Raw genomic sequence first — 683,350 nt, 5'->3', positions numbered from 1 at the left:
ATGTTGGCTCGGTAGCTCAGTCGGTAGAGCAGAGGACTGAAAATCCTCGTGTCGGCGGTTCGATTCCGTCCCGAGCCACCATTTTTTTATGCCGACTTAGCTCAATTGGTAGAGCAACTGACTTGTAATCAGTAGGTTGGGGGTTCAAGTCCTCTAGTCGGCATCCTTTAGGGGCATAGTTTAAAGGTAGAACTGAGGTCTCCAAAACCTCCAGTGTGGGTTCGATTCCTACTGCCCCTGTAAAGTATATGGGCCTATAGCTCAGCTGGTTAGAGCGCACGCCTGATAAGCGTGAGGTCGATGGTTCGAGTCCATTTAGGCCCACCATATATATTATTCCGCAGTAGCTCAGTGGTAGAGCTATCGGCTGTTAACCGATCGGTCGTAGGTTCGAGTCCTACCTGCGGAGCCATGGCCCGTTGGTCAAGTGGTTAAGACACCGCCCTTTCACGGCGGTAACACGGGTTCGAATCCCGTACGGGTCATAAAAAAAAGAGTCAGCAATATGCTGACTCTTTTTTTATTGTGCGTTCATTCTCCTTTATCAACTGATTTTCCTGAAATAAATAAAGGGATTTAGGAAAAGCTATGGTATGTATAAAAAGGAGGAGATACAAATGACACGAGTGAGAGACTTGATGAGCACTCATATTGTACAGTGTACACCGTTAGACAATGTATATGAAGCCGCTGTAAAGATGAAAGAAGAATCGATTGGATTGATTCCGGTTGTTGAAAATGAGCAAGTTGTTGGTCTTGTTACGGATCGAGATTTAGTTGTTCGAGGAATTGCTGAAAAACATCCTGGATCTAATAAAATTACAAATGTAATGACAACAAACATTGTTTCAGTTTCTCCAGATGATCCTATTGAAAAGGCTACAGAGTTAATGGCACAGTATCAAATTAGACGATTGCCAGTAGTTGAGAGTGGTCAACTCGTTGGGATGTTAGCACTAGGAGATTTAGCTATAAAAGAATCGGCAGATGATCAAGCGGGATTTGCTTTAAGTGAAATATCAGAGCATACGGAATGAAGTGAGACTTTAATTAGTGGAATACGTTACGTATAAAAATCAGATACATTATTCTAGTATATAGGGTTAAGCTAATATGTTAGCATGATGTATCTGAGCCATTATATAATAAGTATACAGTTAGCAATTTCGACAGTTTATTTAAATTTGTCATTCCTAATTTTAAATAAGAGAAAAAATGATATACTGATAGATATAAGTATTATGAGGGATTTCGAATATAACAATATTTATTATTAATGATGTAATAATGGATTAATATTTCCTATGTAGACAAAAGGGAAGGGGAATTATATGAGGGCTATACAGCGCGATCCAAATTGGAATTTGGTTACAGATACATATATAGAACCAAATAATTTCGCTGAATTATTTTCTTTACTTGTACCTTGTCATCCAAAAGGTGAAGGGAAAGAAAGAACTATATTAGTGTGGAAAGAAAAAGAATTTTATAAAGAAGAAAATTTAGCGGCATTTATCGTATATGGAATGGATAAAGCAAAAAATTTACCACAGTTTCATAAAGATGAAATTCCAACTTTAGTACGTATTCTTCGTTTATGCCAAGAGATTGGCTGGTATGAAGAAGCGAATACTTTTATGGTAAATCAAGGTCTAGCTGAGTTTGTTCACACTTCATTGGAATATGAAACGTGGGATTTTTTGACACAAGCGGTTGCTTTAAACTATTTAATTATTAAATATCGTATTGGTGAATTAACTGATGAGGATGTAGAAATTTGGGATAGAGTTAAATTTAATGAGAAATGTATAACGGACTGTAAACATCTATTATCCCATAAAGAAGTACTAGAATTTACATTCTTTTATATGTGTAAGAGAGCTAAATTCTTATCAAAAGAGCAATTAAATAGTGATATGATGAGTCTAGCAATGTATTGTAATACTTTTGTATATGACTTATATACACATGACTTATTACGAAAATATCGTAAGTGTACAGACTTCCTATCGTACTATGGACCTAGTCAAGCGGTGTTAGCTTGTCAAAGAGCTGTTCTTTCTCAAATTTCAGATCGATTAGATCCACTCAAGACTACTCATGTTGACGATTATTTATATGTAATGAAAGATATGATGGAGCACATGACGATAGGAATAATGGATCGATATGATCATTTCATCGGAAAGCTATTATCGTATGTGCCATTTTTCGAAATGATTCAAGTTCCGCAACATGCGTATTATTGTGAAGAATTATTGTATATTTGTAAGGGCATTGAATATAAAGAAGAAATATTACGCAATTATATATTTATACAATTACATGATTGTTTACCATCATTCTTTAAACTGTTTCTTAAAAATAAGCGTTATGCAACGATTCATGATATTCTGTTCTATTGGTGTGATGATGAACAAAGAATGAGCTTAGAGAAAAAATATAATCTTAGCTTTATTTATGAAAAATATGCTTGCGGATAAAGAGCATTTTCTATATAAATTAAAAAGGATCTCAATTGTGAGATCCTTTTTAATTAGTAAAGCAAGGAGAATGTAATTAAGACGAGAAATAACATTCCATAAAGGAGAAATTGTGCCGTATAGCTTCCTTGTATACCAAAAAAGGTATTTGTTTTTTTGTATAAATTCAATATATATTTTAGCGGATTATCTTTGAAAGATTGATACACAGTGTCTCCTCTTTCTAAGCGTCTTGTTCGTGTTTTTTGTTATTAGGAACATGAATGTATCTAGCTATGAATAATAAAACAGCCATAAAAAATACAGGAAATACGGTAGATAAATAAAAACCATTACTAATAATATTTGCTATTAGGGCACTTAATAGAAAGATGGCATTATAAATATGGGCAATTTTTTGTTTTAGTTGAACTTGAAAAGATTCCATCATAATTTCTAAAGCAACAAAAGCAATGATAATAGATAAAAATACAGTATTTGTATTGTAAATGATTAAACAACAGATTAAACCTAAAAAGGCTAAGTATTCAATTAAGAGAGGTATATTGATATTGCGTGGCATACAATTTACCTAACTAAATATGGCAGTGGGTTTACTGCATTTGTTTTTTCAAAATTCCATTCTCCATTGTGTAATTCAAAATGAAGATGTTGCCCGTATGAATGACCTGTGTTTCCCATATGACCTACTAATTGTCCAGCTTGTACTTGATCACCAGCTTGTACAGTGCGATCTTTCATGTGAGCATAGACTGTTGTATATAATTTCCCATTTATTTGATGGGCGATGAACACAACATTGCCATAGCTAGCTGAATAATATGATTTCACAACTTTACCTGCCGCCGCCGCTTGGATAGAGACATTACCTGGAGCTGCGATATCTATACCATAATGCATTTGTTCCCAGCGCATATCAAAGGTTGAGCTAATTTTTCCTTGTGTAGGGAATTTGAAAACTGCTGGAATGGAAGTAGGTTGAGCTGTTTGAGCTTGTGATTGCGTTTGGTTTTGCACCACATAATGTTTTGCGACATATCCGTATCCTGTGCCAAAACGAATTTTATACCAAGTTCCTACAGTTTCCACTACTTGTAATTGTGTACCATTTTGTAATGAACCAAGTAGTGCACTACTTGTACTAGCGTTGCTACGTACATTAAGTTTAGGTGTTGCAACTGTGTATTTCGTATTATTTTGAACTGTGATGCCTTTCACTAAAGCCTGTGAACCATTAGAAACGAATGCTTTTTGTACATAACCTGTTTTGCCATTATGTAAAATTTTATACCACTCGCCTTGTTCTTCTTCAATGGTAACGAATTTCCCATTTGGTAATACATCTAAAATTGAAGATTCTAAATTAGGTTCAGAACGAACGTTTAATGCATTGGCATTAACGATATATTGATTATTAGATTGAAGTTTGTTTTTTAGTAGAATAGAATCTTTTTGTACGTAACCTACTTTATTATTAACAGATACTTTATACCAACCATTAGTTGTTCCAAGTATGTTCACTTTCGTATTAAAGCGAATTGTATCAATTGATGAGCTATTTGCGTTATCTTTTGTATGTAAGGCTACTTGATCAACTTTTACATATCCAGTTTTCCCATTAGATAATTGTTCAGCGTTGGCTGTTTGTACATTTGTTTCTCCCATAGAAGGAAGTAAAGAAGCAATTGCGACAGTAGTTGCTGTTAAAGCAGTAGCTTTCATATTCATATAATAGAGACCTCCTCTAGTTGTATAGTTGTAATTTTATTATAGTATAAAGATATAATATAGTGGGTTTATTCACATAAATGTAATATGAAATCAATATAAAAATAAATTTTTTGAGGATAATGATTCCTTTTTATCCAATTCATTAGGATAATAATTTCTAAGATAGAATATAAGTATTATATGGCTTCGTTATTTTGTTGACAATTGAGAAAATTAAAACAGTTGATGATGTCTTATTACGGTGTTATACTGACAGTGATAATTTTATAGTTTGCTAGGAGAGCTGGTGTTGCCAGCTGAGAGTAAGACCTTAAGTCTTTGATCCTTTTTATTACCTGATCTAGATTATGCTAGCGTAGGGAAGCACTTCGGACACTAATAATAAGTCCCCGTTTCTTTGCGTATAGAAACGGGGCTTTTTTGTTTAAAAATTTCATATTTAAACCACTAGGGGTGCTTGTTGTGCTGAGAGAGGAATAATCCTTAACCCTTATCACACCTGATCTAGGTAATACTAGCGAAGGGAAGTGGAACAACGAATAAATTATAATTTTATTTGTTGTAACCACTTCTTATTTAGAAGTGGTTTTTTATTTATATACATATACCGGAAGGGGATAGGGAAATGAAATTTTGCGATAGATTATTAGAAACTGTACAACCAGTTTGGGAGATGAGTCATAATCATCCATTTGTTGTAGGTATGGGGGATGGCACGTTAGAAAAAGATAAGTTTCAGTATTACATTATTCAAGATTATTTATATTTGTTAGATTATGCAAAGCTATATGCCATCGGTGTTGTAAAGGCAACGAATCCACAAGTAATGGGGAAATTTGCTGAACAAATTGATGGGATATTAAATGGAGAAATGACAATTCATAAACAATATGCAAAAAGACTTGGGATTTCTATAGAGGAGATAGAGTCTGCAAAACCATCTGCTAAAAATTTAGCTTATACAAATTACATGATGTCTGTATCTCAAAATGGCACACTTGCGGAATTAATAGCAGCACTTCTGCCATGTATGTGGAGCTACTGGGAAATTGGAAAGCGTTTAAATGATATTCCTGGAGCAAGAGATCATGAGTTTTTTGGTGAGTGGATTCAAGGCTATAGTTCTGAAGAATATGGCAACCTTTGTGTTTGGTTAATCGATTTATTAAATGAAATGGCAGTTGGAAAGTCTGAAAAAGAGCTAGATCGATTAGAGGAGATTTTCCTATATTCCAGTCGATTTGAATATTTATTCTGGGATATGTCCTACCGTAAGGAGATGTGGGGATTTGAGGAGCAAGAACATACTACAGTTTCATAATGTTTCTTTTCATTATGATGAGAAACCAATCATCAAGGAATTAAATGCTTCTATACAAGATAAAGAGTTTGTAAGTATTATCGGACCGAGTGGATGCGGGAAAAGTACTTTATTTCGCCTTATTACAGGTTTAGAAGAAGCAAGTACGGGACAGATAGAGCTGACAGAAACAAAGAGCCATCCTGTAGGGTATATGCCCCAAAAAGATATGCTCCTGCCGTGGAGAACGATTATTGAGAATGCTGCCCTGCCGTTAGAGTGCCAAGGTGTACAGAAGAAAGAAGCACAAATAAAAGCGAAGGAACTGCTACATAAATTTGGCTTACAAGGGTACGAGACAAAATATCCGAAAGATTTATCTGGTGGTATGAGACAACGTGTATCCTTTATTCGAACTTTATTAACAGGCGGGGAGATATTGCTGTTAGATGAACCGTTTAGCTCGTTGGATGCTTTAACGAAGGCATCTTTGCAAGAATGGTTGTTTGAACAATGGAAAGAGTGGGAAAAAACAATTTTGTTTATCACTCATGATGTGGAAGAAGCATTGTTTCTTTCTAATCGAATTTTAGTAGTTGAGCAGCGACCGATAACTACTTTAACCGAGAGGATTGTACCGCTTGATTGTAATCGAACAAGAAAAGATTTATATAAGCCTGAAGTGTTAGCGCTTAAAGATGAGCTTCTTAGTATGTTACAAAGGCAGGTACTCGTATGATGAAACGGTTGAAGGAACTATTACCTGCCCTTACACTTTCTAGTATTTTACTTGTCATTTGGGAAGTAGGCGCAAGAATTTTAGATGAAATGTACATTTTACCGTCACCGTCTGCGATTGTAATGAAGATATGGAAACTAAAAGATATATTATTTACGGTTCATTTGCCGGCAACATTATATGTCGTTTTAATAGGTGTGGCAATTTCTATCGTACTTGGGGTAGGGCTAGCGATGTTAATGAACGCGAGTAATTGGATGGAGAGAGCATTTTATCCATTATTAGTGGCTTCACAAACGATTCCTATTACAGCGCTTGCTCCGCTCTTCGTTTTATGGTTTGGATATACGATTTGGAGTAAAGTCGTTGTTACGGTTTTAATTACGTTTTTCCCGATTGCGGTCAATACGTATGATGGACTACGCAGTACGAAAAAAGAATGGGAAGAGCTTTTAGTTACATACGGGGCAACGAAAAAAGATGTTTTTCTTAAATTAAAATTGCCGTCTGCTCTTCCTTATTTTTTCTCAGCTTTAAAAATCGCAGTTCCGCTTAGTGTAATTGGGGCAGCAATTGGCGAATGGCTCGGTGCACAAGCTGGGCTAGGATATTTCAGTAAAAGAATGATGACGCAGTTAGACGGAGCAGGTGTATTTGCACCCATTGTATTGTTATCATTATTAGCTATTTTCTTCGTCATACTTATTTCGATATTAGAAAAGAAATTCATTAGTTGGAGGAAGCATTCATGAAATTATTAAAACGCATCTTTGTATTTACATTATTAGTTGCAATGATTGCTGGATGTTCTAGTAATTCAGCATCAGATAAGAGTAAAAAAGAAAAAGAAAAAGAAATAACGGTCATGCTTGATTGGTACCCAAATGCGGTACACAGCTTTATTTATGCAGCAATTGAAAAAGGCTACTTTAAAGAAGAAGGAGTAAAGGTGAATATTAAATTCCCTTCTAATCCGACTGACCCATTAACGTTAGCTGCTGCAGGAAAAGTAACGGTTGGCTTATATTATCAGCCAGATGTTGTCATGGCAAAAGCAAATGAACAAATTCCAGTGAAATCAATTGGGGCTGTCGTACGTTCACCATTAAACCATGTCGTATCACTGAAATCAGCAGGCATTCAATCGCCAAAAGATTTAGAGGAGAAAACAGTTGGATATTCTGGAACACCTTTAAGTGAGATGTATTTAAAAACGATGGTAAAAGAAGCTGGTGGTAATCCAGATACAGTGAAAGTAGTCGATATTGGCTTTGATTTAGTACCAGCATTAATTACGAAAAAAGTGGATGCGGTAACTGGAGCATACATTAACCATGAAGTACCTGTTATGCGTCATGAAGGCCATGAGCCAGCATACTTTAATCCAGCAGATTACGGTGTACCGAATTATCATGAGCTTGTATTTGTAACAGGTGATAAAACGTTGAAGAAAGATAAAGAAGCGTTGCAAGCCTTCTTACGTGGTACGAAAAAAGGCTATGATTTCATGAAGAAAAATCCAGATGAAGCATTAAATATTTTATTAAATCATCAAGAAAAAGAAAACTTCCCGCTTGTACCAGAAGTTGAAAAAGAAAGTATGAAAATTTTATTAGAGAAGATGGAAACGAAAGATGAGCCATTTTTATCAGATTCAAAAGAATCATGGGAGAAACAAAATAAATGGCTGAAAGATAAAGGAATGACGAAAGAAATCGTTCCGGCCGATGATTTATTCGAAAACATTTTAAAGTAGGCGAATGAATATGAAAAATGAGCTTCATGTAATCTCAAATGGTCACATGTCATTCGAAGAGTTAGTGAATGTAGCGATGCAAATTGAAAGTGAAATTGATTATTTGCATATTCGTGAGCGTGAGAAAAGTACGAAGGAATTGTATGAAGGTGTGGAAAGTCTTTTGAGGAAAGGCTTTCCAGCATCGAAAATAGTGATAAATGACCGAATTGATATTGCTATTTTATTAAACATTCCGCGCGTGCAGCTAGGATATCGAAGCGCAGATGTAAGGTCAGTGAAAGAAAAGTTTTCTTATTTGCATGTCGGTTATTCTGTGCATTCTTTAGAAGAGGCGATCGATGCATTTAAGAATGGGGCGGATTCACTTGTCTATGGTCATGTATTTCCGACAGAGTGTAAAAAAGGTGTGCCAGCGAGAGGGCTTGAAGAAATTTCAGACATTGCAAAGTGTTTATCCATACCGATTATAGCAATTGGAGGAATCACTCCGGAAAACACTGGAGATGTTCTAACTAACGGCGTCAGTGGTATTGCTGTTATGTCTGGGATTATAAGTAGTAGTAACCCGTATAGCAAAGCGAAATCTTATAAGGAATCAATAAGAAAGTGGGCGGAAAAACATGTGTAAGAAGTATGATGTAGCGATAATTGGCGGTGGTGTAATTGGTAGTTCAGTTGCACATTTTCTAGCAGAAAGAGGATATAAAGCAGCGATTGTAGAGAAGCAAAGAATTGCATCTGAAGCCTCGAAAGCAGCTGCTGGTTTACTTGGGGTTCAGGCAGAATGGGATGAATATGATCCGCTATTTGAACTTGCTAGAGAAAGCCGTGCTATATTTCCACAACTTGCAGAAGTTTTACGTGAAAAAACAGGAATCGATATTGGGTATGAAGAGAAAGGCATTTATCGCATTGCTCAAAATGAAGATGAGAAGGAAAGAATTCTTCACATTATGGATTGGCAGCAGAAAACAGGTGAAGAATCTTACTTTTTAACAGGAGATCGTTTACGAGAGAAAGAGCCGTATCTATCTGAGTCAATTATAGGGGCTATATATTATCCAAAAGATGGTCACGTTATTGCACCAGAGCTTACAAAAGCATTCGCACATTCCGCATCATTTTCGGGCGCTGATATATATGAACAGACAGAAGTGTTTGATATTCGTATTGAAAATAATAAAGTGACTGGAATTGTGACAAGCGAAGGTATTATCATTTGCGAGAAAGTGGTTATCGCGGGTGGCTCATGGAGTACGAAGTTACTAAGTTATTTTCACCGCGAATGGGGTACATATCCAGTTAAAGGAGAAGTAGTAGCGGTAAGAAGTAGAAAACCACTTTTAAAGGCGCCTATTTTCCAAGAAAGATTTTACATTGCACCAAAGCGCGGCGGACGTTACGTAATTGGAGCAACGATGAAGCCCCATACGTTTCATAAAACGGTGCAACCAGAAAGTATTACTTCTATATTAGAGCGTGCGTATACAATATTGCCAGCTTTAAAAGAAGCGGAATGGGAAAGTGCATGGGCAGGATTAAGGCCACAATCGCATCATGAAGCTCCTTATATGGGAGAGCATGAAGAAATAAAAGGTTTATATGCTTGTACAGGCCATTATCGAAACGGTATTTTATTAAGCCCTGTTTCTGGTCAGTATATGGCGGATTTAATAGAAGGAAAGCAGGAGAATCACTTGCTAGATTTATTGCTTTCTAAAACAGTTTAGAAAGGGGATGGAAGTTTGAATTTAAAAATTAATGGTAATCAAATTGAAGTGCCAGAGAGTGTGAAAACAGTAGCTGAGCTACTTACACATTTAGAGTTGGAAAACAGAATTGTTGTAGTAGAGCGTAATAAAGATATTTTACAAAAAGATGATCATACAGATACATCTGTTTTTGATGGAGACCAAATTGAGATTGTAACTTTCGTAGGAGGCGGTTGATTATGTTAAACATTGGACCATTTTCATTTCATTCTAGACTTTTATTAGGAACAGGAAAATTCCCTGATTTTGATGTACAGCAAAAGGCAATTGATGTATCTGAGGCTGAGGTTTTAACGTTCGCAGTACGCCGTATGGATATATTCGATGCAAAGCAGCCTAATTTATTAGAGAAACTTGATGTGAAAAAATATAAGTTATTACCGAATACAGCCGGAGCAAAAAATGCTGAAGAAGCTGTTCGTATTGCAAAATTAGCAAAAGCTTCAGGGCTTTGCGACATGATTAAAGTAGAAGTTATTGGTGATGATAGAACGTTATTACCTGATCCAGTAGAAACGTTAAAGGCATCTGAAATGTTACTAGAAGAAGGGTTTATCGTACTTCCGTATACATCTGATGATGTTGTATTAGCACGTAAATTACAAGAACTAGGCGTGCATGCAATTATGCCAGGAGCATCCCCAATCGGTTCAGGGCTTGGTATTGTAAATCCGTTAAATTTAAGCTTCATTATTGAACAAGCGACAGTACCAGTTATCGTTGATGCTGGTATCGGTAGCCCAGCTGATGCAGCATTTGCGATGGAATTAGGAGCGGATGGTGTGTTATTAAATACTGCTGTGTCAGGAGCAAAAGATCCTATTAAAATGGCGCAGGCAATGAAATTAGGTATTGAAGCAGGACGTTTAGGATTTGAGGCAGGTCGTATTGCACGTAAACGTTGTGCAACAGCAAGTAGTCCTTTAGAAGGAATGAGTGTAGTTGAATAATCGATATTCTCGCCAAGAACTATTTTCTCCAATTGGAGAAGAAGGACAACGAAAAATAAGAGAAAAACATGTACTTATTATCGGTGCAGGTGCATTAGGTAGTGCAAATGCAGAGATGTTTGTAAGAGCTGGTGTAGGCACAGTAACGATTGTTGACCGGGATTATGTCGATTGGAGTAATTTACAAAGGCAGCAATTGTACGCAGAGAGTGATGTGGAAAATAATCTTCCGAAGGCTGTAGCGGCAAAGAAACGTCTAGAAGAGATTAATCGTGAAGTAAGAGTAGAAGCTCTCGTTCAAGACGTAACGGCTGAGGAATTAGAAGAACTCGTTACAAACGTTAATGTAATTATTGATGCAACTGATAATTTCGAAACGCGTTTCATTGTAAATGATATAGCGCAAAAACATTCTATTCCATGGATTTACGGAGCATGTGTAGGGAGTTACGGCCTTTCTTACACAATTCTTCCTAGTAAAACGCCATGTTTATCTTGTTTATTACAATCGATTCCGCTTGGCGGGGCGACATGTGATACAGCGGGGATTATATCGCCTGCTGTATCTCTCGTCGTTTCTCATCAAGTAACGGAAGCTCTTAAACTGTTAGTAGAAGATTACGAATCGCTTCGAGATGGACTTGTGTCGTTTGATGTATGGAAGAATGAATATTCATGTATGAATGTGCAAAAGCTTCGTAAGCATAATTGTCCTTCGTGCGGAGAGAATGCATTGTATCCGTATTTAAATAAAGATAATACATCGAAAACAGCAGTGTTATGCGGGAGAAATACAGTTCAAATTAGACCACCTCATAAAGAGGAAATAGATTTTGAACGATATAAAGAGCTGCTGAATGATCGTGTGCATGATTTAAATATAAATCCATATTTATTATCATTTTCTGTGGAAGAAAAGAGATTAGTTGCTTTTAAAGATGGTCGTGTACTTGTACATGGAACGAAAGATATAAGCGAAGCAAAAACAATTTATCATCGCTATTTTGGATAGAAAAGGATGAGTGGGATGAAAGTAAATAAAGCTTTAACAATTGCAGGATCTGATAGTGGCGGCGGTGCCGGCATTCAAGCAGATTTAAAAACATTCCAAGAGCTTGGTGTGTACGGGATGACAGCTATTACAGCAATTACTGCTCAAAACACGCTTGGCGTTCAAGGGGTATATCCAGTTTCGTTAGAAGGTATTACGGAACAGTTGAATTCAATCGGTACGGATTTAACACCAGATGCTGTGAAACTAGGAATGTTATTTAACAGCGAAATTATTCAAATTGTAGCAGAACATATTAATAAATTTGGCTGGAATAATATTGTACTAGATCCTGTTATGATTGCTAAGGGCGGTGCATCATTATTACAACAAGAAGCAGTACAAGCATTAAAAGAATATTTATTACCAGTAGCAACCGTTGTAACACCGAATGTTCCTGAAGCAGAAGTGTTAACTGGGATGGAGATTCATAATGTTGAAGATAGTAAGGAAGCTGCGAAAGTACTGCATGAATTAGGTACGAAATACGTGCTTATGAAGGGTGGACATGCAGAATATCAAGGTAATGAAGTAGTTGATTTACTCTTTGATGGTGAGCAATTTATCGAATTTAGAAGTGAACGAATTCCTTCAAAGCAAACGCACGGAAGTGGGTGCACATTTGCTTCAGCGGTTACTGCAGGACTTGCGAAAGGATACTCCATTGAAGAGGCAGTTCAAGAAGCAAAACGATTTATTAGTATAGCAATTGAAGAGCCATTGAATATTGGAAGTGGTCATGGACCGACGAATCATTTTGCGTATAAGATGAATAATACACGTGTATAAAGACATGAGAAGCCAGTTTGCTAACTGGCTTTTTTTCTGTTTACTTTTTCAAAATACAGGAGTAATATATCAGCCAGAATATATTTTTTGTAATACGCTGAGTCCAATTATATGGAGCGGAGGAACCAATTTGTGCAGTGTCACTAGGGGTGAATCTTTCAATTTTGAAAGTAGGGCTACTCTCAAAGTCCGAATCCGACAGCTAACTTCGTAAGCGTCTTGAGAGAGGACGGTGCCATGATGGATACATCGCTTCATCGATCTGATTAGTATAGGGGAATATCAATCTATGTTTGATTTCTTTTATGCTAAGGAGGATGAGGTACATGGAATTAACACTTATTTGTGTTGGAGAAGAAAGTAAGGTAAATAGTCTAATAGATTTAGTAGCATTTCAACATGAGTTAATTATTTTTACAGCAAATGAAGAGATAGCGGCTGAAGTTAGGAATTGTGGATTTGATTGGACGTATAGTTGTAGTCGGGAGCAGGATTTTACTAGTATTTGTGAGTGTATTAAGAAGGTAATTTTACTAGGTGATGAGCTTCCAATCGTTAGCTTCTTTACAGAACATATTCGCTTTTCTTTTCAAGCACCTATTACTGTTGTTACAAGAAATAAACGATATCCAGCGAGGCTCTATGAAACAATTGGAGCTACACTTGTTGTGTTTACGAATTGTGATAATATTTCTTTTTTATTTTTTGAATAGGGTGGGGGAAAAGAAGATGAAGGTGTTGTTACTAGGAGATATAGCGAATCGTTGGGCGGTATCGGTAGAGCGAGTTCAAGAATTGGTGGTGCTCGATCCTATTTTTCCAAGGCCCTATATCATATTGCCATCGAAAGACGCTTTATATTTAAAAACAGATGTTATCGAATATGAGCAACTACATGCAGAATTGTCACAAGTTTATATTCGCGGGAGAAATTTACGTGCTTTTTTACGAGGAGAATAAATAGGGAGTGAAAAAAGAGCGAATGCGAAGTGCAGCAAGCTATGCACTTCATATCATTCGCTCTTTTTATTTCGTATTTAAAAGATCATTTCTGTGAAAAAGAAAGAAAAGACGAGAAAAGAGATGAAAGAGTATTAATAATACCTGATGTAAGCGTTTAAACAGATAGATATATTCTTATTTTTAGTAATTTGCCTCTTTACAAGTGAAATATAGAGGAGTATATTTACTCTCATAAATCATTCATAAAATTTCCAAAAAAACCTAAAATCGCTGAGTTCCAGAAATGGAGCGGGGGAACCAATTTTGTGCATCGTCACTTGGGGTGAATCTTTCAGTTTTGAAAGTAGGGCTACTCTTTAGGCCCGAATCCGACAGCTAACCTCGTAAGCGTTTAGAGAGGAGGTTTACTTTTTGTTGTTCATTTTTTGAACACTGAGTAGAGCTCAGTGTTCTTTTTTAATATTTTGATGGTAAAATTCTACAAATGGAGTGAGGGATAGTTATGTTAGATGTTGTAATGATCGGGATTTTCGTTGTGTTAGTCGCATCGATGGCAAGTCTTGCAAGTTGGTCAGATAAAGTTGTGAAAGAAGGGAAGCAATCATGATGATTGCCTTATCGGTTATTGTTGCAGCAATTACGTTGTACTTAGTGTATGCATTATTAAATCCGGAAAAGTTTTAATTAGGGGGAGTCATTCATTATGATCTGGGTCGCAGTTGTTATTACAATGCTGTTGTTTATTCTTGTGGCAAAGCCAACGGGAATTTATTTAGAGAAAGCTTTTCAAGGTAGTAAAAAGCTAGATAAAGTATTCGGGCCTTTTGAAAAACTTATTTTTAAAATTACGGGTGTAAAAGAATACAATCAAACGTGGAAACAGTACGCACTATCATTAGTTTTATTAAATGGATTTATGATTGTTGTCGTATATTTCATTTTCAGACTGCAAGGAGTATTGCCATTAAATCCAGCACACATTGAAGGAATGGAGCCTACGCTCGCTTTTAATACAGCAATTAGTTTTATGGCTGATACAAACTTACAGCATTATAGCGGTGAAAATGGTTTATCTTATTTATCACAATTAATTGGAATTACATTTTTAATGTTTGCAGCACCGGCAACGACGTTAGCACTCGTTATGGCATTTATAAGAGGGCTTGCTGGAAAAGAACTTGGTAACTTTTTCGTTGATTTTACGAGAGCATTAACCAGAGTATTTCTTCCTATCGCATGTATTGCAGCACTAGTCTTTGTCGCACTTGGTGTACCACAAACGTTAGAAGGTGCCGTTACGGCACAAACGATTGATGGCGCAAAACAAAGTATTTTACGTGGGCCTGTTGCATCATTCGTAGCTATTAAGGAACTCGGAAATAACGGCGGTGGATTTTTCGGAGCAAACTCTACACATCCTTTCGAAAATCCAGGGCAAATGAGTAATATTTTGCAAATGATGCTTATGATGTTATTGCCAACAGCACTTCCGTTTACGTACGGACGAATGGTAGGCAATAAAAAGCAAGGACGTATTCTTTTCGTTTCACTATTCATAGTGTTTTTACTAGGGTTTATAACGATTATGACATCTGAATTACATGGGAATCCAGCGTTAAATGGAATGGGTATACAGCATGTACAAGGAAGTATGGAAGGAAAAGAAGTACGATTTGGAACGGTATTTTCTTCCCTATACGCAACAGTGACGACAGCAGCTGAAACCGGAGCCGTGAACACGATGCATGATACGTTAACACCAATTGGCGGGTTAGTACCGCTCGTAAATATGATGTTAAATACAGTATACGGCGGCGTTGGAGCAGGCTTTGTGAACATTATTATGTATGCGATTATCGCAGTCTTTATATCTGGATTGATGGTTGGACGGACACCAGAGTTTTTAGGTAAGAAAATTGAAGGTAAGGAAATGAAATTAATTGCGGTAACGATACTATTTCATCCACTGCTTATTTTAGGATTTTCAGCATTAGCTCTTTCAACAAGTTTAGGAACAGATGCTATTTCTCATTCCGGTTTCCACGGTTTAACGCAAGTAGTATATGAATACACATCGTCAGCTGCGAATAATGGATCTGGATTTGAAGGATTAGCGGATAATACACCGTTTTGGAATATTACAACTGGTTTAGTTATGTTTTTAGGGCGCTATTTCAGTTTAATTACGATGCTAGCTGTTGCAGCTTCTTTGAAAGAAAAGACGGTTGTGCCAGAAACAGTCGGAACGTTCCGCACGGATAATAGTTTATTTGGCGGCATTTTCATCGGAACAATTGTAATTGTCGGTGCATTAACATTCTTCCCGATGTTAGTACTCGGCCCAATTGCAGAATTTCTTACATTGAAGTAATGGAGGGTAAATGATGAGACCGGTAGTAGTAAAAGAAAAAACAGTAAATGAGTCACACATACATGCGGTAGAAGATGAGGTTAGACAAGCGAAAACGATGGATCGTGATATCGTGAAACATGCGATGAAACAATCCTTTGCAAAATTGAATCCGAAAGTTATGATAAAGAATCCGATTATGTTCGTTGTAGAAATTGGGTTTGTCATTACGTTCATTTTATCATTTCTTCCAAGTCATTCTAGTAGTGTACCAGGATGGTTTAATATAACAGTTTCTCTCATTCTCTTATTTACAGTTTTATTTGCTAACTTTGCAGAAGCGTTAGCGGAAGGGCGGGGGAAAGCTCAAGCTGATTCTTTAAAACAATCGAAGAAAGATGTGTTCGCAAATGTTGTAAAAGACAATGGAGAGATTGTTCAAGTTTCAGCAACTGATTTGAGAAAAGGTGACGTTGTTATTGTAAAACAAGGAGAAATGATTCCAAGTGATGGGGAAGTTATAAAAGGGTTAGCGTCTGTTGATGAATCTGCGATTACAGGAGAATCAGCTCCTGTTATAAAAGAAGCGGGCGGTGATTTTTGTTCCGTAACAGGTGGTACGATGGTCGTCAGTGATGAGATTACGATTGTTATTACGAGTAATCCTGGTGAATCATTTATTGATAAAATGATTTCGTTAGTAGAAGGCGCTGCTCGTCAAAAAACGCCAAATGAGATTGCTTTAAATACGGTATTAACGAGCTTAACTCTTATTTTCTTAATCGTTGTTGTGACGTTACCGATTTTTACAAACTATTTAGGATTTCAAATTGATACAGCTGTACTTGTTGCGTTGTTAGTTTGTTTAATTCCAACGACAATTGGTGGATTATTATCAGCGATTGGTATTGCTGGGATGGACAGGGTGACAAAGTTTAATGTGTTAGCGATGTCAGGTAAAGCAGTAGAAGCTGCGGGTGATATTAATACGATTATTTTAGATAAAACAGGTACGATTACTTTCGGGAATCGGATGGCACATACACTGATTCCTGTAGGAAATGAAACGATTGAGCAAGTTGGAAGATGGGCTGCGATTAGTTCTGTTTTAGATGAAACACCAGAAGGTCGATCAGTTATCGAATATGTAAAAACGAAGTCTATATCATATAATCGAGAAATTGCAGAACAAGGTGAGTTTGTTCCGTTTAAAGCAGAAACGAGAATGAGTGGTGTCGATTTACAAGACGGAACGAAAGTGAGAAAAGGTGCTGTAGGTAGCGTGATTGAATGGGTTAGGTCACAAGGCGGAACGATTCCGAAAGATGTAAATCAAAAAGCAGATCTCATTTCAAAAGAGGGCGGGACACCACTTGTAGTTGCAGTGGATAATCGTATTTACGGTTTAATCTATTTAAAAGATACAGTAAAACCTGGTATGCGTGAACGTTTTGAACAATTGCGTCAAATGGGGATTAAAACGGTTATGTGTACGGGTGATAATCCATTAACAGCAGCAACCATTGCAAAAGAAGCTGGAGTAGATGAATTTGTTGCTGAGTGTAAGCCAGAAGATAAAATTGCAGTTATTAAAGCAGAGCAAGATAAAGGAAAACTTGTAGCGATGACAGGTGATGGTACAAATGATGCTCCGGCACTAGCGCAAGCTGACGTTGGATTAGCAATGAATAGCGGTACGACAGCTGCGAAAGAAGCAGCGAATATGATTGATTTAGATTCGAACCCGACAAAAATTATTGAGGTTGTAGGAATCGGTAAGCAATTGTTAATGACGCGTGGTGCGTTAACGACGTTTAGTATTGCGAATGATATCGCAAAATATTTTGCAATCATTCCAGCAATGTTTACACTTGCGATTCCGCAAATGGAAGCATTGAACATTATGAAACTAACATCACCACTGTCAGCGATTTTATCAGCATTAATATTTAATGCAGTTATTATTCCGTTACTTATTCCATTGGCGATGAAAGGTATCGCATATAAACCGATGAGTTCGAATGCACTACTTGGCCGAAACTTACTTATTTATGGACTTGGCGGAGTGATTGTACCGTTCATTGGAATTAAAGTAATTGATATAATTGTCGGCTTGTTTATATAAGGAAGAGGGGAAAAAGATGGCGAAGAAACAAAGTATACTATCACCAATCATCCGGATTACTTTTACATTTTTAGTGTTGTGTGGCCTTGTATACCCGCTTATTGTAACTGGTATTGCACAAGCGGTAATGAAGGATAATGCGGATGGAAGTCTAATATATAATGATAAAAATGAAGTGATTGGTTCTAAATTAATTGGTCAAAATTTTACAGACCCACGTTATTTTCATGGGCGTGTTTCTAGTATTGAATATAAGGCAGAAGCATCTGGTTCCAATAACTATGCACCGTCTAATCCAGATTTAGAGAAACGAGTAGAGAAAAGTATTGAGGAATGGAAGAAACAAAACCGGGCTGTTCCAGTGACAGAAGTACCAATCGATTTAGTGACGAATTCAGGTTCAGGATTAGATTCTGATATTAGCCCACAGGCCGCCTCTGTACAGGTGGATCGCATCTCAAAATTAACGAAAATTCCGAAAGAAACGCTAGATCAATTGATTAAGGATCAAACGGAAGGTGCGGCACTTGGTTTATTTGGAGAGAACCGCGTGAACGTCTTAAAATTAAATTTAGAATTACAGAAATTACTGAAATAGTAAAAGTACTACCTCAATCTAACGGATTGAGGTAGCGTTGTTTCAAAAGAAAGGTTGTGAGTGTTTTGTATGCGGATGATTATAAACCAACTTTTCAAAGACGAACGCCAGAGGAATATTTAGAATATATCCGGCAGCAAAATCGCGGGAAGTTAAAGCTGTATGTAGGAGCGGCTCCAGGGGTAGGGAAAAGTTATAAAATGCTCTATGATGCTAGAGAGATGAAAAAGGATGGTACGGATATTGTAATTGGTTTAATTGAAACGTACGGGAGAAAAGAGACAGAAGATGCAATTGCTGATTTAGAACAAGTTCCTTTAAAAGAAATAGATTATAAAGGGAAAGTATTTTATGAACTAGACGTGGAAGGAATTATAAAACGTGCACCGCAAGTTGTTGTCGTGGATGAACTCGCGCATAGTAATATTCCTGGATCTAAAAATAAGAAACGTTATATGGATGTACAGGAATTACTAGAGGCTGGTATATCCGTATTATCAGCGTTTAATATTCAACATTTAGAAAGTGTTCATGATATTGTAGCTCAAATTACGAATGTAAAAGTAAGAGAACGAATTCCAGATTTTATTTTACAAAAAGCAAATGAAATTCAGCTCGTTGATGCAACGCCTGAGGTATTAAGGAAGAGACTAATAGACGGAAAGATATATAAAGAAGAAAAAATTCAGCAAAGCTTACAAAACTTCTTTACACTTAATAATTTAGGAGCGCTTAGGGAATTATCACTTCGAGAAGTTGCAGATGATATGGACGAGAAAATTAGCCAAACAGTAATAGAACCGATTGGTGTAAAAGAAAAAATTCTCGTTTGTGTACAATACAGTTCAACAGCGGAAAAATTAATAAGACGGGGATGGCGCATGGCGGATCGGTTAAACGCTGAATTGTATGTATTAAACGTTGAAAGGGAAAAGATAGATTCTCTTTCAGCAGGGAAAAAGCAAACAATTGAAGAGTGGAAGTCGCTAACGAATCAATTTGATGCGAGTTTTGTTTTAGAAGAGGCCAAAGGAAGAAAGCCAGCGGATGTTATTATTGAAGTCGCGAAAAGACTACAAGTAACGCAAATTTTACTTGGACAATCGGCGAGAACACGTTGGGAAGAAATTCGAAAAGGTTCAATTGTAAATGAAATTATGAGGCAAACGAAGTATATTGATATTCATATCGTTGCGGATCAACGGGTTTAAAATAGAGACCATCTGCAGGTCTCTATTTTGCCTTTTGTGTGGCAGGGAAGCGTAGCATTTTTATCGCATATAAGAGTATGAGTAGAAACATAATTGCACCTAGGAAGAAAATCCAAAAGTAATTTTGATTAAATACAAAAAATCCACCTACAAGTGGCCCTGTTCCCATACCGAGATAGCGCATAAAGTTGTACATACCGATAGCAGTTGCGCGTTCTTGTACGAATTCTTCTGTTAATAAAGTAGTGTGTGTTGGCATAGAAAGTCCCATACTAAAACCGTACAAAGATGTAACGATAATAATGAATAGGATATTGATGCTATATGTGAAAGAGAATAAAGTGACACATATAATATTGAAGAAACTAGTAATGAATAAAGCTTGTTTTGTTGTGAGGTGCTTTTGTAAAAGCTTGAAGCAATAACTTCCTAACATAATAGAAAGGGACATCGGTACAAACATAAGGCCAATTGCACTTGCAGGTAAGTGAAATAAACTCGTTAAAATACTCGGTAAGAAAACGAGGAAACAAAAGTAAATACAAAATTGAATAAAGCCAATAAGAGTAATAGAAAATCCAGTTTTATTTTTTAAGATAAACCAGGGATTCTTTTTTGATCGCGGTTGCTTACTTACAGTTGGTTTTGTTTCTGGAAGTAGTGAAATGTTTATCGTTAATAAGAGAATGCCAAGTATAGATAAAAAGAGAAATACGGATACATGGCCGTTTATACTGCCGAGATAACCACCAATGAGGGGGCCAATCGCAGGTGCAAGAGCAAGTAACATTTGATAAAGGCTCATTGCTTCTCCTCGTTTTTTTCCTTCAAACAAATCACCGATAATCGTTGCTGCGACTACAGGTATAGCCGCTATTCCTACAGCTTGAACAGCTCTAAAGAATAGAAATAAGTAAATATTCGCCGAAAAAGCACATCCGATTGAGCCAATTGTACTAATGATTAAACTAGGGATAAGGACAGATTTTCTTCCTTTTGTATCAATGAAAGGTCCATATATGAGCTGCATAATCGCAAGAACGAATGTGAAAAGGGAAACTGTTACATTTACAAGATAAAGAGAAGTTTGAAAAGAACCTTGAATCATAGGCAAGATAGGCGTGTAAATATTTTGAGCGAAAGAACCGAGTAAGGCACTCATACAGACGACATATAAAATGAAATGTAGTTTGGGTTTTTTCATTATGTTAACCTCCCTGTCATTTAGTTTCCTTGGAAACTAAATTTATTTTAACATGATTTTCTTACTTGTAAATATGAAAAAATGATTTTAAAATGGTATATAGTTAAATTGTTTCTTTGGAAACTTAGGGGGCGAACGGATTGGATTATGCAACGAAACAAATGGAAATACTTTCGGACATTCGTACACTTTTACATAAAAAAGAAGAACACTTGAAAGGGAAAAATGAGAAATTTCTTCGTGAGACAGGTATAAGTGGTATGTCTTTATCTGAGTTACATGTGATCGAGTGTATCGGGAAAAATGGTTTGATGAATGTAACTGCTATTACGACGGAAATGGGAATGACGAAGGGTGCAATCTCTAAAATTTGTACAAAGTTGTTTCAAAAGCAATTCGTTGAGAAGATGCAAATGTTAGATAATCAAAAAGAAATTTTCTTCCGCTTAACGGAAAGCGGAAATGAAATATATAAAGCTCATGATACATTGCATAAACAAGCTGAAGAAAAGTGGCTGTTACTTTTAGATAGATATACGAAAGAAGAGCAAGATTTTATTCAAAGATTTATAAAAGATGTCTCCGATCATTTGGAAATATAATTGGAAGAAAAAACTCCTTCATTTCGAGTCTTTTGAATATAATTTCTAAAAGAACTCATATATAATAGAAACAGATACTTAACATGGTGAATAATTAAAGAGTCAATATATAAAGAGGAGAGAATAACATGCTTGAAAATACGGGGTTAGTATTAGAAGGCGGCGGTATGCGTGGTGTATATACGGGCGGGATATTAGAATACTTTATGGAACAAGATTTATATTTTCCATATGTAATCGGTGTATCAGCTGGTGCTTGTCATGCAGCGTCGTATCTTTCCAGACAAAGAAATAGAAATAAAACAGTAAATATTGATTATGCATCACACCCAAAATACTTATCGTTTAAAAATTTATGGAGAAAACGCCAGTTATTCGATATGGAGTTCATTTTTCATGAGATTCCAGAAAAGCATGTTCCGTTTGACTTTGAAACATACTTTAATAGTCCAGAGCGTTTCCTTGTAGGGACAACAGATTGTGAAACAGGACAGTCTGTTTACTTTGAAAAAGAAGGAACGAATGATGATGCACTAAATTTATTACAAGCATCTAGTTCATTGCCTTTCATTGCACCAGTAGTAAATTACCGTGGTAAGCAATTGTTAGATGGCGGGATTTCAGATCCAATTCCAGTTCGTAAAGCACAGGAAGATGGATTTAAAAAATCAGTCGTAATTTTAACGAGAAATCATGGTTACGCAAAGAAAAAGTCAAAGTTTGGATGGATAGCAGCGAAAGCATATAAAAAATATCCGAATCTTGTGAAGACGATGTTGAATCGTTATGAAGTATATAATGAAACACTGCACTACATTGAAAAAGAAGAACAAGCTGGGAATTTATTTGTTATTCGCCCAGAAGTGCCGCTTCAAGTAGATCGTATGGAAAAAGATACAGCAAAACTACAAAATTTATATGAGCAAGGCTATGAAGATGCAAAGAGACAGTTTGCAGATTTACAGTCGTTTTTACAAAAATAATGATTAGGCTGCGGAAGAATTTCTCTGCAGCCTTTTTTATTATTGGCTTGAATGTCGAATGACGGTTATACACGTTTAGTGTTATGGTATAATATGGATAAAGGTATGTGAAGAGGTGATACATATGGAAAATGTATATAAAGGTCTTAGGCATACTGGATTTACTATGATCTTTATTTTTTGTGGCGTATTTTTATTGCGCTGGTTCATTCATGATGAAATGCTACTAGACCAGCTTATTGGTTTTAGTGTAGGGATGATAATGGTTATTTCGTCAGTGTTCATTCAAAAATATAGTAAAGAAGTACAAGTGAATGAGGAATATTAAAGTTTTCTAATCTTTTTTTAGTAATTTGGGCGTAGAGGAGGCTTTCATATGATTTTTTTATTTGCCGTATATTTTGTGATCATTATGACATTAGTAATTACGTTTCTTCTTTCAAAAAAATCATATAAGAAGCCGATTATTAAATATATACCAACGTTAATATTGCTTATTTTGGCTTTCATTTCTTCTGTTATGTTTATGTTGAATAATGGAATGGGAGAGCTGATGATAGCGGTCGTTTTAGGGATTGCAGCGATAGTGAACGGTCTTCTACTTCTTGCATTGAAAGTAGTTCGTTTGATTATTGCAAAAGGAAAGTAGCGCATCGGAATTCGATGCGCTACTTTTTTATTTACGCTTCTTTTTAATAAATGAAAATGCTAAAGCTGTAATTAAAATACTTCCTTTAATAATATCCTGTGCATAATAAGGGACGTTCATCATGGTGAGACCATTTAATATAATTCCGATTAATACGGAGCCGAGGAATGTCCCGACTATATTTGGTTTCTTGGCGCCGAACATTGCGTAACCGATATAGGCAGCTGCAACTGCATCCATTAATAATGGAGCGCCAGCTGAAACTTGCCCCGTTCCAACGCGGCTACATAGAATAATACCACCAATAGATGCAAGTAAACCGCTAATCATATAAGCATATACACGGTAACGATCAGTAGGAATACCAGCTAGTCTAGCAGCTTCTCGGTTCCCACCTGTCATATAAAAGAAACGACCGTACGTTGTTTTTTCTAAAAATAAATATGCAATCAAAACGACGATAAGCATGATAATGACAGGGACTGGAATTCCTAGCACAGAACCTTGACCGATAAATAAAAAGGATGGAATAAAATGTCCTTTAGCCCCAGACATTCCTTCATAAATAGAAGATCCTTTTGAGAATGTTAAGTGTAGTCCGTTAACGATATACATGATACTTAGTGTAGCAAGTAAATCTGGTAGTTTAATTCGGATAACGAGTAGTGCATTACATAATCCAACTAACAGTCCACAAAGAATAGGGATAAGGAGTGTAACTAATAGCTCTTGCCGATATAAAACGAGACAAGATGCAGCTGCAATTGTCGCTAAACTAGCGGTAGAGCCAACTGATAAATCAAATCCGTCTACAATTAATGTAAAGGTAACGCCAATTGCGAGTAACGTTACGATAGAAATAGAGCGTAAAATATCACTAATATTGTTGTATGTTAAAAAAGAATCATTAACGATAGAGAAAAAAATTGTAACACCTATAATGATAGCAATTGTACTAAATTGATAAAAAAGATGAGTAGGTAAATATAGTTTTTTAGTTTTATGAACGAGATTCAATGGAATAACTCCCTTCAGATAAATGTAAAAGCTGTTCAGGAGATAGTTCGTTCGGTAAGTATTCACCTACAAATTCTCCGTTTGCTAGTATAAGAATGCGATCAGCGATATGTAGCGCTTCATCTTGTTCTCCTGTGAAATAAATTACGGAACTTCCGTTTTCTATAATGTTGCGAATGAATTGAAAAATGTCTTGTTTTGCAGCTATGTCTACACCTTTAGTTGGCTCGTCCAAAAGAAATAGAGTAGGTTTGAATCCATTCCACTTTGCAATAGAGACTTTTTGTTGATTTCCGCCGCTCAGTGAATGGATAAAGGCTTTTGGATTGTTTGGTGAGATGCCGAAAGAAGTAATTGCTGCAGTAGCAGTATTTACTTCGGTTTGTTTTCGTTTCCAACCGGATTGGTGTAAATTTGTGTGACTTATAATGTCTTCTGAAAGAAATACGCCTTGTTTTCTTCTTTCTTCTGGTACAAGTGCAATTTTCGCTTGAATTGCATCTCGCGGTGTTTTTATTGTAATGTTATAACCACCTATTTTTGCGTGATAAATATGACGAGCACCAAATAAAGTCTCAGCAAGTGTTGTTTTTCCACTTCCAATTAATCCATATATCACGACAGTTTCACCTTTCCGTACAGTGAGAGAAAGAGGAGAATGGCCTTTGTGTAATTGAAGTTTTTGTACTTTAAATAATTCTTCTCTTCCGGTTTTTGGTGCTGTATTAATTGGAAGTGTAAGTTGTTTTCCAGTCATTGCTTCCACAATTTGTTGATCCGTAATCTTTGTAATAGCTTCGGAGAGTGCAACTTTACCGTTATGTAATACAGTTACATCATCCGCAAATTTTCGAATCTCTGATAGACGATGAGAAATTAGAATAATGCCAATACCTTTTGATGTTAAATTTTTTAAGAGTTTCCCAAAGGTTTCCACTTCTTTTGGCCCAAGAGAAGAAGTTGGCTCATCTAATAAAAGATAATTTATATTGTTAGATAAAGCTCTTGCGATAAGAAGTAACTGTTTTTCATGTAATGAGCAGTTTGAAACGTCGTCCAAAACATTTAAATCGAGCTGCACAGTTTGTAAGTGTCGTTTCGCGAGTGCGACTAATTTTGATTTTGAGAATATTGCTCGGTTTTGCATTGCTAACTGATCGATTAGTACATTTTCTAAGACAGATAATCCTGAAATAAGTCCGTGATCTACTTCTTGTGTTACGAAAGAAATACCGTGCTTTTTTGCATCACGTGGAGAAGTAAAGGAAACAGTCTGATTATCAATTTTTATATTGCCAGCAACTGGTTGGATTTCACCAGTTGCTATTTTTAATAAAGTACTTTTTCCTGCGCCGTTCATTCCTAGTAATGCGTGCACTTTTCCTTTTTCAATATGAATAGAAACATCTTCTAGAACAGGGGTAGTTACATGATAAGAATGTGTAATGTTTTGAAGAGAGAATGTCATCATTTTTTCTCCTTCTCTAATTTTTTCATCCAAGGAGAATACCCATCTTTTGAATCTCCCCAACCATTTATATGTTTTGATAATTGATCCATTGTTATATTTTCTTTTGGTAAATTATTTTTCTTCACTAAATAAGGTTCTAGCGAATAAATATCTGGCGTTTGTTCACCAGCAATTTTTTTATATAAAAATCGTACTTGAACTTTACCTACTTCAGCTGGATCAGTTGCAGCTGTAGCAGTCCAAGGTGAATTTTCTTTTTGCATGAGTTGTAAATCTTCATTACTTAAGTCAATGCCGTATACTTTTATATCTGTACGACCAGCTTGTTCGAGTGCTTTGACAGCCCCTTTAGCAAATTCATCCCATGAAGCGAAAATAGCTTGTAAATCTCCTTTTTTCGGATATTTTTTTAGTAAAGCTTCTACTTGTGTTTGTGTATCGAGCGGTGTGTTATTACTAGCAGTACCGAATCGTGTAACTTCTTTTATATTTGGATAACGTTTATAAAAAGCATCAATGATAACATTACGACGTTCCATTGGAGCGAATCCACCAACCCATACGACTGCGATATTTCCTTGTCCATTCAAATCTTCCGCTAATGTTTTTAATGATTTCCATGCAAGACTATAGTCATCTTGATCAATAATCGTTACGCCTGGCAAGCGTAGATCATTATCAAACGCTACTACCGGAATATTTGCTTGTAATGCCTTTTCTACTCCAGGTTTCAGCGCTTCAGATCGACCATGATCAATTAATATACCATCCACTTTTGAATTAATAGCAGTATCTAAATTTGCCGCCATTTTTGCTAAATCATTATCAGAATTATAGACTTGTACACTGCCGCCAAATAGTTCTACTTGTTTTTTGACCCCCTCAATATATTGAGAGGAAAAAGTTCCGATAGACATTTGCATAATTAATGCAATTTTTAATGGTTTCTTTATTTGGTTTGGAATTTCTGTTTGTAAATGATTTTCTACTGTTGTAGTTACTTTTTTCACAGTTTGTTGCTTTTGTGAAGAGACAGCATCTTGTTCATTTGTACAAGCAGTTAATGTAAGTAAGAGAACAATGAGTACGATAGAACACAATTTCTTCATAAAAAAATCCCTCCTAAACTAAGAAGAGAGGAGAGGGAGTGAAAATAAAAAACGCCTTTTCATATAGAAAAGACGTCTTATCATATTACTCTTATCTTTCAACACAACGTGTTGTAAGAATTAGCACCGTGCCCATAAATGGGTCGGTTGCCGGGCTTCGTAGGGCTCATCCCTCCACCTGCTCTTGATAAGACATCGAATATTCAACTATTTCGAATTATTCCACAAGTTTGTGGTGTTGTCAAATAATTTTTTATAAAAAAATCCCTCTTAATGAGGGATTTTAATGTGGTAAGAAAATCAATTGATAAGCGAACAAGATTCCGAATACATACACAAGTGGGTGAACAGCACAGAATTTACCTTTTGCCACTTTCATAAGTGGGTATGAAATAAATCCAAGAGCGATACCTGTTGCGATACTTGATGTAAGTGGCATGCTTAGGATTACTAAGAATGCTGGGAATGCTTCATCAAATACATCCCAATCGATGTGGCGAACTGAACCCATCATAAGGCTACCAACGATAATTAATGATGGTGCAGTAATAGCTGATACACCAGAAACGGCACTTACTAATGGCCCGAAGAATGCTGCTAGTGCGAATAGAACAGCTACTGTAACAGTTGTTAAACCAGTACGACCACCAGCTGCAACACCAGCAGATGATTCGATGTAAGCTGTTGATGGTGTTGTTCCGAACATAGAACCGATTGTTGCTGAGAATGAGTCAGATAGAAGAGCTCGTCCAGCTTTTGGAAGTTTTCCGTCTTTCATAAATCCACCTTGTTGAGCTACACCAAGTAATGTACCTGTTGTATCGAATAATGTAACAAGGAAGAATGAAAATACAACGCCGTATAATCCGTAGTTAATTACATCAGATACAGCAGTAATTGGATTTGAAACGATAATTCCTTCTGGTAATCCAGGCATTGATGTAACACCGTTTGAGAATGTTAATTGTCCTGTGAAGAAAGCGATAATACCAGTTAATAGCATCCCGATAAATAGTGCACCATTTACATTTAAAGACATAAGGATGATTGTAATTCCAAGTCCAGCTAATGCTAGTAGTACTGGCGCAGAGTGAAGATCACCAAGTCCAACTAAGTTTGCTTCATTTTTTGTAACGATACCTGTTAAACGTAAACCGATAAAGGCGATGAAAAGACCGATACCAGCAGTAATTGCATGTTTTAAGTTTTCAGGAATTGCTTCCATTAATTTTGTACGGAAAGATGTGAATGATAACAAAATTAAAATCATACCTGCTACGAATACAGCAGAGAATGCAATTGCGAAAGTCATGCCTTCATGAGCTTTTACAACAGAGTAAGAGAAATAAGCATTTAATCCCATACCTGGTGCAATTGCGATTGGTAAGTTTGTAAAGATCGCCATAAATAATGTTCCGACAACAGCAGCGATAATGGTTGCTGTAAATGCTTGTTCAAATGGAACACCTGCATCCCCAAGGATGACAGGGTTTACGACAATGATATATGCCATTGTTAAGAAGGTAATAATACCTGCCATAATTTCAGTTTTAATAGAAGTTTTATGTTTTGAAAGGTTAAACATATAAACATCCTTTCTGTTTACGAATAATTTTCACAACAGTTATATATAATATTCGTTTTTTAACTATTTTGCAATAGTTTTGCATAAAAAGTTTACAACAATTCATATTTTGTGTCTTAAATTCGAATATTAATCGTAAATCGATGTATGAATTTCAGTGTTTATTGTGCGCATATTATAAGGAAAAGGAGTTGAAAGAAGCTATGCCACAGCAAAAAAACTTTGTAACAATGCCAGCGCAACATCAAAATAAACAACCTGGTATTGAATCGTTAATGAATCCTCTACCGCAGTTTGAAGATCCAAACTATAAAGGAAGCGAAAAATTAAAAGGAAAGAATGTATTAATTACAGGAGGGGATAGCGGGATTGGACGAGCTGTTTCCATCGCTTTTGCGAAAGAGGGAGCGAATATTGCGATTGCGTATTTAGATGAAGATGGAGATGCAAATGAGACGAAGCAACGTGTAGAACAAGAAGGTGTAAAGTGTGTGTTGTTACCAGGTGATTTAAGTAATGAACAGCATTGTAAAGATATTGTAGAAGAGACCGTCAAGCAACTAGGTAGTGTAAATGTTTTAGTAAATAATGTCGCGCAGCAATATCCGCAGCAAGGGCTAGAATATATTACAGCAGAACAGTTAGAAAAGACTTTTCGTATTAATATTTTTTCTTATTTTCACGTTACGAAAGCAGCACTTTCTTATTTAAAGCAAGGGGATGTCATTATAAATACGGCGTCTATCGTTGCGTATGAAGGAAATGAAACGTTAATTGATTACTCGGCAACGAAAGGAGCAATCGTTGCTTTTACAAGGTCACTTTCTCAATCGTTAGTGCAAAAAGGGATTCGTGTAAATGGTGTTGCGCCCGGGCCAATTTGGACACCACTTATTCCATCAAGCTTTGATGAGAAGAAGGTTGCTCAGTTCGGGAGCAATGTTCCGATGCAAAGGCCTGGTCAACCGTATGAATTAGCACCAGCATACGTATATTTAGCGTCTGGCGATTCATCCTATGTTACCGGACAAATGATACATGTAAATGGGGGCGTTATTGTAAATGGATAGTTTTCATTTATAAGAGCAAAGTAAAGTTAATTCTACTTATTATAGTGGCGCTAGGGGAGGGATATAGATGAAAAAATTATGTTTCGTCATACTATTATTTTTCATCCTACCGGTTAGTGCCTTTGCTGATACAGATCATCTAATATTAGTGAATCTTACGACAAACCAATTATCTTTTTTTGAAAATGGAAATTATACAAAAACATTCCCCGTAACAAGTGGAAGAGATCGTACACCTACGCCTGAAGGTAATTTTTGTATTATAACTAAATATAAAAATAAAGAATACCATCGGAAAAAAATAGCTGGTGGTGCACCGAATAACCCTCTTGGTACGAGGTGGCTTGGACTAGATAAAAATGAATATGCGATTCACGGGACAAATCGGGAATGGACAATTGGAAGTAGGGAATCAAATGGTTGTATTCGTATGCATGACAGAGATATACAGTGGCTATATGACCGAGTTCAATTACAAACAAAAGTAATCATTTCCCGTTTTCATACGAGCCCCGAATATGAGGCGAATAAGCTTGGCTACCGCGTCGTGAGTTGGAATGGTCGTAAAGTAGAGGAAGAGCAAATTGGCGTGCTTACGTTAGTAGACCGTGCCGATATATATTGGCAAGAACCAAATGGGCAGTTAACGAAAGTGAAAACGGTATTGCCGAATGAAAGATATAAGGTGTATTCAAAACGAAAAGATGGAATATATTATATAGGAAACAATTTGTATATTGTGGATGAAACTGGAGAGAAAATTCGTTACGAGCAAATTCCTTCTTCGGTTTTAAGTAATATATATAAACGAAAATATAATGTTCCGTAATAGGCTACCGTATTATAGACGGTAGCTTATTTCTACTTCGAGTTTAACTGCAACTATTGGATTTTGCTGAATATAATACAGTACAGATAGGGGGCGGTTACATTATGAAAAGCGAATTTGCCTTTAAAGTTTTCTTAGTAACGACCTGTTTATTTATCGTGTATTTGTATTCGTTTCTCGTTTTTTCTTTTTATGTTCCATATGTTGATTTAATATTGTTCTTCGGATTTATTTTGGCGTTTGTGAAAGCAAGAGAAGGTGAGAAGAGTATATATCGGCGCATTACCCTATGCGGGACAGCTATTCTCGTTATTTTGTACTTTTTTATCATGCATGATTTTTGGAGAGGAATGTAAAAAGCATACGAGTACTCGTATGCTTTTTATGTTTAATATTTTGGCTTAAATGTATGACAACAAGTTTCTACACTCGTTGCTACAGAACTTTCTAGCGTCTCGTTTGTTAAAACTGCACTTGTATACGATTCATTTTCAGTTTGACCTGTTTCATCCGCATCTGGCTGAACGATAATCGCACTTGCTTGACAAAAGTTACCTTGTCCCCAAAATGAGCAATTGGAAACAGAGCATCTTACTTCTGGCATAAAACCCCCTCCTTATACATTAGTTTGGGACTTTATGCCCATTTCATGTGTAGAAGGAGTTTCCTTTTCTCGTTATTTTTTCGTTTGTTCAAGCCATTCTTTTAATTTGTCTTTCGGCTGTTCACCGCTAATACGGCTTACTTCTTTGCCATCTTTAAAGTGAATGATTGTTGGAGTTCCTTTAATTTTATATTCATCCCAAGGAGCATCTATTTTTTCAATATCCATTACTTTCATATCAACGTTCAAGTCTTTAGCCATTGGTACTACGACAGGAGATAGCTTTTGACAATGAACACAAGATGTTTGATAAAAGTATACTGTTTCTTCTTTTTTCTCTTTTAAATTCTTTTGAAGATCTGAAAGAGAGATTTTGTTTGTATAGTAGTCAGGACCATCTGTTTTACCATCAGTAGCATTATCAATTTTTTGACTAGTAGCATTTTTTTCTTCCATTTGTGTGACAGCAAAAATTGCCGCAAATAAGGCGATAATAATACCACCAAATATAAGCATTTTTTTCATTGTTTCATCTCCTTATTTGTTTTTTATTACAATAAAACTACATACAGCGATTGTAATAAAGCCGATAAGTGCTAAAAACGGGATTGTAATAAAACCAAACCAGTTTATGAATTCTCCGGTGCAGGGTACACGGCCGCAAGCTGCTCCAGCAGCTGAAAATGCTGGGACTTTTTGAATTGCATAGTGATATAAAGAAATACAAGCACCAATACTTGCAATTGGTAAGGAATAACTTGCGATGCGATAATCTTTCTTTGCTACAGCGATACCAAGCCATAAAACGAATGGATACATAAAAATACGTTGATACCAACAAAGTACACAAGGTTCAAATTTCATGATTTCGGAAAAATAAAGACTTCCTAGTGTAGCGATAAAAGAAGCTCCCCATGCGGTAAGTAAAGCATATTCTTGCTTTTTTTCTCGTCCCATATTTTATACCTCTCTTATAATAGTTACATACTAAATTATAGTATGAAGTGGTATAGAAAAGAAAGAAAAAATATGTTTATCAATAAAAGTTTTATAAGGGGAAACTTTTATTGATATTAACATTTTAAAAAAGCGCTATTCTCATAAAGAGAATAGCGCTATATTTTACATTTGAATTTGCTCTACTTCATCTATATGTGACTTTTGTGATGCATGGTCAATATATTGAAATAGGAGCTGCAATTGTTTATCAACTTCTGGTAGTTCTTTACTGTATTGATAAGCGTGTAAAAAATGTTCAATACGCTTAGAAAATAATTGATCGTTCGTTTGAACCATAAGAACGAGTAATTTATCCCAATTACAGCAATACGTGTAATAGAGAGCTTTATCATAGTCGTTATATGTTTGCACTGTGTACCCTCCTTACTGAGGAGTTATATATAGTGTGTGACAAGCAAGGAGAAATACACTTGAAAGAATTTGTTAAGAAAAAAAGCGAATGAAAAGAAAAAACGAGGAATTTCCTCGTTTTTAAGCTTTCGGCATTGGCGTAGGTGTTGGCTTGCCATAGCCCTCTTTGTATTTATTGTCGATATAGTTACGAATTTCAAGCGTTGATTTTCCTTTTTGTTTCATGGAAGCCGATTCAACTGCGATTTCTAAGCAATTGACACAAGTTGTTGCATGGGAGTCCCAAACAACTTCACCATTCTTTTTCATTTCACGAATAAAGCAGTTTTTATTATTTTTATGTCCCACACTCTCACCGCAACCACAGTAACATGGAATCCAATCTAATAGCTCTGCGTTTTGCCCGGCGACAGTGTAGATATCTTTCATTTGTGGATCAAGCTTGTCTAGGAAGGTAGGAAGTGTGTCTACTCCTTTTGTTTTTTCTTGAATGTCAGCTTGCTGAGTGTGTGATGCGTGGTCATGCTTTTCTTTTGATTCAGATGATTTTTTTTCGTTTGTACTAGTAGCTCCGCAACCAGCAAGAATTAAACTTAGTACTGCAAGTAAAGAAAATACATATTTCTTCATACGCTTGTCCCCTTTACAAATGTATTACTCAAATTGTATCAGAGATTATGGTGTATCGGTTGAAGATTTTTTCGACGGATTTTTGAAGCGCCATCGCACAGAATGGAATAGAAATAAAATTGGGATATAAGCGTATACAATATATAAGCCTGCTTGAGATAGTACTGTATTTAATGTGTTGATACTTTCACGATTTGTGAAAAATAAGGAAGCTGTAAAGACCATGAAAGTAAAAAATGGTAATGTGAATTTAAAAGGAATATGGAATGAACGCTTCATCGTTTGACATGATGACCAAATGGTTAAACAAAGATTTGGCAAAATAATTAAAAACCAAACGAAAATAATAATATATTCAAACCGTTGAATGAAAGGAACTTTAATAATTTTTAACATTGTTAAAGTAGGCCAAATTGTATGATTTAATTGCCCTTCGCTATAATACATAAAAGATACGATGGCTAAAACTACATAAATTAATGTACTAAAAGCAATACCTGTATGAGCCCATCTTTTTAAGGATTTTCCTTTTTCAATAAATGGATAAAAGATTAAGATTGTCTCAAAACCAAGAAACTCTAACGCAGAGTGTTTTGCAGATATAAGCATGTCAAAAGGCGAGTGTGTAAAAACTGGTAAAATATTACTAGGATGTGCATATTTCATTGGATAAATTAAAAAGAATACAACGAAAATAGGAAGAACGACTCCCCAAAAACATATTCCGGTTACAGAGCGGAATCCCCCCTTTATAATATAGCAAGTCACTAATAAAAACATAAAGGTTAGTTTCCATAACTTAATGGTAGGAAAAATCCAAACTTGTATTACTTCCATATATGTACGAAGAACAGTAAGGCAAAATAATAAGCAATATAGGGTGAAAATGATGGAAAAGATAGAACCAATCCATTTTCCAAAGCTCGTTGTATGAATGCTAATTAAATCTCCATCTTTTTCTAACATTTTTAGCATGCAAAACAGTACAATATGAGTTGCCATGCCTGCTATGATTAGAGAAATCCAAGCATCATAACCAGCATTTTTTAAAATTACACGTTGATACCCTAAAATTCCTATTCCAATTTGAAGGGAGTGCAATAAAACAAATGCAAAATATGGAGAGACAGTTTTTGTTTTATTTAGTGTATGCATTGTTTATTTCACCTCACTATTCACCGATTCCAGATTGTACAATGTTAATATCTAAATTTATATCCACAGCTACATTTGGATACATATTTCGGATTTGTTTTATATTCCATTTTCTCGTATGGCTTCTAATTTTATCGCGTACTCCTAAAGGATCAATTCTCTTTTCTTGAAATTGTTTTATTAACTCTTCGCAGTCTTTTTCAACATTTCGTTCAATTTGTTTTTTTATATAAGTGATATTTGTTTTCTTCCTTAAATCAATCCAATTAGGAGAATTTTTAATCAATCCATTTAATTTTAAATGGATTTTTACTTTTGGTATGTCACCAGTTTGATCAATCTCATACTTACTTTTCCCGGCTAAGTTTTGTATGACCACCATACCTTTATGTTTATTCTTTTTTATCGCTGCTTCGTAGCGCCCATTTTTTGTAGGATTAATTAGTAGTTTTGCTAAAACAGAATGTCTTTTATCGGTATACATAACAACTTTATCACCTCTTAAAAAAGCAAGCCCTTTGACAGCGACAGAATGATTATCACCCATTTTAATATAAGGGACATAGGCATCACATACCGAAGAGTAGTAATTATATAAAAAAACATTTAATGCAGTTTGTGGAATGTTCTCATTTCTTATATTTTGCTCGAGTAAATCAGCAATATATAATGATCCATTTTGTTTTCCATAATTTAAAAGTTCTTCAGCTGATCCATCTACAATTGCTAGTTGTACATCACGCCCGATATTTGGATCACGTTGTAAGTTAGTAATAATCTCTCCCATTCCTTGTTCTCCTAAATCTTTTCCAAATAGAACGACACGCATTTGACCCACAACAACATTGTGAGGGGATTTCGCATTTAATCGTGAAGCGATTGTTTCAAGTGAACGAGCAGATGTAGATTGAGTTTCTGGTTTAGACTTTACACCGTGTGTATACTCTGGAAATAAGATCGTTCCTTGGAAGTTTTTGTTTTTTTTTATGTCAAATCCAGCAATATGAATAATACGTTGCGTATCCACTACATACGTTTGTGTACAGCCAGTTTGTAGAACAAAAAAGATTATAATAAGGAACAATAAGAGTTTTTTCATTCATTATCACCATCACGTTTTTGCTTCGCTTTGTTTGGATTATAGCGCCATTTAGATCTTGGTCTAAGGAAAGAAGGCCTTTGTGCAGTTTGACTAAACGGTAAACGGAGAAAACCTTCCGCTGTACCTAAACCACGAAATGGATACAAAGGTAATAAATAAGGTGATCCAAGTGATTTTAATTTAATTAAATGAGCTAAAATAAATACAAACCCGACGATAAGACCTAATCCACCAAATGCACCAGCTAAAAGAATAAGCGGAAATCGTAACAACCGGATAGTAGAAGACATTTTTACAGTCGGCGTTGTGAAAGACGCAAGAGCGGATAAAGCAACTGCAATTAATAAAATTGTACTTGTTAAAGCGGCTTCAACAGATGCTTGTCCAATTACAATCCCGCCAACAATACCAATTGTTTGTCCTACTTTCGTCGGTAAACGTGCTCCCGCTTCACGAAGCAATTCGATTGTAATTTCTAAAAAGAGTGCTTCTAGAATAGGGGGGAAAGGTACGTTCGCTCTCGAGAAAATAATAGGCCCTAGTAAATCAGCAGGAATCATTTGATAGTGATACGTTAAAGCCGCTGTATAAATAGCGGATGAAAAAAGAGAAAACATAGCTCCGAAAAAACGAATAACGCGAAAGAACGATCCAATCATCCAAGGTAAATAATAATCTTCTGGAGAGATGAAAAAATCTAGTAACGTTGTCGGTCCTGATAAAGTATATGGCGAGCCATCTGTTAAAATTAAAACTTGTCCGTTAACCAATGCATATACAGCTCGATCTAATCGTTCTGTAGGTAATAGAACAGGAAACGGTGAATTGCTATTATCACTAATAAATTGCTCAATCATAGTTGCATCAAACGGGACATCAAAGTCAATGTCTTCTAGCCGTTGTATGGCGGTGTTGATAAATTGTTCATTTGTAACACCTTCTATATAAGCAACTGCTACTTTCGTTTGTGACATAGATCCGACGGTAACTTCTTTAAAAATGAGTTGCTCCGTTACAATATTTCGGCGCAATAAGTGTATATTTGTATCAAGGTTTTCAACGAAACCGATTTTAGGTCCAATTACGCTATACTCATTTTCTGTATCGTTATATAATCGTGTTCCTAAAACAGTACTTTCGGCACGAATTAAAGCATATTGATCAGGATTTGAATTGCTTTTTAAGCGTACTAAAATATATCCACCTAATAATTTCTGACGAATATCATCAATAGAGGGAGAGGTAATAATATCTTCAATGGAGACAATATTACATAGGTCAGAAATATTTTGAATATGTTCTGATTCCTTTTTCATAGGAGTTAAAATAAACTGTTTAATAATAAGTGATTCCACGACAGATTTATAATAAAACAAACATAACCTTTCATCTTCAAGTACGTTATAAGAGACAAAATCGCTAGATTCTTTCATGGTCTTTATAAATTCAGGAATAGAACAAATTGTTTTTGTATTAGTATTTTTGCGTTTCTTAGATGATAAACCGAACATTTTCTCACCCCTAACATATATCATTTACTTGTGTTAGTTTTTGGGAAAGACGGGAATTTATACTTGAAAATTGAAAGTTCATAAAGAAAAGGAAGAGCATTGAAAAACTCTTCCTTTTTGGCGTATTAATTTTCTTTTTTTTCTTTCATAGACTTGACTAATTTAATCATTTCAGTTCGTATATCTTCTTTTTTTATATTTAATTTTTCTGCAATCTGTTTTATATCCATTCCGTCTTTTTTCATTTTTAGTACATCGTCAAGAGGAGTATTACTTTTTTGAGAGATGATTGTTAATACTGTGAGCTGACGTAATCCGATATTGTATTCTTTCATCTTTTGTTTTAGTCTGTCTGGTGTAGACTTTTGCATATTTGCTAATTCTTGCAGTAGTGCTTTTTTCGTTTCTTTATTCATATGATGCTTTTTCAACTTACTTGGATCTACACCGAAATGTTTGGCTGTTTTCTCCCAAGATTTATTTTGTTTATAGTAAGCTAAAACGTCTTTTATTTCTTTTTTACTCATTCTTGCAATGTGAGCAGCTTTCCAAATTTCATGTTTGTTATAACCGAGTTTTTCGAGTGACTGCATTTCTTCTTCTGAAATTGGTTTATGATGATGGAATGTTACTTCTTTTGGCGTGGCAGCGTAAGTAGGGAGGATGGTTGCCCCGAATAATAATGCTGCCATAGTCATACTTACTGCAATTTTTTTGTACATATAAATTCCTCCTAGATGGATAATGTGGAAAACTGTATACATATCATTTCCATAAAATGTGAAATACTTGTGAACAAATCAAGTTTTTTTATTCACAATATGAAATGATGTTTTTGAAAGTTTTCCAACATAAAACATTGATTAATAGTAAAAAACTAGGGTATAATCGAAATTGAAAATCAATATCAATAACAAACGTATACATATAGATAAAAATAAGGGAGAGAAAAATATGACTACATATACTTCCATCGCAAATGTGATTAAAGAAAGACGTTCTGTTCGTACATTTACAGATAAAGCAGTAGACAAAGAGTTATTAATTGAACTATTAAACGACGCAACGTGGGCACCGAATCATAAACACCGTGAACCATGGAATTGTAAATTATACATTGGAGAAGGTCGTCAGAAATTAGTGGACGCAGTTTTAAACTCGTTCACAGAAGAAGAAAGAGCGAAACGCGGTAAAATTTTATCAGATCGTTTCTTAAGCACACCTGCACAAATCGTTGTGTATATAAATGAAGATCCTCGTCAAATTCAACGCGACGAAGATTACGCTGCAACATGCGCATTTATGCAAAACTTCCAACTTCTTGCTTGGGAACGTGGATTAGGTTGTGTTTGGAAATCAGGCGGATTAAACTACAATCCATTATTTATAGAAGGACTTGGTCTAACAAGAGGTCAACGCATCGTTGGAATTCTTCACCTTGGCTATTTTGATAAAGCACCAGAAGGAAAAGCTCGTACGCCGATTACGGAGAAGATGGAGATTATTGAAGGTTAATAGATGAGACATTCTCGTTTTTATGAGGATGTCTTTTTATTATGCAATCAATCCTCATGAAAGCTTGTTCTCAATCATACACTTTCTTAAGGGAAAGTGTAAGGAGGGAAAATAATGAGAGCAAGTGACGATAAAGCACTGCAATATGCGATTGCGGAAATTACAGAAATTGCGACTGGATTTGGGCTTGATTTTTATCCGATGCGTTATGAAATATGTCCAGCGGAAATTATTTATACATTTGGTGCATATGGGATGCCGACGAGATTTTCACATTGGAGTTTTGGAAAACAGTTTTTTAGAATGAAATTACAATACGATTTAGGTCTTAGTAAAATATACGAACTCGTTATTAACTCTGATCCATGTTACGCCTTTTTATTAGATACGAACTCGTTAATTCAAAATAAATTAATTGTAGCGCACGTGTTAGCACACTGTGATTTCTTTAAAAATAATATTCGTTTTTCAAATACGAAGCGAGATATGGTAGAAAGTATGTCAGCGACAGCTGAACGGGTGAAAGCGTATGAGCATAAGTACGGGAAGGCAGAAGTAGAAACATTTTTGGATGCCGTACTTGCTATTCAAGAGCATATTGATCCGTCGCTTATGCGTCCGAAACTTGCGTGGAGTATTGATGACTTAGAAGAGGAAGAAGTAGAAAAGAAAAAGGCATCACAATACGATGACCTATGGAATTTAGATGATCGAAATAAAAAGAGGGAACGTCCCAATGTACGTAAAAAGAAGAAAATTCCGCCGCAACCAGAAAAAGACTTACTCCTCTTTATTGAAGAATATAGCCGCGAGCTAGAAGATTGGCAACGAGATATATTAACAATGATGCGTGAGGAAATGTTATATTTCTGGCCGCAACTTGAAACAAAGATCATGAATGAAGGCTGGGCATCATACTGGCATCAACGTATACTTCGCGAAATGGATTTAACATCTGATGAAGCAATCGAATTTGCGAAATTAAATGCAGGTGTCGTTCAGCCATCAAAAACGAGCATTAACCCATACTACCTCGGTATTAAAATGTTTGAAGATATTGAAGAACGCTACAACAATCCGACAGAAGAAATGAAAAGACGAGGCGTCAAACCAGGATCTGGTCGTGACAAAATCTTTGAAGTACGCGAAATCGAATGGGATGTATCGTTCTTAAGAAACTACTTAAATAAAGATCTCGTAATGAGAGAAGATATGTACTTATTCCAGCGCCAAGGAAAAGAATATAAAGTAATAGATAAAGAGTGGGAACATGTGCGTGATCAGCTCGTAAATATGCGAACAAATGGCGGCTTCCCGTACTTAGTAGTAGAAGACGGGGACTACTTAAAGAACGGAGAATTGTACATTAAACATAGTTACGAAGGGATCGAGCTCGATTTAAAATACTTAGAAAAAGTATTGCCATACCTTCATCAATTATGGGGAAGAACGGTGCATATGGAGTCGATTGTGGAGAGTAAGGGCGTTGTATTTTCTTATGATGGGAAGATGGTGCATCGGAAGTATGTGTGATGAAAAGAACGGACATAGAATGCTATGTCTGTTCTTTTTTTGTTTCGAATTTGTGAACAAAAGACATATATATTGAAAATGCTTTTTGCACACTATATTATATACCCATACGGGTATAAGTTTTATTTTTGATACATTGAGAAAATAAATAAGATGGAGGTTTGAAATATGTCTAGAAAAATTGTAGTAGTAGGTGGAGTTGCAGGAGGGGCATCGGTAGCTGCAAGGCTTCGTCGTTTAAGTGAAGAGGATGAAATTATTATGGTGGAGCGTGGTGAATATATTTCATTTGCAAATTGTGGCTTACCATACTACATTGGCGGTGTTATTACAGAAAGACAAAAGTTATTAGTACAAACTGTTGAAAGGATGTCAAAGCGTTTTAATTTAGATATACGTGTATTGAGTGAAGTGGTAAAGATTAATAAAGAAGAGAAAACAATTACGATAAAGAATGTAACTACAAATGAAACATATAACGAGGAATATGATATTTTAATTCTTTCACCAGGGGCAAAACCAATCGTTCCACCTATTCCAGGTATTGAAGAAGCGAAGGCGATGTTTACGTTACGAAATGTACCTGATACAGATCGTATTAAAGCGTATATGGATGAGAAGAAACCACGTCATGCGACGGTTATTGGTGGCGGATTTATTGGAGTGGAAATGGTTGAGAATTTAAGAGAACGTGGGATTGAGGTTACTCTTGTAGAGATGGCAAATCAAGTAATGCCACCAATTGATTATGAAATGGCAGCATATGTACATGAGCATATGAAAAAGCACAATGTTGAGCTTGTTTTTGAAGATGGTGTAGATGCATTAGAAGAGCACGGGACTGTTGTACGTTTAAAAAGTGGTTCAATCATAAAGACAGATATGATTATTTTAGCAATTGGTGTGCAACCAGAGAGTAGTTTAGCGAAGGATGCAGGGTTAGTACTAGGAGTTAGAGGAACGATAAAGGTAGATGAGAATTTTCAAACGTCAGACCCGCACATATATGCAATTGGTGATGCGATTGAAGTGAAAGATTTTGTTACAGAAACAGAGACAATGATTCCTTTAGCGTGGCCAGCTAATCGTCAAGGTCGCATGTTAGCAGATATTATTCATGGCCATACAGATTCTTTATATAAAGGTACGATGGGAACTTCTGTAGCTAAAGTTTTTGATTTAACAGTTGCTGCGACGGGCGTAAATGAGAAAATATTAAAACGCTTAAATATACCCTATGAGGTAGTACATGTACAGGCGAATTCGCATGCGGGATATTATCCGAATGCTACGCCAGTGCTAATAAAATTAATTTTTAATAAAGAAAGCGGAAAAATGTATGGGGCGCAGGCGTTAGGGCGTGACGGTGTAGATAAGCGTATTGATGTTATAGCAACGGCAATGAAGGCAAACTTAACTGTAATCGATTTGCCGGATTTAGAATTATCATATGCCCCGCCATATTCTTCTGCAAAAGACCCAGTAAACATGGTGGGGTATGCAGCAAGTAATATAGTAGATGGTTTCGTGGACACAGTACAATGGCATGAAATAGATCGTATTGTTGAAAATGGTGGATATCTTATTGATGTTCGAGAGCCTAATGAACTCAAACAAGGAATGATGAAAGGTTCTATTCATATCCCCTTAGATGAGTTACGTGATCGCTTGGATGAAGTACCGGTAGATAAAGAAATATATATTACTTGTCAACTTGGTATGAGAGGTTATGTTGCAGCGCGCATGTTAATGGAAAAAGGATATAAGGTAAAGAATGTAGATGGTGGCTTTAAATTGTATGGGACAGTATTACCAGAACGTGTTGTATATTAATATTTTTCATCTTCCATTTTAAAATTTGGTGGAAGATGAAAACCTATATAGTAAGGTTTCACTTCTTGTTTTGTGAACATATAAGATAAATATTAAAAATAGGGGTTTACAAAATACCCTACAGGGTATAATATATTGTCATAAGCTATAAATAGTGACATAATGGTAATGAGGTGATTATAGAATGGAATATAATCAAGATATGAAAAATAGATTAAAACGTATTGAAGGGCAAGTTCGTGGTGTACTTCGTATGATGGAAGAAGGAAAAGATTGCCGAGAGGTTATTACACAGTTAACGGCATCTCGTTCTGCACTAGATCGTACAATTGGACTTGTTGTTGGGACAAATTTAGAGCAATGTTTGCGTGAGCAGTTTGAAAGCGGTAATGGTTCAAATGAAGAGTTAATTAAAGAAGCTGTTCAATTACTTGTAAAAAGCCGATAATCTGTCAGACATAATTGTTGACAGATTTTCAAAAATATTTTAATATACCCCTACAGGTATATGTATATAAATTATGGAGGAGTCGACTATGAGTATAAAAGTGGATATGAATCTAGATTGTAAGGGGTTGGCTTGTCCGATGCCGATTGTAAAGACGAAGAAGGCGATGGAAAGATTGACGTCAGGGCAAGTGATTGAAGTTCAGGCAACAGATAAAGGGTCTACTGTAGATATACAAAGTTGGGCGAATAAAGTAGGTCATCAATATATCGGGACGAAACAAGAAGGTGATGTATTGATGCATTACGTTAGAAAAGCAAATGAGCATGAAATGAATGAAATAGTGAAATATCCTCATACAATTACGAATTTGGAATTGGAAGAGATATTATTAAGTGGTGAAGAGTGTATTGTAGTAGATGTTCGTGAAGCGGCGGAATTCGCTTTTGGTCATATTCCATCGGCTGTTTCCATGCCGTTAGGAGAATTAGACAGTGCAGCGTTAGATCAGACGAAGCAAATTTATGTTGTTTGCCGAACTGGTAACCGTAGTGATGTAGCTTGCCACATGTTGAAAGAGAAAGGTTATGCAAATGTGAAAAATGTCATTCCAGGCATGTTAGAGTGGAAAGGGAATGTGGAAAAATAAAGTGAAACTTTAATCAGTGGGGGTCTTACTGCCCATTAAAGCGGGATAAAATTTTTTAAACAAAAATATACCTATGGGGGTAATGAGATGAATGTTAAAGCATTACAAGCAAAAGATGTTGCAGAGAAAGTTTTATTTGGAGAGTTGTTTATTTTAGATGTTCGTAATGAGGCGGATTATGAAGATTGGAAAATTGAAGGAAAAGAAGTTACTTCAATGAATGTGCCGTACTTTGATTTATTAGAGGGTGTAGATCATATTGTCAGTGAACTACCTAAAGATAAAGATGTTTTAGTAGTATGTGCAAAAGAAGGGTCTTCTATATTTGTAGCAGAGCAATTAACAGAGGCTGGATTAGAAAATATTTATTATTTATCTGGTGGTATGAAGGCTTGGAGTGAATATGTAAAGCCTATAAAAGTGGGAGATTTAAAAGATGGCGGAAGTATGTATCAGTTTAACCGCCTTGGAAAAGGTTGCTTATCATATATGGTGATTTCACACGGTGAAGCAGCAGTTATTGATGCAGTAAGAACAGTTGAAGCGTACGAAGAGTTTGCGAAAGAGCATGGCGTTACGATTACGAATGTAATGGATACACATTTACATGCAGACCATATTTCTGGCGGACGTAAGTTAGCGGAAAAAGTAGATGGTACGTATTGGTTGCCGCCAAAAGATGCGGAGGAAGTTGTGTTCTCATATAAACCACTTGTTGAAGGATCTGTTATTACGGTGGGGGGTACTAAAATTGAAATTGACGCATTATACTCACCTGGGCATACGATTGGAAGTACGTCATTTATTGTAGATGATTCCTATTTATTATCAGGTGATATTTTATTTGTAGATTCAATTGGGCGTCCAGACCTTGCTGGGAAAGCTGAAGATTGGGTAAGTGATTTACGTACTACTTTGTATAGCCGATATAAAGAACTATCTCAAAACTTAGTTGTGTTACCGGCTCATTATTCAAAAATAAGTGAAATGGACGAAAGTGGTATTGTTAGCGCAAAATTAAAAGATTTGTTTGCGTATAATGCAGGGTTAAATATTGAGGATGAGGGAGAGTTTCGTAAAACTGTAACAGAAAACTTACCACCTCAGCCAAATGCATATGAAGAAATTCGTCAAACGAATATGGGTAAAATTCATCCAAGTGTAGATGAAGAGCGTGAAATGGAGATTGGTCCAAATCGTTGTGCAGTTCATGAATAATAAAATAAATAAAAAATGGAGGAATAGATGATGAATGTAAAACAAGTATTAGATGCGAAAGGTTTAGCATGTCCAATGCCGATTGTAAGAACGAAGAAAGCGATGGAAGCATTACAATCAGGAGAAGTGTTAGAAGTACACTTAACAGATAAAGGTGCGATTAAAGATATTCCAGCATGGTCACAAAAAGGCGGTCATGAAGTGTTAAAACACACGGAAGAAGCTGGTGAATTAAAGTTCTGGATCAAGAAAGCATAGCAGTTCAATAATAAACGGAAGATTACATCCTCTGCTTATTATTGAAAGTAAAGAGGATAATCATATATGTCTTATATAGTTATATCTCTAATAGTATTGATGCTAGGAATTTTAGTAAAACGTTACATTCCGGTTTTAAACATTGCATATATTTCGTTAGAACAAGTAAGGGAAATAGAAAGTGTTGTTGTAGATGTACGCAATTACACAGAGAGTCACAGTGATAACACTTCTAGAATTATGTGTATACCGTATGCGTATTTAAAACGATATTATCATGAAATACCAAATAAGCCTTTGCATCTTATTGTTCATAATAAAGTGGATCGGAATTTAAGTGTTCGTTTTTTAAGAAAGAAAGGGTTCCATATTCAAAGCTATAGTATATATTTGGACGGGAAAAAAGAACAGAAGGAGTTTAAATAGTTTTATGGATGTAAAGACAATATTGAATGTAATCTTAATTGTACTCGTATCGTGGCTTATTATTTCTCGCTTCTTACCAGTTAGAGGAGTAAAAAATATTTCAGGAAAAGATTTAAAACGTATGATGGGGCAAAAGAATAAACAATTTATCGATGTTCGCACAGTAGGTGAATATAGAGGAAATCATATGAAAGGATTTCAAAATATCCCGTTAAATGAGTTATCTAGTAAAGCAAGTCAGTTAGATAAAAATAAGGAAGTAATCGTTATTTGTCAGAGCGGGATGAGAAGTAAGCAAGCAGCCAAGGTATTAAAGAAATTAGGATTTCAGCACATTATCAATGTTTCAGGCGGTATGAATGGTTTGTGAGGAGGAAATTTAAAATGAAAGAAATGACAGTAAAAGAATTGGAAGAAAAATTGTTACGTAAAGAAGCAGTAAATATCGTGGACGTACGTGAAGTAGAAGAAGTAGCCGAAGGGAAAATTCCAGAAGCGTGTAATATTCCACTAGGACTATTAGAGTTTCGTATGCATGAGTTGGATAAAAAGAAAGAGTATATTATCGTTTGTCGTTCTGGCGGAAGAAGTGCACGAGCAGTTCAGTTTTTAGAGAGCTACGGTTTTCAAGCAATCAATATGGTAGGTGGTATGTTAGCATGGGAAGGTAAAGTCGTATAGTACAGAGATACATGATTTGAGCCTTTTTATAAATTACAAAATACCCCTATAGGTAATCGGAGGGAGAACAACATGGAACAACAGAAGAAAACAACAATCGTTTTATTTAGCGGAGATTATGATAAAGCAATGGCTGCTTATATTATTGCAAATGGTGCAGCGGCCTACGATCAAGAGGTAACTATTTTTCATACCTTTTGGGGCTTAAATGCTTTAAGGAAAGATGAGCATGTGAAGGTAAAGAAAACGTTCATCGAAAAAGTATTTGGAAAAATGATGCCGCGTGGTGCGGATAAGATGGGATTATCAAAAATGAATTTTGCTGGTATGGGACCAAAGATGATTAAAGGTATTATGAAAAAACATAATGCGATGCCGTTACCAGATTTAATCGATTTGGCGAAAGAACAGGGGATTAAACTTGTCGCTTGTCAAATGACAGTAGATTTATTAGGGTTAAAAGAGGAAGAGATTATGGAAGGGGTAGAGTTTGCAGGAGTAGGAGCATATTTAGCAGATGCTTCAGATGGGAATGTGAACTTATTCATTTAAATCACCTTCTTTTTAGAAGGCGGGGGATATAAGATGAGCTTAGTTGTATTACTTTTTATAATTGGATTTATAGGATCGTTTATATCAGGAATGGTTGGAATTGGCGGTGCGATCATTAATTATCCGATGATCTTATACATTCCGGTATTGCTAGGATTTACTGGCTATACGTCACATGAAGTGAGTGGTATTACAGCGGTGCAAGTATTCTTTGCAACTTTTGCAGGGGCATGGGCCTATCGGAAAAGTAATGATATGGATAAAACGCTAGTTGTATATATGGGAGCTAGTATATTAATAGGAAGTTTTATAGGGAGTTTTGGTGCTAACGTATTAGCGGAGCATACGGTCAATGTTGTTTATGCAGCGTTAGCAACAATAGCTGCTATTATGATGTTCGTACCGAAACGAAATAATGGTGATGAAGTGAAATATAATAAATGGTTAGCAAGTTTGTTAGCATTTATTGTAGGAGGCGCATCAGGTATTATAGGTGCTGGAGGTTCGTTCCTGTTAGTTCCGATTATGCTAGTTATTTTAAAATTGCCGATACGTAAAACGATAGCAACATCTATCGCTATTACGTTTATTTCTTCAGTAGGGATTACGACTGGAAAAGTGATAACTGGACAAGTAGTTGTAATTCCGGCTCTTATTATTGCGATTGCAAGTATCTTTGCTGCGCCACTTGGAGCGCGAGTTGGGAAGAAAATCAATCAAAAAGCACTGCAATATATGTTATCGATTTTGATTGTAGGTACAGCTATTAAGATGTGGATTGATATGATATCGAAATAAAAGGATGGTGCTGCTTGCAGCCCATCCTTTTATTTACGCCCAAATCACTTTCATTAAATTTTTATATTCGTCATTTGCTAATTTATATAGCATTCTCGTATGTTCAAATACAAGTGCTGGATTAAAGTTTGGTTCTGAGAATGCAAGAGATGTTGAAATATCAATTGCATTTTGCTTGTTTAATGTGAATTTTGCAAATCGGTAAGATGTGTTTAATTCATTGATAACGTGCAAAATGTCATTTGTTGCTGTTGCATCCGGTACGTGAGCAACATTGAAGCAGTATATATCTACAGTAGGATGTTCGTTTTGGAAAGCGGCGATAAGTTGAATTTTTGCACCAGCTTCTGTCTCTAATCCTACTGAAAAATGAACAGAACCATCATTTTCATCTATATTTTCTTCCATGAATATATCGTTTGACTTTAAGTAGTCTTTAAAATCTGAGATGTTATGTTTTACTGCAGCTTTCATATGTATGAGCCCCCTGATAATTGGAATAGATTGCTACTATTTATTATAATTTAAAAATATTAAAAAAGATAGTTAGAAAGTTCTGATTTTTAATTGTGAAGCAACAAAAAAGAAGCAGTACTCTACCTCCATAGAGAACTGCTTCTTTTTTATTCATTGTCGTTAGACGATGTTTCTGTGTCTTCATTGCTATTTTTATTTTTTATTTCATTGTTACTTGATTCGCGTTCACTTGAATTTTCAGATTTAGATTCTTTTGTTTTCTCTGTATTTGTTTTCTTCGAATCAGAGTCTGTTTTTGTATATGCAGGTAATCCGAGATGGGCACGAAGATCGTTTGTAACTTTTGCTAATTCTTTTTTATCTGGATTGTAGTAATACGTTCGGCCGCCACCAGCGGATTTGCTACATGTATCGTCACCTTTTTCCATATAGCAGTCGTCACCTTGAACTTGTAATTTCTCGATTTCTGAATCCGATCCGTACTTATAGAATGAAAGCATATCATCAAATGTTAAGTTTGTAACGAATTGCCCGTTAATATCATCGATGATGTTACCAACTTTTGTTACAGAGCCAACGCTTGTTAGTTTGTGTAAAATTGCTTCAATAACGAGCTGTTGACGTTGTCCACGCATTGCATCACTATCGATGTGTCTTGTTCTAGCAAGAGCAAGAGCTTCTTCGCCATTTAACTTTTGAACACCTTTTTCTAGGTGAATTGCCTCTGCATTATCATTGCTATCTTGCTCAGTAAATTCAACTGGTACATCAACTTCAATACCGCCCAAGTCATCGACGATTTTTATAAATGATTTAAAGTTAAATTTCACAAAATAATCGACAGGAACATTCATTAATTTTTCAACTGCATCAATGCTTGCTTGTGGTCCACCATTTTTTCCGTTTTTAGCAGAACCGAATGCATGAGCGTGTGTAATTTTATCTTTTTTCTTTTCTATTGGAATATAAGTATATGTGTCACGTGGGATACTTAATAGTTTAACAGTTTTGCTATCTTTATTAAAAGTTGCAAGCAACAGCGCATCTGTTCTAATAGCTTCACCATATTCTTTTCCTCGGACATCGCTTTCATCAACACCCATTACTAAAACAGAGACATTGTTCGTAATAGGTTTAACGGCTTTATCACGTAAATCAGATTTATCACCGCGCGCTAAATCATGTGCGGCATTTCGAACAGCAGAAGATGCTTTATTTACTAAAAACCAAGTATAACCGCCACCTACTATTAAAAAGAATAGTATAACGCTTATAATAATTTTTATTTTTTTCTTACTTTTTTTCGGTTTACTGCGTGTATTTTCTTGCAAAGATGGGTTTTGCTCCATTTCCTGTACTCCTTCATTTGGATTGAAATACGACACTCATATCCACTTATTATAATGAAATTTAACGAAAAAAAACATTACAAATCATTTACATTTCGTAAAAATTCAATTTATTTATAAAAAGTCAGATTTTATATATTTTATTTTTCAGATGTAGAATAAGTATAAGGTTTTTTAGTAGAAATGAAAATATGTATTATGAGAAAGTAATAGAGAAGTAAGATTTGTTGAAATATAGCCAAGAAGAAAAGAGTAGGTTTACTAGTTTCTTCTATATAATAAAGAAGAATTTGACGGATAAAGGAGAGGACATAATGAATCATACATCATTCCGAGCAATCGTTGTGAACGAAACAGAAAATAAGCAGTTTGTAAGAAACGTTGTCGAGAGAGAAGTAAGTAGTTTACCTGAGGGGGACGTATTAATACAGGTTCATTATTCTTCATTAAATTATAAAGATGCGCTTTCAGCTACTGGTAATAAAGGTGTTACGAGAACATATCCTCATACGCCAGGCATTGATGCAGCAGGGGAAGTTGTGAGTAGTGAAGATGCTACTATTAAGGTAGGAGATCAAGTCATTGTAACGGGATATGATTTAGGGATGAACACTTCTGGTGGTTTCGGAGAATATATTCGCGTGCCGGCATCTTGGATTGTCCCTTTACCAGAGGGAATGTCATTAAAGGAAAGTATGATGTACGGGACAGCGGGTTTTACAGCGGCTTTATCAGTATATAAGCTTATGAGAGCAGGTATAACCCCTAGTATGGGAGATGTTTTAGTAACGGGTGCTACAGGCGGCGTAGGGAGTGTAGCTGTAAGTATTTTAAGTAAATTAGGATTTAACGTAGTAGGAGCGACAGGGAAAATGGAAGAGGAACAGATGCTACTACGTCTAGGAGCGAAAAAAGTGATTCATCGCGCGGAATTGAATGATGAATCAGGAAGACCGATGTTAAAAGGGATATACGCCGGAGTTATCGATACTGTAGGTGGAACTATGTTAGAAACAGCTTTAAAAATAGCGAAGTATGATGGTTGTGTAACGACATGCGGTAATGTGGCAGGCCAGGAATTACAAACAACGGTATATCCGTTTATTTTGCGAGGCATAAGCCTTTTAGGGGTAGATTCTGTGCAATGCCCAGTAGATGTGAGAAGTGATGTGTGGACGCTCTTAGCAAATGAATGGAGAAATAAAGAGTTACAAACGTATACAGAAGAATGTACATTAGAAGAATTAGAGGAGAAGTTTACACTTATATTACAAGGAAAGTTAAAGGGAAGAACTGTTGTAAATATGAAATAAGAAAAGAGACGCTTACATTAGCGTCTCTTTCTTATTATAATGATTGTTTTAAATTGATTTTACCTTGTTCACCTAAAACACCATCGGCAATATTTACAGCGTGATCACCGATACGCTCTAAGTTACTTACCATATCAACGAAGATGATACTTGCATCACCTGAACAGCTACGTTCGTTCAGACGTAATACATGACGTTTACGGAGAACACGTTCCATTTGGTCGATTTTACGCTCTTTTGCAATAACCGTTTGTGCTAGTTCAGTATCGAAGTTTGTTAAAGCTTCAACTGCGTCTTGTAATGTTGAAATTGTTAATTCAAGCATTTCATTTAGTTCAGCTAGTGCTTCATCTGATAGTGAAACGCGATTTGAAATTTGGAAATCTACAAGTTCTACAAGGTTTTCTACATGATCACCGACACGTTCAATATCTCCAACAACACCAGCTAAAACGGAATGTTTTTCAGAATCAGAAGGTGAGAGCGGCTTTTCTGATAGTAAAACTAAATACTCGGTAATTTTTTTATCTAAATTGTTAATAGCTCCTTCTAATTGAGTAGCCATGTTTTCGTGCTTTTTATCTTGTGTATTTAAATATTGATTCGCTTCTTTTAATCCGTGTAATGAAAATTCAGCCATACGCACAATCTCTTTTTGAGCTTCAGTTAAAGCGATAGCTGGAGATTGCTCAATAAAGATTGGATTTAAATGTTGCGGTTTGAAGTTAATAGATGAATCTTCACCACGAATGATTTTTGTTACAATCCATGCTAATACAGCGATGAATGGGAACTGAATAATTGTATTCGTTACGTTAAATGTTCCGTGTGCGAATGCAATTGTCATTTCTGGATTTAAGTTTAATGACGTTTGGAAATACTGGATTAAACTTGTAAATGGTACTAATAAAATTGTAAAGATAATGGTACCAATAATATTAAAGATAACGTGAACTAATGCTGCACGTCTTGCGGCAATTGAAGTACCGATTGCTGCTAATACAGCTGTAATTGTTGTACCGATGTTATCACCGAACAATACAGGAAGAGAAGCTTGTAAATCAATAGCACCTTGACCGAATAGTTCTTGTAAAATACCGATAGTTGCGCTTGAGCTTTGTACAATTAAAGTGAACACTGTACCGACAATAATTCCTAAAATTGGATTGTCACTCATGCTAACCATTAACTCTTGGAATGACTCTAAAGAACGAAGTGGTTTCATACCTGCGCTCATTAATTCTAAACCGAAGAATAACATACCAAAACCGAATACAACTTGACCTACAGAATGTACTTTTTTATTTTTAAAGAAGAATAATAAAATCGCTCCAACTGCCATAACTGGGAGAGCGTATTCTCCGATTTTAATTCCGATAATAAATGCAGTAACTGTCGTTCCGATGTTCGCACCCATAATAACACCGATTGCTTGTCTCAATGTCATAAATCCGGCACTTACAAGTCCGACTGTTAAAGCGGTTGTTCCTGAACTTGATTGGATTAATACAGTAACTAACATACCTGCTAGTACACCCATAAGTGGGTTTGTTGTAAAGCGATCTAAAATATCGCGAAGACGATCTCCAGCAGCTTGTTGCAGTCCATCGCCCATGTATTTAATCCCGAATAAGAAAATACCTAATCCACCAATGAACTGGAAGATCATATCTTGAATATTGTATTCCACGCATTCCACTCCTTAAATTTCATGTACGCTGTAATTATTAACTAAACCTTGAGGCACTGTAAACGGTTTGTCAGTAAAATTTACACTAAATTTACAAAGGGAAGAAAAGTTTACAATTACTTAAATAAATAACTGTATTTTATTGGTTTTCAGCTTATATAAATCTTAATTTTGTAAAGAAATCACACTCTTTAGAATAGTGTTTTCGGTTGAATATGAAGGAAAGCGTCTGCGAGTTCATCGTATATTTTTTGATGAAAGGTAAAAAAATATGTAGGAAAATGCATGTAGTTTTATAACATCAAAAATAAGATAAAAAAAGCCACTGAAATTATCCAGCAGCTTTTTCTCTGTTTTTATCTCCATGCTTTTGTTTCCTTACACTTGTGATGTAAATGAACAGGAAAGCAATAAGGAGTAGAGAGGAATAGCGATATACAGTTGCATAGTTTGTAAAATGTGCAATGAATCCAAATATAATTGCGCCAGCACCAATTCCAAGGTCGAATGCGGAGAAGAATGTAGCGGTTGCGACGCCTCGTCGGTGCGGCGATACTCGGTCAATCATCCATGCTTGCAGTGCAGGTTGAATCGCTCCAAAACCACTTCCGTAACATGCTGCTGCAATAATTAAACTCGGAATGGTAGTTGTATACGACAATAAAATAATACCTACAAACGTAATAATAACTCCTGGAATGATAACGAATGTATGACCTTTCGCATCGTATAACTTTCCAGAAAACGGACGAGTGACAGCGATTGCCAGTGCATTAAATAAGAAGAAGAGGCTAATATCAGCAATTCCGACTTCGGTAGCGAATAATGTAATAAAGCTCCCGATTCCTCCGTACATTAATGTAATACATAATATTAATAATGAAGGAAGTAAAGCTTTGCGCTCAATAAACCCATCGAGGAAGGTACCAGATGTTTGTTTTGGTGGTTGCGGCGATTTTTTGATTTGAAGTAGTTTTGTTAATATTAATGAAACTACTGTACAGGAAAGTGCACATAAAAAAAGAATTGTGAAGTTATATGTTTGCATAAGCCAAAGTCCAATAAGCGGACCGAGCGCCATTGCAATTGTTCCAGAAAGACCGAAATATCCCATGCCTTCACCGCGTCTAGCTTGTGGAATTAAATCTGAAACGACAGTTCCATATGTAGTCGTTGTAATACCAAAACCAGCTCCGTGTAAAATTCGAACGGCAAGTAATAGGAAGACGGTTGAAGCGAAAAGATAACTGCCCATAGCGAGTAAACAAATAGCAGTACCAATCATTAAAATAATTTTTTTGTTGAATTTTTGCAAGGCGTTTCCCGTTAGTGGTCTAACAAAAAGTGCCGCTACGGTAAACATGCCGACAACAAATCCGATATTAGAACTTGTGCCGCCAATTTCTTTCACATAAACAGGTAAAGTAGGAATTAACATTTGAAACCCTAAAAACATACATAAGTTTGCTAGAATTAAAGCAACAAACTCTTTCGTCCATAACGGTTCTCGCTTTACGAGTATTGCTTCTCCCATATATTCATCCCCTATATAAAATTTCTCTGTTCTTTCGAGTATATGTATTGGTCAATGTAACAGTCAAGGAAGGTGCCTTGAAAACGTATAACAATTTTTGCGGTGAAAAAACTGACAAATTTGTGTAAAAGCTACACAACTATGAAAAAAAGTTGTAAAGTATAGATGTATAGACTTGTAGTTGTTATGAATGATAGAAATTGTTTTCTCTTTAAAGAAAGCGGATTCAAAACGTAGTGAATGAGAAGGGGATATATACTTTTTCACTACATATATTTGAAAAGGTTTACAAAACAATGAAGAAAGAGGCGTGTACATATGAGACGATTAGGTATTTCTATTTATCCAGAACATTCAACAGTAGAGAAAGATAAGGAATATTTAACATTAGCAAGTAAATACGGATTTACACGTGTATTCACATGCTTATTGTCTGTAGATGGAGAGAAAGAGAAAATTATAGAAGAGTTTAAAGAAACGATCTCGCATGCAAATGCATTAGGGTTCCAAGTATTAGTTGATATTAGTCCGTCTGTCTTTACACAATTAGGTATTTCATATAATGATTTATCGTTCTTCCATGAGTTAGGAGCGTACGGTATTCGTTTAGATGTTGGATTCTCTGGTTTAGAAGAATCGATTATGACTTACAATCCATACGGCTTAAAAATTGAAATTAATATGAGTAACGGTACGAAATATGTTGATAATATTATGAGCCATAGACCAAATCGTGAAAATTTAATTGGTTGCCATAATTTTTATCCGCATCGTTATTCAGGATTATCATACGATCATTTTATTAAATGCTCGAAACAATTTAAAGATTACGGTATGAGAACGGCTGCTTTTATTTCATCATTTGATGCAACATATGGGCCTTGGCCAGTAACAGAAGGATTATGTACGTTAGAGCAGCATCGTGAATTACCGATGACAACACAGGCGAAGCATTTATTTGCAACAGAATTAATTGATGATGTCATTATTGCGAATGCGTATGCATCAGAAAAAGAATTAGAGGCACTAGGTGCATTAAATAAAGAAAAACAAACTTTTGATATAGAGTTATACGATACGACAACAGAATTAGAAAAAATTATTGTATTAGAGGAACCGCATTTTTATCGCGGAGATGTATCTGAATATATGATTCGTTCGACACAAAGTCGTGTGAAATATAAGAAAGAAGAGTTCAAACCGCATAATACACGCGAAATTAAGCGCGGGGATCTTTTAATTGATAATGAACAGTACGGTCAGTATAAAGGTGAATTGCAAATTGCTTTAAAAGATATGGTGAACACAGGAAAAACAAATGTAGTTGGCCGAATTGTGGAAGAAGAAATTTTCTTATTAGATTATTTACAAGCATGGGATAAATTCGGATTTACATTAAAGAAATAGATAAAATGAAAAAAGGAAAAAACTACTGACCTCAGCAGCTTTTTCCTTTTTATATATAAATTGTGAGAGGAAGAGCTATGACAAAGGTGCATCAGCGATTAGTTTCTATTTTAGAGGAGTTTTTAGAAGAGAAATCGATGTTAAATCGAGCTTTTTTAGCGAGCCGTTTACATGTATCAACGAAGACGATTCAAAAAGATATAAAGTTATTGAATGATATATTGGAAGAAAACGGAGCAAAAATTGAATCGCAAAGAGGGACTGGATACGAACTAGAAATTATACAAACGAAGAAGTTTGAAGAGTTTTGCGTGAATCTATTTCAAAAACAGACGGAAAAGATCCCAACTTCTTATGAAGAAAGGATAGCGTACATTCTGCAACGTATTTTAACGACAGATGGGTATGTGAAGCTTTCGCAGTTAGCAGAGGAGATTTATGTAAGTAAATCGACTGTAAATTTAATTATGAAAGATGTTACAGATATATGTGGTCGCTATAAATTACAAATTGAAAAGAGACCGTATTATGGTATACGTATTGTTGGAGAGGAGTTTCGTATTCGTTCTTGTTTATCACAATATGGTTTACCACGTTATGATCATACTCCGTTTCATGAGCAATTTGAGCAGAGTGATACATATGTATCGTTATCTCATATACCGCTTATCCGTTCGGTTATATTAAAGTATATTGAAGGAGGAACGATATATTTATCAGATATAGAAATTGATAATTTAGTCATTCATATTGCAATTGCATTAAAGCGTTGTGAAGATCAACATTATATGAAAGGACTAAATGCAGAGCAAGCTGAACTTATCATAAAGAAAGAATATACAATTGCGAAAGCGATTTTAGGGGATTTAGAGAAAGCGTTGCACCTTTCATTTCCCGAAGAAGAAGTTTTATATGTAACGATGCATCTATTAAGTACTGCTGTTACAGCGAAAGACCGTTATGAAAATGTAGAAGAATTATTAGGGAAAGATCTATATGCATTTATGCAACATATTCTCTTTAAAGTAGCGGAAGAACGGAATCTTATTTTTTATTATGATGAGGAATTATTATTTGGATTTGGTGTTCATTTAAAAACATTATTAAACCGTTTGAAGTATAAGTTAAATACGAGAAATCCTCTATTGGCAGAAGTGAAAAAGAATTATCCGTATGCTTTTGAAATTGCGGTTCTCGTTGGAGATATAATTGGTGAATATACGGGAGCATCGATTCCGGAAAGTGAAATTGGTTATATTGCGATTCACTTCGGCGGAGCGATGAGTCGTTTACAAGAACAGAATCAAAAGAAAAGATGTTTATTAGTTTGTGCGACTGGTCAAGGAAGCGCCCAGCTATTGAAATATAAAATTCTATCACAGTTCCGAGATAAATTAGAGATTGTAGGGATTACAGGCTATTATCAATTGAAAGTAGAAGATCTCTACAAAGAAAAGATAGATTGTATTATTAGTACGATTCATATACCAAGTGGTTTGCCTGTACCTGTTATAAAAGTAAATTCAATATTTGATGATAAAGAGATTAAGTCAATCGGTCAGCAGTTGTTTACGAATGTGAATACGAGTGTGCAGCAATATATGAAGGAAGATTTGATTTTCTTAAATCATAGCGCTTCTACGAAGGAAGAGGTTATTCAATTTTTATGTGAGAAAGCTGCTGAGAAAAACTATGTACCAGAAAACTTTTATGAATCTGTTATGGAAAGGGAGAGTACATCTCCTACAGCGGTCGGGAATTTAGTTGCGATTCCACATCCAATGCAGTTATTAAGTGAGAAAACATTTTTAATGTTTTGTACACTTAATAAAGCGGTTGACTGGGGAGATAAGAAAGTACAAGTTATTATTTTATTTAGTGTAAAGCGCAATAATAATGAAGATTTACAAAAGCTTTATGATTTTTTATATGATATTATGTCTAATCAAAATACGATAGAGAAATTAGCTCAGGCTGAAGTGGTTGAAGATTTTCAAGAGATATTATTATCGTTATAAGAGAAGTATATAAAAACTTCCGTTACACAACGGAAGTTTTTTATGTTTAATTGTATGCGTTTTCATAATAAGATAACCATATAGAAAAAAGATAGCTTGGGGGAATTTAATATGACTGATATGCAAACTCCATTTGCGTTAATTTTACATGGTGGCAACGCGAGAAGCGCTTCACTTGAAGCAATTGCTTTTGCAAGACAAGGAGATTTTGAGAATGCGGGTGAAAAGATGACACTTGCTAGTGAAGAAATTTCAGCAGCTCATCGTATTCAAACAGACTTAATTCAAGAAGAAGCAAGAGGAAATCATGCAGAAATCAGTTTACTGTTAGTGCATGCACAAGATCATTTAATGAATGCAATTACAGTGAAAGAACTTGCTGAAGAATTTATCACTCTTCATAAACGAATAGAAGAGAAAGTGACAGTATAAGATGTACATTTTATTATGTTGCGCAGCAGGCATGTCAACGAGTATGGTTGTAAGAAAAATGCAAGAAGAGGCAATGAAACAAGGGAAGAATTATAAAATTAAAGCAGTTGATTCAGAACTTGTGAAACTGGAGATAAAAAACGCTGATGTTGTTTTAATCGGACCACAGGTGAAGTATTTGTTTCCAGCGGTACAGTTTCTTGCGAAGTCATACGATATACCGGTTGCAATTATAGAGCAACGAGATTATGGCATGTGTGACGGTTTGAAAGTATTGAAACAAGCAGAACAATTAGTTTTAGCATAATTATATTTTTTTAAATATAAACATTATAATGTTATAACTTTATTTTATTCTTTCATAGTAAGGAAAAAGAGGAGGGGTATTGATGAATGGTTTTATGAGTTTTATGGAACAAAAGATTATGCCAACAACGCAAAAGATTGCAGGACAACGACATTTATTAGCAATTCGAAACGGAGTTATTTCTACATTGCCGTTAACGATTGTCGGATCATTTTTCGTTATCTTTTTAAATTTACCAATTGATGCATATATGGAGTGGATTGCACCGTTTCGCCATATTTTAGATATTCCATTCCGATTTACAGTAGGTTTAATGGCGTTATACGCAGCATTTGGGGTAGGAGCTTCACTCGCGAACTTTTATCAGCTCAATCAGTTAAGTGCAGGGTTGTTATCTGTACTCGCCTTTTTACTAGCATCAGTTGAACCAATTCAAATTACGAAAGCTGTACCAGGTGTTATTGATGCAGGTAGATATATTTCAGTAGGAACATTAAGTGCAACATCTTTATTCGGAGCAATTGTTACAGCCTTAATTGCAGTAGAAATTTATCATTTTATGATTAAGCATAATATCTCGATTAAATTACCAGATAGTGTACCACCAGCAGTTTCAAATTCGTTTGCAGCATTAATTCCAACTTTAGTCGTTATTCTTTTATTCTGGGGTATTCGTTACGGTTTAAAATTTGATGTAAATACAACAATCACATATTTAATCGCACCACTAAAATCAGTATTAGTAGGAAATAATTTATTCGGCGGTTTATTAACAGTATTCTTAATCGTGTTCTTCTGGTCATTCGGTATACATGGCCCTGCGATTTTAGGACCAATCATTCGTCCGATGTGGGATTCAGCAATTCTTGAAAATATGGAAGTATTCACAGCTACAGGAAATGCACATCAATTACCAAACTTATTTACAGAGCAATTTATTCAATGGTTCGTATGGATCGGTGGATCAGGCTCAACGTTAGCTTTAGTTATTATGTTTATGTTCTCTAAATCTAAGTTCCTAAAAGAGTTAGGTAGATTATCATTTGTGCCAGGCTTATTCAATATTAACGAACCAATTATTTTCGGGGCACCAATTGTAATGAACCCAATCTTAATTATTCCATTCGTTATTACACCGTTAGTGACAACGACAGTATCATATTTCGCAGTTGTTTCAGGGATGATTCCGCTAATGATGGCGAAATTGCCATTTACGATGTTAGCACCAATTGCAGCGGTTATTAGTACGGACTGGACAATTATGGCTGGTGTACTTGTACTTGTTAACTTTGTTATCTCATTTGTTATTTACTATCCGTTCTTCAAAATGTATGAGAAACAACAAGTAGCAGGAGAGGAGAAAGAAAAATGCTCGGAGCAATTATCATCTTAATTACATTCGTAGCGGGGCAATGTATTGCGCATTATTCAAAATGGGTACAAAGTAAATCTTTATTCGTTTTACTACTTGTATCAATTTTATTTATCGGTTGTTCAATGGGTGCTTATGTAATGTTAGGATTACAATCACCATACGTAATTATTGTACCAACGATTTTATGTGCAACATGTTTATCTGCAAAATATAGATTTACGAGCATGGCATTAATACAACGTGTGAAGGAGATGCAAAAGCATGGAGCGTAAATTAGGAATTTCACTTTATCCAGAGCATTCAACGAAAGAACAAGATATGGCATACATTTCGGCAGCGGCACGCCACGGTTTTTCAAGAATATTCACATGTCTTTTATCCGTGAATCGTCCGAAAGAAGAAATTGTAGCTGAATTTAAAGAAATTATTAATCATGCAAAAGATAATAATATGGAAGTTATTTTAGATGTAGCTCCGGCGGTATTTGATCAACTTGGTATTAGCTATAGCGATCTATCGTTCTTTGCGGAGTTAGGTGCAGATGGTATCCGTTTAGATTTAGGTTTTGACGGATTAACAGAAGCGAAAATGACGAATAATCCGTACGGCTTAAAAATTGAACTAAACGTAAGTAATGATATTGCATACTTAGAAAATATTCTTTCGCATCAGGCAAATAAACCAGCTTTAATTGGTTGCCATAACTTCTATCCGCAAAAATTCACTGGTCTTCCGTATGATTATTTCATTCGCTGTAGTGAACGTTTTAAAAAACACGGTATTCGCACGGCAGCGTTTATTACGTCACATGCAGCTAACATCGGTCCGTGGGATATTAATGACGGATTATGTACGTTAGAAGAGCATCGTAACTTACCGATTGAAGTACAAGCGAAACATTTATGGGCGACAGGGCTTATTGATGACGTTATTATCGGAAATGCTTATGCGAGTGAAGAAGAGTTAGAGAAACTAGGAAACTTAAATCGTTACATGTTACAGTTAAAGGTAAACTTTGTAGACGAAGCGACGGAAGTAGAGAAGGAAGCGACACTGCAAGAATTACACGTAAGACGCGGCGACATAACAGAATATATGGTACGTTCTACAGAAGTGCGTAAAAAGTATAAAGACTATGATTTCCCAGTGCGCGAAAGTGTATTACAGGAAAGAGGGCAAGTTGTAATTGGAAACAACTCATTTGGTAAGTATAAAGGCGAATTGCAAATTATTCTAAAAGAAATGCCGATAGATGAACGTAAAAATATTGTCGGTACAATTGCAGAAGAAGAATTATTCTTACTAGATTATGTAGGAGCTTGGACGCAGTTTACTTGTGTGGAATAGGGAAGGGCAGGAGAGGATGCTATGACATCCTCTTTTTTCTGTTGAAATAGTAATCTATCGTATATAGAATGCAAAGAGATAGATTTAATTTGGACGGGAGAAAAAGAATATGAGAATCATAAAAAAAGAGCCAGCCTCAACGATGAGACTGACTCTTTTTTACTAACTAGTTTAATACTTTCACTGTAACTGTTTTACGTCCCCAGTTACTAGATGTGCCTTTATCTGGCATTAAAACGTCGATTTTATTTCCTTTAATAGCTCCACCAGTATCACCAGCGATTGCTACTCCGTAACCTTCAACCCATACTTTTGAACCTAATGGAATGACACTTGGGTCAACTGCAATAAGTTTCATGTTTGGATTAGCTGTTAAGTTGTGACCTAAAGCTGATTTTACTTGGTCGCCTGCTTTATAACCATTTTCAAGTGGATCTGCTGTGTAAGCTGTTGCTACAACACGTAGTTCACGAGAAGATGATGGTGCACTTGTTTCAGTTTCTTTTGCAACAGGTTGTTGTGTAGCAGGTTTTTGAGCTTTAGCTGCTTCACGAGCTTTAGTTGCCTCTTGAGCTTTAGCCGCTTCACGAGCTTCAGCTGCTTCTTGAGCTTTAGCTGCTTCACGAGCTTCAGCTGCTTCTTGAGCCTTAGCCGCTTCACGAGCTTTAGCTGCCTCTTGAGCTTTAGCCGCTGCTTGAGCTTCAGCTGCTTCTTGAGCCTTAGCCGCTTCACGAGCTTTAGCTGCTTCTTGAGCCTTAGCTTCTGCTTGAGCTTCAGCTGCTGCCTGAGCCTTAGCTTCTGCCCCGGCTTTAGCTGCTTCACGAGCTTTAGCTGCTTCTTGAGCCTTAGCTTCTGCTTGAGCTTCAGCTGCTTCACGAGCTTTAGTTGCTTCCTCAGCCTTAGCTTGCGTTTCAGCTACTTCACGAGCTTTAGTTGCTTCCACTGCTTTAGCTGTATTTTGAACTTTCGTTGCTTTTTCAACTTTAACTGCTGGTTGAACTTTAACTGGAGCTTTACCTGTTAAATAAGGAACATGAACATAAGCTGTTTTTCCGTTATATTCAAATTGGATCCAATCATTTTCAACTTGGTGTGTTGTTTCAATTACATCATCTTGTTTTAATTTACCAAGAATTTCTGAGTCTGTGTTTGCACCAGCACGTACGTTTAATACGTTTGCTGTTACGTAGTAAGTGTCTTTTGTATAGTCAGCGCTAATGAAAGCTTCTTTACCGCTGTTTAATTTCACTTTTGACCATCCGTTTTCTGTATGTAAAACGTTAACTTTATATCCATCTAATAATTTTCCTACAACTTTTGATTCAGTAGTTGGGTTTTCTCGTACATTTAGTACATCAGTCGTTACGATTGTTTCTGCTTTAGCAGATGTTGTGAAAATCCCAAGACCAAAAACCGCTGCTGTTGCTATACCCATAAATTTTTTCATAATAGCCTCCATTGCATTTGTTTTCGTTGACCTCATTATAGCAACCATTATTTTCTTATTTGCGAAAAACATAAAATTACAAAGGTTTCGTAACGGGTCATTAATATTCTGTAATAATTCCAGTAATATCCTAAAAGCGCTTTCTTTTAGTTTATAGGGGAGGTTAGAGCATCTAATACATAAAAAGGGGAGTATTTCAATTTCTAATAGGTTAATATTGTTTCGTTATTGTTACGTAATTATTTCGTGATCATTACAAAAATGATGTTTTTTTCTATTGAAACAGGAAAGTAGTTATGTAAAAATAACTATTTTAGTTGTGGAGAAATAGAAATGGGGTGAAATTTAATGAAATATCGCTACAATTGTTACAAAATAAGTCGAGGTATGGAAAAAATTACGCCTTGATTTTGGTCTTTCACATATTATTTTTGCAATAATAGGATTCTATAGTAGCTGTAGTACTTTGAAATAGTTAAAGGTATGTATAACGTGAAACATATATAATAGAAGAAACACGATTTAATAGATAAAGTGAAACTTTAATCAGTGTGGGGGTTCTTCATCCCCCACTGATTATTAGTTGAACCAATCGGGCTTTTATGGGCAGTTGATCCCCCACCTAAATTCTTTGCTTTTGCTGAATTTTGAGGTGGGGGTCTTACTGCCCATTAAAGCGGGATAAATAAAAAAACGTAGGAGTGTAAATTCCTACGTTTTTGTTTATTCATATCGTAAACATTCAATTGGATCCAGTTTGGCAGCCTTGTTAGCTGGTAGTAGACCGAATATAATACCGATTAACATGGAGATACCTACTGCAAGAAGTCCAAGTTCTTTTGAGACAACAAGTGGCCATCCGGCAAAGATGGAGACGATCCAAGCGAAGAAGATGCCGAGCATGAATCCGATGAAACCACCTAGTCCTGTTAAAATACAAGATTCAATTAAGAATTGTGTTAATACTTTACCACGCGTTGCACCAAGTGCTTTACGAATACCAATTTCACGTGTACGTTCTGTTACAGATACAAGCATGATGTTCATTACACCGATACCACCAACAAGTAAGGAGATAGCGGCAATACCACCGAATACCATTTTCATCATACCGATAGATTCGTCTAATTGCTTCGTAAATTCACCTAAGTCTTGTGCTTCGAATTTGTGCTCAAATTTAGGAGCTTTCATTTCGTTTAAAACAGAAACGGCTTGTTTTTCTACACTTTTACGTTCTGTTGGAGAGGTCATTGTTAATCTTACAGAGTCATATTCATTTACTCCTGAAATGACAGGCGCGTTTTCAAGTGATGTATAACCTTCAGGCATAGGCATTCCAAAGTCATTTTTCGTTTCGTATACACCGACTATTTTATACGGCTTTCCTTTTATATCTGTATATTGATTTGATTCCCAACCATTACTAAATAATTTGTTGAAAGCTTCTTCATTTAATATAACAGCAGGGATTGCTTGGTTTAATTCACTGTCATTTAATTCACGACCGTGAACTAATTTTATTTTCGAATCTGTCATAAAGGCGCCTGTTCCACCTTTTAAATCAAGATTTACATCTTTTGAACCGGCAGATGCTTTTACTTTCATACTTACGTCTGGATACACATCTTTAACGCCTGGTACAGTTTGCAGACGGTTTAGCATATCGGGTGTGATTTTGGCATTATCTGTTCCATAGTCAGGATTGTTGTAGTAAATAGTTATTTCATTATCTTTTCCTTGGCCTAGTTCTTCCTTAAACTTTGCATTCGTACCATCACCCATTGAAATGATAGTAATAATGGCACTAATACCGATGATAATTCCTAGCATCGTTAAGATGGAACGCATTTTATGGGCAAAGATAGAGGAAAGGGCCATGCGTATATTTTCACTCGTGTTCAAAATTAACCTCTCCAATCTTGGACGATATTTCCGTCACGAATTACAATTTGACGTGCTGCAGCTTCCCCAATTTCACGATCGTGGGTAATCATAATGATTGTTGAGCCTTGTTTGTTTAATTCGTAAAAGAGGTCCATAATTTGTGTACTTGTTTTCGTATCAAGTGCCCCCGTAGGTTCATCGGCTAAAATGAACTTTGGATTATTTACAATTGCACGTGCAACTGCGACACGTTGTTTTTGTCCACCTGATAATTCGTTCGGTAAGTGAGTAGCGCGATCAGCTAAACCTACTTTTGTTAAAGCGGCTAATGAGCGCTCACGTCTTTCTTTTTTATCAACTCCAGCGTAAATAAGAGGTAGCTCTACATTTTGAAGTGCTGTAAGTCTCGGTAATAACATGAAGTTCTGGAATACGAATCCGATCTCTTTATTACGAACGCGTGCAAGTTCTGTTTCAGACATGTTTGAAATGTTTTGACCAGCTAGTTCGTACGTACCTGTCGTTGGTTTATCTAAGCAACCGATAATGTTCATTAATGTTGATTTACCAGAACCAGATGGTCCCATAATAGAAGTAAATTCTCCCTGGTTCAGTGTTACGTCAATGCCGTGCAATATTTGAACGGATTCTGCACCATTTTGGAAAGATTTCGTGATGCCTTTTAAGTTAATCACTGGGCGACAACCTCCATACCATCTTTTAAGTCTTTTTCAGGTTTAGAGATAATTTCCTCTCCTTTTTTCACTCCAGAAACTTTTGCTTCGCTATCAGTCTCGAATTCAACAGTAACCGCTTGTTCTTTCGCTTTACCGTCTTTTACAATGAAGACAACATTTTTGTCACCTTTTTTCACGATGCTGCTTTTCGGAACAATTGTCCCAGTTGCTTCACCAGATTTACTTGTTACGTATACGTGGAAGCCGTTTTGTAATTCTTCACTATTATCTAACGTGACAGTGAATTGATAGTTAGAAACAGTTTTGTTTTCATCCATGCTCTTTAATGGTGTAGAACCGATTTCTGTTACTTTTCCTGTCCAAGTCTTACCAGCGACCGTTTTTGAGGAAACAGTTACTTCTTGCCCAACTTTCATACTAGCAAGCTCATATTCAGAAAGTTGACCTTTTACTTTAAATGGGCCAGCGTGACGAAGTGTAATGCCGCTCATACCTGTTTTTTCATCTGCAGTTTTTACGATGTCATCAATTACGCCATCAGTAGGGCTCGTTACAGAAAGTGTGTTTACTTTCTCTTTTGCCGCTTTAATCATCTCATCAGCTTTTTCAACTTCAAACTTCTTCATTTCAAGTTGTGATTCTAATTGCTGTACTTCAATTTCTGATGCTTTTAATGCTTCAGCAGGAAGGCCTGCATTTTTATCTTTTTGTAATTTTTGTTTCGCTGTATCAATTTGCTTTTGGAACAATGTTACTTCTTTTTGTGCGATTTTCTTTTGCATTTCTGCTTCTGTTACACCTTGTTTCGCAGTAGGGTCATTATATTTAAAAAGGAGCTGACCTTTTTTCACTTCATCACCTTTTTTTACAGCTAATTCATACGTACCTTTTGTTGGATCAAATGAAATTGTTTCGATTCCGTTTGGAATGACTTCACCGCCAAATTTTTGTGCGTTTTCAATTTGTTTTTCTTTTACTTTATATCCGTTATATGCCATTGCTACTTCTGAACCGCCGCCAGCAAATGCAAAATATGATCCAGCTGCAATACCGATTGCTACTACACTAGTAATTAACACTTTATTTTTCTTCTTCATCTATTTATCACCTTTTCGTTCGTTTTAGTATCTACATTAAGTATAGAAGAGGTGAAGAATCTGACAAATCGTTTTAGCTTACAATAACCTTACAGTTTTGTAAGGTATGAATATGTAAATGTAAGGTAGAGGTTGTCCCAGTGTAAGCAAATGAATTGACTCGTTGTTTCTTTCTTACAATAATATTGTATGAAGGAGAGGAGGAAGGAAGATGGAAGCTTATTTTAGTGCGCATCCATTAAAACCGTTTATTCCATACTCAAGGCAACACGCCCTTATATTATTTATTATGTTGGTGGGGATATTTTTTCTGTATCAATACCAAGATGTATTACGTCAAAGTGAGTGGAATATAACAGTTCGATATGCGATTGCATTTTTATTTATAGGGAGTGAAATTGGGCTTCATATGTGGGAATGGAAAGCAGGGATTTTTGAGTTAGCTACTTCATTACCGTTTGAATTATGTACGATTAGTTTATTATTAGCGTCGATTATGATCGTAACGAAAAGTTATCGTATATATGAGATTGTATTTTTTGCGGGAATTATTGGTGCATCACAAGCCATTTTAACACCAAATTTGCAATATGCTTTTCCGCATTTTCGTTTTATTGAATATTTTAGCGCGCATGTATTGCTCATTTGGGCACCACTCTTTATGACTTGGGTGGAAGGCTATAGACCGACCTTGCAATCTATTAAGCGTACGATGATATTTTTAAACATATTGATTCCGCTTGTTTCGTTTGTGAATTACAAAACAGGTGGTAATTATATGTTTTTAGCTCATAAGCCAGAAACAGCTTCATTACTCGATATGTTAGGGCCACATCCTTACTATATTATTTCATTAGAACTCGCAGCGCTTATTGGATGTTTTATTTTATATATGCCATTTGCGAAAAGAGAAAAACAGTTACACAAAGAATCGTTAGGGTCATAACCTAGCGATTTTTTATATATTAAATATTTACAATTCAGAAAATTGAGAATAAAATTAAGGGGTAAATTATAGAGAGAGAAGGGCGAAAATGGTCAAAAAAGTATTTTTGAATGGGATGGAAGTGACGTTTCAATTTCTTATTTCGATTTTGGGTATTATTTGCTTAGGGACATTGCCGAAACTATTTTATGGATTTGAGCTGCATGCATCACAGTACATAAAGAGTTTACAAGAAGTGTTTGTGAATTTAATGGACATCTCCAATTTTAAATATGTGGGAGATAAATTTTTATTTCCGCAGTTGTTCGTCCATTATAAAGAAACAATTGTAATTTTTTTGGCTGCTTTTTTCATTTCATTATTTGTAGCATTTTGTATTGTTTATGTCATTATGAGTAGTTCACCGCGTATACAACATCGCATTAAATCATTTCTTATCCTCCTAGAATCCATTCCAGACATTCTTCTTATTTTAGTATCACAAATTTTAGTTGTATGGTTTTTTAAAAGAACAGGCTTTTTACCTTTTCAAATTGCATCAATTGGAGGCGAATCGATTAGAGGATTACCAATATTTTGTTTGAGTATACCGACTACGATTCTGTTTGTAAAAATGTTAGTGCTTCGTTTTGAAAATGAGTTAGAAAAAGATTATGTACTATTTGCTAAGGCGAAAGGGCTGGATCGTTTTCATATTTTAAACCGTCATGTTTTACGAAATGTGTTGCTTAGTACACTTTTCTTTGCGAAAACGAATATCTTTTTTATGTTATCTAATCTATATATTATAGAATGGATTTTTAATACGGGTGGTATTTTTATGTTTTTGAAATCGTACGAAGGTATTAGGATTGAGGTTTTCATCGTTAGTGTGCTACTTATTTATATTCCGATTTTTATTTTATTTAAATTGTTTCATTACCTCATTCCAGCTACGATGAAGGAGAGGCTATAATATGTGGACGTATATAAAACGCGATAAAAGATTTTGGATAAGCATTGGTTTTCTTCTCCTATTAGTTCTTTTGAGCATCGGAAATACGTTATGGAATGATGGACATATTAGACAAGTTACATTGCAATATGATGCGGATGAAAATCCACAAGTGCCACCGTTTCCACCTTCATTACAATTTTTACTCGGGACAGACCGGAAAGGGTATGACCTGTTACATTTAGTCATTGAGGGCGCGAAGTGGACGATTGGTATATCTATTTTAATTGCGGCACTTAGAATGGTAATAGGTGTGTTTTTCGGTGTCGTACTCGGAACGTATATAAAAAGAGGATTTTCAAAAATTGAGGCTTTCTTTGATAGTTTTACAGTTATTCCGACAGTTATGATTGCGTATTTTTTTCTTCAATCTGCAAATGCATTTGGAAGCGGAGAGGAGACAACAACCTTTTTTGAAAGGGCTTCGTTTCAAGTGTTATTACTTGTACTGCTTGTAATGCCAGTTATTGCACTGTATGTTGCGAAGGAAGTTCGTAAATTGCGAACGGAAGAATTTGTTGATGCCGCGCGCATATTAGGTGGATCGAGAAGACATATTGTTATAAAACATATTTTTCCGCATCTCTATATGCCGTTTATACTCGTATTTCTTCAGCAGTTTACGCAGACTCTTACTATTTTACTGCACTTAGGATTACTTGAAGTGTTCTTTGGTGGGACAGTTCAGTTTTTCGGACCGGTAGAAGAAATAGAATCATACACACATGAATGGTCAGGTTTAATTGGAGTATACTTTAGATCCTTAACGGTGCATCCGTGGATTCCTCTTGTCCCAATTACATTTTTCGGGCTTACTATTTTTTCAGGAAATATGATTGTAAAAAGTATAGAAGAGGCTATGATGAAAGTAAGGTTAGGAGGAGAGATGAAGAAGGACGTTGTAGAAGAGGAACAATCTGCTGTGCAGTCAAAAGAAGAGTTATTTACTTTTAAACATACGATGTGAAAAGAAGCAAGCATGAATTTCATGCTTGCTTCTTTTCTTTATTTTGTAGAAACTTCACCTTCAGCTTCTGCTTGGGGAATATAGTAACCGATTATACCACCGATGATTGCTGGAATAATCCAGCCGATTCCTAAGTTGTAAAAAGGAATGGTGTGCACGATATTAGCGATAAAACTTGGTATCAATTCCACATTATCAAGTGCATGAATACAGCTAATAATGAATGCTGCGATCATTGCTCCGATGTAGACAGAAGGTTTACGTTTCGTATATTTATCAATAAATGATACGAAAATTAAAATGATCGTAATTGGATATAAAATAATTAATACAGGTAATGTAATTTTAATTAATAAACTTAATCCTAAGTTTGAAATTACAAAGCTAAAAAGACAAACGTATAGTACAAGCTTCTTATATGAAACGTTTGTTAGTACTGTTGCAAAATAGTTGGCGAATGCACTTACAACACCAATTGCTGTCGTTAAACAAGCAAAGATAATGGCGATACTTAATAAAACATTACCGCTTGTCCCAAAGAATTGGTACATAATAGTAGCTAATAGTTGACCACCGTTCTCGAATTGACCTAAGTTGCCGTTTGAAGCCCCGATATAACCGAGTAAGAAATAAACAATTGTTAAAAATAGAGCTGCGATGCTTCCGCAAATAATTGTATATTTCGCAATTGATTTCTTCTCTTGTATACCGTTTTGGCGAATTGCATTTACAACAATCGTTGATAATACAAGTGCTCCAATTGCATCTAACGTTAAAAATCCTTCAAGAAATCCTTTGAAAAATGGGATTTCTTTATAGTCACCAACAGGTTCTGTAAACGTTCCTGGTGAAAGAATCGCTTTTGTTGCCATAATTGCAATAATTCCAAGTAAAATTGGCGTTAATATTTTTCCGATATGATCTACTAATTTTGATGGATTTAATGATAAGAAGTAGACAACTGTAAAGAAAATTGCACTAAAGATTAACATAGAGTACCATTGGTCCGGAAAAAGTGGTGCAATCCCAATTTCGTAAGATACAGATCCAGTTCGTGGAATAACAAATAGTGGGCCGATTGAAAGATAAATAATGATAGCGAATATTGCTGCAAATTTTGGATGAACACGGCTTGCTAAAGTGTTAAAACTACCACCGGCAAGAGCAACAGCGACGATAGCTAGTAAAGATAAACCGACGTCTGTAATAATAAATCCTGTAATGGAGACCCACATATTTTCTCCGGAAGAAAGACCGAGAAGGGGCGGGAAAATCATATTACCAGCACCGAAGAAAACTGCGAATAGTAATAAACTAATCGAAAGTATTTGCGCTGGCTTTAAAGTTGTACGCATATAAAGAAAATCCTCCTAATGAGTATTTTTGTCGAAAATTCAAATAATTTGTCGAGTAACTGTTACTATTTTAAAGGTCTGATGACTAGAAAGCAATAGGGAATTTTGAAAAAATTAAAAAATAATGCATTAAATCGAATAAATATACTATTTGTATGTTTAATAAGAAGGATTTAACTTTTAACGTAAAAAAACACATATCCCTAGGATATGTGTTTTAAAAAAATATTTTTTTATCACGTTCTTCTTTTAAAATTTCAACTGCTTCTCGGAAACGTTGTGAATGGACGATTTCACGTTCACGTAAGAAGCGTAGACTATCATTTATATCTGGATCATCGGATAAATTAATGAGCCATTGATATGTTGCTCTTGCTTTTTCTTCGGCTGCAATATCCTCATATAGATCGGCAATTGGATCACCTTTAGCCTGTATATAGGTTGCAGTAAATGGAACACCAGCTGCATTATGGTAATGAAGTGCGCTATCATGGTCAGCATAATGAGGATCAAGTCCAGCAGCTTTCATTTGTTCAGGAGTTGCATCTTTCGTTAGTTTATAAACCATCGTAGCAATCATTTCAAGGTGAGCAAATTCTTCTGTACCAATATCAGTAAGTAGGCCAATGACTTTATCAGGAATTGTATAACGTTGATTTAAGTAACGTAGTGCAGCAGCCAGCTCTCCATCTGCACCGCCGTATTGTTCAATTAATAATTTTGCAAGTGCTGGATTGCAAGTTCCCACTTTAACGGGGTATTGTAATTTCTTTTCATAAATCCACATAGTTTCTCTCCTTTATATTTGCCATGGCCAAGGACCTTTGCTCCATTCCCAAGGGGCATTCGAATAACTGTTTCCAAACTGTTGGAGTGGTCCGTATTTTTCTTCCATCTTTTGTTTTAATACTCTCCGTTTATAGGAAAAGTCATTAAATTGATTAATCGCAGCGGTGTCATCTGGATGTGTATCTAAATAAAGAGTGAGTTCAACTAGTACAAAGTCCAGTTCTTGAAGCTCCAGTAAAAGCTGATAGTATTCTTCTGGTAGCGATTGATTCACGTCAGTAGTCACCGCCCTTTTTTATAAGGATTTTCATAATAGTCATAAAAAACAGGCCATAAAGTCCCTTTTTGTAGTGCTTCTTTTGGTGTGAATTGTGGTAAGTTTGGCGGTTGAAAGCCTAAAAATAAATTAGGAGGAGTAGAATAATATTTTTTTCCAATAGGAGGACAAGGATCGAGAGGGCTATGATAGGGCACGAATGATCTCATATATTTATTCACGAATAAACCTCCTTACATGTTCATTACTACGTATTGTATTCAGACATAATGAGCATTTATGACACATATAAAAAAGTAATAGGTACGGGGGGAATGAATGTGGAGACTGTGAAACAATTCATTGTATTGGAAGTAAAGAACTTAAAGGAAACTCTGTATTTTTATGAAGGGATTTTAGGGATAACACCTAGTTCACAAAGGCCGCAATTAGATATTACAGGGGTTTGGTATGATACCGATTCAACGAGAATTAGTTTTGTGATGAATCGCAGTTTGGGCGGGCGTGAGAAGAGTGTTACGGACTCAGTTGATGTTCTAACATTTTCAATTTCTAACATAGAGAACGTAAAGAAGAGGTTAGTATTTTATAAAATTCCATATACAGAAAAAGAAAGTGAGAAAAGTATTGTAGTACAAGACCCGGATGGATATAAACTTCAAGTAATAGAGAAGGATGAATAGACGGAGGGGATTTAGTGGAGAGAAATTATGAAGAAAGTGCGTTGTTTGAGCATCAATTTTGGCTAAAGGTACTTACTGATCATGCGCAATTTTTACTGGATGCATTAGCTCCGAAGGAAAAAGAGGATATAAAAAAAGCTACTTACTTTGTTGAAACATTTACGAATTTGTTAAATAAAGTTCGGAATGTGAATCTGATAGCATTTTCAAAAGAGGCAGAACAAGCTGCTAAGGAAATTCGGACGTTTAAATTAAAGATTATACAGAAGCAGTTGGAAGGGAAAATTACGATTCATTTTACGCCAACTTTTATTAATCATATGGTAAACGAAGTGGAAGAGTATATAACAGTTTTAGAGTTTTTGAAGAAAGGGGAAGTTCCGCCTGTTTTTCATGAATTGCATTATCATCTCGTTTGGTTAACGGATGCGGCTGGTCATGCGGGTTCTATTTCTGGTGGGCTAGACCTTGTTGAAAAAAGATTAAAAGAGAAAAGCGAAGAATTTACGAAGCATTTTGAACAATTTTACTTAAAGGCAGTTGAGATGACTGGGTATTTACGAACGGAGCTTCATCATTTTCCAGCATTAAAGAAGTTTACAAAAGATGTTTCACTTGAATTGAAATTATTTTCGCATTTTTTACATGAAGTGGAAGAGCTCGAGTTATCGAATGAAGTATTAAGTGTATTATCAGCTAGAATGGCAGATCATATGGCAAGAGAGGAATGTTACTACTTATTAAAACTAGCTCAATCGTCTGGACTTGAAATGCCGAAATGTAATCCGCTTTAAAGAAAAAAGAGGTCAATTTTATTTGGCCTCTTTTTCTGTTTTATTGTCTCTTTTTATTTTTGCTTGTTCAATGCTTGCCTGTAATGTCTCCATAATATTAATGATGTTCGGAGCTGGAGAGATTGTTTCAGTTTTTTCCTGTTGTTCAATTTTATTCTCGATTAATTCGGTAAGGGCTTCTTTATATCCATCTGTATACATTTCTTGTTCAAAAGGATTTGTAAGGTGGTGGATTAAATTAATTGCTGCGGTGAGTTCTTGTTTTTGTATAGGATAATTTTCGTTACTTGGTAAGTTAGGTGTATTTGTTATATCGCGAATTTCATTAGGGTAGTGGATGGTCTGTAACATTAGTCCATCTTCAAAGTTACGGATAATAGCTAAATGTTGTTTTTTTCTAATAGAAATATGAATAAGCCCAAGTTTATTTGTACGTTCAAGAGCTTCTTTTAATAATAAATAGGATTTTTCATGTCCTGGGGTAGGGCCTATAAAATAAGAACGGTCATAAAGAACAGAATCGATTTCGTTATTTTGGATAAAAGATATAATTCGAATGGATCGTGGTTCGTGAGCTTTTTGCAACGCAGCTAATTCTTTTTCATCCATAATAATGTATTTATGAGGTGCATATTCATAAGCTTTTACAATATCTGTATCATCAATTTCTTCATCCGTACAATCAGGAGCAAATTTTTTATATTTAATAGGTGTTAAACATTCTTTATGGAGGCTTAAAAATTTTATATCGCTTTCTTCTACGGCACTGTATAGTTTAATTCCTATATTTAATAGTCCAAGTGAAAGTGCACCTTTCCAGACGGTATGCAAATGAAACATCTCCTTTCGTTCAAAAATGGTTATGTATATTATGAGATAGTAAGAAATTTCCTATACGTGTATTTGTTTTTTATGGAAGGATAATCAGAAGGGGTTGGAATATAAAATATATTGACAAGCCCTCTGAAATATTTTAATGTGAGTGTATAAAATTGTGTATAAAGGGGAGTAACTTAGTACAATAAAGTCGTCATTACAGGGAGAAACCCTCGGCTTTATTGGCAACGTTTCGTTGTTAGTGAGACCTTTACCAGCAATGGTAAAGGCCCCTTTCTGTCTTTTTGAGGACCCTTACCATATTTGGTAGGGTCCTTTTCGTATACAAAGAGAGGAGAAATAAAAATGAAAAAACTTATTAGTAGATTAAGAGTTGTATTCCATGTCCGTCGTTTCGTTCCATTCCTATTTGACTTTTTTACTTCAAAAGAGGTTTCAATAAAGAAGAAAATTTTATCCATTGCTTTTTTAGTTGGGTATGTTGCGATGCCGCTCGATTTAATTCCAGATTTCCTGCCGTTTATCGGTATTTTAGATGATATTGGAATTGTGTTATTCATTTTGAACCGAATTGTCAAAATGGCGCCAGTTCAATTACAAGAAAAGCATAACGTAAACGTAGGATAGGAGTTAAAAAATATGGAGCAAATGATTTTAGATATAATCGAGTTTTTAAAGCAGTTTTCTTATTTTGGAGTTGTGTTAGCATTAACGTTTGAATTTATTCCAGCAGAAGTAGTGTTGCCTATGGTTGGGTATTGGGTATACGAGGGTGATATGAATTTCTGGTTAGCTGTATTAGCAGGGACACTTGGAGGAACGACGGGACCTTTAACGTTATATGCACTCGGTTATTACGGTGGTCGTCCGCTATTAATAAAATACGGAAAATACTTCTTTATTAAAGAAGAACAAATTCAAAAAGCAGATGATTTCTTTGAGAAATATGGACCAGTTGTAGCATTTGTGGGACGCTTTGTACCGGGAGTTCGAACACTTATCTCTGTTCCATGTGGTATGGCAAAAATGAACATATGGAAATTTAGCATATATACATTTGTAGCAATGTTCCCGTTAACGACTTTATATGTCTATTTTGGAATGAAATTAGGTCCGCATTGGGCAAAAGCGGCGGATGTTGTTGGACAATATATGCTACCGATATTACTAGTCGTAGTTATTGTTGTAGGTGGTATATTAATCTATAAATTTATGAAAAAAAGAAATAACACTGAATCTATCTAGTCATTTGAATATTTTTTGAAAATAGATGAATCGTACAGGCAAAAGACTCTGAAGGACATACACATATAGGGAATAAAAAAGAGAGAGGGGAAAACAACTATGTCTTGTGAGTGCTCAGGGGCTGCATTAACTTGTTGTCCAGATAAAAATTATGTACAAGATAAAGTGTGTAGTCCGTGGTCTGCTACTGTAGTTGCAACAGCAATCGATAATGTTCTTTATACAAATAATATTAACCAAAACGTAGTTGGTACTGGTTTTGTTAAATATGATGTTGGACCAGGCCCAATTGCTGTAGAGGTGCTTGATTCAGCTGGTACTGTACTAGATACACAAACATTAAATCCAGGAACGAGTATCGGGTTTACGTATCGTCGTTTCGATATTATACAAGTCGTGTTACCTGCAACACCTGCTGGAACGTATCAGGGAGAATTTTGTATTACAACACGTTATCCACTTTCATAGCAGAATAGGAGAGGATCAAAATGGGAATGAGAAGTTCCAGTTTGTCTTGTTGTTCTAATAAAACACTTGTGCAAGATCAAGTATGTACAGACTGGTCTATTACAGGTGCTGGTACTCAAATTGTATATACGAATAATATTACACAAGAAGTATATGGTTCAGGTTACGTGAAATATGATGTAGGGGCGGCTCCAATTACAGTTGATTTTTTAGTAGGCGCTACGGTAGTTGATACTGTTACTGTTCAACCGCAAAGTAGTGGTACTTTCACTGTACGATATTTTACGACTGTTCGAATTACTACGACAGGCACAACTGTTAATCAAGGAGAGTTTTGTATTACTGTACGTTATCCGATTTCATAAAAAAAAGCATACCATTTCTGGTATGCTTTTTTATGAAATTGGTATTTTAGAAGCGACGTGTAAATTCGCAACAGTACTTACCTTCTAAATATATTGAAGGATTACTTTGTATATTGATAATCCTGACTGATTCTAAGTCTTTTCCTGTGTATGATATTGTATTACCAGGAAACACAGTGAAAACATTAGTCGCTGCTCCAACGATTTGAATTGTAACCGCTTCTGTGCTGCTAGTACTATTGTAAACCGAGACGGTACCTGATATAAGTAGTATTCCATCACTTTGCCAAAGTATCATTGGTTGTGACTTATGTTTGGCAGAGGAAATAATATTATTCGTTATAAGGAAATTTCCTGCAAATTCATTTGTTACTAGTTCGCAATTTGGATTTGAAGGAGAGGGCGGTGGACAGGGATTTGGGCAAATAATAGATAAAGGAGCGAAACAGCCAATATTTTTTTTATTCTTCAATACAACCCCTCCTTTTAAGTAGTCTTTTACTATTATTAAATGTAGAAGCATGGCCGATGTGTTAAAAAAAGAAGGAAATGTTAAAAATTAAGATTGTCTAATAGGCTTAAACCTTAACTTATCATTAGTGTTATAGAAAAGATTATATGTGAATCATCATAGGAAAAGAATGACCAGACTCTTTTAGACAAAAGGTGGTTGTATACAATAGTACGAGGAATGTTGGACTTAACTTCTAATTAACTGTATATTTACAAAAATCTAATGAAATTCATTTGTTATTTAAACTGCATTAATATGTTTTAGATAAAATAGCCCTTGTAATGAATCAATTATTATGAGGAGGATTCACGTGGAAAGAACTGTTTTACGAAAAGTAAAAGGCCTTATTGGATTATTAATGGTTTTTGTATTAGCATTCGTATCATTTCCGTGGAGTACATCAGTCAAAGCGGAAGAGAAGAAGCAAGAAAAGGCACCAAGTGAGAAGAAGATCGTTTTTCCAGTCGTAAGTGATGTACATATTAAAAATAGTGGAACGGATGATACGTTTCGCTGGAAACGAGCAATCGAGCAACTTAATACACTTGCACCTAAACAAGATGCCTTCGTAATTGTGGGAGACTTTACTGATTCAGGATCGGTACAACAATATGATCGTTTCATGCAAGTGTATAATGAAAATGCAAATAAAGATGCCGTGCGAATGAATTCTCTTGGTAACCATGATTATTGGAACGGTTTATCTGTAGAGGGAGCGCAGAAGCGTTTCTTAGAAAAAACAGGTATGAAATCAATTTATTATCATAATGTGGTAAAGGGTTATCACTTCCTTGTTATGTCTCCAGAGGACGGGACAACTCATGGATATTATTCAGACAAGCAAATTAATTGGTTAAAAGAAGAGATGGCAAAGGCGCAAAAAGATGATCCGGAAAAACCGATTTTCGTATTTTTACATCAACATATTAAAGATACAGTATATGGTAGCCAAGAGTGGGGAACGAAAGATAGTGCGAAAATTAATGAGGTATTAAAACAATACCCACAGGTTATTACGTTTTCAGGGCATTCGCATTATCCGTTAGATGATCCAAGATCGATTCATCAAAAAGACTTTACATCAATTGGTACATCTTCTGTAAGTTATATGGAAGTGGAAGGTGGGAAAGTACAAGGAAATATCCCGCCAGGAGCAAGTACATTAAGTCAAGGTTTATTAGTAGAAGTAGATGATAAAGAAGTAACGATTAATCGCCGTGATTTCCATACAAATTCTTGGACAGGCGAACCATGGAAAATCCAGTTGCCATCAAAGAAAGAAACATTTACACATGTAGAAGATCGTGATAAAGAAAAGCCTTACTTTGCAAAAGATGCGAAGTTATCGGTATCAAATGTAACAGAAAATGCAGCAACAGTAACATTCCCTCAAGCATTGGACAACCTTCTTGTTCATTCTTATCGTGTGCAAGCTAAAGATAAGCAAACAGGTGAGATAAAAAATAAATTGTTGGCATTCTCAGAGTTTTATCGTGATCCAGTACCGAAAGAGCTGACATTTACACTTGCAGGTTTAGATGGCGGGAAAACATATACGCTTGAAGTAGTTGCAATCGATTCATTCGGTAATGAGAGTGTACAGCCGTTAACAGCAGAGATCACTACGAAAAAAGATAATATTGATCCGAATGTGAAAGTACCAAAGGCCGATGTTTTTGATGTAAACTTTGCAGATGGTACATTTAAAGACAATTCATCATTTGGTATAAAAGGTGATGTTAAGGGCAATGTGACTATTGAATATGATAAAGCATTGAAAAAGAATGTTATGAAGCTAAATGGAAAAGCAAATACATTTGGATACCTTCCGTTTTCAGCAGCACAAAAAGAAAAAGTAGCAAATACGTTTACGTTAGAAACTGTATTTTCAATGAATGAAATCCGCGGGCAAGGTATTTTACAAAATACAGAGAGCGGCGGAATTGGCTTTGAATCTACAGGAAGTGGATATGTAGAACTATGGGCTCATATTGGCGGTAGCTATAAGCGTGTTGGGGTTCAATTAGCAGCTAACAAAACGTATCATTTAACAGGAACGTATAACGGAAGTGAAGTAGCAATTTACGTAGATGGTAAAAAAGTAAATAGCCAGCCAGCTACAGGGAAAGTGTATCACCCGAACGTACCATTTGCACTTGGTGCTGATCCCGATAGTAATGGAAATGGTGGTATTCCGTTAAATGGACAAATTGCGCTTGCGAAATTATATAGTAAAGCGTTAAATTCTTCAGAAGTATTAGCAGCGTATAATGAGTTTTCTAACCGTACAAAGTTAGAGGAAGTAAATGCGTTATATGAAGAGATTGGAAAAGTAAAAGAAGTGTTAGCTGGTACGTATGAGTTTGGTGATAAGCCAGGTCAATATTCAAAGGAAGCATTTCAAGAATTAGAGAAAAGCTATAATAATACAAAACAAGTGTTTGAAAATGTAGCAAGTACGGGAGAACAAATTGTTCAAGCGTATAATGAATTAAAAACTGCAAATCAAACATTTATACAATCTAAAGTAGTAGAACAACCGAAAACACTGAAAGAAAAATTACAAATGAATATTGAATCTGCAAAAGCAGTAGTGAAAAAAGCGCAAGCTGCAAATGTAACGGACGGTTCAGTGGAATCATTGAGTCAAAAAATTACAGTGGCAGAATCTGTGTTAAAAGATGCGAAAGTAAAAGATACACAAGTAGAAACGATGAATCGTACGATGGAATATGCGATTTCACTCGTTGAAAAAAGCATAAACAAATAAGAGAGAAGAGAAAGAAGCTTATCATGATAGGCTTCTTTTTTGTTATACTAAAAATAGCATAGAATAAAGGAGCGAATAATTTGGAAGAGAAAAAGCTAAAAAGAATTCTTGAATATGTATGGATCGCGGTTGTGCTCCTTGTAGGATATTATTTCTTAAAAGAGAAAAGTATATGGGTTCTATTTTTAATGACGTTTTTATTAGCGGGTTTAGGCACGTTATTTATTAACTTCTTCTTTGATAGTTTAAATGCATGGAAGAAGAAAAAGAAGGGAACGAAGTAAAGGAGGGAATATATGCAAAAGTGGAAGCTCATATATCAGGTGATTATTTTCTTAGTGCTTGTAGGTATTGGAATTATGAAATACGCAACGCCAATAGGAAATTGGGCATCGTTTACAGCTTGCATCGGCATATTTTTCATTTTACAATCGTTAACGAAAAAATATAATAGTACAGAAAGATAGCTCACCGTTTTATTGGCGAGCTATTTTGTTATGCTTTTTTCTGTTCATCGTTTGCTTTTTCAGTAGCTAAATGACTATGTTTTCTAGAGTAGAAGAAATAGAAGCATAAGCCGACTATAAGCCAAGCTATAAAGCTAATCCATGTCGTTTTAGATAAATTAGCCATCAAATATAAACAGCAAAGAATGGCGACAACTGGTAATACAGGTACGAAAGGTGTGCGGAATCCACGTTTTAAGTCAGGGTGTGTTTTTCGTAAAATAAGTACCGCACAGCAAACGAATGTAAAGGCTGTTAACGTACCGATGTTCACTAAATTAGCTAGTAAATGTAAGTCTAAAAGTCCTGCTAATAAAGCGGCAACAACACCAGTAATCCATGTGTTTAATAAAGGGACTTTTACTCTTTTATTTACACGTGCTAATGCTTTTGGAAGTAGGCCATCGCGGCTCATCGCATATGAAACGCGAACTTGTCCATACATAACGACTAAGAGAACGGTTGTCATTCCAGTCATCGCTCCAACAGCAAGTAGTCCTGCAATTGTATCTTCGCCAACGAAATGTAAGGCAAATGCAACTGGATCGGAAACATCTAATTGTGTATACGGAACCATACCTGTTAAAACGAAAGATACAATCATGTATAAAACAGTACAAATAAGAAGGGAACCGATAATGCCAATTGGCAAATCACGCTGTGGTTTTTTCGTTTCTTCTGCCGCGGTTGCGATTGCATCAAAGCCTAAAAAGGCGAAGAATACAGTGGCAGCTCCAGTAATGATACCGTCGTATCCGAATGGAATGAACGGCGTCCAATTTTCAGGTTTTACATATTTTGCACCTGCTACGATAAAGGCGATAATAACAGCTAACTTGATAAGAACCATAATATTATTAATGCGTGCGCTTTCGCGTATACCAAAACTTAAAAGACCCGTAATGAGTAGTAAAATACAAACAGCCGGTAAATCGATAAGACCACCTTTTCCTACGCCAGGGGCCGAGGCGATTATGGCGGGCAGATGGATGTTAAATCCTTGTAGTAAAGATTGTAAATAACCAGACCAACCGACAGCTACTGCTGCGACTGCAAGTAAATATTCGAGCATTAAACACCAGCCGACGATAAAGGCGACGACTTCTCCGACTGTCATGTATGCGTAAGTATACACACTTCCTGAGACTGGAATAGAAGAAGCAAATTCAGCATAACAAAAGGCTACACAAGCACAAGTAAATGCAGCAATAAGGAATGATAGCATAATACCAGGACCAGAATGTTTCGCTGCGACAATACCTGTTAATACAAAGATTCCTGTCCCAATTACGGCGCCGATTCCTAAAAACGTTAAATCAAGTGCAGTTAATGTTCTATTTAACTGCCGTGGTGATTCAGTACTAAGCGCTTTTTTTCGTAATAATGACTTCACTTTGGACTCTCCCCCCCGTTTTTCATTTCCATAACTGCGAATATAGTATGAGCCCACTAGAAAAGAGTATGTAGGTAAATGGAGGTACAGTTATGGTATGTAGTTTTTTAAAATTTCTGGATTAATCTTAATATAATTCAGAATATTTTGTCAAATAAAAATGTGACAAATAAAATGCGGATGAATAGGGGAAACTACTCGCAGGAATGGACGAGGGTTAATAATCTACTTTAGATGGAGAAAACCCACTCATTAAAGTTAAAGTAGGAGAAGATGTTATGTTATTTTATTTTGAACTTGTCGTCATTTTACTTTGTACAAAATTAGCAGGTGATATTAGTGTAAGACTTGGCCAGCCTTCTGTACTTGGTAAATTAATTATCGGAATTATTATCGGTCCAGCTGTACTTGGTATTATAAATAGTTCCGAATTAATCGATGAACTGAGTGAAATTGGTGTTTTACTACTTATGTTTATGGCTGGACTTGAAACAGATTTAGAAGAGTTAAATCGGAATTTGAAATCATCATTTGCAGTAGCGGCTGGTGGAATTATTTTTCCTTTCATCGGTGGTTATGTAACAGGATTGCTGTTTGGATTAATACAATCTCATGCAATTTTCTTAGGTTTATTACTTTGCGCAACGTCAGTTAGTATTACAGTGCAAACGCTAAGAGATTTAGGGAAAATGAATACGAGAGAAAGTACAACGATTTTAGGTGCTGCCGTATTTGACGATGTTATCGTCGTTATTTTATTAGCGTTTGTTATGAGTTTTTTAGGAACGCAAGATGTGAATATAACACTTGTTATCGTAAAGAAAATTATTTTCTTCGTCAGCATAGTTTTTATCGCATGGAAAGTTGTTCCGTGGATTATGAAAATGCTTGTGCCGCTCCGTGTAACTGAGGCATTAATTAGTGCAGCTCTTATTATTTGTTTCTCTTTTTCGTATTACAGTGAAATGATGGGGATTGCAGGTATTATTGGCGCATTTGCAGCTGGAATTGCCATTTCGCAAACAGAATATAAGCACGAAGTAGAACATAAAATTGAACCGATTGCGTATGCGATATTTGTGCCAGTGTTCTTCGTAAGTATCGGAATGGAAATTACATTTCAAGGTATCGGAAGCCAGCTTTGGTTCATTATCATCATGACGCTTATTGCGATTTTCACAAAGTTAATTGGATCAGGTTTAGGAGCAAGGCTAACAGGATTCAACCTGCAATCTTCTATTAGTATCGGTGCAGGGATGGTGTCGCGTGGTGAAGTAGCGCTTATCATCGCAGCGAATGGACTTACGGCGAATTTATTAGCGAAAGAAAATTTCACAGCGATTGTTATTGTTGTTATATTGACGACGATTATTACGCCGCCGCTTTTGAAGAAGTATTTTGTATAGAGAGGAAGAGCTTATCTGATGTGGGTAAGCTTTTTTTTATCCCGCATTAACGGGCAGTAAGACCCCACCTCAAAATTCAGCGGAAACAAAGAAGTTAGGTGGGGAATCAACTGCCCGTAAAAGCCCGATTGGTTCAACTAATAATCAGTGGGGGGGGAACAAAACCCCCACTGATTAAAGTTTCACTTTATTGGAAAAAGCAATAGTCATATAGCGTGAATAGGTTGTACTTATGGTAAAATCTACGTATATGATAAGTCGAGGGGAGAAAATGTGTGAAGATTACGAAGGGAAAGATTATAGGTGTAATTATACTTCTTCTATTGTGCATACCATTTACTGCATGGAAAGAATCAAAAGTGAAAGATTTTCCGGTTTCTATTTTCTCGGAAGAAGCAGATGGTGAGTACAATCAGAAGCTGAAATATACTGCTTTTTTACCTGATGTTGCGATTTGGATGAACGGTTGGGAAAAGAAGTGGACAGAAGGGGAAAGAACTGTTTATCAAAAAGGGAATCGCATTGTAAATGTGTTTCATCCTCCTGGCGATGATGGTTTTTACCTTCTTGAAGCAAGAGAAAATCAGTGAACGCAACCGTAAGAAGTGGAGGTTAAATAGTGAAAGCTTCAACATTACTATTTAAAATTGAAAGTAATATGGATCAATTTTCACCAGCTGAAAAGAAGGTTGCCATGTACATAATGGAGAATGCAGAGATTGTTCCGAACTTAACGACGAAAGAAGTGTCAACGAATGCAGGCGCAAGTGAGGCGAGTGTTGTTCGCTTTTGTAAATCGATTGGGATTGGGAGCTTTAAAGCATTTAAAATCGCGCTCGTTCGTGAATTAACGATTGCTGATTATAATATTAATGATTTTTCAGTGATGAATACGGAAGATGGCCCGTACGACTTGTTTAATAAAGTTACGTATGTGAATAAAGCTGCAATTGAGGCGAGCGTGACGGCGATAGATAAAAAAGAACTTGAAAAAGCTGCAGATCATATTGTAAATGCTGATAAAATTATCTTTTACGGAGTAGGCGGATCAGCTACCCCGGCGATGGACGGAGCTTATAAATTTACAAGGCTCGGATTTACAGCGATGATGCTATCTGATTTTCATATGATGTTGCCGCTTGTGACGAATTTAAAAGAAGGCGATATATTTGTGGCGATTTCAACATCTGGTCGTACGAAAGATGTACTTGAAATGGCGCAATATGCGAAGAGACAAGGTGCAACAGTTATTGCGATTACAAAGCTTGATCAATCATCACCGTTATATAAAGAGGCGGATATTCGCCTTTGTATGCCAGATGTAGAACAAGATCATCGTATTGCAAGTATTGCTTCAAGAATGACGCAATTGAACATGATAGATGCTCTATATGTCATTACCTTTAATCGCATTGGTAATAAAGTACTGGATCAATTTATGGAAACAAGAGAAGAAGCTTTGCGATTACGGAAGCTGAAATGAGAAGATGGGGAAACCCATCTTTTTTTCGTACCGACATAAAGTGAAACTTTAATAAGTGGGGGGCATCCCCACTTATTATTAGTTGAACCAATCGGACTTTTACAGGCAGTTGATCCCCCACCTATCTTCTTTGCTTTCGCTTAATTTGAGGTGGGGGTCTTACTGCCAGTTAAAGTGGGATAAATTCGTCATGAAAAGAAATTAAATTTCATAAAATAATAAAGTAATATTGATTTTAAATTTCTTAAAGTTATAATAAAAGTATGAAATTAAATTTCAAAGTAGGTGGTAATATGTTAGAAAATTTATCGACAGAACATCGTAATGAGAAGACGATGAATTTAGATGAGATGAGCATAAAAGAAGTGTTGCAAAGTATGAATGAAGAAGATCGAACTGTTGCGTTAGCGGTTGAAAATGAAATAGAAGAAATTGAAAAGGTTGTAGGGGCTGTTATTCAGTCTTTTGAAGAAGAGGGCCGATTAATTTACATTGGGGCTGGTACGAGTGGCCGTTTAGGTATTTTGGACGCAGTGGAATGTCCGCCGACATTTGGTACAGATGATAAAATGGTGCAAGGATTTATAGCAGGTGGATTGAAAGCGTTTACTAAAGCGGTAGAAGGTGCAGAAGACCGCGAAGAGTTAGCAGAAGAAGATTTAAAAAGTATTGGATTAAATGAGAAAGATACAGTGATTGGAATTGCAGCAAGTGGTCGAACTCCTTATGTTATTGGCGGCTTGAAGTATGCGAATAGCGTAGGAGCGAGTACAGCTAGTATCTCCTGTAATAAAAATGCTGAAATAAGTAAATATGCAAAACTAAACGTGGAAGTAGAAACAGGTGCAGAAATTTTAACAGGATCAACGCGTTTGAAAGCTGGTACAGCGCAAAAACTAGTACTCAATATGATTTCAACAGCATCTATGATTGGTGTTGGGAAAGTATATAAAAACTTAATGGTAGATGTGCAATCTACAAATGAAAAATTAGTAGAACGATCAAAACGGATTATTGTGGAAGCAACAGGGGTTAGTTATGAAGTAGCAGCGGAGTATTATGAAAAAGCAGAACGTAATGTGAAAGCTGCGATTGTTATGGTGTTATTGCAGTGTGAGTATGGGGAAGCACTGAAGAAATTAAAAGAAGCGAAAGGGTTTGTGAAGAAGGCACTATAAAATAATAGGGAGGGGGATTCTATTATGAAGAAAGAAGAGAGAATGGCCAGAGAAATTTCAGAGCAACTTGGGGGAGTAAAGAATATTCGTGGCATTGCTCATTGTATGACGAGACTACGATTAACGCTTCATGATGAAAGTAAAGTGAATATGGACCTTTTGAAAAAGGTTGAAGGGGTTATGGGCGTTATTGAAGATGAGACGCTTCAAGTCGTTGTTGGACCTGGGACAGTAAATAAAGTAGCAGCTGAAATGGAAGGTTTAACAGGACTGCGAATTGGTGAGGTGGCAGATTATCACCTTGAAGACCTTGGGCAAGAAATGAAGTCAGAGATTAAGAAGAAAAATAATACACCAGTGAAAAACTTTTTAAGAAAAATAGGAAGTATTTTCATTCCGTTAATTCCTGGTCTTGTGGCGTCAGGTATTATAAACGGGGTCGCTAACTTTGCGAAAAACGCAGGTGCTGATCCGAATGCAACGTGGCTACAAATGTTATTACTTATTGGCGGGGGTATCTTTACATTCTTAGGAATTTTAGTCGGCTGGAATACAGCGAAAGAATTTGGCGGGACACCGGTTCTTGGAGCAATTGCTGGTATTTTAATTTTTAATCCAGCGATGGCGAACGTAAAATTATTCGGTGAAGCGCTCGTACCTGGACGGGGCGGATTATTTGCCGTTATTTTTGCAGCATGGCTTATGGTTGTAGTGGAAAGACAAGTTCGAAAAGCAGTGCCAAATGCAGTTGATATTATTATAACGCCGCTTATTACTGTGTTAGTGGTGAGTATCGTAACGATGTTAGCGATTCAGCCGGTAGCAGGTTTCTTATCTGAAGGAATTACAAGCGGCATTAATGGTATTTTAAGTATTGGTGGAGCATTTGCTGGAGCAGTGCTTGCGGGAACATTTTTACCACTCGTTATGGTCGGTTTGCATCATGGTTTAACACCAATTCATATGGAGTTTATTAATCAAACGCACGTAACACCTTTATTACCAGTACTCGCAATGGCTGGAGCTGGGCAAGTAGGAGCAGCGATTGCCATCTATGTGAAAACAAAAAACAAACGACTTCGTAACGTAATTAAAGGTGCATTACCAGTTGGCTTTTTAGGAATTGGCGAACCGTTATTATACGGGGTTACATTACCACTTGGGAAACCGTTTCTTACAGCTTGTTTAGGAGCAGCAGTTGGCGGTGCATTCCAAGCAGTTATGAAAACAGCCGCACTTGGAATTGGCGTATCAGGATTATCATTAATTCCGTTAATTGCTGATAATAAATATTTACTATATTTCCTTGGATTAGTAGTGGCATATACTTTTGGATTCATCTTTACGTACTTCTTCGGATTTAAAGAAGAAATGGCAGAAAACATATAGAGAAAGGGATTCCTTTCTCTTTTTCTATTCATAGAAAGGGAGATTCATATGATCGGAGTTTCAATTTACCTTGCAAAAGAACGAGTAAAGAAGCAAGAAGAGTGGCTAAAAGTAGCGAAGGAAAACGGGTTTTCATCTATTTTTACATCATTGCACATTCCTGAAGATGACCCTGGTACGTATAAAGAGTTAATTCAAATACTTGGGAAACAAGCTCTCAAATATGAAATGGAATTAATGGTCGATGTTTCTCCAAAATCGTTACACCATTTAGGGATGACGTATGAAAATGTGGAGGAGCTATTGGACTGGGGCATTACAGGCTTAAGAATGGACTACGGGATTGCGCCAAAAGAAATCGCACGCGTATCTCACAAGATGAAAGTAGCTTTAAATGCGAGCACGATTACAGATTCATTTTGGAAAGAGTTAATCATAGAACATATAAAGGTAGAGAATGTAGAAGCGTGGCATAATTTTTACCCGCGCCCAGAAACAGGACTAGCAAAATCATTCTTACAAAAACAAAACGAATACTTACATGAGTGCGGAATAAAAACGATGGCATTTATTCCGGGAGATGGTGAAAAACGTGGTCCGCTATGTGAAGGTTTACCAACGTTAGAAAAGCACCGCAATATGCGCCCGCTTGAAGCGTACTTAGAACTTGTACAAGATTGTGGTGTCGATAAGGTGTTAATCGGGGATATAAGCGGAAGTATAGAAAGTGTACAAGAGATAGCGAGTGCGAGTAGAGGAATTATTCCGCTGCGGTATGAGCCATTGATAGAGAAAAGTGAAGTATTAAAAATGGTAGAACAAGTGCATACAAATAGACTAGATCCAGCGCGTGATGTCATTCGTTCTGTAGAATCACGAGAAGAAAATAAAGTCGTGTTACAGCCAATGCATACAATTGCAAGAAAGAAAGGCAGCATTACAATTGATAATGAATTGTACGGTAGATATGCAGGAGAGATGCAAGTTGCTACGCATGATTTGCCTAAAGATGAGAAGGTGAATGTTGTTGGGATGGTTGTAGAAGAGGACTTGTCTTTATTGCCGTATGTTGGCGCTGGAAAAATGTTTCAACTTTTTTGTGCAATAGAGTAAAAGCCTGAATTAGCACTATTCTGTAGGAAAACATTATCCGTAAAAGGGATAATGTTTTTTGTTTTCTTAAAAAAAGTATTTGACGAATGAAATAAAATACCGTATTGTTTTGACTTGTAAATAAAAGTTCACCATAACAAAACAAAAAGGAGAGTTCAAAATGAACCAATATATTGGGAATTTAATTATTCGTATCGTGTTAGGAGTGACATTCTTTGCGCACGGTTTAGCGAAGTTTCAATCAGGTATCGATAACGTAGCAGGATGGTTTACAAGCATCGGCTTACCAGGTGGTCTTGCATACGGCGTAGCAACAGTTGAATTAGTTGGTGGTATATTATTAATTATCGGTTTAGGCGTAAGATATGTAGGATTGTTATTCGCTCTTATTTTAGCTGGAGCTATCGTAAAGGTAAATGGAGCAGCAGGTTTATTAGGAGATGGAAAGAATCCAGGATATGAATTAGATCTTGCATTACTAGCAATGGGTGCATATTTATTCGTTGTCAAAGCAGAAGGGTATGTAGATCGTTTCTTAAAAGAGAAAGTAATGAAAACGAAGTAAACTTATTTATAAATTGTTGACTTGAATCATTATTGTAACTATAATGATTACAGCGTTTGAGTTAAGAATAAAACAATTTAAATATTTTTTTACACAAGATGTAATGTTTTTGGTTACACCTTGTGTAAAAGATAAATAGAACGGGAGGAAGTAATATGCCTAAATCAAATTTAGAAGTGATTCAAAGTACATATGAAGGATCAGCTTCTTCAAATGCAAAACATTTAGCGGAAGCCCTCTCTGAAAAAGTAGAATGGACAGAGGCAGCAGGATTCCCATACGGGGGAACTTATATAGGTGTAGAAGCAATAATGAAAAAGGTGTTTAGCCGATTAGGATCAGAATGGGATGATTATAAAGCGAGTGTAAATATGTACCATGAAGTAAAAGGAAAAGATGTAATTATTGCTGAAGGTGTTTATTCAGGGGTTTATAAAGAAACGGGAAAATCATTTGAAGCAGATTTCGTTCATGTATGGCAACTGGAGGACGGAAAAATCGTAAAATTCAAGCAATATGTGGATAGTTATATTGTACGAGAAGCAATGAAGGTTTAAAATGAAATAAGGAAACAAATGGAATCGACTGTGCGCAGGCGATTCCATTTGTTTATGTGATTATTAGGAGAATGGGGAGTACAGAATATGAAAAAATGGATAATAGGGGCAATTACAATGATTGTAATTGCGATAGGAGCTGTATTCGGTGTTACTAAACTTTTTAATTATATAGAGGAAGAGGAGAAGAGTCTTAAAACACAAAAAGTAATGAGCCAACAGGACAAGAAAGTTGCAGAAGAAAAGCCACAATTTAGTGAGGATGAAATTATTTCTACCATGCATAGGATGGTACATCAAAAAGTGAAATCCTCTGAAAAATGGGGATTTATTGAAATGACAAATAAGGAAATTGTTAGTGCGAAGAAGGCAGTAGAAAGTAATACAAATTTTAAATATAAATCAAAGCTGCTTGCCACTTTAGAGCGCTGGGAGAAAGGGGATTTTTCACAAACGGTTGAGGAGCATAACTTTTTATGGGAAATTCAAGGTGGTGATACTGGAAAGGCAACAGAACGTTTATCGCCAGAAGAAGAAAAGCAGTATGTGAAAGAAATGAAAGGTAAATAAAAACATCGCCACTCGGGTGACGATGTTTTTTCATTAAGAATGCTTTCGCATGAAAGCTCTAGTTGGCTGAATTGCAACCGTTTTGAAATGAGAAAATAAATAACATCCTGTTACAACGATCATTGTTCCTACAATTTGTATCCATGTTAGTTCTTCACCGAGGAAAAGGAATGCTAAAATGGCTGTGAAAATTGGATTGAAGTTTAGAAAAATCCCGGATGTAGTAGCTCCTAATTTTTGTACGCCAATATTCCAAAACACCATGCATAGGACGGTAGAAATAAGTCCTGTATATAAAAGAGATGTTAGGAAAGAAGCATTTATATTTGTAACAGTGAAGCTCCCTATATTAAAGGGTAATAATAAAATAACTCCGAAAATACCAGAGTATAATGTTGCCATAAGTGGTGTCGTTGTTTTTGTTGCCCATTTACTACAAACAGAATAGACTCCCCAAATACAAACAGCCGCAATCATCCATAAATCTCCGCTATTAAAATGTAGTGAAAATAAAAGAGAAAAGTTACCTTTTAATAGGACAAGAATAACTCCAAAGAAGGAAAGAATCATGGATAGAATTTGAAGAGAATTTATTTTTTCTTTTAGAAATAATACTGAAAATAGCGCAATTGAAATCGCATTTAATGTAGAAATAAGTCCTACATTCGTTGCGGATGTTTTTTCTAGTGCTAAAAACTGAAAGATGTTAAAAAGAGCGACCCCTGAAATCCCCATTAATATTAACGGCAGTATTGCCGCACGAGGCGGAATGATTTTCTTTTCTTTAAACCATACCATCGGTAATAAACAAACAATCGCAATCATCCATCTTAAACTTGTAAGTGTCATTGGAGACGCATGATCAACGAGTGACTTTCCAACGACAAAATTTCCCCCCCATAATAAGCTCGTTAGTAATAGTAAAAAGACATAAAAATAAGGCATATTAAAATCCCCTTTGTTATAATCAATGTGAATTGTAAATAATTTTAGCATTTTTCTTCTGTGTGTAATATATTCTTTTGTATAATGAACAAAAGTCGATAAAATATTTTGTTTTATATAGTATTTGCGAAATGATATTCAGTTTTATATAAGTTGTAAGGTGTTTTTTCGAATAATCATCGGTAAGAAAAAGGGGGAATTGTAATGGAGTCGTCAGTTATTAAAGTGTTGGATGATTTGGACGTACAAATTTTAGATATATTGCAGAAGGAGTCACAAGTAAGTAATGCAGAGCTTGCGCGACGCGTTAATTTATCACCAGCTGCGATGCATGCGAGAATAAAAAGATTAGATGGAGAAGGTTTCATTGATAAACAAGTAGCCATTTTAAATCAAGAAAAGCTTGGTTTTGATTTGTTATGCTTCATTTTCATGAGTACGAATATTCATAAATCGGATAAACTTGACGTGTTGGAAAAAGAATTAGAAGCGATGCCGGAAGTGTTAGAATGTCACTGTTTAACAGGAGAGTATGATTATTTATTAAAGGTTGCAAATCGTGATCGTAAAGAGTTAGAGCAGTTTATTCGAAAGCTGAATAAGCTTGGTATTACAAGGATACAGACGAGTTTAGCACTTCGTGAAATTAAATATTCGACGGTATTACCGATACGGAATGAGGAACCAAGCATCGATTAGATTGCTTGGTTTTTTGTTTGTATAAAGTGATTGACGAGGAGAAAGGAGAGATGTATTATTATATAAAATTATGTATTAAAATTCATTAAGGTTTATAAATATTAATATCGGGGGCAAGGGGATAGAATATGAAAATCTTTAATGCAGTTACGAGTGATGTGAAGGAAATTTATAGTCTCATTGAAGCTTATGCAAAAGAGGGAGTGGTTTTACCGCGTTCTCTTTTATCTCTCTATCAATATTTACAATGTTTATATGTTATGAAAGAAGGGGAAGAAATCGTTGGAGTTGCTGGTTTACATGTGTTAGGGGAGGATCTTGCAGAAGTTCGGTCATTAGTCGTGTCGCATACATATGCAGGAAAAGGAATCGGGCGTATGCTAGTGAACCATGTAATAAATGAGGCAGCGAAAATAAAAGTGAGCAGAGTCATTTCTTTAACATATGAAACGGAATTTTTTCAAAAGTGCGGTTTTGATTTTGTGAATAGAGAGGCTTTACCAGAAAAAGTATGGATTGATTGTAGACATTGTCCAAAGGTAGATTATTGTGATGAAGTAGCGATGATTCGGTATGTTGGGTGAAATTTTTAGTGGGAAAAAAGTCCCACTATTATTTACGTAAGAGTGGGACTCTATATTTTAGGAGGAATTAAGAGCTTGAATTCGTTTTTCTTACTGCAAAATTAAAAATGGGATTTTTAAGCTCATAGTTATAAGTAGAACCATCGACAAGCCCTACAACTTTATCACTGTCGTAAAGGTCAAGCATAAATTGTGCCATTTGTTTTGCAGTGTGGAATTTCGGTACAACATTATCGTATTCGAACTCATCAATATCAAATGAACGTTTTGCAAATTCTGTTTCAGTTGCCCCAGGTGCTAAAACCTTTGCTTGCAGTTTTGCACCTTGTTCTTTCAATTCGTGAGATAAACCTTCTGTAAATGCACTTACATAGAATTTCGTAGCGCAATACGTAACAGCATCAGCAACGATTGTGTATCCACCGCCTGATGAAACGTTAATAAGTTGTGTGCCAGCAACCATTGAGTATTCTCGAACGAAAAGGGAAGAGAGTATTGTTAATGCTTCTATATTTACATGTAACATCGTTTCAATTTTATTTAAATTTTGTTCAGCAATTGAGGCGAAATTACCAAAACCAGCGTTGTTAATCCACGTTTCAATTTGAAAGGCTTGCAGGCTTTCATAAAGCTTATAAACATTTTCCGTAATAGATAAATCCGTTCTTCGAATGACAATATCCAATTCTGGATTCATTTCGTTAATTTTTAATTTTAATCCGTCTAATTCTTCTTGTCTTCGAGCTACAAGTATTAAGTTCTTTCCGCGAGATGCAAAGGCTAAAGCTGATTCATAGCCAATTCCAGAACTTGCTCCAGTAATAACAGTGTATTTCATCTAAAATCCCCCTAAGTTCAAATAAATGTATTATGGTTAGAGTGTATTTGTTAGAGTATACTCTAAGTCAAATGTTTTTTTATAAATTTGATAGGATCATAAAATATGTAAAGGTAAGCACGTGGAAGGAGTTAGAGTATGTACACAATTAGTGCGGTAGCTAAATTATTAGGAGTGAGCACACATACACTACGTTATTATGAAAAGGAAAATATATTAATTGCAAATCGCGATACAAATGGGAATCGACTTTATGAAGAGTCACATATAAAGTGGTTGCAGTTTGTCATGAAATTAAAACAAACGCAAATGCCAATAGCGAAAATAAGAGAATACGCTAGGTTATATTTAGAAGGGGAGCATACAACCGAAGCTCGTTTACAGCTCCTAGAAGATCATAGGAAATCTATTCAGATTCAAAGAGAAAACTTAGTCATTACAGAAAAGATGCTGGAGAATAAGATTATTGCATACAAAGCCTCGTTGGAAAATAAAAAGAGCAGCTAGCAAACGCTAACTGCTCTATGAAAGGGATCTCTCCAAGGGGGAGTGGAGAAAATATTATGTTACTAGCAGTATTGACAGATTATTAGGAAATATACAAATCGGATGAAATAAATTTTAAATAAACTTTTGGCATTGACAGTTTTTAAAATATTCATGTACAATACTTATGAATGACATTCAGTCATTTTCTGTGACGGGATGTATTTTACTTAGAAACGGAACAAATATAAATGGTAAATGAGGATGATAGTTGTTTATATAGTAGTGATGAAGGAGTATATTTTTTTTAAAACAAAAATGACTGATAGTCAGTCATGAGAGGTGAGAGGTATGAAGAATAGAGCTTGGTTATATGTCATATTAACATGTATCTTTGAAATTTTTTGGGTGTTTGGTTTTAATACGGCCGATACTTGGTGGCATTGGATTATTATTTTAGGCGTTATCGCTGTTGATTTTCACTTCCTTTCTAAAGCGTGTGAGCATCTTGCAACAGGGACTGTATATGCCATTTTCGCCGGAGCTGGTACGGTAGGTACTTTCTTAATGGATGTATTCCTTTTCGGCGGAAGTTTCAGTATAGGGAAATTATTCTTTATCGTAATGGTTGTAGCTGGCGTTATCGGTTTAAAGCTAGCTGATAATAAGGAAGAAACTGTGGAAGGAGCTGCTTAAAAATGGGTTGGTTTTTCGTATTTTGCGCTGCAATTAGTGAAATAGTCGGTGTGATCGGTCTAAAAATGTATAGTAAAGATAAAACGTTAGCAAATGGAGCACTTTATATAGGCGGGTTTGCTACATCCTTCGCATTCTTGTATACATCTTTCTTATTCTTACAAGTCAGTGTCGCGTATGCGGTTTGGATTGGTATTGGAACAGCAGGTGCCGTTTTATTAAACATGTTCCTGTTTGGTGAGTCGAAAAGTAAAGCACGTATCATTAGTGTGGCTCTTATTGTATGCGGCGTGACAGGATTAAAAGCTCTTTCGTAAAGATATACTGTATCTCCTAACAAGTCGTTAGGAGATTTTTGTTATAAAAAGTACACGATAATTGACAGTACAGCTAGTTATTTTATAAAATGAGTGACAGTCATTCAATACGCGTGTGAAAGGGTTCAGATGATGAATAAAAAAGAGAAAATTGTCTATGCAGCTATTGAAGTGTTTCAGGAAAAAGGCGTTGAAAAAACGAAGATTTCTGATATTGTGAAATTGGCTGGCATTGCACAAGGAACTTTCTATTTATATTTTCCTTCTAAGTTATCTGTTATGCCTGCAATAGCAGAAGTGATGGTTGAGAAGATGATCCTTGCAGTGAAAGAAAAAGTGCAAAACGATGCGCCTTTTTCAAGTAAAGTTACACAAGTAATAGATGCGGTGTTTCACTTCATAGCGGAATATCGTGAAATACAAGCTTTAATGTATGCAGGTCTTGCATCTACAGAACATATAAAAGAATGGGAAGCTGTGTATGAGCCTCTTTATATGTGGCTAAGTGAATTTTTAAGTGGGGCGAAAGAAGCTGGTGAAATTCGTGATTCGGTTCACGCAGAGCGAACAGCGAAGTTATTTATCGCTTTAGTTGAATCCGCAGCGGAACAAGTTTATTTATATGATCATAAAGATGATGAGCAAGTCGAGCTACAAAAGGCAGAAGTACTAGATTTTTTAACACATGCACTACATATAAAGAAGTAGTAAGATGAACCTGTCTGAGAAGGTAGGTTCATTTTTGAGGAAAAATGAATGATAGTCATTCACCTAATACTTATGTATGTGTGGAAGGATAGAGTGAAATTCTAATGAGTGGAGGCATCTCTACTCATAATTAGCCCACAAATAGCAGGATAAAGAAAAAGCTTCTTGGGCATTATTTTTTGAGAGGAGCTTACGGGAAGAGGTGTTAAAAGTGAAGAAACCGATAAAAGAACAAAAGATGGTACTGGTCATTCTTTTGAGTAATATATTTATCGCTTTTTTAGGGATTGGATTAATCATTCCAGTTATGCCGTCCTTTATGAATGACATGCATTTAACAGGAAAGACGATGGGTTACCTCGTTGCAGTGTTTGCAATGGCTCAGCTCATTTCGTCACCTATTACAGGCCGGTGGGTCGATCTTTACGGTAGAAAGAAAATAATCATTATTGGCTTATTTATTTTTGGTGTTTCAGAACTTCTTTTTGGATTAGGAAAAGATGTGTGGATGCTTTATGTGGCACGGGTGTTAGGTGGAATTAGTGCTGCGTTTGTTATGCCTGGTGTTACGGCATATGTTGCTGATATTACCTCTATGCAAGAACGTCCAAAGGCGATGGGATATTTATCTGCAGCAATTAGTACTGGGTTTATTATAGGGCCCGGAATTGGCGGATTTATTGCGGAATACGGTATACGTGTGCCGTTCTTTGTAGCTGCAGCAATTGCTTTTATAGCATGTGTCATTTCGATATTTATTTTAAAAGAGCCGTTAACGAAAGAAGAGCTTGCAGAGATTTCTGCTAACACGAAAGAATCGAGTTTTATTGGTGATTTAAAGAAATCATTACATCCAATGTATGCAATTGCATTTATTATCGTATTTGTACTCGCATTCGGATTATCAGCGTATGAAACTGTTTTTAGTCTGTTCTCTGATCATAAATTTGGATTCACACCGAAAGATATTGCGGCAATTATTACAATTAGTTCGATCTTTGGGGTAGTTGTGCAAGTATTTATGTTTGGTAAATTGGTTGATATATTCGGTGAAAAAGTGTTAATTCAAATATGTTTAATTGTAGGTGCAGTATTAGCGTTTGTTTCAACTGTAGTCTTTAATTATTGGATTGTCCTTCTTGTCACGTGCTTCATTTTCCTAGCATTTGATTTACTTCGTCCTGCTTTAACGACGTTTTTATCAAAAGCAGCTGGAAAAGAGCAAGGATTCGTTGCTGGTATGAACTCGACTTATACGAGTTTAGGAAATATAGCAGGGCCAGCGATGGGTGGCATATTATTTGATATGAATATTCATTATCCATATGCATTTTCAGGAGTTGTTTTAATAGTTGGTCTCGCTATTACATTTATGTGGAGAGAGAAACAGCTAGCTGAAAGTTTTGCGAAGTAATAAAACCCCTTACGACGGTAAGGGGTTTCTTGTTTTATAAACTTAATCCAAACCGTTTTAATTCAATGAAAATCCCCTCTAATTGCTTTCCTTTATCCGTTAATGTGTACTCCACACGAGGAGGAACTTCTGGATATACTTTTCTCGTTATAATGCCTTGAGATTCTAATTCTTTTAGTCGAAGCGATAATGTTTTTGGACTAATCCCGTCCATTGATTTTTGTAAGTCACTAAATCGTAATGTTCCTTCGATAAGAAGATCACGAATGATTAAAAACGTCCATTTTGTACGAATTACGTCAAGGGTTTTAGCGATGGGACAAGGTATGCCAGGTAAACCTTTCGTTAATTCAACTGGATCTATATTGTTCATGGAACTAGCCTCCATAAAATTTTTTTGGGTGAATTTGCTTTATAGTATCACAAAAATATACTTTTGGTAACTATATGAAAAAAATATCACTACTTCCATAAAGGAAGTTAGTATATATACAATAGCAATACGAAATACAAAGGGTTTAGATGAAGAGGAGGTGATTTTCATGTGGGTGAAAAATTTGTTTAGATTTCTTAGTTTGTTTGTTGTTTGTATTGTACTTGTAGCATGCGGCGTGGAAGAAAAAACGGAAGTCCAGTTATTAAAAGAAATGCCAAAGCCAAAAGCGATGACAATTGATCCCTCACTAAGTCAAAAAGAAGCGACAGAAATGGTTCATGCAGCGCAGCGTTTTTATGCATTTTGGGATACAGGTAAAGAGGAGCTTATTCCGCAAACTGTTACTGAAAAATTTTTCGATCATACATTGCCGAAAGGGCGACCACAAGGCACGGAAGGATTAAAGTTTGCAGCGCAAAATTTTCGTAAAGTTGTTCCTAATATACATTGCGAGATTGAAGATTTATTAGTCGTTGGTGATAAAGTAACAGCTCGTCTTTCTTTTACAGGAACGCACAAGGATAAGAAAATCAATTTTTTTGCCATTGATATTTTACATGTGAAAGACGGAAAGATAACGGAGGATTGGCATTTAGAAGATAAACTTACGTTGAAACAACAACTTGAGTTAATAGCTGAGGAATAAAGTGAAACTTTAATCAGTGGGTGGGGGCATCCCCACTGATTATTAGTTGAACCAATCGGGCTTTTACGGGCAGTTAACCCCCACCTAATTTCTTTGCTTTCGCTGAATTTTGAGGTGGGGGTCTTACTGCCCGTTAAGGCGGGATAAAATAGGGGAGAGAAAAGCGATGAAAAATATATTTATTATAAATGGACATGAAAAATATGGTACGAAAGAAGGAAGATTAAATAGAACGTTAGTTGATTATATGGTAACGGTATTAAGTGAGAAGCATCATGTGAAAACAACAACGATTCAAGATGGCTATAGTATTAAAGAAGAACAAGAGAAGTTTTTATGGGCTGATGTTGTGATTTATCAAACGCCGATTTACTGGTTTAGTGTACCTGGGTTATTTAAAACGTATATGGATGAAGTGTATGAATATGGTTTGTTCTTTAAAGGTGCAGATGAATATGGAACTGGTGGTTTATTAAAAGAGAAAGAGTATATGTTTTCTACAACTTGGAACGCACCGGAGAAAGCATTTGGAGATAAGACGAAGTTCTTTGAAGGGGAAAGTTTAGAATCAGCGCTTAGTCACTTACATCGCGTACAAAAGTTTCTTGGCATGAGTCCGTTAAAGAGCTTTGCTTGTTATGATGTGGTGAAGAATCCTACAATTGATACGTATTTAGAGAACTTGAAGAATCATTTAGAAGAAGTCATGCAATAATTACAGCCATCCCCGTATTTAATGCGGGGATGGCTGTATCCATAACTTCGCAAAATTTGCCCAGCCGAATGAATCAATTGTTACGTTCTTTAAAGAAGAAGGATATGTTTTTCTTTTTAAAACGTGATAGTTAAATAAAATGATGTTATCTGCTTGTAAAAATTCTTCGATTTCATACATGAGTTCATAGCGTTTTTCTTTATTTTCCTCTAATAAAAATGTATCAAGTAAACAGTTAATTTGTTTTTCATAGTGCGGGTCCATGAACCGATTTACGAAGCAACTTTTATTTTTAAATACATTTAAGAATGCGAGTTCATGATCGGCAGCAAATACTTCTCCCATAAAAATAATATCGGCATGTGTATCGATAGAACGATCCATATAATCTGAAACGAGAAATGGGTGAAGTTCTACGTGTATTCCTAATTGTTCGCAACGTTCTTTTAGGAAATATGCGTCATTTGCACTATCTTTAAATGCGAAGAAATAAATATGAATCGTTTCGCCGTTATAGGTGCTCTTTTTTAAATACTCTTTCGCTTTTTTTAAAGAGTAGGACCTTTTAGTAGCTTGGCGGCTTCTTTCAGGGAAAAAGCTTGATGCAGCAATTGTCCGTCTACCCTCTATGCTACGAAGTATCGTTTCAACGTCATATAGTTCTCTCCAAGCTTTTCTAAAGTACATGTCGTGATGAGGGCCGGGTTTTGTAAAGTTGAAGCCAGCATAAATACAGCCTATTTCTTCTATTTGTATATCATGCCTTTCATTTTCCTCTTCATTTGGTAGTTCATAATCAGCATCTATTTGTACATGATCAGGAATACCCCAAAATTCAATACGGTCTAATAACGCGCGCTCTTTAAAATAATGGGTGAACGCCTCGAGTATGATATTATCTTCAGAGTAATGAGCAAGTTTGAAAGGTCCAGTACCTATATAATGGTGATTTTGAATACTAGCATCACGCGGCAAAATTGCTAGTTGTATGGAACTTACATAGTGTAAGAAAAATAGATTTGGTTTTGCTAAATGGAATCGAATTTGCAGTGGTGATGGTGTTTCAATTTGAACAATTTCTTCTGTTAACCATTCGAAAGGAGAGTGAACTTGCTTTAATCGTTCAAATGAAAATTGTACATCTTTAGAAGTTAAAACTGTTTCGTTATGAAAATATATATCCTTTCGTAAATAAAAGGTCCACGTCAGCCCGTCTTCACTTAATTCCCACGTATGCGCAATGTGTGGTTCCATTTTTTCAGTAACATCGTTATAAACGACTAACGTGTCAAAAATTTGACTCGTAAGATGGCTCTCTGTAGTTACAGCGACAAAGGCCGGATCTAATGGGAAGATTTTTCTCGATATAGGAATCTTTAATATGTCATACATATCATTTGAAGGTTCGTATCCAAAATGATGATGTAGTTTATTCTCTATCTTTTTTTGAAGTGCAGGAGGTAGCGGTTCTTTTAAAAGAAGAAAAACATCCTTTAATTTTTCTTGCGCTAACAGTTCATCTGTGTAGGATTCAATCGCTTCTATGAAATTATGTATAAATAGGATTTCGGTTTTATTCCCACGGCCACGCCCTGGAGTCCAACGAATTAATTGTTCCTCACTCATTTTCTTTAATAAAATCTTTACGTTTTTCGTACTGCAATATAAAATATCCGCTAATTCTTGTAAGCTATTTCGTATATGTTGTTGATCCTGTGCATGTAGTCTTAGTCGAATGTAATAGTCCATAATTTTCATATATACACTTCCTTCTATTATAAAAGGGGAAACTCTTTAGAATATTCTAACCTTTTTCTTCCTTTTTTTCAAAGTAAAATAAGTAAGCATAAGGAGGGTGAAACAATGGGTTTTTGGAGTATGCATCGAAATATAAAGATTAGAATTATAACTTCGTTTTTAACACGCACGGTGTCCACGATGATTTTTCCATTTATGGCGATTTATTTTTCAATAAAATTAGGTAGTGCAATCGCTGGTGCGTTACTACTTATTAATGTCATAGCTTCGTTAGTAATTGGTTTATACGGTGGATATGTTGGAGATCGACTCGGTCGTAAAAAAGTGATGATTATCGGTCAAAGTATACAAGTCATTTCCATTGCTTGTATGGGAGTTGCTAATTCAGATTATGTAGATTCACCGTGGCTAACATTTGTGTTTATGTTAGTGAATAGTTTAGGATCTGGGCTTATGAACCCTGCGACAGAGGCAATGTTAATTGATGTGAGTACATCTGAAAATCGAAAAGTGATGTACAGCATTAACTATTGGGCAATTAATTTATCCATTGCGATTGGAGCGATATTTGGCGGATTATTATTTGAGAACTATAGATTGCAATTGTTTATCGGATTAACAGTGATTGCAGTTATTACTTTATATGTGATGGCTGTATATATGGAAGAAGTGTATGTAGCACGGAAAACGGTGGAGAAGAAAAATGTATTAAAAGATATGGCGGATAGTTATAAAGTCGTAATGAAAGATAGAGCGTTTTTAATTTTTTGTGCAGCAAGTATATGTACATTATCTTTAGAGTTTCAAGTTAATAATTATTTAGGGGTACGTTTGCAGCAGGAATTTGAAACGGTGCACTTTTTCTTTTGGAATGGTGTTACGTTTGATTTAACAGGTATTCGAATGATGAGCTGGATTTCAGCAGAGAATACAATTTTAGTTGTGTTATGTTCGGCGCTTCTTATTAAAATGTTGAAACGTTTTAACGATTTGAAAATCTTATATGTAGGTTTATTCATTTATACAATTGGCTTTACAATACTCGGAACGAGCAATAGCTTATGGATTTTATTAATTGCAGGGCTTTTCCAAACGGTAGGTGAGATGATGTATGTACCAGTACGTCAATCTATTATGGCAGATATGGTGCCGAATGAGGCAAGAGGTTCATACATGGCGATTAACGGAATGGTCTTTCAAATGGCAAAAATGAACGGGGCATTAGGTGTTATGCTAGGTTCATTTCTTGCATCTTGGGGCATGAGTGCTCTGTACTTTATCGTTGGTATGAGCAGTATTTTATTATTTATGAAGGCGATTGGGAAAGAGAAGTATGAGGAGGAGAGAGAGGTTTCTCAGATTGGGTAAAACTATATAAAAAGCGAACGAACTGGACTCGCTTTTTATATAATTTTTAAAACGGATCAACTTCAGCTAAATTTGGAGTAGTACTAGGCTGTAGTAAAAGATTTTTTAACGTTCCTACTTCAGAAAGAGCTACTAATATGTAGCCACTAATTAGTACAATAAGCCCAATAACGCGTAACGTTTGTAAGCTTACTTCATTATTATTCGTTTCCGTTGGATTTGGGGGCGTTGAAGGTGGATTGTTATTCATGATTAAGGCTCCCATCTTTTTTTATTTATATATGTGTAAAATCATTATTTAACTTATGGATAGGAATCGTATAGTCATTTTCACTATATGAGAAATGCCTATGAAAAGTGATTAGAAATTTGGGGGCAAGAAAAGAGGGTGTCTCAAAAGATTATTGAAAATGAGATTCTTTTTGTTTTTTATACAAATCAAAAGGTTAACCAAAGTAGCTAAACAGCTATTTTGGTTAACCTATAATAACTATCCTAGTATACGCAATGATTCTTCAATAAACGCTGGGATATCTTCAGGTTGTCTACTTGTTACTAGTTGATTTTGGCATACGACAACCTCTTTGTCATGAAAATTTCCGCCGGCATTTTTCAAATCGACCGCAATGGATTTATATCCAGTCACATCGCGTCCTTCAAGTGTTTGTGCAGTGATGAGTAATTGAGGTCCGTGACAAATAGCGAAAACAGGTTTTTTCGTATCCATAAATGCTTTGCTAAAGCGAACAAAACGTTCATCTGCACGAAGTATATCTGGGGAAAATCCGCCTGGTATGAAGAGGGCATCAAAGTTTTCTGGAGAAACATCATCGATACCTTTATCAATTACGACTTCACTTTTTCCTTGTTTACCGTGTACCGTTTTACCTTTTTCCGTTTCAATAGTTGTTAATTCATATCCTTTTTGTTTAAAAGCTTCTGCTGGCTCTGTGTATTCTGTGTCCTCGAAATAATCTGTTATTAAAGTAGCAATTTTTTTACTCATTCTAATCCGCTCCTTATATTATATTATCGGTTCCAGAATCGTCCTTGGGCAATGCCTTCTATAAATGATTCAATTGAAGTATCTGTTAAGTTGTAAACTCCTGCTCCATCCAGTTTCACCTTACTATGGTCTAAAGCATGAGGGTTACTAAGGACATAGGCTATCGGTTTAAAGTGTTTAAAAGTAGTTTCTGCAAATTCTAAAACAGGGGGTTGAATGGCAGATTCGCTACTAAACACTAATACCGCATCAAAAAGTGCAGAGTCTGCTGTTGTATAAGTATCTGTTACTTTAATGGAATCATTGAAATGATGAATTTTATTATCTATGATTCCATAGTTAATTCGGTGTTGTGCAAAAGCTTGAATCCATTCGGACAGAAGGGAGACGCTTGGGTCACCATTCAATAGAATTGCCACATTTTTGGAATCAGCTTTAAAAATAGTTTTGGACATGCTGAGTGCAGGTGATTTTGCATCCGAATTTATTTCGTGATTTTCTTTAGGCAAAGGGGCTCCAATCATGTTAGCGACTTCCTTTGCTAATTGATGATTGACGTGGTTTAAAAGAGCAATTACATTTGCCTTCACCATGTCTGATTTGCACTTCCCAACTTCAAAGCAAAATGCGTCTTTTATGTGCTGCTTTTCAATAGGATTCATACTATTGTAGAAAAGTTTAGCCTGAGAATAAAAGTTAAGGAAGCTTTTACTGCGCCCCCTAATTTTATGTCCATCAATCTTTTCTTGATAATGCTCATATCCGCCCTGTTCGGTTTGGACGGTTGCTGGTTGATTGTTATTTAAGCCATTGGGATGATAGCTTGTTTGACCGCGATGAATCTGCATTTGATGCATACCATCACGTTGATTATTATGAAAAGGACATACAGGCTGATTAATAGGAATTTGGTGGAAATTAGGGCCTCCTAAACGAGATAATTGTGTATCTGTATAGGAGAACAATCTTCCTTGCAGAAGAGGATCATTTGAAAAATCAATACCTGGTACGACATGGCCAGGGTGAAAAGCTACCTGTTCCGTTTCGGCAAAGAAGTTATCAACATTTTTGTTGAGTGTCATTTTACCAACTAGTTTTACAGGAACTTCTTCTTCCGGCCATAGTTTCGTTGGATCTAAAATATCAAAATCAAATGCATGCTCATCTTCTTCCGGAATTAACTGTAATCCAAGCTCCCATTCTGGATAATCGCCTTTTTCAATTGCTTCGTATAAATCTTGACGATGGAAATCAGGATTTTTCCCAGCAATCCTTTGAGCCTCATCCCATACTAATGAATGAACTCCTAGGGTAGGTTTCCAGTGAAACTTTACGAAGTGGGCTTTTCCTTCTTTATTAATAAGTCGAAATGTATGAACTCCAAAACCTTCCATCATTCGTAAACTACGTGGAATTGCGCGATCACTCATCTGCCACATCACCATATGAGTAGACTCGGGATTATGGGCAACAAAATCCCAAAATGTATCATGAGCGCTAGCTCCCTGAGGAATATCATTATGTGGTTCTGGTTTAACAGCATGGACAAAATCAGGGAATTTAATAGCATCTTGGATAAAGAATACTGGCATATTATTACCTACTAAATCATAGTTACCTTCATCTGTATAAAATTTTGTGGCAAATCCGCGCACATCTCTTACTGTGTCATTGGATCCTTTAGAGCCTTGAACGGTTGAGAACCGTACAAATACAGGTGTTTTTTTTGAAGGATTAGTAAGGAAATCTGCTTTTGTATATGCTTCTAAAGATTCATAAAGCTGAAAATGACCATGTGCTCCAACTCCGCGTGCATGAACAATTCTTTCAGGAATTCGTTCATGATCAAAGTGGGTCATTTTCTCGCGAAAGTGGAAATCCTCCATTAAGGTTGGGCCTCTTAAGCCCATCTTTAAAGAGAATTCATCCTCGGCTATTTTTACTCCTTGGTTTGTTGTTAAAGCATGTTTGCGTTGATTATCTGTAACGTGGTCTTCCAATTGCTCCATTTTTTTATTCACAATATAGGCCCCTCCTTTACGCTGTTAATTTAATAGATACCCTTTTTATTAGGACGTAAACATGTATTATCATTTTTGTATGTAAAAATCATAAAACATCGGTTGTGCCGGTGATTCTTATTTAAGGAAGGAAAATAAAAAAGGCAAGGAGATAATTTATTTTCTCCTTGCCTTTTAAGATAAGTCTTTTCGTTAAAACGAGGAAACGCGTTGCTTCGTTTTTGGTACAATAATACATTTGATCCAGAGTAACCCGACAGTCATAATGATAAGGCTATGTAAAAATTGACCTGTAGCAATGAGTATAACAATTGAAAATACAATGAGTTGAATGCTTAGCAATATAAAGATTAAGTGAAGAAATTGATTCATTCGTTTTTCAGTATCAATTGGATATAATGCTACAATAATATTTCCCGAAAAATATTTCCACAGAGAACGGAGTTGCATAGAAATCATATATAGGACGATATATGCGATAGCGCCTTTTGCGTATATGTTTGGTATAAAATATAAGGCGAAGGCACCAATTAATCCTAAGCGGATATATATACCGAAATAATCATTCCCGCGTAAAAATGCGAGTGTATGTAAATAGAAGAAAGTTGCTTGCTTTTTATGTAATAAAGGTTCAATCCAATTTGTAAGCCACTTTCTTTTACTTACTTGCTTATTCAGTTGCGGAACATCGGTGAAAATGCTAGCAAATTGATAAAAACGAACGTTCATTTTTTCTTCTTGTTCAATTATGTAATCCCATGGTATTCGTTTTGTTGGCTGCTTTTTCGTGTATAGAAGCAGGAAAGCAAGTAGTAAGAGCAATCCGCCTAATATGAGAACATGTGCTGAAAAAAATAACATGTAAATAATGAGTGCGTTACAAGTAATACGAATAATGAACCATATGCTTCTTTCATGACTATCACGCCACATCCAATGTATGTATATGTTCCAAGCTTTCGTAATCATTAGAACGATAAAGATTGTACATAAGAAAGGTACTGTTACTTGTAATGATTGCATGGCAAGTGGAACGAGAATAAGGAACATAAATAATAATGGGAAAAGCTGAATGATGTAATTATATAGAAGAGATTTTTTAAAATAAGATGTTAGTTTCTCTTCTAATGCGAGTAAATAGACAGCGTCAGGTTTTTGAATAAATGTACGGATCGGGCATCTCGTTATAATGAATGTAAGTACAATCGTGATAAGTAGTAAAGATATTCCTTTAGAAGGAGATGCTTTTAAAAACTGAGCATAGTAGTATGCGCCAACGCATGAAATAAAGATAAAGCTATATAGTAAACCGTTAATCATACGTGCAAAGTATGTAATGATATTTTGCATATGTTGTTGGAAGCGACTGCTCCATAGCGATTCGATTGACATGTTTTTCACCTCTTTGTTCTATTATATATGTTTTACAAAAGAAAAAACGAGCAAATTGCGTTATGCAACTTGCCCGTTTTTCTTTTCGTTATTTTTTTTCTGATCACGATTCATTAATGGATAGAAGGCAAAGCCGATTACGAATAAACCAATTCCGAGAAGGAATGTTTTTATATCGGCTGCGCCCGTTTTAATAACCCATAGTGCGTAGCAAAGTGCGATCACTGCGACTATCCCATCTGTAATTCTTGCCCGCATTTCATTTTTATACGTTTCACCAGTAGCGACTAGTTTTAACTGGAAGATTGGTGAAACGAGATATGGAATGAGGTAGGCTAGTGTTGACACGGTAATAACGAATGTATAAGCTTCCGCAATTGTTCCTGATAATGTTGAGAATAAGAACACTTGCGACATAATGTTTGTTAATCGTAATGAGTAAATTGGACTTCCTTTTTTATTCGTTTTCGTGAAGAAGGAAGGGAAGAAACCTTCTTTTGCTGCTTGATACGGTACTTCTGAGCTTAATAAAATCCAACCTAAGATGGAACCGAATAGGGAAGTAAGAGCAAGTAATGCCATCAGTTTCCCGCCGCCATGACCCATTGCAGCGTTTAGTGCATCTGCTAATGGACGTTCAGAAGCTTGTAATGTATCAACATGAAGTACACCCATTGTTAAAATTGTAATTCCTAAGTAAATCGCAACGGTAATAAGTAACCCCGCAACTGTTGCACGTTTTACCGTTTTTGGAGAAACAGCACGGTTTGATAGAAGAACCGCTGATTCAATTCCGATAAATGCCCAAAGCGTTGTAAGAGCAGCTAAGTTTACTTGTGAAAGTAGGCCGTGTGATACACCTGATTTATCGATCATCGGTGTGTACCATTGTCCAAACTTAGAAGCTTCGAATGCAAATAACGTAACGACGATGAATAAAAGGAATCCAGTTACTTTCGTTGTTGTTGCTAAGAAGTTTAGCTTTCCAGCTCCACTTACACCGTTCGTTAATATAATATGAGTTCCCCAAAGTAAGATGGAACAAATCGTAAATGTAATTAGTTTTCCGACTTCTACGTTAAAAGAACCGATTGAAAATAGTAGTCGTGTATCTTTCATAATTGGGAAGAAGAGTGATAAATATCCTGCAAATGATGTAATGATGGCAACGTTACTTGCCCAGTTTGCAACCCAATACCCCCATACCATACTGAAACCAGCCATTTTTTTCTTTTTTGGTGTTGAGAATAAAGCATATGCATGACTTTGTGGTCCTGTCGTTAAATCAGGACGACGAATTGCTAAATTACCGAAAACAAGAGCTAGCATTAAAACACCAAACCCTGTTGTTAACCAAGCTAAAGTGACACCGAGAGGGCTTGCTGTTTGTGCTAACGTACTTGGCACCATGAAAATACCAGCGCCAACCATGTTACCGACAACGAAAGCTGTTAGTACCCAAAAGCCCCATTTTTTTTGTTGCATAGAAAATACCTCCAAAGTTAGTATAACCAAGTCAAGCGAGGAGATATGTATGTCTTCCTAAGTCAGGAAGAGAAGTCCCAAACAAAACAAAAAAAGCACGTAATTTGCCGCTACATGCTTTCTATCTTATAAGAAACCCACGACATACCTCTCGATAGCTCTCCACAAACGAAATGTTTCATTTGTGACAGTTCTGCACTTATTAAATAGCAGACCCAGCAAGCGTGCATAGTGGCCACGGGCTTACTTCGGCAATCATTCCTTTCTCATTCCTTCATCAATGCCACTACATCTCCTGAAATGATACTCTTAATGACTGCAACCTCTACCTCACCGAGATACGAATGAGGATTTAAATATTAAATTAACGTATTTAAGAGTAACAAATGAATTTTTATACGTCAATGGATATAGTAATAATCAGATTATAGAGAAGAGTTTGTGATTAAAAGTAAGAGGGATTGTTATGTGATGTTTGAATTTTCGTAATATAATACATGTTATTAGCGCTAGATGATTGAAAAGGGGGATGAAGTATATGTCTGTATGTCATAAAAATTCAGTAATAGGTGTGTTAGATTCGGGAGTTGGGGGATTAACAGTTGCGAGCGAAATTATAAGACAATTGCCTAAAGAGAGCATTTATTATATTGGTGATAATGAGCGTTGTCCGTATGGGCCAAGAAGTGTAGAAGAGGTACAATCTTTCGTATTTGAAATGGTTGAGTTCCTCAAACAGTTTCCGTTAAAAGCTCTAGTTGTAGCATGTAATACTGCTGCAGCTGCTGCATTGACTGTGTTGCAAGAAGTACTGCATATTCCAGTTATTGGCGTTATACATCCGGGAGCAAGAGCGGCAATTAAAGTGACAAAGAAAGGGAAAATCGGAGTAATTGGAACTGTAGGTACGATACAGTCTAATATGTACGAAAAAGCATTACAAGAGCTTGATACATATTTGGAAGTGCATAGTCACGCGTGCCCGACTTTAGCTACAGTTGTAGAAAATCAATTAGAAGATACAGCATATGTAACGCAGCAAGTGAAACAAGCTTTACTGCCATTAACGAAAGAAGATATAGATACGTTAATTCTTGGATGTACGCATTATCCACTTTTAGAGTCTTATATAAAAAAGGAACTAGGAGAGGATGTAACAATTATTAGTTCTGCAGAAGAAACAGCGATAGAGTTAAGCACAATTTTACAACACAAAGGAATTCTGTCTGACAATTTGAATCCGAAGCATCGATTTTTTACAACAGGCTCTGTTTCTTCATTTGAACATATTGCTGAGAGGTGGCTAGGGTATCAAATTTTTGTAGAATGTGTACATTTGCCGATGAAAAATGCGCGTATGTATAATTAGGATGTATTAAATTACTTTTTTAATAAATCAGGTTCGTTTCATAAGAAGGAAAGAATAATCTTTTAATTGAAGTGTTTAAGGGCAGTTCAATTAAAGGGGAGATTGGATTATGGAATTATCAAAGTCTCAATTATTTGCTTTAGAGTACATTTCAAAATATGCAGAGAACGAAAAAGGTGAGGCGAAAGCAACCATTAATCATATATTGAAAATGTCTAATATTACAGATGAAATGTTTGAAGAAGCTGTCATTCATTTAAAATCAAATGCGAGAATTGCTTTACACTTTCATCCAGACAGATTAGATTCGAATATGAAAAATATTGCTGAAGCACTGTTTGAGCAAGGCATATATAAAAGTCAGTTTGAAACATTATTATCTAATGGGAGTGTATCTGCTTATCCGGGTGGTGAGCGTGACCTTTGGGAAAAGAGAATATTTGGAGGCGCATATCAATTGGAAGGGGCAACGAATAATGAACGACCTAAATATGGGGCACTAAATGTAATGTTACATCCAGATGGACCTGCCCCGCGTTTTGGATCATGTTATTTTCTCTTATCTCCAAAAGTTTCTTATCGCTCTACATATACGTATTTAGATTCACATCAAGATCCAAAAGAAAAGGGTACTTATGAAGAGTTTGATATGATTTTAGCTGCTCTTTTGGAAGAGACATTCGTAAGAGATTTTGCAATTGGGGAAGGGAATTTGACTCCAACAAGACTCATTCATCATTTGCTGGCTAACTTGGAAAGGCCGTTTATAGATTTCGCAGACAAAGAGTCAGCTCGTAATCTTAATCATTATATAGAAGCACAGATTCATGGAGATATTTCTCTTAAAGAAGATGTGGAAGCACTTGTTGTAGATCCTTCATTTAAGGGTACGAATGTAGGTAGAACTTTAGAAGAAATTTGTTTGAAGTATTCTATTGATTTGTATTGGCACATGGGTTTTGTACTTATGGTAGATGAAGTTCCGATGGATTTTAGAGGTTCAAAAATGCCATCTTTGGCAAGACGTATTGCACGAAATCATTGTATCGATGCACATATAATTGGCTCTGCTGTGGCGAATTTGAAAAGGAATCCACTATCCTGGAGTGATCGCGGAACGTATGAAGAAGTGCTTCAGGAATTAAAATTATTATGGCATGTTTTAGTTCGATTTGGAAAACCAAATCGGAATGTGAAATAAACACGCTATTGTCTTGGTAAGCATGTATATAAAAAGAAGCTGATCTAAAACTAGATCAGCTTCTACATATAAAATTAAACTAAGTTTAATACTGTTACTTTTTCACGTGTCATAGACTCAAGGCTCTTGCGAATACCTTGTGCGCCCATACCTGAACCTTTTACACCGATGAATGGGAAGTGGTCAGGGCCGCGCTCTGTGCGTCCGTTAATTTGAACAGAACCAGTTTCGATTTTGTTAGCAATTGCAAATGCTTTGTTAATGTCTTTTGTGAAGACACTTGCTTGTAAGCCGAACTCTGATTTGTTAGCAATTTCAATTGCTTGCTCATCTGAAGAAACGCGGATGATTGGAAGGATTGGACCGAATGGCTCTTCCCAAGCAACTTTCATTTCTTCTGTTACGTGGTCTATTAATGTTGGGTAAATTAAGTTACGCTCACGTTTGTTACCGATAACGATCGTAGCACCTTTTTCAACAGCGTCGTCAACTAAACCTTGAACGAAGTCAGCAGACTTGTCATCGATTAATGGAACGATTGTGCTATCTTGTTCTGGAGATCCAACTGATAGTTCCGCTACTTGCGCTTTTAATAAGTCAACAAGCTCGTCTGCTACGTTTTCGTGTACAAGTACACGTTTAATAGCTGTACAACGTTGACCAGAGTAAGAGAATGCACCGCTTACGATATGGTTTGCAGCATCTTGTAAGTCAGCATCTTCACGAACAATACCAGGGTCTTTACCACCAAGTTCTAATACAAGTGGAATCATTGAAGCTTTTTTCGCTAAATGTTTACCTGTGTTTGTACCACCTGTGAACGATACCATATTGATGCCTTCATGTTCTACTAAGTAGTCACCAATTACAGAACCGCGTCCTGTCGCTACGTTTACAAGTCCTTTTGGAAGGCCAGCTTTATGAAGTGCTTCAACCATTTTAATACCACTAATTGCGCCTTGAGTTGCTGGTTTGAAAATAACAGCGTTACCCATAATTAATGCTGGTGCAAGTTTTGCAGCAGATAAGTTTACTGGGTAGTTAAACGGTGCGATTGCTAATACAACACCAAGTGGTGCGCGTTGGATGATCGCAAGTTTAGATTTTGTACCGCCCGGGAAGCTATCGCCCATCATGCTTTCTCCGTGCATATGTAAAGCTTCTTCGATAGTGTAACGAATGAAGTCAGCTGTACGAACAACTTCTTTCTTCGCATCTTTATATCCTTTACCGACTTCTTTCATAATGATATCGGCAATTTCATCTTGCATATTTACGAGCTCATCAGCCCATTTATATAAATATTTTGCGCGATCTTGTAGAGAAGCTTCTGCCCATGATTTTTGAGCTTCCTTTGCAGATGCAATTGCTTCATCTACTTCTCCGCGAGTAATTGCTTGTACTTGTCCAATTACTTCGTGTAAGTATGGAGATGGAATTTCGATTGTTTCTCCTGAAGAGCTTTCTCTCCATTCTCCATTTAAATAAAATTTGTACGTATTGCTAGTTGTCATGATTAGTCCTCCTAAAATAGCAACTTGTAAGAGTGAGTATAAGGTGATTGTAGGGGGTTTGATAACATTTTTCAAATGAAATGTTTGTGAAAACGATTTCTTATTCTTTTTTTATTTTGTATGCCCTTTCTTACAGAACATTCCCTTATTTCAAAATGATGTAGCTTATATTTTCATGCGGTCTGTAAAAAAATAATTGACAGAATACTCAATAAAGTTGTAAGATTATAAATGGAAAATAAATGAAGGGGGTGTGCGTAATGATTGTAATCGTAAATGTAATGGGCTTAGCTCTGTTAAATGGCAGAAAACATTCATATCATTACGCAACCCGTACGGATATATAGGGCATCTTTGTCTTATAAAAAGTGTACGTTGCGTATATCGTAACGTACGCTTTTATGCATTTCTGTGCATATCGTCAAGCGGCGGTATGCTTTTTTTTGTTTACCCCGCATTAACGGGCAGTAAGATCCCCACCTCACAGTTCAGCGAAAGTACAGAAGTTAGGTGGGGATCAACTGCCCGTAAAAGCCCGATTGGTTCAACTAATAATCAGTGGAAAATGCCCCACTGATTAAAGTTTCACTTTATTTTCCTTTCTACGACTACGAAAAAATTGGAAGGTGGAAAAATGTGATGAGATTGTATGGGTTACGAAATGTAAATGTGATGGGTCTGGATAGTGGATAAAGAAATGAGAGGAAAACGAGAACGAGAAGGGAGAGGTTACATTGTTATCAGTATTACTAAAGTTAAAATGGTTTTTTAAAGAGCATTGGAAGAGATATAGTATCGCCATTGGAGCTCTTTTAATTGTAAATATAGTTGAAGTCATTCCCCCGAAAGTGTTAGGGGTTACGATAGATAATATAAAAACAGGGACGTTATCGAACGAAGCTATTATACAGTCTATTCTTATTTTAATAGGGGTTACAATCGTTGGATATGGTCTTACTTTCGTTTGGCAACATCAGTTGTTTGGAGGAGCATTCGTACTGGAGAAGACGATGCGCTCTAAATTTATGGGGCATTTACTTAAAATGACACCGACGTTTTATCAAAAAAATCGTACTGGTGATTTAATGGCGAGAGCGACAAATGATTTAAAAGCAATCGCTATGACGGCTGGTTTCGGTATATTAACGCTCGTGGATTCGAGTTTATATATGCTTACGATTGTCTTTATGATGGGATTTACAATTAGTTGGGAGCTTACATTTGCGGCACTTATACCGCTTCCGATTATGGCGTATGCGATGAATATATATGGAAAGAAATTGCATGAAAGATTTACTGTTGCGCAAGATGCATTCGGTGATATGAACGATAAAGTACTTGAGTCAATCGCTGGTGTACGTGTGATTCGTGCATACGTACAAGAAAATGCAGATCAAGAGAGGTTCCATCATTTAGGAGATGACGTCTACGAAAAAAATATGAAGGTAGCTAGAATTGATGCACTATTTCAGCCAACTGTGAAAATGCTTGTTGGCCTTAGTTATTTAATTGGTTTAGTGTACGGCGCATATCTTGTATTTCAATCAAAGGTAACGCTTGGTGAACTTGTTTCATTTAACGTGTATTTAGGGATGATGATTTGGCCGATGTTTGCAATTGGGGAATTAATTAATGTTATGCAAAGAGGAAACGCTTCGTTAGACCGTGTAAATGAAACGTTAGCGTATGAACCAGATGTAAAGGATCCGAAAAATCCAAAGCTTGTACAAGAGCCGGATTATATTCAGTTTGATGATGTTACCTTTTCATATCCTTCATCAACTGAAACAAATTTAAAGAAGGTTTCGTTTACATTAAAACAAGGAGAAACGCTTGGTGTTGTCGGGAAAACAGGAAGCGGAAAGACGACGCTTGTCCGTCAGCTTCTTCGCCAATATCCGCTTGGAGATGGGGATATTGCAGTCTCTGATGTGACGCTAGATAAAATGACGAATGAAAATGTACTCGGCTGGATTGGATATGTACCTCAGGAACATATTTTGTTCTCAAAAACAGCGAGAGAAAATATTTTATTTGGAAATAGGGAAGCGACAGAAGAAGAACTCGAGAAAGCGATTGAAATCGCGGCGTTTAAAAAGGATTTAGAGTTTTTACCAGAAGGGTTAGAAACGCTCGTTGGAGAGAAAGGTGTTTCTTTATCAGGAGGGCAAAAACAAAGGATTTCGATTGCGCGAGCTGTTATACAAAATCCGGAAATTTTAATTTTAGACGATTCTTTATCAGCTGTTGATGCTCGTACAGAAGCAGCGATCATTGACAATATAAGAACAGAAAGAAGCGGAAAGACGACGATTATTACGACGCACCGTCTATCTGCAGTTCAACATGCGGATTGGATTCTCGTTATGGATGAAGGGCAAGTAATAGAAGAAGGTACGCATGACCAGCTGATTAAGAGTGGAGGCTGGTATGCTGAGCAGTTTGAAAGACAACAAGGAGAAAGTGAAAGTGCGGATAGTGGGGTGAAAATATGAGCGTTTCGAAACGATTGTTTCAATATGCGATGAAAGTGAAAGGTACGATTTTTGCAGCGATGCTAATGTTATTTATTTTCGTTATCGCAGAGCTTGCTGGTCCTTTCGTCGCGAAAACGATGATTGATGATCATATCGTTGGAATAGAGAAGCCTTGGTATGAAACAGAAAAGAGTGAAGAGGCTGTTTCGTATAATGGTGCCTTTTATAAGCGAAGCGATCGCTTCCAGGAAGGTGAGAAAAAAGGAAAAGAAGTACGCGTGATGCAGGTCGGTTTTCAATATTACTTTGTACCAAACAAAGTGAATGTTGAAGGGTCACGTTCTGTAAAAGATGATATGATTACCGTTCAAAATGGTAAGGCGGTGCAAGTATATAAAGCGAAAGCATTAACGAAAGAAGAAGTGTTTGCGTTTTATAAACCAGAAATAAACCGTCTATTATTACTTGGTGGTGGCTATTTCGCTTTATTAGTAGTCGTTTCATTATTTGCATATGGAAAGCAATTTTTCTTACAGAAGGCAGCGAACAAAATTATTCAAATTATGAGGGAAGATGTGTTTTCTCATATTCAAACGTTGCCGATTCGTTATTTCGATCATTTACCAGCAGGGAAAATTGTATCGCGTGTCACGAATGATACGGAAGCCATTCGTGATTTATACGTAACGGTACTTTCGACATTCGTTTCTAGTATCATTTATATTATCGGGATATTTGCGGCATTATTTTTACTCGATGTAAAATTGGCAACGATATGTTTACTTATTATCCCGATATTAATCGTTTGGGCCATTCTTTATAGAAAGTATGCGTCTGTATACAATCATAAAATGCGTTCACGTTTATCTGATATTAACGGAACGGTGAATGAATCCATTCAAGGGATGCCAATTATTCAAGCGTTCCGTCAAGAGCGCGAAACGAAAAAAGAGTTTGATGAATTAAATGGAGATTATTTTAAGTATCAAAATAAAATTTTGAATTTAAATGCAGCAACTTCGCATAACTTAGTAGGTGTATTAAGAAATATCGCTTTTACAGGTGTGATTTGGTATTTCGGTGGTGCTTCATTAAGTGCTTCAGGAGTTATTTCACTAGGGATACTGTATGCGTTCGTTGATTATTTAACACGATTGTTCTCGCCGATTACAAATATGGTAAATCAGCTTGCTAACTTAGAACAATCGCGCGTTGCATCAGAACGTGTTTTTGAATTGTTAGAGGAAAAAGGGGAAGCAGTAGAAGAAGAACGTATGCCTCGCTTACAAGGAAATGTAAAGTTTGATAATGTGTCGTTTTCTTATAATGGAAAAGATGAAGTGTTAAAAAATATTTCTTTTGAAGCGAAACAAGGCGAAACGGTAGCACTTGTCGGTCATACTGGATCAGGAAAAAGTTCCATTATGAATGTACTCTTTCAATTTTATGAGTTTGAAAAAGGGAAGCTTACGATTGACGGCCATGATGTAAAAGAGATGCCGAAACAAGCAACTCGTGAACATATGGGAATCGTACTGCAAGATCCGTTTTTATTTAGCGGAACAGTGGCATCTAATGTTAGCTTAGAGAATGAAAACATTTCAAAAGAGCGCATTATAAAAGCATTGCGTGATGTTGGTGCGGAAAGATTTGCAAACAATATAAATGAAGAAATTACGGAGAAAGGAAGTACACTTTCAACCGGAGAACGTCAGCTTATATCGTTTGCTAGAGCACTTGCATTTGATCCAGCCATTTTAATTTTAGATGAAGCGACGTCTAGCATTGATACAGAGACGGAAGCGATGATTCAACAAGCGTTAGAAGTTGTGAAAAAAGGAAGAACGACATTTATTATTGCTCACCGCCTTTCTACAATTAAAAGCGCAGATCAAATTATTGTACTCGATAGAGGAACAATCTTGGAAAAAGGGTCTCATGATGAACTAATGAAAAAGCGCGGGCGTTATTACGATATGTATAAAACGCAAATGGAAGGAAACCAGAGCGCTTAATAGGTACGGGGGAGAACTTGCGATTTTCGCAAGTTCTTTTTTTAGTGAATCGCGGTAGTTAAATAAGAAGTATTATTTTACCTTTCCTACAATAAATGCTATATTAAAAAATGTTACTTATTTTTTGTATGTAGCGTTATTTTTCCCTTTTGTTTGATTATGAAGAAAAAGGATAAACTAAATAAGAACATTTTCATTGAAAAATTGTTCAAGATTGCATACAATCAATATAGTTTTTAAATTCCTATCAGAATACTTGGAGGATTACCATCATGAAAAAATTATTTTCAGTACTTGCAGTAACTACATTAGCGATCGGGATTGTAGCGGGCTGCGGTAAAGAAGAGAAAAAAGATACAGCTAGTCAAGACGCGTTACAAAAGATAAAACAAAGCGGTGAACTTATAATTGGAACAGAAGGTACATACGCACCGTTCACATTCCATGATTCAAGCAATAAATTAACTGGATTTGACGTTGAACTATCAGAAGAAGTTGCAAAACGTTTAGGTGTAAAACCTGTATTTAAAGAAACACAATGGGATAGCTTACTTGCTGGTTTAGATGCGAAGCGTTTCGACATGGTTGCGAATGAAGTTGGTATTCGTGAAGACCGTCAAAAGAAATATGATTTCTCTAAACCGTACGTTTCATCTTCAGCGGCATTAGTTATTGCGAAGGATAAAGATAAGCCTGCTACATTTGCTGATGTAAAAGGATTAAAAGGAGCACAATCTTTAACAAGTAACTATGCAGATATCGCTAAGAAAAATGGTGCGGAAATTATTGGTGTAGAAGGATTTAGCCAAGCAGCAGAATTATTAAGTTCTGGCCGCGCTGATTTCACAATCAATGATAAATTATCAGTGTTAAACTATTTAGAAACGAAAAAAGATGCAAAAATTAAAATTGTAGATACAGAAAAAGAAGCGTCACAAAGTGGGTTCTTATTCCGTAAAGGTAGCGATAAGCTTGTACAAGAAGTAGATAAAGCGTTAGAAGATATGAAAAAAGATGGTACGTACGACAAAATAGCGAAAAAATGGTTCGGTGAAAATGTATCTAAGTAGTGCATTGGTTTCAGATCGATTGTCTACTTGGATAGATATTATGCAGTCTTCCTTCATGCCTATGCTGAAGGAAGCTGTATTTACGACAATTCCATTAACGCTTATTACATTTATTATCGGGATTATACTTGCGACGTTAACGGCGCTTGCACGTATTTCAGGTAGTCGTATTTTACAATGGATTGCTCGCATCTATGTATCTATCATTCGCGGAACACCACTTCTTGTACAGTTATTTATTATTTTCTATGGTCTTCCAACTCTTAATGTTGAAGTTGAGCCATATACAGCAGCAGTTATTGGATTTTCATTAAATGTCGGTGCATATGCATCTGAAATTATTCGTGCTTCTATCCTTTCTATTCCGAAAGGGCAGTGGGAAGCAGCTTACACAATTGGAATGACATATCCGCAAGCGTTAAAACGTGTTATTTTACCACAAGCAACGCGCGTATCCATTCCGCCGCTGTCGAATACATTTATTAGTTTAGTGAAAGATACTTCGTTAGCATCGTTAATTTTAGTAACAGAAATGTTCCGAAAAGCGCAGGAAATTGCGGCAATGAATTATGAGTTTTTAATTGTTTATTTCGAAGCAGGTCTTATTTATTGGGTTATTTGTTTCTTATTATCAATCGTACAACAGATGTTAGAAAAGCGTTCAGAACGCTACACATTAAAATAATCCTTTTACAAAAGGAGTTTTTGTTTTTATGATTTCAATTCAGCACTTACAAAAAAGTTTCGGAGATAATACCGTACTAAAGCATATAGATTTATCAGTTGAGAAGGGGGAAGTTGTTGTTATTATCGGGCCATCTGGATCTGGTAAAACGACATTCTTACGTTGTCTTAACGTGTTAGAAACGCCGAACGCTGGTAGTATTCGCATCGGTAATAAAGAACTCGACTTCTCTCAAAAAGTAACGAAGAAAGATATTGTCAATCTTCGTACGCAAACAGGTATGGTATTCCAACACCATAACTTATTCCCGCATTTAACAGCACTTCAAAATGTAATGGAAGGGCTCGTTACAGTGAAAAAGATGGGGAAAGAAGAAGCGAAGAAGAAAGCGAACTATTTCCTTGAAAAAGTTGGTTTAGCAGATAAAGTGGATTTATATCCTTTCCAATTATCAGGCGGACAACAACAGCGCGTTGGAATTGCTCGCGCGCTTGCGATGGAGCCGGAAGTGTTACTATTTGATGAGCCGACGTCAGCACTTGATCCTGAACTCGTTCAAGAAGTTCTGAAAGTAATGAAGGAACTTGCTAAAGAAGGTATGACGATGGTAATTGTAACGCACGAAATGCGCTTTGCACATCAAATTGCGAACCGTGTTATCTTCATGGATGGCGGTGTCGTTGTCGAACAAGGTACACCAGAAGAAGTATTTACAAATCCAAAAGAAGAACGTACGAAGAAGTTTTTACAAATGTTGCAATAAAGTGAAACTTTAATCAGTGGGGGTTTTCTTCATCCCCCACTGATTATCAGCCCTCACCAATCGGACTTTAATGGGCAGTTGATCCCCCACCTAACTTCTTCGCTTTCGCTGAATTTTGAGGTGGGGGTCTTACTGCCCCTTAAAGCGGGATAAATGAAGGAAGGTCTCAAGGCATATGCCTTGAGACCTTTTTGCCATATATATTTATTTGTGGAATCCGCCAAGGCTTTGCTCAGCCATTGCAACTAGACGTTTTGTAATTTCGCCACCAACAGAACCGTTAGCACGAGCCGTAGAATCTGCTCCTAATTGTACACCAAATTCTTGAGCGATTTCGTACTTCATTTGGTCGATTGCAGCTGTTGCTCCTGGTACTACTAATTGATTTGAAGAATTTTGGTTTGCCATAGGAATATATCCTCCTTAGAGTTATAAAAATTTTTTTTGGTTGGACTAGCTGGAGTTGAACCAGATTATCGCCCCGTTTGGCGCTAATCCATCGGTAATTAAGTTTGTACTCATAGTATGGATGTTACCTAGAAAGATATACGAAATAATAATTTGTAAATTTTGTAAAAAAATCTTAGTGATTTCGTAAATTATGAAATAAGAGTAATCGTTGTATTTTTTAGAAAGAAGGTAAAACTAAGAGCGATATGAAATATATTTTTCTTTTTGTATCCTGCTATTTTGAGGCAAATGTAAGTAAGAATGGGGCAAGCCGCTCCTATACGTAGCTAGATACAATTATATGGAGGAATCGTGATGGGAATTTGCCCGCTTTGCAACGCATTAGAATCACAAACATATTCTTGTCAAAATTGCCAAGGTATACTCCAAGATTACGGGAAAACTGTAGATTACATAGACGATTATAGTGCGTATATGGATCAAGAATTATTAAGCGAAGTAGATGGTTTAACACATAATAATTCACAAGAGTACTGTAATCATGTTTTTTATTGCGGGATGTGTAATGTGGAAACAGAAGTTGTAGTAAAACTTGTGTAAATAGAAAACTTCCACCTTATGAATGAGGTGGAAGTTTTTGTTTTCGTATTTGTGAGTGAATCATAGGGGATGGGATATGCTCAGTATTTGAGGAAGCCTCTGATTTTATTTGAGACATTTTTTCCTTTGCATCGCGCAAAGAATGTTCAGTTAAGTAGATGGCATATTCGTAAAATAATTGGCGCGTTAGTTCACTCTGTTCTTTTAACTTGGCATCTTGGAATACAGTTCGCCCAGGTTTAGAGTTTGCTTCAAAGAGCCACGGGTTTTCCTGCATGTCTAAACCGATATCAAAACCGATCTCTCCAATGTTTCCAGGTACTTGTTCATCGAGCGCATAACTAATTTGTAAGGCTGTATGTTTTAATTTATTTTCAATTTGAACTTGTTTCGTTGAATCTGGAAAAAGTTCTTGAAGCAATTTTGTATCACCGCCGCTATTTACATGCGTTGTTAAGCTACCTTTGCCAGCAATTTTTGCGACGATTGCACTGACCATCCATTGGCCAAAATGATTTTTGTTTGTATGAATGCGGAAGTCAACAGGTTGCCCGTCGAAGCGAAGTAAGGAAATACCTTGTTGTACGATAAACTTTTTTAAATCATGCCCTTTTAACACATGGTTTAGAAGTGTTTCTAATGATTGATACTTTCTTAGTTTGTTTTCTTCATTTTCGCGATAACGACAGTAATAGCAATTCTCTGCTTGAGAATAAAATAGTTGATGAATATTTCTACCGAAGCTGCCGTGAATTGGTTTCATGTAAATCGATTTATACGTTCCGAGAAATCGTTCAACTTGTTCGAAGTGCTGAAATGTTTCTGTGTTTGGTAATAACGGCATAATGGATTTATCTTTCATAAGAAGTTGGTGCACTTCCCATTTATTAAAAAATCCTGGGTTAAACCATGGAATCGCATAGTCATGCTCTAATTTTCTTTTTGCTCTTACAATTGGTTTATAATTTTCGGCTTTCCGATTTGGTAATCGGTCGTAAATGACATTTGGAAAAGGTACTTTTCTTTTAATCCATTGCCCTTCTTGAAAGAAGTATCCTTCAATTGTTTCATCTTCCCAGTCTATATGTTGCACACCAAAAACGAATACAAATGGTCGCAAAGTGAATGGGGGCGTTAGTAACTCGCCAAGAGAAGTTGAACGGCTTCCTAAAGGATTAGAAGAGTCATCGTTAAAACCAGTTGTAAAAATCCCGATTAACGGTCCGAAAATAATGGTTTCATTTTGAGTGAATGCATGGATGGTAGTGGATTGAGGAAGTAAGAGTTTCTCTGCAATTTGTTTTCCGATAATGATTTCACGAGTAAAGGAATAATGAATCTTCACCTCTTCACTGGCAACATGGCGTATGCCGAAGGAGAGGGATGTAATCGGTGGTGTAATGGAAAAAATATAAGGTAAAGTAATACTATTTGGATGCTCATCTGAAATGTTTAATGTATATATGTGCTCTTTCAAAATGAAATTACCTCCTTTCATTATGGTGTAAAACGACTAAATTTGAGTGGTCCGTGATATATTTTCTCGGCTAATGAATCACTATGACGAATGTAATGTTCGTACGGGGGAATCGTGTTGACATACATAAGCCAAATGGCCCCTTTTTGATCCATAATGGTGGAAAGCTCTAGCTCGAATAAAGAAGAATAAGATTGATCTAATGTTTGAAACACTTCATTTATAATGTCATGTAAAGCATCTTGTAATAACTGTACCCCAGTACTAGATAGTACGTATTTAATTTTTGAAAATGAATGCAGCGAGGAATCATCCGTTACCGAAAATAAAAGTTGATTTGGAAATGAGCTTTTTTGTATAAATTGACCGATAACGTTCCAATTCTGTTCTTTATTTTTTTGTAAAATGGTTCGAATATGGAGCGGGTATGTTAATTGATTTGGTGGTTGCAGCATTGTATGGGTGATGTAACATGCTGATCGTACGTTACGTTTGTACCAAGATATAAATTCATCGGTTCGTTTTATTTGAGCAGAAGTATGATAGGCGTCATTGATCGTATCGATATGAAAGGTCTTATTTTTATAAGCGACCCGGTACAGACTTTCATTGGAATGTGTGTTAGTAGGACGTATAATAATATCTTTTGTTTTTAATAACAGTTTGAAAACGTTTTGTATGGTCGCTATTTCAAATTTTGGTATATAAGGAGATAATTTTTTGTTTGTGAGAAATACATCATGTAGTTCGCTTAAGTCAATGAGTGTATTATTTAAAAAGGTGGTAGTAGGACGGTTGTGTAATGAGTGAATAATTGATTTTGCTTTTTCGAAGTTTGTTTCTTCGTTAAAAGAAGAACGATCGTATATATAAGAAGGAATAGGGAATATTTGCTCTTTCCATTTTCCTGTATCCGTATCATAAATCAGACCAGAAATAAGATCTGTTTTAGGATCAATACCAAATGGCGTAAACTGGGCAACGACATTATGATAAAGCCGAGCGCGTTTAGCGATTTCGGTGTAATACGTTTGCTCATAATGAGGGTGAGAAGTTAAAATACCGAGAACCAACGAAATCACTCCTTTACTAACAAAATGTTGGCACAATAGGCGAAGCTATATATTGCAAATACGTTTTTATACCATTATACTTTTGTCCGTATGATGATATGCTATAGTTTTGGAGAAGCGAAAGGTTGATTGTAATGAATATATGGTTAAGTATGTTAACGACGACAGGGCTCGGAGCAATTATTGGAGGATTTACAAATCATTTAGCGATAAAAATGTTATTTCGTCCTCACCGTCCTATTTATATTGGGAAATTTCAAGTTCCATTTACACCAGGATTAATTCCGAAGCGCCGCGATGAGCTCGCGGTTCAATTAGGAAAAATGGTTGTAGAGCATTTGTTGACGCCAGAAGGAATTGGAAAGAAGTTAACAAATGAAGAGTTTCAAAAAGGTTTAATCCACTGGGCGCAAGTAGAAGTGGATAAAGTAATAACGAATGAACAATCACTGCGACAAATGTTAGAACAATGGAACGTAGCACATGTAGAAAAAGAGGCAACCGAGAAAATTGAACATGTGATTACAGAAAAGATTGAGGCATTTTTAGAAGAGTACTATACATATACATGGGAACAAGCCTTACCTCATTCTGTTCACGTAAAAATAGAGAATGCGATTCCAAATGTTTCGGCATTTATTTTAGGGCGAGCAACTCAGTTTTTTGAGAGTGAAGAAGGGAAAGCACGTCTTTCAAAAATGATTGATGATTTCTTTGCTTCTAGGGGAACATTGCTTAACCTAGTCGGAATGTTTTTAGGGAATGTAAGTGTAGTGGATCGTGTGCAGCCAGAAGTCATTAAGTTTTTAGGGCAAGAAGGTACGAAACAGCTTTTAACTGATGTATTGCAAAAAGAGTGGGAAAAGTTAAAAGGAAGAGATGTAAAAGAAGTAGAAACGTTTGTAGAAAAAGAAATGATTGTAAGCTCCATATTGTCTGCAGTTAAAGTGGAGGAAACAGTAAGTAAATTTTTAAATCAATCTGTGCAGCAAGTATGTGAGCCAGTTCGAGAAACAATTATGGAAAAGGTAGTTCCAAGTGCAGTAACGAAAGGCTTGAAGTGGGGAGCAGAAAACGTAGCGAGTATACTAAATAATCTCCACTTGGCTGAAATTGTCCAGCAAGAAGTATCTACATTTTCAACGGAGAGACTAGAAGATTTAGTGCTGTCCATTACAAAAAATGAACTAAAAATGATTACGTATTTAGGTGCCTTATTAGGCGGTATGATTGGAATTGTGCAAGGATTATTACTGTTGTTCCTTAAATAATAAGGTAAGTACATAGAAATAAAAGTGAAATTTCTTCACATCTCTTGCATAGTTTGATATGGTAAGAAGAGTGCGTATGTAAATGCACTGAAAAGGCAGTGCGCATGACAAGTGCTAGCCTTCTAAAGGAGGAAAAATAAAATGACAAAAAACATTCATGATGTTGCATATGAATTACAAAAAGCAATCGCTGAAAACGAAGATTTCCAAACATTAAAAGCAAGCTACGCAGCAGTACAAGGTGACGCAGCTTCAAAGAACTTATTCGATGAGTTCCGCACAATGCAACTTAGCCTACAACAAAAAATGATGCAAGGTCAAGAAATTACTGAAGAAGATAACCAAAAAGCACAAGAAGTTGTAGCTCGCATTCAACAAGATGCTAAAATCACAAAGTTAATGGAAACTGAACAACGTTTAAACCTTGTTATCACTGACGTTAACAAAATTATCATGAAGCCACTTGAAGAATTATATAACGCGCAACAACAAGCGTAATGAAGGAAGACGCCCCTTGGATGGGGCGTCTTTTTATGTTTGTTATTTGTGGAAATAATCTGTTTTAATATTCTTCTCCTTCAAAAACTTTTCAATTTCTTTTTGCTTCCTACCATTAACCTTCTCAAAGCGTTTTGTAAAAGAAAAATCAGTTTTGAATAAGTTACCATCTTGAGCGAGTTTGTCTAATTCTTGCTCTAGTTCTACTGAAAGTGCCGTAGATGATGAAATGTAATCATGAATTTCCTTCGAAGGCTGTTTGTAATCATCAGGAATCGTATTGTTACTAATAAAATTAAGGAAATTTGTATCGTTTTGTTGCGCTAAATCTACTAGTTGTTTTAATTTCTCCCGATCGGATTCCGTGACTTCCTCGTCAGACATGGCTGATGAAAGTGGGACGATGTTTTCGTATAACTCTCCGCAATAATCTAAATACGTTTTTATATTTTGTTTCATTTCATCTTCATTAATCGTTTCATTCTTTTTTGAGGAAGTGAATATAGTTTCTGGAATTTTAACTGTAACATCTTTAATAGATTGTACATCGTTTTCTTCTTTAGGTTGGGCACTGTTTGAACAAGCTGATAATAATAAAATTGTAAGTAACATGAGTGCATATAAAATATACTTTTTCATCTTAATCTCCTTTTGTATTAGTATCTTTGTAAAATAGCTACATTCCATTTCAAGTACGTAACTAAAGCTGCGTATAGATGTTTTACCATTTGATAACAGATGACGGATATGAGTAAACCGCTGCAAAAAGCGATGAACACATTATAAACATCGGAATAACTGATTTGATGGAACCCTTTGAAAAATCCTAATCCGATTAATAAAATAGGTGAGATGATTAATAATGGAGTAGCAATGATAAGTGCTAGAATAATCGGTAATAAAAAGAGCAATACGAAAAAAGCGATAATGATAAAGGTAAAGTTTAAAACACTTAAGCTCATAACAGAAAATAGTGCAGTTATCATATTTTTGAAGCTTCGTTTCTTGTCAGCATTGCTTATTGCATAGGAAACATTCAGTTCTTTCGCGATCGTTTTAGGGTTTCCTAGTTTTCTAGCAATTTCTTCTTCACATTTCCCATCTTGTTTACCACTGATAAAATGAGTTTCATACTCTGAAATAATATCTTTCTTTTCTACATCGGGCATATTCCGCAGAGAGGAACTAAGTTGATCCAAAAATTCATTTTTGTTCATAACAATCACTTTCCTTTATAGAATGATGAATGACATTTGAGAATCCTATCTTTTGAAAAGGGGAATACAAATTATAAAATGTATTCCAATTAATGGGTATCCCAATATTTACAAATATATCATTTGCTAGTGTTCTTTGCAAGGTACTGTTAAGGTTTTAATACTGTAGCGAGATGGAATTTTCTCTTACATTTTTAGAGAAGTTATAAAAATATTATTTTAGGATAAACAAAGGGTTGTAAGCGTATTCCTTACTGTTTGTCAAAATAATGTCAAATTCATATTCTTGGAAAAATAATGCATTTGTACTATAATGATAAACGATACTTCACCACGTTAATTAACTAGGTGAAATTAAAAAATCTTTATTACACACATTATGAAATAAAGGAATGATTAGTTTGAGTACAGATGTAAAAGCAAACGACGTGAAGACAAAAACAAAAGGAGCAGATCTTGTTGTTGATTGTTTAATTAAACAAGGTGTTACACATGTTTTCGGTATTCCAGGAGCGAAGATTGACTCTGTATTTGATGTACTGCAAGAAAGAGGACCAGAGTTAATTGTTTGTCGTCATGAACAAAACGCAGCATTTATGGCAGCTGCTATTGGTAGATTAACAGGGAAACCGGGCGTATGTCTTGTAACTTCAGGACCAGGGACATCAAATTTAGCGACAGGTCTTGTTACTGCGAATGCGGAGAGTGATCCCGTTGTTGCTTTAGCTGGTGCAGTTCCGCGTACAGATCGATTAAAACGTACGCATCAATCTATGGATAATGCTGCACTATTCGAACCAATCACAAAATATAGCGTAGAAGTAGAGCATCCTGATAATGTGCCAGAAGCACTATCGAATGCATTCCGAAGTGCGACTTCCACAAATCCAGGCGCTACTTTAGTAAGTCTGCCGCAAGACGTTATGACTGCGGAAACGACTGTAGAGTCTATCGGTGCGCTTTCTAAGCCACAGCTTGGAATCGCTCCCACACATGATATTACATATGTAGTAGATAAAATAAAAGCAGCGAAATTACCGGTTATTTTACTCGGTATGAGAGCGAGCACAAATGAAGTGACGAAAGCCGTTCGTGAATTAATTGCAGATACAGAACTACCTGTCGTTGAAACATATCAAGCAGCTGGGGCCATTTCACGTGAGTTAGAAGATCATTTCTTCGGCCGTGTTGGACTATTCCGTAACCAACCAGGTGATATTTTACTAGAAGAGGCAGATCTTGTTATTTCTATCGGTTATGATCCAATTGAGTATGATCCAAAGTTCTGGAATAAACTTGGAGACAGAACGATTATTCATCTTGATGACCATCAAGCAGATATCGATCATGATTACCAACCAGAGCGTGAATTAATTGGTGATATTGCCTTAACAGTAAATAGCATCGCAGAAAAGTTACCGAGACTTGTGTTAAGTACGAAATCAGAAGCAGTGTTAGAACGATTACGCGCGAAATTATCAGAACAAGCAGAAGTTCCAAATCGTGCTTCAGAAGGTGTTACGCATCCGCTTCAAGTGATTCGTACACTTCGTTCTTTAATTAGTGACGACACAACCGTTACATGTGACATCGGTTCCCATTCTATTTGGATGGCGAGATGTTTCCGTTCTTATGAACCACGTAGATTATTATTTAGTAACGGCATGCAAACGTTAGGTGTTGCACTTCCTTGGGCAATTGCTGCTACTTTAGTAGAACCAGGTAAAAAAGTAGTTTCCGTATCAGGTGACGGTGGTTTCTTATTCTCAGCGATGGAGTTAGAAACGGCGGTACGTTTAAATTCTCCAATCGTCCATCTTGTTTGGAGAGACGGCACATATGATATGGTTGCATTCCAACAAATGATGAAATACGGCAGAACATCAGCTACAGAGTTTGGCGATGTTGACCTTGTGAAATATGCGGAAAGTTTCGGGGCGTTAGGTCTTCGTGTTAACACGCCTGATGAATTAGAAGGGGTATTAAAAGAAGCATTAGCAGCAGACGGTCCTGTCATTATTGATATTCCAATCGACTACCGTGATAACATTAAATTAAGCGAAAAATTATTACCAAACCAATTAAACTAATGGAGGCAGATTTGAGATGACTGTTGCGCAATTAATGGATATTGATGCAAAAAGAACGAAAACGAGTAATGAAGTATATCAAACATCTACAATGCTTGCGCTATTAGATGGTATATATGATGGTGTGATTAGCTTTGAGGAATTGAAAGAACGTGGTGATTTCGGCATCGGCACATTTGATCAATTAGATGGTGAAATGATTGCATTTGATAACGAATTTTATCATTTACGTTCAGACGGTTCAGCAGAAAAAGTAGAGCCAGAAGAAACAACACCGTTTGCGACTGTAACGTTTTTTGAAAAAGAAATGAGTTATACAGTAGAGCGTCCGATGAATCGTGAAGAAGTTGAGGCATTATTACATGAATTAATGCCAAGTAAAAACTTATTTTACGCGATTCGAATGGACGGTACATTCCGTGAAGTAAGAACGAGAACTGTTCCAAGACAAGAAAAACCGTATACACCGCTCGTTGAAGTGACGAAATCACAGCCGATCTTTTCGTTTAAAGAGACAGAAGGTACGCTTGCTGGATTTTGGACACCAGATTATGCGCAAGGCATTGGTGTAGCTGGTTTCCACTTACATTATATTGATGATGAAAGAAGCGGGGGCGGGCACGTTTTCGATTATGTTGTTGAAAACTGTACGATCCAAATTTGTCAAAAAGCTCATATGCATTTAGCACTTCCAGAAACAGCTGATTTTATGGCGGCTGAATTATCAAGAGAAAACTTAGAGGATAATATTGCGACTGCGGAAGGTGCGGAGTAAAAGGAGAAGACTGTTCCATTTTGGAACAGTCTTCTTTTATTTGTCGGTAAGTCGATATCGTTTATCCCGCTTTAATGGGCAGTAAGATCCCCACCTCCAAATTCAGCGAAAGCAAAGAAGTTAGGCGGGGGATCAACTGCCCATAAAAGTCCGATTGGTGAGGGCTGATAATCAGTGGGGGATGAAGCCCCCCCACTGATTAAAGTTTCACTTTATTTCTTTGAAACAAACGGATGCCCCTCATAATAAAAACGCCACGGATAATGTACAGCTTCTTCTGCATAGTCGATGTTAATACGAGGTCCTGCTGTTATTTTATATTGTGATGATAGGTGTTCTTCTTCTGGAACGAGTTCAATATGTAATGTGTCACTTTGTAAGGATACACCTCGTTCTTCTAAAGTAATGCCGAGGGCGCGGCATAGTTTGCCAGGGCCGTTCGTTAAATTTTTATATTGCGTCTTTGTAACGTCTATTTTGTTGTAGCGTGCTAGTTTTATTTCTTCGATCCCATCTACCGGCTCAAGGGCTCGAATGAGAACACCTTGCGGGGTGCCAACTGGCGCTGTAATGACGTTAAAACAATGATACATACCATAAATTAAATATACGTAAGCATGTCCCGGTGCACCAAACATGACTTCTGTACGGTCCGTTCGTCTACCTCCGTAACTATGTGCTGCCTTATCATCGGGACCTTTGTATGCTTCTACTTCTACAATGATTCCGCTTCGTTTTACTCCGTCTACAATATGTACAAGTTTCTGTCCGAGTAATTTCTTTGCGACTTCTAACGTATCGCCTTCATAAAAGGAAGGTGGTGCCTGCATTGTACTATCTCCTTTGCTAAGTGTATATGTATATAGTAAACCAAATTTTCAGTAGTAATTCTAACTCGTTCTATTTGCTACATTTATTTCATAAATTATGGATAGAGTACAACAGCGAAGAGGGGGAGTGCGACATGATTTATCGCTTACTAGCTCTTAATATAGATGGGACACTACTATACAACAACGGAAAAATTGCAAAAGGATTACGAGAAACAATTGAATTTGTGAAAAGAAAAGATGTATACGTTACATTATTTACGAACCGTAATTTTCAGTCTGCTCATAAAGTAGCAAAGGCGCTAAAATTAGATTCTATATTAGTGACACATGGCGGTGCTTTCGTTTCAGCAACGTTAGATAAGCCGTATGTTCAAAGAAGATTATCGGAAGAGAAGACGTTTAACATTGTGCAAGTGTTAGAGCACTTCGATTGTAACGTCCGCATTTCTCATGAACGGTTTTCAATCGGAAATCGTGAGAGAAATACACCAAACTTAATTGCGCGTACTGTATTATCAAGCGCAGATCCATTATTTTATCCAGTTCAATTTGTAGACTCGTTAGGTGATGCGCTTCGTGATCATCCAGTAGCGGCGCCAAAAATTGATGTTATTTTCCAAACGAAAGGTGAAAAAGAACGAGGGCTCCATACATTAAGAAAAGCGTTCCAAGATTTAGAATATGTTGAGTGTGATTCAAAACGAATAGAAATTTTGCCGCAAAATGTATCAAAATTACGTGGATTACAATTGCTTGGAGAGCATTTAAATATTTCGCTAAACGAAATGGTTGCGATTGGAGATAGTTTAGAAGATCTAGAAGTAATTGAAAATGTAGGACTCGGGGTAGCGATGGGGAACTCGCCTGTAGAGTTAAAACAAGCGGCTGACTGGATTACACGTTCAAATAGTGAGAACGGTGTAGAGTATATGATTAAAGAACATTTCCGTAAGCAATTCCCGCTTCCATTTTTGAAGAATCATAAAAATACACCGAAACGATGAAAGAAAAACGTAGCTTTTGGGCTACGTTTTTTTGTTTAAGCTTCAATAACCTTAAGCATTCGATTTAAAAATGCAGCTGCTTCAGCGCGTGTCGCTGTGCCTTTTGGTACGAATTCATTCCGTTCGTTACCTTTTACAATTCCGTATGCATAAACGTTTTGTAATGCTTTTTTATCGTATGCTAAGTTTTGGTCAGTGAATGGTAATTTCACTTCTTTTCTATAAATCCATTTATATTCTAGTGCACGGTCAATCATAATAACAGCTTCATCACGTGTTATTGTAGCATTAGGATCAAATTTATTATTCCCACGACCATTAATAATACCTGCACTAGCGGCGCGGTTAATTCCATCTACTAAAGATGGGTGTGCTTCGTTTAAGTCTGTAAATTTAGCGTTTCCAGCTGGTAATTTTAAAGCTCGCGACATTAAATTTGCAAACTCAGCTCTTGTTACGAGGCGGTTTGGCCAGTAAGAACCATTTCCATCACCGAACATAATTTTCCTAGCTGCTAATTGACGAATGTCTTGTTCATACCATCCACCTGTAATGTCGTCTTTTTCATGAGGGACTTTTGGCGGCGGAATAACATCTTTACGATGTTCATTATAGTAAGCGTTTGTGCCTTTTAAGAAAGCATCCCATTGTCCGCGTTGAATCATAAATGCAGGGCAGTTTTTTCCGCTCCAAAATTGATGCTTTTGCACGTGATCTAGAGAGATGTTTAATTCATTCATTAAATAAGCAGCTAATTTGCGCGCATTTTCTACCGCTTTCGTATAATTTCCATCACTATTTACAGCAATTTCAATTCCGATAGATTCATAGTTTCCTGTCTTATTTCCAGCATGCCATCCAACTTCATTTAGTGGAAGATGTTGATAAATTTCTTTGTCATCTACTGTAAAATGCCAAGATGCTGAACGATCCGTATTTCCACGGGCTTGGCTATCTAAGTACTTCGCATGATTTAAAGCGTTAGCACCTTTACTTGTATTAGCAGTTTCATGAATTGTAATATATTTCGGTTCCATTGCGTAGCCAGGACGAATGTTTTCATTTCCTTTTGGAACAATCATTTCTTTAAATGTAACACCATAAACGTTATTTGTAGGCAAATTAGATGGTGTTTTGAAGAAAGTTGCGCTTCTCTTTTCGATAGCACCTGTTTTTTCAAATAATGATGCTTTCGTACCGTCGAATGTAGCTGAAGGAGCATAAATCCATTTCTCAGTTCCGTTCATTTGAATGTTAAACCAATTCCCAGCTTGTTCAGTAGGAGTTACTGTTTGTGGCTGTAATTTCGTTTCTTCTTTAAACGATTGGAAAGGGAATGAATAGACTGATGCTTCTTCTGTTACAATTAATTTTTGATTCGAGAGTTTATGAATCTCTTGTACTTCTAAACTATTATTTTCCTTATTAATCCAACCAGAACCAAGTGTAGTTTGTATATAATATGTATTCCCTTTTTTCTTCGTTGCCTTTACTACCGGTTCAGCAATTTCAATATTTGTTTTGGTTTTTAAGTCGTTTGAATCGTATAGTGGAAGTTTTGTTGATAAGTGGAGAAGATATTCACCCGAGATTTCAAGGTCGCTTTCTTCGTCGTGTCTATGCTGTTTTGCATGTTCTTCAATGCTTTTTAAAGCTTGATCATCAATAGACAATTCCGCATTTCTCTCTATATTTTCTGCGAATGAATGGGTAGGTACTATAAATGTTTGTAATGCCAAAGATAGTGCTAAAATGTTGTAAAGCTTTTTTTTCATAGTTGTTTTAACACGTGATAGTCTTTATTGCGTGTTAAGAGTCCTCCTTTATATGTATTTAAATTAGTAGCAAGTACTAATACGTTCTAGATTGTAACAAGAGTATATTACAATGTCCATACAACTAGGAAAAGTTCGTTAAAAATCAATATTCAGTTTGTTTTAAATAGGATATTAAAATAAGGTAAAACCTTCTGTATTGACCTGCCAACGCCCTTCAAGTAAACTAAAGAGAGTTTGCAAATGAAAAGGTGATAATGTTGTTAATTTCAATTAAAACGTTACAAGATGATCGTTTTTTACGTCCGCTGCAAAATATTAGCGGCTTATTTTTTGAAGATAGTACGATTGGATTTGAACAAGAGGAAGCAAATCTTATCGTTGATATACACATTGAAGAGAATGTAAAAGCATCTGCTCGTTTAACAGATGTTGCGACTGGAAATGTGTATGAAGAAACATTCGCAAAAGATTTATCTGCTTTCACAGATGAAAAAGAGCGTATGAAGCAAGTGAAACACGTTGTTTCTTATGTATATCTTTCTGTTCTTCAGCAGTTAACTGGTATTGAACAAAGCTGGGGTATTTTAACGGGAGTTCGTCCGACGAAACTTCTTCATAAAATGCTTCAAAATGGTATGTCAAAAGAAGAAGCGCACCAAGAACTTCGTGAAAGCTATTTAATTCATGAAGAGAAAATTGAACTTCTTCAACGTATTGTGGATTGCCAATTAGCGGTGGTTCCAGATTTATACCGTTTGAAAGAGGAAGTAAGTATTTATATCGGTATTCCATTCTGCCCAACAAAATGTGCATATTGTACATTCCCGGCGTATGCAATTAACGGACGCCAAGGTTCTGTTGATTCATTCTTAGGTGGTTTACATTATGAAGTTCGTGAAATTGGTAAGTTTTTAAAAGAAAAAGGTGTAAAAGTTACGACGATTTATTACGGCGGCGGTACACCGACAAGTATTACAGCAGAAGAGATGGATATGCTGTATGAAGAAATGTATGAAGCGTTCCCAGATGTGAAAAATGTGCGTGAAGTAACAGTTGAGGCAGGTCGCCCAGATACAATTACGCCAGCGAAGCTAGAAGTGTTAAATAAATGGAACATTGACCGTATTAGTATTAATCCGCAGTCATACCATCAAGAGACATTAAAAGCGATCGGACGTCACCATACTGTAGAAGAAACAATTGAGAAGTATCATTTAGCTCGTGAAATGGGAATGAACAATATTAATATGGATTTAATTATTGGTCTTCCTGGTGAAGGGTTAGATATCTTTAAGCATACGCTAGATGAAACAGAAAAGTTAATGCCAGAATCATTAACAGTTCATACGTTATCATTTAAACGTGCTTCTGAAATGACGCAAAACAAACGTAAATATAAAGTAGCAGGTCGCGAAGAAATTACAGCGATGATGCACGAAGCAGAAGAGTGGACGCAAAAGCATAATTACGTACCATATTACCTATATCGTCAAAAGAATATTTTAGGTAATTTAGAGAACGTTGGTTATGCAATGCCGACGCAAGAAAGTATTTACAACATTGTCATTATGGAAGAAGTACAATCAATTATCGGACTTGGTTGTGGTGCATCAAGTAAATTTGTTCATCCGAAAACAGGAGCAATTACGCACTTCGCAAATCCGAAAGATCCAAAATCATATAACGATGGCTTCGTAAAATATACAGAAGACAAACTGAAAATTTTAGAAGAGCTATTTGTATAAGAAGAAAGAGGTTGTTCCAAGTTGGAACAATCTCTTTTTTATTTTGTCAGTTTTTGTCTGTAAATTGATATATTCAAAAAACTGCAGATATAATTCCACTTGGAACTGTTTGTAAAACAATGTCGATAATAATCAGAAAAATTAGTCAAATCATTAGAGGACAATGTCTACTTATAGACGAAATGATAGATTTATGAAAGAGAAAAGGGGGAAATTGTTGGCATGTACATGACGATAGGGAGAATATTTGATTTAGCTGTTGGTAAGTATCCGAATAAAGAGGCGTTAGTAGAGCCGGAAAAAAATATTCGCTGGACGTATAAACAGTGGGATGAGCAAATAAATAAAACGGCGCAAGCGCTATTGAAAGAAGGGGTAAGAAAGGGAGATACTGTATCTGTTTACTTATATAATTGTCGTGAATTTGTGAACGTTTACTTAGCCTGTGCGAAAATAGGGGCAATCTTTAACCCGATTAATTTCCGCTTAAAGGCAAAAGAAGTATCGTATATTCTCCAAGACGCAGCCTCGAAAGTAGTAGTCTTTGAAAAAGCAGTTGAATCAACTGTTGCTATCATTGAACGAGATTTTCCAAATTCGTCTTTTTGGTATATAGAAGACGATACACCTTCCTATGCTAGTTCTTACCATGAAAAAGTGAATGCAGCATCTTCTGACAAAGTAGATATCGAAATTGAGGAAATGGATTATTGTTCGATGCTATATACAAGCGGTACGACAGGTCATCCGAAAGGCGTGTTACATCGCCATCGTGAAATGGCTGAGCATAGTATGATTTGTACGTATTTCTTAAAATATAATAGAGATAGTGCTGGGCTTGTAGTGGCGCCTTTATATCATTGCGGCGAGTTAAATGCTGGAATCATTCCGCGTATTCAAGTTGGTGGAAAGAATGTTATTTTACATCACTTTGATACAGATAGAGTATTACATACGATTCAAGAGGAGAAGATTACGACGTTCTTTGCAGCACCGACAATGTGGAATATGCTGTTGCAAAAAGATTTAACGCAGTACGATTTAACATCGATGAAGATTGGTATATATGGAGGAGCGGCGATGGCTCCAGCATTAGTGAAGGAATGTAAAGAACGTCTTTATATTGATCTTGTACAAATTTACGGAATGACAGAAATGGGACCAGTTGTTGCGTTTCTTGTAGAAGAAGATCAAATTACGAAAGCAGGTTCAGCGGGAACACCGTGTTTTAGTCATGAAATTCGAATTGTAAAACCAAATGATGATGCACCAGCAGAACCGGATGATGTATTGCCTCCTTATGAAGTAGGAGAGATTATTTTGCGCGGCCCAACTATGATGGCTGGTTATCATAACCGAGAAGAAGCAAATGCAAAATCGATGTATAAAGGATGGTATCACTCTGGTGATTTAGGTTACTTCGATAAAGATGGCTATTTATTCGTCGCAGATCGTGTGGATGATATGGTAATTAGCGGAGGCGTTAATATTTATCCACGTGAAATTGAAGATTTTCTACATAGTCATCCTGGTATATTAGATGTTGCGGTGCTTGGAGAGCCAGATGAATTATGGGGAGAACGTGTTGTGGCCGTTGTCGTAAAGAAAGATGAAGCGATTACAGAAAAGGATTTAGAAATATATTGTAAAGAAAGTGATGAATTAGCGGATTATAAACGTCCACGTCATTATTTATTTGTGGATGAACTTCCTCGTAATGCGAGTGGGAAATTACAAAAATTTGTGCTTAGAGAGTCCTTGAAAGGTGCGAAAAAATAGAAAGTGCCGGATGCACTATACCTATGTGATTTTTGCCTGTTTTTAAATAGACGAAGCAATATCTTTGCTCTTTTGTAGAGGTGGAGAATGAAGTGAAGATCAATTGGGCTTCACTTCATTCTCGTTTCTTTGTAAAGAAGAGTAATTCGTGCAGTTGAAACAATGTGAAAGAACTAAAGGGATGTACAAAAAAAAGACACCTTAAGGTGCCTCTTTCCGACTTGAACCATCTTCATTTCATACGAATCTATCCGTATTACCCCTTTGTTATAAGTGTAAACACATACTATAAAACAGAATCGTCTATATACACTAATTGTTAGTTTAAAAATACAAGAGATTTAAACTTAGTATTGGAGTAACGCCACATCCCCTATAATGATTGATATGATACGCCTTTTAAAAGAATCTGCTTTATAGAACGTGTCCACAAGTTATATTTTACTACATGTAATATTCATTTAGTTTATTTTTTGTGAATATGTATAATTACATAAACTTCATAAGAAAAAGGGAGTATACTTTGTTATTTTGTAATAAAGGTAAAGCCCGCCTAAAAATAGGGGGCTTTTCTTATTTTTTATAAATATTTATTCCAATTATATTATCAGATGAATCTAAACGAACATACACGTCATCTGACAAAAGGTGGGCATTATATATTCTTTGTTTATACGTTGATATCTCGAAGCGTTTTCCATTTGATTCACATTCTAAAATAATCATATCTCCATGTTCTTTCCAATTTATTAATCTAGCAGTTGTATTCATTTTTAATCCTCCTCTAAATCATTTTATGAAAATTAATAGAGATAGTGTGAGGAAGGAGTTTATATAGTCAAAAAGAAAGGTGAAGAGATTGTAACATAGTAACTTTTTCGTAAAAACAAACTATTTAATTATATCAATAATAAGATTAATTAATATAATGTATTAATCTAACAGAAGGGAGGAATAGCCATGCAATTAGTTTGTTTTAAAATCGTAAGTGGTCAATACTTCTTATTTGTAGAAGGTATTCAAATTCCTGTACCAATTCCAGCAGCAGCTGCAGCTCTATTAATTGGTTTAGGAATAATTCCACTTTGTTCTTAATGTAAGAACTTTCAGCAGTTCTACTTTTTAATTGAAAAACCCTCAAGTATTTATATACTTGAGGGTTTTTTATTGTTATAAAAATCGTTGAATGAAATGGGGTTCGCAACATTGTTTGATGGTCATGTTGGGATGCCCACTTTCTACTTTTATTTACGTGAAAATCCTTCTTCATCAAGGTATTCCGCAGCTTCTGGATAAGAGTTGAATGTACCGTCTAAGTTTACACCAGCGTACACGTTCCACATATCGTCCTCTGAGATAAGAGTAAGGATATGACCGTCTTCGTTATGCCATTCTTCTTCTTTCGCAGGTTCTGCAGGAATTACCACCTCTTCTTGTGAAAGTAATTCAATTGATTGCTCGATTACTGAGCGTAATTCATCTGCTGAAAATTCGCGGATGTTAACCATACCTTTATCATCCGTTTTGTAACCTTTAATACCACTTGCATATACAAAGCCGTTTCCATTTGGATGTAAGTGGTAAACAACGTTCTTTTTATCTAAACGACTTTCTTCAAAGTGAAAGTTCACGCGTTTTAATGATACGTTTTTTCTTTCTAATTCTGGAAAAGATTCAATGATCGATAATTTTTCTTCAAAAGTTAGCATAGTGCCTCCAAATATATAATAAAAGATTTAATTTGTTCATTATAACATAGTTATAAAAGTTTCCAAAGATGCGGCAGAAGCTTACAATTGAATACGTTTACGTCACGATACTGTAAAAAGTGGACTAACGAATGTATTCTTTTAGGTGTACAATGGAATGTGGACTTAATGTGAAGGTGGTTATTTATATGTTTCAAAAAATAGCAAAGGAATGTTTAGCAGGTTTTACTGTTGCGATTGTAGCGTTGCCACTTGCCATTGCATTTGGTATTGCTGCAACGGGAACGTCTGAGGGAGCACTAGTCGGATTGTATGGTGCGATTTTTGCAGGGTTATTTGCGGCGTTATTTGGTGGTACACCTGGGCAGGTTACGGGACCAACTGGGCCGATTACTGTTATCGCAACAGGGGTTATTGCGACGCACGGATTAGAGGCGAGTTTTATAGCATTTATGATGGCGGGGCTGTTTCAAATTTTATTCGGTGTATGTAAGCTTGGCTCTTACGTTCGATACATTCCGTATCCTGTCGTTTCAGGATTTATGAACGGTATCGCATTAATTATTATTTTAGGTGAAATGAAGCATGTGCAAAATAGTTTTCTACTAGTCGTATTAACGATTATTGTCATGATTGTTTCTGGAAAATGGATTAAGGCCATTCCATCTAGTTTAGTTGCATTAGTAGGTGTGACAGCTATGCTTCCTTTCATTTCTTCGGCTTTAGAAGGACTTACAGTGAAGTTACCGTTTATCGGAAACTTGTCATTAAATAAGGTGATTGAGAAAATTGGAACGATTCCAGAAGCAATGCCGACGCTTCATATTCCATCTTTAAGTGGAACAGGCATCGCAGAACTTATTTTACCAGCGCTTAGTATTGCTTTATTAGGATCGATTGACTCGTTGTTAACATCGGTTGTAATGGATAATGTGACGGGTACACGTCATAAAAGTAATAAAGAACTGGTCGGACAAGGTATTGGTAATATGGTGAGCGGATTGTTTGGCGGATTAGCAGGGGCAGGAGCAACTGTACGGTCTATTGTTAATATAAGAAGTGGTGGTAAAACGGCACTTTCAGCAAGTATGCATAGTGTTATATTATTTATTTTCATTATGGGACTTGGCTCAGTCGTGCAATATATTCCACTTGCTGTGTTATCAGGTATTTTAATTTTAACTGGTATTGGCATGTTTGATTGGGAAAGCATGAAGAAAATGCATGTAGCACCAAAAGGCGATGTTATTGTTATGCTCGTAACGATGGTTGTCACAGTGAAGTTTGATTTAATGATTGCTGTTGCGTTCGGTATTATTCTTTCGTTTATTATATACATGATGAAATGTAAAGAACGTAAAGCTTCTATTGTAAAAGAGAAGGAAGCAACATATAAAATTAAAGGACCACTTTCATTTTTAACAGTGGATCGTGTTTTTTATGCTTTACAAGACGTAAAGTCTCCGGTTGTTTTACGTATGAAAGATGTGCGCTATATGGATGTATCAGGAGCTATGGCATTGTTGAACTTTGTTGAGCAGTCGGATAAAGTAGGTGCGAGTGTGACACTAGAACAAGTACCTGCTCATATTGAAAACACATTAGTAACGATGGCGAGTAATGAGCAGAAAGATAAATTACTATTTGCAGAAGCTGATGTTATGTAAGGAAATGCCCTCGTATGAGGGCTATGCAGTTAGAATCAACTAATTGCTCAGCTCTAGGGGAAATGGAGATTGTTTATTTGTAGTGTTAAGGTGATTTTGGGTTACTACTTAATTATAGTATTGAAAATCTAATAAATTTACAAATAAAACCATAAATGGTATATTTATTTTATGTTAAAATTTTACATAAGGGGTGGTTTTGTGAAGAAAAAAAGAGGTTTTCTTTTTAAGTTTGTGCCGTTGTTAGGATGTTTGATTTTTATTTTACAGACATCTTCAGTAAGTTTTGCAGATAGTTCTTCAGATTTATTAGAAACTTCTAATTTAAATAGTTGTGATAAGCTATTGGACAGTGTTTCTGTTGAAGAGCTTGAGAGAACTGTATCGTTAGAGAATAATACTGAAACTATTAAAATTAAAAATTCAGACCTTGTCAAAAAATTTGTAGAAGAAAATAATTTTGAAAAGCCTTCAAATCTTTTGCCATCTGAACTTACTTTTGTAAGGTCTTTATCAAAGGAAAATAATCAAAGTGACTTCTCACAAAGTTTAGCACCAGCTTCATACTATCTTAAAAATAAAACAGCTACTTCAGCTTGTGGAAGCTCTGTATTAAAAAAGGTAAGTGGTAATTCGGGTTCTTTAACATTAAGTTTTTCTTCAAAAATTGCGGCTACATGGAATGCAAGTGTGGGTGTAAGTGCTAGTGTGGTTTCAGCAGGAGTTGGCTTTAATGTATCAGCGGAGTATTCTGTAACTCAAAGTAATACAATTGATACAAATGGAAGATATGCTGAGATTAGAGCTTATGCAGAATATACAGGTTATCGTTTTGATGTATGGGAGTCTGGATGGTTTGGTGATAAAAAAGTTGGAAATGGGACCGCGTTAAGACCTGTTGGAATATGTTTCGTGACATATCGTTAATTTAGTGAAAGAAGAATCCTTAGAATTGAGGATTCTTTTTTCATAGTTTGGTAATATGGTAGGAAAGGGGTGAATTGTTTGAAAAATATAAAAGTACGTAATGTTGTTTTAACATTTACCGTATTGATCGGCATTGTACTTCTTCTGAAAAGCTTGGACTTTGCAAATAATCTTACTCATTCTTGGGTACAAAGTGTAGGTGGTGATGTAGATACATCGACATATAATATTATGCTAAATAATTATATGAATGTTTTTCAAATATCAGGGGGGATTTTACTTGGAATCGGAGTTTTTTTATTGTTATATTCAGTATTATTTTATAAAGAGTAAATCAATTGCTAAATGAAAGTTATAGGATATACTTGCTGTAATCACTTTCTTATTTAAACAATAGATTGTTTTATTCAAAAGGGAAAACATTTGTGAAATAAAGGGCATCGTTCTAATAAGAATGATGCCCTAATTATATTACACATTACCTATGGGGCTATTTTTTATTGAAATAAACTGTTAAATATTTGTTTGAAAAATTTAACAGTGTGAGGGGTTAAACGTTTATTCAAGCCTTCAGAAGATAAAGAAACCATATCCTGCGCTTTACATTTTCTTGCCCGTTTAATCATCCCTGTTTTTGTTTAAAAGTATACATACATAACCTTACCTTGATGGCTATGCTTGTATGAGGGAGGGTGTTTTTTGTTGTTTTTAATATCTGTATATCCTAATATTTTGTGATTATTGACATTTATTAATCTTAGCAGTATATTAACATTCTAGATTAGGAATGTGATATTATAATAACGTATATGAATTTTGAGATTCCTTTTTTTCAGAAGGAAGAGCTTTAAGCTGGAGGGAATAATTGATGTACAAACAGTTACCACACGGAGTGAAAATTGGGATTACACGCTCAATTGTTGTTTCTTTTGAGAAGTACATGAAAGACATTGAATGGAACGAAGAGAAGTTTGATATGCAACAATTTGTTGAACAGTGGAAACAGTATTTATACACAAAATCAACTTGGATCAATAAAGTAGATGATGAGTTGAAAGGACATCCAGATTTCCATCAAGCATTAGCGATGAAAGTAAATGAAAAAATTAACGAGTTTATTAATGAAAAACCGAGCGAAGAGCAAGTAGAGCAATTAAAGAGAAATAAAGTGAAGCATGTAGATGACATGTGCAAATTAGAAGCTGAATATCATATTGAACGTTTATTAGTAACGAAATAAATTTTACATAAATAAAAATCCTGTCCAAAGAGGTGTGATGACCATCTTTTTGAACAGGATTTTTGTATGAAGAATGAGAGAGGCTGCTTCTAGAAGCAGCCTCTCTTTATTATTAGTCTTGTGGTACAAATGCTTTCCAAGAAGATAGATCCATATCTTCTTTTAATATAGATGAAGCAGGGAAGACAAATGACCACGGTTTTGTCGTGTTCGCTTTAATTTTAAGGTTCGGTAATGTGAAAGCACCTTTAACGACAACAGCACCTGATGCATCTTCGATATGAAGAGGAAGTTGCTCTAGTTGAATCGTGTCTTTGCAACCGTTACGAATAAGAAGCGTTGTATGTAAATCACCGTTTTCTTTTCTAGTAGCTTGCAGACCTAGGAAGTTCATTTCACCATCATTTGGAGGTGTTAAATTGTCTACGAAATTACGTAAAGCTTCTTTGCTTGCTTCAGGTAACTGAGCTTCCCAAGATGGATCTAAATCTAATGCATGCTTACTTTCAAGTTCAAATGCTAATTCCCAATCTGTTTGCGATAATTCAGCATCTGTAATTGTTTCTTGCTCAAATGTAAAGATAAATGGCATATTTACATTTGCAGGAATATCTCCTAATGCAGAAAGGTTAAATGTTTTTCGTGCGCATAGTTTTTTCTCTTTATTTAGAAGGATTAATGTAACCTCTTCGAAAGAAATTGGTTTCGGAACAGTGCTGCGAATAAATACAGCTACGTCATAACCGTTATCGCGCTTTTCAATCTCAATTCCAGATAAAGAAATTTGATATTCTTCTAAACGTGGTAGTTCTTTATGTAAAAATTGATAAATGTATTTTTGTTCTTGTGCTACTGCACCCCAGCTTGGGTGGAAGTAAAGCGTTGGCTTTACAGTTTTCTTTTCAGTATTTGTTTCTTCTTGTCCGAATAATTGATTACTAGAGACAGTTGTATCTTTTCCTTTTTTCTTAGCCTTTTTTAGGAATGATAACATAATCTTTCACCTCGTTATTGTACGTTTTCAGGAACACCTAAATGTCTTGCAACATAGCGACACATTTCTTTTTCGAAATTACCATATGTGTATAAAAAGATATCTAAACCTTCTTTTTGATACAGACGAGTAGGATCTTCTTGTTGATATTGTCTTAGCCCGATGCCTTCTTTTAAGTGGGTCATTGCATCTAAGTGATTGACCCAGTTCTGATCAAGGAAGTGAAGAGCAACATATCGTAGCGACTGCTGTAAATCAGTATTGCTATTTAGTTCATTTACATGCTCTTTATAAAGAGATAATGTATCTTTCAAAACGGATTGTAAATCTTCCGGTGAATGTACATTATTCGCTGATAGTGAGGGCATGTTTTCTACTGGTAAAATTTCTTTTATATTTGCTGTTAAACTAGCAAAATCCCATTCTTCCGGAAGCATACCTTCTAAAAGGTATTGCTTAGAAATGGCTTCTACAACATGATCAATCATAGGAATAATAATTTCGATCATATTTGTATCTTCTTGTAATAAGTTATTACGTAATTTATAAATAACGTTACGTTGGTCATTGATTACATCGTCTAACTTTAAATTGTACTCACGCATTGAGAAATGGCTACCTTCACAAATTAATTGTGTACGGTTCACGAAATCATGGACTTTAGCAGTTAGAATAAGTCCTGTTTCATCTGTTTTCAGTGATTTCGTTAATTTCTCTACTTCTTCTTGTGCGAAACGTTTTAGCATTTCATCTTCTAAAGAAAGGAAGAATTGAGAGCTACCTGGATCTCCTTGACGACCAGCACGACCTTTTAGTTGATTGTCAACGCGTCGTGATTCATGGCGTTCTGTCCCAATTACATGTAATCCACCAAGTTTATGAACACCCTCACCTAGTAAAATATCAGTACCTCGTCCGGCCATATTCGTCGCAATTGTGATTTGTCCTTTTTGTCCAGCTGTAGCGATTAAATCGGCCTCTTGTTCTGCGCTTTTTGCATTTAATAATTGATATGTAATATTTGCTTCATCTAAGTAACGGGCAACGGTTTCTGATTGTAAAATAGACATTGTCCCAATTAAAATCGGGCGTCCTTGTTTATTGTGCTTTAGAACATCTTCACGTACAGCTTTATATTTTGCATCGGCTGTTACGTATACGACGTCTTTTTTGTCTTCACGAATGATTGGACGGTTTGTCGGAATCGGCATAACTTCCATGTTATATACACGGTTAAATTCTTTTTCTTCCGTTTTTGCTGTACCTGTCATACCAGATAGTGCTGGATACATACGGAAGAAGTTTTGAATTGTAATGGATGCTTGTGTTTGGTTTTCTTCTGTGATTTCTAAGCCTTCTTTTGCTTCAAGAGCTTGGTGTAAACCATCACTTAAAGAGCGACCATCCATAACGCGGCCCGTGAAAATATCTACAAGTAGAATTTTTTCATCATGTACAATATAGTCAACATCACATTGGAAAGCGACATGAGCTCGTAATGCTTGAATCATATAATGATATAAAGTTTGATGCTCTAAATCATATAGGTTATCGATATCAAATAAATCTTCTATTTTTGTAATACCGTCTTCTGTAAAACTAGCAGATTTCGTTTCTGCATCGTATGTGTAATGAAGAGTATCTTGGAATGATTTAATAACTTTTGCACATAAATAGTGTAAATCAGAGCTGCTTGATTTTTTACCGGCGATAATAAGAGGCGTCTTCGCTTCATCAATTAAAACGCTATCAATCTCATCGATAATAGCAAAATGATAGGGACGTTGCACCTGCTCATCTTTTGAAGCAGCCATATTATCACGTAAATAGTCAAAGCCAAATTCTGTTCCAATACCATATGTAATATCAGCTTCGTAAGCAAGTTTCTTTTCAGAAGGATCAATTTGAGGAATATTCAATCCAACTTTCAAACCTAGAAATTCATGAACTTGGCCAATTAATTCTTTATCTCGTTTTGCTAAATAGTCGTTTACAGTAATAACGTGAACGCCTTTTCCTTCAAGAGCACGTACGTATGTTGGAAGAGAAGAAACCAATGTTTTTCCTTCGCCCGTTGGCATCTCTGCAATATTACCTTCTAATAGTACGAGGCCACCAATTAATTGCACATCGTAGTGACGTAATCCAAGTACACGCTTTGCTGCTTCACGTACAACAGCGAACGCTTCAACTTTTATATCATCCACTGTTTTTCCGTCACGAAGCATGTTTTTGAATGTGATCGTTTTATGACGTAATTCTTCATCAGATAAATCAGATAGTTTTACTTCTAGATTATTAATTTCTTGAACAAGTTGTTCATATTTTTTTAGTTTTCTCTTTTGAGAATCTCCTAACAGCTTTTTTACCGAATTCAGCATGTTGTAAACACTCCTCTTACTGACAATAGCTACATTATAGCACATGTTTATCCCGAATAAGTAGAAGTAGTAAATTGAAGAAAAAACTGGATATAAATAAGGTGTTATTGTACATACTATATTTAAAACCTATAAAGAAAGAGAGTATTCAATGTATAAGAATTTTGGTATGATAGCTAAATGAGATAAAGTGAAATTTTTCAAAAAAGAGAAGAATATAGTTATCTCGTTTTATGATGTAATAGGTATGGAAATTATATATTGAAAGAAAAGAGCTAGAAGATGAATAATAAGTTTGTGAAAGGCGCTGCGATTTTAACGATTACAACGTTTCTATCGAAAGTGTTGGGAAGTTTTTTTCAAATCCCATTACAAAATATAGCAGGAGATGAAGTGCTGGGGATTTTTCGCCTTGTATTTCCTGTGTATATGATAGCTTTAACTTTATCAGTAGCGGGAGTACCGCTAGCTATATCACAGTTAATCGCTGAACTTCATGAGAGGAATGACCAGGACGGAATTGCCAAACTATTTACTTCAGCATCTATTATTGGGGTAATATTTGGAGTGCTTGGATTTTCAGTTATTATGATTGGATCAAGTATGTTTGCAAATATGCTTGGTGGACAAGATACGAGACTCCCACTAATTGTAACTTCGTTTGCGTTATTAATCGCACCATATATGGCAGTATATCGAGGGTATTTCCAAGGTTTTGGAGATATGATTCCTACTGGGGTGTCACAAGTAATTGAGCAGTTCATTCGTGTGTTCTTTATGTTAGCAATTGCATTCTTATTTGTATCTTGGAATAAAGATAGTGATGTTGTAACAGGCGGCGCAATGATTGGTTCTTGCCTTGGGGTAATTACGTCACTTATCTATTTGAGATCGAAGTATGTAAAAAGTATATATCGTTATAAAAGTAATGCATATTCACTACAAGATTTTAAAGATAATGCAAAAAAGATACTTCAGGTTTCGATTCCAATTGCAATTGGAGCATTATCGATGCCGGTGTTAAATTTAGTTGATTCTGTAACGATTCCACATATGTTGCATGAATCTACTACAACGATTCAAGAACAATTTGGTATATATAGTCGTGGCTTTGCGTTTACACAATTAATTGTCGTGTTTGCAAGTGCGATGGTATTTCCATTAATCCCGTTATTAACTGCTGCATTAACAAAGAAAGATATAACGTTAGCAAAACAAACAATTGAACGAACAAACGAGCTTGCTCATGTTTTAACAACACCAATAACAATCTGGCTCATGGCACTTACAATCCCGTTAAATGTTGGGTTGTTTACAGATGCTAAAGGGAGCGGAATGTTAGCTATTTTAATTGGTAGTTCGTATTTCACATCAATTATGGTATTATCAATAGGGATTTTGCAAGGAATTAACCGTTCTAAACAGGCAGCGTGGATCGTTGTTGGAGCGAGTTTTGTAAAAGTCATATTAAATATAGTACTCGTAAGTCAATTTGGCATAACTGGTGCGGCTTATAGTACACTGATTATATATATCATGATTTGTATCGTAAACTATATATACATTCGAAAAGAATTGGCTTATTCGATTCATGTGGGGAGATTTTTTGCTGTAATTGGAGTATCTAGTATAGTAGGGATAGGATTATACTTTACATCTACTTTCATAAATGTGGTAGATTCTAGACTTATTGCAATAATATATAGTGGTTTAGCATTTTGTGTGGCTTTGTTCATCTATGGCATATGCGCATTAAAGTTGAACTGGATATCAAAAAAGCAAATCCCATTTTTACGTAAGTAAATTTGTCCATAAATGAGTATGGTTATTTATATGTTTGTGAAAGAAATCAATTTGAAGTTATCCAACTTTTCTTATTAAAGAGTTGATAGCAATTTGTTGCATGACAAAAAGTTGATTGCGAAATGTTGGAGGAGATTAAGAGTGCGGTTAGTTTTATCAGGATATTATGGTTTTTATAATGTTGGGGACGAAGCAATTTTGCAATCAATTATTAAAGCGCTACATGAAGAGGATCCTACTCTTGAGCTTGTTGTACTTTCGAATGACCCCGACTATACAAGAAAAATGTACGGTGTAGAGGCAGTAAATCGTTGGGATATAAGAGCAATTTATAAGGAAATAAAGAGAAGTAATGGCTTAATTAGTGGAGGGGGAAGCCTCCTGCAAGATAAAACGAGTATTAAAAGTATTTTGTATTATACAGGTATTATGCGAATTGCTCGTTTTTTGAAGAAGCCGTATTATATTTATGCGCAAGGAATTGGTCCAATTACGAAAAGGCAAAATCGTTTATTAGTGAAATGGCAAGTATCAAAAGCGGAATATATATCAGTTCGTGATGAAGATTCATTTTTGTATTTAAAAGAGATTGGTATTAAGAAGGATATCGAACTAGTTCCAGATCCAGTATTGGCATGTCAACCAGAAGGAATGAAGTCGGAGTGGCTGCAAAAACATTCAATTCAAGGGAAAGTAATTGCAGTTAGTGTGAGGTATTGGGACGCGAAAGAAGATTATATGAAGAAGTTAGCGGATACGCTGAAAAAATTTAAGCGTGATGGATATCATATTTTATTCGTACCAATGCATGGACCATTTGATCAAAATGCGTCACGCGATATTATTAACTTAATGGGAGAAGAAGCTCATATGCTTCCATATAAGCTGGACATTCATGAAAAAATTTCAATTTTGTCGGAATGTTCGCTTCTAATCGGTATGAGACTTCATGCGCTCATATTATCTGCGGTTGCTAATATTCCTGTGGTCGGTATTTCATATGATCCAAAGATCGATTCATTTTTACAACAAGTAAATCAGCCGATTATCGGAAACGTAGATGGTGACTGGACAGCTGAAACTTTGTATAATGTCGCAATGAAGCAACTAGAACAAAAAGAATATGTACAAGCAACATTGGAACAAAGAGTAGAAGAATTACGAGAGCAAATTTCAACAGCATCTCGATACATCATAAGTGATCTAAATTCAAAAGAGTTCGAAAAAAGAGGAATGTGACCTTAATTTAAGAGGACATCCTCTTTTTATTTTTTGAAAAAAAGAGAATGTCGAAAGAAAATAAAAATTTGTAGAAAAATGTCGAATTTAATAAGGGGTTTTACACGCGTGCTCATAAAAAAAGAAGTTTGAGAGATAAGATGTATGTTTAAAAATCCTAACATTAATATATAGTTAATGTTAGGATTAAGCGTTTTATTTAATAAATTATAAGAAAATAGGTATGGTGATTTTGAAAAATCTAATGCTTAGAAAAATGTCGAATTGTAGAAAAATAGGTTGTCGATTAATGTCATAATATCTTTATAATTAGATATTGAAATTGCAAACGTTTTTCTGCTATAGTTGTAAATGGTTATGAAAATATTGTTAAAAATGTAATTCTGACGCGTTTTTTACCTTTTTAAAATATTCTGATTTTATAATCTGGATTTTTAAAATAAAAGTCGAAAAAACGATCGTTCATAATTGCGAAAATTCACTTTTTTGTCGAATTTGATGTTTTTAATTGGATAAAAATGGTGTGTAATTCTATGGTATGGAATATTATATTATTCTGTATAAAGGATATCTTAACCACATTTATATCTACTAGTTTCAAAAATAAATAGAATACCTATTTAAAAACTGATGGAACTAGTATTACATTCCTAAGGAGGAAATATATAAAATGGCAAAGACTAACTCTTACAAAAAAGTAATCGCTGGTACAATGACAGCAGCAATGGTAGCAGGTGTTGTTTCTCCAGTAGCAGCAGCAGGTAAAACATTCCCAGACGTTCCAGCTGATCACTGGGGAATTGATTCTATTAACTACTTAGTAGAAAAAGGCGCAGTTAAAGGTAACGACAAAGGAATGTTCGAGCCTGGAAAAGAATTAACTCGTGCAGAAGCAGCTACAATGATGGCTCAAATCTTAAACTTACCAATCGATAAAGATGCTAAACCATCTTACTCTGACGCTCAAGAGGGCTGGGCTGCTCCATTCATCGCAGCTGTAGAAAAAGCTGGCGTTGTTAAAGGTAAAGGCGACGGAAAATTCGATCCAAATGGAAAAATCGACCGCGTTTCTATGGCATCTCTTCTTGTATCAGCTTACAAATTAGATACTAAAGTAGACGGTCCTCTAGAAACTAAATTCGATGATTTAAAAGATAGCTGGGGCAAAGATAAAGCTAACATCCTAGTTAAATTAGGAATCTCTGTTGGTACTGGCGACAAATGGGAGCCAAATAAATCTGTAACTAAAGCAGAAGCAGCTCAATTTATTGCTAAGACTGACAAGCAGTTCGGTACAACAGCAACAACAGTTGAATCTGCAAAAGCAGTTACAACTCAAAAAGTAGAAGTTAAATTCAACAAAGCTGTTGAAAAATTAACTAAAGAAGATATCAAAGTAACTAACAAAGCTAACAACGATAAAGTATTAGTTAAAGAAGTAACTTTATCAGAAGATAAAAAATCTGCTACAGTTGAATTATATAGTAACTTAGCAGCTAAACAAACTTACACTGTAGATGTAAACAAAGCTGGTAAAGCTGAAGTAGTTGTAGGTTCTTTAGAAGCAAAAACAATCGAAATGGCTGACCAAACAGTTGTAGCTGATGAGCCAACTGCATTACAATTCACAGTTAAAGATGAAAACGGTACTGAAGTTGTTTCACCAGAAGGTATCGAATTTGTAACTCCAGCTTCAGAAAAAATTAATGCAAAAGGTGAAATCACTTTAGCAAAAGGTACTTCAACTACTGTAAAAGCTGTTTATAAAAAAGACGGTAAAGTAGTAGCTGAAAGTAAAACAGTAAAAGTTTCTGCTGAAGGTGCTGCAGTAGCTTCAATCTCTAACTGGACAGTTGCAGAACAAAATAAAGCTGACTTTACTTCTAAAGATTTCAAACAAAACAATAAAGTTTACGAAGGCGACAACGCTTACGTTCAAGTAGAGTTGAAAGATCAATTTAATGCAGTAACAACTGGAAAAGTTGAATATGAGTCATTAAACACAGAAGTTGCTGTAGTAGATAAAGCTACTGGTAAAGTAACTGTATTATCTGCAGGAAAAGCACCAGTAAAAGTAACTGTTAAAGATGCGAATGGTAAAGAGCTTGTTTCAAAAACAGTTGAAATTGAAGCTTTTGCTCAAAAAGCAATGAAAGAAATTAAATTAGAAAAAACTAACGTAGCGCTTTCTACAAAAGATGTAACAGATTTAAAAGTAAAAGCTCCAGTACTAGATCAATACGGTAAAGAGTTTACAGCTCCTGTAACAGTGAAAGTACTTGATAAAGATGGTAAAGAATTAAAAGAGCAAAAATTAGAAGCTAAATATGTGAACAAAGAATTAGTTCTGAATGCAGCAGGTCAAGAAGCTGGTAATTATACAGTTGTATTAACTGCAAAATCTGGTGAAAAAGAAGCAAAAGCTACATTAGCTCTAGAATTAAAAGCTCCAGGTGTATTCTCTAAATTCGAAGTTCGTGGTTTAGAAAAAGAATTAGATAAATATGTTACTGAGGAAAATCAAAAGAATGCAATGACTGTTTCAGTTCTTCCTGTAGATGCAAATGGATTAGTATTAAAAGGTGCAGAAGCAGCTGAACTAAAAGTAACAACAACAAACAAAGAAGGTAAAGAAGTAGCTGCAACTGATGCACAAGTTACTGTACAAAATAACAGTGTAATTACTGTTGGTCAAGGTGCAAAAGCTGGTGAAACTTATAAAGTAACAGTTGTACTAGATGGTAAATTAATCACAACTCATTCATTCAAAGTTGTTGATACAGCACCAACTGCTAAAGGATTAGCAGTAGAATTTACAAGCACATCTCTTAAAGAAGTAGCTCCAAATGCTGATTTAAAAGCTGCACTTTTAAATATCTTATCTGTTGATGGTGTACCTGCAACTACAGCAAAAGCAACAGTTTCTAATGTAGAATTTGTTTCTGCTGACACAAATGTTGTAGCTGAAAATGGTACAGTTGGTGCAAAAGGTGCAACATCTATCTATGTGAAAAACCTGACAGTTGTAAAAGAAGGAAAAACACAAAAAGTGGAATTCGATAAAGCTGTACAAGTTGCAGTTTCTATTAAAGAAGCAAAACCTGCAACAAAATAATTAAAAGTCATTTGATACATGAAATGATCAATAAAAGCCTATGAGAAAATAGACAAAAGTCTATGAGTATCATAGGCTTTTTATTTTGCACTTATTTCATATACACTTGAGATTGAAGGGAATGGTTTTATTGAGAAATAAATAGAAAACGCTTTCGGAAATAGAAGAATACCTCATTAATATGTAAATTATTTGTAAATTAACACCTTTTTCTGTTAAAAAATCATTCGAAAAGAAGAATATAATGTCGAAATATAATAATTTTAGTCGAATATAGTCTGAAAATTGTATTTATTGTAAAAAATATTTAGGTGATGAAGTGGAAATATGTGCTATAATTCCAATTGTGTATTCGATATGAAAAATATACGAGGGATAGTGAGAGTGGTTTATAGGAAAACAGTTTGTTCATTTCTATATTTAGGTATTATTAATATAATAATAATACAATAAAAAGACCGAATTATCAGAATGTGTCGAATTTTCTTTTGATAAAGTTCTTGATAACGAATAGTTTTGTATAGTATGATGAACTTGTTTCAGAAAATGGTATTTAAACCTTATATTTACATCTAACGGTTTGTATCATTTTATTATGTGAACTACTTTTCATTATAGTATTTTTGCTTTTCTTGTTTTATGGCTTTTCTAACTAGCTAGTTTTCAAATTTAATATGATGTGAAACTAGTAGCATATTCCTGAAGGAGGAAATTTATAAAATGGCAAAGACTAACTCTTACAAAAAAGTAATCGCAGGTACAATGACAGCAGCAATGGTAGCAGGTGTTGTTTCTCCAGTAGCAGCAGCAGGTAAAACATTCCCAGACGTTCCAGCTGGACATTGGGCAGAAGGTTCTATTAACTACTTAGTAGATAAAGGTGCAATTACAGGTAAGCCAGACGGTACATATGGTCCAACCGAATCAATCGATCGTGCTTCTGCGGCTGTAATCTTCACTAAAATTTTAAATTTACCAGTTGATGAAAATGCTCAACCTTCTTTCAAAGATGCTAAAAATACATGGGCTGCTAAATATATCGCAGCAGTAGAAAAAGCTGGTATCGTTAAAGGTGACGGCAAAGAAAACTTCTATCCGAATGGAAAGATTGACCGTGCTTCTTTCGCTTCTATGTTAGTAAGTGCTTATAACTTAAAAGATAAAGTTAACGGCGAATTAGTTACGACATTTGAAGATTTATTAGATCATTGGGGTGAAGAAAAAGCAAACATCCTAATTAACCTTGGAATTTCTGTAGGTACTGGTGATAAATGGGAGCCGAATAAATCTGTATCTCGTGCAGAAGCAGCTCAATTTATTGCATTAACAGATAAAAAATATGGCAAAAAAGATAATCAACAAGCATATGTAACTGATGTGAAAGTTTCTGAACCAGCGAAATTAACATTAACAGGTACTGGCTTAGACAAACTTTCTGCTGATGATGTAACTCTTGAAGGAGACAAAGCAGTTGCGATTGAAGCAAGTGCTGATGGTACTTCTGCAGTTGTAACACTTGGTGGTAAAGTAGCTCCAAATAAAGACCTTACTGTAAAAGTGAAAAACCAATCATTCGTAACGAAATTCGTATACGAAGTGAAAAAATTAGCAGTAGAAAAACTTACATTTGATGATGATCGTGCTGGTCAAACAGTTGCTTTCAAATTAAACGATGAAAAAGGTTATGCTGATGTTGAGTACTTAAACTTAGCAAACCATGATGTCAAATTTGTAGCAAATAACTTAGATGGTTCACCAGCAAACATCTTTGAAGGTGGAGAAGCTACTTCTACTACAGGTAAATTAGCTGTTGGTATTAAGCAAGGTGAGTACAAAGTAGAAGTACAAGTTACAAAACGCGGTGGTTTAACAGTTTCTAACACTGGTATCATTACAGTGAAAAACCTTGATACACCAGCTTCTGCAATTAAAAATGTTGTATTTGCGGTAGATGCTGATAATGATGGTGTTGTAAACTATGGTAGCAAGCTTGCTGGTAAAGACTTTGCTTTAAATAGCCAAAACTTAGTTGTTGGTGAAAAAGCATCTCTTAATAAATTAGTTGCTACAATTGCTGGAGAAGATAAAGTAGTTGATCCAGGATCAATTAGCATCAAATCTTCAAACCACGGTATTATCTCTGTAGTAAACAACTACATTACTGCTGAGGCTGCTGGTGAAGCTACACTTACTATTAAAGTAGGTGATGTAACGAAAGATGTTAAATTTAAAGTAACGACTGATTCTCGTAAATTAGTATCAGTAAAAGCTAACCCAGACAAATTACAAGTTGTTCAAAATAAAGCATTACCTGTTACATTCGTAACAACTGACCAATATGGCGATCCATTTGGTGCTAACTCAGCTGCAATTAAAGAAGTTCTTCCAAAAACAGGTGTAGTTGCAGAAGGTGGATTAGATGTAGTAACAACGGATGCTGGCTCAATCGGTACAAAAACTGTATCGGTTACAGGTAACGAAGTAGGCGAAGGTACAGTTCACTTCCAAAACGGTAACGGTGCTACTTTAGGCTCATTATATGTGAATGTAACAGAAGGTAACGTTGCATTTAAAAACTTTGAACTTGTATCTAAAGTAGGTCAATACGGCCAATCACCTGATACAAAACTTGATCTAAATGTTTCTAACAAAGTTGAGTATCAATTATCTAAGTACACTTCAGATCGCGTGTACTCTGATCCTGAAAACTTAGAAGGTTATGTAGTTGAGTCTAAAAATCCAGCTGTAGCTGAAGCTAAGATTGTTGGAAATAAAGTTGTTGTAACAGGTAAAGCACCAGGTAAAGTTGATATCCACTTAACGAAAAATGGTGCAACTGCTGGTAAAGCGACAATCGAAATCGTTCAAGAGACAATCGCTATTAAATCTGTAAACTTCAAACCAGTTCAAACAGAAAACTTCGTTGAGAAGAAAATCAACATCGGTACTGTGTTAGAACTTGAGAAGAGTAACCTTGATGATATCGTAAAAGGTATTAACTTAACGAAAGAAACACAACATAAAGTACGTGTTGTAAAATCTGGTGACGAGCAAGGTAAACTTTACTTAGATAGAAACGGCGATGCTGTATTTAACGCTGGCGATGTAAAACTTGGAGATGTAACAGTATCTCAAACAAGTGATTCTGCACTTCCAAACTTTAAGGCAGACCTTTACGATACTTTAACTACTAAGTACACTGACAAAGGTACATTAGTATTCAAAGTATTAAAAGATAAAAATGTTATTACAAGCGAAATCGGTTCACAAGCTGTACACGTGAACGTTCTTAACAACCCAAATCTATAAGTCGATTATAGATAGAATGAAAAGTCAGTGGGGATGAATCCCCACTGACTTTTTAATAGAAAGAAGCCTCTTGTGCGTGTACAAGAGGCTTCTTTCTATTTCTTAAACTTAAACATATCCCCGCTCAAATTCGAATCACTATACACAAACAATACCATGTTAATGTTGTTGTCTTTCATGTATTGATATACATCTTTTTCGTGATAGTGGCGCAGGTCGAGGATGGATGTATGCTTAAAGTTTTGTGCTAAGTGTGGCACGATTGCATTTGCGAATGAGTCTTTTAGGACTAAGGCGCGTACTTCATTTGGTGCGTTGTTATTTTCGATAACGATTTCTGGATAGTCGTTCGTGTAATAACCTGCGTATGATGTTGTATCTTTTTGTTTTTCTATGCCGTATAGTTCATCTAAATTTTGATGAACATTACCTTGCACATCTTTTGCCATCACACTTGTGAAGTTGAAACCGTCTTTCGGTGTGTAGTAGCACAATTTTTCACCATTTGCATCTATGAGTTGGTATAGTTGGTTGTTGAAGCTTCCAACTAAATGTTTGTTTTGCGCACATGTACGAATATAATCTTCTTTTTTTATTTCTTTTCCTTTATATATAGAAGATTGTTGCCCAATTGTGTTCATTATATATTGGTAGCCTAAGAAGGCACCGTCCATATTCCAATGATGATCTGTTTTGAAATACATGTCCTGTATTTCTGCGTTCGTATAGTTCTTTTTAAAGTGTTCCATAAGTTTTATTGGCTTTACGTCAGCTGGTAGTTTCTTTAGAAAGTAATTTAAATTGTCCTGTGCATATGTGTGAATATGAGAAGGTAATTTAAATGATAATGCATTCGTTTTTGACGGTGGTAAAGCAAAGTAAAACTCAACGTTTTGTTCTTTTGAAAACTGAGATAAATCGTTTATAGCAGGCATGGATTGGTCAATTTCATTATATTTTTTTGTCCACGCCGGATTTTTCAGGAGCCATTTATCATCAGTTAAAATAATGTCGTTAATGAGAGATTTTCCCATATTAATTTGAGCAATCGTATAGTTTTTAATAAGCTCATCTCGTCCAATTAGTTGATCATTTGTGTATGTTTCAAAATCTTTAAAGAAGCTACCAGTTAGGAGCGCTTCTTTCGTAACTGCTGGTTTTTGAGCGAGCGGCCGATTTTCAACTGGTGAAATGTCTCGGTCTGTTTTGAGTAACGATAATATGCCAAATGAAAAGATAATGGTGAGAAAACCGATAAACAGGATGAGATTCCCCAATTTTTTCATAATAACTTTTCCTTCCTACATCAGTTAAAACCTGAAATAAATAAATGGATTATATGTTGAGTTAATCAAGTACATAACCGAAATCATAAATAATGTTAGTAATAATATAGGACGTACAAATTGCATCGTGAACATATACGCTTTAGGCGCAAGTTCTAGTATGTTTTTCATTCGTTTTAAAATTGGTGTCGCTGCGATAAAGGCAATGAGAAATACGATAATGTATTCATGTACGTATAACATTGTATTGTCATCCATGAAAGATTGCCCATCTATGCCGAACATCGCTTTTAAATATTGGAACGAGTATGCAAAGTTGTCAGCTCGGAAGAAGACCCAACCAATCATAACGATTAATAATACGTATGCATGCTGCAACGGTTTCCATAGTTTGTTTAATATTTTTTCAAATCCAGCTTTTTCAATTGAAATAATAAAGCCGTAATACAAGCCCCAGGCGATAAAGGTCCAGCTCGCCCCGTGCCATAAACCAGTTAATCCCCATACGATGAAGAGGTTACGATAATTCGCTAGTTTAGAAACGCGGTTTCCGCCGAGCGGGATATATATGTAATCGCGGAACCAAGAGCCAAGTGTAATATGCCATCTTCTCCAAAACTCTGAAATAGATTTAGAGATGTATGGGTAGTTGAAGTTTTTCGGGAAATCGAATCCGAACATTTTTCCAAGTCCGATTGCCATATCAGAGTATCCTGAGAAATCGAAATAAATTTGCAGGGTATAGGCGATAATACCGATCCATGCCGTTCCAACACTTATTTCAGATGGTGGTAAGGCAAATATTTTATCGGCGACAAATCCGACTTGATTGGCGATTAATATTTTTTTTGCTAATCCGAGAACGAAAATTTGAATACCTTCTGTGAATCGTTCAAAAGAATGGATGCGCGTTTTAATTTGTTCAGCGACGATATTGTAACGAACAATTGGTCCAGCAATAAGCTGAGGGAAAATAGATATATATAGCGCTAAGTTAAGAGGATTTTTTTGAACATCCCCATCTTTACGGTATATATCGATGACATAGGACATCGCTTGGAATGTATAAAATGAAATTCCAATTGGTAGTGGAATAGGTTCCACATGAATAGATAAATGCAAGACGTTGTTTAAAATGTCTGTGAAAAAGGAAATATACTTAAAATAAGAAAGTAATAAAATATTTCCGACCACAGCCATAATTAAAAATGTGACTTTCATATTTTTTCGTTTATCATAATGATGCACGAGTAGGCCGAAGCAGTAGTTTAATACGATGGAAAAGAGCATTAAGAGAACGAAACGTGGTTCGCCCCATGCATAGAAAATTAAACTAAATGCAAGTAATACGAAATTACGTAGCTCGGCACGCACTATAAAATAGAGAAATAATACGAGAGGTAAAAAGATAAATAAGAAAATCGAACTACTAAATACCAAAGGACTCTCCTCACTTTTTTGAAATACATTTCGTACAAAAAAACCGACATATCTATTATATAGTCTTTTTTATAATAGTGCTTTTAATATTTTAGCATGTTAATAATTCGATTAAAATAATTATTCTATATAATAGAAGGAAAGCGGTATGGAATCCTTTTGACACCCACTATCTGGATAAGATAAGATGAATAAGGTGTGATTTGTTTAGAAGGGAAGAGATGGTGTGTTATTTAACTCGTTTGAGTTTATTTTTTTATTTTTACCGATAGCATTTCTTTTATATTTTCTATTAAATAAATTGGGACAAACTACTTTAGCGAAAGCTTGGCTTGTGGCAGCATCTTTATTTTTCTATAGTTATTGGAACATAAAATATTTGCCGCTTATGTTAATATCGCTCATTGTGAACTACTTTATCGGAATGAGGCTTGTAAAGCATAAGAGTAAACTCCTTTTAACAGTAGGCTTAATATTTAATATAGGAATGCTTAGTTATTTCAAGTATTATGATTTCTTTTTGCAAAATGTGAATTCGTTATTTGGAACTCATTTTACATTATTATCATTAACGTTACCGCTTGCAATTAGTTTCTATACATTCCAAAAGATTGCTTTTTTAGTAGATACATATCGCGGGGAAACGGAGGCATGTCATTTTCTTGATTACGCTCTGTTTGTAACATTTTTCCCGCAACTTATTGCAGGTCCGATTGTGCACCATGCGCAAATTATGCCGCAGTTTGCTGATCGTAGTAAGAAGCGTTGGCAATCAAATTATATCATTCTCGGCATTTTTGTATTTGCCATCGGTATTTTCAAGAAAGTAGGGATTGCAGACGTTTTATCTCCTGTCGTACGGGAAGGGTTTGATGTACAGCAGTCACTAACCTTTGTTGAAGCGTGGCTTTCATCATTAGCGTTTACATTCCAGTTATACTTTGATTTCAGCGGATATAGCGATATGGCAATTGGGATTGCGTTAATGTTTAATATTAAATTGCCTCAAAACTTCAATTCTCCTTATAAAGCGGTGAGTATACAAGACTTTTGGCATCGTTGGCATATGACATTAAGCCAGTTTTTAACGAAATATGTGTATATTTCTCTTGGCGGAAATCGAAAAGGCATTACGCGTACATACGTCAATATTATGATTGTCTTCTTAATAAGTGGACTTTGGCACGGTGCTGGCTGGACATTTATTTTCTGGGGATTTCTGCACGGATTAGCTTCTGTCGTTCATCGTTTGTGGAATAAAGCAGGAGGGCGCATGCCGGCCTGGGCAGGATGGCTCGTGACGTTTTTCTTCATTAATATAACATGGGTATTCTTTAGAGCAACATCGATGCATGATGCGGTGAAGGTGTTAAAAGGAATGTTTGGATTTAATGGATTCGAACTAGCAAATAGCGTGTTCCCGGTATTTATTATTGAAAAACTACAATTTTTAAAAGAGTACGGTGTTTCATTCACTGAAGCATACCATGTTTCATTATTAAATACGGAAATAGTAGCATATATTTTCGGAGCATTATGTATTAGCTTCTTCTTAAAAAATTCAATTCAGTTAAAAGACTCATTCCGCCCGACAGTATGGACGGCGTTATTTACTGCAATATTACTTGTGTATAGTGTGCTACATTTAACGAGTATTAGTGAGTTTTTATACTTTAATTTCTAGGTGGAGAATATGAAAAACAAACAGTGGCTTATTTTCGTTTTTGTATGTGTTTTTGTCCCACTTGCAGGTGTTGGAATATTTAACGGCTATGCAGATTCACTTTGGTTATTCTCGCATAAAAATAAGTGGAATGATGTTCAGTTTGGATTTAATGAGAGACAACAAAAAACGAATTATATAACATATCGTCCGTTTACTTATGATGGCGTTATACTTGGAAGTAGTAGAACAACGTTTATCAATGAAAATGATTTTACCGGATTAAACGCATTTAATTATGCGGTAAGTAGTACAGATCCGCGTGAGTACGATGCGTACATTGAATATGCAAAAGAGCGAAAAGGTAGTGAATTATCTTCTATTGTGATTGGTTTAGATTTCCTTGGAACGAACAAAAATAGAGAAATCGGTTTTGAAAAGCCAGAAGTATATATTAATGAGGCGCAAAGCTTACTATATCCAATTAAATCGTATGTGAGTATGGATGGGATTACATATTCCCGAAATACAATTCAAAACTCCATTCATCACAATAAGACTATTGATGTATATAATCGCGATAACATAAAATCGATGCGTGAGTATACGAAAGAAGAGCGTGACACACAAATTGCCGCGCAAGTAGATAAATTTAGTAGAGAGATTTATGGCGGGAATTATGAGTATCAAAATATGAAGGAAATATTAGGTACTGTAAAATCCCATAATCCGAATACAAAGTTTTATATTTTTACAACGCCTGTTTCAGAGCCATTGTTCCGTACAATGATTCAATCAGGACGTTGGGAAGATTATAAAAGATGGCTCTATGATGCTGTTGATGTATTTGGAGAAGTACATCATTTCATGTATTTAAATTCAGTAACAAAGAACTTAGATAATTATATGGATGGACATCATTTCAGGCCAGAAATCGGGAAGATGATTGCACATAAAGTTGTAAAGGAAGAAGATAGTAATGTGCCGAAAGATTTCGGTATTGTTATTACGAAGGATAATATTGATGAGGTGTTGGAGCAGATTCGGGCATCGTTTCAATAGAAGGAAATAGTTTTGTTTCAAAGATCGAATCGTAATGTGATTCGATCTTTTTTAGCAGTCCACAAAAAATTTAATTAAGCGAGCAAAACCAATTATGACTGAATAAGAAAGAAGCAGCATCCAAATAGATGCTGCTTCTTTCTTATTCTATTTCTAAATCAACAATTAAGTAGGCAAGTATAACGACGAAGAAAATGCTAACAGATGGCGCTGTTAATACGTGACCGGACATAAAACCAATGCCAAGTGATAGGATGAGTGTACTAGCTAATAGCATATATTTTACGGTTATAATTTTCTTAAAGTTTGTAATCATGCGGATGAATAGTTTAATACCAAAGTATAGAAGCGGTATTAAGTAAATAAGGAAACCGATAATTCCAAAGGCGAAAAATAGGTCATGGAAGTCCATTTCAATTAATTTAATTTTAACTGTGTAGTTACCAGCGTAACCCATTCCAAAAAGTTTTTGTGAGAGCGGTGCTTCTTTATAGTATTGTTTGTATACTTTTAAGAATTTGTCGCGATCACTATAAATTAAACTCTTCACTTCAGAGTCTGTTAGTTCACCTTTTGCGTGTTTTTTAGCATCCTCTGGATTTTCTTTAATTACTTTTCCTTCTTTTCTATCTTGTTCTTCTTGTACTGATTTTTTATATTCGTATATTTGCATGTGGATTCCCATATTTTTTGCGATAGGAGTATGCGGTGTAAGAACAATTAAACCTCCTAGTACAACTGCTGCAACGATGGTGTTTACAAGATATGTGAATCCTTTTTTTTCTTTTTTACGGTTTATCATATATTCAATGAACGAGAAGAAAAGTGCTACGCTTAATGTTAGCACAATTGCACCATATCCAACTTTTGTTCCGACCATAATACTTGCATACATCGCAAGTATTGTTGGAATCCAGTAATATATTTTCGAGAAAGAAGTTGTTTTATAAATCGAATATAAGACAACGATTGGGAACATAATCGCGAAGAGAGCACTTAAATCATTTCCAGCAAAGAACCAACCTCTTGAGCCAATTTTTGAGTGAGGATAGCTTGGGAAATCAGTGCCAGTTTGCATTGCGACAATCATTGTGATGCTTAAAATTAAAGTTGCATATAAGAAATATGTAATGATTTTATGAAACACATATTCTTTATTTTTTAGCTCTTTAAAGACGATAGTATATCCAAACAGTAGCACAATTGGATATATGCTCTTTAAAATAAATTTCACTTCTTCTCCAAATGAAACTGGAGATTTAACCATCATATTATTTACAAGACCGATTGCCAGTGCAATTCCGAGTAAACATAAATAGAGAATGTACTTTTTCGCATCTTGTTGTTTGTGATGAAGAAGTAGGTATCCTAATGCAAGAAGCATAAAGGCGAAACGGACTACAATTCCAACTGTTGCGCTCATGTGTAATATATAGATTGAAAAAGATGTTAATAAATCTAAAATTGGTTGAAACGCAATGAATAGCAATAGGAAATTTGGGAAGTAGTTATCCGTTTGTTTCAACTTATTAACCATATGTTCCTCCAGTTCTTCATTCCTTTATTTCAACACCCAAGAGATGGGCATAAAGCCTTTTTTATATAGTAAGGCGAATGAATTTCAATATTTGTTTTTTGCATCAAACTTAAGGATACACCATTTCATTGCAATGGTAAATAGATGAAAAGCATGGATAAAACGACTTTAATTTCTATATTTTTCAACGAAATTGTATGTTTTATACAAGACTATATACAAATTTCGTGATTATTAGACAGAAAATTGAGAAAAAAGAAGGGTTTTTCACCTCCTTTCTATAATTATATAAGTATAATCTTTGTGTAGAAAAGAGGGGTATATATAATGGAAGTAACAAGTAAAACAGAATCTGTCATTGTGAAATATGAAGGGCACGTTGCAACGGTTATGGTCAATCGCCCAGAGGTGTTAAATGCATTAGATGAGCCAACGTTAAAAGAACTATTACAGAAACTGAAAGAAGTAGCGGAGAGTTCTGCACACATTGTTGTGTTATGCGGGAACGGCCGCGGTTTTTCTGCGGGCGGAGATATTAAATCGATGCTTTCAAGTAATGATGAAAGCAAGTTTGATGGTATTATGAATACTATTTCTGAAGTCGTTGTAACTTTATATACGATGCCGAAGCTTGTTATTAGTGCAATTCATGGACCAACTGCTGGTCTTGGATTAAGCATTGCACTAACAGCTGACTATGTGATGGCGGATATATCATCCATTATTGCGATGAACTTTATTGGAATCGCTTTAATTCCAGATGGTGGCGGCCATTTCTTCCTTCAAAAGCGAGTTGGTGAAAATATGACGAAGCAAATTATTTGGGAAGGAAAGAAATTATCAGCAACAGAAGCACTTGATATCGGTTTAATTGATGAAGTAATCGGCGAAGATTTCCAAACGGCTGTGAAGCAAAAAATTAGTGAATGGTCACAAAAACCGATCAAAGCGATGGTTCAAACGAAGCAAATTTTATGTGAAGTAAATCGTTCTAATTTAGAACAAACGCTGCAACTTGAAAAACGCGGCCAATATGCGATGAGACAAACAGCGGATCATAAAGAGGGCATTGCTGCATTTTTAGAAAAACGTTTGCCGGCATTTAAAGGAAAATAAAGTGAAACTTTAATGAATGGTAGTTTTACTACCGGTTAATTTAGGGTAAAGGGGAGAAAGTGCTAACACATTTTAGTATAATTGTGTTAGCACTTTTTTTAGGAGTAATATATGAAGAAAGTTATTGGTGTGATCGTTATTATTTTACTTACATAGTATGCTTTGCATAGTACACCATATCTTTGCGGTACGGACTGCACTATTCTTTGAAGGGCATCTAATTTTTGCTTTCTCAGATGAAGTAAAGAAAGAGCGGGATGTGAAAAAAGAGTGGTTATTTTACAAGGCAGATAAACATAGGAGGATAAATGATGTCAGCATATAACAAGTTAGTAAGAGATCGTGTTCCAGAGAAGATTTTAATGTCTGGAAAAACATATACAGCACAAAAGTTAACAGGACAAGCATACATACAAGCTTTAGCGAAAATTGGAACGGAAGAAATTCGCGAATTTGCTTCTATGAAGGAGCGTGAACATGCACTTGATTCGCTTGCAGATGCACTGGAAGTAATCATCTCATTAGCGCGTGCAGAAGGCGCAACAATTGAAGATGTAGAGCGTCTTCGTAAGCAAAAAGAAATAGAGCGCGGTGGATTTGAAAGAGGCATTTATTTATTAGATGTTTCAGAAGAATAGATTTGTAGGAAAAGCATAGCGTTACTCATTAACGCTATGCTTTTTTGTTGCAATTAAACTAATAATGAAGAAGATAGCTGTTACTACCCAGCCAATTGTAATAGAAGTAGTAGTATGAACTGCATAAGAAACTTGTAAACAAAGTAATGATGCTAAAAACCAAATGAGTGCAATGTGTACATATTTTTTTGATATATTCATATTGTATAACTCCTTTTGTATACTAAAGTGAATTTTACTACAGTTCAGAAAATTAAGCTATATGAGTAGAGGTTTTCTAGCAAATTTTGTATACTAAATAATAGGAAAAATGAGGAGGAAACGACAATGGCACATCATACGAAAGAAACGATGGAACTGATTAAGGAGCTTGTCTCTATTCCGAGTCCGTCTGGAAATACAGAGAAAATCATTCGTTTTATTGAAAACTATGTAAGTGAGTGGAACGTAGAAACGAAGCGTAATAATAAAGGCGCTCTTATTTTAACAGTAAAAGGGAAAAATGATGCAAAGCACCGTTTATTAACGGCACACGTTGATACGTTAGGTGCGATGGTGAAAGAAATTAAGCCTGACGGTCGTCTAAGTCTTTCTATGATTGGTGGATTTCGCTGGAACTCTGTAGAAGGGGAATATTGCGAGATTGAAACATCAAGCGGTAAGACGTATACAGGAACGATTTTAATGCATCAAACATCTGTGCATGTATATAAAGATGCAGGTGAAGCGAAACGCGACGAGAAAAATATAGAAGTTCGTATTGATGAGCGTGTATTTTCAGCTGATGAAGTACGCGAATTAGGAATAGAAGTAGGAGACTTCGTTTCATTCGACCCACGCGTTCAAATTACAGAGAGTGGATACATAAAATCGCGTCATTTAGATGACAAAGTAAGTGTTGCGATTCTATTAAAATTAATTAAGAGATTACAAGACGAAAACGTAACATTACCATATACAACTCATTTCTTAATTTCTAATAATGAAGAGATTGGATACGGTGGTAACTCTAACATTCCAGAAGAAACGGTTGAATATTTAGCGGTTGATATGGGAGCACTAGGTGATGGACAAGCATCTGATGAATATACAGTATCTATTTGTGCCAAAGATTCTAGCGGTCCGTATCATTATGCACTGCGTAAACATTTAGTAGAGCTTGCGAAAACGAACAATATTGAATATAAAGTAGATATTTATCCGTACTATGGATCGGATGCATCGGCTGCGATTCGCGCTGGATTTGATGTGAAACATGCATTAATTGGAGCGGGTATTGATTCTTCCCATGCATTTGAGCGTACACATGAAAGTTCGATTGCTCATACAGAAGCACTGGTTTATGCATATGTATTATCAGAGATGATTGCGGAATAAGAAAAGAAATAGGCTGCCAGAGGTAGCCTATTTTTTGTTTGCAGAGAAATCGACTTTATTTAACAAAAAGTAAATTAATTGTACTTTATTTTACAATATTAAGAAAGTAGGTTTACTACATAATTCGAGTATTATAAAATAATAGAGGCGCACTAATTTTTTTTGTCTGAATTCAATATAATTTGTATATTAAGATTACGCGTTATTAAATAATGATTGTTGAGAGGAGTATTATTTTTTATGAAGTATCGTGCAGTCGCGGCAGGTATTTTAGCCGCAAGTTTATTATCGTCTCCAGTAAGTAGTTTCGCAGCAGCGAAGAAGTTTTCGGATGTTCCTACATGGGCGCAAGAATCAGTTGATTATTTAGTAGGAAAAAAAGCGCTTGATGGAAAGCCTGATGGAACGTTTTCTCCATCTGAAGCAGTAGATAGAGGATCAGCTGCAAAAATTTTAGCAGTCGTTCTTGGGTTACCAATTGATCCAAAAGCAAAGCCATCTTTTAAAGATGCACAAAACCATTGGGCAGCTCCGTACATTGCTGCAGTGGAAAAAGCAGGTGTAATTAGTGGAGATGGTACTGGTAAATTCAATCCATCAAGCCAAATTAACCGTGCATCTATGGCATCTATGTTAGTACAAGCATATTCATTAGATAAAAAAATTATTGGAGAACTTCCAACACAGTTTAAAGATTTGGAACCTCATTGGGGTAAGAAACAAGCTAATATTTTAGTAGCTTTAGAGATTTCTAAAGGTACGGGAAATGGCTGGGAGCCTGAAGGAACTGTAACTCGTGCAGAAGCAGCTCAGTTTATTGCGATGGCTGATCAAAATAAAACAGATACATCAAAAAGAATGTATATGAACAGAAACTTTATTACATATCATCAACCATCATTATCATCTGGTATTACTGATGTTCAGCATAAGCCACAAATGGTTGTAGTGAAAGAACAAAGAGCAGATGGCTGGTTAAAAATTGTAACAAGTAAAGGTGAGAAGTGGACACCTATACAAGAAAAAACAGAAACGATTAATCAAGGCTTTACTGCGTATGAAACAGCTTCACATAGTTCTAAAGTGCTAGGTACATATAATGCACAAACAGTAACGATTATGGAAGAGAGTGGCAGCTGGATTCGAATCCGCGTAGGCGCTGGTTTCCAGTGGGTTGATAAAAACCAATTAAACCCAGTGAAGCAAGAGAACTTCTTAGAAGGTAAAGCGATTATTATTGATCCAGGTCATGGTGGAATTGACTCAGGTAATGTTGGTTATTACGAGAAAGAAAGCGAAACGGTATTAGATGTATCATTACGATTAAAGAAAATATTTGAGCAAAAGGCACCATTTACTGTTATGTTCACTCGTACAGATAATACACGTCCAGGAGTAAACTCAACAGATTCATTGAAAAAACGAGTAGAGTTTGCACAGGAACATAATGGAGATATTTTTGTAAGTATTCATGCTAATGGCTCTCAATACAAAAATGGACAAGGTACAGAAACATTATATTATCAGTCAGCAAGAGCAAAAGTAACGAATCCGCATGTAGAAGACAGTATGTTATTAGCACAAAAAATTCAAGACCGTCTTGTAGCAGCACTTGGAACAAAAGATCGTGGTATAAAACATCAGGACTTATATGTAACTAGAGAAAATACAATGCCAGCTGTATTAACAGAATTAGCATTTGTAGATAATAAAAGTGATGCAGATAAAATTGCTACACCAAAACAGAGACAAGCTGCAGCGGAAGCGATTTATCAAGGTATTTTAGATTATTACGAAGCGAAGGGTAATAACGTATCTTCTTTCCGTTAATACATCAAAAGAGATTGCCAATGGCAGTCTCTTTTATTTATTAACGTTTCTCTTTATTTCCGGCATGTGATATCATTTAATTTTATATGAAAAAGTATTGTAATTATAACGATATAGAGGATGATAATAGATTGAATAATCATAGTAAAACACCTGCATGTATATATACGTATGCATTTCGCGAGGAGGAGCGTGCTTTATGTTACTTGGAAATGCGCTCGTTCTTTGGAACGGAGTCTCACATTAATATTTTGAAAAGTGATGTCAAAATTGACCCAAGTAGAAGTGCGTTTATAAAAGAGCGCGTTGAGGTTATGTATGAGGGAGACGACTTAGAAAGCATTTTAAAACAAGTAGAACAAATTGATTTGGCGGGGGCGTCATTTAAAGTGATATTCGTTAAAATCAATGACCTCGTTGGAGAGAATAAAATTGAATATGGAGAAAGACGTCTTATTGAACGAGACCTTGGCATGCATATTGAAGGAGAAGCGGATGTTCGTAATCCAGAGCGTGTATTCGGGATTGTTCCTCTTGGAGGACGCTGGTACTTCGGACACTATGTAGAAAGTGAGCCAGTTTGGTATCATCACATAAAAAAACCACATAGTTATTCGACATCTCTTAGCACACGTGTTGCTAGATCAGTTGCAAATATCGCGGTGCCAAATCCAGAGGGAGTACGAGCAATTGATCCGTGCTGCGGTATTGGAACAGTAGTAGTAGAAGCACTTTCTATGGGAATTAACATCGTTGGTAGAGATATAAATCCACTTGTAGTTCTTGGAACGAGAAAAAATATCGCGCATTTCGGATTGGAAGGAACAGTAACAAAAGGTCCAATTGAGGAAATTACTGAGAACTACGACGTTGCCATTATTGATATGCCGTACGACTTATTTACGCATGCAACACCAGAAGACCAGCTCTCTATTCTTTCAAGCGCGCGCCGCATCGCTAAAAAGGTAGTCGTTGTCACGATGGAAACAATGGACGACATGATCCATGAAGCAGGATTCGAAATTACAGATCGCTGTGTTACAAAAAAAGGATCATTTTCTAGACAAATTCTTGTTTGTGAATAAGAAAGGAAGGTCACCCGTTGGGGTGACCTTTTTTTAGTTTGTATTGATGTGTGATTGGTTGGTGGAATGGAGGAGTGATTTGTCGGAATTCGTTGGTAAGTCGATATCCTATGTCGAATCGTCGATATATTTAAAAAATCGTTGATATATTGTGCTGAATCGTTGATATATTCCGAGAATCGCCGATATCGCTACAATAGTATATTACTGTTCTTTTAATTTCTCCTGTTGTGCAATGAGTAAATTGCGTAAGATATGTCCGCGGTAACTTTCTAGTTTTCGCCCTTCGTGGTAACGCACACCTAATTTTTTTAGTTCGGCTACGTACCAGCCTTTTGTTCCGTAGTACATGGGATCACTTCCTTTTTGCTTTTGAACAGTATATGTGGCGGGGGGAGAGAATTTTCTTTTTTATTCATGAAATTTGCAAAAGTGATTATTGAATATTCTGTCTACTTGTATTATGATTAACTTATTATCGGATGACAGTGATTAGCCTCTCTGCAAGCCCGGATATATGTTTTGAAAAGAAAATAGCGGAACTTCTTTCCACTTGAACTTCCTTAGCAGGAGGACGAGCCATAAGGATAGGGGCAGTAAAATTCAATGCGGTTGTATGCGTTGTTTTTCTGGCTCTTTTTATTTTTTATTGAAAGTAGGAGGGGAATTAAAGAAAGCGTTATCAATGGGGTGTGGCGCACGTTCATGCTAATGGAGGGGCTGGTGAATTGTTTGGCTAAAGAGAAAAAGGAGTTACAGAAAGATTTAAAAACACGGCATATAACAATGATTTCAATTGGCGGGGTTATCGGGGGCGGTTTGTTTGTAGGAAGTGGAACGATTATTCAATCGTCAGGACCGGCTGCAATTTTTTCCTACATTATTGGTGCTTTAATGGTCGTGCTCGTGATGCGGATGTTAGGAGAGATGGCAGCGGAAAATCCTGATAGTGGTTCTTTCGCAACGTATGCGAATAAAGCAATTGGACCGTGGGCCGGGTATACGATCGGATGGTTATATTGGTTTAACTGGGTCATTATTATCGCAATTGAAGCGGTGCTTTTAGGCGTAATGATAAATAATTGGTTTCCTTCTGTGCCTGCATGGATCGCGAGTTTAGGGATGGTCCTTTTAATGACGATGACAAATGTGTACTCCGTAAAATTGTACGGTGAGTTTGAATATTGGTTAGCATTTATTAAAGTGGTGGCGATTGTTGCGTTTTTAATTTTAGGCGTTTCGATGTTCTTTGGTTTCGTTCCAGGGGTGGATAGACCGAGTTTTTCTATTATTACAGAACATGGTGGTTTCTTCCCAAATGGAATTGTTCCTGTTTTACTGAGCGTTGTGTTTATTTCATTCTCGTTATCAGGGAGTGAGGTCGCAGCGATTGCAGCCGGAGAATCGGAAAATCCAGAGAAGAATGTTATACGAGCTATTAATAATGTAGTATGGCGTCTTATGCTTTTCTTCGTCGGATCAGTAACGATTTTAGTTATGTTTATTCCGTGGACAGATAAGGAATTATTAAAACTTCCGTATGCAAGTTTATTTAATATGGCAGGAGTACCTGCAGCCGCAGAAATTATGAATGGTGTTGTCTTTTTATCACTACTTTCCGTTATGAACTCAGGTATATATACGAGTTCGCGTATGTTATTTTCACTTGCGAAAAAAGGTGATGCTCCGTCTGCTTTTGCAAAGTTAAATAGTAGAGGGACACCGGTTATCGCAATTTATGCGAGTATCGTATTTGCTTTTATTTGCGCGATGTTGAAATTTATATCTCCTGATAAACTATTTGCATTTTTAGCGAATAGTTCAGGCGGGGTAACGATGCTGATGTATATGTTCGTTGCTGTTTCACATGTCAAGTTAAGGCGAGAAAGGGAACGAGAAGGGGTCGGGAAGCTGAAAGTGAAAATGTGGTTATTCCCTTATCTCACATATGCAACGCTTTTAATGATTATTACGATATTTGTTTCACAAGCATTTATAGCAGATATGCGTATGCAGTTTTACATGACATTACTCGCTACGATCCTAGTAATAATCAGTTACTTTTTAAGAGTTAGAAAGTTAGATAAGCAAAAGTTAAATGATTTTACGATGATAAAAGATTCGGAAATTAGCCTAGAGAAAGAATAAGAAAAGGGGTATAGACCATGTTGAAAGAGAAGAAGGATATTACAACTACAAAATCTAGCATATTACATGAAAGAAGAAAAAATGCGGTGCCAGAAGGGCCTTACAATATTACAGAGTTGTATGTGCAGTCAGCGAAAGGCGCAATTATTACGGATGTAGATGGCAATGAATTAATCGATTTTGCAGGCGGAATTGGTATGCAAAACGTCGGGCATTGTCATCCGAAAGTAGTAAAGGCGATTCAAGATCAAGTGGAGTCTTCAATTCATAGTTGTTTTCACGTAGCACCTTATGAAAGTTACATTACACTCGCGGAAAGGCTGAATGAGTTAACGCCGGGCAATTTTAAGAAAAAAACGATGTTTGCGAATAGCGGTGCGGAAGCAGTAGAAAATGCGGTGAAGATTGCTAGAAAAGCGACAGGAAGAAGTGCGATTGTTTCATTTGAGCGTGCGTATCACGGGCGTACACTGTTAACGATGTCACTGACGAGTAAGGTGAAACCATACAAGCATGGATTTGGTCCGTTTGCATCAGAAGTATACAAATTACCATATCCGTACTATTACCGCGCGGAAGAAGGACTGTCACAAGAAGAAGTAGACGCGCAAATTTTAGCGTATTTCGAACGCTTCATGTTAGAGGAAGTAGCAAGTGATAATATCGCTGCGATTATTTTGGAACCGCTTCAAGGGGAAGGCGGGTTTATCGTTCCGACGAATACGTTCATACAAGGTGTCCGAAATATTTGTGATAAGTATGGAATTATTATGATTGCGGATGAAATTCAAACTGGTTTTGCTCGTACAGGTAGCTTGTTTGCAATGGATCATTTCGGTGTAGCTCCTGATTTAATGACTTTCTCAAAATCAATTGCTGCTGGCATGCCGCTTAGCGCAGTAACAGGAAGAGCAGATTTGATGGATGCACCTGGGCCAGGTCAATTAGGTGGTACTTTCTCAGGAAGTCCGGCTGCTTGCGCGGCTGCATTAGCAGTTTTAGATGTAATCGAAGAAGAGAATTTAGTAAATCGTGCTGTAGAAATTGGCGAGCGTATGATGACAGTGTTTCATAGTTGGAAAGAGAAATACGAAATAGTTGGCGATGTGAGAGGCCTTGGCGCTATGACTGCCATTGAGCTTGTAAAAGATAAAGGGACGAAAGAGCCAGCGTCAGAAGAAGTGAAGGCGATTATGAAAGAAACGCATAGTAAAGGGGTTATTACGATAAGTGCAGGTATTTATAGTAACGTACTTCGCTTCTTACCGCCTCTTGTTATAACGGATGAACAGCTTGAAGAAGGGCTTACTATTTTAGAAGCAGCAATTGCAAAACTATCAAAATAAAAACGGCGGGGGCAGGGGAATGAAGTATTTCAATTATATAAACGGTGAATGGAAAGAACCTTCCACGAATGCATATGTAAAAAACTATAATCCGCATAATGGAGAAGTATTAGGGGAATTTCCGTGTAGTGCAATAGAAGATACGAGAGTCGCAATCGCATCAGCGAAAGAAGCTTTTCATACGTGGCAAAAGTTATCGTTTCAAGAGAGAGCGAGTTATTTATGGAAAGCGGCCGCTATTTTAAAAGAAAAGGTAAATGAAATCGGTCAGGATGTAACGAATGAAGAAGGAAAGACGATTGCAGAAGGAATAGGAGAGACGAAGAGAGCGATTAGCATTCTTGAATATTATGCAGGAGAAGCAAATCAACCAATCGGAGAGATTATCCCGTCTGCGAATGAAAGTACAATGCTTTACAGTAAACGTGTAGCTGTAGGGCCAGTTGGATTAATTACGCCGTGGAACTTTCCAATTGCGATTCCAGCGTGGAAAATGGCGCCGGCACTTATTTACGGAAATACGATTGTTATTAAGCCGGCTGAAGTGACGCCGAAATCGGTGTACCATCTTGTAAATGCGTTTCATGAGGCTGGTATTCCAGCAGGCGTTATCAATTGCGTATTCGGAAAAGGATCTGAAGTGGGAGCAGAATTAACGGGGAATCCAGATATACAAGCGGTTTCTTTTACCGGCTCGAATCACGTTGGAAATATCATTCAAAAAGCAGCCGTTGAAACGCGGAAGAAAGTACAACTAGAAATGGGCGGGAAAAATCCGTTAGTTGTATTAAAAGATGCCGATATTGAAAAGGCAGTAACGATTGCGATAAAAGGTGCGTTTATGTCAACAGGGCAAAAATGTACTGCAACAAGTAGAGTAATAGTCGAAGAGGATATTTATGAAGCGTTCAAGGATCGACTATTGCAGTGTACAGAAGCTCTTACAGTTGGGAACCCGTTAGATCCTGATACATTTATGGGACCATGCGTTTCAAAAGGGCAACAGCAATCTGTTTTATCGATGATTGAAGTAGGAAAGGAAGAGGCTTCTTTACTGTATGGAGGCAGCGTACCGAACGAAACAGAATTACAGAATGGTTGTTACGTGTTACCGACTATTTTTGAAAATGTAGACGTGGATGCACGTATTGCAAAAGAAGAAATTTTTGGACCAGTTATTTGTTTATTTAAAGTAAATAGTTATGAAGAAGCCGTTTCTTTAGCGAATGATACAGAATACGGACTCAGTGCATCGATTTGTACGAATCATTTAAGTTTATCTCAGCGGTTTATTGATGATATGGAAGTTGGAATGGTACACTTGAATTCAGAAACTGCAGGAGCAGAGCCGCAAGTTCCATTTGGCGGAATGAAAAACTCTAGTGCTGGACCGCGTGAACAAGGAAAAGCAGCGAAAGAATTTTATACGAGAATAAAGACAGTATACGTAGATCAAATATAAACATTAAAAACATAGTAACGGGGGATGAAATATGCGTAAAGGGACATTTTTTATGGCAGGACACTCGAGACTTCCGAAAGGGATGGCTGTTCGCAGTATGTATGAAACATTAACAATTACAATTGAGGCAGATCATAAATATCATGTCATTATTGAAGCATCATGTACGCTTGCAACAGAGCACGGTAGAGACTTCGTCGCTCAAATTTTGAGAGGACATAGTTTACGAGATGGTATCGAAGAAATCGTTCAAGATATTACAGATCATTATCAAGGAAAAGCACAAAATGCGATTGTTAGTGCAGTAAAAGATTTGCACCGCCAATATGTAAGTTATTTAAACGATGAACAGCCACAAGGTGAGTACGAGGAAACAACACCATAAAAACTGTCTAGTTTACCAAACCATAAACGAGAGCCAGTTGTATTTCCGTTAACGGGATACGACTGGCTTTTTATATTGAGGAGGAAAAGGATATGAAAAAGTTAAATGAAGTGCAGGTTGTAAAACAAGAGACGAAAAAAAGGGGATGCGCAGAGAGCAAAAGAATTTGTAAAATGTGTAAAGTATGTCGAGAAAATAATAAAAAACAAATTGACAGTTAGAATATTTTGAATTATTATTTAATTAATAAGATCCATTCGAGAAATCAGCCTTCTCTAAATTCGATCTTGCCTACCTGTTTTACACATATTTTCATATGAACTGTCTATTATTATTGTACTTTAAGAGATTAAAGAACACTCGTAATTATGAGCCAGTTGTATGTATCTGCGATTGTTATGTCGTGGATGCGTATGACTGGCTTTTTGCTGTTAGGGCAGTAAGACCGGATCTCAGCATATAGAAGATAAGGATAACTGTCTGTAAAAAGCGTCAATACGTTCTTCATATTTCATGTAGGGAGGAATTGAAATGTCGATTATTACAGAACAAAGTGCGAAAATGAAGTTTGCAAATAAATATGAGGGGTATGAAATTGTTCCTCATTCAGAGCATAAACGTTTATATCATATCGTATTAAATCAGCAGTTGCTTAAGCAATTTTTTGAAGAGGTAAAAGAGCATTCAGAGCAGTCACTCCAATACATTCCGTATTCTCGGTTTAATCTTGCGGATAGCATGAGAAAGATTTTTGGGCAATCATTTATGGATAACATTCGCGGCATTATTCATGACCGTGAAACGGGCGGATTTACAATTGGGGTACAAGGCGAGACGGTAGATCCAGCAGATTACGTGAAATTTGCGACAGCATTAACGCATTTAATTGGGACACCCAACTTTGATGCGATGACAGGAACGTATTATGCTAGATTTAATGTGAAAGATACGGATAGTAGTGATTCCTATCTCCGCCAAGCGTACCGATTATTTACACTTCATACAGACGGAACATTCGTTGATGAACCGACAGATTGGCTTCTTATGATGAAGATTGAAGAGCAAAATGCAGTAGGCGGGGAATCACGTTTACTACATTTAGACGATTGGGAAGAACTTCAGAAATTTAGAGATCATTCGCTCGCATCTGTAAAAATTACGTATAAAGCACCGCCAAGTAAAAACTCGCAAGAAATCGTCTATCGTGAAACATTCTTTGATGTAAATAATGCACCGTGCATTTGCTTTATTGATCAGTTTGCGTATCCAGATAATATTGAACAAGCAAACTATCTGAAAGACTTATCTTATTCTGTTGAAAACTCACCAGCAACACATGCATTAAAATTACCAGTAGGAGATTTAGTTCTTTTAAACAACTTATTTTGGATGCACGGAAGAGCGGCATTCGAAAAAAATAAAGATTTATATAGAGAACTCATGCGTCAGCGTGGTTGTTTTTCTAAATAATATGTACGGCGGGTCTTGCAAAGAGACCTGCCTTTTATACTAGTAAGGGGGAAGTAGGATGTATGACTTTATAATTATTGGCGGAGGAATTGTCGGCCTTTCAACGGGAATGGCTTTAACGAAAAAATTCCCTCATGTGAAAATTGCAATCATTGAAAAAGAAAAGGAACTCGCACATCATCAAACGGGACATAATAGCGGTGTCATTCATTCCGGCATTTACTATAAACCAGGGAGTTATAAAGCGAAGTTCGCAAAAGAAGGAAACGCAGCGATGGTCCAATTTTGTGAAGAACATGATATCGCTTATGACATGTGCGGAAAAGTAATTGTCGCGACAGAAAAAGAAGAACTTCCTCTTTTACATAACTTATATGAGAGAGGCTTACAAAACGATTTACATATCGTAAAAATAGATAAAGAAGAATTAGCAGAAATTGAACCGCATGTAAAAGGACTTGGCGCAATCCGTGTTCCTTCTTGCGGGATTGCTGATTATAAAGGAGTCAGTTATGCATTTGCTCGCCTCATTCAGGAAAGCGGCGGAGAAGTACATGTAGGAACAGCCGCATATCGTATTACCGAGAAAAAAGACACCGTCACAATTGAAACAAGCAAAGGAACATTTAAAACGAAATTTCTTATTAACTGCGCCGGCTTACACAGCGATCGCATTGCGAAAAAGACTGGCATATTAACAGATATGAAAATCGTTCCGTTCCGCGGTGAGTATTATGAACTCGTCCCAGAAAAACGCCATCTCGTAAAACATTTAATCTACCCAGTGCCAAACCCTGAATTCCCGTTTCTAGGTGTTCATTTCACAAGAATGATAAACGGAGATGTACACGCAGGGCCAAACGCAGTATTAAGTTTCAAGCGCGAAGGCTACACGAAAAAAGACTTCAACATAAAAGACTTCATGGAAACAATGACATACACAGGCTTCTGGAAAATGGCGATGCCAAACATGAAAGAAGGCATAAAAGAAATGGTGCGCTCATTCAGTAAACAATCATTCCTAAAAAGTTTACAACGCTTAATACCAGAACTAACAGAACAAGATATCGTCCCAACGCATGCAGGCGTGAGAGCACAAGCCATCTTATCAAACGGCAATATGGTGGATGACTTCTGCATCATTCCAGGCATAAACTCTCTGCACATTTGCAATGCACCATCCCCGGCCGCAACGGCTAGTATAAAGATTGGTGAGGAGATTGCGAAGCGGGTGCCGGATATTGTGGGGGTTAGGGTTTGATGAGTCCCCCGAGGTTTAGGGGGATTTTTTAGTGGGGTTCGGGTGTTTGTGGAAGTCCGGCTGTGGGATTGGTTGGTGGTTATCGGGTGTGGAAGTGCGGGATTTGTCGGTAAGTCGATATGTTGTGTCGAATCGCCGATATATTCGGAGTTGTGATCGATATAATTGAATAATCGTCGATATATTTTCGGGCGAGTGTGGGATTAGTTGGAGACTCCTGGCTGCCAACCTTCTACTGTATAAAAAAATAGACAGTAGTGTATGCTTTTTTACACAATATATACAAATCTATACCCTATGCGTTGGCATGATATTTGCAATAAAAATAGTATCAACATGTAGGGGAGAGATAGAGATGAAGGTTAGTAAAGTGTACACGACAATTGATGCTCACGTAGCTGGGGAACCGCTTCGAATTATTACAGGCGGCGTGCCAGAAATAAAAGGAGATACGCAGCTAGAAAGACGCGCGTACTGTATGGAACATTTGGATCATCTTCGCGAAGTTCTTATGTATGAACCGAGAGGACATCACGGCATGTACGGTTGTATCATTACTCCGCCTGTGAGTGCTCACGCTGATTTTGGCGTATTATTTATGCACAACGAAGGTTGGAGTACGATGTGTGGCCATGGCATTATCGCTGTTATTACAGTCGGAATTGAAACAGGTATGTTTGAAGCGAAACAAAAGTTTATTATTGATAGCCCTGCTGGGGAAGTCGTTGCGTACGCAACATATAACGGGAGTGAAGTAGAGTCCGTATCATTTGAAAATGTCCCTTCATTTGTATACAAAAAAGACGTTCCTATTAAAATAGATGAATATGAATTTCAAGTAGATATCGCGTTTGGCGGAGCTTTTTATGCGGTAGTAGATAGTAAAGAATTTGGTTTGAAAGTCGATTTCAAGGATTTATCTGCTATTCAAATGTGGGGCGGTAAAATTAAGCACTACATTGAGAGCCAGATGGAAGTGAAGCATCCACTTGAAGAAGATTTAAAAGGAATATACGGCGTTATTTTTTCAGATGAACCGAAAGGGGAAGACGCAACTTTACGAAATGTAACAATCTTTGCTGATGGGCAAGTAGATCGTTCTCCTTGCGGCACAGGGACTTCCGCAAGGATTGCAACTCTTTTTGCAAAAGATGCTTTACAAAAGGGAGAAATTTTTGTTCATGAATGCATTACTGACGGAAAATTCGAAGGAGAAGTATTATCCGTAACAGCGGTAGATACATATGAAGCTGTCGTTCCGAAAGTAACGGGGCATGCATTTATTACAGGGTTTCATCAGTTCGTTGTAGACCCGAGAGATGATTTGAACCGGGGATTTTTGTTAGGATAGAAGGAGGAGGTGGAAAGATATGCTAGTCATAAGCGCGAACGAACAACGAAACTTAGTAAATATGAACGAAGTCATTGCATACGCGGCGCTTGCTTTACAAGAATTTTCTGCAGAAAGAACGATTACACCAATACGTGGCTCATTACCATTTGCAAGCGAACAAAATACGGCATTAATTATGCCTTCAGTAGCAGAAGGACTTGAGGCACTTGGCTTAAAAGTAGTAACAGTAGTCCCTGAAAACAAAAAGATAGGAAAGAAAACGATAAACGGGATTGTAATGCTATCAGACTTTCAAACGGGAGAACCGCTCGCACTTTTAGAAGGATCCTACTTAACGATGATTCGAACAGGCGCCCTATCAGGAGTAGCGACAAAACATTTAGCTCGTCATAACGCAAAAACTTTATGCATCATCGGGACAGGAGAACAGGCAAAGGGAATTGCTGAAGCAGTATTTGCGGTTAGAAATATTGAAAAAGTCATGTTATACAATCGAACAGAAGAAAAAGCATACGCATTCTCGCAATATATACAAGAGAGATTCAATAAAACTGCTTATGTTCACACAAGCCCAAATGAAGCAATAAGCGAAGCAGACATCATCGTCACAACTACGAACGCATCCACACCAGTCTTCTCAGAAATCTTGCAAAAAGGCGTCCACGTAAACGCCGTCGGCTCATTCAAACCGAATATGCAAGAACTACCATCCCACGCCATTGCGGGCGCAAATAAAGTAGTAGTCGAATCAAAAGAAGCAGCACTAGAAGAAACAGGTGACCTCCAAGTTCCAGTGCGAGAAGGTTTATTTGAAGCGAGCGACATCCATGCCGAACTTGGTCAAATTATAAGCGGGGAAAAAGCAGGCCGCGAAAACGATGAAGAGATTACTGTTTTTAAATCGGTTGGTTTGGCAGTAGTGGATATTATTGTTGCGAAGTATTTGTATGAGAAGGCGGTGGAGAGTGGAGTTGGGAATAGGATTGAGTTTTGAGGGGCCGCCTTTTGGTGGTCTTTTTTGTTGATATGGAAAAAATGTTATTTTTCCATAATTTTCATTACTGCTGCTATCTTTTCAAATAGCATACTGATCGCATCAAAATCTATGAAACCAAGAACAGCGTTTGTAGTTGAAGTAGAAATCAATTCAAAAATAAAATGTTTTTTAAAATGAAGGTTGTCTCGCTAATCTGTGAGGTAATAAGACAAATTTTTTCTCTCATAAACTAAAGGAAAAGTATTGAGAGGGGAAGGAATATGAAAGGTGTAATTAGAGCGGTTAATATTAAGGAAATTGTACCGATTTATGTAGAAAGTGTTTCTGAAACAGTAAAGAGTAGGATGATGAATTGTATAAAAAATGGAGAAGGTTTATCTATTCTTCCTAAAGTAGAGAAATCCCCCGATGGAAATAAGTATTATTTAATATCGGGATATATAGCATACGAGGCTTATAAGGGTGTGGGGAAACACTATATTGATTGTATTGTTAGTGCACTTTCTAATGAAACTGAGCAAACAGTTTTATTATTACAAAGTATGTTTCAAGTGGCCGGAGTGAATTGGATGGATAAATCTATTTTGATTTTTCAACTATTAGAAAAGGGATTAGATATAGATAAGATTGCAAGACGAGTAGGGGTGAAAAAACAAGATTTAGAGAGATATTTGATTCATTCAGAAATCCCACCTGAAATAGCAAATAAAGCTTATGATTTACAATGTATACCACTTGTGGATAAAATAAGACGTTTACGTGTTACGTATAGCTTAAAGTATCGTCTTTATGAAAAAGCGGTGTTAAATAAGAGGGGCTCAGAGAGGTTAACGCATGATAAGTTGGAGAAAATAAAATGGTTGTTAAATTCCACTAGCTTTAATGAACTTTATGATATAGAGCTTCAGTGGGAGCACATGCTGGACATGATGAACTATAAGAAGTTATTAATAAATCAGTTTCAGTCGAAAATTGAAAGGCAATTATCCCAGTGGGGAAATCACTCGGATGATGATGATTTTCCAAGGCTACCAAATTAGATAAAAAGCGTATTTTCAAAGGGGGGGAATCCCCCTTTGAATTATTCTATATATACTTAGAGGGGCAGTTCAAATTTTATTCTGCTTTTTTTACCATTCCCGCCATTCTTCTGTTATATCTTCCTCAGATTCTAAGCCAGCTATTCGTGCAGCTGCATCAATAAATTCATAGAGATCTTCTCTTTCCATTGTTTCGATAAAATGGTCATGTTCGATATTGAGTTCATTTAATTTAAGAACTACCTCTTTAACAACTTGCATGACTTCGCCTTCGGTCGAATTCTCTCCTAATTGCTGTAAATTGTTAATGTAAGTGTCAAGAACCGTATTTGTTGCACTTATATTTTCTTCAGTGAAAAATTCCCCATCTTCATCATACTCAACCCATGCGGTTGTTGGTTTGTTTTTTTTCAATTCCTCAAATGTCATGATAACCTCCTAAATGTGTTTTTTTGTCTTTAATTTCATTCTACATTTTCGATCATATATAACAATCATTTTAGAGGGGTTTTCTGTAAGTTGATAGTTTTTTTATTCATTTTACGAGGCCATCTATTCGAGTTTTTTTTATTTTATCATCCTTATACAGATGATATTTATGACTATTCTTTTTGATTATCTGTAAATGCGATGCAGTCTGTTTTAAAGATTCTTCTGCTTTCATGAATGTTGTGTGTAATAGAAAGGAATCTTGAGTCATACGAATTACTTTGCATAATAATCATTAGGATCTTTTACCTTTATAAAAGTAAAGGCTCCTAAATCCAATTTACTCCTAATCTATTGATGTAGAAGCGAAAAACTCAAGTCAAAATAACTCGAGTTTTTCGTTTGTGTATAATAGCATTATTCATCATTTTTAAATCTAGGTTTACTAAAAAATAATGCTGCTACAAAAAATATTGAGGTACATACAATTCCTAACATAGCTTTACCAAGCACCGTGAATATTATTGCTGATAGGGCAGCTAAAAAGAAAAATAGTTTCATCAATGTTTTCACCCTCCCTAAATTACAAAATATTCAATTAATAAAAGTCATTATGAATCACATTCATCGAGACAACCAAGGACTGTATTTACTCCCACGATACCGGCAGAGTTTACACATGCATAGCAAGCAGTCCCTGCTGTTGCTGGTACACCAGCGGTACATGAAACTCCACAAGCTGCAAGTAATCCAGCAATTACTAGCATATTTACACCTTTAGACGCTACACAACTTTGAGTACATTTCCATCTTTTTGTCCATCCATATTGAACGGCCTTATCAGTTTTTGGTGCAAGTTCTGTAGTAAGCATATCTGTTCCTTTTTCATCAGCGGATGAATCATTAATAACAGTAGTTAGATCTAGCTCGGCAGCACTTGCTAGTTTATTATCGATCCACATCTTAGTAGTAGCTAGATTATCTTTGTTTCTATTAGACTTTAATTCATAAGTGTTTTTTAATTCAACCTTATCAGTAAAAACCATATTAAAGAGTTTAAGTGAATTCACAATTCCCTGATCATCTGTAGTAACGGATGAATCAAAAACAGAATACTCTACACCAAATGGTGTCTTAATTCCTCTTACTAAAAGTTTATCTACGTCAATTTCTGTACCACCAACTGGTTTTACAGTTCCTGATGAAATGAATTCTTTAGCTTTCTCCAGTAATTGATCTTTTGTAACATCATCTACTGTAACTTCATTTTCTTTCACTACTTTAGTAGTTTTGAAGAACTCTTTAGTAGCTAAAATAGATTCATCAATTGACAACTGATCATCATTAGCCTTAGCGTACGAAGAATTCATTGGAAAGGAAGCTAAAAGCACCATAGAAAAAATTAGTAAATAAGATAGTAGCTTCTTCATACATAACCCCCCTTTTATTACAATTTTTGATTGTATTGGAACAACCATCCTAATAAAAGGGTAACATAGATAGTACACCATGTGAAATAATGTCCGCCCAAAAAGCAGGGTAAAAAAACCTATAAATCCCCATATGACAGTCATAGAAAAAATTAAATTTTTTTCAAAACCTACTAAAATACTATTAAATAAAACTAAAAATTAATTCATCTGTTTTTGTTAAAAGAGAACTAGAAACCATAATGAAAATGTGTATTAGGAGGAGGGGAAAGTTTTAAAAATAATCTTGTTAATAATGAATTTGAAATAGTGATTTCCGAGTTCAAAAGATGGTTTTAATTTGCTAGCGGAAAGCGTTTTTTATAGAAATTTGTGGAATAGATGATATTTAAAAATTAATAAACAAAATAAAAAGAACTTGTAGAAATCACTACAAGTTCTTTTTAGATAATATACAAAGGGTGAAACGAATTATTTTAATAGCTTCATCATAGAAATCATAGGGGGTAACGCTTTGATAACTTAATTATATAACAAATCATTACCATCTAAGATTTAGTTTTTGAGAATTGTGTGAATTTAAAAATTATTACTCAGATGTCAGCGTTTTAAGTAAATTACGGATTGATGTGTTATAACTTTTAATTTCTTCCGCGTTACAACCGGTTTTATCAAATACTGTATTTGGAATCGATGTAACTTTTTCTTTAAACTCGTGTCCTTCAGCTGTTAATGTAATAATTACACTTCGTTCATCTTCTTTGGAACGCTCGCGTATAATAAGTCCTCGCTCCTCCAGTCTTTTTAGAACTGGCGTTAACGTACCGGAGTCTAGATATAATTCTTCGCCTAACCCTTTAACAGACATTTGTTCTTTCTCCCATAAAACAAGAAGAACTAAATACTGTGGATACGTAATTCCTAACTCTTTCAAGAGAGGATGGTATAGCTTTATCATTTCACGGGAAGCCGCGTAAATTGCAAAACATAGATGATCACTTAACAGCAAATTATTATTTTTCAAGTGAAATCCCTCACAATATCTTTATATTCATTAAAGCAAATTGTAGCATAAGATTTATGTTAAGTAAAATTGAATAGTTAACAATTTAATTAATCGTAACACTACATAGTAATTAGGAAAAATCGCTTTTATTTATCAATATTATGCGTTTAAGGGACATTGATAGTTTCGAAATCCAATACCGATATAGATCCATCTATTCTCTTGATATAAGTTTTATCTACATTCATGAATTAATTGTATATTTTAAATACAGATAAGGCTGTTTGTCAGGCTATTAAAAACGACTTGTAGTGATTTGGCGAGTTATCAATAATGTGATTTCATCTATTATTTCTATAAGTTAATGGGGGATCGTACTATAGATAACATCTGAAAATAAGCATAGTCTTTGGAATCAACTAGACTTAAAATTAGATTGACATCAATTTAATTTTTATAAATACAGTTGACAACAATAAATAAATTGATTACAATTCAATTGTGTTAAATTTAATTAAGGGGTGTGTTTAATAATGACAGTATATTTTACAGCAGAAGCTACAACTAAAGGTGGAAGAGAAGGTCATGTGAAATCTAACGATCATATTATTGATTTAGATTTAGCTATGCCAAAACCAAATCAAGTATCCACTGCTACAAATCCAGAACAATTATTTGCTGCAGGCTATTCAGCTTGTTACGATGGTGCTCTTAATTTAGTGGCCCAAAGAAAACGTTTGAAAATCGAATCAACTGTTACCGGTAAAGTAAGTTTGTTAAAAGATGAGAGTGATAACGGTTATAAAATCGGAGTTGTTTTAGAAGTAGAAATTAGTGGTGTGTCTCAAGAGCAAGCAGAAGAATTAACACATGAAGCTCATCAAGTATGTCCATATTCTAAAGCTACTCGTGGAAATATTGATGTAAAAATTATTACAAAATCGCTTTAAGATAGAAATCCTAAAATACTAAAGTATTAAATTACTAAGAAGATAGGATGACTTACAGGAAAATGAAATAAAAAGTGTTGGCTACTAACCTTCAAATAAGGAGAGATATTATGCTAAAGAAAATACAATTAGAAAAAGAAGCACAAGAATTTGTTGAAGCAACTGCGAATCCACCGTATTTATTTGACCTTGGACCTGAGAAAGGTAGAAACGCTGTAGATGAAGTCCAATCTGGACCGATTGATAAACTTCCAGTTGATATTGAAGATCGTATGATTTCAGGAGGCCCGAGCGGACAGGTATCAGTAAGAATAGTACGTCCACAGAATGCACCTGCGAATCTTCCTGTCATTGTGTACATCCATGGTGCTGGTTGGGTCTTTGGTAATGCACATACACATGATCGCCTAATCCGTGACTTGGCTGTTGGTTCACAAGCTGCTATTGTATTTCCAAATTACACTTTGTCTCCTGAAGCGAAATATCCGACAGCTATTGAAGAAATCTATACAGTAGTGAAGTGGGTAGCTGAAAATGGAAGTAAGAACGGCATGAATCCAGAGAGTTTAACAATTGCAGGCGATAGTGTTGGCGGCAATATGACTGCTGCTATCACACTAATGGCTAAAGAAAGAGGAGACATAAAAATCCGACAGCAATTACTTTTCTATCCTGTAACAGATGCCTCTTTCGATACGGAATCCTATCACCAATTTGCTACGGGGTACTTTTTACGCCGTGACGCGATGATGTGGTTTTGGGATCAGTATACAACCAATTCAAATGAGAGAGCTGAGATTACAGCATCACCTTTACGTGCAACTACTGAGCAACTTCAAGGGCTTCCACCAGCACTAATTATAACTGCTGAAGCTGATGTATTGCGTGATGAGGGAGAGGCATATGCCAATAAACTTCGCGAAGCTGGTGTTCCTGTCACAGCGGTGCGCTTCCAAGGTATCATTCATGATTTCGTGATGCTCAACACTTTAGCTAATACTGAAGCCGCACGCGGAGCAATTAATCTTGCTACTGCATGGTTGCGTAAGGGATTTTGATTAAACCATTTCCTAAAGCGATATGAAGTCGTGTAGATACGATAAATAGAAACATTTGAACTGATTTCTTAACAGTAGAGAATGAAGTTATTTGTGTCCAAATATATATTTTCTCAAAATCATACGATGACCTTTCATACATAAAAAGTGGTTATCCAGTTAGAGGAAGGCACCTTAGGGTGTCTTTTCTTCATTCTTCAAAAAAGGTGAAATGAACCAGTTAAAATACATGAATAATCCCCCTACATATGTGGGGGGATTAAACTCTATATTACCAAACTGGTACTTAAAATCTAGTTTAGATAAACGAAGCTTATAGAATACATCATTTTAACTAGATTTATTATTAACTAAATTGTCCCCACCACTAAGCTCCGCCTCAATCTGCGAAGTCTTCGATGACTCAGCCATACGCCAATATGTGATAAAGCTGATCGCAATACATCCAGCTACGTAGAAGTAGAATAGTGATTCCATCCCAATGCTCTTTAGCCATAAAGCGATAAACTCAGCTGTCCCGCCAAATATCGCAACAGTTAGTGCATACGGTAAACCTACGCCAAGTGCGCGAATTTCAGTCGGGAAGAGTTCTGCTTTTACAATTGCGTTAATGGAAGTGTAACCAGTAACGATAATGAGGCCGACCATCATGAGTAAGAATGCTACGATTGGTTCTGTCGTTTTTTCCATAAAGAAGAAGATTGGTGCTGTTAGTAACGTTCCGAGAATACCGAATGCCATTAATAGTGGGCGGCGTCCAATTTTATCGGATAGTAGCCCTGCAATTGGTTGAAGTACGACGAAAATAAGTAGTGCGACAAAGTTAATCCAGCTTACAACTTCTTTCGGAAGACCGACTGTGTTTACCATGAATTTTTGTAAATATGTTGTGTACGTATAGAATGCGACAGTGCCTCCTAATGTTAGGCCGACTACTGTTAATACTGCTTTCGGGTGTTTCATAAGCGCGCGAACGGTTCCTGCGCTTTCGCGTTTTTGTGATTTTATGTTTGCGAACTGTTCCGATTCATCCATTGTGCGACGAAGCCATAATACAGCTACTGCACCCATTGCTCCAATAATGAACGGAATGCGCCATCCCCAAGCTTTCATATCTGGTTCGCTTAGTAATTGCTGAAGAACAATTTGAACGCCTAATGCAACCATCTGTCCAGCAACGAGCGTGACATATTGGAAACTTGAATAAAAGCCGCGGCGACCACTACTAGCCATTTCAGATAAATACGTTGCGGAAGTTCCGTACTCTCCGCCGAGTGATAATCCTTGCAGTAAACGGGCAAGCACTAAAATAATTGGTGCCATAATACCGATACTTTCGTAACTAGGTGTACAGGCGATAATTAAAGAACCACCGGCCATAACCGTAATGGAAAGCGTTAATGCTGCCCGGCGTCCGTGCCGATCTGCATAGCGTCCCATTAATAAACTTCCGATAGGGCGCATTAAAAATCCAACTGCGAAAATAGCCGCTGTGTTCAGTAACTGACTCGTTGGATCGCCTTTAGGAAAGAACTCTGCTGAGAAGTAAACAGCGAAAGCAGAGTAAACGTACCAGTCGTACCATTCAATTAAATTGCCAACAGAACCTTTGAAAATATTGCCGGCGACTCGGTTAGATTTTGTTTGAGCCATAATCATTCCCCCTCTTGCTTATAAATAAAATGATAATCATGAAAGCATGTTCATTATAGTTGAATTGTACTGTCTGTAGAATGAAATCTCAATATTATGACAATTTTATTCTTTTTGTACTTTATGTACATGGAGAGTTTTAATAGTTGCTTCATTATTCGTTTTGTCATAATAATAGAAAAAGGAGATTGATAGTTTTGAATATTTTATCAAAGGATATGAAGTATGAAGAAATCACGCAAAGTGTCATTACAAACGAAAATAGTAAGCTTAATTATCGCGTTAATTTTATTTGTCGTTCTCCTATTAGCGGGAATATTTGTTTACATTCAGTCCGTTGATACGAAGCGCCAAGTGGAACAATTAGCACTGCAAACAGCGAAGTCGCTTTCTTTTATGCCTGCTATAAAAGAAGCTTTTCAAAATAACGAGCATAAAAGTGCGATTCAATCGATTGCGGAACAAGTTCGGGAGCAAGCTGGCGCAGATTATGTCATTATAGAAGATCGTTTTGGGGTGATGTATTCCCATTCTAATTCGGAGTTAATTGGCACAAAGAGTAACAATCCATATAACTATGAAGCACTTACTTTTGGCGGTTATTATACGCTCGAAGGAAATGGGGAAAGTGGTCCTGCTTTAATGGCGAAGGCGCCCATTATTGTTCATAACGGAGACTACGATCAAGTTGTAGGTGTTGTGACAGTAGAGTTTTTAATAAAAGGTATTGAATCTAACATACTGAGCAGAACGAAAGAAATTATACTCTTTTCCTTAGCGGTATTAGTAGCCGGCATTGTTGGTGGCATTCTTTTAGCACGCAGCATTCGGAAAGATACACTCGGTTTAGAGCCGAATGAAATCGCAGCGCTATACCGGGAACGAAGTGCGATACTACTATCTATAAAAGAAGGAATTATCGCTATTGATCAAAACGGTTTTATTACGATGATGAACACGTCGGCAGAAGAGATGCTACATGTGAATGATGATTATATGCAGCAGCACATTTCAAAAGTTTTACCGGAATTTAATATGGAAAGAGTGCTAGAAAACGATCAAGAAATCGCGTTTCAAGATAAAGTGTTTATTTTAAACATGACGCCGATACTTGAAAATAATAGTACGGTAGGCGTTGTATGTAGTTTTAGAGATAAAACAGAACTGCAAAACCTTGTTAATACAATATCTGAGGTAAGAAAGTATTCCGAGGACTTACGCGCTCAAACACATGAATTTACAAATAAACTTTTCGTCTTATCAGGATTACTTCAATTAGGACATTACAAAGAAGCGATTGAATTTATCCAGCAAGAATCTAACATTCATCAAAGCCAAAATCATATTTTATTCCATCAAATTCATGATGCAAAAGTACAAGCTATTTTATTAGGTAAAATCGGAACAGCATCTGAGAAGAAAATCGATTTTCATATTGAAGGAGATAGTGCACTTCATCCGTTACCAGACCATATAAAAGTTTCGCACCTTATTACGATCCTTGGAAACATAATCGACAATGCGTTTGATGCGGTGAGTGGGCAAGAGGAGAAGAATGTTTCTTTCTTTATTACCGATATTGGACACGACATTGTGTTTGAAGTGATAGATAGTGGAGCAGGGATACCGGCAGAAAAAATGACGACCATTTTTCAAAAAGGGTTTTCAACGAAAGGAAATGATCGTGGTTACGGACTAGCGAATGTGAAAGAAATGGTAGATGTACTAGAGGGAACAATTGAGATTCAAAACGAGAAAAATGGGGGAGCGATTTTTACAATTTACCTTCCGAAAACATTGAGAGAAAGTACATGACAAACAGGGGGATGGGCATATGTTGAAGGTTGCAATTGCAGAAGATGATTTCCGCGTCGCGCAAATTCAGGAAGAGTTTTTATTAAAAATAAAGGACGTAAAAGTAATCGGAAAAGCGTTGAACGCGAAAGAAACGATGGAATTACTACAAAGGGAAGAAATCGATTTACTTCTATTAGATAATTATTTGCCAGATGGAATAGGAACAGACTTATTACCGAAAATTCATGCTGACTTTCCAAACGTTGACGTCATTATGGTTACTGCGGCAAATGAAAACCATATGCTAGAAAAAGCAATTCGAAATGGTGTAAGCAACTACCTTATAAAACCGGTCACGTTAGAAAAATTCGTTCGCACAATTGAAGACTATAAAAGGAAGAAGCAACTATTACATAGTAGCAATGAAGTGAATCAAGCACTTATCGATAACTTCTTCGGTACTTCGCAAACACAGGACATAAAAAACTTACCGACAGGTGTGGACCCGTTAACATTGCAAAAAGTGAAAGGGATTATAAAAGGATTCGAAGAGGGCATTACAATAGAAGAAATGGGAGAACAAATGGGGGCCTCCCGAACAACCGCAAGAAGATACTTAGAATATTTAGTAGCGACAAACGAATGCACAGTAGAGTACACATACGGTATTATCGGCCGACCAGAACGAAAATATCGCATAGGACGAGGACTATGAAAAAACGATTATTACTATGTATATGGATCATGACAGGAGTAATAGCTGGTTGTTCTTCGGAAAAATCTCAAACGAATACAGTAAACATAGACAAAGTAGAAATCGTTGCACCAAACGTTCAAGGAGCAGGATGGGACTTAACGGCACGAGCGATGCAAAAAACGCTGACAGAAGAAAAAATCTTCACAAAACCAGTCACTGTCACAAACAAAGCAGGTGGAAGTGGTGATGTTGGATGGAAATATACGAAACAAAAAGGCGGTCACGTACTGGCGATTAACTCAAGTTTACTCATAACGAACAACCTACTAGGTCACAGTAAACTAACATATAAAGACTTCACGCCGCTCGCAACACTCGCATCGGACTGGGAAGTCGTTGTCGTATCAAAAGAATCAAACATAGAAAACGCAAACCAACTAATGGAACAACTAAAACAAGACAAGAATAACTTCAAAATCGGCGTTGCCCCCGGCCTAGGAAACGACGATCACCTATCCTTCGTACAAGTAAGCAAAGCATTCGGCATAAACCCAGCCGAACTACAATTCTTCGTCTACGAAAACAAAGAAAAAATCATAAACGCCCTAACGAATAAACAAATAGGCGCCGCAACCATGACCCTATCCGAAGCCGAAAAACAATACAAAATCGGCAAAATAAAAATACTAGCCGTATCCGCACCAAAACGCCTAGACCGACTACCCGAAATCCCAACATGGAAAGAACAAGGAATCAACGTCATATTCCAGCACTGGAAAGGGATTATGGGCCCGAAAGATATGACGGAGGAAGAGGTTGCTTATTGGGATGGTGTGTTTAAGAGGATGGTTGAGAGTGATAGTTGGAAGGGGATTTTGAGGGAGAGAGGGTGGAATTCTTATTATAAGGATAGTGGGGAGACGCGGGGGTTTTTGGAGGAGAGGTATGGTTGGTATGGGGGAATGGTTGGTGGAGCTAAAGTTGATAAGTAATTTTAGCAACCTCAACTCATGAAATATTAATATCATTCTTAGTATATGTATTTAGAATTTTAAATAGAGAGTATTTAGTTCAATAATTTTTTATATGGATTTTTCCCTTTATAATAATAATTAGTTATTATGGTTTTATAGTTTAAGATAGAAAGGGAAATCTAAAGAGGAGTATAATTGAACTGAGTGATAAAACATTAAAGGTGTAGGACGGGGGAATTATGATGATACATACTTTAGTAAGGGGACAAAAGATAGATGTTACAAAAAATCATCCAGGGATGAAAGGATTACTGGTAGATTTAACTTGGAATGCCCCAATGAATATGGATGTAGATGCATCAGCTTTTTTAGTAGGTTTTAATGGGAAAATTACTAAAGAAGAGGATTTTGTTTTTTATGGACAACCTTATTCTAGTTGTCGATCTGTTCAATTAAATCAAAATATCGCAAATGGAAGTAAACAAAGGTTTTCGATAGATTTTACTCATATAAAAGATGAGGTACAAAAGGTTGTATTTTCGATTACAATTCATAATGCTGAAGAAAAGAAACAGGCGCTACGAGATGTTTCCCATATTCAATTGAAAATAAACAACGCACAATCAGGATTAGAAATTATTCATTTTCCTATCACGTATCCATTTACAGATGAAAGTGCCATTATTGTTGGAGAGCTATATCGACATGGAGGAGGATGGAAGTTCAATCCGATTGGAGCTGGCTATTTTGGTGGATTAGCTGCATTGTGTACAAATTTTGGAATAGAAATCGCAGAGGATGAAAAACAAACTGCGCCCTCTGTAGAGAAGAAAATAGTCCCTACGCCGCCTCCAGTACAAAAACTATTAATGCAGTGAAGGTTGAATTGAAGAAAAAACAATCTATAAATATACAAAAATCTAAAATGGTAACAGCTACTTTAGAATGGGAAACAAATAAAGATTTAGACTTATACTGTTATTACGTAACAACTAATGGAGAAATAGGAAAGGTTTATTATAAAAATCTAGGTTCGTCTAAAGTCTCGCCATATATTGTGTTAGATGGTGATTCGCAAGAGCCAGGAAAAGAAACAATTCGTATTTACCGACCAGAAGCTTTAAAATATGTTTTATTTGCTGCGTATAGTGCTGTCGGCAATGGGGTAGGTAGTTTTTATTCTATGAGGGCTAAGGCTGTTGTCGATAATCATATGGGAAGCGTTGTAACAGCACCGTTATTAGAAATAAATGACCATGCTTATTGGGTGTGTATTGCTCATATTGATTTCACGAATTCAAATGAGATGAAAATTTCACATGTAGAAAGCTACTCAAAAGACCATTCAGAAGCTTCTCCACTCTTGTACGAGAACGGAAAGTTTCGAATGGATGTAGGGCCGATTGAATTTAAAAATGAAGAGGATTATCAGAAGTATTTTAAGTGAAAATGAAGAAATAACTGATTTCGCATAGATGGAAATATTGTTAAATATTGTTAAATATTTTTAAATATTGTATATAACGTGTATTAATTTTAACGATATATATTAAATGGATTATATCTAGGTAAGTTTTTATATACTATCTAGATATAATCCATTTTTGTTAATAAGAAAGATAATTATTTATTCGTTTTGTTAATGATTTGGGCGATATAAGAGTTATTTAACCAATAACACTGCTTTGTAATATGCTGACCATCAGGTAAAGCTACTTTATCGGCACCGTTGCGGGCTTTGGGTCTAATATGCGCGACACCGTTGAAGTTTATTTTTGGTAGGTTATTTGCTTCGACGACTTTGTCACCACGTTTTTTATATTCAATTTGAATACCCTCATGTATTACTTTATTAACTTCTTCCCATAGTTCACGTATTTCTTTTTCTATTGTAGGAGCAGGCATGTTCCAAAGTTTAATACCTTTAAAGTAGAGTTTACGATTTGGATTTTCTTTTTTTGTTTGGTTAAATTCAAAAATTACGAATAAAAACTTAGTTTGATAGAAGCGTTCTCTAATTTCGCTTTCTTCCCATGATTCGTTTGTCCATTGATGAAAATCGATTGTTTCAAATGACATGCTTTGTTCGGGTTTACCATTGGGCTCTAAACGAACTGTTTTAAATTCTATATTAGCTTTCGCAAATTCTTCAATTTTATCGAGTCGAGTTCCTTTGATACCAAGTAAAGAGCTTACTAATAGTGGAACAAAGCTTTTGGTTGTAGGTTTGTAATCAATAGATAATTTTTGAGCGATTTCTTGATCAGTTAAGCCTATGTAATTTTCAAATTTTGAATAAAGGATTTCTTCTAAAGATTTTCCTTTTAGTTCATTTGTTGTTGTAAAACTTACTAGTTCTTCGTTTAGGTGATACCTGCGAACTAGTGCTGTCATATAAGAAGGCTTTAACGAAAAAGCTCTTTGCATTGCTGGAATTTCAGAATACGGTTGTGAGCGAAGTGAATTTTTATTGGAACCCTTAGTGCAAGCTCCTAAATAGTTTGTATCACCTTCAGATAATTCATGTGCTTTGCCGGCACGAATTTTATTTACGATGGTTTCCCAGTCTTGTCTAATTATTTCTAAATCAGCTTCGGGATAGGTGAATAAAAGGCTTTTTGTAATGTGAAAATCTTTACGGTCTACACCAGGTACCCATTCATAGAACATTAATAGTAGTTTTTCGTTTTTCTTCCAAAAGCTTGAGGTTTCAAAGTGTGTATGAACTTCTTCCATATAGTTGATAATATTTAAGACTAGCCGCTCTTTGGCAGATAATGAACCGTTTTTATTTTGTTTAAATGCAGTTACTTTAAGTTCAATACCAAGGTGTTTAAAGTCAGCTTCTGCGTTTGAATTGACTTCATATCCAAAAAAGCTTTCTTCGATTACTTGCCCTAGTCCACCTTTCGATTTAGCATTTGCCAGTCGGTTAGTGGAATCAATTTCACCAAATGTTTTTCCTTCAGCTTCATGTGCTTTTTTCATTAGTTCTTCTATTGTAGTATAGTCCATAATAAACTCCTTTCTGTATCCAGTGCTGCGTTGTATGATTTTAAACAATACATATTAAATCTATGCTATAATAAAAAGCTGTTTCAATTTTATACAAGTAAAATTTATAAGAAGGAAAAGTCAGTTTGTTCTATTAAAGAACAGTTATATTGGATCTATTCAAGGCGATTTGTTTCGTTTATACTATTGATATAGTAACGAATTATTTTCTTAACGGTTACAAGTCAAAAAAGGAACTGTAAAAAAATATGATTCCTAAAATGTTATAGTTGATCTTTTCCTCACTTTTTATTATAATGAAGCATAGATAAATAAAATACCGAAAGGATGTTCGTGTATTTATGGTGAAAGTAGTAGAACTTTTCGCGGGAGTAGGAGGTTTTAGATTAGGACTAGAAGCAAACGAAAACTTTGAAGTTCTTTGGGGAAACCAGTGGGAGCCCTCAACTAAAGCACAACATGCATTTAATTGTTATGCAACTCGCTTTGAAAATAAAGGAATACATGTAAATAGAGATATAGCAGAAGCTTGGCCGGAAATACCTGAGCATGATTTATTAGTAGGTGGATTCCCTTGTCAAGACTATTCTGTAGCACGTACTTTATCAAATGAAAAAGGAATACAAGGGAAAAAAGGTGTTCTTTTTTGGGAGATAATGAACATAGTTAATTCTCGCAAGCCAAGATTTGTTTTGTTAGAGAATGTAGATAGATTATTAAAGTCACCAGCAAAACAAAGAGGTCGTGATTTTTCTATTATGCTGGCGAGCTTTAGAGATGCAGGATATGTAGTGGAATGGAGAGTTATTAACGCTGCGGATTATGGGAATTCTCAAAGAAGACGAAGAGTATTTATTTTTGCGTATTTAAAAGAATCTCATTTCACATCTGTTCAAAGTAAAATGAAGCCTTTAGAGATATTGTGTAAAAATGGATTCTTCGCTCCAATTTTTAATGTGCATGAAGCACCTGAAGAAAACAAAAAAAGAGGGCAATTTGAGTTGCCAGTCGATATTATTGAGGTTTCTGATACATTTAAAGCTGAATACTATAATTCTGGCGTAATGATGGATGGACAAGTATATACGGAAGAATTAGTTCCAGTAACTGAGAGTCCAGAGACTTTAGGTGAAGTTGTTCAAAAGGTATATGATAAATTTGGTCCTGCAGATGAATCATATTATTTGAAAATGGATAAGGTTAACAAAAAGGGCAGAACTGAATTTGAGGAACTTAAGTATCTTAAAGGTCCTAAAAAAGAAGAAAGAGTATCAAAGGCGACAGGTCATAAATATTTCTACTCTGAGGGAGGAATGGCTTTCCCTGATGATTTAAATAAGCCTGGGCGTACAATGTTAACAAGTGAAGGAACATGTAATAGAAGTTCACATGTCATTGAGGATCCTTATACAAAAAGACTAAGATATTTAACACCAGTTGAATGTGAATTGTTAAATGGTTTCCCGATGGACTGGACAAATACAGGTATGCCACAAAGAAATAGATATTTTTGTATGGGAAATGCTTTAGTGGTTGATTTGGTGGAGCGAATGGGTCAAAGGATTTTAGAGATTAACAAAGAAGAAGAGAAGATGGATAGTATTGTGCAGTTGAGTTTATTCTAGGGAATAAACATATGCATGCTTATTAAAGATTTGAAATAATAAAGAGTTGAGATAATCTGGGTTATATAGCTAGCTATATAACCCAGATTATTTTTTTGCAAATTTCTAATTGAGAATGAATAATCCGCTTATTTCCTTTTTTCTTAATACCAACAATTCTTCTATAGATATTGTATAATATGGAATATATTCGAAACGTATTTTTAGATTAAGAGGTGTTACATCATTGGAGAAATATACATTTGATTTTCTACAAGAGGTATTCCCCGAGTTAGCGGAGATGGGGAGAGATATTGAAAATGTTTTTTATCAAGATCCCCAATCGGTTTTAATTAAGGGAAGAATATTTGCAGAGCTATTATCAAAACGCATTGCGGAAGAGCATGAACTGTATGACGTACAATATTTAAAGCAAGTAGAGCGTATTCAAAAATTAGAAAGAGAAGATATTTTATCAAAGGAAATTTCACGTTCATTTGATACTGTTCGCTATTTAGGAAATAAAGCGGCACATGAACATATTGAAAGTGGGGTAGAGAGTGCTTTTAAAATGCATAAAAATCTATTCCAAATTGCAGTGTGGTTTATGGAGGTATATGGGAGTTATGAGTTTGTTGCCCCGAAATACAAACATCCACAGCCGAAGAGTAGTGTACATATTGTGGAGAAATTAGAAGAAAAGATATCTGCTAGTTTAGAAGAAAAGTTAAAAATGCTAATTGAGATTGCAAGTAAACAAAATACATCAAATCAAACTGAGAAATTAACAGAAATAAATAATGCTGAGATTGCAGTAGGGTTAGAAATTGAAGATAAACAGTCTGTGGATAATGAAGAAGAAGCAGATAACAATTTTGTGTATGATGATTTTATTTTAGGAGAAGGAGAGAGTTATTTACTAGCAGAACTCTCGAAGCTGAAAGAATCATCTCAAGAGGCTATCGAAAATCCTAATGAATTTAGTTCGTTTAAGGATTATTTACATGTAGAAAGAACGATACAGAACGATATGATGTCTGCTCTAACAGCAGCAGCTGGGCAAAATACAAGTCAATTAATTTTCTTGTGTGGTAGCGTTGGAGATGGGAAATCACATTTATTATCGTATGTAAAAAATAAATATCCTGAATTGATGGAAGAGTTTTCGGTGCATAATGATGCTACGGAAAGTTTTGATCCACAAAAGAGCTCCCTTGATACATTAGCGGAAGTATTAAAGCCATATAGTGATAGTGAGATTGATGGTTCTAGATTCAAGCTAATTTTAGCTATTAACCTAGGAGTTCTGCATAACTTTATTGAATCAGATTATGCAAAAGAGCACTATCAAATTTTAACAAAATTTATTGAGGAATCAGGAATATTCGAGGCAAATGAAATTGCTACTAATCAACAAAGCAGTAATTTCCACTTGATTAGCTTTAGTGATTATCAACCTTTTGAATTAACTAGTGAAGGGCCAAAATCAGATTATTTTTCATCTATTTTAAAGCGAATTGTGGTTGAGTCAGAAAAAAATCCATTCTATCAAGCTTATTTGAAGGATAAGCAACGTGGTATAAATGGATTCTTTATGGTGAATTATGAGTTATTGCAACAGCAACAAATACGAGATGGTGTTTTAAGTATATTAATTGAAGCAATAGTTAAGCATAAGATGATTATTTCAACACGTTCCATGCTTAATTTTATTTATGATATTTTAGTGCCTTCTCATGGGAATGAAGATTTTCTTGGGGCAGGTATGATGGAAAAAACCGAAGCCTTATTACCAAATTTATTATTTGATGGTCAAGAAAAATCAAATTTACTAGCAGTTATTTCTAAAATGGATCCTATTCATCTACGATCAAATAGTGTAGACCAAATGCTAATTGAGCTAAACAATTCAGTAAACATGAAGAATACTTTCCAAAAGCATTTGAATTTACATGGACTTGATGGGTGGATAGAAGGGCTAGAAGAGATGGGTTCTTTCTTTGAGCTAAGTGATTCATCTAGACAGGTATTCAATAAAACATTAATACGTATGTCATTATTTTTATCTCCGGTTTTAAATGAAATATTTGGGGATGAAAATTATAAAAAATATATGGAATATTTATATGCTTTTAATAAAGGAAATCGATCTGATTTAAAAGATATGTATAATTTAGCGAGAAAATCAATTTTCTTATGGAACGGAAGTCCGAAGTCAGATTATGTATTCATGGATTACTCAAATGATACTACTCAGGTTGCACAGTCTCTTAAAATTAAGCCGTTTGTAGGACATTTGAAAGGGGTAGAACCGGAGGTTTTAAATCGATTTAAATTAAATATATTACTTGCTTTTTCCAATGAAGAAAAAGTAGCTCCTGTATATTTAGAAATTGATTATCCATTATATGAAATGATGGTCAAACTTTCAAAAGGTTATCGCCCGAATAAAAAGGATAAAGAAGATTGTATTCAGTTCGTTGAATTTGTGGATAAGATAATGAAATTAGGAAATAGAGAAAAAGAATTATTGTTTGTTCAATCTAATGAAAATGGAATGTTTAGACTAACATACGACGAAGATTTTGAAGAATTTACGTTTAGAAGGGATTAGAAAATGATTGTAAGAGAGAATTTAGAGGATTTGAAAAACTCACTGAGTATTAAACCAGAAAAGTTAGGATTAAAACATACAATAAATAAAAAAGCTCCTCTGTTACCTTTCTCTACCCGAGGAACAGAGCGGGCAAAATTCGCAAAAGGGTTTCAGGGAGTATTAGGGGAGTTTACGCGTCTAGTCAGCGGAAATAAGTTGAAAATAGAAGTTAATCTAGAAGAACTTATTGGAGAGATTAGTAAATCTGTTGATGTATCAAAGCAAGATAAGTCGCAATTTGAACAAATACTACGTACCTTTCTGCAGGATAGTGACAATACAATTAAAATTTTTCATTTGCATTTGTTTCAATATTTACCATTAAGTGATAAGGCTGATAAAAAAGGAGAACAAGATATTGCTAGATTCCTTTTAGACGTCTTATTAGGTGAAAAAGAAACAGTAGAAGAGATTTTTGGAAAAAGCGATTCAACAGATTTAATGTCACGTCTTGTGTTAAAACAATTAAATCATTTGGAGAGCGACGAAAAAGAACGCCGTCCTTATATTAATCAAATTCCATTTATCTCAAAGCTATTCAAAGAAGATTTTCAATTTTTAGCAGAACATAAAGATTATTTTAGAACTCATTATCATTTGTTTCTTAGTTATTATTACTTTTTATATATTACTCAATTGACTTTAAAGCTTTCACAAGTTGGGAAAGCGAACTTTAGTGAGAACAACGAAGTTTATTTTACACTTGACTGGGAGTCTACGAGTAAGAATAGAAAAGGTTATACTCATGGTTATCAAATGATTAAAGATACAGGTAGACATTTACTACTACATATTAATTGCTTAGAACATTTAAATTTCCTAATGGGAGTAGAAAAAGCGGGTGGCTATCCTGAGTTAAAGGAAACATATCAGCAATTATCCGATGAGGATAAAAAAGTATTTTTAGAGATGCTTTGTGATTGGGTTATGGAATATAGAAGACATTTAGGTCTTGGAGCTTATGAAGGAAATTTAGAATTAGAATATGATACGCTTGTACAATCCTTATTCCGTAGTATAGAAGAAGCCTATGAAAAAGATACGATGCAAGGCCCTCGACATAGATACTCTTTATCAATAGAAGAGGTTGGGAAAAAATATTTCTTAAAAACTCGAGGTTCACTTGGTTATATGCTTAATCTTAGTCAAGATATGTTATTGCTACTAACAGCATTGAGTTTAAAAAAGGAAAGAAAACCTTTGAAGCAAGTATTTATAGATTTAGAGGCTAGAGGTTTATTCTTCGATCGTTACTCAAAAGAAGAAATTGTACAGTTATTTGATAAGCTGAATTTAATAGACAAAAAAAGTGATAGCGGTGATGCACAGTATGTTAAACCAATTTTATAATTATCTTTCAGATAAACTAACAAATTATTTACAAGCGGAAAATCTTAGAGGTGGAGAGCGATTTTACCTTCAATTTGATAATCATGAACAAGTACAAGCATTTTATGACACATTAAAAGAACAAGATTTATCGCAGGCGTTTTATTATCAGCATAAGCAGGGAACTCCATATGAAACGATTGCTATTAAGGTTTCAGAGGAGATGAAAGTAGTTGTTGCGACTACATCGGCAAATGTTACTCCAGACTTTTTAGTAACACTTCGTAATGAAGTCGGTGAACAAAAGGATGTTTGGGAGAAAACAGCTTTACTTAGTATATGTCATGAGACACTGGACAGTATTAAGGGTGGTAGCAGTGATCTACAAAAAGAAGGTATGCCATTTAATGTAAAATCAATTTTGAAAACATTAAAAGAAGAAATTGAAACTTCTTCTTTAAATAAAGAAGAGAAGGAAGTACTTTCATTTTATTTACGTAAAAAATTAGATGATACAATTGTGAGACCATCTCTTTGGGATTATGAAGAAATTCTTGGATTTTTATCAAAACAAGAGATTGCGAGAGAAGATTATTCTAATCTAGGTATTTTCTATGATGAAAATTTAAATCAATTTACTTCAGCTCAAATGAAAAAAAGGCTAGAAGAAAATGCTTCATTCTTTGAGAAAGTTCAACAGATGCACGAGTATGAACATTTAGAGAGTCAATTAGAAAAATTATTTGATGAGAAAGGTGTTTCTCGCCTGAAGAAAGATGATTGGCAGCAAGCGGATTATGTTCTTGTTAAAGATTCTTACGACAAAATGACTGAGATAGATCGCCCATTAGAATATATCGAATCACCAAAGAAATATTCAAAAGAAGGTCTGCTATATTGGGAGAAAGCACAAGCTGAGACAAAGGCTGGGAGACGTAAACGTCATATTATTGTTTTTAATCCTACACAGATAGAAGATATAAACTTGAACTTTGAATTTGAAGAAAAGTTGAAGAAGGAATACATTCATAAAAATTCACAGGGTTTCTGTGGGATATCTGGGAAAAAACTAACTGTTAGTTTAGCGCATAAGCAAAATGTGACTTCATTCCATAAAGTTGTATATACGCATAAAATGCAATCTAAGTCGAAATATGAGTTTCATATTGCTGTTGTAGAGTGTGAAGCCGCGTTTTTACAATCGCTTCAAACGATTTATGAAGTGAATGTAAATAAGAAAAACGTAATTATGAATAAAGCTGAAGAACGTATTATTTTTGGAGATATTTCTAATGAGCCAGAAGAAGTATTTATTGAGGAAGATGCACAGATTATAAATTGGCAAGGTGGAAGTTTTGAAGTCTCTGAATCTTCTCCTGCATGGAATGACGATAGCTTATCATTTTCTGTTCAAATTGAAACATCTTTAATTCCTATTCTTATTAGAGAGCAAGTTGCAAAGACTGTTCCAGTATCAGGAGAAAGGATATGGAAATTAAAAAGAGAACATCAAGAAAGCTTTGAATATAACTTTGATACAAATAAATTAAAACAAGGTGCAAGGGAATTTTCAGCACGAGAAGGATTTCGAAATTATTTACAAGACGAAAGAGTATGGATTGAAAATGAAATCGCTTTTGCAGTTAGAGGGGCATCAGGCCTAAATAAGGTTGAATTATTAATGAACCCATCATTGAGAGATGCGTATCAACAATTATTAAATTACTATAAGTTTAATAATACGCTTCCTAGTCTTTGTTTTGTGGATGATCAATTAAGAGACCTATATATAAGATATTTGAAGACTTTTAACGAAAGCATTGCTCATATACAAGAAAATGTAATGTTAAAAGAAGAAGAAAAGAATCTGTTTAAATTGGGAGTTATTGAAGAGGAACAAAGGATCATACTAACACCGTTGCATCCGCTTAATGTTGCCTATCAGTTAAGTGTTAATGATGAAATTAAAAACGAAGTAGTTGAGATGCATATTTTAAATCGTCTGCATCCTAACAATCTATTGCCATATATATATGGACGGAATGATGAATTGTATAGACCAGTTTCTCAAAATGAAGCGCCTGAATGGACTGTTTATGAACCACTTCATAAGGTTGCGATTGGAGAATCTAATGCATTTTTAGCTAATGTAGTTGAAGAAAAGCTTCAACAATTTGTGGAACATTTCCAATACTTATTTTTACAAGAATCTAAGTCTCCGATACGAATCAATGTGATTAATATAAATAATGATAAAGAAGTTGTAAGAGGTTTAGTGCAGTTTATTAAGAAGCAGATAGATAAAAAAGGGCCGTCCAAAATTATACCAGTAGAGGTTGCTTTATATCATGAGAGTAATATACTAAGCGCTTTTGAAAAATTTTCTATATATGATGATGTTCAAAAATTCGAGGAGTTCTTTGAGTTATCGTTAGCATCAAAGAATCTCGATGCTGTAGACGTATTAAGGCTGATTCGAGAAAATGTTTTCTATTATAAACTTATTGGTACGAAAGAATATGGTTACGCTCATATTTCATTTTATAAAATGATTTCAAATGAGAAGCATGCGAAAAGTACAATGGAAGATATTGAAACAGGATTATCTTTAAATGGAATGTTATCATCTCTATCATCTATTAGTACAGAAGTAGACTATCGTACAGGATTTGGATTAAAAAATGTATTGAATAATGAACATTTGTTAATTCAAACTGCTAGAGGAATGAATGAATTAGGAAGTAATTTAAATAACGATGGTACAAACCCTTATCGTAAGAATGAAACAATTGTTACGAGAACATCTACCTATGATGAACAAGTTCTAGAACATTTATATGAATCTTCTTATTGGGTAACATTTATTGAACCTAATGTAGGTTTAGATTTCTTCCAAGATTCATCACGTAATTTATTGGTCATTCATTATAGTGATCAATATTCTTCATCAAGCCAGTATGATGCAATTACAGTAACGGATAAAGCAAGACAATACCGAGCGGTTATTGAACAGTATCTGGCAGAAAAAGAAATTGTATCGACACCTGAAAAAATTAATACAGCTATTAGAGCTTTCAATAGTTTAAATGGTGAGTGGTTACTAAGAATTATAGGAAGTAAGGGACAATTCTCAAGAGAAAAGTTAAGCATTATTTCAGCTGTGAAGTATATATTAAGTGCTTTAGATCATGAGAATATTTTATGGGTTCCTATCTCATTAGAAGAAATATTGCGTGTTGCTGGAGCGGTGAAATTAACGAAAAGTGAAGGTGTATTTTCTGCAAAAAATCTAGGCGGAAAAGGTGCACATAGTGACGATTTACTGTTAATCGGAGTAGAAATGCAAGATGATAAATTATCAGTGCATTATTATCCAGTGGAAGTGAAAATCGGCTTAAATCAAGACAGTGCTATTGCAAAAGCAAAAGAGCAAATTAATGCTACTAAGCAACTATTTGATACGCAACTTTCTAAAACAAGTGAAGATGGTTTACATGTATTTAAACATAAGTTTTTCCGAAACTTCTTTGTACAGTTATTGCTAGCGAATGCCGAGAAATTTATTGCAAACAACATTTGGCCAGAAAAATCTTATGAGAAAATTGAAGAACTAAAGAAAAGATTATTAAATGATGATTACGAAATGAGTGGACATTTGGATGATAAAATCGGAAAAGGAGCAATTTTATCATTTAAAAAGGAACAATCATGGAGATCCATCAAAATAGAAGAAGATATTTTATTAGTGGAATTAACCGAAGAGGATGGATATGAAGGAGTAATCGAAGAAATTGAAGCACTCAAAATGAAAATCCATTCGGGTGGAACTGATATTAATCCAGATAGATTATTGAATCAGAATCATGATTCTAATCAAGTGTTAAAAAAAACTAGCAATAAAGTCGTTCCAACTGTACCTCATTCTGAAGAAGAAAAGGAAGAAAAAGGAACGGGAGGACCAAAAGAATTAAAAGACATCCGCGTTTTGTTAGGAACAGTAGAGGGATCGACTCAAGAAATATATTGGGAATTCGGAAATCCAGAGCTAGCAAATAGACATATTTTAATTTCGGGTAAATCAGGACAAGGTAAGAGTTACTTCATTCAATGTTTACTACTTGAGTTGGCGCAAAATGGAATTTCTAGTATGATATTTGACTATACAGATGGATTTAAGAATTCTAAGTTAGAACCGGAATTCAAAGAGAAACTCCAAGATAATATTGAACAATTCCTAGTAGCAAAAGATAAATTCCCAGTAAATCCATTTAAGCGAAATCAAAAAGAATTGGATGAAGGAATTTATATCGATGAAGATAATACAGATGTTGCTGAAAGAATTAAAAGTGTATTTTCAGCTGTATATAAAGATTTAGGCATTCAGCAACAAAACGCTATATATGAGGCAGTAATGCGCGGTTTAGATAAATATGGCGAAGGTATGAATTTAAATTATTTATTAGCAGAATTAGAAGAGGATACTTCTGGGCCGGCTAAAACAGCAAGATCACAAATTAAGCCGTTTATTGATAAGAATCCATTTAATCATAATGCTGTATATGATTGGGGAGACATACTGAACCAAAAAGGTAAAGTGTTTATTGTACAATTAACGGGCTTTAATAGAGATGTACAGCTCATGATTACAGAGTTTATCTTATGGGATATTTGGAATTATCAATTACACCATGGCGACAAAAATAAACCATTCCCAGTTATATTAGATGAAGCGCAAAATCTTGATCATAGAGAAAAATCACCAAGTGCCAAAATTTTAACTGAAGGAAGAAAATTTGGTTGGTCAGGTTGGTATGCAACACAATCATTAAAAGGACAATTTACAATGGATGAAATTTCACGACTACAGAATTCAAGTCAAAAAGTGTATTTCATGCCACCAGAAAATGAAATTAGTGCTATTGCATCAAACCTTGCTCAAGATTCAGCTGTACGTAAAGAATGGGAAAAACGACTTGCAACATTGAAGAAAGGTCAATGTATCACTTCGGGACCAATGTTACAAAAAGATGGTACGTTGAAGTCGGGTAGTCCTGTGATCATTAATATTAGTGCGTTGCAGGATAGATTGAAGTAGTAATTGAATAGTGATATGAAAACCACCTTGGACGGTATATTTGTTTGAGGTGGTTTTTGTATAAGCATAGTTAAAAATTTGAAAAGTAGGAGGTCCCCTTGTCAAGTTTTTTAAAACTTCTTAAGTGATTTACATAGGGATTAAGATGAGGGAATTCGTAACTAGATAAATTTTTAGCATTTAAAGAGTAAGTGTATAGTTGATCTTTTAATTTAGTGGAGGGTATAATAAGAGAATCATAAAATTGAAAGGAGGAAGAGGGTTGGACTTTATGATCCTTTTGACCGGTATCTCAATTTTATTTCTCCTCTATTGGTGTGTTGTGAATCAATATATTGTTGTTAAATGGAATGTTATTTTTAAGAAATTTAATGAAAATATAGCGTTTGGGATGTTTATTACATGTATGTTATTTTGGCTGCAGTATGTATTTAAAATGTTTTTTGATAGATAATCAATTTTTAATAAGATAAATAGAAGTAATGGAGTATGTGAGAGGTTCCATTGTGTCTATTTTTTATAACAAATTATAGTTCATACTTGCACCTCCCCCAACGTCACCCCCTAACCTAAAGAAGACAAATCAAAAAGGGGGGACCAAACAACTCATGAAAACCACCACAAAAGAAAAAAGAAACACCATCATCATGCTACTACTCTCAGCCACAATAGGAATCTTTTCACCACTACTCATGTACATTACACTGGCACGTAAAAATGAGGTGTACAAATATCATTGCCGAAAGGCGTTCAACTTTCATTTGTTAATCTTTCTTCTATTTAATATTAGTTCGCGTATTAGTGATGTTTTGTTTTGGATTGTGTTTGCCTTTGAAGTCGTTCAAGTGATCATTGTTGCGTGGAAAGTAATACGCGACGAGCCATATCGTTATTTCATTCGAATTCCTTTATTTAAAGAAGATAAGTATGCAGTGGAAGGAGAATAGATGATGAAACAAGAAGTGGAGATAAGGGGAAAGCGAATTTTTATTATGATTGCAATGTTGTTTATTGCGATTTATATCGTTTTACGAAAAAGAAAGTATGAGTACTTTTATGATGGTATTAGCGAGTATGAAAACCGTTATAGAGAGAATGTTCCTTTTGTATTGCTTGTTGTAGGTTTGTTTCAATATTGTCGGCAGAATGAGATGAGTTTTTCTCATATGTTTCAGTATGTGAAAGAGAAGTTAGCGGAGTAGGTGAGGATATGGCGTGGATGATTAGTGAGTTTGCAAGTGTTGGGGATGTTACGGTGCGGACGCTTCGTTATTATGACAAGATTAATTTATTAAAGCCGAGCGATTATACGGAGGGCGGACATCGGTTATATACGAAAGATGATTTGTATGTGCTGCAGCAAATTCAATCGTTTAAGCATCTCGGTTTTTCGCTTGGGGAAATTCAAAATATTATTTTGCAGCGTGATATAGAGACTGATGATTTTTTAAGACAAATGCATTTTCAAAGAGAAGTGCTTTTGGCAGAGCAAGAAAGAATTGCGAAGGTGCTTTCGCATATGGATGAGATGACGAGGCAATTTCAAAAGGAAGAACGAGTGGATGTTGCTTTGTTTTCTTCTTTTCTGCAAACCTTTATATGGGAGAAAGAAAATAAAGAATGGTTAGAGGAGCATTTTTCGAAGGATAGTGTTCAAGCTTTATATAATAATAAGGAATTAAAAGAAAAGTTTGATCAGCGTTTTATGGATGTGATAGGGAAGTTGAAAAAGTATAAGAAAGAAGAGAAGGATCCGAGTCATCATGACGTTCAAGTTACCTTGAAGGAATTTTTCAATGTAATAGAAGAAGTAACGAACTATCTTGATACTCCTCAAAGTGATATAGAGGATATAATCCAAAAATCAAACCTTCCACTATCCGAATTCCCAACTCTTTTCACAACCGAAGAAGAAAACTATATAAAAGAAGCAATCCAGCAGTTTAACAACTAGTTAAACTGCTTTTCCATTATAATAGAAGAAAAACCTAACGGAGGAAATCCCATGCCAACCTACAAAAAACTAATCCGAAACAAAATCCCACAAATAATAAAATCCAACGGAAAAACACCCACAACAAGAACCCTACCCGAAGATGAATACATAGAGGAACTCTGCAAAAAAACACAAGAAGAACTAACCGAATATCGAGAAGCAGACACAAAAGAACACAAACTCGAAGAACTATCCGACTTACTAGAACTAATAAACGCCCTAGCCGAATACGAAGGCACGACACTAGAAGAAATCAACAACATCCGTAAAAAGAAAGCAAAAGAACGAGGTGGCTTCTCGGATCGAGTGTTTCTAATCGAAGTAACCGATAACTAGCCCCTCCTAAGCCCCTTACAAGCCCCTACCAAGTAATAAATCACTAAGAAAAAACATAACAAAACAAAAACACCAACAAACACCGTAGTAGTAGGAGTCGAAAAAAAATTTGAAATAATACGCCAAAAATCCGGCCATCCTCCCATATATATTATGAAGAGGTTTTCACTTTTGAACGGAGACGGGAGGAATTAGGATGGCGGTGTATCGTACTGTGCAGGTGAATTTTTGGCAGGATGATTTTGTTTTGGATTTGACGCCGGAGGAGCGGTATTTTTATGTTTATTTGCTGACTTGTTCGAAGACGACGCAGTGTGGGATTTTTCCTTTTCCGAAGCGATTAGCTGAGATGGAGACGGGTTATAATCGGGAGACTGTTGATAAGCTTGTGCAGCGCTTCATTGATTATGGGAAGATTCTTTATGATGCGGATACACGAGAGTTGTTCGTTTTAAATTGGCTTCGTTATAATCCGGTGACGAATACGAATGTGGAGAAGTGTGTGCTTCGTGAGCTTAAGGGTGTAAAGAATAAGGAGTTTGTACATATGTTTCTTCAGAAGTGCGTAGAGGAGGAGCTGAATGTTCCGATGCTTTTAGCGCATTTCGGTATGCCGAGTGATTTGGCTGTGGATGATGTTGAGCCAGTTTGTGAGGAGGCAGAGGAAGAAGAGGTTATCGAGGAAGAGACGGGAAGTCGCGTGTTTTCCTTTTATGAGCAACATTTTGGTAGTTTGTCTCCGCATACTGTGGAGGAACTGAGTGCATGGATGGAAGATTTGTCAGAGGAGCTTGTGCTGAAGGCTCTTCAAATTGCGTTTGAGAATAATAAGCGGACGGTTGCTTATGTGAAGGGCATTTTGAGAGGTTGGCATGGGAAAGGATTTACGAAAGTGTGTGAGGTTGAGGCGGATACGGCGAGCTTTAGAAAGAAGGATGCGTCTGTTAGTACGGGGGAGACGGAGGAGTTTTTGGCGAGGTGTGAGGAGTGGGAGAAGAATGCGCCGTCTGAGGAAGAGTTGCAGCGCTTTTTAGCGGAGCGCGGGTGGCGGCCATGAGTATTCAAAATGTGGAGGCGGAAAAGACGGTATTAGGTTCTCTATTAATTGATGGAGAGCTTATTAAGGAGTGCCGTTTGACGGAGCAGTATTTTTCTCTGTCAGTGCACAAGTCTATATTTCAGTTAATGCGAAAAATGGAAGAAGAGGGGCAACCGATTGATCTTGTGACGTTCATTTCTAGGGTAGATCCGAAGTTTTTAGAGGGGATCGGGGGAATGGAGTATTTTATAGGGTTAATGGATGGTGTGCCGACAACTGCCAACTTCTCTTATTATGAGGGGCTTGTTCGAGGTGCCTGGAAAATGTATCAGGCAGGTGTTCTCGGGCACAAAATGGGAGAGCGTCTTATTGCGGAGAAGAATGAGAAAATTATTGGTGAGACGATTACGGCACTTTGTGAGTTAGAGGAGAAGGACTGTGTATGTGAGTTTGATTTGAAGGATGCATTAGTTGATTTATATGAAGAGCTTCATCAAGATGCGAAAGAGATTACGGGTATTGAGACTGGTTATACATCGCTAAATAAAATGACGTGCGGATTGCAGGAAGGTGATTTTGTCGTTCTTGGTGCGCGTCCTTCTATGGGGAAGACTGCGTTTGCGCTAAATGTTGGACTGCATGCGGCGAAGGCTGGAGCGGCGGTTGGATTGTTTTCATTAGAGATGAGTAGCAAGCAATTGTTAAAAAGGATGGCGTCTTGCGTAGGTGAAGTGTCAGGAGGTAGGTTAAAAAATCCGAAGCATCGTTTTGCGATGGAGGACTGGGAAAAGGTGAGTAAGGCATTTGCGGAGATTGGGGAATTACCGCTTGAAATTTATGATAATGCGGGCATTTCGGTGCAAGATATTTGGATGCAAACTCGTAAGTTAAAGAGGAAGCATGGTGATAAGAAGCTTTTAGTCATTGTAGATTACTTGCAGCTTATTACGGGTGATCCGAAGCATAAGGGCAATCGATTTCAAGAGATTAGTGAAATTTCTCGTAAGCTTAAAGTATTAGCACGGGAATTAAATGTTTGTGTAGTCGCGTTGTCACAATTGTCTCGTTCGGTAGAAGCACGGCAAGATAAGCGTCCTCTTTTATCTGATTTAAGAGAGACGGGACAAATTGAACAAGATGCGGATGTCATTATGCTTATGTATCGAGAGGATTATTATGATAAGGAAACGATGCAGAAAGAGATGACGGAGATTCATGTGGCGAAGCATCGGAATGGGCCTGTGGGGAGTTTTAAATTGAGATTTTTGAAGGAGTTTGGGCGGTTTGTGGAGATTGGATGATAAAATAGAAGAAGGCATATAAAAAGGTAAAGGAGTGGTTACGGATGACAAAAGTGGGTCGTTTATATGAACAGGAGAAGCAAGAAGAAATTGATAAAGCACTTTCGGCAGCTGGAATGCTCTTTAAGGGAATGAGTATAGAGGAAGTGGCTAAGAAATTAGATGTAACAATTGAAAAGGTGAAAGAGTGGGAGAAGCGTTTATCTCATTAATCGCTGGATTAATAGGAATATTTTACAAATGGGGAATGGCAGTGTCTGTATAAATTTATATAAAAATAGCCGACTATTATGTAATAGTCGGCTATTTTTATAAGGAGAAGTTGTTAGGTTTAATACGCAAACTTTTTGATTTGCTCTTGAATATACTTCTTATTTTCCCGTAAAGAAGGATTTTCTCTCTGCCGTGATCCATTGCTCCAAGTCGTCTTGGCTACGTCGAACAAGTCGATTCACTAAAACGTCATGCCATACATAATCCTCAAGTAAGTATATATGAACGGGGTCATCTGTATAAAAAGCAATATTACGCTCTTCAATTGATGGTCCATAAATCATTTCTTTAGAATCTATCGATAAAATAAACCAATGTTCTGTAGACAGAGTTTCTGTATAAGGTGTAATACGATGAGCTTCTAGATTTTTAATTGGATTTTCAACATGTAAGGTAATACCTTGTACTGAAACTTTATCAGCTACTTCACATAGTTCCTCTTTTAACGCTTCATACATCTCATCCCACATTGAAATGACAATACGGTGTTCTGCTTTTTTTATTAATGCCTGACAATAGCTAATGATTGTTTTGTTGTCTTTTAAAGTAATCACTCGATTATCCGTTTTTTCCTCGGAAGTTTCGAGTTTTTTTAATGAATCACTGATTCCTTCATAAGTAGACTGCCATTCTGATTGAGCTTTCTGTAAAAAGATTTCAACAGGTAGAGGTGAATAGCGAGTGTTGTCATTTATTTCTTCCTTCATGACAATTCCTTTTTCTACAAGGTTACCCAAAATCTCATAAATTCGCGCTCTTGGGACCCCTGAATCCTTACTTACTTGGTAGGCTGTAGCAGGCCCCTGTTTCACAAGAGATACATAAGATTTAGCTTCATATTCATTAAAACCAATTTTTTTAAGCTGTTGTACGATGTAGTCCACTTTTTCGTCCTCCGATGTTTGCTGTTATCCCGCTTTAACGGGCGGTAAGCCCCCCACCTCAAAATTCAGCGGAAGCAAAGAAGTTAGGTGGGGGTCGGGCTGCCCGTAAAAGCCCGATTGGTTTAACTAATAATCAGTGGGGATGAACAAAACCCCCCACTGATTAAAGTTTCACTTTATATTTCAACGTTACAATAACTCTTTACATTTAGCAAATTGATAGTTACTATTACAATAGTGACTAAAGGGGAGGCTACTAGTATGGATTTGTATTTAGACCCATCTATATTAATTATTTTGATTGTTTTTGGGTTTGTGGCTGCATTTATTGATTCAGTTGTAGGTGGTGGTGGACTCATTGCCTTACCAGCTTTATTATTTACAGGACTGAATCCAGCAAGTGCAGTAGCCACGAATAAATTAGCATCAACAATGGGGAGTGCAACTAGTAATATTGTGTTTTATCGTTCTGGTAATCTTGATTTGAAATCGGCTTTAAAATTATTTCCAATCACTTTCATAGGCTCTATAGTAGGTGCATGGACCGTTCATTTAATGAACCCAGAAGTACTGAAGCCATTGATGCTGGTAATGCTTGGTGCAGTCGCTATTTATACGATATTTAAAAAGGATTGGGGTAGTATTTCTACTCATAAGAAATTATCTGGTCGACACGTCATTATTTTTACCTTTTTTATTTTTGCTATTGGTTTTTATGATGGATTTCTAGGGCCTGGCACAGGTTCGTTTTTAATGTTCGCTCTTTTATTTATTGGGTATGATTTTTTAAAAGCCGCAGGTAATGCGAAGTTTCTTAATTTAGGAAGTAATGTTGGTGCATTGTTAATATTTATGTATGTGGGGCAAGTGAACTATGCGTATGGTTTTATAATGGGGATTGCTCAAATTGCTGGAGGGATTGTTGGCTCCAAATTTGCTATAAAAAAAGGAAGCGGGTATGTTCGTGCTCTTTTCATTACAGTAACTTGTTTATTGTTAGCGAAAAATCTGTATGACTATGTGCAGTAAGTAATGTAGAAAAGGTTAATTATGCAGGCTACATAAATATAATAATTCCTTGTAACATATTTTAGATGCTACCTTATTCGAAGGTAGCATCTAAAACAATTAAGGTAAGAGGTTGAAAATAATGCAAACGAATATTTTCGGGGTATGTTTATATACTTTAGCGAAATAACTATTCCATATTCTTCTTATAATTAACCCGCAGCACCCCCTTAAAATCCACTTCAGCTATCAACACACTTATTAATATAAGTGTCGCGCCTAAGTATCCTTTCCCAGTGAGCGTTTCACCTGTGAAAACGAAAGCGAAGCCTGCGGAAAAGACAGGTTCTAATGAGAAGATAAGTCCTGTATGTGTAGGTGTCGTGTATTGCTGGGCGATAACTTGCACGATGAATGCGACTGCGGTGCAGAATATGCTTAAGGCTAAGATGATTAACCATGAGTTGGTTGTGCTAGGCAGTTTTGGTGTTTCGATAATGAATGAAAAAATAAGACTGAATAGGCCGACGAAACCGAGTTGTATGACTCCAAGTGCGATTGAATTTACATGTTTCGTTACGCTGCCAGTGATGATGACGTGAATCGCATAAAATAAGGCTGACAGTATGCAAAATATATCGCCGTTACCGATCTTGAATTCGCTCGTTAATGTTAATAAGCCGATTCCGATTATCGTTAAAAAGATTCCTACTATCACTTTCTTTTCTGGAATGTGTTTTAAAAATATAGCTGATAAGATCGGAATGAAAATGACTGTGAGACATAGTAAGAAACCAGCGTTAGAAACACTCGTGTACTTTGTACCGAAAGTCGCGAAAATGTAAACGATAAATAAGACAGAAGCGAGTATAAATGCATATTTTACAGTTTTAAAATCGATTTTGAATAAATGTTTGTAAAATATTAAACCTGATAAAAGAAAGGCGATAATAAATCGTAATGCGATTAAGTTGTATTCTTCTATACCTTCAAGTCCAACCTTCGTAAGTAAGATGGATGCACCCCAAAAGAAGGTAACTAGTAGTAGCCCTAAATCCGCTTTTAATTGTAGTTTCATTTCTATTCCCTCGTTATGTATAAATTTTTAAATCCCATACCCCTATCCCCATTCTTCATTTTAATATTAATTCTGAATATTTGTAACTTAAATTTATCGACGTTTTACTCCATTAAAAAAAGAGGCTGTTTATAAAACAGCCTCTATGTATCTGAAAATCCGGATCTTGACTAAAGACTACGTAGAATCTCCAAACCTTTTCCTGTTAAATTAATTCCTGCTCTACCTCTTTTTATTTGCACATACCCTTTCATTTTTAGGAAGTTCAATCGGTGTCTCACTTGTGCTTCAGATAAATTTATTTCGACTTCTTGGCTCTTTTCAGAAATAATTCTTCTTCCGATTGCTTTTCCTTTTTCTTCATAATTCATGACGAGCGTAAGGATGAAAAGTGATTCTTGGTCAAGAGCGTTTGAACTTGAAGAAAAGGACGGTATATCCTCGGCCTGATCACTATCTGTTTTCCTATGTGGAGGCTTTTGAAAGTAATGTTGATTAGGCAAATCATTTTTTGTTATTTGGTTTCCGGTACGGACAGCAAGCATATAATCTATCGTATTTTTAAGTTCTCTTACATTTCCGTACCATGGATATCCTTGCAGTTCTTCAATTAGTTCTTGTTCAATTTTGACTTTAGGGTCCGATAGCGCAACAAAATGTTTAGCTAACAATTCAATGTCATTTCGACGAGCTCTTAATTCTGGGAGGTGTATAAAGAGTACTTTAAGCCGATGGTATAAATCTTCTCTAAACACATTTTCTTGAATCATTTTCAGTAAATCTTTATTGGTTGCTGCAATAATCCTTACGTCTATCGGGATAATTTGGCTTCCGCCAACACGCATAATCTCTTTTTCCTGCAATACTCGAAGGAGTCGTGCTTGAAGTTTCAGGCTAATATCTCCAATCTCATCTAAAAAAATAGTGCCGCCATTTGCTTGTTCAAATAATCCCATTTTCCCGCCTTTTTTTGCTCCGGTAAACGCTCCGTCTTCATAACCAAATAATTCACTCTCGACTAAATCATCCGATAAAGCACTAAAGTTAACGGCAAGAAAAGGGCCGCTATTTCGCTGGGAGGCATTATGAATAGCACTTGCAAACAACTCTTTTCCGGTACCACTTTCACCCTCAATTAATACAGTTAAATCAGTTTTAGCTAACCTTTTGGCAATTTGTTTCGTGTCTTGGATCGTAGAGCTAATGCCAACGATATTATGAAAGTTGTATTTTGCTACATAACCTTTTTTGACAAATTCTTTTCTCAATTTCCGTTCAAACCCGATGGTCTTAAGGGCATTTCTAAAAGTAACAATAATCGATTGATCATTTATATGTAGACGTTCCACTATTACATCCAAGCCGTTTACAACAAATATTCCGCTTTCTTGTTGCTTATTTGAAAGGATGAAGTTTACTAAATCAATATTATCAATAATGGCATCAATCGGATGACCAATAGCGTTTTTACTTTTTATTTTCAGCATGCTTTCCAGAAATTCATTAAAGACAACAATTCTTCCTTCATAATCAATAGCTAGTATGCCATCACCAACACCATCAATAACTTGATGAAGTTGTCGATGAGCTTTAGCTAAATTCTTTGTTAAATCTACTATTTTTCGATAGTATCTCTCAGAAACGTGGTTACCTGATTCCTCCATTAAATGAAATCGATCTAGAATGGACATGATTGTCGTAATATCTATTAATCTATGACCAATATTAATTACTTTTTCTACAAAGTCAGGGATAATTTCAAGTTCGCCAGGTGTGATTGCGAGCTTGATCATTTGTATATTCGTTTTTCCAGGATAGTATGGGACATATTCAATGTGGTTCAGTCCCAATTGACGCATCGTTTCAATTGATTCGTATACTGTTTCATGATTATCATTCACATATAGGGCTTGTGTTCCTTCTGGTAAAAATAAAAGCTGGTCCACGTTTTCATAATTTAATGTTCGTTTTGCTATGATTACTTCGCAGTTTTCCCCAATAAAGTCTTTCACCGTTTCTATCGTAAATGTATTCGGTAATACAATTAATGTAGAATGAAATACTTTTGGAATATTTTCTTCTACAGAAAAACTTTCGATATCTATGAGATCACCTACCATCTCTGTTAGTTGTTGATGTAGGGCTTTTCGTGTTTCTTTTAAAACGGTGATCAATACAATGTGGTTAGTTTCAAATTTGTTCATAGAGCACCTCTTTAGTTGAATGTAATTGGTCTAAAGTTGGTTATTAATTGGTTATTATGTAACCAATTAATAACCAATTATAATACATTTCAACATAGTAAACACCGATAAAACGACAAAATATTTAAAAATATGTAAATAATCACTTTACTTTCGATGTTGGCACGATATTTGCTTATATCAATGGTGTGTAAAGAAATAGGGAAATGAGTAGAGTCATAATTTACATATTTAATTCTTTACCACTTGCTAGAAAAGGGAGGTTAAGAGTATACAATTTCAACAGAGAAAGACAACGAAACCATTTAAATTATGAGGTGAGAGAAAATGAAACCACTAATTGGTGTTACTGGGTATTATGTTGATCATAGTGAAATAGGGAAGGAGGGCTTGCGAGGGCTACCAGGTCAAGATATGGCTCTCTTTTCTTATGACTACATCCGCTCCCTTCAAAGGGCAGGTGCAACGGTTGTTCTACTTCCAATTGAGGAAGTGGATCAAATTGAGTCCACACTTAATCAATTAGATGGATTGTTATTGGCTGGTGGCGCGGACATCAATCCAATTTATTACGGTGATACTCCAAAATCATATATAGGCACTGTAGAGGAAGAACGAGATAATTTTGAATTAAATCTGGCAAAGCAGGCTTTAGAAAAAGATATTCCTATTTTAGGAATTTGCAGAGGGTTACAGGTGTTAAATGTTGCAGCTGGTGGATCCCTTTATCAAGACTTAGAGCAAGAGATGGGGCCAGAATATTTCCATGTTCGAGAACAGTTCCGTAAATGGCAAGGCTCTCATTCCGTAGATCTTCTGGAAGAGGGAAAAATTTATGAGGCTATTGGCCAAAAATCTTTAATGGTTAATTCTTTTCACCATCAAGCAGTGAAAACATTAGGAAAAGATTTTGAGGCGAGCGCATGGTCCTTTGATGGTGTAATAGAGGCTATTGAATCGAAGGCTCATCGTTATGTAGCAGCGATTCAATGGCATCCAGAAATGATGTCGGAAAGGGATGTCTTGCAGCAACGTTTATTTAACCAATTTGTAAATGAAATTAGTAAAAAGGTAGTTAAATCATAGCGTGTTATAAATAAAAGAATTGGTGGATAGCTTGGTACGTCATGGTAGTGGGGGCAACCAGACTGCCGGCTGCTTGTAAAAGCCCGATCGGTTCAACTAATAATCAGTGGGGGATGAGCGAAACCCCCACTGATTAAAGTTTCATTCTATTGCAAAGGGGATTGGTATATGAGTCAAGTGTCAGAAAAGGCGGTTTCATTCGAGCCAGAAGAAAAAAAGGAAAAAAAAGAATGGAAAATAAACGTATTTGCAATGTTACTTGTCTTGTTAGTTATTGCGGCTGTTATTACACATATATTGCCGGCCGGAAAATATGAACAGATTGAAAAAAATGGGTATACAACAGTAGATCCAGATTCATTTAAATGGATTGAATCAACGCCACTTGGATTTTTTGATACGGTAAAATCTATTCCTACAGGGATGGTAGAAGCTGCTAATATTATCTTTTTCATTCTTATTATTGGAGGTTTTTTTGGTGTATTAAAGGCATCCGGTACAGTTGAGGCTCTTGTTTCAACGATGGCAAAAAAACTCGCTAACCGTGAAAAGTTAATGATTCCTATTATCATGCTGTTCTTTGCGCTTGGCGGATCATTAATGGGAATGGCGGAGGAAGCTTTAGTGTATGTGCCTCTATTTATTCCGCTAGCTCTTGCGGTTGGATTTGATACGATAACAGGAACTGCGATGGTACTAGTAGGAGCGTCCGTCGGATTTACAACGGCAATTATGAATCCGTTTACAGTTGGGCTGGCACAAGGGATAGCGGGTCTTCCTATGTATTCGGGGATGGGGTTCCGCCTCATTTTATTCGTAGTCATATATGTAATTGCTGTTACATTCGTCTATCGTCATGCTATGAAAGTAAAGAGGGATCCTGCAAGCGGAATTTACGGAAAATTCGATACAAATAAGCAAGACAGCTTACTAACAGCGAAAGTAGAGTTAACAAAAAGACATAAATGGATATTAACGGCCTTTTTAATCAATTATATTATTCTTGTATTTGGTGTTATTAAGTACGAGTGGTATATAAAAGAAATTGCAGCCTTATTTATTATTTTAACTATAATTATTGCAATTCTCGGCAAGATATCTCTTGATGATACTGTAGAATCTTTTACACAAGGATCGGCATCTTTAATCGGTGGCGCATTAATCATTGGTGTATCACGCGCTATTTTAGTTGTATTGAATCAAGGGCATATTATAGACCCGCTACTGTATCAAGTGTCGGAAGGAATGGAACATATTTCTCCTTTTTTAAGTGTTGTTGGAATGTACAACTTCCAAGTAGCGATTCATTTTATTTTAGCATCAGGTAGTGGCCATGCGATGTTGACAATGCCTATCATGGCGCCACTTGCAGATTTATTGGACATTACACGCCAAACAGCCGTATTATCCTTTTCATTCGCGGATGGTATTGGAAATATTATTTTTCCGACAGGTGGTACGCTAATGGCTGGATTAGCAATTGCAGGAATTTCATGGACAAGGTGGGCAAGGTGGATTCTTCCTTTAATTCTAATTGAATACTCAATCGGTTTACTAGCAGTTATAATTGCTCATCTTATTGGTTATGGTCCGTCTTAATAAAAGGTGGATATGCTTTCGATGATAGAAAGTTCGGATTTGAAGAAGATCGCTAAATAATGGTGATAGAAAAGCCCGGTTTAGAAGGGCTTTTTTTCTATGTAAAATTTCATTTGTTTTGTTTACATAATACCTTTACAATCATTTGATAAAATATATGTAACTGCATATTGTGAGGGTGGGTGGTTATCCCTTCTTTCCATTTGGAAGGAAAGGGGGTGATAATATGGAGTTTTTGTTTGACCTTGTAAAAGAATTTGTAAAAGCGACTGTACGTGAAGTTTCAGCGTATTTTTTGCGAAAGCAACTTCTGGGTAAGGACAACAAAAAACCCACTCCGCGCCGTAGGAAGCAAAAGGGTGGGTTTCGTAAAAAATAGTAACGTGTAATAACCACCACCCTATACGGTAGCAGTTAAGGAAGAGATGTTAGCGCATCTCTTCTTTTTATTATATGCCAATTTATTCGCTGGCACACTTATATAGTATTCTACCGAAAATATATCATACTCCTATTTTGTGGTCAATTTGATTGCATGATTGAAAAGGTGTAGTCTTATTCTTTTTCAAACTGAAAAATATCCCGGTTAATAAGTTGGTGGAGATACCTATCCATGTCAGCAGCAGAAACTTTTCTTTCATTTTTAAACCACCATGCGCTTAATGAGGTGATTGCCCCTGAATAAAATTCAATGATTAAATCATTTGGCATCGTATGATTTTCGCGCAGTTGATGTAACGCTTCTATTTCTTGTTTTCTCGTTTCATGACTTAAATACTGTGTCCGGTTAATAAATTGTTCATCAGACATTTGCGTTTCTAATATTTTACCGATTTCTTCATGGTGTAGAAATTGTTCCATTACTTGAAATGGTTTACTTAATCGATCTGAAACCGGTATTTCACCAATCATCTTGCTGTATCGTTTAAATCCAAATGCTAATAAAGCGTCTTTATCTTCAAAGTGTTTATAAAAGGTTGTTCGGTGTACCATCGCGCGGTCACATATTTGGTTAATCGTAATCGTACTATATTTCTGTTTTGATTGCGTCATTAATTCAAATAAGGAATCCCATAGTAATTTATGTGTACGTCTAATACGTAAATCAATTTGTTTTTCATTATCATTCATCTACAATTCTCCTTTTTTGTAGATTAAATATACAGTGGCTGAAGATTGATTCTCCCTTTTTAATCTACATATGTATATTATATTACATGTGTTCCGGTGTATTTAAAGTTTTTAAGTAAGAAATAGGAGGAGAATTTGTAAATGAATATGACAACTAAGAGCCCTGCAAGTGGCAAAGTTGATACTTCTAATTTGAAACATACCCCCATTTTAATTGCATTACTTCTAGGCGCGATGGTTGCATTATTAAACGAAACGTTACTTGGTAATGCATTAACAGTATTAATGAAAGAATTTGGTGTAACAGCTTCAACGATTCAATGGCTTTCTACAGCTTACATGTTAGTAGTTGGTGTTTTAGTCCCGATTACAGCGTTACTTCAGCAATGGCTCACAACGAGACAAATGTTTTTAATCGCTATGGTAACATTTTTAGCCGGTACATTAATTGCGGGATTTGCGCCGACATTTTCCGTTTTATTAGTCGGCCGTATCGTCCAAGCTGTAGCGACGGGGTTAATTTCACCGTTATTAATGAATACGATTTTAATCATTTGTCCACCTGAAAAACGTGGTGCCACAATGGGATTAATCGCACTTGTAATGATGGCAGCTCCAGCAATTGGCCCTACATTATCTGGAGTAATCGTAGACTCATTAAATTGGCGCTGGTTATTCTATATTGTTATTCCTGTCGTGATCATTTCCATTATGATTGGAATGAAGTACATTCAAAATGTTTCAGAGTTAACAAGGCCAAAAGTAGATTATCCATCTATCCTTTTATCGACACTCGGATTTGGCGGACTTGTGTATAGCTTTAGTGCATCAGGTGACTTAGGATGGTCCGATGCAAAAGTATATGGCACTTTACTTGTTGGGCTTATCTCATTATGTATTTTTGTCGTTCGACAATTGAAAATTGAGAATCCAATTTTAGAATTACGCGCGTTTAAAGTTCCGATGTTTACATTATCAGTTGGATTAATTGTCATTGTGATGATGTCTTTATTTTCAACGATGACGTTATTACCGATGTTCCTGCAAACAGTTTTACTTGTCACAGCTTTTAAATCAGGAATCATCATGCTTCCAGGAAGTGTTATTAGTGCTATAATGGGGCCAATCGCAGGTAAACTATTTGATAAATTTAGCCCGAAAGTTATTATCGTTCCCGGTATTGTGTTAGTAGGGATAGCGATGTTCTTATTTAAAGGCATTACTCCTGATACATCAATGGTACAAATTATTGTTATGCATAGCGTATTAATGGTTGGACTCATGTTTGTCATGACAGCACAAACATACGGTTTAAATCAATTAACACCAGATTTATATCCGCACGGAACAGCACTGTTTAATACACTGCAACAAGTAGCTGGCGCAATTGGTACGGCTATCTTTATTTCGAAAATGTCTTCAGGAACAGCTAGTTATATGGAAAGTTCCGCAAATCCAATGGATCCAGTAGAGAAGTTAAATGGTTTAACATCTGGATTCCAAGGTGCATTTGCACTAGGGTTAGTCTTTATTGTTGTTGCTTTTATCGTATCGCTATTCTTAAAAGAAGAGAAAAAGGGAGTAGAAGTAAAGGGGGTTTTACAGAACGAAAATTAAGGTTTATATAAAAAGGCATCTTTACGATTAAAGATGTCTTTTTATATTTCTTTCGTAATAATAGTTCAAACAGCCGAGGAAAAGGTGGTGTATGTATTGTCTGTTTTTTAGTATGAATAACTATTGAGAATAACGATGCAAAGCCTTACTAATAACTAAAAGTCCAATAATGAGGGAAAGTGTTCTTATAATAAGTTCTGCAACTAATAAGTCCCCCATCGTTTTAGTGACATCATACATAGTCCCTGTAATGAGAATAGGTGCGATCATAATGATAATTCCAATTCCTATTTGAAGAAGTAAATTCACGTTTTTACTCAAGATAATCACCTCCAAAAAATATTACAAAACAAGAACATGGGAATTTTTGTATTATACATTTATTATACTGTGTCGAATTAAGGTTATGGTAATGTTTCTAAAATAAAAAGGAGGTGTCACATGGTCAAAAGATGACTCGTGGGACAGCTCCTTATAAGTAGTAATTAAAGATGATTCAATGATGTATCGATCTGGGGCGTCACCAATGTTGTTAAAAGGGTAACATGTTGTTAATGTTACATTTCCTCCGTAACATCATACCGAAGTAACTGCCCCTGATCATAAAACCGCTCAAAAACAATCCCCATTACATAAAAGAATACTAAACCAAAGCAAATATGAATGAGTGTAAAAGTAGCTCCAAATGAAGAGAATTCATACACGAGAATTGGCAATTTCGCAGTTGTCCAAACGCCTAAGAAAAATACGATGTATCGAATGCTTGCGCCTTTTTGTAAGAGTAGTGCCGCAATTGGGAAGGCAACGTAGAGGGGACCAGCTGCAATGCCGCCTAATAAGAGAGAGAATAGGATTCCGTATATACCGGATTTTTCGCCCATATATTTCATGAGTGTTTCTTTCTTCACCCATTGATCAAGCAATCCTACAAATAGCAGGACAGGGGGAAGGAGAAACAACATATCTAAAATGCTATTCCCTGTTAATTGTAATGCGCTCCATCCTAAAGATTGATTTATAAAGGTTAAGGCAAAGAGTCCCAGTAGTAAAATGAAAAAGAAACGATATCTTTTTAGTTCTTTCATACCATCACCACCCAAATGATATAGGAAAATAGGAGGGACATGAGTAATGCGGATATATTACGTGCGTAAGCAAAGCTTCGCCCGAATATCTTTTGTTCCATCGGTAATGTTGTAAGCCCTACTGACATGAGTGTAGACATAAGTGCCGCAACTTGAGGAAGGCCTGCGCCGTGTTGGACTAACGTATTGCCAAGTGGAAATACGATGAAGCTTGGAATAAGTGCAACGGATCCGAGTATTGCTGAATAAACAATGCCGATAAACCCAGATTGTTCTCCGATAATAGAAGAGATGAAAGACGGCGTTAATATAGAAAGCGATAAGCCAACGAAAAGCATGATGGAGAGCATCGCAGGTAGAAGATTGCGAAACATTTTCCACGACTTCATTAGAGCTTTTTTCGTCTTCGTGCGGTCCTTCATAAAAGAAAGCCCCGTAAGAATAATGGCTAAAGTGTAAAGGATCACGCCGTTAATCATGATTGGATTCCTTTAAGTCTTTATATTTGTCTATGAAAAAGGATAAGTTCTTTATTTTTTCTTCAATATCCATTTGGAAATCTGCTAATTGTTCCTTTCCAGCTGGCGTAATTTTGTACATCTTTCTTGGTTTGTCTTGATGATCTGTACTTACGTAAGATTCGATTGCACCTTCGTTTTCTAACTTTTTTAGCGTACGATATAAAATGGCGCTATCGATTGGATTAACGGGAAGTTCTTCTTCGCACTTTTGCAGTAATTGCCCGCCATAGTTATCTCCCTCAGCTAGAAATAACAAAAGAAATGCACCTGTATGTCTTCCTGTATGTTTCATGGATATACCTCCTAGAATGAATTAAGATTTATACTGTTAATGACAGTATACTGTTGTTAACAGTATATGGTGCATGATGTGTTATGTCGATTTTAAAATGTGCGAATGTGAAGGGGGTTGTACATCTAAAAACATAAAAAAAGACACTCTCAAGAGTGCCTCCTATTAGCAGCCGAATCCGCCGCCCCAACAGCTAGCGCCAACGATGATTAATAAGATAAATAGTACAACAAGTAAAGCGAATCCGCCGCCGAAACCGCAGCCTCCACCACAACTACCTCCATAGCCCATATTAACTCCTCCTTCCCTAAAGACCATTAATTAATGGATTTAATTTACTTTATGTTTTTACGGATAAACTTGAGCAGGTCCTTTTGAAAAATAAAAGGAGCTTAGATTTTAAAAGAGTTGACGACCTTATTTTTGTCACGGGTATTATGCTGATGACATATTGTATTTTATTCTGTGTATTGGGGGAAGGAGGATCTTTATGGCCAATTCTGAAATGATTTTACGATTACTTACGGATTTAAAGATTGAACAGCAAGCTTTAAAAGAACAGCTGGAGAAAATGCAAACAGCTGTGAATACTCTTGAAGAAAAATCAGCAATTGTGGAAGAGAAACCAACGACTATTGAAGAAAAACCAGCTGTTGCTGCTGCAAAGCAAAGAGCTCATTCTGGACACCCAACATCTTTTCGTGCTTGGAGAGCATCTGCTCAAAGGAACTCATAAAAATATAAGAAAAGAAGACATCAATTGTGATGTCTTCTTTTGCTTATACAATCCAAATGCGATAAGAAGGTATATATCCATATTGCTTTAAAACTAAGAAGAAAATAACGATTGTCGACTCCTTTTTTAGTATAACATGTAATAGTAAATATTTTTATGTATCTTTGCATATATACGAATTATATGATGTATCGTTTTATATATTTTAGTGATCTGTTATATCTCGTTCTTTTTTTATAGGTGTTTATTCATAAAAAACTCTACATGTAAAAAGTTGTTTGAAAATGCAATTCATTCTACTCAACAATCGGGCCATATCCTTGAATAATGGGTTAAACTAGTAGTTGACCTCGTATTTTATAGTCTGTTATATTTATACAAACACTAAAAGGATAGGTGAAGAAGTTCGGCATAGCAGAAGTTTGATTTTCGTGAACTTTGTTATGACTGGAAAAGAGTAAATAAATCAATTTGAAGCAAACTGAAATACGCATTTTTATGTGTTTATTCGGTATGCCCATTTGATTTTTTTACTCTACGGACTTGTTCTCTTTTTTTAACCGCAGAGTAAAGCTCTGCGGTTTTTTTGTGTTTAAAAATTTTTAGGAGGAAGTTTTTATGAATAATTTATTAAATCAATTGCAGGTACCCTCACGATTCGAACAAACTGATAATGTTTTTTGGCAAAATCCTTATATTGCTAGAAAATTATTAGAAGTTCATTTAAGCTCTGATACTGAAGGAGCTAGTAGGAGTTTTCAGTTTATTGATAAATCTATTGATTTTATCCAACAAATCGCTCCCAAAAAATCTTATCAAAAAGTACTAGACTTAGGTTGTGGTCCAGGTCTGTATAGTGAGCGATTAGCTAGAAAAGGTTATACAGTAACAGGGATAGACTTCTCTGAAAACTCAATTCGTTACGCTAAAGAACAAGCAAAAAAGTTAGATTATGATATTGAATATCGCTATGAAACTTATTTGGAATTAAATGATTCAAATATGTATGACTTGGCCCTATTGATATATTGTGATTATGGTGCTCTTGCGCCTGAAAATCGTAGTAAATTACTTTTTAACATTTGGAACAGTCTGAAGGATGGTGGAAAGTTGTTATTGGATGTTTTCTCTCAAAATAAATTTGATCAGTTCAAGGAAGAACAATATTGGAGTATGAATGAAAATGGTGGTTTCTGGTCAAAGGATTGCTATTTAGCTATCGGGAGAAATCTCAAATATCCTGATAGAGTAACATTAGAACAAACAACAGTGGTAACCGATGAAAAAATAGAAACTTACAACATTTGGTATCAATTCTTCACAAAAGAATTATTCATCAAAGAGGTAACTGCTGTAGGGTTTACTGTAAAAGAAATTTACGATGATGTTTCCGGTGAAACTGGCAACGGAGGGAGTCAAACTATAGCCTTATTGTTAGAAAAATAAGGTTACATTGAACAAAGAGAAAGAAATATATGTTATCACTTTTTTCAAAAAGCAATATTTTTTCTTTTTAACAAACGGCACCTTATTCTAGATGCCCAACATCTTTTCGTAATTGGAGAGCATCTGCTCAAAGGAACTCATAAAAATATAAGAAAAGAAGACATCAATTGTGATGTCTTCTTTTGCTAGTACAATCCAAATGAGACAAGAAGGTATATATCCATATTGCTTTAAAACTAAGAAGAAAATAACGATTGTCGACTCCTTTTTTAGTATAACATGTAATAGTAAATATTTTTATGTATTTTTGCATATATATAGATTATATAATTTAAATGGTATATATTTTAGTTGTCTGTTATTTGTTTTAATTCATTTACTTATATTATTTTTTGAGTGCCCCAGTGATGGGGCCTTTTTTTATGGTGTGAAAGCAGAAACCCCTCAAGCATATGGAGGGGTTACATAACTAGGAAAATGGCTATTTGTGTTTAATGAGAGGAAGTTCAGGATGTTGCTTCTGAATTTCTTCTAAACGATTTTCGTTTATCCCTTTTAAATTTTGATCAAAAAAGCTAGTTACTAGTTTATTGATGAGTGTATAATTTGCGGCTACATCCTCGTCTGGTTCGTTAATAATAGGTGAAAATGCTGCTAAATCTGTAAAACTAGTATGATTTGTTTTTGGAATTACTACTGTGTATACACCAAGTTTTTCAATCGTTTTATTTCTTAAATAGGATATTTCCAATAATTCATTTTGGATTCCGGTTCTCTTTTGATTCTCCGCTTCTTTCATATAACGAATGGTAGCTTCAGCGTTCATCAACATGAATGGTTTCTGAGGACCATCTTTAGGCAACGGGTCTCCATACAATCCGCCGTCCATATCAATTGCAGCTTTAATACGATGATCCTTTACTAACATTTGTGCGGAAGTTGCTCCGCCAATAGAGTGACCGAACATTCCAATTTTGTCATATTCGATTAAGTCTGCAATCGTTTTAAAACTTTTATCGAAATTCCCCTCTATTACTTCGTTTAAAACAAAAGTAGTATCCTGTTCCCATTTTTGAACTATGGTATTTAAGGCAGTAGGTGTATATTCGATTGGTATAGAGTCTACGCGGTTTCCGTTAGGGAAAATCGTTGTTGCTGCGTATCCTGTGAAATTAAGAGCGATTATGACATAGCCTTGACTAGCTAATTCCTCTAACTGGAATGTATTTTGTTGAGCGTATAATCCCATACCGTGGCTGAATAAAAGGAGAGGGAATTTTTCTTTAGCTTGAAGTGGCGTAGCATCTTGATAAGAATGTGTTTTTGTCAGTCCTAAATGTGTCGTTACGATATATGGAACACCATTTGTTACTGCCAATTGTTCAGCCAGCTCGTTTATGTTCTTAAAATAGGCAGAAGGGTTCCCAGATCCTTTTTCGGCGGGATAGTATACTTGTATCATTAACTCACGATTTCCATAACTATTTGGTACAGTGGTTTCTTTTCGATTTGTATCAATTACATGAAACGCTTTCGTTCCTACTGTATATTTTCCAGTAGGCTCAGGGAGTGTTAAGATCGGAAAAAGTAAAGGTAATGTAAACATTGCGATAGCGGTTACGATAATTCCTAAACCTTTTAAAACTTTCATCACTAATTTTTTAGAAACGGCTGTAGTTTTTGGTTTCAAAAAAACTTGTAATGTTAAAACGAACAATAAGAAATAGGCGGGAATCATACGCCAGTTTGCGCCAATTACAATGATGGTGGCAAATAAGAATGCATAATTGATTAGTAAAATGACTATATTTTTTTTCGTCAAACCTCGTTCGATAAAGAGGGGAGTGATGCTAGATGCAAGCAATACAGCAACAAAAATGATTTCTAACATTTTTAGCTTTTAGCTCCTTTCCAAATCATATAAATATAGATTGATAATTTATAATCTTCTCAATTATATAACCATCATTGATAATTGTATGCATGTAAGAACGTTTAGAATGTTTTTACATGACATCTTAAGAAAAAGTACTCATACGAGTACTTTTTCTTAAATAAATTACTATTTATTTTTAAACCGTTCCCCATAAATGATAAACCATACCGAAAACAAAAAATGCTAGTCCTACAAACAAAACAATCAAGGCAAGCATTCCGTTTTTATTATGTTCCATACAATTAGCTCCTTTTTAAGTTATATATATAAAGCCTTAGTCATAATTATGGCTAAAGGTTTTGGTCTTCATACTTTGTAGTTTATAAAAAAGTTGCACTTCTGTATGAATTTGGAATATGATTGTTTAAAGAGTAGGTGATGAGTACATGCAGGAAAGAAAACAATTCCCGCTTATCTCTGGAAATCTCTCATTAGATTTAGTGAATACAGAGTTAGTTAGGCGTGGACAACGTTATGATTTATTAATAACAGATGAAGATGTATTAGAATGGCTACATGTAATAAAGGTTAATCTTCCTTTTTGGAATGAAAAAACACTTATAGGAATTCAAGAGCGAATGAATCAAGTTACATCTAGCATACTAGGGCTAAGAGAATTACTGAGAAAACAGTTTGAGGCAATTGCCGATCAGCATGAAATTTCGGATGATTTTATTACGTATTTAGAAAAACAAATTGAGAAGGCACCATTTACATATAAAGTTATTGAACAGAGTTTAGTACCTATTCCAGTTGGAGAAATTGAGGATGTACTTGTATCGTTAATTGCGCTTGATGCTTTAACGTTAATAGCAGAAAACAAGCTTATTTCTCTTAAAAGGTGTTCAAATCCTGACTGTGTTTTATTATTTATAGATAAAAGCGGAAAACGAAAATGGTGTTCTATGAAAATATGTGGGAATCGAAAAAAGGTAGCAAAATTTCAAGTTCGAAAATCTGAAGAAGTTTAGGGAATCAACTTATAACAGTTGATTCTTTTTTTGTACTTTTTAACTAACCCCTAAAATTAATATTGACTGGTTAGTTTGTTCGGAATATAATTATTGGTAAATAAAGGAGGAGAATGATGAGTAATATAACAGCAGCTAAGCAGAAAGAGGCTCAACCAATAAGTGTACGATATTTTGCAAAAATGAAAGGGAAAGGAAGAAGTCCATTACAAGTAAATATAAAGGACTCTTTAACGGGATTATTGGGGGGATTTTTAACGATTCTTACCTTAACATATTTAACGAGTATAACTTCTACAGAATTACTAATGGCCCCATTTGGAGCGAGTTGTGTATTAGCGTTTGGAGTTTGGAATGCACCGCTATCTCAGCCGCGTAATATTATTGGAGGACATTTGATTTCAACTTTTATTGGTCTATCAATATATCATTTGTTTGGGAATGAATATTGGACAATTGCTTTAGCAGTTGGTATGTCGATTGCTATTATGATGTTAACAAGAACAACACATCCTCCGGCAGGGGCTGATCCAATTGTCGTTATTTTAGGAGCATACAGTTGGAGTTATTTAGTAACACCAGTTTTAGTTGGTTCTCTTGTTATTGTAGTTATTGCTTTATTTATTAATAATATGAGCAGTAAAAGGAGCTATCCAACTTTTTGGATATAATTTATTAGGTGAAAAACAATTTGAGTAAGTATCCCATTTTTACTATATTTTCATTTCACATACGCTTTCGTTTACAAAGAAAAGACACCCATATAAGAGTGTCTTTTCCAATAGTTTTTTAGCAGAAGCAAGAAGCTCCAACGATGATTAATAAAATAAACAATACAACTAATAGTGCAAATCCTCCAGCAAAACCGCAGCCTCCGCCGCAACTACCACCAAATCCCATAATAGTTCCTCCTTTAATAAGAGGGGAAAACAAAGGGTCACTCGTGTTTTTTAACGGATTCCATTTACTTTATGTTTTGAAGCATAAACGTGAGCAGGTCCTTTTGAAAATAAAAAAGACACCTTGAGGTACCTTTATCCCGCTTTAATGGGCAGTAAGCCTCCCACCTCAAAATTCAGTGAAAGCAAAGAATTTAGGTGGGGGTCAGGCTGCCCATTAAAGTCCGATTGGTGAGGGCTGATTAAAGTTTCACTTTATGTAATTAATATTCGCTAGCGTAAAACTCTTTTATTAGCTTTATTTCATTTGTATCTGGGTTAAATTTGAATATTTTAATTTGATTAGATTCGTCTTTATAAGCAAATGTATTATCGCCAACTTGGGTCATATTGCTAATGTTTAGGCTAGGATCACTACCATGGTCAGTGATTTCCACAGTTTTCTCACGATCCCAAAATGCAATGACAATGATCAAGATAATAAGGGATATACGTATGTTACGTAGTTCTCTTGCTAGAGGATGCTCCATATGATAGTCTCCTTCTTCAGTTAATAGATTTTGTGTATAAAAGAGATATTTTTCATGAGAATATAAATAAAAAAGACACTGTACAAAGTGTCTTTTTTATCTAATTTATGCGCATTGCTTAATAAGACGCTAGTTCCTCAGTATGAATATGAGTAACTATGTAGGGTAGTTCTATTATAACATTTTAACCATTAATGGGTCTATATGGAATTTTGTTAATGGTTATGTTTGAATATTCGGAATGATACACATAGTGAAAGGTATATGTTACCTACAGTAATTGTAAAATATAACGATGTATATAACTAGTCTTGTAATAAATTTTTACTATATTTAAGATTGAAATGGAAAAAGTATAAAGAAGGAGCTGTAACATATGGGCGCTTGGGGAACAGGATTATTTGATGATGATACGACTTGTGATGTGAAAGAACAGTTTATTGAATATATAGAAGAAGGTAACAGTGTAGAAGAAGCAACTAAGCTCATTTTAGAAGAGTATGTAGATGAGTTTGATATAGAGGAAGATTTAGAAGTAATGTCTTTAGTATACATTGGTCTTGCGGCAATACAATTGGAGAAAGGTTGTCTTCAAGAGGAAGTTCGTAGTAATGCGATTGCATTAATTGAGCGAGGGGCTGACCTTGAACTTTGGGAAGAAGCTGATATGGAAGATTATGAAGAGAGAAAGAGAGTTTTAGATGAATTTAAGCAACAACTCATTAACAGTTAGTATTTTTCTTTGTAAAAAAATATTCAATAATTTATCATTGCAACCGCTTACTCTTTGTGTATAATAAAGGTAAGTTAATAAGTAAAAGGATTGTTACTGTTCGGCAGGCAAAACCTAAATTGATCTAGAGGCTACGGGTGTAGTGTGGCTTTTGGAATCAGTTTAGGTTTTTTTATTACCTTTTGTGAATTCAAGAAGAAGAAGGCGGAACAATATGAGGATCCATAAAATCTTAAATAACAATGTTGTTTGTACGATGAAGGATAATGAGACAGAAGTTGTACTAATGGGCAGAGGTTTGGGATTTCAGAAAAAAGTCGGCGATGCAATTGATGAATCTAAGATAGAAAAGACCTTTGTGCTAGAAACAAAAGAATTATCAGAGAAACTTGCTAGGTTGCTAACTGAAATTCCTGTAGAAAATTTAGAGATTACAGAGAGAATTATTCAGTTTGCTAAGACAGTTTTGCCGGGGACTTTAAGTGATTATATTTATCTTACATTAACGGATCACTTAAGTTTCGCCTTAACTCGGCATAAAGAAGGAATGGATCTCAAAAATACTTTGCTTTGGGAGATTAAGAGGTTCTATCAGAAAGAGTTTGAAATTGGCCTACAAGCTTTGAACATAATTGAAGAAGAGACTGGGTGTACACTTTCTGAAGATGAAGCAGGGTCAATTGCCTTGCATTTCGTGAATGCGCAGCAAGGAGAGCCGGCGATGCAACAAACGGTAGCGATGACGAAAATCGTTCAAGATATTTTAAATGTTGTAAAGTACCACTATAAGATGAACTTAGATGAAAGTTCATTTAATTATAGCCGGTTTGTAACGCATTTACGATATTTTGCGCAGCGTTTAATGCAGAAGGAACTGAATTCGGCTGAGGATGAGTTTTTATACGAGCAAGTGAAAAGTAAGTATGAAGAGGCATATTGTTGTACAGAAAAAATTGAAGCATACTTGCAAAAAGCACATAATAGTCATCTTTCAAAAGATGAAAAAGTGTACTTAACGTTGCACATTCATCGTGTAACGAAACGTAATGAATTATGTAATTGAATAAACGGGATTGTTACTGTTTGGCAGGCAAAACCTAAATTGACTTGAAATGGAGTGATTCGTATGTATCGCGCCGTTACGGTTAGTTTAGGTTTTTTCTTTTATAAAAAATAATAAATGGGATGATTGTAGGGAGGGAAAGTTACGATGAAGTATGAAAAATTAGCAAAAGACATACTGAAGAATGTTGGCGGGAGAGAAAATATACATAGCGTTGTACATTGTATCACTCGTTTACGATTTCAGTTAAAAGATGAGGGAAAAGCGAATACAGAAGTACTGAAAAGTATGGAAGATGTTGTGACTGTTATGAAAAGCGGTGGGCAATATCAAGTTGTAATTGGTAACCATGTATCTGACGTATACAAAGCGGTTATTACTGCTGGAGGGTTTCAAGAAGCTGAGGAAGAAACTACGAGTGAGAAGAAAAAGAGTAGTCTTATAGATATTCTTTCTAGCATTTTTACTCCCATTTTAGGAGTGTTAGCTGCAACAGGGATGATTAAAGGATTTAATGCATTATTTGTAGCGTTAGGCTTGTTAAGTACACAGTCAGGAACGTATCAAATATTAAATGCAGTCGGCGATTCGTTATTTTATTTCTTCCCAATCTTCTTAGGATATACAGCAAGTAAGAAATTTGGGGGATCACCATTCATCGGTATGGCAATTGGGGGAGCTTTAATTTATCCAGCTTTATCAGGTTTAAAAGCAAGTGAGCCATTATATACGTTATTTGCAGGAACGATGTTTGAATCACCAATTCATATTACGTTTTTAGGAATACCAGTTATTTTAATGAACTATGCATCATCTGTTATTCCAATTATTCTTGCTGCTTATTTTGGAGCGAGAGTAGAACAGTCTTTAAAGAAAGTGATTCCGGATGTTGTGAAAACATTTTTATTACCATTCTTCACATTATTAATCGTTGTGCCAGTTACATTTCTCGTTATTGGCCCAATTGCGACGTGGGCAGGGCAGTTTTTAGGACAGGCGACGCTTTGGATTTATCATGCAAGCCCATTAGTAGCGGGTGCTTTACTCGGTGCTTTCTGGCAAGTACTTGTTATATTTGGTCTTCATTGGGGCGTCGTTCCGATTGGCTATAACAATTTAGCAGTAAATGGTGTTGATCCGATATTAGCACTTATATTTGCTGCTTCATTTGCTCAAATTGGTGCTGTGCTCGGCGTTTGGATGAAAACGAAAGACAAGAGATTAAAAACGCTTAGCATTCCAGCTTTTATTTCAGGTATTTTCGGCGTTACAGAGCCGGCAATTTATGGGATTACACTTCCTCTTAAAAAGCCGTTTATTATGAGCTGTATTGCTGGAGGAGTTGGCGGCGCAATACTCGGTGTATTTGGTACACAAGCTTATATGACAGGTGGACTTGGTATATTTACGCTTCCGACATTTATTAGTCCGAAAGATGGGATTACAGCTGGATTTTGGGGAGCAATTATTTCAATGATTGTTTCTTTAATAGTAGGTTTTGTTCTAACTTACTTATTTGGTTTTACGAAAAAGCTAACATCTACAGAAACAGCTGAAACAATTGATAAGATCGCTGCATCAAACGATGATGAAGTAATCTTTAGTCCTTTCCATGGAGCCGTTATGCCACTTCAAAATATTGACGATGCTGCATTTGCATCAGGTGCGCTAGGTGAAGGAGTTGCGATTGAGCCTTCAGAAGGAAAGTTGTTTTCACCAGTTTCAGGTACGATTTCTGCGCTGTTCCCGACGAATCATGCAGTAGGAATTACAGCGGATTCAGGTGCTGAAATTTTAATCCATATTGGAATGGATACTGTGAAATTAAATGGCGAATTTTTCTCTTCTCATATTGAACAAGGAGCGAGAGTAGAAAAAGGGCAATTACTTATTGAGTTTCATATAGCTGAGATTAAAAAGGCGGGTTATATTGTAACAACACCAGTTGTTGTTACAAATTATGATAAATATAGCATCAAAAAAACAGAAATAGAAAAGATTCAAGCAGGAGATTCCTTACTAACGTTAGGAGTTAAATAGTAGTTACATTTCATACTGGTTCAAACGAAGAAAGGTATTCTTTGAAACTTACAATAGCTTTCCTCGTTCATTCTTATATAAAGGAGTTTTTCTATATGTCTAAAGTTAATTTTCCAAAAGGATTTTTATGGGGTGGAGCAACTGCAGCCAATCAAGTTGAAGGCGCATATGTAGAAGACGGAAAAGGATTAACGACGGTTGATCTATTACCAACTGGTGAAAATCGTTGGGATATTATGAAAGGAAATATTCATTCCTTTACACCGGTAGAGGGAGAGTTTTACCCGTCACACGAAGCGATTGATTTTTATCATCGTTATAAAGAAGATATTGCTCTTTTTGCAGAAATGGGATTTAAAGCGTTACGCGTATCGATTGCGTGGACGCGTATTTTCCCAAGTGGTGAAGATGAAAAACCAAATGAAGCAGGATTACAGTTTTATGATAATTTGTTTGATGAACTATTGAAGCAGGGTATTGAACCAGTCGTTACGATGGCTCACTTCGATGTGCCTGTTCATTTAGTAGAAAAGTATGGAAGCTGGAGAAGTAGAAAGCTTGTAAACTTCTTCGAGATGTATGCAAAAACGATTTTTAATAGATATAAAGATAAAGTGAAATATTGGATGACGTTTAATGAAATTAATATGCTTTTACATTTACCTTTCATGGGAGCAGGTCTAGCATTTAAAGAAGGGGATAATAAAAAACAAATTCAATATCAAGCAGCGCATCACCAACTTGTCGCAAGTGCGTTAGCTGTAAAAGCGTGTCATGAAATTATTCCAGATGCAAAAATCGGTTGTATGCTTGCGGCAGGTGCGACGTATCCATACACATGTAATCCAGATGACGTACTTCGCGCGATGGAACAAGACCGTGAATCATTCTTCTTCATTGATGTACAAGCAAGAGGGGCATATCCGGGATACGCAAAACGCTTCTTTAAAGATAATAATGTAACAATTGAAATGGAAAAAGAAGACGAGGAAATTTTAAAAGAGCATACGGTTGATTATATTGGCTTTAGCTACTATGCAAGCCGAGCAACAAGTACAGATCCAGAAGTATTAAAAAGCATAACGAGCGGAAATGTATTCGGTTCTGTTGAAAATCCATACCTTGAAAAATCAGAGTGGGGATGGACGATTGATCCGAAAGGCTTCCGTATTACAGCGAACCAACTGTACGATCGTTACCAAAAACCTTTATTTGTTGTTGAAAATGGTCTCGGTGCAATCGATCAATTAAGTGGTGAAGACGAAGTGAATGATGAATACCGTATTGATTACTTGCAAAAACATATGATTGAAATGTCTGAAGCCATCCAAGATGGAGTAGATATTATTGGGTATACTAGCTGGGGTCCAATTGACCTTGTAAGTGCTTCTACTGGAGAAATGAAAAAACGTTACGGATATATATACGTTGATAAAGATAATGAAGGAAAAGGCTCATTAAAAAGATCGAAGAAGAAAAGCTTCGATTGGTATAAGGAAGTAATTAAGACGAATGGTAAGAGTTTGGAGTCTTAAGTGTGAAAAGGAGACATCTTAATGGGTGTCTTCTTTTTTCATTGTGAATAAAGCATGGAGCTATATTTCCCTTTACACGAACATAAAGGTATAATATAGTTTAGTTAACTAAACTAAACTATATAAAAGCGTGACTGGAGGAAGAACGCTATGACTAGATCATATAAAGAAGTAATTAATGAAATGAATCGAGCCTACACGGAACTTTACATTTTACTATTTCAGGATTTAAAGGATGAGTTCGGTCTTACTGGGCAGCAAGAGAGCATGCTATTTCATATTCATTTAAATGAAAACACGACAGCAAATAACATTGCGAGTACGTTTAATATAACGAAAAGTGCTGTGAGCCAAGTTTTATCGAAATTGGAAAAACAGCAGATGATTTCAAAACAAGTGAATCCGAATAATAAAAGGGAGTATTTCCTTACACTTGGACCAAACGGTAGTAAGTATATGGAGCAATTGTCGAAGTTAGATGATGTATTAATTGAGAAGTATTTCTCGAAAATTGATATTGAAGCTTTGCAGCAAATGACTGATACATTAACGAAAATAAATAAGGTGATATTGGAAGAAAAACAGAAGGATCTTGAATCTAATGAGTAAGAAGCAATTAGTAGAAAGGAGGGGAAGCATGTGATGAGTTACATACCGAATATGCTTACGATAGCAAATTTTGTGTGCGGGCTTTTAGCTATTCACGCTGTTTTCGTTCAAGATATGTATGGTGCAGTTCTATTCATTATTACAGGTATGGTCTTTGATCTGTTTGATGGTATGGTTGCTCGGAAACTTGATGCTGTTTCGGACATTGGCGGAGAGTTAGATTCATTTGCGGATTTAGTTACCTTTGGTGTGGCACCATCTATTCTTGCCTATAGTGCTTCGTTAAAAGATTTGCAGTCTATCGGGATGATATGTGCGCTCGCGTATAGTATTTGCGGAATGCTTCGGCTTGCTAGATTTAACACGCAACAAAGTAAACTCCCAACATTCATCGGAATGCCCATTCCATTTGCGGCAATGTGTCTCCTCATTTTATGCCTCTTAAATAATCCAGTTTCCGTGGCGGTTGGCACATGTGCACTCGCTTATTTAATGGTAAGCAAAATCAAATTCCCCCATTTTAAGAAAGATATATCGGAAAGCTTGAAGTCCGAAAGATGGGATTAATAGAAAAGATAAGGAGCATAACATGATTCGTATGGCATTAAGATCATTTAACATACAAATATATTGTTTGCTAGGCGTGATGTTACTGGGATGGTTGATGACACCTTTTCGAGCCCAGTTTGTCGGGATAAGCATCGGCCTTTTAGTTAGTATGTACTGCGCTTGGATTTTAGGAAGACGTATCGAAAAGTTCGGAAATAGCATCGTAAAAAAAGAAAAAGCACCAATGCTTGGCATGATAAATCGGTTCGCAGCTGCCATACTCGGTGCGATTATTATGTATGAAATTGAACACCGTGAGTACATGTGGACATTTGCTGCTGGAATTATGGGTGGGTATTTCTTGGTTATTATTAATTTGGGGTATTACAGTATGAGGGATGAGAAGGAATAAAGTAGAACTTTAATCGGAGTTTTTAAAAGTAGCTATTTTACTGTGTTCCTCTTGTTAGACTTTCACATGACTATATATCCTGCATTGATGAAAATACTACAAGAGTTGCATGTGAAGATTTAAGAAAAATTTTATGTTTACCCTACTTTTTATTTTAAAAGTTTCTCCTATCCTATAAACAACAAAGTCATAGATGAAAATGTAAAGTTAGGGGATTCTACATGCATACAGAAGTTTTGATGAGTTATTTGTATACTTATTTTTTTACTATTATTTTTTGTGTGGTGTTTCAAATTGGATGTTATTTTAAAGCGAAAAACAATATATCTATTCTGCATTTTCTATGGGTATATGTTTTTCTGTTCTACCTTTCGTTAGTGTATAAAGTGACGCAGATCGCGACTGTATGGGATGTAAGTAGATATGAGACGTGGATTCGTGTAAATCAAATTAACTTGACTCTATTTGATACGGCAGGTAGTACGACGTATCTTTTGAATATTGTACTGTTTATGCCGTTCGGTTTTTTATTACCGACTATTTGGCCGCAGTTTAGAAAAATGAAAAACACCGTATGTGCGGGATTCTTTTTTTCATTGGCAATTGAGTTAAATCAATTATTAAATAATAGAATTACAGATATTGATGATGTATTTATGAATACCCTCGGGGCGATTATTGGGTATGTATTATATACAGCATTATTTAAAATGATATTGAAAAGAGAGGGGAAAAAGCTTGATACGAACTCTTCTTTCGTCATAAAATACGAAGCTGTTTTTTGTTTAGTGTGTTCATTTGTAGGTGCGATGTTAATTTATCATCCAGTTTTATTTGAAAGACCTGTAATCATTCAGTGAGGTAATTAAGAATTTCTTGTTAACGCTGTACGATATTTCAATTTGCAAAAAGCCTTTAACACGTTATAGTTAAAGGCTTTTATCATCATAATTTTTACTTACCAATTACCTACGCTAGCATCCGCCTTCAGCCACTTCACCCAATCCAAATCCTCTACTTTAAGCAAACTAAGTGAAACACCTTTCATATCTAGAGAAGTTAGCAATGTACCAACCTTTACGAACTCCACATGTAAGCCTTCCAGCTCACATAAACGGCGAATATCATTTGCGAAAATGTATTGTTCCATTAATGGCGTTGCGCCTAATCCGTTAATGAGAATAGCGAAGTTGTCACCTTTTCGCCAGCGGTAAATGCTTTTTAGTTTGTTCATTAGTTCGATCGCTAATATTTCAGAAGAGGATAGTGCTTCTTTACGGTAACCCTTTTCTCCGTGAATACCGACGCCGTAAAAGACTTCATCTTCGTTTAATGTAAATGAAGCTTTTCCTTTCACTGGATCGTTTGCTGGTGAAAGTGCGACTCCTAATGTGTGTAAGTTTTTGATGACAGCTTGCCCAAGTACTGTTAGTTCTTCTAAAGAATGACCTTCGAGAGCGGCCGCACCAAGTATTTTTTGAACGAAAACAGTACCGGCGACGCCGCGTCTTCTTTTATTAAAAGAAGCATCATCTTCAATTGAAACGTCGTCATTTACGATGATCTGGTCAATTTGTCTTCCTTCTTCTTTGGCAATTTGCTTCGCCGCTAAAAAATTCGCTACATCATCTTTAAAGTTTTTAATGATGAATAAAATACTCTTATCTTTTGGTATGAGGCGAGTTGCCATTACAATTTGTTCCACTGTAGGCGGAGTGAAGATGCTTCCGTTTACTGCCGCCGTAAGCATACCTTTTCCTACATAACCAATATCAGCAGGTTCGTGTCCGCTACCACCACCGCTTATGATGACAACGTTTTGCTTTAGTTTTTCAATATCTTTTACATAAATGATGTTATTAGTTTCGTCGTAATTTACTTTGTCGTTATGTTCAAAATAAAAGCCATGCATCATATCTTGAACGATATGTTGTACATCATTCATAATCTTTTTCATTGCTTTTGCCACCCTTTAATTACTTTGCAGATTGCTCCAGTAATAGTAGTAATTGATTGTTTATCATATTTTTCATGAGAGAAGACATAATGGACGGATCTACTTCGCATTTGCTTTCAATCCAATCTTTTATCGTTCCAACGAAACCGTGACTATAAAAGGAGGCAATCGTATTTTTTGTCTCATCAGAAAGGCTGAATCCACAGCTGACAGATAGTTCATCAATAATTTTCATATATAAGTTTTTCGTATGCTCAAATAAATAGTGATTAAACGAGTTTTGCTCAATGACTTTAAAAGCATTTCGGTAAAATTTTTGATTTTCATAAAAGTAATCAAATAATAAATCGAAAATGTTTTCCCACGTTTCATAGTCGAGAAAGTCGATAATGTTTTCTTTCGTTTCTTCTCTATAAATCCAACTTAATAGTTCAAATTTATCTTTAAAATGATAATAAAAAGTTTGCCTACGCATTTGACAGTGTAACATAATATCGCTCACTGATATTTTATGAAACGACTCTGTTTCCATTAAATACTTCAATGAATTTGCGATTATCTTTTTAGAAATTATAGAAGAGGTCATGTGAATCATCCCTAGAATGTTATTAATATGAAAATCCTACCGAGAAATGAGAGCGGTGTCTTTAGACAGATTGTCCATTTTGTCCGTTTACTATAAAACGCTTTCATTTTAACATGGATAGTAAGAAGAAGATTTCAAATATATCACAATATATTAAAGGAATTGAGGGAGAATCACAATGAAAAAGATTATAAACAAACCAGAAACATTAGTAATGGAAATGTGCAACGGAATGGTGATGGCTCATCCAGAGCTTGAGCTTTTGAAAAAATATAAAGTCATTAAGAAGAAAGAAATGAACGAAAATAAAGTAACATTAATTAGTGGCGGCGGTAGTGGTCATGAGCCAGCGCATGCAGGACTAGTCGGAAAAGGAATGTTAGATGCGGCAGTTTGCGGAGATGTGTTTGCTTCGCCTTCACAAATTCAGGTGTATCAAGCAATTAAAGAGACAGCTAGTAAAAAAGGTACGTTATTAATTATTAAAAATTACAGCGGCGATATTATGAATTTCAAAAACGGAGCGCATTTAGCGACGGAAGATGGAATTGAAGTAGATTACGTAAAAGTGGATGATGATATTGCGGTAGAAGATAGCTTGTATACGGTAGGACGCCGCGGCGTTGCGGGTGTTATTTTAGTTCATAAAATTGCTGGCGCGGCAGCGGAAGCAGGTATGGATTTAGGAGCGGTGAAAGCCGCCTCTGAAAAAGCAGCGGCTAACGTGCGCACAATCGGTTTAGCATTAACGTCTTGTACAGTTCCAGCGAGCGGATCACCTACTTTCACACTTGCGGAAGATGAAATGGAATACGGCGTAGGTATTCACGGTGAACCAGGAATTAAACGTGAAAAAATGTTGTCAGCAGATGAATTAGCGAACCGTATGACAAACGATCTTGTAAAAGATTTAGGAGTAAAAGACGGCGAAGAAATTGCGCTTTTAGTTAACGGTTTTGGCGGAACACCACTGCAAGAACTTTACTTATTTAACAACGCAGTTACACGAGAACTAGCTGCTAGAAATATTAAAATTAATAGAGTATTTGTCGGCAACTATATGACGAGTATTGATATGGCTGGTATGTCTTTAACAGTAATGAAATTAGATGATGAGCTAAAAACATTACTATCGAAAGAATGTAACACACCAGCGTTTAAAGTAGATGGACCAGTTGAAAGTGTAGAGTACGTAAATGTTCTTGAAGAGACAGAAGAGAAGGAAGTTTTATTTGAACTAGAAACGCCAGAAGAGCACGCTGTTATTAAGGATAATGTTATTACATTAAACAACATGATTTATCTCGTTGATAAAATGAGCGATATTATTATTAAAAACGAAGTACCATTCTGTGAGTTAGACACGCACGCTGGTGACGGTGACTTCGGAATGAGTGTAGCAAAAGGATTTAAGCAATTAAAACGTGAGTGGCATTCTATTGTAGATCAAGAGAACGTAACGATCGGATCATTCCTTGACGGTTGCTCCATGATTATTATGGAACATTGCGGCGGTGCTTCTGGTCCAATTTGGGGCGGTGCATTCCGCGCAGCTAGTAAAGCAGCAGGCGAGAAGCGTGAGTTAACAGTGAAAGAATTCGCTGAAATGTTGCAAGCAGCACTGCAAGGTATACAATCTATTGGAGAAAGATCATTCGGCAGAGGAGCGGTAGTTGGTGATAAAACACTTGTTGACGCACTTGCTCCATGTGTAGACTCTTGGTTAGCTAGCGCTTCAAACGAAGAATACATGAAAATTGCCTTTGAAAAAGGAGCAGAAGCAGCGGTTAAAGGAGCAGAGTATACGAAAGAAATCGTAGCTCGCATGGGCCGCGCCGGTACAGTTGGTGAAAGAAGCTTGGGATATCCAGATGCAGGTGCGCATGCACTTGGGGTTATCTTTACGGAGATTTCGGGTAGTTTGAAATAGGAATGAGAAAGTCCCTTTGCCTTAAGGTGGAGGGGCTTTTATATAGTTGGTAGAAGACTACTTTCGAGCTCTCTGTAAAATATGAGTTTGTTACTATTTTTGATAAAATCTTATTTCAAAAATACAACTAATATTTCTCAACATTAATATATTGAAAATAGTTAGAATATTTAAGATAATCATTTGTGAAGAAATAAATTATAAAAAGGGGGAATTTATTTTGTTACGTCGCTTATCTATTTGTACTTTATTAACAGCTTTTATCTTTACTTTGTTTACATTTAACGGCTCTGCTTTCGCGGCTACGAATACTACTGAAAATGAAACAGTAGTAGCAGCTTGTGCAAAGGGAGGTACGGTAGGTACATATGGTGCAAAGATGCGCAGTGGTTACACTGTGGGATCACCTGTCTTACACACATTTAATAGTGGTGAGAAAATTACTGGCACATGGGTAACAGGTGAGTATGTTCAAGGGCATTATAGTAATTCTAAACAGTGGTTAAAAGTTACTTATAAAGGGATGACAGGTTATGTGTCCCACACAACATTATATAACGTTTGCTCATAAAACTATGTAATATAATAGCTTTTGAGATATTGAACTAATCCCTTCTAGGGATTAGTTCTTTTTATCTTCTTGAAAAATATTCACTTTTAACAAAAGTAGTGTATGAATTACCAGTTTTTTCTATATAGAGGACATCCTGATTCTAGTGTTTTATTCATTAAATATCTCCGGTTTCTCCACTCTAAATAATTGCACCTCACCGCACTCTAAACAGAATGTAGTTAATAGTTTGGAACGTTTCCCCACTGAAAAGAGCCTACTAGGATCATCTTCACAAATATATGCATGATAAGCAGATCCAACTCTTCCTTCTTTAAATGTAGTAGAACCACAATTCTCACATCGTTTATCCCGCGTTAACGGACAGTAAAACTCCCACCTCAAAATTCAGTTGGAGCAAAGAAATTAGGTGGGAGATCAACTGTCCGTAAACGTCCGATTGGTTCAACTAATAATCAATGGGGGATGAAGAAAACCCCCACTGATTAAAGTTTCACTTTATTGTTCATGCTACGAACACCTCTTTTGCTGTATTTTTAAGATAAAAGTAAAGCAACTTGGTTATACATGATGTTTTCGACATGATCCAACATCCTCTTTATATATCCGCAAGTAAAAAACATAATACTCCTATAAACCTCTATAACAATATGAATTTTCATATATCATTTAATGTTTATCGGAAAAATAAGTATTAAAGTATTGATTTTTATTATTCTGATGATTATAATAAATGGAAATCAAACAATTCTTATGTTGAGAAGTGGAGGGACGGGCCCTATGAAACTTCGGCAACCTCGTTTTAGACGAAAGGTGCCAAATCCTGCAGGTGAAAAAACACCTGAAAGATAAGAGCGGTTCACTTAGTCAAGAAGGCTACTCTTATTTCGATAAGAGTAGCTTTTTTTATGGCTAAAAGATAAAGGGGGAATAGGTAGTGGAGTATGGTTTTTGGTTACCGATTTTTGGGGGATGGCTTCGAAATGTAGATGATGAATCTATGCCGCCTACGTTTGAGTATGCAAAACAAACAGCGCAAGCGGCAGAACAATTAGGTTTTTCAACAACACTGATTGCAGAATTAAACTTAAATGATATAAAAGGTGTGTCAGCACCAAGTTTAGAAGCGTGGACAACTGCGGCAGCACTTGCAGCAGTAACGGATAAATTAGAGATTATGACAGCTGTCAGACCTGGCTTCCATAATCCAGCAGTTACAGCGAAAATGGCAGCGAATATCGATCAATTAAGTAATGGTCGGTTTACATTGAATGTAGTTTCAGCATGGTGGGAAGAAGAAGCGAGGCAGTACGGCGGAGTATTTACCGCACATGATGAAAGGTATGATCGCACAGAGGAATTTGTAACAATTTTGAAAGAGCTTTGGAAAGAAGACGAGTTCTCTTATAAGGGGAACTTTTATGAGCTTCAGCATACACATTTAAGTCCAAAACCTGTGCAGAAACAAGGCATTAAGCTTTATGCAGGTGGTGAGAGTGAGCGAGGAAAAGAGGTTATTGTAAATCACGCGGATGCATATGTAATGCACGGGGGAACAGTGGAAGAAGTAGCTGTGAAAATAGAAGATATGAAGAATCGTAGAAAGAAAGTGACAGAGGAGCCATTGCAGTCATTCGGGCTGGCGGCTTACGTCATTTGTCGTGATACAGAAGAAGAGGCGTTAGAAGAATGGAGACGTATAACGGATGTGAAAGATGATGCGTTAGGTTACGCGGGTTACCAAGATTTTGTGAGTAAATCGCAGTTGGAACAGCAAGTAAAGCTCAATGATTATTCTGTATCGAATCGCGGGTTACGTCCTAATTTAATCGGAACACCAGAACAAATTGCAGAAAGAATACTTGCTTTTGAAGAAGTCGGTGTTACATTATTACTTTTACAATTTTCACCACAGCTTGAAGAGATGAAACGATTTTCTGAAAAAGTGATGCCATTAGTTGAAGCAAAAAGAAAGGAATTGATTACAAATGAGTAAAATTTACATATTACATGAGAACAAGGAATGGACGGATCATTTAGTGAAAAGGCTGGAAGAACTGGAGTTGCCATATGAGGAATGGCTTTTAAATGAAGGAACACTTCCGTTAGAACAAGAACCTCCCAAAGGTGTTTTTTATAGCCGCATGAGTGCTTCGTCACATACGAGAGGGCATCGATATGCACCTGAGTTGACTGAAGGAGTTCTTGCTTGGCTAGAGGGATATGGAAGAACAGTATTTAACGGGTCTCGTGCGTTACGTCTTGAAGTAAGTAAATTGAATCAATATGCAGCATTAAGAAAATTTGGGATACAAGTGCCGAAAACAATTGGTGCTGTTGGCCGTGATCATATAGTAAAAGCAGCAAGGGAGTTAGGGGAAGTACCGTTCATTACAAAGCATAACCGTGCAGGGAAAGGCCTTGGTGTTCAACTCTTTCATTCCATTGATGCTTTAGAACAATATTTGGATAGTCCAGCGTTTGAAGAGCCGATTGATGGAATTACTTTAATCCAGCAATATATTGAAGCGCCAGAACCATATATTACACGTTGTGAATTTGTAGGCGGTCAGTTTGTATATGCAGTTAAAGTAGATACATCAGAGGGATTTGAGCTTTGTCCAGCAGATGCTTGCTCAATTCAAGATGCTTTCTGCCCAGTAGGAGAAGAGAGTAAGAAAGAAACGTCAACAAAATTTGAAATTATATCGGACTTCCACGAGCCAATTATTGAACAATACAAAGAGTTCTTGAAAGAAAATGAAATTACTGTTGCTGGTATTGAATTTATTCGCAGTGCGGATGGAACAATTTATACGTATGATATTAATACAAACACAAACTATAATTCTGACGCAGAGTCTAAAGCGAATCAATTTGGTATGCTTGAACTTGCTACATTCCTTGGAAGAGAATTAGAGAAACAAGTAGAGTCAGTTAAATAATAGATAAGGTTCTAGTGAAAACTTTTGTTAAAGTAATCTTTGCGGATATTTTGAGTAGTTTGAAATAGGAATAAGAAAACCCCCTCTAGCTTAAGCTAAAGGGGATCTTCTTACTCCTATATATATTCCAATAATTGCTTCTATATTCCTTCTGTAAGCTACCTCTGCTAAAAAATGTTCAACCCTCTCATAAACAGAAAATATTTTTTATGGGGGAGGTATGTATTCAATTTAAGTTTATAAAAATTGAATGAAGGCGATGTAAGTTCTCACTTATTTAGAATAAGAGAAAAGATGATGCTTTATTTGTTCAATAAAATAATGATGGTGTATATTATCGTTAGATACTCGACTTGCCATAATAGCTCCCTCCATTGAAGATGCAAGAAAAGAAGCGAGAGATATAATGTTTATATCTTCTTTAAATTCTTGTTTCTCTATTCCTTCCTTTATGAGAGAGGCCATTAACATTACTGTATCATCATAGCCTTTTGCTGCTGCTTTTTGTAATTCTGGAAATACTCCAGTACTTTCAATTGCGCTATTAAGCAATGGACAACCTCCAGCAATAGGAGGATTATTAGCTGCATCTTGATATATAAGGAAAATTGCAAGGATTTTATCAATTGCTGTCTTTTGATTTTCCATTGCTTTATGGAAATGCTCCCACATAATCTCACCACTTTTGTTGTAGGCAGCAAGGACAATTTCTTCTTTATTTTTGAATCTACGATAAATAGAACCTTTAGGTAGTTCAGTAGCTGTCATAATATCCTGGATGGATGTGCGAGTGATCCCATTAGTATTAAATAAATATAAAGATGTTTCGATAATTTTTTCTTTTACCTTATCAACTTTAGTCATGCTTTGTAATCCTCCTAATAAAAACGAGCTTAATATCCTAGGTAATGTTTACCATTTATTTTCATGAATTTTTATTGTAAGTATAAATAAGTTTGAAGTTAATTAAATTATATTATCCATATCATTTAAAAGAATTTTCTGTCAATAACAAAAGGACAAATTGGTTAATTCAGTGATATTATACAACTAATTTCACCTAAAATCATAGAAGAAGTAAAAATATAGTTAATTTTAATGTATAGACATATAACTATTATGTCTAATTTTTATTAATATTTTTAGCTAAAGGGGTTGAGCTACTCCTACTTTCATTTCATTCTATAAAAGGTTAATCATTGATAATGAATGATTACTGGAATTTGATTGTAAATAAGCAACTGATTTTATTTTGTTAATAATTTATAAAAAGGGTTTAAAAAACTAGAAACTTATAGTATTATTAGATTCCTAATAGGACCGAACCGACCGGTCCGTTCGTGAGAGATTAGAAAGGAGTGGCATCTGTTAATAGAGGAAGATATTTTTAGTTTGATATTCTAATAGGATTACCAATACCTAATTCGAACATTAGAATATGCAATAGTGAAAGGAGTAGAGTATGAAAAAAATCTATCAATATTTATGACACTTTGTGTATTCTGTTGGTGTTTCCTAGATTCAATGTGTTTGCTAAATCAGTAGAGGGAATAGACCATACACTTAAAAACAAATGAAGCAAAGGATATGTGTTACAGAGAGCATGAAGGATACTTAAAGTTTCAATAGCCATTGCATAAAAAAATAGATTTTGTAATTGTGCAAGATGCGAGTGGAAGTTTTAGAGATTCTATAGGTAGTGTTAAAAATGCAACGGATTAAGTAGGAAAAGACTACAATACAGAGTTAAAAGAGATTCCAGGCTATAAATAAGCCTAATGGCTAGTTTTTTTTATATAAATTTATAGCAAGATCACAATTCATTAATTTTTATTTAAGGAGTATTAAAATGTTAGATTTATTTGAAAATAACAGTTGGAAGAAGACAAATATATTTTTCGCTGTGATAATTGTATTCATTACGACTTTTGCACTTATGTATGCTGAATTATTAGGAGACTTTGGTGCTTTTACTGCTTGGTCTTATTTAACTATTGGTGGGGGATTATCCCTTATTTTGCTCGTTGGATACGATAAAGCAAAATCGTTTTTTAGAAGAATGAATAAAGGCAGTTGGAAATGGGTCTTTATATCAATTATATTAGGATATCTGGTTAGCCTATTATTTGTTGGTATAGGTACTCTTATGAATACCCCTTTAGCAGAAAATGCTGCTTTTGAAGAGTCGGATATAACTCTTCCATTATGGATCGAGTTTCTTGATTATAGTATGAAGTTTTTTAGTTTAATTGGAGAAGAAGTTATTACAGCGGCTATAGCAGTTATTGTATTTTACTTTGCAAGCAAAAAATTTGACTCAGCAACTTCGTGGGTAATATCAGCAATTATTTCAGCGATTATTTTTGGATTGATGCATTATACTACTTATGACGGTAATATTTTCCAATGCGTATTTGTAATTGGTATCGGACGTTTGCCATTTACTTATGCTTGGAGAAAAACAGGTAGCTTATGGGGCGGTATTTGGGCACATGTCATTTATGATGTGTCACTACTTGTTTTAACTTACTTAGGTTAATAATCTATATTACAAAGTATTGATTCATATTTGAGGGATGGCAAATGCGAAAAATATTCAATTGTTATAAAAGTTTGGAACTCGATAATGAATAAGACACATAAAGAAAAGGTACCCATATAGGTACCTTTTCTAATAGTTTTTTAGCAGAAACAACTGCATCCGATAATGATTAATAGAATAAATAATACAACTAATAAAGCAAATCCTCCAGCGAAACCGCAGCCTTCGCCGCAACTACCACCATATCCCATAACAATAGTGCCTCCTTTAGATAAGAGGGTAAAACTAGGGTTCATTTCATGGATTTTAACGGGTTCACTTTACTTTATGTTTTAAAGAATAAATGGAGCAGGTCCTTTTGAAAATAAAGAAAAGACGCCATTAGGCGCCTTCCTGTTAGGTAGATAAGACTTTAGTTTTCCAATCTAAAGAAATTTTGTATCAGCTCTTTGTGAGTATAGCATAATATCTGATTGATTTATTATGCATTGTTACATACTTTCCTAAACTCCTCTATTTTCCATTTGATAAAATAAAATCCTAATATTACCAAAAGTTAAATGAATATTTCTACATATTCAAGATATTTACATAAATTACAAAAGTGATACATTTAAGTTGTAAGTTATAAAAACTATTAAAGGGGGATTTATTATGTTCAAGAAATTAGTAGTAGGGCTATTAGCAACTGGTATTGCATTAACAGGAGGAATTGGGGCAGCTTCAGCTGATACGCAAAAAGCTGTGAGCTCTCCGAAGCAAGCAACATGCTCAATTCCTTATGAGCATTCTAATGGTAAATTCAAAAGAACTCTTTATTACTCAAATGGAGTATATGCTAATAGTTTTACTGAAAATGTTTGTGGCGGGACGATTACGTGGTATTTAAAACATGTTCAAAATGGAGTTGCTTTTTACGAAGGTAATTTAAAATAGTAGATTCTTTGAACCTCATTTATTGAGGTTCTTTTAGTTTTTAAACTGATTCTTCACAAAAAAAAGACACCTAAAGGTGCCTTCCTGCGACTTTTGTAAGTAACTTTTACGAAATTATGATTGTTTTTTATTTTGTATTTCAATCAGTTCATCTGGTAGCGTTTTTGTATAATATTCTTTTTCTGTTAGTTCAAATATAAATAATGCTTTTTTCCAGTTATAAACAACCTCTTCTACATTATGTTGTTTAATCTTTAATAAATATTGACCTTTTAAATAGAATAGTTCACCTAATAGGTATAAAGTATTTAAATTAATTGCTAATTTTATACCCTTATCAAGGTATTTTATTGCCTCTTCATGTTGATATATGGAGTCTAAACATTTTGCTAAATTTAACATGATTTTTAATTTAATTTCTTTATCTCTAGGAAAATCTAACTTATTAAAATTAGTTAAACATCTTTTTAATATATTAATACCTTTTTCATAATTTTTATTTTCTGCATAAAATATAGCCATTGTTTGCATAATATCTATTTCTCTTTCTGATAAAAAATCAGAATTAGTTAAAGTCAGTTTTAATGCATTATTTAAAAGATCTAAAGCAGTTTTTATTGATCTATCCACCATAAATATAGCAATTGCTTCGTGCCATATTAGAAACTGTTTCTCTTCTTTTGTTTGAAAATTATTTAAGTTTTTCTCTTTTTTTACTATTTCATAAAGATCTTTATATTGTTTTTGCTTTAAGCAGTCTTTTATTACGTATTTTACATTTTCTACATATTTTAATCTTTTGTTTTGAGTTAGTGCAAATATATTATTTGGATCAATACCAAGTCTTTCTGATAATTGATATAACAATATACTAGATGGATAAATCATACCTTTTTCAATCTTGCTAATTTGACTTTGTGAACATATTCCATGACATAATTCGGATTGTGATATATTTTTTTTCATTCTAAGTTCTTTAATGATAATACCCAAATCGTTAAATTCCATTTTTTCACCTACTATCTAGCACTTTATTTGTAAAGGGATATTTCTTTACCTTAATGTAATGTAAAAATAATATAGTTGCAATTATTGTTTGGTGTAAAGGGCTTACCGTTATTCATAATGTGGTGAGGATTTTAGTATGTACAAAGAAGACACCCAAAGGTGCCTTCCTGCGACTTGAACCATCTTAATTTTAATAATATGTATTGGAAGCTCATACGAATATTATTTTACCATGTTAAATACCTAAATTCATTGAGAGAAAGATATAACTCATTATTCATTCTGTCAAAAAGGATTTATCTAACGTAACGTATAAATGTTCCATAAAATGTATCAAAAAAATGAATAAATCGTGATTGGCATGAAAAAAGGGTTTTTACTATTACGTAAGAACCCTTAAACAAAGAAAAAAATCGTATGTGCCTCTATAGTATTGTAATGAAATTAAATAAAAACGCTATTTTAATACAAAGCGAAATTGAAAGTTAACAAGCAATACTTAAAAGAGTAAGAGCTGCAAATCCGTAAACTAATAAGCTACTAGTAGCAAGGAATTTTATAAGTTCATTTGTAGAAATAATAGTTAAACATAATGCTATAGATGCACCTATAAAGAATTGGTACTTTGTATGTATATTTGTAAGATTAATTATTACAAGTACAGTTAAGAAAAGTGAAATGAAGTTAAAATATCTTTTCATTGTCATATTTCCTTTCAATGTTTGATCTGTATTTATTATACCAGTGTGTACCAGTAATAACATACTTTGTAATGAGGTTTAATAGAAATCTTATTTTGCCATAAATAAAAAGGCGGTTGTTTCCACAATCACTTTTCAGTGAAACAATGCAATTTTTTAGAAATAAAATATGGATGATTCCTGAAAATGTTATAGGATATAATTCAATTTTTATCCCGCGTTAACGGAAAGTAAAACTCCACCTCAAAATTCAGTTGGAGCAAAGAAGTTAAGTGGGGGATGAACAAAACCCCCACTAATTAAAGTTTCACTTTATAAGAAAGGAATGACTATATTATATGAAAAACTTGTCTAACAAGGTTACATATAAAAGAGCAGCTAGCAATAGCTAACTGCTCAATACAAGGAGATACAGAGAAAACTAAATGAATGTTGGCATACAGCCTATCAACATTATGGACATAATATTGAGTTTTATTCGAAGGAATTCATGTTTTATAAATTAGATTACGATAGTCGATATTCTCCATATTGACCAGAAAAGAACCAAGAATTCTAGTGAAATTCCAAGTGTTCTTTTTCTAGTTTTTTGAAATTCTTTTATTAAATAGCCAACAGCACTAATTGCTATAAGAATGAAAAGAATAAGTTCTAGTGTAACTGGCATTTGATCCGCTCCTAATATGTTAATTTGTAATATAAACATTATAGGATATTTTTGTGGTTAGTAGTGAAAAATTTAGCAAAACTATCTCTATATGAAAAAAGATCCTGCTGTCTCCAACAGAACCTCTTCTAAAATGGCAAAGAGTAACTCTTACCTTACTCTTTGTTAATAATATTACAGGAATGTTAATGAAAATCCAAGACTCCTTATATTGAGAAATAAAGAAGAATTATTCTAAAGAATTCCAATATAAAATTAGAGATTACCATGAAGGGAGTTATAACGAGTTACTACCTATTTATATATTCATAAATAAAAAACATAATATTAATACGGGAAAATATATTAATATGAATTTTTGCATATTTTAAAATTCAATATATCTCTCAAAACCTTTTAATTGTATAATATATTTTGTCATATTTTTAGATTTTTCGACAAAAAACAACATGAATAGAGAACAAATTGGGAGAAGGAATTATGTACACAAAACTATTAAAATCAATTACATCATTATCACTTATTAGTGGTGCTTTACTGTTTACAAATGGCAGTGATGTGAGAGCTGCTGAGGCGAGTATTTTTTCTGATGTGCCTACATCGCATTGGTCGTATCCGGCGATTAAAGATTTAGCGGGTAAAAACATTATTTCTGGTTATGGAAATGGAAAGTTTGGTTTCGGTGATGTTGCGACGAGAGAACAAGTTGCAGCTTTAATTTATCGCGTGTTAGTACCGAATAAGCAAGGTGGTACGTTTAGTAATGACGGTGCTCGTTATGTATTACAAGATGGATCCACTTTAAATAATCCGTATCGAGATATTCGTTCAGGTTCAACAATGTTTCCAGAAGAGGTTTTAACGCTAACGAAATTAGGGGTTTTTAAAGGTGATGCAAATGGGGGATTTAGACCGAAAGATTCTGTTAGCCGGGCAGAAATGGCGCAAATTCTTACAAACGCTTTCCATCTTTCTGCGAAACAAAAGCATACATTTAACGATGTTCCAAGTGGTTTTTGGGGTGAAAATGCAATTAGTGCAGTGCAGTCAAACGGGATTGCTTCTGGTACAGGTGAAGGGAAATTTGAGCCATACAGTACGGTAAAACGTGAACAATATGCACAGTTTTTATATAATACTTTGAAGTATAAAAAGCCAGAAATTGCGGTGCGAGATACAGGGGATGCGGCATTATTAGCAGCATTTAAAGATGAAGTGCAAAAGCGTATTAATACGTATGAAACGAATATTTCACTTCCGTACAAAACGACAAATAGTAATACAAAAGAAGTAATGGATACACTTTTTAATGCCTATAAAGAGGTGGCAAGTAAAAATGAGTATACGAATTTTAATAGATCGAATGTTTCATATGGACTTTCTGGATCACCTGGAAATTATACGTTTACGTTAAAGATTACATATCGTGAAACGAAAGAACAAACAGAATATGTAATGAAGCAAGCAAAGGCAATCGTTTCTTCGATTACGCAAGTTGGAATGGATGATCACGAAAAAGTGAAGGCGATTCATGATTATGTTGTAAAACACGTTTCTTATGATACGTCTTATAAAGCTTACACAGCATATGAAGCACTTGTAAATCGCTCTGCGGTTTGCCAAGGTTATGCACTATTAACTTATCAATTATTAAAAGAAGCTGGAATTGAGAATCATTTTGTAGTAGGAACTGGAGACGGACAGCCCCATGCTTGGAACTTGGTGAAAATCGAAAACAAATGGTATCACCTTGATACAACATTCGATGATCCGGTGCCAGATGAGCAGGGCCGTGTAACGTATTCTTATTTCAACTTATCAGATGAGCAAATCGCAAGAAATCATGAGTGGAATCGCGTGGACTATCCGCAAGCTACAACAAATTATTATAGTACATTAACAAATAAAATTGCGGCAGGTAGTACGAAGACCCCTGCGTATCAACAAATTTTAAAAGATACAAAGTTAAATTATTTAGGAAATGAATACATCGCAAATAACTATAATGAATTCAAAAATAAAATGCAGCAACGTTATAACGAAAAGTCACCAAAGATTGAAATCCTGTATAAACAATCAATGGATGGCGCATTGCAAGATGTGAAAAAAGCAATTGGGGAAATCGGTTATCCGCAAGGGGCGAACCGTGTTTCTTATAAAGCTGAGCCGTATAATGCGAAAGAAGGATATTCTTTAGTGACGATTACGTTTATGTAAAAAAACAACCTAGATCCCATGTTGGATCTAGGTTGTTTTTTTATAACTTAATTTGACATATACAGTCTAACTGTATAAAATCAAACTATACAGTTTAACTATATAGTTTAGCTATATATTTATCGTTACATTGGAGGTCTTTATGAATAGAGATAAAAATTTACCATTAACGGAAACAACGTATTATGTTCTTTTAGCTTTATTAGAGCCAGCTCATGGATATTTAATTATGCAAAAGGTGGAGGAACTGAGTAATCATCAAGTGAAAATTGCAGCGGGTACATTGTATGGAGCGGTTGAAAATTTATTAAAACAAGGGTTAATAGAATCGGTGAAAAGTGAAGATAAACGAAGAAAAGTATATGTCATTACGGAACGTGGGAAAGAAGTGTTACATTTAGATTTTATGAGAATGCAGCACATTATTGCCGTTACAAAAAGTTTAATACACGTATAGTTAGGGGGAAACGCTGATGTGGAAATTGAAATTCTTCTTAGACTTTGAGAAAGAGGAAAAATGGTTAGAAGAGATGGCTTGGAAAGGCTACCAACTAGAAAGTAATACATTTGGTTATACATTTAGGTATACAGAGCCGGAAGATGCGACGATTAGAATAGACCATAGAGTATTTAGTAGAAAAAGTGAATTTATTAATTACTGTACATTATTTGAAGATAGTGGCTGGGAGCATATAGCTGGTAATTGGTGGTCAGGTACGCACTATTTTAAAAAGGTAAATGAGGAAAGCGAAGATGACATTTTTTCAGATCAAATGTCACGAGCAGGGAAGTATAAACGTCTATCTAAAACATTTTTAGAATTAGCTATATGCTCTATTCCGATATTAATTCTATTTATGTTTAATGACACGATTAATGTAGGAGCACTTGTAAACCCGAAAGAACTATATTTTACGCCAGGACTATGGGATAAGCAAGGTGTATCATTTCTATGGGCATTCTTATTTGAAACACCACTTGCATTGATGAGAGGCTTTGCATGGTTGTTTATCCCTGCTGCAATTGTTATGTATTTAGTTTGTTCGTATAAGGCAAATCGATTATATGAAGAGAGAAGATGATAGGATGGGTCCCCTTAAAGCTGATGCTTTGAGGGGATTTTTTGCATTTATCAATTGTATTTTTTTTAAATGGATAAAGGAAATGAGTGCGTATTGGAAGCAAGTTAGTACGATTTTAATTTAGTTGTATAAACATTATATGCTGGAATAATCTTCTTCAAATATTCCATAATTAACCTACAAAAAGTATCTTTATATGTTAATATTAAAAAGAATGTTTACGGTATTTTTTAATATATTATTTTAAGAATAAGGGGATTCAATTATGAATTTTAAACAATTAATTTTAGCAGGGGCAGTTATTGCATCAACAACACTAACACCTCTAACAAATGTGCAAGCAGAAAATACACTAGGATTTAAAGATGTTCCTGAAAATCACTGGTCTTATCAAGCAATTATGGATTTAAAAGAGAAAAATATTGTAGCTGGTTATGGAAACGGAATGTTTGGTTTTGGTGATAATATTACACGAGGACAAGTAGCTAGACTAATATATGCCTACTTGAAGCCAGTAGATGAACTTAATACACAAAACCCTTTCACAGATATAGAAGAGCATATGTTTAAAAAAGAAATTTTAGCTCTTAATAAAGCTGGTATTATGAACGGATTTGGTAATGGGAAATTCGGTCCAGATAACGTTTTAACGCGTGAACAATTAGCTGTTGTATTAACAAAGGCTTTTAACTTCAAAGCAACATCTACTACCACTTTCAAAGATGTAGATAAAAATTACTGGGCAACAAATGCTATCAGTGCATTACAAGAAAATAAAATTACGACGGGCACAGGTGATAATAAGTTTGAACCACAAAGTCTCGTGACTCGTGAGCAGTATGCACTATTCTTATACAATGCAATTAATAAATCGGAAAAAGAGCATGAGTCAAAGCCTACTGCTATCCCACAAGATTTAGCAGACGAGCTCATTTATTATCATGAAGGTTGGATGGATAGCTCTTCGGTATTAAAAAAATCTATATCTAAGGAAGCACAAAATCTTATTACTGAAATTAACGCAAAACATAATGCGGAGCTAAAATATATAGGGATAGGCGGTCCACGTTCAGAGGTCGTGTTATTCTCTCCGGTATTAGAAGGGATTCCAGAATTTAATGGGAATTTCACTGTAGAAGGCGATAATGAAAGTAACTTTACCGTTAATTTTGTAATTGATAGAGGTCAAGGTAAGAAGGCGTTAGTAGAGTTAGGGAAAGAGTGGATCACTATGATAAATCCAAACTTAGATTTGAGTACAGAGATTGATAATATAGTGGCTTCTAATACACGCACAGGTAATTTTGATATAAATAAAAACAATCTTAAAATAGAGATAAGCCTAGAGAAGCAAAATTCTAGTAGCGATCTAATGAGTGTTAAAATCCACAAGTAAAAAAGAGGAGTGAAATTTCACTCCTCTTTTAATTATATTATTTCTACTGTTATCCCTCATTTACCCGTAAATGCTCGATAGGTTCAATTAATAATCAGTGGGGAAGGGCACTCATCGCTGATTATAGTTTCACTTTATGTTTGGTGACGCTGTATAATTGGAATTTATAATGGTTTATTTAGGGTTAATTGTTATTTGTATCCTTTTTTGTTTGGGTATGATAAAATTAATAATAATATTCCTTAGGAGGATGATAATCATTCATACACTTTTAGGTATTATTGGAGCAATTGTTTTACTCGCTTTTGTTATCCACCCCGGTGTCCCAGACAAACGTGCCCCTCTAAAAAATAAACTCGCAGTAATCCTTCCATTGATTGTTATATCCGGGTTAATTTCATTGTATATATAATTTGAAAAAGTACGTAACTTAATTTAGTAAAAAACTTACTAGAACTACCACTATGGCTACTTCTCCACGATAATTATGTGCTAATTCCTTTTTCTTCTGGTTCCTACGTCATATATAAGATGTACAGTATAAATTTTATTGGTATGTTACACCCGCTTAGCATGTGGTTTTACCTTTAATTAATAGCTTGTTCTCTTGTTAATCGCTGCATGGATTACCAAAATATCTAATACAGAAGACCGGCATACATAAACTATTGTATTTCTCAATAAACAAAAACAACTTAACATGGTAAAATAATAGTTGGATGGGAGTCCAATACATATTATTAAAATTAAGATGGTTCAAGTCGGAGGAGGGCACCTTAGGGTGTCTTTTCTTTATGAATAGCTTGTCCTCTTCTATATAACTCTTTAAAATATAAAATGTGCCATCTTTGCCCTTCCCTTATGAAGGGAGGGACAGGAATGAAAAAACGTAAAAAAAAGGCGACCAAAAAGACAGAATCCCAGTCTTTCGTAAGTAATCTAGCATCGTGGACGACAGTACTGAGAAATATTCATTACTTCTTCACGCAAAGCCAGTTTGTAAAACATATAATTCAATTCATCAAAGAACAAATTGGAATGTAAAAAAGTGCTGCTATGATTAGCAACACTCAACTCAAAAACTAAAGTAGATCGAACACTGAGCTGAAAGTACTGACCATACTTTCTTCGCACAAGACCAAAGTGATTTAGAAGCGGCAAAGATGTCAGTGTTCTATCTTCTACTAAGATTATATTTTATTTTGTCCATAATAGACCTTATATATACGTTAATAAAAAAGAAATACCCCGGCGACCAACCGGGGTATTTCATGACCAATAGGAATGAAAAAACTTGGCGACCAAACCTAGCTTTTGTGTTATTCCCATAAAATTTAAAAACTAAGCAACATCTTGTTGCACTTTTATTTTATCATTATCTTTCTCTGATTGGAATACATTAGATTATTTTTTAGATAAGAGTCCAATACATATTATTAAAATTAAGATGGTTCAAGTCGGAGAAAGGTACCTTAGGGTGTCTTTTTCTTTTTTAAAATGACAGTTTTGACTTAAAGAAGATACATTTTCAATGGATGATTCTCATGAATATATAAATAAAGTTTATCCATTGATAACTAAGTTGAAAGTGGAAAATATATTGTAATGACAATTTTACTTCTTCTATTTTCATGAATATGTATAATTACATAAAAATTCAAGGGAAAAGAGAGTATACTTTCTTATTGTGTAATAAAGATAAGGCCTGCCTACGGAAATAGGTGGGCTTTTTTTACATATGAAGAAAAGACACTCACATGAGTGTCTTTTCGATAGTTTTTTAGCAGAAGCAAGCAGCTCCAACGATGATTAATAAAATAAACAATACAACTAATAAAGCAAATCCTCCGGCGAAGCCACAGCCGCCACAACTACCACCAAAGCCCATAGCAGTTCCTCCTTTTAATAGGAGGAGAAAAACAAAGGTTCACTCATGTGTTTTAACGGATTCCATTTACTTTATGCTTTTACGAATGAATGGAGCAGGTCCTTTTCAAAATAGATTTATTTATTCTTAGAAAGAGTTCAAGGGCAAAATAGGAGAATCTATATTATTCATTAAGAGGGGATAAGTGGAAAATAAAATATCCAAAAATACAGATGGAAATCCGCTTTTATACCTTTCATTAAAATAATACTAGCATTATATATTATAAGGAATACTTGTCCTTAATTGTAAATGAAAGGGGGGAATTGATATGAGTTATGGCTATAGTCATCCTCCTGGAAAATGTCATAAACATCACAATGAAACTTTGTCAACGGGTGTATTACGTAGACATTCCGCTACGTTGTTTCTTACTGTGGAAGCTATGAATGTTGATCCAGATGATACTCATACAGTAACTGTTGAAATGTTTGATTGGTCATCGGGTTCTCCGGTATTGTTACCATTAGTAGACCCTTCAACACAAACATTGGCACCTAATCGATATGTTACTTTTCGTTCAGCAGCTCTTCCTCCAGGAGTTTTTGCTTATGAAGTAAGAATCATTCGTTCGAAAGATAGAGATGTTGTTACGAATGTTTTTGGTCTTAGTGCAATAGTATTTAACCCACAAGAAGGAAATAATGTTTTACAACATGATTTAGCAAAATTAGATCTTAAATAGCTTTTATAAAAGTTTATTTATGGGACAAGATTAAAAAAGAGTAGGATGTAATCCTACTCTTTTTTAACATCAATTATATTAAAATTTTAAAAGAAGTCCTTCATCATTTTCACATCTTTAATATTCACTGTCACACCTTCAACCTTATCTTTCTTCTCATCTTTAGCAATCGTAATTTGCTCCTTATTATCAACCCACACAAGAAATTCTTCTTTTGCGTCATCTTTATATGTAATGGTAATAGTAGAATGTGCAGATTCTCTCTTTTTTTGATCTAGTGTGATTTGCTTAGGAGTGCCTTTTTGAACTGCTGAAACGATAGATTGTATCATTTCTTCGTTGTCTGTTTGAGATTTTGAAACGTTGTTATTTTTTGTGCTAAGTATTTCGATATCTGTAATATTTGCGGAGTTTAATTGAAAGGCATTTTGTTTCTGTTCTTGTTTAGCTTGTGGAGATTTGTCGGTAGCTGAGGTACTGGCACAGCCTATTAAAGTGAAAGATAGAGTGGTTAGAGCGCATATAGATATGATTTTTTTCATAGTATCCCTCCTTATGTTTAATTATAACAATTTTCTGTTAATTTAGGTAGTTATTGTAAGTGGATTTATTCTACTAGTTGTAGGATAGAAAAAATTCACATAACTTTTTTCATATTTTATGTTTAACATTTCGAAAATGGGTGTACTACATATAATATAACAAATAATTCATTTTAAAGGAGGAAGTTAAAGATGGAAACGAAGTATAGTAAACCTTTTGTATATGAATTTATTACGGAGAAAGAGGTCATGAATGCGGCGAATGATCTAGTGAAGAAAGGAATAGACCAAAAAGATATTTACGTATTAACACATGAGAAAGACAGGACAAATAGAATTGCAGATAATGCAGACGTGAATACAATTGGGATAAAAGAGGAAGGACTTGGGACAAGCATTATTAACGTCTTTCAAAACACGGGAGATCAGTTAAGAAATAAGATGCAAGAGTTAGGGCTTAATGAGGAAGAAGCAAACTTCTACGAAGAAAAGCTGGATGAAGGAAAAATCTTGTTATTCGTTAAGGATTTAGAAAGAGTCGGGGAATGGTTACAAGAAAGAAGATGCATGTATTCTATTTAAATTTGTATCCTGTAAATCTATAAATCTATTACGAAAAGGAGATTGTAAATATGAGTGAGAACGGGCTAAAAGAACAAGTTAAAGGTAAAGTTGAAAAGAAAAAAGGACAAGTAAACGAAGGAATTGGTGAAGTTACAGATGATAGAGAGTTGAAAAATGAAGGGAAGTGGGAAAAGACGAAGGGAACGATAAAAGAAAAAGTCGGAAAAGTGAAACAAAAGATAAGTGATGAATTGGATAATAAAGAATAATATATGTTCATCAAGCTTTGGTTACATACCAAAGCTTGATGAATCCAATATAAAACGAATATAGGAGGTTTAATTGTGGGACTTATTATTACGTGTATTGTAGGTGGACTTATTGGTGCGTTAGCTGGAATGATTACGGGAAAAGACTTTCCTTTAGGTATAGTTGGTAATGTGATTGCCGGTTTAATCGGATCTTGGGTAGGTAGTGCGTTATTTGGTCATTGGGGTCCTGAATGGGGAGGCATCTTTATTCTTCCAGCTCTATTAGGTGCAATCGTCTTTATTTTAATCGTTACATTCTTTTCTAGAATGCTACGGAAAGCGTAAGTAGTAAATGAATGATAATCTTAAGTTTGTTATATGCGACTATAAGGTTAATAAGTTCGTAAAAATACATAAAAAAAGCATCCAATTAAACTAATTTGGATGCTTTTTTTATGTAATCTGCATAGGAATGAGTGGAGGATGAAGAACCTCCACTCATTAACATTACACTTTCTATTATGTATTAAGCCATCGTTACTTTTTTACAATTATTTATTCTTACGACTTGCCTTGGTTCTATATGAGATAAGTCCTCGTCATTACCTATATCCACTACAATTGTATTCGTTAGTATGTTAATAATGGAACCAACTAATTTTGTAGCATGATCGTGTCGATAAGAAAATTGAACAAAATCTCCCTTTTTAAAGTTGTGCTCTTCCATAGATAGATCCCCCTAAAAATAATGTTTATACATTATACATACACAAATTTATAAGGTTTAAACATTTTGTAGTATTTTTTAAGCATGAAGCTGGGTAAAGTGTAGAAAAATTATTTATAATTAAAATTAAAAAATATGTTTAAAATTAATTTTTATGGGTAATTAACATAGTAGTAGTTTGAGATAAGGGGGCGGAAATGATGAATTTGTCAGTAAATATTTTGCAAAATGATGTAGGTTATACGGTACAACTTAATGGTGAGATTGATGCGTATACGGCATCAGATTTAAAAAATAAGATGATGCCTATTGCAAGCGAAAAAGAGGTTCATATTGTAGTAGATTTTACTGAGGTAGAGTATATGGATAGTACAGGTTTAGGCGTATTTATAGCTCTATTAAAAGCGGTTAAGAAAAATGATGGCAAACTAGAATTTATTGGTGTATCTAAACGACTAAAAAGATTATTTGATATTACAGGGCTAACAGAAATATTAAATTTGAATGCGGATTTTGAAAAAGTAGAAAGAAGGTGACTAGGGATGATGGAGAGATTTGAAAAGATAGAAATGAAAATTCCTGCAAAGGCAGAATATGTGGCTATTATTCGTTTAACAATGGCTGGTGTTGCGAATCGAATGGGCTTTGCTTATGACGATATAGAAGATATGAAAATTGCTATTAGTGAAGCATGTACAAATATTGTACAACATGCATACAAAGAAGACGTTGGAGAAATTGCAATTGTCTTTGGTCTATATGAAGATCGATTAGAAATTATGGTTGCTGATAATGGGATTAGCTTTGATTTTAGTACCTTAAAAGAGAAAGTTGGTCCGTATGATATTAGTAAACCAGTAGAACATTTGCCGGAAAATGGTTTAGGTTTATATTTAATCAATACGTTAATGGATGATATACAAATTATGCATGATGAAGGCATGACAGTTTTAATGACAAAATATATACAAAGAGAGCAGGTGGAGAATGATGGAAATCCAATCTCAACCTACAAATCTTGCTAAAGAAGACGTTATTAAACTAATTGCAGACTTCCAACAAAACCAATGTGATGAAGCGCAGGAAAGATTAGTGAATCACTATAAAAACCTCGTACATTCCATTGCATATCGCTATTCAAAAGGTGGACCGATGCATGAGGATATTGTACAAGTAGGAATGTTAGGGCTCTTAGGCGCAATAAGAAGGTATGATTATTCGATAGGGAATGCTTTTGAGCCGTTTGCAATACCTACAATAGTAGGCGAAATAAAGAAGTATTTACGTGATAAGACTTGGGGTATTCATGTTCCAAGGCGAATTAAAGATTTAGGCGGGAAGATTAAACTTGCGATAGAGGAGCTAACAGATCAACTGCAACGTTCACCGAAGATTATAGAGATTGCGGATCATTTAGGACTATCCGAAGAGGAAGTGCTAGAAATTATGGATGCGAAAAATAATTATCGAGTATCTTCCTTAGATGATGTAGTTGAAAATTCATCTGATGGAAGTTCGGTAGCGAGAATTGAATCTGTAGGTGAAGTAGAGCAAGGATATGAAGAGACAGAAAGGCGTCTCGTTTTAAAGGATATTTTTAACGTATTAAATGAGACGGAAAAGAGTGTTATTCATTATATATTTGGAGAAAATTTAAATCAAAAGGATACAGGGGAACGGTTAGGTATTTCACAAATGCATGTTTCTCGTATTAAAAGACAAGCGATAAGTAAATTGAAGCAAGCAGCATTTTTAGATACATAAAAATTTAAAAGAATTATGTTTAAAACATGAGAAAAGGGGTAGTTATTAAGTATAGGAGGAGATATAAAAATGTCACACGATGTGAAAGAACTAATCGAAGGATTGAATGAAGATTTAGCAGGAGAATACTCGGCAATTATTATGTATAACCATAATGCTGCTACAGTTTCTGGTATATATAGACAAGTGTTAAAACCTTTCTTTGAATCTGAAATTAGTGATGAACAAGGACATGCCCTATATTTAGCGGAGAAAATTAAGACGTTAGGTGGTACACCTACTACGATCCCTTTACCAGTGAAACAAGTAGAAGACGTTAGAGAAATGTTAGAAGAAGCTAGAAAGTCAGAATATGAAACAATTAAGCGTTATGAAACGAGAAAAGAACAGGCAGCGAAATTAAATATGACAGAGTTAGTTGTAAAGTTAGAAGATATGATCGCAGATGAAACAAATCATATGGAAGAGTTAGATCGTCTTTTAAGTGATAAAGCAATGGTGTTAAATTAAAAGTGGAAATTTATAGAGTGAAAGAACAAACTCTCATTTCTAGGGGGTTTGTTCTTTTGCTGTATAAATATGTTTGAGTAGGAAATTTTCATTTTGTAACTGAGTATGTAATACTAGAAAAATAGAAAATGATAATCGATTTACATTTTAAATAAGAAAAGGGGAAATAACTTGTGTCCATTTTAATTGTCGATGATAATCCGGTTAACATCTTTGTAATTGAAAAAATTTTAAAACAAGCCGGATATCAGGATCTTGTATCGCTGAATTCTGCACAAGAGCTTTTCGAATACATCCATTTTGGAAAAGATTCTTCCAGGCATAATGAAATTGATTTAATACTATTAGATATTATGATGCCTGAAATTGATGGACTTGAAGTTTGTAGGCGATTACAAAAAGAGGAGAAGTTTAAAGATATTCCTATTATTTTTGTAACAGCTTTAGAAGATGCGAATAAATTAGCTGAAGCGCTTGATATAGGCGCAATGGATTATATTACGAAACCGATAAATAAAGTTGAATTGTTAGCGCGTATGCGTGTAGCATTACGCTTGAAATCAGAATTAAATTGGCATAAAGAACAAGAAGAAAACCTTCGTAATGAATTGGATTTAGCTACACAAGTACAAAGAAACTTATTAAGTAGCCCATTAAGAGAAGATCATATAAAAATTGAAGCAAGCTATTTACCTTCATTCAAACTAGCTGGAGATATGTATTATTGGTATAAAATCGATGAAAACCGCTACGGTATTATATTATTGGACGTAATGGGACATGGTATATCTGCTTCATTAGTTTGTATGTTTATTTCGTCTGTATTACGTGAAACGATTAAATGTTTAATTGATCCAGAACTCGTCATTAAAGACTTAAATAAATATATGACTCTTTTACATAATGAGAATGACAATATTCCATATTATTTTACAACGATATACTTAGTAGTGGATACAGAAAAGAGAACGATTGAATATGTAAATGCAGGACATCCTTCTGGATACGTTTTAGTTGATGAAACAAATATGGTTGAACTGAATCGCGGGAGTTGTGCGGTAGGATTTTTTGATGAAATAAAAGTTGAAAAGACAGTTATACCTTTTGAGAAGAACGCTCAAATCATGTTGTTTACAGATGGTGTTCTTGAAGCAATTGCAAATGATGAATTTGAGGCTGAAGAGAAATTACGTGCTTTTACAGAAAGAAAATGGGGAGATTTAGAAGAAGAGATAGAAGGGTTTTATAAGGAAGAACAGAAGAAAGAACAATCAGATGATATGTGCCTCATTATGATACAAACGAATGCGAAATAAAAAGCGTATGAAATCCAAATAGAGGATTTCATACGCTTTTATTGTATTTTTTGATAGATTTGTTCGTTCGGATTAAATTGGATATAATGCGGCATTATATCTGAAAAACGTAGAGTTTCTTTATTTCCTAAACATAGGAAGCCATTGTGACCTAAGCTCTCATAAAATAGTTGCTGTACTTGGTTTTGAAGTTTACTCGTAAAGTAAATTAAAACGTTACGGCAAAGTATAATATGAAATTCGTTAAAAGATTGATCAGTTACTAAATTATGCTGCGCAAAAATAATGTTTTGTAAAAGAGCTGGATTAAAATAAGCAAAACGATTATCTGTTGAATAATAGTTAGAAAATGCTTGTGTACCGCCAGCTTGTAAATAATTTTTCGTATAAGTTTGCATTTTATTTAACGGAAGGATGCCTTGTTTTGCTTTTTCTAACACATTTGTATTCATATCTGTTGCGTAAATAACAGCTTTTTCACTTAATCCTTCTTCGTGAAGTAAGATGGACATGGATAATACTTCTTCACCAGTTGCGCATCCGGCGTGCCAAATTCTAATTTCAGGATACTTTTTTAATTCAGGAATGATATGCTCTCTTAGCGCTTTAAAAAAGTTAGGGTTACGAAACATTTCAGTTACGTTAATGGAGAAATCATTTAATAACTGTTCTAAAAAACCTTCCTCATGAATTACTTTTTCAATTAACTTTGAAATGGTTGGGATATTAGAGATCTGCATTCGATTACAAATTCTTCTAAAAATAGATGTGCGAGCATATTGGCGAAAATCGAAGCCAGATAGTTTAAATACCGCTTCCAATAGTAATTCAATTTCTAAGTTCGTACGCTTATCCATATCTACAGATGGATCAAAATTATAATACTTATTTTCCACTTAAACTAAACCTCACTTATTTTATTAACCATACACTCATTACCGAATAGAGTTGATGTAAATTTAATGGTTTACTTATATAATCTGAAGCACCAGCAGATAAACATTTCTCTTTATCATTTGGCATTGCTTTCGCAGTTAATGCGATAATAGGTATTTCATGTAACCCTAAGTTCATTCGAATATGTTCCATCGTTTCATAACCATCCATATTCGGCATCATAATATCCATTAAAATAAGGTCAATATTTGTATTGTTTTTTAGTATGTCTAAACACTCTATGCCGTTCTGTGCAGTAATAATGTTGGCATGTTGTTTTTTTAATGCATTTTGTAATGCAAATATATTTCGGTGATCATCATCGACAATTAAAATGTTTTTCTCTTGGAAGACGTTACTTGTTTCTGGCGTCACGATAGTTTCCTCCACAACTTCAGCAGGAATAACATCTTCTATCGTTGCTGCAACTTCTAAATTAGATACTTGTACATCAGTTAATCCATTTGGAAGGTTAGGGATATATACGGTGAAAGTACTGCCTTCTCCTACATGACTCTCTAACGTAATCCAACCACCTAACAATCTAGCAAACTCTTTGCAAATAGATAAACCTAAGCCTGTACCACCGTATTTTCGAATCGTTGCACCATCTGCCTGTTGAAAGGCTTCGAAAATAAGTTGATGCTGTTCTTTAGCAATACCAATACCAGTATCTTTTACCGAAATTTTCATCCAATCATTACTGATAGACTGCATATCAGGACTTAAATTAGTTGTTGCTATTGAATCGAAATGTAAAGAAACGGATCCTGTTTCCGTGAATTTAAATGCATTGGATAATAAATTTTTAATAATTTGTTCAATCCGTTTTGCATCTGTATAAAATAGATCAGGAATCGTATCACTGTCTTCAACAGTAAATTCGACATTTTTTTGTGCAGCTATATGTAAAAAGTTTTGATGCATACTTGCTGCCATGTCACTTATATTCGTTGCTTCAAAAATCACATCTAGTTTCCCAGCTTCTACTTTTGATAAATCAAGTATGTCATTAATTAAAGTAAGTAAATCTTTCCCTGATGAATGAATGACAGTTGCTAATTCAATTTCATCGTCGGATAAATGATTATCATGATTTTCTTTTAACATTTCAGATAATAGTAAAATACTATTTAACGGTGTGCGTAATTCATGTGACATATTTGCTAGAAATTCTGATTTATATTTTGAGCTACGTAATAACTCACTTGCTTTTTCTTCTAATTCTGATTTAGTAATTTGTAAGTCAGCTGTCTTTTGCTCCGCCTCTTCCGTTCTAGACTCTAGTTGTTCATTCGTTGTTCGTAATTCTTCGGCTTGCATTTGTAGTTCTTCAGCTTGCGTTTGTAATTCTTCTGATTGAACTTGCAGCTCTTCTGTCATTGCTTGGGATTCATGTAAAAGAGTTTGAATTCGCATACGTCCCATAATGCTATGGATTGTTAAACCTAGATTATCAACGGTTTGTTGAATTAAATCTTGATGTAAGTCTGAAATCTCAGTTACACTTACTAACTCCATTACTGCGATTACTTCATCCTCAAATAAGATAGGGATAACTAGTAGGTTTTTAGGGCGTATTTCTAATAATCCAGTAGTAACGTAACGGAATTCTTCAGGTATGTCCCTGAGAATAAAACTTTTCTTTTCTAAAGCAGACTGTCCAATGAAACCTTCACCCATTTTAATGGATTGTTTCCCAATATCAGCACCTTGATCTGCGAAAGAAGCTTTCTTCACATAGTAGACAGTGTCTTCAATTTCTTCACGAACATAAAATGCACCGCAAGACGTTTGCGTTTTTTGTATAACGCCACTAAGAATTTTGCTACCTAACATCTCAATAGAAGATACACCTTGATACATTAAAATTAATTCTGCAAGCTCAGTTTGCAACCACTCTCTTTTCGATATTTCGTCTAGTAAATGGTTCGTTGTATGAGCCAAATCTTTTATTTCATCATGGCTGTTCACATGAATTCTTTCCGTAATTTTTTCTTTAGAAGAAATGGATTTAATAGCTTGAATTACATTTTTAATCGTTTTTGTAATGGAATTCGAAATATAGAGTGAAATGATAATGGAAATACAAGAAAGTAAGAACAATAAGCTGTATAACCAAATCTCTAATTTATTATTTTCCGTATCTAATTGTGCAGCTCTTTTTTTCGTTAGTTGTTCCTCTACACTACGGAAGTTAGTTAGCTGCGATTGTAGTGATTGAATTTGAGTCGTGTCGATTGATTGTACGTTATTACTATTGTGATTTGTAATGAATGGGTGAATCTCTTTATTAATCCAACTAGTAATGTTTTCATTAATCTGTTTTAACTTTTCTTGCTGAGAGGGGTTATCCTCTAATAGAGCTAAAAGACTTTGATAATGTTTTTCGTAATCCTTTTCTGCAGCGTTAAGGGATTGAACGTAATTTACATCATTAGAAGTGATAAATCCTTTCGTTTTATTTTCAATTGTTAGTAAATCTTTCTCCACTTGATTCGTTAAATTAAGAACTTTAAAATCGTGCTCAATAATAAAGTTACGAGATTTTTGTAAACTGGAAATCTCATTGTTTAGCATAATGAAAGAAATAAGTAAGAACAAAATGATAACTAAATAACCAGCCATAATTTTGTAACGAATACTAAATTTTGCTTTCGATTTCATCAAAAATTCCTACCTTCAAGATTATTAAAAGTTTTCAATCGTAAAGAATGAAAACGTAATATATATTATATCAGTTTTCGTAAGGCCAAACTAGAAATCCCCCTATTGTATTAGGGGGTTCGTTTTTCACAGAGGAAATCATTTTGAAATATAAAACTATATATGAAAAGTAACAATCGAGGGAATAGGGGGATTATAAAACTTTTAAGAAGGAAAAAGTGTTCTTAAAGCTTTTTTTGCATCTATTCCTTCAAAGATAAATAATACAAGTTCTCTCTTTTTGACAGTAAGGAAAAAAGATACTAATGTGCTTAAGTTTTTAATAGAAGTAAGTGTTCCGTGTTTACTTATAAATACATTCGTTTGAAATGTTGTCATTAAAGCATAAAAGTGATGAATCTGCGTTATTGTAGGTGTTTCATTATAAAGAATAGTAGTAGATTGAATGGCATTCATCGTAATATCCCTTTCTGTATAGTAAGTATAACAATATAAACGTACCCGTTTTAAAAAATGTTAAACATATAAAATTAAAAAAATATAATTATAGTTTTTTACGTTTAGAAAGGGTTGGGAAGGGTATACATATACCATAAAGAGATTGACCGAAAATGAATTGTAAGGTTCTATACTTTTACTTTAAATAAAAAGGAGACTGTTACATATGGATAAAATGATAACGGATATTACATTTGATTTTATTTACTTGTTAAGTAGTTCTCTTGTAGTTCTTCTATTATTAGCATTTTTCGTAAATGGTTATGTGAATAAAAAAATTAGTGTATATAAAAACGAAGAGTAATAAAGATAAATGATAAAAAACTTTAGGAGGTTACTAGTTATGAATGTAGATAGAAAAATAGTAGGTGTTTTTAGAACAATTGATGATGCAGCACTCGTTATTAATGAATTAAAAGATAAAGGATATGCGGCTAATAACATTTCAGCTATTGCAAAGGATCGAGAGGAAATTGAACACCTGGAAGAAAAATCGGGTGAAAAAGTGAATCATGAAACTGCACATAAAGGGGATATTTTTTCAGCGACAGGGCTTGTAGCTGGAGGAGTAGCAGGCGGACTCGGTGGTTTATTAACAGGTCTTGGTGTACTTGCCGTATCTGGACTGGGCCCAATTGTAGCAGCGGGACCTATCGCGGCAGCTATTGGGGGAGCCGGTATTGGCGGAGGAGCTGGAAGTTTAATAGGAGCATTTATCGGATTAGGCATTCCAGAAGAGCACGCTAAGAAATATGAAGAATACATTTACAATGGAAATATATTAATTTTAGTAGATGCAAAATTAGATGATAAGTTAGAAATCTATGAAATATTTGATAAGCACAATGCGTATAACTCTGATTTCTTTAAATAATATATACGTCACATATTTAAACATAATGAATATCGTTTTTTGATCTTACAACTTTGGCGCGACCGAGGAGTCGTATGACTATAAGAGAGGAAGGGCTTATAGTAAAAGATCAAGTCCTATTATGATATTGAGAAAGGAAGAGGTGTCTTTTCGTGATTGTAAAAATATTAAAGGATAGTAGTAATAGCTTCCTTTGTACAGTGCAAAATAAAAATGGAGAGAAGTATGTAAAGAAATGGTTTCATAAACAGGGAAACAAGGAAGAATTAGGACGACCAACTTTTAAAGAAGTAGAAAAGGACTGGAAAGAAAATAGAGAATCTTTTATGTATCCGAATGTGAAAGCGTTTTATTAAATGGAATAGGCACTTTATTCTTACAAAACTGTCACATTCCTGTAAGGTAATTCAATAGATTCGTTGCTTGTTCCATGTCATAATAAAGACATAAGAAAGCTTATTCAAACTACAACTTATTAGGAGCGTGTCAGTCATGATTGTAACAACAACGTCTGGAATTCAAGGTAAAGAAATTATTGAGTATATCGATATTGTAAATGGTGAAGCTATTATGGGTGCAAATATTGTCCGCGATTTATTCGCTTCTGTTCGTGATGTTGTCGGTGGTCGTGCTGGTTCTTACGAAAGCAAACTAAAAGAAGCTCGTGATATCGCAATGGATGAAATGAAAGAACTTGCAAAACAAAAAGGTGCGAACGCTATCGTTGGTGTTGACGTAGATTATGAGGTTGTTCGTGACGGAATGTTAATGGTTGCTGTAAGTGGTACAGCTGTACGTATATAAGTAAATAAAAAACAGGCTCACCCCTTGGAGTTTATACTTTGAGGGGATTTTTTTGTTCATAATTAAAGGTAAGAGGGAGAAGAGCCAATGTACTAGCCTGCTTATTTCAAATGTAGTATATTATTTTTAAAGTAAAAGTAATAATATGGAAAAACATTAACTTTATAACAAATAATAAAATTGTCATTTGAGGTAAGAAGAGAAATAATGGTATGAATAGCCTTAGAGAGTGTATAGTTGATAGAAATAAACGATTGAGCATGTAAAGAGTGATAGTACATAAAATTTATAAAGGATTGGAGGCGATTACATTATGTTTTGGTTAGGGTGCTTTTTAGGATACATTGTAGGCTCAGTTATTACATGCGCTCTACTTTACTATGGGTATAGATCTAATGAAAACAAAAAAGCGAATATACAAAAGAGGGAGGAGAGGAAAATCAATCAAAAAGGTGTATAGGATGTGGAACGTACGGTGATAACATTGATGCAAAAATAAAGGGCAGTACATATTTTGATGACCACTATGTACTGTCCCGTTTATTCTTTTTTGATTATGAGAAGTTGTTTCCTGTTTTGCTATAAATTTCATAGGCGAAAAACCCCAATAAATAGCCGATTCCGGATCCTAAACTCACTGCAAGAAGTGAATAATCCGGGAAAAACATGCCGAAAATCAAACCGATTATACAGCCAATAAGCATTCCTATCGGTATGAAACTGTCTAATAAAATTTGAGCCTCATTTGATTTTTTCTTCTCCAATTTGCCGTGCTTATATTTATGTTCCAATCTTTTTATTACAAATACTACAATTCCCCCGACTAGTATAACAGGCCAAATTGCCGAAATTAGCCACATGTTAGAAGCTCCTTTCACCTTTTAATAGAATTATACCAGATACTTACAAATTTTCGTTCCTAAATGTATTATCTAGTCTATTTAAAAGGTCAATCAAAAAGACTTCTTCCTTTGCATTTAATAACTCGTCAAAAACACTTTTCCTTTCGTTTTCTCAGCAGATTGCACGACATCAACTGCCGCTTTCACATCCGCTAAGTCATATGTAGAATGGACTTTCATAAAACGTAATTGCTCATTTTCCACTAAGCGAATTAAGTGACGAAACGTTTCTTGCCATTTATATGGTGGCACTTCATTATTCCAATGTCGTAAATGAAATATGTTCGCGTGCACTTTTGCTTTCGTGACAATCTCTGCCCAGTTCACTTGTATTCCTGATAGAAGACCGATCGTTAAAAAGTGCCCGTTTGGACGTAAGGAGAAAGCTAATTCATTTCCATCTGGCCCTCCGATAGAGTCAATCGCAGCATCCGCACCGAGCCCGTTCGTTAATTCCATAACGGTTTCATAAAGCGGGGCAGTAGAAGTATCAATTACATATGCAGCACCAAGGTGAAGTAACTCTTCTGTATGCTTATTATTTCTTGTAACGGCAATGAATCGGAAATTTAAAATTTGGGATAACTGCGCAAATAGATGCCCAATAGCGGACCCACAAGCATTCACTAATAAAACGTCATTACTCTGTAAGTTTAACGTTTCTGTACAAGTAACCCACGCCGTAAGAGGATTAATATACATTTGTGCAGCTGTAAAGTCATCGATAGAATCAGGAATAGGAACTACAAAATCAGCTGACGTCTTCACATATTCTTGCCAAGTACCTTCTCCACGTAACGGTAAAACACGTTTACTGATAAGGTCTCTCGTAACGCCCGCGCCAACATCTTCTACAATACCAACACCTTCATAGCCAGGTATGTTAGGTAAAGGGATTCTATGTGCGTACGCTCCCGTTATTGGAATTAAGTCAGATGGATTAATCGGTCTAACTAACATGCGGACTAAAACTTCATTCTCTTTTAATGGTTCTATATTTTTATATTCAACTTGTAGTACATCTTTTGGATTGCCAAACTTGTGAAATTGAATGTGTTTTCCGTGCAAAGTAATTTTCCCCCTTAGTGTAGTTGGATTTATTATAGCATTTTCAGCTTGGTTGCTTGCTTCGTTAAATATATAGGGAATAGGAATTTAAAAAAGGGAGTAAACATGAAGAATGACATTTAACCAAAATGCAAATATGTTATTCCAGGAATATAAGAAGTATAAAGGCAATATAGATGTGGCTGTATCTGAGGATATAAAAAGTGAAGTTGAAAAGATAAAAGAAAAAAACAAGAAATAATTAAAAATTGTAATTGAAGTTTTAAAAAGCAAGAAGCTACTTTAAAAGTAGCTTCTTCTATTTTTTATTAAGCCGAAGCTCTCTTCATTCTCTCAAGTAAACTAGATAACACATGCGTACGATACGATTCTAGTTTTTTACCTTCATAAGTACGGATACCTAATTTTTTAAGTTCTTTTACATACCAACCTTTGCTTCCGAAATACATGTGATCGCTCCCCTTCAATTTTGTTTTTATTTGTTCTGATTGCATATGGAGGTACAGGTAATATAATGAAGGAAATGAATTTCGCGCGAAAATGGTTAACTTTGTTGCAAAAGACATATATACTAAAGGTAGTATATAACGAGGTGGGCAAGACGTGATTATAGAGAAGCACGAAATTCAAATTGACCAAATTACGAGCGGTAAAGTGAATATCTTTACTTTCTACAGAAATAGAAAGCAAATTGATGATCATTTTTTACGATTGCAAGAACCATCGCTTACAGCAAACTACTTTTATCATTTTCATTTTGATGTAGAGAGCTTGCATCTACTGCAGAAGGAGTTTCCAAGCGTATATCCGTACGACGGTAGTGAAACGATTCACGACTGGACGGAAAAGATGAAAGCAGAATTGCAACATCAGATCCAAACAGGAAAATGGAATAAGCGCGTACGTATCGGTAATCGCATTCTAGATGTGGTGTTTACGTGGTGTGACGAAGATATAGTAGAGTGAAAAAGAAGCGGATGACGCTTCTTTTTTTAGCGCTGGAATAAAACGAGCTTACCTGCAGAAGATGTGCAGCGATGTGTTTTTTCATACAATCCTTTTTCTTTTAAAATAGATTCACCTTTTGCTTTCGCTTCTTTTTCAGTTGCCGCCTCGAATGATTCGTCTAATGCTTTAGAACCATCTTTTTCAAAGACTGTTAGAACGTATACTCCCATGAAAATTCCCTCCAATAATAGAAATCAGAATCTTATAACTATTTTGGCATAAATCGCTAGAATATGCAAAGAAATATATGACATTGCGTGTTACAATAAGGTGAAACTTTTGAAACATAGAAAGGATCGTTATTTGTGAAACAAGTGAAGTTTATACATGCAGCTGATTTGCATTTGGATAGTCCGTTTAAAGGGATGGAGATGAATGTACCGCAGTCTGTTTGGGAGAGAATGAAGCAGAGTACGTTTGAATCGTTCGAGCGTATTGTTGATAAAGCGATTCAAGAGCGCGTTGATTTCGTATTGCTAGCCGGGGATTTGTATGATGCGGAGACGAGAAGTTTGAGAGCGCAAGTGTTTGTGCGCGAGCAAATGAAGAGACTTTCGCAGTACGATATCCCTGTTTTTATTATTCACGGTAACCACGATCATTTAGGCGGAAGCTGGGCAGCAATTGAGTTTCCGGAAAATGTTCACGTGTTTACGGAGCCTTATGTAGAAGAGAAATCATTTTATAAAAATGGTGAGCGATTAGCTTCTATTTACGGTTTTAGTTATTTGCAGCAAGCGGTAACGGATAATATGACAGCGCAGTATACGAAAATGAGTGATGCACCTTTTCATATTGGCATGCTTCACGGAAGTGTGGAAGGGGATGCAGAGCATAATCGCTATGCACCGTTTCAAATTCGTGAGCTGAAAGAAAAGCAGTTTGATTATTGGGCTCTTGGCCATATACATAAACGTGAAATTTTATCAGAAGAGCCATACATGATTTATCCAGGTAATATACAAGGACGTCATCGTAAGGAAACGGGTGAGAAGGGTGCATACTTGATTGAACTTACGAAACAAGGATCGCACTGTTCCTTTTTCCATACGGCGGATGTTGTGTGGGATGAGATAGAAGTGAGTATCGATGGACTTGAAACTGTCGATGAACTTATGACGGGTGTATCGAGTGCGATGAATGAATGCCGAAGAGAAGAGGAAGGGACGCTTTTAACTGTCATATTTACAGGTCAGGGGCCACTTTCTCCTTATTTACGTGATGAAAAACGTGTGGAAGAGATTTTTCATATTTTAGCAGCGGGCGAAGAGCGAAACGATTTCGTATATGCGATGAAGTGGAAGAATGAGACGGTTTCTTTTGCAGAAATCGAACGTTTGAAAGAAGAAAATCATTTCGTCGGTAGTGTGCTAAAAGAGTTAGAAGCTTTCACCAATATGGACGGCGTATTGCGCAGTATCTGGACATCTCCTGTAGCACGCAATAGTATTGAATCTTTTACAGAAGAAGAGAAGAAAGAGATTCAAAAGGAAGCGGAAAACATTATTTTAGAACAATTATTCCAGCAAGAGAGGGATAAGAAATGAGAATTGAAAAGCTCCATATTTATGGGTATGGAAAATTAGAAAATATGGAAATGGATCTGTCAATGCTGAACGTTTTATACGGTGAAAATGAAGCGGGGAAATCGACAATTCGCTCATTTATGAAAAGTATTTTGTTCGGTTTTCCGACGAGAGGTCAGCGCCGTTATGAGCCGAAAGAAGGCGGCAAGTATGGCGGTGCAATGACTGTGGAAACAGAGAAGTACGGCCGTTTGAAAATTGAACGGTTGCCAAAGACGGCAGCTGGTGAGGTAACCGTTTATTTTGAAGACGGGAAAACGGGCGGCGAGGAAATTTTACACGATATATTAAGCGGGATGAATGAAAGTTTATTTGAATCTGTCTTTTCATTTGATATGCACGGTCTTCAAAACATTCATCAGCTTGGCGAAGCGGATATCGGCAATTATTTATTTTCAGCAAGCGCAGTCGGAAGCGATGCGTTATTGCAGCTAGATAAAAAGCTAGAAAAAGAAATGGATCAGCGCTTTAAACCGAGCGGGCGTAAACCAGAAATTAACGTGTCACTGCAAGAGATGAAGAAGCTGGAAGAGAAGATGAAAGAGTGGCAAGGGAAAATTGGCACGTATGAAAAGCAAGTGGAGCAGTTAAAAGAAAGTGAAGAGAAACTTGCTTCTGTTCGCGTGGAAAAAGAGAATGCAGAAAAGCGAAAGCAAGATTATGAAATATTAGCAGCGCTAGAGCCTCTCGTTATTGAAAAGCGTGCGCACGAGAAAGTGTTACAAAACGAGAACGGACAATTTCCTGTAAACGGAATGGCGCGCTATGAAGCGATTAAGGCGAAGATGGAGCCGCTTCAATTACAAGTGGACTCACTTCATAAAAAGATTGAGAATGTGCAATCGGAAATGGAATCGATTCAAATAGATGAAGCGTTTTTGCAAAAAGAAAGTTATGTAGAAGAACTTCGTATGCAGCATATGTCTTACGAAAATGCACGCCAAGAAATGTGTGATCTGACAGGAACAATTACGAATATAAAAGAAGAGCTGGTAGAACTAGAGCAACAAATCGGTGCTACTTTTGAAAAAGAAACGGTCCTTTCGTTTGATATGAGTTTGGCAACGAAAGAGTTAATGACGCAAACGGTGCAAAAGGCGCGTGAATTAGAAACGCAAAAAGCACAGCTCGATGATCGTTTTAAAGTAGCGCAGGAGCAATTAGAGGAACAAGAAGAAAATATAAGACAGATTAAGCAACAAATGTTAGCGGATGAAGAGCGAAATGCGTTAGCTGAGAAAGAGAAGTCGTTCCAAGATGCGGCGTTTATCGGTATGGGCGCAGAGAGAATGAAGCGCAAGTATGAGGAAAAAGCAGGAGCAGCAGTGCAAAAGAAAAAGCAGTGGCAAAGAGTTTGTCTTCTGTTACTTCTTATTAACACAGTCGTTTTATTTACAAGCTTATTTATAGATAACCGCCTGCTTTTATTTATTAGTGTCATTATTTTTGTAGGGATTGTTCTTGCACTTGTTTTATATAAAGATCCGTCAAGTGGATTACAAGAAGAGCTTCTTACTCTTCAGCAAAGTGCTGGCGGGAGGCAAAGTGAAGAAGCGATGTCTGTGCGCTATGAGTTAGAAAAAGATGAAGAGATTCGGAAGCTATTTGAGCGCGAGTCGTATAAGTTGCAGCAAATGGAGCGAGCGTATGATAAAGTCGTTTCATCGTATGAGGAATGGGAGAGAGAAACGTTCCGCATTAGCGAACAAGTAAATGTGTATAAAATGCGCTATACGTTCCCTGAATTTTATACGTATGCGCACATATTGCCGGCGTTTGAGCGTATGGAAAAAATGCAGCAATTATATCGTGATGTAGAGAAGAAAAGTGAGCGCAAATCTTCATTGTATGAAATGATTTCGCATTTTGAACATAAACTAGAAACTGTTATCGGTAGTGCAGAGTATAGTAAGCTGCACGAGGCACAAAGTCGTATGCAAAATGAGAAAGAAAAGCGCCAAACTTGTAAGCAGCTAAAAGAGAAGCTAGCTGAATGGCAAGAAGAATATGGGTTCATGCAAGAGCAATTGAAACAACTGTTAGTAGAACGAGATAGCTTATGGCATATCGCACATTCTACAGATGAAGAGATGTTTTTAGAAGCAGGTAAACTGGCGGAAAAACGTGAAGATGCGGAGAAACAAGTAGGGCGTTTGTTACCGCAAATTGATCTATTAGAACAGCGTTTAACGAGCTTATCATTAGCTGAACATTATGAGGCTGACGGGTATGATGAAAAATTAAAGCAAGAACTGACATTCATGCAAAACTGTCTTACAAAGGAAAAAGAACTGACAGAGCGCATTGCGAAACATCGTATGGAAATTGCGAATTTAGAAGAAGGAAGTACGTACGGCGATTTACTACACGAATGGGAAATGAAAAAAGCACAAGTGCGTGAACAAGTGAAGAAGTGGGCTGCGTATGCGGCCGCAAAGACAGTGTTAACGAAAACGAAGCAATATTATCATGAAGTACATCTTCCTCGTATTTTACAAAAATCAGAAGAGTATTTCGTCTATTTAACAGGCGGACGATATAGTAAAATATTTTCTCCATCAGAGGCGGAGCCGTTTATTGTGGAGCGTAATGATGGTATGCGTTTTTATAGTCATGAACTAAGCCAAGCGACAGCGGAGCAGTTATATTTATCGCTGAGATTTGCATTAGCAAAAACATTTGAGCATGATTATCCATTTATTATTGATGATAGTTTCGTACATTTTGACGAGGTAAGGACAAATCGCACAATTGAACTCATAAAGGAAGTCACACAAGATAGACAAGTCATCTTCTTTACATGTCATGCGCATTTATTAACGTATTTTACAGAAAAACAGATTATAAAATTAACGCATAAGCGTAAAGAAAATGAGTTGTAGTGTGCTATACTAAAAGTAACTGATTTGGTGGAGGAATTCGAATGAAAAAGAAAATTGCAGAGTATGAAGTTGGTGAACAAGTCGATATTTTCTTGTTAATTAAAACAGCGACAAAAGGTATCGCAAGCAATGGAAAGCCATTTTTAACAGTAATCTTACAAGATCCAAGTGGAGATATTGAAGCGAAGTTATGGGACGTATCACCAGAAGTTGAGAAACAATATGTAGCGGAAACAATCGTTAAAGTAGCTGGTGATATTTTAAACTACAAAGGCCGTATTCAATTACGTGTGAAACAAATCCGAGTTGCGAATGAAAATGAAGTTACGGATATCTCGGACTTCGTAGAAAAAGCACCAGTGAAAAAAGAAGATATGGTTGAGAAAATTACGCAATACATATTTGAAATGAGAAACCCAAACATTCAACGTCTAACAAGACATTTATTAAATAAGCATCAAAACGAATTTTTAGACTATCCAGCAGCGACAAAGAATCATCACGAATTCGTATCTGGATTAGCGTATCACGTCGTATCGATGCTTGATTTAGCAAAAGCTATTTCAAATCTATACCCATCGTTAGATAAAGACTTACTGTATGCAGGCGTTATTTTACACGACCTTGGTAAAGTAATCGAACTATCTGGCCCAATTTCTACAACGTATACGTTAGAAGGAAATTTACTAGGTCACATTTCGATTATGGTGAACGAAATTGGGAAAGCAGCAGATGAGCTGCAAATCGATGCAGAAGAAGTATTAATTCTTCAACACATCGTGCTTTCTCACCACGGAAAAGCAGAATGGGGTAGCCCAAAACCACCATTAGTAAAAGAAGCGGAAATTCTGCACTACATCGATAACTTAGATGCAAAAATGAACATGATGGACCGTGCATTAGGACGCACAAAACCAGGCGAATACACTGAGCGTGTCTTTGCACTTGATAATCGTTCGTTCTATAAACCGTCTTTCCATAATTAATAGTGTGAATTGAATGGCCTCATTAAGTGGTAATAAGCTTAGTGGGGCTGTTGTATAATGATAATAAAGTTATTGAATTTTGATTATTAAAAAGCTAAGAGCCTTACTACATTCTACGTAGCAAGGCTCTTTAAAGTTGTTTCAAATTACATCCATCTGTTCGTTCGAGTGTAACTATTCGCAATTATTTGATATTATACAGGTGAATAGAAAGATAAATTAAAATTTAGTTTCGTAGTTGTAAAAGGAGGTTATTTATATTATTCCCTTATAATTTTCCAAAAAGGAGAGTTTATGAAAAAGATTATTGTTTTTGTATTAACGATATTTATATTATTCTCAGGATTTGCAACACAAAGTTATGCGTTGTCAGATTCGCAATCTGCGGCAATACAAGCGTTGCTAGATGATGCCTGTCGTATATCAGGTGTGCCGGGAATGTCAATCTCAATACTTGCTGATGATGAAGTGTTCTACTTTTCTTCAGGGTATGCAGACCGTGAAAAGGGGTTGTCTGCAAGTGAAAATACACTCTATGAGTTAGCCTCGGTCAGTAAAGCCTTTACCGGTATGGGTATTATGCTATTGGAAGAGCAAGGGCTGCTCTCAATGACTGACCCTATCCAAAAATATTTACCTTGGTTTACGTTAAAGTATCAAGGGAAACCTGTTGATATGCAAAGTCTTACACTAAATAACTTTCTTCACCATACCAGTGGTCTAACAAATATTAGGCATACTCAAAATATTCCACAAGGCAATACACCGGATATGTTGCAAAAGACTGTGGAAATGCTCGTGGATGCTGAATTGGCGTTCCCTCCCGGTGAACAGTATAACTATGGAACCGTTAATTATGACGTATTGGGTTTGGTTATTGAGATTGTGTCGCGACAAAGCTATGAAGACTTTATGAAGGAACAGGTATTTCAGCCGTTAGGTCTTCACCAGACGTATGCTTATAAAGAAGATGCTCAAGCCACTGGACAGTTGGCACAGGGCTACCGTTCTTCCTTTTTTATGACAACTCCATCTAAAGCTCCGGATTATGCTGGGAATAAACCCGCAGGCTACATCATTTCTAATACAAAAGATATGGCGCGTTGGATGGGCATACAGATGGGTATCGTGCAGGACATACCCGAAATATTTCACACGGTTATCGAAAAATCACATAGGGGTGATATGTCTGTTTCGGCTGTCAACGGTATGTATTATGCGGCAGGCTGGTCCGTAAACGCCGAACAAACGATTATAGAACACACTGGGGGCAATCCAAATTTCAGAACCGAAGTAGTCATACTGCCAAATGAACGAACAGCCGTCTCCTTGCTGAGCAACGGCGCAAATACCAATACAAACATGGTACTAAAAGTTAAAGATATATTAGAAGGCAATCTAACTCAGTCATATGAAATAAGTGGCACACAGCTTTTGGATATCATTTTGTCGTCTATCACAATTATTCTTTGCCTATTGGCCGTTTTGCTATTTCTCTTAGGATTACGCAGAAGGAGAACGAATGAGCGGCAGCCAATGACAAAAAAGAGAATAACCGTAACAGTTATTTTCCTGACCGCTACGATTGCCCTGAGTATACTGTGCTGTGCTTTCGATTGGTCAACAATGCTTATTTGGCAAACATATAGTGTTCTTACAGCTTTGATTTCGTCAGCATTATTAACAGCAAGCATTACATGGTTTGTATACACTCACCGATAAAATACTTCGCTCCTAAGATAAGCATAATGTTAAGTCATTAAAGTCCGATTGGTGAGGGCTGATAATCAGTGGGGGGTGAAGAAAACCCCCACTGATTAAAGTTTCACTTTATTAAAAATGAAATAAAATAGTTAAGAAGTACGCATGGGTGTAACGAAGAACTAATAAAACATATCTTGCCACTAGAATGGGGGCATATCAACTTTTAAATTGAGTACCGCCAGCATTTCAGAAAAAATATGTTAAGCAAAAAATACAATAAGCTGTCCATATGGGCAGCTTATTTACATAATTCTCGATATTGGAAGTTGATTAATATCAGTTCATTTGTTTTTCGAAAGGAGTTATTTTGTTCGTTCAAAGATAATATCAAAGTAATTCGCGTACCCCATAGTTGGTGGCGCAAATAGTTGATTTTATAGGGGGGAAACCTGTAACTAAAGCCTAATATAGGTGTTTTTGTTTAAATTTTGCTTAATTCTCACTAGTAATTAACTAAAAATTTAGAAATCGTTATATAATGAATTTAATTTAAAATTAGGAGTGATTAAATTGCCAGATATGATAAACCTCGTTCTTTTCATCATTATAGCGAGGTGTTAAAACTTCTAATAGAAAGCATATTCGATTAAGAAAGAAGGGGTAGTTATGAAAACTAGTGAAGAAACGCATTGGCAAAGGTTTAAACGTAAGAGTAAATCCCCGAAAGAGTGGTTAAAGAAAGTATACGAATTTTTTATTAATGAACACGTATGGGATGCTATCTTTAAAGTGTTCCTTAAACTAGTATGGGCAGTAAAAGGTATGGGGAAAAGCTTGAAACGGGTAATAGAAAACATATTCAATTAAATTCTATTCTTTCATACTTTCCTCATACGATCGATAATTTCCAATAAATTTGTTTTATATAATGGAGGGTGAATACGACAGTTGATACAGCAATGGCTATAATACCTATATGTGCGTAAAAATTGAAGTAATCATATTTCTGGAAGAAAAATTCAAGGACAGGAAATAAAAGAGTAAGACTAGCAATTAATATTAATTGTTCTTTTTTCATTATCATGCCTCCTTCTTTGTATAATTCAGCATTGATAGAAACAATTCCTATATGAATATCCTATACATAATCAGTTAACATAACGTCCTATTATCGGTAGCAAGGAAAAAGGAGGAACCCTACTCTCACAAGGGAACCTCCTTTTTTGTTCTATCAATCTATGCAATTTTTTATACATTCCTATTCTGGTGCGGTTTTAGGGTTCTTGTCTGTTATTGGATTAACGAAAAAACTGTATAAAATCTCGCATACTCTTAGCGTGTTTTTTTCAAAAATGCTGGCGATATCTCACATCCATCAACTTATGAATTTTATAATGTCCTCAAACCAAGAATTTCTCGTGTTTTTAGTCCAAAATGTTATTTAATAAAAAAATATCTCGAATTTGAGATAAATCACTTGCTTTTTAATCACTTGAGATGTAAAGTGATAGTAACGAAAGCAATTGAGTCATATGAAAAACATATACTCAATTGCTTTCGATTGAAAAACGAAGTAACTTATTCAGTAAAAACTAAGATGAATTTACAAAAACATAATAAGAATAAATTGAAAAGCTAAGAAGCATATTATTTTTTAGGTATCACTTGACTAGTAAAATGAAACGGAGGAATTATCAATGTATGAAATTAAAGGGCATCATCACATTTCAATGGTTACAAAAAACGGAAGTGAGAATAACCATTTTTATAAAAACGTGCTTGGTTTGCGCCGTGTGAAAATGACGGTAAACCAAGATGATCCATCTATGTATCATTTATTTTACGGAGATAGAACAGGAAGCCCAGGTACGGAACTGTCATTTTTTGAAATGCCTTTAGTAGGAAAAACATACCGTGGTACGAATGCAATTACGCGAATCGGCTTACTCGTTCCTTCAGAGGAAAGCTTACATTACTGGAAAGAACGATTTGAGAAATTTGGTGTGGAACATAGTGAAATAACAACTTATGCAAACCGTCCTGCTTTGCAATTTGAGGATGCGGAAGGACTGCGTCTCGTGCTACTCGTTTCAAACGGAGAAAAAGTGGAGCACTGGGAAACGTGGGAGAAATCAGAAGTTCCTGCTGAACATCAAATTCAAGGAATGGGTTCTGTGGAAATGACAGTGCGTAGACTTGATAAACTGGCGAGTACACTTACAGACATATTTGGTTATACAGAAGTTAGCCGAAATGACGAAGAAGCGATTTTCCAGTCTATTAAAGGAGAGGCCTTTGGAGAAATCGTTGTGAAATATTTGGATGGTCCTACTGAAAAGCCAGGCCGTGGTAGCATTCACCATTTAGCAATTCGTGTAAAAAACGATGCAGAGCTAGCTTATTGGGAAGAACAGGTGATACAAAAAGGTTTCCATTCTTCAGGCATTATCGACCGTTTCTACTTTAAAAGCTTATACTTCCGCGAATCAAACGGAATCCTATTTGAGATTGCGACAGATGGACCAGGATTTACAGTTGATGGTGATGTAGAGCATTTAGGAGAAAAACTTGATTTACCGCCGTTCTTAGAAGATCAGCGAGCAGAAATTGAAGCGAAATTAGCACCTATTGAAGAAAAATAATAGAAGAGAAAATATAAATTTAAAAACCCATTGGAGGAATATAAAATGAACCAATTAAAAGGAATTCACCACGTTACAGCAATTACAAGTAGTGCAGAAAAGAACTATGAGTTTTTCACTCACGTTTTAGGAATGCGTTTAGTTAAAAAAACAGTAAACCAAGATGATATTCAAACGTACCATTTATTCTTTGCAGATGATAAAGGTAGTGCAGGAACAGATATGACATTCTTTGACTTCCCAGGTGTTCCAAAAGGAGTACACGGTACAAATGAAATTTCAAAAACTTCATTCCGCGTGCCAACTGATGCAGCATTAGAGTATTGGGTGAAACGTTTTGACCGTCTTGAAGTAGAACATACAGGCATTAAAGAGCAATTTGGTAAGAAAACTCTTTCTTTCGTTGACTTTGATGATCAACACTATCAATTAATCTCAGATGAACTTGATAACGGGATCGAGTCAGGTACACCGTGGCAAAACGGTCCAGTTCCATTAGAATATGCAATTACTGGCTTAGGACCTGTATTTATTCGTATCGCAAACTTTAGTTTCTTTAAAGAAGTGTTAGAGAAAGTTCTATTATTTAAAGAGGTTGCGCAAGAAGGAGAATTCTATTTATTTGAAGTAAACGAAGGCGGAAACGGTGCCTCTGTTATTGTAGAACATAATACGGTTCTTCCTGAAGCACAACAAGGATTTGGTACAGTGCATCATGCTGCATTCCGCGTAGAAGATCGCGCTGTATTAGAAGAATGGATTGAGAGAATCAGTAGCGTTGGACTTCCGTCATCTGGATATGTAAATCGTCATTTCTTCGAGTCATTATACGCAAAAGTTGCACCACAAATTTTATTTGAATTTGCAACAGACGGCCCAGGGTTTATGGGAGATGAGCCATACGAAACACTTGGCGAAAAATTATCATTACCTCCGTTCTTAGAGCCAAAACGTGAAGAAATTGAAAAATTAGTTCGTCCAATTGATACAGTGAGAAGTACGAAGGAATTTATTAAAGAGTAACAGTAGAGAGAATAAGTAGGAGAGCAAGTAGTTTTAGCGGATCGCTGGAACTGCTTGTTTTTTTATTTGTTCTATGAAGTTTTCTGACAATTTTTTCTCAAGTTATCAAAAAGGAAAACTTTGGTATAATCAATTAAAATATTTAATTTTCTGACAATTATTTTTCAATACATAGAAAAGAGGTGGTAATATACAATTTGGATAATTGTATAAATATCCTAATTTTGTAAGTTTGGAGAAAAGGGGATGCGAGTGTATGGGAGCAGATGTAGTAACAAGGGAGCAAATGAAACATTCTTTAGATGATTGGTATCGTGTAATGTTGCAGCAAAATATAGTGAAAGCAACGGAGATGAAGGAAGAGATTGATAGTAAGATTAGTGGGTTGGACGTGGATCAAGATGTATTGCTTTATCATGCTTTGTTGAATTTTAGGTATGATGCATTAGTTGATTGGATTTCAGTTAAAGAAGATAGTTTTGATAAAGTGGAATCTTTCGAAATTCCGGAAGAAGGCTTTTTAGCTTATTATTATCACTTTTTCAAAGGATTTCATTGCACATTAATTTCAAATTATAACGAAGCGAAAGAACAGTATGAACACGCGGAGAAGTTATTGAAATATATTGCAGACCCGATAGAACATGCGGAGTTTCATTATCGGATGGGATATTTTTACTATCAAGTATATCAGCAAATGTTAGCTTTAGATTATATCAAAAAGGCGAAAGAAATATTTTTTGAACACAAGGGTTACGAAGGAAACGTGGCGTTGTGTCATAACTTCATAGGATTATGTTGTATTGATTTTAAACAGTTTGAGTTAGCGGAAGAAAGTTTTAATACCGCAATCCATTTACTTCAACAACATGATAAAGAAGCAAAACATATTTTAATGGTTAGAAGTAACTTAGGGTGGTTATATAGTAGTCAGAATTTATCAGATTTAGCAATTAGACATTTAAGTGAAGTTACTAAGAAAATGCCTAAACATTTTAAAGCGATTTTTACTGAAGCAGAGGAAAATTATAAACTGGGGAAAATAGGTGCTGCTAATAATTTAATAGAACTAGGACTGAAAATTTGTAATGAATTGCAAAATAAAGAATTTCAACATCGTTTTATGATATTGAAGGAATTAAATATTAAATCGAGTGCTAGTGAGTTAGAGAAAGTAACTGTCGAAAGTATTTCGTATTTTGAAGAACATTCTCTTTTAGATTGCGTTAAGGAATACGCGGAAATATTAGCTTATAAATTTTATCAAGAAGAAAAACATGAAAAGGCTAGTAAGTACTTTTATATTAGTAGTCAAGCTCGAAAAAAACTTTTAAAAGAGGGAGCGTTAAAATAAATGAAAAAAGTTTATACATTGATAGCAGGTTTAGTAATACTACTTTCATTAGGGCTGAATGCTTTTACAGGGTCTGAACAACATGCTTTAAATAGAGGAGATGGTGGAGGGGCACCAGCAAGACCAGACTATATTAGCTTTAATAAAGGTGACGGAGGAGCACCAGCCAACTTCAATAAAGGTGACGGTGGCGGTATTAGCAAGCAAGACTCACACGCTGACCATTTTTAAATTAAATAATAAAGTGTAGGGAGCTCATAATGAGGTCCCTTTTCTTTTTGGTCGTAAAAAGAATTGACTTACTTTAAATATGTAACTATAATAGTTACAAAACAACCATCACTAATAGCGGTGAGTAATATTTTTTTAATATAATTGTAACCATTATAGTTACAATTAAAAATAATTATAAAACAACCAAATAATGTAAAAACTTTAAATAACAACAAGAGAAAGGAGACGGGAATGTTGAAACGGTTTAAGTTTTATTTGATTAGCGGTATTGTGCTTGTTTTGCTTATCGTATGTAACTTCGTTGATAAGCCGATTGCGAAGGTTGAAGAAGTGAAGGATACTGTTATGATGAAGTTGCATACGAAAGAGAGTATGGCGCAAATTGATGGACAGACGATTTATTTTAAGCAAATTGGGGAGGGGAAACCGCCTTTACTTATGCTTCATGGGTTTGGTGGTTCTTCAGATGGATTTAGTGATATTTATCCGGAACTTGCACGAGATCACACGATTATCGCGGTTGATATTTTAGGATTTGGACGTTCTTCTAAGCCGGTTGATTTTCAGTATTCGTTTCCTGCGCAAGTGAATTTATATTATAAACTAATGAAGAAACTTGGATACGATCAATTCGCAGTACTTGGTCATTCGATGGGCGGAGAGATGTCCCTGAATCTAGCGTATTTATATCCGGATGCAGTAACGCATCTCATTTTAGCGGACTCTACAGGAATCGAGTCTTTCCAGCAAAAAGAAAGTTATGAAGTGCCGCCGCTATCAACCGATCTTCAAACGGTAACTGAGATTACAGATTATAATAAAAATGCAGTGAAAAATAGTCACGACGATAAAAAGCATTATGATCAGCTGACAAAAATGAGAGAGCGCCGCATTGCGATGGAAGCCGATAAAATTAAGGTTCCGACTTTAATTATATGGGGACGACACGATAAGAGCGTTTCTTGGAAAAATGGTGAACTGTATCATCAGCTATTTGCGAATAGTACATTCCATATTATTGAAAAAGGATACCATGCACCGTTTCGTCAGGAACCAATCGAATTTATGGAATATGTACAAGCGTTCTTCGCGAAGAATCCGCAATAAAGTGAAACTTTAATCAGTGGGGGGTTTCTTCATCCCCCACTGATTATTAGTTGAACCAATCGGACTTTTATGGGCAGTTGATCCCCCACCTAAATTCTTTGCTTTCGCTAAATTTTGAGCTGGGGGTCTTACTGCCCATTAAAGCGGGATAAATTTTAAGCATAAATCCACTTCTTTCCTCATACAGTGAAACTAATAAGGCTTGTCTAAGGAAAGGAATGAAGTACAGTGGAAACTTTACCATGGTGGGTGTATCTTGTAATCGTTGGAATCGTATTAAGTGGCTACATGGTTTTATATACTTCGAAAAAAGAACAAGAGATGGATAATGAGTTTATCGAAAAAGAAGGCGAAGTATATATGAAGCGTTTAGCAGAAGAACGCGAGAAACGTAATCAGGATAGTGATAAAGATTCGGTATTGCTTTAATAGAAATTTTGAAAGGCTACCACTTAGTAGAACTTTACATCTAGGTGGTAGCCTTTTTTCTTTTTGGGGAGCATGTATACGAAATTCATGATGAACTTTTATAAATGGTATTTATATATATTTCTACTCATAAGAATAGAACTAGCGGGGTATTTTACTGGGGGGGATTAACAATGCATAGGGATGAAACATCATTACATCCTGATACAGGTGTTACATCTGTAATGTTTGTTGAGCGATCATTAAATGAAATTCGTTTTTGGTCTAGAATCATGAAGGAGCATTCTTTTTTTCTTCGCCTTGGGTTTAGATGCGAGGATACGCAACTAATTGAAGAGGCGAATCAATTTTATCGATTGTTTGAACATATTGAACAAATAGCGCATTCCTATACAAATGAAACAGATCCTGAGCAAATAAAAAGATTTAATGCAGAAGTACAACAAGCTGCAACTAATATTTGGGGATTTAAACGAAAAATTTTAGGATTAATTCTCACGTGTAAATTACCAGGACAAAATAACTTCCCACTTTTAGTTGACCATACGAGTAGGGAAGCTGATTATTTTAGAAAACGTTTAATGGAATTAAATGAAGGTAAATTAGACGCTCTTCCTGATGCTATTATTAAAGAAAATGTTTTCTTTTTACGGATTATGGCAGACCATGCTAAATTTATTGGTCACCTTCTTGATCCATCAGAAAGAAAGCTTGTAGATACAGCACGGAATTTTAGCAATGATTTTGATGAATTGATGTATCAAGCAATTGACTTAGAATCTATGAAACCACAATCCCAAACAGTCCCTCTTTTAGATCAATTTTTAGATCAAAATCGTGTGTCGGTTGCATCTCTTCGTGATTTTAAGAAAACAGCACGTGATTTAATTGAGCAATGTAAAATAAAGAGTATCATCCATCCATTATTAGCAGACCATGTTTTCCGTGAAGCGGATAGATTTCTTGAGATCATTGATATGTATGACGTTCATCTTACCAATATTCAATCACAACCTAGATATTAGAAAATCAAGAAAGATACTATTTTACTTTCAGCTGAGAAGTTAACAATTTATTGTTAGCTTCTTTTCTTTTTGATGAAAATAAAACTATGATGGGTGTATTTTTGTTTGTTATAAAAATCTTTGTATGGACGTTAAATAAATTTGCCGGAGCGAGCATTACACTTGTAGCAGATGCACCGTACGTAATGAATTTTTTACCCCTCATCTTAATGGTTATAGTGATAAGTTAAAGAAAATATATAGATAGAAGAAAGAATTTCCCTACACTAGCTGTTCTTTCTACTCAAATTGTGTACTATAAAGGATAGGATGACATAAAGAAGGGGACATTTAGAATGGAATTTCATGAACAGAAGATTTTGCCGGCAGTGAGGCAAATTAAAGATTTGGAAAAGTTATTACATAGTTCGTATGAGTATATCGTTATTTTAGATATTCATGTCGGTCAATTGAAGAGTGTCGTGTCACTTGCGAATCAATATTGTAAGAAGGTATTTTTACATGTGGATTTAATTCATGGTTTGCAGAGTGACGGGCATGCGACGGAGTATTTATGCCAAGAGTTTAGGCCGTACGGGTTACTTTCAACAAAGGCGAGCGTCATTATGAAGGCGAAGCAAAAGGGTGTTGTGGCAATTCAGCGTATCTTTTTAATTGATTCTAGCGCAATGGAGAAGAGTTGCAACCTTTTAGAGAAGACGAAGCCAGATTATATAGAGGTGCTTCCGGGAGCAATGACGGACATTATCGCTGAAGTGAAAGAGCGTACTGGTGTACCGATTTTGGCGGGTGGTTTTATTCGTACAGTTGATGATGTGGAGAAAGCGTTACATGCTGGTGCGACAGCAATTACGACATCAAAACGCGAACTATGGAAACATTACCAAAAAAAGTGACGAAAATGTGAATATTTACGTTGACACCGCTTTCATTTACGGTTAACATTATAGACAAGTTAATAAACGTGACGGAGAAAAGTAGAGATCCACATTTCATTGTTTCTATATAAATTTATATAGAAGCGTGCAAAGCTGTGGGTCTTTTTCTTTTGAAAAAAACGAATGGCCATTCATTTTACCTCTATCACATTTGAAAGCGTTTAAATTGATTGTGGAGGGATACTATGTCAGCATTTTTAGGAGAGTTAATAGGGACTGCGTTGTTAATCGTTCTTGGTGGCGGCGTTTGTGCTGGTGTAAGTTTAAAGAAGTCGTTTGCGAAAGATTCAGGTTGGATTGTCATTACAATGGGCTGGGGCTTAGCGGTAGCGGTTGCAGCATATGCGGTTGGATCAATTAGTGGGGCACATTTGAATCCAGCTTTAACGATAGGACTAGCATTTAAGGGAGCGTTCCCATGGAGTGACGTACCTGGTTATATCGCAGCACAAATGATTGGGGCAATTATCGGGGCAGTTATCGTATATTTACATTACTTACCACACTGGAAAGAAACAGAAGATTCAGGAACAAAGTTAGGCGTATTTGCAACAGGTCCAGCAATTCCGAACACATTTGCAAACCTTTTAAGTGAAATGATTGGAACATTCGTTTTAGTATTTGGTATATTAGCAATTGGAGCAAATAAATTTGCAGATGGTTTAAATCCATTTATCGTAGGTTTCTTAATTGTAAGTATTGGTTTATCATTAGGTGGAACAACAGGATACGCGATTAACCCGGCTCGTGATTTAGGTCCACGTATCGCACACTTCTTCCTTCCGATTGCAGGAAAAGGCGGCTCAAACTGGAAGTATGCATGGATTCCAGTAGTTGGTCCAATTTTAGGTGGATCACTTGCAGGATTATTCCATCAAGTTGTATTTGAAGGAAAACAAAATGCAGCACTTATTTATGTAATTATTGCAACTGTGATTGTACTAGCAATCTCTTATATGACAAGTAAAAAAAGTGAAAAAAACACAAATAGTAGAAAAGTAGCATAGGGGGAAACTGATATGAAAAAATATATTCTTTCTTTAGACCAAGGAACAACTAGCTCACGCGCAATTCTTTTCAATAAAAAAGGTGAAATTGTTCATTCAGCTCAAAAAGAGTTTACACAACATTTTCCAAAGCCAGGTTGGGTTGAGCATAGTGCGCAAGAAATTTGGGGATCTATTTTAGCGGTTATCGCAACTTGCTTAAGCGAAGCAGATGTAAAACCAGAACAAATCGCTGGTATCGGTATTACGAACCAACGTGAAACAGCGGTTGTATGGGATAAAACAACAGGCAAACCAATTTACAACGCAATCGTATGGCAATCTCGTCAAACAGCTGAAATTTGTGATGAGTTAAAGGAAAAAGGATATAGCGAAATGGTTCGCGAAAAAACAGGTCTTTTAATTGACGCATACTTCTCTGGTACGAAAGTAAAATGGATTTTAGATAACGTTGAAGGTGCAAGAGAAAAAGCAGAAAACGGCGATCTATTATTCGGAACAATCGATACGTGGCTTGTATGGAAACTATCTGGTGGTAAAGCACACGTAACGGATTATTCAAATGCATCACGTACATTAATGTTTAACATTCACGACTTACAATGGGATGATGAGCTTCTAGATATGTTAACAGTACCAAAGAGCATGCTTCCAGAAGTACGTCCATCATCTGAAGTTTATGGAGAAACAATTGATTATCACTTCTTCGGTCAAAATGTACCGATTGCAGGTGTAGCTGGTGACCAGCAAGCAGCATTATTTGGACAAGCTTGCTTCGGTGAAGGTATGGCGAAAAATACTTACGGAACTGGTTGCTTCATGTTAATGAACACAGGTGAAAAAGCAGTAGCTTCTGAGCATGGTCTATTAACAACAATTGCATGGGGAATAGATGGTAAAGTAAACTACGCATTAGAAGGAAGTATTTTCGTAGCAGGTTCTGCAATTCAGTGGTTACGTGACGGAATGCGCATGTTTAAAGATGCGAGTGAGAGTGAAGTATATGCGAATCGCGTTGAATCAACTGAAGGTGTATATGTTGTACCAGCATTCGTAGGTTTAGGTACACCGTACTGGGATAGTGAAGTACGCGGCGCTATGTTTGGCGTAACGCGTGGTACGACGAAAGAGCATTTCATTCGTGCAACACTAGAATCTTTAGCTTACCAAACGAAAGATGTATTATGTGCAATGGAAGCAGATTCAGGTATTGAACTAAAAACATTACGCGTTGATGGCGGAGCAGTTAAAAATAACTTCTTAATGAAGTTCCAAAGTGATATTTTAGATGTTCCTGTAGAGCGTCCAGTAATTAACGAAACGACAGCTTTAGGTGCAGCGTACTTAGCAGGTCTTGCGGTTGGATATTGGAAAAACCAAGATGAAATTAAAGAACAGTGGCATATGGATAAACGCTTTGAACCAACGATGGAAGCAGCAACAAGCGAAGAGCTATATGCTGGATGGAAAAAAGCGATTGAAGCAACAAAAGCTTTCAAATAATCATAAACAGTGTTATAATGGTGACAAGTTAATAATTCGGTAGGAGATTTGGAGAGACCACAACACGCTATAGAGGCGAAATCTATAGCGGAGTTTGTGGTCTCTTTTTTCGTTATCAAAGGGAGGAATTACCATGAAATTTTCAAGTAAACAACGTAAAGACGTATTAAACGGAGTAAATAAACAAGAATTAGATGTGATCGTAATTGGTGGAGGTATTACTGGTTCTGGTATTGCATTAGATGGAGCAACACGCGGGTTATCAACAATTGTGTTTGAAATGCAGGACTTTGCAGCAGGTACATCAAGTCGTTCAACGAAACTTGTACACGGTGGTCTACGTTATTTAAAACAACTTGAAGTGAAAATGGTAGCAGAAGTAGGGAAAGAGCGTGCGATCGTATATGAGAACGGTCCCCATGTAACAACACCAGAGTGGATGTTACTTCCATTCCATACAGGCGGTACGTTCGGATCATTCAGTACATCAATTGGTCTTCGTGTATACGACTTCTTAGCAGGCGTAAAACGAAGCGAGCGCAGAAAAATGTTTAACCGTGAAGAAACGCTGAAGAAAGAGCCACTTGTAAAACAAGAAGGATTAAAAGGCGGCGGTTACTACGTAGAATATCGTACAGACGATGCGCGTCTTACAATTGAAGTAATGAAAGAAGCAATTGAACGCGGTGCAAAAGCTGTTAACTACGCAAAAGTAGACGGTTTCTTATATAAAGATGGAAAAGTATGTGGTGTACGTGTAATCGATTTACTAGATGGTGAAGTATATGAAGTTTACGGTAAGAAAATTGTAAACGCAGCTGGTCCTTGGGTAGATACACTGCGTGAAAAAGATAACTCGAAAAAAGGAAAAGTACTTCAGTTATCAAAAGGTGTTCACTTAGTAATTGACCAAAAACGTTTCCCATTAGGCCAAGCGATTTACTTTGATACACCAGATAAACGTATGGTGTTCGCGATTCCTCGCGGCGGAAAAACGTATGTAGGTACAACAGATACGTTCTACGATAAAGACGCAGCTGTACCACAAATGACAACAGAAGATCGCACATACATCATTAATGCGATTAACTACATGTTCCCAAGCGTAAAAATTACGGAAAAAGACATCGAGTCAAGCTGGGCTGGTGTTCGTCCGTTAATTTACGAAGAAGGTAAGAGTGCATCTGAAATTTCTCGTAAAGACGAAATTTGGACTTCTGAATCTGGTTTAATTACAATCGCAGGTGGTAAATTAACAGGATACCGCAAAATGGCTGAAATGGTAGTAGACTACGTAACAAACTTACTACAAAAAGAAGGTCATAGTGCATATCCGAAGAGCACAACGAAACATATGCCAATCTCTGGTGGACATGTAGATGGCTCTAAAGGATTACCAGCATTTATCGCGAAAAAAGCAGGCGAAGGTACAAAATACGGTTTAACGACAGCACAAGCAGAAGAATTCGCGAAATTCTACGGCTCTAACGTTGACATACTATTCGACTTAGCGAAAAAACATAAAGATGAAGCGAAAGAATACAACATGCCGCTAGACGTTCTAATCCCACTTGTATACGCAATGGATTACGAAATGACAGCAAAACCAGTTGACTTCTTCGTACGCCGCAGAGGTGCTGTATTCTTCAACATCCACTGGGTATACGAGTGGAAAGAAGCAGTAATCAACTACATGGCTGCGAAACTAGGCTGGAGCAAAGAAGAGCAAATGAAATACACAGCAGAACTAGAAAAAGCATTAACAGACGCTGTCGTTCCTGTAGATCAACAAGAGCAGGCGGCTGCATTAGCATAAAATAGAAAACCACCTGAAGGGGAGCCTTTAGGTGGTTTTTTGTGTGTTATGTATCGGTTTTGATATAATCGAGCCATCCTTGTATGGTCATGAAATATTAGATTCTGTAAGTGAGTGTTAGAAAGAAGGAGGACTCGACTAAATGGGTTCTTTTTTTCATTTAGCGATGAGGGGAATCTTGACGATAGAAAATTAACGTAAAACCCTTATCACAAATTTAAAAAGCGCCTTGGGAGAGAGGCGCTCTTTAAGTGAATGTATTTAACGATTATTCGGTTTATTATATGTAAGTAGCTGGAAAGTGTTTTATAAAAAAACGTGATTGCCATCCGTATTTTTTATAAATTTATAAAACTTTTCCATACAGTGCGTCGTCTAATATATGGGAAGGAGGAAATGATGTGGATGAATTAACGGTAGAAGCGTTTGAGATAGAGGATAAGGAACTTCTTATCGATGAAATCATGAACAAGTATGGACAAGAAGTCCTGCAGCTTGTGTATTCATATGTAAACAATAAAGAGGTTGCTGAGGATGTAACGCAGGATATATTTGTGAAATGCTATAAATCTCTTCATACATACAAAGGGAAGTCGAATGTGAAAACGTGGTTATGGAGAATTGCGATTAATCAATGTAAGGACTATATAAAAAGTTGGTATAACAAAAAGGTGATCGTGACAGAGGATGAATCTGCTTACATGGGGGTTCAAAATGATAGTGTCGAACAAACTGTTATGCAAAATGCGGAGGACCGTGAGCTCGCTTCTGCGGTCATGAATTTACCAATAAAATATCGAGAAGTCATTTATCTATTTTATTATGAAGAATTATCAATTAAGGAGATTGCTACAGTAATAGAAGCAAAGGAAAACACGATAAAAACGAGACTGAAAAAAGCGAAGGAGCTTTTGAAGAAAGGATTGGAGGAATAATCAAATGGAAGATCGATTAAAAGGCCTGCGAAAATCAATGGAGAATACAACGTTTAAACATTTGAGTTTTTCTGATCAACATCGAAAGCAGGTGCGCGAAAAAATCAATGCTTCAAACGAAAAAGAAGAGGATATCTCTTTAGCTATCTTACAACTCCTCAGTAATGAAAAAACAGGGTACGAATTGTCACAACTACTACGAGGAAGAGGCATTCGGAAATTCGAAGGAAATGAAGGTTTTTTATATACCGTATTACATCGTTTAGAACAGAATCGTTTTATCCAATCAAGCTGGGATCATTCTGGAGCGAAATATTATCAACTAAATGATAAAGGAAGAAAGGTGCTGCGAAAGGCAGAAAAAAATGCTACGAAGGTACAATTTATACTAAAAGGCTTAGTACAGGAGTGAGGCGAAATTGAATAAAAAAGGGGAGCGTTTTGTAAGAGAGGTTACGAATCATATTAAATCAAAAGAAGCAAAGAGCTTTGTAGCAACTGAACTAGAGTTTCACTTAAAACAGGCGAAGAACACATGGATAGAAAAAGGTTTAAGTGAGGAAGTTGCTGAAAATAAAGCTGTGGAACAAATGGGAAGTCCGAGTAAACTAGGACGGGAACTTAATAAACTTCATAAGCCAAAGGTGGATTGGTTCTTACTTATTTTATTGGTGGCTGCTATGGGGTTAGGGTTTTTGCCGGTTTTGGTTTTTGAATATACGAATGATGTAATAATAAATAAGGTGATATTTGTTATTCTCGGTGTTGTAACAGCGATTGGGATGATGTTACTTGATTATCGGAAATTAGAGAGAATGGGATGGTTGTTTTATATAATCGGAGTAGTTGTCCTGTTAATACTATACTGTTTTCCAAACGCTTCAATGATTGGAGAACCGTTAATACAAATCGGTCCAATTGCAATTGACTGTCTAATGGCAGTGCCTTTCTTTTTTCTAGCTTGGGCTTCTTTTTTTAATAATAGTAGGTTAAAGATTATACATCTTGTGGTTTTATATTTATTTTCTTTGTACTTATTTTTGATTGTATCCACCCTTTCGTCAATTTTTATCTATATTACGATGGTATTCGTTATGCTTTGGTGGAGTAAGCTAGGAAAGAAAACGTCGTTGATTATTACGGTTGTACCTATTTGTTTATTTATTATTAAGGTATCCGTATCATGGTCTTCAGGATACCACTTAGATAGACTTTTAGGGTATTTAAATCCTGAGAGTGATGCAGGTGGCGCAGGATTTATGTATATACGATTAAAAGAGGTAATGTCATCAGCAGGTTGGTTTGGTACATATGGAGATATGAAATTCATCCCTGCTCCGGATACTGATTTTGTATTTGCAAGTTTGACTTACTATTATGGGTATTGGCTTGCATTAATTCTTGTCTTCGTTCTTTCTCTTTTTGTAGCAAGATTAATAGTCATCTCTTATAAAATAAATGATCGGTACGGTAAATTGCTACTCGTTGGTGGATTGACTCTTTTTGTATTCCAGTTCATTTATAATGTTGGAATGATACTAGGATTATTGCCGCTTGCTGCTATATCCTTACCTTTTATTAGCTACGGATTAACGCCGACTGTATTTCATGCGCTTATAATGGGGATTGTACTGAGTGTGTATAGGCGTAAAGATATTTCATTTAGAATGAGAAAAACATCTTGATACTTATATAAGTTGTATATAAAAGAATTCATTATTATGATCAAGTACACACGAAAAAAGGGTTATGATAAATAACCCTCTTTTCGTGTTTAAATAAGTGCGCTCGCTTTAATAGAAATACATAATTCAGAACGAGATATCGATTCAGCTAGTTGTTGTAAATAAGTGTATTCTTCCTCATCTTTTTCGGAAGTGTCAGGATCTAATAAAGGTGAGGGTGGAAGTACGTCAAGTGTAAGTATGTTTACATTATGAGCGATGTTATAACCTGCAAATACAGGGCGTTTTAAGAAATTTAAGTAAGTGCGTGTTTGCATGCGTATCACTATTTTATGTACAATAAAAGAAAAGCCTCTTATGAGATGGGGAGAGAAAATTTCATGTCCAGCCAACAATTAGTGAATTTACGCATTGATTTTGCTTTTAAACAATTATTTGGCACAAGTGGAAATGAAGATATTTTAATTGCTTTTTTAAATGCGATGTTACAGGATTCTTTAGAATCACCCATTGTTTCGTTACAATTTGCAGATCCACATTTACACAGGGAACATGAAGAAGATAAGTTATCTATCTTAGATATTTCAGCTACATTAGACACAGGAACAAAAGTCAACGTAGAAATACAACTCAATAATAATCATGATATGATTAAACGCAGTTTATATTATTGGGGAAGGCTATACACAGCTCAACTTCAAAAGGGAATGCCATACAGCTCTCTTCATAAAACAATTACAATCAATTTATTAAATTTCGTTATGTTTCCTGAATACGAGGCATTCCATACAACAGGAGTTTTATGGAATCGACAACAACATAAAATATTGAGTAGTGATATCGAAGTTCACATCGTAGAGATTTCGAAACTTATGCAACAGTGGCAGAATGAACAAGTAAATCCTTGGGAAGATTTGTTTGTTCGTAGGTTATTATTACTTCCGGCAAACGAGGATGAACAACTAACCCAAACATTGGAGGACATTGCGATGAACCAAGATCCGATTTTACAAAAAGCGATGAATAAATGGGAGCGTATGAGTCAAGATTCTTCTTTCCGACAAGCATATGAGGCAAGAGAGAAAGCTTTGATGGATGAAGCCGCAAAGTTCGCTCATGCTCGTAATGAAGGAAAGAAAGAGGGGATTGAAGAAGGTAAGATTCAATTAATTCGTGGAATGTATAAAAATGGAATGCCAATCGAAGATATTGCAAAGTTTACAAATTTACGTTTAGAAGAAATACGAAGCATTTTACAAGTCTAAATGATAAAAAGAACACCTCCATTGAATTTGCATACTTAGTATGCGAATTCGGGAGGTGTTTTAATATGTGTCCCGTTTTCGGGGTTCACTTCAATCATCAAGGTGTTTTCATTATAAGCTCAAAACTCTCCGAATCAGCTCCAAGTATAAAAGGACTAACCTCGCCAACGCTATAAAGTTGCAATTCATGCATTGCGCGCGTACAAGCAGTGTAAAACAATCTACGAACGCTCTCATCGCTGTACACATCTTTAGAAGCGTTGTAAATGATAACAGCATCAAATTCGATACCTTTCGCTAAGTAAGCAGGGATCACGACAATGCCTTGCTCATACTCGGCTGAGTTACTTTTCACAAGTTTAATATTGTCGATATGACGAAGTGCTTCGTAGGCAGCGGCGCTTTCAGCTGCAGATTTACATATAATTGCGATCGTATTGTGCTGCTCTTTTTGTAGTTTCGCAACTTTGGCAGTAATGTGCTCGTGTAGTTCGCTGACATTCGATACTTTCGTCACTGTAGGTTTCCCACCGTCACGTTCAAAGGCGTGAATGTTCTTGCCCTCCGGTACGAGAGTGCGTGTAAATTCAATAATTGGTTTTGTTGAGCGATAGCTACGAGTTAAGTTGATGCCGTTCGTTTCGTCTGGTCCGTATAAGCTAGTAAGTGTGTTGAAATTCACTGCTTCACTCGCATGAGCAAATATCGCTTGGTTAAAGTCTCCGAGTACAGTCATTCTTGCAGCAGGGAAGAGACGTTTTAAGAACTCAAATTGAAACGGTGAATAATCTTGCGCTTCATCTACGAGTACGTGTTTAATCGATCTATTCGTTTGGAAGCCTTCAATTAATTCTTTTAAAAGTAAAAATGGCGTCGCATCCTCGTAATATAGTTTTCCTTCATCAAGCATGTTTACTGTTAATGAGCAAATGTCATCCCACTCTTTCGGTTTTTCCCCAGTAACCCATGATGCATCTGTGAAGAGTTGTTTATATATGCCTGTGAAATTGATGAAACGCAATGTTTGAACACCTTTACGAAGGGGCTTCAATTTTTTACGGACAATCATACGTCCAAGTACTTTCGTTTCTTTCTCAAAATCATAAAAGGAATTGTCGTCAAACTCGCCTTTTTTCTGTAAATATTTATAAGCCTTTTGATATTCATCTTTACTCAGTAATTCAATTTCTTCTTCTACCCAAGGCTTTTTCAGTTCTGTTTTTTCAATTTCATCTATTTGTTTATTGAGCCAATCTGTTAACTTTTCAATTCGATTATGGAAGCGGAGGGAGGAGTCAGTGTTGTAAAATTGTTCTGTAATTTCTTTAGCAGAAACAATTAACTTTCCTCTAAATTTCATTCCTCTAAATAGCATGCCTGAAGATTCAAGGGATTGTCTGTACGCTCGAATCATTTCGAAAAATTGAGTAGATGCTTTAAATCGAATGCTCGCATTTCTCGTTTTATAGATAGGGCTATTCGTTTCAGTTAACATATATTCTAATTGTTCATAAGGATCTTCAACACCAAATGACTTGCTTAGTCTATGGTTTAAATATTCTTGGAATGTCACTTGCTGCATATTTTCTTCGCCGAGTTCAGGTAGTACGTTAGAAACGTAGCTGTTGAACATAGAGTTAGGGGAGAAGAGAATAATTTGATCTGCTTTTAACCATTCGCGATATTTATATAGTAAGTAGGCGATTCGTTGCAGGGCAGCTGACGTTTTACCACTACCAGCAGCTCCTTGCACGATAAGGAGTCGGCCTTCATCGTGACGAATAATTTCATTTTGCTCGCGCTGAATTGTAGCAACGATGCTCTGCATATGTTTATTCGTACCTTTTCCGAGCGCTTGCTGCAAGATTTCATCCCCAATTGTAAGGCTCGTATCGAACATAGAATCAATCTCGCCATTTTGAATAATGTATTGTAATTTTTTCTCCACATTACCGTGGATTACGCCGCCTGGTGTACTGTATTCAGCCGGTCCTGGTGGATAATCATAGTACACACTCGAAATAGGTGCGCGCCAGTCATATATAAGAAAGTTTTCTCCGCTTGCATCAGTAAGTGTAGCGACGCCGATATAAATTTGATCCGCGGCAGATTCTCCTTCTTCTTTAAAATCAATTCGTCCGAAATAAGGTGCTTTATGCATGCGTCTTAATGCGGCAAGTCGATTAAAGGTGTGCTTATGGGTAATTTGTGTGACAGCTAGTGACTGAGCTTGTTGTCTCAAGTTGATAACTGTTTCCAGATAATCATCGAAAGTATCAGTATTCACTTTCACGTCATCCCAAAAGTGTTTACGAATATTGATTACTTCTGCCCGGCGTCTGCCAGTTTCGTTTTCCAGTTTATCAATTTGCTCCGTAATCGTTTTAATTACGGTATCCAATCGTTTTTGCTCTAAATCAAGTTTTTTGTTCATACGGTAAGCACTCCTTTAAAAGTGAAAAATAGAGGTTGACTGAAGATGCGTTTTGGTGTAAAATTAAGATACGGATAAATACGTTCTTTGTATTTTGTAAAACGTGTTTCTGTACTAATTTAACATAGTTTTTTCATTTAATCAATGATAATAAGATAAACCTTGGTTCCGTGCGGTGGAATCGAGGTTTTTTTGTTTTTATTTAAGAAAGAATTGCAATTTTATTGAGGAGAATCTAATTAGAGAATAGAAGAAAGTCAGGAATAGGGGGATACTAATGGAGAAATATTTTGAGGAAGCACATCGTTTTTGCTCTCGTAATAGAAACCACTTAGAAAAAGATGTTGTATGTGGTTGTTTTTATTGTTTGGAAATTTTTAATCCAGAAAAAATTAAAGAATGGTGGGATGATGATAACACAGCAGTTTGTCCGCATTGTGGGATTGACTCTATTATCGGAGAAAGTTCTGGGTTTAAAATTACAGAAACATTTTTAAATGAAATGCATAAAAAATGGTTTTAGTTAAATGAATGACATAATCAATTTCTGTTAACGAAGATTATGTAAATATATAAGTAACTAAGATTTTACACGATCCATAAAATGGAAAAAGACGTTATCTTTTTTGGAGAATCGGGGAAGTAATTATATAATTTCATTTACCGAATCTGCACGTAATGTATCGCAAAGAGAGAACAAACAAAAAAAGCTTGGGCCGAAGCCCAAGCTTTTTTCACTTCATTATTTCTTTTCGTCTTTCTTAGCGTCAGCTTTTTTCTCTTCGAAAAGATCTTTTAAATCTTTATCGTCAACTTTTACGTCAGCTTTTTTGATTTCCTTCATCATAAGATCGTTCATGAATTCGCCGTCTTGTGCTTTCTTCTGAACGATTTCTTTTTTGATTTCTTCTTTTGATTGTTCGAATGATTTTTCTGGTTCTTTAATGTCTGTTACTTTAATGATGTGGTAACCGAATTGTGATTTTACAGGCTCGCTTACTTCATCTTTTTTCAGTTTATAAGCAGCATCTTCGAATTCTTTAACCATTTTACCAGGTCCGAAGAATCCTAAGTCGCCACCTTTTTCTTTTGAACCAGTATCTTCAGAGTATTGTTTCGCTAACTCTTCGAAAGATTTACCTTGTCCAAGTTCTTCTTTCACCTTTTTCGCAGTTGCTTCATCTTTTACAAGAATGTGGCTTGCTTTAATTTCAGGCTTGTAGTTATCTTTTAATTCTTTATCAGTGATTGTTTTCTCGATAGCTTTTTCTTGAGCTAATTGAGCACGCACACCATTTTTTATCGTTTCTTCTTTAATACCTTGTTGTTTTAATAGTGTATCGAATTGATCACCGTATTGTTTTTTCATTTCATCGAACTTTTTGTCTACATCTTTGTCTTCAACTTTGTAGTTTTTAATAAGTACTTTTTCCATAACCATGTTGTTTAGTACTTGTTTACCATATTGTTGTTTCATTTGCGTGTAGAAATCTTCTTTTGTAATGTCACCAGCTTTAGAAGTAACAACTTTGTCTGATGATGATCCTGTTCCACATGCTGATAATGCGATTACACTTGTTGCGGCTAAGGCAAGCATAGCTTTCTTCATTCGATAAACACTCCTACTATTATGTATTTTTAATTTATCCTACACCAATGAATTTTAGTTCATAAGAGCCCGATTAAGTCTCACTGATACTTTTGCTTTGTATATTGGTAAAGCGCGCTTAACAGGGCTTACCGAGGCTTGAGGATAAAGTTAAGATGCGTGTCATTTATTTCATAGTATAAGCAATATGTACAAAATTTAATATATCATATTTCGACTCGATTTCATATTGATAAAGAAAAATTAACCAGTACGTGTCAGATTTTGCAGGTGTTCCATATTGGGCGCATGCCGCATATACAGAAAAGAGGAGGGGATGGGGATGAATTCTCAACTTATTTTATTACTTGTACTGTTTATTTTATTGGTTATAGTAGGTATAATTTGCTTATAGAGGAAAAAAGTGAGGAAGGGGCTTTCCTTCCTCACTTTCCATGAAATATAATTTCTATATAACTAGAAATTAATAAAATTGTTATACATACATTAATAACCCGAAAGACACCGGGTTGGCGGCTCGCAGATATTTGTTTTCGTTCACACAGTGTATGTGTCATGAAATTCGTGTAAAATATAACAAGAAGTGCGAATGCGACAAAAACAACTGTTATAAGTGTCATGAGGCGAGACCTCCTTTTGGCTAAAATACATATACTTTATATATTGTATCATACGATATTTTGTTCGTGTTATAAAATTCAGAAATAGAAGACTTTGTGTTAGAAAGTGAGGGAGAAAATGGACGTTGTTAGAAGATTAGAACAAGCTGAATACTACGTAGACCTACTATTTAAAATGATTGATGAAGAAAAGTGTCCATTTTATTCTTTGATCATAAAGAAAAAAGCTCGTAAAAAAGATATTGAACGTATACTAAATCTTTGTGAAATACTGAACGAGCAATATGTAGTGGAGAAGGCAGAAGGGCTTCTTTTGTTCGATGCGCTGTTAGATCAATTTAAAGAAGCGCTTCCACATCAGCTCGAAGTACACGAAACTGCGGAAGCGCTAGCAAAACAAGGTTTATTTAAGCCGCTTATGAATGAATTCTTAAGCATGATTGCGAAAAAATAAATAGATTACTTCTTAACTAACTTCTGATCGGATTCCGTAAAGTTCTCCTCAATATTCTCTAATGATTTCTCAAAAATATCGATGAAGTCTTGTCCGTAAATGTTACGCAAGATAGCGATAAGTTCGATATTTTCTGGGAATTTACCGTAAAAATTACGAAGTGCAAGAGCCCCATTAAATACAGAGTTATTTTCAGGATCATACTCCTCCATTAAGCGAAGTAGTAATTCTTCCCCTTTGTCTGTAATCTCAATGTACGTATTTCGTTTATCATCTTCTTTTTTTGAGAATACAAGATAGCCGCGTTCTTCCAGCTTCTTCGAGAAGTTAAACGCCGTTGATACGTGCATAACTCCAAACTTAGCAATCTCAGAAATAGAAGCCCCTTTTAAATGATAAGCGATTGATAAAATATGATGCTCATTAATGTTTAAATCGTAAGGCTTAATCCACTGTTGCCAATCTTTCTCTACACATTTCCATAACGCTTTCGATAATTGAGCAATGCGTTGGCTGAAAATCATCGCTTCTTTTACCGAGTAATCTTTTTCTCCACTTTTCATTTACTCACCCACTTTAACATTCTTTTTCATTACTATCTATTATGCCAGTAAAATAAAAATTAATAAAGTCTTTTTGTAAGAATTGTGAAAATTTTTCGGAAAAATGACATTCTATACAAATCATGCATAACTATGGAAGCGTTTTATGAGTCGCGAATACATGTGTTGTCCATACATGTTAATTGATAACATATATTGTAAATGCATAAAAACACGGCATATCTGTGTGATATGCCGTGTTAAGGTCAATTTATATAAAAAATATTTGTTATATGCAAAAAACTAAGCAGGAATTTGTTTACGCTTTTTCCGGAACAGCTTCTTGTAGTTTCTCAATTGATTTTTGAATGTCCAAAATCTCTCTCTCAATGTGTCGCTTGTTTTGAGAAATATCTTGCTTCCAGTTCGAAATTGTATCTTGCATATCTTCTTTTAATTCTTGAAACACTTCTTTACCTTCTGAAGCAGTTTCAACGATTTGACGTTTTAATAATTTTGTATCAGCTGTAATATCAGCTAAAGTCTTTTTAATATCATTTCCTTTTTCTTTTAACTTACCGCGCATTGCTTTGCCAGAAGAAGGAGTAGAGAAAAGAACGGCTAGTCCAGCAACTGCTCCGCCGCAAATGACACCTGTAATAAAGGATTTAGCTTTTGACATAAAAGGAGACCTCCTTATTTTTTGTTCGTATTCATGATGTGAAAAAATATGCATATCTTTAAGACAAGGGAAAGAAAAGTGTGCGGTGCACATTCCCTAGCATCTTGAGTGAAGAAACAAGCCGTGCAATATTTAATCACGTTAGGAAATTGGCTTGTTATGTATTACTTCTTATTATAGTGTCACTATTTCACACTATTTGCAATTGTACTTGCGATGTTTTGTAAATTTTCCATTGTGTATTCATTTTGATGTGATTTCCAAACAGCACCGAAACCATCGTTTTCACCGTAGCGTGGAATTAAATGAAGGTGGAAGTGGAACACAGTTTGTCCAGCTTTCTCGCCGTTATTGTTAAGTAGGTTAAAGCCAACTGGATTAAACTCTGCTTTAATCGCATTTGCGATTTTCGGAACGACAGAAAAAATGTGTGATGCGATTTCTGGCGTTAACGCAAAAATGTCTTGCTTGTGAACTTTTGGAATAACAAGGGTATGTCCTTTTGTTACTTGACTAATATCTAAAAATGCAAGCACATGTTCATCTTCGTATACTTTTGAGCAAGGGATTTGCCCATCAATAATTTTACAAAAAATACAATTATCCGCTGTATGATTCATTGATCTCATCCTTTCAAGTAGCCTTAGCCGTATTTTACCATAATTACATAAGAGAACAAACACGAAAAACAGGAAGCTGACTCAGCTTCCTGTTTTCTGAAGAGGGATTGAAAAAGCATTATCGTAATTTACGTTTCGCAGACACCTCATTTATTTAAGAAATGCACGGTAAATCGGCTAAAGTTTCTGCCGCAGACACCCCATTTTCAAGTGAAATGAATTGCAATCTTTTATAAAATGAAATTGTTTATTTTTTAAAACAGTATATGCTCTTTCGGAGACACCCCGTTTCGAAAATGAAACAAATGATCTGGTTATGTGTAAATTTCTTTGTCCAACATGGACACCCCATTTCATGATGACTTCACTATGTTGTTGTACTCATCAATAGGTGGTTGCTTTTTCAATGTGTTCCTTCTTCAATAATTATGATGTCCGCTTTCGTAAAAATATATGCGAACAAATTTAAATTTTTTTTGAACGCATCGATACTATGTAGTACAGCGTAATTTTTGGTAAGATGAATATAGAACGAATATAAATGAAGAAAGTGGTGTCGTATGAGCGAGTTATTGCGTGTAGAAAATGTTACAGGAGGATATACGAAACGACCTGTACTAAAAGATGTTTCGTTCTCTGTTAATAAAGGCGAACTTGTCGGCTTAATCGGTTTAAATGGAGCGGGTAAAAGTACGACGATTAAACATATTATCGGTTTAATGGAACCGAAAAAAGGAACTGTCACAATTAATGGGAAAACAATTCGTGACGATATGACAGCGTACCGTTCTAGTTTTTCGTTTATCCCAGAAACACCAGTATTATATGATGAGCTAACGCTAGAAGAACATTTGAAGTTAACAGCGATGGCGTATGGTGTAGATGAAAAACAATATGAAGAACGCGTAGGACAACTATTACAAGAATTTCGCATGAAAAATCGTTTAAAATGGTTTCCGTCTCATTTCTCAAAAGGGATGAAACAAAAGGTAATGATTATGAGTGCGTTTTTAGTGGAGCCATCTCTTTACATTGTGGACGAACCTTTCGTTGGGCTTGATCCGTTAGCAATTCAATCACTCCTTCAAATGATGGATCAAATGAAAAAGAGCGGCGCGGGCATTTTAATGAGTACACATATTTTAGCGACAGCAGAGCGTTATTGTGATTCATTCATTATTCTGCATCAAGGTGAAGTGAGAGCGAAGGGAACATTATCTGAACTGCAATCACAGTTTAATATGCCAGGTGCAACGCTAGATGATATTTATATTGCAATAACGAAGGAAGAAGATTATGAATAGCACAGCATTATGGAAAGAACGATTTCGTCACTTTCTAAAAGAAGTTCGTACATATAGTAAATACGTATTTAATGATCATTTGAAATTTATTTTCGTATTCATCATCGGCGCAGGAGCGTACTATTACCAGCAATGGTTACAAACGTTAACACCTTCGTTTCCGGCGGCGTTCGTTATGGCAGTGTTGCTTGGACTTGTATTAACGGCCGGATCCATTCAAACGTTATTAAAAGAAGCGGATCTCGTTTACTTGCTGCCAGTTGAACAAAAATTAAAACCATACTTTACAAAGGCGTTTCTTTTTACGTTTATGATTCAGTTATACATAGTCACAATCGTAGCGGCAGCGCTTGCTCCGTTATACTTCCAGCAAATGAAGCAAACAGGAGCGGCTTACATATGGATTGTACTCGCGTTTGTCATCGTAAAAGCGTGGAACTTATTCGTAGCGTGGGAAAAGTCATTTTTAACAGACCAAAATATACAAAGAGCGGATTGGTTCATTCGTTTTATTTTAAACGGCTTATTTGTTTATTTCCTTGTAGAGCGTACTTCCGTTATGTTTATTGGTGGAATCGTCCTTCTCATGGTGTTATACCTTGTGCTGCTGCATCAAATGGTGAAGAGAAAGCAGCTAAACTGGGAGTATTTAATTTCTGAAGAAGGTAAGAAGATGATGCTGCTGTACCGCATCGCGAATATGTTCGTTGATGTACCAGCATTAAAAGAAAGAGTAGCACGGAGAAAATGGCTCGATTTCATTCTTTCGATGATTGGTGAGAAGCGTACATATTTATACTTATATACGAGAACATTTTTACGATCTGGTAACTATTTCGGTTTATATATGCGCCTGCTAGTTCTTGGCGGAGTTATTCTTTACTTCATTCCGTTTTTATATGGACGATTTATCGTAAGCTTTATCTTCCTATACTTAATCGGTTATCAGCTATTAACTTTATGGAAGCATCACCGCATGAAAATTTGGCTTGATTTGTATCCGGTAGGGGAAGAAGAGAAGAAGAAAGATTTTCTTACTTTATTAAATGCAATTCTTATTACCGGTAGCGTTGTATTTACAGCTATATTCGCTCTTGCGACGAAAGATTTCATGATGACGGGAATTTTACTAGTCGCAAGCATAGTATTTAGTATCGGTTTCGTTTATCGATACGGAGCGAAACGTATTGAGCGTTTAAATTGAAGGGAATGAACCTATGATTACATATGAAGAGAAGGTTATAAAAGAATTGGAGCAGTGGAAAGCTACATTCATGAAAGATTCTTCTATGATGACACGGTTCTCAAAGAAAGTGCAGACGAAAGTACAACAGCTTATTCCGGCGAAAGTGCAAAAAGTATTAACGGAAACGATTCGGATGATGGTGCAAACGATTAGTGCCGGATCAAACTTTATAAAGCCGAAATTAAAAGAGACGCACTGGTCATTGCAAAGACGGGACGACGAAGTACGTAAAAAAATGGATGAGTACAAAAAAATAGCAGCGGCAGAAGGAGCAGGGACGGGAGCTGGCGGTATTCTCCTTGGCCTTGCTGACTTTCCGCTTTTACTCGGAATTAAAATTAAATTTTTATTCGATGCAGCAACGTTGTACGGATTTGATACGAGCAACAAAGAAGAGCGTCTTTTTATTCTTCACGTCTTTCAGCTTGCCTTTTCCAGTGACGACCACCGAAAAGAAATATGGAAAGCAATCGAAACGTGGGATACAGAAGAAGAAAATCATATGGACTGGGAAAAGTTCCAAACAGAGTACCGAGACTATATCGATTTAGCAAAAATGCTTCAGCTCGTACCAATAATCGGTGCCCCAGTCGGCGCATATGCAAACTATCAATTACTGCAAAGACTCGGAGAAGTAACGATGAATTGTTATCGTATGCGATTGTTAAATAGGAATTAAAAAGAAAGCATCCTAAATTGTGATTTAGGATGCTTTTTTAGAAGTTAAAGCCGATATAACTAACTCCGGCAATAATCAATACGATGAAGAGTACAACGATGAATGGAAATCCACTCTTACCAGCTTGTCCAGCTTCACCGCCGCCAGTGCCACCACTACCACCTTTACCGCCAAGTCCCATAGGAATATCCTCCTTATTGTTATATGTCGCTTTTACTTTATCCCACTTTAATGGGCAGTAAGACCCCCAACTCAAAATTCAGCAAAAACAAAGAAGTTAGGTGGGGGTCGGGCTGCCCATTAAAGTCCGATTGGTGAGTGTTGATTAAAGTTTCACTTTATATTTTCTGTATTTACCAATAAATTCCTTCTGCAGCGTTAACTAACTTGCAAATCATTTCATTTCATTTTATAATTTACTTACCGACCGGTAAGTAAAAATAAGTGAGGTACAGTATGACAAAGAATTTACAAACATCGCAAAACATTGTAGAGGCATCATTTAAACTTATGGCAGAGCACGGCATTGAGAAGATGAGTCTTTCCATGATCGCGAAAGAGGTAGGTATTTCAAAACCGGCTATTTATTATCATTTTTCTTCTAAAGAAGCGTTAGTCGATTTTTTATTTGAAGAAATTTTTTCTGGGTATCATTTCGTGAGTTATTTCGATAAAGAACAATATACGAAAGAAAACTTTGCAGAAAAGTTAATTTCAGATGGTTTACATATGCTCTCTGAGTATGAAGGGCAAGAAGGAATATTACGCGTTATAAATGAATTCATTGTAACTGCATCGCGAAATGAAAAGTATCAGAAACGCTTATTTGAAATACAAGAAGATTTCTTAAATGGTTTCCACGATTTATTGAAGCGAGGTGTGGAACTTGGCGTTGTTTCAAAACATGGTACAGAAGAAAACGCGCATACGTTAGCGCTCGTGATCGATAATATGAGTAATTACATGTTAATGGGGTTCCAGTTAAAGTATAAAGAAATTTGGATTCGAAATGTGAAAAACGTTATGAAGGAGGAATAAAAGTGAAAATGCAAAAAAACTGGTGGCTCGGTTTTCTTGGATTCATTGGGATTTATAAAATTCCAGGTATGATAGAAGCTTTTCAAACGGATGGCAGTTGGATGAAACTAATCGGTTTCATTTGGTTACTTTGGTTCGGATATTTTATTCCGGAGAAGAAAGATAAAGAAGAATAAATACTAATTTTCTGTAAAGTTATGTAAAATATAGATTAAGAGTATTCGTATATTAGATTAATAGATTCGGAGTGGTTACATGGATCCATTGAAAAATGAAATTCACCCTGACATGGTCAAGGTATGGAAAGTTAGGGCTGTAATGGAAGAAGGAATCGGTATTCTCGTCATGTTAGCTTACCTTTTCCTCATGATAAAGTTTGATTGGTGGGCGTGGATTTTATATGTGATGATTGGGCTAACAGTTGCGTTCGCACCATTTTCGTACTTTTTATTCCCGAAACTACGTCAACGTTATTACAGTTATCAATTAAATGAAGAAGAACTTGAAATTCAGCACGGTCTTTTCGTCGTAAAGCGCGTATTAGTACCGATGATTCGTGTACAGCACGTGACGATTGAACAAGGTCCAATTATGAGAAAATATGGATTAGCAGAATTACACATTTCAACAGCGGCAACTTCTCACAGCATCCCAGGCTTAACGATGTATGAAGCAGAAATGTTGAAAACGAAAATCGCAGAATTAGCGAAAGTGAGTGATGAGGATGTATAAGAGGCAGCATCCAATCACGATGTTATTAGAATTAAAAATAACAGACTTTATCCCACTCATTATTTTCATGTTTAGCTTAAACGGAAAATTCCCGTTTTGGTATTTAATTCCCGCTGCATTCGGTTTACTCACTGTTTTTTCAGTGTTTGAAAAATGGTATTACACAACATACTGGGTTGAAAATAACGTATTACATGTAAAACAAGGGCTCTTTGTGAAAAAGGAGAGCTACTTAAATAAAGAACGTGTCCAAACGATTAATACAAGTTCTAACGTGTTATATCAAATGCTTGGCTTAAAGAAAATTCAAATTGAAACAGCTGGCGGGGGCGACGATGCAGAAGTTAGCTTAGCTGGTATTACAGTAGAAGAAGCAACAGAGCTTATTGCCATGCTAAATGAGCCAACTCCAGAAGTGAAAGCAGAAGAAACGTTAGACGAAGCAACAGAAAATACAGTAGAAAAAGAAATCATTACAGAAGAAAAACAAGCGACAGAATATAAATTAACTTGGAAAGAAATTTTGCTAGCGTCTGTTACATCTGGTCAGTTCGGATTATTATTCTCATTAATCTTTTTCGTATATCACCAAGTAGATGAGTACATTCCGAAATGGATAGAGAATAGCGTAAAGTCGTATGTAATGGAACATGATATATATGGCTGGATTTTCATGATAGCTATTTTGCTCGTCCTTTCGTGGGTTATATCGACAATTGGTTACGCGTTAAAACATGGAGATTTTACAGTGAATCGAAGAAATGACGAAGTCCGCATTTCACAAGGATTACTTGAGAAAAAAGAACTCGTCCTAAAGTTACATCGCATTCAAGGTATTACGATAAAAGAAAGTGTTTTACGTCAGCCATTCGGTTATTGTGCTGTGCAAGTAGAAGTGATTCAAAGTAAGGGAATGGATGACGAGAAAGAAAAAGTTACGCTGCACCCAATCATTCGAAAAGATCGCGTACAACAGTTACTCGCACATTTACAATTACCATACGAACTGAATACAAACATTATTTCATTACCAAAAGCAGCATTACGCCGCTATCTCATTGATAGTTTCATTTTCTTCACTATGCTAGCAATCCCACTTATTGGAATAAGTATATACTCTGAAAAGCACTTCATCATGTGGGCATTAATTCCACTCGCGATTCTCATCTTTATACTTGGATACGCAACATTTAAAACAAATGGTTATGGTGTAAACGGGGAGCAAATTACGCTTGTATATCGCAGCATCGGAAAATATACAGGACTTGTTAGAAGAAGACACATCCAATCAATGGAAAAAACACAATCATACTTCCAGCGCCGAGCGGATTTATGTACGTATAAATTCTCTAACGCATCATCGAATTATAAATTAGAGCATACGAGAGTAGAAGATGCGGAGAGAATGCAGGGTTGGTATAAGAAGGAATTAAGTGAGGATTAAATAGAATGGCTCGTCTTTTGCGGAAGACGGGCTATTTTTTTATCCCGCATTAACGGGCAGTAAGATCCCCACCTCAAAATTCAGCAAAAGCAAAGAAGTTAGGTGCGGGATCAACTGCCCGTAAAAGCCCGATTGGTTCAACTAATAATCGGTGGGGGATGAACCCCCCCACCGATTAAAGTTTCACTTTATGTGAAAATAATGAATAATATAGGGGGTAGGAAAAGCGAGGTGAATGAGAGTGAGCAAATTTTTAATACCGTATTCATTTTCTATATTAAGTTTCTTTATTTCAGCAACGGCACTTGATTTATTTGATAGGGTGGGAAGAAATGATGAGATGACTTCCCCGAACATAATTGGTAAGATCATTCAATCTACTGCGCAAATGGGAGTCCTTACATTGTATTTCGGAGTACCTATTATTTTAGGTGGCTGTCTACTTGGTGAGCTATTGTTTAGATTTATCATTTTACGATTTAAACTAAGCTATATTCTATCTTTATTATTATATTTACTTTTAGCTTTTACTATTGTTTCTGTAACGGTTGGAATTCCAACTACATATGAAGATTCTAATACTACTTTCATGGTAATAACTATGATTTGCGCTGTTACATTCTTTATGGGCCGAAATATATGGGAGAAAAAATAAATGAATAATGGAACGACAGAATGAAATATACATGTCCATGCTGTGGGTATAAAACACTAGAAGAAAAACCACCAGGTACATATGAAATTTGCAGCATATGTTATTGGGAAGATGATGAGGTCCAGTTTAATGATCCTGACTTTGAAGGCGGGGCAAATGAAATCTCGTTAAGAGAAGCACAGAAAAACTTCATTGCATTTGGTGCTTGCGAGGAAGCTTTTGTGAAATCAGTTAGAAATCCGACTCGTGAAGATGTGAAGGATGCTAGTTGGAAGCAAATTTGTTAAATAAAAATGTTATTACTCAATTTGACAAGAGTAATAACATTTTTTTTTGCCATGATGAAAGAATTAACGTCGTTTTATAAGATAAAACAATAAAATAAAAAAGAAATAAAGTTTTCGTCTTTGGAGACAACTAATTATTAATTTGACGATACAGCTGACTCCTTTTATGTATTAAAAAACATTATAGTTTTTAGAGATGTGAACAGAGATTTTGAATTGATTTAAAGTTGGCGGAACAAAATAAACGAATTAAGCAAGAAAACTTGCAAAACTAAAAAGAAGTATGTATATTATTTGATGTATCAATTATTGATACATCAAATATTTTTTATAAGATACAAGATTAAAGAAAATGTATAGGGAATATATGTAAATGTTTTCGAGCTAGGCTCCATGTTGCAAGAGTTAAAAAACAGACAAGTAAAAGTATAGCATGCACATTTTGAACAGCTTCCAGTCCAAAAAACTAGTGAAGCTATTTTAATTGTCTCCATGCAGTTGATGACAGCACGTGCACATGGATATGATATAAATCCAGTGGGGCTATACAGAGGAAAGTATAGCTGTAACCTTTAGATTGGAAAAAGAGTGCTATGTATTAGTTATATTTCTATCTGTCGGTAAAGCGGCGGACAAAGGATGTGCTTCATACCATCTCTTTGTTGATAGAATTGCACACTGGAAATAGTATAAATTTGATATTAGAGAGTAGAGGGGGCAGAATAGTGTGGAAATCATCGCAGCTATTTTAGTCGGGATCGTAGCATTAGAACATTTATTTATCATGATCCTCGAAATGTTTTTTATTAATTCAAAAGTGGCAAAACGTGCTTTTCAATTACCGGAGCATTTAGAAGGAGATCGAAACGTAGCTATTATGTTTGCAAACCAAGGTTTATATAATGGGTTTTTAGCCGTTGGTCTCATTTGGGGACTTATACTTGGCCTCAATCCAATTGGCTATATGGTTCAATTATTTTTTGTAATTTGTGTGGTTATAGCAGCTCTTTTCGGCGGATTCACATCTAATAAATCAATTATTGTGAAACAAGGGCTTCCAGCTATATTAGCGTTGATTGCCCTTTTAATTGTGATATAGAACCAAAGCGTTTTAATAAAAGAACTCATTTTTGAAAAATACGCTATTCTTTCTGTAGGCTTATAGGAAAGAATAGCGTATTTTTTCATTTTTATATCCTTCAACTTAAGAAATTTATAACATCCGAAAATAATAACTTTGTACTTTTTCATTTAGAAATGTAAATTCCCTCTTTTTTTGGCGTAATTGTTATGAAAATACGTATTACATTAAGGATTTGAACCGGATTAACGTTTTAAAAGATAGAAGGTGGGGAAAATAATGTAAAAAAACTATTGTGTATTAAAAATTCTTATGTTACATTTGTGTTACGAGAAAGTTACAAACGGTAACTTATGTTACGGTTTGTTTTCTTTTGTTTTTATTTGTGTTACGAAAATATGTAAAGCTAAAAAAATAGCAACCTAAAAATAGTTTTTCCATGTGTATAAGAGTGTGTGTAGTAAAGAGCCTGGTGAGAGCTTTACGCACATTATTAAAGTTCCTTTCTGTCTTAAAAGAAGAAAACCAACTACCAACTATTTGGGAGTTTTAAGTAATGATAGTAAATGAAATGTACTTCCTTTCCCACACACAAAGTACATCTTTACTTTCAGTCTAATTACTACACAGATTTTTATACATATACTGTTTTTGTTTTAGGAACACATAGGGGGAGAAAAATGAGGAAGTTATTAACGGGAATTGGAATTACTTTTTTCATGTTAGCTGGATGTAATAATGGAGATTTTGAAAAAGAAATAGATGCAGGGAAGACCGCGTTAACGAATAGAGAATATAAAAATGCTTTATCATCATTTGAACGAGCGCTGGATGAGAAAAAAGATGATTCAGGTGTAATGGGGCTTGTAGAACAAACGAAAATCATGATGGAAGCAGTGAAGTTAAAAGAAGAAACAAAGATAGAAGAATCAATTCAGTCATTTGAAAAAGTAGAGAATATGAAGGATGGAAATACTACTCTTATAAAGCAGGCCAAGGAAGAACGAATAGCATTACTAGCCATCTTAGAACAAAAAAAGAAGTACAGTGAGCAATTGACGAAAAGTGAAGAGTTAATAAGTAAGAAAAATTATGCAGAAGCGAAAGAGATATTAAATAAGTTAGTTGCGGAAATAAAAGATAACAAGAACCTTGAAGAGTATAATAAAAAAGCAGTAGGATTAGTTACTAAAATGAATGAAGAAGAAAAAACTGCAAAGAGTGAAGCAGCAGCGAAGGCACAAAAAACAAATGCAGTAACGAATCAAAAGGTAGCAACAGAAAAGACTCAAAAAACTGAAGCAGAAAAAAATCAAAAGGTAGAAACAGAAAAGAACCAAAAAGTAGAAACAGGAAAGAACTCAAATGCATTTACTTTTGAGAAAGCGAAAGAATATATTAAAAATGAATATAAAGAAGACTATGATTACACGCTAGAGAATACGCAAGTAGAGAATGGAAAGAAATATTATCAAATTAGAGTGCGTACGACATATAAAATAGAAGGAGCAGCTGGAGCAGGATTTACTGGCGTATTCAAAGTATTCGAAGATGGTACAATTATTGAAATGCACTAAATGGATGAAAAAGGTATCCTCAAAATATATGAGGGTGCCTTTTTTAACATAAAAAAGGCATCTAGCAAAAGTACTAGATGCAAATAAAAACACAAGGGAAAATAAATATCTTCCCGTTTCCCGTAAGTAATTATATCAAAAAATTTATAAAAAACTAGCTTTATTTTTTATATCATTGATGTGTAAAGCTATGAAAGTATAAGATTACACTGTTTTCATAGTGTTTTATTGAAAAAAGGAGCTGCGTATATGATTAATTTTAAACCAGAAAATTTAAACCAACTATTAAAAGTGATGCTAATTAGTGCGAATAAGTCGTATGATGCGATTAAAGATTATGAATGTACGGGGGAAGAAGTAGTATTCCGTGTAGACTTCGAGTATATTGACGTTTCTTTAATGATTGTAGATATGTTAGGAAGATCAGCTTCTAAATTTACCATTTTGCCATATGCTCGTCCGAATACGAATGAAATAGATTATATTCAGTTTCAAGTATATGCAATTCATGAAGGGAATTTTAAAGAAATGATGGATACGATGTAGAAAACTATAATTTTACAAATATGTATATACCAACTAATATATAATTAATACATTCATATAATTGGAGTGATGAGATGCAGCCGTTAGAAAGGGAGATTCATTCTAATATGCTGAAAGTGTGGAGGATTCACGCTTTAATTGGGGCGGCAGTTATACTAGCAGTCGTAATTGCATATTTCTTTTTGATGATCAATTTTAATTGGTGGGGCTGGTTGTTTGGCTTGTTAGTAACAGGCGCTATTACATTTATCCCGCTTGATTATTTTGTGTTTCCAAATTTACGTCAACGTTATTATAGTTACAGATTAAATGAAGAAGAGATTGAGATTCAAAAGGGAATGTTCGTTGTAAAACGCGTACTCATTCCGATGATGCGTGTGCAGCACGTAACGATTGAACAAGGACCGATTATGAGAAAGTATAATTTAGCAGAATTACATATTTCAACAGCGGCAACTTCTCATAGTATTCCAGGCTTAACGAAAGAAGAAGCAGAGCAGTTGAAAAGACAAATTGGAGAACTTGCGAAAGTGAGTGATGAGGATGTATAAGAGGCAACATCCGATCACGATTTTATTAGGTATTCGAGTTACGACTTTGTTGCCTTTTATTTTTCTTGTTTTATTTCGGTCTGATGATCAAGTGAAACCTTGGTATTTATTCCACCTTGTTCTCTTGGCCATACTATTCATTATGGCAATTTTCTCAGCGATAAAATGGTATTTCAAAGTGTACTGGGTCGAAAATAATATTTTACATATAAAGCACGGTGTGTTCGTTAAGAAGGAAAGCTATTTAAATAAAGAACGTGTGCAAAATATTAGTACGTCTTCTAACATCATTTATCAAGTGCTCGGACTGACGAAACTAAACATAGAAGTAGCCGGCGGCGGTAGTGAGCCGGAAGTGATGTTAGCTGGCATTAGAGAAAGTGAAGCAAAGGAACTGATTTCTTTATTACACAAAGAGAGAAGCGTTGTGACTGAAGAAGAGCCCGCGACGGCAGAAAATAAGACAATTTATCAGTTAACAACGAAAGAAATTTTATTCGCCTCTATTACATCTGGTAGATTTGGATTAGTGTTTTCTGGATTACTTCTTATTTACTCAGAGTTTAATCAATTTCTACCAGAATGGCTCATCAATAAGGTAGAAGCGTACGTGATGAATAACGGTGTATATGAATTAATCGTTATGGCCGCGATTTTAATGGTGATTTCGTGGGTCATTTCAACAGCTGGCTATGCGTTAAAATATGCGAACTTTAAAATAGAGCGAAAAGGAAATGAAATTCGCATCGTACAAGGGTTATTTGATAAGAAAGAGTTTGTTTTAAAATTACACCGCATTCAAGCGATTACTGTGAAAGAGGGAATTCTCCGTCAGCCTCTCGGTTATTGCTCTGTTGAAGTAGAAGTTATTCAGAGTATAGAAGCGGCTGGAAATGAAGTAATGCTACATCCCTTTATGAAAAAGAAAGATGTCCAGCAGTTACTTACATATTTGCAGTTGCCGTATGAAACGGAAGAGGAAATCGTTCACTTACCGAAAGCTGCATTACGTCGTTACGTAATAATGGGGTGGATTACAAGTGTGGTGCTTGCATTGCCAATCATCGGTGCGAGTATATATTTTAAACAAAGTATTGCGTTATTCACGTTAATACCGCTATTTATCATATTTACGTTACTTGCATACGCCCGGTATAAAAGTGGTGGATATATGATACGGGAAAATCAATTAGTCATGGTATACCGCGGCCTTGCAAAATATACGGGAATCATGCGAAGAAGTCATGTTCAAGCAGTAGGATACAGTCAGTCGCATTTTCAAAAGAAAGACGAGCTATGTACAGCTGTCGTATCAGTAGCGGGGCATCCTTACAAAGTGAAGCATATGCAAAAAGAAGATGCGCTTCGTATATATAATTGGTACAAAGAAAAAGGAAACACCGGTGCGTAATGGTGTTTCCTTTTTTCTGTCGTGATTTGTCGATAAGTCGATATCCTTTGTCGAATCGTCGATATATTGAAAAAATCGTTGATATATTCGGAAAATCGCCGATATAATTTCATGTACCGCATCCCTGGAGGAACCACAGTACAAAAACCTTAAACTAACACATCAAAAGTAGTCACAAATGATGGGCGAGAGAAAATACTTTTCTGCTGCTCTGCATGTGGATGCGCCTGAGCCGGAGCTTGTCCTTCTGCTTGTGCAGGGCGTTTTTTATGAGCGTTTTCGAATGAACGTGATTCTGTCCAGTCTTTAAAGTTTTGCTCTGTTTCCCACATCGTTAAGATGACATATGTATCGTTACTTAATGGACGTAGAACACGGATCGCTTGGAAGCCGGGTTCGTTTTCAATAAGACCTGCGCGGTTTTTAAAACGGTTTTCAAATATTGGGCGACCTTCATCTGTTACAGAAATGTTGTTACAAACGATGTAGCCAGGTTGTCCTTTAAATTCGCCAACAGCGTCTAGTACATCATATTGAAGAGATCCTTCTACAGATTCTTCTGTATTTTCTTTATAAAACATATTTTTTCCATCATTTTTTGCAGTGAAATGTGCTTGTTCTAGAGGTGTTTCGTATGAAATAATAGCCTTCATTTTAATGCCCCCTTAATCGTTTGTTTCTATTATATCAACTCTCTTAAAAAACTTCGAAGATTATATACATAAAGATACTTCTTTTTCAAATAATAAATGTACCATCATTTGGAAAGAAGGCCGATGTATGAAGAAAGTAAAGTGGACTTTATTAGGTGGGTTAGCAACGCTACTATTAGCGATTGTTCTTTATAAACTTATTGTGTTAGCTGGTGGCTATATGATGGATGAAAAACAGCTCGTTTTCCACTCTTCATCACGTATCGTTGACCAGAAAGGGAAAGAAATTACGAAATTATATGTAGAAAATAGAGATCTCGTACCAATCGAACAAATTCCAAAATACGTGCAGCAGGCGTTTGTTGCGGTAGAGGATTCTCGTTTTTATGAGCATCAAGGAATTGATTACCCGTCTATATTCCGTGCTCTTTATAAAGATACGTTAGCTGGAGATAAGGTTGAAGGCGGTAGTACGATTACGCAGCAACTTGCTAAAAACGTCTTTTTAACTCGTGAAAAAACAGTTACGCGCAAGTTGAAGGAAGTCGCAATTTCTCTTCAATTAGAGCAAAAATATACGAAGCAACAAATTCTTGAAATGTATATGAATCATATTTATTTTGGTCATGGGGCTTACGGTATTCAAGCTGCAGCAAAGTTGTATTTTAATAAAAATGTAGAAGATTTAACAGTAGAAGAGGGCGCAATGCTTGCAGGTCTTCCGAAGTCACCAAACGGATATTCACCGTATTTCTCCCCAGAGAAAAGTAAAGAGCGCCGTGATCTCGTATTGTCACTTATGCATAAACAAGGCTATTTGACTGCCGAAGATAGTGTGCGTTATCAAGGTAAGACAATTGCTTTATATAAAAACTTGGACGAAAATGAACTCGCATATATGCCGTATATTGATATGGTCATAGATGAAGCCGCACGTTTATACGGATTGTCTCATCAAGAAGTACTTCGTGGAGGATATACGTTTGTCGTACCGATGGATGAAAAGATTCAAAAGGTAGCGTATAACCAGTTTCAAGATGCGAGGAATTTCCCTGGGAAAGAGGAGGGGGCGCAAGGTGCATTTTTATTAATGGATAATCGTACAGGCGGAATTAAAGCCGCGATTGGCGGAAGAAAGTACGTCCCGAGAGGATTTAATCGTGTTTTCGCAAAAAGACAACCAGGTTCTGTTCTAAAACCACTTATTGTCTATGCGCCAGCACTCGAAACGAAAAAGTATAATCCATATTCTTTATTAACGAATGAAAGACATTCTTTTGAAGGGTATGAACCTCGAAATTATAATCATGAGTATTCAAAAGAAATGACGATGTACGATGCGATTTTAGAGTCAGCAAACGTACCGGCAGTTTCTTTATTAAATGAATTAGGGGTTGAAGAAGGAAAGCAATATTTAGAGAAAGGTAATGTTCATATTGCCGATGCTGGTTTAAGTACAGCGCTTGGCGGATTGAAAAACGGTGTTTCCCCATTTGATCTTGTGAAAATGTATCGTGCATTTTTAGCAAATGGTGATATTATTGAGCCGCACGTTATTAATAAAGTGTTAAATAGACACGGCGCAGTCATTGGAGAATCGCCAAAAGTAGAAACAAAAATTTTCTCGAAACAAACGGCTTGGTATATGACGAAAATGTTAGAAGGAGTTGTGAAAGAAGGGACAGCGAGAGCCGGTGTATATAACGGGGCGTTAGCTGGGAAAACAGGTACAACTTCCTTACCAAATGACGATAATGGAGCGAGAGATATGTGGTTCGTTGGCTACACGCCAAATTTAGTAGGCGCTGTTTGGATCGGTTATGACCGTACGGATCAAGAGCATCAGCTGCAAGGAGAAAGTGCATCAGCGACGAAATTGTTTAAGAAAATTTTAACGAAGGCAAATGTAGAACAGAAAGAGCAGTTTAGGAAACCAGAAGGTGTGGAAACAATCGGTGCTCCGATTCGTCTGCGCAAAATTGAAGATGTGAAAATGAAATTAGCGTTTAGCCCTTTCGGTTTATTTAAAGCGAAACTAAGCTGGACACCACTTCCTGATGATAGGATTATGTATCGTATTTATAGAGTGGAAAACGGAGTCCATACGCATGTAGCCACTGTAAATGGTGCCGGAGAATATGAAGAAAAGTTCGTTAACATCTTTTCAAAACCGAGCTTTTATGTTGTGCCATATAACAAACAAACGAATCGCGAGGGAGAAAAGTCAAAAGTAGCTAAACCATAGTTTTTCTCTGTGTTATAATAAGAATGTTGTGAAAATAGTAAGCGTTTTTAAGAATGTTTGTGTCAATTTAATGAACAACGTACATAATATTATGCATTTTGTTTTTACAAGCTGTATAGTAAAAAAAGATAAATATCGAACGTATTCGAAGCATTGGTAAGGAAGGGAGCAAGGGTCTTGGTAAGAAACATAAATGAGACATTTTTAAAAGCATGTAGGGGAGAACGTACTGATTATGTACCAGCATGGTATATGCGTCAGGCAGGTCGTTCGCAGCCGGAATATAGAAAGATAAAAGAAAAGTATTCTTTATTTGAAATTACGCACAATCCAGAGTTGTGTGCTTACGTGACAAAGTTGCCTGTTGATCAATATAACGTAGACGCTGCAATTCTTTATAAAGATATTATGTCACCACTACCTGCAATTGGTGTGGATGTAGAAATTAAATCGGGTATTGGCCCAGTTATTGATAATCCAATCCGTTCTTTACAAGACGTAGAAAAACTAGGGGAAATCAATCCAGAAGATGACGTACCGTACATATTAGATACGATTCGTTTATTAACGACAGAAATGCTAGACGTACCGTTAATCGGTTTTTCAGGAGCTCCATTTACATTAGCGAGCTATATGATTGAAGGCGGTCCATCTCGTAACTACCATAATACGAAAGCGTTCATGTATGCAGAGCCGAAAGCTTGGTTCGCATTAATGGATAAGCTAGCAGATATGGTTATTACATATTTAAAAGCGCAAATTAACGCAGGAGCAAAAGCAGTTCAAATTTTCGATTCTTGGGTTGGAGCAGTAAATGTAGCGGATTATCGCGTATTTATTAAACCAGCAATGGAGCGTATTTTTGCAGAAGTTCGTACGATGGGTGTTCCAATGATTATGCACGGCGTAGGGGCTGCACATTTAGTAAATGAATGGCATGACTTACCGCTTGATGTAGTAGGCTTAGATTGGCGCTTACCGATCGAAGAGGCACGCGCACGCGGCGTTCATAAGGCGGTCCAAGGTAATATGGATCCTTCATTCTTACTTGCGCCATGGTCTGTTATTGAAGAACATGTAAAAGGTATTTTAGATCAAGGGATGAAACAGCCAGGTTATATCTTTAACTTAGGACACGGTGTATTCCCAGAAGTAAATCCAGATACATTAAAACGTTTAACTACATTTATTCATGAATACTCTAAAGGGCAGTTAGCGAAGTAAAGGAGCATTGCTGTATGAAAAAGAAAATTGGTTTGCTTGTAATGGCATACGGAACGCCATATAAAGAAGAAGATATTGAACGTTACTATACACATATTCGTAGAGGAAGAAAGCCAAGTCTTGAAATGCTAGAAGATTTAACAGAGCGTTACCGTGCAATTGGTGGTATTTCTCCTTTAGCTACTATTACATTAGAGCAAGCTAAAAAGTTAGAGAAGCGTTTAAATGAAGTACAAGATGAAGTAGAGTACCATATGTATCTTGGCTTAAAACATATTGAACCGTTCATTGAAGATGCAGTGAAAGATATGCATAACGATGGTATACAAGATGCAATCGCACTTGTTCTTGCGCCGCACTATTCTACATTTAGCGTGAAGTCGTATGTAGGTCGAGCACAAGAAGAAGCTGAGAAACTTGGAAACTTAACAATTCACGGCATTGATAGCTGGTATAAAGAACCGAAATTCATTCAGTACTGGGTTGATGCAGTGAAAGGTATATATAACGGTATGTCAGAAGCAGAACGTGAAAAAGCAGTATTAATCGTATCTGCACATAGCTTACCAGAAAAAATCATCGCACTTGGCGATCCATATCCAGATCAATTAAATGAAACAGCTGACTATATTGCAAGAGGTGCTGAAGTAGCAAACTATGCAGTAGGTTGGCAAAGTGCAGGAAATACACCAGATCCTTGGATTGGTCCAGATGTACAAGATTTAACGAGAGAATTAAATGAAAAGTACGGTTACACTTCATTCGTATACGCACCAGTTGGATTTGTTGCGGAACATTTAGAAGTTTTATATGACAACGACTTTGAGTGTAAAGTTGTAACAGATGAAATTGGCGCGAAATATTATCGTCCAGAAATGCCAAATGCATCGGACGCATTTATTGATTGCTTAACAGATGTTGTAGTAAAGAAAAAAGAATCTGTAATGTAAGAAGAAAGGGGGAGCCTGCTTGAGGAAAAAAGTTGTAGTCATCGGCGGTGGCATCACAGGATTAACAACGATGTATAACTTACAAAAAGATATTCGTGACAAAAACTTGCCGATCGATACATTACTGATAGAAGCATCGGGTAAACTTGGCGGAAAAATTCAAACCGTTCGAAAAGATGGATTTACAATTGAACGCGGACCAGACTCTTTCTTAGCACGAAAAGAAAGTGCAGCTACATTAGCGAAGGAATTAGGTTTTGGCGATGAACTTGTAAATAATAAAGGCGGTCAATCATTTATCCTCGTAAACAATCGGTTACATAAAATGCCGAGCGGATCAATGATGGGAATTCCAACGCAAATTACGCCGTTTCTATTTTCCGGGCTATTCTCCCCAATTGGTAAACTAAGAGCTGGTTTTGATCTATTAATGCCGAGATCCAAGCCAGTATCTGACCAATCACTCGGGCATTTTTTCAGGCATCGCCTCGGCAACGAAGTGGTTGAAAATTTAATCGAACCATTACTATCGGGTATTTATGCAGGAGATATTGATGAAATGAGCTTAATGTCAACATTTCCGCAAATGTATCAAATTGAGCAGAAACATCGCAGTATTTCACTCGGCATGCGTACGCTTGCTCCGAAAGAAGAGAAAACTGAACCGAAAAAAGGAATCTTTCAAACAGTGAAAACAGGTTTAGAATCTATCGTAGAATCTCTTGAATCAAGGATGCATGAAGGTACGATAATAAAGGGAACTCGCATTGAAAAAGTTGCAAAACAGGGTGATGGCTATGCGATTACTCTTAGTAACGGAAAAGAAATAGAAGCGGACGCGGTCGTAGTGGCAAGCTCACATAAAGTATTGCCGTCTATGTTTGCGCAGTACAAGCAGTTTCGTTTTTTCCGCAACATTCCATCCACATCAGTTGCGAATGTGGCAATGGCTTTCCCGAAATCAGCCATTCAGCGCGATATTGATGGCACAGGGTTTGTCGTATCGCGAAATAGTGATTACACAATTACAGCATGTACGTGGACACATAAAAAATGGCCACATACAACGCCAGAAGGAAAAATGCTACTTCGCTGTTACGTTGGACGACCTGGTGATGAAGCAGTTGTAGAACAAACAGAAGAGGAACTCGTTCAGCTCGTGCTAGAAGACTTACGAAAGACGATGGATATTACAGAGGATCCAGAGTTTACAGTCGTAAGTCGCTGGAAAGAAGCAATGCCCCAATATACAGTAGGCCATAACGAGCGAATGAAGAAACTCACAACATTTATGGAAAAAGAGTTGCCAGGTATATACTTGGCAGGCAGTTCCTACGCTGGTTCTGGTCTTCCGGACTGTATTGATCAAGGTGAGAAAGCCGCAAAGCGTGTGCTAGCTCATTTGGAGAAAGTAATGGATACGGAATTAATCGCACAATAAAGTGAAACGCCTTCAATCACATTGAAGGCGTTTTGTTACTTATTCACCAATAAACATATATAAGTTATTTGGCTTTATAACGGCATCTCCTGCATAAATGACCCATTCTGTTAAGTTATCAAAATCTAAATGATAACTATTTCCTTCACTCATATCTTCTATAAAATATGGTTCGTTAATGAGTATTCCTTGAATGAAATCTTCCGTAATATTTTGCATTTCAAACCACATATGTTCACTCTTTCCCTCTTCGTAGGAGACACCAAACTTAGCGAGGAAACGAAAATCTTCATTTGATTGTTCAATGTGAAAAATGTTGCTGAAATATCCGAAAGTATTCTTCGCATTGTAAGCCATACGATCAGTTTCACTATTTGTTTTATAGAACATAAGCCCTGTAGCTTCCTCGTGTTCTTTGAAAAAGCTTTCGATATATTCTTCTGAAGTATTAAATTGGAATAAGAGAACGGATGGAGATTGATGGTATTCATCTCGATCATCCATACCGCCTAAAAATGTATTTTGCGCATCAATTGGCTGTAACTTCACTTCCTCATCCTCGATTGAAGATAATTGATCCATACTCGTTTTATGTCCAATATAAGATAATCCTTTCTCCCACGGAACAGCTACTGTATGTATAGAACCTTGCTGACTATGTGCGATAACGATAGGTTCATTCATAGGGACTTGTCCATTCTCAACGGCATTATTCGCAAATGTTTGAAAGAGGTCACCAATGCCGTAATAGGAAGAAATGCGATTTGGAATAATTAATTCTATTTCTGTTACGCCCGCTCTTAAAAGGCCATGTGTATGAAACCAATATTGCGTAGGCTCACCTTCTTTATCGTCTTCATAAACGGAATGAATAACGTATAAGTCAGGAATGTCAGGTAATAATTCATTTTCAACGTGATAGTCAATATAGCTTCTAGATATTACTTTCATTGCGGCACTTGAATCAATCACAAATAATAAATCTGGGGCGAGGTTCCATAAAAACTGTAACTGCTGGAAAAAGCAGTCCAGTACATCGCCTACAAATAGCGTACGAGTGAAAATTTCAGTTCCATAAGCAGCATCTTCAAAGTGACGATCTACGATTGTAGCATCTTGTCTATTGTACATTTTATAGTCTTCTGGGTCATTCGCCTCATCAATATGCAGCTCATACGGTATGATTGTTTCATCCATATGTACCTCAACAATAAGGCTTGTCTCATCACTATAAACAATTTTTAATTCATCAACTTTAGTAGAGATAGTTTCTAGCCGCTGTTTTAACTGCTCAACTGTAATTCTAGTAGGTATAACGGCAATCATATCTGAAAAATGACGTTCTAATGTTCCATTCATAGCTGCGCGGTATGTTTCTGTTTGCACTTCCATCCAATCACTCCTATTCAAATGAATCCATTTTACATGCCAATGAACTTTCGATATTTTCTGTTTTCTCTCTCTCTAACATTATAGAGTGCATTCGTAGAAGCTTTCAAATTATTATTTTGTATTATAGTTTGAAAGCTTGTAAATTAAATAAATTTTTTGTAAAACTTGTCGAAATATCATTCTATATAACGAATCATTTGATATGATAGACATGCTGAGAAAATATGAAATAGAGAGAGGAAAATGGCTGTGAAGAAATTGTTAAGTGTCTTTTTATCATTCATACTATTGCTTTCATTTACTGGAACTTTAGTACAAGCAGAAGAAACTACTTCTATGTCAGTAGAAAAAGCAATTCAAGTATTTAAGCAGCAAGGGAAAACAAAGGGGATAGTAGAAGGATACATTGTTGGGTATACGCAAAGTCCTTCTAAATACACGAAAGATCCAGCTAAGTTTGATGATACAAACGTAGCAATTGCGGATTCACCAAATGAAACGAATCCAGACAAAATTATGCCTGTTCAGTTGCCAAAAGGCGATGTGAGAGCGGCAGTAAACGTGAAAGATCATCCTGAAAATATCGGGAAGAAAGTTAGTTTAACAGGAACGCTTGAATTATATTTTAGTAGCCCAGGTTTAAAATCGGTAACAGCTTATAAGTTTCAAGGGGAAGGACAAAACCGTGTTAGCGATGTAGTAGCTTCGCCTGGTAGCGGAGAAGTTGCGAAAGGAACAGCGGTAACTTTAACGACGAATACAGAAGGAGCAACAATCTACTATACGTTAGATGGCTCTAACCCTACAAATAAAAGTGTTCGTTATAACGGACAAATTGTGGTGAATGAAAATAGTGTAATTAAAGCAATTGCAGAGAAAGAAGGGCTTACTTCTTCAGCGATTTCCACATTTTCATTTATTATCGTAAACAATGAACAGGTTCGTATTCATGATATTCAAGGAAAATCACATGTTTCACCTTACAACGGGAAGAAAGTATACAATGTGGAAGGCGTTGTAACAGCACTTGATAAAAATGGTTTTTATATAGAAGACAATCAGCCAGATAATGATCCAGCTACTTCAGAAGGTATGTATGTATACAAAAAAGATGCGAATGTAGCGGTAGGAGATCTTATTCAAGTTGATGGAGTAGTAGAAGAATATGTTGGACCTGGATATGCAGAAAGGTTTGACACAGACTTAACGACGACTGAAATTAAAGCGAGCCGCGTTGCTGTAATCGCAAAAGATCAACCTTTACCAGCACCGATCGTACTTGGAGAAAACGGTGTGAAAATCCCTGATCAAATTATCGATAATGATGCATTCGGTTTATTTGATCCAAACGAAGATGCAATCGACTTTTATGAAAGCATAGAAGGTATGCGCGTTACGATGCCAACGCCAAAAATTATTGCACCTCAAAAAAACGGGAACTTATATGTAACAGTGAAAAATGGCGGAGATAAAGTCGTAACGAAATATGGCACACCTGTATTAGATGAAAATCAATTAAACCCAGAGCGTCTTTCTGTAAAAGTACCTCGTGATTATGTAGCAAAAGTAGGAGATACTTTCACTAGAGATATAACAGGGGTAGTCGGATATGATTACGGTTCGTTCCGTATTTCGCCAATAACGGAATTACCATCTGTAGTAGACGGTGGATTTAAGCAAGTAGGCGCAAATATTCAGCCTCGTCTTGATAAGTTAACAGTTGCTACATATAACATTGAAAACTTCTCGGCGAATAAAAAAGAAACAACAGATGAAAAAGTAAAAGCGTTAGCGTATTCTATTAAATACAATTTAAAAATGCCAGATATTATCGGTGTAGAGGAAATGCAAGATAATAACGGAACGATTAATGACGGTACAATAGATGCTTCATTAAGTGCTAAACGTATCATTGATGCAGTGCTAGAAATTCACGGGCCAAAGTATGAGTATGTAGAAATTGCTCCGCATAATAATCTAGACGGGGGAGCGCCAGGAGCGAATATTCGCGTCGGTTTCTTCTACAACCCATCACGCGTGAAATTAGCTGCAGTACCGAAGTTACTTGATAAAAATGTCGTTCGCGTTGGAGACGAAAACCCATTATTTGAAAGTACACGTAAACCACTTGCAGCAGAATTTACATTCCAAGGACAAAACGTTGTCGTCGTTGCTAATCACTTAAACTCAAAACTAGGAGATGCAACGCCATTTGGAAAAGTGCAGCCGCTCGTATTAAAGAGTGAAGAAAAACGAGTTCAATTAGCACAAGAAGTAAACAATTTCGTACAAGGTATTCAGAAAAAGAATACAAATGCACCAGTTGTTGTGTTAGGGGATATGAACGATTTCGAATTCGCTAAACCACTAAAAACATTAGAAGGAACAAACTTAAAAAATATGTTAAGCACAGTGCCGAAAGAGAACCGCTACACGTACATCCATGAAGGAAATGCACAAGTGTTAGATCACATTTTAGTAACAAACAACATCGCACCATACACAATTGTAGACCCAGTACACTTAAACTCAAACATTATGAAAGAACATGGACGTGTAAGTGACCACGACCCAGTACTTGCTCAAATTGATTTGAAGAAAGCTTCTTAAATCGTTGTAACAGAACGCTTAGAGATATACTGAGCGTTCTTTTTCTGTAAAAATCATGTTAAAATTAATTAAAAATTTAGTTTTTTATAATAAGGAGGTTAAAGATGCAAGCATGGTTAAATGGAAAATTAATAAATCAGCTTGCAATTTTTTTTAGTATGATCGTCATGCTCCAATTTGTAGCTGATGTAACAGGACTTACTCAAAATTTAGACCTTACGTATAACTTAATCAATACAGAAGCTTCTTACATAACGTTTAGTTTGGCAGTCATTTTTACTTTGATAGGTGCAAAGAGAGAACGAAGTAAATATGCAATTATTTCATTATGTTTAGTTGTAGGTAGTAAAGCGATTTACTTTGTAGCGGTTGTTATTTTATGGGGATTGGCAAGTATACCGTGAAGGGAAAGATAATAATAAGAGCGTAATTCCCTAGACTAACTTAGGGAATTACGCTCTTATTCATTCAATCATTTAGTCTGAAATTACTTGAAATGATTTTCTGCACCGCTCTCTTTTTTGCAGTCTTCTTCTATATTTTTTTCTATCCCGCTTTACTCCTTGTATATACATAAGTAAGCTAACGAAAAGGAAGAAAGCACATTGCATCAATAAAATGTATGGTGACATGCCTTGCAATGGTTGTTTCGGATCATATAAATGAATAGGTGCTCCGCCTATTGAAGGAAGTATTGTATTTAGCAGGACGTACGGGATGGAGGCAGCCGCGAATGGAAAGAGAATCGCCATATAGTCTTTTTGTGACCATACAGATGCAGCAAGTCCTAAAAGGGCCATTAAACCTGCAAATAAAAAATTAATCCCGATATATACCGTAATGTAAGTGAGAGGCGCATCTAAATATAGGTTTGCGAACATTCCATCATCATTTATGATGCCTGAACCAGCCGTAGGTGTTCCGTCTGGAATGGTTAATTTGCAAAATAATAACGATAAAATGAATGGAAGCGTATAAAGAAATCCTCCGCAAAAAAACGTAACGATATATTTCGCTACTGAATAAGGAAAGAGAGAAATCCCCTTACTCACAAATGGTTTAAAACCATCTGACTTATCCGAATTGTAACTTGTACTAAAGGGGAAACTCGCAATAACTGGCATTAATAATAAATAAACATCCATTTCATTGTCGCGAAATCCAATCCATTTTAAATCTGTTGATATAGGACCATTCGCTGCGTCTCCTAAATAACGAATGACATAGTAATAGTGATAAATGCAGATAAGAACAAATCCACTTAGCATCATTATTAGAGAAATACGACTACAAAAAGCTTGCTTTATATTTAAACGAAGCGCACGCATCATGACTGAAAAAGCCTCCACTATTTTGATAAAGTGAAACTTTAATCAGTGGGGGGTTTCTTCATCCCCCACTGATTATTAGCCTTCACCAATCGGATTTTTATAGGTAGCCCGATCCCCACCTAAATTCTTTGCTTTTGCTGCATTTTGAGGTGGGGGTCTTACTGCCCATTAAAGTCGGATAAACTTGTCTATTTTCTATATTACTATTAAATGTAAAGATTTTCTTGTTTTTTTATTTGATTATTTGAAAAAAGGGAAATTTGTTGTCGTTAAGTAAGGTTTAAAGGAAATTATATTTTCTAAAATATGGTTGACAATTTAGTATTACATTTGTAATCTTAATTGTAGATTACAAATGTAATACTAAGGAGTGAACTATACTATGACAAATCAATTACCTAAAATATCTGAAGCGGAATTAGAAATTATGAAAGTACTTTGGTCTAATTCTCCACAAACAGCGAATGAAATTATAGAAGAACTAGAAGATGCAATGGACTGGAAACCGAAAACAATCCGTACATTAATTAATCGGTTAGTACAAAAAGAAGCCGTTTCTTACCACCAAGATAAAGGGCGTATGTATGCTTATTATCCGTTAGTATCACAAGATAATTATTTACAAGTTGAAACGAAATCTTTGCTAAAGCGTTTTTGCGGCGCAGCGTTTAAACCATTACTTGTTAATTTTTTAAAAGAGGAAAAATTGTCTTCAGAAGATATTAATGAATTGAAACGCATTTTAGATGAGAAGACAGAGGAGAATAAGAGGAAGGATAGATAACAATGATAGACATGCTTATAAATGTATACCTTCCTCATTTTTTTGATTGGCTTATAGAAACGTCACTTATGGCCAGTATACTAGTTGGATTTATTTTGTGTATAAAAGTTCTATTTAGAAATAAGTTAACGCCCCGGTGGCAATATATGCTGTGGATCGTACTGATGATAAGACTCCTTTTACCATGGTCACCGGATAGTTCTTATAGTATTTATTCATTATTCTCCTATAGTTCTAGTGTGTCGGAAGTTATTCAAAAAAATACACCTTTACCTGAGAATATAGTGAATAACGAGATAAAACAGACAGTAGAATTAGAATCGAATTCTGAAACTGTGACAAAAAATAGCGAACAGAAAGTAAGTACGAGTGAGGAACAACAGACTACATTGTCTTTATACAAAATTGCTCTATATGTTTGGTTAGCTGGGGTAATCCTATTAGCAGTCATAACGTTTATTACAAATAGACGTTTATATGCTTACATAAAGAAACAACCGGATATTACGGACGAACAGGTCACTACAGTGTTTAATCGCTGTAAGCAGTCTATGAAAATGAAAAAGGCAGCTTCATTACGTCTTGCAGGAAAGATTGCAAGTCCAACGGTTTTTAGTTTCTTTCGCCCGAAAGTATTACTATCAAAAAAACATATGAAAGTATTAAATGAGCAACAATTACAATATGTCTTTTATCATGAGTTAGCTCATATTAAGAGAAACGACGTAGCGGTAAATTGGATTATGTATAGCTTACTCCTATTAAATTGGTTCAATCCGATTCTTTGGTACGCCTATTTCTGTATGCGAGAAGATCAAGAATTAGCTTGTGATGCATATGCGCTTACATTTATAGATAAAGGGGAGCAAATTGCATACGGTCATACAATTATTACCCTCCTAGAACATTATTCCTATCAAGCACCAAGCCTAGCAAGTTTAAGTAGAAATAAACGAACACTAAAAAGGAGAATCGTTATGATTAAAAAGTTCCAAAAGAAATCGTATCGTCTGTCTTTACTTGGAGTTATTGCTATAGCAGCTATAGCAGGCGGTTTTTTATTAAATGCAAGGATAACTGAGGGAGATGAAAGACAGAAGGGAAAGGTTGTAGAAAATAAGCAATCTAAAGCGGCATTTGAAAAAGCGATAGAAACAGTATATGGTACACCAGAGAATGCAAGTAGAGAATGGGGTATGTCGATAAAGTCATATAAAAGAGATACAGATCTTTTGTATTTGGCAGAAAAGAATTTTACAAAAAAAGAATTTGAACAATATGTCCAATTATTTAAAGAGGCTAGTGAAATTCAGAAACAAGCAATGGTTAAGAAAAATGTGCCTGAGAATTATGATGGAGATACAAAGGAAATTAATCTTGAACGTTTGAATAAAACTGATCAAGAAAAATTAGCTAGTATTCAGAAGAAATTAAACCCTTTTAATGATAAATTGCAGAAGTCTTTAACATATACTATGGAAGAAGCAAAAGAACATGTACCGTATCAAATTAAGGAGCCAACTTATATACCTGAAGGTTATGAATTAAAGAGAGAATGGGCTGATTCATATTTTGGAAGAGATGTAGAATTAGTTATTAAATCAGAATATACAAAAGGGAAATATGGTTTTACAATTTACCAGTCAAGGATGTATGTGGATGGTAATGTTAATGGTGGTAAGGATCCACTACACTACATGATGCCTGGAGAAGAGAATTTAGAAAGTTATAGTTTAGACGGGAAAGAAATGGTCTATAATAAATATTCTCAAGGAGAGAGTAAGTTAAAAGGACTCAAAATGTTTGTACCAGCACAAGGTAAGAATAGTGATTATCAAATTGTCATAGTAAATGATATTTTTACAAGAGATACAAAGATATACGAAGAGATAATTGATGATGATCTAACTAAGAAAGAGATGGAGAAAATATTACTTTCTATGTCAAAATAATAGACAGTGTTCTTAAAACTTTGGTTTTAAGAACACTGTCTATTTTATTGAATTTCTAGTGGAATCTAGCCAGCAATTATTATGAATATATTCTTGCTTTCCATATAAGCATTCTTTTTGATACACTATGGACAGTGTTATATAACTTGACTGGAATTTTTTTATACTGGAAATAATAAAAAAGAGAACTTGTATACAATGTAAGCGTGTGGTAATATCAAAGATGTACTGATTGACTATATTATCCAATTGGTCATTTTTGGAGGTGACGATGTGGCGATAGATCGAAAACGTTCTATTATTGAAGCTGCAACAAAGTCTTTTTCAGCGTTCGGCTATAAAGCAACAACGATGGATCAAGTAGCGAAATTAGCGAATGTAGGAAAAGGAACGATTTATACTTTTTTCAAAAATAAAGAAGAGCTATTTGGTGAAATTATTTCTAATTTAATTACAGAAATGAAGCAAGTTGCAGAAAATGCAATTCGTTCAGATGTTTCATTTTTTGAAAATGTACATAGAGCATTATATAGCATATTAGAATTCAGAAAAGAACATCAGCTCATGATTAAGTTAATTCAAGAAGAGCGCGATATGGGAACGAAAGAAGTACAAGAAGTGATGCAACAAGTAGATGTGGAAATTGTTTCTTTCATTCAATCGTATTTAAAGATTGCGATTGATAAAGGTGAAATTAGCAAATGTGATCCAGAAATTACAGCATTTATTATGCTTCGCTTATACGTATCGCTTATTTTTGATTGGGAAAAAAATCATGAACCGCTAGAAAAAGAGAAAATCGCAGAATTATTTGAACTTTATTTATTAAGAGGATTGTCAAACTAAGATAATCCTTTTATTATTATAAAAAAGTGACCAATTGAACAAAACGGTCATACATTTAATTTAGGAGGGATAATACAAATATTCACTTCATAGTAAGGAACAGTTGCATAGTATAAATTCGGGGATAAGGCATATGTATGAATAAGTATAGCCTTTTTGTTTGGGTAAAAATGACTAAATGAACAATTTAGTCATTTTAAAAAAGGGGGAGAAATGATGAAAGGAAATCAGCTACTTCGTAAAGAGTTCACACAAATTATAAAAAGTAAAAAAATATTAATTCCAATTATCGCAGTTCTATTCGTACCGATTTTATATGCGGGTATGTTTTTATGGGCCTTTTGGGATCCGTATAAACAGTTAGATGATTTACCAGTTGCGGTAGTCAATTTAGATAAAGGTGCAGTATTTGATGGGAAACCAATTGAGGTCGGAAAAGGGCTTGTTGATAATTTAAAAGATAATACAAGTTTTAAATGGGAATTTGTAAGTGAAAAAGAAGCGAAAAAAGGAATGGAAGGCAGAAAGTATTACATGTTAGTACGCATTCCAGATGACTTCTCAAGTAACGCTACAACGTTATTAAAAGATGATCCAAAACCATTAAACTTAGAATATATTCCGAATGAAAGTTTAAACTTCTTATCTTCACAAATTGGCGGAACAGCCATTGAAAAAATTAAAAGTGAAGTATCAAGTACATTAACGAAAACATATGCAGAGAAAATGTTTGATTCCATTCAAGACGTCTCAAAGGGATTCGCAGATGGGGCGGAAGGAGCAAGTAAACTACATGACGGATCAAGTGAACTGCATGATGGTTCAAGTAAAGTGACGGATGGCCTTCATACACTTCAAGGGAAGTCTGGGGAGATGAAGGATGGGGTTCAGAAATTAGCAGATGGATCTAATAAGTTACAAGATGGCTCCGGAAAAGTGACAGCAGGTTTAAATACGTTAAATAGCAAAACGGGTATAGGGAAATTACAAGATGGATCTGGGAAAGTAACAGACGGTTTAAATATGTTAAATAGCAAAACCGGTGAAATGCAAAAAGGAATTAGTGAATTGCGTGATGGATCTGAGAAAGTAACGAACGGTCTGAGCATATTAGTAAGTAAAACAGGTGAATTACAAACAGGAACAACAGAACTATCAAATGGTATGGAAAAACTTGCGGGAGGGCAAAGTCAATTAGAGAAAGGTTCTCAAGAGATTCAAAAGGGTTTGCAAGAGTTAAATAATAAAGTACAAAACTCTGTTGCAGGATTAGGGGAAATGCAGTCGAAAGTTCCTTCTATATTAAATACAGTAACTGAGAAAATAGATGGAGCTGGAGAAAATGTAAATCAGCTAAATGAACTCACTCAATCAACAGCAAGGGATGCAAAAACAGCAGTGCAAGATGTAGCAAATTTACAAAAGCAAATTGAAAGTTTACCAAAAGAATATCAAGAGCAGTTACAGCCATTTATAACAAATGCGGTAAAAAGTACGGCGACAGTTCAACAGAAAGCTGCTGGAGTAGCAAGCGGAACAAATAAATTAAATGAAGAAGTAAAACAATTAAAAGGTGAAATCAGTGAAAAGACAAGTGGGATGCAAAGCAAAATGCCGAATCCAGAAGAGGTGGGAAATTTAACGAGTGGTATTAAGACATTAACGAATGCACAAAACGAATTTGTAAGTAAGTTTCATGGATTAGGTGAAGGATTAGGTAATGCTAAAGTAGGTGCAGATAAATTAAAAAACGGATCAGGGCAATTAATTGATGGGGTAAATCAATTGTTTGATGGATCTGGAAAGGTAACAGGCGGTTTAGGAACGTTATCTGTAGGAGCAAACCAAATGGCAGGTGGGATAAATCAATTAGCGGACGGTTCAAGTCAAGTAACAGGTGGTTTAGGCACATTATCTGTAGGAGTAACCAAATTAGCAGATGGCTCAAATCAAGTAACAACAGGTCTGGGCGATCTAAATGGTGGCCTAAACAAAATGTCAACAGGCTCAACCCAGCTAATCGACGGAGTAAATAAACTAGCAGACGGATCTGGAAAAGTAACGGATGGCCTCGTAAAAGTAAACGATGGTTCCGGTGAACTTGCTGAGAAACTTGGCGAAGGGGCAGAGAAAACTGGTGAAGTGAAAGGGACGGATAAAACGTATGATATGTTTGCAAGTCCTGTAAAAGTGAAGACGGAAAAAATGGCGGAAGTTCCAAACTACGGAACTGGATTTACACCGTATTTCTTATCACTCGGTTTATTTGTGGGGGCATTACTCTTATCAATCGTATATCCATTACGTGATACAGTCGGTGTTCCGAAATCAGGGTTTAGTTGGTTTATTAGTAAGTTCGGCGTATTACTATCAGTAGGTATTATTCAAGCGGTAGTAGCGGATGTTATATTACTATTCGGATTAGGTGTAGAAGTACAAAGTATTCCATATTTCATACTCTTTAGCATCGTTACAAGCTTAGCGTTTATCGCATTAATTCAATGTTTAGTAACAGCATTCGGCGATGCGGGGCGTTTCATCGCCATCATCACATTAATTATTCAGCTTACAACAAGTGCTGGAACATTCCCATTAGAATTGATTCCGAAGTTTCTACAGTCATTCAATGCTTGGTTGCCGATGACATACTCTGTATCAGGATTGAAAGCAGTCGTATCAAGTGGAGACTTTAACTTCATGTGGCAAAACATAGGAGTACTCATGATTTTCATCGTTGTATTATCACTTGGAACAATTGCCTCCTTAACTTGGATGCACAAACGACAATTTAGAAATATTGCGGAAAATCAATCGGTTGAAGCATAAATAAGGAACATAAAAAAGCACCGAAATGGTGCTTTTTTATTAGTTTTGTTTTATTGGTTGAGTAAGTTCATTTGTTTTTCTGTTTTTACGGAACAAGTATATAACAATACTTATAAGAATAATTGTAGCTACAATCCAAACAAATGGACCATATTTTTCAGCAAAAGTATACAGTTTCATATTACTAGCAATGTCCTCTTTTGTTTTTCCTACTAGAATTTCAGAACCACGATACCCTTCAATGGCATCCCCCTTTTTTATGCCAAAAATAAGAGTTTCTGATTTGTTTTCTATTCCCGTGTATCGGTATCCTTTACCTTTAATTGTTAATTGAGTATCATCCTTTTTTAGTGAGTAATCTTCGATGGAAATATCTTTTCCTGACAGTGTAATTGGTTCCATCGAAAAACGGATTTCTTTTAATGGAGGAAGAACCTCATTGTTTAGTAAGAGCTGCTTTGCAATATGTTGCTCTGTATCAATGTTTATCCAATTTGCTTTTCGGCGTTTATACGTATTAATTTCAAGGAGTGCAAATTCTTTCTTTTGAAGTTTTTCCTCTGTAATAGGTTGCGCAGTAGTTAATGTTCCTTTTAATAAAATCACACCGTCTTTTGCAGATTGAAATGAAGAGACTTCTTTCGTTTCTTTTAATGTATTGATAGCACTTCTATAATCTTCTTTTCCTAAAAGAACAGCTCCTGTATGTACGGTTAAAATAAGATATAGAATGCTTGCTACTATAATAGCTTTTTTCACTATGTACCCTCCAAAGTATGTATAAGTTAATTGTAACATAATTTACCATTTTTAATTTGTTAATTCGAATAATAGGTTGCAAATGTGAAAGTGGTAAGTCAGTTTAAAGAAAGTGTGGATGAGAGGAGTAAAAATGAAAAGGAAGTTTAGGTATAAGAAAGGTGTATAACTGCACTTAAAGTGGATAAAATATTTTCTTCATAACGTAATAATTATTTTATATTCTCTAATATCATCCTTTTTTATTTGTAATACATTCTATAAAGATATTATTATATCGAGAAAGACCATACACCAAATATGCAACATTACATATTTGGTGTATGGTCTTTTGAATGTTACTCTTCGTTGTTATTACTTCCAAAGGAGCATCTTTTCTTTAGTTCGCTTACAAATCTTTCGGGATCTTTCGGTGAGATTTTTACACTTCCCAAAGCCCCCGATGTGTAAAAAATCTCATAACAATCTTTCGAAGAGAGAATACGATATCCAACTAAAATGTTATCTGTTTTTGAGATTTTCGTTATATGACCGTACGGAATCTTACTTCGAAATGGACCACCTTTCACGAATAAGTAATCTTCATAGAATGTATATGTAATTGAAAAAGAGCACCATAATAGGAAGCCAGAAGATAGAAAGAAAATAGTTAGTAGAATGTATGCATCTGTTGTAGTAGCTTCATCATCAAATATGAGAGGAAGTATTGTTACAATGCCAGTGGTGAAAATAGCGAAACTGATGATAGATAAGAAGAAAGTATCCATTTTAGAGTGAAATGTCATTTGTATCCCTCCTTCTCCTTAATTTTACCATATTTCATGTGTAGGCTAAATAAAAGGACAGGAAGGTTTAGAGAAAATTTGCTTAGGCGTAGTTTCTATTAATGATAGGGCGATCAAGGTGTATAAACGTATGGGATTTGTAGAAGAAGGAAGACAAAGAAAGCAAATTAAATATGAAGATGGAGCTTATGGAGATGACGTATTAATGAGTTTTTATATTAAATAAAATAAAGGAATCTTCTATTTATAGAAAGTGAGACTTTATGAGTTATCATATAGACGGTGCATATTTTAGTGAAAAGCCTGCCGATATTGGCAGGCTCTTTTTAGTGGAGGTGCTTAGCAAACCTTAAGTTCCAATCGTTCTTTCTGACGAAGATGATGTGCAAAATGCATAGAAATAAGCTGGAACCATTCTGCTGCATGTAAGTAACCAAGCCCAGGGTGCTTTACTTTACAATCACTTGGAATAGAAGAAAGTGTTGGCTCAATGTCTTTAACAACTGTAATTAATTCTAGAATACGTTTTTGTATTTCTTCTTTATTAGAGGGGTTTTCAGGTGTATATCCAGGATGATTTGGTACTTTGATTTGTATATTTGGAAAAGCACCAAGTTCATATACTTTTTCACCCATATCCGTTTTCTTGTTTGTTGCTGATGGTGTTTCATTTTTACATTTCGCAATGGCATCTAACTGCATATATGTAGAGGCAATTAAATGATTATACATTTGACCAAGAGACCATTCTTCGCTAGACGGCTTCGTCCTAAATTGTTCTATAGAGTACTTTTCTAATTCCTCTATGTAGTACGTTGCTAACTCTTCAAATTTCTTCATATCACTAACTCCTTTTTATGAAAATGTATTTGTTACTACCTACTATAAAGAAGTAATGCTGACAACATTATGTCAGTAGTGAAATGCAAAAATTAAAGTTGTAACATTTTCTTTGCTTCATCACGGATTTTTTCAGATAGAACGTTTGGCTCAAGTACTTGCACTTGGCTTCCCCAGCTCAATACCCATTGAAACACTTCATCTATGTTTCTTGATTTCAAAAAGACGTGAAAACCATCATTTCTATGTTCGTATGAATCTATAAAGAAGTATCGTGATTCAATAATTTTATGTGCAATATGGGATGGGAATAATAAATGAATCATCACAGTACGGTTGCTTTCAGGCTGATATTCTTGCAAAGAAAAGTCTTCGGGTTTTATAAAGAATTCTTGTTCTTGTTGTAGTCCATCCATTCGATCTAAACGGAAATTACGTATTTGTTTTCGAAGTAAACAATGGGCAACGATGTACCAAATTCCTGAAATATTGACTAAGCCGTAAGGATGAACGGTCCGTTTTATTTTTGTAGTTTCTCTCGGTTTCAGATAAGAAAAAGAGATAGCCTGTTCTTTTTGAATAGCTTCTTGCAATAGGAGAATTTGATTTTCCAGCTTCTCTTGTTCAGATTGCTGATGTGAAAATATAGGAGAAAGGAAACGAAAAGTTCCTCGTAATTCCTGGGCTTTCTTTTGTTGATCAGCAGGGAGAACAATTTCAAGTTTCTCTTTTGCTGATCGTGCATGTACAGAAAAAGAAGAAGTGAAAGTTTTCTCGATATAATCACCGCCTAATAAAAGAGTAACAGCCTCTTCAGGCGTAAGTTGAATGGGTGGTAAGAAATAACCATCCATTAATGAGTAGCCGTGGCCGGGCATGGCGAAAAGTGGGACGCCAGATTCACTAAGTGCATCCATATCTCGATAAATCGTTCTTATACTTGTCTCAAATTTTTCCGCTAAGCTTTGTGCTGTAACAGTTTGTCTTCTTTGTAATTCAATTAATATAGCTAATAAACGATCCGTCCGATTCATGAAATATCTCCTTTTATCTTTAATAAATATGCGTCCTGTAAACTTCTAAAACTAATATAAATTTCCCTCCCATTAACATACTTTTCCCTATGTATAATATTAATATAGTAAAATCATAACAACCGATATTGCAGTTTCCAATAATATACTATATAATCAATTTAAGAAAACGTTTTCATGCAAAGGGGGAGAATTTCGTGTCGACTATAGAGGACGTGGCGAAATTAGCGGGGTTATCAAGGACAACGGTTTCTAGGGTGATTAATAATCATCCATATGTTTCAGATGAGAAGAAAAAAAGGGTTCAATTAGCAATGAAGCATTTAGGCTTCGTTCCTAATTCTGCGGCGAGAAGGCTTCGTAAACAAAAGACGGAAACAATTGCGGTGCTAGTTCCAAGGATTACAAATCCTTTCTTCAGTAGATTTATCGAAGCAATCGAGATTGCTGCTTCTGAACATAAATATAAACTGATTATTTGTCAAACAAGATATTTACCGGAAAAAGAGATGGAGTATTTACAATTATTATCTACGAAACAAGTAGATGGGATTATTCTATGTTCACTAGAAAATCAATGGGAAGATGTAGAGCCATACTTACAGCACGGTCCAATCGTGTTATGTAATGAATATATTGAGGAAGCAAATGTTCCAACAGTGAAGTTTGATCATGCACAAGGAGCATACATAGCTGCTAAGCATGTGTTAGAACAAGGATATCGTAATCTTATTTTTTGCCGTGGAAACGAAACCAAAGTGGTGAGTCAACAGCGAAAAATGGGCTTTTTACGTGCCATAACGGAGAAGAGCCGCCAAGTAGAAGCGATTGATTTTCTTGAAAACGCTTTCTCTTGGGAGGACGGAAAACGCATATTCCATGAAGTATTAAAGGACAAAAAAAATCCTACCGCGATTTTGGCAGGAGGCGATGAAGTAGCAGCTGGAATTATTTCAGAGGCGAAACGCCATGACTGGAGCATTCCAGATGATCTTGCTGTTATCGGTTTTGATAATCAAATTTTATCACAGATTACAGAGCCAGGTATTACGACAATTGAACAGCCAATCGATGAGATGGCCCGAAAAGTTGTCGACCTGATGATGGATAAAATCCATACGAAAAATTATCGAAAAAAAGAATTGTATGAGTTTGAACTGGAGCTCTTGGTGAAAGGTTCAACGATGAAGGATACGATGTTATTAGCCTAGTAGACTATGTCTGCTAGGTTTTTTCTGTTCACAAACTACTATTCTTCGTGAACGCAGTCATCACATTTGTTATGGTATGCTTCGTGCTGCTCATCAATTTCTTTCCCGCAGTGCGCACAAGTTTTCGTCGGTAAATTTCTGAAAAACTCCATTGGTTGATCAATCATGTCAATCCCTCCATTTCCATTTCTTACTATCATTGTATTAGTACAAAAATTAAAAGTCAACAACTGTTTTATAACAAAATTGAAAATTAATGAAAAAGTTTAGGAAATGGATTATAGTTAACAATGTAGAATGTAAGTGAAACATGCATTCCTACTCGGTTTTAGAAAGGATGGATACATATGAAAATGACTGTTGTCGGCTTTTGGGGCGGCTTTCCAGAAGCGGGAGAAGCAACGTCGGGGTATTTGTTTGAACACGATGGTTTTCGTTTACTTGTAGACTGTGGTAGTGGTGTACTAGCACAGCTTCAAAAATATATAACACCATCTGATATAGATGCAGTTGTACTTTCGCATTATCATCACGATCATGTTGCAGACATTGGGGTATTGCAATATGCGAGATTAATTACAAGTGCGACAAAAGGGCAACTACCGGAATTACCAATATACGGTCATACGTTTGACGAGAATGGATTCCGTTCTTTAACGCATGAACCGCATACGAAAGGAATCGCATACAACCCAGAAGAAACACTTCAAGTTGGACCGTTCTCGATTTCATTCTTAAAAACTGTTCATCCTGTTACATGCTTTGCAATGCGTATTACAGCTGGTAGTGAAGCTGTAGTATATAGCGCAGATTCCAGTTATATTCCTGAATTTATTCCATTCACAAAAGATGCTGATCTTTTCATTTGTGAGTGTAATATGTATGCACATCAGGAAGCGGCGAAAGCAGGGCATATGAATAGTACAGAAGTAGCAAGTATTGCAAAAGATGCGAATGTAAAAGAACTTTTATTAACGCATTTACCGCATACAGGCAATCCAGCTGATTTAATAACAGAAGCAAAACAAATTTTCAGTGGCCATATTACGCTAGCGCATAGTGGCTACGTATGGAACTCATGAGGTGATATGATGTTATTTATTGATAATAAAGGAATTACAGATCCTAGAATAAACTTAGCAATCGAAGAATATTGTGTGAAGAATTTAGATATTAACGAAACATATTTACTTTTCTACATTAATGAACCTTCGATTATCATTGGTAAAAACCAAAACACAGTAGAAGAAATTAATGCAGATTACGTAAAAGAAAAAGGTATTCATGTCGTTCGTCGTCTATCAGGCGGAGGCGCAGTATATCATGATTTAGGAAACTTAAACTTCAGCTTTATTACGAAAGATGATGGAGATAGTTTCAGCAACTTCAAAAAATTCACAGAGCCTGTAACGAAAGCGCTTGGTAAATTAGGCGTAAATGCAGAACTAAGTGGTCGTAACGACATTTTAGCTGAAGGCAGAAAAATTTCAGGTAACGCGCAGTTCTCAACGAAAGGTCGTATGTTCAGTCACGGTACGTTACTATTTGACTCTGAAATCGATCACGTCGTATCAGCGTTAAAAGTAAAAATGGATAAAATCCAATCAAAAGGTATTAAATCAATCCGTAGCCGCGTTGCGAACATTACAGAGTTCTTAAGCGAAAAAATGACGACTGAAGAGTTTAGACAACTTCTTCTAGAAACAATTTTTGAAGGGGAAGCAGAAATTCCAACGTATGAATTAACAGAAAATGATTGGAAAGAAATCCATAAACTTTCTGAAGAACGTTACCAAAATTGGGACTGGAACTACGGAAAATCTCCGAAGTTCAACTTACAACATTCACACCGCTTCCCAGTTGGACAAGTTGACGTTCGTCTTGAAGTGAAAAAAGGAACAGTAACAGAATGCAAAATTTACGGTGACTTCTTCGGTTCACTAGATGTGCATGATATTGAAGAGCGTCTAACAGGCGTACAATTTGATAAAGATGCATTCACTGCAGCTTTAGAAGACGTAGATATTAAACGCTACTTCGGTAATATTACAACAGAAGATTTCTTACATTTATTCTTCTAAAAATGAGAGAGGTTGTCATAAAAGGCAGCCTCTTTTTTTTTTTAATCGTCACGTTTGTCGGTAAGTCGATATATTTTAAAAATCATTGATATAATTTCATATACCATAAAATCACAGTACATTTGCCTCTTATAAAGGAATATATATATTCAAAAGGAGGCGGATCGAAATGAGAAGGGTAATGTACGTTGTATTATTGCTCAGCTTCGTCATCGGAATGACAGCTTGTAACGATGAAACGTCCTCAAGTCGCACACTTTTATCTATTGGAAAACCGGCGAAAGATAATGTTATATATTTTACGCATACAGATAACAGACGAAAGATAGATGATATACAAACTATGTTTCAAAATAAGAAATGGAAAAGAAATGAAATGTTTAGTACGGTGAATAAAACACCAGATCTTGTCTTATCGATAGATGAGGACAATAAAGGGTTACCGACATTGTATGTTACATTGTTTTTTCATGAAGATGGAGCGGACGTTCTTAACTTATACGGGGAGTATACGAGCTTAAATAAAGAAGAATTTGAAATGCTGAGAGAAAAGATGAGTGCATATTATCCTGAAATGATTTTAGCGCTCGTTTCATAAGGTGCTAACAAATGAAATTCCCTTATCCTTCCAAAGTAAACTAAGAGGAGGTGACCTGTGTATATGCAGTTAATGGAATAACACTTGCCACTTTAATTTTCTTTTAATATAATTAATTTAGAATTTTTAAATATTCTAAATTTTATAAAGGTGGGGTTTGTGTGAATCTCGTTCAATCTTTGGCTGAAACGGCGAAAAAGAAGGGGGATAAACCGGCTTATATATTTATGGATCAGTCGGTCTCGTATGACCAATTAAACAAAATGGTCACAAGGTTTTCTAGCAATTTAGCAGCAATGGGCATTGGAAAAGGGGACAATGTCGCATTAGTTGTTGGAAACTCACCACATTTTTTGGTCGGTTTATACGGAACAATGAAAACTGGAGCAACAGTTATTCCAGTTAATCCAATTTATACAGCAGACGAAATGCATTATATTTTACAAAATGGAGATGTAAAAACAATCATCGTACTCGACGTCCTTCTACCTGTTATACAATCTCTTACAACAAGACTTCCTTCACTTGAAAACATCATCATATGCGAAACCTCATCAGATTTTAACCAGACAGAAACCAAAAAAATGAAAACGTTTACGACAATGATAGGGGCTGGAGATTTAACTTATGAAGGCCCAAAGCTAGATGAAGAAGATGTAGCGGTTATTTTATACACTTCGGGCACAACTGGAAAACCGAAAGGCGCTATGTTAACACATAAAAATTTATATAGTAATGCGAACGATGTGGCGTCTTATTTACAATTTACTGCTGATGATCGCGTCGTTGCGGCCCTGCCAATGTTCCACGTGTTTTGCTTAACAGTGGCAGTCAATGCACCTATTGTGAACGGGGCGACTATTTTAATGTTACCGAAATTTAGCCCGAAAGAAGTATTCCGTATTTGTCGCACGTACGAACCGACGATTTTTGCCGGTGTACCGACAATGTACAATTATTTATATTTATTCGAAGAAGCGAGCGCGGAAGATGTGAAGACACTTCGCCTTTGTATTTCAGGTGGTGCGTCAATGCCTGTTGCTCTTCTGCAAAACTTTGAAAAACGCTTTGACGTTATCGTTTCAGAAGGATACGGTTTATCAGAAGCATCACCAGTTACTTGTTTTAATCCGCTAGATCGTCCGCGTAAACCAGGATCAATCGGCACAAATATTTGGCATGTAGAAAACAAAATTGTAAACGAACTTGGAGAAGAAGTACCTGTCGGTGCAGTCGGTGAATTAATTGTTCGCGGGCCTAACGTTATGAAAGGATATTATAACGCGCCGGAAGATACAGCAGCGACATTGAAAGACGGCTGGCTGTATACAGGAGACTTAGCGAAAATGGATGAAGAAGGTTACTTCTATATCGTTGATCGTAAAAAAGATATCGTCCTAGTTGGCGGTTATAACGTATACCCTCGTGAAGTAGAGGAAGTATTGTACACACACGAATCTGTAGCAGAAGTTGTCGTAATCGGCGTTCCTGATGAAAACTTAGGAGAAGCAGTGCGAGCTTACGTCGTTTTGAAACATGCTAACGTAACAGAAGAGGAACTTATGCATTACTGTGCGTTACATTTAGCAAAATATAAAGTACCAAAGAGTATTGAATTTTTAACAGAGTTACCAAAGAATACGACAGGTAAACTGTTAAGAAGAGCTTTGAGAGAAAAAGCGATGCAAGTATAAAAGTAGGGGCAACCATCTTTATGAAGATGGTTGCCTTTGTACTTTTTAGAATTGGTTAAGCTATAATCCCATATATTTAAACCGTAATATGACTAATAAGGAGGAGATATAAGTGGAGCAGAAGGAATTACGTTTGCGGCGAGTGCAATACCTTATTTGTGACATTATGGATGAAATGAACGCGGAAAGTGAGAAGAAAAACTTAGAAATACTGCAGCAAGTCATTGATCATCTTTCAGGTGCGATAGGTGATTTAGTTGATCCATCAAGCTCGTATTCTATCGATTATTTGGAAAGAAAAGTGCACACGGCTCATTATTTATTATTTAAAAATGAGCGGAAAGCGTATTTGTGTAGGAAATGAAAAGTTTGCTGTTCACATAAAAAACCGAACCACCATCTAAATAGCGGTTCGTTTTTTTTATTTTTTCTCTACTAACTTTTTATTCTTCCAATCTAGTGTGAACGATTTATTAAATGTTTTTTGATCAACATCTTTTACGTTGTTTCCAACCCAGTTTGCAGTTCCGAATGTGAAGCCTGGACGAAGTTGGTAGTCGTCGGCGTGTTTTGTATAAGCGACTTGTAAGTTAGATTGGTCTGTATTTTTTTCAGAGATGACAACAGCAATCATACCAGGAGAGAAACCACTATTTGTTAGTGCTGGAAGTTGATCCATCGGTATTAAATTACCTTTTGCATCAGATTCATATAGGTATGTGCGAGAGTACATGAATAGCTGGTTTCCATATAAAGAATGGTAGGAATCACGTGTGTAAATACCCCAGTTTTGGTTGTTATATCCGTTAAAGAACACGTTCCATTTTACGTTTTTATTTGTTTGGTCAATTAAGTTTGTTTTATAACTTGTTTGTTTATAACTTACAGAGTCAGACCAAGTGACTTGACCAGTTGCTCCAGTTTCAGCGCTAGGACCATTTGGCGTTGCAGAAGCTTTAACAGAACCGCCAAGTTGATATGATACACTAGATGTTACAGTTGTTTCTTCTACAGCGTTTGTAGGTGCTACGTTAAAGAAACGAGCGCTGTTATCTTGAAGGTTAAATGCAATATCATACTGTGAAGGATAGCGTAATGTTGCACTAGCGCCAGGGATTGGATAGTTATCAATAGGCGCACTACTTATAGTAGGGTTTGCTTTTAGAAAACTACCAGTTGTATTAATAACAGCAATCTGTTTATCAGCGCTTGGATCATCAATAAAAGTTACCTTTAAAGACATTGTCATATTATCAGTTTGATCATTATTAAATGTATTATAGCTTGTATGTGTTTTTGCATTTTGCCCGATATCTGTTACAACTTGTGCCGTCGTTTGAGCGTAAGCAGCCGGTGTTGAAAGGGTTAAAGCGCTACTAGCAAAAACAGCGGATAATGCTAAGTATTTTAAATATGTTTTAGAACGTTTCATGTAATCACTTCCTTTTATTTTTTGTCGATATATGTCGTATTTCGTTTATATCGTAACATGAAAATAAAACGGAAGGGATGCATATGCAGAATTGCATAGTTGAGTTTTGGATTATAAAATTTTATGAATCCTTATCAAGGGAATCGCCGCTGTATTGTTTATATATTCCTCCTCATTAACTCCCCCACCTGCGTCGCAACGTACTCAACATCATTATCAATCTCATCCAATACGTAAGATTCCAAAATGCCCATGACAGCTGTTCCTAAAAACTTTAAAATGATGTGTTTATCGATGTTTTTATTTATTGATGTGTTTGTGTTTAACTTTTTCTCTATTTCGCCCATGATGAAAGTTAATAATTTTTTTTGAAATGATAATGTGCTGTTACTTTTAAATAACGCCGTGAAAAATGGTTTGTGTTCTTTGAAGTATTCAAACCATATGATCGTTCCTTCTATAAACTCTTTGTTTTGTTTCTTGTAGCATATTTCTTTTAATTGGTCTAAATGATCGTCCACAATTTTATCTAATAAATTGTACTTATCTAGATAGTGTAAGTAAAAAGTTTTTCTTCCGATGTTTGCTTTTTCTGTAATGTTTTTTACTGTAATTTCGTCAAAGCCATCTTCAATTAGCATTTCGATAAATGCGGATTGAATGGCGTTTTGTGATTTTATAATTCTTCGATCGATTTTCTCCATATGGTGTTCCTCCGTTATTGATACACATATTTCGTTATGTGTGTATTATCACCCAAATGCGTAAATGTGGTCATTGAAACAAGTGGTTGCTCGCTTTATTATAAATATACACGTGAGTATTAACTCTCACAAGTGTAAATGAAAAATAAAGTAAGGGTGGTTTTATATATGGCAGTTACGAAGAGAAATGTTCATTTTTATGCAAGAGGATTACGAGTTGCAGGTATTTTAAATATTCCTGTAGGTGCTGAGGAAAAGAAACAAAATGCAGCGATTGTTTGTGTGCATCCAGGTAGTAGCTGTAAAGATCAAACAGCAGGATTATATGCAGAGAAATTAGCAGAACAAGGTTATGTAACGCTTGCGTTTGATGCGTCGTATCAAGGGGAAAGTGAAGGTGCACCGAGATATATGGAAGAACCAGCTGCGCGCGTTGAAGATATTCGCTCAGCGGTAGATTATGTAACTACTCTTCCTTATGTAAATGAAGAACGTATCGGTGTGTTAGGTGTTTGTGCAGGAGGAGGTTATGCGGTAAATGCTGCGATGACGGAGCGCCGTATTAAAGCAGTTGGCACAGTTGTCGGTGCAAATATTGGCCGATTAAACCGTGAAGCGGATCCGATTGGGGTGTTAGAGGCGATTGGTAAACAACGTACTGCTGAAGCGCGCGGAGCAGAGGCAATGATTACAAACTGGATTCCTAAAAATCAGGAGGAATTAAAGGCAGCAGGTATGACGGATATAGATATTGTAGAAGCAGTTGAGTATTATACAACACCGCGTGGGCAAAGTGCTAATTCCCCAAATAAGTTAAACTTTACGAGCATGGGATCGGTAATTGGTTTTGATGCGTTCCATTTAGCAGATACATTATTAACACAGCCGTTACAAATTATTGTCGGTAGTAAGCAAGGTGCATTCGGTTCTTATAAAGATGGTCATGAGCTGTATGAGAAAGCAGCTTCAGAGAAAAAAGATTTACTTGTTGTGGAAGGTGCGAGTCATTATGATTTATACGACCAACCAGAACCAGTAAAAATTGCAGTTGAAAAATTAACAAGTTTCTATAACGAAAATCTGTAAAAGTAATTTTGTTTTGAATGGCGCCTCTAATTGTTAGGTTTGCATCTAGCAGTTAGAGGTTTTTATTGTGAAGATGGCGGTGCTTAATATTTACGTTAAACGTGCATAACAAGATATAATAGAAGAAATCAAGAAGGAGGCTGACTGTGAAAAATATTCGTTATTTCAATATATTTACTATGTTAATTGTATACACACTACTCATGTTTTACATCGGCTGGAACGGTTGGGTTTGGCTTCATGCGGTGTTTGGCTGGGAATCTTGGGGATATTACGCTTTCGTAGTCGGATTTATTTCATATGCGTACATTCTCGTGCAAGTGTTTAAGTTCTTGCCATTTCTACGAACGATAGGTTCAATTTGGTTTGCGGTCATACAATATGCGCTTATGTTATTGCCGTTAGCAAATATTACGGTCTTTCTTTTACAGTTTTCAGTGGAGAAAGATGCGGCAATTATTTGGACAGGAACGGCCGTGTTATTTGCGTTTATCTTTATTTTTGCATATGGGGTATTCAACGCATATAGCCCAGTAGTTAGAAAGTACGAGGTGCACATACCGAAAAAAGTAGAGGGACGTAAAAGCTTACGCATTGCGATGGCTTCTGATATGCATTTCGGTAAATTATCTGGCGTTTCGCATTTAAAAAGACTTGTCCGTCATGTAAATGAGATGGAGCCTGATATTATTTTACTGCCAGGTGATATTATCGATGATCATCCAGGTGTGTTCATTCAAAAAAATATGGGACCAATTATGAAACAAATGAAAGCTCCATTAGGCGTATATGGTGTGTTAGGAAACCACGAATATTATGGACGAGCAGTTCCTGAATTTTTACAAGAGATGGATAAGATTGATATTCGTATTCTGTTAGATGAAGTGATTACAATTGAAGATCAATTTTACCTCGTCGGAAGAAGAGATAAAACAGAGCGAGATCGTCAAAGCTTTGAAAATTTAATGAGTACGGTAGATAAATCTATGCCAGTTATCGCAATGGATCATCAACCATTCGAGTTGAAACAAGCAGCGGAGGCGGGTGTTGATTTACTATTATCAGGTCACACGCACCGCGGACAAATGGCGCCGAATCATATTGTAACGAGAAGAATGTACGAATTAGACTGGGGATACGCACAAAAAGGTGCATTCCACGCGATTGTTTCTTCTGGTTTCGGATTCTGGGGACCGCCGCTTAGACTTGGAAGTCGATCTGAGATTGTACAGGTGGAGGTTACTTTTGAATAGCAGGATAAAGGGCCAACTAATAAAAGTTGGTCCTTTCCTCTTTAGTTTTTTCTAAAATCATACGTGTCCGTCTCTACATGTAATTTATGATTATTAATCATTACTGTATGATCGTCTAACCATTGTACAGTTGCATCTTCTTCACGATAATTCCAGTATATATTTTTCGTGTTCATAAATTTTTTATTATTTGTTACAAGCTCTCCTCTTATAGCAAAGCTAGTCGTTGCACCGCCATTATGTCTGTATATATGTAAAGTATACGTATTATCTGGCGAGTGTATGGATTGAATCTTTTCACCGCCTGAAACCCCAGATAAAGTGAAGAATTTCCAATATCCTAAACTAATGAATACAATAATGATGAATAGAATGGTGAAGAAAATCTTTTTCATGTTTCCCCTCTTTCCCTTAACGGCCATAACTGTATTAAATCAAAAAAGAATTAAACTGTAAATATTATCCTTTTTATTGCCGGAATGTGTACGTTTCTATTTCTAGCGTCCTGTTCACGGTTTGGGATGAAAGTCCCCATATTTCTCAATAAAAAAAGGTTCCACATAAGGAGCACCCAATAAAAATAAATGAATGAAAAGAAATAACAGACATGTATAACATATAATAATAAATGCAATATATAAATATATTTAGATTTATAATTTGTATTGATATCAATTTTATAAAAAAGGTACGATTAGAAGACGCTGCTGAAATGAAGGGGGATTATAAGTGGGTATATCAGATGTACTATACGGTGAGTTTGAAGTGGATCAAGTGTTAGAAGAATTAATTGTCAGTAAGTCTATGCAAAGACTAAAAGGTATTCATCAAAATGGCGCAAGCTACTTAATAAATGAGAAATGGAATGTAACGCGCTTTGATCATTCAGTTGGCGTTATGTTGTTGGTAAAAAAACTCGGTGGTTCAGTTGAAGAACAAATTGCAGGTTTACTGCATGACGTATCACATACTGCTTTTTCCCACGTGATTGATTACGTTTTTCATAATGAGGGTGAAAGCTATCATGAAGAGATATTTAGTTCTGTCGTGAAAAACTCAGAAATTCCAGCGATCCTTTCAAAGTATGGTTATAACTATGAAGATATTTTGTTAGATGATTCGAGATGGACGTTACTTGAAAGGTCAGCACCAGAATTATGCGCAGACAGAGTGGATTATACGTTACGAGATATGTATACATATGGGTATATTTCTTTAGAAGAAGTTCACAGTTTTTTAGAGGATGTCATTGCTGTAGATGGGAAAATGGTTGTTCAAAGTGTCGAAATGGCAGAATGGTTTACAGAAACGTATTACAAAGAAGTAATTGATTTCTTTATGAAACCAATCAATATTTACGGAAACGACATGTTAGCGAAAACGTTAAAGTTAGCTCTTCATAAAAAGGTTATTCATGCAGATGACTTTCTTCTTGAAGATGATGAGCTTATTTCTAAATTGCAGCAATGTAATGATCCAGAAGTACATGCTTTATTAAGAAAGGTTCATCCGAATGTAAAAGCAAAAGAAGATAGAATAGATTATGATTTGTATCAGAAAAATAAAGTCCGTCTCATTGATCCTCCATTACTTTGTGAAGATGAAGTTGTTCCATCGTCTGTTATGTCGGAAAAAATAAGACAGATGAGGGAGATCGCTTATGAAAAAGCGGTGAGAGGGATGTATGTGAAAGTGATTTCGGATTAAAGGAGGAGAGCATTCCTTCATACATAACAACGAAATACATATAAAAAAGTTACAATTTTTTATGGAATTATAGTAAAAAACGTCAAGAATTGGATAGGATTCTCTTTTATCATAATACATATAAGGTGGGTGAACAGAGATGGAAAGCTATGAAACACAAATTCAAAGGTCAATTGATTATATTGAGGAAGATGTCATGGAAAAACAGACGCTGTGTAATTTAGCACGTATTGCAGGTTTTTCTGAGTCACATTTTCATCGTGTATTTCAGGCGTTAGTAGGTGATACAGTAATGGAGTATGTTCGAAAGAGGAGGTTAGCCCGGGCAGCTTATCAACTTTCTCATACGGATGAAAAAGTTATTGATATCGCATTTGAGCATGGCTTTCAATCTCACGAAACGTTCACGAGAGCCTTTAAAAAATTATTTCAAATGACACCGAGTGAATATCGAAAACAAGAAATTGAAACGCCGATGTATTACAGCGTGAATGTAAAACAAAGAAAATTAAATCCGTATTTAGGAGGCATACAAATGGAATATCGTATTGTAAATAAACCAGAATTTTTAATGGCGGGTTATGAACTGAAGACGACAAGTAAAGAAGGGAAAAACCATCAAGACATCCCAGCGTTTTGGCAAGAATATTTACAAAAAGATCTTGGAACAAAGATTCCGAATCGTAAAGATACTAGCCAATGGGTAGAGCTTGGATTATGTACTGATTTTAATTTAGAAACGGGCGACTTCACTTATATTATCGGAATGGAAGTTACAGGCTTTGAAAATGTACCAAATGAAGTTGCGAAGCGTACTTTCCCAGCAGCGACATATGCGGTATTTACAACGCCGAAAGTTCCTCATGAAGAAATGGTATCGTCTATTCACCAAACGTGGAATGCTGTATTCTCAGAGTGGTTCCCGCATTCAGGATATGAACATTGCGGCGTTACAGAGTTTGAATTATACGATGAGCGTTGCCACGAAGATAAGAGTGAGTTCGCTCAAGTGGAACTTTGGATACCGGTGAAGAAAAAATAATAGATTGAAAGCGAGTCATTGAGAAATGGTTCGCTTTTTTATAAAGGAGGAAATGGGAAGATGTTCAAAAAACTAGAATGTGTATCTATACATACGAAGGATATAGAAAGATCAGTTTCTTTCTATAAAGAAATGGGAATGAAGCAAAACTGGGTTATAGAAAGAGAATTAGAAGAAGGGGTTATTTGGACGTTAATAGGATTGAAGTTTCCAGATGAGAAAAGTTCGGAGTTAGTAATAAGCAATCATCCAGATATTAACTTTATGGAAGTCGAAGTATTAGTAGAAGATGTGCAACAAACGTATGATAGTTTAAAAGATAATAAAGATGTGAAATGGATTCGCGAACCATTTCCAACAGAATCAGGGCATGTTGCAGTAATGGAAGCACCTGATGAGAATGTGTTTGTGTTAGTAGGGAAATAGTTTGAATATGGAGTAACCTTTCATAGTGAGTTATGGAAGGTTATTTTTAATTTGTATAGCAGGGGAAGTAGGTTAGTATTGTCGATTTTTGTTGGCAAGTCGATATATCTTGAAAATAGCTGATATAATTTCATTTATCGCTGAACTCTCCCAGAAAAGAAAAAAGAAAAGACGCCACATAGCGCCTTTTCTACGAATGAAACGGAAACACAAGTATAATCGTCGTTCCTTTTCCTAGTTCGCTATCAATAGAAATCGTTCCGTTATGAGCATGAACGAGCTGTTTCGTAATAGCGAGACCAAGTCCCGTTCCGATGTTGCTTTCTTCTGTATTTGTTCCTCTATAATATCGCTCAAAAAGAAGTTCTTTCGTTTTATCATCCATTCCTTTTCCGTTATCTGAAATAGAGAGTGTAAATGAATTTTCATTTTGCGAAAGTTTTACGATGACGTTTGTCGTTTCATTATTATGTTTTACAGCGTTTACGAGTAAGTTTTCGATAATACGCTGGAACCATTTTTCTTCAATGAAATATTGAATTTTGTTTGAGCTTGGTACGAATTCAATATTTTGATTTTGAAGTGTCGGATTATTAATGAATTGTAATAATACTTTTTGAACGAATTGATTCATTTCAATGTTTACGTGCTGCGCAGGAAGACTGTTATTTTTTAATTGATACGTTAAGCTTAAGTCATCAATTAATGTCGTCATATATTGCGATTTCTCTTTCATAACGCTGCCGAATTGTTGAATGTCACGATCAGTCCAGTTGTACTGCTTTGATTCTAGTAACAATGCGTAGCCATATATAGAGCTAAGTGGCGTTTTTAAGTCATGCGTGAGACCGGTAATCCATTCTTCACGAGTTTGCTGCAGTACTTGCCTCATTGCATCATTTTTTTTGAGTGTAATAGAAAGGTGCTCTAGTGAACTTGTTACGTCTCGAAACAAGCGGAATGACCATTTTTCTTTACCGGATCGCCGGAACCTAACAGGTTTCCCTTTTTTATTAACGGGCTCTTCGTACTTTCCGCCAGCGATGTTTTTAAGCCAGCGCATCGCATGTAATAACGGTTTTCCGAATTTATTACCGTACCAAATAGAAAGAATGACTAAATAAACAAATACGATAAGAAGGATTAATCCGCATCCGATTAGAAACTTTTTAGCAAATACATCGTCTATTTCATCATCTGGGTAGTAGTGCTCATTTTTTGCAGTTATAACGAGAAGATGATTGCTATTTGTATCGTAAAAACTAGACGTGTTTTCTTTATGATTCCACGGTTCTTTTGCGTTAAGAGCAGCCTGTATGCCAGAAAACGTTTTTTTCTTTTCATTCGGATAGGAGAATACTTCTTCGCCGCCACTATTAAAGATTTGAAGAGTAGCCTTTTCTTTAGAAAGTAACTGTTTTTCTTCTTCTGTTAATGTGAACGTATCCGTAGATACAGAAGGGTGCTCTTTCTGGATTGATTTCAGTAACACATTGCTTTTTACCGTACCGCCGTAAATAACAAATACGTTCTTTTCTTCTAATTCAATTTCCCAATATGTAAACGTATAAGGGCTTTCTATGTGATTCTGTATATAAGAGAATAATGATGTTTCCGTGTAAGATGTTGGCACGTCACTAGGCGTATTAAAGCGATAGAGAACTTTTCCGTTTTCCTCTACAACTTGAATCCAATCATTTTTTTCTTTAATTAAGTCTTTTACTTCAGCCTTTAACGAAATTTCGCCATCTTCTGAAGAGATATATCTGGAAATCGTAAAACTATCAGAATCTGGAATGTTCGGTTCGTATGAAGTACTCGTAACAAGAAAAAATAAATAAGTGAAAGCCGCTACTACAGCAATCAGTAATGTAACTAAAACAAATACGTGTTGCATGATAAACTGGATAATAAGTCGTTTATTAAAGTTCATATCGTCACCCTACTTTGTAATGAACTTATAGCCAAGCCCGCGAACGGTTTTTATATATTCTGGTTTACTTGGGTCTTGTTCAATTTTTTCACGTAGTTTTCGAATGTGGACCATAACGGTATTATCATCGCCATTATAGGCAGGTGCTCCCCAAACTTTCTCGTATATTTCTTCTTTCGAAAATACATAGTTCGGATTCTCGCAAAAGAAGAGTAATAGCTGAAATAGCTGGGCGGAACATTCGACAACATGTCCATTTACTGTAAGCTCTGCGGAATATCGATCAATTTCAAATCTGCCAAATGAACTGGATTGTGCTTTTTCTTCGTGTGGTACTGCTTGTTTCATATGTCTGCGGAGTTGTGCTTTCATACGAGCTACTACTTCAAGTGGATTAAATGGCTTCGTAATATAATCATCTGCACCGTGTGAAAATCCAGATATTTTATCTAAATCAGATGTTTTAGCTGTGAGGAAGAAAATAGGACAATCTGTTTTCTGGCGAATGATGGGACAAATATCAAAACCGGATTGTCCAGGAAGCATGACATCTAAAATAATTAAATCGTAATCGTTTTGCTCGGTGAGAGATAAAGCTATTTCAGCGGATGTTGCAGTTGTAATATGAGAAAAACCTTCTTTTTCAAGAATGGTAGTTAGTAATTGTAGAATTGCTGTTTCATCATCAACGAGCAAAATATTTGCTTCATACATAAAAATCCCTCCTAATTTCCTCGAATATCATATCATCTTTCGGTAACTTATGGAATTTTTAAGGAAATTTTAAGGTTTTCTTTCTCAAAAAATTAAGAATCAAATGATATGATAAAAGTAACATAGGGGAGGAGATGAGTGTGAATCCGTTTCAAACGATGCGAGTTAGGTATTTTTTAATTGTATTTGCACTATTAACTTTAGTTGCAAGGGTCAGTAATGAATTGATAGAAAATACATTTCATATGCAAAATTCTACTTTTATAAATATTCTTATATTCTATATCCTTCCGATTACATGGATTTTTTTTGCGTATAGAAAACATCGTGTTTCATTTTCATTATTTATTAATAAAAATGAAACATTTAACCTGGTGCAAGTTTTATACATTGCATTTATGTTAGCTGTGTTTAGTTATGGATATCTTATTTTGTACATGTATAGTTTTGCATGGATTACACCGGAATTTATTATGAATGCATTACGTGAACCGGTTATTGATAGCACAGGGGGATATGTATATCAAATTATTATGGTCGTGTTCATCGCACCAATTATTGGTGAATTTGTTTTTCGGGGATTTTTACTGCAACGCTTTGCAGCAAAATGGGGAACGAGTATAGCGATCATTGTAGTAGCGATGTTGTTTGCGTTGTTACATGTTGATTTCCTAGGCGCAGTTGTATTTAGCGTTGTACTATCAATCGTATATATTCGTACAAATAGTTTACTCATGCCAATTGCTATTCACATGCTAAACAATGCATTTGTAATCGGTGCTTCTTTTTTAATAAATAAAGAAGAGATAATGAGTTTTGCAGATTTCTCAAATTATACGACGTTCTTTCCAGGACTTCTTATTTTTATAATAGGATTAAATTTAGTACTCATCTTTTTATTTGTTAACCGCAAGTATTGGAGTAAAGAAATGCCAGCTATATATGTAGAGCAAGAAAAGAGCTTTTCAGATGTAGTGGGGAGTAAATGAGATGAAGAAGACGATTGAAAAAATATTGAAAGACATTATAGATGCTACGTCTATTACAGATATGTGTGATAAAAGCGTTTGTCATTGGCTTCAACCTGTAGTAGATACGATTGTGTTTCCAGAGTATTATTTGTTCTCTAGTAATCATTTAAAAGAAAATATTATTTCTCTTCTTATTGTGCTAGGGGTTTTACTACTATTTGGTCTAATAGTAGAAGAAATGATGAAGCGCATCTTCAGAAAGAATGAAGAGAAGTATATGTGGGTTCATAACGTATTCGAGAGAGTAATAGTGGCTTTCCTTTTGTTTTATCCCACTTTAATGGGCAGTAAGACCCCCACCTCAAAATTCAGCGAAAGCAAAGAATTTAGGTGGGGGATCAACTGCCCCTAAAAGTCCGATTGGTTCAACTAATAATCAGTGGGGGATGAAGAAAACCCCCACTGATTAAAGTTTCACTTTATAGTATGAAAACAATCATTTACGTTATAGCTTTGAAACATCATTAATTCTAAATTTGAAAGGGATGTATAAAATTATATGAATGAAACAATATCATCAAATAAGTTTTTTTATTTGATTTTACTTAGTATTGTGCTGATAACGACAGTCAATGTTATTCTTCGCTGGGAGGAAGCTTATTTCTTTATGTATTTAGCACTCCATTTGTTAGGAATATTATGTATAAGCGGCGGAATAGTTGCTGAAAAAAAGAGTGAAGAAAGCGTTAATTATATGTGTGTGACCGGTCTTATTTTACTTTTAGCTGTGCAAGGCATTATGAAATATAGTTCTTTTTCTTTACAAGATTTTAGTTTGTTAGTGGATGTACTTCCTTAAGGAGGAACGTTATGTTATCTAAGAAGCAAATAGGATATGTACTAGTTTTAATTGGATTTTTTACGCTTACTGTAACGACTTTATTTTTTCAAGACTATGAATATATACGCTATATAAAAGGCGCTGGTTTAATATGCTGGGTTGTAAGTACGTTTCTTATCCCAGAGTATGAACCGAAGAAAGCGTCTAAAGGTAGGTAAAACTCTTCTATTTGTAGAAGAGTTTTTTTATGTAAATAAAAGGATCTCGAGCAATTCGCATAATAAGCTTGTTCTAATTTAGCATGTACGAACTTACAATAATAATAGACAGGCAGCATAGAGGAGGGAATAGCGTGAGGAAGGTTATTGGGTGGTCGCTTTTTTTGTACGTTGGGTTTGCATTGCTTATATATTGGTATTTATTTGGATGGAATCATGAACTGATTCCGGACATGTATAAAGGAACGAGTGCAGATCCAGAAACTTTTATGAACGCAAGAGAGCTTACGCTAAGCCAAGATTATTCGCGCGTGAAAAATTTACTGTACTTTTTAGCGACGCCTCTGGAATGGATTATATTATTATTTGTACTTGTGCTCGGTGTTTCAAGAAAGTTTGAGAAATGGTCGAAGGAAACGACGAAAATAAGTGTCCTGCAAGTTGCGATTTATTTCTTTTATTTATCACTACTCACAACAGTTCTTGCCTTGCCGATGCAATGGATTAGCCGAAAAGTGTCCGTTGATTACGGCATTTCAACGCAAAGTACACAAAGCTGGATAAAAGATCACGTTATCGGTTTTTGGGAAAGTTATGCAACGATGTTGATTGTAGTTACGGTTCTTCTATGGCTTATCCGTAAATTCCCGAAAAGATGGTGGCTAGCAGGGTGGGCGCTCTCTGTTCCGTTTACAATCTTTTTAACATTTATACAGCCTGTCGTAATTGATCCACTGTATAACGACTTCTCGACGCTGAAAAATAAAGAATTAGAAACGAAAATTTTAGAGATAGCAGACAAAGCTGACATTCCTGCTAAACATGTATATGAAGTAAATATGTCAGAGAAAACGAATGCGTTAAATGCATATGTAACAGGAATTGGGCCTAACGCTCGTATTGTAATGTGGGATACAACGCTTAAGCAATTAAAAGATAAAGAGATTTTATTTATAATGGCTCATGAAATGGGACATTATGTTATGAAACATATATATTGGGGCGTTGCGAGTTATATGTTGCTATCGTTTATAGGGATGTATCTCATTAGTCGTATTATTAATATGTGTATTCGAAAATGGGGGAATACGCTGCAAATTTCAAAAGCAGCATGTTTTTCAATTTTACCTTTATTTTTCTTAATTTCTTCTGTACTCTCTTTTGCATCACAGCCAGCAACAAACTATGTTTCTCGTATAGAAGAACGAGCGGCAGACCAATATGCTTTAGACATGACGAAGGACGGGAAATCTGGTGTAAAAACGTTTCAATATTTATCAAAAACAAGTTTAAGTCAAGTAAATCCGCCTGCGTTAGTAAAGTTTTTTTTATATACACATCCACCAATTTTCGAAAGAATTCATACGTTTGAACAATATGAGAAACAAAGCAAAAAGAAGTAGCTATTATGCTACTTCTTTTTTTATAGAGATATAAGTTTTATATTGGGAATATTTATCATTGCTTTTTATTGTGATTTTGTAAATAATAAGCTATAAAATTCTAAAAATCTATATATAAAGGAATAAAGGTGAAAAAATGTATTTTTTACAAAATTTAAAAGTGAAATATAAATTATTATCGCTTATTTCATTAGCAGTATTGAGCATGATAGTTATGAGCTGTATAGCAATTAATTCTATTAATAAGATTAAGCGTGATGCAGAGGTTGTAGTAGATGATTATCAACATTCTGTAGTTTTATTAGAAGGAATGCTCCGTACACAAAATTCACTAGAGTATAACTTACTAGAATTAATTACAGCGTCACCAAATGAGGGGACAAATAAAGAAGGTATTATTGATAATATTGAAAAGGATCTTAAAAAATATGAGTCATTATTAAAAGAATATGATGATGGCTTTAATTTAAGTAAGCAAGAGGATGAACTGTTTCAGAAGATGAAGAAATCTTTGCCAAATTATATGGAGACATATAAGAAGTTGTTTGAAAAAGCGAAGATAACAAACGAGCCACAAATGGTAAACGAATTTCAGAAGGAATTAAAACCGAAGGGGGTAGAGTTAGCTGGACATGCGGTAGATCTAGAATCGTATGTTTCAAAATTAGCTAATCAAGTATTTAAAGATTCTCAAAAAATGATAGATCGATCTGTTGTCACTTTTATCATTCTTGTAGTAGTTACTACAATCATTATATGTATAATAAGTTATATTATTAGCAAGCTTATAGTTGCTCCTTTACAAACTGTTAGTCGTATGATGGAAAGAGCAAAAGATGGGGATCTAACTGTACATGGTGAGTATAATGCTAAAGATGAATTAGGTGTATTAGTAAGTGATTTTAACGAAATGATTGCAGGGCTAAGAACAAATATGCAAGAAGTAGAGAATAATATTCAGCTTTTATTCCAACATGCAGACGGAGTAGTATCTGCATCGGAAGTATCTAGTAGTGCAGCGAAGAAAATCACTATAGATATTGAAGAAGTTGCAAATGGCGCAGAGAGTCAAATGCAAGCAATGGAGCAAACTGCGGGTGCGATGGAAGAGTTGACACAAGGAATGCAGAGTATAGTGAATACATCATCCTCTGTAAATGAATTGTCTGCTCAATCAGCATTAGATGCAGAGAGTGGTAACAAATTAATGAAACAAATGATTCAACAGATGAATACAATCCAAAATTCAGTACATAACGGTGTGAAACAAGTAGAGACTATGAAAGAACAATCAGAAGAAATTGTTAAAATTATTGATGTTATGCAAGGCATTACCGCTCAAATTAACTTATTAGCATTAAACGCCGCAATTGAGGCTGCACGTGCTGGGGAAAGTGGTAGAGGGTTTGCAATTGTGGCAGATGAAGTAAGAAAATTAGCAGAACAATCTAGTGATTCTGCAAAACAAATTGAGAAGCTTATTACTCAAGTTATGGGAACAACGAACCACACCGTGGACATGATGGGGAAAGTAGATAATGAGGTACAGGCAGGTACACAAGTAGTAATGCACACAGAAAAAGTATTTGGAACAATTACAGAAAAAGTAAAACAAGTATCTGAGCAAATTCAAACGGTATCTATGTCTACAGATGAAATTGCAGCGAGCAGTGAGGAGATTTCGGCTTCTACAGAAGACATAGCTCAAATTTCCCAAAGATCATCTGACCGAACTGATAGGGTAAAAGAGTCTATTCAACAACAAGAAAAATCTGTTCAAGAGATTTCGGTTTCAATTGAACATATGCATAACGCAGCAGGGGAATTAAAACAAATAGTTGCCCAATTTACTCTTCAAAAGTAGTAGTATATTTAAGTTTTAATATAGAGAAATTCCTCTCAATAATAAAAAAATCATCCTATATAAAAAAGGATGATTTTTTTTATGGGAATTTTGTGCGGCTGTCATCTTTTATATTCTAATTTTTTACAATTTTCCGATTGTAATATATAATAATACGTAATGTTTTGGAGATTTCTCATTTGTAAAGATAGGTTATAGGAGGAGAGAAAGGGTGTTTAATAAAAAATCAATGCCGGCTATAAAAATGATCCTTTCGATGTCTATTTTCGGATCAATTGGATTTTTTTCTGTTCAAACAGGTTTACCGTCTTTCGAATTAGTATTCGTTCGTTGCATTTGTGCGACTCTATTTTTAGCATTATGTTGGCTCGTAACAGGACAGTATAAAAGTGAGAAATGGAATAAAAAAGAAGTTATGCAAATATTAGCATGCGGTATATTTCTCGTTTTTAACTGGGTATTTCTATTTAAAGCGTTTGAAGTTATGTCGATTACAATTGCGATTTCAGTTTACCATCTGGCACCCATTATCGTATTAATGATTGGTAGTATCGTATTTAAAGAGAGACTTACAATGTTTGCAGTTATGTCCATTGTCATTTGTTTTATTGGAACCGTTTTAGTAGCTGGAGTAGATGGAAGTCTATCGCTCGAAAAATTGATGTCGTCTGGAATGGTATGGGCACTTCTTGCAGCACTATTTTATGCTTTTACCACTTTACTAGGAAAAGGAATTCAGCATACGAGCGCATATGCGATGACATTTTTACAAACGTTTTTAGGAATATTTTTATTGCTACCATTCGTAGATTTTGGCAAGTTTCAAGGGCTAACAGAGATGAACTGGATGATGATTACAGCGACAGGTCTTATACATACCGGATTTGTATATTACTTATTTTTTGACAGTTTAAGAGATTTATCGACGAGATTAATTTCTGTATTAGTGTTTCTAGATCCTGCGGTTGCGATACTATTAGATACAGTCTTTACCGGGTTTAGGCCGACTAGTATGCAAGTAGTAGGAATTGTTCTTATATTTGTAGGAATGGCATTTACTTTTCGGAAAACGAAGGAGGAAAAAATAGTAGTAGAAGAAAAATTCTATTCTTAATTGTAAATAATGTCGATATAATTGCATTTTTTGTCTAGAAAATGAACTCTTAAAATGTGAAGGATTTCTTTTAAAAAAAGTAGAATATTTATATTATAGAAACACCTTTACATGAATACAGCAAAGAAAATTGATTTGCGTACAATTCGGTATAAAAGTTGAAATCGAGAGCGAATTGGCTCTCCTTTAGTAGTGATTCTCACAATAATAGATTTTTTAAATGTAATATATTGCATAATGGGTGCGAAGGTAACATATGTAATATTGGAAAGGATTTTAGTCTATTATTTTCCATTTTTTAATGGAAGTAAAGGGGAGAGGGCAATGAAGAAGAACATGTTACGTATAATGGCAACGGTAACTATTATGGGCGGCTTGTTTATAAGTACGAATGTTCCAAACATAAAAGCAGAAGAATATCCAGAAATGATTGTATTTGATGATGTTCCAGTAAACCACTGGGCATATGACGATATAATGGACGTAGTATACAATAAAGTAATGTTAGGCTATGGAAATGGTAAGTTTGGTGTAGGAGATAATGTAACACGAGAACAAGTAGCTGCAGTACTCTATCGTACATTGAATTTGAAAAAAGAAGGACCTTTAAAAAATCCATACAAAGATATTTCTGAGAGGGCAACAATGTTTTTAGATGAAATTTTAGTATTAACAAAGCATGGTATTTTTGAAGGTGATGAAAAAGGAAATTTTAGACCAGCCGCACCAGTAACACGTGCAGAAATGGCGCAAATTCTTACGAAGGCATTTACATTTGAAGTGAAGAAGAACCATACATTTAAAGATGTACCAAATAATCATTGGGCAAAAAATGCAATTAGTGCACTGCAGTCTAATCATGTCATAGTAGGAACAGGAAATGGGAAATTTGAACCGAATAAAGTTGTAACACGAGAGCAATATGCAACGTTTTTAAATAAAGCTGTTTTTTATTTTCCAGTAAAAGATGAGAATTATGAATAAAAGTTAAAATATAAGGGTATTTAAATTATACTAATATAATATATACGGAGAAAAAAGCGCGGGAATTCCACGCTTTTTTCTTATTTTAAATTATTTATAATTATATAGATTTTCTATTCGTAATTTATTTTTTGGAATTTAGTGGATAAGAATAGATTGAATAAAGTAACTTTTTACTGTTTAAATATACGACTTAGTAACTTTATTATTAATAGAGTGTAAATAAAAGTATATGAAATATAGTTCATAAATTAGACACAAATTATATGGGAATCGTATTGTTACGCTTCCATTAATTCTTTATATTAGAAAAAAATATGTTTTTAGGGAGAGAATACTTTGAAGAAAAAAGTTTTAAAAGTAGCAACAGCTTTAACAATTATGGGTGGAGTAGCATTTAGTGCTGAAGGGACTACAGCAAAAGCTGAATTAGCTGCAAAGCCACAACAAGCAAGTCAAGCATTCTTTAAAGATGTACCAGCAGGACATTGGTCTTATGAAGCAATTCAAACTTTAGCAGAACAAGAAATTATGCTTGGTTATGGAAATGGTGTGTTCGGTTTTGGACATAACGTAACTCGTGAACAAGTAGCTGCTTTAATTTATCGCACAATGGATTTCAGTGAAGTATTCGAGGAAGGCGATATTCTTGAAAATCCATATAAAGATATTAATGAAAGATCAACAATGTTCTTAGAAGAAATTTTAGTATTAACAGAATTAGGTATCTTTAATGGTGATGGAACTGGGAACTTTAGACCGAAAGATACATTAACACGCGCAGAAATGGCTCAAGTGCTTACAGAAGCATATGAATTAGAAGTAAAAGAAACAAAAGGATTTAAAGATGTACCAAAAGGGCATTGGGCAGAAAATGCGATTAATGCAGTAGGTTCAAATGGTATTTCAGTAGGAGATGGCAATGGTAACTTCGCTCCAAACATGAAAGTAACACGTGAACAATATGCACAGTTCTTATTTAAAACAATTTTTGAATAAATAATAGAAAAAGAAGCCGGTGTTGTATAACACCGGCTTCTTTTTTATGTGTAATGCCGGTGAAAGAATACAGTTCCGTAAAAAATCAATTAAATTTTCAAAAAAAACTTCCTTTTCTGAAGATTTGTTATATAATATAAAACATAAAATCAAATCTGTTATAAAACAGTTTAAAAAGGGGATGCTAATATGTCGACGCAAACTTCACGGGTTACATTGCCCGGAGAAATGTTGCCAGCGTACAACGAAATATTGACACCTGAGGCGCTTAGTTTTTTGAAGGAACTACATGGAAATTTCAATGAGCGCCGCATAGAACTTTTACAAAAGCGTGCGGAGAAACAAAAGAGAATTGATGCAGGGGAGTTTCCGAAGTTTTTAGAAGAAACGAAGCACATACGTGAAGCGGATTGGACAATTGCCAAATTGCCAAAAGATTTAGAGGATCGTCGCGTAGAGATTACTGGACCAGTAGATAGAAAGATGGTTATTAATGCTTTAAATTCAGGAGCACATCTTTTTATGGCAGACTTTGAAGATTCGAATTCACCAACTTGGGAGAATGCGATTGAAGGTCAAATAAACTTACGAGATGCAGTACAGGGAACGATTTCACATAAAAATGAAAACGGAAAAGAATATCATTTAAATCGTAAAACAGCTGTACTCATTGTGCGTCCAAGAGGATGGCATTTAGAAGAAAAACATATGCAAGTTGAAGGAAAGAATATGTCTGGTAGTTTAGTAGATTTCGGACTTTATTTTTTCCATAATGCGAAAGCTCTTTTAGCAAAAGGAAGTGGTCCATACTTTTACTTACCGAAAATGGAAAGTCATTTAGAGGCAAGGTTATGGAATGATGTTTTCGTATTTGCTCAAAAGTATGTCGGTATTCCAAATGGAACGATCAAAGCAACGGTGTTATTGGAAACGATTCATGCTTCATTTGAAATGGATGAAATTTTGTATGAGCTTAAAGACCATTCTGCTGGGTTAAATTGCGGAAGGTGGGATTATATTTTCAGTTTTTTAAAGAGTTTTCGTAATCATAATGAATTTTTACTTCCAGATAGAGCGCAAGTCACGATGACGGCGCCGTTTATGCGCGCGTATTCTTTGAAAGTCATTCAAACGTGTCACCGTCGCAATGCACCAGCTATTGGAGGAATGGCGGCACAAATTCCAATTAAAAACAATCCAGAAGCGAATGAAGCAGCTTTTGAAAAAGTGCGTGCAGATAAAGAGCGCGAAGCTTTAGATGGTCATGATGGGACTTGGGTTGCCCACCCGGGACTTGTACCAGTCGCGATGGAAGTATTTAATCACATTATGAAAACACCAAATCAAATTTTTAGAAAACGTGAAGAAATACATGTTACAGAAAAGGATTTATTAGAAGTACCAGTGGGAACGATTACAGAAGAGGGACTTCGCCTAAATATTAGCGTAGGTATTCAATATATTGCATCTTGGTTAAGCGGACGGGGAGCGGCACCAATTTATAACTTAATGGAAGATGCGGCAACAGCGGAAATTTCTAGGGCACAAGTATGGCAATGGATTCGCCATGAAGGCGGAAAATTAAATGATGGCCGTAATATTACACTTGAATTAATGGAAGAGCTAAAAGAAGAAGAATTAGCAAAAATAGAAAGAGAGATTGGTAAGGAAGCCTTTAAGAAAGGGAGATTCCAAGAGGCGACAACGTTATTTACAAATCTCGTTCGGAATGATGAATTCGTACCATTTTTAACATTACCGGGTTATGAAATTTTATAAAAATGAAAAGGGGATGGAACAAATGAAAAACGAAAGAATTGAGAAATTACAAGAGAGCTGGGAATTAGATACGCGGTGGAAAGGAATCACACGTCCATATTCGGCAGAAGATGTAATTCGCCTGCGTGGATCAATTGATATTGAGCATACATTAGCGCGCCGCGGTGCTGAAAAGCTTTGGGCGTCGCTTCATACGGAAGATTATATTAACGCACTTGGCGCATTAACAGGAAACCAAGCGATGCAGCAAGTAAAAGCTGGGTTAAAAGCAATTTATTTAAGTGGATGGCAAGTAGCGGCGGATGCGAACCTTTCTGGACATATGTATCCAGACCAAAGTTTATATCCAGCGAACAGCGTACCTGCTGTAGTAAAACGAATTAATCAAACACTGCAACGTGCGGATCAAATTCAGCATATGGAAGGAAGCGGTGATACAGATTATTTCGTACCGATTGTAGCAGATGCAGAAGCTGGATTTGGCGGACAATTAAACGTATTTGAACTAATGAAAGGCATGATTGAAGCAGGTGCATCAGGTGTGCACTTCGAAGATCAATTATCTTCAGAGAAAAAATGCGGGCATTTAGGCGGAAAAGTATTACTACCGACGCAAACAGCGGTACGTAATTTAATTTCAGCACGTCTTGCGGCTGATGTAATGGGAGTGCCGACAATTATCGTTGCAAGAACAGATGCGGATGCAGCTGATTTAATTACGAGTGATATTGATCCGGTTGATAAAGCGTTTATTACAGGAGAAAGAACACCAGAAGGATTTTATCGTACGAAGGCGGGCCTTGATCAAGCAATTGCACGTGGTTTAGCATACGCTCCTTATGCAGACCTCGTTTGGTGCGAGTCGTCTGAACCAAATTTAGAAGATGCAAAACGATTTGCGGACGCAATTCATAAAGAGCATCCAGGAAAATTGCTTGCATACAACTGTTCACCTTCGTTTAATTGGAAACAAAAACTAGATGAAAAAACAATCGCGAGTTTCCAAAAAGAAATCGCATCTTACGGCTATAAATTCCAGTTCGTAACACTTGCTGGATTCCACTCATTAAACTACGGTATGTTTGAATTAGCACGTGGCTATAAAGAGCGCGGTATGGCAGCATACTCTGAACTGCAACAAGCAGAATTCGCAGCAGAAAAACACGGCTACTCTGCAACTCGTCACCAACGAGAAGTAGGAACAGGTTACTTTGATGAAGTAGCACAAGTTATTACAGGCGGTACTTCATCAACGACAGCGTTAAAAGGATCTACAGAAGAAGCACAATTTACGAAATAAAGTGAAACTTTAATCAGTGGGGGTCTTACTGTCCATTAACGCGGGATAAAAGGAAGGGGCGCCTTTTTGAAGGGTGCCCTTATTATTTTTCGAATGATTCGAGGAGTAAATGAAAATATATCGACTTACCGACAAAAAAGACAATAGGATTAAATCCACTCAGCTCTATGATCACGAATAAACTTCATATCTTTTTCATAATGCTTTAAATGTCCCTCATCAATCATTCTTTGGAAATTTACGTCGCCTTCGTTTGCTTTTCTTTTCATATACGTACATAACGCTTCTAGGCGTAGTAGTACCATACCTATGTAATCTTCGTCCATACTTTTCCCGTAGGACTGAACAAATAATCTCACTCTTTCTTTCATGCGATTAGCATGTTGCGCAGGTTCATAATGAACTGCCTCGCCCGATTCTGTATAATACACTCTACTTAAAGGTACACAAGTATAAAGCGTATAAGCGATATCCCAAATTCTTGGGCCAGGAGCAGCAACATCGAAATCAATAATGCCTACTGGTTTCTCGTCATGAAAAATAATGTTATATATGGCAAAATCGTTATGGCATAAAACCTCCATGTTATTTGGAGTAAGATCCATCGGTTTCCAATCATCTACTAACGGAAAATCACTTACCGCATCATGGTACAGGCGAAGCATCCTTGCGATTTCTTTTAAAACATCGTTAGACCGCATATATTCTTTTAACGGATAATTTCCAGCTTCTCCTTCAATAAAGGATAAAATCTCTCTATCCTTTTCATCTACCCCTAAAAACTTTGGAGCTTGATGAAATCCTTTCTTTTCTAAGTGCTGTAATAATTGATGAATTTTTGCGCTGCTAGGCTTTAATTCTCGCCGAACAGTATTTGCAGAACGATATACATTTGAGACGTTTCCCCCGGTAAGCTTTTCTTCGTTTGTGTAGTTTGACATATAATCCCCTCCAATATCGCAATCGCTTCTGTATATTGTAACATCTCAGAACAAGGGATGTAATCGTATTCAAATAATGTATGGGTTCATTTTATAGTGGATGCTGCACGTGTTAAAATCGAATATTTACGAATGTACAATCAATTTAATTTGTCAGTTATTTTCAAAAAAGATTGTACATTTTATTTTAATGTGCTATGATAATGTCAGTTGAATAGTTAAATTAAGCAATCCATATGTTATCAAGTGCCGAAAACGAACGAGAAAAAGTATGTGAGAACTAGTTTATGTTTCGTATTTGATAATGTGTGGATTCTTTTTTTAGATAGGAAAACTAAAAAAATTAAAATTTGTATTTTCTTAGGAGGAAATAATTATGGCAGTAACAGGACAAGTAAAATGGTTTAACAACGAAAAAGGATTCGGTTTCATCGAAGTTCCAGGCGAAAACGACGTATTCGTACACTTCTCTGCAATCGAAACTGACGGTTTCAAATCTCTAGAAGAAGGTCAAAAAGTTAGCTTCGAAATCGAAGACGGTAACCGTGGACCTCAAGCTAAAAACGTAATCAAACTATAATTTTATAGTTGATGATAGAAAAAAGGATGGCTGCTGCCATCCTTTTTTTATGTTGTGGAGCAAGTCTTTCCATCTCTTTTTTCATGTCAAAATTGATGGAAAAGGAGAGATTTCTTATGATGGAGGTATTCAAAAATCATCGGGGTGAACGCGTATCAGTTTCTATAGAAGAATTAGTTCTGCAGGATTCTTTTCTACGTACGATTGAAGTAACAATTCGTTTTGATTTCATTGAAGAAAACTATGTCCTTATAACTGTGAAAATAATGGTCGTCCTTTTATCATGCACATTAACGGGCAGTTGGTTTCTCCTCTCAAAATTCGGCGGGAGACCAACTGTCTGTTAACGCCCAATTGTTGAGGACTGATTAAAGCTTCACTTTATAAATGAGAAAGTATTAAGTTTATTTGTTTTTGATTTTTTTCTTTACAATTCATTGTTTATTTGTTGCTCTGTTTACATCCGAAATGGGTAAATCTGCGCCATATAGGCTTTGAGTAACATCTTTTTTGTTAGTATTGTTGTTAGGATTTTGTTCGTTTTGAGATGACGTTTCTAACATTTGTTCTTGCTCTTTACTAGGGGTATTCAGAGCATCTGATGGGACGCTATTAATCTGTTGTCTTAATAGACTTTTTTTCTCCATATTATACAGCTCCTTTTTGGAATTAGATAAAAAACTAATGTAATCATAAATAATCACTTACATATTTTGTGTTTTGAAATGGAATTCTATACAAAACCTATATTGCAGATTTAACGAATTAAAAAGTTGCTAGTGATGTATAAAGTTGAAGTTTTTAATAAAAATGGGTAACACGTACAAGTACTTTTTAACGTAGTGGATCATTTTTAATCATGTTTTTTGTATGTAGTAATATTAAAAAGGGGATATAAGGGCACTCGGAAGAAATAGGAAGAAGAGCAAAAGGCTTTCCAAAATGGAAGGCCTTTTACTCTTCTTTTTCAACTCTTTTTTTCGCGCATTTCTTACATTCAGAGCATTTTGATTTTCGAAAAGGCTTTGCGAAGAATAGTAGAATGAAAAATAGCCCGAATATAATGCTAGCTGAGTTTTTCACGATTACAATGCTACTATTTTTCATTTGAATCGTTGGTTGCATTTCTTTTTCTTCCATAGTGGACCTCCATATATTGGATTTTCCTTTTCATTATAGCAAAGTTAATTGTTGCAATGATGCGAAATGAGGAAGTAGTTGTAAATATTTATAGGTAGTATAAAGATATTTTGTATAGCTCATTTCTTTTTAAATTGCTATATTTTTATTTGATAATTTGAAAGATATTTGACAAATGATAAAGTATTGTAAAAAAGCGTAATCTGTAAGCCATTTCCTTTTCATAGGTGCTAAAATTATATATGCAGCTGCTAATATAAATGGAAAAAAGGAGACAGTAGAATATGGAAAGTAAAGTAGAACGCTATGTCGAAAACTATGTGGTAAATAAAAATACAATGGCCTTACTTCCTGTTATTCTAAGTGAGAAGAAAATTGTTACACGAGTTGTTGAAATGGGAGATTCCTTTTTCGTATTTCAAAAGCCCCTAGATATTATAGAAAGAAGTTGTCGTAAGCATGGTTCTAGTTTCTTAGGCAGAAAAGAAGGAACGAAAGAGTTAACTCATATTACACATAAAGCACCAATTGCGATTAGTCCGTCAGATCAACTTTATTTTTTCCCCACTTATTCATACTCTAGAAAAGAGTGCGCTTGGTTGTCTCATTTTTATATTGAAAGTAATAAAGAGTCAAAAGATGGAAATGTTATTATTAGATTTATAAATGGCTTTGCTGTGAAATTAGAAATATCAAAAAGTAGTTTTGAAAATCAACTAAATCGTACGGCAAAATTGCGTACTGAATATGAAGATCGTAGGAAAAAGCAAGGGAGCCCTTGTTTTAAAGAGATTGATAAAATTGAACAATCTAGATTAAAACCAGCATACGAGAAAGTATATTTTGTGAAAGAAGGCGAAGTTTAAGAAGATGGGGCAACCCCCATCTTTTTTGTTTTTCAGTTTTTTTTTTCGGTAAGTCGATATATTCGAGAAATCGCCGATATAATTTCACTGACTGAGGAATGCACAAGGATCACTTCTAAAAACGCAAAACCTCCTGTCGAATATTGATAGATTATCATAGCATAATAATGAAGGAATTCTAATGGAAGATATGGAAACTTAATAATTACATCTCCATATGTCGTATCTACCATTTCCTCTTTCATATAGGCAATGATACAGTAGAGGTAGTACTTAGAGTAAAGGGGTAAAGTGTAGAATGGATTTTCAGACAATCAAAGAGTATTTTTCACCAGAAAATATGGATCATATTGTTGAAAGTTATAAAGCATTCGGACCACTTCTTGGTATTGGTTTACCGATGATAGAAGCGTTGATTCCGGCATTGCCACTCATCGTATTTGTACTGGCGAATGCTGTTGCATTTGGATTTTGGCTCGGTTTTCTTTATTCTTGGCTTGGATCAGTAATGGGTGCCTTGCTTGTCTTTTTCATTATCCGCCATTTTGGCCGCAGTCGTTTCTTTTCTTTTGTAAATAAGCATGAGAGAGTACGGAAGGCAATGGGATGGATTGAAAGGAAAGGATTCGCGCCGATTTTCGTCATCTTTTGTTTTCCGTTTACACCGTCTGCGCTTATAAATGTTGTCGCTGGTTTATCTCGCATTAGTGTAAAACAGTTTGGCCTTGCGCTCGCGTTCGGAAAGCTTGTGATGATTTTTATTTTAACGTATATCGGTCATGATTTAATGTCATTTATTCATAATCCGGTGAAATCAGTCATTGTAGCAATTGGTATTTTTATTTTATGGTATGTCGGTAAGAAAATCGAAGTAAAATTAGAACTACATTAAGAATAGTCTTCTTTGTAAAGGAAAGCTTCATTATTAAAGGATAAGGGGAGAAGCGGATGAAGAAAACTTTGAAAAAAGAAGGCATAGAGTGGATACGAACAATTTTAATTGGTATATTATTAGCTGTATTTTTTCGAACGTTTTTCTTTTCAACGTACGTTGTAGAGGGGAAGTCAATGATGCCGACATTGCAAGATGGCAATATGCTCGTTGTAAATAAGGTGAGTTATCAAGTGGGGGACTTGAATAGGTTTGATGTTGTTGTGTTTCATGCGAATAAAAAAGAGGACTACGTAAAACGAATTATTGGTTTACCTGGAGATCAAATTGAATATAAGCATGATAAACTATATATAAACGGACAATTCGTGGATGAACCTTATTTAGAGAGATATAAGAAAGAGATAAATGGACGACAACTAACAGGTGACTTTACGTTAGAAGAGTTAACGAAGGAAAAAACGGTGCCACCTGGATATATTTTTGTAGTAGGTGATAACCGCCTCGGGAGCTGGGATAGTAGACATTTTGGATTTGTAAAAGCTGATACAGTTGTCGGTAAAGTTGATTTACGATATTGGCCAATTCAAGAGGTGCAAACGAATTTTTCAAAAGGTTGATATAATAGGTAGAAGTATAGAAAAAGGCAAACTACTCCGTTTGTCTTTTTTCGTGTCCTATAATACAATTATAGTAGCAAACTAACGTTCGTTATGTAAGTGAAAGGTGGGGTTACATGTCACTTCGATTTGTGATTGGTAGAGCGGGAAGTGGAAAAAGTACACTTTGTTTACACGAAGTGCAAGAAGAGTTAAAGCAACGTCCAAGAGGGGATACAATATTATATCTTGTGCCAGAACAGATGACATTCCAAACGCAGCAGGCATTAATTAGTAGTGAGGATGTAAGAGGTTCTATTCGGGCACAAGTTTTTAGTTTTTCACGATTAGCGTGGAAGGTGCTGCAAGAAGTTGGCGGAGCGAGTCGTCTTCACATTGATGAAGCGGGCGTACATATGTTACTTCGTAAAATTGTAGAATCTCGTAAAGATGGATTGTCGGTGTTCCAAAAAGCAGCGGAGCAAAACGGTTTCTTTGAACATCTTGGCAGTATGATTGCGGAGTTTAAACGTTACAATGTGACGCCATCTAACGTATATGAAATGTGGCAACAATTAGATGCACATAGTAGCAGTGCCGAACAAAAACTATTAGCGAATAAAGTGTATGATTTACAACTACTATATGATGATTTTGAGCGTGCTTTAATCGGAAAATATTTAGATTCAGAAGACTATTTGCAATTACTCGTGGAAAAGCTTCCTCAGTCTGAATATGTAAATGGAGCTGAAATTTATATAGATGGATTTCATTCATTCTCACCGCAAGAACTAGAAATTATAAGACAGCTTATGATTTGCGGTGCGAGAGTGACAATCACGTTAACGCTAGATGAAAAAACGTTAGCACAGCCAGTAAATGAACTAGATTTATTTTATGAAACGACGTTAACGTATGAAAAAATAAAACAAGTAGCGCGTGAAGAGAAGATAGAAATTGAAAAAACAATTCCACTTATGGAACAGCCACGTTTTCATTCGCAATCATTAGCGCATTTAGAAGCGCACTACGAAGCACGACCAAATGAAAAGTTTCATGGAGAAGCAAGTGTAACGATTCATACAGCCGCGAATTTACGAGCGGAAGTAGAAGGCGTTGCTCGTGAAATTCGTAGGCTTGTGGCAGATGAAGACTATCGTTACCGAGATATTGCGGTTCTTCTTCGTAACGGAGAAAGTTATTACGATGTAATGCGAACGTTATTTACAGATTATAATATCCCGCATTTCATCGATGAAAAACGCCCGATGTCACATCATCCGCTAGTAGAATGCATTCGTTCTGCACTCGAGATTATTAGCGGGAATTGGCGTTATGATGCAGTGTTTCGCTGCGTAAAAACAGAACTTTTATACCCATTAGACGTAAGAAAAGAAACGATGCGCGAAGAGATGGATGAATTTGAAAACTACTGCTTAGCGTACGGTGTACAAGGAAAGAGATGGACTTCTGAAGATCCATGGATGTATCGCCGCTATCGTTCTCTTGACGATACGGACGGGATGATTACAGACAGTGAACGTGAAATGGAAGAGAAAATAAATCGATTGCGTGACGTTGTAAGGACGCCTGTTATTCGTATGCAAAAAAGACTGAAGCGCGCGGGAACAGTTATGCAAATGTGCGAAGCTGTTTACTTATTTTTAGAAGAGCTGGACGTTCCGAAAAAACTAGAAGCATTACGTATTCGTGCAGAAGAGAGCGGAGATTTCTTATTCGCGACAGATCACGAGCAAGTATGGGAAGAAGTAATGAGTCTTCTTGATACGTTCGTTGAAATGCTTGGCGAAGAAAAAATGTCACTTTCTATGTTCACCGACGTTATGTCGACAGGTCTTGAGGCACTTCAATTTGCCAACATTCCGCCGTCATTAGATCAAGTGTTAATTGCGAATATTGATCGTTCAAGATTATCAAATGTGAAAGCAACATTTGTTATTGGCGTAAATGAAGGTGTGATTCCAGCGGCACCGATGGATGAAGGGATGCTTTCTGATGAGGAAAGAGACGTTCTTAGTGCAGCAGGTATCGAATTAGCACCAACGACGAGACAAACTTTATTAGAAGAACAGTTCGTTATGTATCAAATGGTAACGAGAGCAACTGAGAAATTATACATTTCATGCCCGCTTGCAGATGAGGAAGGAAAAACGTTACTTGCTTCTAGCTTTATTAAGAAAATAAAAAGAATGTTCCCTGATGTGAAAGATACATTTATTACGAACGACGTAAATGATTTATCACGTTCGGAACAAATTTCATATGTAGCAACGCCAGAAGTAACATTGTCATATGTAATGCAGCAACTACAGACGTGGAAGCGATATGGATTTGAAGGGAATTTAGATTTTTGGTGGGATGTATATAACTTCTACGTTACTTCAGATGAATGGAAGCAAAAAAGTAGCCGCGTATTATCAAGCTTATTCTACCGAAATCGTGCGCAAAAGCTAAGTACAGCTGTAAGTAGAGATTTATACGGAGATAAAATAAAAGGAAGCGTCTCTCGTATGGAATTATTTAACCGTTGTGCATACGCTCATTTCGCGCAGCACGGTTTATCATTAAGAGAGCGTGATATTTTCAAACTGGATGCGCCAGATATCGGTGAATTATTCCATGCAGCGCTGAAGAGAATTGCGGACAGGTTGTTACGTGAAAACCGTACTTGGGCGGATTTATCGATAAAAGAGTGTGAGCATCTTTCGGCTGTAGTAATAGAAGAGATTGCACCGTTATTACAAAGACAAATTTTATTAAGTTCAAACCGTCATTTCTATTTAAAACAAAAATTACAGCAAATCATTTTCCGTACGTCAATCATTCTTCGTGAGCACGCGAAATCAAGTGGTTTCGTACCAGTTGATTTAGAGGTACCATTCGGTATAGGGGGTACAGGATCACTTCCGCCGATGGAATTCTCATTACCAAATGGTGTGAAGATGGAAGTAGTTGGCCGTATTGACCGTGTTGATAAGGCAGAAGATGAAAACGGGACGTTCCTACGTATTATTGACTATAAATCAAGCTCAAAAGCGTTAGACTTAACGGAAGTGTATTACGGATTAGCACTTCAAATGTTAACGTATTTAGATGTTGTTACTTCAAATGCACATACGTGGATGAAAAAAGGCGGCACGGCATCACCGGCTGGTGTACTGTACTTCCATATTCATAACCCGATTGTTGAGATGAAAGGTGACGCATCTGAAGCGGAAATTGAGAAAGAAATTTTAAAGAAATTTAAAATGAAAGGACTCGTATTAGGAGATGCTGACGTTGTTCGTTTAATGGATAATAAACTTTCCACAGGAAGCTCTGATATTATTTCTGCTGGTCTGAAAAAAGACGGTAGCTTCAGTGCGCGTTCGAGCATTGCAAGTGAACAAGAGTTTAACGTACTGCAAAAATATGTACACCATACGTTTGAAAACATCGGAAAAGACATTACAGAAGGCGTGATCGATATTGCTCCTTATAAAAAGGGGAATAAAGCGGCGTGTACGTTTTGTAACTTCAAATCTGTTTGTCAGTTCGATGAATCACTTGAAGATAACCAATTCCGTACGCTAAAAGATATGAAAGATAGCGAAGCGATGGAGAAAATTAGAGAGGAGGTTGGCGGAGAATGATAGAAAATTGGCCTAAAAAACCAGAAGGTAGTCAGTGGACAGATGACCAGTGGAAAGCCGTTGTAGCGAACGGACGTGATATTTTAGTCGCGGCAGCAGCTGGTTCAGGGAAAACAGCAGTATTAGTTGAACGTATTATTAAAAAGATTATAAATGAAGAAAATCCAGTCGATGTCGACCGCCTGCTCGTTGTAACATTTACGAATGCAGCAGCGCAAGAGATGAAAAACAGAATTGGGGAAGCGTTAGAAAAAGTATTAATTGATGAGCCAGGCTCTCAGCACATTAGAAAGCAGCTGAGCCTATTAAATAAAGCTTCTATTTCGACGATCCATTCCTTTTGTTTACAAGTAATTAGAGGGTACTATTACATGCTGGATGTTGATCCTCGTTTCCGCATTGCGAATCAAACGGAAAATGAATTGTTAAAAGAAGAAGTGCTAGATGACATATTAGAAGAAGAGTATGGAATTGAAAATAATACAATATTCTTTGAACTCGTTGATCGTTATACGAGTGACCGCAGTGACGATGATTTACAGCGTATGATTTTAGCGCTTCATACAGAATCAAGGGCGCATCCAAATCCGCAAAAATGGCTTGATAAATTAGTAGAAGCATACGACGTAGAAGGAAAGACAATTGAAGATTTAGTGTACGCTTCTTATTTATTAGAAGATGTGAGATTCCAGCTTGAAACAGCGGAACAGCATATTCGTAAAGCGACGGAACTCGCAATGCTTCCTGACGGTCCAGCGCCTCGCGTTGAAACACTGCAAGCAGATTTAGCTTTACTTGGAACGTTATCATCAGCTGCTCGTGAATCATGGACAAGCGTATATGAAGCGATGCAAAACGTATCGTGGCAAACGTTAAAGCGTATTAAGAAAAGTGATTACAATGAAGATGTTGTAAAACAAGTAGACTCTCTTCGTAATAAAGCGAAAGATGAAGTGAAGAAATTACAAGAAGAGCTATTTAGCCGCAAACCTGAAAGTTTCTTACGAGATTTTCAAGATATGTATCCTGTATTAGAGAAGCTTGTTCAACTTGTAAAAGTATTTACCGAGCGTTTCCAAGCAATGAAGCGAGATAAAGGAATGGTCGATTTCACAGATTTAGAGCATTTCTGTTTACAAATTTTAAGTGAACAAAGTGAAAATGGTGAAATGAAGCCATCTGCAGTAGCGCTTCAATATCGCAATAAATTTGCTGAAGTATTAGTTGATGAATATCAAGATACGAATTTCGTGCAAGAATCGATTATTAAATTCGTAACGAAAGATTCTGAGAGTGAAGGAAACTTATTCATGGTAGGTGACGTAAAGCAGTCGATTTATCGTTTCCGACTAGCAGAACCAGGATTATTCTTAGGAAAGTATAAACGCTTCACACAAGAAGGATTAGGCGGCGGAATGAAGATTGATTTAGCGAAAAACTTCCGTAGTCGTCATGAAGTATTAGCAGGTACGAACTTTATCTTCAAACAAATTATGGGCGAAGAAGTCGGAGAAATTGACTACGATGCTGACGCTGAATTAAAGTTAGGTGCTAGCTATCCAGAAGGTGAAGATGTAGCGGCTGAACTACTATGTATTCAGCAAACGGAAGAAGAAGTGCCAGACGGTGAAGAAGGTGCCGAAGTAGAAAAAGCACAGCTGGAAGCTCGACTTATGGCGCAGCGTATTAAAGCGATGGTTGATTCAGGTTATGAAGTGTATGACCGTAAAACGGATAGTATGCGCCCTGTACAATACCGTGACTTCGTTATTTTGCTTCGCTCTATGCCGTGGGCGCCGCAAATTATGGAAGAGTTAAAGTTGCAAGGAATTCCAGTATACGCTGATCTTGCGACTGGTTACTTTGAAGCGACAGAAGTAAATATAATGATGAACGTATTCCGCGTGATCGATAATCCGATGCAAGATATTCCGCTTGCAGCAGTGCTTCGTTCACCAATCGTTGGATTAAATGATGAAGAACTTGCAACGCTTCGTGCTCACGGGAAAAAAGGCTCGTTTTATGAAGTGATGAGCTCATTCTTAAAAGGAGCGCCGCTTGAAGAAGAACGAGAACTACATGATAAATTAGAGTGGTTCTATAATTTACTACAAGGTTGGCGTGAATTTGCACGCCAACAGTCACTTTCTGATTTAATTTGGAAAGTGTACGGTGAGACAGGTTATTACGATTTCGTTGGCGGTTTACCAGCTGGAAAGCAAAGACAGGCAAACTTACGCGTACTATATGACCGTGCAAGACAATATGAAGCAACATCGTTTAGAGGATTATTCCGCTTCTTGCGTTTTATTGAACGTATTTTAGAACGCGGTGATGATATGGGTACAGCGAGAGCTTTAGGTGAACAAGAAGACGTCGTTCGTATTATGACGATTCATAAAAGTAAAGGACTAGAGTTCCCAGTCGTATTCGTAGCTGGGCTAGGTCGTCGTTTTAATACACAAGACTTAATGAAACGTTTCTTACTGCATAAAGACTTCGGTTTCGGTTCACAATTTATTGATCCTCGTAAACGTATTAAATATACGACATTATCGCAACTTGCGATTAAACGTAAAATGAAGATGGAATTAATTGCGGAAGAAATGCGCGTATTATACGTAGCGTTAACTCGTGCAAAAGAGAAGCTAATTTTAATTGGAACAGTGAAGGATGCAAATAAGGAAATGGAAAAATGGCTTGATGCGAGAGAGCATAGTGAATGGTTATTACCAGACCATATACGTGCCGGAGCGTCTTGTTATTTAGACTGGATTGCACCTTCATTATATAGACATCGTGATAGTGAGATGCTCCTTGAATTAGGACAAGGTAGTATTCCGGCTGAAATTTATGGATACGACACGAGCTGGAAAGTAGAAGTTGTTGACGGTAACACGTTACTAGCGCCAGAACCGGTTCAAGAAGAGAAACAAGAATTATTAGAAGCGCTTCGTGAGAAAAAAGCTGTTCCCCTGCAAAGTGAACGAAAAGAAGAAGTGTATGACAGATTAATGTGGAAGTACGGATATGAGGAAGCAACATCTCATCGTGCGAAACAGTCTGTTACAGAAATAAAGAGAAATTATCAATCTGAAGAAGGTAGCGATAATGCCTTTATTAAAAAACTGCGTGCGCCAATTCAAACACGCCCTCGTTTTATGGAGAAAAAAGGATTAACGTACGCTGAAAGAGGTACGGCAGTTCACGCTGTCATGCAGCATGTCGATTTGAAGAAGCCGATTACAGAAGAAGTGATTCGGGAACAAATGAATGGCATGGTCAATAAAGAGCTATTAACATTCGAACAAGCAGAAGAAATAACAATCGAAAAAGTCATTTCATTCTTTGATAGTGACTTAGGTAAAAGGGTACTAGCGGCCAAAAGTGTTGAGCGAGAAGTACCATTTACGATGATGCTTGCAGCAGAAGAAGCATATCAAGATTGGCAAGGGAAGAGCGGAGAATCGATTCTTGTCCAAGGGGTTATTGACTGCATGATTGAAGAGGAAGACGGCATCACTTTAATCGACTTTAAAACGGATACGATTGAAGGGAAGTTCCCAGGCGGATTCGATCAGGCGAAACCAATTTTAGAAGATCGATATAAAGTGCAGCTTTCCTTATATGCAAAGGCACTTGAAAAAAGCTTGCAACATCCTGTGAAAGAGAAATGCTTATACTTCTTTGATGGCAACCATGTTGTAAAAATTGAAGAATAGAGGGATTTGAAAATGGTGACGGAAAAAACGTTAAGAACGTGTGAAAAAGGACATGAATACTACAAAAGTAGCGATTGTCCAACTTGCCCAACCTGTGAGAAAGAAAAGAAACCAAAAACAGGATTTCTTTCACTTCTTTCATCACCAGCACGAAATGCGCTAGAGCACCATGGAATTCACACGATAGAAGAACTCTCAAAGTATAGTGAAAAAGAAATTTTAAAACTACATGGTATGGGACCTGCGTCTATGCCGAAGCTTAGAAAGGCTTTGGGGGAAAATGGGTTATCATTTAAATAAAATGAAACAGTAAACAGTGGAGTTTTTGATAATATCGAATGAGGTAAAAGAAAAAAGTAGGAGATATTCTCCTACTTTTTTTACGCTGTTCCAATTTGATCTTGATCGGCCACATCAGAATCAAACGTATTTGTTGCACTAACACCGTTAAACGTATTCACGACAAATCCAACATTGGAAGCTCCGGAACCATTATAAGCTTTCGTATTTTCTTTCGGAGACACGTTATAAAAATCCCCTAAATTAAAAGAACCATTACTGTTTTGAACGACGAGATTTCCAACAACGGAAGGCATACCATCCACCTACTTTACTAAGCTTTTTAATTACTATATGAATTATGGAGCGGAAGGTTCATCTGTAATATATTGGCGGATTTGCATAATACGAGAATTATTGAAAGCATAATCAACGTTTCCAATTTGAAAGCAACCCGAATTTAAAAGTGTTCGTAATTCAACGTCATTCACTTCGATAAAAGGACATTCGTTTACAATATTTAACTTTACATCTGTCGTTCGTTTTGGGATTGTGACATGTTCATCTGTAAAAATTTCAAACGCATCTAAGCGACCTTCGCCTTTTATATAACAAGGAATTTCCCTATGGACAGCAAGAGCTCTGCTTTTTAATTCCATTTGATTTGCGTCTCCAACTTGAAAAACGGCAGTAATCCCTAAAGAAATAATAGAAACATTTTGGACAACTGACACATGATGTAACATAATTTCTCAGTCTCCTTAACCTGGAGTAGGAGGGACATCTGTGACTAACGGTACAAACGGACCCTCTGTAACAGTTTCGAATGGTGTATCAAGAATAGAAGATAGTATGAGGAGATTTGCATCTCCAATTAAAAAGAGTGCGGACGACGATACACCGTTCATTTTAATCTGTCCGACTTTCAATTCACGATTTACAACGTTAACATTCATACATACTTACTCCTTTCGGAAATTGCCCGGTATGTGTTGAATAAAAGATAGAAAGGCTTTGTCGATATCTTGTTTCATTGCTTGAATAATGATATCTCGTAAGTAATCTGGATCTGTTGAAATCCCTTCATATGATTGCGCTTGTGATAAATAATAAGGAAGTCTATGCTCCATTTGTTTTTTTATGTCATCCACCATCATTTGTCGATACATTTCATCGAGCGGCGTTCTCTCTTCTTGTTCAAAATGGAGAATTCGGCTATATGCTTCTTCATCTAAGTAACGATGCATTTCTTGAAGGATGCCTTGGTAAAAGTCTGGATTTGTTTCAGTTTCAGGATTGACCTTCAAAGTTTCTGTATCAACTTGAAAATCCTCGATTTGTTGCCCTTTTGCTGAAAATGGGTTTAAACCAATATTTAAAGTACCATTTAAATTTTCTACTTTTAATTGATCGAATTTGTATTCCACTTTTCCTACAGAAGAGGAGGGGCGATTTTTTAATTCGTTAAGCTCTTCTTGTAGTTGGCGCACTTGATCCTCTAAATTCAGGATGGATGCTTGTTGTATTTGAAGAGCTTGTTGAAGTTGGTGTAAGTAAGTATATATATCTTGATTCATTTTGTGAAACCTCCTTTTCAATAGGGAGGGTAAATACATTCCTGCTATATATTTATGACAAGGATGTCTTAAGAAGAACTAGTTGATGGTTTGATAGAAATAATTTGTCCTTTTGCCTGCAATGGACGAAGGGGCTCTGTAAATCCGCCAGTATTCGAGAATTTAGATAGAGCTTTAATACTTCCGGCAGTACCAATTTGGAATACAGAAGAGGTTGTAATGCTATCGATTTTAATGCTGTTAATGACGATGCTTTGGTTTACATAAAAATTCAATACAATCGCCTCCTCTAAGTTGAACCAATGATCGCTTGATCGATTACATCGGAGTCATTAACGGTCGTTGCGCTTTGATAATTGTAGACAGAAACGTTATCTCCAACATTAAAAGAGCCGGCCCCAGCGAAAGCGCGTGAATAACTAATAGGCCTAATCGCAAATACATCTCCAATATGAAAAATACCACTTGATCCAATATTGACGATACGAATATGTCCGACCATAGCTGGCATACAAAACACCTTTCGTTTTTAAAATTTTCTTTTCTACTATTGTATGGGCGTTTTCAATAAAATGTGTGTTTTTTTGAAATAAAGTGAAACTTTAATCAGTGGGGGTTTTCTTCATCCCCCACTGATTATTAGCCCTCACCAATCGGACTTTAATGGGCAGCCCGACCCCCGCCTAAATTCTTTGCTTTCGCTGCATTTTGAGGTGGGAGTCTTACTGCCCATTAAAGCGGGATAAAAGAAACACACACGTTATTGCGTGTGTGTTTCGAGTGTTTGATTAGGGTGAAAATCCGTATGTACATGCCAAATTACATTTAAGAGCCTGTCCAGTTCTTGGCTACAATCCACTGTTTTTTGAGAAGTCATTCCATAGCGTTCAGCAAAATAAATCATTTTTTCACGTTTTTTTTCAATCGCTTGCTCAAACATTGAAATCGGCTCCATCTCTAAATGAAATTTTTAGTATATATGTAGTACATATTATACAAAAAAACCATAAAAAAGAAATGCCTTCGCTAAAAAAAGTAAAATTTCTACATTTTATGCCAAATACATAGGAGTAACGAATAGGATTTGAGAAGAATATTGTAAAAATTAGCGTGTATGAGAAGGTTTTTTTCTTACGGATGCGAATACAATTAAATGGTATGAGTTTTAGGATGGAGAGTGGAAATATTGCGTTTTGTAACGGCGAAAAAAGATGAAAAGGTATTTGTAGGTATTGTGGATGAAGAAGAAGAGAAGGTATTGCACTTAAGAGAAGCGCAAAGGCAAAAAGGGGAAAAGGTTACGATTCCAATCACAATGTTAGAGTGTATTGAAAAAGGAACCGAATGTTTCGAAAAAATATGTGATATTGTAAATTGGGCGAAGGAAAATGAAGGAACTGCGCATTATCCGTTAAATGAGGTGAAAATATTAGCACCAATTCCAAGGCCAAGGAAGAATATTTTGTGCGTTGGAAAAAATTATCGTGAGCATGCGATAGAAATGGGCGGAGAAGAGTCAATTCCAGAAAATATAATGATCTTCACGAAAGCGCCAACGACAGTTATTGGAATGGATGAAAAAATTAACAGTCATCCCCACGCAACGAATGAATTAGATTATGAAGGAGAACTAGCTATTATCATCGGTAAGCGAGGGAAACAAATAAAAAAAGAAAAAGCGCTTGAGCATGTTTTTGGTTACACCATTATAAATGATATAACTGCTCGCGACATTCAAAGGAAGCATAAACAATTTTTCCTTGGAAAAAGTTTCGATACATTTTGTCCGATGGGACCGTATTTAATTCATAAATCAATGGTTGAAACGCCAAATGCGTTACACATTGAAACGGTAGTAAATGGAGAGATAAGGCAAACTTCAAATACAAATAAAATGATTTTTTCACTAGAAGAAATTATTTCAACGATAAGTAAAGGAATGACGTTAGAACCAGGAGATATTATCGCAACAGGAACGCCGGCTGGTGTTGGAAAAGGTTTCACACCACCGAAGTTTTTGCATGCGGGTGATGAAGTGGTCGTTACAGTAGAAGGAATTGGTACTTTGCGAAATGTAGTGAAATGAAGAAAAGAGCTATCTTACTAAAAGATAGCTCTTTTCTATGGTCTTGGGTGATAGAGGTAATCAATAACGGAAAAGGTATAAAGACCAATTAATGCAAGTGTACAAATGCCAAATAGCATAACCGCAAGTGCACTTTTTTCTCGTCCAAAACCAATAATAGTAAGAATAACAGCAGTCCAAAATGATGCTTTCAGTAGTGTGAATGTAGTAGAAGTCAAGTAGTGAGAAGCAGGAAGCTAAAGAATGTAACTAAAATAAAAGATGTAGCTAAATAGTTAATATGTTTGCCGTATCTTAATAACATATCGCACCTCCTTTGTAAATTTAAAATACAGAAAATTACAATTTCATTTTAATATAAATCAATATAAAAAGAAAGAGGTTGTCCTAACGTGTAGGACAACCTCTCTATTATTACGATAGTACAGCTTTAATTTTTTGGAATGCCCACTCTAAATCTTCTTCAGAGATTACTAGAGGTGGTGCGATACGAATTACGTTTTCATGTGTTTCTTTACATAATAGTCCAGCTGCTTTTAGTTGTTCACAGTAAGGACGAGCTGGTTCGTTTAATTCGATACCGATGAATAAACCTTTACCGCGAACCTCAGTAATCATTGGGTTATCAATCTCTTTTAATTGTCCAACTAATTTTTCTCCTAATTGAAGAGAACGCTCTGTTAATTTTTCTTCTTCTAACACTTCAAGAGCTGCGATAGAAACAGCACATGCAAGTGGGTTACCACCGAATGTAGAACCGTGAGAACCTGGCTCGAATACGCCTAAAATGTCGCGGTTTGCTGCTACGCAAGAGATTGGGAATACGCCGCCACCAAGCGCTTTACCAAGTATGTACATGTCAGGAGTTACACCGTCCCAGTCACAAGCAAATACTTTACCAGTACGACCTAAGCCAGTTTGGATTTCATCTGCTACGAATAAAACGTTTTCTTTTTTACATACTTCAAGAGCTTCTTTTAAGTAACCCGCTGGTGGAATGTTAATTCCTGCTTCACCTTGGATAGGCTCTAAAATGAATGCAGCTGTGTTTGGTGTAATAGCAGCTTTTAACGCTTCTAAATCACCGTAAGGAATTACAACGATACCAGGAAGCATTGGACCGAATCCACGCTTGTACTCTTCGTTTGAAGACATAGAAACAGCACCCATTGTACGTCCGTGGAAGTTATCTTCACAAACGATAATTTCAGCACGGTTTGCTTCTACTTTCTTCATATCATAAGCCCAGCGGCGAGCTGTTTTAATTGCAGTCTCAACGGCCTCTGCACCTGTATTCATTGGAAGTACCATTTCTTTATTAGTTAGTTTCGCAACTTTTTCGTACCAAGGACCTAATTGATCGCTATGGAAAGCACGAGAAGTTAACGTAACACGATTAGCTTGGTCAATTAAAGCGTTAATAATTTTTGGGTGACGATGACCTTGGTTTACTGCAGAATATGCACTTAATAAGTCCATATAGCGGTTTCCTTCAGGGTCCTCTACCCAAACGCCTTCTGCTTTAGAAATAACGATTGGAAGTGGGTGATAGTTATTTGCTCCGTATGTGTCTGTAAGTTCGATAATATCCTTAGTTTGAATCATGATTGTTCCCCCTTTTGTTATTACAAGAAGTTTGTAAATACTCTAAATATTATATCATTTAAATGTAAAAAAGCGAAACATTTCCTGAAAATAAATGAACATGTTATCATATAGAGTGAAAAAGTGTGAAAAGAGGAGGTAAGGGATACGATGGTACATATGCATATTACAGCATGGGCGTTAGGTTTAATTTTATTCTTCGTTGCGTATTCACTTTATTCAGCAGGAAGAAAAGGTAAAGGTGTACATATGGGGCTTCGTCTAATGTATATCTTAATTATTGTGTCAGGCGTATGGTTATACCTAGATCAAACCATAGTCGATAAGAGCTATCACATGTGGTACGGTCTAAAAATGCTAGCTGGTATTTTAGTTATCGCTGGAATGGAAATGGTTCTTGTGAAAATGAGCAAGAACAAAGCAACAGGGGCATTTTGGGGATTATTTATTGTTGCACTAGTAGCAGTATTTTACCTTGGATTGAAATTACCGATTGGCTGGCAAGTATTCTAATAAAAAATAAAACCACCTTATAATCCAAAGACTTGGGAGATAAGGTGGTTTTTTATTTTAGGTTGCATCAATATGCAACTCTTCTCCGTTTACTTTCGTAAAACGAAACATATTTTTATTTGACGTAGCGTGACGAACGAAATGGTGCTGCAATGTACAAATCATCTCTTCGTTATCAAATAAAAGAATATTTACTCCTTCGCATGCCTCCTCTTTCGGTAAGAAAGATAAATAATTATGACAATACATGCAATCATATAAAGAGTAATGAAGGGATTGCAATGATTCTGTTAATAATGTAAAGACAGAGTCAGGTAACTCCTCAAGCCATTCCGTATAGCTAAGAAGTAATTTTTTTCGAATTCGTATCATTTCACCGTTTTGCAGGTGATGCTGTTCGTTAGCGATTTGTAATATATCTTGTTCATAGAAACGAGCTGGTAGCCAGTTGTTGTTATATAAAATTTCAAAGCCATCACCGGCAATATCTTCTAATAAAAATGCTTCATCATTTTCATCATCAAAGAATACCCATTCATTGTTTATATATTCTACATTACCGACTGTATGAGCGCGAGGCTGGTTATATAAAATATGGTTACGTTGTATCATACGCGATTTCTCCTTTATGAAAAGTAGTTATTTCTGTTATAGACAGTTCGTGCCTTCTTTATAACTAGACACATCTAGACATAGGTGGGCATACAATAAAACACGTTTTACTGAGTGAAAATGCTATTCCGTATGTGGATAGTAGGTTATCGTTAAGTTTTTCATTTTTAAATCCGCACTCTTAGGGTGGGGATTACTGCACGTTCAGGAAAAGAATTAAGATGGAAGGATGATTTATATGTGCGGGATTACAGGATGGGTGGATTATAAACGCTCATTAGAAGGGGAACGGGACGTTGTTACGAAGATGGCTGAGACGTTAGCGAAGCGTGGTCCAGATGATAATAAAGTTTGGATTAAAGGCAATGTTGCATTTGGGCATAAACGGTTAATCGTTGTTGATCCTGAGGGTGGGAAACAACCGATGACTTGTTTAAAAGATGAAACGAATTATGCAATTTGCTATAACGGTGAACTGTATAACACAGAAGATATTCGAAAGGAACTATTAAGAAGAGGATATATGTTCAAAGGTCATTCTGATACGGAAGTACTATTAGCGTCGTATATCGAATGGAAGGAAGGATGTGTCGACCATTTAAATGGTATATATGCGTTTGCCGTATGGGATGAACAGAAAGAACAAGTATTTATTACGCGAGATCGACTAGGTGTAAAACCGCTATTTTATAAATACGATAGTGGGCGATTACTATTTGGTTCAGAATTAAAAGCGATACTGGCGCATCCAGATGTGAATGCGGAAGTAACGTTAGAAGGGTTATCCGAAATATTTGGACTTGGGCCATCTAGAACGCCTGGTCACGGTATTTATGCCGGTATAAAAGAGTTACGTCCAGGTCATGCGATGACATTTTCAAAGAACGGTTTATGTATATGGAGATATTGGAATGTAGAAAGCAAAAAGCACGAAGACTCCTTTGAAGAAACCGTAGAGAAAACACGCTTTTTATTACAAGATGCGATTACAAGGCAGCTCGTTTCTGATGTACCACTGTGCACTTTTCTATCAGGTGGTGTAGATTCGAGCGCCATTACAGCGATAGCTGCGAAAGAATACGCAAAGTCAGGAAAAGGACAATTACACACATACTCTGTTGATTATGAAGATAATGACAAATACTTTAAAGCGAATGCGTTCCAGCCAAATTCAGATGCGCCATTTATTCATTTGATGACGGAGACGTTTCAAACGATTCATCATCGATGCGTCATTTCAAATGAACAATTAGCACAGTATTTAACAGAAGCTGTACTCGTTCGTGATTTGCCTGGTATGGCAGATATTGATTCGTCATTATTATGGTTTTGTCGTGAAATTAAACAAGATTTTGTCGTCGGTTTATCGGGGGAATGTGCAGATGAAATATTTGGTGGTTATCCGTGGTTTTATAGAGAAGATGATTTGCAATCGAGTGCATTTCCGTGGATGCGCTCTACAGAAGCACGTGAACAACTGTTAAAGAAAGAATGGAGAAATAAATTAAACCTACAACAATATGTACAGCAGCGCTATGAAGAATCCATTCAAGAAGTTCCTATTTTAGAGGGAGAAAGCCCAATTGAAGCAAAGAGACGACAATTATTTTACTTGAACATGGTATGGTTTATGACAACATTATTAGACAGAAAAGACCGTATGAGCATGGGGGCAAGCTTAGAAGTACGCGTTCCATTTGCGGATCACCGACTTGTCGAATATGCGTGGAATATTCCTTGGGAAATGAAAATGTATAAAAATCGCGAAAAAGGTCTATTGCGTAAAGCGCTAGAAGGATTACTTCCAGATGAAATCTTATATAGAAAGAAGAGCCCGTATCCGAAAACACATAATCCGCACTATACGAAAGCAGTAACAGTATGGCTGCAAGATTTATTAACGGATAAAGGATCAATTTTACACGAACTGTTTGATAAAGAGCAGCTAAGCGGATTAATTGAGTCAGGCGGCAGTGCATTTCAATCACCTTGGTTCGGTCAATTAATGACAGGCCCTCAACTTTTAGCTCATTTAGCGCAAATTCATGTTTGGTTTAAAGAGTATGGAGTAAACATTAAAGAATAGGACAAAAGCGACTTACTTTTACGTAAGTCGCTTTTTATTAAATAAATTGTCAAATAAAATTAAAAATCATATTAGAAAAAATACTTATTTAGAATAATTATTTTGACGTACTTATTATTAGTTGTTATAATTGGAAACAAATGTTCTTGAAAAAGATTCTCATTTATCCCACTTTAATGGGCAGTAAGACCCCAACCTCAAAATTCAGCGAAAGCAAAGAAGTTAGGTGGGGGCCGGGCTGCCCATTAAAGTCCGATTGGTGAGGGCTAATAATCAGTGGGGGATGAAGAAAACCCCACTGATTCAAGTTTCACTTTATAAAATTGAGGTGTTATATAGATGACAAAGAAAAAAATAGGTTTACTCGTAATGGCGTATGGAACGCCAGAATCATTAGATGATGTAGAAGCGTACTACACACATATTCGCCACGGTCGTAAACCTTCTGAAGAGGCACTCCAAGACTTAATCGGACGCTATAAAGCGATTGGCGGAATTTCACCACTTGCAAAAATTACGAAAGAGCAAGCGCATAAATTAACAGATTCTATGAATAATATATTTACAGAGTATGAATTTACTTGTTACTTAGGCTTAAAACATATTGCCCCATTTATAGAAGATGCGGTAGAAGAAATGAAGAAAGATGGAATTGAGCAGGCGATTAGTATCGTATTAGCACCGCACTATTCTACATTTAGCATTAAAGCGTATAATGACCGTGCGATTCGTCTCTCGGAAGAAATCGGTGGTCCAATTATTGAACCAATTGAACAATGGTACGATGAGCCGAAATTTATTTCGTATTGGGCAGATCAAATAAAAGAAACATTTACAAAGATTGAAGATAAAGAGAAAGCAGTCGTAATTTTTTCAGCACATAGTTTGCCAGAAAAAATTATTGCGGTAGGTGACCCTTATGTAGAACAATTGCAGCATACAGCGGATTTAATTGCAGCAGCTGCAAATATTCAAAACTATACAATTGGTTGGCAAAGTGCCGGAAATACACCTGATCCATGGATTGGACCGGATGTGCAAGATTTAACGAGAGATTTATTTGAAGACCGTGGATATGAATCTTTCGTATATTGCCCAGTTGGTTTTGTCGCAGAGCATTTAGAAGTTTTATATGACAATGATTACGAGTGTAAAGTTGTAACTGATGAATTAAACGTATCATATTTCAGACCAAATATGCCAAATTCGCAATCTGTATTTATTGATTGCTTAACTGAAATTGTTTCCAAAAAAATGAAAGAAATAGTTGACAAGAAACTAGTTTTGAATAATAATTAATTTATAATAATTTTAAATAAATAATAATTACTATGAGATAAAGAGGAGGATCCCCCTAAATGAATCCAAATAATCGCTTAACAACAAATCAAGGTGCTCCAGTTGGAGACAACCAAAACTCTCGTACAGCTGGTCGCCGTGGACCGGTATTATTAGAAGACTATCATTTAGTAGAAAAACTTGCGCACTTTGATCGTGAACGTATTCCGGAGCGTGTTGTGCATGCACGTGGTGCAGGTGCTCACGGTGTATTCGTAACGAAAAACAGCATGAAGCAATATACGAAAGCAGCATTTTTACAAAATGAAGGAACTGAAACGCCTGTATTTGTTCGTTTCTCAACGGTTATTCATGGTCAAGGTTCTCCAGAAACAGCTCGTGACCCACGTGGGTTCGCTGTTAAATTTTATACAGAAGAAGGAAATTACGATATCGTAGGTAACCATTTACCCGTCTTCTTCATTCGTGATGCAATTAAATTCCCTGATATGGTGCATTCTTTAAAACCAGCACCTGATACAAACATTCAAACGCCAGATCGTTATTGGGATTTCATGACGTTAAGTCCGGAATCTACACATATGATGACGTGGGTGTTTTCTGATTATGGTACACCAGCGAGTTATCGTGAAATGGAAGGTTTCGGTGTCCATTCATTTAAATGGATTAATGCAGAAGGTAAAATCGTCTATATTAAATATCACTGGAAACCACAGCAAGGTGTACGTAACTTAAGTGCAAAAGAAGTGCAAGAAGTACAAGGGAAAGACTTCAACCATGCAACTCGTGACTTGTTCGATGCAATCGAAAAAGGAAATTATCCAAAGTGGGATTTACACGTACAAGTGATGCAACTAGAAGAAACGGATTCTTTAGATTTCGATCCATTAGACCCAACGAAAGTATGGCCAGAAGATCGCTTCCCATTAATTGAAGTAGGGACAATGACGTTGAATCGTAATCCGAAAAACTTCTTCGCAGAAGTAGAGCAAGTGGCATTCTCTCCAAGTGCAACTGTAAATGGTATTGAACCATCTGAAGATAAATTATTACAAGGTCGTTTATTCTCTTACCCAGATACGCAGCGTTACCGTCTTGGTGCAAATTATTTACAAATCCCTGTAAATTGCCCATACGCAGCTGTTCATAACCAACAACGTGATGGTGCGATGCAAATCAATCAAAACCCATCTACAATCAACTACGAACCGAGCCGTCATGCTGAAAATCCAGTTGAAGACAAAGCTTACCGCGATTCAACTATGAAAGTAGAAGGCTACGTATCTCGTGAAAAAATTGACAAACCAAATGACTTTAAACAAGCAGGTGAGCGTTACCGTTCATTCTCTAAAGAAGAGCAAGACAACTTAATTGCAAACTTAACAAATGACTTAAAAGACGTAAATGAACGTACGAAATTACTAGCTGTTTGTAACTTCTTCCGTGCAGATCAAGAATACGGTATGCGTTTAGCGCAAGCGTTAAATGTTGATATTACGCAATATGTGGGAAATGCTCCGAAATAAATAGGAAAAGACGACTGTGAAGCGGTCGTCTTTTTTATGTAAAATTACGCCGGGGTATTTTTCATTTTCGTCATGTCGTAATTCGTTGGTAAATCGATATATTTGAAAAATCGTCGATATATCCGAATAATCGCTGATATAATTACCAAAATACCAGTTAGGGTATGTTGAGGCGACAACTACAATAAAAAGAGATGCAATCTACTACTAATAGATTGCATCTCTTTTTTAGTTCACTCGCTCCGTATATTCATAAGCTTTCTCCCCGTGCATCGAAATATCAAGGCCCATATGTTCTTCATGTTCATCTACCCGAACGGGGAGGAAGAAGTTAATCGTTTTAATAATGGCGTACGTCATGATGATCGTGAATGCATATGTTGCGCCGATTGCTACAAGTTGTTTAAACAGTAAAGCGGCGTTTCCGTAAAATAATCCGTTCGCACCATCAGCATTTACAGTAGTAGTTGCAAATAGTCCTGTCGCAATGCCGCCCCAAGTTCCGCCGATGCCGTGGCATCCGAATGCATCGAGTGTGTCGTCGTATCCGAATTTTGTTTTTAAGAAAAAGACCGCTCCGAAGCATAATACGCCGCCGATTGCTCCGATAAGAAGAGCGGAGAAAGGTGTAACAAACCCGCAAGCTGGCGTAATAGCGACTAAACCGGAAACGACTCCGCAAGCAGCTCCCATCGCAGTCGGCTTTGATTGGAAGAACCATTCTGAAAGCATCCAAGTTAATGCGGAGGCAGCAGCGGCTATATTTGTATTAATAAATGCGGTTAAAGCTACGTCATTTAAAGATAATGCGCTACCGACGTTAAAACCGAACCAGCCGAACCATAGTAAACCTGCACCTAGCATCGTAAATGGTAAATGGTGAGGGGAAGGGCCGTTTATATTTTTTCGTTTTCCGAGGAAAATAGCTAATACAAGGCCAGCGACACCAGATGTAATATGAACGACATTACCACCAGCGAAGTCTAACGCGCCAAGTTCTCTTAGCCATCCGCCAACGCCCCATACCCAATGAGCGACAGGGTTGTATACGATTGTTGTCCATAGAAGGATGAAGATAAGGAAAGCTGAAAACCGCATTCTTTCGGCGAATGCACCTGAAATTAAAGCGGGAGTTAAAATAGCAAACATAAGCTGGAACATCATAAATAAATTGTGAGGAATAGTAGATGAGTAGTCTGGATTTGGTGCGTAGGTAACGCCGTTTAAACCGAACCAATTGAGTGTGCCGATCAGTCCGTGCCAATCTGGTCCAAATGATAAAGAATAACCAATTACAATCCATTGAATCGAAACGATAGCCATTGCGCTGTAACTATGCATTGTCGTACTGAGTACGTTCTTACTGCGAACCATGCCCCCATAGAAAAGTGCCAATCCTGGTGTCATTAACATGACCATTACTGTCGTTACAAACATAAAAACCGTATCTCCTGTATCCATTCTCTCTCCTCCTATAATGTTAGAAAAAATAACATCAATTTGTTATGTTTCATATCATATTCGAAATAAAAAGAAAAATCAACTAAAAATTCAGAAAATATTTTACTGTATGTTAGAAAAACTAACATGTCATAATTTGAGAAGAATGAAATCAACGTATGCGATTCGTTTAGATAATTGGTATAATATTCTTACAATTAAAAAACATGGGGGATGCGTGTGGGGAAAATACATACTAGGAAACTGTTCATTTGTTTTTGTTTAGCTGTCGTTTTATTTGTACCAATACATACGTTTGCAAATGAAAAAAGAGAGTGGCGAGACGAAGTTATATATTCTATTATGATTGATCGTTTCAATAACGGAGAACCGAAAAATGACAAACAGTTAGAAGTTGGTAATTTAGAAGGGTATCAGGGCGGAGATATAAGAGGGATTATAAAAAGACTGGATTACATAAAAGAAATGGGCTTTACTGCTGTTATGCTTTCTCCGCTTTTTGAAAGTGGAAAGTACGATGGATTAGAGGTGCACAATTTTCAAAAGGTAAATGAACATTTCGGAACAGAAAATGATGTGAAAGAACTTGTACAAGCAGCTCACGCAAAAGGAATGAAAGTTGTACTTCAATTTCCGCTTGGAGAGAACGAAAAACAAGTCATCGACGCGATGAAATGGTGGATCAAAGAAGCAGATTTAGATGCAAGTTATGTAATACATAGTGAAAAAAAGTCGGATACTTTTTGGGATGATGTGCAAAAAGATATGCAAATGATAAAGAAAGATTTTCGTATTATGATAAAAGAAGATAGTAAATACAACGAAAAAATAGTAGATGCGTTTTCTAAAGCGGACGTATCAGTGAAACCTTTATATGATGTGAGTAAAAAAGACGGAGCAGCCGCTACATTTTTAGATAATCAAGATACAAAAAGATTTGCTCGTATTGCAAAAGAGAATATGAATTATCCACCATCTCGTTTGAAACTAGCTCTTACATATTTGTTAACAACACCAGGTATTCCGAATTTTTATTACGGAACTGAAATTGCATTGGATGGAGGAGGTACGCCAGATAATAGACGATTAATGGACTTCAAATCAGATGAAAAGTTTATGCAACACATAACGAAACTCGGTGAGCTTAGACAAGCGAGACCATCTTTACGCCGCGGTACGTTTGAGCTTCTATACGATAAAGATGGAATGAGTGTACTAAAGAGAAAGTATAAAGATGAAGTGACAGTAGTAGCGATTAATAATACGAAAGAAACACAAAAAGTTGCTTTACCTGTAAGTGCAATTGGCGAAAAACAAGAGTTAAGAGGATTGTTAGAAGATGAAATTATAAGAGAAGAAAAAGGAAAGTTTTATCTTGTTTTAAAACGTGAAGAGTCAAATGTGTATAAAGTTAACGGAGAAACAGGTGTGAATTGGCTATTTATTTCTTTAATCGTCGGTGTGAACGTATTGTTTATTGCATTTTTACTTGCGGTTAAAAAGAGACGGAAATGAGTAGCGTTTTTTAGTAGTTCTTCTTTAGTTTAAGGTGGTGAGGTATTTGCGGAAAAAGAAGTGGTTCGCTATATGCTTATGTGTTTTTATCGTATTCGTAAGTTTTTATTTGTGGGACAACCGTGATGAGGGGGAATTTGTTCGGTGGGGCGATAGTGTTCATTCTGTTGATACGGCAGTTCTGAAGAGAAACGATATAAAATACAAAATTGAAAATGATAAAGTATACATTCCTAAAAAATCATTTGATAAAGCGATAATGTGTTGCTCTTAATAAGTGCGAAATCTCGAGGGAAACAGGTTAAGGAGAAAACTTTCTCCCTAGCTTGTTTTTCTGTGAAGTAAGGCTCACACCTCGAAAGGCAGCTGAGTAAAAAAGTGAAAAGGCCGATAGAAAAAACAATAATTGCAAATATAATAATTTTACATTACATTAAAGGGTGGAAAATATTCTGTTACTCATTGAGGGCTATATTTGAGGAGGAAAAATGGAGTTTTACGATTTGGGTATTACCATTAAAGAACTTAGAATGAAAAAGAATATATCACAATCTGAATTGTGTCATGGAATATGTTCGCAAAGTCAAATTAGCAAAATAGAAAAAGGTATGATTTATCCATCTAGCATATTGTTATATCAATTATCTGAAAGACTTGGTATTGATCCAAATCATATTTTCGCACTAACTCAAAACAAAAAACTAAAATATGTAGAAAATGTAAAATGTGTAATGAGAGATTGTACAAAACAAAAACAATATAATGAACTTTATGAAATAGTGAAACAAGAGAAAAACGAAAATAATTTCCAGTTAAAAGAAGATAAACAATTTCTAATATGGCATGAAGCGATTGCTATATTTTATGTGAATAAATCAATAAAAACTGCTTTAAATCTTTTAAATAATGCACTAAAACTAACTGTAACGAATGGTGATTTTTTATCAGAAAGAGAAATAGATATTATGCAGTCGATGGCTATATTTCATTGGGCAAATAAAGAATATGAAAAGAGTATTACTATATTAAGAAGATGTTTAACTAATTTTAATAAGTTAGATTTCCCTAGAGATAAAGAGGTTAAATTAAAAATCATTTTTAATTTAGGGAAAATGTTAGGTCATGTAAATCAACATGAAGAGGCAATAAAATACAATGATATGGGTATTAATTTAGCTATTAATCTAAATACTTTATACTTATTAGGCGAATTATACTATGGAAAAGCTTGGAACATGCTAAAGCTGAAACAATATAATGAAGAAGATGTAGCTGATAATATGAAAAAAGCATTATTTATCTTTGAACTAACAGAAAAAGAAGATCTGATAAAAATAGTTAAAGAAAAATATTTTGAACAACAAAATAAAAAAATCACTCATAATTTCTGATGAACATCTTATTATTTTCTATAAAAAAAGCACCTTATGGTGTCTTTTTTATGACTTATATCATCAATTATTACAGTTCGTAGGTTTCTTATACCAAGCTTTGTTGATGTATTTACAATTCGCAGGTGTTGAAGTTTTAGATGTATCCCCAGGTGTAGTTATATTATTAGAACACCCTGCAATATATAGACAGAATGTAGTTAATAAAAAACATAGTATTAATTTCTTCAAATAACCACTTCTAACTCTTTTTAATTAACATTTTTCATAAAATAAATTCCTTACTAATTTTACATTACAGGAAAGGGTGGAAAATATTCTTATACTCATAATTTGTTACATTTGATTGGGGAGGAGGCTGTTGCCTTGATTTTTAAAAAAGGCCTTCTTCATTTATGCATAATAATTAAACCCCTATTCTAACTATCCGATTGCCCGTAAGCTTAGACTTTTACACGCTAAAAAGAAAAACATCCTCTACACAGAGGATGTTTTTCTTTTTAGCGGTAGTTAATGAATTGTACGTCAATCGGTAAATCAGCACTACGAACTGCAGCGATAACTGCTTGTAAGTCATCACGGCTTTTCGCTGTAACACGTACTTGGTCATCTTGTACTTGTGTTTTTACTTTTAACTTCATTTCTTTAATGATGTTGTTAATTTTTTTTGCGTTATCTTTATCGATACCTTGTTGAAGTGTTGCACGTTGGCGAACAGTGTTACCAGCTGCCGCTTCAACTTTTCCGTAATCTAAGTTCTTAATTGGAACGTTACGTTTTACAAGTTTAGAAATAAGAACGTCTTTTACTTGCTCTAATTTGAACTCGTCGTCAGAAGTTAAAACAAGTACTTCTTTTTCTAATTTAATATCACTTTTACTTCCTTTAAAGTCATATCGGTTTTGGATTTCCTTTAATGCGATGTTAATTGCGTTTGTTACTTCAGGTAATTCTACTTTCGAAACGATGTCAAAAGAACTATCTTTTGCCATAGTTAGCACCTCCAAATAAATTTCTAATCTTTTTATGTACTGTACATACTAAAGTATAGCTGAAAACGAGCTTAGACTTAAGTGTTTTCATACTTATATTCATGTAACCTCATTTTATTATAGTGAATTTTGGGCAGTTGGACAAATAAAGGAAAAATCGTGTTATAATTAACTTTTGTTTGGAATGATAAAAATATAAAAAAGTTAAAAAGTTCATTTTACCCCGCATTAACGGGCAGTAAGACTCCCACCTAAAAATTCGACTGTAGCAAAGAAGGGAGGCGGGAGATCAACTGCCCGTAAAAGCCCGATTGGTTCAACTAATAATCAGTGGGAAGGAACAAAACCCCCACTGATTAAAGTTTCACTTTATATATAGAGAAGGGAATTAAAAAATATGTACTTACAAATAGGATCGATTGAACAGGTAACTGTTTTACGCGAAACGGAAATCGGATATATGGTTGGGAATGAAGAAGAAGAGATTTTCCTACATAAAAACGAAGTAGCTGGAGAAATTGAAGAAGGTGATACGATTGATGTATTCTTATACCTTGATCACCAAAATCGTATTTCAGCAACAATGAAAGAGCCAATTATTACAACGTATGATTGGAACTGGGTAAAGGTTGTAGAAGTTATTCCTAGTTTAGGTGTGTTTGTTGATATTGGTGTATCAAAAGATATACTAATCCCGGCTGATGAGTTCCCGATTTATATGCCAGTATGGCCAGAAGTTGGAGACGAATTATATTGTACGTTAAAATTAACGAATCGTGATCGCCTTATCGCTCTTCCGGCAAGAGACAGTGATATGCAAGAAATTATCGTAGATGCGACGCCATCTATGCGTAATAAAAACGTAAATGGACGTGTGTATCGTTCACTTCAAGTTGGTTCATTCATCTTAACAGATGAGCATTTCCGTGCTTTCTTACACCATACGGAAAGAAAAGAACAAGTCCGTATTGGTCAGCGCGTAACAGGACGTATTATTGATGTGAAAGATGACGGTACAATTAACATTTCACTTCTTCCTCGTAAAGAAGAAGGAATGGAAGATGATGCTGCAGTAATTTATGCATATATGGAAGAACGAGGCGGAGCAATGCCGTTTTGGGATAAGAGTTACCCAGAAGATATTAAAGAACGTTTCAATATGAGTAAAGCTGCCTTTAAGCGTGCGCTTGGTAAGTTGATGAAAGAAGAAAAGGTTTACCAAGAAGAAGGTTGGACGTACTTTAAGAAGTAAAGGAAATAAAAAGCACCACCATATATTTTGTAAATATATGGTGGTGCTTTTTTAATTCCCTTGCTCATGCGCAAGAGTAAACGTATCTTTCAAGTCACTATCATTTATTTTGATATTTGCTTTTTTCAATTCATCTTGCAATAGTTTTTTGCCGAATATAGGGTCAGCGAGACGTTCTTCTTCTAAGTGTTTGCGAATAGAGTCTTTCACTTCATCATAAGGCTTTAAATCTTTTTTATCAGTTAATTTAATAATATGATAACCGTTTGGTGATGTAACGGGATTGCTAATTTGTCCGACCTTTAGTTTATAGGCAGCTGTTTCAAATTCAGGCGCCATTTTGCCTGAATTGAAGTATCCAAGGTCTCCGCCTTTTTCTTTTGATAGTAAATCTTGTGATTCTTGCTTTGCTAATTCTTCAAATGAAGCACCAGCATCTAATTTTTTCTTTATTTCTTTCGCTTCGTTTTCATCGCTTACTAAAATATGGCTCGCTTTAATTTCTGGCTTATAGTGGTCTTTCACGTCTTTTTCTGTAATACTTTTCTTAATCGCTTCATTCATAGCAAGTTTGAACTTAATTTGATTTTTAAAATCAGCTTCATCTTTTAAACCATTGTTTTTTAATACATTTTTAAATTGGTCTCCGTATTGATTTTTCGCTTTTTCTACTTCTTTATCTACATCATCATCAGATACTTTATATTTTTTCGTGATAACGTCTTGTGCCATCATTTCGTATAGCATGTCTTTTCCGTAACGATCTTTCAACTGTTTTTCGAAGTCGTTCTTCGTAATGGTTGAGTCTGTTGCTGTAGCGACTGTATCTGAGCCGTTTTTTTGTCCACAAGCAGATAGCATTAATATACTTAGTAGTGCAGTAATAATGAAAATGTGTTTCCCTCTCATGCTAACACCTCATCCGAATATGTTATCGTTATTGTAGAATATAGAAGTGAACATGAAGTGAATTTTTAATGTTTTTTCCCTGTAAACTGTAAAAAAAGTACACCAACAATATTGTTGGTGTACGATGGAATCAAAGGTGATCGGTCTTTTTAGAATAGGCACGCTTACCTTGCTGAATGTTTTTTTGTTCTTGCTCATTTTTTTGCGCGCGTTTTGCATTATTATCGCGTGCTTTTTTGTCGTTATCACTCGTATGTGGCATATGTATCAACTCCATTTCTAAACGTTGTACGTTTATCATTTCCTTTTTCGTAAAGACTATGTATAGCAGTGCATTCATGAATAATAAGGGTGGATTAGAAATGGATTTGAAGTTGAATTATGCCGAACTTATAAAGAAGTTAATCGTTGTAATCATCGCAGGTTTGTTAAACGCGATTGGAATGAATTTATTTTTAACGCCAGCGAAAGTGTACGCGAGTGGCTTTGCTGGATTGTCTCAATTGTTATCACAAATATTAGGTGACTTTTTATCTATTCACATATCAACAGGGGTATTGTTTAGCTTGTTTAATATTCCCGTCGTTATTTTAGCCTGGAAAAAGGTTGGAAAGGCCTTTACTTTCTTTAGTTTTCTTTGCGTTATCTTTATGACTTTGTTTTTAGAAATTATCCCGGTTAGGGCAGTTTCGAATGACATCATATTAAATGCGATTTTTGGCGGGCTTATTTCAGCAATCGGGGTAGGGATTGCGTTGAAGTGGGGGGCTTCTACAGGTGGTTTAGATATAATCGCCATGATTTTATCAAAGATTAAAGACAAGCCTGTCGGTACGTATTTTTTCTTCTTTAATGCACTAATTATTATCGCTGCTGGCTATGTGTATGGATGGGAAAAAGCATTATATACGTTGGTGACTTTGTATGTGTCAACGCGAATCATCGATGCGATTCATACGCGTCATGTGAAGATTACGGCATTAATTGTTACGAAGAATGGGGCAGATGTAAGAAAGGCGATTCACTCACGCTTAGTGAGGGGGATTACAACTATACCGGCAACAGGTGCTTATACGAATGAAAATAAGGAAATGTTAATGATTGTTATTACCCGTTACGAACTGTACGAATTAGAGAGGGTTATTAAACAAGTGGACCCAGGTGCATTTACAAACGTACTGCAAACGGTTGGGGTGTTTGGCTTGTTTCGAAAAGATTAAAGAGGACCAAAGCTGGTCCTCTTTTTTAATGTAAATTCGTAATGTTTTGCAACTGCTCTTGCATTTCACGTAGCTGAACTTTTTCAGCTGTTGAAGAGTTTGCGTAAGCAGAGTGCAACGCGTTTTTTGCTCTATATACGAGATCTTGTTGCTCAGCGCCGCTTGAACAAGATACGGCATTTGCAACAGCATCTCTAGCTTGTTGGAATAGTAAGTTCCCCATTTAGACCCCTCCAAAAGAAGAGTTACTTCTCGCTTTTTCTGCCTCAGCTAATGTACCTCTGTACGGGAATCTTGCATCATGCTTCATAACAGCATCGGCTCCTTGTTGGATAAAACGTTTTGATTTGTTCTTTTTACCCATTCGAAAAACCCCCTTTATTTAGCTGAAAACAATCGACGCGCTGACTTATGCGTCTAATGATAGTATGAGCGTTTGGCGAGAAACTATAAGCAGGGAATTTTTAGATTACAATCCAAGAACCTCTTCTAAATATAGAGCAATACCATCTTCTTCGTTTGTTAACGTCGTATGGTTTGCGAGTGATTTTAATTCAGGGATGGCATTTCCCATTGCGATGCCGTGACCAGCAAATTCAATCATTTCAAAGTCGTTATCCTCGTCACCGAAAGCGATAATTCGTTCTTGTGGAATGTTATAATGACTAGAAATTTTTTGTAATCCGACAGCTTTATTTAATCCGCTTTTTACGATTTCAATAATCGGCCAAGGTGCACCCCATTTTCTATGGTCGATTACTTCAGCATGCATATCAGTTAAATGTTGACGAATTGCAGTAGAATGCTCGTCATGTGCGTCAATTAATAAGCAAGTTGGATGATCGTTTAAAATATTTAATAAGTCTCCTGTAAAAATCTTTGGAGAACCGAATTCGAAAATATGTTTTTTATCTTCATCAATTTCACGAACATACACATCGTCCATTACTTCAGCGTATATATTTTTTACGCCAAAATCAAAGCAAGCTCGGACAATTTCTTGCGCTGTTGCTAGCTCAAGAGGAGAGTGATGTGTGCCCCACTTTGAATCAAGAGGATGATGTACGTATGCGCCATTAAAGTTTACGATTGGTGTATTTAAACCAAGTTCTTTATAGTAATCATAACTAGCGCGGAATGGACGTCCTGTTGAAATAACAACGATATGTCCTTGTTCCTTTGCCTTTGCAATTGTATGTTTTGTGCGAGTGGAAATTATTTTATTGTCTGTTAATAAAGTGCCGTCTAAGTCTAATGCGATTAAATGTTGTTTGTTCATAATTTCACCTCTTATAATAATTTTTTTGTATCTATCTGTATTTCCGTTTTTAATATGCAGAAATAAGAGGTTAGACTGGGTGAGACCGCCAAAGATGGAAAGTTCACTATATATCCATCTTACGTCGCAAAGTGCTGCGGTGTCTACTATTTCTCGCTGGAAATCATGAAAAGTCAACATCTTTTTAGAAAGTTCAAACAATGTTTCTTTCATTATGGACAAATTGTGAAAAGGGTTACATTGCTCGTATAATGAGGCTTATAATGAACATGTAATCTTCTCGTATATGTTTGACTCTCCTTTGAAACCGGCCTATAGTAGGTTGGTTTCTTTTTTTCTACAAATAGGAAAGAAATCCCTTCCTAAGCTTATGTCATTCATGTATATGTACAAGGATGAAATATAGTACTTGTTTCCTAAACATGACAGACAAGCTTTCTTTTAAAATGGATATACTAATGAGGCAAAGACGTCATGGAAGGAGAATGAAAATGGGACAAAATCGCAGGTTTCGTTCTGGACAAAAAGCGCCGAATGATGGCATTTACGTAGAAATTGGTGAAACGGGAAGTATGGTGAAAGACCCGCAAATGGTGAAACTAACTGCCGGTGAAAAGTTTCCAGATAACACAAATCATAACCGTCAGTGGACATATAAAAGAAAACCGTAACAGAAGCCGCAATCGTTATTGCGGCTTTTTTTCATCACACATTATAATTTCATTTACCGTACTTTTTTAAGTAGCATAATGAATTTTCCTTTTTTCTTTTTCTAATAATAAGTTTGAAAATACATAATCAAAATTATTGTATAAAAAAGTCAGTTGGCGTATAATCAAATCAAAGGTCAAAGAAAGTCAAACATTTGGAGGACTGTAAAGATGGACTTAAATCAAATGACAACGAAAACACAAGAGGCGATTATGAGTGCCCAATCTTTAGCGGTATCTCATCATCATCAAGAAGTAGATACTGTTCATCTCTTGTTTACATTATTAGAAGAGCAAGATGGGTTAGCAGTACGTATTTTTCAAAAAATGAATGTTGATATAGAAGCGTTAAAACAAGGCGCCGAAAGTTTAATTAAGAAAAAGCCCTCTGTAACGGGAAGCGGTGCAGAAGCAGGGAAATTATATATAACAGGTGCCCTGCAACAATTGCTTGTAAGGGCAGGAAAAGAAGCAGAGAAATTACAAGATGACTACATTTCAGTTGAACATGTATTGCTTGCTTTTACTGAAGAAAAAGGCGATATAGGCCAATTATTCACAAGATTTCATATTACGAAAGATAACTTATTACAGTCTTTAATGACAGTTCGGGGGAATCAAAGAGTGACTAGTCAGAATCCAGAAGCAACTTATGAAGCGTTAGAAAAATATGGTCGTGATTTAGTGGCGGAAGTAAGAGCGGGGAAAATTGACCCTGTTATCGGCCGCGATAGTGAAATTCGTCGCGTAATCCGCATTCTTTCACGTAAAACGAAAAACAACCCAGTTTTAATTGGTGAACCAGGTGTTGGTAAAACAGCAATTGTTGAAGGGTTAGCACAGCGTATTGTGAAGAAGGATGTACCTGAAGGATTAAAAGATAGAACAATCTTTGCATTAGATATGAGTGCGCTTGTAGCTGGAGCAAAATTCCGTGGTGAATTTGAAGAGCGTCTGCAAGCTGTATTAAATGAAATTAAAAAGAGTGAAGGACGCATTTTATTATTCATTGATGAACTTCATACAATCGTCGGAGCTGGTAAAACAGAAGGTGCGATGGACGCAGGGAATATGTTAAAACCGATGCTTGCTCGCGGTGAACTACACTGTATTGGGGCGACGACGCTCGATGAATATCGTAAATATATTGAGAAAGACCCGGCGTTAGAAAGACGTTTCCAACAAGTATTAGCAGAAGAACCAACTGTTGAAGATACAATTTCCATTTTACGTGGTTTAAAAGAGCGTTTTGAAATTTATCATGGTGTAAATATTCATGACCGCGCGATTGTAGCAGCATCAGTTTTATCAGATCGATATATTTCGGACCGTTTCTTACCAGATAAAGCAATTGATCTTGTCGATGAAGCGTGTGCAACAATTCGTACAGAAATCGATTCTATGCCGACAGAATTAGATGAAGTAACGCGCCGCATTATGCAGCTAGAAATTGAAGAAGCGGCTCTTGGAAAAGAAAAGGACTTTGGTAGCCAAGAACGTCTAAAAACGTTGCAACGTGAATTATCGGATTTAAAAGAAGTTGCAAGTGGTATGAGAGCGAAATGGGAGAAAGAAAAAGAAGATATTCACAAAGTTCGTGATTTACGTGAACATTTAGAGCGTCTGCGCCGTGAATTAGAAGAAGCAGAAGGGAATTACGATTTAAATAAAGCAGCGGAACTTCGCCATGGAAAAATTCCTGCAATTGAAAAAGAGTTAAAAGAAGCGGAAGAAATGGGCGCACATAATAAACAAGAAAATCGTTTATTACGTGAGGAAGTAAGTGAAGAAGAAATTGCTGATATTGTTTCGCGCTGGACTGGTATTCCTGTTGCAAAACTCGTTGAAGGTGAACGCGAGAAATTGCTACGTTTAGAGCAAATTTTATCAGAACGTGTTATCGGGCAAGAGGAAGCAGTAAGCTTAGTATCAGACGCAGTTCTTCGTGCGCGCGCTGGTATTAAAGACCCGAACCGTCCGATTGGTTCCTTCATTTTCTTAGGACCGACTGGTGTTGGTAAAACAGAACTTGCAAAAACGTTAGCGCAGTCATTATTCGATAGTGAAGAGCAAATGATTCGTATCGATATGTCTGAGTATATGGAGAAACATGCTGTGTCACGCTTAATTGGTGCGCCTCCTGGATATGTTGGATATGAAGAGGGCGGTCAATTAACAGAAGCAGTAAGACGTAAACCATATTCTGTTATTTTGTTAGACGAAATTGAAAAAGCGCATCCAGAAGTATTCAACATTTTATTACAAATGTTAGATGACGGTCGCATTACAGATTCGCAAGGACGTACAGTAGACTTTAAAAACACGGTTATTATTATGACTTCAAATATTGGATCTGCTCATTTATTAGATGGATTAGGAGAAGATGGCTCCATTAAAGAAGAATCAAGAGAACTTGTAATGGGACAATTAAGAGGTCATTTCCGACCAGAGTTTTTAAACCGTGTCGACGAAATTATTTTATTCAAACCTCTTACAACGAATGAAATTAAAGGCATTGTTGATAAAATTGTAAAAGAATTACAAGGTCGTTTAGCTGACCGTCATATTACAGTAGAATTAACAGACGCAGCGAAAGAATTTGTTGTAGAAGCTGGATTTGATCCGATGTACGGAGCTCGTCCATTAAAACGATATGTACAGCGTCAAGTTGAGACGAAATTAGCGAGAGAATTAATTGCAGGTACGATTACTGACAATAGTCATGTAGTGGTTGATGTAGAAAATAACGAATTAGTCGTTCATGTGAAATGAAAAAAGAGTTCGGATAAAATCCGGACTCTTTTTAGTGTTGTTCTACTGGCTCGTTTGGAATCGCAGCTGCAATCGCTAATACTAATACTGCAAGAACAACTGAGAAAATAGACGCTTGGTTAAAATCGTATGCACCGCCAGTCATAGAGCCGATTACGTAGCTCATCATATGTACAAGCAAGAACGACCAAATTAATGCCCAAATGAAACGCATATTTTACACCTCTATTCGTTCAATCTGTCCTTATTGTAACACAATTGAAAAAAGAATATAGAAAAATATTTGTAGATTTTTCAACGCAAAATTGCATTCCGTTCATACATTATTAAAGAGTACTTTTATACGTTTAGAAAATAAGGCGGGGAAAAAATGAGTATTACGGAACGTTTTTTTTACTTAGAAAAAGAACCATGCGTTATTTATTTACCGGAGAAGCCAAACGGATTTTCTGTAATGCTTCTCGGTGATTATAACTACTTTATTGAGAATGGTACAAGTTTATGGACACAGCATGCAGGTAGATCTTATTTTTTACATGGCCTTATTGAGGAAGGCTATACGGTCTTTTCTTCTAATTTATACGGAAGGCATTGGGGAAATGACCAGTCTGTTCGTCTAGCAAAACGCTTATATGATGTTGTGTTGAGAAAAGAGACATTGAATGCGAAAATGCACATTATGGCGGATGGTATGGGTGCACTTGTAGCGCTTGAAATGATGAACAAATACCCTGAATGTATACGCTCTGTCATTATGTTAAATCCGTGTTTAGATTTACCGGAATATGTGGAGTTTGAGAAAGAGCATAAGTTTTTTTACAAGAGACTCGTAAAGGAATTATGTTTGGCGTATGATTCCAAAGAAGCAGAATTAGAATCAAAAATAAATAAGAAATCATTTACGCTTCTTCCGTCTTGTGTACCTGTTAAAGTTTTCGTATCAACACAAGAAAAAAGAGGAAGAAAACAGTTGTTACGTAAATATGAGAAAATGAGGCAATTCAATCAATGTGATACTTCTGTCTTATTCCATCTGCAAGATGTGAAATATAAAATGGTTAGGCAAACGACTGATTTCTTTAAAAAATATGAAGAAGAATTGTGAAGCTCCCATATACATAAATGAGGAGCTATTTGTTTCAAGGAGAAAGGGTTGGTGGCATGGAACGCGTGCTAATTATAGGTGCACTTACGTTTGTAGGTTATCACCTTGTGAATAAAATGATTGCAGAAGAAGTAGAAGTGTACGGTCTTGATTTTGATGAATTCGAGAACATGACAAAGATTAATGAAGAGAAATTATTGTTAATTGGGCGGAATGCGTTATTTACGTATTACTCGATAAGAGATGAAGAGGGATGGAGATCAGTAGAAGGAGAGAAGTTCGATACAGTTTACTTTTGCTTGTATGAACCAAATCAACAAAGTGGCTTTCGGAATGAAAGAGTTATATTACAGTATTTAAAGCGAATTGTAAGACTATGTGAAGAACATAAAGTGAAGTTAAATCTAATTTCTTCTATTGAAGTAGGAAACACAGATGAATCCGAAAATAAACGTTTATTTTCGAAAGTGGAAGAAGGATTGAAAAAAGGAGAGATACAATATAGTGTATTTCGAGTTCCTACATTATATGGGCCATGGCAACCATCTTTTATGATGTATCATCAGCTCATTTTATCGGAATTGGGTGAGAAAGAGTGCCATTATGCGAGTAAGGAAAACGGAAGGGATCTACTGTACGTGGAAGATGTATGTGAATACTTATGGGAAAATGGAATGAACGAGGGGCATCTCGGTATATACAACTTACTTAGTGGCAAAAAATCATTATGGAAAAAAGGTATGAATCTTTTACGTGCAGAGGATAAAGTAAATAAAGAGAATGAGGAAGAAACAGATACAGCTGTAGAGGTGATTTCGATAAAAAGAAATACGCCGTTAGAATATGGTTTAAATAAACAATTAGCGCATATGAAAAAATATAAAGAGTTATACGAAGGGTAGCGAGCGTGTTACACTATGTATGTGAAAGTTTTAATGGAGAGGAAGAACGTAATATGAATGAGAAAAGCATGCAATTTTTACAAATCGCAATGAAGCATTTACCAGAAGCAAAGGCCATTTTAGATGATAATGGAATTGCGCTTGATATGGAAAAAGCACAACCAGTATTAGAGTTATTGATGAAGGTTATGAACGAAGCATATGAGCTTGGAAAAGCAGATCAAGAATAAAAAGCATCTTTTAAGATGGAAGAGAGGCCCGAACCGCGGATAGAAGCGGTCAGGGCCTTTTTTATATTTCAAAAGAAACAGGGAAAGGTATGTTTCCGTTTCTTTTCATGAACAATAAGGTGAATAATGCGCTCGCTTTATGTTTTAGCTGAAATATATTCTAGACAAAAATACATTTATGTTTTAAAATTAGTACCAAGTCATAATAATTGATATAAAACGGAGGGCTGCGATGTGAACGTGGGCATTTTAGGGATCGGAAGATATGTGCCAGAAAAAGTAGTCACAAATCACGATTTAGAGAAAATAATGGATACATCCGATGAATGGATTCGTACGAGAACAGGCATTGCGGAAAGACGCATTGCCGATGATACAATAGATACTTCATATATGGCCGTAGAGGCTTCTAAAAAAGCGCTTGAAGATGCAGGGGTTAGCGGAGAGGATATCGATCTTATTTTAGTAGCGACAGTAACACCAGATCGTGCTTTCCCAGCAGTAGCTTGTGTCATTCAAGAAGCAATTGGCGCAAAACATGCAGCTGCAATGGATTTAAGTGCAGCATGTGCTGGTTTTATGTACGGAATGATTACAGCGCAGCAATTTATTCAAACGGGAACTTATAAAAATGTATTAGTAGTTGGTAGTGATAAGCTATCTAAAATTGTAGACTGGAACGATCGAAATACAGCGGTACTATTTGGAGACGGAGCTGGTGCGATCGTAATGGGAGCTGTTTCAGAAGGGAAAGGCGTTCTATCTTTCGAATTAGGAGCAGACGGAAGTGGCGGTAAGCATCTTTATCAAGACGAGTATGTTATGATGAATGGCAGAGAAGTCTTTAAATTTGCCGTTCGTCAACTTGGAGATTCTTGTCTTCGCGTTTTAGATAAAGCTGGTCTTACGAAAGAAGATGTGGATTTCTTAGTACCGCATCAAGCGAATATTCGTATTATGGAATCTGCAAGAGAGAGATTAAATTTACCACAAGAAAAAATGAGTATGACAATTGAGAAGTTCGGTAATACATCAGCTTCTTCAATCCCGATTGCAATGGTAGAGGAATTGCAAAACGGACGTATTCAAGATGGTGATTTAATTATACTTGTTGGTTTTGGCGGTGGATTAACATGGGGAGCAGTTGCTCTTCGTTGGGGTAAATAAGGACTGAGAGAAAAAAGGAGTGTATTTTGTATGGAAAAAAAGAGGGTCGTAATTACAGGACTAGGAGCTGTTACACCGGTCGGTACAGATGTTGAAACAGCGTGGGAAAACATTAAAAAGGGTGTATCTGGAATCGGACGACTTACAAGAATTGATCCGGAACTATTTCCAGCAAAAGTAGCAGCAGAAATTAACGACTTTGAAGTCGAGAAATATATTGATAAAAAAGAAGCGCGCCGTATGGATCGCTTTACACAATATGCAGTAGCAGCAGCGAAAATGGCAGTTGCAGATGCAAAGCTTGAAATTACAGAAGAAAACGGACCTCGTATTGGCGTTTGGATTGGTTCTGGTATTGGCGGTATGGAAACATACGAAGAACAATTTAAGATTTTTACTGAGAAAGGCCCGCGCCGCGTGAGCCCATTCTTCGTACCGATGATGATTCCAGATATGGCAGCAGGTCAAGTATCGATCGCAACAGGGGCAAAAGGAATTAATACTTGTTCTGTAACGGCTTGTGCATCTGGTGCAAACTCAATTGGTGATGCATTTAAGGCGATTCAGCGCGGTGATGCGGATGCAATGATTACGGGCGGAGCAGAGGCGCCGTTAACAAGTATGGCATTCGCAGGATTTAGCTCAGCGAAAGCATTAACATTCAATGAAGATCCAGCAACAGCTTGTCGTCCATTCGATAAAAACCGTAGCGGTTTCGTAATGGGTGAAGGTTCAGGTATTTTAATTCTTGAAGAATTAGAGCATGCATTAGCTCGTGGTGCTCACATTTATGCGGAAATCGCTGGTTACGGTGCAACTGGTGATGCGTTCCATATTACAATGCCGGCTCCTGGCGGTGAAGGTGGCGTGCGTGCAATGCGTCAAGCTTTAGCAGATGCAGGTCTACAGCCAGAAGATATTGATTACATTAATGCGCATGGTACAAGTACGGATGCGAATGAAAAGTATGAAACGATGGCAATTAAAGAAACGTTCGGTGAGCACGCGTATAAAGTAGCGATCAGCTCAACGAAGTCAATGACAGGTCACTTATTAGGAGCAGCTGGTGCTGTTGAAGCGATCTTCTCTATTAAATCAATTACAGACGGAGTAATTCCTCCAACAATTAACTATGAAACACCAGATCCAGAGTGTGACTTAGATTACGTACCGAATAGTGCGAGACATCAAGAAGTAAACGCAGTGTTAAGTAATTCACTAGGATTCGGTGGCCATAACGCAGTATTAGTATTTAAAGCGTATAAATAATAGATGAAATAAGGAGTTTTTTCGCAATATATTGCGAAAAAACTCCTTATTTATTTTTACGCCTTTGTCTCCTTTTGCATATACATAAGAAAAAGGAGGGATAAAGATGGGGATTGTTGAAACTGCTGAGTGGTTACATCTATATTACGGACGGCCAGAAAAGCTATGTGAGAAGTTTACAAAGTATATTCCGTTGCCAAAAGAAAGATTGTATCGCTTTTTAATTTCTAAAGGTATGTATCGCCCGGTTATGCGAGGAGAACAAGAAATTAAAGAGTTAGAGAAAAAGGAAGTTTGGAAAGAATTACGTACGGAGTATGAGAAATTAAAAAATTGGTTAAAAGGTCCGGATGTCCCTGTCTTTATTTTATTATCAGATTCCTATAATCGAACTGTACAAGAAGAGTATAACGGTAGGGCTGGATTATCTATGCGTCACGTTATTTTCTTATTCGTATGTGGACGGAATTCAGTGGAAGAATTAAAAGTCTTATTAGCACATGAATATCATCACATATGCAGGTTACATCAAATTGAGACGAAAGAAACAGAGTATACATTACTTGATACGATGATTATGGAAGGATTGGCTGAGCAAGCAGTAACTGAAAGATATTCAGAAAAAAACAATGCACCGTGGACGACGTACCTTTCAAAAGAAGAAGCTATTTATTATTGGAAAAACGTTGTACATGAAAGAATAAGTATAAAGCGAGGAACTAGGGAGCACGACATCTTATTAAATGGATTGCATTCTTATCCGAAGATGCTTGGCTATGCACTTGGATTTCATATTGTCAAAGATTGTGTAACTTTGGAAGGAGAAAATACACTTTCTTTATTATCTATAGATGCAAAAGAAATATTGAATAAAGCAAATACATTTCATATATAAAAAAACAGGATCTCTATTTCCTGTTTTTTTAGTATTAATAGAAGAAAAAATAATAATTAGAATATATTTCCTTAGGTGGAATAAAGTTAAGAAAAATTGAACATAATGATTGATACAAACAGTAGTGAAGTGAGGGGTAGTGAATGTTATATCTACATGATGTATGGGTAAATTGGTTTGAAGGTGAAGAGAATGGGTATAACGTTTGTCATTTTTACGAATGGCGGAAAGATGATACGATTGAGCTATTAGATCAAGTGCCATTATTAAAAGTAGATGCCACATTATATCATTACATCGAGAACGAATTGTTAGAGCTTCCGCAAAAAATGTTGGAAGACGTACATCATAAGGCTTATATTCGTAAAAATCATGAACGTTTGCAGCAAGAGTATTGCTTTGTAGTTACAGATGGAAAAGGAATTATTGCGATCGACACAATTGGTTACAATGTGCCAATTCGAAAGAGCAGACTTATACCGCGCCAAGAGCAGATGGTATATGAGATGGTAGAAAACGTACAAGCAGAAAAGTATGAGTTCCAAGTAGAAGAAATGGAAAAAGAACATCATATTTTATCACCATCACCTTTCATTATGAATGGCTTAACTCGTAAAGAAAGACAGCTTAAACAATTATTATTTATGGCGTTAGATCAATTACATACAACGAAAAATACAGCAGAAATCCGCTATTGGTTCACAGAGTGGGATCCATCAGCATACGGAATGGTTCAACATATGGAATTTGAAGATATTTGGGCTAAGCTTTATGAGGAAGCGAAAACGGGTTGGTCTGAGAAGCATGAACAATTATGTGAGCGTCTCGTAAAAGGACAGCCATTTTTTGAAAAGTTATGGGAAATGGAAAACGAGCAAAAGGTAAATTAAAAAACCGCCAATTGGCGGTTTTTTTTATTTGTGGTAACTTAACTTAGCTCCGGCAGTAAGCCCCTCACATTCTAAGCGAGCCGCTTCCGCTTTATATGAAATCCAGCTTCAGCGGCAAGAATGTTCGGTGGCTTCACGCCTTCCTGCGAGGCAAAAAGCGCCTCTACGTCAGGAGCTCCATCCCCCTCACATTCTAAGCGAGCCGCTTCCGCTTTATATGAAATCCAGCTTCAGCGGCAAGAATGTTCGGTGGCTTCGCGCCTTCCTGCGAGGCAAAAAGCGCCTCTACGTCAGGAGCTCCATCCCCCTCACATTCTAAGCGAGCCGCTTCCGCTTTATATGTTACCTACGTTTTCTGCTTAGTCCCATTGCGTTTTCTACTTTGCGTAGTTGTTTGAATGCAACGCGGTTTGCTTTTTCGGCACCTTTGTCTAGAATTTCATCTAGTTCTGGTGAGTTGATTAGTTCGTTATATTTATCTTGGATTGGACGAATTGCTTCTACGACTACTTGTGCTAGGTCGCCTTTGAAGTCTCCGTATCCTTTTCCTTCGTACATTGCTTCGATTTCTTCTACTGTTTTGCCAGAGAATGAAGAGTAGATTGTTAATAAGTTAGAGATTCCAGGTTTGTTTTCTTTATCGAATTTCACAATACCTTCAGAATCAGTTACAGCACTCTTGATTTTCTTTTCAATTGTTTTTGGTTCATCAAGCATGCTGATCATTGATTTTGGATTTGGATCAGATTTACTCATTTTCTTCGTAGGTTCTGTTAAGGACATAACGCGAGCTCCTACTTTTGGAATACGAATTTCAGGAACAGTGAACACTTCACGGAAACGCTTGTTGAAACGCTCTGCTAGGTCACGTGTTAATTCCATATGTTGTTTTTGGTCATCACCAACCGGTACAATTTCCGTGTTGTAAAGTAAAATATCAGCAGCCATTAATGGTGGATACGTTAGTAATCCAGCGGGTACTGAATCTCTACCTGACGCTTTATCTTTATATTGTGTCATACGCTCTAATTCTCCAACGTAAGCCACTGATTGCATAATCCATCCTAGTTGAGCGTGTGCTGGTACTTCTGATTGTACAAATAAAGTAGCTTTTTCAGGATCGATGCCGCATGCTACATAAAGTGCAGCAAGACTGCGGATGTTTTTACGAAGTTGTACGGGATCTTGAGGTACTGTAATCGCATGTTGGTTTACAATACAGAAATAACAGTCGTGTTCATTTTGAAGCTCTGTAAATTGCTTCATAGCCCCTAAATAGTTTCCAAGTGTAATCGTTCCACTTGGCTGAATACCAGAAAAGATAACTGACATAAGTAATTCCTCCTAATTTGAATATGTGATGGGGAAGAGAAGGCAAACAAAAAAGCCCATTCATCCCTAAAAACTATAGGGACGAATGGACCGCGGTACCACCCTAATTATTTCACTACTGTGAAATCTCTCTAATCCATAATAACGTTTGGATATAACGCCAAAGCCTACTACTTTCGGTTCGGTTTGGTGCTCAAAAGCCCATTCCATACTGTACAATTACTTGTTCACACCAGCCACAAGCTCTCTGAAATTGCCTCAATATGTACTCTTCTTTATCATCGCATACATATAATTTTATTTATTGTTACCTGAGCCCTTTTAATATGAAAGAACTAAAGTTTTATAACAAAATGTTTTGCTGATTATTATATCATATGGGATAGTGTTTGCAAACTACATCAAAATAGTAAAGCTAATGAGGGTCGAGAATAACCCAAGAACGATACCGGTAATGCAAATGGGATACGTCCATTTGAATGAATATGTTTTATAAATACGTTCTTTCTTATCGGTAGGTTCCTCTACTTCTTCAATTAAAGAGTCAATTTTTTTGTTCGTACCAAACACTCTTTGGAAGGCGTAAATGGTTACGTTAAAAAATCCATTTTGAAATATGAATAAAAAACCGCCTATAAGAATAAAAAATAGTGCGATATAAAACGATATGTTGACAAAATTCAACAAAAATTGCGATGAAACGAGGAATGCGCCAATACTAGAAGCGATTATCGCCATGAAAATTAGTATACAAGTATGAAAAAAAACTTTATTCAAAATGTTCCCCTCCGTCAAAATATTACTAGAATTATTATACTATAAAAGCTATAATAAGTACTAGAACTAATTTTTTGAAAATTATACGCAATTAAAGGTCTGATTTTAAGATGATGGTAGCAATGTTAACGTATCCCTTTACAAAAAAATAAAAAAATAAACATTTTATTAAAAATTTTAACAAAAAAACAAAAAACTATATTCACAATTGTTATATTATATGTATAATGAAAATTGTAGAAACTTGGAGATTATTCTTTCAATTCTACTTTTTTACAAGTGAGGGTACAGGAAGTGCAATTAGGGGAGGCAACACAACATGAAGAAAAAGATACCGTTATTACTTGCATCGACGTTAACTGCAAGTATGTTGCTTGGCGCGTGTAGCTACCAAAAGGATGACGCAAAAGCAAAAGGGAAAGAAAATGCTACGAGTAGTAGTAATGGAAAGCAGACTCTTAATTTAACAGAGTTATCTGAAATTCCGTCAATGGATGCTTCATTAGCATCTGATTCTGCATCTTCTACAGCATTAAATAATACGATGGAAGGTTTATATCGTACCGGCAAAGATCAAAAGAGAATGCCAGGAGTTGCTGAAGATTTTCAAAAGTTAGATGATGGGAAGAAATACATATTTAAATTAAGAAAAGATGCGAAATGGTCGAATGGGGAACCTGTAACAGCAAAAGACTTTGTGTATTCATGGAAAAGAGCCGTAAATCCAGATACAAAAGCGACATATTCGTACATTATGTTCGACATTAAAAATGCAGAGAAGATTCATAAAAAAGAATTACCTGCTGACCAATTAGGTGTAAAAGCAATTGATGACTATACATTAGAAGTGGAATTAGATAATCCCGTTCCTTACTTTGTTGATTTAACAGTTTATCCAGTATTTTATCCACTAAATGAAAACTTTGTAAAAGTACAAGGTGAGAAGTTTGGATTAGAGGCAAATACAACATTATATAATGGGCCATTTGTTATGAGTGATTGGAAACATGAACAAAGCTTCCAGTTTAAGAAGAACCCATCATATTGGGATAATAAAACGGTTAAAATCGAAGAAATTAACTTTAATATTGTAAAAAATACATCTACTGATGTAAATTTATATGAGACAAACTCGATTGATCGTGCGGCTCTATCTTCAGAATTTGTTGATAAGTTTAGACAAAGCCCAGAATTCCACACAAGAAAAGAAGCAGGGGTTGCTTACTTAAGGTTTAATCAAAGTAATCAATACTTAAGCAATAAAAACTTAAGAAAAGCAATTTCAATGTCCTTTGACCGTGATAATATTGCGAAGGTTATTTTAAATAATGGTGCAATTGGAGCTTATGGATTTGTTGGAAAAGATTTCGCTGAAGGTCCGAATAAAAAAGACTTCCGAGCTGAAAATGGAAAGTTAGTTGAAACAAATCCAAAAGAAGCGAAAAAGCTGTGGGAAACAGCGAAGAAAGAGCTTGGCACTGATAAAATCGAACTAGAATTCTTAAATTTCGATAATGAAGATGCGAAAAAAGTTGGTGAATTCTTAAAAGGTGAAATGGAAAAGAACTTACCAGGTTTATCGATTAAAATTAAACAGCAGCCATTCGCACAAAAAAATAAATTAGAAGATTCTCAGCAATATGATATTGCGTTTGGTATTTGGGGACCAGATTTCCCAGATCCAATCTCATATTTAGATATGTTTGTTACGAATGGTTCTCAAAATAAAACAGGATATTCTAATCAGAAATATGATGAATTAATTCTAAAAGCTAAAACAGATACAAAAGATTTACAAGAACGCTGGAACAACCTTTTAGAGGTAGAGAAGATGTTAATTAAAGAGGATGTAGTTATCACTCCAATCTTCCAAAAAGGTTCAGCGTATGTAGTGAAAGATGCCGTGAAAGATATTATCCCAATCAACTATGGTGGTAGATTAACTTACAAATGGGCATCTGTTGAACAAAAATAATCTTTTTTCCATCGTTTACTAGGGTATATGCCTATGATGGGCATGTGCTCTTATTTTAAAAAAATAAAAGTAAGAATATTTTAAACTATCTTATTGCTTTTGAGAAAAACGGGGAGGTGCTTGACTATGGGACGTTATGTATTAAAACGTTTCGTGTACATGGCTTTGACATTATTTTTAATTACTACACTGACTTTCTTTTTAATGAAATTACTTCCGGGTTCTCCGCTTAAAAACCAGGAGAAGTTATCACCGGCACAAAAAGAAATCATTCTTGAAAAATATGGCTTAAATGATCCAGTACCAGTTCAATATGCACGTTACTTAGGTAACTTAGCAAAAGGTGATTTAGGGGTATCATTCCAATATGATAACCGTCCAGTAACAGACATGATTGTGGATCGCATTGGACCATCAGCACAACTTGGTTTACAAGCGATTATATTAGGTACATTTATCGGTTTAATTTTAGGAATCGTTGCGGCACTTCGTAATAATACGTGGGTCGATTATGGGGCGACAATTATTTCCGTACTCGGGATGTCGGTACCATCATTCGTATTCGCCGCATTACTACAATATTTCGTAGGGGTAAAACTTGGATGGTTCCCAGTAGCATTCTGGAAAGGACCAGAGTTTACAGTAATGCCTACAATTGCTTTATCGATGGCAGTTATCGCAACAATCGCACGTTTCGCTCGTGCAGAGTTAATTGAAGTTATGCAAGCTGACTACATTTTAACAGCGAAAGCGAAAGGAATTAGCCAAGGCGTTATCATTATTAAACACGCACTTCGTAACGCATTAATTCCAGTTGTAACAATTTTAGGACCAATGGTTGCAGGTTTAATTACAGGAACATTAGTTATTGAGCAAATTTATGCTGTACCTGGACTAGGGGAACAGTTCGTTAAATCTATTACAGTGAATGACTATACAGTTATTATGGGAACTACAATCTTCTATAGTGCGATTTTCATCTTAGTTATTTTCATTGTTGATATTTTATACGGAATTATTGATCCTCGAATTCGTTTAGCGGGAGGGAAAAAATGATGAAAGATGTACAAAAATTATCTCCAGATTTATTTCAACAAGCCAATCAAAATAATGTGGATAATGAAGTCATTGCCCGTCCAAGCTTAACGTTTTGGCAAGATGTAAGAAGACGTTTGTTCCAACATAAAGGAGCAATGTTCGGTTTAGTTTTATTAACTCTTATTATATTACTAGCAATTTTTGGACCGATGGTAAGTAAACACTCGTATAAAGAGCAAGACTTAGGTCGTGCGAAATTACCACCGAAAATTCCTGTTATTGAAAATGTTCATTGGCTACCATTTGACGGTACAGATCAATATGGTGTTGATCAATATGAAAAACGTGATATTAAAGAATATTTCTGGTTTGGTACAGATGATCTTGGACGCGATTTATGGACAAGAACATGGGAAGGTACGCGTGTATCATTATATATCGCTCTTTTAGCAGCAGCGATTGACTTAGTAATTGGGGTTGCATATGGAGGTATTTCAGCATTTTATGGCGGTAGAGTAGATAACATTATGCAACGTATTATGGAGATTATTAACGGTATTCCATACTTAATCATCGTTATTTTAATGGTAATCATTATGGGATCTGGTATATGGTCAATTACACTCGCAATGGCAATTACAGGTTGGATAGGGATGTCGCGTATCGTTCGTGGACAAATCTTAAAGTTAAAAAACCAAGAATACGTATTAGCATCTCGTACATTAGGTGCAACAAACACACAATTAATTGTAAAACACTTAATCCCGAACGTAATGGGACCAATTATCGTAATGACAATGTTTACAATCCCAACAGCGGTGTTTGGTGAGGCATTCTTAAGTTTCATCGGTTTAGGTATCCAGCCACCATTCGCATCACTTGGTTCTCTTGTAAATGACGGTTATAAATCAATTCAAACGTATCCGCATATGATGTTCATCCCTGCGGTTGTCATCAGTATATTAATTTTAGCGTTTAACTTAATGGCAGACGGATTACGCGACGCGTTAGATCCAAAAATGCGTAAGTAAAAGAGGGGAGAGGCAAAGATGAAAACATTGTTAGAGGTAAAAGATTTACAAGTCTCCTTTGATACACATGCAGGTGAAGTACAAGCTGTACGCGGCGTTACTTTTGATTTGAAAAAAGGAGAAACATTAGCGATTGTAGGAGAATCTGGTTCGGGGAAATCAGTTACTTCTAAAGCGTTAATGGGATTAATTCCGAATCCTCCTGGACGCATTAAAAATGGTGAAATCGTATTTGAAGGTCGCGACTTAACGAAATTAACAGAAAAAGAAATGCAACAAGTTCGTGGTAAAGATATCGCGATGATTTTCCAAGATCCAATGACATCATTAAACCCAACGATGACAATTGGAAATCAAATTATGGAAGGCCTTATTAAACACCAAGGGATGAGTAAAGCAGATGCACGTAAAGTCGCATTAGAATTAATCGACCTTGTAGGTATTCCAAATCCAGAAGCTCGCTTAAAACAATATCCTCACCAATTCTCAGGTGGTATGAGACAGCGTGTAGTTATTGCGATGGCGTTAGCTTGTAACCCAAAATTATTGATTGCCGATGAGCCGACAACAGCGCTAGACGTTACAATTCAGGCGCAAATTTTAGAACTTATGAAGGACATTCAGCAAAAAACAGAAGCAGCAATCATTTTCATTACGCATGACTTAGGTGTAGTGGCGAACGTTGCGGATCGCGTAGCAGTTATGTACGCTGGTAAAGTTGTTGAAATCGGAACTGTAGATGAAATTTTCTACAATCCAAAACATCCATATACTTGGGGCTTGATCGCATCTATGCCAAGTTTAGATGGTTCAGAAGAAGAGTTATATGCGATCCCTGGAACGCCTCCAGATTTATTGAAGCCGCCAAAGGGAGATGCTTTTGCACCACGTAACCCGCAGGCATTGAAAATTGATTTTGAAATGGACCCACCTTTATTTAAAGTAAGTGATACACACTTTGCGGCAACTTGGTTACTTCACGAGCAAGCTCCAGAAGTAAAACCGCCAGCAGTCGTTGAAAAACGCATTCTTCAAATGAAAGCAGGTGAACAACATGACTAAACAGCGTGAGAAATTAATTGAAGTAAAAAACGTAAAACAGCACTTCGACGTGAGTGGTGGTGTTGTCAAAGCGGTTAATGATATTTCATTTGATATTTACCGCGGCGAAACATTTGGTCTTGTAGGAGAATCAGGTTGTGGGAAATCAACAACTGGAAGAACGATCATTCGTTTATATGATGCAACTGCTGGTGAAGTGTTATTCGATGGTGAAAATGTACATGGTAAAAAATCACGTGCAGAGTTGAAGAAATTCAACCGTAAAATGCAAATGATTTTCCAAGATCCATATGCATCATTAAACCCTCGTATGACAGTAGGGGATATTATTGCGGAAGGTATCGATATTCACGGACTAGCAAAAAACAAAAAAGAGCGTATGGACCGTGTTCATGAATTATTAAACACAGTTGGTTTAAATAAAGAACACGCAAACCGTTTCCCGCATGAATTTTCAGGTGGACAACGTCAACGTATCGGTATCGCTCGTGCACTTGCTGTAGAACCTGAATTTATCATTGCCGATGAGCCAATCTCAGCACTTGACGTATCAATCCAGGCGCAAGTTGTAAACTTACTGAAAAAGCTACAAAAAGAAAAAGGTTTAACATACTTATTCATTGCCCACGATTTATCAATGGTAAAATACATTAGTGACCGCATTGGCGTAATGTACCGTGGTCAAATCGTTGAGCTAACAACAAGTGATGAGTTATATGCGAATCCAATTCATCCATATACAAAATCACTATTATCAGCAATTCCGCTTCCAGATCCAGATTATGAGCGCAATCGTAAACGTATTGTATACGATCCATCTCAGCATAATTATGGTAGTGAAGAACCAACAATGCGTGAAATTCGCCCAGGACATTTTGTGCTATGTTCTGAAGCGGAGTATAAGAAATATAAAGAGATTTATCAATAATAAAACAGCCAATCTTCCGTTATGGAAGATTGGCTGTTTTTCTACTATATAAACAGTTTTATTGTTAACATTTGTTTGTAAGTGAATACATGGATTTGATTCAATGAGTATTACTGTGCCGGAACAGAAACAATCTCCTCTTGTTCTTCAGGTTTAACAAGTGCATAACGCTCCCAGGCTCTACTTTTCCAGCGGAAGAACATAATAATCGCACGTGTCCATTCATCAATAGCAATCGCTAACCAAATACCAACGAGTCCCATATCTAAATGGAATGCGAAAAAGTAACCGAGTGGTAAACTCATTAACACCATAGAGAATGCGCCGATTAAAACGGGGTACTTTGCATCACCAGCTGCGCGAAGTGAATTGATGATGACGATATTCATCGTACGCCCTGTTTCAAGTAATACACTTAGTAAAAGAACGCTTGCACCTAAAGCAATAATGTGCGGATTGTCTGTAAATAGTCCCATTAATTGTGTGCGGAATGTAATAACGAGAGCGACCATACATAAAGTGACTCCAATTGCCCACTTTACACTTTTCCATACGCGTTCATACGCTTCATCTTTTTCACCACCGCCAACGAGGCGCCCGATAATAATAGCTGTTCCCATGCCGATCGCAATAGCGAATAAATAAGTAAACATAGAAATGTTCGTAGCGTATTGTCTAGCCGCTAATGATTCTGTTCCTAAATATGTTGCATAGTATAAGAAGACAATTTGGCAAGCTTGATACATAACCTGCTCAAATGCAGATGGAATCCCGATCTTTAAAATTTTCCCGATGTATTCTTTTGATAAAGTAAAGTAATATTGTAATTTCACACGGTATTCCATCACGCGGTACAGTAACCAGAAGAAAACGATAAGTGCGATTAATCTGCTGACAGCAGAAGAAATAGCAGCTCCTTGCACACCGAGCTCTGGGAAACCAAATTTCCCGAAAATAAGTACGTAGTTTCCTGCGATATGAATAATATTCATTCCAAGTGAAATAAACATCGCTTGCTTTGTGAAGCCATGTACGCGGATAATTGCGGCTAATGAATTAATAATGGCCTGAAGGAAAATAGCCCCTCCGACGATAGATAAATAGCTTTGCGCATACATGAGTACATCGCCTTGTAAGTTCATTGCCATCATCATATGTTTTGAAAATAAAAGAAAACCAGCGCTTATAACGAGTCCGACCACTAAATTTAATGTGACGGCTAAAGCTGATATTTTAGATGCTTCCATAAAACGTTTGGAACCGAGGTATTGAGATACGACGATAGCTGCGCCGTTCCCGATGACTTCTAGTACCAAAATAGCGATATGGAGGTATTGATTCGCTGCACCAACCCCAGATACAGCATCGTCTGATAATGCACTTAACATGAAAGTATCAGCGATCCCCATTAACATAAATAGAAAAACTTCTAGAAAAATAGGCCATGTTAATAAGAATAAACTTAATTTCTCTGTCGGCCCGTTTTTTGCCTGAATTGCTGTCATGTCCGTCCCCTCTTTACCGATATCTATTTTTAGCAAAGTGTATCGTAACACACTTTTTTATCCTTTGCACTCATTTTAACCTACATATCTTTATTATGAAGGGGGTGCTATTTTATGATAAAAAGAGAAGGATAATTATGCAGGAAATATTATAAAATATAAATTTTATTTTTCTCTGATAATTTTGAAAAGTTTAAAATTAATTGTTTTTAACACTTTAGTAAGGATAATCAGCAATATGAAACGTTTACAAAGGTTTGTTTTTTAACAGAAAATTTTAATGAAATAGAAATATAAATATACAAAGAATGTATTTGTGTGTATAATATGAATTGTTAGAACATATATATATTTCTATTTGTTTGAAAATGAAAGGGCTAACATTTTTGTGGAGGGTGGAAATATGAAAAAAAAGATGCCAGTTTTTGTAGTATCAACAGTAGCGATGAGCATGATGTTAGGGGCATGTAGCTACCAAAAAGATGAACCGCAAGCGAACGCAAAAGGGGATAGCGGGAAAAGCGGTGCAAAGCAAGTCATTAATTTAATTGAAACGCAAGAAATTCCAACGATGGATCCAGCGTTATCAGCTGATGCGGTTTCTTCAAGAGTAATGACTAATACGATGGAAGGCTTATACAGTTTAGGAAAAGATGATAAGCTAGTTCCTGGTGTAGCGAAGGAATTTAAAAAGTCAGAAGACGGTAAAAAATATACATTTACATTACGTGAAGACGCAAAATGGTCAAATGGTGAGCCTGTGACGGCCAAAGATTTCGTATATGCATGGCAAAGAGCAATTAACCCAGATACAGCTGCGAAATCAGCGTACATTATGTATGATATAAAAAATGCAGAGAAAATTAATAAAAAAGAGATGAGTCCGGATCAATTAGGTGTAAAAGCGATTGATGATCATACATTAGAAGTGGAGTTAGACAATTCAATTCCATACCTTGTAGATTTAATGGTATATCCAATCTTCTATCCTGTGAATGAAAAGTTTGTAAAAGAACAAGGTACGAAGTTTGGTTTGGAAGCGAATACAACACTTTATAACGGACCATTTACATTAAGTGATTGGCAACATGAACGTAGCTTTAAAATGACAAAGAGCCCGTCATATTGGGACAATAAAGAAGTGAAGATTGAGGAAGTAAACTTTAATATTGTTAAAGATACGTCTACACCAATTAATTTATATGAAACAAACGCAGTCGATCGAGCGACGTTATTAGCGGAGTTCATCGATAAATATAAAGGAAAACCAGATTTCCAAACAGTAGAAGATACATCTGTATTCTTCCTTCGTTTAAATCAAAAAGATCCAGCGTTAGCAAATAAAAATATTCGTAAAGCAATTTCACTTGCTTTTGAACGTAAACCGTTCGTTGATACATTATTAAATAACGGTTCTAAGCCAGCAACAGGATTAATTCCTGATAACTTCATTAAAGGACCGGATAAAAAGGACTTCCGTGCTGTAAATGGAGATATTGTAAAACCAAACGTGAAAGAAGCGAAGAAATATTGGGAAGCTGGTAAAAAAGAGCTTGGTAAAAATGAAATCGAATTAGAGTTATTAAATGAAGATGTTGAATTATCGAAGAAAACAGGGGAATATTTAAAAGGTGAGTTAGAAAAGAATTTACCAGGTTTAACAGTGAAAATTAAACAGCAACCATTCGCACAAAAACTAAAATTAGAAGATGCGGGCGATTTTGTCATGTCATTCTCTGGATGGAGTGCGGACTTCCCAGACCCAATTACATATCTTGATATGTTTGTAACTGACGGATCACAAAATAAAATGAAATATTCTAATCCGAAATATGATGAGATCATCATGAAAGCGAAAAAAGATGGAAGCGATGTAAATGCTCGTTGGAAAAGCTTACTAGAAGCAGAGAAAATGTTACTTGATGACGCTGCGATTGTTCCAGTATATCAACGTGGTAGAGCATACTTGCAAAGAGATTCAATTAAAAATATGTACAACCATAAATATGGCGGCGATTTAAGCTTTAAATGGGCGTCAGTAGAGAAATAAAAAAAAGCAGGTGATTGCCTGCTTTTTTTAATACGTACGTTTCTTATAAATACCTTTCCCGCCAACCTCGTTCCAGCCGGATTGTACATCCAAACTTTTATTAACAAACTTCATCTTTTCTTTTCCGCCAAAGAGTTTTTCACCAATGCTATTTGTAATGACACCAATCAATGCTGTTATTCCGATGATGAGGGCAGCAACAGTGACAAAATCAATAAAAAAAGCAATCATTTGCAAATTCCCCCTTTGCCTGTCTGTATTTTTATTGTATGAGATAAAAGATGAAAAAGAAAGAAATGTCAGAAAAATATCTAATTTATTTTAGAAATCGTATGGACATGAATGAGAATGTTTGTTAAAATAAGAACAAATGTTCTTCCGATTCTCACTTGTATAGTCTTACATTTCTTAATTGATTTATCAAAAAAAGGTAAGAAAACGTTCTCTTTTTCATAGAAAAGATTATGAGAGAATAACTATAAATCATGTGAAAAATCTATGGAAAGCAAGTGTTAAGAGGGTTGAAGATTATTGTTAAAGAACAGCTGAAGTAAGTGTGATTATGTTACATAGCAGTGGAATACACGGAAGAGTTTTCTCAATTAGAAGGAAATTTACTGTATATTTCTTGCAAAATCTATTGTATAATGATTATAGAAGTTACTTATTAAAAGTAATTGTTGTTTGCTAAAAGTTGTTGCTTACATGAAATGTGATTTTTGCGCTTTGTTTTAAGACAAGGTATCGTGAAAAATTGCTGAATTTAGAAATCTAAACTGTAATTAGTACAGAATTTGTACTCTTTAAGGAGAGTGAGCTTTGTATGGTAACATTATATAGTTCTCCAAGCTGTACGTCTTGTAGAAAGGCGAAATTATGGCTAGAGGAAAATCATATTCCTTATACAGAACGTAATATTTTCTCAGATCCATTAACGATTGAGGAAATTAAAGAGATTTTACGTATGACAGAAAGCGGAACGGATGAGATTATTTCTACTCGTTCGAAAGTTTTCCAAGAATTAAATGTAAACTTAGAGTCTTTACCACTTCAAGATTTATATAAGATGATTCGTGACTATCCAGGGATTTTACGTCGTCCAATTATGATTGACGAGAAACGCCTTCAAGTAGGTTACAATGAAGACGAAATCCGCCGTTTCTTACCACGTACAGTAAGAACGTTCCAATTACGTGAAGCACAGCGTCTTGTAAATTAATTATAATAATATGAAAACCTTCTACCTATTATATAGTAGAAGGTTTTTTTTAATGTTTTATATTTCGTAATCGAACTCGTTGAACGATAAAGCCGATGCATAAAATGGTGAAAATAAATAAGTAAGGAATGCCTGCAGTGAAACTTGGGTTGTTATGAAAAAACGTTGCAAGTCTGTCTTCATGTGTGACCATTTTTCCTGCTGTGTAAGCGAGAATTGCTGCCCCACAATAAATGAGGAATGGAAAGCGTTCCATAAGTATTAAAATGAGTTTGCTGCCCCAAATAATAATCGGGATAGAAATGAGTAAACCGATTATTACGAGTAAAAATCTTCCGTGAGCTGCCCCTGCAATGGCGATAACGTTGTCAAATCCCATAACAAGGTCCGCGAATACAATTGTACGCACAGCTTGAAATAAAGTTGTTTTTCCTTGAATAGAAGAAAGATCGTTGCTATTATCAGTTAGTAAATTTACTGCAATTAATGTAAGTAAAACGCCCCCGATAAGTTGCAGAAATGGAATGTCGAGTAAATAGACAGCTAGTATAGTAAGGATAATTCTTAGTACGATTGCTAAAAGAGTACCGATCAAAATGGCTTTATTTCGTTTCGATTCAGGTAAATTTCGGCTAGCTAGTGCGATGACAATTGCGTTGTCACCACCTAATACAACATCGATACCGACAATCATTAGTACAGATGTTAAAAACTCTAAGTCCATTCGTCTGCCTCCATTTATGATGTTTTAATAAGCGAACTATATGTATGTGGTGAAGAGAGGGACTAAATCATCTTCTCTAATAAAAGTTTCACTTTATTACAGTGTACGGGGGAAGGTGGAAATGTATGTCCAAATTTTTTATAAGTGAGAAATCGCTATAATGATATATTTATGTAGACCACCGAATGAAGATAGGCATATAACTATTTTTGTAAAATAAATCGATTTTATTTCCATTCTGGAGAATCTTATCATAAAATGAGAGTACAAGAATCTATTGATTTGTCATATGAGTGGGGAATCCCTTCATAACAATTCTAAGCAGGAAGGGAGAGTTGTATTTTGGATATTGAAAGAATTAATGATCATACGATGAAATTTTTTATTACGTACATTGATATAGAGGACAGAGGCTTTAATCGTGAGGAAATTTGGTACGACCGCGAAAGAAGCGAAGAGCTCTTTTGGGAAATGATGGACGAAGCTCGTGATCATGACGATTTCTTTATTGATGGACCGTTATGGATTCAAGTGCAAGCAGTCGATAAAGGGATTGAAGTACTTGTAACGAAAGCAGAGCTTTCAAAGGATGGACAAAAGTTAGAACTACCAATAGGTGTAGATAAAATTATAGACATTCCGCTAGACGAAGGCATTGAATCATTATTCCAGCAAGAATTAGTGGAAGAGGTAGAAGAACAAGCAGGAACAAACTTTAACGAAGATGGTACGTTTGGCTTTTTAATTAAGTTTAATGATTTTGAAGATGTCATTTCATTAAGCCACCGTCTTATCTTTGAAGATATAAAAGATGAGCTGTATTCATTTGAGAACCGCTATTATGTATATGTGGAATTCGATGAAGTGCTACATGATGAAGAAGAAATTGATCGCATTTTAAGTATTGTTTTAGAATACGGAGAAGAATCAACTTTAACAATTCATCGTGTAAGTGAGTACGGGAAACAAATTGTGAAAGAGCATGCGCTTGAAACAATTCGCAATAATTTTCCTGCTAAAACGTAGGCCGATTTCTGTAGTATGAAATCGGCTTTTTATATGAAGAATAGGAAAGCTTTCTTAGTAAGGAGGTAAGAGATGAAAAATACGTTAAAGTTGATTTTCTTTGTTTTACTATTGTTCGCATTATTTGTTTCGTTACGTATGTTTATTGACGTAGCATTTTATTCGGATGTAATCGGGATAAAAGATGTTTCGATTTTAGGTATTATTAGTATTTTATTTACGGTATCTGCATTTTTAATTGGCTGCGTTATTTTCTTAGAGAACCGTCATCCGTCTAAAACACTTACATGGCTCATTGTGTTAGGTATTTTTCCGGTATTTGGATTCTTCGCTTATTTATTATTCGGACAGAACTTTCGGAGGAAGAGAATGTTCCAAAAGAAGGCGTTGCTCGATGAACAAGCGTTTTTACAATATAAAGGGCATGAAGATTACGAGGAACGGATTTTGCGCAATCATAAGCATCAAGAGCTGTTATTTCGTTTAGCGGATCGCTTAGGCGCTTTAAATATTTCATTTCAAACTGAAACGAGAACATTAACAAATGGAGATGAAACGTTTCAGGCCATTTTAGATGGTTTAAAACGAGCGAAACATCACATTCATATGGAATATTACATTGTGCGTGATGATAAGCTTGGGACAGAAATTAAAGATATTTTAATACAAAAATCAAAAGAGGGCGTAGTCGTTCGTTTTTTATATGATGCGGTTGGAAGTTTTAGATTATCGAATTCGTATATTGAAGAATTAAACGATGCAGGTGTCGAAATGATTCCGTTCTTTCCTGTGCGCTTTCCGATTTTAAACGATAAGATTAATTATCGAAACCATCGAAAAATCGTTATTATTGATGGGAATGAAGGATTTGTAGGTGGATTAAATATTGGTGATGAATATTTAGGGAAGGATAAGTACTTCGGTTTTTGGCGAGACACGCATTTATATTTGCGTGGTGAAGCTGTACAAAGTTTACAGCTTATTTTCCTTCAAGATTGGTTTTATATGACTGGTGAGGCTGTGCTCGCCCCTGAATATTTACAAGCAAAAGCAGTTGAGGGAGATCATTGGGGAGGCGTGCAGCTCGTTGCAGGTGGACCGGATAATAAATGGGAAACAATTAAACATTTATACTTTGCTATGATCGCTTCTGCTCGGAAATCCATTTGGATTGCGACGCCGTATTTCATTCCTGATGATGATATTTTATCCGCATTAAAGGTAGCTGCGCTTGCTGGTATTGATGTTCGTTTGTTAATGCCGAGTAAGCCGGATAAGCGCACTGTCTTTTATGCATCAAGATCGTACTTCCCAGAGCTTTTAGATGCAGGGGTAAAGATATATGAATACGAAAAAGGTTTTCTTCATAGTAAAGTTGTCATTGTCGATTCTGATTTAGCTTCAATTGGGACAGCTAATATGGATATGAGAAGTTTTCATTTGAACTTTGAAGTAAATGCCTTTTTATATGATACAGATAGCATTCGAAAGCTTGTTCAAGATTTTAAAGACGATTTAGAAGAATCCAGTGAAATTCACGTCGATCGTTTTCATAAAAGGCGTCTGCATAGACGAATTGTTGAATCAACGTATCGGTTATTATCGCCATTATTATAAAAAGAGATGTCCGAAATTGGGACATCTCTTTTTTAAAAGGAATTTGTAATGAATTGTAGAATATAGGAGCTGAAAGGGTGTGATTCTGTTGTTTATCGCCAAAAGAGAAAACGGAGAAAAAATTCATCTACTTTATCATCATGATGAAGAGCTGTTACACCGTATGCGGAAAAGGGAAAGCTTCTTTTGCATAGCTTGCGGGAAGGAAGTGCAAATGAAATTAGGGAAACAAAAAAGTTGGCATTTTGCTCATAAGAAAATGGATGCGTGTCTTGCCTTTTATGAAGCAGAATCTATGTATCATAGGCACGGTAAAGAATTGTTATATAGATGGTTCAAACGTCAAAACTTTCATGTAGATATAGAGCATTATTTGCCAGAGATTCAGCAACGACCAGATATTTTCATAGAGAGAGCAGGGAGAAAAATTGCGATTGAATACCAGTGTGCAAATCTCTCTATAGAACAGCTGTACAAACGAACTTATTCGTATTGGCGAGCTGGTATACAGGTCATTTGGATCATTGGTGGAAATCAATTGAAAAAGCACTCTGCATATTGGATGAAATTCTCCTCTCTTATGGCTTTCTCCTTACAATCTTATCCTCAGCCACTTCTTATTTTCTTCTGTTCGAAACAAAAATCATTTATGAAATGCGCGTTTCTTACTTCATTTTCTACAAGCGTCTCTTTCTCACATATTATATATTTACCAACTGAAACGACTACTGTTGAAATGCTCTTTTCTCCTGTTCCATTCAAAAAAGAAATATTAGACCGAGAATGGAAGCAGAGAAAGGACTATTTTCGAAAAAATGCTTTGCCTATTTGGAATTATAATCATAAGTCACTCTTACGCCTCTTATATCAATGTAAATGTACCCCAGCAAATTTCCCTTCTGAAATTGGTGTGCCGCTCCCGTCCTCATTCGCTTTTCAAACAAATCCATTTATATGGCAAGCTTTCCTATATATAAAGTGTATAGGTAAGCTTGCAGTAGGGGATTGTATTTCCCTCGAGTATGCGTGTAGCTATGTGAAAAAGTATACGAAAAGGCGCATGCTCCCGTACTTTTCACCACATATATGGAAAGGAGCAGTTACTGAGTATATGACATTTTTATGTTATGCAGGTGTATTACGTAAAGTAGGGACTTATAAGTACCAGAAAATAAGGGGAATAGCTATGTTAAAAACAGAGGAGGAAGTTATAAAATATGATGAAATTTGCTTAGCGTATGCCTTATCTTTATTTGAGGCAAAGTACAACATGAGAGAAGGAAAAGGGGATATAATAAAGACTGATCGTGAAGGAATTACATAAGAAAAATCGAATTGTATGTAAGTAGAGATATTTAAAGGAGGGCTTAAAGCATGTCTGAACAAAACACAGCAAAAGCATTACCGGATCGTAACGAGATTGAAGAATCAAGTACGTGGCGATTAGAAGATATTTTCCAAACAGATGCAGAATGGGAAAAAGAATTCCAAGCTATTAAAGAGCTATTACCGAAGTTAACTGAATTTAAAGGGAAACTTGGTGACTCTGCGAACAATTTACTTGAAGCATTGCAATATGAAGATGAAATTTCAATGCGATTAGGTAAGCTATATACATATGCACATATGCGTTACGATCAAGATACGACAAACTCTGTGTATCAAGCGTTAAATGACCGTGCAACAAATTTATATTCACAAGTATCTAGTAGCACAGCATATATTGTGCCTGAAATTTTATCGATTTCAGAAGATACATTGCAAACATTCTTAAAAGAAAATAGAGACTTAAGTGTATATGAACATGCGTTAGAAGAAATTACGCGTCAACGCCCTCACGTATTATCTGAAGCGGAAGAGGCACTATTAGCAGAAGCATCTGAAGTAATGAGTGCGTCAAGTAATACATTTGGTATGTTGAATAATGCGGATTTGAAATTCCCATCTATTAAAGGTGAGGATGGAGAAGAAATAGAAATTACACATGGTCGTTACATTCAATTTTTAGAAAGTGATGATCGTCGTGTACGCGAAGATGCGTTTAAAGCTGTATATGAAACGTACGGAAAATATAAGAACACATTTGCAAGTACGTTAAGTGGAGCAGTGAAGCGTAATAATTTCAATGCGCGCGTTCGTAAATACGATTCTGCACGTCAAGCTGCATTAAGTAATAATAATATTCCTGAAGCGGTGTATGATCAACTTATTGACTCTGTAAATGATAATTTACATTTGTTACATCGTTACATTGATATTCGTAAGCGTGCACTAGGACTTGATGAGCTTCATATGTATGATTTATATACACCACTTGTACCAGAAGTGAAAATGAACGTGAAGTATGAAGAAGCGCAAGACATGTTATTAAAGTCTTTAAACGTACTTGGTGATGAATATGTTGATATTTTGAAAGAAGCATATGAAAATCGCTGGGTAGATGTGTATGAGAATAAAGGAAAACGAAGCGGAGCATATTCATCTGGTGCATATGGAACAAATCCGTATATTTTAATGAACTGGCATGATAATGTAAATAATTTATTTACACTTGCTCATGAATTTGGTCATTCTGTGCATAGTTACTACACAAGAAAAACGCAGCCACACGTATACGGTGATTATTCAATCTTCGTTGCGGAAGTAGCATCAACTTGTAATGAAGCGCTTCTAAACGATTATTTATTAAAAACGACAGAAGATAAGAAAGAGCGTCTATACTTATTAAATCATTATTTAGAAGGATTCCGTGGTACTGTATTCCGTCAAACGATGTTCGCAGAGTTTGAGCATATTATTCATAAGAAAGTACAAGAGGGACATGCGGTTACGCCAGACATGTTAACGGAGATCTACTATGATTTAAATAAGAAATATTTCGGTGATGCTTTAGTAATCGATAAAGAAATTGGTTTAGAGTGGTCTCGTATTCCGCACTTCTACTACAACTATTACGTATACCAATACGCAACAGGATTTAGTGCAGCAACGGCTCTATCTAAACAAATTTTAGAGGAAGGGCAACCAGCAGTAGAACGTTACATTAATGAGTTCTTAAAAGCAGGAAGCTCAGATTACCCAATTGAAGTGCTGAAAAGAGCAGGAGTAGATATGGCATCTCCAGAACCGGTAAAAGAAGCATTGCAAGTATTTGAAGAAAAATTAAATGAATTAGAAGCATTATTATTTGAAGAGAAGTAATAGAAAAGACGAGGAATTTACCTCGTCTTTTTGTTTATATATTTTTGTCGATATTTGTCGGGAAAATAAAGTGAATTTCCTTCTTTTTTCTAAAGTAGAAGGCAGTTTTACAGTTCATTAAAATCCTTTAAATCGTTTTTTATGGTTGAAATAAGAGAGAGCAATGACAATGACTCCGAATAAAAGAGGGAAAGCAATCATTTTAGGAAAAGCTTGTAGTAGAGAGAGGATGTACAAGAAAAAAGAAATGATGACAGCTAGAATGATTAATAAAATATACGTTTTTTTCATACAAAACACCTCCAAAATAGCTTTTTTATAGCTTATTCAGAAATGAAAACGTTTAGAATGTGACAAAAGTGTGAAATTCGACAAAAGGGGTTGTCATCTGACGTCGAATCTTGTAATATAATAAGCGTGAACGAATTCACATACAAACATATACCCCTTTGTTTGAACGTGAAAATTTCTCCCATCCCCTTTAATATTTTTATAAGCCGTAAAGAAGAAGACCTGGTGTTTACACCAGGTCTTCTTCTTTTGCTATCCATTTCCAATAACGCTCACATTTTACGTCAATCATTTGTACTTTTCGTTTCAGTTGTAATTTTTTTAGTTCACGCTCGATTTCTTGCTGCGGGCAGTCATATATAAATGCTACTTCTTTTGAAGAGATAAATTGCGTTGCTTCTAGTAACACTTCTAAAGGTGGTAATGGTTCTGGCTCGATTTCACATTTTACAAGTTCTTTTAATAATTGTACGTATACATCATAGGAATACGTTCCAGCGATTTTAATACCTTCTTCATCTGAATTCGCATGAAAAAATACGAGAGAAGGTATTTCTGTAATATGCATCTCATTTGTGAATTTTAAGTCACATTGGAATGCCTTTTTTGCGCTAGCGGAATAGAGGTCTTTTTTAAATTCTTCTACATCAATAGCGCTATCTCTTGCACATGCAAGTAATAATTCGCAGTCAGGATTTGATACATTTTCAAGGAAAATGTATTCTTGGAGTTTTCGCAAAAACTTCGAACCTGCTTTTCGGCCCTGCAACTCCGCTGCCTTAATTGCCATCGAAACTAAATATGGTGTTGACGATGCTTCTTGCATATGTACCTTTCCATCACATGAAAAACCTTGTAAACTTGTTGTCTTTTCCCACACAAATCGAATATTAGCAGGTTTATTCCATTTGTGTGAGGAAGCGTTCGTTCCGTCCACTTTTCCTGTTACGATATGACGAATTGAGAAGTATTTCCCGTATTCAAGCCATAGTTTAATAATAAAGGGCTCAATTTCCCAGCAATCTTTACAAAGTGGATCAATAAATAAATATGCTTCTACAGACTTATGCTCACATGCGGAAGGAGATGGCATATTGATATGCTTTGCTTCCTGTTTATCCATTATATTTCACCTGTTTCGTTTGGAGTATTAACCATATGCTGAGCAGTTAATGCTAAACGTTCAAAAACGAACTCTCTTATATGACCGTGCACTCCTGTGTCATCCATTGCTTGCTCCATACAGGATAGCCAAGCCTCTGCTCGTTTTGGCGTAATTTCAAACGGGAGATGGCGTGCTCTTAACATAGGATGACCATGTTCTTCAGTGTACAAATTAGGACCACCTAAATATTGTGTTAAAAATTGTTTCTGCTTCCTAGCGGTTTCTGTTAAATCATCCGGGAAGATGGGAGATAGGTCAGGGTGCTTACTGACATAGGAATAAAATGTATCTACTAATATTGCAATGCATTGTTCACCGCCAATTGCCTCAAATGGTGTCATCGGTTGCTTGCTCATCCTTTATAAACTCCTTTTTCCATGAAATGTATATCTATTGTAGCAATGGAATGTTAGAGAGGGCAAATAAATAGCCTTCATAACGTCCTTTGCGTATTCTACAGATGTAAAAGAATCTTTTCCTTTTTAAAAGTGAGATGTATCCACTAGTAGAACGTATTCACTAGTGGAATTTTCACTTTAGCGTGCTTTGTTTTGTTTGGCAAGGAAAAAGCGTTTTACTTTATTATTTGTATGACGGATTGGTATGTCGTGTTGCTTTAATAAATGAATAAAGGCAGCTTTTCCTGTTTCTTCATCTTGCACTTCAAATTCAATTTCATAATCATCGTGATTGTAATAGAAACTATGATCAAAGACAAGTGTTCCGCCTTCAAATAACGTTTCAGCTCTTTCAGTTGTTAAACTACCCATATAGGTTAAAGCAGAAACAGGAATTTGTAATTTGTGTAGTTGATCCGTTACAGCCCCTGGAATGATTACGTTTGTCGCCATCATCATTTTTGCTTCTTCTTCTGTTACGACTTGATGTGTTTCTAACAAACCAACCTCTGCAGGTTGTTTCAATGTTAATGTATAAGTTTCTCCTTTATGACGAATACGAAGTGCAGAGCCAGCTTCTTTTAACGAGAAATTCGGTGTTTCAAAGTAGTGATTTACCTGTTTCGTAAATACTTCAATAGAGAATGATTTACATAATGTATTGAATTCTTCTTCTGTAACAATATTTTTAAATTCAATTTCGATTTCCTGTGTCATTGTATGCGCTCCTTTGTAAAAATAATTCTTTACACATTATCGCTTTTTCACAAATTTGGTTCAATGTTTTATTTGTTTGCGTCCATGTTATGATACAATAATACTGTTAAGTAAGACAGGAAGTTGAGATGGAGGAGTTAGAGCATGCAAAATAAAATTCAAGTTAAGAGCGTAGAAAAGAGAGAGAATGCTCTTATTTTTTGTGCGGAAAATAGTGAAATAGAGGTAAAGGAGTTAAGTGCACGTAATCATGTACTTGTAGACTCAGACAATTTATCATTTTTATATATCTTAGAAAACGAATCATCTTTCATTTATGTAAGTATTCCGCACACATGCTGGGAAGCAATGCATGAAGCGATGAATAACAATGTGGTTATGTTCGTTCGTGTGAATGACATTGAAATGGAATTAGAAGGATTAAAAGAAGAAGTAGAATATTTAGTTGAAAATATTGAAGGTAATGCAAATTACGGAGAAGAACTAGTAACTGCTGTAGAAAAAGTATTTCTATAAGCAAATGGATTGATTTTGGTGGTGGTTGAAATGAATCGAAATTGGGAAGAATTTTTAGCACCTTACCACCAAGCGGTGGCAGAGCTGAAAGTGAAACTAAAAGGAATGCGTACTCAATTTGCAATGTTAACAGAGCATTCTCCAATTGAGTTTGTAACAGGAAGGGTAAAGTCGGTTCCAAGTATTATTGATAAAGCGGAGAAGAGAAATGTACCGCTGAACCGGCTGAGAGAAGATATGCAAGATATCGCGGGCCTTCGAATGATGTGTCAATTTGTTGATGAGATTAAGCCTGTTGTAGAATATCTTCGAAAACGAAATGACTTTGAAATCGTGGAAGAACGTGATTATGTCACGCAGAAGAAAGATAGCGGTTATCGTTCTTATCACGTTGTCATTAGTTACCCAGTTCAAACGATTCAAGGTGAACAAAAAGTATTGGTAGAAATCCAAATACGCACGCTAGCAATGAATTTTTGGGCAACAATTGAGCATTCTTTAAATTATAAATATAGTGGACGTTTTCCTGAAGATATTAAAATACGCTTGCAACGTGCAGCGGAAGCAGCATTTTTATTAGATGAAGAAATGTCTTCTATCCGACTTGAAATTCAAGAAGCGCAGAAAGCTTTTTCAAGAAAGCAAGAAACGAAAGATTCCGAATCATAAACTAAAGGGTGTTGGGCGATGAAATTTACAATTATGTCAAAGGGAGATCAATCATCAGATGCACTGGCAAGCACGATGAAAGAATACTTGCTAGATTTTGGATTCATAATGGATGAAAAGGAACCCGATATTGTAATTTCTGTTGGGGGAGATGGAACGCTTTTATATGCATTTCATCGTTATTATGATCGATTGGCTGAAACAGCATTTGTTGGTGTACATACAGGGCATTTAGGTTTCTATGCAGATTGGTTACCGACAGAAGTAGAGAAATTAGTAATTGCAATTGCTAAAACACCATTCCAAGTGGTGGAATATCCGCTTTTAGAAGTGATTATTCGCTATGTGAATGGGAGTAAAGAGTCGCAGTATTTAGCGATGAATGAAGCGACTGTGAAAAGTGCAGAAGGTACATTAGTAACAGAAGTGGAAATACGCGGAGAGTACTTTGAAACGTTCCGCGGGGATGGCCTTTGTATTTCTACTCCTTCGGGAAGCACTGCGTATAATAAGGCACTTGGTGGAGCGATTATTCACCCTTCTATTGAAGCGATTCAAATTGCAGAAATGGCATCTATTAATAACCGTGTGTTTCGTACGGTAGGTTCGCCGCTCGTACTGCCGAAACATCATACATGTGTGTTGAAGCCGGCTGCAGGGATGAACTTACAAATTACGGTGGACCATTTAACGATGGTTCATCAAGATGTGAAATCAATTCAGTATCGCGTTGCAAACGAAAAAGTACGATTTGTTCGTTTCCGTCCATTCCCGTTCTGGAAACGAGTTCGTGACTCGTTTGTTGCAGATAAATAGAAAGGGTTTATATATTTGAACAGATTTACATTGAAATGGGATATAGAATCGGCCCAAGAGGGAACTTTAGTTAGAGAATTTTTAAAAACAAAAGGGATTTCTAAAGCCGCATTAACGGATATAAAGTTTCACGGCGGAGCTATAGAAGTAAATGGTCAACATGCGAGCGTTCGTCATCAGTTGCAAGCTGGTGAAGAATTACGTGTCTTTTTTCCAATAGAGGAAAGAAGTGAAGGGATGAGTGCAGAAGATATTCCTTTATGTATCGTATATGAAGATGATGCAGTTCTTGTCATAAACAAAGAGGCAAACATGTCAACGATTCCGTCTAGAGAACATCCGGCAGGAAGTGTTGCGAATGCGCTCTTATCTCATTATGATAAGCAACATCTTGCAAGTACGGTGCACGTCGTAACGAGGCTAGATCGCGATACTTCAGGGCTTATGCTGATTGCAAAAAATCGTTTCGTACATCATCTTTTATCGAAACAGCACCAACAAAAAGTTGTGAAAAGAACGTATGAAGCAATCGTTCATGGTGAAATGAGAGAACGAGGTGGAACGATTGATGCACCGATTGGACGAAAATCGGATAGTATTATTGAGCGAACCGTTTGTGAGGAGGGGCAAAGAGCAGTTACTCATTTTAGAGTGATTGATAGCGCCAATCATAAGACGCATGTATCGCTTGAGCTTGATACAGGAAGAACGCACCAAATTCGTGTACATATGGCGCACATAGGACATCCGCTACTTGGCGATACTTTATATGGTGGAAAAAGGGATGAAATGAAACGACAAGCGCTTCACAGTACATCCTTGACGTTTTATCATCCTATTTTAGAGAAAGAAATGTCTTTCACTACACCGATTCCAAGCGATATGCAAGCGGTATTAAGACATACTTAAAAAGGGAACAAAATTCTTATGTAACGAAGAATTTTGTTCCCTTTTTTCTTAGCGGAATAATATTAAAATTTGGTTTTCACCCGTGCGCTTTATAACAAAAAAGCCACTTTCGGATTTTGTAGCAATGCCATCTTTATTTGGACGACAATATCCATGCGTTTCGCAAGTACCGTCATCACGTACTAACATTTGTCCAATTAATCCGACAGGAAGCCACTCGGTACGATCTTTTCTTGCTATATATTTGCAAGCTGGATCCCATTCTGTATTTAAAAGAGGTTGTATGTCTTGCAACTCCGTGCGTACATATTGACGTTTTCCAAAGTTATCTGTTTTGTAGCGTTTTTGCCAACTTAAAGCACCGCTATTTCCTATCAGAGCGGGTGTCGCGCTAGATATTCCTAAGATGAATGAATCGTTTGAAGTAGCGATTCGAATTTTTTCTTCGCTACTAAATGTAACGAAATAACCTACATCAATAAGGCTATTGTCTGCTGTTTCAAACATTTGTGCAAAATCAGTTCCGCTTGCATTGTAAGAAGCGCCATCAATGTACATTTCTCCATTATGAGCAAGCCACTTTGCACCGATATTATGATCGGTTTCATTTGTACCGTTTGCAATAAACCAAGAATAGGATTCTTCTGCTGTACCGAATCGTCCCATAATATGGCTACCTGCAAAATGAGCTGTTGATGTATGATTACCTTCCGCATGAGAAGAAAATCCGTTAGCGATAGTCGCGGTTCCTTCTGCATGAGCTGCTTCGCCTAAAGCGATTGTATGTTTACCTTCTGCATGAGAATAAGCGCCACCTGCTGTCGTTTCACTTCCTTCACTATGGGAACTATGTCCAGTTGCTTTTGTTTTTGATCCTTCTGCATGAGAGAAAGAACCTTTTGCGTGTGTCAGAAGCCCTTCTGCATGTGAAACTGTACCCTCTGCATGAGAGTGAAGTCCCTCTGCATATGCATACCGTCCCTCTTTTTTTACTTTTGTATTTTCAGGTGTAGGGGTCTGAATGATGATCGTTTTTTCTGTTTGTATATCATTGGATGGTGCTAATGCTTCTTTTATTTTCTTCACTTGATTTATAATAGCAGCTGGAATTTCTGCTTCCGTTTTTTTATTTATTGTTACAGGGATGTTTTCTTCTGTATTTTTTTCTGTTTGCTCAGAAGATATAATCTGTTCAGCATGAGTGGAGAGAGGTTTATTTTTTTGCTGCATCTTTGTTTTTCTATTGTCAATTATGCGGCTCATTACAGCATTTTCTAAAGAGACATATTTTGGTCTAGCTTTGTTTTTTGGGGATGCCTCTTGTCCTTCCAGTCCTTCCAGTTCTTCCAGTTCTTCCAGTTCTTCCAGTTCTTCCAGTTCTTCTACAGCTGCAGCTCGAATGCTACACCAGTTGTTAATTCCGTACATGGGTAGATAAAAAGGCGGGCATTTTCTTTTTTGTTTAGAAGATTTTTTCTTCATTCTGTCACCTCCTGCGACAGTATATGCCGTGTAATGAAAAAAAGATGCACTTTATTGCATCTTTTTTTCATTACTTTAAGCAGTTTTTATCCCGCTTTAATGGGCAGTAAGATCCCCATCTCAAAATTCAGCGAAATTAAAGAATTTAGGTGGGGGTCGGGATGCCCATAAAAGTCCGATTGGTGAGGGATGATTAAAGCTTCACTTTATATAAGAGCTGCCTAAATGATACGGTCAGTCTTCGTAAGTTATGAAATTGGGCGGAATTTTTCAGGAACAAAGGGCAAGGAAGAAGGGACAGAAACAGTCTCCATTTCAGGATAACGTAGTCCAGTTAGTTTGCCACCAAACACAGCGCCAGTGTCAATATTGACTGTATGATTTACAAAGCGAGGTTCTTTTACGGGTGTATGTCCATATACAATCCAAGCTGTTCCTTTATACTCCTTCGCCCAGTCGCGACGGACAGGTGAGCCATCGGCATGTTTTTCTCCTGTAATATCGCCATATAATACAAAGGTTTGTACTTTTTTATCTTGTCTTCCTATGTAATCTTGCCGAATTCCAGCGTGACACACAATTAACCTTTTCTCATCGAGTACGTGATATAAAGGGGATTGCTCGTAAAGTGTGATGAATTTTTCTTTTATCATCTTTTGTTTATGAGAAGGCAATGCTTCATATTCGGCAACAGTTGTTTCGAGTCCATGAGCAATTGTCACATTACGTCCAAGGAAAAATCGGTATAGTTTATTGCAGTGATTTCCCGGAGCGTAATAAGCTGCTTTTTTATTTATGACAAGTTCCCATACAATTTCAATCATACGTAATGAATGAGGACCGCGATCTGTAATATCGCCAACAAAAGCAAGCTTGCGTTGATCAGGGTGAATCGGCAGGTCATTATTCCAGTTATATCCGAGTTTCGTCGTTAAATCTTGAAACTCTTGGAAGCATCCATGAATATCCCCTATAATGTCATATTTCATATTTAAACCTCCATCATATTTTTTATTAGTATATCTAAAAAAGGATAGAGATAAAGTGAAACTTTAATCAGTGGGGGTTTTCTTCATCCCCCACTGATTATTAGTTGAACCAATCGGACTTTTATGGGCAGTTGATCCCCCACCTAACTTCTTTGCTTTCTCTGAATTTTAAGGTGGGGGTCTTACTGCCCATTAAAGTGGGATAAAAATATACCGTATCTATGCTTCAGTTAAACATAAAGACTTTTGTCCTTGAGCGAACGTTTAAAACAAATCCAATCGCTATCATGTATGTGAGTAAGGAACTTCCTCCGTAGCTCATAAGGGGCAATGTGATTCCTGTAATAGGCAGCAATCCGATAGTCATCCCGATATTTTGAAATACTTGAAAAGTAAACATACCGATTGTACCAGCGCAGATGTAACTACCGAAAGGGTCATTACTTTCTAAAGCGATATGAATCATGCGGAAAATAAGTAGGAAAAAAAGAGCAATAATGAAACTTGCGCCTAAAAAGCCGAATTGTTCAGCGATATTGGTGAAAATAAAATCTGTATGTGGTTCTGGAAAGTATACTTGTCCATTTTCCCAACCTTTTCCTTGCATTTCCCCTGATCCAGTAGCTAAGAAAGCTTGTCTTAATTGATAGCCTTGCGCATCATATTTATATGGTGCTAACCAGCCGTAGAAGCGATTTAGTTGATATTCTTGTAAAATGTGTGCTTTAAAGAATTTTGTATGTGTGAAAAAAATATACGTTAATGTAACGCCAGCTGCAAAAATACCGGAAACTAATCCGAAAATAAACCGCCAACGTATACCAGAAACTAGTATCATTGCTGCAAGCATAGCTGAAATTACCATTGTGTTTCCTAAATCAGGTTCCTTTGCAATAAGGAGCAGGGGAGGCAAACTTGTTGCGCATATTTTTCCGAGTAATAAAAAATCATCGTGTATGGTTCGGTAAAAATATTTCTCATTGTGATTTGCTATAATTCGTCCGGTGACGATAATTAAAAACAATTTCATAATTTCAGAAGGCTGGAAATTTCCGATGCCTGGGAGCCTGTACCAAGCGGTCGCACCTTTAATTGTAATGGCACCTGGTACTTGAAGTTCTAGCCCAATTAGTAGTACCAATGCAAAGCTATATAAATACCAAGCAATTTTTTGATAACGATCGAAATCGATAATCATAATAACACCAATGGCTATGAATCCAATGAAGTACCACTGGATTTGCTTTAATACAAAATTTACATTTTGCAAAAATGGTGGTAAAGAGGCTTGTGCACTTGCAATTGCAAAGCAACTAACAGTCCCAATGGCAAATAAGATGCATAGTAATACGTAGTCTATTTGATATTGAGAATTTGGATCTTTCAATGTATGTATTCCTTTCTATCGCCTAGTAAATATATGGATTATGTCATGATAAAAATAATATACAAGCAGACTATGCATACATTTATTCCACTATTTGCGGGAAGTCATACATCACAAGGAAGGAATCCTCCCTTGTGATGGATTATATTGCATGGAGTTCTTTGGTAACTATATTCAAACAATGAGAAAGGCGTGTATGTGTATCGGTCGTTGGAATGAGTTCTGGATATAGCTGATAAAATGTTGTAGCATTTTTATACCATTCGCAAGCTTTTAACAGACTCGTTTTGTAATAGTCAATCTCTTGTAGAAAACCATATTTTTTTGAATGTAAAACGAGATGTGAAAAATCTTCGCAACCTTCAAGGTATTTGTGATGTACTTGCTGTCCCGTATGAAGGCGGAAAGAACTTAAAGGTTCCGTGATATAGATCGCATCACCTTTGGAAAGTAAACTGATCCAAGAAGCCATATCCACACTACAATTATAATTTCTACCATTTAAAGTACCGAAAGGCTCTGTTAATAGGCGTTTTCGAAAGAGTACAGTCGTAGGTTCACCAATAATATTTTGCCCTAGTATAAGCATATGGTTTCCAAGATCTTTCCCATTTAATAGAGTATCTTCATCATATAATCTTTTCATGGAGGGATGTTGTTCAATTATCTCTCCATCATCATTAATCCAAGTACGATAAGATGTAATAAGTGCGAGATTTTGATCTAAGTCTTTTTGGAAATAAAACATCATTTTTTCAATTTTACTATTATAAAATATATCATCATCCATTAAGAAATTTATGTACTCTCCATGGGACTGCTTTAATAGCATAAGTGAGTTATTAAATTGTCCTAGAGTCGTGGCATTTCGAATATATGTTATGTGTTTATGATTAGGTAAATAATGTGTCTGCATTAAAATCTCTGTTTCATCATTCGTACTATCGTCTCCTACAATAATCTCAATGTTTGGATAGGTTTGTGTTAATGCACTTTCTAGAGCGATTTTAAAATAATGAGGCCGATTATAGGTTGGAATAAGAATGGAAACGAGAGGTGGATTTTTTATATTATTCATATACAACTACCTTTCGGAAATTTTTTGTGTAAGAATAATATCTTGATAGCTTGTGTGTTGAGTTCTGCTACACCATGATCCATAATGGGGGGGAGTCTGCATTTCTAGTCCATACTTATTTAATAGGGTACGAATATCTTCCTCAGGATAGGCAACTGCGAAATTCGGGATTTCTTTATTTAGAACATAACAATTGTCAATTTGATGATAAAAACCTAACGTACTTAATCCTGCATTTAAGTAATAGGAAGATTCAGGATTAATTAAAAAGAAAGTAATAAAACATCTTCCGTCTTTTTTTAGAACCCGAGAAATCTCACATACGTAATGTTCTAATTCATTCGGAAGGAGATGGGTAAATATAGACGTTAAAAAAATAAAATCAAATGATTCATCTTCATATGGAAACTTGTATTGGGAAGCATCTTCTTTTCCATCGGGATTGTAGAATTGATTATATATATCGACATGTTCGAAATGGAAATTGTTACGGCGTGTTGAAATGTTGTTTTTGCACCATGTAATGCCCTCATTGAATAAGTCAAATCCATAATAAGTACCATCATCGCTTAAATAATTCATTAATGGAACCGCCATCCGGCCGATACCACAGCCTACATCTAACACTGTTTCATTTGATTTTAAATTTCCAATTTCAATAAAATACTGCATAAACTCTTTTCCAACTTCTTCAAAGTGACCACCTACATATTGAACGAGTTCTGGAGGTGGAATTAATGTGGATTTTTTCTTATTTTCGTTCATACATTCACTCCGTCCTTGTAGTAAAGTAGGGGATTTCTATTGCATATAAGTTCATCAGTTATAGTGAGAGGAACTTTACACGATAATAAGTAGTGTAAAGTTCCTCTCAAAAAAATAAACTTGTATTCTATTCTTTTCTCCAATAAATACCAAAATCATCAATTTTAATAATAGGAGCTTGTAAGTTTCTTTCATTTCTGAAATCAGTTACAGCTTCTGCGCATGTTACTAATCCATAGTCATCAATAATAATAAAGCCACCTGTTGTAACTTTGTCGTATAAGTTTACAAGACTATCCATCGTTGATTCATACATATCGCCATCAAGGCGAGCAATTGCAATTTTTTCTATCGGTGCTGAAGGCAATGTATCTTTAAACCAACCCTTTAAAAATTTCACCTGATCATTTAATAAATCGTATTTTCTAAAGTTTTCTTGCACTGTTTCTAAAGAAACTCGTAAGTAATCGAATGTATGCAAATAATCACCGTAATCTTTCGGGTATTGTTCTAAGTTAGGTGCTGGCAAACCTTCAAATGAATCAGCGACCCACACAGTACGATCTGTAATATTGTTTGCTTGTAAAAACCCATTCATAAAAATGCATGATCCCCCGCGCCATACACCAGTTTCAATAAAATCACCTTCTATATTTTCACGGACAACAGTTTCCATAGCCGCATGTAATTGATTCATACGCTTTCGGCCAACCATACTGTGTGCTGCTCTTGGCCAATCCTTACCACCTTGACGCTCATTGTTTGAAACGTTAGGATTAACGATTTTTAAATTGTGGTTTTCTACATACTGCTTAAGAAACAAAGGAAGTGGAACTGTAACTGGTTCATATGATAGCTCTTTAGATATATGTAACGAAGCAGGTAAGTATGGTTCGTATTCTAACCATATTTCAAATAAAATGGTTTTCTTTAATAGCTCAAGATAAAGCTGGACAGCTGATTTATTTTCCATATAAGTGCCTCCTGCGGAATGTCATACAACATTATGACTATGTAGAAAAGGAAGATTTAATGATTGAATTTAAAAATGAAAAAGCAGTAAAACTGATATCAGTTTTACTGCTAAGTAAAAAATTAAGCAACTTTTTCAATAATAATAGATGCACTCGTACCAAGAGCTAATGATAGCCCAAGCCCTGTAACAATTACTTCAACTAATGATGGAGTTGTCGTAATTTGCGTAATTGCTTGAATAACGATAGGTGCTCCAAGTGAGATTAAACTTGATCCGGTACCTGGTACAGGTACTCCATTCACTTGGATTGTAAGACCCCCTAATACACTGGCTGTTGCAGTATTAGCGATAACAGTAATTTTATAGAATCCAGTTTCACTAATTACGAAAGTATCAGCATCTAATTGAGAAATTGCTGTACCAAACTGAGATCCAACAGTATTAAATGGTACTGGATCATTAATTCCTAGATCTAAAGAAATTCCACCGGAGTTAAATGCATATAGTCCTGCTGGAAGTCCTAGTCCGGATGGCCCAGTTGGCCCAGTTGGCCCAGTCAGTCCGGTAGCACCAGTCGGCCCAGTAGCACCAGTGTCTCCAGTTGGCCCAGTTGGTCCAGTAGCACCAGTGTCTCCAGTTGGCCCAGTTGGTCCAGTAGCACCAGTGTCTCCAGTTGGCCCAGTTGGTCCAGTAGCACCAGTGCCTCCAGTTGGCCCAGTTGGTCCAGTAGCACCAGTGCCTCCAGTTGGCCCAGTTGGCCCAGTTGGCCCAGTTGGCCCAGTCGGTCCAGTTGGTCCAGACGGCCCAGTTGGTACAGTTGGCCCAGTCGGCCCAGTTGGTCCAGTCGGCCCGGTTGGTCCGGTAGGAAGGGTAAACGGTGGTATCGGTGGTAATGTTGGTCCTACAAGATTAGGGTCAAATGCACTAGCTGATAAAGACTCATCGGGATTTAATCCATCTGAATAATTATTATTTGACATAAATTCACCTCCATAAAGCGTTCATTATATAGTAGATGCAAAACCGAAAGAAAATGACACGGACATTTGAATTATTAAAAAGAAATCTTAAACTGCTTGAACAATTTAAAAAATTGGAAAGTTTAGTATATGTATAACATATGATTGATTTGGAAGAGGGTGATTATGTTGAACAAGCAAGGAATTACAATTAGTTTGTGTATGATTGTTCGAGATGAGGAAGAGACCATAGCCCGTTGTTTAGACACCGTAGAGAAAATTGTGGATGAAATTATAGTTGTTGATACAGGTTCCGTTGATCGAACGAAAGAAATCGTAGAGAAATATACTTCTAACATATATGATTTTCAGTGGATTGATGATTTTGCGGCAGCTAGAAATTTTTCTTTTTCAAAAGCGACGCAAGAGTATATATTGTGGCTAGATGCAGATGACGTATTATTAGAAGATGCTCAAGAAGCATTGAAACTGTTAAAAAGAGAATTGGATCCTAAAATTGATGCTGTTTCGATGCCTTATCATCTTGCAATGGATTCTAACGGGAAACCTTTATATTGTACAAAAAGAAATCGACTTGTAAAGCGTGAAAAACAATTTCAATGGTTTGGAAAGGTCCATGAATATTTAGCTATTTCTGGTGAAACTTTTAGTAGTAATGTTGCTATTACACATAAAAAAGAAAAAAAGGTAACAAATCGTAATTTGAAAATTTTTCAAGATGCTGTAGCAGCTGGAGAAGAATTGAGTCCGAGAGATTTATTTTATTACGCAAATGAATGTATGGATAACCAAAAATATGATGATGCAGTTCTTCTATATGAAACATTTCTTAATCAAGACGAAGGATGGTATGAAGAGAAAATTTATGCATGTGGTAAATTAGGAGATTGCTATGCAAAGCTTGGATTATGGGAAAAGGCAGTTGAATCTTGTGTGAAGTCGTTTCGGTATGCTATTCCTAGAGGAGAGAATTGTACAAGAATAGGATATATATATATGGAACAACAAAAATATAATGAAGCGATATTTTGGTTTAAACTTGCAACGGAAGTACCAATGGCCACGGAGAGTCCATTTCATAGTCCAGCTAGCTACACATGGCTTCCCTATTTACAAATGTGCATTTGTTATAGCAAGTTAGGAGAACAAGACAAGGCTTATTATTACAACGAATTAGCAGCTTCTTACGTTCCAAATAATGCTGCAATTGAATATAACCGCAAATATTTTCGGAGCATTTTTGATCAACAAAAAAAATCGTTATAGGTTGTTTTTTTTAGAAATAGTTTATCACGATTCTAACTCTAATAGATTGACTATATAGTAAAGTATCGGTAATGTAACCAGCAATGGTTATATTTATAGACTTCATATGAGGTTTATATTTCAAATTCAATTTGCATAAGGAGTGTGTGAAATGAATTCCCCAAAAAATTCTTTATATGAAGAAAAATCTGGTCATTATTATAATGCAGTGAATCCGAATTTATTAAAGCATATAAAAAAGGAATGGAAAGAAGTTCTTGATATTGGTTGCTCGAGTGGTGCGTTGGGAGCAGCAATAAAAGAAAATGGCACACGTGTATCAGGAATTGAGGCATTCCCAGAGGCAGCAGAACAAGCAAAAGAAAAACTAGATCATGTTGTTTTAGGTGATATAGAAACAATGGAGATGCCGTATGAGGAAGAGCAATTTGATTGTGTTATATTTGGTGACGTATTAGAGCATTTATTTGATCCATGGGCTGTAATAGAAAAAGTAAAACCGTATATAAAGCATAATGGTGTGATTTTGGCTAGTATACCGAACGTTGCTCACATCTCAGTATTAGCTCCCTTACTTGCTGGAAATTGGTCGTATACAGAATATGGTTTATTAGATAAAACGCATATTCGTTTCTTTACATTTAATGAAATGCTCCGAATGTTTTTAAAAGCAGGATATTCTATTAGTAAAGTAGATCGTGTATATATTGATCATAAAATGTATGAACCGTTAATTGAGGAGTTATATGGAGTTTGTAAAAAATATCGTCTTGGAAGTGGCTTCATGGCTGAGACGGTAGTATTTCAGTATATTATTGAAGCAGAAAAATCACCGTTATGAGCGCTGCTGAGAAAACGATATTATTTGTTACATGTATAAATGATTCGAAAATGTATGCACAGTGTGTACGACATATATTGAGATTGGCAGTGCCGCCAGGATATGTTGTACAGTTTATGCCAATTCGGAATGCGAAAAGTATGACGAGCGGATATAATCAAGCGATTTCGCATCCAGCAAAATATAAAGTGTATATACACCAAGATGTTTTCATTATGAATGTAGCATTTTTACATGGACTACTGCAATTATTTAACGAACATGAACATCTTGGGATGATAGGAATGATTGGAGCACAATATGTTCCTCCAAATGGGGTATGGAATGAAGGAAAAGGAGTTGTTGGAAAGGTAATTGGTTATATGAATGATTTATTTTATATGGCAAGTCAAGAACAGCCGTACCATGAGTCAAAAACATTTATGCCTGTGGAATGTATTGATGGTTTATTGATGGCAACGCAATACGATATTCCGTGGCGAGAAGACTTATTTGATGGGTTTGACTATTATGATGTGTCCCAATCATTTGAATTTAGAAAAGCTGGCTATACAGTTGGGGTTCCTGTACAGCGTGATGCTTGGTGCATTCACTATCATATTGATGTGAATATGACCAACTATGAAAAGTATAGAAAGATCTTTGTGGAGCACTATATGTCAGATGTAAATCAAGACGAATAGAGGGGCTACAAAATGAAAGATCATACAATATTAGTTGTTGTTTGTATAAACAATGAAGAGTTATTTGAACAGTGTGAGAGACAAATAAGAAACCTTTTTGTTCCCCCTGGTTATGTTGTACAAATTTTTCCGATACGAGATGCGAAAAGTATGGCAAGTGCATATAACCGAGCACTTTCATATCCCGCGAAGTATAAGGTTTATATACATCAAGATACTTATCTTATTAATCGTGAGATGTTTTATACACTTATTTCTCTTTTTAAAGATAACGAAAAACTTGGTTTAATTGGAGTAGCTGGTGCTCAGTTTTTACCGAGCAACGGGATATGGTGGGAAGGGAAAAATTTAGTAGGGAAAGTGATTGAGTATAGAAGACAGAATTACCAACTATTAAATTTAGATCAGCTCTTTTATGGAAATCAATCATTTATGTCAGTTCAGGCAATTGATGGATTATTAATGGCCACACAGTATGATATCCCGTGGCGAGAAGACTTATTTCAAGGATTCCACTTTTATGATGTGTCGCAGTCTTTAGAGTTTCAAAAGGCAGGTTATTTAATTGGTATCCCTAATCAAGCAAATTTATGGTGTATTCACTACAACGGGGATGAGTTTGATGCGGATACATATGAGAAGGATCGAAAAGTGTTTGTAGAACATTACAAAGATATACTATCTCCATCATAAGGGAGAGATGCAGGGTGAAAGGAATTATTTTAGCAGGTGGAACTGGATCAAGGTTATATCCAATAACGAAAGTAACGAATAAACATTTGCTTCCTGTTGGACGATATCCAATGATTTATCATGCGGTATATAAGCTAAAACAATGTGAAATCACAGATATTATGATTATTACAGGTAAAGAGCATATGGGAGATGTTGTTAGTTTTTTAGGAAGTGGTCAAGAGTTTGGTGTATCCTTTACGTATCGTGTGCAAGATAAGGCGGGCGGAATTGCACAAGCATTAGGGCTTTGTGAGAATTTCGTCGGGAACGATCGTATGGTAGTTATATTGGGAGATAATATCTTTTCTGATGACATTCGCCCGTATGTGGAAGAGTTTGCAAATCAAAAAGAAGGTGCGAAAGTACTGCTGCAATCTGTAGATGATCCGGAGAGATTTGGTGTAGCGCATATTCAAAACCGAAAAATAATTGAAATTGAAGAAAAACCGAAAGAGCCGAAAAGTTCCTATGCAGTCACAGGAATTTATTTGTATGATTGGAAAGTCTTTTCTTATATAAAAGAATTAAAACCTTCCGCAAGGGGAGAACTTGAAATTACAGATATTAATAATTGGTATTTAAAACGAGGGGTACTTACTTATAATGAAATGAGCGGTTGGTGGACGGATGCGGGAACCCATGTTTCTCTTCAAAAGGCGAATACGTTAGCGCGGGATATAAACTTTGGGAAGCAGTTTAACGGAGAATAGGTGAGAATATGAAAGTTGTCCAAACAAACTTTACTGATGCAAAATTGTTAGAACCGAGGTTATTTGGAGATGAGCGTGGCTTTTTTACGGAAAGTTATAATAAGAAGGTGCTAGAAACATTGGGGATTACGTATTCATTTGTACAGGATAATGTTTCGTATTCAGCAGAAGCGGGAACGATTCGGGGCTTACACTTTCAAAAAAATCCGAAAGCGCAAACGAAACTTATTCAAGTTATGCAAGGAGCAATCTATGACGTTATCGTCGATTTGCGAAAAGATTCCCCAACGTTTAGGCAGTGGGGAGGATATATTTTAAGTGCAGATAATCACCGGCAATTATTAGTACCAAAAGGATTTGCACATGGTTTTTGTACACTTGTTCCGCATACGATTGTGATGTATAAAGTAGATGAGTATTATAGTGCCAATCATGACTCAGGGGTACTTTGGAACGATAAAGAATTAGCAATTCCATGGCCAGTAACAAGTCCTATTTTGTCTGACAAAGATCGAGTATTACCGTCACTTCAGGAATGTGAAGATAGCTTTTGAGTAGGAGAGTTGTTTATGAATATATTAGTAACAGGTGGGGCCGGCTTTATTGGAAGTAATTTTGTTCATTACATGTTACAAAGCTATGAAACATATAAAATTATTAATTTCGACGCATTAACATATAGCGGGAATTTAAATAACGTGAAGTCTCTTCAAGATCATCCGAATTACTTTTTTGTAAAAGGGGAAATTCAAAATGGAGAGCTGCTGGAGCATGTTATTAAGGAGCGTGACGTGCAAGTAATTGTCAATTTCGCAGCTGAATCACATGTGGACCGTAGTATTGCAAATCCGATCCCTTTTTATGATACAAATATAATCGGTACAGTCACCTTATTAGAATTAGTGAAAAAATATCCGCATATTAAAATTGTGCAAGTATCAACAGATGAGGTGTACGGCTCTTTAGGGAAAACAGGTCGATTCACTGAGGAAACTCCATTAGCTCCAAATAGTCCATATTCTTCAAGTAAAGCGAGCGCCGACATGATAGCTTTATCCTATTATAAAACATATCAATTACCAGTTTTAGTAACGCGTTGCTCCAATAACTATGGGCCATATCAATATCCTGAAAAACTAATTCCATTAATGGTTACGAATGCACTGGAAGGGAAAAAATTACCGTTATATGGCGATGGATTAAATGTAAGAGATTGGTTACATGTAACGGATCATTGTAGTGCGATTGACGTTGTTTTGCATAAGGGACGTATAGGGGAAGTATATAATATAGGTGGAAATAATGAAAAAACAAATGTAGATGTTGTGGAACAAATTATCTCTCTGTTAGGAAAGACGAAAAAAGACATTGCGTATGTTACAGACCGTTTAGGGCATGATCGTCGTTATGCGATTGATGCGCAAAAGATGAAAAATGAGTTTGGCTGGGAACCACAGTATACGTTTGAACAAGGGCTAAAAGAAACGGTGGAATGGTATGAACATCATATAGAATGGTGGAAACCACTAAAAGAAAAGTAAGGGGCATATAAATGAAAGAACGGATTATCATAACAGGAGCAAATGGTCAATTGGGAAAGCAACTACAAGAAGAGTTAAATCCTGAAAAATATGACATATATCCATTTGATAAAAAGTTACTAGATATAACAAATATATCCCAAATGCAGCAAGTGGTACAAGAAATAAGGCCACATATCATTATCCATTGTGCAGCGTATACGAAGGTTGATCATGCTGAGAGAGAGCCAGATCTTGCGTATAGAATAAATGCAATAGGAGCTCGAAATGTAGCGGTTGCTTCACAATTAGTAGGAGCGAAGTTAGTTTATATTAGTACCGATTATGTATTTCAGGGCGACAGACCGGAAGGGTATGATGAATTTCATAATCCGGCGCCGATAAATATATACGGAGCTTCTAAATATGCAGGAGAGCAGTTCGTCAAAGAGTTACATAATAAATATTTTATCGTTCGCACATCGTGGTTATATGGTAAGTATGGAAATAATTTTGTGAAAACGATGATGCGATTAGGGAAAGAAAGAGCAGAAGTATCTGTTGTAGCGGATCAAATTGGTTCTCCGACTTATGTGGCGGATTTAAATGTGATGATTAATAAGCTCATTCGCACTTCTTTATACGGTACGTATCATGTATCAAATAGAGGCTCGTGTTCTTGGTTTGAATTTGCCCAAAAAATATTTTCGTATGCAAATATGAAAGTGAATGTATTCCCTGTTTCAACCGAAGAATTTGGGGCGGCGGCAGCGAGACCGAAATATTCTGTTTTCCAACATAACATGCTACGGTTAAATGGTTTTTTACAAATGCCTTCTTGGGAAGAAGGATTAGAGCGTTTTTTTATAGAAACAAAAAGTCATTAACGATTTTGAAGTTAATGACTTTTTTGTTTGCCTTTAAGAGGTTTTATGTTACTATAATTATAGTATCAGGTACTAATAACAAGTATAAGTATTTCTGGGAGGATATATCATGGAACTATTACAAGGGAAAACATTTGTTGTTATGGGCGTTGCGAACCAAAGAAGTATTGCATGGGGAATTGCTCGCTCTTTGCATAATGCAGGTGCAAAATTAATCTTCACATATGCAGGAGAACGTTTGGAGAGAAACGTTCGTGAATTAGCGGACACATTAGAAGGACAAGAATCACTTGTATTACCTTGTGATGTAACGAATGATGAAGAACTTACAGCTTGCTTTGAAACAATCAAGAAAGAAGTTGGTACAATTCACGGTGTTGCACACTGTATTGCTTTTGCAAATCGTGACGACTTAAAAGGTGAATTTGTAGATACTTCTCGCGATGGATTTTTACTTGCACAAAATATTAGTGCATTCTCTTTAACAGCTGTAGCAAGAGAAGCGAAGAAAGTAATGACAGAAGGCGGAAATATTTTAACGTTAACATATCTTGGCGGCGAGCGCGTTGTGAAAAACTATAACGTTATGGGTGTTGCGAAAGCTTCATTAGAAGCGAGCGTAAAATATTTAGCTAACGATTTAGGTCAGCACGGCATTCGTGTTAACGCTATTTCTGCAGGTCCAATTCGTACGTTATCTGCAAAAGGTGTAGGCGACTTTAACTCAATCTTAAGAGAAATTGAGGAGCGCGCACCACTTCGCCGTACAACAACTCCGGAAGAAGTTGGGGATACAGCAGTATTCTTATTCAGTGATTTAGCACGCGGTGTAACAGGAGAAAACATTCACGTTGATTCAGGATATCATATCTTAGGATAAACATAATATGAATTTTTAAAGGACAATCTCTACATGTTGAGATTGTCCTTTTTATTTGTTCTTAGAAAGAACGATTTTTAACGAAAGTTCTTACCACGTTATGAATATAACTATAATAGTACACGATTTATTCAGCTACGTATGGAAGTGGGAGGGACGAGTGTGAAGAATAAAAATAAAAGTTCAACAGTTGGAAAACCGTTGTTATATATTGCGCAAGTAAATTTGGAACTTGCTGCACCGAAAATAAAAAGAATTATCTTAACAAACTTTGAAAATGAGGATCGAAAAGAGGAAAGTAATAGAAACGAAAATGTTGTAAGTAGTGCTGTGGAAGAAGTAATAGAACAGCAAGAAGAGCAACAAGTAGAAGAAACAATAGAAGAAGAGGAACAAGTACAAGAGCAACAAGAACAGAAAGAACAGCAAGAACAGCAAGAGCCAGTGAGAACTGTCCCGTATAATAAATCATTTAAGGATATGAATAATGAAGAGAAAATTCATTTTTTATTAAACCGCCCTCATTACATTCCGAAAGTAAGGTGCAGAATAAAAACAGCTACAGTCTCATATGTTGGATCGATCATATCGTATCGTAATGGCATGGTATCCATTATGCCGCCAAATAGTATGAGAGATATTCGGTTATCTATAGAGGATATCCAATCGATTAGTATGGCAGGCTTTTAAATATGTAAAGGTGGTAGAATGCTTCTACCACCCCAATAGTTTTTTAGTTTACTTCATTATTAGATAGAAACGTCGCGTAAGCACTGAATCGCACAGAAACAGCTTAAATCTACAGTAATACAAGTAGATGTCGATACTAGTCTTGCATTTGGTACAGCTAAAAACGTACAAATTGGGTCATCAGTAGGTGGTACAGGGGAGCCATCACCTAATACTACACTTAATACACGTAGTACAGCACAGCTATCGTCATCTACGCTTTCCACACGGAAAATTGGAGAACGGCAGCTAGTAAGGCTTGCGGATGGTGCAAATGCTTCAAATGGTGTTCCAGCTTTTGTGTATAAAATAAAAGGGCGTGTATTTGCTACTGATGCAGTGTTGTGTGCACCTAAAAATGGAATTTCACAACCAGATCCACACGTTGTTGTAGAACAATCTTGTAATTCATTGATGAATTTTACAACGTCAACTACACAATGAGAAGAGCTATGGTGTTTATTTTCGTTACAACTCATTAATGTCACTCCTTATCTTCTTGTTTGTATTTACATTAATAAGATATTGGAGTCGAGGAGATTTGGTCACAATCTCAAGACCTTTTTTTTTAAATAGGCGAAAGAAGATAAGGGAAGGTGGAATCATGCTGTTTACAAGTTGGCTTTTATTTTTTATTTTCGCGTTAGCTGCTTTTAGGCTCACTCGTTTAATTGTGTATGATAAAATTACAGCTTTTTTGCGAAGACCGTTTATTGATGAATTAGAGATTACAGAGCCGGATGGAAGTGTATCAACTTTTACAAAAGTAAAAGGGAAAGGGTTAAGAAAGTGGATTGGCGAATTATTAAGTTGTTATTGGTGTACAGGTGTATGGGTTAGTGCTTTTTTATTAGTTTTATATAATTGGATCTCTATCGTTGCAGAGCCGTTACTTGCATTATTAGCTATTGCAGGAGCAGCAGCAATCATTGAAACGATTACAGGATATTTTATGGGAGAATAATATATTTTCATAATAAGAGAAAAAGCGGAGTTTAAAAGAAGGAGGGAACGGAAATTAAGAGTTGTTCATATAGTAAATAGACAGAATTGACAGTAGAGGAGATGTTTGCTGTGAGCAATAATCCAAGGCAAAATTCATATGACCTGCAGCAATGGTATCATATACAGCAACAGCACCAAGCACAACAACAGGCATATCAAGAACAGTTACAACAACAAGGATTTGTAAAGAAAAAAGGATGTAATTGCGGGAAAAAGAAGAACACAATAAAACACTATGAAGAATGAAACACTCATGTTACTGTGAGTGTTTTTTATTATACATATAAAAAGCGGTATTTCTAATGAAGAAATACCGCTTTTTACTAGCTAATTTGTGCAACTGTTAATGCTGCAGCACGAACGTCTACAGTTCCAATTAACTCAACTGGTACAATTTGAATTAAATCGCCAGGGTTTAAGTTAATCAGAATAACACCACTGGATACATCTACTTCACCAGTACCAATAACGTTAGATCGAACTGCTGTACCTGACCCAGGAATAATGTTAGCTGGTGTACCTAATGATAAGAAGAAACGACCAGCTTCTGGTGCAACAGGTGCGTTATCCAGACTAATTGTTAATGTATAACTGATTTGATAAATACCAGCTCGTAGAATTCGAATGCCATCTCCGACACTTACTGTATCATTTATTACAGGAACAGTGATATTTGGGTTTGGACTTACGCTAGGTAATAGTAATGGTGTAAATAATGAAGCGAACTGAGGTGCAGACGCGTTGAAAGCAAAACCGAAGGCAGGTAGTGTACTAGCTGGTTTTGCCTCGCAATCAATTTTAGTAAATTCGCAATCAGAAGAGAACATGTTTTTCACTCCTTTATCTGTTTCTACTTTCAGTTAATGAAAAGGACAGGTTCTATGTTCTAGACAAGTTCCCAATTTTATAAAAAATACATAATAATACCTTTTAAGCATGGATTGGGTGGCAGAAAACTCTGCCACCCAATCCATGCTTAAATCATTATTTAGCTTTGTATAGAAACATCACGTAAGCATTGAATAGCACAGAAGCAACTTAAATCAACAGTAATACAAGTGGAGGTTGATACTAATCTTGCATTTGGTACAGCTAAAAATGTACAGATTGGATCGTCAGTAGGTGGTACAGGGGACCCGTCACCTAATACTACATTTAATACACGTAATACAGCGCAATCATCATCATCTATACTCTCGACACGGAAAATTGGAGAACGGCAGCTAGTAAGGCTCGCAGATGGTGCGAATGCTTCAAATGGTGTACCGGCTTTTGTGTATAAAATAAAGGGACGTGTATTGGCTACTGATGCATTGTTATGTGCACCTAAAAATGGAACTTCGCAACCAGATCCACATGTTGTCGTTGCACATTCTTGTAGTTCATGTATAAAACGAACGACATTGGATACACAGTTGAAATCAAAATCATGGTCATGATGATCTTCGTTACAATTGCAGCTCATTATGTTCACTCCTTATCGTGAGTTCTGACATACACTATTACAATATGAACGGGATATGGCTGATATTACGTTAATTCTTACGATCAAAACAAGGAATTTATATAGTAGGGATGTACATAATGCAATATAAAAAAAGACATCCTTATTTCGTGGATGTCTTTTCAGGTAAATCTTTTCGAACAGTATATAAAAAACGAGATATATCTAATTTTTTTCCTCTGAAAAATTGCGGAGAGGAAATGTAAAGTTCTTCTTTTGCACGTGTAATAGCGACATAAAGTAGTCGGCGTTCTTCTTCTAAAGCTTCAGAAGTCTCTGTAACACGATCATTTGCATCTTTTAAAGAAGAAGTATGGGGCAGAATACCATCGCTCGCTCCAAGTAAAAAGACGCATGGAAATTCAAGACCTTTTGCGTTATGAATAGACATAAGCGAAACAGCATCTTTTTGCGGCATTGTTTTTAATGCTTCCATTTCCTTTTGACCTTGAATTGCTTCATTAATAAATTGTAAATAAGATGGAATATCGGTGAAACGATTTGCCGACTCCATTAATTCTTCTAACATTTCTTCTTGTATATCTTTATGCATCGTAAAGGAAGAACGATCGTTACTTTGTAAGTACTCTAAATACTTTCCTTTACCATGAATAATTTCCTTTAATGCTTTTTTCGGTTCTAATTCTTTTATAAATTTAATAAAATCGATACGCTCATTTACCTTTTTCACTTGAAAAGGTTTTAAGCTCGGATTTAATAATAAGAAATGAAGAAGAGAAGGAAAACGGCCTTCACCATATTTCCATTGTTCACGTTCAATAAAGGAAATACAATCATCACGCCCAATATACATCGTTGGTAATATATTTGAAAGTGATTCTAATCGAAACGGCTCAATCACCAGTCTTAAATGATCTAATACAGGCTTAATTAAAGAATGTTCATAAAATGACTGACTCGCCCCATGCTTAATAAACGGGATTTTGTGAATGGTAAGCTGATCAAGTAATGAACGGCTTACAGAATGTGTGCGATACAGTAAACAAAAATCTTTATAGTTTCGTTCACCGGTATCTACCTTTTCTTGAATGAGCTGCAAAATTTGATTTGCTTCATCAAGCGTCGTAGCTGGTCTTGCGTAAAAAGGTTGTACACCTTCTTCACGTACAGAATATAGCTCTTTATCAAAGCGCTCTTGATTTAGTTTAATCACTTCATTTCCAAGTCCGACGATAAAAGGATTGGATCGATAATTTGTATTCAGTGCGATAATCGTAGTGTTATCGAATTCTTTTGGAAAAGATAAAATAATTTGGTGACTCGCTCCTCGCCAGCCGTATATTGCCTGATCGTCATCACCTGCGATAAACAAATTGTTTTTTGGCGAAGCTAACAATTTTACAATTTCATATTGTGCATACGATGTATCTTGAAACTCATCTACTTCAATATAGTGGAAACGTTGTTGTAATTGGGTAAGCAAAGGAGCATTATTTTCTAACATATAATATGTTTCTAATAGGATGTCATCGAAATCAATATAATTATATCGTTGTTTCACTTCTTCAAAACGCTCGTATACTTCTTTAAATTCTTGTTCAACAGGTGTTTTTGCTCGTACATCTTTCGGGCGATTCAATTTGTTTTTCTCAAGTGAAATCATCGCGAGCATCGTTTCAGCATCATAAGCGTCTTTTAAACGCAATTCTTTTAAAATTTTCTTTATCATAATTTGTTTATGTTTTTCGTTTGCTAAAATTTGCTGATTATATCCTTGACTACGAAGCAATTTTAAAAAGACAGAGTGGAACGTACCAGCAACAACGTAGCTACTTGCGGCATGATTCATACCTGGTAAATTCGCTACACGATTTCGGATTTCTTCAGCCGCTTTTTGTGTAAATGTAAGCAATAAAATATTTCGCGGATGAACTTGTTTTACATTTACTAAATAACCTACGCGAGTTGTTAAAACAGATGTTTTCCCGCTTCCGGCACCAGCTAATGTCAGAACAGGACCTTCTGTCGTTCGTACGGCCTCTAATTGTTTTTCGTTTAAAAATACATTTTGTTGTTCGAGAGCACGGAAATACGCCGCATCTGCATCTTCTTCCATAATTAAATGGGTAGATGTTTTTGGAATATGATATGTTGCACGTGGAATATCAGCGTGCGTTAATGATTTTTGTGAAAATTTTTCTTGTGTCATATATTCACCTTCAAAACTATAGCATCAACATTTAACTTTAGCGGAAGAAAAAGAAAATAGCAATGTAAAAAACAGGAGGGGATACCTCCTGTTTTTAAATTACAATTCTTTTATCATAACGACGTGAGGAATATTTGCTTCCATGAATACATCAGAACTCGTTACATATCCAAGTTTCTTATAGAAATCTTCAGCATGTGTTTGAGCATGCAACTTCAATTTTTGTAACGAGTGTTCCTTCGCATATGCTTCAAGTGCATCCATAACAATTTTTCCAATGCCTTTTTTACGATGGGAAGCTAGTACGCAAATGCGTTCCATTTTCCCAATCCCATCAATGGTGCGAAAACGCCCAGCACCAACGGGAACATCATTATCATATATAACAACGTGTATAGAAGTTTCTTCAAACTCATCATACTCTTCTTCGGCAGAAACTTGCTGCTCATTTACAAATACTTGCTTACGTACAGAGAATGCATCTCTTAGTTGTTCTTCCGTTTGTACGATCTGTGCATGCAAATTAGTTGTTCCCCTTTCCAAGGCGGAATGTTTCGTGTACAGTCCATGTTCCGTTTTCTAATTGATATAGAAGATGGAAGCGGTCAATTGGTTGTTCATAATAGAAATCCTTCATACGTAATCGACCTAGTACATCAGCATGCTCTGCATCAGATAAGCCTTGACCGATTGTTAAATGAGGTACGAAAGCGTATTCGCGTTCTTGTGTAAAGAACCCGCTGTGCATTTCCTCATTTAAGAAAGTAAGTTCCGGTGTTTTTTCTACTTTAAAATAAAGAACATTATTAACAGGTGCGAATGAACCAACTTTTCCAACATGAAGGGTAAAAGGGTTCGTTTTACTTGCGATTGTATGTAACTCGTTTACAATCGATTCTAATTGTTCGTCTTGCGTCTCAAAGGGTGTTTTCAATGTAATATGTGGCGGAACTAATGCGTAGTGCGGATCATAACGTTTACGCAATCCGTTCGCTTTATCTTGAATCATTTTAGATGGAAAAATTACAATGCCTAATTTCATGTTCCAATTCCTCCCTTTGTAAGTCTAGTTAGATTTTGAGAAAATAACTCTCTTAATCTATTATATCAAATTATTCTGAATACTGCTCTCTATTATTTCATTGATAGCATATGAGAGAAAGCTTTCGGTAAATCAGTTTGCCAATATTTCCACGTATGATTACCTTCAAATTCCTCGTAATGTGTAATGAAATTTCTATCTGTCAGAAGCGTATTAAGCTCACGGTTCGGCCCTACGAAATCAGATACTTGTCCATCCGTGCGCTTTACAGCTGTTTCTTCTGTTCCAATGACGTGATAAAGTTCTAGCGCCTCCGGATTTTTGAATTCTTTCGCTAAATTCATCACTGTTTCATCCACAAATGGTGATTGCATAACGACTTTACCGAATGTATGCGGATACATAAGTGCAGTCATAAAGGAAACTGTTCCGCCAAGAGAATCACCAATTAACACACGACCTTTTCCCATTTGGTACGTTGGATAATTTTCGTCGATATATGGTGCAAGTTCATGAGCAAGGAAGCGAATATAAGCAGCGTTTTTCACTTCATTTGGGAAATATTTTTCTTTACGATCGTGTACATTTTTATATGGAATACCGACAATAATTGTACGGTCAATTTCTTCAGTTTCACGAAGGCGCTCAATTACACGGTGCGCTTTACCAAGCTGAAAATAATCTCTACCATCTTGTGCAATGACCACTGTATGTTTGTGCAGTGGTGTGTAATTTACTGGTAAGTAAACGAGAAGTGTAACATCTTCTTGAAGTGATGCACTATAAAATGAAATCTCTTCAATTCTCCCTATTGTTTGATTCATGTGGATCCCCCTAAATAAAAATTTACTATAATGATTGTAAGAGCGACGCTTGTAGTGAAAAAGAAAGAAATATTCACTAATAGGTGCTTTCGTTTCTATTTTACCATAATGGTACGAAGAATCTAAAAAATTAGTATTTAAGTTAGGAAAGAAAACGGATATAATGAAGTGGGATTTTTGACAGGTGAGAGGGGAGACGGAATTTGAAACAAGAAAGATCGATTGCACTACCATTAGCTATTTCCATTATAGCCATTTCATTCGCAGCAGTTTTTGTAAAGATGTCCTCAGCACCATCTTCCATATTAAGCATGTATCGATTATGGATTATCGTACTTATTATGTTGCCTATTGTTTTGAAAAAACGGGAAGAGTTTAGTAAGATTCAAATAAAAGATTGGGGACTTTTAATTGGATCTGGTTTCTTTTTAGCACTTCATTTTCTTTTATGGTTTGAATCTTTAAAGCATACGACAGTTGCGAGTTCGACGATTATATTAGCGCTTCAGCCAATCGTATCTTTAGTTGGAGGTTTTTTCTTATTTAAAGAAAGAACAACATACTCAGCTATTGCGACAATGGGAATTGCGATATTAGGCGTAATGTGTATTGGGTGGGGGGATTTAGGACTAAGTGAACAAGCAATTTATGGAGATATATTATCCTTCTTAAGTGTAATAGCAGTTGTCGGTTATTTATTTATCGGACAAACGACAGTAAAGAAAGTATCACACTGGATTTATAGCTTTACAGTCTTTGCATTCGCAGGTATTTTTATGGGGATTTATAATATAGTATTGCAAGTGCCTTTTATAGGTTATACGAAGTGGGATTGGACCGTTTTTCTTTTACTTGCGGTCGTGCCGACAGTGTCACACGTCATTAATAACTGGCTATTAAACTACGTAAATGCAACAACAATTTCAATGAGTATTTTAGGTGAACCAGTTGGAGCATCAATACTAGCTTTCTTCTTACTCGGGGAAAGATTAAATGCCATGCAAGTGATCGGTAGCATACTTGTATTGTTTGGTGTATCTGTTTTCTTACTACAGCAACAAAAGCGAACGGCAAAAAATGTAGTAAACGAGCCAGCGTATACACAGGAATTATAATGTTAAGAGAGAAAAGAGAAGTGGTGATACTTCTCTTTTTGTTTTATAGAAATACGGGTGTAGAAGGGGGAGGGAAATGGAGTTTCCATCAAAAAAAGATGTCTGGTTATATCCGATTTTTTTCGTTGTCATTGGAGCGTGTTTTGCTCCTTTATTTGCAGGTAGAGAGTATTTTCTTTTATTTTTTACAATCCCATTAGCCATATTATTTATTTGGAGTTGGTTTTCCACAAAATACATCGTCGCAGAAGAAACAATTACTATTAGATCCGGTCCCGTTAAAAAGCGCATATTGATACGAGATATAAAACAAATTTCAAATACGAAAAATCCAATTGCGGCTCATGCTTTATCATTTGATCGATTTGAAATTGTTTACGGCGCGCATCAAACAGAAATTATTTCTCCTAAAGATAAAGCGCAATTCATCAATCTTGTTAAAAGTAAAAATCCGCACATTGAAATGAAGTAAAAGAGTGGCTCGGAAGCCACTCTTTTACTTTGGGTTTGTCATATAAGGTTGTACATGAATCATACATAGATCACGGAACTTTCCTTCAGCAGTTGTGACAATGACGACTGCTCTTCCGGCACTTTTTCCAGTAATCGTTACCGTATCCCCATTTGGATACATGGTGATGACATCAGCATTCATATTTGTCCAAATAAGTTCTTTATTCGTCGCTTGCATCGGCAACACGGAAGCTGATAACTCAGTGCTTTGTCCCGTTCTTATTTTCAACTTATTTTTTCCCATATGAACACCAATGACTGAAATAACAGAAGGAGCAATTGAAATTTTAGGTGGATTAGGTTGTATGTTCAAACAAGACGCAGAAGTATTTGTGATAGGTGAAAATTTTCGTGTTTGTTGTTGCTGGAAAGCCGCTAACATGTTGGAGTCCCCTTTCTGTATAAGTGCTGATAGTACTACTATAAAGGAGTAGTGTTATGTTTAATTTAACGAAACATAAAGAAATTGTTAAATTCGAGCAGAAGATTGTCGAACTTTGATAAAGTCGAACTTTGATAAAGTGAAACTTTAATCAGTGGGGGTCTTACTGCACGTTAATGCGGGATAAAAAGAAAGCTCTGCTGATACGATAACAGCAGAGCTTTCCCTCTATAGATTATGACTATGTTGTTTTTCGAAATTCTCAAATTGCTCTTCAACTTCTTTTGAAGGTTGTGTTAGTAAACTAACAATTACGATAGCTAGTAAACTAATAGCGAAACCTGGAATCATTTCATATAAGAAATCTTTTAAGAATTTGAATTGAGTCCATATAATAACAGTAGCGGCACCAGAAATCATACCAGCAAGCGCGCCCCATTTCGTCATACGTTTCCAATATAAGCTTAATAAAATAGCAGGTCCGAATGAAGAACCAAAACCAGCCCAAGCGTATCCAACAAGAGCTAAAATCGTATCATTTTGTTTAAACGCTAATGCGCACCCAACTAATGCAATAACAAGTACAGCCATACGACCGACAAATACAAGCTCTTTATCAGAGGCAGAGCGTTTAAAGAATGTACGATATAAGTCTTCCGTTACGGCACTAGAAGTAACGAGTAACTGAGATGAGATTGTACTCATAATAGCTGCTAAAATAGCTGCTAATAAAAATCCAGTAATAAGTGGATGGAATAAAATTTTTCCTAGTTCAAGGAAAATTGTTTCTGGGTTAGATAATGTTAACCCTTGTTGTGAATAGTAAGCAATACCAATAAGACCAGTAAACATAGCTCCGACAACAGAGAAAATCATCCAGCTCATACCAATTCTTCGTGCGCTTTTCAGTTCTTTTACAGATGAAATCGCCATAAAGCGTACGATGATATGAGGTTGTCCAACATAACCAAGGCCCCATGCGAATAAAGAAATCATTCCTAAAGTAGAGGCACCTTTAAAAATATCTAGACGTGTTGGATCTACAGAACGAATTGTATCAAATGCAGGTCCAAGTCCGTTCGAATTCATAATTGTTACGATAGGAACAAGAATAAGAGCGACTACCATAATGATTCCTTGCACGAAGTCTGTCCAACTTACTGCTAAGAAACCACCAAATAATGTGTAAGCTACAACAACGCCTGCAACAATGAATAATCCAACGTGGTAGTTCATACCAAATGAATTTTCAAATAATACAGCGCCTGAAACTAATCCTGAAGCTACATAAAAAGTAAAGAAAATCATAATAACAAGTCCGGATACTAAGCGTAGCATATGAGATTTGTCGTGGAAACGGTGTTCCAAAAATTCTGGGATAGTAATAGAGTTGTTTGCAATTTCAGAGTAGGTACGTAAGCGAGGAGCAACATATAGCCAGTTTGCGTATGCGCCTAGTGTTAGGCCGATTGCAATCCAACTGCTACTTAATCCAACGCTAAACATTGCACCGGGTAGTCCCATTAAAAGCCAACCACTCATATCGGATGCTCCAGCGCTTAATGCTGTTACTGCGGGGCCTAGTGTACGCCCGCCAAGCATATAATCTGTTAAGTTGGACGTTCGTTTATAGGCGAAATAGCCAATGACTAACATCCCGAGCATGTAAATAGAGATTGAAGTTAAAGTTAACATCTGCGTACTCATGTAGTTCCCCTTCCTTTTGTCATGTCTTTTGATGCATTATGCATATTTATAATCTATCATGATTATTCTGAAAAATCCATACAGAAATATGAATTTTCAGAAATGTAAGCGTTTTTTGATATCATTTTATTTTTTTAATATATAATATTCATACAAAAAACCTTATTTTTAATAGAGTATTTATTATATTTACATAAAAAGAGGTTGTTTTGTCAATATAATATTGAAAGGAGAGAAAAATAAAATTTTTTAAAAAGTATTGACTTATGAAAAAAGTTAAGTCTATAATGAGTGCAACTTAAAAAAATGCAAGCGTTGATGAAGAAGAGTACACATGATGAACATGTCAGAGAGCTGATGGTTGGTGCGAATCAGTATGGAATTGATGTGGAATGGGCTTCGGAGCTTCCAAACCGAAACGAAAGAAGTAGGCTTTGGCGACATGATCTCATCGATACAAGAGACACGTATTGTTTTTGATACGGTAAAGTGCGTTACATTCGTAACGAATTAAGGTGGCACCACGGGAGTACCCGTCCTTTCTATAGGATGAGTACTCCCTTTTTGTGTACAAAAAATTAAATAAATGAAATCGTTGAAGTAAGAAGAGTACGTATATTGGAGACGTTACAGAGAGCCGGGGATAGGTGGAAGCCCGGTGCGGTGCCATATACGGAATGGGCTTACGAGAGGTATGCTGAACAATTCTTTTCAGTAGGCAACCCGGGTTCCGCCGTTACAAGGATAAGGTATATATTTTGTACCTGAATAAAGCGGGATGCTTTTGCGTCCAACATGAGGTGGTACCACGGTAAATTTATCGTCCTCTACATATTTTCGATATGTAGGGGACTTTTTTATTTTTGAGATTGAGGTGAAAGGCATGATGACAAAAGAGGAATTTATGAAGCAAAAAGAACAGGGAAGAGCATTTTTAGTAATCGCTGAAGAAGAAGGGGATAGCATTACGCCAATTTCTTTATATAGACGTATGAAAGGAAAGAAAAAGTTTTTATTAGAAAGTTCGCAGCTTCATCAAGATAAAGGACGCTATTCTTACTTAGGATGTAATCCATATGGTGAAGTGAAGAGTGTTGGTATGGAAGTGGAACGAACGATTTACGGCCGGACAGAAAAGTTGCAAGGTAACGTACTACAAGTGTTAGAAGGAGAAACCCGGTCAGCTCAAGTAGACAGTCCATTTCCATTTTGCGGAGGAGCAGTTGGTTATATTGGCTATGACGTCATTCGGCAATATGAAAACATTGGAGCAGATTTACATGATCCATTGAATATTCCAGAAGTACACCTTTTATTGTACCGTGAGTTTATCGTGTATGACCACTTACGCCAAAAATTATCATTTGTATATGTATGCAGGGAAGATGATTCAGCAGATTATGAAGAAGTATATGAAAGATTGCAAGTATATAAAGAGCAAGTGTTACAGGGAGAAGAAGCGGAAGTAATTGAAACAAAATCGACATTATCATTCACTTCTTCTATAACAGAAAAAGAATTTTGCGTGATGGTAGAAACGGCGAAAGAATACATTCGGGCCGGGGACATATTCCAAGTCGTATTATCCCAGCGTTTGCAAAGTGAATGTATTGGTGATCCATTCGCGTTATACCGAAAACTACGAATAGCCAATCCATCACCATATATGTTCTATATTGATTTTCAAAATTATGTTGTACTCGGTTCCTCGCCGGAAAGTTTGTTATCAGTAAGAGAAGATAAAGTGATGACGAATCCAATTGCTGGTACGAGGCCGAGAGGGAAGACAAAGCAGGAAGATACGGAAATTGAAAAAGAGCTGTTAGAAAATGAGAAAGAACGAGCGGAGCATATGATGCTTGTGGACCTTGGGCGGAATGATATTGGCAGAGTAAGTGAAATTGGATCCGTGACGATAGATAAATATATGAAAGTAGAAAAATATTCTCACGTTATGCACATTGTATCTGAAGTTTACGGAACATTGCGAAAACAAATGAGTGGATTTGATGCATTAGCATATTGCTTGCCAGCAGGAACAGTGTCAGGCGCTCCGAAAATTAGAGCGATGGAAATTATAAATGAGCTAGAGAATGAAAAAAGAAATGTATATGCGGGGGCAGTTGGATACGTTAGTTTTTCAGGGAATCTTGATATGGCGCTCGCCATTCGAACGATGGTCGTAAAAGATAAAAAAGCATACGTTCAGGCAGGAGCAGGAATTGTTTACGATTCAGACCCAGTAGCTGAATATGAAGAAACGTTAAATAAAGCAAGAGCGCTTTTGGAGGTAATGAAATGATTGTACTAATTGATAATTACGATTCATTCACATATAACTTGTATCAACTGTTAGGTCAATACGAAGAAAATATTGTAGTCGTAAGAAATGACCAAATAACGATAGAACAATTAGAAGAAATGAAGCCGAAAGGAATTGTACTTTCACCAGGACCAGGAAAACCAGAGGATGCTGGCATTTGTATCGAAGTGATTCGTCATTTTTATAAGAACGTTCCCATATTAGGTATTTGTCTTGGTCATCAAGCGATTATATCAGCATTTGGAGGAGAGATTGTAAGAGCAGAACGTATTAAACACGGAAAAACATCTCGTGTGAAACATAATGGAACTTTAATCTTTTCATATGTAACACAGCCATTAACGGCGATGCGTTATCATTCCCTTGTTGCAGCGCAGACAAGTTTGCCAGAGTGTTTTGACATACTAGCGACAGCGATGGACGACGGAGAAATAATGGCAGTTCATCACAATTATTATCCGCTATTTGGATTACAGTTTCATCCGGAATCAATCGCAACAGAAGAAGGCGGAAAGTTAATACGTGCCTTTTTAGGCGAAGTGAAAAAGGAGGAAAGAGTATGAATAACTATCTTCGTAAATTAGTGGAGGGGCAACATTTGACAAAAGAGGAAATGTATAGAGCAGGGCTTCTTTTATTAAATAAAAACATATTGGAAAGTGAAATTGCAGCTTTCCTAGTATTACTGAAAGCGAAAGGTGAAACAGCAGAAGAAATATACGGCCTCGTTCGAGCGCTTCGTGACAAGGCATTACCATTTTCGAACCATATACAAGGAGCGATGGACAATTGCGGGACAGGTGGTGACGGTGCTCAAACGTTTAATATTAGTACAACATCGGCATTTGTACTGGCGGGAGCTGGTGTAAAGGTTGCCAAACATGGTAATCGTGCTGTTTCTAGTAAAACAGGAAGTGCAGATTTATTAGAAGAACTCGGTGTAAATATTAGCAGTACGCCAAACGAAATTGATTATTTATTAGAGCATGTCGGGATTGCATTTTTATTCGCACCAGCGATGCATCCAGCATTAAGACGCATTATGAAAATAAGAAAAGAATTAAACGTGCCGACGATCTTTAACTTAATTGGCCCTTTAACAAATCCGGTGAATTTAGAAACACAATTTGTTGGCATTTATAAACGAGATATGTTACTACCAGTTGCGCAAGTATTACAGAAACTAGGAAGAAAACAAGCGCTTGTCGTAAACGGGAGTGGTTTTTTAGATGAAGCATCATTACAAGGAGAAAATCACGTTGTTATTTTAAAAGATAATGAAATAGTAGAAACGAGTATTGAACCTGAGAAATACGGTTTCCAAATAGTGAAAAATGAAGAGATTAGAGGCGGGAATTCGAAAGAGAATGCAAAGATTACGCTCGGAGTATTAAGCGGAGAAAAGAGTGTTTACCGCGATACTGTTTTATTCAATGCAGGTCTAGCTCTTTTTGCAAATGGAAAAACGGAAACGATTGAAGAAGGAATTACACTAGCGGCACATAGCATTGACTCTGGAAAAGCATTAGCCAAACTAAACTTATTAATTACAGCAAGTAATGAGAAATTAGAAAGGGTGAATTAACGTGGGGACGATTTTAGACAAAATTGTAGACCAAAAGGAAAAGGAAGTTGCGGCATTATATGAAACGTATACACCAGTAAAAGAAAATAGAAAGACATATTCACTTGTAGAAGCATTACAGCAGTTTACTGTCATTGCAGAAGTAAAGCGAGCATCACCATCAAAGGGAGATATCAATTTACACGTTGATGTACGAAAACAAGTAAAAACATATGAAGAATGCGGCGCAGGAGCAGTTTCTGTTTTAACAGACGGTCAGTTTTTTAAAGGATCGTTTCATGATTTACAAACGGCGAGAGAAGAAAGTAACATTCCGCTTTTATGCAAAGATTTTATAATTGATAAAATTCAAATTGATAGAGCGTATGAAGCTGGCGCAGATATTATTTTACTAATCGTAGCGGCGTTAACGGAAGAGAAGTTAAAAGAGCTGTATAGTTACGTACTAGAAAAAGGATTAGAAGCAATTGTTGAAGTTCATGATGAGCAGGAATTAGAAATTGCGATCCAATTAAATCCGCACGTTATCGGTATTAACAACCGTAATTTAAAAACGTTTGAAGTGGATTTAAACCAAACGGAAAAGCTCGGGAAACGATTAAATGAGGAGAAATTACTTTGGATTAGCGAAAGCGGGATTCATTCAAAAGAGGATATTATTCGTGTTAAAAAAGCAGGAGCAAAAGGTGTATTAGTTGGGGAAGCGCTTATGACATCATCTTCTATTCGTACCTTTTTTGAAGATTGTAAGGTGAACATATGAAAGTGAAAATTTGCGGCATCACTGATATGGAAACAGCAAAACGTGCTTGCGAATACGGAGCAGATGCACTCGGATTTGTTTTTGCAGAAAGTAAACGGAAAATTACCCTGGAGCAGGCGAAAGAAATTATTACGGAACTTCCGGCACACGTGTTAAAGGTTGGTGTTTTCGTAAATGAATCAGTAGAGGTAATCCAGAAAATTGCAGATGAATGCGGGTTAACGCATGTGCAACTACATGGGGATGAAGGTAATCATCAAATTAAGAGATTGAATATTCCGTCTATAAAAGCTCTCGGAGTAACTTCAGAGGCCGATATGAAAAACGCTCAAGCATATGAAACGGATTATATATTGTTTGATAGCCCAAAAGAAAAGTTTCGCGGTGGAAATGGAAAGAATTTTTCATGGGAACTACTCGCACATATGCCAAAAGAGTTGCGAGAGAAAACGATATTAGCTGGTGGATTAAACGCTCTTAATATAGAAGAAGCAATTCGAACTGTTCGGCCATATATGGTCGATGTGAGCAGCGGAGTAGAGACAGAAGGAAAGAAAGATGTAGAGAAAATAAAACAATTTATTATAAAAGCGAAGGAGTGTTCCAAATGAACTACGCATATCCAGATGAAAAAGGACATTACGGTATATACGGAGGACGATACGTTCCAGAAACGTTAATGCAATCTGTACTAGAACTAGAAGAAGCATATAAAGAAGCGATGCAAGATGAGGCGTTTCAAAAGGAATTAAATCATTATTTAAAAACGTACGTCGGAAGAGAAACACCGCTATATTATGCTGATAATATGACGAAGTATTACGGCGGTGCAAAAATTTATTTAAAACGTGAAGATTTGAACCATACAGGAGCTCATAAAATTAACAATACAATCGGTCAGGCACTACTTGCAGTACGAATGGGCAAGAAAAAAGTTGTCGCTGAAACAGGGGCAGGACAACACGGTGTTGCAACCGCTACTGTATGTGCTCTACTCGGATTAGAATGCGTCATCTTTATGGGAGAAGAAGATGTGAGACGTCAAAAATTAAATGTGTTCCGAATGGAATTACTCGGAGCGAAAGTAGAAAGTGTAGCGGCAGGTAGCGGCACATTAAAAGATGCGGTGAACGAGGCGCTTCGCTACTGGGTTTCACACGTGCATGATACACACTACATTATGGGATCTGTTCTCGGACCGCATCCATTCCCACAAATTGTTCGTGATTTCCAAAGTGTAATTGGGAAAGAAACAAAAAAACAATATGAAGCGTTAGAAGGGAAGTTACCAGAAGCTGTCGTTGCTTGTATTGGCGGTGGTAGCAATGCGATGGGCATGTTTTATCCGTTCGTGCATGATGAAGAAGTTGCTCTTTACGGCGTAGAAGCAGCTGGAAAAGGCGTTCATACAGAAAAGCACGCAGCGACTTTAACGAAAGGAAGCGTTGGTGTTTTACACGGATCGATGATGTATCTTCTGCAAAATGAAGAAGGGCAAATTCAAGAAGCTCACTCTATTTCAGCAGGACTTGATTACCCAGGTGTTGGGCCAGAACATAGTTTACTAAAAGATATTGGACGCGTTTCTTATCATTCCATTACAGATGATGAAGCGTTAGAAGCATTTCAATTATTAACGAAAAAAGAAGGGATTATTCCGGCTTTAGAAAGCTCGCATGCTGTCGCATATGCATTAAAATTAGCGCCGAAAATGAAGAAAGACGAAGGACTTGTCATTTGCTTATCTGGCCGCGGAGATAAAGATGTAGAGAGTATAAAACGTTATATGGAAGAGGTGTAAAAAATGGGAGTAGAAAAAATTAAAGTAGCGTTTGAAAATGGTAAGAAAGCATTTATTCCGTACGTAATGGGCGGAGATGGTGGCCTTGAAAAATTAAAAGAAAGAATTCGTTTTCTAGACGAAGCAGGAGCAAGCATCGTTGAAATTGGTATCCCGTTTTCAGATCCAGTTGCAGATGGTCCAACAATTCAAAGAGCAGGGAAACGAGCGCTAGATAGCGGTGTAACAGTAAATGGTATTTTTCAAGCATTGATAGAGGTAAGGAAAGAAGTGCAAATTCCGTTTGTACTCATGACATATTTAAATCCAGTACTCGCATTCGGAAAAGAAAGATTCATCGAAAACTGTATAGAAGCAGGTGTAGACGGCATCATCGTTCCGGATTTACCGTATGAAGAACAAGATATTATTGCCTCGTTACTTCGAGAGGCAAACATGGCCCTAATTCCACTCGTTACCGTAACGAGCCCAATTGAGCGAATCGAAAAAATTACGAGTGAATCAGAAGGATTCGTCTACGCCGTTACAGTAGCGGGCGTAACAGGCGTACGTCAAAACTTTAAAGGTGAGATTCATAGTTACTTAGAAAAAGTAAAATCACATACGCATTTACCGGTAGTGGCAGGGTTCGGTATTTCAACAAAGGAACATGTAGAAGAAATGATTACAATATGTGACGGCGTTGTCGTTGGAAGTAAAGTTATTGAGCTGTTAGAAAATGAAAAACGAGAAGAAATATGTGAATTAATACAGGCAACAAAACAAAAAGAAGAGGCATAAGTCTCTTCTTTTTGTTTTACGGAATAAATGTTAAAATATACAGAAAATACATATAATTTAGAGGGTGAGAAAGCATGCTAAGACGGAAACTACTATATCTTCTTTTAACTGTACCACTATACGCTTGGCTCATTAGCATGACGAAAATAGAGTTGATGGCTCTATTTTTAGGATATGTATTCATCTTTTCCAACTTAAATCGCATTCAAGAGCAATCTATTTTAGAAATATGTATATTTTCGATTAGTATAGAACTATTTAGTATCGTTTCGATTGTATTATTAAATGAATTATTCCGCTGGATTCATTCATTTGAATTCATGAAATTTGGAAATGTTGTATTGCAAGTCATATGTGCTTATATTGTGTTTGTTCTGTTAAACAAAATGGTCGGACAGCAGACAGTTTTTCAGGATAATAGAAAATGGGAGTGATTAAAAAAGGAGCCATTCGGTTCTTTTTTTGTATCTGTTGCAAAAACAATTGAAATTTATGACATCTGTTATATAATAGTTAAAAATTGTATTTTTAATGAAAAGAGATGATAACATGTCCATATTGTTGGCACTTATCCCAATTATGATGATTTTCATTTGTTTATTTTTATTTAAACAAACGTCATTAAGATCCTCTTTAATTGCTTACGTTGTGTCTGTTGGAATCGTTTTACTCTCGCCAACGTTTCAACTAGGGATAAGTGAAACTGTGCACGCAACGATTAAAGGTTGGTTAATTTGTTTTATTGTCGGATACGTTTTATTTTTCGGTATTTTTTTATTTCACCTCATGAACAAAATGGGGTACATCGATCAAGTAGCACGTTTTCTAGAAGAAGTGACACACGATCGTTTATTACAAATGCTTCTTATGTGTTTTGGTATTTGCCCACTAATTGAATCAGTAAGTGGATTTGGAATTGGCTTTATGGTTGCAGCACCTATTTTTCTATCATTAGGCTATAAACCGTTTCAAGCTGTACTACTTTCATTTATTGGTTTACTAGCTAGTTCATGGGGGGCAATGGCAACTGGTACGATTATCGGTTCGCAGCTTATAAATATGCCGCTTACAACACTTGGGACAAATACGGCACTACTAAGCATTCCGATGTTTGCTTATTTTGTCATTCTTTCCTTACACGTTGTAGGTGGCTGGCAGGCTGTGATTGAAAAGTGGAAAGAAGGATTCGGTTTCTTTTTATTATTCTCTCTCGGAATCTATCTTTCTAACGCATACGTAAGTGTTGAACTCGCAGGTATATTAAGTTCTATCGTTACAATTACATTTGGCTTTCTTATCGTTAAATTAAAAGGAAAAAACGAACAAAACCTAATAACAGAACATGCTGCTACAACGGAAAGAGAAGTATCTATTATAAAAATTATTAGCCCTTATATATTCTTAACTGTTTGTATATTGCTTTCTCGCCTCGTGCCAGCATTACATGATTTGTTCAGATCATATGCAGTCCTTGATTTAAAATCATACTCTTACAAGCTAGAAATGCTATATTCACCAGGATTTTGGCTCGGTATGACTTGCTTATTTACGATTATTTTCTTCCGCATTCCATCTCATATTATTAAACAATCATTCTCGCAAACGATAAAACAATGGATTCCGTTTGCAATTACGACAACAATGTTTATCGCCATTTCAGAACTAATGGGTGCATCTGGCATGCATTCGTTACTGGCAAAAACAGCAGGTGAAACATTTGGAACGTTTTTCGTTTTCGTTGCTCCGTTCATCGGAGCAATAGGTGGATTCTTAACAGGTAGTAACGCAGGATCAAATGCGATGTTTATAAAACTACAAATGCAAACTGCGCAAAACGTAGCACTTCCGTGGCAATACGTCACAACGCTTCAAAACACCGCGTCATCAGTAGCGACAATTGCTTGCCCGTCACGTATTACATTAGGTGCGTATTTATGTAACATCCCGTATCGTGAAAATGAACTATTAAAGAAGACGACGTTAATGATCTTTGGTGCGGTGTTGCTCGTAGTGATGGAGGTTATTGTTTGGTATATGTTGAGAAAATAAGAAATCCTCCTGAGAAAGGAGGATTTTCTTTTTATATGGATAATGCCTTAAGTATGTAAAGCTTCTACTAAATGAATAGGAGATGAAATGTATGCCCCTAAAAAACTACGGTGTGTTAAAAGGTACAGTTATACAATCAAAGATTGGAAAAGGGAAAACACCTCATTATCAAGTTCATTTACAAGGCGAAGCAGAAGTAGATTACCGTATTGCAATTAACGTAAAGTCGCAAAGTTATCCGTCAGAAGTTTTATATTTTGCGAGTAATGATATTCGGTCAGAGGTGATTCATATTTTACCGACATTACCGTTTGGTTTTACAGAAATAAAAAACAATGAACCGAAAGTAGCTTTAGATTATGTGAGAGGTAATTTATTTGATTCAAAACAAATGATTCCTTTACCTGCTGAAAAAGCAGGAGTAGACAATGATTTAAATGAAAAAATAGAACGTTATATAAAACGAGCGATAGAAGAAAAAGCAATTATATACGCATTCGGTGAAAGATGGGGACCAGAAGAAAATACACCTGATTCTTACTTTCATTTCGAACCAGGAAACGGTATACATGATATTCATATGAATCAAGGAAATGTAGAGAAATGGAAAGGCGATAATGGTATATGGCAAGACGGAGGAATACTCATTCACTTCGAAAAGGAAGAAGAATGGATCGGTATCTTTCTTGCCTTCCAGTCGCAATCATGGTGTACGGATGACGAGGGACATGCTCGCGTTCCTGTTGAGCATTGTGATTATAAGAGTAATAATTGAGGAGAAGAGGGCGTTCAAAACGAACGCCCTCCTCTTATTTTATAAAACCCAAAACTAACAAGTGTAGAAATACAAGAAAATAGTAGTGCCACACTAGAAAATGCGATGAGGTACATATTATACTTCATCACTTTTCCAATGAGCTGGTTACTATCGTACTGAAATAGTCCTGCGATTATGTTGAATAAAAATAATACGATAAACATGACGATAACACCGTCTATTGAACCTTTAATATCTGGTTTACTTAAAGCGATATGTGCAGAAATACAAATGGCGATAAATAAAAATAACCAAAAGGAAGGATTCAATACATTACTTATTGTAAATAAGCTTTTCAATAATACGAACGTCGACAAGAGCATGTTTTGAACCATTTCTACATTAATAGAAGTAGAAGCAATTGTTTTTTCGAGAGTTGTATTAAATAAAAAATATGAATCTGGTACAAAATAGCGCATTAAAAGGATTAATGCAGTAATACCAGAAATAATAGGCCCAATTCCAATGAAGAAGTTCCCAATTCGTTGATATACACTTTTTTGATTGTATTGATGTTGTACGTAGCCTAAAGCGCCCTGACTTGTATCTGTTGGGAAAAACTGCGTTGCTACAATTTTATGACGAAATAGTACACACATAATGGCATGTCCAAGTTCGTGAATCGGAACACCGATCCAAGCCGTTAAAAGGAATCCTTTTCTTCCGAAAGCTCTCGACCAATACATGCGTGTGAGAGATTCTAAATAACCTAATAGAAATCCAATTACAATGATAACGCCAATTAAGGAAAATAATTGGATTACGCTTGTAAGGAGTATGTGAAAAATTGAGTTTACCAATTCCATTGCCTGTCATCCAATCTGTTAAAAATGTTATTTGTTCTGTTTCATAATAGCATTATTTTTCAAGATTGCTAGCACATATATTTTCATTTGAAAGAAGGATTTCATAATCTTTTTCTTGTAGTCATGTTTTATGTACAAAGTCATATATTGAATTTGTAACACCCTATATGGTATCTGCTTAAGGGGGGAATGTGAGAATGAAATGTCCGGCGTGTCATACGGAAAATACAGCAGAGGCAAAATTTTGCGGGAATTGTGGACATTCGTTGACGGAGGAAGAAGGTGAGCAACAGGAGCGCGTAGCTTTAGCAAAGGAAACTCGACCAAATGAAACGGTAGAGCAAGCGAAGCGGTTTGCAAGTGGCTATTTTCAGTTTTTTAAACACGCATTACAAGCACCGACAGCTATTATGAAAAGTGGCAAGGTTGAAGTACGAAATGGAATTGTAAGTCTTGTTCTTATTTGTTTTTTAGGAGCATGTATTTTTTATAGAATGATGAGTGCTGCAGCAACTGTTACGAGAACATTTGCACCAGATATACCTACTCCTACATTCTTTTTGGACTCTGTAACGGTCTTTTTGTTTTTACTCATTTTAACTTTATTTGTCGGATTTATTATTTTTGTCAGTGGGAAGATGATGAAATCATCTTTTTCATTTCTTGAAGTATTTGGAATATGGGGAACGATAGCAACTCCGGTAATTGCTATATTAGTGCTTTCTTTTCTGTTTAGTTTTTTATTAATCTTTTTCTTACCAATTTTATTAGGGCTGGCTACAACATATATGGGAATTAGTATAATTGTAGCTACAGTAAAACTAGATAACGGTGGATTAGATCTTGTTTACACTCTTTTTATCGCAAATATTTTCATTGGAATTGCAACGTTTATCGTGTTTTGGTCTTACATAAACACGATAATTCAAACCTTTACACAGGGATTAACTGGCCTCTAAAGAAAAGGTGGTTGAATGGATGAATGTATGTACAAAGTGTGGGACTCAGCTTGAAGACGGTGTGCAATTTTGTCAAAGCTGCGGTCAGAAGAGGGAACGTCTTGTCGTAAAGAAGAAAATGAGCGGCGGTACAAAAGTTGGCATTACACTTTTAACATTACTTGCAGTAGTAATTGTTGGACTGTATTTGTACGGATTATCGTACTATAAGCAGTCGGCACAAGTAGATCGGATCATTACTATTGTACAAGAGCGGGACGGGGAGAAGTTAGCTGAAATCGTCACGGCAGATGATCCATCAGTTATTGTAACGAAAGAGAGTCTAATGCCACTATTTTCGTATATAAAAGAAAATCCATCTTATGTGAATCAATTGAAAGAACAGTTAAGGATAGGTGAAAAACAAGGGAACGGAATCGAAAGAGCAGATTTTACGTTAACGAAAGACGGAAAGTATTTCTTTTTATTTGATCGGTATAAATTAAAAGCAAAGACGTATTATACGACATTGCTTTCAAATGAAAAAGGTACGTCTTTAAAAATGAACGGAAAAGAAATAGATAAAACAGATGACAAAAAGTTTGAGAAGCAATATGGACCGTTTCTTCCAGGGGCTCAAGTGTTTCAAGCAGAATATAAAAATGATTATGTGAAACTATCACGTGAAGAAAAGGTTGTACTTATGAAACAAGATCAAAATAACGTAACGATAGATTTAACGTTGAAAGGACAATATATTACGGTTCAAACGAACGCGCCTGGTGCAACATTGTATGTGAATCAAAAGCCAGTTACAGCGCTGGCTGGAGAAGAAATTATGTGGGGACCGGTAGCAACTGATGGAAGTACGACGATTTATTTAGAACGAAATGGAGAAAATGGAAGGGAAACGACGAAGGTAGAAACGGTAACGCTACTATCGTCTTATAATCTTCCATTCCAAAAGAAAGGTACAGAAAAAACAGTTGTTTACAATGTTACTCCGCCATCTACCACTCCGTATGTATATAATGGTTTCATTTTCCCAGATAGTGATATTCGAAAACTAACGAGTGCAGAATTAGCATATTTATCGAAAGAACAATTGAAAATAGCGAGAAACGAAATATACGCAAGACATGGACATATGTTTCAAACGAAAGATATGCAAGCGTATTTCTCAAAACAGTCTTGGTATAGAGAAAATCCATATTTTACAGGGAAACTAACAGATATTGAAACTTATAATATTGAACTCATCAAATCAAGAGAATAAACATGTGAAAAAGGTACAGTGCATAACTGTACCTTTTCTATGGTTTTTTAGCTGGACCAGGATCCCTTGAGAAAAAGATATGAAAGAGGAATGTGACTTTACTTGCTCCTCCTGATGTACTTGCTTGCACATCAGATAATGCACTAGATGTTAACACACCTTCAGAATGAGGCGGTACGACTATTTTGAGGGCATTATCTGATTCTGATGATGCAGTAACTGTTATTGTATCATCAGATAAGTTCAAAATTTTTACAGTACCGATTGGTAAGATGGACTTGCCAGCGTGTGATGCTGAAGCGAAGTGAGAGCCTTTCCAAATCGTTTGTGCGAAAGTCTCATCATTAGATAACCAAGCGCGAGCGCTGTATAATGTTGCATTAATAGAAAATTCTTGATCAAGCGACACGGCGGGTTTCGGTTCTTGCGGTTCCTCTGGAGTTTGAGCGAGAAGGCCGGCACACATATATATTTCACCTACTTTCAATAGTAACTGTTATAGCATATTAAACATGTTGTTTATAAGACACGACGGCTACCTATTTAGGCATAGGTTTGTGCACCAAATTTGAAGATGAAATTATCTTTCTTTACAATGGAAGTAGGTGTTATTTCTGAAAAATATGGAAAACGTAAAGAGTATGTAGAAAAGAAGGAGTGGTAAAGTGAACTATGTCATTATTGGCGGAGATGCAGCTGGTATGAGTGCAGCGATGCAAATTGTTAGAAACGATGAAAATGCAAATGTTGTAACGTTAGAAAAAGGTGAAATTTATTCGTACGCACAGTGTGGGTTACCATATGTCATTAGTGGTACTATCGCGTCAACGGAAAAATTAGTCGCGCGCAATGTGAAGACGTTTCGTGATAAATACGGAATTGATGCGAAAGTACGACACGAAGTAACGAAAATAGATACAGAAAAGAAAATCGTGTACGCAGAGCATACGCAGACGAAAGATGTTTTTGAATTTCCGTACGATCGATTATTAATCGCGACTGGAGTACGTCCTGTTATGCCAGAATGGGAAGGTCGAGATTTGCAAGGCGTTCATCTTTTAAAAACAATTCCTGATGCTGAGCGCATATTAAAAACGTTAGAAACAAATAAAGTTGAAGATGTAACGATTATTGGCGGCGGTGCAATTGGACTGGAGATGGCAGAAACATTCGTCGAACTTGGTAAGAAAGTAAGAATGATTGAGCGAAATGATCATATCGGTACAATTTATGATGCAGATATGGCTGAATATATACATAAAGAAGCAGATAAACATCATATTGAAATTTTAACGAATGAAAATGTAAAAGCGTTTAAAGGAAACGAAAGAGTAGAACAAATTGAAACAGATAAAGGAACATATAAAGCAGATCTTGTTTTAGTATCGGTTGGAGTGAAGCCGAATACTGATTTTCTTGAAGGAACAAATATACGTACAAATCATAAAGGGGCAATTGAAGTAAATGCATATATGCAAACGAATGTGCAGGACGTATATGCAGCTGGTGATTGTGCAACACATTACCACGTTATAAAGGAAATTCATGATCATATCCCGCTCGGAACGACTGCAAATAAACAAGGCCGACTTGCTGGACTGAATATGCTTAATAAACGAAGAGCCTTTAAAGGTACGTTAGGTACAGGTATTATTAAATTTATGGATTTGACGCTTGCAAGAACAGGTTTAAATGAAAAAGAAGCAAAAGGACTACATATTCCGTATAAAACAGTTAAAGTAGATTCTACAAATATGGCTGGTTATTATCCAAATGCGAAACCACTTTATTTGAAATTACTATATCGTTCTGACACGAAACAATTATTAGGCGGACAAGTAATTGGAGAAGAAGGTGTAGATAAACGGATTGATGTGATTGCAATGGCACTTTTCAATAAAATGAGCATTCACGATTTAGAAGATGTCGACTTAAGTTACGCACCACCATATAACAGCGTTTGGGATCCAATTCAGCAAGCGGCAAGGCGAGCAGAATAGCACTTTTTAAGTGCTATTTTTTTTTGTTAAAGGGGAATCATTATTTTTGGCGAATGAAGAGGATTGGGAAATAGTTACATATAGGGAAGGGGATCATTAAAAATGGGTGTAACACTTCAAACAGTTCAAGAATCAGAAAAAGAAATATTACGTAATTTGTATGCACTATATCTTCATGACCTCTCTACATTCACTCCTAATATAAAGATTGGAGCAAATGGGTTTTTTGAATACGAAGATTTGCATATGTTTTGGGGAAATGAAGGAATTACCCCGTATTTTATTAAAAATGATAATGATATTGTAGGATTTTTATTATTACTGGAACGTCCATTCTTGAAAAAAGAAAATGACTTTGGTATAAATGACATTTTCATATTGAATCAGTACAAAGGAAAAGGAATCGGTAAACAAGTTATTGAGAATGTATTAAAAGAGAAACGAGGACAGTATTTCGTTATCGAACTTGTGAAAAATGTACCAGCTGTTTCTTTTTGGAAGAAAGTATATAGGGAACTAAACATCGAATTTGATGAGAAAAAACAGTTAATCGATGATGAAGAATGTCTCGTTCAAACGTTTAAAATATAATGAAATGGATTCTTTTAGTATATTACTTTGAAATTTAACTTTATTTTGAATATATCTTTCACCCTTGAAAACATAGTATGTATCGCTTATATTGTCATATAGTATTTATTTTAAAATAAAGCAATGAACGAACCAGGGGGCGCAGTATGGCAATTAATATGAAAACAATCGAAGAATGGATTGCTGAATCAAACACAAGACATGAAGAAGACTTTGGACACGTTATTGAAGAGATGAAAGAAGTATGCGTCGGACTTGATAATGCGACATTAATTTATACGAAAAATGTATTTTGTTTCGGTAAGAAAGTAGAAGTATTGTTCTTCTTCCAAGACCATGTCGTGATTGGACAAGAAAAAGAAGAGTATATTGAGATTGAAAAATTAAAGTATGATGCGATTACACATAGTAACTTAAAAACAAATGATAAAAATACAACGCTAGAATTAAAGTTTGCTAACGGACAATCTATCAATTTAGATAGTTTAAATGATAACTACGGTACGAAAAACTGGTTATTTGCGAGACAAATTAAGAGTATTTTTAAGCTAATCTAAGTAAAAAGCAGACCTTAAAAGGTCTGCTTTTTACTTGTTTCCTATTACACAAAGGCATCCTCTTTCTTCGTAGCATTTCACGCTTGTAAAACCTGTTTTATAAAATAGATTTATTAATTCTTCAGTCGTTTTATATTTCTCCATATGATATTGAATTTTGAAAGTTTCAGCGACTAATAAAAAGGATCCGTTCGGCTGTAGGACGCGAAATACTTCTTTTATATCTTGTTCCACATCAGGCCAGAAGTAGTGCGTTTGAAAAGCGGTAACGAGATCGAAGAAGTTTGTAGGATAGGGGATAGAAGAAACGCTTGCTTGTTGAACAATGACTTTTTGTTTTTGAGCATCCTTTATATTCGTCTGTATAGAATTTTTTACAGCTTGGTCGGAGCAATCAATCCCGTATATTTTCCCAAGTGGAGTTCGTTTTGAAAGAGTGTGTATCGTTTTACCGCCGCCACAACCGATATCTAATATGATTGCATCTTTCTTTATATGTACTTTCTGTAGTGCCCAATTGGTTAGTCTCGTATGTGCACTGTTCATAATACAAAGCATGGAAGAACCAATTGTCCCGCGAGGATTTTTTGCTTGCTGGATTAATCGTTGTAAAATGCTCAAGTTAAACTCTCCTTTTATGTAAGAATATATACTCATTTCGCTTTTTATAAATTAAGTCCTTTAAAAAAGCACGCCGTACACCGGCGTGCTTCTAATTACGCAAATCCCCTTTTAACCAATTCCGCGCCCGATAAGCCCCAACGGGAATTTGAATGAGAGACGTTTCATTCCCAGTATCTATCCCGTACAACTGATCACATGAATTTGTATCAAAACTAAGTAAAGGATGCCCAGCCATTCCCATTGCGGTCGCTGCAAAAACGAGTTTATGAACGAGTATACCAGCTTCCATTTGGTGAATACGGTATCCTCTATAGCCTAATGCATTTGTATAGTAATCTTTCTTTCCGACTACATGTAGGCAAAGCGGTACTTGAAAAAGGTTTACATTATCCATCGTCATACTAGATTGAAGAGGGTAACGAAGGTCTCCGTATCGAAGTGGCTGTATGGAATGCGTTTTACTGTTATAAGTGTAAGCACCGTTTTCTATATCTTTTACGTTATAAAAACATCCATATAAGGAGACACGTGCATTTTCATTTACATACTTACCGTCAAGGTCGTTGTAATAAGGGAAGGAGAGGCTCGCTTCTTGTAGTAAAGTAGCGAGCTCGGCTGCCTCCCATTTCGTTAAAGTAAAGTCAGCATCGGGTGAATAGCGTTGTTTACAAAGTTGTAAAAAATCGTATGATAATCGCTCTACTTTCGGTAGTTGTACAGCGTGTGAATGATGTTGATAGTGCTCTTCATGATGTAGTGTTTGGAAGTGCGCTGTCGATTCGATCATAGAAGCATCATTTATTTTTGTTATCAACGGATATTCATTTACATGTTTTGAGCGAACGAAATGTTCATGTGCTAACGGCGGGATTTGCTGTAACAACTCATGAGAAGTAACGGTTTTATTTTCACGGTAATCATTGTGAAACCAATTCGTTTGTGGTTCTGTACTTAAAGGAACGACAGCATACACGCTTTCTTCGCCTTCTGACAGTCCGAGTAAATGATTGATTGCCCGGTCTAGAAACTGAAAGTATACGCCATTTGTGTAACCGAATTGTTTGGCACATTCAAGTAATTGTCCGATGAGAACACCACTATCTAATCCTTGAAGTCGATAGGAAAAGTTATTGTATTTAAAGTAGTTTTTCCAAAACATAGTGGATACGAATGCAGCGCCAAAACAAGACTGTATGTTACAACGATTGCCAAGTGCTTCTGTAATATAAGAATCGAAATTTCCTTCGCGAAGTAAAATAAGTCGGTGGTGCGCAGCGTCGTAATGGTAAATACCGTCTGGGTAATCGTCAATTTTTAAATATATATACAATTCATTTGGATATAAAGCGCCGCCTGAAGGGATAGATCTTCGGAATAAAATCTTCTCGCTATTTAGCTGACATAACTGTGTTAAACCAAATGAGGTCCAAAGGTAATGACCAATCTCCTTCAAAGTAGGTGTAGTAGAAGAGTTAGGTAAAGATAATGGGATTTCTAAAGAGAGTGGAATGATGGGTACATTTCGATATAGTTTATAAGGAAGCGGTGCATCTTCCCAGTCCACTTCCTGATTCGGCATAATTTCATCGATAGAAAAATGGAGATGATGTAAAAAAGTATCCAGCTGCATAAAATCCCCTCCTTTACTATGGAAACGGATGCGGATGTGGATTTAATTGTTCATTCGTTAAAGGTTCATTTGTATATCCAAGTGTCATCGGCACGGTATACACTCTATCCAGTCCTGTAACCCGAGTGAGATGGTGGCCGAACGTCATCGGTAGCATGCCTGGGATAATGACTTTTACACAATGTAATCCGTTTTTTTCTATAAGAGGTACTGTTTGATTTACAACGATTACGTCAAGTCCAGATTGCTGCAGGCGGTTTAAAAGTTGATGAAGATCGGATGTTAAATCTAGATTAACTGATTGTAATGTATTCATTTCTTGGAACGATTGCACCGGAGCATCGTCACGTAAAAGGAAGTGAAGGCGTTCTTCCGCTTCTTTCAATCCGTACAGCATACTATGGTCTTCCATTTTATTTACGAGATAAGGGTCTTGTAAGCAATTTTCGTAGTGCTCTCTTTTTTGTTCGAGTTCATCGTCTGTTATAAGTAACATACCTGCTATTTCGTGAATGGCACTCTTTAAAGCGCGGATTGGGTCCAAATGAGAGCCTCCAGCACAAACAACGTTCATTCCATTTTCACGCGTATTTTTCGCGATTACCCATAAGCTTGGGATGCCGTGTTCCATCGTTGCGTTAAAAGCATACAATTCATAACCGGTAATCGTGTACAGCCGCTGAATCATTAATTGTAATTCCGTATCATTTGCTGAACTAAGATCAAGGCGGGGAAGAGGTAATTCGGCATACCAAGTGAGCAAGAAGGCGTCACGCTCTACAATTTCTAAAATGCCGTGAAAAATCGCTTCTTCTAAACTACCACCAATGGCACATCCATTTGATGTTTCATATACGAAGGCATCTCGATGACCGAGGCTATAATAAGCGATTGATTCAGGAACTAAAATTGGCTGGTTTTGTAGTAAAGAGTATCCCCATACCCAGTTTTGTTCATAGTCAGGATCAAACGGTTTAAAGGGAAAACTATCACGATTATAATGTTCATTGGTATGTACACCGAGCGAGAGGGGATTTAGTGCATAATCCTCTAAATCATGAAAGCTACCATGCACATTCGTTTTTTTTCCTCGAGGTGACATACCACAATATCTTTCTAAACCTTCTAAAATAGCAGTTGCTTCACTTATTGCAAATGAATGAGTTCGGCCTGCAACACCTTCATTTCCAAACAGTAATGGCATGTTTATAATAACGTCAGCAAACGGTAATAAAGAATGTTGCATTTTTCCGTTCAACATACCGACGCGGTAATCTAAATAATCTCTCGTTAAAAATGTGTTTAGTTCATGAATGGAACGACAGCGATATGTGGCATCACTTGTTTTTAAGCTCGGTTGTAACGAAATCACAGCTGCATCTGCTGTGTCATCAGGCAAATTGCTGCATACCGGGCAGAGCGGATCTGGAAGAAAAGAATGCCGTGTACATTGCAGTGTTTGTAAGTTTAGTAAAATGAGTTCATTTTCTAAAGAAGAATGCTCATGAGCTAATATCTTCTCTGTTTCTGCGCAAATAAGATGGCACATTTGTAACATCCCATTTTGAGTGGCACGTACATCACGCCTTGTTACATTATCTGTCTTTAATGCATATTTCCGCTGTAGTTCCCACATTTCTTGTTGATCAAAGCCGGCGATAAATCGGCGTCCATCAGAGCAATGGGAACAGCCAGTTGCAGAGGGATGAATGTAAGGACCGATAATACCTTCACCAAATGAAGTAAACCCGCGTAACCACGGAATCTGATTGGAACGGAAAATTAGCTCAGCATCATGATGAATAGCAGAAGGAGAGCCATCATGTAAGACGAGAGCGAATGTAATGTTTTCAGGGAGTTCGTCTGTAAGGTTATGTTGGCGAATGATAGAATATTGATGGCATAGTTGATCATGTACATAGTTTGCCAGAAGGCCATCTCCTATAAGCAATATATTTTGAGTCATAGACTATCCTCCTTTGCAATTAATACCCCGTACACACCATCCAAGTTTTCTTTCAAAAATGGTTCAATAGCTAAATCAAACACGAATGGATAAAAATTATGTTCTTCTAAATGTTGCAAGGCAAGCTGTACAGATTGCGTGCTTGGAATTTCTTCTTCCGCTTGTATTTCTAACCTAAAAGAATCAGTGTCATATAAAATAATAGAGGATTCAGGCAAGATATTAGCTCTGTAAGGAGTCTCTTCATTTTGAATGTGAAGAAGGGATAGTTGTAGTGCGTTTCGTAACGCTAACGTTGTATTAATATTAGATGCGCCGTACCATCGATCATGTATACCGACCCAAACGACTGGAAAGCTGAGAATCTCTTCACTTACTGCTATTTTAGGTGTTTCATGAATTGTAGCGAGAGCATCGTAATAAAATCTACAATGTTTATCATGAATTTCGGTTAAGTCGACTGTCGTAATTTCTTCTAGCATATGTGACTGCCGCTCATACAATTTATTATTTAAATGTTGTTGTAGCGCCCGGTATACACCTTCTGTCATCGTCTCTCCGGCGCCAATACCGATATCGTTATGTTCAGGGATAAGGCGGTGCATAATTTCTGCTACATAGGTTTCAATTCCTGCTAAACCAGCTTCTCTGCGTGCTTCATTATGAGTCAAACCACCACAAGTCATAAGAGGCAGGAGGGAAGCAGGACCATCTGATAGTGGAGTAGCTACTTGAATATGGCATTGTGATAACGGTAATTGATGTAAATCTTCTTCATCCCATACGTGGAATATACCAGCCTCTTTAGAAGTTAATGAATCGAAAAAATGGAATAAATCAGTTGAAGTATGTTCGTTGGACCGATGCTCAAGTTGTGCAGAAAGGTTTTCTATTGTATCAATTGTAAAACTTTCATCGGTTGCGAGAGGATGTTTTATAAAAGGATGCCATGTTCCTTCGAGTGTTTCATAGTTTAATAAAAAGAATTGGGGACTCTTTTCCCGATGTGAATCATCAGCAACATGTTTAAATAATTCAAAAACGATTATATTTGCTAACATTGCAGATGTAACTGGTGAAAAGGATGCTGATGAGTGTTCATTTTGTAAAGTTGTTTCATGTAGCCGATGCCATGCGGACTCCCAGCATTCTTCACGATTAGCTGTTACGACAGGACCAGCTATACCAAGTGTTGATAAACAGACGGCTGGTATGAAATTCTTTCCTATTTCTCTACAAATCGTATGAATTGCTCTTAAGCCTTCAATATCCCCATTTTGAGAAACGTACAAAATCCAATCGAAAGGCTCGAACACTTCATGCAGAGGTCGATCAATGGTCGTATCTATTTCTTGAACAAGTACAGTATCATCAACTTCATGGGCAAGTTCTACTAGCTCATGAATGCGGTCGTAATTTGTTTCCGCATAATCTGTCACAAGGTAATGAAAGGTAGGTAATCCGGATTCTAATAAAGAAGAAACTAAGGAAGTAAGCATATTACCAGAACCAATTATAAGGACATTTGCTGTGCGGTACGTTTCGAATTTTAGAGCACCTGAATGAGAATCTGCTTCTAAAAATTCAATTTGCGAAGCATATCTATCAAGTAATGCGCTGTTTAATTCATGAGGTGCATCTTGACTTACATCACGGACAAATCCATTTGTATATAAAATCTCTCCAATTTCAAGTACACGATTTTGATAGGGAAGAGGGAGACCATCCGTTATTTCTGCTAAAGAATAATTACCGTCAAACATCGGCATTAATTTTTCAATCCAGTTATAAATTCCGTCACCGTCCATACGAAATGAACTGGCGTTATTTCGAAAATAGACACCCCCGTTTGAGTCGGGGAGGAAGAAGGTATCCTTATTTGCTTTCAATTTTGCATGAATTGGAAGGTTACTCATTTGAATCCTCCTTACGTTATAGGCATACATTATTAGCTTATGTCATGCAATTTGTCCCGTATGAACGCAATAAAAAAAGGCTGTAGAATGATTATTCTACAGCCTGCAATAGATTATTAATCTATCAACCTTCTAATAATAATGATTTTGGATCTTCAAGCATATCTTTAACAGCAACAAGGAAGCTAACTGCTTCTTTACCATCAACGATACGGTGATCGTAAGATAAAGCGATGTACATCATTGGACGGTTTTCCATACGTTCTGCATCAATAGCAACAGGACGTACTTGGATTTTGTGCATTCCTAAAATACCAACTTGTGGGCTGTTTAGGATCGGTGTTGACATTAAAGAACCGAACACACCACCGTTTGTAATTGTGAATGTACCACCTTGTAGTTCTTTTAATGAAAGTTTGTTGTCACGTGCTTTTTTACCTAATTCACGAATTTCGCTTTCGATTTCAGCGAAGTTTAATTGGTTCGCATCGCGTACAACTGGAACAACTAATCCATCTGGAGCTGCTACTGCAATACCGATATCATAGAATTTTTTAATGATAAGCTCGTCGCCTTGAATTTCAGCATTTAATAATGGGAATTGTTTTAATGCTGCAACAACTGCTTTTGTGAAGAATGACATGAAACCAAGACGTACATCATGTTTTTTCTCGAAAGCGTCTTTACGCTCTTTACGTAATTCCATGATTGCAGTCATATCAACTTCGTTAAATGTTGTTAACATTGCAGATGTTTGTTGAACTTCTACAAGGCGTTTTGCAATTGTTTGACGGCGGCGGGACATTTTCACGCGCTCAACTGGTTTTTCAAATTCAGTTTTTGCAACTGGAGCAGGAGCTGGACTTTTTGGAGCAGCTGGTGCTTCTTTTGGTGCTGCAGCATGAGCTTGTACATCGTGTGGTCTCACACGTCCAAGTGGATCTGTGCTACGTACGTCATTTAAGTCGATTCCTAATTCACGAGCCATTTTTCTAGCAGCTGGTGATGCGATAGGACGGTTCGTATTTGGTAACCCTTGTAGAGTTGCAGTTTGCTCAGCATTTGGTGCCGCAGCTTTCGGTGCTTCAGCCGTTTCTTGTTTTGGTTGCTCAGCCACTGGTGCAGGTGTACTTACTGCAACTGGTGCTCCGTTTGCATCTAAAATTGCGATAGTTGCGCCAACTTCAACTGTATCCCCAGGTTCGCCTAGTAACTTCGATACAATACCTGAATCTTCTGCAATGATTTCTACATTGACTTTATCAGTTTCAAGCTCAACAACGCTGCCACCTTTCTCAACTTTGTCGCCTACGTTGATAAGCCATTGTGAGATAGTTCCTTCAGTAATAGATTCTGCAAGCTCAGGTACTTTAATTTCGATCATTTTAAATGTCCTCCCCTTATTTGCCTAACGGTGTGTTTTTTCTTCTTTTGTTTTCGGTAATCTCCATTTGTTAGCCTACCCCTGGGCAGATATTCTGCCCAGGGAACAAGCTAGAAACCTTCATTGTTACTTTCAGTTGCTGAAAACTTCAATTTCTTGTTTATCTTGACGAAAGTTATACTTCACATCTAAAGCGTGTGAAACAATTAGTTCTTGCTCAGCTTTGTGAGCGAATGGATCGCCACCAGATGGGCTAGAGCGATCTGGGCGTCCAATATAACCTGTTTTCACTTTATCTCCAGCTAGCTCGAACAGAATTGGAGCCATGTAATGCCATGCGCCCATATTACGAGGTTCTTCTTGAACCCAAATAATTTCTTCTAAGTTTTTAAAGCGTTTAATAATAGATTGAATTTTCTCAGCAGGGAATGGGTATAGCTGTTCAATACGAACGACATGAATTTCATCTAAGTTGTAGTCATGTTTGCCAGACTCGATTTCTGCTGCTAAGTCAATCGCCATTTTACCTGTGCTTAAAACAAGGCGTTTTACTTTGTTTGGTTTCGTGCCAAGGTTTTCTTGTTCTAGAGCAGGTTGGAAACGTCCTTCGCTTAACTGACTAGCAGTTGAAAGCGTAAGTGGGTGACGTAATAAACTCTTCGGCGTCATCAGTACTAATGGTCGAACAGCTTCTGTTCCTAGGATAGATGCTTGGCGACGTAAAATATGGAAGTATTGTGCCGCACTCGTTAAGTTTGCAACTGTCCAGTTATTCTCAGCAGCTAACTGTAGGAAACGCTCTGGACGTGCACTAGAGTGCTCTGGTCCTTGACCTTCATAACCGTGTGGTAATAGAAGAACTAAACCAGATTTTTGACCCCATTTTGCTCTTCCTGCTGAAACATATTGATCAAATAATGCTTGCGCAGTATTTGAGAAGTCACCATATTGCGCTTCCCACATAACAAGCGTTTCTGGAGCGAATACGTTATAACCATACTCGTAACCAACAACAGCAGCCTCTGATAGCGGACTGTTATGAACAGAGAATGAAGCGTTAATGTTTGGTAAGCGATGTAATGGTGAATATGTTTCATTTGTATCAGTATCGTGTAATACGATGTGACGATGTGCGAATGTACCACGTTGTGAATCTTGACCAGTTAAACGAATTGGTGTACCTTCTTGTAAAATAGAAGCGAATGCTAATGACTCAGCAAGTGCCCATTCAATTTTACCGTTCTCTTCAAGAGCATCTTTACGGCGTTCAAGAATTTTCTTCACTTTCGGATATACGTTAAAGCCTTCTGGCCAAGATAGTAGACCTTCATTAATTGCACGAAGTGAGTCAAGCTCAACACCAGTATCAATTGACTGAATGCCCTTTGCAACAACATCTGGCACTTTAACGTGAATTGTTGCATCGCTCGTATCAGCTGGTGGTACTTGTGCATAGTCAGATTTTAATTGTTCTTGTGTAAACTGAGTAATTGTTTCAATCTCATCTGCATTTAGAACACCGGCAGCTTGTAATTGATCTGCATAAATTGCTCTTACAGTTGGGTGATTTTTAATCTTTTTGTACACTTGTGGTTGTGTCACTGCTGGGTCATCCATTTCGTTATGACCGTAGCGGCGGTAACCAATTAAATCGATTAAGAAATCTTTTTTGAATAACATGCGATATTGAATCGCAAGATTAGCAGCTGCAAGACAAGCTTCCGGATCATCAGCGTTCACGTGAACAATCGGAATATCGAAACCTTTTGCAAGGTCGCTTGAATATTTCGTAGAACGAGAATCATAGCTATCAGTCGTAAAACCAACTGCATTGTTTGCGATAACATGAATTGTTCCACCCGTTTGGTACGCGTTCAATCTGCTTAAGTTCAACGTTTCAGATACAATACCTTGACCAGGGAATGCAGCATCACCATGAACTAAAATTACGAATGATTTTGAAGTATCTTGTTCTGGAAGACCAGATTTTTTACGGTTTTCTTGAGCCGCACGTGCGAAACCTTCTACAACAGGATTAACGAACTCAAGGTGACTTGGGTTATTTGCTAATGTAACACGAGTGCTAACTTCTTCGTTACTAACGACTTGTTCTCTACCTAAATGGTATTTCACGTCGCCAGTCCAGCCTGAATTAGCCACTGCGCCTTCTATTTTTGCATGTTTGAATTCAGCAAACATGTGACTATATGGTTTTTCTAATACGTGTGCAAGTACGCTTAGGCGACCGCGGTGAGCCATACCAATCATGACATCCTCTACGCCATTTTTAGCACCTTCTAGCACAATCTCATCTAGAACAGGTACAAGCATATCAACGCCCTCGATAGAGAAACGTTTTTGCCCAACGAATGTTTTATGCAAGAATTGCTCGAAACCTTCAACAGCTGTTAAACGTTTTAAAAGAGCAGTTCGTTTTTTATTTGATAGTGGTTGGCGCAATGAATTTGATTCCACCATTTGATGCAACCACGCGCGTTCTTCACTATCTTGTATATGAGAAAATTCATAAGCTAAAGTTTGTGTATACACTTCTTTTAATCTATGAATTACATCAAGTGCAGTGTGAATACCTTCTGGTGCATCTTGCCATACTGTTTTTGCTGGAATCGCTTTCAAATCAGCATCGCTCAGTTCGTTCATTGCTTTCTCAAGAAGAGATTGTCCATTTGCCGCATCTTCCATCGGATTGATGTGAGCTAACGTATGCCCGAAAGAACGAATCTGTTCAACAAGCTGAACGACTTTAAGAATTTTTTCAATGTTCCCTGTGTTTTGAGGAGAAAAATGTGTTGCTGTGTTGTCCCCTGTTACGACATCATCTTGAAACGAAGGAGCTCCAAAAATTTCAAAAAGCTCTTGTAATTCCGGATCAACAGAACCTGCTCCAGTTACGTAAAGATCATACTGCTCAATAACATAACCAAGGTTCGGACCGTGGAACTTGGCCCAAGGGTTTGTCGTTGTATTCTTCCTCGTCATTTGTTTAAACCTCCCAATGCATATAATCCTTTTTCTATACAAAAGGTGCATTTTGCTCTTTTCAATAATTGATGAACCAATAATCAATGTAAATGTTTTCTTTACTCTTATGTTATTACAATAATTTACATAATACCAAACACTATTACTTATCTGTTTTGTAAAAAAACATTCACAATAACTTATCACCCAAGTTAATCTTTCATGTTATAAAGTAATTTTACAGAAAAATGGGGTGGATATATTTGGTATACCTATACAAATAACTAAAATTGTTGCATGTAAATATAAGTATAATAGTTAGAATGTTTCGATAAAAATGAGTTCGAATTATGTATATTGAAATAATAAGCGCTTTCATTGATATTATACAACAATATAACGGAATATAGTATAAAAAATAAAAAATTATGAATTTAGAGTAAACTTTATTTAGATAGTGTTAAATATTGAAAGGAAAGTGAAGGATTTCTACAAAAAAAGTTGCTAAACATAAAAAATGCTTCATAAACAGTTAGTTTCTATAAATATGACGAAAAACACAGTAAAACCAATAACGCATTTCGTGGAATAAAGAGAGAAATGAAATATTTTAAAAGGATAAAACAAATATGGAGATATTAAATTTTAAAAAAAGAGAGGAGGAAATATAGTAACAGTTCATTACAGTGTTCCATGTTTCATTACAAAATAGACGTGCCGAAATTGAAAAAGTTTCTTCTATATAAATAGAGTGAAACAAACTAAAATGCATGTAAAGGAAACTTGACGTAAAGGATGCTTTACATATATACTCAGTGTAAGGAAGGAGGGAGAAATTTCCTTGGAAAATAAAATGGTCGAATACCGAAAAAAATTTGGACTATCTCAAGAAAAATTGGCTGAGAAACTTGGAGTTTCTAGGCAAACCATCATTTCAATTGAAAAAGGAAAATACGATCCATCACTTCCGTTAGCATTTGAAATCGCGAAAACATTTCAGACAACGATAGAACATGTATTTATTTATGAAGGAAAAGAAGGGGAGGAATAGGGATGAATTATTCACAAAAGTACTTCGTTATCATGGGAATTATTTTTCTATTTATGAGTGGATTTATGATATTAACAGGTATAATGACGCATTCTGCACCACCACCAGCAACTTATCCATTGCTTGGTATGATGATTATGTGTTTTTGCTTAAGTTATTTACACCCACAATTTAAAGAAAAAGATGAGCGAATGAAACTTATTCGTTATAAAGGAATGTTCTTCAGCTTTTTTGCGCTAACGGCATATTATCTTCTTTTCTCTTTCGGCTTAAACTTAAAAATACTTACACTATCTGCTACTGAACTATTGAATATACTTATGGCACTTACGATGAGTACAGTTTTTATCTCATTTGTTGTTTTGTCGAAAAGATATTAAGATGGAAGAGAGAAAGGAAGATTAACATATGCAAATGATGTATGCTTTTGGCATTGGGCTTGTATTATTTCTAGCTGTATTCTTATTTATTCGGAAAGACGTTCAAGGCGGGACGTTAACGAAACGAGGCTTTTATAAAATGATCGGCTGTTTAGTTGTTATGTTTATAGCGATTATCGTAATGATCGTTTTAATAAATCAATCACTATAGAATGAACCTTACTGGAGTAAGGTTTTTCTTTTTTGTATAAAATCCGAAAATTCCTGCTAAATCAATTTACTGCATATAATCGATATTATATAATTTAATAAAATGATAGATAAGGAGAATAGTATATGAATAAAAAAACTATCTTCTTTTTATTAACATGTATACTATTTGTAGCTACTGCTACTTATATAATATGTAACAAACGAGAACAAGTGCCACCTATGTTAGTATGGGAGGGGCAGGAATATTATGTAACGCATGAACCTGCCAAAACAGAAGAAGTAGGGCAAAGGCTCGGAGAAGTAACAAAGAAAATCAAAACAAGTAAAAAACCTACTAAAAATAGTGAATCCAACATAGTACAAGAAAAAACAGAAGTATTCACAATGATAGAAGAAGAAAAACATCCTCACTCACCTTTAATCATAAAGGAGCCTCATAGTGATGAATATAGGGTAGTAAGACCGATGTTAAAAGTACTATAAAATAAAAAGGAGATCCATATGCAGACAGTAACTTCATATCCATGGTCGTTAAGAAAAACGTTTGTTTTTTTCCTTTGCTTCATCCTTCCGCCAATTGGTATGATTTATATTTTGATGAATAAAGAAGCACTACAAAAGAGAGACTTCATTTTATATGTATTATTTGTTGCTATTAATATATCGCTTTGGTTATCGCTTATGATCTTTGATTGGAGTATGTGGATGGTAGCGGGGCATTATGTGCTTGGAGCAATTGTTATTGTTTGTTCGAATATGAATAATAGATAAGCCAGCCACCTTAAAGTTGCTGGTTTTTATTTTGCTATTTATAATGAAGAAACAAATTTTAATAGAGAGTAGTGGACGTTATGAGATGGAAAGAGGGAACATTTGAAAAAATAGAAACGAATGACTCATCTGTTGAGCAACTTATACATACATTCAAGGAACAAAACGTAAATGGCGGAGCGGTTATAAGTTGTTTTAAAGTACATAACGAAAATTTTTTCAAAGAAATACCACATTCGAAAGATGGATACGAGCACTTCTTTCGAAGAATCTTTAACTCTTTAGATATAATTAATAGCTTAGAAGAGTTAAAAATACATACGTCAGAAAAATATAAGTTTCATTTTAAAGAGCAGCTAGCAGTCATGCTTGATGGTAGCATTGCCGCGCAAATTTTGTGGGGCGGAGCATATGAAGCATTTAAGGAGCGACCAGTTATCGCCAAGCAATTAGCAGTCAATGTATGTCAATATATGTTCCAAGATCGATACGAAGATATTAAAGTGTTTGAAAGCTATCGCCCATGGACGGATTGGTTTTACGATGTTGCGTGGGATGTTACTTGGATGGTGTTAGATAGTAAGGAGCATAAAATGTGGTTCATTTGTGCTACGGATACGGATTGATAGAAGAGGGCCTTGTAGGAATGCTGCAAGGCTCTTTATCTTTGGGAATGAATAGAAAACGAATCATATAAATGCTATACTAAAAAATGTTTGTAATGTTAGTTTCATACTATTTTATAGTGATGACTTACTAGAAAAGATAAGAGGAGAATGAACGTGCAAAAGATACAAAAATTATTGCTGTTAATGATGGTAGTAGGATTAACAGTAGGTGTTTTAGCAGGGTGTGCAAACCCGAAAGATACGACAGAAGAATTTTTAACTGCGATACAAAAAGGTGATGTAGAAAAGGCTCGTACATTTGTTGAGAATGACAAGGAATTTAATAAACTAAACGAAAAAACAGATGATGCTGAGGCAAAAGCGATGCTAAGTGCAATTACGAAAAACTTTAAATTTGAAAAGCCAGAAGAAGTATCGAAAAAAGATGACAAAGCAGAAGTGAAAGTAAAAATTACATCTGCCGATCTATCCGTTGCTGTAACAAAAGCAGTGGGAGAAGTTATGCCAATGGCCTTCGCTAGCGCTTTTAGCGAAGACAAAGAGCAATCTGAAAAAGCAATCGAAAAAACAATGACATCAGCAATCGTCAAACACTTATCAGATAAAGATGCAATCATGGCAACTCGCGAAGTTACATTGAACTTAAAGAAAAACAAAGATGGCGACTATAAAATCGTTGCAGATGATAACTTGAAAGAAGTATTGTTTGCTAATGCGAAGTCTTTGGAGAAGATGTTTGGTGGGAAGTGATTGATTTAGATAAAAAAGAGAAGCCATATCACGTAGAAGGTTGATATGGTTTCTCTTTTTTTATGACCCCGGAGAGGCTCGAACTCAGAATCTCCATCAACAATCTTTCATGGTTATAGCAGATGATAGGGGATGAAAGTTGTTGTAGCTCCGTTACATAGTGATACTATACAGTAAACAGTTGATAGGTATACCTCTTTAGTTTTATCTAGAAAAATAGGATGGGAATAGGTCTACGTATTTAATAGTAGATACTTATAGTAGAAATAATTTCGTAGAATGGGACTAGATGATATTACTGAGTTAGCGCCAATGCATAAGGTATAATTTCAAATGCCGAAAGGATAACTTTTAGGATAGAAAGAGTTTGGAGTTGTAAGATTATATAAAATATTCGTAGTTGCAACAATTCTATTGTGGTAAAATATTCTATGTAAATATTTAAAAGGGGAATGGCTATGGGGGATATAAAAGTTACTCCTGAACAGTTGCGAAAAGTGGCAGGGACTATTAGATCAACTATCACAAATGCAACTGCAACACAGGAGCGACTAAAACGAGATATTGATATGATTTCTAGTAATTGGTTGGGCTCAACCTATATGAAATTTAATACGGATTTCCGTGATTCATCATTTAAAATGGCACAATTTATAACCATATTAGAGCCGCTTGAGAAGTTTCTACTTGATTCTGCTAATAAATTCGAACAGGTAGATAATATGGATGTTGCTATTGCGATGGCTTCTGGTATTCTTAATAAAAATAATGATAAAGTCGAATATCTTACGGGTAAGGCAGAAGGTGCTGAAGGAGATCGACTTGGAGGGAAATTAGAAGGTACAGTAGTAAATGGTGAGTTTGAATTAAGTAAGGATAGTAAAATAAATACAAAGTTCGGTACTGGTTCTGCAGAGCTAAATATTCCGTATAGTAAAGAAACACTCCGCGAAGATGCTTCTAGTGGTAACTTGATTGGTGGAAAAGTGGAGGGACGCGCTCAAGAAACATCTTATGTAAGAACGGATATTCCTTATATGGAAGATATAACTGTAACTCAAAAAATGCACGATTTTAGTAGTATTGTAGGTTATGATGAGTATACAGCGAAGGTAGGTGCGGAATATAGTTCGCGCAAGTATGAATTGCTTTTAGAGAAAATTGATGTTCCGGATATTATTCCGTATTTCAGTGATCACGATATAACAATCCGCTTAGAATTGGGAGTAGGGACTTATGGGTATAAGCTTCACATGGGTCAAGAGAAAGGTTTTTATGCATCATACGAAGGTTTTGGAGGAGGTTTTTTCTTGAAACCTGAAAAAAAGGAGTAATCACACATGTTTAAACAAGGACGTATTTTGATGTATATTTTTACCGCGGTTTTATTTTTTTCTTCATTCTTTTTTCCGCAGCCAATGGAAAAAAGGTTTTTAACAGCTATTGCAGCATTGATTATTGGTGGAATAGGTATTGGAATTTCCTATCTATTAGAAATTTTGAGTAACAAGTCGAAGAATATATCTAAAAAGAACGGAGAATGACGATGGAACTTTTCCCGATTGGTTCAGTTGTAAAGCTAAAAGATCTAAACCAACCTGTTATGATTATTGGAAGAATGGTCATTTCAGCGGATAAACGTGATTTTGATTATGTAGGGGTTCTTTATCCGGTGGGTTATTTAGGTGATGAAAAAGTATTATGTTTTAATCATGATAAAATTGTAGAGGAAATGCATAGAGGGTATATGACTGAGAGTGAATTGGTTCTACGTGAGAAATTAGTAGAATTGTAAAAAGAAACGTAAATCTTAAAGATATAATAGGGGAAACAAAATGGGAAAGATAATGAGAACTCTTGTAATCATAGGTATACTTATCCCTCCGGTACTACTGTGGAGTGCACCTGATATTCCTCTAAATGATAAACTGCTGTTTACAGGTTTACAACTAACTGTAGGATTCACCACAGTAGTAGTGTTAGAGGTTATATTTAGAAATCGAAAAAAGAAGGGGGTAAAATAGATATAAATTGTATAGAATGGCAGATAAGAATATTGGTGGTTAATCATCTCAATAAAAGAAGCTAACAGAAGCAGGGAGAAATCCTTGCTTTATTTTTTGTATAGAATTGCTAAGTAGAGTATCGTTAAATTAGGATATCTGAAGGGGGAATAGGGATCTGAGTTAGATAAACGGTAGTCTTAAGAGTTATCTAACTGATTTCAATGAGTGTAAAAACTATAATTTTAATTACTATACAAACTTAAGTAGCATTTTCTTTTTAGTCCTTTCTCAGTTTTATGGAAACAAAAAAGAGGACGTCCCCTGAGCCAGCTGGTTTGCTGACTAGAAGTAGTCCTCTGTTAACTTGTGGTGTCTGATGGAGACCTCCACAGTTTTAGCTTTTGAGAATACTCCCTCAAGCCTTGATACTATTAGGTTTTATGACCCCGGAGAGGCTCGAACTCACGACCTCCACCCTGTCAAGGTGGCGCTCTCCCTGCTGAGCTACGGGATCTTCAAAAATGCGTATGTAACAGCATCTGTAATCTTTATGCTAAAGTAATTATATGCAATTAACTGAAATTTTGCAATATTTTTAAATTAGGTTTTAAAAAGGAAATCATATGCAATTATACGAGTAGTGTCTGAAGGGATAATGATAAGAAAAAACTTAGTAGGATGTAGCGGTCATATTATTTAAGATATTTATCTAAAGGGTTTTCATCGCTTAAATCAACAAGTAAAGGGCATAAGAATAATAGAGGTAGAACGGCATTAGCATGATGAAAGGTGTCATTAGATACATATTGCCTCCTAAAACAATACGGGCAATCTTTTTCAAATGTCACGAGTATTGACCATACATCTTTTATTGTCCACTTCGTGTTACAATATGTACAACGGGCCATAGAGTTCCTCCTTATGTTAAGGTTACTTCTAGTATATTCCATTTTATTGTACTGAAGTCATTTGTATTTGGTGTGATAAAATGTAATTTGTTTTGTTTTTTATGTGAATTTATTTAGTCATCTATGATCATTTACATATCGTTTGCTATTTTTGTATGATGGTAGATTTTCAGTTTCAATATGCAAACTGGCCAATATATCCTTTTTACAATTTACTTAAAATCATGTATAACAGAGATACAAGATTATTTTATAATTATTCAAGAGTAGAGGGAGAATTTATTATAATGGTAAGGAAAACGTTCAAGATGCGTGTATCTAGAAATAGAACGATTTCGATTAATGGATCAATTCTTGATGTGGATGTTACACATGATGAGTTTTTACAAGAGTTTGTTGAGTGGGTTGATTCTAAAGGTTGGTCGTTTATGGGGATGACAGATGAGATTACACCTGAGGAAGCTAGTCAAAAATTAATAGATTCATTGATTGATGAGAAGGATAAGAAAGAATAATTCTTTCTTATTTTTTATTGTATATTTATGTCATTCATCGTAAAAGTATGATATAGTAAAAAACAGTGAATATTCTTCCAATTTAATACAAATTACATATAGATTGGTAGATTCAATTTTTAAACTGTGAGAGTATAGGGAAAAGGGAGAGTCATATGGTAAAATTTAAGAAAATTTTGGCTTTTATTACCGTTATTTGTTTATTTTTTTTGACACCTATGACGTTACGTGCTGAGACAAATATTGGAGTGAATCCAGAACAAGTAGCCCCACCACCTAAGGAAGGGCCGAATGTTTTTAGTCAGTTTGCAACTACGATTGATGCGAAAACTGGAGATATTTTGTATGATAAAAACGCACATCATCGTGCATTTCCAGCTAGTATGACGAAGGTGTTAACGGCGATTTTACTTATGGAGCATACGAAGCCTGAGGATGAATTTACGTTTTCACAATTAGCATTAGATCAAGAGAAGAGTAATTATCAAATTGAGTTTCAACCTGGTGAGACGATTAATAGAAATACTGCGCTTATGATTTTAATGGTGCTGAGTGCGAATGATGTGTCGTATGCGATTGCGGAGCATATTGGCGGAAGTGTTGAGAATTTCGCTCATATGATGAATGAGAGAGCGAAACAATTAGGGGCTACAGATAGTCACTTTGTCACGCCAAATGGATTGCATGATCCGAATCATTATACTACGCCATATGATATGGCGATGATTACGAGAGGTGTACAAAAGTATCCTGAAATTCTGCAAGCAATGAATACGAAAAGAACGACAGTTACGACATCTAGACAGACGGTGTCTATTTTTAACAAGTCTACTTATTTTGAAAATCCATATAGTATTGGTGGAAAGACTGGTTTTACAAATGAAGCGCGCAATACACTCGTTTTATTAAATGAGAAGGATGGAAATCGTATTATAAATGTAGTAATGGCTTCTCAAAGACCTGAAATTTATGAAGATTTGAAGCAGATGGCGGACTATTCTTTCGGTCAATTTGTGAAGCAAACGGTACTAGATAAACAGAGTTGGCATCAAAAAACAACATATTTAAATAAAGATATTGATAGCGAACTTGAGCAAAGTGCAGTACTTACGCTTAAGAAAGATGAAGGGAAAAACGTAAGGACGATTTTCCGTGCGGCTTCATTAGATAAAGATTCTTTATATCATAAAGGAATCCATCGCGGTGAGGTAGTTGGGGCAGTTGATATTACGAAAAATAATCAAACAATTGCGACGGTAAATGTTCTTTCAAAAGAAGATGTTACTTTTGCGATGCCTAAAAAAGATACGGCTACGCCTGAAGTAAAAGAATCAAATGTGAAAATAATAAGCATTGGGATAGGGGCTGCTGTACTATTTGGAGCTATTTTATTTGTAGTGCTACGCCGAAATACAACAGGAATGAAATCAGAAGAAAAATAAATTACTAATTAAAAGGCAGTTCAGCGTGAACTGCCTTTTTTATTTTTGAAATAACTAATAATTGTAAATCTTCTTATTGCATTTCTAGTTTGTTCGTTATATTATTTAGTTGTGTTCTTGTTAAAGAACGAAAATGAATATTGCATACTTCAAATAATATAAAACAACGGAGAGGAAGAGAAACGATGAAATTAATTTGGAAGGTGATTAGCAACGTTATCTCATTTGTTTTATTTGCGTTGATGGTTTGCTTAGCTTTTGTAGTTATTTCTTCAAAAGCAAGTGGTGGTGATCCAACGGTAATGGGATATCAATTTAAGAGTGTTCTTTCAGGATCGATGGAGCCAACATTTTTAACAGGATCAATCATTGCGATAGAGCCGACGAAAGATGGTTCTAAATATCAAAAAGGTGATGTTATTACTTTTAAAGAGAAAGATCAAAAAATTATCACTCACCGTATTATCGGTGTGAAAGATATAAATGGAAAAGTAATGTATGAAACAAAAGGGGATAACAACAACGGCGCTGATTTAGAACCAGTACTTGCGGAGAATGTCATTGGAAAATACGCGGATATTACAGTTCCTTATGCAGGGTATGCATTAAATTATGCAAATTCAAAAGCTGGAGCTGCTTTACTTCTTATTATTCCAGGAGTCTTTTTATTAGGATATTCCGCTATTACTATTTTTGGTGCTATTCGTAGCATAGACGGAGAAAAGAAAGAGAAAAAAGTAGAACAATCTGTCTAGTTCATTTGGTTATACTTTCCGTTTAGGAAGTTGACAAATATATAAATCAAGGGGATATGGACATGACTTTAAAGAAAAAATTAGGAATGGGTATCGCATCAGCAGTATTAGGAGCAGCGTTAGTTGGCGGAGGAACGTTTGCATTTTTCAGTGATAAAGAAGTGTCAAACAATACATTTGCGGCTGGTACGCTTGATTTAGCATTAAATCCATCAACAGTTGTTAATGTATCGAATTTAAAACCTGGTGATACAGTTGAAAAAGAATTTAAATTGGAAAATAAAGGAACATTAGATATAAAAAAAGTACTACTAAAAACAGATTATAATGTAGAAGATGTGAAGAAAGATAATAAAGATGATTTTGGTAAACATATTAAAGTAACATTCTTAAAAAATGTAGACAAGCATGAAACAATCGTAAAGGAAACAACGCTAGATAAATTGAAGGGTGACACACTTACTGCGGTAAATAACGATTTAGCTGCTTGGTTCTGGGATGAAAAAGGTATTTCTGCAGGTAAGTCTGATAAATTCAAAGTGAAATTTGAGTTCGTTGATAATAAAAAAGATCAAAATGAATTCCAGGGGGATAAGCTACAATTAACTTGGACGTTTGATGCACAACAAGGTGAAGCTGAAGGAAAATAATAAGGACAAGAAAAAGAGACTATCAAAAATGATAGTCTCTTTTTCTGATAAAAGGGAAATGTAAAAAGAAAGATAATTTTTATATCATTTTGTAATTCACTTTATTATAATAAAGATATAGTTCTTGATAAAGAACGAGTTGTTCGATAGGAGAGATTAAAATGCTGAAGCCACCTCGCAATTTTAAAAAGATTCTTATATTGCCATGTTTGTGTTCTATTACTTTTTATTTAGGCTCTCAAATGATGACTTATACAGAAGCAACTTTCGTTCATGAAACGAAAGTAACGGCTACGATTTCTACAGCAAGTATTTTTCCAAAAACAGTTGATCAATTAGCAGAACAAGCTAAGAAACATAAGGAATTTATTTTACATGAGTATGGAGAGATGAAATCAAAAGTAACTGTTACCTCCGTTCAAGAGTTAGAACAGGCGCTTGTTACGTGGAAGCAAGGGCGGGAGAAAATAGTTGCTGAGAGAGAATCTTTACAAAAAGTGTATAAGTCAATAGAAGAACCTTATAATCAAGTGCAAGAAGAGTTAAAAGGAAATACAACTGAATCGAATAAGCAAGTATTCTCGTATGTGAATGCTGGTTTTCATATAGTGAAAGAAAACTGTGAGTATGTTGATAAAGAAGTTAATTTACAAGTGATTGATAAACAAATTCAAGATTTTGAGAAGTTACTAGTAGATGAAACAGCAAAACTAGAAGAGAGTAAGAAACAAGAAGAAGCAAAAAAACTAGAAGAGAGTAAGAAACAAGAAGAAGCAAAAAAACTAGAAGAGAGTAAGAAACAAGAAGAAGCAAAAAAATTAGAAGAAAAGAAACAAGAAGAAGCGAAAAAATTAGAAGAGAAGAAGAAACAAGAGGAAGCAAAAAAGCAAGAAGAGAGTAAAAAACAAGAATAACAAGTAAAATACAGCAACATATAGAGCGAATAGCGGTTATACAGCCGAATAGGTGAGAGAGCATTGCGACTCACCTATTTGGCGTATCCTCTTTATTTTAACGATACATGTAAAAATCTAGAAGATAGGAGAAAACTAGTTGGCAGTATGATAGTGAAGGAGAATAATTAGTTTAAATATTAATTAACATTTTTTATTTCTCAATATTTTTTAGAAATTTCGGAATAATATTGAGAAATAAAAATAACTGAAAATATTAATAAATATTTGTTGTATTTATATAGGTTTGTTCGTTATAATGAACATAAGGTTTTTAAAAAAGAACAAATATTAGCTAATGCTAATATAGTTTTAGTTACATCTCTTATTTTAAATAAGAGATAGCAATAAAAATATAAAAAAACAGCTAGGGGGAATTGATTGTGAGTCTGAAAAAGAAATTAGGTATGGGAGTTGCATCAGCAGCATTGGGGTTATCTTTAATTGGTGGAGGAACATTCGCATACTTTAGCGATAAAGAAGTATCGAATAATACATTTGCGGCTGGGACGTTAGATCTTACATTAGACCCTACAACGCTTGTAGATATTAAAGATTTAAAACCAGGGGATTCTGTTAAGAAAGAGTTCTTATTAAAGAATAGCGGTTCATTAACAATTAAAGACGTTAAATTAGCGACAAAGTATACTGTGAAAGATGCAAAAGGCGATAATGCTGGTGAAGACTTTGGTAAGCACATTAAAGTGAAATTCCTTTGGAACTGGGATAAACAAAGTGAACCTGTATATGAAACAACTTTAGCAGACTTACAAAAAACCGATCCAGATCTTTTAGCTAAAGACATCTTTGCTCCTGAGTGGGGAGAAAAGGGTGGATTAGAAGCTGGTACAGAGGATTATTTATGGGTACAATTTGAATTTGTAGATGATGGAAAAGACCAAAATATCTTCCAAGGCGATTCATTGAATTTAGAATGGACATTCAATGCTAACCAAGAAGCTGGCGAAGAAAAATAATAAAAAAGCGGGTATCCCCCGCTTTTTTTATAAAGAAAAAAGAAGTGCTGATTGTAAGCACTTCTTTCTATTTATTATTTTTGATCTTGCTTCCATTTTGTAAATTCAAGAAATTCACGAAATTGTTCTTTGGAGACGCCGGAGTTCATTGCATCTTTAACGAGCTGTGTCCATTCGGAGTCTAAGTGATTTTCCTTTGTTGTTTCATCATGAAGTAAAGTATCAACTGGAATTTGTAGAACTGCTGCAATTTTTTCAAGAAACTGAATGGAAGGGTTTTTTTGTAAATTTCGTTCTATAGAACTAATGTAAGATTTAGCAACGCCAGCTTTTTCGGCAAGTTCAGTTAATGAAATACCTTTTTGTAAACGCAGGCGTTTTATACGTTCTCCAATCATATTTGCGCACCTTTCTATCAATATGTCGTCGTCTTATGATGTCATTATTATAACATAAACTTCGCTAAAAAGAACAAACCTATTGAGCCTGAGTGGCCGGCTTCATACGTTGGAAAAAATGTTCGATATCTTGTAGTGCGATACCAGCGTCTAGAGCTTCAAGTATTAAATCAATCCATTCTTGATCCAATGCGTCAGTCTTATCTTTGTACAAATGTAATTCCTCCCTAATTATCGGTCATAACTGCTGCTACAGAATACGTGATAATACAATCAGATTTTGTATTTTTATGTAGTGAATTATCAAATATTTTGTAGATAAAACAAAGATAAAATCCCCATTAAATTCCCTCTATGGCGATTATAAAGTTTCTGACAAATATTTTCAATATTTTCAGAAAACATTGTTGAATTGTGATATATTCGTATGCTAACTATGGAATTTTTACAAATATATTAAAAACATTACATAATATGACTAAATATTGAAAAAATATTGAATTTTTAATAAAATTCAATTTGTAATACATATTATTTATTAGGGGAGGAAATAAGGGATGAACAAGAAACCGTTCAAAGTTTTATCATCAATCGCTTTGACAGCTGTATTAGGTCTTTCATTCGGAGCGGGTGGCCAGTCTGCATATGCTGAAACGCCTGTTAATAAGACAGCTACGAGCCCAGTTGATGATCATTTAATTCCGGAAGAACGTTTAGCAGATGCGCTAAAAAAACGTGGGGTAATTGATTCGAAGGCTTCAGAGACAGAAACAAAGAAAGCTGTCGAAAAATACGTAGAGAACAAAAAGGGTGAAAATCCTGGGAAAGAAGTATCAAATGGGGACCCACTTACGAAAGAAGCATCTGACTTTTTAAAGAAAGTGAAAGATGCAAAAGCAGATACGAAAGAAAAGTTAGATAAACCTGCGACAGGAACACCTGCAGCGACAGGGCCAGTTAAGGGTGGTCTAAATGGTAAAGTACCAACATCTCCAGCAAAGCAAAAAGCGTACAACGGTGATGTTCGTAAAGATAAAGTACTCGTTCTACTTGTAGAGTACGCTGACTTTAAACATAACAATATCGATAAAGAACCTGGTTATATGTATTCGGAAGACTTTAACAAAGAACATTATGAAAAAATGTTATTCGGTAATGAGCCATTCACATTAGATGATGGAAGTAAAATTGAAACATTTAAACAATATTATGAAGAGCAATCTGGCGGTAGTTATACAGTAGACGGAACGGTTACAAAATGGTTAACAGTTCCTGGTAAAGCTGCTGATTACGGTGCGGATGCTGCAAGCGGCGGTCATGATAATAAAGGACCAAAAGGACCACGTGATTTAGTAAAAGATGCATTAAAAGCAGCTGTAGATAGCGGTATTGATTTATCAGAGTTCGACCAATTCGATCAATACGATGTAAATGGCGATGGAAATCAAAATCAACCGGACGGTTTAATCGATCACTTAATGATTATTCATGCAGGTGTTGGACAAGAAGCAGGCGGTGGTAAATTAGGTGACGATGCAATTTGGTCACATCGCTGGACTGTTGGACCGAAACCATTCCCAATCGAAGGCACACAAGCGAAAGTTCCGTATTGGGGAGGAAAGATGGCAGCATTTGACTACACAATTGAGCCAGAAGATGGCGCAGTTGGTGTATTCGCACATGAATATGGTCATGATTTAGGTCTTCCAGATGAGTATGATACACAATATAGCGGTCAAGGTGAGCCGATTGAATCTTGGTCTATTATGAGTGGCGGTAGCTGGGCTGGTAAAATTGCAGGAACAACGCCAACAAGTTTCTCACCGCAAAATAAAGAGTTTTTCCAAAAAACAATCGGTGGTAACTGGGCAAATATCGTAGAAGTAGATTACGAGAAATTAAATAAAGGTATTGGTCTAGCAACATATTTAGACCAAAGTGTTACGAAATCTAACCGTCCAGGTATGATTCGTGTAAACTTACCTGATAAAGATGTAAAAACAATTGCCCCAGCATTTGGTAAACAGTATTACTACAGCACAAAAGGTGACGATCTTCATACGAAGATGGAAACACCACTGTTCGATTTAACGAATGCAACGACTGCAAAATTTGATTTCAAATCATTATATGAAATTGAAGCAGAGTATGACTTCCTTGAAGTACATGCTGTAACAGAAGATGGTAAACAAACGTTAATTGAAAGACTTGGTGAGAAAGCTAATAGTGGAAATGCAGATTCGACAAATGGAAAATGGATTGACAAATCATATGACTTAAGCCAATTCAAAGGTAAGAAAGTAAAATTAACATTTGATTACATTACTGATGGTGGTTTAGCATTAAATGGATTTGCTCTTGATAATGCTTCATTAACAGTAGATGGTAAAGTAGTATTCTCTGATGATGCAGAAGGGACACCACAATTAAAATTAGACGGCTTCGTTGTATCTAACGGAACTGAGAAGAAAAAACATAACTATTATGTAGAGTGGAGAAACTATGCTGGTGCAGATAACGCATTGAAATTTGCACGCGGTCCAGTATTTAACACTGGTATGGTTGTATGGTATGCGGATTCAGCTTACACAGATAACTGGGTTGGCGTACATCCAGGACACGGTTTCCTTGGCGTAGTTGATTCTCACCCAGAAGCAATTGTAGGAACTTTAAATGGTAAACCGACAGTTAAGAGTAGTACACGATTCCAAATTGCTGATGCGGCGTTCTCATTCGACAAAACACCAGCTTGGAAAGTTGTATCTCCAACGCGTGGAACATTTACGTATGATGGCTTAGCGGGTGTACCGAAATTTGATGATTCAAAAACGTATATTAATCAACAGATTCCAGATGCAGGACGTATTTTACCGAATCTTGGCCTGAAGTTTGAAGTAGTAGGACAAGCTGATGATAATTCTGCAGGTGCTGTTCGTTTATATCGTTAATACAGTAAAACTACCGAGAGATTTTCTTTCGGTAGTTTTTTTGTGAGCAATGAATTTTATATAAAAGAAGAAATTATATATAATGTAACTTTATGAATAGAAATTTATTATAGATAAAGTCTATATAAATAATGAAAGAATTGGATAAAAATAGTGGGAGAAGGTGAATAAATGAGTGTTTCTTCTATTGTAAATAAACAAAAAGCATATTTTTATAATGGTCATACGAGAAGTATAGAAGTGAGAAAGAATAATTTGAACAAGCTTTATGAAGGCATTCAGCGTTTTGAAGAAGAAATATTTCAGGCATTGAAATTAGATTTAAATAAGTCAGCTCACGAGTCATTTACAACGGAAGTTGGATATGTATTAAAGGAAATTTCCTTTCAATTGAAGCATATTTCATCGTGGAGTAAACCGAAACGAGTTCGAACAGCACTTACTCACTTTGGATCAAAAGGAAAAGTAGTGCCAGAGCCATATGGTGTGACACTTATTATCGCGCCGTGGAATTATCCGTTTCAATTAGCAATTGCACCACTTGTAGGAGCGCTGGCAGCTGGAAATACAATCGTTTTAAAGCCGTCAGAGTTAACGCCAAACGTTTCTAAAGTACTAACGAGAATGTTAGGTGAATTATTCCAAGAAGAGCTCGTAGCGGTAGTAGAAGGTGGCGTTGAAGAGAGTACAGCTTTGCTGAAGGAACCATTTGATTATATTTTCTTTACAGGTAGTGTGGGCGTTGGGAAGGTTGTCATGGAGGCAGCTGCGAAACAGTTGACGCCGCTTACGTTAGAACTTGGCGGAAAAAGCCCATGTATTGTACATAAAGATGCAAAAATAGACGTAACAGCAAGAAGAATTGTTTGGGGGAAGTTTTTAAATGCAGGGCAAACGTGTGTAGCACCTGATTATATGTATGTGCATGCTTCCGTGAAAGAACAGTTAATTGAAGCGTTGCGACATGAAATTGAGGAGCAGTATGGAAAAGAGTCACTGCACAATGATAATTATGTACGAATTGTGAGTGAACGTCATTTTGAACGTTTATGTACGTTTTTGAAAGATGGTAAAACTGTAATTGGCGGGAACTATAATAAAGAAACTTTACATATAGAACCAACGGTGTTAACTAATGTTACATGGAAAAGTGCTGTTATGGAAGACGAAATTTTTGGTCCGATTTTACCAATTATAGAGTACGACAACATAGAAGAGGTAATTGACAAGATTCAGCAACATCCGAAGCCGTTAGCGTTATATGTATTTTCTGAAGATAAAGAAGTACAAAGGCAGGTAACGGGTAATATTTCGTATGGCGGAGGCTGTATTAATGATGTTGTCTATCATCTTGCAACGCCATATTTACCTTTTGGTGGCGTCGGAAGTAGTGGATTAGGGAGTTATCATGGGGAAGAAAGTTTTCGGACTTTTTCACATTATAAAAGCATTTTAGCCCAATCTACGGCGTTCGATATGAAAATTCGTTACTCTTCTACAAAAAGTGCTTTAAAATTCATACGAAAGTTGTTAAAATGATGATGGTGTTTATCAGTAGGCGTAGCCGTATGATAATAGCCCCTTCGTAATGGAAGGGGTTTTTCTGTTCGAGATTATGTATCATGCGAAAATGAATCAAACATACTACATAAAGAATAGAAGTGAACGCTTGCTAAATAACCATTTTTGTTTGGATCGAAACAAAAAATAGTCTATAGAACATAAATATGTATTCATGAATATAAAAATTAAAATTTAAGGTAGATTGGACGGGAAAATGAAAAAGATTATTAAAGTTGAAGCAGTAGAAAAACATTTTGGAAATCAAGTGATTATCCCACCGCTTTCTTTAGATATTAAAGAAGGGGAATTTTTAACGATTTTAGGGCCGAGTGGTTGCGGAAAAACGACGTTACTTCGTATGATCGCAGGATTTGAAACCCCAACTAAAGGGAATCTTTTGTTAGATGATGAAAAGATTAACGATTTGCCACCATATAAACGTCATATGAACCTAGTGTTCCAACATTATGCGTTATTCCCACATATGAATGTGGAGAAAAATATTTGTTTCGGTATGAAAATGCAGAAAGTATCGGCAGCAGAGCAGAAAGAGCGTGCTGAAGAGGCAATGCGTTTAACGCAGTTACTTGAGTTCCGTAATCGTAAACCTGCAAAGCTTTCTGGTGGACAGCAGCAGCGTGTAGCAATTGCGAGAGCGATTGTAAATAATCCGCGTGTATTATTACTAGATGAGCCACTTGGGGCGTTAGACTTTAAGTTAAGAAAAGACTTGCAACGTGAATTGAAAAACTTACAACGTAATTTAGGAATTACGTTCATATACGTAACGCACGATCAAGAAGAAGCGATGAGCATGAGTGATCGTATCGTTGTTATGAATAAAGGACATATTGAACAAATTGGAACGCCGAAAGAAATTTATAATAAGCCGAAAACATTGTTCGTTGCGACATTTATCGGTGAAAATAATATTGTGAAAAACGGGGAAGGCTATGTAGCAATTCGCCCTGAAAACGTAAAAGTGCGTTCGGTTGAAGAGCCGGTTTTAAAAGAATACCATCTTGGACATATTGAAGACATTGAGTTTGTTGGAAATATGGAAAAGCTTTATGTACGTGATGAGAAAACATCAGAATTACTAATGGCATATCAAACTGCTGAAGAAGCAGCGCAGTGGAGCATTGGAGATAATGTATACGTAGGCTGGGAGCAAGAGGACGAGGTGACCTTAAATTGAAAAAAGGGAAATTACTCGCACTACCTACAGTCGCGTGGCTGTTAATATTCTTCCTAATTCCCCTTCTGTTTGTATTGGCATTTGCCTTCATGCAGCGCGGAGCATATGGGACAGTGGAAATGCAATTTACATTAGAGAACATAGCACGTGTATTTGATCCATTATATATGGGGACGTTATGGGAAACAGTGAAAATTGCGGTTATTACGACAGTAATATGTTTACTAATTGGTTATCCATTTGCGTATACAATTACAATTGTTGATCGTAAATATCGTTCCATTCTTTTATTATTGGCAACGATCCCGTTTTGGATTAACTTCCTTGTTCGTTCATACGCATGGATTGTTATTTTACGTTCACAAGGTCTTGTAAACACATTGTTATTGAAGCTAGGCATTATTAGTGAACCGTTAAATTTACTATACAATACACCTTCTGTAATACTTGGGATGGTATATTCTTTATTACCATTTATGATTTTACCGGTGTATGCAGCGATTGAGCAGCTTGATAAGCGTAAGCTAGAAGCAGCCTATGATTTAGGGGCGACACCAGTAAAGGCATTTTGGAATGTAACAGTACCAATGACGATGTCAGGGATTGCTACTGGTTCTATTTTAGTGTTTGTTTCTTCTATCGGAATGTTTGTTGTATCAGACGTTATGGGTGGATCGAAAGTAGCATTAATCGGAAACGTAATTCAAAATCAATTCTTAGGAGCGCGTGATTGGCCGTTTGGATCTGCGTTATCTATGATTGTTGTTCTATTCTCTGTTCTGTTAATTTACTTATATTATCGTGCAACGAAAGTATATAAATATGATGGGAACGGAGGGGAATAGGCAAAAATGAAGAAGTTTTTAGTTTCTTATTCTTGGTTAATTTTATTGTTCTTGTATTTTCCAATGATGGTTTTAATGGTATATTCCTTCAATGATTCTCGCATTAATGCGGAATGGGAAGGGTTCACATTCCATTGGTATACAGATTTATTTCAAAAACAAGATGTTATTGATGCATTTGTAAATAGTATGACGATTGCGATCGTAACGACGATTGTAACGACTGTTCTTGGTGTGATTTTCGCAATTGCATTACATCGTTATAAATATCGTTATGAAGGGGCCATTAACGGTCTTGTGTATTTACCAATTTTAATTCCTGATATTTTAATGGGATTATCTTTACTTATTTTATTTAGTCAATTAGGTATGGAGCTTGGTAAAACAACAATTATTATTGCACACATTACTTTTAGCATTTCATTTGTTGTCGTTATTTTAGCAGCACGTCTTTCTGGTATGGGACGTGATTTAGAAGAGGCTGCGAATGATTTAGGAGCAACGCCGTGGCAAACATTTCGTTTTGTAACGTTCCCAGCGATTGCACCTGGAGTTATTTCGGCTGCATTATTAACATTCACATTATCAATTGATGATTTTGTAATTAGTTTCTTCGTATCAGGACCAGGATCAACAACATTGCCATTATACATTTACAGTATGGTTAAGCGCGGAGTATCACCAGAAATTAATGCACTTTCTACAATTTTAATTGTAGCTATCGTAGGATTAATGGTTCTATCTGAAATCTTCCGTAACAAAGGTGCAGATGGTGAAGAAAACTCTGGAGGACACCTTCCTTTATAATACGAACGATATAGAAAGTACGAGGGGGTAATAAACCGATGAAATTAATGAAAAGATTAGCCGGCGCAGCAATTAGCTTTAGCCTTGTTGCTGGTGTACTTGCTGGTTGTGGTGAAAAAAAAGAAGAGTTAAACATTTATAGCTGGGCTGACAATTTTGATGAGCAAGTGCTAAAAGATTTTGAAAAGAAATATAACGTGAAAATAAACTATGATAAGTATGCAAGTAATGAAGAAATGCTTGCGAAATTGCAAGCTGGTGGTGCGAAGTATGATTTAATTCAGCCATCTGACTACATGGTTAAAACAATGGCGAAAATGGACTTATTAGCACCGTTAGATAAGAAGAATATCCCGAATATCGAAAATATGGTTTCTAATTTCAAAACACCTGCGTTTGATCCAGAGAATAAATATTCTTTAGTATATACTTGGGGTGTAACAGGAATCGCATACAATAAAAAGTATGTGAAAGAAGCACCTACAAGCTGGGCTGACTTATGGAATGAGAAATATAAAGGGCATGTAACTTTATTAAATGATTCTCGTGAAGTGTTAGGAATGGGTCTTAAAAAGCATGGTTTCTCAAACAGCACGAAAGACGATGCGCAGTTAAAGACAGCAGCAGATGATTTAAAGAAGCTGCTTCCAAACTTATTAGCATTTGATACAGATAATATTAAACAGAAATTTATTACAGAAGATGCGTGGATCGGAACAGTTTGGTCTGGAGATGCAGCATTTATCGCTAAAGATAATAAAGATGTAGAGTACGTTGTACCAAAAGAAGGCGGCACAATTTGGGCTGACACGTTAGCAATTCCAAAAGGCGCGAAAAACAAAGAGCTTGCAGAGAAGTTTATGAACTACTTATTAGATGAAAAAGTAAGTGTGAAAAACTACGAGTCAATTGGATACAGTAATCCAAATGAAAAAGCTCATCCTCTTCATAGTAAAGAATATCGTGATAACCACATGATCTTCTTAACGAAGGAAGAATTAGATCGTACAGAATGGCTTGTTGATGTGGACGATAAGTTAAAAGACTATGATCGTTACTGGACAGAGCTAAAAACAAAAGGTAAATAAGTAAGAAAATGCGGTTTCTACAGTAGAAATCGCATTTTTTCATAGTAGGAGGAAATCGTTTGAAGAAGAAGTTACATCAATATGAGCTAATATGTATCGCTTTATTACTTGCTGTATTTGGCATTGTTGCTTGGCGCGTACATGCGGGTGGCGTTACAGTGATGGATACATATGTCCGAGGATTAGTAAAAGGAGTACAAACAGAAGAGTCGTTTGCATTTTTCTCACATTATACAAAATTAGGGTCTGCCATTGGAATCGTAACTACGCTCATTATAAGTTTACTTGTTTTTTGGAGAAAACGTTATTTTGCTGCGATGATTGTATATCCTATGGGCATTTTAGTAACACATCTTGTGAATAAAGGAATAAAAGAAATTGTGAAAAGAGATCGTCCTTCGTTAAACGAAGCGTTGGATGCACTTGGATATAGCTTTCCTAGTGGACATGCAATGTTATCTATTATGACATTTGGGTTTCTTGCTTATATCATTGCGGCAAATTTGAAGAGTGTAACAGGGAAATATGTGATAACGATTTTGATGGGAATAGTCATTGTATCGATTGGATTAAGTAGAGTTATATTAAATGTACATTATCCAACTGATATTTTAGCTGGTTATTGCGTAGGTGGTATTTTGTTAATTATGGCGATTTATTGCCATCGTTTACTTACTGAGAGACTTGGTCTTAATAAAGAGAGATAAAAAACGTCTGGAAAACTATTATTATAGTGTTTCCAGACGTTTTTTGTTTGTATGAAGATGTGATACATTATAAGAAACAATTGAATTATGTAAAGTAGGTGAAAATGTGTGAAAACAAATGTACATAAAGTAGATAAGTGGGGGAAGTTAGGCGCTTTTTTATATCAGTTTCGTTATACAGTAATTGTAGCATTACTATTGCTTGCGATAGCACTCGGTATTTTCGCTCCAAAGTTACCGGGAGTATTAGGTGGTGACGGTTTCCAAACAGAAGGAGACTATCAAAAAACGAAAGAAATTTTAGATAAAGATTTTAAGAGGTCTCAAGATACGCTGTTACTCGTTTTTGAAAAAAATAAAGGTGTTTCACATGAGGAATTTCAAAAGCAAGTAGAGGGAATTGTAAAAAATGTACAAGAGAAAGAGACATATGAATCTTTCCATCATCCAGTGCAAAATAAAGAAATGTTACAAGATGATATCGGCTATGCGACAATTTTATTTTCCGGGAAAACAAATAAGGAACGAATGGAAAAGACGTTACAATTTGCTGATAAAGTCGAAAAGGAAAGTAATGCATCGTTAAAAGTAACGCCTACAGGATTTCCGAAAATTAATCAAGAGATTAATGAAAGAACGCAAAATGATTTAAAAGTAGCAGAGATGATTGGATTACCAATTGCATTTCTCGTATTACTATTTTCATTTGGTAGCCTTTTGGCATCTATTTTACCAATTGTAAATGGGGCACTTAGTGTTATTAGTACGATGGGCATATTATACTTTATAGGTGTCGATAAGGAACTATCTATCTTTGTGTTAAATGTTGCACCGATGATTGGACTTGCGTTATCTATTGATTTTGCACTATTATTTGTAAATCGCTTTCGAGAGGAAGTTGCAAAGCGAACGGTAAAAGAAGCAATAGCAATTACATATCAGACAGCAGGGCGTGCAATCGTATTTTCAGGATTATGTGTATTTGTTGGATTATCCGGTTTGTTCTTCTTTAAAATTGATTATATTCAGTCAGTTGCAATTAGCGGAATGATTGTTGTGATTATGAGTATCTTATTTTCACTCACACTCCTTCCAGCGCTATTATCCTTAATTGGTAAACGAATATTAAAAAAGAATCAAGTAGCACATACGCCGGCAAAGGCGTGGCGTAAATTTGCACAATTTGTAATGAAACACCCAATTGCGATGATTATTGTTGTTACAACATTTATTGTGATTTGTTTATTACCATTACGTACAGCTAATTTACAGTTCCCCGACGTAGAAGCTTTACCTAAACAAAGTGATACAAGAATTGCATATGAGAAGTACGAAGAGGCATTTAATAAAACTGCAAAAACACATGCTGATGTTACGTTAGTGGTAGAGACGAAAAAAGATATGAAAGAAAAAGAAAGTTTACAAAAGGTAGAAGAAGTCATTCAAAAGTTAAAAGATGATAAAAAAGTGCATGAAGTAAGAAGTTTATACGACGGGTTAACTGGAATGAAAGCAGATCAAGTTGCTGGAATATTAGCGTCGCCAGAAGTAGCAAAGCTAGCTCCTATATTTGAAGCATACACGAAAGGGAATAAGACGACGATAGAAGTCTTTCTAAAAACAAAACCACGTGATGAAACTGCTAAACAGTGGGTTCGTGATTTTAAACAAAATTATAAAGAAACAGATGTTACGTATTATTTAGGCGGAATGACGACGTTCCAACAAGAGTTAGAAGATGAAATTAAAGATAAAGTTGCAATTGGGATGTCTGTTATATTTGGATCGACCTTTGTTATATTATTATTCGCATTCCGATCTATACTCATTCCAATTAAGGCAATTATTATGAATATACTTAGTTTAAGCGCAACAATTGGAATTGTTGTTTGGTTATTTGAAGGTGGGCATTTCGGTTTAGAAGCAAGTCCTGTTCTATTTGTCTTACCAATCTTCATTTTCGGTCTCGTATTTGGGCTTAGCATGGATTATGAAGTCTTTCTTATTTCACGTATCCATGAATTATATGAAGAAACAGGAGATAACGATCAGGCGACGTTAGAAGGACTTGTTTCAACAAGTAGAATTATTACATCAGCTGCATTAATTATGATCGTTGTAACGGGCGCATTCGCCTTTACTGATATTTTACCAGTAAGACAAATGGGGCTTGGTGTTGCATTAGCAATATTCCTTGATGCAACAATTATTCGTCTTATGCTTGTACCAAGTTTAATGAAATTGTTTGGAGACTGGAATTGGTGGTTACCATTTCGGAAGAAAAGAGAAAAATCATCGTAAAAAATACTCATCTATAAGATGAGTATTTTTTTTATGAATAGCAAGACCTACATTTTGCAAATAGTATGTGATAAGAACATTACATATAAGTAGGTGAAGGCAATGTTTCGTTATTTTAAGTTTAAGCTAAATGATACAGTACAGTTTGCAGAAAACGATGGGCATATGTACCGCATTGTCGGTTATCGGTTAGAAAAAGGGTTTTATCCAAAAGATGAATGGACTCATATCATTTATGAATTGCTTAGAGATTTTGATGGGTATACGATGGATGCGGAGGAAGAGGAACTTGTAAAAGTTATTCAAGTAGAGGATGAGTATTACAAAATACAAGAAGTATCGGGCTATCGTTATCCAGTAAAAATGAAACAAAAACAACAAGTGATGAAAGCAGAAAAGATGGATGACTTATTAGATACGTATAATGATTATAAAAGATTGGCGGATTTCTTTAAAGATTTATCGTATGAACAAAAAGCGGAAGAAGTATTGCAGGAAATGAAAAAGCGTAGAGCGTGAGGGACAGTCTATTATAAGACTGTCCTCTATTTTTGACGGTGCATCAAAGTCTATTTTCCGTTACAATGAGAGAATCAATAGAAATAAGGTGATACAGTATGGAAACGAAGAAGAAGGGTGAATGGTGCGAAATGACTGTTCCAGCGAAATGGAATGGTATAAGCATTGAGTCATTATTAAAAATAGAATGGGAAATACCGAAAAAGTTGTTACATCAGCTTCGTATGGAAAAAGGTGTTACTGTTAATGGAGAACAGAGAAGATGGAATGAGCTTTTAAAAGAGGGCGATAAGTTACAAGTCCATATGTTTATGGAGGAAGAATACGATGTAGAGCCTGAGTATGGTGAATTACATGTAGTGTATGAAGACGATCACGTACTCATTGTAAATAAGCCTGAGAAGATGGATACGCATCCTGCTGAAAAAGGCGGGATGGGAACACTTGCAAACCTTGTTGCCTTTCATTTTCAAATGCAAGGTTTAGAGACGAAGGTTCGTCATATTCATCGGTTAGATAAAGATACGACAGGTGGTGTCGTGTTTGCGAAGCATAGAATTGCTGGTGCAATTATGGATCGTTTATTAATGGAACGAAAAATTAAAAGAACATATGCGGCGCTTGTGGAAGGAAAAGTAAAAAAGAAGCAAGGAACAATTGACGCGGCTATTGGAAGAGATCGTCATCACGCGACGAGACGACGTGTTTCTCCAAAGGGAGACCAAGCTATCACATTTTATAAAGTAGAGAAGTACTTTAAAAATCAAAATGTTACGCTCGTAACGTTACAATTAGAAACAGGTAGAACTCATCAAATTCGTGTTCATATGAGCTATAATGGTAATCCATTAATTGGGGATGTATTATATGGTGGACAAACGAAATATATGTCTAGGCAAGCGTTACATGCCATGAAGATAAACTTCTTACATCCCATTACGAAAGAAGAAATCGAAGTGGATGTACCATTTCCTATAAAATTAAATGATACAATAAAAGAATTTCAAAGAATGAATGCATAAAGTGTAAGGTTGAGAAAAGTAGATTCTTGCAGGAATTTCTCTAAAAGAAGCGAAGCCGTTAAGAGAAAAGAGAGGTGAGAATTGCTTGGTCAAATATAAATATATATTAGGAATATTATTCGCTTGTCTTTTAGTTACTCTATGCCTCTATCCATATTTACCAAATGAGATGGCCGTACATTGGGATGAAAATGGTGGGCCGAACGATTTTATGAGTAAACAAGTTGTTATAGCATTTATTCCTTTTTTTCTTATTTTTTTACATGGATTGATGTATATTATTTCACATAATATATATAAGTTTAATGAAGGCGAGCATGTCATTATAAGTGGATTTCTAAAGACGATTACTTTATTTATGTTGTTTATCCATATGCTCATTCTCTTTATTAATTTTGGAAGTATGATATCCTTTCAAACAGGACTAACAATTGGGATTAGTATGTTTCTGTTTATGCTTAGTAAGTTGTTTAAACAAGTTCAGAGTACGGAAAAAGACCTAATCAAATTACAAAAGATCCGTTTAGTGAGTAGGCGGATTTTTCAAGTGATGGCATGTAGTATATTATTTTCATTATTTTTGAATTTGAAGTGGGGGTTTTATGTATTACTTAGTGTAATAAGTAGTGGTTCTATTTTGTTCATGTTTTACATTTTATACTCATACATAATAGAAAGTTATGAAACATAAAAAAGAGTCTTCTCATTATGAGAAGACTCTTTTAAACTATTTACTTCGTAATAAATTGTTGTGTCCAGTAGTTGCCGCTTTCTACGTAGCCAACACCGATGTGAGTGAAACCGTTATTTAAGATGTTTGCACGGTGTCCAGCGCTATTCATCCAAGCTTGTACTACTTCTTCAGGTGTACGTTGGCCTTGAGCGATGTTTTCACCTGCAGATGTATAAGAAATACCAAATTTCTTCATCATGTCAAACGGAGATCCGTAAGTAGGGCTGTTATGATCAAAGTAGTTGTTTTTTTGCATATCTTCAGATTTAATACGTGCTACTTTGCTTAATTCAGTATCGATTTTTAAAGCTGATAAACCTTGTTTTGCACGCTCAGCGTTTGTTAATTCAACAACACGTTGTTCGAACTCACTTAAAGATTTTGCTTCTTCAGCAGGCTTTTGCTCAGCAGGTTTTTGTTCAGCAGGTTTTTGAGTATTGTTGTTTTCAGCAGGCTTTTGAGCTTCTGGTTTTTGAACTTCTTCAGCAGGCTTTTGCTCAACTGGTTTTTGCTCAGCAGGTTTTTGAGTTTCTGGCTTAGCTGTTGGTTGCTCAGTTACAACATTTTCAGTAGGTTGTTGACTAGGAATATAGCAATTTGGTTGGAAGTTTCCTTGTTGCCATTGTGCTAATGATTCCACGCCCATAGATTGTAAGAATGCTTGTAATTCTTGTTGGCTCATTTGCTTCATCATCACTTTTGAATGCTGAATATTTTGAACCTTTATATTAGATGGTTGTACTGTTGCAGCTTGTGCATCTAGAGAAGATACTCCTAAAGTAAGAGCTGTTGCAGCAGCTACAGATAATAAAACACGCTTTTTCATGATGTGTGTCCCCCTATGTAAAGTTTTAATTTGTTTTCACACGATTTGTTTTTGACAGCCTGTCTGACTGACAAATTCATCGTAGCATACAATTTGCGAGAAAAAAGATGGAAAAAAATTCATAGACTTTAAAATTACCTAATTTATCCTAAGAGGGGAAAAGAGGAAAAATAAGAGAAACATAGAGTATAAAAGGAATTTTCAGCATTTTTATACTATGTTATAGGAGGTGATTTTTGGATAAATTTACCTAAAAATAAAATAAAGAATCCTATTGTATCAATGGTTTGAGAGGTTTTTTGAGGAATATAATGGATTGTTTTTTACAAAACTGTAATGTTTCTGTTGTTCTTTTTTATAATAAAGTAACATATTTTTAATGTTGTAGAGGACAAAAAAGCGGCTATCTCTTTACGTAGACGAAGGAGATAGCCGTTTTCTTATTATTACGTATGTTACGAGTTATTACGAGTTGGTTTCAATTGCTTCTAATAATAAATCTACAATATGAATTCCTCTCATTTTATGAGAAAGACCTTCTCGCTCAATACCTAATTTCATTTGTAATAAACAACCTGGATTTGCGGTAACAATGGTTGCTGCGTCTGTTTCATGCACACGATCCATTTTGTAATCTAGAAATTCCATTGATAACTCTGAATGAACAATATTGTAAATACCAGCAGAACCACAGCAGCGATCCGCGTCTTTCATTTCACGGTATGTTGCGCCTTGAATTGCTTCTAGTAACATACGAGGTTCTGAAGATGTTCGCATAACATTGCGTAAATGACAAGAGTCTTGATACGTAATAATTTGCGGCGTGAGTCGTAAGTCAGTTCGCTTGTGGAAGTCTAATTCTACTAGAATAGCGGTAATATCTTTAATTTTAGAGACAAACTGCTTCGCACGTTCAGCCCACTGTGGATCATCTTTTAAAAGATAATCGTAGTCTACGAGGTAAGCTCCACAACCACCAGCATTCGTAATAATATAATCGATGTTTAAATCTTCGAATGCTTTTATATTGCGTTTCGCTAATTCTTTTGCTCCGCTTTTCTCACCAGCATGCCCATGTAATGCCCCGCAGCAACTTTGTGTTTTCGGAATAACGATATCACAACCAGCTAACTGAAGAAGTTTCATTGTTGCATTATTTGTTTCTAAAAACATCGTATCCATTAAACAACCTGTGAAGAATGCAACTTGTTTCTTTTTTGTACTTTCAGCATGTAAAAATTCAGGGCGATCTTTCATTGCTTTCATTTTAGGGACTTTTGGTAGAACGAGATCCATCGTTGCAAGTGTTTCAGGGAATAGTTTCATAATTCCTGTTTTATGTGTTATCGTTTGTAAACCAGAACGCTGATAAAATCCAATTAGACCGGTTAATGTTCTCATTCGATTTTGATGCGGGAAGAGTCCTTCAAAAACGACTTTACGAACAGCTCTCACTGGCACCGAAAACTTTTTGTTTTGATTTATAATATCACGAGCTTCTTCTAATAAATGTCCATAATTCACACCAGATGGACAAACAGGTTCACAAGCACGGCAACCGAGGCAAACATTTAATGTATTTTCAACATCTTCATCTGGTTCAATCAAACCGTCAACGACCGCTTTCATTAACGCGATACGTCCTCGTGGTGAATGTGATTCTTTATACCCAGATTGAATGTAAGTAGGGCAAGTTGGTAAGCAGAAACCGCATCGCATACAGTTTAGTAGTTCATCTTCACTTAATCGTTCTTTAAATTCCTTTTGAATGTTTTCTTTATTTAATGTTGTCATCGCTCAACCACCACTCTTTTACGAGTGTCCTTCGCGAACATCTTTCCTGGATTCATAATGTTATTTGGATCGAAGGCTTGTTTAATCCCTTGCATTGCAGCAATACCTTCTTTACCTAATTTCATTTCTAAATACGGAGCTTTCATCGCACCAACACCATGTTCGCCAGTAATTGTGCCGCCAAGTTCGATTGCTTTTGCAAATATTTCAGCAAAAGCTTGTTCAGCTCGGTGCATTTCTTCTTCATTACGAGCATCTGTCATACAAGTTGGATGTAGATTACCATCACCAGCATGTCCAAACGTACAAATAGGAATATTATATTTTTTTGCAATGGCATTAATAGCTTCAACCATCGGAGCGATTTGTGAACGTGGCACAGTTGCATCTTCTAGTATTGTTGTAGGTTTTAGTCTTGCAAGTGCTGATAGTGCGCTACGGCGAGCAGTACGAAGCGCATCTGCTTCCGCTTCATCTTTTGCAACGCGAACATCGACTGCATTCATAGAGCGGCAAACGTTAGCCATTTTTTCAATATCTCGATTGACAACTTCAGGTGGACCATCTTGTTCAATTAATAAAATTGCTTTTACGTCAGTTGGTAAACCGATTTGTGCAAACTCTTCTACAACTTCAATTGTCGGCTGGTCTAAAAACTCGAGTGTCGCTGGAATGATTTTATTTGCAATAATAGAAGAAACAGCGCGTGCAGCTTCATTAATATCTTCATAGAGCGCAAGCATCGTTTGCTTCGTTTCAGGCATAGGAACCAGTTTTAATATCGCTTCTGTTACGACGCCAAGTGTTCCTTCAGAACCGATAAATAAACGAGTTAAATCGTAACCAGCTACATCTTTTGCTAATTTACCGCCAGTACGAATCATATCGCCATTTGGTAAGACAAGTTCAAGACCCATCACATAATCACGTGTTACGCCATATTTTAATCCGCGTAATCCACCTGAGTTTTCATTAATGTTACCGCCAATTGTAGAAATTTTCATCGAGCTTGGATCTGGTGGATAAAATAAACCTTTTTCTTCTACGGCTTTAATAATATCAAGTGTAATAACACCAGCTTGTACAGTAATGGTTAAATTCTCTTCATCAATTTCTAAAATGTTATTCATATGACGGAAGATAAGGACGATACCGCCTTCAAGTGGACATGTTCCTGCGCAAAGGTTTGTTCCAGAGCCACGAACATATACAGGAATGTTGTGAGTGTTACATACTTTTAACACTTCTGCTACTTCATTTGTATTACGAGGAGCAATGACTGCATCAGGCATTGCTTGGAAGTTTGGAGTGGCATCATAACTATACGTTAAACGCCCCATATTGGATGTATCTACATTATCTTCGCCAACAATGGATACGAATGAATGAATAATTTGCTTTTCTAACATTGGAAATCCCCCTCAACCTGTTAACGTAATTAGTCATAATAAAAAACGTTGTCACAGTGCTTTCATTATAATGATAAAAAAGTTGGAGGATTCTTTCTATGTATAATCATCTAAAGATTAATCTGTTTTATCATTCTTTTTTGTGTGATTATCTAATAAGAGGAGCGAGAAGTATAAAATATTTAAGTCTTTGAATTGTTTCGGATCAAGTCCTGTATGCTCCTCAATTTTTTTAAGCCTGTAATGTAATGTGTTAATGTGTATATGTAATTGCTCAGCTGTTTGTTTATAAGATTGGTTATAATCAATAAATAAACGTAAAGTGTGCATAAGTTCAGGCGATGCTAGTAAGTTTTCGATCGTGCGTCTTAGAAACTGTTCCCGCGTTTCAGCAGAAATATCTTGTAAGCACATTTCTAAACGTAAATCTTCATTAAATACAATTTTTTTCGTTTCAAGTGATACAGAAAGAGCTTGTAACGCTTGTTCGTACGATAAGTTCATATTGTTTGGCGTAACGGTTTGTCCAATCCCGATATATAAAGGAATAGAAAATAAAGTTTCACAGTCTTGTTTTAATCGTTTTAAAAATTGATACGTTTGCTCTTTGGAGTTCGTGGCTGTAAATAAAATAAATCGATCATTTCCCCAGCGAACAAATAGATGCTCCTTTGTTAATAGATTGCGTACGTGTTGCCAAACTTTACGCTGAAGCATCGTGTCATTTTGATCGATTGAGAACAAAATAAGTTGTTTCTTCTTATATAAATCAATACCAAGTGTTTTTGCGCGATCAAGAAAGCTTGGAGACCAGTCTGTATTTTGAAGCCAATCAAAGACAAATGCTTCATAAGAACGATGTTCAAGTTCTAGTTGTTCTAAAAAGTAGTTTTCGTGAATGAGTAGTTCGGTCATTTTACGTAATATTTCTCCGTATTGTGAAATATTTTCAGGTTCACCTGTAATTCCAATGACACCAATTACTTCGTCATGGAATAGTAAGGGGAGGTTCATACCCGCCTTTACGCCCTGTAAGCATCGTTCATCCTTTTTTGTAATAATGACAGTTTTCTTTTGTTTCGCACAGCGGAGTGCACCTTCATGAAATTGACCGATTCTTTCTACATCTGTACTTGCGATAATAACGCCTTGTATATTAATAATAATGATATTTTCTTTAATTAGTCTGCGTACTTCTCGTACAATTTTATTCGCTAAATCAGGAAAAAGCATAATTTGCACACCTCAAATTCTATTTGTTGTACATTATATATGTAAATGATGTAAGAAAGGGAAATTTCACACTTTCCACACATTTATTTGTTATTTTACAATTATAACGAAATCATCCGAAGATGGAGGGAATCTTTTGAGAAAGTATGTTTTTCTTCTCTGTTTTTTATTTCTATTAGTAGGGTGTCAAGGAAGTTCATATACACCGATTGCTAAAGATAAAAGTGTTATTATAACAACGAATATAAAAGAAGGTAGTCTTAGTTTTGTAGATAAACAAACTAAAAGGTTAATTACGACATGGGAACTTAATGAGCCAATGGCAGGAACCCTACTACTTCCAAACGGTGAGGACATACTTGTATATGGTAAGCAGTTAGAGTACATGTATGTATATTCACTAGCAGAAGGAAGGCAAGTGGAAAAATATAAAACGGGAAAAGGCATTGTAAATGTTGTCGTATCAGAAGATAAAAAACAATTATTTGCTGCCGATCAAAATGCTCAAAAGGTAAGGTTTTTTACGATAAAAGGAAAAGAGACGGGGAGTGTGTCAACCGGAAAAGGACCAATAACGATGGTAGAGCACGATAACCAGTTATCTGTATTAAACTTTTATGATACGAAGCTAACGACAATTGATACAAAGAAAAAAGAAGTGGTCCAATCCTTTATGATTCCCCCAGCGTCAACTGGAGCGACAATTAGTCCGAATGGGAAAGAAATATGGATTGGCGGGCATGGTGATGGAAATCAAGTGAATGAGAAAGTATTAGTGTATTCTTTGCAGAGCGGGGAAATGGTACGTTCTTTACACGCCCCGTTTATGCCTGTGAATATAACGAATGATAATAAGTATGTATATGCATTAAGTCACGGCTCGAATATGCTTAGAAAGTTTGATGTTAGCACGTATAAAGAGGTTGCTTCTGTAGAAGTAGGATCGAACCCATTTGCATTTTTGAAGAGCGGAGCAGAAGGCTACGTAGCAAGCTATGATAGTGATGAAGTGTGCGTCATAGATATGAAGAATTTGAAAATAAAACAAACAATTAAAGTCGGAAAAGGGCCGTTTCAACTCATAGAGAGAGAAGGGAAGGACAATGAGTAAATATAGGGTGCTAGTTGTAGATGATGAAAGTGATATGAGACAGCTTGTTGGAATGTACTTAGATAATTTTGGGTACGAGTGGGGAGAAGCTGAAAATGGAAAAGAAGCGTTACAAAAATTGGAGAAGAATCATTATGATTTCGTTGTACTAGATATTATGATGCCAGAGATGGATGGACTTTCAGTTTGTAAAGAAATTAGAAAAACGTCAGATGTACCAATTATATTTTTAACAGCAAAAGGTGAAGAGTGGAATAGGGTGAACGGCTTACGTATGGGAGCAGATGATTATATTGTAAAGCCATTTAGTCCTGGAGAATTAATTGCTCGTATGGAAGCTGTGTTAAGACGTTATACAAAGCAAGAACAACAAGAGGAAGTTCAATTTGGACCGATCCTTATTAATGAAAAAAGTAGGAAGATTGAGGCAGATGGTGAACCGATCTCTCTTACAGTAAAAGAGTTTGATTTACTCTATTTTCTTTGTCAACATACGGGACAAGTATTTAGCCGAGAACAATTGCTGGAAAAGGTATGGGGATATGATTATGCCGGAAGTACAAGAACGGTAGATACGCACGTGAAAACAATGCGTTTGAAACTTGGAGAAAGTGGAAACTACATTCAAACTGTTTGGGGTGTAGGCTATAAATTTGAGGTGTAACATATGTTTACGATGGTACAGAAGCTTTGGCTGACAGTAGTATGTGCAGTATTTGTAACAGTTTCTTTTCTCTATTTTGTATCTTTATACTCGTACGAAAAACTATACGTTGATAATTTAAAAGATTCATTAGTAACGGAGGGGAAGGGGCTTGCTGCGCAATATGATAAGCGTGAAGGCATATCAAATTTTGAAGAGAAAGTAAGAGCATTTGATCAAATATCTAGTTCAGACGTTCTTTTTGTATCCAACCCACGTGATTTAAGCGCATGCTTACCTTTTGATGTGCATCATCATTCTCTTATAAGTGAAGGGGACAGGCAAGCATTATTAGATGGGAAAACTGTGACAAAGATAGGATATGAGGAACATTTTGAACGTAATATTATGGGGGTTGTCATCCCTGTTTTAGAAAATAAAAAATTAGTAGGCATTGTATATTCTTATATTCCTTTAAAAAGTATAAAAGACTTAATATATGATATGGGCCTTATTTTGGCACCGTTAGCACTTGCTATAACTTTACTGACAATATGGATTGGCAGAAAAATTATTATTGCCATTACGAGACCGCTTTCGCAAATGGAACGAGTTGCGAATCATTTGGCTACGGGAGATTTCTCAGAACGAATTACAATTTCTTCTGAAGATGAAATTGGACGATTAGGAAAAGCATTTAATAAAATGGCAAATTCTTTAGAGACAGAAGACGTAAAGCGTAAGGAATTTCTAGCCAACGTTTCGCACGAACTAAGAACACCGCTTAGTTATATAAAAGGATATAGTGAGGCTATTTTAGATGGTGTAGCGAAGGGACCACAGCAAGAAAAAGTAACACAGCTCATCCATAAAGAAGCAGATCGTATGCAGCGTCTCGTACATGATTTATTAGATTTAGCACAATTAGAAGGGGAACATTTTCCGTTAAAGAAACAACCTATCGTTTTTTCACAGCTCATTGAAGATGTGCTAGATACGTATGAGCTTAAGTTTATAGAAAAGAAAATTCGTATTTCAACAAATTTAAACCCAGAAATCATTGTAATGATAGATGAGGATCGTATGCAACAAGTGCTTCATAACGTGTTAGATAATGCGATACGGTATACAAATCCAAACGGGGATATTATGATAACGCTTAGGCAGATAGATGATTATTGTGAATTGAACATAAAAGATACGGGAATCGGTATTGATACAGAGCATTTAGAAAATCTTGGCGAACGTTTTTATCGCGTTGATAAAGCGAGAAGTCGCCAACATGGTGGAACAGGTTTAGGTCTTGCTATTGTAAGACAAATTGTTCATATACATGATGGACAGTGGCGAATTGAAAGTGAAAAAGGGAATGGGACGACAGTTATTATTAAATTGAAAGTACAGGATGAGGCAAGCATGTTCTAGTTTTAGAGCGTGCTTTTTTATTCCGCTATTTGCCGGGCAGTGAGACCCCCACCTCAAAATTCAGCAGAAGCAAAGAAGTTAGGTGGGGGATGAACAAAACCCCCACTGATTAAAGTTTCACTTTATATGGGAGATAATAGTTATACAGAAAGATATAAATTAATATGTAATAAATATCGAAAATTTGACGATTTTATGAACAAAACATTTGTACTTCTTACTAATTCGTTCTAAAATAGTTATGATGCAAAGTTTTTATAAATCGTTTCAATTGTTGTTTGGAAGATACTGAGGTGATTTAACTGGAGTACAAATCGATTAAACCGAAAAAAATTTACGAAGAAGTATCTGAAGCTATTTTAACAATGATTAAAAATGGTACGTTAAAACCTGGTGACAAACTACTTCCTGTGCATCAATTAGCTGAGCAGTTTCAAGTTGGCAGATCTGCTGTTCGTGAAGCGCTAAGTGCGCTAAGAGCGATGGGCTTAATTGAGATGAAACAAGGAGAAGGTACATATGTGAAGAATTTCGATTCTTCTTCATTGACTAAATCATTAAACAATAGATTATTAATGAAGAAAGAAGATATTTTGAATTTATTAGAAGTGCGAAAGGTGCTTGAAGTGGGGGCAGTTCGAGCAGCTGCGGCAAAACGTACGGAAGAGAATTTGAAAAATATGAAACATTGGTTAGATGAAATGGCAAAGAGCATTGGAGATGAAAAAGCTGGTGAAAAAGCAGATTTTCAGTTCCATATGGGAATTGCGGAGTCTTCGCATAACAACATTTTGCTTGAACTCATGAATCATGTCTCAGAGATGATTGCTGAAACAATTGGTGAATCAAGACGCATTATTTTATATGGTGAACAAACAACATCAGAACGACTTATAGAAGAGCATCAAGTTATATATGATGCAGTGTTAAAGCAAGATGTAGAATTAGCGCAACAAGCAATGCTAAATCATTTAACAAATGTAGAACATATTGTCACAGGTATAAACGATATAAATTCGTAATTTAATCTTTTAAAAATCAAATTTTTTGATAAAATAGAGAGAGATTAAGTAAGCGTTTTCTTTAGAAGAGGGAGAGGATAGGCCATGGTTGAGCCTACTTCTTCTTTTCTCAGTCATCTGATGACCATATGTTTGTTGGTGGAGTTGTAAAAAGGGGGAGTAATAATTATGAAAGTTACTTTATTTGTTACTTGTTTAGTCGATATGTTTGAAACAAACGTCGGCAAAGCAACAGTTGAAGTGTTGGAGCGTTTAGGTTGTGAAATTGAATTTCCAGAAGCACAAGTTTGTTGTGGTCAGCCTGCTTATAATAGCGGCCATGTAGAAGCAGCAAAAGAAGCGATGAAACATATGATTGAAACTTTCGAAGATGCAGAATATATCGTTACGCCATCTGGCTCTTGTGCGACAATGTTTCATGAGTATCCGCATGTTTTTAAAGATGATCCGAAGTGGGCTAAACGTGCACAAAAAGTTGCTGATAAAACATATGAATTTACACAATTCATTGTAGATGTTTTAAAGGTTACTGATGTTGGTGCAAGTTTACCAGGGGTCGCTACTATTCATAAATCATGTCATATGACACGTATGCTTGGAGTAAAAGAGGCACCGGGAATTTTATTATCAAATGTAAAAGGATTAACTGTGAGAGAGTTACCAAATGTGCAAAATTGTTGCGGATTTGGGGGAACGTTTTCAGTGAAGATGACTCCGATTTCTGAGCAAATGGTAGATGAAAAGGTAGATAGTGCAATGGAAACAGGCGCTGATTATTTAATCGGTGCAGATTGTGGGTGTTTGTTAAACATTGGCGGACGTATTGAGCGTTTAGGAAAAGAAATAAAAGTAATGCATATTGCTGAGGTACTGAATAGTCGCTCATGAAGGGGGAACATAAGCTATGTCTATGAAAATCAGTGAGAAAAAATTTAATGATCGCGTTGGCGATGGAATTCAAGATTCGTTTATGCGCGGAGCAGTATCTTCTGCACAAACACGCTTATATACGAATCGTTTAAAAGCAGCAGATGAATTAGGAAACTGGGAAGAATGGCGCGAACTCGGTGAAGAAATTCGTCAACATACGTTAGAAAATCTTGATTATTACTTAATGCAGTTAAGTGAAAATGTATCAAAAAGAGGCGGACATGTGTACTTTGCGAAAACGAAAGAGGAAGCAGCAAAGTATATTCAAGACGTTGCAAAAAAGAAGCAGGCAAAAAAGGTAGTAAAATCAAAATCGATGGTAACAGAAGAAATTAGTATGAACCATGCGCTTGAAGAAATCGGTTGTGAAGTGTTAGAAAGTGATCTAGGAGAGTATATTCTGCAAGTAGATAACGATCCACCTTCCCATATTATTGCGCCTGCTCTTCATAAAAATAGAACGCAAATTCGTGATGTATTTAAAGAAAAGCTTGGCTATGAAAATTCTGATGATCCATACGAAATGACAAAGTTTGTTCGTAAACAACTTCGAGAAAAATTTATGGATGCAGAAATTGGTGTGACAGGTTGTAACTTCGCTGTTGCAAATACTGGTTCTCTTTGTTTAGTAACGAATGAAGGTAATGCCGATCTTGTTATGTCGATTCCGAAAACACAAATTGCAGTAATGGGTATGGAACGCATGGTTCCGACAATGGAAGAATTAGATGTTTTAGTTGGTTTACTATGTCGTAGTGCAGTAGGTCAAAAGTTAACAAGTTATGTAACTGTAGCGGGACCAATTCAAGAAGAGGAAGTAGATGGACCAGAAGAATTCCACTTAGTTATTGTCGATAATGGGCGTTCTCAAATTCTTGGATCTGAATTCCGTCAAGTGTTGCAATGTATTCGTTGTGCTGCTTGTGTCAACGTATGCCCTGTATATCGTCATGTTGGTGGACATTCATATGGCTCTATATACTCAGGACCAATTGGTGCGGTATTAACACCACTTTTAGGTGGATATGATGATTACAAAGAGCTTCCTTATGCCTCTAGTTTATGCGGGGCATGTACAGAAGCTTGTCCAGTAAAAATTCCATTGCATGATTTATTATTAAAACATCGCCAAGTTATCGTTGAGCAAGAAGGACGTGCTCCACTTGCAGAAAAATTAGCAATGAAAATGTTTAGTATGGGTGCATCTTCAGCAGCTTTATATAAAATGGGATCAAAAATGGCGCCAGCAGCAATGAGTCCATTTACATCTGGTAACCGTGTATCAAAGGGTGTTGGGCCACTTAAAAACTGGACAGATATTCGTGAATTCCCGGCTCCAAGTAAAGAAAGATTCCGTGATTGGTATAAAGATCATAAGAAAGGCGGGGACAAATAATGACAGGATTAATTCAAAACCGTGAGTCCTTTCTAGATAATATTGCAAAAGAACTTGGACGCACGCGTAAAACGGATGGTGTAAAACGTCCAGTGTGGAAAAATAATGTGAATAAAGAAACGTTAAAAGATTATTCACAAGAAGAATTGTTAGAAGTATTTAAAAATCAATGTACAAACATTCATACGACTGTTGTGGAAACGACAAATGACCGTTTACGTGAAGATATTCAAAAAGTAATCGTCGAAAACGGCGGGGGACCTATTATGTTATCAGCAGATGACCGTTTTGATTCCTATGGATTGACGTCTTTATTTAAAGAAGAGCTTCCAAATCAAAATGTTGAAGTGAATGTATGGGATCCTGAGAAAAAAGAAGAGAATATGCGTATCGCGGAAAGAGCGAATATTGGAATTGCATTTAGTGATTATACTTTAGCTGAATCTGGTACAATCGTTGTACAAAGTCATAAAGGCCAAGGTCGTTCTTTACACTTTTTACCGACTGTATACTTTGCTATTATTCCACGTGAAACACTTGTGCCTCGTATTACACAAGCAGTTGAGGATATGAATTCGCGTATAGAAAATGGTGAGAAAGTGGCATCTTGTATTAACTTTATTACAGGACCTAGTAACTCGGCAGATATTGAAATGAACCTTGTTGTCGGGGTACACGGACCATTAAAAGCAGTATATTTCATCGTATAAAAGAGGGGAAAGCAGGCCAGAAAAAGGCCTGCTTTTTTAATAGAATAGAGATAATATGAAGTAGAAGTTCTCTCCTTTTTTTGCTATGTTCTTCTGGAAAGGAGAGGAAGGGATGTTCACTTATGTATATGCATTGTTAGTGGGGATGGTGTTTGGTTCTTTTTTTATGGTAATTGCGATGAGAGTTCCGCTAGGTGAGTCTATCATTGCCCCGCGTTCACATTGTCATTATTGTAAGTATGTGCTAAAGCCAAAAGAATTGATTCCAATCATTTCATTTTGTATACAAAGGGGACGGTGTACGAATTGTAAGAGAGAAATTTCAATTTTGTACGTAGTATTTGAACTTGTAACCGGAATGATATTTTTTCTTACTGTATATATGATTGGAATGGAACAAGAACTTATTATTATTTTATCGCTTTTTTCATTACTTCTTATTATTTCAGTTACAGATTACATATATATGTTAATCCCAAATCGTATTTTAGCTTGGTTCTCCTGTTTACTTATTTTAGAATGTATTTTTGTACCGTTAGTCACTTGGCCAGATAGTATAGTTGGTAGTGGCATTATATTCATTTTGTTATATTGCATGCAAAAGATATATCCAGAAGGGCTTGGGGGAGGGGATATAAAATTACTTTCGTTACTTGGATTTATAGTGGGACTGAAAGGGATTTTTATCGTTTTATTTTTAGCATCTTGTTTTAGTTTATGTTTCTTTGGAGTTGGTCTTGTATTAAAACGTATAAAAATGAGGACTCCAATTCCGTTTGGTCCCTTTATTAGCCTTGGGGCAATATGTTACATGTTGATCACATATGCGAAATAGAGAGGGGATGGAACATGAATGTATATATGGACGATCAAAGAAGTTGTCCGTACGGATATGTGCCCGCAACTACAGTAGAACGCGCTTTGCAAATGGTTCGGGATTATGATGTGAATATTCTTTCCCTTGACTTTAACATGGGATGGGGAGAAAAAAGTGGATTAGATTTTGTAGAGGCTTTTTGTAAAGAGGGTTTATACGTAAATGAAATGCACCTTCATACGAATGATATCATCGGTATGTACAAGATGAAACAGAGAATTGAAAAGGGAAAGGAAGAAGGAGAAATTAATCCTCATCTTGTTGTTAAATATGTGGGGAGCTAAAAACTCCAAAGTAAAAAACTTTGGAGTTTTTAATGTTTCAAATGCGCTTGCAACGGAATAATCTCTTCTTGTTGAGCTACTACTAATTCGGCTTCTTCTTGTTTGACGTCAGGTGCTTTCTTTGTTATGTAATGGTATACCATACCAACAAATACAGACCCGCCAATAATGTTACCGATTGTAACTGGAATTAAGTTATGAACAGCACCTGTAAAAGAAATTGTCTCCGGATGCGGTGAAACTAAAGATAAAGCAAATAGTGATAAGTTTGCAATGCTATGCTCGTAACCAGATAAGAAGAATGTAAAAACGAGTAGCATCATCATCATAATTTTTGCTGTATCACCTTTCACTTGAGAAGGTAAGAAACAAGCAAGACATACGAGCCAGTTACATAAAATCGCTTTAAAGAATAATTGAATTGTAGGTGTATTCATTTTTCCTTCTACCACTTTATTCATGAAATGACCGTGATCAATTGCTTCGAAAATTCCAGTTGCATAAAATAGTAAAGCAAAGAATAAAGCACCAGCTAAATTTCCTGCATAACAAGCGACCCAGTTACGAAGTGTATCGGAAATCGTTGTTTCTTTTCTTAAAGTTGCTACAGTGAAGTACATTGTGTTTCCAGTAAACAATTCAGCACCGCCATATATAATAAGGACGAGGGCAATTCCGAAAAACATAGAAGCCGCTAAATAAGTGGCTGGTGAATCTGCAATGTGAAAGAAGTTACCTAATTTAAAACATAGTACGATAATAAAACCGATATAAATACCCGCAAGTGCGGCACGAATGAAATATTGCATCGGGTTTATATCTAGCATTTGTTTTTTGCTCTTAGCCAGTTTGACAACATAATCTAATCCTTGTTCTAGCATGAGTAATACGCTCCTTTAGTACATCATCTATAAATGCTCCTTATATGAATAAAGTACATGGATTTGGTCATAGTTTCAATAAGTTTGTGCAATGTTTCACAAAAAGGACATACATACATAAAGAAAACGTTTTCAAAAAGTAGTATAATAGAAATTTTTCTGGACATTGAGAGGGAGAAAGGAAAAAGAAAAAGCGCTGTAATTACAGCGCTTTTTCGTCTAAATTCTTTTCGACTTTTGTTTCTACTTCTTTCGAGAAAAACCAGCCGCCAACTGCGATTCCAACTAATACAATCCAGAATGTAAGTTTCCAAGGTGTAGATTCTGGGAATGAATGTGGAATTACATTTAATGCAGGGTGTGCTAATGTATAAACTGCTAGTTTCACACCAACCCAACCTACAATTAAGAATGCTGCAGTTTCAAGTCCTGGCTTACGTTTTAAGATTTGTACGAAAGCAGTTGCCGCAAATCGCATAATGATTAATCCGATAAGTCCACCTACAAAGATAACAACGAATTGCCCAGTATCAAGACTACCAATTGTACCTAATCCTGTTTTCGGTAAAGTCATTGCTAATGCAACGGCAGCTAAGATTGAATCAACTGCGAAGGCGATATCTGCAACTTCAACTTTAAATACAGTCCACCAAAAGTTCTCTTGTTTTTTCTTTGCTTCTTTTTCTTCTGTTTCTTCATCCGTATTCTTTTTAACATACGTTTTAAATAAGTGATTACCAGCGATAAACATAAGGTAAATGGCACCGATTGCTTGCACTTGCCATACGTCGACTAGGAACGAAATCATAAATAACGATCCGAAACGGAAAACAAATGCCCCCGCTAATCCGTAAAATAGTGCTTTCTTTCGTTTTTCTTCTGGTAAATGTTTTACCATAATTGCAAGAACAAGAGCGTTATCAGCTGCTAAAATCCCCTCTAGTGCAATTAGGATAAGTAATACCCAACCATACTCCAATAATAATGATACATCCATGTACATTCTCCTCTCATTTCTATAAGTACTAAATAAGTGAAGAATTTCCCCACTATTTAGTTTCCCCATACTCCTGCCTATTAACTTTGGAAGAATTTGGAAATGGATGCAAAAAAGACCTCTGCCGTTAATAGGCAAAGGTCTTGCTAGACATATGTAATGAAAATGCCAACAAAGCCGGAAGAACTAAGTTCTACGTAATGACGACTTTGTTTCCAAGAAATATTCTTGGACGCTACTCCCCTTTGGAGATATGCTATTGTACTCTCATTATATGGATAATTTATACGGTTGTCAACCTGTTAAAATATCTTCGTTCGGATATTTTATTTTTCGGTTCTTTTTACGTGCAAATGAAAAAGCAAGGGTTAAAGGTCCCATTTTGCCGAAAAACATCATAAAGATAATAATAGTTTTTCCAATCATCGTTAAGTGCGGTGTGAAATTCATACTGAGACCGACAGTTCCAAATGCTGAAAATACTTCGAAAGCACTCATCAATAGAGGAACTCGCTCAGTAATACTCAAAATTAAAATAGCAAAAAAGATAAATGAAATAGAAATAATAGTGATGGTCAACGATTTGACAATAAGAGTATCTTTAATAGATTTTTTAAACACGACAATATCATCTTGTTCTTGTAAAAATTTAAATACTCCAAAAAACATGATTAAAAAGGTTGTTAATTTAATCCCACCGCCAGTTGAAGCACTACCGGCGCCGATAAACATTAGAAGCATCATTAATAAAAGAGAAGGCTTTGATAATGCAGAAATATCAACTGTATTAAACCCGGCAGTACGCGTTGAAATAGCTTGGAAATAAGCAGCCATGCCTTCTTCAAATGGAGTAAATCCTCTCATAGAGAGAGAATTGTGGAACTCGAATATAAAAATAAAAATAGTCGCAATAATATTGACGATTAGAGTAGAAGAGAGCATAAGTTTTGAGTGTAATGTAAGGTTTTTAAAATTTTTCTTTCTTTTTATATCTACGATTACTGTAAAACCAATCCCACCTAAAATAATGAGGGAGGAAATGACGAGATTGACAAGAATGCTATGAGAATGAGACATTAAATTATCGCTCCAAACAGAAAAACCAGCATTGTTAAAAGCAGAGATGGAATGAAAAAAGCTATAATAGATCCCTTTAGCAATCCCATATTTCGGTACCCATTCAAAAGAAAGAATGAAAGTAGCGATACATTCGACTGTAAAGGAGAATAAAAATAATGCTTTGGCAAGACGGATGACACCGCCTATATTCGTTTGATTTAACGCTTGTTGCAGTAAAATTCGGTTTTGAAGGCCAATTTTTCTGCCGAGCATAATCGCAATTAAAACGGCAAAACTCATAATGCCAAGCCCGCCCACTTGTATAAGCGTTAAAATGACACATTGACCAAATAAAGTAAATACTTTTCCAGTGTCCACAACACCAAGCCCTGTAACCGTACAAGCAGAAACTGTTGTAAATAAAGCATCGAGCCATGAAATAGATGTTGTTGTAGCAATTGGTAGTTTTAATAAGCATGTACCTATAATTGATAACATGATAAAAGACAAAGTAAGAACGCGGGGAGGACTCATGCGAATGTTAATCCGTTTCATGTTACATACCGTTCCTTTCTGTTTGCTCTTACTAGTATGTGAAAAAGTACGTTTATGTATGTTAAAAATAGAAAGAGGCAGAGAATATCTGCCTCTAAGCCATATGTTATAGTGTTATCCGCGTAATTGTTGTTGAGCTAAAGAGACAAGACGTTTTGTTACTTCACCGCCAACTGATCCGTTAGAACGTGATGCAGTATTAGACCCTAAGCTTACGCCGAATTCTTGTGCAATTTCATATTTAAATTGATCAAGTGCTTGTTCAGCACCTGGAACTAGTAATTTGTTTGTTTTTGCCATGATGATACACATCCTTATAAGTAGTCCAGTCCAGCTAAGTACTTATCTGAACTGGTACTGTTATTTTATGTGGAACCGGCGTGCTCATACGCGGAAGTAATCGGTGTGATTAGAAGTTATTGGATAGAAAAAAGAGTAGCAAATTTGCTACTCTTTTTTTAGTATTGTCGCTGTACCTTCCACGACAATATCATCCGATTGATTATATATATTTGTTTGCAACGTAATGATTTTTTTATCGTCACGTTTTTTGATGACTTCTGCCACAACGCGAAGTGTATCGCCAATTTTGACAGGAGCACGGAATGAAACGTTTTGAGATAGATAAATCGTATTTTTTCCTGGAAGTTTCGTACCAAGGATGGTAGAAATAAAACTCGAAACGAGCATACCATGGGCAATACGTTCTTTAAACATTGTCGTTTTTGCAAAAGAGTCTAAAATATGAATAGGATTCACATCTCCAGTCAATTTTGCAAAATTGATAACGTCCTCATCCGTAATCGTTTTTGTAAGTGATGCTTGATCACCGACTTGAATCTCATCATAACGAAGCTCCGGGACGGTTTGTGCTTCTTGAAATGGATTCATTTTGTCCTCCTTCTTTTCCATATCGAAAAATGCTAGCCATCTTGATGTAGTAGGAGGAAGAAAGAGTTTTGTTTGTGCTGCAGTTAGCTCCCACATTTTTCTTACTTGATGGAAGTAAATAGATTTTTTGAGTTTTCCTCGAACTTTTTTGCGAGTTCCAACTGTTTTGTCTTGAAATCTTCCAAAAAACCTTCTAACTGTTTTTGAGCCTCTTCACGTTGTAATTGTTGTTGTTCAATAAATTGCTTAGTTGTTTCTTCAAATTGACCGCTTGTTTGAGTAAGGATAGACAAAGATGTTTTTGTAGGAGAAACAGTTAACTGTTGCATATGAGCAGAAAGTTCTTTCCACTTGTCTTGCCACTCGTTAATTTGATCATTTAAGGAGTTTCCAGTTAATTGCTTCACATAATCTGTATATTGATTATTGAATTGATTAGTGAATTGTTGCAGTTCTTTTTCTAGTTCATCTACTCCTGATGTTAATTTATGCAAAGCGTCTTGTTGTTGTTTTAATGTTTCTAAAGTAAGTTGCTCTAATTGTTTCCCAGCTGAAGAGAAAAGGGAAAGAGATTGAGACCAGTTTTTCCAAAATGCATCGACCAATTCGTATGGTTTAGTTTCCATTGTTTGACCCCCAAATGTTTTTTTGCATATTGTGAACGCAGATTACTCTGCTGTACCACCAGGTGAAGATGAAGAATCCTTTTCATCCTTTTCTGGAGAAGTGGCAAATGGAAAGAATGCGTTCGTATATAACGTGAAAAACGTTCGCAGCATATTTTGGTAATGCTCAAAAGAAGTTGCACATGTTGCTAAATATTTCTCTCCATATTCAGTTAAAGAATAAATTCTTTTTGCTGGCCCTCCTTCGCTTGTATCCCAAGTAGAAGAAATGAGGTTTTCTTTTTCTAATTTGCGTAGTGTTCTATAGACATTACCTTGGTCAACAGAAGAAAAGCCGATATCCATTAGCATTTGAATAAGTTTGTAACCATGAAGACTCCAGTCTTTTAGACATAGAAGTAAGAAGGGAACTAAGAAGTTTTTTGGCATGGAGTTTGGTTGTTTTGCTTGGTTGTTCTCCAAACTTTCGCGTTGTTCTGGTTCATTATGTAGCATGATTGTGCATCACCTCATGAATCAGTTAGATGGAATTTTTTGCTTATAAGTGCAATTTACACCTATCTGTTTTTAAAGTCAATACATTTGTTAGAAAATAGAAAAAAATAAAATATAGACTTGAAGTTTTATTCAGAATATTAGAAAATAATGAATAGGTTGAATTGTTTCAAAAACAAAAAAGGGAGTGTAGGTAAAGTGATTGATCAAAAATTCGATCCACTACAAGCATGGAAAAATGCTTATGAACAAACCGAAACATTTTGGGGAAAAGCGCTCAATGAAACAATTAAAACAGAAGAATATTCTGCTTGGATGGGCAGCGTTCTAGATTTGAATTTGTTTTATCAAAAAGCATTAAATGATACGACAAAAAATTATTTAGAGCAGGTGAATGTGCCTACGAAAGAGGATATCGCTAGAGTGGCTACGCTTGTTATTAACTTAGAAAATAAAGTGGATAACATTGAGGAGTTTCTAGAAGAGAAGGTAGAGTCAGTAGGACAAGCTCCTACATTGAAGCGTGATGTTACGAAAGTAAAACAAGATATTCGCACGCTAGAAACGAAAGTTGATCAAATTTTACAATTGCTAGAAAAGCAAAATGCAGTACTAGCGAAACTACAAGAACCTGTAAAAGAAGAAGTAAAACCTACGAATAAACCAGAAAATAAAAAGTGATAATGGCGCTTGTTTATAACAGGTAGAAGAGAGGGGGAGAATCTCTTTTACGTGTAAAAACAGCGAAACATAATTATATAGGGACTCCATAGTATGAGTACCAAAATGATTCATAATAATCGTTCACAAATTCATTTAAGGGGGAAAAGAAATGGTTCAATTAAATGGCAAAGTAGCAATCGTAACAGGTGGAGCAAAAGGAATTGGAAAAGCGATTACAGTAGCGTTAGCACAAGAGGGAGCAAAAGTTGTTATTAACTATAACAGCAGCAAAGAAGCAGCTGAAAACTTAGTAAATGAATTAGGAAAAGAAGGGCATGACGTTTATGCAGTTCAAGCGGATGTTTCTAAAGTAGAAGATGCAAACCGACTTGTAGAAGAAGCAGTGAATCATTTTGGTAAAGTTGATATTCTTGTTAATAATGCTGGTATTACAAGAGATCGTACATTCAAAAAATTAAATCGTGAAGATTGGGAACGCGTAATTGACGTGAACTTAAGCAGTGTGTTTAATACGACAAGCGCGGTACTTCCATACATAACGGAAGCAGAAGAAGGAAGAATTATTAGTATTTCTTCTATCATTGGACAAGCTGGTGGATTTGGACAAACAAACTATTCAGCAGCGAAAGCAGGTATGCTAGGATTTACAAAATCATTAGCATTAGAGCTTGCAAAAACAAATGTAACTGTAAATGCTATTTGCCCAGGATTTATTGATACTGAAATGGTAGCAGAAGTACCAGAAGAAGTACGCCAAAAAATCGTTGCGAAAATCCCGAAAAAACGTTTTGGTCAAGCTGATGAAATTGCAAAAGGTGTAGTATACCTATGCCGTGACGGTGCTTATATCACTGGTCAGCAATTAAACATTAACGGCGGATTATATATGTAATGAAGTAAGAAAAAAGTGCATATCCATAGCAGGAATGCACTTCTTTTTTTAGAAGGAAATCGACCAAAAAGGAGATAGAAAAATGACTACATTCGTAACAGAATGGGAAAAGCAATTAGAGCTATACCCAGAAGAGTACCGAAAAGCGTACCGCCGTGTGAAAAGGGCGAGTGAAATTTTATTACGTGAACCAGAACCACAAGTAGGATTAACGCCGAAAGAGGTTATTTGGACGAAGAATAAGACGAAGCTTTATCGCTACATTCCAAAACAAGAAAAAACACAAAGAGTTCCAATTCTATTAATATATGCTCTTATTAATAAACCCTATATTATGGATTTAACTCCTGGAAATAGTTTAGTGGAATATCTAGTGGACCGTGGTTTTGATGTGTATATGCTTGATTGGGGCACATTTGGTTTAGAAGATAGTCATTTGAAATTTGATGATTTCGTGTTTGATTATATTGCAAAAGCAGTGAAAAAAGTAATGCGAACTGCAAAATCGGACGAGATTTCTTTACTTGGTTATTGTATGGGTGGAACGCTAACTTCTATTTATGCGGCACTTCATCCACACATGCCAATTCGTAACCTAATCTTTATGACAAGTCCTTTTGATTTCTCTGAAACAGGATTATATGGTCCGCTATTAGATGAGAAATACTTCAATCTAGATAAAGCGGTTGATACATTTGGAAATATTCCGCCAGAAATGATTGATTTCGGAAACAAAATGTTAAAACCAATTACGAACTTTGTTGGTCCATATGTTGCTTTAGTAGATCGTTCAGAGAATGAGCGCTTCGTTGAAAGCTGGAGGTTAGTTCAAAAGTGGGTTGGTGATGGCATTCCGTTCCCAGGTGAATCATACAGACAGTGGATTCGTGATTTTTATCAAAACAATAAACTAGTTAAGGGTGAACTCGTTATTCGTGGACAAAAGGTAGACCTTGCAAATATTAAGGCGAATGTCTTAAATATTTCAGGGAAACGTGATCATATCGCCCTGCCATGCCAAGTAGAAGCGTTGCTAGATCATATTTCTAGCACAGATAAACAATATGTATGTTTACCAACGGGACATATGTCGATTGTTTACGGTGGAACAGCAATCAAACAAACGTATCCGACGATTGGAGATTGGCTTTACGAGCGTTCGAAGTAAAAATGAAAAAGTCCAGCTAGCATACGTTAGTTGGATTTTTTTATGGAAAATAACAAAACATAGAAAGGAGAAATTTATATTTTAGGAGTATAATTATGAAACTTATGACTGGTAAGTTGTTTTGGAATACAGGAGTTTCTATACCTTGTTATCCGTCGTTAGAAAATGATATGATATGTGATGTGCTTGTAGTCGGAAGCGGTGAAGCAGGTGCTCATATAGCGTATTCGTTAGCTAAAATTGGAATGCACGTTACACTCATTGAAAAACGAGAAATTGCTTGCGGCAGTACAGCTGCTAATACAGGTTTACTACAATTTTTGCATGATAAATCGTTAACCTCACTTATCCATACATTTGGTGAAGAAAAAGGGGTACGAGCATATAAGCTTTGTTACGAAGCGTTACGAACGATGGAGAAAGTTGTACCGACTCTCGATATTGATCCCCAGTTTATTCCGCGAAATAGTTTATATTATGCAAGTAAAAGTGAGGATGTCTCATTTTTACAAAAGGAGTACAATACGTTACAGAATTATGGATTTCCGGTTGAGTATTTTACAGAATCTGATGTGAAAAAACGTTATCCTTTCACAAAACAAGCGGCATTATACACACACGGTGATGCCGAGGTGAATCCGTATTTATTAACGCATAGCCTTTTGCATAAAGCAAATCAAATGGGGGCTACTATATATGAACGTACAGAGGCCATACATATAAAAAAAATTCAAAATGATTTAATTTGTTATACGAAAACAGGAAATCAAATTGTAGCAAAGAATATTATTATGGCGACAGGTTATGAAGAAGTTTTCGGAAAGAAAGAGAAAAATACAACAGTGGAAACATCATATGCAGTTGTGACAAATAAGGTAGATTCATTTGAAGGTTGGCACGAACGATCATTAATTTGGGAAACAGCAAGGCCTTATTTGTATTTTCGTACGTATAGAAACCGTATTATTGTAGGCGGATTAGATGAAGCGATGCAAATTCAAACAATCGGTGATACGAAATTATTGCATAAGCGTGATATCCTTATTAACATTGTAAGAGAGATGTTCCCCCAGTATAAGAATATACAGGCAGAGTACTATTGGGCAGCGGCATTTGGCAGTAGTCAAGACGGTCTCCCAATTTTAAAAGAAGATAAAAAGATACATAATTTATTTTACGCATTGCCCTTTGGAGGTAATGGAACTGTGTATGGAATGGTATTTGCCAAAATATTTGAGCAGTTATTTACAAATAAAGAAGGCAAAGATTTTTCTTTATTTAATCGATAGAAAAAGGTAGCGAAGTGATGGAATGAAAGATATAAAAAAGTTTTTACAAAAATTACGACCTGTTCAACTCATTGTTTTATTTTATTTATTAGCAGTAGTTGTATCGGTGATATTGCTTAGTTTCCCGTTTGTTACGAAGTCTGGTGTAAAATGGACATTTATCGATGCTCTCTTTACAGCTGTTAGTGCGGTAAGCGTTACGGGACTGTCTGTTGTTACGATTTCAGATACGTTTACTACGGCAGGAATTATTATTTTAGCCCTTATTTTACAATTAGGCGGCTTAGGAATTATGGCACTTGGTACATTCGTTTGGATTATAACGGGGAAAAAGATTGGTTTGCAGAGAAGAAGACTCATTATGGCAGACCATAATCAAGGGAATTTATCAGGCCTTGTAGAATTGATGCGTTCTATTTTAATTGTAATTATTTCAATAGAACTTATTGGAGCAATATTATTAGGTACAAGATTCCTACTTTATTTTCCATCTTGGCAAGAAGCTTATTTTCACGGTTTCTTTGCGGCTGTTAGTGCAACTACGAACGGCGGATTTGATTTAACAGGGCAATCACTAATTCCGTATAAAAAAGATTACATCGTTCAAATGATTCATATGTTACTTATTATTTTAGGAGCGATTGGTTTCCCTGTGTTAATGGAAGTAAAACAATTCCTTAGTAAAAGGAGACAGCAACTATTTCGTTTTTCGTTATTTACAAAATTGACGACAACAACATTTTTTGCGCTCGTTGTCGTTGGAACGATTATGATTTTTTTACTAGAACGAAATCATTTTTTAGTAGGAAAGTCATGGCATGAAACAATTTTCTATACATTATTCCAATCTGTGACGACGCGAAGCGGTGGACTTGCTACAATGGATATACTTGAATTGTCACAACCGACGCTTTTATTTATGAGTATATTAATGTTTATAGGGGCATCTCCAAGTTCGGTTGGAGGCGGAATACGTACAACAACATTTGCTGTTAGTATATTATCGCTATACACTTTTGCCAGAGGCGGGAGAACGGTTAGAGTCTTCAAACGTCAGCTACATGAAGAGGACGTGCTAAAAGCATCTGTCGTTATGACGATGGGGATTTTATTATGTGCCACGGCACTATTTATCTTATCTATTACGGAAAATGTACCGCTTATGAGTTTAATTGTTGAAGTGTGTTCTGCTTTTGGGACAACAGGACTATCGACAGGTATTACGCCTGATTTAACAACTGTTGGTAAGCTTGTACTCATTGTACTTATGTTTATCGGGCGTGTCGGGATTTTAACATTTATACTAGCGAGTGGCGGAAGAGAACAGCCACCTCGCTATAAATACCCGAAAGAGAGAATTATTATTGGATAGTATGAAACCATTCTACCTATGTTAGGTAGAATGGTTTTTTAGTCGTTAATGCCAAATTGCGGATGCATAAAAGCGTCATTTTTACTATCTGCTTCTTTTTTTAGTAACTCTTGATTTTCTTCTGAAATCCAACCAATATCATTTGTAGGATGGATCCATTCTTCTCCAGCCATAATGGCGGGATCTATTTCATCACTCCAATTGTGAAGTGGACTGTTCTCGGAATCATATTTACTGTCTCCGATTACGACGTCATACTGATTGATGAAAGGTTGTTGCATCTTCTTTCCTGTTCCTTTAAAAGATGGGAAATTCATTTGATGCGGGAGCGTTTCGTCTAAAATTGGTGACTGAATTTTATCTTTCTTCTTCAAAATAATCGCTCCTTTTTATAATAATTTCTTCATAGGTAGTATTTCCATCTAGCGGCTCTTATGTACTTGTTAACACTTGCCAGTAATAATTATGTCGGCTTGCTTCAAACTAGAATAGAAAGTGAATTCTTGAGAGCAGGTGAATGTATTGGTAAAAAGAAAAGTAAAACAAAATGCTGCAATCAACAATAATAAAACTCCGAAAGAAAGCTTACCAGATGCAGAATTTGCATTAGAGTATGAAGGAGAAAATAGTGCGAAGTATGCAAATCGTAATTCAAAAAAAGGTAAACAAAAATGAGGCGTTTTTTACAAACGCCTCATTTTTTTGTGGGATTATAAAGGTTTTTTTAATTATTTGTAAATTTAGTGTTCATTATTAGCAGAAAAATGAGAAAAAACATAGAAGTAGCAACGTATTACACAAAAACAAACAACAAACAAAATATTAATGTTGGTTTAATACTGCTTTTACACTAGTTGTTTATATTTGAGTTGTACATAAGATTTGTAAAAGGAGAGAGAGACAGTGAAAAAAACAATCTTTAAAGCTGTAGCAACTGGAATGGTATTTTCGTTATTAATGGGGTGTGGTGCTAAGAAAGAAGAAAGTGCTGGTGCAAAAGTAAAAGATGATAAACTATCTGGATCATTAACTGTCTACACAGCGATTGAAGAAGAACTTGTACCAATTTATCTTGATTCTTTTAAAAAGAAATATCCAGATGTGAAGCTGAACATTGTTCGTGATTCAACTGGAGTTATTACAGCGAAATTGCTAGCTGAAGGAAAAAATACACAAGCAGATGTTGTATGGGGAACTGCTGCATCAAGTCTATTGGCTTTAGATAAAAAAGATATGTTAAAAGGATACTCTCCAAAAGGAGCAGATCGTGTTCTTCCGCAATTTAAAGATGATAAGCAACCAGAAAAATGGGTAGGAAATACTGCATTTATGACGGGGATTGCTATAAATAAAGAAGAATTAAAGAAGAAAAATTTACCGATGCCAGAATCATACGAAGACTTAACGAAACCAGAATATAAGGGGACGCTTGTTATGCCACATCCGGCTTCTTCTGGAACGGGATTTTTAACAGTTTCTGCATGGTTACAAATTATGGGGGAAGATAAGGGCTGGGATTACATGAAGAAACTTCATGATAATATGGCAACTTATACTCATTCAGGTTCAAAGCCAGCGAAATTAGCAGGTGCAGGCGAATATCCAGTTGGCGTATCAATGGTTTATAGTGCTTTGAAAGAGAAACAAAAAGGTGCACCAGTTGAGGTTGTATTGCCGAAAGAAGGATTAGGTTGGGAAGTAGAAGCAAACGCACTTATTAAAAAAGATAATGCGAAAAATGAAAAATTAGCGCAAGCATTTTTAGATTGGGCAATTACTGATGATGTAATGAAGTTATATTTCGAGAAAAATGGATTTGCGACAATTAAAAATGATTATAAACTTCCAGATGGATTCCCTAAAGATGTGACAGAAAAGTTATACAAAAAGAATGACTTTAAGTGGGCAGCAGAAAATCGCGACAAAATTTTAGAAAAATGGGAAAAAGAGTTTGGTCAAAAAGCAGAACCGAAAAAGTAAGTGAGTGGGAGAGAGAAAAAATGAGCGAATATTTATCAATTCAACACATTCAAAAACAGTTTGATGCATTTACAGCGTTAAAAGATATTTCTTTTACTGTGAAAAAAAATGAGTTTGTATGTTTATTAGGCCCAAGTGGCTGTGGGAAAACAACATTGCTTCGAATTTTAGCAGGGCTAGAAGAGGCAACAACAGGTAGTATAGCTGTGGATGGAAAAGATATTACAGCATTACCTCCTGGAAAGAGAAATTTCGGAATGGTGTTTCAATCCTATGCATTATTTCCGAATTTAACAGCACTTGAAAATATTGAATATGGCTTAAAGACAAAAAAATATGGAAAAGCAGAAGTAAAAGAGAAGGCGCTAGAGGCGTTAGAACTTGTAGATTTGCTGAATGTAAAAGATAAATATCCTGCTCAAATGTCTGGTGGACAGCAGCAGCGAGTAGCACTTGCACGTGCGCTCGCTCTGTCTCCGGATATTCTATTACTTGATGAGCCGTTATCTGCTTTAGATGCAAAAGTACGTGAAAAGTTACGTAGAGAAATGCGTGATTTGCAAGAAAAAGTAGGAGTAACAACTATTATGGTCACGCATGATCAAGAAGAGGCATTAACGATGGCTGATAAAATTGTTGTAATGAATCATGCGGAAATCATGCAGATTGGCACACCAGAGGAAATTTATCAAAGACCAGCCAATCCGTTTGTGGCAGATTTTATTGGTTCTATTAATTTCTTTTCGGAAAATAATGAAGAACATGCCATTCGTCCCGAACATGTAACAGTTGTACAAAACGGTGGTATTAAAACGGTTGTGGAAAGTATGGAATTTCGCGGATCTGTATATCGGGCAGAAGTGAGAGTTGTAGAAGAAAAAACACATCTGTATAATGAGAAAATTGTAGTGGATATATTGGCATCAGAAGTAGAAAAAACCGCTATTAGAAAAGGAAAGCCGATTCAAATCTCTTTCTCAGAAAATCATATGTTGTCATATGGAAAGAAGGTCATTGTATAGATGGAGATGTTAGAAAATTTCGAGGTAGAAAGTACGAAAAAAAAGGTTAAGAGACGTATCGGTAAAGAAGAGTGGATGCAAAGACTATTAATTATTGGTATGCTTCTTACATTTTTAATTATGCTTGTATTACCCCTATTACAATTGTTTACACAAGCTTTTTACGATAAAGATGGAGCATTCATTGGAGTAGCGAATTTCAGTAAATATTTCACAACTCCAACGCTAGTACAATCATTACAAAATACGGTATGGATTTCGGGTGCGACAACAGTTATTGCAGTGACACTCGCTTTCGCTTACGCCTATGCAATCGCTCGTACGAATGTGTTTGGGAAGCGTGTATTTCAATATATTGCGTTGTTACCATTATTCGCACCAACGATGATGCATGGAATTGCACTTACATATTTATTTGGCAATCAAGGGTTAGTAACGAAAGGAATGTTTGGTTTATTTGAAGGGATACAGATCCCTTTATATGGACCAGTAGGAATTGTAATGGCTGAAGTCATGTATACATTTCCGCAAGCATTTCTTATATTATTAATTGCTTTTCAAGGCTCGGATTATCGTTTATATGAAGCTTCTAATATGTTAGGGGCGAGTAAAACAAAGCAATTTTTCACTGTTACTTTACCTAGTGTAAAGTACGGATTAATTAGTGCGATGTTCGTTGTCTTCACACTTAGTTTCACTGATTTTGGGGCACCAAAAATTGTTGGTGGGCAATATAATGTACTTGCTACAGACGTATATAAGCAAGTAATTGGGCAGCAAAATATGCCGATGGGCGCAACTGTAGGAATGATTTTATTAATCCCAGCTATATTTGCGTTTGCAGTTGATCGTATTACGCAAAGAAAGCAGGCAAATCTCTTGTCTTCTAAAGCAGTACCTTACAGAATAATAAATAATAAGAAACGAGATGTTATTTCATTCGTATATTGTAGCGTAGTAACGCTTATGATCATTCTATTGTTTGTGGCAGTTGGTATTGCTGCAAGTGTGAAAGTATGGCCGTATAATATGAGCTTTACATTCGAGCATTTTAATTTTTCTAGTTTAACAGGAGATGGACTTGAAGCGTTTAAAAATAGCGTAATTGTTTCAGCAATCACAGCGGTTATTGGAGCGGTTTTAACATTTATGTTCGCTTATGCAATAGAAAAAATAAATCAGCTACAATTTTTCCGAAAAGCAGGTTACTTTTTCTCTATCGTCCCTTTAGCGATACCAGGTTTAGTACTAGGGTTAGGCTACGTTTTCTTCTTTAGTCAACCAACAATACAAATCTTTGGATTTTCCGTAACGAACCCGTTTCATTCTCTATACGGAACAATCGCTGTGTTAGTACTAGTTAATATCATTCATTTTTATTCTGTAACATTTGTTACGGCAACGACAGCTTTAAAGAAATTGGACCGAGAGTTTGAACTTGTTTCACAGTCAATGGGCATCCCGTTTTATAAAACATTCTTTCGAGTAACAGTGCCGATGTGTTTACCGGCAATTTTAGAAATGGTAATGTACTACTTCGTAAATTCAATGGTAACTGTCTCGGCAGTTGTATTCCTATACTCGGCTGATTTTAAACTAGCCGCCATATCAATTGTAAATATGGATGATGCAGGAAATGTAGCGCCAGCAGCTGCAATGAGTGTGCTTATTGTTGTTACAAATATTGTAGTAAGAGTTGTATATGAATGGGGAACGAAAGCACTTCGTAACCGAACGTCGCAATGGCAAAAAAGATAAAGTGAAACTTTAATCAGTGGGGGGGTTCCTCCCCCACTGATTATTAGTTGAACCAATCAGGCGTTTACGGGCAGTTGATCTCCCACTTAACTTTTTTGCTCCAGCCGAATTTTGAGGGGGAAATCTTACTGCCCGTTAACGCGGGATAAATAAGAAGGGTGATGGACTAAATGAAAATAGAAGCAGTTATTTTTGATTGGGCAGGTACGACAGTTGATTACGGATGTTTTGCACCACTGGAAGTATTTATGGAGATCTTCCATAAACGCGGTGTTGAAATTACAGCAGAAGAAGCTCGTAAACCAATGGGATTATTAAAAATAGACCATGTAAGGGCACTTACCGAGATGCCTCGTATTGCGAGTGAATGGAATCGTGTTTTTGGACAATTACCAACAGAAGCAGACATTCAAGAGATGTATGAAGAATTCGAAGAGATTCTCTTCGCTATTTTACCGCGCTATGCGTCGCCTATTAATGGAGTAAAAGAAGTCATTGATTCTTTACGTGAAAGAGGAATTAAAATTGGTTCAACGACTGGATATACGAGAGAAATGATGAACATTGTAGCTAAAGAAGCAGCTCTACAAGGGTATAAACCTGATTTCCTTGTAACGCCAGATGATGTTCCTGCGGGTCGTCCATATCCGTGGATGTGCTATAAAAATGCGATAGAACTTGGTGTATATCCAATGAATCGTATGATAAAAGTTGGGGACACAGTATCAGATATGAAAGAGGGAAGAAATGCGGGCATGTGGACAGTGGGTGTAATTCTCGGCAGTAGTGAACTTGGGTTAACTGAAGAGGAAGTGGATAATATGGATTCAGTAGAGCTTCGTGAAAAAATAGAAGTAGTTCGTAATCGCTTTGTTGAAAATGGAGCGCACTTTACGATTGAAACGATGAAAGAACTTGAAACCGTAATGGAACATATTGAGAAAGAACAACTTATTATTTCATAAAAGGGGAAGAGGATCATGACTGAAAATCACTATTTATTATTAACGCCAGGACCATTAACGACAACAAAAACGGTAAAAGAAGTTATGCTATACGATTGGTGTACGTGGGATGTTGAATATAACACGATGGTGCAAGATGTAAGAGCTAAACTTGTGTCGTTAGCAACGAAGGAAGAAGAGAAATATACGACTGTTCTTATGCAAGGAAGCGGTACGTTTTCAGTTGAAGCAGTAATTGGTTCTGTTATTCCTAAAAATGGAAAGTTGCTTGTTTGTACAAATGGTGCGTATGGTAAGCGAATTGTACAAATGGCAGAGATGTTACATATAGATGTGGTAGTTAGTCAAACGGAAGAATGGGAGCCTACTAATATTGCAGAAGTAGAAAAGATATTACAACAAGATAAAGAGATTACACACATTGCGGTTGTTCATTGTGAAACAACAACAGGTATTATCAATCCGATTGTAGATGTATGTAAATTAGGGAAGCAATATGGAAAAGTAACACTAGTTGATGCGATGAGTAGTTTTGGTGGTATTGAAATAGATATCGCTGAGTTGCAAATTGACTTTCTAATTAGTAGTGCGAATAAATGTATTCAAGGTGTTCCGGGATTCGGATTTGTTATTGCAAAGCGCGATGAATTATTGAAATGTAAAGGACTGGCACGTTCATTATCATTAGATTTATACGATCAGTGGGAGACGATGGAAAATCAAAATGGGAAATGGCGTTTTACGTCACCTACACATGTTGTACACGCTTTTTACCAAGCACTACTTGAATTAGAAAAAGAGGGAGGAGTAAAAGCGCGTTACAATCGATATGATAACAATCAAAAACTATTAGTGAATCAAATGAGAAAAATCGGATTTAAGCCACTAGTAGAGGAAAAATATCAATCACCTATTATTACATCCTTCATTTATCCAGAAGAATGGTTCGATTTTGAGCAATTATATAATGAATTAAAGCATGATGGATTTGTTATATATCCGGGTAAAATTTCAAAAGTAGATACATTCCGCATTGGAAATATCGGTGATGTACATGAGGCAGATATTCATCGCTTAGTTGATAGTATCGCTAAAGGGGTTGTAATCGGTTGAAAGTATTTTGCTTAGGTGGAGCAGGTAAAATTTGTCGTGAAGCAATTTTAGATGTAGTGCAATTTTCATCTTTTGAGACGATTACAGTAGCGGATTTTAATGAAGAAGAGGGCTTGAAAGTAGTAGAATGGCTCAACGATCCTCGAGTAGACTTTGTGAAAGTAGACGTAACGAATCACGAGGATACGGTTGCCAAAATGAAGGGCTATGACATTGTAATGGACGGTACGACAATTAAGCTAAATGGCTTGTCTACTCGATGTATTGCAGAAGCAGGTTGTCACGGCGTGAACTTGAATGGATTTGGTGAAGAAAATGATTCGCATTCTATATTTGTTCAAAATGGAAAAACGTGTTTACCTGGTTTTGGTATGACGCCAGGTGTAACGCAAATGATGGCAATGCATGCAGCAAATCAGCTACATACTGTAGAATCAGTTCGTGTAAGTCACGGTTCGTATCGTCCCATTGCATTTTCTGCATCCATTACAGAAACGACGACATATGAATATGATCCACATTTACCATCGCGTACAGTGTATGAAGATGGTGAGTTTAAGCAAGTACCTCCGTTTGCGCGTCCGAGAGAAATTGAATTACCGGCGCCTTATGGTAAAGCAACGCAATATATAATCCCGCATTCTGAAACGATTACGTTAGCAAAAGCACTAGAACATAAAGGCGTCAAATTGATAGAGACGAGAGGAACTTGGCCAAAGCAGAATATGCAGCTCGTACGTGCATTGTATGATTACGGTATATTGCGTAATGATCAAGTTGAAATAAATGGGGAAGAAATCGGCATTATGGATTGTATTTCGAAGTATTTATTACAATCGAAAGAAGGACAAGAAACAGAGGTTTACGGTTATGCACTTCATGTAGAAGTAATAGGTACGAAAAATAATGAAAAACAAAGGCACGTCTTATATCATACACACCCGTTATCCGATGGATCTGTTGTAGGATGGGAAAACTTAAGAGCTTATACGAGAAACGTTGGTATTCCATTTGGGATTGCTACAGAGTTAATTGCAAAAGGAAATGTAAATCAAGTTGGTGTTGTGACACCTGAGGAAGCTTTTCTAAATCCACAAATTATTTTTGACGAACTAAAAAAGCGTGGTATTCATATTCATGAAGAAGTTTCTACTTACAAAGAAAGTTATAACTTTGTATAAGCAAGGCAGTTTATGAGGTAGAAAGCAATGGGGTGAGGTTATGTCTGTAGTAGGTGAAGAAAGAAAGCGAACCATTCTTGAGAAGGTAGAATTTAAAGGGAAAGTAAAAGTTTCAGAGTTAGCGAGAGAGTTTGCTGTATCAACAGAGACGATACGCCGTTATTTAGAAGAATTGGATCGTGAAAAGAAGTTGAAGAAAGTGTATGGTGGAGCCGTCCAGCTTCCTGGAGCTGGAATAGAGGCACCAATGTTAGAACGAGAGATGCTGCATATAGAAGAGAAGAAGCGAATTGGGTATAAAGCAGCAACATTTGTGGAAGATGGAGATGTTATTGCGATTGATGACGGAAGTACACCACTTCAAATGGTACCATATCTTGTTCATCGTAAAAATTTAACGATTGTAACAAGTTCATTTCCAGTAGCGACACAATTAATTTCTTCTATTAATAAAAAGATGTTTCACGGTGAAGTTTTATTTATTGGTGGAAAAGTATCTCCAAAGCATTCACGTGTATCTGGGTCTATTTCGCAGCAAGTAATCCAGCAATTTCATTTTCATAAAGCATTCGTTTCGATCGATGGATTGTTACCTGGTTTTGGGGTTTCTAGTTTTGAATTAGAAAAGGCAAAACTGTCGGAAGCGATGATGAAATTAGCAGAGAAAACATATATTTTATGTGATCATACAAAGGTAGGCGTAAAAGGAAATTACCGAATAGCAGCGTTTTCCCGCATTCAACATGTAATTTGTGATAAGAAAATGCCCTATAGTTTTGAAGAGGAAGTTAAAAGGCATAATATTCAATGGACAATTTGCTAAATACATGGAACTCCCACCTGATTGTGAGGTGGGAGTTTTACTGCCTGCAAATAGCGGGATAAAAGATTTGTATTTATGCAAAAAAAGTGGACACATTTTCGCATCTCTTTCATATAATTTACCAATACAAAAAAAGTTGGTCGAAGGAAAGAAGGGAAAGTATGTCAGAGCGGATATATAATAAACTTGTATTGTATGCAAATATTTTGCAAAAAATTGGTGTTATTAATGAAAAAGAAAAAAGTGAAATTCTGCATACGATAAGTAAAAAGGCCCTCTGAATAAAGGGCCTTTTTATTTTTTATCCCGCATTAACGGGCAGTAAGATCCCCACTTCAAAATTCAGCGGAAGCAAAGAAGTTAGATGGGGGTCGGGCTGCTCGTAAAAGCCCGATTGGTGAGGGCTGATAATCAGTGGGGATGAACAAAACCCCCACTGATTAAAGTTTCACTTTATCTTTGGAAATATAAATTTAATGTAATATTCCCATTGACAATGATAATGAGATTCATTATCTTTTATTTGTGGTTAATTGATAAATATTATCAATTATAAAAATTATATATGATAGGGGACATTATTTTGAAAAAAAAATATATGAAGGCGTTAGTAGTAGCAACAACATTAGCGATTCCATTTGCTGCATACTCTACTCCAGCATTAGCAGCACTAAAAGCTGAAGCAAATCAGTCGGTCGTAGCAGCGAGTGAACGTTCATACGATACTGAGATTAAAATATATAAGGACCAAAAAGACGAGCCATCTATGGTTTCTCAATATATAAAGGATCCTAAAGTAACAATTGCAGACGGGAAAAAAATTGTTACTGTAACAATGCAAGATAGCGATTATTTTCAATATCTTAGAATAGAAGATAGAAACCAGCCGGGTGTATTTCATGATGTGAAAGTTTTGTCAGAAGATAAGAGGAAGAATGGAACGAAAGTAGTTCAATTTGAAATTGGCGAGTTTGAGAAGAAGCACAATATGCAAATGCATATACTTATTCCGGCTATTGGATATGATCACAAATATCAAGTTCAATTTGAAATGAAAGATCCAACTGTAGGTGACAAAGAAACAGAGAAACCAGATGATAGCTCTAATTCAGGCAATACGGAAACGGATAATCCAGTTGATAATCAAAATATGATAACAGATAATAAATTAAGAGAACTTGTTAATAAAAAAGTATTTAATAGAAAAGATTTAAATACACCTATTACGAAAGAAGAGTTATTACAAGTAAAGAATTTGTTTTTAAATACGAATGAGATTCTTGATTATAGTGCATTAAAATATATGCCAAACTTAAAATCTTTAACAGTTGCGAATGCGAAGATAAAAGATCCGTCGTTCTTTGCAAACTTAAAGCAATTAAATCATTTAGCTTTACGTGGTAATGAATTTTCAGATGTAACGCCACTTGTTAAGATGGAGAATTTAGAATCTCTTGATTTAAGTAATAATAAAATTACAAACGTTGCACCATTAGTTGAAATGAAAAATGTAAAAAGTTTATATCTATCAGGCAACCAAATAGAAGATGTAACAGCATTATCGAAAATGGAACAACTAGATTACTTAAATTTAGCAAATAATAAAATTACAAATATTGCTCCATTAAGCGCGTTGAAAAATGTAACATACTTAACTTTAGCGGGTAATCAAATTGAAGATATTAAACCATTATATTCATTACCTTTAAAGGACTTAGTATTAACGCGTAATAAAGTTAAAGATTTATCGGGTATTGAACAAATGAATCAATTAAATAAATTATTTATCGGGAAAAACAAAATAGAAGATGTGACACCACTTGCTAAAATGGCTCAGCTTACAGAATTAGATTTGCCTAATAATGAGTTAAAGGATATTACGCCATTAGCAAGTCTAGTAAACTTACAAAAGCTTGATTTAGAAGCAAATTATATTTCAGACTTATCGCCAGTTAGTAAGTTGAATAAGTTAGTATATTTAAGTTTTGTTGCAAATGAAATCCGCGATGTTAGACCAGTAATAGAGTTAAGTAAGAAAGCGTATATTAATGTTCAAAACCAAAAAGTCTTTCTAGAGGATACAGAAGTAAATAAAGAAGTGAAAGTACCTGTATATGAAAAAGATGGTAAAATTTCTACAAAAATTCGTTTGAAGAGCGAAGGGGGTACGTATAGTAACGATGCAGTTACGTGGAGTACACCAGGTGAGAAAGTATATGAATTTGGAGTGAAAGACCCATTTGCGGATACAGGAATCTTCTTTACAGGATCGGTAATTCAAAATGTGGTAGAAGGTAAAGAGGGGAATACTACTAAAGAGGATGAAAAAATAGAAGTAGTAGCATTCAAAGATGTACCAAAAGGACATTGGTCAGAAGAAGCAATTCATTATTTAGCGAAAGAGAATATTTTTAAGGGATATGGAAATGGGAATTTTGGATTTGGTGACAATATTACGCGCGGACAAGTTGCGGCTTTAGTACAAAGGTACTTGAAATTAGAAAATAAAGTAGAGCAGAAAGAACGATTTACAGATACGAAAGGGCATATGTTTGAGCAAGATATTGCTACAGTTGCGCAAGCTGGAATTATGCAAGGGGATGGTACTGGGGAGTTTCGTCCAGATGGAATATTAACTCGATACGAAATGTCTGTAGTATTATATAAAGCATTTCAGTTAAAAGAAGATGGAAATAATAAAGAGAACTTTAAAGATGTACCAACTGGCCATTGGGCAGAAGGATATGTGAAAGCGTTAGCGGATCATAATATATCAAAAGGTGATGGAAACGGAAAGTTTTTAGGTGATGATGTCGTAACACGTGAACAATATGCGCAGTTTTTATATAATGCAATAACTAAATAATCAGTGAAAAAATACGTTATTTTCCATAAGGAGAATAACGTATTTTTTATTGCGAAATCAAGTAAAGAATAGATAGGAGTATTGACATATGAATAGCCTATTTTAAAGAGGAATGATGAAACCATATTGACAAAAAAGCGTTCTCATGTGATAATTCAATTAAATTTTTAGAATAATCAAAAAATATTCCTTTTACATAGAAAGGATTCGAACATTATATGAATATTACGCCGGGGGTGAAGAAATGTTATTTTTTCTAAAGAAATGGAATGAATTAAAAGATGTGAAATCTGAATTGGCACTTCGTGATTGGTTTTATGGTACAAAAATTAGTTTATCACTCTGTACGTCAAAAGAGCCGTTAACTTTTTTAGTGAACGTTGAGGGAAGAGATAAAGGGTTATTTTCAGAAGAGGACTTTATTGTTGTAAATTGTATGTGTGAGCCAGTATTTGAAAATGAAGAAAAACCAGCTGCCGAATCATTTATGCATGCGGATATTTATAAAAAAAGTAGTGCAGAATGTATTTTACAAGTGCAAACTGTAGATAGTCATTTAATATCAGAGTTGTATGGAGAAACTGGGGAAGTAACATTTGATAAGCGTAGCGTGGAACGTGTTTTTGGAAAAGAAGGTATAACAGAAATGACCATTCCTATTGTAGAAGACGAGAAAAAATTCGCTAATTTATTAGAAAATAATGTACCTAATTTTATTGAAGGCGGAGGCGTAGTTCTCGTTCATAATTATGGCATGATCGTGTGGGGGAAAACGCCAGAAGAAGCGAAAAAATGGCTAGAGGGTATAGAGTATTTAATGAATTATCATGTGAAATTGTTAATGATAAAAGGTGCTAAGAGCTCTGTTATATAAAATGCTTGTGATGTTGTTACGAGTTAATAAATAAATGAAAGCGTTTTTAAAATAAATTTACTCATAAAATATAGGTCTCCTTATTATATATAGATTACATGTTGACATGTAAGGAGGAACATATTTTGCGAGTTAAATATCATTTTCTGCCAAAACCGCAAGTAACGTTTTGCAAAATGAACGATTCAGGTGAAAAGGCTCTGCAAATTATGAATGAAACGGGATTTCGAGCAATCCCAGTATTAGCAGAAGATGAAAAGAAATTCAAGGGGATTATTTATAAAGTAGATCTTCTAGAAAAGAAGTGTAATGGCGGATTAGAGAAATTAAGTATGGATCATATGTTGGAAGATTCCTCTGCTTTTATTTTTGAAAAGGATTCTTTTTTTAGGGCATTTTATGCTATTCGTCGCCTTCCATTTTTAGCTGTGCTAAATGATTATAATGAATTTGTTGGTATCTTAACCCATTCCAATATATTTGATGTTATTGAAGATTCATTCGGTATGCGGACGGGGGGGTATATATTAACAATTGCAACACAAGATTGTAAGGGAACGATTAAAGAACTTGGAACACTGTTGAAAACATTTCATATCGGTGGACTATTTACGCTAGATAATGGCGATCAATATATTCGCCGCGTTATTGTAAATATAACAGATGAGTTAAATGAAAAAAGATTAAAGCAATTAATCGAAAAAATAGAGAAAAAAGGATTCAGGGTGAGTCATGTAGATTATATTTAAGGCGAAAAGGAAAGGGAGCAATTTGCTATATGCAGATTGCTCCTTTTTTAGTTAGAGTAATGAATCTTATTTTGAAACAGGAGGCGGAGATAATGCTAAATCGGATAAAAAGATAAAATCTGCATGTTGGCGAATTTTAGGAATAGAAGTTTCTATAACACGGGATGTAATTTCACCTGGAGGCCCAACATGCCCGATAGCTACCATAATCGGTTTTTCTTGAAGTTTTTTAATGAGTAATTGGGCTTGTTTTGAAATATGTGCCGCTGTGTATACGTCATCGAAAAATAATTGATTTTCAATAATTGGTACTCCTAATTCTTTCCCGATTTTTGGAACAACACTTTTAGGATTTGTTTTGCTATCTAAATAAAATAAACCATGTTTTTTACAAGCTGCAAGTATAAGTCGTACAATCCTTTCGTCCGCGGTCACTTTCGATCCCATATGATTGTTCATCCCAATTGCATGTGGTACTTCTTGAATCGCTTGTTCGAGTCGGTTAGTTATTTCTTCGTCGCTTAAATCAGTTGTAATTGCTTTTGGTCCAAGCCATTCTTTTTTACCTTTAATGGGTTCCATTGGCATATGTATAATAACTTCGTGCCCTTTCTTATGAGCTGCTAGCGCATCTTCCTTTGTGGAAGGGAGAAAAGGCATAACGGCAACAGTAAGTGGAATAGGAAGTGATAACATTTTATCAGTCCCCTTCATATTATTGCCGAAGTCATCGATGACAATAGCTACTTTGTTTGTATGGGCCTGTGCTTGAATAGGAAACAAGAAGGTTGGTAAAAACAGAGTAAACATAAGCAATGCAATCGTATATTTGCGCATATAAATATTTCCTTTCTATATTATCAATTATCATTATGGTTTGCGTTTTTGTATAAATTAAACAAAAAATGTCGAAGAAAAGTATAGAGAAAATAGAGAATCCGCTATTTAATTGGTGTTTGTAAAAAAAGAAGATAAAAAAAATGTCTATTATTGCGAATGTATTTACAAAGATAGAATAATTTGTAATAATTCTCAAAGTGAGGGTAAAGATTTGTAAATTACAGGGAGAAAATGTTAAATTTTCTGATTCTTCAAATTCAAATATGATTAAGTAGTTAAAAGGTCAATGGAGAAGTGAAGTAGAGAGCATGGAAGTATAATAAGGGGGATATGAATGTTTACTGTAAAAAGGAAGTACACATTAGAAAAGCTTTCACGTGATATTCATATGAAACGTGAAGAGATGATTCAATTAGGTTTAACGAGCGGATTAAATAGTATGGAGACAATTCAAGTGAGTCAAGAATTGGACAAGCTTATTTTACAGTACCAATGTTATAAAGAAAAACAAACACCAAAATGGTTATCTATTATAAAGGTACCTATTTTTCAAATTGGGTATGAAGGGAAATCGAGTAATTTTTGGCGAATGCTTGTGGCTGGTTTTATGAAATAAGTATAATTACCCTTTTGGGAAAAGGATAATTATACTATGTGTAACGGAATTTCGATATGAACTGTCGTTCCTTCATTTTCTAGACTGTCGATAAAAATATGCCCATTGTACATCTCTACAATTCGTTTACATATGACAAGTCCAAGACCTGTTCCAGTATCTTTATTAGTAAAGAACGGATGAAAGAGGTGTTTTTGAATATGTTTAGGAATCCCTTTACCAGTATCTGTGATTCGCAATTGTGCGTGTGTGTCATTGTTTGTTACGAAAATAGTTAGTGCATCGCCAGAAGCCATGGCTTCAATTGCATTTTTGGTAATGTTTAAAACCACTTGTTTCATATGGTCTTTTGAGCAACGGATATGAACAGGACGGTCTGGCAAATGTAAATTGAATATAATGTTATGTAGATTCGCCTCAGATTGAATAATTAATGCTACCTCATTTAGAATGGTTCTCACATCATATGTTTGTTCAATGATAGCAGTTGGCTTTCCAAGAATAAGAAATTCGCTTACAATTTCATTAATCCGTTCTACTTCTTGTTCGATGATGGAAAAATAGAACTGATCTTGTTCATCTTTATATTTCTCTTTTAATAGAGCGACAAGCCCTTTAATTCCAGTAAGGGGATTACGGATTTCGTGGGCTGTACTAGCTGCAAAAGTTCCAACTAATTCAATTTTTTGTAGTTCATTTTGTTGTCTTTCTAGTTTTGTTTGACGTTTTAACAACATATATTGAACAAGTAAAAATAAGATAGACATTAAAAATAATGTAGCTATACATTCTATTGCAACCCACTGGTATAAAGTTTTTTGATGGATAGGTAATGGAGAAACAGAGACCTTCCAATTTAATCTTTTGAGTGGCGTAGTAAGCATATTAAAATGTGCATCACTTATTTTGTTATTGTCATCGGTTAGAAAAACTACATCATATTTATCAGTTACTTCAAAATGGTATTGCGGCTTAATGGCATTTAAAGATGATGAAATGTAATCAAAGCGTAAACTTGCTAACAATAAGCCTGATAGCTCCTTCTGTTTATTAAAGATGGGAGAAGCAATTATAATAGCTTGATGTCCAAGAACACGATCTGTAATGACTGATGATACAGTTGTTTTCTTTGTTTGTAACGCTTCTTGAATATATTTACGATCAGAAACATCAACAGGTGGGCGGTCACCTTCGGATGCGATCGTAATGATGCCTTCTGGTGTAGCGTAATATAGACCAGAAAAACGTGCATCGTTTCCATCTGTATCATGTACAATTTCTTTAACTCCATTTATATTTCCAGTCTCGGTTCCTACGATCTTTGAGAGCATTTCTAATGCAGAAATTGCTTCGCCAAGGTGATAATCTAAATAGTCTCTATATAAGAAGAGAACCGTGTGAGCAGATAGTTTGTTTTCCTGTTTCATTTTATACGAATGATATGAATAAAATGTAGCGCCAATCCCTATCGTTGGTAGGATAACAAGTAATATATATAAAACTATGCTGTGGAATTTGACTTTCAAATTTGGTACTCCTTCTTTTTTATTATCATTATATATAAACTATGTTAAAATTGTCATGTTTTTATTCAAGAATCATTCATAATATATTTGGGGAGAGGTAATGAATGAGTGAATACTCATTCGGAATTTACATGCAGTACTATTTTTCTTTTTATTACTGAGAATTTAAGTGAAGGGTTGAAAATTGTATGACATCAAATAATGGACGAGAAGAAATTTCTCAATCTTTAAAAGTATTTATTGCATTATCTCGTGTACATCGTTCTGTTATGGATACTACAAACAAATCTATACAAAGTAACGGGTTAAATCCAACTGAATTTGCTGTATTAGAACTGCTATATCATAAAGGCGGTCAACCACTTCAGCAAATTGGTGAGCGTATTTTAATAGCTAGTGGCAGCATTACATATGTTGTAGATAAGCTAGAGAAAAAGGGACTAGTAAAAAGAATTCCGTGCCCGAATGACAGACGTGTTATTTATGCACAATTAACTGAGGCTGGAGAGAAGTTTATTGCTTCTATTTTTCCAGGGCATGAGCAAGTTATACATCAGTCTTTTGAAATGTTAACGAAAGAGGAAAAGGACGAATTACTGGATCTATTAAAAAAGATTGGAAAGTATGAAAAGTAATAACGTGTTCCAAAAAAGCTTTGGATAAAGAAATCCAAAGCTTTTTTGTTTACATGTGATGATGGCAGTATATGCCGTATTTTGCTGAAGAATAAGAGGAGATTTGTAAGTAAGCATTGAATTATAGTAAGGATGCATATAATGGAGAGGAGGCTCGTTCATGTCATTTAAAGACTATGAATATAAACGGCCAAATATTGAAGAATTAAAAGAGAAGTTTACTGTTGCTTTAGAGAAGTTTGATAACGCGAAAACTGCGGAAGAACAAAAACAAGTTATTCATTCAATTAACGAAATTCGCAACGATTTTGGTACAATGGGGAATCTTTGTTACATTCGTCATTCTGTCGATACGACAGATGCTTTTTATAAGGAAGAACAAGATTTCTTTGATGAATTCTCTCCAGTTGTACAAGGGTATGGTACAAAGTATTATAATGCGTTAATTCATTCTCCATTCCGTGAAGAATTAGAGGCGTATTATGGGAAGCAATTATTTGCTCTTGCGGAGTGTGATTTAAAAACATATTCTGATGAAGTCGTGAAAGATTTACAATTAGAGAATAAATTGTCTTCACAATATACACAGTTATTAGCATCTGCAAAGATTGACTTTGCAGGGGAAGAAAGAACATTATCACAGCTTATTCCATTTATGCAAGGAAAAGAAAGAAGTGAACGTAAAGCAGCGAGTGAAGCATATTACGGATTTTTAGCTGAGAATGAAGAAGAGTTAGATCGTATTTATGACGAGCTTGTTAAAGTGAGAACGAAAATCGCAAAATCTTTAGGTTTCAAAAACTTTGTTGTACTTGGATATGCACGAATGTACCGTACAGATTATAATGCGGAAATGGTGGCGAATTATCGTCAGCAAGTGCTAGATTATATCGTTCCTGTTACAACGGAATTAAGAAAACGACAACAAGCACGTATCGGTGTAGAGAAGTTAGCATATTACGACGAAAACTTTGAATTCCCTACAGGTAATCCAACTCCAAAAGGAGATGCGGATTGGATTGTTAATCATGGAAAAACGATGTATAAAGAGTTATCGGCTGAAACAGATGAATTTTTCAATTTCATGTTAGATAATGATTTATTAGATTTAGTTGCGAAAAAAGGAAAAGCTGGCGGTGGATATTGTACATATATTGAGAATTATAAAGCGCCGTTTATCTTCTCGAATTTTAACGGAACGTCTGGTGATATTGACGTATTAACACATGAAGCGGGCCATGCTTTCCAAGTATACGAAAGTCGTAAATTTGAAATTCCAGAATATAATTGGCCAACATATGAAGCGTGTGAAATTCACTCTATGAGTATGGAATTCTTCACATGGCCATGGATGAAGCTATTCTTTGAAGAAGATGCAGATAAATATTATTTCTCTCACTTAAGTTCAGCACTTCTGTTTTTACCGTATGGTGTATCTGTTGATGAGTATCAACATTATGTATATGAAAATCCTGAAGCAACACCCGAAGAGCGTAAGACTGCATGGCGTAATATAGAGAAAAAGTATTTACCGCATCGCAATTATGAAGATAATGATTATTTAGAGCGCGGTGGATTCTGGCAACGTCAAGGGCATATATATAGCTCACCGTTCTACTATATCGACTACACGTTAGCTCAAATCTGTGCACTGCAATTTTGGAAACGTGCAAGAGATAATAGACAAGAGGCGTGGGAAGATTATGTGAACCTGTGCCAACAAGGTGGAAGTAAATCATTCTTGGAATTAGTAGAAGTTGCAAATTTAACATCTCCATTTGCTGAAGGTTGTGTGAAAAGTGTTATTACAGAAATTGAAGCATGGCTACATGCAATTGACGACACAAAATTGTAAAAAACATGCGCTTTTTTTCACATGTTTAACATCGACATAAAGAGAAAATAATGAGATAATAAAAGAAAATTCAGAATACTAAAGAGGTGTTTCTAATAAGGAGCACCTCTTTTCACCAACAAAAAGGGGGGAAAGAAGTATGCTTCAATCTAATATGGATGTGAGTTTAGAAAGTTTGGTGAACTCATTACAGTCTACCCGAAGCACGCTATTATCAGAAATTGAAATGTTAAATGATACAGAAGTGAATGTAAAGCCACGTCGTGATAAATGGAGTATTATTCAAATTTTGCATCACTTGCATTTAGTTGAACAATCTGTCACGTCTGCCCTTGTATATGCTTTACAAAAAAACGAAAAAAACACGACTCCATTTAAAGACCTCCAACTTACACTTGATCGCACACATAAACGAGAAGCTCCTCAGCAGATGAAACCAACAGAAACGTTAATGAAAAAACAGCAAGGAATTCAATTACTAGAACATTCACGACAAGAACTATTACATGCGCTTCATAGTGTGATAGATGAAAAAGATTTACTTGAAAATGGATTAAAGCATCCTATTTTTAATGATTTGAATTTGTATCAGTGGGTTCAATTTCTTGATTTGCATGAACAAAGACATCTTACGCAGTTAAAAGAGGCGAAACATGCAATTTTACAGCGATAATTAGGAAGAAGTGGGAGACCACTTCTTTTTCATATGTGCATAGTTTTTCTTCTTATTTTGGAATACTACAGAGAGAAAGAAAAGAAGGAGTTGAAAAGTATGTCCAAGAAAAAGAAAGAAGAAGAGCGCGCTTGGAAAGCACGTAAAGAAAATCAAAAACCACATGGAAAAGTGAAAGCTTTTGCTGAATTAGTTGAAGGAACAGAAAAAACGTGATGAGTATTTCATCACGTTTTTTGTATGAGTGGAAAAGTTAATAAGAAAGTTGTACCTGTACCTTTTTCACTTATAATATCAATTTTTCCGTTCATAGCTTGCACAACACTGAATACGACCATCATTCCAAGACCAGTACCTTTTTCTTTTGTTGAATAGAAAGGGGATCCAAGGCGTTTTACTTGTTCTTGATCCATGCCAACTCCTGTATCTTTTATATATAATTGAATATGCTTATGATCAGGAACTAATGTGAAATAAAGATCACCGCCTTTTGGCATGGCCTCAATGCAGTTTTTTAAAATATTTAACAAACATTGATTTAGTTTTTGTTTTTCTCCCGCGATAAAAAAAGAAGTGCTTTGCTTTATATAATGTGTACGCACATTTGTTAAATTAGCAAGCGGTGTAATTAACGATAATGCATGCAGTAGTTCTTCTTCTAACTGTAATGTTTGTTCTTTTTCAATACTTGGTTTTGCAAAGGTTAAATAATCTGTAAGAACGTGATTTGCTTGTTCGATTCCGTTGATGGCTATGTCGATATATAATTTTCGCTCTTGCTCAGTGCATGTATCTGATTGTAAAAGTTGTAAAAATCCTTTTGTTGAAGTTAATGGATTGCGAATTTCATGAGAGATAGATGCTGCCATTTCACCAATTAAATGAAATTTTTCAGCATTCATAAGTTCGTTTTGGAGACGAATTTGAGTTTGTAATATGTGTAGTAAATATAAAATAAGAATCGTACCAAGTATCGTACATAACTCATACACAACAATATGTGGTATATAATCAGTCTTATTTGTAACCTTTGAAAGGAAGAAAGGTATCCAACTAAATCCGTATGTCAGACTGTAGATAATAGCGAGTATTATTTTTATACGATTAGAAGTTCGATTGAAAAATTTGTATGTAAATAGTAGAACAATAAATAGAAGGATAGAACCGATAAGCGATGGGAAAACACCTATTCCTCCTAATAAGAAGCGATATATATTTAATACAACTAATATTGATCCACCAGCAATAGGACCTCCGGTTAATGTACCGACAACTAATACGATATGACGCATATCAAATTGAAATCCATAATTTGTTTTTGCTGCGAAAGTGATACATAGTATAGTAACGAGGCAGCATAATACAATAAATATAGCTGAATTTAATTTAGGAGAGCGTTTCCCTTTTTGATTCCAAAATAAATGGTATACGAGCATTGTAACAAGGATGAATAATATATTTAGAAAGAGATAAATAATAAAGGATTTCAGGGGGATGCCTCCTCTCTTCTTATATTAAATTAATCATACTATAAAATGAAAGAAATGAAATGAGAAATAGCGGAAAAATCAGAAATTTTTTCTGGTAGTATACAATATGTTACAATAAGCTTTGTCAATGAAAGAAGGAATTCCGTGCAATGCGCGGGAGAGGTTCGCGAACTCCCTCTATAAAAAACTATGGAAACAACAATATCTTTAGGTATTGTTTTGTTTTTTTATTGTGACAGTTCAAGAACGTTCTTTCTTCTTATTCGTAGTAGAGAAGGAGAATGAGTGAAATGAAAAAAGAAAAGGCAGTTGTTGTTTTTAGTGGAGGACAAGATAGTACGACATGTTTATTTTGGGCAATAGAGCAGTTTGCAGAAGTAGAGGCTGTAACGTTTAATTACAATCAACGTCATAAGCTAGAAATTGATTGTGCAGCGGAAATTGCAAAAGAGCTAGGAATTAAACATACAGTACTAGATATGAGTCTATTAAATCAACTTGCTCCAAATGCGTTAACGAGAACGGATATGGAGATTACACATGAAGAAGGTGAATTGCCATCGACGTTTGTGGATGGACGAAATTTACTATTCTTATCATTTGCTGCTGTATTAGCAAAACAAGTTGGAGCACGTCATATTGTAACGGGTGTATGTGAAACTGATTTTAGTGGTTATCCAGACTGCCGTGACGTGTTTGTGAAATCGTTAAACGTTACTTTAAATTTATCTATGGATTATCCGTTTGTAATTCATACACCACTTATGTGGATTGATAAAGCGGAAACATGGAAATTATCAGATGAACTTGGAGCATTCGAGTTTGTTCGAGAAAAAACATTAACATGTTATAACGGAATCATTGGTGATGGTTGCGGTGAATGTCCAGCATGTCAACTTCGTAAAGCAGGATTAGATACGTACCTACAAGAACGCGAAGGAGCGAGTAACTAATGGAGAATTTCTTTGGATTTCGCATCGTAGAAAATTTGCAAAAAATGGACAAGGATATTCAGCGTAAACAGCTCAAATATCATAATAAACGAGTAATGGTCAGCAAGGAATTTACTTTTGATGCAGCACACCATTTACACTGTTATGAAGGAAAATGTAAAAACTTACATGGTCACACATATAAAGTGGTATTTGGGATTAGTGGATATGTAAATGAAATAGGTCTTGCAATTGACTTTGGAGATATAAAAGAAATTTGGAAGAATGAAATAGAAATTTATTTAGACCATCGTTATTTAAACGAAACGTTACCAGCGATGAATACAACTGCTGAAAATATGGTCGTTTGGATTTATGAAAAGATGGCAGAAGCGTTAATAAAAGATAATCGTGTGAACGAATATAAAGGAGCTCGTGTTGAATTTGTTCGTCTATTTGAGACTCCGACTAGTTATGCAGAAGTAAGACGGGAGTGGATGCTCGATGAGTAAAATCCCTGTCTTAGAAATATTTGGTCCGACTATTCAAGGTGAAGGAATGGTTGTAGGACAAAAGACGATGTTTATCCGTACAGCTGGTTGTGATTATAGCTGCGCTTGGTGTGATTCTGCTTTTACGTGGGATGGATCTGCTAAAGATCAAATTAGACAGATGACAGCAGAAGACGTTTGGAATGAGCTTGTAGAAATTGGTGGCGAAAATTTTTCTCATGTTACGATTTCAGGTGGAAATCCGGCATTGCTGAAAAATATTGAGTTTCTTCTTTCTATATTAAAAGAGAACGGAATGCGAACGGCAATCGAAACGCAAGGGAGCAAATGGCAAGATTGGTTACTTGAAATTGATGAAATAACGATTTCTCCAAAACCACCGAGTTCGACGATGAATACTGATTTTCAGAAGTTAGATGATGTGATTCAGAAGCTAGCAGGAAAAGACATTAGCTTAAAGGTAGTAGTATTTGACGATTATGACTTTGAGTATGCAGTTAAGATGCACAAACGTTATCCAGATGTACCATTTTTCTTACAAGTAGGAAATGATGATACAAAAACTGTGGATGATGCGATGTTGATTAAAAAGCTATTAGATAAGTATGAGTGGCTTATTGAAAAAGCGGTTAACTGCAAAGAAATGAATAATGCAAAAGTATTGCCGCAGCTTCATGCGTTAGTATGGGGAAATAAACGCGGAGTATAATGAGAAGGGATGTTTAAAATGGCAGGAAGATTAGATGAAGATTTAAAAGATGTAACATTATTAGGAAATCAAAATACAAAATATTTATTTGAATATAGCCCAGAAATTTTAGAGGTTTTTGATAATAATCATCCAAACCGTGATTATTTTGTAAAATTCAATTGTCCTGAATTTACAAGCTTATGTCCGAAAACAGGCCAACCAGATTTTGCGACAATTTATATTAGCTACATTCCAGAACAAAGAATGGTAGAAAGTAAATCTTTAAAGCTATATTTATTTAGTTTCCGCAATCATGGTGACTTCCACGAAGATTGCATGAACGTTATTATGAATGACTTAATTAAATTAATGGATCCACGTTACATTGAGGTATGGGGTAAATTCACACCACGTGGAGGGATTTCAATTGATCCTTACTGCAACTACGGTCGCCCAGGAACGAAGTATGAACAAATGGCTGACTACCGCATGATGAACCATGATTTATATCCAGAAACAATTGATAATCGTTAATATATAATAGAAAGAAAGGATCTGTATGTTATACAGATCCTTTCTTTCTATTATATTATGCATTTTGATTAATGACAGTATAGTTTTTATGACTTACAACTGTAAGAGGTTCCATATCTAGTTCTCTAAAATTTTCCATAATTGTTATATCTACAATAACGGAGTTTTGATTTACTTTTTGAACACGGCCTTGCATTCCACCTTTAAATTCAATGATATCTCCAGTTTCTGCGATCTGCATAAGCAACTCTCCTTGTTACAGTTTTCCCAAAAAAGAATAATTTTGGTTTTTTTATTTCCTCTTATTTTGAACCATATTGTCCACTTTGTAAATGTTTCCAAAGTAAAAATTCGAAAAATATTCACTTTTTGTAAGAAAATATGCAAAAATGTCATGTTATTAGAAAAAAAGAAAGGTTTAAATGCAGACATCTTTATATAGGGGTATAATAAAAATGGACAATAACCTACTAAAGTGGGAGAAATTAGAGGCGGTAAAATGATGTTTGAATTTGTGGGGAGTGTTATAGCATTAACTTTATTTGTATTTTCTTATATAAATTTAAAAAAGATTCGTCATCATGAAACGACTACATATTTTGATGGGATGGATGGGATACATGCTTCGATTTCACATGAGATTGGCGGGGATATGTAAAGGTGTACACCTTTCTTTTTTGCGTGGTATGATATTAAAAAATAGTACATAATAGAGTTCATAAGTGATGAATGGAGAGTGGAAAGAATGAAGATTTCTTTTATTCGTCATGGTCGCTTAAATCGTACTATAGAACCAATGACGGTTACATCCTTTCATGAATGGATGAAAGGATATGACTTATATACTATAACAGAAAAAGCACCTATACCAATGGAAACAAGAGAAGCGGTTGAGGCAGCAAAATTGATTGTATCAAGTGATCAAAGGTGTGCTATACAATCAGCAGCTGAATTAGTGGATTCTTTATCTTTTATCCAAAATTCTCTTTTTAGGGAAGCTGAAATTCCGACGAGTTTTTATGCTCCAAAATGGTTGAAGTGTAAACCTAACGTATGGATGTTTATTGGACGAACAGTATGGATACTTGGTTACCATAAAGATGTTGAGTCTTATAAGGAAGCAAGAGAGAGAGCAAAGCAAGCGGCTTACGTATTACACCGTTACGCTCTCGTACATGGAAGTGTTGCTCTTGTAGGTCATAATTATGTGAATGTAATGATTGGTGCGGAACTGAGAGCGATAGGATGGTCTGGTACGCCTATTTTGCACAGAGAGCCATGGGGATGTACAACATATACGTTCCACGAAGCGATGAATGGAAATGTATTGAATACGAATTTAACATAAAAGCACACGATTTATATAAATCGTGTGCTTTTTTTTAAGATATAGAAATTTTGATGTTTAATGGCTTTATGAGATGTGCATAAGGTTCGCCTACAAGCATGACGATTTGATCTTTTTTATAACCTAGTTTTTCGTATAGTGAATAGGCGCGTTTGTTTTCTAAATTAACAAGTAATGCGATTTTTTCATACTCCTTTTCAGTTGCATGGATTTCAGCAGCTTCAATTAATTTAGAACCAATTCCTTTTCCGCCATGTGCACTTGAAACGGATAAAGTATCAATGTAATATTCATCAAGCTCGGCTTCTTTTTCTAACGTAATCGATTCATCTTTATGTAATTCTCTTAAGTGACGTACAATTGGTTCATCAAGCTTTGTTGCTTCACTACCGTGATAAGCGACAATAACTCCAACTGCCCCCCCGTCTTGCTCATATACAAAACAGTTTTCATAGCTCAGTCGATTTCTCTCTTTTGAGAACCATGTTTCAAGTCCTAGTAATACTTCTGTCTCAACTGTGCTACCTGTAATTTTTTCAGCAATTTCGTGCAGAGCGTTATATAATAAAGGCGCTACTAGCTTCGCGTCTGTCTTTTTTGCTTTCCGAATCATAGTATCCCTCCTAGTTCTATTTATATATTGTAGCATAGTGGTATGGAACTTTGCATAATGGAATGATGAAATGATTGATATAGAGAAGTAGCTATGTTAGTATATGATATTTAGTGGACATATACTAAAGAGATCTTTTTTGAAAAATAATGAAAATGAAATAAAGGTATAGTACCTGGATAATTTTACAGTTGTTGACTTATAAAATATACGATAAAATAAAATATTGCATAGAGGTGAAATACATGGATAAAGAATTAGCAAATACAATTTTGGATCAGCTGAAAAATGGTGAAATAAAGGAGTATGTTGTTACGAAAGATGTATTTTATACGTTCAGAGAAGTTTTAGTAAGTCGAGAAGACTTTAAACATTTCATTGGTAACGCACAGCGCGGCGGACAAGTAATTTATACATATTCAGAAACGCCACGTTCGTAACTAGAAGAATATAGGGAGGAGAATTATGGGCGATTTTAAACAAGGCATATTACCGCATTGGGATTATATGTGGAAAGATAGAGCCGGTAATAGGTTTATGGGGATGGTCATGTATCCAGAGAAACGAAAGTGTTCGGCAAAAATGCTTCAGAAAATAAAAAGAGCATATGAAGAGGCTGTAGAAATTAAAGTAACGGTACAAGTTCAACATACATATCAGTACGTAGAAGGAATGATTGTATACTTTGATGAAGAAGCTCCAGTATGTACAATGATTGATAAAGATGAAAATCCGCATCATATATTTGTAAAAGATATTTTGCGTATTGAGCACTGTGCATAATCTTTTCATAAATAAGTTGAATTTCCATAATAATAATCTTTTTCTATAATAATTATCTTTTAGTATGTAACGCGAACCGAAAGTATATGTATAATATTTAATAAAGTAAAACTGATAAATGTAATCGTTTTTTAGAACAGATTATCGTTTCATGTCTGTTCTTTTTTGCGTGATGCTGGAGAAATATATTCCTCCAGCATTTGCCGTTTTATGACAAAATATATTGTTAACTTTTTTTAAAATAAGGTTAAATTCGTTGACAACTTTTTTGAAAAGCACTTTATTGACATGAGTTTTAGAATGTTGTTTCATAGTCATTGTATTGAAAAAAATCGACTGTCTTGTCGAAAAGTAAAAGTTAAAAAAAGAAAGAATTTATACATATATCTTGTGTCTTATTTTGAAACGTAATACAATATATAGAGAAATCAAGAAACAACATACAGAGAGTATAGATTGAAAAGGGAGGGTCGGAAATGTTAGTTGCATATGATTCTATGACAGGAAACGTGAAGCGTTTCATTCACAAATTAAATATGCCGGCCGTTCAAATTGGTGAAGATCTAGTAATAGATGAAGACTTTATTTTAATTACGTATACAACAGGTTTTGGCAATGTACCAGAACGTGTTTTAGAATTTTTAGAGCGCAATAATGAAAAATTAAAAGGCGTATCTGCAAGCGGCAATCGTAACTGGGGAGACATGTTCGGTGCAAGTGCTGACAAAATTTCTGCTAAATATGAAGTGCCTATTGTATCAAAATTTGAGTTATCAGGAACAAATAACGATGTAGAATATTTTAAGGAAAGGGTGCGGGAGATTGCGACACATTGAACTGAATAATGAAATCACGCAAATGCAGGACGGTTTTTATCAGCTTCATAAAGATAAAGAGGCATTAGAAGTCTTTATGGAAGAAGCTAGAGAGAATACCGTTCATTTTAATAGCGTGGCAGAGCGAATGGAGTATATGAAAGAACATGATTACTATTACAACGTTCTGGACGAGTATAACTTGGAGGAAGTAGAAGAGGTATATAACATCGCTTATGGTGAAAACTTCGAGTTCCAATCTTATATGGCAGCATCTAAGTTCTACAAAGATTATGCGTTAAAAACAAATGATCAAAAACAATACTTAGAAAGCTATGAAGATCGTGTAGCAATTGTGTCATTATACTTAGGACGCGGTGATGTTGCGAAGGCAAAACAATTCGCAAGCATGATTGTAAAACAAAACTATCAACCAGCGACACCAACCTTTTTAAATGCGGGAAGAAGCAGAAGAGGAGAAATGGTGTCTTGTTTCTTGTTAGAGATGGACGATAGCTTAAATTCAATCGGCTTTAACATTAATACAGCAATGCAATTATCGAAAATCGGCGGTGGAGTAGCCTTAAACTTATCTAAGCTACGCGCACGTGGTGAGCAAATTAAAGGTATCGATAATGCTGCAAGTGGTGTAGTACCTGTTATGAAATTACTTGAAGATTCGTTTTCATATGCGAATCAGCTTGGCCAACGAAAAGGGGCCGGTGCTGTATACTTGAACATTTTCCATTGGGATATAATTGAATTCCTTGATACAAAGAAAATAAATGCCGATGAGAAGAGCCGTATTCAGTCTCTATCAATCGGAATTATCGTTCCAAGTAAGTTCTTTGAGCTTGCTGAGAAAAACGAACCTTTCCATGTTTTCGCGCCTTATACGGTGTATAAAGAATATGGCAAGCATTTAGATGATATTGATATCGATGAAATGTACGATGAATTAATGAGCAATCCGAAAGTGAAGAAGAAGCCGCTAGATATTAGTGCGCGTGATATGCTTATTAAAATTGCTATGATTCAGCTTGAGTCAGGTTATCCGTACTTAATGTTTAAATCAAATGCAAATAACCAACATCCACTGAAGGATATTGGAACTGTGAAGATGTCGAACTTGTGTTAAATATGTAGCACCTTCTAGTAGAAATGCTAGTCGAAAACTCCGTTAAACGGGGAAAGCCTCAAATTTGAGGTAACCTACCGTGCTAAATCTTATCTTAGAATGAGTCACTTTCTGTAAAATGTATTTTGGGAATTAAAGTACAGAGGATGGCGAAGTAAAATGAATCAGAAAGTCTCTTATGGTTTTATCTATATGACAGTAAATAAGTTAAATGGGATGAAATACATTGGGAAATGTATTTATAAAAGACAAAATAATTGGTGTGAATATCTAGGATCTGGATTATACCTTCAAAGAGCTATCCGAAAGTATGGAAGAGAAAATTTTGAAAAGCACATACTGGTAGAAGCTTTTTCTGAAGAAGAATTAAACAGTCTAGAGGAAGAATATATCCTAAAGTTTGATGCTGTAAACCCTCAAGAATTCTATAATGTGAAACTCACTGCAATTGGCGGAGATATTTTCACAAACAATCCTCGTAAAGAGGAAATACGTGAAATAAGAAGAACGCAGATGAGTGGAAAAGGAAATCATCAATATGGGAAAGCTAAGACTAACAAAATGATAGAAGCAGTAAAACAAGCAAATTCTAGAGCTGTTATTGTTGAAGGAGTTTATTATAAAAGTCAAACAGAGGCGGCTAAAGTATTAAATTTAGGAATAACTACTGTGAACTATCGGTTGAATAGTGATAACTTTCCAGAGTGGCTAAGGATTAAGGAGAAAAACAATATTCAAAAACAGTCTAATAATCCTACCTGTAGGCTAAGTGTTGATGGGATAGTATATGAGAGCATTAAAGAGGCAGCTAGTTCCTTAGGTATATCATCCCCTACTGTGATAAGACGTTTAGATAGTGAGAAACATCCTAGTTATAAGAGACTTTCTGAAAGATTAAGATAAGTAAAAGCCTAACGACTATCCCTTATGGGAGTAGAGCGCAAGCGATTGGCGTTCGAAAAGCGGAGCACCTAACCAGGTAATGCTGTAGGTGGTGATATAGTCTGTCCTGTATGGTGACATACAGCAGTTGCATGAGCAACGGACTGAGGAATAGCGAACTCGGTTGAACATTCGAGACAGAAATCTTCCAGCTACAAGAAACTTCTGAAATTAACGATTACGGTACAGATGACATTATCCGTCGTGATATTAACTGTAACTTAGGATCGTTAAATATCGTAAACGTAATGGAAAATAAAGAAATTCGTGAAGCAGTTCATGCGGGAATGGAAGCTTTAACAGCTGTTTCTGATATGACAATCATTCCGAATGCACCGACTGTGAAAAAAGCAAATGATGAGCTTCATTCAGTTGGGCTTGGCGCAATGAACTTACACGGATACTTAGCAAAAAATAAAATCGCTTATGAAAGTGCAGAAGCGAAAGAGTTTGCTCGTACATTCTTTATGATGTTAAATTACTACTCTATTGAGAAAAGTATGGAAATCGCTAAAGAAAAAGGCGAAACATTTAAAGACTTTGATAAGTCTGATTATGCGAACGGCACATACTTTGAAAAGTATGAAACGACAGATTATAGCCCGGTAACTGAAAAAGTTCAGCAATTATTTGAAGGAATTCATATTCCAACAAAAGAAGATTGGACAAGTTTAAAAGAGCAAGTACAGAAGAATGGTTTATACAACTCATATCGTCTTGCTATCGCTCCTACGCAATCAATCAGTTACGTTCAAAATGCAACTTCAAGCGTAATGCCAATCGTAAGTCAAATCGAATCAAGAACATATGCAAATGCGACAACATATTATCCAATGCCGTATTTATCAAAAGATACGTTCTGGTACTATAAATCTTCTTACGATATGAATCAGTTTAAATTAATTGATTTAATTGCAGAAATTCAAGAACATATTGACCAAGGAATTAGTACAATTCTTTACGTTAATAGTGATATTTCAACGCGTGAATTAGCACGTTACTACATCTATGCCCATAAAAAAGGCTTAAAGAGTCTGTATTATACGAGAACACGTAAGTTAAGCGTGGAAGAGTGTGTGGCTTGTACCGTTTAATATAAAAAGTAAGACATGATGAGCAGGGTTTTTCTGAACCCTGCTCATGCTCAGTTATTAATTTTTCATGTTTATTTAGAGAAGGGGCGATTGAATGCGTGCGGTAAACTGGAACAAAAAAGAAGATGATTTTAGTTTAATGTTTTGGAAGCAAAACATCGCTCAGTTTTGGACAGAAGAAGAAATCGCAGTGTCTTCTGACAAAAATACTTGGGTGCAATTATCAAAAGAAGAGCAAATTGCTTATAAGCGTGTATTAGGTGGTTTAACACTTTTAGATACGAAACAAGGCGGCGAAGGGATGCCTCTTGTACTTGTTCATCTTGAAAATTTACAAGCGAAAAGTGTATTAGCTTTCATGGGTGCTATGGAAGAAGTACATGCAAAGAGTTACAGTCATATTTTCACAACGTTAGCTACTGAAGAAGAAATCGATGATATTTTTGACTGGGTAGATAATCATCCGTTACTTGAGAAAAAGGCTGGTATTATTACAAGTTACTATCGTCGTTTATTAAAGCCTGAAGTAACGAAAAAAGAGTTATATATGGCAATGGTAGCAAGTGTGTTCCTAGAAAGTTACTTATTCTATAGTGGATTCTTCTATCCGCTTTACTTAGCTGGTCAAGGAAAACTAACAGCAAGTGGTGAGATTATTAACTTAATAATTCGTGATGAGTCAATTCACGGCGTATTCGTCGGTATTTTAGCACAACAAATCTTCGCGGAACTTTCTGCAGAAGATCAACAAGAAGTGCAAAAAGAAACGCAAGAGTTATTAATGGAACTATATGAAATTGAAATGGCATACACAGAAGAAATTTACACTTCTATCGGTCTTGTAGAGGATGTAAATCGTTTCGTTCGTTACAATGCGAATAAAGGACTTATGAACTTAGGACTTGAGCCGAAGTTTGAAGAAGAAGAAATTAACCCAATCGTTTTAAATGGTTTGCGTACAGATACGAAAAACCATGATTTCTTCTCTGTAAAAGGAAATGGTTATGTAAAAGCAACGAATGTTGAAAAGTTATCTGATGATGACTTTGTGTTTAATTTTTAATATATGATTATAAAGAAAAGCTGTCTTATTCATTAATAAGACAGCTTTTCTTTATAATTTTGTTTACATAACACTATTATTTTTGTATAACGATTTTTGTTTGGAAAGTTCTATCCGGCTAATGGATAGAACTTTTTTTGTAATTAAATGGGTATTTACAATCTTTTTGTATCAGTGTATTATTTAACTAGTACACCGATACAAAAGGAGGGAAGAAATGAAAATAGAGTTTTCTCCAAATACACCAATTTACATTCAGGTAATGGAATACATAAAAAAAGAAATCGTAACAGGACATTTATTGCCTGGTGATAAAATTCCCTCTGTACGTGAATTAGCAAGTGAATTACAAGTAAATCCAAATACGATTCAGCGTACATTTCAAGAGCTAGAACGGGATGGAGTTGTTGTAACGCGTAGAGGAATGGGACGATATGTAACGAATGAAGGGGAGAAAATTATGGAGCTGCGAAAAGAGATGGCGAAAGAATTACTTCATTCTTTTATAGATGGAATGGACAATTTAGGTTTTTCAGAAGAAGAAATTCTTACAATCCTTCGTTCTTCATTACATGAGAAGAGGGAGGAGAGCGAATGACAGAGTTATTAAAAATAGAAAACTTATGGAAGAGATATGGGTTAAAAGCAGTGATCCGTGAATTAAACATAGAGATTACGGAAGGGAAAATTATAGGGCTCGCTGGAGATAACGGAAGCGGAAAAACGACGTTATTGAAAATGATTGCCGGTCTGCAGCATCCTTCCGAAGGGAGTATTACAATCGCTGGTAAAAAGGTCGGATTGGAAACGAAAGAAATTGTTTCTTTTATGTCGGATAAACCAGTATTTGATAATTGGATGACGGTAAAAGATTCTTTATTTTTCTATCGAGATTTTTATAAAGATTTCGACATTCAAAAAGCGGTAGATACGATTACGGAATTTAAAATACCGTTAGAAGAAAAAATTACAGCTTTATCAAAAGGTATGGTTGAAAAACTACAAATTATTTTAACCTTTTCAAGGAAAGCGAAGTTATACGTACTAGATGAACCGCTTGGCGGGATTGATCTCGTTTCTAGGGAACATGTACTGGAACTTATTTTACAGTTTTATCGTGAAGATTGTACGATACTAATCGCGACTCATTTAATAAATGAAGTTGAAAATATTTTTGATGAAGTAATCTTTTTAAAAGATGGGGAAATTGTATTGTATGAAAATGTAGAGGAACTACGTTTCCAACGAGCAAAAGCTGTTACGGATTTGTTTAAGGAGGTGTTTAGTAGATGAAAGCCAGTTTAATATATATGTACAATGCGAATAAAAAACAAATTTTCATTTCGTTATTGTCATTCATATTTATTGTAGCTGTCGCTTTTGTAAGTATGGGGAATTATATTAAACAAGAATCAGGAGAAGTAAGGCAAATGATTACAATTGCTTTAGTATTCTTAGTTTATTTAATTTTTGCGGTATTAGTATTTCTGCAGGCGATGTCTGCTTTTGGGAAAATGACTGAAAGTAAATTATTTCGGTTAACACCGATATCTGGTAAAAAAATTGTTTTAGCAATATTGTCATATGCAGCAATTAGCTTAATGTGTTTTGAATTAATAGGTGCTATGTTTTTCTATGGTATTTCGATGAAAGTAATAAAAGGTACAGAACTCCATGAATTGTTATTCACCGAAAGTACACTTACACTAGATATGGTAAAGCAGTTATTTAGTAGCGTGTTATATGTATTTAATTTATCAAGTATATTGTTAGTCTTACTTTTTATAGTAGCTGGAGTTAAAATATTTTCTTTGAAAAAGAAAAAAATGGAGTATGTAATTATTTTCTTCTTATTTTTACTAGTAACGAAAGTAATCAATCTGATATATGAAATGCTGGGTCGACTTGCGCCTATACCTAATTTTATTAAAAAAATCGTTTATATAGATGAAACAATGGATATGAATCTTATACTATATCCAGAAAATTTTATAAATTTATATAGTATTGCTTTTTCAATCGGTATATTTGTTTTACTTGTTTATATAACAGGTCGCATTATCGATAAAAAACTAGAAGTCTAAAGGAGGAATCGGCATTGGGAAACGTAGTAGTAAAGTTAGAGAATGTTCGAAAAAAGATTGGTGGAACGGAAATTATTCGCGGTTTATCATTTGAAGTTCGTGAAGGGGAAGTGTACGGGTTCCTTGGACCGAACGGTAGTGGTAAGACAACAACGATCCGTATGATGACAGGTCTTATTTCAATGACAGAGGGCGATATTACAATTTGTGGTCATAGTATTCGCACGGAGCGTGAAAAGGCACTAGAGCAAATTGGAGCGATTGTAGAAAATCCTGAATTATATGATTATATGACTGGAATGCAAAACTTAAAGCATTTTGCGAACATGGCAATTACACCAATTAGTAAAGAGCGCATTGCTGAAATTGTAAAGCTAGTTGAGTTAGAGCATGCGATTCATAAAAAGGTGAAAACATATTCACTTGGTATGAAACAACGTTTAGGAATTGCACAGGCATTACTTCATCAGCCGAAAATTTTAATTTTAGATGAGCCAACAAATGGATTAGATCCAGCTGGTATTCGCCAAATTCGAGATTATTTACAACGTTTAGCGAAAGAAGAGAATATTGCTGTAATCGTATCAAGTCACTTATTAAGTGAAATTGAACTCATGTGTGATCGCGTCGTTATTATTAAGCAAGGTGAGTTTGTACAAGAATATAACTTACATGAACAAGCAAAACATGATGAGACAGTCGTTGTAGCGTTTGAAGTAGATGAAGTTCAGAAAGCAAATGAAATTATGAAAGGTAAGGCGCAAGGAAATGTCATTGTAGTATCTGTAACGAAAGAAGCAATTCCACAACTTGTAAAGAAATTAGTAAATGACGATGTGCTTATATATGGAGTTACTGTTCAAAATAAAACGTTAGAGGATGAGTTCTTAGCGATTACAGGGGGAGTGAAAGCGTAATGTTTAAATTAATTCAAAATGAATTTTTAAAGCTGCATGCGAAAAAGGGAATGTATATTTTAATTGGTGTTATTGCAGTATTGGAGATTTTGGGAGTTTTAGTGATGCTGAAATGGGGAGACGGAAGTGAATTTAAAGGATCATATTTAGATTTTGCAAGTTCAGAGATTGGTTTAATTACTTTGTTTGCGACGATATTTGGAATTACGATTGCTTCTCGTATGATTACAGATGAGTTCCAAAAAGGTACAATTAAGCAATTATTAATTCGTCCAAGAAAACGAATGACAGTTTTATTTTCTAAATATATTACAGTGTTACTTACTATGGTATTTATCGTATTTGCTAGTACGTTAATTGCTATGATTATTGGCGGAATTGTAATGGATGGTAGCAAAACAGAATTAACGGTAGGAATCGTAATGAAATCTACTTTATATCAAGTACTTTCACCGTTCTTCTTTGCGACGCTTGCATTTTTCTTAGCAAACGTATTTAGAAAATCTGTATTACCATTAATTATCACGATGTTCTTCTTCTTTTTACAAGGAGCAATTAATATGGCACTAATGATGTTTGCAAAAGGTGTAGCGAAGTTTGTAGTATTCTTCCATTTGGATTTAAGAGCTTACGACAGTAATAAATTAATTAGCGGCGGAGTAGAACCTACATTTACAGAATTTACATTTACAACTTCATTATTACTTATAGCTGCATACTTTGTTGTATTACTTGTAGCATCAGGTGCATTATTCCAAAAACGTGACGTATTATAATAAAAGAAATCCCCGCTTGTAAAAACGGGGATTTTTATTACATAACTTTCTTGTATATTTCAACTGGAAGAAAAGAATGATTACTATATATATTGTTCGAAAGTATTTGAGAAAAATAGGAAGAACTTCAACTATATTCATATTATAATTTAGTTATCACACCATTTACTTTTACTACCTTTGGAGGTGTTCTATGTGCACTATGCATTTTCACGTATAAGACTACGTAGCTTTTTTGGATGGATGATTATAGGATTGTTCCTTACGATGATCCCATTAAGTCTAGCCAATGTTTCTGAGAATACGATGGAGGTTATTTCACAAATAACTGTGTTTTTTGTATTTCCGCTATTTTGGTTATACATAAAAACAAATAAAAATAATGTTGTATTTAATAGTTTTTTTGATAAGCCAGGACGTTTACCGTGGGGATTAATTGTATTAGCAACGATAATGGGAATGATTTTTTCAGTTGGTATATCTCATATTCAATTTTACATATTAGCACACACGTTACCGAATTTCTTAGTTACTATGTTAGAAGACGGAAATGTTATTAACACGAGTAACGTATTTATGACGATATTTACTTTCATTTCAGCATGTGTATTAGCACCGATTATGGAAGAGGTTATTTTTAGAGGTTTCCTTTTACAGCGAATGGCTTATAAATGGGGGATTAAAAAAGCTGTCATTATATCTTCCATTATTTTTGGCTTAGGACATTTTGATGTTATTGGTGCGTTCATGTTTGGTGTTGTTATGTGTCTTTTATACATAAAGACACAAAATATATGGACGAATATCGCTGTGCACGCTCTAAATAATTTCATTGCAACAAGTATGCAATTTGTCGGTGGAGAAGAGGATAGTGCCATTTCAATTCCTGAATTACAAGCGCAAAGTAATGTATGGATCGGTATCGGTCTTACAGTTGTTGGATTACTTTGGTTAATTCCTTACGTTTGGAAACAATGGCGTACAGTAAAAGAAGTGGGTGTGCCACCAGTGCGCTTTATAAATGAGGAAAAAGTAGTGAGTGCATTACAAGAAAATGAAGAGTATAGTCAAGTGTTCGTAACAGATAGACTGATGGCTGTAGAGCTACCAGATGAGGCTGTGAATAAGCTTCGGTTAGAAGAAAATGATTATGTAACAGTATCTGTAGAAGAGGATAAAATTGTAATAAAGAAAGCACATGATAGATAATTAAAAAGTAGCTCCTTAAGAGCTACTTTTTAATTTGTAATAATTTCTACACGAAAATTATTACCGTTCTTTACATATTTAATATCTGTAACAGTGCGGACTGTTTTTAAAATCTCAACTTTTTCACCAATTCGAGGGATAGTCGGAACATTATCCCAAATGCCAAGCAAGCCATCTAATTGTGCCGTTTTTTCATAAAACCAGATTTTCAATGTAAAGCCCCTTTCTCGAACTTTATGTATTTTAATACATAATATATTATTTTTATTCTTATTGTAAGGGGTTTTTTTATATTTTATGAATAAAAATTAATTAATCTTCTGGGAAGATATGTTCAATATCAGGAGTAAGAGATACTTCTGATAATACGATATGAGAAACAGTCGTTGCATATGAGGAAACATCATTGATAAATTCTTCAAGTTCAACGAGTGAAGGAACAGAAATTTTTACAATGTAGCATAAGCTTCCTGTTACTCGGTAACAAAAACTTGCAGATGGATAGGACTGAATAAATTGTTGCATACGTGTTGTGTCCCCATTTTTTAAAGTGATTTCTAAAATACAATCTAAAACAAGTCCTGCTTTTTTATAATCGATATCGATTGTGTACTTTTGGATCACGCCTTCACTTTCGAGTTTACGAACACGTTCTGCAGTAGACGGAGCAGATAAGTTTACTCGTTTCGCCAGTTCACGCATGGAAAGGCGACTATCATTATATAATTCATTTAAAATTTTTCGATCCACACGGTCTAGTTGCATTTGTAAATATACCTCCAGTAAAATAATGATTTTTGTAAAGGAAAAATATAAATTAAGATTCATATGAAATGTAAAGTGAACTTTATTTATTTTACAATAAAACAGAAGGAAATAGGAGGGGAAATGATGGAGAGAATTTCATTATCAAATGTAGGAGATACAAAGTTTCAAAAGTTATTAGGGCATAATCCAGAGTTATTACATTCATGGAGTATGGTAGAGAATACATTGTATAGTAAAGGAACTCTCTCGGTAGAGCTGAAAGAGCAAGTAAGAAGAACATTAGCTTACGGGAATGAATGTCCGTACTGTATGGCAAAGGGAAGGCCTGATGATATGCAAAAGGTAGAAGAAATTGGGGTAGCAGTTACTTTTGCGCATACATTTGTTCATGACAAAAAGGCGATAGATGATAATATGTTCCATGTATTGAAACAATATTGGACGGAAAAAGAAATTGTAGAGCTTTGCGCTTATATTTGTTTTATGACTGCGTCGCAACAACTTGGTTTTCTATTTCAATTACAGCCAAATGAAGGAGAAAATGATAATGAATCAAATAGCACTTATCATAATTGATGTACAAAAGGCGTTTCAATTACCATACTGGGGTGAGAGAAATAATCCTTTTGCTGAAGAAAATATGAGAATTTTGTTAGCAGAATGGAGAAAAAGGAAACGACCAGTTTTTCATATTCAACATGTAAATAAAGAAAATGATCATTCGATGTTTTATGAGGGAGCAGAAACGGTCAACTTTAAAGAAGAAGTGAAACCACTGTCAGGTGAAGTGGTTATTCAGAAAGCCGTTAACAGCGCGTTTATTGGAACAAATTTAGAAGAGCAATTAAGAGAAAACAAATGTAATGCAGTAGTGATTGTAGGGTTAACGACAAATCATTGTGTGGAGACTACGACACGAATGGCAGGAAATTTTGGATTTACAACATATTTAGTGAGTGATGCAACGGCTACTTTTAATCGTAAAGGTCTAGATGGTAAAGAGTATAGTGCAGAAGATATTCACAATATGACACTTGTAAATTTACATGAAGAGTTTGCTACGATTGTGACGACAAAAGAAGTATTAAAATTATTTTAAGAAAATAATTGCGAATTATGTAGAAAAAAATAAGAATATTTCGTATAATCTAAGTACAATCATTTTGAAAATAGGGGTGGTATCATATGGAGCAAGTTCCGGTAAAGAGAATAGAAGAAGTACTTGTTGTAGCAGGGGATAACAAACAAAAGCAAAAGGAATTTTATGAATTGCTCTTATCTACTGAGTTTTATGTTGCTGGCTCACTAGAAGCAGAGGAAGGGGCAACAGAAGGAACACTTCGCTTGCGTCATTTCCAAGGAGAGGGTAGATGGATCGTTCCGTTCTTTACACAAATGGAATTTGTAAAAGACGTGTTGCCAGAAGGAACACCCCTTATTACGATACGTGGGAAAGAATTATTTAGTAGCATTGAGAAAGATGCCACAGCAGTATTAAATGTCGGTACTGATATAAGTAAAACATTTATTCCAGAAGAAATTGCAGATATCGCATCTGGACGAATTTTTAATTATTATAAATAAAAGGAAAAGCTGAATCGCTTTTCCTTTTTTAATTTGAAAACGGAGTGGCTACGCCAGAGGAAATAGAGAGTGTTTTATTATTTGTATTTATTGTCGCTGTAGCTCCAAGAGGAATCCCGATGTTTGGGCTTATATGACCGATCGGCAAACCGAATAGAACAGGTATATGATAGGGTGCGAAATATTCATATAGTATTGTTTGCAACGATTGAGATGGTTTAGAAGGAGTGCAGTCGTGACAACTTGTAAAAATAACACCACTACATTCATTAAACTTTCCAGATAAAAGTAGCTGATTTAACATACGGTCAATGCGATATGGTTCTTCCCCAATGTCTTCAAGCAATAAAAGTTTATTGGCTGTATTTATCTCGTAGGAGGAGCCAATGATACTCGTTAACACCGCTAAATTGCCGCCAACTAACTGACCTGTAACTGTACGGGAAGAGCTAGGTACGATACATTCTGAAGCAGATAAGATGGTTGAATATGGATGAAATAGTTGATTGAAAGAAGATAAAGAAAGAGAATCTACACCTTTCCCTAATTCTTCAACCATTGGGCCATGAAATGTCACAAGCTTTGCATAACGTGAAAAGGCAGTATGTAAAGCTGTAATATCGCTATATCCCCAAAAGATTTTAGGATGTTGCCTAATGATTTCATATTGAATGTGAGGGAGGAGACGGGCACTTCCATAACCACCTCGTGCACAGAAAATGGCCTTTACTTCATGATTTGAAAAAGCTTCATGTATATCATCGAGCCGAACTTGATCACTTCCAGCTAAATATCCGTACTTCTCATAAACACTCTTTCCAATTACTACAGATAAACCTATTTCTTGTAGTACGTTTATACCTTTTAATACATTTTCAATTGTTGGTGGGCCGGACGGTGCAATAATCATTACTGTATCACCTTGTTGTAACGCATTTGGATATATCATTGTTTTCAGCCTCCTTCACTTTCAATATATTCGCTTCATAGGAAGTTCAACCCTTGTAAAAGAAGGGGAAAGTTTGTCAAATAAAGAAGATATAAGGGGAATAGGAGGAGAAATGATGTTTACAAGTCGAGTTATAGATACATTACAAATTAAGTATCCAATCATTCAAGCGGGTATGGCAGGTGCAATTACGACGCCTGAGCTTGTTGCAGCTGTAAGTAATAGCGGAGGATTAGGAACGCTTGGAGCGGGCTATATGAGCCCTGAACAAATTCGTGATGCAATTTATAAAATAAGGCAACAAACGGATAAGCCTTTCGGTGTGAATTTACTGTTAACGAAAGAGATACAAATAGAAGAAGAGAAGATAAACTTGGCGAAGGGATTACTTAGCGGAGTGAATAGAGAATTCGGTATAGAGGAAGGAGAGCAGTTAAAGCTTCCAAAAAGTTATAAAGAACAATTACAAGTGTTGGTAGAAGAAAACGTGCCAGTCGTTAGCTTTGCATTTCAAACGTTAGAAAAAGAAGAAATAGATGAATTGAAAAGAAGAGGAATTAAAGTCATCGGAACAGCTACTCATGTGGCAGAGGCGAAAGTACTTGCTGAATTAGGAGTAGACATTATTGTCGGTCAAGGTAGCGAGGCAGGGGGGCATAGAGGAACATTTATCGGGAAAGAACAGGACGCTATGATTGGGACGTTCGCATTAATTCCGCAGTTAGTAGCAGCTGTCCCTCACATCCCGATTGTTGCAGCAGGTGGTGTAATGAACGGACAAGGGCTTGTTGCGGCATTTACACTGGGGGCAGAAGCTGTTCAAATGGGATCAGCCTTTTTAACGAGTGAAGAAAGTATTACGCATGATGTATATAAACAAGCGGTTTTACGTAGTACAGATACAAGTACAACTGTGACTCGTGCGTTTTCCGGGAAATATGCACGGGGTATTCGTAATGAATTTATAGAGAAGCATGAAGGGAAAGAAGAAGGGCTTCCGATGTATCCAGTGCAAAATGTATTAACCTCTAAAATACGCCAAGAAGCAGCAAAACGTAATAAAGGAGAATATATGTCGCTTTGGGCAGGACAAGCGTCATCATTTGCACGAATAGAATCAGCTCAGCATGTAGTGGAGCGAGTGATGAAAGAAGCAGATAACGTAATCGAACAATTGCAAAATGTATATAGAAAAAGACCACTTGAATAATTCAAGCGGTCTTTTCTTTAGTTTGCTTTATAAAATTGTTGGATGGCTTCATCGATATAAACCCAGCCTTTCCAACCTAAGTGCATGTGATCTTTTAAGAAGTATTTATCATACTCATGATTTGAGAAGTCGGCAATTGGATAGCCAGCTTTCTCAATTTGCTCATGAACTTTCTTATAGTACAATTCTCGGCGTTCTTTCGGGAAGCCAGCGTAATCGTACCAAGGACCTTTTACAGGAACAGAAATGAAGAGTGGTTTTGCACCAGATTGTTTTAATAAATCAAGTACAATTTGTAAATCTTCATATTCTGGCGATTGATCATAAGCATCATTTTTTAAGTAGCCTTCACGTTGCTTTAATTTCTTCTTGATTTTGCTGTTGAAGTAAGCATCTTCGATACCATATTCGTTAGATCCAGATTCCGCTGCACCTGTTTGATCTGCATGTTTACGAGCTTCATCCCAGTTCATTTGTTTTAATGAAGGGTCAAGTTTTTCTTTATGCGGTTTAATATCAAGCATTGCTGTAAATAAATCTTTGCGATCTAAAATGTTACGATAAATATAAGCGAAAGGTTTAGCAGCAAGTGCTTTTACTTTATGCTTTGTATCATCGTAAACGATACCTTCAAGCGAAATTTTAAGTAAAGTTTCTTTCTTAACAATCTCAAAGTTTAATAAACGTTTTGCAATTTGCTTTTTCATTTCAGGTTTTACATCATCGTTGAAAATGAAGTGGTAACCTTGTTGTTTTGAAAAGTTAGGTGCAAAGTGTGTTTCATCAATACCTTGTGGCACAAACCATTGTGGAGAAAGAACAAATACCATTTTCTTATCCTTCAATTGATCCATTGTAGATGCAAAGTTTAATACATGTACAAGATCTTGTGTTCCACCGCGTCCAAGTAGGAATGGTGTGAAGCCTTCAGGCTTTACTTTGAAATAGTTTGATGGATGGTAAGCATCCATACGTGCGAATTCCGATGATCCATACATCGGAAGGTATTTCGAGTCTGCTAACATCTTTTGCTGTAAAATCATACTTTGAATCTTTTCTTCTTTTAAAGAAGTGGCAGCTTGTTCTACTTTTTCATCACTTAAAAGTGGAAGTAGGAAGCGCGTTGGAATAAGTAAGAATACAGCAAAAAGGGCCAATGCTAAAAGCATCGGACCAAATTTTGCTTTGTTCATCGGATTTCTTCCAACTTCTTAATAACCATGTTTGGAGTAGCCCACTCGTCACGGTCAAAATCAGAAATAGAAACTTCAATATCTAAACGCTCTTGGAATTCAACTAATAAAGATACTACAGCGAAAGAATCAAGAATACCTTCTTCAAATAATTGAACATCTAAGTTTTCTTTCACAATATCGTTTTCACATACTTCTTCTAAAATATCTAATACTTGCTCTTTGAATTCTGCCATTTTTAAAATCTCCTTTATATCCGAAATATATTATATGTGCAACTTCTTATTAGTTATAAGAAGGGTGCATTAAAAGTATCTGTTAAGGTGTCCAGAGAAAATAAGGAAACCGAAACATACAACGTGGAACGTAATTACAATCGCAAGGACGTGTGTAAATTTATTGTTTGGCCAAAACTTATGCTTCTTGTTTTTTCGTTCGAAAATATCGAATAAAATGAACAGTGCGGCATGATAGAGACCATAAATAATGTATTGATACACATGCTCACCAGTAATATGCCAAATTCCCATGATGAAAAAGTTCAAAAATGCACCGATATACGAAATTGTGTAACGGTTTTTAATTAACTTTTTCTTCGTTGCAAAAAAGACGAAGCGCATGTAAATAAAATCACGGAACCAGAATGATAAACTCATGTGCCAGCGGTTCCAGAAGTCTTTAATATTACGGCTAATGAATGGCTTATTAAAGTTTTCTGGCGTCTTAATTCCCATCATATAACTTACACCAATTACAAATGAGCTATAACCAGCAAAGTCGAAGAATAAATATAAGCTATAGCTATACATGTAAATCATATTAGATAGAAGTGTATCTTGCTGTGCAAATGCCGGATCCATAAAATATTGCTTTATTAAGTAAGCGATAATAAATTTATACAAGAAACCTTGGAAAATACGGTTTAATCCTGTATATAGTAAATTTTGATATTCTTCTGCACTAGGTGGCTTTTGAATATCTTTTTGGAATCTACGGTAACGATCGATAGGTCCCGTTGAAATAGCTGGGAAGAATAAAACGAATTCCCAAAAATTAAAGAAGGATAGTTCTTTAATTAAACCATCACGAACTTCAAATACCATTTGTACTGCTCTAAATGTTACATAAGACATACCTAAAAATACAATGAATTTTAGATCTGGTGCAAATGGTGCGATTTTTGCCAAAATAAGTGGCAAAATTGATAAAATAACAGCTATACAAAACGTGAATGTATTATTATTTTGTTTTCTTAAAAGTAAATAGCTTTTAATTAGGGCATATTGCCAAATAATAAATGCGGCTAACATAATCGCTTGCTTCGGTTTATCTGAGAAGATAATAGCAAGCATGACTAATGTTAAAACGGCATTATATTTACGCAACATTTTACCTTTTAATCCAGCTATGATAGTAGGTATTAATAAAATGCCCACTATAGCGAAAAAATAAAATGATCCATATGCGGTCATGCTGTAACCTCACTCAATAATTTTTTGCGATCTACCTTTCCATTTGGTGTCATTGGAATAGAAGATTGATACATGAATTTACGTGGAATCATGTAGTTTGGTAATCGCTCATTGAGTTCTTTTTTGATTGCAGATGTTAATTTGAATTCTTTTTCAAATGAATGTTCTCCAGGAACAACAACCGCTAATAAATAATCGTATTTTTCACCTTTTTTAATTGGAACGATAACTGCACCTTCTACGTAAGAACACGCACGAAGGTGATGCTCAATTTCTTCTAATTCCATTCGATAACCATGCAGCTTAATTTGGAAATCAAGACGACCATTATAGAATAGAAGACCATTTTCAACATAGCCAGCATCGCCTGTTTTATAGGCGCGCTCACCGTCAATCATAGTAAATGCTTTTTCTGTTAATTCAGGGCTTCCTAAATATCCAACGCTTACGCTTGGACCGACAATTACGATTTCACCTTTTTCACCATCAGGTGCAATCGTTCCATCTTCTTTCATAATAAGAAGGCGGCAGTCTGATTTACAGTAGCCAACTGGAAGTGATTTGTATTGATCAAGCACTTCTTCTGTAACGTGAATACCTGTTACAGCGACAGTAGCTTCTGTTGGGCCATAAGTATTCATAATTGTTGCTTTTGGGAAACGCTCAATTAATTTTCTAGCTACTTCATTTGGTAATACTTCACCGCAGAATAAGAATGTTTTCATGTTTGGTAGCATACTCTCAGAGAAAGATGCTTCCATTAAACACATCTCTGCGAAAGATGGTGTGGAAGTCCATACTTGTATATCCGATTGCTCTAAAGAAGCAAACAAGTCTTTTGGACGTGCAATCATATCTTTATCGATTGCCCAAAGTGTACCACCTGTTACTAATGATGGATAAATATCCATGACAGATAAATCGAATGAGAAAGGTGCTTGGTTTAAGAATACTTGTCCTGTTTGTAAGTTGAAATCTTCTACAGCCCATTTTGTAAAGCTTACAAGGCAGTTATAAGTAATCTGAACCCCTTTCGGATTACCTGTGCTTCCTGAAGTGTAAATAATGTAGAAGTTCTCATCATCTTTTACCGCATGTTCAGGATTTGGAGTGTTCCCTTTATGAGTAAAGAAAATATCTTTTAAGTTGTCCTCACTTACAATGCGAACTGGTAAATCAGTTACAGTTACTGCTGTTGCTGATAAAAGTAGTTTCGCACCAGAATTTTCAGCGATACGTTGTACACGATCAGCTGGGATAGATAAATCTACAGGAATATAAGCATGTCCAGCTTTTACACATCCTAAAAAGTTAATAATCATTTCCGGTTGCATATGGCCATACACCATAATTGGTGAACGATCATCTGGATACTCAGAAGAAATCCAATGTGCTAACGCATCAGAATCTTCCTTTAATTGTTTGTACGTAATTTTCGCATCTCGCCAAACAAAAGCAGTTTGATCAGGCGTTTCAATAGCCCACTTTTCAATTTGTTCTAATAACTTCATAACGTTCCCACCCTAGAATTCATTGTAAATAAATGTACTTGTGTTTGTATCATGGAATCCATACAACCAAAGTAATGCAAATAAAATTGCAAGGTAATAAACCGTCTTTGCAACCCATTGTGTGAGTGGTCGAGACCATATCTCTTTTAATCTTTCCATGTCTTTCCCTCTCTTAATGAAATAATAGCTCTTTGTAGGTATCATGTCCTACATTATTGTGAAAAAAACAAAATTCCACATTTTAGGTAAAAATAAGTCAAAAGGCTCTTTTCTGATATTAGCACTAAATACTAAAAAAGAAAATCCCTAACTTAGCAATTATATTACATTCAGCATCAATTTGTAATGGGTTTGACATGTAAATAGAAAGTGGATTGTGTGAATACATAAAAGTGGACTATAAGAATACGTAAAAATATAGTATTTGCGCTTATTAGTCATTCGAGACGGAATAAACTTTTACAGTTCTAACTCTTTTGAAAAGGGGGAATTTATTATGAATAGAGTGTGGGAAAATCTAATTTCGGAAGAAAATATTGTGAAATGGAGACGACATTTCCACAAGTATCCGGAATTATCATTTCATGAAAAAGAAACTTCGCAATTTATATATGACACGTTATGCTCATTTTCTTCTTATGAAGTAACGAGACCGACGAAGTATAGTGTACTAGCAATTAAAAGAGGAACGGAACAAGGGAAAGTGATTGCGATTCGAGCTGATATAGATGCTTTGCCAATTCAAGAGGAGACAAGTAAATCTTATACGTCTGTAAATAAAGGAGTGATGCATGCATGTGGGCATGATGCTCACGCCGCTATTTTGTTAAGTACAGCAGAGGCACTAGCAAATATAAAGGAAGATTTTGCAGGTGAAATTCGTCTATTCTTTCAGCACGCGGAAGAGGTGTATCCTGGCGGGGGAAAAGAAATGGTTGAGGCAGGCGTGATGGACGGTGTTGATTATGTAATAGGTTTACATGTTATGTCAGGACTTGAGAGCGGGAAGATTGGAATTGCGTACGGTCCGATGATGGCGGCACCAGACGTATTTACAGTTGAAATTCAAGGGAAAGGGGGACATGCGGCAAGGCCAGAAGAAACGATAGATCCTATTGCTATCGGAGCACAGATTATTACAAATTTACAACATATCGTATCAAGAAATACAAGTGCTTTCATGCAAAGAGTCGTTTCAGTTACGCAGTTTCATGGGGGAATGGCTGATAATATCATCCCTAGTGCAGCAACTTTAATGGGAACTGTTCGTTCATTTAATCAAGCATTAAGGGTGGAAGCAGAAGAGAAAATTGAGAAAATCGTGAAAGGAATTACAAGAGCACATGGAGGCGAGTATACATATTCGTATCGATATGGATATGATCCGGTCATTAATGATGAATATATTACGAAAGTAGTAGAAGAAAGTGCACTACATTTGTTTGGGAATGAGCGTGTTGTGAAGCTTGAACCTTCTATGGGAGGAGAGGATTTTTCAGCATATTTAAGAAAAGCACCTGGTTGTTTCATTAAATTAGGGACTGGTAATAAAACGATAGATACTTGCTACCCGCATCATCATCCAAAATTTGATGTAGATGAATCAGCGCTAATTTATGGAGTGGAACTATTTTTAGAGACAGCGATAAGACTACTAAAATCATAGAAAAGTATAAAAAAAGGCAACTGCGCTCTATCGCAGTTGCTTTTATTTCTTTCCGTCAGAGAGGGCTGAGAAAGAACTATGCTCATTTATAGTATATGAATAGCTAACGGACAAGCTTGTACATTTTAATCATTTTTTTTAAAATAGTTGTTGACAGTGATAATCAATGTCAATTAATCTAAAGGTAATTGAAATTGATAATTATTATCAATAGGATGGATGCGACATGTTAATGAGAAAAAAATTTCACCTTCTGCGGAGGGGATTAAAAGATAAAAATAAAGAAGTTGATCAGCATATGGAATGGCAACGAAATGTAATTCGTTCAGAATATGTAGATGAGAAGAAGAGCATTCAAACAGAAAAAGAGATACAAAGTAAAGGGAGAGGTTCAGTTGAGTAAGTTAGTAATGATTTTTGCAAGTATGAGTGGAAATACAGAGGAAATGGCTGATCATATTGCTGGCGTGATTCGTGAAACAGAAAATGAAATTGAAGTGATTGATATTATGGATTCACCAGAAGCTTCTATACTAGAACAGTATGATGGAATTATTTTAGGTGCATACACTTGGGGAGATGGTGACCTTCCTGATGATTTCTTAGATTTTTATGACGCAATGGATTCTATTGATTTAACTGGGAAAAAAGCGGCGGTCTTCGGATCATGTGATTCGGCCTATCCGAAGTACGGCGTAGCGGTTGACATTTTAATAGAAAAGCTACAAGAACGCGGAGCCACAGTTGTGTTAGAGGGACTAAAAGTAGAATTAACGCCAGAAGATGAAGATGTAGAAAAATGTTTACAGTTTGGAGCTGAATTTGTAAAACACCTTTCTTAATGGCAGAAGGGAGATGAAGAGCAAGTGCACGAGAAAATCGCAATCAAAACGATGACAGATTATCATTTGTATGATTTTATGCGTTGTCCGCATAAATTTTATTTTCGTCATATAAAAAGAAGAGAACCTTCTTCGTTTGAATGGCAACAAATCGCACAAATGATTGTGAATCGAATTATTAACGAATATTACACACTACCTGTGGGCCAACAAACGAAAATTGTACTTTTAATATTAATAGAAAAGTATTGGAAAAAAGTAAGGGTTAATATGTTTGCTTCGAAGGCGGAGTATTATATTGTGTTAGCGAAGCTAACAGATCACTTATTACAGTTTGTTGAAAGAGAGGATAGTCAGACACCGCCGTTATTTTTGTATGAAAAATTTCAAACATATATGGAAGAGTTAGGTGTCCACATGTCATTGACATTAGAAATTGGTGAGTGGAGTACTAAGTCGTTTGTAATTAAAAAGTATGTTGTCGATGCGGATGAGGAAATGCTTGCTCTTTGTCAAAAGTTAATGACAGTATTTAGTTATAAAGCTTTCGGCATTCTTCCAGGAAAAATTGAAGTAATTAATTTAATAGAAGGAACCAAGTATGAGTACATTCCGAAACAGGAAGATATTATAACTGGAATGGCTGATTTATCTAGAATGAAAGAAATGTTGCAGCAACCTGAGCATTATACAGAGCGTCAGTTTCGTTCTGAGTGTATAAGTTGTGCATTTCGTAGCGAATGCCAAGGGGAAGAAGTAAAGAAAGAAGCGGAGCAGAAGAAAAATATCGTACATTAATGGATGCAATGTTGCATCCTTTTTTATTATTGACATGAAAAGCTTTTCATCATTTACCGTATATTTGTAGCAGATTTTAATAAAGTGAAACTTTAATCAGTGGGGGTTTTCTTCATCCCCCACTGATTATTAGTTGAACCAATCGGACTTTTATGGGCAGTTGATCCCCCGCCTAACTTCTTTGCTTTCGCTGAATTTGGAGGTGGGGGTCTTACTGCCCATTAAAGCGGGATAAAGGGAGGAATAATCAATGAAAGATGAAACGCAAGTATTTCAATGGTTAAAAGAACAGAATGCCCCTTTTGGAATTCAACTGCAAATTTTACAGGCATTTCAACTGTATAAAGTCATTGTTGAAATGGATAAAAGGCTAATGTTGTATGAGGAGAGAGAGCAGAGGGAGAGAATGTAATCTCATCCCTGCAGTATTATTTTCAGTTGTTCTATACCCGATATGAATGCAAGTTCATTCTTATTTTCAAAGTTATAAATTATATTATGTAGTAAAGGGCTGTATTGATAAAAGGTAGTGATGCGGTGAATGAGTAATGGATCATGGTGTGAAATAAGCATGCTATATTGTTCATATACTGATGTAGTAAATTCATGTCCAAAATCATAATATAGCCCAGCAAAGTCAAAGGCAGGATCTCCCATTTGAGCATCACCAAAATCGATAATCCCTGAAATGGTTTTATTTTGTTTATCAAATAAAATGTGATGATGTGTAAAGTCAGCATGAATAATAGTATTTTGAAAAGTGGATGTATCGATACATGTAAAGAAATTTTCAAATAACCGATTTAAAGATGAATGCTGTAACGAAGTAAGACGGTTAGTAACATACTGATTTAACTTAGTTTGTAGCTCTTTCCAGTAGGTAAGTGTTTTTTCAACAGGGAACCCTAACGTTGTACCTTGTTTTACAGGAATACTATGTAGAGTTGCAAGGAAGGTAGCTAATTGTGTAATAATAGTTTTCAGTTCTTTATCCTCAAGCTTGGTAACTGTGTCTGTTTTTAATGGTTCACCATGAATGAGCATGTAGTAACTACAAAGTGGAACCGCATCAGCATCATTTCTATATAATAGGTGATAGTGTGGAACCTTAATTTCATGTAGTGAATAAGAGAGAAGTGTGCATAGTTCTTTTTCTACCGGAATGCGCATTGCATATTCTTGTTTTCGCGGGAAACGAAACAGTAGCTCATCATTTACTATAATCGCTACATTATCCCACCCTTCTTCATTTTTTTTATAGGAATGTATAGAAAGACTAGGAAAAGCTTCTTTTATATATTGTTTGTAAGAGTCCATAATTGTTCCTCATTTCTAAGTTAAGTTATTGCACTTTATGATATCAGAATTTTCTTTCTATATGTTAAAATATAACTATCATTATAAAGGAGGGTGGGAGTATTACGAAGAAAAGACTATTAATCACTTCTCTATGTATCGCTTTTGGATTGTTTTGGTCATATAAAGAGGCGGTTTTCGCTAGCTATAAACCGATTGATCAGTACGGATTAAATAAGAGGTTACAGAACAAAAGTATAGGAACTTTAACTCATAATGAAATGAAAAAGGTAGGAGAACATTTTGTGACAGATCAACTATCAGTGTTTTCGTTTCATAATAAAGAAGATGTGAAACGAAAAGGTGAAGAAATATTTGTAAATAGAGGGTATGAGCAATTAATGAAAAATTATTATCCAAATCGTTTTCAGGATTTAGAGTATAAATTTATAAACGAGGAGATACGTGAAGTGATGAATGAAGGTTTTCTCTATAAAACTGTAGCATACGTTGCGGGTACTGAAAATGGTAAGAGAAGCGAAATGAAATTGAATTATGAAATGAAAATCGTAAAGGTTAATAATATATTTAAAGTGTTAGAACAAAAACAGTACGTACAATAAAGTACTATAAATAGCGGTATAAAAAAATCCCCCAGTTCTTTGAGGGATTCTAAAGGTTTTCATTTTGTTGACCAATTTCTTTTTGAGCAATATATAAATTTCCTTGCTCGACTTGTTTCTGAGTAAGAACAGAATCACCTGCATACCCTTTTTCTGTTTTTACAGTTCTTTTTGAACGATTGGAATCTTGTTTCTTCATATAATAAATCACCTTCCATCAAAAATAAACGAAAATGATAAGCACGAGTAATACAGCAGCAAAAATGGTAATCCCCATTAAAAACGAAGTGTTTTTATATTTAGGTGGCTTATGTACATCTTGCCGATATCCAGGTGAAATTTCAGGGGCGAATTCTTCATCGAATGCTCGCTTTTTTTCTTGTTCGTCCATATGTATCCACCTTTCTTTTTCATTATGTTATACGTTTAAAGAAAAAATATGCATAAAGAAAACCGCCCTCTATCGTGAGCGGCGGTTTTCTATTGTATATTTTCTTTGCACTTGAAAGAGACGGATAAGAAGGAAGATGGCGCCAAATGCTAGACCGATAATAAGACCAATCCAATACCCTTTTGCTGCCCAGTCCGTATACGTTGCTAATACATAACCGAGAGGGAGACCGATTACCCAATAAGCGATTAATGTCATAATTAAGGAAACGTTTACGTCTTTATAACCACGTAGTGCCCCTTGTACAGGAGTTGCAATTGCATCTGAAATTTGAAATAAAATCGCAAATATAAGAAATTCTTTTGCTAAATGATGAACTTGTACATCTGTCGTATAAATAGAAGCAATTTCATCATCAAAGAAGTAAAGAAGAATGGAATATAATAGGGCGAATGCAAGTGCTAAGCCAATCCCAATAAACCCATATTGTTTTGCGTTATTATATCGTTTCGCCCCAACTTCGAATCCAACAGCAATAGTCATTGCCATTGCTAAACTTAAAGGAGTCATATAGAGCAAGGAAGCGAAATTCATAGCTGCTTGATGAGCTGCGATTGTTGTCGTGCTAAAATTACTCATCATAAGTGTTACTGCAGCGAAAATACTCGTTTCAAAAAAGATAGCAAATCCGATAGGGACGCCAAGTTTTAAGAATTCTTTCCAACTAGAAAGAGAAGGGCGATATAATTGTTTAAAGATATGGAAAGATGCAAAAGGCTCTTTCGTACGAATAATCATAACGGTAATAATTAAAATGCACCAATAAGTTGCTGCAGAAGCAATTGCTGCTCCGACACCACCGAGTTTTGGAAAACCGAAATGACCGAAAATTAATACATAATTTAATACTACGTTAATAGGTAATGACAGTAACGTAATAATCATCGTTGTGCGAGTTTTTCCTAATGCATCAATAAATCCACGTAAAACAGTGTAAGTAAATAAAGGAATAATTCCAATTGCGATAATACTTAAAAATTGTGCTGCAATACGTTCTACCGGTTCTTCTAATCGCATGCCATTTAAAATGGGTGTAACAGCGAAGAATCCAATAAGGATAACGACGAAGCTAGCGCAAATTGCTAAATAGACTGCCTGTATGACGACTTGGGGAACATCTTCTTTTTTCTTGGATCCAACGAGCTGCGCAACAATTGGAGTAGTGGCCATCAAAATTCCTGTTAATCCGGTACTAACTGGAATCCATATACTCGTTCCAATAGCGACACCTGCTAAATCAATAGGACTTGCATGCCCTGACATTGTTGTATCAAAAAAGCTCATTGCAAATAATGACATTTGCGTTACGAAAATCGGAAAAAATAGTAATACAAATTGCTTTAATTTTTGTGAGAATGTACTAGTTTCTTTCATAAAATCTCCTTTCTACGTAAAAAAGAAAACTCTTACTATCATACAATTTAATCAAAAAATAGAAAAGGAATAAGCTTATTAAAACTACGGTTTGACTATAAAAAAGGATGCACTTTGAAAGGGGATAAGGTATTATGGTAAGGTATGAAAAAATTACATATTATTAGTTATTAAGGAGGCACTACTCGTGGCTGATTGGTTAATTGGAATAATCATGGGTGCTGTTGAAGGTTTAACAGAGTTTTTACCAGTATCATCAACAGGACATATGATTTTAACAGGTCATTTACTTGGATTTGACGACGAGAGAGCGAAAGTTTTCGAAGTTGTTATTCAATTGGGATCGATTTTAGCAGTTGTTGTTATATTTTGGAAACGCTTATGGTCTTTAGTAGGTATAGGGAAAGTAACAGATGGACCATCGTTAAATTTATTACATATTATTATCGGGATGATTCCTGCCGGCATACTTGGCGTATTATTCCATAGTGCGATTAAAGAAGTTTTATTTGGGCCAGGCCCAGTTGTCATTAGTTTAGTGGCTGGTGGTATTTTAATGATTGTTGCTGAGAAGTTTTCGAAACCAAGTACAGCAAGAACATTAGATGAAATCACATATAAGCAAGCATTTACAATTGGAATGTTCCAATGTTTAGCACTTTGGCCAGGATTTTCTCGTTCTGGATCTACAATAAGTGGTGGTTTATTAGCTCGCGTGTCACATACAGCGGCAGCTGAATATACATTCATTTTAGCAGTACCAATGATGGTAGCTGCAAGTGGCTTAGATTTAATTAAAAGCTGGGATATATTAAGTGCGGCTGATCTACCGTTATTTGCAACAGGATTTATTACAGCATTCGTTGTTGCGATGCTTGCAATTGTTTCATTCTTAAAATTATTATCTCGTGTAAAACTAACACCGTTTGCTTACTATCGTTTCATTTTAGCTGCGGTATTCTATTTCTTCATTATGTAATAAAAAAAACTGCCGGGTTCGGCAGTTTTTTTATTTTACTACTTTTTCCATCATGCTTTCCATTACGTGTTCCCAAAGAGAGGTATCATCCGCTAATGTAGCACGGAAATTAGCGTACATTTCTTTTTGTTTCTCTTCGAATGTTGGATCTTCTTTTTCAGGCAATGTAGCGCGCATTGAAGTTACTAATTCTTGTACTTTTGGAGCACGTGGTCCCCAAACAGCTTGTTCATTTCCATCTTTATCAATGAAAATAAAGATTGGAATCGCACGTGCTGTTCCATTTGTTAAATATTGATCCATTAATTCTAAGTTTTCATCGCGAATTAATAATGACATATCAATATTTGCAACTTCAGAAATTCGTTTCATAACAGGTACGCATAAAAGAGCGTCACCACACCAATCAGCTGTTAATACGATAACACGCCAACCATCATTTTGACGTTCTTCTAATACAGGAAGTAATTCATTTGGAATTAAAAAGTTATTGTAAATGTGCAGTAGCTCGTATTGATTTACTTTCATTTCATTTACATATGTATCAAAGGACATACCTTTATCAGCCCATTGTTGTAAGTTCATAAGTAACACCTCTTTAGTATGATTTGCTTTCATTGTACCAATTTTTATATAGAAAAGCTTGTATTCTTACTCTTTCTTGTCACTTAATAATTTATTTAATAGGAAAAGGAATAGTACGACACATAATTCAGCTATGTTGGACAGTTGTACGCTCTCTATCCAGCCATCAGCGGTATGAATGACGAACCAATCTAGCGTAATTTCAATGATTGCGAAAAGGGGAATAGAAAGCCAATTTGGCATGTTTTGTGTCATTGGATATAGCAGTGCCTTGAAGAAACTGAAGATGAAAAATATAATACCGTCTAAGAAAGTAATTAATAAAAAAAATAGAAGTAAGGCAGTGCGCGACCTATACTCTACACCAGTAATATGAAAGATTCCTACATATACAAAAAATATAAATGCAAAAATTATAATGAGGAACAGAATAATAAAACCAATAATCAAAATTTTATCTTTTAGATTAAAATTAGAAAATTTCTCTTCTTCGCCCACTATTCCAACTCCTTTTTTTGGAAAATCAACTTCATTTTATCATGAAATGTCTATTAAAAAACTACGAATTATGGGAAAATAAGATGACAAAAAGTAAGATTTCATGTAAGATTATTAATAAGGTTTTTATTTAACTAAATGAAATAAAAGGAGCTGTCAAAGTTGTCTCAAAATCGAGAGCAATTAATGGAAGAACTATCGACAAATGTTTTTGCTATGTTCCGCACGTTGCGTAATGATATTGGAAAAATATTTGGTGGTTACATACCATGGAATGAGTTCATCGTCCTTAGAATATTGAATCGCACGAATAAAGAAATGGTATCACGTGTAGCGAATGAGTTAAATGTGTCGAATAGTCATATTACAGCTGTTACAGAAAAATTAATTAATAAAGGTTTTGTAACTCGTTCACGTTCTACGTCAGATCGCCGAGTTGTATATTTAGAAATCACAGAACAAGGCAAAGATTTAGTTGCGAAAATGGAAGGCGCGAAAAAACAATATTTACAAGAAAGATTCTCTATGCTTTCAGAAGAAGAAATGAATATAATGATAGCTATTTCTAAAAAACTTATTTAATTCATTATAAGTAAGAAAACGCTTACGCAGTAAAGGAGAAGCCCTTCCTTATATGAGGAAGAGCTTCTTTCGTATGTAAAAGATTATAAAAAAGAAAATATGTAACATACTACTAGTAAAGGAAGGGGGCAGAAATATGACTAATCGAAATGGTAGTAAAGGAAGCGGAAATCAAGGCTCACCGAAATCAGGTCAATTTCAGCAAGAGTTTAGCACTGAATTTGAGACTGGTAATGATAACAAAGGAAAAGAATATCGTTCGAAAAAAGGAAGTAAATCAAAAAAGGAGTGAAATAATTCACTCCTTTTTTGATTTAAGATGCTGCAGATTGATCTGTATTATATTTTTCTTCTGATTTTGCTACAATCATTGCGCAAATTGCATCACCAGAAATGTTTACAGCTGTTCGTGACATATCTAGAATACGGTCAATACCGATAATTAAGGCAATGCCTTCTACTGGTAGATTTACTTGATTTAAAACCATTGTCAGCATTACGAGTCCAACACCTGGTACACCAGCAGTGCCGATACTAGCTAGTACAGCAGTTAATACGACGACAGCTAATTGGGAAATAGTAAGCTCGACCCCGTATACTTGAGCGATAAACACAGTTGCAACGCCTTGCATAATGGCAGTACCATCCATATTAATCGTTGCACCTAGTGGTTGTACAAAAGAACTTATCGCTTTTGGAACGCCAAGTTTTTCTTGTGCGGTTTTCATTGCAAACGGAAGAGATGCATTAGAGCTAGATGTACTAAATCCAATCGCCATGACCGGTCCGAAATGTTTAAAGAAACGGACAATGCTTTCTTTTGCTAATACCTTTAATAGTCCACCATATACGAAGACGCCGTGAATAATAAGTACTAGCATAACGACAATCATATACTTGAACATCGCAGCGACGCCTGCAAGACCCATTTTACCAACGGATGAAGCAAGCAACCCGAATGTTCCAATTGGAGCTAATTTCATAACGAGATTAACGAGATACATCATTAATTCGTTGCCCTGTTCAAGTAATGAATGGATACCTTGGACACGTTTTCCTAAAATTGCTATACCAAGTCCAATTAATACGGCAAAGGCAATAATTTGTAACATGTTTCCATCAGCCATCGCTTTTGCTGGATTATCTGGTACGATATTTAGCAATGTGTCGACGAAAGATGTTTCGGTTTTTTCACCTTCATATTTAAGCCCTTCGGTTTTAAAGTTACCGCCAGATCCTGGTTGTATAATAAGTGCGAAAGTAACTGCAATGGAAATTGCAACGGCTGTAGTTACAAGAAAGAATGAAATTGATTTTAAGCCGATTCGTCCAAGTTGCTTCGGGTCTCCAAGCCCAGCAGTTCCAAGCACAATAGATATAAATACAACGGGAACAACTAGCATTTTAATGAGGCGAATAAATAATTGACCAAGTGGATTGAACACATATTGATTTAATGGTTCAAAAATGGATGGCGCAGCTAAATTTAAGGTGAGACCGACAACTAAACCGAGAAATAATGCAATTAAGATTGCTTTTGTTTGTTTCAATATAACCCCCCTTATTTTGTGAAATTACTTTCTACATTAATTGTACCGAAAAACTACCTATTTTGACAATATTTTCTGAATATTTTGTATAAAAATATCTATTTACATATAGATTGTTTTTACTAAAGTAAGCAGAGAAAGTTAAATAATCTATTTAGAAAACAAAATAGACCATCACAAAGGATGGTCTAGGGAAGGGGACAATTTATGTCAATTTAATTAGGGATGGAAGTTGTTCAAGACACTGGGGAATGTCTTATAAATTAGGGAGGAACAACTTCGATACATATACTATAAAAGGTAGATGTGACCCTGATGTGAACATAGAGTGAAAGAGAGAGGAAGTTTTCCATAAAGGATAGAGTAAACAAAAAAATAAGACCATCGAAAATGATGGCCTAAGGAAGGGGACAATTTATGTCAATTTAATTAGGGATGGAAAGCTGTTCAAGACACTGGGGAATGTCTTATAAATTAGGGAGGAACAGCTCCGATACATATACTATAAAAGGTGGATGTGACCAGGGTGTGAACATAGAGTGAAAGGTATGAGAATTTGAGAAATGATAGATATGAAGTTGTTGCTGTAAGAGTTATAGAGTAAAGAAAGAGAATAGAAGCTTTCATTTATCCCGCTATTTTCCGGGCGGTAAGCCCCCCACCTCAAAATTCACCGGTAGCAAAGAAGTTAGGTGGGGGTCGGGCTGATTAAAGTTTCGCTTTATAAGAGGAAATGAAGTGCGAATATAAATAAAAGTTGAAAACTATGAAAAAAAGGATTATGCTCAACTATATTATAAGAGTATAAGGTTTATCCCGCTATGTAAGGTTTCTTATAAGCCTTTAGTTATGAGGGGGAAAAGGGAGTTAGTGAATATGGAAGTAACAAAAAGACAAGGGCTGTATAATCGTTTTATACGATTAAATCCACCACAAATATTAGCATTAGGTTTTTTCTGCTTAATTGTGGTTGGCGGTTTGTTATTAAAGTTACCATTCGCAACGAAAGTACATATTAGTTGGGTAGATGCTTTCTTTACGGCAACGTCAGCAGCAACTGTAACAGGATTAGGAGTAGTAGATACCGCAAGTACATTTACGATGTTTGGCGAAATTGTAATTATGTTTTTAATTCAAACAGGTGGTCTAGGTCTTATGACGATAGCCATTTTAATTGTTTGGGTATTAGGTAAAAAAATCGGATTACGCCATCGCTTATTAATTGGGGAGGCATTTAATCAGACGAATATAGGTGGTCTCGTAAAATTAGTAAAACGTGTCTTTATATTTTCAATTTGTATTGAGTTGATTGGAGTTATCTTTTTATCATTTCGCTTTATTCCAGAGTTTGGCTTTGGAAAAGGTATATATTATAGTATTTTTCACGTAATCGCATCTTATAATAATGCCGGATTTGCACTATGGCCAGATAATTTAACGAGGTATGTAGGCGATCCTATTATTAATATTGGGATCTGCTCTTTAATCGTAATAGGTGGTCTCGGTTTTACTGTATTAATTGATATATGGTATAGCCGTAGTTTTCGAAAATTATCGCTTCATTCCAAAATTATGATTGTTGGAACAGTAGCGCTAAATGTGATAGCGATGATTGTGATTTTTGTATTGGAATATAATAATGTGAAGACGTTAGGGAATTTACCTTTAAATGAAAAGTTATGGGCTTCTTTTTTCCAAGGTATTACTCCTCGTACTGCTGGATTTAATACAGTTGACTACGGGGGGATGGAAGAATCATCTATATTATTTACGATGGTTTTAATGTTTATTGGTGCAGGAAGTGTATCAACAGGTGGAGGGATTAAATTAACAACGTTTGTTATTTTAGTTACATCTGTCCTTTCTTTCTTTAGAAAGAAAGAGGAAATTGTATTATTTCAGCGCACAATAAAAATGTCGACAGTAACGAGAGCGTTAGCGATTGCTGTTGCTAGTCAAATTCTCATTTTTGCAGCAGTATTTGTATTAATGCTAACAGAAAACTTCAGTTTTATTCAGTTACTATTTGAAACAATTTCAGCATTTGGTACAGTAGGATTAACGATGGGGATTACTGCAAAGTTATCAGCGTTTGGAAAATGTATTATTATGTTTGTTATGTTTTGCGGATTAATTGGACCGTTAACACTTGTCTTTTCTTTAGCGCGACCAGCAAAACAAAAAATTAAGTATCCATCGGAAGATGTATTTACAGGATAAGGTATCCCGCATAAGCGAGATACCTTTTTCTTTTTAAAAAAGGGAGAACAATAATCCGATAAGCGCTACTCGGAATAAAATTGCGATGAGTGCTGCAATTCCGCCGACTATCGCAGCGATACCACCAGTTACAGTAGCTCCGCGATTATAAGCGTAAATACCTAGTAATACAGAAACAAGACCAAATAATGTTGGGAAGGTAAAGAGTGATAAGATAGATAAGGCAAGAGCGATAAAGCCAGCAGTTGATCCAGCGGCAGACGATCTCACATCATCTTTATGATCCTTCTCGTCGTAATCATAATCAATGCGCTGTGGTGCAACCTCAGCTGCATATTCTTCTTTATAGTCACTATAATCACTATCTATTCTATCTCTTTTTTTGTACTCATCAAATTTCTCAGTCAAAGTCATGACTCCTTTCATAACAAGGTTCAATAGTAGTATGTATCTCTTTTTCCTTTTTATCCGAGTATGTACAGGGAGTCATATCCATTTAAAAAGTGGAGATTGTTTTTTTGAAATAGTAAAAGTTAGTATGACTTCCTCTATTTTGGAAAGTATAAAAAAGAATAATGAGGAAAGGGTGCAATACATAATGGAACATCCAATTGAAAATTTAATGAAAACAGCAATGACAAATTTAAAAGAGATGGTAGATGTAAATACAATTGTTGGCAGCCCGGTTTCAACAGCTGACGGAAATGTAGTATTAACAGTATCTCAAGTGGCTTTCGGTTTTGGAGCTGGCGGAAGTGATTTTAAAGGTGATTTTATTTCCGAAAAACATAAGAACGGACAAGGGCAACATAAAGAGCACAAACAAAGTCATCCATTTGGAGGCGGGAGCGGGGCTGGGGTTTCTATTAGCCCAGTTGCTTTTTTAGTAGTTGGTTCTAACGGTGTGCAAGTATTGCATCTCAATAGTAGTACACATTTAATTGAGAAGGCTTTAAATACTGTACCAAGCACTGTAGATAAATTTGTAAATAACCGTCAAAAGTGAACTTGCATTTTTTAGGAATTATGATATATTAGAACAAGTGTGCTTTAGGATGATCGGAATAAATGAACTGTAAATATATATGATGTGTGGAATAAGGGAGAGGAATTTATGATTAATATCAAAAACTTAGTAGTTGGCTTATGTATGTTAGTAAGCGGCTTTGTTGTATATGTAATAAAAGAAAAAGCTCCATTCTAAAACAGACAAACCGTTACTGTCTGTTTTTAATTTGTAAAAAATGTTGACAAGTTATTGTATTGATGTTAAAATTTTAATTCGTGTCTCGGTTACAGCTAGTGTAAAGTAAATAAATCTTATAAATATAATACGAAAAGTTTGCGAAAGATCGGGTAATCTTACCAACAACTTTTGTGAACAAACCCTATAAATTATAATTATAGGCTTTATAGGTATACTAGTGAATCAAGGAGCGGTCAGTGGAACCGTAATGATGAGAGAGAGGTAGGGCTTTCATCCAGTATATGTTACTTTCCCGTTAGGTGAATATAAAAAAGAGGACTCCTTTTCAAAAGGAGTCCTCTTTCTTTTTGTAAAATAAATTTAAATACGGCTCTCAACTTGCTGACAAATTTCATCCGTTGTTAAACCATGAGCTGTAATTACCGATCCTTTAATTGATGTATCTGCAATCCCCATCATATTGGAATCTTGCCCAGTTACCACACAACAATCGCAGCCTTGTGCATCCTGTTCAGAGTTAAGGGTAACAACTTCATATCCTTGTTGCTGAAGAGCTTGCTGAACATCTGTTAATGAGTTTTCAACACCGATTCTAGCCATAATTCTCACCTCCTACCATCTAGTTACTAGTATGCTCAAGTACATCGCATATATTTATGCAAAGATGGTAGGAAACATATATTTATCTGCTATTTACCGGTAGTTTGATTAAAGTCCGATTGGTGAAGGCTAATAATCAGTGGAGGATGAAGAAAACCCCCACTGATTAAAGTTTCACTTTATTCAGTCGTTATATACACCAGTAAGCATTTGGCTTACGAATTGATCGTTTAAAGTATCTTGAGCGAAAGAAGTATTTGAATGGATATCAATTGAAGCAATAAAATTATTATGTTCTTTATTATTTGGTTCTACCTCTACATAGTTATCGAATTTACAAAAACCTTTTGTATCCATTAGATCAAATAGTTGAAGCATTTCTACTACCTCTTGTCTCGTTCCTTTAATTTGTACACACGCCATATTGATTTCCTCCTTCATTTTGACAAATTGTTTTTTAAAAATAGGATTATGATTCCGAAATGAAAAATATGAATGTTATTTTTAGACAGCGTTATTTTTATTATTTCCCCCCTTTTTCAGCAAAAGTCGTTGTATATTCCCGAATTTATAAAAACGGACGTCCGTTTATTGAATACAATAGATTCGTATCAATTGATGAAAATCCTTCTTTTAAACAAATATTTTTTTAGTGAAAATTGGCGAAAAAAATTTTTTGACTTTTTGTAAACGTTAACAATGCTGTTAAATCAATATAATCAAAGATGTACGTACGATTAAAGATTATAAATTTTCTAAAAATTCTCTTGATTTATTTAGAAAGGAGAGTAAACTAGGAAACAATAAAAAATTCATAGAACATAGGAGGCGCTTTCCAGTGAACGAGCAATGGATTTTCTTAAATGGAGAATTTGTTCCAAAAGACGAGGCAAAAGTATCAGTATATGATCATGGTTATTTATATGGAGATGGAGTATTTGAAGGAATTAGAGTTTATAGCGGTAATGTTTTCCGTTTGAGAGAGCATCTTGTCAGGTTATATGAATCAGCAAAATCCATCATGTTAGAAATTCCATATTCTTTAGATGAAGTAACGAATATTGTTGTTGAGACGATTCGACAAAATAAATTATTTAATGGATACATTCGCCTAGTTGTATCGCGAGGAGCAGGAAATCTTGGATTAGATCCTGATTCTTGTAAGAAACCGAATGTAGTAGTAATAGCAGAGCAACTATCTTTATTCCCACAAGAATATTATGAAAAAGGGATTCCAGTTGTAACAGTTGCAACGCGCCGAAACCGTCCAGATGTATTGTCGCCTCAAGTAAAATCTTTAAATTACTTAAACAATATTTTAGTTCGCATCGAAGCGAAATTGGCTGGGGTACAAGAAGCGCTTATGTTAAATGATCAAGGATATGTAGCTGAAGGCTCAGGAGATAACGTATTTATTGTAAAAGGAAATAAATTAATTACACCACCAAGTTCTGCTGGAGCGTTAGAAGGTATTACACGAAACGCTATTTTAGAAATTGGTGAAAAACTTGGATATGACGTTAGAGAAGAGTTATTTACAAGACATGATGTATATGTAGCTGATGAAGTATTTTTAACAGGAACAGCAGCTGAAGTAATTGCTGTTACGACAGTAGATGGTAGAACGATTGGTTTAGGGCAAACGGGGCCACATACGAATCGTTTATTAGAAGAATTCCGAAAGTTAGTTATAGAAGATGGAGAGAAAATTTACGAAGAAAATAAAGTTGGATAATAACTCTTTATAACACAAGAAAGCGTTGATAGGGAGGAGTAGTTGATTGTGAAGCCTCACAGAGAGTCGGTGGTTGCTGAAAACCGATGGTTCACGTCGACGAACATCGCCCTTGAGTGCTAAGCTGAAGCATTTGTCTAGGCTTAGACGGTAGCTCCGTTATTAGCTAGACTCATTTATGGGTCACTGAGGCAAGAGTATTCTTGCAAAGAAGGGTGGTACCGCGAAATCTTTCGTCCCTTCAGCACATAGCTGGAGTGTGGACGTAGGATTTTTTTTATTGATAAAAGTTTTTAAAAAGGGGGCTTATAAGAACTATGTCTTCAAAAACGGAAGAGAAACTGGCAACTGGTGCACAGCTATTGTTAGAAGCGCTAGAAAATGAAGGGGTAGAAGTGATTTTCGGTTATCCTGGTGGTGCTGTTTTACCTCTTTATGATGCGCTCTATGACTGTGAAATTCCGCATATTTTAACAAGGCATGAGCAAGGAGCGATTCACGCTGCTGAAGGATATGCCAGAATTACTGGAAATCCAGGGGTTGTCATTGCGACGAGTGGACCAGGTGCTACAAATGTGATTACTGGTCTAGCTGATGCGATGATTGATTCACTACCACTTGTTGTATTTACAGGGCAAGTAGCAACAACGTTAATTGGAAGTGATGCTTTCCAAGAAGCGGATATTATGGGGCTTACGATGCCGGTGACAAAACATAACTATCAAGTGCGAAAGGCTTCAGATTTACCTCGTATTATTAAAGAAGCATTTCATATTTCTAGAACAGGAAGACCAGGCCCAGTCGTTATTGATCTTCCGAAAGATATGGTAGTAGAACAAGGAGAACGATGTAGTGATGTGCAAATGGATTTACCAGGATACAACCCAAATTATGAACCAAATTTACTCCAAATAAACAAATTATTACAAGCAATTAGAACTGCGAATAAGCCGTTAATTTTAGCTGGAGCAGGTGTATTGCATGCGAAAGCATCAAAAGAGTTAACAAGTTTTGCTCGTAAATATGAAATTCCTGTTGTGCATACATTACTTGGTCTCGGTGGCTTTCCACCAGATGATGAACTATTTCTAGGAATGGGAGGAATGCATGGTTCTTACACAGCCAATATGGCGTTATATGAATGTGACTTACTCATTAATGTAGGTGCGAGATTTGATGATCGACTTACAGGGAATTTAGCTTATTTTGCTAAAGAGGCCACTGTCGCACATATCGATATCGATCCAGCAGAAATCGGAAAAAATGTGTCGACTGAAATTCCTATTGTTGCAACTGCTAAGCGGGCATTGGAAGTATTACTTCAACCAGAAGGAAGGAAAGAAAATCATCATGAATGGATCTCTTTATTAAAGAGTAGAAAAGAACAATATCCATTCTCTTATAAAAGAAACTCTGAAAGTATTAAGCCTCAATACGCAATTGATATGTTATATGAAATTACGAAGGGAGAAGCGATTGTAACAACAGATGTTGGGCAACATCAAATGTGGGCAGCCCAATATTATCCGCTGAAAAATCCAGATAAATGGGTAACTTCAGGAGGGTTAGGGACGATGGGATTTGGATTTCCAGCAGCAATTGGTGCGCAAATTGCAAAGCCAGAAGAACTAGTTATTGCAATTGTCGGTGACGCTGGCTTTCAAATGACGCTGCAAGAATTAAGTGTATTAAAAGAACACTCTCTACCAGTTAAAGTATTTATTTTAAATAATGAAGCTTTAGGAATGGTAAGACAATGGCAAGATGAATTTTATAACAAAAGATATTCGCACTCTTTACTATCGTGTCAACCCGATTTCGTCGCTCTTGCGAATGCGTATGGTATAAAAGGGGTTCGGATAGATGATCCACTTCTTGCAAAGAAGCAAATACAGCAGGCGATTGAATTACAAGAACCGGTCGTAATTGATTGCCGTGTACTTCAATCAGAAAAGGTAATGCCGATGGTTGCCCCGGGGAAAGGTGTTCACCAAATGGAGGGAGTGGAAAAAAGGTGAAGAGAATTGTTACAGCGACAGTTCGAAATCAAAGCGGTGTGTTAAACCGAATTACAGGTGTTATGACAAGAAGACATTTTAATATTGAAAGCATTTCAGTAGGTCATACAGAATCATCAGACATATCGCGGATGACGATTGTTGTACACGTTGAAAATGAACAGCAAGTAGAACAGTTAATTAAACAACTTCATAAGCAAATTGATGTTCTGAAAGTATCAGATATTACAGAAGAAGCGATGATAGCAAGAGAACTCGCACTTATTAAAGTAGCAACATCAGTAGCAAGAGCAGAATTATACAGTTTAATTGAGCCGTTTCGAGCCACTGTAATAGATGTTGGGAAGGATTCCATAGTTGTGCAAGTAACAGGTACACAGGAGAAAGTAGAAGCGTTAATTGAATTACTTCGTCCATACGGTCTGAAAGAGATTGCTAGAACAGGTGTAACAGCATTTACACGCAGTATGAAAAAGCAAGATAAGCAAGTGATGTTAATTCAATAATCATTTAAATATAGGGGGAAATGAAAATGGCAAAAGTTTATTATGAGAAAGATGTAACGGTAAATGTATTAAAAGAAAAGAAAGTAGCAATTATCGGATACGGCTCGCAAGGTCATGCGCATGCGCAAAATTTACGTGATAACGGATTTGATGTAGTAGTAGGTTTAAGAAAAGGGAAGTCTTGGGATAAAGCGAAAGAAGATGGGTTTTCTGTATATCCAGTAGCAGAAGCGGCAAAGCAGGCTGATGTAGTAATGATTTTACTACCGGATGAACTGCAGCCAGAAGTATATGAAGTGGAAATTGCACCAAATTTAAAGGCAGGAAATTCTCTCGTTTTTGCACACGGATTTAATGTTCACTTTGATCAAGTGAAACCACCAGCGAATGTAGATGTATTTCTAGTAGCTCCAAAAGGGCCAGGACATTTAGTTCGTCGTACGTTTGCTGAAGGAGGAGCTGTTCCGGCACTATTTGCAGTATACCAAGATGCAACAGGAGTTGCGACTGAAAAGGCACTTTCTTATGCTGATGGAATTGGAGCGACGAGAGCTGGTGTACTAGAAACGACATTTAAAGAAGAAACGGAAACAGATTTATTTGGAGAGCAAGCTGTACTTTGCGGCGGAGTAACTGCGTTAGTAAAAGCTGGATTTGAAACGTTAGTTGATGCCGGTTATCAGCCGGAACTCGCATATTTTGAATGTTTACACGAACTAAAACTAATCGTTGACCTTATGTATGAAGGTGGACTTGAAAATATGAGATATTCAGTTTCAGATACAGCGCAGTGGGGCGACTTCGTATCAGGACCACGCGTTGTAACGGAAGATACGAAGAAGGCGATGGGAGCAGTGCTAGCAGAAATTCAAGATGGTACATTTGCAAGAGGATGGATTGCAGAGCATAAAGCAGGAAAACCGAATTTCCGTGCGACAAATGAGAAAGAGAATGCACATGAACTCGAAGTAGTTGGACGTAAATTACGTGAAATGATGCCTTTCGTACAGCCGCGAGTAAAGGCAGGGGTTAAATAATATGAAGCAGATTTTGTTCATGGATACGACGCTACGTGATGGCGAACAATCACCAGGAGTGAATTTAAATGAACAAGAGAAATTGCAAATTGCAAGGCAATTAGAGAGACTAGGGATTCATGTCATGGAAGCTGGCTTTGCAGCAGCTTCTGAAGGGGATTTTCAATCGGTAAAACGCATCGCAAATACGATTCAAAATGCTACGGTTATGAGTTTAGCTAGAGCGAAAGAAAGTGATATTCGAAGAGCGTATGAAGCTGTGAAGGGTGCTGTATCTCCTCGTTTACATGTATTTTTAGCTACGAGTGATATTCATATGAAGTATAAACTTTGTATGTCAAAAGAAGATGTATTAGATAGTATTCATCGTTCCGTTACACTTGGAAAATCATTATTTCCGACAGTACAATTTTCTGCAGAAGATGCGACAAGAACAGCAAGAGACTTTTTAGCTGAAGCGGTAGAAGTTGCAATTCGTGCAGGAGCGAATGTAATTAACATTCCAGATACAGTTGGGTATACGAATCCAGAAGAGTATTATTCTCTTTTTAAATATTTACAAGAATCCGTTCCTTCATATGAAAAAGCAATTTTCTCTTGTCATTGTCATGATGATCTTGGGATGGCTGTAGCCAATTCATTAGCTGCAGTTGAAGGCGGAGCATTGCAAGTAGAAGGAACAATTAATGGGATTGGAGAAAGAGCAGGGAATGCGGCGTTAGAAGAGGTTGCGGTTGCTCTTCATATTAGAAAAGATTTCTATGAGGCGGAGCCTTCTATGACGCTAAAAGAAATTAAAGCGACGAGTACATTAGTAAGTAGATTAACAGGTATGGTTGTACCGAAAAATAAAGCGATCGTCGGAGCGAATGCGTTTGCTCATGAATCAGGAATTCATCAAGATGGTGTTTTAAAAGAAGTGACAACGTATGAAATTATTGAACCAGAGTTAGTAGGTGAATCTCAAAACCTGTTCGTACTTGGAAAACATTCTGGCCGTCACGCGTTTACAGAAAAAATGAAAGAGCTTGGCTATGAATTTACAAAGGAAGAACGAGATGCAGTGTTTGAAGCGTTTAAAAAATTAGCTGATCGTAAAAAGGAAATTACGGAGGAAGATTTACGTGCACTTATGCTCGGGGAAGCAGCATTTGCGGCTCAGCAATATAACATTACTCAACTGCAAGTACATTTCGTTTCAAATAGTACACAATGTGCGACAGTTGTACTAAAAGACGAGGAAGGAAATGTATACGAAGATGCAGCTACTGGTTCTGGTAGTATTGAAGCGATCTATAATGCAATTCAAAGAATTTTAGGATTAGAATGTGAATTGGCAGATTATCGCATACAATCTATTACACAAGGTCAAGACGCATTGGCTCATGTTCATGTTGAATTAAAAGAAGGAACGCATCAAGTATCAGGGTTTGGTGTTGCACAAGATGTATTGGAAGCGTCGGCAAGAGCATATGTCCATGCAGCGGGAAAATTGAAATCTTTTATCCAGCTTGTGAAATAAATGTTTGATAGGTGAGAGAAGCTTCTCTCACCTATCGTAAAAGTTCTGAAAATTCAATCAAAAGGAGTGTTGAAATTGGAAAAACGTATTGTTTGTTTAGCTGGTGACGGTGTTGGCCCGGAAGTTATGGAAAGTGCGAAGGAAGTATTGCATATGGTAGAGAGGTTATATGGACATCATTTTCATTTACAAGATGAGTACTTCGGCGGGAGTGCTATTGATTTAAATGGGCAACCATTACCACAACGAACGCTTGCCGCCTGTTTAGCAAGTGATGCGGTTTTACTAGGAGCAGTTGGTGGACCAAGGTGGGATAGTGCGAAAGAAAGGCCAGAGAAAGGATTATTAGCTCTAAGAAAAGGACTTGGTGTATTTGCGAACGTTCGTCCTGTAACGGTAGAAAGTGCAACGGCACATTTATCGCCATTAAAAAAGGCTGACGAAATTGATTTCGTTGTCGTTCGTGAATTAACAGGGGGAATTTATTTTTCTTATCCGAAAGAACGAACGGACGAAGTAGCAACAGATACCCTTACGTATCATCGCCATGAAATTGAACGTATCGTTTCTTATGCTTTTCAATTAGCGAGTAAGCGGAAGAAGAAAGTAACATCTATTGATAAGGCGAATGTTTTAGAATCTAGTAAACTATGGAGAACTGTGACAGAAGAAGTAGCACTTCGTTATCCAGACGTTGAACTAGAACATATTTTAGTAGATGCCGCTGCTATGGAGTTAATTCGAAATCCAGGACGATTTGATGTAATTGTAACGGAAAATTTATTTGGAGATATTTTAAGTGACGAGGCTTCCGTATTAGCTGGATCATTAGGAATGCTTCCGTCAGCAAGTCATGCGGAAAAGGGACCTTCATTATACGAGCCTATTCACGGATCAGCGCCGGATATTGCCGGGAAAAATAAGGCGAATCCAATTGCCATGATGCGCTCTGTTGCCATGATGCTTGGGCAATCGTTCGGATTGACGAGAGAAGGGTGTGCAATTGAAGAAGCAATTTCTGCAGTCCTTACATTAGGGAAATGTACAGCAGATATCGGGGGGACTGAAACGACAACTTCATTTACGAAGGCAGTTATGCAAGAAATGGAAGAACAAGCATTGGTAGGGAGAGGAAGATAATGGGGAAAAGGTTATTAGATAAACTTTGGGAAAGACACGTAGTTACGACAAACGAAAATGGATTGGATTTATTATATATCGATCTGCATCTGGTTCACGAAGTAACATCACCGCAAGCCTTTGAAGGCTTGCGGCTTACAAATCGAACGGTTCGCAGACCAGATTTAACATTCGCAACGATGGATCATAATATCCCAACGAAAGATGTTTGGAATATTACCGATCGCATTGCGAAGCAGCAACTAGACACCCTTCGGGAAAATTGTAAACAATTTCAGGTGCCATTAGCGGATATCGGAGATGAAGAGCAAGGGATTGTTCATGTCATAGGACCAGAACTAGGGCTCACGCAGCCGGGAAAAACAATTGTTTGTGGTGATAGTCATACAGCAACGCATGGTGCGTTTGGCGCACTAGCATTTGGCATTGGTACGAGTGAAGTGGAACATGTATTGGCAACGCAAACGTTGTGGCAAAGAAAACCGAAAGCGATGGGCATTGAGTTAAAAGGAAAATTACAAAAAGGTGTTTACGCAAAAGATATTATTTTGCATCTCCTTTCAAAGTACGGTGTGGCAGTTGGAACTGGATACGTAATGGAATTTTACGGAGAGACCATTGGGGCTATGGAGATGGAAGAGAGAATGACGCTTTGTAACATGGCAATTGAAGGAGGCGCAAAAGCAGGTATTATCGCGCCAGATGAAAAAACATTTGCTTACGTAAAAGGGCGTAAATATGCACCGAAAGACTATGAAACTTTCGAGGAAAAATGGTCTGAGCTTTATACAGATGCAGATGCGATGTATGATTTACATATTTCAATTGATGTTACAGATTTAGCCCCGTACGTTACGTGGGGAACCAATCCGAGTATGGGTGTTCGTATTGATGAAAATTTGCCAGAAAAGCATGATGCAAATGACGAAAGAGCATTTTCTTATATGGGATTAAGCCCTGGACAAAGCACGTATGACATTCCAGTTCAGCATGTTTTCATTGGGTCTTGTACAAATTCTAGACTTTCTGATTTAGAAATTGCTGCATCTGTTGTGAAAGGGAGAAAGGTAAAAGAAGGTGTGCGAGCGCTCGTTGTTCCTGGATCAAAAAGAGTAAGGGAAGCTGCAATGAAAAAAGGACTACATCACATATTTAAAGAAGCTGGATTTGAATGGAGAGAACCTGGATGTTCCATGTGTCTTGGAATGAATCCAGATCAAGTACCTGAAGGAGAACATTGTGCTTCAACTTCAAATCGTAATTTTGAAGGAAGGCAAGGAAAAGGAGCAAGAACGCATTTAGTTAGCCCAGCAATGGCGGCGGCAGCAGCGTTATATGGTCATTTTGTTGATACTAGAAAGGAGAGTTATGATGGAGCCATTTCGTATTCATAAAGGTACCGTGGCAGTACTGATGAATGATAATATTGATACAGATCAAATTATTCCAAAGCAATATTTAAAGAGAATTGAAAGGACAGGATTTGGAAAATATTTATTTGATGAGTGGCGTTATGATAATAACCGCCATGAAAATCCGAATTTTCCGCTTAATGCACAAGATAGAAAAGGGGCAAGTATATTAATTACAGGGGATAATTTTGGTTGCGGTTCTTCAAGAGAACATGCACCTTGGGCACTTACTGATTATGGTTTCCGCACTATTATCGCTGGAGGATTTGCAGATATTTTTTATATGAATTGTATGAAAAATGGTATGTTACCAATTGTAATGGATAAAGAAATGCGTGAACAACTTTCTCAAACGGATGCGAGAGAGCAAATAGAAGTAGATTTAGAGAATGAAGTCATTACAACGAGTACGCACAGGTTTCATTTTACAATCGAAAAAATGTGGAAAGAGAAATTACTAAATGGTTTAGATGAAATTAGTATTACAATGCAGTATGAACAAGAAATAAAAGAGTATGAAAGAAGGGTAGCTGTATATTAAGAGATAACGGAATATTTAAAATGTATTTACATTCAGAATTAAGTGTTATATACTATGTAAAAATTAGAGGAGAAAGGGAGTAGGTATTATGAAAACAATGCAATCTATTAAAATGCTTACACAACTACATCATCATACATAAAGCCCTTGAACCTAGCGTGAAAACGTGTAGGTGCAAGGGTTATTCCCGTTGTACCTACACTCTAATAAAGAGCCTTGTAGGTATATTTTATCTACAAGGCTCTTTTTATTTTCGGTTTAGGAGCATGAAATAGGCATACATTAGAAAAGGAAAGGTGTGAGAATTTCGATGACAAAATGGAAACGTGCAAATCCAAATGGAACGAGAGATTATTTATTCGAAGAATGTACGTTAATTGAAGAAGTAGAACAAAAATTAAGGCGTACTTTTTTAGAGAGAGGTTATGAAGAAATAAGGACACCAACAATAGAATTTTATGATGTGTTTGCCTTTCAAAATAGACCGATAGATGAAGAAAAGATGTATAAATTTTTTGATGAAAAGGGACGGATTATTGTGTTACGTCCTGATATGACAATTCCTTTAGCGAGAGTAATCGGAACGCAGAGATGTGATATGCCACTTAAAGTGACGTATAGCGGGAATGTATTTCGAGCGAATGAGTCTCTTACTGGAAAATATAATGAAATTGTGCAAAGTGGTATTGAAATTATCGGAATTGATAATGTAAGAGCTGAAATTGAATGTGTCATAAGCGTCATTCAATCACTTCAAAAGTTGAAAGTGCAATCTTTTACAATAGAGATTGGGCAAGTGCAGTTATATAAATGTATTGTCAAAAAGCTCTCCATTCATGAAGAAGAGGAGAGAATACTTAGAACATACATTGAAAGTAAAAATTATGCCGCGCTATCAAATTTTATTAGAGAAAAGAAATTAGATCGATGTGATGAAACAGTAAGATTACTAGAGAAATTACCAAGGTTATTTGGGAATTTAGAAGTGATTGAGGAAGCTGAAAAACTCGCCTCAAGTAATGAAATGAAAATGGCCATCGCAAGAGTGAAAGAAATATATGAAGCAATTGAAAAGCTAGGCTATGGATCGTACATATCCATTGATTTAGGTATGATTCAACATTTGGACTATTATACAGGTGTTATTTTCAAAGGATATATATACGAAATTGGAGAAGAAATTGTTAGTGGCGGAAGGTATGATGAGTTGATTGGAAATTTTGGAGAAATGCTGCCGGCTGTTGGATTCGCGGTGCAAGTCAATCAAATTGTGAAGGCGCTACAAGAGCAACAAGAACCATATGAACGAAAGAGAATAGATATTATGATTCATTATGAGTTAAATAGATTAGCAGAAGCGGAACGATTACGAAATTTACTTCAAAAGGACGGGAAAAAAGTCGAGCTATCTTTATTCTCTCAATTAAATGATACCTTTCAATTTGCAAGGAAACATCAAATAGTAACGGTCGTTGAGGCAAAGAATGAATCATTAGTGGAGTATGTATGGAAAGAGAAATGGGTAGTCCAGAAAGAAGGAGAAACTTCATGCGTAACATTCAAATTGCGTTAACGAAAGGGAGATTAGAAAAACATGTGATTCCACTCTTTGAGCAAATTGGAATTGATTGTTCAGAGCTCAAAAATAAAGGACGAAAGCTTGTCTTTCAAAGTAAAAATACAGATATATCATTTATTTTAGTAAAAGCAGTAGATGTTGCGACTTATGTAGAACATGGAGTAGCTGATATTGGGGTCGTGGGCAAAGATGTTTTAATGGAAAACGAGAAAGATATTTATGAAATGTTGGATTTAGGAGTAGGCGTGTGTAAGTTTTGTGTTGCTTCTATTCCTACTTATAACCCGAAGAGCTACCGGAAGAAGCGTATTGCGACGAAATATCCACATATTACTTCTAACTATTTTCATGATAAAGGAGAGGATGTAGAAATTATAAAAATAGAAGGTTCTGTAGAAATCGCTCCTATTCTTGGATTGGCAGATGCCGTTGTTGATATAGTTGAAACGGGAAAAACATTACAAGAAAACGGGCTCGTTGTATTTGAAGAAATGTGTTCTATATCCGCTCGAATGATCGTAAATAAAGCCGCATTAAAAACTAAAAAAGACGAAATATTCAGTATTGTGAATATGATGGAACAAGAAATTTTATCCGGAAAATAGGGGGATTAAAATGGAAATCGTTTATGAAGATTTTCAAAAGGCGTTATTAAAAATAAAATTGCTACGGGAAAACGCTAATATAATAGAAGAAACTGTTCAAAGAAATGTAAATGAAATTGTTCGAAATGTAAGGGAGAGTAGGGATGAGGCCCTATCTTTTTATACAAAAAAGTTTGATGGTGTAAAGATGAAAGAGTTTCGTGTAAGTGAAGAAGAAATAAAACGAGCGGGTATGTTTGTAGAGAATTCATTTTTAGAAGCGTTACAAGAAGCGAAGAAAAACATTATTTCATATCACGAAAAACAAAAAAGGCAATCCATATTCGATTGCGAGAGTAATGGCATCATTAGAGGACAAATCATTCGGCCGTTAGAGAATGTAGGCGTATATGTGCCAGGCGGAACTGCTTCGTATCCTTCGTCAGTATTAATGAATGTATTGCCAGCAAAACTCGCTGGTGTGAAAAAAATTGTAATGGTAACACCGCCAAGGGAAGGAGGAATTGATCCACATATTTTAGTTGCTGCAAGTCTTGCAGGAGTAGATGAAATTTATACGATAGGTGGCGCGCAAGCAATTGCTGCTTTAGCATACGGGACGGAATCGATTCCGAAAGTGGATAAAATAGTTGGACCGGGAAATTTGTACGTCGCTCTGGCAAAACGAGAAGTATACGGGATAGTAAATATTGATATGATTGCTGGACCGTCAGAAATTGTAGTTATCGCTGATGAAACTGGCAATGCAAAATACATTGCTGCTGATTTATTATCACAAGCAGAACATGACGTGAGAGCAACAGCAATTTGTATTACAACGAATATAGAGTTAGCAAAAGAGGTAGAAAAAGAGTTAGAAAGACAGTTAGAAACATTACCAAGAAGCGAAATTGCACGTGAATCGATAAATAGAAATGGAGCCATTTTTATCATTCCTTCTTTAAATGAGGCGCTACAATTATCCAATGAAATCGCTCCAGAACATTTAGAGTTACATATAAAAGAACCGATGAATGCTCTAGCTTATGTGAAACATGCAGGATCTATCTTTCTTGGACCATATGCACCGGAACCGCTCGGTGATTATTTAGCAGGACCGAATCATGTGTTACCGACAAGTGGAACAGCAAGATTTTTCTCGCCGTTATCAGTCGATGATTTCGTGAAAAAATCAAGTTTCCTGTCTTATACGGAGGACGCGTTAAGAGATGTACAACATCATATTGTAGAACTTGCCAATAAAGAAGGGTTACATGCGCATGCGAGAGCGATTCAAATAAGATTTGAGGAGGAAGAATGATGCGCGAGTCTAGTCAAATACGTGAGACGACAGAAACAAAAATAAAATTAAGTTTACAGCTTGATGAAGGAAAGGGGGTTTCTGTACAAACGGGAGTTGGATTTTTTGATCATATGCTAACTTTATTTGCAAGGCATGGAAGATTCGGTTTGCAAGTGGAGGCAGAAGGCGATGTTTTCGTTGATGCGCATCATACAGTTGAAGATGTTGGGATTGTACTCGGAAACTGTTTGAAAGAAGCATTGCAAAGTAAAGAGGGGATTAATAGATACGGCTCAGCATATGTACCGATGGATGAGTCTTTAGGTTTTGTCGCAATTGATATAAGCGGGCGCTCATATATTGTATTTCAAGGAGAATTAACGAATCCGAAGCTTGGGGATTTTGATACAGAATTAACAGAAGAATTTTTTAGAGCAGTTGCGCATGCTGCCAATATTACATTACATGCTCGTATTTTATACGGAAGCAATACACATCACAAAATTGAAGCGTTATTTAAAGCGTTTGGTAGAGCGCTTAGAGAAGCAGTCGAAAGAAATGTCAACATTACTGGTGTAAATTCAACGAAAGGGATGTTGTAATTGATTGCCATTATAGATTATGGAATGGGAAATATTCGTAGTGTAGAACAAGCATTAAAGCATATTGGAGCAGCGTATATCGTAACGAGTGAGAAAGAAGAAATTCTTAGAAGTGATGGAGTAATTTTACCAGGAGTAGGTGCATTTCCAAAGGCGATGAATGTATTGGAAGAAAAAGATTTAGTATGTGTGTTAAAAGAAGTCGGGCGTTCAGGAAAACCGCTTCTAGGCATTTGCTTAGGAATGCAGCTTTTATTTGAAAAAAGTGAGGAACTAGAAGACTGTAACGGATTAAGTTTATTGCCAGGTGTTATTCGAAAGTTAAAGGTTCCTTATAAGATTCCACATATGGGATGGAATGAGTTAAAGAAAGAGGGAGAAATAGCACTTTGGAATGGAGTAGAGGATGGTTCTTTCGTATATTATGTCCACTCTTATTACGCAGATTGTCCAAATGAAATTGTGTATGGAATAAGTGAATATGGAGTGAAAGTACCTGGTTTTGTAGCAAAAGGAAGTATATATGGCGCACAGTTTCATCCTGAAAAGAGTGGTGACATCGGAATGCAAATGTTGAAAAATTTCAAAGGAGTGGTAGAAGCATGGAAATCTTCCCAGCTATCGATTTAAAAGAGGGGCGCTGCGTTAGACTTTATCAAGGAGAGTTTAGTAAAGAAACAGTAATGAATGAAGATCCGGTTGCGCAAGCGATTATATTTGAAAAATTTGGAGCGAAACGGTTGCACATTGTTGATTTAGATGGTGCAGTTGCTGGCGAGTCGTTAAACTTGTCCGTCATTGAAAAAATTTGTAAGGCAGTATGTATTCCTGTACAAGTTGGAGGAGGAATTCGATCGCTTATAGCGGTAGAGAAGCTATTGTCAGTAGGTGTGGATAAAGTGATTTTAGGAACAGCTGCTCTTTATGATAAGGCATTTTTAGAAGAAGCGGTTCTTCTATATAAAGAAAAAATTATTGTTGGCATTGATGCGAAAAATGGTTTCGTAGCAACGAGAGGCTGGCTTGATGTGTCTGAAATTTCTTACATTGATTTAGCGAAGCAAATGGAGAATATAGGTGTTCTAACAATTGTGTTTACAGACATTTCGAAAGACGGGACACTTGCAGGGCCGAATATAGAGCAATTGGAGTTACTACAAAAAAGCGTTGCTATTCGTCTTATTGCTTCTGGAGGAGTAGCATCTATTCAAGATGTGAAAAAATTAAATGATATGAATATATACGGCGTCATAATTGGTAAGGCTCTTTACGAGAAAACGATTGATTTAGAAGAAGTACTAGAGGTAACAAAGTTATGTTAGCGAAACGAATTATTCCTTGTCTAGATGTGAAAGAAGGGCGAGTTGTAAAGGGTGTAAATTTTATAGGGTTACAAGACGTCGGTGATCCGGTTGAAATAGCCGCTTTATATAATGAGGCGGGAGCAGATGAAATAGTATTTTTAGATATTACGGCAACGCATGAAGGACGAAAGACGATTATAGATGTTGTAGAAAAAACAGCTTCAAAAGTATTTATTCCTCTTACAGTTGGCGGGGGGATTTCAAGTGTTAAAGATATGTACAATTTACTAAGAGCGGGAGCAGATAAAATTTCAATTAACTCAGCGGCAGTGCGAAATCCAAAATTAATTGAGGAAGGAGCAGAACACTTTGGCTCACAATGTATTGTCGTCGCAATTGATGCTAGAAAAGTAACAGAAGGTAAGTGGAATGTATATGTGAACGGCGGAAGAGTTGATACAGGAATGGATGCCATCTGGTGGGCAAAGCGTGTTACCGAGCTAGGCGCAGGGGAAATTTTATTAACGAGTATGGATGCAGATGGAACGAAAAATGGATATGACCTTCGCTTAACAGAAGAAATTTCAAAAAGCGTTTCCGTACCAGTCATCGCGTCAGGCGGGTGCGGTCATGTTGATCACATTATAGAAGTTTTTCAAAAGACAATAGTTGATGCAGCGTTAGCGGCATCAATCTTTCATTATGGTGAGGCGACAATGCAGGATGTAAAGAGAAAATTAAGAAATGCAAACGTCGAGGTGCGGTTATGAAACCTAACTTTTCAAAAGGATTACTACCAACAGTTGTAATTGAAGAAGGTACAAAAGAAGTTTTAATGCTAGCTTATATGAACGAAGAAGCATATGAAAAAACGTTAGAAACGAAAAGAACTTGGTTTTATTCTCGGTCAAGAAGATCGTTATGGAATAAAGGGGAAACATCAGGGAATATCCAATATGTGCAATCTCTTTATTTAGATTGTGATCAAGATTCAATTGTTGTTGTCGTAAAGCAAGTAGGACCTGCATGTCATACGGGAGAAAAGACATGTTTTCATTACAAAATTATATAGGGGGATACATATGAAAAATGCCTTTACATTACTATTTGAAACAATTGAAGAACGAAAGAGAAGTCCGCTTCCTGAATCATATACAAATTACTTGTTTTCAAAAGGGGAAGATAAAATTTTAAAGAAAATTGGTGAGGAATGTTCCGAAGTAATTATCGCATCTAAAAATAATGATAAAGAAGAGTTAGTGAAAGAAATGGTTGATGTAATGTATCACTGCTTCGTTTTATTAGCCGAAAAAAATATACCATTAGAAGATATTATGGAGGAAGTGAAAGAAAGAAATGGGAAGCTTTCGAGAGTAGGAGACAGGAGAGAAATAGATACATTATAGGGGGAATATGTATGAAAGTGGATTATCATATTCATTTAGAAGAAGGTCCGTATTCAATAGGGTGGCTTGCTAAAATAAATGAAGCACTGCAACATTATGAACCGCTTAAAGAAGAAAAACATTCTATGGAATGGCTTGTGAAAACACAAGAACGCCTGCAAAGACGTGTGAAAGAAGGGCCATTTACAGTGGAATGGATTGATTTATATTTAGAAGAAGCTTTGCGAAAAGGTATAAAAGAAGTTGGGATTGTCGATCATTTATACCGTTTTTATGAAGCGAAAGAATACTATGAAAGATATGTCGATATTAGTAATTCGAGGCTTGGTCGTTTACAGAAGGAATGGTTAGACCAAGTAAGGGTAGCGTCACTACATGATTTTACAAAGGCAATTGAAGAGGCGAAAGAACGATGGAGTAAAAGAGGTGTTACGCTTAAACTTGGAATTGAAGCGGATTATTTTATTGGTGGTGAACAAGAATTACAATCTTTACTCGCATTAGGGGATTTTGATTATGTAATAGGTTCTGTTCATTTTTTAAATGGCTGGGGATTTGATAATCCAGATACGAAAGAATATTTTAAGGAACATGATTTATATACTTTATATGATACGTTTTTCAAAACTGTGGAGTGTGCAGTTCGTTCTGAGTTATTTGATATAATAGCTCATCTTGATAACATAAAAGTATTTAATTACCGGCTAGATGAGAATGAACAACTTTCTTATTATACGGAAATTGCGCGTGCGTTAGTAGAAACTAATACGGCAACGGAAATAAATGCGGGGTTGTATTATCGCTACCCTGTGCGCGAGATGTGCCCGAGTCCACTATATTTACAAGTATTAGCTAAGCATGGGGTCCCGATTACACTTTCCTCAGATGCTCATTATCCGCATGATTTAGGAAAATATGTGGAAGAGAATATAAAGACGTTACGCAATCATGATATTTCGCATTTAGCTACATTTACGAAACGAGTAAGAACAATGAAATTGCTGGAAGGAGAAGTTACAATTTTAAAATGATCACGATTTTTTGATGAAAACCCACCTTTTTGTTCAAAATAAGAAAGAATAAAAAGGAGGGTAAAGAAATGGTGAAACAACAAAATAAACAAAATGTACAAGATGCACAGCAACAAGCGTATACTTCTGAAACGAATGTTACATCTCAATCCGTTATTGAGGAACAAATTAGTGATACAGTTGCAGAAGGAACGATCGATGTGAAGCTTGGAAAACAATCGCAAGAAAAAGCATAAGAAGAGGGGGAGACTTGCATCTCCTCTTTTTTTGTGGAAAAGTGTCGATTTTCAAAACTATAATCAAATTCCTTGGTTTTTATATGTGGATTTCTTACAATGAAAGATAAGAGATATCTTATTTTCTATAGAAGAGGTGTTAGTAGTGGCAAAAATATTAGTAGCAGGGAAAATTCCAGCAATCGGATTAGAACTATTAAAGGATCATGATGTAGAAATGTACGATAAAGAGGCGTTAATTTCTTTAGATGAATTAACAGAGCGTGTAAAAGACAAAGATGCATTATTAAGTCTACTTTCTACAAAGGTGACAAAAGAAGTGATTGATGCGGCACCTAATTTGAAGGTTGTTGCAAACTATGGTGCTGGTTACGACAATATTGATTACACGTATGCGGGTAAAAAAGGAATTGTAGTATCGAATACACCGAAAGTATCAACTGAAGCTACTGCAGAACTAACATTTGCACTTCTTTTAGCAGCGGCACGTAGAATTCCTGAAGGTGATACGCTATGTCGTACAACTGGATTTAACGGATGGGCACCATTATTTTTCTTAGGCCGCGAAGTACACGGTAAAACAATTGGAATTATTGGCCTTGGAGAAATCGGAAAGGCAGTTGCAAAGCGTGCGAAAGCGTTTGGAATGAATGTTTTATATACAGGACCAAATCGAAAGCCTGAAGCTGAAAGTGAGTTGGAAGCAACATATGTAACATTGGAAGAATTATTACAAACAGCAGACTTTATTACAATTAACTGTGCGTATAATCCGAAATTGCACCATATGATTGATGAAGAACAATTTAAAATGATGAAGAAAACTGCGTATATTATAAATGCTTCACGTGGACCAATCATGCATGAAGCAGCACTCGCTCATGCATTAAAAACGAATGAAATTGAAGGGGCGGCTCTTGATGTATTTGAATTTGAACCGAAAATTACTGAAGAGCTAAAAGGGTTAAAGAATGTAGTACTTGCTCCTCACGTAGGAAATGCAACATTCGAAACGCGTGATGCGATGGCTGAAATGGCAGTAAGAAATATTTTAGCAGTATTAAACGGTGAAGAGCCTGTAACACCTGTAAATCAAAAAGTATTCGTTACAAAATAAAAAGAAACCTTCCGGAATCGGAAGGTTTTTTATTTGTCTTTATTTGCTCTTTTAGATGGTCTTTGTCTAAGAAATTGAGATAGCATATACAAAATATATAGTGGAATAGCAATGAATAAGAAAACAGAAAAATTACCGAACCCTGTTTGGTACATTGTGATAATGATTCCAACTAAAAATAGTGTAATAATGATGCTATATCGTGGAATTGGTACATCTTTTAAACTTGGGATACGAATGCGGCTCACCATTAAAAATGCGAACGTTACAAATACTGTAATAAGAACGATTTTTGGAATGGTATGTGAAAATAATGTTAAGAAAGCAACAAGCCCTCCCGCTGCTGTAATCGGTACCCCAGTGAAATATTTCATTGAAGTAGAAGATGGTGTAACATTAAATCGAGCTAAACGATATGCTCCGAAAAGAGGGAATAGTCCCGCTATGTATAGTCCGATGATTCCATAATTGGAGAAAGATGTGTAATACATGAGGACAGCAGGTGCTGCACCAAATGTTACGACATCTGCAAGCGAGTCAAGCTCTTTTCCCATTTGTGAATCAACGCGTAATAAACGAGCAACACGCCCATCAAGACTATCTAACATCATCCCGATAAGTACTAAAATAGCAGCTGATTTATAATATCCTAAAGATGCATAGCCGATTGACAAGAATCCACTATATAAATTTCCGAGCGTAAATAAGTTTGGAATAGCTGCTCTATACAAAATCTGATCCCTTGCTTTCTGTAATAAATTCTTAATTAGTGTATGAAAGTTTACTTATTTTATCATACCATAAATTTCTTCTTCATACGAAAAAAATTCCCAATTTGTGAAAGATTTCATAGAAGAATGATTTGAAAAATAAGTAAAAAAAGGAGCAACTTTTATAAAGTTGCACCTTGTATTATTCAAATTTCGTTGTCATCGTTCCAGTCTTATACCGATTGTTAGGGTCGAAACGTAATAAATCTCCATAAATGAGTTTGTCGGAGAGTTTCAATTCAGTTTTTGCTTTTTCGATATTTGGTTGACATAATGAAATGTCCGCTTCTTCACCTGTATTTCGTTTATAACACATGTTTTTTGTATACACATAATCTTCTGAGACGAAGCTACCATCACGCATTACCATAAGTGGGTCTTTTTCTTTAATAAATAAGTCAGTTCCAAATTCAACGGATTTATTTGTTTTAATACCAAGTAAATGAAGTAGTGTTGGTTTAATATCAATTTGACCAGATACTTTAGAAATGACCTTTCCCTCTTGACCAGGCACGTGAATAATGAGAGGGACGCGTTGTAGTTGCATAGAATCAAACGGTGTAATAGCGTCTTTCCCAAGGAACTGGGCCATAGCTGCGTTATGGTTTTCAGAAATACCGTAATGATCTCCGTAAATGATAATAACGGAATTATCATATAGTCCTTCTTCTTTTAATTGTTTAATAAATCGTTTAAGAGCTTCATCCGTGTAACGAACCGTTGGGAAGTAACGGTTTACAACACCACTTTCTGAATTAAACTCATCAACATATTGATCTTCTGGATTTAGAAGAAATGGAAAATGGTTTGTTAAAGTAATGAACTTTGTATAGAACGGCTGTGGTAAAGATTTTAGCTTTGGAATAGATTGTTCAAAGAACTCTTTATCTTTTAATCCCCAACCGACAGACATTTGTTCTGTGCCTACGTAATCATTCAAATTAAAGTAACGATCATATCCAAGTGCAGGATACATTACATCACGATTCCAAAATGCTTTATCGTTTGAATGGAAGACAGCAGAAGAATATCCGTATTTTTTTAATTGTTCTGGTGTAGCTGTATATTCATTTGTTGCGTGAGTAAAGAATACAGAACCGCGATCTAACGGATAAAGTGAATTTTCAACGATAAATTCAGCATCAGAAGTTTTACCTTGTCCTGTTTGATGATAGAAATTATCGAAATAGAAACTATCTTTAATAAATTCGTTTAAAAATGGGGTAATTTCTTTTCCATTTATTTTTTTATTAATAACAAAACTTTGTGTAGATTCCATTGAAATTAAAATAACATTTTTACCTTTTGCAGCTCCAAATAAATTTTTATCAACTTGCTTATCTTTTGAATCTGTATAGTTTTTAATTTCAGAGAACCCGTCCCCACTTGCAAATACACGTTCAGCTGAAGATTTAGATTGAAGTGTAATATCAAATAGATGATATGTGTATAAACCTAAATTTTTCACGACAGTTTGACGGTCAAACGAGCGTGAGAACATTTGTGGTTTATAAATAACTGAAATAACAATTTGTAATGCTAATAGAGCTGTTACACCGCTAAAGAAAGTTCTCTTCTCAGAGCGAGAAAGCGGCGTCTTGTCGCAAAATGCTGGGAATTTACGCGAAAGAAACATTAAGATGATCGCATCTGCGAATAACAGTAATGTTTTATACGTAAAGAGTTCTTTTATACTTGTCCCTAAATCAGCCATATTATTTGTTTGAAATAATACTGGGAACGTAACGAAATCGTTATAAAACCCATAAAACATTGCATTTCCAAATAAAATGAATGATAGTATAAAACTAATTCCAACTATAATGCGGTTTCGGTGTTTAGATGCAAATAAAGCAAAACCGAAAAATAAAAGTAACGCAGCTAGTGGATTAATAAAAAGCATAAATTCTTCAAAGAAATTATCAATTTTAATATCGAATGCTAGCTTGTACACAATATATGTTTTTATCCATAATAAAACGACTGCAACGAGTGCAAATCGCAGTTTTGGAAACAGACGTTGTAGCATAATATACTCCTCTCCTAAAAAGCATGACAGTTCTTGTGAGGCGATTTGATTAGCGCCTCATTTTATATATACGAACAGTCCTTTGTTATTATGTTTATTATACTATGAGTATCATTATACGAAAATAAAAGAGAGTTGTGGGCTTTTTTATAATAATTGAGTAGAAAAAGGGCAGTAGGAGACAATAAAACGGAGTTTCTATATATGATTATTGTCGTGCGCAGAAAGAATCGTGTAAGGAGGTTATAATGCGAAAGTTATTGTATTTTATAGTATGTAGTAGTGTTATACTTTTTGCTTCACCGAGTGTGTCGATAGCCCAATATGATGCACCTCTTATGGAAGATGCCCTTTATTCTGTCTTATTTCCGAAAATAAATAAAGCAATTGAAAAACAATATGGGAGCTTGAAGCCTTATCAATGCCCGAAAATTATTAGTTTAAAAAAAGTGTATAGCGGTACATATTTATTTCAAGCAGTTATTGAAGTAACGAAGTATGAACGTGTTGCCGGGAAAATTGCTCCACCATTTGAGAAGGTAACGATTACATTTAATAACGAAGAAGGCGAATGGGAAGTGACGAAGGTTTTAGTAAAGCGCTTACCGAACGATACGAAACTAAACTGTAGAAAAACAATATAAAAAATTGTTTGACAAATAAAATGGTCCTTTGGTATTGTTAATAGCAACAATTAGATGTTTGAAAATTAAATAGACTTACCTCATCTACTCTCAAAGGTAGAGGCCGCGATAGGAAAGAGTAAACTATGGGAGATTTAATGGAATCTGTGATCATAGGTTGAAAGGGACTATTGCCGAAATATAAGAATAACCATCTTATTCATATATTGGGACTGCATTGAATAAATGTAGTACTGTCATAAGATTTATTTTATGGAGAGCTATTTGGAGATGTTGATGCGGTTTCTTATTTTGAGGAGATAACAACTCGTTTATTTTTTCAATATATATTTTTCCTAATAAGAAACGCGTGTGAACATTGTTCCGCGCGTTTTTTGTCTATCTAAAAGCGTGCTGCAATGAATAGAAGATTGGGGTTATGAGTTTTAGAGGAAATAAGGGAGGAATTCAAATGTATTTACACGGCACAAGCCGAATCAATGGGCAAGGACACTTAGAAATTGGAGGGTGCGATACGACGCAGCTAGCAAAACAATATGGAACACCACTTTATGTATACGATGAAGAGTCAATTCGAGGAAAGTGCCGCGCGTTTCATCGTGCTTTTAAAGAAAGTGGTTTCTCTTATCAAGTAGCATATGCAAGCAAGGCGTTCTTGTGCATGGAGATGTGCCGAGTAGCTCGTGAAGAGAATATGTCATTAGATGTTGTTTCTGGAGGGGAATTATATACTGCACTACAAGCAGGATTTCCGGCATCGCGCATTCATTTTCACGGCAATAACAAAACAGATGAAGAAATTGTGATGGCTCTTCAGGCGAATATTGGTTGTTTTGTCGTAGATAACTTCTTAGAATTAGAAATTTTGCATGATTTAGCAGTGCAACATGGGAAATTTGTGAACATATTAATTCGTGTAACGCCTGGGGTAGAGGCGCACACACATGAATATATTACAACAGGTCAAGATGATTCGAAATTTGGATTTGGCGTGTCAAATGGTCAAGCGATGCAAGCAATTGAGCTTGCTTTACAAAAATCAAATTATAACGTGTTAGGAATTCATTCACATATCGGATCACAAATATTTGAAACAGCCGGCTTTGTGCGAGCGATTGAAGTTCTTCATCAATTTTTAGAAAAAGTGAGAGAGCGAACAAATTATGTAGTAAAAGTGCTAAATGTGGGCGGAGGATTCGGAATACGCTACACAGAGTCAGATACGCCATTAACTCTTGAGACGTATGTGCGAGCTGTAACAAGTGCAGTGAGAGAGCAATTTACAGTATGTAATTATCCCTTGCCAGAAATATGGGTTGAACCAGGCCGTAGTATTGTAGGTGATGCTGGAACGACCCTTTATACAGTTGGATCTGTGAAAGACATTCCTGGTATTCGGAAATATGTATCAGTCGATGGTGGGATGACTGATAATTTAAGGCCTGCTCTATATAACGCTCGTTATGAAGCGATGTTAGCAAATCGAGGGAACGATGAGAATGAGGAAGTTGTTTCGATTGCAGGAAAATGCTGTGAGAGTGGAGATATGTTAATTTGGGATATTAATCTACCGAAAGTTGCCTCTGCGGATTTACTAGCAATTTCTTGTACAGGGGCATACGGGTACTCGATGGCGAATAATTATAATCGGATTCGTAGACCAGCTGTCGTCTTCGCAAAAGGTGGTACGTCACAAATTGTTGTAGAGCGCGAAACATATGAAAATATTATTGGGAACGATCGCATACGTATTAAAGAACTTGTTTAAATGAGGAAAAAGGAGTTGTTCGGAGGGACAATTCCTTTTTTATAAAATAAAATAATTAAAATATATCGGAAAACTAGGATTGAAAAAAATCAGAATTGTGATAAAATACAAATACAAAGCTTATCAAGAGAAGCGGAGGGAACTGGCCCGACGAAGCTCGGCAACCTGCTTATAGAAAGCAAGGTGCTAAATCCAGCAAAATGGAATCCATTTTGAAAGATAAGGTAAAATATATTACCGAACAGTCTTTTCGAAATGGGAAAGATTTTTTTTATGAATAAAAAGGGGGGCTGTTCGCGTGAGTGTACGGGAACATTTTGAGGAAGTATCTGAGAAAATTGAAGCGATGCTTGCTGATATGAAATATGGTTCAATTACAATTGTTGTGCAAGATGGAAAAGTCATTCAATTAGAGAAAAGTGAAAAGGTACGTTTAAAGTAAAAAGCGCTGACTAGAAAAACTAGAGGCGGTTTTAACCTATTTTGATTAGGTTAAAACCGTCTTTTTGCTTTTACAGGGGGAAAAAACATGTTGACGTATGAAACGTGGGAAGAAAATAATGTTTCATTTTCAGAAGAAGATGAAACGAAAGGCGCGCTATCTGTTTTAAGTTGGGCTTATAAAGAATATGAAGGTGAAATTGTATACGCATGTAGCTTCGGAGTGGAAGGGATGGTATTGCTGCATCTTATAAACCAAGTAAATCCATCTGCTAAAGTTGTATTTTTAGATACAAATGTTCATTTTCAAGAAACATATGAATTAATTCAAAAAGTGCGGAGGCAATTTCCTTCATTAAATATTATAGAAAAACAACCGGAACTTACGCTTGATGAACAAGCGAAGTTGCATGGTGAGAAATTATGGGAAAGTAATCCGAATCTTTGTTGTAAGATTAGAAAAATTTTACCGTTAGAAAAATCATTAGCAGCGGAAAAAGCGTGGATATCGGGCTTAAGGAGGGAACAATCAGAAACGCGTAAGCATACAAAGTTTATAAATCAAGATCATCGCTTTCAATCTATTAAAGTTTGTCCGCTCATTCATTGGACATGGAAAGAGGTATGGCGATATGTATACAAACATAGTTTGCCGTATAACCCGCTGCATGATGTTGGATATCCAAGTATTGGGTGTGAGAAGTGTACGTTACCTGTAGGTGAGGGTGGCGATTCGAGAGATGGTAGATGGGCCGGGAAAGTGAAAACTGAATGTGGTCTACATTACCAATAAGATGAATTTGAAAATAAAGCTAAGAGAGGGTATAGAAAATGAGTACAAGAAATGAATTAGTAAATCTTATAGACGAGACATATGATGTATCACAAATTGAAAAAGAAATTGGGCTAGACAACATTGCGTTAAGTGATTTAGAGCTATTAGCAACAGGAGGATATAGCCCGCTTACTGGTTTTTTAGGGAAGAAAGATTATGATTCGGTCGTAGAAACGCTTCGTTTAGCTAATGGGAGGGTTTGGAGTATACCAATTACATTACCAGTAACAGAAGAAGTAGCAGAGAGGCTAATAGCTGGAGAGAAAGTAAAACTTGTTAACGGGGGAAACGTATATGGTGTTATTCAAATAGAAGATATTTTTGTGCCTGATAAGGAAAAAGAAGCGTTACTAGTGTATAAAACGACGGATGAGGCTCATCCAGGAGTGAAAAAATTATATGAACGACCGAACGTTTACGTCGGAGGAGCTATTATTCTTACGAAACGTTTTGAAAGTAATCCATTTCCTTCTTATCATTTAGATCCAATTGAAACGAGAGAAGAATTTAAAAAACGTGGTTGGAAAACAGTAGTCGGATTCCAAACGAGAAATCCTGTACATCGTGCCCATGAATATATTCAAAAATCTGCTCTTGAAATTGTAGATGGCCTCTTTTTAAATCCGCTCGTTGGGGAAACGAAGTCGGACGATATTCCTGCTGATGTAAGAATGGAAAGCTATGAAGTGTTACTTCAAAACTATTATCCGAAAGATCGTGTCTTTTTAGGTGTATTTCCTGCAGCGATGCGTTACGCAGGACCGAGGGAAGCGATATTTCATGCACTAGTCAGAAAGAATTTTGGATGTACCCACTTTATTGTAGGGCGAGATCATGCAGGGGTAGGAGATTATTACGGTACTTATGAAGCGCAAGAAATTTTTACAAACTTTACAGTAGAAGAATTAGGGATTACACCGCTATTTTTTGAACATAGTTTTTATTGCACGAAATGTGAAGCGATGGCTTCGACGAAAACATGCCCGCACGGAAAAGAAGATCATGTCATTTTATCGGGTACGAAAGTAAGAGAATTATTAAGAAACGGTGAGGTTCCGCCAAGTACATTTAGTCGTAAAGAAGTAGTGGAAGTGCTAATTAAAGGCTTGAAAAAAGCAGTAGTAACAGAATAGGGAGAGAACGAGATGGATACGAATATTACTTGGCATACAGCTTCGGTTTCAAAAGATGAGAGAAGAGTGAAGAATGGACATCACAGTTTTGTAATTTGGTTTACTGGTTTATCTGCTTCGGGTAAATCTACAGTAGCAAATGCGGTTGCTCGTAAACTGTTTGAAAAGAATATTGGAAATTATGTGCTGGATGGGGATAACATTCGTCACGGTTTAAATAAAGACTTAGGATTTTCTGAAAGTAATCGCATGGAAAATATAAGACGTATTGGCGAAGTGGCAAAGTTATTTGTAGATCAAGGAACAGTTGTCCTTACAGCATTTATTTCACCATTTCGATTAGACCGCAAACAAGTAAGAGATTTATTAGCGACAGATGAATTTATTGAAATTTTTGTGAAGTGTCCGATTGAAGAGTGTGAGAAACGTGATCCGAAAGGACTTTATAAGAAGGCAAGAAAAGGTGATATTAAGGATTTCACAGGTATTGATTCGCCTTATGAAGAGCCAGCACAAGCGGAATTAATTGTAGAAACGCACAAATATTCTATTGAAGAATGTGCGGAACAAATCGTGAAGTATTTACAAGAGCGTAGTTTTATATAGGGGGATAAACAATGAGTTATGAAAAAGTATGGGCTAACAATGAAAAGTTAAATCAGACTGAGAAAAATAAATTAAAAAAAGATGGCTTGGAGATCTTTAATGATATTCCTTACTATGCAGAGAATGGCTTCGAATCTATTCCGAAAGAAGAGTGGGACGCATTCAAATGGGCAGGGTTGTATTTACAAAGACCGAAAGAAGCTGGTTATTTTATGATGCGTGTAAATATTCCTTCAGGGATTATTACGAATGCACAGGCAGAAGTGCTTGCTTCTATCGCTGAGGATTATGGGCGTGACGTAATAGATATTACGACAAGACAGGCGATTCAGTTTCATTGGTTAGAAATTCAGCAAATTCCAGATATTTTTGAAAGATTAGCAAGAGTTGGGCTATCTTCAGCTGGAGCGTGTGGTGATATAACGCGTAATATTACAGGAAATCCACTTGCTGGTATTGATGCAAATGAACTGTTTGATACAACTGGCATTGTAAAAGAGGTATATGACTATTTCCAACATAATGAAGAGTTTTCTAACTTACCACGTAAATTTAAAATGTCTATTAGTTCTAACATTTATAATTCAGCAAATGCAGAGATTAACTGTGTTGCATTTACACCTGCAACGAAAGAGATAGACGGTGAGAAAAAAGTTGGTTTTCATATAAAAGTAGGCGGTGGATTATCAGCTCGTCCATATTTAGCGGATGAATTAGATGTATTCGTTTTACCAGAAGAAGTGAAGGCGGTAGCAATTGCGATTGCTACGATATTCCGTGATTTTGGATATCGCGAAAAACGTCATTTAGCCCGTTTGAAGTTTCTTGTTGCAGACTGGGGAGCAGAGAAGTTCAAAGAGAAACTAATAGAGTATACAGGACCATTGCAAAGTAAAGGGGAAAGTGCTCTCAAAGGCTGGAATGCGGGATACTTTTATGGAGTTCAAGATCAAAAACAAGACGGACTAAAATATGTAGGTTTTAATGTGCCAGTAGGACGCCTACATGCAGAAGAAATGTTTGAGATTGCAAGAATTGCTAAACAGTATGGGAATGGACAAATTCGTACATGTAATTCACAAAACTTTATTATTCCGAATGTTCCGCCAGAAAATGTGGAGGGTTTACTAAATGAGCCTTTATTTGAAACGATATCAGCCAGTCCAAAATCGTTTATTGGTCATGCGGTTTCTTGCACTGGTATTGAATATTGCAATCTTGCTTTAGTAGAAACGAAAGAAAGATTGCGAAAAATTGCCGAATACTTAGATACACAAATTGCACTCGATGTTCCGGTTCGTATTCATATGGTAGGGTGCCCGAATTCATGTGGTCAACGTCAAATTGCTGACATTGGATTACAAGGGGTGAAAATGAAAACGAAGGAAAAAGGAATTGTTGAAGCATTTGAAATATATGTAGGTGGAACGCTGTTAGATGGTGGTGCTTATAACCAAAAGTTAAAAGGGAAAATAGATGGCGAGGATCTACCTGATGTACTTGCATCATTTATAAGTTATTTCAAAGAGAATAAATTACTAGCTGAAACGTTTTATGATTTTGTCGGCCGTGTTGGTGTAGAGACATTACAAATAGCCTTAAATAACGTACTAGAAGAAGTAATAGCGTCTTAGGAGGGACAATATGGATTTATATCGATTTGAAGCTGTGTTAGTAAATAGTATTGTTCCGATTGTTGTCGTTGCTCAAAGTGAAGAACAGGCGTTTAAGCTTGCGGAGATGGAGCTTGAAAAGCATTTTTTACCGCTGCCAGAAGTAAAGGAAATTTCCTTATTTGAAAAAAAGAAGATTCGAAAAGGTGCGGCATTTGTTATTCATGAGTAGGGAATAACAAATAATGAAAACTTCCATTCGTATATAAGGATGGAAGTTTCACTTTAATAGTAGAAATGAGGAGAGATGATGGGGAAGGTTTATATCGTTGGGGCGGGTCCTGGTGATCCAGATTTAATTACTGTAAAAGGATTGAAATGTATTGAGAAAGCAGATGTTATTTTATACGACCGTCTCGTGAATAAAGAATTGCTTTCTTATGCAAAGCCTGAAGCGGATTTAATTTATTGCGGAAAACTACCAAATTATCACACGATGAAGCAAGAGACAATTAACATGTTTCTTATTAAATATGCGAAAAAGGGAAAAGTTGTAACGAGGCTAAAAGGTGGGGATCCATTTGTATTTGGTAGGGGAGGAGAAGAAGCTGAAGCGTTAGCAAAGCAAGGTGTACCGTTTGAAATCGTTCCTGGTATTTCAGCTGGAATAGCTGCTCCTGCTTATGCTGGTATCCCAGTGACACATCGTGATGCAAGTGCAAGTTTTGCTATTGTAACGGGGCATAGAAAAGAAGATGCCGAAGAGGAAGTGAAGTGGGAAAATTTAGCGAAAGGTGTAGAAACTTTAGCTGTATATATGGGGGTTAGCAATTTACCCTACATATGTGAGCAACTAATGAAGCATGGAAAAGATAAAAGTACACCTGTTGCTATTATTGAGCGAGGAACGACATCTATGCAGCGTACAGTTGTTGGAACGTTAGGAACAATTGTAGATGTTGCAAAAAAAGAACAAATTCAAAATCCGAGCATGATTGTAATTGGAGAAGTGGTCCGTTTTCGAGAAAAAATCCATTGGTTTGAGAAACAGACAGAAAGTACGTATCAAGTAAGTGGAGTGTTATAAAATGAAAGCCATCTTATATATATGCCATGGAAGTCGTTTGAAAGCAGCTAAAGAAGAAGCTGTTGCGTTTATTACGTCATGCATGAACCGTGTAGAGGCAAGTATTCAAGAAATTTGTTTTTTAGAGTTAGCGAGTCCAACTATTGATGAAGGGTTCCGCACATGTGTGAAGCGTGGTGCTACAGAGATTATTGTTATTCCAGTTTTTTTATTAGCGGCAGGTCATGTGAAAAAAGATATCCCGTTTGAATTGGAAAAGGTAAATAATCAATTTTCGAATGTTAAAGTGACTTATGGTAATCCGTTTGGTGTATCAGAAACACTTGTTAAATCGGTATATAGTGGAAGTGGTATTGAACAGGAAGATAAAAATGAAGTGACGCTACTTCTTGTTGCAAGAGGGAGCAGTGACCCTGAAGTATTACGAGATATAAACTGGATTGCTTCTTTATTTCAAACGGAAGAGAAAATTAAAAAAGTAGAGGTTTGTTATTTAGCAGCTGCCGAGCCGAAATTTGAGGATAAGTTAAAAGAAGTCATAGAACGAAAAGAAAAGAACATCGTTGTACTGCCTTACTTATTATTTACAGGTTTACTTATGAAACATATTGAAAAAGAAGTGAGTCAATATGAGCTGGAAGAGATAAAAATAAGTCCGTATTTAGGGAAGAATGAAGCATTTCAGTATATGTTAATTCAGAAAACGAAAAAATTATTGAAGGGAGATCAATATGTATCCACTTACAGTGCGAGTTGAGAAGAAACGTGTTGTTGTTATTGGTGGAGGGAAAGTTGCGGGATTTAAAATTATTCCTTTACTAAAACAAGGTGCGGATATAGTTGTGATAAGTCCTGAATTGGATGCAAATTTAGTAAAACTTGTAGAAGAAAAGAAAATTCGTTGGTATCAAAGGGAGTATGAAAAAAGTGACATTAAAGACGCTTTTTTAGTTGTTGCAGCGAGTAGTGATGCTGTATTAAATGAACAAATTGCTGAAGATAGCGCAGAAAATCAATTAGTAAATGTTATTACGAACCCGGAAAGTGGTAATGTTCATTTTCCGGCGGCGATTCATCGTGGATTACTGAATGTGGCTGTTTCTACTGGGGGAGCGAGCCCAAAACTTGCAAAAAAAATTCGTGATGATATTGCAAATAAATATGATGAGGCGTATGAGTCGTATCTTAATTTTTTATACGAAGTTAGAATAAAAGTGAAAGAATTACAAATTGAGAAAAGACAGAGAAATATATTGTTGCAAGAAGTATTAAAGTCGATATATGTTCAAAATGAACAAAAAAGAGAATTGTTTTTACAAGAATTAGAGAGAAGAGTTCATATAGGATAATGAATAAATTGTACTTTACAACTATAAAAATATAATTTATAATCACAAGTAACTTCAATAGATGAAATCGATGAGCAAGAAGAGTAGGTATATTTGATACGTTCAGAGAGCTGGGGGAAGGTGTGAGCCCGGTACGATAAAATATACAGAATGGGCTTGCGAGAGGTATGTTGAACATTGTAGTAGGCAACCCGGGTTCCGCCGTTAAAAGGATAGAGTATCGGAGTTTTTCCTGTACTTGAACAAGTGGGATTTATCAATCCAATTGAGGTGGTACCACGGTATTTACATTACATATATCGTCCTCTACATGCATATTTGCGTGTAGGGGACTTTTTTATTTTCTAAAGGAGGTGTGCGAGTATGAAATGAAAGTGTATAATTAACAAAAGTTTAAATATTCAGAAAAGGAGAAATTATAATGAAAGAAACACAGCAATGGACGTCGAAAATAGGCTTTGTACTCGCAGCAGCCGGAGCCGCAGTAGGTCTTGGTGCGATATGGAAATTTCCATATGTTGCAGGTAATGGTGGGGGAGGCGCATTCTTCCTTGTATTTTTACTATTAACTTTATTTATAGGTATGCCACTTCTTTTAGCTGAATTTGTTATTGGGCGTAGTACGCAAAAAGAGGCAGTTACAGCGTATAAAGTATTGGTGCCAAATAGCAAGTTATATCCTTGGATTGGTCGTATGGGAGTTGTTACTTGTTTTAGTGTACTATCTTTTTATAGTGTTGTAGGTGGATGGATTTTACTGTATTTATACTATAGTGTTACAGGAAGCTTCTGGAATGGTGTTGTTGATTATGGACAATTGTTTGGTGAAACGATTTCAAATCCAGTAAGCGCAATTGGAGCGCAATTTCTCTTTATGCTTTGCACTATTTTTGTTGTAAGTAAAGGTGTAGAGAAAGGGATAGAAAAAGCAAGTAAGTATATGATGCCGCTATTATTTATTTTGTTTATTGCTATCATTATTCGTGCATTAACACTCGATGGTGCTTTTGCTGGGGTAGAGTTCTTCTTGAAACCGGATTTTTCAAAGTTGACAGCAGATACGATTTTATACGCGATGGGACAATCGTTCTTCTCGCTAACAGTTGGTGCCTCAGTAATGGTAACCTATAGTTCCTATTTAAAGAAAGAAGAACATTTAGCGAAATCAGCAACATCTATTGTAAGTTTAACGGTTTTTATTACAGTACTTGCAGGATTAGCAATTTTCCCGGCGATTTTCGCATTAGGTGTTAAGCCGACTGAAGGGCCAGGACTACTGTTTATCGTCCTTCCAGCAGTATTTGCAAAAATACCATTTGGACAATTTTTCTTCATTATGTTTTTAGTGTTATTCTTCTTTGCAACGTTAACATCTGCGATTTCCATGCTTGAAATTGTAGTAGCATCTGTTGCGAAAGATAATGAGAAAAAGCGCCCATCAGCATCGTTATTAATTGGTATTCTTATTTTTGCAGTTGGAATCCCGTCCGCCCTATCGTTTGGAATTATGAGTGATGTGAAAATATTTGGGAAAACGTTCTTTGACTTAGTCGATTTCTCGGTAAGTAACGTATTACTACCTTTAGGGGTATTAGCGATTTCGCTATTCGTACCAAATAAAATGAGTAAAGAAATCTTAATGAAAGAATTAGAAGTTACGGAAACAAAAGGGAAAACGTTATTTAATATTTGGTTTTTCTTGCTTCGTTATGTTATTCCGGTAACTGTAATTATTGTATTTTTAAATGCGATAGGCGTATTTAAAATGTTTGCATAATAAAAAGACGGAGAAATCTCCGTCTTTTTATTATGTTGTAGGTGTATTTAATAAGCGGCTATAGGTTTTATAGGCTGTGACGACTGCAATAAATGATCCGATTAAAAATAACGCTGAGCCGCCAAATGTAAATAACCGACCAATGTAAGTTTCTCTAGCTTCTTCTATTTTTTGTTGTAATTGTGTATTCATATCATTCACCCCGTAAACTATAGGCATTTAGTTGTAGTCTATGTGGAATGCCTATAGTGTGTGAAGGGGAAATAAAAAAACTCGGTATGCACCGAGTTTTTTTATAATCCGATATAAGGAGATGGATCAACTGCGTTTGTCTTACCGACATTCCATTCTCCAAGATGAAGTTCGAAGTGTAAATGTTGTCCGTATGATTGGCCAGTATTCCCCATAAATCCAAGTTGAGTTCCTTGTTTTACAGTTTGTCCATTCGATACAGAACGGCTACTCATATGAGCATATACTGTTGTGTATGTTTTTCCATTTATACGGTGAGATAAGTACACAACATTTCCGTAACTAGATGATAATTCTGAGCGAATAACAACGCCATCTGCAGCGGCAATAATTGGAACCGTTCCTGAAGCTGCGATATCGATTCCTTTATGGTTATCTATAGAGCGCACGCCAAAACCAGAAGTTTTTGATCCAGCTGCTGGTTTAATAAATCCACCAACGTTTGTATCGTGAGGTACTGGAGCAGCTTGAGCAGGTGTGGCAGCTTGTTTGCGAGCTTCCTCTGCCTTACGTGCTTCTTCAGCTTTACGAGCTTCTTCCGCGCGTTTTTCTTCTTCAATTGCTTTTTGAACAGCTTGACGCTGATTTTCTAAAATGCCTTTAGATTCTTCTAATCCTTCAATCTCTGAATCTACTTTTGCTACTTTCGTATGTAGATCGCTAATAAGAGTTTGTTGCTGTTGTTGGTTATTTTGTAATTCTTGTTGTTTTTGTTCTAATTTTTGCTCGGATTCTTTCAATTGTTGCTCTTTTTTCTCAACAGCCTCTTTTTCTTTCGTCACAGCATCTTGGTCAGTTGTTTGTTTTTTCACAATATCAGTATCGTTGTTTAAAATTAAACTGACAGAATACATATTATCAACGAGATCAGCAATGTTTGCAGAATTTGTTAATACTTCTGTAATGATATTTGTGCGAGGTTTTTCTTGCATAGATTGAAGTCGTTGCTTAATAACTTCCTGACGTGTATCTATGTTTGTTTGTAATTGCTCTATATGTTTCTTTTTGTCAGTTATTATTTGTTGTGTTTTACTAATTTCTTTTTTTGTATCGTTTAACTCAGCTTCGTTTTTATTAATAGAAGTAGTTAAGTCATCGATTTTCTTTTGTAATTCTTGAATTTCTTTTTCTATTTGTTCTTTCTCAGCTGATTTATTTTGTAAGTCATTTTGTTTTCCTTCTAATTCAGATTGAATATTAGATAATTTATCTTGATTCGTTTCAGCGTATACGGGTGAAAGTAGTGGAGAAACAAAAATGGTTCCTGCTGCTAAAACGCTAAACGCTGCAAATTTCTTTTTCATGGTTGTCTAACTCCTTTCCCTATGAATGTTATATATCATAAGAAGAAGAGTGTCTATCGTTGTAATCATAATGTAAAGAAAATTTTATAAAATTGCTAAGTTTTGTCGGAATTTAGCATTTTTCAACAGTAATTGTAATGATGATTGTATTTTTTTAGTTTGTGCAACAAAGGTGTATTCTAGATTTTATCTGTGAAATAAAGGAAAAAAACGCGACTCTATATAGTGAAATTTAAGTTAAAAACTCTCTAAAATACTAGTAGGGAATCGTTCTCATGTTAGGTTTTCTGACATGGGATTTGTTTTTGTCAAGAAAATTATTTGTGTTCAGTAAAAGTTATTTTGTTGTCAGATTTTAAATTTTGATTTATGATTTTTAACAGGGACAAAATGTAGTGAATTGTCGAATAATATGTAATACTCTTAATTTCGAGTTTTATAGAGATAGAATGAGAGATAGAGTGACACATCGAAGAGGGGGTTACAACAAATATGAAAAGAATAGGACTTGCATGGCAAATATTAATTGGTCTTGCGCTAGGTATTGCAGTTGGGGCGATTTTCTTTGGCAATCCGGCAGTGGTGAGTTATTTACAACCAATTGGTGATATTTTTATCCGATTAATTAAAATGATCGTTGTACCGATTGTTGTAGCAAGTATTGTTGTTGGGGTTGCTGGTGTTGGCGATGTTAAAAAATTAGGTCGACTAGGCGGAAAAACAATTATTTACTTTGAAATTATTACAACAATTGCAATTATTGTCGGTCTGTTAATTGCGAATATTTTCCAACCAGGAAAAGGCGTAAATATGGAGCAGTTAACGAAGACAGATATTTCGAAATATACACATACGACAGAGCAAGTACAAAGTCATTCATTTGCAGATACATTTGTAAATATTGTTCCAACGAACATTGTAAAGTCATTAGCTGACGGAGATATGCTTGCTATTATCTTCTTCTCTGTATTATTTGGTTTAGGTGTAGCGGCAATTGGTGAAAGAGGAAGACCAGTTCTTCAATTTTTCCAAGGTGTAGCTGATGCAATGTTTTACGTAACAAACCAAGTTATGAAATTTGCACCATTTGGTGTATTTGCGTTAATTGGAGTTACAGTTTCTACATTTGGTCTTTCTTCATTAATTCCATTAGGGAAATTATTAGTTGTAGTATACGGAGCAATGATTTTCTTCGTTGTAGTCGTATTAGGAATTACAGCGAAAATATTTGGAATTAACATTTTCCAATTCTTTAAGATTTTAAAAGATGAACTGATCTTAGCGTACTCTACAGCAAGTTCAGAAACAGTTTTACCAAAAATCATGGAGAAAATGGAGAAGTTCGGTTGTCCAAAGGCAATTACATCTTTCGTTATTCCGACAGGTTATTCATTTAACTTAGATGGATCAACTTTATATCAAGCAATTGCAGCTATTTTCTTAGCGCAAATGTACGGTATTGATTTATCCATTACACAACAAATTACATTATTGCTTGTATTAATGCTTACATCAAAAGGTATTGCGGGTGTACCTGGTGTATCATTTGTTGTATTATTAGCGACACTTGGTACAGTAGGTATTCCAGCTGAAGGTTTAGCCTTTATCGCTGGTATTGACCGTATTTTAGATATGGCTCGTACAGCAGTTAACGTTGTAGGTAACTCTTTAGCAGCTGTAGTTATGTCTAAGTGGGAAGGTCAGTATGACGCTGAAAAAGGACAAGCCTACTTGAAAGAAATTTCTAATAAACAAGCAGCTTAATTATAATTTGAACAAGCTCTCACATAATATGTGGGGGCTTTTCTATATAGAAGGGGAGCAGACGAAATGAAACGTAAATATGGTGACGGTTCTTCGTGGAAGCGACTAATAGAGAGGGATTATACGGTTAAGCAGATAGAAGAGGGAATGCTAGGAATACTGGAAATAAAAAAGGTGAGAGAACCTAGTTGTAAAGAATATGATGGTAAAGAGCTTTGTATTGCTGGCGATCGGTATACGTGGATTCAGTATTTCATAAACGGGAAAAACTTTGCGATTACCGCTATGTTAGATGATCGAAAAGAATTAGTACAATATTATATCGATGTGGCGAAAGAATATGAAATAGACGAACGTGGTTTACCGTATTTTGATGATTTATATTTAGATGTAGTGTTATTACCGAATGGTAAAATGTATATATTGGATGAAGATGAGCTAGAGGATGCTTATAAAAGTGGCGATGTTACAAAAGAAGAGTATGAATTGGCTTGGTACACTACGAAATGGATCATAGATGCAATAAAAAATAGTGAATTTTATTGGATTTCAATATTGGAAGAAGAAATCAAAAAGTTAAAATGATTGTTGTATTCAAATTTTTGTATAATTACCAAAAAAATCTATATAAAAAATAATTGACTTTTGTTTTGTAAGCGAGTAAAGTTAGGGAAGAAATTATTATTAAAAAATAAATATGAAACCTTCTTATAAAGAGAGGCGGAGGGACTGGCCCTACGATGCCTCGGCAGCGGACTCGATTTCAGAGTGCTGTGCCAAATCCAGCAAGCATGTGCTTGAAAGATGAGAAGAGCGTTTCTTATAGATGTATAAGACCTCTTCTCATTGGAAGAGGTCTTTTGTTATTCATTAGAAAAAGGTTGAAACTAGGGAGAGATGGTACTTTGAAAGAAACGAGAGGAAATGGTTTGGCTTTATTACCACTTGGGATATTTTTGGCGCTATTTATTGGTTCTGGAATTATTACAGGTGATTTCTATAAATTGCCGATACTTGTAGCAATTTCAATTGCTGTGGGAGTCGCTTTAGCAATGAATCGTAAAGAAAGTTTTCATGTAAAAGTAGAACGATTTGCTAAAGGTGCAGGGAACCCGGATATTATGATTATGGTTCTAATTTTTGTCCTAGCAGGAGCATTTTCTGAAACAGCAAAAGGGATGGGCGGCGTTGATTCTACAGTTAACTTAGCGCTATCCATTTTACCGCAAGGATTTATCGTAGCTGGAATTTTTGTTATAGGCGCATTTATTTCATTAGCGATGGGAACTTCAATGGGTACAATTGCTGCATTAGCACCAATTGCTGTAGGTATTAGTGGGCAAACTAATATCTCCATTGCACTTACGATGGCTACTGTTGTTGGTGGAGCGATGTTTGGTGATAATTTATCATTTATTTCAGATACAACAATCGCAGCTGTACGTTCACAAGGAACGGAAATGAAAGATAAGTTTAAAACGAACTTTTTAATTGTATTACCAGCAGCGATTATTACAATTGTACTATTAGTAATCATTACTTTAGGAAGTGATACGCAGATTAAAGCGCATAGCTTTGACTGGATAAAGATTTTACCGTATGCAGGAGTACTTATTACAGCATTACTTGGCTGGAATGTACTTATCGTGTTAACTGGTGGAACTGTATTATCAGGTGTTATCGGTCTTTTAGATGGAAGTTACACGTTAGAGAGTTTCTTTAAAAGTGTAACGACTGGAATGGGCGGTATGATGGAGCTAGTATTACTTGCTATTTTAATTGGCGGTATGGTCGAACTAATTCAATATAACGGTGGCATTCAATATTTAATGAATATTTTAACTCGTAACATTCGTTCAAAAAAAGGAGCAGAGTTTGGTATCGCTGGTTTAGTAGGTATGACGAATATGTGTACAGCGAATAATACGATTTCTATTATCTTTACAGGTCCACTGGCGAAAAATATTGCAGATCAATATGAAATTGATCCCCGTAAATCAGCGAGTGTATTAGATCTTTTCTCATGCTGTGTGCAAGGATTAATACCGTACGGAGCGCAAATGTTAACAGCAGCAGGATTTGCGGCGTTATCTCCGATTGAATTGTTGCCATATGCGTTTTATCCAATCTTAGTTGGAGTATGTGGAATCATTTCTATATTAATTGGTTTCCCGCGGTTTTCTAAAGTAGCGGGAAAGAAAGAGTATCATAAAACAGCATAATGAAAAATGAAGTTTATGAAATGAAACGAAAGCCGTACAGAGAATGTCCTCTGTACGGCTTTTTATATGCCCTAAAAGAGTGAATGATGAGATGCTACCGCAGGTTTTTACAAAAGGCTGAATGCAACTCAGCCTTAAGTCTGAGTCGAAAACGGTTCTTAAGCTCGTTATGGAAAAAAGAAAAAATAGTTAAGATAAGAGTATCAAATCGAAGGGAGGCAAGCACAAGATGAAACAATTTCTAGCGTTTATCGCGGCTGGTATTTTAGCTTTAATTGCTCTTGGCAGTCTTGCTGGTATTATAGGATTCGCAATTGGAGCAGGAGTTGTGTACTGGAGCTATAAATCATTTGTGCGAGCACAATCATTTTTTGGAAAGTTAGCTTGGGGTATTGTTGGTTTAATCGGCTTGTCCATTGCCCTTTCTCATTCCCCAGCATTAATCGGTATTGCAGCATTAGTAGTTTTATACTACGGATACCGTGAGTGGAAAAAAGAAAAAGATGTAGTTGTTGATTCTGCTCCAGAAAGTTCTAAACCATATAGCAACTTTGAAGATGAGTGGAACAAGTTAATGAAAAACTAATATAAAATAAATCAAATTTATAAAGTAGAAGAGAGGAAGATTATAATGAAACAATCTTTATTCGGACGTGTACGCGATGCAATTTTAGCAGATTTTCATAATGTGTTAGATGAGAAAGAAAGAAAAAATCCAATCGCTATGTTAAACCAATATTTACGCGATAGTGAGCGTGAAATCACAAAAATTGAGAAGTTAATTCAGCGTCATAAAACATTAAAATCTAATTTTGCTCGTGAACTTGAGCAAGCACGATATTTCGTTAATAAAAGATCAAAGCAAGCAATTATTGCTCAAGAAGCAGGCGAACTACAACTACATGAGCGTGCTTTAGAGGAAGTAGCTTATTATGAAGGGCAAGTAACTCGATTAGAAGAAATGTATGCAGGTGTTGTAGAGCAAATTGATGAGTTAGAGCGTCGTCTTTCTGAAATGAAAAATAAATTAAAAGAAATGCACGCAAAGCGTATGGAATTAATGGCACGTGAAAATATGGCGCATGCAAATCGCCGTATGAATACTGCGATGCATAAAATGGATGAAAATAATCCTTTCTTACGATTTGAAGAAATTGAGGATCATATTCGCGACTTAGAAACTCGTATGAATGAGGAACATGAACGTGACACATTTGATATGAAGATTGCAAAGCTTGAGCGTGAAATGAAGGAAAAGAATGATGTATCGTTAACGAAAGAGTTAACAAAATAATAGTAGTATATTATAAAACAGGCTTATGATATAGTGATAGGAGAAAAGGTATTGGAAAGCAATGCCTTTTCTTCTATGTATATGTGACAAGAAGGGGGGAGCTGAAATGAAGAAACATTTTTCAAAAACACAATTAATGGGGATGCTCCTCATCATATTTGGATTTGGTCTTTTTCTTGATATGATACTTGGACATTTTGAACCAGGTGGTCTCATTTTTGCATTTATTATGCTTATGTTTGGAAGGCATTATCGTAAAAAGAATCGTTATGTACGGGGAAATGTATTTTTATTTGTTGGTGGTATCGTATTTTTATTCTTCTTATTTTCATCAGCAGCATTTGTTCTTGTCGTATTCGCTTGTTTAGCTTTAATTGGTTATCAATTGATTCAACAAGGGCATAAGCAAAAGGCAATGAAGGTTGAAATTAAAGAAAAAGGGATTATAGACGAAGAAAAGCAAATATATCGTACAGAACCATATTTGAAAAATATGTTTGTAGGTAATGTACGAATGATGGATCATATTTATGAACTTGAAGATATAAATGTTCAATATGGTGCTTGCGATGTGGAAATAGATTTAACAACTGCTATGATTCCTGAAGGAGAAACGGTAATTGTTATTCGAGGTGTCGTTGGTAATATTCGTTTATATGTGCCATATGATATTGAACTTTCTTTAAATCATTCTGTTATTGTCGGACGGGTGCTCTTGCCAGGACATGAAGAGACAGGGTTTAACCGCAATGTTACATTTAGAACAGAGCAGTATAAAGAGGCTCCTCGTCGTATTAAAATTATTTCTTCGCTTGTCGTAGGCGATACGGAAGTGAGGAAAGTATAATGAAGAAACAAAAAAATATTTCGTGGATGTATATTCGTTATTCTATGTTGTCCTCTGTTAGTATCGCACTCATTTGTACAATTGTATATGTATGGAAGAGCGAGCAACAAGTGTATGATTTACTATGGAAGGAATCCATCGCTTCTGTTCCAATTGGCTTGTTTATTATGACTACAAGTTTACTTATCGGGGGAATTGTAGGATATGCAATCGGTTACTATATAGAGCAGCGTATACAAGGGTTAAATACGTTTCTATTTGAAGTAGAGAGAGGGAATTTTCCGAGCGATGTTTCGTTTACTGCAGATGATGAATTTCATGAAGTGGAACGAAAAGTAATCGGCCTTGCTCGTCGATTAGAGGAGCAAGCTGGACTTTTTCAAAAAGTAACGAATGAACGAGCTCATTGGAATGAAGAGATGAGACAAGAAGCGATTTCCCAAGAAAGGCATCGATTGGCGAGGGAGCTGCATGATTCTGTAAGTCAGCAGCTTTTTGCAATGTCGATGATGATGTCGGCTATTAATGAACAAGTAGCTGAATTTCCAGAAACGACGAAAAAGCAGTTGCAGCTCGTTGAAAATATGGTTGTAAATGCACAATCAGAAATGAGAGCATTGCTTCTTCATTTACGCCCAGTACAGTTAGAAGGTAAGAAGCTAACAGAGGGGATAGAAGAGTTATTAACAGAACTTTCTAGAAAGCAACATATGAAAATTGAATGGTTAATTGAGCCAATAGAATTGAAAAAAGGTGTAGAAGATCATTTATTCCGCATTGTACAAGAGGCGCTGTCTAATACTTTACGGCATGCGAAGGCAAAGAAAACAGAAGTGCGTCTTCGAAAAATTGATCAATATGCAATTCTAAAAATAATTGATGATGGCGTTGGATTTGAAGTGGGAGTTAATAAAGCTGGTTCATATGGTTTAAGATCAATGCAAGAGCGTGTTCATGAAATTGGAGGGACATTAAAAGTGCTTAGTTTTCCAGCTAAAGGTACGCAAATAGAAGTGAAAGTACCGATTATGATTGAGAGAGGGGGAGAATCATGATAAAAGTATTACTAGTGGATGATCATGAAATGGTTCGAATGGGTGTATCAGCATATTTATCAACACAGCCAGATATTGAAGTGGTTGGAGAAGCTGAAAATGGAAGAAAAGGTGCAGAGTTAGCTTTGCAATTAAGACCGGATATTATTTTGATGGACCTTGTCATGGATGAGATGGATGGGGTTGAAGCAACACGGGCTATTATTCAGGAATGGCCAGAAGCAAAAATTGTAGTTGTAACGAGTTTTTTAGATGATGAGAAGTTGTACCCTGTAATTGAGGCCGGAGCGACAAGTTATTTATTAAAAACATCAAGAGCGAGTGATATAGCAGACGCTGTACGAGCAACTTATGACGGAGAAACGGTATTAGAGCCAAAAGTTACTGGTAAAATGATGTCTCGTATGCGTCAGAAGAAAGAACAACCTTTGCATGAGGAGTTAACAGAAAGAGAGTCTGAAATTTTGTTATTAATTGCCGAAGGGAAAAGTAATCAAGAGATTGCAGATGAATTGTTTATTGCTCTCAAAACAGTAAAGACACATGTGAGTAATATATTAAATAAGCTTAATGTAAGTGATCGTACACAGGCGGTTATTTATGCATTTAGACATCAATTGACGAAATGATAAAGTGAAGGCTAATAATCAGTGGGAGGGCTATCTCACTGATTATTAGTTTGCACCAAATCTTTTTATTGACGTTAATAAATGTAAGCGTTATCATTATGTTGTTGACAGTACATATAAAGGGGAGAATGTATATGTTAGTTCAAACTATATTCGGCATGGATAAGTCTAAAAAACTAGGGGATTATGTGAACGCATTACAAGCGCTTTGTGAACAATATAATGTTGAAACAGATAAAATTGCAATTGTTGAGGCGACAGAAGAGTACTATTTATTTTTAGTAAAGCAAGAAGAGTGCTATGATGTTGTCAAAGTAGAAACGGTGGATACAAATATCGACTATTATACGAAAGCTTATAAAATAAGTAGCTTTAATCATACTGCTTATCGAATGTAAAAAAACTCCCATGCGGGAGTTTTTTTAGGATGCTTTTACTTCATGAGATTCGTTTAGTAAAGGAACTTTTTTTGCACCGCTTAGCTTAGCGATTGTAAGGCTAATAAGAGCTCCGGCTAGTGCTGGTATTAACCAGCCAATTCCTTCATTATATAAAGGGATAAACTCAAAATATGGTGTGATAAATGAAATGGAAATACCACCTTGTTTTAATCCATCAAATACGCTTACAATTGCTGCTCCAATTAAAGCACCTACATAAACAGAGCGATACCCACCGAAATATTTATGAAGTAACGATAGTAGAACAAGTACGATCGCAATTGGATATACGACAAGTAGGATTGGAACAGAGATAGCAATAATTTTTGTTAAACCTAAGTTGGCAACTAATAATCCTAATGCGCAAATGATGCTGGCGAACGTTTTGTATGAAAATTTAGTCAATAATGTTGAGAAGTATTGACTACATGCAGATACAAGTCCAACACATGTTGTTAAGCAAGCGAGTGTAACGATAAGAGATAATAGAAGCAAACCGTATGGACCGAATAACTGTTGTACGATGACAGTAAGTAATTGTCCGCCATTTTTTGCGTATCCGAGAGAGACACTAGTTGCACCGAGCCAGCCAAGTGCACCATATACAAGTACGAGACCGATAGCGGCAATAAGTCCTGCTTTTGCTGTTGCGATGGCAATGGATTTACGATCCTGTACACCTTTAGAACGAATGGCATTTACAACGATAATTCCAAATGCAAGTGCCGAAATGGTATCCATCGTTAAGTATCCTTCCATAAAGCCCTTGAAGATTGGAGAAGTTTGATACTCTTGCATTGCTGGTCCTGATTGCCCGAGTGGTGTAAATACACTTTTAACAAATAACAAGAAAATAGAGAGTAATAAAATAGGTGTTAAAATATTTCCAATGCGATCGACAAGTTTAGATGGATTTAAACTAAGCCAAAATACGATTGCGAAGAAAATGATCGTGTATAAAAATAGTGCTAGACTACTAGAGCGAATTGTTTCTGGTAAGAAAGAACTAACACCCATTTCATAAGCGACATTTGCAACGCGTGGAATTCCCATAGAAGGACCGATTGCGATGTATACAACAACAGTAAAGAAAATTCCGAATAATGGGTGAACATGACTTGCGAGTTGTTGCATACCATTTCCTGATAAAGAAATTGCAATTACAGTTAATAATGGTAAACCGACCCCTGTTAGTAAAAATCCAATTATTGCCGGCCAAAAGTTTTCACCTGCATTTTGTCCAAGCATGGGAGGGAAAATTAAATTACCTGCCCCAAAAAATAAAGAAAATAGCATAAGACCCGTGAAAAAAATATGTTTTTTTGATACAGTGTTCATTGTTTTTCCTCCTTTTTTACATTCATTTGTAAGAACACAAAAAACTCGTCCCTAAAGAAAGGGACGAGTTATATTTACCCGCGATACCACCCTAATTTATACATGTAGAAATGAGTCTATATGTATACGGCTTTACAACGTACAACATGATACGTGTTCCTTGTAACGGGGGACAGCCGGTAAGAACTTACTGTAACATTCGGTTCTACTTCTCGGAGATGATTTTCGGCTACGCACTGAACGTTGGCTTTCAGCAATCGCCAACTCTCTGGGGGACAGTCCTATAACGTACTCGTTCTCGTCAATGAATTTTTATTCAAGTATTCTGACAGTATTGTCACATGTTTTTTTTTGAAAGTCAATATTTTTTTGAAAGATATATTTAAATACAGAAATATCGAATGTGATTTTCATTGGTGTAAAGGGAATGGTGAATTGTAAAACGGGGGTGAAATTTTGTGGAGAATTGTAAAATTTGTAGAGAAAGTTGATATTTATAGGACTAAAGAAGGGATTGTTTGAATTTACAGAGAATAATACAACAATCCACTTGCTGGAAAGAACAAACCAAAAGAGGTGACTGAAATGCTTGCGATGGGAGTATTATTTGGCATTATTGCTATAATTGGTTTTATGTGGTTATATTATTCGCGTTCGTTTAAACAAGCAGAAGTTTTACTCTTTCAAAAAGGTAGTTTGTTGACAAATCAGTCTAGATATTTAGTATGTCCGAAGTGTGGAAGTGCACAGGCCAGAAGTGGAGGATATCAAGAGTGTTGCAAAATTAGATTATGAAAGAAGGAAGCCTCACATTATTTTGTGAGGCTTCCTTCCTTACAATTTCATGGCGCTCCAAATTGTCCACCGATCCCTTTCGATAATAGGAGATACGTTTTGCAAAGCAGTCTGTACTTGTTGTAGAAGTTGAGAAAGTTCATGATCTGTTAATTCGAATAGAATAGATCGACCTGTTCGAGGTGATAAATCTTGCAATAATGCTTCTACAGAATCATGTATTTTTCGTACTTCCCATTGTGTTTGAGTGGGGAATACGTGAAGAAAATATTTTTGTAATTCTTGTTGTATCGTGGTGGTTTTTGGACGTCTTTTTGCTTCAATTTCAATGAGTTTTGGAAAGATAGAGAAAAAATATCCACGGATGTGTTCAGGGCTTCCAGGAATTGTACAATCTTCAATGGTTCGGTCTTGTACAATGAATACACCGTTTTTCTTTAATATACGAGAAGCTTCACGTAGAAATATGGGAATGTCGTGTAAATGATGAATAACTGCGCGTGAAATAACAATGTCGAATGTATCATTAGGATATGGAACGCTATGTGCATCACCGTGAATGAATGAAATGTTTGAAAAGCCGCTACAATTTTCTTTTGCAGCTTGTAATATTTCTTTTGAAAAATCAAGTCCAACAACACTTTCTGCTCCCATAAGAGCAAGTTCTTTCGTGTAAATTCCGCCACCACAGCCGATATCAATAATTTGCTTGTTTTGTATATTTGTAATACTTTTTATCATTTCTCCCCAAGAACTATGGGCGTTTCGCTGTGCGTATGTGTATTTATTATTTGCATCGTGAAAATTAATGGACATGAAAAAGACCTCCTTTCAATGCTTAGTATAGCGTATTTTATAGTGTGTCACGTTTTTGTTTTTTGTATGAAGATTATAAGGATTTCTTATTATAAAAGGAGGATTAAATTGAAAAGGAAATATGTATTGTTAATGGTTGTTATGTTACTAGCATCCTGTAGTCAAACTGAGCCAAAAAAAGAAACAGAAAAAATAGAAGAGACGGTGAATGAAGTGAAAGAAACGATAGGGGTAACCGTTATACAAAAAAAAAATAAAGAGAAAAAGTTACAGAAATCAGAAGCGAAGTTAGTAATAGACATTATGGATAAAGCGGAGAAACAAGAAATAACAGGAAGCTTCGGTGAACCTGAATATGAAATACAAATTAGTAGAGATGGAAAGAAAGAAACGTATTATGCATGGCTAAGAGGGGAAGATAGACGAGGATGGATACAACATAAGCAAGCTATGTATATGCTGAATAAAAAAGATACGGAAAAGCTCTTGGCTATATTTCCAAATGTTTCAGAAAAAATAGAAGGTGAGAAGCAGGTAGGTTCTTTAACGGAAGTAACAAAAAAAGATTTGCAGATTACTGCGTTTCATATTAAAGCAGGAGATCAAAAAGTGGATTATACAGTACGGTATACGATTTCACAATCACTATACAATAAGTTAGAAAAGGAACAAGAATATTATTTGCAAGTCATTTATCCGGAAAAAGTTCAAAAATTAATTGGAGCAAAAGAAAGTAAAGAAATTTCAGGTGAAAAGGTAAAGGAAGGATATAAACAGTATGAACTACACGCTACTGTGCAGGTAAAAGATGCTTCACAATCACAATTAAAGGCATTAGAAACATATTATGAAAATTATGATTTGAAAATATTAAATAGTAAAAAAGAGAAAATAGGTGTTTTTCAAAATATCATTCAAATTGTGAAAGAGTATGGTGAAAAAATGAATTTACAAAGATAAAGTGAAACTTTAATCAGTGGGGGTTGTCTTCATCCCCCACTGATTATTAGTTGAACCAATCGGACTTTTATGGGCAGTTGATCCCCCCACCTAAATTCTTTGCTTTCGCTGTATTTTGAGGTGGGGGTCTTACTGCCCATTAAAGCGGGATAAAGTGAAACTTTAGTTAGCACTTATAGATCGGAATGAATGTGGAATTGTAAAGTCTAAATGACCTTTCCTAGGAAATGATAATAGAGAGGGGAAAATCCCCTCTCTATTACTTTGCTTTTGCAGATGGCTCATTCATTGATTTTCGTGTAATAAGAAAAGAAATCATAAGAGCGGAAAGGATGGTAAGGGCAATAAATACGTGATTGGGCAACAAATCTAATAATAATACGTAACTAACGGTATAAAAAATAAGAGTTGAAGCTAAAAACGATAGAGCGCCTATTATGAGAGATTGTAAATTCATCTGTAAACACCTCCTTTTATTTATATTTTTGGCTAAAATTGGATTATATAAACATTATTTCTAACAATAGAAAAAAATATGTCATAATAGAGAAAAGAACAAGCTTTGGTGAATAGAATTCATTAATGAGAGATAAAGGAGAGGAATATGAAAAATAATAAAAAAGGATTATGGGGAATTATTGTTGCAATAGGGCTATTTTTACTTTCTAAGTTAAAGTGGGTATTTGCAATTTTTAAATTAGTAAAGTTTTCAACGGTGTTTAGTATGTTTCTATCACTTGGTGCATACGCAGTTATATATGGTTGGAAATTTGGGGTAGCACTCATTTATTTATTGTTTATTCATGAAATGGGCCATTTATGGGCTGCAAAAAGAAAGGGTATACCAACATCGCCAGCAATATTTATTCCATTTATGGGCGCTCTTATTGGGATGAAAGAGATGCCAAAGAATGCAAAAGATGAAGCTTACATTGCCTTTATGGGCCCTCTTTTCGGGTTGTTGTCATTTTTACCTGCAATTCCACTTTATATAATAACGAAAGAGCCATTTTGGGCATTAATTATTTTACTTGGAAGTATGATTAACTTCTTTAACTTGATTCCAGTTTCTCCATTAGATGGTGGGCGAATTATTTCAGTTGTAAGTACAAAGATTTGGGGAGCGGGCCTTATTGTATTGCTCGGTTATTCTATTTACTTTAAAAGTATTTTGGGAGGGTTTATTTTTATTATCGGCTGTATGGAATTATATAGAGTAATAAAGAGAGATGGGCCAATTAAGGAATTAGGGTATAGAACTGATGGAATGAAAGAATATGTTGCAAGCCTTGAGAAGGAGTTAAAAGAAACCGGTGCAGTACATCGAAATATATATATGATGCAACATGAAATAAATGTATTAAGGCAAAAAGAACGGGAGAAAGAATTAAAAACAGGAGAACTCCAAAAGATTGAAGTGTTAGAGTATCTTTTACGAAAGTTTGAGCCACTTGATTACGTCCCATATGAAGATGAAAAAGAAACACATACCATTCATATAAGAGAAGCATTTGAATTGTCAGAAAGAAAATTACAGGAATGGGATGCAGAAAAGAGACAACAGGAAAACTATTACAAAGTGGAGATGAAAACGAAATGGACGGTATGTGCTTGTTATATCGGATTAATGGCTATACTCGGTTACACGGCTTATGAAGGATATGTTGTTTTACAAGAGCATTTGCCAACGAGAAATGTATAGAAAAATATTGTCGAAATGATAGGAAGGATTTATACAGGAATTATATTTCTACGAGAGAATGTTACAAGTATAGTCATACATTGTAATATTTTTAGTAGAGAAGGAGTTCTGTATATGAAGAAAGTGTTACGTGTATTCGGGATTATTATCGTGATGATCATTGCGAGCTATAGTCTTATGAAAGTGTTGTTATATTATGCGAATAAGCCTGCTAAAGTAAATACAATAGCTCAAATAGAAGATGTACAAGAAGAGACAAAAGTGCTAGATTTTATTCGTATGACACATGAAAGCTATAATAATTTCTTAAATTATGGTAAAGCAGAGAATTATACAGAAGGGGACTGGAACCAATTTAAACAATGGTTTCAACAACAAGAATCATCTTTAAAAAATATACATACAGAAATAAAGAATGAAAAAATAAAACGCGACGTAAATAGAAGCTATGAAATTGTAAAAAAAGGTGTGGAACTTCAAAATATTGAGTATGTAGTTTATGCACATCGTGTATACCATGACTTAGATATTATCGTAAATAAATATACAGGTGAGACGAACATCTGGGGGTATACAGAATTTGGAGATGGGAAAGATATAAAGGTAATTGAACAAGCTATTCAATCTAAATAATAAGCTAGCTAGAATTCTAGTTGGCTTATTTTCTTTTGTAAGTACAATGTTCATATATTTTTCACAAAAACATCGTGTTAATAGTGATTAAAATCACAATCTGTATTATACAATTCAGTTAAACTAAAAACAGTTAAGGAAATAGAGGAGTGGGATACAATGTTAAGTGAAAAAACAATTGAAATCGTAAAGTCAACAGTACCATTATTACAAGAAAAAGGCGTTGAAATTACAACGAGATTTTATGAAATTTTATTTTCGGAACATCCGGAGTTATTGAATATTTTCAACCATACAAATCAGAAAAAGGGAAGACAACAACAAGCTTTAGCGAATGCTGTGTATGCAGCTGCAATGTACATTGATAATTTAGAAGCTATTATTCCAGTTGTAAAACAAATTGGTCATAAGCATAGAAGTTTAGGCATTAAAGCAGAGCATTATCCAATTGTAGGTACATGTTTACTACGTGCGATTAAAGAGGTCGCAGGCGCACCTGATGAAGTGTTAAACGCATGGGGAGAAGCTTATGGTGTCATTGCTGATGCATTTATTAGCATTGAAGCAGAGATGTATGAAGAAGCGGCACATAAAGAGGGCGGATGGAAAGATTTCCGTAACTTTGTAGTTGTTAAAAAAGTGAAGGAAAGCGATGTTATTACGTCATTTTATTTAAAACCTGAAGATGGAGGGAAAGTTTCTTCATTCATCCCAGGACAATATGTAACGGTTCAAATAAATATTGAAGGTGAAACATATACACATAATCGTCAATATAGCTTATCAGATGCTCCTGGAAAAGAATATTATCGTATTAGTGTAAAGAAAGAAAAAGGTGTAGATACACCGGACGGTAAAGTATCAAATTACTTACATGATCATGTAAAAGAAGGCGATATGTTACCAGTAAGTGCACCAGCAGGAGATTTCGTATTAAATATGGATTCAACATTACCAGTTGTACTAATTAGTGGTGGAGTAGGTATTACACCAATGATGAGTATGCTAAATACGTTAATTGAACAAGATTCAAAACGTAATGTATGTTTTGTTCATGCCGCACTAAATAGTAATACACATGCAATGAAAGGACATGTTGAGGCAGTAGATAATGAATACGAACAAGTTAAAGCATACACTTGCTATTCGGCACCGACTGAAAAAGATTTGGAAATGAAAAACTTTGATAAAGAAGGTTTCATTGAAGCTGAATGGCTGCAAACGATTATTCCGACAACGGAAGCAGAATTTTACTTCTGTGGCCCAGTACCATTTATGAAACATATAAATGCAGTACTAACTAATTTAGGTGTGAAACAAGAGCATATTCATTATGAATTTTTCGGTCCAGCAGCAAGCTTACAATAGATGTAATGTGAATAAGCAAAAAACGAGGTATTATTTTACCTCGTTTTTTATTTGTTCTCGTAATAGTCGATTTACCGTTTCGCGGCGTATACCAATGAGCTGACCAATTTCAGTTTGTGTTAATATTTCATATATAGGAATGTCACCTAAATATAGTGTGAACCATTCTTGTAAGCGATGAAGACGTTCTTTTGGAGAGACGGTCGTCAATTGATCGATACGTTGCTGCATCATTCTTAATTTTGATTGTAATTGTATAGCTATATTTGCATATGATGCAGGATTTGCCTGAAGTTGATCGTACCACTCATTACTTATTATAGGTTCAACTTCTGTTTTCATTAAAGCGATTGCTGTACCGTGATATTCTTTCGGTGAAATTAAGGAATGGTGAGGTATCGTTTCTCCTGGAACGATAATGTTGAATAGAAATGGTGTTCCATCTTCTTCTATCCTTACTACTTTTAATAAACCTGTTTTTATAAAATATAAAGGACCGTCCTCGCCTTGACGGAATAATACATCTCCTTTGTGTAGAATCAATGTTAGCCCCCCATTTAAACATTTCTATTTCTTTTCTTTTAGCGTATATGTATAAAGACAATATGCTATTTAAACAGCAATTTCATTGACGAAATATATGCTATTACAGTAGTATACTATTTAGTGTGTAATAGTACTAGCAATGAATACGCTGTAGGGGGTTTAGTATATTGTTAGATGCGATAAAAATGACGGATATGAGAATTCCGGCGAATGCTATCATTCATGTAGAAGAGATGAAGGGTGGAGTCGTGTTATCCGTTGAAGTGGACGGCCAAATTATTTATACGATGGCTTATGATGAAGAAACAGATAGTTATGCTGAATTATATGATCGAAACGATAAGAGGGCGTGCCAAGTACATGAGGATTTTATGGGATGGTCACTTCTTCACTAAAAAAGATGTCAATATGACATCTTTTTTTATTAAACCGATAGAATATACAAAGAAATGAAATATAAGGATAAAATTTGTAATAAATGATTTTACATTGTTAGCACTTTGTAACTGCAAGTAAACTATTTTTTCGCTATCATAAAGATAACAGTCGCAGTTATAGGAGTGGTCAACGTGAAGAAAGTACATATTTCTAATTACATGCTATTATGTGTTTGTTTCATTTTATTTGTTCTCTTAGGAGGATTTTTATATTCATGTGTATAAGAAAAAACGCATTCTAAAAAGAACGCGTTATAAAAAAGAAGTAATGATTAATCTAGTTCCGAGAATAATTAATGTGATACGTAATAAATTAATTACGGCGTTACCGCTTAATTTTGTATTAATATAAGCCCCGATTTTTCCGCCAATCCATGCACCAGGAATAAGAATTAATGCATAAATCCAGCTGACATTTCCAAGGGATATGTGAGTTGCAGAACTTACAATTGCTGATAGAAATACGATAAACATCGAAGTTGCTACAGCAATATGTGCTGGGAATGCAAAAAGTAGCATCATTGCTGGAACAAGTAAAGCACCGCCACCAATTCCAAATAAACCAGATATAAAACCAACTATAAAGGCGATAAAGATAGCGAGAAGCGGTGGGAATTGATAGTGAACAGTGTTTCCTTCGTTATCTGTAAAAGAACGTTTAATTACAGTCATATTTGATAAAGAAAGGGGTTTTAATTTGTCTCGTAACATAAGAAGAATGGAGACAAAAATAAGGAAAATCCCAAAATATAAAGAAAATGTATCTTGGTTTAAAAATTTATTTGCCCAGGAGCCAATGATACCACCAGGGCCACTCCCGATAAATAAAATAAGTCCACTTTTGTAATCTACTCGTTTATGCTTCATATAAGTAAGGGTGGAAGATAGTCCTGTAAAAACGACTGTTACCATTGAAGTTCCTACTGCAAGTTGTGGTGATAGGCTGTGTAATCCGATTAATAACGGAACAATAATAATTCCGCCGCCAAGCCCGACTAGACTCCCGACTGTTCCGGCGATTAGTCCGACGAAAAGTAACATGATGTATTCCAAAATTGCCAACTCCTCTATATAACTTATCCACCAATTATTATACACGCTTTTTCATGAGAAAAAGCTTTGTTCACAAAAAAGTCGTCTTCCTAGAAAAATAAGGAAGACGACTTTTAATTAAAAGATTAAGTGTAATAAAGAGTAAAATAAAGCAGCTAAAGAAGCTGAAATAGGAAGTGTAATAACCCAAGTAATTAACATGCGTTTTGCAGTTCCCCATTTTACACCTTTCACACGATGAGAAGCACCAACCCCTAAAATAGAAGAAGAGATAACGTGCGTCGTACTAACTGGTAAGTGAATGAATGTTGCCCCGAAAATAACAAGAGATGATGATAAATCAGCAGCTACACCATTTACAGGACGAATTTTCATAATTTGTCCACCGACAGTTTTAATAATTTTCCATCCGCCGACAGAAGTACCAAGACCCATTGCAATCGCACAAGATAATTGTACCCAGAACGGGATGTCGCTAGAAGTATGATAATTATTGGCCATAAGAGCCATCGTAATAATTCCCATTGCTTTTTGCGCATCATTCGTACCGTGTGTATAAGCTTGTAATGCAGCAGTGAAAATCTGGAATAAACGGAAGTTTTTGTTCGTCTTCGTTAAATTGAAGTTTTTAAAGACGACTTTAAAAATACTGTATACGATATAACCGATAACAAAAGCGATAATCGGTGAAATGATTAAAGCCTCAAGAATTTTTATGAAACCTTTAAAGTTTAATGAACTAAAACCAGCAGCAGCGATAGCTGCACCTGCGATCGAGCCAATGATTGCATGCGAAGAACTACTTGGAATACCGTAGTACCAAGTAATTAAATTCCATGCTATTGCCGCAAGTAAAGCAGCTAAAATTACAAGAGAACCATTTGGTAAAGCGAATGGATCAACGATATCTTTTGTAATCGTTTTTGCTACACCTGTAAATGTCATCGCACCTAAAAAGTTCATAATAGCTGCCATAACAATTGCATGTCTAGGCTTTAGAGCTTTCGTTGAAACAGCCGTTGCAATAGCGTTTGCTGTATCGTGAAATCCATTGATAAAGTCAAAAGCTAAAGCGCAAATGACTACTAAAACGGTCAGTATCAAGAGTGTATCCATGATCAAACTCCTTACGCGTTCTTCATAATAATTGTTTCTAGTACGTTTGCAACGCTTTGGCAGCTATCCGCTACTTCTTCAAGCTCTTCGTAAATCTCTTTGTATTGAATAATCTTAATCGGATCTTTTTCACGAGAGAATAAGTGTTTAATCGCATGACGGCGAATATCATCACATTGTGATTCGTAATCCTTAATCTTAATCGCATTTGTACGAATGTCGACTAATTTTTTGTTAGACATTAATTCAACAGAGTTTGCAATTTCAATCGCACATTGATTAATTGCTTCTACGAATTTAATCATGTATTCATCAGCTTCTGTAATAGAATACATTTCGAATAGACCAGCACTATGATCTAATCCGTCTAATACATCATCCATACTCATTGCAAGTTGTAGGATGTCCTCACGTTCAATAGGAGTAATAAACGCTTTGTTTAGCTCCATAATGATTTCGTGAATAAATGAGTCACCTTTTGACTCATACTCTTTCATGCGCATAGAAAACTCTTTTAAATCGCTAGCATTTTTAATTTTATACTCCACGAAAAACTGCGCGCCTTCTTTTAAATTTTCAGAAACATTCATTAACATTTCAGAAAATTTATCTTTTTTTGATTTAAAGACCATTATTAGTTACCCCCACAAAAGTAATATATGTAAAATATATTGGCTAGTCAATTCTAACAAAAAACTGTCGTTTTTTAAAACATTTTATCGAAAAGTTTACAAAAACTTAACATAACTCTTATTGTTGTATTAATAATATTAATAATCAATATTGAATATCTTACTTGTAGAATGTCCTTTTCTTGCAAAAAGTATGAATGTGAAAGAAAAGCTTTACACTACAGGAAAGACTACGTTATTATAATAAATTTAAAAGGAGGTATATTCTTCCTTTTGAAAAAAAGAGTGTAAACAAATGAAGGAAGTGAACGAATGAAATTGAAGAACACTCACTTAAAAAAAATGCAGGAGTGGTTCAATAAGAGAAAGAAACTTCGTAATTCGTTAATTATATTAGGAAGTTTACTTGCTACTCTATTTATTGCTATAAATATAATAATTTCCATTCAAGACATATCTGAATTAAAACAAGCTGTTCCGCAACCGACCTTAATTTATGATGCAAATAATGAAGTTGCGACTAAATTAGCTTCTTCTAAAACAGAAGGCGTTAAAAGGAAAGATATTCCGGATATTATGGTTCAGGCAATTGTTGCAGTAGAAGATAAGGAATTTTTTAAACATCACGGTATTTACTACAGTGGAATTATAAGTGCAGTTTTTAAAAATATTACAGCAGGAGAAGTTGTAGCGGGGGGAAGTACAATTACACAACAACTTGCGAAAAATGTATTTCTGACACAAGACCGCACATACTCTCGAAAAATAAAGGAATATTTTTTAACAAAAAAAATAGAGCGCACGTATACGAAAGATGAAATTATTGAAATGTATATGAACCAAATTTATTTTGGTGAAGGTGCTTGGGGGATAAAAAGGGCAGCTAAATCTTATTTTGATAAAGAGGTAAAAGATTTAACAATTTCAGAAGCTGCAACGATTGCAGGATTAATAAAAGCACCATCTGCGTATTCACCCTATAAAAACTTTAACAAGTCAATTGAAAGACGTAATGTCGTATTAAGTTTAATGAAAGAGCAAGGGTATATTTCTGACGAACAGTATAATAAAGAAAAAGAGAGCGGTCTTGTATTAAAACGTGGTGTAGATGATAAATACAAGGGAAAATACTCTCAATATGTAGACTATATTGTTAGAGAAGCGATGGACAAGTACGAATTAACACAAAATGAAATTTTAGCGGGTGGTTATCGTATTTATACAGAGCTTGATCCGAAAAAACAACAGGCGGTAGAAGATGTTGTGAATAATGATAGTTATTTCAAGGATAGTGGCTCAGACCAACTGATGCAAACGGGTGTAGTTCTTATGAACCCAAAAACAGGTGGTGTACCAGCTTTAGTTGGAGGAAGAGGGCCGTATCAATTTTTACAGTTTAACCATGCAACCCAATTAAAAAGACAGCCTGGCTCAACTTTAAAGCCCTTAGCCGTATATGTACCGGCGTTAGAGCAAGGGTATGAAGTATACGATATATTGAAAGATGAACCATTTAATATTAAAGAATATAAACCACAGAATAGTGATCATACTTTTCACGGTGATGTGACAATGTATGAAGCTGTGGCAAAGTCGTACAATGTTTCGGCTGTTTGGCTATTAGAACAAATTGGATTAGATAAAGGATTGAAATCTTTAGAGCGATTTGGTATTCCATTAGTGCCAGAAGATCGTACGTATCCGATCGCTTTAGGCGGTATGCATGTGGGGACATCTCCATTTGTAATGGCTCAAGCGTATAGTACATTTGCAAATGATGGTGTCCAAGTGGAAGCTCACGCGATTAGAGAGATACAAAATGCTGAAGGAGAAACGATTGGAAAGTGGTATAAGAAAGAGACACGAGTGACAAGTGAGAAAATTTCTCAAAAGATGACATATTTATTAAAAGGTGTTGTCGAAAAGGGAACGGGCGAAAAGGCGAAAGTTAATAACGTTGATACGGCAGGTAAGACAGGTACTACTCAAATTGTAAATGGACCAAGCACTGGTGCAAAGGATTCATGGTTTGTAGGATACACACCAGATTTAGTAGGTGCGATTTGGGTAGGATATGATAAAACGGATAGCGATCATTATATTCCAGGGGGCAGTCAAATTACGACAACAATGTTCCGGGATATTATGAAAAAAGCGAACGCCAATCCAGCTCAAAAAGCATTCCAGTTATCGCTCATATCTGAGGCGGATTATAAAAAACAATTGAATACAATAGACGAGGAAAAACGAAGAAAAGAAGAAGAAAAGAGAAGGAAAGAAGAGGAACAACAACGAAAAAAAGAACAACAAGAGTGGCTGGATAAAGTGAAAGAATGGATTCCTTCATTTTGGTAAAAGAAAGAGGCGAATAACGAAATTCGCCTCTTTTTTGTATGAAAAACAAAATGAAATTTTAAATAGTACATATCTCCATCTATCCTTGCTAGTTATTACTCGTTAAGTATAATATTCGTACTGCCATAGGATTCGGAATCGTATGTGACGATTATTTTACCTTTACTAATAGGTTCATAAGGTAATTCTTCTTCGTAATCACCGTTATTCTCATTGTGGATAGAAAGTGTAATTTCATCAATGTCTTTATTTGTATATTGATCTTTAATCGTTTCAGCAATTTGAAGTAATGCTTCAGAACTAGAAGCTTTCGTGATAAGCATTCCTTTTATAACTTTTTTTTTATTATTTGTGGCATTGGAATAAGGGATGTTGCTTTGTTTTGTATACAAAAGTTTGTATGGAACAGTTTTTCTCTCTGCTTTTGATATAGTGGAATATTTTAGAGTTAAAAAAAATCCTACACATAAAATAATGCATACCATAAGAGCAAACCAAATGCGTATTAGTGACATAACTCTCATTTTCATCCCTCTTTCATATCGTAGACTTCACTATTTATCATACAAAATGAGGATTAAGATAGAGTAAATTTGAGGTAAAGAAACGTAAAGAAGGAGCACTTATCCTCCCAAATAAGTGCTCCTTTCTATATAAAGAGAGATTTAATGCACGGTTAATCGATAAATATACTTATTGAGTGAAGATTAGTAAATTCGGAATATAGATAGTGTTGCAGTTGTATCACCTGTGTTAGGAATAGAAATAGTGTTTGCCGTAGGCTGTATAGCAATCGTTGTACCGGCTTGTAAAGTAACGATTGTAGAGAACGAAACAGCACTACCGATAACAATAGTTGAGAAATTACGAGTAGGTGGTTGACCATTGAATGAAATACCGAATCCAAATGGTGAAGATCCTGGGAAAGTTGTAGACGCTGAGAAACTAATATCATATACGCCTGTTTCTAAAATTGTTAGAGTATCTGAAGTATCGTTGAAAGAGATGTTAGTTAATTCAAAAACTTGATTAAATTGGAGGTTTGTTCCAGGAGATATAGTTTGTGGATTTGAGTTTCCAATTGCAGCGATAGTTACAGGAATTGGAGTACCCGCTGGTCCTTGAGCACCAGTAGCACCTGTTGCGCCCGCTGGTCCTTGAGCACCAGTAGCACCTGTTGCGCCCGCCGGTCCTTGAGCACCAGTAGCACCTGTTGCTCCTCCGCCTCCAAGGCAACCTGATCCGTATTGAACTAGGATAGTTTGGATCTCTGTAATGAGTTTAACTAATTTGTCAATCGTACAACAATCTACTTTGAATAACTTAGCGATATACAATAAATAATTAAGCAGGCTTTGTAGCTCAACGTACAATGCTCCGCATGAGAAAGGTGTTGTTCTTAAAATAGTTAATAGATTAGCAATAATAGAATTTCCAATTTGTTTTTGTGCTGGAGATAAATCTAAGCAATTAAGAAATTTTTGTAGGTTATTTAAGGCAGCGATTAAGTTATCGATATTATTTTGAGAAGGGTTTTGAAAGACAGCTTGAATAGCTTGACCAAGAGCTTGAAGAAATCTAACGAATTCTGTAAGTTCGGACTTAGAAATGTTAATATGACTACAAGCTCTGACTTCGCAACAATCATTACCATAAAATACTTTTCCTTTATTTTTATTGTTCATCTGTTCATTCCTTTCTTTCATAGAATCAATAGTCATTACTATATATTAAAATGAAATTTATACTAAATTTGTGATGGACAAACTACTATTTCTAAAAAAATAAGAAATTGACCTAACTAGCAAAAGATAAGTAAGGTATAGGGAAGGTTTTGTATAATGTAAAGAAGAAAAGTGCAACATAAAAAACTGCATGCCAATTGTTGAGAGTGCTGAACAATTGGCATGCAGTTCGTGGGTTGATCCTTTATTTATATTGATTTAATTTTTCAAGGGCTGTTTTAGGTAAGATTGGAATTGAAATAGTGAAAGTTGTACCATCTTCATTACTAGTCATTTTTAATGTACCGTTATGATTTTGGATGATTTTCTTCGTTACTGACAAGCCCAGCCCTGTACCTGAATCTTTTGTTGAGAAGAACGGATCAAAGATATATTCTTGAATGGCTGGAGGAATACCAATCCCATTATCAGCGAAAGTAATACGAGCAAAGTTATCTAGGCGATAACTAGTGATTTGGATAGAAAGTTTTTTTTCACCTTGCGCATCGACAGCGTTTTGAAATAGGTTTAAAAAAACTTGCACAAGTTCGTGACGATCGATATGGACTAATACATCATCTAATTCGGTAGAAAAATTATAATCAATTGAAATGTTATGTAAAAAGACTTCACTAGCTAGTAACTGTTGAATATACTCACGTAAGAATGTATTAATGGGAAAGGGTTCTCTTGTAAATTCACGTGTTTTTGAAATAGATAAAAATTTTGTAATAATACTATTTGCGCGATCTAATTCAGGAATGAGTAAGTTTTTAAATAGTTCTTTATTAGATGGAGAAACACTTTCTTGTAAAAATTGTAAATAACCTCGTACGGTTGTAAGAGGATTACGTACTTCATGTGCAATACCAGCTGCGATTCGCCCTGCTAACGAAAATTTTTCTGCATCACGTTCTGAGTTTAAATAATGAAAGACGCTAATAACTCTAAAAATCTCTCCGTTATAATCACGAATAATTCGGTTGTTTAAAATGCCATAGTTTTTGTCTAAAACTTCTTCATTATATATTTCTGTGCCAGTTCTTAATGTTTCAAGAGCTTTAATTTTCTCTTCTGGCAATTTTAGTAGTTGTTGAATTGGCTTTCCGATTATATCATTTCGTACTACACCAAAATCATCTGCGGCAATTTGATTACATAAAGTTATATTTCCTTTATTATCAACAAAGGTTACATGATGTGAAAAAGCATCAAAAATATGAATAAAGTATGTTTCAAGTTGTTCAAATAAAAATAATGAATCGCAAGTAAGCTGAAAATCAGCCTCTTTATTTTCTTTTCGTATGTCTTGAATGGAATGAGTCGTTCTCGTTTTCTTTATTTGTAAACCAATATGTGGATTTTTGTATGTGAAATGATGTGGTAATTGATTCACAAGTTCTTCATAAAAACGTACTTTATTTTCTAGTTCTTCTATTCGTTTTTCATGAGATACAATATCATCGTTTGGAAGCATAAATAAATAACCCCTCAATTTAAAAATTCTTCCATCTAGTATATCATATTTTTATACGGATACTCTGAAAGAAGAGCTACTTAATGAAATTGATTAGTCGAAGTGTTCAAGAAGTGAGTAGAATGAATAGAAGGTGAAGTGAAAAAGGGAGGGATATATTTGCTTTTCATTGGAGTGACAGGATGGGGAGATCATGATTCTTTATATATAGATCCCTATGAAAGTAGAAATAAATTACGAACATATGGTGAGCATTTTCCTATTGTAGAAGTGGATAGTTCATTTTATGCGATGCAACCTGCACGAAACTATACAAAATGGGTAATGGAGACACCGAAAGATTTTTCTTTTATCGTAAAAGCATATCAAGGGATGACGGGGCATATGAAAGGTGAAATTCCTTTTTCTACGTTAGACGAAATGTTTGATGTATATAAACAATCCATTCTTCCTTTAATAGAAGCTGGTAAATTAAAAACGATTTTATTTCAATATCCACCATGGTTTGATTGTAAAAAGAAAAATGTAGATTTTCTTCGATATACGAAAGAAAAAATGGAAGGTTTGCCATGTGCTATAGAATTTCGGAATCAAACATGGTTTTATCCGGAAATGAGAGATAAGACGCTACAGTTTTTGGAACAAGAGAAATGGATTCATACTATTTGTGATGAGCCACAGGCCGGGATAGGTTCGGTACCGCTCGTATTAGAAGTAACAAATGCAGAGATGGTGTTAATACGTTTTCATGGCCGAAATGTTCATGGGTGGCTTGATAAAGGAGAAAATTGGAGGGCGGTTCGTTGTTTATATCGCTACAACAATAAAGAGTTAGAAGAATGGGTAGAAAGACTAGAGCAATTAAAAAAGAAGGCAAAGGACATATATGTACTATTTAACAATAATTCGGGCGGAGATGCAGCGGATAATGCGAAACAGCTTATGAAAATGATGAACATTACATATGGTGAGCCGAAACCCGAACAATTAAATTTGTTTGAATGATAATAAACAAGAAAGGCACTGTACAAACAGGGGGAATGTACAGTGCCTTTCTATATGAAAAAGAGGGGTAACAATGTTACTGAGCGTTTGGTTGATTCATCAATTGTTGGCTTCGTAATAAATGATAATGGTTATCATTATCATTGTCAATGGTTTTCCGAAAAATAAATAAAAAACTTTTTATGAGAGATTAAAAGTGGGTAGATTTCTAAAAAAAGTGTGGCTGACGTAAAGAAGTTTTTTAGGAAATTTAGTAGACAACTGATAACGTATCAAAAAAGAACAGCAATTAATGCTGTTCTTTTCCAGTGACGAATTGTTGTAAATCAAAAGGAGTTATCGCTTGGATAAATTCTTTTGAGATAAGTGTTTGAACAAGAGTGCTCTCAGAAATGGAAGCACCTGTTTTCTTTTCATAAGCTTGTTTTAATAAATCAAGTTTTTCAGCCGTTTCTTTCGGTAATTCAATTGTTAATGTGTTCATAATTTCTCCCCCTTACTATTAGAGTACCACTACAATATAGGAGAGACAAGGAAAGAGAATGTGAAACATAAAAAAGGTTACCATTTATAAATGGTAACCTTTTTTATGTATAAGAGCTATTAAGCAATACCGATATACTTTAAAGTTTTTGATGGAGTACTATGATCAAAGAAGTGTTGTAAAAATGCGATATCAACACCTGATTTGTATGCACAATATCCCCAAGTTTTTCGAAGTGTATGTGAGCTAATCCCTTCTAATCCAACTTCTTTTGCAGCTTTGTTTAAAATGTACCATGCATGTTGTCTCGTAATAGATTTTGTTCCTTTTTGAGACTTTAATAATGGTTCATTACGTTTCCAAGTTTTACGTTCTTTCATGTAGTCTTCGATCGCGTGCTGTAAGTCCTCATTTACAGCAAACCATTTATGTTTCTTTACTTTTTCATTGTAAAATAAAATGGAATGGCGAACATTTTCATTTTCATCGATTACATCACTAACTTTTAATTGTAAGATTTCACTTACTTTTAAGCCAGAATTCACAGCTAATACGAATAATAAGCCATCACGTTTCGAAGATTGTAAAAGTATATTTTTGATAGTTTCTAATTGTTTTTCATTTTGAATTGGTTGTCCTGCTTGTTTCATTTCACGCACTCTCCTCTTTTATATGTGTAAAGGAAAGGATTAACTTGTTTCTTACTATAAAGGGAGAGTGTGAATTTCATGTGAACTCCTAGTGAAATTAAGACAAATTATTTGACTTCTTTTACTTTTTGTAAATTAAAGTAGAATACAACACTATTCGTTGTGTTATATACACCGTACTCGGCATGGTGGAGGTTTAAGATGTTTTTTACAATAGATAATCCGAGACCAGTACCACCAGTATGACGGCTACGAGATGCATCTAAACGGTAGAAACGATCCCAAATTTTTTCAAGGCTTTCTTCTGGGATAGGGTTTCCTGTGTTTTCGATTTGTACTTTTATTGTATCTTCCATTTCTATAACAGAAACTTGTATTTTTTCTCCATCTGGCGTATAGCGAATTGCATTGCTAAGTAAGTTCACAACGACTTGCTCAATACGACTACGGTTCGCTTGAACAAATATAGAAGAGTCTCCATCTATGTTCACTTGTAAATGCTTTTCTTCCATGCTAAATAATAACTTTGTATAGACTTGTTGAATTAATTCACCGATCGAGAATGTCGTCATATCTAGTTTGTACGTACCTGACTCTAATTTTGCTAATTCTAACATTTCAACAATAAGTCTGTTCATGTTTTCGGTTTCTTCTAAAATAACATCTGTGTAATACGTCGTATCTTTACTAACGCCATCTTTAATTCCTTCTGCGAAACTTCTAATTACACTAAGTGGTGTTTTTAATTCGTGCGATACACCAGAAATGAATTCTTTTCGCGTTTTCTCTAATTGACGTTCACGTTCAATATCTTGTTGTAATTTTGTATTGGCAACATTTAATCGATCGATTCGGTCTTTTAAGTTTACAGATAACGTATTAATACTACCGGAAAGCCCGCCAATCTCATCGTCTGCTGTTACAGGTAACTTCTCGCTAAAATCAAAATTGGCCATTTTCTTTGTAACGCGATTCATTTTAATTAATGGCTTCACAATGATTTTTGAGTAGTAGAAGGATAATAAAATAATTACGAGAAATACGATGATTAAGGCATAGACATAATAATCCTTTAAAACGAGCATCGCTTCATTAACAGGTTGTAAAGATGCTATCGCAAAAGCGTATTCTGTAATTTTTCCATTTTCCACAATAGGTTTTACAAAGATGCTATTTTTTATATTCTCTCCACCATCTATTATATAAGTGTTCAATTGGTGCGGGTTAGCAGTGCCATTTCTAATAATGTCTGCAAAATATTGAACGGCTTGTAATGTTTCAAAATCATTTGCAAGGCGAACCTCGGCTTTTGACGGAAGCTGTAATTTAGATACAATACCAGTAAACTCAATTTGAGTCACAGTTTTGGATCGGCTTGTAAGTCTATTTTTAGTAGAATTGCCATTAATGGATTGAAAATCTGAATTGAAACGTTCGTTTTGCCATCGATTATAATTTGTTGTCAATTCTAGTGGGGTTATTGTTTTCCCTCGTAGCAAACCGACGACGTTTATCATGCCATCTTTTTTCAATCCTAAGTTTTCAAATTTCTTATATTCTTCGGGCGTTAAAAGATTATTGAGTGGAATGAAATATGTTTCATTATCTTTAGGATTAATGACATCAATGTAGTAATTGTTATCACTTTTAATAATGCCCTCAGAATTTAAAAATTGCATATCAGCATTTGTTTTATCATGAAATTCTTGTTTTAGTTTTCTAATTTCCTCAGGATCTTTATCACTTTTTTCATAATTAGCTACGAATTTTTCAAAAGCTGTTTGGACGTTTTTTACTTTTTTATTAATATAAAATTTCTCTAAAAATAGAGATTGTCCTAAGAAAAAAAGGAGGAATATAATTGTAAATAATGTTGATGTTAATAAAAATAGTTTAAAGACGATACTTCTGTTTTTCACTGCGTCACCTCTTGTGAGAAATACTGTAAATGATTTCTTAATTATAACAAACGTTATAAAAAAGTAGAGGAGAAAATCTGTCTCTTCTCAAAGTAGTTTTTAATAAAAAGTCACATAAAAAGAACTCGACAGACGTATGACGAGTTCTTTAATGTACTATTGTTGAATTGCTGCATCTAAAGCGATTTCAATCATTTCGTTAAATGTAGTTTGACGCTCTTCAGATGTTGTTTCTTCACCAGTAAAGATGTGATCGCTTACTGTTAAGACAGATAATGCATTTACACCGTATTTCGCTGCTAAAGTATAAAGAGCAGTTGTTTCCATTTCTACTGCTAGTACACCGTAATCTCCAAGTTTTTTTACCACGTCCATGCTTTCACGATAAAATACATCTGCTGTTAAAACATTACCAACACGAACGTGTAAGCCTTTTTCAGTTCCAGCATCGTAAGCTTTCTTTAAAAGGTCAAAGTTTGCAGCTGGTGCAAAATCAAAACCTGGGAATGTTAAACGGTTCATATTAGAATCCGTACAAGCTGTCATTGCAATAATAACGTCACGTACTTTTACGTCTTTTTGAATCGCACCGCAAGTTCCAACGCGAATTAAATTTTTAACTCCGTAGCTTTGGATTAATTCGTTTACATAAATAGAAATAGAAGGGACACCCATACCTGTACCTTGAACAGATACGCGTTTTCCTTTATAAGTTCCAGTGAAACCTAACATCCCACGCACGTTATTATAGCAAGTAACGTCCTCTAGAAATGTTTCCGCAATATATTTTGCACGTAATGGATCACCAGGTAATAGAATAGATTCAGCAATTTCGCCTTGTTTTGCCTCAATATGTACACTCATGAAAAAGTCCTCCTTATAATGTATTGATAGAAATCAATATCATTTGCATTATACACTACGAATCCTTTCAATTAAAATCTTTTTATTATTTGTAATATGTGCAAAGCAGGAGGATTTCATAAATCATAATCTAGAATATATATGTAAGAAGTTTTGTATGAATAGAGACAATAAAAATGGTAGGTGATGTTTTGAAAAATCTTGTCATTGGACTTGTTGCTTTGCTATTTATTGTAGTAGGTGGATTTTACATAAAAAAGTATCAGGAAACTACAGAGACTGTAGGTGATGTTCAGGAAGTAAAATGGGATGTGTCATATGGAAAAGGAAATGAGAAAGTAGATATTTCATTTCAATTACTAAATAATAAAAATAACGAAGTTCGTGGTGTGAATGATCAAATGCGGGCGGTTGTTGTAGACGGACAATTAAAGCATGTACAGCAAATGAAACCTACATTTGCTGGGAATGGATCATATAAGGTTTCTTCCAAAATAGAGAAAGATGAAAGATATACAATATTTTTATATGAAGACAAAAACAAATCAGTGAAATCATTTGCGAAGAAAGATTTTGGGAGAGAAGTAGAGGAGAAAAATAAGAAAAAAGCCAAATTTCCAATCGATAGTGTGCTTACAAAAAAAATAGGGGAGTATGAAGTTTCTCTTTTATTTGGTGCATTGCATCCAGATGAACCAGCGACGCTAACATTTCAATTTCAAGCGAAAAAGGGTGAGAAATTGAAATTACATTCAGAAAGAGGAGAAGTGGAGGCGCTCTATATTGTGGATGACACGAGAGAAAACTTTTTATACGCCATGCCTGTTGATACAGATGGGCAATTACAATATCGCATTACATTTCCTGTAGAAGGGACGTATAAAATATGGGGAGACTTCTATATAAATGGTAAGAAATATGAAAAAGAATTTATTGTACAAGTTCAAAAAAGAAAAAACAGCTAACTGTTTAGCTGTTTTTTCTTTTTCCTATTAATTTTGTTACAGAGAGCATTGTAATTGGTAAAGAATGATTCTTTCTAAATGCTAAATATTTACCGCTCCATGCTGGTTTATATTTTTCTTTAAAATGTCGTAACCCGCTGAAACTATACGTATAACGAACATTATTAAAGATAGCAGCAGCAACTCGTTCAGACCAGAAAGACTGTGTCGATAAACCTACATTTGAAAGTGGTGCCATACCAATATTAAAGGAATGGTATTCATTTTCTTTTGCCCACTGGAATAGGTGGATGAAAATTGCATCCATAATGCCGCTAGGTGCATCTGGATAATAGCGCATTAAATCAACAGACAATGATCCGTCTTGATATACGGGCATAAAGGTTGTAAATGCAATGATTTTTCCATCTGCATCAGATAATGTAGCGACAGGTGCTCGGCTAATATACTCACGATCAAAGTATCCGAGTGAAAAACTTTTCTCTTTTTTTCCGCCGAGCCACGCATCTGAAACTTTTCTTAACTCTTCAAATAATTCGTTTGAGAACGGTGGCTGATGAATAGAGAATGTATAGCCTTCTCGTTCAAAACGGTTGAAAGTCGCTCGCATACCGGCACGTTTTTTTCCTGTTATTGTAAATGTGTTCAAGTCAACGACAGCTTCTTCACCGAGCTTAAAGAAGTTGTAACCGAAATCATGATATAAACTCATCCATTTACTTTCGATTTGGTAGAATACGCAAATGTATCCAAATCGATCAGCCTCAGCTAAAAACTCTTGTAACACAGTACGGTAGGAGGAAGGATTCCCAATTGGATCACCTAGCACAACAAGACGTTTTCCAGTTATAGAGAAGAGAAGGAGCGCTTTCCCATCACTACTGAAGAAGAATTGTTTATCTCCTAAAAATCCTAAATGACTAAGTACATTTCCGTTATGTTCATCTAAAAAGTTTTGCAATCTTTTATCATTAGCTGGTTGCCCGGGAAATTCATTTCGATAACGATTGGCAATGAGTGAGCCAATCAGTAAAAATGTAGGAACGAAAAAGGCCGCTGCTAATGCACTTCGTTTCACTTGCGTAATATTACGAACAACAAAATCAGGTTTAAAAGCTTCTTTTGCACCTGCAAATAAAATACCTAAGTTTTTATATAAATATAAAGTTACAAGTAAAAATATAAAAACTTTTACCATATCAGAAAGTGAGACTTCCATTTTCTCGCGTACAAATCTTTTACGAAGCATATATAATACAGCGAGTACAATTAATAAAATAAACGTTTCTTCAATATCAATCCCTTTTAGCGTATTAAAGATGGCGGCTCCGATTAAGGAAATAATCGTCATATAGTAAGAACGCTTTGTTCCATAATATATGCCTCGTGAAAGGATCAGGAGGAGAATACCAAATGTTAGTGATAAGCTAAAAGAAAATTGAATAAGATGTTTTGGAGCTAGAATATGTAAGGCGTGTGCTCTGTTTATACTTGTCGGTAGAATGGTCGATAAAATAACCATTAGTCCAGCAAATACTGTTAGAGCAGCAGAGGCCCATGAACCTAGTTTCCCTAGAAAATCACGTTGCAAAGTCCATATAACACCAGTTGTTTCTAATGCAGGCGCGATAAAAGGTTTATCTTCAAACTTTTTAATGGCCACGCCTGTCATTTCAAAAGCTGCAAAAATAAGGCCAAGGCAGAAAGGTAAAATGTAATAGACGAGGCGATATAATAACATAGCAGGTAGTAATACGCCTGTATCGATGCCATACTGTCCGAGCCCAGTTAAAAAGACGAGATCAAATGAACCAAGTCCTCCAGGTACAAGACTAACAACACCAGCTAAAGCAGCAATTACATACACACCTAAAAACTTTTGAAATTCGATATCAATGCCAAATAATATTAGTATGACGTACATAACAATACCGGCAGATACCCACTCAACTAATGAAACTAATGAGTATAAAACAGTTGGATTTTTCTCTTCTTCTCCTTCTTCTTGACCTTCGGTTTGCTTTGGTTTTCTATTTTTCAGTTTAGAAAAGCCAATGTATATAGGGACGAAAAGGGCGAAGAAGATAAGAACAGGCCATAGCCACGGTTTTTCATGCAAAATAAAACTTGTGTCTAATATTCCAATAAGACCGAGGAAAGAAAGAATTGCTAGTCCGTTAATAAAAGCAGTTGTCATCCAGGCGATACTTTTAATAAGTTTACCATTTTCTTTTATGTATGGACGATAAAGCATTGTACGTACACCAGCTCCAACGAGACCACCAAATCCAATGAACCCATTTAAAGTATTAGCAATCCATGAGATGCGAAAAATCTTTTGGACGGGTATATCAGCTTTTACATAACGAAGCATAACATAGTCATAAAAGAACATCGTTGATACGGCAAATGCACCAAGTGTAATTGCTAAAAAGACTCCTCCGGTTGGAATGTTTTTAATTGTATTGATTGCTTCTAAAAAAGAAATGCCTGCTAATTCTTTTTTTGCTTGAAAGAATACAATTGTTAATACAACAAATGGGAAGATAATTTTCCCGATTTGTAAGAAACGTTTCCATGAAAACGACATAAATACAACTCTCCTTGTATAAGAAAACTGAGACAATAATATTATTATGACAAACTTCAAGAAAAATAAAAAGGTAAATTCCTGTATAAGGAAGCTATTTTTTATGATGGTTATATTTAAAAGAGTATTTCGTTTGTCAGAAAATTAAGTTAAAATGAATTGAAGAAGGAAGAGAGGGGAAGTAGATGATTATAATAGGTTATGCGGGATATGAGTTAGAGAAAGCAAAGCCTAATACATCAGAAGATTTTTTTAATAGATCTGAAGTGACATATATATTAAATGATAAAGAAAGAACCTTTTCCGTTTTATATGTACGGTATTTTGAAGAAGTTTTACAAGAAATTACTCCTTTTGAAGGAAATCCGGTATATAAAGTAGAAGAACAAGACATATATTTACGGGATATTGTAGCGATATGTTGTTTACTGAAAGAGAATGAACTTCGCATGCAAAAACGTTTGTATTTAAATAATATAGAAGAATTCCAACAATATTTTGATGCGGGAACAGTGGTGAAAGTACAAGAAATATTGGCTGAATTACATAAAAATAAAAGAGTAGAAATAGCGTGAAATGGCAAAGGAGAGGGAAAAAATGTCTAATCTAATGGTTGAAAATCAAACAGAACAAGTTTCTATGTTTTTAGAAGATGTTATTCATTTGATAACCAATTATGTAAATTATCATACGTTGCCTTCTTTATTAGAAGAGACACCAGCAGGGAATGAACAATATTATAAAGGGTTATTAGCGTCAATAAGACGTCTTCTCGTTTTTTGTGAAGAAGGACATGATGCATGTTTTGTTTTGTTAAATAGCCAGCCATTTCGAAAAACAGCAGCTGAAAAAATTCTATATAAAATTTATCATCAAGTAATTGCAGAGTTTTTTTCACCAAAGAGTGATTATTGGTATGAAAATAGTCGATCTGCTTATACAGGGAAAAACTCCATCGTTTTTCAACAAACGCCACCTGCATCTATAGAGCAAGTGATGAAGAGTTTAGAAGGTAAATTTCAATTGATGCGTGAAGAACTAGAGTATTATGAGACGGATTATCAAACAAAGATGTTACACAAATATTAATGGCGGAAAAGAAGCTAAGGGGACTTAGCTTCTTTTCCTTTTGTACAGTTATATAAGGGATTTCCTTTGAATATATTTAAGGGGATAGCATTAAGGAGGTGTAACATGAGTCAGCAAGGTGTATTTACAGATTACTTTCATGAAGTAGAAAACTGGTGTGAAAGTGTTCTTCACGTATTAGATAGCCGTGCAATGGAAGTGTATGATGTCCATATGCTTGCTTATAAAATCCAAACGTTATTAGACCGTATGAAAGAGCATGAGTATGATACAGATGCAGAGTTTATGTATGAAATAAGTGATGATGTAGAGCATATTCAGCATCATTTGCAGGAAGTGTTCGTACAGGGAGAAGAGGAGTACGAACTATATGAAAGAGGGGAAAGTGAACGAGCTGTTCCCATTGGAGGACACACACTTCCACCATTACCTTATCCGTATAATGCGTTAGAACCGTATATTTCTAGAGAAATTATGATGTTACACCATGATAAACATCATCGCAGTTATGTGGAGGGATTAAATAAGGCAGAAAAGATGATGGAAGAAGCGAGAAAAACAAATCAATTTGATCTAATTAAGCATTGGGAAAGAGAAGCGGCTTTTCATGGATCAGGTCATTACTTACACACGATATTTTGGAATAACATGAAAAAAGGTGGTGGCGGAAGTCCAAGAGGGGCTCTTTCACAACAAATCGAACAAGATTTTGGGAGTTTTTTACGCTTTCAAAAACATTTCACAGAAGCAGCTTCTAAAGTGGAAGGATCAGGATGGGCGATTCTCGTTTGGGTGCCACGATCTGGAAGGTTAGAAATTTTACAGAGTACACTTCATCAATTATTTACACAATGGGATACGATACCGCTCCTTGTACTAGACGTGTGGGAACATGCGTATTATTTACAATACCAAAATCGCAAAGATGAATATATTAAAAACTGGTGGAATGTTGTCAATTGGCCTGATGTAGAAAAAAGATTTGAAAGTGCGAAACAAATTGAATGGACACCGTATTAGACGCAGATTCTCTGCGTCTTTTTTATCCCGCATTTAACGGGCAGTAAGACCCCACCTCAAAATTCAGCGAAAGCAAAGAAGTTAGGTGGGGGTCGGGCTGCCCGTAAAAGCCCGATTGGTGAGCGCTGATAATCAGTGGGGGATGAACCAATCCCCTTCCAATAAAGTTTCACTTTATTGGAAGGGGAGGGATATTTCGTTCATATTTTAAAAGGCCAAGCATACACTTGTACAAAAAGTGCCAAAAGGACGTGGGGGGAAATATGAGACGAATTTGTGTAATAATTATGCTTCTTATTATGCATGCAAGCGTTATGCCAATTCCTACATATGCAAAGATGAACAGTAATGTCAGTGCTCGAAATGCTGTATTAATGGAGCAACAATCAGGTCGTGTATTATACGGAAAAGCAGAACATGAGCCACAAAAAATTGCTAGTATAACAAAAATTATGACAGCCTTGTTAGCTGCTGAATCAGGCAAAATGAAAGAAATGGTATCGGTTAGTAATGAAGCAGTGAGAGTAGAAGGTTCAGCAATTTATTTAAAGCCTGGACAGAAGGTGAAGTTAGAGGATTTAGTATATGGGCTCATGCTTAGATCTGGTAATGATGCAGCACAAGTAATTGCTGAAAATGTAGGAGGGAGTATAGAAGGGTTCGTATATTTAATGAATGAAAAGGCGAAACAAATTGGAATGAAAGATACGCACTTTTCAAACCCACATGGCTTGGATGGAGATGGATCTCATTATTCGTCTGCTTATGATATGGCGCTATTAACGAAGTATGCGATGGGGAACGAAACCTTTAAGAAGATTTTTGGGACAAAAACGTATAAATCAGATTCTTGGGATTATCCGTGGAAAAATAAACATAAACTCGTGACGTCGTATTATGAATTTGCAACAGGAGGAAAAACAGGTTTTACGAAGAAAGCAGGACGGACGCTTGTTACAACAGCATCAAAAGATGGACTAGATCTAATTGTCGTAACTTTGAGCGCTTCTAGCGATTGGGACGATCACATGAATTTATTTGATAAAGGTTTTGAACGTTTCAAGCAAACAAACGTTGTAGGACAAGGGGCGCTTGCTGAAATAACGGAAAAGAAATATGCCAATCATGTATATACGAAAAACAGTTTTGCGGTGCCGTTAACGGAGCAGGAAAGAAAGCATGTCGTATTAAAAGTCGAACTCGATAAAAGTGCAAAACTTAAAGATGGAGTAAAGGTTGGGAAGACAGAAATTTATGTTGGTAATGAGAAAGTTGGAGAACGGAATTTATTTTATAGTAAACGAAAGTTAGTAGCTACAACGGGACTGTATTGGAATAATGTGAAAGAAATTTTTTCTCATATGATAGGTGTTGGGAGCGATGGTTAATCTCGTATGGGTAGCGATGGCAGTCATAGGGATTGTTTATGCCATGATAAATGGAACGATGGAAGCAATAAATAAAGCGGTATTTGACGGGGCAAAAGACGCAGTAACAATTTGTATAGGACTTATTAGTGTGTTAGTATTTTGGCTCGGTTTAATGAAAATTGCAGAGGAAGCAGGGTTGTTAAAAAAGTTAGTGGCACTTTTTATGCCGATAGTAAAAAGGCTGTTTCCAGAAATACCGAAAGATCATCCGTCAATGGGTTTTATTTTATCGAATATGATGGCGAACTTTTTTGGGTTAGGTAATGCAGCGACTCCTCTTGGTATTAAAGCAATGGAACAATTGAAAGAGTTAAATGGAGGAAAGGATTCGGCGAGCCGTTCCATGGTGACGTTTCTTGCGCTAAATACATCGGCGATTACTTTAATTCCTACAACCGTTATTTCTATTCGAATGACGTATGAATCAGCGAATCCTACTGAAATTGTTGGGGTAACATTCATTGCACAAGTACTCTCTATGATCGGAGCGATTTGGATTGACCGCTATTTTTACCGAAGAAGGAGTAGGAAGGGGCGGAAAAAATGAGCATTGTAAATACGATATCATTATGGGTAATCCCTTGTGTAATTGGTTTTATTCTGTTATATGGTACGATTAAGAAAGTGCCAACTTATGAATCATTCGTTGAGGGAGGAAAAGAAGGAATTCAAATTGCGATTTCCATTTTACCGTTTATGGTTGGGATGCTTGTATCTATTTCTATATTTCGAGCTTCAGGTGCATTGGATGCAATGATATCAGTAATGAAGCCGATGTTAGATTTAATTCACGTCCCAGCAGAAATTGTTCCGCTAGCACTTATACGCCCTATTTCAGGCTCTGCTGGTTTAAGTATAACGACCGATTTAATTGCCACATATGGGCCAGACTCGTTTATTGGAAGGTTAGCTTCTACGATGCAAGGAAGTACAGATACGACTTTTTATATTTTAACAGTATACTTCGGAGCTGTTGGAATTAGAAAAATGGGAGATGCATTAAAGGTGGGACTTTTTGCCGATTTGATCGGAATTATTTGTTCCATTGTGTTTGTTTCTTTAATGTTTAAGTAATACTATTCATTTTTTATGCTATTTCGCTTATAATACGTATACGACCACTATTAAGGTGTTGCTTAATAGTGGTTTTTTTATGCGGTATTTTTGACAAAATGATGAACTTTTATTGTGAGAAATATGAAAAAGATGGACAATAATAAAAGGTAAAAACATGATTTGACCTTTATATGTTTATTATCATCGCTATGTTGTTTAAGTAAGATGAAGCGAAGAGCCGTCAAGCGTATGCGGTTGCCAAGTCTTTCTAATGTAAGGTAAGATAAATTCGAGGTGAAAAAAAGAAATGGAACGATTACAAAAAGTGATTGCGCAAGCAGGTATTGCATCGAGAAGAAAGGCTGAGGAATTAATTCAGCAAGGAAAAGTGAAAGTGAATGGAAAAATAGTGAAGGAGTTAGGAACGAAAGTAACTCCTCAAGATAAAGTAGAAGTAAATAACATCCCTCTTGAAAAAGAAGAACCTGTTTATTTTTTACTATATAAACCAACTGGCGTAATTTCAAGTGTATCAGATGATAAAGGAAGAAATGTTGTAACAGACTTTTTCCCAGAAATTACACAACGTTTATTCCCAATCGGACGTTTAGATTATGATACGTCTGGCGTCTTATTAATGACAAACGATGGGGACTTCGCAAACGTATTAATGCACCCTAGATATAAAGTTGAAAAAACGTATGTTGCAAAAATAAAAGGTCCACTAACAGGTGAGAAAATTCGCATGTTAGAACGCGGTGTTATGTTAGAAGACGGAAAAACAGCACCAGCGCGTGTGAAAATCATTTCTTGGGACAAGCGTAAAGAAATGGCGATTGTACAATTAACAATTCATGAAGGACGTAACCGTCAAGTACGTCGTATGTTTGAAGCGTTAGAGTGTAAAGTAGTGAAACTAAAGCGTGAACGCTATGCTTTCTTAGAAGTAGGAAGCCTGCGACCTGGTGATGCAAGAGAATTGACACCACATGAGGTGAAACAATTACGTGCATTGGCTTCTACAAAGCCTCGCTAATCGATATTGTGAAACTTTCACCAGTGGAATGCTCCGCTGGTGATTTATTAAAAATACATATATTCATCACTCGTCGAAGAGAGGGGAGACAATATGAAAAAAAATCGCTTATTATTTCGTGTTATTATTCTGCTCATTTTAAGCGGTGCTGTAGGATTTACACTTTATCAAGGATTCTTTGCTGATAAAGAGAAAATGCAAATCGGAAAAGAGGCACCTAACTTTGTTGTGACAGATTTAGAAGGAAAGAAAATTGAATTAAAAGACCTAAAGGGAAAAGGTGTATTTTTAAACTTTTGGGGAACTTGGTGTAAACCTTGTGAGAAAGAAATGCCTTATATGAATGAATTATATCCAAAGTATAAAGAAAAAGGCGTTGAAATTATTGCTTTAGATGCAGATGAAACAGAAATTGCTGTTAAGAACTTCGTGAAACAATATGATTTGAAATTCCCAGTTGCTATTGATAAAGGAACAAAAATCATAGGGACATATAGCGTAGGACCATTACCGACAAGCTTCTTGATTGATAAAGATGGAAAAGTAGTGGAGAAAATCATAGGTGAACAAACGAAAGAACAGTTAGAAGGATATTTAAAGAAAATTACTCCGTAATAAAGAAAGCCTTTACATAGGAGGTGCTTACCTATAGCGCCTCTGGTTTAAAAATTCTGAGTATTGCGGTAACTCGAGGTTAGAATATACAATAGTACATATAGATACAGGGCGGTGAGAGTGTTGAAAGAAATTAAGTGTGAATGTGGTCATGTGAATCCAATAGGAACTGTTTTTTGTGAAGCTTGCGGGAAACCATTTGAAAGCAATGAAAATATAAAACTATTGGATATGCGCTATGAGGGGAGTGCTCGGAGATCTCTCACGCAAACAAAAACGATAGTCGATAAAATTTGGAGTTTTTTCTCTTCTGTAAAAGTAGGCGTATGGCTCATTGTAATCACGTTAGGAGCATCAGCGATAGGAACTATTTTTCCGCAAGAAATGTACATAACTCCAGGAATTGCGCCAGCTGAATACTATAAACAAGAATACGGATTTTTAGGGCAATTATACTATCAATTAGGATTTAATAATTTATATGGTTCATGGTGGTATATGATTTTAATTGCTTCAATTGGTATTTCGCTTGTGATATGTAGTTTAGATCGTGTCATTCCGCTTTATAAAGCTTTAAAGAAGCAAGGGGTGAAAAGACACCCTAGCTTTTTAAAGAGACAACGATTATACGGCACTGGTACACCGCAAGATGGTGATTTAGAAAGAATCCAAATGAATTTAAAGAAAACGAACTATAATGTGAAAGTGGAAGACGGAAACGTTTTAGCAGAAAAGGGACGTTTTTCACGCTGGGGTCCATATGTGAATCATATTGGTCTTATTATTTTTTTATTCGGTGCGATGCTTCGTTTTTTACCGAGTATGTACGTAGATGAAGCGCTTTGGTTACGTGATGGTGAAACGAAAGAAATACCAGGGACAGATGGTCAATACTATTTGAAAAATGAGAAGTTTATAAAGGAAGTTTATGATAAGGGTAAGGACAAGGAAGTTTTTGATGAAGCGATTGATCGTGTAGGTGATAAAATGATTGCGAAGAACTTCCAAACGAATGCTGTATTATATAAAGCAGTAGGCGGAAATATAGCAGGAGAAAAACCGAAATTAGAAAAAGTAAAAGAAGCAGAAATTCGAGTGAATGAGCCAATGAAATTCGATCAGTTCGCTGTTTATCAATTGGATTATAAAGAGAATGAATTTAAAAGTATGTCCTTTAACTTACAAAACAAAGAAAATAATCAAAAGTGGGGACCAATCAAAGTTGATTTAACGAATCCTACTGAAAAATATGATTTAGGAAATGGCTATTCTTTAGAACTATTAAGCTATTTCCCTGATTTTTATTTTGATGAGAGGGGAAGACCAAATACAAAAACAAAATTACCGAACAACCCTGCATTTGTGTTTAAAATGTTTACACCTGAAACACCGGATGGTGAAGTGAGTTTTGTTGGTATTCAGCAAAATATAGAACCAGATGGGAATAACAAATATAAAATGTCGTTTGCAGGTGTGGAAATGCAAAATGCAACGGCACTTACTGTAAGGAAAGATTTAACGCTTTGGATTCTCGGAATTGGAGGATTTATATTTATGGTTGGTGTCATTCAAGGAATGTATTGGAATCATCGCCGTATTTGGATACAACGCGTTAATGATGAATGGTGGATTGCAGGACATACGAATAAAAATTGGTTCGGTTTAAAGAAAGATATTGAAAGAGTACTAGAAGGTACAGCAATTCCGCAGCCAAGCGATAAAGTAGTCGATAAAAAAATTAGTTAAGGTGGGGAAACGATATGGTGCAAATAAGTAGTAACTTCCTCTTTACCGCATTTATTTTATATTTAATTGCCACTCTATTTTTCGGGGGAGCAATTAAAGAAAAAGGTCATAAATGGGCAAATATAGGAATAACGATTACAATTTTAGGATTTATTGCACAAACAGTATATTTTGTTACAAGATGGATTGCGTCAGGACATGCACCAGTTAGTAACTTTTTTGAGTTCGGTACGTTTTTCGGCATGATGCTTGTCGGAGCATTTATTGTCATGTATTTTATGTACCGCGTAAGTATAATCGGACTCTTTGCATTACCAGTTGCGCTTTTATTAATTGCCTATGCGAGTATGTTTCCGAGGGAAATATCTCCGCTTATTCCATCTTTAAAAAGTAATTGGTTACATATTCACGTGACGACTGCGGCTGCAGGACAAGCGATATTAGCAATTAGCTTTATTACGGGCGTTATGTACTTATTAAAAAATGTAGATCAATCAACGAGAAGCAAACGTACATTTTGGTTAGAGACTGTCGTGTTCACACTTGTTTGTACAGTTGGATTTATTGGAGTGACAACGGTATTTTCTAGTATGAAATATGAAGCGAAGTTTCAATGGATTGATAAAAATGAACAACAAGTAGAAATGAAGTACAATCTTCCGGCTTTAGTGGGGCCGCATGAAGGAAAGTTATTGACAGAAAATAAATTAGAACCAAAAGCTGAAGTCCCAGCGATTGTAAATGCGAAAAAATTAAATACTGTAATTTGGTCAGTGTTAGTTGGGACGTTACTTTATCTTGTATTAAGACTTGTTTTACGGAAACGAGTATCAGCGGCGCTGCAGCCGTTAGTAAAAAATACAAATAGTGATTTACTAGATGAAATTGGATATCGATCTATTGCAATTGGATTCCCTGTTTTCACATTAGGTGCATTAATTTTTGCGATGATTTGGGCTCAAATAGCGTGGACACGTTTTTGGGGCTGGGATCCAAAAGAAGTTTGGGCGCTTATTACTTGGCTCTTTTATGCGGCGGTATTACATTTACGCTTATCAAAAGGGTGGCACGGAGAGAAGTCAGCCTGGTTAGCGGTAATTGGTTTTGCAATCATTATGTTTAACTTTATTGTAGTAAACTTAATTATCGCGGGTTTACATTCATACGCATAGAGAAATAAAATAGGAGAGTGAATGTCACTTTCCTATTTTATTTTTGTCAACTTTTCTTCTTTTTTGAGAAAAACATGACAAAGTAGCGGTTGATTTTGTAAAATGATGTCGAGGACATTATATACCGTTCAAAAAAAATACATAGTTTTGGAAAAAAATTGAACAAACTTTATTATTCTTGTGAAGCATAATATAGAAAGTGAAACATTTAGAAGATTGCTTAAATAAACGAGAATAGCGCAACATAATAGTGTAGAAGGGTAGGTGTGAACCGTTGTGGTAAAATTACGCAACGGGTAAAAATGGAAAATGAATCAAGAATTTTAATTGTAGACGATGAGGATCGTATTCGTCGTTTATTGAAAATGTATTTAGAAAGAGAACAATACACAATTGAAGAAGCGGATAATGGTGATACAGCTTTAGAAATGGCGTTACAAAATGATTATGATTTAATCTTATTAGATCTTATGATGCCTGGTAAAGATGGTATTGAAGTATGTAAAGGGGTTCGTGAGAAGAAAGCGACGCCAATTATTATGTTGACAGCAAAGGGTGAAGAAGTAAACCGCGTACAAGGGTTTGAGGTAGGAACGGATGATTATATCGTGAAACCATTTAGCCCACGTGAAGTAGTGCTTCGTGTGAAAGCGGTCTTACGCCGTTCTGTACCAACAACATTCTTTACACAAGATACAACGACAAAAGATGTTACGGTGTTCCCGCATTTAACAATTGATAATGATGCACACCGTGTTACAGCAGATGGTAATGAGGTGAACTTAACACCGAAAGAGTACGAATTACTATTATTCTTAGCGAAAGCGCCTGATAAAGTATTTGATCGTGAGCAATTATTAAAAGAAGTATGGCAATATGAATTCTTCGGAGATTTACGTACAGTTGATACGCATGTAAAGCGTTTACGTGAGAAGTTAAGCAAAAAATCACCAGATGCTGCGAAGATGATTGTTACCGTTTGGGGCGTAGGTTACAAATTTGAGGTTGTGAACGACTGATGCTTTGGAGAAGTGTAGTAGGGAAGTTATGGATGACCATATTACTTCTTGTTTCGTTTGTGCTCGGATTTGTTGCGATTTTACTTTCACAGTTTTTTAGAACATATTATGTTGATATGAGTGAAGCTAGGCTTCAAAAGGTTGCAACAAGTGTTTCGGAGTTAATTGAAGAAGGTGCCGATGTAAAAACGATTGAGAATATCGCGTACAAATTCTCTGATCCACTTTCAAGGATCATTATTGTGGAAGATGGTAAAGAAATATCTTCTTCGCCGAAACAAGAAGGGTTAGTCACTCTTACAATAGATAATTTGAAAGAAGATAAAGAATTAGCGGCTGTTTTTACAGACAAAAAAGAAATTAAAAATAACATTAGAAAAGCCTCTAATAGTAGGAAGAATAAAAACACTGAAAATGATATTATGATTGTCGGAAAACCAGTACAGTCAAAAAATCAAAGCGCGGTGTTCGTATACGAATCTTTACAAGTACCGATACAAGGTATGGAGAGAACGACTGATTTTATATTCTTATCAGCAGGGATTGCAATTATATTAACAACTTTCTTTGCATTCTTCTTATCTACTCGAATTACAGCACCACTCCGTAAAATGCGTGAGGTTGCTTTTGAGGTGGCGCGTGGGAAGTTTGATGCGAAAGCTCCTATGGTATCTCAGGACGAGATTGGTGAGCTTGCAACGGCTTTAAATCAAATGGGAAAACAGTTGAAGTTTAATATGAATGCCTTGCAGCAAGAGAAAGAACAGTTAGCTAGTATTTTAAGTAGTATGGCAGATGGGGTTATTACGTTAAATCAGGAAGGTGAAGTTGTTGTAATCAATCCGCCAGCTGAACATTTTCTGCAAGTTTGGCAAGAAGAAAAAGAAATAGAGCTCAGTAAAAAACTACCTTCTGAACTTGTTGAACTATTCCATCTCGTTGTAGAAAGCGAACAACAACAGGTGGTTGAAATTAATTTACAAAAAGGCAACTATGTAGTACTTATGACGCCGCTTTACAACCAAACGAAAATTCGTGGGGCGGTAGCTGTATTGCGTGATATGACGGAAGAACGCCGTCTAGAGAAGATGCGTCAGGACTTTATTGCGAACGTATCACATGAACTTCGTACACCGATGGTAATGCTTCAAGGGTATAGTGAAGCAATATTAGATGATATTGTACAAACGAAAGAAGAAATTAATGAATTTGTTCAAATCATTTATGATGAATCCGTGCGTTTAGGTAAACTTGTAAATGAATTATTAGATTTAGCACGTATGGAAAGTGGTAATGTAGAGTTACATATCGGTGAAGTAGATATTCATCCTTTCGTTGAAAAAATAGGTCGTAAATTCCAAGGGATTGCAAAGGATAAGGGAGTCGAATTAACGGTTGATTTCCAAAATCCAATTGAGCAATACTCGTTTGATGCAGATCGTATGGAACAAGTATTGACGAATTTAATTGATAACGCAATTCGTCATACGAATGCAGGCGGACATGTAACGCTTGTAATTGATACGAAAAATAATGGACTTATTTTTGAAGTACAAGATTCGGGTGCTGGTATTCCAGAAGAAGATATTCCATTTTTATTTGATCGTTTCTATAAAGCTGATAAAGCAAGAACACGTGGAAAAAAAGGTGGGACAGGACTCGGACTTGCGATTGCAAAAAATATTGTGCAAGGTCATGAGGGGAAAATTGCTGTTTCAAGTGTTGTTGGAGAAGGAACTACATTCTCTGTATATTTACCGAATCGTATAATTTAGATATACGTTTTTAAAGTTGATAATGAATAAAGTTCTACTGTTTTTTATTTTTTTGTAAAATCAATTAAATAAATAATAGTAGAACTTTTTTTCTATACTTAGTCGAATGAAGAATAATAAGAGGAGTGTCGTAAAGCGATGAAATTATATACGAAAACAGGAGATAAAGGGGAAACAAGTGTAATAGGTGGCAGAGTGGCTAAAGATGATATTCGAGTTGAAGCATATGGCACGATAGATGAGGCGAATTCTCATATTGGATATGCAATGACGAAGCTACAAGGCGGGTCTTTCGGAGATATTTACAATGAACTTGAAAATATTCAACATGAACTATTTGATTGCGGAGGAGACTTGGCGATAGTAGCAGGAAAAATTCCTTATAAAGTAACGATTGAAATGGTCGAAAGCCTAGAAAAAAGGATTGATTTGTATATAGAAGAAGCACCGCCTTTAGAGCGCTTTATTTTACCAGGTGGAAGCGAGCCGGCAGCTGCTATTCATATTGCACGTACGGTTGTAAGGCGGGCGGAGCGATGTATAGTGTCTTTACAAAAAGAAGGGAAAATAAATGAAGTTGTTTTAAAGTATGTAAATAGATTATCTGATTATTTGTTTGCGGTAGCTAGAGTAATAAACGCTCGATTACAAGTAAAAGATGTGGAGTATAACCGCAGTGCAATCGTTTTTCGTGATAAAAATGAGAAGGAAGTGGAGTGATTCACTTTCTTTTTTTGTATACTTTTTTCTGTAATATACCAAAATAGAGAGGGTATAGTGGTAATTAGAAAACGGAGGATGTATATGAAAGTGTTAAAATGTGGCGTCATGTTATTGACAGTATTATTTTTATCTCAATTACATGTGTACGCAGAGGGAAATCGATGGACATGGCCTGTTGAAGGACAGATAAGTGATTATTTTGGGACAAGGCACGGAAAACACTACGGTATAGATATAGCGGCACCGATCGGCACGCCTGTGGCAGCTATTCAAGAAGGTAAGGTAACAAAGTCTTATTATTCAAGTAGTTACGGAAATGTTGTATTTATTAAACATGGAGAATATGAGGCTGTATATGCACATCTAAATAAGAGATATGTAGTCCAAGGGGATTATATTTCAAAAGGAGAAATAATTGGAGAAGTAGGAAATACAGGAGAATCTCGGGGTGCACACTTACATTTAGAAGTTCATCAAGGGAGATGGACGATGGCGAAAAAAAATGCGATGAATCCATTGCTTGTTTTACATGAACAAAGAAACGAAGTTGTTTCCTCATCGTTATATGTCGTTCAAAAAGGGGACACTTTAGTTAGCATTGCACGGAAATTTAGTATGTCAGTTAAAGAAATTAAAGAAAAAAATGGGCTGCAGCAAGAGCTCATTTATCCGAATCAACAATTATATGTAAAGTAAAAAAGAGCTAGTTCACAACTAGCTCTTTTTTTACCAAAAAATAAAGACACATATAAATCCAGAAATAGCTAAGTAGCTATATAAGTAAAATACTTTCGTTCTTGTTTTTTCGTTTGTTCGAAACAGTACAATGGTCGGTTCAATTAAACCGATTGTCAAACAAAGTAAACCAAGAAGCATACAACCAATTGAAATGGAGTACAAGGCGATTTGTGGTGCTTGAAATGGAATCATCCACTTTAATAAAAATGCAATAAGTGCAGTGTAGCAAATGCTGCCGATGTATTTATTCAATGGTGCATTAGAACGAAAACCTGGAAGTTTTTTTAAGAAAGAGCGAGAAACAACTTCAGTTTGTAAAGATGTATGCTCTTCGATTATTTTTTGAGCTTCTTTTCCTTTTTGGAAAAGGGATAATATCCAGTTTCGCTCCCCTTGGAAAATAAATTGAGAAGTTGTTAAATAATGATCTACCTTCACTTTATTCCAACTCTTCCACGGATGACGCTCACATAATTTTAATTTACTTTCTGTTTTTTTATCATACTGATAAATACTGATGCCATCTTCATCGAAAGCAGCATAGTATGTCTCGCTTGAGAATGTGCCTAAATCAATTGGACAATAGAAAAGTAATTCTTTTTTTAAGTAAAAGTATTCTTTTCTTAAGTTTTTTTTCATTGCTTCTCGAATAGAGTGTCTCTTTTCTTTCTTCATGACATTTCCTCCATAATCCAGAAAATGTTCTTATCTTAACAATTCAACATCTTATCACTTTTAATTATATATGACTAGGGGATTCATAGGAGAAATGCCCAATACTAAAAAATCTGGAGTGTATTGTAAAATATAATGAATAGATTGGTTATATAAAATCAATAACTTATTTTTAATAAGTTACGATTTTTTTGTTCACAATACGATCATGTTGTTGTATAATGAAATGGAAAATAGAATATCGGTCTATCTTCGGGGCAGGGTGAAAATCCCGACCGGCGGTGATGAACTATATGTGATTTTGTTCTAAGCCCGCGAGCCGTTAAGGCAGGATTTGGTGTGATTCCAAAGCCGACAGTATAGTCTGGATGGGAGAAGATGGAGGTTCAAGCGTTCAAAAAAGATATGGATTTGAACGTCTGTTTGATGTGCCTTAAATTCTCCCTTTGTGTAAAACACAAAGGGTTTTTTCGTTCTATGAAAAAGTAGGCATAGCAGAACCTTTCCACTTTCCATGAGATGATCGATGGAAAAGGAGAGAGAAAGATGAAACAAAAAAACAGTGTAGTGCAGATGGTGAGTGTAGCGATGCTAAGTAGTATTGCATATTTACTGATGATGTTGGATTTCCCATTCCCAGGGCTTCCGCTATTTTTAAAAATTGATTTTAGTGATGTACCAGCTCTAATTGCTGCGATTATTTTTGGGCCAGTTGCAGGGATAATTGTAGAGGCGATAAAGAACATTTTACATTACGGGATTCAAGGGAGTTTAACGGGAGTACCAGTTGGAGAAATTGCCAACTTTATTGCAGGATGTTTATTTATTGGACCAGCAGCTTTCTTATTTAGAAAGTATCGTACTGTTAAAAGTTTAACGACAGGATTAATGCTAGGGACAATTACAATGGCACTCATCATGAGTGTATTAAATTACATCATCATATTCCCAGCTTACACTTGGTTTTTAAATTCACCAGCTATGTCTAGCGAGGCTATAAGAACAACGGTTGTAACAGCGATTTTACCATTTAATTTGATTAAAGGAATTGTTGTGACAATTGTATTTGTAGCGTTATTCTCACGCCTGAAAGTATGGGTGTTTGCAAAAATGAAAAATGCATAAAATGTAAAATAAAACCATTAGTAGTATGGAACTACTAATGGTTTTTTTATTAAGGAGAATGAAAATAGAAAACAAAAAATACCCCTCATTCATTTGAGGGGTATTTTTTGAAGTTAATAAAAGACTATTCGAATTTTAAAGCATCGCCGTCGAATGATTCGTCAGCAACTTTGATTGAGTCAGTTGGACAACCTTCGAATGCGTCCATCATATCTTCAAGTAATACATCTGGAATTTCAACGATACCTTGGTTATCATCTAATGTTACGAATGCAATACCTTCATCATCATAGTCATAAATGTCTGGTGCCGCAGCGCCACAAGCACCACATGCGATACAAGTATCTTTATCAACGATTGTATATTTTGCCATCTTTTTTCCCTCCTGATAATATGTATGTGAAAAGCTCGCCATAAAAATTATAACCTTATTGTAAAACGGTTTTTAAAACTTTTCAACATAAAATTATAATGATAATGCTTATCAATTAGAGTGTCAACTAATTTTTGCATTATGTCATAAGAATTTCAAAATACGTAAATGTTATTTCGTTTGGTACAATAGAATATATACAAGTATATAGTACCAATATGATAAGTTTTATGAATAAGGGTAGATGGTATTGTATCAAAAAGCAATTAAGTTAGATTGAAGGGTGGAAGCGGTAATGCAACTACAATATACTTTATTGTATTGTTTAAAACAATTGAATGGTGAAAGGACCGTTTCTTCTATTTATTATTTATTAAAGGGAAAACGTTCTTCGCAAACGTTACAAGATGGAAATATGTTTCGAATTTCTTTTTTGTTTGGAATATATAAATCGTTAAATAGAGCTGAGTATGACCGTGAAGTTGCAAAGTTATTGCAAGCAGATTTGATTCAAGAGATACATGAAAATACATATTGGTTAACACCTAAAGGTAAAAGGCAGTTACATACATGGGAGGAAGTGTATGCTTTTCCAGTGCATTTACATGGTTTGCACTATGGTGAATTAGGTGAAACGTTTTGGAAAAGATTATCTTTAATTATTCAAACTATATCTAATTTACAACAGAATAATACGAAGTTTATTCCTATTCAACAAGATACAGAAATAATGGTGTGGGTGAAACGCTTTTTAACAGGTATGCCGTATAGGCGAAGCCAATTAGCGAAAAGATTATGGGAAGAAATACATAATCTTTTAGGGAAATGTGATGTGGTAGAAGCGACGATTGTAACATATAGATTAACAGGATATGAACGTATCGGTTGTACATTACAGCAGTTAGCGGAAATTACGAAACAAGATACATTCAGGGTGTACTTTTTATTTTGGGGTACAATTCATTTCCTTATACAAGAAGTTCGAGATAAAGAAAATGAATTTCCATTATTAGCTGAGATTATTTCTTATCCAAATGAGAGAGCTGAATTATTTAGTTTATCAACGAAAAAAACATATAATTTTTGGAGGCAAGGGCGCTCTTTAGAAGAAATAGCTACAATTAGAAATTTAAAGGTTGCAACGATAGAAGATCATTTTGTTGAAATTGCTTTGCGAGAGAGAGACTTTTCTATCGAGATGTTTATGGAAAAAGACAAAATAGATAAAGTAACAAGAGTAATTGATACATTACAAACACGTAAGTTGCGTGAGTTGAAACAAGCGGTTGGAGAGGATATCTCTTATTTTGAAGTTCGTCTTGTATTGGCGCGGATGGAGGGTATAAATGAAACTTGAGGAATATTTATATAGGTGGTTTGGATATTCTGAATTTCGTCCAGGTCAAAAAGGAGTAATTACAGATTTATTAGAAGGAAAAGATGTTATAGCAATGCTTCCGACCGGAAGAGGGAAGTCTATGTGTTATCAACTTCCAGGGTTAATGCAAGAAGGAACAGTACTTGTAGTATCGCCATTATTATCTTTGATGGAAGATCAAGTTACACAATTAAAATATGTTGTGAAAAACCGAGTGATAGCATTTAATAGTTTTCGGACATTACATGAAAAAAGAGAAGCGATGAAAAAATTAGCTTCATATAAATTTATTTTTGTTTCGCCAGAGATGTTACAGTCGGAATTGTTAATAAGAGAATTGAAGAAAGTTTATATTTCATTATTTGTTGTCGATGAGGCTCATTGTATTTCGCAATGGGGTTATGATTTTAGGCCAGATTATAAAAAACTAAATGTAGTCATTGAGAATATCGGGTCTCCTACGGTGCTAGCATTAACGGCTACAGCGACGAAAGATGTACTCCAGGATATAGCAGAAAGTCTAGATTTGAAGAATGTGACGCAGCATGTATACTCTATTGATCGTCCAAACATTGCGATGGAAGTACAATTTGTGGAGACGATAGAAGAGAAGAAAGAAGCGCTTTTGGACCAGGTTATGTATTTGCAAGGGCCAGGGATTGTATATTGTTCAAGCAGAGCGTGGACAGAACGTTTAACGGAATATTTAAGAGGAAAAGGCGTTACTGGTGTTGCTTTCTATCATGGTGGTATGGAACATGAAGAGCGTATGTTAATTCAACAGCAATTTATGAATGACCAGTTGCAGCTTGTAATATGTACAAGTGCTTTTGGTATGGGAGTTAATAAGTCGAACACGAGATATATTATTCATTTCCATTACCCAACTAATATAGCTTCTTATTTACAAGAAATCGGAAGAGCTGGAAGAGATGGTGAACCGAGTATAGCTATCTTACTATGTAGTCCATTAGACCACGATTTACCAATTTCAATCATTGAAGATGAATTGCCAAGTCAGTCACAAATACAATTTTTATTCTCTTTACTACAAGAAAGAATGTTTCAAACGAAAGAATTACCAATAGAAGAGGTAGAAGAAATTTGTTATAATGCAGCAAGATTTAATGAACAATATTGGCGTTTCATCCGCTATCATTTAGAGAGGCTTGGAATTATACAACAGCGAAAATTAATGTTAGAGAGCTTGTCAGATGAAATTATGAACAGATTAATAGTTGAAGTGGAAATAAGGCTACGTAATAAATATAGTGAGCTAGAAAACATGAAATCCTGGATACAAGTGAAAGGATGTAGACGTGAATATTTGTTGCAACAGTTCGGTTATAGAAAAGAGGACGAGTTGAAAAATTGCTGTGACTATTGTCATATTACAAAAACAGATTATAAAAAAAGACAAGCGCAACAATCGGATTTCGACTATAATTGGGAAACAGAGTTACAAAAGCTTTTCGGTCTAGAAAAGATGGGGGAATGATGAACATTCAAAGGCATAATATTGAAGATATGAGTCCGAAAGAAATACGGCTAAATCTGTATATCACACAGTTCATTATTATTGGTATCGGTTGTTTACTAGCATATATATTATTCCGAGATATAAAATCGGTGTATAGTCTGTGGAAATGGGAACCGATGTCTATACTTATAATAGGTGGCTTGTTAGCGATTGGTATTGTCTTATTAGATTATGTTGCAATGCGAGTATTTCCAGAGTCTTGGTTTGATGATGGGGGTATTAACGATAGGATGTTTCAAGGAATGTCAGTTATGCATTTACTCGTTATTACATTCATTATCGGCTTTGCAGAAGAATTTTTATTTAGAGGTGTAGTACAGACGCACTTTGGAATTGTAATAGCGAGTTTCGTATTTGCAGTATTACATATTCGATATATAAAAAAGCCATTTTTGTTTTGTTTCGTCTGTTTCATTAGTTTTGTCTTTGGTTATGTATTTGAATGGACAGGGAATTTGTTTATAACAATCTTTGCACACTTTCTTGTAGATTTTATAATGGGACTCCAATTAAGAAAATAAATGGAAGGTGGTGGTGAACAACATGAGGAAACGAATTCCTGATTTTGAAGAGGAATTAGAAGTTGAGCGAGTGGAAGAAAAAGAAGGTTTACCGCCGCGTAGTGAAATTCATAGAAATAAAGAGAAAAAACAAAAGTTTAAAATGAACCATATTTTCGTCCGAGTTTTAACATTTCTATTCATATTACTACCAATTAGTATTTTATGGTATACAGATAAATATATTCAGGTGAAAAGTGATGGGAATAACGCTGGGAAAAGTGCATTTGAGGTTATTTTCTTTGATTCAGCTAAATCTGAGTCTGAAGCATCGTCTGAGAAAGTCGTAACGCATACGGTAAAAGAGGGAGAAACTTTAGAAAGTATAGCGAAGCAATATTTTTCAGATGAAACTGGGATCGAAGTAATTAAAAAGTATAATGATTTACAAGAAGATGAAGTGAATGTAGGGCAAGAATTAAAAATTCCGATAAAAGGTAAGTCCACAAAACAAGAGAGTTAGTAAAACACTTACTATAAAAACTGAGGATTATCTTTATGAGGAGGGGAGTAAAAATATATGATATGGATTATCTTATTAAGTACTCTCATATGTATTGGTATTATATTTCTTCTTGTCATGTATAGAGAAGCAATGCGTGATACTGTGTTGGAACATACTTTAGTATTTGAAGAGTTTCCGGAAGGTTTTCAAAAGGTAAATGTATTTTTTATATCTGATATTCATAGAAGGCTCATTTCAAATTCGTTAATTGAACAAGTAAAAGGAAAAGTAGATCTTGTAATTATAGGTGGTGATTTAGCGGAAAAAGGTGTCCCTTTATCGCAAATCTCTGCAAATATACAAAAGTTAAGAGCGATAGCTCCTGTATACTTTGTATGGGGAAATAATGATTATGAGATTGAATACCATGAATTAGATGCGTTGTTATTAGAAAATCATGTGAAAGTTTTAGATAATACAAGAGTTGTATTTGAGTCTGAATTAGGAGAGAAAATTTGTTTACTTGGTGTAGATGATGTTGGATTGAAACGTGATCGTTTAGATTTAGCGTTGGCTGATTGTAAAGAAGAGGGGTTTCGCATATTAATTAGCCACAACCCTGATATAATAAATAAAATGTCTGGAAAAGAACAAATTTCACTTGTGTTAAGTGGACATACACATGGAGGACAAATTCGATTATTCCCATCTAAAAAACATTTAAAAGGTGGCGTATATAAGCATGCGAATGCGACTCTTTTTGTTAGTAATGGCTATGGAACAACGTTGATTCCACTTCGTTTCCGAGCACCTGCTCAAACGCATATTATTACGTTACAGGGAGGGAAATGATGCCAACTCTAAACGGAAAATATAACATAAAAGCTGTTTCGAAAATAATTGGAATTCAGCCGAGTACGCTTCGGGCATGGGAAAGACGATATCAAATGATTGCCCCAAAGCGGAATCATGCGGGACATCGATTATATACAGAAGAGCATATTCAAATTTTGAAATGGTTAATGGACAAGGTTTCTTCCGGCATGATGATTGGACAAGCAGTTCAATTATTAGAAGGGAATCGTTTGCAGAGTGATGTTCAAAAAGAACTACATTACGATAGAGAAGTTGTTTTAGTGGACGATTTGCTACAAGCTTTGTTAAAATTTGATGAAATTACAACTTCTGCATTGTTAAACGAGGCTTTTAGTATTTATGCAACAGAAAAAGTTATAGCAAGTATTGTTCTTCGAGTGTCAAATAAATTGTTAACGTTAAAAAATAACAATGAAGTTACAATGGTGCAATTCCAATATGTCGTATCATTTTTACAAACTCGTCTTGGGATGGTGTATCATAATGCATCATCATTTTCTTCTATACACAAAGTAGTCGTGTTAGAAAATAATATGTTGAGAGGGTTTGTTTTCTCAACGTATTTACGATTAAAAGGATATGAGGTGATATATATTAGGTCGAGCTTAGCGGAAGAACGTATTTTGTTAGCTGTTGAGCAAATACAACCTACATATGTAGTAGTCTCTCTTGATGATGGACGAGAACTTAAGAACGCGATGAACAATGTGAATTTGTTACAAGAAAAAAATGAGAACTTTTCTGTTTGGTTTATAGGAGAAATAAGTGCTCGAGATCAGTTGAACATTCAAAAAAACCTAATTGGTGATACGAAAGAAGAATGGGATGATTGGTTAAAAATGTTAGAATAGTTGTTCGAAAAGAACCATCTATTTTCTATTTCATATAATAAAAATTATATTCATTGGTTACGTAGGGAGGGTATGAGATGAGGCTGGAACGATTAAATTACAATAAAATAAAAATTTTCTTAACATTTGATGATTTATCTGAACGAGGATTAACGAAAGAAGATTTGTGGAGAAATGCACCGAAAGTACAGCAATTATTTCGTGATATGATGCAAGAAGCAAATAAGGAATTAGGATTTGAAGCGGATGGCCCGATTGCAGTTGAAGTATTTTCTCTACAAGCGCAAGGAATGGTCGTAATTGTAACGAAAGAACATCAAGAAGTCGATACAGATGATGAGTTCCGTGACGAGTTTATTGAAATGCAAGTGACTCTAGATGAAAGCGAACATATACTGTATGAGTTTGCTACACTAGATGACGTAATTAACCTGTCGAATCGTTTATATAACCTTGATGTAACTGGCGGAAAATTATATACGTGGGATGGGCGTTTCTATCTTTGGATGGAAGAAGAAGAGCAAATTCAATTACTGAAGGCGGATTTTATAGCTATTTTAGCGGAATATGGTAATCCGTCTACAGCAACTATTTATCGCCTAATGGAGTATGGTAAAGAATTAATGGATTCTCAAGCAATTGAACAAATACACAATTACTTTGTGAAAAAACAAAACCTTAGCTAATAAAACAAAGCTAAGGTTTTGTTTTTTATTTTGTTTAAATGTATCAGTTCAAAGGGCTGTGTATAAGTAAAATAAAAAATATTTAAATATTTAAGTATTTTACTTTTCTAAAAGCGATAAAAGGACTATAATGATAGTGAAAACGCTTGCAATATAAAATAGTTTGTATATATTTGTTAGCGTTTTCTATTGCATTCCAAATTTAACGGTGTATACTAGGCAATGAAGGTTTACTAAACAAGTGAAATTACAGGGGGTTTACTTACTATGGTAGCCGAAAAGGGAACTCAAACAAAAACACAACAACAAAGGGAACAACATTTTGAACTATTGAATTCGACACAAATTGTTATCAGTGAAGCGTTAGAAAAATTGGGTTATCCAAACGAAGTATATGAATTATTAAAAGAACCAGTTCGTATGATGACAGTGAAAATACCAGTTCGTATGGATGACGGGACTGTTAAAATATTTACAGGATATCGTGCACAACATAATGATGCTGTTGGTCCAACGAAAGGTGGAATTCGCTTCCATCCAAATGTAACAGAAAATGAAGTGAAAGCACTTTCAATCTGGATGAGTTTAAAGTGTGGTATCGTTGATTTACCATATGGTGGAGGTAAAGGTGGAATTATCTGTGACCCACGTGAAATGTCATTCCGTGAGTTAGAAAGATTAAGCCGCGGTTATGTACGAGCAATTAGCCAAATCGTAGGACCGACGAAAGATATTCCAGCTCCAGATGTATTCACAAACTCTCAAATTATGGCGTGGATGATGGATGAGTATAGCCGTATTGATGAATTTAACTCACCAGGATTTATTACAGGTAAACCACTTGTATTAGGTGGATCACATGGACGTGAAACAGCAACGGCGAAAGGTGTAACAATTTGTATTCGTGAAGCTGCAAAAAAACGCGACATTGATATTAAAGGTGCACGCGTTGTTGTTCAAGGATTCGGTAATGCTGGTAGCTTCTTAGCTAAATTTATGCATGATGCAGGTGCGAAAGTTATTGCAATCTCAGATGCTTACGGTGCATTGCATGATCCAAACGGATTAGATATTGATTATTTAT

General features: G+C 35.8%; 704 protein-coding genes, 7 tRNA genes, 13 pseudogenes, 13 riboswitches and 6 other annotated features (1 of these 743 only partly in view). Of the genes and pseudogenes, 495 read left to right on the top strand and 229 right to left on the bottom strand.

The window, feature by feature from the left end; genetic code table 11:
* Nucleotides 1-5: 5 nt before the first annotated feature.
* The 8 genes from ACZ76X_RS10625 (at nt 6) to ACZ76X_RS10590 (ending at nt 2,483) form a co-directional block, all read left to right on the top strand.
* A tRNA-Phe gene (locus ACZ76X_RS10625) sits at nt 6-81 on the top strand.
* Between the two features lie 9 nt (nt 82-90).
* Nucleotides 91-163: transfer RNA gene (locus ACZ76X_RS10620), tRNA-Thr, on the top strand.
* A gap of 6 nt (nt 164-169) precedes the next feature.
* Nucleotides 170-240, top strand: a tRNA-Trp gene (locus ACZ76X_RS10615).
* Between the two features lie 10 nt (nt 241-250).
* A tRNA-Ile gene (locus ACZ76X_RS10610) sits at nt 251-327 on the top strand.
* A 10-nt stretch (nt 328-337) separates the two neighbouring features.
* A tRNA-Asn gene (locus tag ACZ76X_RS10605) sits at nt 338-412 on the top strand.
* A 1-nt stretch (nt 413) separates the two neighbouring features.
* A tRNA-Glu gene (locus ACZ76X_RS10600) sits at nt 414-485 on the top strand.
* A 132-nt stretch (nt 486-617) separates the two neighbouring features.
* Complete coding sequence (locus ACZ76X_RS10595) at nt 618-1,037, top strand: CBS domain-containing protein (protein WP_000199016.1); 420 nt, start codon at nt 618-620, stop codon at nt 1,035-1,037.
* Nucleotides 1,038-1,331: 294 nt separating this feature from the next.
* Nucleotides 1,332-2,483 (top strand): DUF3965 domain-containing protein, encoded by a 1,152-nt coding sequence (locus ACZ76X_RS10590; RefSeq protein ID WP_479850431.1) that lies wholly within the window; start codon nt 1,332-1,334, stop codon nt 2,481-2,483.
* Between the two features lie 223 nt (nt 2,484-2,706).
* Here the strand turns inward: ACZ76X_RS10590 and ACZ76X_RS10585 are convergent, their stop codons facing one another.
* A complete protein-coding gene (locus ACZ76X_RS10585; protein WP_479850430.1) occupies nt 2,707-3,045 on the bottom strand; it encodes a hypothetical protein in 339 nt (112 codons plus the stop codon).
* A 5-nt stretch (nt 3,046-3,050) separates the two neighbouring features.
* A complete protein-coding gene (locus ACZ76X_RS10580; RefSeq protein ID WP_098667913.1) occupies nt 3,051-4,211 on the bottom strand; it encodes an SH3 domain-containing protein in 1,161 nt (386 codons plus the stop codon).
* A gap of 269 nt (nt 4,212-4,480) precedes the next feature.
* Nucleotides 4,481-4,593: riboswitch (TPP riboswitch) on the top strand.
* A gap of 60 nt (nt 4,594-4,653) precedes the next feature.
* Nucleotides 4,654-4,757: riboswitch (TPP riboswitch) on the top strand.
* 82 nt (nt 4,758-4,839) lie between these two features.
* Between ACZ76X_RS10580 and tenA the strand changes: the two genes are divergently transcribed.
* From tenA to kdpDN, 18 genes are all read left to right on the top strand, one after another.
* Nucleotides 4,840-5,535, top strand: coding sequence for a thiaminase II (gene tenA, locus ACZ76X_RS10575; RefSeq protein ID WP_000666831.1), 696 nt, complete (start codon nt 4,840-4,842; stop codon nt 5,533-5,535).
* The gene (locus tag ACZ76X_RS10570; RefSeq protein ID WP_479850429.1) at nt 5,504-6,253 is read left to right on the top strand and encodes an ABC transporter ATP-binding protein; all 750 of its coding nucleotides are present in this window, start codon (nt 5,504-5,506) and stop codon (nt 6,251-6,253) included. The genes tenA and ACZ76X_RS10570 overlap by 32 nt, the downstream gene beginning before the upstream one ends.
* Nucleotides 6,253-7,005: an ABC transporter permease gene (locus ACZ76X_RS10565; protein WP_479850445.1), complete on the top strand. Its 753-nt coding sequence runs from the start codon at nt 6,253-6,255 to the stop codon at nt 7,003-7,005. The genes ACZ76X_RS10570 and ACZ76X_RS10565 overlap by 1 nt, the downstream gene beginning before the upstream one ends.
* A complete protein-coding gene (locus ACZ76X_RS10560) occupies nt 7,002-8,009 on the top strand; it encodes an ABC transporter substrate-binding protein (protein ID WP_479850428.1) in 1,008 nt (335 codons plus the stop codon). Before ACZ76X_RS10565 ends, ACZ76X_RS10560 begins: the two co-directional genes overlap by 4 nt.
* Before the next feature lie 10 nt (nt 8,010-8,019).
* On the top strand, nt 8,020-8,640 hold the full coding sequence (gene tenI / locus ACZ76X_RS10555; RefSeq protein WP_479850427.1) for a thiazole tautomerase TenI: 621 nt from the start codon (nt 8,020-8,022) through the stop codon (nt 8,638-8,640).
* Complete coding sequence (thiO, locus tag ACZ76X_RS10550; RefSeq protein WP_479850426.1) at nt 8,633-9,742, top strand: glycine oxidase ThiO; 1,110 nt, start codon at nt 8,633-8,635, stop codon at nt 9,740-9,742. Before tenI ends, thiO begins: the two co-directional genes overlap by 8 nt.
* A 15-nt stretch (nt 9,743-9,757) precedes the next feature.
* Complete coding sequence (thiS, locus tag ACZ76X_RS10545) at nt 9,758-9,961, top strand: sulfur carrier protein ThiS (protein WP_001049508.1); 204 nt, start codon at nt 9,758-9,760, stop codon at nt 9,959-9,961.
* A gap of 2 nt (nt 9,962-9,963) precedes the next feature.
* A complete protein-coding gene (thiG, locus tag ACZ76X_RS10540) occupies nt 9,964-10,734 on the top strand; it encodes a thiazole synthase (RefSeq protein WP_144612949.1) in 771 nt (256 codons plus the stop codon).
* Entirely contained in the window at nt 10,727-11,746 is a 1,020-nt protein-coding gene (gene thiF / locus ACZ76X_RS10535; protein ID WP_479850425.1) for a thiazole biosynthesis adenylyltransferase ThiF, read from the top strand. The genes thiG and thiF overlap by 8 nt, the downstream gene beginning before the upstream one ends.
* Nucleotides 11,747-11,752: 6 nt before the next feature.
* Nucleotides 11,753-12,574 carry a bifunctional hydroxymethylpyrimidine kinase/phosphomethylpyrimidine kinase gene (gene thiD, locus ACZ76X_RS10530; protein ID WP_479850424.1) on the top strand — a complete coding sequence of 274 codons (822 nt, stop codon included), beginning with the start codon at nt 11,753-11,755 and terminating at the stop codon, nt 12,572-12,574.
* An 85-nt stretch (nt 12,575-12,659) separates the two neighbouring features.
* Nucleotides 12,660-12,807, top strand: a riboswitch (cyclic di-AMP (ydaO/yuaA leader).
* Between the two features lie 93 nt (nt 12,808-12,900).
* Nucleotides 12,901-13,287 (top strand): hypothetical protein, encoded by a 387-nt coding sequence (locus ACZ76X_RS10525; protein WP_479850423.1) that lies wholly within the window; start codon nt 12,901-12,903, stop codon nt 13,285-13,287.
* Nucleotides 13,288-13,303: 16 nt separating this feature from the next.
* Nucleotides 13,304-13,534 (top strand): hypothetical protein, encoded by a 231-nt coding sequence (locus ACZ76X_RS10520; protein WP_000866315.1) that lies wholly within the window; start codon nt 13,304-13,306, stop codon nt 13,532-13,534.
* A gap of 261 nt (nt 13,535-13,795) precedes the next feature.
* Nucleotides 13,796-13,941, top strand: a riboswitch (cyclic di-AMP (ydaO/yuaA leader).
* Between the two features lie 98 nt (nt 13,942-14,039).
* Nucleotides 14,040-14,144, top strand: coding sequence for a SipW-dependent-type signal peptide-containing protein (locus ACZ76X_RS10515; protein ID WP_000887889.1), 105 nt, complete (start codon nt 14,040-14,042; stop codon nt 14,142-14,144).
* Complete coding sequence (kdpF, locus tag ACZ76X_RS10510) at nt 14,141-14,221, top strand: K(+)-transporting ATPase subunit F (RefSeq protein ID WP_000972377.1); 81 nt, start codon at nt 14,141-14,143, stop codon at nt 14,219-14,221. Before ACZ76X_RS10515 ends, kdpF begins: the two co-directional genes overlap by 4 nt.
* A gap of 19 nt (nt 14,222-14,240) precedes the next feature.
* Nucleotides 14,241-15,908 carry a potassium-transporting ATPase subunit KdpA gene (gene kdpA / locus ACZ76X_RS10505; protein WP_479850422.1) on the top strand — a complete coding sequence of 556 codons (1,668 nt, stop codon included), beginning with the start codon at nt 14,241-14,243 and terminating at the stop codon, nt 15,906-15,908.
* A gap of 13 nt (nt 15,909-15,921) precedes the next feature.
* The gene (gene kdpB, locus ACZ76X_RS10500) at nt 15,922-18,012 is read left to right on the top strand and encodes a potassium-transporting ATPase subunit KdpB (protein WP_479850421.1); all 2,091 of its coding nucleotides are present in this window, start codon (nt 15,922-15,924) and stop codon (nt 18,010-18,012) included.
* A 16-nt stretch (nt 18,013-18,028) separates the two neighbouring features.
* Nucleotides 18,029-18,610 (top strand): K(+)-transporting ATPase subunit C, encoded by a 582-nt coding sequence (kdpC, locus tag ACZ76X_RS10495; RefSeq protein ID WP_479850420.1) that lies wholly within the window; start codon nt 18,029-18,031, stop codon nt 18,608-18,610.
* Nucleotides 18,611-18,666: 56 nt separating this feature from the next.
* Nucleotides 18,667-19,821, top strand: coding sequence for a KdpD-like non-kinase potassium sensor (kdpDN, locus tag ACZ76X_RS10490; RefSeq protein ID WP_479850419.1), 1,155 nt, complete (start codon nt 18,667-18,669; stop codon nt 19,819-19,821).
* A 22-nt stretch (nt 19,822-19,843) separates the two neighbouring features.
* On the opposite strand, the gene ACZ76X_RS10485 is transcribed toward kdpDN, so the two are convergent.
* Complete coding sequence (locus tag ACZ76X_RS10485) at nt 19,844-21,025, bottom strand: MFS transporter (RefSeq protein ID WP_479850418.1); 1,182 nt, start codon at nt 21,023-21,025, stop codon at nt 19,844-19,846.
* A gap of 140 nt (nt 21,026-21,165) precedes the next feature.
* Between ACZ76X_RS10485 and ACZ76X_RS10480 the strand changes: the two genes are divergently transcribed.
* The 4 genes from ACZ76X_RS10480 to ACZ76X_RS10465 all read left to right on the top strand — a co-directional run bounded on the left by ACZ76X_RS10480 (nt 21,166) and on the right by ACZ76X_RS10465 (nt 23,259).
* A complete protein-coding gene (locus ACZ76X_RS10480) occupies nt 21,166-21,627 on the top strand; it encodes a MarR family transcriptional regulator (RefSeq protein WP_479850417.1) in 462 nt (153 codons plus the stop codon).
* A gap of 128 nt (nt 21,628-21,755) precedes the next feature.
* Nucleotides 21,756-22,610 carry a patatin-like phospholipase family protein gene (locus tag ACZ76X_RS10475; RefSeq protein ID WP_479850416.1) on the top strand — a complete coding sequence of 285 codons (855 nt, stop codon included), beginning with the start codon at nt 21,756-21,758 and terminating at the stop codon, nt 22,608-22,610.
* Between the two features lie 124 nt (nt 22,611-22,734).
* Nucleotides 22,735-22,938: a hypothetical protein gene (locus ACZ76X_RS10470; RefSeq protein ID WP_479850415.1), complete on the top strand. Its 204-nt coding sequence runs from the start codon at nt 22,735-22,737 to the stop codon at nt 22,936-22,938.
* 48 nt (nt 22,939-22,986) lie between these two features.
* Complete coding sequence (locus ACZ76X_RS10465) at nt 22,987-23,259, top strand: sugar ABC transporter ATPase (protein WP_479850414.1); 273 nt, start codon at nt 22,987-22,989, stop codon at nt 23,257-23,259.
* 27 nt (nt 23,260-23,286) lie between these two features.
* On the opposite strand, the gene ACZ76X_RS10460 is transcribed toward ACZ76X_RS10465, so the two are convergent.
* The 4 genes from ACZ76X_RS10460 to ACZ76X_RS10445 all read right to left on the bottom strand — a co-directional run bounded on the left by ACZ76X_RS10460 (nt 23,287) and on the right by ACZ76X_RS10445 (nt 28,441).
* Nucleotides 23,287-24,276, bottom strand: a complete 990-nt coding sequence (locus tag ACZ76X_RS10460; protein ID WP_479850413.1) for an ABC transporter permease — start codon at nt 24,274-24,276, stop codon at nt 23,287-23,289.
* The gene (locus tag ACZ76X_RS10455; protein ID WP_479850412.1) at nt 24,260-25,747 is read right to left on the bottom strand and encodes a sugar ABC transporter ATP-binding protein; all 1,488 of its coding nucleotides are present in this window, start codon (nt 25,745-25,747) and stop codon (nt 24,260-24,262) included. The genes ACZ76X_RS10460 and ACZ76X_RS10455 overlap by 17 nt, the downstream gene beginning before the upstream one ends.
* Nucleotides 25,744-26,856: a sugar ABC transporter substrate-binding protein gene (locus tag ACZ76X_RS10450; RefSeq protein WP_479850411.1), complete on the bottom strand. Its 1,113-nt coding sequence runs from the start codon at nt 26,854-26,856 to the stop codon at nt 25,744-25,746. Before ACZ76X_RS10450 ends, ACZ76X_RS10455 begins: the two co-directional genes overlap by 4 nt.
* Before the next feature lie 88 nt (nt 26,857-26,944).
* Nucleotides 26,945-27,050: riboswitch (SAM riboswitch) on the bottom strand.
* A gap of 89 nt (nt 27,051-27,139) precedes the next feature.
* On the bottom strand, nt 27,140-28,441 hold the full coding sequence (locus tag ACZ76X_RS10445; RefSeq protein WP_479850410.1) for an NCS2 family permease: 1,302 nt from the start codon (nt 28,439-28,441) through the stop codon (nt 27,140-27,142).
* A 203-nt stretch (nt 28,442-28,644) separates the two neighbouring features.
* Here ACZ76X_RS10445 and ACZ76X_RS10440 point away from each other — a divergent pair, with 203 nt between their 5' ends.
* The 3 genes from ACZ76X_RS10440 (at nt 28,645) to ACZ76X_RS10430 (ending at nt 30,696) form a co-directional block, all read left to right on the top strand.
* Complete coding sequence (locus tag ACZ76X_RS10440; RefSeq protein ID WP_479850409.1) at nt 28,645-29,511, top strand: SDR family oxidoreductase; 867 nt, start codon at nt 28,645-28,647, stop codon at nt 29,509-29,511.
* A 67-nt stretch (nt 29,512-29,578) separates the two neighbouring features.
* Entirely contained in the window at nt 29,579-30,340 is a 762-nt protein-coding gene (locus ACZ76X_RS10435; RefSeq protein WP_479850408.1) for a L,D-transpeptidase, read from the top strand.
* Between the two features lie 104 nt (nt 30,341-30,444).
* On the top strand, nt 30,445-30,696 hold the full coding sequence (locus ACZ76X_RS10430) for a hypothetical protein (RefSeq protein WP_479850407.1): 252 nt from the start codon (nt 30,445-30,447) through the stop codon (nt 30,694-30,696).
* 32 nt (nt 30,697-30,728) lie between these two features.
* Here ACZ76X_RS10430 and ACZ76X_RS10425 read toward each other — a convergent pair whose 3' ends face one another.
* The 9 genes from ACZ76X_RS10425 to ACZ76X_RS10385 form a co-directional block, all read right to left on the bottom strand.
* Entirely contained in the window at nt 30,729-30,944 is a 216-nt protein-coding gene (locus ACZ76X_RS10425) for a DUF1540 domain-containing protein (protein ID WP_001115486.1), read from the bottom strand.
* A 72-nt stretch (nt 30,945-31,016) separates the two neighbouring features.
* On the bottom strand, nt 31,017-31,469 hold the full coding sequence (locus ACZ76X_RS10420) for a thioredoxin family protein (protein WP_479850406.1): 453 nt from the start codon (nt 31,467-31,469) through the stop codon (nt 31,017-31,019).
* 12 nt (nt 31,470-31,481) lie between these two features.
* The gene (locus tag ACZ76X_RS10415) at nt 31,482-31,901 is read right to left on the bottom strand and encodes a disulfide formation protein C (RefSeq protein WP_000532264.1); all 420 of its coding nucleotides are present in this window, start codon (nt 31,899-31,901) and stop codon (nt 31,482-31,484) included.
* A gap of 165 nt (nt 31,902-32,066) precedes the next feature.
* A complete protein-coding gene (locus ACZ76X_RS10410; RefSeq protein ID WP_048526289.1) occupies nt 32,067-32,315 on the bottom strand; it encodes a YhdB family protein in 249 nt (82 codons plus the stop codon).
* Nucleotides 32,316-32,435: 120 nt separating this feature from the next.
* Nucleotides 32,436-32,945, bottom strand: coding sequence for a PCYCGC domain-containing protein (locus ACZ76X_RS10405; protein WP_479850405.1), 510 nt, complete (start codon nt 32,943-32,945; stop codon nt 32,436-32,438).
* A gap of 45 nt (nt 32,946-32,990) precedes the next feature.
* Nucleotides 32,991-34,100, bottom strand: a complete 1,110-nt coding sequence (locus ACZ76X_RS10400) for a GerAB/ArcD/ProY family transporter (protein WP_479850404.1) — start codon at nt 34,098-34,100, stop codon at nt 32,991-32,993.
* Between the two features lie 16 nt (nt 34,101-34,116).
* Nucleotides 34,117-35,199: a Ger(x)C family spore germination protein gene (locus tag ACZ76X_RS10395; RefSeq protein WP_061658731.1), complete on the bottom strand. Its 1,083-nt coding sequence runs from the start codon at nt 35,197-35,199 to the stop codon at nt 34,117-34,119.
* A complete protein-coding gene (locus ACZ76X_RS10390; RefSeq protein ID WP_479850403.1) occupies nt 35,196-36,713 on the bottom strand; it encodes a spore germination protein in 1,518 nt (505 codons plus the stop codon). Before ACZ76X_RS10390 ends, ACZ76X_RS10395 begins: the two co-directional genes overlap by 4 nt.
* A 125-nt stretch (nt 36,714-36,838) precedes the next feature.
* Nucleotides 36,839-37,435: a hypothetical protein gene (locus ACZ76X_RS10385; RefSeq protein WP_479850402.1), complete on the bottom strand. Its 597-nt coding sequence runs from the start codon at nt 37,433-37,435 to the stop codon at nt 36,839-36,841.
* A 232-nt stretch (nt 37,436-37,667) separates the two neighbouring features.
* Here ACZ76X_RS10385 and ACZ76X_RS10380 point away from each other — a divergent pair, with 232 nt between their 5' ends.
* The 12 genes from ACZ76X_RS10380 to ACZ76X_RS10325 all read left to right on the top strand — a co-directional run bounded on the left by ACZ76X_RS10380 (nt 37,668) and on the right by ACZ76X_RS10325 (nt 46,624).
* Nucleotides 37,668-38,228 (top strand): nitroreductase family protein, encoded by a 561-nt coding sequence (locus tag ACZ76X_RS10380; protein ID WP_000214810.1) that lies wholly within the window; start codon nt 37,668-37,670, stop codon nt 38,226-38,228.
* 114 nt (nt 38,229-38,342) lie between these two features.
* Nucleotides 38,343-39,761, top strand: a complete 1,419-nt coding sequence (spoVR, locus tag ACZ76X_RS10375) for a stage V sporulation protein SpoVR (RefSeq protein ID WP_479850401.1) — start codon at nt 38,343-38,345, stop codon at nt 39,759-39,761.
* 168 nt (nt 39,762-39,929) lie between these two features.
* Nucleotides 39,930-41,594 (top strand): CoA-disulfide reductase, encoded by a 1,665-nt coding sequence (gene cdr / locus ACZ76X_RS10370; protein ID WP_479850400.1) that lies wholly within the window; start codon nt 39,930-39,932, stop codon nt 41,592-41,594.
* 184 nt (nt 41,595-41,778) lie between these two features.
* The gene (locus ACZ76X_RS10365; protein WP_000456206.1) at nt 41,779-42,042 is read left to right on the top strand and encodes a metal-sensitive transcriptional regulator; all 264 of its coding nucleotides are present in this window, start codon (nt 41,779-41,781) and stop codon (nt 42,040-42,042) included.
* A gap of 88 nt (nt 42,043-42,130) precedes the next feature.
* A complete protein-coding gene (locus ACZ76X_RS10360) occupies nt 42,131-42,691 on the top strand; it encodes a sulfurtransferase TusA family protein (protein ID WP_479850399.1) in 561 nt (186 codons plus the stop codon).
* Between the two features lie 87 nt (nt 42,692-42,778).
* Nucleotides 42,779-43,909 (top strand): MBL fold metallo-hydrolase, encoded by a 1,131-nt coding sequence (locus ACZ76X_RS10355; protein ID WP_479850398.1) that lies wholly within the window; start codon nt 42,779-42,781, stop codon nt 43,907-43,909.
* A gap of 27 nt (nt 43,910-43,936) precedes the next feature.
* Nucleotides 43,937-44,167: a sulfurtransferase TusA family protein gene (locus ACZ76X_RS10350; RefSeq protein WP_479850397.1), complete on the top strand. Its 231-nt coding sequence runs from the start codon at nt 43,937-43,939 to the stop codon at nt 44,165-44,167.
* Nucleotides 44,168-44,233: 66 nt separating this feature from the next.
* Nucleotides 44,234-44,593, top strand: coding sequence for a sulfurtransferase (locus ACZ76X_RS10345; RefSeq protein WP_479850396.1), 360 nt, complete (start codon nt 44,234-44,236; stop codon nt 44,591-44,593).
* 4 nt (nt 44,594-44,597) lie between these two features.
* On the top strand, nt 44,598-44,963 hold the full coding sequence (locus tag ACZ76X_RS10340; RefSeq protein ID WP_479850395.1) for a rhodanese-like domain-containing protein: 366 nt from the start codon (nt 44,598-44,600) through the stop codon (nt 44,961-44,963).
* Nucleotides 44,964-44,977: 14 nt separating this feature from the next.
* A complete protein-coding gene (locus tag ACZ76X_RS10335) occupies nt 44,978-45,274 on the top strand; it encodes a rhodanese-like domain-containing protein (RefSeq protein ID WP_000661816.1) in 297 nt (98 codons plus the stop codon).
* A gap of 72 nt (nt 45,275-45,346) precedes the next feature.
* The gene (locus ACZ76X_RS10330; RefSeq protein ID WP_000437728.1) at nt 45,347-45,826 is read left to right on the top strand and encodes a DsrE/DsrF/DrsH-like family protein; all 480 of its coding nucleotides are present in this window, start codon (nt 45,347-45,349) and stop codon (nt 45,824-45,826) included.
* Between the two features lie 33 nt (nt 45,827-45,859).
* Complete coding sequence (locus ACZ76X_RS10325) at nt 45,860-46,624, top strand: sulfite exporter TauE/SafE family protein (RefSeq protein WP_479850394.1); 765 nt, start codon at nt 45,860-45,862, stop codon at nt 46,622-46,624.
* A gap of 33 nt (nt 46,625-46,657) precedes the next feature.
* Here the strand turns inward: ACZ76X_RS10325 and ACZ76X_RS10320 are convergent, their stop codons facing one another.
* Together ACZ76X_RS10320 and ACZ76X_RS10315 are read right to left on the bottom strand one after the other, a co-directional pair.
* Nucleotides 46,658-47,098 (bottom strand): YbjN domain-containing protein, encoded by a 441-nt coding sequence (locus ACZ76X_RS10320; protein ID WP_101168581.1) that lies wholly within the window; start codon nt 47,096-47,098, stop codon nt 46,658-46,660.
* Nucleotides 47,099-47,247: 149 nt separating this feature from the next.
* The gene (locus tag ACZ76X_RS10315) at nt 47,248-48,450 is read right to left on the bottom strand and encodes an LCP family protein (RefSeq protein WP_479850393.1); all 1,203 of its coding nucleotides are present in this window, start codon (nt 48,448-48,450) and stop codon (nt 47,248-47,250) included.
* 314 nt (nt 48,451-48,764) lie between these two features.
* On the opposite strand from ACZ76X_RS10315, the gene ACZ76X_RS10310 reads away from it, so the two are divergent.
* Nucleotides 48,765-49,763 carry a YhdH/YhfP family quinone oxidoreductase gene (locus ACZ76X_RS10310; RefSeq protein WP_479850392.1) on the top strand — a complete coding sequence of 333 codons (999 nt, stop codon included), beginning with the start codon at nt 48,765-48,767 and terminating at the stop codon, nt 49,761-49,763.
* 34 nt (nt 49,764-49,797) lie between these two features.
* Here ACZ76X_RS10310 and ACZ76X_RS10305 read toward each other — a convergent pair whose 3' ends face one another.
* Together ACZ76X_RS10305 and ACZ76X_RS10300 are read right to left on the bottom strand one after the other, a co-directional pair.
* The gene (locus tag ACZ76X_RS10305) at nt 49,798-51,453 is read right to left on the bottom strand and encodes a Na/Pi cotransporter family protein (RefSeq protein WP_283792800.1); all 1,656 of its coding nucleotides are present in this window, start codon (nt 51,451-51,453) and stop codon (nt 49,798-49,800) included.
* A gap of 331 nt (nt 51,454-51,784) precedes the next feature.
* A complete protein-coding gene (locus tag ACZ76X_RS10300) occupies nt 51,785-52,987 on the bottom strand; it encodes an MFS transporter (RefSeq protein WP_479850391.1) in 1,203 nt (400 codons plus the stop codon).
* Between the two features lie 318 nt (nt 52,988-53,305).
* Between ACZ76X_RS10300 and ACZ76X_RS10295 the strand changes: the two genes are divergently transcribed.
* The 7 genes from ACZ76X_RS10295 to ACZ76X_RS10265 all read left to right on the top strand — a co-directional run bounded on the left by ACZ76X_RS10295 (nt 53,306) and on the right by ACZ76X_RS10265 (nt 59,873).
* Entirely contained in the window at nt 53,306-54,394 is a 1,089-nt protein-coding gene (locus ACZ76X_RS10295; protein ID WP_087957452.1) for a DUF871 domain-containing protein, read from the top strand.
* Between the two features lie 77 nt (nt 54,395-54,471).
* Nucleotides 54,472-56,412 carry a BglG family transcription antiterminator gene (locus tag ACZ76X_RS10290; protein WP_479850390.1) on the top strand — a complete coding sequence of 647 codons (1,941 nt, stop codon included), beginning with the start codon at nt 54,472-54,474 and terminating at the stop codon, nt 56,410-56,412.
* A 111-nt stretch (nt 56,413-56,523) separates the two neighbouring features.
* Nucleotides 56,524-56,844 (top strand): PTS lactose/cellobiose transporter subunit IIA, encoded by a 321-nt coding sequence (locus tag ACZ76X_RS10285; RefSeq protein ID WP_479850389.1) that lies wholly within the window; start codon nt 56,524-56,526, stop codon nt 56,842-56,844.
* 1 nt (nt 56,845) lies between these two features.
* Nucleotides 56,846-57,151 carry a PTS sugar transporter subunit IIB gene (locus ACZ76X_RS10280; protein ID WP_000275651.1) on the top strand — a complete coding sequence of 102 codons (306 nt, stop codon included), beginning with the start codon at nt 56,846-56,848 and terminating at the stop codon, nt 57,149-57,151.
* Nucleotides 57,152-57,233: 82 nt separating this feature from the next.
* Nucleotides 57,234-58,544: a PTS sugar transporter subunit IIC gene (locus ACZ76X_RS10275; protein WP_001013061.1), complete on the top strand. Its 1,311-nt coding sequence runs from the start codon at nt 57,234-57,236 to the stop codon at nt 58,542-58,544.
* Complete coding sequence (locus ACZ76X_RS10270) at nt 58,520-58,798, top strand: hypothetical protein (RefSeq protein WP_098881372.1); 279 nt, start codon at nt 58,520-58,522, stop codon at nt 58,796-58,798. Before ACZ76X_RS10275 ends, ACZ76X_RS10270 begins: the two co-directional genes overlap by 25 nt.
* Entirely contained in the window at nt 58,788-59,873 is a 1,086-nt protein-coding gene (locus tag ACZ76X_RS10265; protein ID WP_479850388.1) for a DUF871 domain-containing protein, read from the top strand. The genes ACZ76X_RS10270 and ACZ76X_RS10265 overlap by 11 nt, the downstream gene beginning before the upstream one ends.
* 166 nt (nt 59,874-60,039) lie before the next feature.
* On the opposite strand, the gene entC is transcribed toward ACZ76X_RS10265, so the two are convergent.
* The 4 genes from entC to ACZ76X_RS10245 all read right to left on the bottom strand — a co-directional run bounded on the left by entC (nt 60,040) and on the right by ACZ76X_RS10245 (nt 64,999).
* On the bottom strand, nt 60,040-61,443 hold the full coding sequence (gene entC, locus ACZ76X_RS10260; RefSeq protein ID WP_479850444.1) for a cell wall-binding protein EntC: 1,404 nt from the start codon (nt 61,441-61,443) through the stop codon (nt 60,040-60,042).
* 600 nt (nt 61,444-62,043) lie between these two features.
* The gene (locus ACZ76X_RS10255; RefSeq protein ID WP_413229222.1) at nt 62,044-63,198 is read right to left on the bottom strand and encodes an ABC transporter permease; all 1,155 of its coding nucleotides are present in this window, start codon (nt 63,196-63,198) and stop codon (nt 62,044-62,046) included.
* Between the two features lie 26 nt (nt 63,199-63,224).
* On the bottom strand, nt 63,225-63,899 hold the full coding sequence (locus tag ACZ76X_RS10250; protein ID WP_000609103.1) for an ABC transporter ATP-binding protein: 675 nt from the start codon (nt 63,897-63,899) through the stop codon (nt 63,225-63,227).
* A complete protein-coding gene (locus ACZ76X_RS10245; protein WP_479850387.1) occupies nt 63,896-64,999 on the bottom strand; it encodes an efflux RND transporter periplasmic adaptor subunit in 1,104 nt (367 codons plus the stop codon). Before ACZ76X_RS10245 ends, ACZ76X_RS10250 begins: the two co-directional genes overlap by 4 nt.
* Nucleotides 65,000-65,210: 211 nt before the next feature.
* Here ACZ76X_RS10245 and ACZ76X_RS10240 point away from each other — a divergent pair, with 211 nt between their 5' ends.
* The 3 genes from ACZ76X_RS10240 to ACZ76X_RS10230 all read left to right on the top strand — a co-directional run bounded on the left by ACZ76X_RS10240 (nt 65,211) and on the right by ACZ76X_RS10230 (nt 67,906).
* On the top strand, nt 65,211-65,945 hold the full coding sequence (locus ACZ76X_RS10240) for a YwaF family protein (RefSeq protein ID WP_479850386.1): 735 nt from the start codon (nt 65,211-65,213) through the stop codon (nt 65,943-65,945).
* 88 nt (nt 65,946-66,033) lie between these two features.
* Nucleotides 66,034-66,900 (top strand): ABC transporter permease subunit, encoded by an 867-nt coding sequence (locus ACZ76X_RS10235; protein ID WP_479850385.1) that lies wholly within the window; start codon nt 66,034-66,036, stop codon nt 66,898-66,900.
* 1 nt (nt 66,901) lies between these two features.
* On the top strand, nt 66,902-67,906 hold the full coding sequence (locus tag ACZ76X_RS10230; RefSeq protein ID WP_479850384.1) for an ABC transporter permease: 1,005 nt from the start codon (nt 66,902-66,904) through the stop codon (nt 67,904-67,906).
* A gap of 38 nt (nt 67,907-67,944) precedes the next feature.
* Here ACZ76X_RS10230 and brnQ2 read toward each other — a convergent pair whose 3' ends face one another.
* The 4 genes from brnQ2 to ACZ76X_RS10210 all read right to left on the bottom strand — a co-directional run bounded on the left by brnQ2 (nt 67,945) and on the right by ACZ76X_RS10210 (nt 70,548).
* Nucleotides 67,945-69,261, bottom strand: a complete 1,317-nt coding sequence (brnQ2, locus tag ACZ76X_RS10225) for a branched-chain amino acid transport system II carrier protein BrnQ2 (RefSeq protein WP_479850383.1) — start codon at nt 69,259-69,261, stop codon at nt 67,945-67,947.
* A 217-nt stretch (nt 69,262-69,478) separates the two neighbouring features.
* The gene (gene cotJC, locus ACZ76X_RS10220) at nt 69,479-70,048 is read right to left on the bottom strand and encodes a spore coat protein CotJC (RefSeq protein WP_000265273.1); all 570 of its coding nucleotides are present in this window, start codon (nt 70,046-70,048) and stop codon (nt 69,479-69,481) included.
* 12 nt (nt 70,049-70,060) lie between these two features.
* On the bottom strand, nt 70,061-70,324 hold the full coding sequence (locus tag ACZ76X_RS10215; protein ID WP_001076510.1) for a spore coat protein CotJB: 264 nt from the start codon (nt 70,322-70,324) through the stop codon (nt 70,061-70,063).
* A gap of 8 nt (nt 70,325-70,332) precedes the next feature.
* Nucleotides 70,333-70,548 (bottom strand): spore coat associated protein CotJA, encoded by a 216-nt coding sequence (locus tag ACZ76X_RS10210; RefSeq protein WP_001046257.1) that lies wholly within the window; start codon nt 70,546-70,548, stop codon nt 70,333-70,335.
* 48 nt (nt 70,549-70,596) lie between these two features.
* Here ACZ76X_RS10210 and ACZ76X_RS10205 point away from each other — a divergent pair, with 48 nt between their 5' ends.
* Together ACZ76X_RS10205 and ACZ76X_RS10200 are read left to right on the top strand one after the other, a co-directional pair.
* Nucleotides 70,597-71,010: a VOC family protein gene (locus tag ACZ76X_RS10205; RefSeq protein WP_479850382.1), complete on the top strand. Its 414-nt coding sequence runs from the start codon at nt 70,597-70,599 to the stop codon at nt 71,008-71,010.
* Between the two features lie 14 nt (nt 71,011-71,024).
* Entirely contained in the window at nt 71,025-71,804 is a 780-nt protein-coding gene (locus tag ACZ76X_RS10200; RefSeq protein ID WP_479850381.1) for a DUF2935 domain-containing protein, read from the top strand.
* An 18-nt stretch (nt 71,805-71,822) separates the two neighbouring features.
* Here the strand turns inward: ACZ76X_RS10200 and ku are convergent, their stop codons facing one another.
* The gene (gene ku / locus ACZ76X_RS10195) at nt 71,823-72,635 is read right to left on the bottom strand and encodes a non-homologous end joining protein Ku (RefSeq protein ID WP_479850380.1); all 813 of its coding nucleotides are present in this window, start codon (nt 72,633-72,635) and stop codon (nt 71,823-71,825) included.
* A 351-nt stretch (nt 72,636-72,986) separates the two neighbouring features.
* On the opposite strand from ku, the gene ACZ76X_RS10190 reads away from it, so the two are divergent.
* From ACZ76X_RS10190 to ACZ76X_RS10175, 4 genes are all read left to right on the top strand, one after another.
* On the top strand, nt 72,987-73,268 hold the full coding sequence (locus ACZ76X_RS10190; protein ID WP_000733844.1) for a YkvA family protein: 282 nt from the start codon (nt 72,987-72,989) through the stop codon (nt 73,266-73,268).
* A 12-nt stretch (nt 73,269-73,280) separates the two neighbouring features.
* Complete coding sequence (locus tag ACZ76X_RS10185; RefSeq protein ID WP_479850379.1) at nt 73,281-73,886, top strand: DedA family protein; 606 nt, start codon at nt 73,281-73,283, stop codon at nt 73,884-73,886.
* Nucleotides 73,887-73,985: 99 nt separating this feature from the next.
* Nucleotides 73,986-74,354 (top strand): DUF3992 domain-containing protein, encoded by a 369-nt coding sequence (locus ACZ76X_RS10180; protein WP_479850378.1) that lies wholly within the window; start codon nt 73,986-73,988, stop codon nt 74,352-74,354.
* A 20-nt stretch (nt 74,355-74,374) separates the two neighbouring features.
* Nucleotides 74,375-74,719 carry a DUF3992 domain-containing protein gene (locus ACZ76X_RS10175; protein ID WP_000525813.1) on the top strand — a complete coding sequence of 115 codons (345 nt, stop codon included), beginning with the start codon at nt 74,375-74,377 and terminating at the stop codon, nt 74,717-74,719.
* 46 nt (nt 74,720-74,765) lie between these two features.
* On the opposite strand, the gene ACZ76X_RS10170 is transcribed toward ACZ76X_RS10175, so the two are convergent.
* The gene (locus ACZ76X_RS10170) at nt 74,766-75,191 is read right to left on the bottom strand and encodes an S-Ena type endospore appendage (protein ID WP_479850377.1); all 426 of its coding nucleotides are present in this window, start codon (nt 75,189-75,191) and stop codon (nt 74,766-74,768) included.
* Between the two features lie 352 nt (nt 75,192-75,543).
* Here ACZ76X_RS10170 and ACZ76X_RS10165 point away from each other — a divergent pair, with 352 nt between their 5' ends.
* The 3 genes from ACZ76X_RS10165 to ACZ76X_RS10155 all read left to right on the top strand — a co-directional run bounded on the left by ACZ76X_RS10165 (nt 75,544) and on the right by ACZ76X_RS10155 (nt 78,470).
* Nucleotides 75,544-78,003 (top strand): LamG-like jellyroll fold domain-containing protein, encoded by a 2,460-nt coding sequence (locus tag ACZ76X_RS10165; protein ID WP_479850376.1) that lies wholly within the window; start codon nt 75,544-75,546, stop codon nt 78,001-78,003.
* 80 nt (nt 78,004-78,083) lie between these two features.
* Nucleotides 78,084-78,287: a hypothetical protein gene (locus tag ACZ76X_RS10160; RefSeq protein WP_000391504.1), complete on the top strand. Its 204-nt coding sequence runs from the start codon at nt 78,084-78,086 to the stop codon at nt 78,285-78,287.
* Nucleotides 78,288-78,299: 12 nt separating this feature from the next.
* Nucleotides 78,300-78,470 carry a hypothetical protein gene (locus ACZ76X_RS10155; protein WP_479850375.1) on the top strand — a complete coding sequence of 57 codons (171 nt, stop codon included), beginning with the start codon at nt 78,300-78,302 and terminating at the stop codon, nt 78,468-78,470.
* A 28-nt stretch (nt 78,471-78,498) separates the two neighbouring features.
* Here the strand turns inward: ACZ76X_RS10155 and bcaP are convergent, their stop codons facing one another.
* Nucleotides 78,499-79,902 carry a branched-chain amino acid transporter BcaP gene (bcaP, locus tag ACZ76X_RS10150; RefSeq protein ID WP_098667852.1) on the bottom strand — a complete coding sequence of 468 codons (1,404 nt, stop codon included), beginning with the start codon at nt 79,900-79,902 and terminating at the stop codon, nt 78,499-78,501.
* 278 nt (nt 79,903-80,180) lie between these two features.
* Here bcaP and ACZ76X_RS10145 point away from each other — a divergent pair, with 278 nt between their 5' ends.
* From ACZ76X_RS10145 to ACZ76X_RS10105, 9 genes are all read left to right on the top strand, one after another.
* Entirely contained in the window at nt 80,181-81,308 is a 1,128-nt protein-coding gene (locus ACZ76X_RS10145) for a cation:proton antiporter (protein WP_000899800.1), read from the top strand.
* 275 nt (nt 81,309-81,583) lie between these two features.
* The gene (locus tag ACZ76X_RS10140) at nt 81,584-81,898 is read left to right on the top strand and encodes an outer surface protein (protein WP_479850374.1); all 315 of its coding nucleotides are present in this window, start codon (nt 81,584-81,586) and stop codon (nt 81,896-81,898) included.
* 29 nt (nt 81,899-81,927) lie between these two features.
* Complete coding sequence (locus tag ACZ76X_RS10135; protein ID WP_000648157.1) at nt 81,928-82,791, top strand: MurR/RpiR family transcriptional regulator; 864 nt, start codon at nt 81,928-81,930, stop codon at nt 82,789-82,791.
* A gap of 293 nt (nt 82,792-83,084) precedes the next feature.
* Nucleotides 83,085-83,969 carry an N-acetylmuramic acid 6-phosphate etherase gene (murQ, locus tag ACZ76X_RS10130; protein WP_342718283.1) on the top strand — a complete coding sequence of 295 codons (885 nt, stop codon included), beginning with the start codon at nt 83,085-83,087 and terminating at the stop codon, nt 83,967-83,969.
* A gap of 24 nt (nt 83,970-83,993) precedes the next feature.
* Nucleotides 83,994-85,358 (top strand): PTS transporter subunit EIIC, encoded by a 1,365-nt coding sequence (locus ACZ76X_RS10125; protein ID WP_479850373.1) that lies wholly within the window; start codon nt 83,994-83,996, stop codon nt 85,356-85,358.
* A gap of 48 nt (nt 85,359-85,406) precedes the next feature.
* The gene (locus ACZ76X_RS10120) at nt 85,407-86,471 is read left to right on the top strand and encodes a DUF871 domain-containing protein (RefSeq protein WP_479850372.1); all 1,065 of its coding nucleotides are present in this window, start codon (nt 85,407-85,409) and stop codon (nt 86,469-86,471) included.
* A gap of 160 nt (nt 86,472-86,631) precedes the next feature.
* The gene (locus ACZ76X_RS10115) at nt 86,632-87,036 is read left to right on the top strand and encodes a DoxX family protein (RefSeq protein WP_001077748.1); all 405 of its coding nucleotides are present in this window, start codon (nt 86,632-86,634) and stop codon (nt 87,034-87,036) included.
* A gap of 155 nt (nt 87,037-87,191) precedes the next feature.
* Nucleotides 87,192-87,593, top strand: coding sequence for a nuclear transport factor 2 family protein (locus ACZ76X_RS10110; protein WP_479850371.1), 402 nt, complete (start codon nt 87,192-87,194; stop codon nt 87,591-87,593).
* Between the two features lie 87 nt (nt 87,594-87,680).
* Nucleotides 87,681-88,163, top strand: a complete 483-nt coding sequence (locus tag ACZ76X_RS10105; protein ID WP_479850370.1) for a PRK06770 family protein — start codon at nt 87,681-87,683, stop codon at nt 88,161-88,163.
* A 33-nt stretch (nt 88,164-88,196) separates the two neighbouring features.
* On the opposite strand, the gene ACZ76X_RS10100 is transcribed toward ACZ76X_RS10105, so the two are convergent.
* Nucleotides 88,197-89,108, bottom strand: a complete 912-nt coding sequence (locus ACZ76X_RS10100; protein WP_479850369.1) for a DMT family transporter — start codon at nt 89,106-89,108, stop codon at nt 88,197-88,199.
* Between the two features lie 204 nt (nt 89,109-89,312).
* On the opposite strand from ACZ76X_RS10100, the gene ACZ76X_RS10095 reads away from it, so the two are divergent.
* Entirely contained in the window at nt 89,313-89,807 is a 495-nt protein-coding gene (locus ACZ76X_RS10095; RefSeq protein WP_088022884.1) for an Lrp/AsnC family transcriptional regulator, read from the top strand.
* A 128-nt stretch (nt 89,808-89,935) separates the two neighbouring features.
* Nucleotides 89,936-90,391: an N-acetyltransferase gene (locus tag ACZ76X_RS10090; RefSeq protein ID WP_063263505.1), complete on the top strand. Its 456-nt coding sequence runs from the start codon at nt 89,936-89,938 to the stop codon at nt 90,389-90,391.
* 67 nt (nt 90,392-90,458) lie between these two features.
* Here ACZ76X_RS10090 and ACZ76X_RS10085 read toward each other — a convergent pair whose 3' ends face one another.
* Nucleotides 90,459-91,229, bottom strand: coding sequence for an SDR family NAD(P)-dependent oxidoreductase (locus tag ACZ76X_RS10085; protein ID WP_479850368.1), 771 nt, complete (start codon nt 91,227-91,229; stop codon nt 90,459-90,461).
* A 138-nt stretch (nt 91,230-91,367) separates the two neighbouring features.
* Between ACZ76X_RS10085 and ACZ76X_RS10080 the strand changes: the two genes are divergently transcribed.
* The 5 genes from ACZ76X_RS10080 (at nt 91,368) to ACZ76X_RS10060 (ending at nt 94,850) form a co-directional block, all read left to right on the top strand.
* Nucleotides 91,368-91,736 carry a MerR family transcriptional regulator gene (locus ACZ76X_RS10080; protein WP_479850367.1) on the top strand — a complete coding sequence of 123 codons (369 nt, stop codon included), beginning with the start codon at nt 91,368-91,370 and terminating at the stop codon, nt 91,734-91,736.
* A gap of 330 nt (nt 91,737-92,066) precedes the next feature.
* On the top strand, nt 92,067-92,411 hold the full coding sequence (locus ACZ76X_RS10075; RefSeq protein WP_061657489.1) for a DMT family transporter: 345 nt from the start codon (nt 92,067-92,069) through the stop codon (nt 92,409-92,411).
* 2 nt (nt 92,412-92,413) lie between these two features.
* Nucleotides 92,414-92,728, top strand: a complete 315-nt coding sequence (locus ACZ76X_RS10070; protein WP_000539674.1) for a DMT family transporter — start codon at nt 92,414-92,416, stop codon at nt 92,726-92,728.
* Between the two features lie 129 nt (nt 92,729-92,857).
* Nucleotides 92,858-93,436, top strand: a complete 579-nt coding sequence (locus ACZ76X_RS10065; protein WP_016716563.1) for a TetR/AcrR family transcriptional regulator — start codon at nt 92,858-92,860, stop codon at nt 93,434-93,436.
* 211 nt (nt 93,437-93,647) lie between these two features.
* The gene (locus ACZ76X_RS10060; protein WP_479850366.1) at nt 93,648-94,850 is read left to right on the top strand and encodes an MFS transporter; all 1,203 of its coding nucleotides are present in this window, start codon (nt 93,648-93,650) and stop codon (nt 94,848-94,850) included.
* A 34-nt stretch (nt 94,851-94,884) separates the two neighbouring features.
* On the opposite strand, the gene ACZ76X_RS10055 is transcribed toward ACZ76X_RS10060, so the two are convergent.
* Nucleotides 94,885-95,223, bottom strand: a complete 339-nt coding sequence (locus tag ACZ76X_RS10055; protein ID WP_001059468.1) for a winged helix-turn-helix transcriptional regulator — start codon at nt 95,221-95,223, stop codon at nt 94,885-94,887.
* A 169-nt stretch (nt 95,224-95,392) separates the two neighbouring features.
* Between ACZ76X_RS10055 and ACZ76X_RS10050 the strand changes: the two genes are divergently transcribed.
* Both ACZ76X_RS10050 and ACZ76X_RS10045 read left to right on the top strand, forming a co-directional pair.
* A complete protein-coding gene (locus ACZ76X_RS10050) occupies nt 95,393-95,932 on the top strand; it encodes an ester cyclase (protein ID WP_479850365.1) in 540 nt (179 codons plus the stop codon).
* 166 nt (nt 95,933-96,098) lie between these two features.
* Nucleotides 96,099-96,647, top strand: a complete 549-nt coding sequence (locus tag ACZ76X_RS10045) for an NAD(P)H-dependent oxidoreductase (RefSeq protein ID WP_479850364.1) — start codon at nt 96,099-96,101, stop codon at nt 96,645-96,647.
* A gap of 18 nt (nt 96,648-96,665) precedes the next feature.
* On the opposite strand, the gene ACZ76X_RS10040 is transcribed toward ACZ76X_RS10045, so the two are convergent.
* A complete protein-coding gene (locus ACZ76X_RS10040) occupies nt 96,666-98,426 on the bottom strand; it encodes an SgrR family transcriptional regulator (protein WP_479850443.1) in 1,761 nt (586 codons plus the stop codon).
* Between the two features lie 84 nt (nt 98,427-98,510).
* Between ACZ76X_RS10040 and ACZ76X_RS10035 the strand changes: the two genes are divergently transcribed.
* Complete coding sequence (locus tag ACZ76X_RS10035) at nt 98,511-99,773, top strand: MDR family MFS transporter (protein WP_479850363.1); 1,263 nt, start codon at nt 98,511-98,513, stop codon at nt 99,771-99,773.
* Nucleotides 99,774-99,819: 46 nt separating this feature from the next.
* Here the strand turns inward: ACZ76X_RS10035 and ACZ76X_RS10030 are convergent, their stop codons facing one another.
* The 5 genes from ACZ76X_RS10030 to ACZ76X_RS10010 form a co-directional block, all read right to left on the bottom strand.
* Nucleotides 99,820-100,023 (bottom strand): hypothetical protein, encoded by a 204-nt coding sequence (locus ACZ76X_RS10030; protein WP_001063864.1) that lies wholly within the window; start codon nt 100,021-100,023, stop codon nt 99,820-99,822.
* Nucleotides 100,024-100,263: 240 nt separating this feature from the next.
* Complete coding sequence (locus tag ACZ76X_RS10025) at nt 100,264-100,779, bottom strand: type 1 glutamine amidotransferase domain-containing protein (RefSeq protein ID WP_042515688.1); 516 nt, start codon at nt 100,777-100,779, stop codon at nt 100,264-100,266.
* Between the two features lie 23 nt (nt 100,780-100,802).
* Nucleotides 100,803-102,800 carry a catalase gene (locus tag ACZ76X_RS10020; RefSeq protein WP_479850362.1) on the bottom strand — a complete coding sequence of 666 codons (1,998 nt, stop codon included), beginning with the start codon at nt 102,798-102,800 and terminating at the stop codon, nt 100,803-100,805.
* 192 nt (nt 102,801-102,992) lie between these two features.
* The gene (locus tag ACZ76X_RS10015) at nt 102,993-104,192 is read right to left on the bottom strand and encodes an ABC transporter permease (RefSeq protein WP_479850361.1); all 1,200 of its coding nucleotides are present in this window, start codon (nt 104,190-104,192) and stop codon (nt 102,993-102,995) included.
* Nucleotides 104,193-104,252: 60 nt separating this feature from the next.
* Nucleotides 104,253-105,677: an amino acid permease gene (locus ACZ76X_RS10010; protein WP_001186318.1), complete on the bottom strand. Its 1,425-nt coding sequence runs from the start codon at nt 105,675-105,677 to the stop codon at nt 104,253-104,255.
* 147 nt (nt 105,678-105,824) lie between these two features.
* Nucleotides 105,825-106,013: riboswitch (Lysine riboswitch) on the bottom strand.
* A gap of 202 nt (nt 106,014-106,215) precedes the next feature.
* Between ACZ76X_RS10010 and racE the strand changes: the two genes are divergently transcribed.
* Both racE and ACZ76X_RS10000 read left to right on the top strand, forming a co-directional pair.
* Complete coding sequence (gene racE / locus ACZ76X_RS10005) at nt 106,216-107,046, top strand: glutamate racemase (protein ID WP_479850360.1); 831 nt, start codon at nt 106,216-106,218, stop codon at nt 107,044-107,046.
* 109 nt (nt 107,047-107,155) lie between these two features.
* A complete protein-coding gene (locus ACZ76X_RS10000) occupies nt 107,156-108,247 on the top strand; it encodes a DUF3626 domain-containing protein (protein ID WP_479850359.1) in 1,092 nt (363 codons plus the stop codon).
* Between the two features lie 74 nt (nt 108,248-108,321).
* Here the strand turns inward: ACZ76X_RS10000 and gapN are convergent, their stop codons facing one another.
* Complete coding sequence (gapN, locus tag ACZ76X_RS09995) at nt 108,322-109,761, bottom strand: NADP-dependent glyceraldehyde-3-phosphate dehydrogenase (protein ID WP_000213627.1); 1,440 nt, start codon at nt 109,759-109,761, stop codon at nt 108,322-108,324.
* Between the two features lie 734 nt (nt 109,762-110,495).
* Between gapN and ACZ76X_RS09990 the strand changes: the two genes are divergently transcribed.
* The 5 genes from ACZ76X_RS09990 (at nt 110,496) to ACZ76X_RS09970 (ending at nt 116,771) form a co-directional block, all read left to right on the top strand.
* Nucleotides 110,496-112,256, top strand: a complete 1,761-nt coding sequence (locus tag ACZ76X_RS09990; protein ID WP_479850358.1) for an ABC transporter ATP-binding protein — start codon at nt 110,496-110,498, stop codon at nt 112,254-112,256.
* Entirely contained in the window at nt 112,253-114,253 is a 2,001-nt protein-coding gene (locus ACZ76X_RS09985) for an ABC transporter ATP-binding protein (RefSeq protein ID WP_479850357.1), read from the top strand. Before ACZ76X_RS09990 ends, ACZ76X_RS09985 begins: the two co-directional genes overlap by 4 nt.
* A 272-nt stretch (nt 114,254-114,525) precedes the next feature.
* Nucleotides 114,526-115,323, top strand: coding sequence for an amino acid ABC transporter substrate-binding protein (locus tag ACZ76X_RS09980; RefSeq protein WP_132134189.1), 798 nt, complete (start codon nt 114,526-114,528; stop codon nt 115,321-115,323).
* Nucleotides 115,310-116,008, top strand: a complete 699-nt coding sequence (locus ACZ76X_RS09975) for an amino acid ABC transporter permease (protein WP_029437600.1) — start codon at nt 115,310-115,312, stop codon at nt 116,006-116,008. The genes ACZ76X_RS09980 and ACZ76X_RS09975 overlap by 14 nt, the downstream gene beginning before the upstream one ends.
* Nucleotides 116,009-116,036: 28 nt before the next feature.
* Entirely contained in the window at nt 116,037-116,771 is a 735-nt protein-coding gene (locus ACZ76X_RS09970; protein WP_001970173.1) for an amino acid ABC transporter ATP-binding protein, read from the top strand.
* 204 nt (nt 116,772-116,975) lie between these two features.
* Here the strand turns inward: ACZ76X_RS09970 and sasP are convergent, their stop codons facing one another.
* Nucleotides 116,976-117,179: a small acid-soluble spore protein, SasP family gene (gene sasP / locus ACZ76X_RS09965; protein WP_000013338.1), complete on the bottom strand. Its 204-nt coding sequence runs from the start codon at nt 117,177-117,179 to the stop codon at nt 116,976-116,978.
* Nucleotides 117,180-117,536: 357 nt separating this feature from the next.
* On the opposite strand from sasP, the gene ACZ76X_RS09960 reads away from it, so the two are divergent.
* A complete protein-coding gene (locus ACZ76X_RS09960) occupies nt 117,537-117,782 on the top strand; it encodes a hypothetical protein (protein WP_479850356.1) in 246 nt (81 codons plus the stop codon).
* A 16-nt stretch (nt 117,783-117,798) separates the two neighbouring features.
* On the opposite strand, the gene ACZ76X_RS09955 is transcribed toward ACZ76X_RS09960, so the two are convergent.
* Complete coding sequence (locus ACZ76X_RS09955; RefSeq protein WP_479850355.1) at nt 117,799-119,259, bottom strand: YheC/YheD family endospore coat-associated protein; 1,461 nt, start codon at nt 119,257-119,259, stop codon at nt 117,799-117,801.
* A 20-nt stretch (nt 119,260-119,279) separates the two neighbouring features.
* Nucleotides 119,280-120,332 carry a YheC/YheD family protein gene (locus tag ACZ76X_RS09950; RefSeq protein ID WP_479850354.1) on the bottom strand — a complete coding sequence of 351 codons (1,053 nt, stop codon included), beginning with the start codon at nt 120,330-120,332 and terminating at the stop codon, nt 119,280-119,282.
* A gap of 134 nt (nt 120,333-120,466) precedes the next feature.
* On the opposite strand from ACZ76X_RS09950, the gene ACZ76X_RS09945 reads away from it, so the two are divergent.
* The gene (locus ACZ76X_RS09945) at nt 120,467-121,603 is read left to right on the top strand and encodes a DUF445 domain-containing protein (RefSeq protein WP_479850353.1); all 1,137 of its coding nucleotides are present in this window, start codon (nt 120,467-120,469) and stop codon (nt 121,601-121,603) included.
* Nucleotides 121,604-121,744: 141 nt separating this feature from the next.
* A complete protein-coding gene (locus tag ACZ76X_RS09940; RefSeq protein WP_479850352.1) occupies nt 121,745-122,101 on the top strand; it encodes a YlbF/YmcA family competence regulator in 357 nt (118 codons plus the stop codon).
* A gap of 42 nt (nt 122,102-122,143) precedes the next feature.
* Here the strand turns inward: ACZ76X_RS09940 and ACZ76X_RS09935 are convergent, their stop codons facing one another.
* Together ACZ76X_RS09935 and ACZ76X_RS09930 are read right to left on the bottom strand one after the other, a co-directional pair.
* Nucleotides 122,144-122,740, bottom strand: a complete 597-nt coding sequence (locus ACZ76X_RS09935) for an NDxxF motif lipoprotein (protein ID WP_479850351.1) — start codon at nt 122,738-122,740, stop codon at nt 122,144-122,146.
* A gap of 17 nt (nt 122,741-122,757) precedes the next feature.
* Nucleotides 122,758-123,318: an HAAS signaling domain-containing protein gene (locus ACZ76X_RS09930; RefSeq protein ID WP_479850350.1), complete on the bottom strand. Its 561-nt coding sequence runs from the start codon at nt 123,316-123,318 to the stop codon at nt 122,758-122,760.
* Between the two features lie 401 nt (nt 123,319-123,719).
* Here ACZ76X_RS09930 and alsS point away from each other — a divergent pair, with 401 nt between their 5' ends.
* Nucleotides 123,720-125,408 carry an acetolactate synthase AlsS gene (alsS, locus tag ACZ76X_RS09925; RefSeq protein ID WP_479850349.1) on the top strand — a complete coding sequence of 563 codons (1,689 nt, stop codon included), beginning with the start codon at nt 123,720-123,722 and terminating at the stop codon, nt 125,406-125,408.
* A 16-nt stretch (nt 125,409-125,424) separates the two neighbouring features.
* Entirely contained in the window at nt 125,425-126,183 is a 759-nt protein-coding gene (gene alsD / locus ACZ76X_RS09920) for an alpha-acetolactate decarboxylase (RefSeq protein ID WP_479850348.1), read from the top strand.
* A 212-nt stretch (nt 126,184-126,395) separates the two neighbouring features.
* Here the strand turns inward: alsD and ACZ76X_RS09915 are convergent, their stop codons facing one another.
* Complete coding sequence (locus ACZ76X_RS09915) at nt 126,396-127,013, bottom strand: DNA-3-methyladenine glycosylase (protein WP_479850347.1); 618 nt, start codon at nt 127,011-127,013, stop codon at nt 126,396-126,398.
* 134 nt (nt 127,014-127,147) lie between these two features.
* Between ACZ76X_RS09915 and ACZ76X_RS09910 the strand changes: the two genes are divergently transcribed.
* Nucleotides 127,148-128,020, top strand: coding sequence for a Cof-type HAD-IIB family hydrolase (locus ACZ76X_RS09910; RefSeq protein WP_098667822.1), 873 nt, complete (start codon nt 127,148-127,150; stop codon nt 128,018-128,020).
* Nucleotides 128,021-128,055: 35 nt separating this feature from the next.
* Here ACZ76X_RS09910 and ACZ76X_RS09905 read toward each other — a convergent pair whose 3' ends face one another.
* Nucleotides 128,056-129,795, bottom strand: a complete 1,740-nt coding sequence (locus tag ACZ76X_RS09905) for an S-layer homology domain-containing protein (RefSeq protein ID WP_479850346.1) — start codon at nt 129,793-129,795, stop codon at nt 128,056-128,058.
* Between the two features lie 257 nt (nt 129,796-130,052).
* On the opposite strand from ACZ76X_RS09905, the gene ACZ76X_RS09900 reads away from it, so the two are divergent.
* Complete coding sequence (locus ACZ76X_RS09900) at nt 130,053-131,543, top strand: coproporphyrinogen III oxidase (protein WP_142337354.1); 1,491 nt, start codon at nt 130,053-130,055, stop codon at nt 131,541-131,543.
* 222 nt (nt 131,544-131,765) lie between these two features.
* A complete protein-coding gene (locus ACZ76X_RS09895) occupies nt 131,766-133,322 on the top strand; it encodes a fatty acid--CoA ligase (protein ID WP_479850345.1) in 1,557 nt (518 codons plus the stop codon).
* Between the two features lie 573 nt (nt 133,323-133,895).
* Here the strand turns inward: ACZ76X_RS09895 and ACZ76X_RS09890 are convergent.
* Nucleotides 133,896-134,093 (bottom strand): hypothetical protein, encoded by a 198-nt coding sequence (locus tag ACZ76X_RS09890; protein WP_098667819.1) that lies wholly within the window; start codon nt 134,091-134,093, stop codon nt 133,896-133,898.
* A gap of 189 nt (nt 134,094-134,282) precedes the next feature.
* On the opposite strand from ACZ76X_RS09890, the gene ACZ76X_RS09885 reads away from it, so the two are divergent.
* Complete coding sequence (locus ACZ76X_RS09885) at nt 134,283-134,417, top strand: hypothetical protein (RefSeq protein WP_001177692.1); 135 nt, start codon at nt 134,283-134,285, stop codon at nt 134,415-134,417.
* Nucleotides 134,418-134,566: 149 nt separating this feature from the next.
* Here the strand turns inward: ACZ76X_RS09885 and ACZ76X_RS09880 are convergent, their stop codons facing one another.
* Nucleotides 134,567-135,031, bottom strand: coding sequence for a hypothetical protein (locus tag ACZ76X_RS09880; protein ID WP_000955014.1), 465 nt, complete (start codon nt 135,029-135,031; stop codon nt 134,567-134,569).
* Between the two features lie 152 nt (nt 135,032-135,183).
* Here ACZ76X_RS09880 and ACZ76X_RS09875 point away from each other — a divergent pair, with 152 nt between their 5' ends.
* The 4 genes from ACZ76X_RS09875 (at nt 135,184) to ACZ76X_RS09860 (ending at nt 138,865) form a co-directional block, all read left to right on the top strand.
* Entirely contained in the window at nt 135,184-136,698 is a 1,515-nt protein-coding gene (locus ACZ76X_RS09875; protein WP_141547799.1) for a SulP family inorganic anion transporter, read from the top strand.
* A gap of 201 nt (nt 136,699-136,899) precedes the next feature.
* Nucleotides 136,900-137,625 carry a hypothetical protein gene (locus ACZ76X_RS09870; protein WP_479850344.1) on the top strand — a complete coding sequence of 242 codons (726 nt, stop codon included), beginning with the start codon at nt 136,900-136,902 and terminating at the stop codon, nt 137,623-137,625.
* Nucleotides 137,626-137,703: 78 nt separating this feature from the next.
* Complete coding sequence (locus tag ACZ76X_RS09865) at nt 137,704-137,958, top strand: hypothetical protein (RefSeq protein WP_000789721.1); 255 nt, start codon at nt 137,704-137,706, stop codon at nt 137,956-137,958.
* Nucleotides 137,959-138,493: 535 nt separating this feature from the next.
* Entirely contained in the window at nt 138,494-138,865 is a 372-nt protein-coding gene (locus ACZ76X_RS09860) for a hypothetical protein (protein ID WP_098667816.1), read from the top strand.
* Between the two features lie 112 nt (nt 138,866-138,977).
* Here the strand turns inward: ACZ76X_RS09860 and ACZ76X_RS09855 are convergent, their stop codons facing one another.
* Complete coding sequence (locus ACZ76X_RS09855) at nt 138,978-139,859, bottom strand: accessory Sec system S-layer assembly protein (protein WP_479850343.1); 882 nt, start codon at nt 139,857-139,859, stop codon at nt 138,978-138,980.
* Between the two features lie 14 nt (nt 139,860-139,873).
* Nucleotides 139,874-142,240: an accessory Sec system translocase SecA2 gene (secA2, locus tag ACZ76X_RS09850; RefSeq protein WP_479850342.1), complete on the bottom strand. Its 2,367-nt coding sequence runs from the start codon at nt 142,238-142,240 to the stop codon at nt 139,874-139,876.
* A 282-nt stretch (nt 142,241-142,522) separates the two neighbouring features.
* Between secA2 and ACZ76X_RS09845 the strand changes: the two genes are divergently transcribed.
* From ACZ76X_RS09845 to ea1, 4 genes are all read left to right on the top strand, one after another.
* Nucleotides 142,523-144,043, top strand: a complete 1,521-nt coding sequence (locus tag ACZ76X_RS09845) for a putative polysaccharide biosynthesis protein (RefSeq protein ID WP_479850341.1) — start codon at nt 142,523-142,525, stop codon at nt 144,041-144,043.
* Nucleotides 144,044-144,184: 141 nt separating this feature from the next.
* Complete coding sequence (gene csaB / locus ACZ76X_RS09840) at nt 144,185-145,282, top strand: polysaccharide pyruvyl transferase CsaB (protein WP_098667812.1); 1,098 nt, start codon at nt 144,185-144,187, stop codon at nt 145,280-145,282.
* 670 nt (nt 145,283-145,952) lie between these two features.
* Nucleotides 145,953-148,397, top strand: a complete 2,445-nt coding sequence (gene sap / locus ACZ76X_RS09835) for an S-layer protein Sap (RefSeq protein WP_479850340.1) — start codon at nt 145,953-145,955, stop codon at nt 148,395-148,397.
* Nucleotides 148,398-149,117: 720 nt separating this feature from the next.
* Nucleotides 149,118-151,706 (top strand): S-layer protein EA1, encoded by a 2,589-nt coding sequence (gene ea1, locus ACZ76X_RS09830; protein ID WP_479850339.1) that lies wholly within the window; start codon nt 149,118-149,120, stop codon nt 151,704-151,706.
* 95 nt (nt 151,707-151,801) lie between these two features.
* Here the strand turns inward: ea1 and patB1 are convergent, their stop codons facing one another.
* The gene (patB1, locus tag ACZ76X_RS09825; RefSeq protein ID WP_479850338.1) at nt 151,802-152,992 is read right to left on the bottom strand and encodes a secondary cell wall polysaccharide O-acetyltransferase PatB1; all 1,191 of its coding nucleotides are present in this window, start codon (nt 152,990-152,992) and stop codon (nt 151,802-151,804) included.
* A gap of 24 nt (nt 152,993-153,016) precedes the next feature.
* A complete protein-coding gene (locus ACZ76X_RS09820) occupies nt 153,017-154,432 on the bottom strand; it encodes an MBOAT family O-acyltransferase (RefSeq protein ID WP_479850337.1) in 1,416 nt (471 codons plus the stop codon).
* A gap of 226 nt (nt 154,433-154,658) precedes the next feature.
* Between ACZ76X_RS09820 and ACZ76X_RS09815 the strand changes: the two genes are divergently transcribed.
* Both ACZ76X_RS09815 and ACZ76X_RS09810 read left to right on the top strand, forming a co-directional pair.
* Complete coding sequence (locus ACZ76X_RS09815) at nt 154,659-156,116, top strand: MBOAT family O-acyltransferase (protein ID WP_098667807.1); 1,458 nt, start codon at nt 154,659-154,661, stop codon at nt 156,114-156,116.
* Nucleotides 156,117-156,125: 9 nt separating this feature from the next.
* Nucleotides 156,126-157,157: a hypothetical protein gene (locus tag ACZ76X_RS09810; RefSeq protein ID WP_479850336.1), complete on the top strand. Its 1,032-nt coding sequence runs from the start codon at nt 156,126-156,128 to the stop codon at nt 157,155-157,157.
* 142 nt (nt 157,158-157,299) lie between these two features.
* Here ACZ76X_RS09810 and ACZ76X_RS09805 read toward each other — a convergent pair whose 3' ends face one another.
* Complete coding sequence (locus tag ACZ76X_RS09805) at nt 157,300-158,694, bottom strand: O-antigen ligase family protein (RefSeq protein ID WP_479850335.1); 1,395 nt, start codon at nt 158,692-158,694, stop codon at nt 157,300-157,302.
* A gap of 327 nt (nt 158,695-159,021) precedes the next feature.
* Here ACZ76X_RS09805 and ACZ76X_RS09800 point away from each other — a divergent pair, with 327 nt between their 5' ends.
* Both ACZ76X_RS09800 and ACZ76X_RS09795 read left to right on the top strand, forming a co-directional pair.
* Nucleotides 159,022-159,810 (top strand): enoyl-CoA hydratase, encoded by a 789-nt coding sequence (locus tag ACZ76X_RS09800; protein WP_479850334.1) that lies wholly within the window; start codon nt 159,022-159,024, stop codon nt 159,808-159,810.
* Nucleotides 159,811-160,121: 311 nt separating this feature from the next.
* Nucleotides 160,122-160,448, top strand: coding sequence for a nucleoside triphosphate pyrophosphohydrolase (locus ACZ76X_RS09795; protein WP_001277353.1), 327 nt, complete (start codon nt 160,122-160,124; stop codon nt 160,446-160,448).
* 21 nt (nt 160,449-160,469) lie between these two features.
* Here the strand turns inward: ACZ76X_RS09795 and ACZ76X_RS09790 are convergent, their stop codons facing one another.
* The gene (locus ACZ76X_RS09790) at nt 160,470-160,649 is read right to left on the bottom strand and encodes a hypothetical protein (RefSeq protein WP_001027099.1); all 180 of its coding nucleotides are present in this window, start codon (nt 160,647-160,649) and stop codon (nt 160,470-160,472) included.
* Between the two features lie 126 nt (nt 160,650-160,775).
* On the opposite strand from ACZ76X_RS09790, the gene ACZ76X_RS09785 reads away from it, so the two are divergent.
* The 3 genes from ACZ76X_RS09785 (at nt 160,776) to ACZ76X_RS09775 (ending at nt 164,740) form a co-directional block, all read left to right on the top strand.
* Complete coding sequence (locus tag ACZ76X_RS09785; RefSeq protein ID WP_479850333.1) at nt 160,776-161,825, top strand: M42 family metallopeptidase; 1,050 nt, start codon at nt 160,776-160,778, stop codon at nt 161,823-161,825.
* A gap of 240 nt (nt 161,826-162,065) precedes the next feature.
* Nucleotides 162,066-163,655 carry an N-acetylmuramoyl-L-alanine amidase gene (locus ACZ76X_RS09780; protein ID WP_479850332.1) on the top strand — a complete coding sequence of 530 codons (1,590 nt, stop codon included), beginning with the start codon at nt 162,066-162,068 and terminating at the stop codon, nt 163,653-163,655.
* Between the two features lie 131 nt (nt 163,656-163,786).
* The gene (locus ACZ76X_RS09775; RefSeq protein WP_479850331.1) at nt 163,787-164,740 is read left to right on the top strand and encodes a TRM11 family SAM-dependent methyltransferase; all 954 of its coding nucleotides are present in this window, start codon (nt 163,787-163,789) and stop codon (nt 164,738-164,740) included.
* A gap of 204 nt (nt 164,741-164,944) precedes the next feature.
* Here ACZ76X_RS09775 and ACZ76X_RS09770 read toward each other — a convergent pair.
* Nucleotides 164,945-165,145, bottom strand: a pseudogene (locus ACZ76X_RS09770) (YflJ family protein); the annotation flags it as partial.
* A 318-nt stretch (nt 165,146-165,463) separates the two neighbouring features.
* On the opposite strand from ACZ76X_RS09770, the gene ACZ76X_RS09765 reads away from it, so the two are divergent.
* The 11 genes from ACZ76X_RS09765 to ACZ76X_RS09715 all read left to right on the top strand — a co-directional run bounded on the left by ACZ76X_RS09765 (nt 165,464) and on the right by ACZ76X_RS09715 (nt 176,203).
* Nucleotides 165,464-166,888 (top strand): amino acid permease, encoded by a 1,425-nt coding sequence (locus tag ACZ76X_RS09765; protein ID WP_479850330.1) that lies wholly within the window; start codon nt 165,464-165,466, stop codon nt 166,886-166,888.
* Between the two features lie 17 nt (nt 166,889-166,905).
* Nucleotides 166,906-168,234 carry a 4-aminobutyrate--2-oxoglutarate transaminase gene (gabT, locus tag ACZ76X_RS09760; RefSeq protein WP_479850329.1) on the top strand — a complete coding sequence of 443 codons (1,329 nt, stop codon included), beginning with the start codon at nt 166,906-166,908 and terminating at the stop codon, nt 168,232-168,234.
* 19 nt (nt 168,235-168,253) lie between these two features.
* Nucleotides 168,254-169,696 carry an aldehyde dehydrogenase family protein gene (locus tag ACZ76X_RS09755; RefSeq protein ID WP_479850328.1) on the top strand — a complete coding sequence of 481 codons (1,443 nt, stop codon included), beginning with the start codon at nt 168,254-168,256 and terminating at the stop codon, nt 169,694-169,696.
* A 31-nt stretch (nt 169,697-169,727) separates the two neighbouring features.
* Nucleotides 169,728-170,081, top strand: coding sequence for a DUF3870 domain-containing protein (locus ACZ76X_RS09750; RefSeq protein WP_002170612.1), 354 nt, complete (start codon nt 169,728-169,730; stop codon nt 170,079-170,081).
* 92 nt (nt 170,082-170,173) lie between these two features.
* Nucleotides 170,174-170,302, top strand: coding sequence for a hypothetical protein (locus ACZ76X_RS09745; protein WP_479850327.1), 129 nt, complete (start codon nt 170,174-170,176; stop codon nt 170,300-170,302).
* Between the two features lie 310 nt (nt 170,303-170,612).
* A complete protein-coding gene (gene glaH / locus ACZ76X_RS09740) occupies nt 170,613-171,551 on the top strand; it encodes a glutarate dioxygenase GlaH (protein WP_479850326.1) in 939 nt (312 codons plus the stop codon).
* Between the two features lie 58 nt (nt 171,552-171,609).
* Nucleotides 171,610-172,812: an L-2-hydroxyglutarate oxidase gene (gene lhgO / locus ACZ76X_RS09735; RefSeq protein ID WP_479850325.1), complete on the top strand. Its 1,203-nt coding sequence runs from the start codon at nt 171,610-171,612 to the stop codon at nt 172,810-172,812.
* Nucleotides 172,813-172,843: 31 nt separating this feature from the next.
* On the top strand, nt 172,844-172,981 hold the full coding sequence (locus tag ACZ76X_RS09730) for a hypothetical protein (RefSeq protein WP_479850324.1): 138 nt from the start codon (nt 172,844-172,846) through the stop codon (nt 172,979-172,981).
* Nucleotides 172,982-173,167: 186 nt separating this feature from the next.
* Nucleotides 173,168-174,163 (top strand): proline racemase family protein, encoded by a 996-nt coding sequence (locus ACZ76X_RS09725; protein ID WP_479850323.1) that lies wholly within the window; start codon nt 173,168-173,170, stop codon nt 174,161-174,163.
* 19 nt (nt 174,164-174,182) lie between these two features.
* Nucleotides 174,183-175,160 carry an ornithine cyclodeaminase family protein gene (locus tag ACZ76X_RS09720; protein ID WP_479850322.1) on the top strand — a complete coding sequence of 326 codons (978 nt, stop codon included), beginning with the start codon at nt 174,183-174,185 and terminating at the stop codon, nt 175,158-175,160.
* A 263-nt stretch (nt 175,161-175,423) separates the two neighbouring features.
* The gene (locus ACZ76X_RS09715; RefSeq protein ID WP_479850321.1) at nt 175,424-176,203 is read left to right on the top strand and encodes a hypothetical protein; all 780 of its coding nucleotides are present in this window, start codon (nt 175,424-175,426) and stop codon (nt 176,201-176,203) included.
* A gap of 90 nt (nt 176,204-176,293) precedes the next feature.
* Here ACZ76X_RS09715 and ACZ76X_RS09710 read toward each other — a convergent pair whose 3' ends face one another.
* From ACZ76X_RS09710 to ACZ76X_RS09695, 4 genes are all read right to left on the bottom strand, one after another.
* Nucleotides 176,294-176,632, bottom strand: a complete 339-nt coding sequence (locus tag ACZ76X_RS09710; protein ID WP_479850320.1) for a hypothetical protein — start codon at nt 176,630-176,632, stop codon at nt 176,294-176,296.
* Nucleotides 176,633-177,049: 417 nt separating this feature from the next.
* Nucleotides 177,050-177,196, bottom strand: coding sequence for a hypothetical protein (locus tag ACZ76X_RS09705; protein WP_161491745.1), 147 nt, complete (start codon nt 177,194-177,196; stop codon nt 177,050-177,052).
* A 47-nt stretch (nt 177,197-177,243) separates the two neighbouring features.
* Nucleotides 177,244-178,062, bottom strand: a complete 819-nt coding sequence (locus tag ACZ76X_RS09700) for a hypothetical protein (protein WP_479850319.1) — start codon at nt 178,060-178,062, stop codon at nt 177,244-177,246.
* Nucleotides 178,063-178,651: 589 nt separating this feature from the next.
* Nucleotides 178,652-179,086 (bottom strand): MarR family winged helix-turn-helix transcriptional regulator, encoded by a 435-nt coding sequence (locus ACZ76X_RS09695; protein WP_479850318.1) that lies wholly within the window; start codon nt 179,084-179,086, stop codon nt 178,652-178,654.
* Between the two features lie 515 nt (nt 179,087-179,601).
* On the opposite strand from ACZ76X_RS09695, the gene ACZ76X_RS09690 reads away from it, so the two are divergent.
* Nucleotides 179,602-180,018, top strand: a complete 417-nt coding sequence (locus ACZ76X_RS09690; protein WP_088028851.1) for an organic hydroperoxide resistance protein — start codon at nt 179,602-179,604, stop codon at nt 180,016-180,018.
* Between the two features lie 110 nt (nt 180,019-180,128).
* Nucleotides 180,129-181,076: an alpha/beta hydrolase gene (locus ACZ76X_RS09685; RefSeq protein ID WP_479850317.1), complete on the top strand. Its 948-nt coding sequence runs from the start codon at nt 180,129-180,131 to the stop codon at nt 181,074-181,076.
* Nucleotides 181,077-181,406: 330 nt separating this feature from the next.
* Here ACZ76X_RS09685 and ACZ76X_RS09680 read toward each other — a convergent pair whose 3' ends face one another.
* The gene (locus ACZ76X_RS09680; RefSeq protein WP_479850316.1) at nt 181,407-182,729 is read right to left on the bottom strand and encodes an MFS transporter; all 1,323 of its coding nucleotides are present in this window, start codon (nt 182,727-182,729) and stop codon (nt 181,407-181,409) included.
* A 225-nt stretch (nt 182,730-182,954) separates the two neighbouring features.
* On the opposite strand from ACZ76X_RS09680, the gene ACZ76X_RS09675 reads away from it, so the two are divergent.
* The 4 genes and pseudogenes from ACZ76X_RS09675 to ACZ76X_RS09660 all read left to right on the top strand — a co-directional run bounded on the left by ACZ76X_RS09675 (nt 182,955) and on the right by ACZ76X_RS09660 (nt 187,644).
* Nucleotides 182,955-184,544 carry an ATP-binding protein gene (locus ACZ76X_RS09675; RefSeq protein WP_479850315.1) on the top strand — a complete coding sequence of 530 codons (1,590 nt, stop codon included), beginning with the start codon at nt 182,955-182,957 and terminating at the stop codon, nt 184,542-184,544.
* A gap of 19 nt (nt 184,545-184,563) precedes the next feature.
* Nucleotides 184,564-185,241, top strand: a complete 678-nt coding sequence (locus ACZ76X_RS09670; RefSeq protein ID WP_479850314.1) for a response regulator — start codon at nt 184,564-184,566, stop codon at nt 185,239-185,241.
* Nucleotides 185,238-186,215, top strand: coding sequence for a tripartite tricarboxylate transporter substrate binding protein (locus ACZ76X_RS09665; protein WP_479850313.1), 978 nt, complete (start codon nt 185,238-185,240; stop codon nt 186,213-186,215). Before ACZ76X_RS09670 ends, ACZ76X_RS09665 begins: the two co-directional genes overlap by 4 nt.
* A gap of 224 nt (nt 186,216-186,439) precedes the next feature.
* A pseudogene (locus ACZ76X_RS09660) lies at nt 186,440-187,644 on the top strand (TerD family protein).
* Between the two features lie 176 nt (nt 187,645-187,820).
* On the opposite strand, the gene ACZ76X_RS09655 reads toward ACZ76X_RS09660, so the two are convergent.
* Nucleotides 187,821-189,212 (bottom strand): Sau3AI family type II restriction endonuclease, encoded by a 1,392-nt coding sequence (locus tag ACZ76X_RS09655; protein WP_479850312.1) that lies wholly within the window; start codon nt 189,210-189,212, stop codon nt 187,821-187,823.
* A gap of 341 nt (nt 189,213-189,553) precedes the next feature.
* Between ACZ76X_RS09655 and dcm the strand changes: the two genes are divergently transcribed.
* From dcm to ACZ76X_RS09600, 11 genes are all read left to right on the top strand, one after another.
* The gene (gene dcm / locus ACZ76X_RS09650) at nt 189,554-190,837 is read left to right on the top strand and encodes a DNA (cytosine-5-)-methyltransferase (protein ID WP_070805354.1); all 1,284 of its coding nucleotides are present in this window, start codon (nt 189,554-189,556) and stop codon (nt 190,835-190,837) included.
* Nucleotides 190,838-191,063: 226 nt separating this feature from the next.
* Nucleotides 191,064-193,430 carry a DNA phosphorothioation-dependent restriction protein DptF gene (gene dptF, locus ACZ76X_RS09645; protein ID WP_479850311.1) on the top strand — a complete coding sequence of 789 codons (2,367 nt, stop codon included), beginning with the start codon at nt 191,064-191,066 and terminating at the stop codon, nt 193,428-193,430.
* A gap of 3 nt (nt 193,431-193,433) precedes the next feature.
* Nucleotides 193,434-194,822 carry a DNA phosphorothioation-dependent restriction protein DptG gene (gene dptG / locus ACZ76X_RS09640; RefSeq protein ID WP_097851260.1) on the top strand — a complete coding sequence of 463 codons (1,389 nt, stop codon included), beginning with the start codon at nt 193,434-193,436 and terminating at the stop codon, nt 194,820-194,822.
* Complete coding sequence (gene dptH / locus ACZ76X_RS09635; protein WP_479850310.1) at nt 194,803-199,896, top strand: DNA phosphorothioation-dependent restriction protein DptH; 5,094 nt, start codon at nt 194,803-194,805, stop codon at nt 199,894-199,896. The genes dptG and dptH overlap by 20 nt, the downstream gene beginning before the upstream one ends.
* 608 nt (nt 199,897-200,504) lie before the next feature.
* On the top strand, nt 200,505-200,843 hold the full coding sequence (locus ACZ76X_RS09630) for a magnetosome magnetite crystal formation protein family (protein WP_479850309.1): 339 nt from the start codon (nt 200,505-200,507) through the stop codon (nt 200,841-200,843).
* A 3-nt stretch (nt 200,844-200,846) separates the two neighbouring features.
* On the top strand, nt 200,847-201,098 hold the full coding sequence (locus ACZ76X_RS09625) for a hypothetical protein (RefSeq protein WP_479850308.1): 252 nt from the start codon (nt 200,847-200,849) through the stop codon (nt 201,096-201,098).
* 8 nt (nt 201,099-201,106) lie between these two features.
* The gene (locus ACZ76X_RS09620; protein ID WP_479850307.1) at nt 201,107-201,850 is read left to right on the top strand and encodes a MerR family transcriptional regulator; all 744 of its coding nucleotides are present in this window, start codon (nt 201,107-201,109) and stop codon (nt 201,848-201,850) included.
* A 51-nt stretch (nt 201,851-201,901) separates the two neighbouring features.
* Entirely contained in the window at nt 201,902-202,228 is a 327-nt protein-coding gene (locus ACZ76X_RS09615) for a nucleoside triphosphate pyrophosphohydrolase (protein WP_479850306.1), read from the top strand.
* A gap of 196 nt (nt 202,229-202,424) precedes the next feature.
* Nucleotides 202,425-203,285, top strand: coding sequence for a DnaD domain-containing protein (locus ACZ76X_RS09610; RefSeq protein WP_479850305.1), 861 nt, complete (start codon nt 202,425-202,427; stop codon nt 203,283-203,285).
* On the top strand, nt 203,282-204,568 hold the full coding sequence (dnaB, locus tag ACZ76X_RS09605; protein ID WP_479850304.1) for a replicative DNA helicase: 1,287 nt from the start codon (nt 203,282-203,284) through the stop codon (nt 204,566-204,568). Before ACZ76X_RS09610 ends, dnaB begins: the two co-directional genes overlap by 4 nt.
* Before the next feature lie 44 nt (nt 204,569-204,612).
* Nucleotides 204,613-204,780 (top strand): hypothetical protein, encoded by a 168-nt coding sequence (locus ACZ76X_RS09600; protein ID WP_000169779.1) that lies wholly within the window; start codon nt 204,613-204,615, stop codon nt 204,778-204,780.
* Between the two features lie 159 nt (nt 204,781-204,939).
* Here the strand turns inward: ACZ76X_RS09600 and ACZ76X_RS09595 are convergent, their stop codons facing one another.
* A complete protein-coding gene (locus tag ACZ76X_RS09595) occupies nt 204,940-205,725 on the bottom strand; it encodes a TrmB family transcriptional regulator (protein WP_479850303.1) in 786 nt (261 codons plus the stop codon).
* 261 nt (nt 205,726-205,986) lie between these two features.
* On the opposite strand from ACZ76X_RS09595, the gene ACZ76X_RS09590 reads away from it, so the two are divergent.
* Nucleotides 205,987-206,754, top strand: a complete 768-nt coding sequence (locus ACZ76X_RS09590) for a TSUP family transporter (protein WP_098082437.1) — start codon at nt 205,987-205,989, stop codon at nt 206,752-206,754.
* Nucleotides 206,755-206,923: 169 nt separating this feature from the next.
* Here the strand turns inward: ACZ76X_RS09590 and ACZ76X_RS09585 are convergent, their stop codons facing one another.
* Together ACZ76X_RS09585 and ACZ76X_RS09580 are read right to left on the bottom strand one after the other, a co-directional pair.
* The gene (locus ACZ76X_RS09585; RefSeq protein WP_479850302.1) at nt 206,924-207,811 is read right to left on the bottom strand and encodes a DMT family transporter; all 888 of its coding nucleotides are present in this window, start codon (nt 207,809-207,811) and stop codon (nt 206,924-206,926) included.
* 170 nt (nt 207,812-207,981) lie between these two features.
* Complete coding sequence (locus ACZ76X_RS09580; RefSeq protein ID WP_479850301.1) at nt 207,982-210,015, bottom strand: sigma 54-interacting transcriptional regulator; 2,034 nt, start codon at nt 210,013-210,015, stop codon at nt 207,982-207,984.
* Nucleotides 210,016-210,342: 327 nt separating this feature from the next.
* On the opposite strand from ACZ76X_RS09580, the gene ACZ76X_RS09575 reads away from it, so the two are divergent.
* From ACZ76X_RS09575 to ACZ76X_RS09565, 3 genes are all read left to right on the top strand, one after another.
* Complete coding sequence (locus tag ACZ76X_RS09575) at nt 210,343-211,101, top strand: gamma-glutamyl-gamma-aminobutyrate hydrolase family protein (protein WP_479850300.1); 759 nt, start codon at nt 210,343-210,345, stop codon at nt 211,099-211,101.
* 168 nt (nt 211,102-211,269) lie between these two features.
* Nucleotides 211,270-212,700: a YfcC family protein gene (locus ACZ76X_RS09570; RefSeq protein ID WP_479850299.1), complete on the top strand. Its 1,431-nt coding sequence runs from the start codon at nt 211,270-211,272 to the stop codon at nt 212,698-212,700.
* 226 nt (nt 212,701-212,926) lie between these two features.
* Nucleotides 212,927-213,079 carry a hypothetical protein gene (locus ACZ76X_RS09565; RefSeq protein ID WP_000394757.1) on the top strand — a complete coding sequence of 51 codons (153 nt, stop codon included), beginning with the start codon at nt 212,927-212,929 and terminating at the stop codon, nt 213,077-213,079.
* A 176-nt stretch (nt 213,080-213,255) separates the two neighbouring features.
* Here ACZ76X_RS09565 and ACZ76X_RS09560 read toward each other — a convergent pair whose 3' ends face one another.
* A complete protein-coding gene (locus ACZ76X_RS09560) occupies nt 213,256-213,831 on the bottom strand; it encodes a TetR/AcrR family transcriptional regulator (protein ID WP_479850298.1) in 576 nt (191 codons plus the stop codon).
* Between the two features lie 141 nt (nt 213,832-213,972).
* Between ACZ76X_RS09560 and ACZ76X_RS09555 the strand changes: the two genes are divergently transcribed.
* A complete protein-coding gene (locus tag ACZ76X_RS09555) occupies nt 213,973-215,448 on the top strand; it encodes an MDR family MFS transporter (protein ID WP_479850297.1) in 1,476 nt (491 codons plus the stop codon).
* A 120-nt stretch (nt 215,449-215,568) separates the two neighbouring features.
* On the opposite strand, the gene ACZ76X_RS09550 is transcribed toward ACZ76X_RS09555, so the two are convergent.
* From ACZ76X_RS09550 to ACZ76X_RS09525, 6 genes and pseudogenes are all read right to left on the bottom strand, one after another.
* Complete coding sequence (locus ACZ76X_RS09550) at nt 215,569-215,769, bottom strand: hypothetical protein (RefSeq protein ID WP_076535842.1); 201 nt, start codon at nt 215,767-215,769, stop codon at nt 215,569-215,571.
* Nucleotides 215,770-215,925: 156 nt separating this feature from the next.
* Nucleotides 215,926-216,009: pseudogene (locus ACZ76X_RS09545) on the bottom strand (class D sortase); the annotation flags it as partial.
* Nucleotides 216,006-216,533 carry a permease gene (locus ACZ76X_RS09540; RefSeq protein WP_479850296.1) on the bottom strand — a complete coding sequence of 176 codons (528 nt, stop codon included), beginning with the start codon at nt 216,531-216,533 and terminating at the stop codon, nt 216,006-216,008. The gene ACZ76X_RS09540 and the pseudogene ACZ76X_RS09545, both read right to left, overlap by 4 nt.
* Nucleotides 216,530-217,012 carry a hypothetical protein gene (locus tag ACZ76X_RS09535; RefSeq protein WP_479850295.1) on the bottom strand — a complete coding sequence of 161 codons (483 nt, stop codon included), beginning with the start codon at nt 217,010-217,012 and terminating at the stop codon, nt 216,530-216,532. Before ACZ76X_RS09535 ends, ACZ76X_RS09540 begins: the two co-directional genes overlap by 4 nt.
* Nucleotides 217,005-217,346: a PadR family transcriptional regulator gene (locus ACZ76X_RS09530; protein WP_479850294.1), complete on the bottom strand. Its 342-nt coding sequence runs from the start codon at nt 217,344-217,346 to the stop codon at nt 217,005-217,007. Before ACZ76X_RS09530 ends, ACZ76X_RS09535 begins: the two co-directional genes overlap by 8 nt.
* Nucleotides 217,347-217,511: 165 nt before the next feature.
* Complete coding sequence (locus tag ACZ76X_RS09525; protein ID WP_000540377.1) at nt 217,512-217,637, bottom strand: YjcZ family sporulation protein; 126 nt, start codon at nt 217,635-217,637, stop codon at nt 217,512-217,514.
* Nucleotides 217,638-217,836: 199 nt separating this feature from the next.
* Here ACZ76X_RS09525 and ACZ76X_RS09520 point away from each other — a divergent pair, with 199 nt between their 5' ends.
* On the top strand, nt 217,837-218,082 hold the full coding sequence (locus tag ACZ76X_RS09520; RefSeq protein WP_215562766.1) for a hypothetical protein: 246 nt from the start codon (nt 217,837-217,839) through the stop codon (nt 218,080-218,082).
* A gap of 618 nt (nt 218,083-218,700) precedes the next feature.
* Complete coding sequence (locus ACZ76X_RS09515; protein ID WP_479850293.1) at nt 218,701-219,528, top strand: class I SAM-dependent methyltransferase; 828 nt, start codon at nt 218,701-218,703, stop codon at nt 219,526-219,528.
* Nucleotides 219,529-220,009: 481 nt separating this feature from the next.
* On the opposite strand, the gene ACZ76X_RS09510 is transcribed toward ACZ76X_RS09515, so the two are convergent.
* A complete protein-coding gene (locus ACZ76X_RS09510) occupies nt 220,010-221,419 on the bottom strand; it encodes an alpha/beta hydrolase family protein (RefSeq protein ID WP_479850292.1) in 1,410 nt (469 codons plus the stop codon).
* A 431-nt stretch (nt 221,420-221,850) separates the two neighbouring features.
* On the opposite strand from ACZ76X_RS09510, the gene ACZ76X_RS09505 reads away from it, so the two are divergent.
* Nucleotides 221,851-222,435, top strand: coding sequence for a CGNR zinc finger domain-containing protein (locus tag ACZ76X_RS09505; protein WP_479850291.1), 585 nt, complete (start codon nt 221,851-221,853; stop codon nt 222,433-222,435).
* A gap of 116 nt (nt 222,436-222,551) precedes the next feature.
* Complete coding sequence (locus ACZ76X_RS09500) at nt 222,552-223,106, top strand: HPP family protein (RefSeq protein WP_098670754.1); 555 nt, start codon at nt 222,552-222,554, stop codon at nt 223,104-223,106.
* A gap of 118 nt (nt 223,107-223,224) precedes the next feature.
* On the opposite strand, the gene ACZ76X_RS09495 is transcribed toward ACZ76X_RS09500, so the two are convergent.
* Nucleotides 223,225-223,335: a YjcZ family sporulation protein gene (locus ACZ76X_RS09495; protein WP_000505681.1), complete on the bottom strand. Its 111-nt coding sequence runs from the start codon at nt 223,333-223,335 to the stop codon at nt 223,225-223,227.
* A 262-nt stretch (nt 223,336-223,597) separates the two neighbouring features.
* A complete protein-coding gene (locus ACZ76X_RS09490) occupies nt 223,598-223,864 on the bottom strand; it encodes a YmzC family protein (protein WP_479850290.1) in 267 nt (88 codons plus the stop codon).
* Nucleotides 223,865-224,240: 376 nt separating this feature from the next.
* Between ACZ76X_RS09490 and ACZ76X_RS09485 the strand changes: the two genes are divergently transcribed.
* The 8 genes from ACZ76X_RS09485 (at nt 224,241) to ACZ76X_RS09450 (ending at nt 231,665) form a co-directional block, all read left to right on the top strand.
* Nucleotides 224,241-224,597, top strand: coding sequence for a MarR family transcriptional regulator (locus ACZ76X_RS09485; protein WP_479850289.1), 357 nt, complete (start codon nt 224,241-224,243; stop codon nt 224,595-224,597).
* Nucleotides 224,598-224,811: 214 nt separating this feature from the next.
* Nucleotides 224,812-225,660, top strand: coding sequence for a BglG family transcription antiterminator LicT (licT, locus tag ACZ76X_RS09480; protein WP_479850288.1), 849 nt, complete (start codon nt 224,812-224,814; stop codon nt 225,658-225,660).
* A gap of 147 nt (nt 225,661-225,807) precedes the next feature.
* On the top strand, nt 225,808-227,700 hold the full coding sequence (locus ACZ76X_RS09475) for a beta-glucoside-specific PTS transporter subunit IIABC (RefSeq protein WP_479850287.1): 1,893 nt from the start codon (nt 225,808-225,810) through the stop codon (nt 227,698-227,700).
* A 95-nt stretch (nt 227,701-227,795) separates the two neighbouring features.
* Nucleotides 227,796-229,235: a 6-phospho-beta-glucosidase gene (locus tag ACZ76X_RS09470; protein ID WP_479850286.1), complete on the top strand. Its 1,440-nt coding sequence runs from the start codon at nt 227,796-227,798 to the stop codon at nt 229,233-229,235.
* Nucleotides 229,236-229,385: 150 nt separating this feature from the next.
* The gene (locus tag ACZ76X_RS09465; protein ID WP_098346322.1) at nt 229,386-229,844 is read left to right on the top strand and encodes a MarR family winged helix-turn-helix transcriptional regulator; all 459 of its coding nucleotides are present in this window, start codon (nt 229,386-229,388) and stop codon (nt 229,842-229,844) included.
* Between the two features lie 33 nt (nt 229,845-229,877).
* Nucleotides 229,878-230,411, top strand: coding sequence for a CDP-diacylglycerol--serine O-phosphatidyltransferase (gene pssA / locus ACZ76X_RS09460; protein ID WP_479850442.1), 534 nt, complete (start codon nt 229,878-229,880; stop codon nt 230,409-230,411).
* Nucleotides 230,412-230,433: 22 nt separating this feature from the next.
* The gene (locus ACZ76X_RS09455) at nt 230,434-230,805 is read left to right on the top strand and encodes an ATP synthase subunit I (RefSeq protein WP_464853653.1); all 372 of its coding nucleotides are present in this window, start codon (nt 230,434-230,436) and stop codon (nt 230,803-230,805) included.
* Between the two features lie 221 nt (nt 230,806-231,026).
* Entirely contained in the window at nt 231,027-231,665 is a 639-nt protein-coding gene (locus ACZ76X_RS09450; protein WP_479850285.1) for a VanZ family protein, read from the top strand.
* Nucleotides 231,666-231,763: 98 nt separating this feature from the next.
* On the opposite strand, the gene dhaQ is transcribed toward ACZ76X_RS09450, so the two are convergent.
* Nucleotides 231,764-232,762 (bottom strand): DhaKLM operon coactivator DhaQ, encoded by a 999-nt coding sequence (gene dhaQ, locus ACZ76X_RS09445; protein ID WP_479850284.1) that lies wholly within the window; start codon nt 232,760-232,762, stop codon nt 231,764-231,766.
* A 19-nt stretch (nt 232,763-232,781) separates the two neighbouring features.
* A complete protein-coding gene (dhaS, locus tag ACZ76X_RS09440; RefSeq protein ID WP_000204220.1) occupies nt 232,782-233,348 on the bottom strand; it encodes a dihydroxyacetone kinase transcriptional activator DhaS in 567 nt (188 codons plus the stop codon).
* Nucleotides 233,349-233,526: 178 nt separating this feature from the next.
* On the opposite strand from dhaS, the gene dhaK reads away from it, so the two are divergent.
* A complete protein-coding gene (gene dhaK / locus ACZ76X_RS09435; protein WP_479850283.1) occupies nt 233,527-235,278 on the top strand; it encodes a dihydroxyacetone kinase subunit DhaK in 1,752 nt (583 codons plus the stop codon).
* A 220-nt stretch (nt 235,279-235,498) separates the two neighbouring features.
* Complete coding sequence (locus ACZ76X_RS09430; protein ID WP_071720769.1) at nt 235,499-235,849, top strand: SH3 domain-containing protein; 351 nt, start codon at nt 235,499-235,501, stop codon at nt 235,847-235,849.
* A gap of 150 nt (nt 235,850-235,999) precedes the next feature.
* Here ACZ76X_RS09430 and ACZ76X_RS09425 read toward each other — a convergent pair whose 3' ends face one another.
* Nucleotides 236,000-236,233, bottom strand: a complete 234-nt coding sequence (locus ACZ76X_RS09425) for a hypothetical protein (protein ID WP_479850282.1) — start codon at nt 236,231-236,233, stop codon at nt 236,000-236,002.
* Nucleotides 236,234-236,597: 364 nt separating this feature from the next.
* Nucleotides 236,598-236,704: riboswitch (SAM riboswitch) on the top strand.
* 82 nt (nt 236,705-236,786) lie between these two features.
* On the opposite strand from ACZ76X_RS09425, the gene ACZ76X_RS09420 reads away from it, so the two are divergent.
* Together ACZ76X_RS09420 and ACZ76X_RS09415 are read left to right on the top strand one after the other, a co-directional pair.
* Nucleotides 236,787-237,845: an LLM class flavin-dependent oxidoreductase gene (locus tag ACZ76X_RS09420; protein WP_479850281.1), complete on the top strand. Its 1,059-nt coding sequence runs from the start codon at nt 236,787-236,789 to the stop codon at nt 237,843-237,845.
* Nucleotides 237,838-238,794, top strand: coding sequence for an ATP-grasp domain-containing protein (locus ACZ76X_RS09415; RefSeq protein WP_479850280.1), 957 nt, complete (start codon nt 237,838-237,840; stop codon nt 238,792-238,794). The genes ACZ76X_RS09420 and ACZ76X_RS09415 overlap by 8 nt, the downstream gene beginning before the upstream one ends.
* A gap of 273 nt (nt 238,795-239,067) precedes the next feature.
* On the opposite strand, the gene ACZ76X_RS09410 is transcribed toward ACZ76X_RS09415, so the two are convergent.
* On the bottom strand, nt 239,068-239,658 hold the full coding sequence (locus tag ACZ76X_RS09410) for a TetR/AcrR family transcriptional regulator (protein ID WP_479850279.1): 591 nt from the start codon (nt 239,656-239,658) through the stop codon (nt 239,068-239,070).
* 985 nt (nt 239,659-240,643) lie between these two features.
* Between ACZ76X_RS09410 and ACZ76X_RS09405 the strand changes: the two genes are divergently transcribed.
* Nucleotides 240,644-241,333 (top strand): CPBP family glutamic-type intramembrane protease, encoded by a 690-nt coding sequence (locus ACZ76X_RS09405; protein ID WP_479850278.1) that lies wholly within the window; start codon nt 240,644-240,646, stop codon nt 241,331-241,333.
* 143 nt (nt 241,334-241,476) lie between these two features.
* Here ACZ76X_RS09405 and ACZ76X_RS09400 read toward each other — a convergent pair whose 3' ends face one another.
* Nucleotides 241,477-241,587: a YjcZ family sporulation protein gene (locus ACZ76X_RS09400; protein WP_000540371.1), complete on the bottom strand. Its 111-nt coding sequence runs from the start codon at nt 241,585-241,587 to the stop codon at nt 241,477-241,479.
* Between the two features lie 403 nt (nt 241,588-241,990).
* On the opposite strand from ACZ76X_RS09400, the gene ACZ76X_RS09395 reads away from it, so the two are divergent.
* Nucleotides 241,991-242,272: an LCI fold-containing protein gene (locus tag ACZ76X_RS09395; protein WP_479850277.1), complete on the top strand. Its 282-nt coding sequence runs from the start codon at nt 241,991-241,993 to the stop codon at nt 242,270-242,272.
* A 114-nt stretch (nt 242,273-242,386) separates the two neighbouring features.
* Here ACZ76X_RS09395 and ACZ76X_RS09390 read toward each other — a convergent pair whose 3' ends face one another.
* Nucleotides 242,387-243,280: a helix-turn-helix domain-containing protein gene (locus ACZ76X_RS09390; protein ID WP_479850276.1), complete on the bottom strand. Its 894-nt coding sequence runs from the start codon at nt 243,278-243,280 to the stop codon at nt 242,387-242,389.
* A gap of 485 nt (nt 243,281-243,765) precedes the next feature.
* Nucleotides 243,766-243,981, bottom strand: a complete 216-nt coding sequence (locus ACZ76X_RS09385; protein WP_257145174.1) for a hypothetical protein — start codon at nt 243,979-243,981, stop codon at nt 243,766-243,768.
* A gap of 1,147 nt (nt 243,982-245,128) precedes the next feature.
* Between ACZ76X_RS09385 and ACZ76X_RS09380 the strand changes: the two genes are divergently transcribed.
* From ACZ76X_RS09380 to ACZ76X_RS09360, 5 genes are all read left to right on the top strand, one after another.
* Entirely contained in the window at nt 245,129-246,865 is a 1,737-nt protein-coding gene (locus ACZ76X_RS09380; protein ID WP_479850275.1) for an S-layer homology domain-containing protein, read from the top strand.
* A 142-nt stretch (nt 246,866-247,007) separates the two neighbouring features.
* Entirely contained in the window at nt 247,008-247,322 is a 315-nt protein-coding gene (locus ACZ76X_RS09375; protein WP_137014797.1) for a PadR family transcriptional regulator, read from the top strand.
* 13 nt (nt 247,323-247,335) lie between these two features.
* Nucleotides 247,336-247,947: a DUF2812 domain-containing protein gene (locus tag ACZ76X_RS09370; protein WP_479850441.1), complete on the top strand. Its 612-nt coding sequence runs from the start codon at nt 247,336-247,338 to the stop codon at nt 247,945-247,947.
* 265 nt (nt 247,948-248,212) lie between these two features.
* Nucleotides 248,213-249,343, top strand: coding sequence for an S-layer homology domain-containing protein (locus ACZ76X_RS09365; RefSeq protein ID WP_479850274.1), 1,131 nt, complete (start codon nt 248,213-248,215; stop codon nt 249,341-249,343).
* 879 nt (nt 249,344-250,222) lie between these two features.
* Nucleotides 250,223-250,387 carry a hypothetical protein gene (locus ACZ76X_RS09360; protein ID WP_000746319.1) on the top strand — a complete coding sequence of 55 codons (165 nt, stop codon included), beginning with the start codon at nt 250,223-250,225 and terminating at the stop codon, nt 250,385-250,387.
* A 736-nt stretch (nt 250,388-251,123) separates the two neighbouring features.
* On the opposite strand, the gene ACZ76X_RS09355 is transcribed toward ACZ76X_RS09360, so the two are convergent.
* On the bottom strand, nt 251,124-251,231 hold the full coding sequence (locus ACZ76X_RS09355; protein ID WP_000505670.1) for a YjcZ family sporulation protein: 108 nt from the start codon (nt 251,229-251,231) through the stop codon (nt 251,124-251,126).
* Between the two features lie 310 nt (nt 251,232-251,541).
* Here ACZ76X_RS09355 and ACZ76X_RS09350 point away from each other — a divergent pair, with 310 nt between their 5' ends.
* Entirely contained in the window at nt 251,542-251,955 is a 414-nt protein-coding gene (locus ACZ76X_RS09350) for a hypothetical protein (protein WP_479850273.1), read from the top strand.
* Nucleotides 251,956-252,041: 86 nt separating this feature from the next.
* Here ACZ76X_RS09350 and ACZ76X_RS09345 read toward each other — a convergent pair whose 3' ends face one another.
* The gene (locus ACZ76X_RS09345) at nt 252,042-252,497 is read right to left on the bottom strand and encodes an LptM family lipoprotein (RefSeq protein ID WP_479850272.1); all 456 of its coding nucleotides are present in this window, start codon (nt 252,495-252,497) and stop codon (nt 252,042-252,044) included.
* Nucleotides 252,498-252,689: 192 nt separating this feature from the next.
* Between ACZ76X_RS09345 and ACZ76X_RS09340 the strand changes: the two genes are divergently transcribed.
* The 3 genes from ACZ76X_RS09340 to ACZ76X_RS09330 all read left to right on the top strand — a co-directional run bounded on the left by ACZ76X_RS09340 (nt 252,690) and on the right by ACZ76X_RS09330 (nt 253,657).
* A complete protein-coding gene (locus tag ACZ76X_RS09340; protein ID WP_001970546.1) occupies nt 252,690-253,079 on the top strand; it encodes a YflT domain-containing protein in 390 nt (129 codons plus the stop codon).
* A gap of 50 nt (nt 253,080-253,129) precedes the next feature.
* Complete coding sequence (locus ACZ76X_RS09335) at nt 253,130-253,330, top strand: CsbD family protein (protein WP_479850271.1); 201 nt, start codon at nt 253,130-253,132, stop codon at nt 253,328-253,330.
* A gap of 75 nt (nt 253,331-253,405) precedes the next feature.
* Complete coding sequence (locus ACZ76X_RS09330; RefSeq protein ID WP_000522902.1) at nt 253,406-253,657, top strand: GlsB/YeaQ/YmgE family stress response membrane protein; 252 nt, start codon at nt 253,406-253,408, stop codon at nt 253,655-253,657.
* A 181-nt stretch (nt 253,658-253,838) separates the two neighbouring features.
* Here the strand turns inward: ACZ76X_RS09330 and ACZ76X_RS09325 are convergent, their stop codons facing one another.
* Nucleotides 253,839-254,039 (bottom strand): hypothetical protein, encoded by a 201-nt coding sequence (locus tag ACZ76X_RS09325; protein WP_063260037.1) that lies wholly within the window; start codon nt 254,037-254,039, stop codon nt 253,839-253,841.
* A 197-nt stretch (nt 254,040-254,236) separates the two neighbouring features.
* Here ACZ76X_RS09325 and ACZ76X_RS09320 point away from each other — a divergent pair, with 197 nt between their 5' ends.
* The 5 genes from ACZ76X_RS09320 to ACZ76X_RS09300 all read left to right on the top strand — a co-directional run bounded on the left by ACZ76X_RS09320 (nt 254,237) and on the right by ACZ76X_RS09300 (nt 257,629).
* The gene (locus ACZ76X_RS09320; RefSeq protein WP_479850270.1) at nt 254,237-254,575 is read left to right on the top strand and encodes an STAS domain-containing protein; all 339 of its coding nucleotides are present in this window, start codon (nt 254,237-254,239) and stop codon (nt 254,573-254,575) included.
* Nucleotides 254,576-254,581: 6 nt separating this feature from the next.
* A complete protein-coding gene (gene rsbW / locus ACZ76X_RS09315; RefSeq protein WP_087957589.1) occupies nt 254,582-255,064 on the top strand; it encodes an anti-sigma B factor RsbW in 483 nt (160 codons plus the stop codon).
* Complete coding sequence (gene sigB / locus ACZ76X_RS09310) at nt 255,027-255,803, top strand: RNA polymerase sigma factor SigB (protein ID WP_479850269.1); 777 nt, start codon at nt 255,027-255,029, stop codon at nt 255,801-255,803. The genes rsbW and sigB overlap by 38 nt, the downstream gene beginning before the upstream one ends.
* Before the next feature lie 69 nt (nt 255,804-255,872).
* Nucleotides 255,873-256,313, top strand: coding sequence for a ferritin-like domain-containing protein (locus ACZ76X_RS09305; RefSeq protein WP_046953946.1), 441 nt, complete (start codon nt 255,873-255,875; stop codon nt 256,311-256,313).
* Nucleotides 256,314-256,486: 173 nt separating this feature from the next.
* Complete coding sequence (locus ACZ76X_RS09300; protein WP_479850268.1) at nt 256,487-257,629, top strand: SpoIIE family protein phosphatase; 1,143 nt, start codon at nt 256,487-256,489, stop codon at nt 257,627-257,629.
* Between the two features lie 38 nt (nt 257,630-257,667).
* Here ACZ76X_RS09300 and ACZ76X_RS09295 read toward each other — a convergent pair whose 3' ends face one another.
* From ACZ76X_RS09295 to ACZ76X_RS09285, 3 genes are all read right to left on the bottom strand, one after another.
* Nucleotides 257,668-258,525, bottom strand: coding sequence for a CheR family methyltransferase (locus ACZ76X_RS09295; RefSeq protein WP_479850267.1), 858 nt, complete (start codon nt 258,523-258,525; stop codon nt 257,668-257,670).
* A 16-nt stretch (nt 258,526-258,541) separates the two neighbouring features.
* Nucleotides 258,542-261,232: an ATP-binding protein gene (locus ACZ76X_RS09290; protein WP_479850266.1), complete on the bottom strand. Its 2,691-nt coding sequence runs from the start codon at nt 261,230-261,232 to the stop codon at nt 258,542-258,544.
* A gap of 204 nt (nt 261,233-261,436) precedes the next feature.
* Nucleotides 261,437-261,688: a hypothetical protein gene (locus tag ACZ76X_RS09285; RefSeq protein ID WP_000991708.1), complete on the bottom strand. Its 252-nt coding sequence runs from the start codon at nt 261,686-261,688 to the stop codon at nt 261,437-261,439.
* A gap of 208 nt (nt 261,689-261,896) precedes the next feature.
* Here ACZ76X_RS09285 and ACZ76X_RS09280 point away from each other — a divergent pair, with 208 nt between their 5' ends.
* The 4 genes from ACZ76X_RS09280 to ACZ76X_RS09265 all read left to right on the top strand — a co-directional run bounded on the left by ACZ76X_RS09280 (nt 261,897) and on the right by ACZ76X_RS09265 (nt 263,408).
* Entirely contained in the window at nt 261,897-262,034 is a 138-nt protein-coding gene (locus ACZ76X_RS09280) for a hypothetical protein (RefSeq protein WP_000359816.1), read from the top strand.
* A gap of 39 nt (nt 262,035-262,073) precedes the next feature.
* A complete protein-coding gene (locus ACZ76X_RS09275) occupies nt 262,074-262,604 on the top strand; it encodes a general stress protein (RefSeq protein ID WP_479850265.1) in 531 nt (176 codons plus the stop codon).
* Between the two features lie 152 nt (nt 262,605-262,756).
* Nucleotides 262,757-262,960, top strand: a complete 204-nt coding sequence (locus ACZ76X_RS09270; protein ID WP_306187110.1) for a DUF4028 family protein — start codon at nt 262,757-262,759, stop codon at nt 262,958-262,960.
* Between the two features lie 136 nt (nt 262,961-263,096).
* Complete coding sequence (locus tag ACZ76X_RS09265; protein ID WP_000637511.1) at nt 263,097-263,408, top strand: YbjQ family protein; 312 nt, start codon at nt 263,097-263,099, stop codon at nt 263,406-263,408.
* 554 nt (nt 263,409-263,962) lie between these two features.
* On the opposite strand, the gene ACZ76X_RS09260 is transcribed toward ACZ76X_RS09265, so the two are convergent.
* Both ACZ76X_RS09260 and ACZ76X_RS09255 read right to left on the bottom strand, forming a co-directional pair.
* On the bottom strand, nt 263,963-264,268 hold the full coding sequence (locus tag ACZ76X_RS09260; protein ID WP_479850264.1) for a hypothetical protein: 306 nt from the start codon (nt 264,266-264,268) through the stop codon (nt 263,963-263,965).
* Between the two features lie 117 nt (nt 264,269-264,385).
* Nucleotides 264,386-265,378: a zinc-dependent alcohol dehydrogenase family protein gene (locus tag ACZ76X_RS09255; RefSeq protein ID WP_479850263.1), complete on the bottom strand. Its 993-nt coding sequence runs from the start codon at nt 265,376-265,378 to the stop codon at nt 264,386-264,388.
* A 112-nt stretch (nt 265,379-265,490) separates the two neighbouring features.
* On the opposite strand from ACZ76X_RS09255, the pseudogene ACZ76X_RS09250 reads away from it, so the two are divergent.
* Nucleotides 265,491-265,619 (top strand): annotated as a pseudogene (locus ACZ76X_RS09250) (hypothetical protein); the annotation flags it as partial.
* A gap of 67 nt (nt 265,620-265,686) precedes the next feature.
* Here ACZ76X_RS09250 and ACZ76X_RS09245 read toward each other — a convergent pair.
* The gene (locus ACZ76X_RS09245) at nt 265,687-265,827 is read right to left on the bottom strand and encodes a YflJ family protein (RefSeq protein ID WP_000273537.1); all 141 of its coding nucleotides are present in this window, start codon (nt 265,825-265,827) and stop codon (nt 265,687-265,689) included.
* Nucleotides 265,828-265,981: 154 nt separating this feature from the next.
* Between ACZ76X_RS09245 and ACZ76X_RS09240 the strand changes: the two genes are divergently transcribed.
* On the top strand, nt 265,982-266,344 hold the full coding sequence (locus ACZ76X_RS09240) for a hypothetical protein (protein ID WP_098671137.1): 363 nt from the start codon (nt 265,982-265,984) through the stop codon (nt 266,342-266,344).
* A 26-nt stretch (nt 266,345-266,370) separates the two neighbouring features.
* On the opposite strand, the gene ACZ76X_RS09235 is transcribed toward ACZ76X_RS09240, so the two are convergent.
* Nucleotides 266,371-266,556, bottom strand: coding sequence for a YhzD family protein (locus tag ACZ76X_RS09235; protein ID WP_000539547.1), 186 nt, complete (start codon nt 266,554-266,556; stop codon nt 266,371-266,373).
* 135 nt (nt 266,557-266,691) lie between these two features.
* Between ACZ76X_RS09235 and ACZ76X_RS09230 the strand changes: the two genes are divergently transcribed.
* The 5 genes from ACZ76X_RS09230 (at nt 266,692) to ACZ76X_RS09210 (ending at nt 274,411) form a co-directional block, all read left to right on the top strand.
* Nucleotides 266,692-267,933, top strand: coding sequence for a metallophosphoesterase family protein (locus ACZ76X_RS09230; RefSeq protein WP_479850262.1), 1,242 nt, complete (start codon nt 266,692-266,694; stop codon nt 267,931-267,933).
* Nucleotides 267,930-270,854: an ATP-binding protein gene (locus ACZ76X_RS09225; RefSeq protein WP_479850261.1), complete on the top strand. Its 2,925-nt coding sequence runs from the start codon at nt 267,930-267,932 to the stop codon at nt 270,852-270,854. The genes ACZ76X_RS09230 and ACZ76X_RS09225 overlap by 4 nt, the downstream gene beginning before the upstream one ends.
* 41 nt (nt 270,855-270,895) lie before the next feature.
* Entirely contained in the window at nt 270,896-271,840 is a 945-nt protein-coding gene (gene yhaM, locus ACZ76X_RS09220) for a 3'-5' exoribonuclease YhaM (protein WP_000726638.1), read from the top strand.
* A 294-nt stretch (nt 271,841-272,134) separates the two neighbouring features.
* The gene (locus tag ACZ76X_RS09215; protein WP_479850260.1) at nt 272,135-273,562 is read left to right on the top strand and encodes a serine hydrolase domain-containing protein; all 1,428 of its coding nucleotides are present in this window, start codon (nt 272,135-272,137) and stop codon (nt 273,560-273,562) included.
* A gap of 648 nt (nt 273,563-274,210) precedes the next feature.
* Nucleotides 274,211-274,411 carry a hypothetical protein gene (locus ACZ76X_RS09210; RefSeq protein ID WP_000858032.1) on the top strand — a complete coding sequence of 67 codons (201 nt, stop codon included), beginning with the start codon at nt 274,211-274,213 and terminating at the stop codon, nt 274,409-274,411.
* A gap of 22 nt (nt 274,412-274,433) precedes the next feature.
* Here the strand turns inward: ACZ76X_RS09210 and ACZ76X_RS09205 are convergent, their stop codons facing one another.
* Nucleotides 274,434-274,622, bottom strand: a complete 189-nt coding sequence (locus tag ACZ76X_RS09205; protein ID WP_000712159.1) for a hypothetical protein — start codon at nt 274,620-274,622, stop codon at nt 274,434-274,436.
* Between the two features lie 619 nt (nt 274,623-275,241).
* Here ACZ76X_RS09205 and ACZ76X_RS09200 point away from each other — a divergent pair.
* The 15 genes and pseudogenes from ACZ76X_RS09200 to ACZ76X_RS09130 all read left to right on the top strand — a co-directional run bounded on the left by ACZ76X_RS09200 (nt 275,242) and on the right by ACZ76X_RS09130 (nt 289,242).
* Nucleotides 275,242-276,186, top strand: a complete 945-nt coding sequence (locus ACZ76X_RS09200; protein WP_479850259.1) for a ring-cleaving dioxygenase — start codon at nt 275,242-275,244, stop codon at nt 276,184-276,186.
* A gap of 45 nt (nt 276,187-276,231) precedes the next feature.
* On the top strand, nt 276,232-277,209 hold the full coding sequence (locus ACZ76X_RS09195) for a ring-cleaving dioxygenase (RefSeq protein ID WP_479850258.1): 978 nt from the start codon (nt 276,232-276,234) through the stop codon (nt 277,207-277,209).
* Between the two features lie 256 nt (nt 277,210-277,465).
* Nucleotides 277,466-278,563 carry a response regulator aspartate phosphatase gene (locus ACZ76X_RS09190; RefSeq protein ID WP_479850257.1) on the top strand — a complete coding sequence of 366 codons (1,098 nt, stop codon included), beginning with the start codon at nt 277,466-277,468 and terminating at the stop codon, nt 278,561-278,563.
* Nucleotides 278,564-278,794: a Phr family secreted Rap phosphatase inhibitor gene (locus ACZ76X_RS09185; protein ID WP_479850256.1), complete on the top strand. Its 231-nt coding sequence runs from the start codon at nt 278,564-278,566 to the stop codon at nt 278,792-278,794.
* 237 nt (nt 278,795-279,031) lie between these two features.
* Complete coding sequence (locus ACZ76X_RS09180; RefSeq protein ID WP_479850440.1) at nt 279,032-279,904, top strand: alpha/beta fold hydrolase; 873 nt, start codon at nt 279,032-279,034, stop codon at nt 279,902-279,904.
* A 228-nt stretch (nt 279,905-280,132) separates the two neighbouring features.
* Complete coding sequence (locus ACZ76X_RS09175; RefSeq protein ID WP_000449227.1) at nt 280,133-280,333, top strand: sporulation YhaL family protein; 201 nt, start codon at nt 280,133-280,135, stop codon at nt 280,331-280,333.
* 173 nt (nt 280,334-280,506) lie between these two features.
* Complete coding sequence (locus ACZ76X_RS09170; protein ID WP_098671147.1) at nt 280,507-281,358, top strand: DUF2935 domain-containing protein; 852 nt, start codon at nt 280,507-280,509, stop codon at nt 281,356-281,358.
* Nucleotides 281,359-281,444: 86 nt separating this feature from the next.
* A pseudogene (locus ACZ76X_RS09165) lies at nt 281,445-281,588 on the top strand (DNA-binding protein); the annotation flags it as partial.
* Between the two features lie 105 nt (nt 281,589-281,693).
* A complete protein-coding gene (gene glpP / locus ACZ76X_RS09160) occupies nt 281,694-282,254 on the top strand; it encodes a glycerol uptake operon antiterminator GlpP (protein WP_479850255.1) in 561 nt (186 codons plus the stop codon).
* A gap of 227 nt (nt 282,255-282,481) precedes the next feature.
* Complete coding sequence (glpF, locus tag ACZ76X_RS09155; protein WP_479850254.1) at nt 282,482-283,303, top strand: glycerol uptake facilitator protein GlpF; 822 nt, start codon at nt 282,482-282,484, stop codon at nt 283,301-283,303.
* A gap of 12 nt (nt 283,304-283,315) precedes the next feature.
* Entirely contained in the window at nt 283,316-284,806 is a 1,491-nt protein-coding gene (gene glpK, locus ACZ76X_RS09150; protein ID WP_479850253.1) for a glycerol kinase GlpK, read from the top strand.
* 133 nt (nt 284,807-284,939) lie between these two features.
* Entirely contained in the window at nt 284,940-286,622 is a 1,683-nt protein-coding gene (glpD, locus tag ACZ76X_RS09145) for an aerobic glycerol-3-phosphate dehydrogenase (protein WP_098669761.1), read from the top strand.
* 401 nt (nt 286,623-287,023) lie between these two features.
* Nucleotides 287,024-287,557, top strand: coding sequence for a sigma-70 family RNA polymerase sigma factor (locus ACZ76X_RS09140; protein WP_479850252.1), 534 nt, complete (start codon nt 287,024-287,026; stop codon nt 287,555-287,557).
* Nucleotides 287,558-287,561: 4 nt separating this feature from the next.
* Nucleotides 287,562-287,969, top strand: coding sequence for a PadR family transcriptional regulator (locus tag ACZ76X_RS09135; RefSeq protein ID WP_479850251.1), 408 nt, complete (start codon nt 287,562-287,564; stop codon nt 287,967-287,969).
* Nucleotides 287,970-287,976: 7 nt separating this feature from the next.
* Complete coding sequence (locus ACZ76X_RS09130; protein ID WP_479850250.1) at nt 287,977-289,242, top strand: FtsW/RodA/SpoVE family cell cycle protein; 1,266 nt, start codon at nt 287,977-287,979, stop codon at nt 289,240-289,242.
* 89 nt (nt 289,243-289,331) lie between these two features.
* Here ACZ76X_RS09130 and ACZ76X_RS09125 read toward each other — a convergent pair.
* A pseudogene (locus ACZ76X_RS09125) lies at nt 289,332-289,532 on the bottom strand (hypothetical protein); the annotation flags it as partial.
* Nucleotides 289,533-289,622: 90 nt separating this feature from the next.
* Between ACZ76X_RS09125 and ACZ76X_RS09120 the strand changes: the two are divergent.
* The gene (locus tag ACZ76X_RS09120; protein WP_479850249.1) at nt 289,623-290,507 is read left to right on the top strand and encodes an Rpn family recombination-promoting nuclease/putative transposase; all 885 of its coding nucleotides are present in this window, start codon (nt 289,623-289,625) and stop codon (nt 290,505-290,507) included.
* Nucleotides 290,508-290,604: 97 nt separating this feature from the next.
* Here the strand turns inward: ACZ76X_RS09120 and helD are convergent, their stop codons facing one another.
* Nucleotides 290,605-292,941 (bottom strand): RNA polymerase recycling motor HelD, encoded by a 2,337-nt coding sequence (helD, locus tag ACZ76X_RS09115; RefSeq protein WP_479850248.1) that lies wholly within the window; start codon nt 292,939-292,941, stop codon nt 290,605-290,607.
* Between the two features lie 277 nt (nt 292,942-293,218).
* Here helD and ACZ76X_RS09110 point away from each other — a divergent pair, with 277 nt between their 5' ends.
* Nucleotides 293,219-293,464: a cytoplasmic protein gene (locus tag ACZ76X_RS09110; RefSeq protein ID WP_479850247.1), complete on the top strand. Its 246-nt coding sequence runs from the start codon at nt 293,219-293,221 to the stop codon at nt 293,462-293,464.
* A gap of 219 nt (nt 293,465-293,683) precedes the next feature.
* Here ACZ76X_RS09110 and prsA (ACZ76X_RS09105) read toward each other — a convergent pair whose 3' ends face one another.
* Entirely contained in the window at nt 293,684-294,550 is an 867-nt protein-coding gene (prsA, locus tag ACZ76X_RS09105) for a peptidylprolyl isomerase PrsA (protein ID WP_479850246.1), read from the bottom strand.
* A 425-nt stretch (nt 294,551-294,975) separates the two neighbouring features.
* Complete coding sequence (locus ACZ76X_RS09100) at nt 294,976-295,170, bottom strand: hypothetical protein (RefSeq protein WP_000172692.1); 195 nt, start codon at nt 295,168-295,170, stop codon at nt 294,976-294,978.
* Nucleotides 295,171-295,288: 118 nt separating this feature from the next.
* Here ACZ76X_RS09100 and ACZ76X_RS09095 point away from each other — a divergent pair, with 118 nt between their 5' ends.
* Nucleotides 295,289-295,624: a DUF1878 family protein gene (locus tag ACZ76X_RS09095; RefSeq protein ID WP_479850245.1), complete on the top strand. Its 336-nt coding sequence runs from the start codon at nt 295,289-295,291 to the stop codon at nt 295,622-295,624.
* Nucleotides 295,625-295,629: 5 nt separating this feature from the next.
* Here ACZ76X_RS09095 and ACZ76X_RS09090 read toward each other — a convergent pair whose 3' ends face one another.
* The 3 genes from ACZ76X_RS09090 to ACZ76X_RS09080 form a co-directional block, all read right to left on the bottom strand.
* Nucleotides 295,630-296,187: an HTH-type transcriptional regulator Hpr gene (locus tag ACZ76X_RS09090; protein ID WP_000834920.1), complete on the bottom strand. Its 558-nt coding sequence runs from the start codon at nt 296,185-296,187 to the stop codon at nt 295,630-295,632.
* A 298-nt stretch (nt 296,188-296,485) separates the two neighbouring features.
* The gene (locus ACZ76X_RS09085; protein WP_306187058.1) at nt 296,486-296,848 is read right to left on the bottom strand and encodes a YtxH domain-containing protein; all 363 of its coding nucleotides are present in this window, start codon (nt 296,846-296,848) and stop codon (nt 296,486-296,488) included.
* Nucleotides 296,849-297,033: 185 nt separating this feature from the next.
* On the bottom strand, nt 297,034-297,468 hold the full coding sequence (locus ACZ76X_RS09080) for an HIT family protein (protein WP_001016840.1): 435 nt from the start codon (nt 297,466-297,468) through the stop codon (nt 297,034-297,036).
* A gap of 560 nt (nt 297,469-298,028) precedes the next feature.
* Between ACZ76X_RS09080 and ecsA the strand changes: the two genes are divergently transcribed.
* The 3 genes from ecsA to ecsC are packed head-to-tail and all read left to right on the top strand — an operon-like array spanning nt 298,029 to nt 300,697.
* Complete coding sequence (gene ecsA, locus ACZ76X_RS09075; RefSeq protein ID WP_479850244.1) at nt 298,029-298,772, top strand: ABC transporter ATP-binding protein EcsA; 744 nt, start codon at nt 298,029-298,031, stop codon at nt 298,770-298,772.
* On the top strand, nt 298,765-299,976 hold the full coding sequence (locus tag ACZ76X_RS09070; RefSeq protein WP_479850243.1) for an ABC transporter permease: 1,212 nt from the start codon (nt 298,765-298,767) through the stop codon (nt 299,974-299,976). Before ecsA ends, ACZ76X_RS09070 begins: the two co-directional genes overlap by 8 nt.
* A 13-nt stretch (nt 299,977-299,989) precedes the next feature.
* Nucleotides 299,990-300,697: an ecs operon protein EcsC gene (ecsC, locus tag ACZ76X_RS09065; protein WP_242242278.1), complete on the top strand. Its 708-nt coding sequence runs from the start codon at nt 299,990-299,992 to the stop codon at nt 300,695-300,697.
* A 37-nt stretch (nt 300,698-300,734) separates the two neighbouring features.
* Here ecsC and ACZ76X_RS09060 read toward each other — a convergent pair whose 3' ends face one another.
* The gene (locus ACZ76X_RS09060; RefSeq protein ID WP_479850242.1) at nt 300,735-300,878 is read right to left on the bottom strand and encodes a YjcZ family sporulation protein; all 144 of its coding nucleotides are present in this window, start codon (nt 300,876-300,878) and stop codon (nt 300,735-300,737) included.
* 275 nt (nt 300,879-301,153) lie between these two features.
* Between ACZ76X_RS09060 and ACZ76X_RS09055 the strand changes: the two genes are divergently transcribed.
* The 12 genes and pseudogenes from ACZ76X_RS09055 to ACZ76X_RS09000 all read left to right on the top strand — a co-directional run bounded on the left by ACZ76X_RS09055 (nt 301,154) and on the right by ACZ76X_RS09000 (nt 310,019).
* Nucleotides 301,154-301,735 (top strand): TetR/AcrR family transcriptional regulator, encoded by a 582-nt coding sequence (locus ACZ76X_RS09055; protein ID WP_479850241.1) that lies wholly within the window; start codon nt 301,154-301,156, stop codon nt 301,733-301,735.
* Nucleotides 301,736-301,737: 2 nt separating this feature from the next.
* Complete coding sequence (locus tag ACZ76X_RS09050) at nt 301,738-301,911, top strand: hypothetical protein (protein WP_321197838.1); 174 nt, start codon at nt 301,738-301,740, stop codon at nt 301,909-301,911.
* A 79-nt stretch (nt 301,912-301,990) separates the two neighbouring features.
* Nucleotides 301,991-302,467, top strand: a complete 477-nt coding sequence (locus ACZ76X_RS09045; protein WP_098270137.1) for a PH domain-containing protein — start codon at nt 301,991-301,993, stop codon at nt 302,465-302,467.
* Nucleotides 302,460-303,911, top strand: coding sequence for a PH domain-containing protein (locus tag ACZ76X_RS09040; protein ID WP_479850240.1), 1,452 nt, complete (start codon nt 302,460-302,462; stop codon nt 303,909-303,911). The genes ACZ76X_RS09045 and ACZ76X_RS09040 overlap by 8 nt, the downstream gene beginning before the upstream one ends.
* Nucleotides 303,912-304,152: 241 nt before the next feature.
* Nucleotides 304,153-304,566: a hypothetical protein gene (locus tag ACZ76X_RS09035; RefSeq protein WP_479850239.1), complete on the top strand. Its 414-nt coding sequence runs from the start codon at nt 304,153-304,155 to the stop codon at nt 304,564-304,566.
* A 20-nt stretch (nt 304,567-304,586) separates the two neighbouring features.
* Nucleotides 304,587-304,853 (top strand): CPCC family cysteine-rich protein, encoded by a 267-nt coding sequence (locus tag ACZ76X_RS09030; protein ID WP_479850238.1) that lies wholly within the window; start codon nt 304,587-304,589, stop codon nt 304,851-304,853.
* Between the two features lie 363 nt (nt 304,854-305,216).
* Nucleotides 305,217-305,541: pseudogene (locus ACZ76X_RS09025) on the top strand (nitroreductase family protein); the annotation flags it as partial.
* A 39-nt stretch (nt 305,542-305,580) separates the two neighbouring features.
* On the top strand, nt 305,581-305,952 hold the full coding sequence (locus tag ACZ76X_RS09020; protein WP_479850237.1) for a DUF1304 domain-containing protein: 372 nt from the start codon (nt 305,581-305,583) through the stop codon (nt 305,950-305,952).
* Between the two features lie 662 nt (nt 305,953-306,614).
* On the top strand, nt 306,615-307,511 hold the full coding sequence (locus tag ACZ76X_RS09015) for a hypothetical protein (protein WP_479850236.1): 897 nt from the start codon (nt 306,615-306,617) through the stop codon (nt 307,509-307,511).
* Between the two features lie 249 nt (nt 307,512-307,760).
* Nucleotides 307,761-308,057 (top strand): protoporphyrinogen oxidase, encoded by a 297-nt coding sequence (locus tag ACZ76X_RS09010; RefSeq protein ID WP_479850235.1) that lies wholly within the window; start codon nt 307,761-307,763, stop codon nt 308,055-308,057.
* Between the two features lie 74 nt (nt 308,058-308,131).
* Nucleotides 308,132-308,608: a PH domain-containing protein gene (locus tag ACZ76X_RS09005; RefSeq protein WP_479850234.1), complete on the top strand. Its 477-nt coding sequence runs from the start codon at nt 308,132-308,134 to the stop codon at nt 308,606-308,608.
* Nucleotides 308,601-310,019, top strand: a complete 1,419-nt coding sequence (locus ACZ76X_RS09000) for a PH domain-containing protein (RefSeq protein WP_479850233.1) — start codon at nt 308,601-308,603, stop codon at nt 310,017-310,019. The genes ACZ76X_RS09005 and ACZ76X_RS09000 overlap by 8 nt, the downstream gene beginning before the upstream one ends.
* Nucleotides 310,020-310,168: 149 nt before the next feature.
* Here the strand turns inward: ACZ76X_RS09000 and hmoB are convergent, their stop codons facing one another.
* Nucleotides 310,169-310,672 (bottom strand): heme-degrading monooxygenase HmoB, encoded by a 504-nt coding sequence (gene hmoB, locus ACZ76X_RS08995; protein WP_479850232.1) that lies wholly within the window; start codon nt 310,670-310,672, stop codon nt 310,169-310,171.
* A gap of 127 nt (nt 310,673-310,799) precedes the next feature.
* Between hmoB and ACZ76X_RS08990 the strand changes: the two genes are divergently transcribed.
* The 4 genes from ACZ76X_RS08990 to hemY all read left to right on the top strand — a co-directional run bounded on the left by ACZ76X_RS08990 (nt 310,800) and on the right by hemY (nt 316,532).
* Nucleotides 310,800-312,917: a transglycosylase domain-containing protein gene (locus ACZ76X_RS08990; RefSeq protein WP_479850231.1), complete on the top strand. Its 2,118-nt coding sequence runs from the start codon at nt 310,800-310,802 to the stop codon at nt 312,915-312,917.
* 177 nt (nt 312,918-313,094) lie between these two features.
* Nucleotides 313,095-314,141 (top strand): uroporphyrinogen decarboxylase, encoded by a 1,047-nt coding sequence (hemE, locus tag ACZ76X_RS08985; RefSeq protein WP_479850230.1) that lies wholly within the window; start codon nt 313,095-313,097, stop codon nt 314,139-314,141.
* Nucleotides 314,142-314,155: 14 nt separating this feature from the next.
* Entirely contained in the window at nt 314,156-315,091 is a 936-nt protein-coding gene (hemH, locus tag ACZ76X_RS08980) for a ferrochelatase (RefSeq protein ID WP_479850229.1), read from the top strand.
* Nucleotides 315,092-315,110: 19 nt separating this feature from the next.
* Nucleotides 315,111-316,532, top strand: a complete 1,422-nt coding sequence (gene hemY / locus ACZ76X_RS08975; protein WP_479850228.1) for a protoporphyrinogen oxidase — start codon at nt 315,111-315,113, stop codon at nt 316,530-316,532.
* Nucleotides 316,533-316,571: 39 nt separating this feature from the next.
* On the opposite strand, the gene ACZ76X_RS08970 is transcribed toward hemY, so the two are convergent.
* Nucleotides 316,572-317,924, bottom strand: coding sequence for a DUF4026 domain-containing protein (locus ACZ76X_RS08970; RefSeq protein ID WP_479850227.1), 1,353 nt, complete (start codon nt 317,922-317,924; stop codon nt 316,572-316,574).
* 243 nt (nt 317,925-318,167) lie between these two features.
* Between ACZ76X_RS08970 and ACZ76X_RS08965 the strand changes: the two genes are divergently transcribed.
* Complete coding sequence (locus ACZ76X_RS08965; RefSeq protein WP_479850226.1) at nt 318,168-320,534, top strand: DUF6359 domain-containing protein; 2,367 nt, start codon at nt 318,168-318,170, stop codon at nt 320,532-320,534.
* 104 nt (nt 320,535-320,638) lie between these two features.
* Entirely contained in the window at nt 320,639-320,938 is a 300-nt protein-coding gene (locus ACZ76X_RS08960) for a hypothetical protein (protein WP_479850225.1), read from the top strand.
* Nucleotides 320,939-321,010: 72 nt separating this feature from the next.
* Here ACZ76X_RS08960 and ACZ76X_RS08955 read toward each other — a convergent pair whose 3' ends face one another.
* Entirely contained in the window at nt 321,011-321,865 is an 855-nt protein-coding gene (locus ACZ76X_RS08955; protein ID WP_479850224.1) for a hypothetical protein, read from the bottom strand.
* Between the two features lie 382 nt (nt 321,866-322,247).
* Here ACZ76X_RS08955 and ACZ76X_RS08950 point away from each other — a divergent pair, with 382 nt between their 5' ends.
* The 4 genes from ACZ76X_RS08950 (at nt 322,248) to ACZ76X_RS08935 (ending at nt 328,273) form a co-directional block, all read left to right on the top strand.
* Nucleotides 322,248-322,649 carry a BlaI/MecI/CopY family transcriptional regulator gene (locus tag ACZ76X_RS08950; protein ID WP_000184503.1) on the top strand — a complete coding sequence of 134 codons (402 nt, stop codon included), beginning with the start codon at nt 322,248-322,250 and terminating at the stop codon, nt 322,647-322,649.
* Nucleotides 322,650-322,651: 2 nt separating this feature from the next.
* A complete protein-coding gene (locus ACZ76X_RS08945) occupies nt 322,652-324,601 on the top strand; it encodes a M56 family metallopeptidase (RefSeq protein WP_479850223.1) in 1,950 nt (649 codons plus the stop codon).
* 273 nt (nt 324,602-324,874) lie between these two features.
* A complete protein-coding gene (locus ACZ76X_RS08940; RefSeq protein WP_098669793.1) occupies nt 324,875-325,447 on the top strand; it encodes a TetR/AcrR family transcriptional regulator in 573 nt (190 codons plus the stop codon).
* A gap of 216 nt (nt 325,448-325,663) precedes the next feature.
* On the top strand, nt 325,664-328,273 hold the full coding sequence (locus ACZ76X_RS08935) for a YhgE/Pip family protein (protein WP_479850222.1): 2,610 nt from the start codon (nt 325,664-325,666) through the stop codon (nt 328,271-328,273).
* Between the two features lie 39 nt (nt 328,274-328,312).
* Here ACZ76X_RS08935 and ACZ76X_RS08930 read toward each other — a convergent pair whose 3' ends face one another.
* Nucleotides 328,313-329,071: a hypothetical protein gene (locus ACZ76X_RS08930; protein WP_479850221.1), complete on the bottom strand. Its 759-nt coding sequence runs from the start codon at nt 329,069-329,071 to the stop codon at nt 328,313-328,315.
* 299 nt (nt 329,072-329,370) lie between these two features.
* A complete protein-coding gene (locus ACZ76X_RS08925; RefSeq protein ID WP_479850220.1) occupies nt 329,371-329,817 on the bottom strand; it encodes a PH domain-containing protein in 447 nt (148 codons plus the stop codon).
* 52 nt (nt 329,818-329,869) lie between these two features.
* Here ACZ76X_RS08925 and ACZ76X_RS08920 point away from each other — a divergent pair.
* Nucleotides 329,870-330,043 (top strand): annotated as a pseudogene (locus ACZ76X_RS08920) (GNAT family N-acetyltransferase); the annotation flags it as partial.
* Nucleotides 330,044-330,156: 113 nt separating this feature from the next.
* Here the strand turns inward: ACZ76X_RS08920 and ACZ76X_RS08915 are convergent.
* Together ACZ76X_RS08915 and ACZ76X_RS08910 are read right to left on the bottom strand one after the other, a co-directional pair.
* Complete coding sequence (locus tag ACZ76X_RS08915; RefSeq protein WP_479850219.1) at nt 330,157-330,657, bottom strand: DinB family protein; 501 nt, start codon at nt 330,655-330,657, stop codon at nt 330,157-330,159.
* Nucleotides 330,658-330,749: 92 nt separating this feature from the next.
* Nucleotides 330,750-331,691 carry a helix-turn-helix transcriptional regulator gene (locus ACZ76X_RS08910; RefSeq protein ID WP_001082272.1) on the bottom strand — a complete coding sequence of 314 codons (942 nt, stop codon included), beginning with the start codon at nt 331,689-331,691 and terminating at the stop codon, nt 330,750-330,752.
* 197 nt (nt 331,692-331,888) lie between these two features.
* Between ACZ76X_RS08910 and ACZ76X_RS08905 the strand changes: the two genes are divergently transcribed.
* Nucleotides 331,889-332,902, top strand: a complete 1,014-nt coding sequence (locus ACZ76X_RS08905; protein ID WP_000103730.1) for a LacI family DNA-binding transcriptional regulator — start codon at nt 331,889-331,891, stop codon at nt 332,900-332,902.
* Between the two features lie 38 nt (nt 332,903-332,940).
* Here ACZ76X_RS08905 and yhfH read toward each other — a convergent pair whose 3' ends face one another.
* Entirely contained in the window at nt 332,941-333,069 is a 129-nt protein-coding gene (gene yhfH / locus ACZ76X_RS08900) for a protein YhfH (protein ID WP_000567010.1), read from the bottom strand.
* A 180-nt stretch (nt 333,070-333,249) separates the two neighbouring features.
* Here yhfH and ACZ76X_RS08895 point away from each other — a divergent pair, with 180 nt between their 5' ends.
* From ACZ76X_RS08895 to ACZ76X_RS08875, 5 genes are all read left to right on the top strand, one after another.
* Complete coding sequence (locus ACZ76X_RS08895; RefSeq protein WP_479850218.1) at nt 333,250-333,984, top strand: MBL fold metallo-hydrolase; 735 nt, start codon at nt 333,250-333,252, stop codon at nt 333,982-333,984.
* 9 nt (nt 333,985-333,993) lie between these two features.
* Complete coding sequence (gene lplA / locus ACZ76X_RS08890) at nt 333,994-334,983, top strand: lipoate--protein ligase (protein WP_479850217.1); 990 nt, start codon at nt 333,994-333,996, stop codon at nt 334,981-334,983.
* A 169-nt stretch (nt 334,984-335,152) separates the two neighbouring features.
* Nucleotides 335,153-335,581 carry a hypothetical protein gene (locus ACZ76X_RS08885; protein ID WP_479850216.1) on the top strand — a complete coding sequence of 143 codons (429 nt, stop codon included), beginning with the start codon at nt 335,153-335,155 and terminating at the stop codon, nt 335,579-335,581.
* A gap of 161 nt (nt 335,582-335,742) precedes the next feature.
* Entirely contained in the window at nt 335,743-337,275 is a 1,533-nt protein-coding gene (locus ACZ76X_RS08880; RefSeq protein ID WP_479850215.1) for a fatty acid--CoA ligase family protein, read from the top strand.
* A gap of 112 nt (nt 337,276-337,387) precedes the next feature.
* Nucleotides 337,388-337,639, top strand: coding sequence for a hypothetical protein (locus tag ACZ76X_RS08875; protein WP_000435468.1), 252 nt, complete (start codon nt 337,388-337,390; stop codon nt 337,637-337,639).
* A 57-nt stretch (nt 337,640-337,696) separates the two neighbouring features.
* On the opposite strand, the gene cytK2 is transcribed toward ACZ76X_RS08875, so the two are convergent.
* Nucleotides 337,697-338,707 carry a beta-channel forming cytolysin CytK2 gene (gene cytK2 / locus ACZ76X_RS08870; RefSeq protein ID WP_479850214.1) on the bottom strand — a complete coding sequence of 337 codons (1,011 nt, stop codon included), beginning with the start codon at nt 338,705-338,707 and terminating at the stop codon, nt 337,697-337,699.
* 158 nt (nt 338,708-338,865) lie between these two features.
* Nucleotides 338,866-339,411 carry a TetR/AcrR family transcriptional regulator gene (locus ACZ76X_RS08865; RefSeq protein WP_479850213.1) on the bottom strand — a complete coding sequence of 182 codons (546 nt, stop codon included), beginning with the start codon at nt 339,409-339,411 and terminating at the stop codon, nt 338,866-338,868.
* Nucleotides 339,412-339,579: 168 nt separating this feature from the next.
* Here ACZ76X_RS08865 and ACZ76X_RS08860 point away from each other — a divergent pair, with 168 nt between their 5' ends.
* Nucleotides 339,580-340,497, top strand: a complete 918-nt coding sequence (locus ACZ76X_RS08860) for an alpha/beta hydrolase (protein WP_479850212.1) — start codon at nt 339,580-339,582, stop codon at nt 340,495-340,497.
* A 146-nt stretch (nt 340,498-340,643) separates the two neighbouring features.
* The gene (locus ACZ76X_RS08855) at nt 340,644-341,750 is read left to right on the top strand and encodes a metallophosphoesterase (protein ID WP_479850211.1); all 1,107 of its coding nucleotides are present in this window, start codon (nt 340,644-340,646) and stop codon (nt 341,748-341,750) included.
* Between the two features lie 41 nt (nt 341,751-341,791).
* On the opposite strand, the gene ACZ76X_RS08850 is transcribed toward ACZ76X_RS08855, so the two are convergent.
* A complete protein-coding gene (locus ACZ76X_RS08850; protein ID WP_479850210.1) occupies nt 341,792-342,145 on the bottom strand; it encodes a DUF5412 domain-containing protein in 354 nt (117 codons plus the stop codon).
* 334 nt (nt 342,146-342,479) lie between these two features.
* Here ACZ76X_RS08850 and ACZ76X_RS08845 point away from each other — a divergent pair, with 334 nt between their 5' ends.
* The 3 genes from ACZ76X_RS08845 to ACZ76X_RS08835 all read left to right on the top strand — a co-directional run bounded on the left by ACZ76X_RS08845 (nt 342,480) and on the right by ACZ76X_RS08835 (nt 344,925).
* A complete protein-coding gene (locus ACZ76X_RS08845) occupies nt 342,480-343,457 on the top strand; it encodes an HD domain-containing protein (protein WP_479850209.1) in 978 nt (325 codons plus the stop codon).
* A gap of 139 nt (nt 343,458-343,596) precedes the next feature.
* Nucleotides 343,597-344,499, top strand: a complete 903-nt coding sequence (locus ACZ76X_RS08840; protein WP_479850208.1) for an AraC family transcriptional regulator — start codon at nt 343,597-343,599, stop codon at nt 344,497-344,499.
* A 60-nt stretch (nt 344,500-344,559) separates the two neighbouring features.
* A complete protein-coding gene (locus tag ACZ76X_RS08835; protein WP_479850207.1) occupies nt 344,560-344,925 on the top strand; it encodes a VOC family protein in 366 nt (121 codons plus the stop codon).
* Between the two features lie 190 nt (nt 344,926-345,115).
* Here ACZ76X_RS08835 and ACZ76X_RS08830 read toward each other — a convergent pair whose 3' ends face one another.
* Nucleotides 345,116-346,858 (bottom strand): sensor histidine kinase, encoded by a 1,743-nt coding sequence (locus tag ACZ76X_RS08830; protein WP_479850206.1) that lies wholly within the window; start codon nt 346,856-346,858, stop codon nt 345,116-345,118.
* A gap of 9 nt (nt 346,859-346,867) precedes the next feature.
* Nucleotides 346,868-347,572 (bottom strand): response regulator transcription factor, encoded by a 705-nt coding sequence (locus ACZ76X_RS08825; protein ID WP_479850205.1) that lies wholly within the window; start codon nt 347,570-347,572, stop codon nt 346,868-346,870.
* Nucleotides 347,573-347,712: 140 nt separating this feature from the next.
* Here ACZ76X_RS08825 and ACZ76X_RS08820 point away from each other — a divergent pair, with 140 nt between their 5' ends.
* The 12 genes and pseudogenes from ACZ76X_RS08820 to aceA all read left to right on the top strand — a co-directional run bounded on the left by ACZ76X_RS08820 (nt 347,713) and on the right by aceA (nt 359,045).
* Nucleotides 347,713-348,561, top strand: coding sequence for a CPBP family intramembrane glutamic endopeptidase (locus tag ACZ76X_RS08820; RefSeq protein WP_479850204.1), 849 nt, complete (start codon nt 347,713-347,715; stop codon nt 348,559-348,561).
* A 1-nt stretch (nt 348,562) separates the two neighbouring features.
* Entirely contained in the window at nt 348,563-348,955 is a 393-nt protein-coding gene (locus tag ACZ76X_RS08815; RefSeq protein ID WP_479850203.1) for a hypothetical protein, read from the top strand.
* A 147-nt stretch (nt 348,956-349,102) separates the two neighbouring features.
* Complete coding sequence (locus ACZ76X_RS08810) at nt 349,103-349,402, top strand: hypothetical protein (RefSeq protein WP_001006046.1); 300 nt, start codon at nt 349,103-349,105, stop codon at nt 349,400-349,402.
* Between the two features lie 11 nt (nt 349,403-349,413).
* On the top strand, nt 349,414-349,602 hold the full coding sequence (locus ACZ76X_RS08805; RefSeq protein ID WP_479850202.1) for a hypothetical protein: 189 nt from the start codon (nt 349,414-349,416) through the stop codon (nt 349,600-349,602).
* 134 nt (nt 349,603-349,736) lie between these two features.
* Nucleotides 349,737-351,005, top strand: coding sequence for a M48 family metallopeptidase (locus ACZ76X_RS08800; protein WP_479850201.1), 1,269 nt, complete (start codon nt 349,737-349,739; stop codon nt 351,003-351,005).
* 136 nt (nt 351,006-351,141) lie between these two features.
* Nucleotides 351,142-351,921: pseudogene (locus tag ACZ76X_RS08795) on the top strand (MCP four helix bundle domain-containing protein); the annotation flags it as partial.
* On the top strand, nt 351,916-352,869 hold the full coding sequence (locus ACZ76X_RS08790; protein ID WP_479850439.1) for a methyl-accepting chemotaxis protein: 954 nt from the start codon (nt 351,916-351,918) through the stop codon (nt 352,867-352,869). The pseudogene ACZ76X_RS08795 and the gene ACZ76X_RS08790, both read left to right, overlap by 6 nt.
* Nucleotides 352,870-353,080: 211 nt before the next feature.
* Nucleotides 353,081-353,983 carry a DMT family transporter gene (locus ACZ76X_RS08785; protein ID WP_479850200.1) on the top strand — a complete coding sequence of 301 codons (903 nt, stop codon included), beginning with the start codon at nt 353,081-353,083 and terminating at the stop codon, nt 353,981-353,983.
* A 324-nt stretch (nt 353,984-354,307) separates the two neighbouring features.
* A complete protein-coding gene (locus tag ACZ76X_RS08780; RefSeq protein WP_479850199.1) occupies nt 354,308-354,967 on the top strand; it encodes an S-layer homology domain-containing protein in 660 nt (219 codons plus the stop codon).
* Nucleotides 354,968-355,306: 339 nt separating this feature from the next.
* Nucleotides 355,307-355,966: an S-layer homology domain-containing protein gene (locus ACZ76X_RS08775; protein WP_479850198.1), complete on the top strand. Its 660-nt coding sequence runs from the start codon at nt 355,307-355,309 to the stop codon at nt 355,964-355,966.
* Between the two features lie 189 nt (nt 355,967-356,155).
* Complete coding sequence (gene aceB / locus ACZ76X_RS08770; protein WP_479850197.1) at nt 356,156-357,745, top strand: malate synthase A; 1,590 nt, start codon at nt 356,156-356,158, stop codon at nt 357,743-357,745.
* A 22-nt stretch (nt 357,746-357,767) separates the two neighbouring features.
* Entirely contained in the window at nt 357,768-359,045 is a 1,278-nt protein-coding gene (gene aceA, locus ACZ76X_RS08765; protein WP_479850196.1) for an isocitrate lyase, read from the top strand.
* 149 nt (nt 359,046-359,194) lie between these two features.
* Here the strand turns inward: aceA and ACZ76X_RS08760 are convergent, their stop codons facing one another.
* Entirely contained in the window at nt 359,195-359,986 is a 792-nt protein-coding gene (locus ACZ76X_RS08760) for a phosphotransferase (RefSeq protein WP_479850195.1), read from the bottom strand.
* A gap of 376 nt (nt 359,987-360,362) precedes the next feature.
* Here ACZ76X_RS08760 and cspA point away from each other — a divergent pair, with 376 nt between their 5' ends.
* Together cspA and ACZ76X_RS08750 are read left to right on the top strand one after the other, a co-directional pair.
* A complete protein-coding gene (gene cspA / locus ACZ76X_RS08755; protein ID WP_000301518.1) occupies nt 360,363-360,566 on the top strand; it encodes an RNA chaperone/antiterminator CspA in 204 nt (67 codons plus the stop codon).
* Between the two features lie 116 nt (nt 360,567-360,682).
* Nucleotides 360,683-360,849: pseudogene (locus tag ACZ76X_RS08750) on the top strand (IS5/IS1182 family transposase); the annotation flags it as partial.
* 151 nt (nt 360,850-361,000) lie between these two features.
* Here ACZ76X_RS08750 and ACZ76X_RS08745 read toward each other — a convergent pair.
* Both ACZ76X_RS08745 and ACZ76X_RS08740 read right to left on the bottom strand, forming a co-directional pair.
* Nucleotides 361,001-361,213, bottom strand: a complete 213-nt coding sequence (locus ACZ76X_RS08745) for a hypothetical protein (protein WP_479850194.1) — start codon at nt 361,211-361,213, stop codon at nt 361,001-361,003.
* Nucleotides 361,214-361,520: 307 nt separating this feature from the next.
* Nucleotides 361,521-361,706, bottom strand: a complete 186-nt coding sequence (locus ACZ76X_RS08740) for a hypothetical protein (RefSeq protein WP_098669825.1) — start codon at nt 361,704-361,706, stop codon at nt 361,521-361,523.
* Between the two features lie 284 nt (nt 361,707-361,990).
* Here ACZ76X_RS08740 and ACZ76X_RS08735 point away from each other — a divergent pair, with 284 nt between their 5' ends.
* The 6 genes from ACZ76X_RS08735 (at nt 361,991) to ACZ76X_RS08710 (ending at nt 371,738) form a co-directional block, all read left to right on the top strand.
* Complete coding sequence (locus ACZ76X_RS08735) at nt 361,991-362,572, top strand: competence protein ComK (RefSeq protein WP_479850193.1); 582 nt, start codon at nt 361,991-361,993, stop codon at nt 362,570-362,572.
* A gap of 298 nt (nt 362,573-362,870) precedes the next feature.
* A complete protein-coding gene (locus ACZ76X_RS08730; RefSeq protein WP_000347517.1) occupies nt 362,871-363,464 on the top strand; it encodes a TVP38/TMEM64 family protein in 594 nt (197 codons plus the stop codon).
* A 56-nt stretch (nt 363,465-363,520) separates the two neighbouring features.
* On the top strand, nt 363,521-364,084 hold the full coding sequence (gene lepB, locus ACZ76X_RS08725) for a signal peptidase I (RefSeq protein WP_098669829.1): 564 nt from the start codon (nt 363,521-363,523) through the stop codon (nt 364,082-364,084).
* A gap of 116 nt (nt 364,085-364,200) precedes the next feature.
* Entirely contained in the window at nt 364,201-367,716 is a 3,516-nt protein-coding gene (gene addB, locus ACZ76X_RS08720; protein WP_479850192.1) for a helicase-exonuclease AddAB subunit AddB, read from the top strand.
* On the top strand, nt 367,713-371,438 hold the full coding sequence (gene addA / locus ACZ76X_RS08715) for a helicase-exonuclease AddAB subunit AddA (protein ID WP_479850191.1): 3,726 nt from the start codon (nt 367,713-367,715) through the stop codon (nt 371,436-371,438). Before addB ends, addA begins: the two co-directional genes overlap by 4 nt.
* A gap of 12 nt (nt 371,439-371,450) precedes the next feature.
* The gene (locus ACZ76X_RS08710) at nt 371,451-371,738 is read left to right on the top strand and encodes an RNA polymerase alpha subunit C-terminal domain-containing protein (RefSeq protein WP_479850190.1); all 288 of its coding nucleotides are present in this window, start codon (nt 371,451-371,453) and stop codon (nt 371,736-371,738) included.
* Between the two features lie 80 nt (nt 371,739-371,818).
* Here ACZ76X_RS08710 and gerPF read toward each other — a convergent pair whose 3' ends face one another.
* From gerPF to ACZ76X_RS08675, 7 genes are all read right to left on the bottom strand, one after another.
* Nucleotides 371,819-372,034 carry a spore germination protein GerPF gene (gene gerPF / locus ACZ76X_RS08705; RefSeq protein ID WP_001141566.1) on the bottom strand — a complete coding sequence of 72 codons (216 nt, stop codon included), beginning with the start codon at nt 372,032-372,034 and terminating at the stop codon, nt 371,819-371,821.
* A 42-nt stretch (nt 372,035-372,076) separates the two neighbouring features.
* The gene (locus ACZ76X_RS08700; protein ID WP_061676293.1) at nt 372,077-372,463 is read right to left on the bottom strand and encodes a spore germination protein GerPE; all 387 of its coding nucleotides are present in this window, start codon (nt 372,461-372,463) and stop codon (nt 372,077-372,079) included.
* Nucleotides 372,464-372,478: 15 nt separating this feature from the next.
* Nucleotides 372,479-372,673, bottom strand: a complete 195-nt coding sequence (gerPD, locus tag ACZ76X_RS08695) for a spore germination protein GerPD (RefSeq protein WP_001102342.1) — start codon at nt 372,671-372,673, stop codon at nt 372,479-372,481.
* Between the two features lie 6 nt (nt 372,674-372,679).
* A complete protein-coding gene (gene gerPC, locus ACZ76X_RS08690) occupies nt 372,680-373,294 on the bottom strand; it encodes a spore germination protein GerPC (RefSeq protein WP_001070752.1) in 615 nt (204 codons plus the stop codon).
* A 68-nt stretch (nt 373,295-373,362) separates the two neighbouring features.
* On the bottom strand, nt 373,363-373,569 hold the full coding sequence (gene gerPB / locus ACZ76X_RS08685) for a spore germination protein GerPB (protein WP_001012516.1): 207 nt from the start codon (nt 373,567-373,569) through the stop codon (nt 373,363-373,365).
* 14 nt (nt 373,570-373,583) lie between these two features.
* Complete coding sequence (gene gerPA, locus ACZ76X_RS08680) at nt 373,584-373,805, bottom strand: spore germination protein GerPA (RefSeq protein WP_001111187.1); 222 nt, start codon at nt 373,803-373,805, stop codon at nt 373,584-373,586.
* A gap of 249 nt (nt 373,806-374,054) precedes the next feature.
* A complete protein-coding gene (locus ACZ76X_RS08675; RefSeq protein ID WP_000462846.1) occupies nt 374,055-374,234 on the bottom strand; it encodes an aspartyl-phosphate phosphatase Spo0E family protein in 180 nt (59 codons plus the stop codon).
* A 246-nt stretch (nt 374,235-374,480) separates the two neighbouring features.
* Between ACZ76X_RS08675 and ACZ76X_RS08670 the strand changes: the two genes are divergently transcribed.
* Nucleotides 374,481-375,380 carry a fumarylacetoacetate hydrolase family protein gene (locus ACZ76X_RS08670; RefSeq protein WP_479850189.1) on the top strand — a complete coding sequence of 300 codons (900 nt, stop codon included), beginning with the start codon at nt 374,481-374,483 and terminating at the stop codon, nt 375,378-375,380.
* A 35-nt stretch (nt 375,381-375,415) separates the two neighbouring features.
* Here the strand turns inward: ACZ76X_RS08670 and ACZ76X_RS08665 are convergent.
* Both ACZ76X_RS08665 and rocD read right to left on the bottom strand, forming a co-directional pair.
* Nucleotides 375,416-375,684: pseudogene (locus ACZ76X_RS08665) on the bottom strand (hypothetical protein).
* Between the two features lie 110 nt (nt 375,685-375,794).
* A complete protein-coding gene (rocD, locus tag ACZ76X_RS08660) occupies nt 375,795-376,985 on the bottom strand; it encodes an ornithine aminotransferase (protein WP_479850188.1) in 1,191 nt (396 codons plus the stop codon).
* A gap of 150 nt (nt 376,986-377,135) precedes the next feature.
* On the opposite strand from rocD, the gene ACZ76X_RS08655 reads away from it, so the two are divergent.
* Complete coding sequence (locus ACZ76X_RS08655) at nt 377,136-377,498, top strand: YisL family protein (RefSeq protein WP_479850187.1); 363 nt, start codon at nt 377,136-377,138, stop codon at nt 377,496-377,498.
* Nucleotides 377,499-377,555: 57 nt separating this feature from the next.
* Here ACZ76X_RS08655 and ACZ76X_RS08650 read toward each other — a convergent pair whose 3' ends face one another.
* A complete protein-coding gene (locus ACZ76X_RS08650; protein WP_479850186.1) occupies nt 377,556-378,110 on the bottom strand; it encodes a DUF2777 domain-containing protein in 555 nt (184 codons plus the stop codon).
* Nucleotides 378,111-378,348: 238 nt separating this feature from the next.
* Here ACZ76X_RS08650 and asnB point away from each other — a divergent pair, with 238 nt between their 5' ends.
* The 3 genes from asnB to katB all read left to right on the top strand — a co-directional run bounded on the left by asnB (nt 378,349) and on the right by katB (nt 383,021).
* Nucleotides 378,349-380,196: an asparagine synthase (glutamine-hydrolyzing) gene (gene asnB / locus ACZ76X_RS08645; protein ID WP_479850185.1), complete on the top strand. Its 1,848-nt coding sequence runs from the start codon at nt 378,349-378,351 to the stop codon at nt 380,194-380,196.
* A gap of 339 nt (nt 380,197-380,535) precedes the next feature.
* A complete protein-coding gene (gene hemH / locus ACZ76X_RS08640; protein WP_479850184.1) occupies nt 380,536-381,495 on the top strand; it encodes a ferrochelatase in 960 nt (319 codons plus the stop codon).
* Between the two features lie 59 nt (nt 381,496-381,554).
* Nucleotides 381,555-383,021: a catalase KatB gene (katB, locus tag ACZ76X_RS08635; RefSeq protein WP_061656769.1), complete on the top strand. Its 1,467-nt coding sequence runs from the start codon at nt 381,555-381,557 to the stop codon at nt 383,019-383,021.
* A 228-nt stretch (nt 383,022-383,249) separates the two neighbouring features.
* Here katB and ACZ76X_RS08630 read toward each other — a convergent pair whose 3' ends face one another.
* Nucleotides 383,250-384,482, bottom strand: coding sequence for an ammonium transporter (locus ACZ76X_RS08630; RefSeq protein WP_479850183.1), 1,233 nt, complete (start codon nt 384,480-384,482; stop codon nt 383,250-383,252).
* A gap of 213 nt (nt 384,483-384,695) precedes the next feature.
* Between ACZ76X_RS08630 and ACZ76X_RS08625 the strand changes: the two genes are divergently transcribed.
* The 3 genes from ACZ76X_RS08625 to ACZ76X_RS08615 all read left to right on the top strand — a co-directional run bounded on the left by ACZ76X_RS08625 (nt 384,696) and on the right by ACZ76X_RS08615 (nt 387,388).
* Nucleotides 384,696-385,997, top strand: a complete 1,302-nt coding sequence (locus tag ACZ76X_RS08625) for an alpha-amylase family glycosyl hydrolase (protein WP_479850182.1) — start codon at nt 384,696-384,698, stop codon at nt 385,995-385,997.
* A gap of 46 nt (nt 385,998-386,043) precedes the next feature.
* On the top strand, nt 386,044-386,271 hold the full coding sequence (locus tag ACZ76X_RS08620; RefSeq protein WP_479850181.1) for a hypothetical protein: 228 nt from the start codon (nt 386,044-386,046) through the stop codon (nt 386,269-386,271).
* Nucleotides 386,272-386,485: 214 nt separating this feature from the next.
* Nucleotides 386,486-387,388: a helix-turn-helix domain-containing protein gene (locus ACZ76X_RS08615; protein WP_479850180.1), complete on the top strand. Its 903-nt coding sequence runs from the start codon at nt 386,486-386,488 to the stop codon at nt 387,386-387,388.
* A 500-nt stretch (nt 387,389-387,888) separates the two neighbouring features.
* On the opposite strand, the gene ACZ76X_RS08610 is transcribed toward ACZ76X_RS08615, so the two are convergent.
* Nucleotides 387,889-388,380, bottom strand: a complete 492-nt coding sequence (locus ACZ76X_RS08610) for a YajQ family cyclic di-GMP-binding protein (RefSeq protein WP_342377738.1) — start codon at nt 388,378-388,380, stop codon at nt 387,889-387,891.
* Nucleotides 388,381-388,777: 397 nt separating this feature from the next.
* Between ACZ76X_RS08610 and ACZ76X_RS08605 the strand changes: the two genes are divergently transcribed.
* Nucleotides 388,778-389,632 (top strand): CvfB family protein, encoded by an 855-nt coding sequence (locus ACZ76X_RS08605; RefSeq protein WP_479850179.1) that lies wholly within the window; start codon nt 388,778-388,780, stop codon nt 389,630-389,632.
* A 51-nt stretch (nt 389,633-389,683) separates the two neighbouring features.
* Here the strand turns inward: ACZ76X_RS08605 and prsA (ACZ76X_RS08600) are convergent, their stop codons facing one another.
* Together prsA (ACZ76X_RS08600) and ACZ76X_RS08595 are read right to left on the bottom strand one after the other, a co-directional pair.
* On the bottom strand, nt 389,684-390,541 hold the full coding sequence (gene prsA / locus ACZ76X_RS08600; RefSeq protein ID WP_479850178.1) for a peptidylprolyl isomerase PrsA: 858 nt from the start codon (nt 390,539-390,541) through the stop codon (nt 389,684-389,686).
* A gap of 130 nt (nt 390,542-390,671) precedes the next feature.
* The gene (locus ACZ76X_RS08595; RefSeq protein WP_001120847.1) at nt 390,672-390,803 is read right to left on the bottom strand and encodes a DUF3941 domain-containing protein; all 132 of its coding nucleotides are present in this window, start codon (nt 390,801-390,803) and stop codon (nt 390,672-390,674) included.
* 100 nt (nt 390,804-390,903) lie between these two features.
* Between ACZ76X_RS08595 and ACZ76X_RS08590 the strand changes: the two genes are divergently transcribed.
* Nucleotides 390,904-391,761: a YitT family protein gene (locus tag ACZ76X_RS08590; RefSeq protein WP_000364426.1), complete on the top strand. Its 858-nt coding sequence runs from the start codon at nt 390,904-390,906 to the stop codon at nt 391,759-391,761.
* 25 nt (nt 391,762-391,786) lie between these two features.
* On the opposite strand, the gene ACZ76X_RS08585 is transcribed toward ACZ76X_RS08590, so the two are convergent.
* The 3 genes from ACZ76X_RS08585 to ACZ76X_RS08575 all read right to left on the bottom strand — a co-directional run bounded on the left by ACZ76X_RS08585 (nt 391,787) and on the right by ACZ76X_RS08575 (nt 393,040).
* Nucleotides 391,787-391,984, bottom strand: a complete 198-nt coding sequence (locus ACZ76X_RS08585) for a DUF3813 domain-containing protein (protein WP_000527393.1) — start codon at nt 391,982-391,984, stop codon at nt 391,787-391,789.
* A complete protein-coding gene (locus ACZ76X_RS08580) occupies nt 391,985-392,125 on the bottom strand; it encodes a hypothetical protein (protein ID WP_000516816.1) in 141 nt (46 codons plus the stop codon).
* A gap of 105 nt (nt 392,126-392,230) precedes the next feature.
* On the bottom strand, nt 392,231-393,040 hold the full coding sequence (locus ACZ76X_RS08575) for a Cof-type HAD-IIB family hydrolase (protein WP_044792712.1): 810 nt from the start codon (nt 393,038-393,040) through the stop codon (nt 392,231-392,233).
* Nucleotides 393,041-393,531: 491 nt separating this feature from the next.
* On the opposite strand from ACZ76X_RS08575, the gene ACZ76X_RS08570 reads away from it, so the two are divergent.
* Both ACZ76X_RS08570 and clpB read left to right on the top strand, forming a co-directional pair.
* On the top strand, nt 393,532-393,711 hold the full coding sequence (locus tag ACZ76X_RS08570; RefSeq protein WP_000531421.1) for a YjzC family protein: 180 nt from the start codon (nt 393,532-393,534) through the stop codon (nt 393,709-393,711).
* A 210-nt stretch (nt 393,712-393,921) separates the two neighbouring features.
* Entirely contained in the window at nt 393,922-396,522 is a 2,601-nt protein-coding gene (gene clpB / locus ACZ76X_RS08565; protein WP_479850177.1) for an ATP-dependent chaperone ClpB, read from the top strand.
* 31 nt (nt 396,523-396,553) lie between these two features.
* Here the strand turns inward: clpB and ACZ76X_RS08560 are convergent, their stop codons facing one another.
* Nucleotides 396,554-396,736, bottom strand: coding sequence for a YjzD family protein (locus ACZ76X_RS08560; protein ID WP_098671313.1), 183 nt, complete (start codon nt 396,734-396,736; stop codon nt 396,554-396,556).
* A 156-nt stretch (nt 396,737-396,892) separates the two neighbouring features.
* On the opposite strand from ACZ76X_RS08560, the gene ACZ76X_RS08555 reads away from it, so the two are divergent.
* The 7 genes from ACZ76X_RS08555 (at nt 396,893) to ACZ76X_RS08525 (ending at nt 402,980) form a co-directional block, all read left to right on the top strand.
* Nucleotides 396,893-397,627: a lipase family protein gene (locus ACZ76X_RS08555; RefSeq protein ID WP_029437835.1), complete on the top strand. Its 735-nt coding sequence runs from the start codon at nt 396,893-396,895 to the stop codon at nt 397,625-397,627.
* A 29-nt stretch (nt 397,628-397,656) separates the two neighbouring features.
* Nucleotides 397,657-398,529, top strand: coding sequence for an NAD-dependent epimerase/dehydratase family protein (locus tag ACZ76X_RS08550; RefSeq protein WP_479850176.1), 873 nt, complete (start codon nt 397,657-397,659; stop codon nt 398,527-398,529).
* A gap of 53 nt (nt 398,530-398,582) precedes the next feature.
* Nucleotides 398,583-398,759 (top strand): ComZ family protein, encoded by a 177-nt coding sequence (locus ACZ76X_RS08545; protein ID WP_009879752.1) that lies wholly within the window; start codon nt 398,583-398,585, stop codon nt 398,757-398,759.
* A gap of 234 nt (nt 398,760-398,993) precedes the next feature.
* Nucleotides 398,994-399,926 carry a beta-ketoacyl-ACP synthase III gene (gene fabH, locus ACZ76X_RS08540; protein WP_479850175.1) on the top strand — a complete coding sequence of 311 codons (933 nt, stop codon included), beginning with the start codon at nt 398,994-398,996 and terminating at the stop codon, nt 399,924-399,926.
* A gap of 30 nt (nt 399,927-399,956) precedes the next feature.
* On the top strand, nt 399,957-401,195 hold the full coding sequence (gene fabF / locus ACZ76X_RS08535; protein WP_098670226.1) for a beta-ketoacyl-ACP synthase II: 1,239 nt from the start codon (nt 399,957-399,959) through the stop codon (nt 401,193-401,195).
* 106 nt (nt 401,196-401,301) lie between these two features.
* Nucleotides 401,302-402,090 (top strand): DUF2268 domain-containing putative Zn-dependent protease, encoded by a 789-nt coding sequence (locus ACZ76X_RS08530; protein ID WP_479850174.1) that lies wholly within the window; start codon nt 401,302-401,304, stop codon nt 402,088-402,090.
* A 143-nt stretch (nt 402,091-402,233) separates the two neighbouring features.
* Complete coding sequence (locus tag ACZ76X_RS08525) at nt 402,234-402,980, top strand: YjbA family protein (RefSeq protein ID WP_048553970.1); 747 nt, start codon at nt 402,234-402,236, stop codon at nt 402,978-402,980.
* A gap of 342 nt (nt 402,981-403,322) precedes the next feature.
* Here ACZ76X_RS08525 and trpS read toward each other — a convergent pair whose 3' ends face one another.
* The gene (trpS, locus tag ACZ76X_RS08520) at nt 403,323-404,312 is read right to left on the bottom strand and encodes a tryptophan--tRNA ligase (protein ID WP_098254665.1); all 990 of its coding nucleotides are present in this window, start codon (nt 404,310-404,312) and stop codon (nt 403,323-403,325) included.
* Nucleotides 404,313-404,386: 74 nt separating this feature from the next.
* Nucleotides 404,387-404,603 (bottom strand) — a binding site (T-box leader).
* A gap of 105 nt (nt 404,604-404,708) precedes the next feature.
* On the bottom strand, nt 404,709-405,089 hold the full coding sequence (locus ACZ76X_RS08515) for a DUF3899 domain-containing protein (RefSeq protein ID WP_098254666.1): 381 nt from the start codon (nt 405,087-405,089) through the stop codon (nt 404,709-404,711).
* 319 nt (nt 405,090-405,408) lie between these two features.
* Between ACZ76X_RS08515 and ACZ76X_RS08510 the strand changes: the two genes are divergently transcribed.
* From ACZ76X_RS08510 to ACZ76X_RS08490, 5 genes are all read left to right on the top strand, one after another.
* The gene (locus ACZ76X_RS08510) at nt 405,409-407,064 is read left to right on the top strand and encodes a peptide ABC transporter substrate-binding protein (RefSeq protein ID WP_479850173.1); all 1,656 of its coding nucleotides are present in this window, start codon (nt 405,409-405,411) and stop codon (nt 407,062-407,064) included.
* Nucleotides 407,065-407,190: 126 nt separating this feature from the next.
* Complete coding sequence (opp3b, locus tag ACZ76X_RS08505) at nt 407,191-408,120, top strand: oligopeptide ABC transporter permease (protein WP_000534165.1); 930 nt, start codon at nt 407,191-407,193, stop codon at nt 408,118-408,120.
* Nucleotides 408,117-409,133: an oligopeptide ABC transporter permease gene (opp3C, locus tag ACZ76X_RS08500; protein ID WP_000974101.1), complete on the top strand. Its 1,017-nt coding sequence runs from the start codon at nt 408,117-408,119 to the stop codon at nt 409,131-409,133. The genes opp3b and opp3C overlap by 4 nt, the downstream gene beginning before the upstream one ends.
* An 18-nt stretch (nt 409,134-409,151) precedes the next feature.
* Nucleotides 409,152-410,195, top strand: a complete 1,044-nt coding sequence (locus ACZ76X_RS08495) for an ABC transporter ATP-binding protein (RefSeq protein ID WP_016136596.1) — start codon at nt 409,152-409,154, stop codon at nt 410,193-410,195.
* Nucleotides 410,188-411,123, top strand: a complete 936-nt coding sequence (locus ACZ76X_RS08490) for an ABC transporter ATP-binding protein (RefSeq protein WP_000166346.1) — start codon at nt 410,188-410,190, stop codon at nt 411,121-411,123. The genes ACZ76X_RS08495 and ACZ76X_RS08490 overlap by 8 nt, the downstream gene beginning before the upstream one ends.
* Before the next feature lie 110 nt (nt 411,124-411,233).
* Here ACZ76X_RS08490 and ACZ76X_RS08485 read toward each other — a convergent pair whose 3' ends face one another.
* Nucleotides 411,234-412,679 carry an MATE family efflux transporter gene (locus tag ACZ76X_RS08485; RefSeq protein ID WP_002002304.1) on the bottom strand — a complete coding sequence of 482 codons (1,446 nt, stop codon included), beginning with the start codon at nt 412,677-412,679 and terminating at the stop codon, nt 411,234-411,236.
* A 352-nt stretch (nt 412,680-413,031) separates the two neighbouring features.
* Between ACZ76X_RS08485 and ACZ76X_RS08480 the strand changes: the two genes are divergently transcribed.
* Nucleotides 413,032-414,678, top strand: coding sequence for a peptide ABC transporter substrate-binding protein (locus ACZ76X_RS08480; RefSeq protein ID WP_000728613.1), 1,647 nt, complete (start codon nt 413,032-413,034; stop codon nt 414,676-414,678).
* A gap of 27 nt (nt 414,679-414,705) precedes the next feature.
* Here ACZ76X_RS08480 and ACZ76X_RS08475 read toward each other — a convergent pair whose 3' ends face one another.
* Entirely contained in the window at nt 414,706-414,909 is a 204-nt protein-coding gene (locus tag ACZ76X_RS08475) for a hypothetical protein (RefSeq protein ID WP_000559976.1), read from the bottom strand.
* Nucleotides 414,910-415,501: 592 nt separating this feature from the next.
* On the opposite strand from ACZ76X_RS08475, the gene spx reads away from it, so the two are divergent.
* Nucleotides 415,502-415,897, top strand: a complete 396-nt coding sequence (gene spx, locus ACZ76X_RS08470) for a transcriptional regulator Spx (RefSeq protein ID WP_000258267.1) — start codon at nt 415,502-415,504, stop codon at nt 415,895-415,897.
* A 49-nt stretch (nt 415,898-415,946) separates the two neighbouring features.
* Here spx and ACZ76X_RS08465 read toward each other — a convergent pair whose 3' ends face one another.
* Entirely contained in the window at nt 415,947-416,621 is a 675-nt protein-coding gene (locus tag ACZ76X_RS08465) for a TerC family protein (protein ID WP_342718548.1), read from the bottom strand.
* Between the two features lie 342 nt (nt 416,622-416,963).
* Between ACZ76X_RS08465 and mecA the strand changes: the two genes are divergently transcribed.
* The 4 genes from mecA (at nt 416,964) to pepF (ending at nt 422,465) form a co-directional block, all read left to right on the top strand.
* Complete coding sequence (mecA, locus tag ACZ76X_RS08460) at nt 416,964-417,647, top strand: adaptor protein MecA (RefSeq protein WP_000350711.1); 684 nt, start codon at nt 416,964-416,966, stop codon at nt 417,645-417,647.
* Between the two features lie 72 nt (nt 417,648-417,719).
* The gene (locus ACZ76X_RS08455; protein ID WP_097840675.1) at nt 417,720-419,264 is read left to right on the top strand and encodes a cardiolipin synthase; all 1,545 of its coding nucleotides are present in this window, start codon (nt 417,720-417,722) and stop codon (nt 419,262-419,264) included.
* Between the two features lie 79 nt (nt 419,265-419,343).
* Nucleotides 419,344-420,588 carry a competence protein CoiA gene (locus ACZ76X_RS08450; RefSeq protein WP_479850172.1) on the top strand — a complete coding sequence of 415 codons (1,245 nt, stop codon included), beginning with the start codon at nt 419,344-419,346 and terminating at the stop codon, nt 420,586-420,588.
* A gap of 50 nt (nt 420,589-420,638) precedes the next feature.
* Complete coding sequence (pepF, locus tag ACZ76X_RS08445) at nt 420,639-422,465, top strand: oligoendopeptidase F (protein WP_479850171.1); 1,827 nt, start codon at nt 420,639-420,641, stop codon at nt 422,463-422,465.
* Nucleotides 422,466-422,582: 117 nt separating this feature from the next.
* On the opposite strand, the gene ACZ76X_RS08440 is transcribed toward pepF, so the two are convergent.
* The 4 genes from ACZ76X_RS08440 to ACZ76X_RS08425 form a co-directional block, all read right to left on the bottom strand.
* Nucleotides 422,583-422,756 (bottom strand): hypothetical protein, encoded by a 174-nt coding sequence (locus ACZ76X_RS08440; protein ID WP_041184086.1) that lies wholly within the window; start codon nt 422,754-422,756, stop codon nt 422,583-422,585.
* A gap of 229 nt (nt 422,757-422,985) precedes the next feature.
* Nucleotides 422,986-423,879 carry a ClpXP adapter SpxH family protein gene (locus tag ACZ76X_RS08435; RefSeq protein ID WP_479850170.1) on the bottom strand — a complete coding sequence of 298 codons (894 nt, stop codon included), beginning with the start codon at nt 423,877-423,879 and terminating at the stop codon, nt 422,986-422,988.
* Nucleotides 423,879-424,277, bottom strand: a complete 399-nt coding sequence (locus tag ACZ76X_RS08430; protein ID WP_000043381.1) for a globin domain-containing protein — start codon at nt 424,275-424,277, stop codon at nt 423,879-423,881. The genes ACZ76X_RS08435 and ACZ76X_RS08430 overlap by 1 nt, the downstream gene beginning before the upstream one ends.
* 180 nt (nt 424,278-424,457) lie before the next feature.
* The gene (locus ACZ76X_RS08425; protein ID WP_479850169.1) at nt 424,458-425,036 is read right to left on the bottom strand and encodes a CYTH domain-containing protein; all 579 of its coding nucleotides are present in this window, start codon (nt 425,034-425,036) and stop codon (nt 424,458-424,460) included.
* A gap of 144 nt (nt 425,037-425,180) precedes the next feature.
* On the opposite strand from ACZ76X_RS08425, the gene ACZ76X_RS08420 reads away from it, so the two are divergent.
* From ACZ76X_RS08420 to ACZ76X_RS08405, 4 genes are read left to right on the top strand one after another with little or no spacing between them, the layout of a single operon-like run.
* Nucleotides 425,181-425,552 (top strand): UPF0738 family protein, encoded by a 372-nt coding sequence (locus ACZ76X_RS08420; protein ID WP_479850168.1) that lies wholly within the window; start codon nt 425,181-425,183, stop codon nt 425,550-425,552.
* A 30-nt stretch (nt 425,553-425,582) separates the two neighbouring features.
* Nucleotides 425,583-426,221, top strand: a complete 639-nt coding sequence (gene yjbM, locus ACZ76X_RS08415) for a GTP diphosphokinase (RefSeq protein ID WP_306184986.1) — start codon at nt 425,583-425,585, stop codon at nt 426,219-426,221.
* An 18-nt stretch (nt 426,222-426,239) separates the two neighbouring features.
* Nucleotides 426,240-427,037: an NAD kinase gene (locus tag ACZ76X_RS08410; protein ID WP_000673182.1), complete on the top strand. Its 798-nt coding sequence runs from the start codon at nt 426,240-426,242 to the stop codon at nt 427,035-427,037.
* 15 nt (nt 427,038-427,052) lie between these two features.
* On the top strand, nt 427,053-427,946 hold the full coding sequence (locus tag ACZ76X_RS08405) for an RluA family pseudouridine synthase (RefSeq protein ID WP_479850167.1): 894 nt from the start codon (nt 427,053-427,055) through the stop codon (nt 427,944-427,946).
* A 48-nt stretch (nt 427,947-427,994) separates the two neighbouring features.
* On the opposite strand, the gene ACZ76X_RS08400 is transcribed toward ACZ76X_RS08405, so the two are convergent.
* From ACZ76X_RS08400 to ACZ76X_RS08370, 7 genes are all read right to left on the bottom strand, one after another.
* The gene (locus ACZ76X_RS08400; RefSeq protein WP_479850166.1) at nt 427,995-429,428 is read right to left on the bottom strand and encodes a peptidase G2 autoproteolytic cleavage domain-containing protein; all 1,434 of its coding nucleotides are present in this window, start codon (nt 429,426-429,428) and stop codon (nt 427,995-427,997) included.
* Nucleotides 429,429-429,676: 248 nt separating this feature from the next.
* Nucleotides 429,677-430,417, bottom strand: a complete 741-nt coding sequence (prpE, locus tag ACZ76X_RS08395) for a bis(5'-nucleosyl)-tetraphosphatase PrpE (RefSeq protein ID WP_098670244.1) — start codon at nt 430,415-430,417, stop codon at nt 429,677-429,679.
* Nucleotides 430,418-430,643: 226 nt separating this feature from the next.
* Nucleotides 430,644-431,804 carry an FtsW/RodA/SpoVE family cell cycle protein gene (locus ACZ76X_RS08390; protein ID WP_479850165.1) on the bottom strand — a complete coding sequence of 387 codons (1,161 nt, stop codon included), beginning with the start codon at nt 431,802-431,804 and terminating at the stop codon, nt 430,644-430,646.
* Nucleotides 431,805-431,946: 142 nt separating this feature from the next.
* Nucleotides 431,947-432,882, bottom strand: coding sequence for a glycosyltransferase family 2 protein (locus ACZ76X_RS08385; RefSeq protein WP_479850164.1), 936 nt, complete (start codon nt 432,880-432,882; stop codon nt 431,947-431,949).
* A gap of 6 nt (nt 432,883-432,888) precedes the next feature.
* Nucleotides 432,889-433,647, bottom strand: coding sequence for a class I SAM-dependent methyltransferase (locus ACZ76X_RS08380; RefSeq protein ID WP_479850163.1), 759 nt, complete (start codon nt 433,645-433,647; stop codon nt 432,889-432,891).
* A gap of 127 nt (nt 433,648-433,774) precedes the next feature.
* Entirely contained in the window at nt 433,775-434,620 is an 846-nt protein-coding gene (locus tag ACZ76X_RS08375; protein ID WP_479850162.1) for a TylF/MycF family methyltransferase, read from the bottom strand.
* A gap of 122 nt (nt 434,621-434,742) precedes the next feature.
* Nucleotides 434,743-435,603, bottom strand: coding sequence for a BclA C-terminal domain-containing protein (locus tag ACZ76X_RS08370; RefSeq protein WP_479850161.1), 861 nt, complete (start codon nt 435,601-435,603; stop codon nt 434,743-434,745).
* A gap of 165 nt (nt 435,604-435,768) precedes the next feature.
* Between ACZ76X_RS08370 and ACZ76X_RS08365 the strand changes: the two genes are divergently transcribed.
* The 10 genes from ACZ76X_RS08365 (at nt 435,769) to ACZ76X_RS08320 (ending at nt 443,815) form a co-directional block, all read left to right on the top strand.
* Nucleotides 435,769-436,869 carry a glycosyltransferase gene (locus ACZ76X_RS08365; RefSeq protein WP_479850160.1) on the top strand — a complete coding sequence of 367 codons (1,101 nt, stop codon included), beginning with the start codon at nt 435,769-435,771 and terminating at the stop codon, nt 436,867-436,869.
* A 151-nt stretch (nt 436,870-437,020) separates the two neighbouring features.
* Nucleotides 437,021-437,710, top strand: coding sequence for a class I SAM-dependent methyltransferase (locus ACZ76X_RS08360; protein ID WP_208752593.1), 690 nt, complete (start codon nt 437,021-437,023; stop codon nt 437,708-437,710).
* Entirely contained in the window at nt 437,707-438,393 is a 687-nt protein-coding gene (locus ACZ76X_RS08355; protein ID WP_001271203.1) for a glycosyltransferase family protein, read from the top strand. Before ACZ76X_RS08360 ends, ACZ76X_RS08355 begins: the two co-directional genes overlap by 4 nt.
* Nucleotides 438,394-438,405: 12 nt before the next feature.
* Nucleotides 438,406-439,086 (top strand): glycosyltransferase family protein, encoded by a 681-nt coding sequence (locus ACZ76X_RS08350; RefSeq protein ID WP_000651513.1) that lies wholly within the window; start codon nt 438,406-438,408, stop codon nt 439,084-439,086.
* Nucleotides 439,087-439,100: 14 nt separating this feature from the next.
* Nucleotides 439,101-439,838 carry a sugar phosphate nucleotidyltransferase gene (locus ACZ76X_RS08345; protein ID WP_479850159.1) on the top strand — a complete coding sequence of 246 codons (738 nt, stop codon included), beginning with the start codon at nt 439,101-439,103 and terminating at the stop codon, nt 439,836-439,838.
* A gap of 8 nt (nt 439,839-439,846) precedes the next feature.
* A complete protein-coding gene (rfbC, locus tag ACZ76X_RS08340; RefSeq protein WP_479850158.1) occupies nt 439,847-440,392 on the top strand; it encodes a dTDP-4-dehydrorhamnose 3,5-epimerase in 546 nt (181 codons plus the stop codon).
* Between the two features lie 15 nt (nt 440,393-440,407).
* Nucleotides 440,408-441,379, top strand: a complete 972-nt coding sequence (gene rfbB, locus ACZ76X_RS08335; protein WP_479850157.1) for a dTDP-glucose 4,6-dehydratase — start codon at nt 440,408-440,410, stop codon at nt 441,377-441,379.
* A gap of 11 nt (nt 441,380-441,390) precedes the next feature.
* Nucleotides 441,391-442,245 (top strand): dTDP-4-dehydrorhamnose reductase, encoded by an 855-nt coding sequence (gene rfbD, locus ACZ76X_RS08330; protein WP_479850156.1) that lies wholly within the window; start codon nt 441,391-441,393, stop codon nt 442,243-442,245.
* A gap of 109 nt (nt 442,246-442,354) precedes the next feature.
* On the top strand, nt 442,355-443,125 hold the full coding sequence (fabI, locus tag ACZ76X_RS08325) for an enoyl-ACP reductase FabI (RefSeq protein ID WP_474866065.1): 771 nt from the start codon (nt 442,355-442,357) through the stop codon (nt 443,123-443,125).
* 141 nt (nt 443,126-443,266) lie between these two features.
* Complete coding sequence (locus tag ACZ76X_RS08320) at nt 443,267-443,815, top strand: spore coat CotO family protein (protein ID WP_479850155.1); 549 nt, start codon at nt 443,267-443,269, stop codon at nt 443,813-443,815.
* 59 nt (nt 443,816-443,874) lie between these two features.
* On the opposite strand, the gene exsY is transcribed toward ACZ76X_RS08320, so the two are convergent.
* Entirely contained in the window at nt 443,875-444,333 is a 459-nt protein-coding gene (exsY, locus tag ACZ76X_RS08315; protein WP_098667938.1) for an exosporium assembly protein ExsY, read from the bottom strand.
* Nucleotides 444,334-444,458: 125 nt separating this feature from the next.
* Here exsY and ACZ76X_RS08310 point away from each other — a divergent pair, with 125 nt between their 5' ends.
* Both ACZ76X_RS08310 and ACZ76X_RS08305 read left to right on the top strand, forming a co-directional pair.
* Nucleotides 444,459-444,818, top strand: coding sequence for a DUF1360 domain-containing protein (locus ACZ76X_RS08310; protein ID WP_479850154.1), 360 nt, complete (start codon nt 444,459-444,461; stop codon nt 444,816-444,818).
* A gap of 101 nt (nt 444,819-444,919) precedes the next feature.
* Nucleotides 444,920-445,105: a cytochrome C oxidase subunit III gene (locus ACZ76X_RS08305; protein WP_098667939.1), complete on the top strand. Its 186-nt coding sequence runs from the start codon at nt 444,920-444,922 to the stop codon at nt 445,103-445,105.
* A gap of 77 nt (nt 445,106-445,182) precedes the next feature.
* On the opposite strand, the gene exsF is transcribed toward ACZ76X_RS08305, so the two are convergent.
* The 6 genes from exsF to ACZ76X_RS08275 all read right to left on the bottom strand — a co-directional run bounded on the left by exsF (nt 445,183) and on the right by ACZ76X_RS08275 (nt 450,399).
* Nucleotides 445,183-445,686, bottom strand: a complete 504-nt coding sequence (gene exsF / locus ACZ76X_RS08300; RefSeq protein ID WP_098667940.1) for an exosporium protein ExsF — start codon at nt 445,684-445,686, stop codon at nt 445,183-445,185.
* 161 nt (nt 445,687-445,847) lie between these two features.
* Entirely contained in the window at nt 445,848-446,324 is a 477-nt protein-coding gene (cotY, locus tag ACZ76X_RS08295) for a spore coat protein CotY (RefSeq protein ID WP_098667941.1), read from the bottom strand.
* Between the two features lie 142 nt (nt 446,325-446,466).
* A complete protein-coding gene (locus ACZ76X_RS08290) occupies nt 446,467-448,533 on the bottom strand; it encodes an ATP-dependent helicase (RefSeq protein ID WP_479850153.1) in 2,067 nt (688 codons plus the stop codon).
* Between the two features lie 99 nt (nt 448,534-448,632).
* Nucleotides 448,633-449,055: a GNAT family N-acetyltransferase gene (locus ACZ76X_RS08285; protein ID WP_479850152.1), complete on the bottom strand. Its 423-nt coding sequence runs from the start codon at nt 449,053-449,055 to the stop codon at nt 448,633-448,635.
* Between the two features lies 1 nt (nt 449,056).
* Nucleotides 449,057-449,575, bottom strand: a complete 519-nt coding sequence (locus ACZ76X_RS08280; protein ID WP_000765878.1) for a YjcG family protein — start codon at nt 449,573-449,575, stop codon at nt 449,057-449,059.
* Between the two features lie 92 nt (nt 449,576-449,667).
* Nucleotides 449,668-450,399, bottom strand: coding sequence for an alpha/beta hydrolase (locus tag ACZ76X_RS08275; RefSeq protein ID WP_016716887.1), 732 nt, complete (start codon nt 450,397-450,399; stop codon nt 449,668-449,670).
* A gap of 203 nt (nt 450,400-450,602) precedes the next feature.
* Here ACZ76X_RS08275 and ACZ76X_RS08270 point away from each other — a divergent pair, with 203 nt between their 5' ends.
* Entirely contained in the window at nt 450,603-451,514 is a 912-nt protein-coding gene (locus ACZ76X_RS08270) for a DMT family transporter (protein ID WP_479850151.1), read from the top strand.
* Nucleotides 451,515-451,590: 76 nt separating this feature from the next.
* Nucleotides 451,591-451,986, top strand: a complete 396-nt coding sequence (locus ACZ76X_RS08265) for a PH domain-containing protein (protein WP_479850150.1) — start codon at nt 451,591-451,593, stop codon at nt 451,984-451,986.
* Nucleotides 451,987-452,010: 24 nt separating this feature from the next.
* On the opposite strand, the gene ACZ76X_RS08260 is transcribed toward ACZ76X_RS08265, so the two are convergent.
* Together ACZ76X_RS08260 and putP are read right to left on the bottom strand one after the other, a co-directional pair.
* On the bottom strand, nt 452,011-452,409 hold the full coding sequence (locus ACZ76X_RS08260; RefSeq protein ID WP_479850149.1) for an Ig-like domain-containing protein: 399 nt from the start codon (nt 452,407-452,409) through the stop codon (nt 452,011-452,013).
* Nucleotides 452,410-452,637: 228 nt separating this feature from the next.
* On the bottom strand, nt 452,638-454,116 hold the full coding sequence (putP, locus tag ACZ76X_RS08255) for a sodium/proline symporter PutP (protein WP_098670117.1): 1,479 nt from the start codon (nt 454,114-454,116) through the stop codon (nt 452,638-452,640).
* 306 nt (nt 454,117-454,422) lie between these two features.
* Nucleotides 454,423-454,660 (top strand) — a binding site (T-box leader).
* 42 nt (nt 454,661-454,702) lie between these two features.
* Nucleotides 454,703-454,947, top strand: a binding site (T-box leader).
* A 52-nt stretch (nt 454,948-454,999) separates the two neighbouring features.
* On the opposite strand from putP, the gene trpE reads away from it, so the two are divergent.
* From trpE to ACZ76X_RS08205, 10 genes are all read left to right on the top strand, one after another.
* Complete coding sequence (trpE, locus tag ACZ76X_RS08250) at nt 455,000-456,418, top strand: anthranilate synthase component I (RefSeq protein ID WP_479850148.1); 1,419 nt, start codon at nt 455,000-455,002, stop codon at nt 456,416-456,418.
* Entirely contained in the window at nt 456,415-457,002 is a 588-nt protein-coding gene (locus tag ACZ76X_RS08245; RefSeq protein WP_479850147.1) for an anthranilate synthase component II, read from the top strand. The genes trpE and ACZ76X_RS08245 overlap by 4 nt, the downstream gene beginning before the upstream one ends.
* Nucleotides 456,999-458,024 carry an anthranilate phosphoribosyltransferase gene (trpD, locus tag ACZ76X_RS08240; RefSeq protein WP_479850146.1) on the top strand — a complete coding sequence of 342 codons (1,026 nt, stop codon included), beginning with the start codon at nt 456,999-457,001 and terminating at the stop codon, nt 458,022-458,024. Before ACZ76X_RS08245 ends, trpD begins: the two co-directional genes overlap by 4 nt.
* Nucleotide 458,025: 1 nt before the next feature.
* On the top strand, nt 458,026-458,787 hold the full coding sequence (gene trpC, locus ACZ76X_RS08235) for an indole-3-glycerol phosphate synthase TrpC (protein ID WP_479850145.1): 762 nt from the start codon (nt 458,026-458,028) through the stop codon (nt 458,785-458,787).
* The gene (locus ACZ76X_RS08230) at nt 458,784-459,398 is read left to right on the top strand and encodes a phosphoribosylanthranilate isomerase (protein WP_479850144.1); all 615 of its coding nucleotides are present in this window, start codon (nt 458,784-458,786) and stop codon (nt 459,396-459,398) included. The genes trpC and ACZ76X_RS08230 overlap by 4 nt, the downstream gene beginning before the upstream one ends.
* Nucleotides 459,395-460,588 (top strand): tryptophan synthase subunit beta, encoded by a 1,194-nt coding sequence (trpB, locus tag ACZ76X_RS08225; RefSeq protein WP_479850143.1) that lies wholly within the window; start codon nt 459,395-459,397, stop codon nt 460,586-460,588. Before ACZ76X_RS08230 ends, trpB begins: the two co-directional genes overlap by 4 nt.
* Nucleotides 460,589-460,591: 3 nt before the next feature.
* Nucleotides 460,592-461,368: a tryptophan synthase subunit alpha gene (gene trpA, locus ACZ76X_RS08220; protein WP_479850142.1), complete on the top strand. Its 777-nt coding sequence runs from the start codon at nt 460,592-460,594 to the stop codon at nt 461,366-461,368.
* A 74-nt stretch (nt 461,369-461,442) separates the two neighbouring features.
* Nucleotides 461,443-461,802: a DUF4029 domain-containing protein gene (locus tag ACZ76X_RS08215; RefSeq protein ID WP_098670125.1), complete on the top strand. Its 360-nt coding sequence runs from the start codon at nt 461,443-461,445 to the stop codon at nt 461,800-461,802.
* Nucleotides 461,803-461,917: 115 nt separating this feature from the next.
* Nucleotides 461,918-463,417 (top strand): L-lactate permease, encoded by a 1,500-nt coding sequence (locus ACZ76X_RS08210; protein WP_479850141.1) that lies wholly within the window; start codon nt 461,918-461,920, stop codon nt 463,415-463,417.
* 91 nt (nt 463,418-463,508) lie between these two features.
* Complete coding sequence (locus ACZ76X_RS08205) at nt 463,509-464,192, top strand: DUF2278 family protein (RefSeq protein ID WP_479850140.1); 684 nt, start codon at nt 463,509-463,511, stop codon at nt 464,190-464,192.
* Nucleotides 464,193-464,206: 14 nt separating this feature from the next.
* On the opposite strand, the gene ACZ76X_RS08200 is transcribed toward ACZ76X_RS08205, so the two are convergent.
* Nucleotides 464,207-465,040, bottom strand: a complete 834-nt coding sequence (locus tag ACZ76X_RS08200) for a hypothetical protein (RefSeq protein ID WP_479850139.1) — start codon at nt 465,038-465,040, stop codon at nt 464,207-464,209.
* Between the two features lie 197 nt (nt 465,041-465,237).
* Here ACZ76X_RS08200 and ACZ76X_RS08195 point away from each other — a divergent pair, with 197 nt between their 5' ends.
* On the top strand, nt 465,238-465,999 hold the full coding sequence (locus ACZ76X_RS08195) for a zinc ribbon domain-containing protein (RefSeq protein ID WP_098670129.1): 762 nt from the start codon (nt 465,238-465,240) through the stop codon (nt 465,997-465,999).
* A gap of 19 nt (nt 466,000-466,018) precedes the next feature.
* Nucleotides 466,019-467,254 carry a TcaA 3rd/4th domain-containing protein gene (locus ACZ76X_RS08190; protein WP_479850138.1) on the top strand — a complete coding sequence of 412 codons (1,236 nt, stop codon included), beginning with the start codon at nt 466,019-466,021 and terminating at the stop codon, nt 467,252-467,254.
* Between the two features lie 37 nt (nt 467,255-467,291).
* On the opposite strand, the gene ACZ76X_RS08185 is transcribed toward ACZ76X_RS08190, so the two are convergent.
* Entirely contained in the window at nt 467,292-467,720 is a 429-nt protein-coding gene (locus ACZ76X_RS08185; RefSeq protein WP_479850137.1) for a hypothetical protein, read from the bottom strand.
* Between the two features lie 199 nt (nt 467,721-467,919).
* Between ACZ76X_RS08185 and ACZ76X_RS08180 the strand changes: the two genes are divergently transcribed.
* The 3 genes from ACZ76X_RS08180 to ACZ76X_RS08170 all read left to right on the top strand — a co-directional run bounded on the left by ACZ76X_RS08180 (nt 467,920) and on the right by ACZ76X_RS08170 (nt 470,402).
* Nucleotides 467,920-469,254, top strand: a complete 1,335-nt coding sequence (locus ACZ76X_RS08180) for an FAD-dependent oxidoreductase (protein ID WP_479850136.1) — start codon at nt 467,920-467,922, stop codon at nt 469,252-469,254.
* 102 nt (nt 469,255-469,356) lie between these two features.
* Nucleotides 469,357-469,845, top strand: a complete 489-nt coding sequence (locus ACZ76X_RS08175) for a GNAT family N-acetyltransferase (protein WP_479850135.1) — start codon at nt 469,357-469,359, stop codon at nt 469,843-469,845.
* A 146-nt stretch (nt 469,846-469,991) separates the two neighbouring features.
* A complete protein-coding gene (locus tag ACZ76X_RS08170; RefSeq protein WP_001978354.1) occupies nt 469,992-470,402 on the top strand; it encodes a DUF3908 family protein in 411 nt (136 codons plus the stop codon).
* A 30-nt stretch (nt 470,403-470,432) separates the two neighbouring features.
* On the opposite strand, the gene ACZ76X_RS08165 is transcribed toward ACZ76X_RS08170, so the two are convergent.
* From ACZ76X_RS08165 to odhA, 6 genes are all read right to left on the bottom strand, one after another.
* Nucleotides 470,433-471,023 carry a class I SAM-dependent methyltransferase gene (locus ACZ76X_RS08165; protein ID WP_479850134.1) on the bottom strand — a complete coding sequence of 197 codons (591 nt, stop codon included), beginning with the start codon at nt 471,021-471,023 and terminating at the stop codon, nt 470,433-470,435.
* 91 nt (nt 471,024-471,114) lie between these two features.
* Complete coding sequence (locus ACZ76X_RS08160; RefSeq protein ID WP_479850133.1) at nt 471,115-472,656, bottom strand: SagB family peptide dehydrogenase; 1,542 nt, start codon at nt 472,654-472,656, stop codon at nt 471,115-471,117.
* Nucleotides 472,657-472,672: 16 nt separating this feature from the next.
* A complete protein-coding gene (locus ACZ76X_RS08155; protein ID WP_479850132.1) occupies nt 472,673-474,622 on the bottom strand; it encodes a TOMM precursor leader peptide-binding protein in 1,950 nt (649 codons plus the stop codon).
* The gene (locus ACZ76X_RS08150) at nt 474,619-476,538 is read right to left on the bottom strand and encodes a putative thiazole-containing bacteriocin maturation protein (RefSeq protein ID WP_479850131.1); all 1,920 of its coding nucleotides are present in this window, start codon (nt 476,536-476,538) and stop codon (nt 474,619-474,621) included. Before ACZ76X_RS08150 ends, ACZ76X_RS08155 begins: the two co-directional genes overlap by 4 nt.
* Nucleotides 476,539-476,662: 124 nt before the next feature.
* A complete protein-coding gene (gene odhB, locus ACZ76X_RS08145; RefSeq protein ID WP_048526754.1) occupies nt 476,663-477,922 on the bottom strand; it encodes a 2-oxoglutarate dehydrogenase complex dihydrolipoyllysine-residue succinyltransferase in 1,260 nt (419 codons plus the stop codon).
* Between the two features lie 132 nt (nt 477,923-478,054).
* Nucleotides 478,055-480,922, bottom strand: a complete 2,868-nt coding sequence (gene odhA, locus ACZ76X_RS08140) for a 2-oxoglutarate dehydrogenase E1 component (RefSeq protein ID WP_098670137.1) — start codon at nt 480,920-480,922, stop codon at nt 478,055-478,057.
* A gap of 823 nt (nt 480,923-481,745) precedes the next feature.
* Here odhA and ACZ76X_RS08135 point away from each other — a divergent pair.
* The 11 genes from ACZ76X_RS08135 to ACZ76X_RS08085 all read left to right on the top strand — a co-directional run bounded on the left by ACZ76X_RS08135 (nt 481,746) and on the right by ACZ76X_RS08085 (nt 486,722).
* Entirely contained in the window at nt 481,746-481,955 is a 210-nt protein-coding gene (locus ACZ76X_RS08135) for a helix-turn-helix transcriptional regulator (protein ID WP_000428510.1), read from the top strand.
* 2 nt (nt 481,956-481,957) lie between these two features.
* On the top strand, nt 481,958-482,335 hold the full coding sequence (locus tag ACZ76X_RS08130) for a permease (protein ID WP_097845375.1): 378 nt from the start codon (nt 481,958-481,960) through the stop codon (nt 482,333-482,335).
* 28 nt (nt 482,336-482,363) lie between these two features.
* On the top strand, nt 482,364-482,546 hold the full coding sequence (locus ACZ76X_RS08125) for a DUF3976 domain-containing protein (RefSeq protein WP_001178300.1): 183 nt from the start codon (nt 482,364-482,366) through the stop codon (nt 482,544-482,546).
* A gap of 125 nt (nt 482,547-482,671) precedes the next feature.
* Nucleotides 482,672-483,031 carry a hypothetical protein gene (locus ACZ76X_RS08120; protein WP_479850130.1) on the top strand — a complete coding sequence of 120 codons (360 nt, stop codon included), beginning with the start codon at nt 482,672-482,674 and terminating at the stop codon, nt 483,029-483,031.
* Nucleotides 483,032-483,049: 18 nt separating this feature from the next.
* On the top strand, nt 483,050-483,319 hold the full coding sequence (locus tag ACZ76X_RS08115; RefSeq protein ID WP_479850129.1) for a hypothetical protein: 270 nt from the start codon (nt 483,050-483,052) through the stop codon (nt 483,317-483,319).
* A gap of 80 nt (nt 483,320-483,399) precedes the next feature.
* Entirely contained in the window at nt 483,400-483,945 is a 546-nt protein-coding gene (locus ACZ76X_RS08110) for a hypothetical protein (protein WP_479850128.1), read from the top strand.
* A gap of 156 nt (nt 483,946-484,101) precedes the next feature.
* On the top strand, nt 484,102-484,698 hold the full coding sequence (locus ACZ76X_RS08105) for a hypothetical protein (RefSeq protein WP_479850127.1): 597 nt from the start codon (nt 484,102-484,104) through the stop codon (nt 484,696-484,698).
* A 458-nt stretch (nt 484,699-485,156) separates the two neighbouring features.
* The gene (locus ACZ76X_RS08100; RefSeq protein WP_242261685.1) at nt 485,157-486,032 is read left to right on the top strand and encodes a WXG100 family type VII secretion target; all 876 of its coding nucleotides are present in this window, start codon (nt 485,157-485,159) and stop codon (nt 486,030-486,032) included.
* Between the two features lie 6 nt (nt 486,033-486,038).
* The gene (locus ACZ76X_RS08095) at nt 486,039-486,242 is read left to right on the top strand and encodes a hypothetical protein (RefSeq protein WP_000476182.1); all 204 of its coding nucleotides are present in this window, start codon (nt 486,039-486,041) and stop codon (nt 486,240-486,242) included.
* A gap of 2 nt (nt 486,243-486,244) precedes the next feature.
* Complete coding sequence (locus tag ACZ76X_RS08090; protein ID WP_098670144.1) at nt 486,245-486,493, top strand: DUF4176 domain-containing protein; 249 nt, start codon at nt 486,245-486,247, stop codon at nt 486,491-486,493.
* Between the two features lie 40 nt (nt 486,494-486,533).
* On the top strand, nt 486,534-486,722 hold the full coding sequence (locus ACZ76X_RS08085; RefSeq protein WP_242261686.1) for a hypothetical protein: 189 nt from the start codon (nt 486,534-486,536) through the stop codon (nt 486,720-486,722).
* 423 nt (nt 486,723-487,145) lie between these two features.
* Here the strand turns inward: ACZ76X_RS08085 and ACZ76X_RS08080 are convergent.
* A tRNA-Val gene (locus ACZ76X_RS08080) sits at nt 487,146-487,218 on the bottom strand.
* Between the two features lie 178 nt (nt 487,219-487,396).
* Nucleotides 487,397-487,612 (bottom strand): hypothetical protein, encoded by a 216-nt coding sequence (locus ACZ76X_RS08075; protein ID WP_479850126.1) that lies wholly within the window; start codon nt 487,610-487,612, stop codon nt 487,397-487,399.
* A gap of 287 nt (nt 487,613-487,899) precedes the next feature.
* Between ACZ76X_RS08075 and ACZ76X_RS08070 the strand changes: the two genes are divergently transcribed.
* The 6 genes from ACZ76X_RS08070 to calY all read left to right on the top strand — a co-directional run bounded on the left by ACZ76X_RS08070 (nt 487,900) and on the right by calY (nt 492,904).
* Nucleotides 487,900-488,127 (top strand): hypothetical protein, encoded by a 228-nt coding sequence (locus ACZ76X_RS08070; RefSeq protein ID WP_000251864.1) that lies wholly within the window; start codon nt 487,900-487,902, stop codon nt 488,125-488,127.
* Nucleotides 488,128-488,282: 155 nt separating this feature from the next.
* Nucleotides 488,283-489,569 (top strand): D-alanyl-D-alanine carboxypeptidase family protein, encoded by a 1,287-nt coding sequence (locus tag ACZ76X_RS08065; RefSeq protein WP_479850125.1) that lies wholly within the window; start codon nt 488,283-488,285, stop codon nt 489,567-489,569.
* 185 nt (nt 489,570-489,754) lie between these two features.
* The gene (gene sipW / locus ACZ76X_RS08060) at nt 489,755-490,324 is read left to right on the top strand and encodes a signal peptidase I SipW (protein ID WP_074542086.1); all 570 of its coding nucleotides are present in this window, start codon (nt 489,755-489,757) and stop codon (nt 490,322-490,324) included.
* Between the two features lie 62 nt (nt 490,325-490,386).
* Nucleotides 490,387-490,974 (top strand): CalY family protein, encoded by a 588-nt coding sequence (locus ACZ76X_RS08055; protein ID WP_000172834.1) that lies wholly within the window; start codon nt 490,387-490,389, stop codon nt 490,972-490,974.
* A gap of 161 nt (nt 490,975-491,135) precedes the next feature.
* Nucleotides 491,136-491,888 carry a DUF4047 domain-containing protein gene (locus tag ACZ76X_RS08050; protein ID WP_479850124.1) on the top strand — a complete coding sequence of 251 codons (753 nt, stop codon included), beginning with the start codon at nt 491,136-491,138 and terminating at the stop codon, nt 491,886-491,888.
* A gap of 422 nt (nt 491,889-492,310) precedes the next feature.
* Nucleotides 492,311-492,904 carry a biofilm matrix protein CalY gene (gene calY, locus ACZ76X_RS08045; RefSeq protein WP_061185640.1) on the top strand — a complete coding sequence of 198 codons (594 nt, stop codon included), beginning with the start codon at nt 492,311-492,313 and terminating at the stop codon, nt 492,902-492,904.
* A 74-nt stretch (nt 492,905-492,978) separates the two neighbouring features.
* Here the strand turns inward: calY and ACZ76X_RS08040 are convergent, their stop codons facing one another.
* Complete coding sequence (locus ACZ76X_RS08040; RefSeq protein WP_000578880.1) at nt 492,979-493,302, bottom strand: helix-turn-helix domain-containing protein; 324 nt, start codon at nt 493,300-493,302, stop codon at nt 492,979-492,981.
* Nucleotides 493,303-493,381: 79 nt separating this feature from the next.
* Nucleotides 493,382-493,516, bottom strand: coding sequence for an anti-repressor SinI family protein (locus ACZ76X_RS08035; protein ID WP_000276215.1), 135 nt, complete (start codon nt 493,514-493,516; stop codon nt 493,382-493,384).
* A gap of 343 nt (nt 493,517-493,859) precedes the next feature.
* On the opposite strand from ACZ76X_RS08035, the gene inhA1 reads away from it, so the two are divergent.
* The 11 genes from inhA1 (at nt 493,860) to ACZ76X_RS07980 (ending at nt 506,991) form a co-directional block, all read left to right on the top strand.
* Nucleotides 493,860-496,250 carry a M6 family metalloprotease immune inhibitor InhA1 gene (gene inhA1 / locus ACZ76X_RS08030; RefSeq protein ID WP_001035920.1) on the top strand — a complete coding sequence of 797 codons (2,391 nt, stop codon included), beginning with the start codon at nt 493,860-493,862 and terminating at the stop codon, nt 496,248-496,250.
* 171 nt (nt 496,251-496,421) lie between these two features.
* A complete protein-coding gene (locus ACZ76X_RS08025) occupies nt 496,422-497,789 on the top strand; it encodes an aldehyde dehydrogenase (protein ID WP_479850123.1) in 1,368 nt (455 codons plus the stop codon).
* 238 nt (nt 497,790-498,027) lie between these two features.
* The gene (gene potA, locus ACZ76X_RS08020) at nt 498,028-499,011 is read left to right on the top strand and encodes a spermidine/putrescine ABC transporter ATP-binding protein PotA (protein WP_479850122.1); all 984 of its coding nucleotides are present in this window, start codon (nt 498,028-498,030) and stop codon (nt 499,009-499,011) included.
* Complete coding sequence (potB, locus tag ACZ76X_RS08015; protein ID WP_000715494.1) at nt 499,008-499,856, top strand: spermidine/putrescine ABC transporter permease PotB; 849 nt, start codon at nt 499,008-499,010, stop codon at nt 499,854-499,856. The genes potA and potB overlap by 4 nt, the downstream gene beginning before the upstream one ends.
* A gap of 6 nt (nt 499,857-499,862) precedes the next feature.
* Nucleotides 499,863-500,663 (top strand): spermidine/putrescine ABC transporter permease PotC, encoded by an 801-nt coding sequence (potC, locus tag ACZ76X_RS08010; RefSeq protein WP_000714198.1) that lies wholly within the window; start codon nt 499,863-499,865, stop codon nt 500,661-500,663.
* A gap of 38 nt (nt 500,664-500,701) precedes the next feature.
* The gene (potD, locus tag ACZ76X_RS08005) at nt 500,702-501,751 is read left to right on the top strand and encodes a spermidine/putrescine ABC transporter substrate-binding protein PotD (protein ID WP_074607970.1); all 1,050 of its coding nucleotides are present in this window, start codon (nt 500,702-500,704) and stop codon (nt 501,749-501,751) included.
* 59 nt (nt 501,752-501,810) lie between these two features.
* Nucleotides 501,811-502,458, top strand: coding sequence for a phosphatase PAP2 family protein (locus ACZ76X_RS08000; protein ID WP_142337616.1), 648 nt, complete (start codon nt 501,811-501,813; stop codon nt 502,456-502,458).
* A 108-nt stretch (nt 502,459-502,566) separates the two neighbouring features.
* On the top strand, nt 502,567-504,759 hold the full coding sequence (locus tag ACZ76X_RS07995; RefSeq protein WP_479850121.1) for an MMPL family transporter: 2,193 nt from the start codon (nt 502,567-502,569) through the stop codon (nt 504,757-504,759).
* Nucleotides 504,760-504,861: 102 nt separating this feature from the next.
* Nucleotides 504,862-505,278, top strand: coding sequence for a histidinol dehydrogenase (locus tag ACZ76X_RS07990; RefSeq protein WP_098670152.1), 417 nt, complete (start codon nt 504,862-504,864; stop codon nt 505,276-505,278).
* Between the two features lie 98 nt (nt 505,279-505,376).
* The gene (locus tag ACZ76X_RS07985; RefSeq protein ID WP_479850120.1) at nt 505,377-506,300 is read left to right on the top strand and encodes an RluA family pseudouridine synthase; all 924 of its coding nucleotides are present in this window, start codon (nt 505,377-505,379) and stop codon (nt 506,298-506,300) included.
* 85 nt (nt 506,301-506,385) lie between these two features.
* Entirely contained in the window at nt 506,386-506,991 is a 606-nt protein-coding gene (locus ACZ76X_RS07980) for a DUF1648 domain-containing protein (RefSeq protein ID WP_479850119.1), read from the top strand.
* A 40-nt stretch (nt 506,992-507,031) separates the two neighbouring features.
* Here the strand turns inward: ACZ76X_RS07980 and ACZ76X_RS07975 are convergent, their stop codons facing one another.
* The 4 genes from ACZ76X_RS07975 to ACZ76X_RS07960 all read right to left on the bottom strand — a co-directional run bounded on the left by ACZ76X_RS07975 (nt 507,032) and on the right by ACZ76X_RS07960 (nt 512,295).
* Nucleotides 507,032-507,859 carry a CAP domain-containing protein gene (locus tag ACZ76X_RS07975; RefSeq protein ID WP_479850118.1) on the bottom strand — a complete coding sequence of 276 codons (828 nt, stop codon included), beginning with the start codon at nt 507,857-507,859 and terminating at the stop codon, nt 507,032-507,034.
* Nucleotides 507,860-508,324: 465 nt separating this feature from the next.
* Nucleotides 508,325-509,653 (bottom strand): (Fe-S)-binding protein, encoded by a 1,329-nt coding sequence (locus tag ACZ76X_RS07970; RefSeq protein WP_479850117.1) that lies wholly within the window; start codon nt 509,651-509,653, stop codon nt 508,325-508,327.
* Nucleotides 509,650-511,062 (bottom strand): glycolate oxidase subunit GlcD, encoded by a 1,413-nt coding sequence (glcD, locus tag ACZ76X_RS07965; RefSeq protein WP_479850116.1) that lies wholly within the window; start codon nt 511,060-511,062, stop codon nt 509,650-509,652. The genes ACZ76X_RS07970 and glcD overlap by 4 nt, the downstream gene beginning before the upstream one ends.
* A 117-nt stretch (nt 511,063-511,179) precedes the next feature.
* A complete protein-coding gene (locus ACZ76X_RS07960; RefSeq protein WP_479850115.1) occupies nt 511,180-512,295 on the bottom strand; it encodes a CdaR family transcriptional regulator in 1,116 nt (371 codons plus the stop codon).
* Nucleotides 512,296-512,431: 136 nt separating this feature from the next.
* On the opposite strand from ACZ76X_RS07960, the gene ACZ76X_RS07955 reads away from it, so the two are divergent.
* From ACZ76X_RS07955 to ACZ76X_RS07915, 9 genes are all read left to right on the top strand, one after another.
* Nucleotides 512,432-513,406: a YncE family protein gene (locus ACZ76X_RS07955; RefSeq protein ID WP_479850114.1), complete on the top strand. Its 975-nt coding sequence runs from the start codon at nt 512,432-512,434 to the stop codon at nt 513,404-513,406.
* Nucleotides 513,399-514,070, top strand: a complete 672-nt coding sequence (locus tag ACZ76X_RS07950; RefSeq protein WP_098670160.1) for a response regulator transcription factor — start codon at nt 513,399-513,401, stop codon at nt 514,068-514,070. Before ACZ76X_RS07955 ends, ACZ76X_RS07950 begins: the two co-directional genes overlap by 8 nt.
* A gap of 3 nt (nt 514,071-514,073) precedes the next feature.
* Nucleotides 514,074-515,474, top strand: a complete 1,401-nt coding sequence (locus tag ACZ76X_RS07945) for a sensor histidine kinase (RefSeq protein ID WP_098670161.1) — start codon at nt 514,074-514,076, stop codon at nt 515,472-515,474.
* Between the two features lie 332 nt (nt 515,475-515,806).
* Nucleotides 515,807-516,496, top strand: a complete 690-nt coding sequence (locus ACZ76X_RS07940; protein WP_479850438.1) for a FadR/GntR family transcriptional regulator — start codon at nt 515,807-515,809, stop codon at nt 516,494-516,496.
* A 168-nt stretch (nt 516,497-516,664) separates the two neighbouring features.
* Nucleotides 516,665-517,384 (top strand): (Fe-S)-binding protein, encoded by a 720-nt coding sequence (locus ACZ76X_RS07935; protein ID WP_479850113.1) that lies wholly within the window; start codon nt 516,665-516,667, stop codon nt 517,382-517,384.
* A gap of 16 nt (nt 517,385-517,400) precedes the next feature.
* Nucleotides 517,401-518,822: a LutB/LldF family L-lactate oxidation iron-sulfur protein gene (locus ACZ76X_RS07930; protein ID WP_098669867.1), complete on the top strand. Its 1,422-nt coding sequence runs from the start codon at nt 517,401-517,403 to the stop codon at nt 518,820-518,822.
* Nucleotides 518,822-519,532: a LutC/YkgG family protein gene (locus tag ACZ76X_RS07925; RefSeq protein WP_479850112.1), complete on the top strand. Its 711-nt coding sequence runs from the start codon at nt 518,822-518,824 to the stop codon at nt 519,530-519,532. Before ACZ76X_RS07930 ends, ACZ76X_RS07925 begins: the two co-directional genes overlap by 1 nt.
* 112 nt (nt 519,533-519,644) lie before the next feature.
* Nucleotides 519,645-520,367 carry a prepilin peptidase gene (locus ACZ76X_RS07920; protein WP_479850111.1) on the top strand — a complete coding sequence of 241 codons (723 nt, stop codon included), beginning with the start codon at nt 519,645-519,647 and terminating at the stop codon, nt 520,365-520,367.
* Nucleotides 520,368-520,381: 14 nt separating this feature from the next.
* Nucleotides 520,382-520,693, top strand: a complete 312-nt coding sequence (locus tag ACZ76X_RS07915; RefSeq protein ID WP_098669870.1) for a cyclic-phosphate processing receiver domain-containing protein — start codon at nt 520,382-520,384, stop codon at nt 520,691-520,693.
* A 29-nt stretch (nt 520,694-520,722) separates the two neighbouring features.
* On the opposite strand, the gene ACZ76X_RS07910 is transcribed toward ACZ76X_RS07915, so the two are convergent.
* From ACZ76X_RS07910 to phaQ, 7 genes are all read right to left on the bottom strand, one after another.
* Entirely contained in the window at nt 520,723-521,574 is an 852-nt protein-coding gene (locus tag ACZ76X_RS07910; protein WP_479850110.1) for a formate/nitrite transporter family protein, read from the bottom strand.
* Between the two features lie 202 nt (nt 521,575-521,776).
* The gene (locus tag ACZ76X_RS07905) at nt 521,777-522,571 is read right to left on the bottom strand and encodes a TerC family protein (protein WP_000383325.1); all 795 of its coding nucleotides are present in this window, start codon (nt 522,569-522,571) and stop codon (nt 521,777-521,779) included.
* Between the two features lie 90 nt (nt 522,572-522,661).
* Nucleotides 522,662-522,827: riboswitch (yybP-ykoY riboswitch) on the bottom strand.
* A gap of 38 nt (nt 522,828-522,865) precedes the next feature.
* Nucleotides 522,866-524,245, bottom strand: coding sequence for a TrkH family potassium uptake protein (locus tag ACZ76X_RS07900; protein WP_479850437.1), 1,380 nt, complete (start codon nt 524,243-524,245; stop codon nt 522,866-522,868).
* Nucleotides 524,246-524,299: 54 nt separating this feature from the next.
* Entirely contained in the window at nt 524,300-524,485 is a 186-nt protein-coding gene (locus ACZ76X_RS07895) for an alpha/beta-type small acid-soluble spore protein (RefSeq protein WP_001140707.1), read from the bottom strand.
* 147 nt (nt 524,486-524,632) lie between these two features.
* The gene (locus ACZ76X_RS07890) at nt 524,633-525,076 is read right to left on the bottom strand and encodes a MaoC family dehydratase (RefSeq protein ID WP_001067916.1); all 444 of its coding nucleotides are present in this window, start codon (nt 525,074-525,076) and stop codon (nt 524,633-524,635) included.
* Nucleotides 525,077-525,177: 101 nt separating this feature from the next.
* Nucleotides 525,178-525,702 carry a polyhydroxyalkanoic acid inclusion protein PhaP gene (phaP, locus tag ACZ76X_RS07885; RefSeq protein WP_098669873.1) on the bottom strand — a complete coding sequence of 175 codons (525 nt, stop codon included), beginning with the start codon at nt 525,700-525,702 and terminating at the stop codon, nt 525,178-525,180.
* Between the two features lie 42 nt (nt 525,703-525,744).
* Nucleotides 525,745-526,197 carry a poly-beta-hydroxybutyrate-responsive repressor gene (gene phaQ / locus ACZ76X_RS07880; RefSeq protein ID WP_000903021.1) on the bottom strand — a complete coding sequence of 151 codons (453 nt, stop codon included), beginning with the start codon at nt 526,195-526,197 and terminating at the stop codon, nt 525,745-525,747.
* Between the two features lie 198 nt (nt 526,198-526,395).
* Between phaQ and phaR the strand changes: the two genes are divergently transcribed.
* From phaR to ACZ76X_RS07855, 5 genes are all read left to right on the top strand, one after another.
* Nucleotides 526,396-526,878, top strand: a complete 483-nt coding sequence (gene phaR / locus ACZ76X_RS07875) for a polyhydroxyalkanoic acid synthase subunit PhaR (RefSeq protein WP_098669874.1) — start codon at nt 526,396-526,398, stop codon at nt 526,876-526,878.
* A 151-nt stretch (nt 526,879-527,029) separates the two neighbouring features.
* Nucleotides 527,030-527,773, top strand: coding sequence for an acetoacetyl-CoA reductase (locus ACZ76X_RS07870; RefSeq protein WP_000250412.1), 744 nt, complete (start codon nt 527,030-527,032; stop codon nt 527,771-527,773).
* Between the two features lie 82 nt (nt 527,774-527,855).
* Nucleotides 527,856-528,941: a class III poly(R)-hydroxyalkanoic acid synthase subunit PhaC gene (gene phaC, locus ACZ76X_RS07865; protein ID WP_479850109.1), complete on the top strand. Its 1,086-nt coding sequence runs from the start codon at nt 527,856-527,858 to the stop codon at nt 528,939-528,941.
* Between the two features lie 95 nt (nt 528,942-529,036).
* Nucleotides 529,037-530,230, top strand: a complete 1,194-nt coding sequence (locus ACZ76X_RS07860; RefSeq protein WP_479850108.1) for an NAD(P)/FAD-dependent oxidoreductase — start codon at nt 529,037-529,039, stop codon at nt 530,228-530,230.
* Nucleotides 530,231-530,252: 22 nt separating this feature from the next.
* Entirely contained in the window at nt 530,253-531,602 is a 1,350-nt protein-coding gene (locus ACZ76X_RS07855) for a TrkH family potassium uptake protein (RefSeq protein ID WP_479850107.1), read from the top strand.
* Between the two features lie 38 nt (nt 531,603-531,640).
* Here the strand turns inward: ACZ76X_RS07855 and ACZ76X_RS07850 are convergent, their stop codons facing one another.
* Nucleotides 531,641-531,976: a DUF3905 domain-containing protein gene (locus tag ACZ76X_RS07850; protein WP_342718638.1), complete on the bottom strand. Its 336-nt coding sequence runs from the start codon at nt 531,974-531,976 to the stop codon at nt 531,641-531,643.
* Between the two features lie 148 nt (nt 531,977-532,124).
* Here ACZ76X_RS07850 and ACZ76X_RS07845 point away from each other — a divergent pair, with 148 nt between their 5' ends.
* The 11 genes from ACZ76X_RS07845 (at nt 532,125) to cbpA (ending at nt 544,933) form a co-directional block, all read left to right on the top strand.
* Nucleotides 532,125-532,277 (top strand): hypothetical protein, encoded by a 153-nt coding sequence (locus ACZ76X_RS07845; protein ID WP_000240799.1) that lies wholly within the window; start codon nt 532,125-532,127, stop codon nt 532,275-532,277.
* 228 nt (nt 532,278-532,505) lie between these two features.
* Nucleotides 532,506-533,582: a putative 2-aminoethylphosphonate ABC transporter substrate-binding protein gene (locus ACZ76X_RS07840; RefSeq protein WP_000750887.1), complete on the top strand. Its 1,077-nt coding sequence runs from the start codon at nt 532,506-532,508 to the stop codon at nt 533,580-533,582.
* A 20-nt stretch (nt 533,583-533,602) separates the two neighbouring features.
* The gene (locus ACZ76X_RS07835; RefSeq protein WP_479850106.1) at nt 533,603-534,604 is read left to right on the top strand and encodes a putative 2-aminoethylphosphonate ABC transporter ATP-binding protein; all 1,002 of its coding nucleotides are present in this window, start codon (nt 533,603-533,605) and stop codon (nt 534,602-534,604) included.
* Nucleotides 534,605-536,362, top strand: coding sequence for a putative 2-aminoethylphosphonate ABC transporter permease subunit (locus ACZ76X_RS07830; RefSeq protein WP_479850105.1), 1,758 nt, complete (start codon nt 534,605-534,607; stop codon nt 536,360-536,362). It begins immediately after the preceding gene.
* A gap of 170 nt (nt 536,363-536,532) precedes the next feature.
* Nucleotides 536,533-537,327 carry a phosphonoacetaldehyde hydrolase gene (phnX, locus tag ACZ76X_RS07825; protein WP_479850104.1) on the top strand — a complete coding sequence of 265 codons (795 nt, stop codon included), beginning with the start codon at nt 536,533-536,535 and terminating at the stop codon, nt 537,325-537,327.
* Between the two features lie 15 nt (nt 537,328-537,342).
* Nucleotides 537,343-538,440, top strand: coding sequence for a 2-aminoethylphosphonate--pyruvate transaminase (phnW, locus tag ACZ76X_RS07820; protein ID WP_479850103.1), 1,098 nt, complete (start codon nt 537,343-537,345; stop codon nt 538,438-538,440).
* Nucleotides 538,437-539,621 carry a saccharopine dehydrogenase family protein gene (locus ACZ76X_RS07815; RefSeq protein WP_098669881.1) on the top strand — a complete coding sequence of 395 codons (1,185 nt, stop codon included), beginning with the start codon at nt 538,437-538,439 and terminating at the stop codon, nt 539,619-539,621. The genes phnW and ACZ76X_RS07815 overlap by 4 nt, the downstream gene beginning before the upstream one ends.
* A gap of 40 nt (nt 539,622-539,661) precedes the next feature.
* A complete protein-coding gene (locus ACZ76X_RS07810) occupies nt 539,662-540,444 on the top strand; it encodes a DeoR/GlpR family DNA-binding transcription regulator (RefSeq protein WP_000117662.1) in 783 nt (260 codons plus the stop codon).
* A 583-nt stretch (nt 540,445-541,027) separates the two neighbouring features.
* Nucleotides 541,028-543,310 (top strand): NEAT domain-containing leucine-rich repeat protein, encoded by a 2,283-nt coding sequence (locus ACZ76X_RS07805; protein ID WP_479850102.1) that lies wholly within the window; start codon nt 541,028-541,030, stop codon nt 543,308-543,310.
* Between the two features lie 244 nt (nt 543,311-543,554).
* Entirely contained in the window at nt 543,555-544,184 is a 630-nt protein-coding gene (locus ACZ76X_RS07800) for a class II aldolase/adducin family protein (RefSeq protein ID WP_000895998.1), read from the top strand.
* Between the two features lie 125 nt (nt 544,185-544,309).
* Entirely contained in the window at nt 544,310-544,933 is a 624-nt protein-coding gene (cbpA, locus tag ACZ76X_RS07795) for a cyclic di-AMP binding protein CbpA (protein ID WP_479850101.1), read from the top strand.
* A gap of 66 nt (nt 544,934-544,999) precedes the next feature.
* Here cbpA and ACZ76X_RS07790 read toward each other — a convergent pair whose 3' ends face one another.
* Nucleotides 545,000-545,770 (bottom strand): divergent polysaccharide deacetylase family protein, encoded by a 771-nt coding sequence (locus ACZ76X_RS07790; protein ID WP_479850100.1) that lies wholly within the window; start codon nt 545,768-545,770, stop codon nt 545,000-545,002.
* Nucleotides 545,771-546,107: 337 nt separating this feature from the next.
* Between ACZ76X_RS07790 and ACZ76X_RS07785 the strand changes: the two genes are divergently transcribed.
* A complete protein-coding gene (locus tag ACZ76X_RS07785; protein ID WP_000495532.1) occupies nt 546,108-546,389 on the top strand; it encodes an aspartyl-phosphate phosphatase Spo0E family protein in 282 nt (93 codons plus the stop codon).
* A 29-nt stretch (nt 546,390-546,418) separates the two neighbouring features.
* On the opposite strand, the gene ACZ76X_RS07780 is transcribed toward ACZ76X_RS07785, so the two are convergent.
* Entirely contained in the window at nt 546,419-547,915 is a 1,497-nt protein-coding gene (locus ACZ76X_RS07780) for a DUF3149 domain-containing protein (RefSeq protein ID WP_479850099.1), read from the bottom strand.
* A 188-nt stretch (nt 547,916-548,103) separates the two neighbouring features.
* Between ACZ76X_RS07780 and ACZ76X_RS07775 the strand changes: the two genes are divergently transcribed.
* From ACZ76X_RS07775 to ACZ76X_RS07760, 4 genes are all read left to right on the top strand, one after another.
* Nucleotides 548,104-548,550 (top strand): MarR family winged helix-turn-helix transcriptional regulator, encoded by a 447-nt coding sequence (locus ACZ76X_RS07775; protein ID WP_479850098.1) that lies wholly within the window; start codon nt 548,104-548,106, stop codon nt 548,548-548,550.
* A 160-nt stretch (nt 548,551-548,710) separates the two neighbouring features.
* Nucleotides 548,711-550,405: a M3 family oligoendopeptidase gene (locus ACZ76X_RS07770; RefSeq protein WP_479850097.1), complete on the top strand. Its 1,695-nt coding sequence runs from the start codon at nt 548,711-548,713 to the stop codon at nt 550,403-550,405.
* A 139-nt stretch (nt 550,406-550,544) separates the two neighbouring features.
* Nucleotides 550,545-551,078, top strand: coding sequence for a DinB family protein (locus ACZ76X_RS07765; RefSeq protein ID WP_479850096.1), 534 nt, complete (start codon nt 550,545-550,547; stop codon nt 551,076-551,078).
* 99 nt (nt 551,079-551,177) lie between these two features.
* The gene (locus ACZ76X_RS07760) at nt 551,178-551,294 is read left to right on the top strand and encodes a DUF6254 family protein (RefSeq protein WP_000038254.1); all 117 of its coding nucleotides are present in this window, start codon (nt 551,178-551,180) and stop codon (nt 551,292-551,294) included.
* An 11-nt stretch (nt 551,295-551,305) separates the two neighbouring features.
* On the opposite strand, the gene kinB is transcribed toward ACZ76X_RS07760, so the two are convergent.
* Entirely contained in the window at nt 551,306-552,514 is a 1,209-nt protein-coding gene (gene kinB, locus ACZ76X_RS07755; protein WP_479850095.1) for a sporulation sensor histidine kinase KinB, read from the bottom strand.
* Between the two features lie 207 nt (nt 552,515-552,721).
* Nucleotides 552,722-552,765: riboswitch (PreQ1 riboswitch) on the top strand.
* 93 nt (nt 552,766-552,858) lie between these two features.
* Here kinB and queC point away from each other — a divergent pair.
* Genes queC through queF form a run of 4 tightly spaced genes read left to right on the top strand, consistent with a single transcriptional unit; the run spans nt 552,859 to nt 555,237 of the window.
* Nucleotides 552,859-553,521: a 7-cyano-7-deazaguanine synthase QueC gene (gene queC / locus ACZ76X_RS07750; protein ID WP_000711596.1), complete on the top strand. Its 663-nt coding sequence runs from the start codon at nt 552,859-552,861 to the stop codon at nt 553,519-553,521.
* Nucleotides 553,521-554,012, top strand: a complete 492-nt coding sequence (queD, locus tag ACZ76X_RS07745; protein WP_479850094.1) for a 6-carboxytetrahydropterin synthase QueD — start codon at nt 553,521-553,523, stop codon at nt 554,010-554,012. The genes queC and queD overlap by 1 nt, the downstream gene beginning before the upstream one ends.
* Nucleotides 554,005-554,721: a 7-carboxy-7-deazaguanine synthase QueE gene (queE, locus tag ACZ76X_RS07740; protein ID WP_479850093.1), complete on the top strand. Its 717-nt coding sequence runs from the start codon at nt 554,005-554,007 to the stop codon at nt 554,719-554,721. Before queD ends, queE begins: the two co-directional genes overlap by 8 nt.
* 18 nt (nt 554,722-554,739) lie before the next feature.
* On the top strand, nt 554,740-555,237 hold the full coding sequence (gene queF / locus ACZ76X_RS07735) for a preQ(1) synthase (protein WP_000918895.1): 498 nt from the start codon (nt 554,740-554,742) through the stop codon (nt 555,235-555,237).
* Nucleotides 555,238-555,292: 55 nt separating this feature from the next.
* Here the strand turns inward: queF and ACZ76X_RS07730 are convergent, their stop codons facing one another.
* The gene (locus tag ACZ76X_RS07730; protein WP_001165081.1) at nt 555,293-555,478 is read right to left on the bottom strand and encodes a YkvS family protein; all 186 of its coding nucleotides are present in this window, start codon (nt 555,476-555,478) and stop codon (nt 555,293-555,295) included.
* Nucleotides 555,479-555,712: 234 nt separating this feature from the next.
* Here ACZ76X_RS07730 and ACZ76X_RS07725 point away from each other — a divergent pair, with 234 nt between their 5' ends.
* Nucleotides 555,713-555,895, top strand: coding sequence for a hypothetical protein (locus ACZ76X_RS07725; protein ID WP_306185219.1), 183 nt, complete (start codon nt 555,713-555,715; stop codon nt 555,893-555,895).
* Nucleotides 555,896-555,982: 87 nt separating this feature from the next.
* A complete protein-coding gene (locus ACZ76X_RS07720; RefSeq protein ID WP_479850092.1) occupies nt 555,983-556,585 on the top strand; it encodes a histidine phosphatase family protein in 603 nt (200 codons plus the stop codon).
* 34 nt (nt 556,586-556,619) lie between these two features.
* Here the strand turns inward: ACZ76X_RS07720 and ACZ76X_RS07715 are convergent, their stop codons facing one another.
* The gene (locus ACZ76X_RS07715) at nt 556,620-557,198 is read right to left on the bottom strand and encodes a GNAT family N-acetyltransferase (RefSeq protein ID WP_098669894.1); all 579 of its coding nucleotides are present in this window, start codon (nt 557,196-557,198) and stop codon (nt 556,620-556,622) included.
* Between the two features lie 245 nt (nt 557,199-557,443).
* On the opposite strand from ACZ76X_RS07715, the gene ACZ76X_RS07710 reads away from it, so the two are divergent.
* From ACZ76X_RS07710 to ACZ76X_RS07650, 13 genes and pseudogenes are all read left to right on the top strand, one after another.
* On the top strand, nt 557,444-557,638 hold the full coding sequence (locus ACZ76X_RS07710; protein WP_071758925.1) for an abortive phage infection protein: 195 nt from the start codon (nt 557,444-557,446) through the stop codon (nt 557,636-557,638).
* Nucleotides 557,639-557,663: 25 nt separating this feature from the next.
* Complete coding sequence (locus ACZ76X_RS07705) at nt 557,664-557,981, top strand: hypothetical protein (protein ID WP_479850091.1); 318 nt, start codon at nt 557,664-557,666, stop codon at nt 557,979-557,981.
* Nucleotides 557,982-558,457: 476 nt separating this feature from the next.
* On the top strand, nt 558,458-558,817 hold the full coding sequence (gene nrdI / locus ACZ76X_RS07700) for a class Ib ribonucleoside-diphosphate reductase assembly flavoprotein NrdI (protein WP_000959450.1): 360 nt from the start codon (nt 558,458-558,460) through the stop codon (nt 558,815-558,817).
* Nucleotides 558,804-559,931: pseudogene (locus ACZ76X_RS07695) on the top strand (ribonucleotide reductase N-terminal alpha domain-containing protein); the annotation flags it as partial. The gene nrdI and the pseudogene ACZ76X_RS07695, both read left to right, overlap by 14 nt.
* 141 nt (nt 559,932-560,072) lie before the next feature.
* Nucleotides 560,073-560,837 (top strand): annotated as a pseudogene (locus tag ACZ76X_RS07690) (NUMOD1 domain-containing DNA-binding protein); the annotation flags it as partial.
* 182 nt (nt 560,838-561,019) lie between these two features.
* Nucleotides 561,020-561,970, top strand: a complete 951-nt coding sequence (locus tag ACZ76X_RS07685) for a ribonucleotide reductase large subunit (RefSeq protein WP_074543497.1) — start codon at nt 561,020-561,022, stop codon at nt 561,968-561,970.
* Between the two features lie 94 nt (nt 561,971-562,064).
* Complete coding sequence (gene nrdF / locus ACZ76X_RS07680; RefSeq protein WP_048526819.1) at nt 562,065-563,033, top strand: class 1b ribonucleoside-diphosphate reductase subunit beta; 969 nt, start codon at nt 562,065-562,067, stop codon at nt 563,031-563,033.
* Nucleotides 563,034-563,250: 217 nt separating this feature from the next.
* The gene (locus ACZ76X_RS07675) at nt 563,251-563,631 is read left to right on the top strand and encodes a GntR family transcriptional regulator (RefSeq protein ID WP_000687513.1); all 381 of its coding nucleotides are present in this window, start codon (nt 563,251-563,253) and stop codon (nt 563,629-563,631) included.
* Nucleotides 563,628-564,326: an ABC transporter ATP-binding protein gene (locus ACZ76X_RS07670; protein WP_479850090.1), complete on the top strand. Its 699-nt coding sequence runs from the start codon at nt 563,628-563,630 to the stop codon at nt 564,324-564,326. The genes ACZ76X_RS07675 and ACZ76X_RS07670 overlap by 4 nt, the downstream gene beginning before the upstream one ends.
* Nucleotides 564,323-565,117, top strand: coding sequence for an ABC transporter permease (locus ACZ76X_RS07665; RefSeq protein ID WP_479850089.1), 795 nt, complete (start codon nt 564,323-564,325; stop codon nt 565,115-565,117). Before ACZ76X_RS07670 ends, ACZ76X_RS07665 begins: the two co-directional genes overlap by 4 nt.
* 14 nt (nt 565,118-565,131) lie before the next feature.
* Nucleotides 565,132-566,034 carry an ABC transporter ATP-binding protein gene (locus tag ACZ76X_RS07660; RefSeq protein ID WP_479850088.1) on the top strand — a complete coding sequence of 301 codons (903 nt, stop codon included), beginning with the start codon at nt 565,132-565,134 and terminating at the stop codon, nt 566,032-566,034.
* Nucleotides 566,034-566,810: an ABC transporter permease gene (locus tag ACZ76X_RS07655; RefSeq protein ID WP_479850087.1), complete on the top strand. Its 777-nt coding sequence runs from the start codon at nt 566,034-566,036 to the stop codon at nt 566,808-566,810. The genes ACZ76X_RS07660 and ACZ76X_RS07655 overlap by 1 nt, the downstream gene beginning before the upstream one ends.
* Before the next feature lie 195 nt (nt 566,811-567,005).
* A complete protein-coding gene (locus ACZ76X_RS07650) occupies nt 567,006-568,019 on the top strand; it encodes a CPBP family glutamic-type intramembrane protease (protein WP_479850086.1) in 1,014 nt (337 codons plus the stop codon).
* A gap of 29 nt (nt 568,020-568,048) precedes the next feature.
* On the opposite strand, the gene ACZ76X_RS07645 is transcribed toward ACZ76X_RS07650, so the two are convergent.
* Nucleotides 568,049-568,231: a DUF3913 family protein gene (locus ACZ76X_RS07645; RefSeq protein WP_000707111.1), complete on the bottom strand. Its 183-nt coding sequence runs from the start codon at nt 568,229-568,231 to the stop codon at nt 568,049-568,051.
* Nucleotides 568,232-568,331: 100 nt separating this feature from the next.
* The gene (locus ACZ76X_RS07640) at nt 568,332-568,784 is read right to left on the bottom strand and encodes an Lrp/AsnC family transcriptional regulator (protein ID WP_001175498.1); all 453 of its coding nucleotides are present in this window, start codon (nt 568,782-568,784) and stop codon (nt 568,332-568,334) included.
* 63 nt (nt 568,785-568,847) lie between these two features.
* Between ACZ76X_RS07640 and ACZ76X_RS07635 the strand changes: the two genes are divergently transcribed.
* The 3 genes from ACZ76X_RS07635 (at nt 568,848) to ACZ76X_RS07625 (ending at nt 570,371) form a co-directional block, all read left to right on the top strand.
* Nucleotides 568,848-569,363 carry a carboxymuconolactone decarboxylase family protein gene (locus ACZ76X_RS07635; RefSeq protein WP_479850085.1) on the top strand — a complete coding sequence of 172 codons (516 nt, stop codon included), beginning with the start codon at nt 568,848-568,850 and terminating at the stop codon, nt 569,361-569,363.
* A complete protein-coding gene (locus ACZ76X_RS07630) occupies nt 569,332-569,886 on the top strand; it encodes a cysteine hydrolase family protein (RefSeq protein WP_479850436.1) in 555 nt (184 codons plus the stop codon). Before ACZ76X_RS07635 ends, ACZ76X_RS07630 begins: the two co-directional genes overlap by 32 nt.
* A gap of 86 nt (nt 569,887-569,972) precedes the next feature.
* Nucleotides 569,973-570,371, top strand: coding sequence for an SseB family protein (locus ACZ76X_RS07625; protein WP_098669903.1), 399 nt, complete (start codon nt 569,973-569,975; stop codon nt 570,369-570,371).
* Between the two features lie 28 nt (nt 570,372-570,399).
* On the opposite strand, the gene ACZ76X_RS07620 is transcribed toward ACZ76X_RS07625, so the two are convergent.
* The gene (locus ACZ76X_RS07620) at nt 570,400-571,320 is read right to left on the bottom strand and encodes a S66 peptidase family protein (protein WP_479850084.1); all 921 of its coding nucleotides are present in this window, start codon (nt 571,318-571,320) and stop codon (nt 570,400-570,402) included.
* A 115-nt stretch (nt 571,321-571,435) separates the two neighbouring features.
* On the opposite strand from ACZ76X_RS07620, the gene ACZ76X_RS07615 reads away from it, so the two are divergent.
* On the top strand, nt 571,436-572,530 hold the full coding sequence (locus ACZ76X_RS07615) for an NAD(P)H-dependent flavin oxidoreductase (RefSeq protein ID WP_479850083.1): 1,095 nt from the start codon (nt 571,436-571,438) through the stop codon (nt 572,528-572,530).
* A gap of 17 nt (nt 572,531-572,547) precedes the next feature.
* Here ACZ76X_RS07615 and dltD read toward each other — a convergent pair whose 3' ends face one another.
* The 5 genes from dltD to ACZ76X_RS07590 all read right to left on the bottom strand — a co-directional run bounded on the left by dltD (nt 572,548) and on the right by ACZ76X_RS07590 (nt 576,865).
* A complete protein-coding gene (gene dltD, locus ACZ76X_RS07610) occupies nt 572,548-573,723 on the bottom strand; it encodes a D-alanyl-lipoteichoic acid biosynthesis protein DltD (protein ID WP_479850082.1) in 1,176 nt (391 codons plus the stop codon).
* Nucleotides 573,720-573,959 carry a D-alanine--poly(phosphoribitol) ligase subunit DltC gene (dltC, locus tag ACZ76X_RS07605; protein ID WP_000807310.1) on the bottom strand — a complete coding sequence of 80 codons (240 nt, stop codon included), beginning with the start codon at nt 573,957-573,959 and terminating at the stop codon, nt 573,720-573,722. Before dltC ends, dltD begins: the two co-directional genes overlap by 4 nt.
* 69 nt (nt 573,960-574,028) lie before the next feature.
* Nucleotides 574,029-575,195 (bottom strand): D-alanyl-lipoteichoic acid biosynthesis protein DltB, encoded by a 1,167-nt coding sequence (dltB, locus tag ACZ76X_RS07600; RefSeq protein WP_479850081.1) that lies wholly within the window; start codon nt 575,193-575,195, stop codon nt 574,029-574,031.
* On the bottom strand, nt 575,192-576,706 hold the full coding sequence (gene dltA / locus ACZ76X_RS07595; protein WP_098669907.1) for a D-alanine--poly(phosphoribitol) ligase subunit DltA: 1,515 nt from the start codon (nt 576,704-576,706) through the stop codon (nt 575,192-575,194). Before dltA ends, dltB begins: the two co-directional genes overlap by 4 nt.
* Nucleotides 576,707-576,718: 12 nt before the next feature.
* Complete coding sequence (locus tag ACZ76X_RS07590; protein ID WP_000440293.1) at nt 576,719-576,865, bottom strand: teichoic acid D-Ala incorporation-associated protein DltX; 147 nt, start codon at nt 576,863-576,865, stop codon at nt 576,719-576,721.
* Between the two features lie 337 nt (nt 576,866-577,202).
* Here ACZ76X_RS07590 and amaA point away from each other — a divergent pair, with 337 nt between their 5' ends.
* From amaA to ACZ76X_RS07565, 5 genes are all read left to right on the top strand, one after another.
* Nucleotides 577,203-578,372 (top strand): N-acyl-aliphatic-L-amino acid amidohydrolase, encoded by a 1,170-nt coding sequence (amaA, locus tag ACZ76X_RS07585; RefSeq protein WP_479850080.1) that lies wholly within the window; start codon nt 577,203-577,205, stop codon nt 578,370-578,372.
* A 226-nt stretch (nt 578,373-578,598) separates the two neighbouring features.
* Nucleotides 578,599-578,775, top strand: a complete 177-nt coding sequence (locus ACZ76X_RS07580; protein ID WP_000929012.1) for a hypothetical protein — start codon at nt 578,599-578,601, stop codon at nt 578,773-578,775.
* On the top strand, nt 578,768-579,214 hold the full coding sequence (locus ACZ76X_RS07575) for a flavodoxin (RefSeq protein WP_050842948.1): 447 nt from the start codon (nt 578,768-578,770) through the stop codon (nt 579,212-579,214). Before ACZ76X_RS07580 ends, ACZ76X_RS07575 begins: the two co-directional genes overlap by 8 nt.
* A gap of 24 nt (nt 579,215-579,238) precedes the next feature.
* Nucleotides 579,239-580,012 carry a hypothetical protein gene (locus ACZ76X_RS07570; RefSeq protein ID WP_479850079.1) on the top strand — a complete coding sequence of 258 codons (774 nt, stop codon included), beginning with the start codon at nt 579,239-579,241 and terminating at the stop codon, nt 580,010-580,012.
* Nucleotides 580,013-580,262: 250 nt separating this feature from the next.
* On the top strand, nt 580,263-580,424 hold the full coding sequence (locus ACZ76X_RS07565; protein WP_098669911.1) for a hypothetical protein: 162 nt from the start codon (nt 580,263-580,265) through the stop codon (nt 580,422-580,424).
* A gap of 2 nt (nt 580,425-580,426) precedes the next feature.
* Here ACZ76X_RS07565 and ACZ76X_RS07560 read toward each other — a convergent pair whose 3' ends face one another.
* A complete protein-coding gene (locus ACZ76X_RS07560; RefSeq protein WP_479850078.1) occupies nt 580,427-581,329 on the bottom strand; it encodes an aminoglycoside phosphotransferase family protein in 903 nt (300 codons plus the stop codon).
* 83 nt (nt 581,330-581,412) lie between these two features.
* Between ACZ76X_RS07560 and ACZ76X_RS07555 the strand changes: the two genes are divergently transcribed.
* On the top strand, nt 581,413-581,931 hold the full coding sequence (locus ACZ76X_RS07555) for a biotin transporter BioY (protein ID WP_479850435.1): 519 nt from the start codon (nt 581,413-581,415) through the stop codon (nt 581,929-581,931).
* A 49-nt stretch (nt 581,932-581,980) separates the two neighbouring features.
* Here ACZ76X_RS07555 and ACZ76X_RS07550 read toward each other — a convergent pair whose 3' ends face one another.
* The 3 genes from ACZ76X_RS07550 to ACZ76X_RS07540 all read right to left on the bottom strand — a co-directional run bounded on the left by ACZ76X_RS07550 (nt 581,981) and on the right by ACZ76X_RS07540 (nt 583,756).
* Entirely contained in the window at nt 581,981-582,130 is a 150-nt protein-coding gene (locus ACZ76X_RS07550) for a hypothetical protein (protein WP_000743738.1), read from the bottom strand.
* Nucleotides 582,131-582,148: 18 nt separating this feature from the next.
* A complete protein-coding gene (locus ACZ76X_RS07545) occupies nt 582,149-582,322 on the bottom strand; it encodes a 2-isopropylmalate synthase (protein WP_098669914.1) in 174 nt (57 codons plus the stop codon).
* A gap of 69 nt (nt 582,323-582,391) precedes the next feature.
* Entirely contained in the window at nt 582,392-583,756 is a 1,365-nt protein-coding gene (locus ACZ76X_RS07540; protein ID WP_479850077.1) for an MATE family efflux transporter, read from the bottom strand.
* Between the two features lie 187 nt (nt 583,757-583,943).
* Here ACZ76X_RS07540 and uppP point away from each other — a divergent pair, with 187 nt between their 5' ends.
* Entirely contained in the window at nt 583,944-584,735 is a 792-nt protein-coding gene (uppP, locus tag ACZ76X_RS07535) for a bacitracin resistance undecaprenyl-diphosphatase (RefSeq protein ID WP_479850076.1), read from the top strand.
* A gap of 30 nt (nt 584,736-584,765) precedes the next feature.
* Here uppP and ACZ76X_RS07530 read toward each other — a convergent pair whose 3' ends face one another.
* Nucleotides 584,766-585,353, bottom strand: a complete 588-nt coding sequence (locus tag ACZ76X_RS07530; protein WP_003266558.1) for a thioredoxin family protein — start codon at nt 585,351-585,353, stop codon at nt 584,766-584,768.
* A gap of 33 nt (nt 585,354-585,386) precedes the next feature.
* Nucleotides 585,387-585,818 carry a YrvL family regulatory protein gene (locus ACZ76X_RS07525; protein WP_479850075.1) on the bottom strand — a complete coding sequence of 144 codons (432 nt, stop codon included), beginning with the start codon at nt 585,816-585,818 and terminating at the stop codon, nt 585,387-585,389.
* 162 nt (nt 585,819-585,980) lie between these two features.
* On the opposite strand from ACZ76X_RS07525, the gene ACZ76X_RS07520 reads away from it, so the two are divergent.
* Together ACZ76X_RS07520 and ACZ76X_RS07515 are read left to right on the top strand one after the other, a co-directional pair.
* Complete coding sequence (locus tag ACZ76X_RS07520; protein WP_306185271.1) at nt 585,981-586,400, top strand: MarR family winged helix-turn-helix transcriptional regulator; 420 nt, start codon at nt 585,981-585,983, stop codon at nt 586,398-586,400.
* Between the two features lie 136 nt (nt 586,401-586,536).
* Nucleotides 586,537-586,692, top strand: a complete 156-nt coding sequence (locus ACZ76X_RS07515) for a hypothetical protein (RefSeq protein ID WP_000184933.1) — start codon at nt 586,537-586,539, stop codon at nt 586,690-586,692.
* A 22-nt stretch (nt 586,693-586,714) separates the two neighbouring features.
* Here the strand turns inward: ACZ76X_RS07515 and ACZ76X_RS07510 are convergent, their stop codons facing one another.
* Complete coding sequence (locus ACZ76X_RS07510; RefSeq protein WP_479850074.1) at nt 586,715-587,950, bottom strand: dicarboxylate/amino acid:cation symporter; 1,236 nt, start codon at nt 587,948-587,950, stop codon at nt 586,715-586,717.
* An 876-nt stretch (nt 587,951-588,826) separates the two neighbouring features.
* On the opposite strand from ACZ76X_RS07510, the gene ACZ76X_RS07505 reads away from it, so the two are divergent.
* Entirely contained in the window at nt 588,827-590,170 is a 1,344-nt protein-coding gene (locus tag ACZ76X_RS07505; protein ID WP_033656304.1) for a TrkH family potassium uptake protein, read from the top strand.
* Nucleotides 590,171-590,203: 33 nt separating this feature from the next.
* On the opposite strand, the gene ACZ76X_RS07500 is transcribed toward ACZ76X_RS07505, so the two are convergent.
* The gene (locus ACZ76X_RS07500) at nt 590,204-590,596 is read right to left on the bottom strand and encodes an imidazole glycerol phosphate synthase (RefSeq protein WP_002020776.1); all 393 of its coding nucleotides are present in this window, start codon (nt 590,594-590,596) and stop codon (nt 590,204-590,206) included.
* A 112-nt stretch (nt 590,597-590,708) separates the two neighbouring features.
* Between ACZ76X_RS07500 and ytfJ the strand changes: the two genes are divergently transcribed.
* Together ytfJ and ACZ76X_RS07490 are read left to right on the top strand one after the other, a co-directional pair.
* Nucleotides 590,709-591,176 carry a GerW family sporulation protein gene (ytfJ, locus tag ACZ76X_RS07495; protein WP_002071000.1) on the top strand — a complete coding sequence of 156 codons (468 nt, stop codon included), beginning with the start codon at nt 590,709-590,711 and terminating at the stop codon, nt 591,174-591,176.
* Between the two features lie 108 nt (nt 591,177-591,284).
* Nucleotides 591,285-591,374: a hypothetical protein gene (locus ACZ76X_RS07490; protein WP_000608225.1), complete on the top strand. Its 90-nt coding sequence runs from the start codon at nt 591,285-591,287 to the stop codon at nt 591,372-591,374.
* 363 nt (nt 591,375-591,737) lie between these two features.
* Here the strand turns inward: ACZ76X_RS07490 and ACZ76X_RS07485 are convergent, their stop codons facing one another.
* Both ACZ76X_RS07485 and ACZ76X_RS07480 read right to left on the bottom strand, forming a co-directional pair.
* Nucleotides 591,738-591,977, bottom strand: a complete 240-nt coding sequence (locus ACZ76X_RS07485) for a YkuS family protein (protein ID WP_120449730.1) — start codon at nt 591,975-591,977, stop codon at nt 591,738-591,740.
* 183 nt (nt 591,978-592,160) lie between these two features.
* Nucleotides 592,161-592,400 carry a DUF3911 family protein gene (locus ACZ76X_RS07480; protein ID WP_098670447.1) on the bottom strand — a complete coding sequence of 80 codons (240 nt, stop codon included), beginning with the start codon at nt 592,398-592,400 and terminating at the stop codon, nt 592,161-592,163.
* A gap of 415 nt (nt 592,401-592,815) precedes the next feature.
* Here ACZ76X_RS07480 and ilvE point away from each other — a divergent pair, with 415 nt between their 5' ends.
* From ilvE to ACZ76X_RS07380, 20 genes are all read left to right on the top strand, one after another.
* Nucleotides 592,816-593,712 (top strand): branched-chain-amino-acid transaminase, encoded by an 897-nt coding sequence (gene ilvE / locus ACZ76X_RS07475; RefSeq protein WP_071724144.1) that lies wholly within the window; start codon nt 592,816-592,818, stop codon nt 593,710-593,712.
* 16 nt (nt 593,713-593,728) lie between these two features.
* Nucleotides 593,729-593,956, top strand: a binding site (T-box leader).
* Between the two features lie 73 nt (nt 593,957-594,029).
* Nucleotides 594,030-595,730, top strand: coding sequence for an acetolactate synthase large subunit (gene ilvB / locus ACZ76X_RS07470; protein ID WP_479850073.1), 1,701 nt, complete (start codon nt 594,030-594,032; stop codon nt 595,728-595,730).
* The gene (gene ilvN / locus ACZ76X_RS07465) at nt 595,727-596,236 is read left to right on the top strand and encodes an acetolactate synthase small subunit (protein WP_000822949.1); all 510 of its coding nucleotides are present in this window, start codon (nt 595,727-595,729) and stop codon (nt 596,234-596,236) included. Before ilvB ends, ilvN begins: the two co-directional genes overlap by 4 nt.
* A gap of 26 nt (nt 596,237-596,262) precedes the next feature.
* Nucleotides 596,263-597,273, top strand: a complete 1,011-nt coding sequence (gene ilvC / locus ACZ76X_RS07460) for a ketol-acid reductoisomerase (RefSeq protein ID WP_479850072.1) — start codon at nt 596,263-596,265, stop codon at nt 597,271-597,273.
* 1 nt (nt 597,274) lies between these two features.
* Nucleotides 597,275-598,795, top strand: coding sequence for a 2-isopropylmalate synthase (leuA, locus tag ACZ76X_RS07455; protein WP_479850071.1), 1,521 nt, complete (start codon nt 597,275-597,277; stop codon nt 598,793-598,795).
* A gap of 75 nt (nt 598,796-598,870) precedes the next feature.
* A complete protein-coding gene (gene leuB / locus ACZ76X_RS07450; RefSeq protein ID WP_306185288.1) occupies nt 598,871-599,935 on the top strand; it encodes a 3-isopropylmalate dehydrogenase in 1,065 nt (354 codons plus the stop codon).
* A complete protein-coding gene (leuC, locus tag ACZ76X_RS07445; protein WP_479850070.1) occupies nt 599,935-601,329 on the top strand; it encodes a 3-isopropylmalate dehydratase large subunit in 1,395 nt (464 codons plus the stop codon). The genes leuB and leuC overlap by 1 nt, the downstream gene beginning before the upstream one ends.
* The gene (leuD, locus tag ACZ76X_RS07440) at nt 601,307-601,888 is read left to right on the top strand and encodes a 3-isopropylmalate dehydratase small subunit (protein ID WP_479850069.1); all 582 of its coding nucleotides are present in this window, start codon (nt 601,307-601,309) and stop codon (nt 601,886-601,888) included. Before leuC ends, leuD begins: the two co-directional genes overlap by 23 nt.
* 310 nt (nt 601,889-602,198) lie before the next feature.
* Nucleotides 602,199-603,461 (top strand): ATP phosphoribosyltransferase regulatory subunit, encoded by a 1,263-nt coding sequence (gene hisZ / locus ACZ76X_RS07435; protein WP_479850068.1) that lies wholly within the window; start codon nt 602,199-602,201, stop codon nt 603,459-603,461.
* Nucleotides 603,437-604,072 carry an ATP phosphoribosyltransferase gene (gene hisG, locus ACZ76X_RS07430; protein ID WP_479850067.1) on the top strand — a complete coding sequence of 212 codons (636 nt, stop codon included), beginning with the start codon at nt 603,437-603,439 and terminating at the stop codon, nt 604,070-604,072. Before hisZ ends, hisG begins: the two co-directional genes overlap by 25 nt.
* 10 nt (nt 604,073-604,082) lie before the next feature.
* Entirely contained in the window at nt 604,083-605,372 is a 1,290-nt protein-coding gene (hisD, locus tag ACZ76X_RS07425; protein ID WP_479850066.1) for a histidinol dehydrogenase, read from the top strand.
* Complete coding sequence (gene hisB, locus ACZ76X_RS07420) at nt 605,372-605,956, top strand: imidazoleglycerol-phosphate dehydratase HisB (protein ID WP_479850065.1); 585 nt, start codon at nt 605,372-605,374, stop codon at nt 605,954-605,956. The genes hisD and hisB overlap by 1 nt, the downstream gene beginning before the upstream one ends.
* Entirely contained in the window at nt 605,957-606,586 is a 630-nt protein-coding gene (hisH, locus tag ACZ76X_RS07415) for an imidazole glycerol phosphate synthase subunit HisH (RefSeq protein WP_098670435.1), read from the top strand.
* Complete coding sequence (gene hisA / locus ACZ76X_RS07410) at nt 606,559-607,278, top strand: 1-(5-phosphoribosyl)-5-[(5-phosphoribosylamino)methylideneamino]imidazole-4-carboxamide isomerase (protein ID WP_098670434.1); 720 nt, start codon at nt 606,559-606,561, stop codon at nt 607,276-607,278. Before hisH ends, hisA begins: the two co-directional genes overlap by 28 nt.
* A complete protein-coding gene (gene hisF, locus ACZ76X_RS07405) occupies nt 607,272-608,030 on the top strand; it encodes an imidazoleglycerol phosphate synthase cyclase subunit (protein ID WP_479850064.1) in 759 nt (252 codons plus the stop codon). Before hisA ends, hisF begins: the two co-directional genes overlap by 7 nt.
* Nucleotides 608,027-608,332: a phosphoribosyl-AMP cyclohydrolase gene (gene hisI, locus ACZ76X_RS07400; protein ID WP_048544916.1), complete on the top strand. Its 306-nt coding sequence runs from the start codon at nt 608,027-608,029 to the stop codon at nt 608,330-608,332. Before hisF ends, hisI begins: the two co-directional genes overlap by 4 nt.
* 10 nt (nt 608,333-608,342) lie before the next feature.
* Nucleotides 608,343-608,666: a phosphoribosyl-ATP diphosphatase gene (hisE, locus tag ACZ76X_RS07395; protein ID WP_048544914.1), complete on the top strand. Its 324-nt coding sequence runs from the start codon at nt 608,343-608,345 to the stop codon at nt 608,664-608,666.
* Nucleotides 608,667-608,677: 11 nt separating this feature from the next.
* Complete coding sequence (locus ACZ76X_RS07390; protein WP_479850063.1) at nt 608,678-609,697, top strand: histidinol phosphate phosphatase domain-containing protein; 1,020 nt, start codon at nt 608,678-608,680, stop codon at nt 609,695-609,697.
* Nucleotides 609,698-609,765: 68 nt separating this feature from the next.
* On the top strand, nt 609,766-609,933 hold the full coding sequence (locus ACZ76X_RS07385; protein ID WP_479850062.1) for a DUF4025 domain-containing protein: 168 nt from the start codon (nt 609,766-609,768) through the stop codon (nt 609,931-609,933).
* Between the two features lie 145 nt (nt 609,934-610,078).
* Nucleotides 610,079-611,050 (top strand): 2-hydroxyacid dehydrogenase family protein, encoded by a 972-nt coding sequence (locus tag ACZ76X_RS07380; RefSeq protein WP_479850061.1) that lies wholly within the window; start codon nt 610,079-610,081, stop codon nt 611,048-611,050.
* Nucleotides 611,051-611,079: 29 nt separating this feature from the next.
* Here ACZ76X_RS07380 and pssA (ACZ76X_RS07375) read toward each other — a convergent pair whose 3' ends face one another.
* Together pssA (ACZ76X_RS07375) and ACZ76X_RS07370 are read right to left on the bottom strand one after the other, a co-directional pair.
* Nucleotides 611,080-611,781: a CDP-diacylglycerol--serine O-phosphatidyltransferase gene (pssA, locus tag ACZ76X_RS07375; RefSeq protein WP_000285421.1), complete on the bottom strand. Its 702-nt coding sequence runs from the start codon at nt 611,779-611,781 to the stop codon at nt 611,080-611,082.
* A gap of 181 nt (nt 611,782-611,962) precedes the next feature.
* Complete coding sequence (locus tag ACZ76X_RS07370; RefSeq protein WP_479850060.1) at nt 611,963-613,849, bottom strand: LTA synthase family protein; 1,887 nt, start codon at nt 613,847-613,849, stop codon at nt 611,963-611,965.
* 248 nt (nt 613,850-614,097) lie between these two features.
* Between ACZ76X_RS07370 and ACZ76X_RS07365 the strand changes: the two genes are divergently transcribed.
* From ACZ76X_RS07365 to ACZ76X_RS07310, 12 genes are all read left to right on the top strand, one after another.
* Nucleotides 614,098-614,493, top strand: coding sequence for a DUF3888 domain-containing protein (locus ACZ76X_RS07365; RefSeq protein ID WP_479850059.1), 396 nt, complete (start codon nt 614,098-614,100; stop codon nt 614,491-614,493).
* Between the two features lie 89 nt (nt 614,494-614,582).
* Nucleotides 614,583-614,764, top strand: a riboswitch (Lysine riboswitch).
* Nucleotides 614,765-614,944: 180 nt separating this feature from the next.
* Nucleotides 614,945-616,261 (top strand): diaminopimelate decarboxylase, encoded by a 1,317-nt coding sequence (lysA, locus tag ACZ76X_RS07360; protein ID WP_479850058.1) that lies wholly within the window; start codon nt 614,945-614,947, stop codon nt 616,259-616,261.
* 117 nt (nt 616,262-616,378) lie between these two features.
* A riboswitch (SAM riboswitch) is annotated at nt 616,379-616,487 on the top strand.
* Between the two features lie 72 nt (nt 616,488-616,559).
* Entirely contained in the window at nt 616,560-616,703 is a 144-nt protein-coding gene (locus ACZ76X_RS07355; protein WP_000116161.1) for a YezD family protein, read from the top strand.
* Nucleotides 616,704-616,790: 87 nt separating this feature from the next.
* The gene (locus ACZ76X_RS07350; protein WP_202283614.1) at nt 616,791-617,495 is read left to right on the top strand and encodes a phosphoadenylyl-sulfate reductase; all 705 of its coding nucleotides are present in this window, start codon (nt 616,791-616,793) and stop codon (nt 617,493-617,495) included.
* Nucleotides 617,496-617,533: 38 nt separating this feature from the next.
* Entirely contained in the window at nt 617,534-618,670 is a 1,137-nt protein-coding gene (sat, locus tag ACZ76X_RS07345) for a sulfate adenylyltransferase (protein WP_479850057.1), read from the top strand.
* Between the two features lie 12 nt (nt 618,671-618,682).
* On the top strand, nt 618,683-619,276 hold the full coding sequence (cysC, locus tag ACZ76X_RS07340) for an adenylyl-sulfate kinase (RefSeq protein ID WP_479850056.1): 594 nt from the start codon (nt 618,683-618,685) through the stop codon (nt 619,274-619,276).
* Between the two features lie 11 nt (nt 619,277-619,287).
* Nucleotides 619,288-620,910, top strand: coding sequence for a nitrite/sulfite reductase (locus ACZ76X_RS07335; RefSeq protein ID WP_479850055.1), 1,623 nt, complete (start codon nt 619,288-619,290; stop codon nt 620,908-620,910).
* Between the two features lie 10 nt (nt 620,911-620,920).
* Entirely contained in the window at nt 620,921-621,121 is a 201-nt protein-coding gene (locus tag ACZ76X_RS07330) for a DUF3906 family protein (RefSeq protein ID WP_000366917.1), read from the top strand.
* A 78-nt stretch (nt 621,122-621,199) separates the two neighbouring features.
* Nucleotides 621,200-621,976, top strand: a complete 777-nt coding sequence (gene cobA / locus ACZ76X_RS07325; RefSeq protein WP_098670421.1) for a uroporphyrinogen-III C-methyltransferase — start codon at nt 621,200-621,202, stop codon at nt 621,974-621,976.
* A gap of 1 nt (nt 621,977) precedes the next feature.
* A complete protein-coding gene (locus tag ACZ76X_RS07320; RefSeq protein ID WP_479850054.1) occupies nt 621,978-622,733 on the top strand; it encodes a sirohydrochlorin chelatase in 756 nt (251 codons plus the stop codon).
* On the top strand, nt 622,708-623,325 hold the full coding sequence (locus ACZ76X_RS07315) for an NAD(P)-binding protein (RefSeq protein ID WP_306185333.1): 618 nt from the start codon (nt 622,708-622,710) through the stop codon (nt 623,323-623,325). The genes ACZ76X_RS07320 and ACZ76X_RS07315 overlap by 26 nt, the downstream gene beginning before the upstream one ends.
* A gap of 61 nt (nt 623,326-623,386) precedes the next feature.
* Nucleotides 623,387-623,635: a binding site (T-box leader), on the top strand.
* 111 nt (nt 623,636-623,746) lie between these two features.
* A complete protein-coding gene (locus ACZ76X_RS07310; protein WP_479850053.1) occupies nt 623,747-625,102 on the top strand; it encodes a sodium-dependent transporter in 1,356 nt (451 codons plus the stop codon).
* Between the two features lie 30 nt (nt 625,103-625,132).
* Here the strand turns inward: ACZ76X_RS07310 and ACZ76X_RS07305 are convergent, their stop codons facing one another.
* Nucleotides 625,133-625,294: a hypothetical protein gene (locus ACZ76X_RS07305; RefSeq protein WP_479850052.1), complete on the bottom strand. Its 162-nt coding sequence runs from the start codon at nt 625,292-625,294 to the stop codon at nt 625,133-625,135.
* 101 nt (nt 625,295-625,395) lie between these two features.
* Nucleotides 625,396-626,658: a murein hydrolase activator EnvC family protein gene (locus ACZ76X_RS07300; RefSeq protein ID WP_196472683.1), complete on the bottom strand. Its 1,263-nt coding sequence runs from the start codon at nt 626,656-626,658 to the stop codon at nt 625,396-625,398.
* 492 nt (nt 626,659-627,150) lie between these two features.
* On the opposite strand from ACZ76X_RS07300, the gene gltP reads away from it, so the two are divergent.
* The 9 genes from gltP to ACZ76X_RS07255 all read left to right on the top strand — a co-directional run bounded on the left by gltP (nt 627,151) and on the right by ACZ76X_RS07255 (nt 634,867).
* Nucleotides 627,151-628,422, top strand: coding sequence for a glutamate/aspartate:proton symporter GltP (gene gltP, locus ACZ76X_RS07295; protein WP_479850051.1), 1,272 nt, complete (start codon nt 627,151-627,153; stop codon nt 628,420-628,422).
* 66 nt (nt 628,423-628,488) lie between these two features.
* Complete coding sequence (locus ACZ76X_RS07290; protein WP_479850050.1) at nt 628,489-629,007, top strand: ribonuclease FAU-1 family protein; 519 nt, start codon at nt 628,489-628,491, stop codon at nt 629,005-629,007.
* Nucleotides 629,008-629,127: 120 nt separating this feature from the next.
* Nucleotides 629,128-629,233, top strand: a riboswitch (SAM riboswitch).
* Nucleotides 629,234-629,327: 94 nt separating this feature from the next.
* The gene (locus tag ACZ76X_RS07285; RefSeq protein ID WP_479850049.1) at nt 629,328-630,644 is read left to right on the top strand and encodes a Na+/H+ antiporter NhaC family protein; all 1,317 of its coding nucleotides are present in this window, start codon (nt 629,328-629,330) and stop codon (nt 630,642-630,644) included.
* Nucleotides 630,645-630,873: 229 nt separating this feature from the next.
* A complete protein-coding gene (locus ACZ76X_RS07280) occupies nt 630,874-631,230 on the top strand; it encodes a lmo0954 family membrane protein (protein WP_000808632.1) in 357 nt (118 codons plus the stop codon).
* 45 nt (nt 631,231-631,275) lie between these two features.
* Complete coding sequence (locus ACZ76X_RS07275) at nt 631,276-631,938, top strand: PspA/IM30 family protein (protein ID WP_000814138.1); 663 nt, start codon at nt 631,276-631,278, stop codon at nt 631,936-631,938.
* A gap of 106 nt (nt 631,939-632,044) precedes the next feature.
* The gene (gene liaF, locus ACZ76X_RS07270; RefSeq protein WP_000716089.1) at nt 632,045-632,785 is read left to right on the top strand and encodes a cell wall-active antibiotics response protein LiaF; all 741 of its coding nucleotides are present in this window, start codon (nt 632,045-632,047) and stop codon (nt 632,783-632,785) included.
* Nucleotides 632,785-633,840, top strand: coding sequence for a sensor histidine kinase (locus tag ACZ76X_RS07265; RefSeq protein ID WP_306185347.1), 1,056 nt, complete (start codon nt 632,785-632,787; stop codon nt 633,838-633,840). The genes liaF and ACZ76X_RS07265 overlap by 1 nt, the downstream gene beginning before the upstream one ends.
* Complete coding sequence (locus ACZ76X_RS07260) at nt 633,837-634,469, top strand: response regulator (protein WP_000598703.1); 633 nt, start codon at nt 633,837-633,839, stop codon at nt 634,467-634,469. The genes ACZ76X_RS07265 and ACZ76X_RS07260 overlap by 4 nt, the downstream gene beginning before the upstream one ends.
* Before the next feature lie 98 nt (nt 634,470-634,567).
* Complete coding sequence (locus ACZ76X_RS07255) at nt 634,568-634,867, top strand: DUF3922 domain-containing protein (RefSeq protein ID WP_479850048.1); 300 nt, start codon at nt 634,568-634,570, stop codon at nt 634,865-634,867.
* Between the two features lie 24 nt (nt 634,868-634,891).
* Here ACZ76X_RS07255 and brnQ3 read toward each other — a convergent pair whose 3' ends face one another.
* Nucleotides 634,892-636,247 (bottom strand): branched-chain amino acid transport system II carrier protein BrnQ3, encoded by a 1,356-nt coding sequence (brnQ3, locus tag ACZ76X_RS07250; RefSeq protein ID WP_479850047.1) that lies wholly within the window; start codon nt 636,245-636,247, stop codon nt 634,892-634,894.
* Between the two features lie 56 nt (nt 636,248-636,303).
* Nucleotides 636,304-636,561 (bottom strand) — a binding site (T-box leader).
* Nucleotides 636,562-636,832: 271 nt separating this feature from the next.
* Here brnQ3 and ACZ76X_RS07245 point away from each other — a divergent pair.
* Nucleotides 636,833-637,042 (top strand): hypothetical protein, encoded by a 210-nt coding sequence (locus ACZ76X_RS07245; protein ID WP_000880630.1) that lies wholly within the window; start codon nt 636,833-636,835, stop codon nt 637,040-637,042.
* Between the two features lie 39 nt (nt 637,043-637,081).
* Here the strand turns inward: ACZ76X_RS07245 and ACZ76X_RS07240 are convergent, their stop codons facing one another.
* Nucleotides 637,082-637,858 carry a class I SAM-dependent methyltransferase gene (locus ACZ76X_RS07240; RefSeq protein ID WP_098670412.1) on the bottom strand — a complete coding sequence of 259 codons (777 nt, stop codon included), beginning with the start codon at nt 637,856-637,858 and terminating at the stop codon, nt 637,082-637,084.
* A gap of 108 nt (nt 637,859-637,966) precedes the next feature.
* Here ACZ76X_RS07240 and ACZ76X_RS07235 point away from each other — a divergent pair, with 108 nt between their 5' ends.
* On the top strand, nt 637,967-638,818 hold the full coding sequence (locus ACZ76X_RS07235; protein ID WP_479850046.1) for a YhfM domain-containing protein: 852 nt from the start codon (nt 637,967-637,969) through the stop codon (nt 638,816-638,818).
* A gap of 259 nt (nt 638,819-639,077) precedes the next feature.
* Here the strand turns inward: ACZ76X_RS07235 and ACZ76X_RS07230 are convergent, their stop codons facing one another.
* Nucleotides 639,078-639,275, bottom strand: a complete 198-nt coding sequence (locus ACZ76X_RS07230) for a hypothetical protein (RefSeq protein ID WP_479850045.1) — start codon at nt 639,273-639,275, stop codon at nt 639,078-639,080.
* Between the two features lie 147 nt (nt 639,276-639,422).
* On the opposite strand from ACZ76X_RS07230, the gene ACZ76X_RS07225 reads away from it, so the two are divergent.
* The 3 genes from ACZ76X_RS07225 to hmpA all read left to right on the top strand — a co-directional run bounded on the left by ACZ76X_RS07225 (nt 639,423) and on the right by hmpA (nt 642,521).
* Nucleotides 639,423-640,520 carry a site-2 protease family protein gene (locus ACZ76X_RS07225; RefSeq protein WP_479850044.1) on the top strand — a complete coding sequence of 366 codons (1,098 nt, stop codon included), beginning with the start codon at nt 639,423-639,425 and terminating at the stop codon, nt 640,518-640,520.
* 114 nt (nt 640,521-640,634) lie between these two features.
* Nucleotides 640,635-641,153, top strand: coding sequence for a hypothetical protein (locus ACZ76X_RS07220; RefSeq protein ID WP_479850043.1), 519 nt, complete (start codon nt 640,635-640,637; stop codon nt 641,151-641,153).
* A gap of 159 nt (nt 641,154-641,312) precedes the next feature.
* On the top strand, nt 641,313-642,521 hold the full coding sequence (gene hmpA / locus ACZ76X_RS07215) for an NO-inducible flavohemoprotein (protein WP_479850042.1): 1,209 nt from the start codon (nt 641,313-641,315) through the stop codon (nt 642,519-642,521).
* A 30-nt stretch (nt 642,522-642,551) separates the two neighbouring features.
* On the opposite strand, the gene ACZ76X_RS07210 is transcribed toward hmpA, so the two are convergent.
* Nucleotides 642,552-643,064: a Crp/Fnr family transcriptional regulator gene (locus tag ACZ76X_RS07210; protein ID WP_479850041.1), complete on the bottom strand. Its 513-nt coding sequence runs from the start codon at nt 643,062-643,064 to the stop codon at nt 642,552-642,554.
* A 170-nt stretch (nt 643,065-643,234) separates the two neighbouring features.
* Here ACZ76X_RS07210 and ACZ76X_RS07205 point away from each other — a divergent pair, with 170 nt between their 5' ends.
* Nucleotides 643,235-643,462, top strand: coding sequence for a hypothetical protein (locus ACZ76X_RS07205; RefSeq protein ID WP_000882907.1), 228 nt, complete (start codon nt 643,235-643,237; stop codon nt 643,460-643,462).
* Nucleotides 643,463-643,756: 294 nt separating this feature from the next.
* Here the strand turns inward: ACZ76X_RS07205 and ACZ76X_RS07200 are convergent, their stop codons facing one another.
* From ACZ76X_RS07200 to ACZ76X_RS07190, 3 genes are all read right to left on the bottom strand, one after another.
* On the bottom strand, nt 643,757-644,557 hold the full coding sequence (locus tag ACZ76X_RS07200) for a sulfite exporter TauE/SafE family protein (protein WP_098670407.1): 801 nt from the start codon (nt 644,555-644,557) through the stop codon (nt 643,757-643,759).
* Nucleotides 644,558-644,674: 117 nt separating this feature from the next.
* Nucleotides 644,675-645,673 (bottom strand): inorganic phosphate transporter, encoded by a 999-nt coding sequence (locus tag ACZ76X_RS07195; protein WP_087964701.1) that lies wholly within the window; start codon nt 645,671-645,673, stop codon nt 644,675-644,677.
* Nucleotides 645,674-645,684: 11 nt separating this feature from the next.
* Nucleotides 645,685-646,305, bottom strand: coding sequence for a DUF47 domain-containing protein (locus ACZ76X_RS07190; RefSeq protein WP_000231448.1), 621 nt, complete (start codon nt 646,303-646,305; stop codon nt 645,685-645,687).
* 312 nt (nt 646,306-646,617) lie between these two features.
* On the opposite strand from ACZ76X_RS07190, the gene ACZ76X_RS07185 reads away from it, so the two are divergent.
* Complete coding sequence (locus ACZ76X_RS07185) at nt 646,618-648,660, top strand: transglycosylase domain-containing protein (RefSeq protein ID WP_479850040.1); 2,043 nt, start codon at nt 646,618-646,620, stop codon at nt 648,658-648,660.
* Between the two features lie 95 nt (nt 648,661-648,755).
* On the opposite strand, the gene ACZ76X_RS07180 is transcribed toward ACZ76X_RS07185, so the two are convergent.
* From ACZ76X_RS07180 to ACZ76X_RS07170, 3 genes are all read right to left on the bottom strand, one after another.
* Nucleotides 648,756-649,184 (bottom strand): hypothetical protein, encoded by a 429-nt coding sequence (locus ACZ76X_RS07180; RefSeq protein WP_479850039.1) that lies wholly within the window; start codon nt 649,182-649,184, stop codon nt 648,756-648,758.
* 183 nt (nt 649,185-649,367) lie between these two features.
* Nucleotides 649,368-650,345 carry a Gly-Xaa-Xaa repeat protein gene (locus ACZ76X_RS07175; protein WP_479850038.1) on the bottom strand — a complete coding sequence of 326 codons (978 nt, stop codon included), beginning with the start codon at nt 650,343-650,345 and terminating at the stop codon, nt 649,368-649,370.
* 244 nt (nt 650,346-650,589) lie between these two features.
* Nucleotides 650,590-651,861, bottom strand: a complete 1,272-nt coding sequence (locus tag ACZ76X_RS07170) for an ATP-binding protein (protein WP_479850037.1) — start codon at nt 651,859-651,861, stop codon at nt 650,590-650,592.
* Between the two features lie 159 nt (nt 651,862-652,020).
* Here ACZ76X_RS07170 and ACZ76X_RS07165 point away from each other — a divergent pair, with 159 nt between their 5' ends.
* Nucleotides 652,021-652,866 carry a DUF72 domain-containing protein gene (locus ACZ76X_RS07165; RefSeq protein ID WP_479850036.1) on the top strand — a complete coding sequence of 282 codons (846 nt, stop codon included), beginning with the start codon at nt 652,021-652,023 and terminating at the stop codon, nt 652,864-652,866.
* A gap of 289 nt (nt 652,867-653,155) precedes the next feature.
* On the opposite strand, the gene ACZ76X_RS07160 is transcribed toward ACZ76X_RS07165, so the two are convergent.
* The 4 genes from ACZ76X_RS07160 to deoD form a co-directional block, all read right to left on the bottom strand.
* Nucleotides 653,156-653,350: a DUF3924 domain-containing protein gene (locus ACZ76X_RS07160; RefSeq protein WP_001094861.1), complete on the bottom strand. Its 195-nt coding sequence runs from the start codon at nt 653,348-653,350 to the stop codon at nt 653,156-653,158.
* A 119-nt stretch (nt 653,351-653,469) separates the two neighbouring features.
* Nucleotides 653,470-654,000, bottom strand: coding sequence for a tyrosine-type recombinase/integrase (locus ACZ76X_RS07155; protein WP_000806236.1), 531 nt, complete (start codon nt 653,998-654,000; stop codon nt 653,470-653,472).
* A 107-nt stretch (nt 654,001-654,107) separates the two neighbouring features.
* Entirely contained in the window at nt 654,108-655,919 is a 1,812-nt protein-coding gene (locus ACZ76X_RS07150; protein WP_479850035.1) for a sensor histidine kinase, read from the bottom strand.
* 156 nt (nt 655,920-656,075) lie between these two features.
* Nucleotides 656,076-656,783, bottom strand: a complete 708-nt coding sequence (gene deoD / locus ACZ76X_RS07145; RefSeq protein WP_479850034.1) for a purine-nucleoside phosphorylase — start codon at nt 656,781-656,783, stop codon at nt 656,076-656,078.
* A gap of 176 nt (nt 656,784-656,959) precedes the next feature.
* Here deoD and ACZ76X_RS07140 point away from each other — a divergent pair, with 176 nt between their 5' ends.
* A complete protein-coding gene (locus ACZ76X_RS07140; RefSeq protein ID WP_479850033.1) occupies nt 656,960-657,748 on the top strand; it encodes a hypothetical protein in 789 nt (262 codons plus the stop codon).
* Between the two features lie 4 nt (nt 657,749-657,752).
* Here the strand turns inward: ACZ76X_RS07140 and mprF are convergent, their stop codons facing one another.
* The gene (mprF, locus tag ACZ76X_RS07135) at nt 657,753-660,338 is read right to left on the bottom strand and encodes a bifunctional lysylphosphatidylglycerol flippase/synthetase MprF (protein WP_479850032.1); all 2,586 of its coding nucleotides are present in this window, start codon (nt 660,336-660,338) and stop codon (nt 657,753-657,755) included.
* A 185-nt stretch (nt 660,339-660,523) separates the two neighbouring features.
* Here mprF and ACZ76X_RS07130 point away from each other — a divergent pair, with 185 nt between their 5' ends.
* From ACZ76X_RS07130 to ACZ76X_RS07065, 14 genes are all read left to right on the top strand, one after another.
* Entirely contained in the window at nt 660,524-660,913 is a 390-nt protein-coding gene (locus tag ACZ76X_RS07130; protein WP_098670398.1) for a hypothetical protein, read from the top strand.
* A 22-nt stretch (nt 660,914-660,935) separates the two neighbouring features.
* Nucleotides 660,936-661,427, top strand: a complete 492-nt coding sequence (locus ACZ76X_RS07125) for a YpuI family protein (RefSeq protein WP_098670397.1) — start codon at nt 660,936-660,938, stop codon at nt 661,425-661,427.
* A 105-nt stretch (nt 661,428-661,532) separates the two neighbouring features.
* Nucleotides 661,533-662,447 carry a superoxide dismutase gene (locus tag ACZ76X_RS07120; protein WP_098670396.1) on the top strand — a complete coding sequence of 305 codons (915 nt, stop codon included), beginning with the start codon at nt 661,533-661,535 and terminating at the stop codon, nt 662,445-662,447.
* Between the two features lie 263 nt (nt 662,448-662,710).
* On the top strand, nt 662,711-663,835 hold the full coding sequence (gene dacB / locus ACZ76X_RS07115; protein ID WP_479850031.1) for a D-alanyl-D-alanine carboxypeptidase DacB: 1,125 nt from the start codon (nt 662,711-662,713) through the stop codon (nt 663,833-663,835).
* Nucleotides 663,828-664,424: a spore maturation protein SpmA gene (spmA, locus tag ACZ76X_RS07110; RefSeq protein WP_000247805.1), complete on the top strand. Its 597-nt coding sequence runs from the start codon at nt 663,828-663,830 to the stop codon at nt 664,422-664,424. The genes dacB and spmA overlap by 8 nt, the downstream gene beginning before the upstream one ends.
* Nucleotides 664,421-664,951, top strand: coding sequence for a spore maturation protein SpmB (gene spmB, locus ACZ76X_RS07105; RefSeq protein ID WP_000029511.1), 531 nt, complete (start codon nt 664,421-664,423; stop codon nt 664,949-664,951). The genes spmA and spmB overlap by 4 nt, the downstream gene beginning before the upstream one ends.
* Nucleotides 664,952-665,240: 289 nt before the next feature.
* Nucleotides 665,241-665,969, top strand: a complete 729-nt coding sequence (gene rluB / locus ACZ76X_RS07100; RefSeq protein WP_479850030.1) for a 23S rRNA pseudouridine(2605) synthase RluB — start codon at nt 665,241-665,243, stop codon at nt 665,967-665,969.
* A gap of 93 nt (nt 665,970-666,062) precedes the next feature.
* Complete coding sequence (gene resA / locus ACZ76X_RS07095) at nt 666,063-666,584, top strand: thiol-disulfide oxidoreductase ResA (RefSeq protein WP_001978271.1); 522 nt, start codon at nt 666,063-666,065, stop codon at nt 666,582-666,584.
* A 120-nt stretch (nt 666,585-666,704) separates the two neighbouring features.
* A complete protein-coding gene (resB, locus tag ACZ76X_RS07090) occupies nt 666,705-668,330 on the top strand; it encodes a cytochrome c biogenesis protein ResB (RefSeq protein ID WP_479850029.1) in 1,626 nt (541 codons plus the stop codon).
* Nucleotides 668,331-668,344: 14 nt separating this feature from the next.
* Nucleotides 668,345-669,502: a cytochrome c biogenesis protein ResC gene (resC, locus tag ACZ76X_RS07085; protein WP_479850028.1), complete on the top strand. Its 1,158-nt coding sequence runs from the start codon at nt 668,345-668,347 to the stop codon at nt 669,500-669,502.
* Nucleotides 669,503-669,804: 302 nt separating this feature from the next.
* On the top strand, nt 669,805-670,521 hold the full coding sequence (resD, locus tag ACZ76X_RS07080) for a DNA-binding response regulator ResD (RefSeq protein WP_000426862.1): 717 nt from the start codon (nt 669,805-669,807) through the stop codon (nt 670,519-670,521).
* On the top strand, nt 670,521-672,296 hold the full coding sequence (gene resE, locus ACZ76X_RS07075; protein WP_479850027.1) for a sensor histidine kinase ResE: 1,776 nt from the start codon (nt 670,521-670,523) through the stop codon (nt 672,294-672,296). The genes resD and resE overlap by 1 nt, the downstream gene beginning before the upstream one ends.
* Before the next feature lie 138 nt (nt 672,297-672,434).
* Nucleotides 672,435-673,016, top strand: a complete 582-nt coding sequence (locus ACZ76X_RS07070; RefSeq protein ID WP_342718764.1) for a cob(I)yrinic acid a,c-diamide adenosyltransferase — start codon at nt 672,435-672,437, stop codon at nt 673,014-673,016.
* An 84-nt stretch (nt 673,017-673,100) separates the two neighbouring features.
* Nucleotides 673,101-673,715, top strand: coding sequence for a peptidoglycan DD-metalloendopeptidase family protein (locus ACZ76X_RS07065; RefSeq protein ID WP_479850026.1), 615 nt, complete (start codon nt 673,101-673,103; stop codon nt 673,713-673,715).
* Nucleotides 673,716-673,745: 30 nt separating this feature from the next.
* On the opposite strand, the gene ACZ76X_RS07060 is transcribed toward ACZ76X_RS07065, so the two are convergent.
* The gene (locus ACZ76X_RS07060; protein ID WP_000711800.1) at nt 673,746-674,432 is read right to left on the bottom strand and encodes a hypothetical protein; all 687 of its coding nucleotides are present in this window, start codon (nt 674,430-674,432) and stop codon (nt 673,746-673,748) included.
* Nucleotides 674,433-674,676: 244 nt separating this feature from the next.
* A riboswitch (FMN riboswitch) is annotated at nt 674,677-674,816 on the top strand.
* A gap of 162 nt (nt 674,817-674,978) precedes the next feature.
* On the opposite strand from ACZ76X_RS07060, the gene ACZ76X_RS07055 reads away from it, so the two are divergent.
* Entirely contained in the window at nt 674,979-675,557 is a 579-nt protein-coding gene (locus tag ACZ76X_RS07055) for an ECF transporter S component (protein ID WP_479850025.1), read from the top strand.
* Between the two features lie 124 nt (nt 675,558-675,681).
* Here ACZ76X_RS07055 and ACZ76X_RS07050 read toward each other — a convergent pair whose 3' ends face one another.
* The gene (locus tag ACZ76X_RS07050; protein ID WP_001151996.1) at nt 675,682-675,930 is read right to left on the bottom strand and encodes a ferredoxin; all 249 of its coding nucleotides are present in this window, start codon (nt 675,928-675,930) and stop codon (nt 675,682-675,684) included.
* Between the two features lie 295 nt (nt 675,931-676,225).
* Here ACZ76X_RS07050 and ACZ76X_RS07045 point away from each other — a divergent pair, with 295 nt between their 5' ends.
* The 8 genes from ACZ76X_RS07045 to gudB form a co-directional block, all read left to right on the top strand.
* The gene (locus tag ACZ76X_RS07045; protein WP_479850024.1) at nt 676,226-677,287 is read left to right on the top strand and encodes a YpbB family protein; all 1,062 of its coding nucleotides are present in this window, start codon (nt 676,226-676,228) and stop codon (nt 677,285-677,287) included.
* Nucleotides 677,277-678,806 carry a RecQ family ATP-dependent DNA helicase gene (locus tag ACZ76X_RS07040; protein ID WP_479850023.1) on the top strand — a complete coding sequence of 510 codons (1,530 nt, stop codon included), beginning with the start codon at nt 677,277-677,279 and terminating at the stop codon, nt 678,804-678,806. Before ACZ76X_RS07045 ends, ACZ76X_RS07040 begins: the two co-directional genes overlap by 11 nt.
* Nucleotides 678,806-679,369 carry a CPBP family intramembrane glutamic endopeptidase gene (locus ACZ76X_RS07035; protein WP_098670540.1) on the top strand — a complete coding sequence of 188 codons (564 nt, stop codon included), beginning with the start codon at nt 678,806-678,808 and terminating at the stop codon, nt 679,367-679,369. The genes ACZ76X_RS07040 and ACZ76X_RS07035 overlap by 1 nt, the downstream gene beginning before the upstream one ends.
* Nucleotides 679,370-679,391: 22 nt before the next feature.
* Nucleotides 679,392-679,871 carry a LysM peptidoglycan-binding domain-containing protein gene (locus ACZ76X_RS07030; protein WP_479850022.1) on the top strand — a complete coding sequence of 160 codons (480 nt, stop codon included), beginning with the start codon at nt 679,392-679,394 and terminating at the stop codon, nt 679,869-679,871.
* A gap of 57 nt (nt 679,872-679,928) precedes the next feature.
* Nucleotides 679,929-680,705 (top strand): metallophosphoesterase, encoded by a 777-nt coding sequence (locus ACZ76X_RS07025; RefSeq protein ID WP_479850021.1) that lies wholly within the window; start codon nt 679,929-679,931, stop codon nt 680,703-680,705.
* A complete protein-coding gene (locus ACZ76X_RS07020) occupies nt 680,705-681,580 on the top strand; it encodes a MerR family transcriptional regulator (RefSeq protein WP_479850020.1) in 876 nt (291 codons plus the stop codon). Before ACZ76X_RS07025 ends, ACZ76X_RS07020 begins: the two co-directional genes overlap by 1 nt.
* A 77-nt stretch (nt 681,581-681,657) precedes the next feature.
* Nucleotides 681,658-682,266 (top strand): genetic competence negative regulator, encoded by a 609-nt coding sequence (locus ACZ76X_RS07015; protein ID WP_098670536.1) that lies wholly within the window; start codon nt 681,658-681,660, stop codon nt 682,264-682,266.
* Between the two features lie 267 nt (nt 682,267-682,533).
* A protein-coding gene (gene gudB / locus ACZ76X_RS07010; protein WP_479850019.1) for an NAD-specific glutamate dehydrogenase crosses the window boundary here: on the top strand, nt 682,534-683,350 show its 5' portion. 470 nt of this gene lie beyond the right edge of the window; 817 of the gene's 1,287 nt are visible here — the first part of the coding sequence; it begins with the start codon at nt 682,534-682,536; the stop codon falls past the right edge of the window.

This window comes from Bacillus sp. BC05(2025), from assembly GCF_056725905.1.
The sequence above is the reverse complement of the archived record's forward strand: the minus strand, read 5'-3'. Positions and strand labels throughout refer to the sequence as shown.

Excerpts from the sequence above, each read along its gene's own strand:
- odhA (WP_098670137.1), bottom strand. The coding sequence starts at position 480,922 with ATGACGAGGAAGAATACAACGACAAACCCTTGGGCCAAGTTCCACGGT.
- ACZ76X_RS09915 (WP_479850347.1), bottom strand. The coding sequence starts at position 127,013 with ATGCAGGCACCACCTTCCTTTTATGAAGGCGATACGTTAGAAGTCGCA.
- cobA (WP_098670421.1), top strand. The coding sequence starts at position 621,200 with ATGGGGAAGGTTTATATCGTTGGGGCGGGTCCTGGTGATCCAGATTTA.
- ACZ76X_RS10395 (WP_061658731.1), bottom strand. The coding sequence starts at position 35,199 with ATGAAAAAACTCTTATTGTTCCTTATTATAATCTTTTTTGTTCTACAA.
- ACZ76X_RS08375 (WP_479850162.1), bottom strand. The coding sequence starts at position 434,620 with ATGGAAAATAAATCAGCTGTCCAGCTTTATCTTGAGCTATTAAAGAAA.
- ACZ76X_RS08735 (WP_479850193.1), top strand. The coding sequence starts at position 361,991 with ATGGAAAGTAAAGTAGAACGCTATGTCGAAAACTATGTGGTAAATAAA.
- ACZ76X_RS07810 (WP_000117662.1), top strand. The coding sequence starts at position 539,662 with ATGTCTGTAGTAGGTGAAGAAAGAAAGCGAACCATTCTTGAGAAGGTA.
- ACZ76X_RS10205 (WP_479850382.1), top strand. The coding sequence starts at position 70,597 with ATGAGCATTTATGACACATATAAAAAAGTAATAGGTACGGGGGGAATG.
- ACZ76X_RS07060 (WP_000711800.1), bottom strand. The coding sequence starts at position 674,432 with ATGAAGAAAGAAAAGAGACACTCTATTCGAGAAGCAATGAAAAAAAAC.
- ACZ76X_RS07175 (WP_479850038.1), bottom strand. The coding sequence starts at position 650,345 with ATGAACAATAAAAATAAAGGAAAAGTATTTTATGGTAATGATTGTTGC.
- ACZ76X_RS08990 (WP_479850231.1), top strand. The coding sequence starts at position 310,800 with ATGAAGAAAGTAAAGTGGACTTTATTAGGTGGGTTAGCAACGCTACTA.
- ACZ76X_RS08805 (WP_479850202.1), top strand. The coding sequence starts at position 349,414 with ATGTTATCTAAGAAGCAAATAGGATATGTACTAGTTTTAATTGGATTT.
- resC (WP_479850028.1), top strand. The coding sequence starts at position 668,345 with ATGGTGCAAATAAGTAGTAACTTCCTCTTTACCGCATTTATTTTATAT.
- ACZ76X_RS08490 (WP_000166346.1), top strand. The coding sequence starts at position 410,188 with ATGACTAAACAGCGTGAGAAATTAATTGAAGTAAAAAACGTAAAACAG.
- ACZ76X_RS08400 (WP_479850166.1), bottom strand. The coding sequence starts at position 429,428 with ATGAAGAAAAAATCTTCTAAACAAAAAAGAAAATGCCCGCCTTTTTAT.
- yjbM (WP_306184986.1), top strand. The coding sequence starts at position 425,583 with ATGAATCGAAATTGGGAAGAATTTTTAGCACCTTACCACCAAGCGGTG.
- ACZ76X_RS10520 (WP_000866315.1), top strand. The coding sequence starts at position 13,304 with ATGAAGGTGTTGTTACTAGGAGATATAGCGAATCGTTGGGCGGTATCG.
- ACZ76X_RS10515 (WP_000887889.1), top strand. The coding sequence starts at position 14,040 with ATGTTAGATGTTGTAATGATCGGGATTTTCGTTGTGTTAGTCGCATCG.
- ACZ76X_RS10475 (WP_479850416.1), top strand. The coding sequence starts at position 21,756 with ATGCTTGAAAATACGGGGTTAGTATTAGAAGGCGGCGGTATGCGTGGT.
- ACZ76X_RS09280 (WP_000359816.1), top strand. The coding sequence starts at position 261,897 with ATGGATAAAATGATAACGGATATTACATTTGATTTTATTTACTTGTTA.
- ACZ76X_RS09675 (WP_479850315.1), top strand. The coding sequence starts at position 182,955 with ATGAAGAAATCACGCAAAGTGTCATTACAAACGAAAATAGTAAGCTTA.
- ACZ76X_RS09450 (WP_479850285.1), top strand. The coding sequence starts at position 231,027 with ATGCATACAGAAGTTTTGATGAGTTATTTGTATACTTATTTTTTTACT.
- ACZ76X_RS07905 (WP_000383325.1), bottom strand. The coding sequence starts at position 522,571 with ATGGATGTATCATTATTATTGGAGTATGGTTGGGTATTACTTATCCTA.
- ACZ76X_RS09880 (WP_000955014.1), bottom strand. The coding sequence starts at position 135,031 with ATGCTAACTTTTGAAGAAAAATTATCGATCATTGAATCTTTTCCAGAA.
- ACZ76X_RS09475 (WP_479850287.1), top strand. The coding sequence starts at position 225,808 with ATGAAGTATGAAAAATTAGCAAAAGACATACTGAAGAATGTTGGCGGG.
- ACZ76X_RS10045 (WP_479850364.1), top strand. The coding sequence starts at position 96,099 with ATGAAAAATATATTTATTATAAATGGACATGAAAAATATGGTACGAAA.
- nrdI (WP_000959450.1), top strand. The coding sequence starts at position 558,458 with ATGTTAGTTGCATATGATTCTATGACAGGAAACGTGAAGCGTTTCATT.
- hemH (WP_479850229.1), top strand. The coding sequence starts at position 314,156 with ATGAAAAAGAAAATTGGTTTGCTTGTAATGGCATACGGAACGCCATAT.
- pssA (WP_479850442.1), top strand. The coding sequence starts at position 229,878 with ATGAGTTACATACCGAATATGCTTACGATAGCAAATTTTGTGTGCGGG.
- ACZ76X_RS09135 (WP_479850251.1), top strand. The coding sequence starts at position 287,562 with ATGGAAGATCGATTAAAAGGCCTGCGAAAATCAATGGAGAATACAACG.
- ACZ76X_RS08650 (WP_479850186.1), bottom strand. The coding sequence starts at position 378,110 with ATGATACAACGTAACCATATTTTATATAACCAGCCTCGCGCTCATACA.
- ilvB (WP_479850073.1), top strand. The coding sequence starts at position 594,030 with ATGTCTTCAAAAACGGAAGAGAAACTGGCAACTGGTGCACAGCTATTG.
- ACZ76X_RS10330 (WP_000437728.1), top strand. The coding sequence starts at position 45,347 with ATGGAACAACAGAAGAAAACAACAATCGTTTTATTTAGCGGAGATTAT.
- ACZ76X_RS08305 (WP_098667939.1), top strand. The coding sequence starts at position 444,920 with ATGTTTGCTGTGAGCAATAATCCAAGGCAAAATTCATATGACCTGCAG.
- ACZ76X_RS08290 (WP_479850153.1), bottom strand. The coding sequence starts at position 448,533 with ATGACACAAGAAAAATTTTCACAAAAATCATTAACGCACGCTGATATT.
- ACZ76X_RS09305 (WP_046953946.1), top strand. The coding sequence starts at position 255,873 with ATGTCACACGATGTGAAAGAACTAATCGAAGGATTGAATGAAGATTTA.
- ACZ76X_RS09980 (WP_132134189.1), top strand. The coding sequence starts at position 114,526 with ATGAAAAAATTATTTTCAGTACTTGCAGTAACTACATTAGCGATCGGG.
- hisI (WP_048544916.1), top strand. The coding sequence starts at position 608,027 with ATGAAACCTAACTTTTCAAAAGGATTACTACCAACAGTTGTAATTGAA.
- ACZ76X_RS07220 (WP_479850043.1), top strand. The coding sequence starts at position 640,635 with ATGAAGAAAGTGTTACGTGTATTCGGGATTATTATCGTGATGATCATT.
- ACZ76X_RS10290 (WP_479850390.1), top strand. The coding sequence starts at position 54,472 with ATGACAAAGGTGCATCAGCGATTAGTTTCTATTTTAGAGGAGTTTTTA.
- ACZ76X_RS07920 (WP_479850111.1), top strand. The coding sequence starts at position 519,645 with ATGTTCACTTATGTATATGCATTGTTAGTGGGGATGGTGTTTGGTTCT.
- ACZ76X_RS08710 (WP_479850190.1), top strand. The coding sequence starts at position 371,451 with ATGGTGACGGAAAAAACGTTAAGAACGTGTGAAAAAGGACATGAATAC.
- sigB (WP_479850269.1), top strand. The coding sequence starts at position 255,027 with ATGATGGAAATCCAATCTCAACCTACAAATCTTGCTAAAGAAGACGTT.
- ACZ76X_RS08085 (WP_242261686.1), top strand. The coding sequence starts at position 486,534 with ATGGGAAAGATAATGAGAACTCTTGTAATCATAGGTATACTTATCCCT.
- ACZ76X_RS08495 (WP_016136596.1), top strand. The coding sequence starts at position 409,152 with ATGAAAACATTGTTAGAGGTAAAAGATTTACAAGTCTCCTTTGATACA.
- ACZ76X_RS08955 (WP_479850224.1), bottom strand. The coding sequence starts at position 321,865 with ATGATGCGTGCGCTTCGTTTAAATATAAAGCAAGCTTTTTGTAGTCGT.
- ACZ76X_RS07935 (WP_479850113.1), top strand. The coding sequence starts at position 516,665 with ATGAAAGTTACTTTATTTGTTACTTGTTTAGTCGATATGTTTGAAACA.
- ACZ76X_RS10400 (WP_479850404.1), bottom strand. The coding sequence starts at position 34,100 with ATGCATACACTAAATAAAACAAAAACTGTCTCTCCATATTTTGCATTT.
- licT (WP_479850288.1), top strand. The coding sequence starts at position 224,812 with ATGAGGATCCATAAAATCTTAAATAACAATGTTGTTTGTACGATGAAG.
- ACZ76X_RS10265 (WP_479850388.1), top strand. The coding sequence starts at position 58,788 with ATGGAGCGTAAATTAGGAATTTCACTTTATCCAGAGCATTCAACGAAA.
- ACZ76X_RS09985 (WP_479850357.1), top strand. The coding sequence starts at position 112,253 with ATGAGCGTTTCGAAACGATTGTTTCAATATGCGATGAAAGTGAAAGGT.
- ACZ76X_RS09045 (WP_098270137.1), top strand. The coding sequence starts at position 301,991 with ATGGATCCATTGAAAAATGAAATTCACCCTGACATGGTCAAGGTATGG.
- ACZ76X_RS07265 (WP_306185347.1), top strand. The coding sequence starts at position 632,785 with ATGAAGAAACAAAAAAATATTTCGTGGATGTATATTCGTTATTCTATG.
- dacB (WP_479850031.1), top strand. The coding sequence starts at position 662,711 with ATGAGACGAATTTGTGTAATAATTATGCTTCTTATTATGCATGCAAGC.
- ACZ76X_RS09080 (WP_001016840.1), bottom strand. The coding sequence starts at position 297,468 with ATGAATCATACAGCGGATAATTGTATTTTTTGTAAAATTATTGATGGG.
- ACZ76X_RS09945 (WP_479850353.1), top strand. The coding sequence starts at position 120,467 with ATGAATATATGGTTAAGTATGTTAACGACGACAGGGCTCGGAGCAATT.
- ACZ76X_RS10420 (WP_479850406.1), bottom strand. The coding sequence starts at position 31,469 with ATGAAAAAAATGCTTATATTTGGTGGTATTATTATCGCCTTATTTGCG.
- ACZ76X_RS09560 (WP_479850298.1), bottom strand. The coding sequence starts at position 213,831 with ATGAATGATAATGAAAAACAAATTGATTTACGTATTAGACGTACACAT.
- spmA (WP_000247805.1), top strand. The coding sequence starts at position 663,828 with ATGGTTAATCTCGTATGGGTAGCGATGGCAGTCATAGGGATTGTTTAT.
- ACZ76X_RS07775 (WP_479850098.1), top strand. The coding sequence starts at position 548,104 with ATGACATCAAATAATGGACGAGAAGAAATTTCTCAATCTTTAAAAGTA.
- alsD (WP_479850348.1), top strand. The coding sequence starts at position 125,425 with ATGACTGTTGCGCAATTAATGGATATTGATGCAAAAAGAACGAAAACG.
- leuD (WP_479850069.1), top strand. The coding sequence starts at position 601,307 with ATGGAGCCATTTCGTATTCATAAAGGTACCGTGGCAGTACTGATGAAT.
- ACZ76X_RS08195 (WP_098670129.1), top strand. The coding sequence starts at position 465,238 with ATGAAATGTCCGGCGTGTCATACGGAAAATACAGCAGAGGCAAAATTT.
- hisD (WP_479850066.1), top strand. The coding sequence starts at position 604,083 with ATGGAAATCGTTTATGAAGATTTTCAAAAGGCGTTATTAAAAATAAAA.
- ACZ76X_RS09505 (WP_479850291.1), top strand. The coding sequence starts at position 221,851 with ATGCAGGAAAGAAAACAATTCCCGCTTATCTCTGGAAATCTCTCATTA.
- ACZ76X_RS10110 (WP_479850371.1), top strand. The coding sequence starts at position 87,192 with ATGCCTAAATCAAATTTAGAAGTGATTCAAAGTACATATGAAGGATCA.
- ACZ76X_RS08050 (WP_479850124.1), top strand. The coding sequence starts at position 491,136 with ATGCTGAAGCCACCTCGCAATTTTAAAAAGATTCTTATATTGCCATGT.
- ACZ76X_RS09500 (WP_098670754.1), top strand. The coding sequence starts at position 222,552 with ATGAGTAATATAACAGCAGCTAAGCAGAAAGAGGCTCAACCAATAAGT.
- ACZ76X_RS08350 (WP_000651513.1), top strand. The coding sequence starts at position 438,406 with ATGAAAGATCATACAATATTAGTTGTTGTTTGTATAAACAATGAAGAG.
- ACZ76X_RS07985 (WP_479850120.1), top strand. The coding sequence starts at position 505,377 with ATGGAAACGAAGAAGAAGGGTGAATGGTGCGAAATGACTGTTCCAGCG.
- ACZ76X_RS07640 (WP_001175498.1), bottom strand. The coding sequence starts at position 568,784 with ATGCAACTAGACCGTGTGGATCGAAAAATTTTAAATGAATTATATAAT.
- ACZ76X_RS07950 (WP_098670160.1), top strand. The coding sequence starts at position 513,399 with ATGAGTAAATATAGGGTGCTAGTTGTAGATGATGAAAGTGATATGAGA.
- ACZ76X_RS07615 (WP_479850083.1), top strand. The coding sequence starts at position 571,436 with ATGTTTACAAGTCGAGTTATAGATACATTACAAATTAAGTATCCAATC.
- ACZ76X_RS07365 (WP_479850059.1), top strand. The coding sequence starts at position 614,098 with ATGCGAAAGTTATTGTATTTTATAGTATGTAGTAGTGTTATACTTTTT.
- ACZ76X_RS08265 (WP_479850150.1), top strand. The coding sequence starts at position 451,591 with ATGGAGTTTCCATCAAAAAAAGATGTCTGGTTATATCCGATTTTTTTC.
- ACZ76X_RS09935 (WP_479850351.1), bottom strand. The coding sequence starts at position 122,740 with ATGAAAAAGTATATTTTATATGCACTCATGTTACTTACAATTTTATTA.
- ACZ76X_RS07485 (WP_120449730.1), bottom strand. The coding sequence starts at position 591,977 with ATGGCTAGAATCGGTGTTGAAAACTCATTAACAGATGTTCAGCAAGCT.
- ACZ76X_RS08200 (WP_479850139.1), bottom strand. The coding sequence starts at position 465,040 with ATGGAATTGGTAAACTCAATTTTTCACATACTCCTTACAAGCGTAATC.
- ACZ76X_RS09885 (WP_001177692.1), top strand. The coding sequence starts at position 134,283 with ATGCAATTAGTTTGTTTTAAAATCGTAAGTGGTCAATACTTCTTATTT.
- ACZ76X_RS08355 (WP_001271203.1), top strand. The coding sequence starts at position 437,707 with ATGAGCGCTGCTGAGAAAACGATATTATTTGTTACATGTATAAATGAT.
- spx (WP_000258267.1), top strand. The coding sequence starts at position 415,502 with ATGGTAACATTATATAGTTCTCCAAGCTGTACGTCTTGTAGAAAGGCG.
- ACZ76X_RS07975 (WP_479850118.1), bottom strand. The coding sequence starts at position 507,859 with ATGAAAAAGCGTGTTTTATTATCTGTAGCTGCTGCAACAGCTCTTACT.
- ACZ76X_RS07765 (WP_479850096.1), top strand. The coding sequence starts at position 550,545 with ATGCTTCAATCTAATATGGATGTGAGTTTAGAAAGTTTGGTGAACTCA.
- ACZ76X_RS08570 (WP_000531421.1), top strand. The coding sequence starts at position 393,532 with ATGGGACAAAATCGCAGGTTTCGTTCTGGACAAAAAGCGCCGAATGAT.
- ACZ76X_RS08260 (WP_479850149.1), bottom strand. The coding sequence starts at position 452,409 with ATGTTAGCGGCTTTCCAGCAACAACAAACACGAAAATTTTCACCTATC.
- ACZ76X_RS09525 (WP_000540377.1), bottom strand. The coding sequence starts at position 217,637 with ATGGGCTATGGAGGTAGTTGTGGTGGAGGCTGCGGTTTCGGCGGCGGA.
- ACZ76X_RS08810 (WP_001006046.1), top strand. The coding sequence starts at position 349,103 with ATGAATGAAACAATATCATCAAATAAGTTTTTTTATTTGATTTTACTT.
- ACZ76X_RS08070 (WP_000251864.1), top strand. The coding sequence starts at position 487,900 with ATGGTAAGGAAAACGTTCAAGATGCGTGTATCTAGAAATAGAACGATT.
- queE (WP_479850093.1), top strand. The coding sequence starts at position 554,005 with ATGAGTAAAATCCCTGTCTTAGAAATATTTGGTCCGACTATTCAAGGT.
- ACZ76X_RS07390 (WP_479850063.1), top strand. The coding sequence starts at position 608,678 with ATGAAAGTGGATTATCATATTCATTTAGAAGAAGGTCCGTATTCAATA.
- ACZ76X_RS09185 (WP_479850256.1), top strand. The coding sequence starts at position 278,564 with ATGAAAAAAGTTTATACATTGATAGCAGGTTTAGTAATACTACTTTCA.
- ACZ76X_RS09365 (WP_479850274.1), top strand. The coding sequence starts at position 248,213 with ATGAATTTTAAACAATTAATTTTAGCAGGGGCAGTTATTGCATCAACA.
- ACZ76X_RS10590 (WP_479850431.1), top strand. The coding sequence starts at position 1,332 with ATGAGGGCTATACAGCGCGATCCAAATTGGAATTTGGTTACAGATACA.
- dhaQ (WP_479850284.1), bottom strand. The coding sequence starts at position 232,762 with ATGAAAAAGATTATGAATGATGTACAACATATCGTTCAAGATATGATG.
- ACZ76X_RS07015 (WP_098670536.1), top strand. The coding sequence starts at position 681,658 with ATGAGGCTGGAACGATTAAATTACAATAAAATAAAAATTTTCTTAACA.
- ACZ76X_RS07635 (WP_479850085.1), top strand. The coding sequence starts at position 568,848 with ATGAAATGTAAAGTGAACTTTATTTATTTTACAATAAAACAGAAGGAA.
- ACZ76X_RS09040 (WP_479850240.1), top strand. The coding sequence starts at position 302,460 with ATGTATAAGAGGCAGCATCCAATCACGATGTTATTAGAATTAAAAATA.
- cytK2 (WP_479850214.1), bottom strand. The coding sequence starts at position 338,707 with ATGAAACGTTCTAAAACATATTTAAAATACTTAGCATTATCCGCTGTT.
- ACZ76X_RS07895 (WP_001140707.1), bottom strand. The coding sequence starts at position 524,485 with ATGGCAAAAACAAACAAATTACTAGTTCCAGGTGCTGAACAAGCACTT.
- ACZ76X_RS09790 (WP_001027099.1), bottom strand. The coding sequence starts at position 160,649 with ATGAATATATCAAAAAAATATGTACACATTGCACTCATTTGGTTTTTA.
- trpS (WP_098254665.1), bottom strand. The coding sequence starts at position 404,312 with ATGTCAGTTATCTTTTCTGGTATTCAGCCAAGTGGAACGATTACACTT.
- ACZ76X_RS07890 (WP_001067916.1), bottom strand. The coding sequence starts at position 525,076 with ATGAATCCATTTCAAGAAGCACAAACCGTCCCGGAGCTTCGTTATGAT.
- ACZ76X_RS09200 (WP_479850259.1), top strand. The coding sequence starts at position 275,242 with ATGTATGAAATTAAAGGGCATCATCACATTTCAATGGTTACAAAAAAC.
- trpE (WP_479850148.1), top strand. The coding sequence starts at position 455,000 with ATGATGACAAAAGAGGAATTTATGAAGCAAAAAGAACAGGGAAGAGCA.
- ACZ76X_RS08525 (WP_048553970.1), top strand. The coding sequence starts at position 402,234 with ATGTTATATCTACATGATGTATGGGTAAATTGGTTTGAAGGTGAAGAG.
- ACZ76X_RS08945 (WP_479850223.1), top strand. The coding sequence starts at position 322,652 with ATGATAGACATGCTTATAAATGTATACCTTCCTCATTTTTTTGATTGG.
- ACZ76X_RS08560 (WP_098671313.1), bottom strand. The coding sequence starts at position 396,736 with ATGCGTTTCATTTGGGCATTAATTTGGTCGTTCTTGCTTGTACATATG.
- ACZ76X_RS07550 (WP_000743738.1), bottom strand. The coding sequence starts at position 582,130 with ATGAAGAAACAAGATTCCAATCGTTCAAAAAGAACTGTAAAAACAGAA.
- nrdF (WP_048526819.1), top strand. The coding sequence starts at position 562,065 with ATGCGTGCGGTAAACTGGAACAAAAAAGAAGATGATTTTAGTTTAATG.
- ACZ76X_RS09390 (WP_479850276.1), bottom strand. The coding sequence starts at position 243,280 with ATGGAATTTAACGATTTGGGTATTATCATTAAAGAACTTAGAATGAAA.
- phaC (WP_479850109.1), top strand. The coding sequence starts at position 527,856 with ATGACTACATTCGTAACAGAATGGGAAAAGCAATTAGAGCTATACCCA.
- clpB (WP_479850177.1), top strand. The coding sequence starts at position 393,922 with ATGGACTTAAATCAAATGACAACGAAAACACAAGAGGCGATTATGAGT.
- ACZ76X_RS08840 (WP_479850208.1), top strand. The coding sequence starts at position 343,597 with ATGGAAAGCTATGAAACACAAATTCAAAGGTCAATTGATTATATTGAG.
- sipW (WP_074542086.1), top strand. The coding sequence starts at position 489,755 with ATGAAATTAATTTGGAAGGTGATTAGCAACGTTATCTCATTTGTTTTA.
- trpB (WP_479850143.1), top strand. The coding sequence starts at position 459,395 with ATGAACTACGCATATCCAGATGAAAAAGGACATTACGGTATATACGGA.
- ACZ76X_RS08095 (WP_000476182.1), top strand. The coding sequence starts at position 486,039 with ATGTTTAAACAAGGACGTATTTTGATGTATATTTTTACCGCGGTTTTA.
- ACZ76X_RS08885 (WP_479850216.1), top strand. The coding sequence starts at position 335,153 with ATGAGAAGGGTAATGTACGTTGTATTATTGCTCAGCTTCGTCATCGGA.
- ACZ76X_RS09195 (WP_479850258.1), top strand. The coding sequence starts at position 276,232 with ATGAACCAATTAAAAGGAATTCACCACGTTACAGCAATTACAAGTAGT.
- helD (WP_479850248.1), bottom strand. The coding sequence starts at position 292,941 with ATGAACAAAAAACTTGATTTAGAGCAAAAACGATTGGATACCGTAATT.
- ACZ76X_RS08655 (WP_479850187.1), top strand. The coding sequence starts at position 377,136 with ATGGTACATATGCATATTACAGCATGGGCGTTAGGTTTAATTTTATTC.
- ACZ76X_RS09005 (WP_479850234.1), top strand. The coding sequence starts at position 308,132 with ATGCAGCCGTTAGAAAGGGAGATTCATTCTAATATGCTGAAAGTGTGG.
- ACZ76X_RS10300 (WP_479850391.1), bottom strand. The coding sequence starts at position 52,987 with ATGGGAGAAGCAATACTCGTAAAGCGAGAACCGTTATGGACGAAAGAG.
- ACZ76X_RS08610 (WP_342377738.1), bottom strand. The coding sequence starts at position 388,380 with ATGGCAAAAGATAGTTCTTTTGACATCGTTTCGAAAGTAGAATTACCT.
- ACZ76X_RS09575 (WP_479850300.1), top strand. The coding sequence starts at position 210,343 with ATGAAACCACTAATTGGTGTTACTGGGTATTATGTTGATCATAGTGAA.
- thiD (WP_479850424.1), top strand. The coding sequence starts at position 11,753 with ATGAGTGGGATGAAAGTAAATAAAGCTTTAACAATTGCAGGATCTGAT.
- ACZ76X_RS09360 (WP_000746319.1), top strand. The coding sequence starts at position 250,223 with ATGAAAAAACGTAAAAAAAAGGCGACCAAAAAGACAGAATCCCAGTCT.
- prpE (WP_098670244.1), bottom strand. The coding sequence starts at position 430,417 with ATGAAATATGACATTATAGGGGATATTCATGGATGCTTCCAAGAGTTT.
- ACZ76X_RS08605 (WP_479850179.1), top strand. The coding sequence starts at position 388,778 with ATGTACTTACAAATAGGATCGATTGAACAGGTAACTGTTTTACGCGAA.
- ACZ76X_RS09345 (WP_479850272.1), bottom strand. The coding sequence starts at position 252,497 with ATGAAAAAAATCATATCTATATGCGCTCTAACCACTCTATCTTTCACT.
- leuC (WP_479850070.1), top strand. The coding sequence starts at position 599,935 with ATGGGGAAAAGGTTATTAGATAAACTTTGGGAAAGACACGTAGTTACG.
- ACZ76X_RS08420 (WP_479850168.1), top strand. The coding sequence starts at position 425,181 with ATGCAAAATAAAATTCAAGTTAAGAGCGTAGAAAAGAGAGAGAATGCT.
- ACZ76X_RS10320 (WP_101168581.1), bottom strand. The coding sequence starts at position 47,098 with ATGAAAGCTGCAGTAAAACATAACATCTCAGATTTTAAAGACTACTTA.
- ACZ76X_RS07785 (WP_000495532.1), top strand. The coding sequence starts at position 546,108 with ATGTTTACTGTAAAAAGGAAGTACACATTAGAAAAGCTTTCACGTGAT.
- ACZ76X_RS10450 (WP_479850411.1), bottom strand. The coding sequence starts at position 26,856 with ATGAAGAAATTGTGTTCTATCGTACTCATTGTTCTCTTACTTACATTA.
- kdpC (WP_479850420.1), top strand. The coding sequence starts at position 18,029 with ATGGCGAAGAAACAAAGTATACTATCACCAATCATCCGGATTACTTTT.
- ACZ76X_RS07350 (WP_202283614.1), top strand. The coding sequence starts at position 616,791 with ATGTTGACGTATGAAACGTGGGAAGAAAATAATGTTTCATTTTCAGAA.
- ACZ76X_RS09540 (WP_479850296.1), bottom strand. The coding sequence starts at position 216,533 with ATGAAAGAACTAAAAAGATATCGTTTCTTTTTCATTTTACTACTGGGA.
- hisF (WP_479850064.1), top strand. The coding sequence starts at position 607,272 with ATGTTAGCGAAACGAATTATTCCTTGTCTAGATGTGAAAGAAGGGCGA.
- glpP (WP_479850255.1), top strand. The coding sequence starts at position 281,694 with ATGGAATTTCATGAACAGAAGATTTTGCCGGCAGTGAGGCAAATTAAA.
- ACZ76X_RS09615 (WP_479850306.1), top strand. The coding sequence starts at position 201,902 with ATGCCAACCTACAAAAAACTAATCCGAAACAAAATCCCACAAATAATA.
- murQ (WP_342718283.1), top strand. The coding sequence starts at position 83,085 with ATGTTAGAAAATTTATCGACAGAACATCGTAATGAGAAGACGATGAAT.
- ACZ76X_RS07590 (WP_000440293.1), bottom strand. The coding sequence starts at position 576,865 with ATGGAAAGATTAAAAGAGATATGGTCTCGACCACTCACACAATGGGTT.
- ACZ76X_RS09890 (WP_098667819.1), bottom strand. The coding sequence starts at position 134,093 with ATGAATACAACTGCTAGATTAATAAATTGGAAAGAACATGGAGATATG.
- ACZ76X_RS09630 (WP_479850309.1), top strand. The coding sequence starts at position 200,505 with ATGAAAACCACCACAAAAGAAAAAAGAAACACCATCATCATGCTACTA.
- ACZ76X_RS07035 (WP_098670540.1), top strand. The coding sequence starts at position 678,806 with ATGAACATTCAAAGGCATAATATTGAAGATATGAGTCCGAAAGAAATA.
- ACZ76X_RS09685 (WP_479850317.1), top strand. The coding sequence starts at position 180,129 with ATGCTAAAGAAAATACAATTAGAAAAAGAAGCACAAGAATTTGTTGAA.
- ACZ76X_RS09400 (WP_000540371.1), bottom strand. The coding sequence starts at position 241,587 with ATGGGATATGGTGGTAGTTGCGGCGAAGGCTGCGGTTTCGCTGGAGGA.
- ACZ76X_RS08100 (WP_242261685.1), top strand. The coding sequence starts at position 485,157 with ATGGGGGATATAAAAGTTACTCCTGAACAGTTGCGAAAAGTGGCAGGG.
- ACZ76X_RS07545 (WP_098669914.1), bottom strand. The coding sequence starts at position 582,322 with ATGGACGAACAAGAAAAAAAGCGAGCATTCGATGAAGAATTCGCCCCT.
- ACZ76X_RS08245 (WP_479850147.1), top strand. The coding sequence starts at position 456,415 with ATGATTGTACTAATTGATAATTACGATTCATTCACATATAACTTGTAT.
- ACZ76X_RS07370 (WP_479850060.1), bottom strand. The coding sequence starts at position 613,849 with ATGCTACAACGTCTGTTTCCAAAACTGCGATTTGCACTCGTTGCAGTC.
- ACZ76X_RS10190 (WP_000733844.1), top strand. The coding sequence starts at position 72,987 with ATGAAAAAACTTATTAGTAGATTAAGAGTTGTATTCCATGTCCGTCGT.
- ACZ76X_RS10365 (WP_000456206.1), top strand. The coding sequence starts at position 41,779 with ATGGAATATAATCAAGATATGAAAAATAGATTAAAACGTATTGAAGGG.
- putP (WP_098670117.1), bottom strand. The coding sequence starts at position 454,116 with ATGAGTACGCAGATGTTAACTTTAACTTCAATCTCTATTTACATGCTC.
- ACZ76X_RS07190 (WP_000231448.1), bottom strand. The coding sequence starts at position 646,305 with ATGGTCTTTAAATCAAAAAAAGATAAATTTTCTGAAATGTTAATGAAT.
- ACZ76X_RS09325 (WP_063260037.1), bottom strand. The coding sequence starts at position 254,039 with ATGGAAGAGCACAACTTTAAAAAGGGAGATTTTGTTCAATTTTCTTAT.
- gapN (WP_000213627.1), bottom strand. The coding sequence starts at position 109,761 with ATGACAACTAGCAATACGTACAAATTTTATTTAAATGGAGAATGGAGA.
- deoD (WP_479850034.1), bottom strand. The coding sequence starts at position 656,783 with ATGAGTGTACATATTGAGGCAAAACAAGGCGAAATTGCTGAATCTATT.
- gerPC (WP_001070752.1), bottom strand. The coding sequence starts at position 373,294 with ATGAATCAAGATATATATACTTACTTACACCAACTTCAACAAGCTCTT.
- ACZ76X_RS09340 (WP_001970546.1), top strand. The coding sequence starts at position 252,690 with ATGGAAACGAAGTATAGTAAACCTTTTGTATATGAATTTATTACGGAG.
- ACZ76X_RS10065 (WP_016716563.1), top strand. The coding sequence starts at position 92,858 with ATGATGAATAAAAAAGAGAAAATTGTCTATGCAGCTATTGAAGTGTTT.
- ACZ76X_RS08745 (WP_479850194.1), bottom strand. The coding sequence starts at position 361,213 with ATGGAGAAAAAAAGTCTATTAAGACAACAGATTAATAGCGTCCCATCA.
- ACZ76X_RS08615 (WP_479850180.1), top strand. The coding sequence starts at position 386,486 with ATGGAGTTTTACGATTTGGGTATTACCATTAAAGAACTTAGAATGAAA.
- ACZ76X_RS09970 (WP_001970173.1), top strand. The coding sequence starts at position 116,037 with ATGATTTCAATTCAGCACTTACAAAAAAGTTTCGGAGATAATACCGTA.
- queC (WP_000711596.1), top strand. The coding sequence starts at position 552,859 with ATGAAAAAAGAAAAGGCAGTTGTTGTTTTTAGTGGAGGACAAGATAGT.
- ACZ76X_RS10100 (WP_479850369.1), bottom strand. The coding sequence starts at position 89,108 with ATGCCTTATTTTTATGTCTTTTTACTATTACTAACGAGCTTATTATGG.
- ACZ76X_RS09225 (WP_479850261.1), top strand. The coding sequence starts at position 267,930 with ATGAGAATTGAAAAGCTCCATATTTATGGGTATGGAAAATTAGAAAAT.
- ACZ76X_RS08075 (WP_479850126.1), bottom strand. The coding sequence starts at position 487,612 with ATGGCCCGTTGTACATATTGTAACACGAAGTGGACAATAAAAGATGTA.
- ACZ76X_RS08960 (WP_479850225.1), top strand. The coding sequence starts at position 320,639 with ATGCAAGCATGGTTAAATGGAAAATTAATAAATCAGCTTGCAATTTTT.
- ACZ76X_RS09895 (WP_479850345.1), top strand. The coding sequence starts at position 131,766 with ATGTACATGACGATAGGGAGAATATTTGATTTAGCTGTTGGTAAGTAT.
- ACZ76X_RS08510 (WP_479850173.1), top strand. The coding sequence starts at position 405,409 with ATGAAGAAAAAGATACCGTTATTACTTGCATCGACGTTAACTGCAAGT.
- ACZ76X_RS09810 (WP_479850336.1), top strand. The coding sequence starts at position 156,126 with ATGAAAAACAAACAGTGGCTTATTTTCGTTTTTGTATGTGTTTTTGTC.
- queF (WP_000918895.1), top strand. The coding sequence starts at position 554,740 with ATGGCAGGAAGATTAGATGAAGATTTAAAAGATGTAACATTATTAGGA.
- ACZ76X_RS08115 (WP_479850129.1), top strand. The coding sequence starts at position 483,050 with ATGCAGACAGTAACTTCATATCCATGGTCGTTAAGAAAAACGTTTGTT.
- ACZ76X_RS08430 (WP_000043381.1), bottom strand. The coding sequence starts at position 424,277 with ATGAGCAAGCAACCGATGACACCATTTGAGGCAATTGGCGGTGAACAA.
- ACZ76X_RS09265 (WP_000637511.1), top strand. The coding sequence starts at position 263,097 with ATGATTGTAACAACAACGTCTGGAATTCAAGGTAAAGAAATTATTGAG.
- addA (WP_479850191.1), top strand. The coding sequence starts at position 367,713 with ATGATAGAAAATTGGCCTAAAAAACCAGAAGGTAGTCAGTGGACAGAT.
- dptG (WP_097851260.1), top strand. The coding sequence starts at position 193,434 with ATGATTGTAAGAGAGAATTTAGAGGATTTGAAAAACTCACTGAGTATT.
- ACZ76X_RS07045 (WP_479850024.1), top strand. The coding sequence starts at position 676,226 with ATGCAACTACAATATACTTTATTGTATTGTTTAAAACAATTGAATGGT.
- ACZ76X_RS09565 (WP_000394757.1), top strand. The coding sequence starts at position 212,927 with ATGGAGTTTTTGTTTGACCTTGTAAAAGAATTTGTAAAAGCGACTGTA.
- ACZ76X_RS08860 (WP_479850212.1), top strand. The coding sequence starts at position 339,580 with ATGGCAGTTACGAAGAGAAATGTTCATTTTTATGCAAGAGGATTACGA.
- ACZ76X_RS07540 (WP_479850077.1), bottom strand. The coding sequence starts at position 583,756 with ATGAAAGAAACTAGTACATTCTCACAAAAATTAAAGCAATTTGTATTA.
- ACZ76X_RS09750 (WP_002170612.1), top strand. The coding sequence starts at position 169,728 with ATGCGTAAAGGGACATTTTTTATGGCAGGACACTCGAGACTTCCGAAA.
- hisE (WP_048544914.1), top strand. The coding sequence starts at position 608,343 with ATGAAAAATGCCTTTACATTACTATTTGAAACAATTGAAGAACGAAAG.
- opp3b (WP_000534165.1), top strand. The coding sequence starts at position 407,191 with ATGGGACGTTATGTATTAAAACGTTTCGTGTACATGGCTTTGACATTA.
- ACZ76X_RS09960 (WP_479850356.1), top strand. The coding sequence starts at position 117,537 with ATGGGAATTTGCCCGCTTTGCAACGCATTAGAATCACAAACATATTCT.
- ACZ76X_RS09875 (WP_141547799.1), top strand. The coding sequence starts at position 135,184 with ATGGAATGTGGACTTAATGTGAAGGTGGTTATTTATATGTTTCAAAAA.
- inhA1 (WP_001035920.1), top strand. The coding sequence starts at position 493,860 with ATGAACAAGAAACCGTTCAAAGTTTTATCATCAATCGCTTTGACAGCT.
- ACZ76X_RS10125 (WP_479850373.1), top strand. The coding sequence starts at position 83,994 with ATGAAGAAAGAAGAGAGAATGGCCAGAGAAATTTCAGAGCAACTTGGG.
- ACZ76X_RS09530 (WP_479850294.1), bottom strand. The coding sequence starts at position 217,346 with ATGAAACATACAGGAAGACATACAGGTGCATTTCTTTTGTTATTTCTA.
- ACZ76X_RS07230 (WP_479850045.1), bottom strand. The coding sequence starts at position 639,275 with ATGAATTTACAATCTCTCATAATAGGCGCTCTATCGTTTTTAGCTTCA.
- brnQ2 (WP_479850383.1), bottom strand. The coding sequence starts at position 69,261 with ATGCGTACAACTTTAAAGCCAGCGCAAATACTTTCGATTAGTTTATTA.
- ACZ76X_RS07565 (WP_098669911.1), top strand. The coding sequence starts at position 580,263 with ATGAAAGATGAAACGCAAGTATTTCAATGGTTAAAAGAACAGAATGCC.
- ACZ76X_RS08970 (WP_479850227.1), bottom strand. The coding sequence starts at position 317,924 with ATGGAAGTGCAAACAGAAACATACCGCGCAGCTATGAATGGAACATTA.
- ACZ76X_RS07260 (WP_000598703.1), top strand. The coding sequence starts at position 633,837 with ATGATAAAAGTATTACTAGTGGATGATCATGAAATGGTTCGAATGGGT.
- ACZ76X_RS07280 (WP_000808632.1), top strand. The coding sequence starts at position 630,874 with ATGAAACAATTTCTAGCGTTTATCGCGGCTGGTATTTTAGCTTTAATT.
- gltP (WP_479850051.1), top strand. The coding sequence starts at position 627,151 with ATGAAAAGAATAGGACTTGCATGGCAAATATTAATTGGTCTTGCGCTA.
- ACZ76X_RS09380 (WP_479850275.1), top strand. The coding sequence starts at position 245,129 with ATGTACACAAAACTATTAAAATCAATTACATCATTATCACTTATTAGT.
- spoVR (WP_479850401.1), top strand. The coding sequence starts at position 38,343 with ATGAGAGCAAGTGACGATAAAGCACTGCAATATGCGATTGCGGAAATT.
- ACZ76X_RS07245 (WP_000880630.1), top strand. The coding sequence starts at position 636,833 with ATGCTTGCGATGGGAGTATTATTTGGCATTATTGCTATAATTGGTTTT.
- ACZ76X_RS09715 (WP_479850321.1), top strand. The coding sequence starts at position 175,424 with ATGAAAGGTGTAATTAGAGCGGTTAATATTAAGGAAATTGTACCGATT.
- ACZ76X_RS09395 (WP_479850277.1), top strand. The coding sequence starts at position 241,991 with ATGTTCAAGAAATTAGTAGTAGGGCTATTAGCAACTGGTATTGCATTA.
- ACZ76X_RS09290 (WP_479850266.1), bottom strand. The coding sequence starts at position 261,232 with ATGAAATCGAAAGCAAAATTTAGTATTCGTTACAAAATTATGGCTGGT.
- ACZ76X_RS08760 (WP_479850195.1), bottom strand. The coding sequence starts at position 359,986 with ATGTCAAACTACACAAACGAAGAAAAGCTTACCGGGGGAAACGTCTCA.
- hemH (WP_479850184.1), top strand. The coding sequence starts at position 380,536 with ATGACAAAGAAAAAAATAGGTTTACTCGTAATGGCGTATGGAACGCCA.
- rfbD (WP_479850156.1), top strand. The coding sequence starts at position 441,391 with ATGAAAGAACGGATTATCATAACAGGAGCAAATGGTCAATTGGGAAAG.
- ACZ76X_RS07770 (WP_479850097.1), top strand. The coding sequence starts at position 548,711 with ATGTCATTTAAAGACTATGAATATAAACGGCCAAATATTGAAGAATTA.
- ACZ76X_RS07760 (WP_000038254.1), top strand. The coding sequence starts at position 551,178 with ATGTCCAAGAAAAAGAAAGAAGAAGAGCGCGCTTGGAAAGCACGTAAA.
- pepF (WP_479850171.1), top strand. The coding sequence starts at position 420,639 with ATGTCTGAACAAAACACAGCAAAAGCATTACCGGATCGTAACGAGATT.
- ACZ76X_RS08480 (WP_000728613.1), top strand. The coding sequence starts at position 413,032 with ATGAAAAAAAAGATGCCAGTTTTTGTAGTATCAACAGTAGCGATGAGC.
- dptH (WP_479850310.1), top strand. The coding sequence starts at position 194,803 with ATGTTAAACCAATTTTATAATTATCTTTCAGATAAACTAACAAATTAT.
- yhfH (WP_000567010.1), bottom strand. The coding sequence starts at position 333,069 with ATGATTGATCAACCAATGGAGTTTTTCAGAAATTTACCGACGAAAACT.
- ACZ76X_RS07910 (WP_479850110.1), bottom strand. The coding sequence starts at position 521,574 with ATGCTAGAACAAGGATTAGATTATGTTGTCAAACTGGCTAAGAGCAAA.
- gabT (WP_479850329.1), top strand. The coding sequence starts at position 166,906 with ATGTTGAAAGAGAAGAAGGATATTACAACTACAAAATCTAGCATATTA.
- ACZ76X_RS08925 (WP_479850220.1), bottom strand. The coding sequence starts at position 329,817 with ATGACATTTCACTCTAAAATGGATACTTTCTTCTTATCTATCATCAGT.
- ACZ76X_RS07930 (WP_098669867.1), top strand. The coding sequence starts at position 517,401 with ATGTCTATGAAAATCAGTGAGAAAAAATTTAATGATCGCGTTGGCGAT.
- ilvC (WP_479850072.1), top strand. The coding sequence starts at position 596,263 with ATGGCAAAAGTTTATTATGAGAAAGATGTAACGGTAAATGTATTAAAA.
- ecsC (WP_242242278.1), top strand. The coding sequence starts at position 299,990 with ATGATTACATATGAAGAGAAGGTTATAAAAGAATTGGAGCAGTGGAAA.
- ACZ76X_RS07705 (WP_479850091.1), top strand. The coding sequence starts at position 557,664 with ATGGGCGATTTTAAACAAGGCATATTACCGCATTGGGATTATATGTGG.
- ACZ76X_RS09930 (WP_479850350.1), bottom strand. The coding sequence starts at position 123,318 with ATGAACAAAAATGAATTTTTGGATCAACTTAGTTCCTCTCTGCGGAAT.
- ACZ76X_RS10245 (WP_479850387.1), bottom strand. The coding sequence starts at position 64,999 with ATGAAGAAGAAAAATAAAGTGTTAATTACTAGTGTAGTAGCAATCGGT.
- ACZ76X_RS07310 (WP_479850053.1), top strand. The coding sequence starts at position 623,747 with ATGAAAGAAACACAGCAATGGACGTCGAAAATAGGCTTTGTACTCGCA.
- ACZ76X_RS09805 (WP_479850335.1), bottom strand. The coding sequence starts at position 158,694 with ATGGTTAATAAGTTGAAACAAACGGATAACTACTTCCCAAATTTCCTA.
- ACZ76X_RS10440 (WP_479850409.1), top strand. The coding sequence starts at position 28,645 with ATGCCACAGCAAAAAAACTTTGTAACAATGCCAGCGCAACATCAAAAT.
- exsF (WP_098667940.1), bottom strand. The coding sequence starts at position 445,686 with ATGTTCTCTTCTGATTGCGAATTTACTAAAATTGATTGCGAGGCAAAA.
- ACZ76X_RS09515 (WP_479850293.1), top strand. The coding sequence starts at position 218,701 with ATGAATAATTTATTAAATCAATTGCAGGTACCCTCACGATTCGAACAA.
- cotY (WP_098667941.1), bottom strand. The coding sequence starts at position 446,324 with ATGAGCTGCAATTGTAACGAAGATCATCATGACCATGATTTTGATTTC.
- ACZ76X_RS10445 (WP_479850410.1), bottom strand. The coding sequence starts at position 28,441 with ATGTTTAACCTTTCAAAACATAAAACTTCTATTAAAACTGAAATTATG.
- trpA (WP_479850142.1), top strand. The coding sequence starts at position 460,592 with ATGGGAGTAGAAAAAATTAAAGTAGCGTTTGAAAATGGTAAGAAAGCA.
- ACZ76X_RS09940 (WP_479850352.1), top strand. The coding sequence starts at position 121,745 with ATGACAAAAAACATTCATGATGTTGCATATGAATTACAAAAAGCAATC.
- ACZ76X_RS10025 (WP_042515688.1), bottom strand. The coding sequence starts at position 100,779 with ATGAGTAAAAAAATTGCTACTTTAATAACAGATTATTTCGAGGACACA.
- ACZ76X_RS07620 (WP_479850084.1), bottom strand. The coding sequence starts at position 571,320 with ATGATATATCCAAATGCGTTACAACAAGGTGATACAGTAATGATTATT.
- ACZ76X_RS09170 (WP_098671147.1), top strand. The coding sequence starts at position 280,507 with ATGCATAGGGATGAAACATCATTACATCCTGATACAGGTGTTACATCT.
- kdpB (WP_479850421.1), top strand. The coding sequence starts at position 15,922 with ATGAGACCGGTAGTAGTAAAAGAAAAAACAGTAAATGAGTCACACATA.
- ACZ76X_RS10470 (WP_479850415.1), top strand. The coding sequence starts at position 22,735 with ATGGAAAATGTATATAAAGGTCTTAGGCATACTGGATTTACTATGATC.
- ACZ76X_RS10310 (WP_479850392.1), top strand. The coding sequence starts at position 48,765 with ATGAATCATACATCATTCCGAGCAATCGTTGTGAACGAAACAGAAAAT.
- kdpF (WP_000972377.1), top strand. The coding sequence starts at position 14,141 with ATGATGATTGCCTTATCGGTTATTGTTGCAGCAATTACGTTGTACTTA.
- ACZ76X_RS08455 (WP_097840675.1), top strand. The coding sequence starts at position 417,720 with ATGAAAAATACGTTAAAGTTGATTTTCTTTGTTTTACTATTGTTCGCA.
- ACZ76X_RS09620 (WP_479850307.1), top strand. The coding sequence starts at position 201,107 with ATGGCGTGGATGATTAGTGAGTTTGCAAGTGTTGGGGATGTTACGGTG.
- liaF (WP_000716089.1), top strand. The coding sequence starts at position 632,045 with ATGAAGAAACATTTTTCAAAAACACAATTAATGGGGATGCTCCTCATC.
- ACZ76X_RS07335 (WP_479850055.1), top strand. The coding sequence starts at position 619,288 with ATGAGTTATGAAAAAGTATGGGCTAACAATGAAAAGTTAAATCAGACT.
- ACZ76X_RS07480 (WP_098670447.1), bottom strand. The coding sequence starts at position 592,400 with ATGGCGTGTGTACAAATTAAAGGAACGAGACAAGAGGTAGTAGAAATG.
- ACZ76X_RS09070 (WP_479850243.1), top strand. The coding sequence starts at position 298,765 with ATGAATAGCACAGCATTATGGAAAGAACGATTTCGTCACTTTCTAAAA.
- gerPA (WP_001111187.1), bottom strand. The coding sequence starts at position 373,805 with ATGCCAGCTATGGTCGGACATATTCGTATCGTCAATATTGGATCAAGT.
- ACZ76X_RS08545 (WP_009879752.1), top strand. The coding sequence starts at position 398,583 with ATGAATGAGAAAAGCATGCAATTTTTACAAATCGCAATGAAGCATTTA.
- ACZ76X_RS07305 (WP_479850052.1), bottom strand. The coding sequence starts at position 625,294 with ATGAATACACAATTACAACAAAAAATAGAAGAAGCTAGAGAAACTTAC.
- ACZ76X_RS10435 (WP_479850408.1), top strand. The coding sequence starts at position 29,579 with ATGAAAAAATTATGTTTCGTCATACTATTATTTTTCATCCTACCGGTT.
- dltA (WP_098669907.1), bottom strand. The coding sequence starts at position 576,706 with ATGAAGTTATTAGAACAAATTGAAAAGTGGGCTATTGAAACGCCTGAT.
- ACZ76X_RS07500 (WP_002020776.1), bottom strand. The coding sequence starts at position 590,596 with ATGAAAGGAGTCATGACTTTGACTGAGAAATTTGATGAGTACAAAAAA.
- tenI (WP_479850427.1), top strand. The coding sequence starts at position 8,020 with ATGAAAAATGAGCTTCATGTAATCTCAAATGGTCACATGTCATTCGAA.
- rluB (WP_479850030.1), top strand. The coding sequence starts at position 665,241 with ATGGAACGATTACAAAAAGTGATTGCGCAAGCAGGTATTGCATCGAGA.
- lhgO (WP_479850325.1), top strand. The coding sequence starts at position 171,610 with ATGTATGACTTTATAATTATTGGCGGAGGAATTGTCGGCCTTTCAACG.
- glpD (WP_098669761.1), top strand. The coding sequence starts at position 284,940 with ATGAAATTTTCAAGTAAACAACGTAAAGACGTATTAAACGGAGTAAAT.
- mprF (WP_479850032.1), bottom strand. The coding sequence starts at position 660,338 with ATGTCGTTTTCATGGAAACGTTTCTTACAAATCGGGAAAATTATCTTC.
- ACZ76X_RS10280 (WP_000275651.1), top strand. The coding sequence starts at position 56,846 with ATGTACATTTTATTATGTTGCGCAGCAGGCATGTCAACGAGTATGGTT.
- gerPD (WP_001102342.1), bottom strand. The coding sequence starts at position 372,673 with ATGAATGTTAACGTTGTAAATCGTGAATTGAAAGTCGGACAGATTAAA.
- ACZ76X_RS09470 (WP_479850286.1), top strand. The coding sequence starts at position 227,796 with ATGTCTAAAGTTAATTTTCCAAAAGGATTTTTATGGGGTGGAGCAACT.
- ACZ76X_RS09285 (WP_000991708.1), bottom strand. The coding sequence starts at position 261,688 with ATGAATGCCATTCAATCTACTACTATTCTTTATAATGAAACACCTACA.
- ACZ76X_RS10010 (WP_001186318.1), bottom strand. The coding sequence starts at position 105,677 with ATGCAACAAAAAAAATGGGGCTTTTGGGTACTAACAGCTTTCGTTGTC.
- ACZ76X_RS09495 (WP_000505681.1), bottom strand. The coding sequence starts at position 223,335 with ATGGGATTTGGTGGTAGTTGCGGCGGAGGCTGCGGTTTTGCTGGAGGA.
- ACZ76X_RS08625 (WP_479850182.1), top strand. The coding sequence starts at position 384,696 with ATGCGTGTGGGGAAAATACATACTAGGAAACTGTTCATTTGTTTTTGT.
- ACZ76X_RS10340 (WP_479850395.1), top strand. The coding sequence starts at position 44,598 with ATGGATGTAAAGACAATATTGAATGTAATCTTAATTGTACTCGTATCG.
- ACZ76X_RS08365 (WP_479850160.1), top strand. The coding sequence starts at position 435,769 with ATGTTGAACAAGCAAGGAATTACAATTAGTTTGTGTATGATTGTTCGA.
- ACZ76X_RS09235 (WP_000539547.1), bottom strand. The coding sequence starts at position 266,556 with ATGGGAGTATACGTTCTAACAGTCTTTGAAAAAGATGGTTCTAAAGCA.
- ACZ76X_RS09410 (WP_479850279.1), bottom strand. The coding sequence starts at position 239,658 with ATGACTAAAGTTGATAAGGTAAAAGAAAAAATTATCGAAACATCTTTA.
- ACZ76X_RS10095 (WP_088022884.1), top strand. The coding sequence starts at position 89,313 with ATGGAGTCGTCAGTTATTAAAGTGTTGGATGATTTGGACGTACAAATT.
- ACZ76X_RS07160 (WP_001094861.1), bottom strand. The coding sequence starts at position 653,350 with ATGAACACATTAACAATTGAATTACCGAAAGAAACGGCTGAAAAACTT.
- fabF (WP_098670226.1), top strand. The coding sequence starts at position 399,957 with ATGGAAAAAAAGAGGGTCGTAATTACAGGACTAGGAGCTGTTACACCG.
- lysA (WP_479850058.1), top strand. The coding sequence starts at position 614,945 with ATGTATTTACACGGCACAAGCCGAATCAATGGGCAAGGACACTTAGAA.
- ACZ76X_RS07970 (WP_479850117.1), bottom strand. The coding sequence starts at position 509,653 with ATGACAACATTAAATAAAGAAAACATTCAAAAGGAATTTAAAGAACGA.
- ACZ76X_RS07155 (WP_000806236.1), bottom strand. The coding sequence starts at position 654,000 with ATGAAACAAGCAGGACAACCAATTCAAAATGAAAAACAATTAGAAACT.
- ACZ76X_RS09260 (WP_479850264.1), bottom strand. The coding sequence starts at position 264,268 with ATGTGGCTAATTTCGGCAATTTGGCCTGTTATACTAGTCGGGGGAATT.
- ACZ76X_RS09580 (WP_479850301.1), bottom strand. The coding sequence starts at position 210,015 with ATGAACAAATTTGAAACTAACCACATTGTATTGATCACCGTTTTAAAA.
- ACZ76X_RS09060 (WP_479850242.1), bottom strand. The coding sequence starts at position 300,878 with ATGGGACTTGGCGGTAAAGGTGGTAGTGGTGGCACTGGCGGCGGTGAA.
- ACZ76X_RS08025 (WP_479850123.1), top strand. The coding sequence starts at position 496,422 with ATGAGTGTTTCTTCTATTGTAAATAAACAAAAAGCATATTTTTATAAT.
- ACZ76X_RS08215 (WP_098670125.1), top strand. The coding sequence starts at position 461,443 with ATGCTAAGACGGAAACTACTATATCTTCTTTTAACTGTACCACTATAC.
- ACZ76X_RS07170 (WP_479850037.1), bottom strand. The coding sequence starts at position 651,861 with ATGCTTCCAAACGATGATATTGTATCTCATGAAAAACGAATAGAAGAA.
- ACZ76X_RS10415 (WP_000532264.1), bottom strand. The coding sequence starts at position 31,901 with ATGGGACGAGAAAAAAAGCAAGAATATGCTTTACTTACCGCATGGGGA.
- rfbB (WP_479850157.1), top strand. The coding sequence starts at position 440,408 with ATGAATATATTAGTAACAGGTGGGGCCGGCTTTATTGGAAGTAATTTT.
- ACZ76X_RS09415 (WP_479850280.1), top strand. The coding sequence starts at position 237,838 with ATGAGTAAAATTTACATATTACATGAGAACAAGGAATGGACGGATCAT.
- ACZ76X_RS10055 (WP_001059468.1), bottom strand. The coding sequence starts at position 95,223 with ATGAACAATATAGATCCAGTTGAATTAACGAAAGGTTTACCTGGCATA.
- ACZ76X_RS08585 (WP_000527393.1), bottom strand. The coding sequence starts at position 391,984 with ATGGGGAACTTACTATTCCAACAAGCTAGAGATGCTGTTGCAAATGCC.
- ACZ76X_RS08120 (WP_479850130.1), top strand. The coding sequence starts at position 482,672 with ATGAATAAAAAAACTATCTTCTTTTTATTAACATGTATACTATTTGTA.
- queD (WP_479850094.1), top strand. The coding sequence starts at position 553,521 with ATGGAGAATTTCTTTGGATTTCGCATCGTAGAAAATTTGCAAAAAATG.
- ACZ76X_RS08595 (WP_001120847.1), bottom strand. The coding sequence starts at position 390,803 with ATGCCACATACGAGTGATAACGACAAAAAAGCACGCGATAATAATGCA.
- ACZ76X_RS10360 (WP_479850399.1), top strand. The coding sequence starts at position 42,131 with ATGAGTATAAAAGTGGATATGAATCTAGATTGTAAGGGGTTGGCTTGT.
- ACZ76X_RS08380 (WP_479850163.1), bottom strand. The coding sequence starts at position 433,647 with ATGAACGAAAATAAGAAAAAATCCACATTAATTCCACCTCCAGAACTC.
- ACZ76X_RS08950 (WP_000184503.1), top strand. The coding sequence starts at position 322,248 with ATGACAAATCAATTACCTAAAATATCTGAAGCGGAATTAGAAATTATG.
- ACZ76X_RS10235 (WP_479850385.1), top strand. The coding sequence starts at position 66,034 with ATGGTCAAAAAAGTATTTTTGAATGGGATGGAAGTGACGTTTCAATTT.
- dltD (WP_479850082.1), bottom strand. The coding sequence starts at position 573,723 with ATGAACAAAGCAAAATTTGGTCCGATGCTTTTAGCATTGGCCCTTTTT.
- ACZ76X_RS09800 (WP_479850334.1), top strand. The coding sequence starts at position 159,022 with ATGGAAGTAACAAGTAAAACAGAATCTGTCATTGTGAAATATGAAGGG.
- ACZ76X_RS08815 (WP_479850203.1), top strand. The coding sequence starts at position 348,563 with ATGAAGAAGACGATTGAAAAAATATTGAAAGACATTATAGATGCTACG.
- ACZ76X_RS10525 (WP_479850423.1), top strand. The coding sequence starts at position 12,901 with ATGGAATTAACACTTATTTGTGTTGGAGAAGAAAGTAAGGTAAATAGT.
- resA (WP_001978271.1), top strand. The coding sequence starts at position 666,063 with ATGAAAAAAAATCGCTTATTATTTCGTGTTATTATTCTGCTCATTTTA.
- ACZ76X_RS08055 (WP_000172834.1), top strand. The coding sequence starts at position 490,387 with ATGACTTTAAAGAAAAAATTAGGAATGGGTATCGCATCAGCAGTATTA.
- thiO (WP_479850426.1), top strand. The coding sequence starts at position 8,633 with ATGTGTAAGAAGTATGATGTAGCGATAATTGGCGGTGGTGTAATTGGT.
- ACZ76X_RS07730 (WP_001165081.1), bottom strand. The coding sequence starts at position 555,478 with ATGCAGATCGCAGAAACTGGAGATATCATTGAATTTAAAGGTGGAATG.
- ACZ76X_RS08440 (WP_041184086.1), bottom strand. The coding sequence starts at position 422,756 with ATGAAAAAAACGTATATTTTATTAATCATTCTAGCTGTCATCATTTCT.
- ACZ76X_RS09335 (WP_479850271.1), top strand. The coding sequence starts at position 253,130 with ATGAGTGAGAACGGGCTAAAAGAACAAGTTAAAGGTAAAGTTGAAAAG.
- ACZ76X_RS10580 (WP_098667913.1), bottom strand. The coding sequence starts at position 4,211 with ATGAATATGAAAGCTACTGCTTTAACAGCAACTACTGTCGCAATTGCT.
- ACZ76X_RS07290 (WP_479850050.1), top strand. The coding sequence starts at position 628,489 with ATGAAACGTAAATATGGTGACGGTTCTTCGTGGAAGCGACTAATAGAG.
- hisG (WP_479850067.1), top strand. The coding sequence starts at position 603,437 with ATGCGTAACATTCAAATTGCGTTAACGAAAGGGAGATTAGAAAAACAT.
- ACZ76X_RS07385 (WP_479850062.1), top strand. The coding sequence starts at position 609,766 with ATGGTGAAACAACAAAATAAACAAAATGTACAAGATGCACAGCAACAA.
- ACZ76X_RS07625 (WP_098669903.1), top strand. The coding sequence starts at position 569,973 with ATGGAGCAAGTTCCGGTAAAGAGAATAGAAGAAGTACTTGTTGTAGCA.
- ACZ76X_RS10285 (WP_479850389.1), top strand. The coding sequence starts at position 56,524 with ATGACTGATATGCAAACTCCATTTGCGTTAATTTTACATGGTGGCAAC.
- ACZ76X_RS09095 (WP_479850245.1), top strand. The coding sequence starts at position 295,289 with ATGGACGTTGTTAGAAGATTAGAACAAGCTGAATACTACGTAGACCTA.
- sasP (WP_000013338.1), bottom strand. The coding sequence starts at position 117,179 with ATGGCAAACCAAAATTCTTCAAATCAATTAGTAGTACCAGGAGCAACA.
- ACZ76X_RS09555 (WP_479850297.1), top strand. The coding sequence starts at position 213,973 with ATGAATATGACAACTAAGAGCCCTGCAAGTGGCAAAGTTGATACTTCT.
- ACZ76X_RS09655 (WP_479850312.1), bottom strand. The coding sequence starts at position 189,212 with ATGGACTATACTACAATAGAAGAACTAATGAAAAAAGCACATGAAGCT.
- ACZ76X_RS09100 (WP_000172692.1), bottom strand. The coding sequence starts at position 295,170 with ATGACACTTATAACAGTTGTTTTTGTCGCATTCGCACTTCTTGTTATA.
- ACZ76X_RS07960 (WP_479850115.1), bottom strand. The coding sequence starts at position 512,295 with ATGCTTTTTCCTGATTTAGCGAATAAAATTGTACGAGAAGTACGCAGA.
- ACZ76X_RS10350 (WP_479850397.1), top strand. The coding sequence starts at position 43,937 with ATGATGAATGTAAAACAAGTATTAGATGCGAAAGGTTTAGCATGTCCA.
- ACZ76X_RS08830 (WP_479850206.1), bottom strand. The coding sequence starts at position 346,858 with ATGAACTTTAATAAACGACTTATTATCCAGTTTATCATGCAACACGTA.
- ACZ76X_RS08205 (WP_479850140.1), top strand. The coding sequence starts at position 463,509 with ATGCCCCTAAAAAACTACGGTGTGTTAAAAGGTACAGTTATACAATCA.
- ACZ76X_RS10030 (WP_001063864.1), bottom strand. The coding sequence starts at position 100,023 with ATGAATAACAATCCACCTTCAACGCCCCCAAATCCAACGGAAACGAAT.
- ACZ76X_RS09710 (WP_479850320.1), bottom strand. The coding sequence starts at position 176,632 with ATGACATTTGAGGAATTGAAAAAAAACAAACCAACAACCGCATGGGTT.
- rfbC (WP_479850158.1), top strand. The coding sequence starts at position 439,847 with ATGAAAGTTGTCCAAACAAACTTTACTGATGCAAAATTGTTAGAACCG.
- cysC (WP_479850056.1), top strand. The coding sequence starts at position 618,683 with ATGGATACGAATATTACTTGGCATACAGCTTCGGTTTCAAAAGATGAG.
- ACZ76X_RS08170 (WP_001978354.1), top strand. The coding sequence starts at position 469,992 with ATGGCAATTAATATGAAAACAATCGAAGAATGGATTGCTGAATCAAAC.
- ACZ76X_RS07915 (WP_098669870.1), top strand. The coding sequence starts at position 520,382 with ATGAATGTATATATGGACGATCAAAGAAGTTGTCCGTACGGATATGTG.
- potC (WP_000714198.1), top strand. The coding sequence starts at position 499,863 with ATGAAGAAGTTTTTAGTTTCTTATTCTTGGTTAATTTTATTGTTCTTG.
- ACZ76X_RS10390 (WP_479850403.1), bottom strand. The coding sequence starts at position 36,713 with ATGTTCGGTTTATCATCTAAGAAACGCAAAAATACTAATACAAAAACA.
- ACZ76X_RS09275 (WP_479850265.1), top strand. The coding sequence starts at position 262,074 with ATGAATGTAGATAGAAAAATAGTAGGTGTTTTTAGAACAATTGATGAT.
- ACZ76X_RS10145 (WP_000899800.1), top strand. The coding sequence starts at position 80,181 with ATGTTATTTTATTTTGAACTTGTCGTCATTTTACTTTGTACAAAATTA.
- ACZ76X_RS09910 (WP_098667822.1), top strand. The coding sequence starts at position 127,148 with ATGATTTATCGCTTACTAGCTCTTAATATAGATGGGACACTACTATAC.
- ACZ76X_RS07070 (WP_342718764.1), top strand. The coding sequence starts at position 672,435 with ATGAAATTATATACGAAAACAGGAGATAAAGGGGAAACAAGTGTAATA.
- ACZ76X_RS08065 (WP_479850125.1), top strand. The coding sequence starts at position 488,283 with ATGGTAAAATTTAAGAAAATTTTGGCTTTTATTACCGTTATTTGTTTA.
- ACZ76X_RS09720 (WP_479850322.1), top strand. The coding sequence starts at position 174,183 with ATGCTAGTCATAAGCGCGAACGAACAACGAAACTTAGTAAATATGAAC.
- ACZ76X_RS07830 (WP_479850105.1), top strand. The coding sequence starts at position 534,605 with ATGGAGATGTTAGAAAATTTCGAGGTAGAAAGTACGAAAAAAAAGGTT.
- ACZ76X_RS10465 (WP_479850414.1), top strand. The coding sequence starts at position 22,987 with ATGATTTTTTTATTTGCCGTATATTTTGTGATCATTATGACATTAGTA.
- ACZ76X_RS10175 (WP_000525813.1), top strand. The coding sequence starts at position 74,375 with ATGGGAATGAGAAGTTCCAGTTTGTCTTGTTGTTCTAATAAAACACTT.
- ACZ76X_RS07320 (WP_479850054.1), top strand. The coding sequence starts at position 621,978 with ATGAAAGCCATCTTATATATATGCCATGGAAGTCGTTTGAAAGCAGCT.
- leuA (WP_479850071.1), top strand. The coding sequence starts at position 597,275 with ATGAAGCAGATTTTGTTCATGGATACGACGCTACGTGATGGCGAACAA.
- ACZ76X_RS09795 (WP_001277353.1), top strand. The coding sequence starts at position 160,122 with ATGTCAGCATATAACAAGTTAGTAAGAGATCGTGTTCCAGAGAAGATT.
- ACZ76X_RS07710 (WP_071758925.1), top strand. The coding sequence starts at position 557,444 with ATGGATAAAGAATTAGCAAATACAATTTTGGATCAGCTGAAAAATGGT.
- ACZ76X_RS07990 (WP_098670152.1), top strand. The coding sequence starts at position 504,862 with ATGTTTCGTTATTTTAAGTTTAAGCTAAATGATACAGTACAGTTTGCA.
- racE (WP_479850360.1), top strand. The coding sequence starts at position 106,216 with ATGTCTGTATGTCATAAAAATTCAGTAATAGGTGTGTTAGATTCGGGA.
- ACZ76X_RS07050 (WP_001151996.1), bottom strand. The coding sequence starts at position 675,930 with ATGGCAAAATATACAATCGTTGATAAAGATACTTGTATCGCATGTGGT.
- ACZ76X_RS08475 (WP_000559976.1), bottom strand. The coding sequence starts at position 414,909 with ATGATTGCTTTTTTTATTGATTTTGTCACTGTTGCTGCCCTCATCATC.
- ACZ76X_RS08630 (WP_479850183.1), bottom strand. The coding sequence starts at position 384,482 with ATGGATACAGGAGATACGGTTTTTATGTTTGTAACGACAGTAATGGTC.
- ACZ76X_RS08835 (WP_479850207.1), top strand. The coding sequence starts at position 344,560 with ATGTTCAAAAAACTAGAATGTGTATCTATACATACGAAGGATATAGAA.
- ACZ76X_RS10385 (WP_479850402.1), bottom strand. The coding sequence starts at position 37,435 with ATGTACAAAAAAATTGCAGTAAGTATGACTATGGCAGCATTATTATTC.
- glcD (WP_479850116.1), bottom strand. The coding sequence starts at position 511,062 with ATGTTAGAAAAGCAAATTATTCATTCATTCGTATCCATTGTTGGCGAA.
- ACZ76X_RS09570 (WP_479850299.1), top strand. The coding sequence starts at position 211,270 with ATGAGTCAAGTGTCAGAAAAGGCGGTTTCATTCGAGCCAGAAGAAAAA.
- ACZ76X_RS09600 (WP_000169779.1), top strand. The coding sequence starts at position 204,613 with ATGACAAAAGTGGGTCGTTTATATGAACAGGAGAAGCAAGAAGAAATT.
- ACZ76X_RS09350 (WP_479850273.1), top strand. The coding sequence starts at position 251,542 with ATGAGTTATGGCTATAGTCATCCTCCTGGAAAATGTCATAAACATCAC.
- potA (WP_479850122.1), top strand. The coding sequence starts at position 498,028 with ATGAAAAAGATTATTAAAGTTGAAGCAGTAGAAAAACATTTTGGAAAT.
- ACZ76X_RS08930 (WP_479850221.1), bottom strand. The coding sequence starts at position 329,071 with ATGTTACAATTAACTTATACATACTTTGGAGGGTACATAGTGAAAAAA.
- hisB (WP_479850065.1), top strand. The coding sequence starts at position 605,372 with ATGCGCGAGTCTAGTCAAATACGTGAGACGACAGAAACAAAAATAAAA.
- ACZ76X_RS08320 (WP_479850155.1), top strand. The coding sequence starts at position 443,267 with ATGGAAGTGGGAGGGACGAGTGTGAAGAATAAAAATAAAAGTTCAACA.
- ACZ76X_RS08150 (WP_479850131.1), bottom strand. The coding sequence starts at position 476,538 with ATGAGTAACCTTCCAATTCATGCAAAATTGAAAGCAAATAAGGATACC.
- ACZ76X_RS07125 (WP_098670397.1), top strand. The coding sequence starts at position 660,936 with ATGTCTAATCTAATGGTTGAAAATCAAACAGAACAAGTTTCTATGTTT.
- kinB (WP_479850095.1), bottom strand. The coding sequence starts at position 552,514 with ATGCTCGTATACCATTTATTTTGGAATCAAAAAGGGAAACGCTCTCCT.
- lplA (WP_479850217.1), top strand. The coding sequence starts at position 333,994 with ATGTTATTTATTGATAATAAAGGAATTACAGATCCTAGAATAAACTTA.
- ACZ76X_RS08275 (WP_016716887.1), bottom strand. The coding sequence starts at position 450,399 with ATGAATCAAACAATAGGGAGAATTGAAGAGATTTCATTTTATAGTGCA.
- ACZ76X_RS08740 (WP_098669825.1), bottom strand. The coding sequence starts at position 361,706 with ATGGAAGAAAAAGAAATGCAACCAACGATTCAAATGAAAAATAGTAGC.
- ACZ76X_RS07315 (WP_306185333.1), top strand. The coding sequence starts at position 622,708 with ATGTATCCACTTACAGTGCGAGTTGAGAAGAAACGTGTTGTTGTTATT.
- ACZ76X_RS10155 (WP_479850375.1), top strand. The coding sequence starts at position 78,300 with ATGCAAAAGTGGAAGCTCATATATCAGGTGATTATTTTCTTAGTGCTT.
- ACZ76X_RS09680 (WP_479850316.1), bottom strand. The coding sequence starts at position 182,729 with ATGGCTCAAACAAAATCTAACCGAGTCGCCGGCAATATTTTCAAAGGT.
- ACZ76X_RS07025 (WP_479850021.1), top strand. The coding sequence starts at position 679,929 with ATGATATGGATTATCTTATTAAGTACTCTCATATGTATTGGTATTATA.
- ACZ76X_RS09210 (WP_000858032.1), top strand. The coding sequence starts at position 274,211 with ATGAAAACTAGTGAAGAAACGCATTGGCAAAGGTTTAAACGTAAGAGT.
- ACZ76X_RS09385 (WP_257145174.1), bottom strand. The coding sequence starts at position 243,981 with ATGAAAAGATATTTTAACTTCATTTCACTTTTCTTAACTGTACTTGTA.
- ACZ76X_RS07240 (WP_098670412.1), bottom strand. The coding sequence starts at position 637,858 with ATGTCCATTAATTTTCACGATGCAAATAATAAATACACATACGCACAG.
- ytfJ (WP_002071000.1), top strand. The coding sequence starts at position 590,709 with ATGACTTCCTCTATTTTGGAAAGTATAAAAAAGAATAATGAGGAAAGG.
- fabI (WP_474866065.1), top strand. The coding sequence starts at position 442,355 with ATGGAACTATTACAAGGGAAAACATTTGTTGTTATGGGCGTTGCGAAC.
- ACZ76X_RS07275 (WP_000814138.1), top strand. The coding sequence starts at position 631,276 with ATGAAACAATCTTTATTCGGACGTGTACGCGATGCAATTTTAGCAGAT.
- opp3C (WP_000974101.1), top strand. The coding sequence starts at position 408,117 with ATGATGAAAGATGTACAAAAATTATCTCCAGATTTATTTCAACAAGCC.
- ACZ76X_RS07185 (WP_479850040.1), top strand. The coding sequence starts at position 646,618 with ATGAAATTGAAGAACACTCACTTAAAAAAAATGCAGGAGTGGTTCAAT.
- ACZ76X_RS10355 (WP_479850398.1), top strand. The coding sequence starts at position 42,779 with ATGAATGTTAAAGCATTACAAGCAAAAGATGTTGCAGAGAAAGTTTTA.
- ACZ76X_RS07655 (WP_479850087.1), top strand. The coding sequence starts at position 566,034 with ATGTTTAAATTAATTCAAAATGAATTTTTAAAGCTGCATGCGAAAAAG.
- ACZ76X_RS09120 (WP_479850249.1), top strand. The coding sequence starts at position 289,623 with ATGTCCAGCCAACAATTAGTGAATTTACGCATTGATTTTGCTTTTAAA.
- ACZ76X_RS10120 (WP_479850372.1), top strand. The coding sequence starts at position 85,407 with ATGATCGGAGTTTCAATTTACCTTGCAAAAGAACGAGTAAAGAAGCAA.
- prsA (WP_479850178.1), bottom strand. The coding sequence starts at position 390,541 with ATGAGAGGGAAACACATTTTCATTATTACTGCACTACTAAGTATATTA.
- ACZ76X_RS07675 (WP_000687513.1), top strand. The coding sequence starts at position 563,251 with ATGAAAATAGAGTTTTCTCCAAATACACCAATTTACATTCAGGTAATG.
- patB1 (WP_479850338.1), bottom strand. The coding sequence starts at position 152,992 with ATGAAAAAATTGGGGAATCTCATCCTGTTTATCGGTTTTCTCACCATT.
- ACZ76X_RS09855 (WP_479850343.1), bottom strand. The coding sequence starts at position 139,859 with ATGTTATCATTCCTAAAAAAGGCTAAGAAAAAAGGAAAAGATACAACT.
- phnW (WP_479850103.1), top strand. The coding sequence starts at position 537,343 with ATGACTGAAAATCACTATTTATTATTAACGCCAGGACCATTAACGACA.
- ACZ76X_RS09610 (WP_479850305.1), top strand. The coding sequence starts at position 202,425 with ATGGCGGTGTATCGTACTGTGCAGGTGAATTTTTGGCAGGATGATTTT.
- secA2 (WP_479850342.1), bottom strand. The coding sequence starts at position 142,240 with ATGCTGAATTCGGTAAAAAAGCTGTTAGGAGATTCTCAAAAGAGAAAA.
- ACZ76X_RS07120 (WP_098670396.1), top strand. The coding sequence starts at position 661,533 with ATGAGTCAGCAAGGTGTATTTACAGATTACTTTCATGAAGTAGAAAAC.
- ACZ76X_RS08175 (WP_479850135.1), top strand. The coding sequence starts at position 469,357 with ATGGGTGTAACACTTCAAACAGTTCAAGAATCAGAAAAAGAAATATTA.
- ACZ76X_RS09860 (WP_098667816.1), top strand. The coding sequence starts at position 138,494 with ATGTACAAACAGTTACCACACGGAGTGAAAATTGGGATTACACGCTCA.
- gerPF (WP_001141566.1), bottom strand. The coding sequence starts at position 372,034 with ATGCCTTCCGTTGTTGGAAATCTCGTCGTTCAAAACAGTAATGGTTCT.
- tenA (WP_000666831.1), top strand. The coding sequence starts at position 4,840 with ATGAAATTTTGCGATAGATTATTAGAAACTGTACAACCAGTTTGGGAG.
- ACZ76X_RS08915 (WP_479850219.1), bottom strand. The coding sequence starts at position 330,657 with ATGAAGAAATTTGAAGAGTTAGCAACGTACTACATAGAGGAATTAGAA.
- ACZ76X_RS09535 (WP_479850295.1), bottom strand. The coding sequence starts at position 217,012 with ATGATTAACGGCGTGATCCTTTACACTTTAGCCATTATTCTTACGGGG.
- ACZ76X_RS09245 (WP_000273537.1), bottom strand. The coding sequence starts at position 265,827 with ATGTATTTCGGAAGCAAAGGTTGGTATGTAAAAGAACTTAAAAAATTA.
- sat (WP_479850057.1), top strand. The coding sequence starts at position 617,534 with ATGAGTACAAGAAATGAATTAGTAAATCTTATAGACGAGACATATGAT.
- ACZ76X_RS10080 (WP_479850367.1), top strand. The coding sequence starts at position 91,368 with ATGTACACAATTAGTGCGGTAGCTAAATTATTAGGAGTGAGCACACAT.
- ACZ76X_RS09485 (WP_479850289.1), top strand. The coding sequence starts at position 224,241 with ATGGGCGCTTGGGGAACAGGATTATTTGATGATGATACGACTTGTGAT.
- ACZ76X_RS09085 (WP_306187058.1), bottom strand. The coding sequence starts at position 296,848 with ATGTCAAAAGCTAAATCCTTTATTACAGGTGTCATTTGCGGCGGAGCA.
- cotJC (WP_000265273.1), bottom strand. The coding sequence starts at position 70,048 with ATGTGGATTTATGAAAAGAAATTACAATACCCCGTTAAAGTGGGAACT.
- ACZ76X_RS09320 (WP_479850270.1), top strand. The coding sequence starts at position 254,237 with ATGATGAATTTGTCAGTAAATATTTTGCAAAATGATGTAGGTTATACG.
- ACZ76X_RS10345 (WP_479850396.1), top strand. The coding sequence starts at position 44,234 with ATGTCTTATATAGTTATATCTCTAATAGTATTGATGCTAGGAATTTTA.
- ACZ76X_RS08555 (WP_029437835.1), top strand. The coding sequence starts at position 396,893 with ATGAGTATTACGGAACGTTTTTTTTACTTAGAAAAAGAACCATGCGTT.
- ACZ76X_RS09215 (WP_479850260.1), top strand. The coding sequence starts at position 272,135 with ATGAAAAAGATTATTGTTTTTGTATTAACGATATTTATATTATTCTCA.
- ACZ76X_RS09900 (WP_142337354.1), top strand. The coding sequence starts at position 130,053 with ATGTTGTTAATTTCAATTAAAACGTTACAAGATGATCGTTTTTTACGT.
- ACZ76X_RS10075 (WP_061657489.1), top strand. The coding sequence starts at position 92,067 with ATGAAGAATAGAGCTTGGTTATATGTCATATTAACATGTATCTTTGAA.
- ACZ76X_RS09000 (WP_479850233.1), top strand. The coding sequence starts at position 308,601 with ATGTATAAGAGGCAACATCCGATCACGATTTTATTAGGTATTCGAGTT.
- ACZ76X_RS08575 (WP_044792712.1), bottom strand. The coding sequence starts at position 393,040 with ATGAACAAACAACATTTAATCGCATTAGACTTAGACGGCACTTTATTA.
- dhaS (WP_000204220.1), bottom strand. The coding sequence starts at position 233,348 with ATGACCTCTTCTATAATTTCTAAAAAGATAATCGCAAATTCATTGAAG.
- ACZ76X_RS08780 (WP_479850199.1), top strand. The coding sequence starts at position 354,308 with ATGAAGAAGAACATGTTACGTATAATGGCAACGGTAACTATTATGGGC.
- ACZ76X_RS09015 (WP_479850236.1), top strand. The coding sequence starts at position 306,615 with ATGAGGAAGTTATTAACGGGAATTGGAATTACTTTTTTCATGTTAGCT.
- ACZ76X_RS08160 (WP_479850133.1), bottom strand. The coding sequence starts at position 472,656 with ATGCAGCTGGATACTTTTTTACATCATCTCCATTTTTCTATCGATGAA.
- ACZ76X_RS08230 (WP_479850144.1), top strand. The coding sequence starts at position 458,784 with ATGAAAGTGAAAATTTGCGGCATCACTGATATGGAAACAGCAAAACGT.
- ACZ76X_RS09725 (WP_479850323.1), top strand. The coding sequence starts at position 173,168 with ATGAAGGTTAGTAAAGTGTACACGACAATTGATGCTCACGTAGCTGGG.
- resE (WP_479850027.1), top strand. The coding sequence starts at position 670,521 with ATGCTTTGGAGAAGTGTAGTAGGGAAGTTATGGATGACCATATTACTT.
- ACZ76X_RS09510 (WP_479850292.1), bottom strand. The coding sequence starts at position 221,419 with ATGTTAGAAATCATTTTTGTTGCTGTATTGCTTGCATCTAGCATCACT.
- ACZ76X_RS08125 (WP_001178300.1), top strand. The coding sequence starts at position 482,364 with ATGCAAATGATGTATGCTTTTGGCATTGGGCTTGTATTATTTCTAGCT.
- ACZ76X_RS07870 (WP_000250412.1), top strand. The coding sequence starts at position 527,030 with ATGGTTCAATTAAATGGCAAAGTAGCAATCGTAACAGGTGGAGCAAAA.
- ACZ76X_RS08580 (WP_000516816.1), bottom strand. The coding sequence starts at position 392,125 with ATGGGTAAAAAGAACAAATCAAAACGTTTTATCCAACAAGGAGCCGAT.
- resD (WP_000426862.1), top strand. The coding sequence starts at position 669,805 with ATGGAAAATGAATCAAGAATTTTAATTGTAGACGATGAGGATCGTATT.
- ACZ76X_RS10560 (WP_479850428.1), top strand. The coding sequence starts at position 7,002 with ATGAAATTATTAAAACGCATCTTTGTATTTACATTATTAGTTGCAATG.
- ACZ76X_RS08895 (WP_479850218.1), top strand. The coding sequence starts at position 333,250 with ATGAAAATGACTGTTGTCGGCTTTTGGGGCGGCTTTCCAGAAGCGGGA.
- ACZ76X_RS08410 (WP_000673182.1), top strand. The coding sequence starts at position 426,240 with ATGAAATTTACAATTATGTCAAAGGGAGATCAATCATCAGATGCACTG.
- ACZ76X_RS07860 (WP_479850108.1), top strand. The coding sequence starts at position 529,037 with ATGAAACTTATGACTGGTAAGTTGTTTTGGAATACAGGAGTTTCTATA.
- ACZ76X_RS09700 (WP_479850319.1), bottom strand. The coding sequence starts at position 178,062 with ATGAAGAAGCTACTATCTTATTTACTAATTTTTTCTATGGTGCTTTTA.
- ecsA (WP_479850244.1), top strand. The coding sequence starts at position 298,029 with ATGAGCGAGTTATTGCGTGTAGAAAATGTTACAGGAGGATATACGAAA.
- addB (WP_479850192.1), top strand. The coding sequence starts at position 364,201 with ATGTCACTTCGATTTGTGATTGGTAGAGCGGGAAGTGGAAAAAGTACA.
- ACZ76X_RS10315 (WP_479850393.1), bottom strand. The coding sequence starts at position 48,450 with ATGGAGCAAAACCCATCTTTGCAAGAAAATACACGCAGTAAACCGAAA.
- ACZ76X_RS09055 (WP_479850241.1), top strand. The coding sequence starts at position 301,154 with ATGACAAAGAATTTACAAACATCGCAAAACATTGTAGAGGCATCATTT.
- ACZ76X_RS08790 (WP_479850439.1), top strand. The coding sequence starts at position 351,916 with ATGATTGCAGGGCTAAGAACAAATATGCAAGAAGTAGAGAATAATATT.
- ACZ76X_RS09845 (WP_479850341.1), top strand. The coding sequence starts at position 142,523 with ATGAATAATAAGTTTGTGAAAGGCGCTGCGATTTTAACGATTACAACG.
- ACZ76X_RS07665 (WP_479850089.1), top strand. The coding sequence starts at position 564,323 with ATGAAAGCCAGTTTAATATATATGTACAATGCGAATAAAAAACAAATT.
- ACZ76X_RS07505 (WP_033656304.1), top strand. The coding sequence starts at position 588,827 with ATGGAAGTAACAAAAAGACAAGGGCTGTATAATCGTTTTATACGATTA.
- ACZ76X_RS08825 (WP_479850205.1), bottom strand. The coding sequence starts at position 347,572 with ATGTATGAAGCAAATATTTTGCTCGTTGATGATGAAACAGCAATTCTA.
- ACZ76X_RS09030 (WP_479850238.1), top strand. The coding sequence starts at position 304,587 with ATGAAATATACATGTCCATGCTGTGGGTATAAAACACTAGAAGAAAAA.
- prsA (WP_479850246.1), bottom strand. The coding sequence starts at position 294,550 with ATGAAGAAAGCTATGCTTGCCTTAGCCGCAACAAGTGTAATCGCATTA.
- dnaB (WP_479850304.1), top strand. The coding sequence starts at position 203,282 with ATGAGTATTCAAAATGTGGAGGCGGAAAAGACGGTATTAGGTTCTCTA.
- katB (WP_061656769.1), top strand. The coding sequence starts at position 381,555 with ATGAATCCAAATAATCGCTTAACAACAAATCAAGGTGCTCCAGTTGGA.
- brnQ3 (WP_479850047.1), bottom strand. The coding sequence starts at position 636,247 with ATGAACACTGTATCAAAAAAACATATTTTTTTCACGGGTCTTATGCTA.
- ACZ76X_RS09490 (WP_479850290.1), bottom strand. The coding sequence starts at position 223,864 with ATGGAGCATCCTCTAGCAAGAGAACTACGTAACATACGTATATCCCTT.
- ACZ76X_RS07040 (WP_479850023.1), top strand. The coding sequence starts at position 677,277 with ATGAAACTTGAGGAATATTTATATAGGTGGTTTGGATATTCTGAATTT.
- ACZ76X_RS10050 (WP_479850365.1), top strand. The coding sequence starts at position 95,393 with ATGTGGGTGAAAAATTTGTTTAGATTTCTTAGTTTGTTTGTTGTTTGT.
- ACZ76X_RS07065 (WP_479850026.1), top strand. The coding sequence starts at position 673,101 with ATGAAAGTGTTAAAATGTGGCGTCATGTTATTGACAGTATTATTTTTA.
- ACZ76X_RS08155 (WP_479850132.1), bottom strand. The coding sequence starts at position 474,622 with ATGACTCAAAATATATTGCTTATAGGAGATGGCCTTCTGGCAAACTAT.
- rsbW (WP_087957589.1), top strand. The coding sequence starts at position 254,582 with ATGATGGAGAGATTTGAAAAGATAGAAATGAAAATTCCTGCAAAGGCA.
- ACZ76X_RS07560 (WP_479850078.1), bottom strand. The coding sequence starts at position 581,329 with ATGGACTCTTACAAACAATATATAAAAGAAGCTTTTCCTAGTCTTTCT.
- ACZ76X_RS07720 (WP_479850092.1), top strand. The coding sequence starts at position 555,983 with ATGAAGATTTCTTTTATTCGTCATGGTCGCTTAAATCGTACTATAGAA.
- lepB (WP_098669829.1), top strand. The coding sequence starts at position 363,521 with ATGAAGAAAACTTTGAAAAAAGAAGGCATAGAGTGGATACGAACAATT.
- ACZ76X_RS09205 (WP_000712159.1), bottom strand. The coding sequence starts at position 274,622 with ATGAAAAAAGAACAATTAATATTAATTGCTAGTCTTACTCTTTTATTT.
- ACZ76X_RS08865 (WP_479850213.1), bottom strand. The coding sequence starts at position 339,411 with ATGGAGAAAATCGATCGAAGAATTATAAAATCACAAAACGCCATTCAA.
- aceB (WP_479850197.1), top strand. The coding sequence starts at position 356,156 with ATGTCGACGCAAACTTCACGGGTTACATTGCCCGGAGAAATGTTGCCA.
- ACZ76X_RS09975 (WP_029437600.1), top strand. The coding sequence starts at position 115,310 with ATGTATCTAAGTAGTGCATTGGTTTCAGATCGATTGTCTACTTGGATA.
- ACZ76X_RS10255 (WP_413229222.1), bottom strand. The coding sequence starts at position 63,198 with ATGGCCCTTTCCTCTATCTTTGCCCATAAAATGCGTTCCATCTTAACG.
- ACZ76X_RS10585 (WP_479850430.1), bottom strand. The coding sequence starts at position 3,045 with ATGCCACGCAATATCAATATACCTCTCTTAATTGAATACTTAGCCTTT.
- ACZ76X_RS09905 (WP_479850346.1), bottom strand. The coding sequence starts at position 129,795 with ATGAAAAAAAAGCTTTACAACATTTTAGCACTATCTTTGGCATTACAA.
- phaP (WP_098669873.1), bottom strand. The coding sequence starts at position 525,702 with ATGGAAACTAAACCATACGAATTGGTCGATGCATTTTGGAAAAACTGG.
- ACZ76X_RS07580 (WP_000929012.1), top strand. The coding sequence starts at position 578,599 with ATGTTAATGAGAAAAAAATTTCACCTTCTGCGGAGGGGATTAAAAGAT.
- ACZ76X_RS10240 (WP_479850386.1), top strand. The coding sequence starts at position 65,211 with ATGGAAGCTTATTTTAGTGCGCATCCATTAAAACCGTTTATTCCATAC.
- ACZ76X_RS10485 (WP_479850418.1), bottom strand. The coding sequence starts at position 21,025 with ATGAAAAAACCCAAACTACATTTCATTTTATATGTCGTCTGTATGAGT.
- ACZ76X_RS09405 (WP_479850278.1), top strand. The coding sequence starts at position 240,644 with ATGTTAGATTTATTTGAAAATAACAGTTGGAAGAAGACAAATATATTT.
- ACZ76X_RS09590 (WP_098082437.1), top strand. The coding sequence starts at position 205,987 with ATGGATTTGTATTTAGACCCATCTATATTAATTATTTTGATTGTTTTT.
- hisZ (WP_479850068.1), top strand. The coding sequence starts at position 602,199 with ATGACAAAATGGAAACGTGCAAATCCAAATGGAACGAGAGATTATTTA.
- dltC (WP_000807310.1), bottom strand. The coding sequence starts at position 573,959 with ATGGCAGAATTCAAAGAGCAAGTATTAGATATTTTAGAAGAAGTATGT.
- dltB (WP_479850081.1), bottom strand. The coding sequence starts at position 575,195 with ATGACCGCATATGGATCATTTTATTTTTTCGCTATAGTGGGCATTTTA.
- ACZ76X_RS10085 (WP_479850368.1), bottom strand. The coding sequence starts at position 91,229 with ATGAAATACACTGTTATTACTGGAGCAAGTTCTGGAATTGGCTATGAA.
- ACZ76X_RS08910 (WP_001082272.1), bottom strand. The coding sequence starts at position 331,691 with ATGAATCGGACGGATCGTTTATTAGCTATATTAATTGAATTACAAAGA.
- ACZ76X_RS07515 (WP_000184933.1), top strand. The coding sequence starts at position 586,537 with ATGACTAATCGAAATGGTAGTAAAGGAAGCGGAAATCAAGGCTCACCG.
- ACZ76X_RS10425 (WP_001115486.1), bottom strand. The coding sequence starts at position 30,944 with ATGCCAGAAGTAAGATGCTCTGTTTCCAATTGCTCATTTTGGGGACAA.
- ACZ76X_RS07490 (WP_000608225.1), top strand. The coding sequence starts at position 591,285 with ATGATTAATATCAAAAACTTAGTAGTTGGCTTATGTATGTTAGTAAGC.
- ACZ76X_RS08090 (WP_098670144.1), top strand. The coding sequence starts at position 486,245 with ATGGAACTTTTCCCGATTGGTTCAGTTGTAAAGCTAAAAGATCTAAAC.
- ACZ76X_RS07180 (WP_479850039.1), bottom strand. The coding sequence starts at position 649,184 with ATGAGAGTTATGTCACTAATACGCATTTGGTTTGCTCTTATGGTATGC.
- ACZ76X_RS07670 (WP_479850090.1), top strand. The coding sequence starts at position 563,628 with ATGACAGAGTTATTAAAAATAGAAAACTTATGGAAGAGATATGGGTTA.
- aceA (WP_479850196.1), top strand. The coding sequence starts at position 357,768 with ATGAAAAACGAAAGAATTGAGAAATTACAAGAGAGCTGGGAATTAGAT.
- exsY (WP_098667938.1), bottom strand. The coding sequence starts at position 444,333 with ATGAGTTGTAACGAAAATAAACACCATAGCTCTTCTCATTGTGTAGTT.
- ACZ76X_RS08850 (WP_479850210.1), bottom strand. The coding sequence starts at position 342,145 with ATGAAAAAGATTTTCTTCACCATTCTATTCATCATTATTGTATTCATT.
- ACZ76X_RS09090 (WP_000834920.1), bottom strand. The coding sequence starts at position 296,187 with ATGAAAAGTGGAGAAAAAGATTACTCGGTAAAAGAAGCGATGATTTTC.
- ACZ76X_RS10455 (WP_479850412.1), bottom strand. The coding sequence starts at position 25,747 with ATGATGACATTCTCTCTTCAAAACATTACACATTCTTATCATGTAACT.
- ACZ76X_RS10000 (WP_479850359.1), top strand. The coding sequence starts at position 107,156 with ATGGAATTATCAAAGTCTCAATTATTTGCTTTAGAGTACATTTCAAAA.
- ACZ76X_RS09465 (WP_098346322.1), top strand. The coding sequence starts at position 229,386 with ATGACTAGATCATATAAAGAAGTAATTAATGAAATGAATCGAGCCTAC.
- ACZ76X_RS10565 (WP_479850445.1), top strand. The coding sequence starts at position 6,253 with ATGAAACGGTTGAAGGAACTATTACCTGCCCTTACACTTTCTAGTATT.
- ACZ76X_RS09110 (WP_479850247.1), top strand. The coding sequence starts at position 293,219 with ATGGAGAAATATTTTGAGGAAGCACATCGTTTTTGCTCTCGTAATAGA.
- ACZ76X_RS07945 (WP_098670161.1), top strand. The coding sequence starts at position 514,074 with ATGTTTACGATGGTACAGAAGCTTTGGCTGACAGTAGTATGTGCAGTA.
- ACZ76X_RS07790 (WP_479850100.1), bottom strand. The coding sequence starts at position 545,770 with ATGCGCAAATATACGATTGCATTGCTTATGTTTACTCTGTTTTTACCA.
- ACZ76X_RS07130 (WP_098670398.1), top strand. The coding sequence starts at position 660,524 with ATGATTATAATAGGTTATGCGGGATATGAGTTAGAGAAAGCAAAGCCT.
- spmB (WP_000029511.1), top strand. The coding sequence starts at position 664,421 with ATGAGCATTGTAAATACGATATCATTATGGGTAATCCCTTGTGTAATT.
- ACZ76X_RS09190 (WP_479850257.1), top strand. The coding sequence starts at position 277,466 with ATGGGAGCAGATGTAGTAACAAGGGAGCAAATGAAACATTCTTTAGAT.
- odhB (WP_048526754.1), bottom strand. The coding sequence starts at position 477,922 with ATGATCGAAATTAAAGTACCTGAGCTTGCAGAATCTATTACTGAAGGA.
- ACZ76X_RS10405 (WP_479850405.1), bottom strand. The coding sequence starts at position 32,945 with ATGAAGAAATATGTATTTTCTTTACTTGCAGTACTAAGTTTAATTCTT.
- ACZ76X_RS08425 (WP_479850169.1), bottom strand. The coding sequence starts at position 425,036 with ATGACACAGGAAATCGAAATTGAATTTAAAAATATTGTTACAGAAGAA.
- ACZ76X_RS08435 (WP_479850170.1), bottom strand. The coding sequence starts at position 423,879 with ATGGATAAACAGGAAGCAAAGCATATCAATATGCCATCTCCTTCCGCA.
- ACZ76X_RS07225 (WP_479850044.1), top strand. The coding sequence starts at position 639,423 with ATGAAAAATAATAAAAAAGGATTATGGGGAATTATTGTTGCAATAGGG.
- ACZ76X_RS08185 (WP_479850137.1), bottom strand. The coding sequence starts at position 467,720 with ATGTGTGCCGGCCTTCTCGCTCAAACTCCAGAGGAACCGCAAGAACCG.
- ACZ76X_RS07925 (WP_479850112.1), top strand. The coding sequence starts at position 518,822 with ATGACAGGATTAATTCAAAACCGTGAGTCCTTTCTAGATAATATTGCA.
- ACZ76X_RS07855 (WP_479850107.1), top strand. The coding sequence starts at position 530,253 with ATGAAAGATATAAAAAAGTTTTTACAAAAATTACGACCTGTTCAACTC.
- glpF (WP_479850254.1), top strand. The coding sequence starts at position 282,482 with ATGTCAGCATTTTTAGGAGAGTTAATAGGGACTGCGTTGTTAATCGTT.
- cdr (WP_479850400.1), top strand. The coding sequence starts at position 39,930 with ATGTCTAGAAAAATTGTAGTAGTAGGTGGAGTTGCAGGAGGGGCATCG.
- potD (WP_074607970.1), top strand. The coding sequence starts at position 500,702 with ATGAAATTAATGAAAAGATTAGCCGGCGCAGCAATTAGCTTTAGCCTT.
- ACZ76X_RS07055 (WP_479850025.1), top strand. The coding sequence starts at position 674,979 with ATGAAACAAAAAAACAGTGTAGTGCAGATGGTGAGTGTAGCGATGCTA.
- ACZ76X_RS08040 (WP_000578880.1), bottom strand. The coding sequence starts at position 493,302 with ATGATTGGAGAACGTATAAAACGCCTGCGTTTACAAAAAGGTATTTCA.
- hisA (WP_098670434.1), top strand. The coding sequence starts at position 606,559 with ATGGAAATCTTCCCAGCTATCGATTTAAAAGAGGGGCGCTGCGTTAGA.
- ACZ76X_RS08360 (WP_208752593.1), top strand. The coding sequence starts at position 437,021 with ATGAATTCCCCAAAAAATTCTTTATATGAAGAAAAATCTGGTCATTAT.
- glpK (WP_479850253.1), top strand. The coding sequence starts at position 283,316 with ATGAAAAAATATATTCTTTCTTTAGACCAAGGAACAACTAGCTCACGC.
- ACZ76X_RS09690 (WP_088028851.1), top strand. The coding sequence starts at position 179,602 with ATGACAGTATATTTTACAGCAGAAGCTACAACTAAAGGTGGAAGAGAA.
- ACZ76X_RS09375 (WP_137014797.1), top strand. The coding sequence starts at position 247,008 with ATGAATAGAGATAAAAATTTACCATTAACGGAAACAACGTATTATGTT.
- ea1 (WP_479850339.1), top strand. The coding sequence starts at position 149,118 with ATGGCAAAGACTAACTCTTACAAAAAAGTAATCGCAGGTACAATGACA.
- ACZ76X_RS08935 (WP_479850222.1), top strand. The coding sequence starts at position 325,664 with ATGAAAGGAAATCAGCTACTTCGTAAAGAGTTCACACAAATTATAAAA.
- ACZ76X_RS07330 (WP_000366917.1), top strand. The coding sequence starts at position 620,921 with ATGGATTTATATCGATTTGAAGCTGTGTTAGTAAATAGTATTGTTCCG.
- ACZ76X_RS09670 (WP_479850314.1), top strand. The coding sequence starts at position 184,564 with ATGTTGAAGGTTGCAATTGCAGAAGATGATTTCCGCGTCGCGCAAATT.
- ACZ76X_RS07530 (WP_003266558.1), bottom strand. The coding sequence starts at position 585,353 with ATGAAAGCAAATCATACTAAAGAGGTGTTACTTATGAACTTACAACAA.
- phnX (WP_479850104.1), top strand. The coding sequence starts at position 536,533 with ATGAAAATAGAAGCAGTTATTTTTGATTGGGCAGGTACGACAGTTGAT.
- ACZ76X_RS09585 (WP_479850302.1), bottom strand. The coding sequence starts at position 207,811 with ATGAAACTACAATTAAAAGCGGATTTAGGGCTACTACTAGTTACCTTC.
- ACZ76X_RS10270 (WP_098881372.1), top strand. The coding sequence starts at position 58,520 with ATGCTCGGAGCAATTATCATCTTAATTACATTCGTAGCGGGGCAATGT.
- ACZ76X_RS08465 (WP_342718548.1), bottom strand. The coding sequence starts at position 416,621 with ATGGACTTAGAGTTTTTAACATCTGTACTAATGATTGTCGGTATCGAT.
- ACZ76X_RS10430 (WP_479850407.1), top strand. The coding sequence starts at position 30,445 with ATGAAAAGCGAATTTGCCTTTAAAGTTTTCTTAGTAACGACCTGTTTA.
- amaA (WP_479850080.1), top strand. The coding sequence starts at position 577,203 with ATGAATAGAGTGTGGGAAAATCTAATTTCGGAAGAAAATATTGTGAAA.
- ACZ76X_RS09785 (WP_479850333.1), top strand. The coding sequence starts at position 160,776 with ATGGCACATCATACGAAAGAAACGATGGAACTGATTAAGGAGCTTGTC.
- ACZ76X_RS09355 (WP_000505670.1), bottom strand. The coding sequence starts at position 251,231 with ATGGGCTTTGGTGGTAGTTGTGGCGGCTGTGGCTTCGCCGGAGGATTT.
- ACZ76X_RS10070 (WP_000539674.1), top strand. The coding sequence starts at position 92,414 with ATGGGTTGGTTTTTCGTATTTTGCGCTGCAATTAGTGAAATAGTCGGT.
- ACZ76X_RS08110 (WP_479850128.1), top strand. The coding sequence starts at position 483,400 with ATGAGATGGAAAGAGGGAACATTTGAAAAAATAGAAACGAATGACTCA.
- ACZ76X_RS08190 (WP_479850138.1), top strand. The coding sequence starts at position 466,019 with ATGAATGTATGTACAAAGTGTGGGACTCAGCTTGAAGACGGTGTGCAA.
- ACZ76X_RS08530 (WP_479850174.1), top strand. The coding sequence starts at position 401,302 with ATGGGGATTGTTGAAACTGCTGAGTGGTTACATCTATATTACGGACGG.
- trpD (WP_479850146.1), top strand. The coding sequence starts at position 456,999 with ATGAATAACTATCTTCGTAAATTAGTGGAGGGGCAACATTTGACAAAA.
- yhaM (WP_000726638.1), top strand. The coding sequence starts at position 270,896 with ATGAAAAAGAAAATTGCAGAGTATGAAGTTGGTGAACAAGTCGATATT.
- ACZ76X_RS08385 (WP_479850164.1), bottom strand. The coding sequence starts at position 432,882 with ATGAATAATATAAAAAATCCACCTCTCGTTTCCATTCTTATTCCAACC.
- ACZ76X_RS10015 (WP_479850361.1), bottom strand. The coding sequence starts at position 104,192 with ATGTCAATCGAATCGCTATGGAGCAGTCGCTTCCAACAACATATGCAA.
- ACZ76X_RS10325 (WP_479850394.1), top strand. The coding sequence starts at position 45,860 with ATGAGCTTAGTTGTATTACTTTTTATAATTGGATTTATAGGATCGTTT.
- ACZ76X_RS07835 (WP_479850106.1), top strand. The coding sequence starts at position 533,603 with ATGAGCGAATATTTATCAATTCAACACATTCAAAAACAGTTTGATGCA.
- hmoB (WP_479850232.1), bottom strand. The coding sequence starts at position 310,672 with ATGAAGGCTATTATTTCATACGAAACACCTCTAGAACAAGCACATTTC.
- dhaK (WP_479850283.1), top strand. The coding sequence starts at position 233,527 with ATGAAAAAGATTATAAACAAACCAGAAACATTAGTAATGGAAATGTGC.
- ACZ76X_RS08590 (WP_000364426.1), top strand. The coding sequence starts at position 390,904 with ATGGATTTGAAGTTGAATTATGCCGAACTTATAAAGAAGTTAATCGTT.
- cspA (WP_000301518.1), top strand. The coding sequence starts at position 360,363 with ATGGCAGTAACAGGACAAGTAAAATGGTTTAACAACGAAAAAGGATTC.
- dcm (WP_070805354.1), top strand. The coding sequence starts at position 189,554 with ATGGTGAAAGTAGTAGAACTTTTCGCGGGAGTAGGAGGTTTTAGATTA.
- ACZ76X_RS07140 (WP_479850033.1), top strand. The coding sequence starts at position 656,960 with ATGGTAGGTGATGTTTTGAAAAATCTTGTCATTGGACTTGTTGCTTTG.
- ACZ76X_RS10105 (WP_479850370.1), top strand. The coding sequence starts at position 87,681 with ATGAAAAAATGGATAATAGGGGCAATTACAATGATTGTAATTGCGATA.
- ACZ76X_RS08280 (WP_000765878.1), bottom strand. The coding sequence starts at position 449,575 with ATGAAATTAGGCATTGTAATTTTTCCATCTAAAATGATTCAAGATAAA.
- ACZ76X_RS10185 (WP_479850379.1), top strand. The coding sequence starts at position 73,281 with ATGGAGCAAATGATTTTAGATATAATCGAGTTTTTAAAGCAGTTTTCT.
- ACZ76X_RS10335 (WP_000661816.1), top strand. The coding sequence starts at position 44,978 with ATGAAAGAAATGACAGTAAAAGAATTGGAAGAAAAATTGTTACGTAAA.
- ACZ76X_RS09520 (WP_215562766.1), top strand. The coding sequence starts at position 217,837 with ATGGCCAATTCTGAAATGATTTTACGATTACTTACGGATTTAAAGATT.
- ACZ76X_RS10275 (WP_001013061.1), top strand. The coding sequence starts at position 57,234 with ATGAATGGTTTTATGAGTTTTATGGAACAAAAGATTATGCCAACAACG.
- ACZ76X_RS09780 (WP_479850332.1), top strand. The coding sequence starts at position 162,066 with ATGAAGTATCGTGCAGTCGCGGCAGGTATTTTAGCCGCAAGTTTATTA.
- ACZ76X_RS07715 (WP_098669894.1), bottom strand. The coding sequence starts at position 557,198 with ATGATTCGGAAAGCAAAAAAGACAGACGCGAAGCTAGTAGCGCCTTTA.
- ACZ76X_RS10380 (WP_000214810.1), top strand. The coding sequence starts at position 37,668 with ATGACTACATATACTTCCATCGCAAATGTGATTAAAGAAAGACGTTCT.
- phaQ (WP_000903021.1), bottom strand. The coding sequence starts at position 526,197 with ATGCTACATAATGAACCAGAACAACGCGAAAGTTTGGAGAACAACCAA.
- glaH (WP_479850326.1), top strand. The coding sequence starts at position 170,613 with ATGTCGATTATTACAGAACAAAGTGCGAAAATGAAGTTTGCAAATAAA.
- ACZ76X_RS07300 (WP_196472683.1), bottom strand. The coding sequence starts at position 626,658 with ATGAAAAAGAAATTTGCAGCGTTTAGCGTTTTAGCAGCAGGAACCATT.
- ACZ76X_RS08675 (WP_000462846.1), bottom strand. The coding sequence starts at position 374,234 with ATGTTTGAGCAAGCGATTGAAAAAAAACGTGAAAAAATGATTTATTTT.
- ACZ76X_RS08965 (WP_479850226.1), top strand. The coding sequence starts at position 318,168 with ATGGCTGTGAAGAAATTGTTAAGTGTCTTTTTATCATTCATACTATTG.
- sap (WP_479850340.1), top strand. The coding sequence starts at position 145,953 with ATGGCAAAGACTAACTCTTACAAAAAAGTAATCGCTGGTACAATGACA.
- ACZ76X_RS09745 (WP_479850327.1), top strand. The coding sequence starts at position 170,174 with ATGAAAAAGTTAAATGAAGTGCAGGTTGTAAAACAAGAGACGAAAAAA.
- hmpA (WP_479850042.1), top strand. The coding sequence starts at position 641,313 with ATGTTAAGTGAAAAAACAATTGAAATCGTAAAGTCAACAGTACCATTA.
- ACZ76X_RS09455 (WP_464853653.1), top strand. The coding sequence starts at position 230,434 with ATGATTCGTATGGCATTAAGATCATTTAACATACAAATATATTGTTTG.
- ACZ76X_RS10115 (WP_001077748.1), top strand. The coding sequence starts at position 86,632 with ATGAACCAATATATTGGGAATTTAATTATTCGTATCGTGTTAGGAGTG.
- ACZ76X_RS07195 (WP_087964701.1), bottom strand. The coding sequence starts at position 645,673 with ATGGATACACTCTTGATACTGACCGTTTTAGTAGTCATTTGCGCTTTA.
- ACZ76X_RS10295 (WP_087957452.1), top strand. The coding sequence starts at position 53,306 with ATGAGACGATTAGGTATTTCTATTTATCCAGAACATTCAACAGTAGAG.
- ACZ76X_RS09755 (WP_479850328.1), top strand. The coding sequence starts at position 168,254 with ATGAAGTATTTCAATTATATAAACGGTGAATGGAAAGAACCTTCCACG.
- thiG (WP_144612949.1), top strand. The coding sequence starts at position 9,964 with ATGTTAAACATTGGACCATTTTCATTTCATTCTAGACTTTTATTAGGA.
- ACZ76X_RS09010 (WP_479850235.1), top strand. The coding sequence starts at position 307,761 with ATGATTAATTTTAAACCAGAAAATTTAAACCAACTATTAAAAGTGATG.
- ACZ76X_RS07255 (WP_479850048.1), top strand. The coding sequence starts at position 634,568 with ATGTTGTTGACAGTACATATAAAGGGGAGAATGTATATGTTAGTTCAA.
- ACZ76X_RS07030 (WP_479850022.1), top strand. The coding sequence starts at position 679,392 with ATGAGGAAACGAATTCCTGATTTTGAAGAGGAATTAGAAGTTGAGCGA.
- ACZ76X_RS08370 (WP_479850161.1), bottom strand. The coding sequence starts at position 435,603 with ATGTCAAATAATAATTATTCAGATGGATTAAATCCCGATGAGTCTTTA.
- asnB (WP_479850185.1), top strand. The coding sequence starts at position 378,349 with ATGTGCGGGATTACAGGATGGGTGGATTATAAACGCTCATTAGAAGGG.
- ACZ76X_RS10090 (WP_063263505.1), top strand. The coding sequence starts at position 89,936 with ATGAAAATCTTTAATGCAGTTACGAGTGATGTGAAGGAAATTTATAGT.
- ACZ76X_RS08130 (WP_097845375.1), top strand. The coding sequence starts at position 481,958 with ATGAATTATTCACAAAAGTACTTCGTTATCATGGGAATTATTTTTCTA.
- ACZ76X_RS07020 (WP_479850020.1), top strand. The coding sequence starts at position 680,705 with ATGCCAACTCTAAACGGAAAATATAACATAAAAGCTGTTTCGAAAATA.
- ACZ76X_RS10180 (WP_479850378.1), top strand. The coding sequence starts at position 73,986 with ATGTCTTGTGAGTGCTCAGGGGCTGCATTAACTTGTTGTCCAGATAAA.
- ACZ76X_RS10595 (WP_000199016.1), top strand. The coding sequence starts at position 618 with ATGACACGAGTGAGAGACTTGATGAGCACTCATATTGTACAGTGTACA.
- rocD (WP_479850188.1), bottom strand. The coding sequence starts at position 376,985 with ATGATTCAAACTAAGGATATTATCGAACTTACAGACACATACGGAGCA.
- ACZ76X_RS08310 (WP_479850154.1), top strand. The coding sequence starts at position 444,459 with ATGCTGTTTACAAGTTGGCTTTTATTTTTTATTTTCGCGTTAGCTGCT.
- ACZ76X_RS08730 (WP_000347517.1), top strand. The coding sequence starts at position 362,871 with ATGGATTTTCAGACAATCAAAGAGTATTTTTCACCAGAAAATATGGAT.
- ACZ76X_RS09665 (WP_479850313.1), top strand. The coding sequence starts at position 185,238 with ATGAAAAAACGATTATTACTATGTATATGGATCATGACAGGAGTAATA.
- ACZ76X_RS09625 (WP_479850308.1), top strand. The coding sequence starts at position 200,847 with ATGAAACAAGAAGTGGAGATAAGGGGAAAGCGAATTTTTATTATGATT.
- kdpA (WP_479850422.1), top strand. The coding sequence starts at position 14,241 with ATGATCTGGGTCGCAGTTGTTATTACAATGCTGTTGTTTATTCTTGTG.
- ACZ76X_RS08210 (WP_479850141.1), top strand. The coding sequence starts at position 461,918 with ATGTCCATATTGTTGGCACTTATCCCAATTATGATGATTTTCATTTGT.
- ACZ76X_RS07800 (WP_000895998.1), top strand. The coding sequence starts at position 543,555 with ATGTTATTTTTTCTAAAGAAATGGAATGAATTAAAAGATGTGAAATCT.
- ACZ76X_RS10035 (WP_479850363.1), top strand. The coding sequence starts at position 98,511 with ATGGGTTTTTGGAGTATGCATCGAAATATAAAGATTAGAATTATAACT.
- ACZ76X_RS08700 (WP_061676293.1), bottom strand. The coding sequence starts at position 372,463 with ATGTTACATCATGTGTCAGTTGTCCAAAATGTTTCTATTATTTCTTTA.
- ACZ76X_RS10230 (WP_479850384.1), top strand. The coding sequence starts at position 66,902 with ATGTGGACGTATATAAAACGCGATAAAAGATTTTGGATAAGCATTGGT.